The sequence below is a fragment of the Caldimonas brevitalea genome (assembly GCF_001017435.1).
Classification (GTDB): Bacteria; Pseudomonadota; Gammaproteobacteria; order Burkholderiales; family Burkholderiaceae_C; genus Caldimonas; species Caldimonas brevitalea.
Genome location: NZ_CP011371.1, coordinates 1365861 through 2288606 on the forward strand (window position 1 = coordinate 1365861; position 922746 = coordinate 2288606).

Genomic DNA, 922746 nt, shown 5'->3' on the forward strand with positions numbered 1-922746 from the left:
CCGCTGGTTCCCGCCTTCGCCGGGACGCGGAGGAGAGCATCATGACCGCACCTATGTCCTTCACCAACGTGCCCTATCCTGTGTCCTGCGCGGACAGCGGCGTGTCGACGCTGCCGCGCCGGCGAACGGCAGCATCGAAAACCCCGGCCCGCGCGACGCGGCGCTTCGCGGTCCAGCCGCTGGCCGCCGCGCTGGCGTTGGGCTTCGCGTCGTCGGGCCTGCTGGCTTTGCCGCAGGGGGCTCAGGTGGTGCAGGGCAACGTGCAGATCCACCAGCAAGGCTCGCACTTGCAGGTGCGCAACACGGCGGGCGCCATCATCCAGTGGCAAAGCTTCGGCATCGGCAGCGGCCAGAGCGTGTACTTCCAGCAGCAGGGCGCGCACAGCAGCGTGCTCAACCGCGTGACGGGCGGCAGGCCGAGCGAGATCCTCGGCACGCTCGGCTCGAATGGGCGGGTGTTCCTGATCAACAGCGCCGGCATCGTGTTCGGTCGCGGCGCCGTGCTCGACACGGCCGGCTTCACCGCGTCGACGCTCAATGTCAGCGACACCGACTGGCGGGCCGGCAAGGTGCGGCTGCAGGCCGACGGTGTGCCGGGGGGCATTGCGATCACTGGGGCCGTGCAGGCGCATGGCGACGTCTACCTGATCGCGCCGCAGATCACCAACCAAGGTGTGTTGAAGGTCGAGCAGGGCCACGCCATCCTGGCGGCCGGCCAATCGGTCACCATCACCGGCCGCGGCCTCGAAGGCGTGCAGCTCGAAGTGGCCAACCGCGGCGACACGGTGCTCAACCTCGGCTCGGTCGAAGCGGGCGCGGTGGGCCTGTTTGCCGGTACGTTGAAGCAGCGCGGCATGGTGCACGCTGACGGGCTCGAAACGGTGGACGGCAAGGTGTGGCTGAAGGGTCGGCACCAGACCGAGGTCGCGGGTGCGGTCAGCGCACGAAACGGCGAACGCGGTGGTCAGATCGTCGTGACCGGCGAACAGACGCACGTGCTCGACGGCGCGACGCTGGACGCCTCCGGCCGCCAGGGCGGGGGCGCGGTGCTGGTGGGCGGCGGCTGGCAGGGCCGCGATGCCACGATTGAGAATGCCGGCAGCACCAGCGTGGCGCCGGGTGCGACCCTGAAGGCCGACGCGGTCGAGGTGGGCGATGGCGGCACCGTGGTGGTGTGGTCCGACGGCCGCACCGTTTCGCGCGGCAAGCTCAGCGCCCGCGGCGGTGCACGCGGCGGCAACGGCGGCCGGGTCGAAACCTCGGGCAAGACCTTGCTGCGCAGCGGCGTGCCCGACGTCTCGGCACCGATGGGTCAGGGCGGCCGCTGGCTGCTCGACCCGGAGTCGATCGTGATCCGCGCCGGCTCGGGCTCGACCAACTTCGACGGCAACCTGCCCGAAGAAGAACTCCCGGGCCAGGCCACCGAGGTCTTCGAAAGCGAATTGGAGGCCTTCTTTTCGTTCGGCTCCACCGTCACGATCGAAGCCACCCGGGCCATCACCGCCGAAGGCTGGGGCGCCGAGAGCGAGCTGCTGATGGCCCCCGGCGTCTCGCTGTGGCTCGAAACCAAGCAGGCGGGCTGTGCGACGGGCGCCGCCTGCGGCATCAATTTGCGCGACGGCGGCCCGACCCGCATCGCCACCCGCAACTTCATCTCGGGCAGCACCTTCGTCGGCGACATCACGCTGCTGGCCGGGACCGACAGCGCCCAGAACGCGGGGCCGGTCAAGGCGAGCGTCGCGCTGAACGACGTCAGCACCGATGGCGGGCGCCTGAGGGTGCAGGCGGTGGGCGACCTCACCGCGCGCGTTGTCAACACGGCGCCGACCTTCGCGTCCGAATTCACCGGCGGCGGTTCTCAACCGGCCAACACGGTCAGCTTGCGCTCGTCTGCCGGCAGCATCGAAATCGACAGCCTGCGCACCCGGGACGTCGAAGGCGGGCGGCGCGCGGCGGTCGAAGTGGTCACGCAAGCGCCCGATGGCGACGTGACGCTGCACGACGTCGAGGCGGACCTGTGGGGCAGCGTCGGGCGCGACCTGCACGCCCGCACGTCGAACGAGCTGGGCCTGGGCGCGGTGACGGAAGGCGCGAGCGCGAGCACGGTGGTGCGTGGCCTGAGCGTCGGCCGTTTGCTCGACGCTGGTTCCGACTCGAGCGGCGGCGTGCAGCTGCGCGCCGCGGTGACGGCGGGCACCGAGGCTCGCTTCACCGGGCTGGGCTCGTTCCGCATCGACACCGGCGAGACCGGCGGGGACGGCACCCTCGCAGCCCCCAAGGTGAGCTTTCAAGGCAACGGATTCCAGACCGTCGCGTTACAGGCAGGCGAGCTGGGCGGCGGCTTCGACGACGGGCTGACGATCGACCAGGGTGAGCTGGACCGCATCACCGCGGGCCGGCTGCTGGTGAGCACCATCGCCGGCGTCGGCGAAGGCACGCCGCCGAGCATCGAGATCCGCGGCGGCGAGGGCGGCGGCAACGTCAACCTGAGCCGTTTCGAACGGGTCGATTTCTTCACCGATGGCGAGGTGATCCAGTCGGGCTCCTCGCTGCAGACCGCCCACCTCGACATCACCGCGGCCCGGGTCGACCTGAGCGACACCGGCAACCAGCTCGGAAGCCTGGCGTTCCGCGTGCAAGGCAACGGGTTCTTCGACGGCACGGTGTCGGTCTTCAGCGACGGCCTGCGGGTCCTCGACGGCAGCGCCGAGCGCTCGATCCTCCCGGTGTCCGCATTGGCGGTCGTGGTGCCCAACCCGACGCTGCAGCTCGACGCGGGCGAGGGCAGCTTGGTGCTGGACGGCACGCTGACCTCCGACTCCCTGCGGCTCAGCGGCGCCAGCATCGTCAACGGCCCCAGCGGCAAGGGCCGCATCGAGGCCACCGCCGGCGGCGACGGTGCGGTTCAATTGTTTGCGTCCGGCGGGCTGATCGGCGGCTCGGACGCGGGCGACGCGATCCGTGTCCAGCTGGCGGCCGACGACGACAACCAGTTGTATGCCCAGACGTTGTCCGGCGGCCAGGTCGCACTGCACCTGGAGGGCGACGCGCCGGCCCGCACCGGACAGGTCGAAGTGCTGACGGGCAGCGGCTCGACCTTCTCGCGGGGCGTGTTGCTTGCCGATGCGAGCTTGCTGGTCGACAAATCGATGGGCAATTTCGACGACCTCGAGCTGCGCTCCCAAGGGGGCGACGTACAGCTCGGCACCGGCGTGCTGTCGGCGGGCAGCCGCCTGACGGTGCGCGCGGACCAGGGGTCGGTGCTCGGCGACGCCTCGGCCAAGGTCGCGCAGCTGCGCAGTGACACCGTGGTGCTGGCGGCCGCGAACCAGATCCGGGCGGCCACCGAGGCCGGCCGTCTGGACGCCCGGGTGGGCGTGGGCAGCGGGACCGCGGCGATCGAATTGAACAACCTCGGGACCGCCACGCTGCAAGTGCTGCAGGCGACCAACGACCGCGGCGACGTGACGCTGCGCACCCTCGGCGATCTGGACGTGCGCCCGGCCCGCGATGAGGTGGGCCCGCAGGTGCAGGGCGTCAATGTCAACCTGGAGGCCGGCGGCGCCTTGCGCATCATCGGCGCGCCGGCCCTCAGTGCCAAAGCGGCGCAGCGCGCCGGCCCCAACGCGGCGCCCCTGGCCTCGGGCGACGCCGGCGTGCTGGCGAACGAGAGCTTGCAGCTGAAGGCCGGCACCGAGGTGCTGATCCAGGGTGTCGACGGCGCCGCGTCGGCCGAAGGCGGCACGGTCACGATCGACGCCGCCTCCCTGACGGTTGGGGGCGGTAGCGCTGCCGGGGCCTACGGCGCGATCCGCTACGGCGACACACTGACCGTCAACATGCCCGCCAGCGGCGGCAGCGTGCGCTTCGTGCGCGGCAGCGGCGAGAACGCCGATGCGGTGGCCTATGCGACGGGCGCGAAGAACGTGCCGGTGCTGAACAACGTTGTCTGCGACGACAGCTGCACGGGCGATTACGGCACCGACGACCCCTTCGGCATCGCGAGCACCAATGCCGGCTTCATCCAAATAGCGCCGCCACCCCCACCGCCGCCTGGCGCCCCGGAAACCGGGGTGGACATCCCGGTGATCCAGGTGCTGGTGGAACTGCAGCGCACGCTCGAGACCGAGCGTTTCGGCAAGGTGGCAGTGGAGGCCGAAAATGTCTGTCGTTGACCAGAGCGCCCGATCCGGGCTGCGGCGTTGGGCGGCCTGGGGCCGGCTCGCCGTGACAGTGATGTGGGGCGCCGCGCTGGCGCTGCCTGCGCTCGCACAGCAGCGCGTCGGTGAGGTCGATTTCGCACGTGGCGTCGGGTTTGCCCAGTTGCAGGGCCAGGCGCCGCGCACGCTCGGCAAGGGCCTGCCGCTGAACGAGGGCGACCGGCTCAGCACCGGCGCCGCGTCGTTCGCGATCGTGAAACTGAACGACGGCACCCGCATGACACTGCGGCCCAATTCCGACCTGCTGCTGCGCACCTTCCGCTTCCGCGAAAACGCCACCGACAACTCGATGGTGACGCAGCTGTTCCGCGGCGGTTTCCGCGCCATCACCGGCTTGATCAACAAGACCTCGCCCAACGCCGCGCAGGTGCAGACGGCCACCGCCACCATCGGCATCCGCGGCACCGACTTCGACGCCCGGCTGTGTGCGGCCAGCGAATGTCGCGAGGAATCGACCCGGGTGGCGCAGCCGACCCGGCCCAACGCGGTGCAGGCCAGCGCCAAGCTGGCGGTGATGCGCGGTGATGTCTACGCCGAAGACGGCGCGGGCGCGCGCCGCCGACTGGCGCTGGGCGGCCCGGTCTATCCGGGCGATGTGGTGGAAACCGGCGCCGGCACCTTCGCGTTGCTGGTGTTTCGCGACCAGAGCCGCACCGCATTGGCGGCGAACAGTCGGCTCAAGGTGGAGAACTTCGTGTTCGATGCGAAGTCGCCGGCGGAAGGGTCGTTCCTGGTGCGTTTGGCGCGCGGGTCGATGCGAGCGCTGACCGGGGTCATCGGGCGGGCCAACCCGAACCGGGTCGGCATCGCGACCGCCACGGCGACCATCGGCATCCGCGGCACCGGCTTCGACATCGTGTGCACCGGGGTGTGTGCCGGTGAAGCCGGGCCGGCCGGGTCCGGCCTCACGCTGTACACCTGGGAAGGCACTGTGGCGGTGACACCCGCCGGCGGCGGCGAAGAACTGGTGGGCCAGGGCCAGGGGCTGCACGTCGGCCCGGCCGGTGTGCGCCGGCTCGACGCCGGGCCGCAGATCGACGCGCCGCGGCCCGACGAGGTGCAGGTCGATCTCGACGCCTTGTTCGGCACCGAGCCGCTCGGCGACGACCCCGAGGGTTTGTATGTGTACGTGCGCGACGGCCACGTCGAGATCGCCACGGCCGGCGAAGTGCTGCAGCTCGGCCGCGGCGAGGCGGGCTGGGCTTCGCCTGGCGGTGAGACCAAACGGCCGGCCGCGCTGCCCCTGTTCATCGAGTTCGACCGGACGCCATTGCCCGACGTCGAGCATCCTGCCCTCTACAGTCTGTTGAGCGACCTGCTGCCCGGTGCAGAGGTCTGCCGCTGACCGGCTTGTCATCGAAGGGACGTATTGATGAAGCATCCATCCCGACGCGCCGCAAGGCCGGCACCCGCCCGCCTTGCGGCCGCGGCGCTGCTGGCCTGGGCGGCCCACGGGGCTGCCGGGGCGCAGGAGCCCCGCACGCCGGCGGTGTCGGCACCGCCCGAGGCGGTGTTTCCGATCAAGGGTTTCGCGATCAACGGCGAAAACCCGCTCGGCAGCGGCGAAACCAGCGAGATCCTGGCGCCCTTTTTGCGCGCAGACGCGACGCTCGAGGTGCTGCAGCGCGCCACCGCCGCGCTGGAGAAGGCCTTGCAGGACCGCGGCTACTCGCTCTACCGCGTGGTGCTGCCGCCGCAAGCCCTGAGCGACACCATCACGCTCAACGTGGTCCGCTTCGCGCTGGGCAAGGTGCAGTTGCAAGGCAACGGACCGCATTTCGACGATGCGAATGTGCGCCGCGCACTGCCCAGCCTGAAGGAAGGCACGTCGCCGAATCTGCTCAAACTCGCGCGGGAGACGGCGGTCGCCAACGAAAATCCGTCGCGTCAGCTGGTGGTGTCGCTCAAGCAGGCACCCGACGACGAGAGCCTGCACGCCACGGTGCGGGTGACCGAGCAGCGACCCTGGTCGGCCGGTGTGGCCTGGAACAACGCGGGCACGCGGGAGACCGGGCGCGACCGGCTGTCGGTCGCCGCCAGCTACAACAACCTGTTCAACCGCGACCACGTGCTGGGCGCGGCCTACACCACCTCGGTCGACCAACCCTCACACGTCAAACAGGTGGGGCTGACCTACCGCGCGCCGTTCTACGACTGGGGCGGCGTCGCTTTTGCCAGCGTGACCGACTCCGACGTGGTCGGCACCTTCGGGTTGACCGCCGCAGGCACCGACTACGGCACCTTCGAGAGCACCGCCGCCGGCCGCACCTACAAACTCGGCTATTCCCAATACCTGGTGCCCAAAGGCGGCTATCGCGCCTACATCACGTTCGCTTTTGAAGACAAGTTGTACCGGGCGGCGGAAGTCGACGGCCAGGCGGTGCAGGACGACCGCCGGTCGCGTCCGGTGTCGCTCGCGTTCATCGGACGCCGCGAAGCCGAGCGGCAGGTGTGGGCCTATCACCTCGAGTTCGCGCTGAACGTCGGCAGTGGCGGCGGCAACAGCCTGTCGGCCTACCGCACCGAGAACAGCGACATCGACACCATCCACTGGAAGGCGGTGCGCGGTGGTGCCAGCATTGCGCGCGAACTCGCCGGCGGCTGGCAGCTGCAGGCGCGCGGCGCGGCGCAGTGGAGCCCCGACCTTTTGATCGCGGGCGAAGCCTTCGGACTCGGCGGTGTCGGCTCGATCCGCGGCGTGCCGGACCGGGTGCTGTACGGCGACAGCGGGCTGTCGTTCAACCTCGAGGCGTACACGCCCGAATGGGTGCAGGGGCTGCGCGGCTCGGCCTTCGTCGACGCCGGCCTGGTGCGCAGCGATGTCGCCGACCGACCCGAACGGCGCCAGAAGGACCGCTTGGCGAGCGTGGGAGTCGGCCTGCGCTATGCTCACCCGAGCGGCGCGAACCTGAGCGCCGACTACGGCTACGTCGTCACCGGCAGCCGCGCCGACCGCACCGAAAACCCTTCGGTGCCCGACAAGGGTGACGACAAGTTCCACGTCAGCGTGTCATACGCCTTCTGATTTCCGGTTTCGACCGTCTCCCCAGCGTTTCCCATGGCCGGCCTTCAAAAAGACTCACCTCTGCCCACCGACATCACGGTGCATCAGCAAACGCGCCGGCTCGAAATCGCCTTTTCGGACGGCAAGCGTTTCGAGATTCCGTTCGAGTTGCTGCGCGTGTGCTCGCCGTCGGCCGAGGTGAAGGGCCACGGGCCGGGCCAGGAGGTGCTGCAGACCGGGAAACGCGAGGTGGAGATCATCGGGGTGCAGCCCGTCGGCCATTACGCCTTGCAGCCGACCTTCAGCGACGGACACGACAGCGGCATCTTCTCGTGGGACTACCTCTACCAGCTCGGCGCGGAGCAAGACCGCTACTGGTCGGACTATCTGGCCCGCCTGCAACAGGCCGGCGTGGACCGAGACGCACCGATGCCCGATCCGCGCGCCCCGGGGTGTGGCACCGGCGGGTCGACGCGTTGACATGCCGGTCCGTGACGTCTTTACATCGCCCTTTTGTATGTTTTTCACCTCAGTTCGCCTGAATGGGTGGGTTGATCACCCATTCATGTGCGGGGTTGTGGAAAAAATGGCTCACTCGGGCACTTAGGATCACTTCTTATATATGAGCAGCACCCATTTTGGTTTCGAGACGGTCGAAGAGGCCGAGAAGGCGCGGCGCGTGCGCGGCGTGTTCGACTCGGTGGCGTCGAAGTACGACGTGATGAACGACCTGATGTCGATGGGGCTGCACCGTGCCTGGAAGGCTTACACGGTGGCCGTCTCCGGCGCGCGCGAAGGCCAGCGTGTGCTCGACATCGCCGGCGGCACCGGCGACCTCGCCGCCGCCTTCGCCAAACGGGTCGGCAGCGCGGGCTGCGTGGTGCACACCGACATCAACGAGGCGATGCTGCGCGTCGGCCGCGACCGGCTGCTCGACCAGGGTGTGGTGCTGCCGACCTCGATCTGCGACGCCGAGACGCTGCCCTTCGCCCCCAACAGCTTCGACATCGTCAGCGTCGCCTTCGGGTTGCGCAACATGACCCACAAAGACAAGGCGCTGGCCGAGATGTGCCGTGTGCTCAAGCCGGGCGGCAAGCTGCTGGTGCTCGAGTTCTCCAAGGTCGCCCGGCCGCTCGAAAAGGCCTACGACTGGTATTCGTTCAACGTCCTGCCGCGTCTGGGGCAGTGGATCGCCGGCGACGCGCAGAGCTATCGCTACCTTGCCGAGTCGATCCGCATGCACCCGGGCCAGCAGGAGTTGAAGGGCATGATGAAGACGGCCGGTTTCGGCCATGTGGATGTTCACAACCTGACGGCCGGGGTGGTCGCGTTGCACGTCGGGATCAAGTGTTGAGGAGGCCGGCGGCGGCGCGTGATGGTCGCCGGAGCCGGCTTGGTGTCATGAATCTGTACAAGCTCGTGTTGTCCTTCTGCTGCGCGGCGCTGCTCGGTCCGTTCGGTGGCCCGGCCGCCGCCGCGCGACTGGCGTCGGGCGAAACGGGCGCGCAGCCCTCCGCCGACAGCGGTGCCAGGGGTGCGACCTGGTCCGGCGGCGCGACGGCCGCGGGCATGCAGAGAGGCGGCGAGGAGGAATTCCGGGCAGGGTTGCCAGCGGCGGCCGAATCGCTCGACCGGTCCGACGCCGGCCAGGAGCGGGCGTGGATCGGAGGGTTGGCCAGCGGACTGGGCCTGTCTGCGCTGCTGGCCCGGCTGGGAGTGGGCGCGGGCGTGGCCGATTGGACGGTGGCCGGACTGGCGCTGGTGCTGCTCGGGGCCCTGGGTTGGGGCTTGTGGCGCGCGGCGCGGCGTTTCTTGCCGGGTGGCGGGGCGCCGCTCGCATTCCAGGACGGACCGCAGACCAAACCGCGCTCGGGCGGCCGTTCGTCGTTTGCCGCCAGCGGCTATGAGCCGGCGTCCTTGGCGCCGGAGTCGAGTGTGCACTACGGCCCCAGTGGCGGCATCGACGAGGTGGCCTCGCGCACCGGCGAGTTTCGCTGGGGGGTGCCGAAGGGCTTCGACGCGGCCGGCTTCTTGCAGTCGGCCAAACGTAACTTTGTGCTCCTCCAGGAAGCCTGGGACCGGGCCGACCTCGAGGCGTTGCGGGCGCTGATGACCGACGACATGCTCGGCCACATCCGCCTGCAATTGGCGGAACGCGGCGACCAGCCCAACCGCACCGACGTGGTGACCCTGCAGGCCGAACTGCTCGGCGTCGAAGATGTGGGCACCACCTTCCTCGCCAGCGTCGAGTTTTCCGGCATGATCCGGGAAGAAATCACATCCGGTGCAGCCCCTTTTCGGGAGGTTTGGAATCTCACCAAACCGCGTGACGGATCCTCCGGCTGGTTGCTGGCGGGGGTCCAAGCCCTGCAATAAGACGCAGGCCCGGACAGGGCCGCCGCCCCTCGGGTTGGCACGTTCGCGTCAACGCCTTGTCATCGCGGCCTTTTAGGCTAGATGTTTCTGCAGCGTCTGAGACTTTTTGTTTCCGCAAAGCCCCTTAACCAGGGGTTACCTAGGTCGGAAGTCGCACCGGTACACTCGTCTTCGCTCTGCGGGCGGGTATCACGCCAGCCGCAGGGTTGATCGTCCGCGCAATAGTGGAAATCCTGGTCAAGCAAGACTTGACAAGCAATCAGCACCCTCTCAGGTGCAGGGAGCAGTTTCGAAGATGAGCACCATGCGTCGTCCTGTCGCTGTTACGGCCATGCGCAGCATCGCCGTCACATCTGCCGTGGTCGTGTCCGTGCTTCTCGCCGCTTGCGGCGAAGAGAAGGACAAGCCGGCCAGCCAAGTGGCCGCGAAGGTCAACAAGACTGAGATCTCGGTTCACCAGATCAACCACATGCTCCAACGCCAGCCGGGCCTCAAACCCGAGCAGGCCGAGGGCGCCAGCCGCACCGTGCTGGAGCGTTTGATCGACCAGCAACTGGCGGTACAGAAGGCCGAGGAAATGAAGCTCGACCGCGACCCGCGCGTGGTTCAGGCCATGGACGCCGCCAAACGCGAGATTCTGTCGCGCGTGTATCTCGAAAAGGTCGCCGAGGCCGCCTCCAAACCGTCTCCGGAGGAGGTGCGGTCTTACTACCAGGCGAAACCGGCCCTGTTCAGCCAGCGTCGGGTCTATAACTTGCAAGAGATCGCCATCCAAACCGACAAGGCGCAGCTCCCGGTTTTGCAGGAGCAGTTGAAGAGCGCCAAGTCCACCGGCGAATTCCTCGAGTACTTGAAAGCCAACAACATCAAGTTCGGTGTCAACCAGGCGGCACGTGCGGCCGAGCAGTTGCCGCTGAACATGCTCGACGCCTTCCATCAGATGAAGGACGGCCAGGCCATGATGGTGCCGACCGAAAACGGCGTGCAGGCCATCGTGCTGGTGGCGTCGCGCGAAATGCCGGTCGACGAGATCAAGGCGCGCCCTGCGATCGAACAGTTCATCCTCAACGAGCGCAAGCGCAAGGTGGTCGAGGACGAAATCAAGGCGCTGCGCAAGAACGCTGAAATTCAGTACGTGGGCAAGTTCGCCCAGGCTGCACCCGCCAAGGGCGACGCAGCCTCTGCGGCAGCAGCGCCCGCTCCGGCACCAGCCGGCTCCGCCGCGGCAGGCAACGATGCCGCGATCAGCAAAGGTTTGTCTGGACTGAAATGATGTTTTTTTCTCTTCGTCGATGGATTGCTGCGCTTTTTCTCCTGCTGACCTTCACCGGTGTCGGCGCCCAGGGGACCACCGCGCGTGAATACGTGATCGGCCCCGGGGACGTGGTGCGCATCAATGTGTTCCAAAGCCCCGACCTGACGCTCGAGACCCGCGTCAACGAATCCGGCAGCGTGACCTACCCGCTGCTGGGCCAGGTGCAACTGGGCGGTTTGACGATCGTGCAGGCCGAAAAGCGCATTGCCGAGGGCTTGCGTAGCGGCAACTTCGTCAAGCAGCCGCAGGTTTCGATCCTGATCGTGCAGGTGCGTGGCAACCAGGTGTCGGTGCTGGGCCAGGTCAACCGGCCGGGCCGCTATCCGCTCGAGATGGCCAACACCAAGCTGACCGACTTGCTGGCCATGGCCGGCGGCATTGCCGGCACCGGCGCCGACACCATCGTCGTCAACGGCACCCGCGGCAACAAGCCGTTCCGCGCCGAAGTCAGCCTGCCGAACATCTTCGTGTCCGGCAAGACGAGCGACGACATCGTGCTGCAGAACGGCGACGTGGTGTACGTGGACCGCATGCCCACCGTCTACATCTACGGCGAGGTGCAACGTCCCGGTGCGCTGCGCCTCGAGCGCAACCTGACGGTGATGCAAGCCCTGGCGACCGGTGGCGGCCTGACGCAGCGCGGCACCGAAAGGGGCCTGCGCGTGCACCGCCGCGGTCCTGACGGCAAAGTGCAGGTGATCCAGCCGACAATGGAAGACCTTTTGCGCGACGGCGACGTCGTCTACGTGCGCGAAAGCCTGTTCTAAGAAGGTGACGTGATGTCTTTGGGTCAGTTCTTCTCCATCCTGCTGGCGCGCTGGAAGGTCGCGCTGGCGGTCTTCCTCGTTGTGGTCGGCGGCGCCACCGGGGCGGTGTTCATGCTCGACAAGGAGTACACGGCCACGGCGACCGTGCTGGTCGACGTCCGCTCGCCCGATCCGGTCGCGGGGATGATCTTGCCGGGTACGCCGAACTACCTGCTGACCCAACTCGAGATCGTGCGCAGCGAGCGGGTGGCGCAGCGTGTGGTGCGCAACCTGCGTCTGGCGGAAAACCCCCAGACGGTCGAGCAGTGGCGCGAAGCGACCGGTGGCACCGGCAGCAGCGTCGAATCCTGGTTGGCGAAGGCCTTGCTGCGCAAGCTCGAGGTCAAGCCGTCCGGCGATTCGAACGTGTTGTCGGTGAACTACCAGTCGGTCGATCCGAAGTTCTCCGCGTTGTTGACCAATGCCTTCGTGCAGGCCTACATCGACACCAACCTCGATCTGCGCGTCGAACCCGCCAAGCAGTACTCGTCCTTCTTCGACACCCGTGCGAAGGAGTTGCGTGCGCAGCTCGAAGGGGCCCAGGCGCGCTTGTCGGCTTACCAGAAGGAGCACGGCTTGGTGGCGACCGACGAACGCCTCGACATCGAGAGCGCCCGTCTGCAGGAGTTGTCGTCGCAGCTGGTGGCCATCCAGGCACTGGCGGCAGACACCAGCAGCCGTCAGAACCAGGCGAAGACGTCGGCGAGCGAGACGCCCGATGTGCTGCAAAACCCCCTGATCGCCAGCCTCAAAGGTGACCTGGACCGCCAGGAAGTGAAACTGCAAGAGTTGAGCGCACGTTACGGCAACAGCCATCCGCAGGTGATCGAGGCGCAGGCCAGCATCAACGCGCTGCGTGGCCGCATCGAGGGCGAGACGCGTCGCGTCACCGGCGGGGTCTCGGTGAGCAACAACATCAACCGCCTGCGCGAGGCCGAAGTGCGCGCCGCACTGGATGCCCAGCGCGAGCTGCTGCTGAAGATGCGTGAGCGGCGTGACGAGGCGATGGTGCTGGTCAAGGACGTCGAGAACGCCCAGCGTGCCTACGACGCGGTGCTCGCGCGCCTGAACCAGACCAGCCTCGAGAGCCACACCAACACCACCAACGCCTCGGTCCTCAGCCCGGCGGTCGAGCCGGCGGCACCGTCGTCGCCCAAGGTGATGTTGATCATGATGATGGCGCTGGCTGTGGGCTCGGTGCTCGCAGTGGCCGCCAGCTTCCTGCTCGAACTGCTCGACCGTCGTGCCCGTTCTTACGAGGACGTGGTGCAACTGCTCGGTCTGCCCGTGCTGGGCGTGATGCCCAAGCCGTTGCGGCGCAAGCTGCTGTTCCGCGGAAGCGGCGGCAACGCCATGATCCCGAGGCGCGTCCTCGGTCAACTGCCTCGCCCGAAGGGAGCGTGAATGGCCACCTTTCGCGATGCCAGTGCAGCGGCTCCGCATCTTCACCCGGTGCCCAACCCGGTAGAAGACGTGAAGCCGACGGCCGTGCACGACCGTCCCATCGGCGACATCATCCGTCGCAAGAAAAATCTGTCGGCCGAACAGGTCGACCAAGTGCTGCAGTTCCAGCGCGAGAAGGGCGTGCGCTTCGGCGAGGCCGTGGTCGCGCTGGGCCTGGCGAGCGACGACGACGTGATGTTCGCGTTGTCGCAGCAGTTCCACTATCCCTACGCGCCGGACGATCGCCGGCAGCTGGGGTCGGAACTGGTGACGGCGACGCAGCCTTTCTCGCACCAGGCCGAGGCCTTCCGGGCCATCCGCAGCCAGTTGATGATGCGGGTCTTCACCAACGATGAGCCGCGCCGGGCGCTGGCCATCATCAGCCCCGACTCGGGCGACGGCAAGACCTTCTTCTCGGCCAACCTGGCGGTGGTGCTGTCGCAACTGGGCGGCCGCACCCTGCTGGTGGACGCCGATCTGCGCGGCCCGCGTCAGCACGAAGTGTTCGAGCTCGACAGTTCCTCGGGCCTGTCCGGCATCTTGTCGGGCCGGGCCGAGACCAACGTGATCAAGCACGTGCCCAACCTGCCCAGCCTGTTCGTGCTGCCGGTCGGCATCACGCCGCCCAACCCTTCGGAGTTGGTCGAGCGGCCGGCCTTCGGCTTGCTGATGCGCGAGTTGCTGACCAAGTTCGACCACGTCATCGTCGACACGCCGGCCGCCGTTTACGGCTCCGACGCGACGGTGATCGCCGCGAAATGCGGGTCGGCCCTGGTGGTGGCGCGGCAAGGCAAGTCCAAGGTGAGCCGGCTGCAGGACCTGGTGGCGACGATCAGCGGTAGCCCCGCCAAGTTGGCGGGTGTCATCATGAACGAGCATTGATGATGCAAACGACGATGCCTCTCCCCGCCACGCGGCGGCCATGGTTGGCCTGGGCTGTGCCTCTTGTGGCGGGGCTGCTGGTCCTCTATGTGCCGACGTTCCTCGAGCTGTCCAAGACCATTTGGAAAAGCGAGGAGCAGGGGCACGGACCGCTGATTCTTGCCGTCTCGCTCTGGATCTTCTGGCAGAAGCGGGACGAGTTCGTCGCGGCCGCCGAAGACGGTGGACGCTCCAAGCTGGCGTGGGCGGTGCTGGTGTTCGGCTTGCTGCTCTACGTGGTCGGCCGCTCGCAGCAGATCCTGCTGTTCGAGGTCGGGTCTCAGATCCCGTTGCTCACCGGGGGCATCGCCGTGCTGTTCGGCTGGCGGGCGGTGCGCGTGGTGACCTTCCCGATCCTGTTCCTGGTCTTCATGGTGCCGCTGCCGGCGGCGGTGATCGACAGCCTCACCGGCCCGCTCAAGCGGACGGTGTCGGTGGTGGCCGAGAACCTGCTCTATGAGGCGGGCTACCCGATCGCCCGCAGCGGTGTGGTGCTGACGATCGGCCAATACCAGTTGCTGGTGGCCGACGCCTGCTCCGGCCTCAACAGCATGTTCAGCCTGTCGGCGCTCGGCCTGCTGTACGTCTACCTGATGAAGCACACCAGCCGGTGGCGCAACATCGCCATCCTCGCCAGCATCCTGCCGATCGCCTTCCTGGCCAATTCGGTGCGGGTGATGATCCTCGTGCTGGTCACCTACCACTTCGGCGACGAAGCGGGGCAGGGCTTCATCCACGGCGCGGCCGGCATGGTGTTGTTCGTCATCGCCTTGACCTTGTTGTTCAGCTTCGACGGCTTGCTCGGGCTGTTCCAGCGCAAGAAAGGAGTTCCGGCATGACCTCCCAAATGCGTGTCTGGCTCGTGGCCGGACTGATGATGCTGGCCGCCGCGATGGCGGTCGTGGCACGGCCCACGGTACGGGTGGCCGACGGCGGGCCCAAGGTGAATCTCGAAGTCGGCTTCCCGAAGAAGTTCGGCGACTGGAGCATCGACGAGCGCGTGCCGGTGGTGCTGCCGTCGCCCGACGTGCAGGCCACCATCGAGCGCATCTACAGCCAGGTGCTGTCCCGCACCTATGTCAACAGCCGCGGTGAACGCGTGATGCTGTCGATCGCCTACGGCGGCGATCAGACCGACGGCATGCAAGTGCACCGGCCCGAAGTTTGCTATCCCGCTCAAGGCTTCCAGGTCTTGTCGGTGCAGCGCGACCAGATGGAGCTGCTGGGGCGCAACCTGCCGGTGCGCAAGGTGTTGACCCGCATGGGCGGGCGCACCGAGCCAGTGCTCTACTGGATCGTGGTGGGCGACAAGGTCGCCAACAACGACACACAGTGGAAGTTGATGCAGCTGACCTATGGCCTGCGCGGGCGTATCCCGGACGGCATGCTGGTGCGGGTGTCGTCGCTCGACACCGACACCACCCGGGCTTACGACATCCAGACGGCCTTTTTGCGCGACGCCGCTGCGGCCATGTCGCCCGAATACCAGTCTCGGCTGTTTGGCGCCGCAGGCCAACAACAGCAGCCCTGAGACGAGGCCGCGGTGACCTGCACCGCGGCTCCTCGAACCGTTAACCAACGACGTACGATGACTCAAAAGAAAATCGCCCTGATCACGGGTGTGACCGGCCAAGACGGCGCGTATCTCTCGGAGTTCCTGCTGAAGAAGGGCTACGAGGTGCATGGCATCAAACGCCGCAGTTCGCTCTTCAACACCGACCGCATCGACCACCTGTACCAGGATCCCCACGTCGACAACCGCAACTTCATCCTGCACTACGGGGATCTGACCGACTCGACCAGCCTGCTGCGCATCGTGCAGAAGGTGCAGCCCGACGAGATCTACAACCTGGCAGCGCAGAGCCACGTGGCGGTGAGCTTCGAAGAGCCCGAGTACACGGCCAATGCCGACGGCATCGGCGCACTGCGTCTGCTCGAAGCCATCCGCATCCTCGGCCTCGAGAAGAAGACGCGCTTCTACCAGGCGTCGACGTCGGAGTTGTACGGCCTGGTGCAGGAGATCCCGCAGAAGGAGACCACCCCCTTCTACCCGCGCAGCCCGTATGCGGTCGCCAAGCTCTACGCCTACTGGATCACGGTCAACTACCGCGAAGCCTACGGCATGTACGCCTGCAACGGCGTGCTGTTCAACCACGAGAGCCCGCTGCGTGGCGAAACCTTCGTCACGCGCAAGATCACGCGAGCCATCGCCCGCGTGGCGCTGGGCCTGCAGGACTGCCTCTACCTCGGCAACATGAGCGCCCTGCGCGACTGGGGCCACGCGCGCGACTACGTCGAGATGCAGTGGATGATGCTGCAGCAAGACCACGCGGAAGACTTCGTGATCGCCACCGGCCAGCAATACAGCGTACGCCAGTTCGTCGAATTCGCGGCCAAGGAGCTCGGCATCACCGTCGCGTTCGAAGGTGAGGGCGAGAACGAGGTCGGCATCGTCAGCAAGGTCGAGGGTGACCGGGCCAAGTGCAAGGTCGGCGACGTCATCGTGCGGGTCGATCCGCGTTATTTCCGTCCGACCGAAGTCGAGACGCTGTTGGGCGACCCGACCCGGGCCAAGGAACGCCTGGGTTGGACGCCCCGGATCACCTTCCAGGAACTGGTCAAGGAGATGATCGAGAGCGATTACACGGCCGCGCGTCGCGATTCGCTGGTCAAGATGGCCGGCTTCCAGGCCTACGACTACCACGAGTGACCGCCTGGTATGCAGCCTGACGCCAAGATCTACGTCGCAGGGCACCGGGGCCTGGTCGGCTCCGCGCTGGTGCGCAATCTCCAGGGGGCGGGTTTCCGCAACCTGGTGCTGCGCACCCACGCCGAGCTCGACCTGTGCGACCCGCATGCGACGCGCGCCTTCTTTGAACGCGAGCGACCCGACTATGTGTTCCTCGCCGCTGCCAAGGTCGGCGGCATCGTCGCCAACAACAGCTATCCGGCCGACTTCATTCGCGACAACCTGGCCATCCAGAGCAACGTCATCCACGCGGCCTATCAGAACGGTGTGCAGCGCTTGATGTTCCTCGGCTCGAGCTGCATCTATCCCAAGCATGCACCCCAGCCGATGCGCGAGGACGTGCTGCTGACCGGCCCGCTCGAGCCCACCAACCGTCCCTATGCGCTGGCCAAGATCGCCGGCGTCGAGATGTGCTGGAGCTACAACCGCCAGTACGGCACCAAGTACCTCGCGGTGATGCCGACCAACCTGTACGGTCCGGGCGACAACTACGACCTCAACACCAGCCACGTCATCCCGGCCTTGATCCGCAAGTTCCACGAGGCCAAGCAGCAGGGCGCCGCCGAAGTGACGGTATGGGGCACCGGAACCCCGCGCCGCGAGTTCCTCTTCAGCGACGACATGGCCGACGCCTGCGTCTTCCTGATGAATTTGCCGAGCGAGAAGTACGACGGCCTGCTGGGCAGCGACGAATCGAAGACCGGCAAGTTCGAGCCCCCGCTGGTCAACATCGGGGTCGGCAACGACGTCACCATCCGCGAGCTGGCCGAGCTGGTCTCGGAGGTGGTGGGGTTTGACGGCCGTTTGGTCTTCGACACGTCGAAGCCCGACGGCACGCCGCGAAAGCTGATGGACGTCTCGCGCCTGAACGCGATGGGATGGTCCGCGCGCACAGGCCTGCGTGAAGGTCTGGCCGCGGCCTATCAAGCGTTCAAGGCGCTCTGATGACGCGCCCACATCGCAGCGAGTCGCGTCACTCGCGTTCCACCCCATGCTCGCGGTGAACACGGCCAACGTCGCCCAACGCAGCCTGTCTGCGGTGGTGTGGAACTACGCCGGTGCGATCGCCCGGGCCTTGGCGCAGCTGGGGGTGCAGGTCGTGCTCGCGCGCGTGCTCGGCCCCCAGGTCTACGGCCAGTTCGCGGTGCTGCTGGTCGTGATCGGTTTCGGCTGGTTGCTGGCCGAGAGCGGCATGGGCGCCGCGCTGATCCAGATGCAGGAGGTGACCGACGACGCGATCCGGCAGGCCATCGGCGCCGTGCTGCTGCAAGGCGGCATCGTCGGCCTGGCGCTGATGGGCGCCGCCCCCTATCTGGCTTCGCTGTTCGACGAGCCGGCCTTGACCGGCCCGCTGATGGTGTGCGGGCCGTTGGTCGTGCTGCAGGGCCTGTGCAACATCCCCGCCAGCCTGATGCGGCGCAACTTCGACATGAAGCGCTGGCAGCTGATCCAGGTGGGCGCCTATGTCACCAGCTTCGGTGGGCTGGGCATCGCGCTGGCCCTGACGGGGTGGGGCGTCTGGTCGCTGGTGGCCGCGTTCGCCTGCCAGTCGTTCATCGCGGTGCTGGCCGCCTACAGCATCGTGCGTCATCCGCTGCGGCCGCTGTTCCGGATGAGCGCCGGCCTGCGCAGCTACAGCGCCAAGGTGCTCGGCAGCGCGCTGGCTTCGTGGGCGGTCGACACCCTCGACCGCGCCATCGTCGGCCGTATCTGGGGCGTCACCGCGCTGGGCGCCTATTCGGCCGCCCTGGGGCTGGCGCGTGCACCGGCCACGCTGCTGAGCCATTCCGTGCATTCGGTGTCGCTGGCCATGGCCTCGCGCCTGCAAAGCGACAACGAGCGGCTGTGCCGTGGCTATTGCGCCGTCAGCGCCGGTATGGCCTTGGTGCTGCTGCCCGCCTTCGCGTTGTTGGCGGTGGCATCGGAGCCGTTGATCCTGCTGCTGTATGGCGATCGCTGGATCGAGGCGATCCCCTTGTTCCGGGCTTTTGCCGTCGCGATGCCCTGCTATGTGCTCGCAACCAACACGGCGTCCTTCATGTGGGCCACGGGTTCGGTGGGCAAGGAACTCGCCTCGCAATTGCTGGTGGCCACCGTGCTGCTGCTCGGTTTCGCCGTCAGCGGCGCGCTGCCGCTGTCGCTCGCCGTCTGGCTCGTGCCGATCGCCCACGCATTGCGGTCGCTGATGCTCTATCTGCTGCTGTCGCGTCGCATCGGGCTGGCGCACCGCCGTTTTGCGCGTGCATTGGCCGGCGGCCTGGTGCTGGCCGCCGCTGCGGTGGGTGCCTGGCTGCTCAGCGGCTGGCTGCCGCTCGAGGCCTACCCCCGGCCCGCCGTCATCGTGCGTTTTGCCTTCGTCGGCTTGCTGTTGGTGGCCTTGGTGGTGGCAACGCGTGGCCTGCTGATCGGAGAAGAGTTGTGCGGCGTGCTGCGGGGGCGGCTTCCCTCCAACCGTGTCGGCCGGCTCGTGAGTCGGGTGCTGGGTCTGTAAGCCCGCTCGTGAACGCCGACGCAAGAAACAAAGCCTATGAACTCCGACGCCGTCCTGCTCGTTTCCCACGGCTTCCAGTCGCACTATGAACTCGGCTTTGCCAATGGCCTGGCCAGCAACGGTGTGCCGGTGGTGCTGCTCGGGTCCGACACCACGCTCGCGTCCCGGCTGCATCCGGGCGTCACGCTGAAGAACATCCGCGGCTCGCAGGATTCGCGCCGGCCGGCATGGCGCAAGGCGCGTGATCTGGTGCTCTACCATCTGCGGCTGCTGCGCGAGGTCTGGCGCCACCGTCATGGGACGGTGATGATCATCGGCATGCTGCGGCCCGAGTGGTTTGTGGGCATCCTCGAAGGGCTGTTGCTGCGCCTGATCGCCCGTCGGTTGACCCTGACGGTGCACAACACCCTGCCGCACGACCGCCATACCGCGACGATGAAGGTGATCTACTGGCTCATCTACCGCATCCCGCACATGCTGCTCGTGCATACCACCAGCACCGCCAAAGCGCTGGTCGAACAGTTCCAGGTGTCGGCCGATAAGATCCTGCAGGTCGAGCACGGGCTCAACGACGCGGTGGAACGCCTGCCGCTCACGAAGGTGCAGGCGAAAGCGGCCATCGGTGCCGATCCGAGTCGCCCGGCCTTCATCTTCTTCGGGTATGTCTCCCAGTTCAAGGGACTGGAACTGCTGCTCGACGCGCTCGATATCCGTCCCGATTACACCCTGATCGTCGCCGGCCGCTGCTCGCCGGACGAGTACGGCAACAACATGCGCCGGCGATTGGAAGCGATGGCCGCGCGCAAGCAACTGGTGTGGTTCGAAGGTTTCGTCGACGAAGACATCATCGCGAAGGCCTTCGCCGCAGCCGATGCGGCCGTCCTGCCGTACCGCCACATCGACCAGAGCGGCGTGCTGCTGCTGGCGCTGTCGCTCGGTGTGCCGGCGATCGCGACCCGCGTCGGCGGTTTTCTCGAAGTCGTCAACGCCCACAACGGCCTGTTCATCAAGGAAGCGACCGGGCCGGGCGTCGCCGAGGCGCTCGACCGCTTCGTGCAGGAGCGCGACCGCTATTCCAGCGAGTCGGTGGTGCAGACGGTCGAACATCTCGCCTGGCGTCATTCGATCCGGCCGCTGGTGCAGTGGCTGGCCGACGGAGGACGCGCACCTCAGGAGGAAATGCGTGGGTCGTGAGGCCGCTGCTGCCCGGGTGCCGCTGCACGGCGACCCGGCCCAGGCAGCGGAGGCCACAGGCGACGCTGGATCACCATGATTACCTTTTTGCCTCCTCATCTTGGCGGCCCTCTGCGTCGCCGCGGCCTGATGATCGAAGACCTCTACATGGTCTTCTGCCTCGTCGCGTTCTGGCTCAGCCTCAGCTTGCCGATGCTGAGGCACTTCACCTATCTGATTCCGTTGATCGGCCTGGTCGGCTGTCTGGCGCTCGGAAAGTGCACCTTCCCCCAGCACTTGTGGCCGTTTTTGCTGCTGGTCGTGGTCGGCGCGATGCTGGGGCCGCTGTCGGGCCGCGACGGTTTGCAAGACATCTATCTGATCCTGATCGGGGTGATGCCGTTTGCGCTCGGGCAGCGTTACCGCTTCGGCTGGTGGCCGGTGTTCATGGTGGCGGTGATCGGTGCGGTGGTCGCCATCGTCCTCAGCAAGGCCACCGGCGGCCGCGTCTCGGCCGATGCGGGGATCGACGTGCTCGGTTCCAAGTCGGCGTTCGAGTCGCCTTACAGCTTCGTGTTCGGCATGCTCACGGTCTGGGCCGTGGTGACCAAGCGGTGGAAAGAAGCGCTGATCGCGCTGGTTTTCACGGTGCTCACCCTCAAGCGTATCGCCTTGCTCGGTGTCATCGCGTGCGTGCTCGTCACGCTGCTGCCGCGCCGCCTGGGCAATCTGCTGTTGAGCCCGGTGGTGATGATCTCGCTCAATGCGTTGGCGGTGACCCTGGCCGTGATGTACGCGATGGGCCAGTTCGACCAGCTGATCTTCGACCTCACCGGCATGAGCGCGAACCAGGCCGGCATGGGTCGGCGGGTGCTGTATTTCCGACCCTCGATGGAACTGACAGCCCACCTGGAGCGCTATGTGTTCGTCGGCGGCGGCGCCGGCTGGGTCTACGACATCATGCGGGCGAAGGCGAGCTGGGGCCACAAGGGCAACCTGCACAACGACGTGATGAAGATCGTGCTGGAGTATGGCGGCCTCGCCATGGCCGGCTTCTTCTGGCTCGCTTACCGCACGAAGTCGTGGCCGATCAAGGTGCTGTGGCTGTACGTCAACCTCACCTTGCTGACCGACAACACGCTGATCTACACCTACTTCGTGTTCGGCTTCGGGATGATCGCGATGACCGCCGATGCCGAATGGCGCGAAGCCGCGGCTGCGGCCGCGGCGAAGGCGCGAGCCGCCCCGCGTCCACGTCAGCCACGGCCTTTGGGGCCGGGGTGGACCCGGCTGCCCTGATGTGCAGGGCAGTGCTGCCGGCGAGCCGAACGGCGCGGCGCTGATGATGCAGCGTGCCGGGGAGGCCTCGGCGAAGGGCTGACGGCGGGGCTACGCTTCGCCGCCGGCCGCCTCCCTTTTCATCGACCCGCTCCCCTCGAGCGGCACTCCCTGGCCCGCCAGGGGCGCCCGTCTGGAAGACGTGTCGTCGGCGACCGGGCGCAGCGCCGAGTCGAGATGCCGCGACGACGTCCCGTTGCGCTGAACTTCAAAACGCTGCCCGCGGTCTGGTCCGCTGGGCCCCTTTGGCATTGAGTCTTCTGCGCGCTGCTCGCGCGACGCTGGGCGAACGCCAGCGATGTATCTTGCGGCGCCAGCAAGGCCCTGTGTTTCTCATCCGTTATGGTCTTCGGGCCCGTGCAGCAGCGCAACCTTCGCCGAAGTGCGGCTCGACGTCGCCCGACCGCTATGGTCCGCCGCGCCTGGCGACCGGGGCTGCTCGTGGGTCTGGGGCGGCTGCTAGTGCGTGAGGTGAGGAAGCACAGCAAGAGGCCGGGCCCCCCGCGGGGCCGGCCTGCCTGGGCTCAGGCCGGCTTGCCGGCGACCCGGGGCCACGAGGTCAGCCACTTGAACACCTTGCCGTGGTGTCGTTCGAAGAGCCGCCAGAAGACGAAGGAGTAGGCGTAGACCACCGCGGTGAACAGCACGAACAACAGCAAGCCCACGGCGTCGCCGCTGCGGTGGTATTGCAGGCCGAACGTGTCATTGGCCACGGCGGCCAGGAACACGATCATCGGCGAGTGGGTCATGTAGAGCGAAAACGACGAGTCGGCGAGCACCTTGTGCAGGTGTGAGATGCGCGTGCCCGAAGGACGCCAGTTCACCAGCAGCAACGCCGCGAAGCTCAGCGACAGCGTGAGCTTCTTGACGAGGTCCAGGCTCAGGCCGAAATCATGTTTGATCGTCAGCACCCGCAACACGACCAGGACCGCGCCGAAGGCAGGCAGGGCCAGCAGGGCCGGCACCCGCCAACCCGCGCGATACGCCTGGCAGGCCCCGACCCCGATCATCCACAACAAGCCCATCATCAGGATGCCGGGGGGCAAAAAGGCCGCGACCGCAAGGCCCAGCACCCCGTAGCCGAGCGCGCTTCGCTGACGCGGCATCGCCGCAGCGGCGCCCAGCAGCCCGAACAGCACGTAGTACCACCATTCGTAAGACATGCTCCACAGCACGCCGTTGGTCCCCGGCGTTTCCACGACGATCTCTTGCAGCATGAAGACGTTGCCGAGCACCGTGATCCAGTCCGTGTTCCGGACATTCGCCAGCGTCTCGACGCCGAACGGTTCGGGCGGGGGATAGATGGTGGAGGCGTTGAAGAAACGCGCGCCCAGCAGGTCGAGCATCAGGCCCAAGGCGATGGCGGGCACGACCACCGTGTAGACGCGCGCAAAGCGGGCCGCCATGTAGCGGGGCACGTCGGGCCCTTGCGTGGACCAGCGCTGCCAGGTGATGCCGCCGACCAGGAAGCCGCTGATCACGAAAAACACCACCACCGCTTCGTGCCCGTAGCCGGTGACGAAATAGAAGGCGGTCCACAGCGGGTTCGGATCGCTCAGTTCGCCATAGGCCCCGAACAAGCGGTCACGCAGGTGCGACACCATCACACACAGCGCCGCGAGCCAGCGGGCCAGGTTCAAGAAATCCGAAAGTCCCTTGTCAATCACCGCAAGTCCCTTGAATGCTTGTTCTCGGGTGCGGAAGGACCGGACACCCCGCGGGCGATTGGGACGGATGGGGAGGTGCGCCTTGTATCAAGGCGAGACATAAAGGTGCACGTACACCTGTCTACTTGACGAGGGCGTGACCCCTGATCCTGTCAGGGTTTACATGGTCCGGTGCACCAGATCGGGGCGCTCGGGCCGGGGTCTGGAGCGTGGGACGGGCGTTACGCTCTGGCGCCGTTGTTGCTCGGGAAGAGAAAAGTTTCCATTCTGATCGTCTAGGGCGAGGGCGAGGGCGAGGGCGAGGGCGAGGGCGAGGGCGAGGGCGAGGGCGAGGGCGAGGGCGAGGGCGAGGGCGAGGGCGAGGGCACGCGGCGAGGGGGCACAGGGCCGCGGAGGGGCAGGCGGCAAGGGCAGGGCGGCGTAGAACGACCGGGGCACTACGTCACCGGTCACCGGCTGCCCGCCTCGCTGGCCGGCGCGACGGGCCTTTCGTGTCCTGTCCGCCATCGCAGGCCCGGTTCAACGTTCAGCGGCTGGCGCCTCCGCGCCGGCGCGGCGGACGCCCAAACGACGCAGGGGTTCGCCGAGCGCGTCAGCGAACCCCTGGGGGAGGCCGGTGCCGCTTTCGCGTCCAGCCGGGCGGGCTCGCGCCCGGGTGCCTCGGCACCCAGGCGCCCCCCGCTGCTTACTTCAGCATCACCGGTTCGATGCCCAAAGTGAACGTGGCGCTGGCCAGGCTGGACTCCTGCCCCGCCAGGGTGCGCAGGCGGGTGATGCCCCAGCTCGAGGGGATCGTCACCGACGTGCCCGGCGTCGTCGACCACAGCACGGTGTAGTTCTCGGTGCCGCGGTTGATGCGGAACACGTAGACCTTGTCCTGAACCTTGAACGAATCGACCAGGCGAGCACCCTTGATCCACTTGATCGCTTCGGCCAAGGCATGACCGCCGGCCGTCTGGGTGACGAAGTCATCCTGGACCAGACGGCCTTGCGACTCGCCCCGCTCCCACCAGTAGTAGTTGAAGTTCGAGACGCCCTTGGCCCACATGATCATCAGCGCGCGGGCGTTGACCGAACGCTGCTCCGCGACCGAGGCGGTCCAGGTCGCGCAGTCGACCAGGCTGGAGTTGCACAGCGGCGCACCTTCGGTGTTCCACAGCGGCTTGTGCTCCAGACCATGGTTCTTGATCACCTGGCGCACGTTCTGGATCTGCGGCGCGAGCTTCTCGGGCTGCATGTCGTAGTACCAGTGGAAGCCGATCACGTCGACATGGTTGCCGCCGCCGGCGGCGAGGAAACGGTCGAGCCACGCCACACCCTGACCCGTGGTCAGGCCAGGCGACACCAGCTGGTTGGCGGGATCGGCCGCCTTGATCTCTTCACGGGCGATGCGCGCCATCTCGACCATCTTCTCGACCGAACCGGCCCAGGTACCCGAGAAGTCGGACTCGTTCCACAGCTCCCAGTAGCGGATCTTGCCGGCATAGCGACGCGCCAGGGTGCGCACATAGTCGCGCCAGTCTTCCAGGTGGGTCGGGGGCATCGAGGCACCCAGGCCGTAGTAGCCCTGGACGCTCGGGTTGCTCGAAGCCCAGGCCGGCGTCTGGCCGAGGGTGTACAGGATCTGCGCGTTGTTGCGCTGCGCGTAGTCGACGTACAGCTCCAGACGCTTGCCGCTGCCGGTGGTGAAGTCCCAGACGTTGTTGGCCTTCTCGAGGTCACGCCAGTTGGTGCCGGTGTTCCACAGGCGCAGCAGGCCGTGACCCGTCTGCGGGAAGTTGAAGTGGTTGCCCAGGCGCTTGACGTGGATGCCGAACAGGGTGTTGGGCACCGTGGTCGTGCTCGCGGGGGCGAGGTCGTTCTGCTTGACTTCCTCCAGCTTCACGCTGTCGACGTAGATGTTGGCGCCCGGGGTCTTCGAAGCGACCCGCAGCGAGCCGACCACGTCACCGAGGTAGATACCTTGGACCTCAACCTTCTGCCAGGAGGTGCCCAGCGTCACGGTGCGGGTGCCGGCAGCGTCCCAGGGCGGTGCGTCGCGGCGGATGAACAGCTCGGCCGTCGCGCTCGAGTCGGCGCGCATGTAGGCGGTGGCGCGGTAGGTGCGGCCCTTCACGAAGGGGAAGGGGTAGATCAGGTGCGCGTCGCCGCCGCCCGTCGTGAGCATGCGGAAGCGCTGCGACGAGGCGCCCGAGTGCACATAGCCGGCGCGGGTTTCGCGGCCGGCCTGGAAGGTGCCGAGCGGCTCGCCCCAGACGTTGATGCGCCAGCCGGTGGAGGTGTAGCTGAAGACGTCGTCGAAATTGCTGGCGAAGACCTGGGTCAGCGTGGTGGACGCGCCGCCGGCCGCCGGCAAGGGCATGCCGGTCACATCGGTGTCGCCGGCCTCCTCGACCGCAGAGATCTGCGCATCGTCGACATAAATGTTGGCGCCGACCGTTTTCGAGATCACACGCAGCGAACCAGGGCTGTTCCAGCGGAAGCGACCCTGGACTTCGACACGGGTCCAGCCCGAGCCGACCGAGACGGTCTTGGCCGCGGTGACGTCCCACGGCTGCGCATCACGGCGCAGCATCACTTCCACCTGGGCAGAAGTGTCGGTGCGCACATAGACGACGGCGCGATACGACTTACCGTTGACGAAACCGTGCGGGAAGATCAGGTGCGCGTCGGCGCCGCTGCTGCGCGACAAGACACGAAAGCGCTGGGCCGAGGTGCCGCTGTGAACGTAACCGCTGCGGCTCTCCCGGGCTGCTTCCCACTTGACAGAGCCCCAGTAGTTCACATTCCAACCCGGAGCAAAGCGGGTGTAGGTGCCTTCGAAGTTGGACGCCGCCGTAACAAGGTTGTCGGAGTCCGTCACTGCCATTGCGCGTTCCGTCAGACCCTTTTCTGCCTGTAACGAATCGGGTAACGTTTCGTCGTCCGAGGGGGCGTCGGATTCGATCACGGGCTGGTCGGGACCGCTGTCGCCGGTCGGTGCGAAGGTCTGTTGGCCGGCGGCATCAGCCGCGGAGGTGTCTTGGTTCGACCCGGAACCGCCGCCACAGGCGGCCAATAAGACAAGGGATAAGGAGACGGCCCAACGATAGACGCTCGAGTTCATTCTGAGTCCTGGGTATGTTGCATTTGCCTGAAGACCAAACAAGGTCCATGCCGCGCTGTACGCGAGACAAAAGTGACGTGTTTGGACAGGAACTAGCGGGCGCGCGAGCGAGGTACCGACGTGATCGGTGTAACGTCCTGGCGGACGAGCCTCGTTCTCCCGCTGCGGTGTTGTCAGGCAGTGCCAGCCTGAGCGTCTTTCACCGATGCGTTGTAGGGATTAACGGCGGATCTGGCGGGGTCACTGACACCGCATTTGAAACGAGGATGCCGGTTATGTAACTGGTTGATGCTGGCCGGGCATGAATCGTGATACAGCTGACGATCCCCGCCCGGCCGGGGCCAACGGCGTGCCTGCTGCCTTACTGCAGCAGCACCGGGTCCAGCCCCAGCTTGACCTGCCGATTTTCGGGAACCCGTTCGACGTCACCGTCGAGCTTGGCGGCTCGCCCCACCTGCCACTCCGCCGGCAGGCGCACCGTGGTTTCAGGCCCGAGCGACCAGGCGATCACGAAAGGTTGGTCGCCCCGCTGCATGCGATAGACGTAGATGTCGGAGCCGCTGCGATAGGCATCGACCACGCGCGCGCCCCGCAGCCACTCCACAGCCTTGTTGTAGCTGCGGCCGGCGAGTGTCGGCGTCTTGTAGTCGCGCTCGAGCATGGCCTCGCCGGGCAGCCGGCCTTCCCAGAAGTAGTAATCGAAGTTGCGCACGCCGGCGTTCCACATGGTCAGCATCGCCCGCAGGGCATGCGAGCGCAGCTGGGCTTCGCTGAACTCGATGGGCTTGCAGTTCTGTACCTTGGCGTTGCACAGCAACGAACCTTCGGTGTTCCACAGCGGCTTGTCGCCCACGCCGTGCTTCTGCATCACGCGGCGCACGTTGCGGATCGGCGACGCGAGCGACTCCGGCTTGACGTCGTAGTACCAATGGAACGCGATGATGTCGACCAGCTTGCCGCCGCCTTCAGCGAGGAAGCGGTCGAGCCACTGCACGCCCTGGCCGGCGGTGAGGCCCGGCGAGAGGATCTGGTTGGCCGGGTCGATCGCTTTCAGTTCGTCGCGCGCGATGCGGGTCATCTGCACCATCGTCTCGACGGGACCCTTGTAGAAGGCCGAGTAGTCGGCTTCGTTCCACACTTCCCAATACCGGATCTTGCCCGCATAGCGCTTGCCCACCGTGCGGACGTAGTCGCGCCAGTGCTCCAGGTCGCGCGGCGGCGCGCCGTGCCCGAGGCCATAGCCGTTGCGCCACTCCGGCTGCGACGAGGCCCAGGTGGGCGATTGCCCCATCGTGTAGATGATCTTGGTGTCGGGATCGTGCTTGCGGATGTGGTTGACGTAGAGGTCCAGGCGCCGCCACCCGGGGCCGGAAAAGTCCCACTGGCCCGGCTCCGGCTGCAGGTCCTTCCAGGTCGTGCGGGTGTCCCACAGTCTCACCACGCCAGGGCGGAACGACGGCCAGTTCTGGTGCGAGCCGAGTCGCATCAGGTGGACGCCAAAGAACTCGTCCGGGATCGGATCGGTGTTCACGCTCGCAATCGGGTTGCCCTCGATCGCCTCGATGTTCACCTTGTCGACCCACAAAGGTGCGTCGAGCGTCTTGGACGCCAGGCGCAACGAGGCCGGCGCGTCGCTCACCGCCGTGCCCTCCAACTCGACGGTCTGCCAGCGCTGGGTGACCTTGACCGACTTGATCGCAAACGGGTCGTAGGGCGCGACGTCACGCCGCAACATGGCGTCCACCTGCGCGTCACGGTCGCTCTTCACGCGCAGCGTCGCGCGGTAGCTGGTGCCGGACTTGAAGGGGTAGGGGAAGGTCAGGTGGGCGTCTCCGTCACCTCGATCGATCACGCGAAAGCGTAGCGCCTGTTGCGCGCCGCCTTCGCCGTTGGTGGACCCAGCAGCAGCAGCAGCGCTCGCCAGCGTGCGCGGGCCTTCCAACTGGAATTTCGGCGCTCGTTTGCCCCAGGCATTGACTTTGGGTGTCAGCGGAGCGGCGACGGCCGCGGCGCGCAAAGGCGCCGCGCGGCCATTTGCCGGCGCTGCCGCGGCGGCCGAACTCGCCGGCAGCTCGATCACGCCGGTGCTGTCGTCAGCGCTCATGCCGACGGCCGGCGCCACGCACAGCGCGAGCGACGCCAGCCATGGCTTCGAGGCCTCGAGGGGCGACCAGCGGGCCGCCAGGGCGGCGAGGCTCACGCGCCGCCGCGCCAGCAGGCCGGTGGGTGCGTGCGGCGGGCAGGCGCGGGCGTCTTCGGGGGGCAGGTACACGTTGGGGTCTCCGGGAGAGGGCCGCGCCGGGCGCGGCGAGGTGCCGATGTTCTGGCATCCAGGGCGAACATGATGCGTTGAACGCGCGACAACACGTAGACAAATGTGACGTGGGGCGGCTGGCGGGTCTCCACGCCCATGGCACGGCTCCGCAGCGACAGCGCGGGCGAGCGCCACATCTTGGCGCGCGGGGCGATGGGCCGGTTGCCAGAGCGAGGGGCGCCTTGCGCGCGCGATGGCGCGCAAGCGGTGAGCGCCCCCTCCGCACCCCCCCTCATTCGTGTAGTCAGCACGCGTGCCGCGCGCCAGCGCGCGCCGCTGCAGGTATAACCGCGGCCGTGCAACGCCGGAACGGTTTGACACACGACTGCCACTGGCATGGGCGATGCTACGGGTTTGCCCGTACCTCCGTATCGGCTGTGCAGCGCACGCGCCGCGCTCCTCGCGCGCGCCACGCGAGTCCTTGAACCTGAAGCCGCCGCTGTCTTACTAGAGACGCGGCTGGTACTGCTGTAGACGCAGGGAGAGCATGCAGAACCACAACGTATTGCTGAAGGCGGAGCACTTCGGCACGGACACACCGAGCGCCATGCCGGCCGACACCCTTGCGCCGCTATACGTAGACCTCGACGGCACGCTGATCCGCTCGGACCTGCTGCTCGAGTCCGCCATGCGCTTCGTTGCCGCTCAGCCCCTGCAGGCGTGGCGCCTGGCCGCCTGGCTGATGCGCGGCAAGGCGCATTTGAAGGCCGAACTGGCCGCGGCGGTCAATCTGGACGTTCGGTGCCTGCCCTATAACGAAGAACTGCTGGGCTATCTGCGCCAACAGCGTGCACTGGGCCGTCGCATCGTGCTGGCGACGGCGAGCCATCAGAAATACGCCCAGCAGATCGCCGAGCACCTGGGCTTGTTCGACGCCGTCATCGCCAGCGACGGCAGCGTCAATCGCAAGGGCGTGCACAAGCTGGAGGCGATCCGCACCGACGCCGGCGGTCGGTTCGCCTACGCCGGCAACGACCAGGTCGACCTGGACGTCTGGCGCGAGGCCGACGCGGCCCTCGTCGTCAATGCCAGCGCCGGTGTGCGTCGGCAGGCCAATGCGGTGACCCGCGAGGAACTGCATGTGCCGCCGCAGAAACCCGGTGTGAAGGTGTGGGCCAAGGCGATCCGGCTGCACCAGTGGGCCAAGAATGCGCTGCTGCTGCTGCCGGCCCTGCCGATCGCCGGCGACTTGCTGCCGTCTCACTGGATCTCCTTGCTGATCGGCTTCGTGGCCTTCGGCCTGTGCGCGTCCAGCGTCTATCTGCTCAACGACCTGATGGACCTGGAAGCCGACCGGGCCCACCCGCGCAAGCGCAAGCGCCCACTCGCCTCCGGTGCGGTGTCGCTGCCCGCCGGCGTGGTGTTGTCGGTCGGCATGCTGGCGGCCGCCTTCTTGCTCGCCGCCGTGGCGATGCCGCTCGGCTTCGTGGCCACGCTGGGCGTCTACTGGATCTCGACCCTCGCGTATTCGCTGTACTTCAAGCGGCGGGTGTTGCAGGACGTGTTGATGCTCGCCGGCCTCTACACCTTGCGCATCATCGCCGGCGCCGCGGCGATCCAGGTGATGCCGTCGTTCTGGATCATGTCGTTCTCGATGTTCCTGTTCCTGAGCCTCGCGTGCATCAAGCGCTATGTCGAACTGCGCGATGCCGAGCTCAGCGAGAAGGTCAAGGTCGTCGGTCGCGGCTATGGCGTGTCGGACCTGCCCTTCGTGCAGTCGGTCGGCACGTCGGCGGGCCTGGTCGCGGTGCTGGTGTTCGCGATGTACGTCAACGATCCCACCACCGCGAGCCATTTCACGCGGCCGGCCGCGCTGTGGACCATCTGCCCGCTGGTGCTGCTGTGGGTGAGCCGGGTCTGGCTGAAGGCCAGCCGGATGGAGCTGCACGACGATCCGGTCGTGTTTGCCGTCACCGACCGCGCCAGCCAGCTGATCGCGGTGTTGTCGGTCGTGGCGCTCGCCGTCGCGTCCGGCGTGCTGTTCTGACCGCGTCATGAGCGTGCCTCTCCAGGAGCAGGCGGGCCAGCCTTCGTCCCGCAGTTGGCGGTTGTCGACCGACCAGTGGTGTTGCCTCGGCCTCACCGTGCTGGCCTTCGTCACCGCTTTCGCTTTGGGCGTGACCGCACCCGACCGGCTGTATGCCCCGGAAACCCTGCTGTTCTGGACCGATGCCGGCAACGGCTGGTTCCAGTCGGACGTCGTGCGGGTGCTGGGCGACATGAGCGAATGGGACGGCGACCACAAGCGCGCCCGGGTCCATCCGATCTTTTCGCTGGTGACGATACCGGTCGTCGCGGCGATCCAGGCCTTGCTGTCGGTCGACGCGCGCACCGCCACCGCCCTCTACGGTGGCGCCACGGCGGCCGCCACCGTGTGTTTGCTGTTCCTGACGCTGCGCCGCCTCGGCCGCACGACGCTGGAGTCGGCGCTGCTGTGTTTGCTGCTGGGTGTGAGCGCTGGCTGGCTGTTTTTCTACACCATCCCCGAGAGCTTCCAGCTCGGTGCCCTGACCATCGCGATCGTGCTGTTCGTCGGCTCGGCGCCTGTGGCGTCGGCCCGGCGCGAAGGCCTGCGGGTGTCGCTGGCCAGCGCGGCCAGCCTGTCCATCACCGTGACGAACTGGATGTTCGGCTGGCTGCTGGCCATCACCCGGCTGCGGCCGCTGGCGGCGCTGATCGCCACCGTGGCGGCCTTTGCCCTCGTGGTCGGCCTGGCACTGGTGCAGCAGCGGCTGATGCCCACGACAGCGCTGTTCACCGAGGGCACCAACGAGCAGTCCTACATCCTCAAAGAGGACGCGGGCGGCCCGCTGCTGATTTCGAAGGTGTTCTGGTTCGACAGCATGCTGGCGCCCCAGCCCGACCGGGTCGGCCCCAACCCGTACTGGAAGGGCTTGTCGATGCAGCGCGCCGACCTCGGCTCGGGCTCGCTGGTCGGCTGGCCGGCGCTGGTGCTGTGGATCGGCGTGCTGGCGCTGGGCTTCCTCGGGTTGCGGCATGCACGAGCCCCGAAAGGCTTCCGTCTGCTGCTGCTCGGCGGGCTGGCCGGTCAATGGGCGCTGCACCTCGTCTACGGCGAAGAGACTTTCTTGTATGCGCTGCACCTCGCGCCGTTGCTGGTGGTGCTCGCCTCGTTCGCCTTCGAATCGCGCTTGCGGCCCCTGGTGCTGATCGCGCTGTTCGCGATGGTCGGACTGTTCGCTTTCAACAATGTGACGGTGCTGGTCGACAGCAAGGCGTACGCCGCACGGCTCGGCTCGACCCGCACGGCCTTGCTCGAGGAAATGCAGCGACGCCCGCTGGGCCCCTGGCCGCGCGGTGACGGCCACGTGCTGGTCGGCACGCCGGGCAGCGCGTTGGGGGCCAAGGGCTATTTCGAGCCGGGGGGCAGTTTCTCGCCCTGGGTCGGCTCGTTCGGCATCTCGCTCTGGGTGACCGACAACACCGGCAAGACGCGCCACACGAGCGACAGCTTCCCGAAAGAGCAGACCACGCAACGTGTGACGCTCGAGCAGGGGCGCTGGCCCGGCGTCGCGTTCGAAACCCCCGCCTACACCGGGCGTTGGCAGCAGGACGTCGGCGGCGGCGCGTGGCGTTTGCGGCTAGACGCCAGCGCGTCCTTGCCGGGCGAGCAGCGCATCGAGCTGCTGCTGCGCGGCGTCGGGCCGGCCGCCGGCCCGGTCGAGCGCCTCGAGTGGTCGCCCGAGACGCATGAACTGCAGGTCAACGGCCGCTGGCGCGTGCGGCTGCCGGAACAGGCGCAAGTCCAGCTGGGCGACGAACAGCGCGACGCCTTCGCGGCACCGCAGCGCGTCAACTCGATCAGCAGTGCGACCGGCTGGGCCTATGCCCGGGTGGTGCTGCCGCGGGCGGCGGTCGTCGTCAGCATCGAGCCCTTGCAGGCGGTCAACGAGGCCGGCCCGGCGGTGCAGGTGCCGCAGATCGAAGGCACCGATGCCGTCTTCGTCGACAGCCTGCGCGCCCAACTCTTCCACCTGGGCATGGCCATCGACCGGGGCACCTTGCCGCCGGGCGACCCGCTGAACTACGGGCAGCCCTGGACCCGCGAAACGGCTTATGCCGTTGCCGCGCTGGCGCGAGCCGGCAACCTGGTGCTGGCTCGCGACCTGGCGATGGACCTGGCACGCCGCGACTTCTTCGGTGGCTTCGGCTCCGAGGCGAGTGCGCCCGGCCTCGCGCTGTGGGCGCTCGAAGAGTACGCCTCGCGTGCCGGAGATCCGGCGTTCGACCGCGCGGTGTGGCCGCACGTGAGCCGCAAGGCGCAATGGCTGCTCGACTGTCTGGGCGCAAAGGGGGCGCTGCTGGCCGAACCGCAGGGCCCGTTCCTGGCGCGCTTTGCCATCACCCAGGAGACCAAGCTCGCCTGCCTGCCGGGCAGCGACGGCCTGATGGCAGGCCGCACGGACTGGCATGTGCCGCGCATGTATTTGTCGGCGTTTGCCTACCGCGGCCTGATGGACGCGGCGCAGTTCGCGACCCGGCTCGGCCACAGCGCGCAGGCGGCCCAATGGCGAGGCGCCGCCGAAGGTCTGCGCCAGGCCTGGAACCGCCGCATGGCGGAACAGGGCGCGGGCGGCCAGCCGACGCGCGACGACCTGGTGCGCTGGATGCGCGCCGGTGCCGAGGCGCAAGGCTTTTTCGGCGCCCGCAACGTCGCCAAGCTGTGGGCCGGCACCCGCAAGGAAGGGGGCGATCTGGCCAATCCGCGCACCTACGTCACCGGCACCTGGCCCACCGGCATCGCGCGGGAGGCACGGCAGGCCTATGCGCAGCGGCTGCATCAGCAGGACGTGCCGGGCCCGGTGGCGGGGGCGCCGATGCCCAAGAAGAGCTATTTCGACATCGCCATCGCGCACCAGTCGCTCTACCTCGGCCAGCCCGACCGCACCTGGACCACGCTGCAGCGCTACTGGCAGCACCAGGTCTCGCCCGGTGCCTACACCTGGTGGGAGGGCGACGGCGAGGAGAACAGCTCGCACGGCTGGGAGGCCGTGCGGGGCTGGGTCGAGCCGCGCCATGTGACGCCTCACTACGGCACCGCCGCCGAGGTGCTGGCCTTGCAACTCGACATGCTGACCCTGCTCGATCCGGGAGCCGACGAGGCCACCCTGGTGATCGGCGCCGGCGTGCGCCGCGAATGGCTGCAGCGACCCATTGCGGTGCGCGGCATCCAGGTGCGCGGCGCGACGGTCGATTGGCGCTGGGACGGGCAACGGGTCGAGGTGAGCAGTGTGGGCCGCCGTCATCCGGTGCGCCTGGCGCCGGTGTTCCCGCCCGGCACACCGGTGGTGATCCAGCATGCCGAATCGACGGGCGCTGCGGCCGCGCCTGCCGAGCCGGCCGCGTCGGCCGCGCCGGCTGCCGCCACGCCGTGACAACGTATCGTTCGAACACACAAGGAAGTACAAGATGACCGCAAGACTGCTCCTGCTCATCCTCACCAGCGTCGGCATGTCGTCGCTGGCCCAGATCATGCTGAAGTTCGGCATGTCCAAGCCCGGCATGCAGGGGCCGTTCGACGGTGCCGGGCCGGTGGCGCTGGCCTTCGCGACCAACCCGTTCGTGGTCGGCGGCCTCGCCCTCTATGGGCTGGGGGCGATGGTCTGGCTGGCGGTGCTGGCGCGCATCGACGTCAGCGTCGCCTATCCTTTTGTCGGGCTGGGGTTCATTCTGACGATGGCCCTCGGCTATTGGTTGTTCAATGAACCGCTGTCCACCGCCCGCGTGCTTGGCACGCTGCTGATCGTGTCGGGCGTCGTGCTCGTCGCGCGTTCGGCCTGAGGGCCGGCAAAGGACCGTCATGTCCAAGCAAGATACCCGAGTGGTGGTGTTCGACCAGGCCATCGCGGCGGCCAGCCCCGCGGGCAGTTGCGTGCTGGCCGAGATCGTGGGGCTGGCCGAGTCGCGCCGCATCACGGTGTTCTCCGACCGGTGCGAAGTGGCGCAGCCGGGGCGCATCGACTGGGTGCGCGTGCCGCTGCCCAAAGGGCCGATCGTGTTGCGCTACGTCGCCTTCCAGCTGCTCGCGCCGATGCTCTACACGGCCTGGCGGCTGCGCGGCAACCGGGCCGACCAGGTGCAGACGACGCAGGGGCAGTACGTGGGCGCCGACATCGCCTACGCCCACTTCTGCCACCGGGCCTATCTGAACGGCCCGTGGAAGTCGTCGCCGGTGAAGGGCCTGCGCCGGCTGGCGCGTGAGGCCAACCATCGCTTCAACGCCATCTTCGAGCGCCGTGCCTTTCTGCGTGCACGGCGTATCGTGGTGCCGTCGCTCGGGCTGGCGCGCGAGTTGTCGCGCGAGTATCCGGACGTCGCCGATCGTATCGTCACGATCGCCAACCCGGTCGACGTGGCCCGTTTCGCCCGCCCGGCCGACTTCGACCGGGCCGCGTTCCGGCAGCCGCTGGGCCTTGCGCCCGATGCCGTGGTGCTGTCGTTCATGGCGCTGGGCGACTTCGCCCGCAAGGGGCTGGGCGTCGTGATCGAGGCCCTGGCCGGGCTGCCCGAGCCCCTCCGGGCGCAGGCGCAGGTGCTGGTCATCGGCGGCCAGCAGCGTGAGATCGACGAGTACCAGGCGATCGCCACGCGCCATGGTGTGGGCGATCGGCTGCGTTTTGTCGGCCTGCAGAAAGACGTCAGGCCTTATCTCTGGGCGGCCGACGTGTTTGCGTTTCCGTCGCTTTACGAGATCTTCTCGTTGGCCATCCTGCAGGCCGCCGCGGCGGGCCTGCCGACCCTGGTGACCCAAGGACTGTACGGCGCCGAAGAATTCGTGCGCGACGGCGAGAACGGCTGGCTGGCGCCGCGCACGCCCGAAGGTGTGCGCGCCGCGCTGGCGCAGGCGATCGGCGAGCGGCACCGGCTGCCGCAGTGGTCGGCCGCGGCCCAGCAGGCGGTGCAGCAGTATTCGCGCGAGGCCTTCGTCGCGAAATGGCAGAACCTGTACGCCGGGCTCGATGGCGCGCAAGCCGCAGTGGGTGCAGCGGAGGTGACGCAATGACCGTCGTCGGCAGGCCCGAGGGGCACGACCACGTGATGCCGCTGCCCGGCCAGCGCCCCATGGCGGGGATGAGCCGGGTCGCGACCGCAGGCGCGGCACCGTCTTCGCCCACGCCGCCCGGGACCGGACCGACGTCGCATCAGGAGCGCGGCCGCGGCGCGCCGCAGCTGCAGCGGGTGCTGTTCGTGCACAACGGCTACCGGGTGCGCGGCGGCGAGGACAGCGTGGTCGACTCCGAGATCGAGTTGTTGCGCCAGCGCGGCCACGAGGTCATCGAATACCGGCGCCACAACGACGAGATCGGCGCCGGCTCCAAGTTGAGCCTGCTGCGCGACACCATCTGGTCGCCGCGCAGCCACGCCGACGTGCGCCGGCTGATCCGCGAGCAGCAGGTGGACGTGGTGCATGTGCACAACACGCTGCCCTTGGTGTCGCCGGCGGTCTACTGGGCCGCGGCGGCCGAGTCGGTGCCGGTGGTGCAGACGCTGCACAACTTCCGGCTGATGTGCCCGCAGGCGCTGTTCCTGCGGGAAGAGCGGGTCTGCGAAGACTGTGTGGGCCATGTGCCGTGGCGGGCGGTGAGGCACCGCTGCTATCGCGATTCGACAGTGCAATCGGCAGTCGTGGCGGGCATGTTGACCACACACCGCATGCTCGGTACCTATCGCGACAAGGTCACCCGCTACATCGCGCTCAACGAGTTCTGCCGCACCAAATTCATCGAAGGCGGCCTGCCGGCGGACCGTATCGTGCTGAAACCCAACTTCGTCGACCTGCCGCCGCAAGACGTCGCCGAGCGCCGCCAGGGCGGTCTGTTCGTCGGGCGGTTGTCGAAGGAGAAGGGCTTGAGCGTGCTGAGCGAGGCCGCGAAGCGGCTGCCGCAGCCCAACATCACGGTGATCGGCGGCGGTGAGCTGGAACCCGAGGCGCGCGCCGCCTTCGGCGAGCGTATGGTGGGCTTCAAGCCGCTGCCCGAAATCCTGGCGCTGATGTCGGCCGCGAGTTATCTCGTGATCCCGAGCATCTGGTACGAGAACTTCCCGCGCACCATCGTCGAGGCGTATGCCTGCGGACTGCCGGTGATCGCAAGCCGTTTGGGGGCCTTGCCCGAGATCGTGGTCGAGGGCCACAGCGGCCTGCTGTTCGACCCCGGCTCGCCACAGGACCTGGCGGACAAGCTCGCCTGGGCCGAAGCGCATCCGCACGAGATGCGCCAGATGGGGCACAACGCGCGCGCGCTCTACGAGCGGCTCTACACGCCACAACGCAACTACGAGCGATTGATCGAGATCTACGCCGAGGCCCGACAGGCCGTGCCCGGTCGCGCCGCCCAGGCCGCATGAGCCCGGGACCGCGTGGCGCCGGGCGGGCCCGGCGCCACGCGGCATGCTCCGGTGTGTCGAGCCGGCACAGCGGGGTCGACCGCAACTTCGTGCAGCGATGCAGGATCGTATGAAACAAGAACCGACCGTCATGCTCAAGCAAGCCAGCGGCAGCCCGCCGGACACCCCGGCGGGCGTTGCCGCCGCCCCTCAACGCGCCACCGGCACCTCTGTGCGCCGCCCCCGCGCGGTGGTGGTGCAACGGCGCATGACCCACTACCGCCTGCCCTTGTTCGAGCAGATGCGCGCGCGGCTCGACGCGATGGGCATCGAGTTGACCGTGGTCTACGGCGACCCGAAGCCCGGCGAGGCCGAGAACAACGACGGCGGCGACCTTTCATGGGGCGTGCACGTGCCCTGCCGGTATCTGTTGCGCGAGAAGGTCTGCTGGCAAGACCCGTCGGCGGTGCTGCACGACGCCGACCTGATCGTCGTGACGCAAGAGAACAACCTGCTGTTCAACTACCTGCTGCCGATGAAGCACCGCGGGTTGAAGCGAGCCTTCTGGGGGCACGGCCGCAACTTCCAGGCGCTCAACCCCAACTCGCTGAGCGAGCGTTTCAAGCGGCTGTTCGTCAGCCGGGTCGACTGGTGGTTCGCCTACACCGACCTGAGCGCCGACGTGGTGGTCGACGCCGGCTTTCCGCGCGAGCGCATCACGGTGCTCAACAACGCGATCGACACCACCGCGCTGCAGCAGCACCTCGACAGTGTGACGCCCGAGCGGGCAGCAGCCGCGCGCCAGGCCTACGGCATCCCGCCGGGGCCGATCGGCCTGATGCTGGCCTCGCTGATCCCCGACAAGCGGCCCGAGTTCCTGCTCGAGGCGGCGCGCCGGGTGCGCCAGCAGGTGCCCGACTTCCAGCTGGTGCTGGTGGGCGAGGGCCCGCTGCGCGACATGATCAAGCGCGCCGCCGCCGAGTCGGGCGGCTGGGTCCACTGGATGGGGCTGCGCAAGGGCGCCGAAAAGGCCGAGCTGCTGAAGATGAGCACCGTGATGCTCAACCCCGGCAAGGTCGGCCTCAACGTCGTCGATGCGCTGCAGGCGCGGGTGCCGATGATCACCACCGACTGCAAGACCCATTCGCCCGAGGTTTCTTACCTTCGCCACGGTGTCAACGGCCTGATGACGGCCGACGATATCGATGCGTATGCGAACAGCATCGCCGAGTTGCTGCGCGACGAAGTGCGGCTGGACGTGCTGCGCGATGGCTGCGCGCGCGAAGCCGCGACGATCTCGATCGAGCAGATGGCCGAGCGCTTCTGCGAGGGCATCCGCGAGTGCCTGGCGGCGCCGGCCAAGCGATGAGGGCGTGGGAGGGGCGACGCGCAGCGGCTTGGCGTTGCGTCCTGACACCGATGAAAGAACTTCACATGCTAATTTCTCGCCGGCGCGCCACGGCGATGCCGCTGCTAGAGGGGCGCGCCGCGACAGCGGGCGTCGCCCGGCCCGAAGCTTGCATTCGGCGGCGCAGGCGCGCCCATTTCAACCCTGCAGGAGGATTACCATGCTGCTGACCGCCGAGACGACGGTCGCCCCGACCGACCCTGGCCGCGACGCCAGGTCGCTGCAGCACACGCGCGCCGCGGGACGGCGTGCGGTGCACCGGAGCCAGAAGAGAGCACCATGACACAACAGGCAGTACCTTCCCGCAGCGTCGGCTCGGTGCTTGGCTCGCCCATCGACGCGCTGTCGTGGGACGAGGCGGTCGGCCGCCTGGTGAACTGGGGCGGGCGGCGCGAGTCGCGCTACGTCTGCATCTGCAACGTGCATTCGGTCGTCACCGCGACGCAGGACAGCGAGTTCCGCAAGGTCATCGACCATGCCGACATGTCCACGCCCGACGGCGCCCCGGTGGCCTGGGCCTTGCGGCGCGCCGGGTTCGCCGGCCAGGACCGCATCAACGGCCCCGACCTGATGTGGAAGTATTTGGCCGAAGCGCAACGCCTTGGTCAGGTGGTGTTCTTCTACGGTGGAACCGACGACACTCTCGCCAAGCTCCAGCAGGCCTTGCTGAAGGCGTTCCCGCGGCTCAAGATCGGCGGCATGGTGTCGCCGCCGTTCCGTCCGTTGACGCCGCAGGAAGACCAGGCCTACGTCGACCAGATCAACGGGGCCGGCACCGCGGTGCTGTTCGTCGGCATCGGCTGCCCCAAGCAAGAGAAGTGGATGGCCGCTCACCGGGGCCGCGTGCATGCGGTGATGGTCGGGGTCGGCGCGGCGTTCGACTACCATGCCGGCACCATCAAGCGGGCGCCGCTGTGGATGCAGCGGTCGGGCCTGGAATGGTTTTACCGGCTGATGAGCGAGCCGAGGCGGCTCTGGAAACGCTACCTGGTCACCAATAGCATCTTCGTGATGCGCATGCTGCCGGCCATCTTCTCCGGGCGCACCGCGGCACGCGGCCGGTGATCAGGTCACCGGCAGGCAGGCAGGCAGGAAACAGGGGGGCCGCGCAGTGCAGCAAGGCCCGCTCGAATGAACATACAAGAGGTTGAGTCATGAAGGTCACGGTCGTCGGTACCGGTTATGTGGGCTTGGTCACGGGCGCGTGCTTGTCCGAGATGGGCAACCACGTGTTGTGCCTGGATGTGGACCCCGAGAAGATCCGGGTGCTCAAGGAAGGCGGCATCCCGATCTATGAGCCGGGGCTGCTGGAGATGGTGCAGCGTAATGCGGCGGCCGGCCGCCTCGAATTCACCACCGACATCGAGCAGGCGGTGGCGCACGGCACCATCCAATTCATCGCCGTCGGCACGCCCCCCGACGAAGACGGCTCTGCCGATCTGAAGTACGTGCTCGCCGCGGCCCGCAACATCGGCCGTTTGATGACCGACTTCAAGGTCGTGGTCGACAAGAGCACGGTGCCGGTGGGCACCGGCGACAAGGTCAAGGCGGCGGTCCAGGACGAGTTGGACAAGCGCGGCCTGAAGCTCGATTTCGCGGTGGCCTCCAACCCCGAGTTCCTGAAAGAAGGCGCCGCGGTGGCCGACTTCATGCGCCCGGACCGCGTGGTGGTGGGCGCCGAAGACGAGCGCGCCATTTTGCTGATGCGGGCCCTGTACGCGCCTTTCGTGCGCAACCACGACCGCATGATGCTGATGGACATCCGCAGCGCCGAGTTCACCAAGTACGCCGCCAACGCGATGCTCGCCACCCGCATCAGCTTCATGAACGAGCTGGCGCTGGTGGCCGAGAAGCTGGGGGCCGACATCGAGCTGGTGCGCCAGGGCATCGGCAGCGACCCGCGCATCGGCTTCCACTTCCTGTACGCCGGCTGCGGCTACGGCGGCTCGTGCTTCCCGAAAGACGTCAAGGCGCTGATCAAGACCGCGGCCGATGCCGGCCAGCCGCTGCAGCTGCTGCAGTCGGTCGAAGAGGTCAACGACCGCCAGAAGCTGGTGCTGGTCGACAAGATCGTCAAGCGCTATGGCGCAGACCTCTCCGGCAAGACCTTCGCGGTCTGGGGCCTGGCCTTCAAGCCCAACACCGATGACATGCGCGAGGCTCCGAGCCGCGTGATCATCGAAGAGCTGGTGCGGCGCGGCGCCAAGCTGCAGGCTTACGACCCGGTCGCGGCGCACGAGGCGCAACGGGTGCTCGAAGACGTGTCGGGGCTGAGCTTCGCCGAGTCGGGCCCGGCAGCGCTCGAAGGGGCCGATGCGCTGGTCATCGTCACCGAGTGGAAGGAGTTCCGCACGCCCGACTTCGACGCGCTGCGCAACTCGCTGCGCGACAAGACGGTGTTCGACGGGCGCAATCTCTATGAGCCGGCGCTGATGAAGACGCTGGGCCTGGAGTACCACGCGATCGGCCGGGCCTGATCGCCGCTGTGGCGGCGGACGCTGCGGCCCCTTGGGCGGCGGCGCCGGTCGCCGCAGGGCAGGGGGAGCCGCGGCGGCGTGGCTGACCGGATACTCGAGCACAAGGGGCGCTGCGGCGCCCCTTGTGCTTTTTTGCTGTTCCGTGGCTGAGGACCTGAGTGACTTACTGCCGATGCTGCATCGGCCCGGTCCCGGTAAAGTTCAAAGCGCACGACATGACACGGGCGAGCGGGGGAGACGGATGCAGTCCAAGGAACACTGGGAACAGGTCTACAGCACCAAACACACCACCAGCGTGAGCTGGTTCCAGGAACATGCCCGTCAATCCGTCGACCTGATCCGGCGGGCACGCGGGGCGGAGCAGGCGGCCATCATCGACGTCGGGGGAGGCGCCTCGACCTTGGTGGATGACTTGTTGGCGGAGGGCGATGCCGACATCACGGTGCTCGACCTCTCCGAGGCCGCCTTGTCGGCAGCCCGGGCACGGCTGGGCGAGCGCGCCGCAACGGTGACATGGCTCGCAGGCGACATCACCCGGGTCGAACTTCCGGTTCATGCCTACGACGTGTGGCACGACCGGGCGGTGTTCCATTTCCTGACCACCCACGACGAGCGCGAGGCCTATGTCAGGGCGGTGTTGCGTGCCGTCAAGCCGGGCGGCCACGTCATCGTCGCGACCTTCGCCGAGGACGGCCCCGAGAAATGCAGCGGGCTGCCGGTCATGCGCTACAACGCCGAAACGCTGCATGCCGAGTTCGGCCGGCCGTTCACCGTGCTCGGGCACGAGCGTGAGGAGCACCGCACGCCGTTCGGGACGGTTCAGAAGTTCATCTACTGCCTGTGCCGCAAGGAGCCGTGCTGAGCTGAAGGCCTCAGCGCGGCCCGCGGTGGGGTAGACGACGGTCGGGTCGATGCGGCCGGCTGGTGAACGGGCGACGTCAGCGCCGCCGCCCGTGGTGCCGCCGCCGGCGGCTTACTTCGACGAGCTGGTGCGCCCGTAGGTGTCCTGGAAGCGGACGATGTCGTCCTCGCCCAGGTAGGAGCCCGACTGCACTTCGATGATCTCGAGCGGAATCGTCCCCGGGTTGGCGAGCCGGTGCACCTCGCCCAGCGGGATGTAGGTGCTCTGGTTCTCGGACAGCAGGAGCTTCTTGTCGCCGCAGGTCACTTCCGCCGTGCCGGACACGACGATCCAGTGCTCGGCACGGTGATGGTGCATCTGCAGCGACAAACTCGCCTTGGGCTTGACCATGATGCGCTTGACCTGGAAGCGCGGGCCGGCGTCGATGCTGTCGTACCAGCCCCAGGGGCGGTGCACCAGACGGTGCAGCGTGCCTTCGGAGCGCTCGCGCTGTTCGAGCTGCTGCACGATCTTCTTGACCTCCTGGCTGCGGCTGCGGTCGGCGACCAGCACCGCGTCGGGCGTCTCGACGATCACGACGTTGTCCAAACCGACCGCGCTGACGAGGCGGCTGGTGGCGTGTACCAGCGTGTTGCGGCTCGATTCGATCACCGCGTCGCCTTGCGCCGCGTTGCCATGCTCGTCCTTGGGGCTCACCTGCCACACGGCTTCCCACGCGCCCAGGTCGGACCAGCCGGCGTCCAGCGGCACCATCTTGACCGCGAAGCCGCACTTCGGGTCGGCGGGGCAGCGCTCCATCACCGCGTAGTCGACCGACTCGCTCGGGATCGCGGCGAACTCGTCTTTGCCGGGGCGGATGAAGCCGTTGTCCGCCACGCGCGCCTTCCAGGCCGCTTCGGTGGCGTCGGCAATGTCAGGGCGGAACTGCGCCAGCGCCTTCAACCAGACCGAGGCCCGCAGCACGAACATGCCGCTGTTCCAGTAGTAGCAGCCTTCCTGCAGGTAGCGCTCGGCGGTGGCGGCGTCGGGCTTCTCGACACCTGCCACACGGCTTCCCACGCGCCCAGGTCGGACCAGCCGGCGTCCAGCGGCACCATCTTGACCGCGAAGCCGCACTTCGGGTCGGCGGGGCAGCGCTCCATCACCGCGTAGTCGACCGACTCGCTCGGGATCGCGGCGAACTCGTCTTTGCCGGGGCGGATGAAGCCGTTGTCCGCCACGCGCGCCTTCCAGGCCGCTTCGGTGGCGTCGGCAATGTCAGGGCGGAACTGCGCCAGCGCCTTCAACCAGACCGAGGCCCGCAGCACGAACATGCCGCTGTTCCAGTAGTAGCAGCCTTCCTGCAGGTAGCGCTCGGCGGTGGCGGCGTCGGGCTTCTCGACGAAGGCGGCGACCGGCTGCGCCACGCCCTCGCCGCCGCGGGTGCGGATGTAGCCGAAGCCGGTTTCGGGGCGGTCGGGGCGGATGCCGAGGATCACGATGCTGCCGTCGGCCGCGGCCTGCACCGCCTCGCGCAAGGCCGCGGTGAAGGCGGCGGGGTCGGTGACCGTTTGGTCGGCGGGGGTGACGACCAGGATCGGGTCTTCTTTCGCGCCCAGCTCGTCGCGCGCGTACAGCGCGGCCAGCGTGAGCGCCGGCGCGGTGTTGCGGCCGGTCGGCTCGAGCAGCAGGGCCGACGCCGTGACCTTCATTTCACGCAGCTGGTCGAGCGTCAGGAATCGGTGTTCCTCGTTGCCGACGATGCAGGGGCTGCGCACCTGGGTCGCGCCGTCGGCCAGGTCGGTCAGCCGGCGCACTGCCTGCTGAAACAGCGTTTCGGTGCCCGACAGGGCCAGAAACTGCTTCGGGTACAGGGCTCGGCTCAGCGGCCACAAACGGGTGCCGGAGCCCCCGGCCATCACGACAGGAAGAAGGGTATGGTTCATCTGTAGTCCCTGGTAAGTCTTGAGGGCGTAGGACCTTCAGGCGGCGGCGCCGGGCGTGCGGAAGCCGGTCGGGTTCTGGCTCTGCCAGCGCCACGAGTCGGCGCACATCGCGTCGAGGTCGCGCTGGGCTTGCCAGCCGAGCAGGGATCGGGCCAGCGCCGGGTCGGCATAACACGCGTCGATGTCGCCGGGCCGGCGTGCGACGATCTCGTAGGGCACCGGACGGCCGCTGGCGCGTTCGTAGGCGCGCACCACGTCGAGCACGCTGTAGCCCTGGCCGGTGCCAAGGTTGACCGTGACCGAGCGACGCTGCTCGAACAGGTAGCGGAGGGCGGCGACGTGGCCTTCGGCGAGGTCCATCACATGGATATAGTCGCGCACGCCGGTGCCGTCAGGTGTGTCGTAGTCCTTGCCGAACACCTGCAGTCGGTCGCGCTGGCCCACGGCCACCTGCGCCACGTAGGGCATCAGGTTGTTGGGTATGCCTTGCGGGTCTTCGCCGATGCGGCCGCTCGGGTGCGCGCCCACGGGGTTGAAATAGCGCAGACAGGCGATGTGCCACGCGGCGTCCGACTGCTCGAGATCGCGCAGGATCTGCTCGCTCATCAGCTTGGTCGCGCCATAAGGATTGGTGGTCGACAGCGGCGAGTCTTCGCGGATCGGCAGCCGCTCCGGCTTGCCGTAGACGGTGGCCGACGAGCTGAACACCAACCGCTGCACACCGTGCTGCTGCATGGTCTTGCAGACGTTGATCAGGCTGCCGAGGTTGTTGCCGTAATAGGCGAGCGGCTTGCGGGTCGACTCGCCCACCGCCTTGAACGCGGCGAAGTGCACCACGGCGTCGATGCGGTGCTGTTCGAACACCGTTTGCAACGCGGCCGGATCGCCGACGTCGAGGCGGTGGAAGACCGGCGCCTTCCCGCCCAGCTCCTGCAGGCGCACCAGCACCTCCGGTGAGCTGTTCGAGAAGTCGTCGACGCCCACGACGTCGAAGCCGGCCTCTTGCAGGGCCAGCCAGGTATGGGAGGCGATATAGCCGGTCGCTCCCGTCAGCAGAATGGTGGGCATGATGCCTCTCTTTCTTTCTTGTCGCGGCCGTGCTGCCGTCTATTGCAAGGCGAACTGCGCCATGCAGCCGACGGACTCGGCCTTGTAGGGGAAGCTGAAGTTGCGGTTGTCGCTGCTCACGCGACGCTTTTCCCAGTTGTAGTTGCAGCCGGCCAGCCAGTTGCGCGAGATGTTGTAGTCGAGGCCCAGGCCCGCAACGTTGGTGCGGTCGCGGCCGCTTTGCCCCGTGGGGAACGACTCCTCGAGCTTGCGCCGGGACTGCCGCAGGCCCAGGTTGAGGCGAATCTTGGCGGTGGCCTGGTAGCCGATCCCGAAACGATAGGAATTGATCTGCGTGGTGTTCTGTACCGGGAGCTGCGCGTCGCCGAATTCTTCCGGCAGGCCGGGAATCGTGAACGCGCCGGTCTCGTCGTCGGTCTCCCGCACGAAGGCCGCGTTGAAGCTGAGCTTGCCGGTGGGGCGATAGCGGTAGGCGAGCGAGCCGGTGAAGCCCTTGAAGTCGCGCGCGTCGACGAGCTCGTGGTCGGTGCGGGTGCGACTCAGACGTGCATCGAAGTTGCTGAGGCCGTTGGGACGCCAGCTGACGGTGAAGTCGAGATCGTCGCGATCGTATTTGTCTTCCACGCCCGGGCGGAAGTTGGGGATGCGTCCATCGGTATGGCGCACGGCGACGCCGAAGCTGATCAGGTCGGTGGGCCGATAACGGGCGCCCACATTGAACATGTGGGACTCTTGCTCCTGCGGCTGGAAGGCCTGCGCGCTGTATTCCTGTTCACGCCAGGTGTAGCCGGTCTCCAGCACCCACAACGACGCCATGCCAAGACGGGCCTGCCCGCCCAGCATCTGCTGGCTCACCATGTTTTTCTCGGTGACGCGGGAGGTGGCGGTGCCCGACTCGAAGCTGGCCAGCCCCCGCGATGTGCTGTAGTTCAGCCCGCCGGAGAGGCGGTTGACGGTTTCGAGGGCGGCGCGCACGTTGAGGCCGTAACCGGTGTTGTCCAGGTGCGATTCGTCGTGGTAGTTCGTGTGCTTCACATACGCATCCGCCAGCAGGCGCTGGCGGCCGATCGGCTGGTCCAGACCGACGCTCAGCGTGCTGGCCGACGAGGTGTCGCTCTTTTCCGCGCTCTCGACGTTGCGATAGACGTTGGACTCGCGGGTGAACGCCTGCTTCGCCCTCAGGTAATAGGGGTTGGGATCCGCAGAGGCACCAAAGGCCACGAGCACGGATGCAGCCGCGACGGTCAGTTGCAGCGCCGGAAGGCGACGCACGGGCAGATGGGACATGCAAATCTCTCCTGTTTCTTTGGGGATGATTTTTGGGGAGCGTGCGGCGCCATGCCGCACAAGGGGCCCGAGGGCGGGACTCAGGGAGCCGTTCTCAATAGGCGTGGCGGTCGAAGAACATCAGGCGCGCTGTCCGGGCGATGATGAGCAGGTCGAGTCCGAGCGACCAGTTGCGCAGGTACTCCAGGTCGTATTCGACCCGGGCTTCCATCTTCTCGATCGTGTCGGTCTCGCCGCGGTGCCCGTTCACCTGGGCCCAGCCGGTGATGCCCGGCTTGACCTTGTGGCGCACCATGTAGGCCTTGATCATCTTGCGGTACTGCTCGTTGTGCGCCACGGCATGCGGACGTGGCCCGACGATGCTCATGCGCCCCTGCAGCACATTGAAGAACTGGGGCAGCTCGTCGAGCGAGGTCTTGCGGATGAAGGCGCCGAACTTGGTGATGCGCGGATCGCCCTTGGTGGCCTGCTTGACCACCGGGCCGTTGTCCATCGTGCGCATCGAGCGGAACTTGTAGACGGTGATCTCTTCGCCGTCGAGCCCGTTGCGCTTCTGCCGGAAGATCACCGGGCCGGGCGAACTGAGCTTCACGCCGATCGCCAGCATCAGCAGGATCGGCGAGATCAGGATCAGGATGATCAGCGCCAGCACGATGTCGCTGATGCGCTTGACCATCGCATTGGTGCCGGTGAAGGGCGTCTCGAGGATGCCGACCACCGGCACGCCGTTCACGTCCTGCAGCCGGCCCTGGATGATGCTGATGCCGAACACGTCGGGCACGAAGAACAGCGAGGCGGTGGTTTCCTGCAGCGACTCGAGCAAATCCTTGATGCGGGGCTGAGAGGTCAGCGGCAGGGTGATGTAGACCTCGCGCACGCCGTGCCGGGCGACGTAGGCGGACACTTCGTTGAGCCGGCCGATCAGCTTGTCGGAGGCGTCCTGGTGCACGCGTGCATCGGTCCGGTCATCGAAGAAGCCCATGAAGTCGATGCCGAAGCCCTCATGCCCTTCGAGCGCCTTCGACACCTTCATGCCCAGCGGGCCGGCGCCCACGACGATGGCCGAGCGGCGCGCCTCGGGCTTGCGGGCGCTCATCTTGACGATCTCGCGGCCGGCGACGACGGCGCCGAACTGGATCAGCGGCGTCAGCACCGCCCAGGCCACCAGCACCTTCTGGTCGAACTGGTCGAGGCTGCGCGTGGCGTAGCCGCACAACGCCAGGATGGCCAGCAGGCTCACCCAAGACGTGGCGACATCGACCACCGCGGTCAGATTGGCGTCCTTGAAGCGGTTGCGGCCCGGAAACGACAGGGCGAACACGAGCAGGCACAGCGTCATCGCCGCGCCGTCCACCGGCTCGTGGTAGTACCACATGATGGCCAAAAAGCAGGCCACCGTGATCGCAGGCTCCAGAAAGGCCGCCACGAAGGACGTGACGGACTGCGGCGCGTTATAGAAGGTTCTTGTATACGTTCGGTCTTCAAACATGGAACTGCCCGTCCACCCTGTCGAGCCCGTGGAGTCCACGTACTGCCCTGAAGCACGCACAACCTCCCGAGCTGCACGCACATGCCTCGCAATGTTCGGGCCACCGCAATGGCGGGGCACCATGGCCGATCGGCCGCTGCGCAGGCGACATCGGATTCTCGCAGAGCCGGGTGACATTTTCGCCACCCACTCACGGGTATCGCAGGGCCTGTCCCTACAATCGTTGGATGCTGCAACAACTTTCAAGCCATTTCGGCCCCGCGCTGGTCGAACGCCTGACCCTGGCACTGAACCACGTCCTTGCCTCTGAACCGCAGGCAACGCAGCGGCTCATTCCACATGCTGCAAGAACACTTCACGTGAGCCTCCAGGGGGTGTCCCCGCTGTTGCATTGGCCTGAATTTCTTGCGTTTCGTATCACCCCGGCCGGCTTGCTCGAGGTTGTCGACGCGCCGGCCGGCACCGAGGGCGACCTGCACCTCGGCATCGACCTGTCGCAACCCGGGCGTCTGGTCGAATCCTTGCTCACCGGCCGCCGGCCGTCGGTCTCGATCCGCGGCGATTCGCAGCTGGCCACCGACGTCGGCTGGTTGATGGACAACCTGCGCTGGGACTACGAAGACGACCTGGCCCGGGTGGTGGGCCCGGTCGTCGCGCACCAGGCGGCCCGGGTGATCCGCGCCACGTCGGGCGCGGTGCGCCAGGCGCTGGGGACGCTGGCACGCTGGGTGCCAGGGCGAGGGGACGCCGACACGGACGCTTCCGCCCGGCGTCCCTCATGAAAAGGCTGTTCCGGCTCTGGTTCATCGCGCTGACCCTGCTGCGCTACGGCGTGGACGAAGTGGCCCTGCAGGGGCTGCGCCACCCGTCGGTGCGGCTGCTGTTGCGCGTCGTCACGTTCGGGCGCCGCCTCGAGGCGCCGCGGGGCGTGCGGCTGCGGCTGGCGCTGGAACGGCTGGGCCCCATCTTCGTCAAGTTCGGGCAGGTGCTGTCCACCCGCCGCGACTTGCTGCCGCCCGACATCGCCGACGAGCTGGCGCGCCTGCAGGACAACGTGCCGCCGTTCCCCGCCGCGATGGCCGTCGCGATGGTCGAGCAGGCCTTCGGCCGCCCGCTGGACGCCGTGTTCGCCAGTTTCGAGCGCACGCCGGTGGCCAGCGCGTCGATCGCCCAGGTGCATTTCGCGGTCCTGCTCGACGGTCGCGAGGTGGCGGTCAAGGTGCTGCGGCCGGGCATGCTGCGGGTGATCAACGAAGACCTGGCGCTGCTGCGCACGCTCGCCAACTGGGTCGAGCGGGTGTCGGCCGACGGCAAACGTTTGCGCCCGCGTGAGGTGGTGGCGGAGTTCGACAAATACTTGCACGACGAGCTCGACCTGGTGCGCGAGGCCGCCAACGCCGCCCAGCTGCGGCGCAACATGGCGGGGCTGAACCTGGTCATCGTGCCGGAGATGATCTGGGACCTGTGCACCGAGCAGGTGATCGTGATGCAGCGCATGAACGGCGTGCCGATCAGCCAGGTACAGCGCCTGCGCGACGCCGGCGTCGACATCAAGAAGCTGGCGCGCGACGGCGTCACCATCTTCTTCACCCAGGTGTTCCGCGACGGCTTTTTCCATGCCGACATGCACCCCGGGAACATCCTGGTCAGCCTGGACGAGGCGAGTTTCGGGCGCTACATCGCGCTCGACTTCGGCATCATCGGCACGCTCACCGAGTACGACAAAGACTACCTGGCCCAGAACTTCATCGCGTTCTTCCGGCGCAACTACAAACGGGTGGCCGAGTTGCACCTGGAAAGCGGCTGGGTGCCGCCGGGCACCCGCATCGACGAGTTGGAAGCCGCCATCCGGGCCTGCTGCGAGCCCCATTTCGACAAGCCGCTGAAGGACATCTCGCTCGGCCAGGTGCTGCTGCGGCTGTTCCAGACCTCGCGGCGCTTCAACGTCGAGATCCAGCCCCAGCTGGTGCTGCTGCAAAAGACCTTGCTCAACGTCGAGGGCCTGGGCCGCCAGCTCGACCCCGATCTCGACCTGTGGAGCACTGCGCAGCCCTTTCTCGAGCGCTGGATGAACGAGCAGATCGGCTGGCGCGGCCTGTGGGAACGGCTGAAAAACGAGGCGCCGCGCTATGCCAAGCTGTTACCCGAGCTGCCGCGGCTGCTGCACCATTCGCTGTCGGCGACCCCCCAGGGCGAGCGGCGCGAACTCGAGCTGCTGCTGGCCGAGCAGCGCCGCACCAATCGTTTGCTGATCGCTGCGCTGATCGGCGGGGCGGGTTTCTTGCTAGGGCTGGTCGCAGCCCAGGTGATGCCGGCGCTGGCCGCCTGGTAGCCGGCGCCTGCCGCGGGCAGGGCCGCGGCGCGAGGCCGCCGGCGGCCGCCGGCCGGCTGTCGGCGCCCCTTCGGCCGCCGCCCTCTTGGCACCGGGGGCGTTCCAGGGATAATCGCGCCCCAGTCGCATTTGATTACGTCGCCTGCCCGACTGTCTGAGGTCCCCGTCATGCTGCTCGCCCTCGTCATCCTGTATCTGCTCGGCACGATCGCCATCGGCCTGTGGGCAGCCAAGCGTGTCAAGAACACCGCCGATTTCGCGATTGCCGGCCGCCATCTGCCGCTGGTGATGATCGTCACCACCACCTTCGCCACCTGGTTCGGCTCGGAAACCGTGCTGGGGATTCCGGCCAAGTTCGTGCAGGGCGGCCTGGGCAGCGTGGTGGAAGACCCGTTCGGCGCCGGCACCTGCTTGATCCTGGTGGGCCTTTTCTTCGCGGCCAAGCTCTACAAGATGACGCTGCTGACGATCAGCGACTACTACCGCGAGCGGTATGGCCGCGGCATCGAGATCGTCTGCTCCTTCATCATCATCCTCAGCTACCTCGGCTGGGTGTCGGCCCAGGTCACCGCGCTCGGGCTGGTGTTCAACCTGCTGTCGGCCGGTGTCATCGGCATTCCGCTCGGCATGGTCATCGGCACCGTGTCCATCCTGGCCTACACGCTGTTCGGCGGTATGTGGTCGGTCGCGGTGACCGACTTCATCCAGATGATCATCCTGGTGGTGGGCCTGTTCGTGCTCGCCGTGTTCGCCGGCAACATGGCCGGTGGCGCCGACAAGGTGATCGATCTGGCGGTCAGCAAGGACATGTTCAAGTTCTGGCCCGAGCCGAGCATGACCGACATCCTCGCGTTCATCGCCGCGGCCATCACGATGATGCTGGGCTCGATTCCGCAGCAGGACGTGTTCCAGCGCGTGATGTCGGCCAACAATGTGCAGGCCGCGACGCGCGGCCCGGTGATCGGCGGCATCTGCTACATCCTGTTTGCCTTCGTGCCGATGTTCCTCGTCACCAGCGCGCTGATCATCATGCCCGAGCAGGCCCAGACGCTGCTGACCGACGATCCGCAGAAGATCCTGCCGACCCTGGTGCTCGAGCACATGCCTTTCGTGATGCAGGTGCTGTTCTTCGGCGCGCTGCTGTCGGCCCTCAAGTCGACCGCGTCCGCCACCTTGCTGGCGCCGTCGGTCACCTTCGTCGAGAACATCTGGCGCCAGTTCGTCCCCAAGCGCAGCGACAAGGCGGAGCTGCTGACGATGCGCATCGCGGTGCTGCTGTTCAGCGTTTGCGTCCTGCTCTACGCCATCTACTCGCAGGGCACCTCCATCTATGAAATGGTGTCGGGCGCCTACCAGGTGACGCTGGTCGGTGCCTTCGTGCCGCTCGTCGCCGGCCTCTACTGGCAGCGCGCCACGACACAAGGCGCGGCGCTGTCGATCGCGCTGGGCATCGGCACCTGGGTCGCGCTGCTCAACCTGCCGGCCGGCGAAACCTTCCCGCCCCAGTTGGCCGGTGTGCTGATGGCCGCCGTGGGCCAGGTGGTGGGGTCGCTCGCGCCCCAGGTCTTGAAAAATCGCCACGGCTCCCATCATCGGGTGGTGGGCGTCGAGCAGGCCTGACGCCGTCCACCCGCACGCCGCCGCCGGAAGTGTGGCGGGGTGCGCGCCCAGGGGGCGCCGGCCGGCGCCCGGCTCAACTTATAATTTCCGCTTTCGCATCAAGGAGTTAGCCATGCCGATCTACGCGTACCGCTGCGAGTCGTGCGGCCATGCGCAGGACGTGCTCCAGAAAATTTCCGATCCGTTGCTGACCGAATGTCCGCAATGTCATGCGGGCACGTTCAAGAAGCAGCTCACCGCCGCCGGCTTCCAGCTCAAGGGCTCCGGTTGGTACGTGACCGACTTCCGCAACAACGGATCGTCCTCCGGTGCCGCCGCCAGCGCCAAACCGGCAGGCGGGGGCGAATCCGCCGCCGCGGGTACCGCTGCCGCCGGCGCTTCTGCCGGCACTGCCTCGGCCTCTTCGTCCGCCTCGTCTGACAGCGGCGGCACGTCGTCGTCGTCAGGCGGTTGCGGCACGTCGTGCGCCTGCCATTGACGCCGGCCATGACCGCCTGCGCGACGTCGACTGGAAGTTCGTGAAGAAATACTTCATCACCGGTTTACTGGTCTGGTTGCCGCTGGCCATCACGATCTGGGTCCTGTTGTGGGTCATCGGCCTGTTCGACGGCGTGTTCGCCTGGCTGGTGTCGGCGGTCCAGGCCGTCGCGCCGGCCAGCGTCGGTGCCGCGCTCGGCCGCTTGCGCGACGTGCCCGGCCTCGGCGTGCTGCTGGTCACCGGCGGCATGCTGATGACCGGCGTGTTCGTCGCCAACATCTTCGGTCAGTGGTGGCTCACCCAGTGGGAGCGGCTGCTGTCGAAGATCCCGATCGTCAAAAGCATCTACTCGAGCGTCAAGCAGGTCTCGGACACGCTGTTTTCGAGCAGCGGCAACGCCTTCCGCGAAGCGGTGCTGATCCAGTACCCGCGCCAGGGCTCGTGGACCATCGCTTTCGTCACCGGCCAGCCCGGCGGCGAGGTGGCCCAGCACCTGAATCCGCGCGACTACCTCAGCGTCTACGTGCCGACCACGCCCAATCCCACCTCGGGCTTCTTCCTGATGCTGCCGAGGGCGGACGTGATCGAGCTGAAAATGAGCGTCGACGAGGCGCTCAAATACACCATCTCGATGGGGGTGGTCGCACCGCCCGCCATCCTCGACAGCGACGCCCGGCCGCTCGTCGAACTGCCCCGAAATCCGCAGGGTTGAGCGGCCGGCTCCCGCTCGACCCGCAGGGCTTGCGACACAGCCCGCCAGCGCCCTACAGAACCCCGGCCGCCGCCATCGCGCCACTGCTCGCCGCGGCCCGAACCAGACTCTTGGAGTGATTCGATGAGAACAACATATGCCGGTCTCGTCAGCGAAGCGCTGATGGGCCAGACCGTGACCCTGATGGGTTGGGCCCACCGCCGCCGCGACCACGGCGGCGTGATCTTCATCGACCTGCGCGACCGCGAAGGGCTGGTGCAGATCGTGTGCGATCCCGATCGCGCCGAAACCTTCAAGACCGCCGAAGGCGTGCGCAACGAGTTCTGCCTGAAGGTGGTCGGCAAGGTGCGCCCGCGCCCCCAGGGCACCGAAAACGCCAACCTGACCAGCGGCAAGGTCGAAGTGCTGTGCCATGAGCTGGAGGTGCTCAACCCCAGCGTCACGCCGCCGTTCCAGCTCGACGACGAAAACCTGTCGGAGACCACCCGGTTGACCCACCGCGTGCTCGACCTGCGCCGCCCGTACATGCAGAAGAATTTGATGCTGCGCTACCGGGTCGCGATGGAGGTGCGCAAGTTCCTCGACAACCATGGTTTCGTCGACATCGAAACGCCGATGCTCACCAAGAGCACGCCCGAAGGCGCGCGCGACTACCTGGTGCCCAGCCGTGTGCACGACGGCCATTTCTTCGCGCTGCCGCAGTCGCCGCAGTTGTTCAAGCAGTTGCTGATGGTGGCGGGCTTCGACCGGTACTACCAGATCACCAAGTGCTTCCGCGACGAAGACCTGCGCGCCGACCGCCAGCCCGAATTCACCCAGATCGATATCGAAACGTCGTTCCTGACCGAGCAGGAAATCCGCGACATGTTCGAGGGCATGATCCGGCACGTGTTCCAGACCGTGATGAACGTCGACCTGGGCCAGTACCCGGTGATGACCTACGGCGACGCGATGCGGTTGTACGGCTCCGACAAGCCCGATTTGCGCGTCATGCTCGAGTTCACCGAGCTGACCGACGTGATGGCCGATGTCGAGTTCAAGGTCTTCTCGGGCCCGGCGACGATGAAGGGCGGCCGGGTGGCCGCGCTGCGCGTGCCGGCCGGCGGCGAGATGAGCCGCGGCGAGATCGACGGCTACACCGAGTTCGTCAAGATCTACGGTGCCAAGGGCCTGGCGTGGATCAAGGTCAACGACATCGCCAAGGGCCGCGACGGGCTGCAGTCGCCGATCGTGAAGAACCTGCACGACCAGGCGCTCAAGCACGTGCTCGAGCGCACCGGCGCGCAAAACGGCGACCTGATCTTCTTCGGCGCCGACAAGGCCAAGGTGGTCAACGACGCGCTCGGCGCGCTGCGCGTGAAGATCGGGCACAGCGAGTTCGGCCGCAAGAACGGCTTGTTCGAAGACCGCTGGGCACCGCTGTGGGTGGTCGACTTCCCGATGTTCGAGTACGACGAGGACGAGCAGCGCTGGAATGCGGTGCACCATCCCTTCACCGCCCCCAAGGACGGTCATGAAGATCTGATGGACACGGCCCCCGACCAGTGCATCGCCAAGGCCTACGACATGGTGCTCAACGGCTGGGAGCTGGGCGGCGGGTCGGTGCGGATCCACCGTGCCGACGTGCAGAGCAAGGTGTTCAGCGCGCTCAAGATCGGCCCCGAGGAGGCCCAGGCCAAGTTCGGCTTCCTGCTCGACGCGCTGCAGTACGGCGCGCCGCCGCACGGCGGCCTGGCCTTCGGCCTCGACCGCCTGGTCACGTTGATGACCAAGGCCGAGTCGATCCGCGACGTCATCGCTTTCCCCAAGACCCAGCGTGCCCAGTGCCTGCTCACGCATGCGCCGAGCCTGGTCGACGAGAAGCAGCTGCGCGAACTGCACATCAAGCTGCGCAACAACCCGCAGGTGCAGGGCGCGGCCTGATCGCGGCGCTCCGGCGCGCACCCACAAGGGCGGCCTCGTGCCGCCCTTTTTCGTGGCCGCTGCCGACGGTGGCCGTGCGACCGGCGGCACGCCTGCCCGGCGCGTCGGTCTTGTTCTGACGGCCGGGGCCCCGCAACTGCGCCACAATGCCTCGGCGTGCCGGTGTACGCGTGCAGGACCAGAAGGTGAGCGCCCGCCCATACAAGATTCCCGAATCCGTCTTGGTCGTGATCCACACGGCCGACCTGCAGGTGCTGCTGCTCGAGCGGGCCGACCGGCCCGGCTTCTGGCAGAGCGTCACCGGCTCCAAGGACCATCCCGACGAGCCGCCGCTGCTCACGGCGCGGCGTGAGGTCGAGGAAGAGACCGGCATCCGCGTCGTCGACGCCGGGGCGCCGCCCGACCCGGCGGCAGCCGAGGTTCCGCTCACGCAGCTGCGCGACTGGGGCCTGCAGAACGTCTACGAGATCTATCCGGTGTGGCGTCATCGCTACGGCCCCGGCGTCACCCACAACACCGAAAGTGTGTTCGGCTTGCAGGTCCCGCGGGAGCTGCCGATCCGGCTGGCGCCGCGCGAGCATTTGCGTTGCGTTTGGCTGCCCTGGCGCGAGGCGGCGGACCGCTGCTTCTCGCCTTCGAATGCCGAAGCCGTGCTGCAGCTGCCGCGCTTCCTCGGAGCCGCAGCGGTGGTGACAGCGCCGCCGAACACCGAAGCCCCACCGCGGGGCGAGGAGGGCGCCGCATGACCACCAATCCGCTCAATTCCACACTGCTGCCCTCGGGCGACACCACCGGTGCCTCCAGCGACGCCAGCCTGCTGCGGGTCGCGACCTACAACATCCACAAGGGTGTGCGGGGCATGGGGCCCAACCGACGGCTGGAAATCCACAACCTCGGCCTGGGCGTCGAGGCCCTCGACGCCGATCTGGTCTTCCTGCAGGAGGTGCGCAGCTTCCATCACCTGGAGGCGCGCCGCTTCCAGCGCAGTTCTTTCGGCTGGCCGACGCTGCCGCAAGCCGATTTCCTCGCACCCGAGGGTTATGCGGTGGCCTACCGCACCAACGCGGTGACACGCGGCGGCGAGCATGGCAACGCCTTGCTGTCGCGCTGGCCCATCGGCGACATCGGGCACCACGACGTCTCCGACCATCGTTTCGAGCAGCGCGGCCTGCTGCATGTGCCGGTGGCGTGGCAAGGCGTCGAACTGCACGCCATCGTCGCGCATTTCGGGCTCATCCACGCCAGCCGCGTGCGCCAGGTCGAACGTTTGGCGGCCTTCATCGAGGCCTCGGTGCCGCCGGATGCGCCGCTGATCGTCGCGGGCGACTTCAACGACTGGGGCGAAAAGCTCGACGGGCCGATGGGCGAGTGCGGCCTGAGCCGGGCGGTGGCGCCCAGCGGCAAGCGGCCGCTGACCTTTCCGTCGCGCGTGCCGGTGTTTTCGCTCGACCGCATCTACCTGCGCCAGCTGCGTTGCCGCTCGACCTTCGTGCCGCGCGGCACCAATTGGGCGCGCATGTCCGACCACCTGCCGTTGGTGGCCGAACTCGAGCTGGCTCACTGACCGTGGAACGTCCACGTTGCCGCCGCAAGCCGGGCTGCGCCCGTCCCGCCGAGGCCGGGTTGAGCCGGGGCTGAGCGCCGTGGCCGTCCGTTCCGACTCCGACCCGCCACAGGGCAAGCTGCCCGTGGGAGGGCCGTTCGGCTGGTATGCCCAGCCCAAGGCGCACTTCCTCGGCGGCAACACGGTGCGGCTGCTGCGCGGCGGCGCGGCGCTGTTTCCGGCGATGTGCGACGCGATGGCGCGGGCGCGGCACGAGATCTGGCTGGCGACCTACATCTTCCATGACGACCCGGCGGCGATCGCCGTTGCCGACGCCTTGTGCGCGGCGGCGCAACGCGGCGTGCGGGTGCGCGTGATCATCGACGGTTTCGGCTCGTATGCCACGCTGCCCAAGCTGCTGCCCAGGATGCGCGATGCCGGCGTCAGGGTGGTGGTGTTCCGGCCCATCAAGGGGTGGTGGAGCTGGCTGCGCCCCGGCCAGTTGCGCCGGCTGCACCAGAAGCTGTGCGTGGTGGACGGCCAGCGCGGCTTCGTCGGTGGCATCAACATCATCAACGACCTGCTCGACCTGCGCCACGGCTGGTCGGAGGCGCCGCGGCTGGACTATGCGGTTGAGGTGCAGGGGCCGACGGTGATGCCGATCGAGCAGACGGTGCGCGCGATGTGGACGCGGGCCCACCTCGGGCGCGACTGGCGCGACGAGCTGGCCACCCTCGCTCGCAGCCCCCATCGGCTGGCGCGCCTCAAGCGACTGATGCGACGGCTGCAAACCACCCGCTGGGCCGACCTGGGCCCTGCAGCGGCCGAGCCGCGACCGCAGCGGGTGGCCTTCGTGGTGCGCGACAACCTGCGCCAGCGCCGCACCATCGAACGCTCGTATGTCGAAGCCATCCTGCGGGCGCGCCAGCGGGTCGAACTGGTGTCGCCGTATTTCTACCCCGGCCGGGCGTTCCGCCGCGCGTTGCGGCTGGCGGCGCGGCGCGGCGTGCAGGTGCGTTTGCTGTTGCAAGGCAAGCTCGACTACCGCATCGCCGGCCTCGCCGCCCGCGTGCTGTACGACGAACTGCTGGCCCATGGCGTGCGGGTCTTCGAGTACATGCCCGCATTCCTGCATGCCAAGGTGGCCGTGGTCGACGACGAGTGGGCGACCGTGGGCAGTTCCAACATCGACCCCTTGTCGCTGCTGTTGAACCTGGAGGCCAACGTGGTGGTGCGCGACCGCGGTTTCGTCGAGCAGCTGGGCCAGGAACTCGAAACCGCCTTCGCGGCAGCGCACGAGGTGACGCGGCCAGAGCTGGGCGTGCCGACCTGGTGGAGCCGGGTGCGCCGCGGCCTGGTCGCCTGGTGCGCCCACGTCTACTTGCGCGTGGCCGGTGCCACCGGACGGTACTGAACGCCATGGAGACCGCTTCGGACCTGATCGTCGAGCGGCCCGAAGGGCTGTATTGCCCACCGGGGGACTTCTACATCGACCCCTGGCGGCCGGTCCACCGCGCCGTCATCACGCACGCTCACGCCGACCACGCCCGCGTCGGCCATGGCCACTACCTGGCGGCAGCGCCGGCCGAAGGTGTGCTGCGGGCCCGGCTCGGCGACATCACGCTGCAGACGCTGGCATACGGCGAGGCGGTGGAGCACCAGGGGGTGCGCGTGTCGCTGCACCCCGCGGGGCATGTGCTGGGCTCGGCCCAGGTGCGGGTCGAGCACGCCGGGCGGGTGTGGGTGGCGTCGGGCGATTACAAGGTCGAGGCCGACGCGACCTGTGCCCCGTTCGAGCCCGTGCGCTGCGATTGTTTCATCACGGAGTCCACCTTCGGCCTGCCGATCTACCGGTGGGAGCCGCAACAGCAGCTGTTCGACGAGATCAACGCCTGGTGGCGCACCAATGCCGCAGCGGGCCGGCCCAGCTTGCTGATGGGCTACAGCTTCGGCAAGGCGCAACGCATCCTGTCCGGCGTCGATGTGAGCATCGGGCCGATCGTCGTGCACGGCGCCGTCGAGCCGCTGAACCGGGCGTACCGCGAGGCCGGCGTGCCCTTGCCGTCCACACGCCTGGTCAGCGAGGTGGCCGACAAGGCCGACTTCAAGCAAGCCCTGGTGCTGGCGCCGCCGAGTGTGCAGAACAGTGTCTGGGCGCGGCGCTTCGCCGACGCGAGCGACGCTTTCGCCAGCGGCTGGATGCGGCTGCGCGGGGCCCGCCGGCGACGCGGGGTCGACCGCGGTTTCGTGTTGTCCGATCATGCCGACTGGCCGGGCCTGATGTCGGCCATCACCGCCACCGGTGCCGAGCGTGTCATCGTCACGCACGGCTACGAGGCCGTGATGGTGCGCTGGCTGCAGGATCACGGGTGGCAGGCCGGCTCCTTCCACACCGAATACGGCGACGAAGCGCTCGACGAGACACCGCCGGCCGAGACGCCAGCCGAGGGGGCCGATGCCCCACCCGATACCGCCGAGGAGGACCGCCCGAGATGAGCACCGCACGGCCGCCCGAAGGGGCTCGCACCGCAGTGCGTAGCACGGAGGTTACCGAATGACCGCTGCTGCCTTTGTCCAAGCCACCCGCCGCCTGAGTTCCACCTATGAGCCCGGCTACTGGGTCGGGGCGATACGGCCGGCGTTCGCCGCCGGCCAGCTGGAGCACGACAACGTCATCGAGACCTATCCGGCGCATTTCCTGGTCGCCCTCTGGGAGCCGGTGCAGCCGGGCAACCCGGTGCTGCCGCGCTGGCCGTCGATGGCGGCGATCGCCTCGCCCGACGCCCGGGCGGCGCTGGTGCAACTGGTGCAGCACGTGCCGGTGCCGGACCGCGTCTGGCTCGCGGCCGAGGCGGTCGACTGGTCGCTGGTGGCCGAGATCGTGCTTCACACCGACCGCAACCTCGCCGATTACCATCGGCGCGAATTGCAAGCCTGCGTCGCCCGCTGGCGGGCCTCCGACATCGAGCAGATGCGGCAGGCCTACAGCGACCGCGATCCGCGTTTCGAAGCGCTGAAAGAACGTTTGCTGCCACCCGATCTGGCGGAATGACGCCGTGTCCGCCTTCGCTTTTCTCTCTCGGAGCCTGAATGTTTCCCGTCTATGGGCCGGCCACGGTCACGTGGTTTTTGATGCTGCTGCTGTACTGGGGCAGCCTTCCCTTCGCGCTGGCGCTGCTGTGGTGGGCCAGGCGACGCTGGCAGCGGCCCGGTGCGTGGCGGCGCACCAAGGCGCTGGTCGTGGTGGTGCTCGCCGGCTTGTTCATCGACGCCCGCTTCATCGAGCCCCAACTGCTCACCGTCCGGGAAACGAGGCTGGGGCTCGGTGCCCCGATCAAGGTGGCGCTGATCGCCGACTACCACCTCGGCGTCTACAAGGGCCGGGGCTACCTGGAGCGGGTGGTCGACCGCCTCAACCAGCTCGACGTGGACGCGGTGCTGATCGCCGGTGACCACACCAATTCGCCCGACCGGCCGCTCGACGAGCTGCTGGCGCCGCTGGCCCGGCTGCGCCACCCCACCTATTCGGTGCCCGGCAACCATGACGAGAGCATGCCGGGGCCGCCGCTCGCGAAGCAGCTGCGCGACGCGTTGATCCGGCACGGCGTGCAGCCGGTGGAAGGCCGTTATCTCGACGCGGGCCGCTTCATCGTGGTCGGGCTGGGCGACTGGACCGCGCACAAGGACCAGCCCATCGGCCTGCGGCAGGCGCCGGCCGACAAACCGCGGCTGGTGTTGATGCACAACCCCGACTCGGCCATGCAACTGCGGCCCGGCTCGGCGCTGCTGGCCCTGGCCGGCCACACCCATTGCGGGCAGGTGCGCATTCCGGGCCTGTACCGGCCGATGATTTCCACCATCCACCCCTTCGACCGCGGGCTGCACACCTTCGCGCCGGTGCCCACCTTCGTCACCTGCGGGCTGGGCGAGGTGAAGCTGCCGCTGCGCTTTCTGAACCCGCCGGTGATCGACGTGCTCGACCTGCGTTGAGCGCCGCCACTGCTGTTGCTGTTGCTGCCGATGGAAGCCTTCGCCCGCCTCTACACCGAGCTCGACGCCTCGACGCGCACGCTCGACAAGGTTGCCGCGCTGCGCCGCTATTTCGAGCAGGCCGCGCCGGCCGATGCGGCCTGGGCGGTGTACTTCCTGTCGGGCGGCCGGCCGCGGCAGGTGCTGCCGAGCCGGCAGTTGCGCGTGCTGGCCTGCGAGACCGCGGGCATCGACGACTGGCTGTTCGAGGAGTGCTACCAGGCGGTGGGCGACCTGGCCGAAACGATTGCGCATGTGCTGCCGCCGCCGCGCGGGCAGACGTGCACCGGCCTGGCCGAGTGGGTCGAGCAGCGGCTGCTGCCCTTGCGCGGGCTCGACCCGGCCGAACAGGCGGTGCGCATCCGCGCCTATTGGGACGAACTCGACTGGGCCGGCCGCTTCCTGCTTGCCAAGCTGATCGGCGGCGGCTTCCGGGTCGGCGTGTCACGCCTGTTGGTGACCCGCGCGCTGGCCGAGTTCGCCGGCCTCGACCCCAAGGTGGTGGCGCAGCGCATGATGGGCTTCACCACCATGGTGGCCGAAGGCAAGGCGATGCCCGATGCGACACGTTATGCCGCCTTGTTGTCGGCCGACGCCGATGGCCGGGCCGAAGGCGGCCACCCCTATCCGTTTTTCCTCGCCCACCAGGTCGATCTGGCGCTGGATGAATTCGCGCCGCGGTTGGGGGCACCGTCGGACTGGCTGGTCGAATGGAAGTACGACGGCATCCGCGGCCAGCTGATCAAGCGTGGCGGGCAGGTGTGGCTGTGGTCGCGCGGCGAAGAGCTGGTGACCGACCGCTTCCCCGAGGTGGTCGCCCTGGCCCAGGGCCTGCCCGACGGCACTGTGCTCGACGGTGAGGTGCTGGTCTGGAAAGACGGGCGGCCGGCGCCGTTCGCCTTGCTGCAGCAGCGCATCGGCCGCAAGACGCTGACCAAGAAGGTGCTGGCCGACGCGCCGGTCAGCTTCATGGCCTATGACCTGCTGGAATGGCAGGGCGAGGACTGGCGCGGCCGGCCGCAGCACGAGCGGCGCGCGCTGCTGCAGACGCTGCCGGTGCCCGTGTCACCCGTGGTCGAGGCGGCCGACTGGGCCGAGCTGGCGGCGCTGCGCGAGCAGTCGCGCGAGCGTGGTGTCGAAGGTTTCATGTTGAAGCATCGCGACGCGGCCTACGGCGTGGGCCGCACCAAGGCCGACGGCACCTGGTGGAAGTGGAAGATCGACCCGATGAGCGTCGACGCGGTGCTGATCTACGCACAGCGCGGGCACGGCCGCCGCGCCAGCCTCTACACCGACTACACCTTCGCCGTCTGGAGCCGCGCGCCGGCCGACGCCGCCGAAGCGCAGCAGGTGCTCGACGCGATCGAGCGGCGCGAGCCGCCGATGCCCGGGGCCTTGCAGTTGGTGCCGTTCGCCAAGGCCTATTCCGGCCTCACCGACGAGGAGTTCCGGCGCGTCGACGCCGTGATCCGCCGCACCACGCTCGAGAAATTCGGCCCGGTCCGCAGCCTCAAGCCCAGCCTGGTGTTCGAACTCGGCTTCGAGGGCATCAACCGCAGCAGCCGCCACAAGAGCGGTATCGCGGTGCGCTTTCCCCGCATGCTGCGCTTGCGCGACGACAAGCCGCTGCACGAGGCCGACACGCTGCAAACGCTGGAAGCGCTGCTCGCATTGCCTGGCGGCTGACCGAGCGGCCGCCGCGGCGACGGGGCGATTGCGCCGGCCCGGTCGCGGAACGGCGACGCCTGCTAGCATCTGACAGTTTCCCACCCGTTGCATCTTGTCCCATGAGTGCCCTGTCCCCCGTCCCCACCGCGCCCGCCAGCGCCGACGACGACGAAGGCGTGCCCGTCTCGGTGCGCATCCGCGAGCGCCTGAAAGCGGCACAACGGCGCTTCCATGCCAACGACAACATCGCCGACTACATCGAGCCCGGCGAGCTCGACGCCTTGCTCGACGAAGTGCAATCGAAAATGCGCGGCGTGCTCGAAAGCCTGGTGATCGACACCGAAAGCGACCACAACACCCAGGACACCGCCCGCCGCGTCGCCAAGATGTATTTGCAGGAAGTGTTCAAGGGCCGCTACGTGCCGATTCCGCCGGTCACCGAGTTCCCCAACGTCGAACGGCTCAGCGAGCTGATGATCGTCGGCCCGGTCACCGTCCGCAGTGCGTGCTCGCACCATTTCTGCCCCATCATCGGCAAGCTGTGGATCGGCGTGATGCCCAACGAGCATTCCAACCTGATCGGCCTGTCGAAGTACGCGCGCCTGGCGGAATGGATCATGAGCCGCCCGCAGATCCAGGAAGAGGCCGTGACCCAGGTGGCCGACCTGCTGCAGGACATGATGCAGCCCGACGGCCTGGCGATCGTGATGGAAGCCGACCATTTCTGCATGCAGTGGCGCGGCGTCAAGGACATGGACTCGAAGATGGTCAACAGCGTCATGCGCGGTTCGTTCCTGAAGGACCCGACGCTGCGGCGCGAATTCTTGTCCCTGATGAACCACCGCAAGAGCTGATGAGCTTCGGAGCCTCGCCATGCTGATCCGTTTGTTGTATGCGAGCCGTGCCGCCGAGGCCGTCACGCATGAGTTGATCGAGTCCATCCTGAGCGAGTCGCGCAGCCGCAATCCGGCGCTCGGCATCACCGGCATCCTCTGCTACGGGGCCGACATCTACATGCAGGTGCTCGAGGGCAGCCGCGAGGCGGTCAACAAGCTCTACAACGAGATCACCTGCGACGCGCGACACCGCGACGTGACGGTGTTGCACTACGAAGAGATCTGCGAGCGGCGTTTCGCCGGCTGGACCATGGGCCAGGTCAACCTGGCCAAGATCAACCCCTCGCTGCTGCTGAAATATTCGGAGCGGCCGGTGCTCGACCCGTACGCGGTCTCGGGCCTGGCGTCGGTGGCGCTGCTCGAAGAGTTGATCGCCACCGCGTCCATCGTCTGCCGCCCCTGACGTCGCGACGGCCGCCACGCCGCGGCGTGTTCACTGCCCGAACAGGCCCTTGAGCACGCTGCCCATCCCCTCCACCATGCCGCCGACGCTGAGGCCGAGCGCTTCGGCCAGTCCCGCCGCCACCTGCGTCGCCAGGTCTTCGTTGAGCGAGAAGTCGGGGTCGTCGAGGCGGCCCTGCAGCGTGAAGTCCACCGCCAGCCGGTCGTTCTTGCGCAGCGCCGCCAGCACCGCGTCGCGCGGCACGCCGGCCAACAGGGCGAGCAGGCCGCTGCCGCTGTCCAGCTCGAGCCCGGTCAGGGTCAGATGGCCGGGGGCGCGCAGCTGCTGCTGGCGCACCGTCGCCTCCAGCTTCAGGTCGAGCGTGCCGCGGCGCACGCCGGCATCGGCCACCTTGATCAAATAGGGCTGCAGCGGCACCAGGTCGACACCGGCGAAATCGGCCGCCAGGTGGGCATCGCGGGTCGCGATGGTGATGTCGCCCCGCACGCTCACCCGCCCATCGCGGTGGGCACCTTTGAGCTGGCCTTGCAGGTCGATGCGGGTCGGAGTGTCGAGCCGCGGCAGGTCGAGCGGGCCGACCTGGGCATCGAGCGCTTCCAAGCGCAGCTTCAAGGCGGGCCGGCGCACCGAGGCGTCGAAGAACTCGACCACGGCGCCGCGCAGCAGGATCTCGCCGAGGTGGACCGGCAGGCGTTCGTCGAGCGCCGCGGGCGTGGACGCGGGTGGCGCCGGCAGCGTTGCGCGTGTCGAAACCTTGCGCATTGCCGAGGCCCGCGTCGGCTTGCCGGCGGTTGGGCGTTCGGTCAGCGCCGGCAGCACCCGCAACCGGCCGTCGCGCGTGCGCAGCATCGACACGTAGCCGCCGTCGACGACGACACGCCGCACCCGCACCTCGGCGCTCAGCAAGGCGCGCAGCTCCGGCACCACCAGCACCCGATCGGCACGCAACTCGTCTTGCGCCGGCCAAGGCGTGCGGCCGTCGCGTTGCGCCCGCACGCGCACGTCCAGGGCTTCGACACCGGCCCAGGTGACGTTCAGGCTGCCCACTTCGCTGCGTGGCCCGAGGGCCGTTTGCACCTGGGCTTTCAGCTCCTGCACCGCGAGCCGGAAGCCGACGGCGGCGGCGACCGTCAGCACCAGCACGACGGCCAGCGTGACGAGCGCCGGACGACGCCAGCGCTTGGTTGCGACGGGTGGTGGGGAAGCGGAGGGGGGCGGCAGGTTCACGACGGACGACAGCGGTAAGGCAGGGGGTGGAACACGAGGTGCTGGAGCCGATTTTGCAAGAGTGCGGGACGGGCCGACATGCCGATTGATTCCACAATCGAGCCACTCTCGGTCTCGTCGTCACCCTGCAACGGCAGCACCTCACACAGGGGCTGTCGCGTGGCGCCAGGCGGGTCTCCGACCACCCGGTTGTTGCATATCTGCTCCATTGTCGCCAGCCCATGTTGTCTTCTCCTGCAGCCGCCATGCCCGTCCAGGTGGTCGGCGTCGATTTCACCAGCCGGCCGAGCCCGCGCAAGCCCATCACGCTCGCGGTGGGCGAACTGCGGGGCGCGGCGGTGCAACTCCAGGCCTTGCACAGCTTTGCGAGCGACGCCGCTTTCGAGGCCTGGCTCGCGACGCCCGGGGCCTGGGTCGGCGCCTTCGATTTCCCGTTCGGCCTGCCGCGCGAACTGGTCGAGCAGCTGGGCTGGCCGACCCAATGGCATGCCTTGATCGAGCACTACAGCGCGCTGAGCCGCGAGACCATCCGTGACACCTTCGCCGCGTTTTGCGCCGCCCGCCCGGTGGGCCAGAAGTTCGCACACCGCGCCTGCGACGCGCCGGCAGGGTCGTCACCGTCGATGAAATGGGTCAATCCGCCGGTGGCCTACATGCTGCACGCCGGGGTGCCACTGCTGCTGCGCGCCGGTGTGCACCTGCCCGGTTTGCACGAGGGCGACCGAAACCGGGTGGCGCTCGAAGGCTACCCCGGCCTGCTGGCACGTGAGGTGATCGGCACCCGCAGCTACAAGAGCGACGAGAAGGCCAAGCAGACGCCTGAACGCCTGATCGCGCGCAAGGACCTGGTCGAGGCGCTGGAGCAGGGCCGCACACGGCTGGGCGTGCGCCTGCGGCTCAGCCACGCCCAACGCGACCTGCTGGTAGCCGACCCGATGGCCGACCAGCTCGACGCCGTGCTGTGTTTGCTGCAGGCGGCCTGGGGAGCGACTCGCGCGAACTGGGGCAAGCCCCTGGATGCGGACCCGCTGGAGGGGTGGATTCTGACGGCTTGAGCGGGCACCACATGCCGCGACAGGACCGTGCTGCCCTGCGGCATGTGGCGGGGTATTCAATGACCTGCCGATAGCGTCAAGGCGAACTACGGCGCCTTGTCGTCGATCGTCAGGGGCACCGGATCACTGGTGGACTCGAGGCCGTACATGTCCTTGGCCACCACCACCACGTGGTAGACGCCGTTGATCGGCAGTGCCGGCCCGCTGTAGGCCATCGACAGCTGCGGTGTGGTGCGCGGTGACTCCCACACCAGGCCGTAGCCATAAGCGCGGTGATACCGCACCTGTACCTTGTATTCGGTCCAGATCCCCGGGTTGTCGACCCGCGCCCAGCTGACCGTGAAGGGCGAGCCGCGGCGGGTGTGCCGGGGGGTGACCGCGACACCCTCAGGCGCGGGTGGCACGTTGACGCCGGGTGGGATGTCCGGGAACGGGCCGCCGTAGTGCCACTGGGACCAAAGGGTGCTGGCGACTGCCTGCATGATGACGTATTCGCCGCGGGCGTTGGGATGGGTGCCATCGTAGGTGTCGGTATGCCAGTCCCATCGTCCGGCCACGTCCGCCAGTTCGACCTTGGAGTGAGGCTGCGTCAGCTGCTCGCGCAACCGCGTCAGGCGCTGGTTGTAGGGCCCGGGTTGCCCGCGCGGGTCCAACGACGAGGCCTCGCCGATCTGGGCCAGCAGAAACTGAACATCGGGCTTGGCGCGGCGCGCGTTGTCGATCAACTCGCGCATGTAGCCGGCCACGATCGCCGTGTTGCCCTCCACGCTTTGGTCTTCGTGCCAGAACCAGACGAAGTCGTTGGTTCCGAGGTGCACCACGAGCAGGTCAGGCCGGTATTGCCTCACGTAGGCTTCGATCGTGCCCTTTTCGAAGCCCAGCGGGCGGCCCCAGGTGCTGTTGTGGTGGTCGTGCCAGCCACCGACCCTGTACAGGCCCGGCTGCCCGGGGTCGGGGTTGTCGGGGTTGTGAGGTCCGGTGTAGGGGCCGACGAACTCGAACCTCGCGGCCTGGCTGCGCAGATGCTCGTGCAACCGGTAGCGCCAGGTGTAGTCGCCGGTTTTGCCGTGTGAGATGGAGTCGCCGACGATCATGATGCGAGTCGGCCCGCCGTGCGGGGGCGACAGCAGCGGGTTCGAGCCGCCGGCGCCGACATGGGGCCCCGATGACCCGAGGCTTTGCGCTTGCGGTGCGGCACCGCCGGTGCACAGCACCGCGAACACGGTCAGCGCCGAGACCGCGCGCACCGTCACCATGAAGGCGCGCTGCAGCGCGCTCCGTGCAGAGTTCAGCATGAGACCCCCCTTGAGGCACACGTCGGTCAGGGCGCGAGCCCTCGGCGCATGCGAAGGCACAAGCTTAGGCGGCTGACGGGGGCGCGCCAAACTCCGTTGCATGTGCCTTAGTGTCCTGTCTCAGAAATACGTGGCATTTCGATTCGGTCAGATGGTGATGATCGCGGGTGCGCCGGTCGGGGTCGATACCGGGCGGTATCGACCCCGACCGGCAAGCCTGCGAGGGCGCCATCTGGCCGAACCCCTGCGGGGCGGGCCGAAACGGGGCGATCGCCGCGTTGCGAAGCCGGGCAGATACCACCCGGTATCTGCCCGGCTTCGCGCCTTGCGCTCATCCCCGTTTCGGCCCGTCGAAATGCCACGTATTTCTGAGACAGGGCACTACCAGAAAGGTCCCGACGTTATCGGCCCGCGCTGAAGTGCCCGGGCCGGCCGCAACGGCAGGCCCGGGAAAAGGTGGCTTAGCCTCCCTGTTTCACTCCAGCTTGAAGGCGAACTCCTGCACCGCGGTGCCATCGCTGACGCACTCGTACTGCTTCAAGGCCGAGATCACCGCCGCGTTGAACACCCGGGGCGGGCTCGCGGCCAGGATGGTCACGTCCACGACCCGGCCGTTCTCGATGCGCACCTGGGCCTTGACGCTGCCGCTGACGCCGTCACGCACCGCCTGCCTCGGCATTTCCGGCTTGACCTGCTTGGGACAGGCGAGCGCCATGTCTTGCGGGCCGGCAGGGGCGGCCGGGGCCGGTGGCGCTGGCGGCTGGCTCACCACCGGCGCTTCCGCCGGACCCTGGTGACCGAGGGTGCCGATGGCCGGTGCCTCGGGCGCGGCATTCTCGACCGCGGCGATGGCCGGTGGAGCGGGCGCGGGCGTCGGGGCCGGCGGCGCCGGGGTCGGCACCTCCTTGACGATGCGCTTGGGAGGCGGGGGCGGCTCCGGTGGGGGCGGCGGCGGTGGCGGAGGTGGTGGGGGCGCCTCGGGGACGATGGTGGCGCGCGTGATCCGTTGCGCCTCCTGCATCACCGAGTGCATGTCCACCATGCTCAGCCCCACGCCGATCGCCGCGGTGGCGAGGACGGCACCGCCGATGGCCACCGGCAGCGGCAGCCGACGCACCGTTTCGTCTTCCTCGGTGGCCCAGAGTGCCCCGTGGATCTTGTGGGTAGCACCCATGACTAACTCGTCTGCGTGGCCAGACCGATCGCCACGATGCCGGTTGCGCGGCACAGGTCCATGACCTTGACGATGTCCTGGTAGCGCGTGGTCTTCTCGCCGGCGATGACCACATCGACCTTTTTCGTCTGCAGCAGTTCCTGCAGCTTGGCGGTCAGGTTGGCCTCTTCGACCGGCCGGCCTTCGAGCAGCAGCTTGCCGTCCTGGGTGACACCGACGGTGACCTTGACCGTCTCCAGGTGCTGAGCGGTGGACGACTGAGGCAGGTCGAGCTTGATGCCGGCGCCCTGGATCATCTCGGTCATGATCAGCACGAAGAAGACCAGCAGAAACATCATCACGTCGATCATCGGGATGATTTCGATGCGGGGCTTCTCGTCGCCGCCGAAGTAATGGGAACGGTGATTGCGTGCCATGTTGGACTCCAATCGACCGGTCAGACGGAGATGACCGAGAAGCGGGTCACCAGCATGGACTTGATCAAATCCATCTGGTTGATCAGCAGCCGGATGCGTTTGTTGAAGTAGTTCAGGAACACCACGCAGACGATGGCCACCACCAGGCCGACCGCGGTCGCGACGAGTGCGTGCGCGATCGGGCCGGTGACGGACGAGACGTTCTGGCCGCCGCTTTGGGCGAGCACCGCGAAGGCCTCGACCAGGTGGACGATGGTGCCCAGCAGCCCGAGCAGGGGCCCCAGCGTCACGCAGGTGTCGAGCAGCCACAGGTTGCGGTCCAGCTTGGGCAGCTGGAACATGATGGTTTCCTCGACGTCACGCTCGAACACGGCTTCCGGTGCGCCCTTGTGTTCGATGGCCGCTTTGACCAGCTCGCCCTGCACCGTGGCGTCGTAGTGCTGGGCTACCTTGTGGGCATCGTCGACGTTGCCCTTGGCGACGCGGCGCAGGTCGTACTCGAGGCTCAGGCCCGAGCGGATGCTGCGGGCGAAGAAGAAATAGCGTTCGATGATGACGCTCACGCCGATGATGAAGATGATGACCAGCAGCGGCAGCAGGCCCCAGGAGTCGCGAGAGTACTGGATGATGTCGTTGATCATGATGGTGTTGCTCCTAGAAAGGGGGCCGCCCGCGGGGCGGGCGGCCGAGTCGAAGAACGGGTGCGATGCCCGATGTTTGGAATCCAATGAGAGGGTGTGCCCTGTCCGCGGTTGTCCGCGGTCAGGGCACGCCGGCGGTTCAGAACGTATAGGACGCGTTGAGGTAGAGGGTGCGGCCGCGCGCGTCGTAATAGCGGTCGTCGTAGCCGATCATGTGACCGCCGCCGGAGGTCTTGATCGACAGCGGCGGGTCTTCGTTCAGCAGGTTCAGGATGCCGCCGACGACCTTGAACTGCTTGTTGACCGCCCAGGTGGTCTGCCAGTCGAGCGTGATGTAGTGCTTGACCTTGCGCACCATGTCGACGTAGCCCAGGCTTTCGCCCGACGGGCCGATCTCTTCGACCGCGCCGTCGTCGGCGGTGTAGGTCTGGTCCGTGAAGCCCGACTTGAAGTTGAGTGCGAGCGTGTGGTTGAAGTCACCCATCTCCAGCGTGTTGATCCAGCGGCCGATCCAGCGGAAGATGACTTCGCCGTCCTCGCCATAGCGGCCGAGGCTGGTGTAGCTTTCGCCGCCTTCGAGCAACTGGTAGCTGTCCTTCAGCATGTAGGTCGCGATGAGCTTCGACGTCACCTTGCCGAACGACAGCCGGGCGCTGCCTTGCACGTCGAAGTCGATCCCGCGCTCCTCGCGTTCGCCGAGGTTGTCGTTGTTGGCCAGGAATGCGAGGTAGGTGGTGCGCGCCCCCGGATCGTAGAAGGTGGTGAACTTATGGCGCCACTCGTTCGGGTTGGCGAACACCACGTCTTCGTCCACCTGGTCGATCTGATGGCGCAACTTCACGTTCCAGAGGTCGGCGCCGAAGCTGAACGACGACGTCGGTTCGAGGCGGAAGCCGATGGTCCACTGCTTGGACTTCTCCGGCTCCAGGTCCTTGCTGCCTTCGGCGATCTGGTCGTGCTGCTGCGCGCCGGGTCGGCACTCGGCGCCCAGTGAAGCGGCGATGGCCGACAGCTCGGGATTGGCGCCGCAGTTGTAGCGTCCCGCCGTCACACCGAAGTACTGACGCTTCGCGTTCAGCTGCGCCACGGTCGCGGCCTTGAAGCCGGTGCCGAGCGATGCGCGCAGCAACACGCCGCTGGCGGGTTGCCATCGAATGGTGCCCTTGGCCGTTGTGGCCCCGCCCATGTCCGAATAGCGGTCATGACGCAAGCCGGCGCCCAACTCGACCTGCTTGCTCACCGGCGCCACCACCTCGCCAAAGGCACCCCAGGCATGCCGCGAGGCACTGTAGGGCACGAGGGCCGAGGTATCGCCAAAGCGCGTGTCACCGATGCCTTGTGCGAGGTCGCTGCCCGTGCGTTCGAACTGATCTCGCAGGTAGTTGACGCCCGCTGCCACCGACAAGGCGCCCCCCGGCAGCTTGGCCACTTCGGTCGAGGCGCGGGTCTGCAGGTTGTCCAGGGTGCTCTCGCCGCCCAGGAAGAAACCGGTCACCTGTGCATCCCGAAGCACGGCCAGCTCGCCGGGCGGCAGCTGGTCGAGAGGGGTGAAGGGGTTGACCGCGTTGAGGGCCGCGTCTGCCGCTGTCTGCGACATCCAGCCGCTTTTCATGTTCTCCTGGTATTTGTTCACCGAGCGGGTGTACGAGATGTCGTAGTCGAAGCGACCGAGGGTGCCGTCGGAGCCGATCACGAAATGTCGCGCCTTGCTGACGGTCTCCGTGGCGCGAGGGCCGACGGCCGCGACCCGGTAGAAGGCCGTGCCGCCTTCGGGAGCCTCGGGGAACACGCCGGGGTCGATCACGATCGCCCCTGGCGGCGGAGCGATGCGCGACGTCGACACGGTGTTGCTCAACAGCGCTTCGGCATACAGCCGTTTGTCGCTGCCCAGCGCCTTCGCTCCAGAGAGGAAGACCGAACCGCGTTCGCGCTCCGGCACGATCTCGAGGTCTTGCACATAGTCGTAATAGCAAGCGCCGTCGACCTCGACCGATTTTTTCGCACACGACCCGGTGTTGCGCAGGTAAGGGTTGTAGAACTGGCCGTCGTCGGTCGCGAGGTTCGCGGGAATGCTGCTCGCGGAGCCGTTGAACAACCGGTAGCGCTTCCCGCCCTGGCTGAAGTTGACGATGCCGGTGCGGGCGAAATCGCGGTCCACCGAACGCAGGGCGTTGCGCTGGTCGTAACTGGCGGCGAACAGGAAGTTGTAGCCGTCCTCGTCGTAGTTGCCGATGCCCTTGGAAATGCCGACGCGGCCCTCGCGACCGCCGTCCTTCGGCAGCGAAGCGCCGAACATGAAGTTGCCTTCGGTGCTGTCTTTCTTCGTGATGAAGTTGATCACACCGCCGACCGCGTCCGCGCCGTAAAGCGCCGACGCTCCGTCGGTGAGCACTTCGATGCGCTCGATCGCCGCCAGCGGGATCACGTTCAGGTCGACGCCTGCCAGTTCCCCGGTCAGCTCTTGCCCGGCAAAGGTCGCGACCCGGCGGCCATTCAGGAGCACCAGCGTCTTGTCTTCACCCAGGCCGTGGATCGAAGCCCCGCTGAAGCCGTTGCCGCCGCCACCCACCGAGGTCGCTTCGTTTGTGAAGGTCTGCATCGACGGCAGCGACTGGATCAATTCCGCGGTCGACGTCGCCCCCGTTCTCTCGATCTCCTGCCGGTTGATCACCTGCACCGGCAATGCCGTCTCCCCCTGGATGCGCCGCACCGCGGAGCCCGTGATTTCGACCTTCTGCAACTGTTGCGGCTGCTGCTGCGTTGGGGTTGCAGGCTGCTGCTGCGCTCGTGCCGTCGGAGGTGTGGCCAGACCGAAGGCTCCCATCGCAATGGCACCGCACAGCGCGGTCCCAAGTGGGTGTCGCTTGAACATAGGCTCTCCTGAATCACGGGCTTATGGCCCGCAGGTTGTCTGTCCGGTGCGCCGCATCGGCGACCGGAATGCCCGAAGGGGCATGGGCGCGCAAGGCAAGGCCTATGCCAGTTCTATGTGAGGGGACAAAGACCGACAAGCGGCCGAGAAGGCCCGTAGAAGGTCATTTCGGACGAAATCCATTGCTGCGACGCACGAAGGCGTGCTGCCCTTCCGCGGCTCGACGCACCACGGAAACGCACAGCCGTGCGTGCTGCCCCTGCATGGGGAGGGATTGGTGCTGCCGGTAAGAGGGCGCAACACGCGCAACTCACGTCATGTCGGTTGTGCCCGGCCTCGTCGGACGAGGTCGGGGTGGTCGACAACCCTCCCCGCAGTGACACGCGAAGGCCTGTAGAACTAGACAGGGGTGTCGAACCGCGGTGCTGCGCTGCAGCAGATGCAGTTACACACAACTGCTGCAAAGGGCAGCGTTGCCATAAACATGCGCCTGCATCATTTGCAGCAGCACCTGCATCATTTGCTGATGAGGTGGACCGGCGTTACCTTTCGGCCGTGGACACGGTGCCCGAACCGGTGGGGCAAGAGGCTTTGGTGAGTTCGCGTTCCTGCGCCAGCCACCGCGCCATCCATTGATCCAGCACGGCGAGCGGCAGGGCCCCTTGGTCGAGCACCGCCATGTGGAAGCGCCGGATGTCGAAACAACTCCCCAGCGCGGCCCGCATGCGGTCGCGCAGCCCGGCAATATGCAATTGGCCAATCTTGTAACCCAGCGCCTGCGCAGGCCAGACGAAGTAACGGTCGACCTCGGCTGCGACCTCCTCGCGGCGCATGCCGGTGCGCTCGCTCATCCAGTCGATGGCTTGCTGACGCGACCAGCCGAACACATGGATGCCGGTGTCGACCACCAGGCGTGCCGCGCGGTAGATCTCCATGCGCAATTGCCCGAAGCGGGCATAGGGGTCGGTGTAGACCCCGAGCGCGCCGCCCAAGGTCTCGGCGTACAGCGCCCAACCCTCGCCGTAAGCGACATAAAAGCCGGAGCGGCGCAGCATCGGCAGCTTGTCGAGCTCGAGCGCGCGTGCGGTTTGCAGGTGATGCCCGGGCACGGCCTCGTGCAGGAACAGCGCTTCCATCTCCCAGGTGGGCCGGCGTTTAAGGGCCAGGCCGTTGGCGTTGAACCAACCCGCGCGCGAGCCGTCGGCGGCCCCTGGCGTGTAGTACTCGGGCGTTTCCGGGCCTTCATGCGCCGGGATGGCGCGAATGCCGTACGGCAGCCGGGGCAGCTGTGCGAACTGACGCGGCAGCTCGGCATCGACCCGCTTGGCGATGTCGCGGTAGCGCATCAGCAATTCGTTGGCATCGCGCAGCATGAAGCGCGGGTCGGAATTGAGCCACTTGACGAAGGACGCGAAGTCGCCGCGGTGCCCGGTCGAGCGCATCAGCGCTTCCATCTCGGCCCGCAGCCGCTGCACTTCGGCCTGGCCGGTGGCATGGATCTGGGCCGGTGTCAGGTCGGTGGTGGTTTGCTGCCGCACCCGGAAGGCGTAATAGGCTTCGCCACCGGGGTAGCGCTTGATCGATCCGTCCACCGGGCTGTGCGGCAGGTATTCGTTGACGACAAACTCGCGCAGCCGGCGCAAGGCCGGCGCGACCGTTTGTTCCAGCGTTTGCCGGGCTTCGGCGGCCAGGGCCTCGCGCACCGGGGCGGGGAGCTCGGGCGGCAGTTGTCGCAAGGGCTGGTAGAGCGGGCTGCTCGTGACGTCTTTCACCAGCAGGGTGTCGATCTGGCGCGGCACTTTCTCGAGCGACGCGCGAAATGTCACCCAGCCGATGCGCAGCCCCAACCGCATGGCCTCGAGGTTGCGATCGACGGCGCCGGGCAGGGCGCGCAGCCGGGCGAGATAGTTACGATAGTCGCGTTCGGTGCGGAACGGCATCATCTGCACCAACTGTGGAAAGTCGAGGTGCAAGCCGGCCTTGTTGGACAGCACCATCGTGGCGGTGGCGGGGAAGCTCAGCTCCTCGGCGCCGGTGCGCAAGTGGTGCACGAAGACGTCGTAGGTGACCCGGTCGTCGTCGTTCAGCCGCGCCGGCTGCACCTCCGCCTCGAGCCGCTTCAAGAAGGCGCGCGTCTCGGCCAGCTGGCGCTCGAGCGCGGCGGGCGAGCGGTCGGCGAGCCGGTCGTCGTATCGGTGGTCGCCCACCATCGTGGCCCACTCGGGCGCTTCGCGCATCTGCCATTCCCAATGCTCCGCCAGCAGGCGGTCGAGGGCTGCCTTGGCGGCGTCGGCCTGCGCCGCCGGTGCAGCGAAGGCACTGCCGATGAAGCAGGCGATGGCCAGGAACCGCAGCAATGTGCGGCAGGTCGATCCGATCATCCGATTCCTCCTGTCGTGACGGCGTCGCGTCGGCGCGCCTGTGGTTGAATCGGCGGAAGATTCAAGATTCGTGCCGGCCGTCGGCTGGCACCACGCTCATTCGCAGATGAACTTGTCGCTGTTTGCCGTCGAGTCTTGGTTCCACGCGCGGGGCTGGCGGCCCTTCGCGTTCCAGCATGAGGTGTGGTCGGCACTGCAGGCCGGGCGCAGCGGCATGCTGCACGCCACCACCGGAGCCGGCAAGACCTACGCGGTCTGGATGGGTGCCTTGCTGCGTGCCGCCGGTTCGCCGCAGCCCGCACGCGGGGCGCCGCCGCTGCAGGTGCTCTGGATCACGCCGATGCGTGCGCTGGCGGCCGACACGGTGCGGGCGCTGCAACAGCCGCTCGAGGCGCTGGCACCCACCTGGACCGTCGGCCTGCGCACCGGCGACACACCGGGTGCCGAGCGCGCGCGCCAGGACCGGCGCTGGCCGACGGCCCTCGTCACCACACCCGAATCGCTCAGCCTCATGCTCACGCGCGAACAGGGGCGCGAGGAACTGGCCGGCGTGCACACGGTGGTGGTCGACGAGTGGCACGAGCTGATCGGCAACAAGCGGGGTGTGCAGGTGCAGCTGGCACTGGCGCGGATGCGCCGCTGGAACCCCGGCCTGGCGACCTGGGGCCTGAGTGCGACCCTCGGCAACCTGCAAGGTGCGATGCAGGTGCTGCATGGCGCGCAGGACGGGCTGCTGGTGCAGGGCCGGATCGACAAGTCGCTGCAGATCGACACGCTGATCCCGGCCGACCCCGGCCGCTTCTCGTGGGCCGGTCATCTAGGCGCCCAGATGCAGCAGCCGGTGATCGAAGAGATCGAACGATCGTCGACGTCGCTGGTCTTCACCAACACCCGCTCGCAGGCCGAGATCTGGTACCAGCTGCTGCTCGAGGCGCGGCCCGATTGGGCGGGGCTCGTGGCCTTGCACCACGGTTCGCTGGACAAGGACGTGCGCGAATGGGTCGAACTGGGCCTGAAGGAAGGCCGCTTGAAGGCCGTGATCGCGACCTCGTCGCTCGACCTCGGAGTCGACTTCGCACCGGTCGAGCGGGTGCTGCAGATCGGCTCGCCGAAAGGCGTCGCGCGGCTGCTGCAGCGCGCCGGGCGCAGCGGGCACTCGCCGGGCCGCCCCAGCCGGGTGACGCTAGTGCCGACCCACACGCTCGAGCTGGTCGAGGCCGCCGCCGCGCGACGCGCCGCGCAGGCCGGCCGCATCGAGAAGCGCCAGTCGCCCGACAAGCCGCTGGATGTCCTGGTGCAGCACCTGGTGACGGTGGCGCTGGGGGGTGGTTTCCGCTCGGAGGAACTCTACGACGAGGTGCGCAGCACGTATGCCTACGCGACCTTGACGCCGGAAGAGTGGCAATGGGCACTCAATTTCGTCGAACGCGGCGGCGACAGCCTGCAGGCTTACCCGGAGTACCACCGTGTGGCGCAGGTGGACGGCGTCTACCGTGTGCCCGACCGTGGTATCGGCCGGCGCCACAAGCTCCAGATCGGCACCATCGTGGCGGACGCGACGATGCAGGTGAAGTACCTGAGCGGCGGGCGTATCGGCGCGATCGAAGAGGGTTTCATCGCGCGCCTGAAGAAGGGCGATTGTTTTCTGTTCGGCGGTCGCTTGCTCGAGTTCGTGCGCGTGCAGGACCTGGTCGCCTACGTCAAGCGCGCCGAGCGCAAGAGCGGCGCGGTGCCACGCTGGAACGGCAGCAAGATGCCCTTGTCGACCGAGATGGGCGACATGGTGCTGGAGCTGCTGCAAGCGGCCGACGAAGGCCGCTACGACGAGCCCGAGCTGCAGGCGGCCGAGCCGATGCTGCAAACACAACGGCAACTGTCGCGTTTGCCGACGCCCTCGACGATGCTCGTCGAGCGGTATCGCTCGCGCGAGGGGCACCATCTGTATCTCTACCCATTCGCCGGGCGGCATGTGCACATCGGGCTGGCCAGTCTGCTGGCCTGGCGACTCGCGCGTGATCGGCCCAACACCTTCAGCCTGTCGGTCAACGACTACGGGCTGGAGTTGTTGAGCGCGCTGCCGATCGACCACACGCCGGTGCTCGACCAGTCGGTGTTCAGTGCCGAGCGCTTGTTCGAGGACGTGCTCGACAGCCTCAACTCGTCGGAGCTGGCACAGCGCCGGTTTCGCGAGATCGCGCGTGTCGCCGGGCTGGTGTTCACCGGCTACCCCGGGGCGCCGAAGAGCATGAAGCAGTTGCAGGCGTCGAGCTCGCTGTTCTTCGAGGTGTTTCGCAAGTACGATGCCGCCAATCTGTTGCTGACCCAGGCCGACAAGGAAGTGCTGAGCCAGGAGTTGGACATCGGCCGCTTGCGCGCCACGATGGCGGGCCTCGCGGCCAAGCGGGTTGTCGATGTCGAGCTGCAGCATCCGAGCCCGCTGTCGCTGCCGCTGATGGTGGAGCGCTTCCGCGAGCAACTGAGCACCGAGAAACTGGCCGACCGCCTGGACCGTATCCTGAAAGACGCGCAGAAGGCCGCCGATCGAGCCGACCCGGCCGACCGGCAGCCGCCGGCCCGCGCCACCACGACACGCCGACGAGCATGAGCAAACTGATGAAGCTGGTGAGGGCCGCCGACCGGGCCCGGCTGGCCACCTACCTGATCGCGCTGTGGAAGCTGTTCAAGCATCCGCAGACCCCCCTCGTCGCCAAGCTGGTGGCGGTGGCGGTGCTGGCCTATGCGGTCAGCCCGATCGATTTGATCCCCGATTTCATTCCGGTGCTGGGTCAGCTCGACGACCTGGTGCTGATCCCGCTCGGCGTGGCGCTGGCCGTGCGCCTGACCCCCAAGCCGCTGTGGGAGGCGAGGCTGCAGGAAGCCGAGCGCTCGCGCGACAAGCTGCCGCGCATCTTGTGGGGCGCCGTGCTGATCGTGCTGTTGTGGCTGGCGCTGTTCGTGCTGTTCGTTTGGTGGGCCGTCGGCTCCGCAGGCTCGTGAGCGGCGGGTGGTGGCGGTGGGGCAGGGCCGCGGGCGCCTGGTGTTGCGCTGCGCTGGTCGTTGTCGTCGTGATGCCCGCTGTGGCGGCCCGCAAGTCGACCACGCTGGAGGCCACCGTGACGCGCGTGAGCGACGGCGACACGGTGTGGGCACGGCCCGACGGTGCCAGCCCCGGGGCCAAGCCGCTCAAGCTGCGGCTGGACGGCATCGATGCGCCCGAAAGCTGTCAGCCCTGGGGGGCCGAAGCCACGCAGGCGCTGCGCGAGCGGGTGCTGGGCCGGCGGGTGCGGTTGGAACTGCGCGGACGCGACAAATACCGGCGCAGCGTCGCGGGCGTGTGGCTGGGTGCACAGGACCTCAACGCCTGGATGGTGCGCGAGGGCCATGCGTGGAGCTATCGCTACCGGCACGGCGCCGGCCCCTACCGGCCGCTCGAGGCCGAAGCGCGGGCGCGCCGTTCGGGTTTGTTCGGCGCGGCCGACCCGATGCCGCCTCAGGTGTTCCGGCAGTGGCACGGGCCCTGCCGGGCAGGCGGCCGGTGAGCGCCGCCTCTGTCCCCGGCCGGTGTGCAAGGCCCACGCCTTGCGGCGCTCACAACGACCATTCGAGGCCGGCCCACCAGGTGCGGCCCGGCGCTGGCTCGAAGAATCGGCCGTTGCTTTCGTTGACGATGACGCTGCCGGCGTAACGCCGGTCGGCGAGGTTGTCGATGCGCGCGAACAGCCGGACGCCCTTGTCGGCCGCCCCGGCCAACGCGTAGGACGCACGCAGCGCCCACACGCCATAACCGGCGGCGAAGTCGCTGTTGACGTCGTTGACCGGCATGCGCCCTTGGCCGCGCCATTCGAGCGCCACCTCGCGGCCCGGGCCGGCGCCGTGCCATGCCAGGTCGACGAAGGCGCTGCGCGGTGTGGTGCCGGCGATGCGCTTGCCGGCTTGAGCGGGAACGCCGGGGACGAAGTCGTCGCGGTAGGTGGCGTCGAGCCAGGTCAGCGCGGCCTGGGTGCGCCAGGCTGCCGACCAGCGCCACTGCAGGCCCAGTTCGGCACCTTGGCGCCGCGTGCGGCCGACATTGCCGAACACCGAGCGGCCGCCGGTGTTGCTGCGCACTGCGATTTCGTCGTCGGTGGTGGCGCGGAACAGCGCGACGTCGACCGCCAGCTGCGGCGTCGGGCCGCGCCACTTGACGCCGAGTTCGAACTGCCGGCTGCGTTGGGCCTGCAATGAGGTGTTGAAGCCGGCGGCCCCGTCGGGCCGGTAGGCCAGCTCGTTCAAGGTGGGCGACTCGAAGCCGCGCCCGGCGCTGGCGTAGAGGTTGAGGGTGGGGGTGGCGCGCCATTGCAGGCCGGCCACCGGGTTGGTGTAGCGAAAGCGGCGTTCGCCGCTGTCGTCGCCGTTGACCAGGTAGTGGTCGGACGACGACATCCGCACCTGGCCGTGCCGGGCGCCGAGCGTGGCGACCAGGGTCTCGGCCAGCGTCAGCTCGGCCTGGGCGTAGACGTCGTTGCTGGTGGCCGTGTTGCCTTCGTCGCGGCGCAAGGCGCCGGTGACGCCGAGCCGCTGGTCTGGGCCGCTGCCGGTGAAGTTTTCGTAGCCGCGACGGGTGTCTTGCTGCCGCTCGTGTGCTGCCCCGGCGATCAGCTGGACCGCCTGCCAGCGCCACACGCCGCGGGCATCGAAGCCGTGGTAGTCGCGCGAAAGGTCAATCACACCGCCAGGGGGGCAGAGTGGCGCGCATGCCGCGTCGGGCGGCTCGGTTGACTGCTGCGCGCTGACCGGGATGGCCTGCCACTGGGTCACCTCGCGGTGCCCCAGATAGGCGCTCAGCGTCGTCTCTTTCAGGGCGCTAGCGTCGAACCGACGTCGCCAGCTGAGGCCCAGTTGCTGCTGCTCGGCAGTCTTGCGCGTGTCGAAGGCCTCGGCCTGCGGTGTGGTCTGGTCCGGGTTTTGGTCGAACTGCGCCCGGGTCAGGCCCAGCGGGTCGTCGGCGGGCTGGTCGAGCAGGTTGGCGTGCAGTGTGACGCTGTCACGCTCGCCTTGCCACCCGAGCCGCAGGTTGCCCAGCATGCGGCGCGCCTCGCTGTGCGGGCGTGGGCCGTCGGTGGTGTAGCCCGCCACCCCCGCGCGCACATTCCAGCCGCCGTCCAGCGGCGTTTCGAAGCCGGCCCGCAGCTGACCGCTGCCGTCACTGCCCGCATCGACGGCGACCACACCTCGCCGCTCGCGGGGCGGCGCGGTGACCAGTGCGATGACGCCCCCCGAGCTGTTGCCATAGAGCGCCGAGAACGGGCCGCGCAGCACCTCGATGCGCTGGGCGCCGGCGAGGTCGAAATGGCTGACCTGGCCCGAGCCGTCGGGCATGGTGGCCGGGATGCCGTCGGTGTACAGCCGCACACCGCGCACGCCGAACGTCGAGCGCGCGCCGAAGCCGCGCGAGCTGATCTGCAGGTCCTGCGCGAAGTTCTGGCGGTTCTGCACCAGCAGACCCGGCACACGCGTCAGGGCCTCCGAGAGGTGAACCATCGGGCCCGCGGTGCGCAAGGTGGCGGCGTCGATCACGGTGATCGCGTAGGGCGTGTCGAAGACGCGAGCCTCGACGCGCGAGCCGGTCACGACCACCGGTTCCAATGCGTGGGCCGATGATGACGGCGTTGCCGCGGTCTGGGCGGCACAGGCGAGCGGCAACAAGCAGGCGGCAGCAGCAGCAACAGCCGTGCTGACGGGCAGCGGGCGGCGCATCGGTCAGCGCCGCATCAGCGTGGACTTGCCGAACAGGCTGGCGATCAGGTCGACCGCCACTTCCGCCGTCTGGTTGCGCACGTCGAGTGCGGGGTTCAGCTCCATCACGTCGAGCGACGCCATGCGGCCGCAGTCGGCGATCATCTCCATGCACAGCTGCGCTTCGCGGTAGGTCGGGCCGCCCCGTACCGTGGTGCCCACACCCGGGGCCACGTCGGGGTCGAGGAAGTCGACATCGAAGCTGACGTGCAGGTGGGTGTTGCTGTCGATCATCGCCAGCGCCAGCTCCATCGTGTGGCGCATGCCCATCTCGTCGATGTAGCGCATGTCGAAGACTTCCAGCCCCATTTCGTGGACAAAACGCTTTTCGCCTTCGTCGACGCTGCGGATGCCGATCTGGCGCACCGCCTGCGGTGAGATCCAGGGCCCGGTGCCGCCGATGTTGACGAGCGCGTCGGGCCCATGGCCGCACAGGCACGCGACCGGCATGCCATGGATGTTGCCGCTGGGCGTCAGCAGGCTGGTGTTGAAGTCGGCGTGGGCGTCGAGCCACAGCACCCGCAGCTTCTTGCCCTGCTCCCGGCAGTGGCGCGCCACCGCGCTGATCGAGCCGATGCCCAGGCAATGGTCGCCGCCCAGCAGGATGGGCAGCCGGCCGAGGCCCAGTTCGGCGTACACCGCGTCGTGGACGGCGGTGTTCCAGGCCACCACCTCGCTCAGGTGCCGGTAGCCGTTGCTGGCCGGCTGCCAGGGGTTGGGCGGGCCGACCAGGTTGCCGCGGTCTTGCACCACACAGTCGAGTGCCTCGAGGGTCGGGTGCAAACCGGCCACACGCAGGGCTTCTGGCCCCATGGAGACACCGCGGGCGCCGGCACCGACATCGGTGGGCGCGCCGATCAGGCTGACAGGGATAGGCATAGGGTCTCGCTCAACAGGTAGGGGGTCTGCTGCCAAGGTTGTCGATGTTTTATTCGTCCGTCCGTCCGTCGATCTCTCGAGGGGCCTGCGTCAGACGTCTTCCGGCAGCGTGCCGGAGCCTGTCGACGCTTCCAGTTCATAGGCGGCGCAGACAGCCTGCCACGCTTCGTCGGCGGTCTCGACATAGCGGAACAGGTTGACGTCTTCAGGCGAAATCATGCCAGCGTCGATGAGCACCTCGAAATTGATCAAGCGCGTCCAGAACTCACGGCCGAACAGCAGCACCGGCCGTTTGCGGCACTTGCCGGTCTGGATCAGGGTCAGCACCTCGAACAGCTCGTCCATCGTGCCGAAGCCGCCGGGGAAGCACACCAGCGCGATCGAGCGCATCAGGAAGTGCATCTTGCGCAGGCCGAAGTAGTGGAACAGGAAGCACAGCTCCGGCGTGACGTAGGGGTTGGGCTCTTGTTCGTGCGGCAGCACGATGTTGAGGCCGATGCTCTTGCCGCCCGCTTCGAAGGCGCCGCGGTTGCCGGCCTCCATGATGCCCGGGCCGCCGCCGGTGACGACGTACAGCGGCGGGTTCATGTGTTTGGAGGCCTCGGTCGCCAGGTGGGCGAAGCGGCGCGCTTCCTCGTAGTAGTGCGACATGCGCAGCCGGTGTTCGGCATGCCGGATCAGCACCGGGTCACCGCCCTGGCGCGCCTGTTCCAACAACTCGGCCGCCACGTCGCGCGGCGGGATGCGCGCGCTGCCGAAGATCACCACGGTGGTCTCGACATTGTGTTCGCGCTGGATCAGCTCGGGTTTGAGCAGCTCGAGCTGCATGCGCACCGGGCGCAGTTCGTCGCGCAGCAGGAACTCGGCGTCGCTGAACGCCAGCCGGTAGGCGCTCTCGGGGCCACCGTAGCGCGGCAGCTCGGTGGCGGCGGCCGCGTCTTCCTGGGCAGACGGGAAATTGCGTGCGGTCAGGTTCTGACGCTTGTCATCCATGCAATACACCACTGATGTTCATGAGGTACGAGCTTAGCCCACCACGGCCCCCGCTCACCTCGGGGCCACCCTACCGCTGCAAATGGTTACCGCGGCGGCCTCTGGCGGGTGGGGCGGTGTCACGCGAGGGGGGGCCGGTGGGGGCGGCAGACGGGGCAGGCCGGTTGGCGGCTCACGACGATCTCGTTCCAGCTCATGGTGAGGGCGTCGAGCATCTGCAGGCGGCCGCACAAGGAGGACACGTCGAGGCCGGCGACCAGCTTGAGTGCTTCGGCTGCCTGCACGGCGCCGACGATGCCCACCAGCGGCGCAAACACGCCCATCGTGGCGCACCGCACCTCGTCGAACTGCTGGTCGGGCGGGAACACGCAGGCGTAGCAGGGCGAGCGGCTGTTGCGCACGTCGTAGACGCTGACCTGGCCGTCGAAGCGGATGGCGGCGCCGCTGACGAGCGGTTTGCGGTGGCGCACGCAGGCGAGGTTGACGCTGTGGCGGGTGGCGAAGTTGTCGCAGCAGTCGAGCACCACGTCGGCTTCTCGCACCAGTTCGTCGAGCAGGGTGGGGTCGGCGTGGCGCTCGATGGGGCGCACGCGCACGTCGGGGTTGATGGCGGCGATGCTGCGGGCGGCCGACTCGGCTTTGGCGGTGTGCAGGCGCGACATGTCGTGGATGATCTGGCGCTGCAGGTTGGTGAGGTCGACGGTGTCGTTGTCGACCACGGTGAGGGTGCCGATGCCGGCGGTGCCGAGGTAGAGGGCGGCGGGTGAGCCCAGACCGCCGGCGCCGATGATCAACGCATGGCCGGCGAGGATGCGCTCCTGGCCTTCGACGCCGAGTTCGTTGAGGAGGAGGTGGCGGCTGTAGCGGAGGAGCTGGTCGTCGTTCATGGGGGGGAGGATAACCAAGAGTGGGGTGGGGTTGGGGTGCTCTTGGTTTCGCTGCTCGGTGGCTGGTTGGCTGGTTGGCTGGTTGGCGGTGCGTGGTATCGCCCCTGCGGGGCGAGCGCCCTTCGGGCGGTGCCGGGAGGTGCGCCCGGCGGCGCACCTACTTTCTTTGCGTCGCCAAAGAAAGTAGGCAAAGAAAGGCGACCCGGGTGCGGCGCCCCTTCGCTGCGCGAAGGGGTGCTCTGCGGTGCTCGCGACGGGAAGGCGGCTGCGGAACTCGCCCTTTTTGAAGAGCGCCTACGCGCTCTTCAAACGGAGCTCAAACAGTCCTCGCCGACCCCGCGCGTACCGCGCGGGGCAACCTTCCCGTCGCTGCGCTCCTCGCCGCCGCACACGGGAGGGGGAGGTGTCGTGGTCCAATCTTGATGGACACCTTGATAGGGGATTCACCCCGAAGAGGACCAAACAGAGATGAGCAAGACGACCCGGCGAACCTTCGACGCGGCATTCAAGCTGCAAGTCGTGAAGATGATTCGAGAACAAGGGCTGAGTGTCGGGCAGGTGTGCCGCGACATGAGCCTGGTGGACAGCGCCGTGCGGCGTTGGGTGGCGCAGTATGACGAGGAACAGGCAGGAGGCAGCGGCATCGGCCGGCCGCTGACGCCGGAGCAACAGCGCATACGGCAGTTGGAGGCTGAGCTGCGGCAGGCGAAGTCGGACAACGAACTGCTAAAAAAAGTCTCGGCCTTCTTCGCCCGCGAACTGAAGTGATTCATCAGATCGTGCAGCAGGAGGGGAAGGCCTGCATCAGCCAGCTGTGCCGGCTGCTGGGAATCAGCCGCTCGGGCTTCTACGCGGCGCGCCGCCGCGCAGCCCAAGACGCCGCGGTGTGCCCGGTGGGCGCGTGCGCCAAGGCCGCATTTGAGGCCAGCGGACGCAGCTACGGCAGCCGTCGGCTGAGCGCCGCGCTGAAGGCTCAGGGATGGGCCGTGGGGCGCCAGCGCGCTCGCACGCTAATGCGGCACCACCGACTGCGCCCCCGCTGGCGGCGCAAGTTCGTCCCCACCACCGACAGCCGGCACGAGCTGCCGGTTGCAGCCAATGTGCTTGCCCGGCGGTTCAGGCCTGAGGCGCCGGACAGGGCTTGGGCGGGTGACATTACCTACATTCGAACGCGCAGCGGCTGGCTGTATTTAGCCGCGGTGATGGACCTGTTCTCCCGCAAGATCGTAGGCTGGGCCATGGCCGCGGACATGTCTGCTCAGCTGGTCTGTGCGGCCCTGCGTATGGCCATCGCAAGCCGCCAACCTGCGCCGGGCTTGCTCGTGCACACCGACAGAGGCAGCCAATACGCCAGCCAGGTCCATACAGAGTTGCTGGCCCGCCACGGGCTGCTGGGCAGCATGAGCCGCAAAGGCAACTGTTGGGACAACGCCGTCATCGAGCGCTTTTTCCTCAACTTGAAGATGGAGCGCGTCTGGCTACGCGACTACGCGAACCACGCCGAGGCAATGGCTGACATCGCCGACTACATCGTCGGCTTTTACAACTGCGTGCGCTTGCACTCCACGCTCGGCTACCGCTCCCCGGTCGTTCACGAGCAATTGATGGCGGCCACCCTATAAACCACGTTTTTACCTATCGGCGTGTCCGAAAAAACTGGACCACGACAGAAGCACCGGCATCTCTTTGAAGGCGCCTTCGCGCTCTTCAAACGGGGAGCTCAGGCAGTCCCCGCCGCCGACTGGCGCAACGCGCGGGGGAGAGGACGAGCGATGCTCTGCACCGCTCGGCGCCTCTCTTTGAGACTGGAGGCTAAAGCACTGCTTTCCGACCGATCGCCACCCCGGTCAGCGCCTGGTTGATGTGCATCGAGTTGTACTGCTCCCCATAGGTGCTGAACCCCACAGCGCCGTGCGCGGCGAGCAGCTCGCCGGCTTGCCCTGTGACACCCTGGTCCTCCATCGCGTGATAGCGGCACATGCAGTCGCAAGCGATCAGCAGCTCGGGCGTGCCGACACGCTGCCGGAGGGCGTCGAGGCGCTGCGACAAGGCCTGGATGGGGTCGGTGGGCTGCGCGGTGGCCAGCACCACCCCGGCGTCGATCGCGCAGCCGAAGGTCAGGCTCAGGTCGTCCTCGATCCAGACGATGGTGCGCGGATAGAACTCGCCGCCGCGCATCACGCCGATGGGATGGCGCGCGAAGACGGTGATGTCCAGCTGCTCGACCGCGATGCCGACCTGCCGGGCGTATTCGAGTGCCGCCCGCTCGCCGTTGATTTCGAGGACCTTGCGTTCCTCCGGTCGGGCCTCGGTGATCACCATGCGGGTGGGGGTCGGCAGAAAGCTGTCGGTCTTGAAGACCACGAAGGGATGGGCCGTCGACACCAGCACGAACACCGCGCGGTCACGGTGGAAACCGCCACCGTGCAGGACATACGGGTTCTTTCCCACTTCCAGGCCGTCGCCAGCAGACCCCCCGAACAGCTCGATGTCGCCCAGCGCGGTGTGTAGCGAGTGGGCGACGCGTTCCTCACGCTGGCAGTTACCGTCGATCAGGAGCATGCCGAAGGTGTTGTCGCGCGACGGCATCACACCTTGCGCGCTCAGTTCGCCCAGCATGCCGTCCACGATGGCCTGTCCATCGGTCGACCGGTAGCCCTGCAAGTGGTCGATGACGTGCACCGAGACGCTGAATTCGCGCGAGGAGAGGCTGAAACCGGTCAGGGTGCCGGTGCTGTAGCCGAGCGGCCCGATCTCCGCGGCGGTGGTGCAACCGATCAACGGCGTGGCGCCGAAACGCTCGCGCAAGGCCCGCGCCAGTCGCTCTCGGTCGTAGCCGGGCGAGCAGAACACCACCGCCAGGGCCAGCCCCGGCTGCCAGATCTGCTCGAACAGCTCGGCGGCGGCGCGCTCGGGATCGCGTTGGGCGCTCATGCCGCGCAGGATGGACCGCGGCGTACGGGACGCTTCAACCAGCGGCATCATTGCCTTCCAGGGACAGGTAAGCCGCGGGCAGGGCGGCATCGCCGCTCCCGGCCGGGCGAAAACGGCAATTCGATGGTCGTCCGCATGGACAGAGGCGCTCCAAGTCACAGGCGGGCGGCCGGCCCGCAAGGTCGCTCCGACGTCGCGGGGCACGGCTGCCCAATCGGCGGATATCGGCCGTTGCTGGAAAAACTTGAAGCGCGGAACCACCGGCCACCAAAAGCAAACGCCCGCACAAGGCGGGCGTTTGTCATTTCAGCGAACCGGTGAAGATCGCCGATCAGTTTTCCTTGGACTCTTCGGGCTTGCGCTCGGTCTGCGTCTTCGACACCAGCACCGTCTTGCCCTTCAACCGATTCAGGGCCTGCTGCAGTTGGAAGTCTTCTTCGCTGCCGAACTCGGGCAGCGGCTTCGCCGGCGGCTTGCTGGCCGCCTTCGCGGCTTCTTCCTCGAGGCGCTTCATCGCCTCCTCGCGGGCCTTTTCGCGCGCCGGGTCTTTCTCTTCCTTCTCTTTCTCCGAACCGCCGCCCAAATGCTTCTGTAGATCGGCCTCGCGCATGCGCAACGCCGAATACAGGTTGCCCTCGGCCGTTTCGTCGAGCATCACGTCGGGCACGATGCCCTTGGCCTGGATCGAGCGGCCGCTCGGCGTGTAGTAGCGCGCCGTCGTCAGCTTCAGCGCCGTGTCGGGCGTCAGCTGGCGCACGGTCTGCACCGAGCCCTTGCCGAAGGTCTGCGAGCCCATGATCACCGCCCGCTTGTGGTCCTGCAGCGCGCCGGCGACGATTTCGCTGGCCGACGCCGAGCCTTCGTTGACCAGCACCACCAGCGGCACGTTCTTGACCGCGTCGGGCAGACGCTTGAGCGGGTCACCGCCGCCGCGCCGCACATAGTAGTCAGGGCTGGCCTTGAACACCGCCTTCGACTCCGCGATCTGGCCGTTGGTGGACACCACCGGCACGTCGCGTGGCAAGAACGCCGCGGCGATCGCCACCGCGCCCTCGAGCAAGCCGCCCGGGTCGTTGCGCAGGTCGAGCACAATGCCCTTCAGCGCCGGGTCCTGCTTGTACAGCTCTTCGAGCTTGCGCACGAAGTCGTCGACGGTGCGGTCCTGGAACTGGCTCACGCGCAGCCAGGCGTAGCCCGGCTCGATCACCTTGGCGCGCACGCTCTGCACGCGAATTTCTTCACGGGTGATCGTGACGGGGAAGGTGCGGCTCTCCGCCTTGCGGAAGATCGTCAGCAACACCTTGGTGTTGGGCTCGCCGCGCATGCGCTTGACAGCCTGGTCGATGCTCAGGCCCTTGACTGCCGTGTCGTCGATCTTGGTGATCAGGTCACCGCTCTTCAAGCCGGCGCGGAACGCAGGCGACCCCTCGATCGGCGTCACCACCTTGACCAGGCCGTCTTCCATGCCGATCTCGATGCCGACCCCGACGAAACGCCCGGTCGTGCCTTCGCGGAATTCCTTGAAGGTCTTCTTGTCGAAGTACTGAGAATGCGGGTCGAGGCCCGCCACCATGCCGCTGATGGCGTCGGTGATGAGCTTTTTCTCGTCGACCGCCTCCACATAGTCGGACTTCACCATCCCGAAGACGGCCGCCAACTGCTGCACCTCTTCCAATGGCAAGGGCGTGAGCCCGTTGCGGGCAGTCGCCTGCAGTTGCATCGTGGCGAGGGCGCCCGCCACCGCTCCAAGCGAGATCCAGCCGGCAATTTTCAGTTTGGCACTCATGTGCGCGCGGTCCTCATCGACAAGAAGAAGGAAGAGAAGTGGGCCTCAGTATAGGACCCGGCCCCTAGCTCTGAGCTCCCAATTGGCCGGAAAGTTGCAGCCAGATCGATGCTGTTTCACGCGGCGAGGGCCTCAGGCCGCGGCTTCGCGGGGAAATGTCACGACATGATCCACCTCGGGGCGGATGCCGATCCATTCGCCCAGCGAATGATCGTGGTGCGACGGCACGTGAGCGAGTACCTGCTCACCGCTGGCAAGGCGCAAGGTGTAGAGGAATTCTGAACCACGGAAGGCCTTGCGTTCGATTCGGGCTTTCACGGGGCTGGCGTCGTCGTGCACGATGTCGTCCGCCCGCAGCAGCACCTCACACTCGCCGCCCGGGTAGGCGTTGGGCAGCGGGCACTCGGCGATGTCGGCCAGGTCGCCGAGCGGCGTGCGCACCACCGGCCCGTCGGCGGCCGAGACGATCTGCGCCGGCGTGAACACGCCGTGGCCGATGAAATCGGCCACGAAGCGGGTCGCGGGGCGGTGGTAGAGGTGATACGCGTCGTCCCATTGCTCCAGGCGGCCGTGTTGCATGACGCCGATCACGTCGCCGACCGCGAACGCTTCCATCTGGTCGTGCGTGACGAGCAGGGCGGTCGTCGAGGCCTGCTTCAGGATCGCGCGCACCTCCTGCGCCAGGCGCTCGCGCAGGTCCACGTCGAGGTTGGAAAACGGCTCGTCGAGCAGCAGCAAGCGCGGCTGCGGGGCCAGCGCCCGCGCCAGCGCAATGCGCTGCTGCTGCCCGCCCGACAACTGGTGCGGGTAACGCTCGGCAACGCTGCCCAAACCCACCAGGTCGAGCATTTCGGTGACGCGGCGCTGCCGGTCCTGCCGGCCGAGGTGGGCGATGCCGAAGGCCACGTTGTCGGCCACGCTCAGGTGCGGAAACAGCGCGTAGTCCTGGAACACCATGCCGATCTGGCGCCGCTCCGGCGGCAGGTGAACACGCTCGCCCTGCGGCGAGACGGCGCTCAAGGCCTGCCCGCCGATCGCCACCCGGCCCGACTCGATGCGCTCCAGCCCGGCAATGGCGCGCAGCAGCGACGTCTTGCCGCAGCCCGAAGGACCGATCAGCACGCCGATTTCACCCGGCTGCAAAGTCAAAGACACCGATTCCACCGCGGCGCGCGCCGTGGCACTGCCGGGATAGCGGATGACGACGTGCTCGATCTCGAGAAACATGGGCCCAAAAAGCAGTTGAGGGAACCGCTCTATGATATCGGCCGCGAGAACAAATGATTACGTTTCTCATTCGCACTCTTTGCCGGTATGCCGCAGCGCAGGGCCGGTGGCTACTTTCGGCGGCCCCTGTTTCATGCGCGTTATCACCGTTCTGACCCTGTTGCTTGCCCTGCCGGTGTTCGGCGTGATCGGCTCCTGGGCGGTGCCCAGCACCGACAGCCATGCCGTGCTGTGGCACCAGTTGCAGACCGTGCTGCCGAGCTACGCCGGCACCTCCTTTCTGCTGAGCCTGGGGGTGGCGGTCGGCGTGGCGGCGGTGGGCGGCGTGACGGCGGCGGCGGTCAGTTTGTTCGAGTTTCCCGGGCGCCGGGTGTTCGAGTGGGCCTTGCTGCTGCCGCTGGCGATGCCGGCCTATGTGATGGCGTATGCCTACACCGATTTCCTGCAGTACAGCGGCCCGCTGCAAACCGGGCTGCGCGCGTTGACCGGCTGGGAGGGTCGGCTGCTGCCCGACGTGCGCAGCCTCGGCGGCGCGGTGCCGATGTTCATCTTCTGCCTCTATCCCTATGCGTATTTGCTGACCCGCACCGCGCTCGCCGAGCGTGGCGTGCATTTGATGGAAGCCGCCCGCCTGCTCGGCGCCGGCACGGTGCGCCGGGTGCGGCAGGTGGCGCTGCCGCTGGCCCGCCCCGCGCTGGCCGCAGGGGTCGCGCTGGCGCTGATGGAAACGCTGGCCGACTACGGCGTCGGCGCCTATTTCGGGCTCAACACCTTCACCACCGGCATCTACAAGGCCTGGCTGTCGATGGACGACCGGGTCGCTGCCGCCCAGTTGGCCACGGTGTTGCTCGCCGTCATCGCGGCCTTGCTCTGGATGGAGCGCCGTGCCCAGCAGCGACTGCGCTTCACCAGCGCTCGGCCAGGCGGGCGCAACGGCCATGAGGCGCGGCCGGTGCCGCTGGTCGGTGCGCAGGCGGCCGTCGCGTGGTGTGTTTGTGCGCTGCCGGTGCTGCTCGGCTTCGTGCTGCCGGTGCTGGTGTTGCTGAACCTGTTGTGGGGTGAAGTGCAACATGCCGAGTTCGGCCTGCCGTGGGCGCGTTTTGCCGCGTGGAGCTGGATCAGCTTCAAGCTGGCGGGACTGGCGGCACTGCTGGCGGCGGCGCTGGCACTGGCGCTGGCCTTTGCGCTCCGGGTCGGGCCGCGCCCGGGGCTGCGGCTCGCCGCGCGCGTGGCCTCGCTGGGTTACGCGGTTCCCGGCGCGGTGATCTCGGTGGGCATCTTGCTGCCGGCCGGCTGGCTGCAGGCGTGGTGGCCGGCCAGCGGCGCGTCGGCCCTCGTCACCGGCACCGTGTTCGGTCTGATGTATGCCTATCTGGTGCGCTTTTCGGCGGTCGCCTTGCAGTCGGTCGAGGCCGGCTATGCGCGCATCCCGCCGACGCTGGACGAGTCGGCCCGCATGCTTGGCACACCACGCTGGAAGCTGCTGCGTTCGGTGCACCTGCCGCTGCTGCACCGCTCGGCGCTCGCCGCCGCGCTGCTGGTCTTCGTCGACGTGATGAAGGAGCTGCCGGCCACTTATCTGTTGCGGCCCTTCAACAGCGACACGCTCGCGGTGGTGGCCTATCAGCTGGCCAAGGACGAGCGTTTGGGCGAGGCGGCCTTGCCGTCGCTGGCCATCGTGTTGGTCGGGCTGTTGCCGGTGCTGCTGCTGTCGCGCGCGATGCGCGAGCGGTGAGACAGCGCTGCCCGGGCCGCCGCCCCGCGCTCCCGTGGTGTCCGGCCGGCCTGTCGGGCCGCCTGTGCCCCGCGGCAGACACCGGCGCACAGCCGATTCTTCGGTCTCATTGGACTAGCATGGCGGGATGATCTTTCGACCGCCGCCGACACCCCCGACGTGAACACCACCGCCCTCCCTGCTGCCGCCGTGGAGGCGACGCGCCGGCCCCGGCGCTATCGCCGTCTGGCCGACCTCGTGCTGCTCGGCGGCGCGTTGGCGAGCGTCGGCGCGTGGCAGGCGGCCGCGGTCGTGGTGCGCGAGCGCGAGAACGCGAACTTCGAACTGGTGGCGGCCACCCAGGCCCGCCAGGTGGCGACCTTGTCCGACCACGAACGGCTGCTGCACTCGGTGCTGGCGCAACTGCCGCTGCGCCGCTACCACCTGCGGGTCACCGATCTGGGCCGTCACGTCGCGTCCCAGGCGGGCGGCGCCCGGGTGCTGTTCGACTCGGCCGAGATGGCCACAACGCCCGGGTCGTTCCAGCCCACCGGGCCGGTGGACACGGCGGACCGCCGTGTCCACCTGACGCAGGGCGGCGGACGGTGGTGGCAGGTCGAGCTGCAGCGCGCGCCGGTGCGCGCGCTGACGCAGCCGGGGCCGCTGGCGGTGCTGCTCGCAGCCCTGGCGGGCAGCGTCGCGCTGTGGGCCACCTTGCGCGCCTTCGCGAACCAGCGGCAGCGCGCCGAAGCGTTGGCCGCGCGGCTGAGCCGGCAGGCGCGCGAGAGCGAGGCGCGCCTGCGCAACGTGATCGACAGCACGGTGGACGGCATCGTCACGGTCGACAGTGGCGGCAGGATCGCCGGCATCAACGCGGCGGCGGTGCGCATGTTCGGCTACACCGAGGCAGAGTTGGTCGGCCGCGAGGTCACCGTGCTGATGCCGCCGGCCGAGATGCAGCGCCACGGCGAGCTGCTGCGCGCCTACCTCGCCGGCGAAGCGGTGCTGGCACACGCCAGCACGCTGGAACTGGTGGGGCTGCGCCGCGACGGCAGCCTGTTCCCGATCGACCTGGCGATCAACGAAGTGCAGCTCGACGGCGAGCGACACCTGGTGGGCATGTTGCGCGACGTCAGCGAGCGGCGTGCCGCCGAACTGGCCTTCGAAGAGTCCCAGCGGCAGCTGCGGCGCGCCGATGCGCTGCGTCGCAGCATCTATGACAGCGCGCCGTTCGCGATCGTCGCGACCGACCTGCGCGGGGTCGTGCAGGCCCTCAACCCGGCGGCGGAAAACCTGCTGGGCTACAGCGCCGACGAACTGGTCGGGCGCGCCACGCCGGAGATCTTCCACGAGCGCCATGAACTGGCGCTGCGGGCGGCCCAGCTCAGCGCCGAACTGGGCGAAACGGTGGGCGCAGGGGTCGACGCCCTGGTCGCTCGCGCCCGGCGCGGCCGCCCCGATGAACGCGAATGGACCTGTGTGCGCAAGGACGGCCAGCGGGTGCCGGTGGTGATGGTGGTCAGCTCGATGACCAGCGACCGGGGCGAGCCGGTGGGCTACATGACCATCGCCTACGACATCACCGAACGCAAGCGCGCCGAGGAGCACATCCACCACATGGCCCACCACGACGCGTTGACCGGGCTTCCGAACCGGGCGCTGCTGCAGGAGCGCTTGGGCGCGGCCCTGGTTCGGGCCAAACGCGAGGCGGACTGCATGGCGCTGATGTTCATCGACCTCGACCGCTTCAAGAACATCAACGATTCCCTCGGCCACCATGTCGGCGACGGCATCCTCAAGATCGTCGCCGAGCGGCTGCGCGCGGCGGTGCGGGCGTCGGACACGGTTGCGCGCATGGGCGGCGACGAGTTCGTGGTGCTGCTGCCCAAGGTCGCGCACATGGACGATTGCGAGCTGGTGGCGCGCAAGATCATCTCGACCTTGGGCGAGCCGATGCAGGTGGGTGTGCACGAGCTGCGGGTGACACCCAGCATCGGCGTGGCAGCCTACCCCGAAGCCGGCGACGACCCGGTGACGCTGATGCGCGCGGCCGACGCGGCGATGTACCACGCGAAGGCCGAGGGTCGTAACACCGTCTGCATGTACGACGAGAGCATGACGCGCGATTCGGCCGAGCGGCTGCGCATGGAAAACGACCTGCACGAGGCCTTGGCGCGCGGCGAACTGCGGGTGTACTACCAGCCGCAGTTCGACTGTGCCAACGGCCAGCTGGTGGGCGCCGAGGCCCTGCTGCGCTGGGACCGGCCGGTGCAAGGCATGGTGGCGCCGGCCGACTTCATCTCGATGGCCGAGGACAACGGCCTGATCGTCCCGATCGGCGGCTGGGTGTTGCTCGAGGCCTGCCGGCAAGCGCGGCAATGGGAGCGCCTCTGCGGGCGGCCGCTGCGGGTGGCGGTGAATTTGTCGCCGCGCCAGATCGAGGCCGACCACCTGGCCGACGACGTGGCCGAGGCCTTGCGGCTCAGCGGGCTGGCACCGCAGTCGCTGGAGCTCGAAATCACCGAGAGCGCGATCGTGCGCGACCCGCTGTCGACCGCCGCCGTGCTCGAACGCCTGCGCGCGCTGGGCATCAGCATCGCCATCGACGATTTCGGGGTCGGCTACTCGAGCATGTCCTACCTGCGCCAGCTGCCGGTCGACAAGTTCAAGATCGACCGCGCGTTTCTCGACGCCGTGCCGGCCTCACCGAACGATTCCCGGCTGGCGGCAGCGCTGATCGCGATGGCGCACACGCTGCAGGTCGGCCTGGTGGCTGAAGGCGTGGAAAACGAGGAGCAGCTGAGCTTCTTGCGCGCCCACGGCTGCCACGAGGCGCAGGGCTACTTCCTCGGCAGGCCGATGACCGCCGACGCTTTTCTGGCCCTGATCGAAGCGCCTGGCGTGGTGGCCCACTGAGCGAGGCCGGCCCGTGTGAACAGGCCCTAGAGGGTTGCGAGACCGGCCGGTACGGTGGTCTCCTGGGGCGGATCGAGGCGCAGCGCCGCCAGCTCGACGCGGCAGCGCACGCGAGGCAGCGCCGACGCGAGCCAGGGCGACAGGTCGCTCCAGACCACGGCCGCATCGACCGTGGCGGGGACGGGTGCGTGCAACACCGGGTGCTCGGGCTTGCCCACCACCAGCAAGACGGCGTGAACGGGCAACGCGGCGCACAGGTCGGACGCCACCGGCAGCAGCGCCGAAGCAGCCGCGTACAGGTCGACCACGACCAGGTCGATGGGCTGCCGCTCGACCTCGGTCAGCGCCTCGGCGGGCGAGGTGCAGCCCACCCAGTGCAGCCGGGGTTCGAAGCGCCGGCATGCGGTGGCGATGTAGGCCAGCGCCGCGCGGTTGTCGCTGAGGGCCAGCACCGAAGGCGCCCAACCCGCGCCGGGGCCGGCAGTGTAGGAAAGGGGCTTGTGCAAACGCTGAACCGAGGCATCGCCAGTCGAAATTGACCGTCCCTACTTTACGCGTGGACATTCCCGAAGTCTGTGAGAGATTCTTCACTTGTTCACGACATCTCGCGGCTCCCCCGATTCCGGGGGCCGCGCTGACAGGCCACCGACGCGCGGGTCTGCAGAGGGGGCGCCGGCAGGGAAGCGGCGGGAACGGCGCCGACTTGACGGCGTTGGACACGCGAACCGGGCGAGAACGTGAACCAGTGCACGAATGGAAGGGGCTGCCGCCCGCACACTTCCGGTTCCTACTTGACCCATGTCGTCTGCCTCACACAGGCATTGGAGAAAACCCTACAGACCGGAAACGCCGTCGTTCCTACATTGACGGGACCGGCAGGGGGTGGCTCCTGCATGCACCGCCCGGGCTCCTGCCGGGCAGCGACACAAGGCTTCGCACGTGCTGTCGGGTCTCAGCCTTCAGGTAGTCGTCGCGTGTACACCCCCGAGCAACAGATCGAGAACGAGGCCGAGCGAGCGCCCGATGCGGCGCCGCCCGCGCGCGCGCGGTTCACGTTGCGGCGGCGTGCGAGCGCCGGCGAAGGGGCCGCGGCCGGCGGACTGCGCGCTTGGTGGGTACCCTGCGTGGTGCTCCTCGCCGGGGTGGCCTTGTCGGCCGGTCTGAGCCGCTGGGCGGCCCAGGAGAACGAACGCAGCGCGCGACTGCGCTTCGACAACGCGGCAACCAACGCCAGCTCGGTGGTCGAGAAGCGATTCGGCGCCTACGTCGAGGTGCTGCAAGGCCTGCGGGCCCTGTTCCATACCGGCGAGGTGCAGCGCGACGGCTTCCGTCGTTATGCCGAAGCCCTCGACCTGGCCCACAAATACCCCGGCTTCCAGGTGCTGAGCTACGCGCCCTACGTGCGGCCGGAAGACAAGCTCGCGTTCGAAAGCGCCGTGCGGCAAGACCCGGCGCTCGCGCCCGCCCTGCAGCAGCGCTTCGCCATCACACCGCCGGGCGAACGAGCGGCGGGTTACCACCCGTTGACCTTGGTGGAGCCACTGCACGGCAACGAAAAAGTGCTCGGCAAGGACATGGCCGCGGTGCCGGGCGTGCGCGAGGCGCTCGAGCGCATGCGCGACTCCGGGCACCTCGGTTCCTCGGGGCGCACCATCCAGAACACCGGGCCCGGGGCCCACATCGGCCTGGCGCTGCGCCTGCCGGTCTACCGCGTGGGCATGCCCATCGACAGTCTCGAGCAGCGCCGCGCGGCTTTCATCGGATCGGTCGGCGCCGGCGTGCGCGTGACGGCCATGCTGTCCGGCCTCGACCTCGAAGGCGCCGCCCTGCGGCTGCGCCTCTATGACGGCGGCCCCCAGAACCCGGGCTCGCTGCAATCGCCCGCGCAGGCGCTGCGCGACGACAAGCTGCTGTTCGACACCGAGCACCCCGACCGCCTGCCGGCCGCGGCAGAGGCCGGCAAGCAGCAGGCTGCCGCCGGCGATGCCAAGGCGCAACAACTGCTGCGCCACGTGCAGGCGTTCTCCCTCGGCGGCCGCTGGTGGCTGGTGGAGGCTTCGGCCACCCCGAGCGACGTGGCTGACCCGCTGCAGCGTGCGCTGCCCGCCATCATCCTGGCCGGTGGCGTGACCATCAGCGCCTTGCTGGCCGGCGTGCTGCTGTCGTTGACAGGCTCCCAGCGACGTGCGGTGGCGCTGGCCCGCCAGATGACGCAAAGCCTGCGCACCAGCGAGCGGCGGCTGGCCGAAGCCCAGGGCCTGGCCAAGGTCGGCAGCTGGGTGCTGGACTTGGAGACCGGCGAGATCGAATGTTCACGCGAGGCACGCCGCATCTACGGCTTCACCGCCGGCGCGCCGAAGCCGCGGCTGACGCAATTGCTGGCGCTGGTGCCGTCCGACGACCGTGAGGCGGTGCGCGAGGCGGTCGACCGCGCGAGCGAGTACGCCACCCCCAGCGAGGTCGAGCACCAGCTGCAGTTGGCCGACGGCACCCGCCGCTGGGTGCACGCCAACTTCGAGCGCTGCCACGAGAACGGCCGCAGGACCCTGCGGGGCACGGTGCGTGACGAGACCTCGCGCAAGCGCGCCGCGCTGCGTCTGCAGCTCTCGCACGACATCGCACGGCACCTGGCCGCCGACGGCGAGATCGAGTCGGCCGTGTCGCACCTGCTGGGCGGAACCGCCGCCTTGCTGGGTTGGGACGTGGCCGTTTGCTGGACGATGTCGAACGACGGCCAGGTGCGGGCGTTGCAAAGCTGGACCAGCGCTGCCGACCTGTCGTTGGACCGCTTCGCCGGCGAGCTGACGAACTGGAGCGGTGCGCCGCTGGGCACCGGGCTGGCCCCCGCGTGGACCTCGGGCGAATCGTCCTGGCGCACCGTGCTGGCGTCGCCGGCGACGCACGAACGCGAGCGCCTTGCGCGCGATGCGGGCATGCGCACGGCGCTGGTGGTCCCGGTCAACGCCCGACGCACGATTGCCGCGCTCGAATTCTTCAGCCGCTCCGCGGTGCCGGTCGACCGCGACGTACTGGGCTTCGCCGAGTCGGTGGCCAGCCAGCTCGCGCAGTATTTGCAACGCAAGGAAGCCGAGCAGGCGCTGCGTCACCTGGCCGCGCATGATCCGCTCACCGGGCTGGCCAACCGTCCGCTGCTGCACGAACGTCTCGCGCAGGCGATCAAGCGGGCCGCGCGCCACCGCACCCGCTTGGCGGTGCTGTTCCTCGACCTCGACCGCTTCAAATACATCAACGACAGCCTTGGCCACACTGCCGGTGACGCCGTGCTCCGCACCTGCGCACGCCGGCTGACCGAATCGGTGCGCGACACCGACACGGTGGCCCGCTTCGGTGGTGACGAGTTCGTGCTGGTGCTGGAGGACCTGAACCAGGCCTCCGATGCCGTGGGCCCGGTCACCAAGCTGCTGGCCCGCTGCGCCGAGCCCTTTGTCGTCAACGACCGCGAGCTGCCGGCGACGGCCAGCATCGGCATCAGCGTGTATCCCGAGGACGGCCACGACGTCGAGACGCTGCTGATGAACGCCGACACGGCGATGTACCGTGCCAAAGACCGGGGCCGCAGCACCTATCACTTCTATTCGTCGCAGATGAATGCCCACGGGCAGGCCCAGTTGGAGCTGCAGAGCAGCTTGCGCCGGGCGCTCGAGCGCGGCGAAATCTCGCTGGTCTATCAGCCCAAGCTCGATCTGCGCAAGCGCAGCGTCACCGGTGTGGAGGCGCTGATGCGCTGGCAGCACCCGACGCTGGGCCCCGTGTCGCCCGCGCAGTTCATCCCGCTCGCCGAAGAAACCGGGCTGATCGAGAGCCTCGGCCGCTGGGCACTGCAGACCGCTTGCCGCGACGCCGTGATGTGGCGCGATGCCGGCATGCCGGTGCAAGTCAGCGTCAACCTGTCGCCGCGCCAGCTCAACCTGCCACACCTGGCCACCGAGGTGTCGCAGATCCTGGCCGACTCCGGCCTGGAGCCCGGCCTGCTCGAATTGGAGATCACCGAAAGCGGTGTGATGCAGAATCCGGCGCGCGCCGCCAGCCTGCTGCAAGAAGTGCGGGCCCTGGGTGTCTCGCTGGCCATCGACGACTTCGGCACCGGCTATTCGTCACTGTCCTATCTGCAACGCTTCCCGCTCAGCACGCTGAAGATTGACAGGTCTTTCATCAAAGACCTGCCAGGAGATGCGGATGCAGCGTCACTGACTTCGGGTATCGTCGGCCTCGCACAGCGACTGCGCATGAAGGTGGTGGCGGAGGGGGTCGAGACGGTGGAGCAGTTGGGCTTCTTGCGCGCCCAGGGATGTGACCTGATCCAAGGGTATTACCTAAGTAAACCGATTCCCGCAGAAGAAATGAGCGGGTTCCTGGCCCGTGATCTGCGTAACCTGGTGGGACCGACCGTAGCAGCCTGACCGCTGCGGCGTATCCCGTCCTTTCATCAATAGGTGCCTTGCGGTGCCCATATCCAAGCTTTCCGGAGAAACAATGGAACTTCAAAACGCTGGCTTTCCGATCGAGCACGTCCTCGCGGGTATCGACGCGTTGGACCTGGAACGAATCAAGTTCAAGGTGACTTGCAAAGAGGACGGCTATGGCTGGACGCGTGAGCACGCCGACCGTATCGAAGTCGGCTACAAACGCTTTCTGAAGCTGCTGGCGAAGTATCCCGACCGCGCCATTGCGCCCACGCGAGACATCGACGATTTCTGGCACGCCCACATCCTCGACACCCGCAAGTACGCTGACGACTGCATGCGCGTGTTCGGTGAGTTCGTGCACCACTATCCCTACCTCGGCCTGCATGGCGAGGAAGACCGCCAGGCGCACGAAGACGCCGCCGCGTCGATGAACGCGCTGTACGCCAGCGAGTTCGGCGAAGACCTGCCGCTGGACGCTTCGGCGTACTGCATGCGCGAGCCGGAACAGGCCGACGCTGCCTATTGCATGCGCGAGCCGAAGAAGGCCGACGCTGCCTACTGCATGCGCGAGCCGAAGAAGGCCGATGCCGCCTACTGCATGCGCGAGCCGAAGAAGGCTGACGCCGCCTACTGCATGCGCGAGCCGAAGAAGGCTGACGCCGCCTACTGCATGCGCGAGCCGAAGAAGGCCGATGCCGCCTACTGCATGCGCGAGCCGAAGAAGGCCGATGCCGCCTACTGCATGCGCGAGCCGAAGAAGGCCGACGCTGCCTACTGCATGCGCGAGCCGAAGAAGGCTGACGCCGCCTACTGCATGCGCGAGCCGAAGAAGGCCGATGCCGCCTACTGCATGCGCGAGCCGAAGAAGGCTGATGCCGCCTACTGCATGCGCGAGCCGAAGAAGGCTGATGCCGCCTACTGCATGCGCGAGCCGAAGAAGGCCGATGCCGCCTACTGCATGCGCGAGCCGAAGAAGGCCGATGCCGCCTACTGCATGCGCGAGCCGAAGAAGGCTGATGCCGCCTACTGCATGCGCGAGCCGAAGAAGGCCGACGCCGCCTACTGCATGCGCGAGCCGAAGAAGGCCGACGCCGCCTACTGCATGCGCGAGCCGAAGAAGGCTGATGCTGCCTACTGCATGCGCGAGCCGAAGAAGGCCGTGGCGCACGCTTGACGATCGCCGCGGACTCCGCGTGACAAAAGGCCGGCACCCGCCGGCCTTTTTGTCATCTGGGGCCCCCAACCCAATCTCTCCCCACCGCCGGCGCCCTCGAAACTGCCGCCCGCGCACCCGCTTCGCAAAACATCACCCCGCTTCGCTTTCGGCCCCTTGCGCCGTCCCCCGCCTTCCTAGATTGCCCCACGGCCGCCGTCCGGCGCGGCGACCAACCTGACGGGGCAGACCATGAAACTGGGGCCAATCTCTCGAAGAGCACCTGACACCGACACCGAGCGTCTCCGCACCCAAGCGCCGGCCAACCCGCCCGCGCCCGTCTCGGCGACAGTCCCGGCAGCGTTGGCCGACCTGAAACGCGCGGGGCCGATCAAGTGGCGCACCAGCCCGCTGACAACGCAGGCGCATCTTGGCCCGACGCGGCCCGACGTACGAGGTCCCGCGCGCCCCTCGGCCGAGGCACTCGCGCTCAGCGGCAAGCGGCTCTCCGCGCTGAAGCAGGAACGTCTGCAAGGCCGTGTGGACGCGGCGACGGCCATGATCACGGCACAGACTCCCGTCGGCAGCGGCGCACCGCAGGCGCCGAAAAGCCGGGACGCCTTCCGCTCGCGCCAGGCCTGTGAGGCTGCCATCACCACCCTGCTCGGCCCGGGCAGCGAGGCGCTGGCCGAGCGCGTGCTCGCGCATGCGGTGCCCGGCCCCTCCGGGCGGCCGTTCGAGCGCCCCTTGATGATCGCGACTGCGCTGCACAAGGTCTGCCATCAAGACACCGCACTCGCCGCGCAGCTGCTCGACGGCCTCGCCGGCGGCGTCGCGTCGTTGCCGCCGGAACAGGCCGTGTTCGCCCACCGCTTGCAGCGCCTGCTGGCCGCCACGCCGGCCGGCATGGACGCGCTCTGCGCGATGGAAGGCGGGCCGGCGACCCCGGCGCTGCGCGAAGCTTATGAGGCCGCGCTGCAGATCTCGAGCCTGTTGCTCGAACGCGGCGTCAACCCCGGCGGCACCGCGTCGCTCGAAGCCTTCCACCGCGTCGCCGTGGCTCACCCCGAGTCGGGCCGCCGCATCGGCGAAGGCGACGACCACCGCGACCGCCTGGCCCACAAGGCGCTGATGTGGGCGATGGCGGTGCGCACCGGCGACATGCACGGCGTCGATGCCACCCATCACGCCGCCTACGTGGCGTGGCAGAACGGCTTTACCGAGAGTGGCAAGAACAGCGACTTCAGCCGGGCACTGCAGCGCTTGCACAAATTCATTCCGTATGCCGAGCGCGGCGAGACCGGCGTCAAGCGACTGACGCCGAAAACCGTGGTGGAAAGCATCGGGCGCGCCTTCGCCAAGCCCTTCGGCAAGGGGTTGTCGCCGATGACGCACATGCGCGAAGGCGCGCAGGGCGCCACGCTCGGCGACCTGAAGACCGAGCAGGAGGCCTTCCGCACCGGGCTCGAGGGGGCGATCCTGCGCCTGCGCGCACCTTTGCATGCGGAAGCCGGGCGACTGATCGGGCTGCCGGCCCGCACCGCCAACGAAGAGGCGGTGCTGAACAGCACGCTCGTCAAGCTGGCGGTGCTCGACCACTGGCGCGAGGTGGGTCGCAAAGACATCAAGCCGCAGGCTCAGGACATCGAGCAGCGCGCCGCGCAGCTGTTCTCGGGGCACCGGGTCGACCCGAGGATCGTGCAGCGCGAGCTGAAGGGCATGGACCACAAGCTCCGGCTCAAGACGCTGGAGGCGTGGGCCCAAGGCGTGGGCGGCCTGGACGGCTTCGGGCAGGACATCGCCAAGCTGCGCGAGACGGCCCGAGGCGAAAAGCAGCGGCCCAAGGTTTTCACGGTGGACGACATGCGTGCGCTGGCGCTCGAGCTGGTGCGGGGCAACGACGTCGCACGCTTCTCCGAGGGCGGCACCACCGGCCTGTCGGTCTCGGCCGGCCTGGGCGTGGCGGGCTTCCAGTCGCCGTCGCTCGGCGCGGGGCCCGACGTCAAGGCCGAGACCGGCCGCCATGCCACGGTGCAGTTCGGCGTGTCGGGCGTGGGCGGCGAGGTCTTCATCGGCACGGAGCGGCGCAAGGCGGCGCATGCCGGCGTCAACGTCTCCCTCGGCTGGCCGGCGGGCTCGCGGGTGGGGATCGGTGCGTCGGTCGGTGCCAAGGTGGGCGGCGAGACGCTGGCAGCCGAGGGCGTGGCGATCCGCACCCGCAAGGGATCCGGCGACGCCTGGAAAGAGAAGACGGCGGAAGTCGTGAACTTCCTGTTCGACCAGGTGCGACCGAGCGACGGGCAGACCCGGCCGGCCGACAAGGCCGACCTGTGGCAGCGCTATGCCGACCGCTACGGCAACGATCCGGACGTCTCGTTCACCTTCGTCAGCCACCAGGCCAAGACGACCAAGGCCGGGGTCAGCGCGGGTGCCGGCGCGAGCGTCAACATCGCGGGGCTGCGATTGGGGCCGTCGGTGTCGGCGGGGTTGGAGCACAACCGGATGTCGGCGCTACGCGACGACCGCGCAGGCAAATGGACGACGACCGTGGCGGGCCAGGGCATCCGCAACAACCTGGCCCTCGGCGCCTCGCTGGCGGCATCGGCCCCGGCGGTGCAATTGGGCCACGCCACTGCACAGGGGGGGCCCGGCGGCCCCAACGGCATCTTCACCACCGCGCCGCCGGTGCAGTCTGTCTCGCTGCCCGGCCTCGCCTTGCTGGGCGCGGGCACCGACATCACACTGCGCACCGAGAACGGCGTCACGCGGTTGACGAAGGAACGGGGGCGCCTCACACCCGAGCTGTGCTCGCAGCAGCGCGAGTTCGGCAGCGCGAACGAATTCATCGCCTATCTCGAAAGCCAGCGCGCACAGTGGGAGCCGGTGATCGGCGAACGCGATGCCGACGGCGTGCTGGTGGGTGGCGCGGCCAAGTTCGACACCTTCTTGCGGGAGGTGAAGGCGCTGGCCGCCAAGGGCAACCAGACCTTCGTCGAAGGGCGCAGCCTGCGGCCGGAAGTGGCCGACCTGATCGACGCCTACCATGCGCAGGCCCAATCACTGCGAGGTGTCGGCGACGTGAACAGCCACCGCGCGCCGCTCGAGCCCGCGGCGGCACTCGAGCTGCAGGCACTCGACCAGGAGATGCACCGTCTGCTGACGGAGCCGTCGAGCTGGCGCCCGTCAGGCGCGTCCGCGTCGGAGGCCACCAGCACGCTGAAGGAAAACGGCGTCGAGCTGGTGCTGAAGCTCACGGCGCGCGGCGAAGCCTCGGCGAACCGGACGCTGGTGAAGCTCTCTGCGGAGCCGAACGCTGCCGAGCCCCCGTCGCGGCCCCTCTCGCAAGCCGCTGAGGCCGCCGTCGTGCTCCCACCGCCGATCGTGGTGGGCGCCGAGACGCCGGTCGGCTCTCGTGCCGAGACGCGCACCACGGCTCAGACTGGCGAGGCAAACGCTGCGGTTCCCCCGTCACAGCTCTCGTCGCAAGCCGCTGAGGCCGCCGTCGTGCTCCCACCGCCGATCGTGGTGGGCGCTGAGACGCCGGTCGGCTCTCGCGCCGGGACGCGCACCACGGCTCGGCCTACCGAACCCAACGCTGCGGTCCCCCCGTCGCGGCTCCCGTCGCAAGGCGCTGAGGCTGCCGTCGTGCTCCCACCGCCGATGGTGGTCGGCGCCGAGACGCCGGTCGGCTCTCGTGCCGAGACGCCCACCACGGCTCAGGCAGCGGAGGAAAACACCGATGCCGCCATCCGAGCGCGCGCCCGGGCGCTGATGGACGAGATTTACGCCGAGGTCGAAGGCCGCGGGTCGCCGGGTTCGGCTTCGTGACGAAAGGCCCGCCGGCGCGTCGCCTCCTGCACCGCTACCGGTCCGCGTGGGCGTCGCGCTGCCGCAGCACCAGGTGCACGAAGTGCAGCTTGCGCACGGCGTCGACCGACAGCACAAAGGGATAGAAGTCGGGCGCGCCCATGCTGCGTGACAGCTCGTTGAGCACGGCGGTCAATTCCACCCAGGCGTTGACGAAGGGCAGGAAGCTGATCTCCTCGCCTTCCTCGTCCCGATACAGGGCGCTGCTGGTGAAGGGTTCGAAGTCGATCTCGACCTGCTCCGAGCCCAGCCCGAAGCTCAAGGCGGTGTCGAGCGTGTCGACCATGTGCAGGTAGTGCGCCCAGGTCTCGGCCCAGTCCTCCCACGGATGCACGCTGGCATAGGCGCTCACGTGGTGCAGCGCCCAGTCGGGCGGCGCGCCTTCGGCATAGTGCCGCTGCAGCGCCGCGGCATAGTCGGCGCGTTCATCGCCGAACAGCTGGCGGAAGGGGATGAGCCAGGGGCTGCCGGCGACCAGGCGGTCCCAATAGTAGTGGCCCACCTCGTGCCGCAAATGCCCCAGGAGCGTGCGGTAGGGCTCGTGCATCTGCTGCCGCATGTGCTCACGCTTGGCGTCGTCGGCCTCGTCGATGTTGAGCGTGATGATGCCGTCGGCATGGCCCGTCATCACCGCCGGCCCACCGGGCAGGCTCTGCAGAAAGTCGAAGGCGAGCCCCTGCTGCGGGTCTTCGGAGAGCTTCGACCGCACCGGCAAGCCGAGCGCCAGCAACGACGACACGAGGCGCCGCTTGGCGGTCTCGATGCGCCCCCACAGCACGCCGTTCTGCGGCAGGCTGAGGTCGGGGATGGTGCGGTTCAGGCGGCAGGCGACGCACAGGCTCTGCGCGGAGGGCACCGGCGCGTCGAGCGGCACCAGCCAGTTGCAGCCCGCCGGTGTCTCGAAGTTGGCGCAGCGCCGATAGCTCGCGCCGGGGTCGCCGCCATCGGCACTGCCGAACAGCTGCCACAAGCCCGCCTCGGCGCCCGGCTTCAGCGGCACCACTTGCGCCAGATCGGGCTCGTAGCCCAGCGGGGTCTGGCAGGCGAGGCACAGGGTGTTGCGGAAGAACACGTGGCGGCCGCATTGGCAGCGGTAGGAGCGGCCGGCGATCAAGGACTGGCGCTGCAGGCGCAGGTCGGTCAATCGGCTGGCGGGCAGCAGGGCGGACGAGGGCATGACGCGGGTTTCGGCAGGGGAAGCAGGCGTCAACCGGGGGAGCAGGGGGCGTGCCCGCAGGGGCAGGAGAGGCGGCGGTCAGCTGCGCAGGGCGGCCGGGTCGAGCGCGCAGCAAAGGCGGCGGGTGGTCCCTCCGACAGGAATCGAACCTGTATCTAGCGCTTAGGAGGCGCTCGTTCTATCCATTGAACTACGGCGGGAGCAGGCGACATTCTAGGGGCAGTCGGGCAGGAAGGCCCCGGGTGGCAATCCTGTGGGCCGCCGGCACCCTCACACCGCGCCGGTCTCCCGCCGTTCGGCCAACCGTCCCGTCGCCGGCCTACCCATCGGGCGATTCCTCGGGCGATCAACAGCGATGCCGCGAGGGCCGCCAAGACGGCTTGGGTGAGCAACACCGCGGTCGCGCCGAAAAAGAGTCGGCGCGCGGGTGCCCGTGTACTACGACCGGCTCGCGCCCCACCGCTCGCACCTGGGCCAAGGGCACGGGTTTCGCGTGGTGTTCGCGGTCTTGTTCAGCCACGCGTTCTTCTGCATCAGCGTCGCCTTGATGCTCGGGTCGTCGCCCTGACGTGTCCTCAATTCCAGCGGAACAGCCACACCAGGTCGACCGCCGAGTCTTCGCCCGACTGGGCCCGCAGCGTGAAGCGCTGCGCGATCCGGTAGATCAGCTGCCACGACCCGGCCGCCGCGCTCAACCCGCGCTCGTAGCCGACGTAGACCCGCTCCGAGATCTGCTTGCCCAGCGTCACCACGGTCTCGGGCACCGCGCCTTCGGTCTGACGCACCGAGATTTCGTCGAGTGGCAGCCGCTTCATGATGCTGTCGTCGCCGCCGCCTTCGCCGGCCAGCAGCGCAAGCGCCGCGCGTTGCAGCAGCAGCGTCTGGTTGCCGGCCAGGCTGTCGTAGCTGCGGCCGGTGATCAGCAGCGCCAGGGTTTCGGTGTCGGGCAACGCCGGGTCGGAGAACAAGCGCACGCGCGGCGCCAAGGCGCTGCCCGCCACCGTCACCCCGACGCGCACGTCGAGGTTGGGGCGCACTGCGACGATGTCCAGCCGCGGGTTGCCAATCTCGCCGACGAAGGTGAAGACACCCCGCTCGATGTCCATCTCCTGGCCGTAAGCCTCGTACTTGCCGTCCTGTGCGCGGATCTCGCCGTGTGCCGCCAGACGCCCGCGCGGTGAGGTGAGCCGGAGTTCACCCGCGATCCGGGTGTCGATGCCGCGGCCGCGCAGCCGGAACCGGTCGCCGAGGTTGACCACCACGTCGAGCGCGAGGGCGCGCGCCGCAGCCGGCTTCGCGCCGTTGCTGCCCTCGGGGTCCTGCGCGTCGGGGTCGACCGGCGCGTCGCCGGGTCGGCGCACCACCACGTCTTCGGACACCGCCGGCGCGTCGGCCCGGCTGATGTCGATCAGACCTTCGTCGGTCCGGAAGCGGCCGTCCACGCCGATGCGCTCCTGGTCGAGTTGCACGGCGGCTTCGCCGGACACCACGACGCGCCGGTCCACCCGGGTCAGCAAGGCGAAGCGGCTCGCGATCAAGCGCAACTGGGCCTGCGGCTGCTCCCCCAGACGGGCGGCGCCGGTCAGCTCCACCGTGCCGTCGCCGGCGGCGAAACGGAAGGTCTCGATGCGCGCCGTGTCGCCCTGGAAGCGGATGTCCACCAACCCCTCGCTCAGCGCGACACCTTGCAAGGCGTTGCGGGCGGTCAGCCGCTGGCCGCGCAGCGCGCCGGTCAGGTTGGGCGCGCCGAACTGCCCCGACAGGTCCACCTGGCCATTGAGCTGGCCGCCCAGCCGCCACCCGGCGGGCACCCAGCCCCCCCAGGTCGCGAGGTTGTCGACCTGCACCTGCAGCTGTCCGTCGAGCGGCGCTTGCGGCTCGGGCCACAGCTGCGTGGCAGCGGTGCGCACCGTCTGCTCGCCGGCCACGCGGCCCAGATTGCTGCCGGCCACCAGCTCGCTGAAGCGCCACACGCCACCGGCCGCCTGCAGGCGCAAGCGCAAATCGCTCAAGCCGAGCGATTGCACGATGCCGTACTCGTTGATCTGCAGGTCGCCGCCCGCCCGGGCAATCTCGATGTCGGCCGTCAGCTCGGGCGCCGCTTTCACGGACACCCGCGCACCCAGCTTCAAGTCGCCGACCCAGCCGAAGTCCGGCTGCACGCGCTGCAGCAGCGGCGCTACGGCGAACGGTTCGATGTCCGCCTCGAGGTTCAGCTCCTGGCGGGTGGCGTCTTGCTGCCAGCGCGCCTCACGCCAGCGCAGCACGGCGCCCAGCACCTCGGCCTGGCCGGGTGACAGCGCGGCGCGTTGCCCGGTGTCGTCACGCATCCATTCGAGCGACACGTCGCGGGTCACGAACAGCGGCAGGCGCTCCGCAGGGGTGGCCGGTGCGGCCCCGCCCTCGAGCGGCCGCAGCGAGAGCTCATCGAGAACGCCGCGCCAGCCGCTCGCGTTCGCCGCGCCGCTGAGCAAGCCGCCGTGCAGGCGGGCCGCCAGGACGAGCGGGGCAGGGTTGGCCGGGCTGCCGACGCTGGCCGAGCCGCCGCCCGCGTCGGTGCCGGTGGAGGCCGCGGCCGCCGCGCGTTGCTGTGCCGGTGGGCGGAGCTGGGCGTCGAGCCGGAAGCGATGGTCGGCGCTACTGCCGTCGCCTTGCAACTCGGCGCTCGGCACTTCGAGTTGCTTCAGCTGCAGTTGTTCGGCGCGCAGTTGTGCCGTCATCGGGGCTTGCGTGTCGGTGCTGGCGTTCCACCGGCCTTGCAGGCGTTGCAACGCCAACAGGTCGCCCAACCGCAGCCCGTCGACCGCCACCTTGCCCTCGGTGTGGATGGTGGGCAGCGGCGGTGGCGGCGTGCTTGCGGCTGGCTTTTGCGGGGGGGTGGAGGCGGGCTTGCCGCGGGCCGCTTTGGCGCCGTTGCCGTTCGCTGGCGCTGGAGCGGCAGCGGCCGCCTGGGCAGCGATCCAGCCGCCCAGCGGGCCGCGCGCCTCGGCATCGAGTTGCGCGCTGCCTTGCAGGCCGGGGATGCCGAAGGCCTGCGCCAGAGGGGCGAGCCGCTGCAGCGTGGGTGCGTCGAGGTGCAGTTCGAGCCGGTCGTCGAGCGCCGCCGACCGGCCGGGCGCCGGCACGCGCAGCAGCGCTTCCAGCCGCGCCGCGTTGCCGGCGGCCTGCAATTCGCTGCGGGCGTCGACTCGGCCGGCGCCGTCGGCCTGGGCGTCCAGGTCCAGCGTGGCGGGCTGGTCGGCCACGATGCTGTCGTGCAGCCGCACCTTCAGGCTGCCGGCGGCGAGGCGCAGCAGCGCCGCGGTGTCGGCGGCCTCGGCCGGCAGCTGGAACTTGAGCGCGGCGTCGCCGTTGAGTTGGGTGCGCGCGCGCCGCCATCCCGCCTCGGCCGGGCCGGGCAGCCACAAGGCGGGATTGAAGGATTGCAAGGTCAGGCCGCCGTCGAGCGCCCATTGTTCGCCCCGCCGCTCGGCATGGCCCTTGGCATCCAGGCGCGCGGCGCCGGCACGGGCCTGTAGCACGTCGAGCTGATATCGGGTCGGCGTGGCCTGCGCCTGTAGGGTCAGCTGTACAGACTGGTCGGCCAAGGCGGCAGGGACGTTGGCGCGGGCGGGCGCGCTGACGGCACCGGCGAGTTGCGCCTTGAGGCGGGCCGACCGGAAGGCCGGTGCCGCCGCCGCCTGGGGGTCGCGGCGCCCGGCGCCCGCGTCCGCCGGGGCGGGCGGCGGCATCTGCAGCGCGACTTCGACCGGGCCGCTCAGCTGCAGCGGGGCCATGCGGCGGTCGAGGGCATCGAGCAGCAGGCCGTCGAGCTGCGTCTTCAGATCGAGCTGTCCGGCGTTCCAGCTGCCCTGGGCGGTCAGGCGGCCCGCCTTGCGCTGGTCGGCGCCGGCCGCCTCGAGTTCGGCCTCGGCCAGGGTCCAGCGATCGCCGACACCGCTGGCACGCACCATCACGCGCCGCAGCGGCAAACGCTTGGCGTCCCACGGGCCGGACTCGGTGTTGCCGATGTCGGCGGAGATACTCATCGGCGCGCCGGGTCGTCCCCCGTCGGCCAGCGACACCAGCGCGGTGCCAGTGAGCGCGGTGGTCGGCGCCTTCACGGCCACCGGCGCGAGGAGGGTGGCCAGGTCCAGTTTCTCGAACTTGGCGTTCAGCTGGGCGACCGGTGTCGGCGCAAAGGGCGTCACTTGTGCGGAGGCGGCCAGCTGTTGCTGCTGCATGTGCAAGGTCAGCTCGGTTTCGAAACGCTCCAATGGCCCCCGCGCGGTCAGCACCATGTCGAGGTGGCGGGCCCACTCGGCGACGGCGCCGGCAAGCGGTTTCGGCTCTGCAGGGGCGGACGCCGGGGCGGCCGGCCGGGCCAACGCGGTGGACGCGGCAGGTGCAGAAGGGGTGGCCGGCGCCTCTGGCGCAGGGACGCCCGGTCCCCGCACATCGATCCGGGCCTGCAGGAGCAGCGGCGCGTCCCCTTGCAACTGCAGGCGGCCCTCGGCCACCACGCCGCTCCAACGCGCGCTGAAGCGGTCGACGCGCTGTTCCACGCCGAGGGTGATGCCCTGGGCGAGCAGGTCGGTCAGCGGTGGCTGCTGGGGGGCGAAGCCGATCTGGTCGATGCGCAGGGTCTGCAGGCGCAGCGCGACCGGCAAGCGCAGCGAGCGGGGGGCCGGTGAGGGCGGTCGCTCTTCGGCGGGTTTCGGGCCCGGCAGCACCTCGACGCCGGCCGCGCTCAGAGAGCGCGCCTGCAGCGTCAGATAGGGAGCGTGCCACTGCCAGTCGTGCACGCGCAGGCCCTGCCATTGCAGGTCGCGCAGCGTCACCCGCGTGGTGCCTGCCATCAGACTCAGGCGCGCGACGCGGAAGTCGCCCAGCAGCGCGCCGTGCACGTCGCGCACGGTGAAGCCGGGCAGTTGGCGGGCCAGCATCGACAGGGCCCATTGCGTGCCGGATTCGCTGTGGGCAATCCATCGCAGGGTTGCGACCAGACCCAGTGCTGCCAGCGCGATCAAGGCCAAGGTGGCCCACAACGCCCGACGCAGTGCACGACGTGCTCGCCGGGGGGCGGTCGGAGCGGGTGGGGGGACGGGTGCGGGGGACGCCCCGGGGCTGGTGCTGTCCATGATCAGAAGCTGGTGCCGACGGTGATGTGCAAACGCACTTTGCCGGTCGCCTCGCCGTAGGCCAGGTCCGCCTTCAGCGGGCCAATCGGGCTGCGCCAGCGTACGCCGAAGCCGTAGCCGCGCGCCGCCTTGTATTCGCGCCAGTTGTCGGCGGCGTTGCCGGCATCGACGAAGACCGCGCCGTACCAGTCGCGCAGTCGTGCCGACAAGGGCCAGTCGAGTTCCACCGAGCCGGCCAGCAGCACCGGCCCGCCGACCACCTCGCCGTCGCGTTCGGGCCCCAGCGTGCGATAGGCATAACCGCGCACCGATTCGTCGCCACCGGCGCGGAACAACAGCGAGTCCGGCACGCCCAGCGTGTCGCGCTTGATCACCTGGCCGGCCTCGGCGCGCAGTTGCAGGAAGCGACGCTCGCCGAGGGGGTGGTAACGCGTGCCGCGCAGGTAGAGCCGGCCGAAGGGCCCGCGGTCGTCCTCGGCGTCATAGGAGACGCCGGCACCGCCGTGGGCGGTGACGATCCAGCCGCGGGTGGGGAAGACGATGTTGTTGACGTCGCGCCAGGTCCATTCATAGTTGCCCCACAGCGCGCGGTCGGTGCGGGTGCTGCCGCTGGTGTCGACCCGGGTCCGGTTGAACTCGAGGTAGTAGAGCCGGTCGATGCGCTCCTGGTCTTGCAGGCGGCCGTAGCGCACCCGCTGGGTGAGGGTGTCGGCGCCGCCGGACGCCAGGTCCTCGTGCATCAGCGACACCAGGTTGCGGTAGCGCTCGGGCTTGGGGTAGGAGAGCAGGTCGAGCGATGCCAGCTTTTCGTCACGGCCGTAGAGCAGCTTGGTGCTGGCCACCCACTCCTGCCCGAAGGGCCGGCGGTGGGTGAATTCGAGGCCGGCGCGGGGGCCCGTGTCGGAGCTGAAGCCGATGCTGAAGGTGGCGGACTTGAGCTTGTTCTCGCGCACGCGCACGACGATGGGCGCGGTGTCGGCACGCGTGACATCGGGGTCGAGTTCGACCGCCACACCTTCGTAGAGGCCCGATTTCTGCAGCGTTTCCTGGTAGTCCAGCAGCATCTTCTCGGTGAACACGTCGCCGAGGTCGAACGGCGCCAGGTTGCGCACCGCCGACTCGGTGGTGCGCTCGATGCCCTCGACGCGGATCTCGCCGATGCGGAACAAGGGCCCGCTGTCGGCGACGATGAAGATGCGCACCTTGTGCGTCGTGGCGTCGACCTGCGCGACGGTACCGGCATAGGTGGCGGCCGGGTAGCCCTCGCCGCGCAGGCTGGTCAGCAAACCGTTCTTGGCGGCCGTCCAGGCCGCCTGGGTGAACACGGCGCCGGGCTTGAGCGGCCAGCGGTTGCGCAGGCCGCGGTCGCGCCGCATCGTGCGCGGGTCTTCTTTTTCGAGCGCTTCCTGGAAGTCGCCTTGCAATTCCAGCGTCAGCCGGTCGACGGTGGCCCGCGGGCCGGGGCGCACGGTGACGACGATCAGCGCCGGCGTGCCGGGGTTGGCCGCCGGCTCGCGGCGCACGTCCACCTCGGCGCCGAAATAGCCCTCGGTCTCGAGCAGCGCCCGCGCCTGGGCCGGCGTCGCGCTCATCAAGCGGCCGACTTCGACTTCGGTGATGTCGGGCTCGCTGCGGAAACGCGCCAGGTCGAGGTGCAGCAGCAGCAGGTCGTCGAGGTTGTCCGGGGCTTCGATGCGCAAACGGTAGGCGGTGCCGCTGCGGGTGGTGGCGGCGCGCTCGCCGGTGGGCGGCGGCGGCGCCGACGCGGCATCAGCGGGCGGCGCGGCCTCGTCGACTTCCTGGGCCTGCAATGGCCCGGCCGACAGCGCCAGGCCCAGCCCGGCGAAGGTCAGCCAGCGGACGTAGCCTGTCCACGGCATGCTCATTCGGGTTGACGCGGCATCGTCATCATCACTTGCTGAGCAGCCGCATGGCGGATTCGAGCCCGGCCAGCGTCAGCGGGAACATGCGCTGGTTCATGATCTGCTGGATCACCGCGATCGACTGGCGGTAGTCCCACACACCTTGCGGCTCCGGGTTGATCCAGGCGTACTTCGGGAACGCATGCGTCAGGCGTTGCAGCCATTCGGCACCCGGTTCCTCGTTGTTGTATTCGACGCTGCCGCCGGGCTGCAGGATCTCGTAAGGGCTCATCGTGGCGTCGCCGATGAAGATCAGCTTGTAGTCCTTGTTGTACTTGCGGATCACGTCCCAGGTCGGGAACTTCTCGCTGTAGCGGCGGCGGTTGTTCTTCCACATGTAGTCGTAGACGCAGTTGTGGAAGTAATAGAACTCGAGGTGCTTGAACTCGGCCTTGGCGGCGCTGAACAGTTCTTCGACCCGGTGGATGTGCTCGTCCATCGTGCCGCCGACGTCCATCAGCAGCAGCACCTTCACGTTGTTGTGACGCTCGGGCACCATCTTGATGTCGAGGTAACCGGCGTTGGCCGCGGTGGCGCGAATGGTGTCGTCGAGGTCGAGTTCTTCGTGCGCGCCTTCGCGGGCGAAGCGGCGCAGACGGCGCAAGGCCACCTTGATGTTGCGTGTGCCGAGTTCGAGGCCGTCGTCGTAGTCCTTGAACTGGCGCTGGTCCCACACCTTCACCGCGCTGCGGTTGCGCGACTTGTCCTGCCCGATGCGGATGCCCTGGGGGTTGTAGCCATAGGCGCCGAACGGCGAGGTGCCGCCGGTGCCGATGTAGCGGCTGCCGCCCTCGTGGCGCTCTTTCTGCTTCTCGAACAGCTCGCGCAGGCGTTTCATCATCTCGTCCCAGCCGAGCTTCTCGATCTGCGCCTTTTCTTCGGGCGACAGGTCGAGTTCGAGCCGCTTTTGCAGCCACTCGAGGGGGATGTCCTTGGTGAAGTCGGTCAGCAGCTCGACACCTTTGAAGTAAGCGCCGAAGGCCCGGTCGAACTTGTCGAAGTTGGCTTCATCCTTCACCAGCGTGGTGCGGGAGAGGTAATAAAACTTGTCGACCGTGGGGCCGCCTTCGTCGTCGATCACGCCGCTCTTGATGGCTTCGAGCAGCGTCAGGTATTCCTTGATCGAGACCGGCAGCTTGGCCGTGCGCAGCGTGAAGAAGAAGTCGATCAGCATGTGGGGTGCCTCGAGGTTGGCGTTATTGTGGCCCGGGCCGGGCCTTCGATGTGCAAGCAGACGCTCACTGGACAGGGCCGTAAAGCTTGCCGCGGCCGGCGGCAAAGGCTGCCGGGACGCCGGCCGGGGCGCGACACCCCCGCGGCTGCGGGCCCCCGGCACGGTGATTGCCGTGGAGCGGCGACGCTACTTCCCAACTCTGTATCTACGCTATGAGCACCACCACACGACACACCGGCAGCGCCCTGATCACGCGTGAAATGGCGCAGCGCGCCGTCGAGCTGGCCCTGCCCATCCTCGACGCGTCGACGCGCGACGAGCGCATCAACCAGAGCGGCTTTCTGTATGTGGTCATCACCGACCCGACACGCACGCCGATGAACGCGAGCTTCGACGAGGCCATCCTGTACGAACAGGCCATCGGCGGGCCGCGCGAGAAGTGGGACGCCGACTACGCCGCCTTCGCACGTGCCAAGACCCGCGTCAGCTGGGAGCATGGCCGCGACAGCTTCCGCGTGCAGATGGACGAACCTTACCGTCTGCGCTCGGGCGACACGACGCTGTGGGGCAGCGTTTGCCTGGACGGCATCGTGGTGGGCGTGAGCGGCGGCGAGGCGGCCTTCGACGAGGCGTTCGCCGGCACGGTGGCGATGCTGCTGCGAGCGCTGGCCAAGATGGCCTACAAGGAGCGCTCGGCGAAGGAGCTGTTCTACGCCTGAGCGGCCGCCTTCGACGGCCCGCCGCCCGCGACGTGTCGCTGTATCCATCGTGTTGACTCAACGGCCGCCGCAGTTCAGCGCGGCCGCTCCAACTGCCACGTCAGGTGCCGCTTCACCGTGGGCCATTCGGCCGCGACGATGCTGTAGACCGCCGTGTCGCGCAAGGTGCCGTCGGGCATCACCTGATGCGAGCGCAGCACGCCGTCCAGCTTGGCGCCCAGACGCTCGATCGCCCGGCGGCTGGCGTGGTTCATGAAATGGGTGCGGAACTCCACCGCGATGCAGCCCAGCGTCTCGAAGGCGTGGCCGAGCAGCAGCCGCTTGCATTCGGTGTTCAGGGCGCTGCGCTGGACCGAGGCGGCGTACCAGGTGCTGCCGATCTCGAGCCGACGGTGCGCGGCTTCGATGTGCATGTAGGTGGTCATGCCGACCACCCGGTCGTCCGACAGCCGCCGCACCGCGAAGGGCAGCATACTGCCGCGCGCCTGCAGCCCGAGCCGGCGTTCGACCTCGGCCTGCATATGCTCCGGTGGCGCCACCTGGGTGTACCAGAGCTCCCACAGGCGGCCGTCCTGCACCGCCTCGGCCAACGCCGGCACGTGATCGAGCGACAGCGGTTCGAGCCGGGCGTGACGGCCGGCCAGCGTGACCGGCGTGACGTCGAAGGCCATCGCCGCCGGCTCAGCGGTTGTGCCGCTGCATGAAGACCAGCTTCTCGAACAGCGACACGTCCTGCTCGTTCTTCAGCAGGGCACCCACCAGCGGCGGCACCGCCACCTTGTCGTCCTTGCTCTGCAGCGCTTCGGGCGGGATGTCTTCGGCCACCAGCAGCTTCAGCCAGTCGAGCAGTTCGCTGGTCGACGGCTTTTTCTTCAGGCCCGGCAGGTTGCGCACGTCGTAGAAGTTCTTCAGCGCCGCACCCAGCAACTCCTGCTTGAGGCCGGGGAAGTGCACCTGGACGATGCTCTTCATGGTGTCGGCGTCGGGGAAGCGGATGTAGTGGAAGAAACAGCGGCGCAAGAAGGCGTCGGGCAGTTCCTTCTCGTTGTTCGATGTGATGAACACCAGTGGCCGGTGCTTGGCCCGGATCATCTGCCGCGTCTCGTAGACGTAGAACTCCATCCGGTCGAGTTCGCGCAGCAAGTCGTTGGGGAACTCGATGTCGGCCTTGTCGATCTCGTCGATCAACAGCGCCACCGGCTGCTCGGCCTCGAAGGCCTGCCACAGCACACCCTTGACGATGTAGTTGTGGATGTCCTTGACCCGCTCGTCGCCCAGCTGGCTGTCACGCAAGCGGCTCACCGCGTCGTATTCGTACAGGCCCTGCTGTGCTTTGGTGGTGGACTTGACGTGCCACTGCAACAGCGGCATGCCCAGCGCTTGTGCCACTTCTTCGGCCAACATCGTCTTGCCGGTGCCGGGCTCGCCCTTCACCAACAACGGACGCTTGAGCGTCAGCGCGGCGTTCACCGCGAGCATCAGGTCGTCGGTGGCGACGTAGTTCTGTGAACCTTTGAACTTCATGGAATCTGTTCGGGATCAATGAGTTAGCAGGGTGCGGCCAGTATAAGAGGGCCGCCTATAATGCGGGGTTGATTCAAATTTCCAGGCTCTGCGCAACCCCATGAAAAAAGTGCTTTCCACGATGATGGTGCTGGCCGCATTGGCTGGCGTTCACGGCGCTGCTTCGGCGCAGACCCTCAAGGCCGACGCCAAGTCGGGCTCGATGAAGGTCGCGATGTGCATCGGCTGCCACAGCATTCCGGGCTACCAGTCGAGCTTTCCCGAGGTGCACAAGGTGCCGATGATCGCCGGGCAGACCGCCGGCTACATCGCCGCGTCGCTGAACGCGTACAAGAAGGGCGAGCGCAAGCACCCGACCATGCGCGGCATCGCGGAGTCGCTGACCGACCAGGACATCGCCGACATCTCGGCCTATTACGAAGAGCTGGGCAACAAGGCCGGCGGCGGCCAGGCGCCGGCCCAGCCGCAGGCGGCGCCGGCCGCGGTGGCCGAGCTGCTGAAGAAGGGCGCCTGCGTGTCGTGCCACGGCGAGAACTTCAACAAGCCGATCGACGCCAGCTATCCCAAGATTGCAGGTCAGCATTCCGACTACCTGTTCGTGGCCCTCAAGGCCTACAAGACCGACACCAACCCCCATGTGGGGCGCTCCAACGCCATCATGGCCGGCCAGGCCAAACAGTTCAGCAATGCAGAACTGAAGGCGATGGCCCAGTACCTCGGCTCGCTGCCCGGCGACGTCAAGGTGGTGCCGCAAGACCGCTTCCGCTGATCGAATCGGGGGGCTGCCGCCCGGGCGGCTTGCCTCTCTGCGCCACAGCCGCTGCCGTTGCAGCGGCTGTTTCGTTTCGAGCGCCGGTCCCGGGGAAAGCCACTCCTGATTCAGTGGACTAGCGTAGTGGTTGTCGTGCGCCGGCGGTGTCCGCTGCGCGACAGGCTGGCCGGGGCGGCCTGCTAGCGGGCCTCAACGTGTCGCCCGCCGGCGCACGCAGTCGATATACGCCTCGCCGTCGGGCGGCTGCCCGCTGCGCTGCGAGGCCCAGATCATCTCCCCCAGGCATTCCATCACCTCGTGCTGTGCGTCGTGCGCCGAGCCGAGCTTGTGCGCCAGCAGTTCGTAGGCTTGCTTGATGCCGCGCGGCTGGTCGATGCCGATCTGTTCTGAGATGGACAAATGCATCGCCAGGTGCAAAAACGGGTTGGTGCGCCCCTCCTCGACCTCGTAGCTCGCGGCCAGCGCCGCGTCGAGATCGGCCAGGTCGCCGTGGTATTCGGGGTGCTCGGCGATCCAGTCGGCGGCGATGGCCTCGATCGGCGTCAGCGGGCTGCCGTCGCGGTGTTTGCGGTAGGCCTCGCAGAAGAACTGCCGTACTTCGTGTTGGGATGGAGCGAACATCGGACAATTCTCGCTCCTTTGGTTTCACCCCGGGTCAACCCGGCAAGGCCACCATGAACATCACGACTGAACAGCTTTTCGACAACGCCCGCACCCACAACGTGTGGCGCGACGAACCCGTGCCGGACGCACTGCTCCAGCGCCTGTACGACCTGGTCAAGTTCGGCCCCACCTCGGCCAACTGCAGCCCGGCGCGTTTCCTGTTCCTCAGGAGCCCCGAGGCCAAGGCGCGATTGGTGCCGCTGATGGACGAGGGCAACCGCGCCAAGACAGCCGCGGCGCCGGTGACGGTCATCGTCGGGATGGACCTCACCTTCTACGAGAAGCTGCCGCAGCTGTTCCCCCACAACCCGACCGCCCGCTCCTGGTTCGAAGGCAACCCGGCCAAGATCGAGCAGACGGCGTTTCGCAACTCCAGCCTGCAGGGCGGCTATTTCATCCTGGCCGCACGGGCCCTCGGGCTCGATTGCGGGCCGATGAGCGGCTTCAACGCCGCGGCGGTCGACGCGGAGTTCTGGGGTGGCACCTCGATCAAGACCAACTTCATCTGCAGCCTGGGCCACGGCGATCCGAGCGGGCTGTTCCCGCGCAGCCCGCGGTTGGCCTTCGACGAGGCGTGCGGCCTCTTGTGACGGGCCGCTTGCCTGCTGATCGAGCGGGCCGGCCTGCTGCGGCGCCGTCGAGCGGGCTGGCGGCATGATCGACGACCCGTGGTTCTACGCCGCCGCCGTGCCGGCGGTGCTGCTGATGGGCTTGTCCAAGAGCGGCTTCGGCGCCGGTTTCGGATCGCTCGCGGTGCCCATCATGGCGCTCGCGATCCCGGTGCCGCAGGCGGCCGCCATCATGCTGCCGCTGCTGGCAGTGATGGATGTGCTGGGCGTGATCGCCTACGCGAAGGCGGCTGACCGGAGCCTGTTGCGGCTGCTGCTGCCGGCCGGGCTGGTCGGCACCGTGCTCGGCACGCTGCTGTTCGGCGTGCTGTCGGCACGTTCGGTGGCGGCCATCGTCGGCGCCCTGACGTTGGTGTTCCTGGCCCAGCGCCTGCTGTTTCCGCCCCGCGCCGACGCGCGGGCGCCCAGGCGCTGGCTGGGCGTCGTGCTCGGCGTCGCATCGGGCTTCACCAGCTTCGTCGCGCACGCGGGCGCACCGCCGGTGAGTGCCTACGTGCTGCCCTTGCGGCTGCCACCGGTGACCTTCTCGGCGACCATGGCGGTGTTTTTCGCGGTCGTCAACGCGTCGAAGTGGGGCCCCTATGCCTGGTTGGGCCTGATCGACCTGCGCAACATGGCCACCGCCCTGGTGCTGATGCCGCTCGCGCCGCTCGGCGTCTGGGTCGGCGTGCGGCTGGTGCGCCACGTGCGGCCCGACTGGTTCTACCGCCTGGTCTACCTGGGCATGTTCCTGACCGGCGTGAAGCTGCTGTGGGACGGGCTGGCCTGACCGGCGGCCCGCCCGTACCGCCGCGTCACTGCCCCCAGCCCTCGCGGCGCCGTTGCTCACGGCTTTGCCGCTCCTGCGCGAACAAGTCTTCCAGCTGCTGGCGGCCTTGTTTGGCGATCGCGATCAGCTGGGCCTGGTCGCGGTAATGCGGCAGTTGCGCCTCGAGCTGGTCCAGCGTGTGGCGCCGAAAGCGCAAGGCCAGCTGGCGGGCATGGTGGGGCATCCAGCCCATCTGCTCCAGCACGCTGCGCCCGCTCATCAGCGCCGAGTCGAGCGTTTCGCGCTCGATCAGCGTCACGCCGCGCTGGCGCAGTTCGAACCAGTGGGTCACGTTGCGGGCGCGAGCGACGACGGTGAGGTGGGGGAAGTGCTCGCGCGCCAGGTCGGCCACCTTCAGGCTTTGCTCGATGTCGTCGACCGCGATCACCAGCACGCGCGCCTGGGCGGCGCCTGCGATGCGCAACAGGTCGAGCCGGGTCGCGTCCCCATAGAACACGCGCCAACCGAAGCGGCGCACGGCGGCCACCTGCTCGGCGTCGTGGTCGAGCACGGTCGGCTGCAGGCCGTTGGCGTAGAGCAAGCGGCCGATGATGCCGCCGTAGCGGCCGAAGCCGGCGATGATCACCGGCGCTTCCTGCGGCTCGTTGAGCTCCGACATCGCCGGCTTGTCGTCGGCCAGCCGGGGCAGCAGCCAGCGGTCCACGGCGACCAGCAGCAGCGGCGTCAGCAGCATCGACAGCGCCACCGCGGCCAGCAGCAACGAGGCGGTGGCCGGCTCGATGGCGCGCGCCTGGGTGGCCGCCTGGAACACCACGAAACCGAACTCGCCGCCCTGCGCCATCAGCAAGATGAACACCGGCCGCTCGCCGCGCGGCAGCGGGATGGTGCGGGCGATGGCCCACATCACCAGCAGCTTGGCGAACAGAAAGCCGGCGACGATCAACGCTACGCGGGCGGGATGTTGCAGCACCACGCCGAAGTCGATCGAGGTGCCGACGGCGATGAAAAACAGGCCCAGCAGCAGCCCCTTGAACGGCTCCAGATCGGTTTCCAGCTCGCGCCGGTACTCGCTTTCCGCCAGCAGCACACCGGCCAGGAAGGCCCCCAGCGCCATCGACAGCTGCACCGCCTGCATCAGCGTGGCGATGGCCACCACCAGCAGCAGCGCCGCCGCAGTGAAGATCTCGGGCGTCTTGCTCTTGGCGATCCAGCGCAGCGCCGGCCGCAACAGCAAACGCCCGCCGAGCACGATGGCGACGATCACGCCGACCGCCTTGGCCGCCGCCCAGTGCGCCGGGGTGTCACGGTGCACCGCGTCGGCGACGCCGAGCAGCGGCACCAGGGCCAGGATGGGGATGGCAGCCATGTCCTGCAGCAACGCGATCGACAGCACCGACTGGCCTGACCGGGTGCCCTTGAGGTTGCGCTCGTCGAGCGCCGCCAGCGCGATCGCGGTCGACGACATCGCCAGGCCCAGCGACGCCACCAGCGCCACTGGCCAGGTCAGCCCGGCGGCCACCGCGCCGGCGAAGATCAGCCCGGTGCAGCCGATCATCTGCGCGCTGCCCCAGCCGAAGATCGGCCGGCGCATCGCCCACAGCCGGCGCGGCTCCAGTTCCAGGCCGATCAGGAACAACATCAAGACCACGCCGAACTCGGCGAAATGCAGGATCTGCTGCGGGTCGGTGACCAGCTTCAGACCCGAGGGGCCGATGGCGATACCGGCGCCCAGGTAGCCGATGATGGCGCCCAGGCCCAGGTAGCGGGCCAGCGGCACGGCGATGACGGCAGCGGCGAGATAGATGAGCGAACTGCTCAGCCAGGAGTGCGATTCCATGCGGGTCTCTGAAGGGGCCAGCTGTGAAGCTTCAATAGGTCGTATCGGGCGTTCATCCCCGGCGGAGCGGGAGAGACTGGAGACGGCCTCACCGTCAGTTCTCAACCAAGTCAACCGGACGAAGACCCATAAGCATGCCTGACTTGTGTACGCCCGCCGTTCGGAGATCGCCAGACGGATGAACGAAGCAGGTCGCAGGGCCGGTCAAGCCCCGCTATGGCGCCTCGCTACCGACCACGCCCAGCTGGCGGGGCGGTACCGGGCCGCCAGCTGGGTGGCGAAGCGACTCTGACCGCCGGGGCCGGCGACGCCGGACTGGGCGTCATGGGCTATGAGGCTGTAGAAGACGGACACGCTCCACACAGGCCACTGGCGCTGCTCGAAGTCCTCGCCCTCGCGGCTGGCACAGACTCGGACTTTGGCCGCATAAAAGAGGTCACTACCTTCACGCGCGCGGCAAGGGCCCGGTAAATGACGTGACAAGGCGCTATACGGGAAACAGCGCCGTGATCAAAAGACCGACCACTATAAGGGCGCAGGAGAGGCTTATACCAATAGGTGCAGAGCGCCACGACTCTCCTTGCCGGGAGCGATGACTTGCTGCATTCAAGTAAATGACTACTGCGGCTATGGAGATGCTGATGTAGCTCCAATAGAAGTAGCGCAGGTCCGACGCGACGCCAAGAGGAAAATAACTTAATGCATAAATTGTGGCGGAGCAAAGCATCGCATACGAAAACTGTATGGTATTGGATGCGGAGCGCCATCGCGAAACCACCCATGCCATGCAGGCGATAGCAATAAAGCAAAACACCCATGGACGGAAGACTTTCGCCAGTTCTGTGCTATAGGCAATCACCGCCACCGTAAGCAGCGAATGCTTCGGTGCTTTCTGAACTTCTCCACCGACGATCGTGGCTGCGTCCTTTATTGATCGCCCCTGCGTGGGCTTTCTGAGAAAATTCTGATAACTCTGCAGCCTGCTCTGTAAATATTCTTTCGGGTGCGAAATGATTTGGTCGAGCCACACGCGCGTCAGCTCGGCCGAGCCCCAGAAACCCTGATCTCGCAACTTTTGCGTCACGAAGCTGCAATCGGCGCGCGGCGGCGCTGCGCTCCATATATAGTTGTCCCATGAGTGACGAGTAAAACACTCATCGGTGATCTTTTTCGATTCTTCTGGCGTCCAGGTCCCAGGGAACGCATTTTTCCCTGTGTAATGAGAAATGCCCCCGAGGTTGTATATCTGAATGGAAGTTTCGGCCTGATCCCTTCCCACATCCATCAACTTGTTCAGTCCGACTGCGGCTGCTGCAAAGAGACAAACGGCCACGACGGCCCGCCCCATCGTTTTCCAAGTGGACTCATCGCGCAGGGCCCACACGAGTAATGGAAAGCTGGCAAATATGGAATTGGGCCTCGCCAGCGTGCCAGCCAAGATCAGTAGCACCGACAAGGCGCGAATCAGTATGCTCGCCGGTCGCGCTTTCCCGTCATCGTTTATTAAAATCCCACACGCCAATGTCCACAGTGCTGCGTGGAGCACATCCTTCCAGATCATGCCGGAGAAATTCAGCACAACCGGTAGTAGAGGGACAACAAAAACAAGAAGCCCTCGATAGGAAACTTGCGAAGTGAGCCGGAAGGCAAAGAGCGCGACGCCTCCCCAAAGGCCTGCCGATATCAGGGCAAGCATGCCGATCGCATCAGGTAGGACAGGCAGCAGGGTGGACCACAGCATGGCCATGAACGGCGGGTGCCAATCACTATACTGATGACGCAGTGCTTGCGAGTACTGGTCGACAGCGTCGGATGTTAAAAATCCTGGATAAAATACATAGAAATTAAATAGGAAGCCCGCGATCGCCAAGGCTGTCAAAATCAATCTGCAGTTTTTGATCTGCACGACCGGGAATTTTGGCTGTAGGGCGTTACTCATTGTGGATTCTGAGTGCGGCTGGGAGGCTTGAATACCCATAGCTTGGCGGACGAAAAATTGACAAACATGCCCGCTACCGAGCCTGCAGCGACGGCCAAAAGGGCGGCGCTTTCGTCTGGAGGGAGCAGACGGAGTGCCAGCGCGTAAGTGGCGTAATTGCAAACGCCGCCAAGTGACATGGCTAAAAAATATTGCTGCCACTCGCGCCACAGGGAAATTGGTTTGCGCTGAGTGAATGTAAAGCGTCGATTTATTTGCCAGGTAGCAATGACAGCGCAAACAAATGAGATGACGCGACCAATATAGGGGCCAAATCCAATATTGAGTGTCACATATAAAATGCCGGCATCGACGGCGAATCCAATGATGCCGACGACTGCGAACCGAAGAAATTGAGCGTAGGTGTTACCTGCCACGTTGCATTCTCGATACAGGCGACATGGCGAGGTACGCAAAACGTTTCATTTCATAGCGACCTCTTGTCACGGTATCGAGAACAATTCCGCAAATCAACAAGATGGCGCCCAGCAGCATCAGACCGCTGCTGAGAATAATGGTTGGAATTCGCGGAACCAGGCCAGTCTCAAGATAGGTTTCAAAGGCAGGCACGGCCAAAGCGACGGAAAGTATCACGCAAATGAGAAAGCCGATAAAAAAGAAGGCAAAGGGCTTTTCTGATTTGAACAACTTCAAGATGGTCGTCAGAATTCGAAACCCGTCCCGATAGGTATTGAGTTTGCTCTCCGATCCTTCCGGGCGGGATTTGTAATTCGTTTCGATTTCTGCAACCGGCATGCGCATGCTGAGCGCATGGACCGCCAACTCTGTTTCGATTTCGAATCCCGCGGAATGGGCGGGAAAAGTCTTAGCATAACGCCGTGAGAACACGCGATAGCCGGAGAGCATATCTTTGAATGTCTTGCCGAAGATCGTGGCCGCACACTGCGTCAGCAAGACGTTGCCAAACCTGTGACCCAGGCGATAGGCAGCTTGTTCATCGCTCAACCGCGACCCAACGACCATATCGAGGCCGTTTTCAAGTAGCGCGTCGATGAGCTGGGGAGCTGCGGCCGCATCATAGGTCGCGTCCCCGTCGACCATCACATATACATCTGCGTCCACATCCGCGAACATGCGGCGCACCACGTTCCCTTTTCCCTGCAAGGGAACCTTGATGACACGGGCGCCAGCCCTGTTTGCGACTTCGGACGTTGCATCCGTGGAGTTATTGTCAAAAACATAGACGTCGGCGTCGGGAAGGCTGGTTTTGAAGTCGTGAATCACCGTGGCGATAGCGGCAGCTTCGTTGTAGCACGGGATTACAACTGCAATTCGGGCTGTTGAGACTTTCATAAGTAGTAACAATATCATAGTCCGCCCCGCTTTCAGCACGCCTGCCCATGCTGCAGGGCTACTGTCGAACGCTCTTAGGTTTGTGCCACACGGCCTGGCCCGAAGAGGCGTGCCGTAAGCTTCGCCGTCAGGTGGACAGGCGTATTACCGCGGGAGCTGGCGGTTCTGATGCTGGGCGAGAACTGCCCGGGCGGCGGGCCTCCCGCGCAGCAGCCCTCCCGGGCAGCCCGAGGCGAGCGCTCGTGGCCCTCCATCGGCCTCCGACAGCGTCGGTACGCGGGCGGGTCTCCGGGCTCAGCTCGTCAAGACACCACCTCTTGGCGCTTGAGGGCAAGCGGGTTCAAGCGGCGGGGCGGGCGGAAGGCGGGACCTCACACGCCGGGCAGACGTCAAGCTGCGCCAGTTCCGGCCAGTCGGGGTAGCTCGCCAGACGCTCTCGAAACACCTGCACATGCCCGCGCAGCGTGCCGGCGTCGACGGTCTGCGCGCCGTGCAGCACCAGCGGCGGCAAGAAGCGCATGCCGCACAAGACGGCGGTTTGCTCGTAAGGCGGCAAGAAGGCGTCGAAGAAATAGCGGTTGTAGCTGCCGGGGTGGTAGGAGCTTTCCGGGCCGCCGGTGGAGGTCACCAGCCACACGTCCTTGCCCCGCAGGTGATCGCCGCTACGCCCGTAGGCCCAGCCATAGGTGAGCACCTCGTCCAGCCACAGCTTCATCAGCGGTGGCATGCTGTACCACTGCAGCGGGTGCAGCCACACCACCAGCTGGGCACTGGCCAGCGCGGCCTGCTCGGCTCCCACGTCGATCAGGTAGTCCGGGTAGAGGGCGTAGAGGTCGCGCACCTGCACCACCTCCGGCGGCAGCGCGCGGGCGGCCGCGAGCAGGCTGCGGGTGACGTTGGAGAGGTGCAGGTGCGGGTGCGCGGCCAGCAGCACGATGCGGGGCTCGGGCGGTTGCTGGGGCGGGGTCTCGGACGGGTCTTGGGCCATCGGCTGTCGCAAAGGTGACGGGCAGTCTTGTGGTTTGTCTTGATGCTGGGGGCATGACCAGCACCGCTAACATTAGAAGCCATCTTTGCAGCTTGGCCATTTCCGGCCGGGCAGGGGCGACAGGCGGAGGGTTCGATGCCGGTGATCGTGGTAGCCAATCCCAAGGGCGGCGTCGGCAAGTCGACGCTGGCCACCCATGTCGCCGCCTATTTTGCGCACCAGGGGCACCAGGTGATGCTGGGCGATGTCGACCGCCAGCAGTCGTCGCGCACCTGGCTGTCGCTGCGCCCGTCGCAGGCGGTGCCCATCCTCGGCTGGGAGGTGCGGCAGCAAACCCGGTTGACGCCGCCCAAGGGCACGACACACGCGGTGCTCGACACGCCCGCCGGCCTGCACGGCAAGCGCCTCGACCATGTGATGCAGCTGGCCGACCGCATCCTGGTGCCCTTGCAGCCCAGCATCTTCGACATCTACGCGACGCGCGCCTTCCTCGACGAGGTGCTGGCGCACCGCAAGTCGAGCCGGGTGCCGGTGGGCCTGGTCGGCATGCGGGTGCGCGAGGGCACCATTGCGGCCGACCAGCTGAAGGCCTTCGTCGCGACGCTGGAGGTGCCGGTGGTCGCTTACCTGCGCGACACGCAGCACTACATCCAGCTGGCAGCACACGGCCTCACGTTGTGGGACGTCGCGCCGAGTCGGGTCGAAAAAGACCTGGCCCAATGGCGCCCGATCGTCGACTGGCTACAAGGCGCTCCTGCTCCTTCTCCTGCTTCTTCCACTTGATAGCGACCTCATGAACACCTTCGAGAACCTGCAAGACCTTGAATCCCAGGTCGGACAACCGCTCGGCACCAGCGACTGGATCAGCGTCGACCAGGCCCGCATCAACCAGTTCGCCGAGGCCACCGGCGACCACCAGTGGATCCACCTCGATGCCGAGCGCGCCAAGCAAGGCCCGTTCGGTACCACCATCGCGCACGGCTTCCTGACGCTCAGCCTGCTGCCGGCCTTCTTCGCGAGCGGGTTCGAGGTGCGCAACTCGCGCATGGGCGTCAACTACGGCCTCAACAAGGTGCGCTTTCCGGCGCCGGTGCCGGTGAACAGCCGGCTGCGCGCGCATTTCAAGCTGCTGTCGTACGAGACCGTCGACAACGGCGGCGTGCAGCTGACGGTCGAGGTGAGCGTCGAGCGCGAAGGTTCGCCCAAGCCGGTGTGCGTCGCCGAGTCGATCACGCGGCGCTATCCCTGACGCCTGCGGCGCTGCGCGAGGGGTGGGTATCCCCCGCTTGCGCCGCGACGTTGCCGACCTCTCTCCTCCGAGGTGGCTTGTGCCCCTCTAATTGGGGAGGGGCAGGCGCGCGCGCGTCGATTAGCATCTCCGCCGTCTCACTGCGACTGGTGAGGTCACCAGGCAAGTCGTCGGAGGGCCGCATATGCAAGTACTTTTGGTCGATGATCACCCCTTGATCCTGTCTGCCCTGCAGAGTGTCATCCAGGGTCTTGGCGACAACGTGGTGGTGAATGGGGTGGCGACCGCGCGCGCGGCGCGCGAGGCGTTGCAGCGCGATGGCAGCTACGACCTGGTGCTGCTCGACCTGCACCTGGGCGACGCCAACGGCTTCGACCTGCTGGCCGACCTGCGCCAGACCTACCCGGCGCTGCCGGTGGTGGTGATCTCGGCCTCCGACCGCACCAGCGACGTGATCCGTGCGATCGACATGGGCGCGATGGGGTTCGTGCCCAAGCGGGCCTCCAACGAAACCTTGTTCGAGGCGCTGCGCCTGGTGATGTCGGGCAGCGTCTACGTGCCACCGATGAGCATGGGCATGGACAGCGGTGGCAGCACCGCTGCGGGCGGTAGCGGCGGCGGTGATTACGCGCCGGCGGGGGCGCCGCGAGGCGTCGGCAATGCCGCGGCGGGGGTGCCCTACCAGACCCAGCCTTCGCTGGCGTCGCTCGGCCTCACGCCGCGCCAGACCGACGTGCTGGCGCTGCTGCTGCAGGGCAAGCCCAACAAGCTGATCGCACGCGAACTGAATTTGTCGGTCGAGACCGTCAAGGACCACGTGGCCGCCGTGCTGCGCGCCCTCGGCGTCAACTCGCGCACCCAGGCCGTGCTGGCCGTCAGCCAGATCACGCAGCAACACGGCACCTTCTCGACCTGGCGCTCGCCTCCGCAGCGCTGAGCCACCCCGTCGTTTTAGTCACGCCACCGGAGCGGCCCATGCGCGTCGCCATCATTGCCGTTTTCGTCGATTACCACCGACGCGGCGCTCACCATCGCGGCGCCATGCAACCGCAGATCGGCCCGCTGATCGCCGCGCTGCTGCCGGACTGGTGTGAGGTCGAGATCATCAACGACACCTGGGAAGACCCGGACTGGAGCAAGCACTACGACCTGGTGATCCTGTCGTGCCTGCACGCCGATTTCGACCGGGCGCGCCAGATCGGCCACTATTTCGCCCGTCGCGGCGCCCGCACGGTCCTCGGCGGCGCCATGGCCTCCGACTTCCCTCAGCTGTGCCTGCCGTACTTCGACGCCGTGGTCGTCGGCGACCCGGAAGACACGATCCCGCGCATCGCCGAAGACGCCCGGCGCGGTCGTTTGCAGCGGCTGTACCGCTCGCAGGCCACCGGGCTCGACGACGTGCCGACCCCGAAGCTCGCGCCCATCGCGCACAAGCAGATGTTTCCGCTGGCGGTCGAAGCCAGCCGGGGCTGTCCGTACACCTGCGACTTCTGCGTACTGACCGCACGCGGGCGAGGCCATGTGCCGCGGCCGGTGGCCCATGTGGTGCGCGACATCGTCGCCGGCAAGGCGGCCTTGCGGCAGGCCGGCGTGCCGGGCTGGAAAGAACGGTTGCTGGTGTTGTATGACAACAACTTGGCCGGCAACCTGCGCTGGTTCCGGGACCTGTGTCTGGCGCTCAAGCCGCTGGACGTGCTGTGGGGCGCCTGCCTGACGTTCAACGTCATCGCCAACCGCGAGCTGCTCAAGCTGATGTACGACTGCGGTTGCCGCGCGGTGTTCGTCGGGCTGGAGACCTTCAACCCGGCGGCGCTTGCGGACATGTGCAAGCCGCAGAACAACATCGGCAAGATCGAACAGGCCATCGCCCAGAGCCGGGACGAAGGCATCCTGGTGATCGCGGGCCTCATGATCAGTGCAATCAACGACGATGCGAGCTACATTCGGTCGCTGCCGGAGCGGCTCAAGGCGAGCGGTCTGCACGTGCCGAGCTTCATTTCGTTCGAGACGCCGATTCCGGGTACCCCCTTGTTCCAGCGCTTGCTGGCCGAGCCCGACCCCCAGTTTCTGCCCCATGCCAATCTCTACGACTTCAGCTCGTACACCCTGGTGCTGCAGCCCCGTCGCAGCCCCCTGGCGGAGTTTCTCGAGGCGTATCGCGACACCATGAAGCAGGTCTACGCCCCGACCCGGCGCCTGTCGAAGCTCGCGCACGATCTGCCGCGTTTGCTCAAGCGCGGCTCCTGGACCGCTGCCGCGCTCGACATCGGCGACATGTGTGGCATCGCCTTCGATCCGGTGGCCGGCCGCACCTTCGCCGCGGGGACCGACCGCCTGCCGGCCGAGCGCGTGCCGTTCACCGCCGACGATTTCGCCACCGAGGCCGAGCGCCTGGACATCTGCAGCCCGACCCAGGTCACCGACGAGGACGGCCGGGTGCTGGACGCCTGGCGGCGCCGGCCGGCTTCCGTCGTGGTCGAAACATCCTATAAAAACAGAATCGCGGCCTGATGCCATGAGCGACACCACCACCAAGACCCTGCCCGCGCCGGCGCAGACCCTCGCGCCCCCGGCGGATCGCGGCGGCGACTGGCCGGACCATGTCCGCAACCTGTATGCGTATTCGGCGTCCAGCCTGGGCGGCAACCTGATCGGCGCGGTGGTCGTCCTGCTCCTGTATGCCGGGCAGGCCGACACGCTGACGCTGTCGCTGTGGGGCCTGTGCTTCGCGGCCCAGTGGCTTTACCGGTTCTGGATCGCGCGGCGCTTCTTCGCGATCCAGACCCAGCCCGACACCGACTTCCGGCTGTGGCGCCAGCGCTGGGTGATCGGCGTGTTCGCCTCCGGCGCCACCTGGGGCACCGCGTCGTGGCTGCTGTACAGCGCCGGCGGCGCGATCCAGCAGATCGGGCTGATCCTGACGGTCTACAGCTTCTGTGTCGCCTCGGTTCCGGTGCTGGCCGAGCAGCGCACCGTGTTCCTGATCTTCATCGGGCTGTGTTTCGTGCCGACCGTGATGGCGATCGCCGTCGAAGGCTCGCTCTACAGCCTGGAGCTGGCCGGTGTGCTGTTGCTGGTGATGGGCATGACGGCGGTGCTGGGCCGCAACTACCGCCAGGCGATGGACCGGGTGATCGAACTGAAGACGCGCACCGAGCAGCTGCTCGAACAACTGCGCCTCGAGAAGGCGGCCGCCGACGAGGCACGCCGCGCCGCCGAAGTCGCCAACCGCGCCAAGACGCAGTTCTTCGCCGCTGCCAGCCACGACCTGCGCCAGCCCTTGCATGCGGTGGGCCTGTTTGCGGAGGCCTTGCGCAACAAGAGCCGCGACGAAGAAGTGATCCAGCTCGTCAACAGCATCAACAGCTCGGTCGACGCGCTGGAGGGCCTGTTCAGCGAACTGCTCGACATCACCAAGATCGACACCGGCGCGGTCGAGTCGCGTCCGCAGAACTTCAGCTTGCGCGAGCTGTTCGCGCGGCTGCGGCTGCACTATGAGCCGACCGCCTTCGAGAAAGGCCTGGACCTCAAGTTCCGCGGCGAGCAGCACTTCGCCTACGCCGACCCGGTGCTGGTCGACCGCATCCTGCGCAACCTCATCTCGAACGCCATCCGCTATACCGAAGACGGTGGCGTGCTGGTGTCGTGCCGCCAGCGCGGCGACCGGTTGTTGTTGCAGGTGTGGGACTCGGGCGTGGGCATCCGCGAATCCGAACAGGCGCGGGTGTTCGAAGAGTTCTACCAGGTGCAGCCCGACCATCCGCTGCCGGCCAACCAGCGCAAGGGCCTGGGGCTGGGCCTGGCCATCGTGCGGCGTCTGGCCGGCCTGATGGCGGCACCGCTGACCTTGCGATCGCGGCCCGGTCACGGCACGGTGTTCTCGCTCGAGGTGCCGGTGGGGCGGGCGGTGCGTGCCACCGAAACCTCGAGCTCGCGGGCACCGCTGGGCTTGACGCTGGACCGGCGTTTGATCGTGGTGGTCGAGGACGAACCCGCCGTGCGCGACGGCCTCGAGGTGTTGCTCAAGGGCTGGGGCGCGACGGTGGCCGCCTTCGACGCGGTGGCCGAGTGCCGCAGCTGGGCCGAGCAGGCGCACCAGCAGGGCCAGCGGCCCGATCTGGTGATCGTCGACTACCGCATCGACCAGAACAGCACCGGCATCGACGCGCTGGTGGTGCTGCGTCAGCAGTTCGGTGACGACGTGCCGGCCATCATGGTGACCGGCAGCAGCACCGCCGGCCTCGAGACCGAGGCGGGCAAGTACAACTTCCATTTGCTGATCAAGCCGGTGGTGCCGAACAAGTTGCGCGCGATGATCGCGTTCAAGCTCGGCGTACGCAGCAAATGAGCCGGCAGCGCGCCGCGCTGGCCGGGCTGGAGTTTTTCCTCGACGACGAGCCGCTCATCCCCGAGCCGGCCCCGGCCTTCGACACCGAAAGCCTGCAGGTCGCCACCGGACTCGGCGAGCCGGCCGAGCTCCCGCCGCCCGACCCCGTCCGACCCAAGCGCCGCCGCCCGCTGATCGAGACCGTCGAGGGGGTGCTGACGGCGACCGAGGTACTGCAACGGTTCGAGGCCCAGCGCGAGGCCTGGTACTCCGAAGAGCTGGCGCCCTTCGTCGAGGGCATCCAGCGCCTGCTGCAGGACGAACGCCGGCTCAGCGAGGAGATGCACGGCCTGCCGTCCACCGACCACCGTGAGGTCTGGCAGGACGACGGCGTGTCCGACAAGCTCGCCCACGACCCCACCGTGCGTCGGTTGCACCTGTGGCAGCCGCCGGTGTGGTGGATGGCACCGATCGTGCGGCGGCAGGACACCCCGCTCAACATGCGGTTGCCGCTGGCCGAGACGGCGGCCGAGTTCGCGCGCGAGCTGACCGAACAGCTGCCGCCCGAATGGCACGGCAAGCGTGTGGTGGTGCAGCTGGAAGTCGAAACCCGGTTGTACTGGGGCGGGCGCGCGCCCCGCCTGCTGCCCGGCGGTGGGCCCGAGCGGGCCTCGGTCTGGCAGCCCTGCAGCTTCCGCGGGGACGGCGTCGGCTTTTCGGAAGACCTGCTGTATCTGCAGCGCGGCAAGGCGATCTGGCTGGTCGAGCCGCGGGCCGCCGAGGCGCCGCTGATCCGCCGCACGCTGCGCTCCGGTGTCGGGCTGCTGGTGGCCGTGCCGCTGGTCACGCTGGAACTGCAGGAAGGCGCCTTCGGCTGGGTCAAGCGGCAGGCCACCCGGGTGCTGCGCTGGATGGGCGTCAAGCAAGGCATCGCCGACCGCGACCCCACCTTCGCCCGCCGGCTCTGGGACGATGAAAGCTATTGGTCGGCGGCGCTGGGCCTGCCGCCGCCCGACCCCGACGCTGTGCACCACCTCGAGAAGCAAGGGGCGGCGTTGGTCCCCGCATCGAGGCCCGCGGTGTCGCATGTGCCCGACAAGACGCCTTGCGACCACCACGTCGTGCTGGTGCACGGCGGGCTGAGTTCGGTGCGCGGCGGCTTCGGCGCCTGGCTGCCCGAAGACCCTGCGGCGCTGCCGCCGGACGCCGGCCCGTGGCAGGGCATGCATTTGCTGAACCAGCTGTGTGTTTGGCGTTTCGAGCACGACACCTTCGTCCGGGTGCACCGTAACCTCAATCAGTTGGTCGACCTGGTCGAGCGCACCGTGATCGGCCACCAACCCAGCGGCACCCTGGTGTTGCTGGCGCATTCACGGGGCGGCAATGTGGTCCGCTTTGCACTGCCGCGCTTGCGCCAGCGCTGGCCGGGCTGGCGTTTCTACGGTCTGACAGCCGGCAGCCCGCACCAGGGCACCGGCGTGTTCCGCCGCATCGGCCGGCGCTGGGCCGGCGTCGCGGGCGCCGTCGGCTGGTTCCGAGACGTCGCCTCCGGGTTGCTCGACAAGCAGCAGATGGTCGACCTGCTGATGCTCGAACGCGCGCTCGCCTATGACATTCCCCCCGGCTTTCGCGACGTCGAGCCGGCCGGTGTGGCCCGTATGGCAAGAGGCCAGGGCATGCCCGAAGGCTTGTGGGTGTGGGGCTCGGAATGGGGGCCGGGCGACGCCAACCCGCTGCAGGAGCGCTTGTGGCGCCGCTTCATCGAAGACTGGGCCGGCTTCGAGGCCGACGGCGACGGCATCGTGCCCAAGGACTCGGCGCTGGCAGGGCTGGAGGACGCGCACGACGCGTCGCCGGTGTTCCATACCGCTTACTTCGAGCATGAGCCGACCGTCGCGCAGATCCGCCAGCGTCTCGAAACCTTGCTCGACCGTCTGGCGGCCTGAGTGAGCCAAGGCATCACATCGCGGACATGACCGCCTTGTCGTGCGGGCTTTGCCCACCGCATTCTTGACGCTGGAATGGGGCCAACGCAATCATGCCGCGTCCCCTCCCGGGCCCTCGCCCGCGAAGGGTGACGTCCGGCGGCGGCCTGCCGTCAACGCAGGGCCGCGCCTTGCCGCGGCACGCGAGTCAAGGAGGAGAACACAGATGAACAAAACGTTCTGGTGCCGCGCGGTGACATGTGCCGCCATCTCGCTGGCCGGTCCGGCCTTCGGCCTGGAGCCCGCGCTGATCGCCTCGGGCCTCGACCAGCCGGTGTTCCTGACCGCGCCGACCGGCGACTCACGGTTGTTCGTGGTCGAGAAGGGCGGCCGCATCAAGCTGCTGCACAACGGCAGTGTCTCGACCTATCTCGACATCAGCGCCAAGGTCGACGCCGACGGCGAACGCGGCCTGCTGGGCCTGGCCTTCGACCCTGGTTTCCGACGCAACGGCCGCTTCTATGTCAACTACATCGACAAGACCACGCAGAACACGGTGGTCGCGTCCTACACGGCGCCGTCGTTCAACGCCAACAGCGCCAACCCGGCGTCGGCCCGCACCATCCTGACGGTCGAGCAAACGCCTGACAGCACACGCCACAAGGCCGGCTGGATCGGCTTCCGCCCCAACGACCCGGGCCAGCTCTATGTCGCCACCGGCGACGGCGGGCCGTCGAACGACCCGTTCCAGCGCGCGCAGGACCCGAACAGCAACCTCGGCAAGATCCTGCGCATCACGCCGCAGGCGGACGGCGGCTACACGGTGCCGACCGGCAACCCCTTCGTCGGCCGCGCCGGCAACGACGAGGTCTGGTCGTTCGGGCTGCGCAACCCCTACCGCAACAGTTTCGACCGTGCCACCGGCGACCTCTGGATCGCCGACGTCGGCGAGGCGGCCCGCGAAGAGGTCGACTTCGAAGCGGCCGGCAGCGAGGGCGGCCGCAACTACGGCTGGCGCGCGTTGGAAGGCTCGGCCGACAACCCCGATGTGCCCGATGCCGCGCCCGAGGGCGCGATCGCGCCGTTGTTCGAATACGAGCACGGGGCGCTGGGCCGCTCGGTCATCGGCGGATATGTCTACCGCGGCGGCCTGGAAGAAGGGCTGGACGGTGCCTATCTGTTCGGCGACTTCGCGTCCGGCAAGATCTTCTCGCTGCATCGCCAGGGGGACAGCTTTGTCGATTTTGTCGACCGCAGTGCCGAGTTGGGCAACCTGTTCGGCCGTTCGCAGCTGACCTCGTTCGGCGAAGACGCCTTCGGCGCGCTCTATGTGATGGGGCTCGACGGCAACGTCTACCGCATCGCGGCGGCGGTGCCGGAGCCGGAGCAGTGGGCCTTGCTGCTGGGCGGCGGCGCGTGGCTCGCCGCGGTGGTGCGGCGCCGTCGCGGCTCGGCCAGTCGGCCTTGACGCTGCGCGAGCGCGGGGCGGCGGCCGGGTGCGCACCATCGGCACCCGGTCAGAACACCACCCCCGCGCTCAACACGACATTCGTGTAGGGCGTGGTTTCGCCGGTGCGCACCACGGCCCGCGCCTGACGACTCAGCCGTTTCAGTTGGGCATGGTTGACGCACTGCGGCTCCACCGCCAGCATCGCGCACCAGGGCGGCAGCGCGCCGTCCGCGGCGCTGCACGCTTCGCGCGCGATCGTCGCCGACTCCACCTCCATCTCGGACAGCACCGCCGCCAGCACCTCGGTGAAGCGCGGCACGCCGCGTGTCACCGCGAGGTCGATACGTTGCGGGCCGGGCGGCACCGGCAGGCCGGCGTCGCCGATGACGACCAAGTCGCCATGCCCGAGCGTGGCGATCAGGTGGGACAGTTCGGCATGCAGCAAGGCGGTGCGTTTCATAGCGGATGTCCGGCGAGTGGTTCGGGCAGGCTCTCGAGGTCTTGCGCGGTGGGGATGGACGGCTGCGCACCGACGCGGGCGACGCACCAGGCAGCCGCCCTGATGCCGCGGCGGACCGCCTGGTCGAGCGGCTGCCCCTGCGCCAGCGCCACGGCGAGGGCCCCGGTGAAGGTGTCGCCGGCGGCGGTGGTGTCGACCGCGCGCACCGGCAGCGCCGGGTGGAAGCGGCTGCCCTGCACGTCGCTCGCCACGGCGCCTTGCGAGCCCAGCGTGACCACCACACGTTGTACGCCGCGCCGGCGCAGCTCGAGCGCGGCCGCGGCGGCGCCGGCCGGGTCGCGCAGGGGCCGCCCCGTCAACTCGCTCGCTTCGACCTCGTTCAACACCAGCGTGTCCAGACGCGGCCACAGCGTGTCGGGCAATGCGGCCATCGGCGAGGGGTTGAGCAGCACCGGGCAGCTCGCCGCGTGCGCGGCTTCGATCGCGTCGATCACCTGGCCCAGCGGGGCTTCGAGCTGCGTCACGAAAAACGCGGCACCGGCGAGCGCTGCGGTCAGGGTGGCGGGCTCGACCCGCAGCGTCGCATTGGCCCCGGGGATCACGACGATGCGGTTCTGGGCCGCGTCGTCGACCATCACCAGCGCCAGCCCGGTCGGCTGTTCGGCGTCGGTCTGCACGCCGGCCAGGTCGATGCCGTCGGCCGCCAGGGCCGCCCGCAAGCTGTTGCCATAGGCATCGGCCCCCAGGCGCCCGAGCAGGGCCACGTCGGCACCCTGGCGGGCGCAGCTGACGGCCTGGTTGCCACCCTTGCCGCCCGGCACGGTGGCGAAGTTGTGGCCGATCAAGGTCTCGCCGGCGTCGGGCGCGCGCGGCACGCGCAGCAGCAGATCCATGTTGAGGCTGCCGAGCACGACGATGCGCGGCCGGAGCAACGGGGCGTTGTCGCTGCTCATCGCCGTTCGCCCCTCGGGTTGCCGCGCCGACCCGTCGATGCGCGCACGCACAGCTCCGGCTGCAGCATCACCTTGCGCGGCTGTTGCCGGCGCCCGTCGATGCGCTCGAGCAGCATGTCGACGGCCAGCGCCGCGATGCGCTGCTTGGGCTGGGCCACGGTGGTCAGCGGCGGGCTGGCGAAGCGCGCCAGTTCGATGTCGTCGAAGCCGACGATGGAGAGGTCATCCGGCACCCGCAAGCCGCTCTCGTGCGCGGCGCACAAGGCGCCCATCGCCATCAGGTCGTTGCAGACGAACACCGCGGTGGGCGGCTCGGGCGAGCGCAGGATGGCGTGCAGCGCCTCGTAGCCGCTCTGGCTGGTGAAGTCGCCGCGCCACAGCAAGGCGGCGCTGTCGTCGCCGAGGCCGGCCTCCGCCAGGCCAGCACGCCAACCGGCGATGCGTTGTTCGCTCGGCGCCAGTTCGGCCGGGCCGCCGATGCAGGCGATGCGGCGGTGGCCCAGCGACGCCAGGTGCCGCGTCGCGAGCACACCGCCGTGCAGGTGGGCGGTCTCGACCAGGTCGCAGGGCAGCGCGTCGATCTCGCGGTCGAGCAGCACGGTGGGCACGTTCAGGCCGGCCAGCAGGTCGGGCAGCGCGGCGTCGTCGCCCGACGACACCACCACCAGCCCGTCGACACGCCGCTCGGCCAGCACCTGCAGGTAGACACCCTGGCGGCGCGGCTCGTCGTCGGTGTTGCACAGCAGCAGCGTGTAGCCGGCGCCGAAGCAGCGGTCTTCGACGCTGCGCACGATCTCGGCGAAATAGGGGTTGGAGCTGTTGGGGATCAGCATGCCGAGCGTGCGCGTGGTGTTGCGCTTGAGGCTGCGCGCCACCGCGCTCGGCACGTAGCCCAGGTCGCGGATGGCCTGCTCGACCCGGCTGCGGCCCTCGGGGCTGACATGGCGGGTGCCGTTGACGACGTGCGACACGGTGGTCACCGAAACCCCTGCACGCGCGGCGACATCCTTGATGGTGGCCATGCGCTCAGCCTCCGGCCGCGCGGCGCTGGCGCACGGTGTCGAACACGACGGCGACCACGATCACGCAGCCGGTGATGATACGTTTGCTCGGCTCGCTGGCGCCCACCTGGGCCAATCCGGCTTCCAGCACCGCGATGATCAGCACGCCGAAGAAGGTGTTGACGACCGAGCCGCGCCCGCCCATCAGGCTGGTGCCGCCGATCACCACCGCCGCGATCACGCGCAGCTCCATGCCTTGCCCGGCGTTCGGGTCGGCCGCTTCCAGCCGGGCCGCTTGCATCAGCCCGGCCAGGCCGGCCAGCAGGCCGGTCAGCGCGAACACGGCGATGCGCACCGGCCGCGGGTCCACGCCCGCCAGCCGCATCGCTTCTTCGTTGGTGCCGATGCCGACCACACAGCGGCCGAACACGGTGCGCGACAGCACCAGCTGGCCGAGCGCCACCAGCGCGATCGCCAGCACGAAGGCGGCCGAGATGCCGCCCACCCACGGCTGCGCCAGGCCGCCGATCGCGTCGCCGACATACTGCGTGCGCGACTCGGTCACCAGGTAAGCCGCGCCGCGCACCACCTCGAGCATGCCCAGCGAGACGATGAAGGACGGCAGCCGCCAGGCCACCGAGACGGCCCCGGTGACGCTGCCGCAGACGGCACCGGCGGCCAGCCCGAGGGCTGCCGCCGCGCCCGCCGGCCACTGCCATTGCACGATGGCGGTGGCCGACAGTGCTGCGCTGAGGGCCAGCACCGAGCCGACCGACAGGTCGATGCCGGCGATGATCAGCACGAAGGTCATGCCGACCGCCATCACCGCCAGCGCCGGGATTTCGTTGGCGATGGTCACGAAGGTGTCGACGCTGAGGAAGTGCTGGCTGAGCGCGCCGAACAGCGCGACCATCGCGACCAGCACCCCGGTCAGCCCGAGATAGGTGGCGAGTTCGCCGCGCAGGCCACGCCAGGCGACGGCGGCGGCAGCAGGGGGCGCGGAAGTGGTGGTACCCAGGGTCATGATGGTGTGGACGAGACGGTGAGGGTGGCGGGAGGGCACGGCGTGGTGTCGGAGGTGCTGCCGAGGGCGGCGGCGAGCAGGGCGGCCTCGCTCCAGTGCCCGCGCTCGAACACGGCAGCCAGGCGACCGGCCTGCATGACGCCGATGCGATCGCACATCGCCATCAGTTCGCGCAGGTCGCTCGACACCATCAGCAGCGCCTTGCCGGCACTCGCCATGCGGTCCAGTTCGGCATAGAGATCGGCCCGCGCGCCGACGTCGACACCACGCGTCGGCTCGTCGAGCAGCAGCACCTCGCAGTCGCGCAGCAGCCAGCGTGCGAACACCACCTTCTGCTGGTTGCCGCCACTCAGCGCGGCCACCGGCTGTTCGGTATCGCGGCAGCGGATGTGTAGCGTCTGCACGAAACGCTGGGCCAGCGCGGTTTCCCGGGCCGGCTGCAGCCAGCCGCGCCGCGACACCGCCGCGAGCCGGCTGAGGCTGGTGTTGACGCGGATCGGCTGCGGCAGCAACAGCCCCTGCGACTTGCGGTCTTCGGTGACCAGGCCTACGCCGCTGCGCACCGCCTGCATGGGCGAGCGCCAGCGCCGCCGCATGCCGGTCTCGGCCGACTCTCGCCACACCTCACCGCTGTCGGCGCGGTCGGCGGCGAACAGCAGCCGCACGAGTTCGGTGCGCCCGGAGCCGACCAGACCGGCCAGGCCGAACACCTCGCCCGCGTGGAGGTCGAGGTCGACGCCGTGCACCACGCCGCGCCGACTCAACCCGCGGGCGCGCAACAACACCGGGCCGGCAAGGCGGCGCGGCCGCTGCTCCTCGCTGCGCACCGCGCGCCCGACCATACGTTGCACCAGCTGTTGCTCCGACACGCCCGCCATCGGCCGCACTTCGACCAGCCGGCCGTCGCGTAGCACCGCAACACGTTGCGCGATGCGCTGCAGTTCGGGCAGCCGGTGCGACACATAGACGATGGCGACGCCGGCGCGCCGCAGCCGTTCGATCTGCGCGAACAAGCGGTCGGTCTCGCGGCCCGTCAGCATCGCGGTCGGCTCGTCGAGCACCAGCACGCGGGTGTCGTCCTGCAGGTGGCGGGCGATCTCGACCATTTGCTGGTGTCCGATGCCCAAGGCGGCCACCGGTGTGGCCGGGTCGAGGTCGTCCAGCCCGATCTGCGCCAGCTGGCGTGCGGCCAGCCGGTGCAGTTCGCCCCGGCGCACCCAGCCGGCCGTCTGGGGCAGCCGCCCGAGCAACAGGTTCTCGGCGACGGTGAGGGTGGGCACCAAGCCCAGTTCCTGCATCACCAGGCGCACGCCGCAGCGCTCGGCCTCCTGGCGCGAGACGGGGCGGTAGGGCCGGCCGTCGAGTTGCATCGTGCCGCGGCTCGGCAGCACCAGGCCGCTGACGATCTTGCCGAGCGTGCTCTTGCCGGCGCCGTTTTCGCCGGTCAGCGCGAGCACCTCGCCGGCCGCCAGTGTCAGGCACACGCCGTCGAGCACCGGCTCGGCGTAGTCCTTGCCGATGCCGTCGAGCGACAAGACCGGCGTGGCGGCCGCCGCGTTGGCCACAGCGGGTGTCACCGGCGCACCTCGCGCTGCTGACCGCAGTTCACTTCGAGTCCTTGGTGACCAGTACCACGTCGGTCTTGATCTCGGCCGGCATCGCGGCTTGCGGTGTCTTGTCGGCCAGCGCCTTCAAGGCCGTCTCGATGCCGAACACCGCCTGTTTGGCGGCGTACTGGTCGGCGGTGGCCAGCACCCGGCCGTCCGCCAGCATCGGCTTGATCGCCTGGATGTTGTCGTAGCCCACCACCATTACCTTGCCGGCCTTGCCGGCCGCCTTGACGGCCGCCACGGCGCCCAGCGCCATGTTGTCGTTGCCGGCCAGCAGGGCGCGCAGGTCCGGGTGCTCGCGCAGCAAGCCGGCGGCCACCGTGTTGCCCTTGTTGATCTCCCACTGGCCCGACTGCACGCCGACCACCTGCACACCGGCGGCTTTCATCGCGTCCTGGAAGCCGAGGGTGCGCTGCTGGGCATTGGTGGTGGTGGACACACCTTCGATGATGGCCACCTTGTCGCCCGCCTTCAGCTGGCGCGCCAGGTGCTCGCCCACCAGCCGGGCGCCGGCGCGGTTGTCGGGGCCGACGAAGGGCACTTTCAGGCCCTTCTGCTGCAGCGCGGCGGCATCGAGCCGGTTGTCGATGTTGACCACCACGACACCTTTGTCGATCGCTGCCTTGATCGCCGGCACCAGCGCCTTCGAGTCGGCCGGCGCGATCACCAGCGCCTGCACCTTCTGCGCGACCATCTGCTCGACGATCTTGATCTGCGCGGCGGTGTCGGTCTCGTCCTTGATGCCATTGGCCACCAGCGTGTACTGCGACGCGTGTGCAGCCTGGTGGGCCTTGGCGCCGTCTTCCATGGTGCGGAAGAACTCGTTGGCGAGCGACTTCATCACCAGCGCGACCTTCGGCGGGTCGGCAGCCCATAACGACCCGGCGGCCCAGGGGCCGAGGAGGCTGGCGGCGATCGCGGCGTGCAGGGTGCGGCGGCGGGACAGTGTCATGGCGGATCTCCTGGGTTGGAAGGCGGCCTCGGCGTGGGTGGATGCCGGGCCGGGCGCCGGTCATCCGGGCAGCCATGGCGCAAATCATAGAAATAGAAAACGTTTGCGCAATCGTTTGCTTCTCGGGGCTTACCCTGAGCGTTTGCGGCTGGGACGAGGCGCGGTGTGGGTTGCGCGGGTAGAACGATCGTTCTACCATGTGCTCCATGGATGCCCTCGCTTCTTCTCTGCACCAACAACTGCTCGAGACCACCGAGCGCCTGGTCTATGCCCACGGCGTGCATGCGGTGGGGGTGGATCAGATCGTGCGCGAGTCGGGCGTTCCGCGGCGCAGCCTGTACAAGCACTTCGGGTCCAAGGAAGGACTGGTGCTGCGCATGCTGGAGCACCGGCACGCCCGCTGGATGGCCTGGTTCGGGGCGGCTGTCGACGCCCGCGCCCAGGCGCCGCGGGCGCGGCTGCTGGCGCTGTTCGACGTGCTGCACGTATGGTTCGCGAGCCCCGATTTCCATGGCTGTGCCTTCATCAACGTCGCTGGGCAGTACGCCGACGCGGCCGAGCCCGCGCGGCAGGTCGCGCAGCGCCACAAGGCCGCGCTGCGCGACTGGATCGAGCGCGAGTGCGCGGCGGCCGGCCTGCACTCCGCAGCCGTCTGGGCGCGCCGCTGGTTGGTCGTCGTCGACGGCGCTATCGCGGTCGCCCTGGTGGGCGCCGACCCGGACGCCGCACTGGACGCGCGCAGCGTGGCCGCGGCCTTGCTCGACGCGGCGCTGCCCGATACCTCTTCCCCTCCACTGGAGTCACACCGATGACCTCACCCGTTCAAGCCCGCCCCCCGCTGCCGCCTTTCACGCTCGACAGCGCCATCGCCAAGGTACGCCGCGCGGAAGACGCGTGGAACACGCGCGACCCCGCGCTCGTCGCGCTCGCCTACACCCCCGACAGCCGCTGGCGCAACCGGGCCGAGTTCGTGCAAGGCCGGGCCGAGATCGAGCGTTTCCTTGAGCGCAAATGGGCGCGTGAGCTGGACTACCGGCTCATCAAGGAGATCTGGGCCCACGACGACCACCGCATCGCGGTGCGGTTCGCCTATGAATGGCATGACGATTCCGGACAGTGGTACCGCTCCTACGGCAACGAGAACTGGGAGTTCGACGGCGACGGCCTGATGAGCCGGCGCCACGCGTCGATCAACGACCTGCCGATACGCGAGGCCGATCGCAAGTACCACTGGCCGCTCGGCCGCCGTCCCGAGGACCATCCGGGGCTGAGCGAACTGGGCTTGTAACGGTCGCCCGCGGCTCGCGCCCGGTCCGCCCCTGTAGGAATCGGCCGACGGGGACACGGCGGCGCGAAGAAGGTGCAGGCGAGCCGGTTCGCTCTACGATGCCTTCACGTCAACACCAACACACGTGAGGAAGCACCGAGATGGACATGCACACGCAAAAGGCCCACTGGATCGAACGTTTTGCCGCCCGCCTGCTGGCGCACAACGAAACCGACCAGCGCCAGGATGCGCTCGAGTGGGCGGCGATGGCCTGGCAGGAGTACGGCGGTCAGCACTGCCCGGAGCGCGCCGCCGAGGCGTTTTCGCTCGCCTGCAGCGGAGCGCAGGGCTGGTAAGGCCACCGGCAAGGGAACACCGGTTGCTGCAGCTGGGATCCCACAACACATTCAAGGACCCCGCGATGAACCCCATGCTGAGCAAGATGTCGCCGAGCATCACCAAGATGATCCGGCTCGACCACACCCACACGCTGACAACCTTTCACAAGTACGAGGCCGATGCGTCGCCCGACAAGAAGCGCGCGATCGTGAACACTGTGTGCCTCGCGCTCGAGATCCACGCGCAGCTGGAAGAAGAAATCTTCTATCCGGCCCTGCGTGAGGTGGCCAGTGACAACGACGTGCTGGCCAAGAGCAAGCCCGAACACGACGAGATGCGCCGCCTGATCGAGCAGCTGCGTTCGATGGAGCCGACCGACGCCAACTTCGACAACGTCTTCATGGAGCTGATGCGCGACGTCACGCACCATGTGGCAGACGAAGAAACCGTGTTGCTGCCGGCCGCCGAGACGCTGCTCAAGGACCGTCTCAACGAACTGGGCGCGGCCATGACCAAGCGCCGCCTGCAACTGGCGGCGCCGCACGCTGGCGAGATGGCCGCTAACGCGGCCCGCGCGATGCCCACCGGCGCGCTGCTGATGACGGCGGGCGGTCTGTTGGCCGGCAGCTATCTGCTCAAGCGCGCCTTCGATCTGCGTCGCCACTGACACCGAGACCCAGCACGTCGCTCATAGCCTAACCTTCGTGCTGGTGCACTGCGGTGCGAGCGCCTTCGGGCGGCCGGGCGGCGCCAGTTGACTGACCTTCGTGCTACCGCACTCCGGAGCGAGCGCCTTCGGGCGGCCGGGCGGCGCCAGTTGACTGACCTTCGTGCTACCGCACTCCGGAGCGAGCGCCTTCGGGCGGCCGGGCGGCGCCAGTTGACTGACCTTCGTGCTATCGCACTCCGGAGCGAGCGCCTTCGGGCGGCCGGGCGGCGCTCATGCGCTCCCAGTGAGAGCCGCGCCAATAGACCCGCTCGCAGCACGGACAGCGCCAGTACTGCTCGAAGTGCGCGAACGTGCGCGGAGGCACCCGTCCCGCCACCGCGGCTTTGTCGATCGTCTCCAGCACCGCGTTGCACAGCAGGCAACGGCTGCCCGTCCCCGCTTCGTGCGCCGACAGTCCCAGCCGTCGCTGCAATTCCTGCAGTTGCTGCAAGGGCTCCACCGCGCGCAGATAACACCCGTGCACCACGTCGCGGTGCATCAGCAGGTCGCGGTCGCGCGTGAGCACGATGCGGGTCTCGGCCCGTGCCAGTGCTACCAGCTCCACATCCTGCCAGGCGTTGCGGTAAAGCGTGTCGTAGCCGGCGAACCGCAGGTAGCGCGCCAAACGCCCGAGGTGGGCATCGCAAATGAAGCGGGGTTCATCCACCTCGTCGGCGCTCCCGCACACGCCGGCGAGGTGCCATTGCGGATAGACCGCAATACGGTCTCCGGCGGCGACTGAGCGCCGCTCGAGCGGCGTCGGCTCCCCGTTCAACAGCACCAGCGCCACCTCGGTGTGCGGCACGCCCAGCGATTCGACTGCATGCTTGAGGCTTTCGTGGGGCGAGGTGGCATGCTCGAACGCGACGCCGCGGCGCGCGGGCGCCAGAAAATCATTCAACTCTGCATAGAAGCGAAACGTCGCCATGGTGGCCGGATTGTGGCCGCGGGACGGCCGGCGCGGCACGCTGGCGGCCTCAGCAGGGACGGGCGCAGGGGTACAGCATTTGCTGGACTCCGGGTGTGAACCCAACCAACAGGAGCGCTTTCATGACCCAAGTTTCCCAAGTGATGACCCGTGGCGTGCGCACGATGGCCCCCACCGATTCCCTGCTGCTGGCGGCCCAGGCGATGGACGAACTCAACGTCGGCGCGGTGCCGGTGTGCGACGGCGACCGCCTTGTCGGCATGGTGACCGACCGTGACATCACCGTGCGTGGCGTGGCGCAGGGGCGTCCCGCCGACAGCACTTCGCTGACCGAGGTGATGAGCACCGACGTGCAATGGTGTTTCGAAGACCAAGAGGTGGAGGAAGTGGTCGAGCAGATGCGCGACGTGCAGATCCGCCGCGTGCCGGTGATGGACCGCGAGCAGCACGTGGTCGGCATCCTGTCGCTCGGCGACGTGGCGGCCAAGGTCAGCGGCGAAGACGCGGCGCAGGCCCTGGAAGGCATTTCCGAACCGGCCGAACCCGACCGCTCCGGCAACTCGCAGGCGAGCGGCGCCGCTGGGGGTGGCTCTGCCTCGGGCAAGGCCAGCCGCATGCCGCGCTGACGACGTTCGACGGGGGCGCGGCGCCTGCCGCGCCTAAAGTCCATCAGCAAAGGTGAACCACCATGGCAGATGACAACCTAGACTCCGCCGGCGACGTCGAAGCAGTGGCCGACAAGCAGCGCGAATTGCAGCGCGGCCAGGACCAGTTGGACCAGGCGCAATCGAAGCAGGGCGGCGGCTCCCAGCCGTCGCAGCCGGTGCAGGCCGGCGCCCGCGAACAGCCCGGCGAGTTGCCGGGTCAGCACCTCGACAAACCGGGGCTGGAAGCCGAGCTGGAACTCAAGCCGCGCTTCGAGGCTCCCGACTATCAGGGCAGCCACAAGCTGCAGGACATGGCGGCCCTGATCACCGGTGGCGACTCCGGCATCGGTCGGGCGGTGGCGGTGCTGTTTGCGCGCGAAGGCGCCGACGTTGCGATCGTCTACCTCAACGAGCATGAAGACGCCGAGGAGACCAAGCGGTACGTCGAGCGGGAAGGGCGCGCCTGCCTGTTGATCCCGGGCGACGTGAAGGACCCGGCGTTCTGCAAGCAGGCGGTCGAAAAAACCGTGGCGACCTTCGGCAAGCTCGACGTGCTGGTCAACAACGCCGCCTTCCAGGAACACGCCGAATCGCTCGTCGACATCACCGAGGAGCGCTTCGACGAAACCTTGCGCACCAACGTCTACGGCTATTTCCACATGGCCAAGGCCGCACTGCCGCACTTGAACGAAGGCGCGTCGATCATCAACACCGGCTCGGTGACCGGCCTGCAGGGCAGCCCCAAGCTGCTCGACTACTCGACCACCAAGGGGGCGATCCATGCCTTCACCAAGGCCCTCGCGCAGAACCTGGTCGACAAGGGCATCCGCGTCAATGCGGTGGCGCCGGGGCCGGTGTGGACGCCGCTGAACCCGGCCGATTCGCCGCCCGAGAAGATCAAGGAGTTCGGCAAGCAGACGGCGATGAAACGCGCGGCCCAGCCCGAGGAGCTGTCGCCGGCGTATGTCTTCCTGGCGTCGCCGGTGTGCTCGGCCTACATCACCGGCATCGTGCTGCCGGTGACGGGCAGCGTCGGGGCCATCTAGGCTCCCATACAGGCCCGGCCCCGGCGGCCTCAGACTTCGAAGTTGTCGATCAGCCGAGTGCCGCCCAGCTTGGCGGCCGCCAGCACCACCAGCGGTTCGCCGGCCGCGCGCTGTTCCGCGGTCGGCACGCCCAGGTCGCTGCGCCGGCGCACCGCGACGTAATCGGGCGCCCAGCCGCGCTGGCGCAGCATGTCCATCGCCTCACGCTCGAGTTCGGCCGCATCCGGCTGGCCGTTGCGCAGCGACAGCTGCACATGGCGCAACGTCATCGCCAGCTGCGGCGCTTCGGCCCGCTCCGCGGGTGACAGGTAGCTGTTGCGAGACGACAGTGCCAGGCCGTCTTCGGCCCGGGTGGTGTCGCCGGCCACGATGTCGATCGGCAACGCGAGTTGCTGCACCATGCGCCGGACCACCATCAGCTGCTGGTAGTCCTTCTTGCCGAACACCGCGAAGCGCGGCTGCACGCAGTTGAACAACTTCAGCACCACGGTGCTGACGCCGGTGAAGAAGCCGGGCCGGAACTCGCCTTCGAGGATGGTGTCCAGCTCGGGCGGCGGGACGATGCGGAACACCTGCGGCTCGGGATAGAGCTCTTCCTCGGACGGCGCGAACACCACGTTGCAGCCAACGCTGCGCAGCAGGTCGCAATCGCGTTCGAAGGTGCGGGGGTAGGTGTCGAAATCTTCGTGCGGCGCGAACTGCAGCCGGTTGACGAAGACGCTCGCGACCACCGGCCCGCCGTGTTCCTTGGCGAGCTTGACGAGCGAGAGGTGGCCCTCGTGCAGATTCCCCATCGTCGGAACGAAGGCGGTCTTGGTCGTGCCGGCCAGGGCCTGCCGCAGTTCACTGATGGTGTGGACGATGCGCATGATGTTGGTGGTGAGAAATCAGTAGGTATGCAGTTGCGGGTCGGGGAAGCGGCCGTTCTTGACGTCGCGCACATAGGCGCGCACGGCCTCGTCGATGCTGCTCGCATCGGCCATGAAGTTGCGGACGAAGCGGGGCAGCTTGCCGCGCGTCACGTTCAGCATGTCGTGCAGCACCAGCACCTGCCCAGCACATACCGGGCCGGCGCCGATGCCGATGGTCATCAGCCCCGGGTTCGACGCCGAGACTTCCTCGGCGAGCGCCGACGGCACCAGCTCGAGCACGAGCATCGCGGCGCCGGCGTCGGCCAGTTCCGCTGCGTGCCGCTTCAGCACCGCAGCGCCCGATTCGTCGCGGCCTTGCACGCGGTAGCCGCCGAAGGCGTGCACGCTTTGCGGCGTGAGGCCGAGGTGCGCGCACACCGGAATGCCGCGTTGCACCAAAAAGTCCACCGCCTCGGCGGTCCAGCCGCCGCCCTCGAGCTTGACCATCTGGGCGCCGGCGCGCATCAGCTCGACGCTGCTGCGCAGTGCCTGTTCCTTCGATTCCTGGTAGCTGCCGAAGGGCAGGTCGGCGATCAGCCAGGCGCTGCGGTTGCCGCGCGCCACGGCCCGGGTGTGGTACGCCACCTCTTCCAGCGTCACCGGCAAGGTGCTGGACTGGCCTTGCAACACCATGCCCAGCGAGTCCCCGACCAGCAGGCAGTCGACGCCCGCGTCGTCGAGCAGCCGCGCGAAACTGCTGTCGTAGCAGGTCAACATCGCGATTTTCTCGCCCGCGGCGTGCATTTCACGCAGCCGGTGCAGTGTCAACGGCTTGCGCGCGGTCGGGTCGGTGGGGGTCGGGGTGGCGTGGCTGCTCATCAAGCGCCTCACTGTGACAAAGTGCGCGGATTCTAGGGCTTTCCGAACGACCGTTCGCAACCGCGCTGACGGTGGCGCGTCAGGCGGGCTGGTAGGCGAGCCGGACGTAGATCGGCGCGAACGCTTCGGCCTGGGTGATTTCGAGCAGCCGCTCGCGTGCCAGCTCGAGCATCGCGATGAAGGTGACCACCAACACCTGGGGCCCGCGGCTGGGCTCGAACAGATCCTGGAACTCGACGAAACGGCGGCCCTGCAGGGTGCGCAACACCATGCTCATGTGCTCGCGCACCGACAGCTCTTCGCGGCTGATCTTGTGGTGCTGGGTCAGCTTGGCGCGCTTGAGGATGTCCAGCCACGCCTCCTGAAGTTCGTGAAGGCTCACATCCGGGAAGCGCGGCTGCATCGATTGTTCGATGTAGACCTGGGCGCGCAGAAAATCGCGGCCCAACAGCGGGAGCTGGTCGAGTTTGGCGGCCGCCAGCTTCATCTGCTCGTATTCGAGCAGACGGCGCACCAGTTCGGCGCGCGGGTCTTCCGGCTCCTGGCCTTCCTCCGTCTTCTTCGGCGGCAGCAGCATCCGCGACTTGATCTCGATCAGCATCGCCGCCATCAGCAAATACTCCGAGGCCAGCTCGAGGTTGCGGCTGCGGATCTGGTCGACGTAGCTGAGGTACTGGCGCGTGACGTCGGCCAGCGGAATGTCGAGGATGTTGAAGTTCTGCTTGCGGATCAGGTAGAGCAGCAGGTCCAGCGGCCCCTCGAAGGCTTCGAGGAACACCTCGAGCGCATCGGGCGGGATGTAGAGATCCGTCGGCAGCTGGAACAGCGGCGACCCGTACAGCCGCGCGACGGCGATGCTGTCGACCACCTCGGGCAGGGCGTTTTCGCCGTCCTGCAGAGACGGCGGCGCGGCCGGCGCCAGGGCCTCGTCGGTCACGGCGTGCCTGTCGGTGAGGTCGAACGGAAGGGGCGCAAAGCGGACATCGGCCCGGCCGGGCTCAGTCGCTCGACGCCTTGGTCTGGTAGACGTAGGGCTGCTGCGGCACCTTGGCCTCGTTCCAGGCCGTCTGCGCCTCGCGGTCGAGGTTGCGGTCCCACAGCAGCGAGCGCCCTTCGCGTTGGGCGTCCTCGAGCTGCGGGTTTTTGGCCTTCAGTTCCTCGATGAACTCGGTGATGTCGGACTTGTAGGGTTTCCAGAACAGCGGCATGGTGTCCACGGCCGGCGCGGCCGGCAGGTCGATGAAGGGCTCGGTTGCAAACCATTGCCTGTAGACGCTGTGCGTCGGAGCGGGCCGTTTCCGTGGCCCCGGTCTGACAGCTTACGCAGACTCGGAACCCTGTTTCGCCCGGGCAATGGTGAAATGGCGACCACGATTTTAACGGGGACGACGATGCGCACACTCCTGATCGGCCTGATCGTCGCGGCGGCGGCCCTCACCGCGTGCGATAAGGCACGTGTCGACAAGCTGGAGGAAGGGGTCGCCACCGAGGCGGACGTACGCTCGCAGTTCGGCGAGCCGGCCGCGGTCTACCACGCCGAGGACGGCAGCAAGACGCTGGAGTACCCGCGCCAGCCCGAAGGCCAGCGCAACTACATGATCACGATCGGCGCCGACGGCCGCATGAGCGCGCTGCGCCAGGTGCTCCAGCCGGCCGTGTTCGCCCAGGTCACGCCCGGGCTGGACAAGGCGCAAGTGCGGCGCTTGCTCGGCAAGCCGGCGCGCGCGCAGGCGTTCCCGTTGAAGAACGAAGAGGTCTGGGACTGGCGCTACCTCGACGGCAACGAGAACCGCGTCTTCAGCGTCACCTTCGACCCTGACGGCCGGGTGCTGGACACCGCGAGCGCCATCGACCCGCGCGAGTTGCAGCAAGGCGGCTAGGACACCAGGCGGCGCATGTCACTGGCGTACAAGACGCCGCCGCCAGCGTGCCGCTAAGGTGCGGCTTCGTCCATCAAAGCCGATTGCCCATGTACCAAAGCTTCACCGCCCCTTACACCGCGTCCGGCCGCAGCGCCCTGGTCGGCCCGCCGCCGTGGCACTACGCCGGCTGGCTGCTCAACGTGGAATTCGAATGCGACGTCGCACAGGGTGAGCAGTTGCTGGCGCGCCGGCACGGCCGTCTGACCGGCCGCGGCTGCGTCCACTTCGCCGAGTGGCAAACGGGCAGCAGCGGCGACGACGCGGCACCCGATCCCGTCTACGCGCAGTACCGCGAAACCATCGTGACGGTGGAGATCGAGCGGGCCGACGGCACCCGGGTCAACTTCTGCCCGTTCATCTACGTCGACCAGGACATCGCGCTGCTGCGCGGCCTGCTGCAGGGCTGGCCCAAGAAGTTGGGCAGCACCACGCTGACCCGTTGTTTGCCACTCGACCATCCGGCCGCTGCGCCGCTGCGGCCCGGCACGCGGTTGCGCGCCGGGCTGACGGTGAAGGAACGTCGGCTGCTCGAAGCCGAGTTGCAACTCGAGGCCGGCGACGCGGAGCCGCTCGGCTTCCTGGCGCGGCCCACGCTCGGGCTGGTCGGTTGGCCCGATTTGCGCACGCCCGAGCGGCTGCCGCAGCCCGAGCTGCTGCGCTCCGACATCACCGGGCGCGTCGACTCGCGCTGGCAGCCGGCCTCGGCGCAGCTCACGCGGCTCGATCACCCGGTCGAGGAGCTGTCGCTGCTGGGCCCGCTGCGGGCCACGCGCGCGAGCGCCGGCTGGTTGGGTCTGACCGTGCGCGGGGCCTTGCAGGCGTGAGGCCGACGGCTGGCACGCCGCCGGGGGCCGCCCGCTCGCGGCTGGTGCCGCTGTCGTTCGAAGCGGCGGCGACCGTCGTCGACGTGCTGCTCGCCACCGAGCCAGACGTCCGTTTTGCGCCGCACTGGCATGCCGAATGGAGCATCGGCACGGTGCGGCGCGGCAGTTGTCGTTTCAGTTGCGAGGGGCGGCTGCTGCAGGCCAAAGAAGGCGACGTGGTGGTGCTGCCGCCGCATGCGCTGCACACCGCCGGTGTCAGCCCGGCGGTGTTCGAGATGGTGATGGTCTATCTGCCGGCCCTGCCCGCGGCGCAATGGCTGGGCTGGCCGGCGGACCGACGCCCCGAGGTGCGGCAGCCGGTGCGCCGTGCGCCCCGGCTGGGGGCGGCACTGGTTGAAGCGGTCGACGGGGCCGATGCCGAGCGCTTGCGCCACGTCCTCGCCGAGGCGTTGTTCGGAGCGGTCGGCGGGGAGCCCGGCGTGCCCCTCGTGCCCGCCGTCGACCCGCGCATCGAAGTGTTGTGCCGGCGCCTGCAGGAATGCCACGGCAGCCTGCCCGACCCCGCCGCGCTGGCGCGCGAGATCGGTGTGTCACGTGAACATCTGCACCGGCTGTTTCGCCGCGGCCTGGGGCAGACGCCGCGGCAATACGCCCGGCTGGCCCGCATCGCGCACGCCAAGGCCTTGCTGCGCGACGGCTGCGCGCTGGCGCAGACCGCGTCGGCCTGCGGTTTCGCAGACCAGGCGCATTTCTCGCACTGGTTCCGGCGCTGCTTCGGCGTCACGCCGGCGCGCTATGCCGCCGTCAGCCCCGCCGCAGCACCCGCCCGCACTGGAAAAAGCCGTTCGGCTGGCCCAGCATGAGCTTGGCGAGTTCGTCGAGCACCGCCTGGTTGACTTCGAATGCGGGCAACTCGACCAACGCCGTCTCGAAGCCTTCCAGGTTGATCAGCTGGAATTGCACCTGGCCTTGCTCGTGCTGCGGCAGCAGCTTGACGCCGGCGGTGAAGTCGGCGGTGAACTCGAAGCGCGTGTGCAGGTAGCGGCCGTCCTCGGGGTCGCGGATGTTCTCGATGTGGAAGTCCACGCCCGACATGCGCAGCCGCGTCTGCAGCTTTTCGATCTCGTTCGGGTAGTCCTTCGTGATGACCAGCGGGCGGCCCGAGCCGAGCAGCCAGAACAGCTGCACGTGCTCGTGCGGCGCGTTCGGTGCGGGCGAGCGCCGGCGGGCGTCGACCCGGAAATCGCTCATCGGCAGCTGTTCGAACACGTGGCGGCCGTCGAGCGCATAACGCGCCGGGGCGACCGGCTTCAACACGTTGAGTTGCTTGGCCAGCTCCATCCAGTAGCGGAAAGCCGTGGTGCAGGCTCCTTCCACCAGCGCCGTCTGGCGCTCCAGAGAGGCTCCGCTGCTTTGCAGCTGTGCTTGGCGCGCTTCGGCCTGGCGCTTCAGGTCATCCAGTAATCCCACCCTGTGCTCGTCGTACTTGTTGCAGTCAGCCGTGAGCATACCCGAGGGGTGTAACGCAGTGTCAGTGCGGGGTTTCGGCCGCGGGTACCGCTTCGGCCAGTCGCGCCGCGAGTCCGCCCGCGCCGAGCTGGTCGAGAAAACCCGAGCGTTGCATCAGCCCGAGCGGTTGCTCGTTGACCTCGCACAGCACCAGCCGCACGCCGCGCCGCGACAGGCTGCGGTGCAGCTGCTCGAGCGCGTCCAGGCCGGTGGTGTCCATCGAGATCAATCGCCGCATCTCGAGCAGCAGCACCCGCGTGCCGGGTCGCAGATGGTGCGACACCGCTTCGACCTTGGCCACCGCGCCAAAGAACAGCGAGCCGTACAAACTCATCGCCTGCACATGCTCGGGTGCGCCGGGCAGCTCGAGCGGTGCGACACGGAACAGGGTGCTCATCCGGTAGATGAAGAACACGCAGGCGAGCGCCAGCCCCACCTCGACCGCGACGGTCAGATCAAACACCACCGTCAGCACGAAGGTCACCAGCAGCGTGATGCGGTAGGGCGGCGAGAACTGACGCAGACGTATGAACTCGCGCCACTCGCCCATGTTCCAGGCGACGAACCACAAGATGCCGGCCAGCGCGGCCAAGGGCACGTGGGCCGCCAGCGGCGCGGCCACCAGCACCACCAGCAGCAGGGTGGCCGCATGCACCATGCCGGCCACCGGCGTGGTGGCCCCGGAGCGCAGGTTGGTCACGGTGCGGGCGATCGTGCCGGTGGCCGGGATGCCGCCGAAAAACGGCGCCACCACATTCGCCGCGCCTTGCGCCATCAGCTCCTGGTTGGGGTCGTGACGCGGCAGTTCGGTGAGGTTGTCGGCCACCCGCGCGCACAGCAGCGACTCGATCGAGCCGAGCAGCGCGATGGTCAAGGTCGGAATGAACAACTGCTTGACGCCGTCCCAGGTGAAACCCGGCCATTCGAAACGTGGCAGCGCCTGGGGGATGCCGCCGAAGCGTGAGCCGATGGTCTCGACCGGCAGCTCGAATGCCGCGGTGGCGGCGGTGGCCAGCCCGAGGGCGACCACCGTGCCGGGCAGCCGCGCCAGCCACCGTGCGCCGCGGCCGCCATTCGGCATGCGGTACAACTTGGGCCATACGACGACGAGGGCCAGACAGGTCAGCCCCAGCGCCAGGGCCACCCCGTTGAACGACGCCAGGTGGCGGCCCAGCAGCGTCACCTGGGCGAAGAAGTCGGCCGGCATCGGGCCGATCTTCAGCCCGAACAGGTCCTTCACTTGCGACAGCGCGATCAGCACCGCGATGCCGTTGGTGAAACCGATCACGATGGTGACGGGGATGTAGCGCACCAGCACACCGAGCTTGAACAGCCCCAGCAGGAACTGCAGCACACCGGCCAGCACGGTCGCGATCAGCAGGTTGCCGAGCCCGTAGCGCTGCACGATGCCGTAGACGATCACGATGAAAGCGCCCGCCGGGCCGCCGATCTGGACATTGGAGCCGCCCAGCGCCGAGACAAGGAAGCCGGCGATGATGGCGGTGAACAAGCCTTGCTCGGGCTTGACGCCCGAGGCGATCGCAAACGCCATCGCGAGCGGGAGCGCCACGACGCCGACCGTCAGGCCGGCCGCGACATCGGTCGCGAGACGATGCCGGTCATAACCTTGCAGGGCCGACAACAGCCGTGGCCTGAAGGGCGCCAACTGCCGGCGCAGGCTCGAGAATGTCGCCATCGGGTGGTCGGTTTGCCGGCCGTGACGGCCGCTCGTTCGGGTCCGCCCCCAGTGGCGGGTGCGGCGATCATGGAGGCTGGTGCGTGGAGGGTCAAGCCGACCCGCCCGGTGGTTCGACGCCGGGCGTCGAGTGAGGCATGCTCCTGTGCATCACGTGCCTTGCCGATCGCCTGCCGTCATGCCCCACCTCCTCGACTCGCCTGCCGAATGGCTGCGCCACCTGTTCGACACCGCCGTCGCGCGCGCCCAGCCCGACCACGGCCTCGCGGCGCTGCTGCCGCCGCCGCCGCGCGGGCGCACCCTGGTGATCGGCGCCGGCAAGGCGGCCGCATCGATGGCGCTCGCCGTCGACCGGCTGTGGCCCTCCGACGCGCCGCTGTCGGGCCTGGTCGTCACCCGCTACGGACACTGCCCGCCCGGCGCCCGTGGTGGGCGTGTCGAAGTGATCGAAGCCGGCCACCCGGTACCTGACGACGCCGGGCTGCAGGCGGCGCGCCGCATCGTCGGAGCGACCGGCGGCCTGAGTGCCGACGACCTGGTGTTGTGCCTGATGTCCGGCGGCGGGTCGGCGCTGCTGGCCTGGCCCGCCGAGGGCGTGACCTTGCAGGACAAGCGCGCCGTCAACCAGGCCTTGCTGCACAGCGGCGCAACCATCGCCGAGATCAACTGCGTGCGCAAGCACTTGTCGGCGGTGAAGGGTGGGCGGCTGGGTGCGCGCTGCGCCCCGGCGCGCATGGTGACGCTGTTGATCTCCGACGTCCCCGGCGACGACCCCGCGGTGATCGCCAGCGGCCCCACCGTGCCCGATCCGACCTCCTGCGCCGATGCGCTCGACATCCTGGCGCGCTACCGCATCGAAGTGCCACAGGCGGTGCACGCCGCATTGCACAGCGGGCGGCTCGAAACCCCCAAGCCCGGCGACCCACGCTTCGACGGCCACCAGGTGCACCTGCTCGCCACTCCCCAGCAGGCCCTCGAGGCGGCGGCCGCGGCGGCACGCCAAGCCGGCGTGGCCGCCTACCTGTTGAGCGATGCGATCGAGGGCGAGTCGCGGGTGGTGGGGCAGGTGCACGCTGCGCTCGCCCGCCAGGTGGCCCGGCACGGCCAGCCCTTTGCGCGGCCTTGCGTGATGTTGTCCGGGGGCGAGACCACCGTGACCGTGGCCGGCCCGGCAGGGCGGGGCGGGCGGGCCACCGAATTCCTGCTCGGTGCAGCCCTGACCCTGCAAGGCGAACCCAACGTCTGGATGCTGGCCGCCGACACCGACGGCATCGACGGCGTGGAGGACAACGCCGGCGCGCTGCTGACGCCGCAGAGCTGGGCGCAGGCCGCACAGCAGGGCCTGAAGGCGCAAGACTTCCTGGACCGGCACGATGCCTATGGCTATTTCGAAAGGCTCGGCGGGTTGCTTTACACAGGGCCGACGTACACGAATGTCAATGACTTCAGGGCTGTGCTGGTGTTGTAGCAAAGTATCAATGCCATCAAAGTATTGACACCTGTTTACCGTTGCCGCGCGTCCCAGGGGTTTGCAGGCTGGGACGCAAGGCACAATCCCGAGGCCTTGCTTGTATCGCTTCCTGACTTAATTTCACTCTTGAAACCACTGGCATGAGCTGGGGCCCTACGCAGCTGCGGCTGCTGCAAAACAAGCTGGGCTTGACCGACCCCGGCGAACTGCCTGCGTGGTGGGAGCAGGTGGTCCATGGCGACCCGGCGCAACGGGCGCAGGCCCTGGAGCGACTGCGCGACTACCTCGACAGCCTGCAGCGCCTGTGGGCTGACGACGAGCGGGCCGCGCGCCAGGCGGGCGAGGCGTTGGCAGCCGAGCAGGCCCGTCGCGAGCGGCTCGAGCTGGCGCTCGACAGTGCCGATGCCGCCGTCTGGGACTGGGCCATCACCGAAGGCCGGGCCTACTTCAGCCCGCGCGTGTTGGCCATCCTCGGATACGCCCCCGGCGAAATCGATCTGACGCTTGCGCTGTGGCGCGAGCACATGCAGCCGGACGACCGTATCGAAGCGCGCGAGCGCCTGCAGGCCCACTTGCGCGGCGAAGCGCCGCACTACGAGGCCGAGTTCCGGGTGCGGACCAAGTCCGGCCAGTGGCGCTGGATCCGCTCGCGCGGCCGGGCCGTGGCACAGGATGCGGAAGGCCGGCCCTTGCGTGTGGTCGGCACGCATACCGACGTGACCGACCGGCGGGTGGCCGAGGAAGAGGTGCTGCACCAGCTGCGCTTCATCGAAGAGTTGGTCGAGATCATTCCCAACCCGGTCTATTTCAAGGACCGTCTCGGCCGCTATATCGGCTGCAACCGCGCCTGCGAAATGCTGTTCGGGCTGCGGCGCGAAGACTGGCTGGGACGTACCGCGACCGACCTGCGCCAGGACGACGCCGGCCGCGAGGAAGAGCGTTACGACGAGGCGCTGTACGCCGAGGGCGGCATCCAGACCTACGAGACGCGCTTGCCGCTGCCCACCGGCGAAGTGCGCGACGTGATCTTCAGCAAGACGCTGTTCACCGGCACGCAAGGCGGCATCGGCGGCGTGCTCGGCGTGATCACCGACATCACCCAGCAAAAGCGCGTCGAGAGCGAGCTGCGCGACGCCAAGACGGCGGCCGAAGCAGCCAGCCGTGCCAAGAGCGAGTTCCTGGCCAACATGAGCCACGAGATCCGCACGCCGATGAACGGCATCATGGGGCTGGTCGACCTGACGCTGGAAACCCAGCTCAGCGACAGCCAGCGCCGCTACCTCACGCTGGTGCGCTCGTCGTCGACCTCGTTGTTGAACATCATCAACGACATCCTCGACCTGTCGCGCATCGAGGCCGGCCGCATGAACGTCGAGCAACTCGCCTTCGACCTGCGCACGCTGCTGCAGGAAGCGGTGGCGCCGCTGGAGCCGCGCGCCCGCGAGAAAGGCCTGGCGCTGCACAGCCTGGTGGCGCCCGATGTGCCCGAGCAACTGGTCGCCGACCCGCTGCGGTTGCGGCAGATCCTCGTCAACCTGGTCGGCAACGCGATCAAGTTCACGCGCCAGGGCCGTGTCGATGTGTCGGCCTGGCCCGAGGGGCAGGGCGGGGCGGCGATGCTGCATGTGTGCGTGGCCGACACCGGCGTCGGCATTCCGGCCGACAAACTCGAGCGCATCTTCGAGTCGTTCACCCAGGCCGACAGCTCCACCACCCGCGAGTTCGGCGGCACCGGGCTCGGCCTGACCATCTCGCGGCGGCTGGCCGAGGCCATGGGCGGGCGGCTGTGGGCCGAAAGCGAAGCCGGCCAGGGCAGCCGCTTCCACCTGACGCTGCCGCTGCTCGGAGTGCAGGCCGACGACCTCGACCACGAGTTGCGCCGCGACTGGGGCGTGGCCGCCGCGCCCAGCCTCAACCTGTCGCGCGACAAGGCGCGCACCCGTTTCGAGACCACCGCCTACCGCGGCCTCGACGAACTGGAGAGCGTCGACGCCAGCGACGACGGCGAGAGCGGCCTGCATGTGCTGCTGGTCGACGACCACGCCGTCAACCGCTTCATCGCCACCAGCCTGATCCGCCGCCTCGGGCACCGCGTCACCTGCGCAGTGACGGCCACCGAAGCGCTGGCGCTGTGCGAGGCGCAAGACTTCGACCTGATCTTCATGGACATCCAGATACCCGGCATGAACGGCATCGAGTTGACGCACCGCATCCGCGCGATGGAGGCGGCGCGCGGCTGGCACTGCCCGATCGTCGCGCTGACGGCGCATGCGATGCCGCTCGATCGGGTGCGCTGCCTCGAGGCGGGGATGGACGACTACCTCACCAAGCCGGTCGAGCAAGACCGGCTGCAAGGGGTGCTGCAGCTGGTCAGCCGCGCTCGCCGCTGAGCCGGCTGCCGGGCCGCGTCGCGCCCCGCCGTTGCGCCATCTCGTCGCCCATCATCTGCAGGCTGCCGGGTCCGACCGCGGCGCGTGCTTGCGGATAGACCAGGCTGTCTTCGATGCGCAGATGGTCCTGGTGGAGCGCGACAAAACGCTGCAGCAGCGCCAGCGTGGGCGCGTCGAAGGCAGCACTCTCGCCCGCCGCAACGGCTTGCAGGGCCACCCGCAAGGTCGACCAGAGGTCTCGCATCTCGGCATGGTCGCGTTGCAACTGCTCGACCGCGGCGCGCAGCGCGGCATCGGGCGAGCGCAGCAGCGCCGGGAACACATGGCGCTCTTCATCCTCGTGGTGATGCGGCGCGGCCAGATCGAAATAGCGCAGCACGTCGGCCGCGGCGCTGCGTGCCGGCGAGTCGTTGCCGTGCTCCGCCAGGTGCGCCGCGAGCCGCTGGAGCAGCCCCAGGCTGCGCTGCACCCGCTCGTGGCAGGCGGCCAACATCTCGAAAGGTTGATCGAAGCTCGCAGCGGGAGAGGTGTGTCCGGGCAACATGGGCAAGGCAGTGGTTGGCGGGAGCATTCTCGGGTGGCCCCTGCCGCGCTGCTTGATGTGGATCAAAGTCATCGGTTCCGACTCGCCCGGCCGGATGAGAAAACCTTGCGGCCACAGGGGGTTAGCAGCGGCAGCTCGGCTGCAATCCTTGAGCCAGCGCAACGCCGGACGGCTCTTGTACGGCCAAAGTCCCAGTCGTGCCGAGGAGCCTGCTGTGAACATTGCGACCGCCATTGCCACCGACCTGCCTGCGCTGCGCCCCGCGTCGTCGCGCGGCACCGCCCCCAACGCCCCGCGGCTGGTGCCGCCGGAGCCCCTGCGGACCATTCCCCTCGACGCCCGGGCCGCGCTGCTGCACGCGGCGCTCGGCACTGCACGGGTGTCTCGCACTGCCGCCCATGCGATGGCCCAGCTGGCGCAGGAATACGTGCTGGCGCCGTCCTGTCCCGTGTTCTCGCGCGGCGACGCGGCGCAGACCTTGTGGCTGCTCGCCTCGGGGGAGGTGGCGCTGGGCACCGCCGAGCAGGGGCGCCCGCCGCGCCAGACCCGGCGCGTCGAACCCGGGCAATGGGTCGATGCCGCGAGTGCCTGGCTGCAGGGGCATTACCTGGAAGATGCCTGGACCCAAAGCGCCAGCGTGTTGTGGGGCTTCGAGCTGACATCGCTGCGGGCCTGCTTGTCAGAACACCCGAGCCTGGCGGAAGGGCTGATCACCGTGTTGTCGGGCCGCGTGCGCGAGCTGACCGAAGGTCGCTTGGGCTTGATGGTCAAGGATGCCGAGGCCCGCTGCGCCACCTGGGTGCTGCAGCAGGCCGAGCCCCGGGCCGGTGCCGGCGGCGGGGTCGCCACCGTGGTGCTGCGCGAACGCAAGCGCGCGATCGCGTCGCAACTGGCCGTCACGCCGGAAACCTTTTCACGGGTGTTGCGGCAATGGCGCGAAAAGGGGGTGGCTGAGGTCGAGGGCTACACCTTGCGTGTGCTCGACCTGCCGGCGCTGCAGGAGATCGCCGAGGGTACGGCGGCGGCCAGAGCCTAGGGCCTGGCCGCGCTGATGCCGTGCTTGCCGGTGACCGGCATCCCGGCTTCCCCTTCCTTCAGCGTTACCGCAGTGCGGCGATCGTGCCGGCGGACGGCCCGTCACGCAACACCCAACTCAGCTTGACGTGCTCGCCTGCCAAGTCGGCCGGCACGGTGGCCTGCATCTCGAACGACACACTCGAGTGCGGGGCGATCTGCCCACCGGCCCCGGCGCAATTGAGCCGGTGCCGACTGTCGACACTGCGGTCCTCGACATACAGCGACTGCTGGTAGCCCGGACAAGGCGACAGCGGCAGCGGCGACGCGCTCTCGTTGGTCAGCGTGACCACGTAACGCAGCTTCTGGCCGCGTGCAACCGTCGCAGGCGCCTCCAGCTTGACGCTGAGGGCGTCGAGCGTCGCATGTGGCCGGGCCGCCGCAGCGGCAGCGGTGCGAGCAGCACGGCGCCGCTCGTCGACCACCTGGTCGACGTGCAGGACGCTGGCGCCCCCACACAGGGTATCCACCTGCACACCGTTGACCACCACCGCCCCGCCGCCGGTGGGCGTGATCTCCAGCTGCCGCGTGACACGCCGCTGCGGCCCGGTGGCCGCCTCACAGGAGCCCGGTGCGCCGACCAGCAGGACGACGTCAGCGTCCTCCGTCACCTCGATACGCCGGGTGGCCAGCGCGGGATTCACGTCATGCACGCGCGCTGCCTGCCGCTTGCCGTCGCCCGCGACGAGCGCGAGCGCCGGGGCGCCGGTCAAGGCGCAAGCACCGGGTCCGACCTTGGAGATGCGCAACTCCTGCGTCGCATAGCCGCGCCATGCGCCTTGCTGGCCGGGGGTGACCTTGATCTCGCCGGCAGCGCAGTCGTGGTCGGCCACCGGCGCGGCGGCAGCGAGCGTCGTCGCCGCCTCCGGCGCCGGCTGGTCCAGCCAAGGAACGGCTGCGTCAGCGGCCTGGGCCCAGGCGGCACCGGTGGCACCGGCACACAGGACGGCCGCCGCCAGGGCGCCGGTCGCGAAAGGGATACGTTGGATCATGTGGGGAACTCCTCGTTGCTGCAAGCCGCGCCTCATCGCGCAATGCACGAGCTGTTGGGGAACAGGTGGCCGCCGGAGGCGGTGGGGCCGTTGGCGCAGTTGCTGTCGATGTTCAGCGTCACGCCGCCCCAGGTTTCGTTGTGGTCGCCCCGGTACTGCTTGAAGCGTTGCTTGTTGGTCCAGTAGCCGCTGCTGATGCACGACAGGTTCCAGGTGGAGGGGTCGTTGTCCCAATCGGCGGCATTGATGAACCGCGGCGGGCGCGCCATGGTGGCGAAGTCGGAGAGATAGGTGCCGCATCCCGAGCCATACACCCCTGCCACTTGCGCCGGGGCGACGGCGAGTTGATCGACCCAGCCTTGCATGAACGACTTGACCGCGGCGCGGCAGCTGCTGTTGTTCGGGTAGGCCTCCATGTCGTAGGTGACCGGCACGCCTTGCGCATTGCCGAATCCCAGCGCCCTGAGCTTGTTGTAGGCGCTGATGGCTTCGGTCTTGCCCTGCTGGTAGGCGGTGTTCCTGTCGTAGCTGATACGGCGGGAGTAGGTCGTGCAGGGCGCCTGCGGGCCGACCCAGAGGATCTCGTAGCGCCAGCCCTGTGCGTAGGTCTTGTTCAGCCACTCGGGCGTCAGGTTGGGCTGGGAGCAGGCGCGCACGCTCCCGCCGATGTAGATGCCGATCCACGACCACGGTGTGTTGGTCCACCACTTCTGCATCGTCGAGGTCGAGGGCGCCGTGCAGGCATCGAAGCCCTTGCCCTGCATGATGCCGTTGCCGGCTGGCACGGCGTGCGCCACGGTGCCGCACAGCAACAGCGCCACGGCCAGTGCGCAACGAGAAGTCCGGACCGACCGCATCGGAAGTCGTCCTTTTTTGGGGATGAGGGCGGCCGCCACGTGCGGGGGCCTCAAGGTGTGGGCGCGGGCCCGGGCAGCCAGCGGCAGCCCAGGCGAGGCGAGATGGAATCTCATGTGGTGTCTCCTGGCGCTTGAAGCGCCTTGTAGGTGCCGCGGCGCTCAGCAAATCCGGGCCACGGACGTCCAACGGGAAAGGCGTGAAAGCCGAACAGAGCGCTGCGAACAGCCAGCGGCGCGCCGTCAGGCAGCGCCACCGTACTGTGCTGGGCAATCGAGCGGCTGCTACTGCGCGTAAGAGAACGTGCGGCGCCACATCAACGGCAATCCCGTATCTCCGTAGGGGTCGCCTCAAGTCATGCAAGGCAGAGACTCGGAACGCTCTGCAGTTCTTCTAGATGGTCAAACTTTTCCTTTGCGCAGGAGCAGCGCGACGAGAACCATGCTGAAGCAGCTTGGACCAGGACCGAACCTGTCTACTTGGAAGACACGCCCGCATGTGATCCGGGAGGGCAGGGAATATCAGGCGCGTCGGCGACTCTGTCAGAGGTCATCGCGACGGATGCGGGTCGAAGGCCGTGACGGGTTGCCCGTCTGTTGCGATCGAGAAGATCGCGACAGAGTGACCCTCCGCCACCATGGGGCACCGACCGGATGGCGGCTTCGCGTTCAATAACTGGACAGTGAAGGCGAACCTGTTCCTGAGGTGCAGCAGGCCAAGCAAGGCAAGCACACGGATGACGTGGTCAGGCCCATCTGCACACCGACACCGAAAGGGGCTGATGGGCACGGAGATGCTCCAGTCCGTGGATTCGTAGCTGTTCATGAGCCGACCGCCGTCGACGCGCTGTTGCACGGCGAACAGGAAGTTGCGGTCAGTGATGCAGGCACTGCCCCTGACGCAGGCCCTAGCGGCTGGCACGAAGATCGTGGGGGGATGGCGACGCGGCAGCGCCACGGTCCTGCAGGGCAGAGACAAGCGGCCAGGCCGCAGCCTGGCCCGCGGCGAGCAGCAGCTGCGCGACCACGGCCACGGCAATGAGCTCGGGCGCCTTGCCCGCGATGCCCGGGAGGCCGATCGGGCAGGTCATGCGGGCCAGTGTCTGTGCGCTCACGCCGCGCTCGAGCAGACGGTGCTCGAAGCGGGCACGCTTGGTGGCCGAGCCGATCAAGCCGAAATATGCGAAGTCGGCGCGCCGCAGGATCGCCTCGGTGAGCCGCAGGTCGAGGTCGTGCCGGTGCGTCAGCACGAGATAGTGGGCGCCCGGCGGCGCCTGGGCGACCTCGGCCTCGACGCCATCATCGACGCACACCCGCTCGATGTTTGCCGGCCAGCCGCCGGGCCATACGGCCGGGAATTCATCGTCGCGTTCGTCGATCCAGTCCACCCGGCACGGCAATGTCGCGAGCAATCGTGCGATCGCGCGGCCGACATGGCCGGCGCCGTAGAGCTGCAGATGGAACAGCGGTGTCTCGTCGGGCCAGGCTCGCAGTTCGGCGGGAGTCAACGGCGAGTAGCGCAGCGTGACGACACCTCCGCAGCATTGCCCGAGGGCCGGCCCGAGCGGATAGCGGCGCACCTCGACCGCCTCGATGCGCTGCGCCAGCCGCTGCCGTGCCAGCTCGATCGCGTCCAGCTCCAGGCGCCCGCCGCCCACGGTGCCCGCCACGGCCTCGGCGGCGACCAGCATGCGGGTGCCAGCCTCGCGCGGCACCGACCCCTGCGTGGTGTGCACTTCCACCACGACGGCGGGCCTGCCTGCCTCGTGCCAGTGCTGCGCGACGGCCTTGAGCATGCCGCTCAGCCGCGCCGGGCGGCCACCGTGTTCAACACCGCTTCGGGCGTGGCCGGCGCGTCGAGGCGCACCGGCTCGCGCCGCCCGGGTGCCACCGCCGCGATCGCGTCGCGCAAGGCCTCGTAGACCGAGATCGCCAGCATGAAAGGCGGCTCGCCGACCGCCTTGGAGCCGAACACGTTGTCTTCGCGGTTGGCCTCGGGCCACAGCCGCACGCGGAAGTGCTCGGGCACATCGCTCGCGGTCGGGATCTTGTAGGTGCTCGGCGCATGGCTGGTCAGCCGGCCCTGTTCGTTCCAGACCAGTTCCTCGGTCGTCAGCCAGCCCATGCCCTGCACGAACCCGCCTTCGATCTGGCCGAGGTCGATCGCCGGGTTGAGGCTGCGGCCGACGTCGTGCAGGATGTCGACCGCCAGCACCTTGTTCTCGCCGGTCAGCGTGTCGATGACCACCTCGGTGCAGGCGGCGCCGTAGGCGAAGTAGTAGAAGGGCCGGCCGCTCAGCGTGGCCTTGTCGTAGTGGATCTTGGGGGTCGCGTAGAACCCGTCGGACCACAGCTGCACGCGGGCGATGTAGGCCGCATGCACCACGTCGGCGAAGTCGCGCGCGCCGTTCGGCGTCACCACCTGGCCATCGCGAAACGCCACCTGCTCGGGCCGCACCCCCTGCTGGCCTGCGACGAACTGCGCCAGCCGTTCGCGCACTTGCCGCGCCGCGATCTGTGCCGCCCGGCCGTTCAGGTCGGTGCCGCTCGAGGCCGCGGTGGCCGAGGCATTGGGCACCTTGGCCGTGTCGGTGCTGGTGATGCGCACCCGGTCGAGGGGCAGCCCCAGCTCGTCGGCGACGATCTGGCAGACCTTGGTGTGCAGCCCCTGGCCCATCTCGGTGCCGCCGTGGTTGACCTGCACCGTGCCGTCGCCATAGACATGCACCAGCGCGCCCGCCTGATTGAAGAAGGTGGCGGTGAACGAGATGCCGAACTTCACCGGCGTCAAGGCCAGCCCGCGCTTGAGCACCGGCTGCGTGGCGTTCCACGCGGCGATCTGCTCGCGCCGTTCACGCCAGCGGCAGTCGGCGGCGAGTTGGGCCACCAGCTCGGGCGCGATGTTGTCTTCGACCGTCATGCCGTAGTGCGTCACGGCGCGGGCGCCGTCGCCGTAGAAGTTGCGCTCACGCACCTGCAGCGGGTCGAGCCCCAGGTGGCGGGCGATGTCGTCGAGCACCGTCTCGATCGCGATCATGCCCTGCGGCCCGCCGAAGCCGCGGAACGCGGTGTTGCTCTGCGTGTGGGTCTTGCAGCGGTAGGAATCGATCTGGACGTGTTCGAGGCAGTAGGTGTTGTCGACGTGGAACACCGCACGGTCGTTGACCGGGCCCGACAGGTCGGCCGAGAAGCCGCACTGCGACGCGAGCATCAGCTGCAGGCCGGCGACACGCCCGCTGTCGTCGAAGCCAACGTCGTAGCGGTAGAGGAAGTTGTGGCGCTTGCCGGTCACCAGGAAGTCGTCCAGCCGCTCCAGCCGGAGCTTGACCGGCCGGCGGAACTTGCGCGCCGCCAGCGCCGCCCACACCGCCAGATGCCCGGCCTGCGTCTCCTTGCCGCCGAAGCCGCCGCCCATGCGCCGGCATTCCACCCGCACCTGGTGCTGCTCCAGCCCCAGCGCCTGCGCCACCCAGTGTTGAACCTCGCCCGGGTGCTGGGTGGAGCTGTAGATGCACCAGCCGTCCTGCTCCTCGGGCAGCGCATAGGCCACCTGGCCTTCCAGGTAGAAATGCTCCTGGCCACCGACGCTGAAGCTGCCGCTTAGCCGGTGGGGTGCGGCGGCGAGCGCACCTTGCGGGTCGCCGCGCTTCAGGTGCACCGGCGGCAGCACATGGCTGTCGGCGGCCAGCGCGGACTCGATGTCGAGCAGCGCCGGCAGCGGCTCGATGTCGCAACGCACGGCGCGCGCGGCCGCGCGCGCTGCGTTCACCGAACTCGCGACCACCAGGCCGATGACCTGGCCGACATGCTCGACCGTGTCGATCGCGAAGATCGGCTCGTCGTGGGCGGTGACCGCAAAGCGCTTGTCGCCCGGGATGTCGGCGGCCGTCACGAGGCCGATCACGCCCGGCATCGTCAAGGCCGGCGCCGCGTCGACACCGCGCAATCGGCCGTGGGCGACCGCGCTGAGGATGGGCGCCGCGTACAAGGTGCCCTTGCGTTCGGGCAGGTCGTCGACATAGAGCGCCGCGCCGCTGACCTGGGCGCGTGCGCTCTCGTGCGGCAGGGGCTGGCCGCAGACGCCGGCGGCCGGCAGCAGGTCGGGCGCGTTCATGTGACACCTCCGGCGGCTGGTTGCAACGTGGCCAGTGTCAGTTGCTCGACCCGCAGCGGCCCGATGCCCTGGCTTTCGAGCCAGAAGCGCCACAACAGCCCGGACGCGGCCTCACGGCGGTAGGCCGCGCTCGCCCGCATGTCGCTGAGCGGGTCGAACTCGCGGCGCAACACCGCCATCGCGGCCCGCACCGTCGCCTCATCCCAGGCCTGACCCTGCAGCGCCGCCTCGGTCTGCGGCGCGCGCGCCGCCGTAGCGGCCATGCCGCCGACCCCGATGCGGACCTGCTGCACCCGACCGGCATGCAGCGTCACCGCGAGCGCCAAACACACGGCCGAGATGTCGTCGTCGAAGCGCTTGGACAGCTTGTAGGCCTGCAGCAGCCCGGGTGGTGGGTGCAGCGGCAGCAGCACATGCGTCAGCACTTCGTCGCTCGCCATCGCCGTCTGCCGGTAGCCCAGATAGAGGTCCTCGAGCGCCAGCTCGCGGGCGCCGCGGCGGCTTTGCAGGCGGACGCGGGCGCCCAAGGCGATCAACAGCGGCATCGAGTCGCCGATCGGCGACCCGTTGGCGATGTTGCCGCCCAGCGTGCCCGATTCGCGCACCGGCAGCCCGGCGAAGCGGTTCGCAAAGGTCCGCAGCTGGGGCCAGCGTGCGACCAGGGCGGCATAGGCATCGCTCAGCCGCACGGCAGCGCCGATTTCCAACTGGCCAGGGCCCTCGATGACCTGCTGCAACTCGTGCACACCGGTCACGTCCAGCGTGCTGGCAAAACGGCGGTGTTGTTTGGTGACCCACAGGCCGACGTCGGTGCAGCCGGCGATCAACTGTGCGTCGGGCCGCGCTTCGCGCAGCGCCAGCAGCTCCTGCAGGTGGCGCGGGCGCAGGGTCGCCCCGGCCTGCAGCCCCGTCCCGTCGCCGTCGCGCAGCGCCCGCAGCTGCTGCAGCAAGGCGGTTTCGTCGACGCCGCGCAGCGGGTAGCCGGGCATCGTCTGCGTCGCCTCGACGATCGGCCGGTACCCGGTGCAGCGGCACAAATTGCCCGACAGCGCTTCCTGCGCCACCTCACGCGTGATGCGCTGCGGCTCGGCGCCCGCCACCCGCTGCTGGTACAGCGCGAACATCGACATCACGAATCCGGGGGTGCAGAAGCCGCATTGCGAGCCGTGGCAGTCGACCATCGCCTGCTGCGCCGGGTGCAGACCATCCTGCGGCGACGCCAGGTCTTCGACGGTCCACAGTGCACAGCCGTCGAGCGAAGAGACGAAGCGGATGCAGCTGTTGATGCTGCGCCAGCGCACCCGCTCGGCGCCGGCCGGGCCTTCCAGTTCGGCCACCACCACACAACAGGCGCCGCAATCGCCTTCGCCGCAGCCCTCCTTGGTGCCGGTGCAGCCGGCGTCTTCGCGCAGCCACTCGAGCACCGTGCGGGTCGGCTCGACCTCGGGCAGCGAGACGGTCTGCTGGCGGTGCAGAAAGCGGATCGGGCGGGCTTGCATGGGGCGGGCAGGGGGGCAGGAGGGAGGGGCCGGAAAATAAGGCAACGGTAACGCCTGGCGCCGCGCGGCGTATACGAGAATGCGTATAAAGGATATTCGAAAGACCGTATGGCCGCGCGAGTCGATTTCGACAACATTGAGCTTCGCCTCGTCAGGGTCTTGCACACATTGGTCACCGAATGCAGCGTTTCCCGTGCCGCGTTGAAGCTGGAGCTGTCGCAGCCGGCGGTCAGCGCGCACCTGCGCCGCTTGCGCGAGGTCACCGGCGACCTGCTGCTGGTGCGCAGCGGCAACGGCATGGCGCCCACGCCGGTGGCGCTGGAGCTCGTCGGCACGGCGGCCGCGCTGCTCGAGCAGGCCGACCGGCTGTTCGGGCGGCAGCAGGCCGCGCGCGGGTTCGATCCGGCCACCAGCGAGGCCCGCTTCCAGGTGGCGGCCAGCGATTTCCTCGACCCGTTGTTCCTGCCGCGGCTGGTGGCGGTGGTCAAGCAGGCCGCGCCCGGCGTGCAGCTCGAGCTGCTGCCGCTGTCGGCCGAGTTCGACGTGCAGCGGCAGCTGGTGTCCGGCGGTGTCGACCTGGTGGTCGGCAACTGGTTGCAGCCGCCCGACGACCTGCACCTGGGGCGCTTGCTGACCGACGAGGTGGTCTGCCTGGTGGCCGACGACCATCCCGCGGTGCGCTCGCCGCGGGCCTGGAACGCCGAGCGCTACCTGGCCTGCCAGCATGTCGCGCCGACACCTTTGCACGCCGGGCGCGAGGCGCGCGGCGTGATCGATGCACATCTGCACCAACTCGGGCTGGCGCGCAACGTCACGGTGCGCAGCGCACATTTCGGCCAGATCCCGCAGATGGTGGCGCACAGCCTGCTGGTGCTGACCACCGGGCGCCAGTTCTGCTCGCGTTATGTCGCCCAGTTGCCGGTGAAGATCCTGCGCTGCCCGATCGCGTTCCCGCCGATGAACTATTACCAGCTGTGGCACGACCGCACCCACACGTCGCCGGCCCATCGGTGGTTCCGCGAACGGGTGCGCGACGTGGCACGCGGGCTGGGCGGGGCCAACTGAGGCCGTTCGCCGGCGCCCTCGTCGTGTCCCAAGTTTCGAGAACCCCATCGCCATGACCCACCGTATCGCCCTGTGCGGCGACCTGCTCGACCTGACCGCCGACCCCGGCTGGCAGGTCGACGCCGGCCCCGCCGTCCGTTTCCGTCCCGACAGTTGCTTGCTGATCGACGAGGCCGGCCGCGTGGCCGGCGTCGAAGCCGACGCCGCTGCGGTGGACGCCTGGCTCGGCAGCGCCGGCCAGCGTGTCGACTGCCGTGGCCGGCTGGTGACGCCCGGTTTTGTCGACACGCATGTGCACGCGCCGCAGCTCGACGTCATCGCCAGCTTCGGCACCGAGCTGCTCGACTGGCTCAACACCTACACCTTCCCGGCCGAACGCAAGTTCGCCGATGCGCTCGAGGCCCGCCGCGGCGCCGAGCTGTTCCTCGACGCCTTGCTGGCCTGCGGCACCACTTCGGCGATGGTGTTCCCCACCGTGCACAAGGTGTCGGCCGAAGCGCTGTTCGAGGCCGGGGAGGCGCGCGGCATGCGGCTGCTGGCAGGCAAGGTGCTGATGGACCGGCATGCGCCCGAAGGTCTGCTCGACGATGTGGAGCAGGCCGAGCGCGATTGTGTCGACCTGATCGAACGCTGGCATGGCCGCAGCCGGCTGGCCTATGCGGTGACGCCTCGTTTTGCCGCCACCTCGACACCCGAGCAACTGCAGATGGCGGGCCGGCTGTGCGCCGCCTACCCGGGTGTCTACCTGCAGACCCATGTGGCCGAGAACCGCGCCGAGGTGCGCTGGATGGCGGAGCTGTTCCCGGCGGCACGCAGCTACCTCGACATCTATGCCGGGCATGGCCTGGTGCACGACCGGTCGGTGTTCGCGCACGGCATCTGGCTCGACGACGCCGACCGCGCGGTGCTGCGCGACGCACGCGCCAGCATCGCGTTCTGCCCGTCGAGCAACATGTTCATCGGCTCGGGCCTGTTCGACTGGGGCCAGGCCGAAGCGCAGGGGGTGGCGGTGCACCTCGGCAGCGACGTCGGCGGCGGCACCGCGCTGTCGCAGCTGCGCACGATGGCCGACGGCTACAAGGTGCTGGCGCTGCAGGGCCAGAAGCTGACCGCGTGGAAAGCGCTCTACGCGGCGACGCTGGGCGCGGCGTCGCAACTGCGGCTCGAGCACGAAATCGGCAGTTTCCGGCCCGGTACACTCGCCGATTTGGTGGTGTGGGACTGGGCCCAGGGGCCGGTGGCGCAGCGCCGGCTGGAGGTGGCGCGCGACTTGCACGAGCGCGTGTTCGCGTGGATGACGCTCGGCGACGAGCGCAACGTCGTCGCCACCTGGGTGGCCGGGCGCGAGCGCTACCGCCGTCCAGACGCCACCGCGATTCCGCAACCAGCGCGTTGACCCGCGATGCTCAGACTCGAACTCCGCGACATCAGCAAGCAGTACCCGTCGGTAAAAGCCAACGACGGCGTTCACCTGAAGGTGGCGCCGGGCGAGATCCATGCCGTGCTGGGCGAAAACGGCGCCGGCAAGTCGACGCTGATGAAGATCATCTACGGCGCGGTGCGCCCCGACGCCGGCGAGATGCTGTGGAACGGCCAGCCGGTGCAGATCCGCAGCCCGCACGAGGCGCGCAGCCTGGGCATCAGCATGGTGTTCCAGCATTTCTCGCTGTTCGACACGCTGAGCGCGGCCGAGAACGTCTGGCTGGGGCTCGACAAGCGCAGCTCGCTGGCCGACGTGAGCGAGCGCATCCGCAGCGTGTCGGGCCAGTACGGGCTCGATGTCGACCCCGAGCGCCCGGTTCACACCTTGAGCGTCGGCGAGCGCCAGCGGGTCGAGATCGTGCGGGCGCTGCTGACGCAGCCGCAGCTGCTGATCCTCGACGAGCCCACCTCAGTGCTGACGCCGCAGGCGGTCGACAAGCTGTTCGTCACGCTGCGGCAGCTGGCGGCCGGCGGTTGCTCCATCCTCTACATCAGCCACAAGCTCGACGAGATCCGCTCGCTGTGCCACCACTGCACGGTGCTGCGCGGCGGTCGGGTCACCGGCGAGGTCGACCCGACCCAAGAGACCAACGCCAGCCTGTCGCGCCTGATGATCGGCGCCGAGCCGCCGCAACTGGTGCACCGCGAGGCCAGAACCGGCGCTGTCGCGCTGTCGGTGCAGCGCTTGTCGCTGCCGCGTTCGCATCCGTTCGGCACCGACCTGCAAGACCTGAGCCTCGAGTTGCGCAGCGGCGAAATCCTCGGCGTGGCCGGCGTGTCGGGCAACGGCCAGCAGGAGCTGCTGGCGGCCCTGTCCGGCGAAGACCTGCGTTCGCCGGCCGGCAGCGTGCTGCTGTTCGGGCGCGACATCGCGCGCGCCACGCCGGCACGCCGCCGCCAGCAGGGTTTGCACTTCGTGCCCGAAGAGCGGCTGGGCCGCGGGGCGGTGCCGGTCATGTCGCTGGCGCAAAACACCTTGCTGACCCGCACCGAAGCCGTGCGGGGCGCCGCCGGCTGGGTCCGCGTCGGCGCGGTGAAGGCGATGGCCCAGCACCTGATCACGCGCTTCAACGTCAAGGCCGGCGGGCCGGACGCGGCGGCCAAAAGCCTGTCGGGCGGCAATCTGCAGAAGTTTCTGGTCGGGCGCGAGATCGACGCCCAGCCGCGCGTGCTGATCGTGGCCCAGCCCACCTGGGGCGTGGACGTCGGCGCGGCGGCGCAGATCCGCAGCGAACTGCTGCAGCTGCGCGATGCCGGCTGCGCCTTGCTGGTCGTCAGCGAAGAACTCGAAGAACTGCTGGACATCAGCGACCGGCTGGTCGTGATCGCCCAGGGGCGTTTGTCGCCTGCACTGCCGACCGCGCAGACCAGCGTCGAACAGATCGGCGCCTGGATGAGCGGCCTGTGGCCGCAGGATGCCGCCACCCCAGCGTCCGCTGCGCCGTCCGCTCACAAGGTCGCCCATGCTCAAGCTTGAAGCCCGGCCCCAGGCCTCCCGGGCGATGTCGATCGCGTCGCCGCTGCTGGCGCTGGCCCTGACCGTGGGGGTCGGTGTGCTGCTGTTCAGCCTGCTCGGCAAAGACCCAGTGCGCGCACTGCAGATGTTTTTCTGGGAGCCGCTGAAGAGCCCCTATGCCCTCAGCGAGCTGGCGGTGAAGGCCACGCCCCTGATCCTGATCGCGCTGGGCCTGGCGCTGTGCTTCCGCTCCAATGTCTGGAACATCGGGGCCGAAGGCCAGTTCATCGTCGGCGCGGTGTTCGCCGCCGGCGTCGCGATGCAGGCGACGCCCGACACCGGCCGCTGGATCGTCGTCGCCATCCTGATCGCCGGTGTGGTCGGCGGCATGGTGTGGGCCGCCGTGGTGGCGCTGCTGCGCGACCGTTTCAACGCCAACGAGATCCTGGTCAGCCTGATGCTGGTCTACGTTGCCGACATGCTGCTCGGCTATCTGGTGTACGGCCCGTGGAAAGACCCGCAGGGCTACAACTTCCCGCAGACCATCACCTTCCTGGACGTCACCAAGGTGCCACGCTTGTTCACCGGGCTGCGTGTCAACGTCGGCCTGCTGGTGGCGCTGGCGATGGTCGGGCTGTGCTGGGTGTTCTTGTTCCGCACCTATGCCGGCTTTCAGCTGCAGGTGGGCGGGCTGGCGCCGCAGGCAGCGCGTTATGCCGGGTTTTCGTCGCGCCGCTCGCTGTGGCTGGCGCTGCTGGCCTCCGGCGGCCTGGCCGGGCTGGCCGGCGGGCTGGAGGCGGCCGGGCCGCTCGGGCAGCTCACGCCGTATGTGCCGGTGGGCTACGGCTTTGCCGCCATCATCGTCGCCTTCGTCGGGCGACTGCATCCGGTCGGCATCGTGTTCTCGGCCGTCTTGATGAGCATGTTTTATATCGGCGGTGAACTGGCGCAATCGCGCCTGGGGCTGCCCAAGTCCATCACCGGCGTGTTCCAGGGCTTGTTGCTGTTTTCGCTGCTGGCGTGCGACACCTTGATCCACCACCGCGTGCGCTGGCAGCCCAAGGCCGTGAGCCGCCGTGCCGCCACCTCTCCCACCTCCGAACAGAAAGCCGCTTGAGATGGACAGCGCTGCCATCGCCCTCCTGATCGCCGCCACGCTCAACGCCGGCACCGTGCTCGCGATCGCCGCCCTGGGCCTGTTGATCAACGAGCGGGCCGGCATCGTCAACCTGGGCGCCGAAGGCCTGATGCTGGTGGCCGCGGTCGCCGGCTTCGCGACCGCGGTGCACAGCGGCAGCGATCTGCTGGCCTTTGCCGCCGGGGCCGCCGCGGGCGCCGTGCTGGCCGCCGCCTTCGGTGTGCTGGTGATCTGGCTCAACACCAATCAATACGCCTCGGGCCTGGCGCTGAGCCTGTTCGGCGCCGGGTTGTCGGCCTTCGTCGGCGTGCGCTACACGCAGGAGAAGCTGGGCCCGCGGGCGCACTACGAGATCCCCGGCCTGGCCGACCTTCCCTTCATCGGGCCGGCCTTGTTCAAGCACCATCCGATGGTGTACGTCGCGCTGGCGTTGACGGTGGCCTTGAGCTGGTTTTTGTACCGCTCACGCGCCGGCCTGGTGTTGCGGGCGGTCGGCGAGTCGCCCGAGTCGGCGCATGCCCTGGGCTACCCGGTGCGCCGGCTGCGGCTGCTGGCGGTGGTCGCCGGCGGCGCCTTGTGCGGGCTGGCCGGTGCCTACCTCTCGGTGATCTACACGCCGTTGTGGGTCGAGGGTTTGGTGGCCGGCAAGGGCTGGATCGCGCTGGCCCTGACCACCTTCGCCACCTGGCGTCCGGCACGGGTGTTGCTTGGGGCCTATCTGTTCGGCGGCGTCACGATGCTGCAGTTCCATCTGCAAGGGCAGGGGGTGCAAATTCCCAGCCAGTTGCTGACGGCCTTGCCGTATCTGGCCACCGTGGTCGTGCTGGTGCTGATCTCGCGCAATCCGACCTGGATCCGCATCAACATGCCGGCGTCGCTGGGCAAGCCGTTTCATCCTGGCAGTTGAAGCGGCCAGGCCGGCCGGCTTGATTCCATAATCCCGGCTTTGCGTTGCGTCCCTTTCGGAGTGTCTTGATGACCGATCAGAAGAAACGTTCTCTGCTGAAGCTCGCCAGCTTCGCGTCGCTCGTCGCCACCGCCGCGCTGGTCGGCTGCGGCAAGAAGGAGGAGCCGGCGGCCACCACGCCGACCGCCGAACCGGCCTCGGGCCCGGCCGCCGCGGCCGAGCCGCTGAAGATCGCTTTCGCCTATGTGGGCCCGGTGGGCGACGCGGGCTGGACCTTCGCGCACGACCGCGCGCGCAAGGAACTCGAAGCCGAGTTCGGCAACAAGATCGCGACCAGCTATGTCGAGAACGTCCCGGAAGCCGCCGATGCCGAGCGCGTGATCCGCGACATGGTCGGGCAGGGCAACAAGCTGGTGTTCGGCACCACCTTCGGCTACATGGAGCCGATGCTCAAGGTGGCGGCCGACCACAAGGACGTGAAGTTCGAGCACGCCACCGGCTACAAGACCGCCGACAACCTGCGCACCTACGATGCGCGCACCTATGAAGGCGCCTACATGGCGGGTGTCATCGCCGGCAAGGTCACCAAGACCAACACGCTCGGCGTGGTGGCGTCCATTCCCATCCCCGAGGTGATCCGCAACATCAACTCGTTCACGCTGGGCGCGCAGTCGGTCAACCCGCAGATCAAGACCCGCGTGGTGTGGGTCAACAAGTGGTTCGACCCGCCCAAGGAAGGCGAGGCCGCGCAGTCGCTGATCAACCAGGGCGCCGACGTGCTGATGCAGAACACCGACTCGTCCGCGGTGCTGCAGACCGCCGAGAAGGCCGGCAAGTTCGGCTTCGGCTGGGATTCCGACATGAGCTCGTTCGGCCCCAACGCCCACCTGGGCTCGGCCATCATCAACTGGGGCCCCTATTACAAGAAGGTGGTCAACGAAGTCCTCAACAACAGCTGGCAGACGCAGGCCACCTGGTGGGGCGTCAAGGAAGGCGCGATCGACCTGGTGTCGGTCTCCGACAAGGTGCCGGCCGACGCCCGGGAAGCGGTCGAGAAGGTCAAGGCCGGCCTGAAGGACGGCAGCTTCTCGATCTGGAAGGGTCCGATCGCCGACCAGTCCGGCAAGGAAGTGCTGGCGCAGGGCGCCGTGGCCGACGACAAATTCCTGCACGGCATCAACTGGTACGTGAAGGGCGTCGAAGGCAAGCTGCCGTCGGCGAAGTAAACCGCGCTGTCCGAGCAGGCCGCCCCGCGACGTGCCGGGCGGCCTTTTTTTCATGTTGCATGGCGCTGCCTGGCACCCGACGGCAGCGCCCCCTTCAGGCCTTGACCCCACCCGGAGCGAGCTGTCGATGAAGAAGACCTTTCCCCACATCCCCCGCGAACGCCTGCCGGCCTTGCTGGCCGCGATGCCCAAGGCCGAGCTGCACATCCACATCGAAGGCTCGCTCGAGCCCGAGCTGATCTTCGAGCTGGCGAAGCGCAATGGTGTGGCGCTCGCCTACCCGAGCGTCGAGGCGCTGCGCGCCGCCTACGCCTTCACCGACCTGCAGAGTTTTCTCGACATCTATTACGCCGGCGCCAGCGTGCTGCTGACCGAGGACGACTTCCACGACATGGCGTGGGCCTATCTGCGGCGGGCGGCGGCCGAGAATGTGCTGCATACCGAGATCTTCTTCGACCCCCAGACCCACACCGCGCGTGGCGTGCCGATGGAGGCCGTCATCCACGGCTTGAAACGCGCGGCCGACCGGGCCGGCGCCGAGCTGGGAGTAAGTGCGCAGTTGATCCTGTGCTTCCTGCGCCACCTGAGCGAGGACGACGCGCTGCAGACGCTGGAGCAGGCCTTGCCCTTGCGCGAGCACTTCATCGGCGCCGGGCTCGATTCGAGCGAGCGCGGCCATCCGCCGGAGAAGTTCGCGCGCGTGTTTGCGCGTTGCCGCGAACTGGGGCTGCGGCTGGTGGCGCATGCCGGTGAAGAGGGCCCGCCCGAATACATCTGGAACGCGCTCGACGTGCTCAAGGTCGAGCGCATCGACCACGGCGTGCGCTGCCTGGGAGACCCGGCGCTGGTGCAGCGCCTGGCGCGGGAGCACATCCCGCTGACGGTGTGCCCGCTGTCGAATGTGAAGCTGTGCGTGTTCGACCAGCTGGGTGCGCACAATCTGGGAGAATTGCTGTCCGCCGGACTGGCCGCCACCGTCAATTCCGACGACCCGGCCTATTTCGGCGGCTACCTCAACCAGAACTACCTCGAGACCTTCGCGGCCTTGCCGCTCGACGCGGGCCACGCCTACACGCTGGCCCGCAACAGTTTCGAGGCGAGCTTCGCCGACCAGGCCGACAAGGCGCGCTGGATCGAGCGGCTCGACGCCACCTTCGAGCAATTCCGGTAGACGTAGCCACGCCACGAGAGAGCAGGCCGCCGCGCCCCAGGCGGCCTGCGTCGACCCACGGGGCCATGTAGAGGACCACCATGTTCAAAAACCTCAGGCACGCCGTGAAGGGGCTGTGCCTTGCGGCCGCGCTGAGCGTCGGCCTCATCCCTGTGGCGCCTGCGGCGCCTGCGGCGTCGGCCCAGGGCAACGCCAAGCCGCCGCTCAAGGTCGGCTTCGTGTTCGTGAGCCCGGTCGGCGAGGCCGGCTGGAGTTACCAGCACAACCATGGCCGGCTGGAGATGGAGCAGCGTCTCGCCGGCCGGGTGGCCACCACGATGGTCGAGAACGTCGCCGAAGGCCCCGAGTCCGAGCGTGTGATCCGCGACCTGGCGCAGCAGGGCCACGGGCTGATCTTCACCACCAGCTTCGGCTACATGGACCCGACACTGAAGGTGGCGGCCGAGTTCCCGCGCGTGACCTTCGAGCACATGGGCGGCTACAAATGGGCCCCCAACGTCGCCACCTACAACGCGCGCTTCTACGAGGGCCGCTACCTGGCCGGCATCGTTGCCGGCCGCATGAGCAAGCGGGGCACGGCCGGCTATGTCGCCGGTTTCCCGGTGCCGGAGGTGGTGCAGGGGATCAACGCCTTCACGTTGGGCATGCGGTCGGTGAACCCCAAGGCCCGGGTGCGGGTGGTGTGGCTCAACAACTGGTTCGACCCCGCACGCGAGCGCGACGCGGCCTTGACGTTGATCCGCCAGGGGGCGGACGTGATCACGCACCACAGCGCGTCGCCGGCGGCGGTGCAGGCGGCCGAGGAGCAGGGCGTGATGAGCATTCCGTACCACAGCGACATGCGGCAGCACGCGCCCCGGGGGCAGCTGACGGCGGTCACCCACCATTGGGGCGACTTCTACACCCGCATCGCACAAGACGTCCTCGATGGCCGCTGGGCGGCCCGACCCGCCTGGGGCGGCCTGAAGGACGGCATGGTGCGACTGGCGCCCTTCAGCCGGCGGGTGCCGGCCGATACGGTCAAGCTGGTGCAGGCCCGTGCGGCAGCGATCTCGTCGGGCGCCTTCCACCCCTTCTCGGGCCGCATCGTCGACAACCAGGGCCGCCAGCGGCAGGCCGCGGGAGTGCTCGATGAAGCGGGCATCGCGACGATGGACTATTACGTCGAGGGTGTGGTGGGTTCCTTCCCCCGCCAGCCCTGACGGACGCGCCCGCCTCAGCCGAGTTCGAGCGCCTCGTGCAGGCGGGCCGCATGCGGCCCGAAGGCATAGGCGTCCATGCCCAGCGCGCCGAGGGTCACCGCGTCGTGCAGGCGCACCGGCGCATGGGCTCGGCCGCCGGCACCGGCCGGGACATAAAAGGGCAGCCAGTGCTCGTCGGTCGGGTGCATCAGCGCCGCGTGCGGCGCTTGCCGGCGGTAGTCGAACAAGGCGTCCCAGTCGCGCGCCTGGCCCCGCTCGTACACCCAGTGCCGGAACGCCGCCGATTCGGGCCGCTCGGGCCCGCCTTCTCCGGCACCCCACGACAGCAGGCGCAGGTTGTGCGTGATGCTGCCGGTGCCGAGCACCAGCACGCCCGTCTCGGCCAGCGGCGCCAGGGCCGCGCCGATCGCGAACTGCGCGTCGGGCGCGGCGTCGGCCACCAGAGACAGCGGCAAGACCGGCACCTCGGGCTCGGGCCACAGGTGCATCAGCGCGGTCCAGATGCCGTGGTCGAGGCCGCCGGCGTCCTGCACCTCCACGCCGACACCGGCCGCGGTCAGGCAGCGTGCGACCTCCGCCGCCAGCGCCGGGGCACCGGGGGCGTCGTAGCGCAGCCGGTAGAGCGCGTCGGAGAAACCGCCGAAGTCGTGCACCGTGTGGTGCCGGGGCGCTGCCAGCAACACCGGCCGGCGTGCCGCGGTGTGGGCCGACACGGCGAGGATCGCGCGCGGGCAGCCGAAACTGGCGTCGAGCGTGCGGCCGAGCCGTGTAAAGAAGGCGCCGGTCGCGCCGGGTTCGAGCGCGATCATCGGCGAGCCGTGCGAGACGAACAACGGGGGGAGGGTGTGGGCGGTCGACATGGTGCAACCATTGCAGCACGCAGGGCCGCACGCGCCATTGCAGCGTCTTGAACGCAGCGTTCAAACGCCCGTGGCGCCGGCCTCGCCACGCCGGGCAGGCCGCAAAGCCCCGGCCCTGGCGGCCGGCGCGTGCATGCGCTACCGTGGGCCCCTGTTGCGATTCCGTACGCCGTCCCCTTCATGTTCACTCCGTCGACCCTCCTGCTCGCCTGGCGTCAGACGCTGCGCGACTTCCGCAGCGGCGAGCTGCGCCTGCTGATCGTGGCCGTGATGCTGGCGGTCGCCGCCTTGACCGCGGTGGGCTTTTTTGCCGACCGGCTGAAGACCGGGCTGGCGCGCGACGCCGGCCAGCTGTTGGGCGGCGACGCGCTGGTGGCCACCGATACACCCACCCCGGCGGCCTTCGTCGAACGGGCGCGCCAGCAGCGGCTCGACACCGCCCACTCGGTGTCTTTCCCCAGCATGGCGCGCGCGCCGGACGAGCGCGGCGGTGCCAGCCGGCTGGTGGCGGTCAAGGCGGTCAGCGCGGGCTATCCGTTGCGCGGGCGGCTGGAAGTGGCCGATGCGGTGGGGGCCGCCGCCCAGGCGGTGCGCAACGGCCCGGCGCGCGGCACCGTGTGGGTCGATGCCGGCGTGCTCGACGCCTTGCAGCTGCGGCTGGGTGACCCCTTGCTGCTGGGCGACGCCCGCTTGCGCATCGCCAAGGTGATCCTGATCGAACCTGACCGTGGCGCCGGGTTCATGAGCTTTTCGCCGCGCGTGATGCTGCACCAGGACGACCTGCCAGCGACGGGCTTGATCCAGCCGGCCAGCCGCGTCACCTATCGTTTGGCCGTGGCGGCGCGCGACGGCGGGCGGCGCGGCGACGTCCAGGCTTTCGTCCAGTGGGCCGAAGCCGAGATCAAGACCGGCAAGCTGCGCGGCGTGCGCGTCGAGTCGCTCGAATCGGGCCGCCCGGAAATGCGCCAAACGCTCGACCGTGCCGAGAAATTCCTCAACCTGGTGGCGCTGCTGGCCGCGCTGCTCGCCGCGGTGGCCGTGGCCATCGCCTCGCGCGACTTCGCCAACCGACACCTCGACGAATGCGCGATGCTGCGGGTGCTCGGCCAGGCGCAGCGCACCATCGCCGCCAGCTACGCGCTCGAATTCTTCGCGGTGGGCCTGTTCGCCAGCGCCCTGGGCATTGCGCTCGGCTATGCGGTCCACCACGGTTTTGTGGTGCTGTTCGCCGGCCTGGTCGAAACCGCCTTGCCGCCGCCCGGCGTCTGGCCGGCCTTGTTCGGGCTGGGGGTCGGCTTGACGCTGCTGTTCGGCTTCGGTTTGCCGCCGGTGCTGCAGCTGTCGCGGGTGCCGCCGCTGCGCGTGATCCGGCGCGACGTCGGCGAACCCAAGGCCGCCTCCGTGCTGGTGCTGGCCGCGGGCGCGCTGGGCTTCGCCGGGCTGTTGCTGGCGGCTTCGTCCGACTGGCTGCTGGGCCTGATCGCGGTGGGTGGCTTTGCGGCCGCGGTGCTGGTCTTCGCGCTGCTGGCCTGGGTGGCGGTGCATGTGCTGCGCCGGGCGGTGCCCGAGGCGCGGGCGCCGCGTTGGCTGGTGCTGGCGACACGCCAGGTGTGCGCACGGCCGGCGTTTGCGGTGCTGCAGGTGTCGGCGCTGTCGGTCGGCTTGTTGGCGCTGGTGCTGCTGGTGCTGCTGCGCACCGACCTGATCGGCAGCTGGCGGGCGGCGACACCGCCCGACGCGCCGGACCGCTTCGTGATCAACATCCAGCCCGACCAGGGCGAAGACTTCCGCCGGCACTTGCAGCAGGCCGGCGTGGCCCGCTACGACTGGTATCCGATGATCCGCGGCCGGCTGGTGGCGATCAACGGGCGCGACATCTCGGCCGGCGACTTTCAGGAAGACCGCGCCAAACGCCTGGTGGACCGCGAGTTCAACCTCAGCCATGCGGCCGAGATGCCGCCGCACAACGAACTCGCTGGCGGCCGCTGGGTGCCCGAGGAGGCCGACGGCCTGAGCGTGGAAGCCGGCCTGGCCGAGACGCTGGGCCTGAAACTCGGCGACCGGCTGCGCTTCGACATCGCCGGCCACCTCAGCGAGGCGCGCATCACCAGCTTGCGCACCGTCGACTGGGCGTCGATGCGCGTCAACTTTTTCGTGATGTTCCCGCAGGCGCAGCTGCCCGATCTGCCCTCGACCTACATCGCCGCCTTCAAGGCGCCGGCGGCGCCGGGGTTCGACGCTGCCCTGAGCCGGCAGTTTCCCAACATCACCAACGTCGACGTGTCGGCCTCGATCGGCCAGGTGCAGCGGGTGCTCGACCAGGTGATCCGGGCAGTGGAGTTTTTGTTCGGCTTCACGCTCGCCGCCGGCCTGGTGGTGCTGTTCGCGGCCGTCGTCGCCACCCGCGAGCAGCGCACCCGCGAGTTCGCCATCATGCGGGCGATGGGCGCCGGCAGTGTCCTGCTCGGGCGGGTGCAGCGTGCCGAGTTGCTCGGCGTCGGCGCGCTCGCCGGCCTGCTGGCCTCGGCCGCGGCGGTCGGCGTTGGCTGGGGCCTGGCCCGCTACGTGTTCGATTTCAGCTGGAGCGCCTCGCCGTGGGTGCCGCTTGCCGGCACCGCCGCAGGGGCCGTGCTGGCGCTGGCGGCCGGGTGGTGGGGGCTGCGCGAGGTGTTGCGCCGACCGGTGGTCGAGACGCTGCGCAAGGCGGCGGCCTGAGGGCGGCGGCCGAGCGGTTGGATCTGCGCAGCGGCCGCGTGTTTTGCGCTGCAGACCGTGCTGCAGTTGCCGATCGCCGCCCGCCCGTGCCGATATTTCCATCCGGCCCCTACAGTTATTCACCGACTGCACCGATAAGGAGCCAACGGGCGTGGCGCCTCCTGTTTTTCGTGGATGCCACCCCGGGGACCGCTGCTAGACTGCGCCGACACTTCTCCTCGATCTGATTGTGGACTTAGCGACTGCCTCCTTCCTCGTGGATCTGCGCAAGCTCCAGCTGGAGCAGGCGCTCACGTTGTTGCAGCAGGGGCGCTATCCGCTGCCGCCGCGGGTCGAAGGCAACGGCGAAGCCTGGCTGCAGGCGGTGCTCGACGGTTTGTGCGACTTGTCGCTGCGCGACGCCCTGACCGGGCTGACCAACCGCCGCCACTTCCGGGCGGTGCTCGAACGCGAGATCGACCGGGTCGCGCGCACCGGCGAATCGGCCTTGCTGTTGATCCTCGACATCGACCATTTCAAGCGCATCAACGACACCTACGGCCATGAGTCGGGCGACCAGGTGATCCAGGCCGTCGGCGTGCGGCTGAGCGACAGCGTGCGCCCGATGGACACGGTGGCGCGCTACGGCGGCGAAGAGTTCGCGATCATGTTGCCCAACTGCCAGCCGACCTTCGGCTCCGCGGTGGCCGAGCGGGTGCGCGTCGCCATCGAGGCGCAGCCGGTGAAGCTGACCTCGGGCCACGAGGTGCACATCACGGCCAGCGTCGGCGGCGCCTATGCGCCGCAGTGGGTGCGGTCGTCGGCGTCGCTCTGGATGGAGCGGGCCGATCTGCAGCTCTATTGCGCCAAGACGGAGGGGCGCAACCGGGTCTGCCTCGAGCAGGCCGCGATCAGCAGCGTCAGTGCGGAAGAAAAAGGCATGCTGTTCGGCCTCGGGGCCCACCACAGCGACGCACAGGATGCGAGCGATGAATGAAGCCATGAAGACCCCTTCCGAGGCGCGCGCTGCCAGCGGTGGCAAGAACGCCTGGGTGCTCGCGGTCACCAGCGGCAAGGGCGGTGTCGGCAAGACCTTCGTCTCGGCCAACCTGGCCGCCGGGCTGGCCAAGCGCGGCCACCGGGTGCTGGTGCTCGACGCCGACCTGGGCCTGGCCAACCTGGACGTGGTGCTCAACCTGTTCCCCAAGATCACGCTGCACGACGTGTTCACCGGCAAGGCGCAGCTCGAAGAGGCCATCCTGGTCGCGCCCGGCGGCTTCTCGGTGCTGCTGGCGGGCTCGGGCCTGGTCGAATATTCGCGTCTCACGCCCGAGGTGCGCGACAAGTTCCAGGCCGTGCTGGCCACGCTCGTGCCGCGCTACGACTATGTCGTGCTCGACACCGGCGCCGGCATCTCCGACGTCGTGCTGTATGCCGTGTCGCTGGCCGACGAGGTGCTGGTGGTGGCGACGCCCGAGCCCACCTCGATGACCGACGCCTACGCCACCATCAAGGTGCTGGCCACGCAACAACGCCGGCGCACGCTGCGGCTGGTCGTCAACCAGGTGGCCAAGCCCGGCGACGGCAAGATCATCGCGCAGCAACTGCAAAACGTGGTCGACCGGTTCGTCTCGACGCCGCAAGGCGAGAGCGTGCGGCTGTCCCTGCTGGGCGACATCCCGAGCGACCCGTCGGTGCGCGAGGCGGTGCAGCGCCGCCAGCTGTTGCTCGAAAGCTTGCCGGGCTCGGCCGCGGCACGGGCCATCCAGGCGGTGGCCGCGCGGGTCGACACGCCCGACGAACGCGGCTGACGAACGCGGCTGACCGCGGCCGCTGCCGGTCTCAGGTGCCGGCCGCTTCCTACAATCCCGGGAAAACGACTCTTGGGAGCCTGCCATGACCGCTGCTGACCGTGACGACGACTTCGGCGCCCGCTTGCGCCGCAACCGCCTGACGCGCCGCGACACGCTGTGGCTGTTCGGCGCCGCCACCTCCGGCCTGGCCTTTTTGTCGGGCTGCGCCACCTCACCGGTGACCGGCGAGAGCATCGTGGTCGGCCTCAGCGAAGCCCAGGAGCGCGAGGTCGACCAGCAGCAATCGCCGCATCAGTTCTCGCAGGACCTCGGCCGCGTGCAGGACGGCGAGGTGAACGACTATGTCGGCGAGGTCGGGCAACGCCTGCACGGCCGCTCGCACCGGCCCCAGATGCCGTATTCCTACCGCGTGCTCAACGCCAACTACGTCAATGCCTACACCTTCCCGGCCGGGGCGGTCGGCGTGACGCGCGGCATCATGACCGAGCTGCACGACGAAGCCGAGTTGGCGGCACTGCTGGGCCATGAGCTGGGCCATGTGAACGCGCGGCACGCCGCGCAGCGCCAGGGGCAGGCGATGGTGGCGCAGGCCGTGGTGACCGGCCTCAACGTCGCAGCATCGAACACGCAATGGGGCGCGCTTGCGGGGCTCGGCAGCCAGGTCGGCGCGAGCGCCTTGCTGTCCAGCTATTCGCGCGACAACGAGCGAGAAGCCGATGCGCTGGGCCAGGAGTACATGGTGCGGGCCGGCTACCCGGCCACCGGCATGACACAGCTGCACCAGATCCTGGTCGAGCAGGAGAAAGAAAGCCCGAGCCTGCTGCGTACCATGTTCTCCTCGCACCCGATGAGCAGCGAGCGGCGCGACACCGCGCGGCAGTTGGCCGAGAGCCGTTATGCGGCGAGCAGCTCGGCCGCTACCGGGCGCGAGCGCTTCATGGACCGCACGGCCGGCCTGCGCCGCATCAAACCGACCATCGACGCCTGCAAGAACGGCGAGACCGCGATGTCGCGCAAGGCGTATGCCGATGCACAAGGTGAGTTTGCCGCCGCGATCAAGCGCACGCCGCAGGATTACGCGGCCAACCTGCGCATGGCCCAATGCCTGCATGCCCAGGGCAACGCCGGCGAGGCGCGCCGCTATGCCGACGCCGCCAAGACCGTCTATCCGCAAGAGGCGCAGGCCCGCAAGCTGGCGGGCGTGCTGGCCTTGAGCGCGCGGCAGCCCGACCGGGCCTACGAAGAGCTGGAGGCGTTCGACCGCCTGCTGCCGGGCGACCCCGGCGTGACGTTTCTGAAGGGCGTGTCGCTCGAAGGCATGGGCGACCGCGAGCGAGCCGCGAAGCACTACCACCGGTACCTGACGGCGACGCGCCAGGGTGATGCCGCCGGTTATTCGGCCAACCGGCTGAAGGCCTGGGGCTATTTGAAGTGATGCAACGAGGACGGGCCGCTGCGCCCGTCGAGAGGAAAGACGTGAACGACGAATCCGACCGCCCGGGCGAGGTGAGCCCGTTTGAAGTCGTGGGCGGCGAAGCCAAGGTGCGCGAGCTGGTCGACCGCTTTTACGACCTGATGGAGCTGGAGCCGGCCTGGCGCGAACTGCGGGCGATGCACCCGACCTCGACAGAGGGCTCGCGCGACAAGCTGTTCTGGTTTTTGTGCGGCTGGCTGGGCGGGCCGCAGCACTACGTCGAGCGCTTCGGCCACCCGCGGCTGCGTGCCCGCCATCTGCCGTTTGCGATCGGCATCCGCGAGCGCGACCAGTGGCTGGCCTGCATGCAGCAAGCGATGTCGGAGGTGGGGCTGGACCCGCACCTGGCCGAGCGCTTGCAGGCGTCGTTCTTCAATACGGCCGACTGGATGCGCAACAAGGGCGGCTGAGCCGGCCGGGCCGGTCGTCAGGGCGCCGACGCGGACGCCGGCCGGCGTGCCAGGTCGTTGGACGGCCGCAGCAACACCACCAGCGCGCCGTTGCCGCCGTCGGAGGCGCGCGCCTGCACGTAGGCGATCACCTCTTCCTTTTGCACCAGCCAGCCGCGCACCTTGGTCTTGAGCACCGGCTCGCGGCCGGGTGAGCCGTTGCCCTTGCCATGGATCACGCGCACGCAGCGCAGGCCATGGCGCACCGCCTCGCGCAAGAACTCCGCCAGTTGCTCGCGCGCCTCCTCGCGGCGCAGGCCGTGCAGATCGATCTGCGCCTGGATCACCCACTCGCCGCGGCGCAGCCGGCGCACCACCTCGGGCCCCACGCCGGGCCGCCGAAACGACAGCGCGGCGTCGGTTTCCAGCAGGGTTTCGACGTCGAATTCGTCGGAGATCGCCTCGCGCAGCACCTCCTGCTCGTCGAGCCTGCGCTGGAACGGCACCGGCTCGGGCCGCTCGCGCGGCACCTCGGCCAGGCCGCGTTCCTTCAGCGCGTGGATGCGCCCGACGCTGCGCGTGAACAACTCGCGCTCGCGCCGCAAGCGCTCTTCTTCGGCACGCCGTTCGGCTTCGCGCCGTTCGGCCTCGCGCTGGCGTTCCTGCAGCAGCCGGCGCACGTCGCCCAGCTCGGCGAAGCTCTTGGCTTTCATCGGGACTTCCTTACAACAAGCCTCGCTCGGCAAAAGAAACCGCCTGGCCGCGGCCGACGACGATGTGATCGAGCACCGCCACGTCGATCATCGCCAGCGCCGACTTCAAGCTCTGGGTCAGGTATTCGTCGGCCTTCGACGGCTCGGCATGGCCGGACGGATGGTTGTGCGCGAGGACCACGCCGGCGGCATTGTGGGCCAGCGCGCGCTTGAGCACCTCGCGCGGGTAGACGCTGGTTTGTGTCAGCGTGCCGCGGAACAGTTCCTCGCAAGCGAGCAGCCGGTTCTGGGCGTCGAGGAACAGCACCACGAAGACCTCGTGCGGGCGCGCGCCGAGCTGCAGCCGCAGGTAGTCCTTGACCTGCTCCGGCCCGTCGAAGCCCGGGCGCTGGCGCAGCTCCTGCGCCAGCGCGCGCCGCGCCAGCTCGAGCACGGCGACCAGCTCGGCGCGTTTGGCAGGCCCGAGGCCCTTGATGCTGCGCAAGTCGTCGGCCTGGGTCTGCAGCAGCCCGGCGACACCGCCGAAGGCGCCCAGCAGCTGCTCGGCCAGTTGCAGCACCGAACACCCCTGCAGCCCGGTGCGCAGCAGCAGCGCGAGCAACTCGGCATCGGCCAGCGCCGAGGGCCCGAGGGTGAGAAGTTTTTCACGCGGGCGCGCGTCAGGCGGCAGGTCCTTGAGCAGCATGGGCGGGGTGGGCCGTGCGTCGGCAAACAAGGGAGTGACCCGGGGTCCAAAAGGCCGGGGGCGGGACTTCTACAATGCAGCCAGTCTACAAAACCGAGGTGCCGCAGGTGGCCGCAGTACAACCCGGGTCTTTTCTGACCCTGCACTACCGACTCGTCGGCCCCGACGGGGCGGACATCATCAACACCTTCAACGACAAGCCGGCGACGTTGTCGCTCGGCACCGGTGAGCTGGCGCCTGCGATGGAGCAGCGGCTGCTGGGCCTCGAAGAAGGCACGCGCACCACCTTCACGCTGGCGCCGGGCGAGGCGTTCGGCGAACGCAACGCCGATCTGTTGCAGAAGGTCAAGCGGGCGCTGCTGGCCGAGCTGGGCGACCCGGACGAAACCTATCACGTCGGCGACGTGGTGCAGTTTCCGACACCCGACGGCAGCGCCAGCTACGCCGGTGTGGTGCGCGAGCTGGGCGAGGACTGGATCTTGTTCGACTTCAACCATCCGCTGGCCGGGCAGCCGGTCAGCTTCGAAGTGCAATTGATCGGGGTGCTGTGATGGCGACGACCGAAGTGCGTGACGTGTTGCTGGCCGAGCCGCGGGGCTTCTGTGCCGGTGTCGACCGGGCCATCGAGATCGTCGAGCGGGCGCTGCAGCAGTTCGGCGCGCCCATTTATGTGCGCCACGAGATCGTGCACAACACCTATGTCGTCAGCGACCTGAAGGCCAAGGGCGCGATCTTCATCGAAGAGCTCGACCAGGTGCCGCCCGGCGCCACGCTGGTGTTCAGCGCCCACGGCGTCAGCAAGGCGGTGCGGCTGGAGGCGCAGGCGCGCGGGTTTCAGGTGTTCGACGCCACCTGCCCGCTGGTGACCAAGGTGCACGTCGAGGTGGCCAAGCTGCACAAGGAAGGCTACGAGTTCATCATGATCGGCCACAAGGGGCACCCCGAGGTCGAGGGCACGATGGGCCAGCTGAGCGACAGCATCTACCTGGTGGAGGAGGCGGCCGACGTCGCACATGTGCCGGTGCGCGACCCGAGCCGGCTGGCGGTGGTGACGCAGACCACGCTCAGCGTCGACGACGCCGCCGAGATCATGGCCGCGGTCAAGGCGCGCTTTCCGCTCGTGCGCGAGCCCAAGCAGCAGGACATCTGCTACGCGACGCAGAACCGCCAGGACGCCGTCAAGGTGCTGGCGCCACAGGTGGACATCGTCATCGTGGTCGGCAGCCCCACCAGCTCCAACAGCAACCGCTTGCGTGAGGTGGCGTTGCGCAAGGGCACGCCGTCCTACATGGTCGACCAGCCGTCGGACCTGCGCCCCGAGTGGTTCGAGGGCAAGAGCCGGGTCGGCCTGACGGCCGGCGCCTCGGCCCCCGACATCCTGGTGCAGCAGGTGATCGAGCGCCTGAAGGCCTTGGGAGCGGTGTCGGTGCGCCGCATGGAAGGTGTCGAGGAGACGGTGCGCTTCCCGTTGCCCAAGGGGCTGGGCGGCAGCGGTTTGAACGGCACCGGGCTGCGCTGAGCCGCAGGGTCGCCGGCGCCTGATCGAGCGCGCCTTCCCTACAATGCCAGGTTCCTTCTGGCTCAACATGACCGACGGGGCTACGCGCCCCGCACATCCATGCTCGATATCACCCTGCTGCGCAAAGACCTTGAAGGTGTGACCGCCCGGCTCGCCACGCGCAAGTCGCCGCAACCTTTTCTGGACGTCGAACGCTTCAAGGCGCTGGAGTCCGAGCGCAAGGCGCTGCAGACCAGCACCGAGGAGCTGCAGGCCAAGCGCAACAGCCTGTCCAAGCAGATCGGCCAGCTCAAGGCCAAGGGCGAGGACACGAGCAGCGTGATGGCCGAGGTGGCCGGCCTGGGCGACGCGCTGAAGGCGTCGGCCGAACGGCTGGACGCGCTGCAGGCCGAACTGAACGACCTGCTGCTGCAACTGCCCAACCTGCCGCACGAGAGCGTGCCGGTGGGGTCGGACGAGTCGGCTAACGTCGAGGTGCGCCGTTGGAGCCCGCAGGGTGAGGCGCCGCGCAGCTTCGACTTCGCCGTCAAGGACCATGTCGACCTCGGCGCACCGCTCGGGCTCGACTTCGACACCGGCGCCAAGCTGTCGGGCGCGCGCTTCAGCTTCCTGCGCGGGCCGATCGCGCGGCTGCACCGGGCGCTGGCGCAGTTCATGCTCGACGTGCAGACGGGCGAGCACGGTTATACCGAGTGCTACACGCCCTACATCGTCAATGCCGAGGTGCTGGTGGGCACCGGCCAGTTGCCCAAGTTCAAGGACGACATGTTCTGGGTCTCGCGCGGCGGCGACGAGAGCGCGGCGGTGCAATATTTGATCTCGACCGCCGAGATCTCGCTGACCAACAGCGTGCGTGAGCAGATCGTGCCGGCCGAACAGCTGCCGCTCAAGTTCACGGCCCACAGCCCCTGCTTCCGCTCCGAGGCGGGCAGCTACGGCAAGGACACGCGCGGCATGATCCGGCAGCACCAGTTCGACAAGGTCGAGATGGTGCAGATCGTGCACCCCGAGAAGAGCTACGAAGCGTTGGAAGAGATGCTGGGGCACGCCGAGGCGGTGCTGCGCAAGCTCGGGCTGCCGTACCGCGTGATCACGCTGTGCAGCGGCGACATGGGCTTCGGCGCGGCCAAGACCTACGACCTGGAGGTGTGGTTGCCGGCGCAGAACACGTATCGCGAGATCAGCTCGGTGTCGAACTGCGAGGCGTTCCAGGCGCGGCGCATGCAGACGCGCTTCAAGAACGCGCAGGGCAAGCCGGAGCTGGTGCACACGCTGAACGGCTCGGGCCTGGCGGTGGGCCGCACCTTGGTGGCGGTGCTCGAGAACTACCAGCGCGCGGACGGCAGCATCGAAGTGCCGCAGGTGTTGGTGCCCTACATGGGGGGGCTGACAGAAATCCGCGGGTGATGGTTATAATCACAGGCTTCGCTCGGCACTGACCACGTGCCAGCGGCCTGAGGTGGCCCGGTCGGGTGCTTCAGGGGTGGGCTCAGGCCGCATGCTGCGGGTCCATCAGATGCGAGAACACCAGGAAAGGTGGCAGAGTGGTCGAATGCGCCGGACTCGAAATCCGGTATACGGTTTTACCGTATCGAGGGTTCGAATCCCTCCCTTTCCGCCAAATCGAAAGAGAAAAAGCCGTTGATTTTCAACGGCTTTTTTGTTTCTGCAGGGTTGCCACTGCGGTTCTACTGGCGAATCCGGGCGCTGGCCCGGTCGTGCCGGCCCGGTCGCGTGCATTTATCACGCCCCCCGTCATTTGCCCTCACGCAAGCATCCAAGCCTGCTGGCAAGTCCGATACTTCCAGGCCGATCGCTGCTGCCGTTAGGCCCACTAACCGGCACGCGTGTTTTTGGCGGCTGCCGCGCTACCCATCACAGCGAATTCGTTTCGAAAGGCATGGGTGCCCTGGCTGACGAGAAGTTTTCTGATCGCAGTAAGTCGCGAGATCCTCCATGTCCACCACGCCGCTGCCAACCCTGATGCTCGGTCCTGAACTGGGATTCGCCTGCGGTACGCGCATACATACCAAGGAAGGCCTGAAGCCCATCGAGAGCATTGCCGTAGGGGATTGGGTTCTGACGCACCCGGAACAGGTACCGCCGCCGCGCCGCCGTCGCCAACACAGCGAGTACCAATACCGACGGGTGACGCGAACAACACCTGCCGATGTACGGTCGCTCCTGCACGTCACCTTGCAAAACCTGGCTGACGGCATTGAGGACACCTTGCTCGTCGCCGAGGGCCAGCCGATCTGGACCCAGCCGTCAGGCTGGGCAGCGGCCGGTCGGGTACGTCCCGGGCAGGTCCTGGTGCTGAGCTTCAACGGCAATGCACTGGTGCGGAAGGTGCAGGCCAGCGATCATCCGGCGCGTGTGTGGCACTTGGAGGTGGAGGACTGCAACAGCTACTACGTGGAGCAGCTGGGGACCTGGGTGGGCTGCAACCCGGATGCGCTTGTGCAGACGACTCCCGCTGGCGAGGCTGAACCGGCTTTCGATTTCAGCAAGCCGCACATGCTGAGGGAGATCAAGGACTACTACAACGACACGCTCATTCAGCCCGAGCCGCAGAAAGTGGCGGCACTGGAACTGGCAGAACAGATGCGAGCCGCGGCCGAGAAGCTGCGCAGCCTCGTCAGGGAGCAGATGCAGCAGGAACTGGGCTACGACGAGGCCGGCGTTCGCTGGCTGGACGGCTATATCGAGCGGGCCCGGCTGAGGCACTCCAACGACCAGTGGGAGCGTGCCATCAATCTGATTGGCGCTTTCCTCGGCGAGTGCACCATCGGCAGCCTGGGAGGGCAATGGTCGCGGCATGAGGAGAACTTGTGCGTGGTGCTGAACGAAGGGGACACCGTCTTCCCGCACGTCAAGGTCACCAAGCAGTTCAAGAACGGGAGGGACGGCGGCGATTCGGTCCTGGGCTTTTATCAGGCAAACAAGAGTCTCAGCGAAGCCTTGGCCAGCGGACCGCTGACGGCCGCACAGGAACGACTGCTCGAATACTCCCGCGACAGCGGCAAGCGCCTCTTTGTGCCTGACCTGTCGGGCGCCACACCGGCATGGGTCGAGGTCGCAGAGGTGCGCGACGGCTATCTCAGGTTGCATTCGCCGCCGAACCAGGGTTACACCGTCTCGTCGTTTGTCACCGGGGTGAAGTGTTTCTACGTTTGTTCCCCCACCGGGCAGTTGCTGCACACCGAGTGGATCAACAAATCCGATTGGGACACCTTGCCGCCAGACATCCTGAAGCAGCTCAAGAGCAAGCTGGCGGCGGACACCTCTCTCACGCTCGACCAGTTGGAGCGTGGCAAGCAGTTCATCGAGATCTCGTACGCCGCCAGTGACCAGCGGGCCGATGATCGCCACTACTTCTCGACGATCCTCAAAAATATTTCTTCACGCAAAATCCGAATTGCCAAGTTCGGGGGTTTCAAAGCCAAGCAAGCTGCATGGCAGCTGGCCAGCGTGACCGGCGATTTCTACACAGAGAACGACTTCAGAGAGTGGTACGGCCAGAAGGCGGAATGGCTGTTGCCGGGCGAAACCGTGTGCGACACGTCCAACTGGGGAAACCCGCCGGTTCTCTGGGCCTACTACGGCGTCACTGACACGGGTGAATCCTTTGCGGCCGGGAAGGTGCTGGAGCGGCCGGTCAGCAGCCCGGGAAACAACTCGGGCGCGCACTTCGTGAAGCCCGTGCAACCACAGCCGGAAATGGAGCAAATCATCACCCGGCTGCGCTCCAGCTATCAGTTGCGGCAGCAGCGAATGAACTTCATCACGCTGGCGTCCCTGCTCGGGCCCAGGCCGTCGTGGGTGAAAGAGACCGACGGCTTGGCCGAATGCTTCGAGCAGCAGAAGCTGCTGCTGACCGAAGGGCATATCGTCTGGGGCGCGCTGGTCCAGGCCAATGCACTATTGTTCGAGCCCGGTGAGGTGGACTGCCCGGCCTTGCTGCTGCACTCGCCGGACAGCTACTTCGACTCCCATCCGCAGGAACTGCAGCTGATCAGCCGCACCTTTGTCTCGTTCAAGCAGACCGAGCCGACCGACCCGGAACTGAAGGAAGTGGCGCGGCTGGTCACCGATGAAATGGACCGCTCGATGGGATTCGAGCTTCCCAAGGTGTTCTCCAGCAAGCCGGTGCGGTCCGCGACGTTCATGGTCTTTCGCAAGCACGTTCCGAATGGCGTGCTGTCGGCCGGGCTGTTTCCCATCCTGACTCACCCGTCGACCCAGGCCGTGATGATGGTGCCGTTCGAGTTCTGGCCGATCGAGCTGATCGTGCTGTGGAAAGAGAACAAGATCTAGTTTCGTGTTCCCGCTCGACAAAGGATTTGCGGACATTCACAGCTGGTGTGGCGAGGCCGACGGTTTAAGCTCGATCGAGCGGGAACATTACGAGACCACCGTTGAGGAATTCAACGGCATTGCTCTGCCACGCCGCAGATCATTGTTTACCAGCGTGAAACCTACAGCACAAAATTCACGTTTCCCACGATGAAAGTGGCGAGGGTGAACTGAAGGGCGAATAGTGAGCTTCCAACGTTGCATCTCCGACCGGGGCGGCGAAACGCCATGCTCGTCACAACTGACGCGAGTCGTTGGGGGTCTTGCCGCCGCCGCAATGGTTGCAGTGGTGACCTCTGCCTGCACGCGCCCTGACATAACGCTCGCTGACTTCTCCAAGACCATTCAGCTAGACCCAAAGGCCGCTGAGGGACAGGTGGTTGGCCTTTATCTGGAGATCGATCTGGATGCCAAGGCTCCTATCACCGTCAATCTTGCATGCGAGGGAAAGGTTAAAACCAAACAGGTTGTCCCACCAGGCCGATCTGTACAGCGTTGGGACTGGTATTCGTGGTGCGCCGAACTCTCTTTTGAGGTTGGGAACGCTCAGGCGCGGTCGATCGCCATTTCATACGAGTTCCACGCTTTCAAGAATTGAAGTTCAGCGAGCTTGAATGCCGTTGCATTCGAGCGTCCAACCGTTGCCCGCCGTCCCACCGGCTTCCCCCCGGTGTTTACAACGGCTAACCATCGCGCCATCCCTCTAGCCGGGGGAGGGCCGCCGAAACTCCCTTGTCGCTGGCTACACTGCGGCCCACGAGAAGTAGAGCAGGGGTGGCAACGCCTGAAGACGTTGCCGTTTCAGGGAGGATTCCGATGGATCACAGCGATCTCGCTGCCGCATCACGTCTGTCTGGCCGTCTGACGCGACGGCGGCGCCGGCCGTTCCCGCTGCAAAGCAACGACGTCAGAGAAAGCTGGATGCGCATCGCCGCACCCGGCCTCGTCGAGCCCGTCCTGCTCGGAGCCTCGGCCCACAAGATGGCCACTACACGATGAGCCGACTGCGAGCTCTCATCGAGGGGCGCCAGCACGCGCGCCTCTTGCGCCTGTCCTTTCCCAACCAAGATGGCCCCGACGCCGAACTGCTGGTCGAGCGACTGCACGCCGTCGAATCGCTCTCGCGCGATTACCGCTACACGATCGAACTGCTGAGCGACGACGCCGACATCCAGCTCGAAGCACTGCAAGGCAAGCTGCTCTGTGTGTCGCTGGTGCGCGCCGATGGCAGCTTGCGTCACTTCACCGGCCACGTCTGGCGCTTCCGCCACGTCAAGACCGACGGGGGCATCGCCTTCTACGAAGCCGTGCTCGTGCCTTGGCTGTACTTCCTGACGTTGCGGCAGAACAACCGGCTGTTCCACCACCAGACGCTGCAGCAGCAGGCGCAAACGCTGTTCGCCGACTATGGCGAGCTGCCAGTGTGGGAGTGGAAGGTCACAGGCGAACAGCCGCAGTTCACGATGCGCACGCAGTACGCTGAAAGCGATGCGAATGTGCTGCACCGGTGGCTGGAGGCGGCCGGCTACAGCTACCGCTACGAGCACACCGAGAAGGGCCAGAAGCTCGTCTTCGTCGACGACACACGCTCCACCGACCCCATCGACGGTGCATCGCCCGAGATCCGCTTCCACAGCAACGCCGGCTCCGAAGAAGAGAACGCCATCGCGCAGTGGAGCCCGAAGCGTGAGGCGGTCTCGGCGCATTACACGGTCTCCGGCTTCGACTTCAAGGACCCCACGCCGGTGCACACCGGGACGCCCAGCATCATCGAACAAGGCGACACGCCCCCGCTCGAGATCCACAGCTACGAAGGTCACTACGGCTTCAAGCACCGCACCGGCGGCGACCAACTCGCACGCCGGCGCATGGAAGAAGTCGAGGCGCGCGGCCAGCAGTACGAAGCGCGGGGCAACAACGGCTTTGTCATGCCGGGGCGTTGGTTCAAGCTGGCCGACCACTTCGCTCACAGTGGCGAAGACGCTGAATTCCTGATCCTCGAAGTCGAGCACCAGGCCGCCAACAACTACCTGCAGGGTGCGGAGGCGGTCGCCGAGTACGACAACAGCTTCGTGTGCCAACCCAAGGCGGTGGTGTGGCGGCCGGGCCTCGGTTTCAACAGCAAGCCGACCCGCATCGTGACGCTGCAAACGGCCCTCGTCGTCGGCCCCGAAGGCGCCGGCAGCCTGCATGTGGATGAATACGGCCGCGTGCAGGTGCAGTTCCACTGGGACCGCGAGCAAAGCGGCAGCTGCTGGGTGCGCGTGGCGACGAACTGGGCCGGCGGCGAGAACGGTCTGATCAGCCCGCCGCGGGTGGGCTCGGAAGTGGTAGTGCAGTGGCTTGACGGGAACCCGGACCACCCGCTGATCACCGCAGCTGTCCACAACCAGGCCTACATGCCGCCGTGGAAGCTGCCCGAGCAGCGCTCGCTGACCGGCCTGCGCAGCCGCGAGCTGACACCCAGTGGCGGCAACAGTCCCGGCGGCCGCAGCAACCATGTGGTGCTGGACGACACCGAGAACGGCATCCAGGTGCAAGCCCGGAGCGACCACCAGGCCAGCCAGCTCAGCCTGGGCCACATCACCCGCATCGAAGACACCGCCGGCCGCAAGGAGGCCAGAGGGCAAGGCTTCGAACTGCGCACCGATGGGCACGGTGCCGTGCGTGCCGGGCAGGGCCTGCTCGTCACCACCGAGGAACGGCTGAATGCGCGCGCGCACCTCACCGACATGGGCGAGACGGTGGAGCGGCTCACGCAAGGCCAGGACCTGCACCAGAGCTTGTCGGACGCGGCCAAGGAAGCGCAGGCCCACCAGGCCGGCGACCAAGATGAAGTCGTCAAGGCACTGCAGGCGCAGACCGCCGACATCCAGGGCCAGGGTGGCAACCCGCAAGACGGCGAGTTCCCCGAGTTCCAGGCGCCGCACCTGACCCTCGCCAGCCCGGCCGGCATTCAGACCACCACACAAGGGTCCAGCCACATCGTCAGCGCCCAACACACGGCGCTCACGAGCGGCGGGCACACGAGCATCAGTGCCGGCAAGAGCCTGCTGGCGAGCGTCAAGGAGGCCGTGCGGCTGTTCGCCTACAACGCCGGCATGAAGTTGGTGGCGGCCAGCGCCAACATCGACGTCACCGCGCTGAAGGACAGCATCAACCTGCTGGCCAAGCTCAACATCACGCACACTGCCAACCGCATCGAGATCACGGCCAAGGATGAGGTGGTGGTCAACGGCGGCGGCAGCTTCACGAAGTGGAGCGGCTCGGGCATCACGCATGGCACCGGCGGCCCCTGGCAGGTCCAGGCGACCGGCTTCTCGCACACCGGCCCGGCCAGCATGGGCACGCCGAGCCTGCCGCAAGCCATCCAGCTGCCCACGGGCAACCTCGAACTCTTCCACGAATACGTGCGCTCCAACGGCGAGCGGGTGCAAGGTGTCAAGCAGGGCGGGTTCAGCGTGACCGACTCCGAAGCTGCGAGCCATGGCGGTGCACTCGACGGCAAGGGTTTCAACGCCGTTTCCGGCGTGCCGATGGGCGTCGTGGAGGTCGTCTACGGCAAAGATCCGAGCAACACCTGGGACGAGGGCAGCCACTTCGGGAAGTTCAACTGGCCGCCGGAGCCGGCAGTGGGGAGCACCCCGACGACAGCGACGCTGGCCTCCAACTTCAGCGGCTCGCAGGGCACCCAAACGGCCTCGGGGGCACTGGGCAGCGCGGCGTCGCTCGCCAGCGCTGCTCCTGCGGCCTCAGGCGCTGCCGGCACGCTGAGCAGGGTCGTCGCTGCTACGTCGACGGCACAGCAGGTGGCGGGTACCGTGCAGGCGGTTCAGCAAGGCGGCGTGAAGGCACTGGTCGAGCCCGCGATGCAACTCGCCCAGGCTCAGGCCATGCCGGTCATCGCCCAGCAGGCAGCGGGCGTGTTGCCGGCCGGGTTCGCCGGTGACCTGATGGGGAACATGGCGCCCACGACCAACGCCCAGCCCACCTCTGCGCCACTCGAAGACTTCAGGGAATTCGCCGTCTGACGGCGGCCTAGAACAACATGACCGAGCCCACTAAAACACCCGAGGGAGGGCAGGCGAGCAAGCCCGAGCCGCAAACGGCCGTGGCCCCGCTCAACACCATCGCCCCCGAAGACCTGCAGGCCAGCGCCAACGCCTTCGACGCCTGGCTGCGCAAGAAGACCGACAACTACATCACGCTCGACCGCCTGACCACGGTGGCCGGCAGCCTGCCCGTGCTCAGCAGCATCATGGCGCTGGCCAGTGCCGTGATGGACGTGGTGCACATCGTCGAAAGCTACCTCAAGAAGAAGAGCGCCGACTTCTTCCTGTGGGTGTCGCTCGCCATCAACATCATCGGCATCGTGCCCACGCTGGGCGCCGTGCGCATGAGTCTGCGCCCCGCGCTGCACCTCGTCAGAAGCCGCTTCGCCGCCGGCGCCAAGGACATCGGCGCCGCCGTGGTCGAAGTCCTCACGATGGAGTTGGCCGACCACATCAGCGGCTCCCTGGAGAACTTCATCACCCAGGCGACGGGCAAGCTCGGCAGCATGCTCAAGGAGTGTGCCGACTGGGCCGACAAGTTCGCCGACTCACTCATCAGCGTGCTCCAGCGCAGCCTCGGTAAAGAGCCGCTGTTCAAGCTCAACACGCCGCCACCGCCGCCCGCACGGGTCGTCTACGACCCCAAGACCACCTCCTTGCTCGGGGAGATGCTGCAGTCGGCCCAGCAGATGGGCCGCAATGCCAAGCACGTGGCGCAGGTGGGCTTGACCCACTACGGCAACGCGTATCGGCAAGCCGGCAACTTCGTCGGCGCCCAAGCCGCCGACCTGCTGTCCAAGGAGGCCCGGGCCACGGTGCAAGGCCTCATCGACACGCTGCAGCAGACCAAGGTCGGCTTCCGCGCCAGCCTGACCCAGCTGGCCGACCCCAACGTCGAGCGCAGCATCATGTGGCTGCTGCAGCGCATCCTGCAGGCGGTGGCCAACCGGCGCAAGACCCGGCATGCGATGATGAGTGCCGACAAAGGCACGCAGGTGCGCGAGGAAATCCCCGGCAAGAAGCTCGAGGCCGTCAACAAACAGGCCAAGGCGGAGGGGGATCCGGATTGTTGCAAGCTCTTTCCGGCCCCCGCCAGCACCACGAGATCCATCAGCTACGTCACCGGCGCCGAGAGCGTCACCCACACCGACTTCGTGCTGCAGGCGCCGCTGCCCATCGCGTGGAGCCGGACCTACCGCAGCAACCTCGGGTCGTTCGACCAGGGCAACCTGGGCGCGCGCTGGCTGAACACCTACACCACCCGCATCGACGTGCAGGGCAAGGGCCGAGGCCGCGAGCTGGTCTACCACGGCGCCGACGGTCGTAGCCACCGCTACCCTTGGCTCGAAGTGGGCCAGGTGCATCGAGATGCGATCGAGGACCGCACGCTCACCCGGGTCAGCGCCACGCTCTTGTGGCTAGACGCCGGCAAGCCGCTGCCCGAAGGCGAACCGAGCCCGTGGCGAGAGACCTACGAACTGGTCGACACCTGCCCCGGCAAGGCCGACGCCTATGGCCCCCAGCACTTCCGGCTGAGCAGCCTCACGGCCTTGCACGGTGCCGCCATCCGCCTGCACTACGGCGCCACGCTGCGCGAAGGCCCCTATGCCGGTGAGCAGGTGCTGAGCGCGATCGAGAGCCTGCAAGGTGAACAACTTATTGCCGAGGTGGCCCTGCAAGCCCACGCCCGCACTGGCTGCGTGCTGGGCATCTGGGAGGTCAAGGAGAGGCAACTCGCGCGGGCGCTTGCCGTCTACGAGTACGACGACCAAGGCGACCTGGTGCACGCCCGCGACGAGAACGGCGCCAGCTGGCGCTACCAGTACCAGCACCACCTGGTCACCCGCTACACCGACCGCACGGGCCGGGGCACGAACCTGGCGTACGACGGCACCGGGCCGGACGCCAAGGCCATCCACGAATGGGCCGACGATGGCAGCCATGACACCCGGCTGGCGTGGGACGAGAACATCCGCCTGACCTACATCACCGATGCATTGGGCGGGGAGACCTGGTTCTACTACGACATCAAGGGCTACCCCTATCGCATCATCCACCCGGACAAGCGCGAGGAATGGTTCTACCGCGACGATGCCAAGAACCTCACCACCCACGTCCATCCGGACGGGGCCACGGAGCACTTCCGCTACGACGAGCACGGCAACCTCATCCAGCACACCCGCGCCGACGGCAGCCGGGTGCATTTTGAGTACGACCAGGGACACCGCCTGACCGGCATCCTCGACCCGGACGGCGGTGTCTGGAAGCGCGACTACGACCAGCACGGCCGGCTCACCGAAGAAACCGACCCGCTCGGCCACAAGACCGAATACGCCTACGACCAGGGCGGGCGCGTCATCAAGGTCACCGACGCCAAAGGCGGGGCCAAGAAGCTGGGCTACACCCCGTCCGGCCAACTGACCCGCTACACCGACTGCTCGGGCCGCACCACCGAGTGGAGCTACGACGAACGCGGCCGGCTGGTGAAGACGACCGACGCTGCCGGCAACGAAACCAAGTACCGCTACACCGCGCTGACGCAGGAAACGCTGCAGCGCGCCTGGCAGCCCGAGGACTACGGCAACCACCCCGGCCAGCTGGAAGCGGTGATCGCGCCGGACGAGACCGAAGAGCAGTTCTGCCACGACGCCGAAGGCCGCTTGCTCAAGCACCTGGACGGCCTCAAGCGCAGCACGTCCTACCGCTATACGGCCGCCGGCCTGGTGCATGACCGCGTCGACGCGCTGGGTCATCGCCTGGGCTACCGCTGGGACCCGCTGGGCCGGCTGTTGGAACTGCGCAACGAGAACGACCAGCCGTACCGCTTCAAGTACGACCCGGTGGGCAAGCTGCTCGCAGAAACCGGGTTCGACGGCAAGACGACCGAATACCGATACGCCGAGGACACCGGCGTGCTGCAGGCGGTGGTCGACGGCAGTGTCACCACCGAACTGAAGTTCGATCCGATGGGGCGGCTGCTGCAACGCAAGGCGAGCGTTCCCGGCAGGGAGGAGCAAATCGAGAGCTTCGGCTACTACCCGGGCGGGCGCATCGGCGAGGCCAGGAACGAGCACGCGCGGCTGCAGTGGTTCTACGACCCGGCCGGCAACCTGGTCCGCGAGCACCACGGCTATCAGGGTCCGTTCTTCCCGGAGAAGAAAACCGCCGTCTGGCGGCACCGTTACAACGAGCTGAACCAGCGGGTGGGCACGACGCGGCCGGATGGTCACACGCTGGAATGGCTGACCTACGGCTCGGGGCACATCCATGGGCTGGTGCTCGACGGGCAGGACGTGCTCGGCTTCGAGCGGGATGCGCTGCACCGGGAGGTGTACCGGCAACAGGGCAACGGGTTGGAGCAGCACCAGAAATACGACCCGGTGGGGCGGTTGTTGGAACAGCAGGTCAAGCACGGTCAGCAGCGCGGCCCAATCGACATCAACCAGGCCTATCAGCGCGCGGACAGCAGTGTCGGGGCGCAGGCGGCGATCGTGCGGCGCTACAGCTATGACAAGGCCGGCCACCTCGACCACATTGAGGACAGCCGCCGGGGCCGGGTGCAGTACCGCTACGATCCGGTGGGGCGGTTGCTGCAGGCGACCAGCGCGCTCGGGCAGGACGTCTTTGCCTTCGACCCCGCGGGCAACATCTTGCCAGTGCAAGACGCCGGCGAACGGTCAGCGACATCCACGGAGCGGGCCAAGCTGCCGAAGGTGCTCGACAACCTGCTCAAGGAGTACGTTGGAACGCGCTATGGGTACGACGAGCGCGGCAATCTGACTGAGCGGGTGTATATGGGCCAGCGTTCCCAGTTCGAGTGGGACGCCTTCAATCGCATGGCGAGGGCTGTGACAACCGACGCCGTCATAGCCTTCGCCTACGATCCGCTCGGCCGTCGCATTGCCAAGTGCAGCGAGCGCGTCAACCCGCACGGCGGCGAGACATTGCGTGAAGACGTGCTTTTCGGCTGGGATGACGACAGACTGGCTTTTGAGATCCGCACAGCGGAGGCCGAGCGCGGTGCGACAGGGCAAACGGTCCACTACATTCACGAGCCGGGCACGTTTGTGCCGCTGTTGCAGGCCAGGAGAGGCCAGGCCGTCATGCTAGCGCCGACCACTGACGTGAGGGCTCTGACGGCCGCCAGCGGGGGGGAGTACTGCGTCGAGTTGGACCCGCTGTGGAACGGCGAACTTGAGGCAGAGGCGGCGGCGTTCGCCAACCACGAGATCACGTTCTACCAGTGCGATCACCTTGGCACGCCCCAGGAGTTGACAGATCACGAAGGCAAGATTGCGTGGGCCGCGCAATATAAGGCTTGGGGGCAAGCCAAAGAAGCCATCAGCGATGCCGCGCGTAAAGTCGGCTTTGCGAATCCAATCCGCTTCCAGGGGCAGTATTTTGACGAAGAAACCGGACTGCACTACAACCGATATCGGTACTACGATCCGAGCGCCGGGCGGTTTGTATCTAAAGATCCGGTTGGGCTGGCTGGAGGCGAGAACCTCTATTTGTATGCGCCCAATTCGACAGAATGGGTTGATCCATTCGGACTTTGTCCCATGGGGGCCCAACGGCGACAACAAACCGAAGGCGACGTCACGTTGCCTACGGCACGTGCCGCACGGCGGGCTGCGATGAGAGCTCAAAACATCCCAACATCAAGAAGCTACACGACTGTGTTACGTCCAGACGGGGTGGATGGTTCAGGAGGCAAAATGCATGTAGAGGAAATTCGCGAGGGCGGTCGAAATTCAGGCGGCGTGAGGAAGGTGGGCGAAGTCAAAGTGCACCCCGACGGCCACCAATTCCCACCGACCAAACAGACGCCGTGTCCAACCTACGAGCTTCCGCATTACCATGGACCCGACGGCGAACATGTCTCTTACCAGCGCGGACGGGTGCGTCAATCCAATAGGTACGGTCGATGATTAGCTGCACAATTTCTGGTGATGCTGGCGGAGAGATCTTTCGTCAAGTGACAGCGTTTGATTTTGAGGCTGACGCACTCTGGTTTCGCTTCAAGTCCGCAAGCGATATGTACCGTATGGCAGAGAAAGTGTTACCAGCATTCCGGCCCATTACAGCCTTCTTGCTCTCAGAGGTCCTGCCCGGCGCAGTGAACCCAAAACTAAGTGAATTTCAGGGGGCCTTCGGTCGAGCAAAGTTGTTAACAATGAACAAAAGCAGGACCTTCCGCAAGAGAGTCTGCGGGCCTTCCGAAAGCTTCTATCTGGACGGTGCCCCCGTCTCTCCAGATGAGGACTGGAAAGGTTACCTGAGGTCCGTGTACAACGCGGACGCTGGATTTCTCTTGTCAGGAGATGGAAACATCAACTTGGCGGTGGAAGAGGCACTTAAACGGAGCGACCCCTCGGCCTTCTTTGGGTGCCTAGCTAAGAATTCTCATGCCGTCGGCTTGTTTTTTGAAGATCACATGGGCACGAGAAGTATCGTGTTCGTCGGGCGGTCGCTGCCCAGCAGCATTGAATTTGAAGCCGCGAGTTCAGGCGAAAAGTCGGAGGTGTTGATGGAATCAGTCCGCGCGTATGGCGAACGACTAGCCAACCGAAGACGGTTCGAGCAGGTCTTATCAAAGCATTGAATTGATATTCGAAGTTAATCGCCGCGGCACCCAGCTGTCCTAAACCACCACCCCCACCCCAGCCCATTCACGCCCACCCCGCCCCGCCCCCGTCTCGCCCCCCCGCGACCACCGCCGCCGGTAATCCATCGGGTCCTCCCCCAACGCCCGCGCCACCTCGTCGATAAAGTGGTCGGTACACAGCTGCCGCACCGTCCGCCACGACGGCGCATTCTTCGACGTCACCCCGTACACCGACACGTGGGGCACGTACACCGGCAGCTGCCACGACGCACCCCCTCGATGCGGCCCGACCTGCGACCGCTGCCACCACGCCACCAGCGCCCCCGACGCGTCCGTCAACGCCCGAATCCGCGTCAAGGACCGCGGATGGCTCTCGATCCCCGGCGCCGCGACCCAGTAGCACCGCTCGATCACCCGCTCCGGCGGCGCCTCCCACAGCACACCTTCGGCATCTCCGCTCGTCGCCAGCACCTGTTCGCGCCCGCCCAGCCGCGCCGACAGCAGCGCCTGGGTGATCGGCATGCCGGGCTGCACGCTGTACAGTCGCACCGGCAGTGGTGGCGTTTCGGACGGGCACGTCATCGCTAACTCCTTCAGATCGCAAGGATTTTGGGCAGCAGCAGTTAAGAAGTCTTTAATGGCCGCCCGGCACACTGACGCCGTTCCACGGCGCCTCCCCCCTTCCGGGAGGGCGCATGACAACCCGCAAGGTGACGACGCATGCAACTGCTGTTGGTCGAAGACGACGAAATGCTGGCCGAGGCGGTGCGCGATGGCCTCCAGAAAGGCGACAACCGGGTCGACTGGGTGCGCGATGCCTCCGCCGCCCGCCTGGCCCTGACCGACCATGCCTACCACGCGGTGCTGCTCGACCTGGGGCTGCCCGGCGGCTCCGGCCTCGGTGTGCTGCAGGCGCTGCGCTCGCGCTACGACGCCACGCCGGTGCTGATCATCACGGCACGAGACCAGCTCAGCGACCGCATCCACGGCCTCGACGCCGGCGCCGACGACTACGTCGTCAAGCCCTTCCAGCTCGACGAACTCGGCGCCCGCATCCGCGCGGTGGTGCGGCGCGCGCAAGGCCGGGTGTCGCCGCTGATCAGCCACGGCAAGGTGTCGATCGACCCGGCGCGCCGGGTCGTCACGCGCGACGGTCAGCCGGTGCCGCTCAGCCTGCACGAATACCGCACACTGCTGGCCCTGATGGAAAAGCGCGGCTGGGTGGTCACGCGTGACCAGCTCGAAGACGCCGTCTACGGCGACAGCAGCAGCATCGAAAGCAACACCATCGCGGTCTACGTGCACCAACTGCGGCGCAAGCTGGGCGACGATTTGATCGTCACGGTGCACGGCTTCGGCTACCGCGTCGGCGAGGAGCGGGCGTGAAGTCGCTGCGCGTGCGCCTGTTGGTGGTGGTGCTGTCGACCCTGGTGGTGTTCTGGGTGTTCTGGATCGGCTGCCAGGTGGTGCAGATGGGCCGTCACCAGACCGGCCAGTGGGACATGATGCTGCGCAACATCGGCACCCAGATCATCTTGTCGCTGCCGGTCGACACCGAACGGGTGATGCTGAACCGCCGCGAACGTTTCCAGGTGGCCGAGCAAACCGGCTACGAGGGCGACAAGGTCAGCTTCCAGGCCTGGGTGGGTCGCCACCATCTGGCGATGCAATCGCCCGGCGCGCCGGACACACCGCTCAAGGCCGATTTCGCCGACGGTTTTGCCGAGGTGACGATCGGCGGCCAGCCGTGGCGGGTGTTCGCGGTGTCCGATGTCACCGGGCGGGTGCAGGTGCAGGTGGGCAAGCCCAAGGCGCTGCTGCGGGCCGACATCGAACGCTGGACGGCGCTGAGCCTGTCGAGCGCCGTGTTGGTGCTGTTGCTGCTCAAGGCCTCGATCTGGGGTGTCGTGCACTGGTCGTTCCGGCCGGTCACGGCCGCCCGGCGCGCGCTGGGCAAGCGCAGCCCGAGCGATTTGAACCCGCTGCCGACCGGGGGCCTGCCGAGCGAGGTGCGGCCGCTGGTCGAGTCGTTCAACGCCTTGCTGGCACAGCTGGACACCGCGATGCAGACCGAAAAGCGCTTCATCGCCGACGCCGCGCACGAACTGCGCACGCCGCTGGCTGCACTGCTGGCGCATACCCAGCTGGCGGCGTCCGCCGAGAACCCCGAGTGCGCCAAGCAGGCCTTGGTGAAGCTCGCGGCCGGCGTCGAACGCAGCGCGCGCCTGTCGGAACAGCTGCTCGACCTGGCCCGCATCGATGCCTCCAAGCCACAGCAGGGCGGGCCGTTGCCGCTGTACGAAACCGTCGAGCTGGTGGTGCGCGACTTTGAAATGGTCGCGGCGCAGAAACAGCATCGCATCGTGCTCGACCTGGAGCCTTGTGACGTGCAGGGGCACGTCGACGCGGTCGGCGTGCTGGTGCGCAACCTGATCGACAACGCGCTGCGCTACACGCCAGCGGGGGGCCGTTGTGTGGTGTCGTGCCGCAGTGTGATCGAGGGTGGTCGAGAGGTGGCGCGGCTGAAGGTGGCCGACAACGGCCCCGGCGTGCCGCCCCATGAGCGCGAGCGCATCTTCAACCGCTTCTACCGGGTGCCAGGCGCGGGCGGACGCGGCAGCGGCATCGGCCTGTCGCTGGTGGCCCGTATTGCCCAACTGCACCAGGCCCGCATCGGTGTGGGCGACGGGCTCGACGGCGCCGGCTTCGCGATCTGGGTCGATTTCGAACTGGCGGGCGCGCCGCCGGCCCAGCCGCCGCGACGGCACCCCGAGCCCAGTTTGCCGTCCGGCCAGCGCCCGGCCTTGTCGACCTGATAGATCCGCCGAACGCAAGGAGAGAACCGAGCGATGCACAGTACCGACCTCGAAGTCCTGGGACATGCCGCCCGCTGGCGTGCCGACGGCCACGCGGTATTGCTGGTCACCGTCGTCAAGACCTGGGGCTCCTCGCCCCGGCCCGAGGGCGCGATGCTGGCGCTGCGGGGCGACGGCCGGGTGGCCGGCTCGGTCTCGGGCGGCTGCATCGAGGACGACTTGATCGCGCGGGTGCAGGTGCACGGCATCCCCGCGACGCGGCCGGAGGTGGTGACCTACGGCGTCTCGGCCGAAGAGGCGCGCCGCTTCGGCTTGCCCTGCGGCGGCACGATCCAGCTGGTGTGCGAACCGCTGCACGAAGGCAGCGCCGTCGAAGCCTTGCTGGAGGCCGCACGCGAGCGCCGGCTGGTGGCGCGGCGCCTCGACCTGGCCTCGGGCGAGGTGGCGCTCGAGGAGGCCGACCGGTCGGCTGGCCTGCGCTTCGACGGGCGCGAGCTGCTGACGGTGCACGGTCCGCGCTTTCGTCTGCTCGTGATCGGTGCCGGGCAGCTGTCGAAGTTTCTTTGCCAGATCGCGCTGGCGCTGGACTTCGAGGTGATCGTGTGCGACCCGCGCGAGGAATACCGCGACAGCTGGGACGTGCCCGGCGTGCAGCTGAGCCGGAGCATGCCCGACGACCTGGTGATCGAGTTGCAACCCGACGAGCGCACCGCGGTGGTCGCGCTGACGCACGACCCCAAGCTCGACGACCTGGCGCTGATGGAAGCGCTGCGGTCGCGCGCCTTCTATGTGGCCGCGCTCGGCTCGCGGCGCAACAACGACGCCCGGCGCGAGCGGCTGATGGAGCATTTCGGCCTTGCGCCGGCCGAGCTCGGCCGCCTGCACGGGCCGGCCGGCGTCTACATCGGCAGCAAGACGCCGCCGGAAATCGCAGTCTCGATCGCGGCCGAGATGATCGCCGCCAAGAACGGCGTGGCGGCGGCTGCCGACATTGCCGCGGCCAAGGGCGGCGCGGCGCACACCGGCAGCGCCGGATGTTCGGCGGCGCCCGCAGCGCCGCCTCTTTGGTCCTGATCAGAGGGCGAGCGGGCGTTCACACAACTTTACCGGGGGAGCATGGCCGCTTTACTTGCGGCCGCGAGGATACGTACATGGGCGTTGTGCCCGGACATGCCAAGGAGTGCATCGTGACCAACTCGCCGCAAACCGGTTTTTCCTCTTCCTCCGCTGCTGCTTCCCCGCGCCGCCGTTCGTTCAAGGGCGTCGCGGCCGGCCTGGTGATCGGCCTTGCCGCCGCCGCGGCCCTGCCCGTGATGGCGTTCGGCGCCGGCGGCCCTCACGGCCATCACGGTGGCGGCCACCACCACGGCTCCGTGCCGGGTGTCTTCATGGGCAGCCCCGAGCGGGTCGAACGGATGGTCGACCGCTGGCTGTCCAGCGTCAACGCGACCGACGCCCAGCGGGCCCAGGTGAAGCAGATCGCGCTCGCCGCAGCCAGCGACCTCAAGGCGCAACGCGAAGCCGGGCGCGCGCTGCGCCAGCAGCTGCAGCAGCTGTTCGCGCAGCCGACGGTGGACGCGAATGCGGTCGAAGCGCTGCGTCAGCAGCAGCTGGCCCACCACGACCAGGTGTCGCGCCGCATCACCCAGGCCATGCTGGAGGTCAGCCGCGTGCTGACGCCCGAGCAGCGTGCCCAGCTGGTGGAACGCATGAAGCAGCGCGCCGAGCGTTGGCAGCAGCGGCAACAGCAGCGCCAACAACAGCAGCAACAACAGCAACAACAGGCGCCGGCACAGCAGCCCAACTGATGTGATGGCGTCCCGCGCACGCGCTGCGTGCGCCTCCCGGCCCGGCACGCTCCCGCGCGCCGGGCGCTATGCTTGCCGGCCTCAGCTTTCGCCGCGACCCTCATGTCTGCCCGACTTCTCCTCATCGACGACGACACCCGCCTGACCGGCATGGTGGGTGATTACCTGCGCCAGGCCGGCTACCTGATCGAAACCGTGCCCACGCTGGCGGGTGCGCGCGAACGGCTGGAGCGGCGCGACCACGGTTACGACGCCGTGCTGCTCGACCTGATGCTGCCCGATGGCGACGGCCTGGACCTGTGCCGCGAACTGCGCGCCCACGCCCGCACCCGCACGCTGCCGGTGTTGATGCTCACCGCCCGCGGCGAGCCGATGGACCGTGTGGTGGGCCTGGAACTGGGGGCCGACGACTACCTGCCCAAGCCGTTCGAGCCGCGCGAGCTGCTGGCGCGCGTGCGGGCGCTGCTGCGGCGCGCCAGCGGTGCCCCGGCACAGGACGACGCCGAGGTGCTGCGCTTCGGCCGCCTCGAGATCGACCTCGACGCCCGCGTGGCGCGGCTCGACAGCCGCGAATGCGAGCTGACCAGCTACCAGTTCCAGATGCTGGTGGTGCTGGCCCAACAGCCCGGCCGGGTGTTGTCGCGCGACCAGATCATGGACGCCTTGAAGGGCCACGCGCTGGAAGCCTTCGACCGGTCGATCGACGTGCACATCTCGCGCATCCGTGCCGCCATCGAAGACGACCCCAAGAACCCGCGCCGCATCTTGACCATCCGCGGCGCCGGTTACGTGTTCGCGAAGAAGCAGGATGGCGAGGCCGACTGACGGGCAGCCCAGATGAAGAGTTTGTACCTGCGCATCTACCTGACGGTGGTGGCCGTGCTGCTGCTGTTCGCGTTGGTGGCCGGCTGGCTGTTCCAGCGCAACATCGAGAGCGAGCGGCGCGAGGAGCAGGCCGCCTGGTCGGACCGTCTCGCGGCCTGGGGCGACCTGGCGCAAAACAACCTGCCGCCGGCCGGCGCGCCGGTGGCCGAACAGCGCGAGGCCTTGTTGCAATGGTCCGAGCGGCTGCGGCTGCCGCTGGCGCTGGACGATGTTTCGGGCCAGCGCATCGCGACGTCACCGACCTTTGTGCGGGTCGAGAAGGAAGGCCCGAGGCGGCGTTTCAAGCTGCCGCTGGACGACGGACGCACCGTCTGGGTGCTGCGCGGCAACCGCGGGGGGGCCCGGCGTGCCGGGGCCCAAGAACCGGCCGGCGCCATGCCGGGAGAGCCGGGGCGCAGCAGCATGCCCGCGCGCCCGGCCCACCGTGGCGGGCCGCTCGATCCGCCGCCGTTCTTGCGCGGCGGCGGCCTGGTGGTCGCGCTGGTGGTGCTGTTCGTCGCCGTGTCGGCTGGCGCCTACCCGGTGGTGCGGCGGCTGACGCGCCAGCTCGAAACGCTCAAGGGGGGTGTCGAGCGATTCGGCGCCGGGCAGTTGAGTCACCGCGTCCACGTCAGCGGGCGCGACGAGGTGGCGGCGGTGGCCACCAGTTTCAACCAGGCCGCCGACCGTATCGAAGCCCTGGTGCGCTCACACCAGTCGCTGCTCGCCAATGCCTCGCATGAACTGCGTTCGCCGCTCGCGCGGCTGAAGATGGCGGTGTCGCTGATGGATTTGGCATCGGCCGAATCGCGCGAGGGTCTCAAACAGGAGATCGAGCACAACATCCGCGAGCTCGATGCGTTGGTCGAAGAGGTGTTGCTGGCCAGCCGCCTCGACGCCACGCCGCAGCTCGACCGCGCCGACCCGGTGGACCTGCTGGGGCTGGCCGCCGAGGAGGGGGCGCGGGTCGACGCCCAGGTGGAGGGCGAGGACGTGGTGGTGCAGGGCGACGAGCGGCTGCTGCGGCGCGCGTTGCGCAACCTGCTCGAGAACGCCCAACGCTACGGCGGCGACGCGCCGCCCGAGGTGAGCGTCGCGCTCGAGTCGGGCCAGGCGGTGGTGTGGGTCAAGGACCGCGGGCCGGGTGTGCCGCCCGACCAGTGTGAACGCATCTTCGAGGCGTTCTACCGTCTGCCGGGGCATGCCGAGCATGCCGGCGGCGTCGGGCTCGGCCTCAGCCTGGTGCGCCAGATCGCGCAACGCCACGGCGGGCAGGTGCGCTGCGAGGCGCGCGAGGGGGGCGGCAGCTGCTTCAGCCTGCGTCTGCCGGTGCGGCGGGCTTGACGGCAAGGCCGGCGCCGCTCGGCGTGGCGGCAGGCTGCGCGGCGGGAGGGGCGGTCGGCTGCGTCGGCGTGTCGGCGCTGCTGTCGTGGTCCGGCGCCGCTTCTGCGCCGGCCGCTTCGCGGGCGCGTTCGGCATAACGGTTGAAGCGCCAGGCGGTGCCTTCGAGCGTGATGCGCCGCCAAGTGGCGCGCTTCTCCGCCGGCGTCATCTCGGGCCAGAACTGCACTTCGCCGAAGTCGCGACCGCAGCCTTTGCAGACCTCGTCGCCCTGACTGGTCGAGCAGATCGCGATGCAGGGCGTGTCGGGGGTGCTGTCGTACCAGGCCAGCCAGGCCTGCTTGGCGGCGGGCGGCATGCTCAGCTCGTCGCACTCGGCCTCGTGGTAGTACACCATCAGTGCATAGACCTCGGCCAGCGCCTGCACCTCGGCGCAGGCCGAAATGCCGTCCAGCGAGGGCTTGCGAGCGCGCCACCAGTTGATGGCCGACTCGATGTCGGTGATGTGGATGCCTGCCATGGTGAGGCCGCCCGGCTCACTCCTGGGCGGCGACCAGCGCCGCGAGCGCCGCCTCGACGCGGGCCCGGTCGACACCCTCGCCGAAGGTTACCGGCGCGTCCGCCAAGGCAGCCGCCCCTTCGGTCTTCAAGCGCTTGACCCAGCTGCCGGCCTCGCGGCCTTCGGCCAGGCCCTGGCTTTGCAGCAGCACGGTGCCGTCGTGGGCGGTCAGCTTGAAGTAGAAGCGGCCGTCCGACTCCCGGTATTGCTTGAACAGCGGCAGCGCCGGTTTGCCGGCGTCGCTCGCCGCCGCCTTGGGTTGCGGCACGGCCACCATCGGGCGCAGGCCCACGGCTTGGCGCAGCTCCGCCAAAAAGGGCGTCGCGACCGCGCGCGCCTTGCGGGCACCCTCCTGCAGCACCGCCTCGATGCGCTCGGGGTGTGCGGTCAGCTCGGCGTAACGCTCGCGCATCGGGCCAACGTGGGCTTCGATCAACGCCACGGTGCGCTGCTTGGCGTCGCCCCAGCCGAGGCCGGCGATCAGGTCGGCGCGGAAGGCGGCACGCTGCTCGGCGTCGGCGAAGGCGTCGTGGATCGTCACCAGGTGCGACTGCTCGGGGTCCTTCGGCTCGCCGGGCAACCGGGAGTCGGTGACGATGCGGGCGACCGCGTCTTTCAGGCCGCGGGCGCCGCCCTCGAACAGCGGGATGGTGTTGTCGTAGCTCTTCGACATCTTGCGGCCGTCGAGGCCGGGCAGGGTGGCCACGCTTTCCTCGATCTCGGCCTGCGGCAGCACGAACAGCTCGCGGCCCTGGCCGAACAGGTGGTTGAAGCGCTGCCCGATGTCGCGCGCCATCTCGATGTGCTGCACCTGGTCACGCCCGACCGGCACCCGGTGCGCGTTGAACAGCAGGATGTCGGCCGCCATCAGGATGGGGTAGCAGTACAGGCCCATCGTGACGCCCGCGTCCTGCTCTTCGCCCGCCGCGTCGTTGGCGTCGGTGGCGGCCTTGTAGGCGTGGGCGCGGTTCATCTGGCCCTTGCTGGTCACGCAGGTCAGCAGCCAGGTCAGCTCGGGGATCTCGGGGATGTCGCTCTGGCGATAGAAGGTGACGCGCTCGGTGTCGAGCCCGGCGGCCAGCCAGGTGGCGGCGATCTCGAGGCGCGAACGTTCGATGCGGGCCGGGTCGTCGCACTTGATCAGCGCGTGGTAGTCGGCCAGGAAGAAAAAGCTCTCGACGCCGGGCGCGCGGCTGGCCGCGATGGCGGGGCGGATCGCCCCGACGTAGTTGCCGAGGTGCGGGGTGCCGGTGGTGGTGATGCCGGTGAGTACACGTTCGGTCATGGCGGGCTCGGCAAGAGTACAGCGTGGGGGAAAGTGCGGCATTGTAGGGGGGCGGGGCGCTCCCGGCCTGCTCGCGCCGGCACCCTGGCGGCTACACTGCCGCCCCATGAAGCGCATCGTGATCCTGATCTCCGGCCGCGGCTCCAACATGGAGGCCATCGTCGACGCCTGCGCCGCCGAAGGTTGGCCGGCGAGCGTCGCTGCGGTGATCAGCAACCGGCCCGACGCGAAGGGGCTGCAGTTCGCCGCCGCCCGCGGCATCGCCACCGACGTGGTCGACCACAAGCAACACGCGACGCGCGAGGCCTTCGATGCCGAACTGGCCCGGGTGATCGACCGCCACACGCCCGACCTGGTGGTGCTGGCCGGTTTCATGCGTATCCTGACGCCCGGGTTCGTCGAGCACTATGCGCAGCGTATGGTCAACATCCACCCGTCGTTGCTGCCGGCCTTCACCGGCCTGCACACCCACCGGCGTGCCATCGAACAAGGCTGCAAGATCGCGGGCGCCACGGTGCACTACGTGACGGCCGAACTGGATCACGGGCCCATCATCGTGCAGGCCGCGGTGCCGGTGCTGCCGGACGATACCGAAGACAGCCTGTCGAAGCGGGTGCTCGCCCGCGAGCACCAGATCTATCCGCGGGCCGTGCGCTGGATCGTCGAAGACGCGCTGGACCTGCGCGACGGGGTGGTGGTGCACCGCCGCGGGGAGCCGCAACTGGTGCTGTGAGCCGGGCGAGCCCCGCCCGCTGAGGCGCACGCGGCGCCCGGGGATAATCGGCCGATGCACCCCAATGCCCTGTTGGAGCTCGCCACCGATCTGGTGCGAGCCATCCTGAAGTTCGACGCGCCGGCCGACGGTGTCGTCTCCGCCTTTTTCCGTCAGCACCGCGAGCTGGGCCCGCGCGAGCGGCACACCTTGGCCGAAACCGCCTATGCGGCCGTGCGGCAGCGGCTGCTCTGGCAGCACTTCGCGCAGTCGGGCTCCGGCCCGCTCGAGCGGCGCCTGGCCATCCTCGCCTGGCAGGGCAGTGAGAGCTTTTTGCGCGGCGCGCTGGCGCCGCACGAGCAGACCTGGCTGACGCAGGTGCGCGGGGTCGATCTCACCAGCCTGCCCGAGAAACTGCGCCACAACCTGCCCGACTGGCTGGTGGCGCCGCTGAAGGAGCGCCTGGGCGAGGAGTTCTGGCCGCTGGTCGACAGCCTCAACCGCAGCGCACCGCTGGACTTGCGCGTCAACCTGCTGAAGGCCAAGCGGGAGTCGGTGATGGCCGAGCTGCAGGCGGCCGGCATCGAAGCGCACGAAACCCCCCATTCGCCCTGGGGCCTCCGGGTCGAGGGCAAGCCGGCGCTGAACAAGCTCGAAGTGTTCACGCGCGGCGACGTCGAGGTGCAGGACGAGGGCAGCCAGCTGCTGGCGCTGCTGACCGAGGCCAAGCGCGGCGAGATGGTGGTCGACTTCTGCGCCGGGGCCGGCGGCAAGACGCTGGCGCTCGGCGCTGCCATGCGCAACACGGGCCGGCTGTACGCCTTCGACGTCTCGGGCCACCGGCTCGACAACCTCAAGCCGCGCCTGGCCCGCAGCGGCTTGTCGAATGTCTATCCGGCACAGATCGCGCATGAGCGCGACGAACGGATCAAACGGCTGGCCGGCAAGATCGACCGGGTGTTGGTCGACGCGCCGTGTTCAGGGCTCGGCACCCTGCGCCGCAACCCCGACCTGAAATGGCGCCAATCGCCCAAGGCGGTGGAAGAGTTGACGGCAAAGCAGCTCGCGATTTTGCAAAGCGCGGCCCGCTTGCTGAAGCCCGGCGGGCGGCTGGTGTATGCCACCTGCAGCGTGCTGGCCGAAGAAAACGAGCGCATCGCGGAACAGTTTCTGGAGCAGGCCCAGCGCAGCTTCAAGCCGGTGCCGGCAGGCGAGGTGCTCGAGCATGCCCGGGTGGCGGAACCGAACTTGCTTGTCGAGGGTGATCACCTGCGACTTTGGCCCCATCGCCATGCAACTGATGGTTTCTTTGCCGCCGTGTGGGAACGTTGCTGACGGAAGGGACTCCAATCGGGCTGCCCGTTCGGCTAGATGTAGGTCAGTTTGCGGTGAGAAAGCCCGGATCTTGCGGCTTTGTCCCGTGAAATCCGGCGGGCCCGCCCGGGCCGCTCCCCTACAATCCGACGAGCTTTCAGAAAGGCTGCTTTAGATGTCAGAGATTCTTGTCGTGTGGGAAAGTCTTGTCGACTGGCTGGCCCATGGCGTGTTGAACGCTTCGGTCTGGCAAATCATCGCGTTCACGCTGGTGATGACCCACATCACGATCGCGTCGGTCACGATTTTCCTGCACCGCTCGCAGGCGCACCGCTCGGTCGACCTCCACCCCGTCGTGGGCCATTTCTTCCGCTTCTGGCTGTGGACGACCACCGGCATGGTGACCAAGGAGTGGGTCGCGATCCACCGCAAGCACCACGCCAAGTGCGAAACCGTCGACGATCCCCATAGCCCCCAGACGCGCGGCATCAAGACCGTGCTGCTGACCGGCAGCGAGTTGTATCGCACCGAGGCCAAGAACCAGGAGACCCTGGCGAAGTTCGGCCACAACACCCCGGACGACTGGATGGAGCGCAACGTCTACAGCCGCTTCACCTGGCACGGCGTCGGCTTGATGATGATCATCGACCTGCTGCTGTTCGGCGCCGCTGGCCTGACCGTCTGGGCGGTGCAGATGCTGTGGATCCCGATCACCGCCGCCGGCATCATCAACGGCCTGGCCCACTGGTGGGGTTACCGCAATTTCGAGGCGGCCGACGCGTCCACCAACATCTCGCCGTGGGGCATCATCATCGGCGGCGAGGAGTTGCACAACAACCACCACACCTACCCGACGTCGGCCAAGCTGTCGGTCAAGAAGCACGAGTTCGACATCGGCTGGGCCTACATCCGCACGCTCGAGATCCTGGGTCTGGCCAAGGTCCGCAAGACGCCGCCGCTGCTCAAGATGGGCGACGTCAAGCCGGTGGCCGACGCGCACACGCTCGAGGCGATCATTGCCCACCGCTATGAAGTGATGGCCAAGTACGGTCGCGAACTGCGTCGCGCCTGCGCTGCAGAACTGGCGCACCTGAAGGCCAGCGGGGCGCAAAACAGCGCCAAGTGGTCGGAGCTGCGGGTCGCCAAGCGCTGGCTGCACCGTGACGAGGACCGCATCCCGTCCAACGTCAAGCCCCACCTCGAGCGCGTCTGCGCCCAGTCGCCGGCGCTGGCCAAGCTGGTCGCGATGCGCGAGGAGCTGCGCCAACTGTGGACGCGCACCAACGTCTCCGCCGAGCAACTGGTGGCCGACCTGCAGGCCTGGTGCAAGAAGGCCGAGGACAGTGGCATCGCGGCCTTGCAGGATTTCGCCGTCAAGCTGCGGGCGGTGCGCGCCTGAGTCTTCCTCGGCTGCCGCCTCACTGAAAACGCCCTCCTCGGAGGGCGTTTTTTCATGGGTGATCGCTTTGTGGTCGGGGCGCAGGCGGTGCCGTCCCTCACCTCGGGCTGGCCCGGAGGTCTCGGCCTGCGAAGGCCGGGCTCAGGTGGTGCCGCGCTGGGCTGGCAGCGAGTCGGGAGCAGGCGACAAGGAAGGGCCGGTCGGGCCCTGCCCATCCTGGCACCGCGCACGGGCTCCCGCTCCCGCTCATGGACCCCGTCAGGCTGAGGCCGGACCGCGGGCCCACAAACAAAAAACCCGCCGGGCCGAAGCCGGGCGGGTTGAGCCAACAAGGGCAGCGACAGCCGAATTACTTCAGCTTCACTTCCTTGTAGGCGACGTGCTTGCGAGCCTTGGGATCGAACTTCATGATCTCCATCTTCTCGGGCGTCGTCTTCTTGTTCTTGGTGGTCGTGTAGAAGTGACCCGTGCCTGCGGTCGACTCCAGCTTGATCTTTTCGCGAGCGGTCTTGGCCATGGTGTTTGCTCCTTAAGCGGCGGCGGCGATCAGAGCTCGCCCTTGGCACGCAGGTCGGCGACGACCTGGTCGATGCCGACCTTGTCGATCAGGCGCAGCGCGGCGTTGCTCACGCGCAGGCGCACCCAGCGGTTTTCGCTCTCGACCCAGAAGCGGCGGTACTGCAGGTTCGGCAGGAAGCGGCGCTTCGTTTTGTTGTTGGCGTGGGACACATTGTTGCCCACCATCGGGCGCTTGCCCGTAACTTGACAGACGCGTGCCATGACGCTTCTCCGTTTCAATCTCGGTTCAGATTTGACGCCTAGAGCAGGCGGCCCGGGTGTAAAACACGGGACCGAGCCGCTTGGTGGACGCCCTTCGAAGGCTTCGCGTGCTGCATTCGTTTTTTGGCATCAGGCAGGCCACGTGGAAGGACTCGGCAGGGGCTCGAAGAGGGCTTGCGCGCCTCTTGCGGGGGCTGCTGTCGTGCTGTAGCCCCACCCTTTACACTCATCCTTCACCGCGCACCTGCCAACCCGCCCACCGCTTGCGCGGAACGATTGAGGCAAAGCCAGTATCGGCAAAGACGGCGATTATAGCGGGAAAACCGCCGCTCCCGCCAGTCAGGCCCCGAGGCCGCGCCAGCGGCCGCCGCTGGCGGCCGGCGCACGCCTCAAACCTGGCCGCCTTGCTCCAGGAAACGCTGGGCGTCGAGCGCGGCCATGCAGCCCGTCCCGGCGCTGGTGATGGCCTGGCGGTAGACATGATCCTGCACGTCGCCCGCCGCGAACACGCCGGGCACGCTGGTCATCGTCGCGAAGCCGTTCAGGCCGGTGCGGGTCAGGATGTAGCCGTCCTTCATCTCGATCTGGCCCTTGAAGATGTCGGTGTTGGGCTGGTGGCCGATGGCGATGAAACAACCCTTGAGCGCAATGTCTTCGGTGCTGTTGTCGTTGACGTTGCGCACCCGCACGCCGGTCACGCCAGAGGCGTCGCCCAGCACCTCGTCGAGCACCGAGTGCAGCTTCAGCTCGATCTTGCCGGCTTGCACCTTCTCGGCCACCTTGTCGATCAGGATGGCCTCGGCGCGGAATTTGTCGCGCCGGTGGATCAGGGTCACCTTGCGCGCGATGTTGGACAGGTACAGCGCCTCCTCGACCGCGGTGTTGCCGCCGCCGACCACGCAGACGTCCTGGTCGCGGTAGAAAAAGCCGTCACAGGTGGCGCAGCCGCTCACACCGCGACCCATGAAGGCCTCCTCGGAGGGCAGGCCGAGGTATTTGGCCGAGGCGCCGGTCGCGATGATCAGCGTGTCGCAGGTGTATTCGCCGGCGTCACCCTTGAGCCGGAACGGCCGCTGCCCCAGCGAGACCTCGTTGATGTGGTCGAACACGATCTCGGTGTTGAAACGCTCGGCATGCTGCTGGAAGCGCTGCATCAGGTCGGGGCCCATCACGCCGGCCACGTCGGCCGGCCAGTTGTCGACCTCGGTCGTCGTCATCAACTGCCCGCCTTGCGCCATCCCGGTCACCAGCATCGGCTTCAGATTGGCGCGCGCGGCGTAGATGGCGGCGGTGTAGCCGGCGGGGCCGGAACCGAGGATCAGGACTTGGGCGTGTTTGGGCGTCATGCTGCTGCAGGCGCTTGCGCGCCAGTGGTGTCGTTGCTCGGGTGGTACCCCCTGCTGCGAAGCCGCTGCTTCAGGTAGAGTCCCCGCTGTGAGATATCTCACAGCGTGCAGAAAGGCGTGCCACGATTCCCGGCAGATGGGGCCTGAAGGCCCCACCGCAAGCCGCGATTGTAAGAAACGCCGGTGGCCGATGTGCGGAACGGGCTTTGCCCGGGAAGCCGAGACATAACGCAGAAGGTGATCTGTATGGCGATGCTGTCTAACCTGGACCTGATTCGACGCGTACCCTTGTTTTCGATGTTGACCAGTACCCAGGCCGAAGCCGTTGCAGAAGGCGTGGTCAAGCGGCGCTACCGGCGCGGCGAAATCATCGTCGAGCAAGGGCGCAAATCGAATGCCCTGTTCATACTTCTGACGGGCCGCGCGCGGGTCCTGACCGCCGACGCCCGCGGCCGCGAGGTGATCCTCGCGATGCTGCATCCCGGCGACTACGTCGGCGAGATGAGTTTGATCGACAACGAGCCGCACTCGGCCACGGTGCGTGCCGAGGTGCAGACCGACGTGCTGGTGCTCGGCCGCCCCGAGTTCGCCCGCTGCCTGCCGGAGAATTCCAGCCTGTCCTACGCCATCATGCGCGGCCTGGTGTCGCGCTTGCGTGCGGCCGACCGGCAGATCGAATCGCTGGCGCTGCTCGACGTCTACGGCCGCGTGGCCCGCACGCTGCTCGACATGGCCGAGGAAAGCAATGGCTCGCTGCTGATCCGCAACAAGGTCTCGCGCCAGGACCTGGCCAAGATCGTCGGCGCCTCGCGCGAGATGGTCAGCCGGGTCATGAAAGACCTCGAAGAGCGGCAGTACGTCGAGACCCAGCCGGACGGCTCGGTGGTGATCAAAGAACGTCTGCAGGTCGGCTGAAGCCGCCTGAGCCCTCGAGCCCACCCCCGGGCTGCAGCCCGGCCGCCACGAATGGTGCCGAGTTGTAGCCGAATGTGGTGTGGACGCCACGCGGTTGATTCACAATCCGCGCATGGCATTTCCTCTTGGCTCTCTCGGGGGTGATCCGGCCCCGGCCCCCACCACCGGCCCCGCCACGGGCTCCAACTCAGGCCGCGGCAGTTCCGCGGCGTACACCCGCGCGCCCAAGGCCACGCCCTCCGCCGCGGCGCCCGTGCCGACGCCCCGGTGGCGTGTCCAGCTCACGGCCTTCCTCGGCGCGCTCGGGCTGGTGCTGTTGCTGCTGGCCATGCTGACGCATTCGAGCGCGGATGCGGCCTGGTCGACCACCGGCGACGGCAGCGGGCTGCACAACGCGGCCGGCGTGCTCGGCGCCTGGGTGTCTGACCTGTTGTTTTTCCTGTTCGGTTTCTCGGCCTGGTGGCTGGTGCTGGTGGCCGCGCGCGCCTGGCTGAGCTCGTTGGCGCGGTTGCTGCGCAGCGACGACGCGCCGGCGGCCGACACCAGTGGCCGTCCGCCGGTCTGGTTGTTCTGGGTCGGCGTGGTCGCCCTGCTGAGCGCGAGCTGCAGCCTGGAATGGACCCGGCTCTACCACCTCGAAGCCTATCTGCCCGGCCACGCCGGAGGCGTGCTCGGCCATGCGCTGGGCGCCGGCAGCATGCGGCTGCTCGGCTTCGCCGGCTCCGGCGTGTGGTGGATCTCGCTGCTGGTCGCCGGTGTCTCGATGGCCCTGCGCTTTTCGTGGGTGCGGGCGGCCGAGCGGCTGGGCGGCTGGATCGACAGCTGGCGCGTCAAGCGCGAAGTGCGTCGCGAGATCAAGGAAGACCTGCGGCTGGGCGAGAAGGCCAGCAAGGAGCGCCAGCAGGTGGTCGAGGTCGAGCGCCACGTGATCGAGGACCACCCGCCCATCCTGATCGAGCCGCCGGTGGTGGAGGTGCCGAAGTCGCAGCGGGTCGTCAAGGAACGGCAGAAGCCCTTGTTCTCGGAACTGACCGACACCAAGCTGCCGCAGGTCGACCTGCTCGACGCGGCGCCCGGCAAGCTCGAGACGGTGACGCCCGAGACGCTCGAAATGACCTCGCGGCTGATCGAGAAGAAGCTGAAGGATTTCGGCGTCGAGGTGCGGGTTGTGGCGGCGTCGCCCGGCCCGGTCATCACCCGCTACGAGATCGAGCCCGCCACTGGCGTGAAGGGCTCGCAGATCGTCAACCTGGCCAAGGACCTGGCCCGGTCGCTGAGCCTGGTTAGCATTCGCGTGGTCGAGACCATCCCCGGCAAGAACCTGATGGCCCTGGAGCTGCCGAACGCCAAGCGGCAGAGCATCCGGCTGGCCGAGATCCTCGGCTCGCAGGTCTACAACGACGCGCAGTCGATGCTGACCATGGGGCTGGGCAAGGACATCGTCGGCCACCCGGTCACGGCCGACCTGGCCCGCATGCCCCATTTGCTGGTCGCGGGTACCACCGGCTCGGGCAAGTCGGTCGGGATCAACGCCATGATTTTGTCGCTGCTGTACAAGGCCGAAGCACGCGACGTGCGGCTGATCCTGATCGACCCGAAGATGCTCGAGATGGCGATGTACGAGGGCATTCCGCACCTGCTCGCCCCGGTCGTCACCGACATGAAGCAGGCCAGCAACGCGCTCAACTGGTGTGTCGGCGAGATGGAGCGCCGCTACAAGCTGATGAGCAAGCTGGGCGTGCGCAACCTGGCCGGCTACAACAAGAAGATCGCCGACGCCCACGAGCGCGGCGAAAAGATCAGCAATCCGTTCAGCCTGACGCCCGAAGAGCCCGAACCGCTCGACCGCCTGCCCTTCGTGGTGGTGGTGATCGACGAGCTGGCCGACCTGATGATGGTGGTCGGCAAGAAGATCGAAGAGCTGATCGCGCGCCTGGCGCAGAAGGCGCGCGCGGCCGGCATCCATTTGATCCTGGCGACGCAGCGGCCGAGCGTGGACGTCATCACCGGCCTGATCAAGGCCAACATCCCGACCCGTATCGCCTTCCAGGTGTCCAGCAAGATCGACTCGCGCACCATCCTCGACCAGATGGGCGCCGAGGCGCTGCTGGGGCAGGGCGACATGCTCTACCTCGCGCCTGGCACGGGGCTGCCAGTGCGTGTCCACGGCGCCTTCGTCAGCGACGAAGAGGTGCACCGCGTGGTCGAATACCTCAAGAGCCAGGGCGAGCCGAACTACATCGAAGGCATCCTCGAAGGCGGGACGCTGGAGGGTGAGGGCGGTGCCGCGGGCGAGGGCGGTGAAGGTGGTGGCGACGGCGAGGCCGACCCGATGTACGACCAGGCCGTCGCGGTGGTGTTGCAGCACAAGCGCGCGTCGATCTCGCTGGTACAGCGCCACCTCCGCATCGGTTACAACCGCGCTGCCCGACTGCTGGAACAAATGGAAAAGTCCGGGCTCGTATCTAGCATGTCCACCAACGGCAACCGGGACATCCTGGCGCCGAATCGAGAAGAATGAAGAAGCCTTACCACCTGCTGATCGCGGCGCTGCTGGGCGCCGCAGCACCGGCCTGGGCCGATGCGGTCGACACGCTCAAGGGTTTCGTGCAGGACGTGAAAAGCGGTCGTGCGAGCTTCACGCAGACGGTGACCTCGCCCGACGGCGCCAAGAAGCGCACCACCCAGGGCGATTTCGAGTTCGTGCGGCCGGGGCGCTTCCGCTTCGAATACGCCAAGCCCTTCGCGCAGTTGATCGTGGCCGACGGGCAACGCGTGTGGCTCTACGACCCCGATCTGAACCAGGTCAGCGTGCGGCCGATGAACCAGGCGCTCGGCGCGACCCCCGCCGCCCTGCTGGCGGGTGGGGCGCTCGAAAAAGACTTCGACCTGAAGGCCTTGCCGGACCGCGACGGCCTGCAATGGGCCGAGGCCAAGCCGAAGCAGAAGGACAGCCAGTTCCAGTCGGTGCGTGTCGGCTTCCGTGGCAAGGACCTCGCCGCGGTCGAGATCCTCGACGCCTTCGGCCAGAAGTCCTTGCTGTCGTTCAGCAAGGTCGAGGCGAACGCCGCCCCCGCGCCGGACAAGTTCAAGTTCACGCCGCCTCCGGGCGCCGACGTGCTGGACGAGTAGCGCTTTCGGTCGCCTCCACCATCGACAAGGGCCGCGAATGCGGCCCTTGTGCTTGCATCAACGCACCCGCATGCCCGGCTGGGCGCCCGGCCAGGGTTCCAGCACATAGATGCCGGGGTTTGCCTTCTCGTCGGCATGCGAGGCGGCCAGCACCATACCTTCGCTGACGCCGAACTTCATCTTGCGCGGCGCCAGGTTGGCGACCATCACGGTCAGCTTGCCGACCAGGTCCGACGGTGCATAGGCGCTCTTGATGCCGCTGAAGACGTTGCGGGTCTTGCCCTCGCCGACATCGAGCGTGAGGCGCAGCAGCTTGTCGGAGCCTTCGACCGACTGGCAATCGACGATCTTGGCGATGCGCAAATCGATCTTGGCGAAGTCCTCGATGCCGATGGTGTCGGCGATGTCCTCGCCACCCGGCTTGTCGGCGGCCACCGGGGCCGGCGGCTCGAACAAGGCGTCGAGCTGCTTGGGGTCGACGCGCTGCATCAGGTGCTGATAGGTGCCGATCTGGTGTTCGCCGAGTGTGCGGGCTGCATCGGCAAACGTGAGCGGCGCCACCTGCAGGAAGGACTCGACGCTGGCGGCGAGCGCCGGCAGCACCGGCTTGAGGTAGATCGTCAGCAGCCGGAAGGCTTCGATGCAGACCGTGCAGACCTCTTGCAGCCGGCTGTCCTGGCCTTGCTGCTTGGCCAGTTCCCAGGGCTTGTTCTGGTCGACGTATTCGTTGACGCGGTCGGCCAGCAACATGATCTCGCGCAAGGCCTTGCCGTACTCGCGCTCTTCGTACAGGCGCTGCACATCGGCAGCACCCCCCTGCAACGCCGCCAGCAACTGTTGGCCGTCGGCCGACAGCGCCGCGGTGAGGCGGCCGCCGAAGCGCTTGCTGATGAAGCCCGCGGCGCGGCTGGCGATGTTGATGTACTTGCCCACCAGGTCGCTGTTGACCCGGGCGACGAAATCGTCGGGATTGAAGTCGACGTCTTCGACCCGCGCATTCAGCTTGGCCGCGATGTAGTAGCGCAACCACTCGGCGTTCATGCCCAGCGCCAGGTATTTGAGCGGGTCGATGCCGGTGCCCCGGCTCTTGCTCATCTTCTCGCCGCTGACGGTGATGAAGCCGTGCACGAACACGTTGTTGGGCACCTTGCGACCGCTGAAGTGCAGCATCGCCGGCCAGAACAGCGTGTGGAAGTAGGTGATGTCCTTGCCGATGAAGTGGTACTGCTCGACCTCGGGCGCCGCGATGAACTCCTCGAAGCTGCGCGACTCGCCATGACGGGCCTTGGGGCCGCCGGCGTTGAAATAGCTCTTCAGCGAGGCCAGATAGCCGACCGGCGCGTCGAGCCATACATAGAAGTACTTGCCCGGTGCATCGGGAATCTCGATGCCGAAATACGGCGCGTCGCGCGAGATGTCCCAGTCGCTCAGGCCGCCGTGACCGTGCTCGTCGGTGGCGAACCATTCCTTGACCTTGTTCGCCACCTCCGGCTGCAGCTTGCCGTCCTGCGTCCATTGCTGCAAAAACTCGATGCAGCGCGGCGACGACAGCTGGAAGAAGTAGTGCTCGCTGCTGCGCATCACCGGCGTCGCGCCGGTCAGCGTCGAGTAGGGGTGCTTCAGTTCGGTGGGCGTGTAGACCGCGCCGCACACCTCGCACGAGTCGCCGTACTGGTCCTTCGCGTTGCATTTCGGGCACTCGCCCTTGATGTAGCGGTCCGGCAGGAACATCTCCTTGACCGGGTCGAAGAACTGCTCGATGTTGCGCGAGAAGATCAGCCCGTTCTTGCGCAGTGCCCGGTAGATGCCCTGGGCCAGCTCGGTGTTCTCGCGGCTGTCGGTCGAGTGCCAGTGGTCGAAGCCGATGTGGAAGCCGTCGAGGTATTGCTTGCGCCCGGCGGCGATGCTCGCGACGAACTCCTGAGGTGTCTTGCCCGCCTTTTCGGCCGCGATCATGATCGGCGCGCCGTGGGCGTCGTCGGCGCCGACGAAATGCACTTCGTTGCCCTGCATGCGCTGGAACCGCACCCAGATGTCGGCCTGGATGTACTCCATGATGTGGCCGATGTGGAAGTTGCCATTGGCGTAGGGCAGGGCGGTCGTGACGAAGAGCTTGCGGGTCATCGTGGCCTCTTGCGCGCGTGGCGCGGGTCAGGGGAAAAGCGAGATTCTAGGGGGAGTCCGACGGTCGGACCTGCCTCGCCCCGGGGCCGCGACCAGCCGCCGGCGTCTCGGGCGGGGCGCTCGCCGGCGTGAAAGCGGGACCGGCCTTCGGCGTCGGCCTGCGCTAGACTGAAACGGAGTCCCTGAACCCACACCCCGCACTCCCCATGTCCGTCACTCCACAAGCCTTGACCGAGGCGCTGCAACAGGTCGTCGATCCGAACACCGGCAAGGATTTCGTCAGCACCAAGGCCTTGAAAAACCTGCGCATCGACGGCTCGCGCGTGTCGTTCGAGATCGAGCTGGGTTACCCCGCCAAAAGCCAGTGGCCGCTGTTGCAAGAGCGACTCTCGGCGGCGGCGCGGACCGTGCCCGGTGTCCAGCAGGTCGACGTGAGCATCCAGACCCGCGTGCTGGCCCATGCCGTGCAGCGCGGTGTGCAACTGCTACCCGCGGTCAAGAACATCGTCGCGGTGGCCTCCGGCAAGGGGGGCGTGGGCAAGAGCACGACGGCCGTCAACCTGGCGCTGGCGCTGGCCGCCGAAGGCGCCACGGTGGGCCTGCTCGACGCCGACATCTACGGCCCCAGCCAGCCGACCATGATGGGCATCGCCGACCGTCCCGAAAGCGAGGACGGCAAGACCATGCAGCCGCTGGTGAACCATGGCGTGCAGGTGATGTCGATCGGGTTTTTGATCGAGCCCGACAACCCCATGATCTGGCGCGGCCCGATGGCGACGCAGGCGCTCGACCAGCTGCTGCGCCAGACGCAATGGCGCGAGCTCGACTACCTGATCGTCGACATGCCGCCCGGCACCGGCGACATCCAGCTGACGCTGAGCCAGCGCGTGCCGCTGACCGGCGCCGTGATCGTCACCACACCGCAAGACATCGCGCTGCTCGACGCCCGCAAGGGCCTCAAGATGTTCGAGAAGGTGGGCGTGCCCATTTTGGGCGTGGTGGAAAACATGGCAGTGCATGTGTGTTCCCACTGCGGCCATGCCGAACACATCTTCGGTGCCGAAGGTGGCAAGAAGATGGCGGCCGACTACGGGGTGGACTACCTTGGCGGCTTGCCGCTCGACCTGCGCATCCGCGAGCAAGCCGACGCCGGCCGGCCCACGGTGGTCAGCGAGCCGGACGGCGACATCGCCAAGCTGTATTTGCACATTGCGCGGCGCGTGGCGGTGAAGATCGCGGAGACGGCGAAAGACTATTCGTCGAAGTTCCCGACCATCTCGATTTCGAAAAACACCTGAGGCGGCGGCCGCCTCAGCCGGCCCCGATGCGCGCAGGGCAGGCGTCGGGCTGGCCGCCCGGGAGCCGCTTTTAGGGGCGCGCGTTCGCCAGGTCTCGGATCACGGTCGGCCCGGCGCGCTTTTCGATTTCCTGCAGCATTTCGCGGTTCCAGCCGAGCGCGAACATCGCCTCGGCCACCACGAACATCGGCCCCACCAGCAGCCCGGAGAGGTCGTCCACGAACGCCGGCTTACGGCCCTCGTAGTAGTGGCCGATGAACTGGATCACCCAGCCGAGCGTGAAAAAACCCAGGCCGGTCGCCAGCCAGGGCAAGGTGCTCATCGTTTCGGTGCTATGTGCCAGCAGCATCAGCAGTCCGACGGCGCCGCTGACGGCGAGCCCGAGCACGGCATGCCGTGTCAGGTACCAGGCAGCAGACAGCCAGAACAGCAACCAGGCCGGCGTGAGGGTCACAGCCCCGATCGGCACGACCGGTCGCGCCAGCAGCACACCGACGGCGAAGACGATCATCGGCACACCGATGAAATGCGTCGTGATGTTGCGGCGATCGCGGTGGTATTCCGCGTATTGGGTCAACAGGGTCAAAGCGTTGCGCATGCGTGTCTCCTGTGCGCGGGGTCGCTGCGGCGACTCGGCAATAGCGCAATGCTAGGCCCATACCGCGGCCCCGACTGCCAAAATCCTGGCATCTTCGGCAGCATTGCCTGATGGTTTTCCCGTAGTCAGCGGCACTGCCTCTTTCTACAGAAGCAAAGCGCGCGCCGGCCTTCCATTGTGGTGCCGATTGCGTCCCGCTGCTGCGCCCCGGTCCGTGCACCGGTGGGCCCTGGGCGCGACCACTAGAATGGCGCCACTCTCTTCTTCACCGCGCACGAAACGCCAGCATGAGCATCAAGAGCGACAAATGGATCCGCCGGATGGCCGAGCAGCACGGCATGATCGAGCCCTTCGAGCCGGGCCAGGTGCGCTACGCGGGCGACGGGCACAAGATCGTCAGCTACGGCACCAGCAGTTACGGCTACGACATCCGCTGCGCCGACGAGTTCAAGATCTTCACCAACATCCATTCGACCGTCGTCGACCCGAAGAACTTCGACGAAAAGAGCTTTGTCGACTTCAAGGGCGAGGTCTGCATCATCCCGCCCAACAGCTTTGCGCTGGCCCGCACCGTCGAATACTTCAGGATTCCGCGCAGCGTGCTGACGATCTGCCTCGGCAAGAGCACCTATGCGCGCTGCGGCATCATCGTCAACGTCACGCCCTTCGAGCCCGAATGGGAGGGCTACGTGACGCTCGAATTCAGCAACACCACACCGCTGCCCGCCAAGATCTACGCAGGCGAAGGGTGCGCCCAGGTGCTGTTCTTCGAGAGCGACGAAGTCTGCGAGACCAGCTACAAGGATCGTGGCGGCAAATACCAGGGCCAACGCGGCGTCACGCTGCCCAAAACCTGACCCGGGCGCCGGGCTGCACTGTTGCTGCAGTGCACACCGCCCGGACGGCCCTGATTTCAACCTCAAAACTGGGGGGGCCATCCCCCTCTTGCTTGGGATGTTTGAAATCTGGCGTTCATCTAAGGTTGAGTCATGGCCGTACCCGCTGCACATCACCGGCGTGGGGCCCACTGCGGAGAGCACCATGACCACCACACACACCACCACCGCCACCACCACACCGCAACGCCGGGAGCCTGCCCGGCAGGTCGAGTTCCTTCGCCTGGTCGACTTCAAGTGGATGATGGCAGGGCAGGGCTGGTGGGTCGACCTGACCCGTTTGCAGCGCGACCCCGGCTATGCCGGCCACTGCATCGCGTCCGCGCTGACGAGTGATTGCCACCCGTTGCGCAGCTGCGCAACGGATCTGCAAGCCTGCTTTTCCTAGGTCGCGGCGGCGCGGGCGCCGAAACTGGCGCCCCGCCCGCCGTCTTTTTGGCCGATCGGCCCGCCCCCGCCCCGCGTATCGTCGCATCCATGGCCCCGACACGGGGCAGACCGCCCAGGTGCCCCATGTTGCCGCTGCCAGACGTGATCGAATACTCCCCCGAAGAACTGCCCACCGAGTTTGGCGGCTCCGCCTTTGCGGCCTTGCGCGCGCCGTGCGCCGAGACGGCCCCCGGCCCGATCGTCGAGGTGCTGCAGCCCAGCCATGCCGCGGTGCTGCCGTCGTCCGACCTGCTGCTGCTGGCCCGCTTCAAGGAACTGATGGCTGCCCACGGCTGGCCGGTGCAGATCGCCCGCATGATGTTCGACCGGGTCTACGCCTTCGAGCGCATCGCGCTGGCGCGCATCTGCCAGGACGACACGTTGCAGGCCATGGCGCTGGAGCTCTTCAAGAGCTGCGAGCGCGAGCAGCAGCGGCGTCTGCTCGACGCCCACTGAGGCGAAGCAGCACGCGCTGCTGGCCCCGTGGCGGGTCGGCGACCTTCTCGGCCCACCTCGTACCCCGCCTAGGCGCCCGACTTGCTCCTGCCTCCGCAGAGCAAAGATCGGAGACGCCTTTCCATGACTGCGAGTTCGACCACCGCCGCTGACCCCGTGGGCCGCGGCGCCCTGCCGTGGGGCGCGGGCCTGCTCGGCTTTGCGCTTGGCGGCTTTTTCGACGGCATCCTGCTGCACCAGGTGCTGCAGTGGCACCACTTGCTGAGTGGCATCGAGGCCAATGACGGGCCTCTGGATCTGCGCACCCAGTTGCTGGCCGACGGCTTGTTCCATGCGGCGATGTATGTCGTCGCCGTGGCAGGGCTGTTCCTGTTGCTGCGCCATCGGGCCCGGCTGGGCGCCCCCGGCGCCGGCCGGCGGCTGATGGCCGACGCCTTGCTCGGCTTCGGCATCTGGCATGTCGTCGACGCCGTGCTGAGCCACTGGACACTCGGCCTGCATCGCATCCGCATGGGGGTGGACAACCCCTGGTTGTGGGACCTCGGCTGGCTGCTCGTCTTCGGCCTGGGTGCGCTGGTCGCGGCCTGGGCGTTGCGCAGGAGGCCCCCGGCCCGGTCTGGAGGGGGCCCCGCGACGGCCACTCTGTTGGTGCTGCTCGCCGCCGGCGCCGCGGCCTGGGCCACGCGGGCCCCGGCCGGGGCGCCGGCGACGGTGACCGTGCTGCTGTCGCCCGGCGCCGCGGCCTGGGCCACGCGGGCCCCGGCCGGGGCGCCGGCGACGGTGACCGTGCTGCTGTCGCCCGGCGCCCCGCCTGCTGCGGGCTGGCGTCAGGCCGAGCGCCTGAGCGCGTCGGTGTTGTGGGTCGACGCGCGCGGCAGTGTTTGGGTGCTCGCACTGCCGACGGGGCAGCGCACGCCGGCATCGGCCATGGCCACGGGAATGTCCTGGCGGGACGGGGTGCTGCTCGTCGGATCCTCCTGGAGCGCCGCCGCCTGTCTGGGCTGGAGTCGAGGCGGCGAGCCGCAGCGCGCGCGGGGCGGCTTGCAGCGATCGGCGTAGTTTTTTCAGCACGGGGCATTTATTGCCCACGGCTCTTTTCCGGTGCGCATGCACCGACGGCGTGTGCGCGGGGGCTTGAGCCGCCACTGCCGCTATGCTGTGCAAGTAAGCTCGCCGGCTCGACGCTGCCGACAGCCGCGCGAGCACCCGGCCCGCCATATGCAAGGTCGAGACGATCCCGCATCACCTTGTGCTTCTCGCCGTTGTAGAGCCCGACCTTCTTGCTTTGATGAATGTCCAAATGAGGCGACGTTTCATTTCTTTTTCTTCATCCGTGAACCGGGCAGCGACACACGGGGCGTGCCGCTGCGCGACCCCACCTTGTGCCGAGCAGCCCTAGTCGCCATGCGTACACCTGTCCGACCTGCAGCCCTGGTGGCTGCCTATTTCGACAACCTGTTGCCTGACGAGCGTGCCACTGCCCAGGCATTGCAACGCGCGGTGCTCGACGCCGCCCCGGGGCTCGAGCAAAGCGTGAAGTGGGGCAACCTCGTCTTCAGCGCCTCGGGTCAACATGTGCTCGCCATCGTGACGCACAAGACCCATGCCAACCTGCAGTTCTTCCAGGGGGCCGCGATCGCCCCTCAGTTTTCACAGCTGGAAGGCTCGGGCAAGGGGGTACGGCATCTCAAGTGCCGCTATCGGCAGCCCGTCGATGAAGCCTTGATCAAGAGCATGGTGGAAGCGGCTCTCGACGAACTGGGCTGAGCCGCCGGCGGCCGGTCAGCCGCCGAACAGCGCGGCCCGCAGCACGTTGAGCGCCAGGTGCAGCAGCACCGAGGCCCAGACGCTGCCGGTGAACTGGAACACCGCGCCGTAGAACAGGCCCGCCACCCCGGCCAGCAGCATGAAGGACGGGCCGCCGCCGACGTGCGCGATGCCGAACAACACAGCCGTGATCACCAGCGCCGCCCAGCGGCCGTAGCGCTGCAGTGGCGTATGCAACCAGCGGCGGAAGAACCATTCCTCGGCGATGGTGCCGAACAGGTTGCCGAATGCGTAGGTCGCCACATGGGCCGGCGTGGCCGGGGCCCAGTGCACGAAACCGATGGCCCATGCCAGTGCCGGCACCAGCACCAGACAGGCGAGCGCGGCCGCCGTGCAGGCGCGGTTCCAGCGCCAGGCCGAGGGCAGCATCGCGACGGCCGACAGCCCGGCCACCGCCTTGCCGGCGTTGACCGAGACCACCCCCAGGTCCACGCGCGAGTAGCCGGGCACCAGCGACATCCCAAGCGCCAGCATGACGACACCGGCGGCCACGAAGCAGGGCAGGGCGACGGCCTTGCGCTGGGTCACCGCGGCGTACAGCGTCACCGCCAGCAGCAAGGCGGCCAGCAGGGGCGCGGGCCCGTGCGCCAGGCCGTTCGCATAGGCAGCACCGCACAACGCAGGGCCGACGGCGGCACGCAACCAGGCGGCGGAGGGGGTGGACGGCAGGTTCAGACGCTGGGCGAGACGCATCGTCGAGGCACTTTCAGGCTGCGGGTGGGGCGGCCGTGGCGGCACGGCGCACCGCCTTCAGGCGGCGACATTTTGCGTGCGCCGGAACGCTTGTGGCGACATGCCCGACCAGCGCTTGAACTGCCGGCTGAAGTGCGCCCCGTTGGCGTAGCCCAGCTGCTCGCTCACCTGCGCCACGCTGAGCTGCGTGTTGAGCAGCAACAGCTTGGCGCGGCGCAGCTTCAGGCTCGATCGGTAGTGCTGGGCCGACATGCCATAGACCTGCTTGAACAGTGCGTTGCCATAGTCCGGCGCATAGCCCAGCCGCCGGATGGCCGCCTCCAGCGGGGTCTCCTGCGCACCTTGGTCGACTTCACGCTCGATCAGCGCGGCGAGGCTGGCGGCCGTCTGCAGGGCGGCCTGCGGCAGTGCTGGCGCCTGCTCGACGCGGGCCTCGCAGGCGACGGCGAGTGCCGCGAACAAACCGGTCAGCGCGGCGCCCATGGCCAGTCGCCAGCGCAGTGCCGAGTCGGCGGGCCCGACCTGCAGCGCCGCCATGCGGTCGAGCCAGGGCCGCACCTCCTGCATCGCGGGCTCGTGTGCACACCACACGCGCGTGCCGGCCAGGCACAACAGACGCCGCAGGTCGATGTCGTCGACATCGAAATGCAGGCAGTAGAAGCGCGACGCAACATCGGTCGACGCCGCATGCGCCTCGAAGGGTGTGAGCAACAGCAGGTCGCCCGGGCCCTGGGTCAGCGTGTTGCCCGTGAGCCGCACCTGTTGCTCGCCCTCGAGCAACAAGCACAGCTCGAAGTACGGATGGTCGTGGCGCGGATAGCTCCAGCCCTGCGGCACGTCGGCCCGATGGGCACCACTGAGCATGAAGGCAGAACTCAGTTCGGGCTGCTCGACCAGTTCGAGTTCGGGGCGGGGTGTCGGGAGGCGGTAGCTCGGCTGTCGCACATGCATGGGGAACGTTGGAAACGGGTCGCACAGACGGTGAGGCGGCCCAATCTAACAAGCAAGATCGGGCGCACCGGCGACAGCCGGTTTCACTTTGTACCGGTCGCCACGCGGTTTTGGGGACACCTGTCTCGCCTTAGGACATCGCTTCCGCCGGTCCACCCTCGCAAAATTTCCAGGCTTTGCCCGGCGCTGCCGGCCCAGCCCCAAGGACACACGGAACGCGCGCCGGCAAGCGGCACGTCGGGCCCCACAACGAGGAGCAATTCGTCATGGACATCAGGTCCGGTTTGAAGTTGTGCATCACCGCGGCCGGAGTGGCCGCCTTGACGCTACAGGCCGCCGTCGCGGCCACCGTGCCGGTCGGCGCCGGCAGCTACACCGACACCTTGCCCGCCGGGCAGAAAGGGCCGTCGAACAAGGCTGGCGTGCCGGTCAGGCCCAAGGTGACGGCCGATTTCACCGGGCCGGTGCAGACCAACAAATGGTGGTCTTCGCTGATCTGGCAGTTCGATCCGGAAGACGCGCCCAACCCCTGGTCGTCGCCGATGTTCCCGCATCCGCTGTCGGTGCAGGCCTTCCAGAACGGACTCGGGCTGAGCTACAAGACCACGCCGGCCCTCAACAACGAGTACCACTACCACTACCGAGCCGAGGACCTGCGGGTCGGCCTGGCCGGCCTCAACTCGCCCGACACCCGCGTGGCCAAATACTCCGACTGGTCGGTGGTGGCACGCTGGAGCGGCGCGAGCAGCCTCGACGCCACCATCACCAAGGGTGTGCCCTTCGTCTTCTTCACCCGCCAGGGCAACGCCGATGCACAGGTGAACGTGACCTCGGGCTACCAGGGCACCTTCTACAACCAGCGCGGCGTGCTGGGCATCGAGGTCAACGGCCACTACTACCTGCTGTGCGCGCCGACCGGGTCGAACTGGTCGTCGGGCCCGCCCTTCACGTCCAGCCTGTCGGGCAAGAACTACTTCACGGTGGCGCTGCTGCCCGACAAGTCGCCCGCCACCATCGAGCTGTACCGCAAGCACGCCTACGCCTTCATCACACACACCCGGGCGCAGTGGCGGTACGACGAGGCCAACGCCGAGATGAACACCACCTTCACGTTCACCACCGAGCTGAAGGAATCGGGAAATGGCAACCTCAATTACACCTTGTTCGGCCTGTACCCGCACCAGTGGAAGAACAGCGCCGACCCCGTGACGCCGCTGCGCTACGTGTCGCCGCGCGGCGAGATGCGGGTGCGCGCGGGCAACTCGATGCACACCAAGATGAAGTTCAACGGCGTGCTGCCGACGCTGCCCGATGCCGGCAGCTACGACCGCAGCCGTCTCGCCGCCTATGTGCAGGACGCCTACCTGAACGACACCTATATCTCGCACACCGACACCTACTGGGGTGGCAAGGACGCCGGCCGCCTGGCGCAGCTGGTGTGGATCGCCGACCAGGTGGGCAACAAGGCCGCACGCGACAACTTCATCCGCGCGTTGAAGCTGTCGCTGGAGGACTGGATGCATGCCGACGCCGGTGGCGACAACCGGGGCCTCAAGCTCTATTACGACCGCACCTGGAACACGCTGATCGGCTACCCCGCTTCGTTCAACTCCAACACCGAGCTGAACGACCATGACTTCCACTACGGCTACTGGATGATGGCGGCCGCGACGGTCGCGCATTTCGACCCGGGCTGGGCCGCGCAAGACAAATGGGGCGCGATGGTGGAGTTCTGGATGCGTGACGTCGCCAACATGGACCGCAGCGACACGCGCTTCCCCTTCATGCGTTCCTTTGACGTCTACTCCGGCCACGACTGGGCCAACGGGCCGGCGTTGTTCGCGTCGGGCAACAACGAGGAATCGTCGTCGGAGGCGATGAACTTCGCCACCGGCGTGGCCTTGTGGGGCGCCGCCACCGGCAACAAGCGGCTGCGCGACATGGGCATCTTCCTGCACGCGACGATGACGCGGGCCATCGAGCAGTACTGGTTCGACGTCGACCAGAACGTCTTCCCGGCGTCGTTCCAGCACGACGTGGTGGGCATCGTCTGGGGCAGCGGCGCCGCCTATGCCACCTGGTGGACCGCCAACCCCGAGGAGATCCACGGCATCAACTTCCTGCCCATCACCGGCGGCTCGCTCTACCTAGGCCGGCACCCGTCCTACGTGAAGCGCAACTACGACGAGCTGGTACGACGCAACGGCGGGCCCGAGAGCGAATGGGTCGACGTGATCTGGAGTTTCCAGGCCTTGGTCGACCCCGCGGCGGCGCTGGCCAAGTTCGGTGCGGGCAACTATGCCAGCGAGGCCGGCGAGAGCAAGGCCCACACCTACCACTGGCTGCACAACCTGAACGCGATGGGGCGGGTGGACACCGGCGTGACGGCCAACGTGCCGACCCACGCGGTGTTCAACAAGAACGGCGTGCGCACCTATGTGGCGTACAACCCGAGCGGCGCCGCGCGGACGGTGCGCTTCTCCAACGGCGCCTGCCTGCGGGTGCAACCGAAGCGGATCGGACACGGGGCGGGGACCGATCCCTGCTGATGGATGACGCCCGTCAGAACAGCGGCAGCGTGTAGGCCGCCGGCGGCTCCTCGGTGGGGGCCGCCGTGCGGCGCGGTCGCGGCGACGGGACCGCGTCACGCCGGCACAACGTGCCGACCCGCACGCCCAGCAGCCGCAGCCGGCGCTCCAGCGGCACGCGTTTCAAACACTGCCCCGCAGCCTGCCGGATGAGCGCCGCGTCGCAGGTGTACTCCGGCAACGTGAGGTCGCGGGTGACGGTCTTGAAGTTGTCATAGCGCAGCTTCAGGCCGATGGTCTTGCCGAGGTAGCCCTTGCGCACCAGATCGTCGGCGACCTGTTCGCACAGCCGCGTGAAGATGCGGCTCAACTGCTCGCGGTCGAGCCGTGCATGCAGGTCGCGTTCGAAGGTGGTTTCGCGGCTCAGCGACTTCGGCTCGCTGTAGGTCACCACCGCCCGCTCGTCGCGTCCGTGCGCGGCGTGGTGCAGCCAGGTACCGTAGCTGATGCCAAAGTGGCCCACCAGCCACTGCGGGTCGGCAGCCGCCAGGTCGCCGATGCTGCGGATGCCCAGCGCTTCGAGCTTGGCGCTCGCCTTGGGGCCGATGCCGTTGATGCGCTTGGCCGGCAGCGGCCAGATGCGGTGCGGCAGGTCGGCCAGCGTGACGACGGTGAGGCCGTCGGGTTTGTCGAGGTCGGAGCACAGCTTGGACAGCAGCTTGTTCGGCGTCACGCCGATCGAGCAGCTGAGCCCGGTGGCGCGCTGCACATTGTTCTTGATCGCCTGCGCCACCGCCCGCACACCGCCCATCGCATCGTGACCCACCGGCTCGTCGATGCCCGGCACCTCGCTCAGGTCGATATAGATCTCGTCGATGCCGCGGTCTTCGATCTGAGGCGCGACCTCGGCCACGGCCGCCTTGAACAGCCGTGAGTAACGCCGGTACTCGTCGAAATCGGTCGGCAGCAGCACGGCGTCGGGTGCCAGGGCCGCCGCCTTCATCAAGCCCATGCCCGAGTGCAGGCCGTAGGCGCGCGCCTCGTAGGTGGCCGTGGTGATGACACCGCGGCCGGCGTAGTCGCGCAGCACCGCGACGTCGCGCTGGCCGTCCTCGCGCAACACCGGCTGGTGGCGTCGGCCGCCGCCGATCACGACCGGGCGTCCGCGCAGCTCGGGATAACGCAACAGCTCCACCGACGCATAGAACGCGTCCATGTCGAGGTGAGCGATGTAGCGGGGCATGGGCGGGCGCGGCCGAACGGTGGGGCACGACGTGCTGCGGCGGGCTGCCAAAGGCGCCGCCATGCAGCACTGTCATTTTGTACAGTATAAGGGCTGCAGGTCGCCTGGCAAGCCGCGCAGCGTGAGCGTGAGACGGCTTCGACCGGTGCCAGAATCCAGCCCTTGCTTCTGATGCGGGCATGCTGCCATGGAATCACCTTGTTCTCCCAGCACTCCGGTCTCCGATCTACAAGCCCTGTTGGCGTCGCTCGAGCCGACCCTGCAGGACGGCATGTATGTGTTCGCCTCGTTGCCTGCAGGGAGCGGTTGGTTGGGCGTGGTCGAGCCGCTCGCCACCTTCCGCGAGCGCGAGGGGTTGAGCGTGGTGGTCGAGGCTTCGGTGGCGGAGGCAGCGGGGTGGCCGGTGCTGTTTCGGGCCGCATGGATCACGTTGAGCGTGCATTCCGATCTGCATGCCGTCGGCCTGACCGCGGCCGTCTCCACAGCCCTGACCGAAGCCGGCATCAGCTGCAACATGGTGGCTGCCGCCTGCCATGACCACTTGTTCGTGCCCTGGGATGCACGACAGGCGAGCCTCGAGGTATTGCATGCCTTGCAGCGAGAGGGGAGCGCACGGCGTGTCGTGCCGGCTTGATGGCGCCGTCGTCGACGACTTTGCGCGCGCTGGCTGCCGTCCATAGCGTGCAACCCACCGGTCGTCGGCGTGGTGGCCACGGCCTCATCTCGTCGCTCATGACGCTGCATCTTCATGGTTAACTTTCCCTTCTTCTGCTGCTCAACTTCGACCTGCATGGCAGTCGAAAAGAGTGCGGCGAAAAACCGACGGTAAGCCTGCATCGCTTGGGTCCACCCCAAGACACCCCTGCGTGTATTTCCCGGTGGCAGGCTCGAAACCGACCGCTACTATCCGCACCTGTCGGGCAGGGCTCGAGGCCAGCACCGGTGCGGGAAAGTGGCACACCACACAATCCGACGTGATCGGTCTCGAATGCGTGCGAGCAGTTCAGCAGCAACTCTCCGGCGCCGACCTATCGCGAACCCTGTCCCCTTAGTGGGGGGGTAGCGAGGGGTGCGGCGGTAGGCGATGCTTCTCGGCGTCGTTTTGATCACCCCTGCAGGGGACCTACATGAACTGGCTGTTCTCACCGCGTCTGCGTCCTTTCATCACGCTGGCTGCCGGTGCGTCGCTGTTGCTGAACCTTGCCCTGGTGGTGCCGTCGATCTACATGCTCGAGGTGTTCGACCGCGTGTTCACGAGCCGCAGCATCGAGACGCTCGTGATGCTGACGGCTTTGGCCCTGCTCGCGCTGGGGCTCGGCTTTTGCATGGACCGCGCCCGCGCACTGCTGCTGGCCCGCGCCGGTCGTATCGTCGACGAAACCTTGTCGCCGCAGGCGCTCGCCGCCACGCTGCGCGACGCTGCCACCGGCCGGCGCAGCGCCGACCGCGCCGCGATGCAAGACATCGCGCGGCTGCGCGGCTTTCTCGCCAGCTCGGCGGTGTTTGCGCTGTTCGATGCGCCGTGGCTGCCGATCTACCTGCTGGTGATCTTCGCGCTGCACCCGGCCCTCGGGGCGGCCGCCGTCGTTTCGGCGCTGGTGCTGTTTGCGCTGGGCCTTTACACCGAACGCCATGTCAGGGCCGACACCGAGCAGGTGGTGGCCCACGGTCGCGCTGCCGGTCAGCAGGTCGAGGCCCTGGCGCGCAACGCCGAAGTGCTGCTGGGCATGGGCATGCTGCGCAACGCGATCGCCTTGTGGCATGGCAAGCACGAGCAGGCCATGGGGGCACAGCAACGTGTTGGCGATGCATCGGCGCTGCTGTCGGCACTCGGGCGTTTGCTGCGCCAGCTGGTGCAGGTCGGCATGTTGGGCCTGGGTGCCTGGCTCGTGATCACCAACCGCGCCTCTCCGGGGATCATGATCGCCTCGACGGTCCTGATCGGCCGGGCGCTGCAGCCGGTCGAGCATTTGATTTCCGGCTGGAAGTCGCTGGTCGAGGTGCGCGGTGCATGGGGTCGGCTGCAGGCCCAGTGGGTCGATGCGCCCGAGGAGCAGAGCTTGCGGCTGCCGCCGGCGCGCGGTGCGCTGAGCCTGGAGCAGGTCAGCTTTGTCGTCGACCCCGCCCGCGGGCCGTTGATCAAGCGTGTCAGCCTGTCGGTGGAACCGGGCGAATGCCTGGGGCTGATCGGCCCCAGCGCCTCCGGCAAGACCACGCTGGTGCGCTTGATGCTCGGGCTGCGCACGCCGCATGCCGGCAGCGTCCGGCTCGACGGGGCCGACCTGGCCAGCTGGCCGCGCGAGCAGCTGTGCGGAGCGGTCGGCTATTTGCCGCAAGACGTCGAGCTGTTCGCGGGCACCGTGGCGCGCAACATCGCCCAGCTCGGTGAGGTGGACTCCGAGCGGGTGGTGGCGGCGGCTCAGCTGGCCGGCGTGCACGAGATGATCTTGCGGCTGCCCAAGGCCTACGAAACCGAACTGGGCGAGGGCGGCTGCGTGTTGTCGGGCGGGCAGCGCCAGCGTATCGCGTTGGCGCGCGCCGTCTACGGTTCGCCCCGGCTGGTCGTGCTCGACGAACCCAATGCCAACCTTGATAGCGAAGGTGAAGACGCGCTGGTGGCCGCCATCGACAAACTCAAGCAGGGTGGGGCCGCGGTGGTGCTGGTGTCGCACCGGCCGCCATTGATGCGCCATGCCGACAAGCTGGCCGTGATGCGCGAAGGCGCCCTCGAGATGTTGGGCCCGCGCGATCAGGTCCTGGCCCGGCTCAGCGGCAACACCGTGCACACGCTGCGCCGTAACGCCGACGCGCCGCCAGGCATGGCGGGGGGGCGCGATGTGCAGGGAGTGCCGGCATGACACATCCGGAGTCCACCTCACCCTTCGCTGGCGAGTGTGAGGACCCCGAGGTGGAGGGCCGCGTCGTACAGCTTGTGTTCGAACCCGGCCCCCACGACGGTGCTCGCACCGCAGTACGCAGCACGGAGATGACCGAATGAACGCATTGGTTCCCACCGGCCCCGCGGGCCAGGTGGCCCTGTCGTCGCTGTTGGCGCAGGCCCAGCCCGATGCCACCCACACGGCGACCCTGCGCGGCTTGCGGCGCCGCGTCTGGGTGCCGGTGGCCGTCGTGACGGCTGCGATCGCCGCATGGTGCAGTTGGGCGCCGCTGTCCGGCGCCGTGGTCACCGCAGGGCTGGTGCAGACCGAGTTGGGCCGCAAGGTGGTGCAGCATCAAGAAGGTGGCATCGTGCGCGAGGTGCTGGTGCGCCAGGGGCAGACGGTGCGCCGGGGCGACCCGCTGGTGGTGGTGGCCGACGTGCGCAACGACGCCGCCTTCGAGATCCTGCGCAAGCAGCGCGACGGCGAGCAGCTGCGCATCGAGCGCACGCGGGCCGAGCTCGCGCTGCAGGCCAGCGTGAACTGGCCCACCGGCACCGCCGCACCGGGCGACACCCAGCTGCGCGAGCGGCAGTTGTTCGAGACGCGGCGTCGCGCGCTGCAAGACGAACTGGCAGCGATGCAGTCGCAACAGCGCGATGCCCAGGCGCGCGTCGTCGCGCTGACGGCGCAGCTCGAAGCCTCGGGCCGCACGGCCGCCCTGGCCCGCGAGGAACTCGACATCAACCGCCCGCTGGCCGAAAGCGGCTTCATCCAGAAAACCCGCTTGCTCGCACTCGAGCGCGGCGTGGCCGACTTGTCGAGCCGCGTCGAGGCCATCCGCGGCGAGATCGCCGAAGCGCGCATGCAGGCGAACGCGATGGGCCACGCGATGGCACAGGCGCGTGGTGTCTACCAGCAGCGCGCCGCCGACGAACTCAAGGAAGCCACCGCGCGTGTGCGGGAACTCGACGACCGTTTGCGTGCCTCGCAAGACCAGGTCGAGCGGCAGACGGTGCGGGCGCCGGTCGACGGCACGGTGATGGCCTTGCGCGTGAGCGCCAGCGGCACGGCGGTGGGCCCGCGCGAGCCGCTGCTCGAGATCGTGCCGTCGCGGGAGAACCTGGTGGTCGAGTTGCGCATCGACCCGCACGACATCGAGCATGTGCGCCCGGGCGCCGAAGCCGAAGTGCGACTGTCGGCCTTCGACGCGCGCACCACACCGCTGCTGCCGGCACGCGTGATCTCCGTGGCGCCCGACGCGGTCACCGACGCCAACACGCAGAAGTCCTGGTACACGGCGCAGGTCGAGGTCCAGGCCGGCGAGTTGGCGCGCCATCGCGAACTGCGCCTGCAGGCCGGCATGCCGGCCGAGGTTTTCGTGACCACGCCGCCGCGCAGCCTGCTGGAGTATCTGCTCGAGCCGGTCGGCGTGTTCGCCCGGCGAGCGCTGCGAGAGCCCTGACCCCGGGCCCGTGGCGCCACACCCCATTGCCTCCCGCAGGGCGGCCGCACCCGCAAGGTCGGTGCACCCCGAGGGATGCGATTGTTCCGGAAGGCAGGCCGGCTGGAGAGGCGGCGCTGCAGCAAAACCGGATCTGTTTCGTTCTACATCATTTCAACTCAGGAGGTTCCCATGACGATCATCAACGGTACCAGCGCGAGCGAAGCGCTGAACGACACCAGCGCCGACCCTTTGTCGACGCTGAATGCCAACTGGTCGTTGGGCGAAGACACCATGACCGGCGGCGCTGCCGACGACACCTACCACGTCAACTCGTTCGGCGACCGGGCCATCGAAGGCTCCGACGGCGGGCAGGACACCGTGGTGTCGCGCAGCACCAGCCACACGCTGGCGCGCAACATCGAGAACCTCACGCTCGACAACACCCCGACCCTGCAGGTGCGCCTGCCTGACGGCGGCTACGACATGAGGGCGTCGGCGGTGAACGGCGCCGGCAATGAACTCGACAACGTCATCAAGGGCAATGACCGCAACAACAACCTGTCCGGCCGCGACGGCAACGACAAGCTGTTCGGTCGCTTCGGCGATGACGTGCTGAACGGCGGCAACGGCAGCGACATGCTCGATGGCGGCGAAGGCAACGACGTCCTGCTGGGAGGCAGCGGCAACGACTTCCTGCACGGCGACTGGGGTGACGACTCGCTGCAAGGCGGCGCCGGCGACGACCTGCTCGACGGCGCTGGCGGCGTCGACACGATGGTCGGCGGCACCGGCAACGACCGTTACGTGGTCGAGCGGGCCGGAGACAAGGTGGTCGAGAGCCTCGCCACCGGCGGCCACGACCATGTGCTGGCCTCGTTCACCTACACCCTGACGGCGAATGTCGAAGACCTGACGCTGCACGAGGTGGCGGGCGGCATCAATGGCCACGGCAATGCGGGCGGCAACACCCTGGTCGGCAATGCCGGCGACAACCAGCTGTTCGGCCATGGTGGCAACGACGTGCTGGACGGCGGCTTCGGTCGCGACCTGCTGGACGGTGGCACGGGCAACGACCATCTGAAGGGCGGCCCCGGCGGCGACACGCTGACGGGCGGCACCGGCGCCGACCGCTTCGAATTCCGCGCAGCCGGCGACAACCAGGCGGCCACCATCACCGACTTCTCGCATGCAGACGACACCATCGTCCTGAACCAACTGCTCGACTGGGGCCTGGCCGGTGCGGTGGACGGCGGGCTGCAGGGCTTGAAGTTCGTCGACGGCAACGCTGCCGGCCACGCGCTGTCGGCGCCCTGGTTCTTCAAGGGCTCGGGGTACACGGGCGGGCAGGCCGACAACTTCTGCGGCATCTATGTCAACACGACGGATGGCCAGATTTGGTACAACCCGACGACCGCCGACGGTGGTGATTCGCTGCTGATCGGTCGCGTGTCCACCGATGCCGCCCGGGGGCTGGACTCGACCGATTTCGTGTTCGGTACCTGAGTCGACGCATGACGGACGGTGTGCCCCGCACACCGTCTCCCAGTCTTTCTACACGGTTTCTACACGGCCTGCCCCACGCCCGCGTCCCCGCGGTGCGGGGGCTGCCCGGCAAGGGCGTCGACACACGCCCTTGTTTGTCCTGTTCGCGGCGCCCGCCGCGACGGCCCCGCCACCGGTCCTCGTCGGGCCGCACCGGCAAGGACCGTTTTTTGCCTCGCTGAAGACAACACACCTGTGCCGCGACATGCGGCTGGCCCACGCACGGTCCGAGCGCCGCCGCTGAGCGCCAGCACCGCGGTCGGGCGCCCGCCGGCGTTGCCCGGGCCGTGGCGCAGCGGCAACTTCCTGTCACATTGGGAAAGGAACTCCTGCATGCGAGGTGAAACGTTATTCGATTGGTTTTCGACGACCACGCTGCTCGGGCTGTCGCTGAGCAACTGGTTGCTGGTGATCGCCGCCAGCGTGGGCAGCTATCTGGTGATGACGCTGGGCCTGCGCTTCGCGCTCAGCCGGGCCCGCCGGATCGCGGAGCGCCGCCGCGGCCAGGGCCTCGACGACGCGGTGGTCGAGTTGCTGGAAGGCACCAACCGCTGGCTGATCCTGCTGGCCGCGGTGCTGATCGGCGTCAGTCTGCTCGATCTGCCCGAGCGCTGGGCCGCGCGGGTCGGCCAGCTGTGGTTCATCGCCGTGGCCCTGCAGTTCGCCTTGTGGGGCAGCCGTGCCATCGGCGTGCTGCTGCGGCGCTACGAAGCACGTCATTCGTCCTCGGCGATGACGCAGGTGAGCGCGTCGGCCACCTTGATGTCGTGGGGCCTGCGCACGGTGCTGTGGGCGGTCGTGCTGCTGGCCATGCTGTCCAACCTCGGTGTCAACATCACCGCCTTTGTCGCCAGCCTCGGCGTCGGCGGCATTGCCGTCGCGCTGGCCGTGCAGAACATCCTCGGTGATCTGTTCGCGTCGCTGTCGATCGCCGTCGACAAGCCGTTCGAGGTGGGCGACTTCGTGGTGGTCAACGGCAGCTCGGGCACGGTGGAGCACGTGGGCCTGAAGAGCACGCGCATCCGCAGCCTGAGCGGCGAACAGATCATCATGTCGAACACCGACCTGCTCAAGCAGACCATCAGCAACTACAAGCGTCTGAGCGAGCGGCGCATCGTCTTCAAGTTCGGCGTCACCTACGACACCGCGCCTGAGCAGGCCGAGCAGATCCCCCAGATCGTGCAGCGCATCGTTGCGTCGTCCGACAAGCTGCGCTTCGACCGTGCCCACCTGCAGTCTTTCGGCGAAAGCTCGCTCGACTATGAAGTGGTCTACATCGTGCTCGACCCGAGCTACAACCTCTACATGGATCTGCAGCAGATGATCAACCTGGAGTTGATGCGAGAACTGAAGAAGATCGGCGTCGACTTTGCGTTCCCGACGCGCACGGTGATCGTCTCGAACGCGGTGCAAAACGCGGCGTCCGGCGTGCCGGCCGCTGCGCCGGCGCCTGCCTCGGCGCTCACACGCCAGGGGGCCGCGCGGGTCGTCTGAGCGGCCGCAACCGGGGGGGACCGGGCCACAGCGGCGGGCCGGCCCGCCTCAGGCGTCCCCTACCGTCACGGTCACCCTGCCGGTGCCGTCGCACTCGGGGCAGGACTGGCCGTTTTCGCTGCGCCCGCTGCCCTTGCAACGCCGGCAGGTGTTTTCGGCGGTCTGGGAGGCGTGCGGTGAGGTTTCGTCGCCAGGGCGCGGCTGGTCCTGGGTCGAGGGCTTGGGAGCGTCGGGAGATCCGGTGTTCATGGCGCTGGTCGAGCAATGGCCGTTCCCGCCGCGTAGGAGGTGAACCATGGTGGAGACCTACGGACTGACCCATGTCGGGCTCGCGGTGCGCGACCCGCAACGCTCGATCGCCTTCTACACGGCGGTGTTCGGCGTACACGAGTACTTCCGTGACGAGCAGCAGATCCAGGCGCTCGGCCCCGGGCCCCATGACGTGCTCGCCTTCGAGCGCAACCCGGCGCAAGCGGGCCGGCCGGGCGGCATCTCCCACTTCGGCTTTCGGCTGAAGCGCCCCGAGGACCTCGACCTCGCGGTGGCCGACGTGCTGCACGCGGGCGGGGCGTTGATCCGGCGCGGCGAGTTCTGTCCCGGTTGCCCCTACGCCTACGTCCAGGACCCGGACGGCCACGAGATCGAGATCTGGTTCGAGTGAGGCACGCGGGGCCTTGCGCGCCGCCCTCCGTCTTGCGCGCAGGCCCTGTCGCCTGTTATGCGTCCGGTGTCCACACCTCGCAGTGGTGATCCTCGGCGAAGTCGGTGGTCAGTGTGGTCCCCGCCGGCGCGAGCCGGAAGAACACGTCGCGGTCGTCATAGGCCGGCCAGTTCGGCGTCTGCGTACCGTTCGGTGACCCGGTGCGAGCGAAGTGTGTCCACTGTGTCGCCATGCTCGCCGCCAGTTGCTGCCGGGACGTGTCCAGTGCCGCATCGTTCGCGTTGAACAGAAACTGGATCTCGGCGGCATGGTAGGCCAGGTAGGGGAAGCTCACCGGCGGCTGCAGGAATTGCGGCGCCTCGCGGTCGTCGAATTCATAGGCATACACCGGCACGTGGGACGACAAGCTGCGCGCCAGCGCCCGCCCCGGGCAGGCAAAGCGCAGGTCGGTGTTCATGGCGCTCAACGCCAGGCTGGGGCTGCCGCCGTAGGCACTGCTCGGGTACAGCGACAGCGCTTGTTCCGCCGTCACGCCGGTGCCGGTCACCGCCAGCGCCGCCGCCGCCGGATAGCCGGCCTCGGTGAGCGGGGCACCGGTGTTGATCTCGGTGATCCCGACGAACACCGTGTGCTCGTCGTGATTGGAGCCGAGCAGCACCGGAACCTTGTTGAAGGTCCCGGCCGGCACCAGCTGGCGGGGGCTGCCCGGCAGCAAGGCGCCGTCGACGTTGGGGGCGAAGCGGTCGGGCTGTTTGTCGACGATGGTGTCGGGGCTCAACGCGCGCAGACAGGCGTCGACCTCGGGGCCTTCCGGGCAGCCGAGCGCCGCTGCCGTTTGTACACCCGCCGCTTGCGCCTGCGCTGCGGTCGGCGGGTTGGCAAAGCCGCCGCTTTGCACGATGGCCTTGTCGAACAGGCCGGCTGCCAGCGGCGACACCAGCTGCGCCTGGACGCTGTAGGCGCCGGCCGACTGGCCGGACACCGTGACGTTGCGCGCGTCACCGCCGAAGGCCGCGATGTTGTCGCGCACCCATTTGAGCGCCAGTTGCTGATCCATCAGCCCATAGTTGCCCGAGCGGCCGCTGCTGTCGTTCAAGGCCGGGTGGGCGAGAAAGCCGAGCACGCCGAGCCGGTAGTTGAGCGTGACCACGATCACGTCGCGTTCCACCAGACGGGTCGGCGCGTAGTTGTTGCTGCGGCCCAGGTAGTAGGAGCCGCCGTGAATCCACACTATCACCGGATGGGGGCCGGACCGCTTGGGCGCGTAGACGTTCAGGTAGAGGCAGTCTTCCTGGCCGCCTGGATAGCCGTAGCGCAGCGGTGCGGTGTCGGGTTGCGGGCAATGAGGCCCGAAGCGGCTGGCGTCGCGCACGCCGTCCCATGGCGTCGGCGGCTGCGGCGGCTTCCAGCGCAGCGCACCTTGGGGCGGCGCAGCATAGGGAATGCCCAGCCAGGCCCGCTGGCCATGTTGTTCGACACCCTGCAGGCGGCCTTTGTCGATGCTCACCTGCAGCGGGCTTTCGGTGCTGCTGGCCTCGTCGTCGTCACCGCCGCCGCAGCCGGCCAGGGCGCCGCCCAGCATCATGGCGGTGGCCCATGCGAGGGCAGGTCGGCCGGGCTGCCGATGAAGTCGTTGTCCAGCCGCTTGCGTCGGCACGACCGCGTGGGAAAAGTCGCTCATGATTGTCTCCCGTCCAGTGCCCGCACCGGGATCGGCCGGGCGGCCGCCACACGGCCCTGGCCGCTAGAGACAGGGGCCCTGTGTGCGGCTCGGACCAGTATCGAAGTCGGGCTTCCGACCCTGATGTCACCGAGGCGCTTGACTGGGAGACCGACATGGCAGGCCGGCCGTGTCACATGGGCGGCGGACGGCGGCGCAGCTTGCGATAGAGCGTGTTGCGGCTGATGCCCAGCCGCTTGGCCGCGGTCGAGATGTTGCCGCCGGCCAGCGCCAGCGCACGCTGCACCGCCTGGTATTCGAGTGCCTGCAGCGTCGTGTCGCCCTGCGGGGTCTGCGGTTCCTGGCGCGGCGCGGCGCCGGCGTGGCGCAACGCCTCCTCGAGGAAGTCGTCGGGCAGGTGCATACGTCGGATCAGCGGCTGGCCGGCCGCCATCGCCGCCGCGGTGCGCAGCACGTTGCGCAATTGGCGCAGGTTGCCGGGCCACCGGTTGTGCAGCAGCAGCGCTTGCACCTCGTCGTCGAGTCCGGGCGCAGCAGTGCCGTCGGGACACTCCGCCGCCAGCAGGGCCTGCGCCAGGGGCAGCAGGTCTTCACGGTCGCGCAGGGGCGGCAGCTGGACCGCCAGTCCGTTGAGACGGTAGTAGAGGTCACCGCGGAAGCTGCCGGCGTCGACCATCTGCTGCAGCGAACGGTGCGTGGCGCTGACGACCGCGACGTCCACGGGCACCGCTCGTGTGCCGCCGAGCGGCGTCACCTGCCGCTCCTGCAACACCCGCAGCAGCCGGGCCTGCAGCGCCAGCGGCATGTCGCCGATCTCGTCGAGAAACAGCGTGCCCCGATGCGCCTGCACGATCTTGCCGGGCGCACCCTTGCGCCGCGCACCGGTGAAGGCGCCTTCTTCATGGCCGAACAATTCGGCCTCGATCAGCGTCTCCGGCAGGCAGGCGCAATCGAGGGCGACGAAGGGGTGGTCGGCGCGGCGGCTGTCGGCATGGAAGGCGCGCGCGAGCAGCTCCTTGCCGGTGCCGGTCTCGCCCTGGATCAGCACCGGGATGTCGCGGTCGACCACGCGGAGCAGCTTGTCGACCACCGTCGCCATGTGGCGGTCGCCCGCATGCAGGCGCGCCAAGGCCGCGCCGCGAGAAGGTGACGAGTCCTGCGGCGACCGCGGGACCGCCGGCGTGTTCGCAGATGGCGCGATGCGCCCCTCGGTCGGCTCGCCGGTGGCGGGCTGCGGCAGCGTTGCGGCGGGCCAGCACAACGCGGCGTTGACGCGCGCCTTGGCGCACAAGCGCCGACCATCGGGCAGCGTCAGCAGCATCGGCCCGGCCTCGGCCAGCGCCGAGCGCAGGTGGTCGGCGACGGCACCGAAGCTCAGGCCGAACACGCTGGCCAGGCTGCCCCTGCGCAAGGCGACGGCGCTCAACCCGAGCAGGTCGAGAGCGCTGCGATTGGCGGCGAGCAAACGGCCGTCGGGCGCCACGGTGACGAGGCCTTCCATCAAGGTGTCGAGACATTCGGCGCGCGGGTGGAAGTGCAGCCGCAGCGCCTGGCCCTCGTCTTCGAGCAGCCAGTGGTTTTCGATCATGCGCACCGACAGCTTCACCAGCCCCAGCGTGTGCGGATGGTAGGAGCGCTGGTCGCCGCTCACGTCGAGCACGCCGAGCAACTCGCCACGCGGGTCGAAGATGGGCGCGGCGGAGCAGGTCAGAAAGCCGTTGGCCTGCATGAAATGCTCGCTGCCATGCACCACACAAGGCGTTTCACCGATCAGCGCCGTGCCGACCGCGTTGGTGCCCTTGCTCGCCTCCGACCAGTTGGCCCCGGGCGCCAGTGCGACGCGTGCGGCACGGTGCAGAAAATCGGCGGGACCGACCGCGTGCAGCACGGTGCCCTGGGTGTCGCTGAGCGCGACGATGCTGCGGGTCGCGAGCGTTTGCTCGAGGAGCAGGTCCATCACCGGTGCGGCATGCACCAGCAGCCGGTGGTGGCGCTCACGAGCCAGCGCCAGCTCGGCGCGACCCAGCCCGGCGAAGTCGGGGCGCTGTGTACGGTGCAGGCCCAAGTCGGTGCAGCGGGCGTGCGAACGGGCGATGGTGTCCAGATGGGCCGGGTCCGACGCCAAGGGCAGGGTGGCGGAGGAGGGCGCGAGGGGGACGGACGGGGACAACAGGGTCGGTGTGCTGCCGCTGTGCGGTGTGGACATGGGGCGCCTCGGCTGTCGCTGCGGTGCCCCATGCTAGGCACAAAGCGCCGGCAGATCCAGCGGGCGCCGGCCCCCCGGTTCATCACGCTGAGCGGCCGAGGCCCCCCCTCACAGACGGCCCTGCGCCGCCAGCCACTGCAACTCGTCGTCCCGATAGAGGCGGGAGCGGGTCAAGAAGCGCAGGCCATGCGGCCCTTCGAGCGAGAACATGCCGCCGCGGCCGGGCACCACGTCGATGATGAGCTGGGTGTGCTGCCAATACTCGTATTGCGACTGGCTGATGTAGAAGGGCGCGCCTCCCAGGTGGCCCAGCAGCCGGTCCTGGTCGCCCAGCTGGAACTCGCCCGCCGGGAAGCACATCGGCGCGCTGCCGTCGCAACAGCCACCGGACTGGTGGAACATCAGCGGCCCGTGCTGCTGCCTGAGCCGCTCGATGAGTGCGAGGGCGGCCGGGGTGGCGGTCACTTGCGGCACATCCTGTGGGGCGGTCGACATGGGGGTGCTCCGGAAGTTGGGGCGGGGCGAGCGGGTCGCCGCCCGACCCGCCCATGTCAGCGTCAGCGTCAGAAGAAGCCCAGCGGCTGGTCGCTGTAGCTCACCAACAGGTTCTTGGTCTGCTGGTAGTGGTCGAGCATCATCTTGTGCGTTTCGCGCCCGATGCCCGACTGCTTGTAGCCGCCGAAGGCGGCGTGGGCCGGGTAGGCGTGGTAGCAGTTCGTCCACACCCGGCCTGCCTGGATGCCGCGCCCCATCCGGAAGGCGGTGTTCATGTCGCGCGTCCAGACACCCGCGCCGAGGCCGTAGAGGGTGTCGTTGGCGATCGCGAGCGCCTCCTCCTCGTCCTTGAAGGTGGTCACCGAGACCACCGGGCCGAAGATCTCCTCCTGGAAGATGCGCATGCGGTTGTGGCCCTTGAACACGGTGGGCTTGACGTAGTAGCCACCCGCCAGATCACCGTCGAGCAGGTTGCGCTCGCCGCCGATCAAACACTCGGCGCCCTCCTGGCGCCCCAGGTCGAGATAGCTCAGGATCTTCTCGAGCTGCTCGCTCGACGCCTGCGCGCCGATCATCGTGCTCTTGTCGAGCGGGTTGCCCTGCTTGATCGCCGCCACACGCTGCAAGGCGCGCTCCATGAAGCGGTCATAGATCGAGGCCTCGATCAGCGCCCGCGACGGGCAGGTGCACACCTCACCCTGGTTCAGCGCGAACATCACGAAACCTTCGATCGCCTTGTCCAGAAAGGCGTCGTCGCGCGCGCACACGTCGGCGAAGAAGATGTTGGGCGACTTGCCGCCCAGCTCCAGCGTCACCGGGATCAGGTTCTGGCTCGCGTATTGCATGATCAGCCGCCCGGTGGTGGTCTCGCCGGTGAAGGCGATCTTGGCGATGCGCTTGCTCGATGCGAGCGGCTTGCCGGCTTCGAGGCCGAAGCCGTTGACGACGTTGAGCACGCCCGCCGGCAGCAGGTCGGCGATCAGCTCGAGCAGCACCAGGATCGAGGTTGGCGTCTGTTCGGCCGGCTTGAGCACGACACAATTGCCTGCCGCCAGTGCCGGCGCCAGCTTCCAGGTGGCCATCAGCAGCGGGAAGTTCCACGGAATGATCTGGCCGACGACACCCAGCGGTTCGTGGAAGTGATAGGCCATGGTCTGGTGGTCGACCTCGCCGATCGAGCCCTCTTGGGCCCGCACGCAGGAGGCGAAGTAGCGGAAGTGGTCGACCGCCAGCGGCAGGTCGGCGGCCAGGGTTTCGCGGATCGGCTTGCCGTTGTCCCAGGTCTCGGCCGTCGCCAGCAGTTCGAGGTTCTGCTCGATGCGGTCGGCGATGCGCCACAACACGTTGGCGCGCTCGGCCGGCGAGCGCTGGCCCCATCCGACACGGGCGGCATGCGCCGCGTCCAGCGCCAGCTCGATGTCCTCGGCGGTCGAGCGCGGCACTTCGCAGAAGGCTTTGCCGGTCACCGGCGTGAGGTTCTCGAAATACTCACCGCGCACCGGCGCCACCCAGGCGCCGCCGATGAAGTTGCCATAGCGCTTCTTGAAGTCCACCGTATGGCCGAAACGGCCGGGTTCGAGCATGTCCATCCTGATCTCCTCGCTGCAGGCCCCCGCTGTTGTGTAACGGCGGGAAGCACCGGGAAGGGCCCCGGCGACCGTGCCGCGGTGACCGTGCCGCGGTCAGCAAGACAAGGTGCGAAGGGCGTGCCAGGTGTCGTCCCGGGCCCAAGGCCGGGCCGGGACACCTCCTGCAGCGGGTTTACCCGGGCAGGCGCGGGGAGGACGTTCCATTTCGGCACAGTCCCCACGGGGCATGTGAGATTGCCTGGTACACCCGCGCCGTGTAGCGCCCCCGGTAGCATTCACCGCTGCATCTCTCGTCAGGTGAGTGTCGATGTCACTGCCCTCTCCGAACGTTCCGCTGGTGGCGCTGCTGCCGGCCGTGGCTGCCGATAGCGAGTGCTTGTATGGATTGATGGACGAGACGATGCGAGGCCACGTCGAAGCGACGTGGGGACACTGGAACGAAGCGGCGATGCGGCAGTTCCTGCGCAGCGCCTTGCGTGGCCGCGGCGTGTGGTTGATCCGGTTGTTGGCCCGCGATCTACCGCCCGTCGGGGCCTTGATGGTGTCGCGTCTGCCGCGGCAGGTGCGCCTCGAGCAGTTGTTCATCGCGCCCGCTTTCCAGCGGCGCGGCATCGGCACCATGGTGTTGCGCTCGCTGCTGGACGAGGCACGGGCGCAGCAGGTGCCGCTGCACTTGAGCGTGCTGAAGACCCACCCGGGCCGAGCCTGGTACGAGCGGCTGGGGCTGCGGGTGGTCGACGAGACGCCGGAGCGGTATGTGTTGGAGTGGCGCCCCTGAGGCCGCCGGAGCCGCTTGTCAGCTGGCCAGCACAGGGGCGGCCGGTTCTGCCGCCCGCTGCGGCGGCTGCGGCGGGTCTTCGCGCACGTAGGTGTCGCCGGCGCAGCCTTTCTGCGCATGCAGGCGGGCGCGCACCGGGTCGACCGTCTCGAGTTTCACGTCTTCGTCATAGGCGTACAGCACGAGGGCCGAGCCGTTGGCGAGGTGCAGCATGACGTCGCCGTTGACGAGCGGTTCGGCCAATTCGACGGTCTGTCCGGCCAGCTCTTCGCACAGGCGCCGGCGCTGCTGGTTGCGCTGGCGCTGGCGTGCGATCTCCTGCTCTTGCTTGCGCGGCTCCAGCGCAGCCTCGGCCGCCGCCAGCAGCCGCTCGAGCTCGTCTTTCCAGTCCGCCAGCACATCGGCACGGAAGCGCGCCGGCGCCTTGGCCAGTTCTTCACTCAACTGCAGCCGGCCTTCGCCGGATTCCCAGTCCACCGTCAGTGCGGCAGGCACCACAACGCTCATCTCGACCACTCTTCCCGGCGCATCGGGCGCCTTTGCCGCAAGTCTAGGCAGCCGGGGCGGTCGCGATCAGCCGAACAGCCGGGCCGCCGCGCCGCACTTCGGTGTTTTGCACGCGTCGCGCGGCTGGGCGGACTGCGCACCGTTCTTGCTTGCCGGCGAGCCGGTATGAGTGGCACCTACATCGGCATTTCCGGCTGGCGCTACGACGGCTGGCGCGGCGTGTTCTATCCCCAGGGCCTGGCGCAGCGTCATGAGTTGCACTATGCGTCGCGGGCGCTGCAGAGCATCGAGATCAACGGCTCGTTCTATTCGCTGCAACGGCCCGAGCTGTATGCGCAGTGGTATCAGGAGACACCCCGGGGGTTCGTGTTCAGCGTCAAAGGGCCGCGCTATCTCACACACGTCAAGCGGCTCAAGAACCTGGAGCAGCCGATCGCCAACTTTTTCGCGTCCGGCATGTTCGAGCTGCGTGAAAAGCTCGGTCCCTTCCTGTGGCAGTTCCCGCCCAGCTTCGCCTTCGACGCCGAGCGCTTCGACGCCTTCTTGGCGCTGTTGCCGCGCACCAGCTGCCAGGCACGGGCGCTGGCAAGTGGTCGCGAGGCCTGGATGCACGAGCGCGAGAGCCTGCCGCCGGACGACGCCGAGTGGCCGCTGCGGCACGCCGTGGAGATCCGTCACGACAGCTTTCTCGACCCGTCTTTCGTCACATTGCTGCGCCGCCACAACGTCGCGCTGGTGGTGGCGGACACCGCGGGGCGGTGGCCCTACCGGGAGGACCTCACCGCCGATTTCGTCTATGTGCGGCTGCACGGCGACGAGGAACTGTACGCGAGCGGGTACAGCGAGGCGGCTTTGCAGCGCTGGGCCGAACGCATCCGCACATGGGGCGCCGGTGGCCAGGTGGACGACGCGCGGCTGATCTCGCCCGAGCCGCCGCCGGCTCGCTCGGAGCGCGACGTCTACTGCTATTTCGACAACGACATCAAGGTGCACGCGCCTTTCGATGCCGCCCGTTTGCGCAGCTTGCTCGGACTGCCAGGCGCGCCGGTGGAACCCGGCGCGCCCGGCTATCCTGCCGAGCTGTCTGCCGCGGGCGGGTGAAGGGGCAGGCCTTGCGGCCAGCGCTGCGGTTCAGCCGGAAGCTCGACGAGCGCTTGCGGGGCCGCCCGGGCGGCTGACGTCGACGGTGGGGCGTGCGGCAAGAAGTGCCGGCGCCGGGGGGGCGCGGCCACGGCGCGCCTTCGGCGTCGCCGTTGGGCAGCTGGCATGCAAGCTGCTTGTATCTTGGCAGATGTAAATACAACCGCCATCCAAGAGGAGATGAGGCGCCCCGGCAGCCGGATGCCGCGCAAGGCGCGCCCCCGGGACATGGATCTGCCGCTCTTCCAGTACGACCCTGTCTACCAAGACATCACGCTGCGCTTGCTGTTCGCGCTCGGCATCGGCGGCGCCATCGGACTTGAGCGCAGCTACCATGGCCGCCCGGCGGGCTTCCGTACCCATGCGCTGGTCAGCCTGTCGACCTGTGTGCTGATGCTGGTCACGGTGTACCAGACGCGCTGGTTCCCGGAGGGGCCGCGCACCCATGTCACGCTCGACCCGACCCGGATGGCGCAGGGCATCATGACCGGCATCGGTTTCCTCGGCGCCGGCACCATCATGAAGGACGGGTTGTCGGTGCGCGGACTGACCACCGCCGCGTCGATCTGGATGACGGCGGCGATCGGCGTGCTGGTCGGCGTCGGCTTCTATTTCCCAGCGGTGCTCGCGACCGCGCTGACCCTGGGCACGCTGTCAGTGTTCCGCTGGATCGAAAGCCGCATGCCATCGCAGTTTCACGCCACCTTCGTGGTCCGCTTCGACCGCCGCTCCAAGATGAACGAACACGAGATGCGACAGATGCTGCAGCGCTACGGTTTCTCGGTCGCCAACATGAACTACCGTCTCGACGCCGAAGCGGGCTTTTTCGAGTACCGCACCGTGATCCGGGCCAGCCGGGCCAGCAAGGCCGCTGCGCTGTCCGAAGGACTCAACTCGCTCGAGAACGTGCGCGAGTTTCGCGTGTTGCCGCTCGGCGACTGAAGCCGGTCACCGCCGCGGCGCCCGGCTTGCACCGACCCCGCTTCGTGCTACGGTGCAGGCAGCGGACCGCGCCGGCGGTCCCACACACACCAACAAACAAGGGAACACCACATGATGGCTCGATTGCTTCCTGTCCTCGCTGCCGCCCTTGCCCTGAGCGGCTGCGCTTCCTGGCTCACCCGCGGCGATGCTGTGCCTGTGCACCAGGTGCCCGCCGGTGCGGTGCCGGCCGCGCGGTTTGCCGGCACCCTGCCCTGTGCCGACTGTGCCGGCGTCAGGACCGACGTGCAGCTCTTTGTGGACGCGAACGGCGCGCCGACCACCTACAGCCTGCTGCAAACCTTTCTCGGCGCGAGCGCCGGTAACCGGCCGGCGGTGGTGAAGGGCAACTGGATCGCGGCGCGCGGCTCCGCCGCCGATGCACAAGCGAGCGTTATCCATCTCGACCCCGACAACGCCGAGCGGGCCCGCGGCTTCCGCCAGGTCGGCCCACAGGTGCTGAGGGCGCTGGACCGCGACGGCAACGACCTGCCCGGCTCTCTGCCCCGCAGCCTGGTGCGGGTGCCCGACGACGTCCCGCAGACCGCCGTGGTGCTGACCTATGCCGACCGCGGCAGCGAAGCGCCGGCGCAGGCCGATCAGCAAGTGGTGTTGCTGCTCGCCAGCCAGCCCACCAGCGGCTTCCGCTGGGTGGTCGCGCCTGACCGGGTGGGCGCACTGGTGGCTCAGGGCGAGCCGATGCATGTGGCGGACCCGACGCCCAACGCGCCGGGGCTGGACATGTTCCGCTTCAAGGCGGCCGGCATTGGAAGGCAGGTGATCCGGGCCGAATACCGTGCCATGGGTGCCGACCCCACCGCGAAGGCCGCCGACACCGTCAGCTTCGACATCGTCGTTGTGTACTGACGCGTACGCCGTCGCCTACACGTCGTCAAGGCGGCCGCGCTACCGGCCGCGCCGGCTCAGCCCAGGCGGGCGCGGTGCCGTGCGATCTGGGCCCGCACCTGGTCCGGCGCGGTGCCGCCGAGGATGTTGCGGGCGTTCAGCGAGCCCCGCAGCGACAGCACCTGGTAGACGTCGTCGCCCACCAGCGGCGAGAACGCTTGCAGCGTGGCCAGCGGCAGTTCGGACAGGTCGACTCCTTGTTGCAGCGCGCTCTTGACCGCATGGGCCACCACCTCGTGGGCGTCCCGGAACGGCAGGCCCTTCTTGACCAGGTAATCGGCCAGGTCGGTCGCCGTGGCATAACCGCGCAGGGCGGCGCGCTCCATCGCCTCGGGCTTGACGCGGATGCCGCCCACCATCTCGGCGAAGATGCGCAGTGTGTCCTTCAGCGTGTCGACGGTGTCGAATAGCGGTTCCTTGTCTTCCTGGTTGTCCTTGTTGTAGGCGAGCGGCTGGCCTTTCATCAGCGTGATCAGCCCCATCAGGTGGCCGACCACCCGGCCGGTCTTGCCACGCGCCAGCTCGGGCACGTCCGGGTTCTTCTTCTGCGGCATGATGGACGAGCCGGTGCAGAAGCGGTCGGCGATGTCGATGAAGCCGAAGCTCTGGCTCATCCACAGCACCAGCTCCTCGCTCAAGCGCGAGACATGCACCATCGCCAGCGACGCAGCGGCGGTGAATTCGATCGCGAAGTCGCGGTCGCTGACGGCGTCCAGGCTGTTCTGGCACACGCCGTCCATGCCCAGCGTGCGCGCCACGCGTTCGCGGTCGAGCGGATAGCTGGTGCCGGCCAGCGCGGCGGCGCCCAAGGGCAGCCGGTTGACGCGCCGGCGCACGTCGAGCAGGCGCTCGGCATCGCGCGAAAACATCTCGACGTAGGCCAGCATGTGGTGCCCGAAACTCACCGGCTGCGCCACCTGCAGGTGTGTGAAGCCGGGCAGGATCACCTCGGCGTTCTGCTCGGCCAGGTTCAGCAAGGCGCGCTGCAGGTCGACCAGCAGCGCGCCGATCAGGTCGATCTCGCCGCGCAGCCACAGGCGCACGTCGGTGGCCACCTGGTCGTTGCGCGAACGGCCGGTGTGCAGCCGTTTGCCGGCGTCGCCCACCAGCTGGGTCAGGCGCGCCTCGATGTTCAGGTGCACGTCTTCCAACGCCAGCTTCCATTCGAAGCTGCCGGCTTCGATCTCGCTGACGATCTGGGCCATGCCCCGCTGGATCGCGGCGTGGTCGTCCGCCGAGATCACGCCCTGGGCGGCCAGCATTTCGGCGTGCGCCAGCGAGCCGTCGATGTCAGCGCGCCACATGCGCTTGTCGAAAAAGACGCTGGCGGTGTAGCGCTGCACCAGGTCGCTCATGGGCTCGGAGAACAGCGCGGACCAGGCTTGGGATTTCTTGTCGAGTTGAGAGTCGGACATGATGAGCGGTGGTAGGGGGCCGGATGGGCGTGCTAGACGAGGCTTGCGGCAGAGCGCGCCCGTCTTGGAGAATCGCGCAGGGACACTGTAGGCGTGGCGGAAGCGTTGCAGGGCGGTCGTAAGGCGCGCTGCGCAGCGCCACCGCCGCGGATCCCGGATTCTAGGAGACTCGCGTTTGCCCACCCCCGGTACGTCGCCGCGCCCGTCGCGCGCGCCGAACACCAGCCAGTTCTCGACCACCACCATCTTCGACCAGCTGGGCCAGTCCAGCGCGGGGGCCGGGCAGGCGCCGTCGCCTTTCGACGCTTGCCACGTCGGCGTGGTGCTACGAGCGGTGTTGTTCGTGCACGGCGTGGTGGCGCTGTGCGTCGGTTTTGTCGTCGCCGACCTCTCCGCCTGGCTGCTGACATTCGCGCAGGCGGCGGCGGTCGCATTGCCGGCCACCTTGATGTGGTTGGTGCTCACTTGCTTGCTGAGGCGCCCGCTGAGCGGCGCGTCCGACCCGATCCAGTGGACGGCGGCGGTCGGCCTGGGCGGGCTGTGCGGTTTCTATGGCTGGTGGCAGGTGGGCCTGGTGGACCTGCCGGTGCACGCTCACGTCTCCCCGATGGCACCGGTGCTGGCCGGCGCGGCCCTGGCTGCGGCCCTGTTCTACGCCTTGCGGCTGCGGGCGCGCAGCCAACTGCCCGCCGTCACCGCAGCCCGGCTGGCCGAACTGCAGTCGCGCATCCGGCCGCACTTCCTGTTCAACACGCTCAACACGGCGATCGCGCTGGTGCGCGTCGACCCCTCGCGCGCGGAAGCGGTCCTCGAAGACCTGGCGGAGCTGTTCCGGGTGGCGCTGATCGAGTCGGGCAGTTCGGTGACGCTGGCCGAAGAGATCGAGCTGGCGCAGCGTTACCTGGCCATCGAGCAGATCCGCTTCGGCACCCGGCTGCAGGTCAGCTGGGACCTGGATCCGAAGGCCGGCGCTGCACGGGTGCCGCCGCTGCTGCTGCAGCCGCTGGTGGAAAATGCGGTCCGGCACGGCATCGAGCCGGCGGCCCAAGGAGGCTGGGTGCGGGTGCGCACCGGCACGCGGCGGGGTCAGGCGCTGATCTCGGTCAGCAACTCGATGGCCACCGGCGTGCCGCCCGGCAGCACCGCAGGCCATGGCATCGCGTTGCGTAACGTGAAAGAGCGGCTGCGCCTCATGCACGACATGACGGCACAGTTTTCGGCTGGCCCGGAGCGCGACGTCTGGCGCGTGCACGTGGTCGTGCCGCTGGAGTGACACGAACGAGGAGCGGAGGGCTCGATGTTGAGGGTGCTGATCGTAGACGACGAAGAGCTGGCGCGCCTGCGCATGCGGGCGCTGGTGGGCGAATGCGAAGCGCCGGCCGCCGAAGTGGTGGGCGAAGCCGGCAATGCGGTGCAGGCGCTGAGCTGGCTGTCGCAGCAGACCTGTGACGTGGTGCTGCTGGACATCCAGATGCCGGGTGCTGACGGTACCCAACTGGCCGCGCAGTTGCGCGAGCAGGAGCAGGCGCCGGCTGTCATCTTCGTGACCGCCCATCCCGAGCATGCAGTGACTGCCTTCGACCTGGAGGCGGTCGACTACCTGACCAAGCCGGTGCGTCGCGAGCGCTTGCAGGCCGCGCTGGCGCGCGCGGCGGAGCGGCTCAAGGCGCGTGGCTCCGCCGCCGCCGACGACGGCGAACCGGTCTTCATCGTCAACGACCGTGGCCGCGTGACGCGTGTGCCGGTCGCCGAAGTGCTCTATCTGAAGGCGGAGCTGAAGTACGTGACGCTGCGCACTGTCCGCCACACTTATGTGCTGGACGACTCGTTGTCGGAACTCGAAGAGCGCCTTGGCGAGCGCTTTCTGCGTATCCACCGCAACGCGCTGGTGGCCCGCAAGGCGGTGCGCGCACTCGAGCGGCGCTTGGCGCCCGCGGAGGACGAAGACGGTGGCAAGGAAGGCTGGGCGGTGCGCCTGGACGGCATCGACGAATGGCTGGCGGTGTCGCGCCGCCAGGTGGCGGCGGTGCGCGACGCGCTGACCCGGCAGGGCCTTTGAACGGCGCGGCGCCCGGGCCGCGCCGCGGCTGAGCCCCCCTTGCCTTGCGGCCACCCGCCGCAAGGCGCTCTGACACGCCGGCTCGGCCCACCACCCCTGCTGTCGTCAGGCCGTCACAACCCGGTCATATACTGATTTTTCCATGAAGGCCGACGTCACCGACCAGGCCGCCGGGTTGAGCCTGCTCAACCGCGAGCGGGCCATCCTCGAATTCAACTACCGGGTCCTGGCCCAGGCGCGCCGCGACGACGTACCGTTGCTCGAGCGCCTGCGCTACATCTGCATCGTCTCGTCCAACCTCGACGAGTTCTTCGAAGTGCGTTTCGGCGACTACCTGGAGGCCTCGCGCCAGCCGGGGGGCGGCGTGTCGGCACGCGACCTGGCCGAGGTGGCCTCGGCGGCCCACCAGCTGATCGACCAGCAGTACGCGCTGTTCAACGAAGAGGTGATGCCGGCGTTGGAGCGCGAAGGCATCGTGGTGCTCAACCATGCCGAGCGCAACGAGGAGCAGCGCCGCTGGGTCGACCAGTTCTTCCAGCGGCAAGTGCGTCCGTTGCTGGTGCCGGTCGGGCTCGACCCGGCCCATCCGTTTCCGCAGGTCGCCAACAAGTCGCTCAATTTCATCGTCAAGCTCAGCGGCAAGGATGCGTTCGGGCGCGAGAACTCGATCGCGATCGTCAAGGTGCCGCGGGTGCTGCCGCGGGTGATCCGCCTGCCGGCCCAGATCTCCGGCGACCGGCAGTGTTTCGTGCTGCTGTCCAGCGTGATCCGGGCCCATCTCGAAGAGCTGTTCCCGGGCCGGGCGGTCGAGGCGTTCTCGCAGTTCCGCGTCACGCGCGACTCCGACCTGGCCGTGGACGAGCAAGACGTCACCAATCTGCGCCAGGCCCTGCGCACCTCGCTCACCACACGCCACTTCGGCCAGGCGATCCGGCTCGAGGTGGTCAGCACCTGCCCGCCGGAGTTGTCGGGCTTCCTGCTGCACCAGTTCGGCCTGCCCGAGGCAGCCCTCTACCGTGCCAATGGTCCGGTCAACCTGGTGCGCTTGAACCAGCTGATCGACCAGGCCGATGCACCGTCGCTGCGCTTTCCGCCGCATGAACCCACCTGGCCGGCGGCGCTGACACGCGGCATGCCGATGTTCGAGCAACTGCAGCAGGGCGACGTGCTGTTGCACCATCCGTTCGAATCGTTCGAGCCGGTCGTCCAGTTCCTGCGCGAGGCCGTGCAGGACCCCGACGTGCTCGCGATCAAGCAGACCATCTACCGCACCGGCGCCGAGTCGGTGCTGATGGATTTGCTGCTGGAAGCGGCCCGGCGCGGCAAGGAAGTGATGGTGGTGGTCGAGCTGAAGGCGCGCTTCGACGAAGAGGCCAACATCAACTGGGCCGAGCAGCTCGAAGCGGTCGGTGTGCAGGTGGTCTACGGCATCGTGGGGCTGAAGACGCACGCGAAGCTGCTGCTGATCACGCGGCGCGAAACCGGGGCCAAGGGCCCGGTGCTGCGGCGCTATGCCCACCTGTCCACCGGCAACTACAACCCGCGCACGGCGCGGCTGTACACCGATGTGGGCTATCTGACCGCCGACCCCGAGCTGACGGCCGACGCCGACACCGTGTTCCAGCAGCTCGCGAGCCTCACCCGGATGCGCACGCCGCGCCATCTGCTGCTGGCGCCCTTCAACCTGCACAAGCAGATGTTGCGCCACATCGAGCAGGTGACCGAAGCGGCGGCGGCGCGCAAGCCGGCCCGCATCGTCGTCAAGATCAACGCCTTGACCGACGTGCCGCTGATCGAGGCGCTGGTGCGCGCCGGCCAGGCCGGTGCCGACATCGACCTGATCGTGCGCGGCGCCTGCATGTTGCGCCCCGGCGTGCCGGGCTGGACCGACCGCATCCGCGTGCGTTCGGTGGTCGGACGCTTTCTCGAACATTCGCGCGTCGCGTACTTCCGCTGGGGCACCGACGCGGCCGACGAAACGCTGTATCTGTCGAGCGCCGACTGGATGAGCCGCAACATGTTCCGGCGTATCGAGGTGACCTGGCCGGTGCGCGACCCGGCGCTGCGCCAGCGGGTCATCGACGAATGCCTGGTGCCCTATCTGTACGACGCCAAGGACGCCTGGACGTTGCAGACCGACGGACACTACGAGCGCGAGCGTGTCGACGGCCCCAGCGCACAGCAGGCCCTGGTGGAGCGTTACCGCGCCGGCGCCTGAAGACCGCTCGAAGAAGAGGACCAGATGGACTTGATCCTGTGGCGCCATGCCGAAGCCCAGGTGCTGAGCAGCAGCGGCAAGGGCGGCGCCGACGACGACCTGCAACGTGCCTTGACCGCCAAGGGCGAACGGCAGGCGGCGCGGGTGGCGCATTGGCTCAACCGCCACCTGGCGGACTCGACGCGCATCCTGGTCAGCCCGGCGGTGCGTGCCCAGCAGACCGCCGAAGCCCTCGGGCGACCTTTCAAGACCGTTGCGGCGCTCGCGCCCGGCGGCACGGTGCAGGGCTTGCTGGAGGTCGCGCGCTGGCCGCGCGGTGTCGAGCCGGTGTTGGTGGTCGGCCACCAGCCCACGCTCGGGCAGGTGGCGGCCGAACTGCTGGCCGGCGTCGACCAGTCGTGGGCCGTCAAGAAGGCGGCGGTCTGGTGGCTGCGCCACCGCGAACGCGACGGCGCGGCCCAGGTGACCTTGCAGGCAGTGGTGTCGGCCGACTTCGCCTAGGGCACTGGGGCCTGTTCCGGGCCGGTCCCACTCAGCGCGGACGCAACTCCAGTTTCAGCACCGCCGTGCGCTCCCACGCGGCTTGCTCTTCCTGCAGCAGGAAAGCGGTGCGCGGATGCGCCTGCTCCCAGCCGTTGTCCCAGCTCAAGGTCGCGGTGTTGCCGTTGCGGCGCAAGCTCAGTTCGCGCAAATCGGGCATGCGGCGCGCGTGGCACAGCAGGATGGCCAGCCGCAAACACAGGGTTTGCCAGGCGAGGCGCTCGTCCGACAGCGACTCCTCCAGCTTGCGCAGGCCGCCCCGCTGGCCGAGCACCAGGGCCGCCAGGCGGCGTTGCTCCGACTGCGAGAAACCAGGCGCATCGACATTCGCCAGCAAATAGCTGCTGTGCCGGTGGTGGTCGTGGTGCGAAACCATCATGCCCACTTCGTGCAAGGCCGCCGCCCAGCTCAACTGGCGTCGCAGGTCGCTGCCGGCGCGCGGCTCGACACTCTGGAACAGCGACTGCGCGACACGCTCGACACGTTCGGCCTGCGCCACGTCGACGCCGAAGCGCTCTTGCAACTGCTGCACCGATTCGTCGCGCACATCGCGCGCATGCTGCGCATCGCGGGCGGCGGACAGGCGTTCGGCGAGGTCGAAGATCACGCCCTGGCGCAAGGCGCCGCGGGCGGGGTGCAAGGCGTCGATGCCGAAATGAATCGCCAGCGTATACAGGATGGACAAGCCGCCGCCGAGCACCGCACGGCGCTCGTCCTTCAGGCCCGCCAGGCTGAGCTTGTCGGCGCGGCCGGCGCGCAGGCATTGCTCGATACACCAGCGCAGGCCATCGGGCGTCACCGCGCCGTCGGTCACGCCGTTGGCCGCCAGTAGCTGCGAGACGGCCCCCACGGTGCCGGAGGAACCCAGCGCCTCGCGCCATTCGCCGGCGGCGAACACCTCCAGCGCTTCTTCCAACTCGGCGCCGGCCGCCACCTGGGCCGCGCGAAAGCCGGCCTCGGTGTAGCGCCCGTCGGGGAAGTAGCGCATCGACAGCCCGACGCTGCCGATCTGGAACGATTCGGCGACCAGCGGCGTGCGCCCCTGCCCGAGGATCATCTCGGTCGAGCGCCCACCGATGTCGATGACGAGCCGGCGGCCGGTGCTGGGCGGCATCAACCGCACCACGCCCGCATAGATCAAGCGGGCTTCCTCACGCCCGGAGATCACCTCGATCGGGTGGCCGAGCACCGCCTGGGCGCGGCCCAGAAAGGCGTCGCGGTTCTTGGCTTCGCGCAAGGTCTGCGTGGCCACCGCGCGCACCTGGTGCGCGTCGAAACCCTGCAGCCGTTGCGCAAAGCGGCCCAGGCAGGCCAGCCCGCGCACCGTCGCTTCCTCGGTCAGCATGCCCTGGGCGTCGAGGCCGCCGCCCAGGCGCACGGTTTCCTTCAGATAGTCGATGCGCTTGTAGCGGCCGCGGGTGAGCTGGCCGATTTCGAGTCGGAAGCTGTTCGAGCCCATGTCGATCGCGGCCAGCACGGCTTCGGCACGCCCGGATTCGGCAACGGTCGGGGCGGAGGCGACGGTGTTTTCCAAACTCATGGCCTGCATTGTCTCTTCATTTCAGTGCCGCTCGCGACGCGGCCGACGCTGCGCGACGCGGCCGACTCGTGTACGCTGCGCGCGTCGCATGCTTGCTTGTTGGCTGCCAACCAAACCCAGGAGATGCCGATGCCGACCGACGATCTCGATTCGTTGTTGCCCACCCGTGATTTCAACCGCCGCAATTTCGTCAAGACGGCGGTCGGCAGCGGCTTCGCCGCTGCGGTGTTGCCGGTGACGGCACAAACCATCAAGACCGACAGCGAAGGACTGACCGTCGGCGAGGTGACCATCCCGGTCAAGGACTTCAAGATGCCCGCCTACCGGGCGCAGCCGGCCGGCAAAAAGGGCAAGCTGCCGGTGGTGCTGGTGGTGTCGGAGATCTTCGGCGTGCACGAGCACATCGCCGACGTCGCAAGGCGCTTCGCCAAGCGCGGCTACCTCGCGATCGCGCCCGAGTTGTTCGTGCGCCAAGGCGACGCCAGCGCCTATGGCGAGATCGCCAAGCTGCAGGCCGAGGTGATATCCAAGGTGCCCGACGCCCAGGTGATGCAGGACCTCGACGCCACGGTAGCCTGGGCCAAGGAGCAGGGCGGCGACGTCAGCAAGCTGGGCATCACCGGCTTCTGCTGGGGCGGCCGCATCACCTGGCTCTATGCCACGCAGGGCCCGGTCAAGGCCGGCGTGGCGTGGTACGGCCGGCTGGTGGGCACCTCCAGCGAGCTGACACCCAAGCACCCGGTGGACCTGGCCGCGCAACTGAAGGCGCCGGTGCTGGGCCTGTATGGCGGGCAGGATGCCGGCATTCCGCTTGAAAGCGTTGATAAGATGCAGGCCGCCCTGGCGAGCGGCAGCGCGGCGGCCAAACGGTCGCAAATCCACGTCTACCCGGATGCGCCGCACGCCTTCCACGCAGATTACCGGCCCAGCTTCCGCAAGGAAGCGGCCGAAGACGGCTGGAAGCGCTGCCTGGACTGGTTTGAAAAACATGGAGTCGCCTAGCGGCCCGACTGATTGATGGCACGAGGAGCCGCGCGAGAGCGCGGCTTTTCGTTGAGCGTTCCACATGACCCTGACCTACATCGTTCTCGCGACCCTGATCGGCGGCGTGCTGTCGGTGCTGATCGCCGCGAGTCTGACGCTCTCGGTGCTCAGCAAGCTGGTGCGGCACCTGGTGAGCCTGTCTGCCGGCGTGCTGCTGGGCACGGCACTGATCCACGTGCTGCCGGAGGCGTTCGAAGGTGCGACCGATCCGCACGAGCTGTTCCTGACGCTGCTGGGCGGCCTGCTGTTTTTCTTCCTGCTCGAGAAGGCCGAGCTGTACCGGCACGGCCACCATCACGAGGGGGACGGTGACCACCACCATCACGGTTTCGATCACGACCAGGCCGGCCGCGGCGGCTGGAGCGTGCTGGTGGGCGACAGCATCCACAACTTCTGCGACGGCATCATCATCGCGGCAGCCTTTCTGGCCGATCCGCAGATCGGGGCGGTCACGGCGATGGCCATCATCGCGCATGAAATCCCGCAGGAGGTGGGCGATTACATCGTGCTGCTGAACGCCGGCTTCTCGCGTTCGCGCGCGCTGTTCTACAACGCGCTGTCAGGCCTGGCCGCCGTCGTCGGCGGCGTGTTGGGCTATTTTGTCGTCGGCCCCTGGGAGTCGTTGTTTCCCTACCTGCTGGTGGTGGCGGCGTCGAGCTTCATCTATGTCGCGGTGGCCGATTTGATCCCGCAGTTGCAACGCCGACTGTCCCTCAAGGAAACGCTCGCGCAGCTGCTGTGGCTGGGCCTGGGGCTGGGTTTCATCACGGTGATCGTCGGGCAGTTCCACGGTGGGGCCGACGCCCGGCCGCACGGGCACCCGCACACCGAACCCGCGGCGCACGCGGACCACGACGACGCGGCCGCGCCGCTGCCGGGTCAGGAGGCCCACCCGCCATCGAAGGCCGGCTCGGCCGCGCACGGACACTGAGCGGCCGCGGCCGGGACCGCGGCGGCGCGGCTCAGCGCACCACGAGCACCGGGATGGTGCTGTGCGTCAGCACACGATTGGTTTCGCTGCCGAGCAGCAGGGCCTGCACGCCGCGGCGACCGTGCGAGGCCATCACGATCAGGTCGCAGCCATGCTGCTTGGCGTAATCGACCACCGCCTCCCAGACGCTGACCGACTCGACCGTGTGCGCGGTGCACGGAATGCCGACCGCGAGGCAGGCTTCCTTGACCGCGGCGACGTTGCGCGAGGCGACGCGCTCCTGCGCGTCGAGGAATTCCTGTGGCAGCGTCGGCTGCATCTCGGAAATCGCGCTGTAGGGGTAGGGGTCCTTGACGCTGATCGTGAACACCTCGGCGCCGGTCAGCTTGGCGAGCGAGATCGCCGTGGTGATGGCCCGTTGGGTGATGTCCGAGCCGTCGGTGGGAACCAGGATGCGCTTGTACATGAGTGACCTCCGTCTTCGGGTTGAGGGCCATCGTTGCACGGGGCGTGCGCTGGCATGTTGACCGAAGTCATGCCCCACCGGCAAGCGCCAGGCCTTGCAGGGGGTGGGCGCAGGGACACTTGCTTCACTGTCAGCCGCGCGCCACCGGGCGCTGCGGGTCGGCGCACCACTCGCTCCAGGAGCCGGGATAGAGCGCCGCGCGGCCCAGGCCGGCCACTTCCATCGCCAGCAGGTTGTGGCAGGCGGTCACCCCCGAGCCGCATTGGTGGACCGCGGTGCCGGGGTCGGTGCCGGCCAGCAAGGCCTCGAACTCGGACCGCAGTTGCGCCGGCGCCTTGAAGCGGCCGTCGGCGGCGAGGTTGTCCTTGAAAAAGCGATTCACGGCGCCCGGAATGTGCCCGGCCACCGGGTCGAGTGGCTCGACGTCGCCCCGAAAGCGTTCCGGGGCCCGGGCGTCGAGCAAACGCCAGCCCGGCTCGTCGAGCCGGGCCTGCAGGGCGGCCGCGTCGAGGGTGCGGACCGCGGGGGAGGCGGCCGGGTAGGGGGGCTGCGGATCGACCGCCGGCAGGCCGGTGCTCAGTGCGCCCCCCGCCGCCTGCCAGGCCACAAGGCCGCCGTCCAGCACGGCCACGGCTTCATGGCCCAGCCATTTCAGCAACCACCAGGCGCGCACGCAGAACATGCCGCCCTGGCGGTCGTAGACCACCACCTGGGTGCCGGGCGCGATGCCCCAGCGGCCCACCGTCGCCGCGAAGGCCTCGCGTGCCGGCAGGGGGTGACGACCCCGCGCGGGCTCGCCCGGCGCTGATTTCGGCCCGGAGAGGTCGCGGTCGAGGTGGGCATAGTGCGCCCCCGGCAGGTGTCCGCTGGCATAGGCCGCTTCCCCTGCGGCGGTGTCGGCGAGGTCGAAGCTGACGTCGAGCACGACCAGGGGCGTGCCGTCGCGCATCAGCGCCTGCAGGTCGGCCGCCGAGATCAAGGTGGTGTAGCTCATGTTTCTGTGGTGGTCGAGGGGGCGACGTTGGGCGCCGCCTTGCTGCGCAAAAAAGTGGCCGCCAGGCCGGCCAGCACGATCAGCAGCATGCCTGCGAGCGCCATCCACGTCACCGGATCGTCGAACAGCACAACGCCGTAAATGAACGCGAACACGATGCCGAGGTACTGCAGGCTGGCGTTGACCAGCGGTTTGCCGGTGCCGTAGGCGCGCGTCATCATCAGTTGCGCGACGGTCGCGAAGGTGCCGACGGCGAGCAGCCAGCCGATGCCTGCGAGTGTGTGCGGATGGCTGCCGCCGGCCAGCATCGCCAGCAGGCCTGCCGTCATGCCGCCCAGCGAGAAATAGAAGACGATGCGGTATTCCGGCTCGCCGGCGCGCCCGAGCGCGGTGACCTGCAGATAGGCGGTGGCGCTGAGCATGCCCGACAGCAAGCCCACCACACCGTGCCACAACTGGTCTTGCTCGATGGTCGGGCGCAGGATCAGCGCGACGCCAGCGAAGCCGGTCAGCACCGCGGCCACCACGCGGGGGTCGAGCCGGGCCCCGCCGAGCAGGATGGCGCCGCCGAGCAGGAACAGCGCCATCCACACCGACGACATGTAGTTGAGGGTCATTGCGGTGGCCAGCGGGAGGTTGCCGATCGCATAGAACCACATGCACAAGGCGGCCACGCCCGACAGGCTGCGCCAGAAGTGCATCGCCGGCACAGCGGTGCGCAAGGTGCCGCGCTGCCGCCAGGTGAGCAGCGCCATCAGCGCCGCGCCGACCAGACCGCGGTAGAACACGATCTCGCCGGTGTCGTAATAGGCCGATGCGTACTTGACGCACAGCCCCATGGTGGCGAACAAAAAGCTCGCCAGGATCATCAGCACGGGCGCACGGTTCACAGGACTTCTTCCTCTGCTTTCATCAGGTGCGCCGGCGGCGGCGGCAAAGCGGCGTCGCGCGGCAGTGCGTAGACCTCGACCGAGCGGTCGCGGCCTTTCAGGTACTGTGCCCCGAGCGGGCGCAGCAGCGCCTGCAGTGCGGGCGGCAACAGTGCGAACGTGGCGGGATTGGCGAGTGCGGCCATCTCGGGGTGCAGCTTGTTCAGGCCTTCCAGGCGTGCGGCCACGTTCACGGTGTCGCCGATGACGGTATAGATACAGCGGTCGGGCGAGCCGATCTGGCCTGCCAGTGCAGTACCGCTGGCAAGGCCGATGCCCGCCACCAGCGTCGGCGCGCCGTAGGTGCTGCGCTCGCGGTTGAACTCGTCGAGGGCCTGTTGCATGGCCACGGCGGCATAGAGGGCACGCACGACACGGTGTTCGTCGGGCTTGGGGGCGCCGAACACGACCACCATCGCATCGCCCATGAAGTTGTTGACGTAGCCGCCGTAGCGTTGCGCGGCCTCGGTCATGCGGGTGAAGTACTCGTTGAGCGTCAACACGATGTCGCGCGGCTTCATTTCCTCGCACAGCTGCGTGAAGCCGCGGATGTCGCTCAACAGCACCGTGACCTCGACCTCATGGCCGCCCAGCATCAGCTCGCCCTGCAGCAGCTGGTCACGCACCTCCGGCGAGACGAGCCGGCCGAACACGTCGCGCTCGCGGTCGCGCTTCTCCAGTTCCCAGCTCATGTGGTTGAACGAGCGCGCCAGCAGGCCCAACTCGTCGTCGCGCTGCAGTTCCACGTGCGCGTTCAGGTGGTGGCCCTTCAGCAAGGCGCGCGCCGAGCGTGCCATGCCCCGGATGTCGCGCGCCAGGCCGCGCGCGAAGCGCCAGGCGACCCAGGCGCTCAGGCAGGAAACGGCCAGCGTCACCGCCGTGAAGCGCAGCAGCTCTTCGCGTACCAGCGCCCGGTAGGTCTCGAGCGAGTCGACCCATTCGACGGTCCAGCCGGCATGTGCTTCGGCTTCGCTGTACAGCACGTCGGAGGGCGCCGGATTGGGCTGCGCCAGCGCGGTCACGGAGCGGGCGACCGACGCGACCGGCAGGGCCGCGCCGGGGGCCCGCACGAAGGCGCGGGCCTCTTCGGAGCTGCCCTCTGGCAGCTGGATGGCGTCGACCAGCGCGCCGGGTGAAATGCCAATCACGACCCAGCCGCTGGGGCGCGCCGAGGGCGGGTCGTTCGCCACCGGCAACAGCACGTCCACCCCTTCACCGGGGCCGCGGGGCCGCCAGCTGGCGTGGCGCGCCGGCAGCCGCTGCACCCCTTCGTCCTTGCCGGGGTCGAGCGGGTAGCCGAGCAGCTTGCGGCCTTGTGCGTCCAGCAGTTCGGCGCGATCGAGTTCGGGGTGGCTGCGCACCAGGCTGCGCAGTTCGAGATACAGCACGGCGTCGCTGCGGATGCGGCCGTCGAGCAATTCCTTGACCCCCGGAGTGCTGGCGATCATCACCGCCATGCGTTCGGCCGACAGCATCAGCTGGCGAACACGGCCGGCCAACAGCACCGCGGTCTGGCGCGTCAGGCGCTCCTGCTCGGCTCGCAAGCGTTGGGAGTTTTCAGCCAGCGAGAGCGAACCCGCGATCACCAGGGGCACGATCGTGAACAGCAGCACCGCGATCGGCAAGGTGCGACTGAGCGAGTAACGCTGCGCGGGCGAGGGCGCGGGCGCGGTGTTCACGACGGAAAGAGGGCGGTCCGGTACGACACGCGGACATTGTGCTCGAAACCGGGCGCGCGGCGTGTCCTGCAAACAACAACGCCCGGCGGCGCCGGGCGTTCAGGCAACCGACGCCCGGCGGGCCGGGCATCGTGAGTCAGCGCAGCGGGTCAGCCGCCGAACCGCATCGTGGACCGGTACCACTCGTGGAAGTGCTGCATGCCGTCTTCCATCGGGCTCTGGTAGGGGCCGACTTCGTTGTCGCCGCGGTCGAACAAGGCCTTGCGGCCGCCGTCCATGCGCAGCGCGATCTCGTCGTCCTCGATGCAGGTCTCCATGTAGGCGGCCTGCTCGGCCTCGACGAATTCGCGCTCGAAGGCGGCGATCTCCTCGGGGTAGTAGAACTCCACCACGTTCAAGGTCTTTTGCGGCCCCTGCGGGTAAAGCGTCGACACCACCAGCACGTGCGGGTACCACTCCAGCATCACGGTCGGGTAGTAGGTCAGCCAGATGGCGCCGTGCTTCGGCGGCACGCCGTTGCTGAACTTCAGCACCGCCTCATGCCACTTGCGATACGTGTCCGAACCGGGCTTGCCCAGCGCATTGGCCACCCCGACGGTCTGCACCGAGTAGTGCTTGCCGAACTCCCAGCGCAGGTCGTCACAGGTGACGAAGTTGCCGAGGCCGGGGTGGAAGGGGCCGACGTGGTAGTCCTCGAGGTAGACCTCGATGAAGGTCTTCCAGTTGTAGTTGCACTCGTGCAACTCGACCTTGTCGAGCACGTAACCACTGAAGTCGAACTCGGCCCGCGGACCCAGCCGTGCCAGGTCGGCGGCCACGTCGCGGCCGTTGTCCTCGAACACCAGCCCGTTCCAGTGGCGAACCTTGTAGTTGTTCAGGTTCAAGCACGGGTCCTGCGCGAAATGCGGCGCCCCGAGCAGCTTGCCGTCCAGCCCGTAGGTCCAGCGGTGCAGCGGGCACACGATGTTGCTGCGGGTGTTGCCGCGCCCGCGCAGCATCACCGCCTGCCGGTGCCGGCAGACGTTGGAGATCAGCTCGACCCCTTGCGGCGTGCGCACCAGCGCGCGGCCCTCGCCCTCTTGCGGCAGGGCGTAGTAGTCCCCCACCTCGGGCACGGCCAGCTCGTGCCCGAGGTAGCGGGGTCCGAGCTGGAAGATGAGCTCCATCTCGCGGCGAAACAGTTCGCCGTCGAAATATGCCGAAACCGGCAGTTGCGAGTGGCTTTGCTCAAGGGCAATGCTTAGGTCTGACATGATCCCCAGGATCTCCAAAAACCAATGTCAACCACCCCCACGGTGGGCTCATCTCCCCGATCCATCCGGTGCCGGATACACGAATCGCTCTCGACGAAATGCTCCGCGAGACGACGCTTCCCGCAGCGGACCGTGCGCCGGTGACCGGCTCGTGATCCGCCCCGGGGACTGCATCGTCCTGCGCACGCGTCTGGCCAAATACCTCCGATGTGAAATGAGGCCGCGCTGAGTTTTCGTCGGGGAACCGGACATTTTAGCCTCCTTGGGTATGTAACTCCTGCTGAATGTCAAGGGGGTTTGTAAGAGGGTGGCCGCCCGGCACAGCTTCAGCGCAGCCGGCGGCGGATGCGGCCTGACTACAATTGCCGGTTTCACCGCACGCCAATGCCCAACACCGCAACCTCTTCCCACACTGCAGAGCCGGCCAGCTATGAAGAAGCGCTGGCCGAGCTCGAGCGGCTGGTGTCCGAGCTCGAATCGGGCCAGCTGCCGCTCGAGCGCCTGCTGCAGAGCTACCAGCGCGGCGCGCATTTGCTGGCCTACTGCCGTGGCAGGCTCGAGACGGTGGAGCAGCAGGTGAAGGTGTTGGAAGAGGGGCAATTGAAACCTTGGAATCAAGCATGAACGGCGCCGAGTTCGACCACTGGTCGCAAGCCGAGTTGGCGCGGGTCGAAGCGGCCTTGTCGGCCTGGGTGCCGGTCGATGCGCCGGTCGGGCTGGGCGAGGCGATGCGCTATGGCGTGCTGGACGGCGGCAAGCGGTTGCGCCCCTTGCTGGTGCTGGCCGCGGCGCAGGCGGTGGGCGGCCACGACGAGGCGGCACTGCGGGCGGCGTGCGCCGTGGAGCTGATCCACGCCTATTCGTTGGTGCACGACGACATGCCGTGTATGGACAACGATGTGCTCCGGCGCGGCAAGCCGACCGTGCACGTGCAGTTCGGCGAAGCCACCGCGATGCTGACCGGCGATGCGATGCAGGCCTTGGCATTCGAGGTGCTGACGCCCGAAGAAGACGTGGTGCCGCCGCGCCTGCAAGCGCAGCTGTGCCGACTGCTGGCGCGCGCGTCCGGCCACGAGGGCATGGCGGGTGGCCAGGCGATCGATCTCGCCAGCGTCGGCCATCAGCTGGACGAGGCCGCGTTGCGCGACATGCACCGGCGCAAGACCGGCGCCTTGCTGCGCGCCAGCGTGCAGATGGGCGCGGCCTGCGGCACGACCGACGCGCGTGCCTGGGAGGCCTTGTCCGAATACGGCTGGAGCGTCGGCTTGGCGTTCCAGGTGGTGGACGACATCCTGGACGTCACGCAGGCGTCTGAGACGCTCGGCAAGACCGCCGGCAAGGATGCAGACAACCAGAAGCCGACCTATGTGTCGGTGCTGGGACTGGACGCGGCGCGGCGCTATGCCGGCGAGCTGCGGGAACGTGCGCAAGCGGCGTTGGCAGGCAGCGGCTTGCCGCAGCCGGCGTGGCTGAGCGTGCTGGCTGACAAAGTCGTAGATCGGCAAAGCTGATGAACTATTCGCTCCTGGAAACCATCAATACGCCGGCCGACCTGCGCCGATTGCCGCGCCACGACCTGCAGCAACTGGCCGAAGAATTGCGCGATTTCCTGCTGCACAGCGTGTCGCAGACCGGCGGCCACCTGTCGTCCAACCTGGGCACGGTGGAGCTGACGATCGCGCTGCACTATGTGTTCGACACCCCCCATGACCGCCTGGTCTGGGACGTGGGCCACCAGACCTATCCGCACAAGATCCTGACCGGCCGCCGTGAGCGCATGCCCACCCTGCGCCAGTACGGCGGCATGAGCGGCTTCCCCCGGCGCGACGAGAGCGAATACGACACCTTCGGCACCGCACACTCGTCGACCTCGATCTCGGCCGCCCTGGGCATGGCCCTGGCGTCTCGGCTGAAGGGCGAAGAGCGCAAGGCGGTGGCCATCATCGGCGACGGCGCGATGACGGCCGGCATGGCCTTCGAGGCGTTGAACAATGCCGGTTATCCGCATGCCGCGGGCGGCGCCGACATGCTGGTGGTGCTGAACGACAACGACATGTCGATCTCGCCGCCGGTCGGCGCGCTCAACAAATACCTCGCGCGCCTGCTGTCGGGCCGCTTCTATGCCGCGGCCCGCGAAGGCGCCAAGCAGGTGCTGAAGAATGCGCCGCCGCTGTTCGAGCTGGCGCGCCGCATCGAGGAACACGCCAAGGGCATGGTGGTGCCGGCCACCATCTTCGAGGAATTCGGCTTCAACTACGTCGGTCCGATCGACGGCCACGACCTCGAGTCGCTGATCCCGACGCTCGAGAATCTGCGCAAGCTGAAGGGCCCGCAGTTCCTGCATGTCGTGACCAAGAAGGGCTATGGCTACAAGCTGGCCGAGGCCGATCCGGTGGCCTATCACGGCCCCAGCAAGTTCAATCCCGCCGAAGGCCTGAAGAAGGCGAGCGGCGGCAAACCGACCTTCACGCAGGTGTTCGGCCAGTGGCTGTGCGACATGGCCGCGCAGGACGAGCGGCTGGTGGGCATCACGCCGGCGATGCGCGAAGGCTCGGGCATGGTCGAGTTCGAGCAGCGTTTTCCGACGCGCTACCACGACGTCGGCATCGCCGAGCAGCATGCGGTCACTTTCGCGGCCGGCCTGGCATGCGAAGGGCTGAAGCCGGTGGTTGCGATCTATTCGACCTTTCTGCAGCGTGCCTACGACCAGTTGATCCACGACGTCGCGATCCAGAACCTGCCGGTGGTGTTCGCACTCGACCGGGCCGGCATCGTCGGTGCCGACGGCGCGACCCATATGGGCGCCTTCGACATCGCCTTCCTGCGCTGCATTCCCAACCTCAGCCTGATGACACCGTCGGACGAGAACGAATGCCGGCAGCTGCTGTACACCGCCTACTGCCAGGACCATCCCACCGCGGTGCGCTACCCGCGCGGCAGCGGTGCCGGCGTCGAGGTGGCGCAGACCATGACGGCGTTGCCGTTCGGCAAGGGGGAGGTGCGGCGTCAGGGCCGCGGCGTGGCCATCCTGGCCTTCGGCACCTTGCTGTATCCCGCGCTGGAAGCCGCCGACAAGCTCGATGCGACGGTCGCCAACATGCGCTTCGTGAAGCCGCTGGACACCGCCCTGGTGGAAGAGTTGGCGCGCACCCACGATGCCATCGTCACGGTGGAAGAGGGCTGTGTCGTGGGTGGCGCCGGCAGTGCCGTGGCCGAGGCCTTGCACGCGGCCGGGCTGAGCACGCCGGTGCTGATGCTGGGCCTGAAAGACGAATTCATCGAGCACGGCGACCCGGCCAAGCTTTTGGCCCTGCAGGGGCTGGACGCAGCCGGTATCGAGCGGGCCGTGTTGCAACGTTTCGGCGCCAAGCTGGCGTTGGTGCGGCCGGCCATCAACCAGTGACGCGGCGGGCCCGCCGCCGATTTCCCTGCGCCTGCGAGGAGAAGCGGCAGGCCCCAGACTGTCGCCTGCGCGGTTGACTTAGGCCGCCGGTGAGGAAGACGATGAACGACATGACCGACCTGAAGTCCCTGATTTCCGCTGCCGAGGTGGCGATGCCCGATGTGCAAAGCTCGCGCGACGAGCGCCGCCTTGCGATCCAGCGCGTCGGCGTGAAGGACGTGCGCTACCCGATCCAGCTGCGTGTGGGCGGCCAGGTGCAGCACGGCGTCGCCACCTGGGACCTCGACGTGGCCCTGCCCGCCGACCAGAAGGGCACGCACATGTCGCGCTTCGTCGCCTGGCTCAACGAACACCATCTGCACCCGATCGAAGCCGCCACGCTGCGCCAGGACCTGGTCAGCATGCTGACGCTGCTGCATGCCGACGAAGGCCGTATCGAGGCCCGCTTCTCGTTTTTCATCCTCAAGACGGCACCGGTGTCGGGCGTGCAGAGCCTGCTCGACTACCAGGGCAAGTGGATCGCCGAGAGCCGAGGCGGGCAGGTCACCGTCTGGGCCGAAGTGGTCGTGCCGGTCAAGTCGCTGTGCCCCTGCTCGAAGGAAATCTCCGAGTTCGGCGCCCACAACCAGCGTTCGCACGTGACGATCCGTGCCGAACTTCTCGGTGATGTCGACTGGCGCGAGCTGGTGCGTTTTGCCGAAGAAAGCGCGTCCAGCGAAATCTGGCCGCTGCTCAAGCGCACCGATGAGAAATGGATCACGGAACGCGCCTACGAGAACCCGAAGTTCGTCGAGGACCTGGTGCGCGATGTCGCATTGCGGGTCAACGCCGAGCCGCGGGTCGGGCGCTACCGTGTCGAAGTCGAGAACTTCGAATCCATCCACAACCACTCGGCTTTCGCCGTCATCGAGCGCACCTGAGGCGCACCGGCGCCCGGGCCGCCCCCCGACGGGCGCCCCGGGCCTTAGACCACCACCACTTCCGCCGGCCCCGGCGCCACCCGGCCCACCACTGTCGCGGCCTCGAAGCCGTGCTGCCGGAACACGCCCAGCACCTGATCGACGCTGTCTGGCGTGCAGGACACCAGCAGCCCGCCGCTGGTCTGCGGGTCGGTCAGCAGCGCCCGCTCGGCGTCGCTGAAACTCGCCGGCAGCCGCACCTGCTCGCCGTAGCTCGCCCAGTTGCGCCCCGACGCGCCCGTCACCAGCCCCAGCCGCGCCAACTCGCCCACCCCCGGCAGCAGCGGCACGGCCGACCAGGTCAGCTCGATGCGGCAGCCGGCGCCGCGCGCCATCTCGAGGGCGTGCCCCGCCAGCCCGAAACCGGTCACGTCGGTCATCGCATGTACACCGGCCAGCTCGGCCAACTCGGGCCCCGGCGTGTTCAGCTGGGTGGTGCTGGCCACCATGCGCTGGTAGCCGTCCGCGCTCAACCGGTCTTTCTTGAGCGCGGCCGACAACACGCCGACGCCCAGCGGCTTGCCCAGCACCAGCGCGTCGCCGGCGCGGGCGTCGGCATTGCGCTTGACCTTGGACGGGTGCACCAGCCCCAACACCACCAGGCCGTAGATGGGCTCGACCGAATCGATCGTGTGGCCGCCCGCCACCGGGATGCCGGCCTGCGCGCAGATGCTCTGGCCGCCTTGCAGGATGCGGCCGATGACGTCGAGCGGCAGCACGTTGACCGGCATGCCGACCAGGCCCAGCGCCATGATCGGGCGCCCACCCATCGCGTAGACGTCCGAGATGGCGTTGGTGGCGGCAATGCGGCCGAAGTCGTGCGGATCGTCGACGATGGGCATGAAGAAATCGGTGGTGGCCACCAGCGCCTGCTCGTCGTTGAGTTGGTAGACGGCGGCGTCGTCGGCGGTTTCGATGCCGACCAGCAAGGCGTCGGGGACCGGCAGGGAGCCGGCATGGCGCAGGATGTCGGACAGCACGCCGGGGGCGATCTTGCAACCGCATCCACCGCCGTGCGACAGCGAGGTCAAACGGGGATAGGCGGCCGACTGGAGAGGGTTCATATCGGATTCAAGGCAGGGAGGTGGCGTCAGGGTCCAGTGTAGGACGCGGGGAGGCCGGCGGCGGCCCGCGAGGGCTTCGGCCGCAGTGCGACAATGCCGTGACGCCGGGCGCAGGAGCAGGCCGGTGGACGACAGGTGGCTCGCAGCGCCGCCGAGAGGCGCAGCGGGCCGGCGATGTCGCCTCGCCCCTGCGGAACGCGGCCGGGACGTACCAGCATCGGGCCGGTGCACAAGCGGAGGTGGGGCAGGGGTGGACATTGATACGCCGGACATACGGCGCAGCGGGCGCGACCTGCTGTCGTTGGCGCTGATCGACAGCCGCAACTGCAGCCTGCACCGCTTCAGCGCGTTCGAAGCCTCGCTCGACATTCCGCCGACGCCCGAGCTCGACCCGCCGCTGTGGCTGCTCGGCCATCTGGGGTGGTTCCAGGAGTACTGGGTGGCGCGCAACATCGAGCGACACCTCGGCCCCTACGCCGATGCCCGCCGTCCGCGGCTGGCATCGATCGAGCCCGGTGCCGACCTGTGGTACGACCCGGCGCAGACACCCCGCGCGGGGCGCTGGCGCGCGTCCTTGCCGCCACCCGACACGGTGCGTGCCTACCTGGTCGAGACGTTGGAGGCCACGCTCGACCTGTTGAATCACGCCGAGGAAACCGACAAGGGGCTCTATTTCTTCCGGTTGGCGCTGTTCTACGAAGACATGCAGGGCGAAACCTTGGCCTGCATGGCGCACACGCTAGGCCTGTCGGTGCCGGCCTTGCAGTGGCCGCAGCCGATTGCGGAACGGTCGCCGATCGGCTTCGGTGCGATGCGCTGGCAACTCGGCTGCGACGACGGCCCGGGGTTCGTGTTCGACCATGAAATGGGCCGCCACGAGGTGCGGGTGCCCGAATTCGAGATCGACGCACAGCCCGTCAACTGGGCCCAATACGCGGAGTTCATCGAGGACGGCGGCTACGACGAGGCGTCGTGGTGGTCGGCTGAAGGCTGGGCCTGGCTGCAGGCGACCGGTCGGCGCGCTCCGCGCCATGTGGAGCAGGTGCGTCACCGGGTGCTGGCGCGGCGCGGCGCCGACCTGGTGCAACTGGCCGCGCAGACGCCGGCCATGCACGTCAGCTGGCACGAAGCGCAGGCCTGGTGCCGCTGGGCCGGGCGGCGTCTGCCCAGCGAAGCCGAATGGGAACTGGCCGCCTGCACGGCTGCCAGCCGCGGCTTCCGCTGGGGCGACGTGTGGGAATGGACGTCGAGTCGCTTCGAGCCTTATGGCGATGCACCGCCGGGCGCCGCGACCGAGGCCTTGCAGATCCCGCGTGACGGCAGCCACCGGGTGCTGCGCGGTGGCAGCTTCGCCACCCGCTGGCGCCTGAAACATCCGCGCCAGCGCGGTTTCCAGCGCCCAGAACGCGACGACACCTTCTGCGGTTTCCGCACCTGCGCGCTGTGACACGCGGCTGCCGCGTGTGCCGCCGCAGCCGCGCGGCACACCTCAACGCTTGCGTTGGCGCCGCAGGATGAATAAACAGGCCGCGAATCCGGCCAGCATCAGCGTGACGGTGCCGGGTTCGGGCACCGCGCTCACGCCGATGACGAGATCGTTGTAATCGACGCTGTCGGCACCGTCGTCGAAGCCCAGCACATAACGGAAGGAGCCGTAGCGGGTCTGGATCGGGTCGGTGCCATTGCCGAAGATGGCGAAGGGCGCGCCGATCTGGCCATTCACCGCTTCCACCTCGCCGAGCGGGCCGGCCTGGCCGAAACCGAAGTCGAGCACGCTCGTCTCGGTGACCGTTTCGGCGATGCTGCTGCCGATGTCGCTGCCCGGGGCACCAGCGTTGGCCAGATTGGTCAACACCCGGTCCGAGGCCGCAAAGAAATTCCAGGCCGGCGTGCTCGCGCCCAGATAGGTGTAGGTGACGTGTGCGCCGGCATTGCCCACCAGCGTGCCGAAGCTGTAGTCGGCGCCCTCGAGCGACGGCACCACTTCGAAGCCGACGGCCTGTGCACCGGGCGCATCGAGGATCAGCTCCAGGGGGGCGGCGGCTTGCGCCGAGGTCAGGGCGGCCAGCAGGGCTGCGGCCGCAACTGCTTGTTTGAACATGCTTCCTCCACTTCGTTGGCAAAGGACCGCTCTGCCCGAGCGGGCGAGGCGGTGCCGTGAAGTCGGACTCCGCCCGGCCAGCGGGTGGCGCTGGGTGCCGCTCTGCTGCAGGTCTTACGCCAACGCGGGCGGCCGCGCACGGCGCCCTGGCATGCGTCGGAACTCGCCGCCGGTGTGCGGCAAGGGACGGAATCGACTTCGGGATGTTGGGGAGCGGCAGCGGCCCGGTTGCAAGGCCGGGGCCGCCGGTTCCCTCCACTGGCCGCAAGAATGCGGGAAGGGGTGGCGGCCCAATGCAAGAAGATGAAATTCAGGGCAAGCGATGTTGGGGTTTGCAACTTCGCCCCGGACGACCGCAGGCTCCGGGAAACCCCTAAGAAAGCCGGACCAGGACGCGGCGCGTGAGCGGGCGCCGCCTGGCGGCCTGTTGCCGTTCAGGCCTGAAAATCAACCGTCCGTCTGGGGCTGCACCCGCTGTTGCAATTGCCACAGCGGGTGTCGCGCCTACGCTACGTATTGCTGATCGACCGCACTTCGGCCAGGGTGGTGACGCCTTGGAGCACTTTGTCGATGCCGTCTTGACGCAAGGTGCGCATGCCCTCCCCCAGCGCCTGTTGCTGCAGCTCCTCGGCGCGTGCCCCGGTCTGCACCAGACGGCGCAGCTCGCGCGACGCGACCATCAGCTCGTGCAGGCCCGCCCGACCGCGGAAACCGGTCTGTCCACACTGTTCGCAGCCCGGGCTGTGGTGATGCATCAGCTGGCCGTTGCGGCCGTGCCGCGCGACCCAGCCGGCGCGCACCTCGTCGCGCAGCCGGTCTTCGGGTTTCACGAAGGCCTGCAGGTAGTCCTGCAGCAGTTCCTCCACTTCCTCCTCGGTGGCCGGTCGGGTCTGACGGCAGGCGCGACACAGGCGTCGCACCAGCCGCTGGGCCAGCACTGCCAGCAAGGAGTCGGCGAAGTTGAACGGGTCCATGCCCATGTCGAGCAGCCGGGTGACGGTCTCGGGCGCGCTGTTGGTGTGCAGCGTGGACAGCACCAAGTGCCCGGTCAGCGAGGCCTCGACGGCGATCTTGGCGGTCTCCTCGTCGCGGATTTCGCCCACCATGATGACGTCGGGGTCCGCGCGCAGAAAGGTGCGCAGCGCGCGCGCGAAGGTCCAATCGATGCGGGCGTTGACCTGCACCTGCCGCAGCCCCGGCTGCGTGATTTCGACCGGGTCTTCGGCGGTCCAGATCTTGCGCTCGGGCACGTTGATGAAGCTGAGCGCGGAATGCAGCGTGGTGGTCTTGCCCGAACCGGTCGGGCCGACACACAACACCAGGCCGTAGGGCCGCTCCATCGCCTCTTTCAGGTGCGTCAGGTTGTGCTCGCTCAAGCCCAGGTCGTCGAGCGGCAGCGGCTTGGCCGACGCCAGGATCCGCATCACCACGTCTTCCAGCCCGTTGTTGGTCGGGATGGTGGCGACCCGCAACTCGAGTTTCTGGCCCGGCACGTAGCGTGCGAAGTTGATCTTGCCGTCCTGCGGCTTGCGGCGCTCGGAGATGTCGAGGTCGCACATGATCTTGATGCGCGAGATCAACGCGTTGCGGTAGGTGTGCGGCAGTTCGAGGTAGGAGTGCAGCAGGCCGTCCTTGCGAAACCGGATCTTGATCTTCTCGCGCCCCGGGTAGCTCTCGATGTGGATGTCCGACACGCCCTGGCCATGGGCCTCGACGATCATGTTGTTGATCAGGCGCACCAGCGAGTTGTCGGACTGCTCGATCTGGCCGTCCTCCTCGCCCTCGCTCGGGCTGCCTTCCTTTTCGAGCGTCTCGATCAGCTTGCCCGTGTCGCCGGCGTCGAACTCGATCACGGCGGGCACGCCGCGCGAGGTCCAGACGTCGCTGCCGATCTTCTCGTAGGCGACCCGGATGGCGGCTTCCATCATGCCGAACTGCGCCAACGCGGGCACGATCTTGAGCTGGCTGATGAACTCGAGTTCTTCCAGGGCCGAGCGACGCGACGGATCTTCCAGCGCCACCACCAGCCGGCTGTCTCGCACGATCAGCGGCAGCGCGTTCAGACGTGTCGCCACCGCCACCGGCACTTTGCGCAGCGCCTCCGGATCGGCCGGAAAGTTGACGACGTCGACCAGCGGATAGCCCATCTTGTGGGCCAGCGCGGTTTGCAGGTCCTGCCGCGACACCAGGTTGCTCTGCACCAGCAACTCGCCCAGCGGCAGCTTGCGATCGGTCTTTTGCTGCTGCAGCGCCGCGTCCAGGTCGGCCTGCGAGACCAGTCCGAGCGACAGCAAGGCTTCGCCGATGCGCACCATCGGCATGCGCGACTGCTGCTCGAGCGCCGCCATCAGCTTGTCGGCGGTGACGATCTTGCGGGTGATCAGGATGTCGCCGAGCTTGCGCCCGCGCATTTCCTGCTGCTGGGCGGCGGCCTGCTCGACCTGGCCGGGTGTAGCGGCCTGCTGCGCGACCAGCAGCTCGCCGATGCGCGCGCCCACGTCGACCGAGGTGTAGGCATGGCGCGGCACGAAAACCCGGGCCACGCCGCCCGCGTCGTCCGCCGGCGGAAACAGAAACAAGCCGTCGTCCGTCTCCACGTGGCCGACCGTCTCACCGTGCAGGTCGTCGCCGACCGAGGCCACCACGTGATACGGCATGCGCGGGCGCACATCCAGCATCTGCGCGTGGGGGTCGTTGGGCGCCACCGGCAGGGCGGGCAGCACGTCGAGGATCTTCAGCGCCTTGAACTGCTTGAAGCGCAGCGCCATGGTGGTGCGGGCCGGCGGGACCTGCACGTGGGCGACGCCTTCTTCGGGCACGAAAAAGATCAGGCGGCCGTTGATCTGCCGTCCGTTGAGGCCCTCGATCTCGCAACGCAGCGGATGCTGCTGTTCCGCCGCGGCCGGGTAGGCGCCGAACGGCGGGGTGGGCCACCGGAAGGTCGACGGTGCGGCTTTTTCGCGCACGGGCATCGGGGGAGCGGGGGGCACCAACCGGGGCAGCGGGGCAAAGGACAGCTCGTCCAGGGACATCGGGACGGTCGGGTCGTGTTGCATCGAGGCGCTCTCCTTCACCGGGTTCGCAGGGCGCCGGACGGCGCAGGCAGGCAGCAGGACGTGCGGCGCGAGCGGAAACGGCAGCGCCGCACGTCATGCGCGCCATGCGCCATGATGCCCGGAGGCAAGAGCCCGTGATGGCTGTATCAACGGGGTGGTTTGCCGCTAATTCGCCGTTTGGCTCGCTTGCTGCCCCCCGGGCCGGTTGGCATACTGCCCCACGCCAGCCGCCTGCAGGCGCCCGGGCTTGCGGGCCCACCAGTTGCTCACAGGTGAACAAGCTGGTCCGGACCGAGCGCCCCCGGCGGCGTGCACCCTAGCTGTTATTGTTTTGCCCCTTGGACTTCTCGTTCGTCGCCATCACGTGCGCAGTGCTGGGCTTTTCGCTCGCGGCACTGCTGGCGCTTGCGCTGCGCTGGGTGCCCGACGCCGACGGGGCGCAGTACTGGGCGCTGGCGTTTTTGCCGCTCAGCGTGGGCGGGTTCATGGTGGGGCGCGGCGAAAACATGCCGGCCCTGCTGCTGGTCTTGCGCGAGCCGGTGCTGCTCAGCGGTTACGCCTTGCTGCTGATCGGCCTGCGCCACTACCTGCAGCGGTCGCGACCCTGGGCACTCGCCGGTAGTGTGGTGCTGGTCAGCTTGGTCGTCAGTGCCGTGTTCACTGCGGTGCTGCCGAGCGTGCCGGTGCGGTTCGCGGTGCGCACCGTCGGCATCGCCGTGCTGATGATCGCGGCCTTGTGGACACTGCGTCATGTTTCCGGCCCGCGGCTGCGGGAAGTGCGCCTCTACCTGCAAGTGGCTTTCGGCGTCATCGCCTTGCTGGCGGTGTTGCGCGCCGGCATGTTTTTGCTGCCGGTCCCCATCAGCCCCGAGCGCAAGATGTTGTTGCACGCAGCCGCCGGCATGGTCACCACGGTGACCCTGCTCGCGGTGATCACGGGCCTGGCGCTGTTGATGACCGCCCGCATGAACGAGGCGCTGGCCTTGCTGACGGTGCGCGACGCCTTGACCGGCGTTTTCAACCGGCGCGGCCTGGAAGAGGCGGTGGCGAGCACCTTGTCGTTCGCGCGTCGCGTCGGGCGGCCGGTGGCCCTGCTGGCCTGCGATCTCGACCACTTCAAGGCGGTCAACGACACGCACGGCCATGCGCAGGGTGACCGGGTGCTGAAGGCGTTCGCGATGGAGTTGACGTCCCATTTTCCCGAGGCCGACCTGGTCGGTCGGCTCGGCGGCGAGGAGTTCGTCGTGCTGTTGCCTGGCCAGACCGGCGTCCAGGCCCTGGAGGAAGCCGAACGTCTGCGCTGCCGTGTGGCGCGGCATACGTTCGAGCGCGGCGACGGCGGGGCCTTGCACGTCACCGTCAGCATCGGGGTGGCCTGGCAGCCGGGCGAGGAGGCCACCTGGGCCGAACTGCTGGCGCGGGCCGACCAGGCCCTCTATGCGGCGAAGGCGCAGGGGCGCGATTGCTGCGTGCTGCAAGACCCGGCCGGCAGCACCGTGCGGCGTCCCGCGGCGCCGCTGGAAGGGTTGCAGCCTGTCCTGAAGGGCGGCGTATGAGCCCCGCCCGGCCGCCCGAAGGGGCTCGCACCGTAGTGCACAGCACGGAGGTTGTCCGAATCAGCCCCGCCCGGCCGCCCGAAGGGGCTCGCACCGTAGTGCACAGCACGGAGGTTGTCCGAATCAGCCCCGCCCGGCCGCCCGAAGGGGCTCGCACCGTCGTGCGCAGCACGGAGGTGTTCCGAATCAGCCCCGCCCGGCCGCCCGAAGGGGCTCGCACCGCAGTGCGCAGCACGGAGGTTGTCCGATGAGGCCCGACAGCCTGATGCTCGGGCCGCCCCAGTTCTGGGGCCTGGCCGCAGCGTTCAGCGTGCTGCTGCTGATCGCCTCGGTGCTGCTGTTCGTGCTCGCGCGCCTGGTGCCCGACACCCGGGGCCCGCGCTGGTGGGGGGTTGCCTGCGTGCTGGTGCTGACCGGCATGGTCGTGGCGGGCAGTCAGATGCAGAAGATCGGCTTGTTGGCTCGCACGCTGTACGTGTTCGGCGACAGCCTGATGCTGGTCGGCATCGCGCTGCTGACGGAAGGCTTGCGGCGTTTTGACGGCGCGGCCGGCAGTCCGCGCTGGATCGTGTACGTCGCCGCGTTTCATCTGGTGGCCGGGCTGGGGTTCGAGGCTGCCGGACGCCCGCTGTGGAACACGGTGATGGCCTCTGTCGTGATCACCGGCGTGTGGCTGACGGCGGCCTGGTCGGCATGGCGGCACAACGCCGGCAAGCGCTTCCATCCGCTGTTCCTCGGCTTGATGCTGTGCGCCTTGACCGAGGCCATCGGCTGGGCGGCGCGCGGCGCCATTCTCGCGTCCTCTGGCGGGCGGGATGTGCGGGAAGTCGTGGCCCATGCCAATGCCATCCTGGTGGTGTTCGGCGTCGTCTCCACCGGGTCGCTGATCCTGCTGTTCGTGCTGCTGGTGAACTTCCGCCTCGCCGAGCAACTGTATGCCCAGGCCGTGCGCGATCCGCTCACCGGGGCGCTCAACCGGCGCGGCTTCGAGGAGAACACGCGCCGCCTGGCCGCGCTGTCGGCGCAGCTGGGCCAGTCGGTCGCGGTGCTGATGCTCGACATCGACCATTTCAAACAGGTCAACGACACCCACGGGCACCATGTGGGTGACCTGGTGTTGAGGGCACTGGCCAACCTCGCGCAGCGTGCCAAGCGCGAAACCGACGTGTTCGCGCGCCTCGGCGGGGAAGAGTTCTGCCTGGTGTTGCCCGGCACCGACGTGCCGGGCGCCCGCGTGTTCGCGGACCGGTTGCGTCGCAGCTTCGAAACGCTCGAGATCGACACCGGTCGCAATTTCCTCAGCTGCACCGTGAGCATCGGCGTCGGCTATGCCTCCGCCTCGGCGTTGCAGCAGGGCCGAGCCGATCTGGTCGATCTGCTCAACCAGGCCGACGAGGCGCTGTATCAAGCCAAGCGGGCCGGGCGCAACCGGGTGCGGTTCTACGCGTCGGACGACGTGCTGTCGAGCCGTCTTGATTCGCGCTTGTTCGCCTCCTCGACCAGCGGGGGCTGAGGCGCCGCGAGCGGGCGGCCGGCCGCCCTACACTGCACGGACTCAATGCTGCCGATGGGAGCTTCGATGTCCGACTTGCCTGCCTCGCTGGTGGATCACTATGCCTGGATGGCGCGCTACAACGCCTGGTTCAACGAGCGCCTGTATGCCTCTGCCCTTGCACTGGACGATGCCGAGCGCAAGCGCGACCGGGGCGATTTTTTCGGCTCCATCCATGGCACGCTGAACCATCTGTTGCTCGGCGACAAGCTGTGGCTCGGCCGTTTCGCTGAGCTGCCGGTGCCCCTGCCCATGCTCGATGCCGAGGTGCTGGCCCTGCCGCCCTTCACCGGGCTGGGCATGCAGTTGTTCGAGGATTTCGAGACGCTGCGACTGCACCGGGCGCAGGTGGATCACGCGATCCAGGGTTTCGTCGCGCAGCTGACACCCGAGCTGGTCTCGGCGGACTTCAGCTACACCACGACGCGCGGCGCGACACGCACGCAGCCGTGCTGGCGGGCCCTCAGCCACTTCTTCAACCACCAGACCCACCACCGCGGGCAGGTCACGACGCTGCTGATGCAAGCGGGCATCGACCCGGGCGATACCGACCTGCTGTTGACGCCCGAGGCCTGAGGCCGCGGCCGAAAGCGCCCGGCGCGGCGGCGCCGGGGCGCGCGTCACAGGTCGCGCGGGCGGAAGGTCATCAGGATGGGCGAGGGCACGCGGCCGTTCTCGTCGCGTGGCAGGGTCTGCGTCTTGTCGATCGCACGCAGCACGGCCTGGTCCCATTCGGTGTTGCCGCTCGACTTCACCAAACGCGAGCCGAGGATGGTGCCGTCGGGCGCTGCGCGCACCTCGACCTCGGCCGCCGGGTTGCCGGACGCGTCGTCGGCGAACACGATGTTGGGCAGGATGCGCGCCTTCAGCTTGCCGGCATAGCCGGCCGAAGGGCCGCCGGCGGCCGCACCGCCGGTGGGTGCACCTTGCTCGGCGCTGCCGGTGCCGGCCTGGCTCATCAAGCGCTTCAAGCGGTCGTCGCGCTGCGCCTGCAAGCGCTTTTCCTGCTCTTCGCGGCGCTGCTGGGCTTCCTTGGCCTTCTTGTCGGCTTCGAGCTTCTTTTCCTTCTCGCGCTTCTCGGCCTCTTCACGCTTTTCGCGCTCGGCCTCCTGCTGGCGCTTCTTGTCGGCCTCTTCCTTCTTGCGCTCGGCTTCTTCCTGCTTCTTCTTGGTTTCGCGCTCGCGTTCTTCGGCCTCTTCGCGCTCACGCTCTTCCTTGCGTTTGCGCTCGCGCTCGCGTTCGAGCGCGATCTCGGCCTGCCGGTCGGGTTCGGGCTCAGGCTCCGCACGCGGCGGCGTGGGCTTCGGCGGTTCCGGCTTCACCTCGGGCGGCGGGGGCGGCGGCGGCAGCTCGGGGGCCGGCCCCGCGGCCTGCGGCACTGCCGCCCACAGCTCGGCCTCGACCCCCTCGGGCTCGCTCGAGCGCCAGTTCACGCCCAGCGCCAGGCCGCCGACCAGCAGCACGTGCATCAGCAGGGCCAGCAGCAGCCCACGTCCGCGCTTGTCGGGCGGGCGGGGCAGCAGGTCGTCGCGCTCGGTGCTGATGGTCATGGCAGGGTCGGGTGACATCAACCGGTGGTCTTGACCGACAGGCCGACACGCTGGACGCCGGCGCGCTGCAGCTTGTCCATGATCTTGACGACCGCTTCGTACTTGACCGACTTGTCCGCCGAGATCACCACGGGAGCGGTGTCGGCGCCTTCGAGCGCGCCCTTGACGTCGCTGGCCAGCCGATCGACCGTGGTGGCCCCGCTGTCCTTGCCGTTGATGCGCAGCTTGAGGCTCTCGTCGGCTTTCAGGACCACCTCGACCACCCGGTCCGGCTGGCGGGCCGCCTTGCCGACGGACGGCACGTCGATCACGCCGGTGGTCATCATCGGAGCGCTCACCATGAAGATGATCAACAGCACCAGCATCACGTCGATGAAGGGCACCATGTTGATCTCACTGACGGTGCGGCGGCGTGACCCGCCGCGGGGACTGACGGCTGGCATGGCCGCTCCTCAGTGGATGCCTTGCCCGGGGGCGCCCGGTGCATGGCCGATGTTGCGATGGAGGATGTTGGAAAACTCTTCGATGAAGGTTTCCAGCTTGATGGCGATGCGGTCGATGTCGCGCGCATAGCGGTTGTAGGCCACCACCGCGGGGATGGCGGCGAACAGGCCGATCGCGGTGGCCACCAGGGCCTCGGCGATGCCGGGCGCCACGGTGGCGAGCGTCACCTGCTGCAGATTGGCCAGGCCGGTGAACGCATGCATGATCCCCCAGACGGTGCCGAACAGGCCGATGTAGGGCGACACCGAGCCGACCGAGGCGAGAAAGGCGAGGTGCGACTCGACCGCGTCCATCTCGCGTTGGAAGCTGGCGCGCATCGCACGCCGGGCACCGTCGAGCAGGGCGCCCGCATCGTTGACACGACGCTCGCGCAGCTTCAAAAACTCGCGCATGCCGGATGCGAAGATGCGTTCCATCGGGCCGCCCTTGCGCGGGCTGTCGGAGGCCAGCGTGTAGAGGTCGTTGAGGTTGCGGCCCGACCAGAACTCGCGCTCGAACTCGTCGTTCAGGCCCCGCACGCGGCCCAGGCCGAAGAACTTGCCGAAGATGACGGTCCAGCTGGCGAGCGACATCAGCAGCAGCAAGGCCATCACGATCTGCACCACGAAGCTCGCGTGCAGCACCAATTGAATGATCGACAGGTCCTGATTCATGTTGTTTCCTGGAGGATGCCGGCCGGGATGCGGCGGGGCCGAAAGCCCGGCACGTCCACGCAGCCGATTTTGATATCGCCTTCGGCGAGCAAAGTTCCGTCGCGTGTCGCCTGTTGGACGAATTGCATCGACGCGGCGCCCGCCTGCCGCACCTCGACGCTGATCTCGAGCAGGTCGTCGAGGCGGGCCGGCAGCCGGTACCGGACGGCAGTGTGTACCACGACGAACATCAGGCCGGACTCCTGACGCAACCGTTCCTGGTCGTAGCCGCGCGCGCGCAGCCATTCGGTGCGGGCCCGTTCGAAAAACTTCAGGTAGTTGGCGTAGAACACCACGCCGCCGGCGTCGGTGTCTTCCCAGTACACCCGCACCGGGAATCGAAACGGCGCGGGCGCAGGGCTCAAGGCGTCAGGCATGCATCAAGGCTCGCCCGAGGCCGGTCACGTCATCGACGGCGGCTTGCGGACGTATTCACGATTGAAGACCGGCGATTATCGCTGCTGCGCCGGCCTCACCGTTGACTGCGCACGAACACCGGTCCCCACAGCGGATGGCCGGCTTCCGACTTGCTCAGCGTGAAGCCCGGGTCGGCCCGCCGCGCCGAGCGGAAGGCCGACTCGCACTGGGAGGTGCGCTGGCTGGTGCAGTAGATGAAGGCGAGGTATTTGTAGGCGATCGCGCGGTCGCGCGGCGACGCGAGGCCGGCTTGCAAGGCGCGGCCGAAGTGGCGTTCTGCTTCAGGGTACTGCGCGTCTTCGTAGGCTCGCATGCCGGACAGCAGGGCGCGTTCGGCCGGCCGCCCGGCGAGTTCGATGATGCTCGGGCTCACCGCCGGCGCGGGAGCGGGCGCGGGCCTGGCTTCCGGCTGGGGCGGGGACTGCGGCGGCGACTGCGGCCCGCTGGGCGGCGCGGTCAACTGGGCGCAGCCGGAGAGTGCGGCGGTGAGCGCGACGGTGCAGTACAGCAGTCTCATGATCCAAATCGATGTCGGATGGTCACCGGCTGCCCCGCGGTCACGTTGACAGTGACGCTGTGGGGCGGGAACTCCTGGTTGCGGATCGTGATCGTGTGGCGGCCGGCCGGGAGCGTCAAGCGGGTCAGTGGTGGCACCGTGCCGGCCGCGACGCCGTCGACTTCGACCTGGCCCCAGGGGCTGACCGCCAGGTTGACCTGGCCGTTGCCGCTCGCGGCCGCCACCGCGGCGGCGGTGCGGTCCTGCGCTTCGGGTGCAGGGGCCGCGCTGTCGGCCGCGGAGCCGGCGACGGCTGCGGATGCGACGGCCACCGTGCCGGCCACCAGCGTTTCGCTCGGGTCGAGCGTGATGGAAGCGGGCAGCTCCGCAGCGGCCGACGCCGCCGCCAGCACCGACGATGCAGCCTGCGCGGGCGCAACCGCCGGGACGCCTGCGGCCGCCTTGGCCTCGGGCAATGACCCGGCAGGGGCGTGAGGTGCAAGCAGGTCGCCGAGGCTGACACCGATCACGGCCACCACCAGACCGGCGGCCAAGCCGCCGAGCGCCCATTGTTTGCGGTGGTGGCGGCGGTCTGCCGCCTGCCGCTCGTCGTGCTGCGCGGCTTCGGCCTGTTCGTCGAGCCAGTGGCGCAACTCGCGCGACAGCAAGCGTGCCGAGCGGTAACGGTCTTCCGGCGCTTTTTCCATCGCGCGCGAGGCGATAGCGGACAGCGCCGGCGGCACCTGTCGGTTGACGGTTTCGGCCAGCGGTGGCGTGCGCGTCACGACGGCGGTGGCGATCTCGGTCAGTGTCGAGCCCTGGAAAGGTTTGACGCCGGTCAGCAATTCATAGAACACGACCCCGAGCGAGAACACGTCGCAGCGGCGGTCGACCGGCGCGTGGCGCACTTGCTCGGGCGCCATGTAGTAGGGTGAGCCGGCCACGTAGTCGTCGTCTCCGGAGCCATCCTGCGTGCTCGCCACGCGGGCGATGCCGAAGTCGAGCACCTTGGGCTGGGTGCGGCCGACCATGAAGATGTTGGCCGGCTTCACGTCGCGGTGCACCACACCGCGCGAGTGCGCATACGACAGGGCGTCGGCGACGCGACGGATGATCAGGGCGGCTTCCACCGGCGTCGGGCGCCAGCCTTCCTTCAGCAACTGCCGCAGGTCCTTGCCCTTGAGCAGCTCCATCGCGATGTAGGCGCCTTGGGGGCTGGTGCCCGCGTCGAACACCGTGACGATGTGGGGATGGTTGAGGCCGCCGGCCGCACGCGCCTCGTTCAGGAACATCGCATTGAACTGCTCGCGCGCTTCGGGCGAGAGTTCGAGGCTCAGCGTCTTGATGGCGACCAGGCGCGATAACAGCGGGTCGTGCGCCGCATAAACAGTGCCGAGGCCGCCTTCACCCAGGTGGTACTTGAGCGCGTAACGGCTGATGTGGCCGATGGTCGGCAGGTCGTCATAGGACGGACCGTGAGACAGGCTGCGTGCGCCCCCGAGACCCATCAAGGCGTCGGGGCCGAAGACCGAGACGTCGCTACCGTCGGGGTGCAAGGGCGTGGGGGCGGTCACGCTCACGTCGTCCTGCCGGGCCCGGAGGGCGGCACGTTCCGCCTCCAACGCCTGCTCGGGCGTGAGGGCAAAGACGGTCTTCTGAAATTCCACGTCGGCAGCTTAGACGAAGCAATAGGGCGGCTCAACAGTGAGAGTCGTGACAAATGTCCCTTGAACGGGGCGCGCAGTAACGCACCGTGACACTGTGCACAGGGCGCTAACGTCAGAGGGCGCTACGCAGCCGGGCCACCGCTTCTTCGAGCAGGGCCATCCGGCTCGCGTAGGAGAACCTGACATAGCGCTGTGTGTCGGCGTGACCGAAATCACGGCCGGGCGTGATCGCGAGCTGGGCGCGTTGCATCAGCTCGAACACGAAATCCCAGCTGCTGGCGTGATGGGCGGTGCAATCGGCCCAGGCGTAGAACGCGCCGTCGGGCAGCACCGGCACCCGCAGCCCCAACGTGTCGAGGGCCGGCACCAGAAAATCGCGACGGCGCCGGAATTCTTCGCGACGGCGCTCGTACTCGGCCAGGCTGTCGGCTTCGAAACAGGCGAGGGCGGCATGCTGCGCCACGCTGGACGGGCAGATGTAGAGGTTCTGCGCGAGTTTCTCGACCACCGGGACCATGACATCGGGCACCACCAGCCACCCCAGCCGCCATCCTGTCATGCTGAAGTATTTCGAGAAGCTGTTGATGGTGATGATGTCATCGCCCAGCGACAGCGCGGTGTGGCCGTAGGTGGCGTCGAAGCTGAGGCCCAGATAGATTTCGTCGACCAGCGTGACGCCTTGGCGGCGCCGCACGGCGTCGGCGATGCGCCGCATCTCGTCGGGATGGATGGACGTGCCGGTGGGGTTGGACGGCGACGCGAGCAACACACCGCGGCTGCGTTCGCCCCATGCGGCTTCGACGCCGGCGGCGCTGAGCTGGAAGCGTTGTTCCGGGCCGCTGGGCAGCAACACCGCGCGGCCTTGCGCCGCGGCGACGAAATGCCGGTTGCAGGGGTAGCTCGGGTCCGGCATCAGGATCTCGTCGCCGGCGTCGACCAGCGCGAGGCAAGCCAGCTGCAAGGCGCCCGAGGCGCCCGCGGTCAGCACGATGCGGCGCGCCGGCACGTCGACACCGAAACGGTCGCGGTACCAGGCGCTGATGCGTTCCCGCAGCGCTTCCAGGCCCAGCGCCGGGGTGTACTGGGTGAGGCCGTCGCGGATGCAGCGGGCGGCCGCTTCCTGCACCAGCGGCGGGGCCGTGAAGTCGGGTTCGCCGATGTTCAGGTAGATCATCGGCCGGCCGCCCTGGGCCGGGTCGCACAAGGCGCTGCGGGCCAGCACGTCGGCCGCCTTGGCGCACTCCATCACATAGAACGGGTCGATCTGCCCGGCGCGCGCGGCGAACTTCATCGGCGGGCGCTGGCTCAGCGGCGGGCGTTGCGGGCGGCTTCGACCTCGACCGGTCGCAGCTCCACGGCGGCCTTGTCGAGCACGCCGTTGACGTATTTGTGGCCGTCGGTGCCGCCGAAGCTCTTGGCCAGTTCGACCGCCTCGTTGATCGCCACCTTGTACGGGATGTCGACGCAGTGCTTCAGCTCATAGGCGCCGATCATCAGCACCGCGTGTTCGACCGGCGACAGCTCGGTGGTCTTGCGGTCGACGTGGTGGGCCAGGGTCGCGTCAATGTCGGCGGCCTCGCGGATGCAACCGTGCAGCAGCGCGTCGAAATGCGCCAGGTCGGCCTTGTTGAAACCTTCGATCTCGCGCACGTGGGCTTCGATTTCGCCGGCGTCGGCGCCCGACAGCAGCCACTGGTAGAGCCCCTGCAGCGCGAGTTCGCGCGAGCGCCGCCGGGCCGACTTCTGTGCCGGCCGCTTGCCATGGTTGCCCGGCGCCTTGCCGGGTGGTTTGTCGGACGGTTTGTCGGAGGTGCTCACGTCAGGTCTTCCAGCAGGTTGGCCATCTCGACGGCCACGCGGGCGGCGTCACGGCCCTTCTCTTCGGCCCGGGCCCAGGCCTGTGCCTCGTTCTCGACCGTCAGGATGGCGTTGGCAATCGGCACCTGGTGGTCGAGCGACACGCGCGTGACGCCGGCGCCGCTTTCGTTGGCCACCAGCTCGAAGTGATAGGTTTCGCCGCGGATGATGCAGCCCAGCGCGATCAGTGCGTCGTAGCGCTCACTCTCCGCCAGGGCCTGCAGGGCCACCGGCACCTCGAGCGCACCCGGCACCATCACGTGCTCGATGTGCTTGGCCGCCACTTTCAGGTCGTGCAATTCAGCGAGGCAGGCTTCTGCGAGCTTGCCGGTGATGGCTTCGTTGAAACGGGCTTGGACGATGCCGATGCGCAGGTCCTCGCCGTCGAGTTGGATAGCCTGGCCTTTGTCTGCGCCTTGCATGGTGTGTGTGTTTCCGGTCTTGTAGGTTGAGGTGGCGCGTCGTTCAGGCTTGTTCGGGGCCGAAGAAGCCCGTCACTTCCAGGCCGTAGCCGCCCATCATGCTGGGCATGCGCCGCGGGCTGCCGAGCAGCTTCATGCGGGTGACGCCGAGGTCGCGCAGGATCTGCGCGCCGATGCCGTAGGTGCGCAGGTCGATCTGCCCGCGTTGGCGCAACTGCCGCGCATGCTCGGGCTGCAGGTATTCGAGCAGGTCGTCGACGCTCTCGCCGCAGTTCATCAGCACGGCCACCGCGCTGGGCTCCTGCTGCAGCCGCGCCAAGGCCTTGCCGAGCGGCCACGAATGGCCGCACTGGCCGGCGTCGAGCAGGTCGAACACCGACAGCGGCTCGTGCACCCGCACGGCCACCTCGTCTTGTTCGCTCCAGGTGCCGTGGGTGAGGGCCAGGTGCAGGCCTTCCGAGCGATCGCGGTAGGCGATGCAATGGAATTCGCCATGCGGCGTGCGCAAGGTGCGCTCGCCGGCGCGCTGGATCAGGCTTTCGTTGCGGCTGCGGTATTCGATCAGGTCGGCGATGGTGCCGATCTTGAGGCCGTGTTCGCGCGCGAACACTTCGAGATCGGGCAGGCGGGCCATGGTGCCATCGTCGTTCATGATCTCGCAGATCACCGCCGCCGGCGTCAGGCCGGCCATCGCCGACAGGTCGCAGCCCGCCTCGGTGTGACCGGCGCGCATCAGCACGCCGCCGTCCTGCGCCTGCAACGGGAAGATGTGGCCCGGCTGCACCAGGTCGCTGGCCTGGGCGTCGCGGGCAACCGCCACGCGCACCGTCTGGGCCCGGTCGGCCGCCGAGATGCCGGTGGTGACACCCTCGGCCGCCTCGATCGAGACCGTGAAGGCGGTGCCGTGCTTGGTGCCGTTGCGAGGGGCCATCGGCGGCAGCCGCAGGCGCTCGCAGCGCTCGCGCGTGAGCGTCAAACAGATCAGCCCGCGGCCGAACTTGGCCATGAAGTTGATTGCTTCAGGTGTGACATGGTCGGCGGCGAGCACGAGGTCGCCTTCGTTTTCGCGGTCTTCTTCGTCGACCAGGATGACCATGCGGCCGGCCGCCAGCTCGGCAATGATCTCGGGAACGGGAGAGATGGGCATGATGGGGCGCAATTGTAAGTGGCCCGGGTCGGGCCACGGCGGCAGGGCCTTGGAGCGCGGGCCCCGCGGAAGAACGAGGCTGGCGCTCAGCCGCCCGGACGTGTGGACGATGCGCCCGCGACGCCTGCCCCGGCGGTCAGCATGCGCTCGACATAGCGGGCGATGAGGTCGATCTCGAGGTTGACGCGGTGGCCGGCGGCGAGACTGCCGAGCGTGGTGTTGGCGACCGTGTGCGGGATCAGGTTGATGCTCACTTCGGCGCCGTCGGGCGTGTCGACGACCCGATTGACCGTCAGGCTCACGCCGTTGACGGTGATCGAGCCCTTGTAGGCGAGGTAGCGCGCCAGCGCGGGCGGTGCGAGTACACACAGCTCATACGACTCGCCCACGGCCGCGAACCGTGTCACCGTGCCCAGCCCATCGACGTGGCCGGACACCAGATGGCCACCGAGACGGTCTTGCGGGCGCACCGCCTTTTCGAGGTTCACGGGGCCGGGCCGGTCGAGACCGGCGGTCTTGGCGAGACTCTCGGCCGAAACATCGACCGTGAAGCGGCGGCGCTCGGCGTCGAAGCCGGTGGCCGTCATGCAGGCGCCGTTGAGCGCGATGCTGTCGCCGTGCTGCACGTCGTCGAGATAGCCGGGAGGCGTCTCGAGGGTGAGACGGCGGCCGTGCGCGTCGCTGTCGCCCAGCGGCTGCACGTCCACGATGCGGCCGAGGCCGGTCACGATGCCAGTAAACATGGGGCCTATTGTCGCAGGCTCGGCCCAGTCTTGCGCGCCGCGGGGTGGGTCAGAAGCGGTCGCGGCCGGGAATGCGTGCCAGGATGCGCAAGTCGCCGCCGACCGGGGCGACGTCGAGAAACTGCAGCGGGACGGCCTCGTCGAGGCCGCTCAACGGCCCGAAGCGCATCATCTCGCGGCCCTGGCCGATGAGCTTGGGGGCCAGGTAGACCAGGAACTCGTCGACCAGGTTTTCGCGCACGAGAGAGCCGTTGAGCCGGTGGCCGGCCTCGACATGCAGTTCGTTGACGCCGCGCGCGGCGAGGTCGGCGAGCATGGCGGGGAGATCGACCTTGCCGTGCGCGCCGGGTTTCAGTGCGATCTCCGCCCCGCGTTCACGCAAGGCCGCGGCGCGGTCGGCATCGGTGGTCGCGCTGTAGATCAGCGCTGCGCCGGGCGCGTCGAGCAGGCGGGCGGTGGGCGGCGTCTGCAGCTGTGAGTCGACCACCACTCGCAGCGGTTGGCGCGGCGTTTCGATCTCGCGCACGTCGAGCCGCGGGTTGTCGTCGAGCACGGTCCCGATGCCGGTCAATACGGCACTCGACCGCGCTCGCCAGGCATGGCCGTCGGCGCGCGCTTCGGAGCCGGTGATCCATTGGCTGGCTCCGTTGTCGAGGGCGGTGCGGCCATCGAGCGACGCGGCCACCTTCAGCCGCACCCAGGGGCGCTGGCGGACCATGCGCGAGAAGAAGCCGAGATTGATGTCGCGGGCTTCGTCTTCCAGGAGTCCGAAGTCGACCTGGATGCCGGCGGCGCGCAGCCGATCGAGGCCGCGGCCGGCGACGAGGGGGTTGGGATCGCTCGCGGCGACGACAACTCTGTGGACCTGTTCACGAATCAGCGCATCCGCGCAGGGCGGCGTGCGGCCAAAATGTGAACATGGTTCCAATGTGACGTACGCCGTCGCGCCTTGCGCGGTCAGCCCGCGCGATCGGCAGTCGGCCAACGCCGCGGCTTCGGCATGCGGGCCGCCCGCCAGATGGGTATGTCCGGTGCCGATGATCTCGCCTGACGGCGACACCAGGACACATCCCACGGCTGGGTTGGGTGCGCTGAAACGCAAGGCCTGCCGGCCCAGCGCCAGCGCCTGCTGCATGTGCCGTAGATCCGTCACTGCGTCGGTCGCCATGGCGACACTCTCCTTTGATCGAGGGGCCCTGTTATTGTTACCAAAAATACCTTTTGTGCCGTGCGGTCGTCCGTCCGTCGCGGGGTGCCAACAGGCCTTCCACCGTGTGACCACAATCCAGCCATGACATTCTGTCGCTTCAAGCTTTCGCCCGCTTCGGGCCCTGTCGCCAGACGACACCACGCGGGTTTCACGCTGGTGGAGTTGCTGGTGACGTTGGCTGTGCTGGCAGTGGTGCTGGGGCTGGCGGCGCCTGACATGCAACGCTTCCTGGCCCGGCGGGCCGTGGTGGCGCATGTCGATGCCTTCACGTCGTCGATCCGACTGACACGCGCAGAAGCCATCAAGCGAGGTGAAACGGTTTCAATGTGCGTCAGTTCGGATCAGGCCACCTGTCTTGCCGGCGCCGGCGCTACCTGGGACCAGGGCTGGCTGATCTTCGTCGATCGTGATGCAAGCGGCACCTTGGACGCTGGCGATGACGATCAACTGGTGCGGTCAGAGCCGGCCCTGCGCGGCAGTGGCGGGGTGACCACCGATCCGGCAGGCCGGACCAGCGTGACGTTTCGCTCCAACGGCCTGGCCACCGGTGCCGCATTGAATATCACGTTCCAACCCAAGTTGTCTGCCGATGATCCCGGGTACTCCGACTACGAGAAACAAGTCTGCGTGTCCCTGCAAGGTCGAGCGAGGTCGTGCTGAGATGAAGCGCCCGATGAAATATCACGCCCGCGCGCTGGCATTCCAGCGTGGCCTGTCGATGATCGAGATCCTGGTGTCCGTGGTGATCATGTCGCTCGGCATTTTGTCGCTCGCAGCGCTGCTGACCAATGCCACCCGCTACAACAAGACCACCGAGTACCGTTCGGTGGCGACCCTGCTGGCGAACGACATGGCAGACCGCATGCGGGCCAACCGCGACGCGGTGGTCGACGGCTCGTACACCACCGCACTGCCCACCTACAACGTCAACGCGACAGAGCCGCCGAAGGGCACGGGGTGCGAAGCCACGGAATGTACGCCCGCCCAAATGGCGACGCGTGATCTTGCCGATTGGAAACACGCCCTGTTCAACGCGCTGCCGCAGGGCGACGGTTACCTGCTCCTCGACGCCGAGGACAATGCCGTCGACGTCTGGGTGGCCTGGTTGGACCCTGCAGCGAACAGCGACGAGACGACGGTGGGTGACGGTGCCACGGTCAAGGAATGCCCCACGGCCTTCGTCGCGAGCGGGGCCGACCCCATGCCGCGCTGTGCCTATTTCAGGATCAGCCTATGACGCAGTTTCACCGGAGTGCACGGGCCGCGTGCATGCGCGGGCTCTCCCTCGTCGAAGTGATGATTTCGCTGGTGATCGGCCTGATCGTCGTCGGCGCCGTGCTGACGACGTACCTCGGCGTCAGCGGCGGGAGCCGCTACGGCGTCGCCCTCGCACAGATCTCCGAAGATGCCACGCTCGCGATGAACCTGTTGCGCAGCCAGATCGCGATGGCGGGTTACGGGAGGCCGTATGCCGTTGGCGGGCCCGGCGGCAACCAGATGCTCAAGGCCTACAACGGTGAGGTCATCAGGGGCTGTGAGGGCGGTTTCACCGACCCCGCCGTGGCGGGGGGCGTCGGCGCCCTGACGTGCGTGAACAATCCAGCACTGCCGGATGCCATCGCAATCGCCTATGAGGCGGACACGAGCAACACGGTTGGGGTGGGGTCGCCTGCGGTGCCGTCCGACTGTCTCGGCAACGGCTTGACTCTCGTGCCCCCAGTGGGCGCTGCGCCGGGCTACTTTTTGGCCGAAAACCGCTTCTACCTTGATGGTGCGCCGCCCGAGTTGCACTGCAAAGGCTCCGGTGGGGCCCCTGGCACGACGGCGCAGCCCCTGGTTGAGAACGTCGTCGATCTGCAGATCAAGTACGGCGTCGCGACCGGCACCGAGACCCGTGTCGCGGCGAAGTATGTCGATCCCGTTACCGGCATCGACCCTGGCCTGATTGTGTCGGTGCGCGTGTGCATCGTCGTACGCAGCGCGGCGAATGTGATGGACGCGCCGACCGACTATGAAGGCTGCAACGGTACGGTGACCTTTCCCGCGGGGAGTACCGATCGTCGTATGTACCGGGCCTTCACCTCCACCATCGTCCTCCAAAACCGTCTGCTGTAGGGATAACGCATGCCCGGCCTCGATTGCCCCCGCCGCCGTTCCTTGCGCTCGCGCGGCGGACGCCAACACCCCTCCCGCCGATCGGCGCGCGGCGTCGTCCTGATCGTCGTCCTGGTGATGCTGGTCGTGATCGGCCTGACCTCGGTCGGCGTGATGCGCAATTCCCTCAATGCGGATCAGCTGAGCAACAGCCAGCGGCTGCAGTCGCTGGCGATGCATGCCGCGCAGAGCGGGTTGCGCTTCTGCGAGTCGGAGTTGTTGAGGCCCGACGACGAGCGCGAGATCACGCTGCACCCGGTCCAGGATCCACCCCGGTGGGAGACTTGGGCCACCTGGACCGACGGCACGGCGGCGACCGTGCCCGAGGGACGCATCGAGTCGGACAACAGCTCGGTGGTCCCGTCCACACGTCCCCAATGCCTCGCCGAACTGAGTCCCGCGACGGCAGGGAGCAGACGGGTCGTGATCGTGACAGCCCGGGGCTTCAGCCCCGACTTCTCGGCTGATGCCGCGACAGGAAGGACCACCTCAGGGTCGGTGGTCTGGCTTCAATCGACGGTGCTGCTTGGCGAAGAAGCCACCCCTTAAAAACATACAAGGAGCCAGAAATGACTACTCCTGCTACGCGCTTCCCACACTCGGCACTGTCTCGTGCCGTCATCTACCTCACGGTGCTTTGTGTGCACCTGGGGGGGTTGATGCCTGCCGCTTACGCCGCCGAGCCGGCGCAGATTCCGTTGATCACGCGCGAAGGGGCGGCGCCGAAGTCCAACGTCGTGCTGACGATCGACGATTCGGGCTCGATGCGGGCGCAGTGGATGCCCGAAGGCGATGGGAACAACATCAAGGTGGGCACCTACACCGTCAGGTTCCCGGTGACCTCGAACGGGCAGGTGATCGACTTGGTGCCGGGCGACAAGATGAGGCTGGGGTCGGCGCTCGGGACGGTGATGAGCATCCAGGGGGTGGTGACGGCCGAGAAGAGCGCTGGGACGGTATTTCAGCGCCAGATGCGCTCGGCGCAGGTCAACTCGATCTATTACAACCCCGAAAAGCGCTACTTGCCGTGGGTCAAGCCCGACGGAACGCGCTACCCCGACGCCAACCCGGGCGCAGCCTACTGGGACCCGACCGAGCCGACCCTGGGCACGCTCAATCTCACCGCGGCCGCAGGCAATGTGAAGGCCACCTGGTGTACGGCGTACAACAGCTGCAAGGCGAATGAGACGAAATCGTTCTCGCCCGGCTTGTACTACCGGCTGGATCCCCCGACCGCCGACCCGAACGTGGCGTCGAACTACAAGGAATACGACATCCGGACTGGCGGCACCTCCGCCAACCCGTTCAAACGTTACGAAGGCCGCACCGACTGCAAGGCCGACCCGTGTACGCTGGACGAAGAGCGCATCAACTTCGCGAACTGGTTCGTCTATTACCGGTCACGCATGTCGCTCACCAAGGCCGCGATTTCCGAGGCGTTCAACCAGGTCGGTGACGTTGTGCGGATGGGCTGGGGCACGATCAACACGCCGTCGAGTGCGATCGATGGGACCAACACCACGGTGTTGAAGGCAGGCGTGCGCGACTTCAACAAGGACACCCGTGAATCGATTCTGACGAAGGTGCAAGAACTTGACGTTGCGACGACCACGCCGCTGCGAACGGCCGTGGATGCGGTAGGCAAGTATTTCATGCGCACCGACTCCAAAGGCCCCTGGGGGAAGACGCCCGGTTCTGGTAGCGAAGCCAACAATACCCATTTGAGCTGCCGCCGGGCCTACAACATCCTGATGACGGACGGCTACTACAACGACAACTACAGCACCGGCATCAACGAGGACGGCAGCGACGGAACCTCGTATGCCAGCAGCAATCCGCTCGACGCGCCGTACACGCGGTATGTCGCCACGAAGCCGTACGCTGACCCCAACAACGACATGCTGGCCGATGTGGCCATGAAGTACTGGAAGCGGGACCTCCGCACTGACCTGCCGAACCGAGTGGCACCCACGGCGAAGGACCCGGCCTACTGGCAGCACCTGACGCAGTTCACCGTAGGGCTCGGCGTCAAAGGCAAGCTGAATTCGGATGAAGACCAGCGGGCGGCCGAACTCGATGCGCTGACGAAGGGCACGAGGACCTGGGGCACCGACAAGATCGACGACCTGTGGCACGCCGCGGTCAATACCCGCGGAGAGTTCTTCAGCGCCAAGGACGCACAAGAACTGGCTCAGGCCATCTCCAGCGCGCTGGGCGCGGCAGCGGGGCAGACAGGCTTGAAAGAGGGCGGGGTGGCTACCGCGAGCGGCACGCTCATCTCCGACAACCGCAAGTACGTCCCAAGCTACAACTCCGCCAAGTGGAACGGAGAAATCGAGGCGTGGAGTCTCAACAACGAGGGCGATGCCGGCGCCTTGTTGTGGAAGGCGAGCGAGAAACTGCCGGCACATGCGGACCGCAAGATCTTCACCTGGAATGCCAGCAACGGGGGCCAAGCGGTGCCGTTCACGTGGGCCGGCATGGGCACCGACAACCAGAAGCGGCTCGGTGCTGGAGCAAACGAAGACCTGGTGAAATATTTGCGAGGCGACGACACCAATGAAGGCCCCGAAAAGGCGTACCGCCAGCGGGCCGGCAAGTTGCCCGACTTCATCAACTCGCTGCCGACACTGGTGGGCGGCAACGTGGTGCTGGACTACGCGGACGCCGATTACGCCGAGTTCGTCAAGAAGAAGCAGGCGCGCGCTCCGGTGCTGTTTGTCGGCGGCAATGGCGGCATGCTGCACGCCTTCCGTGACTCCTATGGCGCGAAGGTGGGCCCGGACGACGGCAAGGAGATCTTTGCCTATGTTCCCCATGCCGTGATACCCAACCTTCCGGTGCTCGCGAAGCAGGACTACGGCACGCTCGCCAACTACCACCGGTACTTCGTCGACGGGCCCCTGGTGGAGAGCGACGGCAAGATCAACGGCGTATGGACCAACGTCCTGATTGGCAGCATGGGCGCCGGCGGGCGTGGTTTGTTCGCGCTCAAGCTGAGTGAGGACAACCTGATTGCCAACCTCGGCGCGAACTCGGTGCTGTGGGAAGTCTCGAACGATGCCGACGTTGGCTACATCCTGTCGGACGCCGAAGTGGGCGTGCTGCCCAACGGCCGCTGGACAGTGTTCGTCGGCAACGGCTTCTACAGCCCCAACGGCCGTGCCGTGCTGCTGATGATCGACCTGGCGAGTGGCTCGATCGAGAAATTGGTCGCCAGCTCGGCGACCGGCAATGGCCTGGGCGGGGTCAAGCTGGTGCGTGACTCGAAACAGCAGGTGGTGGCCGCCTATGCCGGCGACTTGCAGGGCAACATGTGGCGGTTCGACTTCGATGCGTCCGGTAACGGCGCGGTCGGTTTCAATGGAGCGCCGCTCGCGGTGGTCAAGAACGACGAGAACCAGGTGCAGCCCATCACGGCGGCCCCGTCGTTCCTGGAACACACGCTAAAGGGCCGCGTGGTCCTGTTCGGCACCGGCAAGTTGTTCGACGCAACCGACCCGGACACCACGAGCCGCCAGACGATGTACGGTGTCTGGGACCCGACGCCGGTCGGAGAGTCGTCGGTGTCCTCGCCCAGCCCGTTTGCAGGAGTGTCCAGCGCGCGCTCGAGGCTGCAAGTGCAGACGATCACTCCTGATCCCAAGGCGGGGCCCGCCTTCTTCAATGTGACCTCGGAAGACGTGGATTGGGACCAGCAACTGGGCTGGTACATGGACTTGACGCTCGGCGAGAACCGCCAGCGTGTGATCTATCCGATCACGGTGATCGGCGATTTCGTCTTCATCAACTCCATCGCACCCGCTGTGAAGGCGGCCGAATGCGAGCAGACCAGCGGCAAGGGGTACAACTTCCTGTTGCCGGCGCTGACGGGGGGGCAATGGACGGGGCGGCCGGTGTTGGACACGAGTGGCGATGATGTCGTCAACAGCTCCGACTCGCAGGCCAGCGGGTATACCTCAGAGGGTGGCGGACGGCCGCGTATCATCAAGAACAAGTTTGGACGCAAGAGCGGCACCATCAACATCCAGCACGGTGACACCGTTGGCGGCGGCGGCGGGGGAGGGGGCGGCCCCGACACCGACATGGACGCGGACCTCCCGTGTCTCTACACTGGCTGCAAAGTTGTGATCAAGGGCCGCGTGTGGCGGCAGGTGATCAACCCGCCGAAGCCGCCGGCGGCACCCTGATGCCGGCCGGAGACCGAAGGATCGTGGCATGAATGTGTTGTACAGCCGGCGCTGTCCGGGCGCCTTTCGCAGCAACGGTTTCACCTTGGTCGAGCTGCTGATCGTCGTGGCGATCATCGGCATCATCTCCGCGGTGGCCTATCCAAGCTACCAGGAGCAGGTGAAGCGCGGTCGGCGCTCGGACGCCCAGACGGTGTTGCTCGAAGCGTCGCAGTTCATGCAGCGCCACTACGCGGCACAGAACACCTTCCTCGGCGCAACGTTGCCGGACAACCTGACAACGGCGCCGAAGGGTACCGGTGACGCGGCGTCGTACACCATCGAAATCTCCGAGGACACCACGGCGCGCACTTTCAAGCTGGTCGCCTCGCCGCAAGGCAATATGGATGCCGACAGGTGCGGCGACCTGACCCTGACCGATACCGGTGTGCGCGGCGCGACGGGCTCGGGGGCGACCGTGGCTGAGTGCTGGCGCTGATCTGAGAGACGTGCGGGGGCCCGAGCATGGGAGACGTCGCGCCTACGGGCCGACGTCGACATCCACTTCGGGCGCGGTTCTGCTGGTGGTGAACGGCACACTCTGCCCAGCTCCCACATGCAGCAGGCTCAGCGGCTGCACCGTGTTGCTCCCGCCCGGCAACAAGCCTGACCCCTCAAATCTCCTTGATCAGTCGACTGAACTCGTCGACATCCTCAAAGCTGCGGTACACCGACGCGAACCGCACGTAAGCCACCTTGTCGAGCTTTTTCAGCTCGCGCATCACGAATTCCCCCAGCTTCGAACTCGGCACTTCGCGCAAGCCGCTGGAGCGGAGCTTCTGCTCGATGCGCTGCATCGCCGCATCGATCTGCTCGAGGCTGACCGGGCGCTTGCGCAGCGCCAAAGTCATCGACGCGCGGATCTTGGCCGGGTCGAACTCGGCCCGGCTGCCGTCTTTCTTGACCACCGAGGGCATCGTGACCTCGGCGCGTTCGTAAGTCGTGAAGCGGGTGTCGCACGACAAGCAGCGCCGCCTGCGACGGATCACGTCCCCCTCGTCGGATTCGCGGGTCTCGACGACCTGGCTTTCTTCGTGGCCGCAGAAAGGACAGCGCATGACGACGACGAGGGGCTGCTGTGCCGGCCGGTTAGCGGTAGACCGGGAAGCGGCGGGTCAGCGCGTTGACCTTCTCGCGCACCGCAGCGATGTTGGCTTCGTCACGCGGCTTGTCGAGCACGTCGGCGATCAGGTGGCCGGTCTGCTGCGCCTCGGCCTCGGTGAAGCCACGCGTGGTCATCGCCGGCGAGCCGAGCCGGATGCCGCTGGTCACCATCGGCTTTTCCGGATCGTTGGGGATCGCGTTCTTGTTGCAGGTGATGTGCGCCTGACCCAGCACCGTCTCGGCTTCCTTGCCGGTGATGCCTTTGGCGCGCAGGTCGACCAGCATCACGTGGCTTTCGGTGCGGCCGCTGACGATGCGCAGGCCGCGCTCGATCAGCGTCGACGCGAGCGCCTGGGCGTTCTTGACCACCTGTTGCTGGTAGGCCTTGAACTCGGGGGTGAGCGCTTCCTTGAAGGCGACCGCCTTGGCGGCGATCACATGCATCAGCGGGCCGCCCTGGATGCCGGGGAAGATCGCGCTGTTGATCTGCTTGGCGACGTGGTCCTTCATCAGGATGATGCCGCCGCGCGGGCCGCGCAGGCTCTTGTGGGTGGTCGAGGTGACGACGTCTGCGAACGGCACCGGGTTGGGATAGACGCCGCCGGCGATCAGGCCGGCATAGTGGGCCATGTCGACCATGAAGTAGGCGCCCACCGCCTTGGCGACGCGGGCGAAACGCTCGAAGTCGATGCGCAGGCTGTAGGCCGATGCGCCGGCGATGATGAGCTTGGGCTTGTGCTCGTGCGCGAGCCGCTCCATCGTCTCGTAGTCGATCTCTTCTTGTGCGTTCAGACCGTAGCTGACGACCTTGAACCACTTGCCCGACATGTTCAGCGGCATGCCGTGGGTCAGGTGGCCGCCTTCGGCCAGGCTCATGCCCATGATGGTGTCGCCAGGCTGCAGCAGCCCGAAGAACACGCCCTGGTTGGCCTGCGAGCCGGAGTTGGGCTGCACGTTGGCGTGCTCGGCGCCGAACAGCTGCTTGAGCCGGTCGATCGCCAGTTGCTCCACGACGTCCACATATTCGCAGCCGCCGTAGTAGCGCTTGCCTGGGTAGCCCTCGGCGTACTTGTTGGTCAGCTGGGTGCCCTGAGCCGCCATCACGGCCGGCGAGGCGTAGTTTTCGGACGCGATCAGCTCGATGTGCTCTTCTTGACGCTGGTTCTCCTTCTGAACCACGGCCCAGAGCTCGGCATCGACATTGGAGAGGGTGGAAACGGTGCGGTCAAACATTTGGCAGTCCTCTTCGGTGCAAGAAGTCCCTCGATACGAGAGGGGCCGCCGCGGCGGCGGCTCCACGCATGATCGGAAGGCTGCCCAGGCGAACGGCTGAACGGCGCAGCAAGTCGACACCACGCCGGCTGCACTTCCCGGTGGTACGCCACCTTGGGCGCTCCCGAGCGGGGGCCCTATCGCCAGTTGTGCAGCCCCGCGAGTGTAGCGGATATGAAGGCACCGAGGCCCCGTACGGTCCGGTTCCGGCGTCTGTGCAGGGGCAGAAACTGGCACCGGGGTGCGCCAAAGCCACGGGGCCCCGAAGGGCCCCATGTCGACGTCGCGTAGCGGGCGGGTTTGCCCGCCGCGCGTGAGCAGTGTCTATTAGCGCGCCAGCGCGACTTGCTCTGCGCTCGCCTCGGGCGTCGCGCCGGCGGGGGCCGGTGCGGGCGTGGTCGGCAGCACCGCCGGGACCGGCTGGGCGGCGGAGGGAAGCGACTGCTGCACCGCCTGCAACAGCTGCGGCGCGGTGGTCGGCACGTGGCGGCCGGCGGCGACATTGCGAAGGTGGGTCTGTTCCGACAGCACCTTGGCGGCGTAGCCGCCGTCGTCCGCCAGGTTGGCGGCGCCGACGTAATAGCGCAGGCCGCCTTCCAGGCTGCCGGCGCGCGCGATGCATTCCTTCAGCACTTGCACGCCGACGCGCAGATTGGTCACCGGGTCGAACGCCGCGTGGTTGCCGCCGAAGTGCTGATATTTATCGTCGTGCACGCGCGTCATCACCTGCATCAGCCCCTGGGCGCCGACCGAACTCTGGGCGAAGGGGTTGAAGCTCGACTCGATGGCCATGATCGCCAGGATCAGCGTCGGATCGATGTTGGCGCGCCGGCCCACGTGCCACGCTTCCTTGACGAGTCGCGCGACGGGTTCGGGCGCCACCCGGTAGCGGCGCGACAGCCACAGCGCGACGGCCGCTTGCTGCTTGCTCAACTCCGCCGGGTCGACCGCGGTGGCCCGCTTGATCGCCTGCGGCTCCGCCAGGCTGCTCAGCAAGGCCTCGGGCGACTGCTCGACGCGCGCCAGGTGGCGCGCCTTGAGCCAGCCCAGCGCCTGCATTTCGAGCTCGTGCCGCAAGTCGCCGCGGCTGGCCAGGAACAGCAGACCAGCCAGCACGATCAGGCCGACGAAGGCCAGGCCGTTGTGGCTGATCTCGAGCAGGCCGTGTCCCACGTCCTTGCAGAACACGGTGATCGAGGCCCAAGTGGCGTCACGCGTGCCTTTCAGGCTGGCGCGTAAGGAATCCCACGCTGTCATGTCACTCCTTTCCTTCCGCCGGCCAGCACACCCTAGCCGTTAAACGTCAAGGCGCGCAAGGTCGGCAGCGATAATGCGCCGCGTCTTCTTCAGTACGTCACACAAAACGCGTGGCGCAGACGGCGGCTGTCGCATCGGCAGCGTCGCACCGGCGAGCGGTGCGGGTTATCCCTTGGGTGGGAACAACGGCCGGATTCTAGGCAGCCGGCAAATAACCAGTCAAGCTTTTGGATTTCACTTTTAATTTCTTTTGGTTATGAAGTACCGAGACCTGCGTGAGTTTCTTCACGGCCTGGAGCGGCTGGGCCAGCTGCGACGGGTGGCCGAGCCAGTGTCGCCCAAGCTTGAAATGACGGCCCTGAGCGACCGCGTGCTGAAGGCCGGCGGCCCGGCGCTGCTGTTCGAGCGCCCGCAGGGTCACGAAATGCCGGTGTTGGCGAATCTGTTCGGCACCCCCAACCGAGTGGCCCTCGGAATGGGGGCCGACGACGTGTCCGAGTTGCGCGACATCGGGCGCTTGCTGGCGAGCCTGAAGGAGCCGGAACCGCCGCGCGGCCTGAAGGACGCCGGCAAGCTGCTGCAAATGGGCAAGGCGCTGTGGGACATGAAGCCAGCGGAACTGCGCTCGGCCCCTTGCCAACAGGTTCGGTGGGAGGGGCCGGATGTCGACCTGACCCGTTTGCCCATCCAGCACTGCTGGCCCGGCGACGTCGCGCCGCTGGTGACCTGGGGGTTGGTGATCACGCGCGGGCCGCAGTCGGTGCCCAAGCCGCGGCGCCGGCAGAACCTGGGCATCTACCGGCAGCAGTTGATCGGGCCGCGGCAGCTGATCATGCGCTGGCTGGCACACCGGGGTGGGGCACTGGATTTCCGCGATTTTGCGTTGGCCGAGCCCGGCCGGCCCTTTCCGATCGCGGTCGCGCTCGGCGCCGACCCCGCCACCATACTCGGCGCCGTGACGCCGGTGCCGGACACCCTCTCCGAGTACCAGTTCGCCGGGTTGCTGCGTGGCAGCCGCACCGAGGTGGTGGCGTCCGGCGTGGGCGAAGCCGGGGCGCCGTTGCAGGTGCCGGCGAGCGCCGAGATCGTGCTGGAAGGCCACATCCCGCCCGCAGCCGCCGGCTACGAAGGCCGTTCGGAGCATGGCGTACCGTTGAAGGAAAAGGGCGGCTACCTGCACGCCCTGGAGGGGCCTTACGGCGACCACACCGGGTACTACAACGAGCAGGACTGGTTTCCGGTGTTCGAAGTGTCACGCATCACGATGCGCCAGGACCCGATCTATCACTCCACCTACACCGGCAAGCCGCCAGACGAGCCCGCCGTGCTGGGTGTGGCCCTCAACGAAGTGTTCGTCCCCATCCTGCAAAAGCAGTTTCCGGAGATCGTCGACTTCTACCTGCCGCCCGAAGGCTGCAGCTACCGCATGGCGATCATCAGCATCCGCAAGAGCTATCCGGGCCATGCGAAGCGGCTGATGTTCGGCTTGTGGAGTTTTTTGCGTCAGTTCATGTACACCAAGTTCATCGTGGTGACAGATGAAGATGTGAACATTCGGGACTGGAAGGATGTGATCTGGGCGATCACCACGCGTGTCGACCCCGCGCGTGACACCACCCTGGTCGAGCGCACGCCCATCGACTATCTCGACTTCGCGTCGCCGGTCTCCGGGCTGGGGGGCAAGATGGGCCTGGATGCCACCAACAAATGGCCGGGTGAGACCGACCGCGAGTGGGGCCGTCTGATCACGATGGATGCGGAGGTCGAGCGCCGTGTGGCTGGCCTGTTCGACCGCTTGATGGCCGGTTGAATCGCCGGGTGTGCGCCCTCAGGAGGCCGGCTGTACCCCGTGGCCCCTCCGATCGGCCCTTCTTTCTGTCCTGCCTGGTGTGCCGGCCTCATCGCAGATCGTTATGAGGTTCATGATCGCCATTGGAAAGCCGCACTTGATCTGCGCGGGCGGGGTGGGTAAGGTTGAGTCGTCTGCAAAAGCAGGCATACCACTCGCGCAGTCCCTGCGCTCAGGGGTCCTGCCGGATCACTTCCGCCCGGCCCCGATCGTGGCGTGAGCCACACCCCCCTCCGGGCTGCAATGGCCCGGAGGGGATTCTCGTGTTCACCGTTCGTGTTGAGCGTTCTGGGCCGCGACACTGGCCCGCGCCGTGGGGCGCCGGGCACCGGCCAGGCCGATGCGCCTTTGACTCCCTTGGTTCGTGGTGCTGCTAAAGCAGACCCCGGCCGTTCAGCTGCCCATCGTCAAGCCCAACAGCTCCCGCAACACCAGCCGGTTCTGCAGCAGCCCGTCGGTGCTCGGCAACCAGTCGAGCCCGCGCAGGGGGCGGCGCTGGAACAAGCCGACCGGGGCCGGCACCACCTCGACACCGCTGCCCAGCGCCTCCCGAAAGGCGCGCGCCGCACGCCGCATATGCCAACCGTGCGTGACGAGCAGCACGCGGCGCACGCCGGCTTCCTGCAGCAAGGGCGCGGTGCGGAGCGCGTTCTCGCGTGTGTCGCGCGAGCGGTCTTCGACCCAGGTCAGGTGGCGTCCGTATTCCTGCTGCACGATGCGCTGCGCGATCACCGCCTCGGCCGGCTGCTCGTCGGCTTGCGCCCAGCCCAGCCCGCCCGAAAAGCCCAGCGGGGCACCGGTGGCGCGCGACAGCCAGACCCCGTAGCGCAAGCGCTCCATCGCCGTTGGCGTCAGGTCGGACACGCCGTATTCGGGGGCCAGCGGCTTCATGCCGGCACCGAGCACGATGATGGCCAAGCGCGGCGGCGTCGCGACCGCCTTCGACCCGACTTTGGCCGGCGGCTTCAGCTCGGTCTGCAGGCGCTCGATCTCGGTCGCGCTGAGGGCGGACGGCAGGCGCAACACATGGACTTGCAGCAGGCGGGCGAAGGCCTGGGTCGAGGTGAGCCACAGCAGCACACAACACGTCAACACGACCGAGAACCCGAGCACCCGCCGCCGCACCATCAGGCGCGCCCCGAGCAGCAGCAGCACGATCAGCGATGCCGGCGGCAGCGCCAACGCGGTGAGCAGTGGTTTGTACGAGGCCAGGGTGTCGAACATGAAAGAGGGCGTGCGTGCGTTCAGAAGGGCAGCAGCTTACGCCAGGCACGGGTCAGCACACTGGTGGCGATGTACCGACCATAGGCCGGGTAGCCGATGTCGTCAGCCATCAGATCCATATGTTTGCCGGGCGCGTTGCGCAGTTTCGGCAAGGCCCTGAGGAACAGAGGCTCGCACAGCCGCGGGAAGATCAGGCGGCGCAGCTGGTTGGCGATGCGGAAGTCGGCACTCAGGCGCCGATACGCGGGCAAATAGGCCGCCAAGGCCGGCTGACCCCGCTGCAGTGCCGCTGCCACGGCGAGGGCCGCCTGCTGACCGCTCAGCATCGCAAAGGCGATACCCTCGCCGGTGATCGGTTCGACCAGGCCCGCCGCGTCGCCGCACAACAGCACATTGCCGCGGCCGGGCGTGCGCAGGTAGTCGCCGTAGGGAATGTGGTGGCCCTTGATGCGGGCGCCGGGCAGCGCGCCGAAGCGCTCGACGAGCAAGCGGCGGAACTCGTCCTTGAGGTGGGGGTTGTGCACCTGCAGTCCGCCGAGGCCGACGGTGAGTGTGTCCCGCTTCGGGAACACCCAGCCGTAGCCCCAGCGTGCGCGTCCGAAGTAGATCTCGGGCGCCCCGTCCTCGCTTGCCGGCAGTCCGTCGCGAGGCACTTCCATTTCAAGCCCGAGCGCGATGGTGCGGGGGTCGAAGGAGCGGCCGAACAGCGTGCGCGCGACCGTGCTCTTCACGCCGTCGGCGCCGATCACGGCGCGGGCGCTGAGCCGGCGGCCGCCGGACAGTTCGATGCCGGGCTGGTCCGTGTCCACGCGTTGCACCGCCGAGCCGAGCAACACCTCGGCACCGCTCGCGGCGGCCTGCTGCAGCAGCAGCGCATCGAAGTGGCGGCGGGCGGTGAACTGCAGCAACTTGTGATCGCGCACCTCGTTCAACATGCGGCCGTCGCGGCCCAGCAGCCGCAGACCGTGTGCGCGGGCCTCGATCACGGCGTCCCACGGTGTGTCGAATACATGGCGATACACCTTCTGGGCCCGCAGCGTCAGCAATCCGCCGCACAGCTTGTCGCGAGGGAAGACGTCCTTGTCGACCAGCGCGACGCGCAGGCCGGACTGTGCGGCGGTGCGTGCTGCAGACGAGCCGGCCGGGCCCGCGCCGACGACGATCAGGTCGAAATCGCACTGGCAGATGTCTTTGCTCAAGTCTTTGCTCACGTCCTGGCTCGCAGTCGGCAGCGATTGTGCAGGAAAGCGGCGTCGCCACCCGCCCGGCTGTCGCAAGCCGACACGCTGACCTGTTCGCTTTCGCAGTAAGCTCCGCGCGCAGGCAGATGGAGATCGAGATGACACAAGCACACGACGGCCACCAGACCATCACCCTAGGCGGTGGCTGTTTCTGGTGTCTCGAGGCGGTGTACGACCGTGTCGACGGCGTGGTCGATGTCGAATCGGGCTATGCCAACGGCGCGGTCCACAAGCCGAGCTACGAGCAGGTGTGCAGTGGCGACACGGGACATGCCGAAGTGGTGAAGGTGGTGTTCGATCCTCAGCGCATCACGCTGCGCGAACTGCTCGAAATCTTCTTCGTGATCCACGATCCGACCACCCTCAACCGGCAGGGCAACGACGTCGGCACCCAGTACCGCTCCGGCATCTATTTCCATACGGTGGAGCAGGAGCAGGTGGCGCGTGAGGTGATCGCCGAGCTGAGCACCGCCTACTCGGCACCGGTGGTCACCGAGGTCAAGCCGGTCGACAACTACTGGCCCGCCGAGGCCTACCACCAGAACTATTTCGAGCAGCATCCGAACCAGGGCTATTGCGCCTTCGTCGTCGCCCCCAAGGTCGACAAGTTCCGCAAAACCTTCGCGCACCGCGTCAAGGGGGGCTGATGGTGTTGTACCGGATGCAGGCGGTAGCCCGCCCGTCGGCGGCCTCTTGATATGCTGACCGCCTTGGCCAGCGTGCGCGCCACGCTGTACGCAGCGCCGTCTGGCCGTTGACCCTCCACATCATGTCACCGCTTCGGGCTCGATCCACCCACAAGACCGCCGCCTGGCTGCTCGCCAGCGCGCTGCTGCTCGTGCAGGTGTTGGGCCTGGTGCACGGTGTGCAACACGCGAAGCGCGGCCCCGCGTTGGCCACGGTCGTGGCCCAAGAGGTCGGCGGCGCTGCCGCGGTGGGCGACGATACTGCCTTGTTCGGCCACCGCGCCGACGATCCCGCCTGCCGTCTCTATGACGGTCTGGCCGGCGCCGACCTGGCGCTGCCGGACGCCGTTGCATGGGCCCGGTGCACGCCGGACGCGCTGCCACCGCCGCTGCCGCGGGCGTTCACGGCCGCCATCGGCAGTCGCCATTTCGACGCCCGCGCCCCGCCGAGAGGCTGAGCCCCTGCCTCAGTGGCGCCTGTCTCCAGGCGCCGTGCCGGCGCCTGTCCAACCGCAGGTGCCGCCGCCTCGGCCCGTGGGACCTCCCGCGGATCTGCTTTTCGGGCTGCGTGCAGGTCACGTCGGCCTTGCTTCGTCTTGTCATCATGAAATCATCCGTTTCCGGCCGCCGCGCGCGTCTGCCGGCGTTGGCCGTCGTTGCCACCACCGTTTGCCTGCCTTCCCATGCCCAGACCACGGCCACCTCCGACACCCGCTTGCCGCAGGTGGTCGTCACCGGCAACCCGCTCGGCAGCCGCGACCTGGTGGCCCCCGTCACGGCCTTGTCGGGCACGCCGCTGCTGTTGCGCCGCGGCACGTCGTTGGGCGAGACCCTGGATGGGTTGCCCGGCGTGTCGTCCACCTACTTCGGGCCCAACGCCAGCCGCCCGGTCATTCGCGGGCTGGACGGTGACCGCATCCGCGTGCTGAACAATTCGGGCGCATCGCTCGACGCCTCCAGCCTGAGCTTCGACCATGCGGTGCCGATCGACCCGCTGGTGGTCGAGCGCGTCGAAGTGCTGCGCGGCCCGGCCGCCTTGTTGTATGGCGGCAGTGCCGTGGGTGGTGTCGTCAACACCCTCGACAACCGTATCCCGCGCTCGCCGATCCAGGGGGTGAGCGGGACGGCCGAACTGCGTGGGGGCGGCGCCGACCGCGAGCGCGGCGGTGCGGCCATGGTCGAAGCCGGCAACGGCCGCTTCGCCGTCCATGCCGACGTGTTCTCCCGCGACACCGACGACTTGCGCGTGCCGAGCTACACCCCGCGGGCCGACGGTGAGGCGCGGGCGCGCACCGACCGCGTGGAGAATTCGGCCAGCGATGCCAAGGGCGGCGCCTTCGGCGCGGCCTACACCTCCGAGCAGGGGCATCTCGGCGTGTCGGTCGATCGCTACGAGAACGACTACGGCGTGGTGGTCGAACCCGAGGTCAACATCCGCATGCAGCGGGACCGCTATGCGTTGTCCGGCGAGCGGCGTGAACTGTCGGGGCCGTTGCGCGCACTGCGTGTCCAGTTCAGCCACACCGACTATCGCCACGACGAACTGGAGGGCGCCGAGGTCGGCACGCGCTTTCGCACCCAGGGCAACGACGGTCGCGTCGAACTCGAACATGCGCCCCTCGGGCCCTGGCGCGGCGTGCTCGGCCTGCAGTTCGAGCAGTCGCGGTTCTCGGCGCGCGGCGAGGAGGCTTTCGTGCCAAGCACGCGCAGCCGGCAGCGGGCGCTGTTTCTGGTCGAAGAACTGGCCGGGACGGCCGGCAAGCTGAGCGCCGGTGTGCGCGTCGAGCAGATGCGTGTGGCGTCGGCCGGCGACGAGGCCGGCGGTGATGAGGAGGAGGAGGCGCGCTTCGGGCCTGCCGACGAACGCCGGTTCTCGTTGCGCAGCGGGTCGGTCGGCGGCCTGTTGAATCTCGCCCCGGCCTGGCAGCTCAGCTCCAACCTCAGCTACACCGAGCGGGCGCCGACGTTCTATGAGCTGTATGCCAATGGCCTGCACGTGGCCACCGCGGCGTTCGAGCGCGGTGATGCGCAGCAGCGCAAGGAGCGGGGTGCCCACCTCGACGTCGGCCTGGGCTGGCAGCACGGCCCGCACAGCTTCAAGGCCAGTGCCTACACCAGCCGCTTTTCCAACTTCATCGCGCTGCAGGGCACGGGCGAGAGCGTGAGCGAGGAAGGCGAAGAAGGCGAGACCGTGAGCTTCCCGGTGTACGCCTTCCAGGGTGTGCGGGCGCGCTTCTGGGGCCTCGAGCTGGAAGGCCGCCGCCGTCTGTTGGACACGGGCTCGACGCTGGACCTCGACGCGCGTGCCGACCTGGTGCGGGCGCACAACCGCGACACCGGTGAGCCACTGCCCCGCATTGCACCGGCCCGGCTACGGGTGGGGCTGGCATGGGCACGCGCTGGCTGGACCGCCAGGGCCGAGGTGGACCATGCCGCGCGGCAGTCACGGGTGCCGTCCGACGACGTGGCCACTGATGGCTACACCTTGCTCAACCTATCGGGCACGTATCGCTTCAAGCTGGGGACGAGTGACGCGCTGTGGTTCGCCAAGCTGAACAACGTCACCGACGAACTGGGCTACAACGCCTCGTCGATCCGCACCGTGCGCGAGCTGTCGCCGCTGCCGGGGCGCAGCTTGAAGGTGGGGCTGCGGGTGAGCTTCTGACATCGCATGCGAGTCGGCGCCACAGCGGCGCCGCTTCTCGCCCGGTGGGTGCGGCCGGCCTCGGCCGCTGCGGCTCACGGTGCCAGTCGTTCCTTGAGCCAGGCCCCGTCTTGCAGCCGGTAGCGCAGGCGGTCGTGCAAGCGGGACTTCCGTCCTTGCCAGAACTCCCAACAGTCCGGCAACAGCCGGTAGCCGCCCCAGTTGGGAGGGCGCGGCGGGTGGAGCGCGAACTGCGCGCTGTACTTGGCGGCGTTGGCCACCAACACCGCCCGCGACGCGATCACCTGGCTCTGAGGCGACGCCCAGGCACCGATGCGCGAGTCCAGCGGGCGGGAGTGGAAATAGGCATCCGACTCTGCGTCGCTGAGCTTTTCGACGCGGCCTTCGATGCGAACCACGCGCTCCAGCTCGACCCAATGGAACTGCAAGGCCGCGTACGGGTTGTGCTCCAGGTCGCGGCCCTTGCGGCTGTCGTAATTGGTGTACCAGACGATGCCGCGCGCGTCGTAATCCTTGATCAGCACCACTCGCGTGGAGGGCCGGCCGTCGGGCCCGACCGTGGCCAAGGTCATCGCGTTGGCCTCGGGCACATGCGCCGCCAAGGCTTCTTGCAGCCACTGATCGAACTGCTGCATCGGCTCGCGGCCGGCCGCGGTCTCGTCCAGTTCGGCACGTTCGTAGCTCTTGCGAAGGTCGGCGATCTTGCTCATGGCCGCCAGTATAGGCAGCTGAAAGCGATGTACGGCCGGAGCCGGGCGCAGGGGCTGAGAGCTGTACGCGCTCGCGGCCACGCCGCCTTCGCCACGGACATCCCGAGCGGCGATGGGCGTCGGGCCCCGGTGTTTCACCATGTCACCAGCAGCGGGTACGGAACCTGCCGTTCAGCCGCCTGCGGGCCGGCCGCGAGCGCGCGGCCGAACCAATTGCACTTAAGGCTGTCAACTGGAGGTAGTTTCAGGGGCGGGCAACTCCGTAGGGGCAGATCCCAGTTCCCGGAACGGCGGCCGGCTCACATCCTGACGGTGTCCCCTCGATGGGCGAGGGCTCGTCATTCACCAGATAGGAACGCCGGATGAAAGCCGTACCGGTGGTGGTCGTCCTCGCAGCCGGGGCTGGCACGCGATTCACAGGGCATCCCCACAAGCTGACTCAACCGTTCGCGAACTCGACCGTGCTCGGCACCACGCTGGCGCAGGTGAAGGCGGCCGGTATGCCCCTGGTGGTGGTCACCACGCCGCCATTGCAAGACACGTTGACCCTATGGGTCGCCCGCGAGGATGTGGTGGTGGTGCCCGAGGCGCCGCGCCTGCGCGCCGGGGCGCCCTCACCGCTGGGCATGGGCTACTCGATCGCTGCGGGTGTCAGGGCCCGCGGTGATGCACCCGGCTGGATGGTGCTGCCGGGCGATATGCCGCTGGTGCAGCCGGGCACCTTGCGTGCCGTGGTCGAGGGGCTCACGCACCATCCGATCGCCTATGCGCAGTACCGGGGGCGACGCGGTCACCCGGTCGCGTTCGCGGCGGAGTTGTTTTCAGAACTGGCCACGCTGACCGGCGACGTCGGCGCACGCCGCATCGTCGCGCGCTACCCGAGCCTGGCGGTCGACGTGCACGACCCGGGCGTGCTGATGGACCTCGACACCGAGGACGACCTGCAGCGCCTACGCGAAATGGAGCCGGGCCGGCCGCACAGCCCGCCACAGCCCGAAGGCCGGGCGACGCCGGCCTGAGGCGTGGTTCACAGTAGCCGGTGGGCGCGGGCGAGCGACAGGACGGCCGCCACGGCCCGGTCTTCGATGCCATGTGCCCGCAGACAGGTGTCGGTGCGCAGTACATAGTCGAGCGTGGTGCCGTAGCGCCCGCAGGCCTCGCTGAGGATCTGCAACAAGCGCTGAGGCGGCAGGTTGCCGGTGTAGTTCGGGCTCTGGCGGCTCAGGGTGAAGGCGAGGGCCCGCACAGGGCCTTGGGCCGTGTGGCAAGGCAGCCAGCGCGGGTCGTAGACGCCGGTGGGCATCTCGCGGCGCCACAGCTTGTGCAGTTCGTCGAGCGCCTGCGCCTTGGGCACCCGCAGCACCATGCCCTTGCAGGTGCCGCCGGAGATGAGCGCGAACACCAGCCCGGGGCAACCCGGCGTGCCGCGGTTGATGCGCGACCACATCTTCAGCGCACGGTGATAGCCCTGCACCTTGGCCAGGCGGTGCTCGGTGTGCTCGACCTCCGGGTTCCAGATCAGCGAGGCATAGCCGAACACCCACATGTCCTCGTCCGGGTTCCATCCTTGCAAGGTCTGCTGCAGCAACGCCTGCGGATCGCGGACCGCCGGCACCTCGAGGGTGGCGGCATCATCGGACGGTGGGCGGGACGGCAAAGGATCGGGCACGGCAGATGGGCGTCGGGCGGGCAGACACCACGAGAAACACAGACGCCTACTATGATCGCGCACAAATGAAGCTGACAAGGGAGTCGTGCAGATGATGGTTCCAAACGAGCAGGCCCCGCCTGTTTCCGAGGTGGGTGTCGCGTCGGTACTCGGCGCGGCGCTGCTGTTGGCGGTGCTCGGGTACACGGCCCGCCAGGCGGTGCAGATACCGTCGGTGCCGGCCCCCGCGCCGGTGGAAGCCACGGCCCCGGCGCCTGCGGCGGTGCTCGGCAGCCTGCGGTTCGTCGACAACTCGACCTCGCTGCCACCCGAGGCCCTCGACCTGCTGGCCCGGGCCGCCCAGGAGGCGCGCACCAGCGGGCGCAACATCGTGATCGCCGCGCGTCACCGCGCGGTGGCCGACCCGGAGGCCGTGCGGGCCCAGGTGCTGCGGGTGCAGCATGCACTCGAGGCCAACGGTGTCTCGCCGGCGCAGTTGCTGCTCGCCACCCCTGACCCCACGCTGCGGACCCGCGAGGACGGCGCGCAGATCGAACTGCGGCTGCAGGACTGACGCGCGCGCCGGGCAGTGGAAGCGAGCGAGCGGCAGGGGCGGGTTCGGGGCCCAGTTCGAGGGGCGCGGCAGTTCGCCCATGCCTGCGCCACACCCGCTTGCCCCCCACCGCGCCCTGCAACACCACTCGCCTTGGGGCCATGACCCCGTACCGGGGTCGGACGGGGCTGCGTTGATTTGACGATGTAACTCGGTTACCTAATAATCGTCCGACAAGTTACATCCGCTCTTCAGCATTCCACGTATGAATCCCGTAATCGTCGAAGTGACCGAGCGCATACGCGAGCGCAGTGCGCCCACCCGCCGCGCCTATCTCGAGCGCGTCGCGCTCGCGGCCAACCGGCCGCGCGGGTCCGACCGCATGGGCTGCGCCAACGTCGCGCATGCCTTTGCGGCACTGCCCGATCAGGCGAAGTTCCGTGTTGTGGCCGAGCGCGCGCCCAACATCGGCATCGTCACCGCCTACAACGACATGTTGTCGGCCCACCACCCCTATGAAAACTATCCGGCGCTGATCCGCGACGAGGCGCAGAAGCAGGGCGCCACCGCGCAGGTGGCGGGCGGTGTGCCGGCGATGTGCGACGGTGTCACGCAGGGCCTGCCCGGCATGGAGCTGAGCCTGTTCTCGCGCGACACGATCGCGATGGGCACCGCCGTCGCGCTGTCGCACGATGTGTTCGATGCGGCATTGCTGCTCGGCATTTGCGACAAGATCGTGCCCGGCCTGTTGATCGGTGCCTTGCACTTCGGCCACCTGCCTTGCGTGTTCGTGCCCGCCGGGCCGATGTCGTCGGGGCTGTCCAACAGCGACAAGGCCAAGGTGCGGGAACAGTTTGCGCAAGGCCTGGTGGGCCGCGACAAATTGCTCGAGGCCGAGTCGCAGGCCTACCATGGCCCGGGCACCTGCACCTTCTACGGCACCGCGAACAGCAACCAGATGCTGATGGAGGCCATGGGCCTGCATGTGCCGGGCGCCGCCTTCGTGCACCCGCATGCCGAGCTGCGTGAGGAATTGACCCGCGAGGCCGTGCGCACCGCGCTGCGCAATGTCAAGGCGCGCCGCTTCACGCCGATCGGCGAGTTGGTCGACGAGCGTGTGATCGTCAATGCGATGGCCGCGCTGCTCGCCACTGGCGGCTCGACCAACCATTTGATCCACTGGGTGGCGGTGGCGCGCGCGGCCGGCATCCTGATCGACTGGGACGACTTCTCCGACCTGTCCGCCGTGGTGCCGCTGCTCAGCCGCGTCTACCCGAACGGCGCGGCCGACGTGAACCAGTTCCAGGCCGCCGGCGGCCCCGGCTTCGTGATCCGCGAGTTGGTCGAGCATGGCTACATGCACGCCGATGTGCTCACCGTGGTCGAGGGCGGGCTGAAGGAATACGGGCGCCTGCCGGTCAAGAGCGAGGGCCGTTTGATGTGGCACGACCTGCCGGCGCGCAGCGGCGACGAGGCCGTCGTGCGCACCGCGACGGCGCCCTTCAGCCCGCAGGGCGGGCTGAAGCTGTTGAAGGGCAACCTGGGGCGCTCAGTGATCAAGGTCTCGGCCGTGCCCGAAGAGCGGCACATCATCGAAGCACCGGCGCTGGTGTTCGACAGCCAGGACGGCTTGCAACAGGCCTTCCAGGCCGGTGAGCTCGAGCGTGACTTCGTCGCGGTGGTGCGCTTCCAGGGGCCGCGCGCCAACGGCATGCCCGAGTTGCACAAGCTGACGCCGCCGCTGGCCGTGCTGCAGGGCAAGGGCCACTGCGTCGCCCTGGTGACCGACGGCCGCATGAGCGGTGCCTCGGGCAAGGTGCCGGCCGCCATCCATGTCAGCCCCGAAGTGCTGGCCGGCGGCCCGCTCGGCAAGGTGCGCGACGGCGACCTGATCCGCCTCGACGCCGTGGCCGGCACGCTGGACGCGCTGGTGGACCCGGCCGAATGGGCCGCACGCGAGGTGACGGTCATGCCCCCGGCCCTGGCCGAGGTGCATGCACATGGGCTGGGCCGCGAACTGTTCGCCGGTATGCGACGCAACGTGTTGACCGCCGAGGAAGGCGCCTGCACCTGGCTCTGAGCCGCTCGACCGCTATGCAAAGGACAACATGAACACGCTGGAACTGGCCGCGCACGGCCCCGTCATCCCCGTCATCGTCATCGACCGGCTCGAAGACGCCGTGCCGCTCGCCGAAGCTTTGGTGGCCGGCGGCGTCAAGGTGCTCGAAGTGACCCTGCGCACGCCGGTCGCGCTGCAGTGTATGGAGGCCATCGCCCGCTCGGTGCCGGACGCCATCGTCGGCGCCGGCACGGTGCGCAACGGCGTCGATGCGAAGGCAGTGCGCGAAGCGGGTTGCCATTTTGCGGTCAGCCCGGGCTACACGCCGGAGATCGGCCGCGCCTGCCAGGACCTCGGCCTGCCGCTGCTGCCCGGCGTGGCGACCGCCAGCGAAGTGATGACGGCCAACGCCGACGGCTATCACTTCCTCAAGTTCTTCCCGGCCACCGCGGCCGGTGGCATCCCCTTGCTGAAGGCGTTCTCGGGGCCTTTTCCCGACGTGGCGTTCTGCCCGACCGGCGGCATCACGGTCGAGACGGCACCGCAGTTCCTCGCGCTGCCCAACGTCAAGGTCTGTGGCGGCTCGTGGCTGACGCCGTCGGAGGTCGTGAAGGCGCGCGACTGGGCCGCGATCACGCGGCTGGCGCAGCAAGCGTCGGCGCTGCGCCGCTGACGTCTGCGCCGGTGTTCAGCTCGGCCGGCGTTCGATCAACTCGATCTTGTAGCCGTCCGGGTCGGTGACGAAGGCGATCACGGTGCTGCCGCCTTTCACCGGGCCGGCTTCGCGCGTCACCTGCCCGCCGTTGGCTTTGATCTTTTCGCACGCGGCATAGGCATCGGGCACTTCGATGGCCAGATGGCCGTAGGCGGTGCCCAGATCGTAGCGGTCGACGCCGTAGTTGTAGGTCAGCTCGATCTCGGCATGGTCCGGGTTGCGCCCGTAGCCGACGAAAGCGAGCGAATATTGCTGCTCGGGACGGTCGGTGGTGCGCAGCAGCTGCATGCCCATCACGCGGGTGTAGAAGTCGATCGAGCGCTGCAGGTCGCCGACGCGCAGCATGGTGTGGAGGAGTCTCATCGTGGTGTGGCCTGGGCGGGAAGATCGAGGATAAAGCAGGTGGTCGACGCATGGGCGTAAAGCGTCCCGTCGGGGCCGGTCAAACGTCCTTCGGCGGTGCCCATGCGGTTCCCTGTGTGGATCACGCGGCCTTCGGCGCGCACCAGCGGCACCTTCTCGGTCAAGGCTTTCACGTAGTTCAGCTTCAGCTCCACGGTGGTGTAGGTCTTGCCCAGGGGCAGGGTGGAGTGCACCGCGCAGGCCACGGCCGAATCGAGCAAGGTGGCGATCCAGCCGCCGTGCACGGTGCCCAGCGGGTTGTAGTGCCGGAACAGCGGGCGGCCCTGGAACACGACACGGCCGCGCTCTGCCTCGACAATCAGATAGTCGAGCGTGCGGCTGATCGGCGGCGGCGGCAGTTCGCCAGCCAGCATCGCCTGGAACACCTCCAGGCCCGTCTTGCCTTGCAGTTGGTCGAGGCGGCTCAGTCCGGGGTCCATCAGCCGGGCGCGCACTTCGGCTTCGCGGCTTTGCCAGGCCGCCAGCTGGTCGGTGGCGGAGGTGGCAGCGGCAGACGTGGGGGCGGTGGGCGTGACGGTCGTGTTCATCGTGGCTCCTGCAAGGCCGGTGGCGGTCGCGGGGAAGAATAATTGCGGGTACAAGTGTTGCAGGTACAATATACAACATGTCAAAGAAACGCACCGATGACGCAGTCCAGACCGCCGAGGTGGCGACGCCGCGCGGCTGCACCAACCTGAAATTGCGACAGCTGACGCGGGCGGTCGGGCGCCACTACGACGCGGCGGTGGGGGCCACCGGGCTGAAGGGCACGCAGTATTCGCTGTTGTCGCACGTCGTGCTGCAGGGGCCGGTGAAGCCGTCGGTGCTGGCGGCCCAGCTCAAGCTCGACCCGTCTTCGCTGACCCGCAATCTGCAGCCGCTGGCGGCACGGGGCTGGGTCACGCAGGGCCCTGGCGACGACGCACGCAGCCGGCTGGTGCGAGCCACCGAGGCCGGCATCGCCAAGCGGGCGGAAGCGCAACGGGCGTGGAAGCAGGCACAGCTGGCGATCAACGCAAGGCTGGGACCGGCGCGTGTGGTGCAGCTGCATGCGCTGCTCGATGAGTGTCTGGCCTTGCTGGACGAGGCCGATGCGCAGGCCGCGGCGGGCGAGTAGGGCGGCCTCCCGCGCAGCGATGGCCGAGGGCCGCAGCTGATATCGTGGCGGCTGCCGCCACTTCCCCGTCGATCTTCGCCATGCTCACGCTGTTCACTGCCGCCATCGTGCTCGGGTTCGTCTTCAACGCGGCCCCGGGGGCGGTTTTCGCCGAAACGGTGCGCCAAGGTGTGCACGGCGGCTTCAAGCCGGCGTTCGCGGTGCAGCTGGGTTCGCTGGTGGGCGACGCCTTGTGGGCGGTGCTGGGGCTGGCGGGCGTCGGTCTGCTGCTGCAAAGCCCGGCATTGCGGCTGCCGATCGGCGTGGCCGGGGTGGTCTACCTGCTGTGGCTGGCCTGGGACTCGTGGCGTGCGGCCAACCAGGAGTTCAAGGTCGACGCGGGCGGCGCGGTCGAAGGGCGCCGCGCCTTGCGCGCCGGCGTGCTGCTGTCAGTCACCAATCCGCAGAACATCGCCTATTGGGCGGCGCTCGGCAGTGCGATGGGCGCGGTGGGGGTGCACCAGCCGACGACGACCGACTACGGCGTCTTCTTCGCCGGCTTCATGACGTCGTCGGTGCTCTGGTGTTTCATCTGCGCGGCACTGGTCGACCGGGTGTTCCGCGGTGTCGGCCGCCATTGGGCGCGTGCCACCTATCGCGCCTGCGCGGTGGCATTTCTGGCCTTGGCCCTGTCGTCGCTGCGCGACCTGGTGGTCTCGCACCAGCAGACTGCGCTGCCGGGGCAGCCGCCGGCGCAGCACGGCCGGCCCTGACGGGTGGCCGTGCCGTGCCCGGGCCTCAGAAGGCCGCGTAGACGAGGTTCTTGAACAGGCTGCGGTAATGGTCGCGCTGGCCCGGCGCCTGCATCATCCAGATCGCGATCAGCCGCTCGCGCGGATCGACCCAGAAATACGTGCCGCCGAGGCCGCCCCAGCTGTAATCGCCGATCGACCCCGCGTTGGACGCCTCGCCGGCCGTCACCCGCACACCGAAGCCGAGCCCGAAGCCGTAGCCGTCGCCGGGCAGGTAGCCGGTGGTGGCGCCCGGCACCTGGCTCTTCAGGATCACATCGGTGCCGAGGTGGTCGCTCGTCATCAACTCGACCGTCTTGCGTGACAGCAGCCGCACGCCGTCCACCTCGCCACCGTTGAGCAGCATCCGCGCGAAGGTCAGGTAGTCGCTCGCGGTCGACACCAGGCCGCCGCCGCCCGACTCGAACACCGGCGGGCGGGTCGCGTCGAGCAAACGCACCGGCTGCTTGGTGTCGGGGTCGAGCTTGAAGGGTTCGGCCAGGCGTGCGTGCTTGTCGGCGGGCAGGTGGAAGCCCGTGTCGGTCATCTTCAAGGGCGTGAAGATGCGCTGCTGCAGGTGCTCGCCGAGGGTCTGTCCGCTGACCCGCTCGATCAGCGCGCCCAGTACGTCGGTGGCGCGGCTGTATTCCCAGGTGGTGCCGGGTGCGTAGGCCAACGGCAGGGTGGCGAGGCGGCGCGAGAACTCGGTGTTGTTCAGCTTGCCGTGCTCGACGCCGGCCTTCAGGTACTCGGTCTTGATGGCCGAGCTGCCGAACACGCCGTAGGTCAGGCCGGCGGTATGGCGCAGCAGGTCCTGCACGGTGGGCAGGCGCGGCGACGGCACGCGTTCGATCACTGCGTTGCCGGCGGCGTCCTTTTTCTCGATGCCCAGGCTCAGGTTCTTGAACTCGGGCAGGTGGCGTTCGATCGGGTCACCGAGCTGCACCTTGCCCTCCTCGACCAGCATCATCACCGCGACCGACACGATGGGCTTGGTCATCGAGTAGATGCGGAAGATGGTGTCGGCCGTCATCGGCTGCTCGAGCTCGGGATTGCGCTTGCCGAGCGCGGCCTGGTGCACCACACGCCCGTCTCGCCACAGCAGCACGACGGCGCCGGGCAGGCGGCCCTTCTGGATGTCTTGCGACACCACCTGGTCGAGGCGCTGCAACGCGGGCCCGTTCAGCGGGCGGCTGTCGGGAGCGGAGCCGCCGGGGCTGGCGCAACCCCCGAGCAGCGCACCGGCGCATACCGTGCACAAGGCCAGGCCGTGTTTCACGCGGTCGAGCGTGGTCGCATCCGTTGGGGAGTGGGTTTGCAAGTCTGTCTCCGTTTGTGTCTTGTACGGAGGCGACAAGCTAAGGCGCGGGTTGGGGCGCTGGTGTCACCTGTGCGTCACCCTTAGGGAAGACCACGGGCGGCAATTCCGCAGCGTGGCACAGGGCCACGCACACCGCACGGCCGCTCCGCCTGGCGGAAGCGGCGAACGCAGGGTCAGCGCTGGCCTGCGCCCGAGGCAGCCGCACCCGGTGCCCCTGGCCTGCAGGCGGCGCGCAGTTTGGCGCTGCGGGTTTCATAGCGCGGCAAACGCGGGTCGTCCTGGCGCTCCTGCTCGTTGCGCCACGCGGCTACCGCGTCGTCGGCCAGCGTTTTGTCGTCGAGCTTGCGCATGCCGTCCGCGAGGCATTCGCAATTGGGCGCAGCGCCGGCGCTGTTGCCGTTGCGCTTGGCCTCGGCCTGGCACAGCGCGCCGATGTGGTCGCGCAGCGTGAGAGCCGAGCAGATGCGGGTCTGCTCGGTCAGGAAAGGCTGGCTGACACGCCGGTTGCCGCTGCGCAGGGCCTCGGTGATCTTGGCGTCCGCATGTTGGCGGATGCGCTCGGGCAGACAGCCGCACAAGGCGTTGCGCTCGAGTTGCAGGCGCAGCCGGTCTTCCTCCGCGTCGGCGTGGCGGCCGTTGGCCGTGCCGAGCCGCTGGGTGAAGCTGGCTTCGCAGTCGCTCTGCATGCCTTTCAGGTACTGCGCCAGCCATCCGGGGTCGGGCGTGGCGGGCGGGGCGGCGAGGGTAAGCGCAGGCAACCCTGCGAGCAGCGCCCCGGCGGCCAGGCGGCGCCATCGGGAATGCGAGGTGTTCATACGGGACGACCCTTGGTATACGTGTGGTGGTCTGCAGACGGTCGCCTGCGTCCTCCCGCGCGGGTAGGCGCAGGGCCGTGCAGCGGCGCGGCCGTGTCTCCTGGGTGACTGGCCGAACGCGGCGCAACGATAACCATTTCATCTTCGACACGGCACGCCGAGTTTGCAACGGGTGTCGCCAAGCGTGTGCGACGCGATGACCTGCGAGGTCATCGCCCACTGCGGCGACCCGTGTGATCCTGCCGTGTCCTTTTGTGGAGCTTCCCGTGAACCAGCCCCTCGACGAGAACAACGAAACCATCGCCCACCGGGTCTGCCCTCTTTGCGAGGCCTGCTGCGGGCTCGAACTGCGGGTCTCGAACGGCAAGGTGACGAGCATCCGCGGCCATGAGGCCGATGTGTTCAGCCGCGGCTACCTCTGCCCCAAGGGGGTGGCGCTGAAGGACCTCCACGAAGATCCGGACCGGCTGCGCACGCCCTTGATCAAGCGCGACGGTCGTTTCGTCGCGGCCAGCTGGGACGAAGCTTTCGACGAAATCGAGCGGCGTTTGATGCCGCTGTTGAACGAGCACGGCCGCGATGCGGCGGCGGTGGTGCTGGGCAACCCGACCGTGCACAAGATGGGCGTGGGGCTCTACGGGCCCCGCTTTCTCAAGGCGCTCGGCTCCAAGCAGGTCTATTCGGCTTCCACGCTCGACCAGATGCCCAAGCAGCTGAGCAGCGGCTTGATGTTCGGCCACTGGCTGTCGATCCCGGTGCCCGACATCGAGCGCTGCGACTTCCTGCTGGTGCTGGGTGCCAACCCGGTTGCCTCCAACGGCAGCCTCTGGACCGTGCCCGACTTCCGCGGCAAGGCGAAGCAGATGCGCGCGCGCGGCGGGCGCATCGTGGTGGTCGATCCCCGGCGCACCGAGACGGCCGAGGTGGCCGATCGCCATCTGTTCATCCGTCCGGGCAGCGACGTGTTCCTGCTGCTCGGCATGGTGCACACGCTGTTCGACGAGGGCCTGGTGAAGCTGGGCCGGCTGGCGCCCCATGTGGCCGGCGTCGAGGAAGTGCAGCAGGCGGTGGTCGGCTACACGCCCGAGCGGATGGCCGCGCGCTGCGGCATCGACGCGCAAGAGATGCGCGAGCTGGCCCGCGCTCTCGCGGGGGCCGAGCGGGCGGCGGTCTACGGCCGGCTGGGCACCTGCACGCAGGAGTTCGGCAGCTTGTCGAGCTGGCTGGTCGATGTGCTCAACGTGCTCACCGGGCATCTCGACGAGCCGGGTGGTGCGATGTTCCCGAAGGCGGCGGCCTTCGCGGTCAACACCGCGGGGCGCCCGGGCAGCGGGCGCGGTGTCATCACCGGCCGCCACAAGAGCCGCGTCAGCGGCGCGCCCGAAGTGTTCGGCGAGTTCCCGACCACCTGTCTGGCCGAGGAAATCGAAACGCCAGGGCCGGGGCAGGTGAAGGCGCTGGTGACGATCGGCAGCAACCCGGTGCTGTCGGCACCGAACGGCCCGCGCCTGGCGGCCGCGCTCGACCAGCTCGACTTCATGCTGAGCGTCGACATCTATCTCAACGAGACGACCCGCCACGCCGACGTGATCCTGCCGGGGCTGTCGGCGCTGGAGGAAGCGCACTACGACGTGGCCTTCCCGCAGCTGTCGTACCGCAACCATGCGCGCTACAGCCCGGCGGTGTTTGCGCCGCCGGCCGGCGCCTGGCCCGAGTGGCGCGCGCTGACCCGCTTGACCGGCATCGTGATGGGGCTGGGGGCGCGGGCCGATGTCGATGCCCTGGACGACCAGCTGACGCTGGAGCAGCTGCGCCGCAGCGCCGGCGAGCATGCCGAAGCGATGTTCGAGGCGGTGTCGGCCGTAGCATCGCGAGGGCCGGAGCGTTTGCTCGACCTGGCGCTGCGCAGCGGCCCTTACGGCGATGGTTTCGGTGCAAGGCCCGACGGCCTCAGCCTCGCCAAGCTCAAGCAGGCGCCGGACGGCATCGACCTGGGCCCGCTGGCGCCCCGCATCCCCGAGGTGCTGCGCACGCCCTCGGGCCGCATCGAGCTGGCGCCGCCGTCGCTGCTGGCCGACCTGCCGCGCGTGGCGGCCGACCTCGAGCGCCCGGTGCCCGACCTGGTGATCGTCGGCCGGCGCCAGGTGCGCTCGAACAACAGCTGGATGCACAACCTGCCGACGCTGGCCAAGGGCCCGGTGCGGTGTACCGTGCTGGTGCACCCGCACGATGCGCAGCGGCTGGGCTTGCGCGATGGGGCCACCGCCCGCATCGCAGGGCGTTCCGGCCGGAGCGTGGAAGCCCCCGTGCAGGTGAGCGACGAGATGATGCCGGGGGTGGTGAGCCTGCCGCACGGATGGGGCCACGACCTGCCCGGCTCACAGCTCAGCGTGGCGGCACTGCGGCCCGGCGCTAACCTGAATGCGCTGCTCGACGACGGCGTGCGCGACCCGCTGTCGGGCAACGCCGTGCTGGGCGGCGTGCCGGTGACCTTGTCCGCGCTCGCCTAGCGTTGCAGGCTGGCGCCCGCGGTTCGGCGTCTTACTTGCCGCTGGCGCCGCGCGCCTTGGCGACGGCGGCCTGTACCTCGTTCCACAGGTCCATGCCGACGTTCGAGGCGATGCTCGCATTGACCCGCGTCAGCCGGTCGCGCATGCGGGCGGTCTCGGCCGGCGACAGCTCGTTGACCTGCATGCCCTTGGCCTTCAGATCGGCCAGGGCCTTGGCCGCCTCGTCGCGGGTGTCCTGGCGTTCGAAGTCGCGGCTCTTGCGGGCCGCGGTGAGCAGCACGTTGCGCTCGGCCGGCGTCAGGCCGTCCCAGTATTTCTTGCTGACCAGCACGATCCACGGGCTGTAGACGTGGTTGGTGACGGTGAGGTATTTCTGCACCTCATAGAACTTGCTGGACAGGATGGTGTTGTACGGATTCTCCTGGCCGTCCACCGCCTTGGTTTCGAGCGCGGTGAACAGCTCCGAGAAGGGCAGCGGCACGGCGTTCGCGCCCAGGGTCTTGAAGCTGTCGAGGAAGACGTTGTTCTGCATCACGCGCAGCTTGATGCCGTTGAGGTCTTCGAGCTTCGCCACCGGCTGCTTGTTGTTGGTCAGGTTGCGAAAGCCGTTCTCCCAGTAGACCAGGCCCACTAGGCCCTTCTCCTGCAGCTTGTCGATCACCTTCTGGCCGACCGGCCCGTCGAGCACGGCATCGGCTTCACGGGCGTTGTTGAACAGGAACGGAGTGTCCCAGACCGCCATCTCTTTGGTGATGCCGACCAGCGTGGCGGTCGAGCCGACCATCATCTCCTGCGCGCCGCCGATGAGGGCCTGCTGCATCTGGATGTCGGAGCCGAGGGCGGCCGCGCCGATGGCCCGCACCTTCATCTTGCCGCCCGACGCCTTTTCGACCTCGCGGGCGAACAGCTCGACCGCCCGGCCCTGGTTCGACTCCTTGTTCAGCCCGTAGCCGAAGCGGATCATTCTTGGCTTGATGTCCTGCGCCTGCGCGGCGGCAGCGGTGGCGAGCGCGATGCCGAGTGCGGCGACGAGGCGAGTGAGGTGGGTCATGAGGTGATCTCCTGAACAAGAACAACAAAGGGAGTTAGTGCAGCCACTTCAACGGCGCCAGGACCAGCTGCGGAAAGGCGACGAACAGCACCAGCAGCAGGAAGTACATCGCCAGGAAGGGCGTGGTGCCCTGGATCACCGTCGCCATGCGCAGCCGCCCGACGCCGGCCACGACGTTCTGCACCGTGCCCACGGGCGGCGTGATCAGACCGAGGCTGCCGACGTAGATGAACATGAAGCCGAAGTAGACCGGGTCGATGCCGGCCTTGGCGGCGAGCGGCGCGCACACGGGGGCGAAGATCAGGATGGTCGGCGTCAGGTCCATCGCGGTGCCGACGAACAGCAAGAACACCATCATGAGTGCCATGAACAGCAGCGGGCTGTCCATCGCCGGGGCAAACACCTGCGCCAGTTCGTTGGGCAGGTCGGCCAGCGTGATCATGTAGGCCGTCACGGTGGCGGCACCGCACAGGAACATGACCACGGCGGTGGTCTTGCTGGCCGAGACCAGCACCCGATAGAGCCCGCGCAGGTTGAGTTCACGGTAGACGCAGGTCGACACCAGCAGGGCGTAGACGGCCGCGACGACGGCGGCTTCGGTGGGCGTGAACACGCCGCCCTTCAGGCCACCCAGGATGATCACCGGCATCATCAGCGCCCACAGGCTGCCGAGTAGCGCGTGCAAGCGTTCCGGCCATGAGGCGGGCGGCAGGGGTGCAAGGCGGTGGCGCCTCGCGATGGCATACCAGGCGCACAGCAAGAACAGTCCCATCATCAGCCCCGGGAAGATGCCCGACAGGAACAGCTTGCTGATCGACGTGTTGGTGGTGACACCGTAGATCACGAAGGGCATCGACGGCGGGATGATGGGCGCGATGATGCCGCCCGACGACAGCAGCCCGGCGCTGTAGCTGTCGGGGTAGTGCTGCGAGCGCATCATCGGCAGCAAGAGGGTGGCGAGCGCGGCGGTGTCGGCGATCGCCGAGCCGCTCATCGACGCGAGCAGGATGGCGGCGCCGATCGCGACGAAACCGAGGCCGCCACGGATGTGGCCGACCAGGCTGCGCGCCAGGTCGATGATGCGCCGGCTCAAGCCGCCCGCGTTCATCAGCTCGCCGGCCAGGATGAAAAACGGCACCGCCAGCAGCGGGAAATTGTCGAAACCCGCTTGCAGGTTCTGCGCCAGCAGCTGCGGGTCGAAGAAGTCCAGGTGGTACATCAGCGCCACGCCGGTGAGCAGCAGCGCATGGGCGATCGGCATGCCGATCAGCATGCCGGCCAGCAGCACGCAGAGAAAGATCGCGGTCACGAGCATGGCCGCCTCACTCGACGTGGGTGTCGGCCGACCCGAGGGGCGCCTCGCCCCCCACCACCACCTGGTGCAGCAGCACCGCCAGCATGCCGATGGCCAGCACCAGCGTGGCGGCCGCGGCGAGTGCGAGCGGGTAGCCGATCACCGTGCTGTGGCTGTCCAGGCCCGCCTGCACCTGCCGCCACGAGCCCTGGGTCACCAGCACCAGGACGTAGGCGATGCCCAGCCGGGACAGTGCGGTGCACCAGCGTCGTGGAGCCGCGCGCAGACGCGACGTCAGCAGGTCGAAGCCAAGGTGCTGCCGTTCGCGCGAGGCGACGATGGCGCCGATGCACACCAGCCAGACGAACAGCAGGCGGGCCAGTTCTTCGTAGAACACGATGCCGGTGTCGAAGGCATAACGCAGCACCACGTTGACGAACACGGCGAGCACCATGCCGGCGAGACCGAGGGCCATGGCCGCTTCGGCGACGCGCTGCAACAGCGCCCCGAGACGGCGGCCGGTGGCGGCGGGAGGGGAGGTGGTCATCGTGCAACTCCTGCGACTGGCCAGGCGGGCAAGTGTCCGGCGGGCGAGCGGTTCGACCGAACGAGCCGGCACCAATCGGTGCCAGCGCGGCCGGACGGCAGCTGGGTAGGGGCCGGCGCGAAGGCCGCCGGCTGTCTCAAGGGCGGCCCCCGGCCGCAAGCCAGCTCACCACTTGCGCCGTCAGTGCGTCGAGCGGCTGGGTGGCATCCACCCGCAACACGCCGGGCTCTCCGACCGGCGACTCGAGCGCGGCGAACTGGCTGGCGACCAGCGAGGGCGAAAAGAAGTGCGCGCCGCGCGATGCGACCCGCAGGTGTGCGGTGGCGGGGTCGAGGTCGAGGAAGACGAAGCGCAGGCCCGGCTTGGCCGCGCGCAGCTGATCGCGGTAGCGGCGCCGCAGCGCGGAGCAGGTGAGCACCACACCGCCCTGGTGCGCCGAGAGCATGGAGGCGAGGCGCTCCAGCCAGCCCTGGCGGTCGGCGTCGGTCAGCGCGATGCCGGCGCGCATCTTGGCCACGCTCTCGGCCGCATGGAAATCATCACCTTCGATCAGCGGCCACCCCAGCGCGTCCGCGCAGCGAGCCCCAAGGCTGGACTTGCCGCACCCCGCCACGCCCATCACGACGAGTGCGGCCGGATCGGGTAGTGAACGGGTAGCGCTGTCCATGCTCATGACGTATTGAAGGGGGGTGCTAAAAGCTCAGGATAGGCTCGAAAACATGCTTTTGTAAGACCAATTCGGCTCGTGGACGGTGCCATCCCCTCGTGACACACGCGGCGCGTGCTTGTGAAGAGGGGTTGGTAGCGCTATCCTACGCGCCAGCCCTGGAAAACGTATAGGTGAAACCCGAGGATGACGACTCCCACGCGCCGGCGCCGCTCGAGCGGCAGGATCACCCTGCAGGATGTGGCACGTGAGGCAGACGTCAGCCCGATCACGGCATCGCGCGCCTTGCGCAACGAGCGCGGCGTGGCCGCCGAACTGGTCGCGCGGGTGCAGGACGCCGCGCAGCGCCTCGGCTACGTCCCCGATCCGGCGGCGCGCGCCTTGGCATCGGCCCGCAGCACCCATGTGGTGGTGCTGGTGCCCTTGCTGTCGAATGCCCTGTTCGTCGACCTGCTCGAGGCCGTGCACCGGACCTTGTTTCCGGCCGGCTACCAGGCCTTGATCGGCGTCACCCATTACGACCCGGCGGAGGAGGAGCAACTGCTGCGCAGCTATCTTGCGCACCGGCCGGCCGGGCTGCTGGTGACGGGCTTCGACCGTACCGAAACAGCGCGGCGCCTGATACAGGGCAGCGGGCTGCCCTGCGTCCACCTGATGGAAGCGACCGAGACGCCCGGGGTGTATTGCGCCGGTTTTTCGCAGCTCGAGGCCGGCGCCGCGATCACGGAGCACCTGTTGGCGCAGGGCTACCGTCGTATTGCCTTCGTGGCTGCCCAGCTCGACCCGCGCACGATGCAGCGTGCAGAGGGCTTTCGCCGCGCCTTGCGCGGAGCGGGTTGTTATGACGCCCGACTGGAACTGCTGTGTCCCGAACCGTCGTCGATCGCGCTCGGTGGGCGCTTGCTGGAAGAACTGCTGCAGACGCGCCGCGAGGTCGAGGCGGTGTTCTTCTGCAACGACGACCTCGCCCAGGGAGGTCTGCTGGCCGCCCAGCGGCTCGGTGTGGCAGTGCCGGGCCGCCTCGCGGTGGCCGGCTTCAACGATCTGGCCGGCAGCGACCAGATGATCCCGCCGCTGACCACGGTGCGAACGCCTCGCTACGAAGTGGGGGAGGCGGGAGCGCGCATGCTGTTGCAGCTGATCCGCGGGGAGGTGCCGGCGCCGGGTTGCGTCAAGCTCGGGTACGAGGTGGTGGTGCGCGACAGCACCTGAAGGCGGACGGCCACCTCTAACGCCTGGATACAGGGCCTCGTCCGCTACACGCTAGGGTGCACGGGCGTGCCCTAGCTAACGAAGCATCAGCGCACCTTCCGCAGCACCTCTGGTCGGCCATGCAGGTCGGCCTTCCTCTGCGTTTCTCCCTCCGAAGCCAAGGTCCCGGACGTGCGGCGCGATTCGGATGTCCCCGTGTTGCCTGCAGCGACGGCGCGGGAATTGCGTGTGTTTCTGTTGCAGTTGTTTGCTATTGGTGCCGTTTCGTATATCGCAGGAGAATCAGATGAAGCAGGGGCGGTTGAATTGGCTCGATTCCGCGCGGGCGTTGCTGATGCTGCTCGGCATTCCCTTCCACGTCGCGATGGCCTATTCGATCGCCACCGACTGGTGGGTGTTTTCGCCCGAGAAGTCGGCCGTGTTGTCGTTTTTCGCCGCCACGTCGAACACGTTTCGCATGCACTCGTTTTTTGTCGTCGCCGGCTTTTTCAGCTTTTTGATCCTGAGCCGGCGCGGCCCGAAAGAGTTCGTGCGGGCACGCCTGACACGTCTGGGCCTGCCCTTGCTTACCGCCTTGCTGCTGCTGGGGCCGCTGCACGCGCTGCTGATGACCTGGGCCGGGCCGATGCGGATCGAAGGGGAGCCGATCGCGCGCGCCTTCATCATCGACGGCCAGATCACCGACCGCCCCGGGCTGCACCTGGTGGCCCACCTGTGGTTTCTGATCGACCTGTTGCAGTTTTCCTTGCTGACGGCACTGCTGGCGCGCTTCGGGCTGGTGCGCGGCATCGAGGCGCTGGCGCGTCGCCTGCAAGGCATCGGCCCGCTGGGCGTGGCCGCCTTGCTGGCCGCCCACGTCGCCTACAACATCGCCTGGACCGGCCTGGGGCAACTCGGCATTGCCTTGCCGGGCTATTTCTGGGGCGGTGTCAGCACGCACACCTTGTTCATGTTCGCGCCTTACTTCATCGCCGGCCTGGTGTTCTGCGCTGACCGCAGCCTGCTGTTCCGGGCGCTCACCTGGACCAAGACGTCGGTCGGTATCGCGCTGGTGTTGCTGCTGCTGGGCGGCGTCGTGATGACCTTGTGGCACGACGGCGGCACGGCGTGGCAAAAGGCGTTGCGGGTGGTTGTGCGCCCCCTGGCCGCCTGGTCGGGCTTCCATCTGGTGGTGGGTGCCTGCTGGCGCTTCCTCGACATCGAGCATCGCCTGGTGAAGCAACTGGTCGACGGCGCCTATTCGATCTACCTCCTGCACCACCCCATCGTGGTCGCGCTGGCGATTCCGCTGTGTTTCGTGCACCTGCCGCCGCTGCTGGAGTTCGCCGCCCTGACCGCGGCCGGCCTGGGGCTGTCGTGGGGCCTGCACCTGGTGCTCGGCCGCTTCTGGCTCTACCGCCTCTTCTTCAACGGTGATACCGCGGCTCGGCCACGTCGTCGCGAAGCCGCCCCGCTCGCGTCGGCCACGCCCGACTGACCCGTCGCACCCAGCGGGCGGCCAGTACCAGCGGCGCTGCCGCAGGCATTGGCCGCAGCGCTTGCGCGGGCCTATCCCGCCCCTTATGTTGGCCCGACCCGCTTCCCCTCGCGCACAAGGAGCCCAGCATGAGCATTCCCCGCACCGACCCCCGCGACATCACCGACGTGGTGCCGCGTCCACCGGCGATCGGGCCGCGCCACAACGGCGCGTTCGATCCGCTCGGGCAGTGGCTCAGTCTGTGCGACGCTTACACGCGCACCACCTTCGACTCGGCCGAGCAGGTCAGTGCGGCCTGGGCCGAGATGCAGGCGCTGTGGTTGTCGCCGCTGCAGTGGTGGATGCCCTCAGCGGGGCGGTGGATGCCGAACGCCGCCGAGGCGGTCCGCGACCAGGATGCCAGCAAGCTGGTGGCAGGCACGATGCCTCCGCAACCGTTGCAGGAGGCGACCCGCGAACTGATGACCGTGGGGCTGCATTCGCTGGGCGACTGGCGACGCTGGTGGGGGCCCTGGGCCGCGTGGCCCGGGGTGGTGCCGAACGATAGCCGTGCGTCCTAGGCCCACGCGCCGTGCCCCACACCCGGACCGGCGCGTCATTCCAGGTCCTCCGGCCCGGCGCGCAGCGAGGCCCGCGCAGATCGGGTGCCGGCAAACCACCTTCACGCAACGCTTGTTGCATGCTTGTCCACGACGTGCCCGGGTGCTTCGATTGACTTGACACACGCCGGCTCGCCCAATGCCCCTTTTGACCACGAGGACGAGGCCCGCCCGTGCGGGTCCAAGTCCTGTCCATCTCTCGCAATAGGAGGCTGACGATGAAGAACCCGAGCCCTTCGCAACCGACATCCGTTCCACCCGAGACGGTTGCGACACCCACGGCCGCCGCGGCCGCGGCGGCCGCAGCAGGCGCTTCCAGCGCCGCGGCAGATGCGGCGGAAACCGCCGCCCGGCGGGTGCCCGGGCCGCATGCACTCGACGCCTGGGCGGAACTCGGCAAGACCCAGCTTGCCGGCGTCATCGGGCTGGCGCAGTCGCTCGCCAGCGGCGCACAGTCCTTGCGGGAAATGCAACTCCAGGCGGCCCGCCAGGCTCAGCAACGGTATGAAGAGGCTGCCACGCGCGTCGGCAGTGCGCGCGATGTGGGCGATCTTTTCGGCATCCAGGCGCAATTGCTGCGTTCGGCGGGCGAAGGCGGGCTGCAGTACTGGATGGGCTACTTCGACACCCTGAACCGGGCCCGCAACGAGGTCGCCAACCGCCTGGCCAGCAGCCTGGCCGAGTGGCAGAAGACCAGCCTCACCGCGGCGCAGGAATGGGCCGGCAACACGCAGGCGGTGACGTCGGCAGCTTCCGGTGCAGCCGGCAGCGGCCCGCGCAGCTGGACCCCCGGCGCGCTCGGCTGGCCTTCACCGGACGCGGCGCAAGGTGCTCTCGGTTGGGCCACTTCCGCATGGGACCAGTGGCTGGCGCAGGCCAACAACTGGCAGCGCAGCGTGGGACGGCAGGCCGCCGACATCGCGGCTTCTGCGACCGGGCAGGGGCCCGTGCACTGACCTTCTTCCGATCACGCCGCCACACAGCGCCGGCCGGGCCCTGCCTGGACGGCGTTGAGTGCCACCACAGAGGCGGGGGAGAAGAGGAATGACACGGGGCCCGTGCTGACACGGGCCCCGAAGCGATGCCGCGGGTGCGGCGCTAACGTCAACGGATGGCGCCGCTGCGAGCGTCGGACTCGGCTTCCGAGTCCTTGCCCGGCCACCAACTCGTCGCTTCACCTTCACCGACCGGGCCCCTCAGTTCCGAGCCTGAGAAGTTCTCGTCGGTGTTAGCGCGTGGATCCGCCTGGCGACCCTGGGACTGATAGTCGGAGGGAGAGGCGCTGGGGCCCCGGCCGCTGGTGGCGGCATCGCTTTGGCCGCTCATCGTGCCTTGCTGGGTGGTCGCGCCCTGGCCGCCTGTCGGGGTCGAGCCCGTGTTGCCTTGCGACGGCGCAACGCCTTGCTGGGTGCCGCTCAGCGGCGGGCTGGCGGGGTCGGTTACCGTGCTCTGCGCGTAGACGCTACCCGAAGCGAACAACGCGGCGACAACACAGCCCAGCAGATTCTTTTTCGATTTCATCTCAGCATTCCTTTCCTGCAGTTGAACGGTGCCCGGCGTTGCCGCCGGTCCTGAGAAGGCGCTCGAGGGGGAAGAACCCTGTTCCCGTCACGCTTCATGGGAGCAGAGCAGACATCTGCATCAGGTGAACTGCCTTTCGTATCCCACGCATCTGTTACAGCAGCCAGCATGCCCGTGGAAACCCGCACCCTACGGGGTTTCCCTGATTCGGCTACGGCAGAATTTGCCGCCCGCGTGCAGCTTGAACAGCATCAGGTGGGTGCCCCGCCGCGATAGGCCAATTTGCAGCGCTGAGCCACCCACTGCACAAAGTCGGCCGCCATCTCGGCCGAGATCTCGTGTCCGCCCGGGTAGTCGCGGTAGAGCAGCTGCACGCGGTGCTCGGCAAGGGTGTGAACGGTGTCGACCGCGTGCTCGGAAGGGATGACGTCGTCGGCCCCGCCATGGGCCACGAACGCCTGCAGCCGCGACAGCTGGCCCCCCGGCGCCAACTGCCACTTCACCTGCGGCAGGATGCGCCCGCACAGCACGCCGATCGCGGCCACCTTGTCAGGACGGGTCAGGCCGACGCTGGCGCTCATCACGCCCCCCTGGCTGAAGCCGGCGACATAGACCTGCCGGGGGTCGAAAGGGTGGGCGAGGCGCAGGTGGGTGAGCAGTTGCAGCAGTTGCTCGCGCGCTGCTTCGGCCTGGTCGGCGTTGGCCCGCAAGCCCAGGCCGGTCTGCTGCATGGTGTACCAGGCGTAGCCGCCTTCCGGCTGTGCGATCGGGCCGCGGACCAGGGCCACATGCAGGTCGGTCGGCAAGGAGGCGATCAGCGGTGCCAGGCTCATCTCGTCTCCTCCCACGCCGTGCAACAGGACGAGCAGGGGGCGGCGGGTGGCGGACGCGTGTGCGGCGCGCCATCGATAGACCAGGGGCATGTAGTCGGCGTGCAAGGGGCCGCTGATGCCGGGGCGGCCCGGGTCGAAGCTGTGCATGGGGGCGTCCAGTAACAGAAGACGACGGAAGCGAGAAACGCCCGCGGTCGCCAGCGCGGCGAACCCGTGGGAGCGGGCGCGGGGCCAGGCGCGAGGCAGGGGTAGGCCAGCCTTGGCGGAAGCGGACGTGTCTCAGCGTTCGCTGCAGCCGGCGTTCCCGCCCGCCGGCGTCGGTGCCGTCACAGCCGCGTCCAATGGTTGTCGGGGCGCGCCCCGGTGGGGAGCGGGAGGCGTTGTGGGGCCGGCTCTCCGGGTGGCGCAGACAGCTCGAACCCCGCCGTGCGGCCGCCGGCCCGGACGTTGCCGCGGCGGCCCGGCGCCAACGCGCAGGCCTCGTCCAGCGGCCACTGCCCGGCGTAGCGGCCGTCGGCATGCCACAAGCTCACGCAATGGGCGCGGGTGCAGCTGACGGCAAAAAAGCCGTCGCCGGTCGACGCGATGTCGCCGCCGTACCCCTGCAGCGACAGACCCGCGGGCGGCACCGCGGTGCGCAGCTGGCGCCCGTCGAAGACCGCCAATACGGGCGCGGTTTGCTTGCGCTCGGCCTCGTCGTGCTCGGCCTGCAGGGCGATGCCGACGGTGCCGTCGGCGGCCAAGGCCAGGTGCCGCAAGCTGAGGCGGCGATCGTCGAGACGCCATTGCCCGAGCAGCGCGCCGTCGTCCGGGGCCAGGCGCACCAGCGACGAGTCCATGCGCTCGAGGTCGAGTTTGAGGCGGCCGGTTTCCGGCCGGGTGGCGATGCCGCCGTTGGCGACCAGTAGCTGCCCATCCGCGTCGCGGATGAGGGCATGCGGATCGATGCCGTGGGTCCGCCACTCGTCACGCTTTTGCAGCGTCCGGGTATCGCGCAGGCCGACCAGCCCTGCGCCCGACTGGAAATCGGTTTCGGTGGTGTAGAGGGTTCGTCCATCCGGCGAGACCAGCACATGACCGTTGTAGACGCGGTCGGGCTCGATCCAGCCCCAGCGCAGCACCTGCCCGGACGGCGTCCAGTGCAGCAGCCAGTCGCCCGGGCGTCGCGCCACGGCGAGCAGGCTCCCGTCCGGCAACACGCGCAAGGCATGGGCACGGGTCGGGATGGCCAGCCTTGCATCCAGGCGGGGGCCGCCGGGCGCGAGCCGCAACACACCCAGCCAGTGCCCGGCGCTGTCGACCCAGGACAGCGCGAGACGGTCCTGGTCGATGCGTCGCGCGGGCGCAGGTTGCACGGCGCTCACCGGGCTGCCGAGCAGGGCGGTCAGTGCAGCGAGCCAGTGTCTGCGGCGCCAGCGCATCTCGTTGACGTTCAATCGCCGTCCGCGTCCGAAAAGCCGAGCGTGACCTGCAGCGCCGGGGCCAGCTCCTGTTCGCCGAGACGCTTGAGGTCGGCCAGCGCCGCGGCGGCCGCCAGCACCGTCCGCGCGGACTTCGGCTTGGCGGCCGCGATGGCTTTGTCGACCCGCCCGGCGGTCGCGGCCACGTGGTCGGCCACGTCGTTGCGCCCACGGCCGCGCAGATAGGTCTCCAATGGCACCAGGCCGCTGCCGGGCGAGGGGGCAGGCTGGCCGGGCTGCGCGGCCACCAGCGTGTGTACGGCACGCCAACGTGCAGCCCAACTCTGCTGCGTCAGTCCGCTGGCCGCCCGCGGCCAGGTCTCGCTGCGGCGCGACGTGCTGTCGCGGCTGCGCTGCGGGCGCTCCAGGTCTTGCCAGCGCAGCCGCTCCACCGCGCCCATCCACTGGTTCACCCACTCGGCCATCTGCTGCCCGGCGCGCTCGTCGTCGTCTGCCGCCTGCGCCGTTGCCTGCTGGAATTCCGCCTGCAGCGCTGCCGCTTCACGGGCGATGTCAGCCGCCACTTGTTCGGCGTAGCGGCAGGCCGGCGTCGCCGGCTTCAGCGCTTGGGGCCAGAGCAGCCACTCGAGCGCCGGCAGGCCTTTGGCGGGCGCGCCGATGCGCTCCATCGCCTGAGCATCGCCCGGAGCTTGTTCGATGGCGCGCTGGATCAGCTCGGGCCGCGGGGGTGTGAAGTCGATCTGGCGCACCGAACGCCGTGCCACCAACGGCGCGGCCGGCACCATCGACAGTTGCTCCCACGCCAGCGTCGTGTCGCGCCACTGTTCGCGAGCCCTGGCTCGCGCCGGCTCGGTGCGGGCGGGCGGCGCGGCGCACAGCGCCTGCAAGGCCGGCGGCAGTGCCTCGGCGTGCCGCGCGAACTCGGCGGCACGCGGCAGATACCAGTGGCGCTGCAGGCCCTGCATGAACGCGGCCGGCGTGTAGTAGGGCACGGCCACCACGGGCGCAGCGTCCGCGGCCCAAGCCATCCTCGACGCGGCCAGCAGCGTGGCCGCCAGGACGCAGCAGTGCCAGGCCTTCTTCTTCATAGCGACTCCACGAAGCGAACCAAAGCCGCGCGTTCATCGCGACTCATCTTCAGCACCTGGTCGCGGCTTGCGCGGGCCTCGCCGTCGTGCCACAGGATGGCCTCGAGCACACCGCGCGCACGGCCGTCGTGCAGCAGGCGCTGGTGACCGTTGACGTCGCGTATCAGCCCGATGCCCCACAACGGCGGCGTCTTCCATTGCCGGCCGCTGGCGTTGAAGTCGGGCCGTCCGTCGGCCAGGCCAGGGCCCATGTCGTGCAGCAGCAAGTCGGTGTAGGGCCAGATCTTCTGGCCTTGCAGCGCGCTGCTGGTCAGGCGCGGGAAGGGCGCGGCCGACGTCACATAGCTGGGGCGGTGACAGACCGCGCATTGCGCCTGCTGGAACAGCTGCTGGCCGCGCTGTACCTGCGGGTCGTGCACGCCGCGGCGGGCCGGCGGCGCCAGTGTGGCCTGATAGAACACGACGTCGTCCAAGGTCTTGTCATCGATCTCGGGCTGTTCGCCCTTGGCGCCGCGCGGCGCCTCGCGGCAATCGGTCTGCGTCTGCGAGCACGCCTCGTCGGGGAACATCGACGAGGTGATGCCGATGTCGCCGATGAACGCGGCAGCGGTCTGGTGGGCCAGCGTCGCGACATTCGCCTTCCAGCCAAAGCGGCCCAGGCGCGTCTCGCGCGACGCTGCGTCCCAGACGCGGTTCGGCACGCCTTTGATCGGTCCAGGCATCTCGGCTTGCTGGCGCGCGTTGGCCAGGATGTCTTCGTCCGCGATCGACTCGATCAGGCCGACCCCGATCACCTGCGGCGCGATGCGCGGGCTCATCATCAAGCCGGGCGCCGTCGGGCCGTAGGCCGCCTCGCGCAAGCGGTAGTGCGGCCGCTGCAAGGTGTAGCGCGTGCCGTCGGCGAAGCGGCCGTGCGCAGCGGTGTGCCGCAGCTCGACCTGCGCTTCGGGCCGCACGCCCTGCACGGCGGCGTTGTTCAGTTGATCGCCGTACACGGGGTCGGGTTGTGGCCCGCCGTGCTCGTTGCGACCGGGGACTGACAAGCGCATCAGCAAGGCGACTGGCTGTTCTTGCAGGCCACGCCGGAAGTCGGGCGGTGCACCACGTCCGTCCTGCACATGGCAGCCGCCACAGGAGCGCGCGATGAAGTGCGGGCCGAGGCCGTCGCGCGCGGTGGTCGACGCCGGCGCCTCGACCCAGTTGCGCCGGAAGAAGGAGTTGCCGATCGCAAAGCGGGTGCGTTCCGAGTCACTCAGGTTGGCGGCCGGAAACGAGAAGGCATTGCGACCATCGGCATGCACCGTGGTTGCGCCGCCCGGGCGTTCGCCGAGGACGTCGTCGTCTTGCTGCGCGTGCAGACCGAGCGCCGTGCCCGCGAGTGCGAGCAGGGCCGCCAGGCCCGGCCAAGGGCGCATATACCTCTGTACCGTCACGGCTTCAGGGCTGGCTGAGCGTGAGGCGGGTCAGCCCGACTCGGCTGGCGGCCTCGACCAGGTCTTTGCTCTGCTGCACCAGCGCGTCGACCGTCTTTTGCACGCGTTGCCGGCCGGCCGCGTCGCGCCCGCCGGTGATCTCGCGGTCGAATGGTGCCTGCAGCGCCTCGGCCGCGGCCACGCTGGCCTCCACGCGCTGAGTGGTGCGCTCTGCGAGGTCAGGGTCCTTCTGCGCCACCAGGGCGCGCAGCGATGCACCTCCGAGGGAGGTGCCGTCGAGGCGGCGGTACTCGCCCAACCACACGTTGCGGATGCCGATCGCGTTGCCCACGACGTCCCGGTGTGTGTTGTCCGAGAAGCAGGAGTGTTCGTCCTCCTGGTCCTGGCTGGCCAGCGCGACCTCGAGGCGTTCGCCGGCCAGTTCCCCGCGCGACAGCGAGCCCAGGCCAACGAAGATCTTGCGCAGCGACTCGTCGCCGCCTTGCTCGAAGCGGGCGCGGTAGTTGGAAGGCGCGCCCGGCGCCCATGCCTGCACCAGCAGCTTGAGGTCGTCGATCAGCAGATCGGTCACCACGGATAGATATTGCCGGCGCCGGTCGGCATTGCGCGCCTTGCCGTCGACATAGTCCTGGAAGGAGCGTTGGCCGGGGCCGTCGGTTTGGAGATCCTGGCCCCACAGCAGAAATTCAATGGCATGCCAGCCGGTCGCGATGTTTTCTTCGCCACCGCGTTCGTTGTACCGGGCCAGGGTTTTCTTGTCGATGCGAACCTTGCGGTTATGGATCAGGCCGGAGACCGGCTTGCCCTTGACCGCGTCGATATACGACTCGTCGAGCGGCCACGCGTTGATCCGGCCCTCGGGGCCCTTCTCGTCGTCGATCGGGCCGCTGTAGAAACGAAAGGCTTCGGTTTGACCGTAGACCTCGCGCGCGGCCAGCCACGCGCGGCGCGCCGCGGCCATCGTGTCTTCCGACGGCTGCGCGACGAACGCGCGCACCGCTTGCTGCAAGGCCAGGGCTTGGGTCAGTGTGTCTTCGTACGAGGCCGAGACCAGGCGGGCATAGTGAGCCACCACTGCCGGCACCGTCACGCCGGTGGTCGGGCTGGCCGCTGCTGCCGTCTCCTGGGCTTGCACGGGCAAGCTGGGCACGAGGGCGGCGCCGAGGGCGGCGGCCAAGAAGAAACGTCGCATGCAGTTCCCTCCAATCTGAAAGAACTAGCATTGTAAATGCGAATAATTATTGTTATGTTGGGGGTGCTGACAGACCGGAGTCTTCTCCCAGGTACCTGTCAGAGTCTCCAGGAGTAGGGTGCTTTCAGTCGCGAAACCGCCGCCTAGAATTACTGAACCAATTAGTTAAGATGTTTCAGGAGAGACTCATGGCTACCGTCATCCAGCATCGCAACCTGCCTCATGCTTTGTTGCGAGCCCGCGAAGCGGTCATGCGCTACTTCCGTCCCAACCTGAAACTGGCGGGGATCACGGAACAGCAATGGCGCGTGATTCGCACCCTTTCACTGCAAGGCGAGATGGAGATCGGCCGCATCGCCGAAGCCTGCAGCATTCCCGGCCCCAGCCTCACCGGCGTACTCGAACGGATGGAGCGCGACGAGTGGATCAAGCGCTTCCGCATCTCGACCGACCAGCGCAAGGTGGTGGTCGAGTTGACCGCCAAGAGCCGTCGCCTGGTCGACAAGATGGCGGCGCGTGTCGACGCCCGCTATCTCGAAATCGAATCGCAACTCGGGCCGCAGGTGTTGGGACGTTTGTTCGAGTTGCTAGACCGTGTGGCAGCCTTGCCTGACCCGGGCCAGGTCGAGGCTGTGAAAGTGCCGATCGCCCGTCGTCAGCCCGGCGCTGCGGCCCGTAAAGTCCCGCTGCAACGCAAGGCCCCCTTGCAGCGCGCACGCCCGCTCAACAGCACTGCGTCGCGGATGCGCTGAACCGGCTCGCATGCGCCCCGTGCCAACCGGCCGGGGCGTGTCCGCGGGTCGGGGCCCGCCCTCACTGCCCTGGCCTGCGGCCGCCAGCCCGCAGGTCAGCGGGGTGCCCCAAAGCGGCCGGCTCGAAAGTCTTCGACCGCCTGGAAGATCTGCTCATGGCTGTTCATCACGAACGGCCCATATTGAGCAATCGGCTCGCCCAGCGGCCGCCCGGCGATCAACAAGACACGCGTGTCCTCGTCGCATTCCAGTATCACGCCGTCCGCTCCCTCTGCGTTGGCCAAGATCGCCATACGCTGGGCCGGCACCCGGGTGTGACCGATCTTCAACTCACCTCGATAGACATAGACGAAGGTGTTGTGCGTGGCCGGCACAGGCTGCGCATGGCGAGCGCCGGCGAGCAAGTGCAGGTCCAGGTACAGCGGCTCGGTATGGGCACGCTGCACGGCGCCGTCTACGCCGTGGCTGCAGCCGGCGATGACGCGCACCTGCACACCCTCCGGCAACGTGAATGACGGGATGTCCTGCGCCTGCAGGTCCCGGTACCACGGCTCACTCAGCTTCTCGCTCGACGGCAGGTTGAGCCACAGCTGGAAACCCTCCATCACACCATCGGCCTGTTCCGGCATCTCCGAGTGAACCAGGCCTCGGCCGGCGCACATCCATTGCACGCCACCGGGGCCCAGCAGGCCTTCATGGCCCGCGCTGTCGCGGTGGCGCATGCGGCCGGCGACCATGTAGGTGATGGTCTCGAAGCCCCGGTGCGGGTGGTCGGGAAATCCGGCCCCATAGTCGCGCGGATCGTCGCTCGCGAAGGCATCGAGCATCAAATAAGGGTCGAGCCGGCGTTGCAAGGGCTGGGTCAACACGCGGGTCAGCTTGACGCCGGCCCCGTCGGAGGTGGCGACGCCGTGCACCAGACGCTCGACGCCGCGCGGCACGCGCACCTGTTCAGCGGTGGGGGAAACAAGGTTCATCGTCAACTCCTTGGTTGCAAGACACGCAAGACCTTGCGAGCTGGCCTGTACGACACCACACCCGCTGCGTTCCTGGCAGGCCGTTCCCGCTCAGGCGACGCTCGATTCGATTTGCGTCCGGGCCTGCGACCAGGCCTGCTGCTCTGCTTCGGGGCCCATCGCCAGCCCTTCCGCGTAGACGAACTGCACGTCGGTCATGCCGAGGAAATTCAGCACGGCACGCAAATAGGGCACCTGCGTGTCGCTCGGCGTGTCGCGGTAGCGGCCGCCGCGGGTCAACGCGACATAGACCTTCTTGCCGGTCAGCAGACCCTCCGGCCCGGCCTCGGTGTAGCGGAAGGTGACCCGGGCGCGTGAGATCGCGTCGATCCAGTTCTTCAGTTGCGACGAGACGCCGAAGTTGTACATCGGCACGCCGATGACCACGGTGTCGGCGGCCTGGATCTCGGCGATCAGCGTGTCGTCGAGGGCCACCCGCGCTTGTTGTGCCGCGCTGCGTTGCTCCGGCGGCGTGAACAAGGCCTGCAGGGCCGCCTCGTCCAGCGCCGGATGGGGCTGCCGCGACAGGTCGCGCACGGTCAGCGTGGTGTCGGGATGGGCGGCCTGCAGGCGGGCGACGATGTCCTGCGCCAGGCGGGTGGAATGGGAGCCTTCGGCACGGGCGCTGGAATTGATCTGGAGGATGTTCATCGCAGTGGTCTTTCAAGGTGAAGTCGATGGATGAACTTTATTGATGCTTCGACAGCGAAAAAAGACGGGCAAGTGGATAACATTGTTCCGCTACTGGAACAATCATGCAGATCGATCCCAACGACCTTTTGTTGTTTGCCCGGGTCGCCGAGTGCGGCAGCTTCACGCGGGCGGCGGAGCGCGCGGGGCTGCCGAAAAGCACCGTCTCGAGGCGCATATCGGAGCTCGAGCGGGGCTTGGGTGAGCGGCTGCTGTTGCGCACCACCCGCAAGCTCAGCCTGACCGACTTCGGCCACGCCCTGCTGGAGCATGCGCGCCAGGTGGCCGACGAGGTCGACGCGGCCGCGTCGCTCGCCTCGCACCGCCAGGCCCTGCCGAGCGGCCGGCTGCGGGTGTCGCTGCCGGGCGATTTCGCCGGGCTGAACCTGGCCGCCTTCATGGCCGAGTTCTTGTTGCGGCATCCGGCGATCACGCTCGAGGTCGACATCTCGGCGCGACGTGTCGATCTGATCGGCGAAAACTACGACCTCGCACTGCGCATGGGCGACATGCCCGACGATGCGACGCTGGTCGCGCGCCGCCTGTTCCTGCACACCTGGGGGCTGTATGCGACGCCCGCGTATCTGGCCCTGCACGGCACCCCCCGGCAGCCCGCCGATCTGCTGCAGCATCGGGGCCTGGCGATGGGAGCCCGCAACGGCGAACCGATCCCCTGGATGCTGCAGCGCGAGGACGGAGAGCGTTGGGCCGGGCTGGCGCCGCCGCGGGCGTTGGCGAATTCCCCGCCGTTGCTGATCCGCCTGGCCTTGACGAGTGCCGGCATCGTTGCGGCGCCCGACATGCTGACCACGCAGGAGGTGGCCAGCGGCCAGCTGGTGCGGGTGCTGCCGCAATGGTGTCTGCCGGCCATCCCGGCATGGGCGGTGATGCCCGGGCGGCGCTTGATGCCGGCCCGGACCCGCGTGTTCCTGCAGGCACTCGAAGAGGCCTTGCGGCGCGCGGGCTTTGCGCCGCCCGACGGGTGAGACTCAGGCCGGGCGCGGCACCTCGAGCGGGTCCAGCCATTCGCGCCAGGCGCGCGGCTGCACCCGCAGCGCCCGCCCGTCCAATTCGCGCTGCACCCAGCGCCGTTGCTGGGCGAGTGTGAGCAGTGCCGCCCCCAGCGCGCCGCCCAGGTGCGGGCGTCGTTCGCTCCAGTCGAGACAGGGGCAGGCGAACCTGCGGCGGCGCTGCCGCACTTCGTCGAGATCGATGCCCCAGTCGAGCAAGCCACGCGTACCCTCGCGCGTCACGCACAGGCCGTCACCGTCGTTGACCAGCCAGCGGCGCTGGGTCAGCGCCTGCAGCAGGTGCACCGCGATCTCGCCGGCCATGTGGTCGTAGCAGGTCCGCGCCACGCGCAGCCCCGATGGCGTGGCCGGGCGGAAGGCGGGCCGCGGACGGCCGCTCAGCACCAGCAGGGCTTCGAGCGCCTGTGCCGCGTCGGCGCCGGCCAGCTGGTAGTAGCGGTGCTTGCCTTGCGGCACGCACTGCAGCAGTCGCTGTTCGACCAACCGGGCCAGGTGGGCGCTCGCGGTCGATGCTGCCACGTCTGCCTGCGCCGCCAGTTCGGTCGCGGTGCGCGCTCGGCCATCGAGCAAGGCGCACAGCATCGCCGCGCGCGCCGGTTCGGCGATGGCCGCAGCCACATGCGCAAGCCCGGTGTCTGCAACCATGTTTCGTTCCTCGTCGAAGCGTGATGGCAAACAGCCTAGCAGACTGCGGCCGTGTCGACTTCGAAAGCCGTTGATGGACGAGATCCGAGACCCGGTGCAAGCGGTGACCGCACCGGACCCCTATCCCTATTACGCCGCGCTGCGGGAGCGGCACGGCCTTTACCACGAGCCTCGACTCGATGCCTGGGTCGCCACCGCAGCCGCGGTGGTCGACGCGGCATTGCAGCATCCGGGCTTGCGCGTGCGACCGCCGGGCCAGCCGGTGCCACCGGCGCTGCAGGGCACGCCGGCCGGCGCCGTTTACGCGCGCCTGGTCCGGATGAGCGAAGGGCCGGCCCATGCCGGGACCCGTCGGGCGGTGACACAGACGCTGGACCCGATGGCCTCGGGCCAGGTGGCAGGGCGGGCCCGCGACCATGCCGCCCAGGCGCTGGCGATGACCGCACCAGGCGACCGCGAACGCCTTCGGGCCCTCTACCGTGTCCCCTTGCTGACGATGGCCGAAGGCATCGGGGTGCCGATCGGGCAGCGTGAGCGGGTGGCCTTGCTCACCGAGCGTTTTGTCGCCTGCCTCTCGCCGCTGAGCGGTGCGCCGGCGCTGTCGGAGGCGCAGGACGCGGTGCATGCCTTGCATGGGCTGTTCGACGAGGGTTTGTCGAGTTGGGCGCCGGCGCCGCCGTCTGGGGGGCCTGAGCGTGAGACGTGGATCGCGAACCTGATCGGGTTGTTGTCGCAGACCTGCGATGCAACCGCAGGGCTCATCGGCAATACGCTGGTCGCCCTCGGACGCGAGCCGGCGCTCGTCTCCCGGCTGCGGCAGGGGATCGTGCAAGTTGCCGAGGTGGTCGACGAGGTCGCCCGCCACGACCCGCCCATCCAGAACACGCGGCGCTATGCGGCTGAGCCTCTCACCCTTGCGGGCCACGCCCTGGAGGCCGGGCAGTGCGTGTTGCTGCTGCTCGCGTCGGCCAACCGCGACCCGGCGCCGTGCGGCACCGTGGCCATCGACCCGGCCCCCGACGTCTTCGCGCCGGGCCGCCCGCCGTGCCGGTCGTTCGGCTATGGCGCCGGGCACCACCGCTGCCCGGGCGACCGCCTGGCCTCCGCCATCGCCGGCGGTGTGGTGCAGGCCTTGCTGGCCGCGCAGGCGTCGCTGCTCGACGGGTTGGCGCAGCGCCTCCTGGCGTCCGGCGCGTACCGGGCCTCGGTCAACGCCCGCATCCCTTGCTTTCCCTGAAGGAGTCCTCAGATGGTGACGGTGATCTTTGAAGTGTGGCCGCGCGAAGGCGGCCGCCAACCTTATCTCGACCTGGCCGCGGCCTTGCGCCCCTTGCTCGACGGCATCCCCGGCTTCGTGTCGATCGAGCGTTTTGAAAGTCTGAGTGAACCTGGCAAGTTGTTGTCGCTGTCGTTCTGGGAAAACGAAGCGGCGATTGCGCAGTGGCGCCAGCTCGAGGCACATCGTGCCGCACAAGCGCAGGGGCGTGACGGCGTCTTTGCCGACTACCGATTGCGCGTCGCCGCGGTGCTGCGCGACTACGGCTTGTCGGAGCGCGATGAAGCACCGCCGGACAGTCGGCAGCGGCACGGCTGAAGTAGCCCCCGTCAGAGGGAATGTTACGTCTTGATAGTGCTCCTATAACACCTGCAGTGATCATCGGAATCGATGACGCTGTGAGAGATCACGGGAGGGCGGTCTCGCATCCGTTTGCACGCTAGAAACGCAAGCGGGGCGGCCGCGTCGACGACAGACGCACACAGGAGAGCGTGATGACGGGTAGTGACCACTCAGACGAAGACCTGCGGCAGCGCACCTTGCTGTCGATCCTCGACGACAAGGAGATGCGCTACGAACTGCAGCGCCGTGCCGCCGACCACGAACTGGGCAGCCGCTGGGATGTCGACGCCGGCACACTCGCCTCGCTGCTCGAAGACCCGCGGGGCGCGGTGGCGTTCGAAAGCCGCCCGCTGTCAGAGGCCATCGTGCGTGCGGTGGCGCGGCCGGTGCTGATGATCGAGAACCACAAGGTCACCTTGCCGAACTCCGACGTGCTGTCACGTCGCATCGGCAAGTTCGCCCCGGTGTTCGAGCCGACCCTGCGCTCGGTCGGCCGGGTCGAACTGGTCGGCCACCCTGCACTGGAATGGGTGGGCACGGGCTGGATGGTCGAAGAGGGTATCGTGGTGACCAACCGACACGTCGCGTCGGAGTTTGCCCGCCGCGACGCGACCGGCAAAGGGTATGTCTTCATTCGCAGCCAGCTCGGCACCGAAGTGTTGCCCCGCATCGATTTCCATGAAGAGTATCGCTCGGTGGTGGCGGCCGAGTTCCGCATCGAGCGGGTGCTCTACATCGCACCGCACAGCGAAACCGCGCCGGACGTCGCCTTCTTGAAAGTGGTGCCGGGCGAGACCGCGGGGCTGCCGACACCGATCGAGCCGGTGGCCGACCTGCGCAAGCATCTGCGTGAGCGGCGCTTCATGGCGGTGGTCGGCTACCCAGCGCGCGACAGCCGCAGCGACTCGCGGCTGATGGATCGCATCTTCGGCGATGTCTACGACGTCAAGCGCTTCTCTCCCGGCGAGGTGATGACGGTCCACAAAGACAACTGGTTCTTCGAGCACGACGCGACGACGCTGGGCGGCAACTCCGGCAGTGTCATCCTCGACCTGCAGACGGGCAAGGCGCTCGGCCTGCATTACGCCGGCGCCCATCGCAAGGCGAATTTCGCCGTGCGCATCGACACCGTGCTCGAGATGCTGCACATCGCGAAAGGGCGCACCACGGTGGGCGGCACCTTGGCCGGTGTCGAATGGCAGGAGAAGACCCGACCGGTCGACAGCTACACGGCGACCGGCTACGACGAGCGCTTTCTCGGTGTGCGCGTGCCCCTGCCCAAGCCCGGGCGCGCCGCCGACCTGCTGCCCGTCAACGAGGAGAAGGACGCCTGGCGGCTCGACTACACGCACTTCAGCGTGCGCATGAGCGCCTCGCGCCGCCTGCCCCTGCTGACAGCGGTCAACATCGACGGCAGCGAACGTCGCAAGCTGTCGCGCAAGGGGCAGGTGTGGTTCTTCGACCCCCGCATCGAGCGCGAGCAGCAGGTCGGCAAGGAGTTCTACGGACCGAGCGGCTTCGACCGCGGCCACATGGTGCGCCGCGAAGACCCGGTCTGGGGTACGCCCGAGGAGGCGGCCCGCGCCAACGAAGACACCTTCCACTACACCAATGCCGCACCTCAGCTGCCAGGCCTCAACCAGCGCGAATGGCTGGAGCTGGAGGACTACGTGCTGGACAACGCCGACGCGCTCGACCTCAAGGTCAGCGTGTTCACCGGCCCGGTGTTCGCCCCCGGCGATCCGGTGATGCACGAAGTGCAGGTGCCGCTGCGGTTCTGGAAGGTGGCGGTGCTGGTCGACGCCGGGAGCGGCGAGCTGAGTTGCGCAGCCTATTTGCTGTCGCAGGAGGACATGCTGGCCGAGGCCTTCCACTACGGCCGCTTCAAGACCTATCAGGTGCCGCTGACGCACCTGGAGGAGTTGACCGGCATCAACTTCGGCAAGGCCTTGCGGGACGCCGATGGCTACACCGGGCGCGGTGGCCATGAGAGCGTGCCGAAGTGGTCCCCGGGGATCGAAATCCGGTGTCCTGAAGATGTCCAGTTCCCGCGGCGGGCCCGACGCAAGCGCCGATGAAACTGCGCTTCTGGCCTTCGCTGCTGATTTTCGCGAGTTCGTACTTCCCGCTCGCGTTGGTCGTGATCATCAAGGATCTCGACCCGGGCACCTTCTGGCCTCAGCACCCGAAGATGGCGCTGGCCATCATCGTCAGCGCCCTGCTGTGCATGTTGGCGCTCTACGTCACCGTGCGCTCCATCCCGCCCGGGTTGCCGGTGCTGGTCACACGGGTGAGCAACAAGTCGGGCGAGCTGGTCGCCTACACCTTGCCCTACATGATTTCGTTCTACCGCTTCGACCTCGGCGACTGGCGCACCTTGTTGTGCCTGCTGTTGTTCCTGGGCATGATGTTTGCGCTGAGCTATCGGACCCGCAACATTCTCGTCAACCCGGTGCTGGGGTTGGTGGGCTACGGCCTCTACGACGTGCAGTTCAAGGAAGGCGCGCGCGACCGTCAAGGCTTGTTGCTGTCGCGGCAAGAGTTCCGCGTGGGCGACCGTTGCCACGTGACGCGGCTGTCCAACTTCCTGTATTTCGTCAAGAAAGTCGAAGTCGACGAATGAAGGCCGAGCCGCTGCCCGCTGCCACGATGGCGCTGCACGACACCGATTGGTCGTCTGCCACCGCCTCGCTCTGGATCGTCAAACGCCGGCTGGTCGAGCGGCGTGCGCGCTACGACGTGCTGGGCGTCGACATCGACGAGAAGTTGCAGGAGCGGCTGCGCAGCGAATTGCGCGAGCTGGTGGCCCGCCCGGTGGCCCGCGAGCCCTATGAGTTCGTCACGGCAGACCAGGACGAGACCGTGCTGACACTCGAATGGGCCGAGACCGACTTTGCGGCCATCGAAGCGCGCATTGCCAAAGGCCTCGATGCGCCGCGCGCGAGATCTGTCGACGACTTGCTCAATTCCTGGTGTTATGTGGTGCGGCTCGAGCACCGGGACCAGGTGGTCTACGGCGTCAAGAAGACGGCGGCCCAAAGCAGCACGCGGCGGGTCAGGGGGCTGCGCAACCTGCTCTGGGAAGGGCACATGCTGGTGGACCTCGACGAACGTTCCGTGTTCACGCTGGCCAGCGGTTTTGACTTCGTGGCCTACGACGGCACGCTGTTGATCTACGACAAGCGGCAGTTCGAGAGCGCCTTGAACTTCCGGCAAGGCATGGAGAAGGTGCGCGACGCGGTGCTGCAGGAGTTCGTCGACGCCGGCATCTTCGTCGACGTGGCCCCGCTGCGCGAGGCGGTCGGCACCAATCTGCCCCGCTTGCGCCGCATGTCGGCCCTCGACCGCAGCGGCTACTACCGCGACCGCCGCTTCATGGAGCGATTGCTCGCGCTCAATGAACAGGAGCAATGGGGCCTGCAGGTGCACGACGGCCGCATCGTCGTGACCGAGGACAACGTCGACACGGTGCTGCTGTTGCTCAACAACGGCCGCTTGCGCTCGCCGGTCAACAACGAGACCTTCGATGCGCTGGTGAAAAAGAAGATCGAATGACGGTGGCCTGGGCACGCTGTTTGCACGTCCGGTGCAAAGGAGCGTCATCATGAAAGACCAGCACGACCAGAAGCGCGAAGACCACCGCATCGAGGGCAAGGCGGCCAAACCCGAAGACAAGGTGCCGACCTATCAGGAGCTGCTGGACGATGCGCTCGACCAGACCTTCCCGGCCAGCGACCCCATTTCGCCGTCGGCCGCGCAACACGCCGAGCGCGAGATCTCGACCGGCAAGGATGAAAAGGACTGGAAGCTGCAGCCGGGCAGCAGTTGCAGCAGCGGCCCGTCCGTCAAGAAGGATTGACCGCTCGTACCCCGCACTGAGCGCCCGGCCGCAAGGCCCGGCGCTCAGTGCTGTTTTTGCAGCAGTTACTTACTTTCCAGCCCGGCACCCACCTGCATCATGACGCCCAGTCGATGTAGGGCGCCGGGTGTCAAATCGTGCGCCCTGCACGGCGATCCTGTGTCGCAACGCTCCCATCAGGGGGACAACGGAGGGCGCCGGCATGAAGTTCTTACAGCGGGCGCCCATGGCTGGGTTGGGCGCCTACTTGATCGCGTTAGCGGCCACCGGCGCCGCGATTGCGGCGGGGGCCGCGCTGAACGGCTGGCTCGAGGGCGAAGCCTTGATGTTGCCGGCGGTGATGGCCGTGCTCGTCGCGGCGGCGCTCGGCGGGTTGCGCCCCGGTTTATTGGCCACCGCGTTGTGCGGCGCTGCCTTCATCTGCCTGTACCTGCCGTCGGCCCGTGGCACCTCGCAACTGGCCCAGATGCAGCAGGCCGTCGGCGTCGCGCTGTTTCTTGCGATTTGCCTCACCGCGTGCACGCTGTGCGGTGCGCTCCAGGCCGCGCGTCGTCGTTTGCAGCGCAGCGAAGCCTTCCACCGCTCGATCGCAGACCTGACGTCGGACTTCGCCTTCGATGCCCATGTGCTGCCTGACGGCACCACGGTGATGGACTCGATCACCGAAGGGTTCGCCAAGCTGCTGGGCTACACGCTGGAAGAGGCCCTGGCCGGCGGCGGCTGGCGCCTCGTGCTCGCCCCCGAGGAGCGCGCCCGCGGCCGCGACTACATGCGGCGGGTGCAGCGGGGCGAGGACATCGAAGGCGAAATGCGGCATGTCAGCAAGCACGGCCGCAGCATCTGGCTGCACTTCCAGATCCATCCGGTGTGCAACGCCGGCGGGCGGGTGGAGCGCTTCTATGGGGCGGCGCGCGACGTCACCGAGCGGCGCGAGGCCGAGCGCCGCATCCGGCAGCTCAACCACGAACTCGAGCGCCGGGTCGAAGAACTGCAGGCCTTGTTCGACGTCGCGCCGGTGGCCATCTGGCAGGCACACGATCCTGCATGCCGGCGTATGACCGGCAACCGCTACGCCAATCAGTTGCTGGGCGTCGAGCCCGGCATCGAGCGGGACGCGGACGGGCACGCCGAGACGCGCTACCTGCGCGACGGGCGCCCGGTGCCGGACGACGAGTTGCCCCTGCAGCAGGCGGCCCGGCATGGCGTGCCGGTGCATGGTGTCGAACTGGAGGTGGTCGTGCCCGGGCGCGAGCCCGCCTGGGTGGTCGGCCATTCGGTGCCCTTGCTCGATGCCAAAGGGCAGGTGCGCGGTGCGCTCGGGGTGTTCGTCGACATCACCCAGCGCAAGCACGTCGAAGCCGCCGTGTGGCAAGGCCGCGAACAGCTGCGCCTGGTGGCCGATAACGCGCCGGTGCTGATCGCGCATTTCGACCGCGCCGGTCGCTACAAGTTCGTCAACCGCGCTTATGCGCAGCGCTTCCAGCTCGACCCGTCGGAGGTGGTGGGGCGCCATGTCTCCGAGGTGATCGGCGAGGCGGCCTGGGCCCGCATCCGCCCCTTCGTCGAGCGGGTGCTGAAGGGCGAGCCGGTCACCTTCGAGGCCGAGATTCCGTATGCGGTGTTCGGATCGGTCCACATGCGCTGTGCCTACGCTCCCGAGCGCGACGCCCAGGGCCGGGTCACCGGCATGTTGGCGGCCTTGCTGAACATCACCGACCGCAAGCAGGCCGAGCTGGCGCTCGAGGCCGCCCGCGCCGAGGCCGAGCACCGGGCGCGCGAGGCCGAACAGGCCAAGGCCTTGCTGCAGACCATCTTCGACAACATGCCCGAAGGTATCGTCTGGGTCGGCGGCGGGCCGGACTATCCGGTGCTGGCCAACAGCCGCTTCGGCCGCGAACTGATCGGCGTGCCGCAGCGCGGGTCGGACACCCACCCGCTCGACGGCTACACCGTCTACACCGCCGACGCCAGCCGCCGGCTGCGCGACGAGGAGCTGCCCTTGTACCGCGCGTCGCGCCATGGCGAGACGGTGTGCAACGAAGAGCTGCTGGTCGAGCGCGCCGACGGCTCGCGGGTGTCGGTGCTGGTCGACGCCGCCGCCATCCGCAACGCCCAGGGCGAGATCATCGGCGCGGTGAACTGCTGGCGTGACATCACCGAGCGCAAGCGCGCCGAAGCGGCGCAGCGTCGCAGCACCGAGCGCTTCCGCTCACTGGTGCTGGCCACCACCGCGATCGTCTGGGTCACCGACGCGCAGGGCGATTTCGTCGAGCCGCAGGGCTCATGGGAGGCCTACACCGGGCAGGACTGGGCCACCCACCGGGGCAAGGGCTGGCTGATGGCGCTGCACCCCGACGACCGTGACCGCGTGCGCCACGCGTCGCGCACGCAGCGTGCACAGCGCGGGTATCACGAGATCGAAGCGCGCCTTTGGCATGCCGCCAGCGGTGCGTATCGCTATTTCCAGAGCCGGGCGGTGCCGGCCTTCGACGCCGATGGCCGCATCAGCGAGTGGATTGGCACCTGCATCGACATCCACGACCGGCATCAGATGTTGGAGGCCTTGCGGCAAAGCGAGGAGCGGTTCCGGCTGATGGTCGAGAGCGCCAAGGACTACGCCATCTTCACGCTCGATGCGGGCGGGCGGGTCACCGCCTGGAACTCCGGCGCCCGCAACCTGCTCGGCTATGACGAAGGCGACATCCTCGGCCGCCATGCCGACCTGCTCTACCTGCATGAGGACGTCACCGCCTCGGTCCTGTCGCAAGAGCTGGACAGGGCCTTGCGCGACGGCCAGGCCGAAGCCGAACGGCAGCACCGGCGCAAGGACGGCAGCACCTTCTGGGCCAGCGGCCTGGTGATGCCGCTGAGCTCGGGCGGCGAGCAGCGCGGCTTCCTGAAGATCATGCGCGACGTCACTGAGGCCAAGCATGCGCGCGAAACGCTGGAGCGGCAGGCGCGGGCGCTGCAGGAGGCCGACCAGCGCAAGGACGAGTTCCTGGCCACCCTCGCGCACGAGCTGCGCAACCCGCTCGCGCCGCTGCGCAACTGCCTCGAGATCCTGCGGGTGGCGGGCGGTGACCCGCAGGCCCAGGCGCATGCCCGGGTGGTGATGGAACGGCAGCTGGCCCAGATGGTGCGCCTGATCGACGATCTGCTCGACGTCAGCCGCATCAGCCGCGGCAAGATCACGCTGCAGATGTCGCGCGTCGAGGTGGCGCAGGTGGTGCGCGACGCCATCGAAACCAGCCGACCCTTGATCGAACGGGCGGGCCATCGGCTGGCGGTCGAGTTGCCGCCGCAAGCGGTGTTCGTCGAAGCCGACCTGACGCGGTTGGCCCAGGTGTTTTCCAACCTGTTGAACAACGCGGCCAAGTACACCGAGCCGGGCGGCGAGATCCGCCTGCGTGTCGAGTCGGACGGCCGCGAAGCCCGCGTCAGCGTGCGCGACAACGGCGTCGGCATCTCGGTGGCGATGCTGCCGCGTCTGTTCGAGATGTTCTCGCAGGGAGACCGGTCGATCGAACGTTCCCAAGGCGGCCTCGGCATCGGCCTCGCCCTGGTCAAGCGTCTCGTCGAGATGCATGGCGGCAGCGTCGAGGTGCGCAGCGAGGGGCTGGGCCATGGCAGCGAGTTCACCGTGCGGCTGCCGCTGTCGGTGTCGCAACAGGCCGAGGCCGAGCCTCAGCGGCCGGGCGCCGCCGAGCCCGAAACGGCGGGCCGGCGCATGCTGGTGGTCGACGACAACAAGGACGCGGCGCAGAGCCTGGCCGTGATGCTGCAGATCATGGGCAACGACACCCGCGTCGCGCATGACGGCGTCGAGGCGCTGGGACTGGCCGAGACCTTTCAACCCGAGATCATCCTGCTCGACATCGGCATGCCGCGGCTGAACGGCTACGAAACGGCACGTTTGATGCGTGAGCAGCCGTGGGGCCGCGACGCGCTGCTGGTGGCACTCACCGGCTGGGGGCAGGACGAAGACCGGCGCCGCTCGCGCGAGGCGGGTTTCGACCACCACCTGGTGAAACCGGTCGAACCGGAGGCTCTGGGGCGGCTGCTGCTCAATTGAGGAGACGTCCGGCGCGGGCAGAATCCTGTTCCCGGCGGTCCGCCGTGCCGCCGCTCCGCGAGCGGCGACGCCGACCTGCCGTTTCAGGAGATGTGATTGAAGAACCGCTTGCGCAAGCTATTGACGACCTTTTTGACCGGGCTGGTCGCCGTCGCGCCGCTGGCCGTCACGGCCATCATGCTGGCCTGGGTGGCGCGCCTGTTGTACAGCTGGATCGGCCCGCAGAGCTTGCTGGGCAGCGTGCTGGTGGCGCTCGGCGTCGGCATGGCCGGCTCCGAGGTGATTGCCTACCTGCTGGGCATCCTGGTGGTGTCGGCCTGCGTCTTCGGATTGGGCTTGCTGGTCGAGTCCGGCCTGCAGAAGGGCCTGCGGCACGGCCTGGAGCAGCTGGTCCTGCGCATCCCCGTGGTGCGCACCGTCTACGACGTGATCAAACGCCTGATCTCGCTGCTCACCGAGCGCAACAAGGACGGGCTGAGTTCGATGAGCCCGGTGTGGTGCCATTTCGGCGGCCGGGGGGGCGCTGCCGTGCTGGCCCTGTTGTCGACACCCGAGCCCTTACAACTGGCGGACGGGCGCTATTTCGCGGTGCTGGTGCCGACGGCGCCGGTTCCCGTGGGCGGGGGGCTGCTGTTCGTGCCTGTGGAGTGGGTGGAGCCGGCCGACATCGGCGTGGAAGGGGTGACCAGCATCTATGTGTCGATGGGGGTCTCGGCCGCGCAATACATCCCGTCGCTCGCCCGGCGTGAGGTGGCGGGCGGTACATGACTTGCTGCTTGCCGGGCAAAGGCAACTCTCGAGACATCGCATGCCATCACGTCTGGTGTTGGGGACACTTCATCTTCCCGGCGAGCGTCAAGCGAACTTCGAGTTACGCGACGCTCGCTGGCTGGCCGACGATCCGGCCCGCGCGCTGCGCTGGCATGACGGGCCCGTGGCGGTGCACGAAGGGGACGCGCAACTGCTGATCGCCAACGACCTCGGGGCCGCCGTCGTGCTGCACGGACTCAATCCCGCGACCGTCCAGCGAGGGGCCCGCGGCACCGGCATCCTGCTGGAAGCGGCGCGCGAGCCCGATACGGGCTGCCAGCTCGACTGGACCGTGATCGAGGTGGTCGATTAGTTCGGGCAGTTTGCGGCTGCTGGTACCGCAGCGTCGGCCCAGGCCCCCGCAGGGGCCTCGAAGTTCTTGCGTATGGAAGCAGGAATGCCGCCGGAGCTACAGGGGCCGGCGACAGCGCGCAAGGCGCTGGTGTGTGTCACCAGTCGGCGAGTTGGTAGCACTCGGCCTGTTCCGCATCGATCGGGTGCGGCACGCCGGCGCTGCGCGTCAGCGGTTCCGGGGGAGGACAGGGCGCGCCGGCCTTGATCAGGTCATCGATCACCAGGCTGTCATGCTCCAGCTCGGCCAGATAGTTGTGTTGTGATCCAAAAAGCAGGGCGCGCGGCGCGTCTTTGGGTCCGACGAGGACGAGGTACTTGCCGCTGTTGGGTCTTGCCATGATGTGGTGGATACGCTCGGCGTTGTTCTTGTGAATGACGTCGAGGATGCTAGGGCTGCGTGACAAGCGTGCGAAGCCGAGGCCGTCTGACGCGCGCGTCGGAGTCTTCCTACATCGCCGAGGCGGGCGCCGTATAGGCCTCGACCAAAAAGTTCATGAAGGCGCGCGTGCGGCTCGGCACGAACTTGCGCGAGGGCATGGCGGCATAGAGCGTGAAGGTGGGGGTGCGCCACTGCGGCAGCAGCTGCACCAGCGCACCTTCTGCCAGCGCGTCTTCCAGCAACACGGCCGGCAGGCCGACCACGCCCAGCCCGCCCAATGCGGCGGCGTACAAGGTGTCGGGATGGGCCGAGCTGAAGGCGGCGCTGGTTTCCAGTTCGACCGTCTCGCCCTGGCCCTGCAACGCCCAGCGGACTCGGCCGGCTGCGTCCCCGGGGGCGGCAAGCAGGCACTGGTGCTGCGCCAATTCGCTCGGATGTCGCGGCATGCCCAGGCGCTCCACATAGGCCGGGCTCGCGCAGAGCAACCCGGCACCTCGGGCCAGCGCTCGCACGACGGCCTCGTTGTCGAGGCCCGGCGGCGGTGCGTCGCCGCCCAGCAGCAGGGCCACGTCCCAGCCGGCGTCTGCCGTCGATTCCGAGCCGGCAACGGTGAAGCTGAGGCTGAGTTCGGGAAACTGGCGCCGGAGCAGGGGCAGGTGTTGCGTCAGCTGCCGGGCCAGCGTGGCCGCCGGCAGCCTGATCTTCAGTTCTCCCTGGGGCTGGCGCACGGCGGCGTCCACCTGCGCTTCGGCCTCCTCCAACTGCTGCAGGATGGAGCGCACACGCTCCAGGTAGCCCTGGCCGGTGTCGGTCAGGGCCAGTCGCCGGGTCGAGCGGTGGATCAGGCGCACCTTGAGGTGGTTTTCGAGGTCGGCGATCAACCGCGTGACGGCCGCGGCGGACACGTCCATCGCCCGTGCCGCGGCCGCGAAGCCGCCTTCATCGATCACTTTCGCAAACGCCCGCATGGAAGTCAGACGATCCATCAACATCTCCTGTGCAACGCCGGCACCGCCTCGCAGCGCCCGTCGGCCGACGGGATTCTGATCGTCGTTCGTTAAGGACTCTTTATGACCTGTTAACGGTGGCAGGTGAGAGGCCGTTCTCACTGGGAGGTGCGACAGGGTTTGGGCTCGTAGCGCTGCGGACCGGTTTCGACCAGGTCGTAGCGGGCCGTGGGCCAGAACCAGCCCAGCGGCCGCTGGGAACCGCGGGCGTAGACCCGGCCCCACACAACGCCGACCCGCCCCGCCCGCAGGTGCTCCCAAAGCGTGGCGCTATAGCAACGGCGGTCGCGTGTGGCGAGCCGTTCGATCATCGACCGCAAGGCCGTGATCTGCAGCCCCTGCTGCACCGGGTAGTGCCACCCGGTGTAGCCCCACCAATCCCAGCAGGCCATCGGCGCGGTGTCGCCCGTCTGCGGGTAGAGCACGACGATCCGGTTGGTATCGGCCCACCGGTTGTAGCCGGCGTGGCGCACGTAGGCGTCGCCGATCTGGGCCGGGTTCTGTCCGCAACCGTGGAGCACCACGTGCAGTCGACAGGCTGGTGTGCCCGGCGCGCATCCGGGTGGCACGAACAGCCAGCCGGTCGGCCCGAAGCCGCGGTCGCGCAGATAAGGGGTCTGATCGAAGGTGAGCAGCCGGCCCTGCAAGGCGCCGACGCGACGCGGCGCGAGCCCACCGTACAGGTGCTGCAGCAGTTCGCCGGCGAGGTCGAAGCCACAGTTGTTGAGGTAGGCCCCGCCGCGCTGGTCGCAGCGGTTGCCGTGGTCGTCGGTCACCATGCCGTGTTCCGCGTCGATGTCTTTGCGGTAGCGGATATGGCGCGGCGGAATCCATTGCAGCAGGTAGCGCTGCAGTTCGTCGGTGACGGCTGTCGGCACCGCGGTGTCGAGCCGGCCCGAGAAGAGGTAAACCCGGGCGCGCGTCAGATGCCGCACGGGGTCGATCAGCCCCGCGGCGGCGCGCCGCCGCGTCGCGGCCACCAGCCGCGCCGTCGGGATCGCCCCGCGGCCCAGACAGCGGCCCTGGGCATGCTGGACCTGTCCCTCGGCGCAGTCGTAGGGGCCGGCTGCCACCAGCCCCGCGCCCGCGATGCTGGCCGAATGGGCCACCAGCATCTGAACCGCCATGTAGCCGCCGGACGACAGGCCGGAGATGGTGACGCTGCCGCGGTCGACTCCGAGCGGCGGCAATTCGTCGGCTGCCCGGACACCGCTGCCGACCGCGGCGACCACGGCGGCGAGCCATGGCGCCGTCAGCCGGCCCGGAGCGCCCCTGCCCCTAGGGCAAGTTTCAGCGGCAGACATGGGGGCCGCCGCGATCGAGGTGGAGGTGGTCGCGGTGCGCCTGGTTGTACTCGGGCCCCAGTGCACCGTCGAAGTACCGGCACGCGCCCTGGTGCACCTCGCGCAGCAAACGGCCCGCTGGCCCGGCCTCGTCCCAGTGGCGCAGCACCCGCAGGCGCCGGCCGTCCTGCAGCACGAAGCCGGCGATGTCGAGGGCGTCGGCGCTCGCGTGCTGGCTGCGCGGGCCGGTGTCGCGGCCGTAGACGTTGCGGCAGGCATAGCTGCCGAGGTGTTCGATGCGCCGCACGGGCATGCCGAAGTGGCGTTGGGCGGCGGGCTGCAGGACGTGGTGCTCCCACAGGGCCAGCGCCACGGCCGCCCGGCAGGAGAGCGGAAAGGGCGGCTTTACCATGGATTCGGTGGCGCTGATCTGCACCGCGTTACGCCAGCCGCAGTCCCCGCGCCGCGGCGTGTCGGGCAGGGGCCGCCAGACCAGCGGGGTGGTCGCGAGCACCGAGCGGCACAGTGCGGGGTCGCGTTCGAGGCGCGCGAGCTTGAAGCGTGTGAAGGGCCCCGGCGGCTCGGTGAGGGTCACCGCTGCCCAGGGCCGCCAGTGAGCGGGCACCACGACGTGGCCTTCCCGCAGCGCATACGCGCCGGCCGCCACCAGCATCCCTAGCAGCAGGGCCAGCCCGAGCAAAAACGACAGGGCCTTAGCCACGTTTGCCTGTCCTTGCGGCCGCGTCGACGCGGTGCGAAGGCGGGCGACGCGCCTGCAGCGTCCGGCAGGTACAGGAACTGCTCATCTCCATCGTGTTAACGCGTGATACTTGTGACGGCGGCGCGCGCCGGCAGAATGACCATTCGCTTGTCCCCCACCCCCCAAGAAGTCGATGAACCCCACCCAAACCGAAACCCTAGACATCCTCCAGCAAGTCTGGCGCCAGTCCTTGCTGGCCCTTGCCGCTGCGTCGAAGGCCAACATGCCGATCTTCGCATCGGCATTGGAGGCGGCCTCGCACAATGAGTCGCTGAACCCGGTGGCGCGTGCCATGCTGGCCGAACTGGCGGAAAGCACTGGCGTCGTCGCCCCCTTCTCGGCGACCAAGCAGTAAGGTCCGCGCCCTCAGCCGGCGCCAGGGCGCGCTGCTGGCGCCGCTGCGCCCTTTTTCGCTTGCGCCTCGATGCGCGCGTACAGCAAGGCCGCCACGGCCAGTGGCGCAAGGTAGTAGACCGCCCGGTACGCCAGCAGCCCGCCGAGCAGTTGGCCTTGCGGGACCTGTCCGCCCAGCAGCGCGATGAACACCGCCTCGAGCACGCCGAGGCCCGCCGGAATGTGGGTCAGGACGCCGGCGACGGCGCCCATCATCAGCACCGCCACCACCAGGCCGTAAGCCACCTTCTGTTGCAGCAAGACATACACGATGCAGCTGATCGTCAGCCAGTTGACCGACGACAGCACGACCTGCAGCAACGCCGTGCGCAGGCTCGGCAGCCGCAACTCGTGTCCGCGCACGCTCCAGTCGCGCCGCGGTGACCAGGCGCAGGCGGCGAGGTAGGCCAGCACCAGACCCAGCAGCGTGAGACCGAGCAGCTGCAGCCCCTGCGGCCCGATCTTCCATTGCGCCGGCACCTCCACCTGCCCGAGCGTGAACACGCCGCCTGCCAGGGCGAAGTAGCCCAACCAGTTGGTCAACACGCTGAAGCCCAGCACCTGGGTGATGGTGGCCTTGTCGAGCCCCAGCCGTGAATAGAGGCGATACCGAAAACCGACACCCCCGACCAGCGCGCCCAGGTTGAGGTTGAAGGCATAGCTGATGAATGCGACCGACAGCACGGTCGGGGTGCGCAGGCGGTGGCCGGTAGAGGCGCGGCCGATCAAATCGAAGGTGCTGTACAGCAGATAGCTGCCGCCGGCGAGAGCCGCCGCCAGCGCCAGCGTCGTGGCGGGGTACGCCTTCAGCGTTTCCCAGACCTGGCTCCAGTCCACCGACCGGGCATGCGAGACCAGCAGGCCCGCCACCAGGGCGAAGAAGGCCCAGGTGAGCAGCTTGCGCACCAGCGCCCAGCGCCCGGCTTTGCGGCCGTCCTCGGTCGGCTGGCGGCGGTCGGGCTGGTCCCGGCCCTCGTCGCGCGAGGGAGGGCGGTGGTGGGCTTGGAACGCTTTGGAATGCAGTGTGTTCATGGCAGATAGCCGGCACCTTTCGTCGCCGGTTGCTGGTGCGCGTTGCGCACCGGTGGGTCGGCCGGAGGCTGGTGCGGCGGAGGCGTCACCAGTTCCAGCTTGGGCTTGTGCGCCGGCAGCCAGCCCGACCAGGCCGGGAAGCGTCGCAGGAAGTGGTAGACGAGGAAGCCCGCCCATTGGTGCCAGCGCTTGACTTCGAAGGCCGGGTCGTGGACCGAGATCAGCTGGCAGTGGTGGTCGATCAATCGTTGCAGGCGACCGGCCAGCTCGGCGTTGAAGGCAGCGTCGCGGATCACCAGGTTGGCCTCGAGGTTGAGTGACAGGCTCAACGGGTCGAGGTTGCTCGACCCCACGGTGGCCCACTCGTCGTCGACCACGGCCACCTTGCCGTGCAAGGGACGCTGGCAGTATTCGTAGATGCGCACGCCGTCGCGCAGCAGGCCGTCGTAGAGGGTCCGGGCGGCGTTCTTGGCGATCGGCATGTCAGGCTCGCCCTGCAGGATCAAGGCCACCTCCACGCCGCGGCGCGCCGCCCGGCGCAACTCGCGTAGCAGCCGGTAGCCGGGGAAGAAATAGGCGTTGGCGATCCAGACGCGCCGGCGGGCCGACCGGATCGCGAACAAGTAGTGCTGCTCGATGTCGGTGTGGTGCTCGCGGTTGTCGCGCGTCACGAAGGTCGCGCGACCGGGGCCGACGTCTGCACCTTGCCGCACGCCGGCGGGCGCCTTTGCGCGGCGGCGGCGCGACGCGGTTCGTTCACCGATGGCGTCGACCGCGAAACGGTGGATGTCGGCGACCACTGGCCCGACCACCGCCACCGCATAGTCCTGTTTGGCCGCCGGCCCGTACTCCCACAGGTGCTCGACCGAAAAATTGATGCCGCCGACGAAGGCCAGTTGCCCGTCCACCACGACCAGCTTGCGGTGCAGGCGACGGAAGACATTGGTGCGCAGCCCGAGCAGCTTGGGCTTGGGGTCGAACACATGGAAGCGCACGCCGGCCGCCGTCATGCCGGAAACGAACTCGACCGACAGGTCGGGCGAGCCATAACCGTCGACCGTCAGGTCGACCTGCACGCCGCGCGAGGCTGCGGCGATCAGTTCCTCGCGCAGCTGTTGCCCCACCTTGTCGTCGAACAGAATGAAGGTCTCGACCAGCACCTCGCGGTGTGCCGAGCGTATCGCCTCGAAGACGCGCGGAAAGAACTCCTCGCCGTTTTCGAGCAGCTCGAACCGGTTGCCGTCTCGCCAGTCGGGCAGGTGTCGCTCGGTCATTACGTATCCTTCGTGCTGGCCGGGGGGGTGCTCATTCGGTAGCCTCCGTGCTGCGCACTGCGGTGCGAGCCCCTTCGGACGGCCGGGCGGGTGCTCATACCATGATCTCCGCCGCCAACGGGGCGTGATCCGACAAGTGCCGCCAGGGATGGGGCGGCAAGGGGATCGGACGGGCCAGCTTGGCGTTGCGCACGTAGATGCGGTCCAGCCGCAGCAGTGGCCAACGGGCGGGGAAGGTGCGGGCCGCCTGCCCCTGGGCCTCGACGAACACCTCGCGCAGCCCGGCGCAGCCGTGCAGCTGGGCGTGGGCCTGCAGCCGCCAATCGTTGAAGTCGCCCGCGATCACCAAGGGCGCTTCGGGTGGCACGAAGCGATCGATGCGCTGGCACAGCAGCCGCAACTGCTCGCGCCGGTGGGCTTCGCGCAGGCCCAGGTGCACGCACACCACGTGCAACTCCTGGCCGACCGCGGGCGCGTCGAGCACGCAGTGCAGCAGCCCGCGCTTTTCCGGTCCCTCGACCGACACGTCGCAGTTCTCGTGCCGCAGGATGGGGAACTTCGACAGCACCGCGTTGCCGTGGTGGCCCTCGGGGTAGACAGCGTTGCGGCCGTAGGCGAAATCGCTCCACATCTCGTCGGCCAGGAATTCGTAGTGCGGCGCCTCCGGCCAGTTCTGCACCTTGGCCGAATGAACTTCATGCGTGCCCAGCACCTCCTGCAGGAACACGACGTCGGCCGACACGTGCCGTACTGCCTCACGCAGCTCGTGCAGGATGAAGCGGCGGTTCAAGGCGTTGAAGCCCTTGTGGGTGTTCACCGTCAGAACGCGGACCGTCAAGGTGGGAGGGTTCTGGGACATCGGCGCTTTCGAAGCGTTGGAGGTCGAAGGAGCAGGCCGGTGCCGTCAGCCGAGGCCGTCGGCGTCGAGTGCGAAATCGGCCTCGCGCTCGGGCCGGGTTGAATAAGGGCGCCAGCGGTGCTCGGGCTGGCTCAGGCGGTCCGCCACGACGCGCCACACCTTGGTGTTCCAGATCAGCCCGATATGGCTCGCGTCGCTGATCTCGATGCTTTCGCATTGCGGCGCCTCGGGCTCGATGCAGCACTGCCACGCGACGACGCCGTCCGTGCGGCTGTAGATCGAGGTGGTCGGCACCGGCGGCGCCCGTCGCAGCCGCTCGCGCAGCAGAGGCTTGCCCAGCGCGGGCTCGACCGACAGCAGGTGCCACAGCCAACCGGCGTCGGACCGGTCGTCGCCCGCGAACGGCGAGCCGAGCGTGATCACCTGGCGGACCGCCTTCGGGATCTTTTTGGCCACCTCGCGTGCATAAATGCCCCCGAGGCTCCAGCCCACCAGGCTGACCTTGCGCCCGGTGCGGCGCACGTGGGCCAGCACGTCGTCGCACAAATCGTCGAGCCAGTCGTCCAGGCCGCCCTGCGGGCCAGTGTTGACGCCGCGACCCCAATCACGGGCGTCGTAGCCGAGATTCGCGCAGAAGCGGCACAGCGGCCCCAGCGCGCCGATGTCGGCGGCGAGCCCCGGGAACACGATCACCGGGTGGCCGTCGCCGCCGGGGAACTCGTCGTGACGCGCGAAATGGCTGGCGGCGAACTCGAACGCGGCCCGCATGGGCTCCAGGCAGAGCAGCGCGAGAGAAGGAGCGGCGCGGGGGATCATGGCTTTCCTTTTTTCACAGCAACAGCAAAGGCCAGGACGCTGGCCCGTCTGTCTTGCAAACGCCTCGATGCTATGGAGGCCGCCCTGCTGTGGCGACTCCCGGCTCTCCCACAGAGGTGTCGGAATGCGCCGACAGCGGTTGCCGACCGCGGCGCGCGGGGGACACGCCTGGCATCCGCAGGGTGAGCCGCAGGGCGAACCTCGATGCTTGTTTCGCGCTGCCCCACGCCCACAAGACGCAAGAGCCGTGCGCACGGTGCTGGCCTCCCACCCGCCGGCCCTGCGCTAGCCGCCTGTCACGATGTCCCTATTGACAAGACCGGACACTAGATGCCGGACGGGTAGGTCTCGGGTTCGGGGTTGTGTTCCCAGAGCTGCGCGTCGTCTAGCGGACGCACGGCGCGGCTGTGATCGACGTGCACCAGGGCGTCGAACTGTTCGGCGACCGAGGTCTTGAAATAGTGACTGAGCAGTTCGGTGTCGGGGCGGTAGATCACGCCGATGGCGCGCGTGAGGTAGGGCCCGTGCAAGGCCCGGCGCAACTCCTCGTCGCCTGTCAGGGGGAGCCAGGACAACGGCAAGCCCACCTCGTGCATCAGGCGCTCGACGCTGCCCGCCCGAGAGGGCCGCACGGTTTTGTGCTCGACCGGCGCGTCCCAGTCCGATGCGGCGGCGACCCGGCCGGTATGCGTCGTGAAGCCCAGCAAAAACGTCTCGTGGGGTGCCCGCTCCCGCATCAACTGGCCCAGGTTCACCTGTCCGTCGTGTCGCACGTCGGTGGCCCGCGCATCGCCGATGTGCGAGTTGTGGGCCCATACGACGATGCGGGCCGGCCGACCACGCAGCCGCGCCAGGTGCGATTGCAGGGCTTGCAAGGTGTCGGCCATGTGGGTGTCGCGCAGATTCCACGAGTCGGAGCGGCCCTGGAACATGGTGCGGTAGTAATGCTCGGCATTGCGCACCACCCGGGCGTTCTGCTGCGCGTAGAACAACTCGTCGACGCCGGGCTCGCCGCTGCCCTGCGCCGCGCCCCGGCTGCACAGTTCGCGCAACTGCTGCAGCACCTCGCGCTCGCAATCGTCGCGCAAACCGTAGTTGGTCACATAGCCGTAACGCTGCGGATCTTCGGCCAGATGGTCGAAGCAGGCGTACCGTTCACGCGCGCGGGCGGCCGCGTCGGGGTCGGCGTGCGCCAGGTATCGCAGCACGGCGTCCATCGAGGCCCGCAGGCTGTACAGATCGAGTCCGTAGAAGCCCACCCGTGCGGCAGGCTCCGCGATGCCCTGGTTGTGTCCACGCAGCCACTCGACGAAGTCGAGCACGTCTTCATTGCGCCACATCCAGCGCGGAAACCGTTCGAAGCCGCCGAGGGCGGCACGCCCATCCGCGTCGTCGGAAGGCCGCTGCACATAACGACTCACGCGCAGGGCATCCGGCCAGTCGGCCTCGACCGCCACAGCGTCGAAGCCGTGCGCCTCGACCAGGCGGCGCGTGAGCCGCGCACGCATCCGGTAGAACTCGTGGGTGCCGTGCGTGGCTTCCCCGAGCAGCACGAGCGTGGCGTCGCCGATGGCTTCGGCCAAGGGGGCGACGTCGTCCAGGTCGCGCAACGGGCGGACGTGGCGCCGCAGTTGCTCCAACACCTTCCGGTCCGCCGTCATGCTGCCTCGCCGGCTCAGTGCAGTGCTCGTTTCAGCGCCGCGATCTCGAGCCGGGCCTCCTGAATCGCCGTGCGCAACTGCGGGTCGACGTGGCGCGCATTCCGGCAGGCTTCCATGACACGTTCGCCGACCTGATCTAGCGAATCGAGGTATTCGCGGATCGTCGCCGGGTCCTGCGCCTGCTGCATCGCGTGCTTGAGTTGGTCGGAGCGACGGTCGAGCTCACCGACGTATTCCTTCACTTCCTGCGGTGCGTAGCCGCTCGAGCGGCAGGCGAGCGCCGCGTCGTCGATGCACAGTTCGATCTGTTCGAAGCGTTCCCTGACTTGATTGAGTTGCATGATGTCCTGGCAGTGAGCAGCGATGAATGGATGAAGTGAAGACTGCGCGACGGCCGGCAGTCCGAAGCCCGCGGGCCGGGGCGTGACCGCCGGCAGCGCGCGGGGCCAGAACACCGAGCAAGCGCCGTTCCGGGGCGCTCCCGGCAAGCTCAATGGGCGGCGTGGGTGCCTGCCGGCGTTGTCGCACGCGGCACATGGTCGGACAGGCGGCGGCACTCCTGAGCACAGCGGCGGCACGCCTGGGCGCAGGCCCGGCAATGCGCCATGTCGTGCTGCTCGCATTCCTCGGCGCAGCTGTCGCAGAGGTCGGCGCAGAAGGCCAGAGCGGCACTGTCGGACGAACTGCCGCGCGCCATGAAGGAGGCTGCCATTCGGCAAGCCTGTGCGCAATCCATGTCGAGCGCAATGCACTTCGCCAAGTGTTTGGGGTCGTCCTCGCTCAGGCACGCAATTGCGCAGTGGTCGCAGGCGTCGGCGCAGGCGTAGCAGGCTTCGATGCAGGCGGTGTGTTGCTGAGGCATGGCGTCTCCGTATCGGTTGTGGGGCTGGCGCGGGGCACCGTAGATCGGCTCCGCGCCTGTCGCCAAGCGCGGCAAGCCGCGCGCCCGAAACGCCCGCGAAGTGTCGAAACGGGCCGGCCACGGCCCGCCGTGCCCGCAGGGCGTGCCGGAGGCGATTGCGGCAAAGAGCGCCGTGGCCGACTCAGAGTTACTTGCCGCGTGCGGCACCCGCCCGGTCCGTCACGGCCTTGCCGACGGCCCGCCGGGTCGGCTGCGCTGCGCCACGCGGAACACCTCGGCGCCCAGTTTTGCCAGCATCAGGGGCTTGGTGACGAAGCCGTCGACACCCGCCGCGAAACTCGCGGCCCGATCGGCCGGTGTGTAGAACGCGCTGGCGACGATGATGGGGAACCAGGGCAGGTGACCCGCCCCCTGAAGGCGGCGCAGCTCGCGTGTTGTCTGCAAGCCATCCATCACGGGCATCTGCACGTCCATCAGCACCGCGTCCGGCGCCCGCATGCGGCACTGCGAGATGGCTTCCATGCCGTCGGCAGCCGTCCGCACGGCATAGCCGAGGGCCTTCAGCATGCCGGCCGCCAGGGTTCGGCTGACCGGGTCATCCTCGACAACGAGAAACTCCATGCTTGGCTCCAGTGCAATTCCGGGGCCCTGCTCGAGCGCCCCTGCGGCCGTTGCGGTGCCGACCTTGGCGGGTGCAGGCACGCCGACTGCCGGTGAGGTTGAGTCAGGAGTTCGTCGCCTCGTGCTGATGGACCGCGCCGGCCCCGGGCCCGCGTTTGACCCTGTGCCCTTTACTTTGCCATCTTCAAGGAGTACGACATGCAAGGCTTACAACTGACCCTCAAACTGACCGCCCTCGCTGCCGCCGCTGCAATGGGCCTGTCCGCGTGCGGTCGCCAGGACGAACAACCCGCCGATCCTGTCGCCCAGGCTGACACGACCGGCACCGTCGGCTCGACCAGCGGCACGGGCGCTGCCGGCACCACCGGCACCACCGGTGGCACCGATGCGACGACGGGCACCACCGGCGCGGCGGGTACCGGCGGTACGGGCAGCACCGGCGCCGCCGGGACCGGGGCCGGAACCGGCGCCACCACCGGCAGCGGCGGCATGGACGCCGGTACCACCGGCACCGGCGGCGGCACGACGGGTGGCGCTGCGGGTACCACGATGGGCACGACGGGCGCGACCGGCGCTGCGTCGCCCGACAGCGCGGCCTCGGGTGCCCCCGCGGCCGGCACCGGCACCACCAACCGCTGACCAGCGTATCGACGGACCCGGCTTCCCGGGTCCGTCGCCCCGATCCGCGGCACCGCGGGTCGGCCCCATCGCCGCGCTCCGGGGGCCTTGCAGCCCGTCACCGAGGCGCGGCTTTCACACCCCCCAGGGCTCCCGGATGAACCAGGCGCCGGCGCAAGTGTCGTGCGCCAGGTTGCTCGTGAGCCCTTGTTGGCAGGAGGACGCATGAAACACATCAGATTCGGTCTCGGTGCGGTCGCCGCCGCCTTGTGCATGGCCACCGGCGCCTCAGCGCAGGGACTGCAGAAACCCGATGTCGCCTTCCTCAAGCAGGCGGCGCAGAACGGCCATGCCGAGGTCGAGAGCAGCAAGATTGCGCAAACCAAGTCACGCAATCCGCAGGTGAAGGCCTTTGCTGCGCAAATGGTCGAAGACCATACCAAAGTCAATGACGAACTGAAGGCCCTCGCCGCATCCAAAGGCGTGGAACTGCCCAATGAGCCTTCCGCGATGCAGAAGGGCAAGACCAAGGTGCTCGGGGCGATGGACGGCGAACGTTTCGACAAGCGTTATGCCGACGAGATGGGCGTCGACGCGCACGAAGACACCATCAAGCTCTTCAACAAGGCAGCGACCGAGGCCAAGGACCCCGAGGTGAAGGCATTCGCGGCCAAGACGCTGCCGGCGCTGCAGCATCATTTGAAGCAGGCGCAGGACCTGAACGCCGCCGTGAAGGCGGGCAAGGGCGAGGGCGCCGCGTCCCGTCCCTGATCTTGCGGCGGGCCGCCCGCCTGGCGGGCGGCCCGCCCCGGCGCAGAACCGCGCGTTCCTCGCGCCCCACCGCGAGGCATCAAACGTGCACGGCTTCACGAACACCGCGCTACTCCCAGTCTCCGATCCTCATCAAGTCCTGCCAGGACGGGCCGATATCTCCTGAAGAAGACGGCGGACATGTCACCGCTGTCCGCGTTCCCGCGCGCGGGAACGCCTTCCCTGATGGAGTGACCCATGAAACGAACCGTCCTGAAACTCACCGCCGGCCTCGCGTTCGGCCTCATGTTCGCCGGCTCCGCCGTCGCGGCCGACAGCGGCACCAAGCCCGAAGCCATCGCGCTGGCCAAGAAGGCGGCCGCGATGTATGCGGCGCAAGGCCAGGAGAAAACCTACGCCGAGATCAACAACAAGAACGGTCAGTTCATCGACCGTGACATGTATGTGTTCGTGCTGAACACCGCCGGCAACGTCACCGCCCACGGCGCCAACCACAACCTGATCGGCAAGCCCTTGCTCAACCTCAAGGACGCCGACGGCAAGCTGTTCGCGCAAGAACTGATTGCGGTCATCAAGAGCGGCAAGAGCGGCTGGGTCGACTACAAGTGGCCCAACCCGGTGACCAAGCAGATCGAAGCCAAGACCACCTACGTGGAGCCTGCGGGCGACATCGGCTTCGCAGTCGGCATCTACAAGTAATTCCCGGCAGCCGGATGCCAGGGGGAGGGCGCAGTCTGTGCGTCCTTGCGCCCTGGCGTCGGCCCTTACCCGTGGGCCTGTAATGAAGTTCCTTTCCTCTATCACCGTCAAGCAACGCCTGGCGCTCGGTTTCGGGTTCATGGCGCTGCTGCTGGCCGTCCTGGCCGGCGTCGGCCACCTCGGCGCCGTGCGCACGCAGGCGCTGATCCAGCACAACCTGGAAAGCGCCACCGCCCGCTTCGCCGTGGCCGCCGAGATGCGCGACCAGAGCATGCAGTACGACGTCGCCATCCGGAACATCGGCCTGGCCAGCGATCCGACCGTGATGCAACAGGACGAGGCGCGCGCCAAAGAGGCCGACAGCCGTTTCGTCGCAGCGCTCGATGAACTGGTCGCCACCAGCACGTCCGAAGCCGAGAAGAGCGCGCTGCAGCGTGTGCGGCAGCTGCGTGACGAGACGGCGCCGCTCAGCACCAAGGCGATGCAACTGGCCCTGGCCTTCCAGCCGCAAGACGCGGTGGCCTTGATCACCAGCAAAGTCGACCCGCTGTCGCAACAGCGCCGCGCGGTCATCAACGAATTCGCGCAGACCCAGAAACAAGTCGCCAAGCAGGCGATGGACGAGATCAACGCCCGGGCGGAGCGCTCCAAGGCGGTGATGCTGCTGGCCGGCACGCTCGGCGTGTTGGGCGCCTTTGTCTGCGCCTGGCTGGTCAGCCGCGCCATCACCCGGCCCCTCGCCGAAGCCGTGCATGTCGCCGAGACCGTGGCGCGCGGAGACCTGACGATCGAGGTGAAAGCGACCTCGCGCGACGAGATCGGCCGCCTGGTCGAAGCCTTGGGCAAGATGACGGCGAGCCTGCGCAGCGTCATCGGGTCGGTCCGGTCGTCCACCGACAGCATCAGCACCGCGTCGTCGGAGATCGCCTCGGGCAGCCACGACCTGAGCGCCCGCACCGAGCAGGCGGCCTCGAGCCTGCAGCAAACGGCGTCGTCGATGGAGCAGCTGACCGGCACCGTGCGGCAGTCCGCCGACGCGGCGCGGCAGGCGAACCAGCTCGCGTCGTCCGCCTCTGCGGTGGCAGCGCGCGGTGGCAAGGTGGTGGCCGACGTGGTCACGACGATGGAAGAGATCAACTCGGCCTCCAAGAAGATCGCCGACATCATCGGCGTGATCGACGGCATCGCCTTCCAGACCAACATCCTGGCGCTGAACGCGGCGGTGGAAGCCGCTCGCGCCGGCGAACAAGGCCGCGGTTTCGCGGTGGTGGCCGGCGAAGTGCGCAACCTGGCGCAACGCAGCGCGCAGGCCGCCAAGGAGATCAAGAGCCTGATCGGCGCGAGCGTTGAAAAGGTCGACTCAGGCGCCCGCCTGGTGCAGGACGCCGGCGCGACGATGACCGAGATCGTGGCCTCGGTGCAGCGGGTGACCGACATCATGGGCGAGATCACGGCAGCCACGGCCGAGCAGAACGACGGCCTGGGGCAGATCAACAGCGCCGTCGGTCGTCTCGACCAGATGACCCAGCAGAACGCTGCCCTCGTCGAGCAGTCCGCAGCGGCCGCCGAGAGCATGAAAGACCAGGCACACCGGCTTGCCGAGGTGGTCGGCTCGTTCAAGTTGGCACGTGAGGCCGGGGTGCAAGCCCGCGCGCTGGTCGACAAGCGCCCGGCCGCTGTCGTGCCGCCGCCTGTGGCAGCCGCACCGCGCACGCCGCCGGTCGCCGCCGCCCCCAAGGCGGCCCCGGTGCAGCCGCCGGCTCCGACCGTTGCCGCCACCCCCCAAGCTCTGCCGGCCACCGCCACCGCGGTGGCGAGCGGCAGCGACGACTGGGAGACCTTCTGAACCCGCGTCCACCCACCCACTGACCCGGCATCGACGTCATGAGCACCTCGACTTCCATCGACCTCGGCCCCGCCGTTCTCAGGGGGGCGAGTACGGCATCCAGCGCCGAGCAAGCGGCCGCCGATCTGCATGAGCAGATCTGGCGGCCGGGGCTCGCTCTGGTGGTGGTGTTCTGCTCGCCGTCGTACCCGCGCGACGCGCTGGCGCGGGCGTTGCGGGAGCGCTTCGGCGAAACACCGGTGGTCGGCTGTACCACCGGCGCCGAGATCGGGCCCGGCGGCTACCAAGTCGACTCGCTGACCGGTTTCAGTTTGTCGGCGCGCGAGTTCTCGGTGTCTTTGCGGGCGATCGAGGGCTTGCAGGATTACGTCTCCAGCGAGGGGGAGCTGATCGTCCAATCGCTGCTCGGCGACCTGGCTCGTAAAAGCCGCATGCCGACCCGCGAGAACACTTTCGCTTTCCTGCTGATCGATGGCAACTCGCGTCGTGAAGAACGGGTCACGCACTCGCTGCACAACGCGCTGGGTGACATCGAGCTGTTCGGTGGGTCGGCCGGCGACGGGCTCGAGCCCGGCTTGGAGCCTTACGTCCTGCACGACGGAGCCTTCCATCGCGATGCCGCCGTGGTCATGCTGGTGTCGACCACGCGGCCTTTCGTGGTCTTCAAGACCGAAAGCTACGTGCCCAGCCCGATCAAGATGGTGATCACCGACGCCGACCCGGAAACCCGCTCGGTGCGCGAGATCAACGGCGAGCGCGCGGCGGTGGAATACGCGCGCCTGATCGGGGTCGACCTCGACAGGATCGACGTCAACACCTTCGCCCGCTACCCGGTCGGCGTGATGCGGCGCGGCGAATACTATCCCCGCGCGATCGCCTGGCTCGGCGAAGAGCAGAGCCTGACCTTCGCCTGTGCCATCGACACCGGCGTCGTGTTGTCGGTGTCGCAGGCGACCGACCTCATCGAAGGCCTGACCCAGCGTCTCGCCGCCGTGACCCGCCAGATCGGCGAGCCCGAGCTGTTGATCGCCTGCGACTGCGTTTTGCGCTTTTTCGAGATGCGGGAGCACGCCATCGTGCCCCAGGCGGGCGCCGTGATGGCTGCCCACAACGCGGTCGGCTTCTGCACCTACGGCGAACAGTACAACTCCATGCACATCAACCAGACCTTGACGGCAGTGGCCATCGGACGCGCACGCTAGGACGCACAGGGCTGCACGCGATGAACGACCACCTCGACCGAGATGCCGTGATCCGAGCGCTGGAAGACCGCGTGCGCAAGCTCGAGAAAACCAATGCGGTGCTGATGCAGGCCGCGGAGGACCGCAGCGAGGCCGAGCATGGTGCGTATGACCTGTTCAAGACCAATGCGACCCTCGAGCAGAAGGTCGGCGAGCGCACCGCCAGCCTGAAGCTGGCGCAGGAGCAATTGCAGAAAAGCCTGTCGCTGGTGCGCGCCACGCTCGACTCGACCGCCGACGGCATCGTCGTGGTCGATCCGCAAGGGCGGGTGGTCGACTACAACGAGCGCTTCCGCGTGCTGTGGCGCATACCGCAAGACCTGGCGCGTGCCGGCCTGGCGTTCGCACTGCTGCGCCACCTCGGGAGCCAGGTGGTGCGCGGCGACAGCTTCGTGCGCCGGCTCAGTGCCCTGGCCTATGAGCCGTCGACCCAACTCGAGGAAGAGATCACCTGCCTCGATGGCCGTGTGTTCGAGCTGTATTCGACGCCGCAACGGATGGAAGGCAAGACGGTGGGGCGCGTCTGGTGTTTCCGCGACATCACCGAGCGCAAGCGCACCGGCGAGTTGATCTCGCGACTCGGCCACATCCTCAACAGCTCGTCCAACGAGATCTATTTATTCGACGCCGAGAGCCTGCGCTTCGTGCAAACCAACGGCAGCGCGCAGCGCAACCTCGGCTACAGCCAGGACGAGTTGCGCGAGATGCAGCCGTCGGACATCGTCGTCGGGCTCACGCCCGGGCAGTTCCGCCGCCTGCTGCGGCCCCTACACGCCGGCCGCGAAGACGAACTGCGCCTGGAGACCGAACTGCGGCGCCGCGACGGCACGACCTATCCGGTCGCGATGCACCTGCAGCTGTCGCAGCGCGAGGACCCGGCCGTGTTCGTCGCAGTGGTGCAAGACATCACCGAGCGCCGCCGCGCGCACGAGCAGCTGCACTACCTGGCCAACTACGACGGGCTGACCGGGCTGGCCAACCGCCACCAGTTCGGCGAACGGCTGGGCGAGCTGTTGCAGCTCGCACGTGCCAAGGCGGCGCAAGTGGCGGTGATGTTCCTCGACCTCGACCGCTTCAAGTCGGTCAACGACACCCTGGGCCACAGCGCCGGCGATCGTATGCTGCAAGAGGTGGCGCGGCGCATCAAATGGTGCCTGCGCGGGACCGACCTGGTCGCGCGACTGGGCGGCGACGAGTTCGCGGTGGCGTTGCCCGGGGCCTCTCAGGAGGCGGTCGATGCGGTGGCGCGCAAGGTCCTGAAGGCCTTCCACCGTCCGTTTGTGGTCGACGGCCAGGAGCTGTACAGCGCGACCAGCATCGGCATTTCGTTCTTTCCGGCCGACGGCGAGGATGTCGACACGTTGCTCAAGCACGCCGACGCCGCGATGTACCTGGCCAAGGAGCAAGGACGGGGCAACCACCAGTTCTTCCGCTCCGACCTGGGCGTCCAGGCGCAGGACCGGCTCGATTTCGAAAGCCGTTTGCGCAGCGCCGGCGAACGCGGCGAACTGCGGTTGCACTATCAGGGCCAGTTCGATCTGCAGACCGAGGCCATCGTCGGCTTCGAGGCCCTGGTACGCTGGGAGCACCCCCAGCTGGGCCTGCTCGGCCCGGACCGTTTCATCCCCACCGCGGAGGAGACCGGCTCCATCGTCGAGCTGGGCAACTGGGTGCTGCGCACCGCCTGCCGTCAGTGGCGCGCATGGGTCGACGCCGGCCATGCGCCGGTGCAGATGGCCGTCAACATTTCGGTGCGGCAGCTGCGCCAGCCCGACTTCGTCGACCAGGTGCTGCGCATCGTGCGCGAGGCCGGCATGGACCCGGCCTGCCTCGAACTGGAGCTGACCGAGACCGGCTTGATGACTGACGCCGACCTCAGCACCGGCATCCTGGAGCGGGTGAAGGCGCAGGGCATGCGGGTGTCGATCGACGACTTCGGCACCGGCTATTCGTCGCTCGCCTACCTGAACCGGTTTTCCATCGACACGCTCAAGATCGACCGCTCGTTCGTGCGCGAGATCGGCTCGGCACGCGACAGCACGGCCATCGTCCAGGCGATCAGCGCGCTCGGCTCGGCGATGCGGCTCACCGTGGTGGCTGAAGGCGTCGAGACGCCGGCCCAGGCGGAGTTTCTGCGCGCGCAGGGCTGCCACGTGGCGCAGGGCTATCTGTACAGCCGTCCGTTGCCGCCCGACGCCGCCACGCAACTGCTGCAACAACGCGGCCGTGACGGGGCCCGAAGCGGGCGTTGAGCCGAAGCAGGCGCGGCCTTGTCGGTAGGCAAGGCAATTGCTGCAGCGGGGCGTGGCCGCTCTACAGCTGTTCGTCCGCCAACTCCTGATCGCGATCCTGATCGTGGCGCTGGTCTTGCTTGTCTGGCGCTTGCAAGAGGTGTTCGTGCTGTTCTTCGCCGGCACCGTGGCGGCCGTGACCCTGACGGCGCTGGGCGCGCCCTTGCGCCGGCACATCGGTTTCTCGCGGCGCGGTTCGTTGCTGCTGGTGCTGGCACTGCTGGTGGCCCTCGCCGTCGCCGGCGGCACGCTGCTGGGTGCACCGATGGCCGACCAGTTCGAGCGCTTGCGTGCTGCACTGCCGCAAGCCGTCACCGCCGCGTCGCAGTGGCTGCACGGCAACTCGTTCGGGCAGTCGCTGATCCGCGGCTGGAACAGCTTCATCGCCGGCGGCCTGCCATGGGCCAGTGTCGCGAGCCTGGCCTCCCTCACCGTCGGTTCGGTCGGGACCGCGGCGCTGGCCATCGTGATCGGCATCTACCTCGCGGCCGATCCCTGGGTCTACCGCCACGGCTTCATCCGCATGCTGCCGCCTGCCTACCGCCAGCTGGTCGATGCCGCACTGCAGAACGCCGGCGACCGGCTCTATCGCTGGCTGGTCGGGCAGGCCTTGGCGATGCTCGCCGTGGGCCTGCTGGCGGCGACCGGCTTGTGGGCCATTGGCATGCCGAACGCGCTGGTGCTGGGCATCATCGCCGGGCTGCTCGAGTTCGTGCCGTACTTCGGCGCCATCGTCGCCGGGGCGCTGACGGTGCTGCTCGGGTTCGTCGAGGGGCCGCAGATGGCGATGAAGGCGTTCTTGCTGCTGACCGCCATCCAGCAGCTCGAAGGCAACGTGCTGGCGCCGTTGGTGCAGCGCTGGGCGGTTGAACTGCCGCCGGTGCTGGGCCTGCTGGCGGTGGTGATCTTCGGCCTGCTGTTCGGGCTCGCCGGTGCGGTGCTGGCCACGCCGATGATGGTGGTCGCTGTGTCGCTGGTCGAGGACCTGTGGGTGCGTGGCGTGCTCGAACGGGGCCGGGACAGCGAGGCGCGGCGGGCTGCATGAGCCCCCGCCCGGCCGCCCGAAGGGGGCTCGCACCGGAGTGCGCAGCACGGAGGTTGTCCAATGACGCCGGCCGCGCGACCTCTCATCAGCGTGGCGTCAGCCCGAGAAAGTGGTCGAGCATGTGGAAATGGTCGTCCAGAAAACAGTCTTCCATCTGCGTCAGGCGTTCGATGGGCACCCACTCGGCACCCGCCGCATCGTCGCCACCCTGCACCTCGGGCAGTTCGCGTTCGCCCAAATCGAAATAGTGCGCGTGGGTGATCGTGCGCCCGCGCTGGCTGCGATCGGGGTGGTCGAACACCACGGCAGCCTTCAAACATTGGCGCATCGTGACGTCGAGCAGGCTCAACCCGGTTTCTTCCTTCAGCTCGCGCAAGGCCGACTGGTAGGCCGTCTCGCGCTGTTCGATGAAGCCGCCCGGCACCGCGTAGAGCCCCTTGCCCGGCGCCTGCCCGCGCTTGACGAGCAACACATGGCTGCCCACCCTCACCACGCTGTCCACCGTCACGAACACCGGCGGGTAGGGCGCGCTGGCCCAAGCTTCTTTGTAGTGCTTCAACGTGCGCCATTCCTCTGCCAGTTCGGCGTAGAAGGGCAGGGCGGCGAAGGCGCGCAGGAAGTCCAGCGTGGACGGCGGCGCCAGCTCGACCAGCGTCGCGAGTGAGGCGTCGACGGCGTGCCCCGCGCTGCCGAACAGCACGTCGCGCAGGTGCCGGCCGTCGACACGTCCGACCCGCTGCACCGGCTCGAGCCGCCAGCTCGGGAAGCAGCCGAGGTAGTCGCTGGTGGCGTCCTTGAGATGGCCCACCAGGGCCACCGTGGCATGCGCCGGCAGGCCTTGCTCGGCCTGCAGCTGGGCGACACCGGCGCGCACCGCGCCGATCCAGCGGGTATCGTCGTAGTAGTCGCGCACCGGCAGGAAATGCAGACGACCGCGGTCGGCCTCCGGCAGCGCCAGGCGCAGCATCTGCGCCCGCTCTTGCCACGTGAAGGGGTTGCGGGGCGTGCGCGCCTGAAAGGCCGAGCCGATCACGACCACACAGCGGGGTGCGAGCCCGAGGGCCTGCTGCAGCAAGGCCAGATGGCCGTTGTGCAGGGGCTGGAAGCGGCCGATCAGCAGGCTGAGGTCGCAGGCCGGGCTCGGAGGGTGTTGGGGCATGGGTCGCTCCTCAAAGGTGCTTGGCAGCGATCGGCATCTGCCGCCCGGTCCCGAAGGCACGCGAGCGCACACGGATGATGGGGGGTGCCTGGCGGCGCTTGTATTCGTTGCGGGCGATCAGGCCCCGCACCCGCTGCACCAGCGCACGGCCTTCGGCACTGACTTGGAGCTGTTCGACGAAACGGGCGGCGTGTTCATACTCCGGTGCCGGCAGGCGCTCACCTTCGATCAACAGCTTGAGCACCTCGTCGAGCACCGGGTAGGGCGGCAGGCTGTCGCTGTCCTTCTGGTCTGGCGCAAGTTCCGCCGACGGCTCCTTCTCGATGATGGAGGTCGGAATCAACTCGCGCCCGGCCGTCTCGTTGACATGGCGCGACAAGGCGAACACCTCGGTCTTGAACAGGTCGCCGATCAGGCCGAGGCCGCCGTTGGTGTCGCCGTAGAGCGTGCAGTAGCCGACCGAGATCTCCGACTTGTTGCCGGTGGTCAGCAGCAGATGGCCGTAGCTGTTGGAGTACTCCATCAGGATCGTGCCGCGCACCCGCGCCTGCAGGTTCTCGAGCGCCAGGCCTCGCAGCGGTTGGCCGAAGGTGGTCTCGAACTGCTCGGCGTAGCGGGCCACGATGTCGGCGATCGGATGCGTGTGCAGCTCGATGCCCAACTGGCGGCACAACACCACCGAGTCGTCCACCGAGCCGGCCGACGAGAAGCGCGAGGGCATGGTGACCCCCACCACCTTGTCCGGCCCCAGCGCTTCGACGGCGAGCGCCAGCGTCAGCGCACTGTCGATGCCGCCGGAAGAGCCCACCACCACCTTCGAGAAGCCGCAGCGGCGCGCATAGTCGCGCAGGCCCAGCACGATCTGGGCGCGGTAGAACTCCATCGTCGGCAGGCCCGTCGCCGACACGGTGGGCAGAGCATCGCCGCTGTCGGCCTGGAACGCGCCGCCCTCGAAGCTGAGCGTGGTCACGTCCTCGACAAAGCGGGCCGCTTCGAACACCACACCCTGCTCGGGCGTGACGGCGAAGGAAGCCCCGTCGTACACCAACTGGTCATGGCCGCCGATCTGGTTGACGTACAGGATCGGCAGCTGATGGCGGCGGCTGGCGGCCGAGAAAATTTGATGGCGCTGCTCGCGCTTGCCGATGTTGGACGGGCTGGCGTTGATCGACACCACCAGGTCAGGCGCGGCGTCGCGCATCCGCTCGAACGGGTTGATGCCGTAGTCGAGGCCGGCGTCGTTCCAGCCGTCTTCGCAGATCATGAAGCCGATCTGGGTGGCGCCGATGCGCAGCACCTTGGCGACGTCGGGGCCCGGCTCGAAGTGGCGCCGCTCGTCGAAGATGTTGTAGGTGGGCAGCAGCTGCTTGGCATATCGCAACACCACCTCGCCGCCGCGGATCACCAGCAGCATGTTGTGCAGCCGCTTCCCCGGGCCACGCGCCGGCACCGGCGCCCCCACCACCCAGTGCAGTCCCGGCAGCCCCTGGGAAGCCTGCTGCAGCGTCGCCAGGCCCTGGTCGACCCGCGCCATGAAGTCGGGTTCGTCGAGCAGGTCGGCCGGGTAGTAGCCGGTCAGCGACAGCTCCGAAAACACGACCAGCTCGGCGCCGGCCGCATGGGCCTGGCGCGCGGCGGCCATCATCTTCTCGACGTTGCCCTCGATGTCGCCCACCGTGTAGTTGAGCTGTGCAATGGTCATCTTCAACATGATCTTCCTCTTGACGCTGAGCCGTTCAACCGCGAACCCCGAACACCTGCCGAAGGTAGGCCAGGAAGGTCTGGTCGTCGCACATCGTCTTGCCGGGGCTGTCCGAGAGCTTCGCCACCGGTTGACCGTTGGCCTGCGTCAACTTCATGACGATGTTCAGCGGCTTGAGCCCGACGTCGTTGCTCAGATTCGTGCCGATGCCGAAGCCCAGCTGGGTGCGGTCGGCGAAGTGGCGGTACAGGGCGAAGGCCTTCTCGAAGTCGAGTGCGTCGGAGAACACCAGCCGTTTGGCGTGCGGGTCGATGCGCAGCCGGGCGTAGTGGGCCAGCGCCTTCTCGCCCCAAGTGGTGGGGTCGCCCGAGTCGTGGCGCAAGCCGTCGAACAGCTTGGCGAAGTAGAGATCGAAGTCGGCCAGAAAGGCATCCATGCCGATCACGTCGGTCAATGCCACGCCCAGGTCGCCGCGGTATTCCTGCACCCAGTCTTCGAGCGCGGCACGCTGGAAGTCGCGCAAACGCACGCCCAGTGCCTGGTAGGTCTGCAGGTACTCGTGCGCCATCGTGCCGATCGGCACCAGGTCCAGGTCGCGCGCCAGCAGCACGTTGGAGGTGCCCTTGAAGAATTCCGGCACTTCGCGCTTGAAGGTGCTCACCACCTCGCGCTGCCAGGCGCCCGAGTAGCGCCGCCGCACGCCGAAGTCGAAGAACTCGAACGGGTGGCGGCGTGCCGGCTCGCGGCCGAACTCGCGCAGCCGCTCGATCTTGGCCTGCAGCCGGCGCCGGCCTTCGCCGAGCGCCGGGCCGGCATCGAAGCGGCGGAAATACAGTTCGTTGACGATGGCCAGCACGTAGATCTCGAAGGCCATCACGTGCACCTGCGGGCCCCGGGCGACGATCTCGAGCACCGGGCCGTTGGCGCGTGCCTCGATGAAGTTGCGCTGGAAACGGAAGATGCGCAGGAAATCGACGAAGTCCGACTTGATGAAACGCAGGCTGCCGAGATAGGCCAACTCGTCGGGACGGAAGCTCAGGCTGCACAGGTGGTCGAGCTGGGCCTGCACATCGGCGAGCAGGTCGGCCAGCGGGTAGGCGCTCTCGTTGCGGCAGACGAAGGTGTACTCGGCCTGCGTCTGCGGGTGGCGATGCAGCATCGTCTGCCACATCGTGAACTTGTAGAGGTCGGTTTCCAGCAGGCTGTGGATGACGGCTTGCATGTGGGTCCTTCAGGAAGCGGTCAGCGGGACACGTTGTCGAGCAGGGCCGGCAGCAGCTCGGCGCTGCGCGCCAGACGCACGCCGCGGCGGCGCATGTCGTCGAGAAACGCGTCGTGCTGGGCCTGGAAGCCGGCGACCGGGCTCATGCAGTCGGTCAGAAGCACGACCCGTTCCAGGCGTTGGCTGGGGAGGTGCTCCACGACGTGTTCGGTGGTCGCCCGAACGCAGTGACTGCTCGCCTCGCCGGCGACCAGGATCAGGTCGGCACGGTCGAGCTGCTCGATCAGCGCCTGGTTGAGCTGGGTGTCGGGGTCGCTCTCGTCGGGCACCTCGGCTTGCACCGCGCTGTAGTGCTCGGTCCAGGGGTTGGTGCCCTTGACCACCTTCAGCACCGACTTCAAGTGCCGCTCCTCCCACTCGTTGTAGGCCGCGCGCACCTCGGCATGCACGTTGTGGCCCCAGCTGCCGATTTCGCAGTGCACGGGCCAGACCATCAGCGTATAGCGGCCGCGGGCTTCCAACTCGTCGAGGTAGCCCAGGCAACGGTCGAGTGCACGCCCGTCGCGCGGAGCGAACTCGCCGGCACGCACCTGTGGGGCGGTGATGGGGGTGAAGGGGAGCACCGCGCCCCCGTCGGCGCGTTGCCAGAAGCCCGGGTGGGCGATGTCGAGACGATGGTGCGAATCGAGCGTGATCGCGATGTCGGTGAGGCCGGCGCCGCCCTGACGGATCAGCTCGGCCACCCGCAGCATGTCGTCGTGTGCGCCCTGCACGGGCAAGGCCGGCGCGAGCCTGCTGCCCGACTTCGGGTCGGCCGGACGGTAGGACTCGGGCAGGTCGCAGAAGTCGTTCTGCGGGTCGATGAGCAGCAGCTGGATGTCTTTTTTCATGGTGCGCCTCCGCGTGATGACATGCATTTCACTATACCGGAGTTAGATGCAATACGCAACTAAGTGGTGGCGCATGAACCCGGTCGGTGTGTCGGATGAGCACCCGAAGGGACGTGGAACGCTGATAAGCTGCTTAGTTGTCGAACTGGTTTAAGAAAGCATGCGACGCCGCGAAGGAGACCCGATCATCTGCACCGTCGACGTGGTGCTGCTGACGCTGCGCGACGACAGCCTGTGCGTGTTGCTGCTCAAGCGTGACCGCGAGCCGTTCGCGGGTGCGCTGGCACTGCCGGGCGGCTATGTGCGGCCCGACGAAGACCAGGACGCTGCTGCAGCAGCGTCACGGGTGCTGCGTGAGAAGACCGGGCTCGTCAGCCCCTATCTGGAACAGCTCGCGACCTTCTCAGGGCCGGCGCGAGATCCGCGCGGCTGGTCGGTCTCGGTCGTCTATTTCGCCCTGGTGCCGTCCTCGATGCTGCAGGCCGACCCACCCGGCGTCGAGCTGCTGCCGGTGGCACGGCTGCCCCGGCTGCCGTTCGACCACGGCGAGATCGTGCGCGAAGCGGTGGCGCGCTTGCGCGCCAAGAGCCAGTACTCGTCGCTGCCGGTCTATCTGTGTCCGGAACGCTTCACGCTGCCGCAGTTGCAGGCCGTCTACGAGGCAGTGCTGGGCGAGCCGATCAACAAGGTCAGCTTCCGCCGCAAGATGGACGAGCTGGGGATGCTAGAGCCGATCCCCGGTGAGTTGGAGGTCGGGCGCGCGCACCGTCCGGCACAGCTTTACCGGCTGCGGCCCGAGTACCGGCATGCCTTGTCGATGGTCGACCGCGGCATCAACGCGCGAGGCTGAAGGAGCGGCGGCTGTACCGGTCAGGTTTCCGCATCGCGACCGCTGATCGCCGGGGTGGTCAAGAGGAAAGTGGGTACGCGCTTTTCGTCGCCGGTCGCGCTCGAACAGCTGAGATCGACGGTGCGGGCGAACGGGGGTTGCTGCGCTCTCACCGCGGGATGGACGCAGCGCCTTTGCGGCGCTGCGTACGGTGTCAGGTGCCAGCCCGTAGCAGACCACACTCGCCAGGCGACCATGTGCCCCATGCGTCGACGCCGGCAGTGATGTGTGGCCTGGGTCCAGGCGGGCGGCGGGAGCTTACCGTGAAACGATGTCGGAACGCGTAACCTAGATGTGAGCGTCGCTGCTGCGGTACAGCAGCCCCGTCACAGCGTGAAAAAGTCACGCTCTTGACGTCTCCGAGCTGCCCAGGAAGGCCCACCAGGCGGCCATGCCCAGGTGCTTTGCATCATCACGCCGGTGTGTCGCCGGCGTCTTCTAGGCCCTTGCGCATCAGCTCGGCCACCACGTCGTTCAAGCTCGTGCCCCGGCTTTCTGCCAGGCCGCGAACCTGCTGCACCAGGTCGGCAGGCAGCTTGACGGCAAACGGCACCAGACCTCGCGCCTGGTCGAGCCGACGCTGCTCGCGGCGGTCGTGCAGGGCACCCGCGCCGCTCGAAAAGCGGCCCGGAATGGTGGCCTGCTTCATCTGGCCCGCGATCTTCAGGCCCTTGTTCTTCTCGAGGTCGGTTTTCTTCATGGCTGGCTGTCGGTGTGGGAGGCGAGAGGGGATGACGAGGCGGCGAGCCCGGGTGAACCGTGTACGGCCGCCGGTGGCACCTGCCCTGGCGTGGTCGCGGTGCGCGCCCAACGGTGCACGGGTGCGATGCGCTGATTGTCCGGCAAGGTCACGCAGGCTGTCGTGGCAAGGGCATGCTGCCATGCAAGGCCGACGTGCATGCATCGGGATGTAGTGCTCTGCATCAGGTGATGGTCTCGAACTTCCTCATGCGCACGTGCTGGTGGCACTCGAGGAGGAGCGGCGGGGTGGAATGCCGAGTCGCTGTCAGACGATGCTGACATGCCCCTGGGCGTATGTCCGATAACTGCCCCCGCCGACGACCCCGATGATGCGGAGGCTTTCTCGGCCGCCGTCGCTCGCGTGAGGCAACGGTGTGATTCCAACTTCAAACGACAGGGTGTAGATACACATGAAAAAAATGTCCAAACTTGTGCTGGCCTTGACGGCCCCGATGTTCCTGCTGGCCGCGTGCGGCGGCGGCGGCAATTCGAGCGACGATGGCATCGACGATCGTGTTGGTGCATCCGAGCCGAAGATCCGCTTCGTGCATGCCGCCAACCTCGGCCCGAAGGTGACCTTGTTCCGCGACGGCAAGGCCGTGCCCGAAGCGACCGATGTCGACTACAAGTTCGCCACGTCCTATCTGAAGGTCGACACCGGCGACACCGACCTCGCCATCAAGACCGAGTCCGGTCAGCAAGGCGGCGAGACGATCCGCGTCGACGCCGACCGCGGCCACAAGTACACCTTCGTGGCACTGCCGAATGCATCCTTGCCCCCGGTCGACTTCGCGGTCATCGACGATCCCTACGACAAGCCCTTGCTGAGCGACCGCGCCCGGGTGCGGGTGCTCAACGCGGCTGCCAATGCCGGCGAGATCGACGTCTACCTGACGCGCGGTACCAACACCGACGTGACGACCGCCACCCCCCGCTTCCCCGCGATCGGATTCAAGCGGGCAAATCCTGCCTCGGGTGACGACTCCATCGAGCTGGATGACGGCACCTACCAGCTGCAGATCACGGCGGCCGGCACCAAGACCGTGATCTTCAACCAGACCGTCGACCTCGACGACAACGTCGACTGGCTGTTGACGGTGGTGCCGAGCGGCGGCTTGGGCTCGGTGGTGCCTGGCAGCGTCAAGGTGCTGCTGGTCAAGTCCGACGACAGCAACAACACGACCACCGAGATCACGAGCAAGTAAGCGCGCGACGTCCAGAACAGGCCGCCACCCTGCCGGGGCTGGCGGCCTTTTCCGTGCGCGCCGCACGCGGAGGCAGCCGAGCCGCGCTCAGGGCTCGAGGTCGAACTCTCGGGCCAGCAAGGCATAGGAACGGCGCCGCACCGCTGGCTCGTGCGCCCAGGTGTTGATCACCAGCTCGTGCAGCCCCAATCGAGCGGCCAGCGCCCGCAGCTTGGCGCCGACCTGCTCCGCGTTGCCGACAAAAGCGCGCTGACGCGTGGCTTCGACGGTCGGCAGCTCGTCTGCCGTGAAGCCGCGCTCGGCCACCGTCTGCGGTGCCTGCAAGGGGCCCAGCACACCCCTGCTGCGGTCCAGCCGCCAACGGTCACGGCTCAACGCGTGGAACTGCGCCTCTTCGTCGGTGTCGGCCACCAGCGCCCAGACGCAAATCGTCGCGACGGGCCTGGGGTGGCGCTCACTGGGCTGGTAGAGGGTCCGGTACAACTCCAGTGCCTGCTCCACGCCGAGGCCGTCCATGAAGAAGTAAGCGAATGCATAGGGTAGGCCGTACTGGGCCGCCAGACGGGCCCCGTAGTCGGAACTCCCGAGGACCCAGACCTCGGGCACGCGCGACGTGTCACCGGCAGGCATCGCAGGGCCGCGCGGATGCGCCACCACCCCGCGATGCTCGTGCCCCGCCAGCCACTGCTGCAGTTCCCGCACTTGCTCCGGGAAGTGATCGGCGGCGGTGTAGGCGTTCGGGTTGAGGGCGCGTGCGGTACGCATGTCGCCGCCCGGTGCGCGCCCCACGCCCAGATCGATGCGCCCCGGTGCAAGCGCCTCCAGCACGCGGAATTGCTCGGCCACCTTCAACGCGGAATAGTGCGGCAGCATCACGCCGGCACTGCCCAGTCGCATGCGCTCGGTGCGGGCGGCGAGGGCGGCCAGCAATACCTCGGGTGCCGAGCCGACGATGGTGGGCAGGCCATGGTGTTCGCTGAGCCAGAAGCGGTGGTAGCCGAGACCCTCGCAGCACACCGCGAGATCGAGCGTGTCACGGATGGCGGCATCTTCGCTGCTGCCCGCAAGCGAGATGGATTGATCCAGGACGGAGAGTTTCATCGCGGGATGTTGCGGCTGGCTGCCCGGCAAGTCGGGACGACGCCCGAGGGTATGCGATGGGGAGAGGGCGGGCACGATGGTCGGAATTGAGCGCCGATCAGGCTCGCGCCCGCTGCCGCCGTCGCGCCGAGGCCGCGGTGGCAGCTTGCACAGCGACAGCTCCACCGGGGAGCTGTGGTAACAGACGTGTACGAACGCCGTTTGCAGCGCATCGTTGTTGCGCTGCAGCACCGGTCGAGGAGGTTCGGTGCGCGACGCCGGTGTCGCATCTCACTCGGTCACGCGGCGACGCAACGATTTCACCTGGCCGCGCTGCACTTTGGTGTCGACGCGCTTGCGCTGGGAACTGCGGGTCGGCTTGGTCGGCCGGCGCGGCGGCGCCACCTCGGCAGCGGCGGCCACCAACTCGCGCAGCCGGGCCAGCGCGTCTTCACGGTTCTGTTCGAGGCTGCGAAAGCGCTGTGCCTTGATCACCACCACACCCTCGGCCGTGATGCGCTGATCACGCTGATCCAACAAGCGCTGCTTGACGTCCTCCGGCAGCGACGAGCCCCGGATGTCGAAGCGCAGATGCACCGCGTTCGACACCTTGTTGACGTTCTGCCCGCCGGCACCTTGCGCGCGGATCGCCGTGAACTCGACTTCGTCGTCGGGCGGGCCCAGGGGATGAGAGTAAGAGGCCATCGAGCCGCAGCATAGAGCACAGCCGCGACCGGCGGCGCCGTCACGCTGCTTACGGCGTGAAACGCTTGAGGGATGCGCACGCAGGCGCGCGGCCCTACCGTAGGGACGGGTGCCTGCGACGCACTGGACCGCCGGCTGGCGGCCCGCCACGCGGGACCGACCCTACCGTCTCACTCAGGGAGAACCTGCGCATGAAGCAACGCCAGGTTTTGTGTTGGCGACCGTGGACGCTCCTGTGCGCTCTGGCGCTGGTCACACCACCGCCGCCCAGCGACGCCGCGGCCGAGGTGCTGGTCGCCGCGGTCACCATCCCCACCGCCGCTGCCGCGCCCGGCCTCGCGACGCTCGAAGCCGCATTGCCTGCGACGGCCGCCCTGGTGGCGGGCGCCGCGGCCCAGCCCGATCTGCGCGCCTTCTACGACATCAAGTTGGCCGGCCTGCTCAGCCCCGGCCTCGGTGCGGGGCGGCGCGCCTCGCTCAGTTATGCCGCGGTGCTGGAATACCGGCCGGTCGCGTCGCTCGGTGGGGCGCCGGAGCCCGCTCATCCGCGGGACCAGGCCGGCGAGCCGTCGTGGGGCCGTAGCGCCATCGCCTGGCTGGCCCTCGTGGTCTACCTGGCTGCCAAGCGCCGCCGGCCCCTGACGCAGGTGCTGGGCACCTGAGCCCAGGCGCCAGCGCGAGGCACCGAGGCCCGCCGGGCACTGCTGGGTCACGGCGAGGGCGCCGCGCGGCTGGGGTGCGGGACCTCGATCTCCAACGCCGACGCCGGGTGGGCGACGCAGGGCAGGATGTAGCCCTCGCGCTTTTCGTCCGCGCTCAGTCCCGGCCATTCGATGCGATAGGTCACGTGCCCGCGGTGCATCTTGCAGATGCAAGCGCGGCAGGTGCCGTTGCGGCACGAACTGGGCAGCCGTATGCCTGCCGCCTGCGCCGACTGCAGCAAGGTCTGCGAGGCTGCAGCGGGGAACTGCCAGTGCGCCGGCAGGATCAGCACTGAATAGGGGGGTGGCGCCTCGCCCGCGTCCGTTGCCCTGTCGCCCGGAACGCCGTCCCCTGCGGGACACCGGACCTCGGCTGGCGGCGTCACCATCGGGTGGCCTTGCTTCGCCGACAGGGCCGGCTGCATCGCCTGGGTGTCGCGTCGCACCGTCGGTTGCAGGCCGCGACTGCAACCGGCCGTCCGAACGACGACAATCCTGCCCTCACGCATTCTTGATCGCTGATGAACTCCGTCATGTCCCGCTACCAGGTTCGACCCGCCACCCTTCGCGACGCCAAGGCGATCGCCGACGTCCACGTTTCGGCCTGGCAAGCCGCCTACAAGGGGCTGCTGCCCGACGACTACTTGAACGGCCTGTCGGTCGACAAGCGCGCCGCGTTCTGGCGCGAAGCCATCGACCTGTTCGAACCCCAGGTTCACGTCGCGACCGACGGCGACGCCATTGTCGGCTTTGTCGGCTTCGACCGCTCGCGCGATGCGGGCACGCCGTCGACCACCGGCGAGATCTGGGCGCTGTACGTCGCGCCGGCGCACTGGGGCAAGGGTGTCGGTCTGGCCCTGTGGGATGCCGCCCGCGACGGGCTGGAGGACGAGGGGTGCACCAAGGTGACGGTGTGGGTGCACCTGCGCAACGAGCGGGCCTTGCGCTTCCACGAATTGGCCGGTTTCAAGCGGGAAATGCCGTCGGCCAAAACCACCATGGTGGGCACCACCAAGCTGGAGGAAATCCGGCTGCAGCGGCCGCTCGGCTGAGGCCGCGGCCCCTGCGCGGCGCACCCGCGGCGGCGTCGCCACGCGAGCGCTCGCTCCCGCGGGCGGTCCGGCGGCGGGCTGAACCGGGACTTTCCCGATCGGGCCCACCCCTGTCAGGCGTTTTTCTACAAGCGGCCGCGCCGGCGGCCGACAGGCGCGACCGCGGTGCGCCTAGTGAAGCGGCGCCCGACCTTGCCTAGAGTCTGTCCATCGTTGACGCCTCATGCAGTACCGGAGACCGATGCCATGGAACAAGCCCTGACCGCCCACACCGAGTTGCCCCAGTTCGAGCTCCGCTTCCGTTCGCTGTTTCACCATGGACGGGGCCTTGCCTTTCCCTGCGACGAAGCCGGCCGGGTCCACCTCGATTCGCTGAGCGACCGTGCCCGCAACAACTATTTCTATGCCCGGGCGGTGATCGGCCGCGAATTCGCCGTGCCGGCCGTGGTGCTCAGCGCTGCCCACTGACGCTGCCGGCGGCTGGCGAGCCGGCGGCCCTGGCGCTCAGCGGCCGCGGCCGCGGCCCGCTTCTCTGCGAAAATCCCCGGTTCGGGGCGGCCGTTGCCGCCTCCACTCACGCGCCGACTACCAGGAGGAATTTCCAGATGGCCGCAAGCAGCCTGCTCGCCTTGATCGACGACATCGCCACCATCCTTGACGATGTGGCGGTCCTGACCAAGGTGGCAACCAAAAAGACGGCCGGTGTCCTCGGGGACGATCTGGCGCTGAATGCCCAGCAGGTGACGGGCGTCCACGCAGACCGTGAACTGCCGGTCGTGTGGGCAGTGGCCGTGGGCTCGCTGCGCAACAAGGCGATCCTGGTGCCGGCCGCCCTGGCCATCAGTGCCTTCATTCCGTGGGCGGTGACGCCCCTGCTGATGATCGGCGGCGCCTTTCTGTGTTTCGAGGGTTTCGAGAAGCTCGCGCATAAGTTCCTCCACAGCCGCGCGGAAGACGAGGCCCACCATGTCGAACTGGCGCAGGCGGTCGCCAACCCAGCGGTCGATCTGGTCGCCTTCGAGCAAGAGAAGATCAAGGGCGCAGTGCGGACCGACTTCATTCTCTCGGCCGAGATCATCGCCATCACCCTCGGCACCGTCGCCGCCCAGCCGTTCATGACGCAGGTGGCGGTGCTGGTCGGCATCGCGCTGATCATGACGGTCGGGGTCTATGGCCTGGTCGGGGGTATCGTCAAGCTCGATGATCTCGGTCTTTACCTGAGCCGCAAGGCGAGCGCGGCGGCGCGCGGGTTCGGGCGCGTGATCCTGAAGACCGCGCCTGTCCTGATGAAGGGGCTGTCAATCGCCGGTACCGCCGCGATGTTCCTGGTCGGCGGTGGCATCCTCACCCATGGCGTTCCGGCGCTCCACCACCTGATCGAGGGCTGGGCCCACGGCGCCGGGGCATTGCCGGGCATCGGGGTGATCGCGGGTGGCCTGCTGCCCATGCTGGCCGACGGCGTGGTCGGCATCGTGGCGGGGGCGGTGGCCCTGGCGTTGGTGACCCTGGTACAGCGGCTGCGGCCGGGGGCCAAAGGCAAGGCCGGTGCGGTCTGAGCGTCGCGGCGGCCGCGGGCTCCGTCTTGCTTCAAGGCAGACCTGATGGACACCTCGCTGCGGTATCTTGCCGGCTATCCTGACGCGCTGCTGCAGCAGGTGCGCCAGCTGATCGAACAGGGGCGGCTGGCCGACTCGCTGGCTCGCCGTTACCCTAACCGCCACGAGGTGCGCACCGACCGGGCCTTGTACGACTACGTGTCGGAGCTGAAGAGCCGCTTCCTGCGCGGCGCCGATCCCCTCAACAAGGTCTGCTACGACAACAAGTTGCACGTCATTCAACACGCGCTCGGCACCCATACCACGGTGTCGCGCGTGCAGGGCGGCAAGCTGAAGGCCAAGCGAGAGATCCGGGTCGCCAGCCTGTTCAAGGACACGCCGACCGAGTTCCTGCGCATGATCGTGGTTCACGAACTGGCCCATCTGAAGGAACGCGAGCACGACAAGGCGTTCTACCAGCTGTGCCAGCACATGGAGCCCGACTACCACCAGCTCGAATTCGACCTGCGGCTCTACTTGACGCTGCGCGACCTCGAAGCGCGCACTCGCTCACCGATGCCGGTGGCTCCCGACGCCGAGCGCTGAAGCGGTGCGTCGCGCCGGCGCCTGGCGGCGATCGCGACTCTTGAAAACAGGGAGACGCATCCCGAGATACGACGCCGAAGCAGATCAACGCTGCCTGCTGCGCCCGGCGTCGGTCGCCGCGCGCGCGGAGGCCGCCCATCGGAGTCTTCGCGATGAACGCAACACAACAAGCTGTACTGCCCGCCCGCCTGGCGACCGTCGTCTGGCTTGCGCGCCTTCTCGAACGTCTGGAGCGCAGCGAACAGCGTGTCTCCGCCGACCAGTACCGGGTGTTGGTGCAACGCCTTGCAGAGGCACTGCGCACCGCTGCAGCCGAGCCGGGGCTCGATGCAGTGCTCACCGCCTGCCCCGCCGCGGCCGAGTTGTACGAAAACCTCCAGTACGAGCACGCCGGCTTGTGCCGCTCACCCCTCGACTGGGCGCTTTCGGCCGAGCTACAGGCGCGCGATGCCATCAGCCACGTCGCGGGGCGCAGCGCGGGGCGTTCAGGGGGCGGGGTGGCCACAGCCGGTTGACGCGGGCGGCGCTGTGTCGCCTTTGCCGAGCAACAACGGCTCGTAGAGCGCCAGATCGGCAGCCGAAAAGCAGCAGAACAGCACCTGCTCGATGCCGACAAGGCTGGCCAATGTGCTCCGCACCGTTTCCACCGCCAGCGCTGCCGCCAGATCGGCGGGGTAGCCGTACACGCCGGTGCTGATGCACGGGAAGGCGATGCTGTGCACCCCTTCGCGGGCGGCCAACTGCAGCGCCTGCCGATAGCACGAGGACAACAGTTCCGGTTCGCCGTGCGTGCCGCCTCGCCATACCGGGCCGACCGTGTGGATCACGAAACGCGACGGCAATCGCCCGGCGCCGGTCAGCTTGGCTTCGCCGACCCGGCAGCCGCCCAGACGCCGGCATTCCTCCAGCAGCTGCGGGCCGGCCGCACGGTGGATGGCGCCGTCCACGCCGCCGCCGCCCAGCAAAGAGGTGTTGGCGGCATTGACGATGGCATCGACGTGCAGCGTCGTGATGTCGGCGCGCAGCGCGCGCATCGTGGCGCTCATCGCAGGACCTGTGTGCCACTGCATGCGAAGTGGCGGCGCGCAACGGGCCGCGCGCAAGCGGAGGGCCGCTGATTTTTGCAAGCTTGACTGCAGCGGCTCGGCAAGTGCTTCATGGCGATATCTCGTGAGGGACTGGTCCCTGCAGTCTAGTGCGCTGTTCCACGAGGAATGGCTGTGCGAGAGGGCCGCCGCCTGGGAGCAGGGTGGCCAGGAGGGTCGGCCAAGCCCGGGAACCGGACGTGCTCAAGGCCAGGAGTTGCACCACTCAGGGCCTCACTGCATGTCTGCATACCCACCCTTCGACGGCATCCGCAAGATCGCGGTGCTCGCCCCCGTCGCGCTGGGCGATTTCATCTTCACCCTGCCGGCGCTGCAATCACTCAAGCGCACCTACCCCGATGCGCAACTGGTGCTGCTCGCGCTGCCGTGGATCGAGCGTTTCCTCGCAGGGCGGCCGGGCCCGGTCGACCGCGTGATCGTCATTCCGCATCCGCGCGGCGTGCACGCGCCGCCGGACCAGCAGCCCGACGAGGCCACGCTCGATCGCTACTTCGAGTCCATGCAGCGCGAGGGCTTCGACCTGGCGCTGCAACTGTACGGCGGCGGGCGGCAGTCGAATGCCTTCCTGTTGCGGCTCGGAGCCCGCCACACCGCGGGCCGCCGCACCGGAGAAGCGCCGGCGCCCGCTCGCTGGCTGCCCTACCGCCACTACCAGCACGAGGTGGTGCGGCACCTCGAGACGGTGGCGCTGGTGGGCGCTGATGCCACCTATGTGCCGCCGCAGCTGTCGCTCATACCGCGCGACCGCGCTGAATTGCAGCAGGTCGGGCCCTTGCCCGGCGCGCGGTATGCGGTGATCCACCCGGGCGCCAGCGACCCGCGCCGGCGCTGGGACCCGGCGTCCTTCGCGGCCGTGGCGCGCGAACTTCAGGCCCGCGGCATCGGCATCGTGCTGACAGGTCAGCGCAGCGAGGCCGACGTGCTGGACCGTCTGGCCTCTTCGCTCGACCAGGCGCCGCTGGTGTTGTGCGACCGGCTGTCCACCGGGGCGCTGGCGGCCTTGCTCGCCGGGGCCTGCGTGCTGGTGTCGAACGACACCGGGCCGGCTCATCTCGCCCGGGCCGTCGACACGCCGACGGTGACGATTTACTGGGGGCCCAACGTCATCAATGCCGGGCCTTTGCACCAGGCGCGGCACCGGGCGGCCCTCTCCTGGCAGATGCGCTGCCCCGTCTGTGACCACGACTATGGCGATCCCTATCCCTATGTGGGACGCGATTGTGGGCACACGGTCTCACTGGTCGACCAGGTGCCGGTCGAGGAGGTGGTGGTGGGGGCGCTCGAGGTTTGTGGCGGGTAAGGCCGCCGGCGCCGGCGGGAGGGTCGAGGGGACGCGCTGCAGGCATGCCGATTGCGCAAAAGGTGAAGCGATTCACCTCTGAATAAAAAGGCAGTCCATCATGATGAGCTTCGAGCAGGCTGTGGCCTACATCGGCGCCACCGGCGCCAGCGCCTATTGCCATGTCCCCTGGCTGGACGGAGACGGGAAATGGATCGGCGTGCAGCGCTGCGTGCTCTGCGAAGCCGGCCCCGGCGACGCGGCCGAGGGCCTCGGCCTGATGTTGCGCGTGCGCCGCCTGCCGCTGTGCTCTGGACAGTGGGACACCGCAAGGCTGCAGGTCGACAGCACCTTGGCGTCGCTGTCGCCGGGCATGATGATGGAGCTGTACGGCATGGACCTGCTCCAGTTCCGCTACGCCGGCTGCGATCCGGTCGGCGATGTGACAGGCACTGTCCCCGGCGCCTGCGCCGGTGCTCGCTGGCCTGCCAGCGCGTCCAGCCGGCAATGGTGTGCCGGCATGTCCGAAGCGCACGCCTTGCATCTGTGCGAGCCTCACTTCAACGGCTCGGAGTGGCCCTACGCACCGCCGTCGCCGGCAGCGCAGGCGGCATGGGAGGCGAGTCACCGTCCGTCCGTCGAGCGGTCGTCTGCGTCCCACCACATTGCCGCGTCCTGAAGCCAGGGCGTAGTGCTTACGCTGCCGCTGTCGCCTGTGCCGGTGGCGTCTACCTGATCTCGCGCGGCCCGGTCCGCAAAGGGGGCCCTTCGGCGTGCATGGCGCTTGCAAGGTGAAGGTGGGCGCTTCGAGCAAGCGCCCGGGCCGACTTCACGGCACGCCGCCTCACCGCCGCGGCAGCGTGGGGCTGACGGAAGGCGGCCCGACTTCCACCTGCTTTCACACATCACAAACGGTCCAAGGACCGGCAAGGAGCATTTCGATGACCAAACGATCCATCGCACATCTCTCGCTGTCGCTGCTGATCGCCGCACTCAGCACCGCCGTCGCGGCGCAGTCCGGGGGCGCGGGTGGCAGCGCCGGCGGCGCGGGCGGCAGCACCAGTGGCAGCGGCGGCGCTGGCGGCAGCATGGGCGGCACCGGCGGCAGCGGCGGCACGAGCGGGGGCGGCGCAGGCAGCACCAGCGGCACCGGTTCATCCTCGATGCAAAGCGGTGGTTCGTCCGGCTCGGGGGCCGCAACCGGTACCCGAAGCGAGGACGAAAAGAAGCGCAATCGCTCCTCGTCCGGCAACCGCAGCGGTGCGGGCGCCGGCACCACGGGCGGCACTACCGGCGGCACCACCGGCGGCACCACCGGCGGCACCACCGGCGGTACGACGGGCGGTACGACGGGCGGCACCGGCTCGAGCCAGTAAAACCTCAGCACCGCCCGCGGACCCGGACAGCAGGGCCGGCCGCGGGCGGGCCGGTCGCGTCAGTTCAAGATCCTGCCGCTGGCCCCCACCACACTGATCTCGACATAGTTGGACCCGGCATTGCTGCCGTTGGCGAAATGAACGCGGTAACCGCCGAGGTCGAACGGCGCCGCGCGCAGGGCGGTCATCAAACGCTCACGCGTCAGGTTGCGACCGGCACGTTCTAGCGCCTCCGTGACCAGCCGGGCATTCAGGTAGCCCTCGAGCCCGTAGTAGGAGAACTGCACCTGCTTGGCGTATTGCGTGAGCACCTTCTTGTACTCGCGCACGACTTCCAGACGGTCGCCCCAAGGCCGCGGGATGACCTGCGACACCTGCACGCCACGCGTCTGCTCGGCACCGAGCTCGGCGATCAGTTGGTCGGTGCCCACCGGTGACAACGCGACGAAAAACGGCGAGGCCCCGGCCGCGCGCATCTGCTTGATGAAGTTCGCCGTCGGGCGGTAGAGCGTGACCAGCACGACCGCCTGGGCATCGGCCTTGGCGATCACGGCGACCGCTGCCGAGACGTCGACGGCGTTGCGCGGCACCGCGGCGGTGGCCACCGGCGCCAGCTGATGGGCCTCGAGCGCACGCTTGACCCCTTGCAGGCCGGCTTCGCCGAAGCCGTCGTCCTGGTACAGCACCGCGACCCGCCGGATGCCCACCGTGACGAGGTTCTTGATGATGGCCGCGGTCTCGTCCCCGTAGCTTGCGCGCAAGTGGAAGATGTGGCGCAGCGACGGCTTGCGCAAGACTTCGGCGCCGCTGATGGTGCCGATCAGCGGCACCCCGGCCGCCTCGATCACCGGCAGCACCGCGGCAGTCGGCGAGGTGCCGTAAAAGCCGAGCAGCGCGAACACCTTCTCGCGTTCGATCAGCTGACGGGTGTTGGCGACGGCCGGTTCGGTTTCGTAGCCATCGTCCAGTGCGACCAGTTCCAGCCGGCGCCCGTGCACGCCGCCGCGTCCGTTGACATTGGCAAGATGCGCTTCGATGCCTTCCTTCATGGCACGGCCGTAAGCGCCGTTCGGCCCCGACAGCGGGCCCGACATCCCCAGCTTGACGAGGTTGTCGGACACGCCGTTCTCGGCGGCCAGGACCGTGGCCGGCACCAGGGTCAGGGCAGCCTGCAGCACGCGTCTGCGCCTCCAGAGGCTCAGGTTCATTCCCATGTGTGGTTCTCGTTGTGGTGGAGTGGTCGACCCTCACGGGTCGTTCGCGGCATTGTCCGCAGGGCCACCGCAACACCTTTGCAAGATGTTTCTCGGGCGCGCGACGACAACCGCCGCCCCGGCACGGGCTGCGGCGGTGCGGTGGACGGGGAGCGTCAGCGCTGCCGGGCGACGCTCATTCGCCGGGGTAACGCAAGCCGATCTGGGCCCGCATGCTGTCGAGCCAGCCCATCAACGCGACACTTTCGTCGAGCGGCATGACCCGGCTTTCGAGCCACCCCTGCTGCAAACAGCGGTGCACTTCTGCGACCTGGTGCGCGTAGCCCATGCCGCGGCGTGGCAGATGCCGCTCGACCGGCGCCTGCCCCGGCTTGACGAGGGTGAGGTGTTCAGAGTGGAAGAAGGGCGCTTGCAGGTCGATGCGCCCGGCGGTGCCGTAGACCGTGGCCTGGCAGGGCGTCGGGGTGCGCAGGGAGCACAGGCCCTGGCTCAGCCCACCGCGCGCATGACGCAGGTTGAACAGCGTGTGCACGTCGACGCCGGTGGTGCCGAGCTGGGCCACCGCTTGAGCCGCCGAGACGGGCCCGAGGAAATAGCTGGCGAGCGCCAGCGGGTAGACGCCGAGGTCGAGCAGGGCGCCGCCGCCGAGGGCCGGGTTGAACACCCGATGCTTAGGGGGCAGGGTCGAGGCGACGCCGAAGTCCGCCTGCACCGACACCACCTCACCGATCTCTCCGGCGTCCACCAGCCGTTTGGCTTCGGCCACCGCGGGGATGAAGCGGGTCCACATGGCTTCCATCATGAACAGGCCGCGCTCGCGTGCCAGCGCCACCAGCCCGACGGCCTCGTTCCGGTTCAGCGTGAACGGCTTCTCGCACAGCACCGGCTTGCCGGCGGTCAGCGCAAGGCGCGCGGCGGCGGCGTGTTCAGAGTGAGGGGTGCCGATGTAGACGACATCGACCTGCGGGTCGTCGACCAGAGACTGGTAGCGCGCGTGGACGCGCACGTCGGGGTGCGCGAGCGCGTGCGGCTCGACGAAGGCCTGCGCCCGTTCCAGGTCGCGCGAGCCGACCGCGGCCAGCCGCGCGTCGGGCACCAAGGCCAGCGCCTTGGCCATTTCGCTGCAGATATAGCCGGTGCCCAGCAGGCCCCACCGTACGGGTCGTCGCGTCTGTGCCATCTGTGTTCCTGGTCTCGCCAACACCGCCAGGCCGACCTGGTGGGCAGGTCGGGCGAGGGCGGGTGGCGCCGCGGATCATAGGGCGCGAGGCGCGTGTGCGGGCCGGGCGGCCCGCAGGATGGCAATCTGGGTCAGGTGGGCGCGGCTGACACCGGCTGGCCGTCGTGCGGCCAGGCGGCTCAGGCGTAGAGCTTGAAGGTGTTGACGGTGCGCTCCAGCGTCGCCGCCTGGTCCTGCAGCGCCTGGGCGGCCGCCGCGGCCTGCTCCACCAAGGCGGCGTTCTGCTGCGTGATGCCGTCCATTTCGCCGACGGCCTGGCCCACCTGGGCGATGCCGCGGCTCTGTTCCTGGCTGGCGGACATGATCTCACCCATGATGGTGGCCACGCGTTGGGTGCTCGCCACCACCTCCTGCATCGTGGCGCCGGCGCCATTGACGAGGGTGCTGCCGGCCTCGACTTGCTCGACCGAGGCGACGATCAGGCTCTTGATCTCCTTGGCCGCGTTGGCAGAGCGTTGCGCCAGGCTGCGCACCTCGCTCGCCACCACCGCGAAGCCGCGGCCCTGGTCACCGGCACGCGCGGCTTCGACCGCGGCGTTCAGAGCCAGAATGTTGGTCTGGAAGGCGATACCGTCGATCACGCCGATGATGTCGGCGATCTTCTTCGACGACTGGTTGATCGAGTTCATCGTCTCGACCACCTGCGACACGGCGGTGCCGCCCTTGCTTGCCACCGCCGAAGCGTCGGCCGCCAGCTCGTTGGCACGTTGGGCGTTGTCTGCGTTCTGCTTGACCGAGCCGGTCAGCTGCTCCATCGACGACGCCGTCTGCTGCAGCGAGCTGGCCTGGTTTTCGGTGCGCGACGACAGGTCCTGATTGCCGCTGGCGATCTCGCGCGAGGCGTAGGCGATCGACGTGGTGCTTTCCATCACCTTCTGCAGCATCTGTTGCAGGCGCTCGATGAAGGTGTTGAAGCTGAGCGCGATGTCCTTGAACTCGGCACCGGCGTCGTCTGGCACCGGGAGCCGGCGCGTCAGGTCGGCATCACCGGCGGACAGGGCGTCGATGTTGGCCTTGAGCAGGGCCAGGCGCTTCATCATCGAGCGCAGGCTGACGATCAACAGCACCAGCAGCACGATGACGGCAGGGATCTGCACCATGCCCAGCTTGCCGAGGATGGCGTTGCTCTGCTGGGTCAGCAGGTGGTTGGGCAGGCCGGTGGCGAGGTACCAGGGGCTGCCGGGGATGGCCTTGATGAACAGCGTGTGGCCGGCGCCGTCCACCCTGTACTCGGATTCCAGCGTGCCTTTTTCGGCCAAGCGCGGCAGCAAGCGCTCGATCTCCGCGGCCATCGGCGAGGTGGCGCCCACCTCCGACACCTTCTTGAGCACGATGTCGCTCTTGATGTGGGTGCTGTTGCTGACGATCTTGCCGTCGCGCTCGACGATCAGGATCTGGCCCGAGACAGCTTGCTCCATGTCGGCCACCAGGCGGTTGAAGAAGCCGAGCGTGACGTCGATGGTGGAGACGCCGAACAACTCGCCACCCTTGTAGATGGCCATCGCGCAGTTGGTGCGCGGTTGCGGGCTGGCGTCGTCCTGGTAGGCATTGGCCCAGGCGCACTGTCCCTTGGGAGCCTTCTGCCCGGCCAGGTGCCAGGGCTGCTCCCAGTACTTGAGCGACTCGGGCGAGTTCCAGTGCGTGTTCTCGTTGAGCTTGCCGGCGGCGTCGCGCGCGAAGAAGGTGCTGTACTTGTCGCGCGACGGGTCACGCTTTTGCGGCAGCGGCCAGACACCGCCGCCGAACACGTTCGCGTCGCCGTACTGGTCGACGAGGCCGGGCAGCAGCGTGTCGATGACGGCGCTGTCCATCAGGGCCACGGTTTGCGTGATGCTGCGCTGCTGCGCTTCGACTTGCCGGAGCTGCTCGGTGATGCGGATCGCGATCTGGTTCACGTCGTGCCCGATCACCACGCCTTCGTTGTGCTTGAGCTGGGGGGCGACGAACAGCTGGATGACCGCGACGGTCAGCACGAGCAGGACGGCAAACAGGGCAGTGAACAGGGCCGTGTAACGGGCCTGGCTGGTCTTGAAGAGGGGCACGGGAGACTCTCGCTGTCGGTGTGGACGTCAGCGCGGACTTCGGACGTTTCAGCCGCAGCTTGAGTGCGCGGGGTGCTGGGCGAGCAGGATTCGTCCGAGGCCGTGACGCAATTCACGGCCCCGGCGAGACCCGTGCACCGGCTGGCCTGTCAGCGGGTGGTGTGCCCGTAGTGGATCGAGTCGACCACCCCGCCCTTGAAACGCACCGTTGCCGACAGGTTGCCTGGCCCGCGGTCGTACAGCCACTCGTCGACCGGCTGGCACGGCAAGACAGTGCCGATCCAGATCGACGGCACCGGTTGCAGGTTCGGGTGGTAATAGACCGGGGCGCAGTAGCTGTCCTTGAGCATCGGCTCGCCGCACTTCTGCACGAAGGACAAACGCGACTCGCCCACCGAGGCGATCTGCCCGTTGCAGCGCAGCGACTGGGCCATCACGCTGCCGCAGCCGAGCAGGCAGACGGTGATCAGGGCGCGATGTAGCGGGTGCATTGGATCACCTCCGTGCTGCGCACTGCGGTGCGAGCCGTTTCGGTCGGCCGGGCGGGTGCTCATGGCGTCTCCTCGAAGCGTCGCAAGGGGCGGGGCGGTGTCAGCAGGCCGGTGCGGCACACGGGCGCCGCGTCGGCGGTCGTCGTCGCTCGCATCTTAGACCTCGCTGCCGTGTCGGGCGTTCCCCCGATCAGCGGTGCGACGGGTCCCATTCCGGATAGGAGGGGATGGGCGCGGTGTAGTCGAGCCAGGGCACTTGGTGCGAGGTCCAGATGCGCCATTGCGGGGCGGCGCCGGGGTCGTCGTCTAGCGACGCGACGCGCAGCACCAGCGTGTCTCGCCCGGCTTTCTGTGCCACCAGCTGACTGCCACACGTGCCGCAGAAATAGCGCAGCTTGCCGGGTGACGACTCATAGGACTTGAGCGACGCCTCGCCCTGCAGCCACTTGAAGTGCTCGTGCTTTACCAAAGCCGCGGTATTGAACGCGGCCGAGTGCGCCTTGCGACAGGTGCGGCAGGCGCAGTGTTGGATGGGCGAGTCGAGCCGGGTCACTTCGTACCTGACCGCGCCGCAGAGGCAGCTGCCTTGCATGGGATCCCCTGGTCATGAATGATGGCGGGTCGCAGTGTGGCACGGCGCAGGCAACCCGTGTAACGCTCTGGGCGCCTGTGCAACGGGGGCCATCGCGCCCCCCGGTCCTTGCTGGGCACGACCCGGGTGGCCGCGATGCCTGCTACTTCCCCCAAGAATCCTTCAAACCGGTGATCTTGTTGAACACCAATTGTCCGGGGGCATGCGCCTTGCGGTCGGTCACGAAATAGCCGTGCCGCTCGAATTGGAAGCGCGCTTCGGCGCCGGCCTGGGCCAGCGACGGCTCGAGGTAGGCGGTCACCACCTTCATGCTGTCCGGGTTCAGCGCCTGTTTGAAGTCCTTGCCGCCGGCGTCAGGTTGCGCCTCGGTGAACAAACGGTCGTAGAGCCGCACTTCTGCCGGCACTGCGTCGGCCGCGCCGATCCAGGTGATGACCCCCTTGACCTTCACGCTGTCGGCGCCCGGCGTGCCGCTCTTGGTGTCGGGCACCACTTCGGCTTGCACGGCCGTCACGCGGCCCTGGTCGTCTTTCTCGCAGCCGGTGCACTTGATGACGTAGCCGTACTTCAGCCGCACCATGTTGCCGGGATAGAGGCGGTGGTACCCCTTGGGCGGCGCTTCCATGAAGTCTTCGCGCTCGATCCACAGCTCCCGTCCCAGCGCGAACTCGCGCTTGCCCAGTTCCGGACGCGCCGGATGGGCGGGCGCGCCGCACGGCTCCAGGTGCGCGTCGCTGCCGAACAGCTCGGCCCAGTTGGTCAACCGCAGCTTGAGCGGGTCGAGCACGGCCATCGCGCGCGGCGCCTTGCCTTCGAGGTCTTCGCGTAGCGCACCGTCGAGGTTGGCGTAGTCGATCCAGCCGCCGGCCTTGCTGACGCCGGTTCGCTCGCAGAACAAGCGGATCGCCTCCGGCGTGTAGCCACGCCGGCGCAAGCCGACGATGGTGGGCATGCGGGGGTCGTCCCAGCCGTCGACGATGCCTTCGTCCACCAGCTGCTTGAGCTTGCGCTTGCTGGTGATCACATAGGTGAGGTTGAGCCGGGCGAATTCGTACTGGTGCGGCAGGTTGAAGGGCTCGATCTTGTGCGCCTGCAGCGCATGCGCGAGCAGCGGCGTGAAGTGCCGTGTTTCACGCTCGAGCAGGTCGAAGAAGGGGCCCAGCTCGTCGGCTACCGCGTCGGGTGTCTGCTCCCAGCGCTGGAACAAGGCGCACAGCTGCGTTTCGGCATCGCTGCTGTACAGCTTGTGCGCGAAGCCGCTGCAGTGCAGCGCGAACTGCCGCGCGGTGTCGCCGCCCTGCTGGCGGATCTGCGCGACGAGTTGCCGCGCCGCCTCGAACTCGGGCGCGCGCAGGATCGGCACGATACGCTCCAGCGTCCAGTCGTAGAAGGGGCGCTGGTCCTCGAACTCGAGCGTGCAGACCGAGTGGGTGATGTTTTCCAGCGCGTCTTCGATTGGGTGCGCGAAGCTGTACATCGGATAGATGCACCAGGTGTCGCCGGTGTTGTGGTGGGTGGCGTGCTTGATGCGGTAGATCGCCGGGTCGCGCATGTTGATGTTGGGCGAGGCCATGTCGATCTTGGCGCGCACCACCATCGCGCCGTCGGGGTGCCGGCCGTCGCGCATTTCGCGCAGGCGGGCCAGGCTTTCGGCGGGCGGGCGGTTGCGGAAAGGGCTGTCGGTGCCGGGGGTGCCGAAATCACCGCGGCGCGCGCGCATTTCGTCGGGCGTCTGCTCGTCCACGTAGGCGTGGCCGTTCTCGATCAGGTACTCGGCCGCGCGGTACATGAAGTCGAAATAATTGCTCGCGTAGTACAGATGCGAGCTGCCATAGGCGTCCCAGCTGTAGCCCAGCCACTGCACGGCATCGAGGATGGAATCGACGTACTCCTGTTCTTCCTTCTCGGGGTTGGTGTCGTCGAAGCGCATGTGGCAGACGCCGCCGTAGTCCTGCGCCAGGCCGAAGTTGACCCAGATGCTTTTGGCGTGGCCCACGTGCAGGTAGCCGTTGGGCTCCGGCGGGAAGCGCAGGCGCACGCGGGCGGGGTCGAGCGGGCCGCTGGCCTGGTGCGTCGAGTCGCCCGGGGTGCCGGCGTAGCGGCGGCCGTCGTAGCGGCCTTCTGCGAGGTCGCGCTCTATGATGCCGCGCAGGAAGTTGCTGGGCTTGTGCTCTTCTTTGGAGGGGGCCGTCATGGTGGGCTGTAAGGGGCGGAAAGGGCCGAAGAAAAAGTTACGGCCATTCTACGAGCCCGCTTCGGGCGACACCTTGCAAGGGGCGCGTCCGGCCCGCAGTAAGGGCTGGCGCGCTTTGTGAGCGCGCACACAAACGGTCGCAAGCGGATGCAATCTCTTCTGCTATGGTCCCGCCGACTTTGCTCGCCCACCCTTGCGCCATGCTGCCCGATGTCGATCTGCCCGCCTTGCTTGCCCGCGTCGCCCACGGCGATCGTTCGGCATTCCGGGCCCTCTACGATGCGACGCAATCGCATCTGTTTCCCGTCGCGCGGCGCATCACGGGCAGCGACAGCACCGCCGCCGACGTGCTGCAGGAGTCGTACATGGCGATGTGGCACCGGGCCGACAGCTACGACCCGAGCCGCGCGGCCGTCATGACGTGGATGACCACCATCGTGCGCAACCGCTGCTTCGACCGTCTGGGTTCGGCGTCGTACCGGCACGAGACGGCGCTGCCGGAGGAAGATCTCGACGGCTTGTGGCAAGTGCATGAGCATGAACGCGACGGCTCGGCCTGGGTCGGCGAGTCGCTCCAGCGCGAGCGACTGCAGCGCTGCCTGGGCCGCCTCGACGGCCGCCAGCGGCAGACCGTGGCGCTGGCGTTCCTGCGTGGCCTCAGCCACGCCGAAGTGGCGCAGCACCTGGGCGAGCCGCTCGGCTCGGTCAAGGGCTGGATCCGCCGGGCGCTGTCGCATCTGAAAGACTGCCTGGGGGCCGCGGTATGAGCGTTGCAGGCGAAGTGCGCAGCGCGGAGGTCGCTCGATGAAGCTGCCGCCGCCCGGAATGCTGGACCGACTGGCCGGTGAATATGTATTGGGCACGATGCGCGGCGGCGCGCGGCGCCGCTTCGAACACTGGATGCGCGACAACCAGTGGCTGCGCGGTCGCGTCAGCGACTGGGAGCGCCGGCTGATGCCGATGGCGGCCTGGCTGCCGCGCGAGTCGGCGCCGCCCGGCACCTGGGACCGGCTCGAGCGGCGGCTGTTCGGCCACGGCGACCCGGTGATCCGCCAGGTCGGTGTGGGCACGACGGTCAGCCGCTGGCCGCTGCGCCTGGCCACGGCGTGGGCGGCATTGGCGTCGTTGTCGCTGGCCGCAGTGCTGGGCGTGCTGTGGCTGTCGCCGGAGCGACCGGCGGCGCCGGGCGACGCGACCATCGCGGAAACCGGTCAACAGGGCTTGCCGGCGAGTTATCTCGCCGTGCTGTCGGATGAGCAGGGCCGCACGACCTTGGTCGCCAGCGCGCCGCGTCACGGCCGCCAGCTCGAACTGAAGGTACTGCGGCCCACGGCGCCGCCTGTTGGCCGGCAGTGGGTGCTGTGGGCGCAATCGGCCGCGGGTGAGCGAACGGCGCTCGGTGTCGTCGAGCTGAACGGCCGTACCCGGCTCGACCTCGCCGGGACCGCCGAGCAACGGCTGTCGAACGCCGCGAGCTTGTTGATCAGTGCCGAGCCGGACGCGGCGGCGCCGCCCGACCAGCCCACCCGGGTCGCGTGGTCCGGCCCCTGCGTCAAAACCTGGTAACAATTTCGTCGGACGACGCGCAGAATTCCGAGATCCAGGTCGGCGGCTGTGCCGTATATCGTTCGTACCCGCTGTGGGTACGTCTGATAGGGAGATCCCGACATGTACAACTCGACCGTTTCCGCTTTCCGCACTGTCTCGCAGCCTCGCCTGCTGGCCCTCTCGGCCTTGAGCGCCTTCACGTTTGCCTGCGCGTTCGCGCTGTCGCCGCTGCCGACCCACGCCGCCGACACTGGGGGCAGTTCCAGCACCGCCGCGCCGGCCGCCGACGCCGACATGGCGGCGGGGCGCAAGGCCGTGCAAGACAAGCGTTGGGCTGAGGCGGTCACCCACTTGCGCAAGGTCGTCGAGCGGGACCCGAACAACGCCGACGCGCACAACCTGCTCGGCTATTCCTACCGCTGGCAGAACCGGATGGACGAATCGTTCGCCCATTACGGCAAGGCGCTGGCGATCGACCCGCAGCACCGCGGCGCGCACGAATATGTCGGCGTCGCCTACCTGAAGGTGGGCAACCCGGCCAAGGCCGAGGAGCACCTGGCCAAGCTGCAGCAGATCTGCGGCAGCAACTGTGAAGAAACCCGCTCGCTGGCGGCCAAGGTGGCCGAATACCAGGCCGCCAAGCGCTGAAAGCGCACGGGGTCAGTGGGTGGTCACGCGCACGCCCCGCCAGCCCGGGCAGCGAGACAGGCCCGCGATAGCTTCGGTAGCGTCCGTTACGCCCTGCATCGAAGGTAAAGATGAGGTAAAGCGGCCCTCCGAATGGCGGGGTGGCGCGTTGAATGCCCAAGGCCCGCGACGAGGGCCGCCAAGGAGAACCTGATGAAGATTGCCGCCATCTTTGGAAGTGCCGCGGTTGCGCTGGCCGGGCTTGTGGCCGCCGTGCCGGCCCAGGCGGGTGACGTGTACTGGTCGGTGGGCGTGCATGGCCCGGGCGTGACAACGTCGGTGTCCAACCTGCCGCCGGTGCACTATGCGCCGCCGCCCGTGGTGTACCGCGCGCCGCCGGTCGTCTATGCGCCGCAACCGGTCTACGTCCAGCCGGCGCCGGTGTACGTGGCGCCCGGATACTGGGGCCACCGGGGTCACCACCACCACCACCATCATCACCATCGCCACCACGGTCATGGTCACGGCCATCACGGGCACCACGGCCATGGCCACCATGGTCACCACGGCGGCTGGGGCCGCTGAAGCCGACAGCCCTCCTGCCGGCGGCTGAGCACGCCGGCGCGCGAGCCCGCTGGCGCCCAAAAAAGGCGGCCTGGGAGCCGCCGAGGCAGTGGCAAGGGGTGCCTCTCGGCACCCTTTGGTCAACCGGCCAACGCTTGGGCCGTGGTCACCAGTTGTCGGAACGGGTCACGGTGTCCCAGACGCCGGGACGTGCCGAGTAGACACTGATGACACCGTAGAACTGCTCGCCCTTGTCGTTGAAACGCACCGCATTGGTGACCGGCGCCAGTGCGTCGATGCGCTTGAGTTCCTCGGTCACCAACTTGCCATCGACGCTGCGGGCCTTTTGCATGGCCGCGGTGAGGACGTAGACCGCGTCGTAGGCGTAGTGCGCGCCATACACCGGCTCGCTCTGGTAGGCATTCTGGTATTTGTCGAGGAAGGCCTTGCCCTGCAGGAACTCGCGCGTCTCGATGATGGGCGAGGTCGCGTAGACTGCCTTGATGGGCAGCGCCGCCTTGATCAGCTTGTCGGTCTTGATCGTGTCGCCGCCCAGGATCTGCATCTTGTGCAACCCGGCCTTCGCGAGTTGATCGATCAGCGCCAGCGTCTGGAAGTCGGCCAGCGTGGTGACGATCACGTCCACCTCGGCGGCCTTCAATTCGTCCACCAAAGCTTCGAATTCGGTCGTCTTGTCGTCGAGGGACTTGCGCACCGCCACGGGCTTGTTGCGCACCTTGATCTGCTCGGCCGCGCTGTCCGCCAGCCCCTTGCCGTAAGGCGTGTTGTCGTCGAGCACCCCATAGCGCCGGCCGTTCAGGCCGGTCGCGGCATAAGAACCCATCGCCTTGGCCTGCAACGCATCGTTGGCGACCAGGCGCAAGGTGGTGGGCAGGCCCATGCGGGTGTACTCGGGCTTGGTCGAGATGGCCAGCTGAGGAATGTGGTGCTCCGCGTAGACCGGCGCCGCCGCCATGCTGACACCCGAGTTCAGATGGCCGACGACGGCTGATACTTTGGCGGCGGCCAGTTGCCGCGCGGCCGCCTTGCCGGTCTCGGCGTCGGCCTTGTCGTCGACCGCCACCACTTCGAGCTTGACCGGCTTGCCGTCGATCTTCAGGCCCTGCCGGTTGAGGTCGTTCACGGCCAGCTCCACCCCGCGGAGCATGTCCTGACCCAATGCCGCGAGCGGCCCGGACAAGGGTTGCGCCACGCCGATCTTGACGGTGTCCGGAATGGGTGAGCAGGCCGCAAGGGCCAGACTGATGGCGGTCAAGGCGCCCAGGCCGGGCAGGGAACGGAACATTCAGGTACTCCTCAGGTTGGCGCGATGATACGAAATGTAATCGCGCTGGCCGGGCCGGACTGCAGGTTTTGAGCCAAGATTGGCGATGAAACCCCCGATTCTGGTGGGTATCACCGCCGAAAAGGACGGCAAGTGAGTGCAACACTTCGTCCGCGATCGGGGTGTCACATTGCTTTGAAGCGCGTGGCGTAGAGCCGGCTGACGGCCAGCGTGCCTGCTCCGTCCTTCAGCACCAGGCTGAGTTTGCCGGTCTCATGTCGTTGTATGGAATGGATCGCGCTGGCCCGTACCACCGTGCCACGGTGCACCTGCCAGAACTGCTCTGCGTCAAGTTGGGGCAGCAGTTCGCGCAGCGCGGTGCGGATCAGATAGTCGCGCTCGGCCGTCACCACCCGCACGTACTTGTCCGCCGCTTCGAAATACAACACCTCGGCCACCGGGACGAGGTGGATGTGGTGGCCGACCGCTGCCTGCAGCACCTGCAGTGGCGCGGGCCGATGCGGGGACGATGGTATGTCCGCGTGTTGCAGCAGCAGACCGCGCAACTGTGCCAGCAGGGGGTCGGTGTGCACCGCCGCACCCGCCTGGCTGCGCCGGGCCAGCGTCTCGCGCAGCCGGGCACAGCACTGCGCCAGCCGGGCCGGTGCCACCGGTTTGAGCAGGTAGTCGACGGCCGCGGTCTCGAAGGCCTGCACCGCGTACTGGTCGTAAGCGGTGACGAACACGATGAGCGGCAGGTCGTTCGCGTCCTCGGGCCAATCCTCGGCCAGGGCCTGGGCGACCTCCAGTCCGCTCAGCCCCGGCATGCGGATGTCCAGGAAACAGACCGAGGGGCGCTGCGCCAGCGCCTGCTCGAGTGCAGCGGTACCGTTGGCGGCCAGCGGCAGCACCCGCAGCTCGGGCCAGGCCTTCGCCAGCTCGGTCTGCAGCGCATGGGCCAGCAAGGGTTCGTCTTCAGCGATCAGGGCGGTCGGCGGTGCCATCTCGGACGGTGTGAGGCAGGTGGATTTCGGCAACGGTGCCGGGCCCGGGCCCGGCCGCGGCGAGCCGCAGCGAGGCTCGGCCACCGTACACCGCCGCGAGGCGCTGGCGCACTTGTTCGAGCCCGAAGCCGGTGTGGTGGCGGCCAGCGGGTGCGCTCTGCAGCCCGACGCCGGTGTCTCGCACCACCAGCTTCAGCCCACCGTCGTCGCGGGCCGCCGACACCTCCAGCCGCCCGCCGTCGACCGCCGGCTCCAGCCCGTGCTGGATGGCGTTCTCGACGAGAGGCTGCAGCAGCAGCGGCGGCACCGGCTCGGCGGCCAGGTCGGCGGGCAACTCGAAATGCGCTTGCAGGCGCGGGCCCATGCGCACTTGCATCAACTGCAGGTAGTCGTCGAGGCGTGCGAACTCTGCCGCCAGGCTGTGCCACTCGGTGCGCGATGCGCTCAGGCTGGCGCGCAAGAAGGCGATCAGCCGGTCGAGCATGGCTTGCGCGGCTGGCGGGTCGAGCGCGATCAGGGCGCGCAGGTTGGCCAGCGTGTTGAACAGCATGTGCGGTTCGAGCTGGGCCTGCAGCAGCCGCAACTGGTGTTCGGTGGCGAGGCGGCGGGCGGCCTGGGCTTCGGCGTCCGCGCTCGAGACGCGGTTGGCGGAGTAGAAGAAATAGCTGGCGCCGACGGCCACCGCGAGGGACAGGCCCAGCAGCGACACGTACGCGGGCAGGCTGCCGGACGACGGCTGCACCGGGTGGCCGGTCAAGGCACGTGCCAGCTGGACGCCGAGGGGATAGGCCAGCGCGACGCCGCCGACCACGCAAACGGCCATCCAGCGCCAGCCGGGCCAGCCGTAGCGGGCGGGCGTGGACCCGGGGTCGGCGGCGTGCAGGCGGCGTGCCACGAGGATGCGGGAGACGTCGATGAACAACCAGCAGGGCACGCCGATGCACAGCGAGTAGGCGATGCTGACGCCGAGGTGCTGGCGTTGGGCTGCATAGACCGCGAGCCCGACAGCGATGCACATCACGGCGTTGACCGCGCCGCGCCGCAGCAACGGCCGCCACTGGGGGCCGGCGAGCGGTGACATCACGGCGGCGGTCGGGCGACCGATCGGATCGCTCATCGGGGAGCCTCCGTGCTCGGTACTGTGGAGCGAGCGCCTTCAGGCGGCCGGGCCGTGATCATGGTCACCATTGTCGTCAACTCGGCGCGCCGCGCTCGGTCGCGAGGAGCGGGGTGGCCGCCCGGCTCACATCAGCCCGAGCCATTGCTGCCACACCAGCCGCCCCAGGTAGCGTTGCGGCAGCAGCGCAAACGCGCCGGCCACCAGGCAGCCGCTGATATAGGTGGCCCACATGGCCCGCCGGTGCGACTGCACCCGATGGTGCGCGATGCTCCAGATGCCCCAGCCGAGCCCGGCGAAGGTGGCCAGCGTCACCAGGTGGATCGGCGTGTAGCCGGCGATGTTGGGCAGCCGGTAGTCGCGGATGAAAACGCTGGTGAGGGCGGCGCCGAGCATCAGCGTCACCCAGGCGTAGCCGCCGCCGCGGTGCCAGCGCGAGCCCTTGCGCGCGGTGAGCGCGAACGGCCCGAGCAGCAGCGCGCTGACGGCAAAACCGATGTGCAGCAGGATGGCAGGGGAGGGCAGCGGCAGGGACATGGACGGCTCCTGAAGTGATGCCGCCACTGTCGGGTGTCGCCGCCACCAGGGCGAGCCGTTTGCGACGAACCGCCGCGGGCAGGCCGCCAGTTGCAGCGTGGCGGCGCGAGATGCGCCGCCCGCCAGTGGCCGAACCGCCCAGAACGCCCGCGCCGCCGCTTGCGCGTCCGCAAGAGCCGGCAAGCCCCAGGCTCACCGGCGCCGCGACCGCCCGCCGAGCAAGCTGCCCAGCACACCGCGGATCAACTCGCGCCCGACGCTGCTGCCGATGCTGCGGGCAGCCGACTTGGCCAGCGCGTCCACCACCCCTTCACGGCGCCCGCCGCGCGGGCCGGTGGAGCCGAACAGCACGTCGCTCAGCCCGCCGAGCATGCCCCCGCCGCTGTCGCCCTCGTCTGCGCTTGTCGCCCCGCGCCCCGTGTCGCGGCCCACAGCCGGTGTCTGCGCCGTCTCGGCCCGTGCCTTCAGCCGTTCATAGGCCGATTCGCGGTCGACCGCCTTTTCATAGACGCCGGCCACCAACGAGGCCTGCAGCAGGGCTTGCCGTTGTGCCGCCGTGATGGGGCCGATCTGGCTGGCTGGTGGCAGCACGTAGACCCGCTGGGTCACGCCCGGGCGGCCCTTGTCGTCGAGCAGGCTGACCAGAGCCTCGCCGACCGCCAGCTCGGTGATCGCCGTGGCCGTGTCGAGTTCTGGGTTGACGCGCATCGTCTCGGCCGCGGCCTTGACGGCCTTCTGGTCGCGCGGCGTGAAGGCGCGCAGCGCGTGCTGCACCCGGTTGCCCAGCTGGCCCAGCACCGAATCGGGCACGTCGAGCGGGTTTTGCGTCACGAAGTAGACGCCCACTCCTTTCGAGCGCACCAGCCGGACGACCAGTTCGATCCGTTCGACCAGCGCCTTGGGCGCATCGTCGAACAGCAAATGGGCCTCGTCGAAGAAAAACACCAGCTTGGGCTGGTCGAGGTCGCCTACTTCGGGCAGCAACTCGAACAGTTCGGACAGCATCCACAGCAAAAAGGTGGCGTAAAGGCGCGGCGCGTTCAGCAGCTTGTCGGCCGCCAGCACGTTGACCACACCACGGCCGTCGACGGTCTGCATGAAGTCGGCGATGTCCAACATCGGCTCGCCGAAAAACCGCTCACCGCCTTGTTCGCCGATCTGCAGCAGCCCGCGCTGGATCGCGCCGACGCTGGCCGCGCTGATGTTGCCGTATTCGGTCGTGTAGCGACTGGCGTTGTCGCCCACGTGCTGCAGCATGGCGCGCAAATCCTTCAAGTCGAGCAGCAGCAGGCCGTTGTCGTCGGCGATCTTGAACACCAGCGACAGCACACCTTGCTGCGTGTCGTTCAGGTTCAGCATGCGGCCCAGCAGCAGCGGGCCCATGTCGGACACAGTGGCGCGCAGCGGGTGGCCTTGCTCGCCGAACACGTCCCACAAGGTGGTGGGGCAGGCCGCCGGCGTCGGCGCCGGCAGGCCCCGCTCTTGCAACAACTGGGACAGCTTGGGGCTGAGCGAGCCGGGCTGCGAGATGCCGGTCAGGTCGCCCTTGACGTCGGCCAGGAACACCGGCACGCCGATGCGCGAGAAGTTCTCGGCCAGCGTCTGCAGCGTGATGGTCTTGCCGGTGCCGGTGGCGCCGGTGATCAAGCCGTGTCGGTTCGCCAGCGCCGGCAACAGGAAAGTCTCGGTGTCGTGGTGCTTGGCGAGCAGGATGGGGTCGGCCATGACGGTTTCCGTAAGTAAAGGCGGGGGCGAGCCCCGGTAAAATCGCAGTCTAGCGAACACCACCCGCCCCGCCGTTCCGACGTGCCGGGGCAGGGCACACCCCCAACAACCACCCCGGCGCGCTCGATCGTGTCGTCCGGGCGCTTCAGGAGCAGGAGCTTATCCATGGCCGGTCATTCCAAGTGGGCCAACATTCAGCACCGCAAGGGTCGCCAGGACGAAAAGCGCGGCAAGGTCTGGACGCGTGTGATCCGCGAAATCATGGTCGCGGCACGCCAGGGCGGCGCTGACCTGAACGCCAACCCGCGTTTGCGTCTGGCCGTCGACAAGGCGAAGGCGGCTAACATGCCGGCCGACACCATCAAGCGCAACATCGACAAGGCCACCGGCAATCTCGAAGGCGTCAGCTACGAAGAGATCCGCTACGAGGGCTACGGCATCGGCGGCGCGGCGATCATCGTCGACTGCATGACCGACAACCGCGTGCGCACGGTGGCCGAAGTGCGCCATGCCTTCAGCAAGCATGGCGGCAACCTCGGCACCGAAGGGTCGGTGGCCTTCCAGTTCAAGCACTGCGGCCAGTTCGTGTTCGCCCCGGGCACGCCCGAAGACAAGGTCATGGAAGTGGCCCTGGAGGCGGGCGCCGAGGACGTGGTGAGCGACGACGACGGCGCGGTGGAAGTGCTGTGTGCGCCGGGCGACTTCGAGGCGGTCAAGAACGCGCTGGAAGGCGCGGGGCTGCAGCCGGAAGTGGCCGAGGTGACGATGCGGGCCGAGAACACGGTCGATCTCACCGGCGACGACGCGCAGAAGATGCAAAAGCTGCTGGACGTGCTGGAAGACCTCGACGATGTGCAAGAGGTCTACCACAACGCGATCATCAACGAATGAGACCGAAGGCAGTACGCGCGCATCGCGCCGCCCGGTGAAAGATCAGGTATGAAAGTTCTCGTCATCGGTTCGGGCGGCCGCGAACACGCCCTGGCGTGGAAACTCGCCCAATCGCCCAAGGTGCACAAGGTGTACGTCGCGCCGGGCAACGGCGGCACCGCGCTCGACCCGCGGCTGACCAACGTCGCGATCTCCGCGCCCGAAGCGCTGGCCGACTTTGCCGAATCCGAGAAGGTCAACATCACGGTGGTCGGCCCCGAGGCACCGCTGGCGGCCGGTGTGGTCGACCTGTTCCGGGCCCGCGGCCTGCGCATCTTCGGGCCGACCAAGGCGGCGGCTCAGCTCGAAAGCTCCAAGGCTTTCTCGAAGGACTTCATGCGGCGGCACAAGATTCCGACCGCGGCCTACGAGACCTTCGACAACGCCGAGGCCGCCCACGCCTATGTCGACCGGATGGGCGCCCCTATCGTGGTCAAGGCCGACGGCCTGGCGGCCGGCAAGGGTGTGGTGGTCGCGATGACGCTGGCCGAGGCCCACGAAGCAGTCGACTGGATGCTGCTCGACAACAAGCTCGGCGTGCAGCACAACGAAGGCGGCGCGCGGGTCGTGATCGAGGAGTTCCTGCAGGGCGAGGAAGCCAGCTTCATCGTGCTGTGCGACGGCAAGAACGTGCTGGCGCTGGCGACCAGCCAGGACCACAAGCGCCTGCAGGACGGCGACCAGGGGCCCAACACCGGTGGCATGGGCGCCTACTCGCCTGCCCCGGTGGTCACGCCCAATGTGCACGGCCGCGCGATGCAGGACATCATCCTGCCGACCATCGCCGGCATGGCCCGCGACGGCATTCCCTACACCGGTTTCCTCTATGCCGGCCTGATGATCGACGCCAACGGCCTGCCGAAGACGCTCGAATTCAACTGCCGCATGGGCGACCCGGAAACGCAGCCGATCATGATGCGGCTCAAGACCGATCTGCTCGACGTGCTGATGGCCGCCACCGACGGCAGCCTCGACAAGGTCGACCTGCAATGGGACCGCCGGGTCGCGCTCGGCGTGGTGCTGGCGGCACACGGCTACCCGCTCGACCCGCGCAAGGGCGACGTCATCACGGGGCTGCCGGCGGAACAGCCCGATGCGGTGGTGTTCCACGCCGGCACCATCACGGACGGCGGGCAGACCCGCACCGCCGGCGGGCGTGTGCTGTGCGTCACCGCGCTTGGCGACTCGGTGAAGGCGGCGCAACAGCGCGCCTACCAGGTGGCGCAGGGCATCCGTTTCGACGGCGCCCAGTTCCGCAGCGACATCGGCTACCGCGCCGTCAAGCGCTGACACCGGCGAGTCGATGAAAACCGAAGACGTCCGCACTTATTTGCTGAGCCTGCAAGACCGCATCATCGACACGATGCAGTCCGAAGACGGCTCGCCGTTCGTGCGCGACGCCTGGACCCGCCCGAGCGGCGGCCGTCTGGAAGGCGACGGCGTGTCGCGCCTGGTCGAGGACGGCCCGCTGCTGGAGCGCGGCGGCTGCAATTTTTCGCATGTGAAGGGGCCGCAGCTGCCGCCCTCCGCCACGCAACATCGGCCGGAGCTGGCCGGCGCGCCCTTCGAGGCGTTGGGTGTTTCGCTGGTGTTCCACCCGCGCAACCCCTATGTGCCGACGGTGCACATGAACGTGCGTATGCTGGCCGCCCACCCGCCGGGCCGAGAGAGCGTGACCTGGTTCGGCGGCGGCATGGACCTGACGCCTTATTACGGCTTCGAAGAGGATGCCGGTCACTTCCACACCACCTGTCGTGATGCGCTGGCGCCTTTCGGCGACGACAAGTACCCCCGCTTCAAGCAGTGGTGCGACGACTATTTCTATCTGAAGCACCGCCAGGAGGCGCGTGGCATCGGGGGCATCTTCTATGACGATTTCGCCGAAGGCGGCTTCGACACCGGTTTTGGCATGATGCGTTCGGTCGGCGACGCCTTTCTGGCCGCGTACCTGCCCATCGTGCAGCGGCGCCGGGCCTTGCCCTATGGCGAGCGCGAACGCGATTTCCAGGCCTATCGGCGCGGCCGCTATGTCGAGTTCAACCTGGTGTGGGACCGCGGCACGCTGTTCGGCCTGCAATCCGGCGGGCGCACCGAGTCGATCCTGATGTCGATGCCGCCGGTCGTGAAATGGCGTTACGACTGGCAGCCCGAGCCGGACAGCCCCGAAGCCCGGCTGTACACCGACTTCCTGCCGCCGCGGGCCTGGGTGTGACGCCTGCTTTGCCTCGTATCGGCCTGTTCGGCGGCAGCTTCGACCCGGTGCACAACGCCCACCTGGCGCTGGCCCGGGTGGCCCGCGACCATCTCCGGCTCGACGAACTGCGCTGGGTGCCGGTGGGCGCCGCCTGGCAGAAGGCGCGGCAACTCACGCCGGCGGCCCATCGGCTCGCAATGGTGGAGCTGGCCATTGCCCGTGAGCCGGGCTTCACCGCCTCGACGGTCGAAACCGATCGCGACGGCCCCAGCTACATGATCGACACCGTGCGCGCCTTGCAGGAGGCTCAGCCCCAGGCCCATTGGTTGCTGATCGTGGGACAGGACCAATACGCGCGTTTCGACACCTGGCGCGACTGGCCAGAGTTGCTGCAGCGCGTGACGCTGGCGGTGGCCGGCCGGGCCGGGGAAGCGCCTCGCCCGCCTGCTGCGCTGGCGGTACACGACCACCGAATCGAAAGCCTGCCCTTGCCTGCGATGACCGTCTCCTCGACCGAAGTGCGCACCCGCGTGGCGCGCGGCGAGCCCATCGACACGCTGGTTCCCCCCCAGGTGGCACGCTATATTGCGCAGCATCACCTTTATTCCAACCCCTGATCCCGACTACACGGAGACGCCCGCCTCAATGGACATCCGCAAACTGCAGCGCGCCATCGTCGATGGCTTGGAAGACGTCAAGGCCCACGACATCCAGGTGTTCAACACCGAACACCTTTCACCCCTGTTCGAACGGGTCATCATCGCTTCCGGCACATCGAACCGCCAGACCAAGGCGTTGGCTGCGAGCGTCCGCGACAGCGTCAAGGACCAGGGCTTTCAGGTGATGCGCACCGAAGGTGAAGACAACGGCGAGTGGATCATCGTCGACTGCGGCGCCGCCGTGGCCCACATCATGCAGCCCACCATCCGCCAGTATTACCACCTGGAAGAGATCTGGGGCGAGAAGCCGGTGAAGCTCAAGCTGGGCGCCGAAACCAAGCGGCTGCCCAAGGCCGAGGGCGCCGACGAAGACGACGATGACGACGTGAACGCCAGCGAGGCCCGCCCGGCGGCCAAGAAGGCCCCGGCGAAGAAGGCCGCCGCGAAGAAAACGGCGTCGAAGGCCGCAGCCGCCAAGACGCCGGCCGCGAAGAAGGCCGCCTCGTCGAGGGCGGCCGCACCGGCCGCCAAGAAGGCCACCGCCGCGCGCAAGACGCCGGCGGCCAAGAAGGCGCCGGCCAAGACCCGCACGGTCACGGTGATCTCTGGCAGCGTGCGCGCCCCCGCCAAGAAGGTGGCAGCGAAGAAGGCGGCCGCCAGTCCGGCCGCAGCCAAGAAGGCCGGCACCCGCAAGGCATGAAACTGGTCGTCGTCGCGGTCGGCCAACGCATGCCAGCCTGGGCCGAGACGGCTTACGACGACTATGCCAAGCGCTTCCCGCCCGAGCTGCGGCTGGAGTTGAAAGCCGTCAAGACCGAGCCGCGGGGCAACAACAAGTCGGCCGAGTCGCTGATGGCGGCCGAACGCTCGCGCATCGAGGCGGCGCTGCCCAAGGGCGCCCGCACTGTCGTGCTCGACGAGCGCGGCGACCGGCTGACCACCCAACAACTGGCGCAGCGGCTCAAGGCCTGGATGCACGACGGGCGCGACGTCGCCCTGCTGATCGGCGGGCCCGACGGGCTCGACCCGGCCTTGCGCGAGGGCGCCGACGAGCGCGTGCGCCTGTCCGACCTGACCCTGCCGCACGCCTTCGTGCGTGTGCTGCTGGCCGAACAGCTGTACCGCGCCTGGTCGGTGATGGTCGGCCATCCTTATCACCGCGAATGACGCGCGCTGTTTCGGCGCACCTTCGCACCCGATGGCAGTAGAAGAAAAACGAGCACCACGATGGCCCGCGCCTCCCACGACTTTGTCTACCTCGCCTCCCAAAGCCCGCGCCGGCGGCAGCTGCTCGACCAGCTCGGCGTGCGCCACCAGCTGCTGCTGCCGGGAGTCGACGAGGACGCCGAGGCGCTCGAAGCCGTGTTGCCGCGCGAGGCGCCGCTCGCCTATGTCGAGCGCGTCACGCTGGCCAAGCTCGGCGCCGCACGCCGCCGCCTGAAGCAGCGGGGCCTGCCGGCCGCACCCCTGTTGTGCTCGGACACGACGGTCGCGCTGGGCAACCGCATCTTCGGCAAGCCCGCCAGCGCGGATGAGGCCGCGGCGATGCTGGCCAGCCTGTCCGGCCGTGAACACCGGGTGATCACGGCCGTCGCGGTCGGCACGATGCGCCGCTTCGATTGCACGGTAAACATCTCCAAAGTGCGCTTTGCGGCGCTCACCCGCACGCAGATCGACGCCTACGTCGCGAGCGGCGAGCCGATGGGCAAGGCCGGCGCGTATGCGATCCAGAGCCAGGCAGCCGCCTGGATCACCCATATTGCTGGGAGTTACTCCGGTATCATGGGTTTGCCTCTGTACGAGACCGCGCAGCTTCTGCAACGCTTCGGGGTCACGTACTGACCCCTTACCCGGCACATGCAAGACATCCTCATCAACTGGTCTCCGCAAGAAACGCGGGTGGCCATCGTCGAAAGCGGTGCGGTGCAGGAGTTGCACATCGAGCGGACGCTCGAGCGCGGCCTGGTCGGCAACATCTACGCTGGCCGGGTGGCCCGTGTGCTGCCTGGCATGCAATCGGCCTTCATCGACATCGGCCTCGAACGCGCTGCCTTCCTGCACGTGGCCGACGTCTGGCAGCGCGGTGCTTTTGCCGAGGGCGGGCACGGCAACCACAACCACAACAACACGCCCCCGACGCCGATCGAAAAGCTGGTGTTCGAAGGCCAGAATCTGACCGTGCAGGTCATCAAGGACCCGATCGGCACCAAGGGCGCGCGGCTGTCGACGCAGATCAGCATCGCGGGCCGTTTGCTGGTGTTCCTGCCGCAGGACGACCACATCGGCATTTCGCAGAAGATCGGCTCGCCCGAGTTGCGCGAGCAGTTGCGCAGCCGCATGGGCCGGCTGGCGGGCGAGGGCGGCGGCGGCTTCATCCTGCGCACCAACGCTGAAGACGCGACCGACGACGAACTGGCCGCCGACATCGCCTTCTTGCGCAAGATGTGGGCGAGCATCCGCCAGGCCAGCTTCAAGACGCCCGCGGGCCGATTGCTGCACCAGGACCTCAACCTGGCCCAGCGCGTGTTGCGCGACCTGGCCAACGAAGAGACACAGTCGATCCGCATCGATTCGCACGCCCAGTTCGAGGCCTTGAAGGCCTTCGGCCGCGAGTACACGCCGGGCTCGGTGCACAAGCTGCAGCACTACCGCGGCGAGCGTCCGATCTTCGATCTGTTCAACGTCGACCAGGAGATCGAGAAGGCGCTGGCGCGGCGCGTCGACCTGAAGTCGGGCGGTTATCTGATCATCGACCAGACCGAAGCCCTGACCACCTTCGACGTCAACACCGGCGGCTACGTCGGCGCCCGCAACTTCGACGACACCATCTTCAAGACCAACCTCGAGGCGGCGCAGGCCATCGCCCGGCAGCTGCGGCTGCGCAACCTGGGCGGCATCATCATCCTCGACTTCATCGACATGGTGCGCGAGGACCACCAGGAGGCGGTGCTGGCCGAACTGCGCAAGCAACTGCAGCGCGACCGCGTCAAGATGACGGTGAGCGGCTTCACGCAGCTCGGTCTGGTGGAGATGACACGCAAGCGCACGCGCGAGTCGCTGTCCCACATGCTGTGCGAGCCGTGCCCCACCTGCGGCGGCAAGGGCTCGGTGAAGACACCGCGCAGCGTCTGCTACGACATCCTGCGCGAGATCCTGCGCGAGGCCCGGCAGTTCAACCCGAAGGAGTTCCGGGTGGTGGCGTCGCCCGCGGTGGTCGAGATGCTGCTCGACGAAGAGAGCGCCCACCTCGCGGCCCTGTCCGATTTCATCGGCAAGCCGATCTCGCTACAGACCGAAGCCGCGGTGTCGCCCGAGCAGTACGACATCGTGTTGCTGTGAGCGTGGCCGTCCCGCGCGAGGGCCTGCAGGGAACTTGCAGGGCCGTTGTTGGCACTACAGCACACGGTCCGCACGCCCAGAGCTTGTTACGCTCCTTACCTCGCCGCGCCCGGTGCGCACGCCCGCACACCGGATGATCGCCGCTTTGCAGCAGCTGACAGGGGCTCGCCGCGTGGGTGGCGGCCCGCTTCGGCAGGGCGAAGGGCGGGCTTCCGCGACGCGGTGGCGACCTTCGCTACCATGCTGCGCCATCTGATCAAGAAAGGATGCAAAAAGACGCCATGAGCATGCTGTCCCGACGAAACTTCCTGACGGTCCCGGCCGCATTCGCTGCCATGCCGGCACTGGCGCAGTTCCGCGTCGACATCTCGGGGGTCGGCGCCCGACAGTTCCCGATCGCGATCGCGCCCTTCCGCGGTGAAGCGGGCTGGACCCAGCAGGTGTCGGCCATCATCCGTGCCGACCTCGAGCGCAGTGGGCAGTTCCGCGGTGTGGACACCGGCGGTGTCGCGGTCGACGAAACGGCCCGGCCGGTGGCCACCGAATGGCGCGGCCGCGGTGCCGACGCCCTGGCCGCCGGCAGCCTGTCGCGCCTGGCCGATGGCCGGGTGGACGTGCGCTTCCGGCTGTGGGACACGGTGCGCGGCCAGGACCTCGGGGGCCAGGCCTACGCTGTCGTCGAGGCCGACCTGCGTCTCGCCGCCCACCGCATCGCCGACTACATCTACGAGAAGATCACCGGCGAGAAGGGCGTGTTCGCGACCCGCATCGCCTACGTCACCAAGTCGGCCCAGCGCCACACGCTGTGGGTGGCCGACTCCGACGGCGAGGGGGCCCAGGTGGCGCTGGCGAGCGCCGAGCCCATCATCTCGCCGGCGTGGTCGCCGAACGGCTCCGAACTCGCCTATGTGTCGTTCGAAACCAAGAAGCCGGTCGTGTATTCGCAAGAGATCGCGTCCGGCAAGCGCAGCGCGGTGGCGGCCTTCAAGGGCTCGAACAGCGCACCCGCCTGGTCGCCGGACGGGTCGCAGCTGGCCGTGGTGCTGACCCGCGAAGGCGGGTCGCAGCTGTACCTGATGAACCGCAACGGCGAGAACGTGCGGCGTCTGACCAGCAGCTCCAGCATCGACACCGAGCCGGTGTTCAGCGCCGACGGCAAGCAGCTGTATTTCGTCAGCGATCGGGGCGGTTCGCCGCAGATCTACCGCATGCCCGCCGGCGGCGGCAACATCGAACGCGTGACCTTCAACGGCAGCTACAACGTGAGCCCGGCGGTCAGCCCCGACGGACGCTGGCTGGCCTACGTCACGCGTGACGGGGGCGGCGCCTTCCGCGTGCAGCTGATGGAGATGGCCTCCGGCACCGTCACCACCATCTCGGACACCCGCGACGATGAAAGCCCGAGCTTTGCGCCCAACAGCCGGCTGGTGCTCTTCGCCACCCGGGCTCAGGGCCGCGACGTGTTGATGACCTCCACCCTGGATGGCAAGATCAAGGCGACCTTGCTCTCCAACCGGGGCGACGTCCGTGAGCCGATGTGGGGACCCTACGCGCGCTGACCCACGTCGCTGCTGCACGACACGACGCGAGTGCGACACAATCACGCACGTGCAACCGCTAGATGCACATTTTTCCGCTCGTCCGACTTTTGAGGCCGGGCATTTATCAACGTGCCGTCCAAGCGCACGCGTTTCGTTCTGATAGGAGAATTCTCATGAAACTTCGCACTGTGTCCTCTGCGCTGGCTACCGCATGCATGGCCGTGGTCCTGGCGGGCTGCGGATCCAGCGTGAAACTGGATGAAACGCCGGTTGAATCCCGCACCGGCCAGGCGGTCGGCGAGGGCGGGCAGACGCCGCAGTCCCAGGTTTCGTCGGTGAACCTGACGGACGCGCAAGGCAACGAGCGCAACGCCGCCGGCCAGCTCGACCGGGTCATCTACTTCGATTTCGACAGCTATGCGGTCAAGGACGTCTACGGCCAGACCTTGTCGTCCTACGCCAAGACCTTGAACGGCGGCCAGCGTCGCCTGATGGTCGAAGGACATACCGACGAACGCGGCGGTCGCGAGTACAACCTGGCGCTGGGCCAGAAGCGCGCCGAAGCCGTGCGCAAGGCGCTGTCGCTGTTGGGCGTGAAGGAAAGCCAGATGGAAGCGGTGAGCTACGGCGAAGAGCGCCCGTCCGCGGTCGGCTCCGGCGAAGACGCGTGGGCCAAGAACCGCCGCGCCGAGCTGAACCTGCGTTGAGCGAGGGCCGAGCATGTTGTTGCGTCCTCACAGCGGGTTGACTGCCGCGGCCCGAGCCGCGCTGCTCACGCTGGCGTGTGGCCTGCCGTTGTCGGCGCACGCCTTGTTCAGCGACGACGAAGCTCGCCGCGCCATCCTCGAGCTGCGCCAGCGGGTCGACCAGGGCAACGAGCAGCGGCGCGCCGAACAGACGCGCAACACCGAGCAGATCGAGCAGCTGCGCCGCAGCCTGCTCGATCTGAACAACCAGCTCGAGCAGGCTCGCAGCGAGCTGGCACAACTGCGCGGCCAGAACGAGCAGCTGACGCGGCTGGTGGCGGAGCTGCAGCGCACCCAGACCGACCTGAAGCAAGGCCTGGACGACCGCATGCGGCAGTTCGAGCCCCAGAAGGTCACGGTCGACGGCAAGGAAATCCAGGTGCGGCCCGACGAGCGGCGCGACTACGACGCGGCGCTCGAGCTGTTCCGCAAGGGCGATTTCCCGAACGCGGCGGCCGCCTTCCAGTCGTTCCAGCGCCGCTACCCGGGCAGCGGTTACAACGAGACGGTGCTCTACTGGCTCGGCAACGCCTTTTACGGCAAGCGCGACTATCGTGAGGCGATGGCGGCCTTCCGCAATCTGGTGAACACGGCACCGCAGCACATGCGCGCGCCCGAGGCCTTGCTGTCCATCGCGATGTGCCAGATCGAGCTGAAAGACCGGCCCGCGGCCCGCCGCACGCTGGACGAGCTGATCAAGACCCATCCGCAGAGCGAGGCGGCAGCCGAGGCGAAGGAACGGTTGGCGGCACTGCGCTAGCAAGCCGCTGCCGGCGGCGGCAAGGACGCCGCCGCCGCTTCCGCCTGAGGCCGGTGTGGGTGGCGGCATGTCCTGGGTCCGCGTCCGCGGTCAGCCGGTGTGGACGAAGTGAGCGGCGTCTAACTCCCCGTCAGCGTGACGTGTTGCCGCCGCGGCGGCAACACCTGCCGTATGGGCCACTTACAATTTGGCCCATGGCAGACGTCGATCTCTCCTCCATCGCAGCCCAGGTTCTCTGGGCTGCTTTCTTTTTGTCGGCCGCGTTCGGCGCGATCGCACAGCGCACCCATTTCTGCACGATGGGCGCGGTGGCCGACATCGTCAACATTGGCGACTGGAGCCGCATGCGCATGTGGGTGCTGGCCATCGGCGTTGCCGTGGTCGGCTTCAATGCGATGGTCGGGCTCGGCTGGGTCGACGCATCCAAAACGCTCTACGGCGGGCCCCGGGTGCTGTGGGCGTCGGCTCTGGTCGGCGGCTTTCTGTTCGGGGTCGGCATGGTGCTCGGCTCCGGCTGCGGCAGCAAAACCTTGATCCGTGTCGGCGGGGGCAACCTGAAGTCGCTGGTGGTGTTCCTCGTGCTCGGCCTGGCGGCCTATGCCACCCTGCGCGGTATCACCGCGGTGGCGCGGGTCAACAGCGTCGACCGGCTGTCGCTCACGCTGGCGGGAAGCCAGGATCTGCCGTCGCTGATCAGCGCGGCCACCGGCTGGTCGCGCGCGGCGCTCGCCTGGGGGCTGGGGCTGTTGGTCGGCGGCGGCTGCATCGCCTGGGCGCTGGCCCGACCCGAAGGGCGCACGGCCAACAACCTGGCGGGCGGCATCGGCGTGGGGGCCGTGATCGTCGGCGTGTGGTGGGTGTCGGGCCGGCTGGGTTATGTGGCCGAAGACCCGAACACGCTGCAGGAGGCTTTTGTCGCCACCAATTCGCAACGCATGGAGTCGCTCAGCTTCGTCGCGCCGGTGTCGTACACGATCGACTGGCTGATCTTCTTCAGCGACAAGAGCCGCGTGCTGACGCTCGGCATCGTCTCGGTGCTCGGTGTTGTGGTCGGCTCGGCCGCCGCCTCCCTGGCCGACCGCAGCTTCCGCTGGGAAGGCTTCCGTGACGCGCAAGACACGGCGAATCATCTGGTCGGTGGCGCGCTGATGGGGATCGGCGGTGTCACCGCACTCGGCTGCACGATCGGGCAGGGCTTGTCCGGCGTTTCGACGCTGGGCCTGACCAGCTTCATCGCGCTGGCCGCCATCATCGCGGGGGCTGTGGCCGGGCTGAAATATCAGGTCTGGCGCCTGGAGCGGCAGGCATGAGCGGCGCACGGCCGCCCGAAGCCGCTCGCACCGCAGTGCGTAGCACGGAGGTTATCCAAATGAGCGGCGCACGGCCGCCCGAAGCCGCTCGCACGGCAGTGCGTAGCACGGAGGTTATCCAAATGAGCGGCGCCGCAGTGCCCAACACGAAGGTCACCCGATGAGCGGCGTCGAGCCCGACCTCACCAGCCAATTGCTGGGCGACGACGGTGACGACGGCGAGCGCCGCTTCGGCGGCCTGCGCCGGCTTTACGGTTCGGACGGCTATCGCCGGATCCGGGCGGCACGCGTCGCGGTCGTGGGCGTTGGAGGTGTCGGCTCATGGGCTGCCGAGGCTTTAGCACGCAGCGGCGTAGCAGAACTGACGCTGTTCGACCTCGACCATGTCGCACTGTCGAATGTGAACCGTCAGATCCACGCACTCGAGAGCACGCTGGGCCAGGCCAAGGTGTTGGCGTTGCGCGAGCGCATCGCCTTGATCCACCCGGCCTGCCAGGTGCGGGGTGTCGAAGAGTTCGTCGAGCCGGACAACTGGCCCGCATTGTTGCCGGCGCCGGTAGATGCGTTGATCGATTGTTGCGATCAGGTGCGTGCGAAAGCCGCACTTGCCGCCTGGGCCTTGCAGACCCGCACCCCGCTGGTCACGGTCGGGGCCGCCGGTGGCAAGCAGCGGGCACACGAAGTCGACGTGGCGGATCTGTCCGACACCACCCACGACCCCTTGCTGGCCTCACTGCGGCAACGCCTGCGGCGCGAGCACGGTGCACCGCGCAAGGGACACATCGGTGTGCGCTGCGTGTTCTCACGCGAAGCCCTGACGCGCCCGCCCGAAAGCTGCGATCTCGACGGCAGTCTTAATTGCCATGGGTATGGTTCGGTCGTGAGCGTCACGGCGACCTTCGGCCTCGTCGCCGCTGGCGAGGTGCTGCGGGACATCGCGCGGGACTCACGCCGCACAGCTTGAGACGTCGCATCGTGCGAAGGCCACAAGAGGCTTGAGTAATCCAAAAAACTCTGTCTATAATCTAGGGCTTCGCGGGTCACCGGCTGAATAAGTTCCCTTGGAACAGTTCAGCAGGTTCAGCAGCCGCGTTTGAGGTCACGGTCTCGCGGTCTCGAACAGGCGGCAGGCAGATCCCGCGCGGAGGGTTGTTAGCTCAGTCGGTAGAGCAGCGGACTTTTAATCCGTTGGTCGCAGGTTCGAATCCTGCACAACCCACCACTGCTGTTCTGAATGACGTGCCGCGGCTGTTGCGCACACGGGGTTCGAAGTACAGTATGTGGCGATCACAGTGAAAGTATTGGAGACGTTGGTTCGCAAAACCGTCGTGCTCCGGACGATGTCGCACAAGATATCGGGCTCTTAGCTCAGTTGGTAGAGCAGCGGACTCTTAATCCGTAGGTCGAGTGTTCGAGTCACTCAGGGCCCACCAAAATCGAAACCCCGCCGGTCTTTGAATGCAAAGGCCGGCGGGGTTTTTCGTTGGGGCAGCGCTGCACGGCCGGCCACATGGGCCGCTGTTGCCTCTGGACTCCGAGCAGCGGCGGTTCGCCCACCATGCCATCATCTCTCCCCTGCTGTCGTGTACGCCCGAAGAGTCGATCCTCGGTGGACCCGCCGGTCGCACCGATGCAAATCGGAAGGTGGCGTGCCGATTGGCTACGCCGCAAGGAGGCCCCATGACTTGTTCTTCATTGTTCCGTGCCGCCTGGGTTCTGTCTGTTGCCACGTTGGCCGGTTGCGCCACCAGTTATGGTCCGGGCGACCTGAAGCCCGGCACTCCGGCAGCCGAGGTGATCGCCCGAATGGGGCCGCCGACGGGTGAGTACCGGCAGCCCGACGGACCGCGCCGCCTCGAGTTTGCGCGCGGGCCTTTTGGCCGGCATACCTACATGGTCGACCTCGATGCGCAAGACCGGGTCAGCCGTTGGCAACAGGTGCTCGACGAGCGGACATTCAACGCGCTACCGGTCGGCATCTCGCGCCAGGAGGTGCTGTATCGCCTCGGTCGGCCTTCGCATGAGATGGTGATCCCCCGTCGCAACGAACGCATCTGGTCGTATCGCTACGAAGCCGTGTTCTGCCAGTGGTTCCAGGTCAGCCTGGACCGAACGTCAGACAAGGTGACAGAGACCGGATATAACGTCGACCCGATGTGCGATGCCGACAGTTGGGACGGCCCGCGTTGAAGCTGCGAACACCACCATGATCCTCTACGGCATCCCGAACTGCGACACCGTCAAAAAAGCGCGCCGCTGGCTCGACGAGCACGGCATCGCCTACACCTTCCACGACTTCAAGAAGCAGGGGGTGCCTGAAACCCGCCTGGACCACTGGCTCGCCACCGCCGGCTGGCAGACGCTGGTGAACCGGCAGGGCACGACGTGGCGCAAACTCGATCCGGCGGCACAGGCCTCGGTGACCGACGCCGCCAGCGCTCGAGCCTTGCTGTTGGCGCAGCCGAGCGCGATCAAGCGCCCGGTGCTGGAGGCCGGGGAGCGGCTGCTGGTGGGCTTCGATGCGGCCCGCTACGCCGCCGTCTCGGCCGGCTGACGTCGACATCGTCACGCCGTAAAGGAAACGGCCGCAGCCCGGGCGGGGGCGTGCGGCCGTCAGGGCCCGGCGACGCGACGCCGCGTCAGGCAGCCAGCAGTTGGCGCAGCACGAAGGGCAGGATGCCGCCGTGCTTGTAGTAGTCGACCTCGATCGGCGTGTCGATGCGCAGCGTCAGCGTGACCTGTTGCTGCGACCCGTCGGACCGGCGGATGGTCAGCGTCGCGTCCTGCTGCGGCTTGATGTCGCTGCCCACGGCGATGTCGAACTCCTCGTCGCCGCGGATGCCCAGCGACTCCCAGGTGTCGTCACCCTTGAACTGCAGCGGCAACACGCCCATGCCGACCAGGTTGGAACGGTGGATACGCTCGAAGCTGCGTGCCACCACCGCCTTGATGCCCAGCAGCTGGGTGCCCTTGGCCGCCCAGTCGCGTGATGAGCCGGTGCCGTACTCCTCGCCGGCGAAGATCACGGTCGGCGTGCCTTGCTCGATGTACTTCATCGCCGCGTCGTAGATGAACATCTTCTCGCTGCCGGGCTGGAACAGCGTCACGCCGCCTTCCTCGCGCGAGCCGTCCTCGCGCGGCGGGATCATCAGGTTTTTGATGCGCACGTTGGCGAAGGTGCCGCGCATCATCACCTCGTGGTTGCCGCGTCGCGACCCGTAGCTGTTGAAGTCGGCCTTCAGCACGCCGTTTTCCTTCAGCCAGCGGCCAGCCGGCGATTCTTCCTTGATCGAGCCGGCCGGTGAAATGTGGTCGGTGGTGATCGAATCGCCGAACAAGGCCATCGCGCGGGCCCCCTGGACGCCCACCTCGGCGACTTGCGGTTGCATCTCGAAGCCCTCGAAGAACGGCGGTTCGGCGATGTAGGTCGACTTGGGCCAGTTGTAGACCTGCCCGCTGACGCCGCTGATGCGCTGCCAGAGCTTGCCGGGCTCCGACGTGACGCGACCGTAGTTGGCCTTGTAGGCCTTGGCGTCCATCGCGTACTTCATCAGCTGGTAGATCTCGGCGCTGGTCGGCCAGATGTCGCCCAGGTACACGTCGCGGCCGCCCTTGCCCTTGCCAACCGGCTCGGTCATCAGGTCACGCGTGACGTTGCCGGCAATGGCATAGGCGACCACCAGCGGCGGCGAGGCGAGGAAGTTGGCCTTCAGGTTGGGGTGGATGCGGGCTTCGAAATTGCGATTGCCCGACAGCACGGCCGCGCACACCAGATCGTTGCGCCAGATCACCTCGTTGATCTCCGGCGTCAGGTCGCCGGCGTTGCCGATGCAGGTGGTGCAACCGTAGGCCGCCACCGAGAAGCCGAGCTTCTCGAGGTAGGGCAGCAGCCCGGCTTTCTCCAGGTATTCGGTGACGATGCGGGAGCCGGGGGCGAGCGACGTCTTGATGTGCGGCTTGACCTTCAACCCGGCTTCGACGGCCTTCTTGGCCAACAGGCCGGCGGCGAGCAGAACACCCGGGTTGGACGTGTTGGTGCACGAGGTGATGGCGGCGATCAGCACGTCGCCGTTGCGGATCTCGAGGCCGTTGGAGGTGGTGAACACCTGCTCCAGCTTTTCGGGTGGCTGGTTGAAGCCGTTCTCGGGCACCGGCTTGCTGAACAGCTGCGTGAAGGTGGTCTTCATGTTGCCGATCTCGATGCGGTCTTGAGGGCGCTTCGGACCGGCCAGGCTGGGCGCGACGGCGCCAAGGTCGAGCTTGACCACCTTGGTGTATTCGACGTCGCCCGCCTTGGGCACGCCGAACAGACCCTGGGCGCGGAAATACGCTTCGAAGGCCTCAATCTCCTGCTTGCTGCGGCCGGTGCCCTTGAAGTAGTCGATGGTCTTCTCGTCCACCGGGAAGAAGCCCATCGTCGCGCCGTATTCGGGCGCCATGTTGGCGATCGTCGCGCGGTCGGGCAGGGCCAGCGTCTCGGTGCCTTCGCCGAAGAACTCGACAAACTTGCCCACCACCTTCTCCTTGCGCAGGATCTCGGTGACGGTCAGCACCAGGTCGGTCGCGGTGACACCTTCGCGCAACTGGCCGCTCAGCTCGAAACCGACCACGTCGGGCGTCAGGAAGTAGACCGGCTGGCCGAGCATGCCGGCTTCCGCTTCGATGCCGCCAACGCCCCAACCCACCACGCCGATGCCATTGATCATCGTGGTGTGGCTGTCGGTGCCGACCAGCGTGTCGGGATAGAACACGCCGCCGGCGCCCTTGTGCACGCCGCGCGCGAGGTATTCGAGGTTGACCTGGTGGACGATGCCGAAGCCGGGGGGCACCACACCGAAGGTGTCGAACGCCTGCATGCCCCACTTCATGAACTCGTAGCGCTCCTGGTTGCGCTGGAACTCGAGCTTCATGTTGAGGTCGAGCGCCTTCTTGTTGCCGTAGTGGTCGATCATGACCGAGTGGTCGACCACCAGGTCGACCGGCACCAGCGGCTCGATCGTCTTCGGGTTCTTGCCCATCTCGGACGCCACCGAGCGCATCGCGGCCAGGTCGGCCAGCAGCGGCACGCCGGTGAAGTCTTGCAGCACAACACGCGCCACGACAAAGGGAATCTCGTCGACCCGTTCGCTCACCGGTTGCCAGTTCGCCAGCTGCTCGACGTGCTCGGGCGTGACCTTCTTGCCGTCACAGTTGCGCAGCACGCTTTCGAGCACGATGCGCAGCGACACCGGCAGTCGGGCGACATTCGGATATTGCTTCGCCAGCTCGGGCAGCGAGAAGAACTTGCCCTCTTTGGCGGAGGCGGTGGAGAAGGTCTTCAGTGTCTTGGCGAAGGCGTGAGCGGACGTCTTGGCAGCTTTGGGGGTTTTCTCGAGGGTGGCTTTGGCCATGTGCGGGACTCCGTGGAGCGGGGACCATAGGGGGTGGGGGAATCGTGCGAATTGTCGCAGTTTGAAGTTGGGTCGCAAGAAGCATGCGAGGCGGGGTGCCGCCGCCAGAACATCTTGATGCCAAAAAGGGCGGCGAGGCCGTCGCCGGCGGCGGCGCCGCGCGGGAGGGAAGGGGGCTGCAGGTCGCCGTTAAGCTGACGCCCATGATCGTCATCGGCACCGCTGGCTGGAGCCTGCCCCGCGCAGTCGCCCCTGCCTTTCCAGGGGAGGGCCAACACCTCACCCGCTACGCCCGCGTGTTGGGTTGCGCGGAGATCAACACGTCGTTCTACCGCCCTCACCGTCTTGAGACCTACGCGCGCTGGGCCGAACAAACCCCTGCGGGCTTTCGCTTTTCGGTCAAGCTGCCGCGCACGATCACGCACGAGGGGCGGTTGCGGCGGGCCAAAGCGCCGCTGACGCAGTTCCTGTCGGAGGTGAGCGGCCTGGGCGACAAGCTCGGCGTGCTGCTGGTGCAACTGCCGCCCTCGCAGGTGTTCGAGCCACGCGTGGTCCGAAACTTCTTCCAGCTGCTGCGAGAGCAGCACGACGGGCCGGTGGTGTGCGAGCCGCGCCATGCGAGCTGGTTCGAGCCGGCCGCCGAGCGCGCGCTGCAGGCGCACCGGGTGGGGCGGGTCGGCGCCGACCCAGCCAAGGTGCCGGTTGCTGCGACGCCGGGCGGGTGGCTGGGTGAAGACGGGTCGGGCGCCGGCGCAGCGGTGTACCACCGATGGCACGGGTCACCGCGAACGTATTGGTCGTCCTACAGCGCTGAGCAGTTGCAGGCCTGGCGCGACGCGTTGCGGGCGTGGCCCAAGTCGGCGGACTGCTGGTGCATCTTCGACAACACCGCGTCGGGGGCGGCCGCGGAGAACGCGCTGGCGTTGCAGGGGTTGCTGGCGTCCACGGGTCGAAGGTGACAGGCCCGTGACGGTGTCGCGCGACGCCGATCCGTCCCGAGGCGTGGAGCAACGGTCGGGCCCCTGCGCGAAAGCCGCACCGGCGACGTAACGCAGGCATCCCCCTCTTGGGGGGCTATCTTCCCGCTCGACGGTCTCGGCCGCCTCACGTCGGATCATCGTCCGACCTTGATTCTCCAAGGGAAGCTGAGAGGTGCGGACGCTGTACCGCGGCATGGCCGCTGCCCGGAGCCTGCGTAAGCGGTTACCACGATTGCGAGGTGTTGCTCACGTCTCCGGTCCTCTCGCCTCCAATGGCGCCTCCAACAACAACGGAGAAATGCCTTGAACAAACGTTTCCTGTGGGCAACAGGTGCGGTTGCGCTGACATTGGCGGGGTGCGGTGGCGGTGCCGGCGACACGTCTGGCGGCGGCACCGCGACCGCGAGTGCAGTGATGGCTGCGGCGGCGTCGACGGTCCCGCTCGAATACCTGCAACCGGGCGAGGTCAAAGTGGCCGAGTCTGATTTCAACGAACCTTTCACCGGCTACGCGCCTGGGTGGTGGATCAACGCCTGGGGCGGTGCCCAGGCTGAAGCTTCGCAGGCCACTGGCGGTGCGGCTTATTTGGGAGTTGGGGGGGCGCAGAAGTTTCGCATCACGTCCAAGGGCACCGGCGACGCACATCTGTACTACGAGTTCCCATTCAAGAATGGCAAACTCTATCGCGCCGTATTCTGGCTCCGCAAAGACCGGGTCAACCCGGACCTCAATGTAGAGGAACATCCCTCCCCCGTCGACGTCCTGATCCGCCAGGGCCCGGCCCCTCATACTGCCTATGCGAAGGGCGCGGTCGGCGCCACCACCGAGTGGCAGCGGGTGGAGGTCGAGGGCCGCTACCTCGGCACGGACCCGGCAGCGCTGCGGGTGCAGGTGCGAGACGCCGGCGTGAACATCTACATCGACAACCTGACCATCGTCGAGATGCCCGACGCACGGACGGCCGAGGGCACGTTGATCCCCGCAAGTGGTTCGACGGCTGACACGGTGGTGGACCTGCCGCAGGCCTTCTCGACCTTCGACAACTTCACCGGGGCGCTGGCGCCGGGCTGGCGTGTCAACGCCTGGCCGACCGGTGCCGAGGTTACCAACCCGACCAAGTACACGGCGCGGCACGAGAGCGGTGCGCAGCTGTTCCAGGTCGACCAGCGGGGGGCCGACGGCGACGCACAGCTGTACTTCAAGTACCCGTTCCGGTCGGGCCGCACCTACCGCGCCACGCTGCGCCTGCGCTCGGGCGGAGACCAGAAGGTCACCGTGATGATCCGCCGAGACGGGCTGGGCAACTACACGTCCGTGGCCAGCACGACGGTTGACCTGTCCAGCACGGCTAAGACCGTGACGCTGCAAGCGGCGATGACGGACTACGACCCGGCGTCTTTGCGCATCCTCGTCGAGAAAACCGGCGTGCCGGTCTACCTCGAGGACATGAAGCTGCAGGAAGTGCGCAAGAACGATGTCCGCCCGGCGACCACGAAGACAGTGCCGCCGACCTTCTTTGGCGTGCACACCACCAAGCTCCAGGACAACTCGCTTCGCATGGCCACCCAGCCCACGCTCTATCGCATGTGGGACACGGCCACCACCTGGGCCCATTTCCAGCCGAATGGGGAAGGTGAATGGCACGCGGATGCGAAGAGGCGTCTGGACTTCTACGTGACGCACGCGCAGGATCGAGGCCGCCAGGTCGTGATGGTGCTCGGGCAGACGCCGGCTTGGGCGCAACAGGGCGGGCCGGTCGGACTGGCGTATCCGCCCACCAACTTCGAGGCCTGGCGCGCCTATGTCAAGAGGCTCGCGCAAGAGTACAACGGCAAGATCCTGTACTGGGAATTGTGGAACGAAGCGGACTACAACAAGTTCTACAAGGGCGATGTGGCGACGATGGTGAAGCTGGCGAAGATCGCCAAAGACGAACTGGCGATCAACCCCAACAACAAGCTGATCTCGCCGGGGCTGACGATCAACCAGGGTTACCCGTGGCTTGAAAAGTTCATCGAGCTAGAGGGCGACCGCCTTGTGGACTACATCGGCTTCCACTTCTATTTCAACGCTTTGCGTCCCGAGGAAGTGGCGGCACCGATCGCGAATCTGCGTGATCTGCTGAAGGCCAAGGGCATCACCAAGCCGATCTGGAATACCGAAGGCGGGCCGCGTTGCCAGCCGCGCGACACCGCCACGGGCGGATGCGTGGCCGACAACCCGACGGTCAACGAGCACTGGGCGGGCGTGTCGCGCGCGATGCTGACCATGTGGTCGCAGGGGTTGGAGAACTACAACTACTACCACTGGGAAGGCATCGACGCCTACTCGCCGACCAGCTCGCTTTCGCGACCCGAGGACGGCTACAGCAAGCTCACGATCGCCGGCCAGGCGTACGAGAGGTTTGCGTCGCGCGAGTGGCTGCGCGATGCAAAGCTGGTGGACGCCTATGAAGTGCGCGACCGGCCGGAGGACCGTCACACCGTGTACGTCTTCCACCTCGAGCGTGGCACCGAGCGGTTCAAGATCCTCTGGTCCACCGACGAGAATCGACTGGTACGCCTGCCATCGACCTGGGGCGTGAGCAAGGCCACCTGGCTGGATGGTCGGACCAGCGCCGTCACCACACAGATGCGCATCGGCGTGGTCCCGGTGAAGCTGCAGTAAGTCCGAGCAGCTCTCTCTAAGCGGAGGGGGCGCCGCCCCCTCCGCCAAAACAAAACGGCCCGCAAATCGCGGGCCGTTTCTCATGGGCAGTCAGCCGTGACGATCAGACCGTCACTTCCTTTGCCACGTCGCTGAACTCCTGGATCTGGTCGAAGTTCATGTAGCGGTACACCTTGCCGCCGTCCTGGTTGATCACGCCCATGTCGGCGTGGTACTCGGCGACGGTCGGGATGCGGCCCAGCTTCGAGCAGATCGCGGCCAACTCGGCGGAACCGAGGTAGACGTTGGTGTTCTTGCCCAGGCGATTGGGGAAGTTGCGGGTGCTGGTCGACATCACCGTGGCGCCTTCGCGCACCTGCGCCTGGTTGCCCATGCAGAGGCTGCAGCCCGGCATTTCCATGCGGGCACCGGCACCGCCGAGCACGCCGTAATGGCCTTCCTTGGTCAGCTCGGCGGCGTCCATCTTGGTCGGCGGGGCCACCCACAGCTTGACCGGGATGTCGCGCTTGCCTTCCAGCAGCTTCGAGGCGGCACGGAAGTGACCAATGTTGGTCATGCACGAGCCGATGAACACCTCGTCGATGGTCGCGCCTTGCACGTCGGAGAGCGTCTTGGCGTCGTCCGGGTCGTTCGGGCAGCAGACGATCGGCTCCTTGATGTCGGCCAGGTCGATCTCGATCACGGCGGCGTATTCGGCGTCGGCGTCCGGCTGCAGCAGCTCGGGCTTGGCCAGCCACTGTTCCATCGCCTTGATGCGGCGCTCGAGGCTGCGCTTGTCCTGGTAGCCGTTGGCGATCATCCACTTGAGCAGCGTGATGTTGCTGTTCAGGTATTCGATGATCGGCTCCTTGTTCAGGTGCACCGTGCAGCCGGCGGCGCTGCGCTCGGCCGACGCGTCGCTCAGCTCGAACGCTTGCTCGACCTTCAGGTCGGGCAGGCCTTCGATTTCGAGGATGCGGCCCGAGAAGACGTTCTTCTTGCCCTGCTTGGCGACGGTGAGCAGGCCTTGCCTGATGGCGTACAGCGGGATCGCGTGCACCAGGTCGCGCAGCGTGATGCCGGGCTGCATCTTGCCCTTGAAGCGCACCAGGATCGATTCGGGCATGTCCAGCGGCATCACGCCGGTGGCGGCGGCGAAGGCCACCAGGCCGGAGCCGGCCGGGAAGCTGATGCCGATCGGGAAGCGGGTGTGGCTGTCGCCGCCGGTGCCGACGGTGTCGGGCAGCAGCATGCGGTTGAGCCAGCTGTGGATCACGCCGTCACCGGGGCGCAGCGCGATGCCGCCGCGGTTGCTGATGAAGGCGGGCAGCTCGCGGTGCATCTTGACGTCGACCGGCTTCGGATAGGCCGCGGTGTGGCAGAAGCTCTGCATCACCAGGTCGGCGCTGAAGCCCAAACAGGCCAGGTCTTTCAGCTCGTCGCGGGTCATCGGGCCGGTGGTGTCCTGGCTGCCGACCGAGGTCATCTTCGGCTCGCAGTAGGTGCCCGGGCGCACGCCCTGGCCTTCCGGCAGGCCGCAGGCACGGCCGACCATCTTCTGCGCCAGGGTGTAGCCCTTGGTCGACACGCTCGGCGCGCTCGGCAGGCGGAACGTGGTGGAGGCGGGCAGGCCCAGGAACTCGCGCGCCTTGGCCGTCAGCGAGCGGCCGATGATCAGGTTGATACGGCCGCCGGCGCGCACTTCGTCGAGCAGCACGTCGCTCTTGAGCGAGAACTCGGCGATCTTGGCGCCGTTCTTCTCGATCTTGCCGGCATAGGGGTAGATGTCGACCACGTCGCCCATGTCCATCTTGGACACGTCGACCTCGATCGGCAGCGCGCCGGAGTCTTCTTGCGTGTTGAAGAAGATCGGGGCGATCTTGCCGCCCAGGCAGACGCCGCCGAAACGCTTGTTGGGCACGTAGGGAATGTCTTCGCCGGTGGCCCAGATCACGCTGTTGGTGGCCGACTTGCGCGAAGAGCCGGTGCCCACGACGTCACCGACGTAGGCGACCAGATGGCCCTTTTTCTTCAGGTCTTCGATGAACTTGACCGGGCCGCGCTTGCCGTCTTCCTCGGGGGTGATGCCGGGGCGAGCGTTCTTCAGCATCGCCAGGTAGTGCAGCGGGATGTCGGGGCGGCTCCAGGCGTCCGGCGCCGGCGACAGGTCGTCGGTGTTGGTTTCGCCGGTGACCTTGAACACCGTCACGGTGATCTTCTGGGCCACTTCAGGGCGCGACGTGAACCACTCGGCGTCGGCCCACGACTGGATCACGGCCTTGGCGTGCGCGTTGCCGGCCTTGGCCTTCTCGGCCACGTCGTGGAAGTAATCGAACATCAGCAGGGTCTTCTTCAGACCCTCGGCGGCGACGGGCGCCACTTCGGCGTCGTCGAGCAGCTCGATCAGGGGTTTGACGTTGTAGCCGCCGACCATCGTGCCCAGCAGCTCGGTGGCCTTGGCGCGCGAGATCAGCGCCACCTTCAGGTCACCGTGGGCCACGGCGGCCAGGAAGGACGCCTTGACCTTGGCGGCGTCGTCCACGCCCGGGGGCACGCGGTGCGTCAGCAGGTCGAGCAGAAAGCTCTCTTCGCCGGGGGGCGGGTTCTTCAGCAGCTCGATCAGCTCGCCGGTCTGCTGGGCAGACAGCGGCAGCGGGGGAATGCCGAGTGCGGCGCGTTCGGCGACGTGGTCGCGATAGGTTTGCAGCATGTGGGGGCTCTCCGGATGGCGGCCGGCTCGTGAAAGCGGCCGGCGACTGTGTCGTATTTTATGTCTTATATAAGAGTTGCGGGCCGGTTCCGTCGCGGCAATGTGGCGAGGAGTGGACGCGGCGGCAAGGCGCGCATAAGGCCCGCCGCGTCTCGCCGGAACGAACACGCCCCGTCAGGGGCGTCGGCGCAGTTCGCTGCGGTGCCGGTCGGCGAGGGTGGCAGTGTGGTGCCGCCGCTTTGACCGGCGTCGCCGGGCTCCGTGGGCGTAAGGCGGAGCACCTCGAGGGGCCATGGCACCGGACGGCGCCGCGGCTCGCCGGAGGTCAGTTGTTGGTGGCGGCCGCCTTCAAGGCGTCAGCGACTTCGCGCTGCTTGGCATGCACGCAGTCGTCGACCATACGCTGGCCCGACTTCACGTTCATCAGCATCGACTTGTTGGCGATCTGCAGATAGAGCGTCTCACCGCGCACGTCTTCCAGGCGCATCGCGCCCGTGCCCGACAACACCGGCTTCATCAGGTACTTGCGCTTGCCGTAGGTCAGGTCGACATAGCCGGGGTAGGTGGCGTTGTGCGCCAGGTCGACCGACTGCTTGTATTCGCACTGGCTCTCGCCGATGTGCACACGTTCGGCCGCTTCGAGCTGCTCGGGGCTGGCCGGCGCGGGGGCCGCGGCTGCGGCTGCCGCCTTTTTCTTGCTCGGTTTCTTCTCGGCGTGCGCGAACGACACGGCGATCAGGGCGCTGGCGCCGATCGCAGCGGCACGAATCAGGGTTTTCCTCATGGTCATCTCCTAGCTTGGTGGTCCCGGGGAAGCCTAGATTGTGGGCGGGTGCATCTTGTAACATCGCGCAGGCACGGTCCTTGATTGCGACAAATTTCTGGTCTTCGGGCCCCGCGTGCAGGGGGCGATGCCGGACCGGCCGTTCATCGTTCGCGGCGCGGTGACGCGGGCGGGCCGCGCCGCAGGGCGGGTGAGGCGCAACAGTGCGAGGGCCTGCCGTGAAGGCCGCTTGGAGCCGGGCGCAAACTGTGAACATGTTCATGTTTGGCGCTGCTTCGAGCCGGCCGGGGCCACCTTTTGGCGCCCGCTACAGGCCCTGTTCCTGCCGCTGTAGATCCCGCATCGTGCGCCATCAGAAGTGCCTTGACGCGGCAAGGATCGCGTTTCTGCTCTTACCGGCGGTAGCCCGGCGACGCGAGGCGTTCGTCTCGGCCATGCAACAGCCGCCGCAACGGCGTGCGGCAGGGCTTACGTGAAGAAGGCGGTCAGGGCAGCGTCCGGCAGCGTGCGGCCGGTCCGGTGCGCGCGCGCCAGCACATGCCAGTAGTAGCGATAGCTGGCACGGTCGTGCAAGGTGTCAGTGCCGCGCGTCTTGTGCCGGATGGGCCCCCACGCGGCGGCCTGGGCGGCCAGCAGGATCTCGGCCGCGGCTTCCACCTCAGCCTCGTCCGGCGCGAAGGCCTCGACGATGGTTCGGATCTGGTTCGGGTGGATGCTCCACATCCGCGTGTAGCCCAGCTCACGTGCCGCTTTGCTGGCGGCCGCGCGCAGCGCGTCGAGGTCGTTGAACTCGGTGACGACACAGTGCGAAGGCGTCTTGGCGGCCGCATGGCAGGCGGCGGCGATCTCCAGCTTGGCGCGCAGCACCAGCGGGTGCGAGAACTGGCCCCCTGCGGTCATGCCGCTGGCGGGAATCGCGCCGCGGTGGGCCGAGACGAAATCCATCAGCCCGAACGAGACCGACTCGATGCGGGGGTGGGCTGCGATCGCCCACACGTCGCGCAGCGCGCCGTGCGTTTCGACCAGCACGTGCACCGGCACGCGCCGCTGCAAGCCGAGGCTGGCCGCAATGGCGTCGATGCGGTCGCAGGCCTGCCGCACATCGTCGAGGTGCTCGGGCTTCGGCACCATCAAGTAGGCCAGGCGCTCACCGCAGCGCGACAGCAGCGCGTGGACCTCCTCGTCGAAGCAACGGTGCCCCACCGGATGGACCCGGGCGCCGACCCGCCCGTAGCGGTTCTCGGACGAGGCCACCAGTTCGGCCATGAGCAGTGCATGTTCGAGCTCGCCGCCCACCGGTGCGCCGTCCTCGGCATCGAGCGTGGCGTCGAAGACGGCACCGCCATAACGCTCGCCCAGTTCTGCCTGAAGAGCCAGGCTCTTGCGCATGCGGGCTTCGACGCCGGCATAGTGGTCGCAGGCGGGCAGGGCGCTGGGCAGGTCGGACGCACCGAACAGCGCTTGCGCCGGGTGCAGCGGTGCGGGGGAGGGGGTGGTGGCCGAGGTCACTGACGTGGAGGTGAACTGAAGCTCGAATGGAAAAAGGCCGACCAGCAGGAAGCGGTCGGCCTTTGCGTCGGGATCTGCGCTCCCGGAGGGTTTACAGCAGGTGCTTGACGCCGTCCTGCTCTTCCTGGAGTTCCTTGAGGGTCAGGTTGATGCGCTCTTGCGAGAAGGCGTCGATCTCCAGACCTTCGACGATCTTGTATTCGCCGTTTTCAGTGGTCACCGGGTAGCCGAACATCACGTCCTTCGGAATGCCGTACTCGCCGTTGGACGGCACGCCCATCGTGACCCACTTGCCCTTGGTGCCCAGCGCCCAATCACGCATGTGGTCGATCGCGGCATTGGCGGCCGAGGCGGCCGACGACAGGCCGCGGGCCTCGATGATGGCGGCGCCACGCTTGCCCACGGTGGGCAGGAACACGTTCTTGTTCCATTCCTCGTCGTTGATCAGCGGCTTGACCGGCTGGCCTTCGATGGTGGCGAAACGGTAGTCGGCGTACATCGTCGGCGAGTGGTTGCCCCACACGGCCAGCTTCTCGATGCTCGACACCGGCTTGCCGGTCTTGGCAGCGATCTGGCTCAACGCGCGGTTGTGGTCCAGGCGCAGCATCGCGGTGAAGTTCTTGCGCGACAGGTCGGGGGCCGACTTCATCGCGATGTAGGCATTGGTATTGGCCGGGTTGCCCACCACCAGCACGCGCACGTTGCGGCTCGCCACGGCGTTGAGCGCCTTGCCCTGCGCGGTGAAGATCTGGGCGTTGGCGGCCAGCAGGTCCTTGCGTTCCATGCCGGGGCCACGCGGACGGGCGCCGACCAGCAGTGCGTAGTCGGTGTCCTTGAAGGCGGTGTTCGCGTCGCCGTGCGCTTCCATGCCGGCCAGCAGGGGGAAGGCGCAGTCTTCGAGTTCCATCATCACGCCCTTGAGCGCCTTCTGGGCCTTCTCGTCGGGGATTTCCAGCAGCTGCAGGATCACGGGCTGGTCTTTGCCCAGCATTTCGCCAGAGGTGATGCGGAACAACAGGGCGTAGCCGATTTGGCCAGCCGCGCCGGTGACGGCCACGCGTACGGGTTTCTTGCTCATGTGAGACTCCAGGGAATCGTTTTGTGGATGGAACGTCGAGGCGACCGATGCGAGAACCAGACGGCGTGAGAAAAAACGCGTGGCGTCGCCGCAGCACCTGCTCCAACCCGAAAGTGTAGGGGAGTCTGGGGCCGCCTTCCCATACTGTCAATGGTCCTATGTCTTATATAAGACATCATTCATCTGTCTCTGGACTTGATGCTTGCGTTGTGATGCAATCGCGGGCATGGCCCCCCTGCCTTCCTCGTCTTTGTCGGATGTTCCGGCCTCGCCTTCCGAGTCCGGCGGGCCTGCTTTCAGTCCGCTTTACCAGCAGATCAAGGGGCTGATCACGCGCAGCCTGCAGGCCGGCGAGTGGAAGCCGGGCGAGGCCATCCCGAGCGAGGTCGACCTGGCCGCGCGCTTTCGGGTCAGCCAGGGCACGGTGCGCAAGGCCATTGATGAACTGGCCGCCGAGAACCTGTTGGTGCGGCGTCAGGGCAAAGGCACTTTCGTCGCCACCCATTCCGAAGAAAAGATCCAATACCGCTTTCTGCGTCTGATGCCGGACGACGGCGAGCAGGGCTCGGTCGATCGCAAATTCATCGATTGCCGGCGCGTACGCGCCCCGGCCGACGTGGCGCGCGCCCTCGAGTTGAAGTCGGGCGATGCTGCGCTCCAAATCCGCCGGGTGCTGTATTTCAAGGGCCAGCCGGTCGTGTTCGACGACATCTGGCTGCACGGCGGGCTGTTCAAGGGCCTGACGGCCGAGCGGCTGAGCGATTACCAGGGCCCGATGTACGCGCTGTTCGAAACCGAGTTCGGCGTGCGTATGATCCGCGCCGAAGAAAAACTGCGGGCAGTGGCCGCCGACCCCGCCACCGCCGCCTTGCTGAACCTCGCTGAGGGCTATCCGCTGCTCAGCGTCGAACGCTTGTCCCTGACCTATGGCGACAAGCCTGTCGAGATCCGCCGCGGGCTGTACAACACCGCGTCGCACTTCTATCGCAACGAGGTGAGCTGAGAGATGTCTCCCGTTCGGGCAGGCCGCCGAACCGGCGTTGCTGTCGAGCCTGCTGCGTTGCAATAAAATCGTCTGGTTTCACCGTCGTTACATCGCGAGAAATCGCTAGAAGGTTGGGTATGCCTGAAATCAAGAAACATAGGCCCGGGCCGATGGGCCTGGTGGATGCCTTGCAGTACCGGCTGCCGGCAGCCGGCTGGGTCTCGATCCTGCACCGTGTCAGCGGCCTGCTGCTGTTCGTGCTGCTGCCGTTCACGATCTGGCTGTTTGACAAAAGCCTCACCTCTGAAGTTTCTTTCGAAGAATTCACCTCGGCATTTCGCGCCGGGCTCTGGATCTTCCCCGCCTGGTTCGTCAAGCTGGTCGTGCTGGCCATGATCTGGGCCTACCTGCACCACTTCATTGCCGGCATGCGCCATCTGTGGATGGACATGTTCCACACCGTCGGCAAGGAGCAGGGGCGCAACTCCGCGATCTTCACGCTCGTGTCGAGCGTGCTGCTGACGGTGGTGTTGGGCTACAGGCTGTTCTTCTGAACACAAAAAAGAGAACTCCACGATGAGCAACACATACGGCAACTACGGTTCCAAGCGCCTGGTGGTTGGCGCGCACTACGGCTTTCGCGACTGGCTGGCGCAGCGCGTCACCGCCGTGCTGATGGCCTTGTTCACGATCGCGCTGATCATCCAGGTGCTGGTGCCCTGGTACAAGCGTGACGAGGCGGGCAACCGCATCAACGAGATCGTCGGCTACGACAAATGGGCCGGCATCTTCTCTCAACAGTGGATGAAGGTGCTGACCTTCGTCGTCATCATTTCGCTGCTGTACCACGTCTGGGTCGGCATGCGCGACATCTGGATGGACTACGTCAAGCCGATCAGCGTGAAGCTGTCGCTGCAGGTGGCGACCATCGTCTGGCTGGTGGGCTGTGCCGGCTGGGCAGTGCAAGTGTTGTGGAGGCTGTGATGCAAGTGGGATCTTCTCTTCCGAGGCGCAGGTTCGACGTCGTCATCGTCGGGGCCGGCGGCTCCGGGATGCGCGCGTCCCTGCAACTGTCGATGGCCGGGCTGAACGTCGCGGTCCTGACCAAGGTGTTCCCGACCCGTTCGCACACCGTGGCGGCGCAGGGCGGCATCGGCGCGTCGCTGGGCAACATGTCCGAGGACAACTGGCACTACCACTTCTTCGACACCGTCAAGGGCTCGGACTGGCTGGGCGACCAGGACGCCATCGAGTTCATGTGCCGCGAAGCGCCCAAGGTCGTGTACGAGCTCGAGCACTTCGGCATGCCGTTCGACCGCAACCCCGACGGCACCATCTACCAGCGCCCGTTCGGCGGCCACACCGCCAACTACGGTGAAAAGCCGGTGCAGCGCGCTTGCGCCGCAGCCGACCGCACCGGCCACGCGTTGCTGCACACGCTGTACCAGCAAAACGTCAAGGCTCGCACCAACTTCTTTGTCGAGTGGATGGCGCTCGACCTGATCCGCGACGCCGAAGGCGACGTGGTGGGCGTGACCGCGCTCGAAATGGAGACCGGCGAGGTCTACATCCTCGAAGCCAAGACGGTGCTGCTGGCCACCGGCGGTGCGGGCCGCATCTTCGCGGCCTCGACCAACGCCTTCATCAACACCGGTGACGGCCTGGGCATGGCGGCGCGTGCGTCGATCCCGCTCGAAGACATGGAGTTCTGGCAGTTCCACCCGACCGGCGTCGCCGGCGCCGGCGTGCTGCTGACCGAAGGCTGCCGCGGCGAAGGCGCGATCCTGCGCAACGCCAACGGCGAGCGCTTCATGGAGCGTTATGCGCCGACGCTGAAAGACCTGGCGCCGCGCGACTTCGTGTCGCGCTCGATGGACCAGGAGATCAAGGAAGGTCGCGGCTGCGGTCCCAACAAGGACTACGTGCTGCTCGACATGACCCACCTGGGCGCCGAGACGATCATGAAGCGGCTGCCCTCGGTGTTCGAGATCGGCCACAACTTCGCCAACGTCGACATCACCAAAGAGCCGATCCCGGTCGTGCCCACCATCCACTACCAGATGGGTGGCATCCCGACCAACGTCTACGGCCAGGTGGTGGTGCCCAAGAACGGCGCGCCGAACGACATCGTCAACGGCCTCTACGCCGTGGGCGAGTGCTCCTGCGTCAGCGTGCACGGCGCCAACCGGCTGGGCACCAACTCGCTGCTCGACCTGGTGGTGTTCGGCCGCGCCGCCGGCAACCACATCGTCGACTACAACCTGAAGAACAAGTCGCACAAGCCGCTGCCCAAGGACGCCGCCGACCAGACCCTGGCCCGTTTGGCGCGCCTGGACACGGCGGTCAACGGCGAGTACTCCCAGGATGTGGCCAACGACATCCGCCGCACCATGCAAGCGCATGCCGGCGTGTTCCGCACCCAGGCCAGCATGGACGAAGGTGTGAAAAAGATCCTGGAAGTGACCGAGCGCGTGAAGAGCATCGGCTTGCAGGACAAGTCCAAGGTGTTCAACACCGCCCGCGTCGAAGCGCTGGAAGTCGAGAACCTGATCGAAGCCGCGAAGGCGACGATGATCTCGGCGGCGGCGCGCAAGGAAAGCCGTGGCGCCCACGCGCACAACGACTTCCCCAACCGCGACGACGCCAACTGGATCAAGCACTCGCTGTTCTATACCGAGGGCAACCGTCTCGATTACAAGCCGGTCAACATGAAGCCGCTGACGGTGGAGTCCATTCCGCCGAAGGTCCGCACCTTCTGACGGACGTCACAGCAGGAAACCACGATGAGCCAGAAACGTAAATTCCAGATCTACCGCTACGATCCGGACAAGGACGCGAAGCCCTACATGCAGACCATCGAGATCGAACTCGACGGCAATGAACGCATGTTGCTCGACGCCCTGGTCAAGCTGAAGGCGGTCGACCCGACCTTGTCGTTCCGCCGCTCGTGCCGCGAAGGCGTGTGCGGCTCGGACGCGATGAACATCAACGGCAAGAACGGCCTGGCGTGCCTGACCAACATGCGCACGCTGAAGGACCCGATCGTGCTGAAGCCGCTGCCCGGGCTGCCCGTGATCCGCGACCTGATCGTGGACATGACCCAGTTCTTCACGCAGTACCACTCGATCAAGCCCTACCTCGTCAACGACGTGCCGCCCCCCGAGCGCGAGCGCCTTCAGACGCCGGAAGAGCGCGAAGAGCTGAACGGCTTGTACGAGTGCATCCTGTGCGCGAGCTGCTCGACCAGCTGCCCGAGCTTCTGGTGGAACCCGGACAAGTTCGTCGGCCCGGCCGGCCTGTTGCAGGCCTACCGTTTCATCGCCGACAGCCGTGACCAAGCGACCAACGAGCGCCTGGACAACCTCGAAGACCCCTACCGTCTGTTCCGTTGCCACACGATCATGAATTGCGTCGACGTTTGCCCGAAGGGGCTGAACCCGACCAAGGCGATCGGCAAGATCAAGGAACTGATGGTGCGGCGCGCGGTGTAAACCGCGCCGACCCTTTGTCCTGTCGCCGGTAGGGCCTATCATGAGTGAACCGCTGCTCGATGAACGTTCGCTGAGCAAACTGCGCTGGCGTTGCCGGCGCGGGCTGCTCGAGAACGATTTGTTCATCGAGCGGTTTTTCGCTCGCCACGCCAGCACCTTGACCGTGCGGCAGGCCGAGGGCTTGCAGGCGCTCATGGACCTGTCGGACAACGACCTGCTCGACCTGCTGCTGGCGCGCAGGGAGCCCGAAGGAGAGCTGAACCGACCGGAAGTCCGGGACGTTCTCCTTCAGATGCGCCAGCCCGCCTAAAGAGATTCTCGAAAACCAAGGAAATGCCATGACACCGTCAGACGTGAAAGCCACCCTTTCGTTCTCCGATGGCAGCCCCAATATGGAGCTGCCCATCTACAAGGGCTCCGTCGGCCCGGATGTGATCGACATCCGCAAGCTGTATGCACAAACCGGCAAGTTCACGTACGACCCGGGTTTCCTGTCGACGGCGTCGTGCAACTCGGCGATCACCTACATCGACGGCGACAAGGGCGAGTTGCTCTATCGCGGCTACCCGATCGAGCAGTTGGCGGTGAACTGCGACTTCCTCGAGACCTGCTACCTGCTGCTGTACGGAGACCTGCCGAACCAGGCCCAGAAGGACGATTTCGTCAGCCGCGTGACCAGCCACACGATGGTCAACGAGCAGATGCAGTTCTTCCTGCGCGGCTTCCGCCGCGATGCGCACCCGATGGCGGTGTTGACCGGCCTGGTGGGCGGCTTGTCGGCCTTCTATCACGACAGCACCGACATCAACAATCCGCAGCACCGTGACATCTCGGCGATCCGTCTGATCGCCAAGCTGCCGACGCTGGTGTCGATGGCCTACAAGTATTCGATCGGCCAACCCTACATCTACCCGAAGAACTCGCTGTCCTATGCCGCGAACTTCACCCGCATGATGTTCGCGACGCCGTGCGAAGAGTACGAGCCGAACGAAGTCGTGGTGCGCGCGCTGGACCGCATCTTCATCCTGCACGCCGACCACGAGCAGAACGCCTCGACCTCGACGGTGCGTTTGTGCGGTTCGTCCGGCACCAACCCGTTCGCGGCCATCGCTGCCGGCGTCGCCTGCCTGTGGGGCCCGGCGCACGGTGGCGCCAACGAAGCCTGTTTGAACATGCTGGAAGAGATCCAGCAAATGGGCGGCGTGGCCAAGATCGGTGAGTTCATCGGCAAGGTCAAGGACAAGAACTCGGGCGTGCGCCTGATGGGCTTCGGCCACCGCGTCTACAAGAACTACGACCCGCGCGCCAAGCTGATGCGCGAAACCTGCCACGAAGTGCTCAACGAACTGGGCCTGGGCAACGACCCGCTGTTCAAGCTGGCGATGGAACTCGAGAAGATCGCGCTGGAAGACGAATACTTCGTCGCCCGCAAGCTCTACCCGAACGTCGACTTCTATTCCGGCATCGTGCAACGCGCCATCGGCATCCCGGTGTCGCTGTTCACCGCGATCTTCGCGCTGGCCCGCACCGTCGGCTGGATCGCCCAGCTCAACGAGATGATCGGCGACCCCGAGTACAAGATCGGCCGTCCGCGTCAGCTCTACGTCGGCGCGACGAAACGCGACGTCAAGTCGATCGACCATCGGGGTTGAGCCGGCTGCGGGGTGCCGGCGGCACCCCGTCTCCCGCCTCTCCAACGCGAAACCCCGGCCTTTGTGCCGGGTTTTTTGTTAGTAAACGCTTAAAATCAGGGCCTTCTCGCGCGCCGCGCGTCCCCCACGGGCAGTTTGTTGCAAATCATGGGCCGTACTCTTTACGACAAGATCTGGGACGAACACGTCGTCCACACCGAGGAAGATGGCACCGCCGTCCTCTACATCGACCGCCATCTGGTGCACGAGGTGACCAGCCCGCAGGCCTTCGAAGGCATCGAGGTGAGCGGGCGCAAGGTGTGGCGGCTGTCCGCCAACCTGGCGGTCAGCGACCACAACGTGCCCACCACCGACCGCTCGCAGGGCATTGCCGACCCGATCTCGAAGCTGCAGGTCGACACGCTGGACCGCAATTGCGACCGTTTCGGCATCACGCAGTTCAAGATGAGCGACAAGCGCCAGGGTATCGTCCACGTGATCGGCCCGGAGCAGGGCGCCACGCTGCCCGGCATGACGGTCGTTTGCGGCGACTCGCACACCTCCACCCACGGCGCCTTCGGTGCGCTGGCGCATGGCATCGGCACCAGTGAAGTCGAGCACGTGCTCGCGACGCAGACGCTGCTGGCCAAAAAAGCCAAGAACATGCGCATCGCGGTCGAGGGCCAGCTGCCGCGCGGCTGCAGTGCCAAGGACATCGTGCTGGCGATCATCGGGCGCATCGGCACGGCCGGCGGCACCGGCTACACCATCGAGTTCGCCGGCAGCGCGATCCGGGCGCTCAGCATGGAAGGCCGCATGACGGTCTGCAACATGGCGATCGAGGCCGGCGCCCGGGCGGGCCTGGTGGCCGTCGACGACACCACCGTGCAGTATGTGAAAGGCCGTCCGTTCTCGCCGCGCGGTGTCGAATGGGACCAGGCGGTGGCCTACTGGCGCACGCTGCAGTCCGACCCCGACGCGCACTGGGACGCGGTGGTCGAACTCGACGCCACGCAAATCCGCCCGCAGGTCACCTGGGGCACCTCGCCCGAGATGGTGGTGTCGGTCGAAGACCGCGTGCCCGATCCCGAGAAAGAGAAGGACCCGGTCAAGCGCAATGCGATGGAGCGGGCGCTGCAGTACATGGCGCTCGAGCCCAACAAGGCGATCGACGACATCCGCATCGACAAGGTGTTCATCGGTTCGTGCACCAATTCACGCATCGAGGACATCCGTGAGGCGGCTGCCGTGGTGCGCCGCGTCGGGGGACGCGTTGCGTCCAACGTCAAGCTGGCGATGGTGGTGCCGGGCTCTGGCCTGGTAAAGGAACAGGCCGAGCGCGAAGGCCTCGACCAGGTCTTCAAGGCGGCCGGCTTCGAATGGCGCGAACCGGGCTGTTCGATGTGTTTGGCGATGAACGCCGACCGGTTGGAGCCGGGCGAACGTTGCGCGTCGACCTCGAACCGCAATTTCGAGGGCCGGCAAGGCGCCGGCGGTCGCACCCATCTGGTGAGCCCGGCGATGGCGGCGGCAGCGGCGATGCAGGGCCACTTCGTGGACGTGCGCCGTCTCGCCTGAGTCAACCGGCCGGCTCGCGGGCACGATGACGTCCGTGTGAGGTCGTCGCCGCGGAGGTGTTACAGCTGCGCGGGCCAGGCGCCCGCACGGCAGAATGCGGGTCAACGATCGAGGCTGCGGTGCGCCGCAGGTCAAGGGCAACGGGCCGGTCGGCGGCCCGGAGCGAGGGAAATACAAGCATGCAAGCATTTCGAGTCCACAAAGGTCTGGTCGCTCCGATGGACCGCGAGAACGTCGACACCGACGCCATCATTCCCAAGCAGTTCCTGAAGTCGATCAAGCGCACCGGTTTCGGGCCCAACCTGTTCGACGAATGGCGCTATCTGGACGTCGGCCAGCCCGGGCAGGACCCGGCGACCCGCAAGCCCAACCCCGATTTCGTGCTGAACCAGCCGCGTTACCGCGGCGCTTCGGTGCTGTTGGCGCGGCAGAATTTCGGCTGCGGCTCGAGCCGCGAGCACGCGCCCTGGGCCATCGAGCAGTACGGCTTCCGGGCGCTGATTGCGCCGAGTTATGCCGACATCTTTTTCAACAACTGTTTTAAGAACGGCTTGCTGCCGATCGTGCTGCCCGAGCACGAGGTGTCCCGGTTGTTCGACGAAGTGCAGGCGTTCGTCGGCTATGAGCTGACGATCGATCTCGAACGCCAGGTGGTGGTCAAGCCCGACGGCGCCGAGCTGTCGTTCGAGGTCCAGCCGTTTCGCAAGTTCTGTCTGCTCAACGGCTATGACGACATCGGCCTGACGTTGCGGCACGCTGACAAGATCAAGGCGTACGAAGCCGAGCGCCTGGCGACCAAACCCTGGCTGAACCACCGCATCGTGTGAAACAGCCCGCCGCCGGCGCAGCGGCGCGGCGGCCGTGAGACCGAAAGCGCGCCCGGCGACCGCCGGGCCGAGCCGTTTGTACCGGCGCGAAATCGTGTGTGTGTCTGCGCCGTCTGAAAGGAAGATCATGAAAATTGCCGTGTTGCCCGGTGACGGCATCGGCACCGAGATCGTCGCCGAGGCCGTCAAGGTGCTGTCCGTCCTCGACCTCTCGTTCGAGCTCGAAGAGGCCAAGGTCGGCGGCGCCGCGTACGAGGCGCACGGCCATCCGCTGCCCGAGTCCACCCTGAAGCTGGCCCAACAGGCCGACGCGGTGCTGTTCGGCGCCGTCGGCGACTGGAAGTACGACAACCTCGAGCGCGCCTTGCGTCCCGAGCAGGCCATCCTGGGCCTGCGCAAGCACCTGGAGCTGTTCGCCAACTTCCGCCCGGCCATCTGTTACGAGCAGCTGACGCATGCGTCCAGCCTCAAGCCCGAGCTGGTGGCCGGCCTCGACATCCTGATCATTCGCGAGCTGACCGGCGACATTTATTTCGGCCAGCCGCGTGGCCGCCGCAGTGCGCCGGACGGTGTGTTCGCCGGCCAGCCGGAAGCTTTCGACACGATGCGCTACAGCCGCCCGGAAATCGAGCGGATCGCCCACGTCGCGTTCCAGGCCGCCCGCAAACGCGGCAAGAAGGTCACGAGTGTCGACAAGGCGAACGTGCTCGAAACCTTCCAGTTCTGGAAGGACGTGGTCACCGAGGTGCACGCCGAGTACCCCGACGTCGAACTGGAACACATGTATGTCGACAACGCGGCGATGCAGCTGGTCAAGGCGCCCAAGCGCTTCGACGTGCTGTTCACCGGCAACATGTTCGGCGACATCCTGAGCGATGAAGCGGCGATGCTGACCGGCTCGATCGGCATGCTGCCGTCGGCCTCGCTCAACGCTCGCGGCCAAGGGTTGTACGAGCCCAGCCACGGCTCGGCGCCCGACATCGCGGGCAAGGGCGTGGCCAATCCGCTCGCAACCATCTTGAGCGCCGCGATGATGCTGCGCTACAGCCTGAACCAGTCGGAAGCCGCCCTGCGAATCGAGACAGCCGTGAAAAGCGTACTGGCGCAAGGCTTGCGTACCGCCGATATTTACAGCGATGGAACGACGAGGGTCGGGACAAAGGAGATGGGCGACGCTGTGGTCGCCCGCTTGAAAGCCCAGTCCTGATGCACCCGCCGCCCGGTCTCCACCGGGCGCAAGCCACAACAGGGCTGCCACGCGACCGCTCGCACGAGCATCTGAAACAACGCCGCGCGTGGCACCTCGCACACACGAACTGAGAACAGGATCACGAAATATGGCGACGACTTTGGTTGGACTGGTGGGCTGGCGCGGCATGGTCGGCTCCGTCCTGATGGACCGCATGCAGCAGGAGAACGACTTCGCGCTGATCGAGCCGGTCTTCTTCAGCACCAGCAATGCCGGCGGCAAGGCCCCGGCGATGGCCAAGAACGAAACCACGCTGAAGGACGGCTTCGACATCGACGCGCTGAAGCGCTGCGACATCATCATCACCGCGCAGGGCGGTGACTACACGACCGAAGTCTTCCCGAAGCTGCGGGCGGCCGGTTGGAAGGGCCACTGGATCGACGCCGCGTCGACCCTGCGCATGAAGGACGACGCTGTCATCGTGCTCGACCCGGTGAACCTGCCGGTGATCAAGAACTCGCTCGCGCAAGGCGGGCGCAACTGGGTCGGCGGCAACTGCACCGTCAGCTGCATGCTGATGGGCGTCGGTGCCCTCTACAAGGCCGGCCTGGTCGAGTGGATGAGCACGATGACCTACCAGGCCGCGTCCGGCGGTGGTGCACAGCACATGCGTGAGCTGCTGACGCAGTTCGGCACGCTGAACGCCGAGGTCAAGGCGCTGCTCGACGACCCCAAGAGCGCCATCCTCGAGATCGACCGCAAGATCATCGCCAAGCAGCGTGGGCTGTCGGCGGAAGAAACCGCCAACTTCGGCGTGCCGCTAGGCGGCAGTTTGATCCCGTGGATCGACAAGGACCTGGGCGACGGCACCAGCCGCGAAGAGTGGAAGGGCGGCGCCGAAACCAACAAGATCCTCGGCATCGGCGAGGCCTACGGCTCTCCAGCGATCCCGGTCGACGGTTTCTGCGTCCGCATCGGTGCCATGCGGTGCCACAGTCAAGCACTCACTTTCAAGCTTAAGAAAGATGTGCCGGTGGCCGATATCGAGGCCATGATCGCGAACGACAACGCGTGGGTCAAAGTGGTGCCCAACACCCGCGAGGCCACCATCCGAGACCTGACGCCGGTTGCGGTCACCGGTACGTTGACCATTCCTGTGGGGCGGCTGCGCAAGCTGGCGATGGGCCCCGAGTACCTGGGCGCCTTCACCATCGGCGATCAGTTGCTGTGGGGCGCGGCGGAACCGCTGCGTCGCATGCTGCGCATCCTGCTCGACGCCTGAGCGGCGGGCCGGGCAGGCACGAAGACGTTGTGACCTAGCGACATGTTGCTTTAGGTTACAACGCCTTCCGCTGCAAAGGAATGTCAGCAATTGCATGAGCTTGTCAGCGTATCTGCTTGATGTTATTGTGATTTCTGCAATTCTTGCCGGCGGATTTACACGCTGGTCCGGCCATAATGAGAGCTTCGCGGGTAGGGCACCTTGATCCATTGGGAGACGCCTTGAAACGAAATACACGATCCGTAGGGCGTTTCGCTCTGTCTGGGGTGGCTGCGGCCACCTTGTGCTTTGCAGCGGGCCACGCTGCGGCACTCGGACTGGGGCGGCTGAATGTTCAGTCAGCCTTGGGCGAAGGCCTGCGCGCCGAGATCGACATCACCAGCATGACGCCTGAGGAAGAGGCGCAGTTCCGGGCCCGCATCGCCGCGCCGGACGCGTACCGTGCCGCGGGTGTCGACTACAACGCCGTGCTGCCGCAAACGCAGGTGACCCTGCTGCGCCGCACCGATGGCCGGCCTTACCTGCGCATCACCAGCGACCGCGTGGTGCAAGAGCCGTTTGTCGACGTCATCCTCGAGCTGTCGTGGGCCTCCGGCCGGTTGGTACGCGAGTACACACTGCTGCTCGACCCGCCGACCACACGCCAAGCATCCAACACCACGACGGCGCCGGCCATGTCCAGCAACGGCGAAGGCGCTGCCTCCGCAGCCGCCAGCCGGCCGCGCTCGAACGGCGCCGCATCGACCGACAGTGCTGCTCCGGCCACGCCTGCTCGCACCGCCCGCGCGCCCGAAGAGCGCCGGCCGGCGCCTGCGCGTGCCGAGTCCGCCCGCGCCGCCGATGCGCCGCGCACTGCCGGCAGCGGCAGCGAGGAAGATCAGTACACGGTGCGCCGTGGCGACACCTTGTCGTCGATCGCCGGCCGTGTGCAGCGCACCGGTGTGTCGCTCGACCAGATGCTGGTCGCGCTCTACCGCACCAACCCTGACGCGTTCATCGGGCAGAACCTGAACCGCTTGAAGGCAGGCGCGGTGCTGTCGGTGCCCTCGACCGAACAAGCCGAATCCGTCTCGCCCTCGGAAGCCCGCCAGGTGATCCAGGCGCAAAGTGCCGACTTCGCGGCCTACCGTCAGCGCCTGGCCGGCGCCGTGCCTTCGGCCGGCACGTCCGAGCCGAGCCGTCAGGCGTCGGGCCAGGTGAGCGCAGCGGTCGAAGACCGTCGCCAGGCTGCCGCCCCGTCGCCGGACCGTCTGACCCTGAGCAAGGGCGCTCTGGGCACCAAGGGTGCCGGGTCCGAGGAGCAGATTGCGAAGGAACGCGAGAAGAAGGACGTCGACACCCGCGTCGCCGAACTGTCGCGCAACCTGCAAGACCTGAAGAAGATCGCGCCGAAGGGCGCGGGTACCGGCGCGTCGGCGCCGACCGCCCCGGCACCCACGGTGCCCGGTGTGCAAGTGCCGACCGCTCCGTTGGCCACCCCGCCGGCCCCTGCTTCGGCGCCTGCCGCGGCTGCGACTCCGGCGTCGCCGGCCCCCGCTTCGGCACCGGCCATTGCGGCGGCGCCCACGCCCACGCCTACTCCGGCACCGGCGACTCCCGCTTCCGAGCCGGTCCCGGCCGATGCCGGGGCTGTCATCGCGTCGGGTGACGAGACCGCTTCCGCTGCCGAAGCCGAGGCCGCGTCGGCCCCCGCTCCGGCGCCGGTGCGCCCGGCCGAGCCCGCTCCGGCCCCGGCCGAGCCGAGCTTCATGGAAGCGCTGCGCGACAACCCGCTGCTGCCCTGGGTGGCAGGCGGTGTCGCCCTGCTGTTGGCGGGCTTGGGCGTCTACCGCCTCAAGTCCAAGGGCAAGAAGGACAGCGGCGAGACCTCCTTCCTCGAGAGCCGCTTGCAGCCCGACTCGTTCTTCGGGGCCAGCGGCGGCCAGCGTATCGACACCAAGGACGCCTCCGGCGCGCCGTCTTCGCTCAGCTACTCGCTGAGCCAGCTCGACGCGATCGGCGACGTCGATCCGGTGGCCGAGGCCGACGTCTACCTCGCCTACGGTCGCGACCTGCAGGCCGAAGAGATCCTCAAGGAAGCGATGCGCGCGACGCCCGAGCGGCTCGCGATCCGCACCAAGCTGCTCGAGGTCTATGCCAAGCGCCGCGACACCAAGGGCTTCGAGCTGCTGGCGACGCAGTTGCACGGCCTGACCCACGGTGAGGGTGAGGACTGGGCGCGGGCCCAGGAACTCGGCCGCCAGGTGGACCCCGACAACACGCTGTACCAACCCGGCGGTGCCCCGGCCAACGCCCGCCCGCCGGCGCAGGCCGTCGAGCCGCTCGGTGCGACCACGATGCCGCACTCGGTGATGCCCGCGGCGCGCTTCGAAGAGCCGCCGGCGGCGCCGGAGCGTTCGATCGACCTCGACCTCGACCTGCCGATGTCCGGTTCGCCCGCGGCGCCGCGCCCGATGGACAGCACCGCGCCGTTCCAGCCGGTCGCCGAAGCCCGTACGTCGTCCTTCGGCACGCAGGATCTCGGCGCGCCGGCCCCGTCGGCCGGTGGGCGTGACCTCGACATGTCGTTCGATCTGCCCGACCTCGAAACCCCCGCCGAGCGCTCCGCGGCCGCGCCGTCGTCGCGCTCGATGGACTTCGATCTCGACAGCCTGTCGCTCGACCTGGGCGGGGCGGCCTCGCAGCCGGGCAAGCTCGACATGACGCCGTCGCAGCCTGGCAAGTTCGATGAACTGCCCGACTTCGAGCTGGGCGACGTGTCCGACGCCGGCGACCCGCTGGCCCGCAAGCTCGAACTGGCGGAGGAATTCCGTCAGATCGGCGACCGCGAAGGTGCCCGAGAACTGCTGCAGGAAGTCGTCAGCCGCTCGAGCGGCGCCTTGAAGGCCAAGGCGCAGACGATGCTGGCCGAACTGGTGTGACGCGGCGGCGCCTGTTCCGCCCCAGCCCGTCGCCCGCACCGGAATTCGGAGCGGGCGACAGCGTGTTCCAGGCGACGTTTTGAGAATCGCCCTCGGCGTCACTTACCGCGGCACCGCGTACCAGGGCTGGCAGAGCCAGCCCGGCGGGCGCACGGTCCAAGACCATCTCGAATCCGCCCTGAGCCGCTTTGCCGGCCAGGGCGTTCGCACTTTGTGTGCCGGCCGCACCGACACCGGCGTGCATGGCCTCAACCAGGTGGTGCACTTCGACACCGACCTGGACCGGGCCCCGTTCTCGTGGGTCCGGGGCCCCAACACCTTCTTGCCGGCCGACATCGCCGTGCAGTGGTGCCAGCCAGTCCCCGACCATTTCCATGCCCGCAATAGCGCGCTCGGGCGGCGCTACCGTTACATCTTGCGCGAGGCGGCCGTCCGCCCCGCACTGGAGTCCGGCTTTGCCGGCTGGGTGTTCCGTCCGCTGGACGGCGACGCCATGCGGGCCGCTGCAGCGCATCTGATCGGCGAACACGATTTCAGCGCCTTCCGCTCCTCCGAGTGCCAGGCCAAATCGCCGGTGAAGACACTGCGCACGCTCGCCATCACCCGCCACGGCACCTACTGGTGCTTCGAGTTCGAGGCGAGCGCCTTCCTGCACCATATGGTGCGCAACCTGATGGGCTGTTTGATCGCGGTCGGCACCGGCCAGCAAGCGCCGGGCTGGGTGGCCGAGGTGCTCGCCTCCCGCGACCGGCGGGTGGCGGCGCCCACCTTTGCGCCCGACGGGCTCTACTTCGTCGGGCCGCGGTACGATGTCGCTTTCGGCTTGCCCGAGACCGTGCCGGGTGCCGACTGGCTGCCCTGAAGATGTCGCCGGCGCCCGCGCCCCAGCACCCACCCTCCTCACGATGCCACTACGCACCCGCATCAAGATCTGCGGCCTGACGCAAGAGGCCGACGTCGACGCCGCGGTCGAGGCCGGCGCCGACGCCATCGGGCTGGTCTTCTACCCGCGCAGCCCGCGTTACGTCACACTGCAACGCGCCGAGGCGCTGACACGGCGATTGGCGCCGTTCATGACGCCCGTCGGTCTGTTCGTCAATGCCGACGAAGAGACGGTGCGCGCGGCCTGCGACGCCATCCCCCACCTGGTGTTGCAGTTCCATGGCGATGAGACGCCGCAGGCCTGCGAACAATACGGCCGGCCCTACCTGCGCGCCGCGCGGATGACCGCCGAGTTCGATTTGCTACACTTTGCCGCTCGATACGCCTCTGCCCAGGCCTTGTTGCTCGATGCACACGTGGAAGGTTATGGCGGCGGCGGAAAGGCTTTCGATTGGTCACTCATTCCACCAAGCGTTCCTCGTCCGGTCGTTTTGTCTGGTGGGTTAACGCCTGCAAACGTGATCGGTGGGATTCTTCAGGTACGGCCCTGGGCCGTTGACGTGAGCTCCGGCGTCGAGAGCGCCCGCGGCATCAAGGACGCCGTGGCCATCCGCCGGTTCTGTGAAGCGGTACGCGAAGCCGATGCGCGCGACGCGTCCGCTGGAGCTTGAAGCCCTCATCACCACCTGAAGCCATGAACGATTACCAGCAACCCGACGCCCGCGGGCATTTCGGGCCCTATGGCGGGTCCTTCGTCGCCGAAACCCTCGTCCACGCGCTGGACGAGCTGAAGGCCGCCTACGACAAGTACCGCAACGACCCCGAGTTCGTCGCCGAATTCCGCAGCGAGCTGACCCACTACGTCGGCCGGCCGAGCCCGGTCTACCACGCAGCCCGCACCAGCCGCGAGATGGGCGGCGCGCAGATCTACCTGAAGCGCGAGGACCTGAACCACACCGGCGCCCACAAGGTGAACAACACCATCGGGCAGGCGCTGCTGGCCAAACGCATGGGCAAGCCGCGCGTGATCGCCGAGACCGGCGCCGGCCAGCACGGTGTGGCCACCGCGACGATCTGCGCCCGCTACGGCCTCGAATGTGTGGTCTACATGGGCAGCGAGGACGTCAAGCGTCAGTCGCCCAACGTCTACCGCATGAACTTGCTCGGTGCCACGGTGGTGCCGGTCGAAAGCGGGTCCAAGACGCTCAAGGACGCCCTCAACGAGGCGCTGCGCGACTGGGTCACCAACGTCGAGAACACCTTCTACATCATCGGCACGGTGGCCGGGCCCCATCCCTATCCGGCGATGGTGCGCGACTTCCAAAGCGTGATCGGCGAAGAGTGTTTGCAGCAGATGCCCGAGATGATCGGTCGCCAGCCGGACGCGGTGGTCGCATGCGTCGGCGGCGGCAGCAATGCGATGGGCATCTTCTATCCCTACATCGGCCATGCCGCGACACGTTTGATCGGCGTCGAGGCCGCCGGGCACGGCCTCGACACGGGCCGCCATGCGGCCTCGCTGAGCGCCGGCTCGCCGGGCGTGCTGCACGGCAACCGCACCTATTTGCTGCAGGACGACAACGGCCAGGTCATCGAAACGCATTCGGTGTCGGCCGGCCTCGACTACCCCGGCGTGGGCCCGGAGCACGCCTACCTGAAGGACATCGGCCGCGCCGAGTATGTCGGCATCACCGACGATGAAGCGCTGCATGCCTTCCACTACCTGTGCCGCACCGAGGGCATCATCCCGGCGCTCGAATCGAGCCACGCAGTGGCATACGCCATGAAGCTGGCCAAGACGATGCGTCCCGATCAGTCCATCCTGGTGTGTTTGTCCGGCCGCGGCGACAAAGACATCGCCACCGTCGCCGGCCTGCTCGAAGCCTCCAAGCGGCAGCAGCTGCCCGGAGGTGTGCAATGACCCGCATCGCCGCCACCTTCGCCGCACTGCAGGCCCAACGGCGCAAGGCGCTGATCCCCTACATCACCGCCGGTGACCCATATCCTGCGACCACCGTCGAGCTGATGCTGGCGCTGGCGGACGCCGGCGCCGACGTGATCGAGCTGGGCGTGCCGTTCTCCGACCCGATGGCCGACGGCCCGGTGATCCAGAAGGCATCCGAGCGAGCGCTGGCCAAAGGCATCGGCATGGCGCAGGTGCTCGACTACGTGCGCGGCTTCCGGGCCAAGAACAACACCACCCCGGTGGTGTTGATGGGCTATGCCAACCCGGTCGAACGTTATGACCAGCGCCGCGGCGCCGACGCCTTCGTGACCGCCGCCAAGGCGGCGGGCGTCGATGGCGTCCTGGTGGTCGACTACCCGCCCGAGGAGTGCGAGGGCTTCGCCGGCAAGCTCAAGTCGCACGGGCTCGACCCGATCTTTCTGCTCGCGCCGACCTCGACCGAGCAGCGCATGAAGGACGTGGGCCGGGTTGCGAGCGGCTACGTCTACTATGTCTCGCTGAAGGGCGTCACCGGTGCCGGCCATCTCGACACCGGCGCGGTGGCCGAGGTGGTGCCGCGCATCCGTGCCCATGTCAGCGTGCCGGTCGGCGTCGGTTTCGGCATCCGCGATGCTGAAACCGCCAAGGCAGTGGGCGCCGTCGCCGACGCCGTCGTGATCGGCTCGCGCCTGGTGCAATTGCTCGAAGAACAGCCGCCCGAGAAAGTGGCGGCAACGGGGGGCCGGTTCATCGCCGAGATCCGTGCTGCCCTCGACACCCTCATCAAGGAGTGACCCCATGAGTTGGCTTGAAAAACTGCTGCCTCCGAAGATCCAGCAGACCGACCCGGCCGAGCGCCGTTCGGTGCCGGAAGGGTTGTGGATCAAATGCCCGTCGTGCGAGACGGTGCTGTACAAGACCGACCTCGAGCAAAACGTGTATGTCTGCCCCAAGTGCAGCCACCACCACCGCATCAACGCGCGGGCCCGGCTCGACAAATTCCTCGATGGGGAAGGGCGCTACGAGATCGGCCAGGAGGTGCTCCCGGTCGACGCGCTCAAGTTCAAGGACAGCAAGAAATACCCGGACCGCCTGAAAGACGCACTCGAGTCGACCGGCGAGACCGACGCGCTGGTCGTGATGGGCGGCGCGGTGCACAGCATTCCGGTGGTGGCGGCCTGCTTCGAGTTCGACTTCATGGGCGGCTCGATGGGCTCGGTGGTGGGCGAGCGCTTCGTGCGCGGCGTCGAGACTGCCTGCGAGCAGAAGACACCCTTCATCTGCTTCACCGCCACCGGCGGCGCCCGGATGCAGGAAGGCCTGCTGAGCCTGATGCAGATGGCCAAGACCAACGCGGCGCTGACCCGTTTGGCGAAGGCCAAACTGCCCTACATCAGCGTGTTGACCGACCCGACCATGGGCGGTGTCTCGGCCAGCTTCGCGTTCATGGGCGACATCGTGATGGCCGAACCCAAGGCGCTGATCGGTTTTGCCGGCCCGCGCGTGATCGAAAACACCGTGCGCGAGAAGCTGCCCGAGGGCTTCCAGCGCTCGGAGTTCCTGCTGCACAAGGGCGCGCTCGACATGATCATCGACCGGCGCGAACTGCGCGTCACGATCGCCCGTGCGCTCGCGATGCTGCAACGCCAGCCCGCCGACGCCGTGGCCTGACGATCTTCCTCCGGGCCGAGGCAGGGGCCGGCGATGCCGGCCCTTGGCATTTCAGGCACCGGGTTATGCGCGCCTCCTTACCATCCTGTCCCATGTCGACCCCCACCCCGTCCCCTCTCCCCACCACGCTGGCCGAGTGGCTCGCGCATTGCGAGCGGCTGCACCCCAGCACGATCGACCTGACACTGGAGCGGGTTCGGGTGGTGGCCGAGCGGCTGGCGCTGCGCTTCGACTGCCCGGTGTTCACGGTGGCCGGCACCAACGGCAAGGGCTCGACCTGCGCGATGCTCGAGGCCATCCTGCAGCAGTCGGGCTACCGAACGGGCGTCTACACCTCGCCGCACCTGGTGCACTTCGAGGAGCGCTGCCGCATCAACACCGAGGTGATCGACGGTGAGGCGCTGCTGCCGCATTTCGAGGCGGTGGAGGCCGCGCGGCAAGGCGAGTCGCTGACCTATTTCGAGTTCACCACGCTGGCGATCCTGCGGCTGCTGTCGCATGCCGGGCTGGACGCGGTGGTGCTCGAAGTTGGCCTGGGCGGGCGGCTCGACGCGGTGAACGTGATCGACACCGACTGCGCGGTGATCACCAGCATCGACCTCGATCACATGGAATATCTCGGCCCCGACCGCGAGTCGATCGGCCGCGAGAAGGCCGGCATCATGCGCCCCGGCACCCCGGTGATCGTCAGCGACCCGGTGCCGCCTGCCAGTGTGGTGGCGCATGCCGAGGCCATCGGTGCCGACCTGTGGCGCTTCGGGCAGGACTTCAACTATGCCGGCCAGCAGGGCGGCGGCGGCAACTGGCAGCAGTGGTCGTGGGCCGGCCGCAGCAAGCGCTACACCGGCCTGGCCTACCCGGCGCTGCGCGGCGCCAACCAGCTGCTCAACGCCTCGGGTGTGTTGGCGGCGTTGGAGGCTTTGCGTGACCGGCTGCCGGTCACGGCGCAAGCGGTCCGCACCGGCCTGGCGCTGGTCGAGCTGCCTGGTCGCTTCCAGATCGTGCCCGGCCAGCCCACCCTGGTGCTCGACGTCGCGCACAACCCGCACGCGGTGGCGACCTTGGCGCAAAACCTCGACCAGATGGGCTATTACCCCCGCACGCTGGCGGTGTTCGGCGCCATGGCCGACAAGGACAGCGCGTCCATCCTGCTGCGCATGCGAAAGATGGTGGATGTGTGGTATTTCACGGACCTGCCGACCGCGCGCGCGAGCCGGGCCGCCGATTTGTTGCAGTGTTGGCAAAGTCTGCCGCCCAACGAGTCGCTGACCGCACCGCAGGCCACCGCCAGCTGCCATGCCGACCCGATGGCGGCCCTGCAGGCCGCACTCGCCGACGCAGACCCCGCTGATAGAATTGTCGTGTTCGGTTCCTTCTACACAGTCGGCGGCGTACTGCGCGACGGCACTCCGCGGCTCGCCGCCAAACACCTCGGCTGACAGTCACCGCGCGACCCGCTGCAAGCCAGCGCCGCCCCCTGGCGGTGCCGCCAACATCTCACACACGATGGGTCTGCTCTCCTTCTTCAAACGTTCCTCGGCTGACGCCGCCGTGCCGCCGCCGTCCGGGGCGACGTCGAACCAGGAGTCGATCGAACAAGCGCGCACCCGCGCGCGCCACCGCCTGATCGGCGCCGCCGTGCTGGTCGGCCTGGGCGTGATCGGCTTCCCCATCCTGTTCGAAACCCAGCCCCGGCCGATCTCGGTCGACCTGCCCATCGACATCCCGAAGAAGGAGGTCGCGCCTGCGTTGGTCGTGCCGCCCGCTCCGCCGGTGGCGAAGCCGGTGACGCCGCAGCCCGCCGAGGCCGTCGCCGAGCCCGCCGACGCCCGCCGCGAGGACCCGCCGCCTGCCGCCGAGCGGGTCGCTCAGGCCGACCCCGTGCCGCCCCCGCCCGCCGCCTCTGCCCAGGCGCAGGACGAGCCCCGTGCCGAGGCCAAGCCCGAACCGAAACCCGAGCCAAAGCCCGACCCCAAACCGAAGCCCGAGGCCAAGCCCACCCCGCCGCCGCCCAAGCCCGAGCCGCCCAAGCCGGCAGGCGATGCTGCGCGCGCGCAGGCCTTGCTGGAAGGCCGAGACACGACACAACGTGCAGAGGCAGCCAAGCCGGCCGCCGATGGCGGGCGCTTCATCGTCCAGGTGGGCGCCTACGGGGGGCCTGACAGCGCGCGGGAAGCACGCCAGAAGGTCGAGCGGCTGGGCTTGAAAACTTATACGCAAGTGGTGGAAACGTCCGACGGCAAGCGCATCCGGGTGCGCGTGGGCCCGTTCGCCTCGCGCGCCGAGGCCGAGCAGGCAGCCGGCAAGATCAAGGCGGCGGGGCTGCCTTCGGCCCTGCTGGCGCTGTGATGATGATGGGCCTGGGCTGGGTCGACTGGGCGCTGCTGGCGCTGCTGCTCGTCTCGCTGGTCGTGGGCCTGTGGCGCGGCCTGGTGTTCGAGGTGTTGTCGGTGCTCGGCTGGGTGGCCGCGTATGTGGTGGCCCAATGGATGACACCGCAGTTGGCGCACAGCATCCCGGTGGGAGCGCCCGGTTCGGCGGTCAACCACCTGGTGACCTTCGGCCTCGTGTTCGTCGGCGCCTTGTTCGTCTGGGGCTTGTGCGCCTGGCTGATCAAGCGGCTGGTGCAGGCGAGTGTGCTGAGTGCCGCGGACCGTGTACTGGGAGCGGGTTTCGGGCTGGTGCGGGGCTTGTTGATCGCACTGGCCGTCGCCACCTTGGTGGCTTGGACGCCGCTCGCGCGAAGCGCGGCGTGGCAGGAATCTCACGGCGCGCGCTTGCTGCACCGGGTCATCCACGGCTTGAAGCCGCTGATGCCCGAGGTACTGGCGCGGCAGCTGCCGGCGTAGGGCAGCACAACTCTTCTGGGGTGTAGGTATGTGTGGCATCGTAGGCGTGATCTCCAAGGCGCCGGTCAATCAGCTGATCTATGACGCCTTGCTGCTGTTGCAGCACCGGGGGCAGGACGCGGCGGGCATCGTCACGGCCATGGGCACCAAGGTGTTCATGCACAAGGCGCGAGGTGTCGTGCGCGATGTCTTCCGCACCCGTAACATGCGTGCGCTGCCGGGCAGCGTGGGTCTCGGGCAGGTGCGGTACCCGACGGCCGGCAACGCCTACAACGAGGAAGAGGCCCAGCCCTTCTACGTCAACGCGCCGTTCGGCCTGGTGCTGGTGCACAACGGCAACCTCACCAACGCCCATGCGCTGAAGCACGAGCTGTTCGAGGTCGATCGCCGTCACATCAACACCGAGAGCGACTCCGAGGTGCTGCTCAACGTGCTGGCGCACGAACTCGAAATCGCTGCGCGCGATCTGCCGCTGACGCCCGAGCAGGTGTTCAAGGCCGTCTCGGCGGTGCACCGCCGTATCAAGGGCTCGTATGCCGTCGTGTGTTTGATCGCCGGTTACGGCCTGCTGGCCTTCCGTGACCCCTTCGGCATCCGCCCGCTGTGTTTCGGCGAAGCCGATGTGCCCGAGGGCAAGGAGGTGATGGTGGCGAGCGAGTCGGTGGCGCTCGAAGGCACCGGCCACAAGTTCGTGCGCGACGTCGCGCCGGGCGAGGCGGTGTTTGTCGACCTGGAAGGCCGCGTGCACGCTCGCCAGTGCGCCGAGAACCCGACACTGCACCCGTGCGTGTTCGAGTTCGTCTACCTGGCGCGGCCCGATTCGGTGATCGACGGCATGTCGGTCTACCAGGCGCGCCTGAACATGGGCGAGACGCTCGCCCAGCGGGTCATCTCGACCATGCCGCCGAGCGAAATCGACGTGGTGATCCCGATCCCCGAGTCGAGCCGGCCGGCGGCGATGCAGCTGGCGCAAAAGCTCGGCAAGCCGTATCGCGAAGGCTTCGTGAAGAACCGCTATGTCGGTCGCACCTTCATCATGCCCGGCCAGTCGGTGCGCAAGAAGTCGGTGCGCCAGAAGCTCAACGCGATCGCGCAGGAGTTCAAGGGCCGCAACGTGCTGCTGGTCGACGACTCCATCGTGCGCGGCACCACCTCGAAAGAGATCGTGCAGATGGCGCGCGAGGCGGGCGCGCGCAAGGTCTACATGGCCTCCGCGGCGCCGCCGGTGCGCTACCCGAACGTCTATGGCATCGACATGCCGACCAAGAGCGAGCTGATCGCCCACGATCGCAGCGTCGAGGAGATCCGCGCCTTCATCGGCGCCGACGCGCTGATCTACCAGGACGTGGCCGCGATGAAACGCGCCGTCGGCACGCTGAACAAGAGCATCGACGGCTTCGAAGCCTCGTGCTTCGACGGGCACTACATCACGGGCGACGTCTCGGCCGAAGATTTCGTCGCGATGGCCGCTCAGCGTGCCAGCCAGGGCGACGAGGAAGACGGGCAGCGCTCGCGTCTGGCGCTGCAAAGTGCCAGCGAGCCCTGACACCAAGGACCTGCCGATGACCGACAACCACAAACGCATTCCGCGCGTCGAGCTGCCCGCCGACGCCCGGCTGGACACCCTGGCCGTGCGCGAAGGCTTGCCGGCGACCCAGTGGGGCGAAAACTCGGAAGCGCTGTTCCTGACCAGCAGCTTCGTGCACCCCGATGCCGCCACGGCCGCCGCGCGCTTCGCCAACGAAGAAGAAGCCTTCGTCTACACCCGCTTCACCAACCCCACCACGATGATGATGGAGCGCCGCCTGGCGGCGCTCGAGGGCACCGAGGCTTGCATCGCCACGTCGAGCGGCATGAGCGCGATCTTGCTGCTCGTGATGGGCTTGCTGAAGGCGGGCGACCACGTGGTGTGCTCACGCAGCGTGTTCGGCTCCACCATCAAGCTGCTCGCGGGCGAGTTCGCCAAGTTCGGCGTGGAGACCAGCTTCGTCTCGCAGACCGACGTCGGCGAGTGGCAGCGTGCGCTCAAACCCAACACCAAGCTGCTGTTCGCCGAGACGCCCAGCAACCCGCTGACCGAGGTGTGCGACATCGCCGCGCTGGCCGACATCGCCCACGGCGCCGGCGCGTTGCTCGCGGTCGACAACTGCTTCTGCTCGCCGGCGCTGCAACAGCCCGTCAAGCTCGGGGCCGACCTGATCATCCATTCCGGCACCAAATACCTCGACGGCCAGGGCCGGGTGGTGGCGGGCGCCCTGTGCGCGACCGAAGCGCTGATCGAAACCAAGTTCGTGCCGGTGATGCGCAGCGCCGGCATGTCGCTGTCGCCCTTCAATGCGTGGGTGGTGCTCAAGGGCCTCGAAACGCTGGGGGTGCGCATGCAGGCCCAAAGCGCGCGCACGCTCGAGGTGGCGCGTTGGCTCGAGCAGCATCCGGCGGTGGAGCGGGTCTACTATCCCGGGCTGGCCTCGCATCCGCAACACGAACTGGCGATGCGCCAGCAAAACGGCAGCGGCGGGGCGGTGGTGTCCTTCATCACGCGCGGCGAGCAGCAGGGCGGGCCCGAGCTGGCGCGGCAGAACGCCTTTCACGTGATCGACCAGACCCGCATCTGCTCCATCACCTCCAACCTCGGCGACACCAAGACCACCGTCACGCACCCGTCGAGCACCTCCCACGGCCGCCTCACCGAAGAGCAGCGCCGGGCCGCCGGCATCACGCAAGGCATGATCCGCGTTGCCGTGGGCCTTGAAGACGTGCAAGACCTGAAGGCCGACCTTGCGCGCGGCCTGGACACCCTCGCAGCATGACCCAGATTCGCACCCGTTTCGCTCCCTCGCCGACCGGTTTCATCCACCTCGGCAACATCCGCTCGGCGCTGTATCCGTGGGCGTTCGCCCGCGCCAACCAGGGCGTGTTCATCCTTCGCATCGAAGACACCGACGTCGAGCGGTCGTCGCAGGAAGCGGTGGACGTGATCCTCGAGGGTATGCGGTGGCTGGGCCTCGACCATGACGAGGGCCCGTACTACCAGATGCAGCGGATGGACCGCTACAAGGAAGTGCTGGCGCAGATGCTCGAGCAGGGCCTGGCGTACCGCTGCTACATGTCGCAAGCGGAGCTGGAAGCGCTGCGCGAGCGCCAAATGGCGGCCAAGCAGAAGCCGCGCTACGACGGCACGTGGCGCCCCGAGCCCGGCAAGAGCTTGCCGCCGGTGCCCGAGGGTGTGCAGCCGGTGCTGCGCTTCCGCAACCCGGTGGGCGGCTCGGTGGTGTGGGACGACAAGGTCAAAGGCCGGATCGAGATCAGCAACGACGAACTCGACGACCTGGTCATTGCGCGGCCCGACGGCACGCCGACCTACAACTTCTGCGTGGTGGTCGACGACATCGACATGGCCATCACCCACGTCATCCGCGGCGACGACCATGTCAACAACACGCCGCGCCAGATCAACATCTTCCGGGCGCTGGGCAAGGAGCCGCCGGTGTACGCCCATTTGCCGACCGTGCTCAACGAAGCCGGCGAGAAGATGAGCAAGCGCCACGGCGCCAAGCCGGTGACGCAGTACCGTGAAGAAGGCTACCTGGCCGACGCCGTTGTGAACTACCTGGCCCGGCTGGGCTGGAGCCACGGCGACGACGAGATCTTTTCACGCCAGCAGCTGATCGAGTGGTTCAACCTCGACCACCTGGGCAAGTCGGCCGGCCAGTTCGACGAGACCAAGCTGCGCTGGGTCAACGCGCAGCATCTCAAGATGACGGCGGACGACGTGCTGGCCGGTCTGGTGGCGGAGCAACTCGCCAAGCGCGGGCTGCGGGTACCGGCCGACGGAGCATTGGCACAACAGTGCGCGTTGTTCAAGGATCGCTGCTCGACCACCATCGAACTGGCCGACTGGGTGTCCATGTATTTTGCGCCGGTGGCCCCGAGTGCCGAGGACTTGGCCGCCCATGTCACCGACGCCGTGAAGCCGGCGCTGCAGACGCTGGCCGACAAACTGGCCTCGGTCGCGTGGGACAAGGCGGCCATCCAACAGACGATCAAAGAATCGATCGCGGCGCACGGCCTGAAGATGCCGCAGCTGGCGATACCCGTACGTGTGCTGGTCTGCGGCCGCGCTCAAACGCCGTCTATCGACGCCGTGCTGGGGCTCTTCGACCGAAAAGTTGTGATCGAACGCTTGCGTAGCGTCTAAAAATCGTTATATACTTTCAGTCTCGCTTGAACAGCGCGGTACACCAAGTAAGTTGTTCGATGCCTCAACAACATCGAGCGGCCGAACCGGAAACGGGGGTATAGCTCAGCTGGGAGAGCGCTTGCATGGCATGCAAGAGGTCAGCGGTTCGATCCCGCTTACCTCCACCATTCGAAGGTGGCGCGCGGTTCAAGAGATGGCGAAGAATCTGTCCCCTTCGTCTAGAGGCCTAGGACACGACCCTTTCACGGTTGTAACAGGGGTTCGAATCCCCTAGGGGACGCCAAGTTTGGCGAGGCTTGTGCCGAGAACGCAGGTTCAAAGCAGAAACTCGCTGCCACGCGGAGTGGTAGTTCAGTTGGTTAGAATACCGGCCTGTCACGCCGGGGGTCGCGGGTTCGAGCCCCGTCCACTCCGCCAAGCTTTTCGAAAAAGCCGCCGCTGGCGGCTTTTTCATTGTGTTGAAGAGAAGAAGATCCAGGTCCCCTTCGTCTAGAGGCCTAGGACACGACCCTTTCACGGTTGTAACAGGGGTTCGAATCCCCTAGGGGACGCCAAGTTAGGCGGGCTTGTGCCGAGAACGTGAGTTCGACGCAGAAATTCGCTGCCACGCGGAGTGGTAGTTCAGTTGGTCAGAATACCGGCCTGTCACGCCGGGGGTCGCGGGTTCGAGCCCCGTCCACTCCGCCACGTATTGCCGAAAAGCCGCCCAAGGGCGGCTTTTTCGTTGGTGGTGGCGCTGATGCTCAACACCGGGCTGCCGCGCCGACCGCGGCGCCGGCTCGACGCCGGCGATCACCGAGGTCGCAAAGGCTGTGCACCTGCTGCTCCTACCAAGGCGGCAGGGACACCCCCCACCGTCCCCAATCCTCTCGCCTTTTCACAAATGCTCGCACTTGCGGCCTGTGCGATCCGCCAGCCGCTGTGTTGCAGCGTGCGCCGTGCGTGACAGACTTCCCTCCCAACGACGGTCGCTCTCAGACGGCCGCGCACCACATCAGGGGAGGGGCCCATGCTCCATCGAACGCCAAGAGCGCAGCCTGCGCTCGAAGAGCTTGCGCACGCACTGGACGTGGTCGTCACGTCCGACACCCGCTTGTTCGAGCTGGACGGTGGAGGCGCCGTCGCCGGTCTGCTCGTCGAGTCGTGGACTGCGCACGAGGCGCTCTCCGATCTCTTCGAATACCGGCTGAACGTTCTGTCGGCCGACGCCCACCTGCCCCTCGACCAGATCCTCGGTCAGCCCGCCCGGTTGAGGGTCACGCTATGCGACGGCAGCCAAGCGGTTCGCAGCGGCGTGGTGATGCAAGCCGGCGCGTTGCAGTGCGACGGCGGCTTCGCGCGGTACCAGTTGGTCGTGCGCCCCTGGCTCGCGGCGCTGCAATGGCACCGGCGCAGCCAGAGTTTCATCGACCAAAGTGTGGTCGAGATGGTCGAAGCGGTGTTCGCCACCCATGCCGCGCTGGCTGCCTGGCGTTGGTCCGACGAGGTGGCGGCCCACCTGGCCGCCGTGTCGCCTCGCCACTATTGCAACCAGTTTCGCGAGAGCGATTACGACTTCGTGCGCCGTCTGCTTGATGAGGAGGGCGTCGGCTGGTATTGCGAAGAAGACGACGCTGCACCGCACGGTCACCGTCTGGTGCTGTTCGCCGACAGCCGCCGCTTCAGTGAAGATGCAAGCAGCGCGAAGGCGGGCGGCATCCACATCCGTCGTGCCAGCAGCCAGGGACAGAGCGACACCCTCCAGACCTTCGCGCCGTGGCACCGCCTGACCAACGCCACCGTCACCCTGGCCGGCTGGCACTACCCTGGCGAACGCTCGGTGATGGCCACGGTGCCGACCCTGGGACCCGTTGGCGGTCCCACGGCGCCTCGACTTGAAAGCTACGACCCGGCCGGCGGTGTCGACCACCACAACGGCACCAAGGTGCTGGCGGCCGAACACTACGGCCGCTGCTTGATCGAGGCCCATGAGGCACACCGGCACCGCTGCCTGGGCAGCGGCACCCTGCGCACCTTACGGCCCGGCACCTCGATCCGCCTTCAAGGCGCGCCGCTAGGCGATGCGGAGCCGCACGAATACACGGTCACCGAGGTCCGTCACGCGGGCCTCAACAACCTGCCGAAGGATATGCAGGCCCGGGTGCTGGAGCGCCTTGGCGTCGGTGCCCTTTGCTTCCACGGCCTGGCCATGCCTGAGGCCTTGCGTGCGCAGGCGCAAGCGGCCGGATATGCCAACCAGTTCGAGTGTGTGCCGGCGCACCGGCCCTGGCGTCGCCGGCTCTGCGACGACACCGGCGCACGCCTCAACCCGAAACCGACCGTGCTGGGCCCGCAGACCGCCGTGGTCGTCGGCCCACACGGCACACGGGGGACACACGGCAACGACGAGATCTACACCGATCGCCTGGGGCGCATCTGCGTGCAGTTCCATTGGCAACGACGTCACCACCTCAGCACCGACGCCGATGCCGCAGCGAGCGGCTCAGAACACAGCATCTGGGTGCGCGTCGCCCAGCCGTGCGCCGGCCCCGGCATGGGCGCACAGTTCATCCCGCGGATCGGCCAGGAGGTGCTGGTGGAGTTCGAGGAGTGCGACGTCGACCGTCCCGTCGTGCTCGCCGCTTTCTACAACGGGCGCGGCGAAGGCGGGAGCCCCGCGGGCGACACCGGCGGCGGTGGCCCAGCCCCGGCCGCCGACGACCTGTTGATGGTGTCCACCGATCAGCGCCCCTCGGGCCAGGGCAATCTGACCGGCGGCAACAGTCCTCCCTGGCATGGCGCGGCGACTGGCGAGCACCACCAGCAGCGCAATGCCGGCGCGATGAGCGGTTTCAAGAGCCAGGAGTTCGGCGGAGACGGCCACAACCAGCTCGTGTTCGACGACACCGACGGGCAGCTGCGCTTGCAGGTCGGCACCACCCAGCACGCGACCTGGCTCAACCTCGGCCATCTGCTGCACCAGGCCGACAACCACCGCGGCAGCTTCCGCGGCACCGGCTTCGAATTGCGCACCGACGCCTGGGGCGCCTTGCGCGCCGGCCGGGGCGTCTTGCTCAGCAGCTTCGCCGCGTCGCCCACCACACCCTTCGGTGACAACACGCCCGGCATGGCCCTCGCCCGACAGCAGCAGCAACTGGCGCAGGTGTTCAGCGAGTCGGCGGCAAGACATCAAGCGGTATCGCAGGCTGGGCAGGAGGGCACTGTCGGCGCCAAGGCGAGTGTGATCGACCCCTGGGCCGCACCCTTGATGGCCCTGCGCACGGCCGTCAGCGGCACCGCTTCGGCGTGCGGCCATGGGGCGGCTTTGGACGATGCACGTCGTAAGCACACACGCGCGGATGGGGGCTTCCTTCCGGCGACCACCGACCCACTGGTGTGCGTTGCGGCAAGAGCGGGCCTGGCGGCGTGTGCCGGCCAAGACTTGCAGGCCGCAGCGGGCGAAACCCTCCAGGTGGCCAGCGGGCAAGACACCGAGATGGCGATCGGCGGGCAGGCGCGCTTGCACTGCGGGCAGGCGATCGGCGTGTTGGCCGGTGCGGTGCAGCCCGGGTCGGGCCGAGGCGGCACCGGCCTGACGGTGACCTGCGCCGAAGGTGACCTCGAGGTCCAAGCGCAGGCCGACGGCTTGCAGGTGGCCGCACAGCAAGCGGTCGATGTGCGCAGTGTTCATGCGCACATCGACTGGGCTGCGGCGAAGAAGATCACCGTGGCCACGGCAGGCGGCGCCAGCATCACGATCGATGCAAACGGCATCGTCACGCAGTGCCCGGGGAAGATCACGGTGCGTGCGGGGAGGAAGCATCTGGTGGGTCCAGCGAGCTGCAGCTATGCGCTACCCCGGCTTCCGCGCGCCGTGATGGAGTTGAACGGCACATTCCCCTTTTCGCTCTAGGTGGGAAGCTGCCCATGCTGATCAGCTACCCCGTATTGCCGGCGCGTCAGGCCGACGAATCCGAAGAGACCTATTTCGAAAGAATCCTGGAAACGCATGTGCTGGCCGATGAAGGCCGCTACCCAGTGAGTACGCTCATGACGAAGGCCGGTGCTCTACATCGCTGGCATGGAGGGCTCCACCTTCACGGTGGAGCAGAGCCCATTCGTGCGATTGCAGACGGTGTGGTGGTGGCCTTTCGAGTGGCCCGTGGTCGGGAGGAATATGAGGGCCTCGGCGAGTACGACACCGGCTTCGTGTTGCTTCGCCATGAAACCGAGACAGGGGACAACACGCGGGTCCGCTTCTACTCGCTGTACATGCACCTTGCCTGCGGCAGGGGGCTTTCTCCCGAGCGCTTCGCTCAGCTCCCGCCATGGTGGCGCCAAGCGATCCCTGGGCCGGTCGTGCAGACCCCGTCCAACTTGAGGGTGTGGCGCAAGGACGTGATCGGTTTCGCGGGCCAGTTGTACGGTCGCGAAACCTGCCACTTCGAGGTGTTCGCGACAGAGGCCGATCTCGCCGAATTCTGGCGTGACAGCGCGACGGTGACCAAGGGCGCGGGCAGCCCCGATTTCTTCGGGCATGCACACTTTGTCGTCCCCCCCGGCCGCCCGTTCAAGGACCGACACCCGCGAGCGGCCGCGGCAGGTCCGCATCGGATCGACTTTCCTGGCGCCCAGGACTTCCCGTTGGAAGTGGGTCAATCGGGGCACAACGCCGAGACGCTCTACGTGAGCGTGCGTCTGGAGCAAGGGCAGCGCATAACCACGACGTACCGAGCCATCGCCGGCGGTCGCTATGAACAGGTCGGAATGCCGGTCGTGCAGAAGGGCTACGAGTATGAGTTGTACCGCCTGGCGACGGCGCTCTACCCGGACTGCCCCAGCGCAGGGCTGGAGTGGATTCGATTCGGGCGCTTGCTAAGTCGTGATACCACCACGCGCAGCGAGAACTGGCAACTTATCCGGTATGCCGAGGGCGCTGTCGGGTACATCGACCTGGCCCCCGACACAGTGGCGAAACTGAGTGACGCCGATTTTCCTCACTGGCACGGATGGGAGCGCCGGTCCGAGGGCGAGATCGCCGCTGCGGGCGACGGCGTATGCGACGACGCTCACACGCTGGCTTGGGTGGAGGGAGGCGACGACGCCGCGCGCCTCAAGCTGCGGCACTTGGTGTGCAAACAGCCGAGCGAGTGGGATGCGAAAGACTTGTGGCACCGTTACGCTCGATTGCGGCAACCCGGTCAGCCGCTCGATACCCCAGCCGCACGGAAGAAGTTCGAGCAGCACGTCCAGACGTTGGCTTTTTGGGGGAGCTTGGGGATGAAGGAGCGGAGTGTTTGGTTCTTTCATCCGCTGCAGTTTGTGCATCACTACCGGCGCTGTGGTTGGATGTCGTTGGACGAGATGACGCAAATGATTCCACGGCGCTCGACTGGCGCAGGGCTTGTTCCTTGGGCGGACGCACAACGGAGACTCGAGTCAGGCATCGCCCCTTCCGGCGCTATGCCCCCGCGGCTACATCCTGCATTGAACCAAGCACTCAGAAAGTACATCGTGTTGTCGCCGCAACGTCGGGCCCACTTCTTTGCCCAAGTGCTGCAAGAGACAGGCGGTCTGACCGCTGATGCCGAAAACGGCAACGAGGCGTACTTTCGTAGGATGTACGAGGTGATAACGCCACAGGAAGCAGAGACTGAGTACGACCGTGCCGTCCAACGTGGCCGAAAGTTGCCGAACGGCCGCTGGCCAATAGAGATTGCACCCGCAGGCGCGCGCTCCGCGAAGATCACGAACAAGCTCACCTATGTCGCGTCGCGTCCTAAACGAGTTCAGGAGAAGGCGCAAGAACTTGGCAACAGCGACTCGGGGGACGGGCCGCGGTTCAAGGGGCGCGGATTGATTCAGCTGACGGGACGGGCAGGGTACCTGGCCTATGGACGGTTCCGGGGTCGGAACTACACCGCTCAGCCCAATGAAGAACTTCTCGCTACAGAGGCCCAAACGGCTGCTGACGTATCCGGAAAATATTGGATTAACGCCGCTGCCTTTGGTGGGAAGAACATCAACCGACTTGCGGACACAGGTTGTAGCCCCAGCCAAGTCGAATCGGTGACGCGCGCGGTCAACGGTGGAACGACCCACTTGGATCTCCGCGGTGAGTACTTTGGGTACGCATGGGGCCTGTTAGGTGACGGGGCAGTTCCCCGTGACACTACTACGCTGATTCGGCAGAAGCAGCCATGAAGCTGGAAACAGGACGCCGATTCTTCTGCGCTGTCGTTGCACTGATTGCAAACGTAGAGGCCGGGGCGCAAACGAGGCATGAGCCGACGATCGAACTCGGTCGTGAGGATGCACGCCGGTGCGGCTTGTCCATGCGGTATCCCTTATGGTTCGCCAATCCGGTCATCGGCTGTTCAGGCGACTACCGGACCGCACGGCAAGCTGGTCTTGCCATGTTGTACTTTCAGTACGACGAAGCTCGAGACGAGTATGCAAAGACACTTCGCTTGGAAGTCGCCCGCCGGCCGCTAGAAAGCGCCCTGACTGCCCCGGACGCCATCGTGATCCGGCGTCGGGACGGCTCGATAGGGCTCAACGATGTTTACCGGTGGGGCGGCTGCGGCCAAACGGCGGTCGACCTCAAAGTGGAGTCGGTGGTGGGCCGCAACTGGAACGGCTGGGTGGTCGAGCAGGTGTTTCCGATGCCGAAGAGGCCGCTCCGGAGTGAGGCCTGCCAGAAGTTCACGCCGGAGTACAAGTGCGTTGACATGACTTTTGGCAACGACAAGATGAGCGTCCAGCTTGCCAGCCATTGCTTTCTTCGCAAGCGCGTGCACAACCTGGACAAGGAACTGAGCTACGACGTTTTTATGGACACAATCAAGACGATAGAGTTTCATGAGGGTTCAGTGAGCGTCCCGCGCTCGAACTGAGGCCGGTCTTCGGGTCCCATCGTCCTAACCGCTCTTAGGGCTTCTCGATCCCGAGAAGCCCTAGGCACTCACGGGGTGCGACAGCCTGTCCAATGGCATCGCGAGCCCTGCACGCCGGTTAGGCTGAGCGGTAAGCCAGGGTCACCCCCCCTTCACCTCTTTCCCATACTGCTCAATCACCCCCGCCGCCGTCCGGAAGCCTTCGATCGCGGCCGGGAAGCCGCAATACACCGCGCTGTGCAGCAGCACTTCCTTCAGTTCGTCCACGCTGACGCCGTTGTTGAGTGCGCCGCGCACATGGCCTTCCAGTTCCTTTTGTTTGCCCAGAGCCACCAGCATCGCCACCGTCAGCATGCTGCGCGTTTTCAAGGGCAGGCCTTCTCTCGTCCAGACCGTGCCCCAGGCGAAGGCGGTCACCAGTTCCTGCAGATCGGCCTGGAAAGCGCCGGCGTTGCCGAGCGCGCGGTCGACGTGTGTGTCCCCCAGCACCTTACGTCGTACGGCCAAACCGCCGTCGAAGGCCGCGGCGATCGGCGACGAAGGCTCGAAGGGCAGGGGGGACGGCGAGGGCCGGGCGGTACCGGCGGCGTTGGTGTCGGTGTCGTGTGCGTTGCTCATAGAAATCTCCCGGCCGCACCCGGCGGCCCGATGTCGTAAGAGGGTGTCGTCGCCGCCACAGTCCGGCGCGGGTTGCTGCCGCGGCCGCCACCTCGGGCCCAGCGGCAACGAACGGCCGTTGCAGCCCGACCGCGGCGAGATCAACGCCCGCGATTGTCACCCGCCCGGACGCCGACGCGGCAGCAGGCCGGTGGTGAGCGCGGTGCCGAGCAGGATCACCACGCTGCCCACCACCATCGCGCCGGTGACCGCTTCGCCCAGGAACAGCCAGCCCCAGACCACCGCGAACGCCGGGATCAAAAAGGTCACCGCAATGGTGTTGGCTGGCCCGACCCGCGCAATCAGCCGGAAGTACAGGATGTAGGCGACACCGGTGCACAGCACGGCCAGCGCGACGGTCGCTGCCCAGGCTTTGGCCGAGGGCAGGGTCGCGGGCCACCAGATCATGGCCGGCCCCAGCAGGAACAGCGCCGACGCGGTCTGCGTGCCGGCGGCCACCGCGAGCGGCGGCACGCCCGCCAGGTGGCGCTTGGTGTAGCTGGCCGAGACGCCATAGCAGAACGTCGCCGCCAGGCAGGCGAGCACCGCCCAGCCCGTGTCCGCCACGCCGGGCTTGAAGCTGGCCTTGTCCCAGGCGAGCCACAGCACGCCGAGGAAACCGATCGCGAGCCCGGCAGCCCGCCAACGGGTCGGCCGGTCCTTCAACCACACCCACGCCACGACGGCGCCGAACAGCGGTGTGGTGGCGTTGAAGATCGACGACAGCCCGGCCGTGATCGACAGCGCCGCGTAGCTGAAACACAGGAAGGGCAGGCCGCTGGTCAAGACGCCGGCGATCGCCAGATGCCGGGCATGCGTTCTCAGCGCGCCTGCCTGGCCACGCGAGACCAACAAGGGCAGCAGGAACAGGCTGGCGCCGGCCACCCGTACCGCCGCCAAGGCGACAGGGCCGAACTCGGCAGCGCTCAGCCGCATGAACAAGAACGACGCGCCCCAAATGGCGGCGAGCAACAACATGTTGAGCAGATCGGGGCGGGTCATGCGGGGGTACTGATGATGATGAATGAAGTGCAGGTCATCGGAGGGGAGCGGCGCGAAGCTTGGGGCGTGTGTCGCGAAGTGCTGCTGGTGCCGCCTGCGCGTCACAGCGCGCGGGGCACCGAGCGCAACCTCCCGATGGCCGCAGGAGCGAGTGTGATGCAAAGGCGTAATGGACGCAGGTCAGGGATCAAGAGCGAAGAGCGGCCCGTCCATCTCCGCCGCGAGACGCTGCCTGGCGCGCCACCGCCATGACCCGACGGCACCTGTGCACGCGCCTCGGCTGTGGGGGGGCAGACCGGGACCCTGTCCTGCGTCCCTTTCCCGCGTCCTACAACGGCTCCCTTCAACTGCAGCCCAGTGCTGCAGCACCGAGCTGCACCAGTGGGCTGCACCACTGGGCTGCACAGCTGGTCTGTACAGCTGGTCTGCACCACTGGCCCCCGACCCCAGCTCCCAGCTCACACCGCCAGCACCCCTTCGAGCCGCAGCAGCGCCACCTTGCGCTCCAAGCCCCCGGCATACCCGGTGAGCCCGCCGCTGCTGCCGATCACGCGGTGGCAGGGCACGATGATCGACACCGGGTTGCGGCCGACCGCCGCGCCGACTGCCCGGCATGCGCTCAGCGTGCCGACCCGTTCGGCGATGCTGCGATAGCTCGTCGTGTGGCCTGTCGGGATGGTGAGCAGGGCCTGCCACACGGCCCGCTGGAATGCCGTGCCGTGCAAGTCCAGCGGTGCGCTGAACTCGGTCGGCTCGCCGCGCCAAAACGCGTCGAGCTCACGCTCAGTCTGCAGCAGCAAGGGGTCGTCGGCCTGCCACGGGGCGCTCAGTCCGCCCGGGTGGTCCTTCTGCCCTTCGAACCACAGACCGGCCAGCCCGTCGGCCGTGCGGGCCAGCAAAATCTCGCCGAGCGGCGAGGTGATGCGGTGCTGGGCGGTGTAGGGCGCGCGCAGCGCAGCGGGCATGGGATAGGACTTGGACTTGATCATGATGGGATGCATGCAGAACGCTCCGTCTCGGCGGACCGGGGGGCAGGGGCCAGCGACCCCCACAGGCGGATCACGGCATACGAGCGCCAGGGGCTCCAGCGCTGGGCCAGCCGTTCGGCCTCACGCGGCCCGTGCAGCCCATACCGCTGTTCGATCGCCTTGAGCACGGCCACGTCGCGCGGCGGAAAGGCATCGGGCCAAGCGAGGGCGCGCATCGCGATGTAGTGCGCGGTCCAGGGGCCGATGCCGGGCAACGCTTCGAGGTGGGCCAACAGCGCGGCAGGGGCGGCAGGCCCATGATCGATCAAGGGCGCGAGGCTGTCCCACTGCGCCGCCAGGGCCAGGATGGCGGCGCCGCGCTGCCGCACGATGCCGAGTTCACCGAGCTGTTCCGGCGCCAGGGCGGCCAGCACCGCCGGCGACGGGAACAACCGGCTCACCTCGGGCCACGGCGTGGCCAGCGGCTCGCCGAACGCGTTCACCAACCGGGTCGCGAAAGTGCGTGCGGCCGCCACCGTCACCTGCTGCCCGAGCACCGCCCGCACGGCCAACTCGAAAGGGTCCACCGCCCCCGGCAGCCGCGTGCCGGCCCCCGGCAACCCGGCCAGCGATTCGTCGATGGCTTCCGGCACCGCGTCCAGATCGAGCCAGCGCCGCACCAAGCGGATCAAGCGGGCGCTGTGCAGCGCCAGTTGCGGCGCCAATTCCACCCGCACCACCGAGCGCCCGGGCGGAAAGCTCACCTGCAGCCAGCCGTGGGTTTCACCGCCGTGCTCGTGCGTGAGCCTGACACTGCGCCGGATGTGCGGCAGCGGCCCGTCGACCTCGACCGATTCGACGCCTGTAATCGCCCGTTGCGCCAGAAAACGGCGCAGCGCGGCGCCTTCGAAGGGTTCGCGATAGGCCAGTTGGAGGCAGACCGGCATGTCGCTGGCACTCGTCGCCGCTCCGGCCGCCTGCTTGCGCAGCGAGCCCGGGTTCAGGCCATACCGCTCGACAAAGGCAGCGTTGAACCGGCGCACACTGCCGAAGCCGCACGCCAGTGCCACCTGCGTGATCGGCAGCGCACTGTCGGTCAGCAACTGCTTGGCCAGCAGCAGCCGGCGGGTTTGCAGGTATTGCAGCGGTGTCACGCCGTGTTCGGCCTTGAAAATACGCCGCACATGGCGGTCGGTGATGCCGAGCGCGGCGGCCAAGGCTTCGACATGCGCCTCACCGCCCGCGCTCGCATGCCGGTCGAGCCAATGCGCGGCCTGGTGCGCGAGCGTCCGTGACGCGTCCATCACCGACCAGGCCAGCCGCCCGTCCGCCGGCGCAATCTCCGGTCGGCACTTCAAGCAGGGCCTGAAGCCACATGCCTCGGCCTGCGCGGCCGAGCCGAAAAAACGGCAGTTGTCGCGCTTGGGGGTGCGCACGCGGCACACCGGGCGGCAATAGATGCCGGTCGACGTGACGCCGACGAACAGCCGGCCGTCGAACCGCAGGTCGCGGGCTTTCAGGGCGAGGTAGGCGGCGTCGGCATCGAGCATGATGAGGTCGATTATCGACAAGCCGCGACGTCCGACTCGCCGTTTTCGGACATCTGGCCCGGGGCTTGCCTCATATGTGCAGGGCCTGAGATCGTAACGGCCCGGTCACAAGGGACCCCCGGGTCGTCCCTACAATCCCCCGGTCACCGCAGTACTAGGGAGCATATTCATGAAAGTTGCAGCATCCATCTTCAAGGCCTATGACGTCCGCGGCGTCGTCGGCCAGACCCTCGACGAGTCGGTCGCCGAACACCTCGGTCGCGCCTTCGGGAGCGAAGCGCGCGCGCAAGGCGAGAAGGTGGTCGCTGTCGGCCGCGACGGCCGGCTCTCGGGCCCGTCTTTGTCCGCCGCCTTGATCAAGGGGCTCCGCAGCACCGGCGTCGACGTGATCGAACTCGGCCCGGTGACGACGCCGATGACCTATTACGTCGCCGCGACGCGCTGCAAATCGGGCATCCAGGTGACCGGCAGCCACAACCCGAAGGACTACAACGGCTTCAAGATGGTGCTCGCCGGCCGGGCCATCTACGGCGACGAGATCCAGAACTTGCGCCGCCGCATCGAGGAAGAGAACTACACGCAAGGCGAGGGCGGCCTGACCCAGCTCGACGTCCTGAAGGAATACAGCGACCGCATCACCGGCGATGCCAAGCTGGCCCGGCCGATGAAGATCGTGGTCGACTCCGGCAACGGCATCCCCGGCGCGTCCGCCCCCGGCATCCTGCGCGCGCTGGGCTGTGACGTCACCGAGCTGTACTCCGAGGTGAACGGCGACTTCCCCAACCACCACCCCGATCCGTCCAAGCCCGAGAACCTGGCCGACCTGATGCGCACCGTCAAGGAGACCGACGCCGAGATCGGCCTCGCCTTCGACGGCGACGGCGACCGGCTCGGTGTCGTCACCAAGGACGGCAGCATCATCTACCCCGACCGGCAGCTGATGCTGTTCGCGACCGACATCCTCACGCGCAACCCCGGTGCGGCCATCATCTACGACGTCAAGTGCACACAGCGCCTGGCCCCGGTGATCCGCGAAGCCGGCGGCGAGCCCTTGATGTGGAAGACCGGCCACTCGCTCGTGAAAGCCAAGCTGAAGGAAACCGGCTCGCCGATCGCCGGCGAGATGAGCGGCCACATCTTCTTCAAAGAGCGCTGGTACGGCTTCGACGACGCCACCTACACCGCCGCGCGTCTGCTCGAAATCCTCTCGCGCAGTGCCGACCCGAGCGCCGTGCTCAACGGCCTGCCCACCAGCTTCAACACGCCCGAGCTGAACGTCCCCTGCGCCGAAGGCGAGCACCACCAGGTGATCGAGAAGCTGCGCACCCAGCTCGACGGCGGCCAGCTGTTCAAGGGCGCCAAGGAGATCATCACGATCGACGGCATCCGGGCCGAATACGAAGACGGTTTCGGCCTGGTGCGGGCCTCCAACACCACCCCCGTGCTGGTGCTGCGCTTCGAGGGTCACACGCAGCAGGCGCTCGAGCGCATCGAGCACGAGTTCATGGCGGCGCTGCGGGTGGTCAAGCCCGACGCGAAGGTTCAAGCCGGCCATTGAACCCCCGGTCCGGCGGCGGCCGCACCGGGTGGCGATTTTTGGAGACAATCGCGCGGTGCGATTGTTTCAATATCCTGCTGCCGGCGCGTCCCGGCCCTCGGGCCGCCGCCTGGCGTCTTTGCGGCCCCTTTGCGCTTGTGTGGTGCAGGTTGGGGCCCGCCGGTGATGAGCCCCGTGCGCCGGGGCGTCGCCCGGCACGCCTATTCGCTGCTGCTGACGGTGCTCAAGCCGGCCTATCTGGCCAAGCTGTGGTGGCGCGGGCGCGACGAGCCGCTGTACCGCCACGCGGTGCTGGAACGGCTCGGCCTTTACCGCGGGCGCCCCTCGCGCGATTGGGTCTGGGTGCACGCCGTCTCGCTCGGTGAGACACGCGCCGCAGCCGGCCTGATCGAGGCCTTGCGCCGGGAGCTGCCCGGCATGCGGCTGCTGCTGACCAACGGCACGGCCACCGGCCGCGAAGCCGGCGAAAAGCTCTTGCAGCCGGGTGACCGCCAAGCCTGGCTGCCCTACGACACCCCCGGTGTCGTGCAACGATTCTTCGCGCAGTTCCAGCCCCGCGTCGGTGTCCTGATGGAAACCGAGGTGTGGCCCAACCTGCTGCACGGCGCGCATGATGCCGGCGTGCCGATGGTGCTGGCCAATGCGCGCCTGAGCGAAAAAAGCCTGCGCCAGGCCAAGCGCCTCGACGCCGTGATGCGGCCCGCCGTGCGGGCCCTGCACCTCGTGCTCGCGCAAACCGAGGCGGATGCGGCGCGCCTGCGCGAAGCCGGCGCGGCGGTGGTGGAGGTGTGCGGCAACATCAAATTCGACATGACGCCCGCGCCCGAGCTGCTCGAGCGCGGCCGGGCCTGGCGCGCGGCCCTGGCCGGCCGCCCCGTGGTGGCCGCCGCCAGCACCCGCGAAGGCGAAGAAGAACCGCTGCTCGCCGCCTGGCGTCGCCTGCCGTCGCCGCGGCCCTTGCTGCTGCTGGTGCCGCGTCACCCGCAGCGCTTCGACGAGGTGGCGGGCGCGGTCAAGGCCGCCGGCCTGATGCTGGCGCGTCGCAGCAGTTGGGGGGGCGATGCACCGGGCGACACGGCGTCGGCCGTCGATGTCTGGCTGGGCGACACGATCGGCGAGATGCCGGCCTACTATGCGGCGGCCGACGTCGCGCTGCTGGGCGGCAGCTTCGCGCCGCTGGGCGGCCAGAACCTGATCGAGGCGGCCGCCTGCGGTTGCCCGGTGGTGATGGGCCCGCACACCTTCAACTTCGCCGATGCCGCCGAGCTCTCGCTGGCGGCCGGCGCCTCGGTGCGGGTGGCCGACGTGGACGAGGGGGTCGATCGGGCCGTGGCGCTGGCGCAATCGGCCGAGCGCGGCGCCTGGGTGTCGAACTGCTTGTCGTTTTCGGCGGCCCACCGCGGCGCGGCCGCGACGATGGCCGCACGCATCGCTGCGCTGGCGGCCGACGCGCCGGTCAAGGCGCGAGCAGCGAGCTGACCGGGGCCACGTCCTCGGGCTTCAGCTGGCCGGCCGCCTGCCGCAGCCGCAAGCCGTTCACCAGCACGTCGTAGCGCGCCCGGGCCAGGTCACGCTGGGTGTTGAACAGCTGGGTCTGCGCATTCAAGACGTCGAGGTTGACGCGCACGCCCACCTTGTAGCCCAGCTGTGTCGCTTCGAGCGCCAGCTTGCTCGACGCCTCGGCCGCTTCCAGCGCCTTCACCTGCGCCAGCCCCGACTGCACGCCAAAAAACGCCTGCCGGGTGCTTTGCGCCACGGTGCGGCGCGCGGCCTCGTAGTCGTTGCGCGAGCGTTCTTCCAGCAGCAGCGTTTCACGGATGCGGTTCTGCACCGCGAAGCCGGCGAACAGCGGCAGCTTCATCTGCAGGCCGACGCTGGCGCTGCCTGCATAGCCGAGGCCAGAAGCCCCCGGCAGGTTGCTTTGCGCATCGCCGCTGGTGCGGCCACGCTGGACCTGGCCGACCAGGTCCAGCGTCGGCAGGTGCCCGGCACGCGCCTTCTCGGTCTCCAGTTCGGCGATCTGCAGGCCCACCTGGGCACGCCGCACAGTCGGCGCGGTGTCGGTCTGCGCCACCCATTCCTCGACATTGGCCGGCTGCACCGCCGGCAAGGTCACCGCGGGCGGCAGCGGGTGCGGGTTGACACCCGAGCGGCCGACCAACTGGTCGAGCGCGATCTGCTTGGTGCGCAGGTCGTTGTCGGCGGCGATTTCCTGCGCCGTGGCGAGGTCGAAGCGGGCTTGCGCCTCGCGCGTGTCGGTGATGGTGGCGGTGCCGACCTCGAAGTTGCGCTTGGCCGACGCCAGTTGCTCCGAAATGGCCTTTTTGTTGGCCTGGGCGGCTGCCAGTGCGTCGCGCGCGGCGAGCACCTGGAAGTAAGTGTCGGCCACCCGCACGATCAGGTCCTGCTCGGCCCGTTGCAGCTCGGCTCGGGCGATCTCGAGGTTGCGTTCGGCCTGCTCGATGGTGACGCTGTTGGAGCGGTTGAACAGCGGCTGCAGCGCCGAGATGCCGCCCTGCACGTTGCGGTTGGCGCGCTCGGCGCCGCTGCTCGTGTCGGTCTCGACCCGGTTGGCCGAGGCATTCAACTCCGCATTCGGCCGGCGCAACCGGTACGCCTGCTGCGTCGCGTACTCGGTCGACTCGGCCTGCGCGCGGGCGGCCAGGTAGGCGGCGTCGTAGGTGCGGGCGGCCTCATACACCTCGGCCAGGCTTTGCGCCGCCGCGGAGCCGGCCGCGCCGCCGAACAAGGCCGCGATCCCGGCCGCCAGCGTCAGCTGTCGCAGCAAGGGGCGCAGGGGGCGGCGCAAGGTCGGGGAGGCACGCTCGGACATGTTGGTTTCCTTTGTTGGAGTTCGCTGGAGGCTGGGACGGACGGACGGGTTCAGTAGCGCGGCACGTTCGGGTCGATCTGTTCGGACCAGGCGTCGATGCCGCCTTGCAGGTTGACCACCTGGTCGTGCCCCTGGCCGGCCAGGAAGTGCGCGACCTGCAGGCTGCGCATGCCGTGGTGGCAGACGCACACGACCAGGCGTTCTGCCTCGATCTCGGCCAGGCGTGCCGGCACTTCCTGCATCGGGATGTGCAGCGTGTCGGCCTGCGGCACCCGGATCGCCGCCAGTGAGAACTCCCACGGTTCGCGCACGTCCAGCAGCAGGGGCCGGGCCGTGCCGGCGGCGGCGCTGTCGAGCAGGTGTTGCTGAAGTTCGCGAACGGTGTATTGCTGCATGGGTCCTCAGAAGCTGAACTTGGGCGGCTCGCCGAAGCCGAGCAGGCGCGGCGCGAGGGTGTCGAACACCTCGACGGTGCGGAAGGCGTTCTGGTCGATGCGCGTCACGACGACGGCACGCATGATCGGGTCATGGCCGACGACGGCGGCGAGCCGGCCGCCCACCTTGAGCTGGTCGAGCAGCTGCTGGGGCACGCTCGCCACCGAGCCGGACGCCAGGATGACGTCGAACGGCCCTTCCGCCAGCGCGCCCTTGGAGCCGTCGGCGTGGCGCACTTCGGCGTTCATCACCGCGGCGCGCTTGAGGTTGTCGGCCGCCGTGCGGGCCAGTTCGGGGTCGATTTCGAGGCTCAGCACACGTTGCGCCTTGTGCGCCAGCAGCGCGGCCATGTAGCCGGAGCCCGCGCCGATCTCGAGCACTTTCTCGTGCTTGCCGACGGCCAGTTCCTGCAGCAGCCGCGCCTCAAGCTTGGGCTCGAGCATGGTGCGGCCCTGGGAGCCGTTGTCCTTCAGCGGGATCATCATGTCCATGAAGGCCATGCCCCGGTGGGCGGCGGGCACGAAGTCCTCGCGCTTCACGACCGCCAGCAGCGAAAGCACAGACTGATCCAGCACGTCCCAGGTGCGGATCTGTTGTTCGATCATGTTGAAGCGGGCTTGTTCGATGTTCATGGCAGCCATCCTGGGGTGAGTCGGCGTTTTGGGGAGAGCGGCATTTTATTTCGCCTCCCCTGCCGTCACCGCCGGCATCACTTCGCCGTGGCCGCGCCACTTCCGCTTCAGCCACGCCGACAGGTCGTCCAGGTAGCAATAGATGACCGGCACCACCACCAGCGTCAGCAGCGACGACGTCACCACACCACCGATCACCGCCTGGCCCATCGGTGCACGTTGCTCGGCGCCCTCGGACAGCGCGAAGGCGAGCGGCACCATGCCGAACACCATCGCCAGCGTGGTCATCAGGATCGGGCGCAAGCGCACCCGGGCCGCCATCAGCAATGCGGCTTCACGGTCCAAACGGGTGCCGTCCAGGCCTTCGCCGCTGTGGCCTTCGCGGGCGCGGTTGGCGAAGTCGACCAGCAGGATCGCGTTTTTCGTCACCAGGCCCATCAGCATCACGACGCCGATGATCGAGAACATGTTCAGCGTCGAGCGGAACATCAGCAGGATCAGCACCACGCCGATCATCGTCAGCGGCAGCGACGACATCAGCGCAATCGGCTGCAAAAAGCTCTTGAACTGCGACGCCAGGATCATGTAGATGAAGATCACGGCGAGCGCCAGCGCCGACAGCGCATAGCCGAACGACTCCTGCATGTCCTTGGTCGAGCCGCCGAAGCGGTAGCGGTAGCCGGGCTGGAACGCGGTGTCGTCGAGCACCCGCCGGATGTCGGCCGACACCTCGCCGAGCGAGCGCCCGGCCACGTTGGCCGTGATCTCCACCTCGCGGCTCAGGTCGCGCCGGTTGATCTGGTTGGGGCCGAACGAGGGCGTCACCTCGGCCACCTGCGACAGGCGCACGATGCGGGTGCTGCCGTCGGCGGCGGTCAGCGTGAGGCCCAAACGCTCCAGGTCGGGCAGCGACTGACGCGCCTGCGGGGCCAAGCGCACCTTCACGTCGTAGCTCTCGTCGTTTTCGGCGCGCCAGTTGCCGGTGGTCTCGCCCGCCACCAGGCCGCGCAAGGTGCTGGTGATGCTGCCCACGCTCAGGCCGAGGTCGGAGGCCGCCTCACGCTTGACGTTGACGTCGACGGTGGGTTTGCTCGGCTTCATCGTCGTGTCGAGGTCGACCAGGCCGGGGATGGTCTGCAGCCGGGCCGCCAGCTGGTCGGTCAGGCGTTGCAGCTCGCGCAGGTCGGTGCCCTGGATCGACACCGAGACCGGCTTGGCGCCGCCCACCGAATCGAGCAGGCCGACGTGGGTGACCGTGATGCCGGGCACGCGCGACAAGCGCTCGCGCAGCACCGTCGACATCGCATCGACACTTCGCTCGCGCAGGTGCCGGTCGACCAGCCGCACCTGCACCGTCGCGTAGTTCCTGCCTTGCGCCTGGCCGGTGTTGATGGTCGTCAGCGTGTAGTTCACCTCCGGGAACTCGTGCAGGATCGCATCGACCTGCCGCGCCTTGGCTTCGGTCACTTCGAGCGACGAACCGGTCGGCGTGTAGAAGCTGACCGTGGTCTCGGAGAAGTCGGCCTTGGGCACGAACTCGGTGCCGAGCACCGGCAGCAGCGCAAAACTTGCGATCAGGCTTGCCGCCGCGATGCCCAGCGTGGCCAGCTTGTGGCGCAGCGACCAGGCCAGGAGGCTCTGGTAGACCTCGGCCAGCCACTCCGAGAAGCGCTCGACGGCCCCGGTGAGCCGGCCCAGCGTGCGGTCGTAGAGGCTGCGCCGGCGGCCGGGTGCGTCGGCCGTGCCGTGGCCGTGGATGGCCGGGTCGTGCCAGACGCTCGACATCATCGGGTCGAGCGTGAAGCTCACGAACATCGAGATCAGGACGGCGGCGACGATGGTGACGCCGAACTGGTGGAAAAACCGGCCGATGATGCCGCCCATGAAGCCGATCGGCAGAAACACCGCGACGATCGACAAGGTGGTCGCCAGCACCGCCAGGCCGATCTCTTGGGTGCCGTCGAGCGAGGCCTGGCGGGCGTCCTTGCCCATCTGCACATGGCGCACGATGTTCTCGCGCACGACGATGGCGTCGTCGATCAGCAGGCCCACGCACAGGCTCAGCGCCATCAGCGTCAGCATGTTGATCGAGAAGCCGAACCAGTACATGAACAAAAAGGTGCCGATCAGCGCGATCGGCAGCGTCAGGCCGGTGATGACGGTCGAGCGCCACGAGTTCAGGAACAGGAACACGATCGCGATGGTCAGCACCGCGCCTTCGAGCAGCGTCTGGCGCACGTTCTTGACCGCGACCCGGATCGGGCGCGAGTTGTCGCTCACCACGTCGATCGCCAGGCCCTTGGGCAGCTCGCGCCGCAGTTCCTCGACCACCCGGTTCAGGCCGTCGACCACATCGATCGTGTTCTCGCCCTGGGCCTTCTGGATCGACAGTGCCAGCGTGCGCTGGCCGTTGTAGAGCGCCAGGCTCTCGATCTCCTGCGGGCCGTCGACCACGTCGGCCACCTGCCACAGCTTGACCGGCACGCCGGCCGCGCCTTTGCGCGCGACGATGATCTCCTTGAAGTCTTCCGGGCGCTTGAGCCGGCCGGTGATCTGCACCACCCGCTCGCTCTCGCTGGAGCGCAGTGCGCCGGCCGGCAGGTCCTGGTTTTCGGTGCGCACCGCGCGCAGCACCTGGTCGACGCCGACGCCCAGCGCTTCCATCGCCTCGGGCCGCAGGTAGATGTTGACCTCACGCTGCACACCGCCCACCAGCGTCACCGAACCCACACCGCGCACGTTCTCGAGCCGCTTCTGCACCACCTGGTCGGCGTAGCCGGTCAGGTCGACGGCGCTGTGGGAGCTGTCAGGCGACGTCAGCGCCAGCGTGTAGATCGGGCGTGATGCGGGATCGAAGCGCAGCACGCGGGGTTCTTCCACCTCGTCGCGCAGCAGGGGGCGGATCGCGGCCACCTTTTCGCGCACGTCCTCGGCGGCCTTGCGGCTGTCCATGTCGAGGTTGAACTGCACGATGACGACCGACTGGCCGTCATACGAGCGCGACATCAGCTGGTTGATGCCGGCGATGGTGTTGACCGCTTCCTCGATCTTCTTGGTGACCTCGGTTTCGACGATCTCGGGCGACGCGCCGGGGTAGGCGATCTGCACCACCACCACCGGAAACTCGACATCGGGGAACTGGTCGACCTTGAGCCGCTGCAACGCGAACAGCCCCAGCACCACGAAGGCCAGCATGACCATCGTGGCGAGCACGGGGTTCTTGATCGAGACGCGCGTGAACCACATGGCGGGCGCTCAGTGGCTGGCCGCAGCGGCCGGGGCCACCGCGGTGACGTGGACGCTGGTGCCGTCGCGCACTGCACCGAGGCTGCCCTGCAGCACCGGCTCGCCTTCTTTCAGCCCGCTCGCGACCGCCACCAGCCGCTCGCCGCGCGGGCCGTTGTGGCCACGTTCGCCCAGCGTGACGCGGCGTTGCAGCACCTTGCCCGACTCGACCACCAGCACATAGGGCTGCGGCTGGTCGAGCCGCACCGCCGACTCGGGCACCGCGACCACGGCGCTGCGGCCCACTTCCAGCTCGCCGGTGGCGAACAAACCATGCCGCAGCCCCGCATGCGGCGCCACGGTCAGGTAGACCGTCACGGCCCGTGTGCCGGCTTGCGCGCTTGGGTTGATGCGGGCCAGCGTGGCCTCGACCGGCTCGGACAAACCGTCGACCTTCAGGCGGGCGCGGTGGCCCACCTGCAGGCCGGCCAGGTCTTCCGGTGGCACCGCCGCCTTCAGTTCGAGCTTGGACAGGTCGACGATTTCGAGCACGCGGGCGTCGACACCCACACGCTCGCCGGGCTGCACGAAACGCTGCGACACCTGGCCCGGGATCGGGGCCCGCAGCGTGGCGTCGCTGACAGCCTTGCGCGCCAGATCGGCATTCGCCTGGGCCGCCAGCAGCGTCGCACGCGCGACGGCGGCGTTCGACACCGAGGTGTCGAGCGCGTTCTTCGAGATGAACCCCTGGTCGACCAGCGCGCGGTTGTTTTCCAGCGTGCGTTGCGCGATTTCGAGTTGCGCCTTGGCCGACGCGGCCTGTTCCTGCGCCTGGCGCAGCCGCGTCTCGTATTCGGTCGGGTCGAGGTGGCCCAGCACCTGCCCGGCGCTCACCGTGTCACCTTCGCGCACGCGCAGCTCGCGCAGTTCGGCGGCCACCTTGGCCTTCACGACCGCGGTGTTGACCGCCTCGATGCTGCCGGACACGGCCAACGTGCGAACCAACTCCTCCCGGCGCGCGGGGACCAGGTCGGTCGGGGCGAGTTCGAGCAGGGCCGCGACCGGCGCCGTGGCCAGGGCCGACCGCTCGGCCTTCTTGGCCATCAGGGCCCGGCTGACGGCAAAGCCCAGCACGAGCACGCACAAGGTCGGCAGCACCCACTTGAGTGCGCGTTTCGAAGTGACCCTCATTGTCTTTTTTGTCTCTTGTCGGTCTAGGAGGTGCCGGGCGCCGGCACCGGCTCAGCCGTCACGCCTTTCAGCAGCAATTCGATATGGTGCGCGATGAATCGGCGCGGGTCGTTGGTCAGCCCGTGCACCAGGCAGGGGCCGATGGAATGCTTGTGCAAACACAGCATCAGCAGCGGGAAGATGAACGAGTGGGCGGTGTCCAGCAGATGCAGCGTCGGGCGGAATTCGCCGCGGTCGACACCGCGCTGCAGCAGCCGCGTGATCAAACGTTGCCCGGGCTCGATCACCTCTGCGTCATAGAACTGCGCCAGGTCCGGAAAGTTTCGTGCCTCGGTCAGGATCAGCTTGAATATGCCCGACGCCTGCGTTTCGCCGACGCGCTCCCACCAGACACCGGCCACCACCTGCATCAACTCGGCCGTGCTGCCCTCGAAATTGGCCACCACGTCGTCGCCTTGCTCGATCGTGAGCGACAGGTTGTGACGGATGACGGCCTTCAGCAGCTCTTCCTTGCTCGGGAAATACAAATACAGCGTGCCCTTGGACACGCCGGCACGGGCCGCCACATCGTCGATTTTGGTCGCCGCGAAGCCTTTCTCGACGAACAAATCAAGCGCTGCGTCCAATAGTTCCTGGGGACGCGCTTCCTTGCGCCGCCGGCGTGACGGCTCGGCGGGCGTGGAAGAGTCGGACGGGATAGAAGACATCGCGGCAAATAATGACTGACCGGTCAGTAATGTAATGCGTGGGCCTCGGGACGGTCAAGGTGAGGGCGCCACCGGCCCGCGCAAAGCGTGAAGGGTGCCCGCTTGCGGTGAGTGTGGGCCGCGCGCGTCGCGCCGACATGAAGCGGCGGTAAAGAATGGTGAAGTGCTGCGCGCGAGCGCGGCGCCGACACCTGCCCTTTCTAGAATCGCGGCATGAAATCGAAGAAGTGGTGGTGGGCAGCTGCTTTCCTGGTGATCCTGGCGGCGGCCCTGTTGTGGTGGTGGCGCGGTGGTCGCGCCGAACAACCGGTGTATCGCACGGCCGCCGTCGAGCGCGGCCCCCTGGCAGCCAATGTCTCGGCTGCCGGCACCGTCACCGCGGTGTCACAGGTGCAGGTGGGCAGCCAGGTGTCGGGCCAGATCAGCGAGCTGTGGGCCGACTTCAATTCAGAAGTGAAGCAAGGCCAGCTGATTGCGCGGCTCGATCCGCAAAGCTTCGAGCACCGCGTGCAGCAGGCCCAGGCCGATGTGGAAGCGGCCCGTGCGGCGGTCCTGACCGCGCAGGCCAATGGTCTCGCCGCGTCAGCCGGGGCCACCCGCGCCCGGGTCGAACTGCAGCAGGCGCAGCGCGACCTCGAACGCAATCGGGGGCTGGTGGCCCAGCAGTTCATCTCGCCGGCCGAACTCGAGCGCACCCAGTCGCAGGTCGACACGCTGTCGCAGGCGCTCAAGGTGGCCGAGGCCCAGGTCAACGTGGCGCAGGCGCAGACGCGCAACGCCGAGGCCACGGTGCGCCAGCGCATGGCGCAGCTGGCGCAGGCCCAGGTCGACCTGAAGCGCACCCAGATCCGCTCGCCGGTCGACGGTATCGTCATCAAGCGCAGCATCGAGCTCGGGCAGACGGTGGCGGCCAGCCTGCAGTCGCCCGAGCTGTTCGTGATCGCGCGCAACCTGGACGACATGCAGGTCGAAGTGCCGGTGGACGAAGCCGACATCGGCCGAGTGCGCCCGGGCCAGAAGGTCAACTTCACCGTCGACGCCTTCCCGGGGCGCAGCTACGAAGGCAGCGTCCGGCTGGTGCGCAAGGCGCCCACCAACACGCAGAACGTGATCACCTATGTTGTCGTGGTCAGCTTTTCGCAGCCCGACGGCGGCCGGCTGCTGCCCGGCATGACGGCCAACGTGCGCATCGTCACCGAAACGCGTGACGCGGTGCTCAAGGTGCCCAACGCGGCCTTGCGGGTGCGCCTGCCCGAAGCGGAAGGGGCAACGGCCGGCCCGAGCGGCGGCCGCGGCGAGGCTGCCGGCCCGCGCGGCCCGGGCCGTGGCGGGCGGGGAGAAGGGGGCCGCGGGCGCGGGCGTGTCTACGTGTTGAGCGAAGGCGCCGAGCCGCGCGCGGTGCCGGTGCAACTGGGCATCAGCGACGGCCAGATGACCGAGGTGACCGGCGACGGGCTGAAAGAGGGCGACACGGTGCTGGTCGGGGTGGTCCCGCCGCGCGGCGAGCGCACCTCGCGCGACACCGGGCGGGCGCCGACCGGCCCCCGCATGGCGTTCTGAAAGGCGCACGACGATGGCCCTGATCGAAGTGCGTGACCTGGTCAAGACCTACCGGATGGGCGAAGACGCGGGCAGCGAGGTGCAGGCCTTGCGCGGCGTCTCGCTCGACATCGACGCCGGCGAGTTCGTCGCCATCATGGGCGCTTCCGGCTCGGGCAAGTCGACCTTGATGAACATCCTCGGCTGCCTGGACCGGCCCACCTCGGGCAGCTACCGGCTGGCGCGCGAGAACGTCGAAGGCCTGTCGGGCGACAAGCTGGCCGCCATCCGCAACCGGCTCATCGGCTTCGTGTTCCAGCAATTCAACCTGTTGCCGCGCACCTCGGCGGTCGAAAACGTCGAGCTGCCGCTGGTCTATGCCGGCGTCGGCAGCCGCGAGCGGCGCGAGCGGGCCATGGCCTGTCTCGAGCAGGTGGGGCTGGCGCAGCGGGCCGGCCACACGCCGGCGGAGTTGTCGGGCGGGCAGCAGCAGCGGGTCGCGATCGCGCGGGCGCTGGTCAACCGGCCGCAGATGATTTTGGCGGATGAACCCACCGGTGCGCTCGACACCGCCACCTCGGAGGATGTGATGCAGTTGCTGAGCGATCTGCACCGCAGCCGCATCACCGTGGTGCTGGTCACGCACGAACACGACGTGGCGGCCTGGGCGGCGCGGCGTATCGTGTTCCGCGACGGGCGCATCATCGAAGACGAGGCGCAGACGCCGCGGGCCGCGGAGCCGGCCGCATGAACTTCGCGGCGGCCTTGCGGTCGGCCTGGCGGGCGCTGGCCACCAACCTGATGCGCAGCATTCTGACGATGCTGGGCATCATCATCGGCGTGGCCGCGGTGATCACGATGATCGCCGTGGGCGGCGGCGCGCAGGAGCGGGTGGCCGAGCAGATCCGCTCGCTCGGCTCCAACGTGATCCTGCTGACGCCCGGCTCGCGCACCGCCACCGGCGTGCGCCTCGGCTCCGGCGCCACCAACACCTTGACCGAAGGCGACGCGCAGGCCATTGCGCGCGAGGTGCCCGAGATCAAGGCCACCGCGCCGCAGAACCGCACCAGCACCCAGGTGGTGGCGCAGAACGCCAACTGGCCGACCCAGGTGCTGGGCACCACCAACGACTATTTCAGCGTGCGCGAGTGGAATGTGGTGACCGGCCGCAGCTTCGACCCGGCCGAGCTGGCCCGCGGCGCCAAGGTGGCGGTGCTGGGCCAGACCGTGGTGCGCGAGCTGTTCGGCGACGACGACCCGATCGACCAGCTGATCCGGGTCAACCGGGTGCCGATGACGGTCATCGGCGTGCTCGACCGCAAGGGTCAGAACGCCTTCGGACAAGACCAGGACGATGTGGTCATCGTGCCGCTGTCGACCTTCCGCAACCGGCTGCAGGGCCGCTCGACCAGCCGCTTGCGCACGGTGGCCAGCGTGACGGTGCAAGTGCACGAAGGCCAGAGCATGGAGGCCGCCGAGGCCGGCATGCGCGAGCTGCTGCGCCAGCGCCACCGGTTGCAACCTGATCAGCCCGACGATTTCTCGATCCGCAACCTGACCGAAGTGCTGGCGGCCCAGGAGGCTTCGACCCAGGTGATGACCCTGTTGCTGGCCGCCGTCGCCGGCGTCAGCCTGATCGTCGGCGGCATCGGCATCATGAACATCATGCTGGTCAGCGTCACCGAGCGCACCCGCGAGATCGGCCTGCGCATGGCGGTGGGCGCGCGCTCGGGCGACATCCTCGCGCAGTTCCTCATCGAAGCGGTCACGCTCAGCCTGGTGGGCGGGGCCATCGGCATCGTGCTGGGCGCCGCGGCGACCTGGGCGGTCGCCTTCTTCGCCGAGTGGCAGGTGATGCTGAGCGTGAAGTCCATCGTGTTGGCGGCCGGATTTTCCGCCGCGGTGGGCGTCTTTTTCGGTTTCTACCCGGCACGCCGTGCGGCGGCACTGCTGCCGATACAGGCCTTGCGACATGAATGATCTGACCCTGACCGGCGCCCGGCGCCGACATGTGCTGGCGGCCGTGGCCCCGATGTTGTTGGCTGTCGTCGGCTTGTCCGGCTGCGCCGGGCTCGGCGGCCCGCGCACCCTCGAGTTGAGCGAGGCACAGCTGCTCGAGTCGCTGAGCCGAGAGTTTCCCTTCAATTCACGTGTGCTCGGCGTGCTCGACGTGGTCGCCTTGATGCCGCGCCTGAAGTTGTTGCCCGAGTCCAACCGGCTGGCCACCGAGTTCGACCTGCGCCTAGGCGCGATGCCCGGCACGCGAGAAACCAGCGGGGTGCTGGGTCTGAGCTACGGGCTGCGCTTCGACCCGGCCCAGCAGGCGGTGGTGCTCGACGCACCGCGCATCGAGCGGCTGAACATCGGCAACGGCCCCGGCTTGCAGCAGGGCTTCGCGGGTCGCGTCGCAGCCGGCCTGGCCGAAGAGATGCTGCGCGACGTGCCGGTGTACCGCCTGAAGCCCGAAGACCAGCGCAAGCTGGACGCGCACCGGCTGCAGCCCGGCGCGATCCGGGTCACGTCACGCGGGCTGAGCGTCGAGCTGACGCCGAAACCTTAAGCCCCCGCCCGATGGTCGCGGCCGTGGCGCCGCTCCACCCGCCCGGCGGTGCACAGATGTGCTTTCCACTGCACATCTTTCCAAGGGCTGAAAACTTTGCTGATCTAGATCAACAAGCGGCCTCGTCGTGAGGACGCGGCCCGCCAGCGCGTCGCAGAATTCACAGCAGCAGGCATGACCGCTGCTCGCTACCTCGCAACACCTTGCCCGGTTGGCCCCGAGGCAAGGACCCCCACGAGGAGACAAGATTGCAGACGCCAGACAAAGACGCGCCCTCCACCTACCAGGAGGAGCTTCGAACCTTTCTGTTTTTGACCGTCGTCACCGCCCCCGTGCTCGCTGTCATGGTCGTCGGCGGTTACGGTTTCATGGTCTGGATGTACCAGCTCCTGACCGGGGACCTGCCGGGATGAGCGGCGAACCCCAACGCCGCGGCGACGAAATCCACATTGCCGGCTCGCTCGTACATGCCCGCCTCGCCGAGGTGGCCCAGGTCTGTGCGGCTATCGCAACCCTGCCGAACGCCGACGTCGTGCAAGCCTCGGTCGACGGGCGGCTGGTGGTGGTGCTGGAAGCCGGCAGCGCCCGCGACATCGTCGCGGTGCTCGACGAGATCCGCAACCTTCCGGGCGTGCTGAACGTGGCCCTGGTCTATCAGCACGCCGAACCTACCGCTGCCATGCTGGAGGAGATGACTCCATGACCACACGCCGGGACTTCATCCGCCAGACGGCCGCCACGACGACTGCGGCGGCGGCCGGCCTGCCCATTGCCGCCGAGGCCGCCAATGTCGTGACCGATGCGTCGCGCACGCAGTTGAAGTGGGCCAAGGCGCCCTGCCGCTTCTGCGGTGTGGGCTGCGGCGTCAATGTCGCCGTCAAGGATGGGCGCGTGGTCGCCACCCATGGCGACATCAATGCCGAGGTGAACCGGGGTATCAACTGCGTCAAGGGCTACTTCCTGTCCAAGATCATGTACGGCGAAGACCGGCTGACCCGGCCGTTGCTGCGCATGAAAGACGGCCAGTACGACAAGAACGGCGAGTTCCAGCCGGTCTCGTGGGACCAGGCCTTCGACGTGATGGCCGAGCAGTTCAAGAAGGCCTTGAAGGCCAAGGGGCCGAGCGCGGTCGGCATGTTCGGCTCGGGCCAGTGGACGATCTGGGAGGGGTACGCGGCCGCCAAGCTGTTCAAGGCCGGCTTCCGATCCAACAACATCGACCCCAACGCGCGCCACTGCATGGCCTCGGCGGTGGCCGGCTTCATGCGCACCTTCGGCATGGACGAGCCGATGGGCTGCTACGACGACATCGAGCAGGCCGACGCCTTCGTGCTGTGGGGCTCGAACATGGCCGAGATGCACCCGATCCTGTGGACCCGGGTCACCGACCGGCGACTGTCGGCGCCGCACGTCAAGGTGGCCGTGCTGTCGGTGTTCGAGCACCGCAGCTACGACCTCGCCGACCTGACCGTGACCTTCCGGCCCCAGACCGACCTGGCGATCCTCAACTACATCGCCCACCACATCATCAAGACCGGGCGGGTGAACCGCGAGTTCATCAACAAGCACACCCGCTTCATGATCGGCAACACCGACATCGGCTATGGCTTGCGTCCCGAGCATGCCCTGCAGCGCAAGGCGAAGAACGCCAAGGAGCCGGGCGGCGGCCGGCCGGCGACCTTCGAGGAGTACGCGAAGTTCGTCGCCGATTTCGACCTCGACAACGTCGCCAAGATGGCCCGGGTGCCGAAGGAGCGGCTGCAGCGGCTCGCCGAGCTGTATGCCGACCCGAAGGTCAAGGTGGTGTCGTTCTTCACGATGGGCTTCAACCAGCACACGCGTGGTACCTGGTGCAGCCATCTGCTCTACAACCTGCATCTGCTGACCGGCAAGATCTCGCTGCCCGGCAACGGCCCGTTCTCGCTGACGGGCCAGCCGTCGGCCTGCGGCACCGCACGCGAGGTGGGCACCTTCTCGCACCGCTTGCCGGCCGACATGGTGGTCACCAACCCCAAGCACCGCGCCGAGGCCGAGCACATCTGGAAGCTGCCGCCGGGCACCATCCCGGAGGTGCCGGGGTATCACGCCGTGCTGCAGAACCGCATGCTCAAGGACGGCAAGCTGAACGCCTACTGGGTGCAGTGCAACAACAACATGCAGGCGACGCCGAACATCCTGGAAGAGGCCTTGCCCGGCTACCGCAACCCGGCCAACTTCATCGTCGTCTCCGACGCCTATCCGACCGTCACCACGATGGCCGCCGACCTGATCCTGCCGACCGCGATGTGGGTGGAGAAGGAGGGCGCCTACGGCAACGCCGAGCGGCGCACGCAGTTCTGGCATCAGCTCGTCAAGGCCCCGGGCGAGGCCCGTTCGGACCTGTGGCAGCTGATGGAGTTCTCGAAGCGCTTCAAGATGGAAGAGGTCTGGCCCAAGGAACTGTTGGACAAGAAGCCCGAGTACCGCGGCAAGACGCTGTTCCAGATGCTGTTTCGCAATGGGGCCGTGGATGCCTTCCCGGTCGAGCAGATCGAGGCGGGCTACGACAACGACGAGTCCAAGGCCTTCGGCTTCTATGTGCAGAAAGGCCTGTTCGAGGAATATGCGCAGTTCGGCCGCGGCCACGGCCATGATTTGGCGCCCTTCGACACCTACCACCAGGTGCGCGGGCTGCGGTGGCCGGTCGTCAATGGCCGCGAGACACGCTGGCGTTATCGGGAAGGCTACGACCCGTATGTGAAAGCGGGCGAGGGCGTGCGCTTCTACGGCCAGCAGGACGGCAAGGCGGTCATCTACGCGCTGCCTTATGAGCCAGCGGCGGAGGAGCCGGATGCGCAGTTTCCCTACTGGCTCTGCACCGGCCGCGTGTTGGAGCATTGGCATTCGGGCTCGATGACCCGGCGGGTGCCGGAGTTGTACCGCGCCTTCCCGAACGCGGTCTGCTATCTGCACCCCGAAGATGCCAAGGCCTTGAACGTGAGGCGGGGCGACGTGGTCGAGTTGGTGTCGCGCCGCGGCTCGATGCGCACCCGGGTCGAGACCCGCGGGCGCAACAAGCCGCCGCGGGGGCTGGTGTTCGTGCCCTGGTTCGACGCCAGCCAGCTGATCAACAAGGTGACGCTCGACGCCACCTGCCCGATCTCGCTGCAGACCGATTTCAAGAAGTGCGCGATCTCGATCCGCAAGGTGTAGGAGAGCTGCCATGAAACTGCCCTCGCTTGCCGCCGCCTTGCTGCTGCTGTCGGGCCTCGCGCTCGCCCTGCCGGCACAGGCTGTCGATACCACCGACCGCATGCGCGGCGCACCGATCGACCAGACCACCGTGCCGCCGCCGATCGCCAACACCGACAACAGCGACGTCCGCCGCACCCGCAACTATGCGATGCAGCCGCCGGTGGTGCCGCACAAGATCGACGGCTACCAGCTCGACAAGAACGCCAACCGCTGCATGTTCTGCCATGCGCGCGCCAAGACGCAGGAAAGCCAGGCGCCGATGATCAGCGTCAGCCATTTCATGGACCGGGACGGCAACTTCCTGGCCGAGCTGTCGCCGCGTCGCTACTTCTGCCTGCAGTGCCACGTGCCGCAAGCGCAGCTGAACCCGCTGGTCGAGAACCGCTTCATCGATGTCGACACCTTGCTGAACGCACCGGCGCCGGCTGCCGGCACCCGGGGCCGCAAGAAATAGCCAGCGAGGAGCTGCGACATGTTCAAGTTGATGCGCCGTTACTGGACCGTGCTGTGGCGCCCGAGCCGCTACTTCAGCCTCGGCTTTCTGACCATCGTCGGCTTCGTCGCCGGCACCTTGTTCTGGGGTGGCTTCAACACCGCGCTGGAGTTGACCAACACCGAGCGCTTTTGCATCGGCTGCCACGAGATGCACGACAACGTCTACCAGGAGCTGCAGGGCACCATCCACTTCACCAACCGCAGCGGTGTGCGCGCGAAGTGTTCCGACTGCCATGTGCCGCACGAATGGACCGCCAAGATGGCGCGCAAGATGCAGGCCTCTAAAGAGGTGTGGGGCAAGATCTTCGGCACCATCGACACACCGGAGAAGTTCGCCGAGCACCGGTTGATGCTGGCCCAGAACGAATGGAAGCGCATGAAGGCGAACGACTCGCTCGAATGTCGCAACTGCCACGAGTTCGCCTACATGGACTTCACCCGCCAGAGCAAGCGCGCGTCCGAAGCGCACTCGAAGTACCTCGCCAGCGGCGAGAAGACCTGCATCGACTGCCACAAGGGCATTGCGCACCGCCTGCCCGACATGTCGGGTGTGCAGTGATGCTGGGCGTGCGCGACCTGGCGCTGGTGCGCGGCGAACGACGCCTCGCGAGCGGCTTGCAGTTCGACCTGCCGGCCGGCCGCGCCTTGCGCATCGCCGGCGCCAACGGCAGCGGCAAGACCACCTTGCTGCGCACCTTGTGCGGGCTGCGGCCGGCGCGCGGAGGTCAGGTGCTGTGGAATGGTGTGCCGCTGCCCCGCGCGGGTGACGCGCTGCGCGAGGAACTGGTCTGTCTCGGCCACCACGACGGCCTGCACGAAGACCTCACGGCTGCCGAAAACCTGCAGGTGTTGATGTCGCTCGGCGGCGAGGCGGTCACACCTGGTGCCATCGCGGCAGCGCTGGCGACCGCTGGGCTGCAGGGCCAACAATACCTGCCGGTGCGCAGCCTCTCGCAAGGCCAGCGCCGCCGTGCCGCTCTGGCGCGGCTCGCGCTGACGCGCAAGCGGTTGTGGGTGCTCGACGAACCGCTGGCCGCGCTCGACGCAGAGGGCCGTGCCGCATTCATCGCGACGCTGCAGCGTCACTTGCTCGGCGGCGGTTTGGCCGTGTTCACTTGTCATGCCGATTCATGGTCGCACACCGAATCGATACAGTGCTTGAGCCTCCCCGGGCCGCAGTGAGAGGGCCCCTGCTGGGGCCTCTCGCACTGATGTTCGGTCGCGGCGTGCGTCTGGCCTGGCGGCGGCGGGTCGACAGCGCCGCCTCGCTGGCCTTTTTCCTGATCGTCGCGGCGCTGTTCCCGCTGGCGCTGATGTCCGAGGCACGTTCGGGGCTGGCACCGGCGGCCACCTGGATCGCGGCCCTGCTCGCCACGACGCTCGGCAGCCTGCGGCTGTTCACCGACGACGCGGCCAACGGCGTGCTCGACCAGCTGCTGCTCGCGCCGGGCGGCACCGGCCTCGCGGTAGGCGGCCTGCTGTGCGCCCACTTCGTGACGGTCGGCGCGCCGCTGCTCGGTGCGTCGCCCTTGGTGGCGTTGTTCTACGACCTGTCGTTCGAACAGTGGGCCCGCCTGGCCGTGTCGCTGCTGCTCGGCTTGCCCGCGTTGTGCGTGCTGTCGGCCCTGGGCGCGGCGCTCACGCTCGGGGCCCGCGCCGGTGGCCTGTTGCTGGCCCTGCTTGTCGTGCCATGGGGGGTGCCGGTGCTGTTGTTCGGGATTGGTGCCGCGCAGGGAATATCCAATGGGGCAATGCTGCTGCTGGCCGCGGCGACGTTGTTTGCCCTGGCGCTCGGCCCGTGGGGGGTCGGCGCCGCTCTCAGGATGAACGCCGAATGAAGACACTCTGGCGTTACGCCTCACCGGCCGTGTTCGCGCCGCTCGCCGGGCGCTGGTGGCCGATATTCGCCGTCGCCGCCATCGGGTTCGCCGCGGTGGGCCTCTATCTGGCGTTTCTCGTCGCGCCGACCGATGCCCAGCAGGGCGAGGTCTACCGCCTGCTGTACCTGCACGTGCCGGCGGCCTGGATGTCGATGTTCATCTACTTCGTGATGGCCGTGTACGCCGGGCTGGGTCTGGTGTTGCACACCCGTTTGTCCACCATGATGGCCCGCGCGCTGGCGCCGACCGGCACGCTGTACTGCGTGCTGGCGCTGCTCAGCGGTGCCGTCTGGGGCAAGCCGACCTGGGGCACGTGGTGGGTGTGGGATGCACGGCTGAGTTCGCAGCTGATGTTGCTGTGCCTGTACCTCGGCTTTCTGGCCTTGCAGGATGCCTTCGACGACCGGGAACGCGGCGAGCGTGCGGCCGGCCTGCTGGCCGTGGTCGGCATCGTCAACCTGCCCATCATCTACTTCTCGGTGGTGTGGTGGAACACCTTGCACCAGGGCGCCAGTTTGTCGCCATCGGAGGGCGCCCGGGTGGCGCCGGTGATGCTGGCTGCGTTGCTGACGATGACGCTGGCGTGCTGGTCTCATGCCGTGGCCGCCGCGCTGGTGCGCGTGCGTTGCCTGATTGCGGAACGGGACGCGGACACGGTGAGCGCCGTGCGAGCGGCAACGTCCCCGGTGGCCGTGCCCGCCGCTGCAGCCGTACAGAAAGGAAGCCATCCATGAACATCGACTGGAGCCTGTTCTGGCATATGGGCGGGCAGGGGCCCTATGTGTGGGGGGCCTATGGCGCGGCGCTGGCGCTGGTGGCAGCCGAGGCGATCGGCTTGTGGCGGCGCGCCCGCCGCGTGCGCGAGCTGCGCCGCGAGACGGTGGAGGACCGTACATGACCCGAGGTGCCCAGCGGCGCTTGCTGTTGTTCCTGGCGGTCGTCGGCCTGCTGGCGGGCGGCGTGTCCCTGGTGGTGTTCGCCCTGCGCGACAACCTCGTGTTCTTCTACACGCCCAGCGACGTGAAAGCGCGCGGGCTCGCGGATCACCCGCAGTTCCGGCTCGGCGGCCTGGTCGAGCGTGGTTCGGTGCAGCGGGAGCCGGGCAGCTTGCGGGTGCGTTTTGTCGTCGCCGATGCACAGCACCGCCTGCCGGTGGTCTACCAGGGGCTGCTGCCCGACCTGTTCCGGGAGGACAAGGGCGTGGTGGCCGCCGGGCGCCTCGGCGCCGACGGTGTCTTCCACGCGCGTGAGGTGCTGGCCAAACACGACGAGAACTACGCGCCGCCGGGCACCGGCGGCGGCGCTGCAGAACGGCCGGCCTGGGTGCGCCCGCAATGATCGCGGAACTCGGCCACTACGCCCTCATCCTCGCCCTGTGCGTCGCGGCGACCGCGGCGCTGCTGCCGCTGCTGGGCGCGGAGCGGGACGCCGCGCTCGCACTGTCGGTGCAGCGGCGCGGTGCGGCCCTGTTGTTCGGCCTGTGCCTGGCCGCCGCGGCATCGCTGACCTGGAGTTTTGTCGTCAACGACTTTTCGGTGCGCTATGTGGCGGCGCACAGCCACTCGACCTTGCCGCTCACCTACCGCATGGCGGCCTTGTGGGGCAGCCATGAAGGATCGATGCTGCTGTGGCTCGTAACCCTGGCCGGTTGGACGGCCGTGGTCGCCTGGCGCGCCGTGGGCCTGCCGGATGTCATGGCGGTGCGCGTGCTCGGTGTGCTGGGGGCCATCTCGACCGGGCTGCTGTTGTTCGTGCTGCTGAGTTCCAACCCGTTTTTGCGCTTGATGCCGCCGCCGCTGGACGGGCGCGACCTCAACGCCTTGCTGCAGGACCCGGGCATGGTGTTCCATCCGCCGGCGCTCTATCTGGGCTATGTCGGGTTCGCAGTGCCCTTCGCGTTCGCGGTCGCCGCGTTGTGGTCAGGCCGGCTGCCGCCGGCCTGGCTGCGCTGGCTGCGGCCCTGGGTGCTGTTGGCCTGGGCGGCCCTGACGCTCGGCATCGTGCTCGGCAGCAGCTGGGCTTACCGGGTGCTGGGCTGGGGCGGCTGGTGGTTCTGGGACCCGGTCGAAAACGCGTCCTTGCTGCCGTGGCTGGCCGGCCTGGCACTGCTGCACGCGGTGTGCGCCGCCGAGACGCGCGAGCACTTCAAGCGCTGGGTGTTGCTGCTGGCGATCGCCTGCTTCGGGCTGAGCCTGATCGGCACCTTCATCGTGCGCTCGGGGGCCATCACGTCGGTGCATGCGTTTGCGACCGACCCGCGCCGCGGCCTGTTCATCCTGGCGCTGTTGGCCGCTTGCCTGGGCGGCGCGCTGATGCTGTACGCGGGCCGGGCGCATGCCATCGGCGGCGGCCGGCCGTTCGCGCCGGTGTCGCGCGAGTCGCTGCTGCTGTCCAACACACTGCTGTTCTCGGTCGCGACGGCCTCGGTGCTGCTCGCCACCTTGTACCCGATGGCGCTCGATGCCTTGGGTGCCGGCAAGATCTCGGTGGGCGCACCGTACTTCGAGGCGGTGCTGGTGCCCTTGCTCGCGCCCGCGGTGTTCCTGATGGGCGTGGGGCCGCTGGCGCAGTGGCAGAAGGCGCCGCTGCCCGCGCTCGCCCGGCGGCTGCGCTGGGCGTTCGTCGCCAGCGTGAGCGCCGCGTTGGTCGCGGCGCTGGTCGGGCGCGGCGGGGCCTTGATCGGGGTCGGCTTCTTCCTCGCTGCGTGGGTGCTGGCGTCGTCGATGACGGGGTGGCTGCGGCGTGGCAGCGTGCCACGCTCACGTGCTTACTGGGGCATGCAGCTGGCCCACATCGGCGTCGGCGTGTTCATCCTCGGCGTGACGGTGGTGCGTGGCTTCCAGATCGAGCGCGAGGTCCCGCTGGCGGTGGGCGACAGCGCGCCGGTGGGCGACTACGTGCTGCGCCTGGACGCGCTCGAGCCCTTCGAGGCCCACAACCATGGCGGCGTGCGGGCGCAACTGAGCGTGCTGCGCGAGGGTGAGGTGACGGCGGTGCTGAAGCCCGAAAGCCGCACCTATCGCGCGCAGGACATGACCGTGTCGACCCCCGCGATCCACGGCACCCTTTGGCGCGACATCTATGTCGCGATGGGCGACCGCACCGGGCCGCAGTCGTGGGGCCTGCGGCTGCAGTACAAGCCGATGATCTGGTGGGTCTGGGCCGGCTTTCTGATGATGTCGGCCGGCGGCCTGCTGGCCGCCTGTGATCGCCGTTACCGTCTCGCGACCACCGCGCCGGCGCTACAGCCCGCGCCTGGCTTGTCGGTGGCCTCGGGAGAGCCGCGATGAAGTGGCGTTATGCGGTGCCGCTGCTCGGGCTGCTCGGGTTGCTGGTGCTGTTCGTGTTCGGGCTGCGGCAAAACCCGCGGGCGCTGCCGTCGGCGCTGATCGGACGCCCCGTGCCGGCCTTCGCTGCGCCGCTGCTGTCGGCACCGCAACAAACGCTCTCGCCAGCGTCGTTGCGGGGCGCGCCGTGGGTGCTGAACGTGTGGGCCTCATGGTGTGCCGCCTGCCGCGAAGAACACGAGCCGCTGCTCGACCTGGCGCGGCGCGACGTGCCGCTCTACGGGCTGAACTACAAGGACAGCCGGGACGCCGCCCAGGCCTGGCTGCAGCGCTCCGGCGACCCCTACCGCAGCTCGGTGGTCGATGCCGAAGGCCGCATCGGCATGGACCTGGGCGTCTACGGCGTGCCCGAGACCTTCGTCATCGATGGCCAGGGCGTGGTGCGGTACCGGCATGCCGGGCCGCTGACGCGGGAGTTGATCGAGCGCGAGCTGTTGCCGCTGTTGACGAGCTTGAAGCGATGAAAGCCTTTCTGCTGAGCCTGACCAGCCTGCTGTGCATGTCGTGGGCACTGGCTGCCGCCCCCGACGAAGCGCGGCTGCAAGCCCTGGCCGCCGAGCTGAGGTGCCCCGTGTGCCAAAACCAGAGCCTGGCCGATTCCAACGCCGAGCTGGCGGCCGACCTGCGGCAGGAGATCCGCCGCCAACTCGAGGCGGGACATAGCGATCAGGAGGTGCGCGACTACATGGTGAGCCGCTATGGCGAGTTCGTGCTGTACGAGCCGCGCCTGGGGGGCCACACGCTGCTGCTGTGGATCGGCCCGTTCGCGATGCTCGGGGCCGCGGTGGCCGTGCTCGCATGGCGGGTGCGCCGGCGGGCGAGCGCGGGCACGACCGTTGAAGACGCGGCCGTGGCGCCGGAGAGCCGGCCATGAGTGGGCCACTCGCCGCCTTCTGGGTCGCCGCAGGCGGCTTGACGCTGCTCACCGTGCTGGCGCTCTGGTGGCCGTTGGGCGCGCAACGGGGCGCGGGGCACTCCGGTGCGTCGGGCTGGGTGCGGCCGGCGGGTTGGGTGCTGGCGGTCGGCATCCCGCTGGCGACCGCCTTTCTGTATTTGCAGCTGGGCGCGCCGCGCACGCTGGAGGCCGCCGCTCAGCCGCCCGCACACCGTCTCAACGAGGCCGACATGGCGAGCGCCGTGGAGACCTTGGCGCAACGGCTGAAGTCGCAGCCGGACGACCTGCAGGGCTGGTTCATGCTCGCGCGCTCCTACCAGGCGATGCAGCGCTGGCCCGACGCGGCCGCGGCCTACCGCGAAACCGTGCGGCTGGCACCCGACGAACCGCAGCTGCTGGCCGACCTGGCCGATGTGCTCGCGACTGTGCAGGGCGGCAGCCTCGAGGGGGAGCCGCGCCAACTGTTGGAACGCGCGCTGAAGCTGGCGCCGGACCATCCGAAGAGCCTGGCGCTCGCCGCGATTGCCGAGTTCCGGCAGCAGCGTTATGCGGTGGCGATTGGCCATTGGGAGCGTTTGCTCGCCGGGGAGCCAGCGGCATCGGAGGGTGCCGAAGTGGCCCGGCGGGGAATCGCCCAGGCGCGTGCATTGATGGGCACTGCGCCCTCACCTTAGGGAGCTCCGGTCCGGGGCGGTTGCGAAGCCACACAGCTTCCCGGCGGCGCGTCGTTATCATCGGCGGCGTTTTGCTACAGAGGGCTGGGTTCGGTGGACATTGTTGTACTGTTGAAGGCCGCGGTGATGGGCATCGTCGAGGGACTCACCGAGTTCCTGCCGATTTCATCCACCGGCCATTTGATCCTCGCGTCCTCGCTGCTCAACATGACCGGCGATGTCGTGAAGGTGTTCGAGATCGCCATCCAGACCGGCGCGATGATCGCCGTCATGTGGGAATACCGCGAACGCCTGCGCAACACGGTCGCCGGCATCACGTACGACCCGATCGCACAGCGGTTTGCGCTCAACGTGTTGATCGCGTTCGTTCCGGCGGTGCTGCTGGCCCTGGTGTTCGGCTCGTTGATCAAGGAACATCTGTTCCATCCGGTGCCGGTGGCCACCGCCTTCGTCGTCGGCGGCTTCATCATCCTGTGGGTGGAGCGGCGCCACCGTCGCCATTACGGCGACCGCGACCTGGAGGGCGGGCGGGTTGCCCGCGTCGAGACCGTCGACGACATGACGGCACTCGACGCGCTCAAGGTCGGCCTGGTGCAATGTTTGGCGCTGCTGCCCGGCACCAGCCGCTCGGGCGCCACCATCATCGGCTCGATGGTGTTCGGCTTCTCGCGCAAGGCGGCCACCGAGTTCAGCTTTTTCCTCGGCATCCCCACGCTGGTGGGAGCGGGCGTTTATTTGCTCTACAAGCAGCGCGAGCTGTTGAGCGTGGCCGATCTGCCGATGTTCGCGGTCGGGCTGGTGTTTGCCTTCTTCAGCGCCTTGCTGTGCATCCGCTGGCTGATCCGCTATGTGTCGACGCACGACTTCACGCTGTTCGCGTGGTATCGCATCGTGTTCGGCATCGTGGTGCTGGTGACGGCCAAGACCGGCTGGGTCACGTGGCACGCCTGAACGGGCAGGGGGCCGAGGCCCCGTGCCGTGCGCTCAGCGCTTGACGAACACCAGGTCCCAGACGCCGTGGCCCAGCTTGAGGCCGCGGTTCTCGAACTTGGTCAGCGGGCGGTAATCGGGTTTGGGCGCGTAGCCCTCGGCGGTGTTGCGCAGGGCCGGTTCGGCCGACAGCACCTCCAACATCTGCTGGGCATACGGCTCCCAGTCGGTCGCGCAGTGCAGATACCCGCCGGGCGCGAGGCGCGACGCCAGCAACGCCACGAAGGGCGGCTGGATCAGCCTTCGCTTGTGGTGGCGCTTCTTGTGCCACGGGTCCGGGAAGAACACATGCACGCCGGCCAGCGAGCCGGGCGTGATCATCTGTTCGAGCGCTTCGACCGCGTCGTGGCGCACGATGCGAAGGTTGGTCAGCCCTTGCTCGCCGATGCGCTTGAGCAGCGCGCCCACGCCCGGCTCGTGCACCTCGCAACCGATGAAGTTGTCGCCCGGGCGTACCGAGGCGATGTGAGCGGTGGCTTCGCCCATCCCGAAGCCGATCTCGAACACGGTGGGGGCGGTGCGGCCGAAGGCGGCGGCCACGTCCAGCGGCGCGGCCTGGTAGGGCAGGATGTAGCGCGGGCCGAGATCGGCCAAGGCGCGCGCCTGTCCCTCGGTGGTGCGGCCCGCACGCATCACGTAGCTGCGGATGGTGCGCGGGTGTTCGACGCCGGCCGGGACGGCAGAGTCGTCGGCGGGCGGGGGCGGTGTATCGGGGCTAGGCATCGGGGCGGACATGGGGTCGCATTGTGCCGCGGCTGGCGGCTCACTTGAGTTCACTCGAGCTCACTTGAGTTGTGCGAGGTAGGGGCTGGGCCGCTCGCGGTGGGCCAGCAGCGTCAGGCAGCGGCGGGCCCGGGTCATGCCGACGTAAAACAAGTTGGCTTCGTCGCGTTCGGCCGCCCCGGTCGCCGGGAGCAGCCCGCGCTCCAGCCAGGGCAGCAGCACCTGGTCGTATTCCAGGCCCTTGGCGGCTTCGATGCTGCCCAGCACCAGGTGTTCGGAGGCTTTACGCTGCTGCTGCCGCAACTCGGATTGGTTGAGCATCTGGAAGAACGCCGCCGCACTGCGGTGGCCGGCTGCCAGGCGCGTCAGCCCCTCCACGTGCCCGAGGGCTTCACGACGCCGTGGCTGTTCGACGAACACCGAGGCGGCCAGTGCCGGGATGTCGAGCGCCTGCAGGAAGTCCTGCAGCAGGGTGTCGGCCGGCGCCTTGCGTGCGGCCTCGACGGCGGCTGACAGGCGCCGGCGCACGTAGGGGTCGGCGTTTTTCAGCACCTGGTTCTCGAAGAACAGCCGCAGGATGCCCGGGTCTTCGACCACCGCGTTGACGGCCTCTTGCACCAGGCGGTCTTGCGACTGCTCGGGCTGGTCGTCGGCGACGATGCGGACGTCGCAGAAGAACACGAAGGCCTCGACGATACGCTTGCGGGTGTCGGGGCTGTCGATGCTCGCGAAGTTGTCGGTGGCCACCGCCAGCAGCCCCCGCACCAGCAGGATCTCGGGACGCAGCAGATAACTCTCGAAGCCGCGCGTGGCGTAGGCCAGGTCGGCCTCGAGCAGCTTGTTCTCGAGCAACACCGATTGGTGCGGATGGCGCAGCAGCACGGCGAACTCCGACATGCGGCGTTCCCCCTCGCTTTCGCGCCACTCGGTGGCCGCCTGCAGGACTTGCTCGACACATTCGTCGGCGTCGTCGTAGTGGCCCAGCCGCACGCGCGTTTCATGCGCACTGGCCGAGGCATACCGCTTGCGGGCGAAGCGCCCGGCCTTGGAGGCCAACGCCGACCCGAAGCGGAAGCTGGCGCTGAGCGGCAAGCGGGTGACGCTGCGGTGGTGGGTGCGCAGGGCCAGTTCGTCCTGCATGAATCTAACGTCGGCGCCCGCCACCTGGTGGATCACCTGGTCGTGGTCGCCGGCGCCGCAGAAGTAGCACGCGCGGTTGGTGTCGAGCAACTCGCACAGCACGAAAAACATCGCCTGGTTGAGGTCGTGCATCTCGTCGACCACCAGCACCCGCAGCTCGGTCGGCCAGCCCGGGGTGCCTTCGACCGGCTCGCCGGCGTGGATCAGCCGGGCCAGGTCGTAGGTGGCGTCGAACGGTCCGCGGAACACCGGCCGGTCGGGGTGGCCGCCGCGTCGCACCACGTTCTCGTACTGTGCATAGATGCGCAGCAGCGTGTAGTCGCGGTCGAGTGCCAGGGCCCGCTCGGGCGTCATCGGCCCCTCGTGTTCTTCGTCGAGCGCGAGCTGCATCGTGCCCTTCAGCTGCAGGCTCTCGCGCAGAAACGCCTCCACCGCACCGTGGTCGCCCCGTGCGGGCAATTGCAAGGCGTCGCGGTGCGGGCCGGGGTGCTCCTCGACGCCGAGGATCGCCTCCCACACCTGCGGTTTCAGCGCCTCGGCCGATTCGAGCTGCAGCACGCCCGGGCCCTCGAGGCCGCGCAGCACGTTGGCACAAAACGCTTCGAAGGTCTCGATGCGCAGGCGCTGCACGACCGGTGCCGGCATGCCGAGCTTCTTGAGCGCGGCGCGCAAGGCCTGCACGGCGGGCTCGGTGTAGGTCAGCCCGAGCATGCGGTCCGGCGCGATGCCGCGCTGCCAGCTCTCGGCGATGCGCAAGGCCAGCGTGGTCGTCTTGGCCGCGCCGGCGTTGGCCTCGACGACGAGCGTGTTGGCGGTGGCGGTTTGGATCGCCAGCTGTTCGTCGGTCGGCTGCAAAGACTTTGGCAGAAAGCGGGCCGTGCTCACGGGGTTCCTAAGGGCGGGTGGGGCGCCATTGTCGGCGCGCCCGGGGCAGGGCGACAAGCCGGGCCGGGCTCGACGGGCGGCGGCGCTTCACGCTACACTACGGCCCCACGCGGGTGTAGTTCAATGGTAGAACGGCAGCTTCCCAAGCTTCATACGAGGGTTCGATTCCCTTCACCCGCTCCACTCAACCCGTTGCATCGCAACGGGTTTTTTGTTTAGGCACCACGCCAACCGCGGAATCCGCTATTTAGCGAGTCGCGCTACCCCGTGTAGCGTCATTCGAACGGCCTCTCACGGCCGCGTTTACCGCCGCCGGGTTGCGTCCACGATCCGCGTCTGGAATCCACCTCGCGTAGTGCTTCCGCATCGTCTGCGGCGAGTGGCTGTGCCGTGAAGCGACCGACAGTATGGATCGCAGCCAGCCATGAGCGCGATGGTCAACACACGACGCAAATGCAGCTAGACGCCCAAGGCAATGCGGTGTTCTCCGGTGCCCTAAACGCGGCGACGGGCACATTCGCAGGGCATCTGACGGCCCGAGTGCCTAACCCCAGCTCATTTGACGCGATCGCGTTTTCCTACGACTCGCCCGGCTGGCGACACATCCAGGTTCCATACCGGAAATCAGGGTGGAGCGAAGAAATCCTGTCGCAGCCTTATTTCACAAGGTCGCCCCAGCGAAGATAGAACGCGAAAAATGGATCGGTGATGTGGAGTTTTTTCTCATCCTCTTCGAAGTCGATCACGGGAGTGGAGCTTTGGTCAGTGGACGCAATGGTAGCCATATGTTTAAGGACACGCGCGACCTCGTGTAGCTGCGGAATTTGCGAGCTTGATACTTCTTTGATAGCGGTACGAAGATCCTCGTACTCAAGGCTTACAAGCCCAGGCTGCATGCTTGCAAGCGCGTGAAGTACCAGCTCATAGATGTCTACCTCCCGCCCGTCTTTGAGTTTGCGCGGGATTCTGTCACTACGCTGCCTTGGCCCTCTAGCAAGTTTCTCAAAAATTGGCCTGCCTATGGTGTCCGCCACGTCCTTGAATACCTGTTCAGCCAAGCGATCGTCGACGTGCAGCCGTTTGCTGGGCTTTGTTTCGACGAGACCCACGGCTTTCGAAATACCTCTGCAAAAATCCTGCATAAGGTGCGGGCTGCCAATCGATTGAGCAGCAAGTTTGCTGACGTCTCCAGGATCTGCCGTATGTCCGAGGAGATTGAAGCCGGTGGTCGGAATGTAGGAGAGTTCGGGTTCGGACCAGGCGGGGACGGTAATTCCAGAGATGCGCCCTGCCATCTCTCGCTCTACCTTAACCGCGTCATATCGTCGGTGTGGGATCGCAATTACCACTACCGGCACGCCGTCAAAAATTAATGGTTTGAGTGTCCGAATTAAATTTCCCTGAAGCTCTTTGGACAGGTAGTGGAAATCGTCTATAACGAGAGGAAGTTTTGCCTGGCGCAAACCGACCAGAGCGGCTACACGGGCGGAGACACTGCGCGTCTTTCGGGTGGCTTCTCCGGTCCCACGTTCCGTTGAGGCTCCGATTTCTCCTGAGCCCTTTGCTACTAAAAAATTGGCTTCGGCAGTTCCCTTGCCTTGAAGGCCGCTCTTGGCCTCAGAAGAGGATTCCGCCTCGATTTCTTGAAAGAGGCTAAGCCGTTCAACCACCAGTTGCCAAAACTCCTCTTCGGAGGCAGCGCCGCCTCCATCAATCCAGACGGAGTTTTCGATGGGGAGCACCTTGCGAACGAGAACGGTCTTTCCCGATTTTGTCTGACCGGTAACAGTGACGAGCTTGCACAAGTTCTCCGTCACTTCCCGAATGCGTTCCTCCAGACCGAGCGCAAGTCGAGGGTTGTAGGTGTGGCGGGGAAAGCCGCCCGGAACAAAGATTTCTTGATACCTGAGCACTGTTGACGGCCTTTCTACGACGCGGTGTAGCAAAGTCTAACGCGCTGGCTGCTGCGGAAGGAGGGCGCCCCGCATGTGTTCCTCGCTAGGTCCAGCGCAATCTGGCGATCGACGCGCGAGGCAAGATCGCCGAGATTCGCCGGGGCCTCCGGGCCGACGGGCGCCAGCTAGCGCGCCGCGGCACGCGGCCTGGAGGAGTTCGAGGAGCGCAAACGGGACGGGTTTGAGAAGATCCGCCGCATTGATGGGGAGCTACGCGAAAAGACGGGCAGGGCACAGGGGGCAGCTGCTGACTAGGGGCGCGGCTCCCCGTGGTGTTGGACCGGACTTCTCGCCTGGCGACTCTGCCTTATTTACAAGCGTTAACCACCGGGCAGCCCCTTAGACGAGGGAGAGCCGCGGAAAGTTCGTTGCTGCTGGCTACACTGCGGCGCACGAGAAGTAGAGCAGGGATGGCAACCCAGCAGGACGTTGCCGTTTTCAGGGAGGGATACCGGTGGACCACGGCGATTCCGACGCCGCATTACTTCTGTCTGGCCGCCTGACGCGATTGCGCCGGCCGTTCCCGCTGCAGCTGAAAGACGTCGCCGGATGGCGGACGCGCGTCGCTGCGGCCGGCTTTGTCGAGCCCGACTTGCACGGAGCTTCGACCCACAGGATGAACACCACGCCATGAGTCGACTGAGAGCCCTCATCGAAGGGCGCCAGCACGCGCGCCTGCTGCTGCTGACCTTTCCCAACGGCGATGCGCCGAACGCCGAACTGCTGGTCGAGCGCCTGCACGCGGTCGAGTCCCTGTCGCTCGACTACTGCTTCACGGTCGAACTCCTAAGCGACGAAGCGAACATTGCGCTTGAAGACCTGCAGGGCAAGCTGCTGTGCGTGTCGCTGGTGCGCGCCGACGGCGGCCTGCGCCACTTCACCGGCCGGGTTCACACCTTCCGTCACATCAAGACGGACGGCGGCATTGCCTTCTACGAGGCCGTGCTGGTGCCTTGGCTGTCCTTCCTCAAGCTGAGGAAGAACAACCGCCTGTTCCACAAGCAGACGTTGCAGCAGCAGGTGCAGACGCTGCTGGCCGACTACGGGCCGCTGCCGGTGTGGGAATGGAAGGTCACCGGCGAGCAGCCCGAGTTCACGATGTGCACCATGTGGGACGAGACAGACCACAACTACATCCATCGCAGGCTGGAAGCCGCCGGGTACGTGACCGGCTACGAGTACAGCGACAAGGGCGAGAAGTGGGTGGTGTATGACGACACCCGCACCGCCGACCCCATCGAGGGCGCGGCGCCCGAGATTCGTTTCCACAGCAACAGCGGCGCCGAGGACGAGGACGCCATCGCCCAGTGGAGCCCGCGGCGCCAATGGGCCTCCGGCCACTCGGCGATCAGCGGCTTCGATTTTAAGGACCCGCGGCCCGTGCACGTCGGGATTCCCACGGTCAACCAGCAAGGCGACATCCCCCCGCTCGAAGTCCATAGCTACGAAGGCCACTACGGATTCAAGCACCGTGCCGGCGCCGAGCAGTTGGCACGGCAGCGCATGGAAGAGATCGAAGCGCGCGGCAAGGTGTACGAAGCCCAGGGCAACTGCGCCCGCGTGATGCCCGGCCGCTGGTTCAAGCTCACTGACCACTTCGCCTACAGCGGCGAAGGCGCCGAGTTCCTAATCATCGACGTCGAGCACGAGGCCCGCAACAACTACCTGCAGGGCGACGACGCGGTTGCCGAGTACAAGAACACCTTCCGCTGCCAAAGCAAGGCCGTCCCCTGGCGGCCGGGTCGAGGGTTCAACAGCAAGACAACCTTGATCCAGGTGCCGCAGTCTGCCATCGTCGTCGGCCCCGAAGGCGTCGGCAGCCTGCACGTGGACGAATACGGGCGCATCCAGGTGCAGTTCCACTGGGATCGCGACAACAGCGGCAGCTGCTGGGTGCGCGTGGCGACCAACTGGGCCGGTGGCGAAAACGGACTCATCAGCCACCCCCGCGTTGGTTCGGAAGCGGTGATCCAATTTCTCGACGGGAACCCTGACCACCCCATTGTCACGGGCTGCGTGCATAACCAGGCCTACATGCCACCCTGGAAGCTGCCGGAGCAAAAGGCGCTGACGGGGTTTCGCAGCCGCGAACTGACGGCCGACGGCGGCAACAGCCCGGGCGGGCGCAGCCAGCATCTGCTGCTGGACGACACCGACCAAAAGATCCAGGTCCAGGCTCGCAGCGACCACCAAAGCAGCCAGCTGAGCCTGGGCCACATCACCCGCATCGAGACCACCGCGGGCCGCCAGGAGGCGCGCGGCCAGGGCTTTGAGCTTAGGACCGATGGCCACGGTGCCGTCCGCGCCGGACAAGGCCTGCTCGTCACCACCGAGGAACGGCTGAACTCTCGCGCGCACATCACTGACCTGGGCGAGACGGTGGAGCGGCTGACGCAGGGCCAGGACCTGCACCACAGTCTCTCGGACGTCGCGAAGGAAGCCCAAGCCCACCAGGCGGGCGACCAGGACGAGGTCGTCAAGGCGCTGCAGGCGCAGACCGCTGACATCAAAGGCCAGGGCGGCAACCCACAAGACGGCGAGTTCCCCGAGTTCCATGCGCCGCACCTGACCTTGGCGAGCCCGGCCGGCATCCAGACCACTACGCAGGGGTCGACCCACGTCGTCAGTGCCCAGCACACGGCTCTCACGAGTGGCGGGCACACGAGCATCAGCGCCGGCAAGAGTTTGCTCGCGAGCGTCAAGGACGCCGTGCGGCTGTTCGCCTACAAGGCCGGCATGAAGTTGGTAGCGGCGAGCGCCAACATCGACATCACGGCGCTCAAAGAGAGCATCAACCTGCTGGCCAAACTCAACATCACCCACACGGCCAACCGCATCACCATCAGCGCCAAGGAAGAGGTGTTGATCAACGGCGGCGGCAGCTACAGCCGCTGGAGCGGTTCGGGCATCGTGCACGGCACGAGCGGCCCCTGGCGGGTGCAGGCGTCCAGCTTCTCGCACACCGGCCCGGCCAGCATGGGGACACCGAGCCTGCCGCAAGCCATCCAGCTGCCCAAGGGCAACCTCGAACTCTTCCACGAATACGTGCGCTCCACCGGCGAGCGGGTGCAAGGCGTCAAGCAGGGCGAGTTCAGCGTGATCGACTCCGAAGCCGCCAGCCGCGCCGGCGCACTCGATGGCAAGGGCTTCAATGCGGTCTCCAGCGTGCCGATGGGCGTCGTGGACGTCGTCTACGGCAAGGACCCGAGCGACACCTGGGACGAAGGCAGCCAGTTCGGCAAGTTCAACTGGCCGCCTCAGCCGCCCGCCGCGAGCGCGATGCCGGCCGCGGTCTCGCCGTTCGCCGGCTCGCGGGGTGCCCAAACAGCCTCTGCAGCGCAGCGCAGTGCGGCCGGCGCGACATCGCTCACCAGCGCCGCTACTGCGACCTCAGGCGCTGGTGGCACGGTGAGCAAGATGGCTGCTGCCGCATCCACGGCACAGCAGGTGGCCGGCACCGTGCACGCAGTCCAGCAAGGCGGTGTGAAGGCGCTGGCCCAGCCGGCGATGCAACTCGCCCAGGCCGAGGCCATGCCTGTTATCGCAGAGAAGGCAACGGGCGCGTTGCCGCCGGGATTCGCCGACGACATGCCCTCCGCGCTCCAAGCTCAGCCGTCCTCTGCGCCACCCGAAGACTTTAGGGAATACGCCGTTTGACGGCGCGACAGAACAACATGACCGAGCCCACCACACCGCCCCAGGGAGGGCAGGCGTCCAAGCCTGAGCCGCAGACGGCCGTTGCTCCGCTCAACACCATCGCCCCCGAAGACCTGCAGGCCAGCGCCAACGCCTTCGACGCCTGGCTGCGCAAGAAGACCGACAACTACATCACGCTCGACCGCCTGACCACGGTCGCCGGCAGCCTGCCCGTGCTCAGCAGCATCATGGCGTTGGCCAGTGCCGTGATGGACGTGGTGCACATCGTCGAAAGCTACCTCAAGAAGAAGAGCGCCGACTTCTTCCTGTGGGTGTCGCTGGGCATCAACATCATCGGCATCGTGCCCACGTTGGGCGCCGTGCGCATGAGTTTGCGCCCTGCGCTGCACCTCGTCAGAAGCCGCTTTGCCGCCGGCGCCAAGGACATCGGCGCGGCGGTGGTCGAAGTCCTCACGATGGAGTTGGCCGACCACATCAGCGGCTCCCTGGAGAACTTCATCACCCAGGCGACGGGCAAGCTCGACAGCATGCTCAAGGAGTGTGCCGACTGGGCCGACAAGTTCGCCGACTCACTCATCAGCGTGCTCCAGCGCAGCCTCGGCAAAGAGCCGCTGTTCAAGCTCAACACGCCGCCACCGCCGCCCGCACGGGTCGTCTACGACCCCAAGACCACCTCCTTGCTCGGGGAGATGCTGCAGTCGGCCAAGCAGATGGGCCGCAACGCCAAGCACGCGGCCGAGGTGGGCATGACCCACTACGGCAACGCCTACCGGCAAGCCGGCAACTTCATCGGAGCCCAAGCCGCCGACCTGCTGCCCGAGAAGGCCCGGGCCACGGTGCAAGGCCTCATCGACACGCTGCAGCAGACCAAGGTCGGCTTCCGCGCGAGCCTGACCCAGCTGGCCGACCCCAACGCCGAGCGCAGCATCATGTGGCTGCTGCAGCGCATCCTGCAGGCTGTCGCCAACCGTCGCAAAACCCGGCGTGCAATGATGAGTGCCGACAAGGGCACTCAGGTGCGCGAGGAAATCCACGGCAGAAAGATCGAGGCCGTCAACAAGCAGGCCAAGGCAGAGACCGACCCGAGCCGGTGCAAGTCGTGCGAGATCAAGGCCGCCACGGACGGCTCCATCAGTTACGTCACCGGCGCCGAGAGCTTCACCCACACGGACTTCGTGCTGCAAGCGCCGCTGCCCATTGCGTGGAGCCGCACCTACCGCAGCAACCTCAGCGCGTTCGACCAGGGCAGCCTCGGCGCCCGCTGGCTGACGCCCTATTCCGTCCGCATCGACGTCCAAGGCAAGGGACGCCAGCGCGCAATGGTCTACCACGGCGCCGACGGCCGCAGTCACCGCTACCCCTGGCTCGAGGTCGGCCAGACGCACCACGACCCCATTGAAGAACGCACCCTCACACGGATCAGCCCCACCCTGCTGTACCTGGACGCCGGCAAGCCGCTGCCCGAAGGCGAGCCCAGCCCGTGGCGAGAGACCTACGAACTGGTCGACACCTGCCCCGGCAAGGCCGAAGCCTACGGCACCCAGCACTTCCGGCTGAGCAGCCTCACGGCCTTGCACGGCGCGGCTATCCGCCTGCATTACGGCGCCACGCTGCGCGAAGGCCCCTATGCGGGCGAGCAGGTGCTGAGCGCCATCGAGAGCCTGCAAGGTGAACAACTCATCGCGGAAGTCGCCCTGCAAGCCCACGCTCGGACGGGCTGCATCCTGGGCATCTGGGAGGTCAAGGACGGGCAACTCGGGCGGGCGCTTGCCGTCTACGAATACGACGACCAAGGCGACCTGGTGCATGCCCGCGACGAGAACGGCGCGAGCTGGCGCTACCAGTACCAGCACCACCTCGTCACCCGCTACACCGACCGCACGGGCCGGGGCATGAACCTGGCCTACGACGGCACCGGACCGGACGCCAAAGCCATCCACGAATGGGCCGACGACGGCAGCTACGACACCCGACTGGCGTGGGACGAGAACATCCGCCTGACCTACATCACCGATGCAATGGGCGGGGAGACCTGGTTCTACTACGACATCAAGGGCTACCCCTATCGGATCATCCACCCTGACAAGCGTGAGGAATGGTTCTACCGCGACGACGCCAAGAACCTCACCACCCACGTGAATCCGGACGGGGCCACGGAGCACTTCCGCTACGACGAGCACGGTAACCTCATCCAGCACACCCACGCTGACGGCAGCCGGGTGCACTTCGAGTACGACAAGGGGCACCGTCTGACCGGTATCCTTGATCCGGACGGTGGCGTCTGGAAGCGCGACTATGACCAGCAAGGCCGGCTCACTGAAGAAACCGACCCGCTCGGCCACAAGACCGAATACGCCTACGACCAGGGCGGCCGGGTCATCAAGGTCACCGACGCCAAAGGTGGGACCAAGAAGCTGGGCTACACCCCGTCCGGCCAACTGACCCGCTACACCGACTGCTCGGGCCGCACCACCGAGTGGGGCTACGACGAACGCGGCCGGCTGGTGAAGACGACTGACGCTGCCGGGAATGAAACCAAGTACCGCTACACGCCGCTGACGCAGGAAACGCTGCAGCGCGCCTGGCAGCCCGAGGACTACGGCAACCACCCCGGCCAGCTGGAAGCGGTGATCGCTCCGGACGAGACCGAAGAGCAGTTCTGCCACGATGCCGAAGGCCGCTTGCTCACGCACACCGACGCCCTTAAGCGCAGCACCTCCTACCGCTACACTGCCGCCGGCCTGGTGCACGACCGCGTCGACGCGCTGGGTCAGCGCTTGGGTTACCGCTGGGACCCGCTGGGCCGACTGGTGGAGCTGCGCAACGAGAACGACCAGCCGTACCGCTTCAAGTACGACCCGGTGGGAAGGCTACTCGCAGAAACCGGCTTTGACGGCAAGACGACCGAATACCGCTACGCCGAGGACACCGGGGTGCTGCAGGCCGTGGTCGACGGCAGTGTCACCACCGAACTGAAGTTCGATCCGATGGGGCGGCTGCTGCAGCGCAAGGCGACCGCTCCCGGCAAGGACGAGCAGGTCGAGAGCTTCGGGTACTACCCCGGCGGGCGCATGGGCGAGGCCAGGAACGAGCACGCGCGGCTGCAATGGTTCTACGACGCAGCCGGCAACCTGGTCCGCGAGCACCACGGCTACCAGGGTCCGTTTTTTCCCGAGAGGAAAACGGCCGTGTGGCGGCACCGCTATAACGAGCTGAACCAGCGCGTGGGCACCACGCGGCCGGACGGTCACACGCTCGAATGGCTGACCTACGGCTCGGGGCACATCCACGGGCTGGTGCTGGACGGGCAGGACGTGCTTGGCTTCGAGCGCGATGCGCTGCACCGGGAGGTGTACCGCCAGCAGGGAAACGGGCTCGCGCAGCACCAAAAGTACGACTTGGTGGGTCGAGTGCTGGAGCAGCAAGTTCAGCACAGCCAGCAACGCCGGCCGGTGGACATCAACGACGCCTATAAGCATGCCCATGCTAGCGTTGGCACGCAAGCGACCATCGCGCGGCGCTACCGCTACGACCAGGCCGGACAGCTCGACCATATCGAGGACAGCCGGCGGGGGCGGCTGGAGTACCGCTACGACCCGGTGGGACGGCTGTTGCAGGCCACCAGCGTACTCGGGCCGGAGTTCTTTGCCTTCGACCCGGCGGGCAACATCGTGCCGGTGCAGGGTCAGGGGGAAAAGCGGGCCACCGCCACGGAGCGGCCCAAGCTGCCCAAGGTCCTCGATAACCTCCTTAAGGAATACGCCGGGACCACCTACCGGTACGACGAACGCGGGAACCTCGTCGAGCGCGTGCGTTACGGGCAGCGCTCGCAGTTTGATTGGGACGCCTTCAACCGCATGACGAAGGCGACCACGCCCGAGGGCTCGACGACGTTTGCCTATGACCCGCTGGGTCGGCGCCTCGCTAAACGAAGCGAGCGGCCCAACCCACACGGGGGCGAGCCGCTGCGGGAAGACGTGGTTTTCGGCTGGGATGGGGACACCTTGGGGTTCGAGAGCCGCATGCCCGAGGGCAACCAGTGGGCAAACGAGCAGACGATCCACTACATCCACGAGCCGGGCGGGTTCGTTCCGCTGCTGCAGGCCCGGAGAACCGAGGTAATCCAGCTAGCGCCAACTACCGACGTGAAGGCCATGATGCAGGCCAACGACGGCAAGTACGAATCGGAGCTGGACCCACTGTGGAACGGCGAACTCGACGACCGGGAGGTGCAGCCCTTCAGCCAGAACGAGCTTGTCTACTACCAGTGCGATCACCTGGGCACGCCCCAGGAGTTGACGGATCACGAGGGAAGGGTCGCGTGGGCAGCACAGTACAAAGCGTGGGGCCTAGCGACAGAGGCGATCAGCGAAGTGGCGAGGAAGGCCGGCTTCGTCAATCCAATTCGGTTCCAGGGGCAATACTTTGATGAAGAAACGGGGTTGCACTACAACCGGTTCAGGTACTACGACCCGCATTCAGGACGATTCGTATCGCGCGACCCCATCGGCCTGCTCGGGGGGATGAATGTTCACGCGTATGCGCCGAATTCGACAGAGTGGGTTGATCCCCTGGGTTTAAGTGGAAGCTCGTCGCAACGCAGGAAGCAGAGGCGTGCTCAAGCCAATGCCGCGCCGAAGTGCTGTCCATGTCCTGAGTCGGGTCACTTATATCGGGGAGTGCCGGCCAAGCATCCGGCAATCGCTGATGCTCGTCGGGGCATTGCTACTCCAGCGCTTGAAGTAGGCGGCGCCTCGGCACAGGAGCACAATGAGGGGGGGCACTCTGGAAGGAGTCCATATACCTCCTGGTCAAGACAGAAGAGCATCGCTGAATGGCATGCCAATAAAGACGGCCCCGGAGGCATTCTGCTAAGCGCCCCCTTCGGAGCGCCGAAAGATGGCGATTGCTGGTCTTGGGAGTTCTCTGACGACGTTTATGGGGAGGATGAGGTGCTACTTAAAGGTAAGCGTAGCGGTCTGGGAGTTCATAAGCCATGATCGACATCCCATTGATAGTCAAAGGCTGCAGCTCGTACCCGAGTGAATCGTGGGCTCCGCTATTGGAGAGCTTGGTGACCAACCCCGCTCTTTCCGCTAGGTCGTCGTACACCTCCTCCGTGGGTAGCCTTCTGGGGACTCTTCGTATACAGGATAGGACAACCTCTGATGCAAGCATCGAGAAATGGGGGTTCTCAGAATTGCTGCACCGTCTAAGTTCATTGCCGGGTGAAGAGGTTGTAAAAGTGGAAGAGTTTGATGCGGAAATGTTTGTGGCGCGCTGTGTATTTGCGGGAGGGGCGGACACACTCCTTGGCTGCACGATTGTGAGGAAGAGGCGGAAGGCGATGCAGACCCCACCAAATTGGGATGGGTCACTCGATGCTTTGGAGAGCTTTAATAAGAAAAACTCTCGCGAGACCGGTGAATAAGAGCGGCCGTTAAACCCCGTATATCTGCCTGACGAATGGAAGAAACCACATGCCGAACGTCATCCGTCTAGGGGATCGCACCAGTCATGGCGGCTTGGTTGTCGCTGTTGGGGCGACCCATCACACCGTCGAAGGTATTCCAGTCGCTCGACTCGGCGACAAATGCATCTGCCCGAAGAAAGGCCATTCCGTCTGCGTGATCGTCGAGGGCGACCCTAACTTTACGGTCGATGGCGTGCCAGTCGCCTTCGACGGGCACAAGACGAGTTGTGGTGCCGCTCTGATTGCTTCGCTCAGCAACTTCAACAACGGATGAGCGGGTCACTCTAGTTGAAATGCTTCAGGAAGGACCGAGGGCGGACGTCGAAGTGCCAAGAGCGGGTTGCAAATGACTACCGATGCTGAATATTTGCTAAGTTTGGCAAATGAGATCCCTGAAACCTCTTCGCTGGGTCAATTGAAGGCCATTCTTTCAATGGACGATCTAAGAGGCAAGCCGGCGAACCCTCTGACCTGTACGGCATCTTATGCGCTCGCCCAGGCCAAAAGAAGGCTCGAAAACTCCACGGCATTAGGGAAGGCAACGGTGGGTCTAGAGGATCTGATAGCTTCTGCCTCGTCGTTCAAGGATGACGATATTTTTGAATGCTATATATTCGAAAACTCTACGCACATCGGCACGTGCTATGTTTTTGATGGTGGATTGCTGGGGTGCGAATTCGTGTTAAGGACCGGAACGCAGACATTGCCCGGTCTCTGGATTGATGGAAAGAGGGTTGGCTGAACCCCGGCTTCAATGCCGCACCTGTCGACGCCATGCGGCACGTCATTTTTGACGCCGATGAACGACGGTTAGAAGGCTGGGAACAGGTTGGCGCAGAAGTAGAGCAACTGCGGAATCCACTGCGGAATCAGCCCATTGCAGCCCGTTCCGGCCCTGTTCCACATATGCTTCTCCTAGGCGGAAAGTGAGCGTACGGTCAAGGCGCGTTGATCGTAAGCTCACCCAGAAACTACACGACCATTTGCAGCTCGATCTCCTCGTCAAACCAAGGTTCTGGCAGTCGAGCAAACACGCGATTCCCATCATCCGCCGAGACGGACCACAAAGTGGCTCCAGAAGAGAAGGCGAGCCGTATCCCGGTTGGAGCCCCTGACGCCCTGTAGCACAGCAGTGCGACCTCCTGCACCGTAGCATTCATTACCGCAGGGAAGTCGCTACCCGACGAGATATCAAATGCCTCCATGCGAGACAGCTGGTCATCAGAGGGCATAACATGACGCCATGCCGCGATACGTTCACTCAAACTACCGTAGGGTTGCACCGTCGGTGCATCTTCCAGCTCGACGGCGGGCGTCTGTCCATCCGGACTGGTTCGTAGCGTTGCGGACATCTGCACACCGTCTGGGAGCATGAGAGACAGATTCAGCTGCGTGTCGGCCGACTCCAACCCCTCCGCAGAAGGCCATATCAATAGGCAGGCACCGCGCACCGTAGCGCCAACGATCTGTCTTAAGGCTGCCTGCAACTGTTGAGTCGTGTTCATTTCGGTGAGCGTCGCCGTTGACGCCTTGACATCAGGCCGCTTGCAGTTCCTCGACGGCGCCGCGGTCCAGCAGGCTCGCGACGTTCCACGGCAGCAACTCCGCCACACGGTCTACGCGGTGCTCGCCGATGTGTTCCAGCACATGCGCGAGGTACGCCTGCGGATCCAGCCCGTTCAGTTTGGCCGTTCCGATGAGACTATAAAGCGTTGCGGCGCGCTCACCGCCCGCGTCCGATCCGGCGAATAACCAGTTTTTCCTGCCTAGGGCCACGGCGCGGATTTCGCGCTCGGCCGCGTTGTTATCGATCTCCACCCGCCCGTCCTGCGCGTAGCGCACCAGCGCAGGCCAGCGACCCAGCGAGTAGCGAATCGCCCGGGCGAGTTCTGACTTCGATGAGGTGCCGGCCAGCACTCCGTCCAGCCATCCCCGCAGCGCCTGCAGCTTCGGCACGGCATGCTCCTGCCGCACGCGCCACCTTTCCTCGGGCGGGCGGCCACGAATGTGCCGCTCGACCTCATACAGCTCGCCGATGCGCCGCAATGCCTCGTGGGCCTGCGGCGAATTCGTCGCCTGGTGTAGGTCGAAGAACTTGCGCCGCGCATGCGCCCAGCAGGCTGCCTCGACCACGCGGCCTTGCTCGTACAGCGCCTCGAAGCCCGCATAGCCGTCGGCCTGCAGGACGCCGTTGAAGCGCTTCAGGTGTCCCTGTGGCCGCTCGCCCTTGCGGTCGGGCGAATACTGGAACCACACCGCCGGCGGCGCCTGGCTGCCCATCGGTCGCTCGTCCCGCACGTAGGCCCACAGCCGCCCGGTCTTCGTGCGTCCCTTGCCCGGCGCGAGCACGGCCACCGGGGTGTCGTCGGCGTGCAGCTTCTCGGCGCTGAGTACGTACTGCTGCAGCGCGTCCATCAACGGCTCCAGCAGGCGCGAGGCGCTGCCGACCCAGTCGGCCAACGTCGAGCGCTCCAGCTCCACGCCCTCGCGGGCGTAGATCTCGCTCTGACGGTACAGGGGGAGGTGGTCAGCGAACTTGCTGACCAGCACGTGTGCCAGCAGGTTCACGCCGGCCAGGCCGCGAGCGATCGGGCGACTCGGTGCCGGCATCTGGACCAGGGTCTGGCACCGCGGGCAGGAGTACTTCGGCCGCACATGCCGCACGACCTTGAAGCGCTGCGGCACCAGCTCCAGCACCTCGGCCACGTCCTCGCCGACGTAGCGCAGCTCTACGCCGCACTCGCTGCAGCTGCAGCCCGGCTCGTGGCGGACCGTCTCGCGCGGCAGGTGCGGCGGCAGTGACTTGCGTGCAGGGGGATGGTGTGCGGGTGCCGACGGCGCCCTGTTCTGCGCCTCGCCGTCCGGCAGCGCGCTGCAGCGGGTCTCGAGATCTTCGACCAGCAGCTCCAGCTGCTCGATGTGCTCCAGCCGCTCCGAGCTGGCGCCGAACTTGTCGCGCCTGAGCCGGGCGATCTCCAGCTTGAGCTTCTCCACCAGCAAGCGCTCCAGCAGCAGCTCGCGCTCGCGTTGTGCGAGGCGATCCTTGAGCGCTTCGTAGTCTTCGACGGAGATCGCGGCCACCACCGTACTGTGCCAACGGCGAACTGCCCCCGCAACCCGATTGACTGTCGGTTACGTCACACCACCATCTCGGGCTGCCACGTCCGTGCGGGCATCCGCCAGTCGATGCCCTCCAGCAGCATCGACAGCTGTGCTGGCGTGAGCGACACAGCACCCGAGGTGGCCTGCGGCCAGACGAAGCGGCCGCGCTCCAGGCGTTTGCTCAACAGCAGCAGGCCCTGGCCGTCGAACCACAGCACCTTGATCATGTCGCCGCGCTTGCCGCGGAAGACGAACACGTGGCCGGAGTACGGGTTGTCGGTCAACGCGGTCTGCACCAGGGCGGCCAAGCCGTCGAAGCCCTTGCGCATGTCGGTGTGGCCGGAGGCGATCCACACGCGCGTATTGGGCGGCAGGTCGAGCATCAGCGGCGGGCCTCGCTCACTGCACGCAATACCTCGCGCAGCGTGTCGGCGTCGACCTGGGGCGGCATGTCAAGGGCATTTCAACTTTCCCCAGCCGCGGCAACCTAAATTTCCCCACCCGGTTGTGAACCCTCGTTGTCTTGGGTCCTGATCAGTCCGGCCTTCAGCTTGTCCTTGAGTCGGTAGGAGTTGCCTCGGATGTTCAGCGTGACGGCGTGGTGCAGGAGCCGGTCAAGGATGGCCGTGGCGATGATCCGGTCACCGAAGACGTCACCCCACGCCGAGAAGCTCTGGTTGCTGGTCAGGATCATGGGCCCCCGCTCGTAACGGCGGCTGATCAGCTGGAAGAACAGGTTTGCACCCAGCCGGTCAATGGGCAGGTAGCCGATCTCATCGATGATCAGCAACCGAGGCGTGGCGTAGACCTTGAGCTTCTCCTCAAGGCGGCCTTCGGCATGCGCCTTGGTCAGCACGGAGATCAAGTTGGCCGCCGTCGTGAACAGCACCCTGTAGCCGTTGGCGATGGCCTTGAGCCCAAGTGAGACCGCCAGATGCGTCTTGCCCACGCCCGGTGGGCCGAGCACGATGACGTTGTCGCCGTGCTCGATGAAGTGGCAACTTGCCAGGGTATGGACCTGCTTGCGGTCGATCGAGGGCTGGTAGTCGAACTCGAAGGTCTCGAGCGGTTTGACGAAGGGCAGTCGGGCCATCGCCGTGCGCATGGCGATGTTCTTGCTCGTCTTGGCCGCAACCTCCTCGCCGAGCACCTGCTCGAGGAACTCGGCATACGGCAGTTCCTGGGCCGCAGCGTGCTGCAGCAGTGCCTCCAGCCGCTCGCCGCTTTTGAGCAGTCGCAGCTTGCGCAGGTGCTCACCAAGCCGCTCCAGCTGCGCGGGGGTTGTCATCGCTGACGGCGGCATCATCGCCTCAGCGATCTTGGGGGTACGGGTGGTCGTGCTCATCACGCAGCCTCCCGAACGGCGTGCAGCAACTGGTCGTAGACCCCGAGGTCTCGGACCTCGACGTCGCGCTCGCTCTGGGATGGCGCAGTGGGCCGCTCGCCTATCGAGCCGAATCGCTGACGCTGGTTACGGGGTACCGCTCCAGGCCCGTGTTCGGGCAGGACGCTCAGCTGCGCACGCCCGCTCAGCACCGCGTGCTCGGCCACGACCTTGCCCTTGTGCCGGATGATCCAGCTGCCGCCCTCGCGGGCGACCTGCACCGTCTTGCCAATCAGTCGGAACGGCACCGAGTAGCGGTTCGCGTCGATCGCCACGAGCCAGTCCTCGGCGACCACCCGCTCCCGCACCATGGCTTGCAGGAAGCTGCGATGGCCGGCCGCCGGCATCAGCGCCTTGGCCTCCTCGGCGAAGCGCTCCATCGGCCGCTGATGCGTCGTGCCGTGCACGCGCACATCCGCGACCTCGGCCTGCCAGGCAGCCAGCTGGGCATTGAAGTCCTCCAGGTCCCGGAACTGGCGGCCCGGCACGAAGTTGCCCTTGATGTACTTCACGCCGGACTCGACCTTGCCCTTGGTCTTGGCCCGGTACGGCCGGCACAGCCGGATCGTGAAGCCCCAGTGCCCGGCAAATGATTGGAACGTCGCGTTCAGCTTCGCCCGTCGCACACCGGCGTCGTCCTCGGTCGTGCCGATCGTCACCGTGCGCATCCGGTCGTACAGCAGCGACTGACAGACGCCACCGAAGTGATCGAAGGCCCGCTCGTGCGCCGACAGCAGGCTGTCCATCCGCTCGCTGAGGTAGCCCTCGGCGTAGGCCCGGCGGCTGTAGCCCAGCGTCATCACGAACACGTGCACCCGGGTCGCCTCGCCGCCCAGCCACACCTTGACCTGGCCCCAGTCCACTTGCGCCTGTTCACCTGGTGCCGTCTCGAAGCGCATCTGCGTGATCGCCGCCACCGACGCACTCGAGCGCAGCGGACGCACCGCCACCTTGACCACCTCGTAGCAGCCCGTGAAGCCCCGCTGCGCACGCAGCTCCTGGAACAGCACCCGCGCCGAGAATCCCACCTGCGGCGCCCGCCGGTTCAGCCACTCAATGTGCTCGTCCAGCAGTGTCGGGCGCCTCACCTCCCGGCTGTACGGCTTCCACTCATCACGTGCCAGGCAGCCTCTGACCGTCTTGCGGTCCAGCCCCAGCTCCCGCGCGATCGCCGAGATGCTCTGACCGGCGGCGCGGCGCTCGCGAATCGCTTCCCACTGCTCTTGCCCAACCACCGCCACCTCCATGCTCCGTCTCCAGACGGGCACGGTACCGGCCTCTGCAGCCATCCTTTGAACTTCCTCTTCCATCTCTCGCTCCTTCGCGATTTCGATGGGTGGGGAAAATTTAGATGCCATGACTGGGGATTATTGGAGTGCCACTGACACGGCACAATGATCCGGGCGTCGTGGATCACGATCTCGATGGGAGCAGGCGCGGCTACCTGCTTCGCAGGAGGCGCGCGGTCGCAGAGGTTCACCGGCAGCAGCGCCGGAGGCAAGGCAACACGGCCCTGCGGCCGCTCCTTGCACCAGCGCCGCGCCAGGTTCGCGTTGACCCCGTACCTCAGCGCGACGCCCGAGAGAGAAGCGCCCGGTTCGCGGCAAGCGTCGACCACCGTCTGCTTGAAGTCCTCAGCATGCGAGCGTCGCTTACGAGGCGAGCGGGCCGCACTCTTGCCACTCTTGTTAGCGTCCACTATGTCCATAGCGGGAACTATCCAAGGTCCGCGAAACAGGATCAATGCGCCCAGACCGGACGGCTACGGCGGAAAGGGGCTGGCGGGGGCTGCAGCGGGCCTGGCAAAGGGTTCGATTCCCTTCACCCGCTCCACTCAACCCGTTGAATTCCAACGGGTTTTTTGTTTGGGCGCATGCAGGGCTTCCATTCTCGGCACTGCTCTTCGCCGGTGTTCGGTGAACAGTCCAAGAACACCGATCCGTCAGCACCTCCTTTCCACTGAGCCCGTGCCTTGGCACTCGATCACCGTCCATGCGCGAACGATGAGGTCAATGAGGCGCGGCTTGTGTGTCTTGATGCGATCAGGACCCACACCGAAGTTGTCGAGCGAATTGCTCGCCACCACGCCCTCACCGTCGCGAAACGCGGAATTCAATCAATTTGAGTAGGCGGAGCGCCCGGAATATTACGGGGCTGACACTGACCTGCAAATTGCTACAGGCTGAGAACATCTCCCCCCGATCGTGGTGGCGCGACCTACACGCGGTTACCTCGTCGTTTGCTACATTCCTGCTCGGGTAAATGCTGTCTCGCAGAGAGGAGGCAGTATTGGGTCGAGCAAACAGGGAGGGAGCGCTAAATGGTCTGGCAATACGAAGTAACCAGCAAAAAGCTGTATCACAACAACGCTCTTGTTTTTAGCGGTGGGTATGCAGGGCGCGGCGAACATAAAAATAGACCAACCTCTGAGCACATTGAAAACTGGGGGCCTATTCCTCGGGGAAAGTGGCGGATTGGTGGCTATACCAACAACAAGGGACCGCTCACGATTACGCTGACACCTGGGCCAGGGACGCACACCTACGGCAGAACGGCCTTCCGAATTCATGGGGAAAGCGTAAGCGACCCCGGGAACGCCTCTCAAGGTTGCATCATTGTTGGCTACAACGCCCGTTTGGCGATGGTGAACTCTGGCGACAGAGATCTTGAGGTGGTTTGGTGATGAACATATCAGCAGCGGTTCTGTCCCTCGTTTTAACGGGCTGTTTTGGGCTGGTGCAAGGTGCGTCTGCGAAGCCGTCGGAGAAAGTGCCGCCTTGCTACGGACCCAAGAGGTGGGCGACGCAGGTGGCGCTCGACCACATGGTCGATGCGGGACTCATTCGCGACTCTGCGTCCATCTATCGCGGTGACACTCCCTACTTCTTGAAGACTGAGCTTCTCGATTCGCAAAAGGTGGGCGTATTTTCGGGCTTGGAATTTCCGACTTCAGAGGTCTATCGGCAGATCGAGAAATTCACAGTAAAAACAAAGGAAGGGCAATCGTACGAGGTGTTGACTGTCACTGAGGTGTCTTTTGTCGAGTGCTCGATGGCGCATTTGGCAACCGTCCTGCTCGCGCCGGAGTTTCGCGTGCTGAAAACGGGAACATCGATTCTGAAAGAGAAAAAGTAGGCGCCGCCAAGGCTGGGTGGCGAGCGCCGCCCAGACGCCCCATCGCTCTTGCTGCCGCCCGGTTTATCCGACGCTCCTCGTCGAGGCGCAGCCACACACGGACCCACCCGGGCTGTTGCTCGTGCCCGTCGTGACAGAGCCGCAACCGAGACGCTCTTGATCGGCCGGCTCGGCCTTGCAAGCGCGCCGGCGGCGGAGCAGATACCAACCGCTGGCCAGGGCGACCGTCAACACCGCCGCACCCACCGCCAGCGGCCAGCCGGCCCACAGGCCGAGCCCACCCGACATCGCCAGCCCGCCGAGCAGCGGCAGTGCCAAGGGGATTGCACAGCAGGCCGCGCAGGCGGCTCCCAGGCCCAACAGGGTCATCAAAGGTCTCATCGTGTCTCGTCCTACGAAGTTGAGAAGCGGGCCATCACCCGTACACTCGACTGTGAAACCTCAAGTGGCTTGAGATACAAGGGGGCAGGCGATGAGAACCGTAAACACCGACGGGCGGGTGACGATCGGCGTGCTGGCGGAGCGCACCGGCGTGAACATACCGACCATCCGCTATTACGAGGAAATCGGCTTGATTCCACCGGCCCAGCGACGGCCGAGCGGGCATCGTGTGTACGGGGCGGCTGCGCAGGAGTTGCTGACCTTCATCCGGAGCTGCCGCGACTTCGGCTTTTCGATCGAACAGGTGCGCGCGCTGGTGTCGTTGAGCCACGACGCCGACCGGGACTGCGTGGAAGCACGCGACATCGCGCAACGCCACCTGGACCAGGTGCGCCACAAGCTGACCGAACTGCGGGCGCTGGAGCGCAGCCTGGTCCGCTTCGTGACGTCCTGCACCTCTGCCTGCGCCGGAGGTCCGGCGCCCAAGTGCACGATCCTCAAGGACCTGGGGCGGGCGGCAGCGGCGACGGCGGCACCGCCTTCGTGCTGTGCATAGGGGCGTTCAGCGCGGGCGGAACATCAGATGAATGCCCGCCCACCCCGGCAACCCGCCCGTCCTCCCGGCGCCTTGTCGCGATGACGGTTGCCGGGACGGACGCGACGAGGGCGGGTTTGCTCACCCTCGCCCTACAACAGCTCAGGGCGCTTTGCAGTTCCCACCCTTGGCCGGGAACCGGGTCGGGCTCTGGGGCTGGCCACGGTAGATCGCGCGCAGGAAGCGTTGCGAGCAATAGGCGGGCGAGGTACTCCAGTTGCCCACCCACTTCTTGATTTCGAGGTGCAGGTGCGGCGCACCGGAGGCACCAGTGTTGCCGGAGTAAAGAATCAACTGCCCGGGCCGCACGCGCTCCCCCGGGCCCACGCCGACATAGCGGGCGCCATGGCAGTAGAGGTAGGACAAACCATCGTCGCCCTTGATGCTCAGCCCGTTGCCACAAGTGCCCTGCGAGTATTTGGTGACGACACCGGCGCTGACGGAATAGACCGGTGTGCCGGTCGGCACCATCAAGTCGATGGCCCAGTAGTTGTCACCCCAGTGGTGGTGGGTCAGCGATCCGATCGTGCGTTCGAACGCGGCTCGCGGCAGCGGCAGCACATAGTTGCCCGCTGGCGGCGGCGGCGGAGGGGCCGGTGGCTTGCTGCCGGGCGACGGGCACGCCGGGATGCTGTCGTAGGGGTGCTTGCGGGCGTGCAGGTTGGTCGCCGGCATGTAGCCCCAGCCGCGGCGCGATTTGTAGGCCGAGGTCGAGCGATCGCCTTGTGTGTAGTACCAGACGTTGTTGCCGCCAGCATGGGTCGCCCCGCGCTTGTAGCAGACGAACCAGCTGGTCGTGCTGTCGAGGTAGCCGGTCGTGACCTTGGTATCGGCATCGCGGTAGAGCTTCACGCCCGCGTCGTTGCGACCGTACCAGACCGTGGACCAGCTCTTGCCCGTGTTCGGGTCCGAGACCTTCTTTTCCGCCTGCCACATGTCGGGACGACACTCCGGCATACCGGGGGCCGGGTCGACGCTGGTCGTCAGCTTGACGGCCGGCATGTAGCCCCAGGCCTTGCGACCGCCCCATCCCGAGCGCGAGGTGTCGCCCTTGGAGTAGTACCAGACGTTGTTGCCGCCCGCATGCCGTTCGCCGCGCCGCCAGCAGACGAACCAGCTGTTGGTGGTCTTCATCGTGGCCACCGGCGTGCTGTCGTTGGGCCCCGCATACATCGTCGTGTTGTCGGCGTTGGTGCAATAGAAGGCCTTTTGCCAGGTCTGACCGGTGTTCGGGTCGGTGTGGCGCTCGGTGCGTTGAGTGCAGGTCCCGGCTGACGCCGGGGCGCTGTAGAGCAGCGCCAGCGGGAGGGTCAGCGCAGCGAGCCGGCCGAGCCGTCTCCTGAGGGCTGTGTCGGGCAAGGGAAGATGCATGTGGCCTCCATCCTGTGATGTGTTGTGCGTGTGTGAGTTGAGCCACCGGGTACAACCAACGCCCGACGGGTACTGCCGAAAATTTCACATGTGAAATTCAGGCGCGACAGAGCCGGCGGCAGCGTGCGCTGCCGGGATGTCGCGCAGGACACTCAGGGCTCGTCGCTGCCCCAGGGCGGCTCGTCGCCCGGCGACGCGCCGCTGTCCGAGGGCTCTTCGTCGTCGCCGTTGGAATCGCCGTCCCCGCTGGCGTCGCTTCCCGAGGGCGCGCTGCTGTCCGGCGGTTCTTGCGCCTGCAGCTCGAGCATCAGCTGGGCGAAGGCGCTGGACTCCGCCTCGCCGAGGCGCGTGTTTTGCATCGCAAGCAAGGCCGCGCGGCGGGTGACCGCGCTCTCGCTCGTGTTGCCGGCGACGGCGGTCAGGTCCGCCTTCATCGCGTCCACGCGCCGGCGGTTGCCGGCGATGCTGTCGGCCGCGGCGATCCGAATGTCTTCATCGGGGTCCCGCAATGCCAGACGTAAGGTCGCGTCGGTCTGCGCGCTCGGGTCCCACAAGGCCAAGGCCTGCAGGCTCGCGCTGCGCACCGCGGTGTCGGCGTGCCCGGCCAGGACCTGCAGTTGCTGAACCAGGGCGAGCGCATCGGTCGCTGGCGTGTCCTCGGGCTTCATCAGTGTCGACACGACACTCAGGACGACCTCACGGTCCTGCTCGCGTCCCAGCGCCTGCGCCAGCTGCTGGTCGCGCGCCTGCGAGCCGGGGATCTGCAGCATCAGCTCGAAGCCGTCGCGGCGCTGCACGGCGTCGGCGCTGCCGAGCAACTGCTGCGAGAAGGCGAGCTGTTCGGCAGCGGGCAGACTCGACAGCAGCGTCTTGATCAAGCGTTTCTCGATCGGGTCGGCGCTTGCCTGCAGGCGGCGCATCAGCACGCCCCGCAGGGCAGGGTCGCGCGCCAGGCTTGCCTCCAGTTCGTCCAGGGCCACGGCGTCCTTGCCCTCGTGGTCTTCCGGCTTGCCGCGCTGGCGACGGTAAGCCTCCAGGGTCTGCTCGAAGGCCGCCTCACCGGCCGAGGCGGTCGGTGCTGTCCCGGCCGTCGGTCGAAGGCCCGGGGTTGCTTCTGCAGCCGGGGAGGGCGAGACCGCCCAGCCGGCGGACCCCGGGGGGGATGCGCCAGGGGACTGGGGCCCCGTCTCGTCCGACAGAACATGCCAGCCGAGCGCTGCGGCTGCGGCGACGCTCAAGGCGAACAAAGGCCACCGGAGTGCGGGTTTCAGTGCAAAGGCCATCGTGTATCGCTCTTCGTGCCGCAGGCAAGAAGAGTTGTCTCCTGGTTCTTGTGCGTGATGATGGCAAGCATGGCGGCTGTAGCACGGCTTCCGTAATGCTCTGTATCGACGCCGAGGACGTCCTGCTCCTCTGCCTGCGGCGGTCCGGTTGGCGAGCAGTCGGAACGCATGTTCCGAAATTAGTGAAACCGTGATACAAGACTTTCTAACTGCTCCTTCGCTCGGTGTTAACTCGCGGTCGACGCCCGAACCGTGGCGTGAGCCGCAGTGCTGCCTGCCATGCGGCGCCTCACCGCCGCGGTAGTGCTCCGCACCGGCATTGAACGCAGTTCCACCTTGATGTTGCGCGGCCCCGCGTGTGCGACGAAGTCGTCCAGCACCTCCTGGATGTCGCGGTCGATGAACCCGCATCGCGAACCGTCGACGATCAGCTCGCTACCGGGCGCCACCTGATCCAGATGGCCCCGCAGCTTGGACTTGCTGAAGAAGGACACGTCCTTGTTCAACCGCAGCAGGTAGGCACCGTCGTGCGACGTGAGCGACATCACATCGCTCAGGTTGGCGTGGATCACGAACAGCAGGCTGCAGATCAGCCCGATGAAGATGCCGATCAGCAGGTCGGTGGCAAGAATGGCCACCACGGTCACGCCGAACGGCACCCAGTCCGACGGCCCCCGCTTCCACGCCGCGACGAAGAGCGCGGGCTTGGCGAGCTTGAAGGCGGTCTGCAGCAGGATGGCGGCCAGCGCGGCCAGCGGCAGCCAGTGCAGGACCTTGGCGAGGAACAGCAGGCTCAACAGCAGCAGCACGCCGTGCACCACCGACGACAGCCGGGTGCGTGCGCCGGCCTGGATGTTGGCTGAGCTGCGCACGATCACCGCGGTGATCGGCAGGCCGCCGAGCAGGCCCGCGACGACGTTGCCCACGCCCTGTGCCTGCAGCTCCCGGTTGGGGGGCGACACGCGTTTGAGCGGGTCGAGCTTGTCGGCCGCTTCGAGACTCAGCAGCGTTTCCAGGCTCGCGACGATCGCCAGCGAGACGGCGATCATGTAGATCTCCGGTCGCATCAGGGCCGACCAATCGGGCGACTGCAGCTGGCCGAGCAGGGTGCCCACACTGTCGATCTCGGGCAGCGTGACGCGCTGGTGTTCTGCCAAGGCCGACCCCGGGTCGGCCGTCACCTTCAAGGCATGGTAGGCCACACCCCACAGCACGACGAGCAGCGGTGCCGGGACTTTGCCCAGCACGGGCATGCGCTTGAGCCGAGGGGTGTCCCAGACGAACAGGATGACCAGCGACACCAGGGCGACGATCAGCGCGTCTGCCGTGATCGATCCAAGCGCCGCCTGCCAGGCGTCGAGGGCCGCGACGTCGTCGGGCACCCGCGTCAGGGCCTGCTGGGCCGATGCGAAGCCGAAGGCGACCGGCAGCTGCTTCATGAAGAGCGTGATGCCGATGGCCGCCAGCATGCCTTTGATCACCGACGACGGAAAGCAGGAGCCGAGGCTGCCCGCCCGCAAAAGCCCCAACAGCCACTGCAAGGCGCCGGCCAGTACCACGGCGGCCAGGAAGGCCTGGAAGCTGCCCAAGGTGGCGATGGCATCGACGACGATCACCACCAACCCCGCGGCCGGGCCGCTCACGCTGACGTGCGAGCCCGAAAGCCAGGCGATCACCAACCCGCCGACGATGCCCGACACGATGCCGGCCAGCAGCGGCACGCCACTGGCGTGCGCGATGCCCAGGCATAAGGGCAGTGCCACGAGAAACACGACGATGCCCGCCGGCAGGTCGCTTTTCAGGTGACGGAAGATGTCCAATTCCCCGGGCTGGGGCGCGGACGAGACAGTGCGCATCAGATCTCTCCTTGGCAAGGAAAACAAAATGAATGAAGAGGGACGAGAACAAGAGGCACGACAACAAGCACTCGTGGTGGCATCCGCCACCACGAGTGCATCGTGGGGTGTATGAAAACGCGGCGCTTGTGTGGCCGCTTCAGCAGTAGCCGGTCAGGCCGGCTCTGTCATGGTCTGCGGGGCAGCGATCGACAGCACCTCCCGCAGGCGGCCGTTGGCCAGGCCATAGACCCAGCCATGCAGGCGCAAGGCGTGACCGCGCTGCCATGCCTGTTGCACGATGCGTGTCTTCGAGAGCGAGCGCACCTGCTCCGCGACGTTGAGCTCGACCAGCCGGTCGACACTGCGGGCCAGACGATCTTGGGGCGCTTGTTCGGCATTGCCGGCACCGTCGACCTCGTCGCGGCAGCGGCGGTACAGCTCACGCAAGGGCCGGATGCGTTCGGCCAGGTGGTTGCCGTCTTCGGTCACGGCGCTGCCCTGGTCGTCCAGCGGCGGCATCAGCGCGCCGCGCACACCGCCGCAGGCGTCGTGGCCGCAGACGATCACGTTGCCCACCTTGAGTTCTTCCACCGCGTATTGCAGCGCACTCATGATGCTGTTGTCGCCGGGCAGCACCAGGTTGGCGATGCTGCGGTGAACGAACAACTCACCCGGGGCGGCGTTGGTGATGCGCTCCGCGGGAACGCGGCTGTCGGCGCATCCAATCCAAAACACATCAGGCTGCTGACCGGTGGCCAAGCTCTGGAAGAAGCGCGGGTCGCGCCGTTCCATCTCGCGGGCCCAAGCACGGTTCTCGAGCATGAAGCGTGTTGGCAAGTGCATCAAATCGACTCCCTTCGTTGATAAAGTCATTTCAAACAAGTGAATGAAGCGTAGCGTCTGTGTTCCATCTCGCGATGAAAATTCGCTGAGCTTTTCACTCCCTTTCATGCGCAACATTGAGGGCGATGAAGAGGCTGGCGCCGGGGGAGGGTGGGATGCGAGATCGGCGTCGTGTCGCGGTTCAGCCGGGTCTGCGTCGGCACTACATTCTGTATATGCATGTAGGTGTTTGGACGGTGAATGCATGTACATCCTCAAGATGCACCGCACTGGAGCATTGCGCACCACGATGATCCTCGCTGCGCGCCAAACACTACACTGACGCTCTCGTCCCGGCGCATGAGTGCGCCGGGACGAAAATCCGGCACCTGAAACTGTCGTTGCGATCCTCGGCAGCGGCAATGGGAGTTTTGAAGATGGCGACCATCGAGATGGAAGTGGCGGTGCAGACCGAGATCGGTATTGCGCCCTCGGAACAAGGCAGAGTCCAAGCGCTCACCGTCACGCTGGCGGTGGAGGTGGCGAATCGGCATTCCGACGCGGCGGCCCGCTCGGGCCAGATCTCCGACACGCTGGACTACGGGCGCATGCGCCAGATCGTCCACGAGGTCTTTGCCGAGCGCCGTTGGAACCTGCTCGAAGAAGTGACGACCACCATCCGTGACCGCATTCGCGCGCTCAACCATGTCGAGTCGGCGCGGGTCGGCATCACCAAGTACCACCCCTGGGCCGACGTGGCCCGTCTGACGCTGACGCGATGAGCTGGGCGCTGGTCACGGGTTCTTCTGCGCGCGGGGGCGCGGCGATCAGCCGCCGGCTGCACGCGGCCGGCCTGAACATCGTCGCGCATCACTCGCCCCGCTCGAAGGACGCCACCGCAGCGTTGGTCGCTGAGCTCAACGCGCTGCGCCCTGACTCGGCGCGGCCATGGGAAGCCGACCTGGCGGTGCCTTTCGACGTCCCGGTGTGGCTGCGCGACCTGGCGCCCGAGCACTGCATCTGCAATGCGTCGGTCTACCGCCCGAGTCAGCTGGACGATACGGCACGCGCGTCGGAAGACCTGTCCGTGCACGTCCTGGCGCACGCGACCATACTGATGGCGCTGCAGGACGGTCTGCGATCGGTCGTGGGGGTGGGCGACATCCATGTGGAGCGGCCGCCGCGCGGCCACGTCTGGTACACGGTGTCGAAGGCCGGTCTACAGGCACTGCTGATGACGCTGGCGGTCGAGTGGGCACCGCGGGTGCGTTGCAATGTGGTGGCGCCGGGCGCGCTGCCGTTTCCTCCCGACTGGAGCGATCCCGAGCGCGAGAAGGCGGTGCTGCGCTCCATTCCCCTCGGCCGCCTCGGCACGTTCGACGAACTGGCCGAGACGGTGAAGTGGCTGACGCTGGACGCCAGCTATGTCACGGGGCAGGTGCTCGCCCTCGACGGCGGTAGGCGGCGTTGGCTGGCCTGAGCGGCACGTCGGGACCTGACGGCCGGGCCGTCAGGTCATGACAGGGAGCATGCGTCGTTGGGCGAGGCGGGGCCCGCGGTGCCAATCTCCGCGGGCGCCTCCGTGCTCCCTCGTCCCGCCACAGGGTTACGGGCTAAGGATAGAGAGCAAGTGGGTCGTCAAGCCGTCGCAAGTTCCGGCGTGGCGGCCGGGTTGCCTCGACGGGTGCGAGCGCGCCACCCCAACGCCGCCAGCCCGACGATCAGGAGCGCATAGGTCTCCGGTTCCGGCACGGGGGGAGCCGGGTACCACATCGTCGAGCCGGACCCGAACACGCCCGCCTCCACGTACAGGTACTGCGTCTGCCGACTCGCATTGGTGTAGCTCAGCGTCAGGCGGTCGCTCAATGTCTCCGCATGGTCGGTTTGCAGCCGTGATTCGTCGTGCACGCTGGACAACCTGCGGGAATCGAAGCTGGGTCCGGCATAGGCGCTCATCTGCAGGTTCGCTGTGACCTGCGGGTAATACGAGGGCGAAATCTCGTTCACGTCGTTCACGTTCATGTCGAGGAAGGACGTCGCTGCGACGGAGATGCTCTGCCCTGGAGCGACCGCCACCCAGGTATGGGCGAGGGCCTCCACGTTATAACCAGCCTTGTAGTGCTTGCTGCTGCTGCGACTGTCGGCCGATACCCGCAGCTCTTTCGCGCCCCAGTCGATTTCGCTCACAAAACCCGGAAAGCTCGTCGACTCCTGTCCGGTCAGATCGGTGAAGTCCACTTCGCTGATGCCGCCCCAGGTGTAGTCGTGCGACGAACGCAGATGGGCATCCGTGGAGGACCAGTCGAATCCGGTGATGGTGAAATCGGTCAAGGTCGCGGACGTCACGTGCAGCTTGGGCTCGACGGCCGAGGCGGATGTGGCGGACGTGACGATGGCAAGGCCCAAGGCGGCCAGAAAGGTTCTCATGTACTCACTCCCGTTACTTCGGTGATGTTGGAGCCGAGTGACCACACGCTGCGGCACCCGGCCGCGGCAGCATAGAGGGACCTTCACGCGAGCTTGATGAACAATGGGACTCGTTACCATTGCTGTGCAACGCGGCGTGTCTTCTGTTGCAGCGCCTTTCGGTATGCGGGCGCGCGAGAAGCGGGGCAACGATCCGGAGGAGGAGCGGGCGCGATGGCGTGGCAGGCGGGCAAGTGGCGGCGCGCATGAAGCGGGTCGCCGCTGCACGCCGCGGGTGGGACTGGATGCGCGGTGGTCGACGACCGACGGCCGCGCCGACGTCACCGGCGTGAGGACTCCAGCGTCGCCAGCAAGCGTGCCAACTGCGCATCGAGCGCTGCCAACTCGGCGGGTTTGAGGTCCGCCAGGATGCGGCGCTCGTTGTCGACATGCGCCTCCACCGCCCGGTCGATCATCGCGCGGCCCTTGGGTGTCAGCTGCACCAGCAGGCTGCGGGCGTCCGCTTCGTTGGGCACGCGCTCGACCCAGCCGCTAGCCTCCAGACGCTGCAAGCGGTGTGTCATCGTGCCCGAGGTCACCATCAAGGCCGAGAACAACGCGGTGGGCGCGAGGCTGTAAGGTGGCCCCGAGCGCCGCAAGGTGGCCAGCACATCGAACTCGCCGCCCGAGATGCCGAAGGGCGCGAAGGTCTCGTCGAGACGCCGTTGCATCAGCGCGGCGCAGCGCTTCAATCGGCCGACCAGGCCCATCGGACCGAGATCCAGATCCGGCCGCTCCCGACGCCACTGATCGAGGATGGCATCGACTGCATCGGGCGGGCGTACTCCACTCACGGCGTCCCCTGTTTATCTTGACATCAAGATTGTCTGCTATGCTGGACTTGTCTTGAACTCAAGATAACCCGCATGCAACAAGCAGCTGGAAAACGGTCTGCAGCTGGAAGACGGCCTTGGGCCGACGCGCTCGTGACCGCCTTGGCGCCCATCATCTGGGGCTCGACCTACATCGTGACCACCGAATGGCTGCCGCCCGACCGACCGGTCACGGCGGCCCTGTTGCGGGCCCTGCCGGCCGGTCTGCTGCTGACGCTGTACAGCCGACGGCTTCCGCTGCGTGGCGATCTGCTGCGCTTGCTGGTCCTGGCGGCGCTCAACATCGCGTGTTTTCAGGCGCTGCTGTTCGTCGCCGCCTATCGGCTGCCCGGCGGGCTGGCGGCCGTCCTCGGTGCCATCCAGCCGCTGCTGGTGATGGCGCTGGGTTGGGGCGTCGACGGCCGCCGGCCGGCGCATCTTGCAATGGGCGCCGGCGTGCTGGGGGTTGTCGGCATGGCGGCGCTGCTGCTGTCGCCCGACACCACCTGGGACCTGCTCGGCATCCTCGCTGCGCTGGGCGGCGCCGCGGCAATGGCACTCGGTACCTTTCTGGCGCAACGCTGGCGCCCGGACGCACCGGTGCTCGCCTTCACCGGCTGGCAGTTGTTGGCCGGTGGTGTGATGCTGGTGCCGATAGCCTTTTGGGTCGACCCGCCCTTGCCGGACCTCACCGGCACCCACGTGGCGGCGTACGCCTATCTGTCGCTCGGCGGCGCGCTGGTGGCCTACACCTTGTGGTTCCGCGGCATCGAGCGCCTGCCCGCGGTGGCCGTATCGTCGCTCGGACTGCTCAGCCCGCTGACCGCCGTGGTGCTCGGTTGGGTGCTGCTGGGGCAGAGCCTGACGGGGTTGTCGATGATGGGGCTGGTGACGGTGTTGGGCAGCGTGGTCGCGGTGCAATGGGCCACCCGGCCCCCGGGCGAGGTGTCTTCTGCCAAGCCAACCGCTGGTCATAGAACCAGGCCCTGACCTTCACCCCGCGCACCTTCTTCGCATCGGGGTGCAACGGGTTGATCAGGAGGTTGGATTCCTCCGGCACGATGACCGACGGCACCGCCAACAGGGCGGTGGGCGCGTCGCGCAGCCAGGCATCGCCGACGTCGAGTGAGACCTTGCCTTCCGGGATCGCGGACCAGCCCACCGGCAGGTCCGCGGGCGTGTATTGCTGCCGCGCCTTCCAAACGTCGTCGGGTACCTCGACACGCACCAGGAAGCGGTTCAGCGGCAAGTCGTCAGCGTTCAGGTGCACGACGGACTCGAGACAAGCCAGCGCAATGGACGACGCGGTGTAGACCACCGGGCGGCCGGGCCGATTCCAACGGCCGCCGTTTTTCTCCGCGCCTTTGCCGCCCAGATCATCTGCCTCGTATTCGCGCGTGTCCGTGGCGATGCGCCACAGGACCACGCTCACGAATAGGCCCCGCTTTGCATCCGGGCGATCAGTTGGGCGACGATGCCTTGCCCCTCCGGCGTGTCCATCAGCTCCGCCGGTCGTTGCCCACCCAGCGCGGGCAGCGGGCGTTCCAGCCAGCCGGCCACCCACTCCGCGGCGTTGAAGCCTTCGGGGTTGCCGGACTCCTCGACCATCGCCTGCACCTGCCCCACCAGGCGCGACAGGCCCAGCACGCGGGAGCCCTCGTCGGTCGACAAGGGCTTGTGCTCGCGGACCTTGCGGTCGATGGTGGCCCGGGCCAGACCCAAAGTGCCCATCAATCTCTCTTTGGAAACCGCCATTTGTCTGGCGATTTCTTCGACGGCGCTGGCCGGCACACCGGCTTTGACAATGCGAACCCGCTCGATCGGATCGGCCTCGAAGACCTGCCGGAAGTCCCTGGCGAACGCGGCGTTCTTCGCGTAGGTCGGGTTCCTGGCCTCCTCCACCTTCAAGGCCTCCTGTGCGTGCCGGGCCGCCGCCTTCGCGGCTGGCGGTGCCGCTTTGCGTCCCACCGGCCGCGCTCGTGTCGCTGCTTTTGTCATGCCCGCTCCTTTGAGCGAGTATTGTCGATCAAATGAGCGGACGTGTCGGGAGCGCGGTGTATCGCAGCGCTGCGTCGGGTTTAGAAGGTGGACGGCAAGGTGCGTCTCACGGCGTGACCAGCCCGTCCATGCGCACCACCTCGAAGTGGCTGCCCTTCACCTGGCGGAGTTCCGAGCGCAGCCGGTCGTCGTTCCAGCGCGGGTCGGGCGCGCCGCTGATGAACCAGTTGCTGCCGTTGTCGGCCACGAACATGCCGTAGGTCTTCAGCGCGGTGAGGATGGCTCGCGTCTCCCGGCTGAAGCTGGCGGGGATGACGTAGTCCGGCTTCAGCCGCACGCGCATGCCCATCGGCGGCAGGTTGGCGCTGGTGTTCGACGAGGCCCAGTGCGTGGCCGGCGGCACGTAGGCGCGGCGCGTGCGCTGCACCGTGAAGCGCAGCGCATGCTGGATGCCGCCGGGGCCGCGCGACGCTTCGTCGTAGCGCACCAGCCCGGGAAAGATCGGCAGGCCTGCGGCATCGGCGCTGGTCCAGCCGGGCTGGCCACCGGGCCGCACGACATTGCTGTCGAGGTGAAACACCGCGCCGCCGCTGGCGCGCCAGCTGCCGTCAGCGTTGGGATAGGCATTGCCCATCTCGTAGAGCCGGTTCCGGTCCCGGTCGATCACCAGCACGTGACGATCACCGCTGCTGGACGGCCCTTGTTCGATCGGCGCCGTGCGTGGCACCGGGTAGGGGCCTGGGTCGCTCTCGTCGGCATAGTCGCCGAACGCGACCGTGACGTTCGGCTGCGAGCCGGCCACCACCACATAGGGAATGCCGATGGGCGCGCCGTTCCAGGTGCCGGAGCCGAAGTCGTTGTGCAGCCCCGTGCTCAGGCCGATGCTCGCGATGAGGGCGTCCGAGTTCGGGTCGCGCGGCGCGCGCGAGATGTCGGTGTTCCACGGGTTGTTGGCGGGGAAGGCGATGGCGCCGTTGAGGTCGGCGTTGTGGCCCACGCTCGCGCCGCGGAAGTCGCCGTAACGCGCGTTGCCCGGCGGCACGTCGCTCTCCAGCCGCTCGCAGACCTTGTCGACGCCACGCGCCGGGTCGCTGCCGAAGAAGGCGTTGGTGCACTGGCCACTGCCGCTCACCCGCTTCTGCACCCAACGCGTGTCGAGGCCATAGCGCACGGTCTGCGTGCCCTGAACCGTGAACGATTGGTACTCGTTGGCGATCCTGACCCAGCGAGCGGCCAGTGATTGCGCGTCGCCTTCGTCGACGGGCGCGGTGGCCGCCTCATCGGCGCCACCGCCACCGCCCCCACCGCCGCAGGCGGCGAGCAAGCAGGCCAGCAGCGTCAGCGCAGGACGGCGCAAATGGGGAACGGGCGTGAAGCGCATCGTTGTCTCCGGCAACAGGATTGGTGTCGTGCCGCGATCTTCGGGGTGCTTCACGCGAGCGCTGCGTGCCAAGGCGTAAAGTGGGTATCGCACGTCGCGCTGGGCCACGGGGCCCGCAAGCGGTTGCTTCCTTAGACGTCGCCCAGTTTTCATTCGGCCCGGTGGGAGCACCTTCGGTGGGTCAGTTTTGCATCGGCGGCGACATTTGAGCGAGGGTTGTCGATCACATGAGCGGAGGTGTCTGGGACGCGGTGTATCGCAGCGCTTGCGTCTGGTTTAGAAGACCGCAGAGCTTATGGCACGAGAGGTAATCGAGCCCCCCTGACCGCGGCCGCGATCCATCTGCTGACCCCGCCGGACGCCGCCACGAGCGGGGTCCTCCAAACGAGTTTGAGGCTGCCGGCAGAAGGGTCGGAGTGGTGCGTAGCGCAGGTGCCACCTGTCCGACTCCTCACTGTGACGCCGGAGGATCTACGGCTCTTTGTCGACTCGCGGAAAGGCGCTGTCACCACGAACGGCGACTTGAGCGCACGCGTACGTATGGCGAGTACTTAACCTGGTCGATCGCGTGCTGCGTCACGCTGCTGCGACGTCGGGCAGGGCGCCGAACTCGGCGGCGAGCGACCTCATCGCCAGCCGCCCCAATGTCAAGTACGTGAACTCTGTCCTGGTCCAGTTTTTTCGGACACGCCGATAGGTAAAAACGTCGTCTATAGGGCGGCGGCCATCAATTGCTCGTGAACGACCGGGGACCGGTAGCCGAGCGTGGAGTGCAAGCGCACGGAGTTGTAGAAGCCGACGATGTAGTCGGCGACGTCAGCGGTAGCCTCGGCGTGGTTGGCATAGTCGCGTAGCCAGACGCGCTCCATCTTCAGGTTGAGGAAGAAGCGCTCGATGACGGCGTTGTCCCAACAGTTGCCTTTGCGGCTCATGCTGCCCAGCAGTCCATGGCGGGCCAGCAACTCCGTATGGGCTTGGCTGCCTCGGTCCGAATGCACTACCAGGCCCGGTTCAGGCTTGCGGCTGGCGATGGCCATGTGCAGGGCCGCACAGACCAGTTGAGCAGACATGTCCGCGGCCATCGCCCAGCCCACGATCTTGCGAGAGAACAGGTCCATCACGGCCGCCAGATACAGCCAGCCACTGCGCGTTCGAATATAGGTGATGTCACTCGCCCAAGCCCGGTCCGGCGCCTGGGGGCTGAACCGCCGGGCGAGCACATTAGCTGCCACGGGAAAGTCGTGTCGGCTGTCGGTGGTGTGGACGAATTTGCGCCTCCATCGGGGACGCAGCTGATCATGCTGCATCAGCGTGCGGGCGCGCTGGCGCCCCACGGCCAACCCCTGAGCCTTGAGCGCGGCGCTCAGCCGACGGCTGCCGTAGCTGCGTCCGCTGGCTTCGAACGCCGCCTTGGCACACGCGCCCATAGGGCAGACTGTCGGCGCTTGTGCCGCGCGCCTTCGCGCGGCGTAGAAGCCCGAGCGACTGATCCCCAGCAGGCGGCACAACTGGCTGATGCAGGCCTTCCCCGCCTGCTCGGCGATTCGATGAATCACTTCAGCTCGCGGGCGAAGAAGGCCGAGACTTTTTTTAGCAGTTCGTTGTCCGACTTCGCCTGCCGCAACTCAGCCTCCAGCTGCCGAATGCGCTGTTGCTCCGGCGTCAGTGGCCGGCCAACGCCCGGGCCTCCTGCCTGTTCCTCTTCATATTGCGCTACCCAGCGTCGCACGGCGCTGTCCACCAGGCTCATGTCTCGGCATACCTGCCCGACGCTGAGCCCCTGATCTCGAATCATCTTCACGACTTGCAGCTTGAATGCCGCGTCGAACGTTCGTCGGGTCTTCTTGCTCATCTCTACTTGGTCCTCTTCGGGGTGAATCCCTATCGAGGTGTCCATCAAGATTGGACCACGACACTATCCCCGGGTGAGCGGAGCGCGCCGGTGCGTTTCGACTGCGGTTTTAGGTGGGGTTTATTCCCGCTCGCGGGGGAGCAAAAAACATCTCTTGGCCCCCGTCAACAAACGTCGTACTATTCATCCGCCTCGATCAGGGGGAGGCCTGTTCTACCTCAGGCCTTGCTTGAGGTGTTGTTTGTAGTGATGAAGTTGCTGAAGTCTGTCGTCCTTCAACGGGATAAATGACCGGTCGAGAAGGCAACCGTCGGCTGTCAGTTACTCGCTGCTTAAGCGCGCTTTTTACCAATTGATAGTTGGTTAGCACGTGGCTAGCACGATGTGCTGTGCTTAGACTAGGAGAGACAATTGGGACTTCAATTGGGACTTCTGTCGACGATGGCTGACGTGCCGCCGTTGCTGCGCGTGTTGCGCGGTTCAGGTCAAGGCGCCGTCGCCCAGGAGCCGTGTGCGGTAACACCTGCCGATGGCGACCGAGACAGGCCAGCGATCACTCGTGACATGCCGATGCGCGGTGCCTCGATCGAGGTAAACACTCTCAATCGAAATGCGCAACGCGGCAGCAATCCGATTGCTGAGGTTGAGATAATCGAACCGCCTTCACCAGTAGCCTCTGGGACCGTATGAGGTCCATTTACGTCAACTTCGTCAGAGCCTGCGCAAGGCTCGCGAAGTGCGGCCGAGCCATATAGCATGGCGAAGGACTCGCTCGATCGCAACAGCCTTTGGCAGACACCCAATCTTTACGACCGAATCGCAACCGCCCGCGTGGTTGTTGGCGGAGTGGGTGGGATAGGGTGGTTGATTGGCACTGCGCTGATTGGCCTCGGCGTCAGGCGCCTTGAATTATTCGACCCGGACGAATTGTCAGTGGCCAATTTCAACCGGTTGTGGGGCTGCGGACGTCACCAGGTCGGGCAACCCAAAGCGAGAATCTTTGCTGACCTTGCCAAGGGCCTCAACCCTGAGATCGAGATCAAGTTCCATATCGAGACAATTCCTAGCCCGACTTTCGAACGGGCTCTTGCTGATGCTGACGTCGTATTTGGTGGGTATGACGCGGCCGAGCCGCGCTTGGCGACCCAACTTCTGGCATTAGCAAACAACGTGATGTTCATCGACGCGGGCGTAGCGATCGAAGCTAACGATGACGGGTTCTTAGGTTTTGGGCAGGTGTTTGTCAGTGAAGGCAAACATTCGGCCTGCATCGTATGTGCGGGGTTGCGTGCAGATTCGATTGGCTACCGCGGTGATGGGCCGGAGCCGCAGCCGTCGTCCGGTGTTCTCAACGGGATGGTCGCCAATACGGCAGTTTCACTGTGGATGCAGCACTTACTCGGGCAAGAAGTGCCCCCCATGACTTCATTCAACTGGAACAACCTGACCCTGCAGCCACAAAAGGCCATTCAGCGCAGACAGCACTGCCCGATTTGCGGGCCAGCACCAACATCGATGAAGCCGGTGGAGCGCGAATATGCAGAACCCTGACTTTCTGAATGCCTGCCTCGCTGAGCTTGAAAAGCGCTATGACAACGTTGAAATCGTTGCCGGTGATCGCTATCACCCGGTGTGGGCGATCAAGCTCAACAGCGTTGAACTTCCGAAGTCTATCGTTGAACGGACGGTCGACATCATCATCCCGATGACACGTTGCGCAGGCTATTTGCCGGGATCTGGGTTGGCAGGCCTGCACGTAAGCCAGACATTGCACAGCTTGTTCGAGGGCGAGAAAACAGTCGTTCCGTTTTGCGATCCTGTGCAGGACATCAGCTGGCTGGTAAAGACAAGTCGCTTCTATCCCTTTTACGAACATGATCCCGAGTTGCTTATCGGCACGTCCTACTTGTGTCTCAATGACCCGTTCGAACAGCCTGAAACGCCTCAAGCCCTGATGGAACTCACGCTGGACTACCTAAAGTATTGGATGAACCACGCATTCAACTTGGTGATGCGACACGGTGCCATTGTCCGAGGGGAAGAGCTCGGCGATAGGCGGATCAGCATGGACTGGATCGAGCACCTTGTCGAACAAGTATCGCCGACATTGAAGGCTCAGTTGCTCGAGGAAGCGTGCCTGCCATGAAGGCCCAGCAGATCGATCGAGTCGCGCTGGGCTAATGATGGCGCTGGTTCGCTTTCCCAGCGGCCGTCATCAACGAGTACCACCCACTGCAATAGCAGGGCGAATTTTAAAGAGGGAGTCGAACATGTATCAGTGCACCCTGAAGCAGATAGCCCGCCTTTCTGTGCTGTTCCTCGGCTTCATCAGCATGTCGGCGCATGCCGTGCTCCAAGGACACTTTCCGGTGACCTTCAACATGCAAGGAGCCAGTTATGCAACGGATAGCAAATGGGCGAGCACGATCCCACGCTTAGTGGTGACGCACGATGTTGTCGCTTTGCAAGAGGCTGGTCCAGAAACGGCGCTGCCCTCGAATCGTCAGGCTACGGGTGTTCAGTGGCAATGGGTAGCGAATGGGCAACCCTACACGCTCGTCGAATACACCTTCACGATCGGGTCATCAACCCGCGGCACGAACCGGTACCTCTACTTTATGCGAACCGATTTCGGGGGGAACCGCGTGAACTTGGCCATGGTGACCGCTGATAGAGCCACGGACGCGCTGTTCGTGCCGCCACAACTCCCCGCAAATGGGGTTCCTGGAAATACGCGGCCCACTTTTGGCTTACGACTTCCGGATGGCGCTTGGTTCTTCAACACCCATGCCCTCGCGCGCAACAACGGGGTGAACCTTGTCAACGATGCCAATCCGACTATTCAGGCTATCCACAACTTAATGGCGGCAAACCGACCGGCTGATGAGTGGGCGATCATGGGAGACTTCAACCAAAATCCAGTGCTCACACAGCCGCTTGCGAACAATTTGGGGTTGAACGTATTTCGCCCCTTCGCTGCCACGCATATGAATGGTGGCGAACTAGATTACATGGTGGCGCGGATTCAGCAGAACCCGGTCATTCCATGGGCCGGCAATCGGATCGGATTTGGTTCCGATCATGCGGCTGTTGAATTCCGACTCGGCGGTGCGGCGGGACGTGCACCCGATCCCATTAATTACGCTGGGAATTCGTCAGAGACCTTGTTTCTGCAGCAGTACGACGATCAGATGTACTGCGAAACAGAAGACAGCGTGGGCAATTTAAGCGCGCCAGTCAATGTTGACTCCAACTTTCCAGCGGGGATCGCTAATACGACGCTTGCGACGAATAGTTTTGACAATCCTGTGGCCTTGATCCAGTCGTGGGATGGATTTCTTTACCAAAACGTGAGCTTCGCGACATGCAATCTTTCTGGCTATGGACTACTCGATTACACGGTAAACACGACCGCGACTGAACCAATGCTGGCGGAGGTTACGGCAGCACGAGATGGGACCGGCAGGCTCAACGTCATTGCTGCGGATGTCGGAGGCGCTCTCTACAATACGACAGAAGGGTCCACCCAAGGAAGTTTTTCAGCTTGGTCGCAGACGGCCCTTGGTACCTTTGAGCTTTATCATCCATCGCTGATGAGGGGGCCGGACCAAACCCTACAAGTAATGGCTGTCGACGGGCATGGCTTGCCATCACGTAATCGACTGGTCAATGGGGTCTGGTCTGGCTGGACGTATAGTCCAAGTCGCCCAAGTAACTTGGTGAGCATGGCGAGTGCGACTACCACTGACGCACTACATGTCTTCGCGTTAGACGTAAATGGTGTCTTGTATTACCAGCGACAAAACGGGGCAACCGTTAACGCTTGGAGCACTGCCGGCACTGGGACCAATCCCGGGTATAGAAGCGCGCCTAGTTTGCAAGCGATCAGCGTTGTGACCGGTACCAACGGCTATCTCTATGTTTTTGGCATTGATTTTCAAGGACGGGTTTGGTACATGCTCCATACCGGTTCGTGGGGTGCCTGGACAATCTTGTATTCAGCCTCACCTGTCATGGCTTTGAGCAGTGGGCAGGCTGTCAATGGCATGCGAGCGACCTTCGTTACGACGGACGGCACGCCCCTCTACGCTATTACACTGCCCAGTGGAGCACCGTCAATCTCGCCTAGTTCGCTGTGCAGCGGGCGCTGTCTGCGCAGTGAGTACTTTGTCGATCCAAGTAAACCCGGCACGAACATCGCTGTGACAGTTAATAATAAGACGACCGACCAAGTGACGATTTCATTGGTCGATCCGTATGGTGCTCCGATGAGGAACGTCGCGGTTTCTTTCCGCATCATTTCTGGCCGTATCAAACTGCTTGCGCCAGTAGGCAAGACGGACGCGAACGGCAAGTATTCGTCGGGAGTGCAAACCAACACTACAAACAGTGAGGCGGGTACGATAGGCGCTCAATATGACAGTACTGGCATGGGTACACCCGATCAATCAATAGTTAACGGAAGCCCAGCTCAGGTCTATGCGGTCGGCGGGTGATCTGGAGGATCAATAGAATAGGCGTGCTAGGTTAACCTGCACACACCGCACGATGCACTGAATCAACCCCGACGTAACCAGGAAGAGTCTGCCTACTTGACTAATTCTGCTGATCAACGGCGTAGTAGATGCCTCGGAAACGAGGCGTCCAAGTAGCGCCGTTGTCCAACGACATGCGCCAGATTTGCTCAACTCGGCCCAATTTGAGTGGTCGCCACTGGATCTCGTGAAGCTCTCCGGTGTTTGGCTTTGTTCCGCTCAGGGTCAAAACACCGCCGATGAAGCCACCCGCCAAGGCCAGTGAGCTGCCATTGGTATCTATCCACGATTGGTGCCACTGCTGATCGTTGCGATCAAAGTAGATCAGACTGTTGCCGATCAGCCCGTTGACGTCGTGCCAGTTCTCCAGCAATGCGCATCCCTTCGTGATCGATCGAATCGAGTTCCTTCCAACTCTCTTCGCTTGATCGTTGTGGACGATCCATTCCCCAACAAGAAAATCAACTTGTCGATGAATTGAGTCTTGACAGGCTGGAGCAATGTCGGGCTTTTTGGCATAGAGCACCTGCGAACGTGTCTGCATCAAACATCCCATCAGCATCAATAACCAAAGCTTGCAAATACCTTGCTTAAAGCCGACTTGCTGTTGCTGTGTCATGTGGTCTCCGGGTTTCGCATTTTTGGGTATGCTCCATGGCTTCAAGTCGTGTTGGCCTATGTTGACTTGGCTGCTGTAACGTTGTTGAATCAGGAGCAAAACCGAGCCAAGGCGTCGCGTCCTGAATCGCAGCGGCCTGATCAAGGCTACCTAAGTCGTCAGCCTGGACAGGACGTTCGGTCAACGCGACAAGCTCTGCCAGATGCCGTTTCAGGTTGAGCTTCTGTCGAAGCTTTTCCGATGAAGATGGGATTGTTGTGGCCGTCGGAGTAATACTGAATCACCGCGCCGGAGTAAAACTGACGCGCCTGGGATGAAGATGGCGGCTTTGTCAGCCGATGTGCCCCAGGAGGAAACAGTGGAGATCAAGGTTCTGGCCGGGCGAGGCATGAGCATTCGGGAGATGGTGCGGCAGTTAAACTGTTCGCGCAACACGGTACGGTGGTACCTGCGTGAGGAGGAGGCCGCGCACGACGGGCCGAGGGCGCCAAGGCCCACCAAGCTCGACGCGTACAAGGACTACCTGTTGGGCCATATCGAGGTGGCCAGGCCGCACTGGATCACGGCCGGCATCGTGGCCGGGATCCGCGGCGTCCAGATGGTGCCTGGCGAGTTGTGCTCGAGCCAGAGCATGAAGCGGGCGACGGGCTGGCACAGGATCGGTATGTCCCTGCGCGAGCCGCATTAGGCCGATCAGCAGGATCTCGATGCCGACGACGGGCAGGAACCACGCGTACCCTGTGCGTTGCGCGGCCTCCGTCGTGCCCCCTCGACACCACAGCCGCAAGGCCAGCGCCGCGAAGCGGTCGTCATACCTCGGTCATCCGTGCTCACCAAGCTGGCAGTAGCTTGGCCAGTCCCTCGGAGCAGACGATGACGTTCAGCAACATCCCCCTCGACCTGCCACACCGCCGTGCGTTCTTGCGGTTGACCCTGACCACTGCCGGCAGCCTGTCGCTCGGCGGTTTCCTGGCGGCTTGCGGCGGCGGCGACGACGACCAGGAAAGCGCCCCTCCGTCGGAGCCGGTCCCACCACCGCAGCCCCCGGCGCCGGCAAGGAGCCCGTTCGAGAACATCTCCGCGCTTCAGCCGGCCGATGGCAACGGCCTGATGCTGCCGCTTGGCTTCTCCTCGCGCATCGTGGCGCGTTCGGGGCAGCCGCCGCTGCCCGGGGCGCCGGCTTGGCATGCTGCGCCGGACGGCGGCGCCTGCTTTGCCGCACCCGACGGGGGCTGGGTCTATGTCAGCAACTCGGAGATGGCGCTCACGTCCGACTTGAAGTTCGCCGGTGGCGTCGGCGCTTTGCGCTTCAACCGGCGCGGGGAGCTGACCGACAGTTACCCCATCCTGAAGAACACCGGCGGCAATTGCGCCGGCGGCGCCACACCGTGGGACACGTGGCTGTCTTGTGAAGAGTTCGAGCTCACCCTCTTCGGTGTGCAGGCCGCTGGCGCGAGCCGCCGGGCTGGCATGGTGTGGGAGTGCGATCCCTTCACGCGGTGGACGGACGGCCAGCAAGGGCGAAGCCTGCCAGCGCTCGGACACTTTGCGCACGAGGCCGTGTGCGTCGATCCGGTCCACCGCGTCCTCTATCTCACAGAGGACGCCGACGGCGGCCGCTTCTATCGTTTTGTCTGCGATGCCGCCGACTGGCCACCCGGCGCCCCGCGTCCACAGATGCAGCAGGGCCGCTTGCAGGTGCTGCAGCTTCGCGGCCTGCCCGCCAATGTGGAGGTGGTCGCAGCAGCCGCATCAGCAGGGCTCAGGCTCGACGAGCCTTGCGCCGTCGAATGGATCGACGTCAAGGACCCCGACGAGGGTCAGGCATTTACCCGGGGGATGATGGAGTTGCGGGGCGACGACCCGCCGGGCCTCGAATTCGTCAAAGCCGAAGGGACCTGGTTCTTCAACGGCATCGTCTACTTCGCCACTCAGAACAACCACCGCATCTGGGCCTACGACACCCGCAACCAGACCTTGGAGTTCATCTACGACGGCAGCGGCAATGCCACCGATGCGATCAAGTTCGCCGTCAACAGGCCTGACAACATCACCGTCAGCCCGTTCGGCGAGATCGTCGCCACCGAGGATGGCGGAAATCTCGAAATCGGTGTCTTGCGCCCTGATCGCACGTCGCAGGCGATCGCCCGCTTGCTGGGGCATGACCGGAGCGAGACCACCGGGCCCGCCTTCTCGCCCGACGGCATGCGGCTGTATTTCAGCTCGCAGCGCGGCACCTCCGGCGACCCGGAGGACGGTATGACCTTCGAGATCATCTTGCCTACAGCGGCGCGCTGACGCAGCCCGGCAAGCAGGCGGTCTCAGGCAGCCCTCGGCCCATCCCCGCAGTTCGTCCCGACCGGTCGTTTCAGTGGTGCGACTACAAACGCCCGCTGCAGTGACGATTGACAGTCATCGGCCAGGACCGGACTTCCGATACGGCAGCTCTGGGCAGTTGAAAGCCGGCTTTAGCGTCGCTCGCCGTTGACGAGCAAAGACTGCCGTTGACCAGCTCGGTGGCGATCTTGAAAGGCGGGCCGGTGCCGTCTCATGCGCCAGCTCGGCGGCAGCACCTTGCCTCCGCCGTACACGCACGGCGCAGTCCGTGCGTTACAACGGGTCCATCGCGCTGGTCGATACAGTGGGGCAACTCGGCCAGTGCCAGGTGCCCGGGTGATCAGGGTCTCAGATGCTCATGTGCCCGCCCCGTGCCGCGAACTGCGTCCCACGTCCAGGGTGAACGGCGTTGCGGGGTCCCGGCGTCCGGTTCGTCCGCTGGCGGGGAATAGGTGTAGACCACCCTTTGTATGGACCTGGCTTCAATCAGGCCCTGCTCGACCAGCGAATAGATCGGGGGACGCATGTCGTCTATGGGGAAACCCAGGTCCAACAGGGCGCGCAGCGGGGTATGGCCGTTCACCATCGCCAGAAAACGCCGTGCGGGGACGGCCAGAGACTCCGGCGAAAACACGAGGGTTCGCTGACCCCGTACCGTCCGTTGATAGACCATCTCGTCCGAGAAAACTTCAATGTCGCGATTCATCTTGGCCGCCATGTCATCGTCTTGTCATTTCAGCAGGGTACTGAGGAAGCCCATCACACCAGCGGCTGCCGCGGTGCGCCTCCATATGAGAAGGTCTTCAGTGCAAATTCGTCCGTGCTTCAGGACGCTCTGAGTCGGGCGGTGGCAGCGAAAAACAGCCCGCGGCCTTTCCCGACCATGATTGGCATGCGGAGGCGGCGAGGATGCTACTAGGTGCAGAGGTGAACTCGAGCAAGCCGTGGAGCTAGGGCTTCAGCGTCGAGACAAAACACGGGTATCGATAGCTGGAGTTGAACTTCGCGTCTGCTGCGTCCGAGCGCACAACTTTTCAGTCGTTTCGCCGTCTCTGCTGCAGCGGGCGGGGTCGAAAACCGCTCTCAGCGGCCTTCGCGTAAGACCCATACCCGGTTCTGCACTGCCATGCTGGGCGCGATCGATCGAAGAGCGAGCTCGATGCCCTGTGGATCCGGATGTGCCAGTTCCAACGAACGCATGCCCTCGATGTGATGACTCTTAATCCCAGCCCCGACAACGCCGGATCAACCGGGCGAGCGCGAGCGTGGGGCTGACCATGGGCTGCGGGATATCCGCTGACGCCCCTAGGCGTGAACGCTCAGCCGCCCCAAGCGCGGGCCGTCAGCGAGACGCAGGCTGCGGCATAGAGCACGGCCGTCAACGCGACAGCTCGGCACCCCGTCTTCACAGGCAAGCGTGCGAGCGCGAGCCCGGCAAGGGGGAGCAGCTGCTGCGCATGGATGCCCAGGAAGTGAGCCGGCCGCAAATCACCCCCGGACAGCGACCATCCCACGATCGGGATCCCACCGGAGGGCGGTTGCTGTGTCGAGAGCAAGGCCCCCACGCCCGTGCCGAGGACGAAGGTGAGCAGCAGGCCCGCCGTCACGCCCAAGCGATACGCAGGTGCCAGCGCAGCACGGGAATGTCGGTGCAGTTGCCAGGCGAGCAGGGGTTGAGTGGCTGTCAGCAGCACCGCCCCGACGCCCATCAGCGTGTACATCACGGCGTGCAGGGTGTCGCTGTTGTTGTAGTGAGAGGCTTGGCCCAGCGCGGCTTGCAGTGTGATGTAGCCGAGCTCGAAGCCGCCGGCTACCAGCGTCAGGCCGACCACGCACCGGACGCTGCGCGAGCTGCGACGCTCGGCCGGCAGGTGCCCGATAAACCAAGCCGTCGTGATCGCGAAGACTGCGATCGAGAGCGAGAACTTGAGGGGCTTCCACCAGACGTTGGCGCCGCGCAGCAATCGGTCGTCGAGCCCGGCGGCGATCGCCAGCGGAACCATCAACGCAAGCAGCGCGGTGGCGAACAGCGTGAGGGTGCGCTGCCTCGTCCGCAGTTCGCGCCAAAGGTCAAGTGCTGACAGGCGCGGCATTGTGGGGCGCGCGGCGGTGGCGAGCACGGTGTTCATCGTCATCTCTCCGTTACGCTGGTTCCCGTCATGCGGCACGTGCGGCGGGGCGCTTGCGCCACGCATCGAGCCCGCGCACCAGGGCGTACGCCAGCAGGCCGGCGGGGCCGAACAGGAACGTCAACGCCAGCGCGGGCAGCAGCAGCCAGGCCGGCCACTCGTCCGCGGCGGCGCGCTCGGCGATCCAGGTGCCGACGAACAGGTCGAACGCGAGGTAGTGCACCCAGCCTGCCAGCACCAGACCCGGGGCCGAGAACAACTCCTGCACCTGTGCAAGAGACCCGTAGCCGCCTGGCCCCCAATTCGTCGCGATGAGCAACACGTAGCCCACCCCCAGTCCCAACGGCACCACCCGGCCCGCAAAGCGGCGCAGCACCGCGGCGTGCCGGCGCCATCCGATCGCGACCACAAGGGCGGCCCACCCCAGCATTGCGAGCGCGCCGGCGGCGGAGAAGAGGGTGTCGAGAGCGGAACGGTCCATGGCGGTGGCATTCAATTTGAACAGTGTTAAGTCCACTCTAGTGGTCGATTTGAACGCTGTCAAGATCCCCGGTAAACTTCCGCCATGCCTTCCAACACCGAGCGCGCGGCCGCGCCCCGTTCCCGCTATCACCACGGCGCACTGCGCCAATCGCTGATCGACGCCACCGAGGCCCTGCTGGCCGAGCGCGGCGTCGCCGGCTTTTCGCTGCGCGAAGTGGCGAGGCGCTTGGGCGTCTCGCCCGCCGCGCCGGCCCACCACTTCGGCGATGCGCAGGGGCTGCTGACCGCGGTGGCCACCCTCGCGTTCGAGGGGCTGACCGAGGCGCTGGAAGCGGGCAACGCGCGTGGCGGTGCCGACCCGGTGGCCCGCTTGCGTGAGCAGGGAGTGGGCTACGTGCGTTTTGCGCTGCGGTATCCGGGCCGTTTCGGCATCATGTTTCGCACCGGGGTGCAGCGCGACCGCGAGATGGAGCGCGCGGGCCACGCGGCGTTCCAGGTGCTGGAGGACGGCGTGCGCAGTTTGTTCGGCATCGCGGCCGGCGCGCCGTTGTCAGCGCAGCAGCGCGCGGCGCTGATGGCGATCTGGTCCGTCGTGCACGGGTTCGCTCATTTGATGCTGGCCGGCGAGTTCGACGGAACGCTAGGTGAAGGCGGGCGCGAAGCATACGTGGATGAGAACGTCGGCCCGATGCTGCAATTGCACCTCGACGGTCTGAAGCTGGCGATGCAGACCCGATAGCCGGAGACGGTGTCGGCGCACGCACGGACCTCCGCCGGCTGGGCCCCGCCCTCACCGCCCCGGTCGAGCGGTGAACAAGCCGGTTTGCAAGCCCCACCGGGCCGCCGGAAAGCGGCCTCGGCGCTGCCGCCGGTCGCATTGCTGCAAGTTCTGGCAGGCTGTCATCCAAACAATCATTTCACCCCCCAGTTCGCCCTGTTCACCGGCGAGCTGAACCTTGCGATCGAAAGGCCCGCCGTTCGTCCGATGACGAGTCTTTCCGGCTTCGCCACACGTTTGCCTTACGCCAGCTCAGACGAGGTCGGCCGGCCGCCGGTGTCGTGCGGTGGATGGGCATCGCGAACCTCGAGCACATGGAACGCTATGAACGTGTGTTGCACAGCGCGATTGAAATCGTTTGATCACAGGCTACCGTCACGGCTCAGTGACGTCAGGAGCCACGACCGTTTCGAGCCGAGTAGAAGGCGTTCAACTCCCGTGCCAGGAAATGAAAACTATGGCTCACGGAGCCCTTAGTGAAGGGGCTGTACACGACACCAGCGAGGTTCGTCGGAATGCTCACGCCGTCTTCGTGCAGCAAGACGACGGCAGCCGCCCGTACCGCCCTTGGACGAATCCGATCTCATGCATCACGTTCTCTCGGGCCCGAGCGGCCCCGCCGGCGTCGAGGTCGTCTCCCGTCAACCTGTCCTGGTCGCTGCTCATCGACGCCTTGGCCGCCACCACTGGCAAGACCTATCCGACGCACCTGCTCCGGCGCTACAGCCGCGTCGAAATCGCCTACGTCTATCAGCTGGCCGGGCTGGAGCGTCGGCAGCGCTTGCGTCTGGCAGAGGAATTGGCACGCGTGCGTCGGCGTCTGGCACAGCGAGACGCGGCGCTCGTGCATCTCGTGCTGGAGAACATGCGACTGGCCGTCCATGCCGAAGGCGCGACCTCCCTGGATGTCTGCGGGAGCACCGAGAGCATCGACGTGCCCCTGCATCGCGGTTGATCGAGCTGCCGGTCACTTTCGCGCCGCCGCGCGGCGCTGGCTCACCGACCCACCACCTCTCCCACCAACCAGGCCCGAAAACTCCGCATCGCCGGCGTCTGCCGCTTCGACTTCAGCCACGTCAGCCAATAGCGCCCGGTCGACACCTCGATCTCGAACGGCCGCACCAGACGTCCGCCGCTCAACTCGCGGGTGAACAGCGTCACCGGCAGCAGTGCCACGCCGGCGCCCAGCCCCGCGGCCTCGGCCATCGTCAGCGACGAGTCGAACACCGGGCCGCGCAGCAGGGGCGGCCCGGGCACACCGGCCGCCGCGAACCAGCGGGTCCATTCATCGGCACGATAAGACCGCAGCAGTGTTTCGTGTTCCAGGTCGGCCGGCGTGCGCAGCCGCGTCGCCACAGCCGGTGTGCACACCGGCGACAGCGGTGCCTCCAGCAGCGGCTCGGCCTGCGTGCCATGCCAGGCGCCGTCGCCGAAACGGATTGCGAAATCCAGGCCTTCGCCGGCGATGTCGACGCGGTTGTTGTTGGTGAACAAGCGCAGGTCGATGAAGGGATGGTCGCGCCGAAAGCTGTCCAGCCGCGGCATCAACCAGCCGACCGCAAAGGTGCCGACCGCCGCCACGTTGAGCGTCTCGCGAAAACGCCCGCCCTGGAACTGCTGCAGCACGCCCGCAATGCGGCCGAACCCGTCGGCCAGCACCGGCAGCAAGGCCTGGCCTTCGGCCGTGAGCGCCAGGCCGCGCGGCAGTCGTCGGAACAGCGCGACCCCGAGCCGGTCTTCCAGGTTTTTCACCTGCTGGCTGACGGCGGTCTGGGTCACGCGCAGTTCAATGGCGGCGCGCGTGAAACTCAAGTGACGCGCCGACACCTCGAAGGCGCGCAAGGCGTTGAGCGGCAGTTGCATGGCGGCGATTCTGGCATCCACGGCCCTAAGTTTTTCTGAGGGCTGCCCGTTGAAATCTCCGTTTGCTCCAGCGCCCGCCTGGCCCTATCGTCGCGCCTGTTTTCCAACTGCAAAGGATTTGTTGACGATGACGACGACGAACAGACGAGGGTTCATGGTGGCGACCGCAGGCGCTGTGCTGTCGGGCTGCGCCGGCGCTTTCCGGTCGACACCAGGCTTCGAAGCGCAATGCAAGGCCTTGGAGGCCGAGGTGGGCGGGCGCCTGGGTGTGGCCTTGCTCAGCACGAGCACGGGCGTGTCCGCCGGGTACCGCGCCGACGAGCGCTTTCCGATGTGCAGCACCTTCAAATGGCTGGCCGCCGCCTACCTGCTGAGCCGTGTGGACGCCGGTATGGAGCGGCTCGATCGACGTATCGGGTACGGGTCCAACGTTCTGATCGACCATTCGCCCGTGACGAGCCAGCATGTGGCCGGCGGCATGACGCTGGCCCAGTTGTGCGAGGCCACCATCACCGTCAGCGACAACGCGGCCGCCAACCTCATCCTGGACACCTTCGGCGGGCCCGCGGCGCTGACGCGCTACCTGCGCTCCCTGGGCGACAACGTGACCCGGCTCGACCGCACCGAGCCGGCGCTGAACCACGTGCCCCCCGGCGACGAGCGTGACACCACCACCCCCGCGGCGATGACGTCCGATCTGCGGCGCTTGCTGCTGGGCACTGCCCTCTCGACCGCCTCGCGCGACCAGTTGACGCGCTGGATGCTCGCCACCCAGACCAGCGGCACGCGCTTGCGCGCGAACCTGCCCCCCCGCTGGCAGCTGGCGGACAAGACCGGCACGGCGAACGGCACGGCGAACGACGTCGGCGTTTTCTGGTCCCCGGCCGGGGAGGCGATCGCCTTGTCGGTCTACCTGACCGAATGCCGCGCGCCCGCCGCGCAGCAGAACGCCGCCATTGCAGAAGTGGCCCGGTGGGTCGTCAGCGGGGCGGTGGGCCGCACCTGACGCCTCGGCCTCTCCGACAATGGGGGGTCGTTCTTCATTCCTGTCGGAGGCTCAGCATGGACATCCGGGTGCAGTGCGCGCCGGGCGAGCACGGTGAAGACGATCCGCAGGTGGTCTGGTTCGGCCAACGCGAACTGCCAGTGCTCGCGGTACTGGACCGTTGGTACGGCCGGGAGCATCGCTGGTGGAAGGTCGACACGGCCGACGGCCAGTACGTGCTGCGGCGGGAGGACGCCACCGGGGTGTGGGAGCTGGCGGCCGTGACGCGCACGGATCGGTGAGGGCGGGCCGCCCCGGCCCGCGGTCCCTGCGCCACCGACCTCCGTCGGGTAGCGCTTACACATTGGTAATACTTTCACGGCTCCCAGCGCGTTTTGGCCACTTCGGCTACAACGGCAACCATGCGAACCGCATTGCCTTTGTTGCCGGCCGCCGGCTGGCCCTGGCTTTCCCGCGCTACAGGCCGACGGAGCGCCTGGGCGGTGCTGGCGCTGGCCCTCGCGGTCTTGCTGCTGTCGGGCTGCGCCGGCTTGCCGCCGCGGGGCGAGCCCCCCGCCACGCAGGCCCTGCCCCAATACCGCGAGACGACGCTTGGCCGCCTGGCCGCCACCACCGCAGTGCACCCTCGACTGTCCGGCTTTCGCTTGCTGGTCTCGGGTGAAGACGCCCTCGGCGCGCTGATCGACCTGGCCGACCACGCCGAGAAGACGCTCGACCTGCAGTACTACCTGATCCACAACGACGAGTCGACCCGCGCCATCCTGAAACACGTGACCGCTGCGGCCGACCGCGGTGTCCGGGTGCGCTTTCTCCTCGACGACGTGCACACCGCCGGCGAAGACCACAACCTGCTGCACCTGGCCGAACACCCCAACATCGAGGTGCGGCTGTTCAATCCCTTTCCCGTCGGCCGCTTTTCGATGGTGACCAGGGTGTTCGGCTCGCTCACCGATGTCACGCGCATCAACCACCGCATGCACAGCAAGATGTTCGTGGCCGACAACGCGGTGGCCGTCACCGGTGGCCGCAATCTCGGCGATCCGTACTACGTGCGCAGCCCCACCAGCAACTTCCTCGACCTCGACGTGCTGGCCGCCGGCCCGGTGGTGCGGCAGCTGTCGGCCTCGTTCGACGAGTTCTGGAACAGCCGGCTGGCCTATCCGGTGGAGGTGTTGGTCGACCGCACCCTGTCGCCCCCCGAGGGCAGCCTGGCCTTGGTCGCGCCGCCCGGCACACCGGAGCCCGAACGCAACACCGCGCTGCGCGACGAACTGCGCGCAGGCGGGCTGGCGCTCACCTGGGTGCCCGCCACGGTGATCGCCGACAAGCCGGGAAAAATCGTCAGCGAAGGCGACCCGGAGCTGGAGCAAACGATGACCGACGACGTCATCGCGCTGATGGCCGAGGCCCAGCGCGAGATCATCGTCATCTCGCCTTATTACGTCCCCGGCGAGCGCGGCATCAAGCTCACCGAGGCCTTGCGCGAGCGGGGCGTGCGCCTGCGGGTGTTGACCAACTCGCTGGCCGCCACCGACGCGCCGGCCGTGCACATCGGCTACTCGCGCTACCGGGAGGCGCTGCTGCGCCAGGGTGTCGAACTGCACGAATTGCAGCCCAAGCTGGGCGTGCCGCGCAGCAAAAAGCTCGGCGCCTTCGGCTCGTCACGCGCCAGCCTGCACGTCAAGGCGATGGTGATCGACCGGCGCACCGTGTTGGTCGGGTCGATGAACATGGACCCGCGTTCGGCCAACCTCAACAGCGAGATCGGCCTGGTGCTGCGCAGCCCGGCGCTGGCGGAGCAGCTGGCGCGGATCTATGACGAGGTCACGCTGCACAGCAGCTACCGCCTGGGCCTGGCCGAGGGCGACCGCCTCAAATGGACCAAGGAGGCGCCCGAGGATCGCGAAGAGCATTTCAGCGAACCCGAGGCGAGCCGGTGGCTGCGCCTGATGCTGCTGCTGCTGACGCCGTTCGCGCCGGAGGAGATGCTGTAGCGGGCCGCGCTACGCCGGCTTGGGCGTGGCAAGGACGGACACCGGACCCGAGGCGGCCGGTGTCCCCCCGTGGTCAGGCGGCGGTGCGGAACACCCCGACCGCCACCGCGAGGCGGCGCGCCTGTTCCTGCAGTGACGACGCTGCCGCGGCCGATTGCTCGACCAGCGCCGCGTTCTGCTGCGTCATCTGGTCGAGGTTGCTGACGGCGCTGTTGACCTGGCCGATGCCGTCGCGCTGCTCGTCGGCGGCCGACGTGATCTCGCCCATCATGTCGGCCATGCGGCCCACCGAGGCGACGATCTCGTCCATGCTCTGGCCGGCGTTCTGCACCAGCTGCGCGCCGCTTTCGACACGCTCGACCGAAGCGTGGATCAGGCTCTTGATCTCGCGCGAGGCCTGCGCCGAGCGCTGGGCCAACGTGCGCACTTCACCGGCCACCACCGCGAAGCCGCGGCCTTGTTCGCCGGCGCGCGCCGCTTCGACGGCGGCGTTCAGCGCGAGGATGTTGGTCTGGAAGGCGATGCCGTCGATCACGCTGATGATGTCGGCGATCTTGCGCGACGACTCGTTGATCTGCTGCATGTTGCCGACCACTTGCTCGACCACCTGGCCGCCACGCTCGGCGGCCTGGGCTGCGGCGCGGGCCAGTTGGTTGGCCTGGCGTGCGGTGTCGGCCGATTGGCCGACCGTGCTGGTCAGTTGCTCCATGCTGGAGGCGGTCTCCTGCAGGTTGGAGGCGGTCTGTTCGGTGCGCGACGAAAGGTCCTGGTTGCCGGTCGCGATCTCGGCCGAGGCGGTGCTCACCGACTCGACGCCCGAGCGCACCTCGGTCACCACACCGCGCAGCTTTTCGCTCATGTCGCTCAAGGCGCGGGTCAGCTGGGCCAGTTCGTCCCGGCCGGTGACTTCGAGGCGCTGCGTCAGGTCGCCCTCCGACACCGCCTTCGCGACGGCCACGGCCTGGTGGAGGGGGCGCGTCACGGCGCGGGTCAGTCGCCAGCACTGCAAGCTGGCCACGACGACGCCCAGCAGCAGCGCGCCGAGGATGAGGTTGCGCCCTTCGGCATAGATCGCATCGCCCAATTTTGTGTCTTTGGTGGCGTGCTCGTCGTTGTACTTCACCAGCGTCATCAGGGCATCGCGCAAGGCCACGAACTTGTCGGCACCTAGACCGGCCGCGAGGGCCTGGGCTTCGTCGGCGTGGCCGGCGTCCAGCTTGTCATGCACCTGCTTGGCGGTCGTTTCGTATTCGGCGTACTTCGCGATGGCGGCGGCATAGAGCGCGCGCTCGTCCTCGGCCGCGATAGCGCCTTCGTAGGCGGCGCGGTTCTGCTCGAATTGCTTCGCGCTGTCGGCCAGCAGGGCCGCCACTTCCTTGCGGCGCTCGGCCGGCACCAGCAGCAGGCGGAACTCCAGGCTGCGGTAACGGCTGGCCGACTCCGCCATCAGCAGCGCATCGCGCACGCCGGTCAGCCGGACTTCGGCCACCTGGGCCGCCTGGCTCTTCAAGCGGCCGAGTTGGGCGATCGAAAAGGCGGTGATCAGGGCCATCACCACCAGCACACTGGCAAAGCCGAAGCTGAGTTTGCCGGCCACCGACAGGCGTTGCAGAAAATTCATGGAGTCTCTCTTGTCGTGACGTGTTGGAAGGCGCGCGTTGCGCGCGTGGCCGAAGCCCGTCGTGTCAACGCGTTCGCCGGACAGCGCAGGAGCTTCTGGAGTCGGGTCCGGATCGCCTCGGTACATGCGCAATAACGGCAGTGCGGCGCCATGCTTGAGCGAAGGTGGTGTTTCCCTTACGCCGCGGTGGCACAACTGCTCGGCTTTGGCGTACCCGACGGGGTGTAGGAGCGGGTGTGAAAGACGTCTCGCTGGGCGGCGCCTCGACCGCGGAAGCGCGGGGCGCCGTGGATTTGTGCCGCAAGTTCGGCCCCCGAAGGTCGATAACAGGGCGGTATGCTTTGCCGCACAGGGCCGTCGCGGTGTGGTGGCACGGCCTGACAGGCCGCAGCGCGCAAGCGAAGACGGCCGGCGCGATCTACTGCACCTGCTGGAGCGAGACCTGGAATGGCGATGACGATTTTCTTTCGCCGGGGGCCGTGCGCCGCACCTCACGGTGTGCCGAGCTTGCGGCGGCTGCTGCTCGCCATGTTCGCGGCTGGCTTGCCGTTCGCAGCGGCAGGCGCCGATGCCACGCCGCCCGCGGCGTGCCGGATCGAGGCTGATCGCATCGTTGAACTGGCCGCGCCCCAGGGCAGTGTGGTCGAGCGCATCACGGTGGACCGGGGCGACGGTGTGGCCGCCGGGCAAGCGCTGGCGGTGCTGCGAGCCGAGCGGCTGCGGGCCCCGGCAGCGCCGACCGTGTCGGCGCGCCAGCTCGATGAGGAGCTGCGCGCGGCTCGATCCGAGGCCGAGCAGGCCGGCCAGACGCTGAAGCGGCTGCGCCATCTGGCCTCACAAGATTTCATCGGCGCGGAGGCGCTGGCGCAGGCGCGTGCCGATCACGAGGCGGCACAGCGCCAGGTCGGCCGTGCCCTCGCGCGCCGTGCCGCGTGGCAACACGAACGTGACGCCGCCGCTGCCGAACTCCGTCAACGCACCGTCAGCAGCCCCGTCAAAGGTGTTGTGGTGGAGCGTTACGTCCAACCCGGCGAGCGTGTCACCGAGCGGCCGCTGCTGCGCCTGGCGGTGCTCGACCCGCTGCGCGTCGAACTGGTGCTGCCGGCTTCCCGTTACCGCGAAGTGGCGGCCGGCGACAAGGTGATGGTGTACCCCGAGTTGCCCGGCGCCGCGCCGGTGACGGCCGACGTCGCCGGCATCGACCGGGTGATGGACCCGGCCAGCAACACCTTCCGTGTGCGGTTGACCCTGCCCAACCCTGGCCAGAAGGTGCCGGCCGGCCTGCTGTGCAAGGTGACGCTGCCGCGCGAGGTGCCGCCCGCGACCGCACCCGCAGCCTTGCCGAAAGTGCGGCCCGTGGTGCCGCCTGTGTACAAGAGGGCCTTCGCGTCCGCGGCAATCAACTGAGCACCGCGCCGGAACCCGGCGGCGCTGCCGCCGCCTCGCGACGCCGGCCCTCGACCTTACGGCCCGGAGCGCCTCAGCGGTTCAAATCCCCCAGGCACAGGTACTTCAGTTCGACATAGTCGTCGATGCCATGCCGCGAGCCTTCGCGGCCCAGGCCCGATTGCTTGACGCCGCCGAAGGGCACCTCGGCCACGGCGATCAGCCCGGTGTTGACACCCACCATGCCGTACTCCAACGCTTCGCCGACGCGGAAGATGCGCCCGATGTCGCGGCTGAAGAAGTAGCTCGCCAGGCCGTATTCGGTGTTGTTGGCGAGCGCGATCGCCTCTTCCTCGGTCTTGAAGCGGATCACCGGCGCCAGCGGGCCGAAGGTTTCCTCGCGCGAGCACAGCATCGCCGGGGTCACGTCGGCCAGCACGGTGGGCTCGAAGAAGCGACCTTCGAGCCGCTTGCCGCCCGTCAGCAGCCGCGCGCCTTTGTCGAGCGCGTCGGCCACGTGGCGCTCGACCTTGCCCACGGCGTGGTCGTCGATCAGCGGGCCCTGGTTGACGCCGGCCTCGAAACCGTTGCCGACCTTGAGCGCCTGGACCTTGGCGGTCAACTTCGCGACGAAAGTGTCATAGACACTGTCTTGTGCGTACAGCCGGTTGGCGCAGACGCAGGTCTGGCCGGCGTTGCGGTATTTGCTCTGGATCGCGCCCTCGACGGCACTGTCGAGGTCGGCGTCGTCGAACACGATGAAGGGCGCGTTGCCGCCCAGCTCCAGCGACAGCTTCTTGATCGTCGGCGCACACTGCTGCATCAGGATGCGGCCGACTTCGGTCGAGCCGGTGAACGACAAGTGCCGGACCGTGTCGCTGTCGCACAGCACCCGGCCCACCTCGATGGAGCGGTCGCCGTCGGCGGTGATCACGTTCAGCACGCCGGGCGGAATGCCGGCGCGCAGGCCCAGTTCGGCGACGGCCAGCGCCGACAGCGGCGTCTGCTCTGCCGGCTTGATGACGACCGGGCAGCCGGCGGCCAGCGCGGGGGCGACCTTGCGCGTGATCATCGCGATCGGGAAGTTCCACGGTGTGATCGCGGCACAGACGCCGATCGCCTGCCGGATCACCAGGTAACGCTTGTTCGGGTCGGTGGTGGGGATGGTTTCGCCGTAGACGCGCTTGGCCTCCTCGGCAAACCATTCGATGAAGCTCGCGGCGTACACCACTTCGCCCTTGGCCTCGGCCAACGGCTTGCCCTGCTCGGCGGTCATGATGCGGGCCAGGTCGTCGGCATGCTGCAGCAGCAGTTGGAACCACTTGATCAACACGGCCGCGCGCGCCTTGGCGGTGGCGGCCCGCCAGGCGGGCCACGCCTCGGCGGCCGCGGCGATGGCCTGCTCGGTTTCGGTCGGCCCCAGGTTCGCGACGTCCGCCAGTTTGCGGCCGGTCGCAGGGTCGACGACGTCGAAACGGCTGGCGCCTGTGAGCCAGGCGCCGGCGACCAGTGCGTCGGTCTTCAGCAGGCTCGCGTCTTTCAGGCTGGCGAGGGGGGAGGTGGGCATGTCCATCGTGCTGCTCTTCCTTCTGGCGCCGGCGCGCAGGCCGGCGAGCGGATGACGGTGGGGCGGCAGCGGGTGGGGGTGCGCGGGCCCGGCGCCCCGGGGTGCCGACGATCATAAGACGGGTGCCGGATGTGTGCAGGCGCGTGGCGACGGCGCGCCGCGCGTGGCCGGTGGCAGCGTCCGAGTGCGGCCCCCCCGCCTATAATCGAAAGCTTCGCCAGATCAAGCATTTACGCGTGGTCCGCCCCTGCCGCGAGGCTGCCGGGGCCGGCCCACGCCAGCCAGAAAGACCCCGGATGAAAGCCGCCGAGATTCGCTCCAAGTTTCTGAAGTTCTTCGAGTCGAAGGGCCACCAGATCGTCGCCTCCAGCCCGGTGGTGCCTGGCGACGACCCGACGCTGCTGTTCACCAACGCGGGGATGAACCAGTTCAAGGACGTGTTCCTGGGCTTCGACAAGCGGCCGTATAGCCGCGCGACCACCGCGCAGAAGTGCATCCGCGCCGGCGGCAAGCACAACGACCTCGAGAACGTGGGCTACACGGCGCGCCACCACACCTTCTTCGAGATGCTGGGCAACTTCAGCTTCGGCGACTACTTCAAGCAGGACGCCATCCGCTATGCCTGGGAGCTGCTGACGCAGCACTTCATGCTGCCGCCCGAGAAGCTGTGGGTGACGGTGTACGCCGAAGACGACGAGGCCTACGACATCTGGCACAAGCAGGTCGGCGTGCCGGCCGAGCGCATCGTGCGCATCGGCGACAACAAGGGCGCCCGTTATGCGTCCGACAACTTCTGGATGATGGGCGACACCGGCCCCTGCGGCCCGTGCACCGAGATCTTCTACGACCACGGCCCCGACGTGGCCGGCGGCCCGCCGGGGTCGCCCGATGAAGACGGCGACCGCTACATCGAGATCTGGAACAACGTGTTCATGCAGTTCAACCGCGACGAGGCGGGCGTGATGCACAAGCTGCCCAAGCCGAGCGTGGACACCGGCATGGGGCTGGAGCGCGTCACCGCGGTGCTGCAGGGGGTGCACTCCAACTACGAGATCGACCTGTTCGTGAACCTGCTCGCGGCTGCGCGCAAGGCCGTCGACGGCTCGGGTGCCGCCGGCTACGACGCCGACAGCCCGTCGCTCAAGGTGATCGCCGACCACATCCGTGCCTGCTCGTTCACCGTGTGCGACGGTGTCATTCCCGGCAACGAAGGGCGCGGTTATGTGCTGCGCCGCATCTGCCGCCGGGCGATCCGCCACGGCTACAAGCTGGGCGCCCGGACCCCCTTCTTCCACAAGCTGGTGGCGGCGCTGGTGCAGGAGATGGGCGAGGCCTATCCCGAGCTGCGCCAGAACGAAGCGCGCATCACCGAGGTGCTGAAGCAGGAAGAAGAACGCTTCTTCCAGACCATCGCCAACGGGATGGAAATCCTGGAGTCGGCGCTGGCCACGACGGGCAAGGCCGGCAAGACCGAGCTGGATGGTGAGACCGCGTTCAAGCTGCACGACACCTACGGCTTCCCGCTCGACCTGACCGCCGACGTCTGCCGCGAGCGCGGCGTGACGGTGGATGCCGCCGGCTTCGAGACCGCGATGAACCGCCAGCGCGAGCAGGCCCGGGCGGCCGGCAAGTTCAAGATGGCGCAGGGCCTCGAATACACCGGCTCGGCCACTACCTTCCACGGCTACGAAGTGCTGCTGCACGAAACGGCCACGGTCACCGCGGTGTATGTCGACGGCACGCCGGTGCAAGCCGCCACCGCCGGTGACGACGCCGTGGTGGTGCTCGACCACACGCCGTTCTACGCCGAGTCGGGCGGGCAGGTGGGCGACACCGGCGAGCTGCGCAACAACACCAGCCGCTTCGTCGTCGAAGACACGCTGAAGATCCAGGCCGATGTGTTCGGCCACCACGGGCGTGTGATGGAAGGCCAGGTCAAGGTGGGCGACGTGGTGAGTGCCCGGGTCGACGCCGAGAAGCGCGCCCGCACCGTGCGCAACCACAGCGCGACCCATTTGATGCACAAGGCCTTGCGCGAAGTGCTGGGAGGCCATGTGCAGCAAAAGGGCTCGCTGGTGAACGCCGAGCGCACCCGTTTCGACTTCGCGCACAACGCGCCGATGACCGACGAGCAGATCCGCCGTGTAGAGGCGCTGGTGAATGCCGAGATCCTGGCGAATCACCCGACCAACGCCCGCGTGATGCCGATCGACGAGGCCCAGAAGCTGGGCGCGATGATGCTGTTCGGCGAGAAATACGGCGATCAGGTGCGCGTGCTCGACATCGGCACCAGCCGCGAGCTGTGCGGCGGCACCCATGTCAGCCGCACCGGCGACATCGGCTTGTTCAAGATCGTCTCGGAAGGCGGTGTGGCAGCGGGCATTCGGCGGGTCGAGGCGGTGACCGGCGAGAACGCGCTGGCCTATCTGCAGTCGCTCGAAGCGACGGTGCAGCAGGCCGCGGGCACGCTCAAGGCCACGCCGACCGAAGTGACCCAGCGCATCGCGCAGGTGCTCGACCAGGTGCGCAACCTCGAGAAGGAAGTGGCTGCGCTGAAGGGCAAGCTGGCTTCGTCGCAAGGCGACGAACTGCTGGCCAAGGCGGTCGACGTGAAGGGCCTGAAGGTGCTGGCGGCGATGCTCGAAGGCGCCGACGCCAAAGCCTTGCGCGACACGATGGACAAGCTCAAGGACAAGCTCAAGAGCGCCGCCATCGTGCTGGCGGCCGTCGACGGCGGCAAGGTGCAACTGGCCGCCGGTGTCACGAGCGACAGCACGGCCAAGGTCAAGGCCGGCGAGCTGGTCAACTTCGTGGCCCAGCAGGTGGGCGGCAAGGGCGGCGGCAAGCCTGACCTGGCGATGGCCGGGGGCACCGACCCGTCGGCACTCGGCACTGCGCTCGCCTCGGTGCAGGGCTGGGTGGCCGAGCGGCTTTGACGCCGGCAATGGCATGACCGTATAAGAAATACAGCGCCCGCCTGCGGTGACGCGGCGGGCGTTTTGATTTCCAAGGGCGAGAGCCGCGACAAGGAGCAAGCAAGATGCGGGTGCAAAGACGAATGACGCTGGCCCTCCTGGCGAGGGTCGGGCTGGCGGCGGTGGCAGCGTTGATGAGCAGCGTGGCCCAGGCGCAAGCCGCGGCACCTGCGCCGGCATCAGCACCCGCACCGGCGCAGCCGCCCCTGCCGCAGGCCCAGACCGGCGCCGTGACCTCACCCAAGATCGAGGTGGTGCCGCTGGCACCGGCTGCGGAGGTCAACTCGGCGGCGGCGCAGAGCATTGCAAAGGCCTTCGTGCAGGGCTGCGTGCTCACCGAGGGCGAGCTGACCGGGGCGACCGACTGGGCGCTGTCGGCCGGGTACGAACCGCGCGATGCCGGTGCGCCCGAAGCGCAGACGCTGCTCGACGGACAGGCCGGCTCCGTGTTTGCGCTGCCCGACCCCACGTTCAAGCTTTACCTGGTGGTGATGTCCGGTGGCCGTTGCACCGTGTGGGCCGAGGGCGCGGTCGGGCCGGCCGTGCAGCAGGAGTTCCAGAAGGCGATGGGCGAGTTGAGCGCCAAGGGCGCCCGCGTGCAAAAGAGCGGGGAGCGCACCATCGAGCGCGCTGGCGCCTGGCGCCAGCAGCTGCAGCTGCGCTACCGCCGCGTCGGCGGCAGCCAGGACCTGGGTCTGAACGTCGTCACGACCGTGGACGACCGCCCTGGGGTGCAGGCGCTCCACCTCGCTCGCGTGTCCGCGGCCCCGACCCACGAGCCGGACGGCCAGCCCGCTGCTCGCTGAGCGATCGTCGATGGTCGGGCGCCGTGCGGTCCGGGGCTCCCACCCCTTCGGCAGTGCCGAGGCGCCGGTGCCCCCGTGCCCGCTGTGCGGGAGAGAGATCGTGCCGGGCCCGAGCGCAGACGAGCACCACCTGGTGCCGAAGAGCGAGGGTGGCCGCGACAAGACCCTGGTGCACCGGGTGTGCCACCGCAAGATCCACGCGACCTTCTCCGAGAAGGAACTGGCGCGCGAGTATGCGAGCTGGGAAGCGCTGCGGGGGCATCCCGAGATTGCGAGCTTCATCGCTTGGGTGCGCAAGAAGCCGCCGGAGTTCTACGACCGCAGCGTGCGGCCCAATCGACGGCGATGAGGCGGGAACGGCTGTAGAGGCTGTCAGGTGCTCGATCCCAGTCGCGACTTTTGATTCACGCAACTGCTCACGCGTCGGCACAAGCCGACACGGCAAAGGCTCGTGCCAACAACGATAGTGTTCTGCATCACGCCATAGGGAGGCAGGATGCTGAACATCAACGAGCACGGGTACATCATCGACCCGCGGGTGAAGCTGGCGATCGGTCCACATTTGGAGCAGGGGCCGATGGACACGGTGCGAGGGATCATCGTGCATCAGACGGACAGCTGGACCGCCGAGTCCACGCTGAACACGTATCGGACGTCGACAGTGGGCGCCCATTTGCTGATCGACAAGGACGGCGCGGTCTATCAAACGGCCTCGCTGTTCAAGAGAACACTGCACGTCGGCCGGCTCAAGTCCAGATGCCTGATCGAGCAGACGTGTGCGCCGGCGGAAACACGGGCGCTTAGCGCGATGAACATCGCGGCTATGCACCGCCATGAAATGAAGAAGCAGGTGCCGCAGCGCTACCCGGCCAATGAGGACAGCATCGGCATCGAGATCGTAGGACGTGCCTTGCCACTCGATGTGCCGCCGGCGAAACGCGTCTACGAGGCGGTCACGCCGGCCCAGAGCGCCTCGTTGCGGTGGCTGATGCAAGCGTTGATACAGCAATTGAACGTGCCCGTGACGGAGGTGTTCCGGCACTCGGTCGTCTCCTACAAGAACCCCACGGAAGGCTCGACCGCAAGATGGTGAACAAAGCCCTACCACTGCTGCTTGCCGCCATGACGCTGAGCATGGGCGTTGGCGCCGGGCAGGAAAAACGTGTCGAGAACGATCCCAACCCGCCGGTCTACCCTATGACGACCGTGACGGCGGTCGACATCAAGCGCAACGGCGCCTGGACAGACGACGTGAGCAGTCACGAGACGCCGGAGACGTGCAGCCGCTTCACGCTGACGTGGGTTGACGTTCGTACCTACTTCGAGAAGGCGAAGCAGATCAACCTCCGCCGATATTCACACGACCTCACGCAATCGCGCTGCTACGCCGAAGGCACACTCAAATTCGCGAACGGCGATCGGGCCCGCTGGCACATTGATAGCGTCCAGCGCGGCTCCCTGGTGCTGTCAGACGGCAGGACGTTCTACTTCTACTGTGCTGCCTGTACGGACGATCCCGAGGACGAAGATCTGCTGTAGTCCTGCCGGGCGCGTCGTACAAGGGGCCGGCAATGACGAGCGGCCGTGGAGGTCGTGCATCTCGACGGTGCTACCCGGGCCGTAGGCCCCTGCGCTGCACGTCCTTCCCCGCCGCCGGATAATCCCGGGCTACGCCTCAGGCTTTGATGTCCGCCGCGATGCCCCCCTCCCGCCGCCAGTTCTCCGCCGCCCTCGGGCTCGCCGCCGTCGGCCTGACCGCCGGCGTGCCAGGCCCGGCCTCGGCACAAGTGCAGGTTCGCCCCTGGCCGGCCGATCGCCCGACGCCGCCACTGGCGCTGCGCGACCTGCAAGGCCGAACCGTCGCGCTGGCGCCATTTCGCGGCAAGGTGATGGTGCTGAATTTCTGGGCCAGCTGGTGCGAGCCCTGCGTCGCCGAAATGCCCAGCCTGCTGCGCCTGGCCGAACGCGGCGCAGCCCAGGGCCTCGCCGTGCTGGCGGTCAACTACCAGGAAGGCGACGCCAAGATTCGCAGCTTTCTCGACACTGTGCTCGGCGAGGTGCCTGACGCGCTGCCGGTGCTGCTCGACCGCGACGGTGCCGCCGCGCGCGCATGGACGCCGCGCGTGTTCCCCAGCACGGTGCTGATCGACCGCAACGGCCGCCCGCACACCACCGTGGTCGGCGAACTCGACTGGACCGGCGCCAAGGCCGACACCTTGCTGGCGCCCCTGCTGGCGGCCGCGCCGCGCTGAGATCGCCGCCCCGCGATAATCCCCTTGGTTTCCTGCCCCTACGGCGCTGACGCCGCGATCCGATCTCGATCCACACGATGAACACCTACTCTCGCCGCGCCTTTCTCCAGGCGGCCGGCCTTGCCGCCGCCGCCCACGCCATGCCCCTGCGCGCCGAAGAGCGACGCTTTGCGCCGTCGCCGGGGCGCTGGCGCAACTTCGAGCTGACGACACGGGTCGACCTCCTGAATCCCGAAGGACTCACCCGGGTCTGGCTGCCGGTGCCGTCGCTGGACGAGACCTACCAGCGGTCGCTGGGCCATGAATGGCAGGGCAACGCGACCAAGATCGAATTGCGCTCCGACCAACGTTATGGCGCCCGGGTGTTGTACGCGGAGTTCGCGGCCGGCACGCCCGCTCCGGCGCTGGAACTGCGCAGTCGCGTCGCCACGCGCGACCGGGCGGTGGACTGGGACCGGGCAAGCGGTGCCCGCGTCGACCCGGCGCTGCAGCGCACCTGGACCGAGGCGACCGAGCTGATGCCCACCGACGGCATCGTGCTGCAGACCGCGCGCGAGATCACGCAAGGCGCGCGCCGCGACCTCGACAAGGTGCGCCGCATCTTCGACTGGGTGGTCCACACCACCTACCGGGAGCCGACGGTGCGCGGCTGCGGTGTCGGCGACATCCAGTCCATGCTCGAGACCGGCAACTTCGGGGGCAAGTGCGGCGACATCAACGCCTTGTTCGTCGGGCTGTGCCGCGCGGTCGGCGTCCCGGCGCGCGATGTCTACGGCATCCGCCTCGCGCCCTCCGCCTTCGGCTATCGGGAACTGGGCGGCAACCCCGCCAACCTCAAGAGCGCCCAGCACTGCCGGGCCGAGGTGTTCCTGAAGGGCTACGGCTGGGTCGCGATGGACCCGGCCGATGTCGGCAAGGTGATGCGGTTGGAGACCGGGCAGTGGGTCAAGGACACCTCCCACCCCGTCGTCGCCCCGGTGCACCGCGGGCTGTTTGGCGGCTGGGAAGGCAATTGGCTGGGCTACAACATGGCGCACGACGTCGCGCTGCCCGGCTCCGGCGGGCCGAAGCTGGGTTTCCTGATGTACCCGCAGGCCGAGAACGCGGGCGGCCGCTACGACCCGCTCGATCCGGACCGGTTCAAATACACCATCACCTCGCGTGAGCTGGCCTGAGAGCGGAGCCCCGACGATGAGCGCACTTCTCGATCTGCAAGGCAAGCGTCTGGTGCTCGGCCTGTCCGGCGGCATCGCCTGCTACAAGAGCGCCGAACTGGTGCGGCTGCTGACCAAGGCCGGTGCCGAGGTGCAGGTGGTGATGACCGAGGCGGCGGCCGAGTTCATCACGCCGGTGACGATGCAGGCCTTGTCCGGCCGCCCGGTGGTGACGAGCCAGTGGGACGCCCGCGAACCCAACAACATGGCGCACATCAACCTGTCGCGCGAGGCCGATGCGATCGTCATCGCGCCGGCGAGTGCCGACTGCATCGCCAAGCTGGCGCAAGGCCGCGCCGACGACTTGCTGAGCCTGATGTGTCTGGCGCGGCCCTGGACCGCCGGCGACCAGCGCTGCCCCTTGCTGATCGCCCCGGCGATGAACCGGGAGATGTGGGCCCACCCGGCCACCCAGCGCAATGTCGCGCAGGTGGTGGCCGACGGCGCGCAGCTGCTCGGCCCTGGCCACGGCGACCAGGCGTGCGGCGAGGTCGGCGACGGCCGCATGCTGGAGCCGGCGGAACTGCTCGAGGACATCGTCGCCGCCTTCCAGCCCAAGCGCCTGGCCGGCAAGACCCTGCTGATCACGGCCGGCCCGACCTTCGAGGCCATCGACCCGGTGCGCGGCATCACCAATCTGTCGAGCGGCAAGATGGGCTTCGCCTTGGCGCGTGCCGCGCGCGAGGCGGGTGCACAGGTCACGCTGGTGGCCGGCCCGGTCAGCCTGCCCACGCCCCGCGGTGTGCAGCGCATCGACGTGCGCAGCGCGCGGCAGATGCACGACACGGTGCTGCCGCTGGCCCCCCGTCACGACGTGTTCGTCGCCACCGCCGCGGTGGCCGACTGGCGCCCGGCCACCTTGGCCGAGCACAAGATCAAGAAAGACGGCAAGAAGCAGGCGCCGACCTTCGAGTTGACCGAGAACCCGGACATCCTCGCTGCGGTCGCCGCCTTGCGCGGCGCCAAGCCGTATTGCGTCGGTTTCGCCGCCGAAAGCGAGAACCTGCTCGAGCACGCGCGCGCCAAGCTCAAGCGCAAGGGCATCCCGCTGATCGTCGGCAACCTCGGGCCCGCCACCTTCGGGCGCGACGACAACGCCTTGCTGCTCGTCGACGCGACCACGCAGCAAGCGTTGCCGGCCGACGGCGGCACCGCCGACAAGCTCAGCCTCGCGCGCCTCCTGGTGGCCGACATCGCCGCCCGTCTGCAAGCAGCCCATCACCCCGCATGACCACCATCGCCGTCAAAGTGCTCGACGAACGTATCGCCGAGCAACTCCCGTCCTACGCCACCGCCGGCAGCGCCGGCCTCGATTTGCGCGCGTGCCTGAGCGCACCGCTGGTGCTCGAGCCCGGGCAGACCGAGCTGATCCCGACGGGCCTGGCGATCCACATCGCCGACCCGGGACTGGCCGCGCTGATCCTGCCCCGCTCGGGCCTGGGCCACAAGCACGGCATCGTGCTGGGCAACCTGGTCGGCCTGATCGACTCGGACTACCAGGGGCAGTTGATGGTGAGCTGTTGGAACCGGGGCACGTCGCCGTTCACGATCGCGCCGATGGAACGCATCGCCCAGCTGGTGATCGTGCCGGTGGTGCAAGCCCGCTTCGAACGCGTCGACGACTTCTCGGCCTCGGCACGGGGCGAGGGCGGCTTCGGCTCCACCGGCAAGGGCTAGTGGCCTCGCACGCGTCGTCGCAGCCGTCGGTCTTGCCGCAGCGGCGGGCGGGCCCCGCGACCGCTACCCTTCAGTGCACCTGCGAGCCCGGCGGCACGGTGTTCAACACGGTCACCACCTGCTGAGCGACCGTCCCCTGCTCGATCTCTTCTTCGGTGGCGCGGCGCACGTCGCGCACCTGCAGGGTCAGGCGCAGCGCGATGCCGGCCAGCGGATGGTTGCCGTCGAGCACGACGTGGGTCTCGTACACCTCTGTGATGGTGTAGATGGCGTCCTGCGGCATGTTGTGGGTGGTCGCGCCTTCGGGCGGGCCGTCGAACTGCATGCCGGGCTCGACATGGTCGGGGAAGATGCCGCGTTCTTCGAAGAACACCAGCTGCGGATCGTAGTCGCCGAAGGCGTGCTCGGGTTCGAGCTGGAGCTGGGTTTCGAAGCCGGTTTGCTGGCCTTCGATGGCTTCTTCGACCTTGACCAGCAGGTCGTCCCCGCCGAAGAAGAATTCGACCGGCTCGGACAGTTCATCGATCAGGTGGCCAAGGGTGTCTTCTAGCCTCCAGGTGAGGCTGACCACGCAGGGAGAGGAAATCAACATCGGGCAATCATCGCACAATGCCCGCCATGGACATCACCCAAAAACTGTCATTGCTCGGGGGTCTGACGCCCGAGCAGTTCATGCGTCGCCACTGGCACAAAAAGCCCTTGCTGATCCGTCAGGCGCTGCCCGGCCTGCAGCCGCTGCTGTCGCGCGCGGAGTTGTTCGAACTGGCCGGTCGGGAAGACGTCGAGTCGCGTTTGATCGCCCGCGGCGACCAGGGCTGGAGCCTCAAGCGCGGGCCTTTGACACGGCGCGCACTGCCGCCCTTGACCCGCCCTGGTTGGACCCTGCTGGTGCAGGGTGTGGACCTGCACCAGCAGGCGGTGCACGAGTTGCTGCAGCAGTTCCGCTTCGTCCCCGATGCTCGCGTCGACGACCTGATGATCTCGTACGCCACCGACACTGGCGGCGTCGGGCCCCATTTCGATTCCTACGACGTGTTTTTGCTACAGGTGCAGGGCCGCCGTCGCTGGCGCATCGGCCGGCTGGCCGACCCGGCCTTGCTGCCCGGCATGCCGCTGAAAATCCTCGAGAACTTCGTGGCAGAGCAGGAATGGGTGCTGGAGCCGGGCGACATGCTCTACCTGCCGCCTCGCTGGGCCCATGACGGTGTGGCCGACGGCGAATGCATGACCTATTCGGTGGGCTTCCGCGCACCGTCCCGCGCCGAACTGGCACGCGAGGTGGTGGTCCGCATGCTGGAGGCGCTCGATGAAGACGCTGTAGAGGTGCTCTATCGCGACCCGGACCAGCCCGCCACCACCACCCCCGGGGCACTCCCGCTCGGGCTCAACGCCTTCGCCCGCGACGCGGTGGCGGACCTGCTGCACGACGAGGATTCTTTTGCCTGCGCGCTGGGCGAATATCTGAGCGAGCCCAAGCCGCAGGTGTGGTTCGAGGTCGGCGAGGGCCAGGACTTGTCGGCCGGCGTGCGGCTGGACCGGCGCTCGCGCATGATGTACGACGAGCGTCACATATTTTTCAACGGCGAGTCCTACCGTGCAGCGGGCCGCGATGCCCGGCTGATGCGCACGCTGGCCGATACGCGCTCGCTCGACGCAAAGCAGGTCGCACAGCTCAGCCCCGATGCGCGCGCGCTGCTGGAGCAGTGGGCCGACGACGGTTGGCTGCATCCGCTGTAGCGGCTTCTGGACGCTGCGATCCCGACGATAGGAGTGCCGATGAATTCGAATCCTGCGTATGCACTTATCGACTCGCGCACTGGCTTTCAGGACGCCTTGCGACGGGCATTCGATCTCGCGGCAGAGCAAGGTAGTAACGAGTTGTACGTGTGCGATGTCGACTATGCCGACTGGCCGCTGGGCGAACGGGGCGTGGTCGCGGCGCTCACCCGCTGGGCGTATGCACATCGCAAGCTAAAGGTACTCGCGCTGCACTATGACGAGGTGGTGCGTCGACATCCACGCTGGGTCGGCTGGCGCACCGATTGGGCCCACGTCGTCGAATGTCGGGCGATCGAGCATTTGTCGCCTGAATCCATCCCTCGCATCTGGCTGGCACCAGGGCTGCACGCCGTGCGCGTATTAGACCCTCTGCGTTGGCGGGGCGTTATCGACACGGAGCGCGGCGAGCTGACGCGGGTTGCCCAGAATATCGACGAGGTGTGGCAACGAAGCATCCCTGCCTTCCCCGCCACAACGCTGGGACTATGAATGCAGGTTTTCCCTATATAATTTTTGGTTAGGCATGGAAATGCAGAGGAGCGCACACTAGGTTCAAGGTGTGTGGCATCCGGGTTGCGATCCAAGTCTTCGTTGGGACTCAGCATTCGAGGAGGGGTTCCGACAGATTACCGGTGATTGGTCGAAACTTTTTGAGGAATAAGGAATGAAAAAGTCGCTTCTGTTGGCTTCCGTGATTGCTGCCCTGGCCCTGGCTGCTTGCGGCAAGAAGGAAGAGCCGGCTCCCGCCGCGGAAACCACTGCTCCGGCACCGGCTACCGATACGGCTACCGCTCCCGCTCCCGCTGACGCTGCGTCCCCGGCTGCTGCGCCGACCGACGCCGCTTCCGCTCCTGCTGACGCTGCTTCCCCGGCTGCCGACGCTGCATCCCCCGCTGCTTCGCAGTGAGCGACGCTTTCGAGCGATGAAAAAGCCGCCCTCGGGCGGCTTTTTCGTTACTGGGATGCCCTTGACGCCAGGGCCGTTTGAATGGCTGCGTCGTGCTCGCGGCGGGTCAGGCGTCCAGCCAGCAGAAGCCGCTGTCGGGACGGGCCACGACGATGTCGTCGCCACGACAGCCGAGGGCGCCGGCCAACGCGGCGGCGGCCCGTTCCGGCGTGTTGTTCTGCTCGCTGAGGTGGGCGGCGACCACGTGCTTCAGGCCGCTGTGGCGGCACTGCCCCAGGATCTCTGCGGCCGTGTGGTTGGCCAAATGGCCGTAGCGGCCCGCGATGCGGGCCTTCAGAAAGGCCGGGTAGCGCGACTCTTGCAGCAGCGCCGGCTCGTGGTTGCATTCGAGCACCAGCGCGCTGCACTGCTGCAGTTGCGCCAGCAGGTGCGGCGTGGCACTGCCCGCGTCGGTCAAGATGCCCAGCTTGGCGTCGCCGTCGCTGCAGGTCAGTTGCAAGGGCTCGCGCGCGTCGTGCGGCACGGTGTACGGCGTCAGGCGCAATGGGCCGATGTCGATGGTGCCGGCGTCGTGTGCGCGGTGCAGCCACGCGCCCAGGTCGGGCTCGCCCAGCGCTTGCCAGGTGCCGTGGCTCATCCAGATCGGGACGCCGCGGCGGCGCGCCAGGGTGCCGACGCAGCCGACATGATCGCTGTGCTCATGGGTGATGAACACGGCGTCCAGATCGGCGCAGCTGAGCCCGATGCGCGCCAGCCGGTGTTCCAGCTGCTTCAGTGAAAAGCCGCAATCGATCAGCACCCGCACCGTGGTGCCGCCGGCACGCGCCTCCACCAGCGTGGCGTTGCCGGTGCTGCCGCTGCCGAGGCTGCAAAAGCGGATCATCGAGGTCTCGGCGGCGGCAGGGGCGGCTTACTTCAGGTCTTCGGCCAGCAGCTTGAGGATGCGCTCGCCCGTCGCGCCGGCGGCCGGAGCACCTTGTGCGTCGAGCACCGAGACCACGCTGCGCTGCTCGTTCTCGCCCTTCACCGCGACACGATAGCGGGCCGGCGACTGGTCTTTCGAGTCGCCGCCGAACCAGCGGCTCAACAGGCCGGGTTCGCGCCGGTCCTTGTCGGCCGACGCGGCCACGAAGCGGACGAAATAAAGACCCTGGGCGCGGTCGCGATCTTCGACGGTGAAGCCGCTGCGGTCCAGCGACAGACCGACCCGGCGCCAGGCGCGGTCGAAGCCGTCGTCGAGTTGCACCGCCTGGCCGGTGGGCCCGGTGACCAGTCGCGCGCGGGCCGGCGCCGGCGGAGTGCTCGCCACCTGGGCCTGCGCCTGTTCAGGCTTGACACCGAGCTTGACCATCAAGCGGCTCAGCATCTGCGCCTCGAGCTCGACGTCGGCCTCGCGCGGCTGCCAGCGGGTCTGGTCCTGCTGCTGGTTGGCGTAGACCTCGACCATGCCGCGGTGGCTGATGTAGATCTCGCTGCCATTGCCGCTGCGCTCGACACGGGTGCGGAAGCGGTCCAGCTCACCGGTCGAGTAGACCGAGTCGAGCACCTTGCCGAGGGTGCGCCGGATGATGTCCTGCGGCAGCTTGGCACGGTTTTCGCCCCAGTCGGTCTCGAGCACGCCGGTCTGCGGCGAATCGGTCGTGAGGTTGAAGCCGGCTTCCTGCCAGAAGGCCTTCAGCTGCGGCCACAGTTGTTCGGGGGCCTGGTTGCTGACCACCAGCCAGCGCTGGTTGCCGGCGCGTTCGATGCGCAGGTCGCCCACCGCTGCCGGTGCCACGGGGCCACCGGGCTGCGCGGTGGTGGCCGTGGTGGTCGGCACGCTGGCCTGGTATTCGGTGGCGCTGACGCTGGGCGCCGGCATCTGGTAGCGCGGGTCGTTGCTCAGCTGCGACAGGTCCGGCGGCACCTCGAGCTTCGCCGACTTGGAGCCGCTGGTGCGGTAGTCGACCTTGTCGCCCTCCAGCACGGAATTGACCGAGGAGCAACCGGCGAGGGCACCGACGGCGAGGGCGACGGCGAGGCGCATCGTGGTCACGACAGGCCGATTCAAGGGCGCATTCACTGAAATAAATCTCCGTTTCGGGTGCTCGGCACGCAAGGGGGCCGGGGCTGCAAGGCCCGCTGGTGCGGGACTTGCCGGGCGCAGGCCGCAGGGCGTGCTCAGATGAGATCCGCTTCGCGCAGCGCTTGTTCCAGCGCAGCGTGATGGGGCGACGACAGCGGCACCATCGGCAGGCGCAGCGTGGGGCCGGCCTTGCCCATGCGGGCCAGCGCCCATTTGACGGGTATCGGGTTGGGTTCGACGAACAGCAGCTTGTGCAGCGCCAGCAGGCGCAGATGGATGGCGGCGGCGCGCTTGCCGTCGCCGGCAATGGCGGCGGCGCACAGTTCGTGCATGGCCTTGGGCGCGACGTTGGCCGTCACGCTGACGTTACCGTGACCGCCGAGCAGCATCAGCGCGACCGCGGTGGGGTCGTCACCGGAATACACCGAGAAGCCCGCCGGCGCCTCCTTGATCAGCCAGGCGGCACGGTCGAGGTTGCCGGTGGCTTCCTTGATGCCGACGATGTTGGGGATCTGGGCCAGCCGCAGCACCGTGTCGTGCTGCATGTCCGCCACCGTACGGCCGGGCACGTTGTACAGCACCACCGGCACGTCCACCGCCTCGGCGATGGCCTTGAAATGCTGGTAGATGCCTTCCTGGGTGGGCTTGTTGTAGTAGGGCACGACTTGCAGCGTGCAGTCGGCCCCCAGCTGCTTCGCGAACTTCGACAGCTCGATGGCTTCGCGCGTCGAATTGGCGCCGGCGCCGGCCATGATGGGCACCCGGCCCTTCGCATGTTCGACCGCGACGCGGATCACCTCGGCCTGTTCTTCGACCGTGACGGTCGGCGATTCACCAGTGGTGCCGACCACACCGATGCAGTCGGTGCCTTCGGCGATATGCCAGTCGATGAGTTTGCGCAGCGTGTCGAAGTCCACGCTGCCGTCTTCGTGCATCGGGGTCACCAGGGCGACGATGCTGCCAACAATCGGGGTCATGGGAGTGTTCCTCAGAATCCGGCGATTTTAGCCATGGGCAGGGCCGGGCTCTTGCGTCAGCGGGTAGCGGCCCGCCAGGCCGCGCTGGTGCTCGCGCACGGCGGTGATACGTTGCACGAAACGCGGCGGTGCGGCGAGGTAGCCGTCTTCATAACCCAGCACCCGCAACGTGTCGCGGCACACCTCCAGCAACTCGCCCGGGCGTAACAGGAAATCGGGGTTGGCGGGCCGGCCGACGGTTTCGTTGCCGCTGGCAAAGGTTTCGTAGATCAGCAGCCCGCCCGGCGCGACGCTGTCGAGCAGCGTCGGCAGCAGCGGGCGCCACAGGTAGTGGGTCACCACGACCAGGTCGAACCGGCGGCCCGGCAGCGGCCAGGGGCCGGCCTCGATGTCGGCCACGACGATCTCGGCGAGTTCGCGCAGCGGCGCCACGGCGTGGGCGTCGCGGTCCACCCCGGTGACGCGGCAGCCGCGCGATGCGAACCAGCGGGTGTGGCGGCCCGAACCGCAGGCCACATCCAGCACCGTGGCGCCCGGCGCCACCAGGTGCGACCAGCGCTGCACCCAGGGTGAGGCGGCCGGGGTGCCGTGCGGGTTGCACGCGGTCATGCTGGCCGCTCCCGGCTGTTCCAGTTCAAAAGCAGTTCCACAGCTGGTTGGCCAGTTGCACCATCAGCGAAGGCTGCAGATACCAGCTGAACACCAGCAGCAGCGCCGCCAGCACGGCCGCCCACGCGAGCGGCCGGCGCCATCGGAACGAGCGGCTGGGGCGGGGCGAGGTGTGCATCGCGATCTCAAGCTGCAGCAGGCGCCGGGCGGGCGATGGCGCCTTCGCGCACCGGCAGGTTGACGAGTGCGGCGGCGACGCCCAGCGCCACCGCGATCCACCACACCACGTCGTAGCTGCCGGTGGTGTCGTAGAGCTTGCCGCCCAGCCACACGCCCAGGAAGGAGCCCACCTGGTGCGACAGGAACACGAAACCGCCCAGCATCGACAGGTACTGCACACCGAAGATCTGGGCCACCACGGCATTGGTGGGGGGCACCGTCGACAGCCACAACACGCCCATCACGGCCGAGAACACGTAGACGCTCATCGGCGTCAGCGGCAGGGCCAGAAAGGTCACGATCGCGACGGAGCGCAACAGATAGATGGCCGACAGGATGTAACGCTTGGGCAGCCGCTGACCGAGGCTGCCGGCCGCATAGGTGCCGAACACATTGAACAAGCCGATCAGCGCCAGCGCATAGGTGGCCACTTGCGGTGGCAGCCCGTGGTCGCGCAGGTAGCTGGGCATGTGCACGCCGATGAACACCACCTGGAAGCCGCAGACGAAGTAGCCGGCCATCAGCAGCCGGAAGCTGGGGTAGCTGAAGGCTTCGCGCACCGCCTGGCCGATGCTCTGGCTCGACGCACTCGTGCCGGCCGCCTTCGGCTCCTTCAGGCCGAACGCGAGCGGCATGATGGCGAGCGCCAGACAGCCAAGCACGAACAACGCGTTCTGCCAGCCCAGCCCGCCGATCAGCCAGTTTTCGACCGGTACCATCAGGAACTGGCCGAACGAGCCGGCGGCCGCCGCCACACCCATCGCCCACGACCGCTTTTCGGGCGCCACGTTGCGCCCGATCACGCCATACACCACCGCGTAGGTGCTGCCGGCCTGCGCCATCCCGAGCAGCACGCCGGCGCTGCCGGTGAAGGCCAGGCCGGAGGTCGACAGCGCCATCAGCACCAGGCCCAGGGCGTACAGCAGCGAGCCGGCCAGCAGCACCCGAAAGGCGCCGAAACGGTCGGCCAGCATGCCGGCGAAGGGGCCGGCCAGGCCCCACACCAGGTTTTGCACCGCGATCGCGAAGGCGAAGGTTTCGCGCGTCCAGCCGCGCTCCATCGTGATCGGCTGCAGCCATAAGCCGAAGCCGTGGCGGATGCCCATCGACAGGGTGACGATCATCGCGCCGCAGATCAGCACCTGGGCCATGGAGAGTCGGGGGGCGGTGGCGGGGGTCTTCATCGTGCGCCAACTGTAACGAATGCCGGGGAAAGTTGCTGCGCGCCGCCCACCGGCGTCCGCTCCCCGGCGCGCCGGGGCCGCGCCGACCAGGGCTATTCGGCGCCCGGCACGTCCTAGAATGCGCCGCCATGGCGACAAAACCCAGCAGTTCCAAACCCGACGCCGCCTACGGCGAAGCGTCGATCCGCGTCCTCAAGGGCCTGGAGCCGGTCAAGCAGCGGCCGGGGATGTACACGCGCACCGACAACCCGTTGCACATCGTGCAGGAAGTGATCGACAACGCGGCCGACGAGGCCCTGGCCGGTTTCGGCAAGCGCATCGCGGTCACGCTGCACACCGACGGCTCGGTCAGCGTGGAAGACGACGGCCGCGGGATTCCTTTCGGCCTGCACCCGGAAGAAAAGGTGCCGGTGGTCGAGATCGTGTTCACACGGCTGCACGCCGGCGGCAAGTTCGACAAGGGCCGGGGCGGCGCCTACAGCTTCTCGGGCGGCCTGCACGGGGTTGGCGTGAGTGTCACCAACGCGCTGGCCAAACGGCTCGAAGTGGCGGTCTGGCGCGACGGCCAGGCGGCCAACCTGACCTTCAGCGGCGGCGACGTGATCGAGCCGCTCAAGAAGCGCAAGGCGGCGGCCGGCGAGCGCAAGAGCGGCACCTCGGTGCGGGTGTGGCCCGACGCGAAGTATTTCGAGAGCGCCGAGCTGCCCAAGAACGAGCTGGTGCACCTGCTGCGCAGCAAGGCGGTGCTGATGCCCGGCGTCAACGTCACGCTGACCTACGAAAAGAGCGGCGAGACGCAGACCTGGCTCTACCAGGGCGGCCTGCGCGACTACCTGCTGCAGACGCTGCCGGCCGACCCGGTGATCTCGCTGTTCGAAGGCGAGCGTTATGCCGAGGATGGCGAGACCGAAAACTTCGCCGAAGGCGAGGGCGCCGCCTGGTGTGTGGCCTTCACCGAAGAAGGCACGCCGATGCGCGAGAGCTACGTCAACCTGATTCCGACGGTGGCCGGCGGCACCCACGAGGCCGGGCTGAAGGACGGGTTGTTCGGCGCCATCAAGAGTTTCATCGAGCTGCATTCGCTGCTGCCCAAGGGCGTCAAGCTGATGCCCGAGGACGTGTTCTCGCGCGCCAACTTCGTGTTGTCCGCCAAGGTGCTCGACCCGCAGTTCCAGGGCCAGACCAAGGAAAGGCTGAACAGCCGCGACGCGCTGCGGTTGGTGGCGACTTACGTCAAGCCGGGCCTGGAGTTGTGGCTCAACCAGCACGTCGACCAGGGCAAGAAGCTGGCCGAGCTGGTGATCAAGCAGGCCCAGGCGCGCCAGCGTGCCGGCCAGAAGGTCGAGAAGAAAAAGGGCTCGGGCGTCGCCGTGCTGCCCGGCAAGCTGACCGATTGCGAGAGCCGCGACCTGTCGATGAACGAAGTGTTCCTGGTCGAGGGCGACTCGGCCGGCGGCAGCGCCAAGATGGGCCGCAACAAGGAGACCCAGGCGGTGCTGCCGCTGCGCGGCAAGGTGCTGAACGCGTGGGAGGTCGAGCGCGATCGGCTGTTCGCCAACAACGAGATCCACGACATCGCGGTCGCGATCGGCGTCGACCCGCACGGCCCGAACGACGAGCCCGACCTGAGCGGGCTGCGCTACGGCAAGATCTGCATCCTGAGCGATGCCGACGTCGATGGCTCGCACATCCAGGTGCTGCTGCTGACGCTGTTCTTCCGGCACTTCCCCAAGCTGATCGAGCGCGGCAATCTCTATGTGGCGAAGCCGCCGCTGTTCCGCATCGACGCACCGGCGCGCGGCAAGAAGCCGGCCGCCAAGATCTATGCGCTCGACGAAGGTGAGCTGACCGCCACGCTCGACAAGCTGCGCAAGGAAGGCTGCCGCGAGGGCGCCTGGAGCATCAGCCGTTTCAAGGGCCTGGGCGAAATGAGCGCCGAGCAGCTGTGGGAGACCACGCTCAACCCCGACACGCGCCGGTTGCTGCAGGTGGCCTACGGCGCGCTCGACTTCGCCAGCACCCAGACGTCGATCAACAAGCTGATGGGCAAGGGCGAGGCGCAGTCACGGCGCGAGCTGATGGAGCTGAACGCCAACACCGTCGAAGTGGACGTGTGACGTGATCGGCAACGCCCGCGTCCGTTTGCGGCCGACCCTGGTGGACGACCTCGATTTCGTCATCAGCGTCGAGACCGACCCCGACAACCTGCCGTCCATCACGCCGTGGGAGCGCCCGCAGCACGAGGCGGCGGTGCGCTTCCCCGACTTCCGGCACTTCATTGTCGAGGCCGGCGACCGGCTCACCCCGGTCGGCTTCGTGATCCTGGTCGGTTGCCGCAACCGCCACAAGTCGATCGAGTTGAAGCGCATGGTGATCCAGGCCAAGGGTCAGGGCCTGGGGCGCGCCTGTTTGCGGCTGCTCAAGAAGACCGCCTTCGAAGACCTGGGCGCGCACCGCTTCTGGCTCGACGTGAAATTGCACAACACCCGCGCCAAGGCGCTTTACGACAGCGAAGGTTTTGTCGAGGAAGGGCGGCTGCGCGAATGTGTGCGCACCGAGGCCGGCTATGAATCGCTGGTGGTGATGTCGGTGCTGCAGGATGAATACGAGGCCCGTTGCGAGGCGGGCCTGGAAGCCGCCGCCGGATAACAGACACAAGACACGATGACGCAAGAGACGATCGACCTTTTCGATGGCACCACCGGCGGCAGCGGTGGCGACGAGCTGACGCTGGCGCACTATGCCGAGCGGGCCTACCTGGAGTACGCGCTTTCGGTGGTCAAGGGGCGCGCGCTGCCCGACGTGACCGACGGGCAAAAGCCGGTGCAGCGCCGCATCCTGTATTCGATGGCGCGCATGGGCCTGGCGTTCACGGGCGCGGCCGGCGCCAAGCCGGTCAAGAGCGCGCGCGTGGTCGGCGACGTGCTCGGTCGCTTCCATCCCCACGGCGACCAGGCCGCTTATGACGCGCTGGTGCGGATGGCGCAGGGCTTCTCGCAGCGGTATCCGCTGATCGACGGCCAGGGCAATTTCGGCTCGCGCGACGGCGACGGCGCTGCCGCGATGCGCTACACCGAGGCGCGTCTGGCCCCGATCTCACGGCTGCTGCTCGATGAAATCGACGCCGGCACGGTCGACTTCATGCCGAACTACGACGGCTCGACCGAGGAGCCGCGGCAGCTGCCGGCACGCCTGCCTTTCGTGCTGCTCAACGGCGCGAGCGGTATCGCGGTGGGCCTGGCGACCGAGATCCCCTCGCACAACCTGCGCGAAGTGGCCGCCGCCGCGGTGGCGCTGATCAAGAACGACAAGCTGTCCGACGACGAACTGCTGGCGCTCATCCCGGGGCCCGACTTCCCCGGTGGTGGCCAGATCATCAGCAGTGCCGCCGACATCCGCGACGCCTATGCGAGCGGACGCGGTAGCCTGAAGGTGCGGGCGCGCTGGAAGATCGAAGACCTGGCGCGCGGCCAGTGGCAGCTGGTGGTCACAGAGCTGCCGCCCGGCACCAGCAGCCAGAAGGTGCTGGAAGAAATCGAGGAGCTGACCAACCCCAAGGTCAAGGCCGGCAAGAAGGCGCTGACGGCGGAGCAGCAGCAGCTGAAAGCCACCATGCTGGGCCTGCTCGACCTGGCACGCGACGAGTCGAGCAAGGACGCGCCGGTGCGGCTGGTGTTCGAGCCCAAGACCAGCCGCATCGGCCAGCAGGAACTGGTGCGCGCGCTGCTGGCCCACACCAGCCTGGAAAGCTCGGCGCCGATCAACATGACCATGGTCGGCGGCGACGGCCGGCCGACGCAGAAGTCGCTGCGCCAGGTGCTCAGCGAGTGGATCGCGTTCCGCCTCGCGACCGTGCAGCGGCGCACCCGCTACCGCCTCGACAAGGTGCTGGAGCGCATCCATGTGCTCGAAGGCCGCCAGCTGGTGCTGCTGAACATCGACAAGGTGATCCGCATCATCCGCAACGCCGACGAGCCCAAGCAGGCCTTGATGGCCGAGTTCAAGCTCAGCGACCGGCAGGCCGAGGACATCCTCGAGATCCGCTTGCGTCAACTGGCCCGTTTGGAGGCCATCAAGATCGAGCAGGAGCTCAAAGAGCTGCGCACCGAGCAGGCCAAGCTGGAAGACATCCTCAACAGCCCGGCCAGCCTGCGCCGCACGGTGGTCAAGGAAATCGAAGCCGACGCCAAGCAGTTCGGCGACGAGCGCCGCACGCTGATCCAGGAAGACAAGCGCGCGGTGGCCGAGGTGCGGGTCAGCGACGAGCCGATCACCGTGGTGGTCAGCCAGAAGGGCTGGGTGCGCTCGCGGCAGGGGCATGGGCACGACGCCGCCAGTTTTGCCTTCAAGACCGGCGACGGCCTCTATGGCACCTTCGAGTGCCGCACGGTCGACACGCTGCTGGTGTTCGGCAGCAACGGGCGCGTCTACACCGTGCCGGTCGCGTCGTTGCCAGGCGCGCGCGGCGACGGCCAGCCGGTCACGACCATGATCGAGCTGGAAGCCGGTTCGCACCCGGCCCACTATTACGCCGGCCCGCCCGACACGGTGCTGCTGCTCGCCAGCACGGCCGGCTACGGGCTGATGGCCAAGATGGGCGACATGATGTCGCGCCAAAAAGGCGGCAAGAGCTTTTTGACGCTGGAGGAAGACGGCAAGCTGCTGCCGCCCAGCCCGGTGGGCGCCGCATCGAAGGTGGCCTGTTTGTCGATGCTGGGCCGATTGCTGGTGTTCGCGCTCGACGAACTCAAGCTGCAGCCCAACGGCGGCCGCGGGCTGACGCTGATGGAGGTGGACGAGAAGGACCCGCTGGTGTCGGTGGCCGCTTTCGGCGTCGCGCTGCGGGTGCTCGGCACCGGCCGGGGCGGCAAGGCGCGCGACGAGCAGGTCAAGGGCGCCGCGCTGACCCCTTATGTCGGCAAGCGGGCCCGCAAGGGCAAGGCCGCAGACCTGGGCATGAAACCGCAGCGTGTCCTCGCCGGCGATAGCTGACCGGGGGCGGCGCCCCGGACCTCAGCGCACCCGGCGCAAACGCTTCACGTTGGCGTTGACGGTGCTGCTGTAGGGCAGCAGCGCCTGGTTGGCGGTGCGCACCCACTGTGTGGTGTGGCGCTGGTTGGGGCGCCATGTCGTGGCCGACCAGGGCTGCAGCAGCGTCGGCCACAGCGCGAACCAGGTGCTCCACCAGGCCTGGCTGCCGGCCAGCATCTTCTCCCACACCATCCGCTGCGACTCCAGCACCGTGGTGGCGGGCCAGGGCCACGGCGCAGCCATCAGCTGAAGCCGGCGCGAGATGACTTCGGGGGCGCCGTTGCCGATGTGCATCGAACGGGTCCAGAACGTGTGCCAGGGAACCATGAGTTATTTCCTCCGCGCTGCTGTGGCGAACGGGGACCGCGGGATGCGGGCCCCTGGCTCAGCTTAGCGGTGGGGTGGCCATGGCGGCCGGCCGTGTCCTCCTGCGGCGTAGGGCTACCACGCTGACGCAGGCCGCGGGTTCAAGGCCGCGGGCGCACCACCACGACCCCGCAGGCGAGCAGCAGCAAGGCGTACAGGCCGAGGCTCCAGTATTCGTAGGGCAGGCCCAGCAAGGTCACGGCCGCATCGGCGCAAGACGCCTTGACGCGGAACACGAAGGGCAGGGCTTGTTCGAGCTTGAGTGCCTGGATGATCTTGTCGGCCAGCGTCAGGCTGCATGAAAACGACTGCGACGCCACCGTGTGCTGGTAGACCGCAGCGGCGATGCCGCTGCCGGCCGCCAGTGCGGTCAGCCCGGCCAGCACTCGGCGCAGTGCCGGCGCCTTGACGGCCCATGCGAGGCCCGCCAGCAGGGCCATCAGCACAAAGATGACCCGCTGCAAGATGCACCAGGGGCACGGGGCCATGCCGAACTGGTATTGGGACACGAGCGCCGCGGCCACCGCGGCAAGGCTGGCCAGGCAGGTGAAGCCGAGCAGGCGAGAGGCAGTAGGGCGCAAGACGGGGCTCCGCGGACAGGACCGGTCAGGGTGGGTTATTCGATCTCGGCGATCAGGTCGATCTCGACACAGGCCCCCAGCGGGACTTGCGCCACGCCGAAGGCGCTGCGGGCATGTGCGCCCTTGTCACCGAAGACTTCGGCGAACAGCTCCGACGCACCGTTGGTGACCAGGTGCTGCTCGGTGTAGTCGCCGGTGCTGTTGACCAGGCTCAACAGCTTGACGATGCGCTTGACGCGGTTCAGGTCGCCCACGGCCGCCTGCAAGGTGCCCATCAAATCGATCGCGACGGCGCGCGCGGCGGCCTTGCCGTCAGCGGTCGAAAGGTCTTTGCCGAGTTGGCCCACCCACGGCTTGCCCTCGCGCTTGGCAATGTGCCCGGAGGTGAACACCAGCGAGCCGCTGATCACATAGGGCACGTACGCCGCGACGGGCGTCGCCACAGGCGGCAGTTCGATGGCAAGCGCTTTGAGCCGGTCGTAGACGGACATGGTGCAGATCTTCCTTGGTGACGAGGCGGCCATCCTACACTCGCCGCCCGTTCGCGAGCAGCGCCGACGTGCTGCGCGTGCGCCGTCGGCGGATATCCGGCCGCGGCGCACCTCGCCCTACACTCGCGCGACAAACAGAGCCGCAGGGAGGCGAGGGTGCAGGAGCACGGGCAGACGGACGTCCAGGGGGGCGGGTGCGCGCATGGCGGGGCCCACCGGCATGCCGGCGCGACCGGTCCGATGTTCGTCTGGCTGCTGCCGGCGGCCGGCCTGCTCGGCGTGTTCGGGCAACTGCAACAGCGCGGGTTGTGGCCGTGGTGGCTCTACGTGGGCGTCGCCGTGCTTGGATGCGCCAGCTGCGTGCCATCACGTCGGCGCTGGCCGCACGTCGCGGCGGTCGTGGCGGCGTTGGCCTGCGGCTGGGCCTGGGCCGGCCTGCAAGGTGGTGTGCGACTGGCCGACCGGCTGCCGCACGCACTGGAAGGCGTTGACCTGGTTGTGACCGGCCTCGTCGCAAGCCTGCCGCAGCGCACGCCCGGGGGCCTGCGCATGCGCTTCGAACCGGAGGGAGCCACCCACGAGGGACGGCCGGTGCGTTTGCCGCGCGCGGTGCTGCTGTCGTGGTACAGCGCGCGCTGGCCCGGCAGCGGCGCCGATGACAGCGCCAGCGACGCGAGTCGCCCAGCGTCCGACGCACCCGAGTTGCCCCGGGCCGGACAGCGTTGGCGCTTGTCGGTGCGGCTGAAGCAGCCGCACGGCCTGCAAAACCCGCAGGGCTTCGACTATGAGCTGTGGCTGTTCGAGCAGGGCCTGGGCGCCACCGGCTACGTGCGCACCGGCAAGGGCGCTGCCCGGGCGGCCCTGCTCGACGAGCGGGCCGGCTCGCTGTTGCAGCAGGGACGGCAGCGCGTGCGTGACGCGATTGAGCGGCAAGTGCCCGACGCGCGCCTTGCGGGCGTGCTGGCCGCGCTGGTGGTCGGCGACCAGGCGTCGATCGCACAGGAAGACTGGGAGGTGTTCCGCGTCACCGGCGTGGCCCACCTGATGGCCATCAGTGGCTTGCACGTGACCCTGTTCGCCTGGCTCGCGGTACAGGCCCTGGGCCGGGCCTGGCGCTGCTGGCCGGCGGGCTTGCTGCGCGTGCCCGCGCCCGTCGCGGCCCGCTGGGGCGGGTTGGCGGCGGCGACCGCCTATGCACTGTTCGCCGGATGGGGTCTGCCGGCGCAGCGCACCATCTGCATGCTGGCGGCTGCACAGCTGATCGCCGCGTCCGGGCGCCGCTGGCCCTGGCCGCTGGTGCTGCTGTGGTCGGCCGTGCCGGTGACGCTGTTCGACCCGTGGGCGCTGCTGCAGCCCGGGTTCTGGCTGTCGTTCGCGGCGGTCGGTCTGTTGTTGGCGACCGGCGACGCCGGCCGCCCCCTCGCGCCGCCGCCGGCCGGGGCGCGCCTCGCGCTCGCGTTGCGCGCCGTGCGGCGCTGGGCGGCGGGCGGTGTGCGCACCCAACTGGTCGCGACGGTCGGGCTGGCGCCGCTCACGCTGCTGTTCTTCCGGCAGCTGTCGGTGGTGGGCCTGGTCGCCAACCTGCTGGCCATCCCCTGCGTCACGCTGCTGGTGACGCCGCTGGCCCTGCTCGGGGTGTTGTGGCCGCCCCTGTGGACCGCCGCGGGCTGGGTGCTGGGCGAGCTGTGCGAGGTGCTGGCCGTGATGGCGCAGTGGCCGGGCGCCGTGTGGTCGACCGCCGCCGTCCCTGGATGGGTCAGCGCCGCGGGCCTGGCGGGCGCTTGCGTATTGGTGCTGCCCTTGCCGTGGCAGCTGCGCCTGCTGGGGCTGCCGATGCTCGCGCCGCTGCTGTGGCCCGCCGTCGTGCGCCCGGCCACGGGTGCTTTTGAAGTGATCGCGCTCGATGTCGGGCAAGGCGGCGCGGTGGTGGTGCGCACCGCACGCCACACCCTGCTGTACGACACCGGCCCCAGCTATTCGAGCGAAAGCGACGCGGGCGAGCGGGTGCTGCTGCCAGTGTTGCAGGCGCTGGGCGACCGGCAGCCGGACCGGCTGGTGCTGTCGCACCAGGACACCGATCACGTCGGCGGCGCGCTCGCCGTGCTGGACGCGCATCCCGACGTGCAGGTGTCGAGTTCGATCGACGCGGCGCACCCCCTGCGGCAGCGCGTGGCGCGGCACACACCCTGCCACGCCGGGCAGTCCTGGCGCTGGGACGGTGTGCGCTTCGACGTGCTGCACCCTGCGTCCGACCAAGCGGCCCCGCCGCTGCGGCCCAACCAGGTCTCGTGCGTGCTGAAGGTCAGCAACGGCCGCCACAGCGCGTTGCTGGCGGGCGACATCGAGCGTGGTGAGGAGGCGCGCCTTGTGAGCCAGGCCGGCACCGCCCTGGCCGCCGACCTGCTGCTGGCACCTCACCATGGCAGCAAGACCTCGAGCACCTCCGACTTCCTCGACGCGGTGCGGCCGTCGGTGGCGGTGTTCCAGGCCGGATACCGCAACCGCTTCGGGCATCCGGCGCCCTCCGTGCTGGCGCGCTACCAGGTGCGCGGCATCGCGCTGGTGACCAGCCCGGCCTGCGGTGCCTACCGCTGGACCGCGGGCCGCGGCGAGTGCGAGCGTGACCTGCGGCGCCGTTACTGGCACCATCGGATGCCGGACCCTTCCGACGGCGGGGACTGATGAAAGCGGCATGAGGCCTGCTTCTTGCTAAAGGACCCGCGGAGACACACGATGCAATCCCAGTTCGACGAAATGCACGCGACCAGTGCCACGGTGCGCGACCACTACCGCACGTACGACCGCTGGCTGGCGTCGCAGCCGCGTGACGTGATGCGCTCGCGGCGCGAAGAAGCCGAGATGATCTTCCGGCGTGTCGGCATCACCTTCGCGATCTATGGCGAGAAAGACGAGAACGGCGCGGGCACCGAGCGGCTGATTCCGTTCGACCTGATCCCGCGCATCATCCCGGCGCATGAATGGCGCGAGATGGAGCGGGGCCTGACGCAACGGGTGACCGCGCTCAACCGTTTCATCCACGACATCTACCACGACCAGGCCATCATCAAGGCCGGTTTGATCCCGCCCGAGCAGGTGTTCGGCAACGCGCAGTTCCGGCCCGAGATGCTGGGGGTGGAAGTGCCGTGCCGCGTCTATGCGCACATCGCCGGGATCGACCTGGTACGCGCCGGCAACCCGGACGGCAGTGGCACCTACTACGTGCTCGAAGACAACCTGCGCGTGCCCAGCGGCGTCAGCTACATGCTGGAGAACCGCAAGATGACGATGCGGCTGTTCCCCGAGTTGTTCAGCGAACACCGCATCGCGCCGGTCGACCACTATCCCGACCTGTTGCTGGAGACGCTGCGCACGGCCGCGCCGGCCGGTGTCAGCGAGCCGACCGTGGTGGTGCTGACGCCCGGCATGTACAACTCGGCGTACTTCGAGCATGCCTTTCTGGCGCAGCAGATGGGCGTCGAGCTGGTCGAGGGCCAGGACTTGTTCGTCAAGGACAACTTCATCTACATGCGCACCACGCGCGGCCCGAAGCGGGTCGACGTGATCTATCGCCGCGTCGACGACGACTTCCTCGACCCCCTCGCCTTCCGGCCCGATTCGACGCTGGGCTGCGCCGGGCTGTTGAGCGTCTACCGGGCCGGCAACGTCGGCTTGTGCAATGCCATCGGCACCGGCATCGCCGACGACAAATCCATCTATCCCTATGTGCCCAAGATGATCGAGTTCTACCTCGGTGAGAAGCCGGTGCTCAACAACGTGCCGACCTATTTGTGTCGAGAGCCCGAGGACCTGGCCTATGTGCTGGCCCACCTCGACCAACTGGTCGTCAAGGAAGTGCATGGCGCGGGCGGCTACGGCATGTTGATCGGCCCGACGGCCAGCCGGCAGGAAGTGGAAGAGTTCCGGGCCCGGCTGCAGGCCGACCCGGCGCGCTACATCGCCCAGCCCACCTTGTCGTTGTCGACCTGTCCCACGTTCGTCGAGAGTGGCATCGCGCCGCGCCACATCGACCTGCGGCCGTTCGTGTTGAGCGGCAAGACAGTGCAGATGGTGCCGGGCGGTCTGACCCGCGTGGCGCTCAAGGAAGGCTCGCTGGTGGTCAACAGCAGCCAGGGCGGTGGGACCAAGGACACCTGGGTGCTGGAGGGATGAGCGATGCTATCTAGGACCGCCGATCACTTGTTCTGGATGGCCCGGTACATGGAGCGGGCGGGTCAGCCGGCCTTGGCCGGCTGCGGCGTAGCCGGTACAGCACAGCACACGCGGCAGCGTGCGGCGGGGTTCTCCGCCCTGGGAGTCGAAGATGCTATCTAGGACCGCCGATCACTTGTTCTGGATGGCCCGGTACATGGAGAGGGCGGAGAACACCGCCCGCATGTTGGACGTCAACTACCAGACCGCGCTGCTGCCGCAATCGGCGGGGGTGGCTGAACTGGGCTGGAAGGGGCTGTTGAGCATCTCCGAGCTGACAAGCGACTTCTCAGAGCGTTACGACGAGGTGTCAGCGCGCAACGTGATGGACTACATGGTGCGCGACGAGAGCAATGCGTCGAGCATCGCGGCCTGTTTGCGCGCGGCACGTGAAAACGCGCGGGCGGTGCGTGGCACGCTCACCACCGAGGTGTGGGAGACGCAAAACCAGACCTGGCTGGAGTTCAAGCGCCTGATGGACGGCGGGCGGCTGCGGCGCGACCCGGCGCAGCTGTTCGAGTGGGTCAAGTTCCGCTCGCATCTCTCGCGCGGTGTGACGCTGGGCACCATGCTGCAGGACGAAGCCTTTCACTTCCTGCGCATCGGCACCTTCCTCGAGCGGGCCGACAACACGGCGCGGCTGCTCGACGTCAAGTTCCACGCGGTGCAAAGCGAGTTCTTCGGGGCCGCCAGCCGCAAGGACCTGGAATACGACTTCTATCACTGGTCGGCGATCCTGCGGTCGGTGTCGGGCTTCGAGGTGTACCGCAAGGTCTACCGCAACGTGATCCAGCCCGAGAAGGTCGCGGAGCTGCTCATCCTGCGCGCCGACATGCCGCGCTCGTTGGCGGCCTGCATGAACGAAGTGGTGCAGAACCTGGGCTGCGTGTCGAACGAGCAGTCGCACGAGACCTTGCGACGCGCCGGCCGGCTGCGCGCCGACCTGCAGTACGGCCGCATCGACGAGATCCTGTCGACCGGCTTGCATGCCTTCTTGACGCAGTTTCTCGATCGCGTCGGTGAACTGGGGCTGGGGATCAGCCGCGACTTCCTGGTGCCGGCGCAAAGCTGAGGGGCAGGCCCCCTTGTCCGCGCCAGGCCCTTGTCGTCCCCAGCAGCACCAGCCCCGGACCGGAGACCTCCAGCAGATGCGTTTCGCCATCCATCACGCCACCCACTACGAGTACAGCAGCGAGCTGGAGCACGGGGTGCAGGTGGTGTGCCTCACGCCGGCGACCTCGGCGCACCAGCGTGTGCTCGAGTGGCAGGTCCAGGCGCCGGGGCGCTTGTTCGCGAGCGTCGACGGCTACGGCAACCTGACCCACACCTACACGCTGCCGCCGCGCATGCGCAAGGGCACGATCCGGGCGCATGGTCTGGTCGAGACCACCGCCTGCCACGAGCTGGTCGACGCCGAGCAGGCGGTGTCGCCGCAGCTCTATTTGCGCACCACCCCGTTGGCCGAGCCGCACCGCCGTGTCGCCGATTTCGCCGCGCCCCACCTCGACGGAGGGCCCGCGGTCGAGCGCCTGCTGGCGCTGGCCGCCGCCGTGATCGAGCAGGTGCGTTATCGCCCGGGGCACACCGGGGTGCAGACCACCGCGCTGGAGGCCTTCGACTGGGGCAAGGGCGTCTGCCAGGACCAGGCGCATGTGTACATCGCGGCGTGCCGCAGCCACGGCGTGCCCGCGCGTTACGTGAGCGGCTATTTTCATGCGCCCGATGCGCCGGAACTGGCCAGCCACGCTTGGGTGGACGTGTGTGTCGACATCGCTGCACGTCGGTGGGTGAGTGTCGACGTCACGCATGCCTGCCTGATGGACGAGCGGCATGTGCGGCTGGCGGTGGGGCCCGATTACGGCGCCTGCCCACCGGTCAAGGGTATTCGTCGTGGCGGCGGCGACGAGAGGATGCAGGTGCACATCGACATCCGCAGCGTGTGACGGCTGCACCGCGCCGCGGTGCAGCGGCATCACCCCTCCGCTGCGGCGTCAGTGCGTCGTTGGACGGGCGGCGTGGAGCGCGCCCACCGTGCGGCCCAACTCGATCACCGCCATCGCGTAATAGCTCGACCAGTTGTAGCGCGTGATGGCGTAGAAGTTGGGCGTGCCGGCCACATAGCTGGGCGCGGCGTCGCCGTTCTGCAGTTCGATCAGGGCCAGCTTGCCCTCGAAGCGGCGTCCTTCTTCCGACAGGCTGGCGCCGTGCTGCGCGAACTGCTCGGCGGTGAAACTGGGCAGGATGTCGGGCACCAGCAGTGCCGCACGGTCGCGCACCTCGACCGGCGCGGCCACGTTGAAATAGGTGGGCTGGCCGCGCTGCCAGCCGAACTCGGCCAGGTAGTGCGCGACACTGCCGATCACGTCGGCCGTGCTGTGGCGCAGGTCGACGCGCCCGTCGCCGTCGAAGTCCACGGCGTATTTGTTCCAGCTGCTCGGCATGAACTGCGGCATGCCCATCGCGCCGGCGTAAGAGCCGCGCACCGTCAGCGGATCGAGCCCTTCGCTGCGGCACAGCACCAGCAGCTGCTCCAGCTCCTGCCGGAAGAACGCGGTGCGGTCGCGCCGCCCGGGCGGGAAGTCGAAGCTGAGGGTGGCGAGCGCGTCGAGCACACGGAAGTTGCCCATCTGCTGGCCGTAGATGGTTTCGACACCGACGATGCCGACGACGATTTCGGGCGGCACCCCGTACATCTGTTCCGCCTGCCGCAGCCAGCGCTCGTTCGCCTCCCAAAAGGCGAGGCCGGCGCGGATGCGCTTGGGTTCGACGAAGCGGGAACGGTAGGCGGCCCAGTTCTTCGCGGTGCCGGCCGAGGGCGGCATGATGTAGCGCGCCACCGCCGGGATGAAGCGCGACTGGCCCAGCACGTCGCGCACCCACGCGGCGTCGAGTTGCTGGCGCTGGGCAATCTCGTCGGCCAGGCCCATCACGTCGGCTCGGCCGCCATAAGTGACGACGTCCGGCGCATCGGGCGAGTGGCGGTTTTGAGCGAACGCAGTGCTGCAGACGAGCGAAGTGGCCAGCAGCCAACGGGCAAGGGGCCGCCGGCGGGGACGCGGGGCGAGGCAGGTCTTGTCAAGCATGGTCAAGGTGGGCAAGGGCCCGCCGCAGGTCGCGCGCGAGCGAACGTGTCAGTGTAGAGGCGCCGCGGCCGCCGGCCGGAGGGGGCCCGTAGCGCTCGGCTTCGAGCCGGTTCAACAGGGCCGCAACGCCTGCGGCCCGCTCGCCGAAACGTTGCAGCGCCCGCTGCGCCAGTTCTCGGGGGGGCGTGTGTGGGCCGGATTCGAGGCCGGCATCGGCCAGGCGCATGCGCATCCGGTGGTACAGCCGCAGCCACGGGTCCTGGCGCTGGCGTCCCCACCAGGCCCAGACGGCCCCGCCTGCGGACGCAGCGGCGACCAGCAGCGCCAACAGCAAGGCCAGGTCGCGCCAGCTGGGGGTGTCGAAGCCCAGGCCCTTCAACAGGTCGCGCTGGCGCCCCTGCGAGTAGTTCAGCACCCATTGGCTCCAGGCATTGTTGAGGGCGTCCCATCGGTGCTGCAGATGTCGCCAGGCGGTGGGGTCCACCGTGTCGAAGACCGAGGACACCAGGCCTTGGTTGGGCCGCAGGCTCGGCGGGCGCGTCACCCGGGCGGGGGCCGCGGCGGCGGTTGGATCGGCGCGCACCCAGCCCTGACCTTGCTGCCAATATTCCGCCCAGGCATGGGCAAAGCTGTTGCGCACCAGGTAGTAGCCGTCGACCGGGTTGCGCTCGGCGCCCTGGTACCCGGTGACGACACGCGCCGGCACGCCGAGCGCGCGCATCACGACGACAAAGGCGCCGGCGAAGTGTTCGCAAAAACCTTGCTTGCCGTCGAGCCAGAACTCGTCGATGGCATGTCGACCACGCTCATCCCCGTAGATTCCCGGGCTCAAGGTGTAGGCATACCCCTGCGTGCGGATGTGACGCAGCACGGCCTCGGCCAGCGCACGGGCATTCGCCTGTGCAAGGCGCGGGTCTTGGCGCAGCGCGGCCGCCCAGGCCAGCGTGCGCGGGTTGTAGCCCGCCGGCAGCTCGAGGTACTGCTGCAGGCCGGGCACCGAGGCTTCGGGACCATGACGGAAGTTCGAGTAGGCGGTGGCGGCGAAACGCCGGCGCTCCATCAGGGGACGGGGAAGGCCCCACTGCAGGTCGTCGTAGCGGCGCACCCGCAGGTCGTCGTCGGACTTCACGTCGGAGGTCACTTCCAGCAGGGCCAGGACCGGCACCCGCGTGGGCTCGACGGTGACCTCGTACTGCCACGGACGCCCCGTCAGCTGCAGCGCCGCGGCGACCCGCTGTTCGGGCCGCCAGTCGTTCCGCCGCGCCGGCAACCACTCGCGTCCGTTGAACTGGGACAGCACCGGGCCACGGAAGTACATGGCTTCGGGGGGCGGCTCCTGGCCGTTGAAGCGCAGGCGCATCGCGACGGTGTCGTCCAGCGCCAGCTCGGCCACGGTGCCCATCGCCATGACATCGGACAGCCCGGTGCGGCTGCCCGACGCATCGCTCGGCACACCCCACAGTGGCCCGAAGCGGGGGAACAGCAGGAACAGCGCCACCATCACCGGCGCGCCGAACAAGCACATGCGCGCTGCCAGGCCACCGGCGTTGCGCAGGCTCGGATGGCCGACCGGCATATGGGCCAGCACCAGCGAGGTCAGCAGCCCCCACACCGCGACCACCATCGCGACCGCCAGCAGCAGCGACTGCGAGTACAGGAAGTGCGTCAGCACCAGGAAAAAGCCGAGAAAAAACACCACGAAGGCGTCGCGCCGCGCACGCAGCTCGAGCGTTTTCAGGGCCATCAGCACCACCACCATCGTGACCCCCGCCTCCTTGCCGACCAGGCTGCGGTGGCTCAGCCAGGTGGCGCCGAGCGAGGCCAGCAGCAACAGCGCCAGCATCCAGCGTGACGGCAGCGGGCGGCCCGCAAGCGCGAGCCATGCACGCCACAGCAGCACCACACCGGCCAGCGCGGAGCACCACACCGGCAGGTGCGCCACGTGGGGCCCGACCACCCAGGCGATCACGGCGAGCAGGAACAGGGTGTCTCGGGTTTCGCGGGGCCAGTGCGCCCAGCGGGACCACCAACCGCCGCGGGAGGTGGAGGAGGACATTACGTTGACAGCTTGCATGTCCGGGGGGCCCTTAGGGCGGGGGAAAGCAGGGTATTACCAGGCGCCATGCCAGGGCCGAATGGGAGGCCGCAGAGCCGGCGGTCGGCGTGTGCACAAGGGCCGGGGAAGCGGCGGCACGACGTCGGTGCGGTGGTGGCGGGACGGGAGATCACCTGCGCAGTACAGCCTTGGTTTCATGTCGACGAGCGGTGCTAGCCGGCGAACAATGCCAGCTGCTCCAGACAACGGCGGCGGTGCGCCTCGCCATGTTCCGGAGCAATCTCCCGGCCCGGCAGCCGCAGCCCGTAGACCATGTCGAGCCGGTCGGCGAGCATCACCCACGCCGCCAGGCGCGACAGGCGCGCCTCGATGCCCGGCACGGCGGCTTGCTGGTAGTCGATCCACAGTTCCTGGCGGGACGGCGCCGACGTGTCTCGGCTGACCATTTCGTCGCTTTTCGCGACCTTCTTCCACACCACCATCTTCAGCGGATCGCCGCGTCGGTAGGCCCGCACCCCTTCGGTTTCGCCGCCCTGAGCCTGGCGCGCGCTCATCGGTCCGCCGGGCATCGGCAAGGCGCCGGGCAAAGGCGGCGCCTGCACTTCCGGCGCCGGGTAGACCAGCAGCTGCGACGCCGGCCGCCAGACCGACCAGACGCGGAAGATCCCGAGCGGAAAGCGCGTCTCGGCGGTCAGGGCCGGCACCGGGTGCAGTCCACGCGCCTGCGGCTGGAAGCTGACATGCGTCACGGCCTGCGCCTGCGGCGGCACATCGGTCCAGCTCCAGCCGTCGATGCTGCCGGGCGTGTACACCCGCAAACCGATGCCGTAGCGGTTGCGCCGGTCTTCGCTCGTGAGGGTCACTTCGAGCGTTGCCGGCTCGCCACAGAAGACGGGCGCCGGCGGCTTGAGGCGCAGTGTCAGCCCGCGCAGGGTGCCATGGGTCACGTACATGCCGGCGACGCCGGCACCGGCCAGCAGGAAGGTCAGCAGATAGCCGAGGTTGAGCTGGAAGTTGATCGACGCCAGCAGCAACACCAGCAAGGTGAGGGCGAACATGACGCCCGGGCGGGTGGGCAGGATGTAGACGTTGTGCTGGGTCAGCAGCTGCGTGTCGGACAGGGGGATGCGCGCTTGCCACCAGGCCTGGAAGCGCCGCTGCACCCAAGCCAGCGGTGTGGCCGGCAGGCGGCCGAAGGGCGTGGTGGTGGCCATGCTACTGCGGGCAGACGCGGTCACGGGTTCAAGGCAGCGGCACGGCCTCGATCATGGCTTGCACCTGCTCGGCGCGGCCGCGCCCGCTGCTGGCCACCGGCATCAGGCGATGGGCGATGGCTTGCGGCAGGATGGCCTGGATGTCGTCGGGTGCGACATAGCTGCGCTGCGCGAGTAGCGCACGCGCCTTGGCGGCGCGCAGCACGGCTATGCCCGCCCGGGGACTCAGGCCTTCGACGAACCAGCGGCCGGAGCGCGTGGCGGCGATCAGGTCCTGGAGGTAGTCAAGCAAGGGGTCGGCGGCGTGCACCTGCAGCACCGCCTGCTGGGCGGTCCGCAATTCCGCCGGTGTCATCACGGGCGGCAGGTGTTCGATCGCGTGGCGGCGGTCATTGCCGGCCAGCAGCTGGCGCTCCGAGGCCCGGTCGGGATAGCCGAGCGTGATGCACATCAGGAAGCGGTCGAGCTGCGATTCGGGCAGCGGGTAGGTGCCGAGCTGGTCGCTCGGGTTCTGCGTCGCGATCACGAAAAACGGCGACGGCAACGGACGGGTTTCGCTCTCGGTGGTGACCTGGTGCTCTTCCATGGCCTCGAGCAAGGCACTTTGCGTCTTGGGCCCGGCACGGTTGATTTCGTCGGCCAGCAGCACCTGCGTGAACACCGGGCCGGGGTGGAACACGAAGGCTTCCTTGCCGCGCTCGTAGACACTGACACCGACCAGGTCGGAAGGCATCAGGTCGGCCGTGAACTGAACCCGGGAAAAGCGCAGCCCCAGCGACACCGCCAGCGCGTGGGCCAGCGTGGTCTTGCCCACACCGGGTACGTCTTCGATCAGCAGGTGGCCCCCGGCCAGCAGGCAGGCGACGCTGTCTTCGACCTGGCGATGCTTGCCGACAATGATCGTGTTAACCTGATCTAGCAGCCGTTGCAGCTGCGCATGCACAGAGGCGCTCATAGCGGGCACCTTAACCGAAAACACGACTGTTCGACGGGGACGAGTTCAAATGGCGACCGGCTTCTATAGCCATCCCGATTGCCGGCGGCACGACATGGGGACGGGCCACCCGGAGTGTCCTGAACGACTCGACGCCATCAACGACTTTCTGCTGGCGACCGGCCTGGATGTGGCGCTGAATCAGCGCGAGGCGCCCGAAGTGGCGCTCAGCGACGTGCAACTCGCCCACAACGCCGGCTACGTCGCCAACCTGCGCGACCTGATGGCGCAAGTGGCACAGAGCGGCGAGCGGCGGGCGGTCGACCCGGACACGGTGATCTGCCCGCACAGTTGGCCCGCCGCGCTGAGGGCTGCCGGCGCTGCGGTGGCAGCCACTGACGCGGTGCTTGACCGGCAGCTGGAAAACGCCTTTTGCGCGGTGCGGCCGCCCGGCCACCACGCCACGCGCAGTCAGGCGATGGGCTTTTGCTTCTTCAACAACGTCGCGATCGCGGCGCGCCACGCGCTCGACGTGCGCCGCCTCAAGCGGGTGGCGGTGGTCGACTTCGACGTGCACCACGGCAACGGCACCGAGGAGATCCTGACCGGTGACGACCGGGTGCTGATGGTCAGCTTCTTCCAGCACCCGCTGTATCCCTACAGCGGCACCGAGCCCGCGGCCGACAACATGGTCAACCTGCCGGTGCCGGCTTACACCAAGGGCATGGAGATCCGCGAACTGGTCGAGGCGATCTGGATCCCCCGGCTGGAGCGTTTCAAGCCCGAGATGATCTTCATCTCGGCCGGCTTCGACGCCCACCGCGAAGACGACCTGGCCCAGATGGGCTTGGTCGAGGCCGACTACGAGTGGATCACCCGGCGCATCAAAGACGTGGCGCAGCGCTATTGCAAGGGACGCATCGTCTCGTGCCTCGAAGGCGGCTACAACCTGAGCGCACTGGGCCGCAGCGTCGGTGCCCATCTCAGGGTGCTGGCGGGCGTCTGACCGACCGACGGCGGCGCGAGAGCCTCGCCAGCCTCTGACCGGCGGCCGCGCGCAAGCCAACGGCGGCGGCGCCTGCGGCACCAGGACGGCCCCACACGGCTGAAGGTGGGCCGTCCGACCTCGACATCATTCGGTTCGGCGCTTGCCGCGCGTCGCCCCCCGCCTTGAGCCCCGGCGGCGCTGCCCGCGCGGCGCCCGGCACCGTCACCGCTCAAGCCGGCTGCGCGAACAACTGCGCGGCGCGGCGCTCGAGTTCGTCCGGGGGCACGTCCTCAACGTGGGTGGCGATGTGCCACTTGTGCCCGAACGGATCTTTCACGCTGCCGCTGCGGTCGCCGTAGAACTGGTCGGCGACTTCCATCGTCAGGGTGGCGCCCGCGGCGACCGCACGCTCGACGACGGCGTCGACGTTGTCGACATACAGCATCAGCGTGGTGCCGGAATCGCCGATGGTGGCGGGGCTCAGCGCGTTCCACTGGGGCGACTCGTCGTGCAGCATCACCACCGAGCCGCCGATGCTGATTTCGGCGTGCGCGATCAGGCCGCCCGGCATGTTCATGCGCATGTTCTCGACGGCGCCGAAGGCCTTCTTGTAAAACTCGATCGCGTCGGCTGCGCCCTTGATGGTGAGGTAGGGCGTGATGGAGGTGTAGCCATCGGGGATGGCCTTGACTGCTTGTGACATACGGACTCCCTCGGGCGAATGGGTGGCAGGGGCCGCCCGCCAACGCCGGCCCGGACGCCGTCGGCGGGTGGTACTACTGTATGGATGTACAGCATAGCGAGCGTTGGAACGATACGCAAGCGCCGTTCGGCAGCCGAGGACGGCAGCGTCCGGAGGCCCTGAAAGACAAACGCCCTTGGCGCAGAGCGCAGAGGGCGTTTGGAGCGGGGCCTCGGAGGAGGCCCGGGCCAGTGGCCGGCGGTCAAGCGGTGGCGACGGGGATCTTGCCGATCTTCGCCTGCCACTCCTTTGGGCCGGTGATGTGCGCCGAGGTGCCGCCGGCGTCGACCGCCACCGTGACCGGCATGTCCTTGACCTCGAACTCGTAGATTGCTTCCATGCCCAGGTCTTCGAAGCCCACCACACGGGCCTGCTTGATCGCCTTGGACACCAGGTAGGCTGCCCCGCCCACCGCCATCAGGTAAGCGCTCTGGTGCTTGCGGATCGCCTCGATCGCGACCGGTCCGCGCTCGGCCTTGCCGACCATCGCGATCAACCCGGTACGCGCCAGCATCATCTCGGTGAACTTGTCCATGCGGGTGGCGGTGGTCGGGCCGGCCGGGCCCATCACTTCGTCGCGCACCGGGTCGACCGGGCCGACGTAGTAGATGACGCGGTTGGCGAAGTCCACCGGCAGCGACTCGCCCTTGGCCAGCATGTCCTGGATACGCTTGTGTGCCGCGTCGCGGCCGGTCAGCATCTTGCCACTCAACAGCAGCGTGTCGCCTGGCTTCCAGCTCGCCACTTCTTCACGCGTCAGCCGGTCGAGGTCGACTTTTTTCGACTTGTTGTAATCGGGCGCCCACTTCACGTCGGGCCACAGGTCCAGGCTGGGGGGCTCGAGGTAGGCGGGGCCGGAACCGTCGAGCACGAAATGCGCATGGCGGGTCGCCGCGCAGTTCGGGATCATGGCCACCGGCTTGGACGCGGCGTGCGTCGGGTAGGTCTTGATCTTGATGTCGAGCACGGTGGTCAGGCCGCCCAGGCCCTGCGCGCCGATGCCCAGCGCGTTGACCTTCTCGTACAGCTCGATGCGCAGTTCTTCGAGCTTGTTCTGCGGGCCGCGCTGCAGCAGGTCGTACATGTCGATGTCTTCCATCAACGACTCTTTCGCCAGCAGCATCGCCTTCTCGGCGGTGCCGCCGATGCCGATGCCCAGCATGCCGGGTGGGCACCAGCCGGCGCCCATGGTCGGCACCGTCTTGAGCACCCAGTCGACCAGCGAGTCGCTGGGGTTCATCATCACGAACTTCGACTTGTTCTCCGAGCCGCCGCCCTTGGCCGCGACGATCACGTCGATCGTGTTGCCGGGCACCACTTCCATGTGGATGACGGCCGGCGTGTTGTCCTTGGTGTTCTTGCGCTCGAAGTGCGGGTCGGCCAGCACCGAGGCGCGCAACTTGTTGTCGGGGTTGAGGTAGCCGCGCCGCACGCCTTCGTTGACGGCATCGGCGATCGAGCCGGGGAAGCCTTCGAACCGCACGTCCATGCCGATTTTCAGGAACACGTTGACGATGCCGGTGTCCTGGCAGATCGGGCGACGGCCCTCGGCGCACATCTTCGAATTGGTCAGGATCTGCGCGATGGCGTCCTTGGCGGCCGGCGACTCCTCGCGCTCGTAGGCGCGCGCCAGATGCTGGATGTAGTCGGCCGGGTGGTAGTAGCTGATGTACTGGAGCGAGGCGGCGACGCTTTCGACCAGGTCGTCGTGTCGGATCGTGGTGGTCATGGTGTGAGGAGTAGTGCGGGGCAGCCTGGGATTATCGCGCGGGCGGCCGCGGGCGCTCCCGGCCCGCGGCGCCGGCGGGCGGTCGCGATCGCCGCTCGCGTGTGTTTGTCACGCCTGCGGCTCGTCCGGGCCGACGCAGCCGGCCGCGTCGCCCGCCCGGCCGCCCAGGCGCCCCTCGTCGACCGCATCGACGACTACGGCCCCGGCGACGCAGACGCCGTCGGAAAAGCGGCAGCACTGTAGAAGTTGCCAGCAGAGTCTTGCGAGCCGAGATAGTAGTGTGCGCAAATGGTGATCCACAGATCGATACCCGTGATCCATAAAGCGAACAACAAGGTCAGGCGGTCGAGCCTGCGCCGGGAGGGCTCTTCCAGTACAGGCGTCGCCTTCCGCGGCGGGTGCGGCCTGCTGGGACCGTCCCGGCCTGCCGTCGCGCCGTGCCGTTGTGTCAGAACCAGTTGCCAGCCCGCAGGGCCAGGCCGTGCAGCCGATGCCGGCCACGCCACCCACCCCGCGCTCGGGTCTCACGCCTCGCGCCGTCCGACCGGCGTCGCCGCCGTCCGGCTCCGTCCGTCGGCCCACCCGGCGCGGCAGCGCTAACCCGCCGTATCAAGCGTTTCGTCCACGTGCCGCAAGAGTAAGCCGTTCGTAAGAGGGTCGCACTAAGGTGCCGCGCACATGAACGGTGCGCCTCTCGTTGGGCGATCGACCCGGCGCCATTCATCATCCATTGCCCCGAAAGGAGACGGTCATGTCGACCCCCGTGCAGGAACCCAAGGTCTACCTCCCCCCACAAGAACTGGTGAAGAGCGCGCACATCTCCGGGCTCGAGGCGTACCAGCGGCTCGTCGCCGAGGCGCAGCAGGATTACACCGGCTACTGGGCACGCCTGGCGCGCGAGTTCGTGACGTGGCAGACGCCGTTCACGCAGGTGCTGAACGAGCGCGACGCGCCGTTTTTCAAATGGTTCGAAGACGGACGGCTGAACGTCTCGTACAACTGCCTCGACGTGAACGTCGAGCGGGGCCTGGGCGACAAGACCGCCATCATCTTCGAGACCGATGACGGCCAGGTCACGCGCGTCACCTACCGCGAGCTGCTGGCGCGCACCTGCCAGATGGCGAACGCGCTGCGGTCGCGGGGCATCCAGAAGGGCGACCGTGTTGTCATCTACATGCCGATGTCGGTCGAAGGTGTCGTCGCGATGCAGGCCTGCGCCCGCATCGGGGCGACCCACTCGGTGGTGTTCGGCGGCTTCTCCGCGCAAAGCCTGCGCGACCGCATCCAGGATGCCGGCGCGGTGGCGGTGATCACCGCCGACGAGCAACTGCGTGGGGGCAAGCAATTGCCGCTCAAGGCCATCGTCGACGAGGCCCTGTCGCTCGGCGGCTGCGACACGATCCGCGACGTCGTCGTCTACCGTCGCACCGGCGGCAATGTCGGCTTCAATGCCCCGCGCGACAAGTGGCTGCACGAACTGCTCGACGGCCAGCCCGACCGCTGCGAGCCGGCATGGGTGGAAGCCGAACATCCGCTGTTCCTGCTTTACACCTCGGGCTCGACCGGCAAGCCCAAGGGGGTGCAGCACTCGAGCGCCGGCTATCTGCTGCACGCCGCTCTGACGACGAAGTGGACCTTCGACCTCAAGCCCGACGACGTGTTCTGGTGCACCGCCGACATCGGCTGGGTCACCGGCCACACCTACATCGCCTACGGCCCGCTGGCCAACGGCGGCACCCAGGTGATGTTCGAAGGCGTGCCGACCTATCCGGACGCCGGCCGGTTCTGGAAGATGATCCAGAACCACCGCGTCACCATCTTCTACACCGCGCCGACGGCGATCCGGTCGCTGATCAAGGCCGCCGAGGCCAACCCGGACGTCCACCCCAAGCGCTACGACCTCACCTCGCTGCGCATCCTCGGCTCGGTGGGCGAGCCGATCAACCCGGCGGCCTGGGAGTGGTACCACGCCAACGTGGGCGGCGGCCGCTGCCCCATCGTCGACACCTTCTGGCAGACGGAGACCGGCGGTCACATGATCACGCCCTTGCCGGGCGCGACCCCGCTGGTGCCCGGCTCCTGCACCTTGCCCTTCCCCGGCATCGTCGCCGACGTGGTCGACGAGACCGGCAAGGACGTGCCGTGGGGGCAGGGCGGCATCCTGGTCGTCAAGCGGCCCTGGCCCGCGATGATCCGCACCATCTGGGGTGACCCGGAGCGCTACAAGAAGAGCTACTACCCGGCCGATTTCCAGGGCAAGTACTACCTCGCCGGTGACGGCGCCATCCGCGATGCCAAGACCGGCTATTTCACGATCACCGGTCGCATCGACGACGTGCTGAACGTCTCGGGCCACCGCATGGGCACGATGGAGATCGAGTCGGCGTTGGTCTCGCACACCGAGTTGGTGGCCGAGGCCGCGGTGGTCGGCCGGCCCGACGACACGACCGGCGAAGCGATCTGTGCCTTCGTGGTGCTGAAGCGGCCGCGCCCGACCGGCGAGGAAGCCAAGCAGATCGCCAAGGCGCTGCGCGACTGGGTGGGCAAAGAGATCGGCCCGATCGCCAAGCCCAAGGACATCCGCTTCGGCGACAACCTGCCCAAGACCCGCTCCGGCAAGATCATGCGCCGGCTGTTGCGCTCGATCGCCCGCGGCGAGGCCATCACGCAGGACACCTCGACACTCGAGAACCCGGCCATCCTCGAGCAGCTGTCGCAGACCAATTGAGCCCGGCGGCCGCACCCCGCCACCGCGAGCCGGGCGGGTGCGAGCCCGAGCGGTCCTCGCCCTCGGCTGTTTCGCCGTGGGGGTGACGCCGCCGCCGATCTCGTGAGCCCGGTGTCGTGCCGGGCGAGGGCCTGGTCGCATGTCGCGCCCGTGCCGAGGAGGGCTCGGGGATTAGACTTCGCCGCCTGACTTGCATCTGCGCGACGATGTCGTCCCTGCCGTCCTCTCCCTACGCCCTGATCGATTTCATTTCGCCTCGCGGCGGTGCCCCGCTGCGCGGCATGCTGACGCACCTGCGTGAGGTGTTGAGCGCGACCCGCCTCGAGGACGTCGCCAGCGTGATCGACGCCGCCTGGCAGCAATCACAGCAGGGTGCGTGGTGCGTCGGGTATGTCCGCTACGAGGCGGCGCCCGCCTTCGAGCCGCGGGCCGAAGTGCGAGCGGCCGACGGACCCCTCGCCTGGTTCGCGGTGTTCGAGTCGCTCCAGGCGTGGCCGGAGCAGGCCGACACGGGCCCGTATGCGGCGATGGACTGGCGCGACGACACCGACCCGGCCCGATTCGCCGCCGACATCAGCGCCATCCATGAGGCCATCGCCGCCGGCGAGGTCTACCAGGTCAACCACACCACCCGGCTGCGCAGCCCTTGGGCGGGAGAGCCGCGCGCGCTGTTCGACGCCTTGCGGCGCGCACAGCCCCAGGGCTACCTGGCCTGCATCGACTGTGGCGACGGCCGGCAGATCCTGTCTTTGTCGCCCGAGCTGTTTTTCGACTGGCAGCCGCCTGGCATCTTGTCGCGCCCGATGAAGGGGACGGCGCCGCGCGGCGCCACGCCCGAGCAGGACCGGGCGCTGGCCGAGGCGCTGGTGGCGTCGGAGAAAGAGCGTGCCGAAAACCTGATGATCGTCGACCTGATCCGCAACGACCTCTCGCGTGTGGCCGAACCGTTCAGCGTCGGGGTGCCGCGGCTGTTTCATCCGGAAGCCTGGCCCACTGTGTGGCAGATGACGTCGGACGTCGAGGCCCGCACCCGGGCCGGTGTCGGCTTGGCCGAGGTGTTCGCCGCCCTGTTCCCGTGCGGCTCGGTCACCGGGGCGCCGAAGCTGCGGGCCATGCACTGGATCCGGCAGCTGGAGGCAGCACCCCGCGGTGTCTATTGCGGTGCCGTCGGGGTGTTGCGGCCGGGCGGTGCGGCCACGTTCAACGTCGCCATCCGCACGTTGGAGTTGCACCAGGGGACCGCGGTGTGTGGCATCGGCAGCGGGATCACCGCCGACGCGGCGGTGGGCGCGGAGCAGCGTGAATGGAAGGTCAAGCGCGGCTTCCTGGAGCGTGGGGTGCGGCCGTTCCAACTGCTCGAAACGCTGCGGCTGGAGCGCGGGGTGTACGGCCGCCGCGACCGGCATCTGGCGCGGATGGCCGGCGCCGCGCAGCATTTCGCCTACCCGTTCGACGCCGGTGCCGTCGCCGCGGCCCTCGACGCGCTGGCAGCCGCCCATGCCGAAGGGGTGTGGCGAGTGCGGCTGCTGCTCGACGCCGCCGGCGCCGTGTCCGCCGAGGCGACGGCCCTGCCAGCGACGCCGGAACATCCGCAGGTGCAACTGGCGCAGGCGCCGATCGACGCCAGCAGCGAGTTCGTTCGCTTCAAGACCACCCGTCGCGAAGCCTATGACCAGCACGCGCCGCGGGAGGCGGGCGTGTTCGACACGTTGCTGTGGAACGAGCGGGGCGAGCTGACCGAGTTCACGCGCGGCAATCTCGGGCTGCGCCTGCAAGGCCGCTGGTACACGCCGGCGCTGCACTGCGGCCTGTTGAACGGGGTCTACCGCGCCGAGCTGGTCGAAGCGGGACAGTGGGTCGAAGCCACGCTGACGCCGGCCGACCTGGCGCGGGCCGAGGCGGTGGTGTTTGTCAATGGTTTGAGGGGGTGGGTCGAGGTGACCCTGCTGGACGACGGCGTGGCGCCGGAAACGACCCCGCCATAAAAAACAAACCCGCCCTTGCCGAGGCCGGCAGGACGGGTCGCATCAATGTTCTGGCCGGTGCCGCGGCACCGCGAGTGCTCACTTCACCGACATCACCCATTGCACCAGTTGCTTGGCTTCGGCCTCGCTGACCTGCGCATTGGCGGGCATCGGGACCGGACCCCAGACGCCGGCGCCACCCTTGATGATCTTTTGCGACAGCTTGTCCACGGCGTCCTTTTGCCCGGCGTACTTGGCCGCGACATCCTTGAAGGAGGGGCCGACCAGCTTTTTGTCGACCGCGTGGCAGGCCATGCAGTTTTTCTGCTGCGCCAGCTGTTGGCTGGCAAAGGCCGGTGAGGCCAGCGTCGCGCCCAGTGCTGCAACGAGAGCGAGTACGTGTTTCATTACGTCCTTTCGGTCCACGTGGGGTTGGTTTACATTTTGTTCAACGCATTCTATGCGCCGTGGTTGACCGGTCTCACCGTGCTCCCCGGGCGTTGCCGGAGAAAAGTCATGTGGTTTGTGGTGTTGGGTTTGCTGTTGATCGTGATGAAGTGGCTTGACTTCGGTCCGGTCGGCGGCTGGGCGTGGTGGTGGGTGCTGTCGCCCTTCGTCGGCGCCGTCCTCTGGTGGGCCTGGGCCGACTGGAGCGGCTATACCAAGCGCCGCGAGATCGACAAGATCGACGAACGCAAGAAGGAACGGCGCCGCAAGAACATGGCGGCGCTGGGCATGGAAGAGCGCCGCCGGCGCTGAACGCGGATGGCGGCGGCGGGGCTGGGCCGACGCCCGCCGCCGCCGCGGAGCCTCATTCGAACTTGTCTAGCACGGCACCCGAGCTGGCGCTCGACGCGTTGCGCGCGAACTTGGCCAGCACACCGCGGGTGTAGCGCGGGGCCGGGGCTTGCCACGCCGCGCGGCGGCGGGCGAGTTCTTCGTCGCTCACCTGCAACTGCAGCAGCAGCTGATGAGCGTCGATCGTGATCGAATCGCCTTCCTGCACCAGCGCAATGGTGCCGCCCACGGCGGCCTCCGGCGCCACGTGGCCGACCACCATACCCCAGGTACCTCCGGAGAAACGGCCGTCGGTGATCAGGCCGACCGACTCGCCCAGACCCTGGCCGATCAAGGCGCCGGTGGGCGCCAGCATCTCGGGCATGCCCGGCCCGCCCTTGGGGCCGAGGTAGCGCAGCACCATCACGTCACCGGCCTTGATCTGGTTCGCCATGATGGCGGCCAGGGCGGATTGTTCGTCGTCGAACACGCGCGCCGGGCCGGTGATGACCGGGTTCTTGAGCCCGGTGATCTTGGCGACACAACCTTCGGGCGCGAGATTGCCGCGCAGGATGGCCAAGTGCCCTTCGCGGTAGAGCGCTGCGTCGATGCTGCGGATCACGTTCTGGTCGGCCGACGGCACGTCCGGCACGTCGGCCAGGTTCTCGGCCACCGTCTTGCCGGTGATGGTCATGCAATCACCATGCAGCAGCCCGGCGTTCAGCAGCAGCTTCATCACCTGCGGGATGCCGCCCGCGCGGTGCAAATCCACCGCCAGGTATTGGCCCGAGGGTTTCAGGTCGCACAGCACCGGCACCTTCTTGCGCATGCGCTCGAAGTCGTCGATCGTCCACTCCACCTCGGCCGCATGGGCGATCGCGAGGAAGTGCAGCACCGCATTGGTCGAGCCGCCGGTCGCGAGGATCACTGCCACGGCGTTCTCGATCGCCTTGCGCGTCACGATGTCGCGCGGCTTCAGGTTGCGCTTGACGGCTTCGACCAGCGCGCGGGCCGACGCCTTGGCGGACTCGACCTTTTCGTCGTGCGGGTTGGCCATGGTCGACGAATAGGGCAGGCTCATGCCCAACGCCTCGAAGGCCGAACTCATGGTGTTGGCGGTGTACATGCCGCCGCACGAGCCGCTGCCCGGGATGGCCCGGCGCTCGATCTCGCAGAAGTCTTCCTCGCTCATCTTGCCGGCCGAGAACTGGCCCACCGCCTCGAACACGCTGACGATGTTCAGGTCCTGCCCCTTATAGCGGCCGGGCAGGATGGTGCCGCCGTACACGTAGATGGACGGCACGTTGGCGCGCAGCATGCCCATCATGCCGCCGGGCATGTTCTTGTCGCAGCCGCCTACCACCAGCACGCCGTCCATCCACTGGCCCTGCACGCAGGTTTCGATGCAGTCCGAAATCACTTCGCGCGACACCAGCGAGTACTTCATGCCTTCGGTGCCCATCGCCATGCCGTCGCTGATGGTCGGGGTGCCGAAGATCTGCGCGTTGCCGCCGGCTTCCTTGATGCCTTCGACGGCTGCGTCGGCCAGCTTTTGCAGCCCCGAGTTGCACGGCGTGATCGTCGAATGGCCGTTGGCCACACCGATCATCGGCTTGCTGAAGTCGTCGGCCTGGTAGCCCAGGGCGTAGTACATCGAACGGTTGGGCGCGCGCGCGACGCCCTCGGTGATGTTCTTGGAGCGGCGGTTGTAGCTCATGTCTTCCTCGTGGGGTCGGTAGGTCGTCCAGAGCGCAGTATGCGACGGTCGCTAGCTGTGCTCCAATATATCTTTGATGGCTTTTTAATACACCACATGAATTACAGCGGCAGGTCATGAGCGGCGTTTTCGAGTTGCGGCAGTTGCGCCAGTTCGTCGCGCTGGCAGAGGAACTGCACTTCGGCCGCGCGGCGGCCCGCCTGCACATGACGCAGCCGCCGCTGACCATCGCGATCCGCCAGCTCGAAACCGCGCTGGGTGCGTCGTTGTTCCACCGCACCCGGCGTTCGGTGGTGCTGAGTCCCGCCGGGGCGGCACTGCTGCCAGAGGCCCGTCGCCTGCTCGCCGACGCCGACCGGCTCGGCCCCTTGGTGCGCGCCGCGGCCGAGGGCCAGCTCGGGCGGCTGCGGCTGGGATTCGTCTCGAGTGTCGGGTACGGGCCGCTGCCGGGCTGGCTGAAGAGCTTCCGCGAGGCCTATCCCGGCGTGCAGCTGGCCCTGAAGGAGGCAACGCTCGACGTCCAACTCGCCGCCTTCGCCGCCGGCGAGATCGACGCCGGCTTCGTGCTGCATGCGGCGGGCGCCGCGCCCCCGCCCGGTTTCGAATCGCTGCGCGTGCTGCACGAGCGGCTGGCACTGGCGGTGCCGAGCGACCATCCGCTCGCCGCTGGTACCACGCCGGACCTGCGCGCGGCACTGGACGAACCGCTGGTGATCTTCCCGCGGCCCATCACGCCGTCGCTTTATGATGCGCTGCTTTCGTTGTACAGCGCCCACCAGGCCGTGCCGCAGATCGCTCAGGAAGCGATCCAGATGCAGACCATCGTCAACCTGGTGTCGGCGGGCATGGGCGTGGCCTGGGTGCCGGAGTCGGTCACCCGGTTGCAGCGCCCGGGCGTGGTGTACAGGGCCTTGCCGGCCAGCGGCCTGGCGTGCGACACCAGTTTGATCTGGCCGGTCTCGCGCCAGCCGGTGGTCGACCGCTTCATCGACCATGTGCGCGTTCAGGCCGCATCGCCCTGAGGGGGCAGCGGGCGCGCGCGTGGCATCACAAGGAATTCAGCGATGCTGGTGCATCCCCAGTTCGATCCCGTCGCCCTCAAGCTCGGCCCCCTGGCCATTCATTGGTACGGCCTGACCTATCTGGTCGCCTTCGGGCTGTTTCTGTGGCTCGCCTCCCTGCGGGTGCGCCAGCCTTGGTACACGCAGGCCGGCTGGACACGACGCGACGTCGAAGACCTGCTGTTCTACGGCGTGCTGGGTGTGGTGGTGGGCGGGCGGCTGGGCTATGTGCTGTTCTACAAGCCGGGCTATTACCTGTCGCATCCGCTGGAGGTGTTCGCCGTCTGGCAGGGCGGCATGGCCTTCCATGGCGGCATGCTGGGGGTGCTGGTCGCGATGGCCTTGTTCGCGCGCGTTAGGGGCCGCCGCTTCTTCGACGTGACCGACGTGATCGCGCCTTGTGTGCCCACGGGCCTTGCGTCCGGGCGCATCGGCAACTTCATCAACGGTGAGCTGTGGGGCCGGCCGGCCGACCCCGGGCTGCCGTGGGCGATGGTGTTCCCTCAGTCGGGCAGCGAGGTACCACGGCATCCGTCGCCGCTCTACCAGTTCGCGCTCGAAGGCCTGCTGCTGTTCGTGCTGCTGTGGCTGTACGCGCGCAAGCCACGGGCGACCGGGCAGGTGTCGGGCGCCTTTTTGTTCGGCTATGGCTGCTTTCGCTTCATCGCCGAATACTTCCGCCAGCCGGACAGCTTTCTCGGGCCGCTGGCGTTGGGGCTGAGCATGGGCCAGTGGTTGAGCCTGCCGATGGTGGTGGCCGGTGCACTGATTTGGTTCTGGGCGCGCCGCCGAGGTGCATGACGGCCGGCGCGTCGGTTCGCACCCCGCAAGAAAGAACGGTCTTCGCGCCACCGGGAGCGAAGACCGCGAAGAGGGCCTGAGCCCTGAGGAGATAAGGAGCAATCGCCGAACAACCGGCGGTACGGAACGAAAGCAAGTGCCGGGCCAGGGAGCCGTCGGTGCAGCGCCGCCGGCCGGCGGCGACCCGGCTCAGGCCGCCAAGGCTTGTGGCTGCCCGTGGCGGGTGTAGAGGAAGTCCAGCACCTGCTTGCGGCATGCCACGTAGCCGGGATGCTCCGCCAGCGCCACGCGGTCGCGGGGACGCGGCAGATCGACCGTCAGCACCTGGCCGATGGTGGCGGCGGGCCCGTTGGTCATCATCACGATCCGGTCGGACAGCAGCACGGCTTCATCGACGTCGTGCGTCACCATCACGACCGTGCTGCGGGTGCGTGCGACGATTTTCAGCAGCTCGTCCTGCAAGTGCGCCCGGGTCAAGGCATCGAGGGCGCCGAACGGCTCGTCCATCAGCAGCACCTTCGGTTCCATCGCCAGCGCCCGCGCAATGCCGACCCGCTGCTTCATCCCGCCCGAAATCTCGTGCGGTCGCTTCGCCGTCGCCGCCGCCATCCCGACCAGCTGCAGGGCTGCGTGGGTGCGCTCACGCAGCTGGGCCTTGCGCTCCTTGGCGCCGAACACGCGCTCCACCGCCAGGTAGACATTGTCGAAACAGGTCAGCCAGGGCAGCAAGGAATGGTTTTGGAACACCACCGCCCGTTCCGGCCCGGGTGAGCGGATCTCACGGTTGTCGCACAGCAGCGCGCCTTCCGTGGGCGACAGCAGGCCGGCAATCAGGTTCAGCAAGGTCGACTTGCCGCAGCCCGAGTGCCCGATCAGGCTGACGAACTCGCCTTTGGCGATTTGCAGGTGGATGTCGTGCAGGGCATGGAAGCGTCCCTTGGCAGACGTGAACACCATCTCCGCGCCTTGGACGTCGATGTAGCGGTTCATGGGCAGCTTCTCCTTCACTCTTCAAAACAAAAACGGCGGGCGACCAGGATCAGTGCCTGTTCGAGCAGCAGCCCGACCGCGCCGATCGTGAAGATCGCGATCAGGATGTGCTGCACGTTCAGGTTGTTCCATTCGTCCCACACCCAGAAGCCGATGCCCACCCCGCCGGTCAGCATCTCGGCGGCGACGATCACCAGCCAGGCAGTGCCGACCGACAGGCGCACACCGGTCAGCATGTAGGGCAGCACGGCCGGCAGCAGGATGCGGGTGGCGACCTTCCATTCGCTCAGGCTCAGCACCTTCGCGACGTTCAGGTAGTCCTGCGGCACCCGTTGCACGCCGACCGCGGTGTTGACCACCATCGGCCAGATCGAACAGATGAAGATGGTCCAGATGGCGGCCGGGTTGGCCGACTTGAACACCAGCAGGCCGATGGGCAGCCACGCGAGGGGCGACACCGGCCGCAGCAGGCTGACCAGCGGCGACACCATGCGGTTGAGCACGGTGAAGCGGCCGATCAGAAAGCCGAGCGGGATGCCGACCAGGGCCGCGAGGCCGAAGCCCAGGCCGACGCGCTGCAGCGAGTACAGGATGTTCCAGCCGATACCCTGATCGTTCGGCCCGTTGCGGTAGAACGGGTCACCGAACACCTTCACGGCTTCGGCGAAGGTGGCGGCGGGCGTCGGGAAGGCGCCTTGGCCATTGGTGGCGAGCGCCCAGATGCCGACCAGCAAGGCCAGGCCGGCCAGCGGCGGTAGCACCCGCCACCACAGGGCCGCCCACTCCACGCTGCGGTGTCGAGACGGTGGGATCGGTACGGGGGTGGCGGGGGCGGTGACGACGGGCGCCGCCACCGGGCCTGCCGGCGCCCGGGCCGCGGGCGTTTCGTCTGCCCGCGTCGCCACGGAAGGATGGAAGACTGCACTGACCATGATGGTGTTCTCCTGTGCGTGGCCGGACTCAGGCCTTGACCTTGAAGCCGTCGGCATACTTGGCCGGGTCCTTGCCGTCCCAGACCGTGCCGTCGATCATCTTGACGCTGCGCATGGCGTCTTTCGGCACCGAGACCTTGGCGAGCGTCGCGGCCTGTCGGTACAGCTCGATCTGGTTGACCTGCCGGGCCACGCCAAGGTAGTCGGGGTGGCTTTTGATCAGTCCCCAGCGCTTGTGTTGCGTCAGGAACCACATGCCGTCGCTGAGGTAGGGGAAGTTGACCGAGCCGTCGTTGAAGAACTTCATGTGGTTGGGGTCGTCCCAGGTCTTGCCCAGGCCGTTCTGGTAGCGGCCCAGGATGCGCTGGTTGATCGCGTCGACGCTGGTGTTGACGTAAGCCTTGTCGGCCACCGTCTCGGCCATCTTCAACTTGTTCTGCAGGCCGGCGTCGATCCATTTGCCGGCCTCGAGGATGGCGGCGATCACGGCGCGGCAGGTGTTGGGGTACTTCTTGGCGAACTCGGCCGTCGTGCCCAGCGTCTTCTCCGGATGGTCTTTCCAGATGTCCTGCGTCGTGACCGCGGTGATGCCGATGCCGTCCATGATGGCCCGGTGGCCCCACGGCTCACCGACGCAGAAGCCGTCCATGTTGCCGACCCGCATGTTGGCCACCATTTGGGGGGGCGGCACGGTGATCACCTTGGCCTGCTGGAACGGGTTGACACCGTAGGTCGCCAACCAGTAGTACAGCCACATCGCGTGCGTGCCGGTCGGGAAGGTCTGCGCGAAGGTGTATTCGCGCTTGTCGGTGTTCATCAGCTTGGCGAGCGAGCCGCCGTCGACGGCGCCCTTGTCCGACAGCTTCTTCGACAAGGTGATGGCCTGGCCGTTGTGATTCAGATTCATCAGCACGGCCATGTCCTTCTTGGGGCCGCTGACGCCCAGGTGCACGCCGTACACCAAGCCGTACAGCACATGGGCCATGTCCAGTTCACCGTTGACCAGCTTGTCGCGCACGCCGGCCCACGAGGCTTCCTTGGTGGGGACGATCTTGATGCCGTACTTCTTGTCGAAGCCGAGCACGGACGCCATCACCACCGAGGCGCAATCGGTCAACGGAATGAAGCCGATGCGCACTTCTTCCTTCTCGGGCTTGTCGGACCCCTGTGCCCAGACTGCGCTTTGCAGCCCCGGCACCATCCCGGTGGCGGCCACGGCCGCGCCGGCTTTCAGCACCGTGCGCCGACCCAGGCGCCGCTGTTGCGACTCATTCATCTTCATGCGTCTCGACCTCATGTTCATCTCGGGCACCAAACAAAAAAAGGCGTCCTCACACGTCCGTCGATGACGGAACGGTGGGGACGCCTTCGTCCTGATGCGGAAGACTCGACCTTGAGGCCCCGCATCGTCTGGAGATCGCCGTTGATCTCCGGACCCTCTCAATGCAAGGGGTATGCCAGGTGTTGAGAACGGCCTGCACAGTCGCGGCGGGCTGCAGAAGCCCCGGGTCGGTGCGCCGGGCACCTGGTCCGCACAAAGCCCGTGCGCCGGGTGCGGTGTGCGTGCACCGCGGTGTGACGGTCTTCAGCCGAGGATGTCGGCGACGTCGAGCAGGCGTTGCGCCACCTCGGCCAGCCGCAACCCTTTGTCCATCGCCGTCTTGCGCAGACGCTCGTAGGCCTCGCGCTCGTCGCAGCCCTGGCGGCGCATCAAGATGCCCTTGGCGCGTTCGATGGTCTTGCGCTCGTGCAACTGCGTCTTGGCATCGGCCAACTCGCGTCGCAAGGCTTCTTCGTGCTGGAAGCGCGCCATCGCGACGTCGAGCACGGGTTTGATGCGTTCGGGCGCCAGCCCGGCGACGACGTAGGCAGTCACACCGGCGGCAATCGCATCCTTCACATGGGAAGTGTTGGTGTCATCGGTGAACAAGACGATGGGCCGACGCGCATCGCGGCTCGCGAACACCACATGCTCCAGGGTGTCGCGAGCCTCGCTTTCGGTGTCGATGATCACCATGTCGGGCTGGATCTGTGCCAGCCGCTCGGGGAGATAAAGGTCGGGCGGCAGCACCGCGACGATGTTGTAGCCGTTCTCCAGCAGTCCGATGCGCAGGCTGCGCGAGCGCTCCGCCTGCCACCAGGCCAGCGCGTCCGACGGATCGGGCGCCAGCGTTTCCGGGGCGACGATCACGATGCGCAGGGTGGGGGAGGGGGCCATGCCGGCCGGGTGAGCAACATCCACGCCAAGTGTGCGTTGCGCCGGGCGGGGGGGCGCGGTTTGCGTGGGCGGGAGGGGGTGGCCACCCTGGGGTGGCCGTGTGGCAAGGCCCTCAGGTGCGCGGCGTTCGAGTCCCGGTCACCGTGCGGCGCAGCCAGGCGAACGGGCGGGCGGCCATCTGCAGCGCAAGCGGTGTGCCGGCGCGCTCGCGCTCCATCAGCACCCCGCGCTGACCCAGTTGGGCGAGAAACACGCGGACGACGTCGCGGCTCAGGCCGCTGGCACGCACGAGCTGCGCGAGCGGCACGAAGCCTTGCGACATCTGGTGCAACATGCGTTGGTAGGCTGTGCGCTGGTACGCGACCGGCAACTCGGGCCAGCCGGACAGTTTGTATTCCTTCATGGGCCAAGCACTTTCGGAGTGGAGCACCGTGAAGCGATGCCGGGGGCGAGCCTAACCGCACGACGATCGGCGGCCTATGACATTCGTCACAGGTTGTGCGCCCCAGGGGTGACGAAGTGTGTCGTGTTCCACACTCCGCCGGCGTCGGCCGCGGGGTCCGGGGACGGCCCTGGACGCCGGCCCGGCTACACTTTGTCCCATGTTGGTCCTCGGTATCGAATCGTCCTGCGACGAAACCGGCGTCGCCCTGGTCGACGCCGACGGGCCCGGCGTGCCGCGCCTGCTGGCCCACGCGCTCCACAGCCAGATCGAGATGCACCAGGCTTACGGCGGTGTCGTGCCCGAACTCGCGTCACGCGATCACATCCGCCGGGTGCTGCCGCTCGCGCGCCAAGTGCTCGCCGACAGCGGCCGGGCGCTGGCGCAGGTCGATGTGGTGGCCTATACCCGCGGGCCGGGTCTTGCGGGGGCGCTGCTGGTCGGCGCCGGGGCGGCCTGCGCGCTGGCCGCCGCACTCGGCCGGCCGGTGTTGGGGGTGCACCACCTGGAAGGCCATCTGCTGTCGCCCTTCCTGTCGGCCGATCCACCCGAGTTTCCTTTCGTGGCGCTGCTGGTGTCCGGCGGGCACACGCAGTTGATGCGGGTGGACGGGGTGGGGCGCTACGAACTGCTGGGGGAAACCATCGACGACGCGGCCGGTGAGGCGTTCGACAAATCGGCCAAGTTGCTGGGCCTCGGCTACCCGGGAGGGCCGCAACTGGCGCGCATGGCCGAGTTCGGCGATGCAACCGCCTTCGACCTGCCCAGGCCGCTGCTGCACAGCGGCACGCTCGACTTCTCGTTTGCCGGCTTGAAAACGGCGGTGTGGACGCAGGCGCGCAAGCTGGGCACCGAGGTGTGCGAGCAAGACCGTGCCAATCTCGCCGCCGCGACGCAGGCCGCGATCGTCGAGGTGTTGTTGAAGAAGTCGCTCAAGGCGCTCCAGTCGACCGGTCTCAAGCGTCTGGTGGTGGCCGGCGGCGTGGGAGCCAACCGCGCTCTGCGCGAGCAATTGAACACCGCGTGCGCACGGCGTGGCGTGCGCGTGCACTACCCGGAACTGTCTCTGTGCACTGACAACGGCGCGATGATTGCGCTGGCCGCCGCCATGCGGCTGCAAGCGGGTCGTGCCGAGGCTCGGCGCGACTATGCGTTCGACGTCAAGCCGCGTTGGGATCTGGCGGCGGTTTGAGGCCGCCGCCGCGGCACGACCCCCTGCGAGCCACTGCGAGAGACGGCCACGAAAAAGGGCGCCCGCACGGGGCGCCCCTTCAGCAGGCCGTGACGCAGCGCCACGCACAAGGCGCGTCGCGACGTGACGGGCTCTGCTTCAGTTCACCGCGATTTGCACCGGTTGATGTGCGGCGACCTTGGGCAGCGTGAGGGTCAGCACCCCCTTGTCGAGCGACGCGCGAGCGGCCGACTGCTCCACCGCCACCGCCACCGGCAGCGTGAAGCTGCGCGCGTATTTGCGCGGGGCGCGCTCACGGTAGACGAGCCGCTGGGCCTCACCCTGCTGGCCTTCGACCTTTTCCTCGGCCTCGAGCTGCACGCGCTTGCCTTCCACGGTGAGCTTGACGTTTTCCTTTGCCACACCGGGCAGATCGACCGTGACCAGATAGGCGGCATCGGTCTCGACGACGTCGAGCGCCGGCACCTGGGCAGCAGACGACGTGGCAGTGACCGCAGCGCGGGTGTCAGCCATGAAACGGTCGAACGCACGGGCGAGTTCGGGACGCAGCACGGCGGAACGGGAGACGGGCATCACAAACATAAGCACCTCATAAAATCATCTGGCTGAACGCGCGTGTCGCCCGTTTCAGCGCTGGTGGTTTCGCTGCGACCATCGCAGCTCCATGTCGCTCGAGTTGGGAGCGGCATTTTCATTTTTCAAGATGCGCCCTCAACGTTCGCCGCTGCTCTTCCGTCTCGCTTCCGTGCTGCTCGGCCTTGCGGCCTCGGGCGCCCATGCCGCACCCGAGCCCATCAAGCTGGCCCTGATCGAGGGCCTGTCGGGCAGCTTTGGCAATGCCGGTGAGGCGGTCCACCGCAACCTGGTGTGGGCGGTGGAGCGGGTCAATGCGCGTGGGGGCGTGAAGTTGCCCGGTGGCGCCCGGCCGCTGCAACTGCTGCGCTTCGACAGCAAGGGCACCACCGAAGAGGCCTTGTCGATGTTCCGCGCCGCGGTGGATCAAGGTGTGGGCTTCGTGCTGCAGGGCAACAGCTCAGCCACCGCAGCGGCGCTGATCGACGGGCTCAACAAGCACAACCAACGTGAACCGCAGCGCCGCGCCTTGTTTCTCAACTATTCGGCCGTCGACCCGGTGCTCACCAACGAGAAGTGCAGTTTTTGGCATTTCCGCTTCGACGCACACGCCGACATGCGTTTGGCGGCGTTGATGGATGTGCTGGCGGCCGACAACTCGGTGAAGAAGGTCTACCTGATCGGCCAGGACTACAGCTTCGGCCAGCACGTGGTACGCAAGAGCCGCGAGCTGCTGGCACAGCGCCGGCCCGACATCGAGGTGGTCGGCGAAGAATTGCACGCGATGGGGCGCGTCAAGGATTTCCTGCCTTACGCCGCCAAGATGAAAGCGGCAGGCACGCAGGCGGTGATCACCGGCAACTGGGGCAACGACCTCACCTTGTTGATCCGCGCCGCTCGCGAAGCCGGGCTGGAAGCCAAGTTCTACACCTTCTACGGTAATGCGCTCGGGGCGCCGGCGGCCATTGGCGAAGCCGGCGTCGGCAAGGTGCTGGCGGTGGCCGAGTGGCACCCCAATGTCGGCACCGCCGCGTCCGACGCCTTCTACGCCGCCTTCCGCCAGCGCTTTCCACAGCCTGCCGACGACTATCTGCACGCCCGCATGCAGGCACTGGTCGAAGTGCTCGCGCAGTCGATCGAGAAGGCCGGCAGCACCGAAGCCACGCAGGTGGCGCGGGCGATGGAAGGGCTGCGCTACGACGGTCGGCACCTGGGGGGCTTTCATGGCGGTCAGGTGCGCGCCGAAGACCATCAGTTCATCCAGCCGCTCTACGTGAGCCAGATGCAGCGCGCCGGCGGTGGGGGTGTGCGCTTCGACAATGAAGGTTCGGGCTACGGTTTCAAGACGGTCCGCTATCTGCCGGCCGAAGCGACTGCGCTGCCGTCGAGCTGCAAAATGGCGCGGCCCTGAGAGCGCCCGACGGGCCGGCGGCCGCGCTTTTTGCACTTGCCGTATAATTCTCGGCTTCGCAGCGGCGGGCCCGTCTTTGGGGCCGCAAGTCGCCCCGGATTCGGGGTGGCTGGCTGTGAAAAAGCACGGCGTGGGTTGGTTTCACCCGCGACCGCAAGTGGAAAACGAAACCGTGGGCTCCAAGTATCGAGGCGGGCTGCGGTTTCCATTCAAGGAATCTGAAATGTCCGTTGCAGATATGAGCAAGGCCGACATCATCAAGGCCAACGCACGCGGCGCCGCCGACACCGGCTCACCCGAAGTGCAGGTGGCCCTGCTGACCGCCCGCATCAACGAACTCACCCCCCACTTCAAGCAGCATGCCAAGGACCACCACGGCCGCCGTGGTCTGCTGAAGATGGTGAACCGCCGCAAGCGCCTGTTGGCCTATCTGAAGGACCGGGACGCCGATCGCTACACCGCGCTGATCCAGAAGCTGGGCCTGCGCAAGTAAGCGTCGAAACGTGAAAGAGAGCCTGTCTGGGATCGCCAGGACAGGCTCTTTGTTTTTGGAGTCGAGCCTAGGAGAAGCGTTGCTGTGTCATTCCAAGGGGGTTGCAGAGTCAGCCCCGCTGGAATGGCATCGCGCTTCGCGGTCTCGCTCCGGGCCAAGCACGCAGCCACAATGCGTGTGCATCACTGGAGACAGCCATGAGCATGTTCAATAAAGTCACCAAGACCTTCCAATGGGGCGGCCGCACAGTCCGCCTGGAAACCGGCGAAATCGCCCGTCAAGCCACCGGCGCCGTGCTGGTCGACATCGAGGACACCGTGGTTCTGGCGACCGTGGTGGCGGCCAAGACCGCCAAGCCCGGCCAGGACTTCTTCCCGCTGACGGTCGACTACATCGAGAAGACCTATGCCGCCGGCAAGATCCCGGGCAGCTTCTTCAAGCGTGAAGGCCGCCCGAGCGAACTCGAAACCCTGACCTCGCGCCTGATCGACCGCCCGATTCGCCCGCTGTTCCCCGAGGGTTTCTTCAATGAAGTTCAGGTGGTCATCCACGTGATGTCGCTGAACCCCGAGGTGGACGCCGACATCGCCGCGATGATCGCGACCAGTGCCGCGCTGTCGATCTCCGGCATCCCGTTCAACGGTCCGATCAGCGCTGCGCGTGTGGGCTACATCAACGGCGAATACGTGCTGAACCCGGGCAAGACCCAGCAGACCCAATCGCGCCTCGACCTGGTGGTGGCTGGCACCGAAGCGGCCGTGCTGATGGTGGAGTCGGAAGCCGACCAGCTGTCTGAAGACGTGATGCTGGGCGCCGTGGTGTTCGGCCACGAGCAGGGCAAGATCGCGATCAATGCGATCCACGAACTGGTGCGCGAAGCCGGCAAGCCCGAATGGGACTGGCAGCCGCCCGCCAAGGACGAGTCCTTCATCGCCAAGGTGACGCAGCTGGCCGAAGAGAAGCTGCGCGCCGCCTACCAGATCCGCTCCAAGCAAGCCCGCACGCAAGCCACCCGCGAAGCTTATGCCGCGGTCAAACAGGCGCTGACGCAAGACGGCGGCGAGTTCGACGAAACCAAGCTCGACGGCCTGCTGTTCGACATCGAAGCGCGCATCGTGCGCAGCCAGATCCTGGCCGGCGAGCCCCGCATCGACGGCCGTGACACCCGCACCGTGCGCCCGATCGAGATCCGCACCGGTGTGCTGCCGCGCACCCACGGCTCAGCGCTGTTCACCCGGGGTGAAACCCAGGCCGTGGTGGTCGCGACCCTCGGCACCGAGCGCGACGCCCAGATCATCGATGCGCTGAGCGGCGAGTACTCCGACCGCTTCATGATGCACTACAACATGCCCCCGTTCGCGACCGGCGAGACCGGCCGCGTGGGCAGCCCCAAGCGGCGCGAGATCGGCCACGGCCGCCTGGCCAAGCGGGCCCTGATCCCGGTGCTGCCGGCCAAGGACGAGTTCGCCTATGCGATCCGCGTCGTGTCCGAGATCACCGAGTCGAACGGTTCGTCGTCGATGGCCTCCGTGTGCGGCGGCTGTCTGGCGCTGATGGACGCCGGCGTGCCGTTGAAGGCGCACGTGGCCGGTGTCGCGATGGGCCTGATCAAGGAAGGCAACCGCTTCGCGGTGCTGACCGACATCCTCGGCGATGAGGATCACCTGGGCGACATGGACTTCAAGGTGGCCGGCACGTCGAGTGGCATCACTGCGCTGCAGATGGACATCAAGATCCAGGGCATCACCAAGGAAATCATGCAGGTCGCGCTGGCGCAGGCCAAGGAAGGCCGCCTGCACATCCTCGGCAAGATGGTCGACGCCGTCGGCGGCGCCAAGACCGAGGTGTCGCAGTTCGCGCCCCGCCTGTACACGATGAAGATCAACCCGGAGAAGATCCGCGACGTGATCGGCAAGGGCGGCGCCACCATTCGCGCGCTGACCGAAGAGACCGGCACGCAGATCGACATCGCCGAAGACGGCACCATCACCATCGCATCGACCGACACCGCGATGGCCGACCTGGCGAAGAAGAAGATCGAAGAGATCACCGCCGAAGTCGAGGTGGGCAAGATCTACGAAGGCCCGGTCACCAAGATCCTCGAGGGCATCGGCGCGCTGGTCAACCTGCTGCCCGGCAAGGACGGCCTGGTGCACATCAGCCAGATCGCCAACGAGCGCGTCAACAAGGTCACCGACTACCTCGAAGTCGGCCAGACCGTGCGCGTGAAGGTGCTCGAGACCGACGAGAAGGGCCGTGTGAAGCTGTCGATCAAGGCGCTGCTGGACCGCGGCTACGCGCCCGACCAACAGCAGCAACAGCAGCAGCAGTAACGCTGTTCCCGCCCGGCACGCTGCGCTCGCGGTGTGCCGGGTTCGTCCATTCCGCTACTGCGTACGCTCTCCCATGCAAGCCATCGAGATCACCAGCTACGGCGCGCCGGACGTGTTGCGCCCCTGTCAGAGGCCCGATCCTGTCGCCGGCTCCGGCGAGGTGTTGATCCGGGTGCGGGCGGCCGGTGTCAACCGGCCCGACGTGCTGCAACGCAAGGGTCACTATCCGGTGCCCGCCGGCGCCTCCGACCTGCCCGGCCTGGAAGTGGCCGGTGAGATCGTCGCTGGCGACGCAGCTGCGATGGCTAAAGCGGGCCTGAAGCTCGGCGACCGGGTTTGTGCGTTGGTGCAGGGCGGCGGGTATGCCGAGCTGTGCGTCGCCGCGGCGGCCTTGTGCCTGCCGGTGCCCGACGGCTGGAGCGACGTCGAGGCCGCCGGGTTGCCCGAGACCTTCTTCACCGTCTGGTCCAATGTGTTCCAACGGGCGCGCCTCGCGGCTGGCGAGACGCTGCTGGTGCAGGGCGGCACGAGCGGCATCGGCGTCACGGCGATCCAGCTGGGCAAGGCCATGGGGGCGACGGTGTATGCGACGGCGGGCAGCGACGACAAGTGCGCCGCCTGCGTGAAGCTGGGCGCCGACCACGCGATCAACTACCGCACCCACGACTTCGCCGCCGAGGTCAAGCGATTGAGTGGCGGCCGTGGGGCGGACGTGATCCTCGACATGGTCGCCGGCGACTACCTGCCGCGCGAGATCGACTGCCTGGCCGACGACGGTCGGCTGGTCATCATCGCGGTGCAAGGCGGCACCAAGGCTGAACTCGACATCGTCACGCTGATGCGCCGGCGCCTGACCGTGACCGGCTCGACACTGCGGCCGCGGCCGGTGTCGTTCAAGGCGGCGGTGGCGCGCGAGTTGCGCGAGCGGGTGTGGCCGTTGTTGGCGCAACGCAGGATCACGCCAGTGGTGTTCAAGACCTTCGCCGCGGCCGATGCGGCGCAGGCCCATGCACTGATGGAATCGAACCAGCACATCGGAAAGATCGTGCTGACCTGGTGAGCGCCGCAAGGCGACTACGTAGAATATTGGGCTTTTTGAGCGGGAAGGGAGCGAATCGATGCGCCGCAAACTGGTCGTAGGCAACTGGAAGATGCACGGCACGCTGGCCAGCAATGCTGAACTGCTGGGGGGCGTGCGCGCTGCCGAGCCTTTCGTCTGCGAGGCGGCGGTGTGCGTGCCGTTTCCTTATCTGGCCTCTTGCGTGCTCGCACTGCAAGGCAGCCATATCGGGCTGGGCGCGCAGGACTGTTCGGCGCACGAGCAGGGCGCCTACACCGGCGAGGTGTCGGCCACGATGCTGCACGACGTCGGCTGCCGCTACGTGATCGTGGGCCACTCCGAGCGCCGCGCCTACCACGGTGAGAGCGACCAGCTGGTGGCCGACAAGGCCAAGATCGTCGTCAACAAGGGCATGATCCCCATCGTGTGCGTTGGCGAAACCTTGGCCGAACGCGAAGCCGGGCAGACCGACGCGGTGGTCAAGCGCCAGTTGTCGGCCGTGATCCACACGCTGGGTCATTGCGTGCCGCAGATCGTGGTGGCTTACGAGCCGGTCTGGGCCATCGGCACCGGCAAGACCGCCTCGCCCGAGCAGGCGCAAGAGGTGCACGCACTGTTGCGGGCGCAGTTGCAAGCCGCGACGTCGCACGCCGACAGCATGAAGATCCTCTACGGCGGCAGCGTCAAGCCCGACAACGCCGCCACCTTGTTCGCGCAACCCGACATCGACGGTGGCCTGATCGGCGGGGCTTCCCTGAAGGCCGCCGATTTCATCGCGATCTGCCGCGCAGCGCTGTGAGCCGGCGACGACGGCTCGCCCCCATTTCTGGAGATTCTTGATGCAGTTTCTGACCACCGTGATCCTCGTCGTGCAGTTGCTGTCTGCGCTGGGCATGATCGGCCTGGTGCTGGTGCAGCACGGCAAGGGCGCCGACATGGGCGCTTCGTTCGGTAGCGGCGCCTCGGGCAGCCTGTTCGGTGCCACCGGCAGCGCCAACTTCCTGTCGCGCACCACGGCGGTGTTGGCGACCGTGTTTTTCATCTGCACGCTGGCCCTCGCGTATCTGTCCAGCTCGCGGCCTGCGGAGGCGCCGGCGGCAACCGTGCTCGAGCGCGCTCCGGCCCAGGCGCCGGCCGCAAGTGCGAGTGGTGCATCGCAGATCCCCGGTGCCGCACCGGCAGCCAGCGCCGTTGAAGCGCCTGCCTCGGCCGCCGTGGTGCCTGCGCCCGCTGCTTCCGGTGCCGCTCAGATCCCGACGAAATAACTTGATCGAAATGCCCGACTCCATTGAGAAGGGCAGGGATTCGAGTTAGAATCCAAGGCTGTTCGGCAAGCTACTGTTAAAGCTGCCACTGAAGGGTGATCAGAGCGGGCACTACCTGTTGCGTTCTGAGTCAGCAGGCACCGCGGTCGGCGACCGCGGGTCAGCGTCCTCGCCGAGGTCGTTGCCTGTGCCGGATGTGGCGCTTCCCTCATGCAAGCCGAGCAGTTTGATGGCCCGGGATCTTTCCTCTTGGCCTGGTGTCGAACCAGGGCAGGGTTCAAGGAAGGCAGGCCCGGGCTCTCAGGCCGACGTGGTGAAATTGGTAGACACGCTATCTTGAGGGGGTAGTGGCGAAAGCTGTGCGAGTTCGAGTCTCGCCGTCGGCACCAAAATTTCAATCGATGCGGTGATCATCCGGTGCCGCATCGGGCGCCCTGGACGCAACAGCCGAAGGGGGCAACCGCAGGGACAAAGTGGGCGTGCTGGGCAGCGGTCTGACCGCTGGGAACAGCGCGCCTTATTTTTGCCATGCGTTTGAGCCGGATCTGTGAAGACTTTCGCGCAGCCAGCCACACTCCGTCACAGCGAGCCACGCGTCAAGCAACAGTAGCAGCCAGCCGTCCACGAGCAGTCGACCCGAGACCAGCCTCCAAGAGCATCATGAGCCTCGACCAGTACCTCCCCGTCATCCTGTTCATCCTGGTCGGCATCGCCGTCGGCGTTGCACCCCAGGTGCTCGGTTTCCTGCTCGGCCCCCGGCGGCCCGACGCGGCGAAGAACTCGCCCTACGAGTGCGGCTTCGAAGCCTTCGAAGACGCCCGCATGAAGTTCGATGTGCGCTACTACCTGGTGGCCATCCTCTTCATCTTGTTCGACCTCGAAATTGCCTTCCTCTTCCCGTGGGCAGTGGCGTTGCGCGATATCGGCCAGCCAGGCTTTCTGGCCATGATGATTTTCCTGGGCATCCTTGTCGTGGGCTTCGTCTACGAGTGGAAGAAGGGTGCCCTGGACTGGGAATGACGCGAGGTAAGTTGGTATGAGTATCGAAGGCGTTCTCAAGGAAGGCTTCATCACCACCACGGCCGACAAGCTGATCAACTGGTCGAAGACCGGCTCGTTGTGGCCGATGACCTTCGGGCTGGCCTGCTGTGCGGTCGAGATGATGCACGCGGGCGCAGCCCGTTACGACATCGACCGTTTCGGCATGTTGTTCCGTCCCAGCCCCCGCCAGTCCGACCTGATGATCGTGGCCGGCACGCTGTGCAACAAGATGGCACCGGCCCTCCGCAAGGTCTACGACCAGATGGCCGAGCCGCGCTGGGTGCTGTCGATGGGATCGTGCGCCAACGGCGGTGGCTACTACCACTACAGCTATTCGGTTGTGCGCGGCTGCGACCGCATCGTGCCGGTCGACGTCTACGTGCCCGGCTGCCCCCCGACGGCGGAAGCGCTGCTCTACGGCATCCTGCAGCTGCAGGCCAAGATCCGGCGCGAAAACACGATCGCGCGCTGATGCGCGCGGCGTACACGGGACATCCTATGGCAAACAACCTGACGCAGGCCACCCTGCCGACCGGGGTGAGGTCATGAGCAGACTGAATCTTTTGCGCGAACAACTCGACGCGGTGCTGGGCGGCAAGCTCAAGCGCGTCGAACAAGACCTCGGCGAGCTGACGATCACCGTCTCCGCCGCCGACTACCTCGAGGTAGCGGTGACGCTGCGCGACCACCCCGAACTGCGCTTCGAGCAGCTGATCGACCTGTGTGGCCTCGACTATTCGTCGTATGCCGACGGTCGCTACGAGGGTCCGCGCTACTGCGTGAGCACCCATTTGCTGTCGATCACCAAGAACTGGCGGCTGCGCCTCAAGGTGTACGCGCCCGACGACGACCTGCCGGTGGTGCCGTCTGTCAACGAGGTCTGGAACGCGGCCAACTGGTTCGAGCGCGAAGCCTTCGATCTGTTCGGCATCGTCTTCGACGGGCACCTCGACCTGCGCCGCCTGCTGACCGACTACGGTTTCATCGGCCACCCCTTCCGCAAGGACTTCCCGGTGACCGGCCATGTCGAGATGCGTTACGACGCCGAGCAGAAACGCGTGATCTACCAACCGGTGACGATCGAGCCGCGCGAGATCACGCCCCGCGTGATCCGCGAAGAGAACTACGGCGGCCTGCATCACTGAGCCCGAGGTCCCCACGTGGCAGAAATCAAGAACTACACCCTGAACTTCGGTCCTCAGCACCCGGCGGCGCACGGCGTGCTGCGGCTGGTGCTGGAGCTCGACGGCGAAGTGATCCAGCGGGCCGACCCCCACATCGGCCTGCTGCACCGCGCCACCGAGAAGCTGGCCGAGTCGAAGACCTTCATCCAGTCGCTGCCCTACATGGACCGTCTCGACTACGTGTCCATGATGTGCAACGAGCACGCCTACTGCTTGGCCATCGAGCGGATGATGGGCGTCGAAGTGCCGATCCGGGCGCAGTACATCCGCGTCATGTTCTCCGAGATCACCCGGCTGCTGAACCACCTGCTGTGGCTCGGCGCGCACGGGCTCGACTGCGGTGCAATGAACATGTTGATCTACTGCTTCCGAGAGCGTGAAGACCTGTTCGACATGTACGAGGCGGTCTCCGGCGCGCGCATGCACGCCGCTTATTTCCGCCCGGGCGGCGTCTACCGCGACCTGCCCGACACGATGCCGCAGTACAAGGTCTCGAAGATCAAGTCGCAGAAGGTCGTCAACAAGCTCAACGAGAACCGCCAGGGCTCGCTGCTCGACTTCATCGAAGACTTCACCAACCGCTTCCCCAAGCACGTCGACGAATACGAGACGCTGCTGACCGACAACCGCATCTGGAAGCAGCGCACGGTGGGCGTCGGCGTGGTGTCGCCCGAGCGCGCCTTGAACCTCGGGTTCACCGGCCCCATGCTGCGCGGCTCCGGCATCGCATGGGACCTGCGCAAGAAGCAGCCGTACGACGTCTACGACCAGATGCAGTTTGATGTGCCGCTCGGCACCAACGGCGATTGCTACGACCGCTACCTGGTGCGTGTCGAGGAAATGCGCCAGTCCAACCGCATCATCAAGCAGTGCGTGGAGTGGCTGCGCAAGAACGCCGGGCCGGTCATCACCGACAACCACAAGGTGGCGCCGCCGTCGCGTGTCGAGATGAAGTCGAGCATGGAACAGCTGATCCACCACTTCAAGCTGTTCACCGAAGGTTTTCACGTGCCCGAGGGCGAAGCCTATGCGGCGGTCGAGCACCCCAAGGGGGAGTTCGGCATCTACCTCGTCAGCGATGGCGCCAACAAGCCCTATCGCCTGAAGATCCGTGCGCCCGGATTCCCGCACCTGGCCGCGATGGACGAAATGTCGCGCGGCCACATGATTGCCGACGCCGTGGCGATCATCGGCACCATGGACATTGTGTTCGGAGAGATTGATCGATGATCTCGGAAGCCACCAAGCAGCGCTTCGCGCGCGAGGTCGCCAAGTACCCGGCAGACCAGAAGCAATCGGCCGTGATGGCCTGTTTGTCCATCGTGCAGCAGGAGCAGGGCTGGGTCTCGCCCGAGGCCGAGAAGGACGTCGCCGACTACCTCGGCATGCCGCCCATCGCGGTGCACGAGGTGGTGACCTTCTACAACATGTACAACCAGCGTCCGGTCGGCAAGTTCAAGTTTGCCGTCTGCACCAACCTGCCGTGCCAGCTGCGCGGCGGCAAGGACGCGGCCGACCACCTGAGCAAGCGGCTCGGCATCGAGCTGGGCGGCACCACCGCCGACGGCTTGTTCTCGGTGCAGGAATGCGAATGCCTCGGTGCCTGCGCCGATGCGCCGGTGATGCTGGTCAACGATCGGCAGATGTGCAGCTTCATGGGCCCCGAGCGCCTCGACGCGCTGGTCGATGAGCTGGCGCAGCAAGCCCAGCAAGGGGTGAAGTGATGTTGAACCTCGCCAAGTTTCAGGCCACCGGCCAGGAGACCTGCTTCCACGGCCGCCACATCGGCGCGCAGATCTACGCGGGTCTCGACGGCAGCAACTGGCGCCTGAAGGACTATGAAGCGCGCGACGGCTACAAGGCCTTGCGCAAGATCCTGACCGAGGGCCTGACGCCCGACCAGGTGATCGCCGAGGTCAAGGCCTCTGGCCTGCGCGGACGCGGCGGTGCGGGCTTTCCGACCGGCCTGAAGTGGAGCTTCATGCCGCGCCAGTTCCCGGGCCAGAAATACCTCGTCTGCAACTCTGACGAAGGCGAGCCGGGCACCTGCAAGGACCGCGACATCCTGCGCTACAACCCGCACATCGTGATCGAAGGCATGGCCATCGCCGCCTATGCGATGGGCATCCCCGTGGGCTACAACTACATCCACGGTGAAATCTTCGAGGTGTACGAACGCTTCGAAGAGGCGCTCGAGGAAGCGCGTGCCGCGGGCTATCTCGGCAACAACATCATGGGCAGCAACTTCAGCTTCCAGCTGCATGCGCACCATGGTTTCGGCGCCTACATCTGCGGCGAGGAAACGGCGCTGCTCGAGTCGCTCGAAGGCAAGAAGGGCCAGCCGCGCTTCAAGCCGCCGTTCCCGGCCAGCTTCGGCCTCTATGGCAAGCCGACCACGATCAACAACACCGAGACGTTTGCCGCGGTGCCGTGGATCATCCGCAACGGCGGCGACCCCTACCTGAAGATCGGCAAGCCGAACAACGGCGGCACCAAGATCTTCTCGGTGGTCGGCGACGTCGAGCGCCCGGGCAACTTCGAGATCCCGCTCGGCACGCCGTTCTCCAAGCTGCTCGAACTCGCCGGTGGCGTGAGTGGCGGCCGCAAGCTGAAGGCGGTGATCCCCGGCGGATCGTCGGCCCCGGTGTTGCCGGCGCACATCATGATGGACCTGACGATGGACTACGACGCCATCTCGAAGGCCGGCTCGATGCTGGGCTCGGGCGCCGTCATCGTCATGGACGAGACGCGCTGCATGGTCAAGTCCTTGCTGCGGCTGAGCTATTTCTACATGCACGAGTCCTGCGGCCAGTGCACGCCGTGCCGTGAAGGCACCGGCTGGCTGTGGCGCATGGTCGAGCGGGTCGAGAACGGCAAGGGCCGTCCCGAAGACCTCGACCTGTTGAACTCGGTGGCCGACAACATCCAGGGGCGCACCATCTGCGCGCTGGGCGATGCGGCCGCGATGCCGGTGCGGGCGATGCTGAAGCATTTCCGCGACGAGTTCGCCTATCACGTCGAACACAAGACCTGTTTGGTCCCGGCGCACGCCTGAAGGACGAGTAGATGACCGTCTTCACGCCGACCCGACCGCTGCCCGCGATGGGCGCGCGCGTCGTCGTGCTGACGGTCCTGCGAAAGACACACCACCATGGTTGAAATCGAACTGGACGGCAAGAAGGTCGAGGTGCCCGAGGGCAGCATGGTCATGCATGCGGCCGAAAAGGCGGGCACCTACGTGCCGCACTTCTGCTATCACAAGAAGCTCTCGATCGCGGCGAACTGCCGCATGTGCTTGGTCGACGTCGAGAAGGCGCCCAAGCCGATGCCCGCCTGCGCCACCCCGGTGACGCAAGGCATGATCGTGCGCACCAAGAGCGACAAGGCGGTCAAGGCCCAGCAAGGGGTGATGGAGTTTTTGCTCATCAACCACCCGCTCGACTGCCCCATCTGCGACCAGGGCGGCGAATGCCAGCTGCAAGACCTGGCCGTCGGCTACGGCGGCTCGTCGTCGCGCTACACCGAAGAAAAGCGTGTGGTGCTCGCCAAGGAAGTGAGCCCCATCGTCTCGCTGGCCGAGATGTCGCGCTGTATCCATTGCACCCGCTGCGTGCGCTTCGGCCAGGAAGTGGCCGGCGTGATGGAGCTGGGCATGATCCACCGCGGTGAACATTCCGAGATCACCACCTTCGTCGGTGCGACGATCGACTCGGAACTGTCGGGCAACATGATCGACCTGTGCCCGGTCGGCGCCATCACCAGCAAGCCGTTCCGCTACACCGCCCGCACCTGGGAGCTGTCGCGCCGCAAGTCGGTCAGCCCGCACGACTCGACCGGCGCCAACCTGGTGGTGCAGGTCAAGGGCAGCAAGGTGATGCGTGTGCTCCCGCTCGAGAACGAAGAGGTCAACGAGTGCTGGCTCGCCGACCGTGACCGCTTCTCGTACGAGGCGCTCAACAGCGACGAACGGCTGACCATGCCGATGCTGAAGCAGGGCGGTCAGTGGAAGGCGGTCGACTGGCCGACCGCGCTCGAATACGTCGCCAACGGCCTCAAGCTGATCAAGGCCGAGCACGGCGCTGCCGCCATCGGCGCGCTGGCCACCCCGCACAGCACCGTCGAGGAACTGCACCTGCTGGGCCAGCTGGTGCGTGGCCTCGGCAGCGAGAACATCGACTACCGCACCCGCCATGCCGACTTCGATACCAGCAGCGGCGGCGTGCGCTGGCTGGGCCTGCCGATCGCGGCGCTGTCGACCCTGCAGCGCGTGCTGGTGGTCGGCTCCTTCCTGCGCAAGGACCATCCGCTGTTCGCGCAGCGGCTGCGCCAGGCCGCGCGCCACGGTGCACAAGTGCACAGCCTGGACGCGGTCGAAGACGATTGGCTGATCACGCTGGCGAGCCGCACCACGGTGGCGCCGAGCGCGTGGCCGCAAGCGCTGGCGGCGATTGCCGCGGCGGTCGCGGCAGAGCGCGGCGTGCCGGCACCGGCCGAGGCCGAAGTGACTGATGCGGCCCGTGCCGTGGCCGCCTCGCTGTTGAGCGGCGAGCGCAAGGCTGTGCTGCTCGGCAATGCCGCCGCCCAGCATCCGCAAGCCAGCACGCTGCTGGCGCTGGCGAACTGGATCGGCGAGCAGACCGGCGCGTCGGTCGGCTACCTGACCGAAGGGGCGAACGCCGTCGGCGCGCAACTGGTCGGTGCCGTGCCGGGCGCGGGCGGCTTCAACGCCGGCCAGATGTTGTCGCAATCGCTGAAGGCTTATCTGCTGCTGAACGTCGAACCTGAGCTGGACGCCGCCGACGCCTTGCGCGCGGCCAAGGCCGTGCAGGGCGCCGAGATGGTCGTGGCGATGACGGCCTTCCGCACCGCGGCGGTCGAATACGCCGACGTGCTGCTGCCGATCGCGCCGTTCTCGGAAACCTCGGGCACTTACGTCAACGCCGAAGGCCGCGTGCAAAGCTTCTACGGTGTCGTGAAGCCCCAGGGCGAGACGCGGCCCGGCTGGAAGGTCCTGCGCGTGCTGGGCACCATGCTCGGCCTGCCGGGCTTCAGTGCCGAAACCTCGGAAGAGGTGCGGGCGCAGGCGCTGGGCGACGTGGCCCAGTTGGCCAGCCGCCTGAGCAACAAGACGAATGCGGCGGTGCGCGTTGCGCCGGCAGCAACTGCGAACGCCTTGGAGCGTATCGCCGAAGTGCCGATCTACTGGAGCGACGCGATCGTGCGGCGCGCCCATTCGCTGCAGCTGACCAACGACGCCATGCCCCCGGTGGCCGGCCTGCCGGCTGCCTTGTGGGAGCGCCTGGGCCTGAAGGACGGCGACGCGGTGCGGGTCAGCCAGGGCGAGGCGTCGGCCGTGCTGCCGGCGCGCCTGGAGCGTGGTTTGCCCGCCAACACCGTGCGCGTGCCGGCGGGCCATCCGCTCACCTCGGCGCTGGGTGCGATGTTCGGCGGTCTCGACGTGGCCAAGGCCTGAAGTCGGAGTTGAAGCATGCTTGAAACCCTCAACACTTACGGCCTCTCGACCCTCGGCGGCGCCTGGCCGGTGGTCTGGACCCTGGTCAAGATCGTCGCGCTGGTGCTGCCGCTGATGCTCTGCGTCGCCTACCTGACGCTGTGGGAGCGCAAGGCCATCGGCTGGACCCAGATTCGCCCGGGCCCCAACCGGGTCGGCCCGCTGGGCCTGCTGCAGCCGATCGCCGATGCGGTGAAGCTGATCTTCAAGGAGATCATCCAGCCGACGGCGGCCAACAAGGGCTTGTTCTTCGTCGCGCCGATCATGACCATCATGCCGGCGCTGGCCGCCTGGGCGGTGGTGCCGTTCGGCCCCGACGTGGCGCTGTCGAACATCAACGCCGGCCTGCTGTTCCTGATGGCCATCACCTCGCTCGAGGTCTACGGCGTGATCATCGCCGGCTGGGCCTCGAACTCGAAGTACGCCTTCCTGGGCGCGCTGCGTGCGTCGGCCCAGATGGTGTCCTACGAGATCGCGATGGGCTTCGCCTTCGTCGTCGTGCTGATGGTGTCGGGCAGCCTGAACATGAGCGACATCGTCAACAGCCAGGCACACGGCTGGGCGGCCGACAAGGGGCTGACCTTCTTGTCGTGGAACTGGCTGCCGCTGCTGCCCATCTTCGTCGTCTACGTGATCTCGGGCATCGCCGAAACCAACCGCCACCCGTTCGACGTCGTCGAAGGCGAGTCGGAAATCGTCGCCGGCCACATGATCGAGTACTCGGGCATGTCGTTCGCGATGTTCTTCCTGGCCGAATACGCCAACATGATTCTGGTGTCGGCGCTCGCGTCGCTGATGTTCCTGGGCGGCTGGCTGCCGCCGGTCAACATGGCGCCGTTCACCTGGATCGCCGACTGGCTCTGGCTCGGCATCAAGACCTTCGTCGTCGTGACGATGTTCCTGTGGGTGCGCGCCACCTTCCCCCGCTTCCGCTACGACCAGATCATGCGCCTGGGCTGGAAGATCTTCATCCCCGTCACGCTGGTCTGGCTGGTGCTGGTGGGTCTGTGGATCGTGTCGCCCTGGAACATCTGGACCTGGGTCCCCGGAAACTGACGAGGTAATCACACCATGTCTGCAGTAGCTTCCATCAAGGGCTTCCTCAACAGCTTCATGCTGACGGAGCTTTTCAAGGGGCTGGCTCTGACCGGCCGGCACTTCTTGTCGCCGCACATCACGGTGCAGTTCCCCGAGGAAAAGACACCGGCCAGCCCGCGCTTTCGCGGCCTGCACGCACTGCGCCGTTATGAAAACGGCGAAGAGCGTTGTATCGCCTGCAAGCTGTGCGAAGCGGTGTGCCCGGCGCTCGCGATCACGATCGAGTCCGACGTGCGCGCCGACGGCACCCGCCGCACCAAGCGCTACGACATCGACCTGACCAAGTGCATCTTCTGCGGCTTCTGCGAAGAGAGCTGCCCGGTCGATTCGATCGTCGAAACGCACATCCTCGAATACCACGGCGAAAAACGCGGCGACCTCTACTTCACCAAAGAGATGCTGCTGGCCGTGGGTGACCGCTACGAGAAAGAAATCGCGGCCAACAAGGAGGCGGACGCCAAGTACCGATAAGCAGCCCGCCGCTTGTCTGCGGGCTGCCTCCCACCTGCGATGCGGGGAGGCAGGCAGCCCTCAACCCGAGAAAAACATGGATACCAAGACCGCGATCTTCTATGTGTTCTCCGTGATCCTGCTGTTTTCAGCGTTTCGCGTGATCACTGCCCGCAGCACCGTCCATTCGGCGCTGTTTCTGGTGCTGGCCTTCTTCAACGCCGCCGGCGTGTGGATGCTGCTGCAGGCCGAGTTCCTGGCCATCTCGCTGGTGCTCGTCTACGTCGGCGCGGTGATGGTGCTGTTCCTGTTCGTCGTGATGATGCTCGACTTCAACGTCGACGCGGTGCGGCAGAACTTCTGGAAGCACTTCCCGGTCGCCGGGCTGATCGGCGCGGTGATCGCGTTGGAGATGGCGGTCGTGCTGCTGGGCGGCTTCAAGCTGGTCGACGCGCCGCAAGCCACCGCCCAGGCCGTGCAGATGGGCAACACCCGTTTGCTGGGCATCGAGCTGTACAAGAACTACCTCTATCCGCTCGAAGTGGCGGCGGTCATCCTGCTGGTGGCCATCGTGGCCGCGATTGCGCTGACGATGCGCAAACGCAAGGACTCGCGCTACATCGACCCGGCCGACCAGATCAAGGTCAAGAAGGGCGATCGCCTGCGCATTGTGCAGATGCCGGTCGAGGTCGAGACGCCTGCCGCAGCGGGCGGCCAGGCAGAAGCTTCCACTGGGGGACAGGCATGACGCTGACACTCGGACATTATTTGTCGCTGAGCGCGATCCTGTTCGCGATGGCGGTGATCGGCATCTTCATGAACCGCCGCAACCTGATCGTGCTGCTGATGGCGATCGAGCTGATGCTGCTGGCGGTCAACCTCAACTTCGTGGCCTTCTCGCATTACCTGGGCGACATGGCCGGCCAGGTGTTCGTGTTCTTCATCCTGACGGTGGCCGCCGCCGAGTCGGCGATCGGCCTGGCGATCCTGGTGGTGCTGTTCCGCAACCGCTCGACCATCGACGTCGAAGAGCTCGACACCCTCAAAGGCTAAGCCGCGGGAGCCCATAACAACATGACGCAGCTCTCTCAAAACATGCTGGTGGCGGTGCCCTTGGCGCCGCTGGTAGGCGCCATCGTCGCGGGCCTGTTCGGCAAGGCCGTCGGCCGGCGCGGCGCTCACACCATCACCATCCTCGGGGTGTTCATCGCCTTCGTGCTGTCGGCGCTGACGCTGAACGCCGTCGTCGACGGCGCCCGCTTCAACGCCACCATCTACGAGTGGATGACGCTCGGCGACCTGAAGATGGAGATCGGCTTCCTGGTCGACGGCCTCACCGCGATGATGATGTGCGTGGTGACCTTCGTCTCGCTGATGGTGCACGTCTACACCATCGGCTACATGGAAGAAGACCCGGGCTACCAGCGCTTCTTCTCCTACATCTCGCTGTTCACCTTCTCGATGTTGATGCTCGTGATGAGCAATAACTTCCTGCAGCTGTTCTTCGGCTGGGAGGCGGTGGGCCTGGTGTCGTATCTGCTGATCGGGTTCTGGTTCAAGAAGCCCTCGGCCGTGTTCGCCAACATGAAGGCCTTTTTGGTCAACCGGGTCGGCGACTTCGGCTTCATCCTCGGCATCGGCCTGATCGTCGCCTATGCCGGCACTCTCGACTACGCGCAAACCTTCGCGCGCGCCGGCGAGATCGCCCAGCTGACCTTCCCGGGCAGCGACTGGATGCTGATCACGGTCATCTGCATCTGTCTGTTCATCGGCGCGATGGGCAAGTCGGCCCAGTTCCCGCTGCACGTCTGGCTGCCCGACTCGATGGAAGGCCCGACGCCCATCTCGGCGCTGATCCACGCGGCCACCATGGTGACCGCGGGCATCTTCATGGTGGCCCGCATGTCGCCGCTGTTCGAACTGTCGGACGCCGCGCTCAACTTCGTGCTCGTGATCGGCGCGATCACGGCGCTGTTCATGGGCTTTCTGGGCATCATCCAGAACGACATCAAGCGGGTGGTGGCGTATTCGACGCTGTCCCAGCTGGGCTACATGACCGTGGCGCTGGGCGTGTCGGCCTACTCGGTGGCGGTGTTCCACCTGATGACCCACGCCTTCTTCAAGGCCCTGCTGTTCCTCGGCGCCGGCTCGGTGATCATCGGCATGCACCACGATCAGGACATCCGCAACATGGGTGGCCTGCGCAAGTACATGAAGATCACCTGGATCACCTCGCTGCTGGGGTCGCTGGCGCTGATCGGCACGCCGTTCTTCTCGGGCTTCTACTCGAAGGACAGCATCATCGAGGCGGTGCACGCGAGCCATCTGCCCGGTGCCGGTTTTGCCTACTTCGCGGTGGTGCTGGGCGTGTTCGTCACCGCGTTCTATTCGTTCCGGATGTATTTCCTGGTGTTCCACGGCGAAGAGCGCTTCCGCCACAAGCCCTTCCCGCCGGAAGACGACGAGGCGCACGCCGATGGTCATCACGACCACGATCATGTGCACGAGCCGCACGAGTCACCGGCCGTCGTCACGGTGCCGCTGCTGCTGCTGGCGATCCCGTCGGTGGTGATCGGTTATTTCACGCTCGGGCCGCTGGTCCACGGCAGCTTCTTCGCCGACGCCATCACCGTCGACGCGACCAAACATCCTGCGATGGCTGAGCTGCAGTCGCACTTCCATGGCGCGATGGCGATGGGCCTGCATGGCTTCATGACGGCGCCGTTCTGGCTCGCGCTGGCCGGTGTGGTCACCGCCTACGTGTTCTACATGCTCAAGCCGGCCATCCCGACGATGCTGCGGCAGCGCCTCGGCTTCCTCGTCCGCATCATGGAAAACAAGTACTACATGGACTGGATCAACGAGAACATCGTTGCGGCCGGTGCCCGGCTGCTCGGCCGTGGCCTGTGGAAGGGCGGCGACGTGGGCCTGATCGACGGCGTGGTCGTCAACGGCTCGGCCAAGCTGGTCGGCCTGACCGCCTCGGTGGTGCGCTTGTTCCAGTCCGGCTACATCTATCACTATGCGCTGGTGATGATCGTCGGCATCTTCGCGCTGCTGACCTGGCAGCTGTGGCCCTTCCTGCAGTCGTTCGTGACGCGCTGAGCGAGGGTAGAACAACATGAATCTTCTGAGCCTCGCGATCTGGACGCCCATCGTCATCGGCTGCGTCCTGCTGACCTTCAACCGCCCGCAGCTGGCCGGCACCGTGCGCTGGCTGGCGCTGATCGGCGCGCTGGTCAGCTTCGCCATCACCTTGCCGCTGCTGAGCGGCTTCGACACCGGCAGCGCCGCGATGCAGTTCGTCGAGAACGCACCGTGGATCGCGCGCTTCAACGCGCGTTACCACCTCGGCGTCGACGGCCTGTCGGTGTGGTTCGTGCTGCTGACCGCTTTCATCACGGTGATCGTCGTGATCGCCGGCTGGGAGGTCATCACCGAACGCGTCAACCAGTACATGGGCGCCTTCTTGATCCTGTCCGGCCTGATGGTCGGCGTGTTCTCGGCGCTCGACGGCCTGCTGTTCTACGTGTTCTTCGAAGCGACCCTGATCCCGATGTACATCATCATCGGCATCTGGGGCGGCCCGCGGCGCGTCTACGCGGCCTTCAAGTTCTTCCTGTACACGCTGCTCGGCTCGCTGCTGATGCTGGTCGCGCTGGTCTATCTGTACTACCAGTCGCGCAGCTTCGACATCCAGACCTGGCACACGATGCGCATCGGCCTCGACGCGCAGAAGCTGCTGTTCGGCGCCTTCTTCCTGGCGTTCGCGGTCAAGGTGCCGATGTGGCCGGTGCACACCTGGCTGCCCGACGCCCACGTCGAGGCGCCCACCGGCGGCTCGGTGGTGCTGGCGGCCATCATGCTGAAGCTCGGCGCCTACGGCTTCTTGCGCTTCTCGCTGCCGATCGCCCCCGATGCGAGCCGCGAGCTGACCTGGATCATCGTGGCGCTGTCGCTGGTCGCGGTGGTCTACATCGGCCTGGTGGCGCTGGTGCAGCAAGACATGAAAAAGCTGGTGGCGTACTCGTCGATCGCCCACATGGGCTTCGTGACGCTGGGCTTCTTCATGTTCAACGAGCTGGGCATGTCGGGCGCCATCGTGCAGATGGTCTCGCACGGTTTCGTCTCGGGCGCGATGTTCCTGTGCATCGGCGTGCTCTACGACCGCGTGCACTCGCGGGAGATCGCCTCCTACGGCGGTGTTGCCAACACGATGCCCAAGTTCGCCGCCTTCGCGGTGTTGTTCGCGATGGCCAACTGCGGCCTGCCGGGCACCGCCGGTTTCGTCGGCGAGTGGATGGTGATCCTGGGCACCGTGAAGAACAACTTCTGGCTCGGCGCGCTGGCCGCCACGACGCTGATCTTCGGTGCCGGCTACACCTTGTGGATGGTCAAGCGGGTCTATTTCGGCCCGGTCGCCAACGACGACGTGGCCGCGCTGCAAGACCTGAACGCACGCGAGTTCGTGATGCTCGCGGTGCTGGCCGTCGCGGTCTTGTGGATGGGCCTCTATCCCAAGCCTTTCACCGACGTCATGCACCACTCGGTCGTCAACCTGCTGCAGCACGTGGCCCAACCGAAGCTCTGACCTGACGAGGCCACAAGATGAACGAAATGAACTGGCTCGCGATCTACCCCGAGATCCTGCTGCTCGCGCTGACCTGCGTCATCGCGATGGTGGATCTGTTCGTCAAGCATCCGCAGCGTGCGCCGACCTACTGGCTGACGGTGTTCTCGCTGGTCGCCGTCGGCGCCCTGCAGCTCTCCTACATCGGCGACACGCGCACGGTGTACGGCATGAACCGCATGGTCGTCAGCGACCCGATGGGCAATTTGCTCGAGTTCTTCGCCACCATCGCCACGCTGGTGTCGCTGGTGTACGCCCGGCCTTACGCGGCCGAGCGCGGCATGCTCAAGGGTGAGCTGTTCACGCTCAGCCTGTTCTCGCTGCTGGGCATCATGCTGCTGATCTCGGCCAACAACTTCCTGACCATCTACCTGGGCCTGGAGTTGATGACGCTGTCGCTGTATGCGCTGGTCGCCTTGCGTCGTGACCATGCCGGGGCGACCGAGGCGGCGATGAAGTACTTCGTGCTGGGCGCGCTGGCCTCGGGCTTCTTGCTGTACGGCCTGTCGATGATGTACGGCGCGACTTCGTCGCTCGACATCCCGACCGTGCTGGCGCGCATCAACGCCGGCAACATCAACGAGCAGGTGCTGGTGTTCGGCATCGTCTTCGTGGTCGCGGGCCTGGCCTTCAAGCTGGCCGCCGTGCCGTTCCACATGTGGGTGCCCGACGTCTACCAGGGCGCTCCCACCGGCGTCACGCTGCTGATCTCGGGCGCACCCCAGCTGGCTGGCTTCGCGATGGCGATCCGTTTGCTGGTCGACGGCATGTACGGTCTGGCCGAGCAGTGGCAGCACATGCTGATCGTGTTGGCGGTGGCCTCGCTGGTGGTGGGCAACCTTGCCGCGATCGCGCAGACCAATCTGAAGCGCATGCTGGCCTATTCGACGATTGGCCAGATGGGCTTCATGCTGCTGGGCCTGTCGTGTGGTGTCGTCACCGGCAACACCGCGTCGGCCGGCAACGCCTACAGCTCGGCGATGTTCTACGCCATCACCTACGTGCTGACCACGCTGGGCACCTTCGGCCTGATCGCGCTGCTGTCGCGCCAGGGCTTCGAGGCGGAGGAGATCGACGACCTCAAGGGCTTGAACCAGCGCAGCCCCTGGTATGCGGCGGTGATGGCCATCTTCATGTTCTCGCTGGCCGGCGTGCCGCCCGCGGTCGGCTTCTTCGCCAAGCTGGCGGTGCTGCAGGCGCTGGTGTCGACCAATTTGCCGCTGTACATCTGGCTGGCGGTCATCGCCGTGCTGCTGTCGCTGATCGGCGCCTTCTACTACCTCCGCGTGGTCAAGGTCATGTATTTCGACCAGGCGACCGACACGGCGCCGATCCGCACCAGTTTCGACGCCCGCGCGGTAATGTCGCTCAACGGTGTCGCGGTGCTGGTGTTCGGCCTGCTGCCCGGTGGTCTGATGACACTGTGCGTTAACGCCATCCGCGACCTCGCGGGCGGTTAAGGACCCTCCTTGGACACACTCGCGGCTTCGGTCTGGCTGGTGCTGGCGGTTGCCGTGGTGGCCGCCAACCTGCCGTTCGTCAATGAGCGCCTGTTCGCCATCGGGCCACGGCGCTCGCCCCACAAGGCCCTGGCGCTGCGGCTGTTCGAGCTGCTGGTGCTGTTCGGGGCCGTGCTGGGCCTGGGCTTCGGGCTCGAAGCCCGCATCGGCCAGCGCCACGCGCAGGGCTGGGAGTTCTACGCGGTGTCGGCCTGCTTGTTCCTGACGCTCGCCTTTCCCGGCTTCGTGTGGCGCTATTTGCGGCGCCACCGCGGCTGATCTTCCTGCCACCCCCCACCGTTCCCCCTCAAAGGACGTATGACGCCCGCTGCCGAAGAAGACAGCCATCTGGCCGAACTGTGCGTGGAGACCCAGCAGGTCTACCGCGGCCACTTCCTCGACGTGCGGCGCGACAAGATCGCACTGCCCGACGGGGCCACTTCGCACCGCGAATACATCGTGCACCCGGGCGCGGTGATGATCGTGCCGCTGCTCGACGACGGCCGGCTGGTGCTGGAGCGGCAGTTCCGCTACCCGCTTGGCCAGGTGATGATCGAGTTCCCGGCCGGTAAGCTCGACGCCGGCGAGCCCGGGCGGCAGTGTGCCGAGCGCGAGCTGCTCGAAGAGACCGGCTACCGGGCGCGCGAATGGGCGTACGCCGGCGTGCTGCACAATGCCATTGCCTATTCGAACGAAGGCATCGAGATCTGGTTCGCGCGTGGGCTGGTCGCGGGTGACAAGCAGCTCGACGACGGTGAATTTCTGGAAGTCATCACCGCGACGCCCGAGCAGCTCGACGACTGGATACGCGACGGCCGGGTGACCGACGCCAAGACGATGATCGGTCTGCTGTGGTGGCAGCGTTGGCGCGCCGGGGCGTGGCCGCTTGACTGGATCTCGCACGACAGTGCGAACTCGGGACGACAACCGTGATGTTATGAAGGTCTGGAATCTGCAATGCCGACACGAACACGGCTTCGAAGGCTGGTTCGCATCGGAAGACGACTACCGGTCGCAACTCGAGCGCGGCCTGCTCGTCTGCCCTTATTGCGGTGACGGCGAGATCACTCGCATGCCCAGCGCTCCCAGGCTGAACTTGTCCCATGCCAAGGCGCCGCCGGCGGCGCAGGCCTGCAACAACACCACGCCGCCCGGGCCCGCCAACGAAATGGCCCCGCAGCAGCCACCCACGCCGCAGGCGCTGCAGGCACTGTTCCTCAGGGCCGTGCGGCATGTGATCGCGAACACCGAAGACGTCGGCGAACGCTTCCCCGAGGAGGCCCGCCGTATCCACCACGGTGAAACCGAAGCGCGTGCCATCCGCGGCCACGCCACACGGGAGGAAACCGAGGCGCTGATCGACGAGGGCATCGACGTCGTGCCGCTGCCGTTGCCCGACGCCCTCAAGGGGCCGCTGCAGTAGGGCGGGCCGCCGCGCCCCGAAGGGCGGTGGCGCCGCCTTTTCAGCCCCCTGCGCTCAGGCGCTCAGCGTGCGGCCCGGGTTCAAGCGGCCCTGCGGATCGAGCGCCCGCTTGATCGCACGCATCAGCTGCAAGGCCACCGGCGATTTGCGCCGCTCCAGTTCGTCGCGCTTCAACGCGCCGATGCCGTGCTCGGCCGAGATCGATCCGCCGTGCGCCACCACCGTGTCGTAGACCACCTCGTTGACGGCTGCCTCGTGCTCGCGCAGGAAGTCGGCCGCGGCGCCGCCCTCGGGCGCCTGCACGTTGTAGTGCAGGTTGCCGTCGCCCAGGTGGCCGAAGTTGACCAGCCGGGCGCCGGGAAAGCGCGCCGCGATGGCCGCGTCGGCCTCGGCCACGAAGGCCGGAATGCGTGACACCGGCACCGAGATGTCGTGCTTGATGTTCAGACCCTCTTCGGCCTGCGCCAGCGGGATCGACTCGCGCAGATGCCACAAGGCGCGCGACTGCTCGAGGCTCTCGGCGATCGCGGCGTCGCTGATCAGTTCACGTTCGAGGGCGGTCTCCAGCATGCTTTCGAACAGCCCGCGCGCATGCGCTTCGGACTCGGTGTCCGACTGCTCCAGCAGCACCATCCACGGCGACGCCGCGAGCGGCTGCGGCAGCTGCGGGAAATGCCGTGCCACCAGCTGCAAGGCGAACGCGCCCATCACTTCGAAGCCGGTCAGGCCCGAGCCGAGCCGGGCCTGCGCGAGCTGCAACAGCGCCACGGCGTTGTCGAGCGACGGCAGCGCCGCCAGCGCGGTGACCCGCGCCGCCGGCTGCGGATAGAGCTTCAAGGTGGCGCCGGTGATGATGCCCAGCGTGCCCTCGCTGCCGATGAACAGGTCGCGCAGGTCGTAACCCGTGTTGTCCTTGCGCAGGCCCGACAGCCCGTCCCAGACCTCACCGGCGGCCGTCACGACCTCCAGCCCGAGGCACAGCTCGCGCGCATTGCCATAGCGCAGCACCTGCGTGCCGCCGGCGTTGGTGGCCAGGTTGCCGCCGATGGTGCAGCTGCCTTCGGCCGCCAGGCTGAGCGGGAACAGCAGGCCCTGGGCGGCGGCGGCTTCCTGCACCGCCTGCAGCACACAGCCGGCGTCCACGGTCATCGTGAGGTTGGCAGCGTCGATCTCGCGCACCCGGTTCATGCGTTGCAGGCTCAGCAGCACCTGCTCGCCGCTCTGGTCGGGCACCGAGCCGCCGACCAGCCCGGTGTTGCCGCCTTGCGGCACCAGGCCCACGCCGAGGGCGGTGCACGCCTTCACCACCGCCGCCACTTCTGCGGTGGACCCCGGCCGCACCACCGCCAGCGCCTTGCCGCGGTAACGCTTGCGCCAATCCAGCTCCCAGGCGGACAGATCGCCGTCGGTCAGGACGTGGGCCGCGCCGACGGCGGCGCGCAGGGCATCGAGCAGGGCGGCAGTGTTCATGTGCGCGGTGTGGGGCTTGAGGGGGGTCAGGTGGGTGTGGAGGCGGCCGCAGAGACAGGCGCATGGCGCAGCCGCCAGCGTACATGCAGTGCGCAGGCGCCAAACAACAGCAAGCACAGCAGCACTTCGACGCCGGCGAGCACAGCGCTCGGGCCGCGGTCGCTGGTGGCGCGCACGGCACCCTCGGCGAAGTAGATCCAGACCAGCAGGCTGACCCAGCGGTAGGTGTACATGCGTCGCTTGAGCAGGCCGGCCAGCGGCAACCACAACGGCAGCACCTTGAGGGCCAGCCAGCTGCCCCCGGGCCGCAGCGGTGCCCACCACAACTCCCAGCCGACGCCGAGCACGATGAGCCCGAGCAGGCTGGCGACAGCGAGCGCGCGCGTCAGGTTGGGGACGGACGTCGAATTCATCAATGGCATGATAACGGCCATGAATTTCCCCCTGGGACTGCGCCATTCCTCGCGCCAACAGCTAGGACGCCTGCTGCAGACCTTGCATCGCTGGCCCTGGATGGACACGCTCAAGACCTTGCGGCTGCGCTTCCGAGAAGACCGGCTGGGCTTGACCGCGGGCAGCCTCACGTTCACCACCATCATCGCGCTGGTGCCGTTCTTCACGGTGACGCTGGCGATCTTCACCGCCTTCCCGATCTTCGCCCGCTTCCAGGTGGCGCTCGAGAAGTACTTCATCGAGAGCCTGATCCCCGACGCCATCGCCAAGCCGGTGCTGCGGGCTCTGACCCAGTTCGCGGCCAATTCCAACCGGCTCGGTACCGCCGGCCTGGTGATATTGGTGTTCACCGCGCTGGCGCTGCTGCTCACGATCGACCGCACGCTCAACAGCATCTGGCGGGTGCGCAAGTCGCGCCCGATCGCACAGCGGGTGCTGCTGTACTGGGCTGCGGCAACGCTCGGGCCCTTGATGCTCGGCTCCAGCCTCAGCATCACCTCATATTTCCTCAGTGCGTCGCGCGGCTTGGTCAGCACGCTGCCAGGCGGCATCAGCGCGATGCTCAACGTGCTCGAGTTCGGGCTGCTGGCCGCCTCGATGGGCGCGATGTTCCGCCTCGTGCCCAACACCCACGTGCGGTGGTCCCACGCGATGGTGGGCGGGCTGTTCGTCGCGATCGGCTTCGAGGTGGCCAAGAGCCTGCTGGCCCTGTACCTGCGCCGCGTGCCGACCTATTCGGCGGTCTACGGCACCTTTGCGACCGTGCCCATCTTCCTGGTCTGGATCTACTTCGGCTGGGTGATCGTGCTGCTCGGCGCCGTGATCGCGGCGTACGCGCCGAGCCTGCAGATGCGGGTGGTGCGCCGGCCGACCACGCCGGGTCACCGTTTCCACCTCGCCGTCACCGTGCTGCGCGAGCTGCTGCAGGCGCGCGGCCAGAGCTACCACGGGCTGTCGGCGGCGCAGTTGGCGGAGCACCTGCGCACCGACCCGCTGCAGATCGAGCCGGTGCTGGAAAAGCTGATGGCGCTCGACTGGGTGGCGCGCCTGCAGGAAGAGGGCCGCGAGGGCGCGCGTTACGTGCTGTTGGCCGAGCCGGATCGCACCACCGCGCAGCCGCTGCTGGCCGAATTGCTGCTCGACCCGAGCCCGACGCTGCGCGGCTTCTGGGAGCGTGCCGGCTTTGCACGCATGACACTGGCCGACCTGCTGGGATAGGCGCCGGCCTGCAGGCGCCGGCGGGCGTGAGCCGGGACTCAGAGCTTGATGCGCCCGGTCCAGATGTCCTTGTACATCACCCAGTCCCCCATGAAGCTGTAGAGCGGGCGCTTGAACGACGCCGGCCGGTTCTTCTCGAAGCCGAAGTGGCCGACCCAGGCGAAGCCGTAGCCGCAGGCCAGGCCGGCCAGCAGCCACAGCGGCTGCCCGGTGGCCAGCAGCGTCGCGAGGCAGGCCAGCGCCAGCGTCGAGCCGGCGAAGTGCAGCCGCCGGCAGCGGCGGTCGCTGTGCTCGCTGAGGTAGTAGGGATAGAACTCGGCGAAGCTGGTGAACGACCGCGGGTCGATGCCTGCGTCAGGCGCACGGGCAGTAGTGGGTGTCATCGGTCAAGCCTCCTGAGGCAGCGGCAGAAAGGACTTGATCGCATTCAACACCCCATCGGGCGCCTCGGCCATCAGGGCATGCCCGGCCGGCAGCCGCACGACGTCCGCGCGCAGCAGGCCGGCCAGCGAGGCGGCCGCCTTGGGCGAGGTCATCTGGTCCTGCTCGCCCAGTACCAGCCGCACCGGGCAGCGCAGCCGAGCCGCGGCGACTTCGCCGCCGGTGTAGCGGTCGCAGACGCCGAAATCGTGATGGAACAGGTTGGCGCCGTAGCGCGCGGTATGGTCGGCCTGCAGGCGTCGCATCAAGGCGCGGCTCGCGCCGTGCAGCCAGCTGCCAGGGCCGGGCGCCGACGGTTTGGGCGCCAGCGTCGAGTGCGAATAGGCGTTCACCTGGTCGATCGCGCGCTCGGGCGTGGCGCGGGCGGTGTCGAGCAGGGCCGAAGACACCTTCATCGGATAGGTGGTGCCGACCATCACCAGCGCGGTGGCCCGTTCGCCCAGCAGGGCGGCGGCTTCGAGCGCGACCAACGAGCCCATGCTGTGGCCGACCAGCGCCGCACGCGCCGCGCCGACCACCGTTAGCAAAGACTCGATCCACGCCGCCAGCGAGGCCACGTCGGGCAAGGCCGGCCCGTCGCTGCGGCCGTGCCCCGGCAGGTCGACCGCGAGCACGCCATGGCCGTGGTGCGCCAGGTAGCGGCTTTGCAGCGACCAGACGCTGTGGTCGTTGAGGGCGCCGTGGATCAGCACCACACAGGGGAGGGCGGGGTCGAAAGGGCGCCCGCCGGTGTAGGCATAGGCCGCACGGCCGTCGAGGTCGAAGGTCATCGGCCGCTCCCGAGCTTCTCGGCCGCCTTCAGCGCGCGCCCGAGGTCGTCGATCAGATCGTCCGCGCTCTCCAGGCCGATCGACAACCGTATGGTGCCTTCGCCGATGCCGGCCTGTGCGAGGGCCGCGGTGTCCATCCGGAAGTGGGTGGTCGAGGCCGGGTGGATCACCAGCGAACGGCAATCGCCCACGTTGGCCAGGTGCGAGAACACCTTCAGCGTCTCGATGAAGCGCCGCCCCTGCTCGCGCCGGCCCTTGAGGTCGAAGCTGAACACCGACCCGCAGCCGCGCGGCAGCAGCCGCGCGGCGAGCGGCTGGCTCGGGTGCCCGGGGAGTTCGGGGTAGCCGACCGACTCGACCATCGCATGGCCGCGCAGGAATTCCACGACACGCCGGGTGTTGGCCACATGCCGCTCCATGCGCAGCGGCAGCGTTTCGACACCCTGCAGGATCAACCAGGCCGTGTGCGGGCTCATGCAGGCCCCGAAGTCGCGCAAGCCCTCCCGCCGCGCGCGCAGCAGGAACGCCCCGACGGTGCTCTCTTCGGCAAAAACCATGTCGTGGAAGCCGGCATAGGGCTCGGTGAATTCCGGGAAGCGCCCCGAAGCTACCCAGTCGAACTGCCCGCTGTCGACCAGCACACCGCCCACCACCGTGCCGTGACCCGACAGGAACTTGGTGGCCGAGTGGTAGACCAGGTCGGCCCCGTGCTCGAAGGGCCGCATCAGATAGGGGGTGGTGAAGGTCGAGTCGACCAGCAATGGGATGCCGTGCTCATGGGCGATGGCCGCGACAGACGGGATGTCGAGCACGTCCAGGCCCGGGTTGCCGAGGGTTTCCCCGAAGAACAAGCGGGTATTGGGCCGCAGCGCCGCGCGCCAGGCGTCCAGGTCGCCGGGCCGCACAAAGGTCGTCTCGATGCCGAAGCGCCTCAGCGTGTAGTGCAGCAGGTTGTGCGACCCGCCGTACAGGGCCGCGCTCGCGACGATGTGCGCGCCGGCGCCCATCAGCGTGACAACCGCCAGGTGCAGCGCGGCCTGGCCGCTGGCCGTCGCGATCGCGCCGACGCCGCCTTCGAGCGCCGCGATGCGCTCCTCGAGCACCGCCGTGGTGGGGTTGGAAATGCGGGAATAGACGTGGCCGGCGCGCTCCATGTTGAACAGGGCTGCGGCGTGGTCGCTGTCGTGAAACACGAACGAGGTGCTCAGGTACAGCGGCACGGCGCGCGCGCCGGTGGCGGGGTCGGGGGCGCTGCCGGCGTGCAGCGCGAGCGTGTCGAAGCCGGGGTCGGAATATCCGGGCACGTTGTCTCCTGTGTGACGAGGCCTTGTGGGCCTGTTCGGCGATGCTTGCGGATGGATTGGTACCAGCCGTTACTACCGGGTCTTGTGCCCGACATTGTGGGCTATATTGAGACGTCGATTTGCCCGCCCGGCGCGGGCTGCAGCCAGGAGACACCCCATGAAAGTCAGTGACATCCTTCGGGTCAAAGGTGGCACGTTGTTCACCGTTTCGCCCGATCAGCCGTTGGCCGAAGCCTTGAAGGCGATGGCCGAGCGCGACATCGGCTCGCTCGTCGTCATGGAGCATGGCGACCTGGTCGGCATGTTGACCTTCAGGGAGGTGATCCAGGCGGTGGTTGGCAACGGCGGTGCGGTCGGCAAGACCATCGTGCGCACCGTGATGGACAACGCGCCGCTGACGTGCACGCTCGAGACCGAGATCGACGAGGTGCGCCGCATGATGCTGGGCCGCCACGCGCGCTACATGCCGGTGCTCAACCAGCGCACGCTGATGGGCGTCATTTCGTTCTATGACGTCGCCAAGGCGGTGGTCGACAGCCAGGACTTCGAAAACCGCATGCTCAAGGCCTACATCCGCGACTGGCCCGGCGCCGACGGCGGCGAGCCGGTGCAGACGCTCTGAGGCCACCGGCGTGCGCCAGCCGCACGCCCCGGCCGGCAACGGCCGTCGAGGGTGAGGGGCCCGTCGGGTGGGCCCGCGTAGAATCGACCACCACCGCAACACGCTAGCCGCGCGCCGCCCACCGGTGCGCGGTCTTGCTTTCACGTCGCACGATCTATGTCCGGCAGCACCCTTGGCCTTTTGTTCCGCGTCACCAACTTCGGCGAATCGCACGGCCCCGCCATCGGCTGCGTGATCGACGGCTGCCCGCCCGGCATGGAGCTGTCGGAAGCCGACATCCAGCCCGACCTCGACCGCCGCCGCCCCGGCACCTCGCGCCACGTCACGCAGCGCAACGAGGCGGACGCGGTCGAGATCCTGTCGGGCGTCTACGAAGGCAAGACCACCGGCACCCCGATTTGTCTGCTGATCCGCAACACCGACCAGCGCAGCAAGGACTACGGCAACATCCTGCAGACCTTCCGTCCGGGCCATGCCGACTACACCTACTGGCACAAGTACGGCATCCGCGACCCGCGCGGCGGTGGCCGCTCGTCCGCACGGCTCACGGCGCCCACCGTGGCGGCGGCTGCCGTCGCGAAGAAATGGCTGAAGCAGCAGTACGGCACGACGTTCCGCGGCTGCATGACACAACTCGGTGAGATCGCGGTGCCGATCGAGGCCTGGGACGAGGTGCCGAACAACCCGTTCTTTGCCGCCAACGCCCGCGTCATTCCCGAACTCGAGGCCTATATGGACAGCCTGCGCAAGGCCGGCGACTCGGTCGGTGCGCGCCTGCACGTCGAAGCCTCGGGCGTGCCGGTCGGGCTGGGCGAGCCCCTCTACGACAAGCTCGATGCGGACATCGCCCACGCGATGATGGGGCTCAACGCCGTCAAGGGTGTCGAGATCGGCGCCGGTTTCGCCTGCGTGGCCGCGCGGGGCAGCCAGCACGGCGACGAGCTGTCGCCCGAGGGCTTCGGCGGCAACAACGCCGGTGGCGTGCTGGGCGGCATCAGCAGCGGGCAGGACATCACCGTCTCGATCGCCATCAAGCCGACCAGCTCGATCCGCACGCCGCGCGCCTCGATCGATGTCGCCGGGCAGAGCACGCAGGTGGAGACCTTCGGCCGTCACGATCCCTGCGTCGGCATCCGCGCGACGCCGATCGCCGAAGCGCTGCTGGCGCTGGTCGTGATGGACCACGCCTTGCGCCATCGCGCGCAGTGCGGCGACGTGCGCGTCGGCACGCCCGACATCGCGCGCCAGCAGGTGCCCGGCAGCGCCGGCTGAGCGAGGGATCAGCCTTGACGGCGCCTGCGACGCCTGCCGGCGCCGCCCCCGGCGCTTCGCTGTGGGCTTTTGCGGTGCTGTCCGCGAGCTACTTCGCCTTCATCGGCTACTTCAATCCCTATCTGCCGCTGTGGCTCAAAGACCTGGGCTTCAGCACGCTGGCGATCGGCGCGCTCGGCTCGGTGCAAGGCATCACCCGGGTGGTGGCGCCTTACAGCTGGGGCTGGTTGTCCGACCGCACCGGCCACCGGGTGTGGTTGATGCGCATCGCCTCCGGCGCGGCCTTGCTGTGCGCGCTCGGCCTGCTGCTGACACCGCGCTGGGTCGCGCCCAGCCTGCCCTATGTCGGCGCCGTGTTGTTCGCGATGTTCGCCAACACCAGCGCGATGATGCCGATGGCCGAGGCGGCGGTCGCCCAGCGGGTCAGCACCGGGCGCGGCCTCGACCTGCGCCGCTACGGACGGGTGCGGGTGTGGGGCTCGATCGGCTTCATCGTGACGGTGGTGGTGTTCGGCTTTTGGTTCGAGCGGCACGGCATCCGGCCCTTTGCACTGGGTGCCGTGCTGCTGCTGCTGGTGCTGGCCTGCGCCTGTTGGGCTTTGCCGGGCGCTCCCGACAGCGCGCACGGACGCGAGCCCGCGCCGTCGCTGAAGCCCGTGCTGGCACAGCCGGCGGTGCGCTGGTTTTTCGTCTCCGCCTTCTTGATGCTGCTCGCGCATGTGGCGCTGTACGGCTTCTTTTCGCTCCATCTCGATGCGCTGGGCTATGACAAACGTGTGCTCGGCATGTTGTGGGCGGTGTCGGTGCTGGCCGAGATCGCGTGGTTCCTGCTGCAGGGGCGCTGGGGGGCCGACTGGACGCCGCCGACGTGGATCGCGGTGGCCTGTGCCGCCGCCGCGCTGCGCTTTGCGCTGACCGCCGCGCTCGGGGCCAGTCCTGCCGCCCTGGTGGTGGCGCAGCTGCTGCATGCGCTCACCTTTGCTGCACACCACAGCGCCTGCATCGCCTTCATCAACCACCATTTCACCGGCCGCTTGCGCGGCCGTGGGCAGGCGCTCTACACCGTGCTCGGCTATGGATGCTCCGGTGTGCTGGGCGGGGTGGCGGGCGGCGCCTTGAGCGAGGCGGCCGGTTTCGCCGCCGTCTTCTGGGCCGGGTCGGCCAGTGCGCTGTTGGCCAGTGCCGCGGCACTGCGCAGCCGGACCGCGGCGGCCCAAGCCAGCGGTGAAAACCCTGAGCGACCGGTGTAACTACACCGGGCTCGAGCGGCTCCGGTTGCACCGAGTTGATCCTCCAGACACTACTTACACAACAAGCCTTCGGTACTCGCCTGGCAGTGCGCGCGGAGGTCGAATCCTGACTAATGTTCGACCCGGTTCACCCGACCGCTGGACAGGGGCGCTGAGACCCCACGTCCTGACATGGCCAACTACAGGAGACAAACTTGTCGTACCGTTCTTGCACCTCCGTGCAGGGGCTCGCTCGCCCCATGCCCCGTTCGTTTGCCCGCGCCGCTGTCGCGCTGGGTGTTGCCAGCTTGCTCGGCGCGGCGCCATGGGCTGCCTCGACGGCGCATGCGCAGGCCTCCGCGCGCACAGCTTTCGTCCACTTGTTCGAATGGAAGTGGACCGACGTCGCCAAGGAATGCGAGACCTACCTCGGTCCCAAGGGCTTTGCCGGCGTGCAGGTGTCGCCGCCGAATGAACACAACTGGGTCACCAGCGGCAACGGCGCGCCGTATCCCTGGTGGATGCGCTACCAGCCCGTCAGCTACAACCTGGACCGCAGCCGCAGCGGCACGCGCGCCGAGTTCCAGGACATGGTGAACCGCTGCAACGCGGTGGGCGTGGGCATCTATGTCGACGCCGTGATCAACCACATGTCAGGTGGCAGCAGCGGCACCTCGAGCGCTGGCCGCAGCTGGAGCTACCACCACTATCCGGGGCTCTACAGCGGCTACGACTTCCACTCGCCGGTGTGCGCGGTCAACAACTACAGCAACGCCGACAACGTGCAGCTGTGCGAGCTGTCCGGCCTGCAGGACCTGCACACCGGCACCCCGTATGTGCGAGGCAAGATCGCCGACTACCTGGTCGGGCTCGCCAACATGGGGGTCAAGGGCTTCCGGGTCGACGCGGCCAAGCACATCAGCCCCGGCGACCTCGGCGCCATCATCGACAACGTCAATTCGCGGGTCGCCACCCGTCCGTACTGGTTCCTCGAGGTCATCGGCGCCCCTGGCGAAGCCGTGCAACCCGAGCAGTACTTCGGCCTGGGCGGCGGGCAGGTCAACGTCACCGAGTTCAACTACGGCAAGCAGCTGTATGGCAAGTTCGCCAATGGCCGGCTCGCCGACCTCGAAACCTTCGGCCCGACCTGGGGCCTGATGCCCAGCCACAAGGCTGTCGCCTTCGTCGACAACCACGACAAGCAACGCGGCCACGGCGGCGGCGGCAGCTACCTCACCTATCACGCCGGCTCGACCTACAACCTCGCCAATGTGTTCATGCTGGCGTGGCCCTACGGTTATCCGTCGGTGATGTCGAGCTATGCCTTCAACCGGGCCAGCGAGTACGACACCAGCTTCGGTCCCCCGCACCACAGCGGCGGTGCCACCAAGGGTCCGTGGGATGGCAACGTGTCGAGCCCGGCCTGCTTCAACCAGCAGATTGGCGGCTGGGTCTGCGAACACCGCTGGCGACCGATCGGCAACATGGTGGGCTTCCGAAACGCCACGCTGGGCACCTGGGCGGTGACCGACTGGTGGGACAACGACCACAACCAGATCGCCTTCGGCCGCGGCGACAAAGGCTTCGTCGTGATCAACAAGGAAGGCGCGGCGCTGACGCGCAACTTCAAGACCAGCCTGCCGGCCGGCCGCTATTGCGACGTCATCTCGGGCGACTACCTCAACGGCAGTTGCACGGGCCAGGTGGTCACGGTCGACGCTGGCGGCTACGCGACCTTGACCGCACCGCCTTACGGTGCCGCGGCGATCCACGTCGGCGCGCGCATGAGGTAGGGCGGCCAGCCACCGTGCGCTGACCCCGTGCCCGCTCCCGAGTCATTCTGAGATGAAACACTTCGGCGGGCGGGCACCTGGGCCGTGCGGTGACGGCGGCGTGTCATGTGTTGCGGAACGTGCTCGCGGGTGAACGATCCTTGTATCTCGCGCGGCCGTCGCTAGGGTTGCTGTGGACCCTGTCGCCGGCTGCAGGGCCGGCAGGCTGTACACCCATCAGCCGGACGACACGTCATCACAGGAGCAACGCCATGACGGCTTTTCTATCCTGCCGTACGGCTTTTGCCGCCGGCGCCCTGCTGTTCTGCTTCGCAGCGCCGGTCGCGGCCGCACCCCCCGGTCCGTTCACGTCCACCGTGCTGGTCACCAGCGATCCGGTCGACCATCCCGGCCAGATCACCGACACCGGCCTGAAAAACGCCTGGGGCATCTCCTATGCGCCGTCGGGCCCGTTCTGGGTCTCGTCCAGCGGGGCCGGCACCTCACCGCTGTACCGGGTCGATCCGGTCACCCAGGCCACCACCAAGCTGGACCTGACCGTCGCCATCCCTGGCGCGGGCGTCACCGGACAGGTGTTCAACAAGGCTGCGGCCACGTCGTTCGGCGGCAACGTGTTCCTCTTCGTCAACGGGGACGGCACCGTCTCGGGCTGGCGGCCGGCGCTGGGCACCAGCGCCGAGACGCTCGTGCCGGCCGCGGCGAACCGGTCCTACACGGGTGCCGCCTTCGCCACCGTGGGCGATCACGGCTACTTGTATGCGTCCAACGTCGGCGCGGGGACGATCGATGTGTACAAGGGCAGCGACGCGGCGCCGGCCCTGGAAGGCAGTTTCGTCGACCCGGGTCTGCCGGCCGGCTATACACCGTTCAACGTGCAAAACCTCGCCGACACCTTGTATGTGAGCTATGTCGGGCGTGAACCCGGCAGCGACGGTGTGATCAACCGCTTCGACCTGCAAGGCAACTTTCTGGGCCGTGTCGCGGACGGCGGGCCGCTGAACGCACCGTGGGGGCTGGCGATCGCGCCGTCGTCCTTCGGCGACTGGGCCGGGGCGCTGTTGGTGGGCAATTTCGGCGACGGCCGCATCAGTGCCTACGACCCCGACAGCTTCGCCTTGCTGGGCCAGTTGCAGGGCGCCGACGGCCAGCCGCTGGTGCTGGACGGCCTGTGGGCCTTGACGCCGGGCAACGACCAGGCAGCGGGCAGCAGCAGCCTGCTGTACTACTCGGCCGGGCCGGAGGGTGAGACGGAGGGGGTGTTCGGCGTGCTGAGGCCGGTCCCCGAGCCCGGCACGTGGCTGATGATGGCCGGCGGACTGGCGATGCTGGCGTTCGCGCGTCGCTCTCGCCGAGGTCAGGCCTGAGCGGCAGCTACCTCAGGACGGCAGGGCCGACAGCGCCACGTAGACCGTGCTCAGCGTGTGATAGTCGGTCTTGCCGGTCGCACTCTTCTCGTTGCCGATCGGCCGGTTGTCGGCGCCCAGCACGTGGTACCAGGCGCCGTGCTCGTGGTCGATCAGATAGTCCCACATGTAAGACCAGAGCCGGTCGAACCAGCGCCAGTACACCGGCAGGCCGGTGCGCTGGCCCAGCAGCGCGGCCGCCGCCATCGTCTGCGACTGCACCCAGAAGAACTTGCGACCGTCGTGCAGGCGGCCGTCGGGCGCCATGCGGTTGTACATGCCGTTGCGCTGGGTGTCCCAGGCCCGGCTCATGGTCGCGTCGAACAGCGCCTGGGCGCGCGGCAGCAGCCAGGGCTGGGGCCGCACACGGTCGAGCAGCAGCAACAGCTTGGCCCATTCGGTCTGGTGGCCGAAGCGAAAGCCCCAGGGCCGGAAGGTGTCGGCGCCTTCGTCGCGGTGGTAGTCCCAATCGGGCTGCCATGCGCTCGTGTAGCGCTCCCAGATGAAGCCGTCGGTCAGCTCCGACAGGTCCACCGTGATGCGCTTGCCGACCGCTTCCGCGCGGTCCAGATAGGCCGCGTCGCCGGTCGCGTCATGGGCGGCCAGCAGGGCTTCGAAGATGTGCATGCTGGTGTTCTGCCCGCGGTAGGGCCGCCACCGCCCATCGGGTGCCGCCTCGTCGGCATAGAGGCCGGCGGACGGGTCCCAGAAGCGGGTTTCCAACTGCTGCCAGGTGTCGGCCAGCCAGCCGGCCGCTTCGTCGATGCCGGCCTTCACGGCCACTGCATACGCCATCATCACAAAGGCCAGGCCATAGGCGAGCTGGCTGTCGTCGGCAACCTGGACATCGCGGCCGCCGTCGGCCCGGTCTTGCACGCGCAAGGTCCAGTGGTAGTGGCCGGTGGCCGGGTCACGGTGGGTGTCGCGCAACGACTTGAGCCCGTGGCGTGCCGCTTCGAGATAGCTGGGCGCGCGGAAGCTCAGGTAGGCGAGCGCGTAGTTGTAGACGATGCGGGCCGTGTTGACGAGCCGCCGACGCTGCGGGTCGTAGGGGCTGCCATCGTCGCGGAAGTATTGGAAGTAGTCGCCTCGCTTGTCGATGCAGCGCGGGTGGTAGAACGCCATCGTGTGAAAGATGTGTTCTTGCAGGAAGGCGGGCGAGCGGAAGCGAGGCAGGGTTTGCATCGAGGCAAGCGCGGCAAAGGCACGCAACGCAAGGAAGAGCCGGGCAGGACCGGGCGGTCGTGTCGCGGGCATGGGGCCCGCACCGCGCAACCGCCGGGGCTGGCCCTGGTGGAGCAGCGGAACCGGTTCCGACGCTGGCCGGATCGAGCCTTGCATGGCGCGATGCGGTGCATCTCATGCACCGTGATCGAGACGAGGAGCTTATCAGCGCCCGTCTCGACCCGTGTTGCGTAACGTTAGCCGAGGCGCTGCTGGCTCGCGGCGTCGAACAAGTGCACGTCGTGGGCCGACCACGCCAGGTGCACCCGGTCACCGACCCGTTGTGTCACCTTGCCGGGCACCCGCGCCACGATGTGGCCGAGGGCGGTGTCGACCATGGCGTAGGTCTCGGGGCCGGTCGGCTCGAGCATGCTGAGCTGGCCGGGCAGCCCGGTGTCGGCGAACTGCAGCGCCTCGGGGCGCAGGCCGTAGGTGACACCGCCGCCGCTGGCGCGCTGCAGCGCCTGACGCTGCTCCGACAGCAGCGTCAGCTCGACACCGTGCGCGCTGAGCCCGCCGTTGCCGCCGCGTGAGGCTTCCAGCATGTTCATCGCCGGCGAGCCGATGAACTCGGCGACAAAGCGGTTGGCCGGGCGCGAGTAGATGTCGTCGGGCGTGCCGAACTGCTGCACCTGGCCGTCCTTCATCACCGCGATGCGGTCGCCCAGCGTCATCGCCTCGACCTGGTCGTGCGTCACGTAGACGGTGGTGGTGCGGGTGCGCTGGTGCAGCAGCTTGATCTCAGCGCGCATCTCCACCCGCAGCTTGGCGTCCAGGTTCGACAGCGGTTCGTCGAACAGGAACAGCTTGGGCTCACGCGCCAGCGCGCGGCCCATCGCGACCCGCTGGCGCTGGCCGCCCGACAGCTGGCCGGGCTTGCGGTCGAGCAGATGTTCGATCTGCAGCATCTTGGCGACGCGCTGGATGGCGGCCTCGCGCTCGGCCTTGGGGACCTTGCGCATCTCGAGCCCGAAGGAGATGTTCTGCGCGACGTTCATGTTGGGATACAGCGCATAGCTCTGGAACACCATCGCGATGTCGCGGTCCTTGGGCAGCGCGTAGGTCACGTCGCGGTCGCCGATGTGGATCTGGCCCGAGGTGGGGAAGTCGAGCCCAGCGATCATCGACAGCAGCGTCGACTTGCCGCAGCCCGACGGGCCGACCAGGATCAGGAACTCGCCCGACTCCACTTCGAGGTCGATGCCCTTCAGGATCTCGATCTGGTGGTAGGCCTTGCGGACGTTGCGGATTGAGAGTGCACCCATGATGTTCTCGCTCTTTCTTTCTTTTCCTGATCAACCTTTGACGGCACCGGCGGTCAGGCCGCGCACGAAGTATTTGCCGGCGATCACGTAGATCGCCAGGGTGGGCAGCGCGGCGATCATCGCGGCCGCCATGTCGACGTTGTATTCCTTCACCACGCTGGAGGTGTTGGCCAGGTTGTTGAGGCCGACCGTGACGGGCTTGGAGTCGCCGCCCGAGAACACCACGCCATAGAGGAAGTCGTTCCAGATGTTGGTGAACTGCCAGATCAGCGTGACGACCAGGATCGGCGTCGACAGCGGCAGCACGATGCGCCAGAAGATGCGCCAGAAGCCGGCGCCGTCGAGCATCGCGGCCTTGATCAGCTCGTCGGGCAGGCCCACGTAGTAGTTGCGGAAGAACAGCGTGGTCGACGGAATGCCGGCCAGCACGTGCACCAGCACCAGGCCCCAGATCGAGCTGGAGATGCCCAGCCAGCCGAGCACCTGCGACATCGGCAGCAGCACCACCTGCATCGGCATGAACACGCCGAACAGCATCAGGCCGAAGATCACCTCGCTGCCGCGGAAGCGCCACTTGCTGATGATGTAGCCGTTGATCGCGCCGAGCGCGCTGGACACCAGCACCGCCGGCACCACCATCAGCGTGGAGTTCATGAAGAAGGGCTTCAGGCCGCCGCAGTCGGTGCCGGTACAGGCGCTCGACCACGCCTTGGCCCAGGCGCCGAGCGAGGGGTTGTCGGGCAGCGCGAGCAGGCCGCCGGAGCGGATTTCGTTCATGTCCTTCAACGAGGTCACGACCATCACGTACAGCGGGCCCAGAAACATCGCGGCAAAGCCCAGCAGCAGCGACCAGATCACGAAACGATGGAAGTTCTGCATGGTCTCTGCCTCAACGCTTGGTGCGCAGTTCGGAATAGAGATAAGGCACGACGATGGCGGCGATGGTCGCCAGCATCACGGTGGCCGATGCGGCGCCCAGGCCGATCTGCCCGCGCGAGAAGGCCATCGAGTACATGAAGGTGGCCGGCACGTCGGTGGCGAAGCCCGGGCCGCCGTTGGTCAGCGCGATGACCAGGTCGAAGCTCTTGATCGCGATGTGCGCCAGCACCAGCAGCGTGCTGAAGAACACCGGCCGCAGGCTGGGGATGATGATGCGCCAATAGATGCGTGGCAGCGAGGCGCCGTCGACTTGGGCCGCCTTGATGATGGAGTCGTCGATGCCGCGCAGCCCGGCGAGGAACAGCGCCATCACGAAGCCCGACGATTGCCATACACCGGCGATCACGACGGTGTAGATGGCGCGCTCGGGGTTGATCAGCCAGTCGAAGGTGAAATTCTCGAAGCCCCACTGGCGCACCACGTTCTCGATGCCCAGGCCCGGGTTCAAGATCCACTTCCAGGCGGTGCCGGTGACGATGAACGACAGCGCCATCGGGTACAGGTAGATGGTGCGCAACGCGCCTTCGGCCCGGATCTTCTGGTCGAGCAGGATCGCGAGGAACAGGCCCAGCGCCATGCCGCAACCGATGAACAGGGTGCCGAAGATGCCGAGATTGGTCAGCGCCACCCACCAGCGCTCGCTGTCGAACAGGTTGACGTACTGCTCGACGCCGACGAACTCGTAGTTGGGCAGCAGCCGCGAGGCGGACAGCGACAAATAGCCGTTCCAGGCGATCAGCCCGTAGATGAACAGGAACGACAGCAGGAAAGACGGCGCCAAGACCAGCTTGGGCAGCCAAGGCTGGTTCGGCCGGGGAGTCGCAGGCGATGACATCCGGTACTTTCGAAGTGGCGAGGAGAAGGAAGGGGACGGGGCGCCGCAGTGGAAGGGACTGCGGCACCACGTCGTTTCACCTTGGCGCTCGAGGCGCCAGGGCGCCGGCCGGCATGGCCGGCGCGTGACCCGGGCCCTGCAAGGGCCGCAGAGCGCGGCCCGGCCCGGCGGTCAGGACATCACTTTTGCTTGGCGGCGGAGGCGATGCGGTCCATCGCTTCCTTGGGCGTCATCTTGTCGGTGTTCCAGAACTGCGACACCGCGTCCTTGATGGCGCCTTCAGCCGCCGAAGGCGCGGCCATGCCGTGGGCGATCGACGGCAGCAGGGCGCCCGACTTCGAGCTGGCGACGAAGTCGGCCGACGACTGCTTGGCGCAGTCGTCGAACTTGGCCAGGTCCATGTTCAAACGCACCGGGATCGAGCCCTTGTTCAGGTTGAAGACCTCCTGGAACTCGGGCGACATGATGGCGGCGGCGAGGTCCTTTTGCGCCTTCACGTTCGCATCGTTCTTGAGCTTGAACATCGCGAAGCTGTCGACGTTGTAGGTGTAGGCCTTGCCCGTGCCCGGTGCCGGCGAGCAGACGAAGTCCTTGCCCGGCACCTTGCCGGCGGCCAGGAACTCGCCCTTGGCCCAGTCGCCCATGATCTGCATGCCGGCCTGGCCGTTGATGACCATCGCGGTGGCGAGGTTCCAGTCGCGGCCGGCCGCGTTGCGGTCGGTGTAGTCCTTGACCTTCTTGAAGGTGGCCAGCACCTTTTCCATGGTCGCGCTCTTCAGCGTGCCCTGGTCGAGCTGCACCAGCGCCTTCTTGTAGAAGTCGGTGCCGCCGACGCCCAGCGCGACCGCTTCGAAGGTGGTGAAGTCCTGCCAGTTCTGGCCGCCGTGCGCGACCGGGATCACGCCGGCCTTCTTAAGCGCTTCGGCCGCGGTGAAGAACTCGTCCCAGGTGGTCGGCACCTTGACGCCGGCCTTCTGGAACACCGCCGGGTTGGCCCACAGCCAGTTGACGCGGTGCACGTTCACCGGCGCGGCGACGTAGCTGCCCTTGTACTTCAGACCGTCGGCAATCGATTTGGGCAGCAGCGTGTCCCAGTTGTTGGCCTTGGCGACATCGTCGATCGGGGCCAACACACCTTCACGCGCCCATTCCTGGATCGAGGGGCCCTTGATCTGGGCCGCGGCCGGGGCGTTGCCCGACACGACACGCGACTTCAACACCGTCATGGCCGAGTCGCCGCCGCCGCCCGCCACCGCAAAGTCGCGCCAGGTGTGGCCCAGCGCCAGCAGCTTGCCCTTCAGCGCGGTGGCCGCCTTGGCCTCGCCGCCCGAAGTCCACCAGTGCAGGACTTCGACCTCACCCGCTTGCGCAGCGGTGGCGCCCATCAGGCCAGCGGCAGCCAGTGCGCCGGCCAGGCGGCGGACAACCAGATTCGATGTGGACATCGTTGTGCTCCTCGTCATTCAAGTAGTGGATAACGGCCCGGCCGATGGCTGGCTGGATCCGCGGCGCAATGTTAAGGCGACGTTAAAGTTGCAGCAACGGGACATTAACTCGGGACTTACCCTAGTGTCCCGATCCCACGTCCGACGGTGCGGGCGTACCGCGAGCAGGGGCGATATCGCCCGGTCGCCAACGCGCGGGAGTCAGCCGCCGCACAGCGCGCGGGACTGAGGCGCAGCAATCAGCCTGCCAGCGGCAGCTTGAGGGTGACGCGCAGACCGTGTGGCGACACCGGCGCCAGTGCGACGCTGCCGGCATGGCGCTCGACGATTTCCTTCACGATGGCCAGGCCCAGTCCACAGCCGCTGCCCTCGTGCGTGGCGCGCACGAAGCGCTCGAAGACGCGCTCGTGGATGTGCGGGTCCGGCGGCAGGCCGGGCCCGTCGTCCTCGATCTCGATCAGCGCCTGCGTGTCGACACGCCGGCAGCGCACCGTCACGGTGGCGCCGCGGCCGGCGTAGCGGATGGCGTTGTCGATCAGGTTCTGCAGGGCTTCGCGGATCAGCAGCGCGTTGCCCAGCACCTCCAGGGCGCGTTCGTCACCGTCGTCGCAGCCGAGGTCCACGCCGGTGTGCAGGGCCCGGGGCACCTGCTCGGCCGTCAGCTCGCGCGCGAGCTTCTGCAGGTCGAAGCGGCTGCGCGCCTGCACCGCGGCCGATTCAGGCTCGGCACGGGCCAGCGTCAACAGCTGGGCCACCAGATGGGCGGAGCGTGTGGCGCTTTCCTGCACCCGTTGCAGCCGCGCCTTCTGTGCCGGGTCGCTCGCTTCGGCCAGAGCCAGTTCGGCTTGCGATTTCAGGCCCGCCAGCGGCGTGCGCAACTGGTGTGCGGCGTTGCTGATGAAACGCTTCTGGCTGTCGACGCTTTCGCGCACCTCGGCCAGCAGGGTGTTGAGCGCCTTGGCCAGCGCGCGCACTTCCTCGGGCGCGGAATCGAGCTGGATCGGCGCCAGGTCGTTCGGCGCCCGGTCTTCGACCAGGTTGCGCAAGCGCGCCAGCGGTGCGAGGCCGGTGCGGATGCCGCCCCAGACGATCAGCGACATCAGCACGATCAGGCCCGACAGCGGCAACGCGGTGTCGATCAGGATCTGCCGCGCCAGCTCTTCGCGGCTGGTGCGGCTCTTGGCCAGCTGCACCAGCATGCGTTGCGGCTGGTCTTCTTCGCCATAGGCGAGGTAGAGCGCGGCCACCCGCACCGGCACGTCGCCGACCATGCCGTCGTAGAAATACGGCAGGTCGAGCTGCAGATGGGGGATCGGCGGCGGTGGCGGCAGCCGGTTGTTGCCGAGGATGAACTCACCCGGCGGCGTGCTGACCATGTAGTAGACGCGGTCGTCCGGGTCGGCCTCGATGATGGCTTGCGCCGCCTTGGGGAAGTCGATGAACAGGCCGTTGCCGATCGGCTTCACCTGTTGCGCCAGCGCGCGCGACGACTGGTACAGGCTGCGGTCGATGGCGCCGTTGGCATAGCGCGCGGCCAGGTGGTAGGTGACATAGGCGGCCGCCAGCCACAGGATCAGCTGCGGCAGCAGCAGCCACACCATCAGGTGGCGGCGCAACGAGCGTTGCCCGGGCGCCAGGCGCAAGCGCACCTGGAGCCGGTGCCAGCGGGGCAGGGTCACGTCGCGGCCCGTTGCCGGTGCTCGAACGCCAGGTGGGCGGGGCCAGGGTTCACGCGGCCGCGTCCAGTTCGAGCAGGTAGCCCAGGCCCCGTACGGTGCGGATCGAGATGCCCGACGGTTCGAGCTTGCGGCGCAGGCGGTGGATGTAGACCTCGATCGAGCCCGGCGCCGCATCCGCGCGGCCGCCGCCGGCCTCCGGACGTTCGGAGGCCCAGCTTTGAGCGATCTGGTCCTTCGTGACGACCTTGTCGCGCTGGCCCAGCAGCAGGTCGAGCAAAGACCATTCGCGCGGCGAGAACTCGACCACCTCGTTGTCGATCGTGGCGCGCCGCGCGTCCCGGTCGAAGCTCAGCGCGCCGACCTGCTGCACCGCCGCGGCCGACGGCTTGGCGCGCCGCAGCAAGGCGCGCAAGCGGGCTTCCAGTTCCGGGAAGTCGAACGGTTTGGTGAGGTAGTCGTCGGCCCCGGCGTTGAGGCCCTCGACGCGGTGCTCGAGGTCGCGCAGGGCGGTCAGCAGCAGGATCGGTTGGTCGGGCTTGGTGGCACGCGCGCGCTTGAGCACCGTCAGCCCGTCGACCATCGGCAGCCCGATGTCGAGCACGGCGATGTCGAAGTGCTGGCGCAGCAACAGGTATTCGGCCACGGCGCCGTTTTCGGCCGTTTCGACCTCGAAACCGGCGTGTTGGAGGTTGGCGGTCAGGGCGTCGCTCAGGATGGCGTCGTCTTCGGCGAGCAGGATGCGCATGGCCGCGACTTTAATGTTTCCTTTACGAGGCCGCCTCGGGGGGAGCCCTCATATCGGGATGGGGCAGGGTTTTGCGGGGGGAGGTTGCCCAGAGGATGCTCTCTGTAGTGATCGCAGGCGCCAGCTCGTGGGGCTTTGGCCGTGGACGGTCAGTCGCGCTGCAAGAACTGGGCGGGTTCACGCGCCGTATGTGCGACCGCTGCGACGAGGACTTCTTCGGCGCGAGCACGGTACAGGAGCCGAAACGGAAAGCGTTTCAAGACCACGGCGCGCAGGCCGGAAAGGGGCTCGACGCAGCTATACCCATGAGGGTTGTTCAGCACCAGGCACTCCGCCTCCTGCACCGCTTGCATGAAGCGCCGCCCCAGACCAGGCGCGCGGCGCTCGTAGTACTCGACTTGATCGAGATACTCGGCGCGCGCCAACGGCAGGTAGCGCAGCACCACCGCGCGCTACTGTTTCAGCCGGCCCAACGCCTGCGCATGCACTTCTTCCGCAGGGATTGCCTCGCCCTGCCCCCGGTCGTACTCCGCCAGGCGGCGAGCCGCTTCCTCGTTCCAGCGCCTTTCAATGTCCGGTGTGGCGGCCGAGGCCTCGAGGGACTGCAGCAGGTGCAGGGCCAACTCGGCACGCTCCTCCTCAGTAAGCGAGCGGATCTCGTCGCGAATCTTTGCCAAAGAGTTCATGGGTTGGACGGGAGCAACGGTGGTTGGCAGGGGGTTGGGCGAGCGTAGTGGCGACCTGATCCGGATGCAATGGTGCGCTCCGAAGCACTACCGCGAGCTGAGCGTCGATGCTAGGTGACGCGAGTCTAACTTCGGGTTCGGTGCGAATTATCGCCCCCTCAACACTCCACGATGTTCACCGCCAGGCCGCCGCGCGCCGTTTCCTTGTATTTCGTCTTCATGTCGGCCCCGGTCTCCCACATCGTCTTGATGACCTTGTCGAGCGACACATGGTGCACACCGTCGCCGCGCAAGGCCATGCGCGCGGCGTTGAGCGCCTTCACCGACGCGATCGCATTGCGCTCGATGCAGGGGATCTGCACCAGGCCGCCGACCGGGTCGCAGGTCAGCCCCAGGTGGTGCTCCATGCCGATCTCGGCCGCGTTCTCGACCTGCTCGGGGGTGCCACCCAGCACCGCGCACAAGGCGCCGGCGGCCATCGAGCAGGCCACGCCGACCTCTCCCTGGCAGCCGACCTCGGCACCCGAGATCGACGCGTTCTCCTTGTAGAGGATGCCGATCGCGGCGGCGGTGAGCAGGAAGTCGGCCACACCACGGTCGGTCGCGCCGGGGACGAAGCGGCTGTAGTAGTGCAGGACCGCCGGCACGATGCCGGCCGCGCCGTTGGTGGGGGCCGTCACGACCCGGCCGCCGGCCGCGTTCTCTTCGTTGACGGCCAGCGCATACAGGTTGACCCAGTCGAGCACCTGCAGCGGGTCTTTCAGGGCCGCTTCGGGGTGGCTGGTGAGCTGACGGTAGAGGTCGGCGGCCCGGCGGCGCACCTTGAAACCGCCCGGCAGCGTGCCTTCGGTGCGGCAGCCGCGGGCGACGCAGTCCTGCATCGCGCGCCAGATCTTCATCAGCCCGGCCTCGATCTCGTCGGGCTGGCGCCAGTGTGCTTCGTTGCGCCACATCACCTCGGCGATGCTGCAGCCATGCTGTCGGGTCAGCGCCAACAGCTGCTCGCCACTGTGGAAGGGCAGCGGCAGCACGGTGGTGTCGGGCGCGACGACCTTGTGGCGGCTGCCGTCGGCGGCCACCTCGTCGCTGACCACAAAACCGCCGCCGACCGAGTAGTAGACGCGTTGCAACAGCTCACCGCCGTCGGCGTCGTAGGCCGCGAAGCGCATGCCGTTGGCATGGAAGGGCAGGCTCTGGCGGCGCAGGAAGACGATGTCGGTCTTCTCGTCGAAGCTCACCGGGTGCAGGCCCAGCAGCGGCAAGCGGCCGCTGCGGTAGTCCTGCAGCAGCGCGGGGATGAGGTCGACGTCGACCGTGTCGGGTTCGTGCCCCGCCAGCCCGAGCAGCACCGCCTTGTCGCTGCCGTGGCCCTTGCCGGTGGCGCCCAGCGATCCGTACAGCTCGCCGACCACGCGCGCGCAGCGCTCGAGCAGCCCCTGCTGTTGCAACTGCAGCACGAACATCCGGGCCGCGCGCATCGGCCCAACGGTGTGCGAGCTGGACGGACCGATGCCGATCTTGAACAAATCGAAGACGGAGACTGCCATGGGGAACCTCTAGTGCCGGGGGATCAGGGGCGGATCTTCAGGGGTCGGTGGACGGCCAGCAGAGCAGCAGCGCCCGCGCCGAAAAGACGTCGCCGCCGTCATGGCAACGCCGCCTGCAGCGCTCGCACCACCTCGTTGCGGCCCGCCGGCTGCAGCAGGCCGTCGACGTGCCCGTCCCCCTCCAGCACGAGCCACTGCTTGGGCTGCGGCGCAGCCGCATAGAGCACTTCGCCGTGGCGGAACGACACGACGGGGTCCAGACGCGCGTGCAGCAGCAGCAGCGGTACCGGCAGCCGGGCGATGGCGGTCACCGGGTCATGTTCGGCGCCGGGCAGGCCGAGCACCAGCACCGGCGCCAGCCAGCCGAGCGGACCGGCAGAGCCGGCCGCCTCGCGCGCCACGCCGCGATAGCTGCTGAAGGCGCTCTCGATGATCAGGAGGCGCACGCCGCCCGGCGATTGCGCCACCGCCCGCACCGCGGTGGCGCCGCCCAGGCTTTGGCCCAGCACGGCCAGCCGGGTGTGGTCGACGTCGGCCCGCTGGCGCAGGTAGTCGAGCGCCGCCACCGTGTCGGCCACCACACCTCGCAGGCTGGGCTGGCCGGTCGACTGACCGTAGCCGCGATAGTCGAAGCTGAGGACGTTGTAGCCGGCCGACGGCAGCCACGCCACCAGCGGCAGGTGGTTGCTGACGTTGGCCGCGTTGCCGTGTGCGTGCAGGACGCTGCCCCGCGCGCGGCCCTCGGCGGGTAGCCACCAGCCGTGCAGCTGGGCGCCTTCTGGGCCGGCGAAGCGCACTTCTTCGGCGCGGACGCCGAGGGCCTCGGGTGTGCTGTAGATCCGCTGGTCGGGATAGAAGAAATAGCGCTCGATGCAACCGGCGAGCAAGCTCATCGACAGCCCCGCCAGGGCCAGGCGCGCGAGCCGGCGCAGGGCGGGGCGCCTGCCGGGCGGTGTGGCATTTCGGGTTGCGGCCGGCATGTCAGGGGCGTGGCCATCCACGTGTGTCGGGTGCCGGCCGCGCGCGCGTTCACGCCAGCGAGGCCTTCAGATCGGCGGCGAACTGGTCGACCGCTTCGGGCGTGGTGTCCCACGCGCACATCAGGCGGCAGCCGCCGCCGGCGATGAACTGGTAGAACTTCCACCCCCGCGCATACAGGCTCTCGGTGGCCGCCTTGGGCAGTTGTGCGAACACGGCGTTGGCCTGCGGCGCTTGCAGCACCGTCACGCCCGGCAGCTCGCGCACCGCCTGGTAGAGGCGCTGTGCCATCGCATTGGCGTGGCGCGCGTTGCGCAGCCAGACGTCGTTCTCGAGCAGGCCGACCCAGGGCGCCGAGATGAAGCGCATCTTCGACGCCAGCTGGCCGGCCTGCTTGACGCGGTAGGCGAAGTCTTCCGACAGCGCGTGATCGAAGAACACCACCGCTTCGCCGATCGGCAGGCCGTTTTTGGTGCCGCCGAAACACAGCACGTCGACGCCCGCGCGCCAAGTCACCTCGCTCGGGTGGCAGCCCAGGCTCGCCACCGCATTGGCGAAGCGCGCGCCGTCCATGTGCACCTTGAGCCGCTGGCGGCGGGCCACCTCGGTGATGGCGCGCACCTCGTCCACCGTGTAGACGGTGCCCAGCTCAGTGGCTTGCGTCAGGCTCACCACCTTGGGCTTGGGGTAGTGGATGTCGCTGCGCTTCGTGACCAGCTGCTCCACCGCCTCGGGCGTGAGCTTGCCCAGACGGGCGGCCGGGCTCTCGGCTTCCGCCGTCAACAGCTTGGAGCCGTTGGAGAAGAACTCGGGGCCGCCACATTCGTCGGTCTCGACGTGGGCCACCGGGGTGCAGATCACCGAGTGGTAGCTCTGGCACATCGAGGCCAGCGCCAACGAGTTGGCCGCGGTGCCGTTGAAGACGAAATAGACGTCGCACTCGGTCTGGAACAGCTCGCGCAGCATGTCCGTCGAGCGCTGGGTCCAGATGTCTTCGCCATACCCCGGCTGGTGGCCGCTGTTGTTGGCTTCCAGAAACCAGTGGGTCGCCTCGGGGCACATGCCGGCGTAGTTGTCGCTCGCGAAGTGCTGGCGCAGCGCTGCAACGGTGGGACTGCTCATCACGACTCTCCTGCTGCCGGTGTCACTGGTACTCGGCCACCGGCACGCAGCTGCAGAACAGGTTGCGATCACCGTAGACGTTGTCGACCCGACCCACCGGCGACCAGTATTTCTGCCGCCGCAGGGCCGGCACCGGATAGGCGGCGTCTTCGCGGCTGTAGGCGTGGGACCATACGCTGGCGAGCAGCACCTGCGCGGTGTGCGGCGCGTTTCTCAGCGGGTTGTCGTCCTGCGGCCACTGGCCTTGTTCGACGCGGCGGATCTCCTCGCGGATGGCGATCATCGCGTCGCAGAAGCGGTCGAGTTCGGCCAGCGATTCGCTTTCGGTCGGCTCGACCATCAGCGTACCGGGCACCGGGAAGCTGAGCGTGGGCGCATGGAAGCCGTAGTCGATCAGACGCTTGGCGACGTCTTCGGCGCTGATGCCGGTGCTGTCCTTGAGCGGGCGCAGGTCGAGGATGCACTCGTGGGCGACACCGCCGCTGTGGAGCTCGCTGCCGCCGCTATAGAGGATGGGGTAGTGGGGCCGCAGCCGCGCGGCGATGTAGTTGGCGTTCAGGATGGCGCATTCGGTGGCCGCGCGCAGGCCTTCGGCGCCCATCATGCGCACGTACATCCACGAGATCGGCAGCACCGCGGCGTTGCCGAGCGGCGCGGCGCTGACGGCGCCCACCTGGCCTTCGCTGCCGATGCCGGCGGTGCGGTGGGCCGGCAGGTAAGGCACCAGGTCCTGCACCACGCACACCGGGCCGACGCCAGGGCCGCCGCCGCCGTGCGGAATGCAGAAGGTCTTGTGCAGGTTGAGGTGCGACACGTCGCCGCCGAACTCGCCCGGCGCGGCGACACCGACCAGTGCGTTCATGTTGGCGCCGTCGACGTACACCCGCCCGCCATGCTGGTGCACCAGCTCGCACAGCGCCTTGACCTCGGTTTCGAACACGCCGTGGGTGGACGGGTAGGTGATCATCACGGCAGCCAGCTTGTCGCTGTGCTGCTCGCACCTGGCGCGCAGATCGGCGAGGTCGACGTTGCCGTCGCGGTCGCACTTGGTGACCACCACCTGCATGCCGACCATCTGCGCGCTGGCCGGGTTGGTGCCGTGGGCCGACTCGGGGATCAGACAGATGTTGCGGTGGCCCTCGCCGCGTGCCTCGTGGTACGCCTTGATGACCAGCAGACCGGCATATTCACCTTGCGAGCCGGCATTGGGCTGCAGCGAGATGCCGGCATAGCCGGTGGCCTGGCACAGCCACTGTTGCAGCTGCTGGTCGAGCAGTTCGTAGCCGGCCAGCTGGTCACGCGGCGCGAAGGGGTGGATGTGGGCGAACTCGGGCCAGGTGATGGGGATCATCTCGCTGGTCGCGTTCAGCTTCATCGTGCACGACCCGAGCGGGATCATGGTGCGGTCGAGCGCCAGGTCCTTGTCGGACAGCGAGCGCAGGTAGCGCAGCATCTCCGTCTCGGAACGGTGGGTGTTGAAGACGGGGTGGGTCAGGTAGGCGCTGCGGCGCTGCAGTGCGGCGGGCAGCAGGGTCGGCAGGCCGGCTTCGAAGCCCTCGAAGGACGGCAGGGCCTGGCCCTGGGCCACCACTTCGGCGAACACCTGCCACAAGGCGGACAGGTCTTCGCGCGTGGTGGTTTCGTCGAGCGTGATGCCCACCGCGTCGGGCCCGGCGCGGCGCAGGTTCATGCCGCGGCCGACCGCGTCGACCAGCAGCGGGTCGGTGCGCGAGCCGGTCAGCACCGTCAGCGTGTCGAAGGCATGTTCGTGCTTGAGCTTCCAGCCGAGCGCCTGCAGGCCTCGCGCCAGCACCGCGGTGTAGGTGGCCACGCGCAGCGCGATGCGCTTCAGGCCCTCGGGGCCGTGGTAGACCGCGTACATGCTGGCCACGACGGCCGGCAGCACTTGCGCGGTGCAGATGTTGGAGGTGGCCTTCTCGCGCCGGATGTGCTGCTCGCGCGTCTGCAGCGCCAGGCGGTAGGCCGGCGCGCCTTGTGCGTCGACACTGACGCCGACCAGACGCCCCGGCAGCGAGCGCTTGAACTCGTCCTTGCAGGCCAGGTAGGCGGCGTGCGGGCCGCCGTTGCCCATCGGCATGCCGAAACGCTGGGTGGTGCCCAGCGCGATGTCGGCGCCGAGTTCGCCGGGGGAGGCGAGCAGCGTCAGCGCCAGCAGGTCGGCCGCCACGATGGCCAGGCCGCCGCGCGCATGCACCTCGGTGATGACCGGGCGCAGGTCGCGCACCCGGCCGCACACGCCGGGGTATTGGAACAAGGCGCCGAAGCACTCGGTCTGGCCCGCCTGCTCGGCCGGGCCGGTCAGCACCGTGATGCCGAGCGGCTGCGCGCGGGTGCGCACCACTTCCAGCGTCTGCGGCAGCACGTCATCGGCGACGAAAAAGGTGGTGTTCTTGGACTTGCCGACACGCGCCGCCAGCGTCATCGCTTCGGCAGCCGCGGTCGCTTCGTCGAGCATCGAGGCGTTGGCGATCGCCATGCCGGTGAGATCGCAGACCATGGTCTGGAAGTTCACGAGCGCTTCCATGCGGCCTTGCGAGATCTCGGCCTGGTAGGGCGTGTAGGCGGTGTACCAGGACGGGTTTTCGAGCACGTTGCGCAGGATCACCGCCGGCGTGTGGGTGCCGTGGTAGCCCTGGCCGATGAAGCTCTTGAGCACGCGGTTGCGGCCGGCCAGCGCCTTCAGTTCGCGCAGCGCTTCGGCTTCCGACAGGGGCGTGGGCAGATGCATGCCCTGCGCGCGGCGGATGGCCGTGGGCACGATGGTGTCGATCAGGGCCTGCCGCGAGGCGGCGCCGATCACCGACAACATCTTGGTTTCGTCTTCGCGGGCGATGCCGATGTGGCGTTCGACGAAATCGTCGTGGGCTTCGAGTTCGGACAGGGGGGCGTGGGCGGCGGTCAGCATGGCAGGCTTTCGGTCGGCGCCCGGGACAGCGGCAGCAGTGCTGCCCCCGGGCGGCGCGGGCGGAAGGGGAGGAAGGAAAAGATCAGCTGTTCTGCACCAGCTGTTCGTAGGCGGGGCCGTCGAGCAGCGCGTCGAACTGCGCCCGGTCGGACAACTTGATCTTGAAGAACCACCCCTGGCCGAGCGGGTCGCTGTTGGCGAGCGACGGGTCGGCGCGCAGGGCCTCGTTCACGTCGATCACGCTGCCGCTCACCGGGGCATACAGGTCGGCTGCCGCCTTGACGGACTCGACGACCCCGGCGATGGCCTTCTGCTCCAGCGTCGCGCCGACGGCGGGCAGGTCGACGAACACCACGTCACCCAGGGCGTCCTGGGCGTGCTGGGTGATGCCCACCGTGGCGATGTCGTCGTCACCGGTGAGCTCGATCCACTCGTGGTCGGGGGTGTATTTCACGGTCATGTGTGCAGCTCCTGCTGTTCTCGGAAAGGGGAATCGGGGGCGGGGGTAGGCAGGCGCCGGCGCGCAGGCGCCGCACGCCACCTCGGGGCGTCAGCCGCGGTGATACCGATGCGGGGCAAATGGCATTCCGCGCACCTGCATCGGGAGGTGGCGCTCGCGCACCACGGCATAGACCGTGCCGCCGGGCGCCGTGTGGTTGACCGGCAGGTAGGCCATCGCGATCGGCTGGTTGACGCTCGGGCCGAGGGTGCCGCTGGTCACATGGCCCAGCGCGTGGCCGTGGCTGTCGACGATCTTGGTGCCTTCGCGCACCGGCGCGCGTTCGAGGCCCACGAGGCCGACGCGCTTGTTGGTGGGGCCGTGTGCGAGCTGGTTGGCGAGGGTCAGGGCGCCCGGGTAGTGGCCCTCGCGCGCGCCGCCAGGGCGGCGCACCTTCTGGATGGCCCAGGTCAGCCCGGCTTCCACCGGCGTGGTGTTGGCGTCGATGTCATGCCCGTACAGGCACAGACCCGCTTCGAGGCGCAAGGTGTCGCGCGCGCCAAGGCCGGCCGGCGCGACCTCGGGTTGGGCCAGCAGCGCGCGCGCCAGCCCCTCGGCCTGCTCGGCCGGCACCGAGATTTCGAAGCCGTCCTCGCCGGTGTAGCCCGAGCGGGTCACGAAACAGGCGGCGCCGGCCAGCTCGAAGGTGTTGCCGCTCATGAAGGTCAGGCTGGTGACGTCGGCGTTCAGCCGGGCCAGCGCCACGGCCGCCTTGGGGCCTTGCAGCGCGAGCAGGGCGCGGTCGGGCAGCGGCTGGATTTGGCAGCGGTGGCCGATGTGGGTGCGCAGATGGGCGATGTCGGCGTTTTTGCAGGAGGCGTTGACGACCAGGAACAGGTCGTCGGCGCGCCGCGTGATCATCAGGTCGTCGAGCAACCCGCCGTTGGGGTTGGTGAAGAAGCCGTAGCGTTGTTTGCCCACCGGCAGGTCGACCACGTCCACGGGCACCAGCGATTCGAGTGCCCGGGCAGCGTCGTCGCCGGACAGCCGCAGCTGGCCCATGTGGGAGACGTCGAACAGTGCAGCCGCTTCGCGGCACTGCTTGTGCTCGGCGATGATGCCGGCGTATTGCACCGGCATCTCGTAGCCGGCGAACGGCACCATGCGGGCACCGAGTTCGAGATGCAGGGTGTGCAGCGGGGTCTTGAGCAGGGCGGTGGTGTCGGGCATCACGGTCTCCGAGGGCATAAGGCATAACCACTGCACGAGTTCGTTGCAGTGGGCTGCCCTCGCTGTCCGCTTTACCTGAGAGATTGGCCGCGGCGCTTGCTCAGCGCAGACGGCTTGCCCCTTCGGTGGGCCCCCTCGTCGGCTGACTTGCAGCGTCGACCTGGGGCCTCTCTCCAGTGAGGATCGTCCGGGTGGGGACGAGCGTCAGTCCTTTTGCCTGAGCGTTCGAGCGGGGTTCCGCTCTGCGCCTTCGGCGGCTTCCGGGGAAGCTCTCTCCTGACTGCGCCGCAGTATAGCGGCGCCTGCGGCGATTGGGGCAGGAGTGGAAACGGTCCGGAAGCAAGCCGACCGGCGGCACGCCGGCAAAAACGAGCCAGACAGCCAGGGCCGGACCATTCTGCATCGCTTGCCCACTCGGCGCACCCGGCGCACGGCAAAGGCTCGCGCAGCACCGGTCGGGCGACCACGATGCGAGAAGAGAGGCGGGAGCGGGGAGGTCGGAAGAGGAGGGAAAGGAAGAGGGCGCGCGACCACCGGGAGACGGTCGGCCGGCGCGCCGGAGGGGCGCGCCGCCCGCGCAGGCGGGGCCTCGCCCCGCCTCGCTTACATCCCCGAGTAGTTGGGCCCGCCGCCGCCTTCCGGCGTCACCCAGACGATGTTCTGGGTCGGGTCCTTGATGTCGCAGGTCTTGCAGTGCACGCAGTTTTGCGCGTTGATCTGCAGGCGCTCGCCGGCACCGCTCTCGTTCGGGACGAACTCGTAAACCCCCGCCGGGCAGTAGCGGCTTTCGGGCCCGCCGTATTTGGCGAGATTGATGTTGACCGGGACGCTCGCGTCCTTCAGCGTCAGGTGCGCCGGCTGGTCTTCGCCGTGATTGGTGTTGCTGACAAAGACCGAGCTGAGCCGGTCGAAGGTCAGCTTGCCGTCCGGCTTCGGGTAGGTGATCTTGGCGCACTCGGCCGCCGGCTTCAGATAGGTGTGGTCCGGCGCCGGGCGGTGGATCGTCCACGGTGGGGCCTTGAAGCCGAGCTTGGGCAGCAGCCACTGCTCGATGCCGTTCATCACGGTGCCGACGTACAGGCCCTTCTTGAACCACTGCTTGAAGTTGCGCGCCTTGTCGAGCTCTTCGTAGAGCCAGCTCTTCTCGAACGCGGCGGGGTAGGCGCTCAGCTCGTCGTGCTGACGGCCGGCCGTCACCGCGTCGAAGGCGGCTTCGGCGGCCAGCATGCCGGTCTTGATGGCGGCGTGGCTGCCCTTGATGCGGCTGACGTTGAGGTAGCCGGCCTCGCAGCCGACCAGCGCGCCACCCGGGAACACCGTCTTGGGCAGGCTCAGGATGCCGCCGGCAGTGATGGCGCGGGCGCCGTAGCTGATGCGCTTGCCGCCTTCGAGCACTTCACGGATGCGCGGGTGGGTCTTCCAGCGTTGCATCTCCTCGAACGGGCTGAGCCAGGGGTTGCTGTAGTCGAGGCCGGTGATGTAGCCGAGCGTGACCTTGTTGTCCTCCATGTGGTAGAGGAAGCCGCCGCCGTAGGTGCTCGGGTCCACCGGCCAGCCGGCGGTGTGCAACACCTCACCGGGCTTGTGACGGCCGGGCTCGACTTCCCAGAGTTCCTTGATGCCGATGGCATAGCTCTGCGGGTCTTTGCCGGCGTCGAGCTTGAACTTGGCGATCAGCTGCTTGCCGAGGTGGCCGCGCGAGCCCTCCGCAAAGACGGTGTATTTGCCATGCAGTTCCATGCCGAGCTGGAAGCTGTCGAGCGGTTCGCCGTGCTTGCCGAGCCCGAGGTTGCCGGTGGCGACGCCCTTGACCGAGCCGTCGTCGTTATAGAGCACTTCGGCTGCCGAGAAGCCCGGGAAGATCTCGACGCCCAGGCCTTCGGCCTGCTGCGCCAGCCAGCGGGTCACGTTGCCCAGGCTGATCACGTAGTTGCCGTCGTTGTGGAAGCACTCGGGCAGGATCGGGCTCTTGAGGGCACCGCCTTCGGTCAGGAACAAGAAGCTGTCCCCGGTCACCGGCTGGTTCAGCGGCGCGCCGAGTTCCTTCCAGTTCGGAATCAACTCGTTCAGCGCGCGCGGGTCCATGATCGCGCCGGACAGGATGTGGGCGCCCGGCTCGGAGCCTTTTTCGAGCACGCAAACCGAAACCTCCTGGCCTTTTTCAGCCGCCAGTTGCTTCAGGCGGATGCCGGTGGCCAGGCCGGCGGGGCCACCGCCGACGATCACCACGTCGTATTCCATCGATTCGCGGGGACCGTACTGCTCCAGGATCTGTTGCGGCGTCATCGTCTCGTTCCTTCAATCGTATTTATGTGGGGGCTCGAGTGGGGGCTCGACGCGAGCTTCCCGCAATTCTATCGGGCCGCGGCAAAAAAACGAACGACCGTTCTATTCTTTGCACGAGGGGATGTCTCAATCTTGCACTGCGCGGGGTGTTGTCCTGCACCGCGGTTGGCCCGGATGTCCGGGCAGCGACACCTGATCACAGTCCGCTGCCGTTATCCTTGCGGCAGTACGCGAGGCCCGCCAGCGGCCCCGCTTGGTCACGACGTATACGAAGCAAAGAGGTGGTAGCGATGGCATACAGCATGGATCTTTCGGGGCGCGTGGCGCTGATCACGGGCGCCTCCAGCGGTCTGGGGACGCAGTTCGCCAAGACCTTGGCCGCGTCCGGCGCGGCGGTGGTGCTCGCCGGTCGGCGGGTCGAGCGCCTGAAGACGCTGCGGGCCGAGATCGAGGCCTCCGGCGGCGACGCGCATGTGGTGGGCCTGGACGTCACCGACATCAACAGCATCCGCTCGGCGGTGGCGCATGCCGAAACCGAAGTGGGCGGCATCGACATCCTGGTCAACAACTCGGGCGTCAGCACCACGCAGAAGCTGACCGACGTGACGCCCGACGAATACGACTACATCTTCGACACCAACACCCGCGGCGCGTTCTTCGTCGCCCAGGAAGTCGGCAAGCGCATGTTGGCGCGCGCGCGCGGGGCGGCCCCGGGCACCTACACCGGGGGGCGCATCGTCAACATCGCGTCGATGGCGGGCCTGCGTGTGCTGGGACAGATCGGCGTGTACTGCATGAGCAAGAGCGCGGTGATCCATATGACGCGCGCGATGGCGCTGGAATGGGGTCGCTTCGGCATCAACGTCAATGCGGTCTGCCCGGGCTACATCGACACCGAGATCAACCACCATCATTGGGAAAGCGAGCAGGGCCAGAAGCTGATCAACATGCTGCCGCGCAAGCGGCTCGGGCAGCCCAAGGACCTGGACGCACTGGTGGTGATGCTGTGTTCCAACGAGAGCCACTTCATCAACGGCGCGGTGATCTCGGCGGACGACGGTTTCGGCGTTTGACGACAACGGCGGGACCAGATGCGCATCGAGATCCCCGAGAACAAGAAGCTGACCTATGAGATGCGGATCCCGATCCGCTGGGGCGACATGGACGCGATGGGCCACGTCAACAACGCCGTCTACTTCCGTTATCTGGAAACGATCCGCATCGAGTGGCTGCACTCGCTGGGCGGCGCCCCCGACCCGGCGGGCCAGGGGCCGGTGATCGCCAACGCCTTCTGCAACTTCTATCGCCAGCTCGAATACCCGGGCGAGGTGTTGGCCCGGCACTATGTGGCGAACCCGGGCCGTTCCAGCTTCGACACCTTCATCACGCTGGAACGGGCCGACACGCCGGGAACCTTGTATGCGGCCGGCGGCGCCACCACGGTGTGGATCGACTTTCCGCAACAGAAGTCGGTGCCGCTGCCCGAGTGGCTGCGGGCGGCCATTTCCTAGGGCTGCTAACCTCCCGGGATGAACTCCCGGCACACCGCGGGCCGCCGGCCCGACCGCGACTGGGTGCTGGAAGCCGTGCGCCGCATCGAGGCCGACTTCCAGCGTTCCAGCGACACCCATCTGATCCCGTTGCGATTGCCCGGCTTCGCCGGCATCGATCTGTATTTCAAGGACGAGTCCAGCCATCCTTCGGGCAGCCTGAAGCACCGCCTGGCGCGTTCGTTGTTTCTCTACGCCTTGTGCAACGGCTGGCTGCACGAAGGCAGTGTGGTGGTCGAAGCGTCGAGCGGCTCGACGGCGGTGTCCGAGGCGTATTTCGCGCGGCTGCTGGGGTTGCCGTTCGTGGCGGTCATGCCCGCCACCACCTCGGCCGAGAAGATCGCGGCGATCGAGTTCCAGGGCGGGCGTTGCCACCTGGTGGACGATCCGACGGCGCTCTACAGCGAATCGCGTCGACTGGCAGAGGAACTGGGCGGCCACTACATGGACCAGTTCACCTACGCCGAACGGGCCACGGACTGGCGGGCCAACAACAACATCGCCGAGAGCATCTTCGGCCAGATGCGTTTGGAGCCCCACCCGGAGCCGACCTGGCTGGTGTGCAGTGCGGGCACCGGCGGCACGGTCGCGACGCTGGGGCGCTATGTGCGCTATTGCCACCATGCCACCCGCGTCTGTGCCGGCGATGCAGAGCGTTCGGTGTTCTTCGACCACTACATCAGCCGAGACCCGACTTTGACCCTCGCCGAAGGGTCGCGCATCGAAGGCATCGGGAGGCCGCGTGTCGAGGCGTCCTTCCTGCCCGATGTGGTGGACGCGATGGTCAAGGTGCCCGACCTGTGGTCGATTGCCGCGATGCATGCACTCTCGCAGCGGCTGGGGCGGCCGGTGGGTGCCTCCACCGGCACCAATGTGGTGGCCGCGCTGGCCTGTATGCAGGCGATGCGCGCGCAGGGGCAGGCAGGGTCGGTGGTGACGCTGCTGTGCGACGGCGGGCAGCGCTATGCCCACACCTACCACGACCGACGCTGGCTGGAAGCCGTCGGCTGGGTCTGCGACGACGAGCAGCGGGCGATGGCGGCATGGATGGATCAGGCCGTCGTGCCGGCGCCGCTGGCCGAGCGCTGGCGGCTGGCCGGGGAGCTGGCGCCCCTGGGCGCGGCCTGATCCACGCTGGGCGCCCGGGCTCCCCCGTCACCTCAGATCGCAAGCAGCCGCTGCACCAGTTCGGGAGTCGTCGACGCCTTGTACTTGCGCATCAAGCGGGCGCGGTAGATGTCGACGGTACGGTGGCTGATCTCGAGCGTCTTGCCGATTTGCTTGCTGGTGCGGCCCTCGATCAGCAAGGCCGCAACCTCGCGCTCGCGCCCGGTCAGCTCGGCCTTTACGGCGCGGCGCGCTGAGAGGTCTTCGAACGACCAGATGCCGGCCGCGTGCGGCGAACTGCGCTCCATCGCCCTGCCGGTGACGTGGCACCAGAACAACTCGCCGTCGCCCCGTTTCATGATGCGGTCGTCGGCATAACGGCCGCTGGCATTGAGGATGGGCGCGATGCGCTCGCCGGTGCGCTCGAACTCGTCCGGGCTCGGGTAGAGCACCTGGAAGGACTGGCCCGTCAGCAGTTCGCGCGAGGTGCGGAACATCTCCGCCAAGGCCTGGTTGCAGTCCACGATGACGCGGTGGCGCGACAGCACCAGGCCGACCGGGGCGAGTTCGAAAGCAGTGCGGTAGTCGATCGGATCGGACATGGCGGCGACACCCGACGGGCGCACAAGCGGGAAGCGACGCACGCGCGGCGATGCCTGCGCGGGCACAAGGGTTGCGGCGCCATCGAGGGCGTCCCCTTAGGCGATTCTACGTATGCCGATAGGTAGTACGCTGTGGGCCGTCCACCACTCCGTTGGCTCGAAAGGAGACTCAGATGAACAAGGTGTATCCGAGCGCCGCCGAGGCGCTGCAGGGCATCGTCAAGGACGGCCAGTTGATGGCCGTGGGAGGCTTCGGCCTGTGCGGCATTCCCGAGGCCTTGATCGACGCGCTGCAGGCGTCGGGCGTGCAGGGGTTGACCGTGATCTCGAACAACGCCGGCGTCGACAACTTCGGGCTCGGCAAGCTGCTGGCGACGCGTCAGATCCGCAAGATGATTTCGAGCTACGTCGGCGAGAACAAGGAGTTCGAGCGTCAGTACCTGTCGGGCGAGCTGGAGCTGGAGTTCACGCCGCAGGGCACGCTGGCCGAGAAGCTGCGCGCCGGCGGCGCCGGCATTCCGGCCTTTTTCACCCGCACGGGGGTCGGCACCATCGTGGCCGAAGGCAAGGAGGTGCGCGAGTTCGATGGCGTGCCGTACGTGATGGAACGCTCGCTGGTACCCGACGTGTCGCTGGTGAAGGCGCACATCGCGGACAAGTCGGGCAACCTGGTGTTCCGCCGCACGGCGCGCAACTTCAACCCGAACGTGGCGATGGCTGGCAAAGTGACGATCGTCGAGGTCGAGAAGATCGTCGAGACCGGCGAGTTGGACCCTGACCAGGTGCACCTGCCCGGCATCTTCGTGCACCGCATCGTGCTCAACGCCCAACCCGAAAAACGCATCGAGCAGCGCACGGTGCGCGCCGCCGCGAAGCCCGCCGCCTGAGGAGAACCGCAATGGCTTGGAACCGTGACGAAATGGCAGCCCGTGCCGCGCGAGAACTGCAGGACGGCTTCTATGTGAACCTGGGCATCGGCTTGCCCACCATGGTGGCGAACCACGTGCCGGCCGGCATGGAGGTGTGGCTGCAGAGCGAAAACGGCCTGCTCGGCATCGGCCCCTTCCCGACCGAAGCAGAGGTCGACCCCGATCTGATCAACGCCGGCAAGCAGACCGTGACGACGCTGCCCGGCTCTTCGATCTTCTCGTCGGCGGACTCCTTCGCGATGATCCGTGGCGGCAAGATCAACCTGGCCATCCTGGGGGCGATGCAGGTGAGCGAGAAGGGCGACCTGGCCAACTGGATGATCCCGGGCAAGATGGTCAAGGGCATGGGCGGTGCGATGGATCTGGTGGCCGGCGTCGGGCGTGTCGTGGTGCTGATGGAACACACCGCCAAGAACGGCGAGCACAAGCTGTTGCGGCAGTGCTCGCTGCCGCTGACCGGAGTGGGCGTGGTCAACCGCATCATCACCGAGCTGTGTGTGCTGGACGTCACCCCGGAGGGCTTCCGCTGCGTCGAGCTGGCGCCTGGAGTGACGGCGGACGAGATCCGGCAGAAGACCGGGTCCGAGGTGAGCTTCTCCGCGCAGCTGGCCTAAAAAGGCGCGCGGGCGAGTCAGGTCGGCCGGGTCAGCGCGCTGGGCCGGCCTTGCTGCCGGCCTCGGCGCCGGCTTCCCGCCAGACACCGTCGATCAGCAGCTGGTGCGGCCGGAACTGCGACTTGTAGGCCATCTTGCGGCTCTGCTCGATCCAGTAACCCAGGTAGACGTACGGCAGCTTCAGCTGCCGCGTCTGCTCGATCTGCCACAACACGTTGTACGTGCCGTAGCTGGTGTTGGGTTCGGGCTCGTAGAAGGTGTAGACCGCCGAGAGGCCGTCGTTCAGCACATCCAGTATGGACACCATCTTCAGGGCGCCCAGGCTGCCAGGCGGTGCCGGCTCGCGGAACTCGACCAACCGGGAGTTGACGCGGCTTTGCAGCAGGAACTGCGTGTACTGGTCGATGCTGTCGTGATCCATGCCGCCGCCGCTGTGGCGGCCGGACTGGTAGCGCAGATACAGCTGGTAGTGCTCGGGCACGAAGCCCAGCCGCAGCACCCGCGACTGCAGGTGCCCGTGCGCCTTGACGGCGCGACGCTGGCTGCGGCTGGCGTGGAAGGTGTCGACGGGGATGCGCAGCGGCACGCAGGCACGGCAACCGTCGCAATAGGGGCGGTAGGTGAACATGCCGCTGCGCCGGAACCCTTTGGCGACCAGCTCCGAATACGTCTCGGCCTGGATCAGATGGCTGGGCGTGGCCACCTGGGAGCGCGCCATCCGCCCCGGCAGGTAGCTGCAAGGGTAAGGCGCGGTCGCATAGAACTGCAAAGCCGCGAGCGGAAGGTCCTTCGGGTGCGTCACGGTGGCAAGGGGGTGTGAGGGAATGCCGCCGCTGCGGCAGGCGAGAGCCGCGCGTCCAGCAGCTCCCAGATGCTCGGATCATAGTGCCAGCTCACGGCCGGTTGCGTGACGGCCTGCCGCACATGCGCTAGGAAGTCGCGCCGCGGGATTTCCCGCGCGCCCATCGACACCAGGTGTGCAGTCCGCTGCTGGCAATCGATCATGGCGATGCCGCCGCGCCGACACAGGGCCACGAGGGCGGCGAGCGCAATCTTGGACGCGTCGGTGCGGTGCGAAAACATCGACTCGCCAAAAAACATGCGGCCCAGGTTGACGCCGTAAAGCCCGCCGACGAGCTGGCCGTCCATCCACGTCTCGATGCTGTGGGCGCCGCCTGCCCGGTGCCAGGCGCGGTAGGCGCCCAGCATCTCGGGCACGATCCAGGTGCCGTCCTGCCCGTCGCGCGGGGTGCTCGCACACGCCCCGATCACGCGGTCGAAGGCGCGGTCGACGCGGATCTCGCAGCCCGGGGTGGAAAGAAAGCGGGCCAGGGTCTTGCGCAGCGAACGGTGCAGCCGGAACTCGTCGCACCACAGCACTGTGCGCGGGTCAGGGCTCCACCAGAGCACAGGCTGACCGGCGCTGTACCAGGGAAACACACCTTTGGTGTAGGCGTCCCGCAAACGCTCCACCGTGACCTCGCCGCTGGCGGCCACCAGTCCCGCCGGGAGGTCGGGAACATGCGCCACCGTTTCGGGGTCGGGCACCGGGGCCAACGGGGAGGAGAGCCAGGGGATCAACTCGGGCCGTGCAAAGGTTGTTGGGCCCCCATTGTGAACCGGGTCGCCGGGCCCGGCGACCCGTGCGGACTCGATGCCCGACCATGGCCTGCAACTTCCTCTTCAATTGGCACCGCCTTCTATGAAATCGCTTTCAAAAATTCAGCCAGGAGTTCAGGTGCTGTTTAGGAAATGCTAAGCATCTGTCGAGAATTTTTCAGGTTGAACATCGGGATTTCTCCTCAAACTGTGCGGTAGTTGCTTCTCTTTCCCACGGATTTCCACCTAATTGACTTCGTTCTGCTACCAAACTAAATTTCCCCAGCAAGATTTATGAAAACGCTTTCATTGCCGGCTAGGAAGGGTGGCTGGTGATGCGAGTGACGACGCGCCGAGCGCGCAGGTTTCGTCGTCGCCATCAGGGTTTTCGCTGAAAGCGTCTGTCGTAGGTGACGCGGGCAGCACGGGGTGGTGGAAGCCTGGGTTCGGGGCTTTCAGGGGGGCGTCCCCCGGGGAAAGAGTCGGCCAGGAGCCGAGTGACATACATCAAAGAGGAGTACAAATGTCTTCCAAACAGTTTCGGCTCACCGCCGTGGCCCTGGCCCTGATAGGGGCCGGGGCCGCCTGCGCGGCGGATTTCGAGTTCACCGGCTACTCGCGTGCCGGGGTGGGGGTGAACACCAAGGGTGGCAAGCAGGTGTGCTACGGCCTGGCCGGCGCCGACACCAAATGGCGCTTGGGCAACGAATGCGACTACGTCATCGAGCCGAGCCTGGTGGCCACGGTCGCCAAGAGCGACGAATACGGGGTGTGGAAGGCGCATTTCATGCCGTCCGCCTACCGCGCGTGGGGCCAGAGTGAGTTCGACAACTACGACGAGAGCGGGTCGGGCAGCTATGAAGGCACCGATGAACTCGTCACCCGCTTCGGTCAGGTGTATTTCTATGGCGAGCTGCCGCAGCTGAACGGCGGCCGGGTGTGGGCCGGACGTCGCTTCTACGACCGCGTCCAGCTCGGCATCAACGACCAGTTCCTCGAGAACCACGACAGCGACGGCGCTGGCATCGAAGACGTCAACTTCGGCTTCGCCAAGTTCAGCTACGCCTTCTTGAGCAACCCGCGGGCGGGCAGCGTGCCCAAGGACGCCGCCAGCAACTCGTCTGCGAACAGCATCGACTACGAGCACGCCCTGCGCCTCACGGGCATCAAGACGATCGCGAACAGCGAACTGGCGATCTACACGGGCTTCAGCAGCACCGCGACAAGCGAGAACCAGCTGACCGGTGTGGAGCCCGACGACAAGAAGAGCGGCCAGCGTCTGGGCCTCTATCACGTGACCAAAGGCACCTTGGGGGGCGCGACCTTCATCGGCTTCAAGTACGACCGTCACATGGGAGCCGATCGCCAGTGGCGCGTGGTGGCGCAGCAGCAAGGCCTGGTCCCGTCCCTCAAGACGGCCTGGGACGCGATCGCCGAATACCGCACCAAGAAGAACGACGGTGTCGAAGAGAAGTGGTACTCGATCGGCGGTCGTACCGACACTCAGATCTCGGGGCCGTTCCGCTTCCTGGCGGAGCTGGGCCACGATCAGGTGAAGCCTGAGGGTGGCGACACGCAGAACCTGACCAAATTCACGCTGGCCGTCGCGGCCTCGGCCGGCCCGAACCACACGTCCCGCCCGACCGTGCGTCTGTTCATGACGCACGCGCGCTGGAACGACGCGGCGAAGTTCAGCACGGTCGGTGTGCGTGAAGTCTACGGTGACAAGAAGAGCGGCACGTCCTTCGGCATCCAGGGCGAAGCCTGGTGGTGATCGCAACGGCGCTGTGCGCCTGATCAGCGACCCGAAGGCCGGCGGCAACGCCGGCCTTTTTCGTTGTGATCGTGATCGTGGTGCAGCCGCCCGGGTGTCGTCCGGTGCTCGAGACGAAAAAAGCAGCCCGAAGGCTGCTGGCAAAGAAGAGGTGCCGATCAGAGAAAGATCTTCGAGGTTCCCCAACCGCTGGATCCGACCCTGACGGTCCCCCGCGACGGAGGTGTCAATGCGTGGGCACCGCGCGGCCGTCTTTGTCGAACACGAGGGCGCGGCCGGCGACGGGCACCAAGCCGACCGGATCGCCCCGTTGCAGGCCGTGGACCGAGCCCGGCAGTTTGACGGCCAGCTCACGCTCGACGCCGTCGACCCGGACATAGGCGATGGTGGCGTCACCGAGATGCTCGACCAGATCGAGGTGCGCCTTGAGGCCGGTGCCGGGCGCGGCGAATTCGAGATGCTCGGGGCGCACCCCGAGCGTGAGTTGGCCGTCGAGTGCGGCCGTGCTCGCGCTGCCCCGGGGCAGCAGCCACTCGCCGGCGTTGCCCACCTGCAGCCGCAACTGGTCGCCTGGCTCGCCTGCCAGGCGGCATGGCAGGAAGTTCATCTTGGGGGAGCCGAGAAAGCCGGCGACGAACAGGTTGGCCGGGCGTTCGTACAGCTCGAGCGGCGTGCCCACCTGCTCGATGCGGCCGCCGTTGAACACCACGATCCGTTCGCCCAGCGTCATCGCTTCGACCTGGTCATGGGTCACGTAGATCATCGTGGAGCGCAGCTCCTGGTGCAGCTTGGACAGCTCCACCCGCATCTGCACCCGCAGGCCGGCATCCAGGTTGGACAAGGGCTCATCGAACAAAAACACCTTGGGCTTGCGCACGATGGCGCGGCCGATCGCGACGCGCTGGCGTTGCCCGCCGGACAGGGCCTTCGGCTTGCGATCGAGCAAGTGGGTGATCTGCAGGATCTCGGCGGCCTTGTCGACGGCGCCCTTGACCTGCTGCTTGGACTGGCCGGCCAGCTTCAGGGCAAAGCCCATGTTCTCGGCCACCGTCATGTGCGGATACAGCGCATAGCTCTGGAACACCATGGCCGCACCGCGTTCGGCCGGCGGGACGTCGTTGGCCAGTTCATCGCCGAGGTAGAGCTCGCCGTCGGTGATTTCCTCGAGGCCGGCGATCATCCGCAGCAGGGTCGACTTGCCGCAACCCGACGGGCCGACGAAGACGATGAACTCGCCGTCGCGGATGTCGAGGTCGACGTGCTGCATGACGATCGGCCCTTCGGCATATTGTTTCTTGATGCCGCGTAGCTTCAGACCGGCCATGTTTCAAGGCTCCAGGTGAGGTGGGTGGGACACATCGTCAGCCTTTGACGGCGCCGGCGGTGAGGCCTTCGATCAAGCGGCGCGAGTAGATGACGAAGATCACCAGCAGCGGCAGCGTCGTGATGGCCGAGCCGACGCTGATAGCTGCCAGCGTTGCGCCGGTCGTGCCCTGCAGCGAGCGCAGCACCAGCGGCGCCGTGAACATCTCCTGGTCGCGCATGACCAGCAGCGCTCCGAAGAAGTTGTTGTAGGCCGTGATGAAGGTGACCAAGCCGAGGGTGCCGAGTGCCGGCCCGATGAGGGGCAACACGATGCGCCAGTAGATGCCGAACTCGGTGCAGCCGTCCATGCGGGCGGCTTCGATCAGGTCTTTCGGCACCCCCGAGCCGATGTACTGCCGCATCAGAAACACACCGACGGCCGTGCAGGCGGCGGGCACGATGAGCGCGCGGGTGGAGTTCATCCAATCGAGTGCCGACATCAGCATCACGGTGGGCACCGTGCCGAGGAAGCTGGGCAGCAGCAGCGTGGCCATCACGAAGCCGAACAGCGCGTCCTTGAAGCGGAAGTCGTACATCGCGAACGCATAACCGGCCAGCGAGCAGAAGAACAGGTTGAGCGCGGTCGTGGCCACGGCGATCCACAACGACAGGCCCATGCTGCGCCAGAAGTGGGGCCGCCGCTCGACCAAATCGTGGAGGTTGGCGAGCAGGTTGTCGCCGAACCACAGGGGGGGTGGCAACGACAGGATGTCGCTCGTGGAATGCGTCGCGAAGACGAACATGAAGTAGAAGGGCATCAACATCACGAGCGCGCCCGCGAGGACGAGGCCGTAGGCGGCGGCGGTGCCCGGGTTCAGCTTGTTCATCTCGTGCTGCCTCAGTCGTTCTTGCGACCGAAAATCTTGTTGTTGACGTAGGTCAGGATGCCGATGAAGACGAACAGCAGCCACGCGAGTGCGGAGGCGGTGCCGAAGTCGCCGTCGTTGAGTGCGTAGTTGGTGATGAGCATCGACGAGGTTTGTGCCGCCTTGCCCGAACCGCCGGTGCCACCGGTGAGGATGTAGGGTTCTTCGAACAATTGCAGGCTGCCGATGAGCGTGAGCGTGACGGCGAAGAACATCATCGGCCGCAACATGGGCACGGTGATGTACCACAGCTGCTGCCATTTGTTGGCGCCGTCCATCGTCGCGGCTTCGTACAGGTCTTTCGGTATTGTCTGCAAGGCGGCCAGGTACAGCACCGTGTTCCAGCCGACGTAGCGCCACCACACCACCACCGCGACGGTCCAGCGCTGGTACTCGGAGCTGCCCCAGTCGATCGGCTCGGTCGGCAGCAGCCAGGCCAAGGGCTTGAGGCCGCCGAGGTCCCAGTTGCCGAGGCCGGTCAGCGTCAGGTTGACGACGCCGAAATCGCGCGAGAAGAGGGCCGTGAACACCATTGCCACCGCGACGGTGTTGGTGATGAACGGCAGGAAGTACATCCCGATGACGGGGTTGCGGAAGCGCTTGAACTGGGTGTGGATGAAAAAGGCGAGAGGGATCGCCACGAGGTGTTGCGGAATGCCGCTGAGCACCCCGATCCAGAGCGTGTTGTAGAGCGCGCGCCAGAAGTCGCGGTCGTAGAGGTCGGCCCAGAACGCCGAGGTGAACGCCTGGGACCATTCGATGCCGTCGAGCTGTAGCAAATAGGTGTAGTTACCCCAGCCTTCGAACACCATCGCTTCGAGGCCGGCGGTTGCTTCCCAGCGAAAGAACGACACGTAGGCCGAGAACAGCAGCGGGAACAGCCCGAAGATCGCGAACAGCACGAAAAACGGGCTGATGAACAGGTAGGGCGCCCAGTCCCATGGCTTCAGCCGGCGTCGGCGGCGGGCCGGTCGGCCCGCCGAAGGTGCCGGGGCGACGACGGCATCAAGCGCCAAAAGAGGGCTGGCAGACGTTTTCGGGTTCATCGACGAACTCTCGCCGACCGGCTTGGAGCGGACGCCAATTTCATCACCATTTCCTCGGCTCTGCTGTAGTTCTGAAAGCGCTTTCAATTTGGCCAGCTGCCCCCGCTCGTGTCAATAGTTCTACGCTCGAACGAACTGAAAGCGAGGGACTTCCCTAGCGGGGACTTCCCTAGCAGCCTCACCGCCGCCGCGGACTGGTGGATTCGCGGACGACCAGCTCCACCCGTAGCGGCTCTAGCGCATAGGGCTGACCCTCGATCATCTGCACCACGGTATGGCCGGCCTGCCAGCCCACTTCATAGGCGGGTTGGCGCACAGTGGTCAGTGGGGGAACGCAGTAGGAGGAGTAGGGCAGGTCGTCGAAACCCACCAACGAGACGTCTTCGGGCACCCGGATGCCGCGCCGATAGAGGGCCAACCGGGCGCCATAGGCGCTTTGGTCGTTGGCGGCGAAGATGGCGGTGAAGCTGGCCCGGCTCTCCAGCAGTTGATGGATGGCCAGCATCCCGGTCGCCTCATGGAAGTCGGCCTTCGCCACGAGCGACTCACGGAACACGATGCCTGCCTCACGCAACGCGTCCTGGTAGCCGACCAGGCGTTGTTGCGCGTCGTGGTGGTCTTGCGGACCCGAGATGAAAGCGACGTCCTCATGACCGAGTTCGATCAGGTGACGGGTCGCCTTGTATGCACCCAGCCGGTTGTCGACGGTGATCGAAGGCAGGTCGAGGGTGGCGGTGGCACGGCCCACCATCACGATGGGCAGCCTGCGCGCCACAGCCTGGACGTCCTCATCGCGGATGTGGCCGTGCATCATCACGACGCCGTCGACCCTGCGCGCGGACAGCAGAGACAAGCGCTCGGCCTCCTCGGCCGAATTCCAGTGGCCGCTGACAAACAAGGGCGCGTAGCGAGACTCTGCCAGCGCATCTTCCACGCCGCGCAGCGCCTCATTGAAGAAGGGGCTGGCGATGTCCTGCGTGAGCACCCCGACAGTCGAGGTGCGACCGCTGGCCAGGCTGCGGGCCACCATGTTGGGGCGGTAGTTGAGCTGCGCGATTGCCGCTTCGACGGCTTGCCGGCGAGCCTCGCTCACCCGTGCTGAGCCGTTCAAGTAGCGCGAAACAGTGCTGGGGGAGACGCCGGCGATCCGTGCCACTTCACCCAGCGTCGCGGTATCGTTTGCAGTCAGGTCTGGCATGGCCGGCACTGTGGCACTCCTTGAAATCGCCGTCAAACCAGCGGCCGCAGCGCGCGAGGGAGCGCCTTGGCAGTTCGCGACCGGAGTTCCTCAAGTCCCCCGACCGGACACGTCGTGTGCGCGTGGCACGGCGCGCGCCGCAGGGCCTGCATCTGTTCCTTGTACATATATAGGCCCACGGCTTTGCCTCTCCCCTCCGAGGCGCATTGGTGGACGGTGCGGCGAACAGCAGTCCCACGGACAATTGAATGGAACTTGGAGCAGGGAGATTTGCCTGCTGTCCATGACCTGCCTGGGCGCCGTCTTTCACCGAGGCGCCTATGTCGCTGGCAGAACAAGGTCCGTCGACGGGCGCCCGGCCTCCGTCCTGAAGCACGACGCGAATCGGAGAGGCTCGCTGCACAGGAGAGACGAACCCGGCGTTAGGCGAGCTACAGGAGCGTCAGAGGACCGAAGGACGGGGCGGTGTGGGGACGCGAAGTTGTCGCAAGGCAGGCGCGCCGAGACGGAGAGATCTCCTTGCCCACTTGCGTCCCTTCTCGAAATCCTGCTATAGTCACGTTCTTCGCTGATCACGGCGCTGCAAACGAAGGTAACTGAGGAAGAGATTCCAAGGGAACTGCGGCGAGAAGGTCGAATCGTAGAGAGTTCTCCGGTAACGGAGCTTGAGCGGCAGACTGAAGTGGTGAGTGAAGAAAGTGAAGCAGAGTAGTTGACAGGGTTTTAAAAATTCTTCATAATCTCGCTTCTTTGCTGATGACGACGAAAGACGAATCAGCGAACTGAGAAGTGTGCAGTGTCACCGAGGTGGCGCGAGACGCGGATCAGATGCTCTTTAACAAATAACAGCCGATAAGCGTGGGCGTTTGAAGGCGAGTGCCAAGGCTACCCGGTCGCAAGACTGGGTGCCACAAACGCTCACGGAGAAGAAGTGAAGTTCACTTCAATTCCGTTTTGAGCAAAATTTCAAGATCGAACTGAAGAGTTTGATCCTGGCTCAGATTGAACGCTGGCGGCATGCCTTACACATGCAAGTCGAACGGCAGCACGGGAGCAATCCTGGTGGCGAGTGGCGAACGGGTGAGTAATACATCGGAACGTGCCCAGTAGTGGGGGATAGCCCGGCGAAAGCCGGATTAATACCGCATACGACCTGAGGGTGAAAGCGGGGGATCGCAAGACCTCGCGCTATTGGAGCGGCCGATGTCAGATTAGCTAGTTGGTGGGGTAAAGGCCTACCAAGGCGACGATCTGTAGCTGGTCTGAGAGGACGACCAGCCACACTGGGACTGAGACACGGCCCAGACTCCTACGGGAGGCAGCAGTGGGGAATTTTGGACAATGGGCGCAAGCCTGATCCAGCCATGCCGCGTGCGGGAAGAAGGCCTTCGGGTTGTAAACCGCTTTTGTCAGGGAAGAAAAGTTCTGGGCTAATACCCCGGAGCGATGACGGTACCTGAAGAATAAGCACCGGCTAACTACGTGCCAGCAGCCGCGGTAATACGTAGGGTGCGAGCGTTAATCGGAATTACTGGGCGTAAAGCGTGCGCAGGCGGTTGTGCAAGACAGATGTGAAATCCCCGGGCTCAACCTGGGAACTGCATTTGTGACTGCACGGCTAGAGTGCGGCAGAGGGAGATGGAATTCCGCGTGTAGCAGTGAAATGCGTAGATATGCGGAGGAACACCGATGGCGAAGGCAATCTCCTGGGCCTGCACTGACGCTCATGCACGAAAGCGTGGGGAGCAAACAGGATTAGATACCCTGGTAGTCCACGCCCTAAACGATGTCAACTAGTTGTTGGACGGCTTGCTGTTCAGTAACGAAGCTAACGCGTGAAGTTGACCGCCTGGGGAGTACGGCCGCAAGGTTGAAACTCAAAGGAATTGACGGGGACCCGCACAAGCGGTGGATGATGTGGTTTAATTCGATGCAACGCGAAAAACCTTACCTACCCTTGACATGCCAGGAATCCTGCAGAGATGTGGGAGTGCTCGAAAGAGAACCTGGACACAGGTGCTGCATGGCCGTCGTCAGCTCGTGTCGTGAGATGTTGGGTTAAGTCCCGCAACGAGCGCAACCCTTGTCATTAGTTGCTACGAAAGGGCACTCTAATGAGACTGCCGGTGACAAACCGGAGGAAGGTGGGGATGACGTCAGGTCATCATGGCCCTTATGGGTAGGGCTACACACGTCATACAATGGCCGGTACAGAGGGCTGCCAACCCGCGAGGGGGAGCTAATCCCAGAAAACCGGTCGTAGTCCGGATCGCAGTCTGCAACTCGACTGCGTGAAGTCGGAATCGCTAGTAATCGCGGATCAGCATGCCGCGGTGAATACGTTCCCGGGTCTTGTACACACCGCCCGTCACACCATGGGAGCGGGTTCTGCCAGAAGTGGTTAGCCTAACCGCAAGGAGGGCGATCACCACGGCAGGGTTCGTGACTGGGGTGAAGTCGTAACAAGGTAGCCGTATCGGAAGGTGCGGCTGGATCACCTCCTTTCTGGTAACACAGAAGCACTCAAATTCTTGCGCCCACACTTATCGGCTGTTGTTGTTGACGACAGTGAGTGAACGTGAACCGGCAGGCGGAAGCTGGCGGGGCTGACGAGAGTTGGTCCTGGGTTGACGCGAGCCGCAGACGCGCTTCACGCAGAAGTGAAAACGGGTCTGTAGCTCAGTCGGTTAGAGCACCGTCTTGATAAGGCGGGGGTCGTTGGTTCGAATCCAACCAGACCCACCATCCTTCTGCATGAGACATGTTGGGGGATTAGCTCAGCTGGGAGAGCACCTGCTTTGCAAGCAGGGGGTCGTCGGTTCGATCCCGTCATCCTCCACCACCGCCGCCAAAAGGGCGGTCACTCTGTTCAGAACGTTAACGCGAGCAATTGGAAGATTGCTGGCGTTAGCGGTTCGTGAGAACGGCTGTTGTTCTTTAACAATTCGTAGAGTCGAATCAGCGTTGTTGGCGGAAACCGCTTCATGGCGGACCGTGCCGCCAACAACATTTGATTGCGTCACCAGACTTCAATTCGTGAATTAAAAGCGAGTTTGAAGACGGCATAACGCGTAAATACTCAACTGAGCGAGCCATCGCTCAGACAGTCCTTGACGACGCTGAGAGGCGTCAAAGTTATAGGGTCAAGTGACTAAGTGCATGTGGTGGATGCCTTGGCGATTACAGGCGACGAAGGACGTGATAGCCTGCGATAAGCTTCGGGGAGCTGGCAAATTAGCTGTGATCCGGAGATTTCCGAATGGGGAAACCCACCCTTAGGGGTATCGCATACTGAATACATAGGTATGCGAGGCGAACCGGGTGAACTGAAACATCTCAGTAGCTCGAGGAAAAGACATCAACCGAGATTCCGAAAGTAGTGGCGAGCGAAATCGGACCAGCCTGCACGTTTTAGCAGTCGACTTATCAGAACGGCATGGAAAGGCCGGCCATAGCAGGTGATAGCCCTGTATGAAAAAAGTTGGTTGTGGAACTAGGCGTGCGACAAGTAGGGCGGGACACGTGAAATCCTGTCTGAAGATGGGGGGACCATCCTCCAAGGCTAAATACTCGTAATCGACCGATAGTGAACTAGTACCGTGAGGGAAAGGCGAAAAGAACCCCGGGAGGGGAGTGAAATAGATCCTGAAACCGCATGCATACAAAAAGTCGGAGCCCTCCGGGGTGACGGCGTACCTTTTGTATAATGGGTCAGCGACTTACATTCAGTGGCAAGCTTAACCGAATAGGGAAGGCGCAGGGAAACCGAGTCCGAATAGGGCGTTCAGTCGCTGGGTGTAGACCCGAAACCAAGTGATCTATCCATGGCCAGGATGAAGGTGAGGTAACACTTACTGGAGGTCCGAACCGACTAGTGTTGCAAAACTAGCGGATGAGCTGTGGATAGGGGTGAAAGGCTAAACAAACTTGGAAATAGCTGGTTCTCTCCGAAAACTATTTAGGTAGTGCCTCAAGTATTACCATCGGGGGTAGAGCACTGTTATGGCTAGGGGGTCATGGCGACTTACCAAACCATTGCAAACTCCGAATACCGATGAGTACAGCTTGGGAGACAGTGCACCGGGTGCTAACGTCCGGACACAAGAGGGAAACAACCCAGACCGCCAGCTAAGGTCCCTAAAATTGGCTAAGTGGGAAACGAAGTGGGAAGGCTAAAACAGTCAGGATGTTGGCTTAGAAGCAGCCATCATTTAAAGAAAGCGTAATAGCTCACTGATCGAGTCGTCCTGCGCGGAAGATGTAACGGGGCTAAGCCAGTTACCGAAGCTGCGGGTGCACAGCAATGTGCGCGGTAGGAGAGCGTTCTGTAAGCCTGTGAAGGTGTCTCGAGAGGGATGCTGGAGGTATCAGAAGTGCGAATGCTGACATGAGTAGCGTTAAAGGGGGTGAAAAGCCCCCTCGCCGTAAGCGCAAGGTTTCCTACGCAACGTTCATCGGCGTAGGGTGAGTCGGCCCCTAAGGCGAGGCAGAGATGCGTAGCTGATGGGAAACAGGTCAATATTCCTGTACCGATGTGTAGTGCGATGTGGGGACGGAGAAGGTTAGCTCAGCCGGGTGTTGGATGTCCCGGTTTAAGCCTGTAGTCGTGCCTGGTAGGCAAATCCGCCGGGCTTAGATGAGGGGTGATGACGAGGCGGCTTGCCGCTGAAGTGAGTGATACCCTGCTTCCAGGAAAAGCCACTAAGCTCCAGCTACACACGACCGTACCGCAAACCGACACTGGTGCGCGTGATGAGTATTCTCAGGCGCTTGAGAGAACTCTGGAGAAGGAACTCGGCAAATTGACACCGTAACTTCGGAAGAAGGTGTGCCCTTAGTAGGTGAACCTGTACAAGGGGAGCCAAACGGGGTCGCAGAGAATCGGTGGCTGCGACTGTTTAATAAAAACACAGCACTCTGCAAAGACGAAAGTCGACGTATAGGGTGTGACGCCTGCCCGGTGCCGGAAGGTTAAGTGATGGGGTGCAAGCTCTTGATCGAAGCCCCGGTAAACGGCGGCCGTAACTATAACGGTCCTAAGGTAGCGAAATTCCTTGTCGGGTAAGTTCCGACCTGCACGAATGGCGTAACGATGGCCACACTGTCTCCTCCAGAGACTCAGCGAAGTTGAAATGTTTGTGATGATGCAATCTCCCCGCGGAAAGACGGAAAGACCCCATGAACCTTTACTGTAGCTTTACATTGGACTTTGAACAGATCTGTGTAGGATAGGTGGGAGGCTTTGAAGCGGTGCCGCTAGGTGCCGTGGAGCCGTCCTTGAAATACCACCCTGGTGTGTTTGAGGTTCTAACCTTGGCCCGTGATCCGGGTTGGGGACAGTGTATGGTAGGCAGTTTGACTGGGGCGGTCTCCTCCCAAAGCGTAACGGAGGAGTTCGAAGGTACGCTAGGCACGGTCGGAAATCGTGCTGATAGTGCATAGGCAAAAGCGTGCTTAACTGCGAGACTGACAAGTCGAGCAGATACGAAAGTAGGACTAAGTGATCCGGTGGTTCTGTATGGAAGGGCCATCGCTCAACGGATAAAAGGTACTCTGGGGATAACAGGCTGATACCGCCCAAGAGTTCATATCGACGGCGGTGTTTGGCACCTCGATGTCGGCTCATCTCATCCTGGGGCTGTAGCCGGTCCCAAGGGTATGGCTGTTCGCCATTTAAAGAGGTACGTGAGCTGGGTTTAAAACGTCGTGAGACAGTTTGGTCCCTATCTTCCGTGGGCGCTGCAAGATTGAGAGAGCCTGCTCCTAGTACGAGAGGACCGGAGTGGACGCACCTCTGGTGTATCGGTTGTCACGCCAGTGGCATTGCCGAGTAGCTAAGTGCGGAAGAGATAACCGCTGAAAGCATCTAAGCGGGAAACTCGTCTCAAGATGAGTCTTGCCGGGGCCTTGAGCCCCCTGAAGAGTCGTTCAAGACCAGGACGTTGATAGGCTGGGTGTGGAAGCGCAGTAATGCGTTAAGCTAACCAGTACTAATTGCTCGTGCGGCTTGACCCTATAACTTTGATGTGCCTCACAGCCTTCAAGGTGGAGTCTTTAAGCTGTTATGCCAGGTAGCACGCCAACGCGTCGCTCACCTCTGGTACGCAATCAAATTCTGCTGATTCACTGCAGCGCCATTAAAGAGCGCTGCAGTTCAAACTCTACGAATTGGTCGTCTTGCACCACGCCGCCTCCCGCGGCGCCGCACGACGGCAACCAGTTATGCCTGATGACCATAGCGAGGTGGTCCCACTCCTTCCCATCCCGAACAGGACAGTGAAACGCCTCAGCGCCGATGATAGTGCGGATTCCCGTGTGAAAGTAGGACATCGTCAGGCTGTTATCCCTCAAAACCCCACCCACTCTCGCAGTCGGTGGGGTTTTGCTTTTGCGGATGAATATCGCCGCCGACTCGGCGCAGTTCCCGGGACGTTAGATGCTGGGGGCCGGCGAGCAGAAAACTAGGGCCACCTCTGGTGTGCGCGCTAATGGCGTATGTCCGGAACGCAGATCACGCAGCCGTGGGCGGGCTAAGGCGGCCAATGATCAAAGCAACGGCGATTTCCGTCAGTGGCGCCGCCCTTCCCATGGCTCACCGGCAGGCAGACGCACTTTCCCTCCCGCTCCACTTTCTGCCCCTGGCCCTCTACGTCGCGTCCGCGAGGCTCGTCGTAGCGGCGCCGGCCCCCGGCTCCACTCCCACGGCCGAGTCGAGCAATGGGCCTCCCGTGCTCCTCGCACAGCCGACTCACCAGCGGCGAAGATCGATGGACACAATTAGCGTACCGTCGACGGAACATGAAGCAGCGACCCCGGTCAGAATGCACACATTGAGAAGGAGTGTGCATGCTTCGTCGTTTGATCCTGACCTTATTGCTTCCCGTCATGCCCGTCGCCGCCGTTGCCGCTGTCTCGGCTCTGCCAGCTGGGGTGACGCGTGTTGCGAATGTCGAGGGCATAGAAGAATATCGGCTCCCTAACGGGCTGCAGGTTTTGCTGGTACCGGACGCCTCCAAGCCGAGTACCACGGTAAATGTCACCTACCGCGTCGGTTCGCGTCATGAAAACTACGGCGAGACCGGTATGGCGCATTTGCTGGAACACCTGCTGTTCAAGGGCACGCCGCGCCACCCCAACGTCTGGGCCGAGTTCACGAAGCGCGGGCTGCGGGCCAACGGCTCCACCTGGCTCGATCGCACCAACTACTTCGCCAGCTTCTCCAGCAACGACGAGAACCTCAAGTGGTACCTGGGCTGGCAGGCCGACGCGATGGTGAACAGCTTCATCGCGAAGCGCGATCTGGACACCGAGATGACAGTGGTGCGCAATGAAATGGAGATGGGGGAGAACAGCCCCAGCCGGATTCTGTTTGAAAAAGGGTTGGCCACAATGTACCAGTGGCACAACTACGGCAAGAGCACCATCGGTGCGCGCACCGACGTCGAGAATGTCGATATCGGCCGGCTGCAAAACTTCTATCGCACCTACTACCAACCCGACAACGCGACGTTGATCGTCGCCGGCCGTTTCGACCCGGCCCGCACGCTGAGCTGGATCGCCGACGCCTTCGGCAAGATCCCCAAGCCCAAGCGCCAACTGCCCTTGCTCTACACGCTCGACCCGGTGCAAGACGGCGAGCGCAGCGTCACGCTTCGGCGGGTCGGTGGCGTGCCGATGGTCTACGCGATGTACCACATGCCGCCCGGCGGCGACCCTGACTTCGCGGCCGTGAACGTGCTCGACCTGATCATGGCCGACGCGCCCTCCGGCCGTCTGCACAAGCGTCTGGTCGAGGGCCAGCTCGCCGCCGCAGTGTTTGCGTTCTCCCAGGAACTGGCCGACCCCGGCTTCTCGGTCTACGGCATCCAGCTGGCGCCAGGCCAAGACCTGGCCAAGGCGCAAGACGCGATGCTGAAGACGCTCGAAGCGGTGGCCAGCCAGCCCGTGACGGAGGAGGAGCTGAAGCGTGCGCGCTTGAAATGGCTCAAAGAATGGGAACTCGCGTTCTCCGATCCCGAGCGTGTCGGTGTCGCGCTGTCCGAGGCCATCGCAGTCGGAGACTGGCGCGTCTTCTTTCTGACCCGCGACCGTGTCCGCAAGCTCACGCTGGAACAAGTGCAACGGGTGGCTCAGTCGTACCTGGTCAGTGCGAACCGCACCTTGGCCTCCTATGTGCCGACCGAAGCCCCCCAGCGCGCCCCGGCGCCCAAGCGGGTCGACCTTGCGGCCATGCTGCAAGGCTACACGGGCGACACTGCCGTCACCCAAGCCGAGGCATTCGACGCGACGCCTGCCAACATCGAGGCGCGTACCCAACGCTTCTCGCTGAAGAACGGTCTGCAGGCCGCGGTGTTGCCGAAGGGCACGCGAGGGGCCGTCGTGACGGCGCAGCTGAGCCTGCGTTTCGGCGACGAGCAGAGCCTCAAAGGCCGAGCCGTGCAAGGCGAGCTGGTGGCTGCGATGCTCGACAAGGGCACTCGACAGCTGTCGAGGCAGCAGTTGCAGGACCGGCTGGATGAGTTGCAGGCCGAAGTGGCGGTGCATGGCGGCACCACGGGCGCGTCGGTCCTGATCCGCACACGGCGCGAACGGCTGCCCGAAGTGATGGCCGTCGTGGCGCAGATGCTGCGCGAGCCGGCGTTCCCGGCCGAGGCCTTCGACGAAGTGCGCCGGCAAGCGCTGTCCTCGTTGGAAGCGGAGCGCAAGGACCCGGACGCCATCGTCAACAACGAACTCGACCGCCGCTTCAGCCCCTATCCGGTGGGCGACGTGCGGCACGTTTTGAGTTTTGATGCGCAGCGGGCGGCCCTGGAGCAGGTGAAGCTCGACGATTTGCGCGACTTCCACCGCCGTTTCTACGGTGCCTCGACGGCCCAGTTCGCAGCCGTCGGCGATTTCGATCCGGCTGCCCTGCGCCAGGCCCTCGAGGCCCACTTCGCAGACTGGAGCGCGCCGCAGACCCACGCACGGGTGCCGCAGCCTTATCTCGAGGTCAAGCCGGAGCAACTCAGCTTCACCACACCCGACCGGCAGAATGCCTATCTGCGCGTCAGCCAGGCCATCCCGGTCAAAGAGCTGGATCCCGACTACCCGGCTCTCGTGATGGCGAACTACCTGTTGGGGCAGGGCGGCAACTCGCGGCTGTGGTTGCGGGTGCGCGAGTCGGAGGGGCTGTCGTACGACGTGCGCTCGGGACTGCAATGGAACGCGTGGGAGCCCAACACCTTGTGGACTGCCACCGCCATCTTCGCGCCCCAAAACCGGGCCAAGGTCGAAGCGGCGGTGCGCGAGGAGATTGCGCGCGCGCTGAAAGACGGCTTCACGGCGGCCGAACTCGAGCAAGGGCGTCAAGGCCTGTTGAGCTTCCGCCGGCTGTCGCGCGCGCAAGACCGCAATCTTGCCGGCACCCTGGCCGAGAATCTCTACCTGCGCCGCGACTTCAAAGTGAGCCAGCAGGTGGACGAGGCCTTGACGCGGGTGACGCTGGCCGAGGTGAACGCCGCCTTGCGCAAATACCTAAAGGCCGACCGCTTTGTGATCGGCGTCGGCGGCGACTTCAAGCCCTGAAGCGCGGTGCAGTACAAGGCCGTCCATCGGCCCGAGCGCTGCGTGAGGCGGCCGCGCGCCTCACGCAGCGTCCGCCGCAGGGGCCCCACCACGCCCCAGCGGCGGAGCCAACGGCGAAGCGGCGGGGCCGCCGCCCCCATCCGCGTCACTCGGTTTCTGCCCCCATCACCTTGAACGGCGTGCGCTCACGCAACTCGTCGACGTACGCCGCCATCCCCGACCGCTCCCGCGCGAGAAAACGCGCCACCGCATCCGAGAACGCCGGGTGGCTCAACCAGTGGGCCGACCACGTCTCGATGGGCATCAGCCCGCGTGCCATCTTGTGCTCGCCTTGCGCGCCGCCTTCGAAGCGCTCGTAGCCCTGCGCAATGCACCACTGCAGCGGTTGGTAGTAGCACGCTTCAAAGTGCAGACAGGGGATGTACTCGACGCTGCCCCAATACCGCCCATAGGCGCGCCGGCGCTCGGGGTCGACGGCCACGAGCGACGCGGCGACGCGCTTGCCCTCGCGCTCGGCGATGAACAGCAGCCAATGCTCGGGCATCGTGTGCGCCATCAGCGTGAAGAAGCGGCGCGTCAAATAAGGCGTGGAGTGGTGGGCCCGGTAGGTGGCCCGATAGCAGGCGTAGAAGAAGTCCCAGTCTTGCTCGGTGATCTCGCCGCCCAGCCGGGCCTGGAACGTCACCCCGGCGTCTGCCACGCGGCGCCGCTCCTGCAAAATCTTCTTGCGCTTGTCGCGCTGCAGTTCCGCGGCGAAGTCGGCGAAATCGGCAAAGGCCGTGGGCGCCCGATTACGCCAGTGAAACTGCACGGTGCTGCGCAGCAGCCATCCGGCCTCGCGGGCGGTCTCGCGGTCGGCTTCGTCGATGAATAGCAGATGGGCGGACGACAGCTCGTTGTCGCGCGCCAAAGACTCGACGGCCGCCAGAAGCGCCGTCCGGGCGCCGGGCTCGGTCGCGAGCAGTCGCGGGCCCGGCACCGGCGTGAACGGCACCGCGTCGAGCAGCTTGGGGTAGTAGTCCAGCCCATGCTCCTCATAAGCCTGCGCCCAGGCCCAGTCGAACACGTACTCTCCATACGAGTGGCTCTTCAGGTACAGCGGGCAGGCGGCCATCAGCTGCGGCGATGCGCCCCCCCGCCACACCGTCAGGAAGTGCGGCGCCCATCCCGTCTCGGCGGTCGCACTGCCCGATCGGTGCAGCGCCAGCAGATAGGCGTGGCGCATGAAGGGGCCTGCCTGGGGCGACGCGGCGACGAGTGTGTCCCACGCCGCTGCGTCCAGCTCGGCCGGATCCTGATGGAGGCGGATGACATAATCGTCCGAGCCCTTGATCACCTGCATCTTTTGATTCATTGATGTCAGCACAACACCCTGTGAAATTGGCCGTCGCACAGTTCAACGCAACGGTGGGCGATCTCGCCGGCAACGTCCGCAAGATCGTCGACATGGCGCGCCACGCCTACGCGCAAGGTGCGCGCGTGGTGCTCACGCCCGAGCTGTCGCTGTGCGGCTACCCGGCCGAAGACCTGTGGCTGCGGCCGGCGTTCATGCAGGCCTGCGCCCAGGCGCTGCAAGACTGCGCCGCACAACTCGCCGACCTGCCGGACCTGCATGTCGTCGTCGGGCACCCTCAGCCCGCAGCCGACGACGATGTTAGGACCAAGTCCCTGAGCGTGCAGCGGCGCTTCAATGCGGCCTCGGTTGTGGCAGGGGGGCGGGTGCTGGCGACCTACGCCAAGCGCGAGCTGCCCAACTACCAGGTGTTCGACGAACGTCGCTATTTCGCCTCCGGCCGTGACGCCGGCCAGCCGCCGGTGGTGTTCGAGGTGCAAGGTGTGCGCTTCGGCCTCAACATCTGTGAAGACGCCTGGTTTGCCGAGCCGGCCGAAGCCGCCCGTGCTGCCGGGGCCGAAGTCCTGCTGGTGCTCAACGCGTCGCCCTATCACCTGGGCAAGGTGCACGAGCGTGAGGCGCAGATCGGCGACCGGGCGCGCGCTTGCGGTTTGCCCATCGTCTATGCGCACCAGGTCGGAGGCCAGGACGAGTTGATTTTCGACGGCGCGTCGTTCGCCGTTCAGGCCGACGGCAGCCTGGCCGCCCGCGCGCCGATGTTCGAAGAAGCCGTGCTGGTGCTCGAGGTGAACGGCAGCCGCCTGCACGGTTCGGTCACGGACGTGCCGTCGCTCGAGGCGCAGGCCTGGGGGGCACTCGTCACCGGCGTGCGCGACTACATCGGCAAGAACGGCTTTCCCGGTGCCATCATCGGCCTGTCGGGCGGCATCGATTCGGCGCTGGTGCTGGCCATCGCGGTCGACGCCCTCGGCCCCGAACGGGTGCGGGCGGTCATGATGCCCTCGCCCTACACGGCCGACATTTCCTGGCTCGACGCGCGCGAGATGGCGCGCCGCCTCGGCGTGCGCTACGACGAAATCGCCATCTCCGAAACCTTCGAGTCGTTCCGGCGCAGCCTCGCCCAAGACTTCGCCGGCCTGCCCGAAGACGCGACCGAAGAGAACATCCAGGCCCGCATCCGCGGCACGCTGCTGATGGCCTTGTCCAACAAGCATGGTGCCATCGTGCTGACCACCGGCAACAAGAGCGAGATGGCGACCGGCTATTGCACCCTCTACGGCGACATGGCCGGCGGGTTCGCCGTGATCAAGGACGTCGCCAAGACCCTCGTCTACCGCCTGGCGGCATGGCGCAACCGCCAGCCGACCCGCCTCACAGACGGCACGCAAGGTGAGGTCATCCCCGAGCGCATCATCACGCGGCCGCCCTCCGCCGAGCTGCGCCCCGACCAGACCGACCAGGACAGCCTGCCGCCCTACGACGTGCTGGACGCCATCATGCAGCGGTACATGGAGGAGGACCAGAGCATCGAGGACATCGTGGCCGCGGGCTACAGCCGGGCCGACGTGGAGCGCGTGACGCGGCTGCTGAAGATCAACGAATACAAGCGCCGCCAGGCGCCGGTGGGCATCCGCATCACGCACCGCGCCTTCGGACGTGACTGGCGCTACCCGATCACGTCGAAGTTCCGCGCTTAAACTACGCTCAATCCCTCGTCTCGACATACGGAGCCCCCATGAAGCAGATCACCGCCATCATCAAACCCTTCAAGCTCGAGGAAGTGCGCGAAGCCTTGGCCGAGGTGGGCGTCACCGGGTTGACTGTGACCGAGGTGAAGGGCTTCGGTCGCCAAAAGGGCCACACGGAGCTCTACCGTGGTGCGGAGTACGTGGTCGACTTTCTGCCCAAGGTCAAGGTCGAGGTCGTCGTGAAAGACGCTGACGTCGAGCGCTGCATCGAAGCCGTCGTCAAGGCGGCCAAGACCGGCAAGATCGGGGACGGCAAGATCTTCGTGACCGCGGTCGAGCAAGTGGTGCGCATCCGCACGGGCGAGACCGACGAACAGGCGGTCTAAGACCCGCTGGGCCGGTTGGCCAGGCCGCGCGCGCCAGCCGCAGCCGAGATGTTCTACAGGAGCCCGCCCGATGGCGGGCTCTTCTGTTTGCACGGTGGCGCGGCGATCGGTGCCGACGGGCCAGGACCGGCTCAGATGCGGCTGTAATCGTCCGGCTCGGTGGCACCGGCCGCCAGCCGGTGAAGGCCGGAGAGCAGCTCGGAGGCCGCGGTGTCGACCTGCAGCAGCCCCTGCTGCGCAGGTGGGACGAAACCCTCGTCCACCGCATGCTGCAAGAACCTCAGCAAGCCGTCGTAATAGCCCCCGATGTTCAGCAGCCCCAGCGGCTTGTCGTGATAGCCGAGCTGGCGCCAGGTCCAGACCTCGAACAGTTCCTCGAAAGTGCCGATGCCGCCGGGCAGGGCCACAAAGCTGTCGGCCCGTTCGGCCATCATCTGCTTGCGCTGGTGCATCGTCTGCACCACGTGCAGCTCGGTCAGCCCACGATGGGCGAGTTCTCGGTCCAGCAGCGCCTGCGGGATCACGCCGACCACCGTTCCTCCCGCCGCCAACGTCGCGTCCGCGACGATGCCCATCAGCCCCGCGCGACCGCCGCCATAGACGAGGCGCCAGCCGCGCCGCCCGATTTCGCTGCCGACATCCCGGGCCGCCTGTTCATACGAGGGCGAGCCGCCAGGCCGCGACCCGCAATACACACACACGGAAAAAGCGTTCATCCGGCGATCTTCTCACGTGGTGACCCGCGGCGCAGCTGCACCCCCTCCCCGGGCGGCGAGAGGTCCGCGCGCCGGGCGACTCAGCGCCGAGCGGTGGCAGGGCGGGGGCGCACAGGCACCGGTTCCGAGTGCAAGAGCTGGGTTTGGCACAACACATCGTGCCAGTACTGACGCCGAGGGTGCAGCAGTGCGAGCCCGGCGTACAGCAGCACCCACGCCAGCATCGCGCCGAACAAGACCCCTTTGCCTTGCCACGAAAACAGCCAGCTGGCGCCCAGCGACGGCAGGAACCAGACCCAGCTGCACACGAAGCGCAACGACGCGCGCCCGTAGCCCACCGGCTCGCCCCGCAGGTTGACCAGGCGGATCCGCCAGGTCTTCATCGCCAGCGTCTGCCCGCCGTGCGACCAGAACCAGACGAAGTACAACGCCAGTACGCCAAACATGAAAGCTTGCAACTCGTGGCGGCCTTGCAGTGCATGGCGCTGCTGCGTCAGCGACGAAAACAGCAAACCGGCCAGCATCACGACGCCGAACAGCAGCACCCCCTCGTAGATGAAACAGGCCAACCGCCGGCGCAGCGGCGGAGCCATGTGCAGCGGGGACGACGGGGTGGGGGCGGGTCCGGACTGGCTCATTTGCGCCGCGCCGGCGCCTCGCCGGTATCGGTCGCGACACCTTGCGGTCCGACGCGCGGGAGCAGGGTGTTGGCATCGACGAAGTCGGGCGTCGCGGCAATCTTGGGCATGCCCGCCTGCTGATGCCACGGCGGCGCGGGCCGCTTCTTGATGGAGGTGGTGGTGGCGCCGGGGCGGGCCTGCAACATCACCGGGGACAACGGCACCGTGGCCGGTCCCGTAGCAGCCGGCGGCTTGGTCTTGTCCGCTGCCGCGGCCTTCACCGGCTTGCCGCCGGCGGTCTTGCCCGCGGGGCCGCCCTGCGCCTTACGCGCCAGCTTCAGGCGCTCTTCCTCGCTGAGCGCCTGGTAGGCCGCCCAGCGGTCGCGCCGTTCTTCGGCCGACGACAGGTCTTTCGCGTCACGGTAGTTCACCCGGGCCGTGCGCCGCTGTTCGGGCGACAAACGTACCCATTCGGTCATGCGCTCCTGCAAGCGCGCTTGTTCGCTCGGGCTCAAAGAGGGAAACCGCGACGCGATGCCCATCCACTTCTGTTTGCGGGGTGCGTCGATGCCGGCCCACTCGCGCTGGAGCGGGCGCAAGGCCGATTGTTGCGCCGGGCTGAGTTCCGACCACGACGGCCCGCCGGCACGCGGTGCCGTCGCCGCCGGTACCGCGCGCTGGCCTTCGGCCTGTCCGCCGGGAGGCGCCGCGCTCGCCGTCATGCCGGCCATCAGGCAGGCGACCGCCACTGCCAGGCCTCGCCGGCGGCGGGTCACCCAGCGCCGCCGCCCGTGGGCAGGGTGGTTCATGGCTGCCGGTCCCGCAGGAACTCGGCGAACCCGGGATCGGTATAGGCCGCCGGCGGCAGGTCATCGGCCAGCAGGGCGGAATCGATGTCGGCGGCTTCTTCTGCCTGCTGCTCGTCATGCAGCTGTTCGATCAGGAACAGCCCGGCGAGCAGCAGCACCAGCGGCAACAGCGACGCGATCGACCACCACCACGGCTTGTGAGCGTCTTTCCCAGGGCCGCCCAGCGCAGCCGCATGGCCCACACGCACCAGCGCCGGCGCCTGCGCGGCAGCGGTGGCGGGTTGTTGCTTGCGGCGGGCAAGCGCCTGCTCGCGTGCGAAACGCAGGCGCTCGCTCACGTCGGCGGGCAGGTCCTGCGCGGACAGGGACAAGCTGGCCCCAATGCGGTGCGCAAAACGCGCTTCCAGGGCCTCGAGTTCGGCGTCTTCCAGGGCGGTGGTGTTTGACTTCATGGCGCAATTCCCTTTGCCTTGAGGGCGCGGGCCAGGGCGGAAACGGCTCTCGAGCAGTGGGTCTTCACACTGCCTTCCGAACAGCCCATGACAGCAGCTGTTTCGGATACATCGAGTTCCTCCCAGTAACGCATCAAAAAGGCTTCCCGTTGACGCGTCGGCAGCTTCCCGACTTCGACTTCGATCGCTTGCAGGATCTGGGCCCGGGCGACCGAGTCGGCCGCACTTTCGGTGCCGCTTGACTGATCGAGCGCCTCCAGCGTTTCCAGCAGGTCGAAGTCACCGTCCGGATCACCCGACTCGAACGACTGAAAACTCTGCATCACCGCGTTGCGCACCTTCTGGCGGCGAAACCAGTCGGTCGTCGCGTTCGACAGGATGCGCTGGAACAGCAGCGGCAATTCCGCGGGGCTACGGTCCCCGTACTTCTCGGCCAGGCGGATCATGGAGTCCTGGACGATGTCGAGGGCGGCGTCGGTGTCGCGCACGGCGAACAGCGTGCGCTTGAAGGCCCGCTTCTCGACGCCCTTGAGGAATTCGGTGAGTTCTGATTCGCTGGCCAAGGGGCGGGAGCGCTAGCGCAGGAAAACGGGGGACTCGCCCGGGCTCACGCAGGGCGCCCGCAGCAGGGCAGCCTGGCCACACCCGGCACGGCGCGAGGCGCCCGCCGAAGGCGGCGCCTGTACGCGGGCAGGGGCTCGGGTGATGAGGACGCGACGTCTTTGCACTATCAGCGACTGGGAATGAGACGAAAAATTATCGCATTGATGGGAAACGCGTCCTAAAACGGCGGCGCACCGGGCACGAGAACGCCAAAGTGCGATAATGCCGGCTTGCAAAACACACGGGTCTCAACTCGGACGCCCGACCCGGGCCTCCTCGTTCATGACCGCGCAGGCTCCAAATCCGCCTCACGAGGGCGAGTTCACTTCGGTGAACGTAGAGGAGGGGCACCGATCGTTTTTCGTTAGAGAAATTCAGAAAGGTTCTTAATGGACATGTCTGCCGCGGACCACAAGCGCGCCGCCGCTTCGGACGGCAAAGCCTCCCCGCACAACACCCATTCCCCTGAGGAGCTGAACGGCTCCGACATCCTGGTGCGTTGCCTCCAGGCCGAGGGCGTCAAGTACATCTGGGGCTACCCCGGAGGTGCCGTCCTCTATATCTACGACGCACTCTATAAGCAGCAGACCATCGAGCATGTGCTGGTGCGCCACGAGCAGGCCGCGGTACACGCCGCCGACGGTTATGCGCGCGCCACCGGCGAGGTCGGCGTGGCCCTGGTGACGTCCGGGCCCGGTGTGACGAACGCCATCACCGGCATCGCGACCGCCTACATGGACTCGATCCCGATGGTCATCGTCACCGGTCAGGTGCCGACGCCGGCCATCGGCCTCGACGCCTTCCAGGAGTGCGACACGGTTGGCATCACGCGGCCCATCGTCAAGCACAACTTCCTGGTGAAGGACGTGCGCGAGCTGGCCAAGACGATGAAGAAGGCCTTCCACATCGCCCGTACCGGCCGTCCCGGCCCGGTGGTGGTCGACATCCCGAAGGACGTGTCGCTCAAGGTCACCGCGTTCGAGTATCCCGACAGCGTCGAGATGCGCTCCTACAACCCGGTGCGCAAAGGCCATGGCGGCCAGATCCGCAAGGCGGTACAGCTGTTGATGAGCGCCAAGCGGCCCTATATCTACACCGGCGGCGGCGTCATCCTCGGCAACGCCTCGGCGGAGTTGCGCGAGCTGGTCGACCTGCTCGGCTACCCCTGCACCAACACGCTGATGGGCCTGGGCGCCTACCCGTCCAGCGATCCGAAGTTCCTCGGCATGCTGGGCATGCACGGCACCTACGAAGCGAACATGACGATGCAGAACTGCGACGTCCTGCTCGCCGTCGGTGCCCGCTTCGACGACCGTGTCATCGGCAACCCGCGCCATTTCGCGTCGGTCGAGCGCAAGATCATTCACGTCGACATCGACCCGTCGTCGATCTCCAAGCGTGTCAAGGTCGACATTCCGATCGTCGGCGACGTCAAGGACGTGCTGCAGGAGCTGATCGCGCAGATCCGCGAGCAGCAAAGCCGCCCCGACGTGCAATCGCTGTCGAGCTGGTGGGGCCAGATCAACGAGTGGCGCAAGCGCGAGTGCCTGAGCTACAAGCGCTCCAACGAGGTCATCAAGCCCCAGCAGGTGGTCGAGACCCTGTGGGAGCTGACCAAAGACCGCGAAACCTACATCACGTCGGACGTCGGCCAGCACCAGATGTGGGCGGCCCAGTTCTACCGCTTCGACGAGCCGCGCCGCTGGATCAATTCCGGCGGCCTGGGCACGATGGGCGTGGGCCTGCCCTATGCCATGGGCATCAAGCTCGCCAAGCCCGATGCGGAGGTGTTCTGCATCACCGGCGAAGGCTCGATCCAGATGTGCATCCAGGAGCTGTCGACCTGCCAGCAGTACCAGACGCCGGTGAAGATCGTCTCGCTGAACAACGGCTACCTGGGCATGGTGCGCCAGTGGCAGCAGCTCGATTACGGCGGCCGCTATTCGCACAGCTACATGGACGCGCTGCCCAACTTCGTCAAGCTGGCCGAGGCCTATGGCCACGTTGGCCTGCTGGTCGAGCGGCCTTCCGACGTCGAGCCGGCGCTGCGCGAAGCCATGAAGCTGAAGGACCGCACCGTCTTCCTCGATGTCCGCACCGACCCGACCGAAAACGTCTGGCCGATGGTGCAGGCAGGCAAGGGCATCACCGAAATGCTGCTGGGGTCCGAAGACCTGTGAGGTGAATGAGAGGCCGGCAAGGGCGCTGCCGTTACCGCGGGGCGTCAGGCGCCGGCCCTCCCACCGCACCGGCTCGGGCTGGAACAAACCACTTTTCGATCGGACAGCGTGCCAAGGGCCGCCGGTTACCGCCGTCGGCCTGAAGAGTACGAACCACGACGACTTATGAAACACATCATTGCAGTGCTGCTGGAGAACGAGGCCGGCGCCCTCTCCCGCGTGGTAGGCCTGTTTTCGGCCCGCGGCTACAACATCGAAAGCTTGACGGTCGCCCCGACCGAAGACCCCTCGCTGTCGCGCATGACCATCGTCACGAGCGGCTCCGAAGACGTCATCGAGCAGATCACCAAGCACCTCAACCGGCTGATCGAGGTGGTCAAGGTGGTCGACCTGACCGAAGGCAGCTACACCGAGCGTGAGCTGATGCTCATCAAGGTGCGGGCGGTCGGCAAGGAGCGCGAAGAGATGAAGCGCATGGCCGACATCTTCCGCGGTCGCATCATCGACGTGACCGAGAAGACCTACACCATCGAGCTCACCGGCGACACGAGCAAGCTCGACGCCTTCATCGAGGCGATCGACCGCGCCGCCATCCTCGAGACCGTGCGCACCGGTGCCAGCGGCATCGGCCGCGGCGAGCGCATCCTGCGTGTGTGAGCCGCAGCAGAACCGAAACAACGAAGACCGTGAACGAGTGAACAGGTGATGCCGTGAACATGTGAGGTGGGGCATTCGACGCGGTTGACACTCGTTCACGCGGTCGCTCGGTCACCTGTTCACAAGATTTTTTGGAGAGAACCCAATGAAGGTTTATTACGACAAGGACGCCGACCTGAGCCTGATCAAGGGCAAGAACGTCGCGATCATCGGCTACGGTTCGCAGGGCCACGCCCATGCACAGAACCTGAACGACAGCGGCGTGAAGGTCACGGTCGCGCTGCGTCGCGGCGGCGCTTCCTGGAACAAGGCCGAGAAGGCCGGCCTGAAAGTGGCCGAGATCGCCGAGGCGGTGAAGTCGGCCGACGTCGTGATGATGCTGCTGCCCGACGAGCAGATCGCAGCCGTCTACCACAGCGAAGTCGCCCCCAACATCAAGCAGGGCGCTTCGCTCGCCTTCGCCCACGGCTTCAACGTGCACTACGGCCAGGTCGTCCCGCGCGACGACCTCGACGTGTGGATGGTCGCGCCCAAGGCGCCCGGCCACACCGTGCGTTCCACCTACGCCCAAGGCGGCGGTGTGCCCCACCTGATCGCCGTGCACGCCGACAAGACCGGCAAGGCCCGCGACCTGGCGCTGAGCTACGCTGCGGCCAACGGTGGCGGCAAGGCTGGCGTGATCGAAACCAGCTTCCGCGAAGAGACCGAGACCGACTTGTTCGGCGAGCAAGCCGTGTTGTGCGGCGGCACCGTCGAGCTGATCAAGGCCGGCTTCGAAACGCTGGTGGAAGCCGGCTATGCGCCCGAGATGGCCTACTTCGAGTGCCTGCACGAGCTGAAGCTGATCGTGGACCTGATCTACGAAGGCGGCATCGCCAACATGAACTACTCGATCTCCAACAACGCCGAGTACGGTGAGTACGTCACCGGCCCGCGCGTGGTGACCGAGGACACCAAGAACGCGATGCGCCAGGCCCTCAAGGACATCCAGACCGGCGAATACGCCAAGAGCTTCATCCTCGAGAACAAGGCCGGTGCCCCGACGCTGCAGTCGCGCCGTCGCCTGACCGCTGCCCACCCGATCGAAGTGGTGGGCGAGCAGCTGCGCGCGATGATGCCCTGGATCAAGAAGAACCGCCTGGTCGACCAGTCGAAGAACTGATCGTCGCAAGCAAGCCAGCCCCAGCTGTACGAGCCGCGAGGATTCCTCGCGGCTTTTTCATCTGGGGCTGTTGTATTCTCGCCCCATGCAGTGCCCACACCTCCCGCCGCGTCCGACGTGGCGCCAGGCACCGCACGGGGCACCCCGCAGCGGTCCTCGCTGCGTGCCTGCTTGCCTCCTTCGCGACGTTCCGACCCCGTAGACATGAACCATTTGCATGACCCCGATGACCTGCCAGCGGCCGAGGTCGTCGCGCGCCCGCGCCGCAAGGGGATCTACATCCTGCCCAACCTGTTCACGCTGGCCGCGCTGTTCGGCGGCTTCTATGCCGTGGTGATGGCGATGAACGGTCGCTTCGACCTGGCCGCCATCGGCGTGTTCTGCGCGATGGTGCTCGACAGCCTCGACGGCCGGGTGGCGCGCATGACCAACACGCAGAGCACCTTCGGCGAGCAGATGGACAGCCTGTCCGACATGGTGTCCTTCGGCGCGGCACCGGCGCTGATCGTTTATGAGTGGGCACTGCAGGGCCTGGGCAAGCTGGGCTGGATCGCCGCCTTCGTCTACTGTGCCGGCGCGGCGCTGCGGCTGGCTCGCTTCAACACCAACATTGCCGTCGTCGACAAGCGCTTTTTCCAGGGGCTGCCCAGCCCGGCGGCCGCCGCGATGGTCACCGGCCTGATCTGGGTGATGGACGACCTCGGCTTCAAGGACGTCGCGCTGAACGAGCCCTGGCTCAAGTGGACCGCTTTCGGCCTCACGCTGTATGCCGGTCTGACGATGGTCACCAATGCGCCGTTCTACAGTTTCAAGGATGTCAGCTTCCGGCGCTCGGTGCCGTTCATCGTGATCGTGGCGATCGCCTTGTCGTTCGCCGTGATTTCCTACCACCCGCCGCTGGTGTTGTTCGCGGTGTTCCTCGCTTACGGCTTTTCCGGCTATGCGGTCTATTTCATCAAGAAGGCCAAGGGCAAGCCGGTCAGCGTGATCGCGGTGTCGACCGACGAGCCGGACGAGAAGGGCTTGCATCAATGAGGTGCGCGGCTGGCACGGCCTCGTGATATATTGACCCTCATGACGACGCGCCTCGCCCCCCACACGCTACTGCCTCTAGCAGTGTCACGGGCACGCTGATGGCTCACGTCTAAGAGTTTTCTCGTCAACGGCCCGCCAGCTACAACGCTCGCGGGCCGTTTTTGTTTTTGCGCATCGCTGCGCTGTGTACCGGTTGGTTCGCGCGGAACGCGGCAACACCACACACCCACGGAGTCCACCATGGCCGACAAGCTGATCATTTTCGACACGACCCTGCGTGACGGCGAGCAATCGCCCGGCGCCTCGATGACGAAAGACGAAAAGCTGCGCATCGCGCGCCAACTCGAGCGGCTGCGTGTGGACGTCATCGAGGCCGGCTTCGCCGCCTCGTCCAATGGCGATTTCGACGCGGTGAAGGCGATCGCCGACGTCGTGAAAGACTCCACCGTCTGCTCGCTCGCCCGCGCCAACGACCGCGACATCTCGCGTGCCGCCGAAGCGCTGAAGGGGGCCGCGTCGGCCCGCATCCACACCTTCATCGCGACCAGCGCGCTGCACATGGAGAAAAAGCTGCGCATGACGCCTGACCAGGTGTACGAGCAGGCGCGGCAGGCGGTGCGGTTCGCCCGCAACCTCACCGGCGACGTCGAGTTCTCCCCCGAGGACGGCTACCGCTCCGAGATCGACTTCCTGTGCCGCGTCCTGGAAGCGGTGATCGCCGAGGGCGCCACCACGATCAACATTCCCGACACCGTCGGCTATGCGGTGCCGGAGCTGTACGGCAACTTCATCAAGACCCTGCGCGAGCGCATCCCCAATTCCGACAAAGCCGTCTGGTCCGTGCACTGCCACAACGACCTCGGCATGGCCGTCGCCAACTCGCTGGCGGGCGTCCAGATCGGCGGTGCGCGGCAGGTCGAGTGCACCATCAACGGCCTGGGTGAGCGGGCCGGCAACTGCTCGCTGGAAGAGGTGGTGATGGCGGTGCGCACCCGCCGCGACTACTTCGGCCTCGAACTCGGCATCGACACCTCGCAGATCGTGCCGGCCTCGCGCCTGGTCTCGCAGACCACCGGTTTCGTGGTGCAGCCCAACAAGGCCGTGGTCGGCGCCAACGCCTTCGCCCATGCCTCGGGCATCCACCAGGACGGCGTGCTCAAGGCGCGCGACACCTACGAAATCATGCGGGCCGAAGACGTGGGCTGGTCGGCCAACAAGATCGTGCTGGGCAAGTTGTCCGGCCGCAATGCGTTCAAACAGCGCCTGCAGGAGCTCGGCGTCGAACTCGAGTCGGAGGCCGAAGTGAATGCTGCCTTCGCTCGCTTCAAAGACCTGGCGGACCGCAAGAGCGACATCTTCGACGAAGACATCATCGCGCTGGTCAGCGACGAGAGCGTCACCAGCGAGCAGGAGCACTACCGGCTGCTGGCGCTGTCGCAGCGGTCCGAAATGGGCGAACGGCCGCACGCCCGGGTGGTCTTCGCCGTCGGCGAACAAGAGTTCGCGGCCGAGAGCGACGGCAACGGCCCGGTAGATGCCAGTTTGAAGGCGATCGAATCCAAGGTGAAAAGTGGTGCCGAAATGTTGCTGTATTCGGTCAATGCGATTACCTCGGGAAGTACAGAATCTCAAGGTGAAGTCACGGTACGCCTTCAGTTGGGCGGCAGAGTGGTGAACGGCGTGGGGGCTGACCCTGACATCGTCGTTGCCTCGGCAAAGGCCTATTTGGCCGCGCTGAACAAGCTGCACAGCAAGGCAGAACGCGTGGCGGCGCAGGGCTGAGACCCGAGCGTCGTTCGCACCGGGCTTAGTTGTGACTTTAGGAACAGCGCGTAAGCTTTTGATGTTGCGCAGCTTTTTCTGATCCCCTACACTCGATTGGCCTGGCTGTTGGAGGTTGCCGTGTTTTCGTTGCGCAAGCTGTTTGGGTCTCGTTTAGCGGTGTCTGTCGTAGCCGGTTGCCTGTTGATGTCCGGTATGCAAGCCGGTGCGCTGGCCGCCAAGAAGAGCGATGGCAAGCGCGCCACCGCGGCGGCATCCAAGAAACAAACAAAAACCACTAAACGTGTTGCACGCGGCGCCGCCGCGCAGCGCGTCAAAGTTCGTTTGAGCGCCGCCAAGGCCACCCGGGCCGCGGCGCATCTCAATGCCATCCCGCGCCGTACTGCGGCCGTCCTGTCGCCCTCGCGCCTGTCTTACGGCCAGGCCTACGGCCTGCACGAGACGCTCGACCCGCTCGCCCTCAAGTCGAGCGTGGCGCTGGTGCTCGACCAGGACACCGACGAAGTGCTGCTCAGCAAGAACTCGCAAGCGGTGCTCCCGATCGCGTCGATCACCAAGCTGATGACCGCCCTGGTCGTGGTCGAGGCCAAGCAGCCGCTCGACGAGGTGCTGACGATCACCGAAGCTGACATCGACACCGAGAAGGGCAGCCATTCCCGTTTGTCGCCCGGCACGGCGCTGACCCGCGGCGAAATGCTGCACCTGGCGCTGATGTCGTCCGAAAACCGTGCGGCCAACGCACTCGGCCGGCACTATCCCGGCGGCCTCGCCACCTTCGTGACCGCGATGAACCGCAAGGCCGCCGAGCTGGGCATGCACGACACCCGCTATGTCGAGCCGACCGGCTTGTCGAGCCGCAACCAGTCGAGCGCCCGCGATCTGGCCACCTTGGTCAAGTTCGCCTACCGCTACGACCTGATCCGTGAGCTCTCGACCTCGCCCGAGTACCAGGTAGCGGTCGGCAGCCGCCAGCTGCAGTTCCGCAACACCAACGGGCTGGTGTTCAACCCGTCGTGGCAGATCGGTCTGCAGAAGACGGGCTACATCGCCGAGGCAGGCCGCTGTCTGGTGATGCAGGCCTACATGGGCGGACGCCAGCTGATCATGGTGTTTCTCGACTCCACCGGCCGTTACTCCCGTATCGGCGACGCCGAGCGCGTCCGCAAGTGGGTGCTCGAAGAGATGGCGCCCGTGGCCGAGCCGACCCGCCCCACGGTCCCGGTCAACACGCCGTCGCAGCACACGCCGCGCGTGACGTCCTGAGCCTTCGGGCCCTCCCGGTATCTGCAGCGAAGCCCGGCCTCTGGCCGGGTTTTCGTTTGTAGGCCCGGTATGGTCGCAACCTTGGAGGCGCAAGGTAGGCGGCCGGCCCTCTCATGCATCACGCCATCGGCGTACAGGAAGCCGTGGATCTCGGGGCCCCAGGGCGTGCTGCCGCCGGTCTACGAACTGCCGACGCCCCCAGGCGTCCGCGTTGAAAAGCCGACCACCTGGCCGCTGTCGTTGATCGCGTGAGCCTGACTGTTGCCGCCCAGCGTGCCGAGCGGCTTTACGGCGCTACCGTCGTAGAGGAACGCCTGATGCCCGGTGCCGCCCGGTAGATCGGCAGCGCCGAGCACGTGGCCGAACGAGTTGAGACCGTAGCCTGACGACGGCTGGACCGCTTCAGGACGCCAGTTTGCGCCGCCGCCTGGACGCATGACCTCCGCCGAGGACCGCCAGTCCGCAGCCCATCAACGCGTAGGTGCCGGGCTCCGGGATCGGGATGCAAGAGACTGAATATTGCGCGAAGTTCGGGTCGACGAGCTTGGCCGACAGGGTCAACGTGGCGTCGGTCCAGGCGATGCCGATGTCCGAGTTGGAGGGCAAGTTGTCCGCCAGGCTGACGAAGGTTTCCACGTCCAAGTTGTAGGTGTAGATTTTTCCCGGCTCCAGCGATACCGTGGTCGTTTGCTTGTCCTGGTGCACGAGTTGTGCATCGTGCACGTGGTCCGGGCCCACTTGCTCGAAAGTCATCGACCCGGGGCCGCCATACGTTGCGTTGACCCAGTTGTGCGATGGGCTGGGGCTGTGGCGCCAGATCAGCTCGGCCGTCAGCATGACCGAAACCGATTCCGGTAGCGGCTTTTCTTTTGTGCAGCCTGCTCCACACTGCTGATCGATCTTGCGGCTCACGGTCAAGATCCCCACCTTCCCGTTCTCTTTCGAGTCCTGGCCTTTCAACACACGGGTCACCTTGCTTTGGGCCGTCGCGGGCAAGTGGCCTAAATCCCAGTGCCCGACCAAGGCCGCGCACGTTGCTGTTGCCGCTCCAGCGAAGGTGTCGCAAGAAGGCGCGCTGCCGCTGGCGGCCGCCGGAATCGTCAGGCCGCTCCCGAGCAACACGGCAGCGACGAAGGCGTGCTTGACGTTGGACTTCACTTTCATCTCTCCTAAGAAGACAGGCCGGGCACAGTCAGGACGCGTCCTCTGCAGGGACGCGCCAAGAACTCGCGCTCAAAGATTCCCGTCTCCACAGAAGACGAGGCCGTCGGATGATCGTGGCAGGTGTGCGCGTCGTGAGGCGCAGATCAGAACCATCTCGGGCACACATTCACTGTAGTCGCCGCCCTTCAAAGTGCTCCCCCGATCCGCGGGAGGTGCCCCTGCAATCGAGGGGGGGAGGCACCAACACACCGAACAACGGCCAACTGCCGGTCTTCAGCACCACCATGCCACCGCCTGCAGATCCGCATCCAACGTGTCTTCGAGCAAGCGGCGTTGCTCGGCATTGAAGTGCTCGCGCCCGGCGGCGAACTTCAGCCGCTTGAGCGTCGCGTTCTCGTGCGTAAGCTTGTCGATGGTGGCCTGCTTGTGGCGGACCTCCACCCTACGGCGCAAGTGCTCCCCGGCGTGGCCTCGGCGCGCGAAGGCGCAATGGCCGAGCGGCGTGAATGCCGCGGCAGGGCATGAGGCGGAGCGACCAGCGCTGCGTGCTCGCGCGAACCGCCCGATCCAAGATGATCGGCTGCTATCCCCGATATTTACGAGGGTTTACAACCCGAAGCCCCCCTAAGCGGGGGAAGTCGGCCTTCGAGCCGCCACCTGCTCACTACACTGCCTCCAACACAAATCGGCGCCCGCCTGCACGTTCTTCAGCCTGCACGGCGGCGCGTCCCTCAGGGAGGTTTCCAGTGGACATTGGTCATGTCACTGCCGCGCTGTTGGCCGGCGGTTGGGTGCAGTCATGTCGGTCGCTGCCGCGACGGTTGAGGAATCGCGTGCCAGCATGCTCCCGTGGGCCGAGGACCGCGCTGTGAGCCGATTGCGAGCCCTGATCGAAGGACGCCAGCACGCGCGTCTGCTGCTGCTGAGCTTTCCCAATGGCGACGCGCCGACCGCCGAACTGCTGGTCGAGCGCCTGCACGCAGCCGAGTCGCTTTCGCGCGACTACCGCTACACGGTCGAACTCCTAAGCGATGACGCCAACATCCCGCTCGAAGAACTGCAAGGCAAGCTGTTGTGTGTGTCGCTGGTGCGCGCCGACGGCGGCCTGCGCCACTTCACCGGCCGGGTCCACACCTTCCGCCACGTCAAGACCGACGGCGGCCTCGCCTTCTATGAGGCGGTGCTGGTGCCCTGGCTGTTCTTCCTCACGCTGAGGCAGAACAACCGCTTGTTCCACAACCAGACCCTGCAGCAGCAGGTGCAGACGCTGCTGGCCGACTACGGGCCGCTGCCGGTGTGGGAATGGAAGGTCGCCGGCGAGCAGCCCCAGTTCACGATGTGCACCCAGTGGGACGAGACCGACCACAACTACCTCCACCGCCGCCTCGAAGCCGCCGGGTACGTGACCCGCTATGAGTACAGCGACAAGGGCGAGACCTGGGTCGTGATCGACGACACCCGCACCGCCGACCCGATCGACGGCACGGCGCCCGAGATCCGCTTCCACAGCAACAGCGGCGCCGAGGACGAAGACGCCATTGCGCAATGGAGCCCGCGCCGCCAGTGGGCCTCCGGCCACTCGGCGATCAGCGGCTTCGACTTCAAAGACCCGACCCCGGTGCATGTGGGCCTGCCCACCGTCAACCCGCAAGGCGACATCCCCCAGCTCGAAGTCCACAGCTACGAAGGCCACTACGGCTACAAACACCGGGCCGGCGCCGAGCAGTTGGCGCGGCAGCGCATGGAAGAGATCGAAGCGCGCGGCAAGGTGTACGAAGCCCAGGGCAACTGTGCCCGCGTGATGCCCGGCCGCTGGTTCAAGCTCACCGACCACTTCGGGCACAGCGGCGACGACGCCGAGTTCCTGATCCTCGAAGCCGAGCACGAGGCCCGCAACAACTACCTGCAGGGCGACGACGCCGTCGCCGAGTACAAGAACACCTTCCGCTGCCAGCACAAGGCCGTGCCGTGGCGGCCCGGCCGCGGGTTCAACAGCAAGACCACCTTGCTGACAGTGCCGCAGACGGCCACCGTGGTCGGCCCCGAAGGGGTCGGCAGCCTGCACGTGGACGAATACGGGCGCATCCAGGTGCAGTTCCACTGGGACCGCGACAACAGCGGCAGCTGCTGGGTGCGCGTGGCGACCAACTGGGCCGGCGGCGAGAACGGCCTGATCAGCCACCCCCGCGTCGGCTCAGAGGTGGTGGTGCAATGCCTGGACGGCAACCCCGACCACTTCTTGGTCACCGCCTGTGTGCACAACCAGGCCTATATGCCGCCGTGGAAGCTGCCCGAACAGCGCGCGCTGACGGGCTTCCGCAGCCGCGAGCTGACGCCGGACGGCGGCAACAGCGCCGGCGGGCGCAGCAACCACGTCCTGCTGGACGACACCGAGAGCGGCATCCAGGTCCAAGCCAAGAGCGACCACCAGGCCAGCCAGCTCAGCCTGGGCCACATCACCCGCATCGAAGACAACACGGGGCGTCGAGATGCGCGCGGGCAGGGGTTTGAGCTCAGGACCGACGGCCACGGCGCCGTGCGCGCCAGGCAGGGCCTGCTGCTCACCACCGAGGAGCGCCTGAACGCCCGGGCCCACATCACCGACATGGCCGAGACGGTCGAGCGCCTGACGCAAGGCCAGGACCTGCACCAGAGCCTGTCGGAGGTCGCCAAGGAGGCGCAGGCGCACCAGCCCGGCGACCAGGACGCAGTCGTCAAGGCGCTGCAGGCCCAGACCACCGACATCAAAGGCCAGGGCGGCAACCCAAGCCAGGGCGAGTTCCCCGAGTTCCAGGCGCCGCACCTGACGCTGGCCAGCCCGGCCGGCATCCAGACCACCACCCAGGGCTCGACCCACGTGGTGAGCACCGAGCACAACGCGCTGACCAGTGGCGCACACACCAGCGTCAGTGCCGGCAAGAGCTTGCTGGTGAGCGTCAAGGACGCCGTGCGCCTGTTCGCGCACAAGGCCGGCATGAAGCTGGTGGCGGCCACCTCGAACATCGACATCACGGCCCTCAAGGACAGCATCAACCTGCTGGCCAAGCTCAACATCACGCAGACGGCCAACCGCATCACGATCACGGCCAAGGAAGAGGTCGTGATCAACGGTGGCACCAGCTTCACCAAGTGGAGCGGCTCCGGCATCGTGCATGGCACCTCGGGCCCCTGGCGTGTGCAGGCCACCGGCTTTTCGCACACCGGCCCCGCCAGCATGGGCTCGCCCAGCCTGCCGCAGGCCACCCAGTTGCCCAAGGGGCAGCTGGACCTGTTCCACCGCTACGTGAACGCCACCGGCGTGCAGCGGCAGGGCGTGAGGCAAGGCGAGTACACCGTGATCGACTCGGAAGGCGGCACGCACGCCGGCCAGCTCGACGCCAACGGCCACGCCAGCGTGGCCGGGCTGCCGATGGGCACCGCCCAGATCGTCTATGGCAAAGATCCGCGCGACCCCTGGGACATGGGCAATTACTTCGGCCAGCCGGAGTGGCCGCTCGAGCCGCTGGCGTCGTCCGCGGCTTCGACGTCGACGGCCGCAAGTGGTGGCGGCAGCGCATCCTCGGCGAGTGCTTCTTCTTCTGCCACACGCGCCGGCGGTGCCCTGACCGGGGTTGCGGCAATGGCCGGGGCCCTGAGCCAGGCCGCTCCCGCGGTGCAGGCAGGTCAGCAGGCGGTGGCTTTGGCCAAGGCGGTGCAGGGCGGTGGCGCTCAGGCGCTGCTGGCCCCCATGGCGCAGCTCGGCCTGCAGCAGGCGGCCAGCCGCGTGCCAGGCGCCGCCGCCGTGGCCCAGGCCGTCGGCAGCCTGACGCAGGAGGGCCAGCCCCAGCAGCAAATGCTCGCGGCGCTGATGCGCCCAGCGGGCCTGCCGCAAGCCGACAACTTGCCGGGCGCCTTGCCTCGCCAACCCTTGAGCACCCCTGCCGTCTCACCGGCCCTCGACGACCTCCGCGAGTTCGCTGCGGGATAAGCAAGTCCATGTCAGAACCGAAGCAAACCCCCGCGGCCGAACGCGAGCCGCAAATCGCGGTCGTCCCGCTCAGCGCCATTGCCCAGGAGGACGTCGGCGCAGGCGCCGCCGCCTTCGACAAGTGGCTGCGCAAGATCAGCCACGACTACGTGACCCTGGAGCGGCTCAGCACGGTGGCCGGCGGCCTGCCGGTGATCGGCAACATCATGGCCTTGATCGACGCCGTGATGGACGTCGTGCGGGTGGTGGAGAAGTACGCCAAGAAGGAGGCCGCGCACTTCCTCGATTGGGTCAGTCTGGGCATCAACCTGATCGGCGTGATCCCGGTGCCGCTGGGCATGAGCGCAGCGCGCATGAGCCTGCGGCCGGCGCTGCACCTGGTGCGTCAACAGCTCGCCCGGGGCACGCAAAACTTGGGCGAGGCCCTGGTGGCGGTGTTGGTGACCCACCTCAACGCCCGCATCGCCGGCGAGATCGAGACCTTCGTCGACAAGGCGATGGGCCAGCTCCCCGGCATCTTGGAGAAATGCGCGCAAAAGACCGATGAGATCGCCGACAGCCTGGTCGACGTGCTCAACCGCTGCATCGGCAACAAGCCATTGTTCGATGTCGCGCCACCGGTGACGGCCGAGAGCCAGGTGCACAACCCCAAGGTCGAGAGCACCTGGGGCCGCATGCTCGGCGCGATGGCGCGGACGCAGAAGCGGGCGGCCAACTACGTGGCCCGCAAGGCGACCCACCGCCTGCCCGAGGCCGCCAAGGCCGGGGTGACCGGCGTCATCGCGGCGTTGACCCGCATGAAGGGCGAGTTCCGGGCGACGCTGACGGGCCTGGCCAACGAGAACACCGAACAAGGCATCCAGTGGCTGTTGAAACGCCTGCTGGACGCCGTGCGCCGGCACAAGACACCGCGGGCGGCGATGGTGCCGGCCCACAAGGGCGCTGAGGTCAAGCAGGACAAGCCGGGCTACGCCCTCGAGACCGTGGGCAAGCAGGCCCCAGCGCGCAAGGCGCCGAAGCCGAACCGAGCCTGCCCGGCCGAATCCGCGACCGCCCATTCGATCAGCTTCGCGACCGGCGCCGAGAGCTTCACCCATACCGACTTCGTGCTGCGCGCGCCCCTGCCGATCGAGTGGAGCCGCACCTACCGCAGCGACCTCGGCGCCTACGACCAGGGCAACCTGGGCGCGCGTTGGGTGACGCCCTACAGCACCCGCGTGGACGTGCAGGGCGAGGGCCGCCAGCGTGGCCTCGTCTACCACGGCGTCGACGGCCGCAGCCACCGCTATCCCTGGCTGGAAGTGGGGCACCGCCACCACGACGCGGTCGAAGAGATCACGCTCACCCGGCTGACCGAAGGCCTGCTGGTGCTGGACTTCGGCAAGCCGAAACCCGAGGGCCAGCCGAGCGACTGGCGCGAGAGTTATGAGCTGGTGGACACCTGCGCCGGCAAGGTGAAGACGCACGGCCGCCAGCACTTCCGCTTGGCGGCGCTGCACGGTCGCAACGGTGTCTCGATCGGCCTGCGCTACGACCATCACGTGGCCGGCGAACAGGTGCTCAGCGACATCGTGAGCAAGCAGGGCGAAGACATCCTGGCGCACGTCGGCGTGCAGCCCGATGCCGAGAGCGGGCGTTTCGTCGCGCTGTGGGAGATCAAAGACGGCCAGCTGGTGCGCCAACTCGCGGCCTATGACTACGACGCCGACGGCGACCTGGTGCAAGCGCAGGACGAGAACGCGGCGGCCTGGCGCTACCAGTACCAGGACCACCTGGTCACCCGCTACACCGACCGCACCGGGCGTGGCATGAACCTCGCCTACGACGGCACGGGCCCGCATGCCAAGGCGATCCGCGAGTGGGCCGACGACGGCAGCTTCGACACCCGGCTCGAGTGGGACCCGAACATCCGGCTGACCTATGTCACCGATGCCTTGGGCCACGAGACCTGGCACTACTACGACATCGACGGCTACCCCTACCGTGTTGTCCACCCGGACCACCGCGAGGAGTGGTTCTTCCGCGACGCCGCAAAAAACGTCACCCGCCACATCCATCCCGACGGCAGCACCGACGACTACCGCTACGACACCTTCGGCCACCTGGTGTGCCAGGTGCGGGCCGACGGCAGCGAGATCCACTTCGAATACGACGCCGCCGGCCGTTTGACCGGCATCCGCGATCCCGAAGGCGGCATCTGGAAGCGCGACTACGACCCGAAGGGCCGTTTGACCGAGGAAACCGATCCGCGTGGCCACAAGACCCAATACGCGTACGACGCCGCGGGCCGGCTGGTCAAGGTCACCGACGCCAAGGGCGGCGTCAAGAAGCTCGCCTACACGGCCGACGGGCAGTTGACCCGCTACACCGATTGCTCCAGTCGTTCCACACAATGGGAGTACGACGAGCGCGGACGTGTCCTGAAGAAGACCGATGCGGCCGGCAACGTCACGCAGTACCGCTACACCCCCATCAGCGCCGAGGCGCTGGCCCGAGCGACGGCCGGCGAAGACAACCACCCCGGCCGGCTCGAGGCGATGACCCACGCCGACGGCAGTGCCGAGCAGTTCCAGTTCGATGCCGAGGGTCGGCTGCTGGTCTACCGGGATGCGTTGCAGCGCAGCACCCGATATCGCTACACAGCCGCAGGCCTGGTGGCCGAGCGCATCGACGCGCTGGGGCAGCAGCTCGGCTATCGCTGGGATGCGCGCGGGCGCCTGCTGGAACTGCGCAACGAGAACGACCAAGCCTACCGCTTCCGCTATGACGCGGTGGGCCGTCTGCTGGAAGAAGTGGGCTTCGACGAGCAGCGCACCGAATATCGCTACGACGACGCGACGGGCGTGCTGGCCGAGGTGATCGAGCCCGGCCTGCGCAAGCACCTCGCGTTCGATCGCATGGGACGGCTGGTGCAGCGCAAGGCCACGTTGCAGGGGCAAGACGAACAGGTCGAGACCTTCTCGTACCACCCGAGTGGTCGACTGGCGCAAGCCGAGAACCGGGATGCCAAGCTGCAGTGGTTCTACGACGAAGCCGGCAACCTGGTGCGCGAGCACCACCACTACCAGGGCGAGTTCCACGCTGAAAAACGCACGGCGGTCTGGCGCCACCGTTACGACGAGCTCAACCAGCGCATCGGCACGACGCGGCCCGGGGGGCACACGCTCGAGTGGCTGACCTATGGGGCCGGCCATGTGCACGGGCTGATGCTCGACGGCCAGGACGTCGTGGGTTTTGAGCGTGACGCCTTGCACCGCGAAGTGCACCGGTTGCAGGCCAACGGCCTGGAGCAGCGACAGCGCTTCGACCCAGTCGGCCGGCTACTGGAGCAGCAGGTGGCGCGGCCCCAGCATCTGGGGGGAGCCCAGAACGGCGAGGGGGACTTCACCTACCGCGATGGGGCCGAGATCGGCACGTTGGCGGCGATACGGCGCCGCTACCGCTATAACGAGGCGGGGCAGCTCAGCACCATCACTGACAGCCGTCGTGGCCACATCGACTACCGCTATGACCCGGTGGGTCGGCTGCTGCAAGCGAACAGCGCGCTGGGGGCGGAGACGTTTGCGTTTGACCCCGCCGGGAACATCGCGGTGCCCACAGATGACACGGCCCGTGAGGCCCACGCTTCCGTCTCGAGGGTGTTGGACAACCTGCTGAAAGACTACGCGGGGACCACTTACCGATACGACGAGCGCGGCCACCTGGTCGAGCGTGTGCAGGGCGGCCAGCGCTCGCGGTTCGAGTGGGATGGTTTTGGGCGATTGGTCCGGGCGATCACGCCACGGGGCGTGACGCACTTCTGCTACGACCCCTTGGGGCGGCGGCTGGGCAAGCGGAGTGATGCGGGCGTTGCGAACGACGGTAGTGCGCAAGCACTGGAGACGGCCACGTTGTATGGCTGGGACGGCGACACGCTCGCTTTTGAGACACGCGGCCCCTCTGCAGGAAACCCGGACGGTGTACTCACAGTTCACTACGTCTACGAGCCGGGCCATTTCGCGCCGCTGCTACAGGTGAGGCGAGGTGTCGCGCTGCAGCTGCCGCCGACGACCGACGTGAAGGCCTTGATGGCGCGCAACGGCGGTGCCTATGACGTCGACCTGGACCCGCTATGGAACGGCGAGCTGGACGAGCAGGTGGTGCCGTTTGCCGAGGAAGAGATCGCCTTCTACCAGTGTGATCACCTCGGCACGCCGCAGGAGCTGACGGACCACCAAGGGCAGGTGGCCTGGGCCGCTCAGTACAAGGCCTGGGGTGAGGCGAAGGAGGTGATCAGTGCGGCGGCGCGCAAGGCCGGGATCGCCAATCCGCTGCGGTTCCAGGGGCAGTATTTTGATGAAGAGACCGGGCTGCACTACAACCGGTATCGGTACTACGACCCATCGTCAGGCCGGTTTGTCTCGAAGGATCCGATCAAGCTGCAGGGCGGGGTGAACCTTCACCGGTTTGCGGCCAATCCCGTCCAGTGGATCGATCCGCTTGGACTTGCTCCCGGAAAGGCCATTGTTCGCCAATACCATGGGGACGGGAGAACCGGACATTACACGGTCGAAGTGATCGAACCTTCCACGGCGTCCCGCATGCACACGCACCAGGTGCAACTGAACAAAGCACTGGACACCACGATCGTCGACGAACGTAGGCGCAGAGTGATGGACGAAGACAGTATCGTTCACAGCGCCGAGATCCCGTTGCCAGACGCAGACTCGGCTCACAAGTACCAGCGCTCTCAAATCGGGAAGGACACAGGAACCTACGACGTCCATACCAACAGTTGTCTGACCCACGTCGCCAATGTCCTGCGGGCAGGAGGAGAGCCGGTTCCCGAAGGCGCGGGAGGACAGATGCGGTACATGAGGAAGAAGGGGTTCAAAGTCAAAACATCAGAAGACTGACCGGACAGTATTCACGTCAACGCAGCACGTAATGTGTCTTAAGACATGAGCTACATCATTTGCGAGAAGCACGGCGGCAAGATCGGTGAACAGGTATCCCGTTCTGTCAGGGCCGCGATCATGGGTGGCGAGCCACCTAGAAGAATTATCCCGGTCACATTGCGAATCGACGATCTGGAGATCCCGTCTTACATCGGCGAGTGGGAGGTGGAGCAATTCGAGAAGCTGCTCGAAGCGAAGCTGACCCAGGGTAAATTTTTTGATATCTTGACGGATGAAAAGCTGGACGCTTTCCTCGAAACCACAACTGTGGTGTGTATGGGATGTTTGAAGGACTACCTCGCCAGAGGAAACGAATCCGCAGGGGCGACATGACGCCTTTTCTTGTTTTCCATCTGAACAGACGAGCACGAGCAAGAGTGTTATCCGCCTGACGCGCGTCGTGCAGGCGGAGTAGTTGCCTCTGAAGACCCCAGGAAGCAGGGCGCGTATTTCAAGCAGCAGGGGTTCGAACCAGGTCTTGGGAGACCAAAGCAATGACCATAGTGTGTTGCCGTAAGCACGGATACAAGGGTGGGGCGAAGGTATCGAAGCTGTTGTCCGAGCGGCTGAGCCAGGGCCTCGACTTCACCGAAAACATTCGCGATTTCTCTTTCGTTTGCGATGACTACGAATGTCCCTTCTATGGCCTGAGAGAGGAAATCGATCAGATTCCGGATGACCACAGCGAGGGGGTCTTCGAGGTGCGAAGCGACGAGCGGCTCCACGAGCTGCTGAGCCGTATCACCGTTGTCTGTGTCGCTTGTTTGAAGGACGCCATGAAAGGTCTGCCACTGCCGGAGCGGTAACAGTCAGCGCGGGTGCCTGTTCTGTTTTGAATGGATACATCGGCGGGGCGGATCCGTCGCGCGGCGAAGACTACGTCGACAAGGCCTTTGGTGACTCAGAGAAGGAATAACAAATGAGCGAAGCGATGCCTCAGCCCTCGGGCTCCGGCGCACCTCAAGCGCGCGAGCGGCAAACCGCCATCGCGCCCCTGAACACTCTCGCCCTCGAAGACACCGGCGGTGCCGCGAAGACCTTCGACGCCTGGCTGCGTAAAGTCACCAACCACTACGTGACGTTGGAGCGGCTGCTGACGGTGGCTGGCAGTGTCCCGGTGGTGGGCAACCTGATGGCCGTCGGCGACGCCATCGTCAACGTGGTGGAGATCGTCGGCAAGTACGACCAGAAGCAGCCCGTCGAAGTGCTGGACTGGGCCGGCCTGGGCATCAACCTCGTCGGCGCCGTGCCCGCCCCCGGCACCACCGCCGCGCGCATGAGCCTGCGGCCGGTGTTTCATCTGGTCAAGCAGGAGCTGCGCAAGAAGGCCCTCGTGCAAGGGGTGGCCAACGGCCTCAAGCAGGACATCGGCGCCACGCTGGTCGCCGTGCTGATCGACCACCTGAACGACGAAATCGCGGGCGATTTCGAGACCTTCGTGCAGAAGGCGATGGGGCTGCTGAAGGAGATCCTCGACAAGTGCGCCGCGTTCATCGACGAGCTGTGCAACAACCTCATCGACGTCCTGAGGCGCTGCCGCGACAACCAGCCGCTGGTCGATCTGCGCCCACCGCCCAAGCCGCCCAAGCGCTTGCGCGACCCGAGGACAGACAGCACCTTCGAACGGATGCTCGCGGCGGCCAAGGAAGCGGCTGAGGAATTCGATCGGACCGTGTCCAACACCGCCATCAAAGCGGTCAACACCGGCGCCAGTGCTGCGCTGTACTTCCTGGACGAGGCGGACAAGCAAAGGCTCAACACCGCCATCGCGCAGCTCACCGACCTTAAGCAGGGCTTCCGCAGCGCCACCGCGCGGCTGTGCGACACCGGCGTCGAGATGAGCATGATGTGGATGCTCGTCCGGCTGATGCAGGCGCTGGCGAACCGCAAGAAGCGCGGTGGCAGCGTCTCCTTGAACGCCGAGAAAGGCGCCCAACATCACGCCGACAAGCCCGGCGGCACGGTGGACGGCACCAACAGCCAAGTGCCGCCCCGGCAGGCTCCCAACGACTGCAAGGCCTGCGCATCCAAAAGCAAGACCGGCGGCTCGATCAGCTTCGCCACCGGTGCCGAGAGTTTTACCCACACCGACTTCGTGCTGAACGCGGCGCTGCCGATCGAGTGGAGCCGCACCTACCGCAGCGACCTCGGCGCTTACGACCAGGGCCCCCTCGGCGCCCGCTGGTTGACGCCCTACAGCACCCGCGTCGACGTGCAGGGTGAAGGCCGTCATCGCGGCCTGGTCTACCACGGGGCCGACGGCCGCAGCCACCGCTATCCCTGGCTCGAAGTGGGGCAGAGCCACCGCGACCCAGTGGAAGAGATCACGCTCACGCGGCTGACCGAAGGCCTGCTGGTGCTGGACTTCGGCAAGCCGAAACCCGAGGGGCAGCCGAGCGACTGGCGCGAGAGCTACGAACTGGTCGACACCTGCGCCGCCAAGGTGAAGACACATGGCCGCCAGCACTTCCGCCTGGCGGCGTTGCACGGCACCCATGGCGCGTCCATCGGCCTGCGCTACGACCATCACGTGGCCGGCGAACAAGTGCTCAGCGACATCGTGAGCAAGCAGGGTGAGGCAACCTTGGCGCACGTCGGCGTGCAGCCCGACGCCGAGAGCGGTCGCATCCTCACGCTGTGGGAGATCAAAGACGGCCAGCTGGTGCGCCAGCTCGCCGCCTACGACTATGACCCCCACGGCGACCTCATCCAGGCGCAGGACGAAAACGCCGCCGCGTGGCGCTACGAGTACCAGTACCACCTCGTCACCCGCTACACCGACCGCACCGGCCGCGGCATGAACCTGCGCTACGACGGCACCGGCGTCAACGCCAAGGCGGTACACGAGTGGGCCGACGACCGTAGCTTCGAGACGCGGCTGGAGTGGGACCGGAACATCCGCTTGACCTACGTCACCGACGCACTGGGCCAGGAGACCTGGGTCTACTACGACATCGACGGTTATCCCTACCGCACCATCCACCCGGATCAGCGTGAGGAATGGTTCTTCCGGGACAACGCGAAGAACCTGACGCGCCATGTCCACCCGGACGGCAGTGCGGACCACTACCGCTACGACGAACACGGCAACCTGATCCAGCACGTGCGAGCCGACGGTAGTCGGGTGCATTTCGAGTACGACACTGCCCATCGGCTGACCGGCGTGATGGACCCCGACGGCGGCGTTTGGAGGCGCGACTACGACCCGCAGGGCCGCCTGACCGAAGAGACCGATCCGCGGGGCAACAAGACCCAGTACGCCTACGACAAAGCCGGGCGGCCGACCAAGGTGACCGACGCCAAGGGCGGCACGAAGAAGTTGGCCTACACCGCCAGCGGGCAACTGGCGCGCTACACCGACTGCTCGGGGCGCACGACACAGTGGGAATACGACGCACAAGGGCGGCTCGTGAAGAGCATCGACGCGACCGGCCAAGAAACGAGATACCGCTACACCCCGGTCACGGCTGAAACCCTGCACCGAGCGCAGCAAGCCGAGGACCGCGGCAACCACCCGGGGCAGTTGGAAGCGCTGATCTATGCCGACGACAGCGAAGATCACCTATGTCACGACGCTGAAGGGCGGCTGCTGATCCATACCGATGCGCTGAAGCGCACCACAGCCTACAGTTACACGGCCGCCGGCCTCGTTCGGCAGCGTATTGACGCGCTGGGCCAGCGGCTGGGTTACCGGTGGGACAGGCTGGGCCGGCTCGCCGAACTGCGCAACGAGAACGACCAGCCCTACAGCTTCCGCTACGACCCAGTCGGCCAGTTGCTGGCGGAAACCGGCTTCGACGGCAAGACCACCGAATACCGCTACGACGACGCCACCGGTATCCTGCAAGCCGTGGTCGACGGCAGCGTCACCACCCAGCTTGAGTTCGACCCGATGGGCCGACTGCTCCAGCGCAAAGCCAAAGCCCCCGGCAGAGACGAGCAGGTCGAGAGCTTCACCTACTACCCGGGCGGGCAACTCTGCGAAGCCAAGAACGAGCACGCCAAGCTGCAATGGTTCTACGACCCAGCGGGCAACCTCGTGCGGGAGCACCACCACTACCACGGCGAGCACTTCCCCGAAAAGTGCACCGCGGTGTGGCACCACCGCTATGACGAGATGAACCAGCGGGTGGGGACCACCCGCCCGGACGGCCACAAGCTGGAATGGCTGACCTACGGTTCGGGCCACGTGCACGGGCTGGTGCTGGACGGACAGGACGTCCTGGGCTTCGAACGCGATGCGCTGCACCGCGAGGTGTACCGATCGCAGGGCAACGGGCTCGAGCAGAGCCAGCGTTACGACCCGGTCGGCAGGCTGCTGGAGCAGCAGGTCAAGCCCAGCGGCCATCGCATGCCTGTCGAGATGGACGTGGCGTACAAGAACCTCCACAACGGTACCGGTAGCGGGGCGGCCGCAATCCTGCGGCGCTACCGGTACGACAAGGCGGGCCAGCTCGATCACATCGAGGACAGCCGCCGCGGGCGGCTCGAGTACCGCTACGACCCGGTGGGACGCCTGCTGCAGGCCACGAGCGTGCTGGGCAAGGAGGTCTTCGCCTTCGACCCGGCAGGCAATATTGCGCCGGCCCACGACCCGGACGCCGCACAGCGTCCATCCGGGCCGCGCGCGGTTCCCAAGCTGCTGGACAACCTTCTGAAGGAGTACGCGGGTACGAGTTACCGCTACGACGAGCGCGGCAACCTGGTCGAGCGTGTGCACTTCGGGCAGCGCTCGGGGTTCGCGTGGGATGCGTTCAATCGCATGACCAAGGCCAACACACCCGAGGGCAACACGAGCTTCGCCTACGACCCCCTCGGGCGTCGCATCTTGAAGCGCAGCGAACGGAACAACCCGCACGGCGGTGCGCCGCTGGTCGAGACCACTGTGTTCGGCTGGGACGGGGACACCCTGGCTTTTGAAAGCCGGCAGCCACAGGGCCAGCATTCAGGGCAAACCCAGACGGTGCACTACATACACGAGCCGGGTGGGTTCGTGCCCTTGCTGCAGGCGCGCAGGAGTGGAGCCGTTCAGCTTTGCCCCACCACGGATGTGAAGGCATTGATGACCGCCAACGGGGGTGAGTACCACACTGAACTAGACCCTCTGTGGAACGGCGAGCTTGAGGCCGAGGCGGTGCCGTTCGACAAGGCGGAGATCGTGTTCTACCAGTGCGATCACCTCGGCACGCCGCAAGAGTTGACGGATCACGAGGGAAAGATCGCTTGGGCCGCGCAATACAAGGCTTGGGGGTTGGCGAAGGCCGTCATCGGCGAGGCGGCGAGGAAGGCCGGCCTCAGTAATCCGATTCGGTTCCAAGGGCAATATTTCGACGAAGAGACAGGGCTGCACTACAACAGGTATCGGTACTACGATCCTGTCACCGGAAGATTTGCCAGCAAGGATCCGATTGGATTGATCGGTGGCACTAATCTGCATGAATTCGCGCCGAATACGACCGCATGGACGGATCCTCTTGGGTTGGCAAGAAGCTCCAAGGCTGGCCGATATCACGGCAAGAAGCCGAAGTACACTAACCCCGGGCACCATGATCCTTCATCCGGCGGATTTAGAGGCAGCAGCGGTGGGCGAAAGACGTCCGTGCTCCCATGCCATCACGAAGAATTGGCGAAGCGCTCCATTCCAGACGCCGATGGCCACCACTGGTATGCAGTAGATGAACTAGGTGTCTACCATCGTTTCGGAAACAGTAACGATGGAACCATGCACTGGAACGGCGATTCGACCCAGAATGGGGGTTTCCCCGTTCCACCCGCAGTCAAAAAGAGACTCGATCAGATTCACAAAGACGGGAAGTCGGTAAAGAGATGCAAGAGCTAAGCTACAAGCTGGTCACGAGCCAGTCCGTCGACCGCAGCTACTGTTTTGTAGATGAGCTGGTCCTGTCGGTCTATGCTAATTCTTTCGGAGCGAGCGACGTCACTTCCGAGGCCAAGCTGGTGCTCTCAGAAGCAGATCGTCTACTGAAACGTCTGGATCTTCAGCTTCAGCATCTCCAATTCAGCGAATCCATACTCGGCGGAAAATCAGATGCCGAATTGTTCTCCACGCTTCACCAGGCGTGCTGGGAGACAGGGGAATGGCCCGCGATCTATACGAGGGGCGACGCCCCGGACCCAACGACTTATATTGGGTTGCCGATGGCAACAGAGATATTCGACGGGGAGGAGCTTTACGCTGTGCTGCAGCAACAAGATCTTCGCTTGATTTTCAAAGGAAGATCTGATGCCTCACCCAGAAGCACCGTTGTTGATTACGGTAGCTATTGCGGCACTTGGCGTAAGATCCGTGAAGATCTGGCAGAGAAAATTGCGCAGACAGCGGCTAGGAATTAGGGCCTCTTAAGAAAAATCTGCAAAAGCAATTCATGACGTGGCTGTGCGGCGAGCAAGCGTAGGGGCGGTGGACCGATGCGCAAACCGGCTGGAAATCGGCCGGCGTGGTCCACCAGTTACTCCGCGGTGAGCGCTCCGACGCGGTACCAAATGTCAAGGTGAGAGGAAACACATGTCTAACGTAATTCGCTTAGGCGACCGCACCAGCCACGGCGGCATCGTCGTCGCCGTCGGCGCCACCCATCACACCGTGCAGGGTATCCCCGTCGCTCGCTTGGGCGACAAGTGCATCTGCCCGAAAAAGGGTCACAAGAACTGCACCATCGTCGAAGGTGACCCCGACTTCACAGTCGACGGCGTGCCGGTCGCCTTCGACGGGCACAAGACCAGTTGCGGCGCAACGTTGATCGCTTCCCTCAGCAACTTCAACAAAGGTTGACCAGGAGGGCGCCTGCGGCCTCAGCTCGTTCAGCTGCTCGGTGTGGCAGAGGTGGGTAAGTCCCGGCTGAATATGCCAGGCAAGGCCGCGCCGCCTCCCCACTCACCCCCGATGCCCCAGCGCCGCCGAAATCTGCGCCGCCGTCGCCGTCAGCCGCTCCATCCAACTCTCTTCCAGCCGATCCGCGGGCGCCGAGATCGACAACCCCGCGACCAGCTTCCCCTGGTCGTCCCGAATGCCCGCGGCCATACACCGCACGCCCAGTTCCAATTCCTCGTTGTCGCGCGCCGTACCTTGCTGTTTCACGCGCGCCAGTTCCCGCTCCAGCGTCGGCAAGTCGGTGATGCTGTTGCGCGTGTGTCCCGCCAAACCGGTACGCGCCGCATAAGCCCGCACCCGCTGCGCATCGTCGTGCGCCAAAAACAGCTTGCCCACCGAAGTCAGATGCAACGGCGCCCGCCCGCCGACCGCGCGCACCACCTGCATCCCCGAGCGCTCGCTGTAGGTGCGCTCGATGTAGACGATCTCGTCCCCCTGCCGCACCGACAAATTCACCGGCTGATGGGTCAGCTTGTGCAGTTCACGCATCGGGGCGAGCGCGGCGTCGCGCACGTCCAAACGCGCCTTGACGAGATTGCCCAGCTCGAGCAACCGCATGCCCAGCCGATAGCTGCCCGCTTCCGGGCGGTCGACATACCGGCCGGCGGCCAGGTCGTTCAGGATCCGGTGTGCGGTGGAAGGGTGCAAACCGGTCTGTTCGCTGATCTCCTTCAACGACACCGGGTCGCGATGCGCCGCCAGCACGTCGAGCAGCGAGAACATGCGCTCCAGGACCTGGATCGTCGGAGAACTTCCCTCGGTCTTTTTCATGTGCACGATTTTCGCTCACTTTGGCGACATTTTGCATGGCGAAAATCCACGTGGCGATCCCGCCTTGGGTGAGCATAATCGCCGCATGAGAGTCGGCTTTCTGATCACCTGCCTTGTCGATCTGATGCGCCCGAGCATCGGCCTGGCCGCCGTGAGGCTGTTGGAAGCCGCCGGCTGCGAGGTCGAGGTGCCGATGGCGCAGACCTGCTGCGGCCAGCCCGCCTACAACTCGGGCGACCATGCCACTGCGGCCGCACTGGCCCGCAAGCTGCTCGAAGAGTTCGAACACTACGACTATGTGGTCACGCCGTCCGGCTCCTGCGGCGGCATGGTCCGTACCCATTACGCCGACCTGTTCAAAGACGACCCCGACCTGAGCTGGCGTTACGAGCGGCTGCGCCCCAAGGTCTATGAGCTGACCGACTTCCTGGTGCGCGTGCTCGGCTGGCAAGACGTGCCGGGGCGTTTCGACGGCACCGTGACCTACCACGACGCCTGCGCCGGCCTGCGCGAGCTGGGCGTGAAGCAGCAGCCGCGCGAACTGCTGGCGCGCACCGGCGCCACCGTCACCGAGATGGCGCAGTGCGAGCAGTGCTGCGGCTTCGGCGGCACCTTCGCGGTCAAATACGGTGCCATCTCGACCGCCATCGCCGACGAGAAGTGCGACCAGATCGCCGCCACGGGCGCGCAGGCGGTGGTGCTGGGCGACCTCGGGTGCATGCTGCACCTGGAAGGCCGCATGCGCAGGCGTGGCAATGTCAGCACGCGCGTGATCCACATCGCCGAAATCCTCACCGGAGAGGTCTGATCTCGATGCAAGTCCAGAGCATGCATTTCCATGCGCGGGCCGGGCAGCGCCTGGCCGACGCGCGGCTGCAGAACAACCTGAAGAAGCTGTCGACCAAGTTCGTCGCGGCCCGGGCCGATGCGGTGCGCGACCTGGAGGCCTTCGACGCGATACGCGACGAGGCGGTGCGCCGCCGCAGCGCCGCGCTCGCCAAGCTCGACGTCTGGCTGGAGCAGTTCGAGCGGGAGGCCACCCGTCGTGGCACCACCGTGCTGTGGGCCGAGACGCCGGCCGAGGCGGCGCAATGGGTGGTGCAGATCGCCCAGCGGCACAACGTCACGCGGGCGACCAAGAGCAAGAGCATGGTCACCGAGGAAATGGCGCTCAACAAGGCGCTGGCCGCGGCCGGCGTGCAGGTCACCGAGACCGACCTGGGCGAGTACATCCTGCAGATCAACGACAACGAGCCGCCCAGCCACATCATTGCCCCGGTGGTGCACAAGGACAAGGAAGAGATCCAGCGCCTGTTCGAGAAGACCCACGCGCGCGAGCGGGTGCCAGGGCATGTGCCCGAGATCCCCGAGATGACACGTGAAGCCCGCGAAGTGCTGCGCTCGCGCTTTTTGGCCAGCGAGATGGGCATCACCGGCGGCAACTTCCTGGTCGCCGAAACCGGCTCGGTCGCGCTCGTCACCAACGAAGGCAACGAAGGGCTGTGCACCGCGGTGCCCAAGGTGCACGTGGCCATCACCGGCGTCGAGAAAGTGCTGCCCACGCTCGAAGACCTCGCCACCGTGATGCGCTTGCTGCCGCGCTCTGCGACCGGCCAGGTGATCAGCAACTACTTTTCGCTGTTGACCGGCCCGCGCGGCCCCGGCGAGCGCGATGGGCCGGACCACATGTACGTCGTGCTGGTCGACGGCGGGCGCACGGGTTTGCTGGGCGGCGAGTTCGAAGAGATGCTGCGCTGCATCCGCTGCGGTGCCTGCATGAACCATTGCCCGGTCTACCAGAAGGTGGGCGGCCACAGCTACGGCTGGGTCTACCCCGGGCCGATGGGGTCGGTGCTGACCCCCAGCTACGTTGGCCTCGAGCAGACCCTCGACCTGCCGCACGCCGCCACCTTGTGCGGCCAGTGCCAGGTGGTGTGCCCGATGAAGATTCCCTTGCCCGATCTGCTGCGCAAGCTGCGCGAGCGGCAGTTCGAGCGCGGCCTGCGGCCGTGGCACGAGCGCCTTGCGCTGCGGCTGTGGGGCTATGCGGCGCGCCGGCCGCGCCTGTACCGATGGGGCGCGGCCATGGCGGCCCGCGTGCTGAAGTGGGCCGGGCAAAGTGGCCGCATCCGGCGCCTGCCTTTGGCGGGCGGCTGGTTCGACACGCGTGACCTGCCGGCGCCCGCCGGCAAGACTTTCAAGGAGTTGTACGCTGAACGCCGCCGTTGATGCCCGCGTCTGGCCGCGGCGGTGGCGGTCGGTGTTGCTTGCCTGGCTGCTGCCGCTGGCGTGCGCCGCGGCCCCCGCCGCCGCCGCGGCAGACGAGGACGACGGCATCGCCCAACGTGCCGTGGCAGCGTCCGAGGCGCCCGCCGTCGCATCTGCGCCGTCGGCCCCTGCGGCCCCAGAAGCATCGGCCCCCGCGGCCTCTGCCGCCGCCTCAGCAGCCCCCGCCCGCCCGGTGCCGGTACCGGTGCGCGCCCCTAAGGCCCGGGGCCGATTGCAGGCACGCGACCTGGGGTTGGTGATCAACACGGCCGACCCCTATTCGGTCCAGGTGGGCGAGTTCTATGCAAAGGCGCGTGGCCTCGGGCCCGACCAGGTGCTGCGCGTCAGCCTGCCCGCCAAGCCGGTGTTGACCCCGGAAGAGTTCGAGACCCTGTCGGCCCGCATCCAGGCGCGCTTCGCCGGCGCCGACCGGCCGGTCCAGGCGCTGGCGCTGGCCTGGAACCAGCCCTACGCGGTGGGCTGCAACTCGCTGACCGGGGCGCTGGCCTTCGGCTACGACGCGGGCCTGTGCCGCAACACCTGCGCGGCGGGCCGTTGGTCGAGGTATTTCAACTCCGCCTCCGGCAGACCCTGGAACGACCACACCTTGCGGCCGTCGATGTTGATCGCCGCCGGCAGCGTCGACGCGGCCAAGGCGCTGATCGAGCGGGGCGTGGCGGCGGATGCCAGCCTCGGCCGCCGCGGCGCGCCCGACGTCCATGCCCATTACGTCACCACGTCCGATGCTCATCGCTCGGTGCGGTCGGTGCTGTTCCCGCTGGCCGGGCGCCTGCCCGGCTTCGGCGTGCAGGTGCATGTGCAGCGCAGCGAGGCGCTGCGCTCAGCCGAGCGCGTCCTGCTCTACATGACCGGGGCCGCCCACGTGCCGCATCTCGACAGCATCGACTTCGTGCCGGGCGCGCTGGCCGACCACCTCACGTCGTTCGGCGGTTTGCTCGACGACAGCCGGGGCCAGATGAGTGCCATGGTGTGGCTGCAGGCCGGCGCCACGGCGAGCTACGGCACCGTCAGCGAGCCTTGCAATCACTTGCAGAAGTTCCCGCATCCGCAGCTGTTGCTGCTGCACTACCTGCAGGGCAGCACCGCGCTGGAAGCCTATTGGAAGAGCGTGGCCTGGCCGCAGCAGGGTGTGTTCATCGGGGAGCCGTTGGCGGCGCCTTTTGCGCGTCCGACTCCCTGAGCGGCACGGCGCCCGGCGGGTGGCGGCCGGTGGCGCTGGCAGGCCGCGCGAGGCGGTTCAGCTGAAGGCGCGCCGCGCCGCCTGCACGCCGGAGCGAACGGCGCCTTCCAGCGTCGCGGGGTAGGGGCCCTGGACATAGTCGCCAGCGGCCCACAAGCGGGGCGCAATCTGCGCCGGCGGGCGGCTCAGGCCGGGCGTACACAAGAAGGTGGCGCGCTTTTCCATCATCGTGCGCACCAGCCGCAGCGGCGGGCGGAAGTAGCGGCCCAGCGCGAGTTCGGCCTGGGCCAGCACCGCCTGCCCGGCGGCTTCCGGGCCGCGGGCCGCCCACGGCGCCGCGCCGCTGATCACGAAGGCGAGCAGGCCCTGCGGCCCCTGCAACTGCCCGAGGTCGAAGACGAACTGGGCCGGCGCCGCGTCGTTCGCATGCAAGGCCATGATGGGTTGCGGCAGCCGGGTGCCGCTGCCGCGGGCGTAGACCGTGATGATGGGCTCGAAGGGCAGGGCGTCGGCGCAGGCGGCCCACTGCGGCGCCACCGGTTGTGCCAAGCGCGCGGCCTCGGACGGGGAGCAGGCGAGGATGACCGCGTCGTAGCGCGCGCCGTCGAGCCGCCAGCCGGCGCCGTCGGGCGCCAGCTCCATCACGCGCTCCCCGCGGCGGACGGTCGCGCCGGCATCGAGCAGCCACTGCCCGGCGCTTTCCGGGAACAAGGCGCTGAGATCGCTGCGGGGCAGCAGCAGGTCCGAGGACCCCCGCCCGTTGAACAGCGCGTCGCGCAGCACCCGCAGGAACACCGTGGCACAGGCCTGGTCCGCCGGCGTGTTGAGCGCGGCGACGCACAGCGGGTCGATCAGCTCGTCGCGCACCCGCTTGGGCAGCCGTGCGCACAGCTGCGCCACCGTTTGCCCCCGCCTGGCACGAAAGCCCCCCACCAGCCAGACCGCACAGCTGCGCAGCAGCGCGAGCTTTTCGCCCCAGCGCCAACTCGCGTGCTTGAGCACGGCGCGAACAAAGGCCGGCACGGCGGCGCCGGGCTCCAGGAACAGGCCGGAGCCGTCGGGGTAGCCCACCCTGAGGGGCATGCGCAGCAACTGCAAGGTGGTCTTGACGCCGACCTGCCGCATCAGCCGCAAGGTTTCGGTGTAAGCGCCGATCAGGATGTGCTGGCCGTTGTCGAGCGGATAGCCCTCGACGTCGACCCGGCGGGCCCGGCCGCCGAGGTGGCGGGCCATCTCGATCAGGGTCACGTCGTGCCCTTCGTCGATGCCTTGCACCGCGGCAGCACAGCCGGCCCAGCCGCCGCCCACGATCGCGAGTGTGCGCGCCATGCTCAACCTCCCCGCCAATGGGTGCGCCACGCGATCCACAGCTTGCGCAGCGGCGTCAGGGCGATACGTTGGTGCAGCACCTGGAAGTCGGCGGCCTCGATCTCGCGCAGCAGCGTCCGGTAGATGTTCGCCATCATCAGGCCCGGCTTCTGCGAGCGGCGGTCGGCCTCCGGCAGCAGCGCCAGCGCCTCGTCGTAGCAGCGGTGCGCCCGTTCGGCCTGAAACCGCATCAAGGCCGTGAAGCGGTCGCTGTAGCCGCGGTTGAGGATCTCGTGCGCCTTGACGTCGAACTGCTGCAGCTCGCTGACCGGCAGATAGATGCGGCCGCGCCGCGCATCGTCGCCGACGTCGCGGATGATGTTGGTGAGCTGCAAGGCCTGGCCCAGCTTGTGCGCGTACTGCACCGTCGCCGCCTCGGTTCGGCCGAAGATGCCCGAGGCCACTTCTCCGACGACGCCGGCCACCAGATGGCAGTACTTCTGCAGGCCCGCAAAGTCCAGATAGCGGGTTTGCTCCAGATCCATCTGGCAGCCGTCGATCACCGCTTGCAGGTGGTCCTGCGTGACGCCGTAGGTCGCGGCATGCGGCATCAGGGCCAGCATCACCGGATGGGCCGCCTGGCCGGCGTAGGCCTGTGCGACCTCCTTGCGCCACCACAGCAGCTTGGTCTGCGCCACATGGGCGTCGGTCACCTCGTCGACGACATCGTCCACCTCGCGGCAGAAGGCATAGAAGGCGGTGATCGCCGCGCGCCGGGGCGGCGGCAAGAACATGAAGGCGTAATAGAAGCTGGACCCGCTCGCGGCCGCCTTGTCTTGTACGTATTGTTCTGGGGTCATGTCGGGTGATCGTCCGAGGCGGCAGGGGCAGGGGCAGAGTCAGAAACGGGGGCAGAAACGGGGGATGGGGTGGTCGCTGGGGACGCCGCCGGCGTGTGGCGCCACGCGCGCCACAGCAGGGTGGGGGCGTCGCGCGCGCTCAGCACGGGCCGCTGATGCAGCGTGTCGTAGTCCAGCCGTTCGATTTTCTCAAGGATGCGCAGCCCTCCCTGCACCACCAGTCGCAGCTCCCAGCCCATGCGCCCCGGCAACCGCCGTGTCAACGGTGCGCCGCTGAGCATCAGCTCGCGGGCCCATTGCACCAGGGCGCGCACCAGGCCCCGGGTGCCCGGCGTCTCTTGTTGCGCCATCAGCGCACCGACCGGCACCTGGTGTTCGCGGCAGGCGTCGAGGGGGATGTAAAGGCGGTCACGAGCGGTGTCGATGCTCAGGTCCTGCCAGAAGTTGATCAGTTGCAGCGCGGTGCAGATAGCGTCCGACTGCGCCTGCGAGGTCTCGTCGTGGACGTCGCACAGATGCAGCAGCAGCCGCCCCACCGGGTTGGCCGAGCGGCGGCAATAGTCCAGCAGTTCTTCCCGGCTCAGGTAGCGGTGCTTGACGACGTCCTGCTCGAAAGCGCTGAGCAGGTCTTCCAGCAGTTCGACCGGCAGCCCGAACTCGCGCTGTGCATGTTGCAGCGGTTCGAACACCGCACGCCAGCGGGCACCGGGGGCGAGGCCGTTGCAGGTCGCCAGCAGCTCGCCCCGATAGGCGGCCAGGTCGGCCAGGCGTTGCGCGGCGTTCTGCGGGCCTTCGTCGGCCAGGTCGTCTGCGGTGCGCGCATACCAATAGATGGCTTTGACGGCGGGGCGCAGCCGGGGCGGGCACAACGCGGAGGCGACGGGGAAGTTTTCGTAGTGATTGACGCTCACGGGCGGGCATTGTCCACGTTCCCGGGGACTTCCTGCGGGCAAGCGTCACGCCCGGGGCGCCGTTGGCCCTGGCGAGGTTTGACACACCGGGCAAACGTCAATACATTACTGACCGGTCAGTCAGTTAAACCTAGATCTGGAACTGCGAGCCGACGTGCGCCGTCGTCGGCCGGTCCTCCAGTCCGCCATCCGAGGGTCTTCCATGCGCCTATTCCACCTGCCACTCCTCGCTCCCCTCGCACTCGGCCTCGTGTTGGCCGGGTGCTCCAAGCCCGAGCCGGCGCCCGAGCCCGTGCGAGCGGTCCGGACCATGACCGTGGCCCAGGCCAATGCAGGCGTTTCGCTGGAATATGCGGCAGAAGTCAGGGCGCGCACCGAGTCGCGGTTGGGCTTCCGGGTGCCCGGCAAGATGGTGCGCCGCGCCGTGGACCTCGGCGACACCGTCAAGCGCGGCCAGGTGCTGGCGCAGCTCGACCCGCAAGATCTGCGGCTGAGCCAGCAAGCCGCCGGCGCCGCGGTCGTGGGCGCCAAGGCCAACCTCGACCAGGCCGAAGCCGATTTCAAGCGCTTCAAGGAACTGCGCGACCAGGGTTTCATCAGCTCGGCCGAACTCGAGCGGCGTGACACCGCGCTCAAGTCGGCGCGCGCACAGCACCAGCAGGCCGTGGCGCAGGCGAGCGCGCAGGGCAACCAGGCGGGTTATGCCGCGCTGACCGCGGATGCGCAAGGCGTGATCACCGGCGTGGAGGCGGAGCCCGGCATGGTGGTCGCCGCCGGCACGCCGGTGCTGCGCCTGGCCCACGACGGCCCGCGCGACGTGGTGTTCTCGGTGCCAGAAGACAAGGTGGCATTGTTCAAGACGCTGGAGCGTCAGGGCGCGGTGCTGCAGGTGCGGCTGTGGAGCACCGAAGGTGCGCCGCTGCCGGCGAAGATTCGCGAGATCGGCGCGGCGGCCGACCCGGTCACGCGCACCTATCTCGTCAAGGCCGACATCGGCCGCAGCGACGTCAAGCTCGGCCAGACCGCCAGCGTGCAGGTCGCGCTGCCGCAGACCACGCTCGCCACCAAGCTGCCGCTGTCCGCATTGCGCGAGAGCGGCGGGCAGACCGCGGTGTGGTTGCTCGACCGCCCGAGCATGACTGTCAAGCTGCATCCGGTGAAGGTGGCCGGCGCGGACGGCAACCAGGTGCTGGTGGCTTCCGGTTTGCAGCCCGGGCAGGTGGTGGTGACGGCCGGCGTGCATGTGCTGACCGACGGCCAGAAGGTCAAGCTCTATGCCGAGCCGCGCACGGCGGCCCAGGCCGGGGGCGCCACCGTCGCCGGCGGTGCCGCTGCCGCGGCGCGTGCCGAAGCGGCGGTGGCTGCACAGCAGCAGCCGTCGACGGTGAAGTCCGCCAACTGAGCCGGGGCGAGCAGTGCAAGCACACGACCACGACACCACTCCCGCCTCCCGCTTCAACATCTCCCGCTGGGCCCTCGAACACCCCGCACTGACGCGCTACCTGATGGTGGTGCTGCTGGTGCTCGGCGTGGCGGCCTACTTTCAGCTGGGGCAGGACGAAGACCCGCCGTTCACCTTCCGCGCCATGGTGGTGCGGGCCTACTGGCCCGGCGCCACCGCCGAGCAGATGGCCCAGCAGGTCGCCGACAAGATCGAGAAGACGCTGCAGGAAGTGCCCTATGCGGACAAGATCCGCAGCTACGCCAAACCCGGTGAAGCGCTGATCATCTTCCAGCTGAAGGAAACCTCGCCTCCCAAGGAGGTGAACAACGTCTGGTACCAGGCGCGCAAGAAGATCGGCGACATGCGCGGCACGCTGCCGCAAGGCATCATCGGCCCGTTCTTCAACGACGAGTTCGGCGACGTCTACGGCTCCATCTACGCCTTGTCGGCCGACGGCTTCAGCTATGAAGAACTGCGCCGGCAGGCTGAAGAGGTGCGACAGCGGCTGCTGAAGGTGACCGACGTCGCCAAGGTCGAGTTCTTCGGCATCCAGGACGAGAAGCTGTTCATCGAGGTGTCGCAGCGGCGCCTGGCGCAGCTGGGCATCGATTTCAACCAGGTCATCGCGCAGCTGGGCGCACAGAACGCGATCGAAGGCGGCGGCGTGCTGCAGGCCGAGGGCGACAACCTGCAGGTGCGCATCGCCGGCCAGTTCAATTCGGTCGAGGACCTGCGCGCCTTCCCGATCCGCGCGGCCAACCCGGCCACCGGCGCTGCCAACACCTTACGCCTGGGCGACATCGCCGAGATCCGCCGGGCCTATGTCGACCCGCCGCAGGTCAAGGTGCGGCACCAGGGGCAGGAAGTGATCGCGCTGGGCATTTCGATGGCCAAGGGCGGCGACATCGTCGCGCTCGGCGAGAACCTGCAGGCGACAGCCGCCGAGGTGCGGCGCAACCTGCCGGTGGGCATGGAGCTGAGCCAGATCCAGGACCAGCCGGCGGCGGTGTCGCGCTCGGTGGGCGAATTCGTTCAGGTGCTGATCGAGGCCGTGGTGGTGGTGCTGGCGGTCAGCTTCATCAGCCTCGGCCTGCACACCAGGCCTCTGCGCATCGACGTGTGGCCCGGCCTGGTGGTGGCGATCACCATCCCGCTGGTGCTGGCCATCACCTTCGTGACGATGTTCTATTGGGGTGTCGGCCTGCACAAGATCTCGCTCGGCGCGCTGATCATCGCGCTGGGCCTGCTGGTCGACGACGCGATCATCGCGGTCGAGATGATGGTGCGTAAGCTCGAAGAGGGCTACGACAAGATGCGCGCCGCCACCTTCGCCTACGACGTCACGGCGATGCCCATGCTCACCGGCACCTTGATCACCGCGGTCGGTTTCTTGCCGATCGGGATGGCGAAATCGATGACCGGCGAGTACACCTTCGCGATCTTCGCGGTGACGACCGCGGCACTGCTGATCTCGTGGCTGGTGTCGGTGTATTTCGTGCCCTACATCGGCTCGCTGCTGCTCAAGACCCATGCCCGTCAGCCGGGCGAGGCGCACGAGCTGTTCGACACGCCGTTCTACAACCGCTTCCGCTCGCTGGTGAACTGGTGTGTGGCGCACCGGTGGATCACCATCGCCCTCACGCTCGGCTCGCTGGCGCTGGGTGTGGTCGGCATGTCGCGGGTGCAGCAGCAGTTTTTCCCGGATTCCAGCCGGCCGGAAATTCTGGTCGACCTGTGGCTGGCCGAAGGCTCCGGCTTCGCCGCGTCCGAAGAGGTCGTCAAGCGATTCGAGGCGCGCGTGATGAAAGAGCCGGGCGTGCAGGGCGTCACCACCTGGGTGGGCAGCGGCGTGCCGCGCTTCTACCTGCCGCTCGAACAGATCTTCCCGCAGACCAACGTCAGCCAGTCCATCGTGCTGCCGGCGTCGCTGGAAGACCGCGAGGTGCTGCGGCAGCGTCTGCCTGCACTGCTGGCCGAGGAGTTTCCGGAGGTGCGTGCGCGGGTCAAGCTGCTGCCCAACGGGCCGCCGGTGGCGTACCCGGTGCAGTTCCGCGTGATCGGCCCCGATGTGACGGAGCTGCGCCGCTGGGCCGACGAGGCCAAGGCGCTGTTGCGCCAGCACCCCGACATGCGCCAGGTCAACGACAACTGGAACGAGTCGGTCAAGGTGCTGCGGCTGGAGGTCGACCAGGACAAGGCGCGGGCGCTCGGCGTCACCAGCCAGAGCATCGCGCAGGCCTCCCGCACGGTGTTCTCGGGCACGACCATCGGCCAGTACCGCGAGGGCGACCGTCTGATCGACATCGTGCTGCGTCAGCCCAAGGACGAGCGTGACGCCATCACCGACCTCGGCAACGCCTACCTGCCGACCGCGAGCGGCCGCTCGATCCCGCTGACGCAGATCGCCAAGATCAGCTACACCTGGGAGCCCGGCGTGCTGTGGCGCGAGAACCGCGATTTCGCGGTGACAGTGCAGGGCGACGTGGCCGAAGGCGTGCAGGGCCCGACCGTCAGCACCGCCTTGTGGCCGCAGCTGAAGGAGCTGGAGGGGCGCATGCCCCCCGGCTACCGCATCGAAATCGGCGGCACCGCCGAGGAGAGCGGCAAGGGCCAGAGCTCGATCTTCGCCAACATCCCGGTGATGCTGTTCCTGACCTTCACGCTGCTGATGCTGCAGCTGCAAAGCTTCTCGCGGTCGCTGCTGGTGTTCCTGACCGGGCCGATGGGCATCGCCGGTGTCGCCCTGGCGCTGCTGCTGCTCGGCCGGCCGTTCGGCTTCGTCGCGATGCTGGGCGTGATCGCGCTGATGGGCATGATCATGCGCAACTCGGTGATCCTGATCGACCAGATCGAGCAGGACCGCTCGCGTGGCGTGCCCACCTGGAACGCCGTGGTCGAGTCGGCCGTGCGCCGCTTCCGCCCCATCGTGCTGACCGCGGCGGCGGCGGTGCTGGCGATGATCCCGCTGACGCGCAGCGTGTTCTGGGGGCCGATGGCGGTCGCCATCATGGGCGGGCTGATCGTCGCCACCGCGCTGACCTTGCTGGCCCTGCCGGCCATGTACGCAGCCTGGTTCCGCGTCAAACGGCCCGAGGCTGAACGACAGGCGCCGGCTGCGGGCTAAAATAGCCGGTTCGCCGGATACCTGGCCCACCGGATGCGGGTGGGCCTGAAGGGGGAGCCAGGGCTCCCCCTTCGATATTTCGATTCAGCGCGCGGGTGGCGAAATTGGTAGACGCACCAGGTTTAGGTCCTGACGCCAGCAATGGTGTGGGGGTTCGAGTCCCCCCCCGCGCACCACATTCAAACGAGAGAGATCACCATGGCCGTGACTGTTGAAACCCTCGAAAAACTGGAACGCAAGATCACGCTGACACTGTCGGCGGACCTCATCAACAACGAGGTGGAGTCCCGCCTGAAGCGTCTTGCGCGCACCGTCAAGGCCGATGGTTTCCGTCCCGGCAAGGTGCCGATGAGCATCGTCGCGCAGCGTCACGGCTACGCCGTCCAGTACGAGGTGATGAACGACAAGGTCGGCGAAGCGTTCGCCCAGGCCGTGTCCGAGGCCCAGTTGCGCGTCGCCGGCGCGCCGCGTATCACCGAGAAAGACAGCTCGCCCGAAGGCCAGCTGGCGTTCGACGCCACCTTCGAGGTCTACCCCGAGGTCAAGCTCGGCGACCTGTCCGCCGTCGAGGTCGAGCGGGTCTCGACCGAGGTGAGCGAAGAGGCGATCGACAAGACGCTCGAGATCCTGCGCAAGCAGCGCCGCAGCTTCGCCCAGCGCCCGGCCGCCGACGCCGCCGCTGACGGCGACCGCGTGACGATCGACTTCGAAGGCAAGATCGACGGCGAGACCTTCGCCGGCGGCAAGGCCGAAGACTTCCAGTTCATCCTCGGCGAAGGCCGCATGCTGGAAGAATTCGAGAAGGCCGTGCGCGGCATGAAATCGGGCGAGTCCAAGACCTTCCCGCTCAAGTTCCCCGACGACTACCACGGCAAGGACGTGGCCGGCAAGGAAGCCGACTTCCTGGTCACCGTCAAGAAGATCGAGGAGCAGAAGCTGCCCGAGATCAACCAAGCCTTCGCCGAGTCGCTGGGCATCCCGGAAGGCTCGATCGACGCGCTGCGCGCCGACATCAAGAAAAACCTCGAGCGCGAAGTGAAGTTCCGCGTCCTGGCGCGCAACAAGAACGCGGTGATGGAAGCGCTGGCCCAGTCCGCCGAGCTCGACCTGCCCAAGTCGCTGGTGCAGAACGAGGTCGACCGCATGGTGGCCGGCGCCCGCGCCGACCTGAAGAACCGCGGCGTCAAGGATGCCGACAACGCGCCGATCCCGGCCGAGGTGTTCCAGCCGCAGGCCGAGCGCCGCGTGCGCCTGGGCCTGGTGGTGGCCGAGCTGGTCAAGGCCAACGGCCTGCAGGCCAAGCCCGACCAGATCAAGGCCCACATCGAAGAACTGGCGCAAAGCTACGAGAAGCCGCAGGAAGTGGTGCGTTGGTACTTCGGCGACAACCAGCGCCTGGCCGAGGTGGAAGCCGTCGTGCTCGAGAACAACGTGACCGAGTTCGTGCTGGGCAAGGCCAAGGTCACCGACAAGCAGCTGCCGTTCGACGAACTGATGAGCGCCTGAACGAGCCAGCGGCTCGGCAGGTGAGGGCGCCCTTGGGCGCCCTTTTTCGTTCTAAGCCGGTGCTCGTCGCAGCGCGCGACGGCCCGGCGCGGCCGCCTGCCCGCCCGCGAGCCGGGACCGGGCAATCTTGGGAGATCCGTGGGCCTGGGCCTTGTCGCTTCATAATCTGCCCCCAGATCCCCAGCACAAAGAAGGACGGAAGGATTCCATGAGCGCACTGGATACGCAGAACCTGGGCATGGTGCCCATCGTGATCGAACAGTCGGGCCGCGGTGAGCGCGCCTACGACATTTACAGCCGTTTGCTGCGCGAGCGGGTGGTGTTTCTGGTGGGTCCGGTCAGCGACCAGACGGCCAACCTGGTGGTCGCCCAGCTGCTGTTTCTCGAAAGCGAGAACCCCGACAAGGACATCTCGCTCTACATCAATTCGCCGGGCGGTTCGGTCAGCGCCGGCATGTCGATCTTCGACACCATGCAGTTCATCAAGCCCGATGTGTCGACGCTGTGCATGGGCATGGCCGCCAGCATGGGCGCCTTCCTGCTCGCCGCGGGGGCCAAGGGCAAGCGCTATGCGTTGCCGAACTCGAGCATCATGATCCACCAGCCGCTCGGGGGCGCTCAAGGGCCGGCGTCCGACATCGAGATTCACACCCGCGAGATCCTCCGTCTACGGGAAAACCTGAATCGCATCCTGGCAGACCGCACCGGGCAACCGCTCGAAAAGATTCAGAAAGATACCGACCGTGATTACTTCATGTCGGCGGACGAGGCCAAGAACTACGGCCTGATCGACCAGGTGCTCGAAAAGCGGGGCTGACAGCGCATGGCACGACCCCGGCCCAAACCCCCACGAACCCTAGTGCGCGAGCGGTTATTGGGGTCGAACAGGGGTGCCGGCGTGCGACTTCGCACGCTTCGGGAGCCGAAAAAACAAGACGCGCAGCGGGGCCTATTTTGCTTGCAAGGCCCCGTTTTCATTTGACTTATCATCCTCCTAACTCCCAGCTCCCCCTGACGCCATGCCCGAGAAAAAAGGCTCTTCCAGCGAGAAAGTTCTGTACTGCTCCTTCTGCGGCAAGAGCCAGCACGAGGTGAAGAAACTGATCGCCGGTCCGTCGGTGTTCATTTGCGACGAATGCATCGACCTGTGCAACGACATCATCCGCGACGAGGTGCCGGCTGACGGCGCCGACGCGAAGGCAGCGCGCGGCGACTTGCCGGTGCCGTCGGAGATCAAGTCCATCCTCGACCAGTACGTGATCGGGCAGGACGCCGCCAAGCGCACCTTGTCGGTGGCGGTCTACAACCACTACAAGCGCCTGAAGCACATGGGCGGTGGTGGCAAGAAAGACGAGGTCGAGCTGGCCAAGAGCAACATCCTGCTGATCGGGCCGACCGGCTCCGGCAAGACGCTGCTGGCCCAGACGCTGGCCCGCTTGCTCAACGTGCCCTTCGTGATCGCCGACGCCACCACTCTGACCGAGGCGGGCTATGTCGGCGAGGACGTCGAGAACATCATTCAGAAGTTGCTGCAGAACTGCAATTACGACGTCGAGAAGGCGCAGCGTGGCATCGTCTACATCGACGAGATCGACAAGATCTCGCGCAAGGCCGACAACCCCTCGATCACCCGTGACGTGTCGGGCGAGGGCGTGCAGCAGGCGCTGCTGAAGCTGGTCGAAGGCACGATGGCGTCGGTGCCGCCGCAGGGCGGCCGCAAGCATCCGAACCAGGACTTCCTGCAGATCGACACCACCAACATCCTGTTCATCTGCGGCGGGGCCTTCGACGGCTTGGAGAAGGTGATCCAGAACCGCTCCGAAAAGTCGGGCATCGGCTTCGGCGCCAACGTCAAGACCAAGGCCGAGCGCAGCATCAGCGAGGTGTTCCGTGAGGTGGAACCCGAAGATCTGATCAAGTTCGGCCTGATCCCCGAACTGGTCGGCCGCCTGCCGGTGGTCGCCACGCTCGGCGAGCTGACCGAAGACGCGCTGATCCAGATCCTCACCGAGCCCAAGAACGCGCTGGTCAAGCAATACCAGAAGCTGTTCTCGATGGACGGTGTGGAGCTCGAGATCCGCCCGTCGGCGCTGGCCTCGATCTCCCGCAAGGCGCTGGCTCGCAAGACCGGGGCACGCGGATTGCGATCCATCATGGAGCAGGCGCTGATCGACACGATGTTCGACCTGCCCGCCCTCGACGGGGTGGCGAAGGTGGTGGTCGACGAACACACCATCGAAGAAAGTACCAAACCATTGCTCGTGTATCGCGAGCAAGCCAAGGCGAGTGCGTGAGAGCCCGACCGCCGGTCGCCCGACCGGCGGTCGTGAGAGCGAGTCTTGTAAACGAAGTCTCAGGCCTTAAATCGGTTTGAGAAAGAGAGGTAGCGATGTCTGGACATCCCGTTTTGCCCCCCGATCCCATCGAACTGCCGCTGCTGCCGCTGCGCGACGTGGTGGTGTTCCCGCACATGGTGATCCCTTTGTTCGTGGGGCGTCCCAAGTCCATCAAGGCGCTGGAGTCGGCCATGGAAGCCGGGCGCCAGATCATGCTGGTGGCGCAGAAGGCCGCCGGCAAGGACGAGCCGAAGTCCGACGACATGTTCGAAGTGGGCTGCGTGTCGAGCATCCTGCAGATGCTCAAGCTGCCCGACGGCACCGTGAAGGTGCTGGTCGAAGGTTTGCAGCGTGCCACCACCGTGCGCATCGATGACAACGGCGAGCATTTCGTCGCCGAGGTCAAGCCGGTGCCCCCGGGCGTCGACACCTCGCCCGAGATCGAGGCGTTGCGCCGCGCCGTGACGCAGCAGTTCGACCAGTACGTCAAGCTCAACAAGAAGATCCCGCCCGAGATCCTGACCTCGATCGCCGGGATCGACGATGCCGGCCGCCTGGCCGACACCATCGCTGCCCATTTGCCGCTCAAGCTCGAAAGCAAGCAGGCGGTGCTCGACCTGTTCTCGGTCTCCGAGCGCCTCGAGCGCCTGCTGGAGCAACTGGAGCACGAAGTCGACATCCTGCAGGTCGAAAAGCGCATCCGCGGCCGCGTCAAGCGCCAGATGGAAAAGAGCCAGCGCGAGTACTACCTGAACGAGCAGGTCAAGGCGATCCAGAAGGAACTCGGCGAAGGTGAAGAAGGCGCCGACCTGGAAGAGCTCGAAAAGAAGATCGAGGCCGCCCGCATGCCCAAGGAGGCACGCAAGAAGGCCGAGGCCGAGCTCAAGAAGCTGAAGCTGATGTCGCCGATGTCCGCCGAAGCGACCGTCGTGCGCAACTACATCGACACCCTGGTCAACCTGCCCTGGAGCAAGAAGACCAAGATCAAGCACGACCTCGGCCATGCCGAGGAGGTGCTCAACGAAGACCATTACGGCCTCGAGAAGGTCAAGGACCGCATCCTTGAATACCTCGCGGTGCAGCAGCGCGTCGACAAGGTCAAGGCGCCGATCCTGTGCCTGGTCGGGCCCCCGGGTGTTGGCAAGACCTCGCTGGGCCAGTCGGTGGCGCGAGCCACCGGGCGCAAGTTCGTGCGCATGGCGCTCGGCGGCGTGCGTGACGAAGCCGAGATCCGCGGCCACCGCCGTACCTACATCGGCTCGATGCCGGGCAAGGTGCTGCAGAGCCTGACCAAGGTCGGCACCCGCAACCCGCTGTTCCTGCTCGACGAGATCGACAAGCTGGGCATGGACTTCCGCGGCGACCCCTCGAGCGCGCTGCTGGAAGTGCTCGACCCCGAGCAGAACCACACCTTCAGCGACCATTACATCGAGGTCGATTTCGACCTGTCCGACGTGATGTTCGTGGCCACCTCGAACTCGCTCAACATCCCGCCGGCGCTGCTGGACCGGATGGAAGTGATCCGATTGTCCGGCTACACCGAGGACGAGAAGGTCAACATCGCCCAGCGCTATCTGCTGCCCAAGCAGATGAAGAACAACGGCGTCAAGGAAGAGGAACTGAACGTCACCGAAGGTGCGGTGCGCGGCATCATCCGCTACTACACCCGTGAAGCCGGTGTTCGTTCGCTCGAGCGCGAGATCTCCAAGATCTGCCGCAAGGTCGTCAAGGGCCTGACCCTCAAGAAGTACGAGGGCCAGGTCGAGGTGACCGATGAAAACCTGAACGACTTCCTGGGCGTGCGCCGTTATCAATACGGCATGGCCGAGAAGGAAAACCAGGTGGGCCAGGTGGTGGGCCTTGCGTGGACCGAAGTCGGCGGCGATCTGCTGACGATCGAGTCGGCCGTGATGCCGGGCAAGGGCAACATCATCCGCACCGGCTCGCTCGGCGACGTGATGAAGGAATCGGTCGAAGCCGCACGCTCGGTGGTGCGCAGCCGCTCGCGCCGTCTCGGTATCAAGGACGAGTTGTTCGAGAAGCGCGACATCCACATCCACGTGCCGGACGGGGCGACCCCGAAGGACGGCCCGAGCGCCGGTATTGCGATGACGACGGCCTTCGTGTCGGCGCTGACCGGCATCCCGGTGCGGGCGACAGTCGCGATGACGGGCGAGATCACGCTGCGCGGTGAAGTCACGGCGATCGGCGGTCTGAAGGAGAAACTGCTGGCGGCTCACCGCGGCGGCATCAAGACGGTGCTGATCCCGGAAGAGAACGTCAAAGACCTGCAGGACATCCCCGAGAACGTCAAAGGCCAGCTCGAGATCGTGCCGGTGAAGTGGATCGACAAGGTCCTCGAGGTCGCGCTGGAGGCGATGCCGACGGCATTGCTCGAGGAAGAGCCGGCCAAGGTCGAAGCGGCAGCCAAAGAAACGGCGACCGCTGACGCCGCCGCTGCCGGCGATGTCATGAAGCATTGACGATGCGGTGGACAAAATCTGGCGGTGCCGCTTGCGCACCCTCAGATTTTTGTTCTATACTGCGAGCTTCAGCGAAACGCAGAGCAAGAACGACAACAACACGCAGCGCGGCACCCGCCAGACGCAGCAAGTCGGTTGAAGTTCTCAGCGAAGCGCCACACTGAAGCCATGCGGGAGTAGCTCAGTTGGTAGAGCGCAACCTTGCCAAGGTTGAGGTCGCGAGTTCGAGACTCGTCTCCCGCTCCAGGTTCTGAAGGGAAGCGTCATTGATCGTCGATCTGTGCAGCTTCCCTTTTTCATTGCGACCGTGGTTTAAGGTCGAAGCTTGTTTCGCAGCGCCGGCTCCGGCGTTGGCAGCCACAGCTGTGGCGGGGTAGCAAAGTGGTTATGCAGCGGCCTGCAAAGCCGTCCACGCCGGTTCGATTCCGGCCTCCGCCTCCAAAAATTCCTTGTAGATCAAGCAGTTAGAAAGCAGCCCTCCGGGGCTGTTTTGCTTTCTGCCTCTCATTTCCTGGTGGAACGCGTTCATTCGGGTATCAAGGCCACCCGGCGACCGCGCGATTAGGCCGTCCACGCGAGTATCTCGACGAGGCGCAGCAGGGCGCTTCCATGTATGGACGCATGCGCGGAGCTGATCCGTTGGAGGACGTGAGCCATCCCCTTCTACGTGATCGCTCTGCAACCACGGCCTAACGCGTCGGCACGCGACCGCGCTCAGAACGTGTGGGGATGAGCCAGCAGGCCGACCGCGAAGGCCTTGGGACCGATGGCGACTGCCACGCCGAGACCGCAGATCGATTCCACCACCTGCACGCCGGCCTGTGCCAGCCGCCCCTTCACCGCCGCGTAGGGGGCAATGCGCCGCAGTTCCTCCAGTGGACCGCCATAAGCAACGCAGACGATGGGCGACTGCAAACCACGCGCTGCCTCGCGCTCGATCACCTGGCACAGCTGCTCGACGGCGGGCTCGAAGCCGCGCGCCTTGCCGACGGGGTGACTGTCGCCGGCTTCGACGCGGATGATCGGTTTCATGTCGAGTATCGTGCCGACGCGGTACTTGAACCAGCCGACGCTCTGGTCACGATTGGCCTGCTTGCTCCGCTCGTACATCGTTTCGAGGTCGTTGGGCACGAAATAGCCGACGACCGTCGACACCATGCGCTCCGCAAGCTCGATGAGCTCGAGGAAGCTGCCGCAGCTAGGTGCCTGCTGTGCCAGGTACGCCACCAGCGCGGCATACGCGGCGGAGACGTTGGCGCTGTCGATCACGCGCATACCGAACGGCGCCTTCATGCCGCGCTGGAAGCGCGGCGAAACTGCCTCGCGCACGATCTCGCCCTCGACGGCCCGTGCATTGGCAAAACAGTTCGAGCGCGTGCGCATCGTCGTGATCACGAACACGAACTCGTATTCGAAAATCAATTTGTCGAGGAACAGGGACTTGAACTCCCCGCTGGAAAACGGCGTCGATGTCGACTCGGCCGCATGGGCCCTGTCGAGTGTCTGCAGCCATTGCAATGTCGCCGCGGGGTCGCGTTCGTCGCGCACGCGCGTGTTGCCAAGCTGGATATGGCTAGGCACCACGGTGATGGCGTATTGCTGGAGATACTCCGGCGGCAGATCGCAGCTGGAGTCGACGACAAACCCGACGCGTATGGACACGGACGCTCTCCTCGCACGCAGCTTGTGCGGCACTGCAGGCCCTGCTGCCAAGACCACCTGTAACATTCTAAAAGGCGAGTGATTTGCCGCGCGATGACGAGCCGTCATCGCGCTACTGCTGTCGGAAGAACACCGAACGGCTGAGCTCAGATGCAGCGCCGGCACCCGCCGCGGAGTGATCCAGCATCGGGTGTGCCTGCGGTTCAGCGTCGGAGGAGTAGCAACCCCACAACCTTTGGTATGATTGCGCCTATTCGAGCCTGCAAAGCCGACCACATCGGTTCGATTGCAGCCTCAGGCTCCAGAAATCCAGGCGTTGACCCATGCCTGGTGCACGTCGTGCAAAGCCCCGCTCGCCGGCGGCGACGACGGGGCCACAAGACTCCACGCGGGAGTAGCTCAGTTGGTAGAGCGCAACCTTGCCAAGGTTGAGGTCGCGAGTTCGAGACTCGTCTCCCGCTCCAAATAGACGATCCAGGGAAGCCGTGTCGGACCGAACCGAAGGTCCGCGCCGCTTCCCTGTTTTCGTTGGGGCGCTTGCTGTCTGGTTGTGACGCTTGCTGTCGTCGCCTGGCTCGAGGGTAGGGCCTCGGCCCTACTGCCGGCCGCCTGCTCCGAGGGTCGATCCGGCCCTACCGCCCGCCTGCTCCTGGTTCGCCACCAGCGTGCGTCGCACCGCCTACGCGTGCGTACGTCGCCGTCCTGTCGCGACCGTCGTTGCGCGGCAGGGTGCGATCACCGTCGCGGTCCTCCCCGGGTCACGTGGTAGCGGAAGCACTGCTTGCATGCCGCACGTGACCCTCACGCCACGACCCCTCTCTCTCTCGCCACCGAGACCCGCACCGTGAAGCCCAAGGTGCGGTCCCATCGCCCACCAGCATCTCATCTCACGGCGACCCACCGGCATCGTTCGACTGCCACCCGTGCGCCGAGGTCTCACTCCAGCTCCGGGCTGCCACCTCGACGCGCGAGCGCCGCGTCGTTCAGATCGCGTACTCCGCGTCGGCCGGCTCTTCGGTGTCGAGCCACGCCGATGCCGGCATGCAGGTGTCGACCGCAGTGGGCAGCACGTAGTCGGGGATGGTCGCGTCGTCGCTGTCGTCCAAGGCCTGCATCACGTGGTACGCATTGGCCTGGCAGACGCCGCTTTGCGGCTCTACCAGCGCAGTCTCGTCAGAAGGACGGCTGCCGAGGTACAACACGAGCAGCGGTCGGAAGGGCATGTACAGGCCTTGGCGAACGGCTTGCTTCAGATCGGCCACGGTGGCCGCTTGAGGCAGGTCGTAGAAGTCGTACTCGCCGGTCGGCTTGCCGAGGAATTGCACGTGGATTCTCATCATCACACCCTCCGTCATCCCGAGGAATTGAAGATCGTGGGGGACGGCAAGCTCGCAACGCGGGCCAGGGTGCGCCTGGAATCTCACATCGGCTTGCCGCCATCTATAGGTCATTGTTGGCAACGCCCCGCGACGTGTCATTCCCTAAGGAGTGGGGATGCCGATGCTTGGAAAGTCAGGATTCTTCGCATATGAAGAGGCCTTCGAACCCCCCAGACACGGCCCGAAATGGGGCGTTTTGGCCCCAAAACCTAGGTGTTCCGACAGGGGTTGAAGGCGTCTCTCGACGCTCTTGCGGACCTCCTACGAATCTTCGTATACGAACATTCGTAGGGGCGCGGAACACGCCGTTGTGGCGTGCTCGCCGCAACTCAACGAGTCGCAGCGTCGGCCGTGCAGGCCTGGATCATCAAGGCCGCATTCAAGAACGTGCTGCTCGACGTCTTGACCACTTTCGAGCGCGACAAAATCAGCAGGTCGACGATGGCGTCGATCACGCTCAGTGCGCTGCGGTTGATGTTGCACGCATAGACCCGGCCGCTCTGGTCGGCAGTCTGCTGGGTCCAGCCGCCGTCGACCAGCTTCTCGACGTGCGCGCTCTTGTCGTGGATGGCGACGTTGGGCAGGACACGGAAGCGCTCTTCGACCGTCTTGTCGTCGGAGCAGACGAAGAAGCGGCGGTCGGGGCACTTCGCGATCAGATCGTAGAGGTTGTTGTCGTCGGCACCATGTGCGCCGAAGTCGGTCTTGCGGATCTGCACCCCGAAGAATTCGCCAGGCGTTTGCGTCTGCACGAAGTGCTCGGCGCGCGCCATGATCTCGGGCCGGAAGCGCAGCGCCAGCACCTGCCGGCGCACCGCGGCGAACTCCATGTAGGACGGGATCAGCGCGGTGTAATAGAAGACGTCCTTGGGGCTGCTCTTCACGTAGTCGAGCAGCGCCGATTGCGACGGCAGCTGCGTCGGCGACGCATTCGGCACGTTCATGCCCAGATGGTCTTCCACCATCAGGTGGTGGTAGCGCTCTTTCTCGTCGACGAAAGTGCGCAGCTCGCGGCGCACCACCGGGTGGGCCATCTCGGCAAAGATTTCTTCATAAGCCGCGCCGCACCAGTTGTTGGTGGGCCACACGATCACGGGGCTGAGGTCGGCCGCCTCGGCCAGGATCAGCCCAGAGATCAACGCGTTGTAGCGGTTGCCGAAGCCGCCGTCGCAATAGATGTAGATCGAGCGCGTCACGAAAGTCTCCCGCGTCAGAACGGGTTCATGCAGATGTCAGGCACCACCGGGCAGTTCGGCCGGTCGAGCGGCCCGGGGATCGGGTCCGACGAATAGGTCGGGAACTGGTCGAGGTCGCGGCGCAGAAAGCTCAGTTCCAGCACCTTGGGAATCGGGACGCCTTCGACCAGCACCACACTTTGGTAGTTGTTGGCGTGCAGGTGCACCGGCGCGTGGTGGGTGGTCAGCTTTTCGAAGGTGCGGCGCACCTTGGCGAAGAAGGCCGGGTCGTTCAGGCGTTCGAAGTCGTGCACCTCGCAGGCGATCACGTCGAACAAGGCCAGTTGCTCGGGCGTCACGCTCTCCAGCACCTCGTACTCGCCGCCTTCGATGTCGAACTTGAGCAAGGCGCGCTTCGGCGCCAGCGCGCGCAACCGCGTCAGGATGTCGTCGAAGCTCAGGAACGGCCCTTCGGTGATGCGGCCCCAGCCCTGCTTGGCAAAAATGAAGTTCGCGTGCTGCTGCGGCGTGCCTTCGACCGTGTGGTCGAACTGCAGGATCTTGGCGCCGCGCTCGGCCAGTGCGAAGTCGAAGCTGACGTCGGGGCCCACGCCGATCGACACCACCGCATCGCAGTGCAGCACCGTGGCGGGCACCACATATCCGCCGTCATAGGCGTTGCCGAGGCGGATCTTCGAGGTGCCGCGCATCGCCCAGGGCTTGATCAGCTTGATGAGGTCCAGCACGTCTTTCTGGCCGGGCTTGTTCACAGGGGTCACGGTGGGCTCCAAAGGCGAGGAAAAGGGGGAGGGAGGGGGAGTGTTCAATCGACCAGCGCCAGCAGCTCTTCGGCTGCACGGCGCCAGGTCATGGTGGGCATCAGCGCGGCACGGGCGCGCTCGAAGGCGGGGCGGGTGAGGGCCTGGCCGGTCGCGAAGGCGTGCATCGCCTCGACCAGTGCCGGCAGCCGCGGTTCGCGATAACGCGCGACGATGCCCGCCCGCGGGTCCTCGCGCGTGCCGGCGTCGCTGGCGACGCGCAAGGCCACGTCGGGCGCGCAGAAGTCGTCGGTCGCGCCGCCGTCGGTCACCACGGCCGGCGTGCCGCAGGCGATCGCCTCGAGCACCGGGAGGTTGAAGCCTTCGGCCCGGTAAGGCGAGACATAACAATCCGCCACGCCGTACAGCAGCCGCAGCTCGGCCTGGCTCAGGTTCACGCCGACCACCTGGATCGCGGCCAGCGTGTCGGCCGTGAACAGCGTCGGATGCCGCGCGCACAAGTCCTTCAGCACCTGCTCCATCGAGATGCCGTAGAGACCGCGCTGATCCTTCAGGATCAAACGCACGCGCCGGCCTTGGCGGCGCAACGTCGCAAAGGCGATCAGCACCAGGTCGACCCCCTTGTTCCAGGTCGCGACACCGAGGTTCAGGAACACGGTCTCGTCGTCCGCCAGCCCGAGGTTGGCGCGATTCACCGCGCGCTCGGCCGGCGTCAGCGGATGGAAGGTCTCGGCGTACACGCCGTGTGTGACGACCCGGATCTTGTCGGCCGCAAAGCCGTAGTCCACCAGCCGGTCGCGCGACCAGTTCGTCGGCGTGACGATCAGGTTGGCGTCGCGGGTGTAGGTGCCCCGGTCGGCACTGCCGTCCTCGAAGCTCTTGGGCGACAGGCCCAGCTCGGTCACCATGAAGGTCAGCGTCTTGACCGTGCTGGCGGCGTCGGCGCGAAACGGCGAGCTGATGCGATAGATGCAGTCCGGCCGTTCATCCACGGCCGGTGCCGGCAGCGAGTCGATGCGCGCGCTGTCCTCGCCCGAAAAGCCCGCGCTGTGCGTCTTGGCATTCCAGTGCGGCATCGCGAACGGCAGGTCGCGGTGCCGCAGCCGCACACCGCCGAGCTTCTGCAGCTCGAGGATCTGGCACTGGTTCACCAGCGCGAACGAGTGGTTCACGCCGCGCCAGCCTTCGATCAGCAGTGTCTTGCCGTGTGCCATCAGGGTGCCACCACTCAGAACGGGTTGATGCACAGGTCGACGCGGCCCGGGATGTTGGGACGGTCGAAGGGGCCCGGGATGGGGTCGTGCGAGAAGCTCGGGAAGTGGTCGAGGTCGTGGCGCAGGTACGCGACTTCCAGCAGCAGCGGGATGGGGATACCCTGCACCAGCACCACGCCCAGCGCGTTGTTGGCGTGCAGGTGCACCGGCACGTGCTGCGCGCTCAGCTTCTCGAAGGCGCGCTTGGCGCCTTCGTAGAAGCGGCGGTCGTGCAGCTTCTCGAAACCGTGGAACTCGCAGGCCACCACGTCGAAGAAGGCCAGGTGCTCGGGCTTGATCGCCTCCAGCACTTCGTATTCGCCGCCTTCGATGTCGAACTTCAGCATCGCGCGCTTGGGCTTGAGCGCCTGCAGGTGCGCGAAGATGTCGTCGAAGCTCAGGAAATCGCCCTCGGTGCGGGCGCCCCAGCCGCGCTTGTGGAAGATGAAGTTGGGGTGCTGCTGCGGCAGGCCCTCGACCGTGTGGTCGTACTGCAGCACCTTCGCGCCGCGCTCGGCCAGCACCAGGTCGAAGCTGACGTCCGGGCCCACGCCCACCGAGACGATGGCGTCGCAATGCAGCACCTGGGCCGGCAGCACGTAGCCGCCGTCGTAGTCGTTGCCGATGCGCACCTTCGACGAGCCGGTCATCGTCCAGGGACGGACCAGCTTCAGCAGGTTGAGGATCTCGATCTGGCTCGGCGCGGTGTTGGCGTCCATGCGGGGCGTTCTTTCAGGGAAACAAGGCGGGGGTGGGCAGGCGGCGTGTCGGCGCGCGTGCGGGCAGGAGAATTCGTTGCTCAGCAGTGTGGCGTGCGGCGCTCTGGGCGTTCGCCCGAACAAGGCGGCGGAAGCGGCGCTATTCCGCCGCCTGTGGCACAGGTCACGGTGCGGGCGTGGCCGCCAGCCAGTCGGCCAGGCCCTGGCCCAGCGATCGCAGCTGTGCATGGGCCGAAAACGCGTCGTAGAGCGCGTTGATGTAGGCCACCTGCAGGTTGTAGTACTCGCCTTCGGCAGCCATCACATCGAACAGCGAGCGGCGGCCCAGCTGCGACCACTGCTCGAGCGTGAAATCGCGCACACGGTCGCTGTCGCGCAGCACCTCGGCATAGCTGCGCGCGCGTTCCAGCGCCGCGCCGGCCGCCTCGTGCAGTTCGCGGGCACGGGCCTGGCGTGTCGCCAGCACCGCTTCGCGTTGCCGCTCGGCCGCGTCGGCGCGGCGCAAGGCAGCGCTGGCAGCGGCCAGGTTGGCGCCGCCGTCGTAGAGCGGGTAGTTCACCGACACCCCGGCCTGCCAGGCGCCGCTGTCGCGTTCCCGGCCGGCGGTGGCACTGCGGCTCAGCTGCCAGCTCAGCTGCGGCTTGCGCCCGGCCGACACCGCGCGGGCATAGTCGCGCGCGGCCTCGGCCTGCCGCTCGAGTTGCTGCAGCTCGCGGCCGCGGTCGATGCCGTGCACCACGGCGGCCAGCGGCGGCCGCGCATAGAGCGGCACGCTCAGGTCAGTCTCGGGCAGCGCCACATCGCCGAGCAGCTTGCGCAGGCGCTCGTCGATCTGGCGCACCTGGGTGGCGACGCCGTCCACCGCGATCTGGGCCTGCGCCTGGGTCTTGCGGGCCTGCACCAGTTCGCTGGCGCGGCCACGGTCGACCGCGACGATCTCTTGCAGCGCCCCGGCGAGGCACCCCATCTTGCTCACGTATTGCCCGTAGACCTCGGCCTGCAGCCGATAGCGGTGGCGTTCCAGCGCCGTCATCAGCGCTTCCAGCGCCACCTGTTCCTGCAAGCTGTCGGCCTCCAGCGTGGCGGCTTCGGCCAGCCGGGTGCGCCACGCGGTCAGGTGCTCCTGGCGCCCACCGTCGTAGAGCAGGCCGCTGACGTTGAGCGACACGCTCGCCTGCTGCTGGCTCTGCTCCGGCACGCCGCTGACGCGCGAGGCGGTGTGCCCGGCCATGCCGCTGAGAGCTGCTTGCGGACGCGCGCCGGCACGGGTTTCGTCGAGGTCGGCGGCGGCCGCCTCGGCGCTCAGCCGGGCGGCCTGCACGTCCGCGCTGCGCTGCTGTGCCCGCAGCACCAACGCCCGCAAGGGCGCCTGTGCCGGGCCGGGCGAGGCGGGCGCGGTGAGGCCGGGCAGGGCGGCATCGGCGCCGCCGGTGCAAGGCGCGGCGACGGCGGTGGCCGGCAGCACGACGGCGATGGCCACCGTGCAGGCGAGCCGCCTCCGGTGATCGCCTCGGCGAGACAACAACAAACGACGCACCCCCACGCTCAACGCTCCCGGAAGGCTTCCTGCGACTTCATCACCGGCAGGAGCAAAAAGTCGAGCACGCTGCGTTCGCCGGTGCGGATCTCCACGGTGGCCGTCATGCCGGGCAGCACCGGCAGCGCCTGGCCATGTGCACGCAGCGTCGAGACGTCGGTTCGCACCATCGCGCGGTAGTAGCTGGCGTCGGCGCCCTGGCTGCGCTGCTCTTCGCCAAGCACGTCGGGGCTCAGGTATTCCACGGTGCCCTTGAGCCCGCCGTAGGTGTAGTAGTCGTAGGCGCTCAGCTTGACCTCGGCGGGCAGGCCGACGCGCACAAAACCCACCTCGGCCGGCTTGATGCGCGCCTCGACCAGCACGCCGCGTTCGATCGGCACGAGCTCGAGGATGGCCGCCCCCGGCGGCACCACACCGCCCAGCGTGCCCAAGCGGATGTTCTTGACCAGCCCGCGCACCGGTGACTTGAGCGTGGTGCGGCGCAGCACGTCCTGCTTCACCACCATCTGCTCGTCGAGCTGGGCCAGCTCGGTCTGTGCCCGCAGCAGCTCGGTGCTGGCGTCCTGGCGGAAGCGGTTGATGCGCTCCTGGATCTGCAGTTCCAGATCGTTCGACTGGCGTCGCAGCCGCAGGATTTCCACCTCCGACAGCAGCCCTTTGGCGGCCAGCCGCTCCGACATCTGCAGTTCGTGGCGCGCCAGCTCCAGGCTGCGCCGGCTCACCGAGACCGCCTCGTCGAGCGCCCGGCGTCGCGCCGCATAGCTGGCCATCTCGTTCTTCACCAGGCCCGGCACCGCCTGCAGCTCGGCCGAGAAGCTCGGCGTGCGGCCCACCGCTTCGGCGCTGAGCCGCGCGATGGTGCCTTTGACCGCCAGCAGCTTGGCGCGGCCTTCGTTCTGCTGCGCCTCGACGCGGGTCGGGTCCAGGCGCAGCAAGTCCTGGCCGGGCTCGACCTGGTCACCTTCGCGTACCAGCATCGCCCCGAGAATGCCGCCCTCCAGGCTCGAGATGACCTGCTCGCGGCCCACCGGAATCACCCGGCCCTCGGCCTTGGTGATGCGGTCCACGCGCGCCAGCGCGGCCCAGCCGATCGCGCTGGCGACGGCCAGCAGGATCAGCAGCAACGCCCACGAGGCGCGCGGCGTCGATTCGCTCAGCTGGGCCTGTTTCAGGCCCGCGAGAAAGGCTTCGTCGCCGGGGTAATAGCGTCCGGTGGTGGTGCTCATTGGGTAACCTCCGTGCTACGCACTGCGGTGGGAGCCCCCTTCGGAGCGGCCGGGCGGGGGCTCATTCGGTAACCTCCGTGCTGCGCACTGCGGTGGGAGCCCCCTTCGGAGCGGCCGGGCGGGGGCTCATTGGGTAACCTCCGTGCTACGCACTGCGGTGCGAGCCCCCTTCGGAGCGGCCGGGCGGGGGCTCATGCCGCCGCCTTCTCTTGTGCCTCGGCAGCCGCTTCCGGCCGCTGTGCCGCGGGCGCCTGGCCCGACAGCAGCGCCATCACCTTGGCCTTGGGACCGTCCGCGACGATGCGGCCGCCGTCGACCACCACCACCCGGTCGACCAGGCTCAACAGTGCGGGACGGTGGGTGACGACCACCAGCGTGCGCGGCCCGATGGCCGTGCGCAGGTGGTGGATGAAGCTCGCCTCGGCCTGGGCGTCCATCGAGCTGGTCGGCTCGTCGAGCAGCAGGATCTGCGGTTGGGTCACCAGGCAGCGCGCCAGCGCCACCAGCTGACGCTGCCCGCCCGACAGCAGGCTGCCCATCTCGCCCACCGGCAGGTCAAAGCCCATCGGGTGGGCCGCGGCGATCTTGTCGAGCCCGGTCAGCGTCGTGACGGCGGTGAACTGCTGGGCGTCGGCGTGCGGCCGGCCCATCAGGATGTTGTCTTTCAGCGTGCCCTGGAACAAGCGCGGCTCCTGCGACACGAAGCCGAGCTGGGCACGGAAGTCAGCGGGGTCGATCTGGCGCAGGTCCAGGCCGTCGGCTTCCACATGGCCTTCGCTCGGCAGGTACAGCCCCGCCAGCAGCCGCAGGATGGTCGACTTGCCGCTGCCGATCTTGCCCAGCACGGCCACCCGTTCGCCGGGCTGGATCACCAGGTTGACGCCCTTCAGCACCAGCGGCGCATGGGCCCGGGTGCCTTGCGGATAGGCAAAACTGACACCGTGCAGGCCGATGCGGCCTTCCAGCGTCGGGCGCGGCAGATAACGTTTGCCCGGCTCGCGTTCGGTGGGCCAGCCCATCAACTCGTCGAGCGCCCGCAGCGCGGCGCGCGCGCCCTGGTAACGCGAGGCCAGGCTGACCACGCTGCCCAGCGGTGCGATGGCCCGGCCGGCGAACATCACCGCGGCGATCAACGCGCCGCCGGTGAGCTGCTGGTCGTGGATCAGGTGCACGCCCCAGACCAGCATCACCACCGTGACCAGCTGCTGCGACACCATGGCGACGTTGTTGACCCAACTCGACAGCGCCCGCGCCTGCAGCGCCGAGTGGGCTGCTGCGGCATTGGCCTGTTCATATCGCTGCAGGAACTGGCCCTGGGCGCCGGCGGCGCGCAGGTCTTCCAGGCCCTCGACGGCCTCGATCAGCACGCCGTGCAGGTCCGCATGCTGCTTCATGTTGGCGCTGACGTAGCGGCGCAGCACACTCTGCACGCCCCACGACAAACACAGGATGACCGGGATGGCCAGCAGCAGCACACCCGCCAGCGGCCCGGCGACGAACCACGTCATCGCGACGAACAACAGCACGAACGGCACATCGGTCAGCGCCGACACGGTGGCCGAGGTCGAGAAGTCGCGCACCACCTCGATCTGGTTCAGATAGTGGGCGAACGACCCGGCCGATTCGGGTCGGTGTTCGAGCCGCAGGCCGAGCGTCTGTCGGAACAACGCCGAGCCGAGCGCGAGGTCGGCCTTCTTGCCGGCCAGGTCGACCAGATAGCTGCGCAGCTGCCGCGCGGCCAGGTCGAAGCCGATCGCCAGCATCGCACCGGCCGCCAAGGCCCACAGCGTCACCATGGCCTGGTGCGGGATCACACGGTCGTAGACGACCGACGTGAAAAATCCGGTCGCGAGCATCAGCACGTTGCTCAGCAGCGCCGCCAGCATGGCCGCGCGGTAGTACGGGGCGTAGCGCTTCAGCGTGCTCCACAGCCAGTGGCCCTGAGGGGCCGTGTCGACGGTATTGGCATCGGTCGCAGGCCGCGGGCTCGCCACCAGCACGTGGCCGCTGTAGTCCTGCAGCAGCGTGTCCTCGGTCACCTCGGCGCAGCGCTCGCCCTGGCCGGGCAACAGCACTTCATAGCGGACCGCATCGCGCCGGCGAGCCGGGGGGAGCCGCCGCACCACCACCACCGCCTCGCCGCTGCGCATCAGCAGCACCGCCGGCATCAGCAGCGACAGCAATTGCGGCAACGGCCGCTCGACCACCGCCGCGTTGAAGCCGGCCTCGTGCAGCACTTGCACCGCCTGGTCGGGGCGCAAGGCGCCGTCGAGCGGCACACCGGCCAGCAGCGACTGCGGCGTGCGCTCCAGGCCGTGCCGTCGGCACAGCCAGACCAGTGCCTGCAGCAGCGCGTCGGGCGCGCCGTTCGGGCCGGAGGCAGGGGCGTGTTGCAAGGGGGCTCCTGAGGGGGCGTGGAGGAAAAAGGGGAGTCGACGAGCGGAAAGCGTCAGCGCACCAGGCTCGCCAACGCGTCTTCCAAGTCTTTCACGAGGCCCGGCACGTCGAACAAGGAAGAAGCGGCGGAATGCTCGGCCAAATACCGCTTGTAGGAGGCCACCCGCTGCGGCTGGCGGCCCAGTTCGACGGCGCGCCGTTCGTACTCGGCAAAGCTGGTGGTCACCAGGTCGGGCAGGCCCACGTTGTTCAGCAGGCTGCCAGCCATGCGCGAGATGAAGGTGCGGCCCGAGCAGGTCAGCAAGGGCGTGCCCATCCACAGCACGTCACTGGCAGTGGTGCCGGCGTTGTAGGGGAAGGTGTCGAGGAACAGGTCGGCGAGCTTGAAGCGCGCCAGATACTCGGCCGGCGACACGCGCGGCGCGAAGATCAGCCGTTCGCGGGCGATCCCGCAGGCATCGGCCATCTGCAGCATGTTCTCCTGTGCCCAGCGGTTGTCGGCCAGCAGCCACAGCACGCTGTCGGGCACCTGGTCGAGCACCCGCATCCACAGGCGGAACAGATCTTCGGTGAACTTGAAGTTGTTGTTGAACGAGCAGTAGACGAACTTGTCTTCCGGCAGGCCGTAGGTGGCGCGCTGCGGCGTCGGCGCCACCTCGCGCTGGCGGTCGCTCACCTGGTAGCAGCGCCGCACATACAGCGGCTGCTCGGTCATGAAGGGGGTCAGTTCCTCGGGCACGACATAGCGGTCGCACAGCACGTAGTCCACGCCCGGCACGGCCGAGGTGCCCGGGAAGCCGAGATACGACACCTGCACCGGCGCCGGGCGCAGTCCCAGGATGCCGGGGCGCGCGCCCGAGGTGAGGCCGTGCAGATCGACCAGGATGTCGATGTCGTGAGCGCGGATCACTTCCGCGGCGGCGCGGTCGTCCAGGTGGCCGATGCGCACGTGGTGGTCCATCGCTGACAGCAGACGCTGGCGCAGCGGCGAACCGTCTTCACGCGTCCAGCAAAAGCCGTACACCTCGAAGCGATGGCGGTCGTGCAACTCGAACAGCTCGGCGGTCAGCAGGCCCACCGCATGCAGGCACAGATCGGACGACAGATAGCCGATGCGGATGGGGCCCGGGCGGCGCTCACCGCGCGGCGGCAGCGGCTGCGCCACCGGCGGGACGCGCTCGTGCACGAACTGCTTGGCCACGAGCAGCTGCAGCGCCGGGTCGTCCGACGCGCTCAGCATCGCCAGCGGCGACGTGGCCATCAGCAGCTGGTGCCGGCTGACGCCCGGGGGGGTCTGTTCGGCCGGCCAGGCGCACTGCTTCTGGCGGATGTGCACATAGTGCTGCAGCACCTTGGGCTGCGTGCTGCACACGGCCAGGCTGCGTTCCATGTAGGCCTGCGCCTCGTCGTAACGTTTGTGCTGTTCGAGCGCACGGGCCAGGTTGTTGAGGGCATGCAGTTGCAGCTCTTGGTCGGCCTGCGGCGAGCGTTCCAGCATCGTCAGCACGGTGCGCCAGGCGGCGAGCGCTTCTTCCAGCCGGCCCTGGTGTTCGAGTTGGTGGCCCAGGTTCAGCTGCGCCTGCACGAAATCGGGCTTGATCTGCAGCGCCTGGCGGTAGGCCTGCTCGGCCGCCGCATGGCGGTTCAGCGTCCCCAACACCGTGCCCCAGTTGAAAAAGCCGATGAAACGGTGCGGCGAATCGGTGCGCGCCAGCCAGGTTTCGTACAGCGCCAGCAGCGCGTCGGTCTGGCCCTGCTGGGCGAACTGCTGGGCCTGCTCGAGCAGCTCGGGCAGCGTCATCTTGCCGCGCGACGCCAGGGCGATCGCGCGGGCGACCGGCGTGTCGGCAGCGGGGGCCGCGGTGGGCGCGGCTGTGGAATCGGTCACGATCATCGGCGGGTGTCCTCGGGCTCGGCGGCATGCCTGCGGCCCGCTGCACGCGCAGCGAGCCCCGTCCAAATGCTAGGGGGCGGGCCCGCGGGCGAGGCCATGAAAAGCGGCCGCTTTGCCGGCCAATTCGCCGCCGCCCGCGCCCGCTCATAAGCACATGCGCAGAACTTCGTTCAGGCCCGGGCTGGCTGTCCCTAGAGTCGCGGGCTTTCCACTCGGGTGCGCGCCGCGCCTTTGCATGATCCGACTCCACCAGCTGAGCAAAACCTTTCACCGCGACGGGCAGGGCGTCGAGGTGCTGCACGACGTCGACCTCGAGATCGCCGAGGGTGAGGTGTTCGGCATCATCGGCCGCTCAGGCGCCGGCAAGAGCACGCTGGTGCGCATGTTCAACCTGCTCGAGCGGCCCGACCGCGGCAGCGTCCGGATCGACGGCGACGACATCATCCGCTTCGACGCCGCCCGTCTGCGGCGCTGGCGGCAGCGGGTGGGCATGGTGTTCCAGCATTTCAATTTGCTGTACGCGAAGACGGTGGCCGACAACCTGCGCTTCGCGCTGCGGCTGGCCGGCGGCCACAGCCCTCGCGAGGTGGAAGCCCGCGTCGACGAACTGCTCGAGCTGGTCGGGCTGCGCGAGCACCGCGACCGCTATCCGGCACCGCTGTCCGGCGGGCAGAAGCAGCGGGTCGGCATTGCGCGCGCCTTGGCCAACCGCCCGCGCCTGCTGCTGTGCGACGAGGCCACCTCCGCGCTCGACCCCGAAACCACGCAAGCGATCCTGCGGCTGCTGGCCCGCATCAACCAGGAACTGCGGCTGACCATCGTGCTCATCACGCACGAGATGGACGTGGTGCGCTCGCTGTGCGACCGTGTCGCGGTGCTCGAGCGAGGCCGCGTGGTCGAGGTCGGCGAGGTGGCCGATGTGTTCCTGTTTCCGCAGCATGCGGTGACCCGCCGGCTGGTCAGCGAGTCGCAGGCCACAGCCGAACTCGATCCGCTGGACCTGCAAGGGCCGGCAAGCGGCGGGCCGCTGTTGCGCCTGACCTTGCTCGACGAGGCGGCCACCCGCCCGGTGCTCAGCCAGTTGTCGACCGAAACCGGCGTGCCGCTGAACATCGTCCGCGGTGCGGTCGGGCAGTTGAAGGGGCGGCCTTACGGGCAGTTGCTGGTGCGCCTGCCCGATGCGGCGGCGCTGGCCGCTTTGAGGCCGGCGCTGCAGCGCCACCGGGTCGAGCACGAACTGCTGGCCGTGCACTCGCGCTTGCCCGCCGACGAGGTCGCGGCATGAACTGGGACGCACTCCACTGGCCCGAGATCGGCGAGGCGACGCTCGACACCTTGACGATGAGCGGTGTCTCGCTGCTGTTCACGGTCTTGCTGGGCCTGCCGCTGGGCATTGCGCTGTTCCTCACGGGCCCCGGCCGGCTGCTCGAACAGCGCGCCGTCTATGCCGTGCTGTCGCTGGCCGTCAACCTGCTGCGCTCGCTGCCCTTCGTGATTTTGCTGATCGTGATGCTGCCGCTGACCGTGTGGGTCACCGGCACGTCGATCGGCGTGCCCGGCGCCATCCCGCCGCTGGTGGCGGCTGCGGCGCCGTTTTTCGCGCGCCTGGTCGAGAACGTGCTGCGCGAGGTCGACCACGGCGTGACCGAAGCCTGCCTTGCGATGGGCGCCCGCGTGCACCAGGTCGTGCTCGGCGGCCTGCTGCCCGAAGCCTGGCCCGGCGTGCTGGGCGCGATCACCGTCACGGCGGTGGCCTTGCTGTCGTATTCCGCCATGTCGGGTGCCATCGGCGGGGGTGGCCTGGGCGACCTGGCGATCCGCTACGGCTACCAGCGCTTCCAGACCGAGGTGATGGTCGTCACCGTCGCCGTGCTGCTGCTGCTGGTGCAGGCCGTGCAGTGGACGGGCGACCGCGTGGTGTTGCGCTGTACGCGACGCTGAACGCCTGCCATCACCTCATTCGCCGCCGCCGGGTCGGCACCGTCACCCGGCACTCCTGCTCCTCCAACACCTCAGAAGGGAATATTTCATGTCCAAGCAACTCCTCACCTGGCTGGCCGCCGGCCTGCTGGGCCTCGGCGGCGCCCACGCCGACACCCTCAGCGTGGCCGCCAGCCCGGTGCCGCACGCCGAGATCCTCGAATTCATCAAGCCGCGTTTGGCGCAGGAGGGCGTCGAGTTGCAGATCAAGGTCTTCGACGACTACATCCAGCCCAATGTGCAAGTGGCCGAAAAGCGCCTCGACGCCAACTTCTTCCAGCACAAGCCCTATCTCGACGAATACAACAAGAGCAAGGGCACCAAGCTGGTGCTGCTGACGCCGGTGCACATCGAGCCGTTCGGCGCCTATTCACGCAAATACAAGTCGGCCGCCGAACTGCCCGAGGGCGCGACCATCGCGGTGCCCAACAACCCCGCCAACACGGGCCGGGCCTTGTTGCTGCTGGCCGGCCAGGGCCTGATCACGCTGAAGGACCCGGGCAACATCCTGGCGACCGAGCGCGACATCGTGTCCAACCCCAAGAAGCTCAAGATCCGCCAGCTCGACGCGGCGGCGCTGCCGCGCGTGCTCGACCAGGTCGACGCCGCCATCATCAACACCAACTACGCGCTGCAGGCCAAGCTGGTGCCCACGCGCGACGCCATCTTCTTCGAGCGCGGCAAGTCGTACTACGCCAACGCGCTGGTGGCGCGGCCCGACAACCAGGACCGCGAGGCGATCAAGAAGCTGTCGGCGGCGTTGAACTCGCCCGATGTGCGCCGCTTCCTGGAAGAGAAGTACCAAGGCGCCGTCGTCCCGGCGTTCTGAGGCAGGCAGACCGGCGCCGGCGCGGCTTTTGCTGCTTCTGAGAACGAGCGGGGTGCCGCCCGAATGGCGGCGCCTTCCCACCTTCACAGAACGAAAGGCCACACGATGACGAGTCTGTACGACAAGCTGGGCGGCGAAGCTGCAGTCGATGCTGCGGTGGACCGGTTCTACGACCGGGTGCTGCGCGACGAGCGCATCAAGCACTTCTTCGAGGGCATCGACATGCCGCGCCAGCGCCAACACCAGAAGATGTTCCTCACCTATGCCTTCGGTGGCGCGCCGGCCTATGGCGGCGGCGGCCTGCGGGCCTCCCACGCGCCGCTGGTCGCGCGCGGCCTGAACGACACCCATTTCGACGCGGTCATCGAAGACCTCGCCCTGACGCTCAAGGACATGGGCGTCGCCGACGACCTGGTCGACGAGGTCGCGCTGGTCGCCGAAACCGTGCGGCCCGACGTGCTCGGCCGCTGACGCGCCCCCGGCCCCCAAAAAGAGAAGGCCGCCACCGCATGACGCGGGGCGGCCTTCTCGCCGTTCGCTCGCGGCCCGGTGTAGACCGGGCCGCGGCGGGGCGTGCTTACAGCAGCGGCTGGTTCTGCTTGTCCTCGACCAGCGGGCTGGTCGTGTCGAGCAGCGCCATGTGGTGCTCGCGTACCGGTGCGCTCGGCGCCGGGCTAGCCAGCAGATCGCTGCCACGCTCGGCCAGCACGTCGCCCGTGCCCACCGCGAGTTGCGTCGATCCTGCCGCAGCCGTTTGCGTCGCGACCTCGGTCGTCTCGCTCGCCGCTTCGGTGGTCGCCGGGGCGCTCGCCGAGTTGTCGCGGCGGAACCAGACGTCGGCCATCTGATGCTGCTGGCCGTCGGCGGTCGTGTAGCTCGACACCAGGGCCAACAGGTTGCCGTTGTCGGTCTCGGCGCTCGCGGTCGCGTCCAGGCTCAGCTCGACGATGCCCAGCTCCTGCAGCGTCTTCAGCTCGCCGGCGTCGGTCTTGCCGTCGGTGTCCCCGTCCACCCAGACACGCAGTTCCGAGTAGTGGGTGTCGGCTGCGCTGATCTTGCCGTCGCCGTTGCTGTCCTCCTGCGCCAGGGCGCTGTAGCCGTCACCGGCACGCTGACCGGAGGCCGTTTGCGTGGCGGTACCGTACAGCTCGCGGCCGTCGTTGATCTGGCCGTCACCGTTGAGGTCCCTGACCAGCAGACCGTCGGAGGCCGAGGCCCAGCCGACCGAGGTCACGTTGCCGGTCGCGTTCAGGTCGAACATCACACCGTTGCCGACCGCCACCGTCTTCACGCCGTCACCGTTCAGGTCGAGCACGATGGGCGAGGTCGACAGCAGCGCATCGAGCTGGGTCCCGGACATCGCGGCGACCTGCGTCGTCGTGAAGGCCGAGGACTGCTCCATCGACAGCGCGGCGAGGTCGGCGGTTTCCATCGCGGCGACCTGCGTCGTCGTGAAGGCCTGGAGGTCGACCGTCTGCAGCGCAGCGAACTGCGTCGTCGTCAGGGCCGCCACGTCGGTGGTGCTGAGCGCCGCGATGTGGGCCGTCGTCAGGGCTTGGATCTGCCCGGTCGTCAGCGCCGTCATCTGCTGGGTGCTGAGCGCGTCGATCGCCGCCGTCGACAGGGCCGCAATGCTGGCCGTCGTCAGCGCTGCCACATCGGCGGTGCCCATCGCGGCGACGTGAGCCGTCGTGAGGGCGGTCGCCTGGGCACTGTTCAGGGCCGCGAAGTCAGCGGTTTCCAGGGCCACCAGCTGCGTCGTGCTCAGGGCTGCGACGTGAGCGGTGGTCAAGGCCGCCACGTGCGCCGTCGTCAGCGCCGCGACTTGCGTGGTCCCGAGGGCCGCGATGTCGGCCGTGGCCAGCGCCCGGATCTGGGCGGTTGCGAAGGCCTGCAGGTCGGCCGTCTCGAGCGCCGCGACTTGCGTCGTGGTCAGCGCATCGATCTGGCCGGTCGTCAGGGCCGCCACCTGGGCCGTGCCGAACGCCACCACCTGGGTGGTGCTGAGGGCGGCGATACCGGTGGTGCTCAGCGCACGCAGGTCAGCGGTCTCGATCGCGGCGACCTGGGCCGTGCTCAGGGCCGCCAGCTGGGCGCTGCTCAGCGCTGCAGCCTGTGCCGTGGTCAGGGCGCGGATGTCGGCCACCTCGATCGCTGCCGCCTGCGTGGTGCTCAGCGCAGCCACTTGCGCGGTGGTGAGCGAGGCGACCTGGGCGGTCGTCAGGGCTGCCACCTGGCTGGTGGCCAGGGCTGCCACGTCGGCGGTCTGCAGCGCGGCCACCTGGGCGGTGGTCAGCGCAGCGACCTGCGTGGTGCCGAGGGCCGCCACCTGGTTGGTCCCCAGCGCCACCACCTGGGCGGTGGTCAGCGCGGCCACTTGTGCCGTGCCGAGGGCGGCCACGTGGGTGGTGCCGAGGGCCGCGATGTTGGCGGTGGTCAGGGCGCGCAGGTCAGCCGTTTCGATGGCGGCGACCTGCGTGGTGCCGAGGGCGGCCAGCTGGGCGCTGCTCAGCGCTGCAGCCTGGGCGGTGGTCAGGGCGCGGAGGTCCGCCACCTCGATCGCCGCGAACTGGGTGGTGCTCAGGGCGGCCACTTGCGTGGTGCCGAGGGCGGCCACCTGGGCCGTGGTCAGGGCCACCACCTGGGTGGTCGACAGGGCCGCCAGGTCAGCGGTCTGCAGCGAGGCCACCTGGGCGGTGGTCAGCGCGGCGACCTGGGTCGTGCCCAGCGCGGCGACCTGGGCGGTCGTCAGCGCCACCACTTGCGCGGTGGTCAGGGCGGCCACTTGCGCGGTGCCGAAGGCCGCCACCTGCGTCGTGCCGAGGGCGGCGACGTTGGCGGTGGTCAGGGCACGCAGATCAGCCGTCTCGATCGCCGCCACCTGGGCCGTGCTCATCGCGGTCAGCTGGGCGCTGGTCAGCGCCGCGGCTTGCGCGGTGGTCAGGGCGCGGATGTCGGCCACTTCGATGGCTGCCGCTTGCGTGGTGGTCAGCGCGGCGACCTGGGCGGTCGTCAGGGCGTCGACCTGCTGCGTGGTCAGCGCGACGATGTTGGCCGTGGCCAGCGAGGCGATGTTGGCCGTGGTCAGGGCGCGCAGGTCGGCCGTTTCGATCGCGGCGATCTGCGTGGTGCCGAGGGCGGCCAGCTGGGCGCTGCTCAGCGCTGCAGCCTGCGCGGTGGTCAGGGCGCGGAGGTCCGCCACCTCGATCGCCGCGAACTGGGTGGTGCTCAGGGCTGCCACTTGCGCGGTGCCGAGGGCGGCCACCTGGGCCGTGGTGAGGGCCACCACCTGGGTGGTCGACAGGGCCGCCAGGTCAGCGGTCTGCAGCGAGGCCACCTGGGCGGTGGTCAGCGCGGCGACCTGGGTCGTGCCCAGCGCGGCGACCTGGGCGGTCGTCAGGGCCACCACTTGCGCGGTGGTCAGGGCCGCCACTTGCGCGGTGCCGAAGGCCGCCACCTGCGTCGTGCCGAGGGCGGCGACGTTGGCGGTGGTCAGGGCCCGCAGGTCGGCCGTCTCGATCGCCGCCACCTGTGCCGTGGTCATCGCGGTCAGCTGGGCGCTGGTCAGCGCCGCGGCTTGCGCGGTGGTCAGGGCGCGGATGTCGGCCACTTCGATGGCTGCCACTTGCGTGGTGGTCAGTGCGGCGACCTGAGCGTTGGTGAGCGCGCTGACCTGCTGGGTGGTCAGCGCGGCGATGTCACCGGTCGCCAGCGAGGCGATGTTGGCCGTGGTCAGGGCGCGCAGGTCGGCGGTTTCGATCGCGGCGATCTGCGTGGTGCCGAGGGCGGCCAGCTGGGCGCTGCTCAGCGCTGCAGCCTGGGCCGTGGTCAGGGCACGGATGTCGGCCACTTCGAGGGCGGCGAACTGCGTGGTCGTCAGCGCGGCGACCTGGGCGGTGCCGAGGGTGGCCACGTGGGCGGTCGACAGGGCCACCACCTGGGCGGTCGACAAGGCCGCCAGGTCGGCCGTCTGCAGCGCGGCCGTCTGGGCGGTGGTCAGCGCAGCGACCTGGCCGGTCGTCAGCGCGGCGACCTGGGAGGTCGTCAGCGCCACCACCTGGGAGGCGGTCAGCGAGCTGACCTGCGTGGTGCCGAGGGCGGCCACGTGGGTGGTGCCGAGGGCCGCGATGTTGGCGGTGGTCAGGGCACGCAGGTCGGCCGTCTCGATGGCGGCGATCTGCGTGGTGCCGAGGGCGGCCAGCTGGGCGCTGCTCAGCGCTGCAGCCTGGGCGGTGGTCAGGGCGCGGAGGTCCGCCACCTCGATCGCCGCGAACTGGGTGGTGCTCAGGGCGGCCACTTGCGTGGTGCCGAGGGCGGCCACCTGGGCCGTGGTCAGGGCCACCACCTGGGTGGTCGACAGGGCCGCCAGGTCAGCGGTCTGCAGCGAGGCCACCTGGGCGGTGGTCAGCGCGGCGACCTGGGTCGTGCCCAGCGCGGCGACCTGGGCCGTGGTCAGGGCCACCACTTGCGCGGTGGTCAGCGAGGCCACCTGGCCGGTGCCGAGCGCCGCCACCTGGGTGGTGCCGAGGGCCGCGACGTTGGTCGTGCTCAGGGCTGCCACGTCGGCGGTGTCGAGCGCAGCGACCTGGGCCGTGGTCATCGCGGTGAGCTGTGCGCTGGTCAGGGCCGCGGCGTGGGCCGTGGTCAGGGCGCGCACGTCAGCCACCTCGATCGCGGCGACTTGCGTCGTGGTCAGCGCGGCCACCTGGGCGGTGGTCAGGGCTTCCACTTGAGCCGTGCCGAGCGCGACCACCTGTGCGGTGCCGAGCGCGGCGATGCTGGTGGTGCCGATGGCCCGCAGGTCGGCCGTTTCGAGGGCGGCGACCTGAGTGGTGCCCAGGGCGACCACCTGGGCGCTGGTCAGCGCTGCGGTCTGGGCCGTGGTGAGGGCGCGCAGGTCGGTCGTCTCGATGGCGGCCACTTGCGTGGTCGTCAGCGCGGCGATCTGTTGCGTGCCCAGGGCGGCGATTTGGGCGGTGCCCAGGGCCACGATGTTGGCGGTGGCCAGCGAGGCGATGTTGGCCGTGGTCAAGGCGCGCAGGTCGGCCGTCTCGAGGGCGGCGATCTGCGTGGTGCCGAGGGCGGCCAGCTGGGCGCTGGTGAGGGCCGCGGCATGGGCCGTGGTCAGGGCGCGGACGTCGTTGGCTTCTAGCGCGGCGAACTGCGTCGTGCCGAGGGCCGCCACTTGCGCGGTGCTCAGGGCGGCGACGTGGCCGGTCGTCAGGGCGACGATCTGGTTGGTTGCGAGGGCCGCGATGTCGGCGGTCTGCAGCGCGGCCACCTGGGCGGTGGTCAGCGCGGCCACCTGGCCGGTGCCGAGGGCCTGCACTTGAGCCGTCGTCAGGGCCACCACTTGCGCGGTGGTCAGGGCGCCCACCTGGGCGGTGCCGAGGGCGGCCACCTGGGTCGTGCCGAGGGCGGCGACGTTGGTGGTGCTCAGGGCGCGCAGGTCGGCGGTGTCGAACGCGGCGATCTGCGCCGTGCTCATCGCGGTCAGCTGGGCGCTGGTCAGCGCCGCGGCTTGTGCGGTGGTCAGGGCGCGGATGTCGGCCACTTCGATCGCTGCCGCTTGCGTGGTGGTCAGCGCGGCCACCTGGGCGGTGGTCAGGGCTTCCACCTGCTGGGTGGTCAGCGCGGCGATGTCACCGGTCGCCAGCGAGGCGATGTTGGTGGTGCTCAGGGCGCGCAGGTCGGCCGTCTCGATCGCGGCGATCTGGGTCGTGCCGAGGGCGGCCAGCTGGGCGCTGCTGAGCGCCGCGGCTTGGGCCGTGGTCAGGGCACGCACGTCGGCCACTTCGAGGGCGGCGAACTGCGTGGTCGTCAGCGCGGCCACCTGGGTGGTGCCGAGGGCGGCCACCTGGGCGGTGGTCAGCGCGGCGACCTGGGCGGTCGAGAAGGCCGTCAGGTCGGCGGTCTGCAGCGCGGCGGCCTGGGCGGTCGTCAGCGCGGCGACTTGGCCGACCGTCAGGGCGGCGGCCTGGCTGGTCGTCAGGGCCACCACTTGCGCGGTGGTCAGCGCGGCGACCTGGTTCGTGCCGAGGGCGGCCACTTGCGTGGTGCCGAGGGCCGCGACGTTGGTGGTCGACAGCGCGACGAGGTCGGCGGTCTCGATGGCGGCCAGTTGGGCGGTGCTCATCGCCACCACCTGGGCGCTGCTCAGCGCGGCGGACTGGGCCGTCGTCAAGGCCCGCACGTCGGCGGTCTGGAGGGCCGCCACTTGCGTGGTGGTCAGCGCTGCGACCTGGCCGGTGGTCAGGGCTTCGATCTGGTTCGTGCCCAGCGCGGCGATGTGGCCGGTCGCCAGCGAGGCGATGTTGGCCGTGGTCAGGGCGCGCAGGTCAGCCGTTTCGAGGGCGGCGATCTGCGTGGTGCCGAGGGCGGCCAGCTGGGCGCTGGTCAGCGCGGCGGCATGGGCCGTGGTCAGGGCGCGCACATCGGCCACTTCGAGGGCGGCGAACTGCGTGGTCGTCAGCGCGGCCACCTGGGCGGTGCCCAGGGCGGCCACGTGGGCAGCGCTCAGCGCCACCACCTGGGCGGTCGACAACACGGCCAGGTCGGCCGTCTGCAGCGCGTTGACCTGCGCGGTGGTCAGCGCGGCGACTTGCGTCGTGCCGAGGGCCGAGACCTGGGCGGTCGTCAGGGCCACCACTTGCGCGGTGGTCAGGGCGCCGACCTGGGCGGTGCCGAGGGCGGCCACCTGGGTCGTGCCGAGGGCGGCGACGTTGGTGGTGCTCAGGGCGCGCAGGTCCGCGGTTTCGATCGCGGCGATCTGGGGCGGTGCTCATCGCCACCAGCTGGGCGCTGGTCAGCGCGGCGGCCTGGGCGGTGCTCAGGGCACGGATGTCGGCCACTTCGATGGCCGCGGCTTGCGTGGTCGTCAGCGCGGCGACCTGGGCCGTCGTGAGGGCGTCGACCTGCTGGGTGGTCAGCGCGACGATGTTGGCGGTCGCCAGCGAGGCGATGTTGGCCGTGGTCAGGGCGCGCAGGTCGGCCGTTTCGATCGCGGCGATCTGCGTGGTGCCGAGGGCGGCCAGCTGGGCGCTGGTCAGCGCGGCGGCCTGGGCGGTGGTCAGGGCGCGGATGTCGGCCACTTCGAGGGCGGCGAACTGGGTCGTGCTCAGCGCGGCGACCTGGGCCGTGCCGAGGGCGGCCACCTGGGCGGTGGTCAGCGCCACCACCTGGTGGGTGGCCAGGGCAGCCAGGTCGGCAGTCTGCAGCGAGGCCACCTGGGCGGTGGTCAGCGCGGCGACCTGAGCCGTCGTCAGCGCGGCGGCATGGGCGGTCGTCAGGGCCACGACTTGCGCGGTGGTCAGGGCGGCCACCTGCCCGGTGCCGAGGGCGGCCACCTGCGTCGTGCCGAGGGCGGCGACGTTGGTGGTGCTCAGGGCGCGCAGGTCGGCGGTGTCGAACGCGGCGATCTGGGCCGTGCTCATCGCGACCAGCTGGGCGCTGGTCAGCGCGGCGGCTTGCGTGGTGCTCAGCGCGCGGATGTCGGTCACTTCGATGGCCGCGGCTTGCGTCGTGGTCAGCGCGGCGACCTGGGCGGTGGTCAGGGCGTCGATCTGCTGGGTGGTCAGCGCGGCGATGTCACCGGTGGCCAGCGAGGCGATGTTGGCCGTGGTCAGGGCGCGCAGGTCGGCCGTTTCGATCGCGGCGATCTGCGTGGTGCCGAGGGCGGCCAGCTGGGCGCTGGTGAGCGCAGCGGCCTGGGCCGTGGTCAGGGCGCGCACGTCGGCCACTTCGAGGGCGGCGAACTGTGTGGTCGTCAGCGCGGCCACCTGGGTGGTGCCGAGGGCGGCCACCTGGGCGGTGGTCAGCGCCGCGACCTGGGTGGTCGAGAAGGCCGTCAGGTCGGCGGTCTACAGCGCGGCCGCCTGGGCGGTGGTCAGCGCGGCGACCTGGCCGGCGGTCAGGGCGGCGGCCTGGGAGGTCGTCAGGGCCACCACTTGCGCGGTGGTCAGGGCTGCGACCTGGGCCGTGCCGAGGGCGGCGACATGGGTGGTGCCGAGGGCGGCGATGTTGGTCGTCGACAAGGCGCGCAGGTCGGCGGTCTCGATGGCCGCCAGCTGCGTGGTGCTCAGGGCCGCCAGCTGGGCGCTGGTGAGCGCGGCCGCCTGGTCGGTGGTGAGCGCGCGGATGTCGGCGACTTCGACGGCGGCGATCTGCGTGGTCGTCAGCGCGGCCACCTGTTGGGTGCCGAGCGCGGCGACTTGCGCCGTGCTCAGCGCGGCGATGTCGGCGGTGCCCAGCGACGCGATGATGGCGGTGCTCAGGGCGCGCAGGTCGGCCGTCTCGAAGGCGGCGACCTGCGTCGTGCTCAGGGCGGCCAACTGGGCGCTGCTGAGCGCGGCAGCCTGCGCCGTGGTCAGGGCGCGGATGTCGGCGACCCCGAGCGCGGCCACCTGGGTGGTACCGAGGGCGGCGACCTGGGCGGTGGTGAGCGCGCTCACCTGGCCGGTGGTCAGGGCCACCACTTGTGCGGTGCTCAGGGCCGCCAGGTCGGCGGTCTGCAGGGCGGCGACCTGGGCGGTGGTCAGCGCCGTCACCTGGGCGTTGGTGAGGGCGGCGGCCTGGGTGGTCGTCAGCGCCACCACTTGCGCGGTGGTCAGTGCGGCGACCTGGGCAGTGCCGAGCGCCGCGACATGGCCCGTGGCCAGCGCGGCGATGTTGGTGGTGCTCAGGGCACGCAGGTCCGCGGTTTCGATCGCGGCCAGTTGCGTGGTGCTCAGGGCGGTCAGTTGCGCGCTGCTGAGGGAGGCGGCCTGCGTGGTGGTCAGGGCGCGGATGTCGGCCACTTCCAGCGCGGCCACCTGGGTGGTGCCGAGGGCGGCCAGTTGCGCGGTGGCGAGCGAGGCGATTTGCCCGGTGGTCAGGGCGGCCACCTGGCCGGTCGTCAGGGCCGCGACGTCGGTCGTCTGCAACGCTGCCAGCTGCGCGGTCGTCAGGGCGGCCACCTGGCCGTTGGTGAGGGCCGCGACTTGGGTGGTGGTCAACGCCACCACCTGGTTGGTGCCGAGCGCGGCGATCTGGGCGGTGCCCAGCGAGGTCAGCTGGGTGGTGCCCAGCGCGGCCACGGCGGTGGTGCTCAGCGCGCGCAGGTCGCCGGTCTCGATGGCGGCCAGCTGCGTGGTGCTCAAGGCGGTCAGCTGGGCGCTCGACAGCGCGGCGGCCTGGGCCGTGGTGAGGGCACGAATGTCGAGGGTTTCGAGGGCGGCGGCCTGGGTGGTCGACAGCGCGGCGACCTGCTGGGTCGTCAGGGCGCTGACTTGCGCGGTGCCGAGCGCGGCGATCGCGGACGTCCCGAGCGAGGCGATGTTGGCGGTGCTCAAGGCGCGCAGGTCGGCGGTTTCGATCGCGGCGATCTGCGTCGTGCCCAGGGCGGCCAGCTGGGCGCTGCTGAGCGCGGCGGCCTGGGCAGTGGTCAGGGCACGGACGTCGGCCACTTCCAGCGCGGCGAACTGCGTCGTGCCGAGGGCGGCGACTTGGGCGGTGCCGAGCGCGGCGACCTGTGCGGTGGTCAGCGCGACGATCTGGTTGGTGGCCAGCGCGGCGAGGTCGGCGGTTTGCAGCGCGGCCACCTGCGCGGTGGTCATCGCGGCGACCTGGGCGGCGGTCAGGTTGGCGGCCTGGGTGGTGGTCAGCGCGACCACTTGTTGTGTCGTCAGCGCGGCGATCTGCGCCGTGCCGAGAGCCGCGACCTGGCCGGTGGCCAGTGCGGCGATGTTGGTGGTGCTGAGGGCGCGCAGGTCGGCGGTTTCGAAGGCGGCGATCTGGGTCGTGCTCAGCGCGGCCAGTTGCGCGCTGGTCAGCGCGGCGGCCTGGGCGGTGGTCAGGGCACGCAAGTCGGCGGTTTCGAACGCGGCGGCCTGGGTCGTGCTGAGGGCGGCGATCTGGCCGGTGCCGAGGGCGGCGACCTGGGCCGTCGTCAGGGCCGCAATGTGCGACGTGGCCAGAGCGGCCACGTCAGAGGTTTGCAGTGCGGCGACCTGGGCGGTGCCGAGGGCGGTGACCTGGGTTGTGCTCAGCGCGGCGACATGCGCGGTGCTCAGCGCCACGACCTGCTGCGTCGACAGGGCCGACACCTGCGCCGTGCCGAGGGCGGCCACTTGGGTTGTGCTCAGCGCGGCGACCGCGTTGGTGCTCAGGGCCCGCAGGTCGGCGGTCTCGAGCGCGGCGATCTGCGTGGTGCTCAAGGCTGCCACTTGCGCGGTGCCGAGCGCGGCGGCCTGCGCGGTGGTCAGCGCCCGCAGGTCGGAGGTCTGGATGGCGGCGACTTGGGTCGTCGTCATCGCGGCCACTTGATTCGTGCCGAGTGCGGCCACCTGCGTGCCGCTGAGCGCGACGATCTGGTGCGTGCCCAGCGCCGCAAGGTTGGCCGTCGAGAGGGCCCGAATGTCCACCGTTTCGATGGCCGCCACCTGTGCGGTCGTCAACGCAGCGGCCTGCGCCGTCGAGAAAGCCACCCAGTCTTCGGTGGTGAGACCCGCGATCGATGTGGTCGAGAGCGACGCGATCTGCGTGGTCGAGAGTGACGGGATTAACGAGGCCATTCAGCAATCCTCAAGTGGTATGCAAACGCGTAATCAATGAAGCCGGGGGGCTTCCTGGCCGCGGCCGGCAGAGATCGGGTCCGGACCTGCCCGGTGCTCCCCAGCCTGCGCGCGATAGTTGGTAACTAAAACCTTCAGGGTATGGACGGCATATCGACGGCCCTTAGAAAAACTTGATCTGCAGAATTGGCCGTTCCGATCGCCAGGCGCAGCCAGGTGGCAGAACCGTGTGAAAGCGCACGGGGCTTGGCCCTGCGGCTTTGGCGCCCCTACCGGGCGTCGACGCGGACGTCCGGCGCCCAGAACAGGTCTGGGCGGGTCGGGGGGGTAGAAAAGGCGGTCCATCAGCAAGTCAGGGCGACCTTCTGTTGCATTTGCTTAATGGTTGGGGCTGGACAAGCCGCGACGTTTGTCACGCAGGGAAGACCTGCGTGCTCCGGCGGCAAGGGACGACGCCGGCGTGGCGGAGGGGCGGGGGGAAGGGAAACGACGACGTTTCTTCAGCGCCGGGCCGCGGGTGTAAGCGCGCACGCCGGCTGCGGGCAGGATGGCGCGCCCCCCGAGATGGAGCCCCCCCAGGGTGGGGTGGGGGAGTGGCAGCGGGCCGGGGCCTTCGTTATCCTTCGCGCACTTTTCAGATCACCGACCTCTGCCGATGGACGCCCACCTGCTCGACCCCATTTCCGACCACGACCCCTGCGGCAGCGACATGTCGTTCTCGGCGGAGTTCGACGCGATCCAGGAGATGCGTCGTGAAGACGACCCCAGCCTCGACCAGGGCGAGTGGGTGACCACCTTGAAGGTGGCCGACTGGCGCGGCGTCGAGACAGCGTGCGCCAACTTGCTCAAGACCCGCACCAAGGACCTGCGCCTGGCGATGTGGTGGTGCGATGCGGCGGCGCGCAACCATGGCTACACCGGCCTGGCCGATGGCCTGGAACTGAGTGCGCAGTTGTGCGAGCGCTACTGGGACTCGATGCATCCCGAGGGCGAGGACGGCGATTGGGACCAGCGCATCGGCAACCTCGCCTGGCTGCTGCAACGGGTCGTCGTGCTGTCGCGGGAGCTGCCGGTGACGAAGGGCGCCACCGGCAGCTTTTCGCTGCGCGACCTCGAGGCCGCGCGTGCCTTGCAGACGCAGATCGACAAGCACCCGCACGAGGCGGAACAACTGAGCGAAGGCCGCGTCACGCTGGACGCCTTTGCGCGTGCGCAGCGCGAGACGCCCAAGGCGTGGCTGCTCGAGACTTTGGCCGCGGCCAACCGCGGGATGGAGGCGCTGCAAGAACTGCAGCGTGTGACCGATGCCCGCCTGACCGACGAAGGGCCGAGCTTCGTGCCGGCGCGCGACGCACTGGCGTCCGCGCGCGACGATTTGCAGCGCTTGGCCCGCGAGGCCGGCGCGATCGAGGGCTCGGCGGGCTCGCAGAACGATGGCGCCCCGCCCGCAGGCTCGACCGGCATCGAGGTGACCGACGCCGCCGGCGCCCCAGCGCCCGGGACCGGCGGCCAGGCCACCGCGGGTGGGCCGCTGCGCTCACGGGCGCAGGCCTTGCAGCAGTTGCGCGAGGTGGCCGATTACTTCCGACGCACCGAACCTCACAGCCCGGTGGCCTATCTGGCCGACAAGGCCGCGCGCTGGGGCGAGATGCCTCTGCACGTGTGGCTGCGCACGGTGTTGAAGGACCCGGGCGCGTTGACCCAGGTCGAAGAACTGCTGGGCCTCAACGCGCCGCAAGACGGCAGTTGAGGGCAGGGCGGGTGGCCACACGCCTTCGGCCGCTCCGAGGTGCTGGCCCTTCGCGCGTCGCCCCCGAGGATGCGCCCGGCTGCGACGCATTGCACTTGGCGCGCTGATCTGTGAAAACGTCACGGCCGGGGCGACCTGCTGAAGCACCGACCACGACGAAGGAAATCATTCGATGCTGTCCATCCTGACCTGGAACACCCAGGGAGATCCGCGCAACGACCCCGAGAAGGACGCCATCCTTCAAAGCCTGTGCCTGACCTACGACGTCGTCCTGCTGCAAGAGTGCGGACGCCTGGCGGAGCAGCGAATCTACGCGGGCAAGCAGATCCACGGCCAGGCGCAGGCCGGCGCGCTGAATCCACGCTGCTCGACCGCGGTGGTCGCGAACGGTTGTGTCGGTGCCGGCGTCTGGACCGGCAGTTCCAGCGGACGCTCCGCCGTCTGGGTCAAGATCCGCGACGTCGTCATCGCCTCGATCCATTGCGAGTCGGGCGGCATCGGCATGACGGACCTGCGCCGTTGCATGCGGCAGATGGCCACGATCGGCCCCAAGATCATCATCGGGGGCGATTTCAATTGTTCGTTCGCTCCCGATGAAGAGCTGGTGAATGCGGGGACGACGGGCAGACCGGTCGAGTTCTCGCTGCACACACAGCCGCGCCCCACGCACTCGGGCGGCGGCATCCTCGACCACTTCGTGTCGGTTGGCATGCAGAACGTCGGCGTGCGACGGCAGCGTCTGCCGCGCTCGGACCATGACGCGGTGAGCGCTACCTTTCGGTAGGCCGCGTTGACGGCGACGTTGCTGTCGCTCCGTTTGACGGCTCCCGTTCAAAAGACGGTGGAAGGTGTTTGACAGCAGAGGCCGGCCAGCCTCAAAAACTGAGATCAAGATCTCAAACCTTGCGGAAGGAGATGCTGGTGGAAATGCCTGACAAGACCATCGATCACAGCACGCTTCGACGGCTGGTCGACGCCGGGGCGAACATTGACGCCGAAGTGGTAGGCGCCGGCGCTGGCTGGGGCATCGTCATCAACTATGGACGTGCCCGTCAGACCTTGGCTGCGACCCGAGGCGAGCCACGCACTTTCCGCCGCTTCGAGACATTGGCTAGCTACCTGAAGGATCTCGGTATCACGCGGTACCGGGTCGATGCGGCACAGTTCGAGCCGCATGAAGCGGCCACGAAAACCGGCGACAAGCGTAGTGCCGCAGCCTCTGCTCGCATGCGACGCGCGCACGAAGCCGCGCTTTATGACGAGTGGTACCGCGCGCAGGTGCAAGAGGCTCTGGACGATACAACCCCGGCAGTTCCGCATCAGCAGGTGATGGATGAGATTCGCGAACGGATAGAGCAGGTGGTAGGCCCGCGGGACACCAAACCCGCACGTTGAATGGTCCGAACTGGCGCGCCAGGACCTGGCCGCCATCGTCGCCTACATCTTGGAGCGCAACCCCCTAGCAGCCCGGGACGTTTATGACGAGATCGTCAAACAGTCTGACCTCCTGTTGCAGCACCCGGAGATTGGACGACCCGGTCGAGTATCAGGGACCCGCGAGCTCGTCATCAGCGGATTCCCATATGTGATCCCATACGCCATCCGAGACAACGAGAGCATCGTACTGCTGCGCGTTTTTTGCACACAGCGCGGCAATGGCCTCCAAAAGGCGAGCGCTGAGGGCTGCAGCCTTTAGTGGGGGTACCGATAGCGCGCAGCCGGTTCGCTAACAGCGAACCGAGACGTCAAAGTCCGCCCCCTCGTCACTGCGACCCTTTGGCCTGAACCGCACGACCGACCCGCCTTGTGGCGACCTGTGGCGACTTCAACTCGACGAGGGCTACCGCGCTCTAACGGATGGCCTCAAGCCGGCTCGCACGAAGTCACTGACTGACCCGGAACTCGATCCGCCGGTTGCGGGCCCGTCCATCCGGCGTCTGATTGCTCGCCACCGGCCGGTCCGGCCCCGCGCCCGACACATTGATGCGCGCCGCGTCGATGCCCTTGCTGCGCAAATACTCCTTCACCGCATCGGCCCGGGCAAACGACAACGCGATGTTGGCGTCGCGCGCGCCTTGTGCGTCGGTGTGGCCGATGATCTCGATCTTGCGGGCGGCCACCTTGGCCAGCGCCGGCACCATCTCGTCGAGGATCTTCACGCCCTCGGGCTTCAGCACCGAGCTGCCGGCTTCGAACTCGATGATGCGGTTGGCCAGCGCGTCGTCGACCAGGTTCTGCTCGCTGGCCGCCACCCGCAGCCCGTTGCGGATGGTGTAGGTGGGGTTCAGGCTGGTCGCCATCGTGCTGGCGATCTGCTGGCGCTGGGCTTCGTTGGCGACCTCGCCCTTGAGGTCGATGTTGTTGCCCTGGATGGCCAACTGCCCGCGCGTCACCTGCTTGAGGTCGGGGCTGAGCACCTTCTGCACGTAGTTCGACCAGTTCGGCGGCGCCACCACCGCGCCGACCTGGATCTGGTCGACCACCCGGTCGCTGCCGTACAGCTCGCGCAGCCGCGCGAGCACGACCGCGCGGGTGGCTTCGTCGGGCACCGTGCCGCTGGCCACCACCTGGTTGGGGGCGGCGCCGGGGCCGGTGATCAGGGCGGGGGCGGCCTGTTGCGAGGGCTGCTGTTGCTGTTGGGCGAGCGCCCCGACGGGGAGCAGCGCGCCGGTCAGCAGGGCCGCGTACAGCGGACGCAGGAAGGCGGTGGTGGGGGTGATCTGGGTCATGGTGGGCTGCTTCACTCGCCGAGGAAGGCCTCGCGGTAGGTGTCCAGCGCCTGGCGCAGCGACAGCTGCGGCTCGCGCAAATAGCTCGAAAGTTTCTTCACGCCGTAGTCTTCGTCGACATAGTCTTCGACCCACTGGCTCTGCGAGAACTCGACGTTGTCGTTCAGCGTGGCTTGCGGGTCGAGCACGGCGCGCAGCGTGCGCGGCGACGCGCCGTTGAAGCCGATCACGAGCGAGGGGCGGCCGTCGACGCGGGTCACGAAGATGGCCAGCTCGAAGTCGCCGCGCTTGAGGAAGCGCGACACCAGTTCCAGCCACAGCGTGGCGACGAACGGGCGGTACAGCGGGTCGTTCACCAGCGGCAGCACCAGGCCCTTGTCGAGCCGCACGCTGCCCTGCGCCAGCACCGGCTGCAGCAGCATGCCCAGCGCCAGCAGCGTCTGGCGCATCGAGATGCGCTGGCCGGCCTGTTCGAGCATGGCTTCGAGGCCGCCCAGCGTCTGCATCTCGAGGAAGTCGACAAAATTGGCCTGGTAGGCGCGCGGCACCACCTCCAGGTCGACGCTGGTGTGCGCCAGCTGCTGCTGCACTTCAGTCACGTCGGCGGCGTCGTGGGCCAGCCGCGTCGAGTTCTCGAAGCGGGTCCACAAGCGCGTCAGCGCCAAGGGGCTGCGGGCCATGAAGTCGAGCGGCTCGCGCACTTCGAACGAGCCGGCCGTGATGAAGGGAAAGCGCCGCCCCGACGAGTCCTGGCTCGGGATCAGGTGGCCGGCCAGGCCCACCGTGCTGCGCGAGCCGAGAAAGGCGAACTGCACCGGTGGCGCCGCGTCGTAGACCAGCTTCCAGCGCGGGTCGGTGGCGAGCAGCTCCATCGTTTGCGACAGCCAATGGTCGAGCGTCTGGATCAAGGCCGTGCTGTTGGCGCTGCGGATGAAGTCACCGCGTGACGGGACCTTGCCGAAGTAGACGAGATTCACGGGAACGCTGGGGGTGTTCATTGCGGGGCGCTCCCGTTGGCGGTGGTGGCGGAAGACGTGGTGGTGGTCGCAGGGCTCGCGGGCGTGCCGGCGGCCGGCCCGGCGATCACGCTGGGCAGGACCGCACCGCGCAGGCTGGTTGCGCCCTGAGCGGCGGCGCCGGTGTTCTGCGCACCCGCGGCCGGCGCTGCAGCGCCCGGCGTGCTGATGATCTTCAGTTGCAGCGTGACGGCGTGCCGGCCCGACGGCCACTTCAGCTCGTGCACATTCGCGTCGAGCCGGCGCCGCTGCGCGGAGTTGACCATCCTCTCGAGCCCGAAACGGCCCGGGTAGTTGAGGAACTCGATGGTCTGGCCGTCGAAGGTCTGCCCGGTGATGCGCACGCCCGGCGCGCCTTGGGTGGACGGCCAGACGAATGGCGTCCAGGCTGCCGCGGTGTTGCGGTAGCGCAGGACCTGGCCGTCGATCTCGACCGTGTATTCGGTCAGGCCCGGGGCCGCTTGCGGCAGCAACTGGAACACGGTCTGCTCTGCCGACGCGCCGCCACCGCCGCCGCCCGAAGCGGCGCTCGCGCCGGCCAGCGGTGCGACCCAGCCGGCAAACTGCGTGGTGAACTCCGGCGCAAGGCGCACGCCCATGTCGGCCCAGGTGCGGGCGGTGAGCTGGTCACCGCGGCGGGTCACCAATGGCCCCAGGGTTTGCTCCGAGAACTTGGCGATGGCGCCCTCCGGTCCGAACACCTTGGCGATGTCGGCCGGGCCGGCCTCGACCTGCGCCCCGCGGGCAAACGGGTACTTGGACGCCAGCGTGCGCTGGAAGGGCTCGTAGACCTGCGCGGTCCAGACGCGGTTCAGCTCGCCCTCGGTCGGCCGCACCACCACGCTGTAGGCCTGCATCAGCGGGCGCACCAGCAGCGGTCGCAAGGCGGCCTTGGCGGTGTCGGTCATGCCGGTGCCGTTGAGCATCTGCTCGTCGACCAGCTTGAGCGCCTCGGCCAGTTCGGAGCCGTTGCCTTCCAGCGTCTGCTGCATCAGCTGGCGGCTGGCGGGGCCGGGGTCGCCCTGGTTCTTCATCTGGTTGAAGCGGCTGCGCACCTTGGCCAGCGCGTCGAGGTAGCTGCGCATCAGCGTCGGCGAGTTGTCGGGCCGCATCATCAGCCGGTTCAACACGAAGAACTCCTTGCCGATCGGGCCCATCGGCACTCCGGCTTGCGGCGTGTTGAGGTTGATGTCGACCTGCACGCGCGAGGGCGTTTGGCGCAGGATGGTCTGCTTGAACCACGCCACCACGCCGCCCTGCGAGCGCTCGAGCTTCTCGTTGAGCAGCGACGGGTTGTCCCAGGAGGTTTCGTCGTAGAGCGCCTGCATCAGCCGGCCGATCGGCGAGTTGGCCGGGTCGCCGAGGCGGTTCATCCGGGCGACCGCCTGGTCGAAGCTGCCGAACTCGGGAATGCTCACGCCCTGCATGAACTTCTGCCACTCGCGCACGTACTCGGTCTTGTACATCTGCACCAGGGCTTTCTGGATCTGCTCGGGGCTGCCTTCCAGCGTCAGGTCGTCGACCACGCTGCTCTTGAGCACCCAGTCGTCGGTCTGCAGCTCTTTGTAGGCCGCGTCCTTGATCGCGGCCTGCACGTATTCGTCCCAGGCGCGGCGCGTGAAGGTGCCCGAGATGGCGTAGCTGCCGGCGATCACGTCCTTGTCGGCCTCACCGACCAGGCGGGCGACGGTGACCGGGGCGAAGCGCGTCGAGGCGCGGGCCTTGATCTCGGAATAGACGCGCTCGCGCGCCGGCATGCCCTTGACCACCCGGCGCAGGTTCTCGCGCGTCTGGTCGAGCACCGCCAGGTTGTTCTGCACCTGCGGGAACTGCGGATCGCCGAGCTGCGTCACCGTGAACGAGATCAGGCTCTCGGCGCTGCGGATCATCTGCTCGCGTGGCATGCCGCCGCGGTTGGTCTCGAGCCAGCCGCGCCAGAAGCGCGTCAGCTGGTCGCTCAAGTGGCCGGCCTCGGCCCGAGTGCGATCCCCCAGCATGATGTAGCTCTTCAGCGCGTTGTAGGCGTCCGTGACGTTGGACGCCGACGCGGCGGTGTAGTGGCCGGGCGTCGGCTGGGCGCTGACGTTGGCCGTGGCCGGCGTTGTATTGGCCGGCTGTCCGCTCGCCGCGGCCGGCGTGCCGCCCTGCAACGGCCGCAGCTCGGCGGCATTGGCGTTGACTTCGGCCAGATAGGTTTCGATGCTCGACGCCACCGGCTGCAGCAGCACCTCCTGGACCCCCGCGTAATACTCGCGCTTGAGCTGCGATTCGATGCGGTGGCCCTGGTAGAGGCCCAGGCTCAGCGACCAGGGGCGCTCGTCGCGGTAGGCCTGCAATTGCACCAGCCGGTCACGCAGCACCTCGAGCGCTTCCAGGCGCGACTGCAGGTCGGTGCGGTTGGCCTGCAGCTTGACCACCTTGTCGAGGTCGGCCTGCACGTTCTCGACCAGCTGGCGGTTGCCGGCATACGACCAGGTCCAGGCGGCCAGCGCGAGGCCCAGCGCCGCAACGCCGCCGAAGAAGGCGGCATAACGCCAACGCAGCTTGTTGCGGCTGGCGTATTGCTTGACCAGGTTGCGGTCGGCGAACACCACCTTCGAGAACAAGTCCTTCAGGAAGAAGCCGGTCTGCGAATACACCTCGGCGGTGGTGCCGTGCTGCAGCTGCAGCCCGAAGCGTTGCGCGACCCGCTCGCTGGAGCGGCTGGTCGAGCTGCCCTGCTGCACCGCGCTGGTGAAGTAGAAGCCCCGGAAGATGGGACGGAACTGGAACGGGTTTTCTTCGAACAGCGTGGTCAAGAAGGTGCGCAGCGTCGGCTTCAGCGAGGCGAACTCGAGCGGGAAGGTCAGCACCCCCGGCGGCAGCTTCTCGCCACGGTGCAGCGACATGCGGGCCACCGACGCCGCCTTCAGGCCTTCGTAGAGTTCTTCAAAATGGCGCTCGAACTGCGTCACCGCGTCGAGCTTGCCGTCGCCGTCATAGGGCAGGGTGGCGCCCCAGGCACGCTCGCGTTCGCCCGGGTCGCGGTCTTCGAAGAATTCGGCAAAACCGGCCACCAGGTCGGCCTTGGTGAAGACCACATAGACGGGCGCGAACACTTCCAGCTGCTCGGTCAGCTCCTGCACGCGCTGGCGCAACTGCTTGGCGAGCTGGATCGAGAACTCGGGCTTGTTGCCGGCCAGCTCGGCGAGGCTGGCGGCGATCATGATGCCGTTGATGGGCGCCTTGGGCCGGTGCTTCTTGAGCAGCGACAAAAAGTCGCGCCACTCGTCGCGGTCTTCTTCGTGCACCGAATAGCGGCCGGCGGTGTCGAGCAGGATGCCTTCGGTGGTGAAGAACCAGTCGCAATTGCGGGTGCCGCCGATGCCCTGGATGATGGTGCCGCTGTTGTCGGCGAACGGGAACTGCAGCCCCGACTTGGCGATCGCCGAGCTCTTGCCGGCGGCCGGGTTGCCGATCACGATGTACCAGGGCAGCTCATAGAGCGCCGCCGTGCCGGAGGTCTGCCCGAGCTTGGAGGTCTTGATGGTCTTGACCGCCTCGAGCATGCGTTCGCGCAAGGCTTCGGTCTCGCCGCGCTGTGCATTCGGCGTGCCCTTGACGGCGCGGTCGGCCTGGTCGTGCAGCGCCTGCTCGAGGCCTTCGGCAGCCTTGCGCGCCCGGCGGCGCTTCAGGTACCACACGGTGGCCCAGACGGCCACGATCAACCCCAGCGCCACCAGCGCCCAGATGAGCCCGATGCGCAGCGTGTTAGCGCCCAGCAGCAGGAATGCGGCCAGCGCGAGCAGGCCGATCACGCCCAAGGTCCTGGGGTCTAGAAGAAAGTCCCGAAGTCGTTGCATGGTGACGAGAGTCAAGTATCGGTAGGCCGCGGTCAGGCGGCGGGCCCGGCGCCAGCGCCAGGCTCGGGATTCAGCGTCAGCGCGAAGGCGGCGCGGTCGTGCGGGTGCATCGCAGTGGTCACGAGCACAGGCTGTTCCTCGCTGCGCACGCTTTCGGCGGCGAGCGCGAGGCAGCACAGGCCGCGGGCCACGCCCAGGTCGCCACAGGCGAGGCCGAGCCGGACCACCTGCTCGCCGGCGTCGAGGTCGGGCAGGTGCTGCAGCATCACGTCGGCCAGCTCGCTGCTGCGGCTGGCGCGCAGGTCGACGTCGCTGATGACGCGGCCGCATTGCGCCGGCTCGAGGGCGGCCGAACCCATCGCGGTTTCGGCGGCTTGTGCCAAGGTGCTGCCGTCGATGCGGCCTGCGGCGTCGGCCGACTTGTCGCGCCGGCGTATCGCCACCGGCTGCAGCCGTGGCACGCGGGCGGGGTCGGCCTGCGTGACCGGCCAGGTCGGGGTCGCCAGCAACACGGCGGCGCCGGCTTCGCCGGGCACCACACCCTTGGGTTGCCGGCTGGTCTGCAGCGCGCCCTCGCGCAGCAGCAGTTGCACGCGCGCTTCGTCCAGCGACGAGTCGCACGCCAGCGCCACCAGCAGGCCCGGACGCTGCTCGCGACGCCAGGCGGCAAACTGCTGCTCGACATGCACGAACAAGGCTTCGGCGCTGCCGGCGGCGTGCACCTGCACCTGCCACACGTCCTGTGGCAGCGGCTGGGCCTTCAGGGTGCGGTGCAACCACAGGCGTGCCAGCGCCTGCTCGGGTTCGCTCCAATGCTGCGGCAGCGCCCACACCAGCGCCACGGCCGGTGCGAGACGCGCGCCGCGGCCGGGCGCCAGGCTGTCAGGCGGCAGCTGCTGGGCTTGCCACTCGGCGGCGCAGGCCTCGAGCACCTCCTGCAAGGGGGCTTCGAGCAATGCCAGTGCGCGCACGAAAGCCGGCGACGGCTCCAGGCCCTGCCACTGGGGCTGCCGCGCCACCAGGGCGGGCAGCAGGTCTTGCAGCGCGGCGTCGACCGGCGCGGTGTCGAGGTCGGCCGCACGTGCGGTCAACAGCGGGAAGCCCTCGTCGTCGCGCAGCTGCGGGTCGAGTTCGGGCAGCGTCTTGGCTTCGGCCAGCGCCGCCAGCGCGCCAGCGGCGTCGGTTGCGATCGACAGGGTCAGTGCCGAAGCCAGCACCAGTGCCGGTTGCGGCCTGTCCTGGGCGGCCGCGGTGGGCGCGGCGGCGCCCGCGGCAGAGGCAGAAGCAGCAGCCGCGCCGGCGGGCACGGCGACCGCCGTCCCGGCACGACGTGACAAGGCGCGCCGCCCGGCCCACAAAGCGACCACGGCCAGCAGCGGCAGCACCAGCAGGTAGAGCACCAGATCGCTGGTGGTCACCATGCGCTGGGTGCGTTGCCAGTGCCAGATCGTCAATGCCCAGACGGCCACCGTGACGGCGGCCATCAGGGCTACGAGCTTGAGTGATTTGTGCATGCGGCGGCTCTCTGTCGCCGGCTCAGATGTCCGTGCTGTTGCTCTGGCTGGCGATCAAGGTGGCGCCGCAGGCGGTCTTGTCGCCGTGGCGGGCGGCGGGCTGGCCGTCCACCAGCATGGTCGGGTCGCCGGTGACGATGACGGTGGTGCCGCCATGGCCCTTCTTCGGGCAGGTCACCTTGTCGCCGACCCGCGCCAGCCGCTTGCCGTGCGTGTCGCTCGCGCCGGAGGCCTCGATCACGGTGCCCCCATGGCTGGTCTTGTCCCCAAGGACGATGAAAGGTTTTGCCATTGCTCAGTCCCTCCCTGCGCAACGAATATTCGTGTGCGCAGCAGTCTATCCAGGTTATCTAGTGACGTGTTACTACTGGTTTCTAGGTTTAACACCTGGTCGCCGCAATTCCACGTGCCCCAAATCTCGCATCTTCCACGCGCCGCCCCAGGTCAGCCCCAGTGATGCGGCGACTTCGCCGTACAGCTCGTAGCCCCGCATCGCCCACGGGTCGCGCTCGCTGATCACGAGCTTGCCGTTGCGATAGAAGGCGCAGTCGGCCGCCAAACCGAACTGGTGGTAGCTCTGGTACGGCCCGGCGTGGGTCACATGCGTGCCCATGTTCTGCAGCATGGCCTGCCGCTCGGGGCTGCGGTAGCCCTCCAGCAGCGCCATGTCGTAGCCATGCTGTTCCTTCATGATCTTGAAGGCCATCAGCAGGCGCTGGCGGAAATCGTGGTCGAGCAGTTCCCACTTGCGGTCGGCGCTGGACAGCAGCGGGCGGCTTTGCTGCACCTCGGCGGTGGTGAACACCTCGGGTGGCAGTGCTGGCGGGGCCACCAGCTGCTCGCCTTCCAGCAACTGGCCGACGAGGGTGGGGTTGTCGGCCAGGTCGACGTAGCCCTCCGGCTGGTGCCGGTCGCGCAGCAGATAGACCACGGTGGGCGGTATCAACAGCAGGGCCACGGCCGCGCTCCACAGGGGCCAGCGGCGGCGCATCCAGCTGACGCCGGCACTCGCCGCGGCCGCCGCCTGTCGTGAGGTGTGGTCGCAACCGCGCTGCCAGCGTGAGGTGGACTGCCGGACCGCCGCACGGGTCGCGCCGGCCAGCAGGCCGAGTCGCGATGCCACCCAGGCGCGCGGCTCGGGCAGGAACACCAGACCGAGCAACGCGCAGGCGAGCACGAAATAAATCACGACTGCGGGCAGCATGAAATGGTAACCAAGGTTTTCCACAATGGGCTGCAGAAGCAGGCGTCTATAGAATCGCCTGCGCTTGCCAGGCGGTCATTCAGACCCGCCGGCTTCGAGGGAGAAAGTGGCTTGAACCACAACACCGAACCGCCCGAAAACGGGCCCTGGGCGCGACCGAGCTTGTTCGCCGACGACGCCGCCAATTCCCGCGACGCAGCGGCCGCAGAGCGTGGCCCCGTCAAGATCCTGTCCACCATCGACACGCGCAGCAAAGGCGCCGGGCGCGCCGCCCGCCGCTCGCCGTCGCGCGGGCCGCGCACGCCGTGGCGGGCCGGGCTGGCGGTGGTGGCGGTGGGCGCCGTGTTGGGCGCCGCGTACTGGGCCTTCAACGCGGGGAGCTTCGACGACGCAGCCGGCCCCATCGAGGTGGCGCAGCGGGACACACGGCCGGCCTCGCCGGCCAGCGCGGTTGCCGCGTCGGCCGCAGCGGTGGTTGCTGCGTCGCAGCCTGCCGCCCCCGCGGCAACCGATGCCGCCCCGACCGTGGCTGCTGCTGCAGAACCGCAGGCCGCGCGGATCGAGAACGTCGTGGTGGCGACGGCCGCCTCCGACGCTGTCGCTACAGCAGCGGCCAGCACCGCGTCGGCCTCTGCACAGGACCCCTTCTCTTCGCTGACACCGACACGCCAGACCCGCGCGACCAGCGGGGCCGCCGCGGCCTCGAAGGCCTCGGGCACGAAGGTGGCCTCGGCCGGCACGCCGGCGCAGCGCGTCTCGGCCAGCTCGGAGCCCGCCCGCGTCGCCAGCGCTGCCCCGGCCGCCAACCGCAAGGCGCCGGCCCGTGATGCGAATGCACGGCTCGACGCTGACATCGACTTGCTCGAAGCCATGGTGTCGCACATGGCCGGCCGCCGCGCCGCTGCGGTGCCGGTGCGTGCACCCGCGCCTGCAGTCGCGGCCGCCGTGACCGCCGGCAGTGCCCCGGCCGGTGCCGGGCGCGAGGTGGTGTTGCAGCAGGAACCGCCGCTGCCCACCAGCGAACTGGTGCGCCGCTGCATGACGCTGGGCTGGCTCGAGTCGCAGCTGTGCCGTGCACGCATCTGCTCAGGGCAGTGGGGCGTCGACGCCGCCTGCCCCACCGCGCAGCAGGACACCAACTTGCTGCGCTGAGGCGCAGCAGCAGCGTCGGGCCGTCGCGGCCTGACGGCCTCGTGCGGGCTGGGCTTCATCGTCGTCGCGTCCGGTCGGCTCAAGGCAACGTGATGGTCAAGTGGGCCGCCTTGGGCGGCAGCTTGATCAAGTCCTGGTAAGCCGACAGCTCGCTGCGCGTGCTGCTGCCGAGCGACCAGCGCAGCCCCAGGAAGGCCACCAGGCCCAGCAGCGCAAACACCGACCCGATCACCCACAACGGGACTTCGTTCTTCAGCGTGTGCCTCACCTGGTCGGGCGGCGCCCAATGCGGCGCGAAGCCGGCGCGCTGACCCTTCAGGTGCGAAATCTCGTCGCCGAGGCGGGCCGTCAGGTAGTTGAGCTTCTCGGTGCCTTCGAGCAGATACTTGCCCTGGAAGCCCAGCAGCAAACACATGTGGAACACCTCGAGCGTCTGCACGCGTGCAGCGCCCTGGCGGCGCAGCTCTTCGAGGCGCTCGAAGAAGTTCTCGCCGGCCAGTTGCTCACCGAAGAACTGCAGTTGCAGCGGTTGCCGCTCCCAGGCATCGCGCACCTTGAACTGCGACATCAACACCGCCTCGTCGACCAGCGCGCAAAAGGCGTACTTGGCGAGATAGACGTCTTCGCTCGGCGCCTTGAGCCGGTCGGCACCACGCTCGAATTCCTTCAGGAAGTCCTTGACCTTCTCGCGGAACAGCTCGGCGTCGAGCGGCGCATGTTTGTTCTTCAGCAGGAACAACATGTAGAAGCCGTCGTACATCAGGTCGAGCAGCGTGCGAGCCTCGAGCGGCGAGCCGCTGCGGGCCATGACAGGCGCACCGCCTTGCGCGAACAGCGACGGCGGAGTGGTGGCGTTCGGGTTCATGAGTTGACTGCGATCAGTTCAAGCTTCAGTTCCGCCCAGCCCTGCGGCACGTAGATCGAGATGGCCTGCGCCTGCAGCATGCGCTCGTACAGCGCGCCGCGCGGCTCGAGCGCGAAGTAATAGCTGCCCGGACGCACCGGGATGGCGGCCGGTACTTGCGGCGCGTGGCTGACGCGCACGCCGGGCATGGCCGACAGCACCAGCTTGTCGACATCGTCCGGGGCACCGAGCTTGAAGCGCATCGGCACCGACTCGACCAGTTCGGCCGGCGGCATCGACGCACTCACGCCCAGGTAGAGGCTGGTGGTCGGCGTGACCTGCTCGGAGTCGAGTCGGCCGAGGTGGAACGACGGCTTGGTCTCGTTCAGCGCGATCGAGAAGTAGCGCGTCGAGATGACCGTCTCGAGCAACTCGCGGATGATGTGGTCGAGCCGTGCAAAGGCCGGCCCGGGGTTGGCATGCTCATAGGCCGGCAGGTCGGCCAGCGTGAAGCCCTTGGAGAAGGTCAGCAGCGCGCCGGCGAGCTCGAGCAGGCCCTGGAACAAGCGCTCGGGGTGCAAGCCGGGGTGGCGCAGCAAATGCGACAACGAGGCGAAGCTGGAACTGGCGGTGTGCAGCAACCAGAACGACGCGACGTCGCCCGAGCGGAACTCGATGATGTTCTTCGACGGCTCGCGATGAAAGCCGTAGAGCGCGTCGACCTTGGCCTGCAGCACGTCGAGCAAACGACGCAGCGTCAAGTGCAGGGCGGGCGACGCCTGGATCGACACGCAAGGCGGCACGAAGCGGCCGTCGGCTTCGAAGCCACCGGTCGAGGTGCGGCGCACGCGCAGCGCCGGCAGGCTGACGAGGTGGTCGCGCGGCTCATGGTCGGCCAGCAGCCGGGCCGACTTCTTCAGCACCGCCACTTCGGCGTCCACCGCGTCGGTGTACCAGTCGGGCGCCGACTCGTTGCGCTGGAAGTAGCGCGCGCTGGTGTCGGGCGTTTCCTGCGGGCCGGTGAAGTTGCTGCCCATGCTGCGCAGCGGTGCCATCGCGAGGTGGAACACCACCTCGGTGCCGGCGCTGCCGAGCGACTCGAGCGAGACCGGCGGTGGCAGGTCGTCTTCAGCCGGCGCGCTGTAGAGCTCACCGTCCGGGAACACCACCTGCAGTTCCAGCAGGCGCAGCACGCCGGCCTGCAGCGCGTCGTTGTCGAGCTTCAGGTGGCGCACGCCCCATGCATACGGGTGCAGCACCCGCGCGAACTGCGCCAGGCGCCACTCGTGATACGCGTCTTGCCGCTGGAAATGCTGGGGCCGAAGAAAGAGGCCTTCACCCCAAAGTAGCTTGGCAGAATGAATCAAGGTTGTTTCTCACAGACGGGGGGCGCTGATCGCCTCCCGGTTCAAGGGCACTGCCCCGGGCTCATCGACGCGACGCTGCTGGCCGTGTTGACCGGCGCGCCCATCGACACGCTGAGGCTGCAGGCGTGGGCGCCCATCGTGATGCCGGTCTTTTGTGCCGGCTCGGCGGCGAAGGCGTATTTCCAGCGCTGCGGCGCGGGCGCCCGAAGCAGTGCCACCACACCGATGTAGGACGCTTCGCGGTCGACCTTGTCTTGCGTTTCGTAGCGTTGCCCTGGCACCAACTGCAGGTCGCGAACTTCGACCACATCGTCGCCCAGGTGTTCTTTTTCGCGCGCCGGGTTGCCAAAGGCGTCGTAAGGCGTGCTGAGGAACGCGTCTGCACTCTTCAGCTTGTAGATGCGCATGACCAGCGACAGCGATTGCCCACTCGGGTCGACATTGAGCGAATCGCTGGCCTGGATGCGCAGCGTCACACGCCGCGCGGGCAGGGCGCTGTCGGGCAACTCGGGCGCCTTCTTGACCAGCCCCGTCACCTGCAGTGCCTTGTCTTTCGCATTGCCCACGGCCTCTACGGCCTTGCCCGCCGTCTCGCAACCGGCGAGCACGAGCAGGCCGGTCACGAGGAAACCCCGCGTGATCAACCGTTCGAGTTGTCCCGTGCGTGACTGCATCAACCGACCTTCCCTCAGCCCTTGCTTGTTCGCGATGTTGCGACTTGGCGCGGCAGTTTAGCGGCGGGGTTTTGATCGCGCACCCCCTCCATTGGATGGACCTACGTGAGTTGCGGTAGCAATGCGCAAATAGTTGTAACACACCCAAAGAGGGGGGTGCGATCGGTTAAGGAGATGCGTTCTAATCCGCTGCGAAACGACGTACAGCGCTCTGCACACGGCAGCTGCACGCGGCAAGAGCAACAGTGAAGCAGTGAAGAATTGGTGAGGGGGTCTCCTTGTCAGACCAGATGAAACGCGGGCGTTCGCTCGCAGCGACGCTACTTTTGGTGGGTTTTCTTGCGGGTTGCATGACGACCGCACCCAAGAACGACAAACCGCCGGTCGTGGATCTCCAGCAAACGCTGGACGAAGCCAACGCCGCACAACAGCGCAACGACAACAACAAGGCTTTGTCGCTCCTCAGCGAGGCAGCACAGGCCCATCCCGGCAGCAAGCAGCCGTGGTTGCGCACGGCTCAATTGCAGTTCGAAGCGATGAACTACGGGGCCGCCATCGTGGCAGCCCAGGAAGTTCTGCAGCGCGACACCAGCGACCTCACCGCCCGCAGCATCATCGCGGTCAGCGGCCTGAGGGCGTCTGCCGCCGCGCTGGCTCATTTGCGCCAGGCGAATTCGGTCAACGGCTCCACCCGGACCGAAGCCGAAGTCCTGGCTCGCACGATCCGCGAGGCACTGGGCGAGCCCGTGCTGGTGCCTCCGCCGCCCGGCAGCCGTGCCGGTAACTCATCTCAGGGGGGCAGCACCCGCCGCGCACCTCGCGCCGCACCGGCAGCCCAGCCACCGGTCGAAGCGCCGCCCCAACAGCCTGCAAGCACCGGGGGCCGCAACCCCTTCGGCGCCTTGCAATGACCCAGAACTGAAGGAATCACCATGGCCAAGAAAGACAGTGTCCAGAAGCGCCTCGAGAAGGTCCGCCCGCCCCGCGTGCAGCTGACCTATGACGTCGAAATCGGCGACGCCATCGAGCAGAAGGAAATTCCTTTCGTCACGGGCGTGCTGGGCGATTTCACAGGCCAAGCCAATCCCGACAAGCCGCAGCCGCGTCTGAAAGACCGCAAGTTCGTCAATGTCGACCTCGACAACTTCGACGAAGTGATGGCAGGCATGGCGCCCGCTGCGTCGTATCGCGTCAAGAACAAGCTGAGCCCCGAGGGTGGCGAGTTCGCGGTCAACCTCGAGTTCAACAAGCTCGAAGACTTCCGTCCCGAGAACGTGGTCGAGCAGGTCGAGCCGCTGCGCAAGCTGCTGGAGGCCCGCACCAAGCTGGCCGACCTGCGCAACAAGCTGGCCGGCAACGAGAAGCTCGAAGACCTGCTGGGCGAAGTGTTGAGCAACACCGAGCGCCTGCAGCAGCTGGGCCAGGAAACCAAGCAGGACAAGGAGTAAGCCATGAGCAGCGGTCAAGTCGCAGCGCAACAGGCAGCAGCGGCCAACGTCGTCGAAGGCGAACGCAGCCTGCTCGACGACATCGTCGGCCAGAGCAAGGTGGCCAAGTCGGCCACCGAGCATGCCCGGGCGAAAGACATCATTGCCGAGCTGGTGCGTGAAGTGCTGCAAGGCACCGTGGTGGTGTCCGACAACCTGTCGGCCACCATCGACGCCCGCGTCGCCGAGCTCGATGCCCTGATCTCCGAGCAGCTCAGCGAGGTGATGCACGCGCCGCAGTTCCAGAAGCTGGAATCGTCGTGGCGCGGCCTGCACTATCTGTGCAAGCACACCTCCACCAGCTCCATGATGAAGATCAAGGTGCTGAACGCGACCAAGAAAGAACTGGTCAAAGACTTCAACACCTCGATCGACTTCGACCAGAGCACGCTGTTCAAGAAGGTCTACGAAGAAGAGTTCGGCACCTTCGGCGGCTCGCCTTTCGGTGCGCTGATCGGCGACTACGACATCAGCCGTCAGCCCGAAGACATGTACTTCGTCGAGCAGATGTCGCACGTCGCGGCCGCGGCGCATGCGCCCTTCATCTCGGCGGCGTCGCCCGAGCTGTTCGGCCTCGAGTCGTACACCGAGTTGGGCAAGCCGCGTGATTTGTCCAAGGTGTTCGACACGGTCGAATACGCCAAGTGGAAGTCGTTCCGCGAGAGCGAAGATTCGCGCTATGTCGGCCTGACGCTGCCGCGCTTCCTCGGCCGCCTGCCGTACAACCCCAAAGACGGCACCACCGTCGAGGGCTTCAACTTCGTCGAAGACGTCGACGGCAGCGACCACAGCAGCTACCTGTGGGTCAACACCGCCTACGCGATGGGCGCTCGTTTGACTGCGGCGTTCGAGAACTACGGCTGGTGCGCGGCGATCCGCGGCGTCGAAGGCGGCGGTTTGGTCGAAGACCTGCCGACGCACACCTTCAAGACCGACGACGGCGAAGTGGCGCTCAAGTGCCCGACCGAGATCTCGATCACCGACCGCCGCGAAAAAGAACTCAGCGACCTCGGCTTCATCCCGCTGGTGCACTGCAAGAACACCGACTACGCGGCCTTCTTCGGTGCCCAGTCCACCCAGAAGCCGAAGAAGTACGACCTGGCATCGGCCAACGCCAATGCCTCGTTGTCGGCGCAGCTGCAGTACATGTTCGCCGTTTGCCGCATCGCCCACTACATGAAGGCGATGATGCGCGACAAGATCGGCAGCTTCGCATCGGCCGCCAACGTCGAGAGTTTCCTCAATCGCTGGATCTCCCAGTACGTCACGTCCGACGACGCTGCATCGCAGGAGACCAAGGCGCAGTTCCCGCTGCGGGAAGCCTCGGTCCAGGTTTCCGAGGTACCTGGTCGTCCGGGTGTCTACCGGGCGGTCTCGTTCGTTCGTCCGCATTTCCAGCTGGACGAGCTTTCTGTCTCCCTGCGCCTCGTGGCAGAACTGCCGAGTGGCAGCAAGGGTTGACGTTCCCCCCTAACCAACTATCCACAGCGGAGGTTTATCGAGTATGGCAAAAGACATTTACGTCGAGTTCAAGGGTAGCGACATCAAGGGTGACTCGCGCGACACCAAGCACAAGGAAACCGTTGAGGTTTACTCGTGGAGCCATGTGGTTCGCCAGCCCAAGTCCTCGACGTCTTCCACCGCCGGCGGCCACACGGCTGAGCGTTGCGAACACGGCGAAATGGTGTTCACGAAGGACATCGACGGTTCCACGCCCAAGCTGCTGCAGGCTTGCTCGGCCGGTACCGTGGTCAACGACGTGATCATCTATTTCTACCGCGCCCATGGCGGCAAGAACAACGTCGGCAGCCCGTCCGATTCGCAAAACCGTCACCAGTACCTGAAGGTCGAGCTGAAGAACGTCATCGTCGCGTCCGTCGCGCCGACCGTCTCCGGCGAAGGCATCCCGGCCGAGACCTTCACGCTGAAGTACTCCGCCGTGCGCTGGACGTACGACGAGCTGAACATCGGCGGCGACAAGTCCGGCAAGGTGAACATCACCGGCGCCTGGGACCTGGCCAAGAACGTGCCCAACTTCAGCTGATCCAGCTGGCCTGACACGGCGAGAAGGCGGACTCGTCCGCCTTTTTTTTCTTCAGCCCGCCGCGTCGATGTTGTCCTCCTTGTCTGTTGGTTCCGATCCCTTCCGCCACGCCGCCACCCGCGCCATGTCTCGCTACAACCCGAGCCTGATCGAAAAACTGCTGGACGACGAGCCCGACGTCGCGTCCGAGTACGCCGTCGTGCAGATGTCGATCGAGCAGATGAAAGACAGCGTGGCCCGCGACGTGGAGGCCTTGCTGAACACGCGTTGTGGCCTCGGGGCCGACGTGTTGCAGGACTATGCGCACGCCAAGTCGTCCATCCTGTCGTTCGGCATGATCGACTTCGCCGGCCTGAGCCTGGCCAGCCCGCGCGACCGTGAGCTGATCTGCGAGTCGATCGAGACAGCGATCCGGGCGCACGAGCCGCGTTTGCGCGATGCCCGCGTGTCGCTCGAGCTCCAGGAGGCGTCGCTGCACAAGCTGCATTTCTCGATCCAGGCCTTGCTGGTGGTCGACCTGGCGCGTGAGCCGGTGAGCTTCGACGCCTTGCTGACGCCGACCACCCAGCAGTATTCGGTGCGCCGCGCACGCCGCAGCAGCGCCACCACGGCGTGAGGGGCACGAGATGGAAGAACTGCTGCCCCACTACGAGCGCGAACTGGCGTTTCTGAGAAGCCACGCCAAAGACTTCGCGCAACGCTATCCCAAGATCGCCGGCCGGCTGATGATGGCCGGCGACGTCTCCGAAGACCCGCACGTCGAGCGTTTGATCGAGTCGTTCGCGCTGCTCGCGGCTCGCGTGCACAAGCGCCTCGACGACGACTTCCCGCTGTTCACCGAGACGCTGCTCGAGGTGCTTTATCCGCACTACCTGCGGCCGTTCCCGTCCTGCTCGATCGCGCAGTTCAACCTCGGCACCAGCGCCGGCCAGATGAGCAACGGTGCGCGCGTTGAGCGCCACTCGCTGCTGACCACGCGGCCGGTGCGCGGCGTCGCGTGCAAGTTCCGCACCGCCTACGACGTCGACCTGCTGCCGCTGCGGCTGTCGAGCGCCAGCTTCCGCATGGCGGTGGCCGCGCCCGAAGGCACGCGGCTGCCGCCCAAGGCGACTTCGGTGCTGTCGCTGCAGCTCGAGCTGTTGTCGCCGCAGTTCAGCTTCGATGCCCTGATCGGCAAGAGCTTGCGCATTTATCTCGACGGCGAAGCCTCGCAGGTCAGCGTGCTGCGCGAAACCTTGTGCGCGCGAGTGGCCGGCATGATGGTGCAAAGCACGCCTTACGGCCCCTGGAGCGGGCCGTACCGTCAGCCGATCACGCTGGCCGGTTTTGGCGACGACGAGGCGTTGATCGACTTCGATGCCCGTTCGCACCAGGCCTATCGCCTGCTGACCGAGTTCTTCGCCTTTCCCGAGAAGTTCAATTTCGTCGACATCCCGCTGCCGAAGGCCCTCGGGGCGGTGGGCAATGCCCGTTCGCTGACGCTGCACCTGATGCTGTCCGGCGTGCGGGCCGATTCCGACGAGGCGCGGCTGCTGGAAACCATCGGCGCGCAGAACTTCCAGCTCGGCTGCACGCCGGTGGTCAATCTGTTCGGGCAGAACGCCGACCCGATCCGCGTCACCCACACCAGCGCCAGCTACCCCTTGCTGACCGACAGCCGCCGCGCCTACGCCTATGAGGTGTCGGCGGTGAAGAAGGTGTTTCGGGTGCAGCAGACGCCGCAGGGCGAGACGGTCGAGGAGTTCCGGCCCTTCTATTCGCTGCGGCACGACGAGCTGGCCCGGGACGATGGCAACGGCAGCATCGGCGGGCGCTACTGGTACACCCACCGTGATGCGGTGGTGGCCGAACACAGCCCCGGCTACGAGCTGGAACTGTCCATCGTCGACGTTGATTTCGACCCCGCCTCGCCGCAGACCGACACCTTGTCCATCGAGGTGATGGCCACCAACCGCGACCTGCCGACCCTGCTGTCGGTCGGCAACCCCGGCGGCGACCTGTTCCTCGAAGGCGGCAGCGTGGCGCGCGAGATCCGGCTGCTGCGCAAGCCCACCGCGCCGCATCGCTTCGAGCGGGGCCGTGGTGCGCTGTGGCGTCTGATCTCGCATCTGTCGCTGAACCATCTGTCGTTGAGCGCCGGCGGTGTCGACGCGCTCAAAGAGATGCTGCGCCTGTACGACCTGCCGCGCAGTGCCGTGAACCAGCGCCAGATCGACGGTGTGGTGGCGGTCGATTACCGCTCGGCCACCGCGTGGCTGCAAGGCAACCCATTCGCGACCTTCGTGCGCGGCACGGAAGTGCGTCTGACGGTCGACGAAGACAGCTTCGTCGGCACCGGGCTGCGCTTGTTTGCCACCGTGCTCGACCATTTCTTCGGTTTGTACGTGCATGCCAACAGCTTCACCCAGCTGACGCTGGTGTCGGTCCGCACGCAGGAAGAGATTTTCAAATGCCCGCCCCGCAACGGCGACCTGCTGTTGGTGTGATCGATCGGCTGCTGGCCGATCCCCACCGCTTTCAGTTCTTCCAGGCCGTCCGGCTGCTGGAGCGCTGGTCTGCGAAGACCTATCCGCAGCCCCAGGCTTCCGGCGCGCCGCTGCAGATCGTGTTCCGCAACTCGATCTCGCTGTCGTTCCCGGCCAGCGAGATCGAACGCCTGGACGTGCAGCGCCGTGAGGCGGACGTGTCGTACACCGACACCGGTCGCCTGAGCAGCCCAACCGCCGGTAGCAACACCGGCTCGGGCGGCACGGGAGCGACCGCTGATGATCTGGCCGTCGACAACGGTGGCCACAGTCGCCACGCGGCAGCGATTGGCGACGCCCAAGCCGCCACGGCGGCAGGGGAGGGTGGCGGCACGCAAGGGCATAAGGCCCCCCGCCCAGGCCGTATCGAACGCATCGAAATCACGCCCGCCTTCATGGGCTTGCTCGGCAGCAACGGCAGCCTGCCGCTCTATTACACCGAGACGCTGGCCCGGCGTGAGCTGTTCCAGAAAGACAAGGCGGCGCGCGCCTTCCTCGACGTGTTTCAGCACCGCGCGGTCTCGTTGTTCTACCAGGCCTGGAAGAAACACCGGCTCGGTGTGCAATACGAAGCCGACCGGCGCAACCGCTTCCTGCCCGCGGTGCTGTCCATTGCCGGCCTGGGCCAGTCGGCGCTGCGCGAGCGGATGGACGACGACGGTGTGCACGACGAGTCGCTCGCCTTCTTCGCCAGCACGCTGCAGCACCGCCCCATCTCCGCAGGGCAGATGCAGCAGGTGCTGTCGTCGTATTTCAAGGTGCCGGCCCAGATCGACCAGTTCGTCGGCCGCTGGTACACGCTGCCGCCCGCCGGCACCACGCAGCTCGGCACGCTGAACGGCGTGCTGGGGCAGAGCGCGGTGATGGGCGAACGCGTCTGGCAGCGCGATTTGCGTTTGCGGGTCGTGCTCGGCCCGCTCGAGCGCGCCCGCTTCCAACGCTTTCTGCCCGGCCAGGGCGGTGCCAAGGCACTCGAAAAGCTGTTGACCCTGATGACCGGCGTCTGCCTCGAATACGAAGTGCGGCTGCAGTTGCGCAAGGAAGACGTGCAGGGCGTGACGCTGAGCAGCCCGCGCGCGGGCGCCGACGCGGCATCAGCCCCTGCGCAAGGCCGGCTCGGCTGGGACTCCTTCTTGCAGACCCGGCCCTCCGGCCGCCACCGCGACGACGTCGCCTACGAAATCCACGCGTCGGCCTGAGGCACTGCCCACGCTGCCGACCTCCTCCGATCAAGCTTTCTTCGATCTCATGTCCACGCATCTCAAGACACTGATCTCCAAGCTCAACCCCACGACGCGGCGTGCTGCCGAGCGGGCGGCCAATCTCTGCATGTCGCGGGGGCACTACGAGGTGGACCTGGAGCATTTGTTTCTGGCCCTGCTCGAAGATCCGCGCTCCGACTTCGCGCTGCTGTGCCGTCGTTTCGAAGTGTCGTCCACGCAGCTGCAGAGCGACCTCGAGCGCGAGCTGGCGCAGTTCAAGACCGGCAACACCCGCACGCCGGTGTTCTCGGCCCATCTGCCGGTGCTGTTCGAGCACGGCTGGCTGATCGCGTCGCTCGACTCGCACACCGCCCGGGTGCGCAGCGGCCACTTGCTGCTGGGCCTGTTGACCGAGCCCAGCCTGAGCCAGATCGCCTTGCGCGGCTCCAAGCTGTTCTCGAAGTTCCTGCCCGAGGACCTGAAGCACCGTTTGGCCGAGCTGACGCAGGGCTCCGAAGAAGCGGCCGAGGTCACCAGCGTGGCGCCGGCCGCCGACGCCGGCGGCGAGCCGGGCGAGTCGCCCGTTGCCACGTCCGGCGGCGCCGGCAAGACCCCTGCGCTCGACCAGTTCACCACCAACCTGACCCAGCGCGCCCGCGACGGCAAGGTCGACCCGGTGATCGGCCGCGACGCCGAGATCCGCCAGATGATCGACATCCTGATGCGGCGGCGCCAGAACAACCCCATCATCACCGGCGAGCCGGGGGTGGGCAAGACCGCGGTGGTCGAAGGCCTGGCGCTGCGCATTGCGCAAGACGACGTGCCGCCGCCGCTCAAGGGCGTGGCGCTGCACGTGCTCGACATGGGCCTGTTGCAGGCCGGCGCGTCGGTCAAGGGTGAGTTCGAAAGCCGCTTGAAGAACGTCATCGACGAGGTCAAGCGCAGCCCGCACCCCATCATCCTGTTCATCGACGAAGCCCACACGATGATCGGCGCGGGCGGCCAGGCGGGCCAGAACGACGCGGCCAACCTGCTCAAGCCGGCCCTGGCGCGCGGTGAGCTCCGCACCATTGCCGCCACCACCTGGGGCGAGTACAAGAAGTACTTCGAGAAAGATGCGGCGCTCGCGCGGCGCTTCCAGGTCGTCAAGGTCGACGAGCCGACCGAGCCGGTCGCCGCGGCAATGCTGCGCGCGATGGGCCCGCTGATGGAGCGCCACTTCAACGTGCGCATCTTCGAAGAGGCGATCACCGAGGCGGTGCGTTTGTCGCATCGCTACATCAGCGGCCGCCAGCTGCCGGACAAGGCCATCAGCGTGCTCGACACGGCCTGCGCCAAGGTGGCGCTCGGCCAGAACTCGACGCCGGCTGCCATCGAAGACGCGCGCCGCCAGCTTGAGCAGCTGGCGCTCGAGACCAGCGCGCTCGAACGCGAAGCCGCGCTGGGCCAGGTGCATCCGCAACGCCTCGAAGAGCTGCGCGTGAAACGCGAAGCCGTGCAGGCCCAGCTGACTGCCGACGAAGCGCGCTGGGAGCAAGAAAAAGCGCTGGTGCTAGAGATCCAGCAGCTGCGCGCCGAACTGGAGCAAGCCAAGCCGCAGCCCGCAGCGGCCGACGTCGCAGCAGGCGCGAGCGCTGAAGCCAACGCCGCCGAGGCCAAGGCCGAGCCCAAGCCCAAGAAGAAGGCTGCCGCGCCCGCTTCGACCGTACCGCCGGCCCTGCAAGCCAAGCTCGACCAGCTGGCCGCGCTGCAAGGCGAAACCCCGCTGGTGCCGATGCAGGTGGACGCCCACGTGGTGGCCGAGATCGTCGCGGCCTGGACCGGCATTCCGCTCGGCAAGATGGTGAAGGACGAGATCAAGACCGTGCTGCGTTTGCAGCCCGCGCTGGAAGAGCGCGTGATCGGCCAGTCGCACGCCTTGCAGGCGGTGGCGCAGCGGGTGCGCACCGCACGCGCGCAGCTCGAGGACCCGAACAAGCCCAAGGGCGTGTTTTTGTTCGTCGGCCCGAGCGGCGTGGGCAAGACCGAGACGGCGCTGGCGCTGGCCGACATCCTCTACGGCGGCGAGCGCAACATCATCACGATCAACATGAGCGAGTACCAGGAGGCCCACACCGTGTCGGCGCTCAAGGGCTCGCCCCCCGGCTACGTGGGGTACGGCGAAGGCGGCGTGCTGACCGAGGCGGTGCGGCGCAAGCCCTACAGCGTGGTGCTGCTCGACGAAATCGAAAAAGCCCACCCCGATGTGCTGGAGCTGTTCTTCCAGGTGTTCGACAAGGGCGTGATGGACGATGCCGAAGGCCGCGAGATCGACTTCCGCAACAGCATCATCATCCTGACGTCCAACGTCGGCTCGTCCTCGATCATGCAGGCCTGCTTGAACAAGCCGGCCGAGGAGATCCCCGACGCCGACGCGCTGGCCGAGATGCTGCGCCCGCAGCTCTACAAGGCCTTCAAGCCGGCCTTTTTGGGCCGCATGAAGGTGGTGCCGTACTACCCGCTGTCGGACGACATGCTCGAGCGCATCATCCGCCTCAAGCTCGACCGCATCGCGCAGCGTGTGGCGGTCAACCACAAGGCGCGTTTCGAGTACGACGATGCGCTGGTCGAGGCGGTGCTGGCGCGCTGCACCGAGGTGGACACCGGCGCCCGCAACGTCGACCACATCCTCAACGGCACCTTGCTGCCCGAGGTGGCCGAGACGGTGCTGGCGCGCATGGCCGAAGGCTCGGCGCTGGCCAAGATCAAGGTCACGGCCGGCAAGGACGGCCAGTTCAAGTACCGGGTGACGTGACCGACTGACATCGCCTGCGGGCGGCGACGCACGCTGTAGGGAGGCTGCATGAACCATCACAACAACAGGGCCCTGGCATGACCGATCTGTCTTCGATGCTGGCCGCCGCACAGGCGGTGCTGGCCGGCTACACCCAGCACGACCGCTTGCTCAAGCTGCACACGCGGCTCGGCCCCAACGTGCTGCTCGCCGAACGCGTGTGCATCACCGAAGGCATCGGGCCGAGCGGGCCCGATGTGGGTTACCGGCTCGAACTGACCGCCCTCAGCGCCGACACCCACCTCGAGCTGAAACAGCTGCTCGGGCAGCCCGTGCTGCTGGAGCTGCTGACCCAGGCCAGCCGCCACGACCTGCGCCCCTTCCACGGCCATGTGACGGCGTTTTCGCTGTTGGGCTCCGACGGCGGCCTGGCGCGTTACCGGCTCGAAGTGCAGCCCTGGCTGGCGTTTTTGGCCCACCGCCACGACAGCCGCAGCTTCCAGGGCAAGACGGTGATGGAGATCGTCGAACAGGTGTTCGCCGGCTACCAGCAAGGGCACGCCGCATTGGCCCCGGCCTGGCGCTGGGAGCTGGCCGACCGGGCGGTGTATCCGCAGCGTTCGCTCTGCATCCAGTATCAGGAAAGCGACCTCGCGTTCGTCGAACGTTTGCTGCGCGAAGAAGGGCTGTACTGCTGGTTCGAGCACCAGGGCGACGCCCGCTCGCAGACGCTGGGCCAGCACACGCTGGTGATCGCCGACCACCACCATGCCTTCAAGCCCAACCCTCAGCCGCACGTGCGTTACACCCAGCCCGGGGCCACGCTGAAGGAAGACAGCCTGCGCAGCTGGAGCAGCGAGCGCCGCGTGCAGACGCAAACCGTGTCGCTGGCGAGCTGGGACTACCGTAGCACGCAGCTGCGGCCGGTGAGCGCGGCGGCGGTGGAGGCAGTGGGTGGCATTGCCGCCGAGTGCACCGATGTGCCGGGCGTTTATGCCTATGAAGACACGGCCCAGGGCCAGCGCCTTGCGCAGCGCCAGCAGGAAGCGCTGGACGCGCGCGCCCGGTTGTACCGGGGCAGCGGCACGGTGCGCACCTTCAGCCCCGGCAGCACCTTCACGCTGCGCGATCACCCGCACCACGACGGCGGCGACCAAGACCGTTTTGTGCTGCTGCGCGTGGTGCACCGCGCGCGCAACAACGTCGCGGCCGACCACAAGGCGCAACTCGAACAAGTCCTCGGCGCCTTGCCGGGCAGCGAGAGCACGCCTGCCGGCGGCAACGACAGCGACGAACCCTTGTACAGCGCCGAGGTGATCGCGCTGCGTGCCGACGTGCCGGTGCGCGCGCCGGCGCTCGACCTCGTCTACGACGACCAGGCCGGGCTGCGCAGCGTGGTGCAGCACCGGCGCCCGCTGGTGCACGGCACGCAGACGGCAATCGTCGTGGGCCTGGGGGCACCCGTGCACACCGACCGCGACCACCGCATCAAGGTGCAGTTCCACTGGCAGCGCGGCGCCAACGGCAGCCACCGGCTGCAGGCCGAGGGCGGCGACGACAACGCGCCGGCGTCGGACGCCAGCGGCACCTGGGTGCGCGTCGCGACGCCGTTGGCGGGCGCGAACTGGGGCACGGTGTTCACGCCGCGGCTGGGCCAGGAAGTGCTGGTGAGTTTTCTGGACGGGGACATCGACCGGCCGGTGGTCATCGGCAGCCTCTACAACGGCCGTGGGCAAGACAACGCACAGGGCAACCAGGTGAGCGGCGGCGCCGCGGGCGCGACCGGCAATGCGCCGGCGTGGTTCCCTGGCAGCCAGGCCGCTGGCCGGCACCAGGGCCACCAACATCCCGCGGTGATGGCGGGCTTCAAGACCCAGGAACTGGCGGCCAGCCAGAGCGGGGCAGGGGGCTACAACCAGCTGGTGTTCGACGACAGCCCGGGCCAGGGCCGGCTGCAACTTGCGAGCACGCAGCACCGCAGTCAGCTCAACCTGGGCCACGCCGTGCACCAGGTCGACAACCAGCGGCTGGACCCGCGCGGCCACGGCAGCGAACTGATCACCGAAGCGAGCGGCGCCCTGCGCGCCGGCAGCGGCCTGCTGATCAGCGCCGAGCTGCGCGGGGCTGGTTCCACCGGTGCCACGCAGCAGCTGGACACGCGTGAGGCTGAACAACAGCTGCAGCAAAGCGCCGAGCTGACGACGTCGCTGGCCGACACTGCGCAGAAGCACAAGGTGCAACTCAAGGACGAGCCGGCGCCGAAGGACCAGCCGGTGCCGATGGCGCAGCAGGCCTTGCGGGAGAGTTTGGAGACGACCGATCAGCGCGGTGACGCGGGCAGCGGCAACCAGCCGATTGGCGGTGGCGCCGGGACGGTGAAGGCCTGGGGCCGTCCTGAACTGGTGGTGAGCGCGCCGGCCGGCATCGGCCTGTACAGCCCCGCGAACACAATCTTCAGCGCCGGCAACACGGCCAGCTGGGTGGCGGGGCAGGACATCACGCACAACGCGCAACGCAACCATGCGGTGGCGGTGAAGGGCGGGATCAGCTGGTTCACGTACGGCAAAGCCACCAACGCGAACAAGCCCAACCAGGAAACTGGCATTGCGTTGCACGCGGCGAGCGGCAGCGTGAGCACGCAAAGCCAGAGTGCGGCGACCAAGCTGACGGCGGACAAGGCGGTGGAGGTCAGCAGCACGCAGGCGTCGATTCAGATGGGGGCGCCGAAGCACATTCTGCTGACAGCGGGTGGCTCGTCGATCCGGATCGAAGGCGGGGATATCACGCTGACGACGCCGGGGGCGGCGCGGTTCAAGGGGAGTATGAAGGAGTTGACGGGGCCGGCTAGTGCGAGCAGTCAGCTTGAACTCCCGCCCGTGAGCAAGCTGGCGGAGTGCCCGACTGCCCTCGCCGATGCCGCCGCGGCCGGTGCGAGTGCGATTTGACGGGGCGCCATGTATCCCTTGGCTCCGAACCCATCACCAGCGGCTGGCTCGGCGTTGACCGATCCCGCGCGCGGCCAGCCGTCGACGAGAACGGGTGACCGCGTGGCCGGCCAGACCGACATGAGTTCGAACGACGCGAACGGCGCGACGTTGGTAACTGCCGGCGGAAAACAGGCCATCCACCCGCATTCCTTGCAAGAGTTGCAAGCGGTGCTGGATCCGATGGCGCAAGTCTTCGTATTGGTCGACCCCCTGGTGAGCGAACCTTTTGCGCTCGAGGAACCGGGGACGCTGGCCGGGCTACAAGCGCAACGGGAAGCCTTCTGGCAACGTCCCTTGACCCGCATCGAACTCCCAGGCCGGGTGGCCTTGCCTGTTCATCACCATCCGTATCTGGTCGAACTCCAAGGCCGGACGGATCCGCTGTTGGCTGAGACCTTTGAACGGGCCCAGGCAGATCGCGTCCGCGCGCGGGCTGATGGGCTTGATGGCGTCGGGATGTCGGCACAGCCAATTGGCGGCTGGCTGCAATGCAGCCTGTATGGCGAACAGTTGGCCCAGGTGCTGCTTCCCTTGCTGCAGGTCAACACCGAAGCGCGCACCGATGCCAAGTACCTGCGGTTGACCGATCGGCGTGTGCTAGCACTGCTGCGCAGTGTGGTGGGCGATGCTCGCATCGAGTGCTGCTTCGGCGCTCTGCAAGCGTGGGCGTCACTTGACGTACACGGACACATCACCGTGCTGCGCAGCCACGGGGCTATCGCCGAGAATCAGACTCCTCCCCGGCTTCGTTTGAGCCGTGAAGAATGGCTGCAGATGATGCAAGGCGCATCGTTGCACCGCATTCTGGACATGAGCCTGGGGGCACTCGAACAACAGGCCGGCCTGGCCTCGCGACTAGAGGCGGCACCGCGATATTCGGCGGCGCTCACCCATCGGCCGGGAGCCGAGCTTTTTGGGCCAGCCCAGGCCGCTCTAGCCTGTGCGAACGAGGCTGCTCAGCGGTGGCCCCATCGTTTCACGGGCCCCCAAGACTTCATCGTGTGGGGCGCTCTGAGTTTGCTGCACCGCTCGCTGCGGAGCGTCAAAGGCGTCCCACCGTCCGTCGATGAGCTGATGCGGGACCAGGGCACGCCGGACGAGCCGGCCGAGCCTTTGCGCTACCAGCATGCTGAAGTGAGTCGACGAGCGCGCGATTCAGCGCACGATTAACCTTGCACCGCCCATGACGAGCAAATCTGCCAAGTGTGAAACCTGCAACAAGAGTGCGTTGTCCCTGCTCTTGCTCCGCCCCAGCCCGTTGGCCAAAGACGCCCGCTTGAGTCCCCCGGACGCCGGCAGGCTGCAAAGCGACGAGGCGGCTATGGCCAACCTGTTGCCCGAGAGACGTCCCTCCGAGAGCCGCTTTGCGCTGCGGCTGTTGCGCCGTGGCTATGTGTACGTCTACATCGCCAGTCCGCCTCCGGGTGTGAAGAACTGGCTGGTGTATCGCGTCACCGATCAAGCCGACTTGTTGCCGGAGGGCCATTCCCTGTTCGTGCCGCGGAAGGCCGACGCGACGTGCTCCACCGCCGGGCACAACACGACGGGGATGAAGTTGCTGAGTCTGCCGCGCGCGCACCTGCTGAGCGACCTGTGGATGGCCTACAGCGGGAATCTCTGGAGTGATGCCCTGAAGGCCAGAAACGCGGCGAACCCCAACGCGATGCAGTATGTCTCGCTCGACGGCTGTTCGCCCAACACGTTCAAGCCCACGGTGGATAAGCTCAAGGGCACGGTCCTCGAGTGCGCGCTCACCAGCGGCGGGTTCGGCGGGCCTCAAGAGCATGACTTCCCGTTCAACAGCGTGGCTTCCGAAGTGGATCGCCTGGTGCAAAACCTGCAGCGGGCGGCCGAGTGCCACCCGAAGACCAAAGGCAAAGAGCTGGCGGTGGTGCTGCGCGACCCGGTGGGGGTTGCGGCGGAATTGAATGCGCTGCGCATGCGACGCCAGGATCTGGCGAAACAGGAACTGCTCAAGCCCGAGATCGCTCACCCGCTCAACAGCTCGAACACCTTGCTGGGCTTGGAGAAACTTGTCGGCGATGTGCGGGCGGTCAACAACCTGGCCCCTTTGGTGACCAAGGGCACCTATGAAAGTCTCAAGCGCCAGGGGGGGCCCCGCATACAGCAGGCCACCTGGGAGCCGATCGCCTCTACGCCGGGATGCCCACCGGCGAGCTCCAGCCTGGGCCGGTTGTGGTACCCAGGCCGGAAGGAAAAACTAGCCGAGCAGTCTGCCGCCTTCGGCAAGATCGCCTGGAAGCAGGTCCGAGACGAGTTCAACGAAACGAGCCGCTCCGACTGGATGAAGAAGTTCGATGCGGACATGAAGACGGCGCACTATCAGCCGCTCGAGCGCTTCGAACTCGACTGGCTGGCGGCAGCGCGGGACGGCCGCACCCAGATGTATTTTGCGCTGCACTTCGACGACAGCGATCCGAACGACCCCAAGCAATTGCATTCGCCCGGCTTGCGCTACGCGGAGGAAAGCGGGCTGATTCATCAACCGCAGCCGTTGACCACCGGCGCGGCGCTCAAAGAGTATTTGGCGCTCTACGACCAGCCGATCGTCGACCCCAAGGCCGTTCCTTTGCGCGCCCTGATGGGTAATCAGGGCGAAGTCGTGGCGACTGTGCACAAGGAGTTGCTGGGCGACCCCAACGCAGAAGTAGAAGGCGGGATGCGGGACAAGACAGTCGACCTCATCAAGGGGCTGCTGTCGGACGTCGCGGGTGAGCACTTCAAGACCCGCTACTCCTGGCTGACCAATGCGCTGTGCGGTCTGGCACTTGGCAGCGTCAACAGCTACAGCGCTGCTGTGAGCGCGGCCGTTTCCACGGCGGGGCTCGGCGCAGTCAAGCCAGTGGTAAAGGCAGGGAGCAAGGCCTGGGCGACCCGTGTGTGGGAGCTGGCGGCCTGGAGCCGAGGCCTCAACCATGCGCTGCAGGCCTCGCTGGGCAGCACGCTCAAGATCCCCGTGTTGCTGTTTCAGCACGTGTCGCTGGAGAAGGCGGCCCAGTTGCTGGGGCACCCGAACCGGGTGGGCGTGGGGGGCGGCACGGTGCTCGCCTTGCTGACGGACACCGAGGAAATCAGGGCGGCTGGCGGCGATCTGGACACCTTGTTCAAGAACGCGCCGCAGGGACAACTGTCGACCGGCGTCGACGCGACACAGCGGATCGGTCACTTGAAAAACGGCACGGTGCTCGCGTCGGGCGACGCCCTGAAGAAGGCCTACGCCGAGAAAGGCGCGCTGTTCGACCGGCTCTATGCGGAACAATCCGCAAGGACTCGAGCGTTGCCGGGTAGCTTTCGCCAGACCATTGGGGCGGCGGGCGGGTCAATGCTGTCCATAGATGCGCGACTGGCGCTCGCAGGCGTGATCGTGCAGGTCATCGGCTTGATGCATGGCCTTGCTGCGGTGGAGACCGCACAAAAGGCCGTGGTCAAAGCGGCTGCAGGCGCCGACCGGGCCAAGGCGGAGGACACCCTGAACATGGCTCGCTTGGGCCTGTACGACAGCATGGCCGGACTGATCGGCGGGCTGATGGACACCGCTCGTATCGGCGGCGAGGCAATGAGTTTGTCGCGTCAGGCGGCGGGAAAGGGTGTGGCCCTGCCTCGCAACATCCCGATCAATGCGTTGCGGTTTGGGATACAGGTGGTGGGAGTGTTCGGTGGGGCGCTGAACGCGTATGTGTCCGCAGTTAAAGCAGGGGAGGCGAGGGCTGAGGGCAACTACGTGAAACAGATGCTCTATCTCGGCGCTGCTGGAGCGTTCTTTGGTACTTTAGGCACGTCAAGCGCTTTAGCTGCTGGCGTGGCCGCGGAATTTATCATCGCGCGTCAAATCGGCGCCGCGGGTATGCAGGCCGTAGCCGAACGCGTAGCTGTGCGCGTTGGCACGGGTGTAGTGGCCGAAGCTGCGGCGGCCGCAGGGGCAGTGACTTTCGCAGGCACGGTTGCCACGGTGGGCGTCGTGCTGCTCGGGATCGGTCTTCTGTGCCAGGTGGGAGCTGCTGTGATCGAGCCGTCTGCGCTTGAAAAATGGGCGAGCAAGACCTACTTCGGTAAGGGACGAGAGAAGTATCCCCAGCCTGATTGGACAGCCGAGCACAACGGGTTGCTCGAAGCTCTGGGCATGGCGGCCAAGCCGAAGGAAGCCCAGGCTGAGGCTGCGCAACAATGTGCAGCATGAAACTCCAGCAACACGGCGAACACGTCAAGCCCGCCTACCGACCTCAGCCTGGACAAACGCTGAGCACCGCCGGTGAAAGTACCGATGAGGCAAGGCCTGGCGGACAACTGTCAGGACTGGTCCGGCGCTTTCCCAAGACCGAGCGGGCCACCGAAGACGTTACCACGCTGAACTGGGTCAAGTCCGTTTATGGACAAGCGCTTGAGTACACCGGCATCGATCGCAGCACGCGCGGTGGCATTTTGCTTTGGGGTGTTATCGGCGCAGCGGGTGGAGTGTTTGCAGCATGGACCCTCGCAGGTATGCCTGGGCAGTACCCTTGGAACCCAAACTGGATCGACTATCTAATGGCCTTTCCAATGGGAGTTTTTTTCCTTCTCAGCGGTTTGGCATTTTTCGTGTGGACCGCCCGAGCGGAGCTCTTTAGACCCAACGACGAACCCATCATCTTCGACCGCCAGCGTCGCAAGGTGTACCGTGTGATGCAGGAGGTCCAGCCAGGCTGGCGAGGCATCTTCAAGCCCTGGCCCTTCGTGGCTACCAGCTACGAGTGGGACCTGATCGATGCCGAGCACCATGCCATCGTGGGCAGCACAGGCAGCGGCGTGACGCGTTATCACGCGTTGGTGATGGTGGTCCGCAAAAGCGTCGACGATGCCAACATCATCAGCAGCTTCAACGTGGGTCAGGCGGTGACGATGACCGAACGCACCGTCCCGATGGTGTGGGAGCACATCCGCCGTTATATGGAAGAAGACGGCCCGCCGCTGCCAGAAGGTGAAACCCTAGGCCGCACCGCACCGCCACAAGGCTGGTGGCAAAGCATGGCCGCAGTAGGATGTTTTGGCCCCGACTATTTCAAGTGGTGGCGCAACTTCCCGATCTACACCTTGCTGTTCCATGTGCTCTTCCCGGTGTTCGTGCCGCTGAATCTGCTGTGGGGCACCTGCAACTGGCTGAGTTTCAAGACGGCCGTGCCAGTGAATTGGCCGCGGGAAGTGCTAGAGACAGTCGGGCCACCGCTAGCAGTTTGAGGCGAGGTCTCAGCATCAACAAAGGTCGCTGGGAGATTGGGAAGTGGTTCGCGAAGCTGGTTGCGGCGGTATGGATCTTCGTCATGGTCGTAATTTCCGTTTTTTATTGGATTCGGCCGCTGCCAGATCCCACGTACATCGAATGCATGCTGTGGATGGGGCTAGCGACGGGGGGTTATTGTCGTTCCTTGCGGGTTCCTTGCATACCGCTCCAGTATTGAGGACGGGTTGTACGCAGAACGTATAATGAAAGTTCTTGGTTTCAAGAATCCGAAGGTTGTCAACCTGCTGCCGTTTTCTATCGCCGAAACGACTTTGAAGGATTGGTACCCCAGCGGGGAGTATCAGACCTACCTCTTGCGAGAGGCCCTGCGAGCATATGGTTCGTTGAGCAAAAAGCCGCCTGCTTGATTCACTGACCTCGGTGAGCGCGCTTGAAGCCATGGTCGCGTACTTGAAAGAATCCGCGGCCAGGTGCATGGCTGACTGGGAGAGCTTACAAGGCGAGGTACATGGAGGCGCAACGCTCAAGGATCAAAAGCTCCTTTACAATAAATATCAATTAGCCCAACTGTTAAAGGAGAGCCCCATGCCCGTGCGCGCCACCGACGTTGTGCCGATCAGCGAAGCGCCGGCCCGCCTCACGGAGCTGGCCGAGGACGTAGTGGGCCGGGGGACCGAAAAGGTGTTGACGAAGAACGGCGCCAGCTACGTCGCACTGGTCGATGCTCGCAAGCTGGACTACTACCATGCCCTCGAAGCCGAGCACGCCGGGCTGCTCCTGGTCCAAGCCGCTCTCGAGGGGCTGGAAGATGCCGCCGCAGGCAAGGTCCTGGATGAAGCAGAACTCGACCGTGCACTGACAGCCCTGCCGCCACAGATCGACAAGAACGCCTAAGCCGGCATGACATTGCCAGCCAATGCGCGCATCCAAGCTGCGCAATCGTTTGTTCGCAGCGTCCGCACCGTTCTCGAGTTCTTGCACCGCCAGGATGGTGTCAGTGCCGTCCGGCGATACGCCGTATTGCTGGCTCAGCTGAACGAAGCGCGCGAACTCCTGCGAGGGAACCCTGCAGCCGGGCGCCCCGCTCGCTTCCTGCAGGCGCACTCAGTGCAGGGCCGGGTCCTGGCGGAACGGGCTGCGGCCTTTGCGGCGGCACACGGAGTGCCGCATCTTCGGGAGCTGGTCCTCAAGCCGTATGTGCTGCTCTACGCGCACGGCGACGACCTTGTTCTGCTATTGGCGCTGAAACACGAACGCCAGTTGGTCTTCGACCTCGCCTAGGCGAACGTATGGATCAATGGGCGCCGTCATAGACGGGGCAGCGGTCCTCGACGCGTTGATGCAGAAGCGCCGGAGGCAGGCGCGTTCGTCTTGTCGGCGCCCGGCTTGGGCACCGCCTCCAACCTCTAATCGCCATGCAGCGCGCGGTGGGTCAGCATCTCAGCCCTTCTGCGCGCCGCCCCACAGCAGCGACACCCCGCGGCGGGGCGGCGCTGTTGTGTCTCCTTCAGGCAATCACCCGCTTCGGCGCCGTCCGCACGTGCGTCGCATACAGCGTCAACCCCGTGAACGACAACCCACCCACCAGATTCCCCAGCACCGTCGGAATCTCATTCCAGATCAAATAATCCATAAACGAGAACTTCGCACCCGTCAGCAGCCCGAACGGGAACAAAAACATGTTCACCACCGAGTGCTCAAACGTCATGTAGAAGAACACCATGACCGGCATCCACATCGCCAGCACCTTGCCGCCCACGGTGGTGGAGATCATCGCGCCGACCACACCGGTCGACACCATCCAGTTGCACAGCATGCCGCGGATGAAGAGCGTGAGCATGCCGGCGGCGCCGTAGTGCGCATACCCCAGCGTGCGCGACTCGCCGATCACCGAGATGGCGGCCCCCACCTTGCCCGGGTCGGTGTTGAACCCGAAGGTGAAGACCGTCGCCATCAGCACGGCCACCGTGAAGGCCCCGGCGAAGTTGCCGATGAACACCAGGCCCCAGTTCCTGAGCACCCCGCCCACCGTGACGCCGGGCCGCTTGTCGATCAGCGCCAGCGGCGCCAGCACGAACACACCGGTCAGCAGGTCGAAGCCCAGCAGGTACAGCATGCAAAAACCGACCGGGAACAGCAGGGCGCCGAGCAACGGCTGGCCGGTCTGCACGTTGATCGTCACGGCGAACACGGCCGCCAGCGCCAGGATGGCGCCGGCCATGTAGGCGCGGATCAGCGTGTCGCGCGTCGCCATGTAGACCTTGGATTCGCCGGCGTCGACCATCTTGGTGACGAATTCTGAAGGGACGAGGTAAGCCACGGAGTTGTCTCTCTCAGGGATGATGATGTTGTGTAAAACGGGTGCGGCGAGCAGCAGTATCAGTAGTAGTCGCAGTCGCCGCAGGCGGCCTCAGACCGCCACCAGCACGGTGTCGTTCTCGATCCGCACCGGGTAGGCCGTCACGGAGTTCTCCGGCGCTTCCAAACATTCGCCGCTTTGCAAGTCGAAGTGGTGCTTGTAGATCGGCGACGCGACCACGACACGTTCACCCAGCGTGCCCACCAGCCCGCGCGACAGCACGCTCGCCTTGGCATTCGGGTCGAAGTTGTCGATCGCGTAGACCTCTTCGCGGCCCTTGATGCGGAACACCGCCACCTGCCGTTGGTTCACCAAGGCGCACACGCCGGTGTCGGGCAGGATGTCGGCGATGGAGCAGACGGGTCTCCATTGGGGGGCGTCATTGCGGTTCATGGTGTCGCTCTTCCTTCTTTACTTCAATTTCTCTCAAACTCAAACTGGAAACTCAAACGGCTTGCTCGGCGAGATCGCGTGCTGCTTCGGCGCGCTCGTCGGGCGCCGCCGGCCGGATCTGGCCGCGCTCCTCGACGAAGATCACATGCGGGTCAGGCTGGTCGCTGTTGACGAACTGGCGGAAGCGCTTGCGCACCTCGGGCTGGGTGATCGCGGTCTTCCATTCGCAGGCGTAGGTGTCGACCACGTGCTGCATCTCGGCTTCCAGCTCGGCGGCCAGGCCCAGCTTGTCGTCGACGACGACTTCCTTGAGGTAGTCCAGCCCACCTTCGAGGTTTTCACGCCAGACGCTGGTGCGCTGCAGACGGTCTGCGGTGCGCACATAAAACATCAGGAAGCGGTCGATGTAGGCGATCAACTGCTCTTTGCTGAGGTCGGAGGCGAGCAACTCGGCGTGGCGCGGTTTCATGCCGCCGTTGCCGCAGACATACAGGTTCCAGCCCTTGTCGGTGGCGATTACGCCGACGTCCTTGCCCTGGGCTTCCGCACATTCGCGGGTGCAGCCCGACACGCCGAACTTGATCTTGTGCGGCGCGCGCAAGCCCTTGTAGCGGTTCTCGAGTTCGATCGCGAGGCCGACACTGTCGCCCACGCCGTAACGGCACCAGGTGGACCCGACGCACGACTTCACGGTGCGCAGCGACTTGCCATACGCGTGGCCCGACTCGAAGCCGGCGGCAATCAACTCCTCCCAGATCGACGGCAGTTGCTCCACGCGCGCACCGAACAGGTCGACACGCTGGCCGCCGGTGATCTTGGTGTACAGGCCGTACTTCTTGGCCACTTGCGCCACCGCCATCAGGCCGTCGGGCGTCACCTCGCCGCCGGGCATGCGCGGCACCACCGAGTAGGTGCCGTCTTTCTGGATATTGCCCAGGAAGTAGTCGTTGGAGTCCTGCAGGCGGGCGTGGTCCTGATTCAGGATGAAGTCATTCCAGCACGAGGCGAAGATGCTGGCGGCCACCGGCTTGCAGATGTCGCAGCCCAGGCCCTTGCCATGGCGGCCCAGCAGGTCGTCGAAGCTGCGGATGCCTTCCACCTTGATCATGTGGAACAGCTCCTGGCGCGAATAGGCGAAGTGTTCGCACAGGTGGTTGTTCACCGCCAGCCCGCGCTTTTTCATCTCCACCTTCATGATCTGCGTCACCAGCGGCACGCAGCCGCCGCACGAGGTGCCGGCCTTTGTGCAGCTCTTGAGGTCGCCGATGGCCGTCACGCCGTTGCCCACGGCCTCACAGATCTGGCCTTTTGAGACGTTGTTGCAGGAGCAGATCTGGGCCGACGCCGGCAAGGCGTCGGGGCCCAGCCCGGGCTTGGCCTTGCCGTCGCTCTGGGGCAGGATGAGGAATTCGGGCGACTCGGGCAGGTCGATGCTGTTCAGCATCATCTGCAGCAGCTCGCCGTATTCGGTGGCGTCGCCCACCAGCACGGCGCCCAGCAGCTTCTTGCCGCATTCCGAGACGACGATCTTCTTGTAGACCTGCTTGCGCTCGTCGGTGAACTGGAACGAGCGGCTGCCGGGCGTCGCGCCCATCGCGTCGCCCACGCTCGCCACGTCCACGCCCATCAGCTTGAGCTTGGTGCTCATGTCGGCGCCCTGGAACTGCGCCGGCTGCTGGCCGGCCAGGTGGCGCGCCGCCACCCGGGCCATGTCGTAGCCGGGCGCCACCAAGCCGAACACCAGCCCGTTCCAAAGGGCACATTCGCCGATGGCGTAGATATCCGGGTCGCTGGTCAGGCAGTGGTCGTCGATGGCGATCCCGCCGCGCGGGCCAACCGTCAGGCCGGCCTGGCGCGCCAACTCGTCGCGCGGGCGGATGCCGGCGGAAAACACCAGCATGTCGGTTTCCAGGTGCGAGCCGTCGGCAAACACCAGGCGATGTCGCGCCTGCTCGCCGTCGACGATCTCGAGCGTGTTCTTCTGTGTGTGCACCTGCACGCCGAGGTCTTCGATCTTCCGGCGCAGCATGGCGCCGCCCGCGGCGTCGACCTGCAGCGCCATCAACCGGGGCGAGAACTCGACCACATGCGTTTGCAGCCGCATGTCGCGCAGCGCCTTGGCGCACTCCAGCCCCAGCAGGCCGCCGCCGATCACGACGCCGCTCTTGGAGCGAGCGCCGCACTCGAGCATCGCTTCGAGGTCTTCGATCGTGCGGTACACAAAACAGTCCGGCCGGTCTTTGCCGGGCACGGGCGGCACGAACGGGTAGGAGCCGGTGGCGATCACCAACTTGTCGTAAGGCAGGGTCTCGCCGCTGCTGGCCTTCACGGTCTTGCCCGCCCGGTCGATCGCCACCGCGCGGGCGTTGAGCTTGAGCACCAGGTTGTGACGGTCGAAGAAACCGGGTTGCACCAGCGACAGGTCGTCCGCCGATTTGCCCGAGAAGAACTCCGACAGGTGCACACGGTCGTAGGCCGGGCGAGGCTCCTCACAGAGCACGGTGATTTGCGCACCCTGCGGTTCGGCGTCGAACAGGCTCTCGAGAAACTTGTGGCCCACCATACCGTGGCCGATGACGACGATCTTCATGGATTGACTTGGTCCTAAATTGGGCAAACCGGGACGTCTCGCTTTGTCAGGCACAGCAGCAGCACACTCACGGCGCAGCCCTACGTGAGGACAGGCACCGCAGGGCGGGTGAGAGCCTGGGGCGAGGGACCCTGCAGGATCAGCATCAGTGCACGTCGCTATGCAGGCGCTGCACTACGGCGTGCAGCGTGACGCTGGTCAGTGGCACGCAAGGCGCCTGGGTCGAACGGGACTCTTAGCGCAAGGTCTGTGCCAGCGGAGTTGGTGCGTCGTTGTCCGTTCCAGTGCGGTCGCCAGCGCAAAAGTGCCGTGGCAAGCACTCCCATGGGGCGCAAGTGGTGCGGCGGTGCACCGGGTTGGCGCATTCGCATCGGGGCATGGCGACCCGGCCACGGCTCTGTTACACCGGGCGCATCATCGGTGCGCTGGAAGGCGCCGCACCGGTGCGAGAGCCGGTTTCGCCGTCCGCAGCGGTCGGCGACCTGCACGAGGAGTGAACATGAGCACGATGGTCGAGGTGGCTGTCGTCGGCGCGACACACCACCGACTGTCGCAAAAGCGGATGCAGTCTTGCGGTGCCAGTTCGCTCGTCGTTCGCGACGTTGCGGGTCTCGGTGGCCTGCCTAAGGGCCGGCGGTATCGCGGCGAGTGCATGTCCATCACCGCGACGGCGTAGACCACGCCGACGGCACCGCAATCTTGTGCTGCAGGCAATAGGCCGGCATCCGCTGCCGCAGGCTGACCCTGCGCTGCCCGTCAACGATGCTCATGATGAGCCGTGCCCCCGGGAACAGGTCCCCACCGTCAAGAACGAGGACTGTCACTGGTCACCCGCGATCTCCGTGAGTCTCCGGTCGAACTCGAGTGACCCTGGCGGCGTCAACTGTGGTTCGTGATGTGCCAATGGAGCGCTGGGCATCAGGCACCGATGGCACGAACGCCTCTGCAACTGCCCGTTCGGAATGGATGGCAATGACCCAGCGCGCTTGTTGGGAGGTCGTGCTTCGATGGCGAACGTGTGTCTGCTGCGAAGTGGACGGTCAGGAACCTCGCTCACGCAGTCGACGGTGGAACGGACGCGACGAACCGATGCCGTCTTGGTGAGATCGGGAACCCGGTCGAAGCGCGACGCAACGCTGTCGACGCTACGAGGACTTACGCCGATCCCGTGCAGCCCCTCGTAAATTGATGGACCTATCCACTCGACAGGGAGCCCAGCATGCCCTTCACCCGATCCGTGTCCGTCGGCCTGCTCTGGGTCGCCGCCTGCGGAGCCCCGGCCGTTTCCGCGCTCGCCGCCGAAGCCTCGGCGACGATGGATCAGTTTCGGTTCCAGGTGCGCGACCTTGACCTGACCGATGGCGTCGACGCGGGCTACCGCCTCCACGAGTCGCGAACCGTGCTGGATGGATCGCTACGCCGGCCGGACGATTTCAATGGCGGGCCGGTGCCCGGCTCCGGCCAGCCCTTCTTCCAAACTGCCACGTGGGAGCAGACTTGGCGGCTCGAGGCTGGAACCGCGGCGCGGGCTGCGGTGGGCAATGGGTGGTTGAGTTCGTCTGGCACCAGTGGTGACCAGCAGGGCGAGTTCTGGGCAGGATCGACCATCACGACGCCGGCATCGTACTCGGGCAACTTCCTGCTCGCCCCACATAGCGAGCTGACGATCTCGATCGACTACACCCTCTGGACCCAGGTGTCCGGGGGGCGCTCTGCAGACGGTACGACGGAAACGGCCGGCGCCCGCGTCGAGGCCAGCGTCGAACATGGTCACTGGTCATCGCCGACGACGCTGGCGGCCGATGCGCAGGAGATCGGGCTGCCGCGCGCGCCCGTCGCGCTCGGGTCGTTTGACGACCTTCGTGCCAACGGCCGTCTCTTGCTGACCATCACGAACACGGACGAGTGGGAGAACTTGTACTCGTTGGAACTGCGAACCTCGGCCTGGGGGCAGGGTATCGACGTCGCTGCCGCGGTGCCGGAGCCCGACACCTGGGCGCTGAGTGTCGCAGGGCTGCTGGCGATAGGCGTGAACGCGCGCCGCGCCAAGACGCGGGCAGGCGCGCGCCGGCGCATCAAACGAGCTTGCAGGCCCAGTGCACACGGGCCCTGCCCATCCGCGCACACGACGGCCTGACCGGGCGCGCGGCGGGCAGGGCGGATCGCTCGCCCTGCCGTGAACGTGAATGTTCAACATAGCTGCACCCATCGCAGTTGGCAAGCATCTCGTGAACAACGACTGCACCCGCCTTCTGCAGCAGAGCCTTGCGGCGCGGTTCTCGCGCGCCGGGGGCAGAGGGGTGACAGATGACGCAAGCGGGCCGGGCCACCAGGCCTCGGAGAACTCACAGTTGCTGCCCCATGACACCCGCCATACCGTAGCCGCGGCGAGCGCACGCGAGCCGGTCGTTCCCGCGTCATCCCCGTGTTTTTCCCAAGGCGTACTTGCGTCCGGACGCGCCAAGCTCGCCTTTCACGCGACGGATGGGAGCGCCGATTGCTGCCGTTCAGCACGCAGCGGCAGTGCCGCCGGTGCCGAGTCATGCACTGCCGTCGAACCCATCGCCGCGGCCATCCAACCAGGAAGGGGAGACACGATGCTGATGAGAATCATCGCCGGTGATCACTATCGCAAAACGCGCTGGCATGACGAGAAGGGCAACTTCACGGGGTGGAAGACGCTGGCCTTGCATTCGCTGCCGGCATTCTGGACGGCAGCGCTGCGGGTGGCGGTGGGTTACCGCCCCGAGCTGCCGTGGATCGCGTTCTCGTCGATCGCGCGGCTGCAAAAGTTTCTCACCCCCGAGTCGCGCGTGCTCGAATTCGGTTCCGGCATGTCCACCCTCTGGTACGCACGCCACGCCGGCCAGGTGTGCTCGGTGGAAGACCACCGCGGCTGGTATGAACGGGTGGAACAGCTCATCCAGCGGCGCGGCCTGCGCAATGTCGAATACCGGCTCGCGGAGCAGCGCGACGAATACGTCAGCTTCAAGCGCGACGATCCGACCGGTTTCGACCTGATCATGGTTGACGGAAAATTCCGCAGCGAGTGTGTACGGTCTGCCACCTCGTTGCTTCGGCCCGGCGGCATCCTCTACCTCGACAACTCCGACAAGGACTCCAGCGGCCGTGGCGGCGACATGCGCCTGGCCGAAGAGCGCGCACTCGCGTTCGCACGCGAGCGCAACGCCCCTGCCGCCTACGTCACTGACTTCGCGCCGACCCAGTTGCTGGCGTGCCAGGGTCTGATGATCCAGCTGCCACGAGCGACCGACAAGACGACACACTGACGGCGCTCGGCAAAGCCGCAGCGGCGGGCGGTGTGCCCCCGCTGCGAGCCTTCGTGTCCTGTCTCAGACCTTCAGGTTGAAGCCCAGGTCCACCTCCGACGCCGGCAGGCCGCGGATCCCCCAGTTCTCCAGCGCGGGCTCGTGGAGCACGATCGTGATGTCGCTCGGCTGGATGCCCAGCGCGCCAAAACGGCTGACCACGCCGGCGTACAGCTGGCGCTTGGCTTCGAGTGAGCGCCCGGGGAAGACCTGAAACTCCACGAAGGTGTAGTTCTCCGTCTTGCCTGGCGGCACCGGAAAGTGCTCCGGTGTGTGCTCGACGTAGCGAATCTGCTTGTCGTCTTCCGGCAGTTTGAAAGCGATCAGCTGCGCCTGGTACACCGCGTCGATGAGAGCGCGGACCTGTTCTGGCGGACGGGGGCGGCAAACTTCAATCTTCACGATGGGCATGCGGGTCTCGTGTTGTAGGTGATGTTGGTGAGGGCGGCCGATGCGACCGCTTCGCCACTTTACGAAATCGACCCTGCGCCACACCGACCGGCCGCCGAGCCCAGTGGCAGAGGGCCGGCCGCTCCGTTGGTGCATCGCGGCGCGCCGTTTGCCGCCGGCGGTTCGAATGGGTGCCCGAGCGGAGTGCCCAGCATGACGACTGCCGGCGGGAGCCTTCCATACTTCGCACGCCCAAGGCCAGCGCACGTCTTCAACGTCGTGACGATGGTCTGGCTCGAACACGATGGAGGCTTGCAGATGCGAGAAGCAGGGAGTGCCATCCGCGCCGGATGGAAGGTGACGACGACGCTGGTGTGCACGGCCGTGCTGGCAGCCTGTGGGGGCGGTTCGTCCGGCACCCAGACGCCGGCGGCCACCAACACCACGAACGGCAGTAGCAGCAACACCACCAACACCCCCAACACCGCGGACGGTGCCAACCCGTTCCCGAGCGTGCCGGACACGCCGGTGCAGCCCGCAGCGGTGACGCCGGCCGCGGCCTACCAGGTGCGCAACGGCAAGCTCTACGATCCGTGCGGAGAAGAAGTCGTGCTGCGCGGCGTCAACAAGATGGCGGTGTACGCCGACCGCGCCGGCAACTCGTTCCCCGAGATCGCCAAGACCGGTGCCAACGTCGTGCGCTTCATGTGGATGACCGAGGTGCCGGCGTCCGAGGCGGTACAGACGCTGCAGCGTGCCGTCGACGCCGGGCTGATCCCGATGTGGGACCTGCACGACGCCACCGGCGACTTCGCCAAGCTGGCCCAGGTCGAAGCCTTCTGGACCCAGCCCGCCACGCTGGCCGTGTTGCGGCAATTCGAGTCCCGCCTGCTGCTCAACATTGCCAACGAGGCCGGCAACGTCGTGAGCGACGACGAGTTCGTCGCCACCTACACGCGCATCATCGCCAAGCTGCGCACGGCCGGCCTGCGCATGCCCTTCGTGATCGACGCGGCCGGCTGGGGCCGCAACGTCGAGCAGTTGTTGCGCATCGCGCCGCGCCTGCAGACGGCCGACCCGCTCCACAACCTGGTGTTCTCGTGGCACGTGTACGACTCGGGCGCCAACCAGGCCACGCGCATCACCTCGGCCTTCGATGCGGCGGTGGCGGCACGCATCCCGCTGATCGTCGGCGAGCTCGGCAGCGTCACGCCGGGCGCCTGCACCCAGGCCGTGCCCTACCAGCACGTCATCCGGCAGGCGCAGTCCAGAGGCCTCGGCTACCTGGCCTGGTCGTGGGACAACTTCAACAGCGACTGCAAGGCCGGTGACAGTTCGGCCTTCGACATGGTCGGCGACGGCATCCACCTGTCCACACTGAAACCCGGGTGGGCCACCGAGGTGGTGCTCAGCGATGCCGCCAGCATCCAGAAGACGTCGCGACGCAGCCACTTCCAAACCAGCCGCGGCGCCGGCAGCTGCTCGCCGATCCAGACGCCCCCTCCGCCGCCTCCGCCTCCGCCCCCGCCCCCGCCGCCCACCCCGACCGGGTGGGTGAAGGTGGCCGACGAGGGCGGCTCGTTCACGCTGCCGGCACCGCGGCTGGTGCGCTATGGCGCCGGCGCCAGCTGGATCGAGAGAACGCTGTCGGGCACCGTCGCGTGCAACAACGCCTTCTTCGGTCGCGACCCGCTGGTCGGCACCGTGAAGCAGTGCGACGTGCAGCAGGGGACCGGCAACCCACCGCCGCCGCCGCCGCCACCGCCACCGCCGCCGCCACCGCCACCGCCCAACCCGACGCCCGGCCCGACGCCCGGCCCGACGCCCGGCCCGGTCGGCGAGCGTCCCTCCCGACCGGAGGAGGCCGCACGGTTCCTGAACGCCGCCACCTTCGGTGCCGTGGAAGCCGACGTCAACCGCCTGATGGAGGTCGGCTACAACAACTGGCTGCGTGAGCAGATGAGCCTGCCGGCCAGCTCGGCACAGCAGCGCGCGGTGGCCGCCAACCAAGCCCGCAACGCGCCGCACAACCAGTACCTCGACGTCCAGACGGCGATCTGGACCAACGCGATCACCGGGCCCGACCAGCTGCGCCAACGGGTGGCCTTCGCGCTGTCGCAGATCTTCGTCGTCAACGCGCAGAACGCGACCCCGACCCTGCATTGGTACTACGAGGGCACCGCGCAGTACTACGACGTGCTGGCGCGCAACGCCTTCGGCAACTTCCGCACGCTGCTGCAAGACGTCGCCCTGCACCCGCAGATGGGCTTGTTCCTGTCTCACCTGGCCAACCAGAAGGAAGACCCGGCGACCGGCCGGGCGCCCGACGAGAACTTCGCCCGCGAACTGTTGCAGCTGTTCTCGATCGGCCTGTACGAACTCAACGAAGACGGCAGCTTGCGCCTGGTCAACGGCCGGCCGGTCGAGACCTACACGCAGGACGACGTCAAGGGCCTGGCCAAGGTCTTCACCGGCTGGAGCTTCAACGCCGGCCGCAGCAGCGACGACGATTTCTGGGGCTGGAACTTCAGCAACTCGTCGATGCCGGCGTCTGCCCGCTGGCAACCGATGCGGCTGTATGCGCAGCACCACTCGCCGTCGCAGAAGACCTTCCTCGGCACCACGGTGGCCGCCGGCACCGGCGCCGAGGCCGCCCTCAGGCAGGCGCTCGACCGGATCTTCCAGCACCCCAACGTCGGCCCCTTCATCGGGCGCCAGCTGATCCAGCGGCTCGTCACCAGCAACCCCAGCCCGGCCTACATCCAGCGTGTCAGCCGTGCCTTCGGGAACAACGGCAGCGGTGTGCGCGGCGACATGGCCGCGGTGGTGCGGGCGGTGCTGATGGACCCCGAGGCACGCGACCCGGTGCGCCCCAGCCACCCGCAATGGGGACGGCTGCGCGAGCCGGTGCTGCGCGTCACGGCGTTCTTCCGGGCCGTCGACGCCCGCGCCCGCAACGGCCTCTACACCTTCCCGTGGACCTGGGACGACAGCAGCATCGGCCAGGCGCCGCTGAGCGCGCCATCGGTGTTCAACTTCTATCGCCCGGGCTACACACCGCCGCAGACGCCGATCGCGAGCGCCGGCCTGGTGGCGCCCGAGTTCCAGATCACCAACGAGGTGTCGACGCTCGGCTGGGCGCGCAGTGTCCACCACATGCTGCAGTACCCGGCCAATACGCCGAGCGACTTCCCCTTCACGGCCGAGATCGCGCTGGCGTCCGACCCCGCCCGGCTGGTCGACCGCCTGGGCCGTTTGCTGACCGGCGGCACCTTGAGCGATGCCACCCGCCGGCTGGTGCAGGACGCGGTGGCCTCGGTGCCCGCCACCAGCCCGGCCGGCCTGCGCAATCGGGTCAACGTGGCGCTGACGCTGCTGTTGTCCTCGACCGAATTCCTCGTCCAGAAGTGAGAGGCCTGCCATGACCCAGTCCGCATCCCGCCGCGAGTTCCTCAAGCGTGCCGCGTCCTTCGCCGCCCTCGGCGCCGGCGCGCCGGTCGCGCTCAACCTGGCCGCGCTCGGCGCCGCCTCGGCCCAGACCGCCGGCGACTACAAGGCCATCGTGTGCCTGTTCCTGCTCGGCGGCAACGACAACGCCAACACGCTCATCCCCTACGACACGGCGGCCTACAACGCCTATGCGGCGGGCCGCACCAACCTCGCGCTGCCGCGCGCGGGGCTGACGCCGATCACCGCGCCGGCGCTCGGTGGGCGTCAGGTCGCGCTGCCGGCCAGCCTGGCCCCGCTCGCGCCGCTATACAACGAGCGCCGCTGCGCTTTCGTCGCCAACGTCGGCCCGCTGGTCGCACCGACCTCGCTCGAGGACTATCGGCAGCAGCGGACCCACGTGCCCGTCAAGCTGTTCTCTCACAACGACCAGCAGTCCACCTGGCAGTCGTTCGCTCCCGAGGGTGCGCCATCGGGCTGGGGCGGCCGCATCGGCGACCTGCTGGCCAGCCGCAACAGCCAGCGCAGCTTCACCGCCATCACCCTGTCGGGCAACACCGTGTTCCTCACCGGCACCACCGTGCAAGGCACGCGCGTCAACCCGGAAGGTGCGCTCGACGTGAGCCAACTGCACCCGCAGGGGCCGGCCGGGCAGCTGTTCGGCTCGTCGCAAGCGCTCAACGCCTGGCGCCAGATGGTCGCGACGACCGAGCGCAACAACCTGCTCGAACGCGAGTATGGGCAGGTGCGCCGGCGCGCCATTGCGGTCAACAGCCAGTTGGGCACGGCGCTGCAGGGCACCGCCTTGCCAGGCTCGGTGCAGTTCCCCGGCGGTGAACTGGGGCGGCAGCTGCAGATGGTCGCGCGGCTGATCGCCGCGCGCGCGTCGCTGGGCGCCGGGCGGCAGGTGTTCTACGTGTCGATCGGCGGCTTCGACCACCACAGCGGCCTGCTCGGCTCGCACCCGGACTTGCTGTCCGGCGTGGCGGCCGGCGTGGTGGCGTTCGACCGGGCCATGGTCGCGATGGGCTTGAGCCGCAACGTCACCTTGTTCAGCGCCTCCGAGTTCGGCCGCACCCTCGACTCCAACGGCGACGGTTCCGACCACGGCTGGGGCGGGCACCACTTTGTGGTCGGCGGGGCGGTGCGTGGAGGCGACGTCTACGGCCAGTTCCCGACCGTGGCCCTGCGCGGTCCCGAGGACGTCGGTCGTGGCTCGCTGTTGCCGACCACCTCGGTCGACCAGTATGCTGCGACCTTCGGCCGCTGGCTGGGGGTGAGCGACACTGACTTGCGCACCGTCACGCCCAACCTCGGCAACTTCTCGACCCCTCACCTGGGCTTCCTGACCTGAGCCCCTGCTGCGATGCGATTGTTGCTTGCGATCTTTCTGCCTTTCACGGTGTTCTTCACCATCGGCCGCCCCCTCGCCGGGGTCATCTGTTTGATCCTGCAGGTGACCTTGATCGGTTGGTTGCCGGCGGCGATCTGGGCGGTCTATGCCCTCAATGAGTACAAGACCGACCGCAAAATCCGCGAGGCGCTGGCGCGGCACCGCGGCTGACCGTTGACGAAGCTTCGATTCCCGCTTCTGTCACCGGCAGCCGAAACAGGCGTCGCCCGGGCCGGCTGGCACCGGTTCCACTTTTGCGCGCCGCAGATGCCCGCCGGCCGTCGCCTGAGATCTCCTGTGTGTCAGCGACCGGGCGCGACCGCTATACCGTTACCGCACCTCAACGGAACAAGACAGACGCGCTTTCGTTGTCTTGCAACCATTCGCGAAGATCCGACAGGACGCGCTTGTCGACCGATGTGTTGCACAGGCGGCTCGCATCGGAGAGCGGCGACAGTTTGACGCTCTGAGAGTCGCGCCCCATGTCGCTCGGGGTGCCGCCGACACGCTTGGCCACGTAGTAACGGGTGGACGAAGTGCTGCGGTCATAGTCGCCCAGGTGCCCCACCAGCTCGACATGCAACCCCGTCTTTTCGTAGACGCTCTTGACGGCGTTGGCTCGCAGCGGGATGGCCGACTTATGACCGGCCTTCGGGAAGGTGTGCTCGACACCGGCGAAGTGATCCTTGGGCTCCGCCAGCCACACCCGTCCGTCGGGCTCGACGATCAGCGCACCGGATGCCGCCTGCAGTCCCTTGGCGGGCTTGAAGACAGGGTCGACGAACGGAATGTGTCGCGTCTTGATGTGCGCCCACTCTGCGTCTGTTTTCGGTGCCTTCCAGGAAGCAAGGTCAACGCCGTGCAGCTTGCCGCCGATCTCGATCTCGGGGTCACGCTCGAAGGTATGCACGGCGCTGCGGTCGAGCAGCGTCGCCTGTGCCTTGGCGGCCCTGCGGTCGTCTTCGAGTTTTGTGCGCAGGTCGTCGATGATGCGGCGGTCGACGCCCATGTTGCAGAGCCGCTGCGCGTCCTCCAGCGTCGCCAGCTTCATGCTCTGCGATTCCCAGCCCATGTCGGACGGCGAGCCACCGACGCGTTTGCCGATGTAGTAGCGCGTGGTCGATGTCGTGCGGTCGTAGTCGCCGAGCATGTCGGTGATCTGCACATGCAAACCGGTTTCCTCATAGGCCTCCTTCATCGCGTTGGCCTTCAGCGAGAGGTCGGCTTCGAGCTTGCCTTTCGGCAGTGAATGCTCGGTGTCGGCGAAGTGATTGCTGGGCTCGGTGACCCAGATCCGGCCGTCGTCTTCGACGATCAGGATGCCGGACGCGGGCTTGCGGCCGGACGCCACCTTCATCTTCGGCTCGCTGAACGGCGCGGACATGTGGTCCGACAGCGCCTGCCATTCCGGGTTGGACGTCGGCGGGTGCGACCATTTCTTGAAGGGCACGCCCGCGTGCTCGCGCGGCACCTTGCTGCCCGGGGTCACCGTGACGGTGCTGTTCGCGTGCTTCCAGTGCGACGAGGGCGAAGGCCGGGTCGGGTGGTGCAGGACCTTCAGCTTTCCGTTCTCGTCCGGCTTGGGGTGGAAGTGCGGCAGCCCCGCGTCCAGCTCGGCGACGAGCCAGTTCTTCCGGGCGATCAAGGTATCGGCCAGGGACTTGCGCTCGTCCTTTGATCCCGGGCCTTGTGTCATGCAAAGCTGCCTGACGAGGGCGTCGTCCACGTGCTTCAGCTGCGTGATGCCGGCCTCGATTTCGCTTCGGCGCAGGTGACGGAAGGCCTGTGCGCTTTGCCGGTTCGGCCCGTCGAGCAACGTGACGATCTCCTTCGCTTCGGGGCCAAACGCCGCGCCCTTCGGCGCACCCTGCGCGCGGTAGAGCAAGGCGCCGCCCGTGTCGATGCGCACGGCGTTGTTGTCCTTGTCGACCTTCAGGTTGTCGAACTCGAGCCCGATCACGTCCCAGTTGGCCAGCCATGCGTCGGCGACGAAGCCACGGTGCAAACCATGGATCCTGCCGTTCGCGCCGGCCATCGCGTGCACGTCCATCATCCGCGACGCCAGGGCCGGTTGTCCGCCCCGCGTCACATGCTCGATCTGGGGCGCCTTGATATTCAGCATCGAATACAGCTGCGCCGCCAAGGCCTCGTTCTTCAGGTGATCGGGCGACCCTTGCTTGACATACCAGCGCACGCCTTCGGGGTCCCTGAAGATGCCGCCGACATTGGAGCCGAGTTGCTTGCTCTCCTGGACCCATTTGTCGGTGGCGCGGGGCTGACCGGCCACTTCAGACCAGGGCCGGCCGTAGGCCACCATGTCGATGGCATAACCACCGGGGGCCGGCTTCATGCCCCGAATTTCATAGCGATTGGTGATGTCGAGAACGATCTCATGTTCGCTTTCGATCTTCCCGGTGCCCGGCAACATGCTGGTCCGCAGCGTCACACCCTTTGCGCCGTTCTGATAGCTCTCCGGCCGGCCGCCGAAAACGGTGATGTTCAGCATGACGGCCGACTTCTGAGCCGTCTCTTCGGCCTTTGCGAATGCCTTCGCGATGGGCGCATAGGTGGTCGTGCTGGCCACACCGGTGCCAGTGAAGCTGCCGTCCGTCCGACGGAATCCATGGATCAAGGAGTGCGCCACGCTGCGACTCGAGATCCCCGGCGGCGTCTTCAGCACGGTGGCCAGAATGCTGTCCGGCAATGACAACCCGCGGTGGACCAGTTTCGATCCGCCTCGTGGGGCGATGTCGACCGAATACAACGGAATGGTGTTGCGCAGTTCGGCGAACTGTGGCCGTTCGCAGGCGCCGGTCGTGTAAAGCGTCAGCAAGTCGTGGAAGTGGCGGCCAGCGTCGGAGTGCAGCCCTCTCTCTTGCGCGTCGACGAGCGCCAGTTCTTCGTCGGTCTTGAAGGCCGCCTTCATGGACACCCCCAGTTTCGCCAGCTTCGCCGCGTCGGCTCCCCGGCCCTTGGACGTGAAGTTGGTTGTGCGGCTGGTCGTGCCCAGCTTGGGGAAATTGGACAGCGGCCCGACCGTCGAGAACAGCGGCGCCGGTTTGAACTTGCCCGGGTCGGCAGCGCTTTTCGGCGCCGCCGACTGTGAGGCGGAAGGATCGAACTGTGCGACAGGGGCGTGATGTCCGGCGATCTTTGGTGGGGGCATGGGCGTACTCCAGGCTCGAACGGGTGACAGGTGTTCCGCGTCGACTGTCTTGAACGGAGCGAGTCGGCCAGCCGACCCAACGCGCGGAGTTCTCGATGCGGTTCTGAGGTGACGGTTCGATGCTAGGAGTCGACCTACCCGGCGCGATGCTGCCGGGGCGACGTTTCATCAGCGTTTGCGAAGCGGAATGTCGCCGGACACGAGGGGTACTTGAAATGACGCGCGCTGAGCCGCGGGCACGGTCAGGGTGCGCCCAGTACGACCCTGGCCAGCTCCGTGTCCGGACTGTGGTGGTACCGATTCCATTTTTCCGCGACCCTCTTCGCCCCGTCGTGCATCGCTTCGCTCGGTCGGAGGGGCGAGGGGTGTCACCGTCCTACGCTGGGTTGCCTGGCCAGCACATCCCATCCATTGACTTCAAAAGGAACCCAGCATGACTCGCACATCCGGCTATCCAGGCCCGTCGAGCTACGGCGGCCCCTCCAGTTACTCCCAAGGCGGATCGCCCTCATCTTCGTCGTCTTCTCAAGGCCCGGCGTACTCGCACTCACGCTCGCGGCATTCGTCTCACGGCGGGCACTCCTCTTTGCAGCCCCGGTCGCCGGCGCTGTCGTCCAGAGAGCCTTCCCCGTCCGCGGCCTACGGCTCGTCGAGCCACCGCGGGATACGGCCGCATTCGGAAGATGTCGGCGAGCAGTTCTTGCTAAACCTCCCGGATCGAGGCCACACCGTGGCCACTTATGACGGGCAATCGAGCCGGCCCGGCTACTACCGCTTCACGACCAGCCACGGCGAGGAACTGCGGGTGCCCCGGGAGATGGTCCTGGGCTACCGGCCCAGGGTGGCGCATATGCACCCGCCGGGGGAGATCCGCCCGCCCGAGGAGAACCTGGCCGACCGATCCCATGTCAACCTGTCCGACGGCAATCTTTCCTACTCGCTGGCGCAGATCCGCCACGACCGGTCGCAGGCCGACCGGATCGCCGCCACCACGTACGGGCCGCACTCGCAACACCAGGACTACCAGGACAACGCGCACCAGCTGAACATGCTCGGCGTGCCGATCGTGCCCAACGTCGACATGGCCGCTCCCTCGACGGCAGGCCGACTCGGCCATCTGCCGCCCGACGCCCACATGCACTTCCAGATGCCGCGTGTGCCGCAAGGCACGTCAGGCTACTCGACGCAGCGCCTGGTGCACGACACCTTGGGCATGCCGCACCAGATGGGCGCGCCCGGGATGACGGTGAGCATCACGGCCCCCGATCCGTCGCAGTACAACCGACCGGGCACCCACAACCGCATCTACGGACTGGAAAACGGCAGCGCGGCCCAAGGCACGTACATGCACCAGACGTCGGCCGTCAGCGGCGCCGACCAGCATCTGGAGCAGTACGGCTATGAGCACAGCCAAACGACCACCAACCAGTCGACCAGTGCGGCCGACTATCGGCGGACCTACGGCTACGAGTACCGGCGCTGATGAGGTGCGGCGCCCGGGCAATCGTCTGGCCTCAGGTGTCAGCGATGGGCCCCGGGCGTCACCACCGGCGCATCCCTGCCGGCCCGGGCCCCTTGCCCGGCGCCGGCTTTGCTTTCAAGGCGCTCCCAACGCTGCGGTGGCCAGCTCGGTGTCCATGTACTCGGTCAGCTGGCGCAGCCGGCCGTCGACGATCCGGAACACCATGCAGTAGTCGTTGTCGTAGCGCTTGCCGGTCTTGGTCGTCACCTCGCCGCTGCACTCGACCACCACATGCTCACCCTCGGCGATGAAACGGTGCGCTCGGTTCACATAGGTGTCGGCGAACCGTTCGAACAAGGGCCGCAACAGGTCGCTCACCACCGCTTGCTTGCCCTCCCAGCGCCGCGACCAGGTGGACCGGCCGGGGATAACCCAGCAGAAGTCATCGGCCATCGCGTCGACGAAGGGCCGGCCGTTGCCCTGGGCCAGCGCTTCGAAGATTTGCTGCATCAGTCGTTTGTTGTCGTGGTTCATCGTGTCGTCCTCCGGCTTGGGGGTGGTGATGCGGGAAGTCGCATCGGGTCGAGCGGCGGCCGCTTCCCGCTGTCCAGCCATCGCTCGTAGAAATCGATCTTCGCGTCGAGCAGGCCCAGCGCGGCGCTCCACTCGGCCAGCGTCTGCTGCACACGCTCGCGGTGGGCACACAGCAGTGCGCGGCGCTCGTCCAGCGTGCTGCGGCCCTGTTGCACCAACGCGGTGTAGCGGCGCATCTCCCGGATCGGCATGCCGGTGCGCCGCAGCCGGTCCATCAGCCGCAGCCAGCCGACGTGCTGCTCGGTGTAGAGGCGACGCCCGCCGCCGTCACGCATCACGCCCGGCACCAGGCCCTGGGCTTCGTACCAGCGGATGGTGTGCACGCTGCGGCCGATCTCGGCCGCCAGCGTGCCGATGTAGAGGGTTTTGCTCATCGTTGTGCGCTCCAGGTTCGAATTGAATGTGCTAGAGCGCACTCTAGGTCAAGGGGGCGGCGCGAGCTTTTCGCCCCCGGTGTGTCCGCGTCGCCGCACTGCCTGCCAGCACCACGTCGCGACCAGCCCGAGCGCGACCAGCAGATTGGGCGACAGCAGGGCGCGCCCGCGCGGATAGGCGGCCAGGTGGGCCAGGTGGTACAGGCCCATCAGCCCGAGCAGGCAGATGGCGAAGGACAGCACCCAGCGGTGGGGCCACGGCTTGCGTGGATGCCCGACGCAGGCCATCGGATTGGGGCGGGCGGCAAAAATGAGCAGCACGACCAGCAGCGGCGCATGGCCGATCGCGTCGAGCACACCGGCCAGCGGGATCGCGCCCACCAGCAGCGCCAGCAGCACCAGTGACGACACGCGTGCCGACAGCCCGCCGAACACCAGCAGGAAGGCGAGGCAGAACTCGACGAAACCGGCCGACATCACGACGAACTGGCTGTCCAGGCCCATCGTGACCTGCCGCAGCTGGTGCTCGAGCAGGTCGTAGGACCATTCGGGATACACCCATTTCTCGATGCTGACCCACATCAGGCTGAAGCCGACGCTCAGGCGCAGCAGGTCGAAGCGCAGCACCGCGGAGGTGTCACGCTGCAGGGCGTCGAGCACCAGAAAAGCGGCAATGCCCACGAAGTAGAGGTAGTCGAGCAGGTGGAACCAGCCGTAGCTCCACACGGCGCAGGCGTACAGCACACCGATGCCCGCCGCGGCCACCGGCACGCTGGACCTCCATAGCACCGCCACGGCCACCGTGAGCTGGACTGCCGGCACCCAGGCGGCGCCGCTGGTCAGCTCCGGCGTCAGGAGGAAGGGGCGGTCCTGTGCATACCAGGGCACGCAGACGAAGTAGACCGCCACCCCCGCCCGCAAAAGCGCGGACGCCGCCGCAGCACCGCTGGCGCCCGACAGCAGCGCCGGCGGCGGTCGCCCCTTGCAGCGCCGCCGCACCTGCTTGTCGACGGTGAACACCGTGGCCATCACCACCAGCGCGGCGCAGAACAGCGCGGCGAACAGCGGCGACGCGACCACCTGGGCAATGTCCAGCGGCGACGAGACGCAGTTGACCACTTTGGAGAACCACTTCACATGGGCCTCGCCCGGCACAGGGCACGACGCCGCCCCTCCGGCGCAAAGCAGGGCCATCACCCGAGGGGCACGGCGGACGGTGGTTGAACGCAGCATGGTGGCACCCCCTGAAGACGAAGGTTGCGGGCGCGGAGGGTGGGCACGACGGGTGGCGGCCAGGCCTGCCGGTGCATGCAAGGCCGACGGCGCAGCGCTGACCCACGAGGGGCCGGCGCCGCCAAGGCCCGCCTCACAGCTCTCCGTAGGAATGCAGACCGGAGAGGAACATGTTGACGCCGAGGAAGGCGAAGCTCGTGACCAGCAGGCCCACCAGGGCCCACCAGGCGGCGAACTCGCCGCGCAAGCCCTTCATCAAGCGCATGTGCAGCCAGGCGGCGTAGTTGAGCCAGACGATCAAGGCCCAGGTTTCCTTCGGGTCCCAACTCCAGTAACCGCCCCAGGCCTCGGCGGCCCACAGCGCCCCGAGGACGGTGGCGATGGTGAAGAAGGCGAAACCGATCGCGATGGCCTTGTAGATCAGGTCGTCGAGCACTTCGGCATCCGGCAGGCGTGCGCCGATGAGGTTGCGGCAGCCGACCACGACGGCGAAGAAGATCACGACGCCCCCGAGCATCCGCACCGTCGAGGCCACCGCAGCGGCAGACGCCGCCGGCACGACGCCGAGCGCCGACAGGCCCAGCAGGGCCAGGAGCACGGCCGACGGCCCCAGCACCAGGCCCCACAGCAAGTGGGCTCGGGGTGCGCTCTTGAGGAGCGCGGCGAGCGCCACCATCGCGGCCAGCGCAAAGGTGCCGTAGCCGACGAAGTTGGCCGGCACGTGCAGCTTCATCCACCAGCTTTGCAGCGCAGGCACCAGCGGCTGGATCTGTTGGGCACCGCGGGTCACCGTGTACCACAGCAAAAAGCCGATGCCGGCGCTGACCACCAGCATCACGAACGCGCCCAGCGAGCGGATGTTGGCGCCAGCTTGTCCGTCGGCTGCCGCGTGGCGTGCGTACAGCGCCTCGAAATACAGCAAGAACAGCGTGGTCAGCCAGCTGAACAGCACAAACACTTCATACAGGTTGGACACCGGGATGTGGCCGACGCCGGGCCCCATCTGATGGCTTTCATACCAGCGCACCAGCGTGCCGACCAGCGCCATGAAGACCCCCGCCCAGGCCATGCCGGCGCCGATGCGCTGGGCCGCGCGGCCGTTTGCAGCCGCCGCCGGCGCGCCGAACAGCCCGATCCAGTAGAACAGCGTGCTGAGGCCGAACAGCAGCGCCATCCAAAGAATGGCGCTCTGGCTGGAGAGGGCGTACTTGAGCCAGAACGCCTGCTCCGCCTGCCCCAGGTCGGCGCCGTGCAGTCCCGGCGTGCGCTCGTACAGGGCCACGGCCGTCAGGCTGGCCAGCGTGACGCCAAGCACCAGGTGGCGCAACGGGCTCCAGTGCCAGCCCAAGGCCAGCAGGACCACGCCGGCCAGCGCCAGCACGGCCTGGTCGTACACGTCCATCGACGCACCGAACCGGGTGTAGGCATAGGCCTGCCCGAGCACGAGCAAGGCCGCATAACCCCAGTCGTAAGGCGTTCGCCGGCGCCACCGGTCGCGCCGGGAGCGACGCTGCAGGTCGGGGCTCGGGTGGGGGAGGGTGGTGCTGTGGTTCATGTCGTCTCCTGACAGGGGAGCGGGTGAGACGCCCGTGCCGGGGCGGGGGCTGCGAGCAGGAAGGTCGAGAGCTGCTCGAACTCGCGCTCGAGGTCGAGGGTGCGGCGGTTCGCCGACATGGCGCACGCCAAGCGGGTGCCGGCGCTGCCGCTCTCCGCGGTGGCGGGCTGCAGCCAGACCCACAGCCGCCGCTCGCGGATGTAGAGCATCGCGAACACGCCCGCGACCAGCAGCGCGCTGCCTAGGTAGACAAGCGTGGTGCCCGGTGCGCGCGCCACCTGGAACACGCTGGCCTGAACGTGCTCGAAATCGTCTAAGGCAAAGATGGCCGGCGCACCATAGAGAAACGAGTCGGACAACGACAGCGCCGCCTGGGTCAGGAAGCGGCGACCGGCTGCGTCGTTCGGCGCCAGCGCGGCCAAACCGTGCCGTTCGCGCGCCAGGTTGTTCAGCTCGAACAGCGTGCCGTCGACCAAGCGCAGCAACAGCTCGGCAGCCTGCGTCTGCTCGGCGGGGTCCACCTGCCGTGTCACGACCTCGGTCAAGGCCTGGAACCCGGCAAACGCGGTGTCTTGCGGCAGACCCGGCGCGGCACCGGCGAACAAGGCGAGGGCGCCGGCCGCCGAGTTCACCAGCGATTCGGGTGGGTCGCCGCCGGTGGCCCGGGCCGCGTGTCGCTGTGCGGCCCGGGTTCGCAGTTCGGGGTCGGCCAGGGCCCAGCGCAAGCGCATCCAGCCTTGCAGGCTGCCGTCTTCGTCGGCGGGCACCCGCAGATAGCGGAAGGTGTCGCCGGCATCCCGGCGCTGGCCGAACAGAAACACGCGCTGCCCGTCGACCTCGACCGGCAGCATGTAGTTCTGGTACTCGCGCGCCTGCCCGGACGCATCGCGCAGCTTGTAGCTGACCGAGGGGCCGACGTTGCGCAACTGCTGGGGCTTCGCGCCCTTGTCGCCGGCGCCCAGGTGCTGCTCGATGCGCGCGGCCACCGAGACGCCCGCGGCGTCGGCATCGTCGCTGCCGCCGTCGGCCGTGCCCATGTCCTGCACGTTGATGACCCGCAGGTCGGTCAATTCGAGCGACACCGGCAAGCCGTTGCGGGAGAACGCCTCCGGCAGGTTCAGGTGGGCATGCACTGCGCCGTGCAGTTCCCATCCCTTGCCGTCTGCGGGCAGGCCCATGCGGGCGTCGAGGGGCCAGGCACGCAGCGTGAGCCGGGAGCCGCCGTCGGCGAAGCTCGACTGGTAGATCGCAACGCCGCGGTAGATGAAGGGTCGGTTCACCTCGACCGTGGCCGGCACTTCCGCACCCGACTGCGGATCGTGGATGACGATGTCGCTCGCGAACAAGCGCGGCATGCCGGTGTCGTAGTACTCGACCTTGAACCGCTTGAGCGCGACATCGAAGGGCAGCGGCTGCATCACCATGCCCTGCGGCAGATTGATCACCGCAAGGCTCGCGCGCTCCCCCTCGGTGACCCGCAGGTTGGCCCGGAACGCGGGGGTGTTCAGGCCCATGCGATGTGCCGGCGACAAGGCGCCCGCGCCGCCTTGCGTCGGCACCACACCTTGCGCCCACATCTGCAGCCGCACCAGCAGGTCACCATCGACCAGGCCGCCGAGGCAGATCAGCACGATGGAGCTATGGGTCAGCAGATAGCCCAGCCGCTGCATCGCGCCCTGCTTGGCCGCCACCATCACGCCGTTCTCGCGCACGTCGAGCCGGTAGCGCCAGCCGCCGTCGTGCAGTCGCTGCGTGACGCGGGCCAGCGCCGTCTGCGGGTCTTCGGCCCGCCATCCGGTGGCCTTGTGGCGGTGCGCCGCAAGGCTTTGTTCGCGCACCTGCTCCTTGAAGGTGCGCACGTCGACGAGGATGCGGGGCAGGTTGCGCGCCACACACAGGCTGGTCGACAGCACCAGGAAACCCAGGATCATCAAGAACCACCAGGCGCTGTAGACGGCGTAGATGTCGAGCCGGCCGAACAGGGCCGACCAGAACAAGCCGAACTGGTCGACGTAGCGCTGCCCGGGCTGCCCCTGCGGCACCACACTGCCGATGCCCGCGGCGATGCAGATCACCACCAGCAGCGAGATCGCGAACCGCATCGACGACAGCAACTCCAGCAGCGCCGCCTTGCGCCCGGCCGGCATGGCCTGCGGGCTAACCTCGAACGTGTTGAGGGCCATGAGCCTGTGGCTCGGGCCGAAGAACTGCCTGCTCGTCACGACACATCCCCTGTGCTTGAAGCTCGCGGCCTCACCGCGGCTCGACTCTGTGGCTGCCGTGGCGACGGCGCGTCGCACACGGCAGCCCACGCGGACCCACCAGATCCGCACCCGGCAGCTGCCGTGGCCGGCGGCTGCCGTCTCACACCACCGCGGCTCAGTCGCGGTCCAACACTCCGTTGGCGTCGCGGTCCACGCCGATGCGCGTGCCGTTGCCCGGCGGCACGCAGGTGAAGGTCAGCGGCGTCGCGGCACTGCGGGCTTCGGCGAGCAGGCCTTGCAGCGACACCGCGGCGTCACCGCGCCGGTCGGGCACGAAGCTCGGCTGCGCGCCGCTGACGTTGGACATCACCCAGCCGCGCGTGCGGTTGCCGATCACACCCTTGGCCACCAGCTCACACTCGGGCCGGGGCGCGGTCACCTGCGCGCGTTGCACGAGCAGGTTCAAACGCGCCTTGATGTCGGCCTGGTTGGCATTCGACGCGGTCACCGTCACCTGCTGACCGACCACCGGGTTCATGTCGGACGGGAAGGCCAGCACGAACTGCTCCAGTTGGTCGCGCTGCTTCGCGTTCAGTTGGATGAACACCAGCGTGTCGAGGAAGCTCGACACCGACCCCTGGGCGCCCGCGTTCTCGTAGCCGAAGCCGCGGATCTGGTCGCCGGTTGCCCGCGAGCGCGGGAAGTTGCGCGTGAACATGCCGACCTTCTGGTACATGTTGCGCAGCTGCGGAACCTTGAAGTCCTCGTCCAGGCGCGGCCCTTCGATGCTCATCAGCGAGCTGGTGCCGAACTTGCCCTTGGCGGGGTCCAGCACGTGGCAGCTGTTGCAGGTGGCCGGCCCGGTCGAGGCGACCTCGTTGTAGACCTTCTTGCCGGTCTCCTGGATGGGCGTCAGCGTGTTGTCGAGGTTGGGTACCGGGTTGGGCGGGTACAGCAGCTTGAGGGCGAAGCGCGCGAACGACGTCATGTCGGTGTCGTTCAGCTGTGATTCCCGTCCCAGCAACACATCGAAGGCGATGTTGAAGTCCTTGAAGGCCCGTTCCTCCAGCGTCGCGCCGGGTGAAGCGCCGGTGCGGTCGCCGCGCCAGTGCATCGGCCCATTGCCAACCAGCCCGCGCAGGCTTTGTGTCGTCATCGGCCCCTTCATCGGGTGGAAGGTGGGCTTGCGCAGGAAGGCCGGAATGCGGTCGGGATAGGCGTTGGGGCTCTTCGCGACACTGCCGTCGGGGTTGCCGAGGTCCCAGGCCAGGTGGTCCATGTCACCGAAGATGTGGCAGCCGGCGCAAGACGAGTCGCCGCGGCTGGACGTCAGGGCCGCGTCATAGAGGAAGCGGCGACCGGTGACCACATCGTGCGGCTCGGGGTTGAACATCTTCACATGCGCGCTTTCGGTGAAGGTCCCGGTGTTGACCACCGACAGGCCGTTGTCGAAGCGCGTCGTCACGAAGGCTCGCCCGCGTGGCGCGTCGAGTACGACGCCGGTCGGCGCGCCTCCGGTCAGGGTCACGTGGTTGGCCGGCGAGGGTGTGAAGCTGTCGGTGTCCAGCTGTGCCGTCGAGAAGCGCGCGAGCTTGTTGGAACCCATCGCCGCGAGGTAGAGCATGTCACCGGCCGGGCTGATCGCCATCTCCAGCGGCGTTGCCAATGCCGCCGCTTTCTCGGCTGGCGTTCCCAGGGGCTGCGAATAGCTGGTGATGTGCTTGTTCAAATGTCGCGGTGTCACGCTCGCACCGTCGATCACCGTGATGCGGCTCTCGACGAAATGGCCTTTGACCGTGGTGCTGCGCGTGCCTGCACCTTCGAAGCGCGTCAGGTTCAGCGCTTCCTGGTTGCTCACGTAGACCTTGCCCGATTGCGGATGCACCGCGAGGTTGAACAAGGTCGTCCCCACGCCGGTCACCTTGTCGATGACGCGTGGCGTGCTGCCGGTCGCGTCGATCACGAACACATCGTTGTCGGGCAGGTTCAGCTTGACGCGATCGTTCCAGGTCTTGGGCGGGGTGTTCGTTTTCGGGTCGCCGCTGTCGACCCACTCGCCCTTGGCGTTCTTCTGGACGATCAGGCTGGTGTTGACCTGGTTGGTGCCGTCTGCCGCATGAGAGGGACCGGCCTTGTCGAGGGCGCCGCCGAGCGGGCTGCCTTCCAGCACGGTGGTCTTGTTGCCGGAGTTGAGCACGGCGGTGTAGACGCGCGTGCCGTCGGCATTGCGGGCCAGCCCGCGCAGCGTGTCGCCGAACATGTTCAGGACGGTCACCGGCGTGCCGCCTAGAGCCGTGCCCGGTGCACCGGTGTTGAACACCCACACGTCGGCGCGTCCGACCCCCGGCGTCGACAGCTTGGGATCGAACTTCGCGTTCTGCCCTCGGTGCGCGGCGGTGATGAAAGCCCAGCGGTTGTCCGGGCCGGCAAACACGATGTCGCGCGGCTCGTCGCCGACCAACAGGGTGTTGACGACGCGGGCCGGCGATGCCGACACGTCGACGACGCTGATGCTGTCCGACAAGTGGTTGACCACCCACAGCTGCCGGTCGTTGAGCAAGGCCACCGCGACCGGCTCCAGGCCGACCGGGATGGCTTCGAGCGGCACCGGCTTGGCACCGGACACGTCGAAGACTTCGATGCGACTGTCTGGCGTGTTCACCACATACAAGCGCCGCCCGTCGCTCGACAGCGCCATCGGGCGCACCGGCCCGCTTTCAAAGGTTGCGAACTCGCCCACGGCGGGCGGGGCGGCAGCGCCGGCGGCGAGGGGGACGCCGGCGAGCACCGCGGCACAGGCGGCGATGAGGCAGCCGCCCAGCCCGCGTCCGAGGGGCGCGAGGCCTGCTGGCTTCGAGTGGATCTTCATGGTCGAGACTCCTGCTATCAGCTTTCAGGGAGAGGAAGGACCTGGCGGATCAGGCCAAGGTCCCGCAGTGCACCGACGGCCTTGCCCCACCGCGTGCGCAGGGCGGCGCACGCAGACGGCACAAGGGCTGTCGGCAGGGACATCGACGTCGGCTGGACGTCGGCATCGGTGTCGTGTGGCACGCCGGCGTTGCCGCTTGGGCGCCACTCAACTCGGCATCACCTCATGCGATGAGGCGCATGCGCTCCGCGGGTGAGACGCGCAGCTGTAGATCGACGCTGGTGGCCGGCAGGCCACGGCCGAGCAGGCGCGCGGTCAGGGCCTCGTAGCGCTGGCGAGCCTCGGCGTCACGCCGGCGGCGCTGAAGATCGGCACGGCCGGTCTTGGCGCCGGCGGCGAGCTGGGAGAAGCGGAGGGTCTCGAACGAGAGACGGCTCGGAAGGGTTTGAGTCCATCGCCTGCAGCTCGCGACGGACAGAGTCTGGAACACCTTTGCGATCACGTGCTGCAGGGGCTGCAGGAGGCGGGCAAGTCGAAGCGCTCTCATGGCTGTTGTCTCCACATACGTCGTGCTGGACGCGCATGCATGCATGCGTGCCTTGCCGACTGCCGGCTCACGGTCGAAGCGCCGTTTACCGGACTCTCGTTGCGGAGGGCGAAGCACTGTTCGCACGTCCGTGCTCAACGAGCGGATGCAGGATGGATCAGTGAATGAAGCGCGACAATGATCGGCATCGGGGACGTGTGATGAAGCAAGGCACTGTGATCACCGCACGCCCGTGCAGCGTGACGAGCATGCAGGGCATACATCGAGACGCGGGCCGCTTTACAGGGGCGTCAGAGGCGCGTCGGCTCACCTGCACCGCCCGTTCTTGCGCATGCTACGGGAGTGATTCCCGCGCAAGCCTCGCACCTGTGCATCATCGAGAAGGCTGCTGTGTCCTTCATGTGATCGACAACCGTTTCAGACAACAGGCAAGTTTGCTTAAACTGTTTTAGCACGGCCGTGCTTTGAAGCCCGCCGGCCAGCGCTGCCGCCGGCATCGGCGAGCAGCGCTGGCCCGGTCGGTGGGTTCAGAGCGGGGCGGGACGCAGCGATTGGGCGGGCAAGGAGGCTTTCAACCCGGCGTATTCGAGACCGGCGAACACGACCACCGTGAAGGCCTGGACGAGCACGAAGGCTACTCCCAGTGGGCTCGGCGAGACATGAGTGCCGAGCAGCAGCGCGATACAGCCCACCGCCCAGCCGAGGTTGCCCACGACCAGCAGCAGGATGATGGACTTCCACACCGATGGGCGAGTGGCGAGCATCGAGAGCAAGCCGGTGTAGCCGCACAGGAACACGCCGGTGCCCACCAGCAGGGCCTGAGGCAGCGCAAGCCAATCGGCCAGGGACTGCGGTAGCAGCAGCTGGAGCGCCGCGACGGCACCGGTGACCACGGCGTCGGAGATCAGGGCGAACTTGAGCAGGGGAGCCGGTTGGATCGAGGTCATGAGGTTCTCCATCGAGGTAAGAAACGAGAGGGGGTCGTCGTGACGAGCCTCCTGCGGCTCGTCTGAAGCAAGTGTCGGCAGCGCCGCGCGGTGCGGCAATTACCTCGGAGGTAAGCAAGACGGTGGTGAAGGCCTGCACCGGGATTCGATGACCTGCGAGGTCATCGGCAACCCACGGCGGGCGCGGCAGAATGCCCCCGGCCGGCGCCCGAGCGAGGCACTGGCCTGCATGTTGGAGAGAAGGAACTGAGATGAGCGCGACCGGAACGTCGAGCGCCGCGGTGCGCGATCCCTACTTCAGGGACTTTGCGGCTGCCCTGCGCTATTGGCGCACCAAGCGAGGCTACAGCCAGCTGCGGCTGTCGACCGAAGGCAAGATATCGCAGCGGCACATCAGCTTTCTGGAAAGCGGCCGCTCGCAGCCCAGCAAGGAGATCATCCTGAAGCTCGGCATGGTGCTGGACATTCCGCTGCGGCAACGCAACGTCATGTTGCTGGCGGCCGGCTATGCGCCCGCCTATCAGGAACGCAGCTTGTCGGACCCCGAGTTGCACGCGGTGCGGCAGGCGCTGGATTTCATGCTGGCGCAACACGCCCCGTTCCCGGCCCTGGTGGTCGACCGGCTCTGGAACCTCGTGATGGCCAACCCGCCCGCCGTCGAGATGATGGTGTGGCTGCTCGACGTGCCCGCGTCGCAGGCCCCGGCGGCGTTCGAGGGCGCCAACGTGCTGAAGCTGATGCTGGACCCGGCCGGCGCGCGCCGCCACATCTGCAACTGGCAGGCGGTGTGCGGCGATCTGCTGCACTGGATACAACGCGAAGCCCTCGGCGACGGGCCCGACAGTGAAGCAGCCCGCCTGCTCGAGGAGCTGGTGGCATTGCCCGGCATCGACGCCGCCACCCGGACGCCCAACCTCGACACACGGGCACTGCCGTTTCTGCCCGTGCACATCCGCAAGGGTGACGTAGAGCTGAGCCTGTTCACGACCATCGCGACGCTGGGCACACCGCACGACGTGACGGTGCACGAGCTGCGCATCGAATCGTTCTTTCCGGCCGACGACACGACACGCGCCTGGTTCTACCGATCGGCGTGACGCTGAACCAGCCGGGGTCGGCAGAAGCGGGCGGTATTTCCCTGCCTGTTCCCGCGAACGGGCGAGGCGCGCGTTGGGCACACTGGCCGGTTGCCACCGTCCTCGGCCGGTCGAACGTCCCTTTGCCGCTCTCACTGTCGTGCCCGCATTGCCTCACCGTTTCCTGCTGTCCCGCGTCGGCCTGAAGGCCAGGCTCGCGTTCGCGGTGGCGGCGGCCATGTTGCTGCTGCTGGCGGCCGTGGTGGCGGTCGGCTTGCACGTGCTCGAGCGCGACATGCGCAAGAGCATCACCGACTACCAGACCACCGTGGTGCGCCACACGCGCGAAGAGCTCGACGAGAAGATCGGGCAGCGCAAGGACGCGATGGGACTGGCGGCGGCCGTGTTGTCGCGGCGCAGTGAAGGCGGTGTGCCCACGGCCGAGCAGTTCCGCCGGCACATGAGCGAGCGGCCGGTGCTGGGCAAGCTGTTCGACGAGGTGTTCGTCATCGATGCGCAGGGCGCGCTGATCGCCGACGCACCACAGCGGCCGGGCCGCATCGGGCGCTCGTTCGCCGACCGCGATTACTTCGTGCAGGCGATGGCGGGCCGCACCAGCGTGTCGCCTCCGCTGTTCGGCAGAGCCACGAAAGAACCGGGTGTGGTGGTGGCGGCGCCGCTGCGCGATGCCGAGGGCGCGGTGGTGGGCGCGTTGGTCGGTGTCCTGTATCTCAACGGCGAGAGCTTTCTGGCCAAGCTCGGCAACACCCGCATCGGCAAGGGTGGCTACTTTTTGCTGATGACGCGCGACGACAAGCGGCAGGTGGTGATGCACCCGCAGCGGGACCGTATCGGCTCGGCCATGGACAACGCTGCGCATCTGCCGCACGCCCGGGCCGCCACGCAGGGGTACGACACCACGCTGGAAGGCACGACACGCGACGGCACGCCGGCCTTGTTCACCTTTCAGCCGCTGCAGTCCGTGCCGTGGTCCCTGGCGGCCGTCTACCCGTCGCAAGAAGCTTACGCGGCGCTCGAGGACCGTGAAGCCGACATCTTCTGGGCGGCGGCCTTGCTGGCCGTCGGTGCCGGCCTGGCGGCATGGCTGATCAGCGCGCGGCTGCTGCGCCCGCTGGTGGAGTTGAAGGCCGAGATGCAGATCCGCCGCCATGACCCGGATGCCGCAGCGCGGCAGCTGAGCGTTTCGACGCCGGAACTGGCCGAGGTGGTGGCGGCCTACGATGAGCTGATGTTGCACAAGCGCAAGAGCGATGCGGCCCTGCGCGAAAGCGAGGACCGCATCCGCGGCATCCTCACCCACGCACCTCACGCCTTCATCAGCATAGACCAGCACAACCGGGTGGTGGAGTGGAACCGCCAGGCCGAGCACTTGTTCGGCTGGGAACGTGAAGAAGTGATCGGCCGCAATCTGTCGGCACTGATCGTGCCGGAGGACCAACGCGCAGCCCACGACGAAGGCATGCGCCGCTTTGCGCAGGCCGGCACCGGCCCGGTGATCAACCGGCGCCGCGAGCTGGAAGCCTTGCACCGGTCGGGGCGGTTGCTGTCGCTCGAAATGTCGGTGGCCGCGGTGCGCGGGCCCGGCGGCTATTGCGCCAACGCCTTCATCCAGGACATTGCCGAGCGCAAGCAGCAGGACTCGACGCTGCGCGAGAGCCAGAAGCGTTTGCGCCTCATCACCGACAACCTGCCCGCCTTGGTGTGCCACATCGATCGTCTGGAGCGGTTCACCTTCGCGAATGCGCACGTGGCGCGGATGTTTGGCGTCGAACCGGCGTTCCTGCTCGGCAAGACGGTCAGCGAGGTCCGCGGGCGGCGCGCGTACGAGGCCATGCAGCCGCACTTCGACGCGGCCTGGAAAGGCAAGTCCGCGACGATCGAGCATGAGGTGACGGCGCGCGGCGAACACCGCTGCCTGGAGACCAATTTGATCCCCGACCATGCGTCCGACGGGTCGGTCCAGGGCCTGTATGCGATGAGCTTCGACGTGACCGAGCGCAAGGCTGCTACGGCACGCCTGGAGCAACTGGCGCGTAGCGACACGCTGACCGGCCTGCCCAACCGGCACCAGTTCAACGAAAGGCTGGCAGAGGCGGTGGCGCGTGGCAGGCGGTCAGGCAAGCCATTGGCGCTGATGTACCTCGATGTCGATCATTTCAAGTCGATCAACGACAACCTGGGCCACGGGATCGGCGACGAGGTGCTGCAGGAATTCGGCCGTCGCCTGTCTGCCTGCGTGCGCGCCACCGATACCGTCGCACGGCTGGGCGGCGACGAGTTCACGGTGATCCTGGAGGGGCTCAACAGCGCACAGGAGGCCGACCAGGTCGCGGAGAAAATCCTGCAGGCCGTGCGCCGGCCCTTCATGCTCGGACCCCGTTCGCTCGCCGTGACGACCAGCATCGGCATGGCGGCCTGCTGTGATGGCCAGACCAGCCCCGAGCAATTGCTGGCGCAGGCAGACCAGGCCTTGTACCAGACCAAGGCGCAGGGGCGCGACGGATACAGCCGTCGCCAAGGCGCCGCAAGCGGCGCCACCGCTGCTGCTGCGGCTGCGTAGCCTGCCGCCCGCCAGCGGAGCCTTGCGCTCAGCGGGTTTCCACGCTTGACCGGCAGGTGCGGTTGTCTGCAACCTGCTGCCCTGCAGCAGTTGGTGCTTGCCGCCCGCTGCCAGGAGGGAGGCTGCGATGGACACGAAAAACGCAACCCGGGAGGAGGCGCCGAGGGAGGGGCGGATGAGGCCCGACCCCGGCGAAGTGCTGGCCGAGCAGCGCCGGCTGCGTGCGGCCCTGCTCGACCGTCGCGCCGCAGTCGATTGGCCGCAGGCGCGCGAGTTGGCCTGCCACCTGCTGCTGCGGCTCGACGATGCCGATGCCTGCTGGCGCTTTGCCACCGAGTGGCTGTGCGAGCACCTCGACGTGGACCGCGTGGACGGCGGTTATGCGCACCCGGGCGCCGCCACCTATCGGCTCGCCCACGCGCAGGCCCGGCGCGAGGACCCTGGCATCCCTTCACTGGAAGGCATCACGGTCGACAACCGTGGCGCCGCGATGTTGTATTTGTGGGCCTCGCAGCGCGCGGTGGTCTTCGACGATATCGCCCAGACCGCGAGCTTCACACCCACGCTGCGTGCCGACCTGTTGCGCGCCGGCACGCGCAGCAAGATCGCCATCGCCCTGTGGGCCGACGGCCGGCCGCTCGGTCTGTTGTGCATCGATCATGTGTTGCGTCAGCGGGAATGGCGCCAAGCGCTGTTCGAGCGCTTTGGCGGCGCGGCCACGCAAGTCCTGGCGCCGGTGCTGTGGGCGGCGGCACGCCTGGGCGAACCGCGGCGCAGTGTGGCGTACGAGTCGCCGGCGGCAACCCCTTCGGGCGACCCGGTCGGCTGGTCGATGTTGACACCTGCCGAGCGTCGCGTGGCCGCGCTGGTGGCCGAAGGGCGCAGCTACAAGGAGATCGCGCGGCAGCTCAACCGGTCCTTCTCGACGGTGGATCACCAATTGCGCAGCATCCGCGAGAAGCTGGGAGCGTCGTCGACGGCACGCGTCGCGGCCTTGCTCGCGGGGCGTCGCTAGTGAGGGGCGGCGGCTACCAGGCACCCGAGCGACTGGGGCGTACCCTCACACGCCACCACGTCGCCTTGGACTCGTGGTCGCCCCGTGCGGTGCGCCCGAGGCAGCGCGCCGAGGCCGGACAGACCCGTCGAAGATGCGGAACACCATGCCCCCGGACGCTAGGCGATCCAGGTCACCGGCGTGCCGCCCGGGGCTTGCTTCATCATCGCGAATCTTCGCGATGGGCAAGGCCCGCACCGTCGCATAGGCTGTGTGCGGAAGGCGGCGCCTTGTGCGTCACCCGCCTCGAACGACAGGAGCCATGCCATGAGCAGTCTTGCCAGGTCCGAGCGCCCCGTGCGCCTGCTGACCGATGCCCCCGCCGACCTGCCGCCACCAGTTGCGCACCTCGGGCCGCACGACACCCCCTTCGTCCGCTTTTTCGACAAGCTGGACGTGCAGTTGCTGCAGGTCGACATCCTGGCCGGGCTGTGGGTCGTGCGCGCGCGGTTCGAACCCGGATTGACACTGCCGCGTCACCGCCACACCGGCGAGGTGCTGGCGCTGACCTACTCGGGCGCCTGGCTGTACCTGGAGCATCCCGATTAGGTCAACCGTGCGGGCTCTTATCTGTTCGAGCCGGCCGGCTCGATCCACACCTTGCACGCGCCGGTCTCCAACCCGGGTGTGACCGAGGCCTGGTTCGCGATCCGCGGCGCCAACCTCAACCTCGACGACGACGGCCGCGTCGACAGCGTCTGGGATGCCCGCTACATCCACGACACCTACCAGGCCCTCTGCGAGCAGCAGGGCGTGGCCCGGCCCAACGTCATCCGTCGCTGATCCACCCCGCGGGAGCCCACATGCCCACCCTCCACGTCAACGGTATCGACCTCCATTACGAAGACCAGGGACCCCGGGACGCACCGGCGCTGGTGTTGAGCCACTCGCTGTTCTTCGACCATCGCATGTTCCAGCACCAGGCCCTGGAGCTGGGCCAACGGCTGCGCGTGGTGCGCTACGACGACCGTGACCAGGGCCGCAGCGGCCGCAGCGCGCTGGCCAGTGTCGACATGGACACCTTGGCCGACGATGCCGCGGCGCTGATCGAGGCGCTCGGTTTGCAAGGCTGCCATTTCGCGGGCAACTCGATGGGGGGCTTTGTCGCGCTGCGGCTGGCGGCACGCCGCCCGGAGCTGCTGCGGGGTTGCATCGTGATGGGGTCGAGCGGCGAGGCCGAGCACCGGCTGGACGAGTTCGGATCGCTGGTCGAAGCCATCCGCACCGAGGGCACCGAGCCCTTCATCGACAGCCTGATGTACATCATGTTCGGCGACAGTTTCGTGGCCGACCCGGCGCGCGCGCAGGAGCGGGAGTTCTGGCGCCGGCACATGATGGGCCTCGGTCCTGATATCGCCCGCGCGGCGCACGGTGTCATCCATCGTGCCGGCGTGCTGGACGAACTGGGCGACTGCCCGGTGCCGCTGCTCGTGATCGCCGGCGAGCAGGACCATGCCTATGAGGTCGAGCTGTCGCGCCACATCGCGGCCGCTGCGCCGCGGGCGGAGCTGGTCGTGGTGCCGCATGCGGGGCATTCGGTGGCGCTCGAGCAACCGGGCGTGGTGAACGCGCGCATCGAGGCGTTCGTGCGCGACACGGCTGGCAGATAAGGGTTCGAGCACGGCCTGCGGACAGGGAAGGTGCGGCCCGCGGTCAACGAGCGCCGGCCGAATTCTCCAGCCTTCAAGGCAGCGTGCCGGGCTTGCCGCCGCCGCACGCGCCCGACGCCAACCCACCCAATCGGGCGGGTGTTGGCGTTGCATCTGAAGGAGTAAGCTCGCGCCGCTGGTGATGCTTCGTGCACACCGCGCGGCCCGCCGTCAGGCGGGGCGCATCGACGTGTCTGCCTGCAAAGGAGCCTGGGCTGCGAGCTGCGCCCGGGCGAGTTGCGCCTTGCAGGGCCGGCACCGCAGGGGCAGTCCAAGCGCGCGCCGACGCACAGGTGCGCAAGTAGACCGCAACAGGGCAGCGAGACAGGCCATCTCCAGAGCCGACCGCTGCGAGGGAGAGCTGCTTGAGACATCTGATGCTGGCCACGGCCATGGGCCTGGCCTTGGTGCTCGTCGCGCGCCACGAACACTACGCCGCGTTGCTGGTGGGAGGCACCGGCCTCTACGTTTACTTCGCCTGGGGGCGGTCGCTCGCGGCGGCGCAAGCGCGCCGTCGTCGCCCGCGGCCGGTCGTCTACCGTCACCTGCACGGCGGCGACGCGGTGGACGATGACGCGGGCGCCGACGATCTTGCGCTGCGCGCGGCGAGCACGCGGCGGCGTGCCGCTGACCCACGGCGCGACGACGACATCGACCTGCACGGTGCCAGCCGCTGGGACGCGCGGCAATGGACCGCAGGGGCGACGCCGATGTTCGAAGACGCGCCCACCCAGGTTCGGGCCTCCTGCTCCGCCACGGACACCGGCGGCGGGTACGACCGCGGCGACAACAACAACAGCAGCAGCAGCAGCAGCAGCAGCAGCAGCAGCAGCGACGGCGACAGCAGTTGCGGCGGGTCGTCGTCCGACAGCGCATCGTCTTCGGATTGACGTGCGCCCAATGCCGGCGCCACCGCGGCGCCGGCCGTTGTCGACATTCAGCCTCAGCTGCCGGTGGCCCACGACGCCACCCCATCTCGTGCAGCGAGGCCAGGGAGGAGGGTCACGATGCACTCACATGCGCTGCTGGATGCCGCGCTCGCTTGGCTCAATGGCGAACAGCGTGGCCAGGATGCCCACGCCTGCTTCGCCACCGACTTTGCGACGCACCGCTTGTTCGTCCCCGGGCAGCAGGAGGACCGGCAGGCCGACGGCGCGGCCCCGCTGCAACTGCAGTTCCTGCAGCAAGACGGCTGTCACCCGGTGCTGTTCGCCTTTGTCGAGGCCGGCGCGCATTTGCGCTCGCCGCACCACGCGCAATGTCCGGTCGTGGAGTGCACCGGCGCGGTGTTGCTGGGCCTGACGCAACACTTGAAGTTCGACCTGTCGCTCAGCGACGGCCGCTACGTACTGAGTCTGCCCTACGAGAGCCTCAACCTGTTGCGCAGTACGGTGCTGCTGACCTCCGGCGCCACCGGGTCTGTCACCCCCGCTTCGCTGCAACTGCCCGACATCGACGCGTTCTGCGCCGAGGTGCTGCGTTATTGCGCCACCCAGCCCGGCATTCATCGCTGTTGGGTCTGCCATGTCGTCGCGTCCGGTCAGATCCGCAATGTCGGCCTGTTGCTGCAAGCCGATGCGCCGGCAGAGCACCACACCCACTTCGCCCGCGCGGCGCAGCAGCTGCTGCCGCCCGGCACGATGTTGCTCAACCTCGATCCGCCCGGGTTTTTCGAGGACCACTTCGGCCCTCGCTTGCGTGAACACCCGCCGCTGTTCCTGCGCGAGCGCAACGAAGACTGGTGGAGCCGCTTACGGCGGCGCTGGCAGCGGCCGGTGGTGCCCGTGATCATGATCGACGTGGTCGGCGATTCCCCATGCCCACCCGGGCCTCCCGATTGACAGAGCACGACGAAAGGGCGGCGCCAGGCCGCCCGGCGGCATGGCCGGGCACCGGGCCGCCTCAGCCTTGGGTCTGCGCCTTCTCGCTCTCGCGCGGGTACACGGTGCGGCCGTACAAGCGCCGGTCGAACAAGCGCCCGAAGGTGAACAGATTGCCGAGCAGGCCGCCCACGCTCGACAGCTGGTTGACGGTGCGCAGCGCTTCCAGCGCGAACTGCTGCACCACCACCCGTTCGCTCACATGCTCGCCTTCCTGCACCTTCGACAGCCGGTGCAGCACGTAGAGGCCGAACAAGGTGGCGACGACGAACAAGAATTCCCAGTGGGTGAACGACACCACCGCCCATTCATTGGCGCGGCTGGCCGCCGTCCAGTCGAGCACCAGCGAGAGTTTCAGATGTGTGCTTTCCAGCCATTGCGCGAGCGCACCCGACAGCAGCGGTGCCAGTCCGCCGACCACCGAGCCGACCAGGCTGATCGCGGCGAGGTAGGCGGTGCCTTGCCCCTGCGGCGCCAGCTTGAGCCCGATGTTGCCGTTGGCCAGCCCGATGCCGCCCGCCGCCGCGCCCATCACCATGTGCAGCAGATACAGCAAGGGCAGTGTCAACGCGTGGCGGTTGGGCTCGGCGGTGAACACCAGCGCGAGCATGCAGGCGAACCAGGCCGGCATGGCGACCGACAAAATCGCCTTGTTGGTGAGCCGGTCCGAGATGCGCCCCCAGGCGTACAGCGTCAACGCGTTGGCGACCTGGCTGGTGACCCACAGGGTGGTGACCGTGCTGAGCGGAAAGCCGAGCTGCTTCATCAGATACACGGTCAGGAACGGCGCCGCGAAGCTCGACGCGACGTTCCAGCTGCCCATGAAGAAGAGGAAGTTGCGGAAATTGCGGTCCTGCAGCGGCTGCTTCAGGCGCGACCAGACGCTGCCGTGGGGGCTCACCGGGCCCATCTGCGGCTCGGGCACGCGCGACAGATACCACGAGCTGACGAAACCGGCCAGGCCGGCGGCCGCGAACGAGATCGAATAGGCGTGGATCTTCTCGGTCAGTGGCAAATGGTCGACCAGCAGGCCGGCGCTCAGCGTGCCGACGCAGGAAATGGCCGTCGACCAGAACAGCCGGCGTGCGAAAAAGTTGCCCAGGCCTTCGCGCGGCAGCAGCTGGTGCAGCCAGGAGTTCAATGAACACCCGGTGATCGAGCCGAGCGCCGAGATCGTGAACTGGCCGATGACCAGCAGCGCGAGCTGGGTCGGCATGTCCGACATGAAGGGCAGCAGCGCCAGCGCCACGATCAAGATGCGCGCCGTGGTGACCGCGAGGATGGCGATCTTGCGGCGCTGGCGAAAGCGCTCGACCAGCGCGATCGCCGGCAGCTGCACCGCCTGGGCGATCAGCGGGATCGCCGCCAGCAGGCCGATGTGGAAGGGGCCGGCGCCCAGCGCGAGGGCAAAACCCACCAGCACGACACCACCGTAGAGCGAGCCGGCCAGGCTGGCCCAGGCGGCGTCGCGGACCAGGGCATGCTGGCCGCGCTGCAGATCGGCCAGGGACACATGTTCGTCAGGGCGTAGAGGCATACACGGGCGCCAGCAAGACAAGTACCCGAGATGGGTCTTGCTGTTGCAGAACTGCGCGCCGCGGAGCCGCCCCCGCCGCGCCACGGCCTCTGTGCACGCCGTTACAAGCGCGGCAGCCGGGCGGGCGGACCCTTGCGAGGGTCAGAAGGGCGCGGTTTCCTCGCCGCCCAGTGCCTCGATCAGGTCGGGGATTAGCTTGGACATCTCGCCGGTGGCGATGGCGGCGTTGGCGTCGAAGGCCTCGTCCGGGTTGTCCATCTGGCGGCCCTCGAATACGACGTCGAGGAAGTCGAGCTTCTTCAGCTGCATCATGTCGGTGAGCAGGAAGGACACGCGGCCCTCCCAGGTCATCGCCAGCCGGGTGGGGACCTTGCCGACGTTGATGTGCTGCCGCACGTCGTCGTTGTCGAGCGGATGGCGCGAATAGCGCACCACCGACTTCATCTCGTCGGCCGATTTCAGCTCACACTCGCGGTCGACCGTGAAGGCTGCGGGCGGCTCGCCGTTGAGCAGCCAGTCCGACATCGCGACCGCGGGCGATTCGGCCGTGTGCAGCTGCGACACGGCAAATCCGTCGAGGGATTTGACGAGCAGCGTGATCACTTCTTCCGCCTTGGTGCTGCTGCTCGTGTCGAGCATCAGGAAGCGGTTGACCGGGTCGATCCAGACGTTGATGGCCGAGATCTTCGTGAAGGCCATCGGCAGCAGTTCCAGGACCGCCTGTTCCTTGATCTCCTTGGTCTGTTTTTTGCCGGGTTTGCGGCCGGTGGTCTGTTCGATCTGCTGCGCCATCTCGTCGGTGCGCCGTTTGACGACCGAGCCGGGCAGCACTTTCTGCTCGATCTTCAGCCGCAGCAACAGCTGCCCGCCGATCGACTCGACCAGCGGGCCGTGGTCGACGCCGCGCGGCTCGACCCAGCCCACCGATTGCGGCTGCGACGCGCCGCATTCCACAAAACGGGCCTTGGACAGGGCCTCTTCGATCTGCTCCAGGGTGGCCGACCATTCCGGCCCGATGCGATACACCGTCAGGTTCTTGAACACGTAGGACTCTCTCTACTGGCATGCACGGCGCTGCGGCGCTGTACCGGCGCGCCCCAAGGGCGCGCCGGTCGCGTCGTCTGGTCGCCGAAAAGGCGCTGATTGTCCACGTTGCGCGGCCTTCTGCGCCGCGCGGGTGCGTCTCGGGCGTATCGAACGTGACATCCTTTGCTGCGGCGGCCCGCCGCGCCGGCGGCCTAGACCCCACGCGTCGGTGGGGCGGTGCAGCAGGTGCTATGTCGTCGCCGTTCCCGGTCGGGGCCCATCTCAGCACGCCCATCGTGCTGAAGGACGGCACCCCCTACGGCACCCTGTGCTGTTTCAGCTGCAGCCCGAGCGAGCAGCTGCGTCATGCAGATCTGAAGAATCTGCGGTATTGCGCCCAGCTGGTCGCCCGCAAGCTCGAGTTGACCGGCGCGCCGGCCGGTCGCACGCCGACCGCAGCCAACCCGAACTGGACCTTGCAGCCTGTGCAGCGGCGGCCTTGAGCCCCGGCCCTCGGCAGAGCGGGCGATAATGCCACGCTCGAAGCAGCGCGCACGGCGTTTGCTCTGTGTGCTGCTGGCCTGCGGCGGTGACGCCGGGCCGACCTGGCCCGAGTGGTGAAATCGGTAGACACAGCGGACTTAAAATCCGCCGCCCTTCACCGGGCGTGGCAGTTCGACTCTGCTCTCGGGCACCAAGCATTCTGGCCGGCGGCGTCACGGCGTCTTCCCTGGGCACCCCCAGCCCTTGCGCGCGCCCCCGGCTTTGGCTGCCTCCCGCTGTCAGTCTCCGGCGACATGACCGCAGATGCGCCAGGCACTCGCAAAATCTGCAGTGGTATCAGCCCCTCAGGCCGGTGGCATTTCCGGTTGGGTGCCGATCGCGCACTCACAATCACCCGCGCCGGAGTGGCGGCAGGTTGGACACACGCAGGGGGATGTCGAGATGGTGTTGCTGGAAGATTTCAAGAGGCACACGGGGCTTGCGTTGATCTTCCTGGCGGCCGGCTTCATCGGCGGTCTTCTCACCTACCGCCATGTGGCGGGCATCTTCAACGCGGACGTGGTGCTGAAGAACTCCTACATCTACAAGTCGGAGATCGAGAGAACGCACGTGCCGGTCGAACGGTACAAGCTGCTCTCCGAGGACCTGAAAGACCTGCGCTCGGAGAGCGAGAAGCTCAAGGCGCTGCTGGTGCAGTCGCAGCTGGCGGTGTCCGCGCTGTCCGGGTCGGTCTGCGACCGCTTCACGCAGGAAGCCAACAGCCTGATGGTCGAGCAGCAAAGTGTCGAGCGCCAGATCCAGCAGGCGCTGGACACCGGCTCCCTGCTCGGCGGCACCAAGGCCGATTCCGACATGGAAGCCGACGGCAGGAAGGCGGCGGAGCTGCGTCGCTACTCGGCGCAGTTGCAGCAGCAGTTGATGCAGGTGCGCGGCGAAATCGCGCGCTGCGGGAACGGTCGCGGCAACACGGTGGCCGGCGCGGGCCAGTAGCGGCCCACCTTCAGGCCGGCGCCGCGCACCCGGCCGGAGCGCCGCAGCAGGTGCGCGCGGGCGGGTCTGCCATATCAGGCCGGCGCAGGCGATCGAATTGTTCAATCCACCTGATTGGAATTGCCACCGATGCCACCCCTTCAGCGCAGCGCTGGGCCGCCGAAATAGCGGGTGGATGGCGGCGAACCGGCCCATGGGGGGCCGGCGCGCGCCGCCGCAACGGAAGCCTCATGTCTCTCCATCAGTTCCGCATCGGCCCACGCCTGGCGATCGTCTTCGGGTTTGTCATCGCGCTGTCGATCCTGTCCAACGTGCTCGCGCTGCGCAATCTCGCCCAGTTGCAGGCCAACCTCGACGACATCGTCAACGACAACTACGTGAAGGTCCGGCTCACCCGGCAACTGGGCCAATCGATCCAGACGGTGACCAGCATCATCACGCACGTCGTGTTCCTTGACGACCCTGCGCGGGTGGAGCAGGAGAGGGCCAAGCTGCCGGCGGCGCGCGAGTTGTACGTCACGTCGCTGAAGGCGCTGGAGCAGATGCCGACGGACGCCACCGGCAAGGCCAACCGTGCCCGCATCGCGGACACGATCGCCAAGGCGCGGGGGTTCAGCGGCAAGATCCTGGAGCTCGCCGCCGCCGGCCAGCGTGCGGAGGCGGCGCGCTTGCTGGTGCAAGACTCGATGCCGGCGACCGACGAGGTGCTGGCCGCGATCGCCGCCAACATCGCCTACCAGGAGCACAACAGCGCGGCGCAATACCAGGCGGCAGCCGACGACTACCGCACCGCGCGCACCACGATGATCGTCTCGGCGTTGCTGTGCGTGCTGCTGGCCGCCGTGGCCGCTTTCACCCTCACCCGTTCGATCACGCGGCCGCTGGCGCAGGCGCGTCAGATGTTGCAGAAAGTGGCCGAAGGCGACTTGTCGAACCGGGTCGAGGTCGACCGCCGCGACGAAGTCGGCGAGCTGCTGAACGGTCTGCGCACGATGCAGCACAAGCTCTCGGAACTGGTGCAGGACGTGCGGCGCAATGCCGATGGCGTCGCCACCGCCAGCGTGCAGATCGCGCAGGGCAACCAGGACTTGAGCGGCCGCACCGAGCAACAGGCCGCGTCGCTCGAGCAGACCGCCGCGTCGATGGAAGAACTGAACAGCACCGCCCGCCAGAACGCCGCCAATGCGAACCAGGCCAACGACCTGGCGCGCGCCGCGTCGGCGGTGGCGCAGCGCGGCGGCGAGGTGGTGGGCCAGGTGGTCAGCACGATGCGCGAGATCAACGACTCGTCGCGCCGCATTGCCGACATCATCGGTGTCATCGACGGCATCGCCTTCCAGACCAACATCCTGGCGCTTAATGCGGCGGTCGAAGCAGCGCGTGCCGGTGAGCAGGGCCGCGGCTTCGCGGTGGTGGCGACCGAAGTGCGCAGCCTGGCGCAGCGCAGTGCCGGCGCGGCCAAGGAGATCAAGTCGCTGATCGGGGCGAGCGTCGATCGGGTCGAGGTGGGCACCGGCCTGGTTGACCAGGCCGGCCACACGATGAGCGAGATCGTGCAGGGCATCGCGCGGGTGACCGACCTGCTGGGCGGCATCGCGGTGGCCAGCCAGGAGCAGACGCAGGGCATCGAGCAGGTCAGCGCGGCGGTCAGCGGGATGGACCAGGTCACGCAGCAGAACGCGGCGCTGGTCGAACAGGCCGCGGCAGCCGCGGAGAGCCTGAAGGGGCAGGCCGGCGCGCTGGTCAGCACCGTCGGCGCCTTCCGCCTGGCGCAAGAAGGGCGCGCCGGCGCTGTGTGACGCGGAGGCGTGCGCCTGGGGGACGGCGGGGCCTTGATCTCGGCCGTCGTGCCCCCAGGTACCCGCGATGATCCCGTTTTCCGTACTCGACCTCGCACCCATCAACCAGGGCGGCAACGCCCGCCAGTCGTTCCAGAACACGCTGACACTCGCGCAGCACGCCGAGTCCTGGGGCTACCACCGCTACTGGCTGGCCGAGCACCACGGCATGCCCGGCATTGCCAGTGCGGCCACGGCGGTGCTGATCGGTCATGTGGCCGGCGGCACCTCCACCATCCGCGTCGGCGCCGGCGGCATCATGCTGCCCAACCACTCGCCACTGGTGATCGCCGAGCAGTTCGGCACGCTCGAATCGCTGTACCCCGGCCGCATCGACCTCGGCCTGGGCCGCGCCCCCGGCTCCGACCCGGTCACGGCCCGGGCCTTGCGGCGCGACCTCGCCACCGATCCCGAAGCGTTTCCGAGCGACGTGCTCGAGCTGATGGACTACTTCGCCGGCAACGCCGACAGCGGCGTGCGGGCGGTGCCGGGGGCCGGGCTGTCGGTGCCGATCTGGATCCTCGGCTCCAGCCTGTTCGGAGCCCATGTGGCCGCCACGCTCGGCCTGCCGTATGCGTTCGCGTCGCATTTCGCGCCGGCGCAGATGATGGCGGCGATCGCGACCTACCGCAGCAAGTTCCGGCCGTCGGCGCAATTGGCGCAGCCCTACGTGATGCTGGGCTACAACGTGTTTGCCGCCGACACCGACCAGGCGGCGGCGGACCTGTCCACCTCGCTCCAGCAAGCCTTCGTCAATCTGCGCCGGGGCCGGCCGGCGCCGCTGCCGCCGCCGCAGCCGGGTTACCGGGACCAGCTCGAGCCCGCCGCGCAGGCGCTGCTCGACCAGGTGCTGTCGTGCTCGGCCGTCGGGTCCCCTGACACCGTTCGGCGGCAGATGGCCGACTTCATCGAACGCACCGGAGCCGACGAGCTGATGATCACGTCGCAGGTCTACGACCCGGGCGCGCGGCTGCGCAGCTACGAGATCACCGCCCAGGTCCGCGCCAGCCTCGACACCGGGAACTGACCAGGCCTGCGCGCAAGGGCTCTGGCATCATCGGCGACCATCCACCGTCGCCGAGGAGACCCGATGGCCTGGTTCCCGCAGGATGCATTGAACGACGGCGTGCGCAAGCGCGAAGTGTTCGCCTGGGCGATGTACGACTTCGCCAACTCCGGCTACACGACGGTGGTGCTGACGGCGGTGTTCAACGCCTATTTCGTCAGCGTCGTGGCCGGCAATGCCCCGTGGGGCACCTTCGCGTGGACGGCGTCGCTGGCCGCGTCCTGCGCCGTCGTGATGCTGACCATGCCGACGCTCGGCGCCTATGCCGACCTGCACGCGGCCAAAAAGCGTTTGCTGGCCGTCACCACCACCGGCTGCGTGCTGTCGACGCTGGCGCTGGGGCTGGTCGGCCGGGGCGATGTGGGATGGGCGGTGGTCGCGGTGATCGTCTCCAACACCTGCTATGCCTGGGGCGAGTCGCTGACCGCGTCCTTTCTGCCCGAACTGGCGCGCGCCGACGCCCTCGGCCGGGTGTCGGGCTGGGGATGGAGCTTCGGCTACTTCGGCGGCATGCTGTCGCTCGGCCTGAGCCTCGCCTATGTGCTGTGGGCACAGGCGCGGGGTCAAACGGCCACCGAGTTCGTGCCGGTCACGCTGGTCATCACCGCCGCGGTCTACGGCCTGGCCTCGCTGGTTACGTTCGCCTGGCTGCGCGAGCGGGCGCTGCCGCAGACGCTGCCCCCGGGCAGTTCGGGCCTCGCGGCCTCGCTGCGCCGGCTGGCGGCCACCTGGCGCCACGCCCGCGATTACCGCGACTTCGTCTGGCTGCTCGCGTGCACCGCGTGCTACCAGGCCGGCATTGCGGTGGTCATTGCGCTGGCGGCCGTGTATGCCGAACAGGTGCTGGGGTTCCAGCAGACCGACACGATGGCGCTGGTGTTCCTGGTCAACGTCGCGTCGGCCCTGGGCGCCTTCGGTTTCGGCTACCTGCAGGACCGGGTCGGCCACAAGAGCGCCTTGGGGTGGACGCTGGTGGGCTGGCTGGTGATGACGGCGCTGGCGGTGGCCGCCACGTCGGCGCCGGTGTTCTGGGTCGCCGCGTTGATCGCGGGCTTGTGTATGGGGTCCAGCCAGTCGGCCGGCCGGGCGCTGGCCGGCGTGTTCGCACCGCCCCGGCACCTGGCCGAGTTCTACGGCCTGTGGACCTTCGCGGTTCGGCTGGCGGCCATCATCGGGCCGGTCACCTATGGCGTGGTGTCGTGGCTGACGGCCGGCAACCACCGCCTGGCGTTTCTCTCGACGGCGCTGTTTTTCGGCGCCGGGCTGGCGCTGCTGCGCCCGGTCGACGTGGCGCGGGGCCGCGCCGCGGCACAAGGCACCGCGCTGCAGCGCTGAGGGGCGCGGGGCGGGCAGGACTCAGGGCAGGGCCTGCACCGCCACGTCGAAGTCGAGCCACTGTGCGGCGATGCGCTGCAGCACCGCGACCTCGCCGCTCGTGTAGGCGCGCACCGGCTGCACCGGCCTCTCGGGCAGCGCCCCGTGCATCTTGACGAACTGCGTCACGGTCTGCCGCGCGACCGGCTCGGCGGTGTCGATCAGCCGCACCCCGGGGCCGAGGGCCTGCTGGATCAGCGGTGCCACGAAGGGGTAGTGGGTGCAGCCGAGCACCACGGTGTCCACCCCGGCCTCGCGCAGCGGCTGGCAATGGCTCGCCACCAGGTCGCGCAGCGCTGCAGACGCCAGGTCGCCTTGTTCGATCGCATGGGCCAGCCCCGGGCAGGGCTGCAGGTGGAAGCGCGCCTGGCCTTCGAAACTCGCAAGCAGCTTGCGGAACTTCTCGCTGCGCAGTGTCCCGCCGGTCGCCAGCACGCCGACCTGGCCGTTGTGGCTCAGGCCCACCGCGGGTTTCAGGCCCGGCTCGACACCGACGAAGGCGGTGTCGGGGTAGCGCTCGCGCAGGTCGCGGCTGGCGGCGGCGGTGGCGGTGTTGCAGGCGATCACGATGACGCGTGCGCCTGCAGAACGGAAGAACTCGGTGAGGTGGCGCGAGCGGGCGATCACATAGTCGTCGCCGCGCTCGCCGTAGGGCGCGTAGCCGGAGTCGGCCACATAGTGCAGCGGCACGCCGGGCAGCAAACGGTGCACGGCGCGCAGCACCGACAGCCCGCCGACGCCGGAGTCGAACACGCCGATCGGCGGTGTGGCAGCAGCACCTGGGGTAGGCAGCATGGGAGCGTCGGGCAGCGAGAGGTCTCTTTTCGGGGTATGGGCCGGCGCTCGGCACGGCCGCGGGAGTCTAGCAGCGGCGCGCAGGGCGAACGTGAACCAAAGTGACGCGCACGGCTCCCACCAGAAATTGCTCACGCGCGCGCCTGCACCGGGGGGCTGGACGAACCTCCCCCGGCTTCAGATAGAATCGAACGATCGTTCGTTTTTTTGGCGCGGGGCCCCTATCCGGAGCGCCGAGTCGCCTGCGCGGCAGCCTACCGAGTGCACCGCAACATAGAATCCCGAGTTACGTTTACGTCAATCAAAGGAGAACGTCGCAATGAAGGCACTGGTACCGGTCAAGCGCGTCGTCGACTACAACGTGAAAGTTCGCGTGAAGTCTGACGGCACGGGGGTGGACATCGCCAACGTGAAAATGAGCATGAACCCCTTCGACGAAATCGCCGTCGAAGAGGCCACCCGCCTGAAGGAGAAGGGCGCGCTGACCGAAGTCGTGGCCGTGTCCTGCGGCGTCACGCAAGCGCAGGAAACGCTGCGCACCGCGATGGCCATCGGTGCCGACCGCGGCATCCTGGTCGAAAGCACCGAAGAACTGCAGCCGCTGGCCGTGGCCAAGCTGCTGAAGGCGCTGGTCGAGAAGGAAAAGCCCGACCTGATCATCCTCGGCAAGCAAGCGATCGACGACGATTGCAACCAGACCGGCCAGATGCTGGCTGCGCTGCTCGACCTGCCCCAGGCCACCTTCGCCTCCAAGGTCGAAGTGGCCGACGGCTACGCCACCGTCACGCGTGAAGTCGACGGCGGCCTGGAAACCATCAAGCTGAAGCTGCCCGCGGTCATCACGACCGATCTGCGCCTGAACGAGCCGCGTTACGTGACGCTGCCCAACATCATGAAGGCCAAGAAGAAGCCGCTCGAGACCGTCAAGCCCGCCGACCTGGGTGTGGACGTGGCGCCGCGCATCAAGACGTTGAAGGTCAGCGAGCCGCCCAAGCGCGGCGCCGGCGTGAAGGTGCCCGACGTGGCCACGCTGGTCCAGAAGCTGAAGAACGAAGCCAAGGTGATCTAAGGAGTTGATGATGACTGCACTGGTTATTGCCGAACACGACAACAACTCCATCAAGGGCGCGACCCTCAACACCGTGACGGCCGCGGCCCAATGCGGCGGCGACGTGCACGTGCTGGTCGCCGGCGCCAATGCCGCCGGCGCCGCCCAGGCCGCCGCGCAGATCGCCGGCGTCACCAAGGTGCTGCATGCCGACGGCGCCTCGCTGGCCGAAGGCCTGGCCGAGAACGTCGCGGCCCAGGTGCTGGCGATCGCCGGCAACTACAGCCACATCCTGTTCCCGTCCACCGCTGCCGGCAAGAACGTCGCGCCGCGCGTGGCCGCCAAGCTGGACGTGGCGCAGCTGTCCGACGTCACCAAGGTGGTGAGCGCCGACACCTTCGAGCGCCCCATCTACGCCGGCAACGCGATCGCCACGGTGCAAAGCGCCGACAAGGTCAAGGTGATCACGGTCCGCACCACCGGCTTCGACGCCGCTGCCGCCACCGGTGGCTCGGCTGCCGTCGAGAGCGTGGCCGCTGCCGCTGATGCCGGCACCTCCAGCTTCGTCGGTCGTGAAGTCACCAAGAGCGATCGCCCCGAGCTGACCGCCGCCAAGATCATCGTCTCCGGTGGCCGCGCGCTGGGTTCCAGCGAGAAGTTCACCGAGCTGCTGACCCCGCTGGCCGACAAGCTCGGCGCCGCGCTGGGTGCCAGCCGTGCCGCCGTCGACGCGGGCTACGCGCCCAACGACTGGCAGGTGGGCCAGACCGGCAAGATCGTCGCACCGCAACTGTATGTGGCCTGCGGCATCTCCGGCGCCATCCAGCACCTGGCCGGCATGAAGGACTCCAAGGTGATCGTCGCGATCAACAAGGACCCCGAAGCGCCGATCTTCAGCGTTGCCGACTACAGCCTGGAAGCCGACATCTTCACGGCCGTGCCGGAGCTCGTCAAAGCGCTGTAAGCCCCTGTGGCGCAGCACAGCCCGTTCGCCCGCACCCTGGGCAACGGGCTTTTTTCCGCCTGTAACCCGATTTCACCCTGCAGAACCAAGGAGACGCCATGAGTTACCAAGCCCCCGTGAAGGACATGCTGTTTTGCATGCAGGAACTCGCCGGCCTGGAAGACGTCGCCAAGATGCCCGGTTTCGAGGACGCCGGGCTCGAGACCGCCCAGGCGGTGCTCGAGGAATGCGCCCGTTTCAACGAAGGCGTGATCGCACCGCTGAACTTCGAGGGTGACAAGAACCCCGGCGGCTGGAACCAGGGCAAGGTGAGCACCGCGCCCGGCTTCAAGGAAGCCTTCAAACAGTACGGCGACGGCGGCTGGCAGGGCCTGCAGCACCCGAGCGAGTTCGGCGGCCAGGGCCTGCCCAAGACCATCGGCGCCGCCTGCATCGAGATCAACAACAGTGCCAACCTGAGCTTTGCGCTGTGCCCGCTGCTGACCGACGGTGCCATCGAAGCGCTGCTGACCGCCGGCACGCCCGAGCAGCAGAAGCTCTATCTCCCGAAGATGATCTCGGGCGAGTGGACCGGCACGATGAACCTGACCGAGCCGCAGGCCGGTTCGGACCTGGCGCTGGTGCGTTCCAAGGCCGTGCCGCAAGGCGACGGCAGCTTCCGCATCAGCGGCCAGAAGATCTTCATCACCTACGGCGAGCACGACATGGCGGACAACATCGTCCACCTGGTGCTGGCCCGCACGCCGACCGCGCCCGAGGGCGTGAAGGGCATTTCGCTGTTCATCGTGCCCAAGTTCCTGGTCGGCGCCGACGGCTCGCTGGGCAAGCGCAACGACGTCTATTGCGCGTCGATCGAACACAAGCTGGGCATCAAGGCCAGCCCGACCGCGGTGCTGGTCTATGGCGACGACAAGGGTGACGTGGGCCCGGGCGCCATCGGCTACCTGGTCGGCGAAGAGAATCGCGGCCTCGAGTACATGTTCATCATGATGAACGCCGCGCGCTTCGCGGTGGGCGTGCAGGGCATCGCGGTGGCCGAGCGGGCCTACCAGAAGGCAGTGGAATACGCACGCGACCGCGTCCAGTCGCGGCCGGTGGACGGCTCGCAGCCGGGCTCGGCCGCGATCATCCACCACCCCGACGTCAAGCGCATGCTGATGACGATGCGGGCCTACACCGAAGGCTGCCGTGCGATGGCGATCACGGCCGCGGCGGCCTACGACGCGTCGCACCACCATCCGGACCCGGAAGTGCGCAAGCAGAACCAGGCCTTCTACGAGTTCATGGTGCCGCTGGTGAAGGGCTACAGCACCGAGATGAGCCTGGAGGTCACCAGCCTGGGCGTGCAGGTGCATGGCGGCATGGGCTTCATCGAGGAGACCGGTGCGGCGCAGTACTACCGCGACGCCAAGATCCTGACCATCTATGAAGGCACCACCGCGATCCAGGCCAACGACCTGGTCGGCCGCAAGACCGCGCGCGACGGCGGCCAGACGGCCAAGGCCGTCGCACGCCAGATCGAGGCCACCGAGGCTGAACTGGCGCGTCGCGACAGCGTGGCCGCTCGCGCGACCTTGCAGCGGCTGAAGGCCGCCCGCGAGGCCTTCCTGCAGGTGGTCGAGTTCGTCGCGGGCAACGTCAAGGCGCGTCCGAACGCCGTCTTCGCCGGCAGCGTGCCCTACCTGATGCTGGCCGGCAACGTCGTGGCCGGCTGGCAGCTGGCGCGTGCGCTGCTGGTGGCCGAAGACCGCGTGAAGGCGGGCGAGCAGGTCGACTTCATGCAGGCCAAGATCGCGACCGCGCGCTTCTATGCCGAGCACCTGCTCGCCAAGGCGCCCGGTCTGCGCGACAGCATCGTCGACGGTGGCGACAGCGTCACCGCCCTCGCCGCCGACGCGTTCTGACCTTCTTGCCCTGCAGGGCGCGGCGCTGCGAGGCGCCGCGCCGATGTCTGCCCGCTTCCGCGGCCGCCTCGACGGTGCCGCTTTTCCCCAGGAGAGACTTGTGCCTTTGCCTCCCGTGCTCCAGAACCTGTCACTGCCGGTGATCGGCTCGCCGCTGTTCATCATCAGCAACCCCAAGCTCGTGATCGAGCAGTGCAAGGCCGGGGTGATCGGCTCGATGCCCGCGCTGAACGCCCGCCCCGCATCGCTGTTGGACGAGTGGCTGGCCGAGATCACCGAGGCCTTGGCGGCACACAACCGCGCCCACCCGGACCGCCCGGCGGCGCCGTTCGCGATCAACCAGATCGTCCACAAGTCGAACGACCGGCTCGAGCACGACCTCGAACTCTGCGTGAAGTACAAGGTGCCCGTCATCATCACGTCGCTCGGCGCACGCCCCGAGGTGAACCAGGCGGTGCACAGCTACGGCGGTGTGGTGCTGCATGACATCATCAACAACGCCTTCGCCCGCAAGGCGATCGAGAAGGGCGCCGACGGCCTGGTCGCCGTGGCAGCGGGTGCCGGCGGGCATGCCGGCACGACGAGCCCCTTCGCGTTGGTGCAGGAGATCCGCGAGTGGTTCGACGGCCCGCTGGCCTTGTCGGGCGCGATCGCCAACGGCCGCTCAGTGCTGGCGGCGCAGGCGATGGGCGCGGACTTCGCCTACATCGGCTCGGCCTTCATCGCCACCGAAGAGGCCCGCGCGACCGACGCGTACAAGCAGATGATCACCGAGAGCACCAGCCAGGACATCGTCTACTCCAACCTGTTCACCGGCGTGCACGGCAACTACCTGCGCGGCTCCATCGTCAATGCCGGGCTCGACCCCGAACATCTGCCGGAAAGCGACCCGAGCAAGATGGACTTCGGCGGCGAAGGCGCCAAAAAAGCCTGGAAGGACATCTGGGGCTGCGGCCAGGGCATCGGTGCCGTCAAGGCCGTCGTGCCGGCCCGCGTGCTGATCGAGCGCCTGCGCAGCGAATATCAGGCGGCCAAACAGCGCTTGTGCGCGGCTTGAACCCGAGCGCTTTGCAACTGACGCCGCGGCGCCTGTCACGGCAGGCCGCGGCTGCGCCGGTAGCCGAACGGCGTCCGGTGCCGTACCGGCTCGTCCTTCGGGCGAGCGTCGAGGGGGCTGGCGCGGCCCTCTGACACCTGCGCCTGCGTGCGGCCGGGCCCGGCAGAGCCGTTGCGCTCGACGTGAGGCTGGACCTGAACGCCGGCAGCGGGCGGGCGAGAGTGGGGCGAGCCGCCGTCCGGCGGCGTCCGTTCGGGTGCGGTCATGGCGTGGTGCTTTCGGAGTGGAGTGGCGTCGCAGCATGCCGGCACTGCTCCATCGCCAGGCCGGTACATCAGCTTGAGTGTGCGCCGGGCTCCGGTCGGTGCGCTGGCCCACCCGCGCGCGTGTCGGACATGCCCTCGACTCCGGGTTCCTCGGCCGCGGCCGCGTGGCGTGCTGTCCGAGGTGGGCCCGTAGAATGACCCTGGTGACGGCCTTGTTCGCGCGGCATGCGCCGGTCGTCGCCCGCGGTGTGCGGCACCGTAGGTTGCTGCTGTAAACCGGTGCAGCGTCCCGGCCGCGCCGTGCCGCCGGTCTCGACGAGGGCCTGCCATGTCTGTCCCCCAACTGCCATTCGACGCCGCTCTCAGTCAGAACCAACTGCTCGCGGTGTTGCCCCGCGAGGCGTGGGAGCGCCTGAGACCCCATCTGGAGGTGGTCGAACTCGGCTTGGGTCAAGTGCTCTATGAGCCCGGCAGGACGATGTCGCATGTCTACTTCCCCCACACCGCCATCGTCTCCTTGCTCTACGTGCTCGAAGACGGCGCGTGTGCGGAAATCGCGGTGGTGGGGTACGAGGGGCTGGTGGGCGTCGCCTTGTTCATGGGCGGCGACAGCACGCCGAGTCGCGCTGTCGTCCAGAGTGCCGGCCAGGCGGTGCGCTTGCCCGCCAGGGTGCTGCGCGAGGAGTTCGACGCGGCGGGTGCCGTGATGCACTTGCTGCTGCGCTACACCCAGGCCTTGATCACGCAAATGGCACAGACCGCGGTCTGCAACCGCCATCACACGCTGGAGCAGCAGTTGTGCCGCTGGCTGCTGTTGAGCCTCGACCGGCTGCATGGCAACGAGCTGGTGATGACGCAGGAGCTGATCGCCAACATGCTGGGCGTTCGGCGCGAAGGGGTGACCCAAGCCGCCGGGCGTTTGCAGCACGCGGGGTTGATCCGCTACAGCCGCGGCCACATCACGGTGCTCGACCGTGCCGGCCTGGAGGCTCAGGTGTGCGAATGCTATGGCGTCGTGAAGCAGGAGTGCGACCGGCTGCTGCCGCCCCGTATTGCGAGTTGAGGGACTTCAGCTGCGCATCAGCGCCAGCCCCACCACGAGGCCGACGGCCGCGGACGCCACGATGGCACCCCACGGGTAGACGCGGACATAAGTGTCGACATTCCGCGCTGCGTTGGTCGCTCCCGATGCAATCGCGTGTTCCCAACGCTGCACCCCGGCTGCGCCGCGCTGCCATGGGGAGCCATGCGTCGTGGACGCTGGCGTCTGCAAAACATCGTCCGGCGGGGGGATGGTATCGGTATGGGTGGCTGTGACGAGGGGGTCAGGGCGGTTTGCGCCAGAGGCGCCGTCGGCGCGCGTGGTGGCCGGCGAGGGGGTTGAATCAGTCATGGTTTTTCCCGTCAGTTGGGTGTCCAGAAACTCGACGGTGCGGCATTGCGTTCTTTGCCAGCGTGGCTCCAACGCTCTACCGTGATGCTCCTTTCATGGCCCGCGGCTCACGCATTGGCGTCAGGAGCTGAGCTGATGGTCAGCCGGCATCCGCCGGAGCAGCAGGATGCGTTGAGAGAGCCCGTCGTCTCCATGACGCAGATGCTCTGCGTTTGGTTCGATGTCGTATGTGCGTTAGCGCACCCTCAGGCCGGCGCCTGCAGCGACGCAGTGCTGCGGCGGCCTGGCGATCGTCAGCGCTGTAGTGTGCGCTGCCGCACCGAGCGGGGGTGCAAAGCAGCGCACGCTTGAAGTCTGGGCAGGCGTTGTCCCCGGCTCTGTGCTCCGCGAGAAGGGGCGAAGGATGGCGCAGCCGGCGAGCTTCGCTGGTCACGTCTGGTCGTGGCGGCTCGCTGGTGCTAGCCGACGGAGGACCATCCTGCGTTCCATGACAGAACACATTCTTGATGAGAGCACATCATGAACACCCCAACATCCCTGTCTCCCGAGTCGCCGTCCGTGCCTGCGCCCGAGGGTCTCCCCACGGGAAGCGCGGCATCGCCGTCGGAGCGCGAGCGTCTGATGGCCGAGTTCTCGATCGTCTACAACGGCCGGCACTATCAGTACGACCGATACCGGTATGACCACCTTGCGGATGCCGTGAACTACGCGCGCTTGCGGCGCCTGGTGCCACCTGACAAGGACGAGGAGGCCGACGCGATGCCGGCCCCCGAAGACGTGCAGCCCCCCGACGAGGCGCAGCGCCAGCTGATGTCGGAGTTCGACATCAGCTACGAGCACGGTCTCTATCGGTTCGGACCGTTTCGCTACGAACGCTGCAGCGACGCCGTCGCCTACGCGCGCTTGGAGCGCGGGCGCGGCGGCGGATCGCAACCCGCGGGCCATCCGCAGCGATAGCGTCTGGCGGCAGTCAGGCCGGTCGCGACAGGCAGGGCCGGCCAGGACGGTACGGGCCTGCCCGCATAGCCAGGCGCGGCGGTGGCGGCCCGCCTCATCGCCGTCGCCACAACATCTTCATGTAGCGGTTGCCGTCGGCCAGCTCGTCGAGCATCTGCTCGAGTCGCTTCAACTGCGTGGCGTCGGTCTTGGCCCGTGTGATCCAGCCGATGTAATCGTTGCGCTGGTAGGGCGGGCGTTCTTCGTAGGCCTTCATCAGGCCTCGTTGCTCCAGTGCCTGCTTCACAAACCCGGGCATCGGGTGCAGCGCACGTTTCAGCCGCGAGGGCGGTGAACTCATCGTTGCGAGCTCCTTTCAGGTGTGTTGTGCAAGCCGGAAGGGAGGGGGGGACCGGCGCGAGGAAGAAATGGAGCTGTCTTGGCAGCTCTTCGTCGGGCCAATATACTGGATGGAAATACAGCTTTGCTATCCCCCCAAATGGTGTCCGACCGACCTCCGCCCGCCGCCCTCAAGGGCAGAGGCACGCCTGTTCGGATCGCGCACCGCTTCGAGAAGGCCGAGCGCGATGGTTTCGACGATGGTTGGGGCACGCTCGATCAACTCGCCGATCTCGCGCCGCTGCCGCCCGCCACCTCAGTGATCGAAGAGCGGGTCAAGTCGGTGCTCACCGCGAATGACTCGCCCGACATCCCTTTCGAGCTGTCGATCAATCCCTACCGGGGCTGCGAGCATGGCTGCATCTATTGCTATGCGCGGCCCACGCACAGCTACCTGAATCTCTCGCCAGGGCTCGACTTCGAAACCAAGATCGTCGCGAAGGTCAACGTGGCCGAGCGCCTCGAAGCAGAGCTGGCACGGCCCAGCTACCGGCCGTCACCGATCAACATCGGCTCGGCCACCGATGGCTACCAGCCGGTGGAGCGCAAGCTGCGCCTGACACGCAGCGTGCTCGAGGTGCTGACGCGCTGCGCCCACCCCTTCACGATCATTTCCAAATCCTCGGGTGTCGAGCGCGACCTCGACCTCATCGTGCCCGCAGCCCACGCCGGGCGGGCGTGGGTGTCGATCAGCGTGACCAGCCTGGACGCGCAGCTGATGCGCATCCTCGAACCGCGTGCTGCGGCACCGGCCAGAAGGCTGCAGACGGTCAAGGTGTTGTCGAGCGCGGGCGTTCCGGTCGGCGTCAACATCGCGCCCATCATTCCCTTCGTCAACGAACCCGAGATCGAACGCCTCGTGGAGGCTGCCGCCGAGGCGGGTGCGGGGTCGATCCACTACACCGTGCTGCGGCTGCCCTGGGAGGTCAATCCGCTGTTCCAGCAGTGGCTGGCGCAGCACTTCCCGGACCGTGCCGAGCGGGTGATGGCGCGTGTGCGCGACCTGCACGGCGGCCAGGACTACAAGGCCGATTTCAAGGCCCGCATGAAAGGCTCGGGCTTGTGGGCCGGCTTGATTGCGCAACGTATCGACAAGGCGGTACAGCGCTGTGGCCTGACGCGCCACGTCAAGGCGCTGGATGTGTCGGCGTTTCGGCCGCCGCAGCGGGGCGGGCAGGGCAGCCTGTTCTGATGGAAGGGCTGCCGGGTGAGGGGCCGGTCCCTGAAGTGGGGTCGGCCCGCGGATGAAGGCGCTGAAAGAGGGCCGTTTCAGCGGCGCTGGCTGCGCAGCGTGAGAGGGGGGCGGGTCAGGGGTTGCCGAGCGCGCCCCCTTACGGGCTGTTGTCTGCAGCCGCCCGCTTTGGCCGGGCGGGCTGCTAGCGGTCTGATGCCTACTTGGCCTTCGCGGTCGCGCACTGGTTGAACTCGGTCTTGCGGTTCGCATAGTCCGCACAGAAGTCGTTTTGCCCGCTCGCCGACTTGATCGGCTTGCCTTGATAAGTGGCCTTGATCTCTTTGCTGGCCGTGACGTCGAGCCGGTCGTTGGCGCAGGCCTTCAGCGCGGCCTCGCGGCAAGCTTGCTCCGACGCCGCTGCCGCCGGCTTGACGCAGGTCTTCTTGCCGTCGCATTTGGCATAGCTCTCGGTCTCCTTGCCCGGGCAGGCGGTGCGGTTGTACTGGATCTCGCATCCACTTGTCCCTTGTGCGTGGGCGAAGGTGGACACGACCATCGACAAAACAGCCGCGAGGCAGAAAGAAGTCTTGCGCATGTTCCCGATCTCCTGGTGAGGTGCTGCAGCAGCAGCGGAAGGCGGACGCCTGAAGGCGCCCGTCAGGAGCGGCGGATTATCGGAACGTGCCCCCTGTCATATATGAAGAATTGAAGGGCGACGTAAGCCGCGTCACGCGGTGTACACGGACTGCTGTTTCAGCTGCGGCGGACTGGCCGCCCGAGGCCACCGCTTGCACGGGCGGCCACACGCCAGCGGTGCTGGCGGCTTCCGTCGCGGTGCTCGTCTGCGCCTCGCCAAGGCGCTCAGCGGCTCGAGTTCGGCGAGCGGTTGCCGCGCCATGCGGATTGATGCTTTTACCCTGCGCTGTCTGGCCGTGCACTCGAGTCGTCGATCGATGACATGCGGCGGCCGACACACCGAAGGGGACGACGTGAATTGGCATGCCTGCCACGTAAGGACCTGTTGAAGCGTCAGACAGCAGTTGGGCGTGGTGAGCGACCGGCCTGGTGCGCCGCGACATAGGGGCGCCTTCGGGGCGGATATCCTTGCCCCTGCAATCGAGGGGAACTGGCGTGAAATTGACCGTGACCTTGGCGACGGCTGTCGTCTGTGTGCTGTTTTATCTGGTGCTGTCGCTGCGAGTGGTGTCCGCACGCCGGGCCTCCCGCTTTGCGGTCACGGGGCCCGTGAGCGACGTGCTGACCATGCGCATCCGCACCCACGCCAACTTCGCCGAGTACGTGCCGCTCGCCTTGTTGATGCTGGGCTTGCTCGAACTGGCCGGTGCCGCGCACACCGCCCTGGTGGTGCTGGGAGCACTGCTGGTGGCGGCTCGACTGCTGCACGCGTACGGCCTGCCGCGTCCGGCGCCCAATCCATGGCGTTTTCTCGGCACGGTCGGGACCTTCGGTGTCCTGCTGGCCGAAAGCGTGCTGGCGCTGCAATTGCTGCTGGCGTGAGCGCCCGGTTCGGTGCGCGGCGGTGCGCGCGCGGCCGGTTCGACGACCGGCTTCGATGCTCGCCGTGACCGACGCGCAGCCGGCCCGCATGAGTGTCGTGGGGGCCAAATAAGAGGGGTGCCGGACGCCACATGGACGACGAGTCGGGTCGGTGTTGTCGCCAGAGAGGGCAGCAGCAACGAAAAAGGCCACCCGAGGGTGGCCTTGTGCATCGCGCGCCGGCTTACTTGAACAAGTCCTTGACCCGATCAGTCCAGCTCTTCGCATTGGGCGAGTGGCGGTCGCCGCCCTTCTTGAAGGACTCGTCCAGTTCCTTCAACAGCTTGCGCTGGTGTTCGGTCAGCTTCACCGGCGTCTCGACCGCCATGTGGCAGTACAGGTCGCCGGGGTAGGCTGAACGCACACCCTTGATGCCCTTGCCGCGCAGCCGGAAGGTCTTGCCGTGCTGGGTGCCCTCGGGCAGGTCGATCTCGGCCGCTCCGCCCAGCGTCGGCACCTCGATGCTGCCGCCCAGCGCTGCGGTCACCATGCCGATCGGCACCGTGCAGTGCAGGTCGTCGCCGTCGCGCTCGAAGATGTCGTGCTTCTTCAGGCGGATCTCGATGTAGAGGTCGCCCGGGGGGCCGCCGTTGGTGCCCGGCTCGCCGTTGCCGGCCGAGCGGATGCGCATGCCCTCGTCGATGCCGGCGGGGATCTTCACCTCCAGCGTCTTGGTCTTCTTCAGCTTGCCCTGGCCGCTGCAGGTGACGCAGGGGTCGGGAATGATCTTGCCGCTGCCGTGGCAGTGCGGGCAGGTCTGCTGGATGCTGAAAAAGCCCTGGCGCAGGTGGACGGTGCCGGAGCCGGCGCAGGTCGGGCAGGTCTTGGCGCTGGTGCCGGGCTTGGCACCGCTGCCGTGGCAGGTCTCGCATTCTTCCCAACTGGGGATGCGGATCTGCGCTTCCTTGCCGTTGGCCGCCTCCTCGAGCGTGATCTCCATCGCGTACGACAGGTCGCTGCCACGGTACACCTGGGCCCCGCCAGCGCCGCGCCGACCGCCAGCACCACCACCCTGGCCACCGAAGATGTCGCCGAAGATGTCGCCGAACGCCTCGGCGAAACCGCCGAAGCCTTCCGGGCCGCCGCGGAAGCCGCCGGCCCCCATGTTGGGGTCGACCCCGGCGTGACCGTACTGGTCATATGCCGCGCGCTTCTTCGCGTCGGAGAGCATCTCGTAAGCCTCTTTGGCTTCCTTGAACTTCTCCTCCGCCTCCTTGGCTTTCTCACCCTGATTGCGGTCAGGGTGGTACTTCATCGCCAGCTTGCGGTAGGCCTTCTTGATGTCGTCCTCGGAGGCGTTCTTCGCCACGCCCAGGACTTCGTAGTAGTCACGCTTTGCCATGGTCTTCTCTGTCCGAAATCGGTATGTCTGCTGGCTGTCTTCAAGCGGCCACCGGCGGCCGGCCCGGCTCGGCGATGCAGCCGAAGTGCACGTGGACGGTGTCGCTCATCATCAGGTCGCAGCGCTTTTCTTCTGACGGACGCAAACGCAAACGCAAGAGAGGCGGGGGGACGCCGGTCTCTTGCGTTCGCGGGCGGGCGGTACGCCCGGGCTTACTTCTTGTCTTTCACTTCCGTGAACTCGGCGTCGACCACGTTGTCGTCAGCCGGCTTGCCGCTGCTGGCACTGGCGCTGGCGCTGGCGCTCGCACCAGGACCCGCCTCGGCGCCCGGTGCCGCCCCCGCAGCCGCACCCTGGGCCTGCATGTCGGCGTACATCTTCTCGCCCAGCTTCTGGCTGGCGGTGGTCAGGGCTTCGGTCTTGGCTTCGATGGTCGCCTTGTCGTCGCCCTTGAGCGCTTCCTCGACGTCCTTGATCGCAGCCTCGATCTTCTCCTTCTCGCCGGCGTCGAGCTTGTCGCCGTACTCGCTCAGCGACTTGCGCACGCTGTGGACCAAGGCGTCGCCCTGGTTCTTGGCCTGCACCAGCTCGAGCTTCTTCTTGTCTTCGGCGGCGTTCAGCTCGGCGTCTTTCACCATCTTCTGGATCTCGTCCTCGGACAGGCCCGAGTTCGCCTTGATGGTGATCTTGTTCTCCTTGCCGGTGCCCTTGTCCTTGGCGCTTACGTGCAGGATGCCGTTGGCGTCGATGTCGAAGGTCACCTCGATCTGGGGCACGCCGCGCGGCGCCGGCGGAATGCCTTCGAGGTTGAACTCGCCCAGCATCTTGTTGCCCGAGGCCATCTCGCGCTCGCCCTGGAACACCTTGATCGTCACGGCCGGCTGGTTGTCGTCGGCGGTCGAGAAGGTCTGCGAGAACTTGGTCGGGATGGTCGTGTTCTTGGTGATCATCTTCGTCATCACGCCGCCCAGGGTCTCGATGCCCAGCGACAGCGGGGTGACGTCGAGCAGCAGCACGTCCTTGCGCTCACCGCCCAGCACCTGGCCTTGGATGGCGGCACCGACGGCCACCGCCTCGTCGGGGTTGACGTCCTTGCGCGGCTCCTTGCCGAAGAACTCCTTGACCTTCTCCTGCACCTTGGGCATGCGCGTCATGCCGCCGACCAGGATCACATCGTCGATCTCGCTGACCTTGACGCCGGCGTCCTTGATGGCGATGCGGCAGGGCTCGATGGTGCGGGCGATCAGCTCTTCCACCAGCGCTTCGAGCTTGGCGCGGGTCAGCTTGATGTTCAGGTGCTTCGGACCCGACGCGTCTGCCGTGATGTAGGGCAGGTTGATGTCGGTCTGCGAGCTGTTGGACAGCTCGATCTTGGCCTTCTCGGCGGCTTCCTTCAGGCGCTGCAGCGCCAGCACGTCCTTGCTCAGGTCGACGCCTTGCTCTTTCTTGAACTCGGCGATGATGTAGTCGATGATGCGCTGGTCGAAGTCTTCGCCACCCAGGAAGGTGTCGCCGTTGGTCGACAGCACTTCGAACTGCTTTTCACCGTCGACGTCCGCGATCTCGATGATCGAGATGTCGAAGGTGCCGCCGCCGAGGTCATACACCGCGATCTTGCGGTCGCCCTTGTCGGTCTTGTCGAGGCCGAACGCCAGCGCGGCCGCGGTCGGCTCGTTGATGATGCGCTTGACTTCGAGGCCGGCGATACGGCCGGCGTCCTTGGTGGCCTGGCGCTGGCTGTCGTTGAAGTAGGCCGGCACGGTGATCACGGCTTCGGTCACCGGCTCGCCGAGGTAGTCCTCGGCGGTCTTCTTCATCTTGCGCAGCACTTCGGCGCTGACCTGCGGCGGCGCCATCTTCTTGCCGCGCACGCCCACCCACGCGTCGCCGTTGTCGGCGGCGACGATCTCGTAGGGCATCAGGTCGATGTCCTTCTGGACTTCCTTCTCGGTGAATTTGCGGCCGATCAGGCGTTTCACCGCGTAGAGGGTGTTTCTCGGGTTGGTGACAGCCTGGCGCTTGGCGGAGGCGCCGACCAGGATCTCGCCGTCTTCCTGATAGGCGATGATCGACGGCGTGGTGCGCGCACCTTCGCTGTTCTCGATCACCTTGGCGGTGTTGCCCTCCATGATGGCCACGCAGGAATTGGTGGTGCCGAGGTCAATACCGATGATCTTTGCCATGTTGTGACTCCTTGAACTCTGAATTTCGGTTGTCGCGTACTTATGGATAACAGCGGCTCTTTTCAAGGGCCTGCGGCTGCGCCGATGCGCATATACAGGTCCTCGACCGCTTTCGTGAACGCCGGCAGGCCCGGCCAGCTGGTGATGCGCCCCAGCTTCTTGCCACGATGGAAGAAATAGAAGCTCGGCACGCCGTGCAGGCTGAAGCGGCGCCCCAGCTCGGTGTCGGTGTACACGTTGGCTTGCAGCCAGTGCAGCCGCAATGCGCTCAATTCCGCCGCCTTCGGCTCGGCCGCTTGCTTGAACCGTTCGCAGTTGAAGCAGTGGTCGCCCCAAAAGTAGACCGCCACCAGCGCGTCGCCCGCCGCCGCCAGCGCCGCGTCGAAGCCGGCGGCGGCGACCGGCTGCATCTGCAAGCGCGCAAACAGGGCGTCGCCCGACCCCTCGTGGGTCACGGCGTGCGAGGCGGCGGAACAGGGCGCGAGCGGCACGGCCGAGGGGTCACTTCGGCGCGGAGACGGTCACCAGGGCCGGCCGCAGCACGCGGTCGGCGATCAGGTAACCCTTTTGCAGCACCGCGACCACCGTGTTGGCTTCCTGGTCGGCCGGCACCACGCTGATCGCCTGATGCTGGTGCGGATCGAACTTCTCGCCCGCCTTCGGGCTGATCTCCAACACCTTGCTGCGCTCGAGAGCCTGTGAAAGTTGACGTAGCGTAGCGTGAACCCCTTCACGGAGCTGCTCTTGCGTCGCGGCCTGGACGGCCAGTGCCGCCTCTAGACTGTCCTTCACCGGCAGCAGGCTCTCGGCAAAACTTTCCACCGCGTACTTTCGAGCCTTCGACACTTCTTCTTCGGCTCGGCGGCGGGTGTTCTCGGTCTCGGCCTTGGCGCGCAGGTAGGCGTCAGCCACCTCCGCGTGCTTGGCTTCGAGTTCGGCCAGCCGTTGTTCCGGCGAGAGCCCGTTGGAGCCGCTGGCAGCGGCGGCGGTAGCGGCGTCCCCTTGGGGGGTGGAGTTGAACATTTGATCTGCTTGAGGTTTTTGAGGTTCTGTCATGGCACGTTCCCACCAAAGCGCAGGACATGAGGCCGTTCCCCCGGGATTCAAGGGGCCGGCGTCGGCATCCTCGTGCATCTGGTGCACTGCGCCGCCTCGGGCGCGACGGTCGGCATTGTGCCGCCAACTGGCCTCCTGACCGCTCCATGGGAAAAAATCGCCGTTCAGATGGTCACATCAGCCGTCCGGCGGTACCGAGTGCAACAGGCACACTGTTAGGCCGATAAGCGGCGAAAATGCGGGTTTGCCCTGACGGGCTCGATCAACAACAACAGGCATGCACAAGTCCATAGGCACTGACAACGCGGCATTGCCGCCGACCGGACCGGCGACCACGGTGGCTCCCAGCGACCGGCACGCCGAGGTGGCATTGCGCGCCAGCATGGTGCTGATGGCGCCGGTGGCCCGCTGGCTGATTCGCAACGGCGTTCAGTACGGCGCGTTCGCGACGGCGCTGAAGTCGGTGTTCTTGCAGGTCGCGCGCGAGGAAATCGAAGGCAGCGGGCGCAAGGCGACCGATTCGGCACTGAGTGTGTTGTCCGGCGTGCACCGCAAGGACGTGCGGGCGCTGACCGGCAACGCTGCGCGCGAGCGGCGCGCCAAGCCGCTGTCGCTGGTTTCCCAGGTGTTCACGCGCTGGGTCACCGACGTGCGGTACCGCGAAGACGACGGCACCCCCAAACGTCTGCCCCGGCTCGGCGAGCAGGGGTCGTTCGAAGCGCTGGCGCGCGAGGTGTCGTCAGACGTGCACCCGCGCACGCTGCTCGATGAACTGGCACGGCTGGGCCTGGTGAAGTTCGACGGTGACGTCGTGGAGTTGCTCACCGCCGCGTTCGTTCCGGCCGCCGACTATGAAGAACTGGCCGCGCTGCTCGGTGAAAATGCCGCCGACCACATCGCCGCCGCCGTTCAGAACCTCACCACCCCCCAGCCGCGTCTGCTGGAGCAGAGCGTCTACGCCGACGGCCTGAGCGTGGGTTCGGTGGGCGAATTGGGGCAGCTGGCGCGCGAACTGTGGGGCCAGGCGTTCCAGCGTATGGTCGTCGAAGCCCAGTCGCGTTGCGACACCGACCGCGAGGTCACGGAGAGCCACCGAATGCGATTCGGTGTGTATTACTACAGCGAGCCGGTGCGCGATGAGCGTGGGCCGCAGGGTTGAACGGAACCACATGACGATGAAGATGTATCAGCGGCGTCTGTCTTGCCTCGCGGCGGCCCTCCTGATGGGCCTGACCATGGTCTCGTGCGGTGGTGGCGGCGGTGGCGTCGGGTCCGGCGGCACAGGCGAGGCCATGAGCTACAGCGAGGGCACGATCACCGGTTTTGCCAGCGTGATCGTCGACGGAACCGAGTATTTCGACGACGATGTTCGCTCGATGGTGGAGCGCCAGCCCGGCACACTGGAGCCCGTGGACGCCCAACTGGGCCAGTTCGCGCAGCTGGAGTTCGAGGACGACAAAGGCCGCCTGGAGGCGCGGGCCATCCGGCTCGACGCCGCGGTGGTGGGCCCGGTGGCGTCCGTTTCGGCCACGTCGTTCGAGGTGATGGGCCAGACGGTGCACAGCAACAACGATGCAGATCTGGGGCCGGTGACGGTGTTTGCCGGCGTGTCGGGCCTCTCCGGCCTGGAACCGGGCGACCCGGTCGAAGTGCACGGTGTGCCGCGCTGGAACAGCGCCGCCGGCCGGTTCGACGTGCAGGCCACCCGCATTGAGCGGCTGGCGAGCGCACCCGCGTCGCTGCGCGTGGCAGGGGTGGTGTCGGAACTGCGCACGATCGGCGAGCTCAGCTTCGAACTCGGCGGTCTGCGCGTCAACGCTGCACAGGCTCGGCGGCTGCCGGGGGGCAAGAGCCCGTCCGAGGGGGATCGCGTGGTGGTGTGGGCGACGCAGCTCCCCGTCAATGGCCGCCTGACCGCCACGGCGGTGCGCACGCTGGTCATCGAGGTTGAAGAGGGCGGTTCTGCCCGCATCGGCGGTAGCGTCACGGATCTGGACGAGGACGAAAAGCGTTTCCGGCTGGGCGGGTTGACGGTGCGGTACGACAACGCCAAGGTGACCCCGGCCGATGTGGAGCTGTTCGAGGGTGCCTACCTTCGGGCCGAGGGTGTGTACAGCCGTGACGGCAGCCTGAACGCCACGCAGCTGCACATCAACCGCAAGCCGACCGGTGACGAGCCGCGCGGTGTCCTGTTGAAGGGTGAAATCACCGATTTCACCGGCGTCGACTCGTTCAAGGTGCGCCGCACCGAGGTCGATGCCAGCGGCGTGCGTCGCCTCGAGGAGTGTGGTCTGCGCTCGCTCGGCAACGGGCTGGAGGTCGAAATCGAAGGTGAACTGCGGGACGGGGGGCGTGGCCGCGGATCGGTCGTGTGGGCGACCCGGATCGAATGCACCGACTGACCCTGCTCGCGCGTCATCCCGCTGCATGACGCAGACAACGGGCGCGAAAGCGCCCGTTGTCGCTTCAAGGGCCGGCCGATGCGACCCGAGCCCGTCCGAGCCGGGCAGTGGGTCCGCCGCTAGTGTCCTGTCTCAGAAATACGTGGCATTTCGACGGGCCGAAACGGGGATGAGCGCAAGGCGCGAAGCCGGGCAGATACCGGGTGGTATCTGCCCGGCTTCGCAACGCGGCGATCGCCCCGTTTCGGCCCGCCCCGCAGGGGTTCGGCCAGATGGCGCACCCGCGATCATCACCATCTGACCGAATCGAAATGCCACGTATTTCTGAGACAGGACACTAGGAGCCCGGCTCGTCATCCACGCTGGCGCTCCAGCGGTTCCAGTCGGCCAGCTGGCGCCGGTCGCGTTTGGTCGGACGGCCCTGGTCGATGCTCTGCGAGGGGTCGGCCAGGAAACGCCGGTTCTTGGCGAACTCTTCGCGTGCCTTCACGCTTTCCGGCGTTTCTTCATAGAGCTGTTGTGCGACCGGCGCGGGCCCGCGGACATCGCTCAGCCCGCGCACGACGACGGTGCGCTGCACCTGACCCTGGCGCAGGCTCACCGTGTCGCCCACGCGCACCTCGCGCGAAGGTTTGGCCGCCAGCTGGTTGACCTGCACCCGCCCTTTGTCGATCTCGTCGGTGGCGAGCGACCGGGTTTTGAAGAAGCGCGCGGCCCACAGCCACTTGTCGAGACGAACACCTTCCATGGCCGCTATTGTCGCGCGCCCGGCGGCGCCGGTGGCGACGGCGTGGGGAAGACCACCACGGCGTCCAAACCCGCGCAGCGGCCTTGCTCGCTGCGGTTGTCCAGCGTCAGCTGGGCGCCCAGCGACTGGCAGATCTCGCGGCAGATCGTCAGGCCCAGCCCGCTGCCGCTGTTGGGGTGGCTGGTGTGGAACGGCTCGAACAAGTGCTCGCGCTGCGCGCTGCCGATGCCGGGCCCGCTGTCGCGCACCAGCAGTCGTGCGCGCGCTGCGTGAGAGGCGACGACCACCTGCAGCAGGCCGCCGGGCGGCGTTTCGCGGATGGCGTTGTGCAGCAGGTTGCGGGTCAGCTCCTGCAACATCCAGTGGTGGCCGCGCACCGGGGCCGCGTGCGCGTCGAGCTCGAAGTCCAGCTGCCGGTCGGCGATCAGCGGCGACAGGTCGAGCGCGACGTCGCGCACCACCTCGGCCAGGTCGAGCACCTCGGTCTGCGCCTGCCCGTGCACCTGCTCCACCTTGGCCAGCGCGAGCATCTGGTTGGCCAGGGCCACCGCCCGGTCGACCGTCTCGCTCATCGCTTGCAGCGTCTGGACCGGGGGCACGTCGCCGCGCAGGCCGTTTTGCACCTGCGCCTTGAGCACGGCGAGCGGGGTGCGCAGCTGGTGGGAGGCGTCGCGCACGAAGCGCAGCTGGTGGCCGACCAGGCGCTGCAGGCGTTGCATCAGGTCGTTCAGCGCGGTGACCACGGGCTGCAGCTCGCGCGGGGTGTCAGCGGCGACCAGCGGCGACAAATCGGCCGCATTCCGAGACAGCAGCTGCCGGCGCAGCGACTGCACGGGCCGCAGCGCGCGCGTGACGACCAGCGAGGCGACGCCCGCCACCACCGCGATCAGCAGCGCCTGGCGCCACAGGGTGTCGACCAGGATCTCGCGCGCCAGCTTCTCGCGCACCTCGAGTGTTTCGGCCACTTGCACCAGCGCCATCCCGCGTGCATCGCGCGAGGCCACCGGCTGGTAGAGCGCGGCCATGCGCACCGTCTCGCCGCGGAACTGCACGTCGTAGAAGTCCACCAGCGCCGGGTAGGCGGTCTGCTGGGGGATGCGGCCGCGGTACACCGGCAGGTCCTCGTACCCCGACAGGAATTGCCCGTCGAAACCGTTGATGCGGTAGTACATGCGCGCGTTGTTGGAGGCTTCGAAGATCTCCAGCGCTGCATAGGGCACCTCCACCACCAGCCGGCCGTGTTGCAGCTGCAGCAGCTCGCCGATCGAGCGGGCCGACGCGAGCAGCGAACGGTCGTAGGCCAGGTTGATCGAGGCCAGCGCGCTGCGGTAGAGCGTGACGGTGTCGACCACGACGAACAGCGCGATCGGCGCGATGATCCACGCGAGCAGGTAGCGGCGCAGCGAGTGCGGTGCGCGCAAGATCAGCTCCGCGATCAGTGAGACGCCGGCTCGGCCTTGAGCAGGTAGCCGAGCCCCCGCAAGGTCACCAGCGACACGCCGGAGCCGGCGAGCTTCTTGCGCAAGCGGTAGGCCACCACCTCGATGGCCTCGAACTGGATCGCCGACTCCATCGGGAACACCAGCCGAAACAGCCGCTCCTTGGGCACTGCGTGCCCCGGCTTGGCAATCAAGGCCTTCAGCAAGGCCTGCTCGCGCGGCGTCAGGTCGAGCACCTCGTTGCCGAGGTAGAACGCGCCGGAGTCGCGCTCGAGCCGCAGCCGGCCGCACTGCAGCGCCATGTCAGCGTCGCCGTGCGCGCGGCGCAACAGGGCCCGCACGCGTGCCTCCAGTTCGTCGAGGTCGAAGGGTTTGGCGAGGTAGTCGTCGGCGCCCGCGTTGAGCCCCTGGATTCGGTCGCCCACGGCACCGCGGGCGGTGAGCACGAGGATGGGTGCGGTGACCCCTTGCGCGCGCGCCTTCTGCAGCACCGCCAGGCCGTCCATGCCGGGGATGGTGAGGTCCAGCAGCGTCAGGTCGGGTGGGGCATGGCGCAGCCGCTGCAAGGCGTCGGTGCCGTTGCCGCACACCTCCACGTCGAAGCCGCGCCGCTCCAGGGCCAGGTGCAAGGCCCGGGCCATCGAATCGTCGTCTTCGACCAGCAGCAGTTTCATCCCCTGAGTGTGCAACGAAGCGCGGGGGCCTGCCTCGGCACTTCCGAGGGGGCGACCGACAGCTGTTTGACAGCCAGGCGGGCCCATTCGACAGGCGCCTGACAGACGCGGCGCAGATCCCCGGGCTTGCCCTGATCGTCTCGTGGTGGGGGCGCGCGCACGATACCTGCTCGCCAACCAGAGCTATCAAGAGGAGATCCCCATCATGCGTCGAACCTTCCTGCAGCGCCTCGCGCTGTGCGCCGTCAGTGCCGTGTTCGGCTCGTCCGCCGCGCTGACCTCGACCGCCGCCCAGGCGCAGGACAGCTTCAAGATCATGATCGGCGCCAACCCGGGCGGTGGCTACGACCAGACCGGCCGGGGCTTGGGCAAGGCCCTGCAGGAGGCCAAGGCCGCCAGCTCGGTGACCTATGAGAACAAGGGCGGGGCCGGCGGCACCATCGGCCTCGCGCAGTTCGTCAACGCCACCAAGGGCGACCCCAACGCGATGATCGTGGCCGGCGCGGTGATGGTCGGCGCCATCGTGCAGAACAAGCCGCCGATCACGCTCGAGAACGCCACACCGGTGGCGCGCCTGCTGGCCGAGTACAACGTGTTCGTGGTGCCGGCCAACTCGCCGTTCAAGACGATGAAGGACGTGGTCGACCAGCTGAAGAAAGACCCGGCGAGTGTGAAATGGGGTGGCGGGTCCAAGGGCTCGGTCGACCATGTGAGCGTCGGCATGATCGCGCGTGAGGCCGGTGTGGACGTCGCGAAGATCAACTACGTGCCGTTCAAGGGCGGCGGCGAAGCGACCGCCGCCATCCTGGGCGGTCACGTGAGCGTGGGCACCAGCGGCTATGCCGAGCTGGAGGAGTTCATCAAGGCCGGCAAGATGCGCGCGCTGGCCGTGACCGCGCCGCACCGTCTGCTGGGCAGCAACGTGCCCACGCTGCTCGAGCAGGGCCTGAACGTCAGCATCGGCAACTGGCGGGGCGTCTATGGCGCCTCCGGCATCACGCCGCAGCAGCGTCAGAAACTGGTCGACGCGGTCACCCGCGCGACCAAGACCAAGGCCTGGTCCGACGCGGTGGGCGCCAACAAATGGACGCCGGCGCTGCTGACCGGCGACGAGTTCGCGCGCTTCGTCGACGAAGAGCATGCGCGGCTGCGCGCCTTGATGGTCAAGCTCGGCATGGTCTGACCCATGCCGTTCGGGCCCCGGCATGTGGGGCCTGTGAGCCGCCCGCTGCGCCCAAGGCGCGGCCGCCGGCGCGAACGGGACATTCTTCGATGAAGCACCTCTCTCAACAGCTGGTCGGCCTGGGCGCGATCGGGCTCGGCGGCCTGATCGCCGTCGGCAGCTTCGCGCTGAACGACGAGGCGGGCTACGCCGGCGTCGGGGCGGCGTTCATGCCCCGCGTGGTGGCTGCGGCCCTGGTGCTGTGCGGCTTGTGGCTGGTCTACGAGGCGGCCAGCGGCGGCTTTCGGCAGATCGAAAACCACGACGAGACCGCGCGGCCCGACTGGCGCAGCCTGGCCTGGCTGTCCGGCGGCCTGCTGCTCAATGCCGCACTGATTTCGCGTGCCGGTTTTGTCGTCTCGTGCGCACTGCTGTTCGTGCTGGCCTCGCGCGGGTTGCGCCAGGCGATGGGGCAGGCCACCGGGGCCGGGCAGCTACTGCGCGACGCGGCGGTGGGCGCGGCGATCTCGCTGCCGACCTACTGGCTGTTCACCAAGGGCCTGGGCCTGGCCTTGCCGGGCCTGACGACCAGCGGCTGGATCTGAGCGAGCGGCAAAACCATGGAACTCTGGCAAAACCTCTTGGGTGGCTTCGCCACCGCGGCCACCCCGGTCAATCTGATGTGGGCCTTCATCGGCTGTTTCGTCGGCACTGCAGTGGGCGTGTTGCCGGGCATCGGCCCGGCGCTCGCGGTGGCCATGCTGCTGCCGCTGACCACGCAGCTCGAGCCGACGGCTTCGATGATCATGTTCGCCGGCATCTACTACGGTGCGATGTACGGCGGCTCGACCACTTCGATCCTGCTCAACACGCCGGGCGAGACCGGGACCATGGTCACCGCGCTCGAAGGCAACCTAATGGCCAAGAGTGGGCGTGCCGGCGTGGCGCTCGCCACGGCGGCGATCGGCTCGTTCGTGGCCGGCTCGATCGGCACCGTGCTGGTGACATTGTTCGCGCCTGGCATCGCCGACTACGCCTTGCAGTTCGGCCCGCCGGAATACTTCGCGTTGATGGTGCTGTCGTTCACCACCGTCTCGGCAGTGCTCGGCAAAAGCACCTTGCGCGGGCTCACCAGCTTGTCGCTCGGCCTGGCCATCGGCCTGATCGGCATCGACCAGATCTCGGGCCAGGCGCGCTACACGCTGGGGGTGCCCGAGCTGGTCGACGGCATCGAGGTGGTGCTGGTCGCGGTGGGCTTGTTCGCGGTGGGCGAAACGCTCTACCTGGCGCTGTACCAGGGTCGCGACCGGGAAACGCGCAACGTCATGTCGCGGGTGCGGATGAACGCGAGCGACTGGCGGCGTTCGGTGCCCGCGTGGCTGCGCGGCACGCTGCTGGGCTTTCCGTTCGGGGCGGTGCCGGCCGGCGGCACCGAAATTCCCACCTTCATCTCGTACGGGCTGGAAAAGAAGCTGTCCAAGCACAAGGACGAATTCGGCACGGTGGGCGCGATCGAAGGGGTGGCCGGCCCGGAGGCGGCCAACAACGCGTCGGTGACCGCCACCATGGTGCCGCTGCTGACGCTCGGCATCCCGACCTCGACCACCGCCGCCATCATGCTGTCGGCGTTCCAGAACTACGGCATCCAGCCGGGGCCGACGCTGTTCCAGACCTCGGCGACGCTGGTGTGGTCGTTGATTGCGTCGCTGTACATCGGCAACGTGATGCTGCTGGTGCTCAACCTGCCGTTGGTGGGGCTGTGGGTCAAGCTGCTCAAGATCCCCAAGCCGGCCTTGTATGCGGGCATCCTGATCTTCGCGACGGTGGGGGTCTACGGCATGCGGCAGTCGGCCTTCGACCTGGTGCTGCTGTACGGCGTCGGGCTGCTGGGCGTGGTGATGCGGCGCTACGACTTCCCGGCCGCGCCGGTGATCGTCGGCATGATCCTCGGGCCGATGGCCGAGGCGCAGTTGCGCAACGCGATGTCGATCGGCGAGGGCCGCTGGAGCGTGTTCATCGAGCGGCCGCTGTCGGCCACGCTGCTGGCGGTGTGCGTGCTGGTGCTGGTGTTGCCGCGCCTGGTCAGGCGCTGGGCCGCGCGGCGCGCTGCCTTGGCGCCGGCGCCGGTGGCGCCTTGATGCGGCGGGTCAGGCCGCCGCGCCGAGACGCCGCGCCCGCTCGCGCTGCTCGGCCAATTCGGACGCCTCGCCCGCTTCGGCCCGGGTGGGCCAGCCGGCCAGGTGTTGCTGCGCGATGCCGGTCAGCGCCAGCATCCATTCATGCTGGTCGTTCAAGCAAGGGATGTAGCGGAACTCCTGCCCGCCGGCGGTCAGGAAGGCCTGGCGTCCTTCCATCGCGATCTCTTCCAGGGTTTCGATGCAGTCGCTGACGAAGCCGGGGCACATCACGTCGACCCGCTTGACGCCGGCCTTGCCCAATTCGTGCAGCGTCGGCTCGGTGTAGGGCTGCAGCCATTCGGCGCGGCCGAAGCGGCTCTGGAAGGTCACCTTGTACTGCGCTTCCGAGAGCCGCAGGCGGGCCGCCAGCAGCCGCGCCGTCTTGTGGCACTGGCAGTGGTAGGGGTCGCCCAGCGTCAGCGTGCGCCGCGGCACACCGTGGAAGCTCATCACCAGCTGCTCGGCCTGGCCGTGCTCGGTCCAGTGGCTGGCCACGCGCTTGGCCAGCGCTTCGATGTAGAGCGGGTGGTCGTGGTACTGGTTGACGAAACGCAGCTCGGGCAGGAAGCGGATGTTGCGGCCCCAGGCGGACACCGCATCCACCACGCTGGCAGTGGTGGTGCCCGAGTACTGGGGATAGGCCGGTAGCACCAGCACGCGGGTCACGCCGGCGGCCTTGAAGGCGTCGAGCCGGCTGGCGATGGAGGGCTGGCCGTAGCGCATCGCGTAGTCGACCTTGACCGCGCTGTGGCCGCGCTCGCCCAAATAGCCCTGCAGCAGCTTGGCCTGCTTGTCGGTCCACACCCGCAAGGGTGAGCCTTCGGGTGTCCAGATGCTGGCGTACTTGGCCGCGGACTTGGCGGGCCGGGTGCGCAACACGATGCCGTGGAGGATCGGCTTCCACACCGCACGCGGAATCTCGACCACGCGCGGATCGCTCAGGAACTCGCCCAGGTAACGCCGCAGCGCGGGTGCCGTGGGCGCGTCGGGCGTGCCCAGGTTGCACAGCAACACGCCGGTGGCGTCAGGCTGGCCGTGGGCGTGAGGGGGTTCGGGGCGAAAGCGCATGGGCAGGACACCAGGAGGGTAGGGCGCCGATTATTCCCGAGCCCCGCCACAGCCGCCCGGCCGCGCGTCAGCCGCCCCGCACCCGGTGCGGGGACAGCTGCTCGACCTCGGCGATCACCTTGGCGACCTCGATCGGCTTGGTCCAGTAGCCGCGGAAGCCGGCGTCCATCGCACGCTGGATGTCTTCGGGCATCGCATCGGCCGAGCACATGAAGGCCGGCACGTCGGTCAGCCCATGCTGTTCACGCAAACACTTGAAGACATCGAAGCCGCTCATGCCGGGCAGGTGCGCATCGAGCACCAGCACGTCGGGGCGGAAGTCACGCACCATCTCGAAGGCCTGCGGCCCGTCCTCGGCGATCATCAGGTCGACGTAGCCGGTCAGCTTCATCGCCTCTTCGAACAGCAAGGCGTTGATCGGGTTGTCCTCGACGTAGAGCATGCGCACGTGATCGGTCTCCTGGTCCGGGTTCGGGGAGTGCTCGGCGGGCGCGTCCAATTCGAGGGGCGAGACGGCCGCGGCATGCTCGGCCAGCGGCAGCATCAGGGTGACACAGGTGCCGACGCCCGGCTCGCTGCTGACCTCGATACTACCGCCCATCTCCTCGATCAACCGCTTGGCGATGATCAGGCCCAGGCCGGTGCCCTCGATCGGCGACGTCTCGCGGCCCAGGCGTTCGAAGGGCTGGAACAAGCGGGCCAGCTGGTCGGGCCGCAAGCCTTCGCCGGTGTCCTCGACCAGGATGTCGATGGCGTCGCCCTGGCGGTCGCCCAGGCCCACGCGCACCGAGCCGTCGGGCCGGTTGTACTTGACGGCGTTGGAGACGATGTTGATCAGCACCTGGCGCAAACGCTGGCCATCGGCGAGCACCATCACGTCTTCCTGCACACGGTTGTCGAAGCTCACCGCGGCCGCCATCGCGGCCGGCTCGAGCAGCTCGAGCGTCTGTTCCAGCGTCTTGCGCAGCGACACCGGCGCGATCGCGATCGACAGCTGACCGGCCTCGACGCGCTGCAGGTCCAGCACGTCGTTGATCAGTGCCAGCAGGTGCTGGCCCGCCTGCAGCATGTGGTCGGCGTAATGGCGCACCTGCGAGGGCGGGGCATCGGTGGCGCCGAACTTGAGCAGCTGCGAGAAGCCGATCATGGCGTTGAGCGGCGTGCGCATCTCATGGCTCATGCGCGACAGGAACTCGGTCTTGGCGCGGCTGGCCAGCTCGACCGCCTGCTTGTCGCGCAGCGCCTTCTCGGCGGCTTTCAGGCGCGTGATGTCGGAATAGGTGCCGACGATGCGCAGCGCGCGGCCCTGCTCGTTGCGCAGCACCACCTTGCCGCGCTCGAACACCCACAGGTAACGGCCGTCGCGGTGGCGGATGCGGTGCTCGGACTGGTAGACGGTGGTGTGGTCCTTCAGGTGCAGCTCGAGCTTCTCGAGCACGTGGGGCAGGTCGTCGGGGTGCAGCCGGCCCGACCACTCGTGCGGCGCGTCGCTCAGCTCGTGTTCGGCGTAGCCGAGGATTTCCTTCCAGCGGCGCGAGAAATAGACGCGGTCGGCCACCACGTCCCAGTCCCACACGCCGTCGCCGCTGCCTTCCAGCGCGAACTTCCAGCGCTGCTCGCTGAGCGACAAGGCCTGCTCGGCCTGGCGCTGCTGGGTGATGTCGCGGAAGGTCACGACGGCCGACAGGGGCTTGTCTTCCGGCGCCATGCGCAGCGGCTGGGCGCTGACCCCGAGCCAGCGCAGCTGGCCGTCGCGCCGGCGCAGGCCGAACACGCGCTCGGCCACCGGCTCGCCCGACTGCAGCGTCATCGCCACCGGGTGCTGCCCGGGCGGCAGCGGTTGCAGCGATTCGGTCAGCAGGTCCAGGCCGGGCGCCATCACCAGTTCGTCCATCGACGCGTCGAGGATGCGGCAGGCGGCCGGGTTGACGGCGACCACATAGCTGGCGCTGGTCACCACCATCAGGCCGTCGCTGATCGACAGCGCCACCGAACGGTACAGCTCTTCGCTCAGGCGCAACCGGTCGGCTGCGGTGCTGCGCTGCGTGATGTCGGTCTGCACGCCGATGAAATGTGTGACCCGGCCGTGCGGGTCCTGTACCGGCGCCACGTGCAGCTCGTTGATGAACCGCGAGCCGTCCTTGCGGTAGTTGTTCAGCACCACGGTGCAGGAATGGCCCTTGCGCAGCGCCGTGCGCAAGGTCTCGAGCCCCGGCTGATCGGTGTCGCTGCCCTGCAGCACGCGACAGTTGCGGCCCAGGATCTCGTCGCGGCTGTAGCCCGTCAGCCGCTCGAAGGCGGCGTTGACGTAGATCAGCGGCTGGCCCGGTGCGAGCGCGTCGACGACGCTCATCGGCAGTGCGGCCTCGGCGTCGATAGCGCGTTGCATGATCTGCAGGTCGCGCTCCATCGTGCGCAACTCGGTCAGGTCGCGCACCAGCAGCAGCACCTGGGTGTCCGACATCGGCATGAAGCGGCCCTCGAAGGTCCGCAGCGTGTCGTCCTCCGGGGTCAGCTCGTATTCCACCCGTTGCACCGAGCGTTGTTTCAACGCGCGTGTCAGCGCGGCGCGGTGCAATCGCGCCACCCGCGGGGGCAGCACTTCGTCGAGGCGGCGGCCGCGGGCATCGTCGAACGGGAACGGCTGCACCTGGTGCGCGCCGCTGCCGCTTTCCAGGTACCGGCCGTCGGCGTCCAGCACGAACCAGAGGTCGGGCAGGGCCTGCAGCACCGCCGCGGTGCGGGCTTCGGACTCGCGCAACTGTGCCTCGCGCAGCTGCTGCGCCTCGCGGGCCTGCTTCTGAGCCACGACTTCTTCGGTGATCACCCGGGTCGCGCCGCGGTAGCCGCGGAAGACGCCGGCAGAGTCGAACACCGGCAGGCCGCTGATCGACACGGTCAGCCGGCCGCGCGGCGTGTCGCGGTCGGCGATCAGGTTGCTGAAGGGCTCATGACGCTCGCGCGCGGCCAGGTAGGCCTGGTAGGACGTCTCGTGTTCGAGGTCGGCGCGCCGCACCAGGATGTCGCGCGCCCGGAAGCCGACCTCCTGATGCGCCTTGAGGCCGGTGTGGTCCTCGAGCGTCGCGGACGCCCAGGTGAGGACACCCTCGGCGTCGGTTTCCCACAGCCAGTCGCTGCCGGCGCGGCTGGCGGTGCGCACGCGCGCTTCCTGCAAACGCCAGCGCTGCTCCTTGAGGCGCGCTTCGAGCATTTCGCTGACCAGCCGGCCGACATCGCGCAGGCCGGCCTGCATGGCGGCATCGAACGGGCGAGGGTGGGTGTCCAGCACGCACACCGAGCCGATGCGGCGGCCTTCGACGCTGACCGGCACGCCGAGGTAGGCGCGCACGCGAGGCACGCCGGTGACGAAGGGGTTGTCGGCGAAGCGTGGGTCCCGCGGCAGGTCTTCGATCGCCAGCACGTCTTCGCTGAGGATGGTGTAGTTGCAGAACGCGTGCTCGCGCGGCATTTCGCAAATCGGCACACCCTGCACCGCCTTGAACCACTGGCGGTCGGCGTCGAGCACCGTGAGCATGGCGATCGGTGCGTCGACCAGGGTGGCCGCCAGCCGGACCGCCGCGTCGAAGCAGGCCTCGGCAGCGGTGTCGAGGATGCGCAGTTCGCGCAGCGTTTGCAGGCGCTGTGCTTCGTCGGCGGGGAGAACGGGGGCGGTCATGCAAACAGGAGGGACGGAAGGGGGCCGCCGGACTATAGGACATGGCAGAGCTTCCCCTGCGGTCGCGACCCGCGCGTTGTGGCCGGATTCGCGCAGAAATCGACTCAAAACTCGGGTACCGTAGCGCCTTTCGTCCCGCTGGACCCCGACGTGGCGCCCGTTCTTGCCCTCACCCTCGACCTCGACGACACCTTGTGGCCGATCTGGCCGGCGATTGCACGCGCCGAAACCGTGCTGCATGCGTGGCTGTCACGGGCAGCGCCCGCCACCGCCCGGCGCTTCGACGTCGCCGGGCTGCGCGGCTTGCGCGAGCGCGTGGCGCACGAGCACCCCGAGTGGTCGCACGACCTGACGCAGTTGCGGCTCGAGAGTCTGCGCCTCGCCTTGCACGACGCTGGCGACGACCCGGCGCTGGCCGTCCCGGCTTTCGAGGTGTTTTATGCCGAACGTCAGAAGGTCGACGTGTTCGCCGACGTCGAGCCGGCGCTCGACCGCCTGGCCGCGCGCTTCCCGCTGGTCGCGCTGAGCAACGGCAACGCCGACCTGGGGGTGGTCGGCCTGGCGCGCTGGTTCGCCGACAGCGTGACCGCGCGCAGTTTCGGCGTCGGCAAGCCGGACCCGCGCATCTTCCACGAGGCCTGCCGGCGAGCCGGCGCCGCCGCGGACCGGGTGCTGCACATCGGCGACGATCTGGCGCTGGACGTGCAGGGGGCGCTGGGCGCGGGGTTGCAGGCGGCGTGGGTGGTGCGACCGGAGGTGCATCCGGCGCCGGAGGCCGCGCCGGCCGGCACGCACCACGTTGTCACCGATTTGCTGCAGTTGGCCGAGCGGCTGGGCGCTTAGGGCCCGTCACGCCATCGGCGCAGGCGACTGGCTGGAGTAGGAAATCACCTCGAAGTGCACGCAGGCCGCCTTGGGGTCGACCGGGGAGGCGCCCAGGCCGATGACGCCGCTGCCGTGCAGCATGCAGACGCCGCGGCGCAGCACGATCACCTCGCCACGGCCGTTGAACTGCACGTAGCTGCCGTTGCTGCTCTGGTCGGACAGGTGGAAGTTGCCGCCATGCCACTCGATGCGGGCATGCAGCCGGGAGACCCGCGCGTCGTCGATGCAGAAGGTCGACTCCGGGCTGCGGCCGAGGATGACGGGCGTCTGCTGGCTGGAGAACAGCTGCTGCGGGGCGTCGCCCGCCAGTGCGAGGCGGATGCAATCGGCGTAGGAGGTGTCGGTGAAATCGGCGAAAAACGTCGAAACGCCGGTGCCCTGGTGGCGCGCCTCGAGCCGGAACACATGGCAGGGCTCGCTGCGGCCGCGCAAATGCAGCCGCTCGAGACTGCGAAAACGGGCCTGGTTGGCCTCGTCCAGCCCGTCGTACACGGCGCCGGTGATCAGCACTTCGTTGTCGCCGGCGTGGTCGAGCAGCCGGGCGGCGACATTGACCGCATCCCCGAAACAGTCACCGGCGACCTCGACGATCTCGCCATGGGCGAGCCCGACGTAGAGCTTGAGGGCGGGGGTGCCGGTGTCGGCCTCGGCGAGGATACGGTCGATCGACTCCTGCATGCCGCACGCAGCGTCCACCCCCGCCTGAGGCCCCTCGAACACGGCCATCAGCCCGTCGCCCAGTGTCTTCACGACATGGCCACCGAGCCGGGTCACGACGTTGCACAACAGGCCGATGGTCTGCGTGACGATCGTCGCCGCCTGTGCATTGCCGAGCGAACCGTAGAGCGCCGTGCTGCCACGTAAATCGGCAAACAGGACGGTGCGGTCGCTAGAAGGGGTCATCGTACGGGGCCGGGGTGGCAAGCCAGGACGCGAGCAGTGTAGCCCGCCAGGGGGTCAATCAAAAACGGCCCGCGCTCTTTAAAGCACGGGCCGTTGCGCGCAAGGCGAAGTTGTTACAACGTGTCGATCAGAGGTTGTCGAGGTAGGTGCGCAGCTTGTCCGAGCGGCTCGGGTGCTTGAGCTTGCGGATCGCCTTCGCCTCGATCTGGCGGATGCGCTCGCGCGTCACGTCGAACTGCTTGCCCACTTCTTCCAGCGTGTGGTCGGTCGACATTTCGATGCCGAAACGCATCCGCAGCACCTTGGCCTCGCGCGGCGTCAGGCTGTCGAGGATCTCCTTCACCACGTCGCGCAGGCCGGCCTGCATCGCGGCTTCCACCGGCGCCGTGTTGTTGGTGTCCTCGATGAAGTCGCCCAGATGGGAATCGTCGTCGTCGCCGATCGGCGTTTCCATCGAGATCGGCTCCTTGGCGATCTTCATGATCTTGCGGATCTTGTCCTCGGGCATCTCCATCTTCTCGGCCAGCGTCGGCGCGTCCGGCTCGTAGCCGAACTCCTGCAGGTGCTGGCGCGAGATGCGGTTCATCTTGTTGATCGTCTCGATCATGTGCACCGGGATGCGGATGGTGCGGGCCTGATCGGCGATCGAACGCGTGATGGCCTGCCGGATCCACCAGGTCGCGTAGGTCGAGAACTTGTAGCCGCGGCGGTATTCGAACTTGTCGACCGCCTTCATCAGGCCGATGTTGCCTTCCTGGATCAAGTCGAGGAACTGCAGGCCGCGGTTGGTGTACTTCTTCGCGATCGAGATCACCAGGCGCAAATTGGCCTCGATCATCTCTTTCTTCGCGTCACGAGAGGCCTTCTCGCCCTCGTTCATCTTCTTGTTGATTTCCTTCAGGTCCTCGATGGGCACCACCGCGCGCGCCTGCAGATCGATCAGCTTTTGCTGCAGTTCCTGGATCGCGGGCAGGTTGCGGCTCATCACGGCGCTGTAGGGCTTGCCGGACGCGACTTCCTTCTCGGCCCACTTCAGGTTCAGCGCGTTGGACGGGAAGGTCTTGATGAAGTGTTCCTGCGGCATGCCGCACTTGTCGACCACGATCTTGCGCAGTTCACGCTCATAGCGACGGATGTCGTCCACTTGCGAGCGCAGGATGCCGCACAGCTTCTCGATGATCTTGACCGTGAAGCGGATGCTCATGATCTCGGCGCTGACCGCCATCTGGGCCTTGTTGTAGGCCGGCGACTTGTAGCCTTCCTTCTCGTAGGCCTTGCGCATCTTGTCGAAGTGCGCCGACAGCTGGTCGAACTTCTCGAGTGCCGCGTTCTTCAGCTCTTCGAGCTTCTTGGTCAGCGCCTTGGAGCCGCCGTTGCCGTCGTCGTCGTCTTCTTCGTCGAAGAAGTCGACGTCTTCCTCGGCCACGTAGTCGTCGGCCTCGTCTTCCGAGACGAAACCGTCGACCACCTCGGAGATCTGCATTTCGCCGGCGCGGATCTTGTCGGCCAGCAGCAGGATCTCGGCGATCGTCGTCGGCGACGCCGAGATGGCCAGCATCATCGCCTGCAGGCCGCCTTCGATGCGCTTGGCGATCTCGATCTCACCTTCGCGCGTCAGCAGCTCGACCGTGCCCATTTCGCGCATGTACATGCGCACGGGGTCGGTGGTGCGGCCGAACTCGGAGTCGACCGTCGACAGCGCGGCTTCGGCTTCTTCCTCGGCTTCTTCCTCGGTGGCGGTGTTGGTCGCGCCACCGGCGATCAGCAGCGTGGCGGCGTCGGGTGCCTGCTCGTAGACCGCGATGCCCATGTCGTTGAGCATGGACACGATGGCATCCATGATCTCGGTCTCGACCAGCTTCTCGGGCATGTGGTCGTTGATTTCCGCGTGCGTCAGGAAGCCGCGGGTCTTGCCCATCTTGATCAGGGTCTTCAGCTCGGAACGACGCTTGTTGACCTCTTCTTCGGTCAGCATCGTTTCGTCGAGGCCGAATTCCCGCATCAGCGCGCGTTCCTTGGCGCGCGAGACCTTCATGCGCAGCGGCTTGGCCTTGGGCTTGTCTTCGCCGACGGACGTGTCCTCGGCCTCGACCTCGACCTCGGCGTCACCTTCGAGGTCGGATTCGACGTCCGAGAAATCCTCTTCGGCGTCGAAGCCTTCTTTCTTCGCGGCGGTGGCCGTGGTCGTCTCGGCCTTCGGCTTGCGCCCGCGTTTGGCCTTGGCCTTGCCGCCGTCGTCACCGACCTCTGCCGCCGGCGCCGCCTTGGCCGCGCGGGCGGGCTTGGCCGTCGCCTTGGCGGTGTCGTCTTTCACGGCCGCTTTGCTCACCTTCTTCTTTTCTTCGGCTGCGGTGGCATCGCCGGTCTTAGCGGTTTTCGCGGGGGCGCTTTTCTTCGCGGTCATGGACTTCCTCGGATGGGTCAGGGGCTCAGGCGGGCCAGGCGGCACGAGACGCGGCTCGAACCGGGCCGGGCCCCTGTGTGTCGGGCAGGCAGAATGGGCCGATGGCACTCGGACCGATTAGATGGGGACATCTGGTCGGGGCTCAAGCGTCGGCTCCTATGGGGCAAGCTGGCGTGAACGTATGTCGAGGGCAGCCCTTGCGGGTAATGGGTGGCCTGTTGTCGCCCTTGTCGAGGGTGGCCGGGGCCCGGAGGTGCTGCTGTCACTCTTGCCGCGCGTCTAACAAACCTTCCATTATCGACGAGACATTTCGTTTCGTCAAATGGGAGCAACCCGCGGCTCAGCGAGGCGCGGCGCTGCTGAGCGATTTTCGCAGGGCTTCGATGGCCTGGCGGCGGCTGATGACGCGGTGGAATACCTCGGCATAGGCGTCGCGTGCGGTCGGGTCTTGGGCCAGGCGGTCGGCCTCGAGTTTGTCGGCCGCCAAATGCAATTCGTCGAGTGCGATGCGCAGTTCGACGCGCAGCAATTCCTCGGTCGGCTGCTCGGTGGCGATGGCATCGTCGACCAGGCGGCGGGCGAAATCGCCGAAGGCCTGCTCCTGTACGGCTTCGCGCACGGCCGACCACGGCTGCGGGCCGTGTTCCATGGTCTGCTGCTCGATCCAGCAGAACAGCGGGCCGTGCGGCGCGGGCAGTTCGGCCAGCAGCCGGTGGTCGTCGGCGGGCAAGGATTCCCACCAGCCGGTGTGTTCGAGGATGAGTCGGGCGGCATGGTCGGCGTGGGTGCTGGGCTGGCGCTTGGTCGCGTGGCGTGGCGGGCGGGCGGGGCGGTCCTCGCGCGACGGACGTCGCCAGCCCTCCTCGCGCGGCCGCGTGCCGCCGTCGGGCCGGGCGTCGCCGGTGGCTTCGTCGTGCCGCGCCCGCGGGCGCTCCTGCCCCTGTTGCCACAAACCCAGCACGTCTTGTGCCGACATCTCGGCGCGGGCGGCCAGGACGGCCACCAGCTGCCGCTTCAGCGCTCCCTCGGGCAGTAGCGACCACAAGGGCCGGGCCGCCGCGAGCATCTGCGAGCGGCCTTCCAGCGTGTCGAGTCGGCAGCCCTCGGCCGCGGCCTCGACCAGCTGGCGCGACAACGGCACGGCTTGTTCGACCTGCTCTTGGAAGGCCTCGGCGCCGAATTCGCGCACGTAAGAGTCGGGGTCGTGCTCCGGCGGAAGGAACAAGAAGCGCACGTTGCGCGTGTCAGTGGCGTGGGGCAGGGCCGCTTCCAGCGCCCGGCCGGCGGCCTTGCGCCCGGCGGCGTCGCCGTCGAAGCTGAATACCACCGAGTCGGTGAAGCGGAACAGCTTGTGGACGTGGTCGGCGGTGCAGGCGGTGCCGAGCGTCGCGACGGCGTTGGGGAACCCGAGCTGGGCCAGCGCGACGACGTCCATATACCCTTCGACCACCAGCGCATAGCCCAGCTGGCGCAGCGCGGTGCGCGCCTCGTAGAGCCCGTAGAGCTCGCGGCCCTTCACGAATACCGGGGTCTCGGGGGAGTTGAGGTACTTCGGCTCGCCCTGGTCGAGCACCCGGCCGCCGAAACCGATGGTCTCGCCCTTGACGTTGCGGATCGGGAACATCACCCGGTCTCGGAACCGGTCGTAGCGCTTGACGTCGTCTCCCTCGCCCTGCGCGATCACCAGCCCCGAGGTTTCCAGCAGCGGATCGTCGTAGCGCGGAAAGACGCTCGCGAGCCCGCGCCAGCCCTCCGGCGCATAGCCCAGCCCGAAGCGGGCTGCGACCTCGCCCGTCAGGCCCCGGCGCTTCAAATAGTCGACCGCACGCGGACTTTGCTTGAGCTGTTTGCGGTAATGCTCACCCGCCTTCGCCAACACCTCGGTCAGCGTGGCCTGCTGCTCGCGCGCTTGTGCGGCCTGCGCGCGCTGCTCGGGCGAGGTGTCGTCCTGTGGCACCTCGAGCCCGCATTGCTGCGCGAGATCTTTCAAGGCGTCGACGAATCCCAACCCAGTCTGTTCCATCAGGAAGTCGATCGCGTTGCCATGGACACCGCAGCCGAAGCAGTGGTAGGTCTGGCGGGTCGGGCTGACGGTGAAGCTGGGGGTTTTTTCGCCGTGAAAGGGGCACAGCCCCTTGTAGTTGATGCCGGCCTTCTTGAGCTGCACATGGCGGCCGACGATCTCGACGATGTCGACACGGGCGAGCAGGTCTTGTTTGAAGCTGGGCGGGATCACTTCCGCAGTCTACCGAACTGCCCGGGGGCGCGGTCGTTGCCGCGGGCCTCGTCGGCGGGCCCGCGGTGTCGCTGCGGAAGTAGTCGAAGTACAGGGTTGTCGGCCTCGTGCCTCGGCGGGCTCACCGGGGAAAGAGAGCCTGCAGGAACAGGCTCGGAACCCTGAGGAAGTTCGGAGGAGCCGTAGTCAGACTACTCACATCGGCCACCTATGGAGACGTCTGCGCGCCCCGCGTCAGTCTCCCATCACCACACCTTCACGACGCGGATCGGCGCCGCCGAACCAGCCGTTGGGCGTCCGCTGGATGGCCTGCAGTCCGCTGGTCATGTTGGTCTCGCGCACCTCGTGGCCGCGCGCTTTCAGCCCGTCGAGCGTGGTGGCGGGGAAGCGCTTTTCCTCGAGCAGGGTCGGGCCGTTGGTGGAGCCGAAATTCGGCAACCCGATGGCCTGTTGTGCGTTCAGACCCCAGTCGAGTGTGCCCAGCAGCGTCTTGGCGGTGTAGTGGATGATCTGCGCCCCGCCAGGCGAGCCGGCGCTCATCACCAGCTGGCCGCTGGCCTTGTCGAACACCAGGGTGGGGCTCATGCTGGAGCGCGGCCGCTTGCCCGGCTGCACGCGGTTGGCGACCGGCTTGCCGGTGGCATCGGCCGGCGCGAACGAGAAGTCGGACAGCTGGTTGTTCAGCAGGAAGCCGCGCACCATCTGGCGCGAGCCGAACTGGTCCTCGATGCTGGTCGTCATCGCGATGGCGCGACCGTCGGCATCGACGATCGAGATGTGCGAGGTGCCGTACTCGAGCTGGTCCGGCTGCGGCGCCCAGGACACGGTCGCGCCTCGCGGCGTGCCCGGTTGGGCCGTCTTCATCGACTGCGGGCCCACCAGCGCGGCGCGCTCTTTCAGATACGTGGGGTCGACCAGGCTGTGCCAGGAGCCTGCCGGCGGAGAGACGAAATCGGGGTCGGCCACATAGAGGGCGCGGTCGGCGAACGCCAGTCGGGCTGCCTCGGTGTATTGGTGCAGCAGGTCGACGCTGGGCACGTCGGCCTCGAGCGGCTGCGCCACCCGCGGCAGGTGCGCCATCACGCCGAGGATCTGGGCCACCGCGATGTGGCCCGACGAAGGCGGCGGGAAGCCGCACAACCGATACCGTTGCCAGTCGGTGCACAGCGGCTCGCGCTTCTTGGGCTGGTAGCCCGCCAGGTCCTCCTCGCTGAGGCTGCCGGGGTTGGTCGGGTGGCTGCGCACCTTGGCCACGATGTCGCGCGCGACCGGGCCGCGGTAGAAGGCGTCGGCGCCTTGTTTGGCGATGTCGCGCAGCAGTTCGGCCAGGGCAGGGTTGCGCACCACCATGCCGGCGTCGCGCGGGTCGCCGTCGGGCTTGTAGAAATAGCGGGCGGCGCCTTCGTCTTTCTTCAGGTGCTGTTCGGTCTTGAGCAAAGTGTTCAGCCGGGGGCTGACCTTGAAGCCGTTTTCGGCCAGCGCGATGGCCGGCTCGAACAGCGTGGCCCAGGGCAGCTTGCCGTGCTGCCGGTGTGCCGTCTCGAGCATGCGCAGCACGCCGGGCACCCCGACCGAGCGGCCACCGACCACCGCGTCGTAAAAGCTCATCGGCTTGCCGTCGGCGCCCACGAAGAGCTGCTCGTTCGCGGCGGCCGGGGCGGTTTCGCGGCCGTCGAAGGCCTCCAGTCGACCACCGTCCCAGTGCAGCAGGAAGGCGCCGCCGCCCAGGCCGCTCGATTGCGGCTCGACCAGCGTCAGCACCATCTGCACGGCAATCGCGGCATCGAGCGCGGAGCCGCCGGCCTTCAGGATCTGGTAGCCCGCGTCGGTCGCGAGCGGGTTGGCAGCGGCGACGGCAAACTTGCGGGTGCTCCAGCCGGGCTTGTCGATGTAGCCGGAGGCGGCCTCGGGCTGCTCGGGGGCGGTGTACTTGAAGTCGGCCCGGGGCGCCGGGCCGGGGCCGGTGGCGCAACCGGCGACGAGCAGGGCGGCAGCCGCCAGGGGGGCGAGCGACAGGCGCAGCGTCATGGGTGGGTTCCTCGTGCGGGCGGTTCACGGTGCCGCCCGAGCGAGCGACAGGCGACAGGGGTCGCCGGATGATACGGGGCCCCGAAGGTCTGCCAGGGTGTCGAAGGGTTACGTTTTGCCAGGATTCAGCGCGGCGCGAGCCGGATGGCGCCGTCGAGGCGGATCACCTCACCGTTGAGCATCTCGTTGGTGATGATCTGATGCACCAGCTTGGCGTAGTCGTCCGGTCGTCCGAGGCGGGACGGGAAGGGCACGCTGGCGGCCAGCGCATCCTGCACCTCCTGCGGCATCCCGAACAGCATCGGCGTGCCGAAGATGCCAGGGGCGATGGTCATGTTGCGGATGCCGCTGCGGGCGAGGTCGCGCGCGATCGGCAAGGTCATGCCGACGATGCCGCCCTTGGACGCCGCATAGGCCGCCTGGCCGATCTGGCCGTCGTAGGCGGCGACCGACGCGGTCGAGACCAGCACGCCCCGTTCGCCGGTGGCCTCGGGCTGGTTGCGGCTCATGGCCTCGGCGGCCAGGCGGATCATGTTGAAGCTGCCGATCAGGTTGATGTTGATCACCTTGGCATACAGCGCCAGCGGGTGGGCGCCATCCTTGCCCACCGTCTTCGCGGCCGGGGCGACACCGGCGCAGTTGACCAGGCCGACCAGCTTGCCCAGGCCCGTGGCCTTGGCGACAGCGGCCTGGCCATCGTCTTCGCGGGTCACGTCACAGCGGACGAAGGCCCCGCCCAGCTCTTGCGCCAGCGCCTCGCCCTTGTCGGCCTGGAGGTCGGCAATCACCACCTGGCCGCCTTCGCGCGCGAGCATGCGGGCGGTGCCCTCTCCCAGCCCGGACGCGCCTCCGGTGACGATGAAAACCTTACCTTGGATGTCCATGTGCTCTCGCTCCTGTGTCACGGCACGGCTTGCGGCCCTGCCGGGATGTCGATCGGAACGTCGACGTTGACCTTGACGTTGACGTTGACGTAAGCGTCAATTGTGAACGATGCCGGGCCGGGGGCCGGTGTGCCGGTCGGTGCGTCGAGGGAAAACCATGACCAGGGCTGCCGGTCCGGGCCGGCTTGCCGGCAAAATGCCGGGGCAGGCCGTTGAGACAGGCTGTTTGCAAGAGGCTTCAACAGGGAGACATATGTCGGCGTTCGAGCGCATGGGGGACGGCAGGCGTAGGGCGGCCAGGCCGGTGGGGCCGCACGCCTTCGAGCGGCCGGTGCAGATCCGGTTCTCGCATTGCGATCCGGCGGGCATCGTGTTTTTCCCCCAGTACCTGGTGATGCTGCAGAACCTGATCGAGGACTGGTTCACCGAGGGGCTGGGGCAGCCGTATGCGGAATTGCTCGGCCCGCGGCGCCTGGGCCTGCCGACGGTGAGCCTGGCCTGCGAGTTCGCAGCGCCGAGCCGCCTGGGCGATCAGGTGATGCTGGGCCTGACGCTGGACAGGATCACGGCCTGTTCGATCGAGCTCAGCCTCGGCTGCCGTTGCGGCGAGCAACAGCGCATGCGCGCCCGGCAGACGCTCGTGACGGCCGCGCTCGACGGCCAGCGGGCGGTGCCCATCCCCGACGACGTGCGCGAGGCCCTCGAGCGCTTTTTGCAGCAGCAGCCCGTGTCGAGGTGACCGTGGCGCGGTCAGACGGCCAGCCGCTGGTGCCGAAAAAATGGCCGCCCGATGAGGCGGCCTTGTTTGGCGATGCGGTGGCCCGCGCCGCTGTCAGCGCAGCGCCTCGAAGGCGCGTGCGGTGATCTCGTCGACGTGGCCCATGCCGCTGATCTTGCGGTACTTCGGCGCGTTGGCGTCGCCGGTGGCGGCCCACTGCGAGTAGTAATCGACCAGCGGCCGGGTCTGGCTCTGGTAGACCTCGAGGCGCTTCTTGACGGTGCCTTCCTGGTCGTCATCGCGCTGGATCAGGTCTTCACCGGTCACGTCGTCCTTGCCCGGCACCTTGGGCGGGTTGAACTTGACGTGGTAGGTCCGGCCCGAGGCGGGGTGGACCCGGCGACCGCTCATGCGCTCCACGATGGCGTCGTCGGGCACGTCGATCTCGAGCACGTAATCGAGCTTCACGCCGGCCGCTTTCATCGCGTCCGCCTGCGGGATGGTGCGCGGGAAACCGTCGAACAAGAAGCCTTTGGCGCAATCGGGCTGGGCGATGCGCTCCTTGACCAGGCCGATGATGATGTCGTCGCTCACCAGGCCGCCCGAATCCATCACTTTTTTGGCCGCCACACCGAGCGGCGTGCCTGCCTTGACGGCCGCGCGCAGCATATCCCCTGTAGAGATTTGCGGGATGCCGAATTTCTGGCAGATGTATGCCGCCTGCGTGCCTTTACCTGCGCCTGGCGCGCCCAACAGAATCAATCGCATGGGTTCCTCTGGAAGATTGTCGGTGGGCAGGGTCGCCCGGCGGCCAAGCCGTATCGCCCCGCGTCTGTTGCCGCGAGGATACCATGGGGTACCTCGCCGGGGCCCTGGGGATCGGCCCTGGGGCTGGGCTCGTGGCCCGTCGGGGCGAGCGGAAGGCGGCCGGCCTCAGCCTTTCAGTGCCGCATAGTGCTCGCGCACGCGAGCCAGGTCTTCGGGCGTGTCGACCCCGGGACCGGGGCGCGTGTTGGTGACGTGCACCGCGATGCGCTCGCCATGCCACAACACCCGCAGTTGCTCGAGCGATTCGATGTTCTCCAGCGGGCTTTGCTCCAGCGTCGGAAAGCGCCGCAAGAAACCCGCGTGGTAGCCGTAGATGCCGATGTGGCGCAGCGGTGCCGGTGTGCTCAATGCGGTCACGCCGTCACGGTAGCCGTCGCGCCACCAGGGCAGGGGGGCGCGAGAGAAATACAAGGCACGGCGGTTGTTGTCGCAGACGACTTTGACGACGTTGGTGCTGGTGAACTCGGCGATGTCCTCGATCGGGTGGGCCGCGGTGCTCATCACGCACCCGATCGACCCGAGCAGCACATCGGCGCACGCATCGATCAAGGCGGGCTCGATCAGCGGTTCGTCCCCCTGCACGTTGACCACCACGTCGGCGCCGTCCAGGCCCAGTTGCTCGCAGGCTTCGGCCAGCCGGTCGCTGCCGGTGGCGTGGTCGGTGCGGGTCATCACCACTTCGATGCCTTGCGCTTCGCAGGCCTCGGCGATGCGTCGATCGTCCGCGGCCACCACCACCCGTTCCGCGCGGCTCTTGCGGGCTTGTTCGGCCACGCGTACCACCATGGGCAAGCCGCCGAGATCGGCGAGCGGTTTGTTGGGCAGGCGGGTGGAGGCGAGACGTGCGGGGACCAGGACCGTGAACGTCATGCAGCCCCCCCGTCGAGAACGACAGGGGCGGGCGCCGCGGCCGGCGCTGCGAGGTCGCGCGCGTCCGACTCGAGCATGACCGGAATGCCGTCGCGCACCGGGTAGGCGAGCTGGTCGGCCCGGCAGATGAGTTCGTGCGCGTGCCGGTCGTGTTCGAGCGGGCCCTTGCACAGCGGGCAGACGAGAAGTTCTAGTAGGCGGGTGTCCATCAGGTCCTCAATCGTGGAGGCGGCGCGACAAGACAGAGTCGAGCGCCGCGTAGAAGCCCGGGTCGGGCATGAAGTCTAGCGCGACCACCCAGATGCGCGGGTCACCGGCACTGCGTAGCTTGACAGCGTCCTTCTCCGTCACCAGCACGACGTCGCCATCCCAGCCGTCCCACGGCAGGCCTTGCTGGTAGTCGTGATGATCGGGCAGGGGACGGCGTTCGAGGCGCAGCCCGGCCGCTTCGAGCATCCGGAAAAAGCGCTCCGGATGGGCCACGCCGGCCACCGCCAGCACGGGCCGGCCGGCGAACGCCTCCAAAGGCCGCGGTGTGCCGCCACCGCTGCCCCATGCCGCCAGCGGCAGTGCGCCACGCAGCGCGCGCTGTGCCAGCCATCCGGGCCGCGGCGTGGAGGGCGCCGACGCGTTGTAGAGCACCAGGTCGGCGCGGCGTCGCGCGCTGTCGCGCAACGGTCCGGCCGGCAGCCACCAGCCGTTGCCGGCACCGCGCTCGTCGAACACCAGCACTTCGATGTCGCGGCACAAACGCAGGTGCTGCAGGCCGTCGTCGCAGACGATCACGTCGACCTCGGGGTGGGCTGCGAGCACGGTACGTCCGGCCGCGACGCGGTCGGCGCCGACGGCCACTGGGACGCCGGTGCGCAAGGCCATCAGCAAAGGTTCGTCGCCGACCTCGCGCGCGTCAGACGCAGGGGTCACCAGGGCCAGGTGGTCGGATTGCCGCCCATAGCCGCGCGACACGATGGCGGGCCGGCGCCCGCGTGCGAGCAAGTGCGCGACGATCGCCATCGTGGTCGGTGTCTTGCCGGCGCCCCCGGCGATCACGTTGCCGACCACGATCACCGGCACCGGCAGGCGCTCGCGGCGCAGCAGCCCGAGGCGAAACAGCCAGGCGCGTGACAGCGCCAGCGTCGCGTAGAGGCCGCTGAGCGGCAGCAACGCCCACGCGAGCGGACCGCGCCGCAGCCAGGCCGCCTCGACACGGGCTTGCCAGCTCGGCGCCGCGGTCTTCGACAAGGGCCGCAGGCGCTTCAGCGCGCGCCGCCGCCCGTGGACGACTGGGTGGCGAAGGTCAGCTGGCTGAGGCCGGCCCGGCGGGCGGCGTCCATCACGTTGATGACGCTCTGGTGTGCCGCGGTGGCATCGGCCGAGACGATCACGACATGTTCCTTGCCGTCGCCGGCGGCCTGTCGCAGCGCCGCGGCCAGGCCGTCGACACTGCGGCCGTCGATCGCCTGCTTGTTGACGGCATAGCGGCCGTCGCCCGACACCGCGACGATGATCTCGCGCGGATAGTCGCGTGAGGCGTCGGCGTCGGCCACCGGCAGGTTCACCTTCAGCTCGGTGAACTTGGAGTAGGTGGTCGACAGCATCAAAAAGATCAGGATCACCAGCAGCACGTCGATAAACGGGATCAGGTTGATCTCCGGTTCCTCGCTACGCCGGTGATGGAAGTTCATCGCCATCTAGGGCTCCCTCGGGCTCAGCGCTGCGACGTGAAGCGCAGCAGATGGGGCACCATACGTTCGGCCGCCTGCTCCAGGTCGAGCACGTACTCGTCGACGCGGCCCCGGAAGTAGCGATAGAACATCAGCGACGGGATCGCGATCATCAGTGCGAAGGCCGTGTTGTAGAGCGCCACCGAAATGCCGTGCGCCAACTGCTGCGGGTCGGAGCCGGAGGCGCCGCCTTGCGACGCGAAGATTTCGATCATCCCGATCACGGTGCCGAGCAGGCCCAGCAAGGGCGCTGCCGCGGCGATCGTGCCCAGCGTGTTCAGGTAGCGCTCCATCTGGTGCACGGCGGCCCGACCCGCGGTTTCGAATGCATTGCGCAGATTGGCTTCGCTGATGCGCGGCTCCGTGATGACGGCCCGCAGCCCGGTGGCCAGCACGCGCCCGAGCACCGAGTTGGCCGCCAGCTTGCTGACGACGTCGGGCGCCGGCAGGTTGGAGCGGGTCACGGCAATGACTTCATCGAGCAGCTTGGGCGGGGCGACGCGGACCGTCCTGAGGCTGGAAAAACGTTCGATGATCAGCGCCAGCGCAACGATGGAACACAGAATCAACGGCCAAATGGGCCAGCCGGCGGCTTGTATGATCGAAAACAATCACGTCCCCTCGTGAGGTGAAAAACAGGTGGGGGCGATTATGGCGCGAAGCGTCGCGCGCTCCGCGACCAACATGCGACGTGCGCCGCACGTGTTGCCTCCCATCCCTGTTACAAATTACAAGACATCCACTTTTCTTGTGGATAACTTTGTGGGCAAATGGTCTTCACCGGCCCGCAACGCCCGGTTTTCCAAGGGCTGGAATAAATTGCTGCATCAATGAGCAGAAGAAAATTCAATAAAATCAAGCACTTACATGGATGTGACAGGTCTGTGACGCCTATTTCGGCCCGCCAGCCCAGTGCTGGCGCGGTTGTGGAGTTCTGAGGCCGCGCCACGCCTGGTTTTCCGATGAACGATCTTTTCGCCGACCCCCCTGCGCCGCCCCCGGGTCCGTCCCGGGGCCCTGTCGCTTCTACCGGGCTGCGGGTGGCACGCCAAGTGTGGAGTGTTGCTGCGCTGCTCAACGCTGTGGCCGACACCCTTCAGGCCCGCTTCGCCAACGTGACGGTGCAGGGCGAGCTGTCCGGCTTCAGCCGGGCACCCAGTGGCCATTGCTATTTTTCGCTGAAGGACGACCGTGCCCTCGAGCCCGCGCTGGTGCGCTGCGCGATGTTCCGGCGTGCGGCCGCCATGGTCGACTTCCAGCCTCGCGACGGCATGCTGGTCGAGGTGCGCGGGCGTTTGGCGCTCTACAACGCGCGCGGTGACCTGCAACTGGTGGCGGAATCGATGCGGCCGGCCGGGCAGGGCGCGCTCTACGAACAGTTTTTGCGGCTGAAGGCGAAGCTGGAGGCCGAAGGCCTGTTCGAGCCTGAGCGCAAACGGCCGCTGGTGCGGCATCCGCGCGCCGTGGGGGTCGTCACCTCGCTGAAGGCGGCCGCGCTGCACGATGTGCTGACCGCCTTGCAGCGGCGCGCACCCCAGGTGCGCGTCGTCGTGTACCCCGCCAGCGTGCAGGGGGCGGAGGCGCCGGCCGAACTGCAACGGGCCATCCATTTGGCCGGCGAACGCCGCGAGGTGGACACCTTGATCGTGTGCCGCGGCGGCGGATCGCTGGAAGACCTGTGGGCCTTCAACGACGAGGCGGTGGTGCGCGCCATCGCCCACAGCCCGGTGCCGGTGGTCTGCGGTGTGGGCCACGAGACCGACGTCACGATCGCTGACTTCGCGGCCGACCTGCGGGCCCCCACGCCGACGGCGGCCGCCGAGCTGGCGGCGCCGGTGCGCGACGAGTGCCTGGCCGTGCTGCAAGGCCTGTACAACTGTTTGCAGCGCTGTGTCGACCGCAAGCTCGAACGCGAAGGCCAGCGGCTCGACCAGACCACGATGCGCCTTGCGCGGCCGGCCCAGGTGCTGGCGCAACGGCACCGCGAACTCGACCGGCTGCAGCAGCGCTGGGCCGCCGCACCTCGCCAGCGGCTGCAGCTGGCACGCCAGCGTGAGCTGCATCTGGGTGAGCGGCTGCTGCGGTCGACCCAGCGGCTGTCGTCGGCACGCCAGCGCGAGCAGCACCTGGCCGAGCGGCTGCAGCGGTCCACGCACGTACGGCTCGACGCCCAGGCCGCCCGGCTCGAGGCCTTGGCCGCCCGACTCGAAAGCGCCAATCCGCGCCAGGTGCTGCAGCGCGGTTATGCCCTGCTGACCGACGCCGAAGGCGCGCCGATCACGAGCACGGGCGCCGTGCACCCGGGTGACACCGTGCGCGCCGTGCTGCACGACGGCGCGCTGGTCACCGAGGTCCAGCGCAGCGAACCGTCGGCATGACCGGGGTCAAGCCGGCGCGGGAAGGGGCCGCTGCCGGCGGCGCCGCACCGTTAAGGCGCCACCGGGGCGCTTGAGCAGGGTCATGAGGCTGTGCCTACAATCGCAGCTTCCCACAGTCCACATACCGCTCTCAAAGGAACAAAGAGATGGAACACACCTTGCCCCCGTTGCCGTACCCCCACGACGCCTTGCAACCCCACCTCAGCAAGGAGACGCTCGAGTTCCACCACGACAAGCACCACAACGCCTATGTCGTGAACCTGAACAACCTGATCAAGGGCACCGAGTTCGAGAACCTGGGTCTGGAAGAGATCATCAAGAAGTCCAGCGGCGGTATCTTCAACAACGCGGCCCAGGTGTGGAACCACACCTTCTTCTGGAACTGCATGAAGCCCAACGGCGGCGGCGAGCCCAAGGGTGCGCTGGCCGAGGCCATCAACAAGAAGTGGGGCAGCTATGCCGCCTTCAAGGAAGCGTTCTCGAAGAGCGCGGTCGGCAACTTCGGCTCCGGCTGGACCTGGCTGGTCAAGAAGGCCGACGGCTCGGTCGACATCGTCAACACCAGCAATGCCCAGACGCCGCTGACCACGGCTGACAAGGCGCTGATGACGATCGACGTGTGGGAGCATGCCTACTACATCGACTTCCGCAATGCGCGTCCCAAGTTCGTCGAGACCTTCATGAACTCGCTGGTGAACTGGGACTTCGCCGCCACCAACTTCGCCTGAGCGAGCCTCTCGCCGATACGGGCCGGCCGCGCGCCGGCCCTTGCGCTTTCTGGCCTTGCGGCGGGCGCCGGGCCTTTACCGCGATGATAGAGACACGATGAGAATCCTGCTGGTCGAAGACGACCCCACCTTGAGTTTCGGGGTCGCACGCGCCCTGCAACGGGAAGGCTGGCAGGTCGATGTGCTGGCCGACGGCATGGCGGCCAGCGCCGAAGGGCTGATCGCGCAGTACGACCTGGCGGTGCTCGACCTGGGCCTGCCGCGGCGCGACGGCATGGAAGTGCTGCGGCACTGGCGTGGGCGCGGCGCGCGTCTGCCGGTGCTGATCCTGACCGCCCGTGACGAGCTGGGCGACCGCGTCGAAGGCCTCGACAGCGGTGCCGACGACTACCTCGTCAAACCCTTCGACGTGCCCGAGCTGGTGGCGCGCTTGCGCGCCTTGCAGCGGCGCGCCGCCGGCCGCGCCGAAGACCGGCTGGTGCTGGGCGACCTGGAGCTGGACGTGCGCCACCGCGAGCTGCGCTATCGCGGTGAGCGGGTGCATCTGAGCCCGCGCGAGCAGGCCTTGACCGAGCTGCTGATGGCGCGTGCCGGGCGGGTGGTGCCGAAGGACCACATCGTCTCGACGCTGTCGAGCTGGGAGACCGACTTCAGCGAGAACTCGGTCGAGGTCTATATCCACCGGCTGCGCAAGCGGTTCGCCGAGCTGGGTGTGACCATCAAGACGGTGCGCGGTTTCGGCTACCTGATGGAGCTGACGCCGCCTGCGGCCGACCCTGCCCCGGCAGCGCCGCAGGACTGACCACGACGGGCGTACACGCGTGAACCGCAGCCTGCGCTGGCAGCTGCTCGGCCCACTGGTCTGGGTCTGGCTGCTCGGCGCCTTGCTGGCAGCCTACGGGGCCTTCAACCTCGCCAGCTATGCCGGTGGCACCGCCTACGACCGCACCTTGCAGGACGAGGCCGGCGCGATCGCGACACAAATCCACTGGACCGACCGCGGCCCCTTGCTCGAGTTGAGCACGCAGACCCAGGAAATGCTGGCCTGGGACAGCGCCGATCGCAATGCCTTCATGGTGACCGACGCCGAAGGCCGGGTGTTGGCCGGTGTCGCGGGGCTGCCGGTCCCGGAGGACGTCAGCGGCAGCTTCGACCGCCCGCAGGTGTTCGACGCCGACTACCAGGGTGAGCCGGTGCGCGGCGCCATGTATTCGATCCGCTCGCCGATGCTCGACACCTATGTCACGGTGGTGGTGGTCGAGACACGGCGCAAGCGAGCCGACCTGGTCCGTGAGGTGCAGGTGGCGATCCTGATGCCGACGCTGGCGCTGGGCCTGCTCACCTTTTTGCTGCTGGCGCTCGGCATCCGGCGCGGTGTCGCGCCGCTGCGCCGCATCGCCGGCGAGGTGGAGCGGCGCGCGCCGCAGGACTTGCGGCCTTTGCCGCTCGACGATGTGCCGGCCGAAGCCGTGCCCTTGATCGAACGCCTCAATGCGCTGCTCGCCAACGTGTCGCGCTCGTTCGAACTGCAGCGTCGTTTCGTGGCCGACGCCGCCCACCAGCTGCGCACCCCGGTGGCCGGCATCCGCGTGCTGTCGCAGGAGTTGCAGCACGAGCTGGCGGCCATCCAGGCCGATGCCAGCACCCAGGCGATGCTGCAGGCGCTGGTGGCGTCGACCGAGCGGATGAGCCGATTGATCGGCCAGTTGCTGAACCTGGCCCGTTCGGATGCGGCCCTGCGCAACCTCGCCGCCGGTGAACTGCAGCACATCGACGTGCTGCCGGTGATCCGCGAGGCGGCCGAGCCGCTGCTGCTGCGCGCCTCGCGCGAAGGCAAGCAGGTGTCGCTCGAGGCTCCCGACGGCCCGGGTTGGGCGCGCGCGCACCCGGTGTGGCTGGCCGAGGTGGTGTCCAACCTGCTCGACAACGCCTTGCGCTACGGCGGCCCCAACATCGAGTTGCGGGTGACGCCCCGCGAGGGCTGGCTCGACATCGAGGTGCGCGACGACGGGCCCGGCATCATGCTCACGCAGCGTGAACTGGTGTTCGAGCCGTTCTGGCGCGGCGAGCGCGCCGACACGCGCGGCCCCGAGGGGACCGGGCTGGGCCTGGCCATCGTCAAGGAGATCGTGCTGGGCATGCGCGGACGCCTGAGGCTGGCCAGCCGTCCGGAGCTGGCTGGCACCTGTTTCACGGTCAGCCTGCCGGTCTGACCGCGGTGCCGCCTCGCGTCAGGGCTGCGGCCCGAACGGTGCGCCCTTCACCTGGAACCCCGGCTTGACGCCGCGCTTGGCGAACCACCCCTGATTGACCTCGAGCGCATACCGCACCGGTTGCTTGGAGCAATGCGAGTCGAGCGACTGCGGTTGCATGTCGGCGATGTTGACCACCGCGCCCTTGTCGTCGAGGAAGGCGATCGACAACGGGATCAGTGTGTTTTTCATCCAGAAACACTGCGTGGCCGGCTGCTCGAAGACAAACAGCATGCCTTCGTTCGGCGCCAGCGACTTGCGGTGCATCAGGCCGGTCGCGCGCTGCTCGGGCGTGCGTGCCACCTGCGCCTGCACCACCTGAAAACCGACCGTCAAAGGGGTGGTGGGCAGCTGCTGCGCCGCTTCGCCCTGGGCCTGCGCCAGACCGCTGCCGAGCAGGGCCAGCGCTGCCAGACTGCCCCAGCGTGAAATATGTGGCAGGCGGGGGGCGTGCGAGAGGGGGAGCGTCTTGATGTAGGTCATGTCGATCTGAAGGGTCGGCACCTAGAGTGGCGTGGCCTGAAGGCGGGTGGTGCCTGCTGCTCGGGCAGGAGCGCCGCACATGCCATCACCCCACGCTGATCCGTCATTGTCACCCAAGCCCGCTGCCGACGCCGCCGTCGCGCCCGGCGATGCCGCCGTGTGGGACGACCCCGCGGAGGTGGCGCGCTACACCCGCTGGGTCGAGGACACCGACGGCCGCCGCCTGGGCGACTCGGCGTTCGTGATCGATGGCATGTACTGCGCCGCCTGCTCGGTCACGATCGAGCAGGCGCTGACGGCGGTGCCCGGTGTGTTGCAGGCCGAGGTCAACCCCGGCAGCCGACGCGCCCGGGTGCGCTGGGACCCGGCGCAGGTGGCAGCGTCGGCATTGGCCGCCGCGGTGGCGGGGGCCGGCTACCGCGCCTACCCCGCACTGTCGCTCGAGGCCGAGCAGGCCCGTCACCGCGAACGCCGCAGCGCCTTGTGGCGGCTGTTCGTGGCCGGCTTTTGCATGATGCAGGTGATGATGTACGCGGTGCCGACCTACTACGCGGCACCCGGCGACATGAGCCCCGACATCCTGCGGCTGCTGCAGTGGGCCAGCTGGCTGCTCAGCGTGCCGGTGCTGCTGTTCGCGGCCGGCCCCTTTTTGCGGGGCGCCTGGCGCGACTTGTGCGCAGGCCGCATCGGCATGGACGTGCCGGTGGCGCTGGGCATCGTCGTGACATTTGTCGCAAGCACGGGGGCCACCTTCGACCCGGGCGGTGTGTTCGGCGCCGAGGTGTATTTCGACTCGCTGACGATGTTCGTGTTTTTCCTGCTGTGCGGCCGCTACCTGGAATTGCAGGCGCGGGGCAGGGCGGCGGGTGCGCTGGAGCGGTTGCTGCAGCGGCTGCCCGAGAGTGTCGAGCGGCTCGCCGACGACGGCAGTGCCGAGATGGTGCCGGTGTCGCGCCTGGCCGTCGGTGACCGGCTGCGCGTGCGCCCGGGGCAGGCCATCCCGGCCGACGGCCGGCTGTGCGAGGGCGAGGCCCAGGTCGACGAAGCGCTGTTGACCGGCGAGTCGCACCCGCTGCTGCGCCGGGTCGGCGAGCGGCTGGTGGCGGGCAGCTTCAACCTGTCGTCGCCGGTGGTGATGGTGGTGGAGCGGCTCGGTGCCGACACCCGCTATGGGCAGATCGTCTCGATGATGGAGCGTGCCGCGAGCGAGCGCCCCGCATTGGCGCGACAGGTCGACCGCTACGCGGGTGTGTTCCTGTGGGCGGTGCTGCTGGCCGCCGCGGCCGCGGCGCTGGCGTGGTGGTTCATCGACCCGCAGCGCAGTCTGTGGGTCGCCGTGGCGGTGCTGATCGTCACCTGCCCGTGTGCGTTGTCGCTGGCCACGCCGTCGGCGCTGCTGAGCGCGGCGGGCGCACTGGCCCGCCGCGGCATGCTGGTGCAGAAGCTGCAGGCGCTGGAGGCGCTGGCGCAGGCACGGTTGTTCGTGTTCGACAAGACCGGTACCTTGACCGAAGACAGGCTTGCGGTGGCCCGGGTGGAACTGCAGCCGGGCTGGCGGCGCGACGACGCGCTGCGCCATGCCAAGGCGCTGGCCGATGTATCGCTGCACCCCGTCGCGCGGGCGGTCGCGCTCGAAGCACAGGACGCCCCGCGGGTCTCGCTTGCGCTGCTGCGCGAGCTGCCCGGCCAGGGGCTGCAGGGTGAAGACATGCAGGGCCGCTGTTGGCGCCTCGGCTCGGCTGCCCACGCCTGCCCGGGCGCCGAGCTGGCGGAGTCGGAGGGCCCGCAGGCCTGGCTGTCGGTCGACTTCGCGCCGGTGGCGCGCTTCTGCCTCGAAGAATCGCTGCGGCCTGACGCCCGCGCCGCGCTGGCGCAGCTGCGCGCCGACGGTGTCGAACTGATGCTGTTGTCCGGTGACCGTCCGCAGGCGGCGGCCCGCGTCGCCGCCATGCTGGGCATCGAGGCCTGCCAGGCGGGCGCCACCCCGGAAGACAAGCTGCGCGCCGTCACCGCGGCACAGGCCCGCGGGCTGCGCGTCGCGATGGTGGGCGACGGGCTCAACGATGCGCCGGTGCTGGCGCGTGCGGATGTCTCGATCGCGATGGGCCAGGGTGCGCCGCTGGCCCGTGCGCAAGCCGACCTGACCCTGCTGAGCGGCCGGCTGACCGACCTGGTGGCCGCACGCCGGCTGGCCTTGCGCACGCTCGCCGTGATCCGCCAGAACCTGGCCTGGGCGGCGGCCTACAACGCCGTGTGCGTGCCGCTCGCGCTGGTCGGCTGGATGCCGGCGTGGCTGGCCGGGCTGGGCATGGCCTGCAGCTCGCTGTTCGTCGTGCTCAACGCCTCACGCCTGAGCCGTGCACCCGCTGCGCGGCCGCAGGCGGCCGGCCTGTCGGCCCTTCCGGTCGGCCTCAAACCCGAATGAGATGAGCCATGGACATCCTGTTTTTGTTGGTGCCGCTGTCGGTGGTGCTGGTGCTGGCGCTGCTCGCCTTGTTCGCCTGGGCCCTGTTCGGCGGGCAGTTCGACAACGTGGAGCGTGAAGGAGAGCGCATTTTGTGGGACGACGCTCGCGCCGATCCGACCTCGCTTGATGCCGATCAAGCTCGCGCCCGGCCGGCTCCCGAACAATCGCTACGGTCTATCTAAGAGAGTGCTTTCATGAGTGCCACAACGTCTGCAACGGCCCGTTCGGTCGTGAACTACAACGACAAAGTCGTGCGCCAGTTCACGATCGCGTCGGTGGTTTGGGGGGTGGTGGGCATGCTCGTCGGCGTGATCATCGCCGCCCAGCTCGCCTGGCCCGAACTCAATTTCGGCATCCCCTGGCTGAGCTACGGCCGCTTGCGTCCGCTGCACACCAATGCCGTGATCTTCGCCTTCGGTGGTTGTGCCCTGTTCGCCACCAGCTTCCACGTCGTGCAGCGCACCTGCCAGGTGTCGCTGATCTCGGACAAGCTGGCCGCCTTCACCTTCTGGGGCTGGCAGGCGGTGATCGTCGCCGCGGCGGTGTCGCTGCCGCTGGGCTACACCAGCGGCAAGGAATACGCCGAACTCGAGTGGCCGATCGACATCCTGATCACGCTGGTGTGGGTGTCTTACGCGATCGTGTTCTTCGGCACCATCGGCAAGCGCCGGGTCAGCCACATCTATGTGGCCAACTGGTTCTTCGGCGGCTTCATCCTGGCGGTGGCGCTGCTGCATCTGGTCAACAGTGCGGCGATCCCGGTCAGCTTCTGGAAGAGCTACTCGGCCTATGCCGGCGTGCAGGACGCGATGGTGCAGTGGTGGTACGGCCACAACGCGGTGGGCTTCTTCCTGACCGCGGGCTTCCTCGGGATGATGTACTACTACATCCCGAAGCAGGCCGAGCGCCCGGTGTATTCGTACCGGCTGTCGATCGTGCACTTCTGGGCGCTGATCTTCACCTACATGTGGGCGGGCCCGCACCACCTGCACTACACCGCGCTGCCCGACTGGGCGCAATCGGTGGGCATGCTGTTCTCGCTGATCCTGCTGGCGCCGAGCTGGGGCGGCATGATCAACGGCATCATGACCTTGTCGGGTGCCTGGCACAAGCTGCGCGATGACCCGATCCTGAAGTTCCTGATCGTCTCGCTGTCGTTCTACGGCATGTCGACCTTCGAGGGTCCGATGATGTCGATCAAGACGGTCAACGCACTGTCGCACTACACCGACTGGACCGTGGGCCACGTGCACGCCGGCGCGCTGGGCTGGGTGGGCTTCATCACGATGGGCTCGCTGTACTACCTGATCCCGCGCATGTTCGGCCAGAAGCGCATGTACAGCGTCAAGGCGATCGAGCTGCACTTCTGGGTCGCGACGCTGGGCGTGGTGTTCTACATCGCCGCGATGTGGATCGCCGGCGTGATGCAGGGGCTGATGTGGCGTGCGGTGAATGCCGACGGCACGCTGGCCTACAGCTTCGTCGAAAGCGTCAAGGCCACCTATCCGTTCTATGTGGTGCGCCTGTTCGGCGGCCTGCTCTACCTGGGCGGCATGCTGATCATGGCCTGGAACACCGTGATGACGGTGCGCGGCCAGCGCACCGAGCAGCCGGCCGAGCTGGCGGTGGCGCCGAGCGCTGCCTGAGCCGCCGCGACTGCGACGCAGTAAAGGAATCAACATGGCTAGCCAACACACACCTTCGGGCGGCTTCTCGCACGAGAAGATCGAGACCAACAACTTCCTGATGATCCTGCTGATCATCCTGGTGGTGTCGGTCGGCGGTCTGGTCGAGATCGTGCCGCTGTTCTTCCAGAAGTCGACCACCGAGGCGGTCACCGGGCTCAAGCCCTACACGCCGCTGCAACTGGCCGGGCGCGACGTCTATATCCGCGAGGGTTGCTACAACTGCCACTCGCAGATGATCCGGCCTTTCCGTGCCGAGACGCTGCGCTATGGCCACTACTCGGTGGCCGGCGAATTCGTCTACGACCACCCGTTCCAGTGGGGCTCCAAGCGCACCGGGCCCGACCTGCACCGCGTCGGCGGGCGCTACAGCGACGAGTGGCACCGCATCCACCTGATCAACCCGCGCGACCTGGTGCCCGAGTCGAACATGCCCGCCTACCCGTGGCTGGCGACCAACCTGGTCGATCCGCAAGGCGTGGCGCCCAAGCTGAAGGCGCTGCGGACCGTGGGGGTGCCGTACACCGATGCCGAGATCGCCGGCGCCGAGGCGGCCGTCAAGGGCAAGACCGAGCTGGACGCCGTGATCGCCTATCTGCAGGTGCTCGGCACCGCGCTGAAGTGAGTTGAGGAGATCGAGATGAGTTTCGACGTCAACGACCTGCGTTCCATCGTCACGCTGATCTCGCTGGCCGTGTTCGCCGGCATCTGCGTGTGGGCCTATGCGCGCCGCAACCAACCCGTTTTCGACGAAGCCGCCCGGCTGCCGTTCGACGGCGAGTGAGTGAGCGGTGCTCCGGAGTAATCGTTCATGAGCGACTTTTTCAACAACGGATGGTCGGTCTACATCGCGGTGGTGACCATTGCCGGCGTGCTCGCCTGTCTGGCGCTGCTGATCATCGCCAGCCGCCGCAAGGTGATGGCCGACGACAACACCACCGGCCACGTCTGGGATGAAGACCTGCGCGAGCTGAACAACCCGCTGCCGCGCTGGTGGATGGTGCTGTTCGTGCTGACCGTGGTGTTCTCGCTGGGCTATCTGGCCCTCTACCCGGGCCTCGGCAGCTACCAGGGCACGCTGGGCTGGAGCCAGGAGAGCCAGTACCAGGCTGAAGTGGCGCGTGCCAAGGAGGCATTGGCGCCCCTGTATGCGCAGTTCGACGGCAAGTCGGTCGACCATCTGGCGGCCAACCCGCAGGCGAGGGGCATCGGCGAGCGGCTGTTCGTCAACAACTGCGCGCAGTGCCACGGCTCGGACGCGCGCGGCAGCAAGGGCTTCCCCAACCTGACCGACGCCGACTGGCTGTACGGCGGCTCGCACGAGCAGATCATCGAGACGATCGCCAAGGGCCGGCACGGCAACATGCCGCCGATGGGCGCGGCGGTCGGCACGGGTGAAGAGGTGCGCCAGCTCGCCCACTACGTGCTGAGCCTGTCGGGCAGCCCGCACAACGCGATTGCGGCGCAGATCGGCAAGTCGAAGTTCATGGCGTGTGCCGCGTGCCACGGCATGGACGGTCGGGGCAACACCGCCCTGGGCGCGCCCAACCTGACCGACCGCGTCTGGCTGCATGGCTGGGGTGAACAGGCAATCGTCAACATCATCAACAACGGCAAGTCCAACCAGATGCCGGCCCACGGCGAGAAGCTGACCGAGCCGCAGATCCGCGTGCTGGCCGCTTATGTGTGGGGCCTGTCGAACAAGCCGGCGGCGGCCAGCACCACCACGCTGTCCGCCACCTCCACCGCCGCCGTCGTGAAGTGACGCGGCCCGCCGCGCGAGAAGCACCGTGAACGCAGCCAAGCGCAAGGTCATCCCCATCCGCCCCGTGCCAGCGGCTGCTGCCGCCGACGCGGGCGGGGAGGTGGTGTCGCTGTACGAGAAGCAGAAGAAGATCTACCCGCGATCGGTGTCGGGGTGGTTCATGCGCTGGCGCTGGGCGCTGGTGTGGTTCACACAGCTGCTGTTCTACGGGCTGCCGTGGCTGGAATGGAACGGTCGGCAGGCGGTGCTGTTCGACCTCGAGTCGCGCCGCTTCTACATCTTCAACCTGGTCCTGTATCCGCAGGACTTCATTTACTTGACGGCGCTGCTGGTGATCTCGGCGCTGGGCCTGTTTTTCTTCACCGCCGTCGCCGGCCGTTTGTGGTGCGGTTATGCCTGCCCGCAGACGGTCTACACCGAGATCTTCCTGTGGGTGGAGCGGCGCTTCGAAGGCGACCGGGTGGCCCGCATGCGGCTGGACCAGGCCGCTTGGAGCTTCGACAAGCTGTGGCGCAAGGCCGGCAAGCAGTTCACCTGGATCGCGATCGCGCTGTGGACCGGCTTCAGCTTCGTGGGCTATTTCACGCCCATCCAGCAGCTGGCGGCGGAAGCCCGCACGCTCGGTTTCGGGCCCTGGGAGTGGTTCTGGGTGCTGTTCTACGGCTTCGCCACGTATGGCAACGCCGGCTACATGCGCGAGCAGGTCTGCAAGTACATGTGCCCGTATGCGCGCTTCCAGAGCGCGATGTTCGACCGTGACACGCTGATCATCAGCTACGACACGCAGCGTGGCGAGGCCCGCGGCTCGCGCAGCCGCAAGGCCGACCCGCGCCAGCTGGGGCTGGGCGATTGCATCGACTGCACCTTGTGCGTGCAGGTGTGCCCGACCGGCATCGACATCCGCAATGGCCTGCAGCACGACTGCATCGGCTGCGCCGCCTGCATCGACGTGTGCGACGGCGTGATGGACAAGATGGGGTATGAGCGCGGCCTGATCCGTTACTCGACGCAGAACGGGATCGACCAGCGTTTGAGCCGTGCCGCGATGTGGAAGCGGGTGTTGCGCCCGCGGGTGCTGGTGTATGGCGCCATTCTGACGGCGGTGAGCATTGCCTTTGTCGCCAGCGTGGTGTGGCGCTCGCCGTTCAAGGTCGACGTGATCCGCGACCGGGGCAGCCTGGCGCGCATCGTCGACGACGGCCGCATCGAGAACGTCTATCGCCTGCAGATCATGAACGGCACCGAGGCGACACAGCGTTACCGCATCGCGGTGACGGGGCTGCCCGGCTTGAGCGTGGCGTCCGAGCCGACCGTCGAGATCGGCCCGGCGGAGGCGCGCTGGGCCGCGGTGCGCGTGCAGTTGCCGGCCGAGGCCGGTGTCGAACTGCAGGGCCGTTCCAGTCCCATCGAATTCGTGATCGAGCGCACGGGCGACACCGGCATGCCGGCCAGCACCGTGACCGAGAAGTCGACATTTTTGGTGCCGCGCTGACGCACGGCATCCGAGGAGCCCGAGATGAAAACCAACCTTGCGACCGCCAGCGTCGTGCCTGCGTCCACCTCCTGGTGGCGCGAACCGATGATGTGGCTGGTGGTGGGCGGTCCTACCGCGGTGGTACTGGCCGGTGTGGCCACCATCGTGCTGGCCGTGACGCGGCCCGACCCGGTGCTGACCGAGGACTACTACCGCCGCGGGCTGGAAATCAACAAAACGCTGCAGTTGCAGCGCGACGCCCAGGCCGCCGCCGCGGCGGTGCCGGAGGCTTTGCGGCCGGCGATGCAGGCGCGCAACCACGCCGCCACGCCCAGCCCTGACGGGCAACAGGGCCGCTGAGCGCGGGAGGGGCGATGAGACAACGCCTGATGTGGATCGCCTGGCCGGCGTTTCTGGTGGCTGGCGTGACCGAGATGCTGGTGTTTGCCGTGGTCGACCCGGACGACCTGCGGGGGCTGGGTGGGGAGTCGCTGGCGCTGTCGCGCTCGGCGATCTACACGCTGGCTTTTTTCGCGTTCTGGGCGCTGTGCGCGCTGTCGAGCGCGTTGACCACGTTGTTGTCGGCGTCGCCGTTTGAAACGCAGCGCTGCCCGATGCCGCCGGACGCTCGTCCGCGCGAGTGCGTCAAGGAAGGGCCGGCGGCGCGCTGACGCCGGTTGTCGCCGGCAGCCGCGGCGCATGCAGGCGTCAGCGGTTTTTTTGAAGCGGGACGAGGGAAGAGGGCGACGCGCCCGGCACCCACGCGGTGCGGGGCCACCCTCGGGAAGGAAACGCGCTGAGGCGTGAGGGCTGAAGGCCGAGCGCTAGGTGCGCCCAGGCCCCGACGTTGCCCGAGGGATACCGCCTCAGCAGGCGCTGCTGCTGTTGAGCAGGGCGTGCAGGGCGTCCAGGTCGAGCACCCGGATGTGCCGCTGCTTGACTTCCAGCACGCCGTCTTCCTGGAACTTCGAGAAGGTGCGGCTGACGGTCTCGAGCTTGAGGCCGAGGTAGCTGCCGATTTCTTCGCGTGTCATGCGCAGCACCAGCGACGTCGGCGAAAAGCCGCGCGCGGCCAGGCGCTGCGTCAGGTTCAGCAAGAAGGCGGCGAGGCGCTCCTCGGCGCGCATGCTGCCGAGCAGCAGCATGACGCCGTGGTCGCGCACGATCTCGCGGCTCATGATCTTGTGGAACGAGTGCTGCAACTCGGTGAACTCGCGCGACAGCGACTCGAGCTGGGAATAGGGAATCTGGCACACCTGCGCGTCTTCGAGGGCGATCGCGTCGCAGGTGTGACGGTCCTGGCTGATGGCGTCCAGGCCCAGCAACTCGCCAGCCATTTGGAAGCCGGTCACCTGGTCGCGGCCGTCTTCGGACGAGACGCAGGTCTTGAAGAAGCCGGTGCGCACCGCGTACAGCGATTGGAACGGGTCGCCGGCGTGGAAGAGGGCGTCGCCCCGCTTGACGGTCTTGCGAGACGCGACGAGCGCGTCCAGCCGTGTCAGGTCGTCGCGCCCGAAGCCGACCGGCAGGCACAGCTCGCGCAGGTTGCAGCTGGAGCACGCGACCTTGAGCTCGTTCAGCTTCATCGGGGCGGTCGTCACGACGCGCGATCGCACGCTCCCGGAGGCGGCGGCGCCGGCAGGAGCTGCCGGCGCGGCTGAAGATGTAGCAGGCGCGGCACAGTCGGCGGCATCGGGGGCAGCACCGGCGGGTGAGGCGGGCAGGGCAGGTCGGGTTTCGAGCGGCATGACGTTCCTCAAAGGATGTCGGAATTGTTCTCTGTGCGCCCGGCCGCCGGCTTGAGCCATATCAAGGCGTGCGCGGTCCGTTTTCGGCACAGTGCTTCACATGCCTGCTGCCGCTGCCCCCCTTGTCCTGTCCCACGAGATGCTCTCGCGTTTCGACGTGCCCGGCCCTCGTTACACCTCTTATCCCACTGCGGATCGCTTCGTCGAGGCCTACACCGCCACGGACTACGAACAGGCCTTGCGCCAGCGTGCCGCGGGCGTGGGCGCCGCGGCGGGATCGCTCGCGCCACTGTCGATTTATGTGCATGTGCCGTTCTGCGAGTCGGTGTGCTACTACTGTGCCTGCAACAAGGTCATCACGCGCCACCACGATCGCGCCACCGAATACCTGGACGCGCTGGAAACCGAGATCGACCTGCATGTGGCGGTGCTCGGGCGCGAGCAAGCCGTGTCGCAATTGCATTTCGGCGGCGGCAGCCCGACGTTTCTGAGCGATGCCGAACTGGAGCGGGTGATGAACCGGCTGCGCTCGTCGTTCCGGCTGGTGCCGGGAGGCGAGTACTCGATCGAAGTGGATCCGCGCACGGTCGACGCCGAGCGGCTGCGACATCTGGCGCGGCTCGGCTTCAACCGACTCAGCTTCGGCGTCCAGGATTTCGACCCCGACGTGCAGAAGGCAGTGCACCGGGTCCAGTCCTATGAGAGCGTCGCCCAACTGATGACGGCGGCGCGCCAGATCGGTTTCGACTCGATCAATGTCGACCTGATCTACGGGCTGCCGCGCCAGACCTCCGAGTCGTTCGCCCGTACGTTGGAACAGGTGCAGTCCTTGCGGCCCGATCGCATCGCGCTGTATGCCTACGCCCATCTGCCGCAGCGCTTCAAGCCGCAGCGACGCATCGCCGCAGCCGATCTGCCGCCTCCGGTAGACAAGGTCGGCATGCTGGCGGCCGCCATCTCCAGCTTCAGCGCCGCCGGTTATGCCTACATCGGGATGGACCACTTCGCACTCGAGACCGACGCCTTGGCGGTGGCCAAGCGGCAAGGGCGGCTGCACCGGAACTTCCAGGGCTACAGCACCCAACCCGATTGCGACCTGATCGGCCTGGGCGTGTCCGCGATCGGCCGGGTCGGCCCCTGCTACAGCCAGAACGCCAAGACGCTCGACGAGTACTACGACGCGCTGCGGCAGCGCCAGTTCCCGGTCAACCGGGGCCTGGCGCTGGAGCGCGACGACTTGGTGCGGCGCGCCGTGATCATGGCGCTGATGTGCCAGGGCCGGCTGGTGTACGAGTCGATCGAGGCGTCTTATCTGCTCGACTTCCGGCGCTATTTCGCCACTGAGCTCGATCGCCTGGCGCCGCTCGCCGAGCAGGGCCTGCTGAGCCTCGAGGACGATGGCCTGCAGGTGACGCCGCTCGGCTGGTATTTCGTGCGGGCGATTGCGATGGTGTTCGACCGCAGGCTGCAAGCCGACCGCAGCCGTGAGCGCTTTTCGAAGGTGATTTGAGGTCGCCATGCAAACCTCTTTGTTCCTGGCGGCCTTGCTGATGGGCGTGGCGGGCAGCCCGCACTGCGCCACGATGTGCGGCGCGGCGACCGCCGGCATCGGCTGCACGCCGCGCCGGCTCTGGGCCTTCCAGGCCGGGCGGGTGGTGGGCTATGCGCTGTTCGGCCTGGTCATCGCGTCGTCCGCCCAGGCACTGCAATGGGGCGCTCGCGAAGTGAGCGTGCTCAAGCCGTTCTGGGCGATGTGGCACGTGGCGGTGGTCGTGCTCGGCCTGGTCTTGCTCTGGACCGGGCGGCAGCCGGCCTGGCTGGACCGACTGGCGCACCGGGTGTGGCAGAGCGCGCGGCACCGCACCCTCGGGTGGGACGGGCTGCGCTGGCCGTTTTTCGGCGGCTTGCTGTGGACGCTGCTGCCCTGCGGCCTGCTGTATTCGGCGCTGATGGTCGCGGCCCTCGCGTCCCGCCCTTGGGAGGGCGCCTTGGTGATGGCGGTCTTCGCACTCGGCTCGGCGCTCAGCCTGCACCTCGGCGCCACCGTCTGGCGTCGGCTGCGCAACGCCCCCGGCCGCTCGGGCGGCTGGGCCATCCGCGCGGGGGGCCTGGTGCTCGCGTCCGCCTCGGCGGTCGCGCTCGCGCACGGCCTGCATCTCGGGCCCGAAACGCTGATCTGCACCTGAGCGCCACCGGGCGACGCGCCACCGCTTGCGAAGCGGGGTTGTGCCAGCGCGTCAGCAGAGGCGCTGCCGTAGAATCGTCGGTCTACAACGATTCCTCTAACCCCGTTCGCGCGGAGCTTTCTCACATGTACCAGCACATCAAGGTGCCCGAGGGTGGGCAGAAGATCACGGTCAACCAGGACTTCTCGCTCAACGTGCCCGATCACCCCGTCATCCCCTACATCGAGGGCGACGGCACCGGTTTCGACATCACCCCGGTGATGATCAAGGTGGTGGACGCGGCAGTCGCGAAGTCCTACGGCGGCAAGCGGAAGATCCACTGGATGGAGATCTACGCCGGCGAGAAGTCGACCAAGGTCTACGGCCCGGACGTCTGGCTGCCCGAAGAGACGCTGCAGGTGCTGAAAGACTACGTCGTCTCGATCAAAGGTCCCCTGACCACGCCGGTGGGCGGCGGCATCCGTTCGCTGAACGTGGCGCTGCGCCAGGAACTCGACCTGTACGTCTGTCTGCGCCCGGTCCGCTACTTCAAGGGCGTGCCCTCGCCGGTGAAGGAGCCCGAGAAGACCGACATGGTGATCTTCCGTGAGAACTCGGAAGACATCTACGCCGGCATCGAGTACGAAGCCGAGAGCGACAAGGCCAAGAAGCTGATCGACTTCCTCGTCAACGAGTTCGGCGTCAAGAAGATCCGTTTCCCGCAGACGTCCGGCATCGGCATCAAGCCGGTGTCCCGCGAAGGCACCGAGCGCCTGGTGCGCAAGGCGATCCAGTACGCGATCGACAACGAAAAGCCCTCTGTCACGCTTGTGCACAAGGGCAACATCATGAAGTACACCGAAGGTGGCTTCCGGGATTGGGGCTATGCGCTGGCCCAGCGCGAGTTCGGCGCCGAGCCGATCGACGGCGGCCCGTGGTGCAAGCTGAAGAATCCGAAGTCGGGCAAGGAAATCGTGATCAAGGATGCGATAGCCGACGCCTTCTTGCAGCAGATCCTGCTGCGCCCGGCCGAGTACTCGGTGATTGCGACGCTCAACCTGAACGGCGATTACATCTCCGATGCACTGGCCGCGCAGGTCGGCGGCATCGGCATTGCCCCGGGCGCCAACCTGTCCGACTCGGTCGCGATGTTCGAGGCCACCCACGGCACCGCGCCGAAGTACGCCGGCAAAGACTACGTCAACCCGGGTTCCGAGATCCTCTCGGCCGAGATGATGCTGCGCCACATGGGCTGGACCGAAGCGGCTGACCTGATCATCAGCTCGATGGAAAAGGCAATCCTGAGCAAGAAAGTCACCTATGACTTCGCGCGCCTGCTCGACGGTGCCACGCAGGTCAGCTGCTCCGGCTTCGGTCAGGTCATGATCGACCACATGTGAAGCTGAGCGTCACTGCCTGAAGAAAAGCCCGCCCAAAGCGGGCTTTTTTCATGGCACGCCAGCGCGGGAGCGCCGACATGCCACACACTGAGCCGTCACTCCGCGTAAGCTGCGGTACCCGGCTCTGATGCAGAAGGGGGTCGCGGAGAGCGCTCCGCCCGTGGCGGGCGAGGCTCCAGCAACTGAATGTTTTGAGCGAGCTTCCCTTTGGGACCCTGCACCAAGTCGAAGGTGACCTTCGAGCCCTGTTTCAGTGTCCTGAAGCCATCCATCTGGATGGCAGAGAAATGTGCGAAGACGTCTTCGCCGCCCTCTTCGGGTTCAATGAAGCCAAATCCCTTAGCGTCATTGAACCACTTGACGATGCCAATACCCATTGATTTCCTCCCCGGGCACTACTTCCTATTCTCAGAAGATTCTCGGCGGCACATCGGGCAGTGTCAAGGACGGAAAAAATGCAGTCGGTGAGCGTTCGTGACGAGCTGGAGCTCTTGACCTTTCGGTCTACGCCTCCAATTGCCGATGCTGAAACCGCCGCGGTTCAACTCGATAGAATTGATTCATGCCCAGCGACAGCCCCGACACCCCCAAGCCCCCCCAGACGCCCGGCCAGCCGATGCTGCCCGACGAGGGTGAGGGAACTGTCATCCTGGAAAGACAGTCATCCAAGGTGGAGCCGCCGAAGCTGTATCAGGTGGTGATGCTGAACGATGACTACACGCCGATGGAGTTCGTGGTGATGGTGCTGCAGCAGTTCTTCCATCGCGATCTCGAGACCGCGACCCAGATCATGTTGAAGATCCACCACGAGGGACGGGGCGTGTGTGGTGTATACACCAAGGACGTCGCCGCGACCAAGGTGGAAATGGTGCTTGCCGCCGCGCGCCGCGCGGGGCATCCTTTGCAGTGCATTATGGAGGCCGCATGATTGCCCAGGAACTTGAAGTCAGCCTGCACATGGCGTTCGTCGAGGCGCGCCAGCAGCGCCACGAGTTCATCACAGTGGAACACCTGCTGTTGGCACTGCTCGACAACCCGTCGGCCGCCGAAGTGCTGCGAGCGTGCTCCGCCAACATCGATGATTTGCGCAAGAGCCTGACGCATTTCATCAAGGAGAACACGCCGACTGTCGGTGGCAGCGACGAGGTCGACACCCAGCCGACCCTCGGCTTTCAGCGCGTGATCCAGCGCGCCATCATGCACGTCCAGTCGACCGGCAGTGGCAAGAAGGAAGTCACCGGCGCCAATGTGTTGGTGGCGATATTCGGTGAGAAGGATTCCCATGCGGTGTATTACCTGCACCAGCAAGGGGTGACGCGCCTCGATGTGGTGAATTACATCGCGCACGGCATCAAAAAATCTGATCCGCCGGAGCCGACGAAATCGAACGACGGCCCCAGCAGCAGCGAGGGCGAAAAGGAAGAGGGCGAGGGCAAGGGCTCCCCATTGGAGCAGTTCACCCAGAACCTCAACCAGCTGGCCCGCGAAGGCAAGATCGATCCGTTGATCGGCCGCGAGCTGGAGGTCGAGCGTGTGATTCAGGTGCTGTGTCGTCGCCGCAAGAACAACCCCTTGCTGGTGGGCGAGGCCGGTGTCGGCAAGACCGCCATCGCGGAAGGCCTCGCGTGGCGCATCACCGAGGGCGACGTGCCCGAAGTGCTGGCCGACTCGACGGTATACGCGCTCGACATGGGCGCTTTGCTGGCGGGCACGAAGTACCGCGGCGACTTCGAGCAGCGCCTCAAGGGCGTCTTGAAGGCCCTCAAGGACCAGCCCAACGCGGTGCTGTTCATCGACGAGATCCACACCCTGATCGGTGCCGGCGCGGCTTCGGGAGGCACCCTGGACGCGAGTAATTTGCTCAAGCCCGCGCTCAGCTCGGGCAACCTGAAGTGCATCGGGGCGACCACCTTCTCGGAGTACCGGGGCATCTTCGAGAAAGATGCGGCGCTGTCGCGTCGCTTCCAGAAGATCGACGTGGTCGAGCCTTCGGTGGAGCAGACGGTCGAGATCCTCAAGGGGCTGAAGTCCCGGTTCGAGGAGCACCACAGCGTCAAGTACGCGCTCAACGCGCTGCAGGCGGCGGCGGAGCTGTCGGCCAAGTTCATCAATGACCGCCATCTGCCCGACAAGGCGATCGACGTCATCGACGAAGCCGGCGCGGCCCAACGCATCCTGCCGAAGAGCAAGCAAAAGAAGACGATCACCCGCCTCGAGGTGGAAGAGATCGTCGCGAAGATCGCGCGCATTCCGCCGGCCAGCGTGTCCAACGACGACCGCTCCAAGCTGCGCAACCTCGACCGCGACCTCAAGAGCGTCGTGTTCGGGCAGGACGTCGCCATCGACGCGTTGGCAGCCGCCATCAAGATGGCGCGCTCGGGTCTCGGCAAGCCGGACAAACCCATCGGCTCCTTCCTGTTCAGCGGCCCCACCGGCGTCGGCAAGACCGAGGTCGCCAAGCAACTGGCCTACATCCTGGGCATCGAACTGATCCGCTTCGACATGTCCGAGTACATGGAGCGCCACGCGGTGAGCCGGCTGATCGGCGCGCCTCCGGGGTATGTCGGGTTCGACCAGGGCGGGCTGCTGACCGAGGCGGTCACCAAGAAGCCGCACGCGGTGCTGCTGCTCGACGAGATCGAGAAGGCCCACCCGGACGTCTTCAACGTGCTGCTGCAGGTGATGGACCACGGCACGCTGACCGACAACAACGGTCGCAAGGCCGACTTCCGCAACGTCATCATCATCATGACGACGAATGCGGGCGCCGAAACGATGCAGAAGGCGGTGATCGGCTTCACCAACCACCGCGAGCAGGGCGACGAGATGGCCGACATCAAGCGGCTGTTCACGCCCGAGTTCCGCAACCGGCTCGACGCCATCGTCAGCTTCGGTGCGCTGGACGAGGAGATCATCCTGCGGGTGGTCGACAAGTTCTTGCTGCAGCTCGAAAGCCAGCTGGCCGAGAAGAAGGTCGAAGTCACGTTCAGCGACGTGTTGCGCAAGCATCTCGCGAAGAAGGGCTTCGATCCGCTGATGGGCGCGCGGCCGATGCAGCGCTTGATCCAGGACATGATCCGTCGCGCGCTGGCCGACGAGTTGTTGTTCGGGCGCTTGGTCGAAGGTGGCCGGCTGACGGTGGATCTCGACGACAAGGAAGAAGTCGTGCTCGACATCCAGCCCAACAAGAAGAGCGACAAGCCGAAGGCGGAGCCCGCGACCGCTTGACGCACACGGCCGTCCCGCTCCCATCGCAGCAAAGGGCCCCTCGCGGGGCCCTTTTTCATGCCGAGAGGGCGGCCGGGTCTTGCCGGAAGTAGTCGCGAAAGGCGATGTAGAGCCGCGGGTGGGCGAGCCGGAAGTCGGCCGGGGCGACGAAAAACGCCTCGGCGGAGACGGCGAAGAATTCGTCCACCCCCTCTGCACCATACGGGTCGAGGAAGGTCTCGTAGCCGTCGTCGACGTCGGCGCAGAACTGCTCGAATTCCTCGTCCATCAGGGTGGCCCAGGCCTCGCGCTCGTCGCGCCCCTGCAATGGCGGTATGCCGTCGGCCACGCCGTCGAGCATGTCGATCTTGTGGACGAACTCGTGGATCACCACGTTGTAGCCGACCTCGGCCGACTCGCTCGCCTGCTGCACGTCGTACCACGACAGCGTGACAGGCCCGCCGTCCATCGCCTCGCCGGCGAGCACTTCATCGTAGTGGTGGACCACACCCGTCTCGTCCATCACCTCGCGCCGCGCCACCACCTCGTCGGCGTGCATCACGATGCCGACGAAACCACGGTAGAGCTGCAGCCCGAGCTTCAGAACCGGCAAGCAGGCCTGTGCGGCAACCGCAACGGCCATTTCGTCCGTCACCGCGATGCCACCGGCCCCGGTGAACTCCTTCTCGGCCAGGAACAATGTGCTCAGCCGGCGCAGTTCCTGCGCATCGCTGGGTGCCAGTCGCGCCAGGAAAGGGTAGCGCGCCAGGGTGTAGTGCCACAGCGGGTCTGGTATTGGGCGCGACGTCAACACGCGTTGCTCTTTCCAGCGACGCCATCGCTGCCACCACCTCGTCATGCCGGGCTCAAGCGGGCGCCGCGAGGGCCAAGTCGACGCGGGTCATCCCCTGCTGGGTCAGGCGCAGGACTTCGGCCCGCTGGGGGTGGCCGGAGGCCGCGTTGTCGAGATCCCAGTCGCTCAGGACATGGCGCGACTTGTCTGCCCCAAGCCGGTGGCTGGCGGGGCGGTGGGTGTGGCCGTGAATGAGGGTGGCGGCTTCGGCGTCCTCGAGCCAGCGGCGGGCCGACGTGTCGTCGACATCGGCATACGATTCGAGACCTTCGTTGCGCTTCTTCTGCTCGCTGGCCTGCCGCAAGTGCGCGGCGATCTTGCGCCGCTCAGCGAGCGGTTGCGCGAGAAAGCGCGTTTGCCACTCCGGGCTGCGCACCTGTGCCCGAAACTGCTGGTACTCGACGTCGTCGATGCACAGCGCGTCGCCGTGGGTCAGCAGCAGACGTTGCGTGCCAAACGCGAGCACGGTGGGGTCGGGCAGCGCGTGCAGCCCGCAGCGGGCCAGGAACTCCGGGCCGACCAGGAAGTCGCGATTGCCGGCCATGAAGCCGATCCACCGGCGCTGGGCCGCCTCGTGCAGCCACTGCGCACACTGCGCCTCGAACCCGGCGTCGGCGGCGTCGTCGCCGACCCACACCTCGAACAAGTCGCCGAGGATCAGGACGGCGTCGGCAGGGGTGTGCTGCAGGTAGCGGTGGAACGCGGCGGCGGTGCGGGGCAGGTCGGCCTGCAGGTGCAGGTCCGACAACAGGTCGACGCAGCGCCAGTCGGCGCCGGCCTGCAACGCGTGCAGGCCGGGCAGCGCCGCGGGCTCACGCACGGAAGAGCCGCCTTGCGCCACCGGGTTCAGACTTCCACGGCCTTGGTGATCACCACGTCATCGACCGGCACATCGTCGTGGAAGCCGCGGCGCCCAGTTTTGACGGCCTTGATCTTGTCGACGACCTCGGTGCCGCCGACGACCTTGCCGAAGACCGCGTAACCCCAGCCTTGCACGCTCTCGGACTTGAAGTTCAGGAAGTCGTTGTTGGCCACATTGATGAAGAACTGCGCGGTCGCCGAGTGCGGCGCTTGGGTGCGCGCCATCGCCACGGTGTAGGTGGTGTTCTTGAGGCCGTTGTTGGCTTCGTTCTCGATCGGCTCGTCGGTCGGCTTTTGCTGCATGCCGGGCTCGAAGCCGCCACCTTGGATCATGAAGCCGTCGATCACCCGGTGGAAGACGGTGTTGTCGTAGTGGCCCTTGCGGACGTAGGACAGAAAGTTCTCAGCGCTCTTCGGCGCCTTTTCGGTGTCGAGCTCGATCTTGATCACGCCATGATTCGTGTGCAGTTCAACTGCCATGTTCATTTCTCCACAGTGACTCGTTTGATGATGACCGGCTCTGCCGGCGCGTTCTCATGGGGCATGCCCTGCGCATCACGCTTGGTGGTGGTGCGCACGCCCTTGATCTTGTCGACCACGTCCATGCCGCGCACCACCTTGCCGAACACGGCATAGCCGTTGCCGTCACGGGCATTCGCAGCGTCGAGGAAGGTATTGTCTTTGAGGTTGATGAAGAACTGGGCCGTGGCCGAGTTCGGGTCCATCGTGCGCGCCATCGCGACAGTGCCTCGCTGGTTGCTCAGGCCATTGCGGCTCTCGAGCGGGATAGGGGCGCGGGTCGGCTTCTGGGCCATGTCGGGCGTGAAGCCGCCACCCTGGATCATGAAGTCCTCGATCACACGATGGAAGACCGTGCCATCGTAGTGCCCGGCCTTGGCGTACTGCAGGAAGTTCTCGACCGACTTGGGTGCCTTGGCCGCATCGAGCTGCAGCACGATGTCACCCTGCGTGGTGCTCATCTTCACGGTCTGACCGTGGGCCGGGTGGAACATGCCGACGGTCAGCGCGAGGCCGGCCAAGGCGATGTAAGACTTCGTCATCCAATCACTCCTCTTGGTGGAAGATCTGCCATTGTCCCTCTTCCGGCGCGTTTGCTTCCGAAGGCCTGTCCGCCCGGGCGGCGGCTCAACGACCCGAGCGGGCAGGCGGCGCAGACGGCGCGCTGGAAAGCAGCCGCCTGACCAGGGCGAGCTTGGGCGGGGTGCTGCGGCTGTCGCTGTCGAGCTCGAGCGATCGTGAGTAGGCCTGGCTGGCCAGCTTCACGAACACATCGCCGAGATTCTCATGGGCCCTGGCATAGCCTGGTCGCACCCGCACCGCCATTTCGAGTGCCGTGCGGGCCTTGTCGTAGTTGCCTTCTTCGGCATACAACACGCCCAGGTTGTTATAAGGTTCGGGCAGCAGGGGATGATCGCGGATCAGGGCCTCGAACTGCGCGATGGCATCGGCCTTGCGTTGTTGGTCGCTCAAGGCCACGCCCTTCAGAAAGCGCAGCTGTACGTCATCCGGACGGCGACTGAGCGCCTGTTCGATCCGGGGCAGGGCCTCGTTGGCCTTGCCGGCACTGATCAGCTGTTGTGCCGTCTCGGCGTCCTGCGCCCCGGCGGGTGCGCTGCACAGCCCCAGTCCCAAGAGCAGCCCTGCGACCCATCCCGACGCTGCCCGCCGCACCCGTGTCGAAGCCGGCAGCGTGTGTTGCAGGCGGCGACACGACGGTCGAAAATGCATGGACGATCCTCTTGCAGGGCAGCCGCTACAATCCGCCGATTGTACCGTAGCCCCTTCGGCCACCTGCCTGCAAACCCGCATGTACGCCGGCTCGGCATCGTGTTGAGATCGCGTGTGCTCTCGCTGCGCCGCGATGCCGCTCCTGGCCTCGCGGCCCGGCTGCCGCGCCGCTCGTTGCCGCTGGTTGACCCCCTCGCGACCCGTTCGCCGCCTCGCTCATGACGCTTTCCATCTACAACAGCCTGACACGCCGGCTTGAGCCCTTCACTCCCCTCGAGGCGAACCACGTGCGCATGTACGTGTGCGGGATGACCATCTACGACTACTGCCACGTCGGCCATGCCCGCATGATGATGGCGTTCGATGTCGTGCAACGCTGGCTCAAGGCCTCGGGCTACCGCGTCACCTATGTGCGCAACATCACCGACATCGACGACAAGATCATCCGCCGGGCGCTCGAGCGCGGCATCACCATCCGCCAGCTGACCGACGAGATGGCACAGGCCATGCACGAGGACATCGGCCAGCTCGGCATCGAGCCGCCGACGCACGAGCCGCGGGCGACCGAGTATGTGCCGCAGATGGTGGGCATGATCGAGACGCTCGAGCAAAAGGGCCTGGCGTATCGGGCTGCCAACGGCGACGTGAACTACGCGGTGCGCCGCTTCGACGGCTACGGCAAATTGTCGGGCAAGTCGCTCGACCAGCTGCGCGCGGGCGAGCGTGTCGCGGTCAGCGAGGGCAAGGAAGACCCGCTCGATTTCGTGCTGTGGAAGGCCGCCAAAGACACCGAGCCCGACGACGCCAAGTGGGAGGCGCCGTTCGGCAAAGGCCGCCCCGGTTGGCATATTGAATGCTCGGCCATGAGCTGCGCCTTGCTGGGCGAGCATTTCGACATCCACGGCGGCGGTATGGACCTGCAGTTTCCCCACCACGAGAATGAAATCGCGCAAAGTGAAGGCGCGACCGGGCGTCCTTTTGTCAACGTCTGGATGCACAACGGTTTCGTGAATGTCGACAACGAGAAGATGTCCAAATCGTTGGGTAACTTCTTCACGATCCGCGACGTGCTGAAGAGCTACGACGGCGAGACGGTGCGTTTTTTCATGCTGCGCACGCATTACCGCAGTCAGTTCAACTACAGCGACCAGAACCTCGAAGATGCGCGCCATGCCTTGCGCCGTCTCTACACGGCACTCGACACGGTGGCCCCTGCCGAGACGCCGGCGATCGACTGGAGCCAGCCCCAGGCAGCCCGCTTCCAGGCCGCGATGAACGACGACTTCAACACGGCCGAAGCGGTGGCGGTGTTGTTCGAGCTGGCCAGCGAGGTCAACCGCAGCAAGTCGAGTCAGAGCGCCGGCCTGCTGAAGGCACTGGGCGGGGTGCTCGGGCTGCTGCAGAGTGTGCCGCGCGCCTATTTGCAAGGCCGTCACACGGGTCTCGACGACGCGGCCATCCAGGCTCAGATCGACGCCCGCGCGGCAGCCAAGAAGGCGCGCAATTTCACAGAGGCCGATCGCATCCGCCAAGCCTTGGCCGAGCAGGGCATCGTGTTGCAGGACACGCCTCAAGGTACCACCTGGGTCAAGGCCTGAGGCCGCGATGCCGAAGTCGGTGACCCCTGAGTACTGGGACGATGCCTGCAAGCATCTGGCGCGGCGCGATCGCGTCATGCGCAAGCTGATACCGCAGTTCGGCGAGGCGCGCCTGCAAAGCCGCGGCGATGCCTTCACGACGCTGGCCCGGTCCATCGTCGGTCAGCAGATCTCGGTCAAGGCGGCGCAGGCGGTCTGGGACCGTTTCGCCGACTTGATGAGCGGGCCCACCAACCGCATCCCGCCGGCCCAGGTGCTGGAGGTGCCGCCCGAGACGCTGCGCACCGCCGGCCTGTCAGCCCGCAAGGTCGAGTACCTGCGCGACCTCGCATCGCACTTCGCCAGCGGCGCGGTGCACGTGCGGCAGTGGTCGTCGATGGAAGACGAGGCGATCATCGAGGAGCTGGTGGCGATCCGTGGCATCGGCCGTTGGACCGCCGAGATGTTCCTGATCTTCCACCTGATGCGCCCCAATGTCATGCCGCTCGACGACATCGGCCTGCTCAAGGGCATCAGCGTCAACTACTTCAGCGGCGAGCCGGTCTCGCGCGCCGAGGCCCGGGAAGTCGGCGAAGCGTGGGCCCCGTTTCGCTCTGTTGCCACGTGGTACATTTGGCGCAGCCTCGACCCCCTACCGGTGGAATATTGAGAACAAATGCGAGGCGAACGTTCACAAATACGTCGGGATGACTTGGGATGAGCAAAAAACACTTCCTCGAGTTCGAGCAGCCGATCGCCGAACTGGAAACCAAGATCGATGAGCTGCGCTATGTGCAAAGCGAGTCAGCAGTCGACATCTCCGAAGAGATCGACCGGCTCAGCAAGAAGAGCCAGCAGCTCACGAAAGACATCTATTCCAGCCTCACGCCCTGGCAGGTCACGCAGATCGCGCGGCACCCGCAGCGGCCTTACACGCTGGACTACATCGGCGAAATCTTCACCGAGTTCCAGGAACTGCACGGTGACCGGCACTTCGCCGACGACCAATCCATCGTCGGCGGCCTGGCCCGCTTCAACGGCCAGGCGTGCATGGTGCTCGGCCATCAGAAGGGCCGCGACACGAAGGAGCGCGGCCTGCGCAACTTCGGCATGTCGCGCCCCGAGGGCTACCGCAAGGCCTTGCGCCTGATGAAGCTGGCCGAGAAGTACGGGCTGCCGGTGTTCACCTTTGTCGACACCCCTGGCGCCTACCCCGGCATCGGTGCCGAAGAACGCGGCCAGTCCGAGGCGATCGGCCGCAACATCTTCGAGATGGCGCAGCTCGAAGTGCCCATCATCGCCACTGTGATCGGCGAGGGGGGCTCAGGCGGTGCGCTGGCCATCAGCGTGGGCGACCAGGTGCTGATGCTGCAGTATTCGGTGTACTCGGTGATCTCGCCCGAAGGCTGCGCGTCCATCCTCTGGAAGACGGCAGACCGCGCGTCGGACGCTGCCGAAGCGCTCGGCATCACGGCCCATCGCCTGAAGGCCCTGGGCCTGGTCGACAAGATCATCAACGAGCCGGTGGGCGGCGCCCACCGCGACTACAAGCAGATGGCCGCCTACTTGAAGCGCGGCCTCAACGACGCCTTGCGCCAGGTTGCCGACCTGCGGCCGAAGGACTTGCTGCAGCGCCGCTACGAGCGCCTGCAGAGCTACGGCCGCTTCGTCGACACCAAAGAACGCGGATGAACCCTCCGCCGCTGGCGGTTGCTGCGGCCACGGTCGCGGTGGCCTACAGCGGGGGGCGCGACTCCACCGCCTTGCTGCATGCCACGGTGCGGGCGGCCGTGGAACAGCCTGGCGTGCAGGTGATCGCGCTGCACGTTCACCACGGGCTGCAGCCCGCCGCCGATAGCTGGCTCGCGCATTGCGAGCGTCAATGCAAAGCCTGGCAGCGCAAAGGCTGGCCGGTGCGTTTGGTGCACACCCTCCTGTCGTTGCGCCCTGTAAAGGGCGAGAGTGTGGAGGCGGTCGCCCGCACGGCCCGCTACGCAGCGCTGGCGCGCATGGCCAAGGAGCACGGCGCCGACTGTGTGCTGCTGGCACACCACCGCCGCGACCAGGCCGAAACCTTTCTGTTGCAAGCCCTGCGCGGTGCCGGCGTGGCCGGTCTCGCCGGCATGCCGGCTGCCGCCGAGCGGGACGGGTTGCTGTGGTTGCGTCCGTGGCTGGCTCGTCCGCGGGAGGCCATCGAGGCCTATGTGCGGCGGCATCGTTTGCGGTATGTCGACGACGGCAGCAACCAGGACGTCCGCTTTGCGCGCAACCGCTTGCGCCATGACGTCTGGCCGGCACTGAGCGTCGCGTTCCCCATGGCGGAAGCCAGCCTTGCCGACGCCGCGGCGTGGGCCGGTGAGGCGAGTGCCTGCCTGGCGGAACTGGCCGAACAGGACTTGCACGGCCTGCAACAGGCCGGGACGCTCCAGGTGGCCCCCTTGCTGGCCCTCAGCGCCCCGCGCGGCCGCAACGCCTTGCGGGCCTGGGTGCGGCGTGTCGCTGGCGCGCCGCTGTCCGCCGCGCTGCTCGAGCGCCTGTGGCTCGAGCTGCCCTCGACCTCGGCGGGGCAGTGGCCGCTACCCGGCGGCGGTGTGCTGCGGAGCTACCGCGGGGCCTTGCGCTATGAGGCTGATGGTCAACATCGCGCGGTGGTGTCGGCTGTTTCAAAGGATGCGAGCCTGAGCATCAGACGCGCGGGTCGCTATCGGCTGCGCGGGTGGGGCGGCACCTTGGTGGTCCGACGTGTCGCGGTGGGCGGCGTGGCCTTGTCGCTCCCCGCACAGTTGCAGCTGCGCGACCGCAGCGGCGGCGAGCAGTTCCAGAGTGGCCCGCAGCGCCCGGCGCGCAGCCTGAAGAAGCAGTTCCAGGCGGCCGGCGTGCCATCCTGGTCGCGCACCGGGCCTTTGCTTTACGCGGGCGAGCAACTGCTGTGGGTGCCCGGCCTTGGCGTCGACGCGCGAGCAGCGGCCGTCGCCGGCGAGGCTCAGCTGGCGTTCGAGTGGATCCCCGACTGAGCCACGCCTCGGCGGCCGCTGACGGCGCAGCATCCGCAACGGCTACAATCCCGCCTTCGCGACCGCGGCGCGAACGCTGTTGTTCATCATCCCTCCGCGCACCCAACTCCCATGGCACTGATCGTTCACAAATACGGCGGCACCTCGATGGGCTCGACCGAGCGCATCCGCAATGTCGCCAAGCGCGTCGCCAAATGGGCGCGGGCCGGCCACCAGATGGTGGTGGTGCCGTCGGCCATGAGCGGCGAGACCAACCGCCTGCTCGGGCTGGCCAAAGAGCTGGCCCCCGCCACACACAGCGACGAATACGCCCGCGAACTCGACATGATCGCCTCCACCGGCGAACAGGTGTCGGTCGGCCTGCTGTCCATCGCCTTGCAGGCCGAGGGCATGCAGGCGGTCAGCTATGCCGGCTGGCAGGTGCCGGTGAAGACCGATTCGGCCTTCACCAAAGCCCGCATCGAAAGCATCGACGACGCGCGGGTGCGCGCTGATCTGGCGGCCGGCAAGGTCGTCATCATCACCGGCTTCCAGGGGGTCGACGCCAAGGGCAACATCACGACGCTGGGCCGCGGCGGCTCGGACACGTCTGCGGTGGCCGTGGCGGCGGCGATGAAGGCCGACGAGTGCCTGATCTACACCGACGTGGACGGCGTCTACACCACCGATCCGCGCATCGTGCCCGAGGCACGGCGCCTGCACACGATCAGCTTTGAAGAAATGCTGGAGATGGCCAGCCTCGGCTCCAAGGTGCTGCAGATCCGCTCGGTCGAGTTCGCCGGCAAATACCGCGTGCCGCTGCGCGTGTTGTCGAGCTTCACGCCTTGGGACATCCCCATCGACGAGGAAGCCCGCTCCGGTACGCTGATCACCTTTGAGGAAGACGAGAAAATGGAACAAGCCGTTGTGTCCGGCATTGCCTTCAACCGCGACGAAGCCAAGATCACCGTGATGGGTGTGCCCGACAAACCCGGCATCGCCTACCAGATCCTGGGCGCGGTCGCCGAGGCCAACATCGACGTCGACGTGATCCTGCAGAACGTCTCGCACGAAGGCAAGACCGACTTCTCGTTCACCGTCCACCGCAACGACTACGCCAAGACCATCGACCTGCTCAACGGCAAGGTGCTGCCGGCGCTGGGCGCCGAGAAGGTCATCGGCGACACGCGCATCTGCAAGGTGTCCATCGTCGGCATCGGCATGCGCTCGCATGTGGGCGTGGCGGCCTCGATGTTCCGTGCGCTCAGCGAAGAGGGCATCAACATCCAGATGATCACCACCAGCGAGATCAAGACTAGCGTGGTGATCGACGAGAAGTACATGGAGCTGGCAGTGCGCGCGCTGCACAAGGCGTTCGACCTCGACCAGAACGCCGCCTGAATTTTTTCTCTCTACGCTGGCATTTCTGAGCTAAAATGCCGGTTTCGCCAAGTTGCCGGTTGGAGACGTGACCGAGAGGCCGAAGGTGCTCCCCTGCTAAGGGAGTATGCGGTGATGAGCTGCATCAAGGGTTCGAATCCCTTCGTCTCCGCCAACCAAACCCGCTGATCTTCAGCGGGTTTTCTTTTTTGGGGCCTCGCTGCCGGGGTGGCCCTTCAGATGCGACCGCTGAAGGCGGCAAACAGGTCTCAGGGGCTGTGCCGGCAGGTCGTCATGGGCAGGCCCCCGCAGAAGCCCTTGCGCCGCGCTCTACGCCGTCTCAGACCGCTGGCCTGCTGCAGGCGACGACGCGGCCCTGAAATTGAAAAAGCCGCCCGAAGGCGGCTCTTTGATGTGCCGGCAGCGCCCCTGCGGGCGCTGCGGACCCTTTTGGCTCAGGCCTGCGCGCGGCGGGCCTTGCGTGCCCGTTGCAGCATCACGCCGACGAGGCCCAGGCCCATCAGCGCATAGGTCTCGGGCTCGGGGACGGCGGCCACCTGGCCGGTGATGTCGACGTAGGCCGACAGGCGGGCATACACCTCGCCACCGGTGTTGTTGGTGTAGCTCAGCGACAGGCGGCGGGTGAGGCTTTCGAAGGTGCTGCTTTCGCCGGCCACCACTTCGAGGTCGTCACCAAAGGTCTGGCTGCCGACCTGCAGCGTCAGCGAGGTGAAGCTGTTGCTGAAGCAATCGGATGCGCACAGGAAGTCCGTTGCGGCCGAGACCAAGGCGTCAGCCGAGAACGTCAGCGTGCCGTTGGCGGGGATCAGGAACAGAAACTCCGTGCCGACGGTGTCGCGCGAGGTGTTGCCGGAATAGGCCGCACCGCGAGCCGTCACCGTGGCAGTGCTCTCCAGCAGGCCGCTGGCCCAGTCGGCTCGCACGCCCAGCTGCGCGCCCGGGCGGTCCAGCGTCAGGCTCTCGCTGCCGGTGATGGTCGCCGACTCGTCGAACGGCTCTCCGTCGGCCGGGATGTAGGCCAACTGGATCGTGCCTTGATTGCTCCAATCGCTGATCGCCTCGCCATTGAGGCTCACAACGAGGTTGCTGAGTCGCGCCGTGCCGCTGTCGGCGAGGGCGACGGGAAGGGTGAGCGCAAGCGCCAGGCCTGCGATGACATTCTTCATTGTGGCTCCCTTGGAAAGATTGCCGCCCCGGTCTCGGGACGTTTTCGCCTTCGAGCTGCCCTCCGGCAGCGTTCCCGCCTTTGCACAAGGCGGCCGTGCCGCGCGAGTACTGCCTCGTGCGGCCGCGCGATTCTCCTGGTGGCGGCACCGGGCGGCGTAAGCGCTTGTAGCGAGGGCGGGGAGCGTTGCAGCACGTCCATCCCTCGGTGGGTGGGAATGTCGCTTGCCTCGTCAGCGGCCCGGCGTTTTGCCTCGACGCCCCGGCGTGCCCCTGACGGACCACGGTCCCGCCGACCCCCTGAGCGGCCAGGCCCCGGCTGCGCTCGAAGCAGGGCGTCCCCCGCGGGTTCGCCACAAGCACTTACAGAGACCTCCCACCGCACTTGAGGGGCACCGGCGCGGCGGCAGCGCCGGTGCTGTTCAGCGATGCGAGTGGTGCGGCCGGTCCTGCGTGCCGTGCCCTTGCCCATGCCCATGGCTGGGCGCCGTGGCGGTCGGTGCGGGGCCGACCGTGAGCGGCACGGTCAGCTCGCCGGCGTGCTGAAAGCGCAGCGTCAGCGGTAATGACTCGCCCGTCTTCAACGGCGTCTTGAGGCCCAGCAGCATCAGGTGCAAACCTCCGGGCTTCAGGCGGACCGTCTGCCCCGGCGGCAATTCGACGCCGTCCACGCTGCGCATGCGCATCACCGTGCCTTCCATCGCCATGTTGTGCAGCTCCGTGCTGTTGGCCTGAGGCAGCTGCGCGGCGATCAGCTTGTCGGCGGCCTGGCCGCGGTTCTCGATCGCCAGGTAGGCAGCGCCGGAGGGTTGGCCGGCGACAGTCGGGCGGGCCCATGCGTCGGACACGACCATCGGATGGGGAGTGGGGCTTGCGGCGTGAGCGGCGGCGCCGGAAAGAACGGCAGCAGCGGCAGCCAAAGTCAGCAAGAAGCGCGGCATGGAGACATCCTTTGAACGAGAGATGGGTCAGCGGCGGCGCGTGGCGGCACGCGAGAGCTCGGGCTCGACGCGGGCAGGTGCGGCAGCACGGGCCGGGCGGGGTGCAATGAATCGAGAAAAGCATAGGCACGCAAGGCCTGGGTCGGGCGCCTGCGGCAATATCGCCTGGGCGCACCAGTGGCTAGCCGAGGTGGGGCGGCGGAGCGTGCCGCAGGCGTGCGGCCCACAGGGCGTGTCGGTCCGGGGCGATCGGCAGGGCGGGCGGCCGGCTCAGGGGCACTCGCTCCGACGAGAACACGGTCGTCGTCGCTGGCGGTGTGGACCCTAGCGGGCCGGAGCCGACGAGGGTGGACAGAGCGCACGACACGTCGGCCTCGGCGGGCGCCGGTGCGTTCGAATCGTGCTGTGCGGACGCGGTCGAAGGCCCGGCGGCGAGCCGGTCGAGGCTGACGGTCTTCACGCCGAAGGCGGTGCACAACTCGACCAACTGCCGACCGTGCCACCGCGCTGCCTCCGCGGCGAGCCACGGTGCTGCCGCTTTCAGCAGCAACACGCACATCACGCCCCAGAGGGCCAGGCTAGGGAAACGTCGGCCTCCGCGCATGGGCGCGATTGTGCCCGACGTCGTGCAGGGGGATCGGGGCTACGAGTGAAAAGCGCAGCGTCAGGGGCGGGCAGTGGGCAAGGGCAGGAGCAGCAGCGTCCCGCACCGCACCCCGGATCATGGCCGCGCACCGCTCGCGCCCGCGCCTCGCCGTTTGCCCATCGGGTGGCGTATTTGATCCAGACCGCGCGATCCAGAGACCCCGCTGCACAATCCGGTATGGCCCGCCGCCGTCGGCGGGCGTCAACTGCAGGAGGGTTCGCATGGCGGTCGCCATTCAGCATTGGGTTCGTCTTGCCGTTGCCGTCGGGGCCGTGGTCTCGGCTGCAGCAGCGATGAGCAGTTCACCGGTCGCGCCACCGGGCACCGAGCAGACGGACCTGCCCGCCTCCGACGAGCCGCCGTTTCCTCGCTATGAGACGCCGCAGCAGGTGGCGCAGGCCTGCCAGGAGGGCTTGCAGCGCCTACGTGGCATCGAATCCGAACTGGCGAAGGGCTCGGGTGGCGATGACGTGTTGACAGGGCTCGACAACTTGCAGGCGGCGGGCGAGGACGCGTCGGGGCCGATCTACCTGCTGGTCAATGTCCACCCCGACAAGGCGGTTCGCGATGCTGCGCAGGCCTGCACGCTGCAATGGCAGGACTTCTGGTCGAGCCTGCTGCAGAACGGACGCATCTACCGGCTCTTGAAACAAGCGCGGCCGCGCGACGCGATCGACCGCGAGTTGCGACGCGACAGTTTGGAAGGCTTCGAGGACGCGGGGGCTGGCCTGCGGCCCGGCGCCCGCCGCCGCGCCAAGGCCATCCAGGACCGCATCACGGCATTACGACAGGCGTTCGACCAGCGCCTGCGCGACGATGACACGAAGGTGGCGTTCACAGAAGACGAACTCGCCGGGGTGCCCGAGGGCGTGTGGCGAGAAGCGCCGCGCAACCAGCAGGGGCAGGTGCTGCTGGGGCTCGACTATCCCACCTATCTGCCGGTTCTGGGTCATGCCACGCAAGCCGCGGCGCGCGAGAGAATGTGGCGCGCCAAATTGAACGAGGGCGGCGAGGCCAACCTGCAGGTCCTCGCCGAGATCGCCCGCTTGCGGCGTGAATATGCGTCGCTGTTCGGTTTCTCGAGCTATGCCGATTTCGCCTTGCGTCGGCGGATGGCGAAAAGCGAGCGCAGGGTGCAGGGTTTCCTCGACAGCGTGAAGCAGGCGGTGGTCGAGCGTGAGCGACGCGACCTGCAAGAACTGCGAGAGGCCAAAGCTCGGCATCTGCAACAGCCGATCGAGACGGTGAAACTCGAACGGTGGGACGTGTTTTTCTATACCGAGCGCGTGCGCCGGGAACGTTACGAAGTCGATCAGGAAGCGTTCAGGCCGTATTTCCCACCGCAACAAAGCCTCGCCTTCGTGTTGCGGTTGAGCGAGCGGCTGTTCGGGGTGCACTTCGAGCGGCGCGAGATGGCCGGCTGGCATCCCGAACTGCAAGCCTACGCGGTGTATGACGGGAAGGGCGGCCCTTATCTCGCGACGCTGCTGGTCGACCTGTATCCACGCCCCGGAAAGTACAACCACGCAGCCGTCTGGAGCTATCGCAGCGGTTCCACACGTCTCGCCCGCACGCCGCAATCGGCGCTGGTGGTGAACTTCGACCGCAAAGGCCTGACGCTCGAAGAATTGGAAACCCTGCTGCACGAACTCGGCCACGCGCTGCACAACAACCTGTCGCGCACCAGGCATGTCAGCCAGGCCGGCACCAGCGTGCTACGTGATTTCGTCGAAGCGCCGTCCCAGATGCTCGAAGATTGGGTTTACGACCCCCAGGTGCTGAAGTTGTTTGCCGAAGTCTGCCCGGAGTGCAAGCCGGTGCCGCCGGCCATGCTGGAACAGGCCGTCAAGGCAAAACATTTCGGCAAGGGAAACTTCACGGCGCGCCAGCATCTGTTCGCCAGTTATGACCTGGCGCTGCATGGGCGACGCAGCGGTGATCCGCTGGAACTGTGGGCCCGGATGGAAGCCGCCACACCGCTTGGGCATGTCCCGGGCACTCGGTTTCCTGCCAGCTTCAGCCATGTTGTCGGCGGCTATGCAGCCGGGTATTACGGCTATTTGTGGAGCGAGGTGATTGCGCGTGATCTGCAGACGGCGTTTGCCGGGCGCCGGTTGGACCCCGCCGTGGGGCGCCGTTACCGGGACATCGTGCTGGCCCAGGGTGGCCAGGTGCCCCCGAAGATCCTGCTGCAGCGATTTCTCGGCCGGCCCACCAACGCCCGCGCCTACTTCGAATACCTGGCCCGTTAGCCAGGGCCCGGGTGCCGGCGCCGCCGCCGGTTTGTGCGGAACCAGCACCCGGAAGTAAAAACGCCCGCCAAGGCGGGCGTTTTCACAGGGGCCGACGGGTCGTCAGATGGCCAGCTCTTCGAGGCTTTTGCCCGAGGCCAGCGCCTGTTCCACCCATTTCGGCTGGCGCCCGCGGCCGGTCCAGGTTTCACCTGTCGCACCGTTGCGATACTTGGGCGCCACCTTGCTGCCCTTGGTCGTGCTGACCTTGCCGCCGCCCGTCTTGCCGCCCAAGTCTGCCACCGTCAGGCCGTATTGGGCCATCAGGGACCGGATCTGGGCGATCGCATCGGCCAGCTCTTGCTTGCGGGCGCTCTCGATTTTCTTTTCGAGGTCGGCTTTCTGGGCGAGAAGTTCCTGGTAAGTGGCCATTTTTGAATATGCTCGCAAAAGGTTGAAAGGGGGGTCAATCAGCGGCGATGATAATAGCCGCTGAGTTGGAAACATGCAACCGCGGCACGCCGGGGGGTGGCTGGAGAGAATCGCGTCTATTCCGCAGGGCGGCGGCCCTTTATCGTCGAGCGCCGACTGTACTGGCTTGCGTCGCGTCTGCACGTATTGGCCGCCCGCGGCGACCGACAACGTAGGCGTCCATCAGAGGCGACGTAAAGGCGTTTGGTCTGGCCTTCCCTGTCACTTTTCTTATCGGCAGACGCAAAAACACCCGCGGCCGAGGGGCACGCGGGTGTTTTCAGGGGAGCCGGCGGGTGCTTACTTGAAGCCCACGCGGTCGAGAAGTTGTTGCACCTTGCCTTGGTTGGCGCCCGCCACCGAAATGGGGATCAACTCGCTCTTGAACGACCCGAGGGCCTCGAGCGCCGGGTTGCTGAGCTTCGTTGACTTGACGGCAGCGTACTCGTTGTTACCATTGGCAAAATAGTTTTGCGCCTCGTCGCTCGAAAGGTACTCCAGGAACTGCACCGCCAGTTCGCGGTTCTTGGCGTTTTTCGCAACCGCGCCGCCGGCGATGTTCACATGCGCGCCCCAGCTTTGCTGGTTGGGGAACACCACCGCGACCTTTTCCACCACCTCGCGGTCTTCCGGCTTGCTCGAGCGCATCATGCGGGCGACGTAATAGGTGTTGGTGAGCGCGACCTTGCATTCACCGCTGGCGACGGCCTTGATCTGGTCGGTATCACCGCCTTTGGGGTCGCGCGCCATGTTCGCGACGACACCTTTCGCCCAAGCTTCGGTTTTCTCGGGGCCGAGATGTTCCATCAGCGACCCGATGAGCGACAGGTTGTAAGGGTGAGATCCCGATCGTGTGCAAACCTTGCCCTTGTTTTTAGGGTCGGCCAGTTCTTCATACGTGTCGACATCGTCCTTTTTGACGCTGGCCTTGTTGTAAACGATGACCCGGGCGCGGGTCGAGAAACCGAACCACTGCGGGCCCTGGCCCTTGTCTTCACCGCGCAGCGTCGTCGGAATACGCTCGTCGAGTACCTTCGAGCGGATCGGCTGGAACAGCCCGTCCTGCTCGGCACGCCACAGCCTGGACGCGTCGACCAGCAGGATCACGTCGGCGGGGCTGGCGCTGCCTTCGCTCTTCAGTCGCGCCAGGATGCCGGCGTCATCGGCGTCGACCCGGTTGATCTTGATACCGGTCGCCTTGGTGAAGTTGTTGTACAGCGCCTCATCGGTCTGGTAGTGCCGGGCCGAGTAGAGGTTGATGACCTTGTCCTGTGCAGCGGCCGGCAGGTGCAGGCCGGCAACGAGGGCCAAAAGGGTCAGCGGGGCGGCGTGGCGTCGCAACATGGGTAAATGCTCCTTCCAGATGATGGCTTATTCTAAGCGCGAACAAGAATGATTCTTAAAACCGAGATTTGCCAGCCGCATGCGAGAAGTGTGACTTCTGTCGCTTGCCGGGTCCGGCGCTCGGGACCAAGATGCCGCCCGTGAAATTCCGCACGTTCGTCACGTTAGAAGCGTCCCATGCCGGCCCTGCCGGGGGCGTCGCCGCGCCATTGGTGCGCCGCGGTCCGCGTGCGTTGCTGGTGGCATGCGAAACCAGCGACGCACTCTATCTACGCAGCCGGCTGAGCCTGTACCGCATCGGCGTCCATGAGGCGTGGACGGCGACACAGGCAGTGGAGCATTGCGCCGAGCATTCGGTGCACGTGGCGTTCGTCGATGCGGAGGTGGTCGGCGCGCCCTTGCTGGCCTTGTGCCGGCAGCTGCGCCGCAAGCACCCGTGCCGGCCGACGCCGCGCCTGGTGCTGCTGGCGAGCACCGAACAGCGTCGCGCCTTTGGCTTGCGCAGCCTGCTGGCCGGCGCATCGTGGCTGATGAAGCCGCTGCACCCGCGCGACCTCGATCAGCAAATCATCCGCCACGTCGGGCTGGATCACCTGGCGCCGGAAGAGCGGCCGACGTCGTTGTTCATTTGACCCGCGTGCGGCCCGCAGGTCAGGTGCCGGCGAGCGCCGACACCGGGACAGGGTGAGGTCAACACGTTTGCTGCCGCGCGGCGTGTGGCCGTGCCCGCCACCCGGGTTGCGCGACCAAGCCGCCCGCTCAGGCCGACGGCGGCACGTAGCCGGCCGGCTGCTCCGCCCCTTCACCGAAGAAATACCGTTCCATCTGGCGCGCCAAGTACTGGCGTGCACGCTGGTCGGCAAGGTTCAAACGGTTCTCGTTGACCAGCATGGTCTGGTGTTTGAGCCAGCCCTGCCAGGCTTCCTTGCTGACGTTTTCGTAGATGCGCTTGCCCAGTTCGCCCGGATAGGTCGGGAAATCGAGGCCTTCGGCTTCCTTCTTCAGATAAACGCAGTTGACGATGCGGGCCATGGGGACTCCTTTTGATATCGATCTCGTGGGGGTGAGGGGAACGGCGCGGCGGATCAGCCCAGCCGCTTGACCAGCACCTTGGAGCGCCGGTCCCAGTTGTATTTGCGCTTGCGCGCCTCCGGCAGCCAGTCGGGGTCGACCTGCTGGAAGCCGCGTTTGATGAACCAGTGCATGGTGCGGGTCGTCAGCACGAAGATGCTGTCCAGCCCCATCGCCCTGGCGCGCTGCTCGACACGCTTGAGGATGCGCTCGCCGTCGCCTTGGCCCTGTACCTCGGGCGACACGGTCAGCGCCGCCATCTCGGCGGTTTTCGCTTCCGGGTAGGGGTAGAGCGCGGCACAGCCGAAGATGATGCCGTCGTGCTCGATCACGGTGTAGTGCCCGACGTCGCGCTCGATCTCGGTGCGGCTGCGCTTGACCAGCGTGCCGTCGCGCTCGAAGGGCTCGATCAGCTGCAGGATGCCGCCGATGTCGTCGGGCGTCGCCTCGCGCAGGCTCTCGAGCTTCTCGTCGACGATCATGGTGCCCACGCCGTCATGGGTGAACAACTCCATCAGGATCGAGCCGTCGACCGAATAGGGAATGATGTGGACCCGGTCCACGCCGTTCTTGGCCGCCTTCACCGCATGCTGCAGGTAGAACGCGGTGTCGGTCGGCTGCACCGGATTGGGCAGGGCGCCCAGCAGCTTTTCGGCATCGGCCAGCGCCAGTTCCTGGTCGATCTCGCATTCCGGGTCGTTGGCCTGGCTCGGGTCCATCGGCACGCCGCGCACCTCGGTCACGAAGATCAGCTTGTCGGCCTGCAGCGCGATCGCGGTGCTGGTGGCGACGTCTTCCATGCTCAGGTTGAAGGCCTCGCCGGTGGGCGAGAAGCCGAACGGCGACATCAGCACGATGGAGCCGAAATCGATGGCGCGGCGCACGCTCATCGCGTCGATGCGCCGCACGAAGCCGGTGTGCTGGAAATCGACACCATCGACGATGCCCACCGGGCGCGCCGTGATGAAATTGCCCGACAGCAGCCGGATCTGGCTGTGCGCCATCGGCGTGTTCGGGAGGCCTTGTGAAAACGCCGCCTCGATCTCATATCGCAATTGACCGGCCGCTTCCTGCGCGCAGTCGAGCGCCACCGCGTCGGTCACCCGCATGCCGTGGCTGAAGCGCGAGGCGTGGCCCTTGGCCGTCAGCTGCTCCTCCACCTGCGGCCGGAAGCCGTGGATCAGCACCAGCTTGATGCCGGTGGCGTGGATGATCGCCAGGTCCTGCGCGAAGGTGGCCAGCTTGCCGGCCGCGATCAACTCACCCGCGATGGCGACCACGAAGGTCTTGCCGCGGTGGGCATGGATGTAGGGCGCCACCGACCGGAACCAGGGCACGAAGGTATGCGGGAAGACGAGGCTCATCAGCGAGGTACTTCAGGGGTGGTCGGCACGCCGACAGGCGGCGGGGCAAGGCTTTGAAATAATGTCGGATTTTGCACGAAGGCCCATGAGCTTTACGCCGCCCGCACCGGCGCCCGCACGGCAGGCGCGGAGATCTTCCGCCCCCGCTGCCAACCCGGTGCCGCCGATCCAGTTCCCCGAGTCCTTGCCCGTGTCCGCCCGGCGCGACGAGATCGCGCGCGCGATCGAGCAGCACCAGGTGGTGATCGTCTGCGGCGAAACCGGCTCGGGCAAGACCACCCAGCTGCCCAAGATCGCGCTGGCCATGGGCCGCGGCCGCGGCGCCGGGGGGCAGGGGCTGATCGGCCACACCCAACCGCGCCGCATTGCCGCGTCCAGTGTCGCCAAGCGCATCGCGCAAGAGCTGAATTCGCCGCTGGGCGAGCACGTCGGCTTCAAGGTGCGCTTCCAGGACCGGCTGTCGCCGGGCGCCTCGGTCAAGCTGATGACCGACGGCATCCTGTTGGCCGAGACCCAGACCGACCCGCTGCTCAAGGCCTACGACACGCTCATCATCGACGAGGCGCACGAACGGTCGCTCAACATCGATTTTTTGCTCGGCTACCTGAAACAGCTGCTGCCGCGCCGCCCCGACCTGAAGATCATCGTCACCTCGGCGACCATCGATGCCGAGCGCTTCGCCCGCCATTTCGAGAGCATCCACGGGCCGGCACCGGTGATCTTCGTGTCCGGCCGGCTCTACCCGGTCGAGCAGCGCTGGCGCCCGTTCGAGGAAAGCCGCGACTACGACCTCAACCATGCGATCGCCGACGCGGTGGATGAGCTGTGGCGCGAGGGCTCGGGCGACGTGCTGGTGTTTTTGCCCGGCGAGCGCGAGATCCGCGACGCGGCCGAGCATTTGCGCCGTCACCACCCGCCGGGGGTCGAGATCCTGCCCCTGTTCGCCCGTCTGAGCCAGCAAGAGCAGGACCGGGTGTTCGAGACCGGCGGCGCACGGCGCATCGTGCTGGCCACCAACGTCGCCGAAACCTCGCTGACGGTGCCCGGCATCCGCTACGTGGTCGACACCGGCCACGCCCGGGTCAAGCGCTACAGCTATCGCAACAAGGTCGAGCAGCTGCAGGTGGAGCCGGTCAGCCAGGCGGCGGCCAACCAGCGCGCCGGTCGTTGCGGCCGGGTCGCCAACGGCATCTGCATCCGGCTCTACGATGAGCAGGACTACACCTCGCGGCCGCCGTTCAGCGACCCTGAAATCCTGCGCTCGTCGCTGGCCGGCGTGATATTGCGGATGAAGTCGCTGAACCTGGGCAGCGTCGAGGACTTCCCCTTCATCGAGCCACCGCCGCGGCGCGCCATCGCCGACGGCTACCAGCTGCTGGCCGAGCTGAACGCGGTCGACGAGCAGAACGAGTTGACCGCCATCGGCCGCGAGCTGGCCAAGCTGCCGCTCGACCCGCGGGTGGGGCGGATGATCCTCGAGGCGCGCGAGCGCCAGTCCCTCGCCGAAGTGCTGGTGATCGCCAGCGCGCTGAGCGTGCAGGACGTGCGCGACCGGCCGATGGAGCAGCAGCAGGCCGCCGACGAGAAGCACAAGAAGTTCGACGACGAAAAGTCGGAGTTCATGGGCTATCTCAAGCTGTGGAAATGGCTGGACGAAGCCCGCGGCGGGCACCGCGCTGCAGCCGCTCAGGGCACCGCGGCGCCGGCGGCCGAGACGCACAAGCTGTCCAGCCGCAAGTACGAACAGCTGCTGCGCGACAACTTCGTCTCGCCGCGCCGGGTGCGCGAGTGGCGCGACATCTATTCGCAGCTGCACACGGTGGTGGCGGAGCATGGCTGGCGTCTCAACACCACGCCGGCCACTTACGAGCAAGTGCATCTGGCGATGCTGTCCGGCCTGCTCGGCAACGTCGGCCTGAAGAGCGACGAGGACGAGTGGTACCTCGGCGCGCGCGGCATCAAGTTCTGGCGCCACCCCGGCGCCCACCTCTCGAAGAAGCCGGGGCGTTGGATCATCGCGGCCGAACTGGTCGAGACCACGCGGCTGTTCGGCCGCGGCATCGCCGCCATCCAGCCGGAATGGATCCCCTGGATCGCCGGGCATTTGCTGAAGAAGCAGCTGCTGGAACCGCACTGGGAGAAAAAGCCGGCCGAGGTCACCGCGCTGGAGAAGGCCACGCTGTACGGCCTGGTGGTCTACCACAACCGGCGCGTCAACTTCGGCAAGGTCGACCCGGTGGCCGCGCGCGAGATCTTCATCCGCGAGGCGCTCGTCAACGGCGAGTGGGACACCCGGCTGCCCTTCCTGGCGCACAACCAGAAGCTGGTGCGCCAGGTGGAGGAGCTCGAGCACAAGTCGCGCCGGCAGGATGTGCTGGTCGACGACGAGCTGATCTACGCCTTCTACGACCAGCAGCTGCCGGCCGACGTCAACAGCGGGCACGGCTTCGAGCGCTGGTACCGAGAGGAGAGCAAGCGCAACCCCAAGCTGCTGATGCTCACGCGCGACGAGCTGATGCGCCACGAGGCCGCCGGCGTCACCACGGCGGCCTTCCCCAAGACCATCCGGCTCGGCGGTGTGGACTGCAGCGCGACCTATCTGCACGACCCGGGTGACCCGAAGGACGGCGTGACGGTCACGGTGCCGATCTATGCGTTGAACCAGGTCAGCGACGAGCGCTGCGAATGGCTGGTGCCCGGCATGCTCAAGGACAAGGTGCTGGCGCTGCTGAAGAGCCTGCACCAGAAGCCGCGGGCGCGCCTGGTGCCCTTGCCCGACTACGCCGAGGCCTTTCTGGCGCAAGCACCGTTCGGCCACGGCAGTTTGCTCGAGGTGCTGTTGAAAGCGGTGCGCGACAAAACCCAGCTCGACGTCAAGCGGGCCGACTTCAAGCTCGAAACGCTGCAGCCTCACTTGTTCATGAATTTCCGCGTGGTGGACGAGCATGGGCGCCAGCTCGGCATGGGCCGCAACCTGTCGGTGCTGAAGGCCGAGCTGGGCTCGCAGGCGCGCAGTGCGTTCCAGGCCCTGGCCGCGCTGAAGCTGGGGCCGTCGTCTGGCAGCGAGGATGCCGAAGGCGCTGAAACCCGCGCTCCTGCACCGGCGGCGCCCCGAGGCGTGCGGGTCAAGGCGGACGCAACGCCGACCGGCGAGACGACACCGGCGGCCGCCGCGGCCAAGTACACCGGCTGGACCTTCGGCGAACTGCCCGAGTTGATGGAGGTGAAGCGCGGCCCGCAAAGCCTGATCGGCTTTCCGGCGTTGATCGACAAAGCCAGCCACGTCGAGATCGAGGTGTTCGACGAGCCGGATGTCGCGGCCGCCAAACATCGCACCGGACTGCGGCGCCTGGTGGCGCTGCAGATCAAGGAGCCGCTCAAATACCTCGAGAAAAACCTGCCCGATCTGCAGAAGATGGCGGTGGCCTACATGAGCCTGGGCACGGCCGAGGAACTGCGCGACCAGATCATCGACGTCGCGCTCGACCGGGCCTTTTTGCTCGACCCGCTGCCGCACGACGAATGGAGTTTCAAGGCCCGCATCGAGGAAGGGCGGGGACGCCTCAACCTGATCGCGCAGGAGGTGGCCCGCCTGGCGGGCGGCATCCTGGTGGAATACCAGGCCACGTTGCGCAAGCTGAAGGACGCCAGGCCGCCGAAGGAGGTGGGCGACGATGTGCAGGCCCAGCTGCAGCGCCTGATGCCCAAGCGTTTCGTCGCGCTCACGCCTTACGCACAGCTGCAGCATTTCGTGCGCTACCTGAAGGGCATCCAGATGCGGCTGGACAAGCTGCGAGGCGACCCGGCGCGGGACACGCAACGGCTGGCCGAACTGCGGCCGCTGGAGCAGCGCTACGTGCGCGCGTTGGCCGACCGCAAGGGCGCGCACGACGCGCGACTGGACGAGTTCCGCTGGCTGCTCGAAGAGCTGCGCATCAGCCTGTTCGCCCAGGAACTGCGAACCCCGCAACCGGTGTCCGTCAAGCGGCTGGAAAAGAGCTGGAGCCAGCTGTCGGCGTGACCGCCCGCGGCCGCCTTCGGCTCGTTGTCTTTTCATCAGGGTAAACCCGGAGCGGCGCGCCCATCTCCGTTCCTAAAATTAATTCAACTTGAATTAATTAATAGGACCGGCGTGAACGCTCGACCTGGCCGCGGCACCCGCTCGGTCCATCTGCGGCAGTACAACGAACGTATGCTGCTGCAGCGCTTGCGTCGGGCCGGGGTCGCTTCCAAGGCCGACCTGGCGCGCTGGGCCCAGCTGACCCACACCGCAGTGGGCAGCATCGTGCAGGCGCTCGAGGAGGCGGGGCTCGTCGAGAGCGTCGGCCGTCGGCAGGACGGGCAGCGGGGCCAGCCCGCCGGCCTGTACCGTCTCAATCCCGACGGCGCTTTCGGCGTCGGCGTGCGGCTCGACCGCACCAGCATCGAGACCGTGCTGGTCGACCTGTCCGGCAAGATCTTGGCGCGGCAAGCGCACGACCGGTTGCTGCCGCATCCCGACCAGGCGCTCGACATCGTGCGCCGTGACGTCGCCTCGGTGCTCGACCTGCTGGGCCCCGCCGAGCGCGGGCGCCTCGCCGGCGTCGGGCTGGCACAGCCCTATCACCTGGGCAGCTGGCTGCGTGAGCTTGACCTGCAGGGCGACTTCCGGATCTGGAACGAAGTCGATTTCGGCACGGCACTGTCGCGGGCTGTACGGCTGCCGGTGTTCAAGGAAAACGATGGCACCGCCGCCGGCATCGCCGAGCTGTTCTTCGGCGCCGGTCGGGCCATCGATGATTTCCTGTACCTCTTCATCGGCCCGGCCATCGGCGGTGCCGCCGTGGTCGACGGCGAGGCCTTGCGAGGCCATACGGGCAACGCGGCCGACGTCGCGATGCTCCCGGTGCCGCCCAGCCGGCTGGCCTCGGCGCCGCGCACCGAGCTAGCCTGGGACGTGCTGCTCACGCGCGCCTCGCTGAACGCGCTGACCCGCCATCTGCGCTACCACGGCGTGCGGGTGGCAGGGCGTGCCGACCTGGCAGCGTGTTTCGAGCGCGGCGATGCCGCGGCGCTCGAGTGGCTCGACGACAGTGTCGACGCCCTGGTGCCGGCGCTGCGCTCGGCCCTCGCGGTGCTCGACGTGCCGGTGTGTGTGATCGATGCCGACGTCGACGGCGGCCTGATCGACGCGCTGATATCGCGCCTCGAAGCCGGCTTGCGGGCCATCGCGCCGGAGTCCTGCCTCACGCCCCGGCTGCAGCGCGGCAGCTTCGGTGCCGACGCCGGCGCCTTGGGCGCGGCCAGCCTGCCGATGTTCTTCAACTTCTCGCCGCGTGCCGATGTGTTGCGCGGCCATGGGCCCAAATCCCCGGAGGTCGCGGACGCCTGAGGTGCCTTCGGCGTTGCGCTGATCCCTTACATCAGCATCAAATCGTTCTCATAGGAGCCTTTCATGTTCGTGGTGTGTGGCGAAGCCTTGATGGACGTTTACAGCGAGCAGCGCACGGCCGCGGGCCTGCTGCTCGACGCTCGGGTGGGCGGCTCGCCCTTCAACGTCGCCGTGGGCCTTGCGCGGCTCGGGCGCGAGGTCGCCTTTCTGGGCGGTATGTCCACCGATGCCTTCGGCGAACGTCTGCTGCAAGCGCTGGCCGAGGAGGGCGTATCGACCTCCCGGGTGGTGCGCTCTGATGCGCCGACCACCCTCAGCGTGGTCGGCCTCAACGCCCAGGGTGTGCCGCAGTACGCCTTTCATGGCCATGGCGCTGCGGACCGTCAGCTGATGCCCGGCAGCCTGCCTTCGCTGCCTGCCGACACCCGGGTGCTGCAGTTCGGCTCGTATGCGATGGTGGTGGAGCCGGTCGGCAGCACACTGCGCTCGCTCGCCGCGCGCGAGCGGCAGCGCTGCGTCGTGGCCTACGACCCCAACGTGCGGCTCAATGTCGAGCCCGACATCGCACGTTGGCAGGCCGTGGTCGACGACATGCTCGCGTCGACCCACCTGCTGAAGATCAGCGACGAAGACCTCGGCTTGCTCTACCCCGGCGCGTCGGCGGACCAGCTGGCCAGCCGCTGGCTCGCTGCCGGCGTGCGTCTCGTCATCGTCACGAGGGGCGCCGAGGGTTGCCAGGCCTGGACCCGGGGCGACCAGGTGAGCGAGGCCGCGCCACGGGTGGAGGTGGTCGACACCGTCGGGGCCGGCGACACCTTCCAGGCCGCCTTGCTGACCTGGCTCGACGAGCAGGGCTTGCTGTCGCCGCAAGGACTCGACGCGCTGACGGCGGACCAGTTGCGGGGTGCGCTGACCTTCGCTGGGCGTGCGGCGGCGATCACCTGCGGTCGCCGCGGCGCCGACCTGCCGCGTCGCGAGGAGGTGACCGGATGAACGAGCCCTTGTGGTTGGGCCTCGATCTCGGCACCGGCTCGGCCAAGGCCGCCATCGTCTCGCCGGCTGGCACCGTCCTCGCAGAGGCCTCGGCTGGCTACGAGGTGTTGTCGCGGGCGCCCGGTTGGGCCGAGACCGAGCCGGTGAGCTGGTGGCAGGCTGTTTGTCGCTGTACCCGTGAGCTGCCAGCGCCGTTGAGGGCCAGGGTGCCTTCGATCGGCCTGTCCGGGCAGATGCACGGCGTGGTGCTGACGGCCGTTGATGGCCAAGCGGTCCGGCCGGCCCTGTTGTGGCCGGACCAGCGCGCCGGCGCCGAGCTGGGTGCCTACCACGATGTCCATCGCGAGCGCCTCGCCAACCCGCTCACGCCCGGCATGATGGGGCCGTTGTTGCTGTGGCTCG

At 67.5% G+C, this 922746-nt stretch carries 782 protein-coding genes, 19 tRNA genes, 3 rRNA genes, 6 pseudogenes and 3 riboswitches (1 of these 813 cut by a window edge); of the genes and pseudogenes, 476 read left to right on the top strand and 334 right to left on the bottom strand.

Going from position 1 to position 922746, the window contains the following annotated elements:
- Positions 1 to 41 precede the first annotated feature (41 nt).
- The 17 genes from AAW51_RS27895 to AAW51_RS06110 all read left to right on the top strand — a co-directional run bounded on the left by AAW51_RS27895 (position 42) and on the right by AAW51_RS06110 (position 21797).
- The gene (locus AAW51_RS27895) at positions 42 to 4175 is read left to right on the top strand and encodes a filamentous hemagglutinin N-terminal domain-containing protein (RefSeq protein ID WP_083438110.1); all 4134 of its coding nucleotides are present in this window, start codon (positions 42 to 44) and stop codon (positions 4173 to 4175) included.
- A complete protein-coding gene (locus AAW51_RS27900) occupies positions 4162 to 5565 on the top strand; it encodes a FecR family protein (protein ID WP_083438111.1) in 1404 nt (467 codons plus the stop codon). The genes AAW51_RS27895 and AAW51_RS27900 overlap by 14 nt, the downstream gene beginning before the upstream one ends.
- Positions 5566 to 5592: 27 nt before the next feature.
- Positions 5593 to 7245: a ShlB/FhaC/HecB family hemolysin secretion/activation protein gene (locus AAW51_RS06040; protein ID WP_083438112.1), complete on the top strand. Its 1653-nt coding sequence runs from the start codon at positions 5593 to 5595 to the stop codon at positions 7243 to 7245.
- Positions 7246 to 7278: 33 nt separating this feature from the next.
- The gene (locus AAW51_RS06045) at positions 7279 to 7704 is read left to right on the top strand and encodes a gamma-butyrobetaine hydroxylase family protein (RefSeq protein ID WP_047193891.1); all 426 of its coding nucleotides are present in this window, start codon (positions 7279 to 7281) and stop codon (positions 7702 to 7704) included.
- 142 nt (positions 7705 to 7846) lie between these two features.
- Positions 7847 to 8578: a bifunctional demethylmenaquinone methyltransferase/2-methoxy-6-polyprenyl-1,4-benzoquinol methylase UbiE gene (ubiE, locus tag AAW51_RS06050; RefSeq protein WP_047193892.1), complete on the top strand. Its 732-nt coding sequence runs from the start codon at positions 7847 to 7849 to the stop codon at positions 8576 to 8578.
- Entirely contained in the window at positions 8575 to 9600 is a 1026-nt protein-coding gene (locus tag AAW51_RS06055; protein WP_157359630.1) for a Tim44 domain-containing protein, read from the top strand. The genes ubiE and AAW51_RS06055 overlap by 4 nt, the downstream gene beginning before the upstream one ends.
- A gap of 106 nt (positions 9601 to 9706) precedes the next feature.
- The gene (locus AAW51_RS06060) at positions 9707 to 10873 is read left to right on the top strand and encodes an EpsD family peptidyl-prolyl cis-trans isomerase (protein WP_238947771.1); all 1167 of its coding nucleotides are present in this window, start codon (positions 9707 to 9709) and stop codon (positions 10871 to 10873) included.
- Positions 10870 to 11682 carry a polysaccharide export protein EpsE gene (gene epsE / locus AAW51_RS06065; protein ID WP_053013371.1) on the top strand — a complete coding sequence of 271 codons (813 nt, stop codon included), beginning with the start codon at positions 10870 to 10872 and terminating at the stop codon, positions 11680 to 11682. Before AAW51_RS06060 ends, epsE begins: the two co-directional genes overlap by 4 nt.
- 12 nt (positions 11683 to 11694) lie before the next feature.
- Positions 11695 to 13125: a chain length determinant protein EpsF gene (gene epsF / locus AAW51_RS06070; protein WP_047193894.1), complete on the top strand. Its 1431-nt coding sequence runs from the start codon at positions 11695 to 11697 to the stop codon at positions 13123 to 13125.
- Positions 13126 to 14046, top strand: coding sequence for a polysaccharide biosynthesis tyrosine autokinase (locus tag AAW51_RS06075; RefSeq protein WP_053013372.1), 921 nt, complete (start codon positions 13126 to 13128; stop codon positions 14044 to 14046).
- Positions 14046 to 14924, top strand: coding sequence for an exosortase B (xrtB, locus tag AAW51_RS06080; RefSeq protein WP_157359631.1), 879 nt, complete (start codon positions 14046 to 14048; stop codon positions 14922 to 14924). Before AAW51_RS06075 ends, xrtB begins: the two co-directional genes overlap by 1 nt.
- Positions 14921 to 15616, top strand: a complete 696-nt coding sequence (gene epsI, locus AAW51_RS06085) for an exosortase-associated protein EpsI, B-type (protein WP_047193895.1) — start codon at positions 14921 to 14923, stop codon at positions 15614 to 15616. The genes xrtB and epsI overlap by 4 nt, the downstream gene beginning before the upstream one ends.
- Positions 15617 to 15673: 57 nt before the next feature.
- Positions 15674 to 16795 (top strand): GDP-mannose 4,6-dehydratase, encoded by a 1122-nt coding sequence (gene gmd, locus AAW51_RS06090; RefSeq protein ID WP_047193896.1) that lies wholly within the window; start codon positions 15674 to 15676, stop codon positions 16793 to 16795.
- A 9-nt stretch (positions 16796 to 16804) separates the two neighbouring features.
- On the top strand, positions 16805 to 17779 hold the full coding sequence (locus AAW51_RS06095; protein ID WP_047193897.1) for a GDP-L-fucose synthase family protein: 975 nt from the start codon (positions 16805 to 16807) through the stop codon (positions 17777 to 17779).
- Positions 17780 to 17825: 46 nt separating this feature from the next.
- Positions 17826 to 19325: a lipopolysaccharide biosynthesis protein gene (locus AAW51_RS06100; protein WP_047193898.1), complete on the top strand. Its 1500-nt coding sequence runs from the start codon at positions 17826 to 17828 to the stop codon at positions 19323 to 19325.
- A gap of 36 nt (positions 19326 to 19361) precedes the next feature.
- A complete protein-coding gene (locus tag AAW51_RS06105; protein ID WP_047193899.1) occupies positions 19362 to 20519 on the top strand; it encodes a glycosyltransferase in 1158 nt (385 codons plus the stop codon).
- Positions 20520 to 20594: 75 nt separating this feature from the next.
- Positions 20595 to 21797: a hypothetical protein gene (locus tag AAW51_RS06110; protein WP_157359632.1), complete on the top strand. Its 1203-nt coding sequence runs from the start codon at positions 20595 to 20597 to the stop codon at positions 21795 to 21797.
- A gap of 563 nt (positions 21798 to 22360) precedes the next feature.
- On the opposite strand, the gene AAW51_RS06115 is transcribed toward AAW51_RS06110, so the two are convergent.
- From AAW51_RS06115 to AAW51_RS06130, 3 genes are all read right to left on the bottom strand, one after another.
- Complete coding sequence (locus AAW51_RS06115; RefSeq protein WP_157359633.1) at positions 22361 to 23503, bottom strand: acyltransferase family protein; 1143 nt, start codon at positions 23501 to 23503, stop codon at positions 22361 to 22363.
- A gap of 685 nt (positions 23504 to 24188) precedes the next feature.
- Entirely contained in the window at positions 24189 to 26372 is a 2184-nt protein-coding gene (locus AAW51_RS06125) for a glycosyl hydrolase (protein ID WP_047193902.1), read from the bottom strand.
- Positions 26373 to 26970: 598 nt separating this feature from the next.
- Positions 26971 to 28881 (bottom strand): glycosyl hydrolase, encoded by a 1911-nt coding sequence (locus tag AAW51_RS06130; protein ID WP_047193903.1) that lies wholly within the window; start codon positions 28879 to 28881, stop codon positions 26971 to 26973.
- A 529-nt stretch (positions 28882 to 29410) separates the two neighbouring features.
- Here AAW51_RS06130 and AAW51_RS06135 point away from each other — a divergent pair.
- The 9 genes from AAW51_RS06135 to AAW51_RS06175 all read left to right on the top strand — a co-directional run bounded on the left by AAW51_RS06135 (position 29411) and on the right by AAW51_RS06175 (position 42016).
- Complete coding sequence (locus tag AAW51_RS06135; RefSeq protein WP_238947772.1) at positions 29411 to 30910, top strand: UbiA family prenyltransferase; 1500 nt, start codon at positions 29411 to 29413, stop codon at positions 30908 to 30910.
- Between the two features lie 7 nt (positions 30911 to 30917).
- Positions 30918 to 34319: a PH domain-containing protein gene (locus AAW51_RS06140; RefSeq protein WP_157359634.1), complete on the top strand. Its 3402-nt coding sequence runs from the start codon at positions 30918 to 30920 to the stop codon at positions 34317 to 34319.
- 34 nt (positions 34320 to 34353) lie between these two features.
- Entirely contained in the window at positions 34354 to 34725 is a 372-nt protein-coding gene (locus AAW51_RS06145) for a DMT family transporter (protein WP_047193905.1), read from the top strand.
- A gap of 19 nt (positions 34726 to 34744) precedes the next feature.
- Positions 34745 to 35947, top strand: a complete 1203-nt coding sequence (locus AAW51_RS06150) for a glycosyltransferase family 4 protein (protein WP_083438113.1) — start codon at positions 34745 to 34747, stop codon at positions 35945 to 35947.
- Complete coding sequence (locus AAW51_RS06155; protein ID WP_238947773.1) at positions 35944 to 37290, top strand: glycosyltransferase family 4 protein; 1347 nt, start codon at positions 35944 to 35946, stop codon at positions 37288 to 37290. Before AAW51_RS06150 ends, AAW51_RS06155 begins: the two co-directional genes overlap by 4 nt.
- A 109-nt stretch (positions 37291 to 37399) precedes the next feature.
- Positions 37400 to 38638 carry a glycosyltransferase family 4 protein gene (locus tag AAW51_RS06160; RefSeq protein WP_053013374.1) on the top strand — a complete coding sequence of 413 codons (1239 nt, stop codon included), beginning with the start codon at positions 37400 to 37402 and terminating at the stop codon, positions 38636 to 38638.
- Positions 38639 to 38956: 318 nt separating this feature from the next.
- Positions 38957 to 39742 (top strand): WecB/TagA/CpsF family glycosyltransferase, encoded by a 786-nt coding sequence (locus AAW51_RS06165; RefSeq protein WP_047193907.1) that lies wholly within the window; start codon positions 38957 to 38959, stop codon positions 39740 to 39742.
- An 89-nt stretch (positions 39743 to 39831) separates the two neighbouring features.
- Complete coding sequence (locus AAW51_RS06170; RefSeq protein WP_047193908.1) at positions 39832 to 41154, top strand: UDP-glucose dehydrogenase family protein; 1323 nt, start codon at positions 39832 to 39834, stop codon at positions 41152 to 41154.
- 241 nt (positions 41155 to 41395) lie between these two features.
- The gene (locus tag AAW51_RS06175) at positions 41396 to 42016 is read left to right on the top strand and encodes a class I SAM-dependent methyltransferase (protein WP_047193909.1); all 621 of its coding nucleotides are present in this window, start codon (positions 41396 to 41398) and stop codon (positions 42014 to 42016) included.
- A 111-nt stretch (positions 42017 to 42127) separates the two neighbouring features.
- On the opposite strand, the pseudogene AAW51_RS06180 reads toward AAW51_RS06175, so the two are convergent.
- The 5 genes and pseudogenes from AAW51_RS06180 to AAW51_RS06200 all read right to left on the bottom strand — a co-directional run.
- A pseudogene (locus tag AAW51_RS06180) lies at positions 42128 to 43060 on the bottom strand (mannose-1-phosphate guanylyltransferase/mannose-6-phosphate isomerase); the annotation flags it as partial.
- Entirely contained in the window at positions 42955 to 43941 is a 987-nt protein-coding gene (locus AAW51_RS28955; protein ID WP_157359635.1) for a mannose-1-phosphate guanylyltransferase, read from the bottom strand. The gene AAW51_RS28955 and the pseudogene AAW51_RS06180, both read right to left, overlap by 106 nt.
- Before the next feature lie 36 nt (positions 43942 to 43977).
- The gene (gene galE / locus AAW51_RS06190) at positions 43978 to 45009 is read right to left on the bottom strand and encodes a UDP-glucose 4-epimerase GalE (RefSeq protein ID WP_047193911.1); all 1032 of its coding nucleotides are present in this window, start codon (positions 45007 to 45009) and stop codon (positions 43978 to 43980) included.
- Between the two features lie 39 nt (positions 45010 to 45048).
- Positions 45049 to 46296, bottom strand: coding sequence for a porin family protein (locus AAW51_RS06195; protein WP_047193912.1), 1248 nt, complete (start codon positions 46294 to 46296; stop codon positions 45049 to 45051).
- 94 nt (positions 46297 to 46390) lie between these two features.
- The gene (locus AAW51_RS06200; protein ID WP_083438115.1) at positions 46391 to 47785 is read right to left on the bottom strand and encodes an undecaprenyl-phosphate glucose phosphotransferase; all 1395 of its coding nucleotides are present in this window, start codon (positions 47783 to 47785) and stop codon (positions 46391 to 46393) included.
- Positions 47786 to 48144: 359 nt separating this feature from the next.
- Between AAW51_RS06200 and AAW51_RS28960 the strand changes: the two genes are divergently transcribed.
- From AAW51_RS28960 to AAW51_RS06275, 15 genes are all read left to right on the top strand, one after another.
- Positions 48145 to 48567, top strand: a complete 423-nt coding sequence (locus tag AAW51_RS28960) for a hypothetical protein (protein WP_238947774.1) — start codon at positions 48145 to 48147, stop codon at positions 48565 to 48567.
- On the top strand, positions 48564 to 50117 hold the full coding sequence (gene ubiB / locus AAW51_RS06210) for a ubiquinone biosynthesis regulatory protein kinase UbiB (RefSeq protein ID WP_047193915.1): 1554 nt from the start codon (positions 48564 to 48566) through the stop codon (positions 50115 to 50117). Before AAW51_RS28960 ends, ubiB begins: the two co-directional genes overlap by 4 nt.
- A 168-nt stretch (positions 50118 to 50285) precedes the next feature.
- Entirely contained in the window at positions 50286 to 51737 is a 1452-nt protein-coding gene (locus tag AAW51_RS06215; protein ID WP_047193916.1) for a high affinity choline transporter 1, read from the top strand.
- Between the two features lie 112 nt (positions 51738 to 51849).
- Positions 51850 to 52215, top strand: a complete 366-nt coding sequence (locus tag AAW51_RS06220) for an FmdB family zinc ribbon protein (protein WP_047193917.1) — start codon at positions 51850 to 51852, stop codon at positions 52213 to 52215.
- Between the two features lie 40 nt (positions 52216 to 52255).
- On the top strand, positions 52256 to 52927 hold the full coding sequence (locus AAW51_RS06225) for a DUF502 domain-containing protein (protein ID WP_047193918.1): 672 nt from the start codon (positions 52256 to 52258) through the stop codon (positions 52925 to 52927).
- A gap of 123 nt (positions 52928 to 53050) precedes the next feature.
- Positions 53051 to 54850 carry an aspartate--tRNA ligase gene (gene aspS / locus AAW51_RS06230; RefSeq protein WP_047193919.1) on the top strand — a complete coding sequence of 600 codons (1800 nt, stop codon included), beginning with the start codon at positions 53051 to 53053 and terminating at the stop codon, positions 54848 to 54850.
- A 185-nt stretch (positions 54851 to 55035) separates the two neighbouring features.
- Positions 55036 to 55596 carry a dihydroneopterin triphosphate diphosphatase gene (nudB, locus tag AAW51_RS06235; protein ID WP_238947775.1) on the top strand — a complete coding sequence of 187 codons (561 nt, stop codon included), beginning with the start codon at positions 55036 to 55038 and terminating at the stop codon, positions 55594 to 55596.
- A complete protein-coding gene (locus tag AAW51_RS06240) occupies positions 55593 to 56414 on the top strand; it encodes an endonuclease/exonuclease/phosphatase family protein (protein WP_083438117.1) in 822 nt (273 codons plus the stop codon). Before nudB ends, AAW51_RS06240 begins: the two co-directional genes overlap by 4 nt.
- Positions 56415 to 56493: 79 nt before the next feature.
- Positions 56494 to 57807, top strand: a complete 1314-nt coding sequence (clsB, locus tag AAW51_RS06245; RefSeq protein ID WP_335337666.1) for a cardiolipin synthase ClsB — start codon at positions 56494 to 56496, stop codon at positions 57805 to 57807.
- A gap of 5 nt (positions 57808 to 57812) precedes the next feature.
- The gene (locus AAW51_RS06250; RefSeq protein ID WP_047193920.1) at positions 57813 to 58889 is read left to right on the top strand and encodes a ligase-associated DNA damage response exonuclease; all 1077 of its coding nucleotides are present in this window, start codon (positions 57813 to 57815) and stop codon (positions 58887 to 58889) included.
- A gap of 58 nt (positions 58890 to 58947) precedes the next feature.
- Positions 58948 to 59445 carry a hypothetical protein gene (locus AAW51_RS06255; protein WP_047193921.1) on the top strand — a complete coding sequence of 166 codons (498 nt, stop codon included), beginning with the start codon at positions 58948 to 58950 and terminating at the stop codon, positions 59443 to 59445.
- Positions 59446 to 59483: 38 nt separating this feature from the next.
- A complete protein-coding gene (locus AAW51_RS06260; protein WP_053013376.1) occupies positions 59484 to 60383 on the top strand; it encodes a metallophosphoesterase in 900 nt (299 codons plus the stop codon).
- Between the two features lie 30 nt (positions 60384 to 60413).
- Entirely contained in the window at positions 60414 to 62108 is a 1695-nt protein-coding gene (locus tag AAW51_RS06265; RefSeq protein WP_047197481.1) for an ATP-dependent DNA ligase, read from the top strand.
- 101 nt (positions 62109 to 62209) lie between these two features.
- Complete coding sequence (gene folE, locus AAW51_RS06270; RefSeq protein WP_047193922.1) at positions 62210 to 62944, top strand: GTP cyclohydrolase I; 735 nt, start codon at positions 62210 to 62212, stop codon at positions 62942 to 62944.
- Positions 62945 to 62963: 19 nt separating this feature from the next.
- A complete protein-coding gene (locus AAW51_RS06275; protein WP_047193923.1) occupies positions 62964 to 63389 on the top strand; it encodes a BLUF domain-containing protein in 426 nt (141 codons plus the stop codon).
- 30 nt (positions 63390 to 63419) lie between these two features.
- On the opposite strand, the gene AAW51_RS06280 is transcribed toward AAW51_RS06275, so the two are convergent.
- On the bottom strand, positions 63420 to 64616 hold the full coding sequence (locus AAW51_RS06280) for a DUF748 domain-containing protein (RefSeq protein ID WP_238947776.1): 1197 nt from the start codon (positions 64614 to 64616) through the stop codon (positions 63420 to 63422).
- A 245-nt stretch (positions 64617 to 64861) separates the two neighbouring features.
- Between AAW51_RS06280 and AAW51_RS06290 the strand changes: the two genes are divergently transcribed.
- Complete coding sequence (locus AAW51_RS06290) at positions 64862 to 65671, top strand: DUF429 domain-containing protein (protein ID WP_238947777.1); 810 nt, start codon at positions 64862 to 64864, stop codon at positions 65669 to 65671.
- 86 nt (positions 65672 to 65757) lie between these two features.
- Here the strand turns inward: AAW51_RS06290 and AAW51_RS06295 are convergent, their stop codons facing one another.
- The 6 genes from AAW51_RS06295 to AAW51_RS06320 all read right to left on the bottom strand — a co-directional run bounded on the left by AAW51_RS06295 (position 65758) and on the right by AAW51_RS06320 (position 74450).
- Positions 65758 to 66966 carry a GDSL-type esterase/lipase family protein gene (locus tag AAW51_RS06295; RefSeq protein WP_047193926.1) on the bottom strand — a complete coding sequence of 403 codons (1209 nt, stop codon included), beginning with the start codon at positions 66964 to 66966 and terminating at the stop codon, positions 65758 to 65760.
- A gap of 475 nt (positions 66967 to 67441) precedes the next feature.
- On the bottom strand, positions 67442 to 68140 hold the full coding sequence (locus AAW51_RS30640; protein WP_053013378.1) for an energy transducer TonB: 699 nt from the start codon (positions 68138 to 68140) through the stop codon (positions 67442 to 67444).
- A 2-nt stretch (positions 68141 to 68142) separates the two neighbouring features.
- On the bottom strand, positions 68143 to 68556 hold the full coding sequence (locus AAW51_RS06305; protein ID WP_047193927.1) for an ExbD/TolR family protein: 414 nt from the start codon (positions 68554 to 68556) through the stop codon (positions 68143 to 68145).
- Positions 68557 to 68576: 20 nt separating this feature from the next.
- Positions 68577 to 69197 (bottom strand): MotA/TolQ/ExbB proton channel family protein, encoded by a 621-nt coding sequence (locus AAW51_RS06310; protein ID WP_047193928.1) that lies wholly within the window; start codon positions 69195 to 69197, stop codon positions 68577 to 68579.
- 139 nt (positions 69198 to 69336) lie between these two features.
- Positions 69337 to 72069, bottom strand: coding sequence for a TonB-dependent receptor plug domain-containing protein (locus tag AAW51_RS06315; RefSeq protein ID WP_053013379.1), 2733 nt, complete (start codon positions 72067 to 72069; stop codon positions 69337 to 69339).
- Positions 72070 to 72611: 542 nt separating this feature from the next.
- Entirely contained in the window at positions 72612 to 74450 is a 1839-nt protein-coding gene (locus AAW51_RS06320; protein ID WP_083438119.1) for a DUF885 domain-containing protein, read from the bottom strand.
- Between the two features lie 106 nt (positions 74451 to 74556).
- On the opposite strand from AAW51_RS06320, the gene AAW51_RS06325 reads away from it, so the two are divergent.
- The 3 genes from AAW51_RS06325 (at position 74557) to AAW51_RS06335 (ending at position 77989) form a co-directional block, all read left to right on the top strand.
- The gene (locus AAW51_RS06325; protein ID WP_047197486.1) at positions 74557 to 77055 is read left to right on the top strand and encodes a ligase-associated DNA damage response DEXH box helicase; all 2499 of its coding nucleotides are present in this window, start codon (positions 74557 to 74559) and stop codon (positions 77053 to 77055) included.
- Complete coding sequence (locus AAW51_RS06330; RefSeq protein WP_047193929.1) at positions 77052 to 77447, top strand: YkvA family protein; 396 nt, start codon at positions 77052 to 77054, stop codon at positions 77445 to 77447. Before AAW51_RS06325 ends, AAW51_RS06330 begins: the two co-directional genes overlap by 4 nt.
- Before the next feature lie 71 nt (positions 77448 to 77518).
- Positions 77519 to 77989 (top strand): thermonuclease family protein, encoded by a 471-nt coding sequence (locus AAW51_RS06335; protein WP_047193930.1) that lies wholly within the window; start codon positions 77519 to 77521, stop codon positions 77987 to 77989.
- Positions 77990 to 78038: 49 nt separating this feature from the next.
- On the opposite strand, the gene AAW51_RS06340 is transcribed toward AAW51_RS06335, so the two are convergent.
- The 4 genes from AAW51_RS06340 to AAW51_RS06355 form a co-directional block, all read right to left on the bottom strand.
- Complete coding sequence (locus tag AAW51_RS06340) at positions 78039 to 80186, bottom strand: TonB-dependent receptor family protein (RefSeq protein WP_047193931.1); 2148 nt, start codon at positions 80184 to 80186, stop codon at positions 78039 to 78041.
- 3 nt (positions 80187 to 80189) lie between these two features.
- Positions 80190 to 81104: an arginase gene (gene rocF / locus AAW51_RS06345; RefSeq protein ID WP_047193932.1), complete on the bottom strand. Its 915-nt coding sequence runs from the start codon at positions 81102 to 81104 to the stop codon at positions 80190 to 80192.
- A 90-nt stretch (positions 81105 to 81194) separates the two neighbouring features.
- Positions 81195 to 82097 carry an LOG family protein gene (locus AAW51_RS06350; RefSeq protein ID WP_047193933.1) on the bottom strand — a complete coding sequence of 301 codons (903 nt, stop codon included), beginning with the start codon at positions 82095 to 82097 and terminating at the stop codon, positions 81195 to 81197.
- Between the two features lie 119 nt (positions 82098 to 82216).
- A complete protein-coding gene (locus AAW51_RS06355) occupies positions 82217 to 82984 on the bottom strand; it encodes a HesA/MoeB/ThiF family protein (protein WP_047193934.1) in 768 nt (255 codons plus the stop codon).
- Positions 82985 to 83452: 468 nt separating this feature from the next.
- Here AAW51_RS06355 and AAW51_RS06365 point away from each other — a divergent pair.
- A protein-coding gene (locus tag AAW51_RS06365) for an IS3 family transposase (protein ID WP_157359637.1) occupies positions 83453 to 84606 on the top strand; the annotation gives its coding sequence in 2 pieces (ribosomal slippage) (positions 83453 to 83711 and positions 83711 to 84606; 1155 coding nt in all).
- A 190-nt stretch (positions 84607 to 84796) separates the two neighbouring features.
- Here AAW51_RS06365 and AAW51_RS06370 read toward each other — a convergent pair.
- The 3 genes from AAW51_RS06370 to AAW51_RS06380 all read right to left on the bottom strand — a co-directional run bounded on the left by AAW51_RS06370 (position 84797) and on the right by AAW51_RS06380 (position 88931).
- Positions 84797 to 85969 (bottom strand): FIST N-terminal domain-containing protein, encoded by a 1173-nt coding sequence (locus AAW51_RS06370; protein WP_053013380.1) that lies wholly within the window; start codon positions 85967 to 85969, stop codon positions 84797 to 84799.
- A 280-nt stretch (positions 85970 to 86249) separates the two neighbouring features.
- On the bottom strand, positions 86250 to 87704 hold the full coding sequence (locus AAW51_RS06375; RefSeq protein ID WP_047193937.1) for a S41 family peptidase: 1455 nt from the start codon (positions 87702 to 87704) through the stop codon (positions 86250 to 86252).
- 132 nt (positions 87705 to 87836) lie between these two features.
- Positions 87837 to 88931: an ABC transporter ATP-binding protein gene (locus AAW51_RS06380; protein ID WP_047193938.1), complete on the bottom strand. Its 1095-nt coding sequence runs from the start codon at positions 88929 to 88931 to the stop codon at positions 87837 to 87839.
- A 133-nt stretch (positions 88932 to 89064) separates the two neighbouring features.
- Between AAW51_RS06380 and AAW51_RS06385 the strand changes: the two genes are divergently transcribed.
- Positions 89065 to 90666, top strand: coding sequence for an ABC transporter permease (locus AAW51_RS06385; protein WP_047193939.1), 1602 nt, complete (start codon positions 89065 to 89067; stop codon positions 90664 to 90666).
- A 159-nt stretch (positions 90667 to 90825) separates the two neighbouring features.
- Positions 90826 to 93561: a putative bifunctional diguanylate cyclase/phosphodiesterase gene (locus AAW51_RS27915; RefSeq protein WP_053013381.1), complete on the top strand. Its 2736-nt coding sequence runs from the start codon at positions 90826 to 90828 to the stop codon at positions 93559 to 93561.
- Between the two features lie 26 nt (positions 93562 to 93587).
- Here AAW51_RS27915 and AAW51_RS06395 read toward each other — a convergent pair whose 3' ends face one another.
- The gene (locus AAW51_RS06395) at positions 93588 to 94067 is read right to left on the bottom strand and encodes a response regulator (RefSeq protein ID WP_047193940.1); all 480 of its coding nucleotides are present in this window, start codon (positions 94065 to 94067) and stop codon (positions 93588 to 93590) included.
- A gap of 468 nt (positions 94068 to 94535) precedes the next feature.
- On the opposite strand from AAW51_RS06395, the gene AAW51_RS06400 reads away from it, so the two are divergent.
- The 3 genes from AAW51_RS06400 to AAW51_RS06410 all read left to right on the top strand — a co-directional run bounded on the left by AAW51_RS06400 (position 94536) and on the right by AAW51_RS06410 (position 102969).
- On the top strand, positions 94536 to 97982 hold the full coding sequence (locus tag AAW51_RS06400; protein ID WP_053013382.1) for a bifunctional diguanylate cyclase/phosphodiesterase: 3447 nt from the start codon (positions 94536 to 94538) through the stop codon (positions 97980 to 97982).
- Between the two features lie 73 nt (positions 97983 to 98055).
- Complete coding sequence (locus tag AAW51_RS29745) at positions 98056 to 99162, top strand: glycine-rich domain-containing protein (protein WP_053013383.1); 1107 nt, start codon at positions 98056 to 98058, stop codon at positions 99160 to 99162.
- Between the two features lie 231 nt (positions 99163 to 99393).
- Complete coding sequence (locus AAW51_RS06410; RefSeq protein WP_157359638.1) at positions 99394 to 102969, top strand: hypothetical protein; 3576 nt, start codon at positions 99394 to 99396, stop codon at positions 102967 to 102969.
- 34 nt (positions 102970 to 103003) lie between these two features.
- Here AAW51_RS06410 and AAW51_RS06415 read toward each other — a convergent pair whose 3' ends face one another.
- Positions 103004 to 104185, bottom strand: a complete 1182-nt coding sequence (locus AAW51_RS06415; RefSeq protein ID WP_053013384.1) for a zinc-binding metallopeptidase family protein — start codon at positions 104183 to 104185, stop codon at positions 103004 to 103006.
- Between the two features lie 125 nt (positions 104186 to 104310).
- A tRNA-Arg gene (locus AAW51_RS06420) sits at positions 104311 to 104385 on the bottom strand.
- Positions 104386 to 104612: 227 nt separating this feature from the next.
- On the opposite strand from AAW51_RS06420, the gene AAW51_RS29750 reads away from it, so the two are divergent.
- Positions 104613 to 104753, top strand: coding sequence for a hypothetical protein (locus AAW51_RS29750; RefSeq protein WP_157359640.1), 141 nt, complete (start codon positions 104613 to 104615; stop codon positions 104751 to 104753).
- 7 nt (positions 104754 to 104760) lie between these two features.
- On the opposite strand, the gene AAW51_RS06425 is transcribed toward AAW51_RS29750, so the two are convergent.
- The 3 genes from AAW51_RS06425 to AAW51_RS06435 all read right to left on the bottom strand — a co-directional run bounded on the left by AAW51_RS06425 (position 104761) and on the right by AAW51_RS06435 (position 112401).
- Positions 104761 to 109212: a translocation/assembly module TamB domain-containing protein gene (locus tag AAW51_RS06425; RefSeq protein WP_047193942.1), complete on the bottom strand. Its 4452-nt coding sequence runs from the start codon at positions 109210 to 109212 to the stop codon at positions 104761 to 104763.
- Positions 109213 to 109307: 95 nt separating this feature from the next.
- Positions 109308 to 111185, bottom strand: coding sequence for an autotransporter assembly complex protein TamA (locus AAW51_RS06430; RefSeq protein ID WP_047197492.1), 1878 nt, complete (start codon positions 111183 to 111185; stop codon positions 109308 to 109310).
- 31 nt (positions 111186 to 111216) lie between these two features.
- The gene (locus AAW51_RS06435; protein ID WP_047193943.1) at positions 111217 to 112401 is read right to left on the bottom strand and encodes a vWA domain-containing protein; all 1185 of its coding nucleotides are present in this window, start codon (positions 112399 to 112401) and stop codon (positions 111217 to 111219) included.
- 212 nt (positions 112402 to 112613) lie between these two features.
- Between AAW51_RS06435 and AAW51_RS06440 the strand changes: the two genes are divergently transcribed.
- Complete coding sequence (locus AAW51_RS06440; protein WP_047193944.1) at positions 112614 to 113120, top strand: hypothetical protein; 507 nt, start codon at positions 112614 to 112616, stop codon at positions 113118 to 113120.
- Positions 113121 to 113194: 74 nt separating this feature from the next.
- On the opposite strand, the gene AAW51_RS06445 is transcribed toward AAW51_RS06440, so the two are convergent.
- On the bottom strand, positions 113195 to 113791 hold the full coding sequence (locus AAW51_RS06445; protein ID WP_047193945.1) for a GNAT family N-acetyltransferase: 597 nt from the start codon (positions 113789 to 113791) through the stop codon (positions 113195 to 113197).
- Between the two features lie 10 nt (positions 113792 to 113801).
- Entirely contained in the window at positions 113802 to 114644 is an 843-nt protein-coding gene (locus tag AAW51_RS06450) for an AAA family ATPase (RefSeq protein WP_047193946.1), read from the bottom strand.
- A 100-nt stretch (positions 114645 to 114744) separates the two neighbouring features.
- Between AAW51_RS06450 and AAW51_RS06455 the strand changes: the two genes are divergently transcribed.
- Positions 114745 to 115413 carry a c-type cytochrome gene (locus tag AAW51_RS06455; protein ID WP_047193947.1) on the top strand — a complete coding sequence of 223 codons (669 nt, stop codon included), beginning with the start codon at positions 114745 to 114747 and terminating at the stop codon, positions 115411 to 115413.
- A gap of 192 nt (positions 115414 to 115605) precedes the next feature.
- On the opposite strand, the gene AAW51_RS06460 is transcribed toward AAW51_RS06455, so the two are convergent.
- Positions 115606 to 116037: a DUF1841 family protein gene (locus AAW51_RS06460; RefSeq protein ID WP_047193948.1), complete on the bottom strand. Its 432-nt coding sequence runs from the start codon at positions 116035 to 116037 to the stop codon at positions 115606 to 115608.
- A 53-nt stretch (positions 116038 to 116090) separates the two neighbouring features.
- Between AAW51_RS06460 and AAW51_RS06465 the strand changes: the two genes are divergently transcribed.
- Both AAW51_RS06465 and AAW51_RS06470 read left to right on the top strand, forming a co-directional pair.
- Positions 116091 to 116669 (top strand): malonic semialdehyde reductase, encoded by a 579-nt coding sequence (locus AAW51_RS06465; protein ID WP_047193949.1) that lies wholly within the window; start codon positions 116091 to 116093, stop codon positions 116667 to 116669.
- A gap of 64 nt (positions 116670 to 116733) precedes the next feature.
- Complete coding sequence (locus AAW51_RS06470) at positions 116734 to 117477, top strand: sulfite exporter TauE/SafE family protein (protein WP_047193950.1); 744 nt, start codon at positions 116734 to 116736, stop codon at positions 117475 to 117477.
- A gap of 25 nt (positions 117478 to 117502) precedes the next feature.
- On the opposite strand, the gene kefC is transcribed toward AAW51_RS06470, so the two are convergent.
- From kefC to kefF, 5 genes are all read right to left on the bottom strand, one after another.
- Entirely contained in the window at positions 117503 to 119314 is a 1812-nt protein-coding gene (gene kefC / locus AAW51_RS06475) for a glutathione-regulated potassium-efflux system protein KefC (RefSeq protein ID WP_047193951.1), read from the bottom strand.
- Positions 119315 to 119801: 487 nt separating this feature from the next.
- Positions 119802 to 121253, bottom strand: coding sequence for a hypothetical protein (locus AAW51_RS29755; RefSeq protein WP_157359642.1), 1452 nt, complete (start codon positions 121251 to 121253; stop codon positions 119802 to 119804).
- The gene (locus AAW51_RS28970) at positions 121250 to 121669 is read right to left on the bottom strand and encodes a GtrA family protein (protein WP_083438122.1); all 420 of its coding nucleotides are present in this window, start codon (positions 121667 to 121669) and stop codon (positions 121250 to 121252) included. The genes AAW51_RS29755 and AAW51_RS28970 overlap by 4 nt, the downstream gene beginning before the upstream one ends.
- Entirely contained in the window at positions 121659 to 122606 is a 948-nt protein-coding gene (locus AAW51_RS06480; protein WP_047197493.1) for a glycosyltransferase family 2 protein, read from the bottom strand. The genes AAW51_RS28970 and AAW51_RS06480 overlap by 11 nt, the downstream gene beginning before the upstream one ends.
- Before the next feature lie 340 nt (positions 122607 to 122946).
- Positions 122947 to 123594 (bottom strand): glutathione-regulated potassium-efflux system oxidoreductase KefF, encoded by a 648-nt coding sequence (gene kefF / locus AAW51_RS06485; RefSeq protein ID WP_047193952.1) that lies wholly within the window; start codon positions 123592 to 123594, stop codon positions 122947 to 122949.
- A gap of 135 nt (positions 123595 to 123729) precedes the next feature.
- On the opposite strand from kefF, the gene AAW51_RS06490 reads away from it, so the two are divergent.
- The 7 genes from AAW51_RS06490 to AAW51_RS06520 all read left to right on the top strand — a co-directional run bounded on the left by AAW51_RS06490 (position 123730) and on the right by AAW51_RS06520 (position 132563).
- Positions 123730 to 124377 (top strand): ParA family protein, encoded by a 648-nt coding sequence (locus AAW51_RS06490; protein ID WP_047193953.1) that lies wholly within the window; start codon positions 123730 to 123732, stop codon positions 124375 to 124377.
- A 10-nt stretch (positions 124378 to 124387) separates the two neighbouring features.
- Positions 124388 to 124843 carry a MaoC family dehydratase gene (locus tag AAW51_RS06495; RefSeq protein WP_047193954.1) on the top strand — a complete coding sequence of 152 codons (456 nt, stop codon included), beginning with the start codon at positions 124388 to 124390 and terminating at the stop codon, positions 124841 to 124843.
- A 184-nt stretch (positions 124844 to 125027) separates the two neighbouring features.
- Positions 125028 to 125780: a response regulator gene (locus tag AAW51_RS06500; RefSeq protein ID WP_047193955.1), complete on the top strand. Its 753-nt coding sequence runs from the start codon at positions 125028 to 125030 to the stop codon at positions 125778 to 125780.
- Positions 125781 to 125818: 38 nt separating this feature from the next.
- A complete protein-coding gene (locus tag AAW51_RS06505) occupies positions 125819 to 127354 on the top strand; it encodes a B12-binding domain-containing radical SAM protein (protein WP_047193956.1) in 1536 nt (511 codons plus the stop codon).
- A 4-nt stretch (positions 127355 to 127358) separates the two neighbouring features.
- Positions 127359 to 129191, top strand: a complete 1833-nt coding sequence (locus AAW51_RS06510) for an ATP-binding response regulator (RefSeq protein ID WP_083438123.1) — start codon at positions 127359 to 127361, stop codon at positions 129189 to 129191.
- Positions 129188 to 131116, top strand: a complete 1929-nt coding sequence (locus tag AAW51_RS06515; protein ID WP_047193957.1) for a lipase family protein — start codon at positions 129188 to 129190, stop codon at positions 131114 to 131116. Before AAW51_RS06510 ends, AAW51_RS06515 begins: the two co-directional genes overlap by 4 nt.
- 205 nt (positions 131117 to 131321) lie before the next feature.
- On the top strand, positions 131322 to 132563 hold the full coding sequence (locus tag AAW51_RS06520) for a PQQ-dependent sugar dehydrogenase (protein WP_053013386.1): 1242 nt from the start codon (positions 131322 to 131324) through the stop codon (positions 132561 to 132563).
- Positions 132564 to 132612: 49 nt separating this feature from the next.
- On the opposite strand, the gene rbsD is transcribed toward AAW51_RS06520, so the two are convergent.
- The 6 genes from rbsD to AAW51_RS06550 are packed head-to-tail and all read right to left on the bottom strand — an operon-like array spanning position 132613 to position 138545.
- Complete coding sequence (rbsD, locus tag AAW51_RS06525) at positions 132613 to 133005, bottom strand: D-ribose pyranase (protein ID WP_047193958.1); 393 nt, start codon at positions 133003 to 133005, stop codon at positions 132613 to 132615.
- A complete protein-coding gene (gene rbsK, locus AAW51_RS06530; RefSeq protein ID WP_047197496.1) occupies positions 133002 to 133958 on the bottom strand; it encodes a ribokinase in 957 nt (318 codons plus the stop codon). The genes rbsD and rbsK overlap by 4 nt, the downstream gene beginning before the upstream one ends.
- Complete coding sequence (locus tag AAW51_RS06535; protein ID WP_047193959.1) at positions 133955 to 134980, bottom strand: LacI family DNA-binding transcriptional regulator; 1026 nt, start codon at positions 134978 to 134980, stop codon at positions 133955 to 133957. Before AAW51_RS06535 ends, rbsK begins: the two co-directional genes overlap by 4 nt.
- A gap of 4 nt (positions 134981 to 134984) precedes the next feature.
- Positions 134985 to 135983 (bottom strand): ABC transporter permease, encoded by a 999-nt coding sequence (locus tag AAW51_RS06540; protein WP_047193960.1) that lies wholly within the window; start codon positions 135981 to 135983, stop codon positions 134985 to 134987.
- Complete coding sequence (locus AAW51_RS06545) at positions 135980 to 137560, bottom strand: sugar ABC transporter ATP-binding protein (RefSeq protein ID WP_238947778.1); 1581 nt, start codon at positions 137558 to 137560, stop codon at positions 135980 to 135982. Before AAW51_RS06545 ends, AAW51_RS06540 begins: the two co-directional genes overlap by 4 nt.
- 28 nt (positions 137561 to 137588) lie before the next feature.
- Entirely contained in the window at positions 137589 to 138545 is a 957-nt protein-coding gene (locus AAW51_RS06550; RefSeq protein WP_047193961.1) for a sugar ABC transporter substrate-binding protein, read from the bottom strand.
- Between the two features lie 197 nt (positions 138546 to 138742).
- Here AAW51_RS06550 and AAW51_RS06555 point away from each other — a divergent pair, with 197 nt between their 5' ends.
- From AAW51_RS06555 to AAW51_RS06570, 4 genes are all read left to right on the top strand, one after another.
- Positions 138743 to 139357, top strand: coding sequence for a TetR/AcrR family transcriptional regulator (locus AAW51_RS06555; RefSeq protein WP_157359644.1), 615 nt, complete (start codon positions 138743 to 138745; stop codon positions 139355 to 139357).
- Positions 139354 to 139833, top strand: coding sequence for a nuclear transport factor 2 family protein (locus tag AAW51_RS06560; RefSeq protein ID WP_047193963.1), 480 nt, complete (start codon positions 139354 to 139356; stop codon positions 139831 to 139833). The genes AAW51_RS06555 and AAW51_RS06560 overlap by 4 nt, the downstream gene beginning before the upstream one ends.
- Positions 139834 to 139973: 140 nt before the next feature.
- A complete protein-coding gene (locus AAW51_RS06565) occupies positions 139974 to 140168 on the top strand; it encodes a hypothetical protein (RefSeq protein WP_047193964.1) in 195 nt (64 codons plus the stop codon).
- Positions 140169 to 140233: 65 nt separating this feature from the next.
- Complete coding sequence (locus tag AAW51_RS06570; RefSeq protein ID WP_047193965.1) at positions 140234 to 140818, top strand: hemerythrin domain-containing protein; 585 nt, start codon at positions 140234 to 140236, stop codon at positions 140816 to 140818.
- Positions 140819 to 141047: 229 nt separating this feature from the next.
- Here the strand turns inward: AAW51_RS06570 and AAW51_RS06575 are convergent, their stop codons facing one another.
- On the bottom strand, positions 141048 to 141788 hold the full coding sequence (locus tag AAW51_RS06575) for a Mut7-C RNAse domain-containing protein (protein ID WP_047193966.1): 741 nt from the start codon (positions 141786 to 141788) through the stop codon (positions 141048 to 141050).
- Between the two features lie 122 nt (positions 141789 to 141910).
- Here AAW51_RS06575 and AAW51_RS06580 point away from each other — a divergent pair, with 122 nt between their 5' ends.
- Both AAW51_RS06580 and AAW51_RS06585 read left to right on the top strand, forming a co-directional pair.
- Positions 141911 to 142414 (top strand): CBS domain-containing protein, encoded by a 504-nt coding sequence (locus AAW51_RS06580; RefSeq protein WP_047193967.1) that lies wholly within the window; start codon positions 141911 to 141913, stop codon positions 142412 to 142414.
- A 62-nt stretch (positions 142415 to 142476) separates the two neighbouring features.
- Positions 142477 to 143481 (top strand): SDR family oxidoreductase, encoded by a 1005-nt coding sequence (locus AAW51_RS06585; RefSeq protein ID WP_047193968.1) that lies wholly within the window; start codon positions 142477 to 142479, stop codon positions 143479 to 143481.
- Positions 143482 to 143510: 29 nt separating this feature from the next.
- Here the strand turns inward: AAW51_RS06585 and panC are convergent, their stop codons facing one another.
- The 4 genes from panC to AAW51_RS06605 form a co-directional block, all read right to left on the bottom strand.
- Positions 143511 to 144350, bottom strand: coding sequence for a pantoate--beta-alanine ligase (gene panC, locus AAW51_RS06590; RefSeq protein WP_047193969.1), 840 nt, complete (start codon positions 144348 to 144350; stop codon positions 143511 to 143513).
- An 18-nt stretch (positions 144351 to 144368) separates the two neighbouring features.
- Positions 144369 to 145211 carry a 3-methyl-2-oxobutanoate hydroxymethyltransferase gene (gene panB, locus AAW51_RS06595; protein WP_047193970.1) on the bottom strand — a complete coding sequence of 281 codons (843 nt, stop codon included), beginning with the start codon at positions 145209 to 145211 and terminating at the stop codon, positions 144369 to 144371.
- A gap of 79 nt (positions 145212 to 145290) precedes the next feature.
- Positions 145291 to 146148 (bottom strand): segregation and condensation protein A, encoded by an 858-nt coding sequence (locus AAW51_RS06600; RefSeq protein ID WP_083438125.1) that lies wholly within the window; start codon positions 146146 to 146148, stop codon positions 145291 to 145293.
- A gap of 61 nt (positions 146149 to 146209) precedes the next feature.
- Positions 146210 to 146419: a DUF3460 family protein gene (locus AAW51_RS06605; RefSeq protein ID WP_047193971.1), complete on the bottom strand. Its 210-nt coding sequence runs from the start codon at positions 146417 to 146419 to the stop codon at positions 146210 to 146212.
- A gap of 183 nt (positions 146420 to 146602) precedes the next feature.
- Here AAW51_RS06605 and bamE point away from each other — a divergent pair, with 183 nt between their 5' ends.
- The 3 genes from bamE (at position 146603) to AAW51_RS06620 (ending at position 148820) form a co-directional block, all read left to right on the top strand.
- Entirely contained in the window at positions 146603 to 147091 is a 489-nt protein-coding gene (gene bamE / locus AAW51_RS06610; RefSeq protein WP_047193972.1) for an outer membrane protein assembly factor BamE domain-containing protein, read from the top strand.
- Between the two features lie 89 nt (positions 147092 to 147180).
- On the top strand, positions 147181 to 147957 hold the full coding sequence (locus tag AAW51_RS06615) for an acetoacetate decarboxylase family protein (protein ID WP_047193973.1): 777 nt from the start codon (positions 147181 to 147183) through the stop codon (positions 147955 to 147957).
- Positions 147954 to 148820: a helix-turn-helix transcriptional regulator gene (locus AAW51_RS06620; RefSeq protein WP_169787990.1), complete on the top strand. Its 867-nt coding sequence runs from the start codon at positions 147954 to 147956 to the stop codon at positions 148818 to 148820. Before AAW51_RS06615 ends, AAW51_RS06620 begins: the two co-directional genes overlap by 4 nt.
- Here the strand turns inward: AAW51_RS06620 and AAW51_RS06625 are convergent.
- Together AAW51_RS06625 and AAW51_RS06630 are read right to left on the bottom strand one after the other, a co-directional pair.
- Entirely contained in the window at positions 148762 to 149427 is a 666-nt protein-coding gene (locus AAW51_RS06625) for a hypothetical protein (protein WP_157359646.1), read from the bottom strand. The genes AAW51_RS06620 and AAW51_RS06625 overlap by 59 nt on opposite strands.
- 61 nt (positions 149428 to 149488) lie before the next feature.
- Positions 149489 to 151162 (bottom strand): SulP family inorganic anion transporter, encoded by a 1674-nt coding sequence (locus AAW51_RS06630; protein WP_047193976.1) that lies wholly within the window; start codon positions 151160 to 151162, stop codon positions 149489 to 149491.
- Between the two features lie 178 nt (positions 151163 to 151340).
- On the opposite strand from AAW51_RS06630, the gene AAW51_RS06635 reads away from it, so the two are divergent.
- On the top strand, positions 151341 to 152630 hold the full coding sequence (locus AAW51_RS06635; RefSeq protein ID WP_047193977.1) for a glycerate kinase type-2 family protein: 1290 nt from the start codon (positions 151341 to 151343) through the stop codon (positions 152628 to 152630).
- A gap of 143 nt (positions 152631 to 152773) precedes the next feature.
- Entirely contained in the window at positions 152774 to 155023 is a 2250-nt protein-coding gene (locus AAW51_RS06640) for a hybrid sensor histidine kinase/response regulator (protein ID WP_047193978.1), read from the top strand.
- Here AAW51_RS06640 and AAW51_RS06645 read toward each other — a convergent pair.
- Positions 155004 to 155567, bottom strand: coding sequence for a hemerythrin domain-containing protein (locus AAW51_RS06645; RefSeq protein ID WP_047193979.1), 564 nt, complete (start codon positions 155565 to 155567; stop codon positions 155004 to 155006). The genes AAW51_RS06640 and AAW51_RS06645 overlap by 20 nt on opposite strands.
- A gap of 214 nt (positions 155568 to 155781) precedes the next feature.
- Here AAW51_RS06645 and AAW51_RS06650 point away from each other — a divergent pair, with 214 nt between their 5' ends.
- Positions 155782 to 156603: a Crp/Fnr family transcriptional regulator gene (locus AAW51_RS06650; RefSeq protein WP_053013387.1), complete on the top strand. Its 822-nt coding sequence runs from the start codon at positions 155782 to 155784 to the stop codon at positions 156601 to 156603.
- 64 nt (positions 156604 to 156667) lie between these two features.
- Here the strand turns inward: AAW51_RS06650 and AAW51_RS06655 are convergent, their stop codons facing one another.
- The 5 genes from AAW51_RS06655 to xdhA form a co-directional block, all read right to left on the bottom strand.
- Positions 156668 to 157633 (bottom strand): hypothetical protein, encoded by a 966-nt coding sequence (locus tag AAW51_RS06655; RefSeq protein ID WP_047193980.1) that lies wholly within the window; start codon positions 157631 to 157633, stop codon positions 156668 to 156670.
- Positions 157634 to 157665: 32 nt separating this feature from the next.
- Positions 157666 to 158604, bottom strand: a complete 939-nt coding sequence (locus tag AAW51_RS06660) for a DUF1906 domain-containing protein (RefSeq protein ID WP_083438128.1) — start codon at positions 158602 to 158604, stop codon at positions 157666 to 157668.
- A gap of 791 nt (positions 158605 to 159395) precedes the next feature.
- Positions 159396 to 160283, bottom strand: coding sequence for a xanthine dehydrogenase accessory protein XdhC (xdhC, locus tag AAW51_RS06670; protein WP_083438129.1), 888 nt, complete (start codon positions 160281 to 160283; stop codon positions 159396 to 159398).
- 5 nt (positions 160284 to 160288) lie between these two features.
- Entirely contained in the window at positions 160289 to 162601 is a 2313-nt protein-coding gene (gene xdhB / locus AAW51_RS06675; protein ID WP_047193982.1) for a xanthine dehydrogenase molybdopterin binding subunit, read from the bottom strand.
- On the bottom strand, positions 162598 to 164100 hold the full coding sequence (xdhA, locus tag AAW51_RS06680; RefSeq protein ID WP_047193983.1) for a xanthine dehydrogenase small subunit: 1503 nt from the start codon (positions 164098 to 164100) through the stop codon (positions 162598 to 162600). Before xdhA ends, xdhB begins: the two co-directional genes overlap by 4 nt.
- Before the next feature lie 159 nt (positions 164101 to 164259).
- On the opposite strand from xdhA, the gene AAW51_RS06685 reads away from it, so the two are divergent.
- The 8 genes from AAW51_RS06685 to AAW51_RS06720 all read left to right on the top strand — a co-directional run bounded on the left by AAW51_RS06685 (position 164260) and on the right by AAW51_RS06720 (position 173747).
- Positions 164260 to 165165 carry a LysR substrate-binding domain-containing protein gene (locus AAW51_RS06685; RefSeq protein WP_417903598.1) on the top strand — a complete coding sequence of 302 codons (906 nt, stop codon included), beginning with the start codon at positions 164260 to 164262 and terminating at the stop codon, positions 165163 to 165165.
- 52 nt (positions 165166 to 165217) lie between these two features.
- A complete protein-coding gene (gene guaD, locus AAW51_RS06690) occupies positions 165218 to 166561 on the top strand; it encodes a guanine deaminase (protein WP_047193985.1) in 1344 nt (447 codons plus the stop codon).
- 6 nt (positions 166562 to 166567) lie between these two features.
- Positions 166568 to 168124, top strand: coding sequence for an ABC transporter ATP-binding protein (locus tag AAW51_RS06695; RefSeq protein ID WP_047193986.1), 1557 nt, complete (start codon positions 166568 to 166570; stop codon positions 168122 to 168124).
- A complete protein-coding gene (locus tag AAW51_RS06700; protein WP_047193987.1) occupies positions 168111 to 169220 on the top strand; it encodes an ABC transporter permease in 1110 nt (369 codons plus the stop codon). Before AAW51_RS06695 ends, AAW51_RS06700 begins: the two co-directional genes overlap by 14 nt.
- A gap of 1 nt (position 169221) precedes the next feature.
- Positions 169222 to 170148: an ABC transporter permease gene (locus tag AAW51_RS06705; RefSeq protein ID WP_047193988.1), complete on the top strand. Its 927-nt coding sequence runs from the start codon at positions 169222 to 169224 to the stop codon at positions 170146 to 170148.
- 68 nt (positions 170149 to 170216) lie between these two features.
- The gene (locus AAW51_RS06710) at positions 170217 to 171374 is read left to right on the top strand and encodes a BMP family ABC transporter substrate-binding protein (protein WP_047193989.1); all 1158 of its coding nucleotides are present in this window, start codon (positions 170217 to 170219) and stop codon (positions 171372 to 171374) included.
- Between the two features lie 127 nt (positions 171375 to 171501).
- Positions 171502 to 172545, top strand: coding sequence for an adenosine deaminase (locus AAW51_RS06715; protein WP_047193990.1), 1044 nt, complete (start codon positions 171502 to 171504; stop codon positions 172543 to 172545).
- Positions 172546 to 172625: 80 nt separating this feature from the next.
- Entirely contained in the window at positions 172626 to 173747 is a 1122-nt protein-coding gene (locus AAW51_RS06720; protein ID WP_047193991.1) for a BMP family ABC transporter substrate-binding protein, read from the top strand.
- Between the two features lie 14 nt (positions 173748 to 173761).
- Here AAW51_RS06720 and AAW51_RS06725 read toward each other — a convergent pair whose 3' ends face one another.
- Complete coding sequence (locus AAW51_RS06725) at positions 173762 to 174607, bottom strand: dioxygenase family protein (protein WP_047193992.1); 846 nt, start codon at positions 174605 to 174607, stop codon at positions 173762 to 173764.
- A gap of 180 nt (positions 174608 to 174787) precedes the next feature.
- On the opposite strand from AAW51_RS06725, the gene AAW51_RS06730 reads away from it, so the two are divergent.
- From AAW51_RS06730 to AAW51_RS06750, 5 genes are all read left to right on the top strand, one after another.
- Positions 174788 to 177322, top strand: coding sequence for an ABC transporter permease (locus AAW51_RS06730; protein ID WP_047193993.1), 2535 nt, complete (start codon positions 174788 to 174790; stop codon positions 177320 to 177322).
- Between the two features lie 256 nt (positions 177323 to 177578).
- Positions 177579 to 178298 (top strand): GGDEF domain-containing protein, encoded by a 720-nt coding sequence (locus AAW51_RS06735; RefSeq protein WP_238947779.1) that lies wholly within the window; start codon positions 177579 to 177581, stop codon positions 178296 to 178298.
- Positions 178299 to 178302: 4 nt separating this feature from the next.
- Positions 178303 to 179112 carry a MinD/ParA family protein gene (locus AAW51_RS06740; RefSeq protein WP_238947780.1) on the top strand — a complete coding sequence of 270 codons (810 nt, stop codon included), beginning with the start codon at positions 178303 to 178305 and terminating at the stop codon, positions 179110 to 179112.
- Between the two features lie 85 nt (positions 179113 to 179197).
- Positions 179198 to 180550: a M48 family metalloprotease gene (locus AAW51_RS06745; RefSeq protein WP_047193996.1), complete on the top strand. Its 1353-nt coding sequence runs from the start codon at positions 179198 to 179200 to the stop codon at positions 180548 to 180550.
- A complete protein-coding gene (locus AAW51_RS06750; protein WP_047193997.1) occupies positions 180550 to 180999 on the top strand; it encodes a group II truncated hemoglobin in 450 nt (149 codons plus the stop codon). Before AAW51_RS06745 ends, AAW51_RS06750 begins: the two co-directional genes overlap by 1 nt.
- Positions 181000 to 181016: 17 nt before the next feature.
- Here AAW51_RS06750 and AAW51_RS06755 read toward each other — a convergent pair whose 3' ends face one another.
- Both AAW51_RS06755 and radC read right to left on the bottom strand, forming a co-directional pair.
- Positions 181017 to 181691, bottom strand: a complete 675-nt coding sequence (locus AAW51_RS06755) for a Smr/MutS family protein (RefSeq protein ID WP_047193998.1) — start codon at positions 181689 to 181691, stop codon at positions 181017 to 181019.
- 10 nt (positions 181692 to 181701) lie between these two features.
- The gene (gene radC / locus AAW51_RS06760) at positions 181702 to 182376 is read right to left on the bottom strand and encodes a RadC family protein (RefSeq protein WP_047193999.1); all 675 of its coding nucleotides are present in this window, start codon (positions 182374 to 182376) and stop codon (positions 181702 to 181704) included.
- Between the two features lie 74 nt (positions 182377 to 182450).
- Here radC and AAW51_RS06765 point away from each other — a divergent pair, with 74 nt between their 5' ends.
- The 11 genes from AAW51_RS06765 to AAW51_RS29775 all read left to right on the top strand — a co-directional run bounded on the left by AAW51_RS06765 (position 182451) and on the right by AAW51_RS29775 (position 197908).
- On the top strand, positions 182451 to 182927 hold the full coding sequence (locus AAW51_RS06765; RefSeq protein WP_047194000.1) for an FKBP-type peptidyl-prolyl cis-trans isomerase: 477 nt from the start codon (positions 182451 to 182453) through the stop codon (positions 182925 to 182927).
- Positions 182927 to 183895 (top strand): 4-hydroxy-3-methylbut-2-enyl diphosphate reductase, encoded by a 969-nt coding sequence (ispH, locus tag AAW51_RS06770; protein ID WP_047194001.1) that lies wholly within the window; start codon positions 182927 to 182929, stop codon positions 183893 to 183895. Before AAW51_RS06765 ends, ispH begins: the two co-directional genes overlap by 1 nt.
- Before the next feature lie 99 nt (positions 183896 to 183994).
- Positions 183995 to 185302, top strand: a complete 1308-nt coding sequence (serS, locus tag AAW51_RS06775) for a serine--tRNA ligase (protein WP_047194002.1) — start codon at positions 183995 to 183997, stop codon at positions 185300 to 185302.
- 123 nt (positions 185303 to 185425) lie between these two features.
- Positions 185426 to 185516, top strand: a tRNA-Ser gene (locus AAW51_RS06780).
- 335 nt (positions 185517 to 185851) lie between these two features.
- The gene (locus AAW51_RS06785; protein ID WP_083438130.1) at positions 185852 to 188212 is read left to right on the top strand and encodes a polymorphic toxin-type HINT domain-containing protein; all 2361 of its coding nucleotides are present in this window, start codon (positions 185852 to 185854) and stop codon (positions 188210 to 188212) included.
- 4 nt (positions 188213 to 188216) lie between these two features.
- Positions 188217 to 188405, top strand: a complete 189-nt coding sequence (locus AAW51_RS29760; protein WP_157359648.1) for a hypothetical protein — start codon at positions 188217 to 188219, stop codon at positions 188403 to 188405.
- Positions 188406 to 188435: 30 nt separating this feature from the next.
- On the top strand, positions 188436 to 188849 hold the full coding sequence (locus AAW51_RS29765; RefSeq protein ID WP_157359650.1) for a hypothetical protein: 414 nt from the start codon (positions 188436 to 188438) through the stop codon (positions 188847 to 188849).
- A gap of 218 nt (positions 188850 to 189067) precedes the next feature.
- A complete protein-coding gene (locus AAW51_RS29770; RefSeq protein WP_157359652.1) occupies positions 189068 to 189250 on the top strand; it encodes a hypothetical protein in 183 nt (60 codons plus the stop codon).
- On the top strand, positions 189247 to 192282 hold the full coding sequence (locus AAW51_RS06790) for a type VI secretion system Vgr family protein (protein WP_083438131.1): 3036 nt from the start codon (positions 189247 to 189249) through the stop codon (positions 192280 to 192282). The genes AAW51_RS29770 and AAW51_RS06790 overlap by 4 nt, the downstream gene beginning before the upstream one ends.
- 17 nt (positions 192283 to 192299) lie before the next feature.
- Entirely contained in the window at positions 192300 to 197234 is a 4935-nt protein-coding gene (locus AAW51_RS06795; RefSeq protein ID WP_083438132.1) for an RHS repeat-associated core domain-containing protein, read from the top strand.
- Positions 197231 to 197908: a hypothetical protein gene (locus AAW51_RS29775; protein WP_157359654.1), complete on the top strand. Its 678-nt coding sequence runs from the start codon at positions 197231 to 197233 to the stop codon at positions 197906 to 197908. The genes AAW51_RS06795 and AAW51_RS29775 overlap by 4 nt, the downstream gene beginning before the upstream one ends.
- 39 nt (positions 197909 to 197947) lie before the next feature.
- On the opposite strand, the gene AAW51_RS06800 is transcribed toward AAW51_RS29775, so the two are convergent.
- Positions 197948 to 198493, bottom strand: a complete 546-nt coding sequence (locus AAW51_RS06800) for a hypothetical protein (RefSeq protein WP_047194004.1) — start codon at positions 198491 to 198493, stop codon at positions 197948 to 197950.
- Positions 198494 to 198631: 138 nt separating this feature from the next.
- Here AAW51_RS06800 and AAW51_RS06805 point away from each other — a divergent pair, with 138 nt between their 5' ends.
- The 6 genes from AAW51_RS06805 to AAW51_RS06830 all read left to right on the top strand — a co-directional run bounded on the left by AAW51_RS06805 (position 198632) and on the right by AAW51_RS06830 (position 204743).
- The gene (locus AAW51_RS06805) at positions 198632 to 199297 is read left to right on the top strand and encodes a response regulator transcription factor (RefSeq protein ID WP_047194005.1); all 666 of its coding nucleotides are present in this window, start codon (positions 198632 to 198634) and stop codon (positions 199295 to 199297) included.
- On the top strand, positions 199294 to 200727 hold the full coding sequence (locus AAW51_RS06810) for an ATP-binding protein (protein ID WP_053013391.1): 1434 nt from the start codon (positions 199294 to 199296) through the stop codon (positions 200725 to 200727). The genes AAW51_RS06805 and AAW51_RS06810 overlap by 4 nt, the downstream gene beginning before the upstream one ends.
- A 33-nt stretch (positions 200728 to 200760) precedes the next feature.
- Complete coding sequence (locus AAW51_RS06815; protein WP_047194006.1) at positions 200761 to 201801, top strand: XdhC family protein; 1041 nt, start codon at positions 200761 to 200763, stop codon at positions 201799 to 201801.
- 77 nt (positions 201802 to 201878) lie between these two features.
- Positions 201879 to 202535 carry a Spy/CpxP family protein refolding chaperone gene (locus tag AAW51_RS27925; protein ID WP_053013392.1) on the top strand — a complete coding sequence of 219 codons (657 nt, stop codon included), beginning with the start codon at positions 201879 to 201881 and terminating at the stop codon, positions 202533 to 202535.
- Between the two features lie 102 nt (positions 202536 to 202637).
- Positions 202638 to 203360, top strand: coding sequence for a response regulator (locus tag AAW51_RS06825; RefSeq protein WP_047194007.1), 723 nt, complete (start codon positions 202638 to 202640; stop codon positions 203358 to 203360).
- Positions 203361 to 203372: 12 nt separating this feature from the next.
- Positions 203373 to 204743 carry a sensor histidine kinase gene (locus tag AAW51_RS06830; RefSeq protein ID WP_047194008.1) on the top strand — a complete coding sequence of 457 codons (1371 nt, stop codon included), beginning with the start codon at positions 203373 to 203375 and terminating at the stop codon, positions 204741 to 204743.
- Here AAW51_RS06830 and AAW51_RS06835 read toward each other — a convergent pair.
- Together AAW51_RS06835 and AAW51_RS06840 are read right to left on the bottom strand one after the other, a co-directional pair.
- Positions 204712 to 205260 carry a DUF3717 domain-containing protein gene (locus AAW51_RS06835; protein WP_083438133.1) on the bottom strand — a complete coding sequence of 183 codons (549 nt, stop codon included), beginning with the start codon at positions 205258 to 205260 and terminating at the stop codon, positions 204712 to 204714. The genes AAW51_RS06830 and AAW51_RS06835 overlap by 32 nt on opposite strands.
- A gap of 16 nt (positions 205261 to 205276) precedes the next feature.
- Positions 205277 to 206584 carry a tryptophan--tRNA ligase gene (locus AAW51_RS06840; protein WP_047194009.1) on the bottom strand — a complete coding sequence of 436 codons (1308 nt, stop codon included), beginning with the start codon at positions 206582 to 206584 and terminating at the stop codon, positions 205277 to 205279.
- A gap of 106 nt (positions 206585 to 206690) precedes the next feature.
- On the opposite strand from AAW51_RS06840, the gene purN reads away from it, so the two are divergent.
- The 3 genes from purN (at position 206691) to AAW51_RS06855 (ending at position 210009) form a co-directional block, all read left to right on the top strand.
- The gene (gene purN, locus AAW51_RS06845) at positions 206691 to 207317 is read left to right on the top strand and encodes a phosphoribosylglycinamide formyltransferase (protein ID WP_047194010.1); all 627 of its coding nucleotides are present in this window, start codon (positions 206691 to 206693) and stop codon (positions 207315 to 207317) included.
- A gap of 54 nt (positions 207318 to 207371) precedes the next feature.
- On the top strand, positions 207372 to 208631 hold the full coding sequence (locus AAW51_RS06850) for an RsmB/NOP family class I SAM-dependent RNA methyltransferase (protein ID WP_047194011.1): 1260 nt from the start codon (positions 207372 to 207374) through the stop codon (positions 208629 to 208631).
- A gap of 154 nt (positions 208632 to 208785) precedes the next feature.
- Positions 208786 to 210009 (top strand): DesA family fatty acid desaturase, encoded by a 1224-nt coding sequence (locus tag AAW51_RS06855; RefSeq protein ID WP_047194012.1) that lies wholly within the window; start codon positions 208786 to 208788, stop codon positions 210007 to 210009.
- A 349-nt stretch (positions 210010 to 210358) separates the two neighbouring features.
- Here the strand turns inward: AAW51_RS06855 and rpmG are convergent, their stop codons facing one another.
- From rpmG to trxB, 3 genes are all read right to left on the bottom strand, one after another.
- Positions 210359 to 210526, bottom strand: a complete 168-nt coding sequence (gene rpmG, locus AAW51_RS06860) for a 50S ribosomal protein L33 (protein WP_047194013.1) — start codon at positions 210524 to 210526, stop codon at positions 210359 to 210361.
- 29 nt (positions 210527 to 210555) lie between these two features.
- Positions 210556 to 210789: a 50S ribosomal protein L28 gene (gene rpmB / locus AAW51_RS06865; RefSeq protein WP_047194014.1), complete on the bottom strand. Its 234-nt coding sequence runs from the start codon at positions 210787 to 210789 to the stop codon at positions 210556 to 210558.
- 389 nt (positions 210790 to 211178) lie between these two features.
- Complete coding sequence (gene trxB / locus AAW51_RS06870) at positions 211179 to 212135, bottom strand: thioredoxin-disulfide reductase (protein WP_047194015.1); 957 nt, start codon at positions 212133 to 212135, stop codon at positions 211179 to 211181.
- Positions 212136 to 212381: 246 nt separating this feature from the next.
- Here trxB and AAW51_RS06875 point away from each other — a divergent pair, with 246 nt between their 5' ends.
- The 3 genes from AAW51_RS06875 (at position 212382) to lolA (ending at position 216182) form a co-directional block, all read left to right on the top strand.
- The gene (locus AAW51_RS06875) at positions 212382 to 213050 is read left to right on the top strand and encodes a Crp/Fnr family transcriptional regulator (RefSeq protein WP_047194016.1); all 669 of its coding nucleotides are present in this window, start codon (positions 212382 to 212384) and stop codon (positions 213048 to 213050) included.
- A 112-nt stretch (positions 213051 to 213162) separates the two neighbouring features.
- Positions 213163 to 215571, top strand: a complete 2409-nt coding sequence (locus tag AAW51_RS06880; RefSeq protein WP_083438664.1) for a DNA translocase FtsK — start codon at positions 213163 to 213165, stop codon at positions 215569 to 215571.
- Positions 215568 to 216182, top strand: coding sequence for an outer membrane lipoprotein periplasmic chaperone LolA (gene lolA / locus AAW51_RS06885; protein WP_047194018.1), 615 nt, complete (start codon positions 215568 to 215570; stop codon positions 216180 to 216182). The genes AAW51_RS06880 and lolA overlap by 4 nt, the downstream gene beginning before the upstream one ends.
- Positions 216183 to 216239: 57 nt before the next feature.
- Here lolA and metG read toward each other — a convergent pair whose 3' ends face one another.
- Positions 216240 to 218306, bottom strand: coding sequence for a methionine--tRNA ligase (gene metG / locus AAW51_RS06890; RefSeq protein ID WP_047194019.1), 2067 nt, complete (start codon positions 218304 to 218306; stop codon positions 216240 to 216242).
- A gap of 206 nt (positions 218307 to 218512) precedes the next feature.
- Between metG and apbC the strand changes: the two genes are divergently transcribed.
- Positions 218513 to 219604 (top strand): iron-sulfur cluster carrier protein ApbC, encoded by a 1092-nt coding sequence (apbC, locus tag AAW51_RS06895; RefSeq protein ID WP_047194020.1) that lies wholly within the window; start codon positions 218513 to 218515, stop codon positions 219602 to 219604.
- Positions 219605 to 219674: 70 nt separating this feature from the next.
- Here the strand turns inward: apbC and AAW51_RS06900 are convergent, their stop codons facing one another.
- Complete coding sequence (locus AAW51_RS06900) at positions 219675 to 220202, bottom strand: Mpo1 family 2-hydroxy fatty acid dioxygenase (protein ID WP_047194021.1); 528 nt, start codon at positions 220200 to 220202, stop codon at positions 219675 to 219677.
- Between the two features lie 287 nt (positions 220203 to 220489).
- Here AAW51_RS06900 and dcd point away from each other — a divergent pair, with 287 nt between their 5' ends.
- The 5 genes from dcd (at position 220490) to AAW51_RS30405 (ending at position 223750) form a co-directional block, all read left to right on the top strand.
- Entirely contained in the window at positions 220490 to 221059 is a 570-nt protein-coding gene (gene dcd / locus AAW51_RS06905) for a dCTP deaminase (RefSeq protein ID WP_047194022.1), read from the top strand.
- A 184-nt stretch (positions 221060 to 221243) separates the two neighbouring features.
- Positions 221244 to 221486: a hypothetical protein gene (locus tag AAW51_RS06910; RefSeq protein WP_047194023.1), complete on the top strand. Its 243-nt coding sequence runs from the start codon at positions 221244 to 221246 to the stop codon at positions 221484 to 221486.
- Between the two features lie 125 nt (positions 221487 to 221611).
- Positions 221612 to 221983, top strand: a complete 372-nt coding sequence (locus AAW51_RS06915) for a hypothetical protein (protein ID WP_047194024.1) — start codon at positions 221612 to 221614, stop codon at positions 221981 to 221983.
- Between the two features lie 123 nt (positions 221984 to 222106).
- Positions 222107 to 223042 carry a DUF2243 domain-containing protein gene (locus AAW51_RS06920; RefSeq protein ID WP_047194025.1) on the top strand — a complete coding sequence of 312 codons (936 nt, stop codon included), beginning with the start codon at positions 222107 to 222109 and terminating at the stop codon, positions 223040 to 223042.
- A gap of 345 nt (positions 223043 to 223387) precedes the next feature.
- Positions 223388 to 223750, top strand: coding sequence for a DUF1801 domain-containing protein (locus AAW51_RS30405; RefSeq protein ID WP_169787991.1), 363 nt, complete (start codon positions 223388 to 223390; stop codon positions 223748 to 223750).
- A 15-nt stretch (positions 223751 to 223765) separates the two neighbouring features.
- Here the strand turns inward: AAW51_RS30405 and AAW51_RS06930 are convergent, their stop codons facing one another.
- Both AAW51_RS06930 and AAW51_RS06935 read right to left on the bottom strand, forming a co-directional pair.
- A complete protein-coding gene (locus AAW51_RS06930) occupies positions 223766 to 224503 on the bottom strand; it encodes a CPBP family glutamic-type intramembrane protease (RefSeq protein WP_047194026.1) in 738 nt (245 codons plus the stop codon).
- Between the two features lie 57 nt (positions 224504 to 224560).
- The gene (locus AAW51_RS06935; RefSeq protein ID WP_047194027.1) at positions 224561 to 225454 is read right to left on the bottom strand and encodes a helix-turn-helix domain-containing protein; all 894 of its coding nucleotides are present in this window, start codon (positions 225452 to 225454) and stop codon (positions 224561 to 224563) included.
- A 266-nt stretch (positions 225455 to 225720) separates the two neighbouring features.
- Here AAW51_RS06935 and AAW51_RS06940 point away from each other — a divergent pair, with 266 nt between their 5' ends.
- Positions 225721 to 228003 carry a glycosyl hydrolase gene (locus tag AAW51_RS06940; protein WP_053013394.1) on the top strand — a complete coding sequence of 761 codons (2283 nt, stop codon included), beginning with the start codon at positions 225721 to 225723 and terminating at the stop codon, positions 228001 to 228003.
- 13 nt (positions 228004 to 228016) lie between these two features.
- Here AAW51_RS06940 and dinB read toward each other — a convergent pair whose 3' ends face one another.
- Positions 228017 to 229225 (bottom strand): DNA polymerase IV, encoded by a 1209-nt coding sequence (gene dinB, locus AAW51_RS06945; protein WP_047197509.1) that lies wholly within the window; start codon positions 229223 to 229225, stop codon positions 228017 to 228019.
- Between the two features lie 187 nt (positions 229226 to 229412).
- On the opposite strand from dinB, the gene AAW51_RS06950 reads away from it, so the two are divergent.
- The 5 genes from AAW51_RS06950 to AAW51_RS06970 all read left to right on the top strand — a co-directional run bounded on the left by AAW51_RS06950 (position 229413) and on the right by AAW51_RS06970 (position 236587).
- A complete protein-coding gene (locus tag AAW51_RS06950; protein WP_047194028.1) occupies positions 229413 to 229859 on the top strand; it encodes an ACT domain-containing protein in 447 nt (148 codons plus the stop codon).
- Between the two features lie 493 nt (positions 229860 to 230352).
- On the top strand, positions 230353 to 232083 hold the full coding sequence (locus tag AAW51_RS06955) for a type I secretion system permease/ATPase (protein ID WP_053013395.1): 1731 nt from the start codon (positions 230353 to 230355) through the stop codon (positions 232081 to 232083).
- A 136-nt stretch (positions 232084 to 232219) separates the two neighbouring features.
- Positions 232220 to 233569 (top strand): HlyD family type I secretion periplasmic adaptor subunit, encoded by a 1350-nt coding sequence (locus tag AAW51_RS06960; protein ID WP_047194029.1) that lies wholly within the window; start codon positions 232220 to 232222, stop codon positions 233567 to 233569.
- Positions 233570 to 233740: 171 nt separating this feature from the next.
- The gene (locus AAW51_RS06965; RefSeq protein WP_053013396.1) at positions 233741 to 235054 is read left to right on the top strand and encodes a calcium-binding protein; all 1314 of its coding nucleotides are present in this window, start codon (positions 233741 to 233743) and stop codon (positions 235052 to 235054) included.
- A gap of 372 nt (positions 235055 to 235426) precedes the next feature.
- Entirely contained in the window at positions 235427 to 236587 is a 1161-nt protein-coding gene (locus AAW51_RS06970; protein ID WP_047194030.1) for a mechanosensitive ion channel family protein, read from the top strand.
- Between the two features lie 48 nt (positions 236588 to 236635).
- On the opposite strand, the gene AAW51_RS28980 is transcribed toward AAW51_RS06970, so the two are convergent.
- Positions 236636 to 236836, bottom strand: coding sequence for a hypothetical protein (locus AAW51_RS28980; protein WP_083438136.1), 201 nt, complete (start codon positions 236834 to 236836; stop codon positions 236636 to 236638).
- 46 nt (positions 236837 to 236882) lie between these two features.
- Between AAW51_RS28980 and AAW51_RS06975 the strand changes: the two genes are divergently transcribed.
- Positions 236883 to 237248, top strand: coding sequence for a VOC family protein (locus tag AAW51_RS06975; RefSeq protein WP_047194031.1), 366 nt, complete (start codon positions 236883 to 236885; stop codon positions 237246 to 237248).
- 55 nt (positions 237249 to 237303) lie between these two features.
- On the opposite strand, the gene AAW51_RS06980 is transcribed toward AAW51_RS06975, so the two are convergent.
- The 4 genes from AAW51_RS06980 to adh all read right to left on the bottom strand — a co-directional run bounded on the left by AAW51_RS06980 (position 237304) and on the right by adh (position 243219).
- Positions 237304 to 238929: a carboxylesterase/lipase family protein gene (locus tag AAW51_RS06980; protein WP_083438137.1), complete on the bottom strand. Its 1626-nt coding sequence runs from the start codon at positions 238927 to 238929 to the stop codon at positions 237304 to 237306.
- Positions 238930 to 239101: 172 nt separating this feature from the next.
- On the bottom strand, positions 239102 to 241135 hold the full coding sequence (locus tag AAW51_RS06985; protein ID WP_053013398.1) for a sigma-54-dependent Fis family transcriptional regulator: 2034 nt from the start codon (positions 241133 to 241135) through the stop codon (positions 239102 to 239104).
- 108 nt (positions 241136 to 241243) lie between these two features.
- Entirely contained in the window at positions 241244 to 241630 is a 387-nt protein-coding gene (locus AAW51_RS06990) for a DUF779 domain-containing protein (protein ID WP_047194032.1), read from the bottom strand.
- A 68-nt stretch (positions 241631 to 241698) separates the two neighbouring features.
- On the bottom strand, positions 241699 to 243219 hold the full coding sequence (gene adh, locus AAW51_RS06995; protein WP_047194033.1) for an aldehyde dehydrogenase: 1521 nt from the start codon (positions 243217 to 243219) through the stop codon (positions 241699 to 241701).
- 307 nt (positions 243220 to 243526) lie between these two features.
- Between adh and AAW51_RS27930 the strand changes: the two genes are divergently transcribed.
- Positions 243527 to 243997, top strand: a complete 471-nt coding sequence (locus AAW51_RS27930; protein ID WP_053013399.1) for a GNAT family N-acetyltransferase — start codon at positions 243527 to 243529, stop codon at positions 243995 to 243997.
- Positions 243998 to 244015: 18 nt separating this feature from the next.
- Here the strand turns inward: AAW51_RS27930 and AAW51_RS07005 are convergent, their stop codons facing one another.
- Positions 244016 to 244504, bottom strand: coding sequence for a hypothetical protein (locus AAW51_RS07005; RefSeq protein ID WP_157359656.1), 489 nt, complete (start codon positions 244502 to 244504; stop codon positions 244016 to 244018).
- A 165-nt stretch (positions 244505 to 244669) separates the two neighbouring features.
- On the opposite strand from AAW51_RS07005, the gene AAW51_RS07010 reads away from it, so the two are divergent.
- The 3 genes from AAW51_RS07010 (at position 244670) to AAW51_RS07020 (ending at position 247492) form a co-directional block, all read left to right on the top strand.
- On the top strand, positions 244670 to 245605 hold the full coding sequence (locus AAW51_RS07010; protein ID WP_083438138.1) for a DUF72 domain-containing protein: 936 nt from the start codon (positions 244670 to 244672) through the stop codon (positions 245603 to 245605).
- Between the two features lie 267 nt (positions 245606 to 245872).
- Positions 245873 to 246586: an MgtC/SapB family protein gene (locus AAW51_RS07015; protein WP_047197516.1), complete on the top strand. Its 714-nt coding sequence runs from the start codon at positions 245873 to 245875 to the stop codon at positions 246584 to 246586.
- A gap of 111 nt (positions 246587 to 246697) precedes the next feature.
- The gene (locus AAW51_RS07020) at positions 246698 to 247492 is read left to right on the top strand and encodes a copper resistance protein NlpE N-terminal domain-containing protein (RefSeq protein ID WP_083438139.1); all 795 of its coding nucleotides are present in this window, start codon (positions 246698 to 246700) and stop codon (positions 247490 to 247492) included.
- A 56-nt stretch (positions 247493 to 247548) separates the two neighbouring features.
- On the opposite strand, the gene argH is transcribed toward AAW51_RS07020, so the two are convergent.
- Complete coding sequence (gene argH / locus AAW51_RS07025) at positions 247549 to 248946, bottom strand: argininosuccinate lyase (RefSeq protein WP_047194036.1); 1398 nt, start codon at positions 248944 to 248946, stop codon at positions 247549 to 247551.
- A gap of 175 nt (positions 248947 to 249121) precedes the next feature.
- Here argH and AAW51_RS07030 point away from each other — a divergent pair, with 175 nt between their 5' ends.
- The 4 genes from AAW51_RS07030 (at position 249122) to sixA (ending at position 253724) form a co-directional block, all read left to right on the top strand.
- Positions 249122 to 250219 carry a sensor histidine kinase gene (locus AAW51_RS07030; RefSeq protein ID WP_238947781.1) on the top strand — a complete coding sequence of 366 codons (1098 nt, stop codon included), beginning with the start codon at positions 249122 to 249124 and terminating at the stop codon, positions 250217 to 250219.
- Positions 250220 to 250243: 24 nt separating this feature from the next.
- The gene (locus AAW51_RS07035) at positions 250244 to 251005 is read left to right on the top strand and encodes a LytR/AlgR family response regulator transcription factor (RefSeq protein WP_047194037.1); all 762 of its coding nucleotides are present in this window, start codon (positions 250244 to 250246) and stop codon (positions 251003 to 251005) included.
- Positions 251006 to 251147: 142 nt separating this feature from the next.
- Entirely contained in the window at positions 251148 to 253223 is a 2076-nt protein-coding gene (gene ppk1, locus AAW51_RS07040; RefSeq protein WP_047194038.1) for a polyphosphate kinase 1, read from the top strand.
- A 24-nt stretch (positions 253224 to 253247) separates the two neighbouring features.
- On the top strand, positions 253248 to 253724 hold the full coding sequence (gene sixA / locus AAW51_RS07045; protein ID WP_047194039.1) for a phosphohistidine phosphatase SixA: 477 nt from the start codon (positions 253248 to 253250) through the stop codon (positions 253722 to 253724).
- Positions 253725 to 253755: 31 nt separating this feature from the next.
- On the opposite strand, the gene AAW51_RS07050 is transcribed toward sixA, so the two are convergent.
- A complete protein-coding gene (locus AAW51_RS07050; protein WP_047197518.1) occupies positions 253756 to 255303 on the bottom strand; it encodes a Ppx/GppA phosphatase family protein in 1548 nt (515 codons plus the stop codon).
- A 129-nt stretch (positions 255304 to 255432) separates the two neighbouring features.
- Between AAW51_RS07050 and AAW51_RS07055 the strand changes: the two genes are divergently transcribed.
- Entirely contained in the window at positions 255433 to 256305 is an 873-nt protein-coding gene (locus AAW51_RS07055; RefSeq protein ID WP_047197519.1) for a dienelactone hydrolase family protein, read from the top strand.
- A gap of 64 nt (positions 256306 to 256369) precedes the next feature.
- A complete protein-coding gene (locus AAW51_RS07060; RefSeq protein ID WP_083438141.1) occupies positions 256370 to 257278 on the top strand; it encodes a ZIP family metal transporter in 909 nt (302 codons plus the stop codon).
- Positions 257279 to 257309: 31 nt separating this feature from the next.
- On the opposite strand, the gene AAW51_RS07065 is transcribed toward AAW51_RS07060, so the two are convergent.
- The 5 genes from AAW51_RS07065 to AAW51_RS07085 form a co-directional block, all read right to left on the bottom strand.
- Positions 257310 to 257744 (bottom strand): universal stress protein, encoded by a 435-nt coding sequence (locus AAW51_RS07065; RefSeq protein WP_047194040.1) that lies wholly within the window; start codon positions 257742 to 257744, stop codon positions 257310 to 257312.
- 130 nt (positions 257745 to 257874) lie between these two features.
- A complete protein-coding gene (locus tag AAW51_RS07070; protein WP_047194041.1) occupies positions 257875 to 258738 on the bottom strand; it encodes a sulfurtransferase in 864 nt (287 codons plus the stop codon).
- On the bottom strand, positions 258735 to 259607 hold the full coding sequence (locus AAW51_RS07075) for a DMT family transporter (RefSeq protein ID WP_047197521.1): 873 nt from the start codon (positions 259605 to 259607) through the stop codon (positions 258735 to 258737). The genes AAW51_RS07070 and AAW51_RS07075 overlap by 4 nt, the downstream gene beginning before the upstream one ends.
- Positions 259608 to 259624: 17 nt before the next feature.
- A complete protein-coding gene (locus tag AAW51_RS27935) occupies positions 259625 to 261346 on the bottom strand; it encodes an adenylate/guanylate cyclase domain-containing protein (protein ID WP_053013400.1) in 1722 nt (573 codons plus the stop codon).
- A 149-nt stretch (positions 261347 to 261495) separates the two neighbouring features.
- The gene (locus tag AAW51_RS07085; RefSeq protein WP_047197523.1) at positions 261496 to 262599 is read right to left on the bottom strand and encodes an aromatic ring-hydroxylating oxygenase subunit alpha; all 1104 of its coding nucleotides are present in this window, start codon (positions 262597 to 262599) and stop codon (positions 261496 to 261498) included.
- Between the two features lie 384 nt (positions 262600 to 262983).
- On the opposite strand from AAW51_RS07085, the gene AAW51_RS07090 reads away from it, so the two are divergent.
- The 4 genes from AAW51_RS07090 (at position 262984) to folE2 (ending at position 266922) form a co-directional block, all read left to right on the top strand.
- Positions 262984 to 263223, top strand: a complete 240-nt coding sequence (locus AAW51_RS07090) for an exodeoxyribonuclease VII small subunit (RefSeq protein ID WP_047194042.1) — start codon at positions 262984 to 262986, stop codon at positions 263221 to 263223.
- Positions 263220 to 264110 (top strand): polyprenyl synthetase family protein, encoded by an 891-nt coding sequence (locus AAW51_RS07095; protein ID WP_047194043.1) that lies wholly within the window; start codon positions 263220 to 263222, stop codon positions 264108 to 264110. The genes AAW51_RS07090 and AAW51_RS07095 overlap by 4 nt, the downstream gene beginning before the upstream one ends.
- Complete coding sequence (dxs, locus tag AAW51_RS07100) at positions 264110 to 266002, top strand: 1-deoxy-D-xylulose-5-phosphate synthase (protein ID WP_047194044.1); 1893 nt, start codon at positions 264110 to 264112, stop codon at positions 266000 to 266002. Before AAW51_RS07095 ends, dxs begins: the two co-directional genes overlap by 1 nt.
- A 101-nt stretch (positions 266003 to 266103) precedes the next feature.
- On the top strand, positions 266104 to 266922 hold the full coding sequence (gene folE2, locus AAW51_RS07105) for a GTP cyclohydrolase FolE2 (RefSeq protein ID WP_047194045.1): 819 nt from the start codon (positions 266104 to 266106) through the stop codon (positions 266920 to 266922).
- 44 nt (positions 266923 to 266966) lie between these two features.
- Here the strand turns inward: folE2 and selD are convergent, their stop codons facing one another.
- On the bottom strand, positions 266967 to 268025 hold the full coding sequence (gene selD / locus AAW51_RS07110; protein ID WP_047194046.1) for a selenide, water dikinase SelD: 1059 nt from the start codon (positions 268023 to 268025) through the stop codon (positions 266967 to 266969).
- 250 nt (positions 268026 to 268275) lie between these two features.
- Here selD and AAW51_RS07115 point away from each other — a divergent pair, with 250 nt between their 5' ends.
- Positions 268276 to 269472 (top strand): SUMF1/EgtB/PvdO family nonheme iron enzyme, encoded by a 1197-nt coding sequence (locus AAW51_RS07115; RefSeq protein ID WP_047194047.1) that lies wholly within the window; start codon positions 268276 to 268278, stop codon positions 269470 to 269472.
- Positions 269473 to 269514: 42 nt separating this feature from the next.
- On the opposite strand, the gene AAW51_RS07120 is transcribed toward AAW51_RS07115, so the two are convergent.
- Together AAW51_RS07120 and AAW51_RS07125 are read right to left on the bottom strand one after the other, a co-directional pair.
- Positions 269515 to 270126, bottom strand: coding sequence for a PEP-CTERM sorting domain-containing protein (locus AAW51_RS07120; protein WP_047194048.1), 612 nt, complete (start codon positions 270124 to 270126; stop codon positions 269515 to 269517).
- A 509-nt stretch (positions 270127 to 270635) separates the two neighbouring features.
- Positions 270636 to 273182: a GspE/PulE family protein gene (locus AAW51_RS07125; protein WP_417903599.1), complete on the bottom strand. Its 2547-nt coding sequence runs from the start codon at positions 273180 to 273182 to the stop codon at positions 270636 to 270638.
- A 338-nt stretch (positions 273183 to 273520) separates the two neighbouring features.
- Here AAW51_RS07125 and AAW51_RS27940 point away from each other — a divergent pair, with 338 nt between their 5' ends.
- The 3 genes from AAW51_RS27940 to AAW51_RS07140 all read left to right on the top strand — a co-directional run bounded on the left by AAW51_RS27940 (position 273521) and on the right by AAW51_RS07140 (position 276866).
- The gene (locus AAW51_RS27940; RefSeq protein WP_053013401.1) at positions 273521 to 274738 is read left to right on the top strand and encodes a GGDEF domain-containing protein; all 1218 of its coding nucleotides are present in this window, start codon (positions 273521 to 273523) and stop codon (positions 274736 to 274738) included.
- A 247-nt stretch (positions 274739 to 274985) separates the two neighbouring features.
- Positions 274986 to 276251: a GGDEF domain-containing protein gene (locus tag AAW51_RS27945; protein ID WP_053013402.1), complete on the top strand. Its 1266-nt coding sequence runs from the start codon at positions 274986 to 274988 to the stop codon at positions 276249 to 276251.
- 66 nt (positions 276252 to 276317) lie between these two features.
- On the top strand, positions 276318 to 276866 hold the full coding sequence (locus AAW51_RS07140; RefSeq protein ID WP_047197527.1) for a DinB family protein: 549 nt from the start codon (positions 276318 to 276320) through the stop codon (positions 276864 to 276866).
- A 44-nt stretch (positions 276867 to 276910) separates the two neighbouring features.
- On the opposite strand, the gene tolA is transcribed toward AAW51_RS07140, so the two are convergent.
- The 12 genes from tolA to ribD form a co-directional block, all read right to left on the bottom strand.
- Positions 276911 to 277840: a cell envelope integrity protein TolA gene (tolA, locus tag AAW51_RS07145; protein WP_047194049.1), complete on the bottom strand. Its 930-nt coding sequence runs from the start codon at positions 277838 to 277840 to the stop codon at positions 276911 to 276913.
- A gap of 17 nt (positions 277841 to 277857) precedes the next feature.
- Entirely contained in the window at positions 277858 to 278283 is a 426-nt protein-coding gene (locus AAW51_RS07150) for an ExbD/TolR family protein (protein WP_047194050.1), read from the bottom strand.
- Positions 278284 to 278292: 9 nt separating this feature from the next.
- Positions 278293 to 278997 (bottom strand): protein TolQ, encoded by a 705-nt coding sequence (tolQ, locus tag AAW51_RS07155; RefSeq protein ID WP_047194051.1) that lies wholly within the window; start codon positions 278995 to 278997, stop codon positions 278293 to 278295.
- A complete protein-coding gene (gene ybgC / locus AAW51_RS07160) occupies positions 278994 to 279413 on the bottom strand; it encodes a tol-pal system-associated acyl-CoA thioesterase (RefSeq protein ID WP_047194052.1) in 420 nt (139 codons plus the stop codon). The genes tolQ and ybgC overlap by 4 nt, the downstream gene beginning before the upstream one ends.
- A gap of 95 nt (positions 279414 to 279508) precedes the next feature.
- Complete coding sequence (locus AAW51_RS07165) at positions 279509 to 279970, bottom strand: TssQ family T6SS-associated lipoprotein (protein ID WP_047194053.1); 462 nt, start codon at positions 279968 to 279970, stop codon at positions 279509 to 279511.
- A complete protein-coding gene (locus AAW51_RS07170) occupies positions 279967 to 281616 on the bottom strand; it encodes a serine/threonine-protein kinase (RefSeq protein ID WP_053013403.1) in 1650 nt (549 codons plus the stop codon). The genes AAW51_RS07165 and AAW51_RS07170 overlap by 4 nt, the downstream gene beginning before the upstream one ends.
- 112 nt (positions 281617 to 281728) lie before the next feature.
- On the bottom strand, positions 281729 to 282907 hold the full coding sequence (locus tag AAW51_RS07175; protein WP_047194054.1) for a pyridoxal phosphate-dependent aminotransferase: 1179 nt from the start codon (positions 282905 to 282907) through the stop codon (positions 281729 to 281731).
- Positions 282908 to 282921: 14 nt separating this feature from the next.
- Positions 282922 to 283434 carry a transcription antitermination factor NusB gene (nusB, locus tag AAW51_RS07180; RefSeq protein ID WP_047194055.1) on the bottom strand — a complete coding sequence of 171 codons (513 nt, stop codon included), beginning with the start codon at positions 283432 to 283434 and terminating at the stop codon, positions 282922 to 282924.
- Positions 283431 to 283895 (bottom strand): 6,7-dimethyl-8-ribityllumazine synthase, encoded by a 465-nt coding sequence (gene ribH, locus AAW51_RS07185; protein ID WP_047194056.1) that lies wholly within the window; start codon positions 283893 to 283895, stop codon positions 283431 to 283433. The genes nusB and ribH overlap by 4 nt, the downstream gene beginning before the upstream one ends.
- A gap of 43 nt (positions 283896 to 283938) precedes the next feature.
- Positions 283939 to 285042 carry a bifunctional 3,4-dihydroxy-2-butanone-4-phosphate synthase/GTP cyclohydrolase II gene (gene ribBA / locus AAW51_RS07190; protein ID WP_047194057.1) on the bottom strand — a complete coding sequence of 368 codons (1104 nt, stop codon included), beginning with the start codon at positions 285040 to 285042 and terminating at the stop codon, positions 283939 to 283941.
- An 86-nt stretch (positions 285043 to 285128) separates the two neighbouring features.
- Positions 285129 to 285785: a riboflavin synthase gene (locus AAW51_RS07195; protein ID WP_047194058.1), complete on the bottom strand. Its 657-nt coding sequence runs from the start codon at positions 285783 to 285785 to the stop codon at positions 285129 to 285131.
- Between the two features lie 49 nt (positions 285786 to 285834).
- Positions 285835 to 286953 carry a bifunctional diaminohydroxyphosphoribosylaminopyrimidine deaminase/5-amino-6-(5-phosphoribosylamino)uracil reductase RibD gene (gene ribD, locus AAW51_RS07200; protein ID WP_047194059.1) on the bottom strand — a complete coding sequence of 373 codons (1119 nt, stop codon included), beginning with the start codon at positions 286951 to 286953 and terminating at the stop codon, positions 285835 to 285837.
- Positions 286954 to 287076: 123 nt separating this feature from the next.
- Here ribD and AAW51_RS27950 point away from each other — a divergent pair, with 123 nt between their 5' ends.
- From AAW51_RS27950 to AAW51_RS07230, 6 genes are all read left to right on the top strand, one after another.
- Positions 287077 to 287655 carry a GspH/FimT family pseudopilin gene (locus tag AAW51_RS27950; protein ID WP_083438142.1) on the top strand — a complete coding sequence of 193 codons (579 nt, stop codon included), beginning with the start codon at positions 287077 to 287079 and terminating at the stop codon, positions 287653 to 287655.
- Between the two features lie 13 nt (positions 287656 to 287668).
- Positions 287669 to 288232: a type IV pilus modification protein PilV gene (gene pilV / locus AAW51_RS07210; RefSeq protein WP_053013405.1), complete on the top strand. Its 564-nt coding sequence runs from the start codon at positions 287669 to 287671 to the stop codon at positions 288230 to 288232.
- Positions 288229 to 289110, top strand: coding sequence for a PilW family protein (locus AAW51_RS27955; RefSeq protein WP_169787992.1), 882 nt, complete (start codon positions 288229 to 288231; stop codon positions 289108 to 289110). Before pilV ends, AAW51_RS27955 begins: the two co-directional genes overlap by 4 nt.
- A 9-nt stretch (positions 289111 to 289119) precedes the next feature.
- Positions 289120 to 289698: a pilus assembly PilX family protein gene (locus AAW51_RS07220; RefSeq protein WP_047194060.1), complete on the top strand. Its 579-nt coding sequence runs from the start codon at positions 289120 to 289122 to the stop codon at positions 289696 to 289698.
- 20 nt (positions 289699 to 289718) lie between these two features.
- Positions 289719 to 293339, top strand: a complete 3621-nt coding sequence (locus AAW51_RS07225; protein WP_083438145.1) for a pilus assembly protein — start codon at positions 289719 to 289721, stop codon at positions 293337 to 293339.
- 85 nt (positions 293340 to 293424) lie between these two features.
- Positions 293425 to 293817, top strand: a complete 393-nt coding sequence (locus AAW51_RS07230) for a type IV pilin protein (protein ID WP_238947782.1) — start codon at positions 293425 to 293427, stop codon at positions 293815 to 293817.
- A 175-nt stretch (positions 293818 to 293992) separates the two neighbouring features.
- Here the strand turns inward: AAW51_RS07230 and nrdR are convergent, their stop codons facing one another.
- The 3 genes from nrdR to AAW51_RS07245 all read right to left on the bottom strand — a co-directional run bounded on the left by nrdR (position 293993) and on the right by AAW51_RS07245 (position 297011).
- Entirely contained in the window at positions 293993 to 294436 is a 444-nt protein-coding gene (nrdR, locus tag AAW51_RS07235; protein ID WP_047194063.1) for a transcriptional regulator NrdR, read from the bottom strand.
- A gap of 31 nt (positions 294437 to 294467) precedes the next feature.
- Positions 294468 to 295715: a serine hydroxymethyltransferase gene (gene glyA, locus AAW51_RS07240; protein WP_047194064.1), complete on the bottom strand. Its 1248-nt coding sequence runs from the start codon at positions 295713 to 295715 to the stop codon at positions 294468 to 294470.
- A gap of 75 nt (positions 295716 to 295790) precedes the next feature.
- Positions 295791 to 295915: riboswitch (ZMP/ZTP riboswitch) on the bottom strand.
- Between the two features lie 166 nt (positions 295916 to 296081).
- A complete protein-coding gene (locus AAW51_RS07245) occupies positions 296082 to 297011 on the bottom strand; it encodes a lytic transglycosylase domain-containing protein (protein WP_083438146.1) in 930 nt (309 codons plus the stop codon).
- Positions 297012 to 297267: 256 nt separating this feature from the next.
- Between AAW51_RS07245 and ubiD the strand changes: the two genes are divergently transcribed.
- Positions 297268 to 298821 carry a 4-hydroxy-3-polyprenylbenzoate decarboxylase gene (gene ubiD / locus AAW51_RS07250; protein WP_047194065.1) on the top strand — a complete coding sequence of 518 codons (1554 nt, stop codon included), beginning with the start codon at positions 297268 to 297270 and terminating at the stop codon, positions 298819 to 298821.
- Positions 298822 to 299253: 432 nt separating this feature from the next.
- Here ubiD and AAW51_RS07255 read toward each other — a convergent pair whose 3' ends face one another.
- On the bottom strand, positions 299254 to 300084 hold the full coding sequence (locus AAW51_RS07255) for a YdcF family protein (protein WP_047194066.1): 831 nt from the start codon (positions 300082 to 300084) through the stop codon (positions 299254 to 299256).
- Between the two features lie 20 nt (positions 300085 to 300104).
- Entirely contained in the window at positions 300105 to 301295 is a 1191-nt protein-coding gene (locus tag AAW51_RS07260; RefSeq protein ID WP_053013407.1) for a geranylgeranyl reductase family protein, read from the bottom strand.
- 128 nt (positions 301296 to 301423) lie between these two features.
- Between AAW51_RS07260 and msrA the strand changes: the two genes are divergently transcribed.
- The 3 genes from msrA to AAW51_RS07275 all read left to right on the top strand — a co-directional run bounded on the left by msrA (position 301424) and on the right by AAW51_RS07275 (position 304676).
- Positions 301424 to 301972 (top strand): peptide-methionine (S)-S-oxide reductase MsrA, encoded by a 549-nt coding sequence (msrA, locus tag AAW51_RS07265; protein ID WP_047197534.1) that lies wholly within the window; start codon positions 301424 to 301426, stop codon positions 301970 to 301972.
- A gap of 122 nt (positions 301973 to 302094) precedes the next feature.
- Positions 302095 to 302469, top strand: a complete 375-nt coding sequence (locus AAW51_RS07270) for a hypothetical protein (protein WP_047194067.1) — start codon at positions 302095 to 302097, stop codon at positions 302467 to 302469.
- Positions 302470 to 302615: 146 nt separating this feature from the next.
- A complete protein-coding gene (locus tag AAW51_RS07275) occupies positions 302616 to 304676 on the top strand; it encodes a TonB-dependent receptor (protein WP_083438148.1) in 2061 nt (686 codons plus the stop codon).
- Positions 304677 to 304750: 74 nt separating this feature from the next.
- Here AAW51_RS07275 and pdxH read toward each other — a convergent pair whose 3' ends face one another.
- Positions 304751 to 305386, bottom strand: coding sequence for a pyridoxamine 5'-phosphate oxidase (gene pdxH, locus AAW51_RS07280; protein ID WP_047194069.1), 636 nt, complete (start codon positions 305384 to 305386; stop codon positions 304751 to 304753).
- 362 nt (positions 305387 to 305748) lie between these two features.
- Between pdxH and AAW51_RS07285 the strand changes: the two genes are divergently transcribed.
- Positions 305749 to 306405 carry a nucleotidyltransferase family protein gene (locus AAW51_RS07285; RefSeq protein WP_047194070.1) on the top strand — a complete coding sequence of 219 codons (657 nt, stop codon included), beginning with the start codon at positions 305749 to 305751 and terminating at the stop codon, positions 306403 to 306405.
- Between the two features lie 8 nt (positions 306406 to 306413).
- Here AAW51_RS07285 and AAW51_RS07290 read toward each other — a convergent pair whose 3' ends face one another.
- A complete protein-coding gene (locus AAW51_RS07290; RefSeq protein WP_238947783.1) occupies positions 306414 to 307055 on the bottom strand; it encodes a gamma-glutamylcyclotransferase in 642 nt (213 codons plus the stop codon).
- 91 nt (positions 307056 to 307146) lie between these two features.
- Between AAW51_RS07290 and AAW51_RS07295 the strand changes: the two genes are divergently transcribed.
- The 3 genes from AAW51_RS07295 (at position 307147) to AAW51_RS07305 (ending at position 310319) form a co-directional block, all read left to right on the top strand.
- Positions 307147 to 307608, top strand: coding sequence for a hypothetical protein (locus AAW51_RS07295; RefSeq protein ID WP_047194072.1), 462 nt, complete (start codon positions 307147 to 307149; stop codon positions 307606 to 307608).
- A gap of 244 nt (positions 307609 to 307852) precedes the next feature.
- Positions 307853 to 309667, top strand: a complete 1815-nt coding sequence (gene edd / locus AAW51_RS07300; protein ID WP_047194073.1) for a phosphogluconate dehydratase — start codon at positions 307853 to 307855, stop codon at positions 309665 to 309667.
- 28 nt (positions 309668 to 309695) lie between these two features.
- Positions 309696 to 310319: a bifunctional 4-hydroxy-2-oxoglutarate aldolase/2-dehydro-3-deoxy-phosphogluconate aldolase gene (locus AAW51_RS07305; protein WP_047194074.1), complete on the top strand. Its 624-nt coding sequence runs from the start codon at positions 309696 to 309698 to the stop codon at positions 310317 to 310319.
- A gap of 15 nt (positions 310320 to 310334) precedes the next feature.
- On the opposite strand, the gene gloA is transcribed toward AAW51_RS07305, so the two are convergent.
- Both gloA and AAW51_RS07315 read right to left on the bottom strand, forming a co-directional pair.
- Complete coding sequence (gene gloA, locus AAW51_RS07310; RefSeq protein ID WP_083438149.1) at positions 310335 to 310724, bottom strand: lactoylglutathione lyase; 390 nt, start codon at positions 310722 to 310724, stop codon at positions 310335 to 310337.
- Positions 310721 to 311311 (bottom strand): PaaI family thioesterase, encoded by a 591-nt coding sequence (locus AAW51_RS07315; RefSeq protein WP_047194076.1) that lies wholly within the window; start codon positions 311309 to 311311, stop codon positions 310721 to 310723. Before AAW51_RS07315 ends, gloA begins: the two co-directional genes overlap by 4 nt.
- A 77-nt stretch (positions 311312 to 311388) precedes the next feature.
- Here AAW51_RS07315 and AAW51_RS07320 point away from each other — a divergent pair, with 77 nt between their 5' ends.
- Together AAW51_RS07320 and AAW51_RS07325 are read left to right on the top strand one after the other, a co-directional pair.
- Positions 311389 to 311880: a MarR family winged helix-turn-helix transcriptional regulator gene (locus AAW51_RS07320; protein ID WP_047194077.1), complete on the top strand. Its 492-nt coding sequence runs from the start codon at positions 311389 to 311391 to the stop codon at positions 311878 to 311880.
- Positions 311881 to 311960: 80 nt separating this feature from the next.
- On the top strand, positions 311961 to 312632 hold the full coding sequence (locus AAW51_RS07325) for a LysE family translocator (RefSeq protein WP_047194078.1): 672 nt from the start codon (positions 311961 to 311963) through the stop codon (positions 312630 to 312632).
- Positions 312633 to 312657: 25 nt separating this feature from the next.
- Here the strand turns inward: AAW51_RS07325 and AAW51_RS07330 are convergent, their stop codons facing one another.
- Positions 312658 to 313971, bottom strand: coding sequence for a serine hydrolase domain-containing protein (locus AAW51_RS07330; protein ID WP_238947784.1), 1314 nt, complete (start codon positions 313969 to 313971; stop codon positions 312658 to 312660).
- A gap of 173 nt (positions 313972 to 314144) precedes the next feature.
- Positions 314145 to 314786 (bottom strand): hypothetical protein, encoded by a 642-nt coding sequence (locus tag AAW51_RS07335; RefSeq protein ID WP_047194079.1) that lies wholly within the window; start codon positions 314784 to 314786, stop codon positions 314145 to 314147.
- Positions 314787 to 315052: 266 nt separating this feature from the next.
- Between AAW51_RS07335 and AAW51_RS07340 the strand changes: the two genes are divergently transcribed.
- On the top strand, positions 315053 to 317296 hold the full coding sequence (locus tag AAW51_RS07340) for a molybdopterin oxidoreductase family protein (RefSeq protein ID WP_047194080.1): 2244 nt from the start codon (positions 315053 to 315055) through the stop codon (positions 317294 to 317296).
- Between the two features lie 31 nt (positions 317297 to 317327).
- On the opposite strand, the gene AAW51_RS07345 is transcribed toward AAW51_RS07340, so the two are convergent.
- The 4 genes from AAW51_RS07345 to AAW51_RS07360 form a co-directional block, all read right to left on the bottom strand.
- A complete protein-coding gene (locus tag AAW51_RS07345; RefSeq protein WP_047194081.1) occupies positions 317328 to 318347 on the bottom strand; it encodes a TRAP transporter substrate-binding protein in 1020 nt (339 codons plus the stop codon).
- A 34-nt stretch (positions 318348 to 318381) separates the two neighbouring features.
- Entirely contained in the window at positions 318382 to 319662 is a 1281-nt protein-coding gene (locus AAW51_RS07350) for a TRAP transporter large permease (protein ID WP_047194082.1), read from the bottom strand.
- A gap of 7 nt (positions 319663 to 319669) precedes the next feature.
- Positions 319670 to 320188 (bottom strand): TRAP transporter small permease, encoded by a 519-nt coding sequence (locus AAW51_RS07355; protein ID WP_047194083.1) that lies wholly within the window; start codon positions 320186 to 320188, stop codon positions 319670 to 319672.
- A 136-nt stretch (positions 320189 to 320324) separates the two neighbouring features.
- The gene (locus tag AAW51_RS07360) at positions 320325 to 320855 is read right to left on the bottom strand and encodes a gluconokinase (protein WP_047194084.1); all 531 of its coding nucleotides are present in this window, start codon (positions 320853 to 320855) and stop codon (positions 320325 to 320327) included.
- 186 nt (positions 320856 to 321041) lie between these two features.
- Between AAW51_RS07360 and gntR the strand changes: the two genes are divergently transcribed.
- The 4 genes from gntR (at position 321042) to AAW51_RS07380 (ending at position 325099) form a co-directional block, all read left to right on the top strand.
- Positions 321042 to 322067, top strand: coding sequence for an HTH-type transcriptional regulator GntR (gene gntR, locus AAW51_RS07365; RefSeq protein WP_047194085.1), 1026 nt, complete (start codon positions 321042 to 321044; stop codon positions 322065 to 322067).
- A gap of 286 nt (positions 322068 to 322353) precedes the next feature.
- Positions 322354 to 323544 (top strand): acyltransferase family protein, encoded by a 1191-nt coding sequence (locus AAW51_RS07370; RefSeq protein WP_047194086.1) that lies wholly within the window; start codon positions 322354 to 322356, stop codon positions 323542 to 323544.
- Positions 323545 to 323672: 128 nt separating this feature from the next.
- Positions 323673 to 324104: a hypothetical protein gene (locus tag AAW51_RS07375; RefSeq protein WP_047194087.1), complete on the top strand. Its 432-nt coding sequence runs from the start codon at positions 323673 to 323675 to the stop codon at positions 324102 to 324104.
- A 257-nt stretch (positions 324105 to 324361) separates the two neighbouring features.
- Positions 324362 to 325099 (top strand): phasin family protein, encoded by a 738-nt coding sequence (locus AAW51_RS07380; protein ID WP_083438152.1) that lies wholly within the window; start codon positions 324362 to 324364, stop codon positions 325097 to 325099.
- A 148-nt stretch (positions 325100 to 325247) separates the two neighbouring features.
- Here the strand turns inward: AAW51_RS07380 and AAW51_RS07385 are convergent, their stop codons facing one another.
- From AAW51_RS07385 to AAW51_RS07410, 6 genes are all read right to left on the bottom strand, one after another.
- Positions 325248 to 325664: a hypothetical protein gene (locus AAW51_RS07385; RefSeq protein ID WP_047194089.1), complete on the bottom strand. Its 417-nt coding sequence runs from the start codon at positions 325662 to 325664 to the stop codon at positions 325248 to 325250.
- A 251-nt stretch (positions 325665 to 325915) separates the two neighbouring features.
- Entirely contained in the window at positions 325916 to 326644 is a 729-nt protein-coding gene (locus tag AAW51_RS07390; protein WP_053013408.1) for an alpha/beta hydrolase, read from the bottom strand.
- A gap of 179 nt (positions 326645 to 326823) precedes the next feature.
- A complete protein-coding gene (locus AAW51_RS07395) occupies positions 326824 to 327933 on the bottom strand; it encodes a DUF1513 domain-containing protein (RefSeq protein WP_238947785.1) in 1110 nt (369 codons plus the stop codon).
- The gene (locus tag AAW51_RS07400) at positions 327930 to 329006 is read right to left on the bottom strand and encodes an imelysin family protein (protein ID WP_053013409.1); all 1077 of its coding nucleotides are present in this window, start codon (positions 329004 to 329006) and stop codon (positions 327930 to 327932) included. Before AAW51_RS07400 ends, AAW51_RS07395 begins: the two co-directional genes overlap by 4 nt.
- Entirely contained in the window at positions 329003 to 330421 is a 1419-nt protein-coding gene (locus tag AAW51_RS07405; protein WP_047194091.1) for a di-heme oxidoreductase family protein, read from the bottom strand. Before AAW51_RS07405 ends, AAW51_RS07400 begins: the two co-directional genes overlap by 4 nt.
- A 22-nt stretch (positions 330422 to 330443) precedes the next feature.
- A complete protein-coding gene (locus tag AAW51_RS07410; protein WP_047194092.1) occupies positions 330444 to 331631 on the bottom strand; it encodes an imelysin family protein in 1188 nt (395 codons plus the stop codon).
- 188 nt (positions 331632 to 331819) lie between these two features.
- Between AAW51_RS07410 and hpaR the strand changes: the two genes are divergently transcribed.
- Positions 331820 to 332383 carry a homoprotocatechuate degradation operon regulator HpaR gene (hpaR, locus tag AAW51_RS07415; protein ID WP_083438153.1) on the top strand — a complete coding sequence of 188 codons (564 nt, stop codon included), beginning with the start codon at positions 331820 to 331822 and terminating at the stop codon, positions 332381 to 332383.
- Between the two features lie 95 nt (positions 332384 to 332478).
- Here the strand turns inward: hpaR and AAW51_RS07420 are convergent, their stop codons facing one another.
- Both AAW51_RS07420 and AAW51_RS07425 read right to left on the bottom strand, forming a co-directional pair.
- Complete coding sequence (locus tag AAW51_RS07420) at positions 332479 to 333360, bottom strand: pirin family protein (protein WP_047194093.1); 882 nt, start codon at positions 333358 to 333360, stop codon at positions 332479 to 332481.
- A 90-nt stretch (positions 333361 to 333450) separates the two neighbouring features.
- Positions 333451 to 334050 (bottom strand): FMN-dependent NADH-azoreductase, encoded by a 600-nt coding sequence (locus AAW51_RS07425; protein ID WP_047194094.1) that lies wholly within the window; start codon positions 334048 to 334050, stop codon positions 333451 to 333453.
- A 104-nt stretch (positions 334051 to 334154) separates the two neighbouring features.
- Here AAW51_RS07425 and AAW51_RS07430 point away from each other — a divergent pair, with 104 nt between their 5' ends.
- Positions 334155 to 335075 (top strand): LysR family transcriptional regulator, encoded by a 921-nt coding sequence (locus tag AAW51_RS07430; protein ID WP_238947786.1) that lies wholly within the window; start codon positions 334155 to 334157, stop codon positions 335073 to 335075.
- A gap of 3 nt (positions 335076 to 335078) precedes the next feature.
- Here the strand turns inward: AAW51_RS07430 and AAW51_RS07435 are convergent, their stop codons facing one another.
- Positions 335079 to 335765 carry an ArsR/SmtB family transcription factor gene (locus tag AAW51_RS07435; protein ID WP_047194096.1) on the bottom strand — a complete coding sequence of 229 codons (687 nt, stop codon included), beginning with the start codon at positions 335763 to 335765 and terminating at the stop codon, positions 335079 to 335081.
- Positions 335766 to 335838: 73 nt separating this feature from the next.
- Here AAW51_RS07435 and AAW51_RS07440 point away from each other — a divergent pair, with 73 nt between their 5' ends.
- From AAW51_RS07440 to AAW51_RS07480, 9 genes are all read left to right on the top strand, one after another.
- Complete coding sequence (locus AAW51_RS07440) at positions 335839 to 337002, top strand: cytochrome P450 (protein WP_047194097.1); 1164 nt, start codon at positions 335839 to 335841, stop codon at positions 337000 to 337002.
- A 12-nt stretch (positions 337003 to 337014) separates the two neighbouring features.
- Positions 337015 to 337359 carry an antibiotic biosynthesis monooxygenase family protein gene (locus AAW51_RS07445; RefSeq protein WP_047194098.1) on the top strand — a complete coding sequence of 115 codons (345 nt, stop codon included), beginning with the start codon at positions 337015 to 337017 and terminating at the stop codon, positions 337357 to 337359.
- Between the two features lie 176 nt (positions 337360 to 337535).
- A complete protein-coding gene (locus AAW51_RS07450; RefSeq protein ID WP_047194099.1) occupies positions 337536 to 339461 on the top strand; it encodes a DNA/RNA non-specific endonuclease in 1926 nt (641 codons plus the stop codon).
- Positions 339458 to 340006, top strand: a complete 549-nt coding sequence (locus tag AAW51_RS30410; RefSeq protein WP_053013410.1) for a hypothetical protein — start codon at positions 339458 to 339460, stop codon at positions 340004 to 340006. Before AAW51_RS07450 ends, AAW51_RS30410 begins: the two co-directional genes overlap by 4 nt.
- On the top strand, positions 340003 to 340938 hold the full coding sequence (locus AAW51_RS30415; protein WP_047194100.1) for a Kiwa anti-phage protein KwaB-like domain-containing protein: 936 nt from the start codon (positions 340003 to 340005) through the stop codon (positions 340936 to 340938). The genes AAW51_RS30410 and AAW51_RS30415 overlap by 4 nt, the downstream gene beginning before the upstream one ends.
- A 49-nt stretch (positions 340939 to 340987) precedes the next feature.
- Complete coding sequence (locus AAW51_RS07465) at positions 340988 to 341242, top strand: hypothetical protein (protein ID WP_047194101.1); 255 nt, start codon at positions 340988 to 340990, stop codon at positions 341240 to 341242.
- 202 nt (positions 341243 to 341444) lie between these two features.
- A complete protein-coding gene (locus AAW51_RS27965; RefSeq protein WP_083438156.1) occupies positions 341445 to 345314 on the top strand; it encodes a PAS domain S-box protein in 3870 nt (1289 codons plus the stop codon).
- A 96-nt stretch (positions 345315 to 345410) separates the two neighbouring features.
- Positions 345411 to 346082 (top strand): DUF502 domain-containing protein, encoded by a 672-nt coding sequence (locus tag AAW51_RS07475; RefSeq protein WP_047194102.1) that lies wholly within the window; start codon positions 345411 to 345413, stop codon positions 346080 to 346082.
- 40 nt (positions 346083 to 346122) lie between these two features.
- On the top strand, positions 346123 to 346437 hold the full coding sequence (locus tag AAW51_RS07480; protein WP_047194103.1) for a hypothetical protein: 315 nt from the start codon (positions 346123 to 346125) through the stop codon (positions 346435 to 346437).
- Positions 346438 to 346573: 136 nt separating this feature from the next.
- On the opposite strand, the gene AAW51_RS07485 is transcribed toward AAW51_RS07480, so the two are convergent.
- The 4 genes from AAW51_RS07485 to AAW51_RS07500 all read right to left on the bottom strand — a co-directional run bounded on the left by AAW51_RS07485 (position 346574) and on the right by AAW51_RS07500 (position 349868).
- Positions 346574 to 346882, bottom strand: a complete 309-nt coding sequence (locus tag AAW51_RS07485; RefSeq protein WP_157359660.1) for a hypothetical protein — start codon at positions 346880 to 346882, stop codon at positions 346574 to 346576.
- Positions 346883 to 346925: 43 nt separating this feature from the next.
- Positions 346926 to 347843, bottom strand: coding sequence for a LysR family transcriptional regulator (locus tag AAW51_RS07490; protein WP_047194105.1), 918 nt, complete (start codon positions 347841 to 347843; stop codon positions 346926 to 346928).
- Positions 347844 to 347962: 119 nt separating this feature from the next.
- On the bottom strand, positions 347963 to 349096 hold the full coding sequence (locus AAW51_RS07495) for an extracellular catalytic domain type 2 short-chain-length polyhydroxyalkanoate depolymerase (RefSeq protein ID WP_053013413.1): 1134 nt from the start codon (positions 349094 to 349096) through the stop codon (positions 347963 to 347965).
- A gap of 58 nt (positions 349097 to 349154) precedes the next feature.
- Complete coding sequence (locus AAW51_RS07500; RefSeq protein WP_238947787.1) at positions 349155 to 349868, bottom strand: extensin-like domain-containing protein; 714 nt, start codon at positions 349866 to 349868, stop codon at positions 349155 to 349157.
- 172 nt (positions 349869 to 350040) lie between these two features.
- On the opposite strand from AAW51_RS07500, the gene AAW51_RS07505 reads away from it, so the two are divergent.
- Entirely contained in the window at positions 350041 to 350262 is a 222-nt protein-coding gene (locus AAW51_RS07505) for a hypothetical protein (protein ID WP_047194106.1), read from the top strand.
- 11 nt (positions 350263 to 350273) lie between these two features.
- Here the strand turns inward: AAW51_RS07505 and AAW51_RS07510 are convergent, their stop codons facing one another.
- From AAW51_RS07510 to AAW51_RS07545, 8 genes are all read right to left on the bottom strand, one after another.
- Positions 350274 to 351332, bottom strand: a complete 1059-nt coding sequence (locus tag AAW51_RS07510; protein WP_083438159.1) for a lysylphosphatidylglycerol synthase domain-containing protein — start codon at positions 351330 to 351332, stop codon at positions 350274 to 350276.
- On the bottom strand, positions 351329 to 352606 hold the full coding sequence (gene clsB, locus AAW51_RS07515; RefSeq protein ID WP_047194107.1) for a cardiolipin synthase ClsB: 1278 nt from the start codon (positions 352604 to 352606) through the stop codon (positions 351329 to 351331). The genes AAW51_RS07510 and clsB (AAW51_RS07515) overlap by 4 nt, the downstream gene beginning before the upstream one ends.
- A 94-nt stretch (positions 352607 to 352700) precedes the next feature.
- Positions 352701 to 353465: an endonuclease/exonuclease/phosphatase family protein gene (locus AAW51_RS07520; RefSeq protein ID WP_047194108.1), complete on the bottom strand. Its 765-nt coding sequence runs from the start codon at positions 353463 to 353465 to the stop codon at positions 352701 to 352703.
- 45 nt (positions 353466 to 353510) lie between these two features.
- The gene (locus AAW51_RS07525) at positions 353511 to 354281 is read right to left on the bottom strand and encodes an alpha/beta fold hydrolase (RefSeq protein WP_047194109.1); all 771 of its coding nucleotides are present in this window, start codon (positions 354279 to 354281) and stop codon (positions 353511 to 353513) included.
- A 326-nt stretch (positions 354282 to 354607) separates the two neighbouring features.
- Entirely contained in the window at positions 354608 to 355942 is a 1335-nt protein-coding gene (locus AAW51_RS07530) for an erythromycin esterase family protein (RefSeq protein ID WP_047194110.1), read from the bottom strand.
- A 14-nt stretch (positions 355943 to 355956) separates the two neighbouring features.
- Positions 355957 to 356397, bottom strand: a complete 441-nt coding sequence (locus AAW51_RS07535) for a hypothetical protein (protein WP_238947788.1) — start codon at positions 356395 to 356397, stop codon at positions 355957 to 355959.
- Between the two features lie 35 nt (positions 356398 to 356432).
- A complete protein-coding gene (locus tag AAW51_RS07540; protein ID WP_047194112.1) occupies positions 356433 to 356804 on the bottom strand; it encodes a four-helix bundle copper-binding protein in 372 nt (123 codons plus the stop codon).
- Between the two features lie 219 nt (positions 356805 to 357023).
- Entirely contained in the window at positions 357024 to 357425 is a 402-nt protein-coding gene (locus AAW51_RS07545) for a response regulator (protein ID WP_047194113.1), read from the bottom strand.
- A gap of 198 nt (positions 357426 to 357623) precedes the next feature.
- Here AAW51_RS07545 and AAW51_RS27970 point away from each other — a divergent pair, with 198 nt between their 5' ends.
- From AAW51_RS27970 to AAW51_RS07580, 7 genes are all read left to right on the top strand, one after another.
- The gene (locus AAW51_RS27970; RefSeq protein ID WP_053013414.1) at positions 357624 to 358064 is read left to right on the top strand and encodes a hypothetical protein; all 441 of its coding nucleotides are present in this window, start codon (positions 357624 to 357626) and stop codon (positions 358062 to 358064) included.
- A 204-nt stretch (positions 358065 to 358268) separates the two neighbouring features.
- Positions 358269 to 358814, top strand: a complete 546-nt coding sequence (locus AAW51_RS07555) for a DUF4142 domain-containing protein (RefSeq protein ID WP_047194114.1) — start codon at positions 358269 to 358271, stop codon at positions 358812 to 358814.
- A gap of 237 nt (positions 358815 to 359051) precedes the next feature.
- Positions 359052 to 359513 (top strand): cache domain-containing protein, encoded by a 462-nt coding sequence (locus AAW51_RS07560; RefSeq protein WP_047194115.1) that lies wholly within the window; start codon positions 359052 to 359054, stop codon positions 359511 to 359513.
- Positions 359514 to 359595: 82 nt separating this feature from the next.
- Positions 359596 to 361359 (top strand): methyl-accepting chemotaxis protein, encoded by a 1764-nt coding sequence (locus AAW51_RS31100; RefSeq protein ID WP_047194116.1) that lies wholly within the window; start codon positions 359596 to 359598, stop codon positions 361357 to 361359.
- 38 nt (positions 361360 to 361397) lie between these two features.
- Positions 361398 to 362561: an FIST N-terminal domain-containing protein gene (locus tag AAW51_RS07570; RefSeq protein WP_047194117.1), complete on the top strand. Its 1164-nt coding sequence runs from the start codon at positions 361398 to 361400 to the stop codon at positions 362559 to 362561.
- A 20-nt stretch (positions 362562 to 362581) separates the two neighbouring features.
- On the top strand, positions 362582 to 364852 hold the full coding sequence (locus tag AAW51_RS07575; protein WP_053013415.1) for a putative bifunctional diguanylate cyclase/phosphodiesterase: 2271 nt from the start codon (positions 362582 to 362584) through the stop codon (positions 364850 to 364852).
- Between the two features lie 52 nt (positions 364853 to 364904).
- Positions 364905 to 365936 carry an AI-2E family transporter gene (locus AAW51_RS07580; protein WP_169787993.1) on the top strand — a complete coding sequence of 344 codons (1032 nt, stop codon included), beginning with the start codon at positions 364905 to 364907 and terminating at the stop codon, positions 365934 to 365936.
- 85 nt (positions 365937 to 366021) lie between these two features.
- Here AAW51_RS07580 and AAW51_RS07585 read toward each other — a convergent pair whose 3' ends face one another.
- The 4 genes from AAW51_RS07585 to AAW51_RS07600 are packed head-to-tail and all read right to left on the bottom strand — an operon-like array spanning position 366022 to position 370909.
- Positions 366022 to 367095: a bifunctional nicotinamide-nucleotide adenylyltransferase/Nudix hydroxylase gene (locus tag AAW51_RS07585; RefSeq protein WP_047194118.1), complete on the bottom strand. Its 1074-nt coding sequence runs from the start codon at positions 367093 to 367095 to the stop codon at positions 366022 to 366024.
- 10 nt (positions 367096 to 367105) lie between these two features.
- Positions 367106 to 368806, bottom strand: a complete 1701-nt coding sequence (locus AAW51_RS07590) for an NAD+ synthase (RefSeq protein WP_047194119.1) — start codon at positions 368804 to 368806, stop codon at positions 367106 to 367108.
- 25 nt (positions 368807 to 368831) lie between these two features.
- Complete coding sequence (pncB, locus tag AAW51_RS07595) at positions 368832 to 370019, bottom strand: nicotinate phosphoribosyltransferase (RefSeq protein ID WP_047194120.1); 1188 nt, start codon at positions 370017 to 370019, stop codon at positions 368832 to 368834.
- A 20-nt stretch (positions 370020 to 370039) separates the two neighbouring features.
- A complete protein-coding gene (locus tag AAW51_RS07600; RefSeq protein ID WP_047194121.1) occupies positions 370040 to 370909 on the bottom strand; it encodes a cysteine hydrolase family protein in 870 nt (289 codons plus the stop codon).
- 160 nt (positions 370910 to 371069) lie between these two features.
- Between AAW51_RS07600 and AAW51_RS07605 the strand changes: the two genes are divergently transcribed.
- Complete coding sequence (locus AAW51_RS07605) at positions 371070 to 371759, top strand: NUDIX hydrolase (protein WP_047194122.1); 690 nt, start codon at positions 371070 to 371072, stop codon at positions 371757 to 371759.
- 451 nt (positions 371760 to 372210) lie between these two features.
- Here the strand turns inward: AAW51_RS07605 and AAW51_RS07610 are convergent, their stop codons facing one another.
- Complete coding sequence (locus tag AAW51_RS07610; RefSeq protein ID WP_047194123.1) at positions 372211 to 372498, bottom strand: hypothetical protein; 288 nt, start codon at positions 372496 to 372498, stop codon at positions 372211 to 372213.
- 460 nt (positions 372499 to 372958) lie between these two features.
- On the opposite strand from AAW51_RS07610, the gene AAW51_RS07615 reads away from it, so the two are divergent.
- Complete coding sequence (locus AAW51_RS07615) at positions 372959 to 373744, top strand: DUF4397 domain-containing protein (protein WP_238947789.1); 786 nt, start codon at positions 372959 to 372961, stop codon at positions 373742 to 373744.
- An 87-nt stretch (positions 373745 to 373831) separates the two neighbouring features.
- On the opposite strand, the gene AAW51_RS07620 is transcribed toward AAW51_RS07615, so the two are convergent.
- Positions 373832 to 374845 carry an LLM class flavin-dependent oxidoreductase gene (locus tag AAW51_RS07620; protein ID WP_047197547.1) on the bottom strand — a complete coding sequence of 338 codons (1014 nt, stop codon included), beginning with the start codon at positions 374843 to 374845 and terminating at the stop codon, positions 373832 to 373834.
- A gap of 270 nt (positions 374846 to 375115) precedes the next feature.
- The gene (gene arfB, locus AAW51_RS07625) at positions 375116 to 375529 is read right to left on the bottom strand and encodes an alternative ribosome rescue aminoacyl-tRNA hydrolase ArfB (protein ID WP_047194125.1); all 414 of its coding nucleotides are present in this window, start codon (positions 375527 to 375529) and stop codon (positions 375116 to 375118) included.
- A 191-nt stretch (positions 375530 to 375720) separates the two neighbouring features.
- On the opposite strand from arfB, the gene AAW51_RS07630 reads away from it, so the two are divergent.
- Complete coding sequence (locus AAW51_RS07630) at positions 375721 to 376191, top strand: hypothetical protein (protein ID WP_047194126.1); 471 nt, start codon at positions 375721 to 375723, stop codon at positions 376189 to 376191.
- 47 nt (positions 376192 to 376238) lie between these two features.
- On the opposite strand, the gene AAW51_RS07635 is transcribed toward AAW51_RS07630, so the two are convergent.
- On the bottom strand, positions 376239 to 376523 hold the full coding sequence (locus AAW51_RS07635; protein ID WP_047194127.1) for a 2Fe-2S iron-sulfur cluster-binding protein: 285 nt from the start codon (positions 376521 to 376523) through the stop codon (positions 376239 to 376241).
- A 240-nt stretch (positions 376524 to 376763) separates the two neighbouring features.
- Here AAW51_RS07635 and AAW51_RS07640 point away from each other — a divergent pair, with 240 nt between their 5' ends.
- From AAW51_RS07640 to AAW51_RS07660, 5 genes are all read left to right on the top strand, one after another.
- Entirely contained in the window at positions 376764 to 377282 is a 519-nt protein-coding gene (locus tag AAW51_RS07640; RefSeq protein ID WP_047194128.1) for a GNAT family N-acetyltransferase, read from the top strand.
- A 246-nt stretch (positions 377283 to 377528) separates the two neighbouring features.
- Complete coding sequence (locus AAW51_RS07645; RefSeq protein WP_047194129.1) at positions 377529 to 377750, top strand: hypothetical protein; 222 nt, start codon at positions 377529 to 377531, stop codon at positions 377748 to 377750.
- Positions 377751 to 377887: 137 nt separating this feature from the next.
- Positions 377888 to 378838, top strand: a complete 951-nt coding sequence (locus AAW51_RS07650) for a DUF808 domain-containing protein (protein WP_047194130.1) — start codon at positions 377888 to 377890, stop codon at positions 378836 to 378838.
- Positions 378839 to 378883: 45 nt separating this feature from the next.
- Entirely contained in the window at positions 378884 to 379423 is a 540-nt protein-coding gene (locus AAW51_RS07655) for a M48 metallopeptidase family protein (protein ID WP_047194131.1), read from the top strand.
- A gap of 152 nt (positions 379424 to 379575) precedes the next feature.
- Positions 379576 to 379938: a hypothetical protein gene (locus AAW51_RS07660; RefSeq protein ID WP_047194132.1), complete on the top strand. Its 363-nt coding sequence runs from the start codon at positions 379576 to 379578 to the stop codon at positions 379936 to 379938.
- On the opposite strand, the gene AAW51_RS07665 is transcribed toward AAW51_RS07660, so the two are convergent.
- Positions 379909 to 380469 carry an O-acetyl-ADP-ribose deacetylase gene (locus tag AAW51_RS07665; protein ID WP_047194133.1) on the bottom strand — a complete coding sequence of 187 codons (561 nt, stop codon included), beginning with the start codon at positions 380467 to 380469 and terminating at the stop codon, positions 379909 to 379911. The genes AAW51_RS07660 and AAW51_RS07665 overlap by 30 nt on opposite strands.
- Positions 380470 to 380749: 280 nt before the next feature.
- Here AAW51_RS07665 and AAW51_RS07670 point away from each other — a divergent pair, with 280 nt between their 5' ends.
- From AAW51_RS07670 to AAW51_RS07680, 3 genes are all read left to right on the top strand, one after another.
- Positions 380750 to 381829 carry a glycosyltransferase family 9 protein gene (locus AAW51_RS07670; protein ID WP_047194134.1) on the top strand — a complete coding sequence of 360 codons (1080 nt, stop codon included), beginning with the start codon at positions 380750 to 380752 and terminating at the stop codon, positions 381827 to 381829.
- A 100-nt stretch (positions 381830 to 381929) separates the two neighbouring features.
- The gene (locus AAW51_RS07675; protein WP_047194135.1) at positions 381930 to 382487 is read left to right on the top strand and encodes a hypothetical protein; all 558 of its coding nucleotides are present in this window, start codon (positions 381930 to 381932) and stop codon (positions 382485 to 382487) included.
- A gap of 262 nt (positions 382488 to 382749) precedes the next feature.
- Positions 382750 to 383184: a hypothetical protein gene (locus tag AAW51_RS07680; protein WP_053013417.1), complete on the top strand. Its 435-nt coding sequence runs from the start codon at positions 382750 to 382752 to the stop codon at positions 383182 to 383184.
- 59 nt (positions 383185 to 383243) lie between these two features.
- On the opposite strand, the gene AAW51_RS07685 is transcribed toward AAW51_RS07680, so the two are convergent.
- The 6 genes from AAW51_RS07685 to AAW51_RS07710 form a co-directional block, all read right to left on the bottom strand.
- A complete protein-coding gene (locus AAW51_RS07685) occupies positions 383244 to 384398 on the bottom strand; it encodes an ABC transporter substrate-binding protein (RefSeq protein WP_157359662.1) in 1155 nt (384 codons plus the stop codon).
- 175 nt (positions 384399 to 384573) lie between these two features.
- Complete coding sequence (locus AAW51_RS07690) at positions 384574 to 385578, bottom strand: Gfo/Idh/MocA family protein (RefSeq protein ID WP_047194137.1); 1005 nt, start codon at positions 385576 to 385578, stop codon at positions 384574 to 384576.
- A gap of 179 nt (positions 385579 to 385757) precedes the next feature.
- Entirely contained in the window at positions 385758 to 387680 is a 1923-nt protein-coding gene (locus tag AAW51_RS07695) for a methyl-accepting chemotaxis protein (RefSeq protein ID WP_047194138.1), read from the bottom strand.
- Positions 387681 to 387829: 149 nt separating this feature from the next.
- The gene (locus tag AAW51_RS07700; protein ID WP_047197549.1) at positions 387830 to 388171 is read right to left on the bottom strand and encodes a DUF2845 domain-containing protein; all 342 of its coding nucleotides are present in this window, start codon (positions 388169 to 388171) and stop codon (positions 387830 to 387832) included.
- Positions 388172 to 388361: 190 nt separating this feature from the next.
- Complete coding sequence (locus AAW51_RS07705) at positions 388362 to 388763, bottom strand: GFA family protein (RefSeq protein ID WP_047194139.1); 402 nt, start codon at positions 388761 to 388763, stop codon at positions 388362 to 388364.
- Positions 388764 to 388905: 142 nt separating this feature from the next.
- Positions 388906 to 390957: a glutamine--tRNA ligase gene (locus AAW51_RS07710; protein ID WP_047194140.1), complete on the bottom strand. Its 2052-nt coding sequence runs from the start codon at positions 390955 to 390957 to the stop codon at positions 388906 to 388908.
- 164 nt (positions 390958 to 391121) lie between these two features.
- Here AAW51_RS07710 and AAW51_RS07715 point away from each other — a divergent pair, with 164 nt between their 5' ends.
- The 4 genes from AAW51_RS07715 to AAW51_RS07730 all read left to right on the top strand — a co-directional run bounded on the left by AAW51_RS07715 (position 391122) and on the right by AAW51_RS07730 (position 393717).
- The gene (locus tag AAW51_RS07715; RefSeq protein WP_238947790.1) at positions 391122 to 391724 is read left to right on the top strand and encodes an RNA polymerase sigma factor; all 603 of its coding nucleotides are present in this window, start codon (positions 391122 to 391124) and stop codon (positions 391722 to 391724) included.
- Positions 391725 to 391761: 37 nt separating this feature from the next.
- Positions 391762 to 392523, top strand: coding sequence for an anti-sigma factor (locus AAW51_RS07720; RefSeq protein WP_157359664.1), 762 nt, complete (start codon positions 391762 to 391764; stop codon positions 392521 to 392523).
- A 102-nt stretch (positions 392524 to 392625) separates the two neighbouring features.
- Entirely contained in the window at positions 392626 to 393153 is a 528-nt protein-coding gene (locus tag AAW51_RS07725) for a tetratricopeptide repeat protein (protein ID WP_053013419.1), read from the top strand.
- A 192-nt stretch (positions 393154 to 393345) separates the two neighbouring features.
- On the top strand, positions 393346 to 393717 hold the full coding sequence (locus tag AAW51_RS07730) for a hypothetical protein (RefSeq protein WP_047194142.1): 372 nt from the start codon (positions 393346 to 393348) through the stop codon (positions 393715 to 393717).
- Between the two features lie 145 nt (positions 393718 to 393862).
- Here the strand turns inward: AAW51_RS07730 and AAW51_RS07735 are convergent, their stop codons facing one another.
- The 5 genes from AAW51_RS07735 to AAW51_RS07755 form a co-directional block, all read right to left on the bottom strand.
- Positions 393863 to 395002, bottom strand: a complete 1140-nt coding sequence (locus AAW51_RS07735) for a branched-chain amino acid ABC transporter substrate-binding protein (protein WP_047194143.1) — start codon at positions 395000 to 395002, stop codon at positions 393863 to 393865.
- 164 nt (positions 395003 to 395166) lie between these two features.
- Positions 395167 to 395985: a LytR/AlgR family response regulator transcription factor gene (locus AAW51_RS07740; RefSeq protein WP_047194144.1), complete on the bottom strand. Its 819-nt coding sequence runs from the start codon at positions 395983 to 395985 to the stop codon at positions 395167 to 395169.
- Positions 395957 to 397102 (bottom strand): sensor histidine kinase, encoded by a 1146-nt coding sequence (locus AAW51_RS07745; protein WP_238947791.1) that lies wholly within the window; start codon positions 397100 to 397102, stop codon positions 395957 to 395959. Before AAW51_RS07745 ends, AAW51_RS07740 begins: the two co-directional genes overlap by 29 nt.
- A gap of 126 nt (positions 397103 to 397228) precedes the next feature.
- Entirely contained in the window at positions 397229 to 397639 is a 411-nt protein-coding gene (locus AAW51_RS07750) for a DUF2306 domain-containing protein (RefSeq protein WP_047194145.1), read from the bottom strand.
- A gap of 192 nt (positions 397640 to 397831) precedes the next feature.
- Positions 397832 to 399364 (bottom strand): helicase HerA-like domain-containing protein, encoded by a 1533-nt coding sequence (locus AAW51_RS07755; RefSeq protein WP_047194146.1) that lies wholly within the window; start codon positions 399362 to 399364, stop codon positions 397832 to 397834.
- 165 nt (positions 399365 to 399529) lie between these two features.
- Between AAW51_RS07755 and AAW51_RS07760 the strand changes: the two genes are divergently transcribed.
- The 17 genes from AAW51_RS07760 to AAW51_RS07840 all read left to right on the top strand — a co-directional run bounded on the left by AAW51_RS07760 (position 399530) and on the right by AAW51_RS07840 (position 413397).
- Positions 399530 to 400255, top strand: a complete 726-nt coding sequence (locus tag AAW51_RS07760) for a YebC/PmpR family DNA-binding transcriptional regulator (RefSeq protein ID WP_047194147.1) — start codon at positions 399530 to 399532, stop codon at positions 400253 to 400255.
- A 48-nt stretch (positions 400256 to 400303) separates the two neighbouring features.
- The gene (gene purD, locus AAW51_RS07765; RefSeq protein WP_047194148.1) at positions 400304 to 401584 is read left to right on the top strand and encodes a phosphoribosylamine--glycine ligase; all 1281 of its coding nucleotides are present in this window, start codon (positions 400304 to 400306) and stop codon (positions 401582 to 401584) included.
- Positions 401585 to 401597: 13 nt separating this feature from the next.
- Complete coding sequence (hemF, locus tag AAW51_RS07770) at positions 401598 to 402506, top strand: oxygen-dependent coproporphyrinogen oxidase (protein WP_047194149.1); 909 nt, start codon at positions 401598 to 401600, stop codon at positions 402504 to 402506.
- Positions 402507 to 402514: 8 nt separating this feature from the next.
- Positions 402515 to 403105 carry a nicotinate-nucleotide adenylyltransferase gene (nadD, locus tag AAW51_RS07775; RefSeq protein ID WP_047197553.1) on the top strand — a complete coding sequence of 197 codons (591 nt, stop codon included), beginning with the start codon at positions 402515 to 402517 and terminating at the stop codon, positions 403103 to 403105.
- Between the two features lie 28 nt (positions 403106 to 403133).
- Positions 403134 to 403847 (top strand): ribosome silencing factor, encoded by a 714-nt coding sequence (rsfS, locus tag AAW51_RS07780; protein ID WP_047194150.1) that lies wholly within the window; start codon positions 403134 to 403136, stop codon positions 403845 to 403847.
- Complete coding sequence (gene rlmH, locus AAW51_RS07785) at positions 403844 to 404314, top strand: 23S rRNA (pseudouridine(1915)-N(3))-methyltransferase RlmH (protein WP_047194151.1); 471 nt, start codon at positions 403844 to 403846, stop codon at positions 404312 to 404314. The genes rsfS and rlmH overlap by 4 nt, the downstream gene beginning before the upstream one ends.
- 60 nt (positions 404315 to 404374) lie before the next feature.
- Positions 404375 to 404989: a Maf family protein gene (locus AAW51_RS07790; RefSeq protein ID WP_047194152.1), complete on the top strand. Its 615-nt coding sequence runs from the start codon at positions 404375 to 404377 to the stop codon at positions 404987 to 404989.
- Positions 404990 to 405004: 15 nt separating this feature from the next.
- Positions 405005 to 406486: a ribonuclease G gene (rng, locus tag AAW51_RS07795; RefSeq protein ID WP_047194153.1), complete on the top strand. Its 1482-nt coding sequence runs from the start codon at positions 405005 to 405007 to the stop codon at positions 406484 to 406486.
- 281 nt (positions 406487 to 406767) lie between these two features.
- A complete protein-coding gene (tolB, locus tag AAW51_RS07800) occupies positions 406768 to 408045 on the top strand; it encodes a Tol-Pal system beta propeller repeat protein TolB (RefSeq protein WP_047194154.1) in 1278 nt (425 codons plus the stop codon).
- A 155-nt stretch (positions 408046 to 408200) separates the two neighbouring features.
- Entirely contained in the window at positions 408201 to 408734 is a 534-nt protein-coding gene (gene pal, locus AAW51_RS07805) for a peptidoglycan-associated lipoprotein Pal (protein WP_047194155.1), read from the top strand.
- 13 nt (positions 408735 to 408747) lie between these two features.
- Positions 408748 to 409533 carry a tol-pal system protein YbgF gene (gene ybgF / locus AAW51_RS07810; protein WP_053013420.1) on the top strand — a complete coding sequence of 262 codons (786 nt, stop codon included), beginning with the start codon at positions 408748 to 408750 and terminating at the stop codon, positions 409531 to 409533.
- Positions 409534 to 409727: 194 nt separating this feature from the next.
- Complete coding sequence (locus AAW51_RS07815) at positions 409728 to 410843, top strand: YeeE/YedE family protein (RefSeq protein ID WP_047194156.1); 1116 nt, start codon at positions 409728 to 409730, stop codon at positions 410841 to 410843.
- Between the two features lie 160 nt (positions 410844 to 411003).
- Positions 411004 to 411807, top strand: coding sequence for a tRNA threonylcarbamoyladenosine dehydratase (locus tag AAW51_RS07820; RefSeq protein ID WP_047194157.1), 804 nt, complete (start codon positions 411004 to 411006; stop codon positions 411805 to 411807).
- A gap of 182 nt (positions 411808 to 411989) precedes the next feature.
- A tRNA-Lys gene (locus AAW51_RS07825) sits at positions 411990 to 412065 on the top strand.
- A 135-nt stretch (positions 412066 to 412200) separates the two neighbouring features.
- Positions 412201 to 412276 (top strand) — tRNA-Lys (locus AAW51_RS07830).
- 247 nt (positions 412277 to 412523) lie between these two features.
- Positions 412524 to 413033, top strand: a complete 510-nt coding sequence (locus AAW51_RS07835; protein WP_047194158.1) for a hypothetical protein — start codon at positions 412524 to 412526, stop codon at positions 413031 to 413033.
- Positions 413034 to 413049: 16 nt separating this feature from the next.
- The gene (locus tag AAW51_RS07840; protein WP_083438162.1) at positions 413050 to 413397 is read left to right on the top strand and encodes an ArsC family reductase; all 348 of its coding nucleotides are present in this window, start codon (positions 413050 to 413052) and stop codon (positions 413395 to 413397) included.
- Between the two features lie 85 nt (positions 413398 to 413482).
- Here AAW51_RS07840 and acnA read toward each other — a convergent pair whose 3' ends face one another.
- Positions 413483 to 416233, bottom strand: coding sequence for an aconitate hydratase AcnA (gene acnA / locus AAW51_RS07845; protein WP_083438163.1), 2751 nt, complete (start codon positions 416231 to 416233; stop codon positions 413483 to 413485).
- Positions 416234 to 416436: 203 nt separating this feature from the next.
- Here acnA and AAW51_RS07850 point away from each other — a divergent pair, with 203 nt between their 5' ends.
- Positions 416437 to 417192 carry a DUF72 domain-containing protein gene (locus AAW51_RS07850; protein WP_047194160.1) on the top strand — a complete coding sequence of 252 codons (756 nt, stop codon included), beginning with the start codon at positions 416437 to 416439 and terminating at the stop codon, positions 417190 to 417192.
- Between the two features lie 324 nt (positions 417193 to 417516).
- Positions 417517 to 419880 carry a glycosyl hydrolase gene (locus tag AAW51_RS07855; protein ID WP_047194161.1) on the top strand — a complete coding sequence of 788 codons (2364 nt, stop codon included), beginning with the start codon at positions 417517 to 417519 and terminating at the stop codon, positions 419878 to 419880.
- Positions 419881 to 419983: 103 nt separating this feature from the next.
- Here the strand turns inward: AAW51_RS07855 and acnB are convergent, their stop codons facing one another.
- The 4 genes from acnB to AAW51_RS07875 form a co-directional block, all read right to left on the bottom strand.
- Positions 419984 to 422569: a bifunctional aconitate hydratase 2/2-methylisocitrate dehydratase gene (acnB, locus tag AAW51_RS07860; protein ID WP_047194162.1), complete on the bottom strand. Its 2586-nt coding sequence runs from the start codon at positions 422567 to 422569 to the stop codon at positions 419984 to 419986.
- 325 nt (positions 422570 to 422894) lie between these two features.
- On the bottom strand, positions 422895 to 423353 hold the full coding sequence (locus AAW51_RS07865) for a hypothetical protein (protein WP_053013421.1): 459 nt from the start codon (positions 423351 to 423353) through the stop codon (positions 422895 to 422897).
- A 468-nt stretch (positions 423354 to 423821) separates the two neighbouring features.
- The gene (locus AAW51_RS07870) at positions 423822 to 424862 is read right to left on the bottom strand and encodes an HpcH/HpaI aldolase/citrate lyase family protein (RefSeq protein WP_238947792.1); all 1041 of its coding nucleotides are present in this window, start codon (positions 424860 to 424862) and stop codon (positions 423822 to 423824) included.
- Between the two features lie 91 nt (positions 424863 to 424953).
- The gene (locus AAW51_RS07875) at positions 424954 to 425940 is read right to left on the bottom strand and encodes a malate dehydrogenase (protein WP_047194163.1); all 987 of its coding nucleotides are present in this window, start codon (positions 425938 to 425940) and stop codon (positions 424954 to 424956) included.
- A 226-nt stretch (positions 425941 to 426166) separates the two neighbouring features.
- On the opposite strand from AAW51_RS07875, the gene AAW51_RS07880 reads away from it, so the two are divergent.
- From AAW51_RS07880 to AAW51_RS08030, 31 genes are all read left to right on the top strand, one after another.
- Positions 426167 to 426943: a GntR family transcriptional regulator gene (locus AAW51_RS07880; RefSeq protein ID WP_047194164.1), complete on the top strand. Its 777-nt coding sequence runs from the start codon at positions 426167 to 426169 to the stop codon at positions 426941 to 426943.
- Positions 426944 to 427062: 119 nt separating this feature from the next.
- Positions 427063 to 427479, top strand: a complete 417-nt coding sequence (sdhC, locus tag AAW51_RS07885) for a succinate dehydrogenase, cytochrome b556 subunit (protein ID WP_047194165.1) — start codon at positions 427063 to 427065, stop codon at positions 427477 to 427479.
- Between the two features lie 22 nt (positions 427480 to 427501).
- Positions 427502 to 427909 (top strand): succinate dehydrogenase, hydrophobic membrane anchor protein, encoded by a 408-nt coding sequence (sdhD, locus tag AAW51_RS07890; protein ID WP_047194166.1) that lies wholly within the window; start codon positions 427502 to 427504, stop codon positions 427907 to 427909.
- Positions 427909 to 429684 (top strand): succinate dehydrogenase flavoprotein subunit, encoded by a 1776-nt coding sequence (gene sdhA / locus AAW51_RS07895; RefSeq protein WP_047194167.1) that lies wholly within the window; start codon positions 427909 to 427911, stop codon positions 429682 to 429684. Before sdhD ends, sdhA begins: the two co-directional genes overlap by 1 nt.
- A gap of 24 nt (positions 429685 to 429708) precedes the next feature.
- Positions 429709 to 430416: a succinate dehydrogenase iron-sulfur subunit gene (locus tag AAW51_RS07900; RefSeq protein WP_047194168.1), complete on the top strand. Its 708-nt coding sequence runs from the start codon at positions 429709 to 429711 to the stop codon at positions 430414 to 430416.
- A gap of 40 nt (positions 430417 to 430456) precedes the next feature.
- Complete coding sequence (locus tag AAW51_RS07905; RefSeq protein ID WP_047194169.1) at positions 430457 to 430726, top strand: FAD assembly factor SdhE; 270 nt, start codon at positions 430457 to 430459, stop codon at positions 430724 to 430726.
- A gap of 28 nt (positions 430727 to 430754) precedes the next feature.
- A complete protein-coding gene (locus AAW51_RS07910; protein ID WP_047194170.1) occupies positions 430755 to 432068 on the top strand; it encodes a citrate synthase in 1314 nt (437 codons plus the stop codon).
- 147 nt (positions 432069 to 432215) lie between these two features.
- Positions 432216 to 433625, top strand: a complete 1410-nt coding sequence (gene leuC / locus AAW51_RS07915; protein ID WP_047194171.1) for a 3-isopropylmalate dehydratase large subunit — start codon at positions 432216 to 432218, stop codon at positions 433623 to 433625.
- A gap of 179 nt (positions 433626 to 433804) precedes the next feature.
- Complete coding sequence (leuD, locus tag AAW51_RS07920) at positions 433805 to 434452, top strand: 3-isopropylmalate dehydratase small subunit (RefSeq protein ID WP_047194172.1); 648 nt, start codon at positions 433805 to 433807, stop codon at positions 434450 to 434452.
- Positions 434453 to 434579: 127 nt separating this feature from the next.
- Complete coding sequence (gene leuB / locus AAW51_RS07925; protein WP_047194173.1) at positions 434580 to 435659, top strand: 3-isopropylmalate dehydrogenase; 1080 nt, start codon at positions 434580 to 434582, stop codon at positions 435657 to 435659.
- Between the two features lie 130 nt (positions 435660 to 435789).
- On the top strand, positions 435790 to 436923 hold the full coding sequence (gene asd, locus AAW51_RS07930; protein ID WP_047194174.1) for an aspartate-semialdehyde dehydrogenase: 1134 nt from the start codon (positions 435790 to 435792) through the stop codon (positions 436921 to 436923).
- A 344-nt stretch (positions 436924 to 437267) separates the two neighbouring features.
- Positions 437268 to 439844: a motility hub landmark protein FimV gene (locus AAW51_RS07935; protein ID WP_238947794.1), complete on the top strand. Its 2577-nt coding sequence runs from the start codon at positions 437268 to 437270 to the stop codon at positions 439842 to 439844.
- A 79-nt stretch (positions 439845 to 439923) separates the two neighbouring features.
- Entirely contained in the window at positions 439924 to 440706 is a 783-nt protein-coding gene (gene truA / locus AAW51_RS07940; RefSeq protein WP_047194176.1) for a tRNA pseudouridine(38-40) synthase TruA, read from the top strand.
- 43 nt (positions 440707 to 440749) lie between these two features.
- Positions 440750 to 441397 carry a phosphoribosylanthranilate isomerase gene (locus AAW51_RS07945; protein ID WP_047194177.1) on the top strand — a complete coding sequence of 216 codons (648 nt, stop codon included), beginning with the start codon at positions 440750 to 440752 and terminating at the stop codon, positions 441395 to 441397.
- 23 nt (positions 441398 to 441420) lie between these two features.
- Complete coding sequence (trpB, locus tag AAW51_RS07950) at positions 441421 to 442647, top strand: tryptophan synthase subunit beta (RefSeq protein ID WP_047194178.1); 1227 nt, start codon at positions 441421 to 441423, stop codon at positions 442645 to 442647.
- Positions 442644 to 443465, top strand: coding sequence for a tryptophan synthase subunit alpha (trpA, locus tag AAW51_RS07955; RefSeq protein WP_047194179.1), 822 nt, complete (start codon positions 442644 to 442646; stop codon positions 443463 to 443465). The genes trpB and trpA overlap by 4 nt, the downstream gene beginning before the upstream one ends.
- Positions 443466 to 443469: 4 nt before the next feature.
- Positions 443470 to 444342 (top strand): acetyl-CoA carboxylase, carboxyltransferase subunit beta, encoded by an 873-nt coding sequence (gene accD, locus AAW51_RS07960; RefSeq protein ID WP_047194180.1) that lies wholly within the window; start codon positions 443470 to 443472, stop codon positions 444340 to 444342.
- Positions 444343 to 444434: 92 nt separating this feature from the next.
- A complete protein-coding gene (folC, locus tag AAW51_RS07965) occupies positions 444435 to 445781 on the top strand; it encodes a bifunctional tetrahydrofolate synthase/dihydrofolate synthase (protein ID WP_047194181.1) in 1347 nt (448 codons plus the stop codon).
- A gap of 67 nt (positions 445782 to 445848) precedes the next feature.
- Entirely contained in the window at positions 445849 to 446691 is an 843-nt protein-coding gene (locus tag AAW51_RS07970) for an SPOR domain-containing protein (RefSeq protein WP_053013422.1), read from the top strand.
- A complete protein-coding gene (locus AAW51_RS07975; RefSeq protein WP_238947795.1) occupies positions 446691 to 447191 on the top strand; it encodes a CvpA family protein in 501 nt (166 codons plus the stop codon). Before AAW51_RS07970 ends, AAW51_RS07975 begins: the two co-directional genes overlap by 1 nt.
- Positions 447192 to 447219: 28 nt before the next feature.
- Positions 447220 to 448737, top strand: coding sequence for an amidophosphoribosyltransferase (gene purF / locus AAW51_RS07980; RefSeq protein ID WP_047194182.1), 1518 nt, complete (start codon positions 447220 to 447222; stop codon positions 448735 to 448737).
- A gap of 16 nt (positions 448738 to 448753) precedes the next feature.
- Complete coding sequence (locus AAW51_RS07985; RefSeq protein WP_047197560.1) at positions 448754 to 450001, top strand: O-succinylhomoserine sulfhydrylase; 1248 nt, start codon at positions 448754 to 448756, stop codon at positions 449999 to 450001.
- Positions 449998 to 451389 carry a glutamate--tRNA ligase gene (gene gltX / locus AAW51_RS07990; protein WP_047194183.1) on the top strand — a complete coding sequence of 464 codons (1392 nt, stop codon included), beginning with the start codon at positions 449998 to 450000 and terminating at the stop codon, positions 451387 to 451389. Before AAW51_RS07985 ends, gltX begins: the two co-directional genes overlap by 4 nt.
- Before the next feature lie 94 nt (positions 451390 to 451483).
- A tRNA-Ala gene (locus AAW51_RS07995) sits at positions 451484 to 451559 on the top strand.
- Between the two features lie 40 nt (positions 451560 to 451599).
- A tRNA-Glu gene (locus tag AAW51_RS08000) sits at positions 451600 to 451675 on the top strand.
- Between the two features lie 57 nt (positions 451676 to 451732).
- A tRNA-Asp gene (locus AAW51_RS08005) sits at positions 451733 to 451809 on the top strand.
- Between the two features lie 61 nt (positions 451810 to 451870).
- A tRNA-Glu gene (locus AAW51_RS08010) sits at positions 451871 to 451946 on the top strand.
- Between the two features lie 56 nt (positions 451947 to 452002).
- A tRNA-Asp gene (locus AAW51_RS08015) sits at positions 452003 to 452079 on the top strand.
- Between the two features lie 322 nt (positions 452080 to 452401).
- Positions 452402 to 455284, top strand: coding sequence for a type VI secretion system Vgr family protein (locus AAW51_RS08020; protein ID WP_047194184.1), 2883 nt, complete (start codon positions 452402 to 452404; stop codon positions 455282 to 455284).
- 14 nt (positions 455285 to 455298) lie between these two features.
- On the top strand, positions 455299 to 457575 hold the full coding sequence (locus AAW51_RS08025) for a hypothetical protein (RefSeq protein WP_053013424.1): 2277 nt from the start codon (positions 455299 to 455301) through the stop codon (positions 457573 to 457575).
- On the top strand, positions 457572 to 458267 hold the full coding sequence (locus AAW51_RS08030; protein WP_157359667.1) for a hypothetical protein: 696 nt from the start codon (positions 457572 to 457574) through the stop codon (positions 458265 to 458267). The genes AAW51_RS08025 and AAW51_RS08030 overlap by 4 nt, the downstream gene beginning before the upstream one ends.
- Before the next feature lie 141 nt (positions 458268 to 458408).
- On the opposite strand, the gene AAW51_RS08035 is transcribed toward AAW51_RS08030, so the two are convergent.
- From AAW51_RS08035 to AAW51_RS08050, 4 genes are all read right to left on the bottom strand, one after another.
- Positions 458409 to 458885, bottom strand: coding sequence for a carboxymuconolactone decarboxylase family protein (locus AAW51_RS08035; protein WP_083438165.1), 477 nt, complete (start codon positions 458883 to 458885; stop codon positions 458409 to 458411).
- 156 nt (positions 458886 to 459041) lie between these two features.
- Positions 459042 to 459926: a DMT family transporter gene (locus AAW51_RS08040; protein ID WP_047194186.1), complete on the bottom strand. Its 885-nt coding sequence runs from the start codon at positions 459924 to 459926 to the stop codon at positions 459042 to 459044.
- 458 nt (positions 459927 to 460384) lie between these two features.
- Positions 460385 to 460927 (bottom strand): methylated-DNA--[protein]-cysteine S-methyltransferase, encoded by a 543-nt coding sequence (locus AAW51_RS08045; RefSeq protein ID WP_417903600.1) that lies wholly within the window; start codon positions 460925 to 460927, stop codon positions 460385 to 460387.
- Positions 460912 to 462444 carry an Ada metal-binding domain-containing protein gene (locus AAW51_RS08050; RefSeq protein ID WP_047197564.1) on the bottom strand — a complete coding sequence of 511 codons (1533 nt, stop codon included), beginning with the start codon at positions 462442 to 462444 and terminating at the stop codon, positions 460912 to 460914. Before AAW51_RS08050 ends, AAW51_RS08045 begins: the two co-directional genes overlap by 16 nt.
- A gap of 169 nt (positions 462445 to 462613) precedes the next feature.
- Here AAW51_RS08050 and AAW51_RS08055 point away from each other — a divergent pair, with 169 nt between their 5' ends.
- Positions 462614 to 464002: a phosphomannomutase/phosphoglucomutase gene (locus tag AAW51_RS08055; protein ID WP_047194187.1), complete on the top strand. Its 1389-nt coding sequence runs from the start codon at positions 462614 to 462616 to the stop codon at positions 464000 to 464002.
- 165 nt (positions 464003 to 464167) lie between these two features.
- Positions 464168 to 465481, top strand: a complete 1314-nt coding sequence (locus AAW51_RS08060) for a 3-deoxy-D-manno-octulosonic acid transferase (protein WP_047194188.1) — start codon at positions 464168 to 464170, stop codon at positions 465479 to 465481.
- On the opposite strand, the gene AAW51_RS08065 is transcribed toward AAW51_RS08060, so the two are convergent.
- Genes AAW51_RS08065 through AAW51_RS08090 form a run of 6 tightly spaced genes read right to left on the bottom strand, consistent with a single transcriptional unit; the run spans position 465459 to position 473025 of the window.
- The gene (locus tag AAW51_RS08065; RefSeq protein ID WP_047194189.1) at positions 465459 to 466835 is read right to left on the bottom strand and encodes a TolC family outer membrane protein; all 1377 of its coding nucleotides are present in this window, start codon (positions 466833 to 466835) and stop codon (positions 465459 to 465461) included. The two genes, AAW51_RS08060 and AAW51_RS08065, sit on opposite strands and share 23 nt — an antisense overlap.
- Positions 466836 to 466885: 50 nt before the next feature.
- Positions 466886 to 467230, bottom strand: coding sequence for a rhodanese-like domain-containing protein (locus tag AAW51_RS08070; RefSeq protein ID WP_047194190.1), 345 nt, complete (start codon positions 467228 to 467230; stop codon positions 466886 to 466888).
- 6 nt (positions 467231 to 467236) lie between these two features.
- The gene (locus AAW51_RS08075) at positions 467237 to 467902 is read right to left on the bottom strand and encodes a protein-L-isoaspartate O-methyltransferase family protein (protein WP_047194191.1); all 666 of its coding nucleotides are present in this window, start codon (positions 467900 to 467902) and stop codon (positions 467237 to 467239) included.
- Positions 467903 to 467947: 45 nt separating this feature from the next.
- Positions 467948 to 471148: an efflux RND transporter permease subunit gene (locus AAW51_RS08080; RefSeq protein WP_047194192.1), complete on the bottom strand. Its 3201-nt coding sequence runs from the start codon at positions 471146 to 471148 to the stop codon at positions 467948 to 467950.
- 9 nt (positions 471149 to 471157) lie between these two features.
- Positions 471158 to 472318, bottom strand: coding sequence for an efflux RND transporter periplasmic adaptor subunit (locus AAW51_RS08085; RefSeq protein ID WP_047194193.1), 1161 nt, complete (start codon positions 472316 to 472318; stop codon positions 471158 to 471160).
- A 23-nt stretch (positions 472319 to 472341) separates the two neighbouring features.
- Entirely contained in the window at positions 472342 to 473025 is a 684-nt protein-coding gene (locus AAW51_RS08090; RefSeq protein ID WP_047194194.1) for a TetR/AcrR family transcriptional regulator, read from the bottom strand.
- Positions 473026 to 473238: 213 nt separating this feature from the next.
- Between AAW51_RS08090 and AAW51_RS08095 the strand changes: the two genes are divergently transcribed.
- The 19 genes from AAW51_RS08095 (at position 473239) to AAW51_RS08180 (ending at position 488600) form a co-directional block, all read left to right on the top strand.
- Complete coding sequence (locus AAW51_RS08095; protein ID WP_047194195.1) at positions 473239 to 474585, top strand: efflux RND transporter periplasmic adaptor subunit; 1347 nt, start codon at positions 473239 to 473241, stop codon at positions 474583 to 474585.
- A gap of 13 nt (positions 474586 to 474598) precedes the next feature.
- Complete coding sequence (locus AAW51_RS08100; RefSeq protein ID WP_047194196.1) at positions 474599 to 475315, top strand: ABC transporter ATP-binding protein; 717 nt, start codon at positions 474599 to 474601, stop codon at positions 475313 to 475315.
- Complete coding sequence (locus tag AAW51_RS08105) at positions 475312 to 476544, top strand: ABC transporter permease (RefSeq protein ID WP_047194197.1); 1233 nt, start codon at positions 475312 to 475314, stop codon at positions 476542 to 476544. Before AAW51_RS08100 ends, AAW51_RS08105 begins: the two co-directional genes overlap by 4 nt.
- Entirely contained in the window at positions 476537 to 477124 is a 588-nt protein-coding gene (locus AAW51_RS08110) for a DUF1439 domain-containing protein (RefSeq protein ID WP_047194198.1), read from the top strand. Before AAW51_RS08105 ends, AAW51_RS08110 begins: the two co-directional genes overlap by 8 nt.
- Positions 477125 to 477372: 248 nt before the next feature.
- Positions 477373 to 477537: a periplasmic nitrate reductase, NapE protein gene (locus AAW51_RS08115; RefSeq protein ID WP_047194199.1), complete on the top strand. Its 165-nt coding sequence runs from the start codon at positions 477373 to 477375 to the stop codon at positions 477535 to 477537.
- The gene (locus AAW51_RS08120) at positions 477534 to 477827 is read left to right on the top strand and encodes a chaperone NapD (RefSeq protein ID WP_047194200.1); all 294 of its coding nucleotides are present in this window, start codon (positions 477534 to 477536) and stop codon (positions 477825 to 477827) included. Before AAW51_RS08115 ends, AAW51_RS08120 begins: the two co-directional genes overlap by 4 nt.
- A complete protein-coding gene (gene napA, locus AAW51_RS08125) occupies positions 477824 to 480316 on the top strand; it encodes a periplasmic nitrate reductase subunit alpha (protein WP_047194201.1) in 2493 nt (830 codons plus the stop codon). Before AAW51_RS08120 ends, napA begins: the two co-directional genes overlap by 4 nt.
- A gap of 10 nt (positions 480317 to 480326) precedes the next feature.
- Positions 480327 to 480812, top strand: a complete 486-nt coding sequence (locus AAW51_RS08130; RefSeq protein WP_047194202.1) for a nitrate reductase cytochrome c-type subunit — start codon at positions 480327 to 480329, stop codon at positions 480810 to 480812.
- An 18-nt stretch (positions 480813 to 480830) separates the two neighbouring features.
- Positions 480831 to 481412, top strand: a complete 582-nt coding sequence (locus AAW51_RS08135) for a cytochrome c3 family protein (protein ID WP_047194203.1) — start codon at positions 480831 to 480833, stop codon at positions 481410 to 481412.
- Complete coding sequence (ccmA, locus tag AAW51_RS08140) at positions 481412 to 482035, top strand: cytochrome c biogenesis heme-transporting ATPase CcmA (protein ID WP_047194204.1); 624 nt, start codon at positions 481412 to 481414, stop codon at positions 482033 to 482035. Before AAW51_RS08135 ends, ccmA begins: the two co-directional genes overlap by 1 nt.
- Positions 482036 to 482064: 29 nt before the next feature.
- Positions 482065 to 482691: a heme exporter protein CcmB gene (locus AAW51_RS08145; protein ID WP_047194205.1), complete on the top strand. Its 627-nt coding sequence runs from the start codon at positions 482065 to 482067 to the stop codon at positions 482689 to 482691.
- Positions 482688 to 483467, top strand: a complete 780-nt coding sequence (gene ccmC / locus AAW51_RS08150; protein WP_053013426.1) for a heme ABC transporter permease CcmC — start codon at positions 482688 to 482690, stop codon at positions 483465 to 483467. Before AAW51_RS08145 ends, ccmC begins: the two co-directional genes overlap by 4 nt.
- Complete coding sequence (gene ccmD, locus AAW51_RS28995) at positions 483464 to 483631, top strand: heme exporter protein CcmD (RefSeq protein WP_083438167.1); 168 nt, start codon at positions 483464 to 483466, stop codon at positions 483629 to 483631. Before ccmC ends, ccmD begins: the two co-directional genes overlap by 4 nt.
- Positions 483628 to 484071: a cytochrome c maturation protein CcmE gene (ccmE, locus tag AAW51_RS08155; protein ID WP_047194206.1), complete on the top strand. Its 444-nt coding sequence runs from the start codon at positions 483628 to 483630 to the stop codon at positions 484069 to 484071. Before ccmD ends, ccmE begins: the two co-directional genes overlap by 4 nt.
- The gene (locus tag AAW51_RS08160; protein ID WP_047194207.1) at positions 484068 to 486023 is read left to right on the top strand and encodes a heme lyase CcmF/NrfE family subunit; all 1956 of its coding nucleotides are present in this window, start codon (positions 484068 to 484070) and stop codon (positions 486021 to 486023) included. The genes ccmE and AAW51_RS08160 overlap by 4 nt, the downstream gene beginning before the upstream one ends.
- Complete coding sequence (locus AAW51_RS08165; RefSeq protein WP_047194208.1) at positions 486020 to 486544, top strand: DsbE family thiol:disulfide interchange protein; 525 nt, start codon at positions 486020 to 486022, stop codon at positions 486542 to 486544. Before AAW51_RS08160 ends, AAW51_RS08165 begins: the two co-directional genes overlap by 4 nt.
- Positions 486541 to 486954: a cytochrome c-type biogenesis protein gene (locus AAW51_RS31105; protein ID WP_047194209.1), complete on the top strand. Its 414-nt coding sequence runs from the start codon at positions 486541 to 486543 to the stop codon at positions 486952 to 486954. Before AAW51_RS08165 ends, AAW51_RS31105 begins: the two co-directional genes overlap by 4 nt.
- Positions 486951 to 487649, top strand: a complete 699-nt coding sequence (locus tag AAW51_RS08175) for a tetratricopeptide repeat protein (protein WP_053013427.1) — start codon at positions 486951 to 486953, stop codon at positions 487647 to 487649. Before AAW51_RS31105 ends, AAW51_RS08175 begins: the two co-directional genes overlap by 4 nt.
- Positions 487650 to 487742: 93 nt before the next feature.
- On the top strand, positions 487743 to 488600 hold the full coding sequence (locus tag AAW51_RS08180; RefSeq protein WP_047197566.1) for an undecaprenyl-diphosphate phosphatase: 858 nt from the start codon (positions 487743 to 487745) through the stop codon (positions 488598 to 488600).
- 33 nt (positions 488601 to 488633) lie between these two features.
- Here the strand turns inward: AAW51_RS08180 and trmB are convergent, their stop codons facing one another.
- Positions 488634 to 489374: a tRNA (guanosine(46)-N7)-methyltransferase TrmB gene (gene trmB, locus AAW51_RS08185; protein ID WP_047194210.1), complete on the bottom strand. Its 741-nt coding sequence runs from the start codon at positions 489372 to 489374 to the stop codon at positions 488634 to 488636.
- 48 nt (positions 489375 to 489422) lie between these two features.
- Positions 489423 to 491387 carry a UvrD-helicase domain-containing protein gene (locus AAW51_RS08190; protein WP_169787994.1) on the bottom strand — a complete coding sequence of 655 codons (1965 nt, stop codon included), beginning with the start codon at positions 491385 to 491387 and terminating at the stop codon, positions 489423 to 489425.
- Between the two features lie 109 nt (positions 491388 to 491496).
- On the opposite strand from AAW51_RS08190, the gene AAW51_RS08195 reads away from it, so the two are divergent.
- Positions 491497 to 491570: transfer RNA gene (locus AAW51_RS08195), tRNA-Gly, on the top strand.
- Positions 491571 to 492043: 473 nt separating this feature from the next.
- Here the strand turns inward: AAW51_RS08195 and AAW51_RS08200 are convergent.
- The gene (locus AAW51_RS08200) at positions 492044 to 493300 is read right to left on the bottom strand and encodes a P-loop NTPase family protein (protein WP_047194212.1); all 1257 of its coding nucleotides are present in this window, start codon (positions 493298 to 493300) and stop codon (positions 492044 to 492046) included.
- A 672-nt stretch (positions 493301 to 493972) separates the two neighbouring features.
- Between AAW51_RS08200 and AAW51_RS08205 the strand changes: the two genes are divergently transcribed.
- The 4 genes from AAW51_RS08205 to AAW51_RS29780 all read left to right on the top strand — a co-directional run bounded on the left by AAW51_RS08205 (position 493973) and on the right by AAW51_RS29780 (position 503214).
- Positions 493973 to 496999 carry a type VI secretion system Vgr family protein gene (locus AAW51_RS08205; protein ID WP_083438169.1) on the top strand — a complete coding sequence of 1009 codons (3027 nt, stop codon included), beginning with the start codon at positions 493973 to 493975 and terminating at the stop codon, positions 496997 to 496999.
- Between the two features lie 17 nt (positions 497000 to 497016).
- The gene (locus tag AAW51_RS08210) at positions 497017 to 501999 is read left to right on the top strand and encodes an RHS repeat-associated core domain-containing protein (protein WP_157359670.1); all 4983 of its coding nucleotides are present in this window, start codon (positions 497017 to 497019) and stop codon (positions 501997 to 501999) included.
- Between the two features lie 480 nt (positions 502000 to 502479).
- A complete protein-coding gene (locus AAW51_RS29000) occupies positions 502480 to 502746 on the top strand; it encodes a PAAR domain-containing protein (RefSeq protein WP_083438170.1) in 267 nt (88 codons plus the stop codon).
- Between the two features lie 72 nt (positions 502747 to 502818).
- Positions 502819 to 503214: a hypothetical protein gene (locus AAW51_RS29780; RefSeq protein ID WP_157359672.1), complete on the top strand. Its 396-nt coding sequence runs from the start codon at positions 502819 to 502821 to the stop codon at positions 503212 to 503214.
- Between the two features lie 794 nt (positions 503215 to 504008).
- Here AAW51_RS29780 and tnpC read toward each other — a convergent pair.
- The 4 genes from tnpC to istA form a co-directional block, all read right to left on the bottom strand.
- Positions 504009 to 505553 carry an IS66 family transposase gene (gene tnpC, locus AAW51_RS08225; RefSeq protein ID WP_053014003.1) on the bottom strand — a complete coding sequence of 515 codons (1545 nt, stop codon included), beginning with the start codon at positions 505551 to 505553 and terminating at the stop codon, positions 504009 to 504011.
- Between the two features lie 56 nt (positions 505554 to 505609).
- Positions 505610 to 505957 (bottom strand): IS66 family insertion sequence element accessory protein TnpB, encoded by a 348-nt coding sequence (gene tnpB / locus AAW51_RS08230; protein WP_047193272.1) that lies wholly within the window; start codon positions 505955 to 505957, stop codon positions 505610 to 505612.
- Positions 505958 to 506061: 104 nt separating this feature from the next.
- Positions 506062 to 506844, bottom strand: coding sequence for an IS21-like element helper ATPase IstB (gene istB, locus AAW51_RS08235; protein ID WP_417903612.1), 783 nt, complete (start codon positions 506842 to 506844; stop codon positions 506062 to 506064).
- 74 nt (positions 506845 to 506918) lie between these two features.
- Complete coding sequence (gene istA / locus AAW51_RS08240) at positions 506919 to 508268, bottom strand: IS21 family transposase (RefSeq protein ID WP_157359564.1); 1350 nt, start codon at positions 508266 to 508268, stop codon at positions 506919 to 506921.
- A gap of 1010 nt (positions 508269 to 509278) precedes the next feature.
- Here istA and AAW51_RS29005 point away from each other — a divergent pair.
- From AAW51_RS29005 to AAW51_RS08255, 3 genes are all read left to right on the top strand, one after another.
- On the top strand, positions 509279 to 509641 hold the full coding sequence (locus AAW51_RS29005) for a tlde1 domain-containing protein (protein ID WP_083438172.1): 363 nt from the start codon (positions 509279 to 509281) through the stop codon (positions 509639 to 509641).
- Positions 509641 to 510093 carry a hypothetical protein gene (locus AAW51_RS08245; protein WP_047194215.1) on the top strand — a complete coding sequence of 151 codons (453 nt, stop codon included), beginning with the start codon at positions 509641 to 509643 and terminating at the stop codon, positions 510091 to 510093. Before AAW51_RS29005 ends, AAW51_RS08245 begins: the two co-directional genes overlap by 1 nt.
- Positions 510094 to 510565: 472 nt before the next feature.
- Positions 510566 to 511030, top strand: a complete 465-nt coding sequence (locus AAW51_RS08255; RefSeq protein WP_047194217.1) for a MerR family transcriptional regulator — start codon at positions 510566 to 510568, stop codon at positions 511028 to 511030.
- Positions 511031 to 511171: 141 nt separating this feature from the next.
- On the opposite strand, the gene AAW51_RS27975 is transcribed toward AAW51_RS08255, so the two are convergent.
- The 4 genes from AAW51_RS27975 to AAW51_RS08275 all read right to left on the bottom strand — a co-directional run bounded on the left by AAW51_RS27975 (position 511172) and on the right by AAW51_RS08275 (position 516404).
- Entirely contained in the window at positions 511172 to 512440 is a 1269-nt protein-coding gene (locus tag AAW51_RS27975) for a M23 family metallopeptidase (RefSeq protein ID WP_053013429.1), read from the bottom strand.
- A gap of 152 nt (positions 512441 to 512592) precedes the next feature.
- A complete protein-coding gene (locus AAW51_RS08265) occupies positions 512593 to 513723 on the bottom strand; it encodes a hypothetical protein (protein WP_047194218.1) in 1131 nt (376 codons plus the stop codon).
- Positions 513724 to 513950: 227 nt separating this feature from the next.
- Positions 513951 to 515579, bottom strand: coding sequence for a SulP family inorganic anion transporter (locus AAW51_RS08270; RefSeq protein WP_083438173.1), 1629 nt, complete (start codon positions 515577 to 515579; stop codon positions 513951 to 513953).
- Positions 515580 to 515732: 153 nt separating this feature from the next.
- A complete protein-coding gene (locus AAW51_RS08275) occupies positions 515733 to 516404 on the bottom strand; it encodes a carbonic anhydrase (protein ID WP_047194219.1) in 672 nt (223 codons plus the stop codon).
- 416 nt (positions 516405 to 516820) lie between these two features.
- On the opposite strand from AAW51_RS08275, the gene AAW51_RS08280 reads away from it, so the two are divergent.
- Entirely contained in the window at positions 516821 to 517165 is a 345-nt protein-coding gene (locus AAW51_RS08280; RefSeq protein WP_169787995.1) for a dihydroneopterin aldolase, read from the top strand.
- Positions 517162 to 517863 (top strand): SDR family oxidoreductase, encoded by a 702-nt coding sequence (locus tag AAW51_RS08285; protein ID WP_047194221.1) that lies wholly within the window; start codon positions 517162 to 517164, stop codon positions 517861 to 517863. The genes AAW51_RS08280 and AAW51_RS08285 overlap by 4 nt, the downstream gene beginning before the upstream one ends.
- 158 nt (positions 517864 to 518021) lie before the next feature.
- Here AAW51_RS08285 and AAW51_RS08290 read toward each other — a convergent pair whose 3' ends face one another.
- Together AAW51_RS08290 and AAW51_RS08295 are read right to left on the bottom strand one after the other, a co-directional pair.
- A complete protein-coding gene (locus tag AAW51_RS08290) occupies positions 518022 to 518810 on the bottom strand; it encodes a PEP-CTERM sorting domain-containing protein (RefSeq protein WP_169787996.1) in 789 nt (262 codons plus the stop codon).
- A gap of 320 nt (positions 518811 to 519130) precedes the next feature.
- Positions 519131 to 519643 carry a MarR family winged helix-turn-helix transcriptional regulator gene (locus AAW51_RS08295; RefSeq protein ID WP_047194223.1) on the bottom strand — a complete coding sequence of 171 codons (513 nt, stop codon included), beginning with the start codon at positions 519641 to 519643 and terminating at the stop codon, positions 519131 to 519133.
- Between the two features lie 72 nt (positions 519644 to 519715).
- Between AAW51_RS08295 and AAW51_RS08300 the strand changes: the two genes are divergently transcribed.
- Positions 519716 to 520651 carry an EamA family transporter gene (locus AAW51_RS08300; RefSeq protein WP_047194224.1) on the top strand — a complete coding sequence of 312 codons (936 nt, stop codon included), beginning with the start codon at positions 519716 to 519718 and terminating at the stop codon, positions 520649 to 520651.
- Here the strand turns inward: AAW51_RS08300 and AAW51_RS29010 are convergent.
- The 4 genes and pseudogenes from AAW51_RS29010 to AAW51_RS08320 form a co-directional block, all read right to left on the bottom strand.
- Positions 520623 to 521093, bottom strand: a pseudogene (locus AAW51_RS29010) (RES family NAD+ phosphorylase); the annotation flags it as partial. The gene AAW51_RS08300 and the pseudogene AAW51_RS29010 overlap by 29 nt on opposite strands.
- Positions 521090 to 521629, bottom strand: a complete 540-nt coding sequence (gene parS / locus AAW51_RS29015; protein ID WP_238947796.1) for a type II RES/Xre toxin-antitoxin system antitoxin — start codon at positions 521627 to 521629, stop codon at positions 521090 to 521092. The gene parS and the pseudogene AAW51_RS29010, both read right to left, overlap by 4 nt.
- A 136-nt stretch (positions 521630 to 521765) precedes the next feature.
- Positions 521766 to 523040, bottom strand: a complete 1275-nt coding sequence (locus tag AAW51_RS30665) for a hypothetical protein (RefSeq protein WP_053013430.1) — start codon at positions 523038 to 523040, stop codon at positions 521766 to 521768.
- 710 nt (positions 523041 to 523750) lie between these two features.
- Positions 523751 to 524892 (bottom strand): IS3 family transposase gene (locus AAW51_RS08320; RefSeq protein ID WP_238947797.1). Its coding sequence is split into 2 segments (ribosomal slippage): positions 523751 to 524634 and positions 524634 to 524892, totalling 1143 coding nucleotides; the frame shifts between segments, so codons are not numbered across the junction.
- 756 nt (positions 524893 to 525648) lie between these two features.
- Between AAW51_RS08320 and AAW51_RS29025 the strand changes: the two genes are divergently transcribed.
- The 3 genes from AAW51_RS29025 (at position 525649) to AAW51_RS29790 (ending at position 529388) form a co-directional block, all read left to right on the top strand.
- Positions 525649 to 526443: a HesA/MoeB/ThiF family protein gene (locus AAW51_RS29025; RefSeq protein ID WP_083438176.1), complete on the top strand. Its 795-nt coding sequence runs from the start codon at positions 525649 to 525651 to the stop codon at positions 526441 to 526443.
- Positions 526430 to 527038 (top strand): hypothetical protein, encoded by a 609-nt coding sequence (locus AAW51_RS08330; protein WP_047194227.1) that lies wholly within the window; start codon positions 526430 to 526432, stop codon positions 527036 to 527038. The genes AAW51_RS29025 and AAW51_RS08330 overlap by 14 nt, the downstream gene beginning before the upstream one ends.
- Positions 527039 to 527162: 124 nt before the next feature.
- Positions 527163 to 529388: an endonuclease/exonuclease/phosphatase family protein gene (locus AAW51_RS29790; protein ID WP_169787997.1), complete on the top strand. Its 2226-nt coding sequence runs from the start codon at positions 527163 to 527165 to the stop codon at positions 529386 to 529388.
- Positions 529389 to 529488: 100 nt separating this feature from the next.
- Here the strand turns inward: AAW51_RS29790 and AAW51_RS29795 are convergent, their stop codons facing one another.
- Positions 529489 to 530046: a hypothetical protein gene (locus tag AAW51_RS29795; RefSeq protein WP_157359678.1), complete on the bottom strand. Its 558-nt coding sequence runs from the start codon at positions 530044 to 530046 to the stop codon at positions 529489 to 529491.
- Between the two features lie 358 nt (positions 530047 to 530404).
- Between AAW51_RS29795 and AAW51_RS27985 the strand changes: the two genes are divergently transcribed.
- Together AAW51_RS27985 and AAW51_RS08345 are read left to right on the top strand one after the other, a co-directional pair.
- Positions 530405 to 530734: a hypothetical protein gene (locus AAW51_RS27985; protein WP_157359680.1), complete on the top strand. Its 330-nt coding sequence runs from the start codon at positions 530405 to 530407 to the stop codon at positions 530732 to 530734.
- Positions 530735 to 530919: 185 nt separating this feature from the next.
- Entirely contained in the window at positions 530920 to 532344 is a 1425-nt protein-coding gene (locus tag AAW51_RS08345) for an alkaline phosphatase PhoX (RefSeq protein ID WP_047194228.1), read from the top strand.
- Between the two features lie 379 nt (positions 532345 to 532723).
- On the opposite strand, the gene AAW51_RS08350 is transcribed toward AAW51_RS08345, so the two are convergent.
- From AAW51_RS08350 to AAW51_RS08360, 3 genes are all read right to left on the bottom strand, one after another.
- On the bottom strand, positions 532724 to 533101 hold the full coding sequence (locus tag AAW51_RS08350; RefSeq protein WP_047194229.1) for a hypothetical protein: 378 nt from the start codon (positions 533099 to 533101) through the stop codon (positions 532724 to 532726).
- Positions 533102 to 533702: 601 nt separating this feature from the next.
- A complete protein-coding gene (locus AAW51_RS08355; RefSeq protein WP_053013433.1) occupies positions 533703 to 534512 on the bottom strand; it encodes a hypothetical protein in 810 nt (269 codons plus the stop codon).
- Between the two features lie 28 nt (positions 534513 to 534540).
- A complete protein-coding gene (locus AAW51_RS08360) occupies positions 534541 to 534993 on the bottom strand; it encodes an ABA4-like family protein (RefSeq protein ID WP_047194230.1) in 453 nt (150 codons plus the stop codon).
- Between the two features lie 84 nt (positions 534994 to 535077).
- On the opposite strand from AAW51_RS08360, the gene AAW51_RS08365 reads away from it, so the two are divergent.
- Positions 535078 to 535734, top strand: coding sequence for a TetR/AcrR family transcriptional regulator (locus AAW51_RS08365; protein WP_047194231.1), 657 nt, complete (start codon positions 535078 to 535080; stop codon positions 535732 to 535734).
- Positions 535735 to 536446: 712 nt separating this feature from the next.
- A complete protein-coding gene (locus AAW51_RS08370) occupies positions 536447 to 536728 on the top strand; it encodes a hypothetical protein (protein WP_047194232.1) in 282 nt (93 codons plus the stop codon).
- A gap of 41 nt (positions 536729 to 536769) precedes the next feature.
- On the opposite strand, the gene AAW51_RS08375 is transcribed toward AAW51_RS08370, so the two are convergent.
- A complete protein-coding gene (locus tag AAW51_RS08375; protein WP_047194233.1) occupies positions 536770 to 537636 on the bottom strand; it encodes a LysR family transcriptional regulator in 867 nt (288 codons plus the stop codon).
- A gap of 154 nt (positions 537637 to 537790) precedes the next feature.
- Here AAW51_RS08375 and bla point away from each other — a divergent pair, with 154 nt between their 5' ends.
- From bla to AAW51_RS08390, 3 genes are all read left to right on the top strand, one after another.
- Positions 537791 to 538642, top strand: a complete 852-nt coding sequence (gene bla, locus AAW51_RS08380; protein WP_238947798.1) for a class A beta-lactamase — start codon at positions 537791 to 537793, stop codon at positions 538640 to 538642.
- Positions 538643 to 538698: 56 nt separating this feature from the next.
- Positions 538699 to 538923 (top strand): hypothetical protein, encoded by a 225-nt coding sequence (locus AAW51_RS08385; protein WP_047194234.1) that lies wholly within the window; start codon positions 538699 to 538701, stop codon positions 538921 to 538923.
- Positions 538924 to 539124: 201 nt separating this feature from the next.
- Positions 539125 to 540636 (top strand): phospholipase D-like domain-containing protein, encoded by a 1512-nt coding sequence (locus tag AAW51_RS08390; RefSeq protein ID WP_053013434.1) that lies wholly within the window; start codon positions 539125 to 539127, stop codon positions 540634 to 540636.
- Between the two features lie 73 nt (positions 540637 to 540709).
- Here AAW51_RS08390 and AAW51_RS08395 read toward each other — a convergent pair whose 3' ends face one another.
- A complete protein-coding gene (locus AAW51_RS08395) occupies positions 540710 to 542257 on the bottom strand; it encodes a methyl-accepting chemotaxis protein (protein ID WP_047194235.1) in 1548 nt (515 codons plus the stop codon).
- 453 nt (positions 542258 to 542710) lie between these two features.
- Between AAW51_RS08395 and AAW51_RS08400 the strand changes: the two genes are divergently transcribed.
- Positions 542711 to 543664, top strand: a complete 954-nt coding sequence (locus tag AAW51_RS08400) for an efflux RND transporter periplasmic adaptor subunit (RefSeq protein ID WP_169787998.1) — start codon at positions 542711 to 542713, stop codon at positions 543662 to 543664.
- Between the two features lie 73 nt (positions 543665 to 543737).
- Here AAW51_RS08400 and AAW51_RS08405 read toward each other — a convergent pair whose 3' ends face one another.
- The gene (locus tag AAW51_RS08405) at positions 543738 to 545216 is read right to left on the bottom strand and encodes an NAD-dependent succinate-semialdehyde dehydrogenase (protein ID WP_047194237.1); all 1479 of its coding nucleotides are present in this window, start codon (positions 545214 to 545216) and stop codon (positions 543738 to 543740) included.
- A gap of 290 nt (positions 545217 to 545506) precedes the next feature.
- On the opposite strand from AAW51_RS08405, the gene alaS reads away from it, so the two are divergent.
- From alaS to dut, 9 genes are all read left to right on the top strand, one after another.
- On the top strand, positions 545507 to 548146 hold the full coding sequence (alaS, locus tag AAW51_RS08410; RefSeq protein WP_047194238.1) for an alanine--tRNA ligase: 2640 nt from the start codon (positions 545507 to 545509) through the stop codon (positions 548144 to 548146).
- Positions 548147 to 548268: 122 nt separating this feature from the next.
- A complete protein-coding gene (locus AAW51_RS08415; RefSeq protein ID WP_047194239.1) occupies positions 548269 to 548991 on the top strand; it encodes an NMCC_0638 family (lipo)protein in 723 nt (240 codons plus the stop codon).
- Between the two features lie 100 nt (positions 548992 to 549091).
- Entirely contained in the window at positions 549092 to 549340 is a 249-nt protein-coding gene (locus AAW51_RS08420; protein ID WP_238947800.1) for an HNH endonuclease family protein, read from the top strand.
- A gap of 147 nt (positions 549341 to 549487) precedes the next feature.
- Positions 549488 to 550084 (top strand): peptidoglycan recognition protein family protein, encoded by a 597-nt coding sequence (locus AAW51_RS08425; RefSeq protein ID WP_083438178.1) that lies wholly within the window; start codon positions 549488 to 549490, stop codon positions 550082 to 550084.
- Positions 550078 to 550530 carry a LolA-like protein gene (locus AAW51_RS08430; RefSeq protein WP_047194241.1) on the top strand — a complete coding sequence of 151 codons (453 nt, stop codon included), beginning with the start codon at positions 550078 to 550080 and terminating at the stop codon, positions 550528 to 550530. Before AAW51_RS08425 ends, AAW51_RS08430 begins: the two co-directional genes overlap by 7 nt.
- Before the next feature lie 158 nt (positions 550531 to 550688).
- Positions 550689 to 551243: a TlpA family protein disulfide reductase gene (locus AAW51_RS08435; protein WP_047197581.1), complete on the top strand. Its 555-nt coding sequence runs from the start codon at positions 550689 to 550691 to the stop codon at positions 551241 to 551243.
- A 77-nt stretch (positions 551244 to 551320) separates the two neighbouring features.
- Positions 551321 to 552418: a transglutaminase-like domain-containing protein gene (locus tag AAW51_RS08440; protein WP_047194242.1), complete on the top strand. Its 1098-nt coding sequence runs from the start codon at positions 551321 to 551323 to the stop codon at positions 552416 to 552418.
- A 16-nt stretch (positions 552419 to 552434) separates the two neighbouring features.
- Positions 552435 to 553688: a bifunctional phosphopantothenoylcysteine decarboxylase/phosphopantothenate--cysteine ligase CoaBC gene (gene coaBC / locus AAW51_RS08445; RefSeq protein WP_047194243.1), complete on the top strand. Its 1254-nt coding sequence runs from the start codon at positions 552435 to 552437 to the stop codon at positions 553686 to 553688.
- A complete protein-coding gene (dut, locus tag AAW51_RS08450; RefSeq protein WP_047194244.1) occupies positions 553685 to 554134 on the top strand; it encodes a dUTP diphosphatase in 450 nt (149 codons plus the stop codon). The genes coaBC and dut overlap by 4 nt, the downstream gene beginning before the upstream one ends.
- Before the next feature lie 70 nt (positions 554135 to 554204).
- Here the strand turns inward: dut and AAW51_RS08455 are convergent, their stop codons facing one another.
- Positions 554205 to 554726, bottom strand: coding sequence for an FKBP-type peptidyl-prolyl cis-trans isomerase (locus tag AAW51_RS08455; RefSeq protein WP_047194245.1), 522 nt, complete (start codon positions 554724 to 554726; stop codon positions 554205 to 554207).
- A 26-nt stretch (positions 554727 to 554752) separates the two neighbouring features.
- Here AAW51_RS08455 and AAW51_RS08460 point away from each other — a divergent pair, with 26 nt between their 5' ends.
- The 3 genes from AAW51_RS08460 (at position 554753) to AAW51_RS30420 (ending at position 556820) form a co-directional block, all read left to right on the top strand.
- Positions 554753 to 555871, top strand: a complete 1119-nt coding sequence (locus tag AAW51_RS08460) for a cupin domain-containing protein (RefSeq protein ID WP_047194246.1) — start codon at positions 554753 to 554755, stop codon at positions 555869 to 555871.
- Between the two features lie 39 nt (positions 555872 to 555910).
- Positions 555911 to 556402, top strand: coding sequence for a hypothetical protein (locus AAW51_RS08465; RefSeq protein WP_047194247.1), 492 nt, complete (start codon positions 555911 to 555913; stop codon positions 556400 to 556402).
- Between the two features lie 175 nt (positions 556403 to 556577).
- Positions 556578 to 556820 (top strand): hypothetical protein, encoded by a 243-nt coding sequence (locus AAW51_RS30420; RefSeq protein WP_083438179.1) that lies wholly within the window; start codon positions 556578 to 556580, stop codon positions 556818 to 556820.
- Positions 556821 to 556926: 106 nt separating this feature from the next.
- Here AAW51_RS30420 and AAW51_RS08470 read toward each other — a convergent pair whose 3' ends face one another.
- The 6 genes from AAW51_RS08470 to AAW51_RS08490 all read right to left on the bottom strand — a co-directional run bounded on the left by AAW51_RS08470 (position 556927) and on the right by AAW51_RS08490 (position 561874).
- Positions 556927 to 557703, bottom strand: coding sequence for an MBL fold metallo-hydrolase (locus AAW51_RS08470; protein WP_047194248.1), 777 nt, complete (start codon positions 557701 to 557703; stop codon positions 556927 to 556929).
- 27 nt (positions 557704 to 557730) lie between these two features.
- Positions 557731 to 558846 carry an outer membrane protein assembly factor BamC gene (bamC, locus tag AAW51_RS08475; protein ID WP_047194249.1) on the bottom strand — a complete coding sequence of 372 codons (1116 nt, stop codon included), beginning with the start codon at positions 558844 to 558846 and terminating at the stop codon, positions 557731 to 557733.
- Positions 558847 to 558980: 134 nt separating this feature from the next.
- A complete protein-coding gene (gene dapA / locus AAW51_RS08480; protein ID WP_047194250.1) occupies positions 558981 to 559862 on the bottom strand; it encodes a 4-hydroxy-tetrahydrodipicolinate synthase in 882 nt (293 codons plus the stop codon).
- A 27-nt stretch (positions 559863 to 559889) separates the two neighbouring features.
- Positions 559890 to 560471 carry a class I SAM-dependent methyltransferase gene (locus AAW51_RS08485; protein WP_047194251.1) on the bottom strand — a complete coding sequence of 194 codons (582 nt, stop codon included), beginning with the start codon at positions 560469 to 560471 and terminating at the stop codon, positions 559890 to 559892.
- A 25-nt stretch (positions 560472 to 560496) separates the two neighbouring features.
- A complete protein-coding gene (locus AAW51_RS30425) occupies positions 560497 to 560649 on the bottom strand; it encodes a hypothetical protein (RefSeq protein WP_169787999.1) in 153 nt (50 codons plus the stop codon).
- Positions 560650 to 560656: 7 nt separating this feature from the next.
- Positions 560657 to 561874: an MFS transporter gene (locus AAW51_RS08490; RefSeq protein WP_047194252.1), complete on the bottom strand. Its 1218-nt coding sequence runs from the start codon at positions 561872 to 561874 to the stop codon at positions 560657 to 560659.
- Between the two features lie 128 nt (positions 561875 to 562002).
- On the opposite strand from AAW51_RS08490, the gene AAW51_RS08495 reads away from it, so the two are divergent.
- The 3 genes from AAW51_RS08495 to parC are packed head-to-tail and all read left to right on the top strand — an operon-like array spanning position 562003 to position 566866.
- Positions 562003 to 563991: a DNA topoisomerase IV subunit B gene (locus tag AAW51_RS08495; RefSeq protein WP_047194253.1), complete on the top strand. Its 1989-nt coding sequence runs from the start codon at positions 562003 to 562005 to the stop codon at positions 563989 to 563991.
- A 1-nt stretch (position 563992) separates the two neighbouring features.
- Positions 563993 to 564523, top strand: coding sequence for a GNAT family N-acetyltransferase (locus AAW51_RS08500; RefSeq protein ID WP_047194254.1), 531 nt, complete (start codon positions 563993 to 563995; stop codon positions 564521 to 564523).
- Positions 564524 to 564538: 15 nt separating this feature from the next.
- Positions 564539 to 566866, top strand: coding sequence for a DNA topoisomerase IV subunit A (gene parC / locus AAW51_RS08505; protein WP_047194255.1), 2328 nt, complete (start codon positions 564539 to 564541; stop codon positions 566864 to 566866).
- Positions 566867 to 566887: 21 nt separating this feature from the next.
- On the opposite strand, the gene AAW51_RS08510 is transcribed toward parC, so the two are convergent.
- The 3 genes from AAW51_RS08510 to AAW51_RS08520 form a co-directional block, all read right to left on the bottom strand.
- The gene (locus AAW51_RS08510) at positions 566888 to 567232 is read right to left on the bottom strand and encodes a hypothetical protein (protein WP_047194256.1); all 345 of its coding nucleotides are present in this window, start codon (positions 567230 to 567232) and stop codon (positions 566888 to 566890) included.
- 140 nt (positions 567233 to 567372) lie between these two features.
- Positions 567373 to 567852: a disulfide bond formation protein B gene (locus tag AAW51_RS08515; protein WP_047194257.1), complete on the bottom strand. Its 480-nt coding sequence runs from the start codon at positions 567850 to 567852 to the stop codon at positions 567373 to 567375.
- Positions 567853 to 567887: 35 nt separating this feature from the next.
- Positions 567888 to 568343, bottom strand: coding sequence for a RidA family protein (locus AAW51_RS08520; RefSeq protein ID WP_047194258.1), 456 nt, complete (start codon positions 568341 to 568343; stop codon positions 567888 to 567890).
- Between the two features lie 240 nt (positions 568344 to 568583).
- Between AAW51_RS08520 and AAW51_RS08525 the strand changes: the two genes are divergently transcribed.
- The 5 genes and pseudogenes from AAW51_RS08525 (at position 568584) to AAW51_RS08540 (ending at position 574495) form a co-directional block, all read left to right on the top strand.
- Positions 568584 to 571025 (top strand): DNA internalization-related competence protein ComEC/Rec2, encoded by a 2442-nt coding sequence (locus AAW51_RS08525; protein WP_047194259.1) that lies wholly within the window; start codon positions 568584 to 568586, stop codon positions 571023 to 571025.
- A gap of 51 nt (positions 571026 to 571076) precedes the next feature.
- Entirely contained in the window at positions 571077 to 572513 is a 1437-nt protein-coding gene (locus AAW51_RS08530) for a circularly permuted type 2 ATP-grasp protein (RefSeq protein WP_047194260.1), read from the top strand.
- Between the two features lie 3 nt (positions 572514 to 572516).
- Positions 572517 to 572585: pseudogene (locus AAW51_RS31325) on the top strand (alpha-E domain-containing protein); the annotation flags it as partial.
- A gap of 79 nt (positions 572586 to 572664) precedes the next feature.
- A complete protein-coding gene (locus AAW51_RS08535; RefSeq protein WP_047194261.1) occupies positions 572665 to 573624 on the top strand; it encodes an alpha-E domain-containing protein in 960 nt (319 codons plus the stop codon).
- A gap of 76 nt (positions 573625 to 573700) precedes the next feature.
- Complete coding sequence (locus AAW51_RS08540) at positions 573701 to 574495, top strand: transglutaminase family protein (RefSeq protein ID WP_047194262.1); 795 nt, start codon at positions 573701 to 573703, stop codon at positions 574493 to 574495.
- 48 nt (positions 574496 to 574543) lie between these two features.
- Here the strand turns inward: AAW51_RS08540 and mltB are convergent, their stop codons facing one another.
- The 4 genes from mltB to AAW51_RS08560 all read right to left on the bottom strand — a co-directional run bounded on the left by mltB (position 574544) and on the right by AAW51_RS08560 (position 579860).
- Entirely contained in the window at positions 574544 to 575635 is a 1092-nt protein-coding gene (mltB, locus tag AAW51_RS08545) for a lytic murein transglycosylase B (protein ID WP_047194263.1), read from the bottom strand.
- Complete coding sequence (locus AAW51_RS08550; protein WP_047194264.1) at positions 575628 to 577691, bottom strand: transglutaminase TgpA family protein; 2064 nt, start codon at positions 577689 to 577691, stop codon at positions 575628 to 575630. The genes mltB and AAW51_RS08550 overlap by 8 nt, the downstream gene beginning before the upstream one ends.
- Before the next feature lie 212 nt (positions 577692 to 577903).
- On the bottom strand, positions 577904 to 578905 hold the full coding sequence (locus AAW51_RS08555) for a DUF58 domain-containing protein (protein ID WP_157359682.1): 1002 nt from the start codon (positions 578903 to 578905) through the stop codon (positions 577904 to 577906).
- 28 nt (positions 578906 to 578933) lie between these two features.
- Positions 578934 to 579860: an AAA family ATPase gene (locus AAW51_RS08560; RefSeq protein ID WP_047194266.1), complete on the bottom strand. Its 927-nt coding sequence runs from the start codon at positions 579858 to 579860 to the stop codon at positions 578934 to 578936.
- Positions 579861 to 579909: 49 nt separating this feature from the next.
- Between AAW51_RS08560 and AAW51_RS08565 the strand changes: the two genes are divergently transcribed.
- Complete coding sequence (locus AAW51_RS08565) at positions 579910 to 580845, top strand: histone deacetylase family protein (protein ID WP_047194267.1); 936 nt, start codon at positions 579910 to 579912, stop codon at positions 580843 to 580845.
- Positions 580846 to 581056: 211 nt separating this feature from the next.
- Here the strand turns inward: AAW51_RS08565 and AAW51_RS08570 are convergent, their stop codons facing one another.
- Entirely contained in the window at positions 581057 to 581530 is a 474-nt protein-coding gene (locus tag AAW51_RS08570) for a VOC family protein (protein WP_047194268.1), read from the bottom strand.
- A gap of 241 nt (positions 581531 to 581771) precedes the next feature.
- A complete protein-coding gene (locus AAW51_RS08575) occupies positions 581772 to 583298 on the bottom strand; it encodes a fumarate hydratase (RefSeq protein ID WP_047194269.1) in 1527 nt (508 codons plus the stop codon).
- A 751-nt stretch (positions 583299 to 584049) separates the two neighbouring features.
- Between AAW51_RS08575 and acs the strand changes: the two genes are divergently transcribed.
- Positions 584050 to 586026 (top strand): acetate--CoA ligase, encoded by a 1977-nt coding sequence (acs, locus tag AAW51_RS08580; RefSeq protein ID WP_047194270.1) that lies wholly within the window; start codon positions 584050 to 584052, stop codon positions 586024 to 586026.
- Between the two features lie 206 nt (positions 586027 to 586232).
- Positions 586233 to 588011, top strand: a complete 1779-nt coding sequence (pabB, locus tag AAW51_RS08585; protein WP_047194271.1) for an aminodeoxychorismate synthase component I — start codon at positions 586233 to 586235, stop codon at positions 588009 to 588011.
- 78 nt (positions 588012 to 588089) lie between these two features.
- Here the strand turns inward: pabB and AAW51_RS08590 are convergent, their stop codons facing one another.
- Positions 588090 to 588398, bottom strand: a complete 309-nt coding sequence (locus tag AAW51_RS08590) for a c-type cytochrome (protein ID WP_047194272.1) — start codon at positions 588396 to 588398, stop codon at positions 588090 to 588092.
- Here AAW51_RS08590 and AAW51_RS08595 point away from each other — a divergent pair.
- The gene (locus AAW51_RS08595) at positions 588390 to 588749 is read left to right on the top strand and encodes a TIGR04438 family Trp-rich protein (protein WP_335337670.1); all 360 of its coding nucleotides are present in this window, start codon (positions 588390 to 588392) and stop codon (positions 588747 to 588749) included. The genes AAW51_RS08590 and AAW51_RS08595 overlap by 9 nt on opposite strands.
- Before the next feature lie 52 nt (positions 588750 to 588801).
- Here AAW51_RS08595 and ilvD read toward each other — a convergent pair whose 3' ends face one another.
- On the bottom strand, positions 588802 to 590484 hold the full coding sequence (ilvD, locus tag AAW51_RS08600) for a dihydroxy-acid dehydratase (RefSeq protein ID WP_047194274.1): 1683 nt from the start codon (positions 590482 to 590484) through the stop codon (positions 588802 to 588804).
- Positions 590485 to 590600: 116 nt separating this feature from the next.
- Between ilvD and AAW51_RS08605 the strand changes: the two genes are divergently transcribed.
- Entirely contained in the window at positions 590601 to 591506 is a 906-nt protein-coding gene (locus AAW51_RS08605) for a LysR family transcriptional regulator (RefSeq protein ID WP_047194275.1), read from the top strand.
- Positions 591507 to 591548: 42 nt separating this feature from the next.
- On the top strand, positions 591549 to 592346 hold the full coding sequence (gene lgt / locus AAW51_RS08610; protein WP_047194276.1) for a prolipoprotein diacylglyceryl transferase: 798 nt from the start codon (positions 591549 to 591551) through the stop codon (positions 592344 to 592346).
- A 189-nt stretch (positions 592347 to 592535) separates the two neighbouring features.
- Here the strand turns inward: lgt and AAW51_RS08615 are convergent, their stop codons facing one another.
- The 5 genes from AAW51_RS08615 to AAW51_RS08635 form a co-directional block, all read right to left on the bottom strand.
- Entirely contained in the window at positions 592536 to 593336 is an 801-nt protein-coding gene (locus AAW51_RS08615) for an ABC transporter ATP-binding protein (RefSeq protein WP_047194277.1), read from the bottom strand.
- A gap of 14 nt (positions 593337 to 593350) precedes the next feature.
- Positions 593351 to 594268 carry a nitrate ABC transporter permease gene (gene ntrB / locus AAW51_RS08620; protein ID WP_047194278.1) on the bottom strand — a complete coding sequence of 306 codons (918 nt, stop codon included), beginning with the start codon at positions 594266 to 594268 and terminating at the stop codon, positions 593351 to 593353.
- A 28-nt stretch (positions 594269 to 594296) separates the two neighbouring features.
- Positions 594297 to 595544, bottom strand: a complete 1248-nt coding sequence (locus tag AAW51_RS08625; RefSeq protein ID WP_047197582.1) for a CmpA/NrtA family ABC transporter substrate-binding protein — start codon at positions 595542 to 595544, stop codon at positions 594297 to 594299.
- Between the two features lie 309 nt (positions 595545 to 595853).
- The gene (locus AAW51_RS08630) at positions 595854 to 596486 is read right to left on the bottom strand and encodes an ANTAR domain-containing response regulator (RefSeq protein ID WP_047194279.1); all 633 of its coding nucleotides are present in this window, start codon (positions 596484 to 596486) and stop codon (positions 595854 to 595856) included.
- Positions 596487 to 596598: 112 nt separating this feature from the next.
- Positions 596599 to 596889 (bottom strand): hypothetical protein, encoded by a 291-nt coding sequence (locus AAW51_RS08635; protein WP_047194280.1) that lies wholly within the window; start codon positions 596887 to 596889, stop codon positions 596599 to 596601.
- Positions 596890 to 597088: 199 nt separating this feature from the next.
- Between AAW51_RS08635 and tsaD the strand changes: the two genes are divergently transcribed.
- Positions 597089 to 598120, top strand: coding sequence for a tRNA (adenosine(37)-N6)-threonylcarbamoyltransferase complex transferase subunit TsaD (gene tsaD, locus AAW51_RS08640; RefSeq protein ID WP_047194281.1), 1032 nt, complete (start codon positions 597089 to 597091; stop codon positions 598118 to 598120).
- 138 nt (positions 598121 to 598258) lie between these two features.
- Here the strand turns inward: tsaD and AAW51_RS08645 are convergent, their stop codons facing one another.
- Entirely contained in the window at positions 598259 to 598702 is a 444-nt protein-coding gene (locus AAW51_RS08645; protein ID WP_053013437.1) for an Hsp20/alpha crystallin family protein, read from the bottom strand.
- A 121-nt stretch (positions 598703 to 598823) separates the two neighbouring features.
- Between AAW51_RS08645 and AAW51_RS08650 the strand changes: the two genes are divergently transcribed.
- The 24 genes from AAW51_RS08650 (at position 598824) to AAW51_RS08765 (ending at position 622092) form a co-directional block, all read left to right on the top strand.
- Complete coding sequence (locus tag AAW51_RS08650) at positions 598824 to 600104, top strand: branched-chain amino acid ABC transporter substrate-binding protein (RefSeq protein ID WP_047197584.1); 1281 nt, start codon at positions 598824 to 598826, stop codon at positions 600102 to 600104.
- Positions 600105 to 600327: 223 nt separating this feature from the next.
- A complete protein-coding gene (rpsO, locus tag AAW51_RS08655) occupies positions 600328 to 600597 on the top strand; it encodes a 30S ribosomal protein S15 (RefSeq protein WP_047194282.1) in 270 nt (89 codons plus the stop codon).
- 197 nt (positions 600598 to 600794) lie between these two features.
- Positions 600795 to 602930 (top strand): polyribonucleotide nucleotidyltransferase, encoded by a 2136-nt coding sequence (pnp, locus tag AAW51_RS08660; protein ID WP_047194283.1) that lies wholly within the window; start codon positions 600795 to 600797, stop codon positions 602928 to 602930.
- A gap of 73 nt (positions 602931 to 603003) precedes the next feature.
- Entirely contained in the window at positions 603004 to 603990 is a 987-nt protein-coding gene (locus AAW51_RS08665; RefSeq protein ID WP_047194284.1) for an NAD(P)H-quinone oxidoreductase, read from the top strand.
- Between the two features lie 58 nt (positions 603991 to 604048).
- Complete coding sequence (gene tpiA, locus AAW51_RS08670; protein ID WP_047194285.1) at positions 604049 to 604789, top strand: triose-phosphate isomerase; 741 nt, start codon at positions 604049 to 604051, stop codon at positions 604787 to 604789.
- A gap of 40 nt (positions 604790 to 604829) precedes the next feature.
- On the top strand, positions 604830 to 605255 hold the full coding sequence (gene secG, locus AAW51_RS08675; protein WP_047194286.1) for a preprotein translocase subunit SecG: 426 nt from the start codon (positions 604830 to 604832) through the stop codon (positions 605253 to 605255).
- Between the two features lie 304 nt (positions 605256 to 605559).
- A tRNA-Leu gene (locus tag AAW51_RS08680) sits at positions 605560 to 605644 on the top strand.
- 271 nt (positions 605645 to 605915) lie between these two features.
- Complete coding sequence (locus tag AAW51_RS08685) at positions 605916 to 606275, top strand: NADH-quinone oxidoreductase subunit A (protein WP_047194287.1); 360 nt, start codon at positions 605916 to 605918, stop codon at positions 606273 to 606275.
- Between the two features lie 16 nt (positions 606276 to 606291).
- Positions 606292 to 606768 carry a NuoB/complex I 20 kDa subunit family protein gene (locus AAW51_RS08690; protein WP_047194288.1) on the top strand — a complete coding sequence of 159 codons (477 nt, stop codon included), beginning with the start codon at positions 606292 to 606294 and terminating at the stop codon, positions 606766 to 606768.
- Between the two features lie 73 nt (positions 606769 to 606841).
- Positions 606842 to 607441, top strand: coding sequence for an NADH-quinone oxidoreductase subunit C (locus AAW51_RS08695; RefSeq protein WP_047194289.1), 600 nt, complete (start codon positions 606842 to 606844; stop codon positions 607439 to 607441).
- Positions 607442 to 607456: 15 nt separating this feature from the next.
- Positions 607457 to 608710 (top strand): NADH-quinone oxidoreductase subunit D, encoded by a 1254-nt coding sequence (locus tag AAW51_RS08700; RefSeq protein ID WP_047194290.1) that lies wholly within the window; start codon positions 607457 to 607459, stop codon positions 608708 to 608710.
- Complete coding sequence (gene nuoE / locus AAW51_RS08705) at positions 608707 to 609204, top strand: NADH-quinone oxidoreductase subunit NuoE (RefSeq protein WP_047194291.1); 498 nt, start codon at positions 608707 to 608709, stop codon at positions 609202 to 609204. Before AAW51_RS08700 ends, nuoE begins: the two co-directional genes overlap by 4 nt.
- Complete coding sequence (gene nuoF / locus AAW51_RS08710; protein ID WP_047194292.1) at positions 609204 to 610535, top strand: NADH-quinone oxidoreductase subunit NuoF; 1332 nt, start codon at positions 609204 to 609206, stop codon at positions 610533 to 610535. Before nuoE ends, nuoF begins: the two co-directional genes overlap by 1 nt.
- A gap of 96 nt (positions 610536 to 610631) precedes the next feature.
- Positions 610632 to 612953: an NADH-quinone oxidoreductase subunit NuoG gene (gene nuoG, locus AAW51_RS08715; protein WP_047194293.1), complete on the top strand. Its 2322-nt coding sequence runs from the start codon at positions 610632 to 610634 to the stop codon at positions 612951 to 612953.
- A 15-nt stretch (positions 612954 to 612968) separates the two neighbouring features.
- Positions 612969 to 614048: an NADH-quinone oxidoreductase subunit NuoH gene (gene nuoH, locus AAW51_RS08720; protein WP_047194294.1), complete on the top strand. Its 1080-nt coding sequence runs from the start codon at positions 612969 to 612971 to the stop codon at positions 614046 to 614048.
- Positions 614049 to 614063: 15 nt separating this feature from the next.
- Complete coding sequence (nuoI, locus tag AAW51_RS08725; protein ID WP_047194295.1) at positions 614064 to 614561, top strand: NADH-quinone oxidoreductase subunit NuoI; 498 nt, start codon at positions 614064 to 614066, stop codon at positions 614559 to 614561.
- Between the two features lie 76 nt (positions 614562 to 614637).
- Positions 614638 to 615288: an NADH-quinone oxidoreductase subunit J gene (locus AAW51_RS08730; protein ID WP_047194296.1), complete on the top strand. Its 651-nt coding sequence runs from the start codon at positions 614638 to 614640 to the stop codon at positions 615286 to 615288.
- Positions 615285 to 615593, top strand: a complete 309-nt coding sequence (nuoK, locus tag AAW51_RS08735) for an NADH-quinone oxidoreductase subunit NuoK (protein ID WP_047194297.1) — start codon at positions 615285 to 615287, stop codon at positions 615591 to 615593. Before AAW51_RS08730 ends, nuoK begins: the two co-directional genes overlap by 4 nt.
- Positions 615594 to 615614: 21 nt before the next feature.
- On the top strand, positions 615615 to 617645 hold the full coding sequence (gene nuoL, locus AAW51_RS08740) for an NADH-quinone oxidoreductase subunit L (RefSeq protein WP_047194298.1): 2031 nt from the start codon (positions 615615 to 615617) through the stop codon (positions 617643 to 617645).
- A 16-nt stretch (positions 617646 to 617661) separates the two neighbouring features.
- Entirely contained in the window at positions 617662 to 619131 is a 1470-nt protein-coding gene (locus AAW51_RS08745) for an NADH-quinone oxidoreductase subunit M (protein WP_047194299.1), read from the top strand.
- Positions 619132 to 619148: 17 nt separating this feature from the next.
- On the top strand, positions 619149 to 620630 hold the full coding sequence (gene nuoN, locus AAW51_RS08750; protein WP_047194300.1) for an NADH-quinone oxidoreductase subunit NuoN: 1482 nt from the start codon (positions 619149 to 619151) through the stop codon (positions 620628 to 620630).
- A 9-nt stretch (positions 620631 to 620639) separates the two neighbouring features.
- A complete protein-coding gene (locus AAW51_RS08755) occupies positions 620640 to 620948 on the top strand; it encodes a DUF2818 family protein (RefSeq protein WP_047194301.1) in 309 nt (102 codons plus the stop codon).
- Between the two features lie 39 nt (positions 620949 to 620987).
- Complete coding sequence (locus AAW51_RS08760; RefSeq protein ID WP_047194302.1) at positions 620988 to 621602, top strand: NUDIX domain-containing protein; 615 nt, start codon at positions 620988 to 620990, stop codon at positions 621600 to 621602.
- A gap of 4 nt (positions 621603 to 621606) precedes the next feature.
- Positions 621607 to 622092, top strand: coding sequence for a DUF1178 family protein (locus AAW51_RS08765; RefSeq protein ID WP_047194303.1), 486 nt, complete (start codon positions 621607 to 621609; stop codon positions 622090 to 622092).
- A gap of 54 nt (positions 622093 to 622146) precedes the next feature.
- Here the strand turns inward: AAW51_RS08765 and AAW51_RS08770 are convergent, their stop codons facing one another.
- Both AAW51_RS08770 and AAW51_RS08775 read right to left on the bottom strand, forming a co-directional pair.
- Positions 622147 to 623562 carry an FAD-binding oxidoreductase gene (locus AAW51_RS08770; RefSeq protein WP_047194304.1) on the bottom strand — a complete coding sequence of 472 codons (1416 nt, stop codon included), beginning with the start codon at positions 623560 to 623562 and terminating at the stop codon, positions 622147 to 622149.
- A gap of 26 nt (positions 623563 to 623588) precedes the next feature.
- Complete coding sequence (locus AAW51_RS08775; protein ID WP_238947801.1) at positions 623589 to 623975, bottom strand: DUF2069 domain-containing protein; 387 nt, start codon at positions 623973 to 623975, stop codon at positions 623589 to 623591.
- A 19-nt stretch (positions 623976 to 623994) separates the two neighbouring features.
- Between AAW51_RS08775 and AAW51_RS08780 the strand changes: the two genes are divergently transcribed.
- On the top strand, positions 623995 to 625233 hold the full coding sequence (locus tag AAW51_RS08780; RefSeq protein WP_047194306.1) for a YihY family inner membrane protein: 1239 nt from the start codon (positions 623995 to 623997) through the stop codon (positions 625231 to 625233).
- Between the two features lie 38 nt (positions 625234 to 625271).
- On the opposite strand, the gene AAW51_RS08785 is transcribed toward AAW51_RS08780, so the two are convergent.
- From AAW51_RS08785 to AAW51_RS08795, 3 genes are read right to left on the bottom strand one after another with little or no spacing between them, the layout of a single operon-like run.
- The gene (locus AAW51_RS08785; protein WP_047194307.1) at positions 625272 to 625616 is read right to left on the bottom strand and encodes an Mpo1-like protein; all 345 of its coding nucleotides are present in this window, start codon (positions 625614 to 625616) and stop codon (positions 625272 to 625274) included.
- 3 nt (positions 625617 to 625619) lie between these two features.
- The gene (locus tag AAW51_RS08790) at positions 625620 to 626444 is read right to left on the bottom strand and encodes an alpha/beta fold hydrolase (protein WP_047194308.1); all 825 of its coding nucleotides are present in this window, start codon (positions 626442 to 626444) and stop codon (positions 625620 to 625622) included.
- Complete coding sequence (locus tag AAW51_RS08795) at positions 626441 to 627748, bottom strand: O-acetylhomoserine aminocarboxypropyltransferase (RefSeq protein WP_047194309.1); 1308 nt, start codon at positions 627746 to 627748, stop codon at positions 626441 to 626443. The genes AAW51_RS08790 and AAW51_RS08795 overlap by 4 nt, the downstream gene beginning before the upstream one ends.
- Before the next feature lie 157 nt (positions 627749 to 627905).
- On the opposite strand from AAW51_RS08795, the gene AAW51_RS08800 reads away from it, so the two are divergent.
- From AAW51_RS08800 to AAW51_RS08820, 5 genes are all read left to right on the top strand, one after another.
- On the top strand, positions 627906 to 628370 hold the full coding sequence (locus tag AAW51_RS08800) for a CBS domain-containing protein (protein ID WP_047194310.1): 465 nt from the start codon (positions 627906 to 627908) through the stop codon (positions 628368 to 628370).
- Between the two features lie 156 nt (positions 628371 to 628526).
- The gene (gene aroC, locus AAW51_RS08805; RefSeq protein WP_047194311.1) at positions 628527 to 629642 is read left to right on the top strand and encodes a chorismate synthase; all 1116 of its coding nucleotides are present in this window, start codon (positions 628527 to 628529) and stop codon (positions 629640 to 629642) included.
- A gap of 14 nt (positions 629643 to 629656) precedes the next feature.
- The gene (locus tag AAW51_RS08810) at positions 629657 to 630892 is read left to right on the top strand and encodes an MFS transporter (RefSeq protein ID WP_047194312.1); all 1236 of its coding nucleotides are present in this window, start codon (positions 629657 to 629659) and stop codon (positions 630890 to 630892) included.
- Positions 630893 to 631131: 239 nt separating this feature from the next.
- Positions 631132 to 632664: an alpha-amylase gene (locus AAW51_RS08815; protein ID WP_238947802.1), complete on the top strand. Its 1533-nt coding sequence runs from the start codon at positions 631132 to 631134 to the stop codon at positions 632662 to 632664.
- Between the two features lie 251 nt (positions 632665 to 632915).
- The gene (locus AAW51_RS08820) at positions 632916 to 634028 is read left to right on the top strand and encodes a TIGR03118 family protein (protein ID WP_047194313.1); all 1113 of its coding nucleotides are present in this window, start codon (positions 632916 to 632918) and stop codon (positions 634026 to 634028) included.
- Between the two features lie 12 nt (positions 634029 to 634040).
- Here the strand turns inward: AAW51_RS08820 and AAW51_RS08825 are convergent, their stop codons facing one another.
- The 16 genes from AAW51_RS08825 to AAW51_RS08900 form a co-directional block, all read right to left on the bottom strand.
- Positions 634041 to 635252 carry an AGE family epimerase/isomerase gene (locus tag AAW51_RS08825; RefSeq protein WP_047197586.1) on the bottom strand — a complete coding sequence of 404 codons (1212 nt, stop codon included), beginning with the start codon at positions 635250 to 635252 and terminating at the stop codon, positions 634041 to 634043.
- 236 nt (positions 635253 to 635488) lie between these two features.
- Complete coding sequence (locus AAW51_RS08830; RefSeq protein ID WP_047194314.1) at positions 635489 to 636556, bottom strand: ABC transporter ATP-binding protein; 1068 nt, start codon at positions 636554 to 636556, stop codon at positions 635489 to 635491.
- Between the two features lie 30 nt (positions 636557 to 636586).
- Positions 636587 to 637435, bottom strand: a complete 849-nt coding sequence (locus tag AAW51_RS08835; RefSeq protein ID WP_047194315.1) for a carbohydrate ABC transporter permease — start codon at positions 637433 to 637435, stop codon at positions 636587 to 636589.
- Positions 637436 to 637445: 10 nt separating this feature from the next.
- Positions 637446 to 638330, bottom strand: a complete 885-nt coding sequence (locus tag AAW51_RS08840) for a carbohydrate ABC transporter permease (RefSeq protein ID WP_047194316.1) — start codon at positions 638328 to 638330, stop codon at positions 637446 to 637448.
- Positions 638331 to 638509: 179 nt separating this feature from the next.
- Positions 638510 to 639775, bottom strand: coding sequence for an ABC transporter substrate-binding protein (locus AAW51_RS08845; RefSeq protein ID WP_047194317.1), 1266 nt, complete (start codon positions 639773 to 639775; stop codon positions 638510 to 638512).
- Positions 639776 to 640014: 239 nt separating this feature from the next.
- Complete coding sequence (locus AAW51_RS08850; protein WP_047194318.1) at positions 640015 to 641454, bottom strand: sensor histidine kinase; 1440 nt, start codon at positions 641452 to 641454, stop codon at positions 640015 to 640017.
- A 49-nt stretch (positions 641455 to 641503) separates the two neighbouring features.
- Positions 641504 to 642199, bottom strand: a complete 696-nt coding sequence (locus AAW51_RS08855) for a response regulator transcription factor (RefSeq protein WP_047194319.1) — start codon at positions 642197 to 642199, stop codon at positions 641504 to 641506.
- 149 nt (positions 642200 to 642348) lie between these two features.
- The gene (locus AAW51_RS08860; RefSeq protein ID WP_047194320.1) at positions 642349 to 642645 is read right to left on the bottom strand and encodes a type II toxin-antitoxin system RelE/ParE family toxin; all 297 of its coding nucleotides are present in this window, start codon (positions 642643 to 642645) and stop codon (positions 642349 to 642351) included.
- Positions 642646 to 642651: 6 nt separating this feature from the next.
- A complete protein-coding gene (locus tag AAW51_RS08865) occupies positions 642652 to 642885 on the bottom strand; it encodes an addiction module protein (protein ID WP_047194321.1) in 234 nt (77 codons plus the stop codon).
- Positions 642886 to 643043: 158 nt separating this feature from the next.
- Positions 643044 to 644432: an L-serine ammonia-lyase gene (locus AAW51_RS08870; RefSeq protein ID WP_047194322.1), complete on the bottom strand. Its 1389-nt coding sequence runs from the start codon at positions 644430 to 644432 to the stop codon at positions 643044 to 643046.
- A 98-nt stretch (positions 644433 to 644530) separates the two neighbouring features.
- Positions 644531 to 645325: an alpha/beta hydrolase gene (locus AAW51_RS08875; RefSeq protein WP_047194323.1), complete on the bottom strand. Its 795-nt coding sequence runs from the start codon at positions 645323 to 645325 to the stop codon at positions 644531 to 644533.
- Between the two features lie 136 nt (positions 645326 to 645461).
- On the bottom strand, positions 645462 to 646532 hold the full coding sequence (locus AAW51_RS08880) for a threonine aldolase family protein (RefSeq protein WP_047194324.1): 1071 nt from the start codon (positions 646530 to 646532) through the stop codon (positions 645462 to 645464).
- A gap of 22 nt (positions 646533 to 646554) precedes the next feature.
- Positions 646555 to 649458, bottom strand: a complete 2904-nt coding sequence (gene gcvP, locus AAW51_RS08885) for an aminomethyl-transferring glycine dehydrogenase (RefSeq protein ID WP_047194325.1) — start codon at positions 649456 to 649458, stop codon at positions 646555 to 646557.
- 82 nt (positions 649459 to 649540) lie between these two features.
- Entirely contained in the window at positions 649541 to 649918 is a 378-nt protein-coding gene (gcvH, locus tag AAW51_RS08890) for a glycine cleavage system protein GcvH (protein ID WP_047194326.1), read from the bottom strand.
- Between the two features lie 90 nt (positions 649919 to 650008).
- On the bottom strand, positions 650009 to 651127 hold the full coding sequence (gene gcvT / locus AAW51_RS08895; protein ID WP_047194327.1) for a glycine cleavage system aminomethyltransferase GcvT: 1119 nt from the start codon (positions 651125 to 651127) through the stop codon (positions 650009 to 650011).
- A gap of 52 nt (positions 651128 to 651179) precedes the next feature.
- Positions 651180 to 651314: riboswitch (glycine riboswitch) on the bottom strand.
- Between the two features lie 8 nt (positions 651315 to 651322).
- A riboswitch (glycine riboswitch) is annotated at positions 651323 to 651416 on the bottom strand.
- 314 nt (positions 651417 to 651730) lie between these two features.
- Positions 651731 to 653413 (bottom strand): electron transfer flavoprotein-ubiquinone oxidoreductase, encoded by a 1683-nt coding sequence (locus AAW51_RS08900; RefSeq protein WP_047194328.1) that lies wholly within the window; start codon positions 653411 to 653413, stop codon positions 651731 to 651733.
- Positions 653414 to 653703: 290 nt separating this feature from the next.
- Between AAW51_RS08900 and AAW51_RS08905 the strand changes: the two genes are divergently transcribed.
- From AAW51_RS08905 to AAW51_RS08915, 3 genes are read left to right on the top strand one after another with little or no spacing between them, the layout of a single operon-like run.
- Positions 653704 to 654486, top strand: coding sequence for an SDR family oxidoreductase (locus tag AAW51_RS08905; protein WP_047194329.1), 783 nt, complete (start codon positions 653704 to 653706; stop codon positions 654484 to 654486).
- An 18-nt stretch (positions 654487 to 654504) separates the two neighbouring features.
- Complete coding sequence (locus AAW51_RS08910; RefSeq protein WP_047194330.1) at positions 654505 to 654924, top strand: acyl-CoA thioesterase; 420 nt, start codon at positions 654505 to 654507, stop codon at positions 654922 to 654924.
- Between the two features lie 18 nt (positions 654925 to 654942).
- Positions 654943 to 656091: a PLP-dependent cysteine synthase family protein gene (locus tag AAW51_RS08915; RefSeq protein WP_047194331.1), complete on the top strand. Its 1149-nt coding sequence runs from the start codon at positions 654943 to 654945 to the stop codon at positions 656089 to 656091.
- Positions 656092 to 656123: 32 nt separating this feature from the next.
- Here AAW51_RS08915 and AAW51_RS08920 read toward each other — a convergent pair whose 3' ends face one another.
- Positions 656124 to 656672 carry a LuxR C-terminal-related transcriptional regulator gene (locus tag AAW51_RS08920; protein ID WP_047197587.1) on the bottom strand — a complete coding sequence of 183 codons (549 nt, stop codon included), beginning with the start codon at positions 656670 to 656672 and terminating at the stop codon, positions 656124 to 656126.
- A gap of 173 nt (positions 656673 to 656845) precedes the next feature.
- Here AAW51_RS08920 and AAW51_RS08925 point away from each other — a divergent pair, with 173 nt between their 5' ends.
- The gene (locus AAW51_RS08925) at positions 656846 to 657559 is read left to right on the top strand and encodes a CoA transferase subunit A (RefSeq protein WP_047194332.1); all 714 of its coding nucleotides are present in this window, start codon (positions 656846 to 656848) and stop codon (positions 657557 to 657559) included.
- Positions 657560 to 657570: 11 nt separating this feature from the next.
- Positions 657571 to 658215, top strand: coding sequence for a CoA transferase subunit B (locus AAW51_RS08930; RefSeq protein ID WP_047194333.1), 645 nt, complete (start codon positions 657571 to 657573; stop codon positions 658213 to 658215).
- 31 nt (positions 658216 to 658246) lie between these two features.
- Here AAW51_RS08930 and AAW51_RS08935 read toward each other — a convergent pair whose 3' ends face one another.
- Together AAW51_RS08935 and aat are read right to left on the bottom strand one after the other, a co-directional pair.
- Complete coding sequence (locus tag AAW51_RS08935) at positions 658247 to 659017, bottom strand: arginyltransferase (RefSeq protein WP_047194334.1); 771 nt, start codon at positions 659015 to 659017, stop codon at positions 658247 to 658249.
- Positions 659014 to 659796, bottom strand: a complete 783-nt coding sequence (gene aat, locus AAW51_RS08940) for a leucyl/phenylalanyl-tRNA--protein transferase (RefSeq protein WP_053013439.1) — start codon at positions 659794 to 659796, stop codon at positions 659014 to 659016. Before aat ends, AAW51_RS08935 begins: the two co-directional genes overlap by 4 nt.
- A gap of 541 nt (positions 659797 to 660337) precedes the next feature.
- Here aat and AAW51_RS08945 point away from each other — a divergent pair.
- The gene (locus AAW51_RS08945) at positions 660338 to 661588 is read left to right on the top strand and encodes a carbohydrate porin (protein WP_047194336.1); all 1251 of its coding nucleotides are present in this window, start codon (positions 660338 to 660340) and stop codon (positions 661586 to 661588) included.
- Between the two features lie 226 nt (positions 661589 to 661814).
- Here AAW51_RS08945 and AAW51_RS08950 read toward each other — a convergent pair whose 3' ends face one another.
- The 4 genes from AAW51_RS08950 to AAW51_RS08965 all read right to left on the bottom strand — a co-directional run bounded on the left by AAW51_RS08950 (position 661815) and on the right by AAW51_RS08965 (position 666063).
- Positions 661815 to 662912 carry an ABC transporter ATP-binding protein gene (locus AAW51_RS08950; RefSeq protein ID WP_047194337.1) on the bottom strand — a complete coding sequence of 366 codons (1098 nt, stop codon included), beginning with the start codon at positions 662910 to 662912 and terminating at the stop codon, positions 661815 to 661817.
- A gap of 37 nt (positions 662913 to 662949) precedes the next feature.
- Positions 662950 to 663780 carry a carbohydrate ABC transporter permease gene (locus tag AAW51_RS08955; protein WP_047194338.1) on the bottom strand — a complete coding sequence of 277 codons (831 nt, stop codon included), beginning with the start codon at positions 663778 to 663780 and terminating at the stop codon, positions 662950 to 662952.
- A gap of 11 nt (positions 663781 to 663791) precedes the next feature.
- Entirely contained in the window at positions 663792 to 664865 is a 1074-nt protein-coding gene (locus AAW51_RS08960) for a carbohydrate ABC transporter permease (RefSeq protein WP_047194339.1), read from the bottom strand.
- Positions 664866 to 665043: 178 nt separating this feature from the next.
- Positions 665044 to 666063: a LacI family DNA-binding transcriptional regulator gene (locus AAW51_RS08965; RefSeq protein ID WP_047194340.1), complete on the bottom strand. Its 1020-nt coding sequence runs from the start codon at positions 666061 to 666063 to the stop codon at positions 665044 to 665046.
- A gap of 974 nt (positions 666064 to 667037) precedes the next feature.
- Here AAW51_RS08965 and AAW51_RS08970 point away from each other — a divergent pair.
- From AAW51_RS08970 to AAW51_RS08995, 6 genes are all read left to right on the top strand, one after another.
- Positions 667038 to 668568: ribosomal RNA gene (locus tag AAW51_RS08970) — 16S ribosomal RNA — on the top strand.
- Between the two features lie 163 nt (positions 668569 to 668731).
- Positions 668732 to 668808: transfer RNA gene (locus tag AAW51_RS08975), tRNA-Ile, on the top strand.
- A gap of 21 nt (positions 668809 to 668829) precedes the next feature.
- A tRNA-Ala gene (locus AAW51_RS08980) sits at positions 668830 to 668905 on the top strand.
- A gap of 299 nt (positions 668906 to 669204) precedes the next feature.
- Positions 669205 to 672078: ribosomal RNA gene (locus AAW51_RS08985) — 23S ribosomal RNA — on the top strand.
- Positions 672079 to 672288: 210 nt separating this feature from the next.
- A 5S ribosomal RNA gene (gene rrf, locus AAW51_RS08990) occupies positions 672289 to 672401 on the top strand.
- Together the 16S, 23S and 5S rRNA genes with 2 tRNA genes alongside form the textbook arrangement of a ribosomal RNA operon.
- A gap of 508 nt (positions 672402 to 672909) precedes the next feature.
- Positions 672910 to 675630, top strand: a complete 2721-nt coding sequence (locus tag AAW51_RS08995; protein ID WP_047194341.1) for a M16 family metallopeptidase — start codon at positions 672910 to 672912, stop codon at positions 675628 to 675630.
- Positions 675631 to 675775: 145 nt separating this feature from the next.
- Here AAW51_RS08995 and AAW51_RS09000 read toward each other — a convergent pair whose 3' ends face one another.
- Positions 675776 to 676984 (bottom strand): GNAT family N-acetyltransferase, encoded by a 1209-nt coding sequence (locus AAW51_RS09000; RefSeq protein ID WP_047194342.1) that lies wholly within the window; start codon positions 676982 to 676984, stop codon positions 675776 to 675778.
- Positions 676985 to 676986: 2 nt separating this feature from the next.
- Here AAW51_RS09000 and AAW51_RS09005 point away from each other — a divergent pair, with 2 nt between their 5' ends.
- Positions 676987 to 678681 carry an NAD+ synthase gene (locus tag AAW51_RS09005; RefSeq protein WP_047194343.1) on the top strand — a complete coding sequence of 565 codons (1695 nt, stop codon included), beginning with the start codon at positions 676987 to 676989 and terminating at the stop codon, positions 678679 to 678681.
- Positions 678682 to 678719: 38 nt separating this feature from the next.
- Positions 678720 to 679058, top strand: coding sequence for a P-II family nitrogen regulator (locus AAW51_RS09010; RefSeq protein WP_047194344.1), 339 nt, complete (start codon positions 678720 to 678722; stop codon positions 679056 to 679058).
- A 131-nt stretch (positions 679059 to 679189) separates the two neighbouring features.
- On the opposite strand, the gene AAW51_RS09015 is transcribed toward AAW51_RS09010, so the two are convergent.
- The 5 genes from AAW51_RS09015 to AAW51_RS09035 form a co-directional block, all read right to left on the bottom strand.
- Entirely contained in the window at positions 679190 to 679774 is a 585-nt protein-coding gene (locus tag AAW51_RS09015; RefSeq protein WP_047194345.1) for an LOG family protein, read from the bottom strand.
- Between the two features lie 80 nt (positions 679775 to 679854).
- Positions 679855 to 680412: an RDD family protein gene (locus tag AAW51_RS09020; protein WP_047194346.1), complete on the bottom strand. Its 558-nt coding sequence runs from the start codon at positions 680410 to 680412 to the stop codon at positions 679855 to 679857.
- Entirely contained in the window at positions 680409 to 681203 is a 795-nt protein-coding gene (locus AAW51_RS09025; protein WP_047194347.1) for a DUF3106 domain-containing protein, read from the bottom strand. The genes AAW51_RS09020 and AAW51_RS09025 overlap by 4 nt, the downstream gene beginning before the upstream one ends.
- Positions 681200 to 681655 carry a DUF3619 family protein gene (locus AAW51_RS09030; protein WP_047194348.1) on the bottom strand — a complete coding sequence of 152 codons (456 nt, stop codon included), beginning with the start codon at positions 681653 to 681655 and terminating at the stop codon, positions 681200 to 681202. Before AAW51_RS09030 ends, AAW51_RS09025 begins: the two co-directional genes overlap by 4 nt.
- Positions 681652 to 682218 carry an RNA polymerase sigma factor gene (locus AAW51_RS09035; RefSeq protein ID WP_047194349.1) on the bottom strand — a complete coding sequence of 189 codons (567 nt, stop codon included), beginning with the start codon at positions 682216 to 682218 and terminating at the stop codon, positions 681652 to 681654. The genes AAW51_RS09030 and AAW51_RS09035 overlap by 4 nt, the downstream gene beginning before the upstream one ends.
- Before the next feature lie 429 nt (positions 682219 to 682647).
- On the opposite strand from AAW51_RS09035, the gene AAW51_RS09040 reads away from it, so the two are divergent.
- From AAW51_RS09040 to pbpG, 6 genes are all read left to right on the top strand, one after another.
- Positions 682648 to 684438: an acetolactate synthase 3 catalytic subunit gene (locus tag AAW51_RS09040; RefSeq protein ID WP_047194350.1), complete on the top strand. Its 1791-nt coding sequence runs from the start codon at positions 682648 to 682650 to the stop codon at positions 684436 to 684438.
- Positions 684439 to 684603: 165 nt separating this feature from the next.
- A complete protein-coding gene (ilvN, locus tag AAW51_RS09045) occupies positions 684604 to 685095 on the top strand; it encodes an acetolactate synthase small subunit (protein ID WP_047194351.1) in 492 nt (163 codons plus the stop codon).
- 145 nt (positions 685096 to 685240) lie between these two features.
- Positions 685241 to 686257, top strand: a complete 1017-nt coding sequence (gene ilvC / locus AAW51_RS09050; protein ID WP_047194352.1) for a ketol-acid reductoisomerase — start codon at positions 685241 to 685243, stop codon at positions 686255 to 686257.
- Between the two features lie 204 nt (positions 686258 to 686461).
- Positions 686462 to 687292: a CDP-diacylglycerol--serine O-phosphatidyltransferase gene (pssA, locus tag AAW51_RS09055; RefSeq protein ID WP_047194353.1), complete on the top strand. Its 831-nt coding sequence runs from the start codon at positions 686462 to 686464 to the stop codon at positions 687290 to 687292.
- Positions 687293 to 687532: 240 nt separating this feature from the next.
- Positions 687533 to 689074, top strand: coding sequence for a 2-isopropylmalate synthase (locus AAW51_RS09060; protein WP_047194354.1), 1542 nt, complete (start codon positions 687533 to 687535; stop codon positions 689072 to 689074).
- 186 nt (positions 689075 to 689260) lie between these two features.
- The gene (gene pbpG, locus AAW51_RS09065; protein ID WP_053014005.1) at positions 689261 to 690337 is read left to right on the top strand and encodes a D-alanyl-D-alanine endopeptidase; all 1077 of its coding nucleotides are present in this window, start codon (positions 689261 to 689263) and stop codon (positions 690335 to 690337) included.
- Positions 690338 to 690739: 402 nt separating this feature from the next.
- Here the strand turns inward: pbpG and AAW51_RS09070 are convergent, their stop codons facing one another.
- Entirely contained in the window at positions 690740 to 691501 is a 762-nt protein-coding gene (locus AAW51_RS09070; protein ID WP_047194355.1) for a PEP-CTERM sorting domain-containing protein, read from the bottom strand.
- A 273-nt stretch (positions 691502 to 691774) separates the two neighbouring features.
- Positions 691775 to 691954: a hypothetical protein gene (locus AAW51_RS29805; protein WP_238947803.1), complete on the bottom strand. Its 180-nt coding sequence runs from the start codon at positions 691952 to 691954 to the stop codon at positions 691775 to 691777.
- 415 nt (positions 691955 to 692369) lie between these two features.
- On the opposite strand from AAW51_RS29805, the gene AAW51_RS09075 reads away from it, so the two are divergent.
- The 7 genes from AAW51_RS09075 (at position 692370) to AAW51_RS09105 (ending at position 707198) form a co-directional block, all read left to right on the top strand.
- Positions 692370 to 695468: a type VI secretion system Vgr family protein gene (locus AAW51_RS09075; RefSeq protein ID WP_238947804.1), complete on the top strand. Its 3099-nt coding sequence runs from the start codon at positions 692370 to 692372 to the stop codon at positions 695466 to 695468.
- 8 nt (positions 695469 to 695476) lie between these two features.
- On the top strand, positions 695477 to 700363 hold the full coding sequence (locus AAW51_RS09080; protein WP_047194356.1) for an RHS repeat-associated core domain-containing protein: 4887 nt from the start codon (positions 695477 to 695479) through the stop codon (positions 700361 to 700363).
- A 45-nt stretch (positions 700364 to 700408) separates the two neighbouring features.
- Complete coding sequence (locus AAW51_RS09085; protein WP_047194357.1) at positions 700409 to 700738, top strand: hypothetical protein; 330 nt, start codon at positions 700409 to 700411, stop codon at positions 700736 to 700738.
- Between the two features lie 221 nt (positions 700739 to 700959).
- Positions 700960 to 701211: a hypothetical protein gene (locus AAW51_RS09090; RefSeq protein WP_169788000.1), complete on the top strand. Its 252-nt coding sequence runs from the start codon at positions 700960 to 700962 to the stop codon at positions 701209 to 701211.
- Between the two features lie 113 nt (positions 701212 to 701324).
- Complete coding sequence (locus tag AAW51_RS09095) at positions 701325 to 706244, top strand: RHS repeat-associated core domain-containing protein (protein ID WP_047194359.1); 4920 nt, start codon at positions 701325 to 701327, stop codon at positions 706242 to 706244.
- A complete protein-coding gene (locus AAW51_RS09100; RefSeq protein ID WP_047194360.1) occupies positions 706232 to 706759 on the top strand; it encodes a hypothetical protein in 528 nt (175 codons plus the stop codon). The genes AAW51_RS09095 and AAW51_RS09100 overlap by 13 nt, the downstream gene beginning before the upstream one ends.
- A 172-nt stretch (positions 706760 to 706931) precedes the next feature.
- Positions 706932 to 707198 carry a PAAR domain-containing protein gene (locus AAW51_RS09105; RefSeq protein ID WP_047194361.1) on the top strand — a complete coding sequence of 89 codons (267 nt, stop codon included), beginning with the start codon at positions 706932 to 706934 and terminating at the stop codon, positions 707196 to 707198.
- Positions 707199 to 707300: 102 nt separating this feature from the next.
- Here AAW51_RS09105 and AAW51_RS09110 read toward each other — a convergent pair whose 3' ends face one another.
- Positions 707301 to 708068, bottom strand: a complete 768-nt coding sequence (locus AAW51_RS09110; protein ID WP_047194362.1) for an IclR family transcriptional regulator — start codon at positions 708066 to 708068, stop codon at positions 707301 to 707303.
- Between the two features lie 85 nt (positions 708069 to 708153).
- Between AAW51_RS09110 and AAW51_RS09115 the strand changes: the two genes are divergently transcribed.
- Genes AAW51_RS09115 through AAW51_RS09125 form a run of 3 tightly spaced genes read left to right on the top strand, consistent with a single transcriptional unit; the run spans position 708154 to position 711537 of the window.
- Complete coding sequence (locus AAW51_RS09115) at positions 708154 to 708876, top strand: (Fe-S)-binding protein (RefSeq protein ID WP_047194363.1); 723 nt, start codon at positions 708154 to 708156, stop codon at positions 708874 to 708876.
- A 5-nt stretch (positions 708877 to 708881) separates the two neighbouring features.
- Positions 708882 to 710297 (top strand): LutB/LldF family L-lactate oxidation iron-sulfur protein, encoded by a 1416-nt coding sequence (locus AAW51_RS09120; RefSeq protein ID WP_047194364.1) that lies wholly within the window; start codon positions 708882 to 708884, stop codon positions 710295 to 710297.
- 31 nt (positions 710298 to 710328) lie between these two features.
- Positions 710329 to 711537, top strand: a complete 1209-nt coding sequence (locus AAW51_RS09125; RefSeq protein ID WP_238947805.1) for a TIGR03790 family protein — start codon at positions 710329 to 710331, stop codon at positions 711535 to 711537.
- 57 nt (positions 711538 to 711594) lie between these two features.
- Here AAW51_RS09125 and hpnE read toward each other — a convergent pair whose 3' ends face one another.
- Genes hpnE through hpnC form a run of 3 tightly spaced genes read right to left on the bottom strand, consistent with a single transcriptional unit; the run spans position 711595 to position 714616 of the window.
- Entirely contained in the window at positions 711595 to 712866 is a 1272-nt protein-coding gene (gene hpnE / locus AAW51_RS09130) for a hydroxysqualene dehydroxylase HpnE (RefSeq protein WP_047194365.1), read from the bottom strand.
- A gap of 2 nt (positions 712867 to 712868) precedes the next feature.
- The gene (gene hpnD, locus AAW51_RS09135) at positions 712869 to 713705 is read right to left on the bottom strand and encodes a presqualene diphosphate synthase HpnD (protein WP_047194366.1); all 837 of its coding nucleotides are present in this window, start codon (positions 713703 to 713705) and stop codon (positions 712869 to 712871) included.
- A complete protein-coding gene (gene hpnC, locus AAW51_RS09140) occupies positions 713702 to 714616 on the bottom strand; it encodes a squalene synthase HpnC (protein ID WP_083438182.1) in 915 nt (304 codons plus the stop codon). Before hpnC ends, hpnD begins: the two co-directional genes overlap by 4 nt.
- A gap of 202 nt (positions 714617 to 714818) precedes the next feature.
- Here hpnC and AAW51_RS09145 point away from each other — a divergent pair, with 202 nt between their 5' ends.
- From AAW51_RS09145 to AAW51_RS09185, 9 genes are all read left to right on the top strand, one after another.
- Positions 714819 to 716018: an efflux RND transporter periplasmic adaptor subunit gene (locus tag AAW51_RS09145; protein WP_047194367.1), complete on the top strand. Its 1200-nt coding sequence runs from the start codon at positions 714819 to 714821 to the stop codon at positions 716016 to 716018.
- 13 nt (positions 716019 to 716031) lie between these two features.
- Entirely contained in the window at positions 716032 to 719184 is a 3153-nt protein-coding gene (locus tag AAW51_RS09150; RefSeq protein WP_047194368.1) for an efflux RND transporter permease subunit, read from the top strand.
- Between the two features lie 89 nt (positions 719185 to 719273).
- Positions 719274 to 719360: transfer RNA gene (locus AAW51_RS09155), tRNA-Leu, on the top strand.
- Positions 719361 to 719382: 22 nt separating this feature from the next.
- On the top strand, positions 719383 to 720690 hold the full coding sequence (gene tig / locus AAW51_RS09160; RefSeq protein ID WP_047194369.1) for a trigger factor: 1308 nt from the start codon (positions 719383 to 719385) through the stop codon (positions 720688 to 720690).
- Between the two features lie 208 nt (positions 720691 to 720898).
- A complete protein-coding gene (clpP, locus tag AAW51_RS09165) occupies positions 720899 to 721507 on the top strand; it encodes an ATP-dependent Clp endopeptidase proteolytic subunit ClpP (RefSeq protein WP_047194370.1) in 609 nt (202 codons plus the stop codon).
- A 202-nt stretch (positions 721508 to 721709) separates the two neighbouring features.
- Entirely contained in the window at positions 721710 to 722984 is a 1275-nt protein-coding gene (clpX, locus tag AAW51_RS09170; protein WP_047194371.1) for an ATP-dependent Clp protease ATP-binding subunit ClpX, read from the top strand.
- 95 nt (positions 722985 to 723079) lie between these two features.
- Positions 723080 to 725509 carry an endopeptidase La gene (gene lon / locus AAW51_RS09175; RefSeq protein ID WP_047194372.1) on the top strand — a complete coding sequence of 810 codons (2430 nt, stop codon included), beginning with the start codon at positions 723080 to 723082 and terminating at the stop codon, positions 725507 to 725509.
- A gap of 170 nt (positions 725510 to 725679) precedes the next feature.
- Positions 725680 to 725755 (top strand) — tRNA-Gly (locus tag AAW51_RS09180).
- Between the two features lie 121 nt (positions 725756 to 725876).
- Positions 725877 to 725950: transfer RNA gene (locus AAW51_RS09185), tRNA-Cys, on the top strand.
- Positions 725951 to 726223: 273 nt separating this feature from the next.
- Here AAW51_RS09185 and AAW51_RS09190 read toward each other — a convergent pair.
- Positions 726224 to 727171 carry a DegV family protein gene (locus AAW51_RS09190; protein ID WP_047194373.1) on the bottom strand — a complete coding sequence of 316 codons (948 nt, stop codon included), beginning with the start codon at positions 727169 to 727171 and terminating at the stop codon, positions 726224 to 726226.
- A gap of 388 nt (positions 727172 to 727559) precedes the next feature.
- On the opposite strand from AAW51_RS09190, the gene AAW51_RS09195 reads away from it, so the two are divergent.
- Positions 727560 to 727635, top strand: a tRNA-Gly gene (locus AAW51_RS09195).
- A 519-nt stretch (positions 727636 to 728154) separates the two neighbouring features.
- Here the strand turns inward: AAW51_RS09195 and AAW51_RS09200 are convergent.
- The 9 genes from AAW51_RS09200 to AAW51_RS09240 all read right to left on the bottom strand — a co-directional run bounded on the left by AAW51_RS09200 (position 728155) and on the right by AAW51_RS09240 (position 739530).
- The gene (locus tag AAW51_RS09200) at positions 728155 to 728511 is read right to left on the bottom strand and encodes a hypothetical protein (protein ID WP_157359688.1); all 357 of its coding nucleotides are present in this window, start codon (positions 728509 to 728511) and stop codon (positions 728155 to 728157) included.
- A gap of 368 nt (positions 728512 to 728879) precedes the next feature.
- Entirely contained in the window at positions 728880 to 729746 is an 867-nt protein-coding gene (locus AAW51_RS09205; protein WP_047194375.1) for an O-fucosyltransferase family protein, read from the bottom strand.
- Positions 729747 to 729760: 14 nt separating this feature from the next.
- A complete protein-coding gene (locus AAW51_RS09210) occupies positions 729761 to 730504 on the bottom strand; it encodes an FkbM family methyltransferase (protein ID WP_157359690.1) in 744 nt (247 codons plus the stop codon).
- A 44-nt stretch (positions 730505 to 730548) separates the two neighbouring features.
- Positions 730549 to 731718, bottom strand: coding sequence for a glycosyltransferase (locus tag AAW51_RS09215; RefSeq protein ID WP_047194376.1), 1170 nt, complete (start codon positions 731716 to 731718; stop codon positions 730549 to 730551).
- Positions 731719 to 731732: 14 nt separating this feature from the next.
- Positions 731733 to 732476: a class I SAM-dependent methyltransferase gene (locus AAW51_RS09220; protein ID WP_047194377.1), complete on the bottom strand. Its 744-nt coding sequence runs from the start codon at positions 732474 to 732476 to the stop codon at positions 731733 to 731735.
- Positions 732477 to 732639: 163 nt separating this feature from the next.
- Positions 732640 to 733956 carry a TolC family protein gene (locus tag AAW51_RS09225; protein WP_047194378.1) on the bottom strand — a complete coding sequence of 439 codons (1317 nt, stop codon included), beginning with the start codon at positions 733954 to 733956 and terminating at the stop codon, positions 732640 to 732642.
- Positions 733957 to 734021: 65 nt separating this feature from the next.
- Entirely contained in the window at positions 734022 to 735239 is a 1218-nt protein-coding gene (locus AAW51_RS09230; protein WP_047194379.1) for an HlyD family type I secretion periplasmic adaptor subunit, read from the bottom strand.
- 191 nt (positions 735240 to 735430) lie between these two features.
- A complete protein-coding gene (locus AAW51_RS09235) occupies positions 735431 to 737635 on the bottom strand; it encodes a type I secretion system permease/ATPase (RefSeq protein ID WP_047194380.1) in 2205 nt (734 codons plus the stop codon).
- Positions 737636 to 737688: 53 nt separating this feature from the next.
- Complete coding sequence (locus tag AAW51_RS09240) at positions 737689 to 739530, bottom strand: O-linked N-acetylglucosamine transferase, SPINDLY family protein (protein WP_047194381.1); 1842 nt, start codon at positions 739528 to 739530, stop codon at positions 737689 to 737691.
- Between the two features lie 235 nt (positions 739531 to 739765).
- On the opposite strand from AAW51_RS09240, the gene AAW51_RS09245 reads away from it, so the two are divergent.
- The 4 genes from AAW51_RS09245 to AAW51_RS09260 all read left to right on the top strand — a co-directional run bounded on the left by AAW51_RS09245 (position 739766) and on the right by AAW51_RS09260 (position 742810).
- Positions 739766 to 740815, top strand: coding sequence for a methionine ABC transporter ATP-binding protein (locus AAW51_RS09245; RefSeq protein WP_047194382.1), 1050 nt, complete (start codon positions 739766 to 739768; stop codon positions 740813 to 740815).
- The gene (locus tag AAW51_RS09250) at positions 740812 to 741471 is read left to right on the top strand and encodes a methionine ABC transporter permease (protein ID WP_047194383.1); all 660 of its coding nucleotides are present in this window, start codon (positions 740812 to 740814) and stop codon (positions 741469 to 741471) included. Before AAW51_RS09245 ends, AAW51_RS09250 begins: the two co-directional genes overlap by 4 nt.
- Before the next feature lie 88 nt (positions 741472 to 741559).
- Entirely contained in the window at positions 741560 to 742339 is a 780-nt protein-coding gene (locus AAW51_RS09255; protein ID WP_047194384.1) for a MetQ/NlpA family ABC transporter substrate-binding protein, read from the top strand.
- A 105-nt stretch (positions 742340 to 742444) separates the two neighbouring features.
- Positions 742445 to 742810: a group I truncated hemoglobin gene (locus AAW51_RS09260; RefSeq protein WP_047194385.1), complete on the top strand. Its 366-nt coding sequence runs from the start codon at positions 742445 to 742447 to the stop codon at positions 742808 to 742810.
- Between the two features lie 106 nt (positions 742811 to 742916).
- On the opposite strand, the gene AAW51_RS09265 is transcribed toward AAW51_RS09260, so the two are convergent.
- The 4 genes and pseudogenes from AAW51_RS09265 to AAW51_RS27990 form a co-directional block, all read right to left on the bottom strand.
- A complete protein-coding gene (locus AAW51_RS09265) occupies positions 742917 to 749036 on the bottom strand; it encodes a beta strand repeat-containing protein (protein WP_053013442.1) in 6120 nt (2039 codons plus the stop codon).
- Positions 749037 to 749048: 12 nt separating this feature from the next.
- Positions 749049 to 749108 (bottom strand): annotated as a pseudogene (locus tag AAW51_RS31330) (hypothetical protein); the annotation flags it as partial.
- Positions 749109 to 749154: 46 nt separating this feature from the next.
- Positions 749155 to 750189: pseudogene (locus AAW51_RS30680) on the bottom strand (heme utilization protein); the annotation flags it as partial.
- Between the two features lie 9 nt (positions 750190 to 750198).
- Positions 750199 to 752889, bottom strand: coding sequence for a beta strand repeat-containing protein (locus AAW51_RS27990; protein ID WP_053013443.1), 2691 nt, complete (start codon positions 752887 to 752889; stop codon positions 750199 to 750201).
- A gap of 655 nt (positions 752890 to 753544) precedes the next feature.
- Here AAW51_RS27990 and tssA point away from each other — a divergent pair.
- The 4 genes from tssA to AAW51_RS29040 all read left to right on the top strand — a co-directional run bounded on the left by tssA (position 753545) and on the right by AAW51_RS29040 (position 756335).
- A complete protein-coding gene (tssA, locus tag AAW51_RS09270; RefSeq protein ID WP_047194386.1) occupies positions 753545 to 754639 on the top strand; it encodes a type VI secretion system protein TssA in 1095 nt (364 codons plus the stop codon).
- Positions 754640 to 754811: 172 nt separating this feature from the next.
- Complete coding sequence (locus AAW51_RS09275) at positions 754812 to 755423, top strand: endonuclease/exonuclease/phosphatase family protein (RefSeq protein WP_047194387.1); 612 nt, start codon at positions 754812 to 754814, stop codon at positions 755421 to 755423.
- 143 nt (positions 755424 to 755566) lie between these two features.
- Positions 755567 to 756034 carry an antitoxin PaaA2 family protein gene (locus AAW51_RS09280; RefSeq protein ID WP_047197593.1) on the top strand — a complete coding sequence of 156 codons (468 nt, stop codon included), beginning with the start codon at positions 755567 to 755569 and terminating at the stop codon, positions 756032 to 756034.
- A gap of 49 nt (positions 756035 to 756083) precedes the next feature.
- Positions 756084 to 756335 (top strand): type II toxin-antitoxin system RelE/ParE family toxin, encoded by a 252-nt coding sequence (locus AAW51_RS29040; protein ID WP_238947807.1) that lies wholly within the window; start codon positions 756084 to 756086, stop codon positions 756333 to 756335.
- A gap of 187 nt (positions 756336 to 756522) precedes the next feature.
- Here the strand turns inward: AAW51_RS29040 and AAW51_RS09285 are convergent, their stop codons facing one another.
- The 6 genes from AAW51_RS09285 to AAW51_RS09310 all read right to left on the bottom strand — a co-directional run bounded on the left by AAW51_RS09285 (position 756523) and on the right by AAW51_RS09310 (position 764944).
- On the bottom strand, positions 756523 to 757368 hold the full coding sequence (locus AAW51_RS09285) for an OmpA family protein (protein ID WP_053014006.1): 846 nt from the start codon (positions 757366 to 757368) through the stop codon (positions 756523 to 756525).
- Between the two features lie 11 nt (positions 757369 to 757379).
- Positions 757380 to 758366 carry a type VI secretion system-associated protein TagF gene (tagF, locus tag AAW51_RS09290; RefSeq protein ID WP_047194388.1) on the bottom strand — a complete coding sequence of 329 codons (987 nt, stop codon included), beginning with the start codon at positions 758364 to 758366 and terminating at the stop codon, positions 757380 to 757382.
- Positions 758363 to 762226 (bottom strand): type VI secretion system membrane subunit TssM, encoded by a 3864-nt coding sequence (gene tssM, locus AAW51_RS09295; protein ID WP_047194389.1) that lies wholly within the window; start codon positions 762224 to 762226, stop codon positions 758363 to 758365. The genes tagF and tssM overlap by 4 nt, the downstream gene beginning before the upstream one ends.
- A 32-nt stretch (positions 762227 to 762258) precedes the next feature.
- Positions 762259 to 763740: a hypothetical protein gene (locus AAW51_RS09300; RefSeq protein WP_047194390.1), complete on the bottom strand. Its 1482-nt coding sequence runs from the start codon at positions 763738 to 763740 to the stop codon at positions 762259 to 762261.
- A 22-nt stretch (positions 763741 to 763762) separates the two neighbouring features.
- Positions 763763 to 764032, bottom strand: a complete 270-nt coding sequence (locus AAW51_RS09305; protein ID WP_047194391.1) for a PAAR domain-containing protein — start codon at positions 764030 to 764032, stop codon at positions 763763 to 763765.
- A 72-nt stretch (positions 764033 to 764104) separates the two neighbouring features.
- Positions 764105 to 764944, bottom strand: coding sequence for a M15 family metallopeptidase (locus AAW51_RS09310; RefSeq protein ID WP_047194392.1), 840 nt, complete (start codon positions 764942 to 764944; stop codon positions 764105 to 764107).
- Positions 764945 to 765055: 111 nt separating this feature from the next.
- On the opposite strand from AAW51_RS09310, the gene AAW51_RS09315 reads away from it, so the two are divergent.
- Positions 765056 to 766096: a hypothetical protein gene (locus tag AAW51_RS09315; protein ID WP_047194393.1), complete on the top strand. Its 1041-nt coding sequence runs from the start codon at positions 765056 to 765058 to the stop codon at positions 766094 to 766096.
- A 79-nt stretch (positions 766097 to 766175) separates the two neighbouring features.
- On the opposite strand, the gene icmH is transcribed toward AAW51_RS09315, so the two are convergent.
- Genes icmH through tssJ form a run of 3 tightly spaced genes read right to left on the bottom strand, consistent with a single transcriptional unit; the run spans position 766176 to position 768981 of the window.
- Positions 766176 to 766961 carry a type IVB secretion system protein IcmH/DotU gene (icmH, locus tag AAW51_RS09320; RefSeq protein WP_083438186.1) on the bottom strand — a complete coding sequence of 262 codons (786 nt, stop codon included), beginning with the start codon at positions 766959 to 766961 and terminating at the stop codon, positions 766176 to 766178.
- Positions 766958 to 768307 (bottom strand): type VI secretion system baseplate subunit TssK, encoded by a 1350-nt coding sequence (gene tssK / locus AAW51_RS09325; RefSeq protein WP_047194394.1) that lies wholly within the window; start codon positions 768305 to 768307, stop codon positions 766958 to 766960. Before tssK ends, icmH begins: the two co-directional genes overlap by 4 nt.
- A 41-nt stretch (positions 768308 to 768348) precedes the next feature.
- On the bottom strand, positions 768349 to 768981 hold the full coding sequence (gene tssJ / locus AAW51_RS09330) for a type VI secretion system lipoprotein TssJ (protein ID WP_053013444.1): 633 nt from the start codon (positions 768979 to 768981) through the stop codon (positions 768349 to 768351).
- 350 nt (positions 768982 to 769331) lie between these two features.
- On the opposite strand from tssJ, the gene AAW51_RS09335 reads away from it, so the two are divergent.
- The 14 genes from AAW51_RS09335 to AAW51_RS27995 all read left to right on the top strand — a co-directional run bounded on the left by AAW51_RS09335 (position 769332) and on the right by AAW51_RS27995 (position 788516).
- Positions 769332 to 769892, top strand: a complete 561-nt coding sequence (locus AAW51_RS09335; RefSeq protein WP_047194395.1) for a tetratricopeptide repeat protein — start codon at positions 769332 to 769334, stop codon at positions 769890 to 769892.
- A 21-nt stretch (positions 769893 to 769913) separates the two neighbouring features.
- Positions 769914 to 770429, top strand: a complete 516-nt coding sequence (gene tssB, locus AAW51_RS09340) for a type VI secretion system contractile sheath small subunit (RefSeq protein ID WP_047194396.1) — start codon at positions 769914 to 769916, stop codon at positions 770427 to 770429.
- A gap of 3 nt (positions 770430 to 770432) precedes the next feature.
- Positions 770433 to 771929 (top strand): type VI secretion system contractile sheath large subunit, encoded by a 1497-nt coding sequence (gene tssC / locus AAW51_RS09345; protein WP_047194397.1) that lies wholly within the window; start codon positions 770433 to 770435, stop codon positions 771927 to 771929.
- A gap of 43 nt (positions 771930 to 771972) precedes the next feature.
- Positions 771973 to 772512, top strand: coding sequence for an Hcp family type VI secretion system effector (locus AAW51_RS09350; protein WP_047194398.1), 540 nt, complete (start codon positions 771973 to 771975; stop codon positions 772510 to 772512).
- A 124-nt stretch (positions 772513 to 772636) separates the two neighbouring features.
- Positions 772637 to 773128 carry a type VI secretion system baseplate subunit TssE gene (tssE, locus tag AAW51_RS09355; protein WP_047194399.1) on the top strand — a complete coding sequence of 164 codons (492 nt, stop codon included), beginning with the start codon at positions 772637 to 772639 and terminating at the stop codon, positions 773126 to 773128.
- 10 nt (positions 773129 to 773138) lie between these two features.
- Entirely contained in the window at positions 773139 to 774998 is a 1860-nt protein-coding gene (gene tssF / locus AAW51_RS09360) for a type VI secretion system baseplate subunit TssF (RefSeq protein ID WP_047194400.1), read from the top strand.
- Entirely contained in the window at positions 774962 to 776236 is a 1275-nt protein-coding gene (gene tssG, locus AAW51_RS09365) for a type VI secretion system baseplate subunit TssG (RefSeq protein ID WP_047194401.1), read from the top strand. The genes tssF and tssG overlap by 37 nt, the downstream gene beginning before the upstream one ends.
- Before the next feature lie 49 nt (positions 776237 to 776285).
- Positions 776286 to 779033 (top strand): type VI secretion system ATPase TssH, encoded by a 2748-nt coding sequence (gene tssH, locus AAW51_RS09370; protein WP_047194402.1) that lies wholly within the window; start codon positions 776286 to 776288, stop codon positions 779031 to 779033.
- A gap of 77 nt (positions 779034 to 779110) precedes the next feature.
- The gene (locus AAW51_RS09375; protein ID WP_047194403.1) at positions 779111 to 781957 is read left to right on the top strand and encodes a type VI secretion system Vgr family protein; all 2847 of its coding nucleotides are present in this window, start codon (positions 779111 to 779113) and stop codon (positions 781955 to 781957) included.
- A 54-nt stretch (positions 781958 to 782011) separates the two neighbouring features.
- The gene (locus tag AAW51_RS09380; RefSeq protein ID WP_157359694.1) at positions 782012 to 783169 is read left to right on the top strand and encodes a hypothetical protein; all 1158 of its coding nucleotides are present in this window, start codon (positions 782012 to 782014) and stop codon (positions 783167 to 783169) included.
- A 13-nt stretch (positions 783170 to 783182) separates the two neighbouring features.
- Positions 783183 to 786197 (top strand): T6SS effector BTH_I2691 family protein, encoded by a 3015-nt coding sequence (locus tag AAW51_RS09385; RefSeq protein ID WP_047194405.1) that lies wholly within the window; start codon positions 783183 to 783185, stop codon positions 786195 to 786197.
- Complete coding sequence (locus tag AAW51_RS09390; protein ID WP_157359698.1) at positions 786194 to 787231, top strand: DUF6708 domain-containing protein; 1038 nt, start codon at positions 786194 to 786196, stop codon at positions 787229 to 787231. The genes AAW51_RS09385 and AAW51_RS09390 overlap by 4 nt, the downstream gene beginning before the upstream one ends.
- Positions 787232 to 787820: 589 nt before the next feature.
- Complete coding sequence (locus tag AAW51_RS09395) at positions 787821 to 788129, top strand: type II toxin-antitoxin system Phd/YefM family antitoxin (RefSeq protein ID WP_047194407.1); 309 nt, start codon at positions 787821 to 787823, stop codon at positions 788127 to 788129.
- A gap of 6 nt (positions 788130 to 788135) precedes the next feature.
- On the top strand, positions 788136 to 788516 hold the full coding sequence (locus AAW51_RS27995; RefSeq protein WP_053013446.1) for a type II toxin-antitoxin system RelE/ParE family toxin: 381 nt from the start codon (positions 788136 to 788138) through the stop codon (positions 788514 to 788516).
- A gap of 226 nt (positions 788517 to 788742) precedes the next feature.
- Here AAW51_RS27995 and AAW51_RS09405 read toward each other — a convergent pair whose 3' ends face one another.
- From AAW51_RS09405 to nirB, 3 genes are all read right to left on the bottom strand, one after another.
- A complete protein-coding gene (locus AAW51_RS09405; protein ID WP_047194408.1) occupies positions 788743 to 789555 on the bottom strand; it encodes a formate/nitrite transporter family protein in 813 nt (270 codons plus the stop codon).
- Between the two features lie 90 nt (positions 789556 to 789645).
- Positions 789646 to 789987 carry a nitrite reductase small subunit NirD gene (nirD, locus tag AAW51_RS09410; RefSeq protein ID WP_047194409.1) on the bottom strand — a complete coding sequence of 114 codons (342 nt, stop codon included), beginning with the start codon at positions 789985 to 789987 and terminating at the stop codon, positions 789646 to 789648.
- Between the two features lie 52 nt (positions 789988 to 790039).
- Positions 790040 to 792577, bottom strand: coding sequence for a nitrite reductase large subunit NirB (nirB, locus tag AAW51_RS09415; RefSeq protein ID WP_047194410.1), 2538 nt, complete (start codon positions 792575 to 792577; stop codon positions 790040 to 790042).
- A gap of 499 nt (positions 792578 to 793076) precedes the next feature.
- On the opposite strand from nirB, the gene AAW51_RS29810 reads away from it, so the two are divergent.
- The 3 genes from AAW51_RS29810 (at position 793077) to AAW51_RS29815 (ending at position 795867) form a co-directional block, all read left to right on the top strand.
- Positions 793077 to 793253: a hypothetical protein gene (locus tag AAW51_RS29810; protein ID WP_157359700.1), complete on the top strand. Its 177-nt coding sequence runs from the start codon at positions 793077 to 793079 to the stop codon at positions 793251 to 793253.
- Between the two features lie 543 nt (positions 793254 to 793796).
- A complete protein-coding gene (locus tag AAW51_RS09420; RefSeq protein WP_047194411.1) occupies positions 793797 to 794714 on the top strand; it encodes a PEP-CTERM sorting domain-containing protein in 918 nt (305 codons plus the stop codon).
- Between the two features lie 49 nt (positions 794715 to 794763).
- Entirely contained in the window at positions 794764 to 795867 is a 1104-nt protein-coding gene (locus AAW51_RS29815; RefSeq protein WP_157359702.1) for an O-methyltransferase, read from the top strand.
- A gap of 63 nt (positions 795868 to 795930) precedes the next feature.
- On the opposite strand, the gene AAW51_RS09430 is transcribed toward AAW51_RS29815, so the two are convergent.
- On the bottom strand, positions 795931 to 796317 hold the full coding sequence (locus AAW51_RS09430) for a tautomerase family protein (RefSeq protein WP_047194413.1): 387 nt from the start codon (positions 796315 to 796317) through the stop codon (positions 795931 to 795933).
- Between the two features lie 297 nt (positions 796318 to 796614).
- Between AAW51_RS09430 and AAW51_RS31110 the strand changes: the two genes are divergently transcribed.
- The 3 genes from AAW51_RS31110 to AAW51_RS09445 are packed head-to-tail and all read left to right on the top strand — an operon-like array spanning position 796615 to position 801307.
- Positions 796615 to 799707 carry a DUF1800 family protein gene (locus AAW51_RS31110; protein WP_169788001.1) on the top strand — a complete coding sequence of 1031 codons (3093 nt, stop codon included), beginning with the start codon at positions 796615 to 796617 and terminating at the stop codon, positions 799705 to 799707.
- 10 nt (positions 799708 to 799717) lie between these two features.
- Positions 799718 to 801097 (top strand): DUF1501 domain-containing protein, encoded by a 1380-nt coding sequence (locus tag AAW51_RS09440; protein WP_047194414.1) that lies wholly within the window; start codon positions 799718 to 799720, stop codon positions 801095 to 801097.
- Positions 801098 to 801109: 12 nt separating this feature from the next.
- Positions 801110 to 801307: a YqaE/Pmp3 family membrane protein gene (locus AAW51_RS09445; protein WP_047194415.1), complete on the top strand. Its 198-nt coding sequence runs from the start codon at positions 801110 to 801112 to the stop codon at positions 801305 to 801307.
- Positions 801308 to 801476: 169 nt separating this feature from the next.
- On the opposite strand, the gene AAW51_RS09450 is transcribed toward AAW51_RS09445, so the two are convergent.
- Positions 801477 to 804302: an NUDIX hydrolase gene (locus AAW51_RS09450; RefSeq protein WP_053013448.1), complete on the bottom strand. Its 2826-nt coding sequence runs from the start codon at positions 804300 to 804302 to the stop codon at positions 801477 to 801479.
- A 730-nt stretch (positions 804303 to 805032) separates the two neighbouring features.
- Here AAW51_RS09450 and AAW51_RS09455 point away from each other — a divergent pair.
- Complete coding sequence (locus AAW51_RS09455) at positions 805033 to 805785, top strand: hypothetical protein (RefSeq protein WP_053013449.1); 753 nt, start codon at positions 805033 to 805035, stop codon at positions 805783 to 805785.
- A gap of 114 nt (positions 805786 to 805899) precedes the next feature.
- Here the strand turns inward: AAW51_RS09455 and AAW51_RS09460 are convergent, their stop codons facing one another.
- The 8 genes from AAW51_RS09460 to AAW51_RS09495 form a co-directional block, all read right to left on the bottom strand.
- Positions 805900 to 806298, bottom strand: a complete 399-nt coding sequence (locus AAW51_RS09460; RefSeq protein WP_047194416.1) for a nuclear transport factor 2 family protein — start codon at positions 806296 to 806298, stop codon at positions 805900 to 805902.
- Entirely contained in the window at positions 806295 to 806732 is a 438-nt protein-coding gene (locus AAW51_RS09465) for a MerR family transcriptional regulator (RefSeq protein ID WP_047194417.1), read from the bottom strand. Before AAW51_RS09465 ends, AAW51_RS09460 begins: the two co-directional genes overlap by 4 nt.
- A gap of 48 nt (positions 806733 to 806780) precedes the next feature.
- Positions 806781 to 807965, bottom strand: coding sequence for a hypothetical protein (locus tag AAW51_RS28005; RefSeq protein WP_157359720.1), 1185 nt, complete (start codon positions 807963 to 807965; stop codon positions 806781 to 806783).
- A gap of 133 nt (positions 807966 to 808098) precedes the next feature.
- Complete coding sequence (ccsB, locus tag AAW51_RS09475) at positions 808099 to 809520, bottom strand: c-type cytochrome biogenesis protein CcsB (protein ID WP_083438189.1); 1422 nt, start codon at positions 809518 to 809520, stop codon at positions 808099 to 808101.
- Positions 809517 to 811703, bottom strand: a complete 2187-nt coding sequence (locus AAW51_RS09480; RefSeq protein WP_047194418.1) for a cytochrome c biogenesis protein ResB — start codon at positions 811701 to 811703, stop codon at positions 809517 to 809519. Before AAW51_RS09480 ends, ccsB begins: the two co-directional genes overlap by 4 nt.
- A gap of 196 nt (positions 811704 to 811899) precedes the next feature.
- Positions 811900 to 814593, bottom strand: coding sequence for a YncE family protein (locus AAW51_RS09485; RefSeq protein WP_053013451.1), 2694 nt, complete (start codon positions 814591 to 814593; stop codon positions 811900 to 811902).
- 223 nt (positions 814594 to 814816) lie between these two features.
- Positions 814817 to 815095 carry a hypothetical protein gene (locus AAW51_RS09490; protein ID WP_169788002.1) on the bottom strand — a complete coding sequence of 93 codons (279 nt, stop codon included), beginning with the start codon at positions 815093 to 815095 and terminating at the stop codon, positions 814817 to 814819.
- A gap of 572 nt (positions 815096 to 815667) precedes the next feature.
- On the bottom strand, positions 815668 to 816087 hold the full coding sequence (locus AAW51_RS09495; RefSeq protein ID WP_047194420.1) for a hypothetical protein: 420 nt from the start codon (positions 816085 to 816087) through the stop codon (positions 815668 to 815670).
- A 251-nt stretch (positions 816088 to 816338) separates the two neighbouring features.
- Here AAW51_RS09495 and AAW51_RS09500 point away from each other — a divergent pair, with 251 nt between their 5' ends.
- The 8 genes from AAW51_RS09500 (at position 816339) to AAW51_RS09530 (ending at position 824288) form a co-directional block, all read left to right on the top strand.
- Positions 816339 to 817184 (top strand): helix-turn-helix domain-containing protein, encoded by an 846-nt coding sequence (locus tag AAW51_RS09500; protein WP_053013452.1) that lies wholly within the window; start codon positions 816339 to 816341, stop codon positions 817182 to 817184.
- Between the two features lie 139 nt (positions 817185 to 817323).
- Positions 817324 to 819744 carry a diguanylate cyclase domain-containing protein gene (locus tag AAW51_RS28010; protein ID WP_157359727.1) on the top strand — a complete coding sequence of 807 codons (2421 nt, stop codon included), beginning with the start codon at positions 817324 to 817326 and terminating at the stop codon, positions 819742 to 819744.
- 175 nt (positions 819745 to 819919) lie between these two features.
- Complete coding sequence (locus AAW51_RS29045; RefSeq protein WP_169788003.1) at positions 819920 to 820759, top strand: helix-turn-helix transcriptional regulator; 840 nt, start codon at positions 819920 to 819922, stop codon at positions 820757 to 820759.
- A gap of 306 nt (positions 820760 to 821065) precedes the next feature.
- Complete coding sequence (locus AAW51_RS28015) at positions 821066 to 821347, top strand: cupin domain-containing protein (RefSeq protein WP_157359729.1); 282 nt, start codon at positions 821066 to 821068, stop codon at positions 821345 to 821347.
- Positions 821348 to 821398: 51 nt separating this feature from the next.
- Positions 821399 to 821581, top strand: coding sequence for a cupin domain-containing protein (locus AAW51_RS29835; protein ID WP_157359732.1), 183 nt, complete (start codon positions 821399 to 821401; stop codon positions 821579 to 821581).
- 20 nt (positions 821582 to 821601) lie between these two features.
- Complete coding sequence (locus AAW51_RS09520) at positions 821602 to 822408, top strand: alpha/beta fold hydrolase (RefSeq protein ID WP_047194421.1); 807 nt, start codon at positions 821602 to 821604, stop codon at positions 822406 to 822408.
- Between the two features lie 404 nt (positions 822409 to 822812).
- Positions 822813 to 823337 (top strand): hypothetical protein, encoded by a 525-nt coding sequence (locus tag AAW51_RS09525; protein ID WP_157359734.1) that lies wholly within the window; start codon positions 822813 to 822815, stop codon positions 823335 to 823337.
- Between the two features lie 117 nt (positions 823338 to 823454).
- Positions 823455 to 824288: a hypothetical protein gene (locus AAW51_RS09530; RefSeq protein ID WP_047194423.1), complete on the top strand. Its 834-nt coding sequence runs from the start codon at positions 823455 to 823457 to the stop codon at positions 824286 to 824288.
- A gap of 61 nt (positions 824289 to 824349) precedes the next feature.
- Here the strand turns inward: AAW51_RS09530 and AAW51_RS09535 are convergent, their stop codons facing one another.
- Positions 824350 to 825864, bottom strand: coding sequence for an MFS transporter (locus AAW51_RS09535; protein ID WP_083438192.1), 1515 nt, complete (start codon positions 825862 to 825864; stop codon positions 824350 to 824352).
- 141 nt (positions 825865 to 826005) lie between these two features.
- Positions 826006 to 826908: a recombination-associated protein RdgC gene (locus AAW51_RS09540; RefSeq protein ID WP_047194424.1), complete on the bottom strand. Its 903-nt coding sequence runs from the start codon at positions 826906 to 826908 to the stop codon at positions 826006 to 826008.
- 233 nt (positions 826909 to 827141) lie between these two features.
- On the opposite strand from AAW51_RS09540, the gene AAW51_RS09545 reads away from it, so the two are divergent.
- The 6 genes from AAW51_RS09545 (at position 827142) to AAW51_RS09570 (ending at position 832623) form a co-directional block, all read left to right on the top strand.
- Positions 827142 to 827393: a GAF domain-containing protein gene (locus tag AAW51_RS09545; RefSeq protein ID WP_053013456.1), complete on the top strand. Its 252-nt coding sequence runs from the start codon at positions 827142 to 827144 to the stop codon at positions 827391 to 827393.
- Positions 827394 to 827498: 105 nt separating this feature from the next.
- Positions 827499 to 827587: transfer RNA gene (locus AAW51_RS09550), tRNA-Leu, on the top strand.
- A 110-nt stretch (positions 827588 to 827697) separates the two neighbouring features.
- Complete coding sequence (locus AAW51_RS09555) at positions 827698 to 828384, top strand: hypothetical protein (RefSeq protein WP_157359735.1); 687 nt, start codon at positions 827698 to 827700, stop codon at positions 828382 to 828384.
- A 230-nt stretch (positions 828385 to 828614) separates the two neighbouring features.
- On the top strand, positions 828615 to 830183 hold the full coding sequence (locus AAW51_RS31175) for a methyl-accepting chemotaxis protein (protein WP_047194426.1): 1569 nt from the start codon (positions 828615 to 828617) through the stop codon (positions 830181 to 830183).
- Positions 830184 to 830250: 67 nt separating this feature from the next.
- The gene (locus AAW51_RS09565; RefSeq protein WP_047194427.1) at positions 830251 to 831249 is read left to right on the top strand and encodes an LLM class flavin-dependent oxidoreductase; all 999 of its coding nucleotides are present in this window, start codon (positions 830251 to 830253) and stop codon (positions 831247 to 831249) included.
- A 63-nt stretch (positions 831250 to 831312) separates the two neighbouring features.
- Positions 831313 to 832623, top strand: a complete 1311-nt coding sequence (locus AAW51_RS09570; RefSeq protein WP_047194428.1) for an MFS transporter — start codon at positions 831313 to 831315, stop codon at positions 832621 to 832623.
- Between the two features lie 21 nt (positions 832624 to 832644).
- Here AAW51_RS09570 and murI read toward each other — a convergent pair whose 3' ends face one another.
- On the bottom strand, positions 832645 to 833457 hold the full coding sequence (gene murI / locus AAW51_RS09575; RefSeq protein ID WP_047194429.1) for a glutamate racemase: 813 nt from the start codon (positions 833455 to 833457) through the stop codon (positions 832645 to 832647).
- Positions 833458 to 833776: 319 nt separating this feature from the next.
- Between murI and AAW51_RS09580 the strand changes: the two genes are divergently transcribed.
- The 4 genes from AAW51_RS09580 to AAW51_RS09595 all read left to right on the top strand — a co-directional run bounded on the left by AAW51_RS09580 (position 833777) and on the right by AAW51_RS09595 (position 838430).
- Positions 833777 to 834526, top strand: coding sequence for an electron transfer flavoprotein subunit beta/FixA family protein (locus AAW51_RS09580; protein WP_047194430.1), 750 nt, complete (start codon positions 833777 to 833779; stop codon positions 834524 to 834526).
- Positions 834527 to 834536: 10 nt separating this feature from the next.
- The gene (locus AAW51_RS09585) at positions 834537 to 835469 is read left to right on the top strand and encodes an electron transfer flavoprotein subunit alpha/FixB family protein (protein ID WP_047194431.1); all 933 of its coding nucleotides are present in this window, start codon (positions 834537 to 834539) and stop codon (positions 835467 to 835469) included.
- A gap of 98 nt (positions 835470 to 835567) precedes the next feature.
- Entirely contained in the window at positions 835568 to 837373 is a 1806-nt protein-coding gene (locus AAW51_RS09590) for an acyl-CoA dehydrogenase (protein ID WP_047194432.1), read from the top strand.
- Positions 837374 to 837473: 100 nt separating this feature from the next.
- Positions 837474 to 838430, top strand: a complete 957-nt coding sequence (locus AAW51_RS09595; RefSeq protein ID WP_047194433.1) for an NAD(P)H-dependent flavin oxidoreductase — start codon at positions 837474 to 837476, stop codon at positions 838428 to 838430.
- 35 nt (positions 838431 to 838465) lie between these two features.
- Here the strand turns inward: AAW51_RS09595 and AAW51_RS29840 are convergent, their stop codons facing one another.
- Complete coding sequence (locus tag AAW51_RS29840) at positions 838466 to 838696, bottom strand: hypothetical protein (protein ID WP_157359737.1); 231 nt, start codon at positions 838694 to 838696, stop codon at positions 838466 to 838468.
- Positions 838697 to 839024: 328 nt separating this feature from the next.
- On the opposite strand from AAW51_RS29840, the gene AAW51_RS09600 reads away from it, so the two are divergent.
- On the top strand, positions 839025 to 839759 hold the full coding sequence (locus tag AAW51_RS09600) for a Crp/Fnr family transcriptional regulator (protein WP_047194434.1): 735 nt from the start codon (positions 839025 to 839027) through the stop codon (positions 839757 to 839759).
- A gap of 6 nt (positions 839760 to 839765) precedes the next feature.
- On the opposite strand, the gene AAW51_RS29845 is transcribed toward AAW51_RS09600, so the two are convergent.
- Complete coding sequence (locus AAW51_RS29845) at positions 839766 to 840089, bottom strand: hypothetical protein (RefSeq protein WP_157359739.1); 324 nt, start codon at positions 840087 to 840089, stop codon at positions 839766 to 839768.
- Between the two features lie 519 nt (positions 840090 to 840608).
- Between AAW51_RS29845 and AAW51_RS09605 the strand changes: the two genes are divergently transcribed.
- The gene (locus AAW51_RS09605) at positions 840609 to 841046 is read left to right on the top strand and encodes a hypothetical protein (protein ID WP_157359741.1); all 438 of its coding nucleotides are present in this window, start codon (positions 840609 to 840611) and stop codon (positions 841044 to 841046) included.
- A 94-nt stretch (positions 841047 to 841140) separates the two neighbouring features.
- Here AAW51_RS09605 and AAW51_RS09610 read toward each other — a convergent pair whose 3' ends face one another.
- On the bottom strand, positions 841141 to 841386 hold the full coding sequence (locus AAW51_RS09610) for a YdeI/OmpD-associated family protein (protein WP_047194436.1): 246 nt from the start codon (positions 841384 to 841386) through the stop codon (positions 841141 to 841143).
- 138 nt (positions 841387 to 841524) lie between these two features.
- On the opposite strand from AAW51_RS09610, the gene AAW51_RS09615 reads away from it, so the two are divergent.
- Positions 841525 to 842616 carry a PA0069 family radical SAM protein gene (locus tag AAW51_RS09615; RefSeq protein ID WP_047194437.1) on the top strand — a complete coding sequence of 364 codons (1092 nt, stop codon included), beginning with the start codon at positions 841525 to 841527 and terminating at the stop codon, positions 842614 to 842616.
- A gap of 199 nt (positions 842617 to 842815) precedes the next feature.
- Here AAW51_RS09615 and AAW51_RS09620 read toward each other — a convergent pair whose 3' ends face one another.
- Entirely contained in the window at positions 842816 to 843193 is a 378-nt protein-coding gene (locus AAW51_RS09620; RefSeq protein ID WP_047194438.1) for a hypothetical protein, read from the bottom strand.
- 536 nt (positions 843194 to 843729) lie between these two features.
- Here AAW51_RS09620 and AAW51_RS09625 point away from each other — a divergent pair.
- Complete coding sequence (locus AAW51_RS09625) at positions 843730 to 844116, top strand: MAPEG family protein (protein ID WP_047194439.1); 387 nt, start codon at positions 843730 to 843732, stop codon at positions 844114 to 844116.
- A 223-nt stretch (positions 844117 to 844339) separates the two neighbouring features.
- Here the strand turns inward: AAW51_RS09625 and dnaJ are convergent, their stop codons facing one another.
- The 4 genes from dnaJ to grpE form a co-directional block, all read right to left on the bottom strand.
- A complete protein-coding gene (gene dnaJ / locus AAW51_RS09630; RefSeq protein ID WP_047194440.1) occupies positions 844340 to 845497 on the bottom strand; it encodes a molecular chaperone DnaJ in 1158 nt (385 codons plus the stop codon).
- A 212-nt stretch (positions 845498 to 845709) separates the two neighbouring features.
- Entirely contained in the window at positions 845710 to 847680 is a 1971-nt protein-coding gene (gene dnaK, locus AAW51_RS09635) for a molecular chaperone DnaK (protein WP_047194441.1), read from the bottom strand.
- 62 nt (positions 847681 to 847742) lie between these two features.
- A complete protein-coding gene (locus AAW51_RS09640; protein WP_238947808.1) occupies positions 847743 to 848171 on the bottom strand; it encodes a thioredoxin family protein in 429 nt (142 codons plus the stop codon).
- Positions 848172 to 848181: 10 nt separating this feature from the next.
- Positions 848182 to 848703 (bottom strand): nucleotide exchange factor GrpE, encoded by a 522-nt coding sequence (grpE, locus tag AAW51_RS09645; protein WP_238947809.1) that lies wholly within the window; start codon positions 848701 to 848703, stop codon positions 848182 to 848184.
- A 310-nt stretch (positions 848704 to 849013) separates the two neighbouring features.
- Here grpE and AAW51_RS09650 point away from each other — a divergent pair, with 310 nt between their 5' ends.
- Both AAW51_RS09650 and AAW51_RS09655 read left to right on the top strand, forming a co-directional pair.
- Complete coding sequence (locus AAW51_RS09650) at positions 849014 to 849895, top strand: DUF6502 family protein (protein ID WP_053013457.1); 882 nt, start codon at positions 849014 to 849016, stop codon at positions 849893 to 849895.
- A gap of 10 nt (positions 849896 to 849905) precedes the next feature.
- The gene (locus AAW51_RS09655; protein WP_047194443.1) at positions 849906 to 851138 is read left to right on the top strand and encodes a DUF5666 domain-containing protein; all 1233 of its coding nucleotides are present in this window, start codon (positions 849906 to 849908) and stop codon (positions 851136 to 851138) included.
- A gap of 337 nt (positions 851139 to 851475) precedes the next feature.
- Here the strand turns inward: AAW51_RS09655 and AAW51_RS09660 are convergent, their stop codons facing one another.
- From AAW51_RS09660 to AAW51_RS09670, 3 genes are read right to left on the bottom strand one after another with little or no spacing between them, the layout of a single operon-like run.
- On the bottom strand, positions 851476 to 851886 hold the full coding sequence (locus AAW51_RS09660) for an RNA-binding S4 domain-containing protein (RefSeq protein ID WP_047194444.1): 411 nt from the start codon (positions 851884 to 851886) through the stop codon (positions 851476 to 851478).
- 5 nt (positions 851887 to 851891) lie between these two features.
- Positions 851892 to 853307 carry a sensor histidine kinase gene (locus AAW51_RS09665; RefSeq protein ID WP_047194445.1) on the bottom strand — a complete coding sequence of 472 codons (1416 nt, stop codon included), beginning with the start codon at positions 853305 to 853307 and terminating at the stop codon, positions 851892 to 851894.
- Positions 853308 to 853321: 14 nt separating this feature from the next.
- On the bottom strand, positions 853322 to 853999 hold the full coding sequence (locus tag AAW51_RS09670) for a response regulator (protein WP_047194446.1): 678 nt from the start codon (positions 853997 to 853999) through the stop codon (positions 853322 to 853324).
- A 205-nt stretch (positions 854000 to 854204) separates the two neighbouring features.
- Here AAW51_RS09670 and AAW51_RS09675 point away from each other — a divergent pair, with 205 nt between their 5' ends.
- The 3 genes from AAW51_RS09675 (at position 854205) to AAW51_RS09685 (ending at position 857299) form a co-directional block, all read left to right on the top strand.
- On the top strand, positions 854205 to 855182 hold the full coding sequence (locus AAW51_RS09675; protein ID WP_047197611.1) for a Bug family tripartite tricarboxylate transporter substrate binding protein: 978 nt from the start codon (positions 854205 to 854207) through the stop codon (positions 855180 to 855182).
- Positions 855183 to 855271: 89 nt separating this feature from the next.
- A complete protein-coding gene (locus AAW51_RS09680) occupies positions 855272 to 855766 on the top strand; it encodes a tripartite tricarboxylate transporter TctB family protein (protein ID WP_047194447.1) in 495 nt (164 codons plus the stop codon).
- A gap of 15 nt (positions 855767 to 855781) precedes the next feature.
- Positions 855782 to 857299, top strand: a complete 1518-nt coding sequence (locus tag AAW51_RS09685; RefSeq protein WP_047194448.1) for a tripartite tricarboxylate transporter permease — start codon at positions 855782 to 855784, stop codon at positions 857297 to 857299.
- Positions 857300 to 857308: 9 nt separating this feature from the next.
- On the opposite strand, the gene hemH is transcribed toward AAW51_RS09685, so the two are convergent.
- Together hemH and AAW51_RS28020 are read right to left on the bottom strand one after the other, a co-directional pair.
- Positions 857309 to 858406 carry a ferrochelatase gene (gene hemH, locus AAW51_RS09690; protein WP_047194449.1) on the bottom strand — a complete coding sequence of 366 codons (1098 nt, stop codon included), beginning with the start codon at positions 858404 to 858406 and terminating at the stop codon, positions 857309 to 857311.
- A 67-nt stretch (positions 858407 to 858473) separates the two neighbouring features.
- Positions 858474 to 862082, bottom strand: a complete 3609-nt coding sequence (locus AAW51_RS28020) for a PAS domain S-box protein (RefSeq protein ID WP_053013458.1) — start codon at positions 862080 to 862082, stop codon at positions 858474 to 858476.
- 150 nt (positions 862083 to 862232) lie between these two features.
- On the opposite strand from AAW51_RS28020, the gene AAW51_RS09700 reads away from it, so the two are divergent.
- On the top strand, positions 862233 to 862925 hold the full coding sequence (locus AAW51_RS09700) for an HAD family hydrolase (protein ID WP_238947810.1): 693 nt from the start codon (positions 862233 to 862235) through the stop codon (positions 862923 to 862925).
- 6 nt (positions 862926 to 862931) lie between these two features.
- On the opposite strand, the gene AAW51_RS09705 is transcribed toward AAW51_RS09700, so the two are convergent.
- From AAW51_RS09705 to AAW51_RS09725, 5 genes are all read right to left on the bottom strand, one after another.
- Entirely contained in the window at positions 862932 to 863870 is a 939-nt protein-coding gene (locus AAW51_RS09705; RefSeq protein ID WP_047194450.1) for an adenylate/guanylate cyclase domain-containing protein, read from the bottom strand.
- A 127-nt stretch (positions 863871 to 863997) separates the two neighbouring features.
- Positions 863998 to 866274, bottom strand: a complete 2277-nt coding sequence (rpoD, locus tag AAW51_RS09710) for an RNA polymerase sigma factor RpoD (protein ID WP_047194451.1) — start codon at positions 866272 to 866274, stop codon at positions 863998 to 864000.
- A gap of 340 nt (positions 866275 to 866614) precedes the next feature.
- Positions 866615 to 868510 (bottom strand): DNA primase, encoded by a 1896-nt coding sequence (gene dnaG / locus AAW51_RS09715; RefSeq protein WP_047194452.1) that lies wholly within the window; start codon positions 868508 to 868510, stop codon positions 866615 to 866617.
- A 234-nt stretch (positions 868511 to 868744) separates the two neighbouring features.
- Complete coding sequence (ggt, locus tag AAW51_RS09720; RefSeq protein WP_047194453.1) at positions 868745 to 870538, bottom strand: gamma-glutamyltransferase; 1794 nt, start codon at positions 870536 to 870538, stop codon at positions 868745 to 868747.
- A 125-nt stretch (positions 870539 to 870663) separates the two neighbouring features.
- On the bottom strand, positions 870664 to 871422 hold the full coding sequence (locus AAW51_RS09725) for a 3-hydroxyacyl-CoA dehydrogenase (RefSeq protein ID WP_047194454.1): 759 nt from the start codon (positions 871420 to 871422) through the stop codon (positions 870664 to 870666).
- 271 nt (positions 871423 to 871693) lie between these two features.
- Here AAW51_RS09725 and AAW51_RS09730 point away from each other — a divergent pair, with 271 nt between their 5' ends.
- Positions 871694 to 872161: an acyl-CoA thioesterase gene (locus tag AAW51_RS09730; RefSeq protein WP_047197614.1), complete on the top strand. Its 468-nt coding sequence runs from the start codon at positions 871694 to 871696 to the stop codon at positions 872159 to 872161.
- A gap of 93 nt (positions 872162 to 872254) precedes the next feature.
- Here the strand turns inward: AAW51_RS09730 and adk are convergent, their stop codons facing one another.
- The 6 genes from adk to AAW51_RS09760 all read right to left on the bottom strand — a co-directional run bounded on the left by adk (position 872255) and on the right by AAW51_RS09760 (position 876173).
- The gene (gene adk, locus AAW51_RS09735) at positions 872255 to 872908 is read right to left on the bottom strand and encodes an adenylate kinase (protein WP_047194455.1); all 654 of its coding nucleotides are present in this window, start codon (positions 872906 to 872908) and stop codon (positions 872255 to 872257) included.
- Positions 872909 to 873073: 165 nt separating this feature from the next.
- On the bottom strand, positions 873074 to 873838 hold the full coding sequence (kdsB, locus tag AAW51_RS09740; RefSeq protein WP_047194456.1) for a 3-deoxy-manno-octulosonate cytidylyltransferase: 765 nt from the start codon (positions 873836 to 873838) through the stop codon (positions 873074 to 873076).
- Entirely contained in the window at positions 873835 to 874047 is a 213-nt protein-coding gene (locus tag AAW51_RS09745; RefSeq protein WP_047194457.1) for a Trm112 family protein, read from the bottom strand. The genes kdsB and AAW51_RS09745 overlap by 4 nt, the downstream gene beginning before the upstream one ends.
- A 7-nt stretch (positions 874048 to 874054) precedes the next feature.
- Entirely contained in the window at positions 874055 to 875080 is a 1026-nt protein-coding gene (gene lpxK / locus AAW51_RS09750; protein WP_157359743.1) for a tetraacyldisaccharide 4'-kinase, read from the bottom strand.
- Positions 875081 to 875094: 14 nt separating this feature from the next.
- Positions 875095 to 875523: an ExbD/TolR family protein gene (locus tag AAW51_RS09755; protein WP_047197615.1), complete on the bottom strand. Its 429-nt coding sequence runs from the start codon at positions 875521 to 875523 to the stop codon at positions 875095 to 875097.
- A gap of 23 nt (positions 875524 to 875546) precedes the next feature.
- Entirely contained in the window at positions 875547 to 876173 is a 627-nt protein-coding gene (locus tag AAW51_RS09760; RefSeq protein ID WP_047194459.1) for a MotA/TolQ/ExbB proton channel family protein, read from the bottom strand.
- 351 nt (positions 876174 to 876524) lie between these two features.
- Here AAW51_RS09760 and xseA point away from each other — a divergent pair, with 351 nt between their 5' ends.
- From xseA to AAW51_RS09780, 4 genes are all read left to right on the top strand, one after another.
- A complete protein-coding gene (xseA, locus tag AAW51_RS09765) occupies positions 876525 to 877940 on the top strand; it encodes an exodeoxyribonuclease VII large subunit (protein WP_083438197.1) in 1416 nt (471 codons plus the stop codon).
- Positions 877941 to 878086: 146 nt separating this feature from the next.
- Positions 878087 to 878668, top strand: a complete 582-nt coding sequence (locus AAW51_RS09770) for a superoxide dismutase (RefSeq protein WP_047194460.1) — start codon at positions 878087 to 878089, stop codon at positions 878666 to 878668.
- Positions 878669 to 878765: 97 nt separating this feature from the next.
- Positions 878766 to 879470, top strand: a complete 705-nt coding sequence (locus AAW51_RS09775) for a response regulator (RefSeq protein WP_047194461.1) — start codon at positions 878766 to 878768, stop codon at positions 879468 to 879470.
- A gap of 19 nt (positions 879471 to 879489) precedes the next feature.
- The gene (locus tag AAW51_RS09780; protein ID WP_047194462.1) at positions 879490 to 880881 is read left to right on the top strand and encodes a sensor histidine kinase; all 1392 of its coding nucleotides are present in this window, start codon (positions 879490 to 879492) and stop codon (positions 880879 to 880881) included.
- An 18-nt stretch (positions 880882 to 880899) separates the two neighbouring features.
- Here the strand turns inward: AAW51_RS09780 and AAW51_RS09785 are convergent, their stop codons facing one another.
- Complete coding sequence (locus AAW51_RS09785) at positions 880900 to 881403, bottom strand: DUF192 domain-containing protein (RefSeq protein ID WP_047194463.1); 504 nt, start codon at positions 881401 to 881403, stop codon at positions 880900 to 880902.
- A 79-nt stretch (positions 881404 to 881482) separates the two neighbouring features.
- On the opposite strand from AAW51_RS09785, the gene AAW51_RS09790 reads away from it, so the two are divergent.
- From AAW51_RS09790 to AAW51_RS09830, 9 genes and pseudogenes are all read left to right on the top strand, one after another.
- Positions 881483 to 883828: a heavy metal translocating P-type ATPase gene (locus AAW51_RS09790; RefSeq protein ID WP_047194464.1), complete on the top strand. Its 2346-nt coding sequence runs from the start codon at positions 881483 to 881485 to the stop codon at positions 883826 to 883828.
- Positions 883829 to 883836: 8 nt separating this feature from the next.
- Positions 883837 to 883971 (top strand): annotated as a pseudogene (ccoS, locus tag AAW51_RS31335) (cbb3-type cytochrome oxidase assembly protein CcoS); the annotation flags it as partial.
- Positions 883972 to 884064: 93 nt separating this feature from the next.
- Positions 884065 to 885516, top strand: coding sequence for a cytochrome-c oxidase, cbb3-type subunit I (gene ccoN / locus AAW51_RS09800; protein WP_047194466.1), 1452 nt, complete (start codon positions 884065 to 884067; stop codon positions 885514 to 885516).
- A 34-nt stretch (positions 885517 to 885550) separates the two neighbouring features.
- Positions 885551 to 886180, top strand: a complete 630-nt coding sequence (ccoO, locus tag AAW51_RS09805) for a cytochrome-c oxidase, cbb3-type subunit II (RefSeq protein ID WP_047194467.1) — start codon at positions 885551 to 885553, stop codon at positions 886178 to 886180.
- Positions 886181 to 886195: 15 nt separating this feature from the next.
- Positions 886196 to 886339: a cbb3-type cytochrome oxidase subunit 3 gene (locus AAW51_RS09810; RefSeq protein ID WP_047194468.1), complete on the top strand. Its 144-nt coding sequence runs from the start codon at positions 886196 to 886198 to the stop codon at positions 886337 to 886339.
- Between the two features lie 27 nt (positions 886340 to 886366).
- On the top strand, positions 886367 to 887320 hold the full coding sequence (ccoP, locus tag AAW51_RS09815) for a cytochrome-c oxidase, cbb3-type subunit III (RefSeq protein ID WP_047194469.1): 954 nt from the start codon (positions 886367 to 886369) through the stop codon (positions 887318 to 887320).
- 25 nt (positions 887321 to 887345) lie between these two features.
- On the top strand, positions 887346 to 888812 hold the full coding sequence (gene ccoG, locus AAW51_RS09820; RefSeq protein ID WP_047194470.1) for a cytochrome c oxidase accessory protein CcoG: 1467 nt from the start codon (positions 887346 to 887348) through the stop codon (positions 888810 to 888812).
- A gap of 24 nt (positions 888813 to 888836) precedes the next feature.
- Positions 888837 to 889154 (top strand): FixH family protein, encoded by a 318-nt coding sequence (locus tag AAW51_RS09825; protein ID WP_047194471.1) that lies wholly within the window; start codon positions 888837 to 888839, stop codon positions 889152 to 889154.
- A gap of 14 nt (positions 889155 to 889168) precedes the next feature.
- A complete protein-coding gene (locus tag AAW51_RS09830; RefSeq protein ID WP_047194472.1) occupies positions 889169 to 889465 on the top strand; it encodes a hypothetical protein in 297 nt (98 codons plus the stop codon).
- Positions 889466 to 889660: 195 nt separating this feature from the next.
- Here the strand turns inward: AAW51_RS09830 and fnr are convergent, their stop codons facing one another.
- Entirely contained in the window at positions 889661 to 890380 is a 720-nt protein-coding gene (fnr, locus tag AAW51_RS09835) for a fumarate/nitrate reduction transcriptional regulator Fnr (protein WP_047194473.1), read from the bottom strand.
- A 262-nt stretch (positions 890381 to 890642) separates the two neighbouring features.
- On the opposite strand from fnr, the gene hemN reads away from it, so the two are divergent.
- The 3 genes from hemN to icd all read left to right on the top strand — a co-directional run bounded on the left by hemN (position 890643) and on the right by icd (position 894107).
- Positions 890643 to 892052, top strand: coding sequence for an oxygen-independent coproporphyrinogen III oxidase (gene hemN / locus AAW51_RS09840; RefSeq protein WP_047194474.1), 1410 nt, complete (start codon positions 890643 to 890645; stop codon positions 892050 to 892052).
- 7 nt (positions 892053 to 892059) lie between these two features.
- Complete coding sequence (locus AAW51_RS09845; protein WP_047194475.1) at positions 892060 to 892728, top strand: sulfite exporter TauE/SafE family protein; 669 nt, start codon at positions 892060 to 892062, stop codon at positions 892726 to 892728.
- A 125-nt stretch (positions 892729 to 892853) separates the two neighbouring features.
- Entirely contained in the window at positions 892854 to 894107 is a 1254-nt protein-coding gene (gene icd / locus AAW51_RS09850) for an NADP-dependent isocitrate dehydrogenase (RefSeq protein WP_047194476.1), read from the top strand.
- A gap of 95 nt (positions 894108 to 894202) precedes the next feature.
- Here icd and AAW51_RS09855 read toward each other — a convergent pair whose 3' ends face one another.
- Positions 894203 to 894484 carry a cold-shock protein gene (locus tag AAW51_RS09855; RefSeq protein ID WP_047194477.1) on the bottom strand — a complete coding sequence of 94 codons (282 nt, stop codon included), beginning with the start codon at positions 894482 to 894484 and terminating at the stop codon, positions 894203 to 894205.
- Between the two features lie 185 nt (positions 894485 to 894669).
- Between AAW51_RS09855 and clpS the strand changes: the two genes are divergently transcribed.
- Together clpS and clpA are read left to right on the top strand one after the other, a co-directional pair.
- The gene (gene clpS, locus AAW51_RS09860; protein ID WP_047194478.1) at positions 894670 to 895035 is read left to right on the top strand and encodes an ATP-dependent Clp protease adapter ClpS; all 366 of its coding nucleotides are present in this window, start codon (positions 894670 to 894672) and stop codon (positions 895033 to 895035) included.
- The gene (gene clpA / locus AAW51_RS09865; protein ID WP_047194479.1) at positions 895032 to 897335 is read left to right on the top strand and encodes an ATP-dependent Clp protease ATP-binding subunit ClpA; all 2304 of its coding nucleotides are present in this window, start codon (positions 895032 to 895034) and stop codon (positions 897333 to 897335) included. Before clpS ends, clpA begins: the two co-directional genes overlap by 4 nt.
- A 55-nt stretch (positions 897336 to 897390) precedes the next feature.
- On the opposite strand, the gene AAW51_RS09870 is transcribed toward clpA, so the two are convergent.
- The 5 genes from AAW51_RS09870 to AAW51_RS09890 all read right to left on the bottom strand — a co-directional run bounded on the left by AAW51_RS09870 (position 897391) and on the right by AAW51_RS09890 (position 900777).
- Entirely contained in the window at positions 897391 to 898173 is a 783-nt protein-coding gene (locus AAW51_RS09870) for a M90 family metallopeptidase (RefSeq protein WP_047194480.1), read from the bottom strand.
- A 7-nt stretch (positions 898174 to 898180) separates the two neighbouring features.
- Positions 898181 to 898987: a UDP-2,3-diacylglucosamine diphosphatase gene (locus AAW51_RS09875; RefSeq protein WP_238947812.1), complete on the bottom strand. Its 807-nt coding sequence runs from the start codon at positions 898985 to 898987 to the stop codon at positions 898181 to 898183.
- A 26-nt stretch (positions 898988 to 899013) separates the two neighbouring features.
- Positions 899014 to 899508 (bottom strand): peptidylprolyl isomerase, encoded by a 495-nt coding sequence (locus AAW51_RS09880; protein ID WP_047194481.1) that lies wholly within the window; start codon positions 899506 to 899508, stop codon positions 899014 to 899016.
- Between the two features lie 2 nt (positions 899509 to 899510).
- Positions 899511 to 900089 (bottom strand): peptidylprolyl isomerase, encoded by a 579-nt coding sequence (locus AAW51_RS09885; protein WP_047194482.1) that lies wholly within the window; start codon positions 900087 to 900089, stop codon positions 899511 to 899513.
- Positions 900090 to 900174: 85 nt separating this feature from the next.
- Positions 900175 to 900777, bottom strand: a complete 603-nt coding sequence (locus AAW51_RS09890) for a tetratricopeptide repeat protein (protein WP_083438198.1) — start codon at positions 900775 to 900777, stop codon at positions 900175 to 900177.
- A gap of 218 nt (positions 900778 to 900995) precedes the next feature.
- Between AAW51_RS09890 and cysS the strand changes: the two genes are divergently transcribed.
- From cysS to AAW51_RS09920, 6 genes are all read left to right on the top strand, one after another.
- Complete coding sequence (cysS, locus tag AAW51_RS09895; RefSeq protein WP_047194484.1) at positions 900996 to 902375, top strand: cysteine--tRNA ligase; 1380 nt, start codon at positions 900996 to 900998, stop codon at positions 902373 to 902375.
- Between the two features lie 7 nt (positions 902376 to 902382).
- Positions 902383 to 903024: a DNA-3-methyladenine glycosylase family protein gene (locus tag AAW51_RS09900; RefSeq protein WP_047194485.1), complete on the top strand. Its 642-nt coding sequence runs from the start codon at positions 902383 to 902385 to the stop codon at positions 903022 to 903024.
- Between the two features lie 47 nt (positions 903025 to 903071).
- Entirely contained in the window at positions 903072 to 904046 is a 975-nt protein-coding gene (locus AAW51_RS09905; protein WP_047194486.1) for an acetyl-CoA carboxylase carboxyltransferase subunit alpha, read from the top strand.
- Positions 904043 to 905368 carry a tRNA lysidine(34) synthetase TilS gene (gene tilS, locus AAW51_RS09910; protein WP_047194487.1) on the top strand — a complete coding sequence of 442 codons (1326 nt, stop codon included), beginning with the start codon at positions 904043 to 904045 and terminating at the stop codon, positions 905366 to 905368. The genes AAW51_RS09905 and tilS overlap by 4 nt, the downstream gene beginning before the upstream one ends.
- A 111-nt stretch (positions 905369 to 905479) precedes the next feature.
- A complete protein-coding gene (locus tag AAW51_RS09915; RefSeq protein ID WP_047194488.1) occupies positions 905480 to 906748 on the top strand; it encodes an aspartate kinase in 1269 nt (422 codons plus the stop codon).
- A gap of 61 nt (positions 906749 to 906809) precedes the next feature.
- Positions 906810 to 906902: transfer RNA gene (locus AAW51_RS09920), tRNA-Ser, on the top strand.
- 280 nt (positions 906903 to 907182) lie between these two features.
- On the opposite strand, the gene AAW51_RS09925 is transcribed toward AAW51_RS09920, so the two are convergent.
- The 3 genes from AAW51_RS09925 to AAW51_RS09935 all read right to left on the bottom strand — a co-directional run bounded on the left by AAW51_RS09925 (position 907183) and on the right by AAW51_RS09935 (position 909406).
- Positions 907183 to 907914: a PEP-CTERM sorting domain-containing protein gene (locus AAW51_RS09925; RefSeq protein WP_047194489.1), complete on the bottom strand. Its 732-nt coding sequence runs from the start codon at positions 907912 to 907914 to the stop codon at positions 907183 to 907185.
- A gap of 420 nt (positions 907915 to 908334) precedes the next feature.
- Positions 908335 to 908853 (bottom strand): copper chaperone PCu(A)C, encoded by a 519-nt coding sequence (locus AAW51_RS09930; RefSeq protein WP_047194490.1) that lies wholly within the window; start codon positions 908851 to 908853, stop codon positions 908335 to 908337.
- 181 nt (positions 908854 to 909034) lie between these two features.
- A complete protein-coding gene (locus AAW51_RS09935; RefSeq protein ID WP_157359747.1) occupies positions 909035 to 909406 on the bottom strand; it encodes a hypothetical protein in 372 nt (123 codons plus the stop codon).
- A gap of 314 nt (positions 909407 to 909720) precedes the next feature.
- Between AAW51_RS09935 and AAW51_RS09940 the strand changes: the two genes are divergently transcribed.
- A complete protein-coding gene (locus AAW51_RS09940) occupies positions 909721 to 911751 on the top strand; it encodes a M3 family metallopeptidase (protein ID WP_047194492.1) in 2031 nt (676 codons plus the stop codon).
- 102 nt (positions 911752 to 911853) lie between these two features.
- Here the strand turns inward: AAW51_RS09940 and AAW51_RS09945 are convergent, their stop codons facing one another.
- Both AAW51_RS09945 and AAW51_RS09950 read right to left on the bottom strand, forming a co-directional pair.
- Positions 911854 to 912162 (bottom strand): H-NS histone family protein, encoded by a 309-nt coding sequence (locus AAW51_RS09945; RefSeq protein ID WP_047194493.1) that lies wholly within the window; start codon positions 912160 to 912162, stop codon positions 911854 to 911856.
- A gap of 339 nt (positions 912163 to 912501) precedes the next feature.
- Positions 912502 to 913545 carry a Fe(3+) ABC transporter substrate-binding protein gene (locus AAW51_RS09950; protein WP_047194494.1) on the bottom strand — a complete coding sequence of 348 codons (1044 nt, stop codon included), beginning with the start codon at positions 913543 to 913545 and terminating at the stop codon, positions 912502 to 912504.
- 140 nt (positions 913546 to 913685) lie between these two features.
- On the opposite strand from AAW51_RS09950, the gene AAW51_RS09955 reads away from it, so the two are divergent.
- Positions 913686 to 914177 (top strand): PleD family two-component system response regulator, encoded by a 492-nt coding sequence (locus AAW51_RS09955; RefSeq protein WP_157359749.1) that lies wholly within the window; start codon positions 913686 to 913688, stop codon positions 914175 to 914177.
- A 127-nt stretch (positions 914178 to 914304) separates the two neighbouring features.
- Here AAW51_RS09955 and AAW51_RS09960 read toward each other — a convergent pair whose 3' ends face one another.
- Both AAW51_RS09960 and argA read right to left on the bottom strand, forming a co-directional pair.
- Positions 914305 to 914577: an oxidative damage protection protein gene (locus AAW51_RS09960; protein WP_047194496.1), complete on the bottom strand. Its 273-nt coding sequence runs from the start codon at positions 914575 to 914577 to the stop codon at positions 914305 to 914307.
- 53 nt (positions 914578 to 914630) lie between these two features.
- Entirely contained in the window at positions 914631 to 915980 is a 1350-nt protein-coding gene (gene argA / locus AAW51_RS09965) for an amino-acid N-acetyltransferase (RefSeq protein ID WP_047194497.1), read from the bottom strand.
- Positions 915981 to 916065: 85 nt separating this feature from the next.
- Here argA and hrpA point away from each other — a divergent pair, with 85 nt between their 5' ends.
- The 4 genes from hrpA to AAW51_RS09985 all read left to right on the top strand — a co-directional run.
- Positions 916066 to 920001, top strand: coding sequence for an ATP-dependent RNA helicase HrpA (gene hrpA, locus AAW51_RS09970; protein ID WP_047194498.1), 3936 nt, complete (start codon positions 916066 to 916068; stop codon positions 919999 to 920001).
- 171 nt (positions 920002 to 920172) lie between these two features.
- Positions 920173 to 921351 (top strand): ROK family transcriptional regulator, encoded by a 1179-nt coding sequence (locus AAW51_RS09975; RefSeq protein ID WP_083438200.1) that lies wholly within the window; start codon positions 920173 to 920175, stop codon positions 921349 to 921351.
- A gap of 63 nt (positions 921352 to 921414) precedes the next feature.
- Positions 921415 to 922344: a carbohydrate kinase family protein gene (locus AAW51_RS09980; protein WP_047194500.1), complete on the top strand. Its 930-nt coding sequence runs from the start codon at positions 921415 to 921417 to the stop codon at positions 922342 to 922344.
- Positions 922341 to 922746 carry the 5' end (the start) of a xylulokinase gene (locus AAW51_RS09985; protein WP_238947813.1) on the top strand. The gene runs 1046 nt beyond the window's last position, so only the first 406 of its 1452 coding nucleotides appear in the window; the start codon lies at positions 922341 to 922343; its stop codon lies off the right edge, out of view. Before AAW51_RS09980 ends, AAW51_RS09985 begins: the two co-directional genes overlap by 4 nt.

Coding starts and splice junctions, on each gene's coding strand:
- AAW51_RS27895 (WP_083438110.1), top strand. CDS start 42: ATGACCGCACCTATGTCCTTCACCAACGTGCCCTATCCTGTGTCCTGC.
- AAW51_RS27900 (WP_083438111.1), top strand. CDS start 4,162: ATGTCTGTCGTTGACCAGAGCGCCCGATCCGGGCTGCGGCGTTGGGCG.
- AAW51_RS06040 (WP_083438112.1), top strand. CDS start 5,593: ATGAAGCATCCATCCCGACGCGCCGCAAGGCCGGCACCCGCCCGCCTT.
- AAW51_RS06045 (WP_047193891.1), top strand. CDS start 7,279: ATGGCCGGCCTTCAAAAAGACTCACCTCTGCCCACCGACATCACGGTG.
- ubiE (WP_047193892.1), top strand. CDS start 7,847: ATGAGCAGCACCCATTTTGGTTTCGAGACGGTCGAAGAGGCCGAGAAG.
- epsE (WP_053013371.1), top strand. CDS start 10,870: ATGATGTTTTTTTCTCTTCGTCGATGGATTGCTGCGCTTTTTCTCCTG.
- epsF (WP_047193894.1), top strand. CDS start 11,695: ATGTCTTTGGGTCAGTTCTTCTCCATCCTGCTGGCGCGCTGGAAGGTC.
- AAW51_RS06075 (WP_053013372.1), top strand. CDS start 13,126: ATGGCCACCTTTCGCGATGCCAGTGCAGCGGCTCCGCATCTTCACCCG.
- xrtB (WP_157359631.1), top strand. CDS start 14,046: ATGATGCAAACGACGATGCCTCTCCCCGCCACGCGGCGGCCATGGTTG.
- epsI (WP_047193895.1), top strand. CDS start 14,921: ATGACCTCCCAAATGCGTGTCTGGCTCGTGGCCGGACTGATGATGCTG.
- gmd (WP_047193896.1), top strand. CDS start 15,674: ATGACTCAAAAGAAAATCGCCCTGATCACGGGTGTGACCGGCCAAGAC.
- AAW51_RS06095 (WP_047193897.1), top strand. CDS start 16,805: ATGCAGCCTGACGCCAAGATCTACGTCGCAGGGCACCGGGGCCTGGTC.
- AAW51_RS06100 (WP_047193898.1), top strand. CDS start 17,826: ATGCTCGCGGTGAACACGGCCAACGTCGCCCAACGCAGCCTGTCTGCG.
- AAW51_RS06105 (WP_047193899.1), top strand. CDS start 19,362: ATGAACTCCGACGCCGTCCTGCTCGTTTCCCACGGCTTCCAGTCGCAC.
- AAW51_RS06110 (WP_157359632.1), top strand. CDS start 20,595: ATGATTACCTTTTTGCCTCCTCATCTTGGCGGCCCTCTGCGTCGCCGC.
- AAW51_RS06125 (WP_047193902.1), bottom strand. CDS start 26,372: ATGGCAGTGACGGACTCCGACAACCTTGTTACGGCGGCGTCCAACTTC.
- AAW51_RS06135 (WP_238947772.1), top strand. CDS start 29,411: ATGCAGAACCACAACGTATTGCTGAAGGCGGAGCACTTCGGCACGGAC.
- AAW51_RS06140 (WP_157359634.1), top strand. CDS start 30,918: ATGAGCGTGCCTCTCCAGGAGCAGGCGGGCCAGCCTTCGTCCCGCAGT.
- AAW51_RS06145 (WP_047193905.1), top strand. CDS start 34,354: ATGACCGCAAGACTGCTCCTGCTCATCCTCACCAGCGTCGGCATGTCG.
- AAW51_RS06150 (WP_083438113.1), top strand. CDS start 34,745: ATGTCCAAGCAAGATACCCGAGTGGTGGTGTTCGACCAGGCCATCGCG.
- AAW51_RS06155 (WP_238947773.1), top strand. CDS start 35,944: ATGACCGTCGTCGGCAGGCCCGAGGGGCACGACCACGTGATGCCGCTG.
- AAW51_RS06160 (WP_053013374.1), top strand. CDS start 37,400: ATGAAACAAGAACCGACCGTCATGCTCAAGCAAGCCAGCGGCAGCCCG.
- AAW51_RS06165 (WP_047193907.1), top strand. CDS start 38,957: ATGACACAACAGGCAGTACCTTCCCGCAGCGTCGGCTCGGTGCTTGGC.
- AAW51_RS06170 (WP_047193908.1), top strand. CDS start 39,832: ATGAAGGTCACGGTCGTCGGTACCGGTTATGTGGGCTTGGTCACGGGC.
- AAW51_RS06175 (WP_047193909.1), top strand. CDS start 41,396: ATGCAGTCCAAGGAACACTGGGAACAGGTCTACAGCACCAAACACACC.
- AAW51_RS28955 (WP_157359635.1), bottom strand. CDS start 43,941: ATGAACCATACCCTTCTTCCTGTCGTGATGGCCGGGGGCTCCGGCACC.
- galE (WP_047193911.1), bottom strand. CDS start 45,009: ATGCCCACCATTCTGCTGACGGGAGCGACCGGCTATATCGCCTCCCAT.
- AAW51_RS06195 (WP_047193912.1), bottom strand. CDS start 46,296: ATGTCCCATCTGCCCGTGCGTCGCCTTCCGGCGCTGCAACTGACCGTC.
- AAW51_RS06200 (WP_083438115.1), bottom strand. CDS start 47,785: ATGTTTGAAGACCGAACGTATACAAGAACCTTCTATAACGCGCCGCAG.
- ubiB (WP_047193915.1), top strand. CDS start 48,564: ATGAAAAGGCTGTTCCGGCTCTGGTTCATCGCGCTGACCCTGCTGCGC.
- AAW51_RS06215 (WP_047193916.1), top strand. CDS start 50,286: ATGCTGCTCGCCCTCGTCATCCTGTATCTGCTCGGCACGATCGCCATC.
- AAW51_RS06220 (WP_047193917.1), top strand. CDS start 51,850: ATGCCGATCTACGCGTACCGCTGCGAGTCGTGCGGCCATGCGCAGGAC.
- aspS (WP_047193919.1), top strand. CDS start 53,051: ATGAGAACAACATATGCCGGTCTCGTCAGCGAAGCGCTGATGGGCCAG.
- AAW51_RS06240 (WP_083438117.1), top strand. CDS start 55,593: ATGACCACCAATCCGCTCAATTCCACACTGCTGCCCTCGGGCGACACC.
- AAW51_RS06250 (WP_047193920.1), top strand. CDS start 57,813: ATGGAGACCGCTTCGGACCTGATCGTCGAGCGGCCCGAAGGGCTGTAT.
- AAW51_RS06255 (WP_047193921.1), top strand. CDS start 58,948: ATGACCGCTGCTGCCTTTGTCCAAGCCACCCGCCGCCTGAGTTCCACC.
- AAW51_RS06260 (WP_053013376.1), top strand. CDS start 59,484: ATGTTTCCCGTCTATGGGCCGGCCACGGTCACGTGGTTTTTGATGCTG.
- AAW51_RS06265 (WP_047197481.1), top strand. CDS start 60,414: ATGGAAGCCTTCGCCCGCCTCTACACCGAGCTCGACGCCTCGACGCGC.
- folE (WP_047193922.1), top strand. CDS start 62,210: ATGAGTGCCCTGTCCCCCGTCCCCACCGCGCCCGCCAGCGCCGACGAC.
- AAW51_RS06275 (WP_047193923.1), top strand. CDS start 62,964: ATGCTGATCCGTTTGTTGTATGCGAGCCGTGCCGCCGAGGCCGTCACG.
- AAW51_RS06290 (WP_238947777.1), top strand. CDS start 64,862: ATGCCCGTCCAGGTGGTCGGCGTCGATTTCACCAGCCGGCCGAGCCCG.
- AAW51_RS06295 (WP_047193926.1), bottom strand. CDS start 66,966: ATGCTGAACTCTGCACGGAGCGCGCTGCAGCGCGCCTTCATGGTGACG.
- AAW51_RS30640 (WP_053013378.1), bottom strand. CDS start 68,140: ATGGGTGCTACCCACAAGATCCACGGGGCACTCTGGGCCACCGAGGAA.
- AAW51_RS06305 (WP_047193927.1), bottom strand. CDS start 68,556: ATGGCACGCAATCACCGTTCCCATTACTTCGGCGGCGACGAGAAGCCC.
- AAW51_RS06310 (WP_047193928.1), bottom strand. CDS start 69,197: ATGATCAACGACATCATCCAGTACTCTCGCGACTCCTGGGGCCTGCTG.
- AAW51_RS06315 (WP_053013379.1), bottom strand. CDS start 72,069: ATGTTCAAGCGACACCCACTTGGGACCGCGCTGTGCGGTGCCATTGCG.
- AAW51_RS06320 (WP_083438119.1), bottom strand. CDS start 74,450: ATGATCGGATCGACCTGCCGCACATTGCTGCGGTTCCTGGCCATCGCC.
- AAW51_RS06325 (WP_047197486.1), top strand. CDS start 74,557: ATGAACTTGTCGCTGTTTGCCGTCGAGTCTTGGTTCCACGCGCGGGGC.
- AAW51_RS06330 (WP_047193929.1), top strand. CDS start 77,052: ATGAGCAAACTGATGAAGCTGGTGAGGGCCGCCGACCGGGCCCGGCTG.
- AAW51_RS06335 (WP_047193930.1), top strand. CDS start 77,519: ATGCCCGCTGTGGCGGCCCGCAAGTCGACCACGCTGGAGGCCACCGTG.
- AAW51_RS06340 (WP_047193931.1), bottom strand. CDS start 80,186: ATGCGCCGCCCGCTGCCCGTCAGCACGGCTGTTGCTGCTGCTGCCGCC.
- rocF (WP_047193932.1), bottom strand. CDS start 81,104: ATGCCTATCCCTGTCAGCCTGATCGGCGCGCCCACCGATGTCGGTGCC.
- AAW51_RS06350 (WP_047193933.1), bottom strand. CDS start 82,097: ATGGATGACAAGCGTCAGAACCTGACCGCACGCAATTTCCCGTCTGCC.
- AAW51_RS06355 (WP_047193934.1), bottom strand. CDS start 82,984: ATGAACGACGACCAGCTCCTCCGCTACAGCCGCCACCTCCTCCTCAAC.
- AAW51_RS06370 (WP_053013380.1), bottom strand. CDS start 85,969: ATGATGCCGCTGGTTGAAGCGTCCCGTACGCCGCGGTCCATCCTGCGC.
- AAW51_RS06375 (WP_047193937.1), bottom strand. CDS start 87,704: ATGAGTGCCAAACTGAAAATTGCCGGCTGGATCTCGCTTGGAGCGGTG.
- AAW51_RS06380 (WP_047193938.1), bottom strand. CDS start 88,931: ATGTTTCTCGAGATCGAGCACGTCGTCATCCGCTATCCCGGCAGTGCC.
- AAW51_RS06385 (WP_047193939.1), top strand. CDS start 89,065: ATGCGCGTTATCACCGTTCTGACCCTGTTGCTTGCCCTGCCGGTGTTC.
- AAW51_RS29745 (WP_053013383.1), top strand. CDS start 98,056: ATGGAACTTCAAAACGCTGGCTTTCCGATCGAGCACGTCCTCGCGGGT.
- AAW51_RS06410 (WP_157359638.1), top strand. CDS start 99,394: ATGAAACTGGGGCCAATCTCTCGAAGAGCACCTGACACCGACACCGAG.
- AAW51_RS06415 (WP_053013384.1), bottom strand. CDS start 104,185: ATGCCCTCGTCCGCCCTGCTGCCCGCCAGCCGATTGACCGACCTGCGC.
- AAW51_RS06430 (WP_047197492.1), bottom strand. CDS start 111,185: ATGCCGTGGACAGGCTACGTCCGCTGGCTGACCTTCGCCGGGCTGGGC.
- AAW51_RS06435 (WP_047193943.1), bottom strand. CDS start 112,401: ATGCTGATCGACTTCTTCTTCACGCTGCGCACGGCCAAGCTGCCGGTC.
- AAW51_RS06440 (WP_047193944.1), top strand. CDS start 112,614: ATGAGCACCACCACACGACACACCGGCAGCGCCCTGATCACGCGTGAA.
- AAW51_RS06445 (WP_047193945.1), bottom strand. CDS start 113,791: ATGGCCTTCGACGTCACGCCGGTCACGCTGGCCGGCCGTCACGCCCGG.
- AAW51_RS06450 (WP_047193946.1), bottom strand. CDS start 114,644: ATGAAGTTCAAAGGTTCACAGAACTACGTCGCCACCGACGACCTGATG.
- AAW51_RS06455 (WP_047193947.1), top strand. CDS start 114,745: ATGAAAAAAGTGCTTTCCACGATGATGGTGCTGGCCGCATTGGCTGGC.
- AAW51_RS06460 (WP_047193948.1), bottom strand. CDS start 116,037: ATGTTCGCTCCATCCCAACACGAAGTACGGCAGTTCTTCTGCGAGGCC.
- AAW51_RS06465 (WP_047193949.1), top strand. CDS start 116,091: ATGAACATCACGACTGAACAGCTTTTCGACAACGCCCGCACCCACAAC.
- AAW51_RS06470 (WP_047193950.1), top strand. CDS start 116,734: ATGATCGACGACCCGTGGTTCTACGCCGCCGCCGTGCCGGCGGTGCTG.
- kefC (WP_047193951.1), bottom strand. CDS start 119,314: ATGGAATCGCACTCCTGGCTGAGCAGTTCGCTCATCTATCTCGCCGCT.
- AAW51_RS29755 (WP_157359642.1), bottom strand. CDS start 121,253: ATGAGTAACGCCCTACAGCCAAAATTCCCGGTCGTGCAGATCAAAAAC.
- AAW51_RS06480 (WP_047197493.1), bottom strand. CDS start 122,606: ATGAAAGTCTCAACAGCCCGAATTGCAGTTGTAATCCCGTGCTACAAC.
- kefF (WP_047193952.1), bottom strand. CDS start 123,594: ATGGCCCAAGACCCGTCCGAGACCCCGCCCCAGCAACCGCCCGAGCCC.
- AAW51_RS06490 (WP_047193953.1), top strand. CDS start 123,730: ATGCCGGTGATCGTGGTAGCCAATCCCAAGGGCGGCGTCGGCAAGTCG.
- AAW51_RS06495 (WP_047193954.1), top strand. CDS start 124,388: ATGAACACCTTCGAGAACCTGCAAGACCTTGAATCCCAGGTCGGACAA.
- AAW51_RS06500 (WP_047193955.1), top strand. CDS start 125,028: ATGCAAGTACTTTTGGTCGATGATCACCCCTTGATCCTGTCTGCCCTG.
- AAW51_RS06505 (WP_047193956.1), top strand. CDS start 125,819: ATGCGCGTCGCCATCATTGCCGTTTTCGTCGATTACCACCGACGCGGC.
- AAW51_RS06510 (WP_083438123.1), top strand. CDS start 127,359: ATGAGCGACACCACCACCAAGACCCTGCCCGCGCCGGCGCAGACCCTC.
- AAW51_RS06515 (WP_047193957.1), top strand. CDS start 129,188: ATGAGCCGGCAGCGCGCCGCGCTGGCCGGGCTGGAGTTTTTCCTCGAC.
- AAW51_RS06520 (WP_053013386.1), top strand. CDS start 131,322: ATGAACAAAACGTTCTGGTGCCGCGCGGTGACATGTGCCGCCATCTCG.
- rbsD (WP_047193958.1), bottom strand. CDS start 133,005: ATGAAACGCACCGCCTTGCTGCATGCCGAACTGTCCCACCTGATCGCC.
- rbsK (WP_047197496.1), bottom strand. CDS start 133,958: ATGAGCAGCGACAACGCCCCGTTGCTCCGGCCGCGCATCGTCGTGCTC.
- AAW51_RS06535 (WP_047193959.1), bottom strand. CDS start 134,980: ATGGCCACCATCAAGGATGTCGCCGCGCGTGCAGGGGTTTCGGTGACC.
- AAW51_RS06540 (WP_047193960.1), bottom strand. CDS start 135,983: ATGACCCTGGGTACCACCACTTCCGCGCCCCCTGCTGCCGCCGCCGTC.
- AAW51_RS06550 (WP_047193961.1), bottom strand. CDS start 138,545: ATGACACTGTCCCGCCGCCGCACCCTGCACGCCGCGATCGCCGCCAGC.
- AAW51_RS06555 (WP_157359644.1), top strand. CDS start 138,743: ATGTGCTCCATGGATGCCCTCGCTTCTTCTCTGCACCAACAACTGCTC.
- AAW51_RS06560 (WP_047193963.1), top strand. CDS start 139,354: ATGACCTCACCCGTTCAAGCCCGCCCCCCGCTGCCGCCTTTCACGCTC.
- AAW51_RS06565 (WP_047193964.1), top strand. CDS start 139,974: ATGGACATGCACACGCAAAAGGCCCACTGGATCGAACGTTTTGCCGCC.
- AAW51_RS06570 (WP_047193965.1), top strand. CDS start 140,234: ATGAACCCCATGCTGAGCAAGATGTCGCCGAGCATCACCAAGATGATC.
- AAW51_RS06575 (WP_047193966.1), bottom strand. CDS start 141,788: ATGGCGACGTTTCGCTTCTATGCAGAGTTGAATGATTTTCTGGCGCCC.
- AAW51_RS06580 (WP_047193967.1), top strand. CDS start 141,911: ATGACCCAAGTTTCCCAAGTGATGACCCGTGGCGTGCGCACGATGGCC.
- AAW51_RS06585 (WP_047193968.1), top strand. CDS start 142,477: ATGGCAGATGACAACCTAGACTCCGCCGGCGACGTCGAAGCAGTGGCC.
- panC (WP_047193969.1), bottom strand. CDS start 144,350: ATGCGCATCGTCCACACCATCAGTGAACTGCGGCAGGCCCTGGCCGGC.
- panB (WP_047193970.1), bottom strand. CDS start 145,211: ATGAGCAGCCACGCCACCCCGACCCCCACCGACCCGACCGCGCGCAAG.
- AAW51_RS06605 (WP_047193971.1), bottom strand. CDS start 146,419: ATGCCGCTGTTCTGGAAACCCTACAAGTCCGACATCACCGAGTTCATC.
- bamE (WP_047193972.1), top strand. CDS start 146,603: ATGCGCACACTCCTGATCGGCCTGATCGTCGCGGCGGCGGCCCTCACC.
- AAW51_RS06615 (WP_047193973.1), top strand. CDS start 147,181: ATGTACCAAAGCTTCACCGCCCCTTACACCGCGTCCGGCCGCAGCGCC.
- AAW51_RS06630 (WP_047193976.1), bottom strand. CDS start 151,162: ATGGCGACATTCTCGAGCCTGCGCCGGCAGTTGGCGCCCTTCAGGCCA.
- AAW51_RS06635 (WP_047193977.1), top strand. CDS start 151,341: ATGCCCCACCTCCTCGACTCGCCTGCCGAATGGCTGCGCCACCTGTTC.
- AAW51_RS06640 (WP_047193978.1), top strand. CDS start 152,774: ATGAGCTGGGGCCCTACGCAGCTGCGGCTGCTGCAAAACAAGCTGGGC.
- AAW51_RS06645 (WP_047193979.1), bottom strand. CDS start 155,567: ATGTTGCCCGGACACACCTCTCCCGCTGCGAGCTTCGATCAACCTTTC.
- AAW51_RS06655 (WP_047193980.1), bottom strand. CDS start 157,633: ATGATCCAACGTATCCCTTTCGCGACCGGCGCCCTGGCGGCGGCCGTC.
- AAW51_RS06660 (WP_083438128.1), bottom strand. CDS start 158,604: ATGAGATTCCATCTCGCCTCGCCTGGGCTGCCGCTGGCTGCCCGGGCC.
- xdhC (WP_083438129.1), bottom strand. CDS start 160,283: ATGCTCAAGGCCGTCGCGCAGCACTGGCACGAGGCAGGCAGGCCCGCC.
- xdhB (WP_047193982.1), bottom strand. CDS start 162,601: ATGAACGCGCCCGACCTGCTGCCGGCCGCCGGCGTCTGCGGCCAGCCC.
- xdhA (WP_047193983.1), bottom strand. CDS start 164,100: ATGCAAGCCCGCCCGATCCGCTTTCTGCACCGCCAGCAGACCGTCTCG.
- guaD (WP_047193985.1), top strand. CDS start 165,218: ATGACCCACCGTATCGCCCTGTGCGGCGACCTGCTCGACCTGACCGCC.
- AAW51_RS06695 (WP_047193986.1), top strand. CDS start 166,568: ATGCTCAGACTCGAACTCCGCGACATCAGCAAGCAGTACCCGTCGGTA.
- AAW51_RS06700 (WP_047193987.1), top strand. CDS start 168,111: ATGCTCAAGCTTGAAGCCCGGCCCCAGGCCTCCCGGGCGATGTCGATC.
- AAW51_RS06705 (WP_047193988.1), top strand. CDS start 169,222: ATGGACAGCGCTGCCATCGCCCTCCTGATCGCCGCCACGCTCAACGCC.
- AAW51_RS06710 (WP_047193989.1), top strand. CDS start 170,217: ATGACCGATCAGAAGAAACGTTCTCTGCTGAAGCTCGCCAGCTTCGCG.
- AAW51_RS06715 (WP_047193990.1), top strand. CDS start 171,502: ATGAAGAAGACCTTTCCCCACATCCCCCGCGAACGCCTGCCGGCCTTG.
- AAW51_RS06720 (WP_047193991.1), top strand. CDS start 172,626: ATGTTCAAAAACCTCAGGCACGCCGTGAAGGGGCTGTGCCTTGCGGCC.
- AAW51_RS06725 (WP_047193992.1), bottom strand. CDS start 174,607: ATGTCGACCGCCCACACCCTCCCCCCGTTGTTCGTCTCGCACGGCTCG.
- AAW51_RS06730 (WP_047193993.1), top strand. CDS start 174,788: ATGTTCACTCCGTCGACCCTCCTGCTCGCCTGGCGTCAGACGCTGCGC.
- AAW51_RS06740 (WP_238947780.1), top strand. CDS start 178,303: ATGAAGACCCCTTCCGAGGCGCGCGCTGCCAGCGGTGGCAAGAACGCC.
- AAW51_RS06745 (WP_047193996.1), top strand. CDS start 179,198: ATGACCGCTGCTGACCGTGACGACGACTTCGGCGCCCGCTTGCGCCGC.
- AAW51_RS06750 (WP_047193997.1), top strand. CDS start 180,550: ATGCAACGAGGACGGGCCGCTGCGCCCGTCGAGAGGAAAGACGTGAAC.
- AAW51_RS06755 (WP_047193998.1), bottom strand. CDS start 181,691: ATGAAAGCCAAGAGCTTCGCCGAGCTGGGCGACGTGCGCCGGCTGCTG.
- radC (WP_047193999.1), bottom strand. CDS start 182,376: ATGCTGCTCAAGGACCTGCCGCCTGACGCGCGCCCGCGTGAAAAACTT.
- AAW51_RS06765 (WP_047194000.1), top strand. CDS start 182,451: ATGCAGCCAGTCTACAAAACCGAGGTGCCGCAGGTGGCCGCAGTACAA.
- ispH (WP_047194001.1), top strand. CDS start 182,927: ATGGCGACGACCGAAGTGCGTGACGTGTTGCTGGCCGAGCCGCGGGGC.
- serS (WP_047194002.1), top strand. CDS start 183,995: ATGCTCGATATCACCCTGCTGCGCAAAGACCTTGAAGGTGTGACCGCC.
- AAW51_RS06785 (WP_083438130.1), top strand. CDS start 185,852: ATGTCCACCACGCCGCTGCCAACCCTGATGCTCGGTCCTGAACTGGGA.
- AAW51_RS29770 (WP_157359652.1), top strand. CDS start 189,068: ATGGATCACAGCGATCTCGCTGCCGCATCACGTCTGTCTGGCCGTCTG.
- AAW51_RS06790 (WP_083438131.1), top strand. CDS start 189,247: ATGAGCCGACTGCGAGCTCTCATCGAGGGGCGCCAGCACGCGCGCCTC.
- AAW51_RS06795 (WP_083438132.1), top strand. CDS start 192,300: ATGACCGAGCCCACTAAAACACCCGAGGGAGGGCAGGCGAGCAAGCCC.
- AAW51_RS29775 (WP_157359654.1), top strand. CDS start 197,231: ATGATTAGCTGCACAATTTCTGGTGATGCTGGCGGAGAGATCTTTCGT.
- AAW51_RS06800 (WP_047194004.1), bottom strand. CDS start 198,493: ATGACGTGCCCGTCCGAAACGCCACCACTGCCGGTGCGACTGTACAGC.
- AAW51_RS06805 (WP_047194005.1), top strand. CDS start 198,632: ATGCAACTGCTGTTGGTCGAAGACGACGAAATGCTGGCCGAGGCGGTG.
- AAW51_RS06815 (WP_047194006.1), top strand. CDS start 200,761: ATGCACAGTACCGACCTCGAAGTCCTGGGACATGCCGCCCGCTGGCGT.
- AAW51_RS27925 (WP_053013392.1), top strand. CDS start 201,879: ATGGGCGTTGTGCCCGGACATGCCAAGGAGTGCATCGTGACCAACTCG.
- AAW51_RS06825 (WP_047194007.1), top strand. CDS start 202,638: ATGTCTGCCCGACTTCTCCTCATCGACGACGACACCCGCCTGACCGGC.
- AAW51_RS06830 (WP_047194008.1), top strand. CDS start 203,373: ATGAAGAGTTTGTACCTGCGCATCTACCTGACGGTGGTGGCCGTGCTG.
- AAW51_RS06835 (WP_083438133.1), bottom strand. CDS start 205,260: ATGGCAGGCATCCACATCACCGACATCGAGTCGGCCATCAACTGGTGG.
- AAW51_RS06840 (WP_047194009.1), bottom strand. CDS start 206,584: ATGACCGAACGTGTACTCACCGGCATCACCACCACCGGCACCCCGCAC.
- purN (WP_047194010.1), top strand. CDS start 206,691: ATGAAGCGCATCGTGATCCTGATCTCCGGCCGCGGCTCCAACATGGAG.
- AAW51_RS06850 (WP_047194011.1), top strand. CDS start 207,372: ATGCACCCCAATGCCCTGTTGGAGCTCGCCACCGATCTGGTGCGAGCC.
- AAW51_RS06855 (WP_047194012.1), top strand. CDS start 208,786: ATGTCAGAGATTCTTGTCGTGTGGGAAAGTCTTGTCGACTGGCTGGCC.
- rpmG (WP_047194013.1), bottom strand. CDS start 210,526: ATGGCCAAGACCGCTCGCGAAAAGATCAAGCTGGAGTCGACCGCAGGC.
- rpmB (WP_047194014.1), bottom strand. CDS start 210,789: ATGGCACGCGTCTGTCAAGTTACGGGCAAGCGCCCGATGGTGGGCAAC.
- trxB (WP_047194015.1), bottom strand. CDS start 212,135: ATGACGCCCAAACACGCCCAAGTCCTGATCCTCGGTTCCGGCCCCGCC.
- AAW51_RS06875 (WP_047194016.1), top strand. CDS start 212,382: ATGGCGATGCTGTCTAACCTGGACCTGATTCGACGCGTACCCTTGTTT.
- AAW51_RS06880 (WP_083438664.1), top strand. CDS start 213,163: ATGGCATTTCCTCTTGGCTCTCTCGGGGGTGATCCGGCCCCGGCCCCC.
- lolA (WP_047194018.1), top strand. CDS start 215,568: ATGAAGAAGCCTTACCACCTGCTGATCGCGGCGCTGCTGGGCGCCGCA.
- metG (WP_047194019.1), bottom strand. CDS start 218,306: ATGACCCGCAAGCTCTTCGTCACGACCGCCCTGCCCTACGCCAATGGC.
- apbC (WP_047194020.1), top strand. CDS start 218,513: ATGTCCGTCACTCCACAAGCCTTGACCGAGGCGCTGCAACAGGTCGTC.
- AAW51_RS06900 (WP_047194021.1), bottom strand. CDS start 220,202: ATGCGCAACGCTTTGACCCTGTTGACCCAATACGCGGAATACCACCGC.
- dcd (WP_047194022.1), top strand. CDS start 220,490: ATGAGCATCAAGAGCGACAAATGGATCCGCCGGATGGCCGAGCAGCAC.
- AAW51_RS06910 (WP_047194023.1), top strand. CDS start 221,244: ATGACCACCACACACACCACCACCGCCACCACCACACCGCAACGCCGG.
- AAW51_RS06915 (WP_047194024.1), top strand. CDS start 221,612: ATGTTGCCGCTGCCAGACGTGATCGAATACTCCCCCGAAGAACTGCCC.
- AAW51_RS06920 (WP_047194025.1), top strand. CDS start 222,107: ATGACTGCGAGTTCGACCACCGCCGCTGACCCCGTGGGCCGCGGCGCC.
- AAW51_RS30405 (WP_169787991.1), top strand. CDS start 223,388: ATGCGTACACCTGTCCGACCTGCAGCCCTGGTGGCTGCCTATTTCGAC.
- AAW51_RS06930 (WP_047194026.1), bottom strand. CDS start 224,503: ATGCGTCTCGCCCAGCGTCTGAACCTGCCGTCCACCCCCTCCGCCGCC.
- AAW51_RS06935 (WP_047194027.1), bottom strand. CDS start 225,454: ATGCATGTGCGACAGCCGAGCTACCGCCTCCCGACACCCCGCCCCGAA.
- AAW51_RS06940 (WP_053013394.1), top strand. CDS start 225,721: ATGGACATCAGGTCCGGTTTGAAGTTGTGCATCACCGCGGCCGGAGTG.
- dinB (WP_047197509.1), bottom strand. CDS start 229,225: ATGCCCCGCTACATCGCTCACCTCGACATGGACGCGTTCTATGCGTCG.
- AAW51_RS06950 (WP_047194028.1), top strand. CDS start 229,413: ATGGAATCACCTTGTTCTCCCAGCACTCCGGTCTCCGATCTACAAGCC.
- AAW51_RS06955 (WP_053013395.1), top strand. CDS start 230,353: ATGAACTGGCTGTTCTCACCGCGTCTGCGTCCTTTCATCACGCTGGCT.
- AAW51_RS06960 (WP_047194029.1), top strand. CDS start 232,220: ATGAACGCATTGGTTCCCACCGGCCCCGCGGGCCAGGTGGCCCTGTCG.
- AAW51_RS06965 (WP_053013396.1), top strand. CDS start 233,741: ATGACGATCATCAACGGTACCAGCGCGAGCGAAGCGCTGAACGACACC.
- AAW51_RS06970 (WP_047194030.1), top strand. CDS start 235,427: ATGCGAGGTGAAACGTTATTCGATTGGTTTTCGACGACCACGCTGCTC.
- AAW51_RS28980 (WP_083438136.1), bottom strand. CDS start 236,836: ATGAACACCGGATCTCCCGACGCTCCCAAGCCCTCGACCCAGGACCAG.
- AAW51_RS06975 (WP_047194031.1), top strand. CDS start 236,883: ATGGTGGAGACCTACGGACTGACCCATGTCGGGCTCGCGGTGCGCGAC.
- AAW51_RS06980 (WP_083438137.1), bottom strand. CDS start 238,929: ATGAGCGACTTTTCCCACGCGGTCGTGCCGACGCAAGCGGCTGGACAA.
- AAW51_RS06985 (WP_053013398.1), bottom strand. CDS start 241,135: ATGTCCACACCGCACAGCGGCAGCACACCGACCCTGTTGTCCCCGTCC.
- AAW51_RS06990 (WP_047194032.1), bottom strand. CDS start 241,630: ATGTCGACCGCCCCACAGGATGTGCCGCAAGTGACCGCCACCCCGGCC.
- adh (WP_047194033.1), bottom strand. CDS start 243,219: ATGGACATGCTCGAACCCGGCCGTTTCGGCCATACGGTGGACTTCAAG.
- AAW51_RS27930 (WP_053013399.1), top strand. CDS start 243,527: ATGTCACTGCCCTCTCCGAACGTTCCGCTGGTGGCGCTGCTGCCGGCC.
- AAW51_RS07005 (WP_157359656.1), bottom strand. CDS start 244,504: ATGAGCGTTGTGGTGCCTGCCGCACTGACGGTGGACTGGGAATCCGGC.
- AAW51_RS07010 (WP_083438138.1), top strand. CDS start 244,670: ATGAGTGGCACCTACATCGGCATTTCCGGCTGGCGCTACGACGGCTGG.
- AAW51_RS07015 (WP_047197516.1), top strand. CDS start 245,873: ATGGATCTGCCGCTCTTCCAGTACGACCCTGTCTACCAAGACATCACG.
- AAW51_RS07020 (WP_083438139.1), top strand. CDS start 246,698: ATGATGGCTCGATTGCTTCCTGTCCTCGCTGCCGCCCTTGCCCTGAGC.
- argH (WP_047194036.1), bottom strand. CDS start 248,946: ATGTCCGACTCTCAACTCGACAAGAAATCCCAAGCCTGGTCCGCGCTG.
- AAW51_RS07035 (WP_047194037.1), top strand. CDS start 250,244: ATGTTGAGGGTGCTGATCGTAGACGACGAAGAGCTGGCGCGCCTGCGC.
- ppk1 (WP_047194038.1), top strand. CDS start 251,148: ATGAAGGCCGACGTCACCGACCAGGCCGCCGGGTTGAGCCTGCTCAAC.
- sixA (WP_047194039.1), top strand. CDS start 253,248: ATGGACTTGATCCTGTGGCGCCATGCCGAAGCCCAGGTGCTGAGCAGC.
- AAW51_RS07050 (WP_047197518.1), bottom strand. CDS start 255,303: ATGAGTTTGGAAAACACCGTCGCCTCCGCCCCGACCGTTGCCGAATCC.
- AAW51_RS07055 (WP_047197519.1), top strand. CDS start 255,433: ATGCCGACCGACGATCTCGATTCGTTGTTGCCCACCCGTGATTTCAAC.
- AAW51_RS07060 (WP_083438141.1), top strand. CDS start 256,370: ATGACCCTGACCTACATCGTTCTCGCGACCCTGATCGGCGGCGTGCTG.
- AAW51_RS07065 (WP_047194040.1), bottom strand. CDS start 257,744: ATGTACAAGCGCATCCTGGTTCCCACCGACGGCTCGGACATCACCCAA.
- AAW51_RS07070 (WP_047194041.1), bottom strand. CDS start 258,738: ATGAGCTACACCACCTTGATCTCGGCGGCCGACCTGCAGGCGCTGATG.
- AAW51_RS07075 (WP_047197521.1), bottom strand. CDS start 259,607: ATGATCCTGGCGAGCTTTTTGTTCGCCACCATGGGGCTGTGCGTCAAG.
- AAW51_RS07085 (WP_047197523.1), bottom strand. CDS start 262,599: ATGTCAGACCTAAGCATTGCCCTTGAGCAAAGCCACTCGCAACTGCCG.
- AAW51_RS07090 (WP_047194042.1), top strand. CDS start 262,984: ATGCCCAACACCGCAACCTCTTCCCACACTGCAGAGCCGGCCAGCTAT.
- AAW51_RS07095 (WP_047194043.1), top strand. CDS start 263,220: ATGAACGGCGCCGAGTTCGACCACTGGTCGCAAGCCGAGTTGGCGCGG.
- dxs (WP_047194044.1), top strand. CDS start 264,110: ATGAACTATTCGCTCCTGGAAACCATCAATACGCCGGCCGACCTGCGC.
- folE2 (WP_047194045.1), top strand. CDS start 266,104: ATGAACGACATGACCGACCTGAAGTCCCTGATTTCCGCTGCCGAGGTG.
- selD (WP_047194046.1), bottom strand. CDS start 268,025: ATGAACCCTCTCCAGTCGGCCGCCTATCCCCGTTTGACCTCGCTGTCG.
- AAW51_RS07120 (WP_047194048.1), bottom strand. CDS start 270,126: ATGTTCAAACAAGCAGTTGCGGCCGCAGCCCTGCTGGCCGCCCTGACC.
- AAW51_RS07125 (WP_417903599.1), bottom strand. CDS start 273,182: ATGCAACACGACCCGACCGTCCCGATGTCCCTGGACGAGCTGTCCTTT.
- AAW51_RS27945 (WP_053013402.1), top strand. CDS start 274,986: ATGAGGCCCGACAGCCTGATGCTCGGGCCGCCCCAGTTCTGGGGCCTG.
- AAW51_RS07140 (WP_047197527.1), top strand. CDS start 276,318: ATGTCCGACTTGCCTGCCTCGCTGGTGGATCACTATGCCTGGATGGCG.
- tolA (WP_047194049.1), bottom strand. CDS start 277,840: ATGACCATCAGCACCGAGCGCGACGACCTGCTGCCCCGCCCGCCCGAC.
- AAW51_RS07150 (WP_047194050.1), bottom strand. CDS start 278,283: ATGCCAGCCGTCAGTCCCCGCGGCGGGTCACGCCGCCGCACCGTCAGT.
- tolQ (WP_047194051.1), bottom strand. CDS start 278,997: ATGAATCAGGACCTGTCGATCATTCAATTGGTGCTGCACGCGAGCTTC.
- ybgC (WP_047194052.1), bottom strand. CDS start 279,413: ATGCCTGACGCCTTGAGCCCTGCGCCCGCGCCGTTTCGATTCCCGGTG.
- AAW51_RS07165 (WP_047194053.1), bottom strand. CDS start 279,970: ATGAGACTGCTGTACTGCACCGTCGCGCTCACCGCCGCACTCTCCGGC.
- AAW51_RS07175 (WP_047194054.1), bottom strand. CDS start 282,907: ATGAAGTTCGCCGCGCGCGCCGGGCAGATCGACCCGTTCTATGTGATG.
- ribH (WP_047194056.1), bottom strand. CDS start 283,895: ATGCAAGGCGCAGACAAAGGCCAGGCTATCCAACTCGACGGCGAGGAC.
- ribBA (WP_047194057.1), bottom strand. CDS start 285,042: ATGCCCATCTCTCCCGTTCCCGAGATCATTGCCGAGCTGGCGGCCGGC.
- AAW51_RS07195 (WP_047194058.1), bottom strand. CDS start 285,785: ATGTTTACTGGCATCGTGACCGGCCTCGGCCGCATCGTGGACGTGCAG.
- ribD (WP_047194059.1), bottom strand. CDS start 286,953: ATGGCGACCGACGCAGTGACGGATCTACGGCACATGCAGCAGGCGCTG.
- AAW51_RS27950 (WP_083438142.1), top strand. CDS start 287,077: ATGACATTCTGTCGCTTCAAGCTTTCGCCCGCTTCGGGCCCTGTCGCC.
- pilV (WP_053013405.1), top strand. CDS start 287,669: ATGAAATATCACGCCCGCGCGCTGGCATTCCAGCGTGGCCTGTCGATG.
- AAW51_RS27955 (WP_169787992.1), top strand. CDS start 288,229: ATGACGCAGTTTCACCGGAGTGCACGGGCCGCGTGCATGCGCGGGCTC.
- AAW51_RS07220 (WP_047194060.1), top strand. CDS start 289,120: ATGCCCGGCCTCGATTGCCCCCGCCGCCGTTCCTTGCGCTCGCGCGGC.
- AAW51_RS07225 (WP_083438145.1), top strand. CDS start 289,719: ATGACTACTCCTGCTACGCGCTTCCCACACTCGGCACTGTCTCGTGCC.
- nrdR (WP_047194063.1), bottom strand. CDS start 294,436: ATGCGCTGTCCTTTCTGCGGCCACGAAGAAAGCCAGGTCGTCGAGACC.
- glyA (WP_047194064.1), bottom strand. CDS start 295,715: ATGTTTGACCGCACCGTTTCCACCCTCTCCAATGTCGATGCCGAGCTC.
- AAW51_RS07245 (WP_083438146.1), bottom strand. CDS start 297,011: ATGACAGCGTGGGATTCCTTACGCGCCAGCCTGAAAGGCACGCGTGAC.
- ubiD (WP_047194065.1), top strand. CDS start 297,268: ATGAAGTACCGAGACCTGCGTGAGTTTCTTCACGGCCTGGAGCGGCTG.
- AAW51_RS07255 (WP_047194066.1), bottom strand. CDS start 300,084: ATGTTCGACACCCTGGCCTCGTACAAACCACTGCTCACCGCGTTGGCG.
- msrA (WP_047197534.1), top strand. CDS start 301,424: ATGACACAAGCACACGACGGCCACCAGACCATCACCCTAGGCGGTGGC.
- AAW51_RS07270 (WP_047194067.1), top strand. CDS start 302,095: ATGTCACCGCTTCGGGCTCGATCCACCCACAAGACCGCCGCCTGGCTG.
- AAW51_RS07275 (WP_083438148.1), top strand. CDS start 302,616: ATGAAATCATCCGTTTCCGGCCGCCGCGCGCGTCTGCCGGCGTTGGCC.
- pdxH (WP_047194069.1), bottom strand. CDS start 305,386: ATGAGCAAGATCGCCGACCTTCGCAAGAGCTACGAACGTGCCGAACTG.
- AAW51_RS07285 (WP_047194070.1), top strand. CDS start 305,749: ATGAAAGCCGTACCGGTGGTGGTCGTCCTCGCAGCCGGGGCTGGCACG.
- AAW51_RS07295 (WP_047194072.1), top strand. CDS start 307,147: ATGATGGTTCCAAACGAGCAGGCCCCGCCTGTTTCCGAGGTGGGTGTC.
- edd (WP_047194073.1), top strand. CDS start 307,853: ATGAATCCCGTAATCGTCGAAGTGACCGAGCGCATACGCGAGCGCAGT.
- AAW51_RS07305 (WP_047194074.1), top strand. CDS start 309,696: ATGAACACGCTGGAACTGGCCGCGCACGGCCCCGTCATCCCCGTCATC.
- gloA (WP_083438149.1), bottom strand. CDS start 310,724: ATGAGACTCCTCCACACCATGCTGCGCGTCGGCGACCTGCAGCGCTCG.
- AAW51_RS07315 (WP_047194076.1), bottom strand. CDS start 311,311: ATGAACACGACCGTCACGCCCACCGCCCCCACGTCTGCCGCTGCCACC.
- AAW51_RS07320 (WP_047194077.1), top strand. CDS start 311,389: ATGTCAAAGAAACGCACCGATGACGCAGTCCAGACCGCCGAGGTGGCG.
- AAW51_RS07325 (WP_047194078.1), top strand. CDS start 311,961: ATGCTCACGCTGTTCACTGCCGCCATCGTGCTCGGGTTCGTCTTCAAC.
- AAW51_RS07335 (WP_047194079.1), bottom strand. CDS start 314,786: ATGAACACCTCGCATTCCCGATGGCGCCGCCTGGCCGCCGGGGCGCTG.
- AAW51_RS07345 (WP_047194081.1), bottom strand. CDS start 318,347: ATGACCCACCTCACTCGCCTCGTCGCCGCACTCGGCATCGCGCTCGCC.
- AAW51_RS07350 (WP_047194082.1), bottom strand. CDS start 319,662: ATGCTCGTGACCGCGATCTTTCTCTGCGTGCTGCTGGCCGGCATGCTG.
- AAW51_RS07355 (WP_047194083.1), bottom strand. CDS start 320,188: ATGACCACCTCCCCTCCCGCCGCCACCGGCCGCCGTCTCGGGGCGCTG.
- AAW51_RS07360 (WP_047194084.1), bottom strand. CDS start 320,855: ATGGACAGCGCTACCCGTTCACTACCCGATCCGGCCGCACTCGTCGTG.
- gntR (WP_047194085.1), top strand. CDS start 321,042: ATGACGACTCCCACGCGCCGGCGCCGCTCGAGCGGCAGGATCACCCTG.
- AAW51_RS07370 (WP_047194086.1), top strand. CDS start 322,354: ATGAAGCAGGGGCGGTTGAATTGGCTCGATTCCGCGCGGGCGTTGCTG.
- AAW51_RS07375 (WP_047194087.1), top strand. CDS start 323,673: ATGAGCATTCCCCGCACCGACCCCCGCGACATCACCGACGTGGTGCCG.
- AAW51_RS07380 (WP_083438152.1), top strand. CDS start 324,362: ATGAAGAACCCGAGCCCTTCGCAACCGACATCCGTTCCACCCGAGACG.
- AAW51_RS07385 (WP_047194089.1), bottom strand. CDS start 325,664: ATGAAATCGAAAAAGAATCTGCTGGGCTGTGTTGTCGCCGCGTTGTTC.
- AAW51_RS07390 (WP_053013408.1), bottom strand. CDS start 326,644: ATGCACAGCTTCGACCCGGGCCGCCCCGGCATCAGCGGCCCCTTGCAC.
- AAW51_RS07400 (WP_053013409.1), bottom strand. CDS start 329,006: ATGAAGAAGAAGGCCTGGCACTGCTGCGTCCTGGCGGCCACGCTGCTG.
- AAW51_RS07405 (WP_047194091.1), bottom strand. CDS start 330,421: ATGCGCCCTTGGCCGGGCCTGGCGGCCCTGCTCGCACTCGCGGGCACG.
- AAW51_RS07410 (WP_047194092.1), bottom strand. CDS start 331,631: ATGCGACGTTTCTTCTTGGCCGCCGCCCTCGGCGCCGCCCTCGTGCCC.
- hpaR (WP_083438153.1), top strand. CDS start 331,820: ATGGCTACCGTCATCCAGCATCGCAACCTGCCTCATGCTTTGTTGCGA.
- AAW51_RS07420 (WP_047194093.1), bottom strand. CDS start 333,360: ATGAACCTTGTTTCCCCCACCGCTGAACAGGTGCGCGTGCCGCGCGGC.
- AAW51_RS07425 (WP_047194094.1), bottom strand. CDS start 334,050: ATGAACATCCTCCAGATCAATTCCAGCGCCCGTGCCGAAGGCTCCCAT.
- AAW51_RS07430 (WP_238947786.1), top strand. CDS start 334,155: ATGCAGATCGATCCCAACGACCTTTTGTTGTTTGCCCGGGTCGCCGAG.
- AAW51_RS07435 (WP_047194096.1), bottom strand. CDS start 335,765: ATGGTTGCAGACACCGGGCTTGCGCATGTGGCTGCGGCCATCGCCGAA.
- AAW51_RS07440 (WP_047194097.1), top strand. CDS start 335,839: ATGGACGAGATCCGAGACCCGGTGCAAGCGGTGACCGCACCGGACCCC.
- AAW51_RS07445 (WP_047194098.1), top strand. CDS start 337,015: ATGGTGACGGTGATCTTTGAAGTGTGGCCGCGCGAAGGCGGCCGCCAA.
- AAW51_RS07450 (WP_047194099.1), top strand. CDS start 337,536: ATGACGGGTAGTGACCACTCAGACGAAGACCTGCGGCAGCGCACCTTG.
- AAW51_RS30410 (WP_053013410.1), top strand. CDS start 339,458: ATGAAACTGCGCTTCTGGCCTTCGCTGCTGATTTTCGCGAGTTCGTAC.
- AAW51_RS30415 (WP_047194100.1), top strand. CDS start 340,003: ATGAAGGCCGAGCCGCTGCCCGCTGCCACGATGGCGCTGCACGACACC.
- AAW51_RS07465 (WP_047194101.1), top strand. CDS start 340,988: ATGAAAGACCAGCACGACCAGAAGCGCGAAGACCACCGCATCGAGGGC.
- AAW51_RS27965 (WP_083438156.1), top strand. CDS start 341,445: ATGAAGTTCTTACAGCGGGCGCCCATGGCTGGGTTGGGCGCCTACTTG.
- AAW51_RS07480 (WP_047194103.1), top strand. CDS start 346,123: ATGCCATCACGTCTGGTGTTGGGGACACTTCATCTTCCCGGCGAGCGT.
- AAW51_RS07490 (WP_047194105.1), bottom strand. CDS start 347,843: ATGGATCGTCTGACTTCCATGCGGGCGTTTGCGAAAGTGATCGATGAA.
- AAW51_RS07505 (WP_047194106.1), top strand. CDS start 350,041: ATGAACCCCACCCAAACCGAAACCCTAGACATCCTCCAGCAAGTCTGG.
- AAW51_RS07510 (WP_083438159.1), bottom strand. CDS start 351,332: ATGAACACACTGCATTCCAAAGCGTTCCAAGCCCACCACCGCCCTCCC.
- clsB (WP_047194107.1), bottom strand. CDS start 352,606: ATGACCGAGCGACACCTGCCCGACTGGCGAGACGGCAACCGGTTCGAG.
- AAW51_RS07520 (WP_047194108.1), bottom strand. CDS start 353,465: ATGTCCCAGAACCCTCCCACCTTGACGGTCCGCGTTCTGACGGTGAAC.
- AAW51_RS07525 (WP_047194109.1), bottom strand. CDS start 354,281: ATGATCCCCCGCGCCGCTCCTTCTCTCGCGCTGCTCTGCCTGGAGCCC.
- AAW51_RS07530 (WP_047194110.1), bottom strand. CDS start 355,942: ATGACGGCGGACCGGAAGGTGTTGGAGCAACTGCGGCGCCACGTCCGC.
- AAW51_RS07540 (WP_047194112.1), bottom strand. CDS start 356,804: ATGCCTCAGCAACACACCGCCTGCATCGAAGCCTGCTACGCCTGCGCC.
- AAW51_RS07545 (WP_047194113.1), bottom strand. CDS start 357,425: ATGGAGTTTCTCGTTGTCGAGGATGACCCGGTCAGCCGAACCCTGGCG.
- AAW51_RS27970 (WP_053013414.1), top strand. CDS start 357,624: ATGCAAGGCTTACAACTGACCCTCAAACTGACCGCCCTCGCTGCCGCC.
- AAW51_RS07555 (WP_047194114.1), top strand. CDS start 358,269: ATGAAACACATCAGATTCGGTCTCGGTGCGGTCGCCGCCGCCTTGTGC.
- AAW51_RS07560 (WP_047194115.1), top strand. CDS start 359,052: ATGAAACGAACCGTCCTGAAACTCACCGCCGGCCTCGCGTTCGGCCTC.
- AAW51_RS31100 (WP_047194116.1), top strand. CDS start 359,596: ATGAAGTTCCTTTCCTCTATCACCGTCAAGCAACGCCTGGCGCTCGGT.
- AAW51_RS07570 (WP_047194117.1), top strand. CDS start 361,398: ATGAGCACCTCGACTTCCATCGACCTCGGCCCCGCCGTTCTCAGGGGG.
- AAW51_RS07575 (WP_053013415.1), top strand. CDS start 362,582: ATGAACGACCACCTCGACCGAGATGCCGTGATCCGAGCGCTGGAAGAC.
- AAW51_RS07585 (WP_047194118.1), bottom strand. CDS start 367,095: ATGCCCCAACACCCTCCGAGCCCGGCCTGCGACCTCAGCCTGCTGATC.
- AAW51_RS07590 (WP_047194119.1), bottom strand. CDS start 368,806: ATGTTGAAGATGACCATTGCACAGCTCAACTACACGGTGGGCGACATC.
- pncB (WP_047194120.1), bottom strand. CDS start 370,019: ATGCAAGCCGTCATCCACAGCCTGCTGGAAACCGACCTCTACAAGTTC.
- AAW51_RS07600 (WP_047194121.1), bottom strand. CDS start 370,909: ATGAAAAAAGACATCCAGCTGCTGCTCATCGACCCGCAGAACGACTTC.
- AAW51_RS07605 (WP_047194122.1), top strand. CDS start 371,070: ATGCGACGCCGCGAAGGAGACCCGATCATCTGCACCGTCGACGTGGTG.
- AAW51_RS07610 (WP_047194123.1), bottom strand. CDS start 372,498: ATGAAGAAAACCGACCTCGAGAAGAACAAGGGCCTGAAGATCGCGGGC.
- AAW51_RS07615 (WP_238947789.1), top strand. CDS start 372,959: ATGTCCAAACTTGTGCTGGCCTTGACGGCCCCGATGTTCCTGCTGGCC.
- AAW51_RS07620 (WP_047197547.1), bottom strand. CDS start 374,845: ATGAAACTCTCCGTCCTGGATCAATCCATCTCGCTTGCGGGCAGCAGC.
- arfB (WP_047194125.1), bottom strand. CDS start 375,529: ATGGCCTCTTACTCTCATCCCCTGGGCCCGCCCGACGACGAAGTCGAG.
- AAW51_RS07630 (WP_047194126.1), top strand. CDS start 375,721: ATGAAGCAACGCCAGGTTTTGTGTTGGCGACCGTGGACGCTCCTGTGC.
- AAW51_RS07640 (WP_047194128.1), top strand. CDS start 376,764: ATGTCCCGCTACCAGGTTCGACCCGCCACCCTTCGCGACGCCAAGGCG.
- AAW51_RS07645 (WP_047194129.1), top strand. CDS start 377,529: ATGGAACAAGCCCTGACCGCCCACACCGAGTTGCCCCAGTTCGAGCTC.
- AAW51_RS07650 (WP_047194130.1), top strand. CDS start 377,888: ATGGCCGCAAGCAGCCTGCTCGCCTTGATCGACGACATCGCCACCATC.
- AAW51_RS07655 (WP_047194131.1), top strand. CDS start 378,884: ATGGACACCTCGCTGCGGTATCTTGCCGGCTATCCTGACGCGCTGCTG.
- AAW51_RS07660 (WP_047194132.1), top strand. CDS start 379,576: ATGAACGCAACACAACAAGCTGTACTGCCCGCCCGCCTGGCGACCGTC.
- AAW51_RS07665 (WP_047194133.1), bottom strand. CDS start 380,469: ATGAGCGCCACGATGCGCGCGCTGCGCGCCGACATCACGACGCTGCAC.
- AAW51_RS07670 (WP_047194134.1), top strand. CDS start 380,750: ATGTCTGCATACCCACCCTTCGACGGCATCCGCAAGATCGCGGTGCTC.
- AAW51_RS07675 (WP_047194135.1), top strand. CDS start 381,930: ATGATGAGCTTCGAGCAGGCTGTGGCCTACATCGGCGCCACCGGCGCC.
- AAW51_RS07680 (WP_053013417.1), top strand. CDS start 382,750: ATGACCAAACGATCCATCGCACATCTCTCGCTGTCGCTGCTGATCGCC.
- AAW51_RS07685 (WP_157359662.1), bottom strand. CDS start 384,398: ATGGGAATGAACCTGAGCCTCTGGAGGCGCAGACGCGTGCTGCAGGCT.
- AAW51_RS07690 (WP_047194137.1), bottom strand. CDS start 385,578: ATGGCACAGACGCGACGACCCGTACGGTGGGGCCTGCTGGGCACCGGC.
- AAW51_RS07700 (WP_047197549.1), bottom strand. CDS start 388,171: ATGCACCCGCTACATCGCGCCCTGATCACCGTCTGCCTGCTCGGCTGC.
- AAW51_RS07705 (WP_047194139.1), bottom strand. CDS start 388,763: ATGCAAGGCAGCTGCCTCTGCGGCGCGGTCAGGTACGAAGTGACCCGG.
- AAW51_RS07710 (WP_047194140.1), bottom strand. CDS start 390,957: ATGACGGCCCCCTCCAAAGAAGAGCACAAGCCCAGCAACTTCCTGCGC.
- AAW51_RS07715 (WP_238947790.1), top strand. CDS start 391,122: ATGGTCCCGCCGACTTTGCTCGCCCACCCTTGCGCCATGCTGCCCGAT.
- AAW51_RS07720 (WP_157359664.1), top strand. CDS start 391,762: ATGAAGCTGCCGCCGCCCGGAATGCTGGACCGACTGGCCGGTGAATAT.
- AAW51_RS07725 (WP_053013419.1), top strand. CDS start 392,626: ATGTACAACTCGACCGTTTCCGCTTTCCGCACTGTCTCGCAGCCTCGC.
- AAW51_RS07730 (WP_047194142.1), top strand. CDS start 393,346: ATGAAGATTGCCGCCATCTTTGGAAGTGCCGCGGTTGCGCTGGCCGGG.
- AAW51_RS07735 (WP_047194143.1), bottom strand. CDS start 395,002: ATGTTCCGTTCCCTGCCCGGCCTGGGCGCCTTGACCGCCATCAGTCTG.
- AAW51_RS07740 (WP_047194144.1), bottom strand. CDS start 395,985: ATGGCACCGCCGACCGCCCTGATCGCTGAAGACGAACCCTTGCTGGCC.
- AAW51_RS07745 (WP_238947791.1), bottom strand. CDS start 397,102: ATGAGCGATCCGATCGGTCGCCCGACCGCCGCCGTGATGTCACCGCTC.
- AAW51_RS07750 (WP_047194145.1), bottom strand. CDS start 397,639: ATGTCCCTGCCGCTGCCCTCCCCTGCCATCCTGCTGCACATCGGTTTT.
- AAW51_RS07755 (WP_047194146.1), bottom strand. CDS start 399,364: ATGGCCGACCCCATCCTGCTCGCCAAGCACCACGACACCGAGACTTTC.
- AAW51_RS07760 (WP_047194147.1), top strand. CDS start 399,530: ATGGCCGGTCATTCCAAGTGGGCCAACATTCAGCACCGCAAGGGTCGC.
- purD (WP_047194148.1), top strand. CDS start 400,304: ATGAAAGTTCTCGTCATCGGTTCGGGCGGCCGCGAACACGCCCTGGCG.
- hemF (WP_047194149.1), top strand. CDS start 401,598: ATGAAAACCGAAGACGTCCGCACTTATTTGCTGAGCCTGCAAGACCGC.
- rsfS (WP_047194150.1), top strand. CDS start 403,134: ATGGACATCCGCAAACTGCAGCGCGCCATCGTCGATGGCTTGGAAGAC.
- rlmH (WP_047194151.1), top strand. CDS start 403,844: ATGAAACTGGTCGTCGTCGCGGTCGGCCAACGCATGCCAGCCTGGGCC.
- AAW51_RS07790 (WP_047194152.1), top strand. CDS start 404,375: ATGGCCCGCGCCTCCCACGACTTTGTCTACCTCGCCTCCCAAAGCCCG.
- rng (WP_047194153.1), top strand. CDS start 405,005: ATGCAAGACATCCTCATCAACTGGTCTCCGCAAGAAACGCGGGTGGCC.
- tolB (WP_047194154.1), top strand. CDS start 406,768: ATGAGCATGCTGTCCCGACGAAACTTCCTGACGGTCCCGGCCGCATTC.
- pal (WP_047194155.1), top strand. CDS start 408,201: ATGAAACTTCGCACTGTGTCCTCTGCGCTGGCTACCGCATGCATGGCC.
- ybgF (WP_053013420.1), top strand. CDS start 408,748: ATGTTGTTGCGTCCTCACAGCGGGTTGACTGCCGCGGCCCGAGCCGCG.
- AAW51_RS07815 (WP_047194156.1), top strand. CDS start 409,728: ATGGCAGACGTCGATCTCTCCTCCATCGCAGCCCAGGTTCTCTGGGCT.
- AAW51_RS07820 (WP_047194157.1), top strand. CDS start 411,004: ATGAGCGGCGTCGAGCCCGACCTCACCAGCCAATTGCTGGGCGACGAC.
- AAW51_RS07835 (WP_047194158.1), top strand. CDS start 412,524: ATGACTTGTTCTTCATTGTTCCGTGCCGCCTGGGTTCTGTCTGTTGCC.
- AAW51_RS07840 (WP_083438162.1), top strand. CDS start 413,050: ATGATCCTCTACGGCATCCCGAACTGCGACACCGTCAAAAAAGCGCGC.
- acnA (WP_083438163.1), bottom strand. CDS start 416,233: ATGGCCAAAGCCACCCTCGAGAAAACCCCCAAAGCTGCCAAGACGTCC.
- AAW51_RS07850 (WP_047194160.1), top strand. CDS start 416,437: ATGATCGTCATCGGCACCGCTGGCTGGAGCCTGCCCCGCGCAGTCGCC.
- acnB (WP_047194162.1), bottom strand. CDS start 422,569: ATGCTGCAAACCTATCGCGACCACGTCGCCGAACGCGCCGCACTCGGC.
- AAW51_RS07865 (WP_053013421.1), bottom strand. CDS start 423,353: ATGAGGAAAACCCTGATTCGTGCCGCTGCGATCGGCGCCAGCGCCCTG.
- AAW51_RS07875 (WP_047194163.1), bottom strand. CDS start 425,940: ATGAGCAAGAAACCCGTACGCGTGGCCGTCACCGGCGCGGCTGGCCAA.
- AAW51_RS07880 (WP_047194164.1), top strand. CDS start 426,167: ATGGCCCCCCTGCCTTCCTCGTCTTTGTCGGATGTTCCGGCCTCGCCT.
- sdhC (WP_047194165.1), top strand. CDS start 427,063: ATGCCTGAAATCAAGAAACATAGGCCCGGGCCGATGGGCCTGGTGGAT.
- sdhD (WP_047194166.1), top strand. CDS start 427,502: ATGAGCAACACATACGGCAACTACGGTTCCAAGCGCCTGGTGGTTGGC.
- sdhA (WP_047194167.1), top strand. CDS start 427,909: ATGCAAGTGGGATCTTCTCTTCCGAGGCGCAGGTTCGACGTCGTCATC.
- AAW51_RS07900 (WP_047194168.1), top strand. CDS start 429,709: ATGAGCCAGAAACGTAAATTCCAGATCTACCGCTACGATCCGGACAAG.
- AAW51_RS07905 (WP_047194169.1), top strand. CDS start 430,457: ATGAGTGAACCGCTGCTCGATGAACGTTCGCTGAGCAAACTGCGCTGG.
- AAW51_RS07910 (WP_047194170.1), top strand. CDS start 430,755: ATGACACCGTCAGACGTGAAAGCCACCCTTTCGTTCTCCGATGGCAGC.
- leuC (WP_047194171.1), top strand. CDS start 432,216: ATGGGCCGTACTCTTTACGACAAGATCTGGGACGAACACGTCGTCCAC.
- leuD (WP_047194172.1), top strand. CDS start 433,805: ATGCAAGCATTTCGAGTCCACAAAGGTCTGGTCGCTCCGATGGACCGC.
- leuB (WP_047194173.1), top strand. CDS start 434,580: ATGAAAATTGCCGTGTTGCCCGGTGACGGCATCGGCACCGAGATCGTC.
- asd (WP_047194174.1), top strand. CDS start 435,790: ATGGCGACGACTTTGGTTGGACTGGTGGGCTGGCGCGGCATGGTCGGC.
- AAW51_RS07945 (WP_047194177.1), top strand. CDS start 440,750: ATGCCACTACGCACCCGCATCAAGATCTGCGGCCTGACGCAAGAGGCC.
- trpB (WP_047194178.1), top strand. CDS start 441,421: ATGAACGATTACCAGCAACCCGACGCCCGCGGGCATTTCGGGCCCTAT.
- trpA (WP_047194179.1), top strand. CDS start 442,644: ATGACCCGCATCGCCGCCACCTTCGCCGCACTGCAGGCCCAACGGCGC.
- accD (WP_047194180.1), top strand. CDS start 443,470: ATGAGTTGGCTTGAAAAACTGCTGCCTCCGAAGATCCAGCAGACCGAC.
- folC (WP_047194181.1), top strand. CDS start 444,435: ATGTCGACCCCCACCCCGTCCCCTCTCCCCACCACGCTGGCCGAGTGG.
- AAW51_RS07970 (WP_053013422.1), top strand. CDS start 445,849: ATGGGTCTGCTCTCCTTCTTCAAACGTTCCTCGGCTGACGCCGCCGTG.
- AAW51_RS07975 (WP_238947795.1), top strand. CDS start 446,691: ATGATGATGGGCCTGGGCTGGGTCGACTGGGCGCTGCTGGCGCTGCTG.
- purF (WP_047194182.1), top strand. CDS start 447,220: ATGTGTGGCATCGTAGGCGTGATCTCCAAGGCGCCGGTCAATCAGCTG.
- AAW51_RS07985 (WP_047197560.1), top strand. CDS start 448,754: ATGACCGACAACCACAAACGCATTCCGCGCGTCGAGCTGCCCGCCGAC.
- gltX (WP_047194183.1), top strand. CDS start 449,998: ATGACCCAGATTCGCACCCGTTTCGCTCCCTCGCCGACCGGTTTCATC.
- AAW51_RS08020 (WP_047194184.1), top strand. CDS start 452,402: ATGCTCCATCGAACGCCAAGAGCGCAGCCTGCGCTCGAAGAGCTTGCG.
- AAW51_RS08025 (WP_053013424.1), top strand. CDS start 455,299: ATGCTGATCAGCTACCCCGTATTGCCGGCGCGTCAGGCCGACGAATCC.
- AAW51_RS08030 (WP_157359667.1), top strand. CDS start 457,572: ATGAAGCTGGAAACAGGACGCCGATTCTTCTGCGCTGTCGTTGCACTG.
- AAW51_RS08035 (WP_083438165.1), bottom strand. CDS start 458,885: ATGAGCAACGCACACGACACCGACACCAACGCCGCCGGTACCGCCCGG.
- AAW51_RS08040 (WP_047194186.1), bottom strand. CDS start 459,926: ATGACCCGCCCCGATCTGCTCAACATGTTGTTGCTCGCCGCCATTTGG.
- AAW51_RS08045 (WP_417903600.1), bottom strand. CDS start 460,927: ATGCATCCCATCATGATCAAGTCCAAGTCCTATCCCATGCCCGCTGCG.
- AAW51_RS08050 (WP_047197564.1), bottom strand. CDS start 462,444: ATGCTCGATGCCGACGCCGCCTACCTCGCCCTGAAAGCCCGCGACCTG.
- AAW51_RS08055 (WP_047194187.1), top strand. CDS start 462,614: ATGAAAGTTGCAGCATCCATCTTCAAGGCCTATGACGTCCGCGGCGTC.
- AAW51_RS08060 (WP_047194188.1), top strand. CDS start 464,168: ATGAGCCCCGTGCGCCGGGGCGTCGCCCGGCACGCCTATTCGCTGCTG.
- AAW51_RS08065 (WP_047194189.1), bottom strand. CDS start 466,835: ATGTCCGAGCGTGCCTCCCCGACCTTGCGCCGCCCCCTGCGCCCCTTG.
- AAW51_RS08070 (WP_047194190.1), bottom strand. CDS start 467,230: ATGCAGCAATACACCGTTCGCGAACTTCAGCAACACCTGCTCGACAGC.
- AAW51_RS08075 (WP_047194191.1), bottom strand. CDS start 467,902: ATGAACATCGAACAAGCCCGCTTCAACATGATCGAACAACAGATCCGC.
- AAW51_RS08080 (WP_047194192.1), bottom strand. CDS start 471,148: ATGTGGTTCACGCGCGTCTCGATCAAGAACCCCGTGCTCGCCACGATG.
- AAW51_RS08085 (WP_047194193.1), bottom strand. CDS start 472,318: ATGAGGGTCACTTCGAAACGCGCACTCAAGTGGGTGCTGCCGACCTTG.
- AAW51_RS08090 (WP_047194194.1), bottom strand. CDS start 473,025: ATGTCTTCTATCCCGTCCGACTCTTCCACGCCCGCCGAGCCGTCACGC.
- AAW51_RS08095 (WP_047194195.1), top strand. CDS start 473,239: ATGAAATCGAAGAAGTGGTGGTGGGCAGCTGCTTTCCTGGTGATCCTG.
- AAW51_RS08100 (WP_047194196.1), top strand. CDS start 474,599: ATGGCCCTGATCGAAGTGCGTGACCTGGTCAAGACCTACCGGATGGGC.
- AAW51_RS08105 (WP_047194197.1), top strand. CDS start 475,312: ATGAACTTCGCGGCGGCCTTGCGGTCGGCCTGGCGGGCGCTGGCCACC.
- AAW51_RS08110 (WP_047194198.1), top strand. CDS start 476,537: ATGAATGATCTGACCCTGACCGGCGCCCGGCGCCGACATGTGCTGGCG.
- AAW51_RS08120 (WP_047194200.1), top strand. CDS start 477,534: ATGAGCGGCGAACCCCAACGCCGCGGCGACGAAATCCACATTGCCGGC.
- napA (WP_047194201.1), top strand. CDS start 477,824: ATGACCACACGCCGGGACTTCATCCGCCAGACGGCCGCCACGACGACT.
- AAW51_RS08130 (WP_047194202.1), top strand. CDS start 480,327: ATGAAACTGCCCTCGCTTGCCGCCGCCTTGCTGCTGCTGTCGGGCCTC.
- AAW51_RS08135 (WP_047194203.1), top strand. CDS start 480,831: ATGTTCAAGTTGATGCGCCGTTACTGGACCGTGCTGTGGCGCCCGAGC.
- ccmA (WP_047194204.1), top strand. CDS start 481,412: ATGCTGGGCGTGCGCGACCTGGCGCTGGTGCGCGGCGAACGACGCCTC.
- AAW51_RS08145 (WP_047194205.1), top strand. CDS start 482,065: ATGTTCGGTCGCGGCGTGCGTCTGGCCTGGCGGCGGCGGGTCGACAGC.
- ccmC (WP_053013426.1), top strand. CDS start 482,688: ATGAAGACACTCTGGCGTTACGCCTCACCGGCCGTGTTCGCGCCGCTC.
- ccmD (WP_083438167.1), top strand. CDS start 483,464: ATGAACATCGACTGGAGCCTGTTCTGGCATATGGGCGGGCAGGGGCCC.
- ccmE (WP_047194206.1), top strand. CDS start 483,628: ATGACCCGAGGTGCCCAGCGGCGCTTGCTGTTGTTCCTGGCGGTCGTC.
- AAW51_RS08160 (WP_047194207.1), top strand. CDS start 484,068: ATGATCGCGGAACTCGGCCACTACGCCCTCATCCTCGCCCTGTGCGTC.
- AAW51_RS08165 (WP_047194208.1), top strand. CDS start 486,020: ATGAAGTGGCGTTATGCGGTGCCGCTGCTCGGGCTGCTCGGGTTGCTG.
- AAW51_RS31105 (WP_047194209.1), top strand. CDS start 486,541: ATGAAAGCCTTTCTGCTGAGCCTGACCAGCCTGCTGTGCATGTCGTGG.
- AAW51_RS08175 (WP_053013427.1), top strand. CDS start 486,951: ATGAGTGGGCCACTCGCCGCCTTCTGGGTCGCCGCAGGCGGCTTGACG.
- trmB (WP_047194210.1), bottom strand. CDS start 489,374: ATGTCCGCCCCGATGCCTAGCCCCGATACACCGCCCCCGCCCGCCGAC.
- AAW51_RS08205 (WP_083438169.1), top strand. CDS start 493,973: ATGAGTCGACTGAGAGCCCTCATCGAAGGGCGCCAGCACGCGCGCCTG.
- AAW51_RS08210 (WP_157359670.1), top strand. CDS start 497,017: ATGACCGAGCCCACCACACCGCCCCAGGGAGGGCAGGCGTCCAAGCCT.
- AAW51_RS29000 (WP_083438170.1), top strand. CDS start 502,480: ATGCCGAACGTCATCCGTCTAGGGGATCGCACCAGTCATGGCGGCTTG.
- AAW51_RS29780 (WP_157359672.1), top strand. CDS start 502,819: ATGACTACCGATGCTGAATATTTGCTAAGTTTGGCAAATGAGATCCCT.
- tnpB (WP_047193272.1), bottom strand. CDS start 505,957: ATGCTCGACCTGCCGCCCAATACGCGCGTGTGGATCGCCTCCGGCCAC.
- istA (WP_157359564.1), bottom strand. CDS start 508,268: ATGGAAGAGGAAGTTCAAAGGATGGCTGCAGAGGCCGGTACCGTGCCC.
- AAW51_RS29005 (WP_083438172.1), top strand. CDS start 509,279: ATGGTCTGGCAATACGAAGTAACCAGCAAAAAGCTGTATCACAACAAC.
- AAW51_RS08245 (WP_047194215.1), top strand. CDS start 509,641: ATGAACATATCAGCAGCGGTTCTGTCCCTCGTTTTAACGGGCTGTTTT.
- AAW51_RS08255 (WP_047194217.1), top strand. CDS start 510,566: ATGAGAACCGTAAACACCGACGGGCGGGTGACGATCGGCGTGCTGGCG.
- AAW51_RS27975 (WP_053013429.1), bottom strand. CDS start 512,440: ATGCATCTTCCCTTGCCCGACACAGCCCTCAGGAGACGGCTCGGCCGG.
- AAW51_RS08265 (WP_047194218.1), bottom strand. CDS start 513,723: ATGGCCTTTGCACTGAAACCCGCACTCCGGTGGCCTTTGTTCGCCTTG.
- AAW51_RS08270 (WP_083438173.1), bottom strand. CDS start 515,579: ATGCGCACTGTCTCGTCCGCGCCCCAGCCCGGGGAATTGGACATCTTC.
- AAW51_RS08275 (WP_047194219.1), bottom strand. CDS start 516,404: ATGCACTTGCCAACACGCTTCATGCTCGAGAACCGTGCTTGGGCCCGC.
- AAW51_RS08280 (WP_169787995.1), top strand. CDS start 516,821: ATGGCGACCATCGAGATGGAAGTGGCGGTGCAGACCGAGATCGGTATT.
- AAW51_RS08285 (WP_047194221.1), top strand. CDS start 517,162: ATGAGCTGGGCGCTGGTCACGGGTTCTTCTGCGCGCGGGGGCGCGGCG.
- AAW51_RS08290 (WP_169787996.1), bottom strand. CDS start 518,810: ATGAGAACCTTTCTGGCCGCCTTGGGCCTTGCCATCGTCACGTCCGCC.
- AAW51_RS08300 (WP_047194224.1), top strand. CDS start 519,716: ATGCAACAAGCAGCTGGAAAACGGTCTGCAGCTGGAAGACGGCCTTGG.
- AAW51_RS30665 (WP_053013430.1), bottom strand. CDS start 523,040: ATGCGCTTCACGCCCGTTCCCCATTTGCGCCGTCCTGCGCTGACGCTG.
- AAW51_RS29025 (WP_083438176.1), top strand. CDS start 525,649: ATGGCGAAGGACTCGCTCGATCGCAACAGCCTTTGGCAGACACCCAAT.
- AAW51_RS08330 (WP_047194227.1), top strand. CDS start 526,430: ATGCAGAACCCTGACTTTCTGAATGCCTGCCTCGCTGAGCTTGAAAAG.
- AAW51_RS29790 (WP_169787997.1), top strand. CDS start 527,163: ATGTATCAGTGCACCCTGAAGCAGATAGCCCGCCTTTCTGTGCTGTTC.
- AAW51_RS29795 (WP_157359678.1), bottom strand. CDS start 530,046: ATGACACAGCAACAGCAAGTCGGCTTTAAGCAAGGTATTTGCAAGCTT.
- AAW51_RS08345 (WP_047194228.1), top strand. CDS start 530,920: ATGACGTTCAGCAACATCCCCCTCGACCTGCCACACCGCCGTGCGTTC.
- AAW51_RS08350 (WP_047194229.1), bottom strand. CDS start 533,101: ATGGCGGCCAAGATGAATCGCGACATTGAAGTTTTCTCGGACGAGATG.
- AAW51_RS08355 (WP_053013433.1), bottom strand. CDS start 534,512: ATGAACACCGTGCTCGCCACCGCCGCGCGCCCCACAATGCCGCGCCTG.
- AAW51_RS08360 (WP_047194230.1), bottom strand. CDS start 534,993: ATGGACCGTTCCGCTCTCGACACCCTCTTCTCCGCCGCCGGCGCGCTC.
- AAW51_RS08365 (WP_047194231.1), top strand. CDS start 535,078: ATGCCTTCCAACACCGAGCGCGCGGCCGCGCCCCGTTCCCGCTATCAC.
- AAW51_RS08375 (WP_047194233.1), bottom strand. CDS start 537,636: ATGCAACTGCCGCTCAACGCCTTGCGCGCCTTCGAGGTGTCGGCGCGT.
- bla (WP_238947798.1), top strand. CDS start 537,791: ATGGTGGCGACCGCAGGCGCTGTGCTGTCGGGCTGCGCCGGCGCTTTC.
- AAW51_RS08385 (WP_047194234.1), top strand. CDS start 538,699: ATGGACATCCGGGTGCAGTGCGCGCCGGGCGAGCACGGTGAAGACGAT.
- AAW51_RS08395 (WP_047194235.1), bottom strand. CDS start 542,257: ATGAATTTTCTGCAACGCCTGTCGGTGGCCGGCAAACTCAGCTTCGGC.
- AAW51_RS08400 (WP_169787998.1), top strand. CDS start 542,711: ATGACGATTTTCTTTCGCCGGGGGCCGTGCGCCGCACCTCACGGTGTG.
- AAW51_RS08405 (WP_047194237.1), bottom strand. CDS start 545,216: ATGGACATGCCCACCTCCCCCCTCGCCAGCCTGAAAGACGCGAGCCTG.
- alaS (WP_047194238.1), top strand. CDS start 545,507: ATGAAAGCCGCCGAGATTCGCTCCAAGTTTCTGAAGTTCTTCGAGTCG.
- AAW51_RS08415 (WP_047194239.1), top strand. CDS start 548,269: ATGACGCTGGCCCTCCTGGCGAGGGTCGGGCTGGCGGCGGTGGCAGCG.
- AAW51_RS08425 (WP_083438178.1), top strand. CDS start 549,488: ATGCTGAACATCAACGAGCACGGGTACATCATCGACCCGCGGGTGAAG.
- AAW51_RS08430 (WP_047194241.1), top strand. CDS start 550,078: ATGGTGAACAAAGCCCTACCACTGCTGCTTGCCGCCATGACGCTGAGC.
- AAW51_RS08435 (WP_047197581.1), top strand. CDS start 550,689: ATGCCCCCCTCCCGCCGCCAGTTCTCCGCCGCCCTCGGGCTCGCCGCC.
- AAW51_RS08440 (WP_047194242.1), top strand. CDS start 551,321: ATGAACACCTACTCTCGCCGCGCCTTTCTCCAGGCGGCCGGCCTTGCC.
- coaBC (WP_047194243.1), top strand. CDS start 552,435: ATGAGCGCACTTCTCGATCTGCAAGGCAAGCGTCTGGTGCTCGGCCTG.
- dut (WP_047194244.1), top strand. CDS start 553,685: ATGACCACCATCGCCGTCAAAGTGCTCGACGAACGTATCGCCGAGCAA.
- AAW51_RS08455 (WP_047194245.1), bottom strand. CDS start 554,726: ATGTTGATTTCCTCTCCCTGCGTGGTCAGCCTCACCTGGAGGCTAGAA.
- AAW51_RS08460 (WP_047194246.1), top strand. CDS start 554,753: ATGGACATCACCCAAAAACTGTCATTGCTCGGGGGTCTGACGCCCGAG.
- AAW51_RS08465 (WP_047194247.1), top strand. CDS start 555,911: ATGAATTCGAATCCTGCGTATGCACTTATCGACTCGCGCACTGGCTTT.
- AAW51_RS30420 (WP_083438179.1), top strand. CDS start 556,578: ATGAAAAAGTCGCTTCTGTTGGCTTCCGTGATTGCTGCCCTGGCCCTG.
- AAW51_RS08470 (WP_047194248.1), bottom strand. CDS start 557,703: ATGATCCGCTTTTGCAGCCTCGGCAGCGGCAGCACCGGCAACGCCACG.
- bamC (WP_047194249.1), bottom strand. CDS start 558,846: ATGCGCCTCGCCGTCGCCCTCGCCGTCGGTGCCCTCGCCGGTTGCTCC.
- dapA (WP_047194250.1), bottom strand. CDS start 559,862: ATGACCCCGATTGTTGGCAGCATCGTCGCCCTGGTGACCCCGATGCAC.
- AAW51_RS08485 (WP_047194251.1), bottom strand. CDS start 560,471: ATGACCGCGTGCAACCCGCACGGCACCCCGGCCGCCTCACCCTGGGTG.
- AAW51_RS30425 (WP_169787999.1), bottom strand. CDS start 560,649: ATGCACACCTCGCCCCGCCCCAGCCGCTCGTTCCGATGGCGCCGGCCG.
- AAW51_RS08490 (WP_047194252.1), bottom strand. CDS start 561,874: ATGAAGACCCCCGCCACCGCCCCCCGACTCTCCATGGCCCAGGTGCTG.
- AAW51_RS08495 (WP_047194253.1), top strand. CDS start 562,003: ATGGCGACAAAACCCAGCAGTTCCAAACCCGACGCCGCCTACGGCGAA.
- parC (WP_047194255.1), top strand. CDS start 564,539: ATGACGCAAGAGACGATCGACCTTTTCGATGGCACCACCGGCGGCAGC.
- AAW51_RS08510 (WP_047194256.1), bottom strand. CDS start 567,232: ATGGTTCCCTGGCACACGTTCTGGACCCGTTCGATGCACATCGGCAAC.
- AAW51_RS08520 (WP_047194258.1), bottom strand. CDS start 568,343: ATGTCCGTCTACGACCGGCTCAAAGCGCTTGCCATCGAACTGCCGCCT.
- AAW51_RS08525 (WP_047194259.1), top strand. CDS start 568,584: ATGTTCGTCTGGCTGCTGCCGGCGGCCGGCCTGCTCGGCGTGTTCGGG.
- AAW51_RS08530 (WP_047194260.1), top strand. CDS start 571,077: ATGCAATCCCAGTTCGACGAAATGCACGCGACCAGTGCCACGGTGCGC.
- AAW51_RS08535 (WP_047194261.1), top strand. CDS start 572,665: ATGCTATCTAGGACCGCCGATCACTTGTTCTGGATGGCCCGGTACATG.
- AAW51_RS08540 (WP_047194262.1), top strand. CDS start 573,701: ATGCGTTTCGCCATCCATCACGCCACCCACTACGAGTACAGCAGCGAG.
- mltB (WP_047194263.1), bottom strand. CDS start 575,635: ATGCTTGACAAGACCTGCCTCGCCCCGCGTCCCCGCCGGCGGCCCCTT.
- AAW51_RS08550 (WP_047194264.1), bottom strand. CDS start 577,691: ATGTCCTCCTCCACCTCCCGCGGCGGTTGGTGGTCCCGCTGGGCGCAC.
- AAW51_RS08555 (WP_157359682.1), bottom strand. CDS start 578,905: ATGGCCACCACCACGCCCTTCGGCCGCCTGCCGGCCACACCGCTGGCT.
- AAW51_RS08560 (WP_047194266.1), bottom strand. CDS start 579,860: ATGAGCGCCTCTGTGCATGCGCAGCTGCAACGGCTGCTAGATCAGGTT.
- AAW51_RS08565 (WP_047194267.1), top strand. CDS start 579,910: ATGGCGACCGGCTTCTATAGCCATCCCGATTGCCGGCGGCACGACATG.
- AAW51_RS08570 (WP_047194268.1), bottom strand. CDS start 581,530: ATGTCACAAGCAGTCAAGGCCATCCCCGATGGCTACACCTCCATCACG.
- AAW51_RS08575 (WP_047194269.1), bottom strand. CDS start 583,298: ATGACCACCACGATCCGACACGACGACCTGGTCGAAAGCGTCGCCGCC.
- acs (WP_047194270.1), top strand. CDS start 584,050: ATGTCGACCCCCGTGCAGGAACCCAAGGTCTACCTCCCCCCACAAGAA.
- pabB (WP_047194271.1), top strand. CDS start 586,233: ATGTCGTCCCTGCCGTCCTCTCCCTACGCCCTGATCGATTTCATTTCG.
- AAW51_RS08590 (WP_047194272.1), bottom strand. CDS start 588,398: ATGAAACACGTACTCGCTCTCGTTGCAGCACTGGGCGCGACGCTGGCC.
- ilvD (WP_047194274.1), bottom strand. CDS start 590,484: ATGAGCTACAACCGCCGCTCCAAGAACATCACCGAGGGCGTCGCGCGC.
- AAW51_RS08605 (WP_047194275.1), top strand. CDS start 590,601: ATGAGCGGCGTTTTCGAGTTGCGGCAGTTGCGCCAGTTCGTCGCGCTG.
- lgt (WP_047194276.1), top strand. CDS start 591,549: ATGCTGGTGCATCCCCAGTTCGATCCCGTCGCCCTCAAGCTCGGCCCC.
- AAW51_RS08615 (WP_047194277.1), bottom strand. CDS start 593,336: ATGAACCGCTACATCGACGTCCAAGGCGCGGAGATGGTGTTCACGTCT.
- ntrB (WP_047194278.1), bottom strand. CDS start 594,268: ATGGTCAGTGCAGTCTTCCATCCTTCCGTGGCGACGCGGGCAGACGAA.
- AAW51_RS08625 (WP_047197582.1), bottom strand. CDS start 595,544: ATGAATGAGTCGCAACAGCGGCGCCTGGGTCGGCGCACGGTGCTGAAA.
- AAW51_RS08630 (WP_047194279.1), bottom strand. CDS start 596,486: ATGGCCCCCTCCCCCACCCTGCGCATCGTGATCGTCGCCCCGGAAACG.
- AAW51_RS08635 (WP_047194280.1), bottom strand. CDS start 596,889: ATGAAGGAATACAAACTGTCCGGCTGGCCCGAGTTGCCGGTCGCGTAC.
- tsaD (WP_047194281.1), top strand. CDS start 597,089: ATGTTGGTCCTCGGTATCGAATCGTCCTGCGACGAAACCGGCGTCGCC.
- AAW51_RS08645 (WP_053013437.1), bottom strand. CDS start 598,702: ATGTTTGTGATGCCCGTCTCCCGTTCCGCCGTGCTGCGTCCCGAACTC.
- AAW51_RS08650 (WP_047197584.1), top strand. CDS start 598,824: ATGCGCCCTCAACGTTCGCCGCTGCTCTTCCGTCTCGCTTCCGTGCTG.
- rpsO (WP_047194282.1), top strand. CDS start 600,328: ATGTCCGTTGCAGATATGAGCAAGGCCGACATCATCAAGGCCAACGCA.
- pnp (WP_047194283.1), top strand. CDS start 600,795: ATGAGCATGTTCAATAAAGTCACCAAGACCTTCCAATGGGGCGGCCGC.
- AAW51_RS08665 (WP_047194284.1), top strand. CDS start 603,004: ATGCAAGCCATCGAGATCACCAGCTACGGCGCGCCGGACGTGTTGCGC.
- tpiA (WP_047194285.1), top strand. CDS start 604,049: ATGCGCCGCAAACTGGTCGTAGGCAACTGGAAGATGCACGGCACGCTG.
- secG (WP_047194286.1), top strand. CDS start 604,830: ATGCAGTTTCTGACCACCGTGATCCTCGTCGTGCAGTTGCTGTCTGCG.
- AAW51_RS08685 (WP_047194287.1), top strand. CDS start 605,916: ATGAGCCTCGACCAGTACCTCCCCGTCATCCTGTTCATCCTGGTCGGC.
- AAW51_RS08690 (WP_047194288.1), top strand. CDS start 606,292: ATGAGTATCGAAGGCGTTCTCAAGGAAGGCTTCATCACCACCACGGCC.
- AAW51_RS08695 (WP_047194289.1), top strand. CDS start 606,842: ATGAGCAGACTGAATCTTTTGCGCGAACAACTCGACGCGGTGCTGGGC.
- nuoE (WP_047194291.1), top strand. CDS start 608,707: ATGATCTCGGAAGCCACCAAGCAGCGCTTCGCGCGCGAGGTCGCCAAG.
- nuoF (WP_047194292.1), top strand. CDS start 609,204: ATGTTGAACCTCGCCAAGTTTCAGGCCACCGGCCAGGAGACCTGCTTC.
- nuoG (WP_047194293.1), top strand. CDS start 610,632: ATGGTTGAAATCGAACTGGACGGCAAGAAGGTCGAGGTGCCCGAGGGC.
- nuoH (WP_047194294.1), top strand. CDS start 612,969: ATGCTTGAAACCCTCAACACTTACGGCCTCTCGACCCTCGGCGGCGCC.
- nuoI (WP_047194295.1), top strand. CDS start 614,064: ATGTCTGCAGTAGCTTCCATCAAGGGCTTCCTCAACAGCTTCATGCTG.
- AAW51_RS08730 (WP_047194296.1), top strand. CDS start 614,638: ATGGATACCAAGACCGCGATCTTCTATGTGTTCTCCGTGATCCTGCTG.
- nuoK (WP_047194297.1), top strand. CDS start 615,285: ATGACGCTGACACTCGGACATTATTTGTCGCTGAGCGCGATCCTGTTC.
- nuoL (WP_047194298.1), top strand. CDS start 615,615: ATGACGCAGCTCTCTCAAAACATGCTGGTGGCGGTGCCCTTGGCGCCG.
- AAW51_RS08745 (WP_047194299.1), top strand. CDS start 617,662: ATGAATCTTCTGAGCCTCGCGATCTGGACGCCCATCGTCATCGGCTGC.
- nuoN (WP_047194300.1), top strand. CDS start 619,149: ATGAACGAAATGAACTGGCTCGCGATCTACCCCGAGATCCTGCTGCTC.
- AAW51_RS08760 (WP_047194302.1), top strand. CDS start 620,988: ATGACGCCCGCTGCCGAAGAAGACAGCCATCTGGCCGAACTGTGCGTG.
- AAW51_RS08765 (WP_047194303.1), top strand. CDS start 621,607: ATGAAGGTCTGGAATCTGCAATGCCGACACGAACACGGCTTCGAAGGC.
- AAW51_RS08770 (WP_047194304.1), bottom strand. CDS start 623,562: ATGAACACTGCCGCCCTGCTCGATGCCCTGCGCGCCGCCGTCGGCGCG.
- AAW51_RS08775 (WP_238947801.1), bottom strand. CDS start 623,975: ATGAATTCGACGTCCGTCCCCAACCTGACGCGCGCGCTCGCTGTCGCC.
- AAW51_RS08780 (WP_047194306.1), top strand. CDS start 623,995: ATGAATTTCCCCCTGGGACTGCGCCATTCCTCGCGCCAACAGCTAGGA.
- AAW51_RS08785 (WP_047194307.1), bottom strand. CDS start 625,616: ATGACACCCACTACTGCCCGTGCGCCTGACGCAGGCATCGACCCGCGG.
- AAW51_RS08790 (WP_047194308.1), bottom strand. CDS start 626,444: ATGACCTTCGACCTCGACGGCCGTGCGGCCTATGCCTACACCGGCGGG.
- AAW51_RS08800 (WP_047194310.1), top strand. CDS start 627,906: ATGAAAGTCAGTGACATCCTTCGGGTCAAAGGTGGCACGTTGTTCACC.
- aroC (WP_047194311.1), top strand. CDS start 628,527: ATGTCCGGCAGCACCCTTGGCCTTTTGTTCCGCGTCACCAACTTCGGC.
- AAW51_RS08815 (WP_238947802.1), top strand. CDS start 631,132: ATGCCCCGTTCGTTTGCCCGCGCCGCTGTCGCGCTGGGTGTTGCCAGC.
- AAW51_RS08820 (WP_047194313.1), top strand. CDS start 632,916: ATGACGGCTTTTCTATCCTGCCGTACGGCTTTTGCCGCCGGCGCCCTG.
- AAW51_RS08825 (WP_047197586.1), bottom strand. CDS start 635,252: ATGCAAACCCTGCCTCGCTTCCGCTCGCCCGCCTTCCTGCAAGAACAC.
- AAW51_RS08830 (WP_047194314.1), bottom strand. CDS start 636,556: ATGGGTGCACTCTCAATCCGCAACGTCCGCAAGGCCTACCACCAGATC.
- AAW51_RS08835 (WP_047194315.1), bottom strand. CDS start 637,435: ATGCAGAACTTCCATCGTTTCGTGATCTGGTCGCTGCTGCTGGGCTTT.
- AAW51_RS08840 (WP_047194316.1), bottom strand. CDS start 638,330: ATGTCATCGCCTGCGACTCCCCGGCCGAACCAGCCTTGGCTGCCCAAG.
- AAW51_RS08845 (WP_047194317.1), bottom strand. CDS start 639,775: ATGTCCACATCGAATCTGGTTGTCCGCCGCCTGGCCGGCGCACTGGCT.
- AAW51_RS08855 (WP_047194319.1), bottom strand. CDS start 642,199: ATGCGCATCCTGCTCGCCGAAGACGACGCCATCCTGAGCGACGCCCTG.
- AAW51_RS08865 (WP_047194321.1), bottom strand. CDS start 642,885: ATGAACTCTTTGGCAAAGATTCGCGACGAGATCCGCTCGCTTACTGAG.
- AAW51_RS08870 (WP_047194322.1), bottom strand. CDS start 644,432: ATGGCAGTCTCCGTCTTCGATTTGTTCAAGATCGGCATCGGTCCGTCC.
- AAW51_RS08875 (WP_047194323.1), bottom strand. CDS start 645,325: ATGAGCTTGCTCGCCGGTTGCATCGAGCGCTATTTCTTCTATCCCGAC.
- AAW51_RS08880 (WP_047194324.1), bottom strand. CDS start 646,532: ATGAGCAGTCCCACCGTTGCAGCGCTGCGCCAGCACTTCGCGAGCGAC.
- gcvP (WP_047194325.1), bottom strand. CDS start 649,458: ATGCTGACCGCCGCCCACGCCCCCCTGTCCGAACTCGAAGCCCACGAC.
- gcvH (WP_047194326.1), bottom strand. CDS start 649,918: ATGACCGTGAAATACACCCCCGACCACGAGTGGATCGAGCTCACCGGT.
- gcvT (WP_047194327.1), bottom strand. CDS start 651,127: ATGCCCGACACCACCGCCCTGCTCAAGACCCCGCTGCACACCCTGCAT.
- AAW51_RS08900 (WP_047194328.1), bottom strand. CDS start 653,413: ATGACGCCGCAACAGATCCTGGAGCAGTACGGTCCCCGCGAATCGATG.
- AAW51_RS08905 (WP_047194329.1), top strand. CDS start 653,704: ATGGCATACAGCATGGATCTTTCGGGGCGCGTGGCGCTGATCACGGGC.
- AAW51_RS08910 (WP_047194330.1), top strand. CDS start 654,505: ATGCGCATCGAGATCCCCGAGAACAAGAAGCTGACCTATGAGATGCGG.
- AAW51_RS08915 (WP_047194331.1), top strand. CDS start 654,943: ATGAACTCCCGGCACACCGCGGGCCGCCGGCCCGACCGCGACTGGGTG.
- AAW51_RS08920 (WP_047197587.1), bottom strand. CDS start 656,672: ATGTCCGATCCGATCGACTACCGCACTGCTTTCGAACTCGCCCCGGTC.
- AAW51_RS08925 (WP_047194332.1), top strand. CDS start 656,846: ATGAACAAGGTGTATCCGAGCGCCGCCGAGGCGCTGCAGGGCATCGTC.
- AAW51_RS08930 (WP_047194333.1), top strand. CDS start 657,571: ATGGCTTGGAACCGTGACGAAATGGCAGCCCGTGCCGCGCGAGAACTG.
- AAW51_RS08945 (WP_047194336.1), top strand. CDS start 660,338: ATGTCTTCCAAACAGTTTCGGCTCACCGCCGTGGCCCTGGCCCTGATA.
- AAW51_RS08950 (WP_047194337.1), bottom strand. CDS start 662,912: ATGGCCGGTCTGAAGCTACGCGGCATCAAGAAACAATATGCCGAAGGG.
- AAW51_RS08955 (WP_047194338.1), bottom strand. CDS start 663,780: ATGAACAAGCTGAACCCGGGCACCGCCGCCGCCTACGGCCTCGTCCTC.
- AAW51_RS08960 (WP_047194339.1), bottom strand. CDS start 664,865: ATGAACCCGAAAACGTCTGCCAGCCCTCTTTTGGCGCTTGATGCCGTC.
- AAW51_RS08965 (WP_047194340.1), bottom strand. CDS start 666,063: ATGCCAGACCTGACTGCAAACGATACCGCGACGCTGGGTGAAGTGGCA.
- AAW51_RS08995 (WP_047194341.1), top strand. CDS start 672,910: ATGCTTCGTCGTTTGATCCTGACCTTATTGCTTCCCGTCATGCCCGTC.
- AAW51_RS09000 (WP_047194342.1), bottom strand. CDS start 676,984: ATGAATCAAAAGATGCAGGTGATCAAGGGCTCGGACGATTATGTCATC.
- AAW51_RS09005 (WP_047194343.1), top strand. CDS start 676,987: ATGTCAGCACAACACCCTGTGAAATTGGCCGTCGCACAGTTCAACGCA.
- AAW51_RS09010 (WP_047194344.1), top strand. CDS start 678,720: ATGAAGCAGATCACCGCCATCATCAAACCCTTCAAGCTCGAGGAAGTG.
- AAW51_RS09015 (WP_047194345.1), bottom strand. CDS start 679,774: ATGAACGCTTTTTCCGTGTGTGTGTATTGCGGGTCGCGGCCTGGCGGC.
- AAW51_RS09020 (WP_047194346.1), bottom strand. CDS start 680,412: ATGAGCCAGTCCGGACCCGCCCCCACCCCGTCGTCCCCGCTGCACATG.
- AAW51_RS09025 (WP_047194347.1), bottom strand. CDS start 681,203: ATGAACCACCCTGCCCACGGGCGGCGGCGCTGGGTGACCCGCCGCCGG.
- AAW51_RS09030 (WP_047194348.1), bottom strand. CDS start 681,655: ATGAAGTCAAACACCACCGCCCTGGAAGACGCCGAACTCGAGGCCCTG.
- AAW51_RS09040 (WP_047194350.1), top strand. CDS start 682,648: ATGGACATGTCTGCCGCGGACCACAAGCGCGCCGCCGCTTCGGACGGC.
- ilvN (WP_047194351.1), top strand. CDS start 684,604: ATGAAACACATCATTGCAGTGCTGCTGGAGAACGAGGCCGGCGCCCTC.
- ilvC (WP_047194352.1), top strand. CDS start 685,241: ATGAAGGTTTATTACGACAAGGACGCCGACCTGAGCCTGATCAAGGGC.
- pssA (WP_047194353.1), top strand. CDS start 686,462: ATGAACCATTTGCATGACCCCGATGACCTGCCAGCGGCCGAGGTCGTC.
- AAW51_RS09060 (WP_047194354.1), top strand. CDS start 687,533: ATGGCCGACAAGCTGATCATTTTCGACACGACCCTGCGTGACGGCGAG.
- pbpG (WP_053014005.1), top strand. CDS start 689,261: ATGTCCGGTATGCAAGCCGGTGCGCTGGCCGCCAAGAAGAGCGATGGC.
- AAW51_RS09070 (WP_047194355.1), bottom strand. CDS start 691,501: ATGAAAGTGAAGTCCAACGTCAAGCACGCCTTCGTCGCTGCCGTGTTG.
- AAW51_RS09080 (WP_047194356.1), top strand. CDS start 695,477: ATGTCAGAACCGAAGCAAACCCCCGCGGCCGAACGCGAGCCGCAAATC.
- AAW51_RS09085 (WP_047194357.1), top strand. CDS start 700,409: ATGAGCTACATCATTTGCGAGAAGCACGGCGGCAAGATCGGTGAACAG.
- AAW51_RS09095 (WP_047194359.1), top strand. CDS start 701,325: ATGAGCGAAGCGATGCCTCAGCCCTCGGGCTCCGGCGCACCTCAAGCG.
- AAW51_RS09100 (WP_047194360.1), top strand. CDS start 706,232: ATGCAAGAGCTAAGCTACAAGCTGGTCACGAGCCAGTCCGTCGACCGC.
- AAW51_RS09105 (WP_047194361.1), top strand. CDS start 706,932: ATGTCTAACGTAATTCGCTTAGGCGACCGCACCAGCCACGGCGGCATC.
- AAW51_RS09110 (WP_047194362.1), bottom strand. CDS start 708,068: ATGAAAAAGACCGAGGGAAGTTCTCCGACGATCCAGGTCCTGGAGCGC.
- AAW51_RS09115 (WP_047194363.1), top strand. CDS start 708,154: ATGAGAGTCGGCTTTCTGATCACCTGCCTTGTCGATCTGATGCGCCCG.
- AAW51_RS09120 (WP_047194364.1), top strand. CDS start 708,882: ATGCAAGTCCAGAGCATGCATTTCCATGCGCGGGCCGGGCAGCGCCTG.
- hpnE (WP_047194365.1), bottom strand. CDS start 712,866: ATGGCGCGCACACTCGCGATCGTGGGCGGCGGCTGGGCCGGCTGTGCT.
- hpnD (WP_047194366.1), bottom strand. CDS start 713,705: ATGACCCCAGAACAATACGTACAAGACAAGGCGGCCGCGAGCGGGTCC.
- AAW51_RS09145 (WP_047194367.1), top strand. CDS start 714,819: ATGCGCCTATTCCACCTGCCACTCCTCGCTCCCCTCGCACTCGGCCTC.
- tig (WP_047194369.1), top strand. CDS start 719,383: ATGGCCGTGACTGTTGAAACCCTCGAAAAACTGGAACGCAAGATCACG.
- clpP (WP_047194370.1), top strand. CDS start 720,899: ATGAGCGCACTGGATACGCAGAACCTGGGCATGGTGCCCATCGTGATC.
- clpX (WP_047194371.1), top strand. CDS start 721,710: ATGCCCGAGAAAAAAGGCTCTTCCAGCGAGAAAGTTCTGTACTGCTCC.
- lon (WP_047194372.1), top strand. CDS start 723,080: ATGTCTGGACATCCCGTTTTGCCCCCCGATCCCATCGAACTGCCGCTG.
- AAW51_RS09200 (WP_157359688.1), bottom strand. CDS start 728,511: ATGATGAGAATCCACGTGCAATTCCTCGGCAAGCCGACCGGCGAGTAC.
- AAW51_RS09215 (WP_047194376.1), bottom strand. CDS start 731,718: ATGGCACACGGCAAGACACTGCTGATCGAAGGCTGGCGCGGCGTGAAC.
- AAW51_RS09220 (WP_047194377.1), bottom strand. CDS start 732,476: ATGGACGCCAACACCGCGCCGAGCCAGATCGAGATCCTCAACCTGCTG.
- AAW51_RS09230 (WP_047194379.1), bottom strand. CDS start 735,239: ATGAGCACCACCACCGGACGCTATTACCCCGGCGACGAAGCCTTTCTC.
- AAW51_RS09240 (WP_047194381.1), bottom strand. CDS start 739,530: ATGATCGTGACCGATTCCACAGCCGCGCCCACCGCGGCCCCCGCTGCC.
- AAW51_RS09245 (WP_047194382.1), top strand. CDS start 739,766: ATGATCCGACTCCACCAGCTGAGCAAAACCTTTCACCGCGACGGGCAG.
- AAW51_RS09250 (WP_047194383.1), top strand. CDS start 740,812: ATGAACTGGGACGCACTCCACTGGCCCGAGATCGGCGAGGCGACGCTC.
- AAW51_RS09255 (WP_047194384.1), top strand. CDS start 741,560: ATGTCCAAGCAACTCCTCACCTGGCTGGCCGCCGGCCTGCTGGGCCTC.
- AAW51_RS09260 (WP_047194385.1), top strand. CDS start 742,445: ATGACGAGTCTGTACGACAAGCTGGGCGGCGAAGCTGCAGTCGATGCT.
- AAW51_RS27990 (WP_053013443.1), bottom strand. CDS start 752,889: ATGGCCTCGTTAATCCCGTCACTCTCGACCACGCAGATCGCGTCGCTC.
- tssA (WP_047194386.1), top strand. CDS start 753,545: ATGGACGCCCACCTGCTCGACCCCATTTCCGACCACGACCCCTGCGGC.
- AAW51_RS09275 (WP_047194387.1), top strand. CDS start 754,812: ATGCTGTCCATCCTGACCTGGAACACCCAGGGAGATCCGCGCAACGAC.
- AAW51_RS09280 (WP_047197593.1), top strand. CDS start 755,567: ATGCCTGACAAGACCATCGATCACAGCACGCTTCGACGGCTGGTCGAC.
- AAW51_RS09285 (WP_053014006.1), bottom strand. CDS start 757,368: ATGACCCAGATCACCCCCACCACCGCCTTCCTGCGTCCGCTGTACGCG.
- tagF (WP_047194388.1), bottom strand. CDS start 758,366: ATGAACACCCCCAGCGTTCCCGTGAATCTCGTCTACTTCGGCAAGGTC.
- tssM (WP_047194389.1), bottom strand. CDS start 762,226: ATGCAACGACTTCGGGACTTTCTTCTAGACCCCAGGACCTTGGGCGTG.
- AAW51_RS09300 (WP_047194390.1), bottom strand. CDS start 763,740: ATGCACAAATCACTCAAGCTCGTAGCCCTGATGGCCGCCGTCACGGTG.
- AAW51_RS09305 (WP_047194391.1), bottom strand. CDS start 764,032: ATGGCAAAACCTTTCATCGTCCTTGGGGACAAGACCAGCCATGGGGGC.
- AAW51_RS09310 (WP_047194392.1), bottom strand. CDS start 764,944: ATGCTGCCCGCAGTCGTGATTTATTTCGTGCTCGCCTGCGCGTTGCTC.
- icmH (WP_083438186.1), bottom strand. CDS start 766,961: ATGAACCCGAACGCCACCACTCCGCCGTCGCTGTTCGCGCAAGGCGGT.
- tssJ (WP_053013444.1), bottom strand. CDS start 768,981: ATGCAGTCACGCACGGGACAACTCGAACGGTTGATCACGCGGGGTTTC.
- AAW51_RS09335 (WP_047194395.1), top strand. CDS start 769,332: ATGACGACCGCACCCAAGAACGACAAACCGCCGGTCGTGGATCTCCAG.
- tssB (WP_047194396.1), top strand. CDS start 769,914: ATGGCCAAGAAAGACAGTGTCCAGAAGCGCCTCGAGAAGGTCCGCCCG.
- tssC (WP_047194397.1), top strand. CDS start 770,433: ATGAGCAGCGGTCAAGTCGCAGCGCAACAGGCAGCAGCGGCCAACGTC.
- AAW51_RS09350 (WP_047194398.1), top strand. CDS start 771,973: ATGGCAAAAGACATTTACGTCGAGTTCAAGGGTAGCGACATCAAGGGT.
- tssE (WP_047194399.1), top strand. CDS start 772,637: ATGTCTCGCTACAACCCGAGCCTGATCGAAAAACTGCTGGACGACGAG.
- tssF (WP_047194400.1), top strand. CDS start 773,139: ATGGAAGAACTGCTGCCCCACTACGAGCGCGAACTGGCGTTTCTGAGA.
- tssG (WP_047194401.1), top strand. CDS start 774,962: ATGCCCGCCCCGCAACGGCGACCTGCTGTTGGTGTGATCGATCGGCTG.
- tssH (WP_047194402.1), top strand. CDS start 776,286: ATGTCCACGCATCTCAAGACACTGATCTCCAAGCTCAACCCCACGACG.
- AAW51_RS09375 (WP_047194403.1), top strand. CDS start 779,111: ATGACCGATCTGTCTTCGATGCTGGCCGCCGCACAGGCGGTGCTGGCC.
- AAW51_RS09385 (WP_047194405.1), top strand. CDS start 783,183: ATGACGAGCAAATCTGCCAAGTGTGAAACCTGCAACAAGAGTGCGTTG.
- AAW51_RS09390 (WP_157359698.1), top strand. CDS start 786,194: ATGAAACTCCAGCAACACGGCGAACACGTCAAGCCCGCCTACCGACCT.
- AAW51_RS09395 (WP_047194407.1), top strand. CDS start 787,821: ATGCCCGTGCGCGCCACCGACGTTGTGCCGATCAGCGAAGCGCCGGCC.
- AAW51_RS27995 (WP_053013446.1), top strand. CDS start 788,136: ATGACATTGCCAGCCAATGCGCGCATCCAAGCTGCGCAATCGTTTGTT.
- nirD (WP_047194409.1), bottom strand. CDS start 789,987: ATGAACCGCAATGACGCCCCCCAATGGAGACCCGTCTGCTCCATCGCC.
- nirB (WP_047194410.1), bottom strand. CDS start 792,577: ATGAAGATCGTCGTCATCGGCCACGGTATGGTGGGCCACAAGTTTCTC.
- AAW51_RS29810 (WP_157359700.1), top strand. CDS start 793,077: ATGAGCACGATGGTCGAGGTGGCTGTCGTCGGCGCGACACACCACCGA.
- AAW51_RS09420 (WP_047194411.1), top strand. CDS start 793,797: ATGCCCTTCACCCGATCCGTGTCCGTCGGCCTGCTCTGGGTCGCCGCC.
- AAW51_RS29815 (WP_157359702.1), top strand. CDS start 794,764: ATGTTCAACATAGCTGCACCCATCGCAGTTGGCAAGCATCTCGTGAAC.
- AAW51_RS09430 (WP_047194413.1), bottom strand. CDS start 796,317: ATGCCCATCGTGAAGATTGAAGTTTGCCGCCCCCGTCCGCCAGAACAG.
- AAW51_RS31110 (WP_169788001.1), top strand. CDS start 796,615: ATGCGAGAAGCAGGGAGTGCCATCCGCGCCGGATGGAAGGTGACGACG.
- AAW51_RS09440 (WP_047194414.1), top strand. CDS start 799,718: ATGACCCAGTCCGCATCCCGCCGCGAGTTCCTCAAGCGTGCCGCGTCC.
- AAW51_RS09445 (WP_047194415.1), top strand. CDS start 801,110: ATGCGATTGTTGCTTGCGATCTTTCTGCCTTTCACGGTGTTCTTCACC.
- AAW51_RS09450 (WP_053013448.1), bottom strand. CDS start 804,302: ATGCCCCCACCAAAGATCGCCGGACATCACGCCCCTGTCGCACAGTTC.
- AAW51_RS09460 (WP_047194416.1), bottom strand. CDS start 806,298: ATGAACCACGACAACAAACGACTGATGCAGCAAATCTTCGAAGCGCTG.
- AAW51_RS09465 (WP_047194417.1), bottom strand. CDS start 806,732: ATGAGCAAAACCCTCTACATCGGCACGCTGGCGGCCGAGATCGGCCGC.
- AAW51_RS28005 (WP_157359720.1), bottom strand. CDS start 807,965: ATGCTGCGTTCAACCACCGTCCGCCGTGCCCCTCGGGTGATGGCCCTG.
- ccsB (WP_083438189.1), bottom strand. CDS start 809,520: ATGAACCACAGCACCACCCTCCCCCACCCGAGCCCCGACCTGCAGCGT.
- AAW51_RS09480 (WP_047194418.1), bottom strand. CDS start 811,703: ATGGCCCTCAACACGTTCGAGGTTAGCCCGCAGGCCATGCCGGCCGGG.
- AAW51_RS09485 (WP_053013451.1), bottom strand. CDS start 814,593: ATGAAGATCCACTCGAAGCCAGCAGGCCTCGCGCCCCTCGGACGCGGG.
- AAW51_RS09495 (WP_047194420.1), bottom strand. CDS start 816,087: ATGACCTCGATCCAACCGGCTCCCCTGCTCAAGTTCGCCCTGATCTCC.
- AAW51_RS09500 (WP_053013452.1), top strand. CDS start 816,339: ATGAGCGCGACCGGAACGTCGAGCGCCGCGGTGCGCGATCCCTACTTC.
- AAW51_RS29045 (WP_169788003.1), top strand. CDS start 819,920: ATGAGGCCCGACCCCGGCGAAGTGCTGGCCGAGCAGCGCCGGCTGCGT.
- AAW51_RS28015 (WP_157359729.1), top strand. CDS start 821,066: ATGAGCAGTCTTGCCAGGTCCGAGCGCCCCGTGCGCCTGCTGACCGAT.
- AAW51_RS09520 (WP_047194421.1), top strand. CDS start 821,602: ATGCCCACCCTCCACGTCAACGGTATCGACCTCCATTACGAAGACCAG.
- AAW51_RS09530 (WP_047194423.1), top strand. CDS start 823,455: ATGCACTCACATGCGCTGCTGGATGCCGCGCTCGCTTGGCTCAATGGC.
- AAW51_RS09535 (WP_083438192.1), bottom strand. CDS start 825,864: ATGCCTCTACGCCCTGACGAACATGTGTCCCTGGCCGATCTGCAGCGC.
- AAW51_RS09545 (WP_053013456.1), top strand. CDS start 827,142: ATGTCGTCGCCGTTCCCGGTCGGGGCCCATCTCAGCACGCCCATCGTG.
- AAW51_RS09555 (WP_157359735.1), top strand. CDS start 827,698: ATGCGCCAGGCACTCGCAAAATCTGCAGTGGTATCAGCCCCTCAGGCC.
- AAW51_RS31175 (WP_047194426.1), top strand. CDS start 828,615: ATGTCTCTCCATCAGTTCCGCATCGGCCCACGCCTGGCGATCGTCTTC.
- AAW51_RS09565 (WP_047194427.1), top strand. CDS start 830,251: ATGATCCCGTTTTCCGTACTCGACCTCGCACCCATCAACCAGGGCGGC.
- AAW51_RS09570 (WP_047194428.1), top strand. CDS start 831,313: ATGGCCTGGTTCCCGCAGGATGCATTGAACGACGGCGTGCGCAAGCGC.
- murI (WP_047194429.1), bottom strand. CDS start 833,457: ATGCTGCCTACCCCAGGTGCTGCTGCCACACCGCCGATCGGCGTGTTC.
- AAW51_RS09580 (WP_047194430.1), top strand. CDS start 833,777: ATGAAGGCACTGGTACCGGTCAAGCGCGTCGTCGACTACAACGTGAAA.
- AAW51_RS09585 (WP_047194431.1), top strand. CDS start 834,537: ATGACTGCACTGGTTATTGCCGAACACGACAACAACTCCATCAAGGGC.
- AAW51_RS09590 (WP_047194432.1), top strand. CDS start 835,568: ATGAGTTACCAAGCCCCCGTGAAGGACATGCTGTTTTGCATGCAGGAA.
- AAW51_RS29840 (WP_157359737.1), bottom strand. CDS start 838,696: ATGACCGCACCCGAACGGACGCCGCCGGACGGCGGCTCGCCCCACTCT.
- AAW51_RS09600 (WP_047194434.1), top strand. CDS start 839,025: ATGTCTGTCCCCCAACTGCCATTCGACGCCGCTCTCAGTCAGAACCAA.
- AAW51_RS29845 (WP_157359739.1), bottom strand. CDS start 840,089: ATGACTGATTCAACCCCCTCGCCGGCCACCACGCGCGCCGACGGCGCC.
- AAW51_RS09605 (WP_157359741.1), top strand. CDS start 840,609: ATGAACACCCCAACATCCCTGTCTCCCGAGTCGCCGTCCGTGCCTGCG.
- AAW51_RS09610 (WP_047194436.1), bottom strand. CDS start 841,386: ATGAGTTCACCGCCCTCGCGGCTGAAACGTGCGCTGCACCCGATGCCC.
- AAW51_RS09615 (WP_047194437.1), top strand. CDS start 841,525: ATGGTGTCCGACCGACCTCCGCCCGCCGCCCTCAAGGGCAGAGGCACG.
- AAW51_RS09620 (WP_047194438.1), bottom strand. CDS start 843,193: ATGCGCAAGACTTCTTTCTGCCTCGCGGCTGTTTTGTCGATGGTCGTG.
- dnaJ (WP_047194440.1), bottom strand. CDS start 845,497: ATGGCAAAGCGTGACTACTACGAAGTCCTGGGCGTGGCGAAGAACGCC.
- dnaK (WP_047194441.1), bottom strand. CDS start 847,680: ATGGCAAAGATCATCGGTATTGACCTCGGCACCACCAATTCCTGCGTG.
- grpE (WP_238947809.1), bottom strand. CDS start 848,703: ATGTTCAACTCCACCCCCCAAGGGGACGCCGCTACCGCCGCCGCTGCC.
- AAW51_RS09650 (WP_053013457.1), top strand. CDS start 849,014: ATGCACAAGTCCATAGGCACTGACAACGCGGCATTGCCGCCGACCGGA.
- AAW51_RS09655 (WP_047194443.1), top strand. CDS start 849,906: ATGACGATGAAGATGTATCAGCGGCGTCTGTCTTGCCTCGCGGCGGCC.
- AAW51_RS09660 (WP_047194444.1), bottom strand. CDS start 851,886: ATGGAAGGTGTTCGTCTCGACAAGTGGCTGTGGGCCGCGCGCTTCTTC.
- AAW51_RS09670 (WP_047194446.1), bottom strand. CDS start 853,999: ATGAAACTGCTGCTGGTCGAAGACGACGATTCGATGGCCCGGGCCTTG.
- AAW51_RS09675 (WP_047197611.1), top strand. CDS start 854,205: ATGCGTCGAACCTTCCTGCAGCGCCTCGCGCTGTGCGCCGTCAGTGCC.
- AAW51_RS09680 (WP_047194447.1), top strand. CDS start 855,272: ATGAAGCACCTCTCTCAACAGCTGGTCGGCCTGGGCGCGATCGGGCTC.
- AAW51_RS09685 (WP_047194448.1), top strand. CDS start 855,782: ATGGAACTCTGGCAAAACCTCTTGGGTGGCTTCGCCACCGCGGCCACC.
- hemH (WP_047194449.1), bottom strand. CDS start 858,406: ATGCGCTTTCGCCCCGAACCCCCTCACGCCCACGGCCAGCCTGACGCC.
- AAW51_RS28020 (WP_053013458.1), bottom strand. CDS start 862,082: ATGACCGCCCCCGTTCTCCCCGCCGACGAAGCACAGCGCCTGCAAACG.
- AAW51_RS09705 (WP_047194450.1), bottom strand. CDS start 863,870: ATGACCCCTTCTAGCGACCGCACCGTCCTGTTTGCCGATTTACGTGGC.
- rpoD (WP_047194451.1), bottom strand. CDS start 866,274: ATGACCGCGAAGAAAAGCGCCCCCGCGAAAACCGCTAAGACCGGCGAT.
- ggt (WP_047194453.1), bottom strand. CDS start 870,538: ATGACGCTGCGCCTGTCGCTCGCCCCCCTGGCGGCTGCCGCCCTGCTC.
- AAW51_RS09725 (WP_047194454.1), bottom strand. CDS start 871,422: ATGGACATCCAAGGTAAGGTTTTCATCGTCACCGGAGGCGCGTCCGGG.
- AAW51_RS09730 (WP_047197614.1), top strand. CDS start 871,694: ATGGGGGACGGCAGGCGTAGGGCGGCCAGGCCGGTGGGGCCGCACGCC.
- adk (WP_047194455.1), bottom strand. CDS start 872,908: ATGCGATTGATTCTGTTGGGCGCGCCAGGCGCAGGTAAAGGCACGCAG.
- kdsB (WP_047194456.1), bottom strand. CDS start 873,838: ATGACGTTCACGGTCCTGGTCCCCGCACGTCTCGCCTCCACCCGCCTG.
- AAW51_RS09745 (WP_047194457.1), bottom strand. CDS start 874,047: ATGGACACCCGCCTACTAGAACTTCTCGTCTGCCCGCTGTGCAAGGGC.
- AAW51_RS09755 (WP_047197615.1), bottom strand. CDS start 875,523: ATGAACTTCCATCACCGGCGTAGCGAGGAACCGGAGATCAACCTGATC.
- xseA (WP_083438197.1), top strand. CDS start 876,525: ATGAACGATCTTTTCGCCGACCCCCCTGCGCCGCCCCCGGGTCCGTCC.
- AAW51_RS09770 (WP_047194460.1), top strand. CDS start 878,087: ATGGAACACACCTTGCCCCCGTTGCCGTACCCCCACGACGCCTTGCAA.
- AAW51_RS09775 (WP_047194461.1), top strand. CDS start 878,766: ATGAGAATCCTGCTGGTCGAAGACGACCCCACCTTGAGTTTCGGGGTC.
- AAW51_RS09785 (WP_047194463.1), bottom strand. CDS start 881,403: ATGACCTACATCAAGACGCTCCCCCTCTCGCACGCCCCCCGCCTGCCA.
- AAW51_RS09790 (WP_047194464.1), top strand. CDS start 881,483: ATGCCATCACCCCACGCTGATCCGTCATTGTCACCCAAGCCCGCTGCC.
- ccoN (WP_047194466.1), top strand. CDS start 884,065: ATGAGTGCCACAACGTCTGCAACGGCCCGTTCGGTCGTGAACTACAAC.
- ccoO (WP_047194467.1), top strand. CDS start 885,551: ATGGCTAGCCAACACACACCTTCGGGCGGCTTCTCGCACGAGAAGATC.
- AAW51_RS09810 (WP_047194468.1), top strand. CDS start 886,196: ATGAGTTTCGACGTCAACGACCTGCGTTCCATCGTCACGCTGATCTCG.
- ccoP (WP_047194469.1), top strand. CDS start 886,367: ATGAGCGACTTTTTCAACAACGGATGGTCGGTCTACATCGCGGTGGTG.
- AAW51_RS09825 (WP_047194471.1), top strand. CDS start 888,837: ATGAAAACCAACCTTGCGACCGCCAGCGTCGTGCCTGCGTCCACCTCC.
- AAW51_RS09830 (WP_047194472.1), top strand. CDS start 889,169: ATGAGACAACGCCTGATGTGGATCGCCTGGCCGGCGTTTCTGGTGGCT.
- fnr (WP_047194473.1), bottom strand. CDS start 890,380: ATGAAGCTGAACGAGCTCAAGGTCGCGTGCTCCAGCTGCAACCTGCGC.
- hemN (WP_047194474.1), top strand. CDS start 890,643: ATGCCTGCTGCCGCTGCCCCCCTTGTCCTGTCCCACGAGATGCTCTCG.
- AAW51_RS09845 (WP_047194475.1), top strand. CDS start 892,060: ATGCAAACCTCTTTGTTCCTGGCGGCCTTGCTGATGGGCGTGGCGGGC.
- icd (WP_047194476.1), top strand. CDS start 892,854: ATGTACCAGCACATCAAGGTGCCCGAGGGTGGGCAGAAGATCACGGTC.
- AAW51_RS09855 (WP_047194477.1), bottom strand. CDS start 894,484: ATGGGTATTGGCATCGTCAAGTGGTTCAATGACGCTAAGGGATTTGGC.
- clpS (WP_047194478.1), top strand. CDS start 894,670: ATGCCCAGCGACAGCCCCGACACCCCCAAGCCCCCCCAGACGCCCGGC.
- clpA (WP_047194479.1), top strand. CDS start 895,032: ATGATTGCCCAGGAACTTGAAGTCAGCCTGCACATGGCGTTCGTCGAG.
- AAW51_RS09870 (WP_047194480.1), bottom strand. CDS start 898,173: ATGACGAGGTGGTGGCAGCGATGGCGTCGCTGGAAAGAGCAACGCGTG.
- AAW51_RS09880 (WP_047194481.1), bottom strand. CDS start 899,508: ATGGCAGTTGAACTGCACACGAATCATGGCGTGATCAAGATCGAGCTC.
- AAW51_RS09885 (WP_047194482.1), bottom strand. CDS start 900,089: ATGACGAAGTCTTACATCGCCTTGGCCGGCCTCGCGCTGACCGTCGGC.
- AAW51_RS09890 (WP_083438198.1), bottom strand. CDS start 900,777: ATGCATTTTCGACCGTCGTGTCGCCGCCTGCAACACACGCTGCCGGCT.
- cysS (WP_047194484.1), top strand. CDS start 900,996: ATGACGCTTTCCATCTACAACAGCCTGACACGCCGGCTTGAGCCCTTC.
- AAW51_RS09900 (WP_047194485.1), top strand. CDS start 902,383: ATGCCGAAGTCGGTGACCCCTGAGTACTGGGACGATGCCTGCAAGCAT.
- AAW51_RS09905 (WP_047194486.1), top strand. CDS start 903,072: ATGAGCAAAAAACACTTCCTCGAGTTCGAGCAGCCGATCGCCGAACTG.
- tilS (WP_047194487.1), top strand. CDS start 904,043: ATGAACCCTCCGCCGCTGGCGGTTGCTGCGGCCACGGTCGCGGTGGCC.
- AAW51_RS09915 (WP_047194488.1), top strand. CDS start 905,480: ATGGCACTGATCGTTCACAAATACGGCGGCACCTCGATGGGCTCGACC.
- AAW51_RS09925 (WP_047194489.1), bottom strand. CDS start 907,914: ATGAAGAATGTCATCGCAGGCCTGGCGCTTGCGCTCACCCTTCCCGTC.
- AAW51_RS09930 (WP_047194490.1), bottom strand. CDS start 908,853: ATGCCGCGCTTCTTGCTGACTTTGGCTGCCGCTGCTGCCGTTCTTTCC.
- AAW51_RS09940 (WP_047194492.1), top strand. CDS start 909,721: ATGGCGGTCGCCATTCAGCATTGGGTTCGTCTTGCCGTTGCCGTCGGG.
- AAW51_RS09945 (WP_047194493.1), bottom strand. CDS start 912,162: ATGGCCACTTACCAGGAACTTCTCGCCCAGAAAGCCGACCTCGAAAAG.
- AAW51_RS09950 (WP_047194494.1), bottom strand. CDS start 913,545: ATGTTGCGACGCCACGCCGCCCCGCTGACCCTTTTGGCCCTCGTTGCC.
- AAW51_RS09960 (WP_047194496.1), bottom strand. CDS start 914,577: ATGGCCCGCATCGTCAACTGCGTTTATCTGAAGAAGGAAGCCGAAGGC.
- argA (WP_047194497.1), bottom strand. CDS start 915,980: ATGAGCCTCGTCTTCCCGCATACCTTCGTGCCCTGGTTCCGGTCGGTG.
- hrpA (WP_047194498.1), top strand. CDS start 916,066: ATGAGCTTTACGCCGCCCGCACCGGCGCCCGCACGGCAGGCGCGGAGA.
- AAW51_RS09975 (WP_083438200.1), top strand. CDS start 920,173: ATGCTGCTGCAGCGCTTGCGTCGGGCCGGGGTCGCTTCCAAGGCCGAC.
- AAW51_RS09980 (WP_047194500.1), top strand. CDS start 921,415: ATGTTCGTGGTGTGTGGCGAAGCCTTGATGGACGTTTACAGCGAGCAG.